Annotated in this window: 635 protein-coding genes, 4 tRNA genes, 2 rRNA genes and 4 pseudogenes (1 of these 645 only partly in view); 245 read left to right on the top strand and 400 right to left on the bottom strand. The window is 70.4% G+C overall.

Translation table 11 applies throughout. The features are described from left to right. Nucleotides 1-166, bottom strand: the start of a protein-coding gene (gene sigE / locus OHA17_RS14055) for an RNA polymerase sigma factor SigE (protein WP_199827105.1). 611 nt of this gene lie to the left of the window's left edge; only the first 166 of its 777 coding nucleotides appear in the window; it begins with the start codon at nucleotides 164-166; the stop codon falls past the left edge of the window. A gap of 165 nt (nucleotides 167-331) precedes the next feature. Between sigE and OHA17_RS14060 the strand changes: the two genes are divergently transcribed. Continuing rightward, complete coding sequence (locus OHA17_RS14060; RefSeq protein ID WP_053729948.1) at nucleotides 332-997, top strand: O-methyltransferase; 666 nt, start codon at nucleotides 332-334, stop codon at nucleotides 995-997. Nucleotides 998-1,108: 111 nt separating this feature from the next. On the opposite strand, the gene OHA17_RS14065 is transcribed toward OHA17_RS14060, so the two are convergent. Then, the gene (locus tag OHA17_RS14065; protein ID WP_003966491.1) at nucleotides 1,109-1,276 is read right to left on the bottom strand and encodes a DUF3117 domain-containing protein; all 168 of its coding nucleotides are present in this window, start codon (nucleotides 1,274-1,276) and stop codon (nucleotides 1,109-1,111) included. A gap of 320 nt (nucleotides 1,277-1,596) precedes the next feature. Here OHA17_RS14065 and OHA17_RS14070 point away from each other — a divergent pair, with 320 nt between their 5' ends. Further along, a complete protein-coding gene (locus OHA17_RS14070; protein WP_053729949.1) occupies nucleotides 1,597-2,397 on the top strand; it encodes an enoyl-CoA hydratase/isomerase family protein in 801 nt (266 codons plus the stop codon). 26 nt (nucleotides 2,398-2,423) lie between these two features. On the opposite strand, the gene OHA17_RS14075 is transcribed toward OHA17_RS14070, so the two are convergent. Beyond that, complete coding sequence (locus OHA17_RS14075) at nucleotides 2,424-3,005, bottom strand: DNA-3-methyladenine glycosylase I (RefSeq protein ID WP_406506946.1); 582 nt, start codon at nucleotides 3,003-3,005, stop codon at nucleotides 2,424-2,426. After that, the gene (locus OHA17_RS14080; RefSeq protein WP_406506947.1) at nucleotides 3,002-3,397 is read right to left on the bottom strand and encodes a hypothetical protein; all 396 of its coding nucleotides are present in this window, start codon (nucleotides 3,395-3,397) and stop codon (nucleotides 3,002-3,004) included. The genes OHA17_RS14075 and OHA17_RS14080 overlap by 4 nt, the downstream gene beginning before the upstream one ends. Before the next feature lie 113 nt (nucleotides 3,398-3,510). Here OHA17_RS14080 and folP point away from each other — a divergent pair, with 113 nt between their 5' ends. Further along, nucleotides 3,511-4,395: a dihydropteroate synthase gene (gene folP, locus OHA17_RS14085; RefSeq protein WP_398876324.1), complete on the top strand. Its 885-nt coding sequence runs from the start codon at nucleotides 3,511-3,513 to the stop codon at nucleotides 4,393-4,395. A 7-nt stretch (nucleotides 4,396-4,402) separates the two neighbouring features. Here folP and OHA17_RS14090 read toward each other — a convergent pair whose 3' ends face one another. After that, nucleotides 4,403-5,164, bottom strand: coding sequence for a TIGR00730 family Rossman fold protein (locus tag OHA17_RS14090; RefSeq protein ID WP_053729953.1), 762 nt, complete (start codon nucleotides 5,162-5,164; stop codon nucleotides 4,403-4,405). A gap of 114 nt (nucleotides 5,165-5,278) precedes the next feature. Continuing rightward, entirely contained in the window at nucleotides 5,279-6,358 is a 1,080-nt protein-coding gene (dapE, locus tag OHA17_RS14095; RefSeq protein WP_406506948.1) for a succinyl-diaminopimelate desuccinylase, read from the bottom strand. 49 nt (nucleotides 6,359-6,407) lie between these two features. Here dapE and OHA17_RS14100 point away from each other — a divergent pair, with 49 nt between their 5' ends. Together OHA17_RS14100 and OHA17_RS14105 are read left to right on the top strand one after the other, a co-directional pair. Next, entirely contained in the window at nucleotides 6,408-7,385 is a 978-nt protein-coding gene (locus OHA17_RS14100; protein WP_406510710.1) for a hypothetical protein, read from the top strand. 301 nt (nucleotides 7,386-7,686) lie between these two features. Further along, nucleotides 7,687-8,142, top strand: a complete 456-nt coding sequence (locus OHA17_RS14105; RefSeq protein WP_406506949.1) for an ATP-binding protein — start codon at nucleotides 7,687-7,689, stop codon at nucleotides 8,140-8,142. A 77-nt stretch (nucleotides 8,143-8,219) separates the two neighbouring features. Here the strand turns inward: OHA17_RS14105 and dapC are convergent, their stop codons facing one another. After that, on the bottom strand, nucleotides 8,220-9,317 hold the full coding sequence (dapC, locus tag OHA17_RS14110; protein WP_406506950.1) for a succinyldiaminopimelate transaminase: 1,098 nt from the start codon (nucleotides 9,315-9,317) through the stop codon (nucleotides 8,220-8,222). A 104-nt stretch (nucleotides 9,318-9,421) separates the two neighbouring features. Beyond that, nucleotides 9,422-9,742, bottom strand: coding sequence for a ferredoxin (gene fdxA / locus OHA17_RS14115; RefSeq protein WP_018845645.1), 321 nt, complete (start codon nucleotides 9,740-9,742; stop codon nucleotides 9,422-9,424). A gap of 141 nt (nucleotides 9,743-9,883) precedes the next feature. Between fdxA and OHA17_RS14120 the strand changes: the two genes are divergently transcribed. The 5 genes from OHA17_RS14120 (at nucleotide 9,884) to OHA17_RS14140 (ending at nucleotide 13,973) form a co-directional block, all read left to right on the top strand. Then, entirely contained in the window at nucleotides 9,884-10,879 is a 996-nt protein-coding gene (locus OHA17_RS14120; protein WP_406506951.1) for a GNAT family N-acetyltransferase, read from the top strand. Between the two features lie 17 nt (nucleotides 10,880-10,896). Then, nucleotides 10,897-11,727, top strand: coding sequence for a transglutaminase-like domain-containing protein (locus tag OHA17_RS14125; RefSeq protein ID WP_406506952.1), 831 nt, complete (start codon nucleotides 10,897-10,899; stop codon nucleotides 11,725-11,727). A gap of 351 nt (nucleotides 11,728-12,078) precedes the next feature. Continuing rightward, nucleotides 12,079-12,726 (top strand): C39 family peptidase, encoded by a 648-nt coding sequence (locus OHA17_RS14130; RefSeq protein ID WP_406506953.1) that lies wholly within the window; start codon nucleotides 12,079-12,081, stop codon nucleotides 12,724-12,726. A gap of 156 nt (nucleotides 12,727-12,882) precedes the next feature. Further along, nucleotides 12,883-13,371: a hypothetical protein gene (locus OHA17_RS14135; RefSeq protein ID WP_406506954.1), complete on the top strand. Its 489-nt coding sequence runs from the start codon at nucleotides 12,883-12,885 to the stop codon at nucleotides 13,369-13,371. A gap of 101 nt (nucleotides 13,372-13,472) precedes the next feature. Continuing rightward, nucleotides 13,473-13,973: a hypothetical protein gene (locus OHA17_RS14140; protein ID WP_406506955.1), complete on the top strand. Its 501-nt coding sequence runs from the start codon at nucleotides 13,473-13,475 to the stop codon at nucleotides 13,971-13,973. A gap of 19 nt (nucleotides 13,974-13,992) precedes the next feature. Here the strand turns inward: OHA17_RS14140 and OHA17_RS14145 are convergent, their stop codons facing one another. The 8 genes from OHA17_RS14145 to OHA17_RS14180 form a co-directional block, all read right to left on the bottom strand. Further along, entirely contained in the window at nucleotides 13,993-14,598 is a 606-nt protein-coding gene (locus tag OHA17_RS14145) for a response regulator (protein ID WP_406506956.1), read from the bottom strand. Then, nucleotides 14,595-15,728: a sensor histidine kinase gene (locus OHA17_RS14150; RefSeq protein ID WP_406510711.1), complete on the bottom strand. Its 1,134-nt coding sequence runs from the start codon at nucleotides 15,726-15,728 to the stop codon at nucleotides 14,595-14,597. Before OHA17_RS14150 ends, OHA17_RS14145 begins: the two co-directional genes overlap by 4 nt. A gap of 68 nt (nucleotides 15,729-15,796) precedes the next feature. Then, entirely contained in the window at nucleotides 15,797-16,537 is a 741-nt protein-coding gene (locus tag OHA17_RS14155; protein ID WP_398876338.1) for an ABC transporter permease, read from the bottom strand. Continuing rightward, nucleotides 16,534-17,469, bottom strand: a complete 936-nt coding sequence (locus tag OHA17_RS14160) for an ABC transporter ATP-binding protein (RefSeq protein WP_406506957.1) — start codon at nucleotides 17,467-17,469, stop codon at nucleotides 16,534-16,536. The genes OHA17_RS14155 and OHA17_RS14160 overlap by 4 nt, the downstream gene beginning before the upstream one ends. Nucleotides 17,470-17,688: 219 nt before the next feature. Beyond that, a complete protein-coding gene (locus OHA17_RS14165) occupies nucleotides 17,689-19,812 on the bottom strand; it encodes a hypothetical protein (RefSeq protein WP_406506958.1) in 2,124 nt (707 codons plus the stop codon). Between the two features lie 168 nt (nucleotides 19,813-19,980). After that, nucleotides 19,981-20,370: a DUF6113 family protein gene (locus tag OHA17_RS14170; RefSeq protein WP_406506959.1), complete on the bottom strand. Its 390-nt coding sequence runs from the start codon at nucleotides 20,368-20,370 to the stop codon at nucleotides 19,981-19,983. 14 nt (nucleotides 20,371-20,384) lie between these two features. Further along, entirely contained in the window at nucleotides 20,385-21,272 is an 888-nt protein-coding gene (gene mshB, locus OHA17_RS14175; protein ID WP_406506960.1) for an N-acetyl-1-D-myo-inositol-2-amino-2-deoxy-alpha-D-glucopyranoside deacetylase, read from the bottom strand. Nucleotides 21,273-21,342: 70 nt separating this feature from the next. After that, on the bottom strand, nucleotides 21,343-21,537 hold the full coding sequence (locus OHA17_RS14180) for a DUF2304 family protein (RefSeq protein WP_053729969.1): 195 nt from the start codon (nucleotides 21,535-21,537) through the stop codon (nucleotides 21,343-21,345). A 191-nt stretch (nucleotides 21,538-21,728) separates the two neighbouring features. On the opposite strand from OHA17_RS14180, the gene OHA17_RS14185 reads away from it, so the two are divergent. The 6 genes from OHA17_RS14185 (at nucleotide 21,729) to OHA17_RS14210 (ending at nucleotide 30,548) form a co-directional block, all read left to right on the top strand. Further along, the gene (locus OHA17_RS14185; RefSeq protein ID WP_406506961.1) at nucleotides 21,729-23,894 is read left to right on the top strand and encodes a prolyl oligopeptidase family serine peptidase; all 2,166 of its coding nucleotides are present in this window, start codon (nucleotides 21,729-21,731) and stop codon (nucleotides 23,892-23,894) included. Between the two features lie 511 nt (nucleotides 23,895-24,405). Further along, nucleotides 24,406-25,443, top strand: coding sequence for an ABC transporter permease (locus OHA17_RS14190; RefSeq protein WP_053729971.1), 1,038 nt, complete (start codon nucleotides 24,406-24,408; stop codon nucleotides 25,441-25,443). A 28-nt stretch (nucleotides 25,444-25,471) separates the two neighbouring features. Continuing rightward, nucleotides 25,472-27,253, top strand: a complete 1,782-nt coding sequence (locus tag OHA17_RS14195; protein ID WP_406506962.1) for an ABC transporter substrate-binding protein — start codon at nucleotides 25,472-25,474, stop codon at nucleotides 27,251-27,253. A 70-nt stretch (nucleotides 27,254-27,323) separates the two neighbouring features. Next, nucleotides 27,324-28,301 (top strand): ABC transporter permease, encoded by a 978-nt coding sequence (locus OHA17_RS14200; RefSeq protein WP_406506963.1) that lies wholly within the window; start codon nucleotides 27,324-27,326, stop codon nucleotides 28,299-28,301. Nucleotides 28,302-28,329: 28 nt separating this feature from the next. After that, nucleotides 28,330-29,397 carry an ABC transporter ATP-binding protein gene (locus OHA17_RS14205; RefSeq protein WP_406506964.1) on the top strand — a complete coding sequence of 356 codons (1,068 nt, stop codon included), beginning with the start codon at nucleotides 28,330-28,332 and terminating at the stop codon, nucleotides 29,395-29,397. A gap of 20 nt (nucleotides 29,398-29,417) precedes the next feature. Then, nucleotides 29,418-30,548: an ABC transporter ATP-binding protein gene (locus tag OHA17_RS14210; protein WP_406506965.1), complete on the top strand. Its 1,131-nt coding sequence runs from the start codon at nucleotides 29,418-29,420 to the stop codon at nucleotides 30,546-30,548. 186 nt (nucleotides 30,549-30,734) lie between these two features. On the opposite strand, the gene OHA17_RS14215 is transcribed toward OHA17_RS14210, so the two are convergent. The 12 genes from OHA17_RS14215 to OHA17_RS14270 all read right to left on the bottom strand — a co-directional run bounded on the left by OHA17_RS14215 (nucleotide 30,735) and on the right by OHA17_RS14270 (nucleotide 47,393). Further along, nucleotides 30,735-31,775 (bottom strand): ABC transporter ATP-binding protein, encoded by a 1,041-nt coding sequence (locus OHA17_RS14215; RefSeq protein ID WP_406506966.1) that lies wholly within the window; start codon nucleotides 31,773-31,775, stop codon nucleotides 30,735-30,737. Beyond that, the gene (locus OHA17_RS14220) at nucleotides 31,768-32,742 is read right to left on the bottom strand and encodes an ABC transporter ATP-binding protein (protein WP_406506967.1); all 975 of its coding nucleotides are present in this window, start codon (nucleotides 32,740-32,742) and stop codon (nucleotides 31,768-31,770) included. Before OHA17_RS14220 ends, OHA17_RS14215 begins: the two co-directional genes overlap by 8 nt. Before the next feature lie 11 nt (nucleotides 32,743-32,753). Then, the gene (locus tag OHA17_RS14225; protein WP_398876354.1) at nucleotides 32,754-33,728 is read right to left on the bottom strand and encodes an ABC transporter permease; all 975 of its coding nucleotides are present in this window, start codon (nucleotides 33,726-33,728) and stop codon (nucleotides 32,754-32,756) included. Beyond that, nucleotides 33,721-34,644 carry an ABC transporter permease gene (locus OHA17_RS14230; protein ID WP_053729979.1) on the bottom strand — a complete coding sequence of 308 codons (924 nt, stop codon included), beginning with the start codon at nucleotides 34,642-34,644 and terminating at the stop codon, nucleotides 33,721-33,723. Before OHA17_RS14230 ends, OHA17_RS14225 begins: the two co-directional genes overlap by 8 nt. Before the next feature lie 83 nt (nucleotides 34,645-34,727). Continuing rightward, complete coding sequence (locus OHA17_RS14235) at nucleotides 34,728-36,356, bottom strand: ABC transporter substrate-binding protein (protein ID WP_406506968.1); 1,629 nt, start codon at nucleotides 36,354-36,356, stop codon at nucleotides 34,728-34,730. A 161-nt stretch (nucleotides 36,357-36,517) separates the two neighbouring features. After that, nucleotides 36,518-37,666 (bottom strand): ABC transporter ATP-binding protein, encoded by a 1,149-nt coding sequence (locus OHA17_RS14240; RefSeq protein ID WP_398876358.1) that lies wholly within the window; start codon nucleotides 37,664-37,666, stop codon nucleotides 36,518-36,520. Beyond that, complete coding sequence (locus tag OHA17_RS14245; protein ID WP_406506969.1) at nucleotides 37,659-38,717, bottom strand: ABC transporter ATP-binding protein; 1,059 nt, start codon at nucleotides 38,715-38,717, stop codon at nucleotides 37,659-37,661. Before OHA17_RS14245 ends, OHA17_RS14240 begins: the two co-directional genes overlap by 8 nt. A gap of 14 nt (nucleotides 38,718-38,731) precedes the next feature. Beyond that, the gene (locus OHA17_RS14250) at nucleotides 38,732-39,667 is read right to left on the bottom strand and encodes an ABC transporter permease (RefSeq protein WP_406506970.1); all 936 of its coding nucleotides are present in this window, start codon (nucleotides 39,665-39,667) and stop codon (nucleotides 38,732-38,734) included. After that, the gene (locus OHA17_RS14255; protein ID WP_406506971.1) at nucleotides 39,660-40,586 is read right to left on the bottom strand and encodes an ABC transporter permease; all 927 of its coding nucleotides are present in this window, start codon (nucleotides 40,584-40,586) and stop codon (nucleotides 39,660-39,662) included. The genes OHA17_RS14250 and OHA17_RS14255 overlap by 8 nt, the downstream gene beginning before the upstream one ends. Nucleotides 40,587-40,720: 134 nt before the next feature. Beyond that, on the bottom strand, nucleotides 40,721-42,349 hold the full coding sequence (locus tag OHA17_RS14260; RefSeq protein WP_406506972.1) for an ABC transporter substrate-binding protein: 1,629 nt from the start codon (nucleotides 42,347-42,349) through the stop codon (nucleotides 40,721-40,723). Between the two features lie 502 nt (nucleotides 42,350-42,851). Continuing rightward, nucleotides 42,852-44,759: a translational GTPase TypA gene (typA, locus tag OHA17_RS14265; RefSeq protein WP_406506973.1), complete on the bottom strand. Its 1,908-nt coding sequence runs from the start codon at nucleotides 44,757-44,759 to the stop codon at nucleotides 42,852-42,854. Nucleotides 44,760-45,050: 291 nt separating this feature from the next. Continuing rightward, nucleotides 45,051-47,393: an ABC transporter family substrate-binding protein gene (locus OHA17_RS14270; protein WP_406506974.1), complete on the bottom strand. Its 2,343-nt coding sequence runs from the start codon at nucleotides 47,391-47,393 to the stop codon at nucleotides 45,051-45,053. A 308-nt stretch (nucleotides 47,394-47,701) separates the two neighbouring features. Between OHA17_RS14270 and OHA17_RS14275 the strand changes: the two genes are divergently transcribed. From OHA17_RS14275 to OHA17_RS14290, 4 genes are read left to right on the top strand one after another with little or no spacing between them, the layout of a single operon-like run. Beyond that, nucleotides 47,702-47,995 carry a hypothetical protein gene (locus OHA17_RS14275; protein ID WP_406506975.1) on the top strand — a complete coding sequence of 98 codons (294 nt, stop codon included), beginning with the start codon at nucleotides 47,702-47,704 and terminating at the stop codon, nucleotides 47,993-47,995. An 18-nt stretch (nucleotides 47,996-48,013) separates the two neighbouring features. Then, nucleotides 48,014-48,844 (top strand): hypothetical protein, encoded by an 831-nt coding sequence (locus OHA17_RS14280; protein WP_398876366.1) that lies wholly within the window; start codon nucleotides 48,014-48,016, stop codon nucleotides 48,842-48,844. A 2-nt stretch (nucleotides 48,845-48,846) separates the two neighbouring features. Beyond that, the gene (locus OHA17_RS14285) at nucleotides 48,847-50,775 is read left to right on the top strand and encodes a fumarate reductase/succinate dehydrogenase flavoprotein subunit (protein WP_406506976.1); all 1,929 of its coding nucleotides are present in this window, start codon (nucleotides 48,847-48,849) and stop codon (nucleotides 50,773-50,775) included. Continuing rightward, nucleotides 50,772-51,542 (top strand): succinate dehydrogenase/fumarate reductase iron-sulfur subunit, encoded by a 771-nt coding sequence (locus OHA17_RS14290; RefSeq protein WP_053729991.1) that lies wholly within the window; start codon nucleotides 50,772-50,774, stop codon nucleotides 51,540-51,542. The genes OHA17_RS14285 and OHA17_RS14290 overlap by 4 nt, the downstream gene beginning before the upstream one ends. 7 nt (nucleotides 51,543-51,549) lie before the next feature. On the opposite strand, the gene OHA17_RS14295 is transcribed toward OHA17_RS14290, so the two are convergent. Continuing rightward, a complete protein-coding gene (locus tag OHA17_RS14295) occupies nucleotides 51,550-52,587 on the bottom strand; it encodes a hypothetical protein (protein ID WP_406510712.1) in 1,038 nt (345 codons plus the stop codon). Between the two features lie 161 nt (nucleotides 52,588-52,748). Here OHA17_RS14295 and OHA17_RS14300 point away from each other — a divergent pair, with 161 nt between their 5' ends. Beyond that, on the top strand, nucleotides 52,749-53,018 hold the full coding sequence (locus OHA17_RS14300) for a hypothetical protein (protein WP_406506977.1): 270 nt from the start codon (nucleotides 52,749-52,751) through the stop codon (nucleotides 53,016-53,018). A gap of 8 nt (nucleotides 53,019-53,026) precedes the next feature. Here the strand turns inward: OHA17_RS14300 and OHA17_RS14305 are convergent, their stop codons facing one another. The 6 genes from OHA17_RS14305 to OHA17_RS14330 all read right to left on the bottom strand — a co-directional run bounded on the left by OHA17_RS14305 (nucleotide 53,027) and on the right by OHA17_RS14330 (nucleotide 59,236). Beyond that, nucleotides 53,027-55,591, bottom strand: a complete 2,565-nt coding sequence (locus tag OHA17_RS14305) for a SpoIIE family protein phosphatase (RefSeq protein WP_406506978.1) — start codon at nucleotides 55,589-55,591, stop codon at nucleotides 53,027-53,029. A 167-nt stretch (nucleotides 55,592-55,758) separates the two neighbouring features. Then, a complete protein-coding gene (locus OHA17_RS14310; protein ID WP_053730044.1) occupies nucleotides 55,759-56,163 on the bottom strand; it encodes an ATP-binding protein in 405 nt (134 codons plus the stop codon). A gap of 200 nt (nucleotides 56,164-56,363) precedes the next feature. Beyond that, complete coding sequence (locus OHA17_RS14315) at nucleotides 56,364-56,786, bottom strand: (deoxy)nucleoside triphosphate pyrophosphohydrolase (RefSeq protein ID WP_398876377.1); 423 nt, start codon at nucleotides 56,784-56,786, stop codon at nucleotides 56,364-56,366. Between the two features lie 54 nt (nucleotides 56,787-56,840). Beyond that, nucleotides 56,841-57,023, bottom strand: coding sequence for an SPOR domain-containing protein (locus tag OHA17_RS14320; RefSeq protein ID WP_398876378.1), 183 nt, complete (start codon nucleotides 57,021-57,023; stop codon nucleotides 56,841-56,843). A gap of 197 nt (nucleotides 57,024-57,220) precedes the next feature. Then, on the bottom strand, nucleotides 57,221-57,973 hold the full coding sequence (locus tag OHA17_RS14325) for a GntR family transcriptional regulator (RefSeq protein ID WP_398876379.1): 753 nt from the start codon (nucleotides 57,971-57,973) through the stop codon (nucleotides 57,221-57,223). 156 nt (nucleotides 57,974-58,129) lie between these two features. Continuing rightward, a complete protein-coding gene (locus OHA17_RS14330; RefSeq protein ID WP_406506979.1) occupies nucleotides 58,130-59,236 on the bottom strand; it encodes a DUF4190 domain-containing protein in 1,107 nt (368 codons plus the stop codon). A gap of 233 nt (nucleotides 59,237-59,469) precedes the next feature. Here OHA17_RS14330 and OHA17_RS14335 point away from each other — a divergent pair, with 233 nt between their 5' ends. Beyond that, the gene (locus OHA17_RS14335; RefSeq protein ID WP_406506980.1) at nucleotides 59,470-60,657 is read left to right on the top strand and encodes a serpin family protein; all 1,188 of its coding nucleotides are present in this window, start codon (nucleotides 59,470-59,472) and stop codon (nucleotides 60,655-60,657) included. A gap of 37 nt (nucleotides 60,658-60,694) precedes the next feature. Here OHA17_RS14335 and OHA17_RS14340 read toward each other — a convergent pair whose 3' ends face one another. Further along, complete coding sequence (locus OHA17_RS14340) at nucleotides 60,695-61,543, bottom strand: carbon-nitrogen hydrolase family protein (protein ID WP_406506981.1); 849 nt, start codon at nucleotides 61,541-61,543, stop codon at nucleotides 60,695-60,697. Between the two features lie 160 nt (nucleotides 61,544-61,703). On the opposite strand from OHA17_RS14340, the gene OHA17_RS14345 reads away from it, so the two are divergent. Both OHA17_RS14345 and OHA17_RS14350 read left to right on the top strand, forming a co-directional pair. Next, the gene (locus OHA17_RS14345; RefSeq protein ID WP_406506982.1) at nucleotides 61,704-61,892 is read left to right on the top strand and encodes a hypothetical protein; all 189 of its coding nucleotides are present in this window, start codon (nucleotides 61,704-61,706) and stop codon (nucleotides 61,890-61,892) included. A gap of 161 nt (nucleotides 61,893-62,053) precedes the next feature. Continuing rightward, complete coding sequence (locus OHA17_RS14350) at nucleotides 62,054-62,782, top strand: thioesterase II family protein (protein WP_406506983.1); 729 nt, start codon at nucleotides 62,054-62,056, stop codon at nucleotides 62,780-62,782. Here the strand turns inward: OHA17_RS14350 and OHA17_RS14355 are convergent. Next, nucleotides 62,754-64,157 (bottom strand): class II 3-deoxy-7-phosphoheptulonate synthase, encoded by a 1,404-nt coding sequence (locus tag OHA17_RS14355; RefSeq protein ID WP_406506984.1) that lies wholly within the window; start codon nucleotides 64,155-64,157, stop codon nucleotides 62,754-62,756. The genes OHA17_RS14350 and OHA17_RS14355 overlap by 29 nt on opposite strands. A gap of 279 nt (nucleotides 64,158-64,436) precedes the next feature. Here OHA17_RS14355 and OHA17_RS14360 point away from each other — a divergent pair, with 279 nt between their 5' ends. The 9 genes and pseudogenes from OHA17_RS14360 (at nucleotide 64,437) to OHA17_RS14400 (ending at nucleotide 72,822) form a co-directional block, all read left to right on the top strand. Next, nucleotides 64,437-65,939 (top strand): anthranilate synthase component I family protein, encoded by a 1,503-nt coding sequence (locus tag OHA17_RS14360; protein WP_406506985.1) that lies wholly within the window; start codon nucleotides 64,437-64,439, stop codon nucleotides 65,937-65,939. A gap of 46 nt (nucleotides 65,940-65,985) precedes the next feature. Continuing rightward, on the top strand, nucleotides 65,986-67,659 hold the full coding sequence (locus tag OHA17_RS14365; RefSeq protein ID WP_406510713.1) for a thioesterase domain-containing protein: 1,674 nt from the start codon (nucleotides 65,986-65,988) through the stop codon (nucleotides 67,657-67,659). Further along, nucleotides 67,659-67,934, top strand: coding sequence for a hypothetical protein (locus OHA17_RS14370; protein WP_406506986.1), 276 nt, complete (start codon nucleotides 67,659-67,661; stop codon nucleotides 67,932-67,934). Before OHA17_RS14365 ends, OHA17_RS14370 begins: the two co-directional genes overlap by 1 nt. A gap of 5 nt (nucleotides 67,935-67,939) precedes the next feature. Then, nucleotides 67,940-68,776 (top strand): ABC transporter permease, encoded by an 837-nt coding sequence (locus tag OHA17_RS14375; protein WP_406506987.1) that lies wholly within the window; start codon nucleotides 67,940-67,942, stop codon nucleotides 68,774-68,776. Between the two features lie 26 nt (nucleotides 68,777-68,802). Then, nucleotides 68,803-70,047, top strand: a complete 1,245-nt coding sequence (locus tag OHA17_RS14380) for a cytochrome P450 (protein WP_406506988.1) — start codon at nucleotides 68,803-68,805, stop codon at nucleotides 70,045-70,047. 189 nt (nucleotides 70,048-70,236) lie between these two features. Next, on the top strand, nucleotides 70,237-70,470 hold the full coding sequence (locus tag OHA17_RS14385; RefSeq protein WP_406506989.1) for a hypothetical protein: 234 nt from the start codon (nucleotides 70,237-70,239) through the stop codon (nucleotides 70,468-70,470). A 104-nt stretch (nucleotides 70,471-70,574) separates the two neighbouring features. Next, a pseudogene (locus tag OHA17_RS14390) lies at nucleotides 70,575-70,788 on the top strand (MbtH family protein). Between the two features lie 37 nt (nucleotides 70,789-70,825). After that, nucleotides 70,826-71,764 (top strand): ATP-binding cassette domain-containing protein, encoded by a 939-nt coding sequence (locus OHA17_RS14395; RefSeq protein WP_406506990.1) that lies wholly within the window; start codon nucleotides 70,826-70,828, stop codon nucleotides 71,762-71,764. 53 nt (nucleotides 71,765-71,817) lie between these two features. Then, nucleotides 71,818-72,822 carry an ArsR/SmtB family transcription factor gene (locus OHA17_RS14400; protein ID WP_406506991.1) on the top strand — a complete coding sequence of 335 codons (1,005 nt, stop codon included), beginning with the start codon at nucleotides 71,818-71,820 and terminating at the stop codon, nucleotides 72,820-72,822. A 77-nt stretch (nucleotides 72,823-72,899) separates the two neighbouring features. Here OHA17_RS14400 and OHA17_RS14405 read toward each other — a convergent pair whose 3' ends face one another. The 8 genes from OHA17_RS14405 to OHA17_RS14440 all read right to left on the bottom strand — a co-directional run bounded on the left by OHA17_RS14405 (nucleotide 72,900) and on the right by OHA17_RS14440 (nucleotide 81,153). Continuing rightward, complete coding sequence (locus OHA17_RS14405) at nucleotides 72,900-75,440, bottom strand: FtsX-like permease family protein (RefSeq protein ID WP_406506992.1); 2,541 nt, start codon at nucleotides 75,438-75,440, stop codon at nucleotides 72,900-72,902. Further along, on the bottom strand, nucleotides 75,437-76,237 hold the full coding sequence (locus OHA17_RS14410; protein WP_406506993.1) for an ABC transporter ATP-binding protein: 801 nt from the start codon (nucleotides 76,235-76,237) through the stop codon (nucleotides 75,437-75,439). Before OHA17_RS14410 ends, OHA17_RS14405 begins: the two co-directional genes overlap by 4 nt. Then, nucleotides 76,234-77,022, bottom strand: a complete 789-nt coding sequence (locus OHA17_RS14415) for a sensor domain-containing protein (RefSeq protein ID WP_406506994.1) — start codon at nucleotides 77,020-77,022, stop codon at nucleotides 76,234-76,236. The genes OHA17_RS14410 and OHA17_RS14415 overlap by 4 nt, the downstream gene beginning before the upstream one ends. Next, nucleotides 77,019-77,252, bottom strand: a complete 234-nt coding sequence (locus OHA17_RS14420; protein WP_053730019.1) for a hypothetical protein — start codon at nucleotides 77,250-77,252, stop codon at nucleotides 77,019-77,021. Before OHA17_RS14420 ends, OHA17_RS14415 begins: the two co-directional genes overlap by 4 nt. After that, entirely contained in the window at nucleotides 77,249-77,578 is a 330-nt protein-coding gene (locus tag OHA17_RS14425) for a winged helix-turn-helix domain-containing protein (protein ID WP_053730020.1), read from the bottom strand. Before OHA17_RS14425 ends, OHA17_RS14420 begins: the two co-directional genes overlap by 4 nt. 182 nt (nucleotides 77,579-77,760) lie before the next feature. Further along, entirely contained in the window at nucleotides 77,761-78,285 is a 525-nt protein-coding gene (locus OHA17_RS14430; RefSeq protein ID WP_406506995.1) for a flavin reductase family protein, read from the bottom strand. Next, the gene (locus tag OHA17_RS14435; RefSeq protein ID WP_406506996.1) at nucleotides 78,282-79,574 is read right to left on the bottom strand and encodes a cation:proton antiporter; all 1,293 of its coding nucleotides are present in this window, start codon (nucleotides 79,572-79,574) and stop codon (nucleotides 78,282-78,284) included. The genes OHA17_RS14430 and OHA17_RS14435 overlap by 4 nt, the downstream gene beginning before the upstream one ends. A 22-nt stretch (nucleotides 79,575-79,596) precedes the next feature. After that, a complete protein-coding gene (locus tag OHA17_RS14440) occupies nucleotides 79,597-81,153 on the bottom strand; it encodes a tryptophan halogenase family protein (protein WP_406506997.1) in 1,557 nt (518 codons plus the stop codon). A 300-nt stretch (nucleotides 81,154-81,453) separates the two neighbouring features. Between OHA17_RS14440 and sbnB the strand changes: the two genes are divergently transcribed. The 8 genes from sbnB to OHA17_RS14480 all read left to right on the top strand — a co-directional run bounded on the left by sbnB (nucleotide 81,454) and on the right by OHA17_RS14480 (nucleotide 89,729). Beyond that, a complete protein-coding gene (sbnB, locus tag OHA17_RS14445; protein WP_406506998.1) occupies nucleotides 81,454-82,515 on the top strand; it encodes a 2,3-diaminopropionate biosynthesis protein SbnB in 1,062 nt (353 codons plus the stop codon). Between the two features lie 15 nt (nucleotides 82,516-82,530). Next, nucleotides 82,531-83,508, top strand: a complete 978-nt coding sequence (gene sbnA, locus OHA17_RS14450) for a 2,3-diaminopropionate biosynthesis protein SbnA (RefSeq protein ID WP_406506999.1) — start codon at nucleotides 82,531-82,533, stop codon at nucleotides 83,506-83,508. 222 nt (nucleotides 83,509-83,730) lie between these two features. Beyond that, the gene (locus tag OHA17_RS14455; RefSeq protein WP_406507000.1) at nucleotides 83,731-85,968 is read left to right on the top strand and encodes an MMPL family transporter; all 2,238 of its coding nucleotides are present in this window, start codon (nucleotides 83,731-83,733) and stop codon (nucleotides 85,966-85,968) included. Between the two features lie 352 nt (nucleotides 85,969-86,320). After that, nucleotides 86,321-86,524, top strand: coding sequence for a hypothetical protein (locus OHA17_RS14460; RefSeq protein WP_406507001.1), 204 nt, complete (start codon nucleotides 86,321-86,323; stop codon nucleotides 86,522-86,524). A gap of 13 nt (nucleotides 86,525-86,537) precedes the next feature. Further along, on the top strand, nucleotides 86,538-88,313 hold the full coding sequence (locus OHA17_RS14465) for a fatty acyl-AMP ligase (RefSeq protein ID WP_406507002.1): 1,776 nt from the start codon (nucleotides 86,538-86,540) through the stop codon (nucleotides 88,311-88,313). Further along, complete coding sequence (locus tag OHA17_RS14470; RefSeq protein WP_406507003.1) at nucleotides 88,310-88,621, top strand: acyl carrier protein; 312 nt, start codon at nucleotides 88,310-88,312, stop codon at nucleotides 88,619-88,621. Before OHA17_RS14465 ends, OHA17_RS14470 begins: the two co-directional genes overlap by 4 nt. A gap of 174 nt (nucleotides 88,622-88,795) precedes the next feature. After that, entirely contained in the window at nucleotides 88,796-89,302 is a 507-nt protein-coding gene (locus OHA17_RS14475) for a 4'-phosphopantetheinyl transferase (protein ID WP_406507004.1), read from the top strand. Between the two features lie 64 nt (nucleotides 89,303-89,366). Beyond that, nucleotides 89,367-89,729 (top strand): ArsR/SmtB family transcription factor, encoded by a 363-nt coding sequence (locus OHA17_RS14480; RefSeq protein WP_406507005.1) that lies wholly within the window; start codon nucleotides 89,367-89,369, stop codon nucleotides 89,727-89,729. On the opposite strand, the gene OHA17_RS14485 is transcribed toward OHA17_RS14480, so the two are convergent. From OHA17_RS14485 to ychF, 7 genes are all read right to left on the bottom strand, one after another. Then, nucleotides 89,726-92,668, bottom strand: a complete 2,943-nt coding sequence (locus tag OHA17_RS14485) for a trypsin-like peptidase domain-containing protein (RefSeq protein ID WP_406507006.1) — start codon at nucleotides 92,666-92,668, stop codon at nucleotides 89,726-89,728. The genes OHA17_RS14480 and OHA17_RS14485 overlap by 4 nt on opposite strands. Then, complete coding sequence (locus tag OHA17_RS14490; protein ID WP_107090695.1) at nucleotides 92,658-92,969, bottom strand: trypco2 family protein; 312 nt, start codon at nucleotides 92,967-92,969, stop codon at nucleotides 92,658-92,660. The genes OHA17_RS14485 and OHA17_RS14490 overlap by 11 nt, the downstream gene beginning before the upstream one ends. A 100-nt stretch (nucleotides 92,970-93,069) precedes the next feature. After that, on the bottom strand, nucleotides 93,070-93,750 hold the full coding sequence (locus tag OHA17_RS14495; protein WP_406507007.1) for a RibD family protein: 681 nt from the start codon (nucleotides 93,748-93,750) through the stop codon (nucleotides 93,070-93,072). A 2-nt stretch (nucleotides 93,751-93,752) separates the two neighbouring features. After that, complete coding sequence (locus OHA17_RS14500) at nucleotides 93,753-94,151, bottom strand: 6-pyruvoyl trahydropterin synthase family protein (RefSeq protein ID WP_406507008.1); 399 nt, start codon at nucleotides 94,149-94,151, stop codon at nucleotides 93,753-93,755. A gap of 161 nt (nucleotides 94,152-94,312) precedes the next feature. Beyond that, the gene (locus OHA17_RS14505; RefSeq protein WP_406507009.1) at nucleotides 94,313-95,374 is read right to left on the bottom strand and encodes a zinc-binding alcohol dehydrogenase; all 1,062 of its coding nucleotides are present in this window, start codon (nucleotides 95,372-95,374) and stop codon (nucleotides 94,313-94,315) included. A 405-nt stretch (nucleotides 95,375-95,779) separates the two neighbouring features. Next, entirely contained in the window at nucleotides 95,780-95,944 is a 165-nt protein-coding gene (locus OHA17_RS14510) for a hypothetical protein (RefSeq protein ID WP_406507010.1), read from the bottom strand. A gap of 360 nt (nucleotides 95,945-96,304) precedes the next feature. Then, nucleotides 96,305-97,393: a redox-regulated ATPase YchF gene (ychF, locus tag OHA17_RS14515; protein ID WP_406507011.1), complete on the bottom strand. Its 1,089-nt coding sequence runs from the start codon at nucleotides 97,391-97,393 to the stop codon at nucleotides 96,305-96,307. 174 nt (nucleotides 97,394-97,567) lie between these two features. Between ychF and OHA17_RS14520 the strand changes: the two genes are divergently transcribed. Then, nucleotides 97,568-98,170: a DUF6542 domain-containing protein gene (locus tag OHA17_RS14520; protein ID WP_406507012.1), complete on the top strand. Its 603-nt coding sequence runs from the start codon at nucleotides 97,568-97,570 to the stop codon at nucleotides 98,168-98,170. Nucleotides 98,171-98,260: 90 nt separating this feature from the next. Here the strand turns inward: OHA17_RS14520 and ppgK are convergent, their stop codons facing one another. After that, nucleotides 98,261-99,013, bottom strand: coding sequence for a polyphosphate--glucose phosphotransferase (ppgK, locus tag OHA17_RS14525; protein WP_406507013.1), 753 nt, complete (start codon nucleotides 99,011-99,013; stop codon nucleotides 98,261-98,263). A gap of 98 nt (nucleotides 99,014-99,111) precedes the next feature. Next, entirely contained in the window at nucleotides 99,112-100,101 is a 990-nt protein-coding gene (locus tag OHA17_RS14530; protein WP_399484122.1) for a 4-hydroxy-3-methylbut-2-enyl diphosphate reductase, read from the bottom strand. 75 nt (nucleotides 100,102-100,176) lie between these two features. Between OHA17_RS14530 and OHA17_RS14535 the strand changes: the two genes are divergently transcribed. From OHA17_RS14535 to OHA17_RS14550, 4 genes are all read left to right on the top strand, one after another. Next, nucleotides 100,177-101,589 carry an APC family permease gene (locus OHA17_RS14535; protein WP_406507014.1) on the top strand — a complete coding sequence of 471 codons (1,413 nt, stop codon included), beginning with the start codon at nucleotides 100,177-100,179 and terminating at the stop codon, nucleotides 101,587-101,589. A 9-nt stretch (nucleotides 101,590-101,598) separates the two neighbouring features. After that, nucleotides 101,599-102,813: an exodeoxyribonuclease VII large subunit gene (gene xseA / locus OHA17_RS14540; RefSeq protein ID WP_406507015.1), complete on the top strand. Its 1,215-nt coding sequence runs from the start codon at nucleotides 101,599-101,601 to the stop codon at nucleotides 102,811-102,813. 10 nt (nucleotides 102,814-102,823) lie between these two features. Further along, complete coding sequence (locus OHA17_RS14545; RefSeq protein ID WP_053726341.1) at nucleotides 102,824-103,054, top strand: exodeoxyribonuclease VII small subunit; 231 nt, start codon at nucleotides 102,824-102,826, stop codon at nucleotides 103,052-103,054. A gap of 297 nt (nucleotides 103,055-103,351) precedes the next feature. Further along, a complete protein-coding gene (locus tag OHA17_RS14550; protein ID WP_053726266.1) occupies nucleotides 103,352-103,942 on the top strand; it encodes a malonic semialdehyde reductase in 591 nt (196 codons plus the stop codon). 209 nt (nucleotides 103,943-104,151) lie between these two features. Here OHA17_RS14550 and OHA17_RS14555 read toward each other — a convergent pair whose 3' ends face one another. Further along, nucleotides 104,152-104,709, bottom strand: a complete 558-nt coding sequence (locus OHA17_RS14555) for a DUF4245 domain-containing protein (protein WP_398876465.1) — start codon at nucleotides 104,707-104,709, stop codon at nucleotides 104,152-104,154. A 128-nt stretch (nucleotides 104,710-104,837) separates the two neighbouring features. Between OHA17_RS14555 and glpX the strand changes: the two genes are divergently transcribed. After that, nucleotides 104,838-105,869 (top strand): class II fructose-bisphosphatase, encoded by a 1,032-nt coding sequence (gene glpX / locus OHA17_RS14560; protein ID WP_053726268.1) that lies wholly within the window; start codon nucleotides 104,838-104,840, stop codon nucleotides 105,867-105,869. A gap of 134 nt (nucleotides 105,870-106,003) precedes the next feature. Here the strand turns inward: glpX and OHA17_RS14565 are convergent, their stop codons facing one another. Both OHA17_RS14565 and OHA17_RS14570 read right to left on the bottom strand, forming a co-directional pair. Next, nucleotides 106,004-106,357, bottom strand: coding sequence for a WhiB family transcriptional regulator (locus OHA17_RS14565; RefSeq protein WP_053726269.1), 354 nt, complete (start codon nucleotides 106,355-106,357; stop codon nucleotides 106,004-106,006). Nucleotides 106,358-106,508: 151 nt separating this feature from the next. Next, the gene (locus OHA17_RS14570; protein WP_406507016.1) at nucleotides 106,509-107,207 is read right to left on the bottom strand and encodes a DUF1707 domain-containing protein; all 699 of its coding nucleotides are present in this window, start codon (nucleotides 107,205-107,207) and stop codon (nucleotides 106,509-106,511) included. Between the two features lie 166 nt (nucleotides 107,208-107,373). Between OHA17_RS14570 and OHA17_RS14575 the strand changes: the two genes are divergently transcribed. Next, nucleotides 107,374-109,044: a fumarate hydratase gene (locus OHA17_RS14575; RefSeq protein WP_406507017.1), complete on the top strand. Its 1,671-nt coding sequence runs from the start codon at nucleotides 107,374-107,376 to the stop codon at nucleotides 109,042-109,044. 141 nt (nucleotides 109,045-109,185) lie between these two features. After that, nucleotides 109,186-109,488: a hypothetical protein gene (locus OHA17_RS14580; RefSeq protein ID WP_398876470.1), complete on the top strand. Its 303-nt coding sequence runs from the start codon at nucleotides 109,186-109,188 to the stop codon at nucleotides 109,486-109,488. A gap of 21 nt (nucleotides 109,489-109,509) precedes the next feature. Here the strand turns inward: OHA17_RS14580 and OHA17_RS14585 are convergent, their stop codons facing one another. Further along, a complete protein-coding gene (locus OHA17_RS14585; RefSeq protein ID WP_406507018.1) occupies nucleotides 109,510-111,033 on the bottom strand; it encodes a ricin-type beta-trefoil lectin domain protein in 1,524 nt (507 codons plus the stop codon). A gap of 107 nt (nucleotides 111,034-111,140) precedes the next feature. On the opposite strand from OHA17_RS14585, the gene OHA17_RS14590 reads away from it, so the two are divergent. The 3 genes from OHA17_RS14590 to OHA17_RS14600 all read left to right on the top strand — a co-directional run bounded on the left by OHA17_RS14590 (nucleotide 111,141) and on the right by OHA17_RS14600 (nucleotide 115,601). Continuing rightward, nucleotides 111,141-112,532: an aspartate ammonia-lyase gene (locus tag OHA17_RS14590; RefSeq protein WP_053726274.1), complete on the top strand. Its 1,392-nt coding sequence runs from the start codon at nucleotides 111,141-111,143 to the stop codon at nucleotides 112,530-112,532. Nucleotides 112,533-112,587: 55 nt separating this feature from the next. Next, nucleotides 112,588-113,271 carry a DUF402 domain-containing protein gene (locus tag OHA17_RS14595; RefSeq protein ID WP_406507019.1) on the top strand — a complete coding sequence of 228 codons (684 nt, stop codon included), beginning with the start codon at nucleotides 112,588-112,590 and terminating at the stop codon, nucleotides 113,269-113,271. 293 nt (nucleotides 113,272-113,564) lie between these two features. Beyond that, on the top strand, nucleotides 113,565-115,601 hold the full coding sequence (locus OHA17_RS14600) for a SpoIIE family protein phosphatase (RefSeq protein ID WP_406507020.1): 2,037 nt from the start codon (nucleotides 113,565-113,567) through the stop codon (nucleotides 115,599-115,601). A 63-nt stretch (nucleotides 115,602-115,664) separates the two neighbouring features. Here the strand turns inward: OHA17_RS14600 and OHA17_RS14605 are convergent, their stop codons facing one another. Continuing rightward, on the bottom strand, nucleotides 115,665-117,950 hold the full coding sequence (locus tag OHA17_RS14605) for a transglycosylase domain-containing protein (protein ID WP_406507021.1): 2,286 nt from the start codon (nucleotides 117,948-117,950) through the stop codon (nucleotides 115,665-115,667). A gap of 270 nt (nucleotides 117,951-118,220) precedes the next feature. Here OHA17_RS14605 and OHA17_RS14610 point away from each other — a divergent pair, with 270 nt between their 5' ends. From OHA17_RS14610 to OHA17_RS14625, 4 genes are read left to right on the top strand one after another with little or no spacing between them, the layout of a single operon-like run. Further along, nucleotides 118,221-120,596, top strand: coding sequence for an FtsX-like permease family protein (locus tag OHA17_RS14610; protein WP_406507022.1), 2,376 nt, complete (start codon nucleotides 118,221-118,223; stop codon nucleotides 120,594-120,596). 53 nt (nucleotides 120,597-120,649) lie between these two features. Further along, the gene (locus tag OHA17_RS14615; protein WP_053726279.1) at nucleotides 120,650-121,174 is read left to right on the top strand and encodes a PadR family transcriptional regulator; all 525 of its coding nucleotides are present in this window, start codon (nucleotides 120,650-120,652) and stop codon (nucleotides 121,172-121,174) included. Next, a complete protein-coding gene (locus OHA17_RS14620) occupies nucleotides 121,171-121,863 on the top strand; it encodes an ABC transporter ATP-binding protein (RefSeq protein WP_406507023.1) in 693 nt (230 codons plus the stop codon). The genes OHA17_RS14615 and OHA17_RS14620 overlap by 4 nt, the downstream gene beginning before the upstream one ends. Then, nucleotides 121,860-124,190 carry an FtsX-like permease family protein gene (locus OHA17_RS14625; protein ID WP_406507024.1) on the top strand — a complete coding sequence of 777 codons (2,331 nt, stop codon included), beginning with the start codon at nucleotides 121,860-121,862 and terminating at the stop codon, nucleotides 124,188-124,190. Before OHA17_RS14620 ends, OHA17_RS14625 begins: the two co-directional genes overlap by 4 nt. A gap of 48 nt (nucleotides 124,191-124,238) precedes the next feature. Here OHA17_RS14625 and OHA17_RS14630 read toward each other — a convergent pair whose 3' ends face one another. Then, on the bottom strand, nucleotides 124,239-125,177 hold the full coding sequence (locus tag OHA17_RS14630) for a hydrogen peroxide-inducible genes activator (protein WP_406507025.1): 939 nt from the start codon (nucleotides 125,175-125,177) through the stop codon (nucleotides 124,239-124,241). A 165-nt stretch (nucleotides 125,178-125,342) separates the two neighbouring features. Here OHA17_RS14630 and OHA17_RS14635 point away from each other — a divergent pair, with 165 nt between their 5' ends. After that, a complete protein-coding gene (locus OHA17_RS14635; protein ID WP_053726283.1) occupies nucleotides 125,343-125,897 on the top strand; it encodes a peroxiredoxin in 555 nt (184 codons plus the stop codon). A 3-nt stretch (nucleotides 125,898-125,900) separates the two neighbouring features. Next, nucleotides 125,901-126,434 carry an alkyl hydroperoxide reductase gene (locus tag OHA17_RS14640; protein ID WP_053726284.1) on the top strand — a complete coding sequence of 178 codons (534 nt, stop codon included), beginning with the start codon at nucleotides 125,901-125,903 and terminating at the stop codon, nucleotides 126,432-126,434. 74 nt (nucleotides 126,435-126,508) lie between these two features. On the opposite strand, the gene OHA17_RS14645 is transcribed toward OHA17_RS14640, so the two are convergent. The 4 genes from OHA17_RS14645 to OHA17_RS14660 all read right to left on the bottom strand — a co-directional run bounded on the left by OHA17_RS14645 (nucleotide 126,509) and on the right by OHA17_RS14660 (nucleotide 131,855). Next, on the bottom strand, nucleotides 126,509-127,924 hold the full coding sequence (locus OHA17_RS14645) for an AI-2E family transporter (RefSeq protein WP_406507026.1): 1,416 nt from the start codon (nucleotides 127,922-127,924) through the stop codon (nucleotides 126,509-126,511). A gap of 170 nt (nucleotides 127,925-128,094) precedes the next feature. Then, complete coding sequence (locus tag OHA17_RS14650) at nucleotides 128,095-128,796, bottom strand: transglycosylase SLT domain-containing protein (RefSeq protein WP_406507027.1); 702 nt, start codon at nucleotides 128,794-128,796, stop codon at nucleotides 128,095-128,097. 385 nt (nucleotides 128,797-129,181) lie between these two features. Continuing rightward, entirely contained in the window at nucleotides 129,182-130,504 is a 1,323-nt protein-coding gene (locus OHA17_RS14655; RefSeq protein WP_406507028.1) for a PhoH family protein, read from the bottom strand. A 589-nt stretch (nucleotides 130,505-131,093) separates the two neighbouring features. Continuing rightward, nucleotides 131,094-131,855, bottom strand: coding sequence for an isoprenyl transferase (locus OHA17_RS14660; protein ID WP_053726342.1), 762 nt, complete (start codon nucleotides 131,853-131,855; stop codon nucleotides 131,094-131,096). A gap of 136 nt (nucleotides 131,856-131,991) precedes the next feature. Here OHA17_RS14660 and mgrA point away from each other — a divergent pair, with 136 nt between their 5' ends. Continuing rightward, nucleotides 131,992-133,029 carry an L-glyceraldehyde 3-phosphate reductase gene (mgrA, locus tag OHA17_RS14665; RefSeq protein WP_398876481.1) on the top strand — a complete coding sequence of 346 codons (1,038 nt, stop codon included), beginning with the start codon at nucleotides 131,992-131,994 and terminating at the stop codon, nucleotides 133,027-133,029. A 368-nt stretch (nucleotides 133,030-133,397) separates the two neighbouring features. Here mgrA and OHA17_RS14670 read toward each other — a convergent pair whose 3' ends face one another. Beyond that, nucleotides 133,398-134,945: a DUF2079 domain-containing protein gene (locus OHA17_RS14670; RefSeq protein ID WP_406507029.1), complete on the bottom strand. Its 1,548-nt coding sequence runs from the start codon at nucleotides 134,943-134,945 to the stop codon at nucleotides 133,398-133,400. An 11-nt stretch (nucleotides 134,946-134,956) separates the two neighbouring features. Next, the gene (locus tag OHA17_RS14675; RefSeq protein WP_398876483.1) at nucleotides 134,957-135,760 is read right to left on the bottom strand and encodes a class I SAM-dependent methyltransferase; all 804 of its coding nucleotides are present in this window, start codon (nucleotides 135,758-135,760) and stop codon (nucleotides 134,957-134,959) included. Between the two features lie 46 nt (nucleotides 135,761-135,806). Here OHA17_RS14675 and OHA17_RS14680 point away from each other — a divergent pair, with 46 nt between their 5' ends. Then, nucleotides 135,807-136,181: a DUF192 domain-containing protein gene (locus OHA17_RS14680; RefSeq protein WP_406507030.1), complete on the top strand. Its 375-nt coding sequence runs from the start codon at nucleotides 135,807-135,809 to the stop codon at nucleotides 136,179-136,181. On the opposite strand, the gene OHA17_RS14685 is transcribed toward OHA17_RS14680, so the two are convergent. Then, nucleotides 136,171-136,953 carry a hypothetical protein gene (locus OHA17_RS14685; RefSeq protein ID WP_406507031.1) on the bottom strand — a complete coding sequence of 261 codons (783 nt, stop codon included), beginning with the start codon at nucleotides 136,951-136,953 and terminating at the stop codon, nucleotides 136,171-136,173. The genes OHA17_RS14680 and OHA17_RS14685 overlap by 11 nt on opposite strands. Before the next feature lie 149 nt (nucleotides 136,954-137,102). After that, on the bottom strand, nucleotides 137,103-137,576 hold the full coding sequence (locus OHA17_RS14690; RefSeq protein ID WP_406507032.1) for an ATP-binding protein: 474 nt from the start codon (nucleotides 137,574-137,576) through the stop codon (nucleotides 137,103-137,105). A gap of 252 nt (nucleotides 137,577-137,828) precedes the next feature. Here OHA17_RS14690 and OHA17_RS14695 point away from each other — a divergent pair, with 252 nt between their 5' ends. From OHA17_RS14695 to OHA17_RS14705, 3 genes are read left to right on the top strand one after another with little or no spacing between them, the layout of a single operon-like run. Beyond that, nucleotides 137,829-138,680, top strand: a complete 852-nt coding sequence (locus OHA17_RS14695; RefSeq protein WP_406507033.1) for a helix-turn-helix domain-containing protein — start codon at nucleotides 137,829-137,831, stop codon at nucleotides 138,678-138,680. Nucleotides 138,681-138,689: 9 nt separating this feature from the next. After that, nucleotides 138,690-138,881, top strand: a complete 192-nt coding sequence (locus tag OHA17_RS14700) for a hypothetical protein (protein ID WP_053726292.1) — start codon at nucleotides 138,690-138,692, stop codon at nucleotides 138,879-138,881. After that, complete coding sequence (locus tag OHA17_RS14705; RefSeq protein WP_406507034.1) at nucleotides 138,878-139,489, top strand: Uma2 family endonuclease; 612 nt, start codon at nucleotides 138,878-138,880, stop codon at nucleotides 139,487-139,489. The genes OHA17_RS14700 and OHA17_RS14705 overlap by 4 nt, the downstream gene beginning before the upstream one ends. Here OHA17_RS14705 and OHA17_RS14710 read toward each other — a convergent pair. From OHA17_RS14710 to OHA17_RS14775, 14 genes are all read right to left on the bottom strand, one after another. After that, nucleotides 139,486-140,106: an OmpA family protein gene (locus OHA17_RS14710; protein ID WP_398876491.1), complete on the bottom strand. Its 621-nt coding sequence runs from the start codon at nucleotides 140,104-140,106 to the stop codon at nucleotides 139,486-139,488. The two genes, OHA17_RS14705 and OHA17_RS14710, sit on opposite strands and share 4 nt — an antisense overlap. A 7-nt stretch (nucleotides 140,107-140,113) precedes the next feature. Then, complete coding sequence (locus OHA17_RS14715) at nucleotides 140,114-140,512, bottom strand: hypothetical protein (protein WP_406507035.1); 399 nt, start codon at nucleotides 140,510-140,512, stop codon at nucleotides 140,114-140,116. A 227-nt stretch (nucleotides 140,513-140,739) separates the two neighbouring features. Next, on the bottom strand, nucleotides 140,740-141,360 hold the full coding sequence (locus OHA17_RS14720; RefSeq protein WP_406510714.1) for a pilus assembly protein TadG-related protein: 621 nt from the start codon (nucleotides 141,358-141,360) through the stop codon (nucleotides 140,740-140,742). Continuing rightward, nucleotides 141,357-141,665 (bottom strand): hypothetical protein, encoded by a 309-nt coding sequence (locus OHA17_RS14725; RefSeq protein ID WP_406510715.1) that lies wholly within the window; start codon nucleotides 141,663-141,665, stop codon nucleotides 141,357-141,359. The genes OHA17_RS14720 and OHA17_RS14725 overlap by 4 nt, the downstream gene beginning before the upstream one ends. Nucleotides 141,666-141,736: 71 nt before the next feature. After that, nucleotides 141,737-142,498: a response regulator gene (locus OHA17_RS14730; protein ID WP_406507036.1), complete on the bottom strand. Its 762-nt coding sequence runs from the start codon at nucleotides 142,496-142,498 to the stop codon at nucleotides 141,737-141,739. Between the two features lie 11 nt (nucleotides 142,499-142,509). Continuing rightward, a complete protein-coding gene (locus OHA17_RS14735; RefSeq protein WP_406507037.1) occupies nucleotides 142,510-143,781 on the bottom strand; it encodes a sensor histidine kinase in 1,272 nt (423 codons plus the stop codon). Nucleotides 143,782-143,816: 35 nt separating this feature from the next. After that, entirely contained in the window at nucleotides 143,817-144,710 is an 894-nt protein-coding gene (locus OHA17_RS14740; protein ID WP_406507038.1) for a DUF5936 domain-containing protein, read from the bottom strand. Between the two features lie 39 nt (nucleotides 144,711-144,749). Next, entirely contained in the window at nucleotides 144,750-145,685 is a 936-nt protein-coding gene (locus tag OHA17_RS14745) for a type II secretion system F family protein (RefSeq protein ID WP_406507039.1), read from the bottom strand. A gap of 32 nt (nucleotides 145,686-145,717) precedes the next feature. Next, nucleotides 145,718-147,055 carry a CpaF family protein gene (locus tag OHA17_RS14750; RefSeq protein WP_406507040.1) on the bottom strand — a complete coding sequence of 446 codons (1,338 nt, stop codon included), beginning with the start codon at nucleotides 147,053-147,055 and terminating at the stop codon, nucleotides 145,718-145,720. Between the two features lie 25 nt (nucleotides 147,056-147,080). Continuing rightward, complete coding sequence (locus OHA17_RS14755; RefSeq protein WP_406507041.1) at nucleotides 147,081-147,488, bottom strand: hypothetical protein; 408 nt, start codon at nucleotides 147,486-147,488, stop codon at nucleotides 147,081-147,083. Nucleotides 147,489-147,491: 3 nt separating this feature from the next. Further along, complete coding sequence (locus OHA17_RS14760) at nucleotides 147,492-147,923, bottom strand: TadE/TadG family type IV pilus assembly protein (RefSeq protein ID WP_406507042.1); 432 nt, start codon at nucleotides 147,921-147,923, stop codon at nucleotides 147,492-147,494. Continuing rightward, a complete protein-coding gene (locus OHA17_RS14765; RefSeq protein WP_406507043.1) occupies nucleotides 147,923-149,161 on the bottom strand; it encodes a CpaE family protein in 1,239 nt (412 codons plus the stop codon). The genes OHA17_RS14760 and OHA17_RS14765 overlap by 1 nt, the downstream gene beginning before the upstream one ends. A gap of 7 nt (nucleotides 149,162-149,168) precedes the next feature. After that, complete coding sequence (gene cpaB / locus OHA17_RS14770) at nucleotides 149,169-149,876, bottom strand: Flp pilus assembly protein CpaB (protein WP_053726303.1); 708 nt, start codon at nucleotides 149,874-149,876, stop codon at nucleotides 149,169-149,171. A 70-nt stretch (nucleotides 149,877-149,946) separates the two neighbouring features. Beyond that, on the bottom strand, nucleotides 149,947-150,882 hold the full coding sequence (locus OHA17_RS14775) for a hypothetical protein (protein ID WP_406507044.1): 936 nt from the start codon (nucleotides 150,880-150,882) through the stop codon (nucleotides 149,947-149,949). Between the two features lie 455 nt (nucleotides 150,883-151,337). Here OHA17_RS14775 and OHA17_RS14780 point away from each other — a divergent pair, with 455 nt between their 5' ends. Continuing rightward, nucleotides 151,338-153,026 carry a chitinase gene (locus OHA17_RS14780; protein WP_406507045.1) on the top strand — a complete coding sequence of 563 codons (1,689 nt, stop codon included), beginning with the start codon at nucleotides 151,338-151,340 and terminating at the stop codon, nucleotides 153,024-153,026. A 67-nt stretch (nucleotides 153,027-153,093) separates the two neighbouring features. Here OHA17_RS14780 and OHA17_RS14785 read toward each other — a convergent pair whose 3' ends face one another. The 4 genes from OHA17_RS14785 to OHA17_RS14800 form a co-directional block, all read right to left on the bottom strand. Then, nucleotides 153,094-153,966 carry a serine protease gene (locus OHA17_RS14785; protein WP_406507046.1) on the bottom strand — a complete coding sequence of 291 codons (873 nt, stop codon included), beginning with the start codon at nucleotides 153,964-153,966 and terminating at the stop codon, nucleotides 153,094-153,096. 273 nt (nucleotides 153,967-154,239) lie between these two features. Further along, nucleotides 154,240-154,467, bottom strand: coding sequence for a hypothetical protein (locus tag OHA17_RS14790; protein WP_406507047.1), 228 nt, complete (start codon nucleotides 154,465-154,467; stop codon nucleotides 154,240-154,242). Then, on the bottom strand, nucleotides 154,464-154,832 hold the full coding sequence (locus OHA17_RS14795; RefSeq protein WP_406507048.1) for a hypothetical protein: 369 nt from the start codon (nucleotides 154,830-154,832) through the stop codon (nucleotides 154,464-154,466). The genes OHA17_RS14790 and OHA17_RS14795 overlap by 4 nt, the downstream gene beginning before the upstream one ends. Beyond that, nucleotides 154,829-154,966, bottom strand: a complete 138-nt coding sequence (locus tag OHA17_RS14800; RefSeq protein WP_406507049.1) for a hypothetical protein — start codon at nucleotides 154,964-154,966, stop codon at nucleotides 154,829-154,831. The genes OHA17_RS14795 and OHA17_RS14800 overlap by 4 nt, the downstream gene beginning before the upstream one ends. A gap of 183 nt (nucleotides 154,967-155,149) precedes the next feature. Between OHA17_RS14800 and OHA17_RS14805 the strand changes: the two genes are divergently transcribed. Then, nucleotides 155,150-155,905, top strand: coding sequence for a DUF5919 domain-containing protein (locus tag OHA17_RS14805; RefSeq protein WP_406507050.1), 756 nt, complete (start codon nucleotides 155,150-155,152; stop codon nucleotides 155,903-155,905). Continuing rightward, nucleotides 155,898-156,365 carry an NUDIX domain-containing protein gene (locus tag OHA17_RS14810; protein WP_406507051.1) on the top strand — a complete coding sequence of 156 codons (468 nt, stop codon included), beginning with the start codon at nucleotides 155,898-155,900 and terminating at the stop codon, nucleotides 156,363-156,365. The genes OHA17_RS14805 and OHA17_RS14810 overlap by 8 nt, the downstream gene beginning before the upstream one ends. Before the next feature lie 109 nt (nucleotides 156,366-156,474). On the opposite strand, the gene OHA17_RS14815 is transcribed toward OHA17_RS14810, so the two are convergent. The 4 genes from OHA17_RS14815 to OHA17_RS14830 form a co-directional block, all read right to left on the bottom strand. After that, nucleotides 156,475-157,953 (bottom strand): GntP family permease, encoded by a 1,479-nt coding sequence (locus tag OHA17_RS14815; protein WP_406507052.1) that lies wholly within the window; start codon nucleotides 157,951-157,953, stop codon nucleotides 156,475-156,477. Between the two features lie 150 nt (nucleotides 157,954-158,103). After that, a complete protein-coding gene (locus OHA17_RS14820) occupies nucleotides 158,104-158,517 on the bottom strand; it encodes a RidA family protein (RefSeq protein ID WP_406507053.1) in 414 nt (137 codons plus the stop codon). After that, a complete protein-coding gene (locus tag OHA17_RS14825; protein WP_398876509.1) occupies nucleotides 158,507-159,289 on the bottom strand; it encodes an IclR family transcriptional regulator in 783 nt (260 codons plus the stop codon). Before OHA17_RS14825 ends, OHA17_RS14820 begins: the two co-directional genes overlap by 11 nt. After that, nucleotides 159,286-160,290 (bottom strand): sugar kinase, encoded by a 1,005-nt coding sequence (locus OHA17_RS14830; RefSeq protein ID WP_406510716.1) that lies wholly within the window; start codon nucleotides 160,288-160,290, stop codon nucleotides 159,286-159,288. Before OHA17_RS14830 ends, OHA17_RS14825 begins: the two co-directional genes overlap by 4 nt. A gap of 205 nt (nucleotides 160,291-160,495) precedes the next feature. Between OHA17_RS14830 and OHA17_RS14835 the strand changes: the two genes are divergently transcribed. After that, the gene (locus OHA17_RS14835; RefSeq protein ID WP_406507054.1) at nucleotides 160,496-161,779 is read left to right on the top strand and encodes an amino acid deaminase; all 1,284 of its coding nucleotides are present in this window, start codon (nucleotides 160,496-160,498) and stop codon (nucleotides 161,777-161,779) included. Nucleotides 161,780-162,665: 886 nt separating this feature from the next. Continuing rightward, complete coding sequence (locus OHA17_RS14840) at nucleotides 162,666-164,795, top strand: amidohydrolase family protein (RefSeq protein WP_406507055.1); 2,130 nt, start codon at nucleotides 162,666-162,668, stop codon at nucleotides 164,793-164,795. On the opposite strand, the gene OHA17_RS14845 is transcribed toward OHA17_RS14840, so the two are convergent. Then, on the bottom strand, nucleotides 164,725-165,057 hold the full coding sequence (locus OHA17_RS14845; protein ID WP_406507056.1) for an alkyl sulfatase dimerization domain-containing protein: 333 nt from the start codon (nucleotides 165,055-165,057) through the stop codon (nucleotides 164,725-164,727). The two genes, OHA17_RS14840 and OHA17_RS14845, sit on opposite strands and share 71 nt — an antisense overlap. A 162-nt stretch (nucleotides 165,058-165,219) precedes the next feature. After that, a complete protein-coding gene (locus OHA17_RS14850) occupies nucleotides 165,220-166,659 on the bottom strand; it encodes a cellulase family glycosylhydrolase (protein WP_406507057.1) in 1,440 nt (479 codons plus the stop codon). Nucleotides 166,660-166,767: 108 nt separating this feature from the next. On the opposite strand from OHA17_RS14850, the gene OHA17_RS14855 reads away from it, so the two are divergent. The 3 genes from OHA17_RS14855 (at nucleotide 166,768) to OHA17_RS14865 (ending at nucleotide 169,408) form a co-directional block, all read left to right on the top strand. After that, on the top strand, nucleotides 166,768-167,394 hold the full coding sequence (locus OHA17_RS14855) for a hypothetical protein (protein WP_406507058.1): 627 nt from the start codon (nucleotides 166,768-166,770) through the stop codon (nucleotides 167,392-167,394). 321 nt (nucleotides 167,395-167,715) lie between these two features. Further along, a complete protein-coding gene (locus OHA17_RS14860; protein WP_053726314.1) occupies nucleotides 167,716-168,927 on the top strand; it encodes a pyridoxal phosphate-dependent aminotransferase in 1,212 nt (403 codons plus the stop codon). Nucleotides 168,928-169,021: 94 nt separating this feature from the next. Further along, a complete protein-coding gene (locus tag OHA17_RS14865) occupies nucleotides 169,022-169,408 on the top strand; it encodes a hypothetical protein (protein ID WP_406507059.1) in 387 nt (128 codons plus the stop codon). A 297-nt stretch (nucleotides 169,409-169,705) separates the two neighbouring features. Here the strand turns inward: OHA17_RS14865 and OHA17_RS14870 are convergent, their stop codons facing one another. Continuing rightward, the gene (locus OHA17_RS14870) at nucleotides 169,706-171,550 is read right to left on the bottom strand and encodes a phosphoenolpyruvate carboxykinase (GTP) (protein WP_406507060.1); all 1,845 of its coding nucleotides are present in this window, start codon (nucleotides 171,548-171,550) and stop codon (nucleotides 169,706-169,708) included. A 289-nt stretch (nucleotides 171,551-171,839) separates the two neighbouring features. Between OHA17_RS14870 and OHA17_RS14875 the strand changes: the two genes are divergently transcribed. The 3 genes from OHA17_RS14875 (at nucleotide 171,840) to OHA17_RS14885 (ending at nucleotide 174,984) form a co-directional block, all read left to right on the top strand. Next, the gene (locus OHA17_RS14875) at nucleotides 171,840-172,529 is read left to right on the top strand and encodes a hemolysin III family protein (RefSeq protein ID WP_406507061.1); all 690 of its coding nucleotides are present in this window, start codon (nucleotides 171,840-171,842) and stop codon (nucleotides 172,527-172,529) included. A gap of 192 nt (nucleotides 172,530-172,721) precedes the next feature. Continuing rightward, complete coding sequence (locus OHA17_RS14880) at nucleotides 172,722-174,293, top strand: DHA2 family efflux MFS transporter permease subunit (RefSeq protein WP_406507062.1); 1,572 nt, start codon at nucleotides 172,722-172,724, stop codon at nucleotides 174,291-174,293. A gap of 4 nt (nucleotides 174,294-174,297) precedes the next feature. After that, nucleotides 174,298-174,984, top strand: a complete 687-nt coding sequence (locus tag OHA17_RS14885) for a TetR/AcrR family transcriptional regulator (RefSeq protein ID WP_406507063.1) — start codon at nucleotides 174,298-174,300, stop codon at nucleotides 174,982-174,984. A 493-nt stretch (nucleotides 174,985-175,477) separates the two neighbouring features. On the opposite strand, the gene OHA17_RS14890 is transcribed toward OHA17_RS14885, so the two are convergent. Continuing rightward, nucleotides 175,478-177,502 (bottom strand): thioredoxin domain-containing protein, encoded by a 2,025-nt coding sequence (locus tag OHA17_RS14890; protein ID WP_406507064.1) that lies wholly within the window; start codon nucleotides 177,500-177,502, stop codon nucleotides 175,478-175,480. Between the two features lie 113 nt (nucleotides 177,503-177,615). On the opposite strand from OHA17_RS14890, the gene OHA17_RS14895 reads away from it, so the two are divergent. Further along, nucleotides 177,616-180,822 (top strand): tetratricopeptide repeat protein, encoded by a 3,207-nt coding sequence (locus tag OHA17_RS14895; protein ID WP_406507065.1) that lies wholly within the window; start codon nucleotides 177,616-177,618, stop codon nucleotides 180,820-180,822. A 79-nt stretch (nucleotides 180,823-180,901) separates the two neighbouring features. On the opposite strand, the gene OHA17_RS14900 is transcribed toward OHA17_RS14895, so the two are convergent. Beyond that, complete coding sequence (locus tag OHA17_RS14900) at nucleotides 180,902-181,147, bottom strand: hypothetical protein (RefSeq protein ID WP_406507066.1); 246 nt, start codon at nucleotides 181,145-181,147, stop codon at nucleotides 180,902-180,904. Next, complete coding sequence (gene mca / locus OHA17_RS14905; RefSeq protein WP_406507067.1) at nucleotides 181,140-182,021, bottom strand: mycothiol conjugate amidase Mca; 882 nt, start codon at nucleotides 182,019-182,021, stop codon at nucleotides 181,140-181,142. Before mca ends, OHA17_RS14900 begins: the two co-directional genes overlap by 8 nt. Nucleotides 182,022-182,148: 127 nt before the next feature. Here mca and OHA17_RS14910 point away from each other — a divergent pair, with 127 nt between their 5' ends. Together OHA17_RS14910 and greA are read left to right on the top strand one after the other, a co-directional pair. After that, nucleotides 182,149-182,550: a DUF4307 domain-containing protein gene (locus OHA17_RS14910; protein ID WP_406507068.1), complete on the top strand. Its 402-nt coding sequence runs from the start codon at nucleotides 182,149-182,151 to the stop codon at nucleotides 182,548-182,550. 222 nt (nucleotides 182,551-182,772) lie between these two features. Further along, nucleotides 182,773-183,270, top strand: a complete 498-nt coding sequence (greA, locus tag OHA17_RS14915) for a transcription elongation factor GreA (protein ID WP_406507069.1) — start codon at nucleotides 182,773-182,775, stop codon at nucleotides 183,268-183,270. A gap of 60 nt (nucleotides 183,271-183,330) precedes the next feature. Here greA and OHA17_RS14920 read toward each other — a convergent pair whose 3' ends face one another. From OHA17_RS14920 to ilvA, 3 genes are all read right to left on the bottom strand, one after another. After that, entirely contained in the window at nucleotides 183,331-184,188 is an 858-nt protein-coding gene (locus OHA17_RS14920; protein WP_406507070.1) for an ABC transporter permease, read from the bottom strand. Further along, nucleotides 184,185-185,198, bottom strand: coding sequence for an ATP-binding cassette domain-containing protein (locus OHA17_RS14925; RefSeq protein WP_406507071.1), 1,014 nt, complete (start codon nucleotides 185,196-185,198; stop codon nucleotides 184,185-184,187). Before OHA17_RS14925 ends, OHA17_RS14920 begins: the two co-directional genes overlap by 4 nt. A 177-nt stretch (nucleotides 185,199-185,375) precedes the next feature. Beyond that, nucleotides 185,376-186,605, bottom strand: coding sequence for a threonine ammonia-lyase (ilvA, locus tag OHA17_RS14930; RefSeq protein WP_398876527.1), 1,230 nt, complete (start codon nucleotides 186,603-186,605; stop codon nucleotides 185,376-185,378). 156 nt (nucleotides 186,606-186,761) lie between these two features. Between ilvA and OHA17_RS14935 the strand changes: the two genes are divergently transcribed. Genes OHA17_RS14935 through OHA17_RS14945 form a run of 3 tightly spaced genes read left to right on the top strand, consistent with a single transcriptional unit; the run spans nucleotide 186,762 to nucleotide 188,112 of the window. Then, nucleotides 186,762-187,265, top strand: a complete 504-nt coding sequence (locus OHA17_RS14935) for a MarR family winged helix-turn-helix transcriptional regulator (protein WP_189968650.1) — start codon at nucleotides 186,762-186,764, stop codon at nucleotides 187,263-187,265. Nucleotides 187,266-187,298: 33 nt separating this feature from the next. Then, nucleotides 187,299-187,811 (top strand): sigma factor-like helix-turn-helix DNA-binding protein, encoded by a 513-nt coding sequence (locus tag OHA17_RS14940; protein ID WP_406507072.1) that lies wholly within the window; start codon nucleotides 187,299-187,301, stop codon nucleotides 187,809-187,811. 46 nt (nucleotides 187,812-187,857) lie between these two features. Then, entirely contained in the window at nucleotides 187,858-188,112 is a 255-nt protein-coding gene (locus OHA17_RS14945) for a hypothetical protein (protein WP_406507073.1), read from the top strand. Between the two features lie 10 nt (nucleotides 188,113-188,122). Here the strand turns inward: OHA17_RS14945 and OHA17_RS14950 are convergent, their stop codons facing one another. Then, entirely contained in the window at nucleotides 188,123-189,277 is a 1,155-nt protein-coding gene (locus OHA17_RS14950; RefSeq protein WP_398876530.1) for a cystathionine gamma-synthase, read from the bottom strand. A 69-nt stretch (nucleotides 189,278-189,346) separates the two neighbouring features. Here OHA17_RS14950 and OHA17_RS14955 point away from each other — a divergent pair, with 69 nt between their 5' ends. The 8 genes from OHA17_RS14955 to OHA17_RS14990 all read left to right on the top strand — a co-directional run bounded on the left by OHA17_RS14955 (nucleotide 189,347) and on the right by OHA17_RS14990 (nucleotide 194,689). Continuing rightward, a complete protein-coding gene (locus OHA17_RS14955) occupies nucleotides 189,347-190,456 on the top strand; it encodes a hypothetical protein (protein ID WP_406507074.1) in 1,110 nt (369 codons plus the stop codon). Nucleotides 190,457-190,579: 123 nt separating this feature from the next. Beyond that, a complete protein-coding gene (gene msrA, locus OHA17_RS14960; RefSeq protein ID WP_406507075.1) occupies nucleotides 190,580-191,245 on the top strand; it encodes a peptide-methionine (S)-S-oxide reductase MsrA in 666 nt (221 codons plus the stop codon). 181 nt (nucleotides 191,246-191,426) lie between these two features. Beyond that, complete coding sequence (locus tag OHA17_RS14965; RefSeq protein WP_406507076.1) at nucleotides 191,427-191,636, top strand: hypothetical protein; 210 nt, start codon at nucleotides 191,427-191,429, stop codon at nucleotides 191,634-191,636. Beyond that, a complete protein-coding gene (locus OHA17_RS14970; protein WP_406507077.1) occupies nucleotides 191,620-192,144 on the top strand; it encodes a DUF6879 family protein in 525 nt (174 codons plus the stop codon). Before OHA17_RS14965 ends, OHA17_RS14970 begins: the two co-directional genes overlap by 17 nt. Continuing rightward, nucleotides 192,134-192,967, top strand: coding sequence for a helix-turn-helix domain-containing protein (locus OHA17_RS14975; protein WP_406507078.1), 834 nt, complete (start codon nucleotides 192,134-192,136; stop codon nucleotides 192,965-192,967). The genes OHA17_RS14970 and OHA17_RS14975 overlap by 11 nt, the downstream gene beginning before the upstream one ends. A 128-nt stretch (nucleotides 192,968-193,095) precedes the next feature. Beyond that, entirely contained in the window at nucleotides 193,096-193,299 is a 204-nt protein-coding gene (locus OHA17_RS14980) for a hypothetical protein (protein WP_406507079.1), read from the top strand. Beyond that, entirely contained in the window at nucleotides 193,299-193,532 is a 234-nt protein-coding gene (locus tag OHA17_RS14985; protein WP_406507080.1) for a hypothetical protein, read from the top strand. Before OHA17_RS14980 ends, OHA17_RS14985 begins: the two co-directional genes overlap by 1 nt. A gap of 608 nt (nucleotides 193,533-194,140) precedes the next feature. Next, on the top strand, nucleotides 194,141-194,689 hold the full coding sequence (locus tag OHA17_RS14990; protein WP_406510717.1) for a DUF4291 domain-containing protein: 549 nt from the start codon (nucleotides 194,141-194,143) through the stop codon (nucleotides 194,687-194,689). A 1-nt stretch (nucleotide 194,690) separates the two neighbouring features. Here the strand turns inward: OHA17_RS14990 and OHA17_RS14995 are convergent, their stop codons facing one another. After that, nucleotides 194,691-195,380 carry a GntR family transcriptional regulator gene (locus OHA17_RS14995; protein WP_406507081.1) on the bottom strand — a complete coding sequence of 230 codons (690 nt, stop codon included), beginning with the start codon at nucleotides 195,378-195,380 and terminating at the stop codon, nucleotides 194,691-194,693. A 64-nt stretch (nucleotides 195,381-195,444) separates the two neighbouring features. Here OHA17_RS14995 and OHA17_RS15000 point away from each other — a divergent pair, with 64 nt between their 5' ends. After that, entirely contained in the window at nucleotides 195,445-196,431 is a 987-nt protein-coding gene (locus tag OHA17_RS15000; RefSeq protein ID WP_406507082.1) for a multidrug resistance efflux transporter family protein, read from the top strand. A gap of 165 nt (nucleotides 196,432-196,596) precedes the next feature. Next, a complete protein-coding gene (locus tag OHA17_RS15005) occupies nucleotides 196,597-198,549 on the top strand; it encodes a hypothetical protein (RefSeq protein ID WP_406507083.1) in 1,953 nt (650 codons plus the stop codon). A 212-nt stretch (nucleotides 198,550-198,761) separates the two neighbouring features. Here OHA17_RS15005 and OHA17_RS15010 read toward each other — a convergent pair whose 3' ends face one another. Next, nucleotides 198,762-199,799: an NAD(P)-dependent alcohol dehydrogenase gene (locus OHA17_RS15010; RefSeq protein ID WP_406507084.1), complete on the bottom strand. Its 1,038-nt coding sequence runs from the start codon at nucleotides 199,797-199,799 to the stop codon at nucleotides 198,762-198,764. Between the two features lie 158 nt (nucleotides 199,800-199,957). Between OHA17_RS15010 and OHA17_RS15015 the strand changes: the two genes are divergently transcribed. Further along, a complete protein-coding gene (locus OHA17_RS15015; protein WP_406507085.1) occupies nucleotides 199,958-200,812 on the top strand; it encodes a helix-turn-helix domain-containing protein in 855 nt (284 codons plus the stop codon). 26 nt (nucleotides 200,813-200,838) lie between these two features. Here OHA17_RS15015 and OHA17_RS15020 read toward each other — a convergent pair whose 3' ends face one another. Then, on the bottom strand, nucleotides 200,839-202,107 hold the full coding sequence (locus tag OHA17_RS15020; protein WP_406510718.1) for an Ig-like domain-containing protein: 1,269 nt from the start codon (nucleotides 202,105-202,107) through the stop codon (nucleotides 200,839-200,841). 181 nt (nucleotides 202,108-202,288) lie between these two features. After that, nucleotides 202,289-202,615, bottom strand: a complete 327-nt coding sequence (locus tag OHA17_RS15025; RefSeq protein ID WP_053728268.1) for a hypothetical protein — start codon at nucleotides 202,613-202,615, stop codon at nucleotides 202,289-202,291. A 108-nt stretch (nucleotides 202,616-202,723) separates the two neighbouring features. Between OHA17_RS15025 and OHA17_RS15030 the strand changes: the two genes are divergently transcribed. Next, on the top strand, nucleotides 202,724-203,005 hold the full coding sequence (locus tag OHA17_RS15030) for an LPXTG cell wall anchor domain-containing protein (RefSeq protein WP_053728269.1): 282 nt from the start codon (nucleotides 202,724-202,726) through the stop codon (nucleotides 203,003-203,005). 104 nt (nucleotides 203,006-203,109) lie between these two features. Here OHA17_RS15030 and hutH read toward each other — a convergent pair whose 3' ends face one another. The 5 genes from hutH to OHA17_RS15055 all read right to left on the bottom strand — a co-directional run bounded on the left by hutH (nucleotide 203,110) and on the right by OHA17_RS15055 (nucleotide 209,094). Beyond that, on the bottom strand, nucleotides 203,110-204,651 hold the full coding sequence (gene hutH / locus OHA17_RS15035; RefSeq protein WP_406510719.1) for a histidine ammonia-lyase: 1,542 nt from the start codon (nucleotides 204,649-204,651) through the stop codon (nucleotides 203,110-203,112). Between the two features lie 190 nt (nucleotides 204,652-204,841). After that, a complete protein-coding gene (locus OHA17_RS15040; RefSeq protein ID WP_406507086.1) occupies nucleotides 204,842-205,975 on the bottom strand; it encodes a diguanylate cyclase domain-containing protein in 1,134 nt (377 codons plus the stop codon). A gap of 75 nt (nucleotides 205,976-206,050) precedes the next feature. Continuing rightward, on the bottom strand, nucleotides 206,051-206,839 hold the full coding sequence (locus OHA17_RS15045) for an enoyl-CoA hydratase/isomerase family protein (protein WP_406507087.1): 789 nt from the start codon (nucleotides 206,837-206,839) through the stop codon (nucleotides 206,051-206,053). Nucleotides 206,840-206,915: 76 nt separating this feature from the next. Next, nucleotides 206,916-208,118 carry an adenylate/guanylate cyclase domain-containing protein gene (locus tag OHA17_RS15050; protein WP_406507088.1) on the bottom strand — a complete coding sequence of 401 codons (1,203 nt, stop codon included), beginning with the start codon at nucleotides 208,116-208,118 and terminating at the stop codon, nucleotides 206,916-206,918. 115 nt (nucleotides 208,119-208,233) lie between these two features. Beyond that, nucleotides 208,234-209,094 (bottom strand): biotin--[acetyl-CoA-carboxylase] ligase, encoded by an 861-nt coding sequence (locus OHA17_RS15055; protein WP_406507089.1) that lies wholly within the window; start codon nucleotides 209,092-209,094, stop codon nucleotides 208,234-208,236. A 131-nt stretch (nucleotides 209,095-209,225) separates the two neighbouring features. Here OHA17_RS15055 and OHA17_RS15060 point away from each other — a divergent pair, with 131 nt between their 5' ends. Together OHA17_RS15060 and OHA17_RS15065 are read left to right on the top strand one after the other, a co-directional pair. After that, nucleotides 209,226-210,836 (top strand): acyl-CoA carboxylase subunit beta, encoded by a 1,611-nt coding sequence (locus OHA17_RS15060; protein ID WP_053728275.1) that lies wholly within the window; start codon nucleotides 209,226-209,228, stop codon nucleotides 210,834-210,836. A 20-nt stretch (nucleotides 210,837-210,856) separates the two neighbouring features. Then, on the top strand, nucleotides 210,857-211,063 hold the full coding sequence (locus tag OHA17_RS15065; protein ID WP_406507090.1) for an acyl-CoA carboxylase epsilon subunit: 207 nt from the start codon (nucleotides 210,857-210,859) through the stop codon (nucleotides 211,061-211,063). A gap of 213 nt (nucleotides 211,064-211,276) precedes the next feature. Here OHA17_RS15065 and OHA17_RS15070 read toward each other — a convergent pair whose 3' ends face one another. Further along, nucleotides 211,277-212,569, bottom strand: a complete 1,293-nt coding sequence (locus tag OHA17_RS15070; protein WP_406507091.1) for an SGNH/GDSL hydrolase family protein — start codon at nucleotides 212,567-212,569, stop codon at nucleotides 211,277-211,279. Between the two features lie 251 nt (nucleotides 212,570-212,820). On the opposite strand from OHA17_RS15070, the gene mmpB reads away from it, so the two are divergent. Together mmpB and OHA17_RS15080 are read left to right on the top strand one after the other, a co-directional pair. Continuing rightward, a complete protein-coding gene (gene mmpB / locus OHA17_RS15075; RefSeq protein ID WP_267887038.1) occupies nucleotides 212,821-212,949 on the top strand; it encodes a morphogenic membrane protein MmpB in 129 nt (42 codons plus the stop codon). Nucleotides 212,950-212,992: 43 nt separating this feature from the next. Further along, nucleotides 212,993-213,604, top strand: coding sequence for a Maf family protein (locus tag OHA17_RS15080; RefSeq protein WP_406507092.1), 612 nt, complete (start codon nucleotides 212,993-212,995; stop codon nucleotides 213,602-213,604). A gap of 9 nt (nucleotides 213,605-213,613) precedes the next feature. On the opposite strand, the gene OHA17_RS15085 is transcribed toward OHA17_RS15080, so the two are convergent. Next, nucleotides 213,614-214,063, bottom strand: a complete 450-nt coding sequence (locus OHA17_RS15085) for a hypothetical protein (RefSeq protein ID WP_406507093.1) — start codon at nucleotides 214,061-214,063, stop codon at nucleotides 213,614-213,616. Nucleotides 214,064-214,452: 389 nt separating this feature from the next. On the opposite strand from OHA17_RS15085, the gene OHA17_RS15090 reads away from it, so the two are divergent. Together OHA17_RS15090 and OHA17_RS15095 are read left to right on the top strand one after the other, a co-directional pair. After that, nucleotides 214,453-216,207, top strand: a complete 1,755-nt coding sequence (locus OHA17_RS15090) for an acetyl/propionyl/methylcrotonyl-CoA carboxylase subunit alpha (protein ID WP_406507094.1) — start codon at nucleotides 214,453-214,455, stop codon at nucleotides 216,205-216,207. 389 nt (nucleotides 216,208-216,596) lie between these two features. Further along, nucleotides 216,597-217,175 (top strand): TetR/AcrR family transcriptional regulator, encoded by a 579-nt coding sequence (locus tag OHA17_RS15095; protein WP_406507095.1) that lies wholly within the window; start codon nucleotides 216,597-216,599, stop codon nucleotides 217,173-217,175. A 12-nt stretch (nucleotides 217,176-217,187) separates the two neighbouring features. Here OHA17_RS15095 and OHA17_RS15100 read toward each other — a convergent pair whose 3' ends face one another. Both OHA17_RS15100 and OHA17_RS15105 read right to left on the bottom strand, forming a co-directional pair. Beyond that, nucleotides 217,188-218,144 carry a DeoR/GlpR family DNA-binding transcription regulator gene (locus OHA17_RS15100; RefSeq protein WP_398876559.1) on the bottom strand — a complete coding sequence of 319 codons (957 nt, stop codon included), beginning with the start codon at nucleotides 218,142-218,144 and terminating at the stop codon, nucleotides 217,188-217,190. A 154-nt stretch (nucleotides 218,145-218,298) separates the two neighbouring features. Then, the gene (locus OHA17_RS15105) at nucleotides 218,299-219,738 is read right to left on the bottom strand and encodes an NAD(P)H-quinone dehydrogenase (protein WP_406507096.1); all 1,440 of its coding nucleotides are present in this window, start codon (nucleotides 219,736-219,738) and stop codon (nucleotides 218,299-218,301) included. Nucleotides 219,739-219,961: 223 nt separating this feature from the next. Here OHA17_RS15105 and OHA17_RS15110 point away from each other — a divergent pair, with 223 nt between their 5' ends. The 4 genes from OHA17_RS15110 (at nucleotide 219,962) to OHA17_RS15125 (ending at nucleotide 224,584) form a co-directional block, all read left to right on the top strand. Next, complete coding sequence (locus tag OHA17_RS15110; protein ID WP_053728283.1) at nucleotides 219,962-220,399, top strand: gamma-glutamylcyclotransferase; 438 nt, start codon at nucleotides 219,962-219,964, stop codon at nucleotides 220,397-220,399. Between the two features lie 258 nt (nucleotides 220,400-220,657). After that, nucleotides 220,658-221,479, top strand: a complete 822-nt coding sequence (locus OHA17_RS15115; RefSeq protein ID WP_053728284.1) for a purine-nucleoside phosphorylase — start codon at nucleotides 220,658-220,660, stop codon at nucleotides 221,477-221,479. Nucleotides 221,480-221,505: 26 nt separating this feature from the next. After that, on the top strand, nucleotides 221,506-223,194 hold the full coding sequence (locus OHA17_RS15120; protein WP_406507097.1) for a phospho-sugar mutase: 1,689 nt from the start codon (nucleotides 221,506-221,508) through the stop codon (nucleotides 223,192-223,194). 166 nt (nucleotides 223,195-223,360) lie between these two features. Then, nucleotides 223,361-224,584, top strand: a complete 1,224-nt coding sequence (locus tag OHA17_RS15125; protein WP_406507098.1) for a hypothetical protein — start codon at nucleotides 223,361-223,363, stop codon at nucleotides 224,582-224,584. A 6-nt stretch (nucleotides 224,585-224,590) separates the two neighbouring features. On the opposite strand, the gene OHA17_RS15130 is transcribed toward OHA17_RS15125, so the two are convergent. Beyond that, a complete protein-coding gene (locus tag OHA17_RS15130; protein WP_406507099.1) occupies nucleotides 224,591-225,226 on the bottom strand; it encodes a PH domain-containing protein in 636 nt (211 codons plus the stop codon). A gap of 134 nt (nucleotides 225,227-225,360) precedes the next feature. Here OHA17_RS15130 and deoC point away from each other — a divergent pair, with 134 nt between their 5' ends. The 3 genes from deoC to OHA17_RS15145 are packed head-to-tail and all read left to right on the top strand — an operon-like array spanning nucleotide 225,361 to nucleotide 228,660. Then, nucleotides 225,361-226,317: a deoxyribose-phosphate aldolase gene (gene deoC / locus OHA17_RS15135; RefSeq protein ID WP_406510720.1), complete on the top strand. Its 957-nt coding sequence runs from the start codon at nucleotides 225,361-225,363 to the stop codon at nucleotides 226,315-226,317. 11 nt (nucleotides 226,318-226,328) lie between these two features. Next, nucleotides 226,329-227,774 (top strand): aldehyde dehydrogenase family protein, encoded by a 1,446-nt coding sequence (locus OHA17_RS15140; protein ID WP_406510721.1) that lies wholly within the window; start codon nucleotides 226,329-226,331, stop codon nucleotides 227,772-227,774. Continuing rightward, on the top strand, nucleotides 227,767-228,660 hold the full coding sequence (locus OHA17_RS15145; RefSeq protein WP_406507100.1) for an aldehyde dehydrogenase family protein: 894 nt from the start codon (nucleotides 227,767-227,769) through the stop codon (nucleotides 228,658-228,660). The genes OHA17_RS15140 and OHA17_RS15145 overlap by 8 nt, the downstream gene beginning before the upstream one ends. A 79-nt stretch (nucleotides 228,661-228,739) precedes the next feature. On the opposite strand, the gene OHA17_RS15150 is transcribed toward OHA17_RS15145, so the two are convergent. After that, nucleotides 228,740-229,153 (bottom strand): hypothetical protein, encoded by a 414-nt coding sequence (locus OHA17_RS15150; RefSeq protein ID WP_406507101.1) that lies wholly within the window; start codon nucleotides 229,151-229,153, stop codon nucleotides 228,740-228,742. A 66-nt stretch (nucleotides 229,154-229,219) separates the two neighbouring features. On the opposite strand from OHA17_RS15150, the gene OHA17_RS15155 reads away from it, so the two are divergent. After that, entirely contained in the window at nucleotides 229,220-229,915 is a 696-nt protein-coding gene (locus tag OHA17_RS15155) for a uridine kinase (protein WP_398882112.1), read from the top strand. Nucleotides 229,916-230,029: 114 nt separating this feature from the next. On the opposite strand, the gene OHA17_RS15160 is transcribed toward OHA17_RS15155, so the two are convergent. Beyond that, the gene (locus tag OHA17_RS15160) at nucleotides 230,030-230,788 is read right to left on the bottom strand and encodes a SigE family RNA polymerase sigma factor (protein WP_406507102.1); all 759 of its coding nucleotides are present in this window, start codon (nucleotides 230,786-230,788) and stop codon (nucleotides 230,030-230,032) included. Between the two features lie 190 nt (nucleotides 230,789-230,978). Between OHA17_RS15160 and afsQ1 the strand changes: the two genes are divergently transcribed. From afsQ1 to OHA17_RS15185, 5 genes are all read left to right on the top strand, one after another. After that, the gene (gene afsQ1, locus OHA17_RS15165; protein WP_174248559.1) at nucleotides 230,979-231,656 is read left to right on the top strand and encodes a two-component system response regulator AfsQ1; all 678 of its coding nucleotides are present in this window, start codon (nucleotides 230,979-230,981) and stop codon (nucleotides 231,654-231,656) included. Between the two features lie 40 nt (nucleotides 231,657-231,696). Beyond that, nucleotides 231,697-233,202, top strand: coding sequence for an ATP-binding protein (locus OHA17_RS15170; protein ID WP_406507103.1), 1,506 nt, complete (start codon nucleotides 231,697-231,699; stop codon nucleotides 233,200-233,202). Beyond that, complete coding sequence (locus OHA17_RS15175; RefSeq protein ID WP_398882072.1) at nucleotides 233,199-233,822, top strand: hypothetical protein; 624 nt, start codon at nucleotides 233,199-233,201, stop codon at nucleotides 233,820-233,822. The genes OHA17_RS15170 and OHA17_RS15175 overlap by 4 nt, the downstream gene beginning before the upstream one ends. Before the next feature lie 90 nt (nucleotides 233,823-233,912). Beyond that, nucleotides 233,913-234,464: a VanZ family protein gene (locus tag OHA17_RS15180; protein ID WP_398882073.1), complete on the top strand. Its 552-nt coding sequence runs from the start codon at nucleotides 233,913-233,915 to the stop codon at nucleotides 234,462-234,464. 96 nt (nucleotides 234,465-234,560) lie between these two features. Then, nucleotides 234,561-234,764 (top strand): PspC domain-containing protein, encoded by a 204-nt coding sequence (locus OHA17_RS15185; RefSeq protein ID WP_053728299.1) that lies wholly within the window; start codon nucleotides 234,561-234,563, stop codon nucleotides 234,762-234,764. Nucleotides 234,765-234,780: 16 nt separating this feature from the next. On the opposite strand, the gene OHA17_RS15190 is transcribed toward OHA17_RS15185, so the two are convergent. The 3 genes from OHA17_RS15190 to OHA17_RS15200 form a co-directional block, all read right to left on the bottom strand. Then, nucleotides 234,781-235,473: a hypothetical protein gene (locus tag OHA17_RS15190; protein ID WP_406507104.1), complete on the bottom strand. Its 693-nt coding sequence runs from the start codon at nucleotides 235,471-235,473 to the stop codon at nucleotides 234,781-234,783. Between the two features lie 78 nt (nucleotides 235,474-235,551). After that, nucleotides 235,552-235,857: a hypothetical protein gene (locus OHA17_RS15195; protein ID WP_398882077.1), complete on the bottom strand. Its 306-nt coding sequence runs from the start codon at nucleotides 235,855-235,857 to the stop codon at nucleotides 235,552-235,554. Between the two features lie 125 nt (nucleotides 235,858-235,982). After that, nucleotides 235,983-237,137, bottom strand: a complete 1,155-nt coding sequence (locus OHA17_RS15200) for an adenosine deaminase (RefSeq protein WP_406507105.1) — start codon at nucleotides 237,135-237,137, stop codon at nucleotides 235,983-235,985. Between the two features lie 114 nt (nucleotides 237,138-237,251). Between OHA17_RS15200 and OHA17_RS15205 the strand changes: the two genes are divergently transcribed. Continuing rightward, a complete protein-coding gene (locus OHA17_RS15205) occupies nucleotides 237,252-238,028 on the top strand; it encodes an alpha/beta hydrolase (protein WP_406507106.1) in 777 nt (258 codons plus the stop codon). Nucleotides 238,029-238,053: 25 nt separating this feature from the next. On the opposite strand, the gene OHA17_RS15210 is transcribed toward OHA17_RS15205, so the two are convergent. Then, nucleotides 238,054-238,950: a LysR family transcriptional regulator gene (locus OHA17_RS15210; RefSeq protein ID WP_053728304.1), complete on the bottom strand. Its 897-nt coding sequence runs from the start codon at nucleotides 238,948-238,950 to the stop codon at nucleotides 238,054-238,056. Nucleotides 238,951-239,070: 120 nt separating this feature from the next. On the opposite strand from OHA17_RS15210, the gene OHA17_RS15215 reads away from it, so the two are divergent. After that, the gene (locus OHA17_RS15215; RefSeq protein WP_406507107.1) at nucleotides 239,071-240,354 is read left to right on the top strand and encodes an MFS transporter; all 1,284 of its coding nucleotides are present in this window, start codon (nucleotides 239,071-239,073) and stop codon (nucleotides 240,352-240,354) included. 91 nt (nucleotides 240,355-240,445) lie between these two features. After that, nucleotides 240,446-241,447: a sigma-70 family RNA polymerase sigma factor gene (locus OHA17_RS15220; protein ID WP_406507108.1), complete on the top strand. Its 1,002-nt coding sequence runs from the start codon at nucleotides 240,446-240,448 to the stop codon at nucleotides 241,445-241,447. A 231-nt stretch (nucleotides 241,448-241,678) separates the two neighbouring features. Here OHA17_RS15220 and OHA17_RS15225 read toward each other — a convergent pair whose 3' ends face one another. The 13 genes from OHA17_RS15225 to OHA17_RS15285 all read right to left on the bottom strand — a co-directional run bounded on the left by OHA17_RS15225 (nucleotide 241,679) and on the right by OHA17_RS15285 (nucleotide 256,084). Beyond that, the gene (locus tag OHA17_RS15225; protein ID WP_406507109.1) at nucleotides 241,679-241,966 is read right to left on the bottom strand and encodes a lipid asymmetry maintenance protein MlaB; all 288 of its coding nucleotides are present in this window, start codon (nucleotides 241,964-241,966) and stop codon (nucleotides 241,679-241,681) included. Between the two features lie 66 nt (nucleotides 241,967-242,032). Then, on the bottom strand, nucleotides 242,033-242,617 hold the full coding sequence (locus OHA17_RS15230; RefSeq protein WP_406507110.1) for a Uma2 family endonuclease: 585 nt from the start codon (nucleotides 242,615-242,617) through the stop codon (nucleotides 242,033-242,035). 109 nt (nucleotides 242,618-242,726) lie between these two features. Further along, entirely contained in the window at nucleotides 242,727-244,004 is a 1,278-nt protein-coding gene (locus OHA17_RS15235; protein WP_406507111.1) for a thymidine phosphorylase, read from the bottom strand. Between the two features lie 101 nt (nucleotides 244,005-244,105). After that, nucleotides 244,106-244,498, bottom strand: a complete 393-nt coding sequence (locus OHA17_RS15240; protein WP_406507112.1) for a cytidine deaminase — start codon at nucleotides 244,496-244,498, stop codon at nucleotides 244,106-244,108. Beyond that, on the bottom strand, nucleotides 244,495-245,784 hold the full coding sequence (locus OHA17_RS15245; RefSeq protein WP_406507113.1) for an ABC transporter permease: 1,290 nt from the start codon (nucleotides 245,782-245,784) through the stop codon (nucleotides 244,495-244,497). Before OHA17_RS15245 ends, OHA17_RS15240 begins: the two co-directional genes overlap by 4 nt. Further along, nucleotides 245,781-246,905, bottom strand: coding sequence for an ABC transporter permease (locus tag OHA17_RS15250; RefSeq protein ID WP_398882093.1), 1,125 nt, complete (start codon nucleotides 246,903-246,905; stop codon nucleotides 245,781-245,783). The genes OHA17_RS15245 and OHA17_RS15250 overlap by 4 nt, the downstream gene beginning before the upstream one ends. After that, a complete protein-coding gene (locus OHA17_RS15255; RefSeq protein WP_078966656.1) occupies nucleotides 246,902-248,437 on the bottom strand; it encodes an ABC transporter ATP-binding protein in 1,536 nt (511 codons plus the stop codon). Before OHA17_RS15255 ends, OHA17_RS15250 begins: the two co-directional genes overlap by 4 nt. Nucleotides 248,438-248,692: 255 nt before the next feature. Then, nucleotides 248,693-249,754, bottom strand: a complete 1,062-nt coding sequence (locus OHA17_RS15260; protein WP_406507114.1) for a BMP family protein — start codon at nucleotides 249,752-249,754, stop codon at nucleotides 248,693-248,695. A 140-nt stretch (nucleotides 249,755-249,894) separates the two neighbouring features. Then, nucleotides 249,895-251,166: an amidohydrolase gene (locus OHA17_RS15265; protein WP_406510722.1), complete on the bottom strand. Its 1,272-nt coding sequence runs from the start codon at nucleotides 251,164-251,166 to the stop codon at nucleotides 249,895-249,897. A gap of 230 nt (nucleotides 251,167-251,396) precedes the next feature. Then, the gene (locus tag OHA17_RS15270) at nucleotides 251,397-252,488 is read right to left on the bottom strand and encodes a hypothetical protein (RefSeq protein WP_053728313.1); all 1,092 of its coding nucleotides are present in this window, start codon (nucleotides 252,486-252,488) and stop codon (nucleotides 251,397-251,399) included. A 15-nt stretch (nucleotides 252,489-252,503) separates the two neighbouring features. Beyond that, complete coding sequence (locus OHA17_RS15275) at nucleotides 252,504-253,451, bottom strand: N-acetylneuraminate synthase family protein (RefSeq protein WP_406507115.1); 948 nt, start codon at nucleotides 253,449-253,451, stop codon at nucleotides 252,504-252,506. Between the two features lie 15 nt (nucleotides 253,452-253,466). Continuing rightward, complete coding sequence (locus OHA17_RS15280) at nucleotides 253,467-254,723, bottom strand: cytidylyltransferase domain-containing protein (RefSeq protein WP_406507116.1); 1,257 nt, start codon at nucleotides 254,721-254,723, stop codon at nucleotides 253,467-253,469. Continuing rightward, nucleotides 254,723-256,084: a DUF6716 putative glycosyltransferase gene (locus OHA17_RS15285; protein ID WP_406507117.1), complete on the bottom strand. Its 1,362-nt coding sequence runs from the start codon at nucleotides 256,082-256,084 to the stop codon at nucleotides 254,723-254,725. Before OHA17_RS15285 ends, OHA17_RS15280 begins: the two co-directional genes overlap by 1 nt. Nucleotides 256,085-256,271: 187 nt before the next feature. Here OHA17_RS15285 and OHA17_RS15290 point away from each other — a divergent pair, with 187 nt between their 5' ends. Both OHA17_RS15290 and OHA17_RS15295 read left to right on the top strand, forming a co-directional pair. Beyond that, nucleotides 256,272-257,255, top strand: a complete 984-nt coding sequence (locus OHA17_RS15290; protein WP_406507118.1) for a glycosyltransferase family 2 protein — start codon at nucleotides 256,272-256,274, stop codon at nucleotides 257,253-257,255. Then, a complete protein-coding gene (locus OHA17_RS15295) occupies nucleotides 257,255-258,577 on the top strand; it encodes an alpha-2,8-polysialyltransferase family protein (RefSeq protein WP_406507119.1) in 1,323 nt (440 codons plus the stop codon). Before OHA17_RS15290 ends, OHA17_RS15295 begins: the two co-directional genes overlap by 1 nt. A gap of 42 nt (nucleotides 258,578-258,619) precedes the next feature. Here the strand turns inward: OHA17_RS15295 and OHA17_RS15300 are convergent, their stop codons facing one another. The 3 genes from OHA17_RS15300 to OHA17_RS15310 all read right to left on the bottom strand — a co-directional run bounded on the left by OHA17_RS15300 (nucleotide 258,620) and on the right by OHA17_RS15310 (nucleotide 261,774). Continuing rightward, nucleotides 258,620-259,456, bottom strand: coding sequence for a MerR family transcriptional regulator (locus tag OHA17_RS15300; RefSeq protein ID WP_406507120.1), 837 nt, complete (start codon nucleotides 259,454-259,456; stop codon nucleotides 258,620-258,622). Nucleotides 259,457-260,052: 596 nt separating this feature from the next. Next, a complete protein-coding gene (locus OHA17_RS15305; RefSeq protein WP_406507121.1) occupies nucleotides 260,053-260,334 on the bottom strand; it encodes a hypothetical protein in 282 nt (93 codons plus the stop codon). 792 nt (nucleotides 260,335-261,126) lie between these two features. Beyond that, nucleotides 261,127-261,774 (bottom strand): TetR/AcrR family transcriptional regulator C-terminal domain-containing protein, encoded by a 648-nt coding sequence (locus OHA17_RS15310; RefSeq protein WP_406507122.1) that lies wholly within the window; start codon nucleotides 261,772-261,774, stop codon nucleotides 261,127-261,129. Nucleotides 261,775-261,812: 38 nt separating this feature from the next. Between OHA17_RS15310 and OHA17_RS15315 the strand changes: the two genes are divergently transcribed. From OHA17_RS15315 to OHA17_RS15325, 3 genes are all read left to right on the top strand, one after another. Further along, nucleotides 261,813-263,354 (top strand): FAD-dependent monooxygenase, encoded by a 1,542-nt coding sequence (locus OHA17_RS15315; protein WP_406507123.1) that lies wholly within the window; start codon nucleotides 261,813-261,815, stop codon nucleotides 263,352-263,354. Nucleotides 263,355-263,389: 35 nt separating this feature from the next. After that, entirely contained in the window at nucleotides 263,390-263,878 is a 489-nt protein-coding gene (locus tag OHA17_RS15320) for a MarR family winged helix-turn-helix transcriptional regulator (RefSeq protein ID WP_406507124.1), read from the top strand. Nucleotides 263,879-264,086: 208 nt separating this feature from the next. After that, nucleotides 264,087-265,220, top strand: a complete 1,134-nt coding sequence (locus OHA17_RS15325; protein WP_406507125.1) for an acyltransferase family protein — start codon at nucleotides 264,087-264,089, stop codon at nucleotides 265,218-265,220. Nucleotides 265,221-265,239: 19 nt separating this feature from the next. On the opposite strand, the gene OHA17_RS15330 is transcribed toward OHA17_RS15325, so the two are convergent. From OHA17_RS15330 to OHA17_RS15345, 4 genes are all read right to left on the bottom strand, one after another. Then, nucleotides 265,240-265,608, bottom strand: a complete 369-nt coding sequence (locus OHA17_RS15330; RefSeq protein WP_406507126.1) for a Uma2 family endonuclease — start codon at nucleotides 265,606-265,608, stop codon at nucleotides 265,240-265,242. Between the two features lie 353 nt (nucleotides 265,609-265,961). Further along, the gene (locus tag OHA17_RS15335; protein ID WP_406510723.1) at nucleotides 265,962-266,285 is read right to left on the bottom strand and encodes a Uma2 family endonuclease; all 324 of its coding nucleotides are present in this window, start codon (nucleotides 266,283-266,285) and stop codon (nucleotides 265,962-265,964) included. Nucleotides 266,286-266,348: 63 nt separating this feature from the next. Further along, nucleotides 266,349-267,005, bottom strand: coding sequence for a leucine efflux protein LeuE (gene leuE / locus OHA17_RS15340; protein WP_406507127.1), 657 nt, complete (start codon nucleotides 267,003-267,005; stop codon nucleotides 266,349-266,351). Nucleotides 267,006-267,083: 78 nt separating this feature from the next. After that, nucleotides 267,084-268,664 carry a methylmalonyl-CoA mutase gene (locus OHA17_RS15345; protein WP_406507128.1) on the bottom strand — a complete coding sequence of 527 codons (1,581 nt, stop codon included), beginning with the start codon at nucleotides 268,662-268,664 and terminating at the stop codon, nucleotides 267,084-267,086. A 199-nt stretch (nucleotides 268,665-268,863) separates the two neighbouring features. Here OHA17_RS15345 and OHA17_RS15350 point away from each other — a divergent pair, with 199 nt between their 5' ends. Further along, entirely contained in the window at nucleotides 268,864-269,742 is an 879-nt protein-coding gene (locus OHA17_RS15350) for a L,D-transpeptidase family protein (protein WP_406507129.1), read from the top strand. 233 nt (nucleotides 269,743-269,975) lie between these two features. Here the strand turns inward: OHA17_RS15350 and OHA17_RS15355 are convergent, their stop codons facing one another. The 3 genes from OHA17_RS15355 to OHA17_RS15365 form a co-directional block, all read right to left on the bottom strand. Beyond that, on the bottom strand, nucleotides 269,976-270,947 hold the full coding sequence (locus OHA17_RS15355) for a hypothetical protein (RefSeq protein WP_406507130.1): 972 nt from the start codon (nucleotides 270,945-270,947) through the stop codon (nucleotides 269,976-269,978). Continuing rightward, nucleotides 270,947-271,609, bottom strand: a complete 663-nt coding sequence (locus tag OHA17_RS15360) for an RNA polymerase sigma factor (RefSeq protein ID WP_053728385.1) — start codon at nucleotides 271,607-271,609, stop codon at nucleotides 270,947-270,949. Before OHA17_RS15360 ends, OHA17_RS15355 begins: the two co-directional genes overlap by 1 nt. A gap of 303 nt (nucleotides 271,610-271,912) precedes the next feature. Then, nucleotides 271,913-273,469 carry a beta-N-acetylhexosaminidase gene (locus OHA17_RS15365; protein WP_406510724.1) on the bottom strand — a complete coding sequence of 519 codons (1,557 nt, stop codon included), beginning with the start codon at nucleotides 273,467-273,469 and terminating at the stop codon, nucleotides 271,913-271,915. A gap of 567 nt (nucleotides 273,470-274,036) precedes the next feature. On the opposite strand from OHA17_RS15365, the gene OHA17_RS15370 reads away from it, so the two are divergent. The 7 genes from OHA17_RS15370 to OHA17_RS15400 all read left to right on the top strand — a co-directional run bounded on the left by OHA17_RS15370 (nucleotide 274,037) and on the right by OHA17_RS15400 (nucleotide 279,739). Beyond that, entirely contained in the window at nucleotides 274,037-274,573 is a 537-nt protein-coding gene (locus tag OHA17_RS15370; RefSeq protein WP_406507131.1) for a 2-oxo-4-hydroxy-4-carboxy-5-ureidoimidazoline decarboxylase, read from the top strand. Between the two features lie 166 nt (nucleotides 274,574-274,739). Beyond that, a complete protein-coding gene (gene sdhC / locus OHA17_RS15375) occupies nucleotides 274,740-275,120 on the top strand; it encodes a succinate dehydrogenase, cytochrome b556 subunit (RefSeq protein ID WP_078966666.1) in 381 nt (126 codons plus the stop codon). A gap of 8 nt (nucleotides 275,121-275,128) precedes the next feature. Then, nucleotides 275,129-275,611 carry a succinate dehydrogenase hydrophobic membrane anchor subunit gene (locus tag OHA17_RS15380; protein ID WP_053728383.1) on the top strand — a complete coding sequence of 161 codons (483 nt, stop codon included), beginning with the start codon at nucleotides 275,129-275,131 and terminating at the stop codon, nucleotides 275,609-275,611. A gap of 31 nt (nucleotides 275,612-275,642) precedes the next feature. Further along, a complete protein-coding gene (sdhA, locus tag OHA17_RS15385; RefSeq protein ID WP_406507132.1) occupies nucleotides 275,643-277,397 on the top strand; it encodes a succinate dehydrogenase flavoprotein subunit in 1,755 nt (584 codons plus the stop codon). Further along, the gene (locus OHA17_RS15390; RefSeq protein ID WP_398875582.1) at nucleotides 277,397-278,161 is read left to right on the top strand and encodes a succinate dehydrogenase iron-sulfur subunit; all 765 of its coding nucleotides are present in this window, start codon (nucleotides 277,397-277,399) and stop codon (nucleotides 278,159-278,161) included. The genes sdhA and OHA17_RS15390 overlap by 1 nt, the downstream gene beginning before the upstream one ends. Nucleotides 278,162-278,311: 150 nt before the next feature. Beyond that, a complete protein-coding gene (locus OHA17_RS15395) occupies nucleotides 278,312-278,851 on the top strand; it encodes a hypothetical protein (protein ID WP_406507133.1) in 540 nt (179 codons plus the stop codon). Between the two features lie 144 nt (nucleotides 278,852-278,995). Then, a complete protein-coding gene (locus OHA17_RS15400; protein WP_398875584.1) occupies nucleotides 278,996-279,739 on the top strand; it encodes a TetR/AcrR family transcriptional regulator in 744 nt (247 codons plus the stop codon). A gap of 7 nt (nucleotides 279,740-279,746) precedes the next feature. Here the strand turns inward: OHA17_RS15400 and OHA17_RS15405 are convergent, their stop codons facing one another. Continuing rightward, the gene (locus tag OHA17_RS15405) at nucleotides 279,747-281,945 is read right to left on the bottom strand and encodes an alpha-N-acetylglucosaminidase (RefSeq protein WP_406507134.1); all 2,199 of its coding nucleotides are present in this window, start codon (nucleotides 281,943-281,945) and stop codon (nucleotides 279,747-279,749) included. 215 nt (nucleotides 281,946-282,160) lie between these two features. Continuing rightward, a complete protein-coding gene (locus tag OHA17_RS15410; RefSeq protein WP_406507135.1) occupies nucleotides 282,161-283,723 on the bottom strand; it encodes an ABC transporter substrate-binding protein in 1,563 nt (520 codons plus the stop codon). 356 nt (nucleotides 283,724-284,079) lie between these two features. On the opposite strand from OHA17_RS15410, the gene OHA17_RS15415 reads away from it, so the two are divergent. Next, nucleotides 284,080-284,310, top strand: coding sequence for an SCO4848 family membrane protein (locus tag OHA17_RS15415; RefSeq protein ID WP_398875587.1), 231 nt, complete (start codon nucleotides 284,080-284,082; stop codon nucleotides 284,308-284,310). A gap of 255 nt (nucleotides 284,311-284,565) precedes the next feature. Here OHA17_RS15415 and OHA17_RS15420 read toward each other — a convergent pair whose 3' ends face one another. The 5 genes from OHA17_RS15420 to OHA17_RS15440 form a co-directional block, all read right to left on the bottom strand. After that, nucleotides 284,566-284,775: a DUF397 domain-containing protein gene (locus tag OHA17_RS15420; protein ID WP_406507136.1), complete on the bottom strand. Its 210-nt coding sequence runs from the start codon at nucleotides 284,773-284,775 to the stop codon at nucleotides 284,566-284,568. Between the two features lie 200 nt (nucleotides 284,776-284,975). Next, complete coding sequence (locus OHA17_RS15425) at nucleotides 284,976-285,260, bottom strand: hypothetical protein (protein WP_406507137.1); 285 nt, start codon at nucleotides 285,258-285,260, stop codon at nucleotides 284,976-284,978. Further along, nucleotides 285,257-285,547 carry a hypothetical protein gene (locus OHA17_RS15430; protein WP_406507138.1) on the bottom strand — a complete coding sequence of 97 codons (291 nt, stop codon included), beginning with the start codon at nucleotides 285,545-285,547 and terminating at the stop codon, nucleotides 285,257-285,259. The genes OHA17_RS15425 and OHA17_RS15430 overlap by 4 nt, the downstream gene beginning before the upstream one ends. A gap of 157 nt (nucleotides 285,548-285,704) precedes the next feature. Then, nucleotides 285,705-285,914, bottom strand: coding sequence for a hypothetical protein (locus OHA17_RS15435; RefSeq protein ID WP_406507139.1), 210 nt, complete (start codon nucleotides 285,912-285,914; stop codon nucleotides 285,705-285,707). A gap of 79 nt (nucleotides 285,915-285,993) precedes the next feature. Continuing rightward, nucleotides 285,994-287,226, bottom strand: a complete 1,233-nt coding sequence (locus tag OHA17_RS15440) for a multiprotein-bridging factor 1 family protein (protein WP_406507140.1) — start codon at nucleotides 287,224-287,226, stop codon at nucleotides 285,994-285,996. Between the two features lie 409 nt (nucleotides 287,227-287,635). On the opposite strand from OHA17_RS15440, the gene OHA17_RS15445 reads away from it, so the two are divergent. Beyond that, nucleotides 287,636-287,938 carry a hypothetical protein gene (locus OHA17_RS15445; protein WP_406507141.1) on the top strand — a complete coding sequence of 101 codons (303 nt, stop codon included), beginning with the start codon at nucleotides 287,636-287,638 and terminating at the stop codon, nucleotides 287,936-287,938. A gap of 378 nt (nucleotides 287,939-288,316) precedes the next feature. On the opposite strand, the gene OHA17_RS15450 is transcribed toward OHA17_RS15445, so the two are convergent. Continuing rightward, entirely contained in the window at nucleotides 288,317-288,637 is a 321-nt protein-coding gene (locus OHA17_RS15450) for a recombinase family protein (RefSeq protein WP_406510725.1), read from the bottom strand. 172 nt (nucleotides 288,638-288,809) lie between these two features. Between OHA17_RS15450 and OHA17_RS15455 the strand changes: the two genes are divergently transcribed. Continuing rightward, on the top strand, nucleotides 288,810-290,252 hold the full coding sequence (locus tag OHA17_RS15455; RefSeq protein WP_406507142.1) for a D-alanyl-D-alanine carboxypeptidase family protein: 1,443 nt from the start codon (nucleotides 288,810-288,812) through the stop codon (nucleotides 290,250-290,252). Here the strand turns inward: OHA17_RS15455 and OHA17_RS15460 are convergent. The 4 genes from OHA17_RS15460 to OHA17_RS15475 are packed head-to-tail and all read right to left on the bottom strand — an operon-like array spanning nucleotide 290,221 to nucleotide 293,049. Next, complete coding sequence (locus OHA17_RS15460; protein WP_406507143.1) at nucleotides 290,221-291,123, bottom strand: YihY/virulence factor BrkB family protein; 903 nt, start codon at nucleotides 291,121-291,123, stop codon at nucleotides 290,221-290,223. The genes OHA17_RS15455 and OHA17_RS15460 overlap by 32 nt on opposite strands. After that, nucleotides 291,111-291,572 (bottom strand): GtrA family protein, encoded by a 462-nt coding sequence (locus tag OHA17_RS15465; protein WP_406507144.1) that lies wholly within the window; start codon nucleotides 291,570-291,572, stop codon nucleotides 291,111-291,113. Before OHA17_RS15465 ends, OHA17_RS15460 begins: the two co-directional genes overlap by 13 nt. Then, nucleotides 291,569-292,513: a decaprenyl-phosphate phosphoribosyltransferase gene (locus OHA17_RS15470; protein ID WP_406507145.1), complete on the bottom strand. Its 945-nt coding sequence runs from the start codon at nucleotides 292,511-292,513 to the stop codon at nucleotides 291,569-291,571. Before OHA17_RS15470 ends, OHA17_RS15465 begins: the two co-directional genes overlap by 4 nt. Beyond that, nucleotides 292,510-293,049, bottom strand: a complete 540-nt coding sequence (locus OHA17_RS15475) for a phosphatase PAP2 family protein (protein WP_406507146.1) — start codon at nucleotides 293,047-293,049, stop codon at nucleotides 292,510-292,512. Before OHA17_RS15475 ends, OHA17_RS15470 begins: the two co-directional genes overlap by 4 nt. Nucleotides 293,050-293,348: 299 nt before the next feature. On the opposite strand from OHA17_RS15475, the gene OHA17_RS15480 reads away from it, so the two are divergent. Beyond that, on the top strand, nucleotides 293,349-294,734 hold the full coding sequence (locus OHA17_RS15480) for an FAD-binding protein (protein ID WP_406507147.1): 1,386 nt from the start codon (nucleotides 293,349-293,351) through the stop codon (nucleotides 294,732-294,734). A 55-nt stretch (nucleotides 294,735-294,789) separates the two neighbouring features. Further along, the gene (locus tag OHA17_RS15485; RefSeq protein ID WP_406507148.1) at nucleotides 294,790-295,545 is read left to right on the top strand and encodes a decaprenylphospho-beta-D-erythro-pentofuranosid-2-ulose 2-reductase; all 756 of its coding nucleotides are present in this window, start codon (nucleotides 294,790-294,792) and stop codon (nucleotides 295,543-295,545) included. Between the two features lie 248 nt (nucleotides 295,546-295,793). On the opposite strand, the gene OHA17_RS15490 is transcribed toward OHA17_RS15485, so the two are convergent. The 4 genes from OHA17_RS15490 to OHA17_RS15505 form a co-directional block, all read right to left on the bottom strand. Continuing rightward, nucleotides 295,794-296,372: a 2'-5' RNA ligase family protein gene (locus OHA17_RS15490; protein WP_398875600.1), complete on the bottom strand. Its 579-nt coding sequence runs from the start codon at nucleotides 296,370-296,372 to the stop codon at nucleotides 295,794-295,796. A 105-nt stretch (nucleotides 296,373-296,477) separates the two neighbouring features. Beyond that, on the bottom strand, nucleotides 296,478-297,488 hold the full coding sequence (gene trpS, locus OHA17_RS15495; protein ID WP_406507149.1) for a tryptophan--tRNA ligase: 1,011 nt from the start codon (nucleotides 297,486-297,488) through the stop codon (nucleotides 296,478-296,480). A 637-nt stretch (nucleotides 297,489-298,125) separates the two neighbouring features. After that, complete coding sequence (locus OHA17_RS15500; protein ID WP_406507150.1) at nucleotides 298,126-298,317, bottom strand: hypothetical protein; 192 nt, start codon at nucleotides 298,315-298,317, stop codon at nucleotides 298,126-298,128. Continuing rightward, nucleotides 298,314-298,640 (bottom strand): hypothetical protein, encoded by a 327-nt coding sequence (locus OHA17_RS15505; protein WP_406507151.1) that lies wholly within the window; start codon nucleotides 298,638-298,640, stop codon nucleotides 298,314-298,316. The genes OHA17_RS15500 and OHA17_RS15505 overlap by 4 nt, the downstream gene beginning before the upstream one ends. A 173-nt stretch (nucleotides 298,641-298,813) precedes the next feature. Between OHA17_RS15505 and OHA17_RS15510 the strand changes: the two genes are divergently transcribed. After that, complete coding sequence (locus OHA17_RS15510) at nucleotides 298,814-299,053, top strand: GntR family transcriptional regulator (RefSeq protein ID WP_406510726.1); 240 nt, start codon at nucleotides 298,814-298,816, stop codon at nucleotides 299,051-299,053. Nucleotides 299,054-299,273: 220 nt separating this feature from the next. On the opposite strand, the gene OHA17_RS15515 is transcribed toward OHA17_RS15510, so the two are convergent. The 5 genes from OHA17_RS15515 to OHA17_RS15535 form a co-directional block, all read right to left on the bottom strand. After that, nucleotides 299,274-299,489: a hypothetical protein gene (locus OHA17_RS15515; protein ID WP_406507152.1), complete on the bottom strand. Its 216-nt coding sequence runs from the start codon at nucleotides 299,487-299,489 to the stop codon at nucleotides 299,274-299,276. 96 nt (nucleotides 299,490-299,585) lie between these two features. Next, a complete protein-coding gene (locus OHA17_RS15520) occupies nucleotides 299,586-300,434 on the bottom strand; it encodes a helix-turn-helix domain-containing protein (protein WP_406507153.1) in 849 nt (282 codons plus the stop codon). Nucleotides 300,435-300,460: 26 nt separating this feature from the next. After that, nucleotides 300,461-300,991 carry a DUF6879 family protein gene (locus OHA17_RS15525; RefSeq protein ID WP_406507154.1) on the bottom strand — a complete coding sequence of 177 codons (531 nt, stop codon included), beginning with the start codon at nucleotides 300,989-300,991 and terminating at the stop codon, nucleotides 300,461-300,463. Then, entirely contained in the window at nucleotides 300,957-301,205 is a 249-nt protein-coding gene (locus OHA17_RS15530) for a hypothetical protein (RefSeq protein WP_406507155.1), read from the bottom strand. Before OHA17_RS15530 ends, OHA17_RS15525 begins: the two co-directional genes overlap by 35 nt. Before the next feature lie 174 nt (nucleotides 301,206-301,379). Next, entirely contained in the window at nucleotides 301,380-302,315 is a 936-nt protein-coding gene (locus OHA17_RS15535) for a major capsid protein (RefSeq protein WP_406507156.1), read from the bottom strand. A 706-nt stretch (nucleotides 302,316-303,021) separates the two neighbouring features. Here OHA17_RS15535 and OHA17_RS15540 point away from each other — a divergent pair. Continuing rightward, entirely contained in the window at nucleotides 303,022-303,441 is a 420-nt protein-coding gene (locus OHA17_RS15540; protein WP_406507157.1) for a hypothetical protein, read from the top strand. Between the two features lie 231 nt (nucleotides 303,442-303,672). Further along, on the top strand, nucleotides 303,673-303,867 hold the full coding sequence (locus OHA17_RS15545; RefSeq protein ID WP_406507158.1) for a LysM peptidoglycan-binding domain-containing protein: 195 nt from the start codon (nucleotides 303,673-303,675) through the stop codon (nucleotides 303,865-303,867). A gap of 52 nt (nucleotides 303,868-303,919) precedes the next feature. Here the strand turns inward: OHA17_RS15545 and OHA17_RS15550 are convergent, their stop codons facing one another. Then, entirely contained in the window at nucleotides 303,920-304,264 is a 345-nt protein-coding gene (locus tag OHA17_RS15550) for an HNH endonuclease (RefSeq protein ID WP_406507159.1), read from the bottom strand. A gap of 47 nt (nucleotides 304,265-304,311) precedes the next feature. On the opposite strand from OHA17_RS15550, the gene OHA17_RS15555 reads away from it, so the two are divergent. Continuing rightward, nucleotides 304,312-304,530: a hypothetical protein gene (locus tag OHA17_RS15555; protein WP_406507160.1), complete on the top strand. Its 219-nt coding sequence runs from the start codon at nucleotides 304,312-304,314 to the stop codon at nucleotides 304,528-304,530. An 894-nt stretch (nucleotides 304,531-305,424) separates the two neighbouring features. Here the strand turns inward: OHA17_RS15555 and OHA17_RS15560 are convergent. The 3 genes from OHA17_RS15560 to glyA form a co-directional block, all read right to left on the bottom strand. Beyond that, nucleotides 305,425-305,673, bottom strand: a complete 249-nt coding sequence (locus OHA17_RS15560; RefSeq protein ID WP_406507161.1) for a hypothetical protein — start codon at nucleotides 305,671-305,673, stop codon at nucleotides 305,425-305,427. Between the two features lie 111 nt (nucleotides 305,674-305,784). Further along, the gene (locus OHA17_RS15565) at nucleotides 305,785-307,503 is read right to left on the bottom strand and encodes a recombinase family protein (protein WP_406507162.1); all 1,719 of its coding nucleotides are present in this window, start codon (nucleotides 307,501-307,503) and stop codon (nucleotides 305,785-305,787) included. A 126-nt stretch (nucleotides 307,504-307,629) separates the two neighbouring features. After that, complete coding sequence (gene glyA / locus OHA17_RS15570; RefSeq protein WP_406507163.1) at nucleotides 307,630-308,901, bottom strand: serine hydroxymethyltransferase; 1,272 nt, start codon at nucleotides 308,899-308,901, stop codon at nucleotides 307,630-307,632. Between the two features lie 211 nt (nucleotides 308,902-309,112). Here glyA and rocD point away from each other — a divergent pair, with 211 nt between their 5' ends. Beyond that, a complete protein-coding gene (gene rocD / locus OHA17_RS15575; RefSeq protein ID WP_406507164.1) occupies nucleotides 309,113-310,348 on the top strand; it encodes an ornithine--oxo-acid transaminase in 1,236 nt (411 codons plus the stop codon). Between the two features lie 12 nt (nucleotides 310,349-310,360). Here rocD and OHA17_RS15580 read toward each other — a convergent pair whose 3' ends face one another. The 5 genes from OHA17_RS15580 to OHA17_RS15600 form a co-directional block, all read right to left on the bottom strand. Beyond that, complete coding sequence (locus OHA17_RS15580) at nucleotides 310,361-311,263, bottom strand: hypothetical protein (protein ID WP_406507165.1); 903 nt, start codon at nucleotides 311,261-311,263, stop codon at nucleotides 310,361-310,363. A gap of 7 nt (nucleotides 311,264-311,270) precedes the next feature. Further along, nucleotides 311,271-311,657 carry a hypothetical protein gene (locus OHA17_RS15585; protein WP_406507166.1) on the bottom strand — a complete coding sequence of 129 codons (387 nt, stop codon included), beginning with the start codon at nucleotides 311,655-311,657 and terminating at the stop codon, nucleotides 311,271-311,273. Nucleotide 311,658: 1 nt separating this feature from the next. Then, nucleotides 311,659-313,434 carry a hypothetical protein gene (locus OHA17_RS15590; RefSeq protein WP_406507167.1) on the bottom strand — a complete coding sequence of 592 codons (1,776 nt, stop codon included), beginning with the start codon at nucleotides 313,432-313,434 and terminating at the stop codon, nucleotides 311,659-311,661. Between the two features lie 528 nt (nucleotides 313,435-313,962). Next, on the bottom strand, nucleotides 313,963-315,144 hold the full coding sequence (locus OHA17_RS15595) for a glutathionylspermidine synthase family protein (RefSeq protein WP_406507168.1): 1,182 nt from the start codon (nucleotides 315,142-315,144) through the stop codon (nucleotides 313,963-313,965). A 24-nt stretch (nucleotides 315,145-315,168) separates the two neighbouring features. After that, nucleotides 315,169-315,438: a hypothetical protein gene (locus OHA17_RS15600; protein ID WP_344375388.1), complete on the bottom strand. Its 270-nt coding sequence runs from the start codon at nucleotides 315,436-315,438 to the stop codon at nucleotides 315,169-315,171. Nucleotides 315,439-315,578: 140 nt separating this feature from the next. On the opposite strand from OHA17_RS15600, the gene OHA17_RS15605 reads away from it, so the two are divergent. Continuing rightward, nucleotides 315,579-316,439, top strand: coding sequence for a hypothetical protein (locus OHA17_RS15605; RefSeq protein ID WP_406510727.1), 861 nt, complete (start codon nucleotides 315,579-315,581; stop codon nucleotides 316,437-316,439). 14 nt (nucleotides 316,440-316,453) lie between these two features. On the opposite strand, the gene OHA17_RS15610 is transcribed toward OHA17_RS15605, so the two are convergent. Beyond that, a complete protein-coding gene (locus tag OHA17_RS15610; RefSeq protein ID WP_406507169.1) occupies nucleotides 316,454-317,860 on the bottom strand; it encodes a PLP-dependent aminotransferase family protein in 1,407 nt (468 codons plus the stop codon). Nucleotides 317,861-317,906: 46 nt separating this feature from the next. On the opposite strand from OHA17_RS15610, the gene OHA17_RS15615 reads away from it, so the two are divergent. From OHA17_RS15615 to OHA17_RS15625, 3 genes are read left to right on the top strand one after another with little or no spacing between them, the layout of a single operon-like run. Beyond that, nucleotides 317,907-318,404: a carboxymuconolactone decarboxylase family protein gene (locus tag OHA17_RS15615; RefSeq protein ID WP_406507170.1), complete on the top strand. Its 498-nt coding sequence runs from the start codon at nucleotides 317,907-317,909 to the stop codon at nucleotides 318,402-318,404. After that, a complete protein-coding gene (locus OHA17_RS15620) occupies nucleotides 318,401-318,859 on the top strand; it encodes a carboxymuconolactone decarboxylase family protein (protein ID WP_406507171.1) in 459 nt (152 codons plus the stop codon). The genes OHA17_RS15615 and OHA17_RS15620 overlap by 4 nt, the downstream gene beginning before the upstream one ends. Next, nucleotides 318,856-319,575: an isocitrate lyase/phosphoenolpyruvate mutase family protein gene (locus OHA17_RS15625; protein ID WP_406510728.1), complete on the top strand. Its 720-nt coding sequence runs from the start codon at nucleotides 318,856-318,858 to the stop codon at nucleotides 319,573-319,575. Before OHA17_RS15620 ends, OHA17_RS15625 begins: the two co-directional genes overlap by 4 nt. 102 nt (nucleotides 319,576-319,677) lie before the next feature. Here OHA17_RS15625 and OHA17_RS15630 read toward each other — a convergent pair whose 3' ends face one another. Further along, on the bottom strand, nucleotides 319,678-320,184 hold the full coding sequence (locus tag OHA17_RS15630; protein WP_406507172.1) for a hypothetical protein: 507 nt from the start codon (nucleotides 320,182-320,184) through the stop codon (nucleotides 319,678-319,680). Then, entirely contained in the window at nucleotides 320,184-320,429 is a 246-nt protein-coding gene (locus tag OHA17_RS15635) for a helix-turn-helix transcriptional regulator (protein ID WP_053728356.1), read from the bottom strand. The genes OHA17_RS15630 and OHA17_RS15635 overlap by 1 nt, the downstream gene beginning before the upstream one ends. A gap of 52 nt (nucleotides 320,430-320,481) precedes the next feature. On the opposite strand from OHA17_RS15635, the gene OHA17_RS15640 reads away from it, so the two are divergent. Continuing rightward, nucleotides 320,482-320,796: a hypothetical protein gene (locus OHA17_RS15640; RefSeq protein WP_406507173.1), complete on the top strand. Its 315-nt coding sequence runs from the start codon at nucleotides 320,482-320,484 to the stop codon at nucleotides 320,794-320,796. 63 nt (nucleotides 320,797-320,859) lie between these two features. Here OHA17_RS15640 and OHA17_RS15645 read toward each other — a convergent pair whose 3' ends face one another. The 6 genes from OHA17_RS15645 to OHA17_RS15670 form a co-directional block, all read right to left on the bottom strand. Next, entirely contained in the window at nucleotides 320,860-321,849 is a 990-nt protein-coding gene (locus tag OHA17_RS15645; RefSeq protein WP_406507174.1) for a malate dehydrogenase, read from the bottom strand. Nucleotides 321,850-322,068: 219 nt separating this feature from the next. After that, nucleotides 322,069-323,028, bottom strand: coding sequence for a DUF2690 domain-containing protein (locus OHA17_RS15650; RefSeq protein WP_406507175.1), 960 nt, complete (start codon nucleotides 323,026-323,028; stop codon nucleotides 322,069-322,071). A gap of 124 nt (nucleotides 323,029-323,152) precedes the next feature. Next, a complete protein-coding gene (locus tag OHA17_RS15655) occupies nucleotides 323,153-323,821 on the bottom strand; it encodes a response regulator transcription factor (RefSeq protein ID WP_053728352.1) in 669 nt (222 codons plus the stop codon). Further along, a complete protein-coding gene (locus OHA17_RS15660; protein ID WP_406507176.1) occupies nucleotides 323,818-324,993 on the bottom strand; it encodes a sensor histidine kinase in 1,176 nt (391 codons plus the stop codon). The genes OHA17_RS15655 and OHA17_RS15660 overlap by 4 nt, the downstream gene beginning before the upstream one ends. A 220-nt stretch (nucleotides 324,994-325,213) precedes the next feature. After that, nucleotides 325,214-325,720, bottom strand: coding sequence for a DUF3017 domain-containing protein (locus tag OHA17_RS15665; RefSeq protein ID WP_406510729.1), 507 nt, complete (start codon nucleotides 325,718-325,720; stop codon nucleotides 325,214-325,216). Nucleotides 325,721-325,730: 10 nt separating this feature from the next. Continuing rightward, nucleotides 325,731-326,591, bottom strand: a complete 861-nt coding sequence (locus tag OHA17_RS15670) for a bifunctional methylenetetrahydrofolate dehydrogenase/methenyltetrahydrofolate cyclohydrolase (protein ID WP_406507177.1) — start codon at nucleotides 326,589-326,591, stop codon at nucleotides 325,731-325,733. A gap of 205 nt (nucleotides 326,592-326,796) precedes the next feature. On the opposite strand from OHA17_RS15670, the gene OHA17_RS15675 reads away from it, so the two are divergent. Next, a complete protein-coding gene (locus OHA17_RS15675; protein WP_406507178.1) occupies nucleotides 326,797-327,423 on the top strand; it encodes an RDD family protein in 627 nt (208 codons plus the stop codon). Nucleotides 327,424-327,527: 104 nt separating this feature from the next. On the opposite strand, the gene purH is transcribed toward OHA17_RS15675, so the two are convergent. Together purH and purN are read right to left on the bottom strand one after the other, a co-directional pair. Beyond that, nucleotides 327,528-329,162: a bifunctional phosphoribosylaminoimidazolecarboxamide formyltransferase/IMP cyclohydrolase gene (purH, locus tag OHA17_RS15680; RefSeq protein WP_406507179.1), complete on the bottom strand. Its 1,635-nt coding sequence runs from the start codon at nucleotides 329,160-329,162 to the stop codon at nucleotides 327,528-327,530. After that, nucleotides 329,089-329,757, bottom strand: a complete 669-nt coding sequence (gene purN / locus OHA17_RS15685) for a phosphoribosylglycinamide formyltransferase (protein WP_406507180.1) — start codon at nucleotides 329,755-329,757, stop codon at nucleotides 329,089-329,091. The genes purH and purN overlap by 74 nt, the downstream gene beginning before the upstream one ends. A 272-nt stretch (nucleotides 329,758-330,029) precedes the next feature. On the opposite strand from purN, the gene OHA17_RS15690 reads away from it, so the two are divergent. Next, a complete protein-coding gene (locus OHA17_RS15690) occupies nucleotides 330,030-330,806 on the top strand; it encodes a hypothetical protein (RefSeq protein ID WP_406507181.1) in 777 nt (258 codons plus the stop codon). 13 nt (nucleotides 330,807-330,819) lie between these two features. Here OHA17_RS15690 and OHA17_RS15695 read toward each other — a convergent pair whose 3' ends face one another. Continuing rightward, nucleotides 330,820-332,838, bottom strand: coding sequence for a DUF6350 family protein (locus tag OHA17_RS15695; RefSeq protein WP_406507182.1), 2,019 nt, complete (start codon nucleotides 332,836-332,838; stop codon nucleotides 330,820-330,822). Between the two features lie 173 nt (nucleotides 332,839-333,011). Here OHA17_RS15695 and OHA17_RS15700 point away from each other — a divergent pair, with 173 nt between their 5' ends. After that, nucleotides 333,012-334,586: a sigma factor-like helix-turn-helix DNA-binding protein gene (locus OHA17_RS15700; RefSeq protein WP_406507183.1), complete on the top strand. Its 1,575-nt coding sequence runs from the start codon at nucleotides 333,012-333,014 to the stop codon at nucleotides 334,584-334,586. An 88-nt stretch (nucleotides 334,587-334,674) separates the two neighbouring features. On the opposite strand, the gene sucD is transcribed toward OHA17_RS15700, so the two are convergent. The 5 genes from sucD to OHA17_RS15725 form a co-directional block, all read right to left on the bottom strand. Continuing rightward, nucleotides 334,675-335,559, bottom strand: a complete 885-nt coding sequence (gene sucD, locus OHA17_RS15705; RefSeq protein ID WP_406507184.1) for a succinate--CoA ligase subunit alpha — start codon at nucleotides 335,557-335,559, stop codon at nucleotides 334,675-334,677. Between the two features lie 22 nt (nucleotides 335,560-335,581). Continuing rightward, entirely contained in the window at nucleotides 335,582-336,760 is a 1,179-nt protein-coding gene (gene sucC / locus OHA17_RS15710) for an ADP-forming succinate--CoA ligase subunit beta (protein ID WP_053728341.1), read from the bottom strand. A 232-nt stretch (nucleotides 336,761-336,992) separates the two neighbouring features. Beyond that, a complete protein-coding gene (locus OHA17_RS15715; protein ID WP_406507185.1) occupies nucleotides 336,993-338,138 on the bottom strand; it encodes a VWA domain-containing protein in 1,146 nt (381 codons plus the stop codon). 8 nt (nucleotides 338,139-338,146) lie between these two features. Further along, nucleotides 338,147-340,459 carry a DUF5682 family protein gene (locus OHA17_RS15720; protein ID WP_406507186.1) on the bottom strand — a complete coding sequence of 771 codons (2,313 nt, stop codon included), beginning with the start codon at nucleotides 340,457-340,459 and terminating at the stop codon, nucleotides 338,147-338,149. Next, on the bottom strand, nucleotides 340,456-341,592 hold the full coding sequence (locus OHA17_RS15725) for an AAA family ATPase (protein WP_406507187.1): 1,137 nt from the start codon (nucleotides 341,590-341,592) through the stop codon (nucleotides 340,456-340,458). The genes OHA17_RS15720 and OHA17_RS15725 overlap by 4 nt, the downstream gene beginning before the upstream one ends. Nucleotides 341,593-341,720: 128 nt before the next feature. Here OHA17_RS15725 and OHA17_RS15730 point away from each other — a divergent pair, with 128 nt between their 5' ends. Beyond that, nucleotides 341,721-343,049, top strand: a complete 1,329-nt coding sequence (locus tag OHA17_RS15730; RefSeq protein ID WP_406507188.1) for an SWIM zinc finger family protein — start codon at nucleotides 341,721-341,723, stop codon at nucleotides 343,047-343,049. Nucleotides 343,050-343,465: 416 nt separating this feature from the next. Continuing rightward, nucleotides 343,466-345,067 carry a DUF5691 domain-containing protein gene (locus OHA17_RS15735; RefSeq protein ID WP_406507189.1) on the top strand — a complete coding sequence of 534 codons (1,602 nt, stop codon included), beginning with the start codon at nucleotides 343,466-343,468 and terminating at the stop codon, nucleotides 345,065-345,067. A gap of 303 nt (nucleotides 345,068-345,370) precedes the next feature. On the opposite strand, the gene OHA17_RS15740 is transcribed toward OHA17_RS15735, so the two are convergent. Next, complete coding sequence (locus OHA17_RS15740) at nucleotides 345,371-345,784, bottom strand: cobalamin B12-binding domain-containing protein (RefSeq protein WP_189762011.1); 414 nt, start codon at nucleotides 345,782-345,784, stop codon at nucleotides 345,371-345,373. A gap of 382 nt (nucleotides 345,785-346,166) precedes the next feature. Between OHA17_RS15740 and OHA17_RS15745 the strand changes: the two genes are divergently transcribed. Together OHA17_RS15745 and OHA17_RS15750 are read left to right on the top strand one after the other, a co-directional pair. Continuing rightward, the gene (locus OHA17_RS15745) at nucleotides 346,167-346,991 is read left to right on the top strand and encodes an esterase/lipase family protein (RefSeq protein WP_406507190.1); all 825 of its coding nucleotides are present in this window, start codon (nucleotides 346,167-346,169) and stop codon (nucleotides 346,989-346,991) included. A 399-nt stretch (nucleotides 346,992-347,390) separates the two neighbouring features. Next, on the top strand, nucleotides 347,391-348,833 hold the full coding sequence (locus tag OHA17_RS15750; protein WP_406507191.1) for a M23 family metallopeptidase: 1,443 nt from the start codon (nucleotides 347,391-347,393) through the stop codon (nucleotides 348,831-348,833). 12 nt (nucleotides 348,834-348,845) lie between these two features. On the opposite strand, the gene pcrA is transcribed toward OHA17_RS15750, so the two are convergent. Further along, nucleotides 348,846-351,347, bottom strand: a complete 2,502-nt coding sequence (gene pcrA, locus OHA17_RS15755; protein ID WP_406507192.1) for a DNA helicase PcrA — start codon at nucleotides 351,345-351,347, stop codon at nucleotides 348,846-348,848. Nucleotides 351,348-351,549: 202 nt separating this feature from the next. On the opposite strand from pcrA, the gene OHA17_RS15760 reads away from it, so the two are divergent. Further along, a complete protein-coding gene (locus OHA17_RS15760) occupies nucleotides 351,550-352,668 on the top strand; it encodes an NlpC/P60 family protein (protein ID WP_406507193.1) in 1,119 nt (372 codons plus the stop codon). Between the two features lie 16 nt (nucleotides 352,669-352,684). On the opposite strand, the gene OHA17_RS15765 is transcribed toward OHA17_RS15760, so the two are convergent. Beyond that, nucleotides 352,685-353,038 carry a hypothetical protein gene (locus tag OHA17_RS15765; RefSeq protein ID WP_406507194.1) on the bottom strand — a complete coding sequence of 118 codons (354 nt, stop codon included), beginning with the start codon at nucleotides 353,036-353,038 and terminating at the stop codon, nucleotides 352,685-352,687. 363 nt (nucleotides 353,039-353,401) lie between these two features. Between OHA17_RS15765 and OHA17_RS15770 the strand changes: the two genes are divergently transcribed. After that, complete coding sequence (locus OHA17_RS15770) at nucleotides 353,402-354,454, top strand: NlpC/P60 family protein (protein WP_406507195.1); 1,053 nt, start codon at nucleotides 353,402-353,404, stop codon at nucleotides 354,452-354,454. A 19-nt stretch (nucleotides 354,455-354,473) separates the two neighbouring features. Here OHA17_RS15770 and OHA17_RS15775 read toward each other — a convergent pair whose 3' ends face one another. The 4 genes from OHA17_RS15775 to OHA17_RS15790 all read right to left on the bottom strand — a co-directional run bounded on the left by OHA17_RS15775 (nucleotide 354,474) and on the right by OHA17_RS15790 (nucleotide 358,963). Next, complete coding sequence (locus tag OHA17_RS15775; protein ID WP_406507196.1) at nucleotides 354,474-355,610, bottom strand: alpha/beta hydrolase; 1,137 nt, start codon at nucleotides 355,608-355,610, stop codon at nucleotides 354,474-354,476. Between the two features lie 81 nt (nucleotides 355,611-355,691). Further along, nucleotides 355,692-356,912 (bottom strand): alpha/beta hydrolase, encoded by a 1,221-nt coding sequence (locus OHA17_RS15780; RefSeq protein ID WP_406510730.1) that lies wholly within the window; start codon nucleotides 356,910-356,912, stop codon nucleotides 355,692-355,694. Nucleotides 356,913-357,005: 93 nt separating this feature from the next. Then, nucleotides 357,006-357,686 carry a response regulator transcription factor gene (locus OHA17_RS15785; protein WP_053728328.1) on the bottom strand — a complete coding sequence of 227 codons (681 nt, stop codon included), beginning with the start codon at nucleotides 357,684-357,686 and terminating at the stop codon, nucleotides 357,006-357,008. Then, nucleotides 357,683-358,963, bottom strand: a complete 1,281-nt coding sequence (locus OHA17_RS15790; RefSeq protein ID WP_406507197.1) for a PspC domain-containing protein — start codon at nucleotides 358,961-358,963, stop codon at nucleotides 357,683-357,685. The genes OHA17_RS15785 and OHA17_RS15790 overlap by 4 nt, the downstream gene beginning before the upstream one ends. Nucleotides 358,964-359,159: 196 nt before the next feature. Here OHA17_RS15790 and OHA17_RS15795 point away from each other — a divergent pair, with 196 nt between their 5' ends. Next, nucleotides 359,160-360,452 (top strand): PspC domain-containing protein, encoded by a 1,293-nt coding sequence (locus tag OHA17_RS15795; RefSeq protein WP_406507198.1) that lies wholly within the window; start codon nucleotides 359,160-359,162, stop codon nucleotides 360,450-360,452. 156 nt (nucleotides 360,453-360,608) lie between these two features. Here OHA17_RS15795 and OHA17_RS15800 read toward each other — a convergent pair whose 3' ends face one another. From OHA17_RS15800 to guaA, 4 genes are all read right to left on the bottom strand, one after another. Beyond that, nucleotides 360,609-361,127 (bottom strand): DoxX family protein, encoded by a 519-nt coding sequence (locus OHA17_RS15800; protein ID WP_406507199.1) that lies wholly within the window; start codon nucleotides 361,125-361,127, stop codon nucleotides 360,609-360,611. A gap of 597 nt (nucleotides 361,128-361,724) precedes the next feature. Then, a complete protein-coding gene (locus OHA17_RS15805; protein WP_406507200.1) occupies nucleotides 361,725-362,969 on the bottom strand; it encodes a hypothetical protein in 1,245 nt (414 codons plus the stop codon). A 121-nt stretch (nucleotides 362,970-363,090) separates the two neighbouring features. Then, entirely contained in the window at nucleotides 363,091-363,879 is a 789-nt protein-coding gene (locus OHA17_RS15810) for a class II aldolase/adducin family protein (protein ID WP_398875641.1), read from the bottom strand. A gap of 113 nt (nucleotides 363,880-363,992) precedes the next feature. After that, a complete protein-coding gene (gene guaA, locus OHA17_RS15815; protein WP_406507201.1) occupies nucleotides 363,993-365,582 on the bottom strand; it encodes a glutamine-hydrolyzing GMP synthase in 1,590 nt (529 codons plus the stop codon). 315 nt (nucleotides 365,583-365,897) lie between these two features. Between guaA and OHA17_RS15820 the strand changes: the two genes are divergently transcribed. Further along, nucleotides 365,898-366,185: a chorismate mutase gene (locus OHA17_RS15820; protein ID WP_053730345.1), complete on the top strand. Its 288-nt coding sequence runs from the start codon at nucleotides 365,898-365,900 to the stop codon at nucleotides 366,183-366,185. Nucleotides 366,186-366,716: 531 nt separating this feature from the next. On the opposite strand, the gene OHA17_RS15825 is transcribed toward OHA17_RS15820, so the two are convergent. From OHA17_RS15825 to OHA17_RS15865, 9 genes are all read right to left on the bottom strand, one after another. Further along, nucleotides 366,717-367,949 carry a hypothetical protein gene (locus OHA17_RS15825; RefSeq protein WP_406507202.1) on the bottom strand — a complete coding sequence of 411 codons (1,233 nt, stop codon included), beginning with the start codon at nucleotides 367,947-367,949 and terminating at the stop codon, nucleotides 366,717-366,719. Nucleotides 367,950-368,020: 71 nt separating this feature from the next. Continuing rightward, nucleotides 368,021-369,211, bottom strand: a complete 1,191-nt coding sequence (locus tag OHA17_RS15830) for a hypothetical protein (RefSeq protein WP_406507203.1) — start codon at nucleotides 369,209-369,211, stop codon at nucleotides 368,021-368,023. 278 nt (nucleotides 369,212-369,489) lie between these two features. Further along, entirely contained in the window at nucleotides 369,490-371,307 is a 1,818-nt protein-coding gene (locus OHA17_RS15835; RefSeq protein ID WP_406507204.1) for a GMC oxidoreductase, read from the bottom strand. A gap of 39 nt (nucleotides 371,308-371,346) precedes the next feature. Next, nucleotides 371,347-372,975, bottom strand: coding sequence for a succinic semialdehyde dehydrogenase (locus OHA17_RS15840; RefSeq protein ID WP_398875646.1), 1,629 nt, complete (start codon nucleotides 372,973-372,975; stop codon nucleotides 371,347-371,349). A 136-nt stretch (nucleotides 372,976-373,111) separates the two neighbouring features. Continuing rightward, nucleotides 373,112-374,755, bottom strand: coding sequence for a serine/threonine-protein kinase (locus OHA17_RS15845; RefSeq protein ID WP_406507205.1), 1,644 nt, complete (start codon nucleotides 374,753-374,755; stop codon nucleotides 373,112-373,114). A 90-nt stretch (nucleotides 374,756-374,845) separates the two neighbouring features. Continuing rightward, complete coding sequence (locus OHA17_RS15850; RefSeq protein ID WP_406510731.1) at nucleotides 374,846-376,363, bottom strand: serine/threonine-protein kinase; 1,518 nt, start codon at nucleotides 376,361-376,363, stop codon at nucleotides 374,846-374,848. Nucleotides 376,364-376,562: 199 nt separating this feature from the next. Beyond that, nucleotides 376,563-378,224, bottom strand: a complete 1,662-nt coding sequence (locus OHA17_RS15855) for a serine/threonine-protein kinase (protein WP_406507206.1) — start codon at nucleotides 378,222-378,224, stop codon at nucleotides 376,563-376,565. 202 nt (nucleotides 378,225-378,426) lie between these two features. Beyond that, on the bottom strand, nucleotides 378,427-381,090 hold the full coding sequence (locus OHA17_RS15860; protein ID WP_406507207.1) for a protein kinase: 2,664 nt from the start codon (nucleotides 381,088-381,090) through the stop codon (nucleotides 378,427-378,429). A 170-nt stretch (nucleotides 381,091-381,260) separates the two neighbouring features. Then, nucleotides 381,261-383,906 carry a protein kinase domain-containing protein gene (locus OHA17_RS15865; protein ID WP_406507208.1) on the bottom strand — a complete coding sequence of 882 codons (2,646 nt, stop codon included), beginning with the start codon at nucleotides 383,904-383,906 and terminating at the stop codon, nucleotides 381,261-381,263. A gap of 268 nt (nucleotides 383,907-384,174) precedes the next feature. Between OHA17_RS15865 and OHA17_RS15870 the strand changes: the two genes are divergently transcribed. Then, a complete protein-coding gene (locus tag OHA17_RS15870) occupies nucleotides 384,175-385,374 on the top strand; it encodes a serine hydrolase domain-containing protein (RefSeq protein ID WP_406507209.1) in 1,200 nt (399 codons plus the stop codon). Here OHA17_RS15870 and OHA17_RS15875 read toward each other — a convergent pair. Next, the gene (locus tag OHA17_RS15875) at nucleotides 385,371-387,077 is read right to left on the bottom strand and encodes a glycerol-3-phosphate dehydrogenase/oxidase (RefSeq protein ID WP_398875653.1); all 1,707 of its coding nucleotides are present in this window, start codon (nucleotides 387,075-387,077) and stop codon (nucleotides 385,371-385,373) included. The two genes, OHA17_RS15870 and OHA17_RS15875, sit on opposite strands and share 4 nt — an antisense overlap. A 234-nt stretch (nucleotides 387,078-387,311) precedes the next feature. Here OHA17_RS15875 and OHA17_RS15880 point away from each other — a divergent pair, with 234 nt between their 5' ends. Together OHA17_RS15880 and OHA17_RS15885 are read left to right on the top strand one after the other, a co-directional pair. Next, on the top strand, nucleotides 387,312-388,556 hold the full coding sequence (locus OHA17_RS15880; RefSeq protein WP_406507210.1) for a nucleotide sugar dehydrogenase: 1,245 nt from the start codon (nucleotides 387,312-387,314) through the stop codon (nucleotides 388,554-388,556). A gap of 90 nt (nucleotides 388,557-388,646) precedes the next feature. Next, complete coding sequence (locus tag OHA17_RS15885) at nucleotides 388,647-389,144, top strand: hypothetical protein (RefSeq protein ID WP_406507211.1); 498 nt, start codon at nucleotides 388,647-388,649, stop codon at nucleotides 389,142-389,144. A gap of 128 nt (nucleotides 389,145-389,272) precedes the next feature. Here OHA17_RS15885 and OHA17_RS15890 read toward each other — a convergent pair whose 3' ends face one another. The 4 genes from OHA17_RS15890 to OHA17_RS15905 all read right to left on the bottom strand — a co-directional run bounded on the left by OHA17_RS15890 (nucleotide 389,273) and on the right by OHA17_RS15905 (nucleotide 393,613). Continuing rightward, entirely contained in the window at nucleotides 389,273-390,397 is a 1,125-nt protein-coding gene (locus OHA17_RS15890) for a GuaB3 family IMP dehydrogenase-related protein (protein ID WP_053730355.1), read from the bottom strand. A gap of 107 nt (nucleotides 390,398-390,504) precedes the next feature. Next, nucleotides 390,505-392,010, bottom strand: coding sequence for an IMP dehydrogenase (gene guaB, locus OHA17_RS15895; RefSeq protein WP_053730356.1), 1,506 nt, complete (start codon nucleotides 392,008-392,010; stop codon nucleotides 390,505-390,507). 152 nt (nucleotides 392,011-392,162) lie between these two features. Then, on the bottom strand, nucleotides 392,163-392,747 hold the full coding sequence (locus OHA17_RS15900; RefSeq protein WP_053730357.1) for a sigma-70 family RNA polymerase sigma factor: 585 nt from the start codon (nucleotides 392,745-392,747) through the stop codon (nucleotides 392,163-392,165). A 254-nt stretch (nucleotides 392,748-393,001) separates the two neighbouring features. After that, nucleotides 393,002-393,613: a response regulator transcription factor gene (locus tag OHA17_RS15905; RefSeq protein WP_003948568.1), complete on the bottom strand. Its 612-nt coding sequence runs from the start codon at nucleotides 393,611-393,613 to the stop codon at nucleotides 393,002-393,004. A 427-nt stretch (nucleotides 393,614-394,040) separates the two neighbouring features. Here OHA17_RS15905 and OHA17_RS15910 point away from each other — a divergent pair, with 427 nt between their 5' ends. Then, entirely contained in the window at nucleotides 394,041-394,370 is a 330-nt protein-coding gene (locus OHA17_RS15910) for a WhiB family transcriptional regulator (protein WP_053730358.1), read from the top strand. A 100-nt stretch (nucleotides 394,371-394,470) separates the two neighbouring features. Here OHA17_RS15910 and OHA17_RS15915 read toward each other — a convergent pair whose 3' ends face one another. Further along, entirely contained in the window at nucleotides 394,471-395,364 is an 894-nt protein-coding gene (locus tag OHA17_RS15915) for a LysR family transcriptional regulator (protein ID WP_053730359.1), read from the bottom strand. Between the two features lie 80 nt (nucleotides 395,365-395,444). On the opposite strand from OHA17_RS15915, the gene OHA17_RS15920 reads away from it, so the two are divergent. Further along, nucleotides 395,445-396,113, top strand: coding sequence for an MOSC domain-containing protein (locus OHA17_RS15920; RefSeq protein ID WP_406507212.1), 669 nt, complete (start codon nucleotides 395,445-395,447; stop codon nucleotides 396,111-396,113). Nucleotides 396,114-396,259: 146 nt separating this feature from the next. Beyond that, nucleotides 396,260-397,033, top strand: a complete 774-nt coding sequence (locus tag OHA17_RS15925) for an SDR family NAD(P)-dependent oxidoreductase (RefSeq protein ID WP_406507213.1) — start codon at nucleotides 396,260-396,262, stop codon at nucleotides 397,031-397,033. Here OHA17_RS15925 and OHA17_RS15930 read toward each other — a convergent pair. Both OHA17_RS15930 and OHA17_RS15935 read right to left on the bottom strand, forming a co-directional pair. Continuing rightward, nucleotides 396,996-398,558: a right-handed parallel beta-helix repeat-containing protein gene (locus tag OHA17_RS15930; protein ID WP_406507214.1), complete on the bottom strand. Its 1,563-nt coding sequence runs from the start codon at nucleotides 398,556-398,558 to the stop codon at nucleotides 396,996-396,998. The two genes, OHA17_RS15925 and OHA17_RS15930, sit on opposite strands and share 38 nt — an antisense overlap. Continuing rightward, nucleotides 398,555-400,414, bottom strand: coding sequence for a DUF2264 domain-containing protein (locus OHA17_RS15935; RefSeq protein WP_406507215.1), 1,860 nt, complete (start codon nucleotides 400,412-400,414; stop codon nucleotides 398,555-398,557). Before OHA17_RS15935 ends, OHA17_RS15930 begins: the two co-directional genes overlap by 4 nt. Before the next feature lie 478 nt (nucleotides 400,415-400,892). Here OHA17_RS15935 and OHA17_RS15940 point away from each other — a divergent pair, with 478 nt between their 5' ends. The 6 genes from OHA17_RS15940 to OHA17_RS15965 all read left to right on the top strand — a co-directional run bounded on the left by OHA17_RS15940 (nucleotide 400,893) and on the right by OHA17_RS15965 (nucleotide 407,418). Further along, nucleotides 400,893-402,056 (top strand): substrate-binding domain-containing protein, encoded by a 1,164-nt coding sequence (locus OHA17_RS15940; protein ID WP_406507216.1) that lies wholly within the window; start codon nucleotides 400,893-400,895, stop codon nucleotides 402,054-402,056. A 172-nt stretch (nucleotides 402,057-402,228) separates the two neighbouring features. Continuing rightward, nucleotides 402,229-403,557 (top strand): ABC transporter substrate-binding protein, encoded by a 1,329-nt coding sequence (locus tag OHA17_RS15945; RefSeq protein ID WP_406507217.1) that lies wholly within the window; start codon nucleotides 402,229-402,231, stop codon nucleotides 403,555-403,557. A gap of 100 nt (nucleotides 403,558-403,657) precedes the next feature. Then, a complete protein-coding gene (locus tag OHA17_RS15950; protein ID WP_406507218.1) occupies nucleotides 403,658-404,626 on the top strand; it encodes a carbohydrate ABC transporter permease in 969 nt (322 codons plus the stop codon). A 107-nt stretch (nucleotides 404,627-404,733) separates the two neighbouring features. Beyond that, nucleotides 404,734-405,558: a carbohydrate ABC transporter permease gene (locus OHA17_RS15955; protein WP_406510732.1), complete on the top strand. Its 825-nt coding sequence runs from the start codon at nucleotides 404,734-404,736 to the stop codon at nucleotides 405,556-405,558. Nucleotides 405,559-405,616: 58 nt separating this feature from the next. Next, nucleotides 405,617-406,645, top strand: a complete 1,029-nt coding sequence (locus OHA17_RS15960; RefSeq protein ID WP_406507219.1) for a hydroxyacid dehydrogenase — start codon at nucleotides 405,617-405,619, stop codon at nucleotides 406,643-406,645. A gap of 77 nt (nucleotides 406,646-406,722) precedes the next feature. Next, complete coding sequence (locus OHA17_RS15965; protein ID WP_406507220.1) at nucleotides 406,723-407,418, top strand: ester cyclase; 696 nt, start codon at nucleotides 406,723-406,725, stop codon at nucleotides 407,416-407,418. A 98-nt stretch (nucleotides 407,419-407,516) separates the two neighbouring features. Here OHA17_RS15965 and groL read toward each other — a convergent pair whose 3' ends face one another. Next, entirely contained in the window at nucleotides 407,517-409,145 is a 1,629-nt protein-coding gene (groL, locus tag OHA17_RS15970) for a chaperonin GroEL (RefSeq protein WP_406507221.1), read from the bottom strand. 136 nt (nucleotides 409,146-409,281) lie between these two features. Next, entirely contained in the window at nucleotides 409,282-409,590 is a 309-nt protein-coding gene (gene groES / locus OHA17_RS15975) for a co-chaperone GroES (protein WP_053727656.1), read from the bottom strand. A gap of 233 nt (nucleotides 409,591-409,823) precedes the next feature. Between groES and OHA17_RS15980 the strand changes: the two genes are divergently transcribed. The 4 genes from OHA17_RS15980 to OHA17_RS15995 all read left to right on the top strand — a co-directional run bounded on the left by OHA17_RS15980 (nucleotide 409,824) and on the right by OHA17_RS15995 (nucleotide 414,583). Continuing rightward, the gene (locus tag OHA17_RS15980; RefSeq protein WP_398875664.1) at nucleotides 409,824-410,513 is read left to right on the top strand and encodes a response regulator transcription factor; all 690 of its coding nucleotides are present in this window, start codon (nucleotides 409,824-409,826) and stop codon (nucleotides 410,511-410,513) included. A gap of 19 nt (nucleotides 410,514-410,532) precedes the next feature. Next, the gene (locus tag OHA17_RS15985) at nucleotides 410,533-411,858 is read left to right on the top strand and encodes a sensor histidine kinase (RefSeq protein ID WP_406507222.1); all 1,326 of its coding nucleotides are present in this window, start codon (nucleotides 410,533-410,535) and stop codon (nucleotides 411,856-411,858) included. A 110-nt stretch (nucleotides 411,859-411,968) separates the two neighbouring features. Next, nucleotides 411,969-413,165 carry an LCP family protein gene (locus tag OHA17_RS15990; RefSeq protein ID WP_406507223.1) on the top strand — a complete coding sequence of 399 codons (1,197 nt, stop codon included), beginning with the start codon at nucleotides 411,969-411,971 and terminating at the stop codon, nucleotides 413,163-413,165. Continuing rightward, nucleotides 413,153-414,583 carry an FtsW/RodA/SpoVE family cell cycle protein gene (locus tag OHA17_RS15995; RefSeq protein WP_406507224.1) on the top strand — a complete coding sequence of 477 codons (1,431 nt, stop codon included), beginning with the start codon at nucleotides 413,153-413,155 and terminating at the stop codon, nucleotides 414,581-414,583. Before OHA17_RS15990 ends, OHA17_RS15995 begins: the two co-directional genes overlap by 13 nt. Here OHA17_RS15995 and OHA17_RS16000 read toward each other — a convergent pair. Next, entirely contained in the window at nucleotides 414,574-415,410 is an 837-nt protein-coding gene (locus OHA17_RS16000) for a polysaccharide deacetylase family protein (protein WP_406507225.1), read from the bottom strand. The genes OHA17_RS15995 and OHA17_RS16000 overlap by 10 nt on opposite strands. A gap of 19 nt (nucleotides 415,411-415,429) precedes the next feature. Beyond that, nucleotides 415,430-416,335, bottom strand: a complete 906-nt coding sequence (locus tag OHA17_RS16005) for a polysaccharide deacetylase family protein (RefSeq protein WP_406507226.1) — start codon at nucleotides 416,333-416,335, stop codon at nucleotides 415,430-415,432. Nucleotides 416,336-416,448: 113 nt separating this feature from the next. On the opposite strand from OHA17_RS16005, the gene OHA17_RS16010 reads away from it, so the two are divergent. Next, nucleotides 416,449-417,651, top strand: a complete 1,203-nt coding sequence (locus OHA17_RS16010; protein WP_406507227.1) for a THUMP-like domain-containing protein — start codon at nucleotides 416,449-416,451, stop codon at nucleotides 417,649-417,651. A gap of 292 nt (nucleotides 417,652-417,943) precedes the next feature. Here OHA17_RS16010 and OHA17_RS16015 read toward each other — a convergent pair whose 3' ends face one another. The 5 genes from OHA17_RS16015 to OHA17_RS16035 all read right to left on the bottom strand — a co-directional run bounded on the left by OHA17_RS16015 (nucleotide 417,944) and on the right by OHA17_RS16035 (nucleotide 420,543). After that, complete coding sequence (locus tag OHA17_RS16015) at nucleotides 417,944-418,309, bottom strand: hypothetical protein (RefSeq protein ID WP_398875670.1); 366 nt, start codon at nucleotides 418,307-418,309, stop codon at nucleotides 417,944-417,946. A gap of 67 nt (nucleotides 418,310-418,376) precedes the next feature. Beyond that, nucleotides 418,377-418,997 carry a hypothetical protein gene (locus OHA17_RS16020; protein WP_053727649.1) on the bottom strand — a complete coding sequence of 207 codons (621 nt, stop codon included), beginning with the start codon at nucleotides 418,995-418,997 and terminating at the stop codon, nucleotides 418,377-418,379. A gap of 90 nt (nucleotides 418,998-419,087) precedes the next feature. After that, nucleotides 419,088-419,702, bottom strand: coding sequence for an HD domain-containing protein (locus tag OHA17_RS16025; protein WP_406507228.1), 615 nt, complete (start codon nucleotides 419,700-419,702; stop codon nucleotides 419,088-419,090). Nucleotides 419,703-419,780: 78 nt separating this feature from the next. Beyond that, on the bottom strand, nucleotides 419,781-420,062 hold the full coding sequence (locus OHA17_RS16030; protein ID WP_406507229.1) for a DUF1905 domain-containing protein: 282 nt from the start codon (nucleotides 420,060-420,062) through the stop codon (nucleotides 419,781-419,783). 4 nt (nucleotides 420,063-420,066) lie between these two features. After that, nucleotides 420,067-420,543 carry a VOC family protein gene (locus OHA17_RS16035; protein WP_406507230.1) on the bottom strand — a complete coding sequence of 159 codons (477 nt, stop codon included), beginning with the start codon at nucleotides 420,541-420,543 and terminating at the stop codon, nucleotides 420,067-420,069. A 276-nt stretch (nucleotides 420,544-420,819) separates the two neighbouring features. Here OHA17_RS16035 and OHA17_RS16040 point away from each other — a divergent pair. Beyond that, nucleotides 420,820-421,763 (top strand): IS5 family transposase gene (locus tag OHA17_RS16040; protein WP_406510733.1). Its coding sequence is split into 2 segments (ribosomal slippage): nucleotides 420,820-421,200 and nucleotides 421,203-421,763, totalling 942 coding nucleotides; the frame shifts between segments, so codons are not numbered across the junction. On the opposite strand, the gene OHA17_RS16045 is transcribed toward OHA17_RS16040, so the two are convergent. The 7 genes from OHA17_RS16045 to tsaB form a co-directional block, all read right to left on the bottom strand. After that, the gene (locus OHA17_RS16045) at nucleotides 421,760-422,116 is read right to left on the bottom strand and encodes a YciI family protein (RefSeq protein ID WP_398875674.1); all 357 of its coding nucleotides are present in this window, start codon (nucleotides 422,114-422,116) and stop codon (nucleotides 421,760-421,762) included. The two genes, OHA17_RS16040 and OHA17_RS16045, sit on opposite strands and share 4 nt — an antisense overlap. Nucleotides 422,117-422,283: 167 nt before the next feature. Then, nucleotides 422,284-424,452, bottom strand: a complete 2,169-nt coding sequence (helR, locus tag OHA17_RS16050) for an RNA polymerase recycling motor ATPase HelR (protein WP_406507231.1) — start codon at nucleotides 424,450-424,452, stop codon at nucleotides 422,284-422,286. 259 nt (nucleotides 424,453-424,711) lie between these two features. Continuing rightward, entirely contained in the window at nucleotides 424,712-425,554 is an 843-nt protein-coding gene (locus OHA17_RS16055) for a polysaccharide deacetylase family protein (RefSeq protein ID WP_406507232.1), read from the bottom strand. A gap of 113 nt (nucleotides 425,555-425,667) precedes the next feature. Further along, nucleotides 425,668-425,919: a hypothetical protein gene (locus OHA17_RS16060; protein ID WP_406507233.1), complete on the bottom strand. Its 252-nt coding sequence runs from the start codon at nucleotides 425,917-425,919 to the stop codon at nucleotides 425,668-425,670. Continuing rightward, nucleotides 425,916-427,019: a tRNA (adenosine(37)-N6)-threonylcarbamoyltransferase complex transferase subunit TsaD gene (gene tsaD, locus OHA17_RS16065; protein WP_053727643.1), complete on the bottom strand. Its 1,104-nt coding sequence runs from the start codon at nucleotides 427,017-427,019 to the stop codon at nucleotides 425,916-425,918. Before tsaD ends, OHA17_RS16060 begins: the two co-directional genes overlap by 4 nt. Further along, nucleotides 427,019-427,492: a ribosomal protein S18-alanine N-acetyltransferase gene (gene rimI, locus OHA17_RS16070; RefSeq protein ID WP_199827022.1), complete on the bottom strand. Its 474-nt coding sequence runs from the start codon at nucleotides 427,490-427,492 to the stop codon at nucleotides 427,019-427,021. Before rimI ends, tsaD begins: the two co-directional genes overlap by 1 nt. A 20-nt stretch (nucleotides 427,493-427,512) precedes the next feature. Continuing rightward, nucleotides 427,513-428,166 carry a tRNA (adenosine(37)-N6)-threonylcarbamoyltransferase complex dimerization subunit type 1 TsaB gene (gene tsaB / locus OHA17_RS16075; protein WP_406507234.1) on the bottom strand — a complete coding sequence of 218 codons (654 nt, stop codon included), beginning with the start codon at nucleotides 428,164-428,166 and terminating at the stop codon, nucleotides 427,513-427,515. 145 nt (nucleotides 428,167-428,311) lie between these two features. Between tsaB and OHA17_RS16080 the strand changes: the two genes are divergently transcribed. Continuing rightward, on the top strand, nucleotides 428,312-428,860 hold the full coding sequence (locus OHA17_RS16080) for a hypothetical protein (protein ID WP_406510734.1): 549 nt from the start codon (nucleotides 428,312-428,314) through the stop codon (nucleotides 428,858-428,860). A gap of 36 nt (nucleotides 428,861-428,896) precedes the next feature. Here OHA17_RS16080 and OHA17_RS16085 read toward each other — a convergent pair whose 3' ends face one another. The 11 genes from OHA17_RS16085 to OHA17_RS16135 all read right to left on the bottom strand — a co-directional run bounded on the left by OHA17_RS16085 (nucleotide 428,897) and on the right by OHA17_RS16135 (nucleotide 439,624). Next, entirely contained in the window at nucleotides 428,897-429,073 is a 177-nt protein-coding gene (locus tag OHA17_RS16085) for a hypothetical protein (protein ID WP_398875680.1), read from the bottom strand. Between the two features lie 152 nt (nucleotides 429,074-429,225). After that, complete coding sequence (gene tsaE / locus OHA17_RS16090; RefSeq protein ID WP_398875681.1) at nucleotides 429,226-429,735, bottom strand: tRNA (adenosine(37)-N6)-threonylcarbamoyltransferase complex ATPase subunit type 1 TsaE; 510 nt, start codon at nucleotides 429,733-429,735, stop codon at nucleotides 429,226-429,228. Further along, nucleotides 429,704-430,939 (bottom strand): alpha/beta fold hydrolase, encoded by a 1,236-nt coding sequence (locus tag OHA17_RS16095; protein WP_406507235.1) that lies wholly within the window; start codon nucleotides 430,937-430,939, stop codon nucleotides 429,704-429,706. Before OHA17_RS16095 ends, tsaE begins: the two co-directional genes overlap by 32 nt. A 15-nt stretch (nucleotides 430,940-430,954) precedes the next feature. Next, nucleotides 430,955-432,100, bottom strand: coding sequence for an alanine racemase (gene alr / locus OHA17_RS16100; RefSeq protein ID WP_406510735.1), 1,146 nt, complete (start codon nucleotides 432,098-432,100; stop codon nucleotides 430,955-430,957). Between the two features lie 76 nt (nucleotides 432,101-432,176). Continuing rightward, nucleotides 432,177-433,148: a L,D-transpeptidase family protein gene (locus OHA17_RS16105; protein WP_406507236.1), complete on the bottom strand. Its 972-nt coding sequence runs from the start codon at nucleotides 433,146-433,148 to the stop codon at nucleotides 432,177-432,179. Nucleotides 433,149-433,333: 185 nt separating this feature from the next. Continuing rightward, entirely contained in the window at nucleotides 433,334-433,843 is a 510-nt protein-coding gene (locus tag OHA17_RS16110; protein ID WP_406507237.1) for a hypothetical protein, read from the bottom strand. A gap of 208 nt (nucleotides 433,844-434,051) precedes the next feature. After that, complete coding sequence (locus OHA17_RS16115; RefSeq protein WP_406507238.1) at nucleotides 434,052-435,545, bottom strand: NAD(P)H-hydrate dehydratase; 1,494 nt, start codon at nucleotides 435,543-435,545, stop codon at nucleotides 434,052-434,054. A 320-nt stretch (nucleotides 435,546-435,865) separates the two neighbouring features. Then, entirely contained in the window at nucleotides 435,866-436,234 is a 369-nt protein-coding gene (locus OHA17_RS16120) for a holo-ACP synthase (protein WP_406507239.1), read from the bottom strand. A gap of 4 nt (nucleotides 436,235-436,238) precedes the next feature. Next, nucleotides 436,239-438,086, bottom strand: a complete 1,848-nt coding sequence (gene glmS, locus OHA17_RS16125) for a glutamine--fructose-6-phosphate transaminase (isomerizing) (RefSeq protein ID WP_406507240.1) — start codon at nucleotides 438,084-438,086, stop codon at nucleotides 436,239-436,241. Nucleotides 438,087-438,472: 386 nt separating this feature from the next. Further along, nucleotides 438,473-439,051 (bottom strand): hypothetical protein, encoded by a 579-nt coding sequence (locus OHA17_RS16130; RefSeq protein WP_406507241.1) that lies wholly within the window; start codon nucleotides 439,049-439,051, stop codon nucleotides 438,473-438,475. A gap of 102 nt (nucleotides 439,052-439,153) precedes the next feature. Continuing rightward, on the bottom strand, nucleotides 439,154-439,624 hold the full coding sequence (locus OHA17_RS16135; protein ID WP_406507242.1) for an ATP-binding protein: 471 nt from the start codon (nucleotides 439,622-439,624) through the stop codon (nucleotides 439,154-439,156). 244 nt (nucleotides 439,625-439,868) lie between these two features. Here OHA17_RS16135 and OHA17_RS16140 point away from each other — a divergent pair, with 244 nt between their 5' ends. From OHA17_RS16140 to coaA, 4 genes are all read left to right on the top strand, one after another. After that, the gene (locus tag OHA17_RS16140) at nucleotides 439,869-440,720 is read left to right on the top strand and encodes a Scr1 family TA system antitoxin-like transcriptional regulator (protein WP_406507243.1); all 852 of its coding nucleotides are present in this window, start codon (nucleotides 439,869-439,871) and stop codon (nucleotides 440,718-440,720) included. Between the two features lie 13 nt (nucleotides 440,721-440,733). Further along, on the top strand, nucleotides 440,734-440,928 hold the full coding sequence (locus OHA17_RS16145; protein ID WP_053727631.1) for a DUF397 domain-containing protein: 195 nt from the start codon (nucleotides 440,734-440,736) through the stop codon (nucleotides 440,926-440,928). A gap of 1,044 nt (nucleotides 440,929-441,972) precedes the next feature. Beyond that, complete coding sequence (locus tag OHA17_RS16150; protein WP_406507244.1) at nucleotides 441,973-443,097, top strand: hypothetical protein; 1,125 nt, start codon at nucleotides 441,973-441,975, stop codon at nucleotides 443,095-443,097. A gap of 143 nt (nucleotides 443,098-443,240) precedes the next feature. Next, nucleotides 443,241-444,230: a type I pantothenate kinase gene (gene coaA, locus OHA17_RS16155; RefSeq protein WP_406507245.1), complete on the top strand. Its 990-nt coding sequence runs from the start codon at nucleotides 443,241-443,243 to the stop codon at nucleotides 444,228-444,230. 93 nt (nucleotides 444,231-444,323) lie between these two features. On the opposite strand, the gene glmM is transcribed toward coaA, so the two are convergent. From glmM to OHA17_RS16175, 4 genes are all read right to left on the bottom strand, one after another. Next, on the bottom strand, nucleotides 444,324-445,682 hold the full coding sequence (glmM, locus tag OHA17_RS16160; RefSeq protein WP_406507246.1) for a phosphoglucosamine mutase: 1,359 nt from the start codon (nucleotides 445,680-445,682) through the stop codon (nucleotides 444,324-444,326). A gap of 105 nt (nucleotides 445,683-445,787) precedes the next feature. Further along, a complete protein-coding gene (gene rpsI / locus OHA17_RS16165; protein ID WP_053727626.1) occupies nucleotides 445,788-446,306 on the bottom strand; it encodes a 30S ribosomal protein S9 in 519 nt (172 codons plus the stop codon). Between the two features lie 42 nt (nucleotides 446,307-446,348). Then, complete coding sequence (gene rplM, locus OHA17_RS16170; RefSeq protein WP_053727625.1) at nucleotides 446,349-446,792, bottom strand: 50S ribosomal protein L13; 444 nt, start codon at nucleotides 446,790-446,792, stop codon at nucleotides 446,349-446,351. A gap of 274 nt (nucleotides 446,793-447,066) precedes the next feature. Further along, entirely contained in the window at nucleotides 447,067-448,689 is a 1,623-nt protein-coding gene (locus tag OHA17_RS16175; protein ID WP_398875692.1) for an ABC-F family ATP-binding cassette domain-containing protein, read from the bottom strand. Nucleotides 448,690-448,942: 253 nt separating this feature from the next. Here OHA17_RS16175 and OHA17_RS16180 point away from each other — a divergent pair, with 253 nt between their 5' ends. Next, nucleotides 448,943-449,785, top strand: a complete 843-nt coding sequence (locus tag OHA17_RS16180; RefSeq protein WP_406507247.1) for a hypothetical protein — start codon at nucleotides 448,943-448,945, stop codon at nucleotides 449,783-449,785. On the opposite strand, the gene truA is transcribed toward OHA17_RS16180, so the two are convergent. The 36 genes and pseudogenes from truA to OHA17_RS16360 form a co-directional block, all read right to left on the bottom strand. Continuing rightward, the gene (gene truA, locus OHA17_RS16185; RefSeq protein WP_406507248.1) at nucleotides 449,756-450,628 is read right to left on the bottom strand and encodes a tRNA pseudouridine(38-40) synthase TruA; all 873 of its coding nucleotides are present in this window, start codon (nucleotides 450,626-450,628) and stop codon (nucleotides 449,756-449,758) included. The genes OHA17_RS16180 and truA overlap by 30 nt on opposite strands. 85 nt (nucleotides 450,629-450,713) lie before the next feature. Beyond that, nucleotides 450,714-451,190, bottom strand: coding sequence for a 50S ribosomal protein L17 (rplQ, locus tag OHA17_RS16190; RefSeq protein WP_406507249.1), 477 nt, complete (start codon nucleotides 451,188-451,190; stop codon nucleotides 450,714-450,716). Nucleotides 451,191-451,334: 144 nt separating this feature from the next. Beyond that, complete coding sequence (locus OHA17_RS16195) at nucleotides 451,335-452,357, bottom strand: DNA-directed RNA polymerase subunit alpha (protein ID WP_010473911.1); 1,023 nt, start codon at nucleotides 452,355-452,357, stop codon at nucleotides 451,335-451,337. 135 nt (nucleotides 452,358-452,492) lie between these two features. Next, a complete protein-coding gene (rpsK, locus tag OHA17_RS16200) occupies nucleotides 452,493-452,897 on the bottom strand; it encodes a 30S ribosomal protein S11 (protein WP_003956432.1) in 405 nt (134 codons plus the stop codon). Between the two features lie 71 nt (nucleotides 452,898-452,968). Continuing rightward, nucleotides 452,969-453,349 (bottom strand): 30S ribosomal protein S13, encoded by a 381-nt coding sequence (rpsM, locus tag OHA17_RS16205; RefSeq protein ID WP_053727621.1) that lies wholly within the window; start codon nucleotides 453,347-453,349, stop codon nucleotides 452,969-452,971. Between the two features lie 189 nt (nucleotides 453,350-453,538). Continuing rightward, nucleotides 453,539-453,652: a 50S ribosomal protein L36 gene (gene rpmJ / locus OHA17_RS16210; protein ID WP_003956441.1), complete on the bottom strand. Its 114-nt coding sequence runs from the start codon at nucleotides 453,650-453,652 to the stop codon at nucleotides 453,539-453,541. A 59-nt stretch (nucleotides 453,653-453,711) separates the two neighbouring features. Next, nucleotides 453,712-453,933 carry a translation initiation factor IF-1 gene (gene infA, locus OHA17_RS16215; RefSeq protein ID WP_003956442.1) on the bottom strand — a complete coding sequence of 74 codons (222 nt, stop codon included), beginning with the start codon at nucleotides 453,931-453,933 and terminating at the stop codon, nucleotides 453,712-453,714. A gap of 140 nt (nucleotides 453,934-454,073) precedes the next feature. Then, nucleotides 454,074-454,919 (bottom strand): type I methionyl aminopeptidase, encoded by an 846-nt coding sequence (gene map, locus OHA17_RS16220; protein ID WP_053727620.1) that lies wholly within the window; start codon nucleotides 454,917-454,919, stop codon nucleotides 454,074-454,076. A gap of 271 nt (nucleotides 454,920-455,190) precedes the next feature. Beyond that, entirely contained in the window at nucleotides 455,191-455,847 is a 657-nt protein-coding gene (locus OHA17_RS16225; RefSeq protein WP_399489711.1) for an adenylate kinase, read from the bottom strand. Next, the gene (gene secY, locus OHA17_RS16230; protein ID WP_053727618.1) at nucleotides 455,847-457,160 is read right to left on the bottom strand and encodes a preprotein translocase subunit SecY; all 1,314 of its coding nucleotides are present in this window, start codon (nucleotides 457,158-457,160) and stop codon (nucleotides 455,847-455,849) included. Before secY ends, OHA17_RS16225 begins: the two co-directional genes overlap by 1 nt. A gap of 236 nt (nucleotides 457,161-457,396) precedes the next feature. Beyond that, complete coding sequence (rplO, locus tag OHA17_RS16235; protein ID WP_398875696.1) at nucleotides 457,397-457,852, bottom strand: 50S ribosomal protein L15; 456 nt, start codon at nucleotides 457,850-457,852, stop codon at nucleotides 457,397-457,399. A 1-nt stretch (nucleotide 457,853) separates the two neighbouring features. Beyond that, on the bottom strand, nucleotides 457,854-458,036 hold the full coding sequence (gene rpmD, locus OHA17_RS16240) for a 50S ribosomal protein L30 (RefSeq protein ID WP_053682614.1): 183 nt from the start codon (nucleotides 458,034-458,036) through the stop codon (nucleotides 457,854-457,856). Then, nucleotides 458,036-458,638, bottom strand: a complete 603-nt coding sequence (gene rpsE, locus OHA17_RS16245; protein ID WP_053727616.1) for a 30S ribosomal protein S5 — start codon at nucleotides 458,636-458,638, stop codon at nucleotides 458,036-458,038. The genes rpmD and rpsE overlap by 1 nt, the downstream gene beginning before the upstream one ends. 46 nt (nucleotides 458,639-458,684) lie before the next feature. Beyond that, nucleotides 458,685-459,068, bottom strand: a complete 384-nt coding sequence (gene rplR, locus OHA17_RS16250; protein WP_406507250.1) for a 50S ribosomal protein L18 — start codon at nucleotides 459,066-459,068, stop codon at nucleotides 458,685-458,687. 3 nt (nucleotides 459,069-459,071) lie between these two features. Continuing rightward, entirely contained in the window at nucleotides 459,072-459,611 is a 540-nt protein-coding gene (gene rplF, locus OHA17_RS16255) for a 50S ribosomal protein L6 (protein ID WP_189963077.1), read from the bottom strand. A 21-nt stretch (nucleotides 459,612-459,632) separates the two neighbouring features. Continuing rightward, nucleotides 459,633-460,031 carry a 30S ribosomal protein S8 gene (rpsH, locus tag OHA17_RS16260; protein WP_003966947.1) on the bottom strand — a complete coding sequence of 133 codons (399 nt, stop codon included), beginning with the start codon at nucleotides 460,029-460,031 and terminating at the stop codon, nucleotides 459,633-459,635. A gap of 223 nt (nucleotides 460,032-460,254) precedes the next feature. Further along, nucleotides 460,255-460,440 carry a type Z 30S ribosomal protein S14 gene (locus OHA17_RS16265; protein ID WP_003956452.1) on the bottom strand — a complete coding sequence of 62 codons (186 nt, stop codon included), beginning with the start codon at nucleotides 460,438-460,440 and terminating at the stop codon, nucleotides 460,255-460,257. 5 nt (nucleotides 460,441-460,445) lie between these two features. After that, nucleotides 460,446-461,003: a 50S ribosomal protein L5 gene (gene rplE, locus OHA17_RS16270; protein ID WP_053727613.1), complete on the bottom strand. Its 558-nt coding sequence runs from the start codon at nucleotides 461,001-461,003 to the stop codon at nucleotides 460,446-460,448. Continuing rightward, the gene (gene rplX, locus OHA17_RS16275; RefSeq protein ID WP_053727612.1) at nucleotides 461,003-461,326 is read right to left on the bottom strand and encodes a 50S ribosomal protein L24; all 324 of its coding nucleotides are present in this window, start codon (nucleotides 461,324-461,326) and stop codon (nucleotides 461,003-461,005) included. Before rplX ends, rplE begins: the two co-directional genes overlap by 1 nt. Before the next feature lie 2 nt (nucleotides 461,327-461,328). Continuing rightward, entirely contained in the window at nucleotides 461,329-461,697 is a 369-nt protein-coding gene (gene rplN, locus OHA17_RS16280; RefSeq protein WP_053727611.1) for a 50S ribosomal protein L14, read from the bottom strand. Between the two features lie 114 nt (nucleotides 461,698-461,811). Then, nucleotides 461,812-462,096, bottom strand: a complete 285-nt coding sequence (rpsQ, locus tag OHA17_RS16285) for a 30S ribosomal protein S17 (RefSeq protein WP_008739702.1) — start codon at nucleotides 462,094-462,096, stop codon at nucleotides 461,812-461,814. Beyond that, nucleotides 462,096-462,320: a 50S ribosomal protein L29 gene (gene rpmC, locus OHA17_RS16290; protein WP_003966952.1), complete on the bottom strand. Its 225-nt coding sequence runs from the start codon at nucleotides 462,318-462,320 to the stop codon at nucleotides 462,096-462,098. Before rpmC ends, rpsQ begins: the two co-directional genes overlap by 1 nt. Further along, entirely contained in the window at nucleotides 462,320-462,739 is a 420-nt protein-coding gene (gene rplP / locus OHA17_RS16295; protein ID WP_053727610.1) for a 50S ribosomal protein L16, read from the bottom strand. Before rplP ends, rpmC begins: the two co-directional genes overlap by 1 nt. Nucleotides 462,740-462,744: 5 nt before the next feature. After that, entirely contained in the window at nucleotides 462,745-463,587 is an 843-nt protein-coding gene (rpsC, locus tag OHA17_RS16300) for a 30S ribosomal protein S3 (protein ID WP_053727609.1), read from the bottom strand. Continuing rightward, nucleotides 463,587-463,934, bottom strand: a complete 348-nt coding sequence (gene rplV, locus OHA17_RS16305; RefSeq protein ID WP_004571827.1) for a 50S ribosomal protein L22 — start codon at nucleotides 463,932-463,934, stop codon at nucleotides 463,587-463,589. Before rplV ends, rpsC begins: the two co-directional genes overlap by 1 nt. A 43-nt stretch (nucleotides 463,935-463,977) precedes the next feature. Then, a complete protein-coding gene (gene rpsS, locus OHA17_RS16310) occupies nucleotides 463,978-464,259 on the bottom strand; it encodes a 30S ribosomal protein S19 (protein ID WP_100578122.1) in 282 nt (93 codons plus the stop codon). 12 nt (nucleotides 464,260-464,271) lie between these two features. Next, a complete protein-coding gene (gene rplB, locus OHA17_RS16315; protein WP_406507251.1) occupies nucleotides 464,272-465,108 on the bottom strand; it encodes a 50S ribosomal protein L2 in 837 nt (278 codons plus the stop codon). Nucleotides 465,109-465,147: 39 nt separating this feature from the next. Then, the gene (gene rplW, locus OHA17_RS16320; RefSeq protein ID WP_100578120.1) at nucleotides 465,148-465,462 is read right to left on the bottom strand and encodes a 50S ribosomal protein L23; all 315 of its coding nucleotides are present in this window, start codon (nucleotides 465,460-465,462) and stop codon (nucleotides 465,148-465,150) included. Then, nucleotides 465,462-466,112: a 50S ribosomal protein L4 gene (rplD, locus tag OHA17_RS16325; protein WP_406507252.1), complete on the bottom strand. Its 651-nt coding sequence runs from the start codon at nucleotides 466,110-466,112 to the stop codon at nucleotides 465,462-465,464. Before rplD ends, rplW begins: the two co-directional genes overlap by 1 nt. Nucleotides 466,113-466,116: 4 nt before the next feature. Further along, entirely contained in the window at nucleotides 466,117-466,761 is a 645-nt protein-coding gene (gene rplC / locus OHA17_RS16330) for a 50S ribosomal protein L3 (RefSeq protein WP_053727604.1), read from the bottom strand. 14 nt (nucleotides 466,762-466,775) lie between these two features. Next, nucleotides 466,776-467,084, bottom strand: coding sequence for a 30S ribosomal protein S10 (gene rpsJ / locus OHA17_RS16335; RefSeq protein ID WP_003948644.1), 309 nt, complete (start codon nucleotides 467,082-467,084; stop codon nucleotides 466,776-466,778). A gap of 808 nt (nucleotides 467,085-467,892) precedes the next feature. Then, nucleotides 467,893-468,216, bottom strand: a complete 324-nt coding sequence (locus OHA17_RS16340; RefSeq protein ID WP_406507253.1) for a hypothetical protein — start codon at nucleotides 468,214-468,216, stop codon at nucleotides 467,893-467,895. A 20-nt stretch (nucleotides 468,217-468,236) separates the two neighbouring features. Next, nucleotides 468,237-472,971: pseudogene (locus OHA17_RS16345) on the bottom strand (putative T7SS-secreted protein). Next, the gene (locus OHA17_RS16350) at nucleotides 472,971-473,618 is read right to left on the bottom strand and encodes a hypothetical protein (RefSeq protein WP_406507254.1); all 648 of its coding nucleotides are present in this window, start codon (nucleotides 473,616-473,618) and stop codon (nucleotides 472,971-472,973) included. Before OHA17_RS16350 ends, OHA17_RS16345 begins: the two are co-directional and overlap by 1 nt. Continuing rightward, nucleotides 473,615-474,031 carry an SseB family protein gene (locus OHA17_RS16355; RefSeq protein ID WP_406507255.1) on the bottom strand — a complete coding sequence of 139 codons (417 nt, stop codon included), beginning with the start codon at nucleotides 474,029-474,031 and terminating at the stop codon, nucleotides 473,615-473,617. Before OHA17_RS16355 ends, OHA17_RS16350 begins: the two co-directional genes overlap by 4 nt. 53 nt (nucleotides 474,032-474,084) lie before the next feature. Beyond that, nucleotides 474,085-474,741, bottom strand: coding sequence for a type VII secretion system-associated protein (locus OHA17_RS16360; protein WP_406507256.1), 657 nt, complete (start codon nucleotides 474,739-474,741; stop codon nucleotides 474,085-474,087). Between the two features lie 27 nt (nucleotides 474,742-474,768). Between OHA17_RS16360 and OHA17_RS16365 the strand changes: the two genes are divergently transcribed. Together OHA17_RS16365 and OHA17_RS16370 are read left to right on the top strand one after the other, a co-directional pair. Further along, entirely contained in the window at nucleotides 474,769-475,338 is a 570-nt protein-coding gene (locus OHA17_RS16365) for a hypothetical protein (RefSeq protein ID WP_406507257.1), read from the top strand. Between the two features lie 134 nt (nucleotides 475,339-475,472). Beyond that, nucleotides 475,473-477,527, top strand: coding sequence for a PIG-L family deacetylase (locus OHA17_RS16370; RefSeq protein ID WP_406507258.1), 2,055 nt, complete (start codon nucleotides 475,473-475,475; stop codon nucleotides 477,525-477,527). Between the two features lie 91 nt (nucleotides 477,528-477,618). Here the strand turns inward: OHA17_RS16370 and tuf are convergent, their stop codons facing one another. The 14 genes from tuf to OHA17_RS16440 all read right to left on the bottom strand — a co-directional run bounded on the left by tuf (nucleotide 477,619) and on the right by OHA17_RS16440 (nucleotide 495,944). Continuing rightward, on the bottom strand, nucleotides 477,619-478,812 hold the full coding sequence (tuf, locus tag OHA17_RS16375; RefSeq protein WP_406507259.1) for an elongation factor Tu: 1,194 nt from the start codon (nucleotides 478,810-478,812) through the stop codon (nucleotides 477,619-477,621). Nucleotides 478,813-478,971: 159 nt separating this feature from the next. Beyond that, complete coding sequence (fusA, locus tag OHA17_RS16380; protein ID WP_398875705.1) at nucleotides 478,972-481,098, bottom strand: elongation factor G; 2,127 nt, start codon at nucleotides 481,096-481,098, stop codon at nucleotides 478,972-478,974. A gap of 39 nt (nucleotides 481,099-481,137) precedes the next feature. After that, the gene (gene rpsG, locus OHA17_RS16385; RefSeq protein WP_161245599.1) at nucleotides 481,138-481,608 is read right to left on the bottom strand and encodes a 30S ribosomal protein S7; all 471 of its coding nucleotides are present in this window, start codon (nucleotides 481,606-481,608) and stop codon (nucleotides 481,138-481,140) included. Nucleotides 481,609-481,610: 2 nt separating this feature from the next. Next, nucleotides 481,611-481,982, bottom strand: coding sequence for a 30S ribosomal protein S12 (gene rpsL / locus OHA17_RS16390; protein WP_003948652.1), 372 nt, complete (start codon nucleotides 481,980-481,982; stop codon nucleotides 481,611-481,613). A 423-nt stretch (nucleotides 481,983-482,405) separates the two neighbouring features. Further along, on the bottom strand, nucleotides 482,406-486,305 hold the full coding sequence (locus OHA17_RS16395) for a DNA-directed RNA polymerase subunit beta' (RefSeq protein WP_406507260.1): 3,900 nt from the start codon (nucleotides 486,303-486,305) through the stop codon (nucleotides 482,406-482,408). A gap of 95 nt (nucleotides 486,306-486,400) precedes the next feature. Next, on the bottom strand, nucleotides 486,401-489,886 hold the full coding sequence (gene rpoB / locus OHA17_RS16400) for a DNA-directed RNA polymerase subunit beta (protein WP_406507261.1): 3,486 nt from the start codon (nucleotides 489,884-489,886) through the stop codon (nucleotides 486,401-486,403). Nucleotides 489,887-490,500: 614 nt separating this feature from the next. Beyond that, the gene (rplL, locus tag OHA17_RS16405; RefSeq protein WP_406507262.1) at nucleotides 490,501-490,884 is read right to left on the bottom strand and encodes a 50S ribosomal protein L7/L12; all 384 of its coding nucleotides are present in this window, start codon (nucleotides 490,882-490,884) and stop codon (nucleotides 490,501-490,503) included. Between the two features lie 113 nt (nucleotides 490,885-490,997). After that, nucleotides 490,998-491,528: a 50S ribosomal protein L10 gene (gene rplJ / locus OHA17_RS16410; RefSeq protein WP_053731188.1), complete on the bottom strand. Its 531-nt coding sequence runs from the start codon at nucleotides 491,526-491,528 to the stop codon at nucleotides 490,998-491,000. A 340-nt stretch (nucleotides 491,529-491,868) separates the two neighbouring features. Next, nucleotides 491,869-492,822 carry a hypothetical protein gene (locus OHA17_RS16415; RefSeq protein ID WP_406507263.1) on the bottom strand — a complete coding sequence of 318 codons (954 nt, stop codon included), beginning with the start codon at nucleotides 492,820-492,822 and terminating at the stop codon, nucleotides 491,869-491,871. 177 nt (nucleotides 492,823-492,999) lie between these two features. Continuing rightward, nucleotides 493,000-493,722 (bottom strand): 50S ribosomal protein L1, encoded by a 723-nt coding sequence (gene rplA / locus OHA17_RS16420; RefSeq protein ID WP_053731186.1) that lies wholly within the window; start codon nucleotides 493,720-493,722, stop codon nucleotides 493,000-493,002. An 89-nt stretch (nucleotides 493,723-493,811) separates the two neighbouring features. Further along, the gene (gene rplK, locus OHA17_RS16425) at nucleotides 493,812-494,246 is read right to left on the bottom strand and encodes a 50S ribosomal protein L11 (RefSeq protein WP_053731185.1); all 435 of its coding nucleotides are present in this window, start codon (nucleotides 494,244-494,246) and stop codon (nucleotides 493,812-493,814) included. Nucleotides 494,247-494,429: 183 nt separating this feature from the next. Further along, nucleotides 494,430-495,392, bottom strand: coding sequence for a transcription termination/antitermination protein NusG (gene nusG, locus OHA17_RS16430; RefSeq protein ID WP_398875708.1), 963 nt, complete (start codon nucleotides 495,390-495,392; stop codon nucleotides 494,430-494,432). Between the two features lie 76 nt (nucleotides 495,393-495,468). Continuing rightward, the gene (secE, locus tag OHA17_RS16435; protein WP_053731183.1) at nucleotides 495,469-495,765 is read right to left on the bottom strand and encodes a preprotein translocase subunit SecE; all 297 of its coding nucleotides are present in this window, start codon (nucleotides 495,763-495,765) and stop codon (nucleotides 495,469-495,471) included. Nucleotides 495,766-495,871: 106 nt separating this feature from the next. After that, nucleotides 495,872-495,944, bottom strand: a tRNA-Trp gene (locus OHA17_RS16440). A 292-nt stretch (nucleotides 495,945-496,236) separates the two neighbouring features. Here OHA17_RS16440 and OHA17_RS16445 point away from each other — a divergent pair. Continuing rightward, nucleotides 496,237-497,475, top strand: a complete 1,239-nt coding sequence (locus OHA17_RS16445; RefSeq protein ID WP_053731197.1) for a pyridoxal phosphate-dependent aminotransferase — start codon at nucleotides 496,237-496,239, stop codon at nucleotides 497,473-497,475. A 125-nt stretch (nucleotides 497,476-497,600) separates the two neighbouring features. Beyond that, nucleotides 497,601-498,620, top strand: coding sequence for an adenosine deaminase (locus tag OHA17_RS16450; RefSeq protein WP_053731182.1), 1,020 nt, complete (start codon nucleotides 497,601-497,603; stop codon nucleotides 498,618-498,620). Between the two features lie 181 nt (nucleotides 498,621-498,801). On the opposite strand, the gene OHA17_RS16455 is transcribed toward OHA17_RS16450, so the two are convergent. Beyond that, on the bottom strand, nucleotides 498,802-499,398 hold the full coding sequence (locus tag OHA17_RS16455; RefSeq protein WP_406507264.1) for a TetR/AcrR family transcriptional regulator: 597 nt from the start codon (nucleotides 499,396-499,398) through the stop codon (nucleotides 498,802-498,804). A 97-nt stretch (nucleotides 499,399-499,495) separates the two neighbouring features. Here OHA17_RS16455 and OHA17_RS16460 point away from each other — a divergent pair, with 97 nt between their 5' ends. Then, the gene (locus tag OHA17_RS16460; RefSeq protein WP_406507265.1) at nucleotides 499,496-500,128 is read left to right on the top strand and encodes an NAD(P)-dependent oxidoreductase; all 633 of its coding nucleotides are present in this window, start codon (nucleotides 499,496-499,498) and stop codon (nucleotides 500,126-500,128) included. Nucleotides 500,129-500,164: 36 nt separating this feature from the next. Here OHA17_RS16460 and OHA17_RS16465 read toward each other — a convergent pair whose 3' ends face one another. The 8 genes from OHA17_RS16465 to OHA17_RS16500 form a co-directional block, all read right to left on the bottom strand. Then, nucleotides 500,165-501,220 (bottom strand): UDP-N-acetylmuramate dehydrogenase, encoded by a 1,056-nt coding sequence (locus OHA17_RS16465; RefSeq protein WP_406507266.1) that lies wholly within the window; start codon nucleotides 501,218-501,220, stop codon nucleotides 500,165-500,167. A gap of 709 nt (nucleotides 501,221-501,929) precedes the next feature. Then, nucleotides 501,930-503,390 carry a DHA2 family efflux MFS transporter permease subunit gene (locus tag OHA17_RS16470; protein WP_406507267.1) on the bottom strand — a complete coding sequence of 487 codons (1,461 nt, stop codon included), beginning with the start codon at nucleotides 503,388-503,390 and terminating at the stop codon, nucleotides 501,930-501,932. Nucleotides 503,391-503,599: 209 nt separating this feature from the next. After that, complete coding sequence (locus OHA17_RS16475) at nucleotides 503,600-504,184, bottom strand: TetR/AcrR family transcriptional regulator (protein WP_406507268.1); 585 nt, start codon at nucleotides 504,182-504,184, stop codon at nucleotides 503,600-503,602. 91 nt (nucleotides 504,185-504,275) lie between these two features. Then, nucleotides 504,276-504,710, bottom strand: a complete 435-nt coding sequence (locus OHA17_RS16480) for a MaoC family dehydratase (RefSeq protein WP_053724312.1) — start codon at nucleotides 504,708-504,710, stop codon at nucleotides 504,276-504,278. A gap of 1 nt (nucleotide 504,711) precedes the next feature. Next, nucleotides 504,712-505,164, bottom strand: coding sequence for a MaoC family dehydratase N-terminal domain-containing protein (locus OHA17_RS16485; RefSeq protein WP_406507269.1), 453 nt, complete (start codon nucleotides 505,162-505,164; stop codon nucleotides 504,712-504,714). Nucleotides 505,165-505,312: 148 nt separating this feature from the next. Continuing rightward, nucleotides 505,313-505,477, bottom strand: a complete 165-nt coding sequence (gene rpmG / locus OHA17_RS16490; RefSeq protein WP_003956487.1) for a 50S ribosomal protein L33 — start codon at nucleotides 505,475-505,477, stop codon at nucleotides 505,313-505,315. Nucleotides 505,478-505,565: 88 nt separating this feature from the next. Next, nucleotides 505,566-505,638, bottom strand: a tRNA-Met gene (locus OHA17_RS16495). Nucleotides 505,639-505,682: 44 nt separating this feature from the next. Next, nucleotides 505,683-505,755, bottom strand: a tRNA-Thr gene (locus OHA17_RS16500). Between the two features lie 231 nt (nucleotides 505,756-505,986). On the opposite strand from OHA17_RS16500, the gene OHA17_RS16505 reads away from it, so the two are divergent. Together OHA17_RS16505 and OHA17_RS16510 are read left to right on the top strand one after the other, a co-directional pair. Next, entirely contained in the window at nucleotides 505,987-507,255 is a 1,269-nt protein-coding gene (locus tag OHA17_RS16505) for an amidohydrolase family protein (protein ID WP_053724314.1), read from the top strand. Between the two features lie 53 nt (nucleotides 507,256-507,308). Next, a complete protein-coding gene (locus OHA17_RS16510) occupies nucleotides 507,309-507,965 on the top strand; it encodes an SDR family oxidoreductase (RefSeq protein WP_406507270.1) in 657 nt (218 codons plus the stop codon). A gap of 879 nt (nucleotides 507,966-508,844) precedes the next feature. Here the strand turns inward: OHA17_RS16510 and OHA17_RS16515 are convergent. Further along, nucleotides 508,845-508,926 (bottom strand) — tRNA-Tyr (locus OHA17_RS16515). Between the two features lie 224 nt (nucleotides 508,927-509,150). Between OHA17_RS16515 and OHA17_RS16520 the strand changes: the two genes are divergently transcribed. The 3 genes from OHA17_RS16520 to OHA17_RS16530 all read left to right on the top strand — a co-directional run bounded on the left by OHA17_RS16520 (nucleotide 509,151) and on the right by OHA17_RS16530 (nucleotide 510,935). Continuing rightward, nucleotides 509,151-509,639 carry a YajQ family cyclic di-GMP-binding protein gene (locus OHA17_RS16520; protein WP_053724095.1) on the top strand — a complete coding sequence of 163 codons (489 nt, stop codon included), beginning with the start codon at nucleotides 509,151-509,153 and terminating at the stop codon, nucleotides 509,637-509,639. Between the two features lie 109 nt (nucleotides 509,640-509,748). Next, a complete protein-coding gene (locus OHA17_RS16525; RefSeq protein ID WP_406507271.1) occupies nucleotides 509,749-510,270 on the top strand; it encodes a methylated-DNA--[protein]-cysteine S-methyltransferase in 522 nt (173 codons plus the stop codon). Then, on the top strand, nucleotides 510,267-510,935 hold the full coding sequence (locus tag OHA17_RS16530; protein WP_406507272.1) for an alpha-ketoglutarate-dependent dioxygenase AlkB family protein: 669 nt from the start codon (nucleotides 510,267-510,269) through the stop codon (nucleotides 510,933-510,935). The genes OHA17_RS16525 and OHA17_RS16530 overlap by 4 nt, the downstream gene beginning before the upstream one ends. 17 nt (nucleotides 510,936-510,952) lie before the next feature. Here the strand turns inward: OHA17_RS16530 and OHA17_RS16535 are convergent, their stop codons facing one another. The 14 genes from OHA17_RS16535 to ndhC all read right to left on the bottom strand — a co-directional run bounded on the left by OHA17_RS16535 (nucleotide 510,953) and on the right by ndhC (nucleotide 523,325). Then, the gene (locus OHA17_RS16535) at nucleotides 510,953-511,222 is read right to left on the bottom strand and encodes a GlsB/YeaQ/YmgE family stress response membrane protein (RefSeq protein WP_053724092.1); all 270 of its coding nucleotides are present in this window, start codon (nucleotides 511,220-511,222) and stop codon (nucleotides 510,953-510,955) included. 193 nt (nucleotides 511,223-511,415) lie between these two features. Continuing rightward, nucleotides 511,416-511,808 carry a YccF domain-containing protein gene (locus OHA17_RS16540; protein WP_406507273.1) on the bottom strand — a complete coding sequence of 131 codons (393 nt, stop codon included), beginning with the start codon at nucleotides 511,806-511,808 and terminating at the stop codon, nucleotides 511,416-511,418. Further along, nucleotides 511,805-512,668 (bottom strand): zinc metalloprotease HtpX, encoded by an 864-nt coding sequence (htpX, locus tag OHA17_RS16545; RefSeq protein WP_053724090.1) that lies wholly within the window; start codon nucleotides 512,666-512,668, stop codon nucleotides 511,805-511,807. The genes OHA17_RS16540 and htpX overlap by 4 nt, the downstream gene beginning before the upstream one ends. A gap of 146 nt (nucleotides 512,669-512,814) precedes the next feature. Further along, nucleotides 512,815-513,270 (bottom strand): MscL family protein, encoded by a 456-nt coding sequence (locus OHA17_RS16550; RefSeq protein ID WP_406507274.1) that lies wholly within the window; start codon nucleotides 513,268-513,270, stop codon nucleotides 512,815-512,817. Nucleotides 513,271-513,548: 278 nt separating this feature from the next. Next, entirely contained in the window at nucleotides 513,549-515,081 is a 1,533-nt protein-coding gene (locus tag OHA17_RS16555; RefSeq protein WP_406507275.1) for an NADH-quinone oxidoreductase subunit N, read from the bottom strand. Continuing rightward, a complete protein-coding gene (locus tag OHA17_RS16560; protein WP_406507276.1) occupies nucleotides 515,078-516,676 on the bottom strand; it encodes a NuoM family protein in 1,599 nt (532 codons plus the stop codon). Before OHA17_RS16560 ends, OHA17_RS16555 begins: the two co-directional genes overlap by 4 nt. 3 nt (nucleotides 516,677-516,679) lie before the next feature. Beyond that, nucleotides 516,680-518,719 (bottom strand): NADH-quinone oxidoreductase subunit L, encoded by a 2,040-nt coding sequence (locus OHA17_RS16565; protein WP_406507277.1) that lies wholly within the window; start codon nucleotides 518,717-518,719, stop codon nucleotides 516,680-516,682. Next, complete coding sequence (nuoK, locus tag OHA17_RS16570; RefSeq protein ID WP_406507278.1) at nucleotides 518,716-519,090, bottom strand: NADH-quinone oxidoreductase subunit NuoK; 375 nt, start codon at nucleotides 519,088-519,090, stop codon at nucleotides 518,716-518,718. Before nuoK (OHA17_RS16570) ends, OHA17_RS16565 begins: the two co-directional genes overlap by 4 nt. Continuing rightward, a complete protein-coding gene (locus OHA17_RS16575; RefSeq protein ID WP_406507279.1) occupies nucleotides 519,090-519,701 on the bottom strand; it encodes an NADH-quinone oxidoreductase subunit J in 612 nt (203 codons plus the stop codon). Before OHA17_RS16575 ends, nuoK (OHA17_RS16570) begins: the two co-directional genes overlap by 1 nt. After that, a complete protein-coding gene (locus OHA17_RS16580) occupies nucleotides 519,698-520,285 on the bottom strand; it encodes a NuoI/complex I 23 kDa subunit family protein (protein WP_406507280.1) in 588 nt (195 codons plus the stop codon). Before OHA17_RS16580 ends, OHA17_RS16575 begins: the two co-directional genes overlap by 4 nt. Further along, nucleotides 520,285-521,253: a complex I subunit 1 family protein gene (locus OHA17_RS16585; RefSeq protein WP_053724082.1), complete on the bottom strand. Its 969-nt coding sequence runs from the start codon at nucleotides 521,251-521,253 to the stop codon at nucleotides 520,285-520,287. The genes OHA17_RS16580 and OHA17_RS16585 overlap by 1 nt, the downstream gene beginning before the upstream one ends. Further along, nucleotides 521,246-522,349 (bottom strand): NADH-quinone oxidoreductase subunit C, encoded by a 1,104-nt coding sequence (locus OHA17_RS16590; RefSeq protein WP_406507281.1) that lies wholly within the window; start codon nucleotides 522,347-522,349, stop codon nucleotides 521,246-521,248. Before OHA17_RS16590 ends, OHA17_RS16585 begins: the two co-directional genes overlap by 8 nt. Then, nucleotides 522,346-522,951: an NADH-quinone oxidoreductase subunit B gene (locus tag OHA17_RS16595; RefSeq protein WP_053724081.1), complete on the bottom strand. Its 606-nt coding sequence runs from the start codon at nucleotides 522,949-522,951 to the stop codon at nucleotides 522,346-522,348. Before OHA17_RS16595 ends, OHA17_RS16590 begins: the two co-directional genes overlap by 4 nt. After that, entirely contained in the window at nucleotides 522,942-523,325 is a 384-nt protein-coding gene (ndhC, locus tag OHA17_RS16600; RefSeq protein ID WP_398875866.1) for an NADH-quinone oxidoreductase subunit A, read from the bottom strand. The genes OHA17_RS16595 and ndhC overlap by 10 nt, the downstream gene beginning before the upstream one ends. Before the next feature lie 224 nt (nucleotides 523,326-523,549). On the opposite strand from ndhC, the gene OHA17_RS16605 reads away from it, so the two are divergent. The 6 genes from OHA17_RS16605 (at nucleotide 523,550) to OHA17_RS16630 (ending at nucleotide 532,446) form a co-directional block, all read left to right on the top strand. Beyond that, nucleotides 523,550-524,764, top strand: a complete 1,215-nt coding sequence (locus tag OHA17_RS16605) for a sensor histidine kinase (protein WP_406507282.1) — start codon at nucleotides 523,550-523,552, stop codon at nucleotides 524,762-524,764. 147 nt (nucleotides 524,765-524,911) lie between these two features. Next, complete coding sequence (locus OHA17_RS16610) at nucleotides 524,912-526,237, top strand: sensor histidine kinase (RefSeq protein WP_406510736.1); 1,326 nt, start codon at nucleotides 524,912-524,914, stop codon at nucleotides 526,235-526,237. Nucleotides 526,238-526,448: 211 nt separating this feature from the next. Beyond that, nucleotides 526,449-527,108 carry a response regulator transcription factor gene (locus OHA17_RS16615; protein ID WP_053724079.1) on the top strand — a complete coding sequence of 220 codons (660 nt, stop codon included), beginning with the start codon at nucleotides 526,449-526,451 and terminating at the stop codon, nucleotides 527,106-527,108. Nucleotides 527,109-527,424: 316 nt separating this feature from the next. Next, nucleotides 527,425-529,362, top strand: a complete 1,938-nt coding sequence (locus OHA17_RS16620; RefSeq protein WP_406507283.1) for a 2-oxoacid:acceptor oxidoreductase subunit alpha — start codon at nucleotides 527,425-527,427, stop codon at nucleotides 529,360-529,362. Further along, complete coding sequence (locus tag OHA17_RS16625) at nucleotides 529,355-530,419, top strand: 2-oxoacid:ferredoxin oxidoreductase subunit beta (RefSeq protein ID WP_406507284.1); 1,065 nt, start codon at nucleotides 529,355-529,357, stop codon at nucleotides 530,417-530,419. The genes OHA17_RS16620 and OHA17_RS16625 overlap by 8 nt, the downstream gene beginning before the upstream one ends. A gap of 77 nt (nucleotides 530,420-530,496) precedes the next feature. Beyond that, nucleotides 530,497-532,446 carry an APC family permease gene (locus OHA17_RS16630; protein ID WP_406507285.1) on the top strand — a complete coding sequence of 650 codons (1,950 nt, stop codon included), beginning with the start codon at nucleotides 530,497-530,499 and terminating at the stop codon, nucleotides 532,444-532,446. Between the two features lies 1 nt (nucleotide 532,447). Here the strand turns inward: OHA17_RS16630 and OHA17_RS16635 are convergent, their stop codons facing one another. Further along, nucleotides 532,448-532,846, bottom strand: a complete 399-nt coding sequence (locus tag OHA17_RS16635; RefSeq protein WP_406507286.1) for a winged helix-turn-helix transcriptional regulator — start codon at nucleotides 532,844-532,846, stop codon at nucleotides 532,448-532,450. 164 nt (nucleotides 532,847-533,010) lie between these two features. On the opposite strand from OHA17_RS16635, the gene OHA17_RS16640 reads away from it, so the two are divergent. Together OHA17_RS16640 and rarD are read left to right on the top strand one after the other, a co-directional pair. Beyond that, nucleotides 533,011-533,868: an SDR family oxidoreductase gene (locus OHA17_RS16640; RefSeq protein WP_406507287.1), complete on the top strand. Its 858-nt coding sequence runs from the start codon at nucleotides 533,011-533,013 to the stop codon at nucleotides 533,866-533,868. 100 nt (nucleotides 533,869-533,968) lie between these two features. Then, nucleotides 533,969-534,970: an EamA family transporter RarD gene (gene rarD / locus OHA17_RS16645; RefSeq protein WP_406507288.1), complete on the top strand. Its 1,002-nt coding sequence runs from the start codon at nucleotides 533,969-533,971 to the stop codon at nucleotides 534,968-534,970. Here the strand turns inward: rarD and OHA17_RS16650 are convergent. Further along, a complete protein-coding gene (locus OHA17_RS16650) occupies nucleotides 534,967-536,037 on the bottom strand; it encodes a helix-turn-helix domain-containing protein (RefSeq protein ID WP_406507289.1) in 1,071 nt (356 codons plus the stop codon). The two genes, rarD and OHA17_RS16650, sit on opposite strands and share 4 nt — an antisense overlap. Before the next feature lie 66 nt (nucleotides 536,038-536,103). Here OHA17_RS16650 and OHA17_RS16655 point away from each other — a divergent pair, with 66 nt between their 5' ends. The 5 genes from OHA17_RS16655 to OHA17_RS16675 all read left to right on the top strand — a co-directional run bounded on the left by OHA17_RS16655 (nucleotide 536,104) and on the right by OHA17_RS16675 (nucleotide 541,478). Next, nucleotides 536,104-536,496, top strand: coding sequence for a cupin domain-containing protein (locus tag OHA17_RS16655; protein ID WP_406510737.1), 393 nt, complete (start codon nucleotides 536,104-536,106; stop codon nucleotides 536,494-536,496). Between the two features lie 869 nt (nucleotides 536,497-537,365). Beyond that, a complete protein-coding gene (gene abc-f, locus OHA17_RS16660) occupies nucleotides 537,366-538,988 on the top strand; it encodes a ribosomal protection-like ABC-F family protein (RefSeq protein ID WP_406507290.1) in 1,623 nt (540 codons plus the stop codon). Nucleotides 538,989-539,059: 71 nt separating this feature from the next. Further along, complete coding sequence (locus OHA17_RS16665; protein ID WP_406507291.1) at nucleotides 539,060-539,509, top strand: VOC family protein; 450 nt, start codon at nucleotides 539,060-539,062, stop codon at nucleotides 539,507-539,509. Between the two features lie 251 nt (nucleotides 539,510-539,760). Beyond that, complete coding sequence (locus tag OHA17_RS16670) at nucleotides 539,761-540,747, top strand: M28 family metallopeptidase (RefSeq protein ID WP_406507292.1); 987 nt, start codon at nucleotides 539,761-539,763, stop codon at nucleotides 540,745-540,747. Between the two features lie 155 nt (nucleotides 540,748-540,902). Further along, nucleotides 540,903-541,478 carry a flavodoxin family protein gene (locus OHA17_RS16675; RefSeq protein ID WP_406507293.1) on the top strand — a complete coding sequence of 192 codons (576 nt, stop codon included), beginning with the start codon at nucleotides 540,903-540,905 and terminating at the stop codon, nucleotides 541,476-541,478. Here the strand turns inward: OHA17_RS16675 and OHA17_RS16680 are convergent. From OHA17_RS16680 to OHA17_RS16695, 4 genes are all read right to left on the bottom strand, one after another. Further along, complete coding sequence (locus tag OHA17_RS16680; protein WP_406507294.1) at nucleotides 541,444-542,049, bottom strand: TetR/AcrR family transcriptional regulator; 606 nt, start codon at nucleotides 542,047-542,049, stop codon at nucleotides 541,444-541,446. The genes OHA17_RS16675 and OHA17_RS16680 overlap by 35 nt on opposite strands. A gap of 197 nt (nucleotides 542,050-542,246) precedes the next feature. Then, nucleotides 542,247-543,155: an ABC transporter permease gene (locus tag OHA17_RS16685; RefSeq protein ID WP_406507295.1), complete on the bottom strand. Its 909-nt coding sequence runs from the start codon at nucleotides 543,153-543,155 to the stop codon at nucleotides 542,247-542,249. Next, nucleotides 543,142-544,092: an ABC transporter ATP-binding protein gene (locus OHA17_RS16690; RefSeq protein ID WP_406507296.1), complete on the bottom strand. Its 951-nt coding sequence runs from the start codon at nucleotides 544,090-544,092 to the stop codon at nucleotides 543,142-543,144. The genes OHA17_RS16685 and OHA17_RS16690 overlap by 14 nt, the downstream gene beginning before the upstream one ends. A gap of 70 nt (nucleotides 544,093-544,162) precedes the next feature. After that, nucleotides 544,163-545,380 (bottom strand): LolA family protein, encoded by a 1,218-nt coding sequence (locus OHA17_RS16695; protein ID WP_406507297.1) that lies wholly within the window; start codon nucleotides 545,378-545,380, stop codon nucleotides 544,163-544,165. Nucleotides 545,381-545,729: 349 nt separating this feature from the next. On the opposite strand from OHA17_RS16695, the gene OHA17_RS16700 reads away from it, so the two are divergent. Beyond that, nucleotides 545,730-546,299 carry a hypothetical protein gene (locus OHA17_RS16700; protein ID WP_406507298.1) on the top strand — a complete coding sequence of 190 codons (570 nt, stop codon included), beginning with the start codon at nucleotides 545,730-545,732 and terminating at the stop codon, nucleotides 546,297-546,299. Nucleotides 546,300-546,343: 44 nt separating this feature from the next. Here the strand turns inward: OHA17_RS16700 and OHA17_RS16705 are convergent, their stop codons facing one another. Further along, complete coding sequence (locus OHA17_RS16705) at nucleotides 546,344-547,354, bottom strand: polyprenyl synthetase family protein (RefSeq protein WP_053724107.1); 1,011 nt, start codon at nucleotides 547,352-547,354, stop codon at nucleotides 546,344-546,346. 190 nt (nucleotides 547,355-547,544) lie between these two features. Here OHA17_RS16705 and OHA17_RS16710 point away from each other — a divergent pair, with 190 nt between their 5' ends. Both OHA17_RS16710 and OHA17_RS16715 read left to right on the top strand, forming a co-directional pair. Beyond that, nucleotides 547,545-549,044: a peptide MFS transporter gene (locus tag OHA17_RS16710; RefSeq protein WP_406507299.1), complete on the top strand. Its 1,500-nt coding sequence runs from the start codon at nucleotides 547,545-547,547 to the stop codon at nucleotides 549,042-549,044. 10 nt (nucleotides 549,045-549,054) lie between these two features. Further along, nucleotides 549,055-551,052: pseudogene (locus OHA17_RS16715) on the top strand (CocE/NonD family hydrolase); the annotation flags it as partial. Between the two features lie 16 nt (nucleotides 551,053-551,068). On the opposite strand, the gene OHA17_RS16720 reads toward OHA17_RS16715, so the two are convergent. After that, the gene (locus tag OHA17_RS16720; RefSeq protein WP_406507300.1) at nucleotides 551,069-552,268 is read right to left on the bottom strand and encodes an FAD-dependent oxidoreductase; all 1,200 of its coding nucleotides are present in this window, start codon (nucleotides 552,266-552,268) and stop codon (nucleotides 551,069-551,071) included. A gap of 80 nt (nucleotides 552,269-552,348) precedes the next feature. Further along, a complete protein-coding gene (locus OHA17_RS16725; RefSeq protein ID WP_406510738.1) occupies nucleotides 552,349-553,584 on the bottom strand; it encodes an ATP-grasp domain-containing protein in 1,236 nt (411 codons plus the stop codon). Nucleotides 553,585-553,806: 222 nt separating this feature from the next. Between OHA17_RS16725 and fahA the strand changes: the two genes are divergently transcribed. Then, a complete protein-coding gene (gene fahA / locus OHA17_RS16730) occupies nucleotides 553,807-555,033 on the top strand; it encodes a fumarylacetoacetase (protein ID WP_406507301.1) in 1,227 nt (408 codons plus the stop codon). Between the two features lie 449 nt (nucleotides 555,034-555,482). Continuing rightward, complete coding sequence (gene recQ, locus OHA17_RS16735) at nucleotides 555,483-557,339, top strand: DNA helicase RecQ (RefSeq protein WP_406507302.1); 1,857 nt, start codon at nucleotides 555,483-555,485, stop codon at nucleotides 557,337-557,339. A 455-nt stretch (nucleotides 557,340-557,794) separates the two neighbouring features. Here the strand turns inward: recQ and nuoN are convergent, their stop codons facing one another. The 14 genes from nuoN to OHA17_RS16805 form a co-directional block, all read right to left on the bottom strand. Next, a complete protein-coding gene (nuoN, locus tag OHA17_RS16740) occupies nucleotides 557,795-559,447 on the bottom strand; it encodes an NADH-quinone oxidoreductase subunit NuoN (RefSeq protein WP_053728777.1) in 1,653 nt (550 codons plus the stop codon). Next, a complete protein-coding gene (locus tag OHA17_RS16745) occupies nucleotides 559,444-561,015 on the bottom strand; it encodes an NADH-quinone oxidoreductase subunit M (RefSeq protein ID WP_406507303.1) in 1,572 nt (523 codons plus the stop codon). Before OHA17_RS16745 ends, nuoN begins: the two co-directional genes overlap by 4 nt. A gap of 4 nt (nucleotides 561,016-561,019) precedes the next feature. Then, nucleotides 561,020-562,903, bottom strand: coding sequence for an NADH-quinone oxidoreductase subunit L (gene nuoL, locus OHA17_RS16750; protein WP_406507304.1), 1,884 nt, complete (start codon nucleotides 562,901-562,903; stop codon nucleotides 561,020-561,022). A 14-nt stretch (nucleotides 562,904-562,917) separates the two neighbouring features. Next, a complete protein-coding gene (nuoK, locus tag OHA17_RS16755; RefSeq protein WP_053728780.1) occupies nucleotides 562,918-563,217 on the bottom strand; it encodes an NADH-quinone oxidoreductase subunit NuoK in 300 nt (99 codons plus the stop codon). Further along, a complete protein-coding gene (locus OHA17_RS16760; RefSeq protein WP_053728781.1) occupies nucleotides 563,214-564,038 on the bottom strand; it encodes an NADH-quinone oxidoreductase subunit J in 825 nt (274 codons plus the stop codon). The genes nuoK (OHA17_RS16755) and OHA17_RS16760 overlap by 4 nt, the downstream gene beginning before the upstream one ends. Then, the gene (gene nuoI / locus OHA17_RS16765) at nucleotides 564,035-564,631 is read right to left on the bottom strand and encodes an NADH-quinone oxidoreductase subunit NuoI (protein WP_053728782.1); all 597 of its coding nucleotides are present in this window, start codon (nucleotides 564,629-564,631) and stop codon (nucleotides 564,035-564,037) included. The genes OHA17_RS16760 and nuoI overlap by 4 nt, the downstream gene beginning before the upstream one ends. Before the next feature lie 76 nt (nucleotides 564,632-564,707). Beyond that, entirely contained in the window at nucleotides 564,708-566,060 is a 1,353-nt protein-coding gene (nuoH, locus tag OHA17_RS16770) for an NADH-quinone oxidoreductase subunit NuoH (RefSeq protein WP_406507305.1), read from the bottom strand. Further along, the gene (locus OHA17_RS16775) at nucleotides 566,057-568,561 is read right to left on the bottom strand and encodes an NADH-quinone oxidoreductase subunit G (RefSeq protein ID WP_406507306.1); all 2,505 of its coding nucleotides are present in this window, start codon (nucleotides 568,559-568,561) and stop codon (nucleotides 566,057-566,059) included. Before OHA17_RS16775 ends, nuoH begins: the two co-directional genes overlap by 4 nt. After that, nucleotides 568,558-569,919, bottom strand: a complete 1,362-nt coding sequence (gene nuoF, locus OHA17_RS16780) for an NADH-quinone oxidoreductase subunit NuoF (protein WP_406507307.1) — start codon at nucleotides 569,917-569,919, stop codon at nucleotides 568,558-568,560. Before nuoF ends, OHA17_RS16775 begins: the two co-directional genes overlap by 4 nt. Continuing rightward, a complete protein-coding gene (nuoE, locus tag OHA17_RS16785) occupies nucleotides 569,919-570,653 on the bottom strand; it encodes an NADH-quinone oxidoreductase subunit NuoE (protein WP_398875872.1) in 735 nt (244 codons plus the stop codon). The genes nuoF and nuoE overlap by 1 nt, the downstream gene beginning before the upstream one ends. Nucleotides 570,654-570,670: 17 nt before the next feature. Continuing rightward, nucleotides 570,671-571,993, bottom strand: a complete 1,323-nt coding sequence (locus tag OHA17_RS16790) for an NADH-quinone oxidoreductase subunit D (protein ID WP_406507308.1) — start codon at nucleotides 571,991-571,993, stop codon at nucleotides 570,671-570,673. Next, a complete protein-coding gene (locus OHA17_RS16795; RefSeq protein WP_053728788.1) occupies nucleotides 571,993-572,718 on the bottom strand; it encodes an NADH-quinone oxidoreductase subunit C in 726 nt (241 codons plus the stop codon). The genes OHA17_RS16790 and OHA17_RS16795 overlap by 1 nt, the downstream gene beginning before the upstream one ends. Next, on the bottom strand, nucleotides 572,715-573,269 hold the full coding sequence (locus OHA17_RS16800) for an NADH-quinone oxidoreductase subunit B family protein (RefSeq protein ID WP_053728789.1): 555 nt from the start codon (nucleotides 573,267-573,269) through the stop codon (nucleotides 572,715-572,717). Before OHA17_RS16800 ends, OHA17_RS16795 begins: the two co-directional genes overlap by 4 nt. Nucleotides 573,270-573,286: 17 nt before the next feature. Continuing rightward, nucleotides 573,287-573,646 carry an NADH-quinone oxidoreductase subunit A gene (locus tag OHA17_RS16805; RefSeq protein WP_406507309.1) on the bottom strand — a complete coding sequence of 120 codons (360 nt, stop codon included), beginning with the start codon at nucleotides 573,644-573,646 and terminating at the stop codon, nucleotides 573,287-573,289. Between the two features lie 744 nt (nucleotides 573,647-574,390). Between OHA17_RS16805 and OHA17_RS16810 the strand changes: the two genes are divergently transcribed. Both OHA17_RS16810 and OHA17_RS16815 read left to right on the top strand, forming a co-directional pair. Beyond that, entirely contained in the window at nucleotides 574,391-575,221 is an 831-nt protein-coding gene (locus OHA17_RS16810; protein WP_398875781.1) for a C40 family peptidase, read from the top strand. Between the two features lie 146 nt (nucleotides 575,222-575,367). Next, nucleotides 575,368-575,910, top strand: coding sequence for a hypothetical protein (locus tag OHA17_RS16815; RefSeq protein WP_053728791.1), 543 nt, complete (start codon nucleotides 575,368-575,370; stop codon nucleotides 575,908-575,910). A 33-nt stretch (nucleotides 575,911-575,943) separates the two neighbouring features. On the opposite strand, the gene OHA17_RS16820 is transcribed toward OHA17_RS16815, so the two are convergent. After that, nucleotides 575,944-577,227: a geranylgeranyl reductase family protein gene (locus tag OHA17_RS16820; protein ID WP_388731890.1), complete on the bottom strand. Its 1,284-nt coding sequence runs from the start codon at nucleotides 577,225-577,227 to the stop codon at nucleotides 575,944-575,946. Nucleotides 577,228-577,327: 100 nt separating this feature from the next. Here OHA17_RS16820 and OHA17_RS16825 point away from each other — a divergent pair, with 100 nt between their 5' ends. Then, nucleotides 577,328-577,888 (top strand): GNAT family N-acetyltransferase, encoded by a 561-nt coding sequence (locus tag OHA17_RS16825; protein WP_406507310.1) that lies wholly within the window; start codon nucleotides 577,328-577,330, stop codon nucleotides 577,886-577,888. On the opposite strand, the gene OHA17_RS16830 is transcribed toward OHA17_RS16825, so the two are convergent. Then, entirely contained in the window at nucleotides 577,889-578,581 is a 693-nt protein-coding gene (locus OHA17_RS16830; RefSeq protein ID WP_406507311.1) for a demethylmenaquinone methyltransferase, read from the bottom strand. A gap of 123 nt (nucleotides 578,582-578,704) precedes the next feature. On the opposite strand from OHA17_RS16830, the gene OHA17_RS16835 reads away from it, so the two are divergent. Next, nucleotides 578,705-579,709, top strand: coding sequence for a chitinase (locus tag OHA17_RS16835; protein WP_406507312.1), 1,005 nt, complete (start codon nucleotides 578,705-578,707; stop codon nucleotides 579,707-579,709). A 15-nt stretch (nucleotides 579,710-579,724) separates the two neighbouring features. Here the strand turns inward: OHA17_RS16835 and OHA17_RS16840 are convergent, their stop codons facing one another. From OHA17_RS16840 to OHA17_RS16855, 4 genes are all read right to left on the bottom strand, one after another. After that, nucleotides 579,725-580,360 carry an imidazolonepropionase-like domain-containing protein gene (locus OHA17_RS16840; RefSeq protein ID WP_406507313.1) on the bottom strand — a complete coding sequence of 212 codons (636 nt, stop codon included), beginning with the start codon at nucleotides 580,358-580,360 and terminating at the stop codon, nucleotides 579,725-579,727. A 15-nt stretch (nucleotides 580,361-580,375) separates the two neighbouring features. Then, nucleotides 580,376-581,575, bottom strand: coding sequence for a cyclic dehypoxanthinyl futalosine synthase (gene mqnC / locus OHA17_RS16845; RefSeq protein ID WP_398875786.1), 1,200 nt, complete (start codon nucleotides 581,573-581,575; stop codon nucleotides 580,376-580,378). Nucleotides 581,576-581,662: 87 nt separating this feature from the next. Next, nucleotides 581,663-582,379 carry a prepilin peptidase gene (locus OHA17_RS16850; protein ID WP_406510739.1) on the bottom strand — a complete coding sequence of 239 codons (717 nt, stop codon included), beginning with the start codon at nucleotides 582,377-582,379 and terminating at the stop codon, nucleotides 581,663-581,665. Between the two features lie 14 nt (nucleotides 582,380-582,393). Next, a complete protein-coding gene (locus OHA17_RS16855; protein WP_406510740.1) occupies nucleotides 582,394-584,160 on the bottom strand; it encodes a serine/threonine-protein kinase in 1,767 nt (588 codons plus the stop codon). Nucleotides 584,161-584,372: 212 nt separating this feature from the next. Between OHA17_RS16855 and OHA17_RS16860 the strand changes: the two genes are divergently transcribed. Further along, nucleotides 584,373-585,422: an alpha/beta hydrolase gene (locus OHA17_RS16860; RefSeq protein WP_406507314.1), complete on the top strand. Its 1,050-nt coding sequence runs from the start codon at nucleotides 584,373-584,375 to the stop codon at nucleotides 585,420-585,422. Between the two features lie 28 nt (nucleotides 585,423-585,450). On the opposite strand, the gene OHA17_RS16865 is transcribed toward OHA17_RS16860, so the two are convergent. After that, on the bottom strand, nucleotides 585,451-586,317 hold the full coding sequence (locus tag OHA17_RS16865) for a menaquinone biosynthetic enzyme MqnA/MqnD family protein (RefSeq protein WP_398875789.1): 867 nt from the start codon (nucleotides 586,315-586,317) through the stop codon (nucleotides 585,451-585,453). Between the two features lie 318 nt (nucleotides 586,318-586,635). Here OHA17_RS16865 and OHA17_RS16870 point away from each other — a divergent pair, with 318 nt between their 5' ends. Next, nucleotides 586,636-586,839 (top strand): cold-shock protein, encoded by a 204-nt coding sequence (locus tag OHA17_RS16870; RefSeq protein ID WP_003967102.1) that lies wholly within the window; start codon nucleotides 586,636-586,638, stop codon nucleotides 586,837-586,839. Nucleotides 586,840-586,930: 91 nt separating this feature from the next. Here OHA17_RS16870 and OHA17_RS16875 read toward each other — a convergent pair whose 3' ends face one another. Further along, nucleotides 586,931-588,688, bottom strand: a complete 1,758-nt coding sequence (locus tag OHA17_RS16875; protein ID WP_406507315.1) for an AMP-dependent synthetase/ligase — start codon at nucleotides 588,686-588,688, stop codon at nucleotides 586,931-586,933. Nucleotides 588,689-588,782: 94 nt separating this feature from the next. Between OHA17_RS16875 and OHA17_RS16880 the strand changes: the two genes are divergently transcribed. Continuing rightward, the gene (locus tag OHA17_RS16880) at nucleotides 588,783-589,790 is read left to right on the top strand and encodes an AraC family transcriptional regulator (protein WP_406507316.1); all 1,008 of its coding nucleotides are present in this window, start codon (nucleotides 588,783-588,785) and stop codon (nucleotides 589,788-589,790) included. 131 nt (nucleotides 589,791-589,921) lie between these two features. Continuing rightward, the gene (locus tag OHA17_RS16885) at nucleotides 589,922-591,073 is read left to right on the top strand and encodes a lipase family protein (RefSeq protein WP_406507317.1); all 1,152 of its coding nucleotides are present in this window, start codon (nucleotides 589,922-589,924) and stop codon (nucleotides 591,071-591,073) included. Between the two features lie 65 nt (nucleotides 591,074-591,138). On the opposite strand, the gene OHA17_RS16890 is transcribed toward OHA17_RS16885, so the two are convergent. Beyond that, on the bottom strand, nucleotides 591,139-591,780 hold the full coding sequence (locus OHA17_RS16890) for a MerR family transcriptional regulator (RefSeq protein WP_406507318.1): 642 nt from the start codon (nucleotides 591,778-591,780) through the stop codon (nucleotides 591,139-591,141). Between the two features lie 117 nt (nucleotides 591,781-591,897). On the opposite strand from OHA17_RS16890, the gene OHA17_RS16895 reads away from it, so the two are divergent. Beyond that, a complete protein-coding gene (locus OHA17_RS16895; protein ID WP_406507319.1) occupies nucleotides 591,898-592,440 on the top strand; it encodes a DUF4188 domain-containing protein in 543 nt (180 codons plus the stop codon). A 359-nt stretch (nucleotides 592,441-592,799) separates the two neighbouring features. On the opposite strand, the gene OHA17_RS16900 is transcribed toward OHA17_RS16895, so the two are convergent. Beyond that, nucleotides 592,800-593,843, bottom strand: coding sequence for a hypothetical protein (locus OHA17_RS16900; protein WP_406507320.1), 1,044 nt, complete (start codon nucleotides 593,841-593,843; stop codon nucleotides 592,800-592,802). A 70-nt stretch (nucleotides 593,844-593,913) separates the two neighbouring features. Next, nucleotides 593,914-594,354, bottom strand: coding sequence for an ATP-binding protein (locus OHA17_RS16905; RefSeq protein WP_406507321.1), 441 nt, complete (start codon nucleotides 594,352-594,354; stop codon nucleotides 593,914-593,916). Between the two features lie 125 nt (nucleotides 594,355-594,479). On the opposite strand from OHA17_RS16905, the gene OHA17_RS16910 reads away from it, so the two are divergent. After that, entirely contained in the window at nucleotides 594,480-595,337 is an 858-nt protein-coding gene (locus tag OHA17_RS16910) for a helix-turn-helix domain-containing protein (RefSeq protein WP_406507322.1), read from the top strand. Further along, nucleotides 595,334-595,576, top strand: coding sequence for a DUF397 domain-containing protein (locus OHA17_RS16915; protein ID WP_406507323.1), 243 nt, complete (start codon nucleotides 595,334-595,336; stop codon nucleotides 595,574-595,576). The genes OHA17_RS16910 and OHA17_RS16915 overlap by 4 nt, the downstream gene beginning before the upstream one ends. 77 nt (nucleotides 595,577-595,653) lie before the next feature. On the opposite strand, the gene OHA17_RS16920 is transcribed toward OHA17_RS16915, so the two are convergent. The 7 genes from OHA17_RS16920 to OHA17_RS16950 form a co-directional block, all read right to left on the bottom strand. Continuing rightward, the gene (locus OHA17_RS16920; RefSeq protein ID WP_406507324.1) at nucleotides 595,654-596,844 is read right to left on the bottom strand and encodes an acyltransferase family protein; all 1,191 of its coding nucleotides are present in this window, start codon (nucleotides 596,842-596,844) and stop codon (nucleotides 595,654-595,656) included. 210 nt (nucleotides 596,845-597,054) lie between these two features. Then, the gene (locus OHA17_RS16925) at nucleotides 597,055-597,480 is read right to left on the bottom strand and encodes an RICIN domain-containing protein (RefSeq protein ID WP_406507325.1); all 426 of its coding nucleotides are present in this window, start codon (nucleotides 597,478-597,480) and stop codon (nucleotides 597,055-597,057) included. 386 nt (nucleotides 597,481-597,866) lie between these two features. Continuing rightward, entirely contained in the window at nucleotides 597,867-599,210 is a 1,344-nt protein-coding gene (locus OHA17_RS16930) for a dicarboxylate/amino acid:cation symporter (protein ID WP_053728813.1), read from the bottom strand. A gap of 478 nt (nucleotides 599,211-599,688) precedes the next feature. Beyond that, nucleotides 599,689-599,985: a DUF4229 domain-containing protein gene (locus tag OHA17_RS16935; protein WP_053728814.1), complete on the bottom strand. Its 297-nt coding sequence runs from the start codon at nucleotides 599,983-599,985 to the stop codon at nucleotides 599,689-599,691. 112 nt (nucleotides 599,986-600,097) lie between these two features. Further along, on the bottom strand, nucleotides 600,098-600,622 hold the full coding sequence (locus OHA17_RS16940) for a GNAT family N-acetyltransferase (RefSeq protein WP_406507326.1): 525 nt from the start codon (nucleotides 600,620-600,622) through the stop codon (nucleotides 600,098-600,100). 14 nt (nucleotides 600,623-600,636) lie between these two features. Then, nucleotides 600,637-601,800, bottom strand: a complete 1,164-nt coding sequence (gene mqnE / locus OHA17_RS16945) for an aminofutalosine synthase MqnE (RefSeq protein ID WP_399493481.1) — start codon at nucleotides 601,798-601,800, stop codon at nucleotides 600,637-600,639. A gap of 55 nt (nucleotides 601,801-601,855) precedes the next feature. Further along, entirely contained in the window at nucleotides 601,856-602,305 is a 450-nt protein-coding gene (locus OHA17_RS16950) for an Lrp/AsnC family transcriptional regulator (protein WP_053728817.1), read from the bottom strand. Between the two features lie 142 nt (nucleotides 602,306-602,447). On the opposite strand from OHA17_RS16950, the gene OHA17_RS16955 reads away from it, so the two are divergent. Beyond that, nucleotides 602,448-602,573: a hypothetical protein gene (locus OHA17_RS16955; protein WP_267887050.1), complete on the top strand. Its 126-nt coding sequence runs from the start codon at nucleotides 602,448-602,450 to the stop codon at nucleotides 602,571-602,573. On the opposite strand, the gene OHA17_RS16960 is transcribed toward OHA17_RS16955, so the two are convergent. From OHA17_RS16960 to OHA17_RS16970, 3 genes are read right to left on the bottom strand one after another with little or no spacing between them, the layout of a single operon-like run. Then, nucleotides 602,570-603,295, bottom strand: coding sequence for a UbiX family flavin prenyltransferase (locus OHA17_RS16960; protein ID WP_406507327.1), 726 nt, complete (start codon nucleotides 603,293-603,295; stop codon nucleotides 602,570-602,572). The two genes, OHA17_RS16955 and OHA17_RS16960, sit on opposite strands and share 4 nt — an antisense overlap. Nucleotides 603,296-603,341: 46 nt before the next feature. Next, entirely contained in the window at nucleotides 603,342-604,244 is a 903-nt protein-coding gene (gene mqnP, locus OHA17_RS16965; protein ID WP_406507328.1) for a menaquinone biosynthesis prenyltransferase MqnP, read from the bottom strand. Beyond that, nucleotides 604,244-605,701, bottom strand: a complete 1,458-nt coding sequence (locus OHA17_RS16970; protein ID WP_406507329.1) for a menaquinone biosynthesis decarboxylase — start codon at nucleotides 605,699-605,701, stop codon at nucleotides 604,244-604,246. Before OHA17_RS16970 ends, mqnP begins: the two co-directional genes overlap by 1 nt. Before the next feature lie 88 nt (nucleotides 605,702-605,789). Here OHA17_RS16970 and OHA17_RS16975 point away from each other — a divergent pair, with 88 nt between their 5' ends. Continuing rightward, entirely contained in the window at nucleotides 605,790-606,068 is a 279-nt protein-coding gene (locus tag OHA17_RS16975; RefSeq protein ID WP_406507330.1) for a PLD nuclease N-terminal domain-containing protein, read from the top strand. A 307-nt stretch (nucleotides 606,069-606,375) separates the two neighbouring features. Here OHA17_RS16975 and ccsB read toward each other — a convergent pair whose 3' ends face one another. The 7 genes from ccsB to hemL all read right to left on the bottom strand — a co-directional run bounded on the left by ccsB (nucleotide 606,376) and on the right by hemL (nucleotide 614,132). Next, the gene (gene ccsB / locus OHA17_RS16980) at nucleotides 606,376-607,467 is read right to left on the bottom strand and encodes a c-type cytochrome biogenesis protein CcsB (RefSeq protein WP_398875812.1); all 1,092 of its coding nucleotides are present in this window, start codon (nucleotides 607,465-607,467) and stop codon (nucleotides 606,376-606,378) included. Next, nucleotides 607,464-609,167 (bottom strand): cytochrome c biogenesis protein ResB, encoded by a 1,704-nt coding sequence (locus OHA17_RS16985; RefSeq protein ID WP_053728822.1) that lies wholly within the window; start codon nucleotides 609,165-609,167, stop codon nucleotides 607,464-607,466. The genes ccsB and OHA17_RS16985 overlap by 4 nt, the downstream gene beginning before the upstream one ends. A gap of 3 nt (nucleotides 609,168-609,170) precedes the next feature. Next, complete coding sequence (locus tag OHA17_RS16990) at nucleotides 609,171-609,908, bottom strand: cytochrome c biogenesis CcdA family protein (RefSeq protein WP_078966737.1); 738 nt, start codon at nucleotides 609,906-609,908, stop codon at nucleotides 609,171-609,173. 31 nt (nucleotides 609,909-609,939) lie between these two features. Further along, nucleotides 609,940-610,548: a TlpA disulfide reductase family protein gene (locus tag OHA17_RS16995; protein ID WP_053728824.1), complete on the bottom strand. Its 609-nt coding sequence runs from the start codon at nucleotides 610,546-610,548 to the stop codon at nucleotides 609,940-609,942. A gap of 77 nt (nucleotides 610,549-610,625) precedes the next feature. Next, on the bottom strand, nucleotides 610,626-611,870 hold the full coding sequence (locus OHA17_RS17000) for a hypothetical protein (protein WP_406510741.1): 1,245 nt from the start codon (nucleotides 611,868-611,870) through the stop codon (nucleotides 610,626-610,628). Nucleotides 611,871-612,117: 247 nt separating this feature from the next. After that, entirely contained in the window at nucleotides 612,118-612,813 is a 696-nt protein-coding gene (locus OHA17_RS17005; RefSeq protein WP_406507331.1) for a histidine phosphatase family protein, read from the bottom strand. Further along, entirely contained in the window at nucleotides 612,810-614,132 is a 1,323-nt protein-coding gene (gene hemL / locus OHA17_RS17010; protein ID WP_398875814.1) for a glutamate-1-semialdehyde 2,1-aminomutase, read from the bottom strand. The genes OHA17_RS17005 and hemL overlap by 4 nt, the downstream gene beginning before the upstream one ends. 174 nt (nucleotides 614,133-614,306) lie before the next feature. On the opposite strand from hemL, the gene OHA17_RS17015 reads away from it, so the two are divergent. The 8 genes from OHA17_RS17015 to OHA17_RS17050 all read left to right on the top strand — a co-directional run bounded on the left by OHA17_RS17015 (nucleotide 614,307) and on the right by OHA17_RS17050 (nucleotide 623,175). Further along, entirely contained in the window at nucleotides 614,307-614,891 is a 585-nt protein-coding gene (locus OHA17_RS17015; RefSeq protein ID WP_078966732.1) for a hypothetical protein, read from the top strand. Between the two features lie 257 nt (nucleotides 614,892-615,148). Then, nucleotides 615,149-615,544: a molybdopterin-binding protein gene (locus OHA17_RS17020; protein WP_053728828.1), complete on the top strand. Its 396-nt coding sequence runs from the start codon at nucleotides 615,149-615,151 to the stop codon at nucleotides 615,542-615,544. Nucleotides 615,545-615,707: 163 nt separating this feature from the next. Beyond that, nucleotides 615,708-616,535 carry a molybdate ABC transporter substrate-binding protein gene (gene modA / locus OHA17_RS17025; RefSeq protein WP_406507332.1) on the top strand — a complete coding sequence of 276 codons (828 nt, stop codon included), beginning with the start codon at nucleotides 615,708-615,710 and terminating at the stop codon, nucleotides 616,533-616,535. Between the two features lie 105 nt (nucleotides 616,536-616,640). After that, nucleotides 616,641-618,671 (top strand): ABC transporter permease, encoded by a 2,031-nt coding sequence (locus OHA17_RS17030; RefSeq protein WP_406507333.1) that lies wholly within the window; start codon nucleotides 616,641-616,643, stop codon nucleotides 618,669-618,671. A gap of 71 nt (nucleotides 618,672-618,742) precedes the next feature. Beyond that, nucleotides 618,743-619,096 (top strand): metalloregulator ArsR/SmtB family transcription factor, encoded by a 354-nt coding sequence (locus tag OHA17_RS17035; RefSeq protein ID WP_053728831.1) that lies wholly within the window; start codon nucleotides 618,743-618,745, stop codon nucleotides 619,094-619,096. Beyond that, nucleotides 619,080-621,662, top strand: a complete 2,583-nt coding sequence (mgtA, locus tag OHA17_RS17040) for a magnesium-translocating P-type ATPase (protein ID WP_406507334.1) — start codon at nucleotides 619,080-619,082, stop codon at nucleotides 621,660-621,662. The genes OHA17_RS17035 and mgtA overlap by 17 nt, the downstream gene beginning before the upstream one ends. Nucleotides 621,663-621,770: 108 nt before the next feature. Further along, nucleotides 621,771-622,595, top strand: a complete 825-nt coding sequence (locus tag OHA17_RS17045; protein ID WP_406507335.1) for a DUF6597 domain-containing transcriptional factor — start codon at nucleotides 621,771-621,773, stop codon at nucleotides 622,593-622,595. Between the two features lie 40 nt (nucleotides 622,596-622,635). Next, a complete protein-coding gene (locus OHA17_RS17050; protein ID WP_406507336.1) occupies nucleotides 622,636-623,175 on the top strand; it encodes a GNAT family N-acetyltransferase in 540 nt (179 codons plus the stop codon). Nucleotides 623,176-623,208: 33 nt separating this feature from the next. On the opposite strand, the gene OHA17_RS17055 is transcribed toward OHA17_RS17050, so the two are convergent. Then, nucleotides 623,209-623,640, bottom strand: coding sequence for a GNAT family N-acetyltransferase (locus tag OHA17_RS17055; RefSeq protein WP_406507337.1), 432 nt, complete (start codon nucleotides 623,638-623,640; stop codon nucleotides 623,209-623,211). A 353-nt stretch (nucleotides 623,641-623,993) separates the two neighbouring features. Between OHA17_RS17055 and OHA17_RS17060 the strand changes: the two genes are divergently transcribed. Both OHA17_RS17060 and OHA17_RS17065 read left to right on the top strand, forming a co-directional pair. After that, nucleotides 623,994-624,833: an NAD(P)H-binding protein gene (locus OHA17_RS17060; RefSeq protein ID WP_406507338.1), complete on the top strand. Its 840-nt coding sequence runs from the start codon at nucleotides 623,994-623,996 to the stop codon at nucleotides 624,831-624,833. 155 nt (nucleotides 624,834-624,988) lie between these two features. Beyond that, a complete protein-coding gene (locus tag OHA17_RS17065) occupies nucleotides 624,989-625,744 on the top strand; it encodes a Mut7-C RNAse domain-containing protein (protein WP_406507339.1) in 756 nt (251 codons plus the stop codon). Between the two features lie 86 nt (nucleotides 625,745-625,830). Here OHA17_RS17065 and OHA17_RS17070 read toward each other — a convergent pair whose 3' ends face one another. Both OHA17_RS17070 and OHA17_RS17075 read right to left on the bottom strand, forming a co-directional pair. Then, entirely contained in the window at nucleotides 625,831-626,331 is a 501-nt protein-coding gene (locus OHA17_RS17070; protein WP_406507340.1) for a MarR family winged helix-turn-helix transcriptional regulator, read from the bottom strand. A gap of 67 nt (nucleotides 626,332-626,398) precedes the next feature. Continuing rightward, nucleotides 626,399-626,977 (bottom strand): TetR family transcriptional regulator, encoded by a 579-nt coding sequence (locus OHA17_RS17075; RefSeq protein ID WP_406510742.1) that lies wholly within the window; start codon nucleotides 626,975-626,977, stop codon nucleotides 626,399-626,401. Nucleotides 626,978-627,082: 105 nt separating this feature from the next. Between OHA17_RS17075 and OHA17_RS17080 the strand changes: the two genes are divergently transcribed. Then, the gene (locus OHA17_RS17080; protein WP_406507341.1) at nucleotides 627,083-628,624 is read left to right on the top strand and encodes an FAD-dependent monooxygenase; all 1,542 of its coding nucleotides are present in this window, start codon (nucleotides 627,083-627,085) and stop codon (nucleotides 628,622-628,624) included. Nucleotides 628,625-628,671: 47 nt separating this feature from the next. On the opposite strand, the gene OHA17_RS17085 is transcribed toward OHA17_RS17080, so the two are convergent. Further along, nucleotides 628,672-629,319 (bottom strand): hypothetical protein, encoded by a 648-nt coding sequence (locus OHA17_RS17085; RefSeq protein WP_406507342.1) that lies wholly within the window; start codon nucleotides 629,317-629,319, stop codon nucleotides 628,672-628,674. Nucleotides 629,320-629,437: 118 nt separating this feature from the next. On the opposite strand from OHA17_RS17085, the gene OHA17_RS17090 reads away from it, so the two are divergent. Beyond that, nucleotides 629,438-629,773: a YnfA family protein gene (locus OHA17_RS17090; protein ID WP_053728840.1), complete on the top strand. Its 336-nt coding sequence runs from the start codon at nucleotides 629,438-629,440 to the stop codon at nucleotides 629,771-629,773. A gap of 307 nt (nucleotides 629,774-630,080) precedes the next feature. Continuing rightward, nucleotides 630,081-630,845 (top strand): SDR family NAD(P)-dependent oxidoreductase, encoded by a 765-nt coding sequence (locus tag OHA17_RS17095; protein WP_053728841.1) that lies wholly within the window; start codon nucleotides 630,081-630,083, stop codon nucleotides 630,843-630,845. A 119-nt stretch (nucleotides 630,846-630,964) separates the two neighbouring features. Here OHA17_RS17095 and OHA17_RS17100 read toward each other — a convergent pair whose 3' ends face one another. Beyond that, on the bottom strand, nucleotides 630,965-631,792 hold the full coding sequence (locus OHA17_RS17100; RefSeq protein WP_398875826.1) for a helix-turn-helix domain-containing protein: 828 nt from the start codon (nucleotides 631,790-631,792) through the stop codon (nucleotides 630,965-630,967). Nucleotides 631,793-632,371: 579 nt separating this feature from the next. On the opposite strand from OHA17_RS17100, the gene OHA17_RS17105 reads away from it, so the two are divergent. Next, nucleotides 632,372-633,412 (top strand): hypothetical protein, encoded by a 1,041-nt coding sequence (locus tag OHA17_RS17105; RefSeq protein ID WP_406507343.1) that lies wholly within the window; start codon nucleotides 632,372-632,374, stop codon nucleotides 633,410-633,412. 618 nt (nucleotides 633,413-634,030) lie between these two features. On the opposite strand, the gene OHA17_RS17110 is transcribed toward OHA17_RS17105, so the two are convergent. Next, nucleotides 634,031-635,224 carry an RtcB family protein gene (locus OHA17_RS17110; protein ID WP_406507344.1) on the bottom strand — a complete coding sequence of 398 codons (1,194 nt, stop codon included), beginning with the start codon at nucleotides 635,222-635,224 and terminating at the stop codon, nucleotides 634,031-634,033. Between the two features lie 201 nt (nucleotides 635,225-635,425). Here OHA17_RS17110 and OHA17_RS17115 point away from each other — a divergent pair, with 201 nt between their 5' ends. The 3 genes from OHA17_RS17115 to OHA17_RS17125 all read left to right on the top strand — a co-directional run bounded on the left by OHA17_RS17115 (nucleotide 635,426) and on the right by OHA17_RS17125 (nucleotide 638,530). After that, nucleotides 635,426-636,271 (top strand): DUF3558 domain-containing protein, encoded by an 846-nt coding sequence (locus OHA17_RS17115; protein WP_406507345.1) that lies wholly within the window; start codon nucleotides 635,426-635,428, stop codon nucleotides 636,269-636,271. Between the two features lie 34 nt (nucleotides 636,272-636,305). Next, complete coding sequence (locus OHA17_RS17120) at nucleotides 636,306-637,079, top strand: DUF3558 domain-containing protein (protein ID WP_406507346.1); 774 nt, start codon at nucleotides 636,306-636,308, stop codon at nucleotides 637,077-637,079. 104 nt (nucleotides 637,080-637,183) lie between these two features. Continuing rightward, complete coding sequence (locus tag OHA17_RS17125) at nucleotides 637,184-638,530, top strand: DUF2637 domain-containing protein (RefSeq protein ID WP_406507347.1); 1,347 nt, start codon at nucleotides 637,184-637,186, stop codon at nucleotides 638,528-638,530. 94 nt (nucleotides 638,531-638,624) lie between these two features. On the opposite strand, the gene lysS is transcribed toward OHA17_RS17125, so the two are convergent. Further along, nucleotides 638,625-640,352, bottom strand: coding sequence for a lysine--tRNA ligase (gene lysS / locus OHA17_RS17130; RefSeq protein ID WP_053728848.1), 1,728 nt, complete (start codon nucleotides 640,350-640,352; stop codon nucleotides 638,625-638,627). Nucleotides 640,353-640,520: 168 nt separating this feature from the next. Here lysS and argS point away from each other — a divergent pair, with 168 nt between their 5' ends. After that, a complete protein-coding gene (gene argS / locus OHA17_RS17135) occupies nucleotides 640,521-642,281 on the top strand; it encodes an arginine--tRNA ligase (protein ID WP_406507348.1) in 1,761 nt (586 codons plus the stop codon). A gap of 39 nt (nucleotides 642,282-642,320) precedes the next feature. Here argS and OHA17_RS17140 read toward each other — a convergent pair whose 3' ends face one another. Further along, complete coding sequence (locus OHA17_RS17140) at nucleotides 642,321-643,706, bottom strand: helix-turn-helix domain-containing protein (protein WP_406507349.1); 1,386 nt, start codon at nucleotides 643,704-643,706, stop codon at nucleotides 642,321-642,323. 356 nt (nucleotides 643,707-644,062) lie between these two features. On the opposite strand from OHA17_RS17140, the gene OHA17_RS17145 reads away from it, so the two are divergent. Beyond that, nucleotides 644,063-644,782, top strand: coding sequence for a DUF4232 domain-containing protein (locus OHA17_RS17145; RefSeq protein WP_406507350.1), 720 nt, complete (start codon nucleotides 644,063-644,065; stop codon nucleotides 644,780-644,782). Nucleotides 644,783-644,847: 65 nt separating this feature from the next. On the opposite strand, the gene OHA17_RS17150 is transcribed toward OHA17_RS17145, so the two are convergent. Continuing rightward, on the bottom strand, nucleotides 644,848-646,113 hold the full coding sequence (locus tag OHA17_RS17150; protein WP_406507351.1) for a PLP-dependent aminotransferase family protein: 1,266 nt from the start codon (nucleotides 646,111-646,113) through the stop codon (nucleotides 644,848-644,850). Between the two features lie 359 nt (nucleotides 646,114-646,472). Beyond that, nucleotides 646,473-646,847, bottom strand: a pseudogene (locus OHA17_RS17155) (ATP-binding protein); the annotation flags it as partial. 112 nt (nucleotides 646,848-646,959) lie between these two features. Between OHA17_RS17155 and OHA17_RS17160 the strand changes: the two are divergent. The 5 genes from OHA17_RS17160 (at nucleotide 646,960) to OHA17_RS17180 (ending at nucleotide 650,443) form a co-directional block, all read left to right on the top strand. Next, nucleotides 646,960-647,772: a Scr1 family TA system antitoxin-like transcriptional regulator gene (locus OHA17_RS17160; protein ID WP_406507352.1), complete on the top strand. Its 813-nt coding sequence runs from the start codon at nucleotides 646,960-646,962 to the stop codon at nucleotides 647,770-647,772. Then, a complete protein-coding gene (locus tag OHA17_RS17165; RefSeq protein ID WP_406507353.1) occupies nucleotides 647,769-648,002 on the top strand; it encodes a DUF397 domain-containing protein in 234 nt (77 codons plus the stop codon). Before OHA17_RS17160 ends, OHA17_RS17165 begins: the two co-directional genes overlap by 4 nt. 157 nt (nucleotides 648,003-648,159) lie before the next feature. Then, nucleotides 648,160-648,399 (top strand): DUF397 domain-containing protein, encoded by a 240-nt coding sequence (locus OHA17_RS17170; RefSeq protein ID WP_406507354.1) that lies wholly within the window; start codon nucleotides 648,160-648,162, stop codon nucleotides 648,397-648,399. 74 nt (nucleotides 648,400-648,473) lie between these two features. Then, on the top strand, nucleotides 648,474-649,235 hold the full coding sequence (locus tag OHA17_RS17175; RefSeq protein WP_406507355.1) for a DUF4253 domain-containing protein: 762 nt from the start codon (nucleotides 648,474-648,476) through the stop codon (nucleotides 649,233-649,235). Nucleotides 649,236-649,336: 101 nt separating this feature from the next. Further along, nucleotides 649,337-650,443, top strand: a complete 1,107-nt coding sequence (locus OHA17_RS17180) for a hypothetical protein (RefSeq protein ID WP_406507356.1) — start codon at nucleotides 649,337-649,339, stop codon at nucleotides 650,441-650,443. A 37-nt stretch (nucleotides 650,444-650,480) separates the two neighbouring features. On the opposite strand, the gene hemB is transcribed toward OHA17_RS17180, so the two are convergent. The 6 genes from hemB to OHA17_RS17210 all read right to left on the bottom strand — a co-directional run bounded on the left by hemB (nucleotide 650,481) and on the right by OHA17_RS17210 (nucleotide 657,572). Next, complete coding sequence (gene hemB, locus OHA17_RS17185) at nucleotides 650,481-651,470, bottom strand: porphobilinogen synthase (protein ID WP_406507357.1); 990 nt, start codon at nucleotides 651,468-651,470, stop codon at nucleotides 650,481-650,483. 400 nt (nucleotides 651,471-651,870) lie between these two features. Further along, nucleotides 651,871-653,517 carry a bifunctional uroporphyrinogen-III C-methyltransferase/uroporphyrinogen-III synthase gene (locus OHA17_RS17190; RefSeq protein WP_053724584.1) on the bottom strand — a complete coding sequence of 549 codons (1,647 nt, stop codon included), beginning with the start codon at nucleotides 653,515-653,517 and terminating at the stop codon, nucleotides 651,871-651,873. Further along, nucleotides 653,514-654,488 carry a hydroxymethylbilane synthase gene (gene hemC / locus OHA17_RS17195; RefSeq protein ID WP_406507358.1) on the bottom strand — a complete coding sequence of 325 codons (975 nt, stop codon included), beginning with the start codon at nucleotides 654,486-654,488 and terminating at the stop codon, nucleotides 653,514-653,516. The genes OHA17_RS17190 and hemC overlap by 4 nt, the downstream gene beginning before the upstream one ends. After that, nucleotides 654,485-656,194, bottom strand: coding sequence for a glutamyl-tRNA reductase (locus tag OHA17_RS17200; protein ID WP_406507359.1), 1,710 nt, complete (start codon nucleotides 656,192-656,194; stop codon nucleotides 654,485-654,487). The genes hemC and OHA17_RS17200 overlap by 4 nt, the downstream gene beginning before the upstream one ends. Further along, nucleotides 656,191-656,961, bottom strand: coding sequence for a redox-sensing transcriptional repressor Rex (locus OHA17_RS17205; RefSeq protein ID WP_053724587.1), 771 nt, complete (start codon nucleotides 656,959-656,961; stop codon nucleotides 656,191-656,193). Before OHA17_RS17205 ends, OHA17_RS17200 begins: the two co-directional genes overlap by 4 nt. Nucleotides 656,962-657,287: 326 nt before the next feature. Continuing rightward, nucleotides 657,288-657,572 (bottom strand): glutaredoxin family protein, encoded by a 285-nt coding sequence (locus OHA17_RS17210; RefSeq protein WP_406507360.1) that lies wholly within the window; start codon nucleotides 657,570-657,572, stop codon nucleotides 657,288-657,290. Between the two features lie 140 nt (nucleotides 657,573-657,712). Here OHA17_RS17210 and OHA17_RS17215 point away from each other — a divergent pair, with 140 nt between their 5' ends. The 3 genes from OHA17_RS17215 to OHA17_RS17225 all read left to right on the top strand — a co-directional run bounded on the left by OHA17_RS17215 (nucleotide 657,713) and on the right by OHA17_RS17225 (nucleotide 661,265). Further along, nucleotides 657,713-658,663, top strand: a complete 951-nt coding sequence (locus tag OHA17_RS17215; RefSeq protein WP_189968705.1) for an HAD family phosphatase — start codon at nucleotides 657,713-657,715, stop codon at nucleotides 658,661-658,663. A gap of 371 nt (nucleotides 658,664-659,034) precedes the next feature. After that, nucleotides 659,035-659,823, top strand: coding sequence for an ECF subfamily RNA polymerase sigma factor, BldN family (locus tag OHA17_RS17220; RefSeq protein ID WP_053724590.1), 789 nt, complete (start codon nucleotides 659,035-659,037; stop codon nucleotides 659,821-659,823). 260 nt (nucleotides 659,824-660,083) lie between these two features. Next, a complete protein-coding gene (locus OHA17_RS17225; RefSeq protein WP_053724591.1) occupies nucleotides 660,084-661,265 on the top strand; it encodes a DUF5667 domain-containing protein in 1,182 nt (393 codons plus the stop codon). Between the two features lie 106 nt (nucleotides 661,266-661,371). Here OHA17_RS17225 and OHA17_RS17230 read toward each other — a convergent pair whose 3' ends face one another. The 10 genes from OHA17_RS17230 to OHA17_RS17275 form a co-directional block, all read right to left on the bottom strand. After that, nucleotides 661,372-662,427, bottom strand: a complete 1,056-nt coding sequence (locus OHA17_RS17230; RefSeq protein WP_406507361.1) for a lysophospholipid acyltransferase family protein — start codon at nucleotides 662,425-662,427, stop codon at nucleotides 661,372-661,374. Between the two features lie 14 nt (nucleotides 662,428-662,441). Continuing rightward, the gene (locus tag OHA17_RS17235; protein WP_398875850.1) at nucleotides 662,442-663,524 is read right to left on the bottom strand and encodes an NAD-dependent epimerase/dehydratase family protein; all 1,083 of its coding nucleotides are present in this window, start codon (nucleotides 663,522-663,524) and stop codon (nucleotides 662,442-662,444) included. A gap of 181 nt (nucleotides 663,525-663,705) precedes the next feature. Beyond that, on the bottom strand, nucleotides 663,706-663,804 hold the full coding sequence (locus tag OHA17_RS17240; RefSeq protein ID WP_003948845.1) for a 30S ribosomal protein bS22: 99 nt from the start codon (nucleotides 663,802-663,804) through the stop codon (nucleotides 663,706-663,708). Nucleotides 663,805-663,925: 121 nt separating this feature from the next. Then, nucleotides 663,926-664,135 (bottom strand): helix-turn-helix domain-containing protein, encoded by a 210-nt coding sequence (locus tag OHA17_RS17245; protein ID WP_159047648.1) that lies wholly within the window; start codon nucleotides 664,133-664,135, stop codon nucleotides 663,926-663,928. Nucleotides 664,136-664,263: 128 nt separating this feature from the next. Further along, nucleotides 664,264-665,079: a phosphatase gene (locus tag OHA17_RS17250; protein ID WP_406507362.1), complete on the bottom strand. Its 816-nt coding sequence runs from the start codon at nucleotides 665,077-665,079 to the stop codon at nucleotides 664,264-664,266. A 351-nt stretch (nucleotides 665,080-665,430) separates the two neighbouring features. Continuing rightward, entirely contained in the window at nucleotides 665,431-666,606 is a 1,176-nt protein-coding gene (locus OHA17_RS17255) for an acetoin utilization protein AcuC (protein WP_078966167.1), read from the bottom strand. Then, nucleotides 666,575-667,774 carry an MFS transporter gene (locus OHA17_RS17260; RefSeq protein ID WP_406507363.1) on the bottom strand — a complete coding sequence of 400 codons (1,200 nt, stop codon included), beginning with the start codon at nucleotides 667,772-667,774 and terminating at the stop codon, nucleotides 666,575-666,577. Before OHA17_RS17260 ends, OHA17_RS17255 begins: the two co-directional genes overlap by 32 nt. Before the next feature lie 43 nt (nucleotides 667,775-667,817). Continuing rightward, entirely contained in the window at nucleotides 667,818-668,462 is a 645-nt protein-coding gene (locus OHA17_RS17265) for an HAD family hydrolase (protein WP_398875854.1), read from the bottom strand. Nucleotides 668,463-668,536: 74 nt separating this feature from the next. Next, a 5S ribosomal RNA gene (gene rrf, locus OHA17_RS17270) occupies nucleotides 668,537-668,653 on the bottom strand. Between the two features lie 85 nt (nucleotides 668,654-668,738). Beyond that, a 23S ribosomal RNA gene (locus OHA17_RS17275) occupies nucleotides 668,739-671,863 on the bottom strand. Nucleotides 671,864-671,908: the final 45 nt, after the last annotated feature.

Here is a 671,908-nt window from a genome sequence, read left to right on the forward strand (position 1 = left end):
TCGCGGTGGTTGCGGAGCTGGTAGCGCGGGAACGGTCAGCAATGTTGGTCACGGATTTCGGCTCACCCGCCGACCTGAGAAAGCGCCGCAGCACTCCTCCCCGATCCACAGGCGCAGCCGCACCTCCCCTGTCGGCTCTGGTGGTGTCCAGTGGAGCCCCTACCATAGCCACCTCGCCCGTTAGCTCCGGATAAGAATCTTTACGTGCATTTGGGACCGGCTTCCGGCCCTGTTCCCCGAACGTGTCCATGCGCTCCCCCGCGGTTCCCCCTGCCCTCCATAACGCGCGGTCCCATCTGCGGGTTCCCGACTCCAGCGGATACAGTCACCGTTGCGCCAACACAGGGGACAGGAGAGGGCCATTACCGCCAACCGGCAGACGAGCTGGGCGTTCGCGGACGCCTTTGTCGCCGAGGACGACGCGCTGCGCTGGGCCCGTGACCGGGCCCGGGAGGCAGGCCTGCGTTCGGTGTCCCCGGGGACAGGCGCCGCGCTGCGGCTGCTCGCTGCCACGGCGGACGCGAAGGCGGTCGCGGAGATCGGCACCGGCACCGGCGTCTCCGGCATCTACCTTCTGCAGGGCCTGCGTCCGGACGGCGTGCTGACCACCGTCGACCCGGAGCCGGACCGCCAGCAGTTCGCCAAGCAGGCGTTCCGCGCCGCCGGCTTCGCGGGCAACCGGGCCCGGTTCATCCCCGGCCCGGCCCTGGACGTCCTGCCGCGGCTCGCGGACGGCGGGTACGACCTGGTGTTCTGCGACGGCGACCGCATGGAGTCCCTGGACGTGCTCGCTGAATCGTTGCGCCTGCTACGACCGGGCGGGATCGTCTGCTTCGAGGGCGTCTTCGCCGATGGCCGTACGGTCGATTCGGGGGTCCAGCCGGCCGAGGTGCTGCGGCTGCGCGAACTGCTGCGCACGGTGCGCGAGAGCACGGAGCTCGTGGAGTCGCTGCTTCCGGTCGGCGACGGACTGCTCTGCGCGGTGCGCCGCGGCTGACCGGCCGCCCGCTCCCGCACGGCCCCGCACGCACAACACCGCCCCGGCACGGCACGCACTCACGTGCGTACCGAACCGGGGCGGTGAAGAGTCTGGGTCGAACCCGCTAACTCAGCCGACGACCTTCTTCAGGGCATCGCCGAGTGCATCGGCCTCGTCCGGAGTCAGCTCGACGACAAGCCGACCGCCGCCTTCGAGCGGAACGCGCATGACAATGCCCCGCCCCTCCTTGGTCACCTCGAGCGGGCCGTCGCCCGTCCGCGGCTTCATGGCCGCCATGCTCGTTCCCCTTCCTGAAACCAGCTCATCGTCAGCCGACGGCCCCCGGGATTGGGCACGCGTCACGGCATCGAACACATTGCTTCCAGGTCATTATCCCGCATCGCAGGACCCGATGACCAACATCGGTCTGCATCGCTTGAGCAACGCGCTCTATCAAAACCACTCAATTCGGCGATCCGCCTGCGATACTTCGCCGCCGCGCGTTCCTCCCCGCGCCCCGATTGTTTGACGCAGGTCACATGCCCACCACTCGCGATCTCCGCCATGCTGAGCGGATACGACACCGCAGAAGCATCCGCGACGGAGGGGATCCCACCATGGCCGACACCGTGCTGTACGAGGTGAGCGACGGGCTCGCGACGATCACGATCAACCGGCCCGAGGCCATGAACGCCATGAACACGGAGGCGAAGGTCGCCCTCCGCGAGGCGGTGCGGGCCGCCGCCTCGGACCCGGCGGTACGGGCCGTACTGCTGACCGCGACCGGCCGGGCGTTCTGTGTCGGGCAGGACCTCAAGGAGCACGTCGCTTCCCTGACGGCGGACCGCGAGGCGGGCACGGGGCAGACCATGAGCACCGTGCAGGAGCACTACAACCCGATCCTGAAGGCGCTCACCGAGATGCCGAAGCCCGTGGTGGCAGGCGTCAACGGCGTGGCGGCGGGCGCCGGGCTCGGCTTCGCGCTGGCCGCGGACTACCGGGTGGTCGCGGACACGTCCGCGTTCAACACCTCGTTCGCCGGCGTCGCCCTGACCGCCGACTCGGGCGTCTCGTGGACGCTGCCGCGCCTGATCGGCCAGTCCCGCGCGGCCGACCTGCTGCTGTTCCCGCGCTCGATCTCCGCGTCGGAGGCGTACGAGATCGGCCTGGTCAACAAGGTCGTGCCGGCCGCCGAGCTGGCCGCCGAGGCCCTCGCGGTGGCCCGCACGCTGGCGGCGGGTCCGACCGTGGCGTACGGCGCGCTCAAGGAGTCGCTGGCCTACGGTGCGGGCCACACGCTGGCCGAGGCGCTGGAGAAGGAGGACGAGCTCCAGACGAAGGCGGGCGCCTCCGAGGACCACGCCATCGCGGTGGCCGCGTTCCTCGCCAAGGAGAAGCCGAAGTACGTCGGCCGCTGAGCCGGGCGGTTCGAGCCCGGGACGGTTCAGGCGCCGCCCCGGGCCACGCAGTCCACGAGGTGGTCGTCGACCAGGCCGCACGCCTGCATCAGGGCGTACGCCGTCGTCGGGCCGATGAAGCGCAGGCCGCGCTTCTTCAGTGCCTTGGACAGGGCCGTCGACTCGTCGGTGACGGCCGGGACTTCGGACAGCGTGCGGGGGGCCGGGCGGGTCGCCGGGTCCGGGGCGTACGACCAGATGAGGGCGTCCAGCTCGCCGGGCGACCAGGCGGCGAGCGCCTGCGCGTTGGCGATCGTCGCCCCGATCTTGAGGCGGTTGCGGATGATGCCCGCGTCGCCGAGCAGCCGCTCCTCGTCGGCGTCGGTGAACTCCGCGACCGCCGCGATCCTGAAGTCGGCGAAGGCCCGCCGGAAGCCCTCGCGGCGGCGCAGGATCGTGATCCAGGAGAGCCCCGACTGGAAGGCCTCCAGGCAGAGCCGCTCGTACAGCGCGTCGTCGCCGTGCACCGGACGGCCCCACTCGGTGTCGTGGTACGCCACGTAGTCCTCGGCGGAAAGCCCCCAGGGGCAGCGCAGCAGGCCGTCGGGGCCGGGGATCGCGCCGCTCATCGCCGGGGTTCCTCGTCGGACGGCTCGGTCGCGGGGTCTTGTGCGGCGGGGTCCTGCGGCGCGGGGCTCTGGCCGCCGGCGACGAGGCGCTTCCGGCTGCCTTCGAGGGTGGTCTGGAGCTCGGTGATCCGTGCGTCCCGCTCGGCGAGCTCCGCGCTCAGCCTGCTCAGCACGTCGTCGACGTCCGCCATCCGGTAGCCCCGAAGGACCACCGGGATGCGCAGCGCCTCCACGTCGGCCCGGGCCACCGGGCGGTGCTCGGGCAGCGGGTCCACCAGGTGCTCCGGCTCGGTGTCCGGCAGCACCGCGCCGTCGTCGCCACCTCCGCCCACCACGGCGAGGGTCACGGCGGCGACCACGACGACCATCGCGATCAGCAAGAACCAGAACACGAGCGAGCCTCTTCCCGACGCCGGAAACCGTTCGGGTCCGATCGTGCCATGCGGCACTGACAGTTAGGGTCGCAGGCGGACAACGGCCCGGACCACAGCAAAGGACACAGGGGATGCACAGCGGAACGGACCGCGGCACGCTGCGGCTGGGACGACGCGAATTCGCCGCGTACGAACCGGTGGTGATGGCCATCGTGAACCGGACCCCCGACTCCTTCTACGACCAGGGTGCGACCTTCCACGACGAGCCCGCGCTCGCCCGCGTGGAGCAGGCGGTGGCCGAGGGCGCGGCCATCATCGACATCGGCGGGGTGAAGGCGGGCCCCGGTGACGAGGTCACCGCCGAGGAGGAGGCGCGGCGCACGGTCGGCTTCGTGGCCGAGGTGCGCAGGCGGTTCCCCGACGTCGTCATCAGCGTGGACACCTGGCGGCACGACGTGGGCGCGGCGGTCTGCGAGGCCGGCGCGGACGTCCTGAACGACGCGTGGGGCGGCGTCGACCCGAAGCTCGCCGAGGTCGCGGCGCGCTACGGGGCCGGTCTGGTGTGCACCCACGCGGGCGGTGTGGAGCCGCGCACCCGGCCGCACCGGATCGCGTACGACGACGTGGTGGCGGACATCCTGCGGGTCACCGTGGGCCTCGCGGAGCGGGCCGTGGAGCTGGGCGTGCGGCCCGACGGGATCATGATCGACCCCGGCCACGACTTCGGGAAGAACACCCGGCACAGCCTGGAGGCGACGCGGCGCCTCCAGGAGATGACCGACACCGGGTGGCCGGTCCTGGTCTCGCTGTCCAACAAGGACTTCGTGGGCGAGACGCTGGACCGGCCGGTGAAGGAGCGGGTGATCGGGACGCTGGCGACGACGGCGGTGTCCGCGTGGCTCGGTGCGCGGGTCTACCGCGTCCACGAGGTGGCGGAGACCCGGCAGGTCCTGGACATGGTGGCCTCGATCGCCGGGCACCGCCCCCCGGCGGTGGCCCGCCGGGGACTCGCCTAGGGCGCGGCTAGCGCCCGGTCTCCTTGGTGACCAGCGCGACCGCCTCGTCCACGTCGTCGGTGACGTGGAACAGCAGGAGGTCGCCCGCGGAGGCCTTGCCCTGGCCGACCACGGTGTTGCGCAGCCAGTCCACGAGCCCGCCCCAGTACTCCGTGCCGAACAGCACGATCGGGAAGCGGGTGACCTTGCGGGTCTGGACCAGGGTCAGGGCCTCGAACAGCTCGTCCAGGGTGCCGAGTCCGCCCGGCAGCACGACGAAGCCCTGCGCGTACTTGACGAACATGGTCTTGCGCACGAAGAAGTAGCGGAAGTTGATCCCGATGTCGACGTGCGGGTTGAGCCCCTGCTCGAAGGGGAGCTCGATGCCGAGGCCGACGGAGATGCCGTTGGCCTCCCTCGCGCCGCGGTTCGCGGCCTCCATCGCGCCGGGCCCGCCGCCGGTGATCACGGCGAAGCCCGCGTCGACCAGGGCCCGCCCGATCCGCACGCCCGCCTCGTACTCGGGCGAGCCGGCCGGTGTGCGGGCCGAGCCGAACACGCTGATGGCGCTGGGCAGTTCGGCCAGCGCGCCGAAGCCTTCGACGAACTCGGACTGGATGCGCATGACCCGCCAGGGGTCGGTGTGCACCCACTGGGAGTCGCCCTCGGAGTCCAGGAGGCGCTGGTCGGTGGTGCCGGCCTGCACCTGATCGCGGCGGCGCAGCACTGGTCCGAGCCTTTGTTCCAGCCGCTGCTCCGCCGGAAACGGGCTTCCCTCGGGGTTGGCCATGCCGTGCTCCCTCCGCTGACGATGTTGCGCGTGCTCAGCCAGGGTAGGTCGACGAACGTTACGAATGGCGGAATTCAGGCAGGCCACCCCACTACCGAAGCCTTGAAAGAAGGCTCAGTCGGTCAGCCAGGCGTACAGCCGCCGCTCGCACTGCGTGATCCGGTCCACCACGACGTGTTCGTTGCGCTTGTGGGCCAGGAGCGCGTCGCCGGGCCCGTAGTTGACGGCGGGCACGCCGAGGTCGCCGAAGCGCGAGACGTCGGTCCAGCCGAACTTGGGCCGCGCGGTGCCGCCGACCGCCGCCATGAAGGCGGCCGCCGCCGGGTGGGAGAGCCCGGGCAGCGCGGCCCCCGAGTGGTCGTCGATGACGAATTCGGCGATGTCGCAGTCCGCGAAGACCTCGCGGACGTGGGCGACGGCCTGCTCACCCGTGATGTCGGGCGCGTACCGGTAGTTGACGACGACCGTGCACTCGTCCGGGAGCACGTTGCCGGCGACGCCGCCCTCGATGCGTACCGCGTTGAGGCCCTCGTGGTACTCCAGGCCGTCGATCACCGGGCGGCGCGGCTCGTAGGCGGCCAGCTTCGCGAGGATGGGCGCGGCCGTGTGGATGGCGTTGGAGCCCATCCAGCTGCGCGCGGAGTGGGCGCGCTCGCCCCGGGTCTTCAGCAGGACCCGCAGCGTGCCCTGGCAGCCGCCCTCGACCTCGGTGTCGGAGGGTTCGAGCAGCACCGCGAAGTCGCCCCGAAGCCACTCGGGGTGGGCCTCGGCGATCTTGCCGAGGCCGTTGAGGTGGGCCGCGACCTCTTCGTTGTCGTAGAACACGAAGGTCAGGTCCCGGTTGGGCGCGGTCACCGTCCGGGCGATCCTGAGCTGTACCGCCACGCCCGACTTCATGTCGCTCGTGCCGCAGCCCCACAGCACGCCGTCCTCGTCGAGGCGGGAGGGCACGTTGTCCGCGATGGGCACGGTGTCGATGTGCCCGGCCAGGATGATCCGCTCGGCCCGGCCCAGGTTCGTGCGGGCCACGATGTTGTTGCCGTGCCGGTCGACGGTGAGGTGCGCCAGCTTGCGCAGCTCGCGCTCGATGGCGTCCGCGAGGGGCTTCTCCTCGCCGCTCACGGAGGCGAAGTCGACGAGCTGAGCGGTCAGCGAGGGCGCGTCCGCGGTGAGATCCAGGGTGGTATCGGCCATGGAGCCGACCCTAACTCCACCGGTGAGGCTCCCTTCGCGCTCCAGTACGGTGGGCACCGTGTCCGAGCCCATCGACCTCCCGCGCCCCTCCCGACGCGGCCGCCTCCTCCGTATCGGAGCGGCCCTCGCGGTGCTGCTCGCGATCGCCGGATATCTGGTGGTGCAGTACGTGAGCGGGGGTCCGGGCGCGCCCAGATGCGTGGCGGGGACGGGCGACGGGCAGGGGGCCACGTTCGAGATGAGCCCCGAGCAGGCCGAGAACGCGGCGACGATCACGGCCGTCGGCATCTCGCACGGGATGCCGGAGCGGGCGGTGACGATCGCGCTGGCGACCGCGCTCCAGGAGTCGGGGCTGCGCAATCTGAGCCACGGCGACCGGGACTCGCTCGGCCTGTTCCAGCAGCGGCCCTCGCAGGGCTGGGGCAACGCCGAGCAGATCATGGATCCGGTCTACTCGGCCGGGAAGTTCTACAAGCACCTCGCCGAGGTCCCGGGCTACTCGCGGCTCCCGCTGACCGTGGCCGCGCAGAAGGTGCAGCGCAGCGCCTTCCCGCAGGCGTACGCGAAGCACGAGCCGGACGCGGCGGTCCTGACGGCCGCGCTGACCGGCCGCGAGTCCGCCTCCCTGACCTGCACGGTCGCCAAGAACGTGCGGCCGGGCGACCCCGCGCAGGTGCGCGCAGGCCTGACGAAGGCGTTCGGCGAGGGCACGGTCGCGGCCGAGCAGCCGGCCGGCGCGGGCCACGACGTCGCCGTGCCGGTGCGCGTCACCGAGGGCACGGCCGCGGCGGGCGCCGACCGGGAGCAGCGCGGCTGGGCGCTGGCGCACTGGGCGGTCGCCCGGGCCTCCTCGCTGCACATCGCGCGGGTCACCTACGCCGGCCGCGCCTGGAGCGCGGACGACTCGGCCGACGGCTGGTCCAAGGCCCCCGCCGCCGCGACGGTCCCCGCCTCCACCGGGCAGGGTTCCGCCGCCGGCTCTTCGGGGGACGGTACGCAAGAGGTACGGATCACCCTCGCGCCATAACCGGCCGTCCGTTCGGCAAGGCACTCGACCGAAGTACCCCGCCATTCCCGGCGTGCACTTTCGCACCCGCGTCCGGATGCCGATCCGCAGAATCGTCAATTCCCTTGAGAACAAAGGGATCTGACAGTCAATCAGGGAACGCCGCGGTGATTCATTTGCCCGTTTTTATCCAGAGTAGATAATGCGACGCATTACGAACTCTTTACCCATGGGCACCGCAACCTCTCCTCCCCTCACGGCGGTTGTCACTGCGTCCGAACGCCGGACAGTCACACATTTCCAACCCGTCTGAAGGAGCATCATGTCCCTCCCCCTGACCCGTCGGATCGCCCGCGCCGCGCTGCTCATCGCGGCAGGTGCAGCGCCCGTGGTCGGTGCGGCCGGCTCCGCAAGCGCCGTGGAACTTCCCCAGGCCGCCCCGAACCTCGGCGGCCTGACCCAGATGGACCCCAGCTCGGTCAGCAACACCGTCGACGGGGTGGCCCAGAAGGCCACCGGCCTGGCCGGCGACACGGGCGCCGCCACCGTCAAGAAGGCCGTACCGATGGCGGGCAAGACGGTCGGACAGGCGGGCAAGGTTGCCACTCCGGCCGCGCAGAAGGCGGCCGGTGACGCGACGGGCAGCGCGGGCGAGATCCTCGGCTCGGCCACCCAGACCGCCACCCAGGGCGGCCTCCCCACCCCGCAGGGCGTGCCCACCCCGGGCCTGCCGAGCACCGACCAGCTCCCGCTGAAGGGCCTGCCGATCGGCGGCTGACCCACGGCGTCAGGTGATGCGAAGGGGCCCGGGGAGTGCAGACTCCCCGGGCCCCTTCGTGTGCGTACGCCTGCGGGCTACTGCCCGAGCCGCTTCACGGCCGCCTCGACGCGCTCGTCGGTCGCCGTGAACGCGACCCGTACGAAACGCTCGCCCGCCTCGCCGTAGAAGTCCCCGGGCGCCACCAGGATGCCGAGCTCGGCGAGGTGGGCCACCGTCTCCCAGCAGCCCTCGTCGCGGGTCGCCCACAGGTAGAGGCTGGCCTCGCTGTGCTCGATGCGGAAGCCGTGCTTGACCAGGGCCTCGCGCAGCGCCGCCCGCCGCGCCGCGTACCGCGCCCGCTGTTCCTGTACGTGCGCGTCGTCGCCAAGCGCCGCGACGGTGGCCGCCTGCACGGGGGCCGCGGTCATCATGCCGCCGTGCTTGCGGATCTGGAGCAGCTCGCCGAGCACGGCCGCGTCACCGGCGATGAACGCGGCCCGGTAGCCGGCCAGGTTGGAGCGCTTGGACAGCGAGTGGACGGCCACGATGCCCTCGTAGCTGCCGCCGCACACGTCAGGGTGCAGCACCGAGACGGGCTCGGCCTCCCAGCCCAGCTCCAGGTAGCACTCGTCCGAGAAGATCAGCACGCCGTGCTCGCGGGCCCACGCCACGATGCGTACGAGCTCGTCCTTGGCCAGGACCCGGCCGGTCGGGTTGGATGGCGAGTTGAGCCAGAGCAGCTTGAGGTTCGTGGGGTCGAGCTCGCAGGGGTCGTCGTAGACGACGGCCTCCGCGCCGCAGAGGCGCGCGCCGACCTCGTACGTCGGGTACGCCAGCCGCGGGTAGGCCACCTGGTCACCCACGCCGAGGCCGAGCTGGGTGGGCAGCCAGGCCACCAGTTCCTTGGAGCCGACCACCGGCAGGATGTTGGTGTGCTCGACGGAGCGCGCGCCGAGGCGCTTCTCCAGCCACCCCTTGATCGCGTCCCGCAGCGCGGGCGTGCCCCACACCGTCGGATAGCCCGGCGAGTTCGCGGCCCCGGTCAGGGCCCGCTGCACGAGCTCGGGGACCGGGTCGACGGGCGTGCCGACCGAGAGGTCCACGATGCCGTCCGGGTGGGCCGCGGCCGTCGCCTTGTACGGCTCCAGCTTGTCCCAGGGGAAGACGGGAAGGCGCGAGGAGACTGCGCTCACGAAAGGGGCTCACTTTCTCGTACGTACGGTCTGCGGGCGGCCGGGCCGGGAAACACCGCGGCCCCGCACGGCAGCTGAGCCGTACGGGGACCGGGGAAGCGCGATCAGCCGTTCTGCGGCGGCAGCGCTGCGATGAAGGGGTGGTCCCGCTCGATCAGGCCGAGCTTGGAGGCGCCACCGGGCGAGCCGAGCTCGTCGAAGAACTCGACGTTCGCCTTGTAGTAGTCCTTCCACTCGTCCGGGGTGTCGTCCTCGTAGAAGATCGCCTCGACCGGGCACACCGGCTCGCAGGCGCCACAGTCGACGCATTCATCCGGGTGGATGTACAAGGACCGGGAGCCCTCGTAGATGCAGTCGACCGGGCACTCTTCGATACACGCCTTGTCCTTGACGTCGACACAAGGCTGCGCGATGACGTAGGTCACGCTGTCGTTCCTCCTCGATAGGGCGCGGCGGGCCGATCTGCGGCTCCGTCCACGTGGCGCGCGGGAGCGCGGCGTCGTCGATGCCCACACCTAGTATCTCCGGTTCGGGGCACGATCCGAACAGGAGGGGCGGAGAGACCTGTGGAATTCACCACCGGCGGACGGCTTGAGGTCCGAATTACGGCTGCCGATACGGGCAAACGCGTATCAGTCCGGCGCCTGAGCTCCACTGGAACTCCAGGCTCCCTGTTCACGGACACGGTCGGCGTACTCACATCATGGGACCACGGTGTGTTGTCGATCACACGAAAGAGCGGTGAGACGGTGCGCATCGAGGAGTCCACGCTCGTCGCGGGCAAGGTCGTCCCCGCGGCGCCGGCCCGCCGTCGCGGTCCGGCCGCCTCCTTCGAGGAGCTCGCGCCGGTCCTGGCGCGCGCCTGGCAGCCCGTGGAGAGCGAGCGGCTCGGCGAGTGGACGCTGCGGGCCGCGGCCGGATTCACCCGCCGGGCGAACTCGGTCCTGCCGCTGGGCGACCCCGGTCTCCCGCTGCCGGACGCTCTCGCCCGCGTACGCGACTGGTACGCGGCCCGCGGGCTTCCCGCGTACATCCAGACCGCGACGGGCGCCGCGGGCACCCAGGAGCGGCTCTGCGCCGATCTTGAAGAGGCGGGCTGGGAGCGGGAGGTGAGCGCCGAGGTGCGGATCGCGGCGCTCGCGCCGATCGGCGACCTGGACGCGGACGTGTCCCGGGTTCGCCTGGAGCGCACGGTCGACGAGGCGTGGCTGAGCCGCTACCAGCGGTCGGCGACCCCGGGCGAGCACATCCTGAAGGTCCTGAACAGCGGCCCCTCGGTGTGGTTCGCCTCGGTCCCCGGCGACGGGGCGGCGCCCGCGGCGATCGGGCGGTGCGTGGTGGACGGCCGCTGGGCGGGCTTCATGGCCGTCGAGGTGGACCCGGCGCTGCGCCGCCAGGGCTTCGCGACCGCCGTCATGACCGCGCTGGCCCGCCGCGCCCTGGACGAGGGCGCGTCGGCCGCCTGGCTCCAGGTGGAGGCCGACAACGACGGGGCCCGCGCGCTCTACGAGGGCCAGGGTTTCGCGACGCACCACAGCTACCACCACTTCCGATCTCACTGACCGGGTACGAGGCTGACATGAATCCGGAAGGCACCGACTGGCAGCGGGAGTTCGCCGAGGAGGCCCGCTCGGAGCGCCCCGACGTGGTGACGCTCTGCCTCCTGCTCGGCGCGGTCGCCGACCCCGCGCTCGGCCAGCGGGGCATCGACACCGCCCACATCGAGCTGGACCGGCTCGCCGGGCTGCTCCCCCACGGCCTCACGGGCTCCCGCCCCTGGGCCCTGGCGATGGCCGAACTCCTCGGCGCCACCTGCGGCTTCCACGGCAGCCCGCCCGACTACCAGCGCCTGGAGTCGTCCCTGCTGCACGAGGTCCTCCGACGCCGGCGGGGCCTGCCCATCCTGCTCTCGGTGGTCTGGATCGAGGTGGCCCGGCGGGCCGGGGCGCCGGTGTACGGGGTGGCGCTGCCGGGCCACTTCGTGGTGGGCTTCGGCCCGCGCGAGGACCGGGTGCTCGCCGACCCGTTCGACGCGGGCCGGCTGCTGACCGGCGCGGATGCGGAGCTCCTGGTGGCGGGGGCGACGGGCGCGCCTTTGGACGAGTCCATGCTGGCCCCGGCCGCCCCGCTGGACGTCATCCTGCGCATCCTGAACAACATCCGCGCCTGGGCCGCGGCCCGCCCGGAGCGCAGCGACGTCGCCCTGTGGGCGGTGGAGCTCTCCCTGCTGCTCCCCTCGCACCCGGCCCGACTGCGCTTCGAGCGGGCCCAACTCCTGGTCCAGCGCGGCGAATTCCTGGCGGGGGCGGCGGAACTCGACCAGTACGCGGACGCGGTGGAGCCGGTGGAGCCGACCACCGCGGAATCGGTTCGGCGCCGGGCTCGGGCGGCCCGGGCCATGCTCAATTAGCTCACGTAGCGGGGTGGGTTTCCTTGGGCGCGGGCCCGCCCCCGTGCGGCTGATTGCGCAGTTCCCCGCGCCCCTAACCCGCCTTCGACCGCGGACCGTGCGTGGCCGGTCGCGCAGTTCCCCGCGCCCCTAGCAGGGTGGGCCCTGGCCAGCACAGCCCGTCCGGCGCCTTGCACGCCGCCCATGCAGGCACACCCAGCCCGTCCGGCGTTTGAGGACGAGCGCCATTCGGGCGCGAACGGGGGTCCGGGGGCTGAGCCCCCGGGAGACGGTCCGCAGTTACATCCCACCCCCGGAGGGTCTCGGGAAGGGGCGGGGTGGGGAAGAAGCCGGCCCCCCTAAAGTCCCCCCATGAGCGACCGCCACCCCCGCACCGTCCACCCCGTCCCCTACCACTCCCAGTGGGCCTCCCCCGAGCTGGTGGAGGCGATCGTCGCGGGGGCGCTCGACGCGGCGCGGGATCCGTTGTGGCGGAAGTACGGGGCCGAGACCCCCGAGGAGTACGCCTGGTGGTCGTGGCGGCTCTGCGGAGTGGCGTGTCTGCGGATGGCGCTGGAGTACTGGCAGGGCTCCGCGCCGACGCCGATGGAGCTCGCCGAGGAGTGCGTGGCGGCGGGGGCGTACGTCCGGCGCGACGACGGGCTCGACGGGCTGATCTACGCCCCGTTCGCCGAGTACGCCCACGCGCGCTGGGGCCTGCAAGCGGCGGCTCGTCCGCATCTTCCGATGGCTGAGATCCCTCAACTCATTGCGTCCGGACACCTGTTGATGCTGTCCGTCCACCCCTCGATCCGTGAGCTCGCGCCGGCCCCGGAGCGCCGGGGCGGCCATCTGGTGCTCGCGGTGGGGGCGACCGAGGACGCCCTGGTCTTCCACAATCCGTCCGGATTCCAGGGCCGTTCCCAGGAGTTCGTCCACATCCCGTGGACCGACCTTGAGCGGTTCTACGCGGGGCGGGGGGTCGCCATGGGGCCGGGGACCGGGCCGCCCGGGCGCTGAACCCACCACATCCGGCCAATCCCCGCGCCCCGCCGGAAAACCCTGCCGGAACGGCGACCAGCGGTCACAATCTGTTGACGCACCCTCAACTGGGCGTCCCCGATGGCCTGTTGGGGACGGCGCAGCCATGTCACCCCGACCTCGCCTGGAGTCCCCTTGTCACGCCTCAGACCCATAGCCGCCCGCCTCGCCCCCGCCCTGCTCCTGCCCCTCCTCGCCACGCTCGGCCTCGCCGCCCCGGCCGGCGCCGACCCCGCGCAGGCCGACCTCTCCGTGACCCTGGACGCCTCCCCCAAGGGGCTCGGCATCAACGCGGCCACGTTCACCGCGAACGTCACCAACACCGGGCCCTCGGCCGTCAGCGCCGCCCGGGTGTGGTTCAGCTATCCGGCCGGGTTCACGGCGCCGTCCGCGTCCGGCTGCACGCTCGACAAGACCAACCGGACCGCCGTCTGCGCGCTCGGCGCGATCCCGTCCGGCGCCACCGTCTCGAAGAAGCTGACGCTGCACGCCGGCCTCCTGGCGAGCGGCAGCCTCCCGGTCACGGCCGCCCTGGTCGACCTGGCCCCCGCCGACCCGGACCCGGGCAACAACTCCGCGGTCCACGTCTGCTCGGCCCTGACCCTGCTCCTGGTCAGCTGCTGAACCTCCGGGGACCCCTGGGGTTCGGGTCATGGATCACGGGGGTCCCACGGTGCACGATGGGGGTGGCGGATCTTCACCCCCGACGCGGGACGGGATGGCGCATGCAGACCAACACGGCCATGGCCGGGCTCCTGGCCCGCACCGACGTCTCCGGGCTCGGCGCCGACGACGCCCCGGCGCCCTTCCGCGACGTCGTACGCCAGGGATGGACGACGAGCCCCGGCGGGGCCCGGCTGCTCACGGCGCTGGTCGACACGACTCATGGGACGTACGTCGACGCCGTGCAGGAGGAGTACTCCGTCAACGGGCGCGGGATGAGCGACGAGGGCCTTCCCGCATCCGGCCCCGAGCGGGAGCGGGCCCTGCTGCGCAGGTGCCTCGCCTATGCCCGGCTCGCCCTGCTCGGTGCGCACGAGCGGTTCGGGGACGCGCGCGTGAAGGGTTACGTCTCGCTGTCCACCGGCGGATTCTACGAGGACACCGTCACCGCGTACGTCACCTTCTGCGCCGAGCACCCCGGCCTTCCGCGCTACCTCGGCCCCATCGAGGGCTACGAGGAAGAGGCCGTCGCCGAGCTCGTCCTTGCCGACTTCGAGGACTGAGCCGACCGGCCCCCGGGGGTTACAGCCAGCCCTTCTCGCGAGCTATGCGGACGGCCTCCGCACGGTTGCGGGCCGCCAGTTTCTGGATGGCCATGGAGAGGTAGTTGCGGACCGTGCCCTGCGAGAGGCAGAGGGCGGCGGCGAGTTCGGCGTTGGTGGCGCCGCCCTGCGCGGCCCGCAGCACGTCGCGCTCGCGGTCGGTCAGCGGGTTCGCGCCCTCGGCCAGGGCGGCCACGGCGAGCGTCGGGTCGATGACCCGCTCGCCGTCGAGCACCTTCCGTACGGCCGTGGCCAGTTGGGCCGCCGGGGCGTCCTTGACCAGGAAGGCGTCCGCGCCCGACTCCATGGCGCTGCGCAGATATCCGGGCCGCCCGAAGGTGGTCAGGATGACGATCTTCACGTCCGGCAGCTCGCGGTGCAGTCGCGCCGCCGCCTCGATGCCCGTCATGCCCGGCATCTCGATGTCGAGCAGGGCCACGTCGACCGTGTGCGCGCGGGCCGCCGCGAGCACCTCGTCGCCCCGGGCGGCCTGCGCCACCACCTCCATGTCCGGTTCGAGACCGAGCAGCGCGGCGAGGGCCTCGCGGACCATGGACTGGTCTTCGGCCAGGAGGAGTCGGATCATGATCCGGATACTAGAGGGGTCGTGGCCGGGTCGGGAATCAGCGGGATCCGGGCGACCAGCGTGAAGCCCCTGCGGCCGGAGTCCGTCTCCAGGACTCCGGACACCTTCTCCAGGCGCTCCGCGAGGCCGGTCAGGCCGTTGCCCGGGACCGGGGACGCCGGGCCGGGGCCGGGCTTGCCGTCGTCCTGGACGCGCAGTTCGAGGAACCGGCCGTCCAGCGTCTGGCGTTCGCCGATGGTGACCGTGCAGTGCCGGGCGCCGCTGTGGCGCACGACGTTGGTGGCGGCCTCGCGCAGCACCCAGGCGAGCACCTCCTCCTCGGCGGCGGGCAGGCCCTCGGGCGCCTTGGTCGGCACGTCGGCCTCGATGCCCGCCGCGCTCAACGCGGTGCGGGCGCCCGCGAGTTCGGCGGGCAGGGTGGCCCGGCGGTAGCCGCTCACGGCGGCGCGTACGTCGACGAGGGCCTGCCGGCTCACCTGCTCGATGTCGGCCACCTGCTGGGCCGCCTGATCGGGGTGGCCGGGCAGCATGCGCCCGGCCAGCTCGCTCTTCAGCGTGATGAGGGACAGGGAGTGGCCGAGCAGGTCGTGCAGGTCGCGCGCCATCCTCAACCGCTCCTCGTTCGCGGCGAGTTGGGCCACGGCGGCCCGGGCCTCGCGCAGTTCCACCGACGTACGGATCAGATGGCGCACGCCCGTCATGGCGAAGCCGCCCAGGATCGCGGGGATGACCAGGCCCGGCACGACGTCGCCGACGTGGGAAGCGCGCGTCCCGATCACGGTCATCGTGGCGGTCGTGACCAGGATCGACCACGTCGCGAGGGCCATCGGAAGCGTGGCCCCGCAGGAGACGGACACGTACACGAAGAGGACGAGCCAGGGCGAGCCGAGCGTGAGGGAGAGGACGACCGCGAGCGCCGCCAGGAAGCCGAGGAGGCCGTAGACCGTCGCGCGGGCCGGGGGGCGGGCGGTGTGGCGCAGGACCAGGGCCAGGTAGACCGTCACGAAGGTGGCGAGGCCCAGCCAGCCGAGCACGGTCGCCGCGGTGGTGTGGCTGGCGTCGAGCAGGTCGCCGATCGGGGCGCCCATGAAGGCCAGCCAGATGCCGACCCACATCAGCTTCTGCCACATCTGGCGGCGCGTCTCGGGAGTCAGCCCGATCCGCACCGCCGGCTCCTTGTGGCCCTGGTTCAAGGGACTCACGCCTTCAGGGTGTCCTTCCGGTACAGCCATGCCGCGCCGCCCGCGAAGAGCAGGAAGTAGAAGACGAGGATGGCGAGGTCCTTGCCGTGCGGGGCGTTGCCCAGCTCGATGGCCTGTCCAAGGGCAGCGTACGCGTGCGTGGGCAGCCACTCCGCGATGTTCTGCAGCCACTGCGGGAAGACGGTGCTGGGCATCCACAGGCCGCCCAGGATCGACATGCCGAAGTAGATGATCATCGTGATCGGGCGGACCGCGTCACCGCTGGCGATGTAGCCGATCGCCACGCCGAGGGCCGCGAAGCAGAGCGAACCGGCCCAGATGGCGACGGTGAGCGCGCCCCACTGCCAGGCCTCGAAGCGCACGCCCTTGGTGCCGGCCGCGACGAGGAAGACGACCACGATGCAGGGCAGGGTCACGACGGCCGCGCTGGCGATCTTCGCCAGGACGTAGCCGCGGCCCGGCAGGGTGGTCAGCCGCAGCTGGCGCACCCAGCCCTTCTCGCGCTCCTTGGCGATCTTCTCGCTGTTGCCCATGAGGACGGCGGTGATCGCGCCGAACGACGCCATCGAGACCATGTACAGGGCGGGGAAGGTGAGGTCGGTGCCCTTGACCTTGTCGGTGCTGTTCTGCGAGGCCGCGAAGAGCAGGTAGAGCGCCGACGGGTAGATCACCGAGAAGAACATGAACTTCTTGTTCCGCAGGGTGCGGGTGATTTCGAGCTTTATCAGAGTATTCATGCTGCTTTGGCCTCCTCGGCCGAGGTGATGGCGACGAAGGCCTGCTCAAGGCCGAGACCCGCGACTTCGAGGTTGCGCGGGTAGAGGCCGAGCCCGTACACCGCGTGCATCGTCGCGTCGGCGTCGTGCGACTGGATGCGGACGGTGCGGCCCGAGATGTCGATGGTGGAGAGGAAGGGGAGCTCGCGCAGGGCGGCCTCGTCGATGGCGCCTTCGAGGTCGAAGCTGACCCGGCGGGCACCGGCCTTGGCCTTGATCTCGGCCGCGGTGCCGTCCGCGAGGAGCTTGCCCCTGTGCAGGACGAGCACCCGGTCGGCGATCGCGTCGGCCTCTTCCAGGTAGTGCGTGGCGAACAGGACCGTACGGCCCTGGGCGGCCTGCTCGCGCATGGTCGCCCAGAACGCCTGGCGGGCGGTGACGTCCATGCCGGTGGTCGGCTCGTCGAGGACGATCAGGTCGTTGGCCCCGGCGGTCGCCAGCGCGAAGCGGACGCGCTGCTCCTGGCCGCCCGAGAGCTTGTTGACCTTGCGGTCGGCTATCTGCGCGATCCCGGCGCGGTCCATGACCTCGGCGACCGGGTACGGCTTGGGGTGCAGGTCGCAGCCGAGCTTGACCAGCTCGCGTACGGTCACGTCCTCCATCAGGCCGCCGCTCTGCAGCATCGCGCCGACCTTGCCGGCGTTGATGGCCTGCGAGGGCGTCATGCCGAAGAGGCTGACCGTGCCGGAGTCGGCGTTGCGCAGGCCGAGCAGCAGGTCGAGGGTGGAGGACTTGCCGGCGCCGTTGGGGCCGAGCAGGGCGACCGTCTCACCGGGGTGCAGCCGCAGCGACAGGTCGGCCACGGCACGGACGTCGCCGTAGCTCTTGTTCACGTTCTCGAAGCTCACCACGGACTGTGCGGTCCGCTCGGCGGGAGGTGCTGTCTGCGTCATGGGTCCAGATTCGCCCAGCCGGAGGTCACGGCGGCAGTGCCGGGCGTCGTGACTCCCGCATGACGGATGTCATGGATGCAGCCATGACACCGCCCCCGCACCGCAGGGGTACGGGGGCGTCGCGTGCCTCAAAGGGGCGCGGGCAACTGCTCGACCTGCCACGGACGGCCCGCACTGGAATCCTCGCATCCCGCGGGGCTCGCCGCACCCGCGGAGGCGCTAGCTCGGATTGAGATCGATCGTGGCGGTCCGCTCGGCCGGGGTCTTGCCGAGGAGCGCGGTCTTCATCGCGTTGGCCACGTCGTCCGCGGACACCTCGTGCTTCTGGCCGCCCTGGTTGACCATGATCCCCTTGAAGGTGGAGCCGATCAGCTCGGTGATCGCGGCCTTGTCGTAGACCTCCACCAGCTTCCCCCCGTTCGGCTTCATCGAGAGGATCTTGGGGAGCGACTTCGACGGGCCGAAGGGCAGCGACTTGGCGCCGGCCTTGATCGTGACGATCCCGGACATCGCGGGCTCCGCGAAGTCCTTCATCGCCCGGTCGATCTCGGTCTGGCTGATGGTGGGCTGGCGGATCGCGACCGGCAGCGACACCGGGTCCGCCTTTCCGGTCTGCACCATCGTCCGGTACGCGTCCTTCACCGAGATCATCGAGCGGTTCACGTCGAGCGCCTTGCCCGCCTTGCCCGGCACGGCGACGGCCTTGCCCGGCACGAACTTGATCGTGCCCTCGGTCGACGAGCCCGAGGCCCCGGCGAGGTCGGTCAGGGCGACGCCGAGCTTCTCCTCGTCGACCGGGATCACCGGTTCGGCGACCCGTTTGCCGCCGAAGAGCGCGCCGATGACGGACACCGGGTTGTAGTCGGCGCCCGCCGCGGCCCGCACGGTCGCCTGGCTGTCCAGCGAGAGGCCCGCGATCTCCGGCTTCAGCTGCGCCTGCTTGCCGTCGACCGTGAGGTTCAGCGGCTGGTTGGCGCGCTTGCCGAGGGTCTGGTCGAGCTTGGAGACGGCCGCCTCCTTGGTGCCGCCGCCGATGTCGACGCCGAGCACCGTGGTGCCCTTGGGGACCTCGGAGTGGTTCAGGACGAGACCTGCGCCGTACGCCACGCCGACCAGGGCGACCAGGCCGCCGCCGAGCAGGGCCAGCTTGGAGCGGCCCTTCTTGGCGGGCGCCGCGGGCGCGCTGGCGCGCTGCGGCTTGGCCGGGGGCTCGGCCTCGTCGAAGTCGGCGCCGGGGGGCGGCGTGAGGTTCGGGCCGCCGGGGCCGGGCGGGAAGGACGCGCCGCGGTGCTCCGGCGGGATGACCGGGATGCCGCTGGTCAGGGTGTCCCCGGAGACATGGCCGCCGGGCGACGCGGGCGCCGCCGGGTTGACGGCCGGGCTCGCGAGGGGGTTGCCCACGGTGTGCGTGAGCGGGCTCGGCGCCGGGGCCTGCGGGGTGAGGATCGCCGTGTCGTCGGACAGGACGGGGGCGGGGACCTGCCCGCCGGGGGCGAAGGGGTGACTGCCACCCACGCCGCCGCCCGCACCAGGACCCTGGGCCGGGTTCCGGCCGAAGTCCTGGCCTGGGCGTACGCCGTCGCCACCGGGCCGGGGACCGTCGCCGAACCCCATGCCGGGGCCCGGCCCTTCACCCGGGCCTCGACCCAACCCGGGCCCCTGGCCCGGGAGTTGACCGGGATCCGCGCCGAAGACCGAGCCCTCCGCGGTGCGCGGGTTCAGCCCGGCGCCCTGACCCATGCCCGTGCGGCTGCCGACGGGCCGCACGGGCAGCGCGGCGTTCCCGGTGACGGGCCCCGTGGTCGGGCCGGACGGCGGGCCGGGACGCGCCCCGTCCGCACCGGCCGGGCCGTCAACGCGGGCGGATCCGTCCGCACTCGGGGACCCCGCGCCCGAACCGTCCGAGAAGTACGGAAGGTCGGGCCGCGGCGTGCCGCCCGGCGGGGTCGCCGAAGAGGAGGGCGCCGCCGGGGACTTGCGCGGGGCGAACCAGTTGCTGGTGGGCCGCTCTTCGGCGGCCGGCTCCTCGGACTCCGGCTCGGCGGTCTCGGGCCTGGGCACCGAACCGGTGCGCTCGCTCACGCCTTCCGCGTCCACCGGCTTGGCGGTGTCGCTCATGGGCGTACGCACCACGACCGGCGGGATGGGCCGCGAGCCCGGGATGTTGATCCGGATCCGCGTCGTCAGCGTGGTCTCGGTCTTCGGCTCGTCCGGCTCGGCTGCGGCTTCAGGAACGTCCCGGCCCGCGGCCGACGGGGTTCCGTACGGCGGCGTGCCCGAGGGGTACCCGGCTGTGCCGCGCCCCTGGGGGCCGGAGGACGAACTGTCAGTTTCACGACTCAAGGCTGGTTCTCTCCCGATTGGCTCCGCCACCCGGTCTCGTTCTTGTGGTCCCTCTGTACGGGCGGCTCGGCGGCGCGCACCACCATACTGGCCGCCGTCGTTCCGTACGGGGCGGGCCGGAGAAGGCGCACCCCGTCCCCTTCTACTGCGTCGTCGCACTTGCGCACGTCACTCGCCAAGTCGGGCGGCCTGGCCACCGGGTTGCGCGAATCCACCGATCGTGGCGCAGATCACAGCTGCAACCATCCCGCCGAGCAGGAAGACGTACGACCCGGCCCCGGCGCCGAACACGAAGTCGCCTTCGGGGCGCGAGGCGGTCAGCAGGATGACGGCGACCAGCCAGCCGGCCGCGGGCGCCCCCACTCCGCCCCGGCCGCCCATGAGTTGCGTTCCGGAGTAGAAGAGCCCGACGGCTCCGGCGAGGGACAGTGCGAGGCCGCCCGGGAACCAGGCCGTCTGCACGAGCGCCCCGGCGACGCCGACGAGCGCGCCGAGCACGACGAGCAGCAGGTACAGCGCGATGCGCGCGGCGCCGCCGCCCGCCCTCGTGTCATCCATGGCGGTACGTTTACTCACTTGCCCACACCTTCAAACAGGTCGTGCTCGCGCTGCCCGGCGGGAACTCCCTGGACACCCGCCGCCAATTGGTAGTACTCGGTGGTGAAGATCGGCTGGGCCAGGTGGTTGGAGAGCGCGAAGTAGGGCCCCTGGACGGTGATCTGGGTCTCGTGCGCGCGCATCGCGGCGCCCTTCGCCGCGGCGTACGCGGTGCCGTCGATCTCGGCCGTGATGTCCGGCTCGTCCACGACGCCCGGTACGTCGTCGATGGCGGCGATGCCGGGGAAGTCCGCCTTGGCGGCGCGCAGCTCGGCGAAGGCCCGCTCCGCGACCGGGCGGGGCACCCGGTTCCAGTAGATCTTCGCGACGGTGTGCGGCTCGCCCAGGTCGCGGCGGTAGCCGGACTCGGCGGCGAGTTCGGCGGCGCGCATCGCGACCCGGTGCGCCTGGATGTGGTCGGGGTGCCCGTAGCCGCCGTCGGGGTCGTAGGTGACGAGGACCTGCGGGCGCACCGAGCGGATCACCTCTACGAGGTACGCGGCCGCGTCGTCCACGTCGGCGTTCCAGAACGCGTCCGCGCGGTGGTTCTGCTCGACGCCCATCATCCCGGAGTCGTGGAAGCGGCCCGGGCCGCCGAGGAACCGGTGGTCGGTGACGCCCAGTTCCTTCATCGCGGCGGCGAGTTCACCGATCCGGTGGGCGCCGAGGCCGCCCTCCTGATCGGGTGCGAGATGGGCGAGCTCCGGCGGGATGACCTCGCCCTCCTCGCCGAGGGTGCAGGTCACCAGGGTGACGTGCGCGCCTTCGGCGGCGTACTTGGCCATGGTGGCGCCGTTGTTGATCGACTCGTCGTCCGGGTGCGCGTGCACCAGGAGGAGACGGCGGGCGGGGAGTTCCGACATGGGCCCAGCCTACGAGGCCGGGGCCGGGCCGCACCCCCGCCGCCCGGGTTCAGGACAGGCCGCGGGCCCCCTAGAACTTGATCCCGCCGATCATCCCCGCCACGTTGCTGGTCACTTGGCTGATGGTGGGGGCGATGGACGAACTCGCCAGATAGAAGCCGAGCAGCATGCAGACCGCCGCGTGTCCGGCCTTCAGCCCGGATTTCCGGACCAGCAGGAAGACGACGATCGCCAGCAGCACCACCGCCGAAATCGAGAGTGCCACGGCGGTTCACCTCCATCTGTTCCGGTGGTCGGACGGACCCAGCAGTGCGCATACAGCCAGCAGGTTCATACCCACTGAGCGCTACGGATCATAACTTTCCGTGGGAACGCATTGATCGGGGCACGGGCGCACACGGGGCGCACGCGGCTCGCACCTGGGCGGGCCGCACCGGGGGCGGCTAGGTTCCCCTCATGACGACGACCGCATCCAGGCACTCAGAGGACCCCGGGCAGCTCTCGTTCCCCCGGCACTCAGCACGGACCCAGCGCTTCACGCTCGGTGCGCCCCGCGCCTTCACCGTGTCGCCGGACGGCGAGCGGATCGTCTTCCTGCGCTCGCCGTCCGGCACCGATCGCAGCAACCGGCTCTGGGTGCTCGACCTGGTGCGCGGTGGTACGGAGCGGATCGCGGCGGACCCCGGCGCGCTGCTCGGCGGCCGGGGCGAGCGGCTCTCCGCCCAGGAGCGGGCGCGGCGCGAGCGCAGCAGGGAGGGTTCGGCCGGAATCGTCGGGTATGCCACCGACGCGGCCGTCGAACTCGCCGCGTTCGCGCTGTCCGGCCGCCTGTTCACCGCCGAGCTGCGCGCCGGGACCGCCCGCGAGCTGCCGGTGCCGGGCCCGGTGCTCGACCCGCGCCCCTCCCCCGACGGGCGCCACGTGGCCTATGTGGCGCGGGGCGCGCTGCGGGTCGTGGGGGCCGAGGGCGACGACGACCGGGCGCTCGCCGAGCCCGAGTCGCCCGAAGTGACGTACGGGCTCGCCGAGTTCATCGCCGCGGAGGAGATGTCCCGCTCGCGCGGCCACTGGTGGAGCCCCGGCTCGGACCGCCTCCTGGTCGCCCGCGCGGACGACTCGCCCGTGCGGCGCTGGTGGATCGCGGACCCGGCCAACCCCGGCCAGGAGCCCGTGCGGGTCGCCTATCCGGCGGCGGGCACGCCCAACGCCGAGGTGCGGCTCTTCCTGTACGCGCTGGACGGGACCCGCACCGAGGTCGTCTGGGACCGGGCCCGCCACCCCTATCTCGCCCGGGTCCACTGGTCCTCGGACGGGGCGCCGCTGCTGCTCGTGCAGTCCCGGGACCAGCGCACCCAGCTCCACCTGGCCGTCGACCCCGCGTCGGGCGCGACCCGCACCGTGCATGTCGACGAGGACGCGGACTGGCTGGAACTCCTGCCGGGCGTCCCGGCCTGGGCGCCCGACGGGCGGCTCGTACGGATCGCCGACGAGGGCGGGGCGCGGGTCCTGGCCGTCGGCGACCGGGCCCTGACCGGCGGGCAGTTGCACGTCAGGGCGGTGCTGGACATCGGCGAGAGCGACGTCCTGATCTCCGCGTCCGCGGGTGTGAGGACCCCTTCGGCGGCCGCCGGTGCTCCCGAGATCGGCGAGATCCATGTGTACCGGGTCAATGAGCTGGGTACGGAACGCGTCTCGGACGGCGCGGGAGTCCACTCGGCCGTGCGTTCCGGGGCGATCACGGTGCTCAGCTCCGCCCGGCCCGACCGGCCGGGGACGGACGTCAGGGTGCTGCGGGACGGCAAGGAACTGGCCAAGATCGTCTCGTATGCCGCGACTCCCGGCCTCTCGGTGCGGCTTCGACTGACCGAAGGGGGCGCACAGCGGATCCCGTGCGCCGTTCTGCTCCCGTCCCACTACCGCGAATCCGACGGACCGCTGCCCGTACTCATGGATCCGTACGGCGGTCCGCACGGACAGCGGGTGGTGGCCGCGCACAACGCGCACCTCACCTCGCAGTGGTTCGCCGACCAGGGCTTCGCGGTGGTCGTCGCCGACGGCCGGGGCACCCCGGGCCGCTCCCCCGCCTGGGAGAAGGCGGTCAAGAACGACTTCACCCTCGTCCTGGACGACCAGATCGAGGCGCTGCACGGCCTCGCGGGCGGCTACCCGCTGGACCTCGGCCGGGTGGCGATGCGGGGCTGGTCCTTCGGCGGCTATCTGTCCGCGCTCGCCGTGCTGCGGCGGCCCGATGTGTTCCACGCGGGCATCGCGGGCGCGCCGGTGACGGACCTGGAGCTGTACGACACCCACTACACGGAGCGGTACTTGGGGCTCCCGTCCGAGAACCCCGGGGTGTACGACTCCAACTCCCTCGTCAGGAACGGCGAGTTGACGAGCCGGCCGAGCCCGGCCCGCCCACTGATGATCATCCACGGCATGGCGGACGACAACGTGGTGGTGGCCCACACCCTGCGGCTGTCCTCCGCGCTCCTGGCGGCGGGTCACCCCCATGAGGTGCTTCCGCTCACGGGCGTGACGCACATGACCCCGCAGGAGCAGGTCGCCGAGAACCTGCTGCTGCTCCAAGTCGACTTCCTGTGCCGCTCGTTGGGGCTCGGCTAGGGGGTGTCCGATGGGTCAGGGTCGGGTAGGTCGTGGCGTCTGGTGCGGTGCATCGCAAGGCGCCGGAGCGTCCCGATAGCGGAGCTCTCGGGGCGTTTCGGCAACGCGGCGAGGTGCCGTGCCAGACGTCGCGGCCCCGGCCATGACCCATCGGACACCCCCTAGCCACGGGTGACGGCCGGCCGGGCCGCGAAGAGCGGCCCGGCCGGCCCACGGCACCCGCACGGCCGTACGGTGCTCACCGTGCCATGTCCGTATATCGGCGCCGCGACCGGCATGTTGCCCCCGTGTTACGGAAATTGATGGGCATTTAGCATGAGATTCCGGATAAGCCGGGAGCCTGTCAAGCACGCGTCCGCACCGAAGAATGAAATCTTGCGCCAAGTAAAGCGATGAGTTCACCTCGGCCTGCACCAACCCCTTGACTCGCACCGCCGCACGCATGAATGTTCCGGTCAACAAATGACGCAACAGCGCCGCTGAATCCTTCCTGCGCGGAGGGCAATGCGAAATGTCAAGTTCCACAAGAGCTGCCATGGAGCCATCCGACCCGCTTCCCGGAGAGGGTGACGCCACCGGCCCGGCCGACGGTATCGAAGTAAAGACAAGCGAACTTGTCGGGCGCTCACCCGGGCGTCTCGCGTGGATCCGGTTCAAACGCGACAAGGTCGGAATCCTGTGTGCCTTTACGGTCCTCGGATTCATCCTGGTCGCAGTGGCCGCTCCACTCATCTCCAAGCTGTACGGAAAGGACCCCTACCAGCTGTACGGGCAGGACCGCGGGCTGCTGAACAGCTACGGCATTCCGCTCAAGCCCAACGGCGGGATCGACGGCGACTTCTGGTTCGGCATCGAACCGAAGCTCGGCCGCGACGTGTTCACGCTTTTGATCTACGGCATCCGCACCTCGCTGCTCATCGCCCTCGCGGTCACCACGATCGCGGTGGTCATCGGCGTCCTCATCGGCCTGGTGCAGGGGTATCTGGGCGGCCGGACCGACTACTTCCTCGGCCGGTTCTCGGACCTGATGCTGTCCTTCCCGCAGCAGTTGTTCTTCATCGCCTTCACCCCGGTGATCGTGGCCCTGTTCGTCTCGCCCACCGAGGAGGAGCCCGCCTACGTGCGGGTGGTGGCGCTGATCCTGGTGCAGCTGGTCCTCGGCTGGATGACGATCGGCCGGCTCATCCGGGCCCAGGTCCTTTCGCTGCGCGAGCGCGAGTTCATCGAGGCGGCCCGGCTCAGCGGCGCCTCGGGCTGGCGGATCATCCGCAAGGAGCTGCTGCCCAACATCTGGTCGACCGTGCTCGTACAGGCGACCTTGCTGCTCCCGGTCAACGTCACCGCCGAGGCGGGGCTTTCCTACCTCGGCGTCGGGGTCCACAGCCCGACGCCCGACTGGGGCCTGCTCTTCCAGTCCGGGGCCACGTACTACGACTCCGATCTCACCTTCATGTTCTTCCCCGGCATCGCGATGGTCGTCTTCGTCGTCGCGTTCAACCTGCTCGGGGATTCGGTCCGGGACGCTCTCGACCCCAAGACCGTGCGCTGAAGCCGATCATCCTGACAGGCAGGAACTCATGAGAATAAACAAGGCGCGCCAGGTTTCCGCGGTGTTCGCGGTGGGGGCACTGGCGCTGACGGCCGCGTGCAGCAGCGGCGGGGCGAGCGACAACGGCAAGGGCCCGGACACGGGCAAGCAGGCCTCGGTGCAGAACTTCGGCGTGGGCACCAAGGCCGACTCCACAGGACCGGCCGTCGCGGTCGACGGCGCGAAGTCCGGCGGCACCGCCTACAGCCTCGATCAGGCCGGCTTCGACTACCTGGACCCGGGCCAGCAGTACGTGAGCGACCAGCTGTCGGTGCAGCTGCTCTACAACCGCTCGCTGACCGGCTACAAGATCGACCCGAAGACCGGCAAGACGATCGTGGTCGGCGACCTCGCCACCGACACGGGCACGCCCTCCGACGGGTCGAAGACCTGGACGTACACCCTCAAGGACGGGCTGAAGTTCGAGGACGGCACGCCGGTCACCACCAAGGACATCAAGTACGGCATCGAGCGGCTCTTCGCCGACTACGAGACGCAGGGGCCGCAGTACGTCCAGAAGTGGATCTACGGCACCGACTACCGCAAGAAGTACACCGGCCCCTACGACGGCAAGGAGATCCCGGACTCGCTGATCTCGACGCCCGACGACAAGACGATCGTCTTCCACTTCCTCCAGCCGCACGCGGACACCCCGTACGCGATGGCGATGCCCAACATCTCGCCGGTCCCCAAGGCCAAGGACGACAAGCAGAAGTACAACAACCACCCGGTCTCCACCGGCCCGTACAAGATCGCGAGCTATCAGCCGGGCAAGTCGCTGTCCTTCGTGCGCAACACCAACTGGGACCCGAAGACCGACCCGATCCGCAACGCCTACCCCGACAAGTGGGAGTTCCAGCTCGGCATCCAGGAGCCGGGGCTCACCAACCGGCTCGCCGCGGACACCGGCACCGACAAGTACGCCATCAACATGGCGCAGTCGGCGGACCCCTCGAAGATGCAGACGCTGACCTCGGACCCGCAGTACAAGAGCCGGACGGTGAACGAGTACCAGCCCTACGTCGAGGTGTTCAACCTCAACACCAAGCGGATCACCGACCCGAAGGTGCGCCAGGCGCTCCAGTACGCCTTCCCGCTCCAGCAGGTCCAGCAGGCCATGGGCGGCGGCGCGCAGGGCGACCTCGGCACCTCGCTGCTCAGCCCGACGGTGTCCGGCTACAAGAAGTCCGACCCGTTCGGCAAGCTCGCCAAGCCCATGGGTGACCCCGAGAAGTCCCTCCAGCTCCTGAAGGACGCCGGCGTCACCACCCCGTACAAGATCTCGCTGGCCTACGCGAACACCCCGAAGTGGGACACCGTCACGCTGACCATCCAGAAGGCCCTGGAGAAGGCCGGCTTCAAGGTGGACCGCAAAGCCATCGACACGACCTCGTACTACACGGTGGTCGGCAAGGTGAATACGCCGTACGACATGTACCGGGCGAGCTGGGGCGCGGACTGGCCCAACGGGTCGACGGTCGTGCCGCCCACCATGGACGGCCGCAACCTCGTGGACGGCACCAACAACTACTCATTCCTGAACGACCCGAAGATCAACTCCGAGATCGACCGCATCAACCAGATCACGGACCTGCCCAAGCAGGCGGCCGCGTGGGAGCAGCTCTCCGAATACGCGCTCCAGACCGACGCGTCGCAGATTCCGTTCCTCTTCGACAAGTACTTCAACCTGTACGGTTCCGGCCTCGGCGGCGTCACCTACAACCAGGTCTACGGAACGATCAACCCGAACTCGATCTTCGTGAAGCAGTAGCACGTGCGGCTCGGTTTCCCCGGCCCCGAGGCGGGCCGGGGAAACCGCATAGCGACGGAAGAGTCAGCCGATGTTCCGTTTCCTGGTGCGCCGTGTGCTCGGTGCCATGGTCATCCTGGTCCTTATCAGCATGATCACGTATTTCCTCTTCTTCTTCCTGCCGTCCGACCCGGCGCTGCTCTCCTGCGGCAAACAGTGTGATCCGCAGAACGTCGCCCTGATCCGCAAGAACCTCGGACTCAATCTGCCGATCTGGACGCAGTACTGGCACTACATGGTCGGCATTTTCGTCGGCCGCCATATGCCGATCGGCAATTGCCCGGCGCCCTGTTTCGGCTATTCCTTCGCCAATCAGCAGCCGGTCTGGGGCACGATCGCCGACAGTTACCCGACGACGCTGACCCTCGCGGTCGGCGGCGCGGCGGTCTTCCTCACCATCGGCGTCTCGCTCGGCCTGATCTCGGCCTGGCGCCAGGGCACGGTCTTCGACCGGGTCGCCAGCGCCACCTCGCTGCTCGGGCAGTCGGTGCAGATCTACTTCATCGGACCGCTCGCGATCCTGTTCTTCTCCACCAAACTGGGCTGGCTCGACCGGGGCCACGACGTGGACTGGGCGCACGACGTCTGGGGCTCGGTCACCGGGATGATCCTGCCCTGCCTGGTCCTCTCGGTGATCTTCTGGTCCAACTACAGCCGCCAGACCCGCTCGTTGATGGTCGAGCAGCTCTCCGAGGACCACATCAGGGCGGCCCGCGCCAAGGGCATGTCGTCCCGTTACGTCTTCATGCGGTACGCGCTGCGGGGCGCGATGGCCACCATCATCACCATCTTCGGCGTGGACCTGAGCGCGGTGCTCGGCGGCGCGATCATCACCGAGGTCACCTTCGGCCTGCACGGCCTCGGGCTGCTCTCGGTGGAGGCGGTGCTCCGCAGCGACCTGCCCCTGGAGATGGCCGTGATGCTCATCGGCGCCTCCCTCATCGTCGTCTGCAACATCGTCGTGGACCTGGCGTACGCCTTCATCGACCCCCGGATCAGGCTCGCCTGACGCCCGCAGACCTTCAGGAGAACCACCTGTGTCCACCCTGAGCCGGACCGCCGCCGAACCGGTCTCCGCACCGGCGTCCTCGTTCCTCTCGGTCCGCGACCTGTACGTCCACTTCGCCACCGAGGACGGCACCGTCAAGGCCGTAGACGGCCTCTCCTTCGATCTCGAACGCGGCTCCACGCTGGGCATCGTCGGCGAGTCGGGCTCCGGCAAGTCGGTGACCAACCTCGCGATCCTGGGTCTGCACAACCCGCGCAACACCACGATCCAGGGCGAGATCCTCCTCGACGGCCAGGAGCTGACCGGCGCCACCGAGCGACAGCTCAACCGGCTGCGCGGCAAGAAGATGGCGATGATCTTCCAGGATTCGCTGGCCGCGCTCTCGCCGTTCTACACGGTGGGCCGGCAGATCGCCGAGCCCCTCATGAAGCACACCGGCGCCTCCCGCCGCGAGGCGCGGGCGCGGGCCGTGGACATGCTGCGCAAGGTCGGCATCCCCCAGCCCGAACTGCGTGTCGACGACTATCCGCACCAGTTCTCCGGGGGCATGCGGCAGCGCGCCATGATCGCGATGGCGCTGGTCTGCGACCCGGAACTGGTGATCGCGGATGAGCCCACCACCGCGCTCGACGTGACGGTCCAGGCCCAGATCCTGGACCTCCTCAAAGACCTCCAGCAGGAGACCGGCGCGGCGATCATCATCATCACCCACGACCTCGGGGTGATCGCCAAGACCGCCGACCAGGTGATGGTGATGTACGCCGGCCGGTGCGTGGAGCGGGGCACCGTCAAGGAAGTCATGCACCGGCCCCAGCACCCCTACAGCTGGGGGCTCCTCGGCTCGGTACCGCGCCTGGACTCCTCGGTGGAGACCCCGCTGATGCCGATCCCCGGCGCCCCGCCGAGCCTGCTCTCGCCACCGCCGGGCTGCCCCTTCCACCCCCGGTGCGGCTTCACCGGCGAGGTGGCGGACGGGACCTGCCGCACCGTCCGTCCGGATCTCCCCGAGGACCAACGACGGGGCTCGGCCTGTCATTTGACGAGCCATCAGAAAGAGGCCATCTTCACCGAGCAGATCCGCCCCAGGCTGCGCTGACAAGGATGCGGGACATCGCCATGAGTGAGAAAGCCACCAGCGTCGCCGAGCAGCGGGGCAGCGCGCCCGGGTCCGGCGGCACGGGCCCGTTGCTCGAAGTGACCGGCCTGGTCAAGTACTTCCCGATCAACATGGGGTTCCTCTTCAAACGGCACGTCGGCGATGTGCGCGCCGTGGACGGGATCGACTTCAGCATCGGCCGGGGCGAGACCCTCGGCCTGGTCGGCGAGTCCGGCTGCGGCAAGTCGACCACCGGCCGCCTGGTCACCCGGCTCCTGGAACCCACCGCCGGAAAGGTCGTCTACGCCGGGCAGGACATCACCCACGCCTCCCGCCGGGCCATCGCGCCGATCAGGTCCGAGATCCAGATGATCTTCCAGGACCCGTACGCCTCGCTCAACCCGCGCCAGACGGTCGGCGACATCATCGCCAACCCGATGGAGGTCAACGCCATCAAGCCGCCCGGCGGCGTGGAGCGGCGGGTCCGCGAGCTCCTGGAGACCGTCGGCCTGAACCCGGAGCACTACAACCGCTTCCCGCACGAGTTCTCCGGCGGGCAGCGTCAACGCATCGGCGTGGCACGGGCGCTGGGCCTTGAGCCGAAGCTGATCGTGGCCGACGAGCCGGTCTCGGCGCTCGACGTGTCGATCCAGGCGCAGGTGGTCAACCTGCTCCAGGACCTCCAGCGCGAGCTGGACATCGCGTTCCTCTTCATCGCGCACGACCTGGCGATCGTGCGGCACTTCTCGCAGCGGGTCGCGGTGATGTACCTGGGCCGGATCGTCGAGGTCGGCGACCGCGAGTCCATCTACCGGCGCCCGCGCCACCCGTACACCCACGCCCTGCTCTCGGCGGTGCCGGAGGCCGTGGTGGAGGAGGAGGGCGAGGGCCGCGAACGCATCCGGCTCGCCGGGGACGTGCCCTCGCCGGTGGACCCGCCGTCGGGCTGCCGCTTCCGCACGCGCTGCTGGAAGGCGCAGGACAAGTGCGCCTCAAAGACTCCCCCGCTGGTACGCATCGAGGGCAACCGGGAGGGGCATTTGACGGCGTGTCACTTCCCCGAGGAACCGACGATCACGGCGCGGGACGAGGACGTCGTCCTCGACCCCGCTCTCGCCGCGATCGAGGAGGCGACGGATACGGCCCATTGACCCGAGCCTGAGCCTCCGCTCGGAGTCGAGGCTCGCGCCCGCACACCCCAATTACCACCGCGGGCGCGGGCCTTGATGTTCGGCTGCGGATCGTGCGTGGCTGGTCGCGCCCCTGGAGTGCTCGGCTTCGGCGTCGCCTCAAGGGGCATGCTGCTAAGGGGCGCGGGGAACTGCGCAAAAAGCCCCCTACCCCAGCCCAGCGTCCGGCGGCACAACCCGCTTCTCCTCCGCGAAGTGGCAGGCCGAGGGGTGGTGGGCCGGGCCCTCGGCAAGGCGGAACTCGGCCGGCACCACGAGCAACGGCACCTCCAGGGCACACCGCTCCCGCGCCTTCCAGCAGCGCGTACGGAAAGGACAGCCCGACGGCGGGTTCGCGGGCGAGGGCACGTCCCCGGTCAGGATGATGCGCTCGCGGTGCTCGCGCGCGGAGGGGTCGGGGACCGGCACCGCGGAGAGCAGCGCCTGGGTGTAGGGGTGGGTGGGGTGGTCGTAGATCTGCTCGTCGCGGCCGATCTCGACGATCCGGCCGAGGTACATCACGCCGACCCGGTCCGAGATGTGCCGCACGATGGACAGGTCGTGGGCGATGAAGACGTACGAGAGGGAGAACTCGTTCTGGAGGCGGTCCAGGAGGTTGACGACCTGCGCCTGCACGGAGACGTCGAGCGCGGAGACCGGCTCGTCCGCGACGATGATCTCGGGCCGGAGCGCCAACCCCCGTGCGATGCCGATGCGTTGACGCTGGCCACCGCTGAACTGGTGCGGGTAGCGGTTGATGTACTCCGGGTTGAGCCCGACCACGTCGAGCAGGTCCTGGACCTTCTGCCGGCGGCTCCCCTTCGGCGCGACCTCGGGGTGGATCTCGTACGGCTCCCCGATGATGTCGCCGACCGTCATGCGCGGGTTGAGGGAGGTGTACGGGTCCTGGAAGACCATCTGGATGTTGCGGCGGACCGCCTTCAGGGCCCGCCCGGACATCCGCGTGATGTCCTCGCCCTTGTACTTGATCTCCCCGGCCGTCGGGCGTTCCAGGTTGACCAGCATCTTGGCGACCGTCGACTTGCCGCAGCCGGACTCGCCGACGATGCCGAGCGTCTCGCCGGCCGCCAGGTCGAAAGAGACCCCGTCGACCGCCTTGACCGCGCCGATCTGCTTCTTGAAGAGGACGCCCTGGGTCAGCGGATAATGCTTGACCAGGTCCCTGACCTCCAGAATGGCCTCAGCCATCGAGGGTCTCCTTCCAGAAGAAGCACGCGCTCTGCCGGTCGGCGGCCACGTCGAACAGCGGCGGCACATCGGTGCGGCAGACGTCCTGGGCCATCGGGCAGCGCGGGTTGAAGGCGCAGCCCGGCGGGATGTGCATCAGGTTGGGCGGCAGGCCCTTGATCGCGTACAGCTCCCGGCCCTTCTGGTCCAGGCGCGGAATCGATTCGAGAAGGCCCTTGGTGTACGGGTGCGCGGGCTTCTTGTAGATCTCGTGCACCGGGGCCTGCTCGACGATCCGGCCCGCGTACATCACCGCGATCTTGTCGGCGACATCGGCGACGACACCCAGGTCGTGGGTGATCAGGATGAGCCCCATGTTCAGCTCGCGCTGCAACTCGGCCAGGAGGTCCATGACTTGGGCCTGGACGGTGACGTCGAGGGCGGTGGTGGGCTCGTCCGCGATGATCAGCGAGGGTTCGAGTGCCATCGCCATCGCGATCATGATGCGCTGGCGCATGCCGCCGGAGAACTGGTGGGGGTACTGGCCGACCCGCTCCTTGGCGGCCGGGATGCGCACCCGGTCCATCAGCTCGACGGCCTTGGCCTTGCCGTCCTTCCTGGACATGCCCCGGTGGACGGTGAACATCTCCGAGAGCTGGTCGCCCACGCTGAGCACCGGGTTCAGGGAGGACAGCGCGTCCTGGAAGATCATGGCCATCTCGGAGCCGCGGATCTTGCGCCGCTCGTCCTCCTTGAGCTTCAGGAGGTCCTTGCCCTGGAAGAGGATCTCGCCGCCGGTGATGCGTCCGGGCGGCATGTCGAGGATACCCATCACGGCCTGCGCGGTGACGGACTTGCCGGAGCCGGACTCGCCGAGCACGGCGAGCGTCTCGCCCGCGTCCACCGAGTAGTTGACCCCGTTGACGGCCTTGGCGACCCCGTCCCGCGTCTTGAACTCCACCTGGAGATCACGTACTTCGAGCAGCATGTCCTGGCTCCTCAACGCAGCTTGGGGTCGAGGGCGTCGCGCACCGCGTCGCCGAGCATGATGAACGCGAGCACCGTGACCGCCAGCGCACCGGCCGGCCAGAGCAGCATGTGCGGGGCGTTGCGGATGTACTGGGAGGCGGCCGAGATGTCGATGCCCCAGGAGACGGTGGGCGGCTTGAGGCCTACGCCGAGGTAGGACAGCGTCGCTTCGAGCGCGATGTACGTACCGAGTGCGATGGTCGCCACGACGATGACCGGGGCCACCGCGTTGGGCGCGATGTGGCGGAGCAGCATGCGGGAGTTGGAGGCGCCGAGCGCGCGGGCCGCCTGCACGTAGTCGTTCTGTTTGGCGGTGATGACGGAGCCGCGGGCGATGCGGGCGATCTGCGGCCAGCCGAGCAGGATCATGAAGCCGATGACCGGCCAGACGGTGGCGGAGGTGACCACCGACAGGAAGACCAGGCCGCCGAGGACGACGGGGATGCCGAAGAAGATGTCGGTGACGCGGGACAGCAGCGCGTCCCAGCCGCCGCCGAAGAACCCGGCGAGCCCGCCGACGAACGAGCCGAACAGGGCGACGCCGACGGTGGTGCACACGCCGACGGTCACCGAGGTGCGGGCGCCGTAGACGGTCCGCGTGTAGACGTCGCAGCCCTGCCCGTTGTAGCCGAAGGGGTGGCCGGGCTGGGAGCCCTCCTGCGCCTTGGCGAGGTCGCACTGGAGCGGGTTGCCGTCGGCGATCAGCGAGGGCCACAGCGAGATGACGACCAGGAAGAGGATGACCAGACCCGAGATGATGAAGACGGGGTTGCGGCGCAGGTCGCGCCAGGCGTCCGACCACAGCGAGCGCGGCTTCTCGGACGGGCCCGTGCCGAGCGGTCCGCCGGGCGTCTTCTCCAGGGTCACGGCCTCGCTCGCCGCGAGGTCCATCGCCCCGCCCGCCCCCGTCCCGGCGATCGCTCCGTCGTCGTAGGGCTCAGGCATAGCGGATCCTCGGGTCGAGTACGGCGTACAGAAGGTCGACGATGAGGTTGGCGATCAGGAAGACCAGGACCAGCACGGTCACGAAGCCGACCACGGTCTGGGTGCTCTGGCGCAGGATGCCCTGGTAGAGCTGGTAGCCGACGCCGTGGATGTTGAAGATCCGCTCGGTGACGATCGCGCCGCCCATCAGCGCGCCGACGTCCGTGCCGATGAAGGTGACGACGGGGATCAGCGAGTTGCGCAGCAGGTGCTTGGTGATCACCCGGCGTCTGGGCAGGCCCTTGGCGACGGCGGTGCGGACGTAGTCGGCGCGCGAGTTCTCGGCGATCGAGGTCCGGGTGAGCCGGGTGACGTAGGCCAGCGATACGGACGCCAGCACGAGGCCCGGGATGAGGAGTTCGTTGAACGGGGCCTCCGGCGAGACCGTGGGTTTGATGACCCCCCATTCGACGCCGAGCAGCAACTGGAGCAGCAGGCCCGTGACGAAGACGGGGATGGCGATGACGATGAGGGTCAGCATCAGGACGACGGTGTCGACGGGCCGCCCGCGCCGCAGCCCCGTGACCACGCCGAGGCTGATCCCGATGACGATCTCGAAGAGGATCGCCACGATGGTCAGCCGGATGGTGACGGGGAAGGCGGCGGACATCAGCTCGGTGACCTTCTGCCCGTTGAACGCGGTCCCGAAGTCGCCGGTGAACACGTTCCCCATGTACGTCAGGTATTGCTGCCACACCGGCTTGTCGAGGCCGAACTCCTTCTTGAGCTGGGCGGCGGTGGCGGGGTCGCAGGCCTTGTCGCCGCACAGGCCGGCGATCGGGTCCCCCATCACGTTCACCATCAGGAAGATCAGCAGCGTGGCCCCGAAGAAGACCGGGATCATCTGGAGCAGACGCCGGATCACATACCGTCCCATGAGGCCCTCCGCGGGTCGTCGGAACTCTCAACGGGCGGGGCCCGGCGCGGAGTTGAGCACGCCGGGCCGTGCGCCCTACGGCATCAGCCGACCTTGATCTGGTCGTAGACCGGGACGCTGAAGGGGTTCAGCGAGACGTTGGAGATCCGGGTCGAGTAGCCCGCGCTGCCGTTCTGGTACCAGAGCGGGATGGCCGCCATCTGGTCCCGTACGACGCCTTCGGCCTGCTGGAAGTCGGCGACCGCCTTCGCCTTGTCGGTGTCGGCGTTGGCCCGGTCGACCAGCTTGTCGAACTCGGCGTTGGACCACTTGCCGTCGTTGGAGGAGGCGCCGGTGTAGTACAGCGGCTGGAGGAAGTTCTGGATCAGCGGGTAGTCCATCTGCCAGCCCGCCCGGAAGGGGCCGGACATCTTGGACTGGGTGATCTGGCTGCGGAAGTCGGCGAAGGTGCCGACCGGCCCGCCGACGCACGCCTTGTCGTTGCCCAGCGCGTTGTTGATGCTGTTGCAGACCGCGTCGACCCATTCCTTGTGCGAGCCGGTGTCCGCGTTGTACGAGATCTTCAGCTGCCCGCCGGGGATGCCGCCGCCCTCGGTGATGAGCTTCTTGGCCTCGGCGGGGTTGTAGGTGCAGCCGTCCCCGCACAGCCCGGCCTTGTAGCCGCCGGCGTCGCCGAGTACCGGCGAGGTCCAGTCGGTGGCGGGGGTGCGGGTCTTCTGGAAGATGGTGTCGGTGATCTGCTGCCGGTTGATCGCCATGGAGATGCCCTTGCGGACCTTGACCGCGTTCGGGGTGTTCCAGACGGCGTCGTAGTACGGGAAGGCGAGCGTCTGGATGATGCCGGCCGGGGTGTTGATGTACCGGTCGCCGAGGTCGGCCTTCACGTTCTTGAGCTGGGAGGCGGGCACGTCGTCGACGAGGTCGAGGTTGCCGGCCGTCAGGTCGGTGTAGGCGGTGTTGTTGTCGGTGTAGACCTTGAGGTCGATGCCGCCGTTCTGCGCCTTGTCCGCGCCCATGTACCCGGCCCACTTGCGCATCGCCAGCTTGGAGCCCTTGGTGTACGAGTCCACCGTGTACGGGCCGTTGCCGACGGGCTTGGACAGCCAGGCCGCGTGGTTGTCGAAGAAGGCCCTGGGCAGCGGCGCGAACGCGGGATAGCCGAGGGTGTCAGGCCAGGTGGAGAACTTCTGGTTGAGCTTGACCGTGAAGGTCTTGTCGTCGACGACCTTCAGGCCGGACATGGTGTCGGCGGCCGGGGACCCGGTCTTGGGGTGGATCTGGGCGTAGCCGTCGATGTAGGAGAACATCGACGCGTTCTTCTGATTGTTCTTCAGGTTGGCGCCGTAGTTCCAGGCGTCCACGAAGGACTTGGCGGTGACCTTCTCGCCGTTGGAGAACGTCCAGCCGTCCTTGAGGGTGACCTTGAAGTTCTCCGAGTCGGTCGTCTCGATCTTGTCGGCGAGCATGTCCTTGGCCTCGCCGGTCTTCGGGTCGTACCGCTTGAGACCGCGCATCAGCATGTCGAGGACCTTGCCGCCCTGCACCTCGTTGGTGTTGGCCGGCTCCAGCGGGTTCTGCGGGTCACCCCAGGAGGAGCTGACGATCCCGGCCGCGCCACCACCGCCACTGCTCCCTCCGCCACCGCAGGCCGTCGCCGCGAGGGCGACGACCACCGCACCAGCGGCCCACTTGGCGTGCGTGGCTCCGCGCATGGAGTCCTCCTAGAGTCCCGCTTGAGTCCCAAGTCCCACTTAGGCCCAAATATCACCCCAGAAGCGCGGATACCGCACCTTCACCAGCGCCGTATGGGCGCACATACGGGTGGGCCCGCGATTCCGAAGAGGAACCGCGGGCCCACCCGTATGTGAACCTGTCAGGCCGCGCCGACCACGTCCTTCTCCTCGGCGAAGTGGCAGGCCGACTCGTGCGCCACCGGGCTGTCCAGACCCTGGAAGCGCTCCGGGATCGCGAGCAGCGGGACCTCGGTCGAGCAGCGGTCCTCCGCCTTCCAGCAGCGGGTGCGGAAGCGGCAGCCCGACGGCGGGTTGGCGGGCGAGGGGACGTCACCGGTGAGGATGATCCGCTCGCGGTGCTCGCGCGCGTCCGGGTCGGGGACCGGGACGGCGGAGAGCAGCGCCTGGGTGTAGGGGTGCGTCGGGTGCTCGTAGATCTGCTGGTCGGTGCCGATCTCGGCCATCTTGCCGAGGTACATGACGCCGACCCGGTCGGAGATGTGCCGAACGATCGACAGGTCGTGCGCGATGAACACGTACGACAGGTTGAACTCGTTCTGCAGCTTCTCCATCAGGTTGATGACCTGGGCCTGGACGGACACGTCCAGGGCGGAGACCGGCTCGTCGCAGATGATGATCTCGGGGTTCAGCGCGAGGCCGCGGGCGATGCCGATGCGCTGGCGCTGACCGCCGGAGAACTGGTGCGGGTACCGGTTGATGTACTCCGGGTTCAGACCCACGACGTCCAGGAGCTCCTGGACCTTGCGGCGCCGGTCGCCCTTGGGGGCCACCTCGGGGTGGATCTCGTACGGCTCCCCGATGATGTCGCCGACCGTCATGCGCGGGTTCAGCGAGGTGTACGGGTCCTGGAACACCATCTGGATGTTGCGGCGCACGGCCTTCAGGGCGCGCCCGGACAGCTTGGTGATGTCCTGGCCCTTGTAGAAGACCTCGCCGGCGGTCGCCCGCTCCAGCGTCATCAGGAGCCTGGCGACGGTGGACTTGCCACAGCCGGACTCGCCGACGATGCCCAGGGTCTCGCCCTGGTACAGGTCGAAGGAGATCCCGTCGACGGCCTTGACCGCGCCGACCTGCTTGCGGAACAGGATGCCGCTGGTCAGCGGGAAGTGCTTGACCAGATTGCGGACCTGGAGGATCGGCTCGCCCCGGTCGACCGGAGCGTCGAGGATCGCCTCGACCTCGGTGGTCGTCGAGGCGTCCGCCTTGACGACGTCGGTGACGTTCGGGGTGGCGTCCACGGCCTCGTCCTTCTTGTCGAGCTCAGCCATGGATCGTCTCCTTCCAGAGGTGGCAGGCGCTGCCGCGGCCGACCAGGTCGGTGCCGTCCTGCTCGGTGACCGGCAGCAGGGCCGGGACCTCGGTACGGCAGATGTCCTGCGCCTGGGGGCAGCGCGGGTTGAACGCGCAACCGGCCGGGATCTTCAGGAGGTTGGGCGGCAGGCCCTTGATCGCGTAGAGGTCCTGGCCCTTCTGGTCCAGGCGCGGGATCGAGGCGAGCAGTCCCTTGGTGTACGGGTGCGCGGGGCGCTTGTAGATCTCGTGCACCGGGGCCTGCTCGACGATCCGGCCCGCGTACATGACCGCGATCTTGTCCGCGACGTCGGCGACCACGCCGAGGTCGTGGGTGATCAGGATCAGGCCCATGTTGTACTCGCGCTGGAGCTCCGCGAGCAGGTCCATGACCTGGGCCTGGACGGTCACGTCGAGCGCGGTGGTCGGCTCGTCCGCGATGATCAGGTCCGGCTCCAGGGCGAGCGCCATGGCGATCATGATGCGCTGGCGCATGCCGCCGGAGAACTGGTGGGGGTAGTCGGTGACCCGGGCCTTGGCGGCCGGGATCTTGACCTTGTCCATCAGCTCGATGGCCTTGAGCTTGGAGTCCTTGCGGGACAGGCCCTGGTGCACCTGGAACATCTCGCCGAGCTGGTAGCCGACGTTGAGGACCGGGTTGAGCGCGGAGAGCGCGTCCTGGAAGATCATCGCGATCTTCTGGCCACGGATCTTGCGGCGCTCCTCGTTGGACATCTTGAGCATGTCCTGGCCTTGGAAGAGGATCTCGCCCTGCGGGATCCTCCCCGGCGGCATGTCGAGGATGCCCATGATCGCCTGGGCGGTCACGGACTTGCCGGAGCCGGACTCGCCGAGCACGGCGAGCGTCTCGCCCGCGTTCACCGAGTAGTTGACACCGTTGACCGCCTTGGCCACACCCTCCCGGGTGTGGAACTCCACGTGCAGGTCACGGACTTCGAGCAGCGCGCCGGACTCGTCCCCGGAGGGACGCTGTGCCGGGACGTTGAGGGTCTTGTCGATAGTGGTCACGTCGTACGCCCTCCTCAGCGCAGCTTGGGGTCGAGGGCGTCGCGCACCGCGTCGCCGAGCATGATGAACGCGAGAACGGTGAGGCTCAGCATGCCCGCGGGGAAGAACAGTGCGTGCGGGGCCGTGCGGATCACGCGCTGGGCCGACGAGATGTCGATGCCCCAGCTGATCGTCGGGTCTTGCAGACCGATGCCGAGGTAGCTCAGCGTCGCCTCGGCACCGATGTAGCCGCCGAGCGCGATCGTGGCGACCACGATCACCGGGGCGACCGCGTTCGGCAGGATGTGCCGGAGCATGATCCGGAACGTGCCGGCGCCGAGCGCCCGGGCCGCGGTGACGTAGTCGGCGGCCTTGGCGGTGATGACGGCGCCGCGCATGACACGGGTCATCTGCGTCCAGCCGAGCACCGCGAGGGCGAACACCACGGTCCACACGGTGCGGTTGGCGAACGCGTTGAGGATCACCAGCGAACCGAGCAGCAGCGGGATGCCGAAGAAGATGTCGGTGATGCGGGACACCAGCGTGTCGACCCAGCCGCCGAAGTAGCCGGCGACCATGCCGGTGATGCCACCGACGATGGTGACCGCGGCGGTCACGCAGATGCCGACGGTGATCGAGGCCCGGGCGCCGTAGAGCGTACGGGCGTAGATGCTGCGGCCCTGACCGTCGTAGCCGAACCAGTCGGGCTGGAACAGGTGACCCCAGTTGGGGGTGGTCAGGTAGTGGTTGCGCAGGTCACCGGCGCGCGGGTCCACCGAGGTGAACAGGCTCGGCGCGATGGAGATCGCGATCAGCAGCACGATGAGCAGTGCCGAGAGGATGAAGACCGGGCGGCGGCGCAGATCGCCCCACGCGTCCGACCAGAGGCTGCGCGGCTTGTCGACCTGGTCCACCGGGGCGTTTACGGCCGACGATCCGGGGGCGGAGGTCTTCTCGATGGTGTCAGGCATACCGGATCCTCGGGTCCAGGACCGCGTAGAGCAGGTCGACGATCAGGCTGGAGAGGAGGTAGACGACGACCAGGACGGTCACGAAACCGACCACCGTCGCACCTTCCTTGCCGTTGATGGCGCGGTAGAGCGCGTTTCCGACACCCTGCACGTTGAAGATTCCCTCGGTGACGATCGCGCCGCCCATCAGGGCGCCGAGGTCGGTTCCGAGGAAGGTCACCACCGGGATCAGCGAGTTGCGCAGCAGGTGGCGGGTGATGATGCGGCGCTTGGGCAGACCCTTGGCGACGGCGGTGCGGATGTAGTCCGCGCCCAGGTTCTCGACGATCGAGGTGCGCGAGAGCCGCGCCACGTACGCGAGCGAAAGCGAGCCGAGCACGATGGCCGGCAGCATCAACTCGCCCAGGTTCATGGAGTCCTGGACCGTCGGGGTCACCCAGCCGAGACCGTCGGCGAAGATCGCCTGGAAGACGTAGGCGAGGACGAAGATCGGCACGGAGATCACCAGGAGGGTGATGACCAGGACGAGTTTGTCCATCAGCTTGTTGCGGCGCAGACCCGACAGGACGCCGAGCAGGACGCCGAGCACGAGCTCGATGGTGAAGGCCATGAGCGCGAGCCGGACGGTCACCGGCAGGGCCTCGCCCATCACGTCGGTGACCTTGCGGCCCGACATGGTCATGCCGAAGTCGAAGTGGGCCAGGTTGGAGATGTAGTCCCAGTACTGCTTCCACAGCGGCTGGTCCAGGCCCAGTTGGTGCTTGATGGCGGCGAGCTGGGCGGGGTCCGCCGCCTTGTCGCCCCACATGGCTCTGACGGGGTCGCCCGGCAGGGCGTACACCATCAGGAAGATGAGCAGGGTCGTCCCGAGGAATACCGGGATCATCTGGAGCAGTCGCCTCGCGACATAACGCCCCATGGTGCCTCCATAGATGGGTCGGCGCGACGGCGGCCGGACAGCTCCCCCAAAGAGTAGGGGGAGCGTCCGGCCGCGTCTTCACTGTGCCTGCTCCGCGATTGCGGAGCTTGGGGGTGGGCCGGATGCCGACCTGGTTACTTCTTCTTGACCTCGACCTGCGTGAACACCGGGTCGCCGAAGGAGTCGTACTTGACGTTCTGGACGTTGTTCGACCAGCCCGCGTTGGTCTTGTAGTACCAGAGCGGGATGGACGGCATGTCCTTGGCGAGCACGCCCTCGGCCTGCTGGTACAGCGCCACGGTCTGGTCGACGTTGGTCGCCTTGTCGGCGTCCTTCGAGAACTTGTCGAACTCCGGGCTGGAGTAGACCGAGTCGTTCGCCGAGGCGCCGGTGCCGTAGATGTCGCGCAGGAAGTTGGCGTTCAGCGGGTAGTCCTGCTGCCACGCCGACCGCATGATGCTGGTGACCTTGTGACCGTCGATCAGGTCACGGGCGGTCTTGAAGTCGGGCTTCGGGTCGCCGGTGCACTCGACGCCGGTGGCCTGGCGGATGGAGTTGCAGACCGCGTCCACCCACTCCTTGTGACCGCCGTCGGCGTTGTAGAGGATGGTGACCTTGTTGTTCGGAACGCCATGGCCCTCGGCGATCAGCTGCTTGGCCTTGGCCGGGTTGTACGTGCAGGCCTCGCCACAGGCGCCCTGCTTGTAGCCGGCGACACCCGGGGCGACCCAGCTGTCGGCGGGCTGACGCGAACCCTGCAGCACCGTCTTGGTGATGGTGTCGCGGTCGATCGCCATCGACAGACCCTGGCGGACCTTGGCCTTCTCCGGAGCCTTCCAGCCCGCGTCGTACATGGCGAAGGCGATGGAGGTGATGCCACCCATCGGCTGGTCGACGGCACGGTTGCCGAGGTCCGCCTTGTACTTCGGGAGGTCGGTCGGGTCGACCTGGTCGAGCACGTCCAGGGTGTCCGAGGTGAGCTCCTTGTAGGCAGCCTCGGCCTGGGTGTAGTTCTTGAAGACGATGCCGCCGTTCTTCGGCTTGTCCTCGCCCTTGTAGTTGGCGTACGTCTTCAGCGTGACGGCCTTGTTGTGCTCCCAGCTGACGAACTGGTAGGGGCCGTTGCCGACAGGGGCCTCGCCGTACTTCTTCGGGTCGGTGAAGAAGACCTTCGGCAGCGGCGAGAAGGCGGTGTAGCCGAGCTTGTACGGGAAGTACGAGACCGGCGCGACCAGGTCGATCTGGATCGTCTTGTCGTCGATCGCCTTCAGGCCCGACATCTTGTCGGTCGTCGGGTCACCCTTGTCCGGGTGGACGTCCTTGTAACCGGCGATGTCCGAGAACCAGTTGGAGTTGACCTGGTTGTTCTTGGTGTTGGCCGACCAGTTCCACGAGTCCACGAAGGACGAGGCGGTCACCGGGGTGCCGTCGTGGAAGGTCCAGCCGGTCTTGATGGTGATCTTGTAGTGCTGGGAGTCAGTGGTCTCGATCTTCTCGGCCATCTGGTTCCGCAGCTTGCCCGTCGCCGGGTCGTAGTCCGTCAGCCCGCGGAACAGGTTCTTGACGATACGGCCGCCGCCGACCTCCATCGCATTGGCCGGCTGCAACGGGTGCTGCGGCTCGCTGCTCTGGTAGCTGTAGACGCCATTGGCGTCCACCGCGGCCGATCCGGAGCCCTTGCTGCCGCCGCCACCGCAAGCGGTGACGCCCAGGGCGATGATTGCCGCTCCCGCGACCCACTTGGCGCTCGTAGCACCACGCATGGGTTTCCTCCTCATGAGTCCACTTGTCACTACAAGAGAGGTACTTCTACGCGCGCTGACACCCCTGACAGCGCTGTGACGTCAAGTACCCCGAGTGTGCTCGTGAGTCGGCACTCCCCACAGTGCGTGACCCATTGACCCGAGCTCAATGGAGCCAACTATTAAGTACGGCCGGGCTGTAAACCACACTTAAAGGGTCTCGTTTTGACAACATCGGTACCGGTCAACAGCCCGAAATCCGGACAAAATGAGCACAGACAGACACCCCCGAAACGGACCGTTAATACATCTTCCGGAGAGCGACGGTCGATATCCGAACAGCGTGCCCGTTAAAACAACTTGACCGTAGAGGGCCGCGCCCGCCGTTCACGAGGCTCTTTGACAGTCCTTTGAACTTGATCGCCCGCGCGTGTGTACGCGGCCGTCCAAACCCGGCCGGCAACGCCGAAGGCCCGGCTCCGCGACCTGCGCGGAACCGGGCCTTCCGGACGTACGGGGTACGTCAGTTGCGCTTGGCGCGGGAGGCGGTGCGGCCGCGCTCCTTGGCGTCCAGGACGACCTTGCGGATGCGCACGGCCTCCGGGGTCACCTCGACGCACTCGTCGTCGCGGCAGAACTCCAGGGACTGCTCCAGGGAGAGCTTGCGCGCCGGCACCACGTTCTCGGTGTTGTCGGCGGAAGCGGCACGCATGTTGGTGAGCTTCTTCTCCTTGGTGATGTTCACGTCCATGTCGTCGGCGCGCGAGTTCTCACCGACGATCATGCCCTCGTAGACCTCGGTGCCGGGCTCGGTGAACAGCACACCGCGCTCCTGCAGGTTGATCATGGCGAAGGGGGTGACCGAACCGGCGCGGTCTGCGACAAGGGAGCCGTTGTTACGGGTCGTCAGCGTGCCGAACCACGGCTCGTGGCCCTCGTGGATCGAGTGGGCGATGCCGGTGCCGCGGGTGTTCGTCAGGAACTCCGTACGGAAGCCGATGAGGCCGCGGGACGGGACGACGAACTCCATGCGGACCCAGCCGGAGCCGTGGTTGGACATGTTGTCCATGCGGCCCTTGCGGACGCCCATGAGCTGCGTGACCGCGCCCATGTGCTCCTCGGGGACGTCCACCGTGAGGCGCTCGACCGGCTCGTGCGTCTTGCCGTCGACCTGCTTGGTGACCACCTGCGGCTTGCCGATGGTCAGCTCGAAGCCCTCGCGGCGCATCTGCTCGACGAGGATCGCGAGCGCGAGCTCACCACGGCCCTGGACCTCCCAGGCGTCGGGGCGCTCGGTGTCGAGGACGCGCAGCGAGACGTTGCCGATGAGCTCGCGGTCGAGGCGGTCCTTGACCTGACGGGCCGTCACCTTGCGGTCCTTGACGGTCGACTTGGCGTCCGCGCCCTTGCCGGAACCACCACGGCCGACCAGCGGCGAGGTGTTGGTGCCGATGGTCATGGAGATGGCCGGCTGGTCGACCGTGATCAGCGGCAGCGCGATCGGGTTCTCCGGGTCGGCCAGGGTCTCGCCGATCATGATGTCGGGGATGCCCGCGACCGCGCAGATGTCACCGGGGCCTGCCACCTCGGCCGGCTTGCGGGTGAGCGCCTCGGTCATCATCAGCTCGGTGATGCGGACGTTGGAGATCGTGCCGTCCCGCTTGATCCACGCGACGGTCTGGCCCTTGCGCAGCTCGCCCTGCTCGACGCGGAGCAGCGCGATGCGGCCGAGGAAGTTGTCGGCGTCGAGGTTGGTGACGTGCGCCTGCAGCGGGGCGGCCTCGTCGTACTCGGGGGCCGGGACGTGGGACAGGATCGTCGAGAAGAACGGCTCCAGGTTGTCGCTGTCCGCCGGGACCGTGCCGTTCTCCGGCTTGGTCAGCGACGCGACACCGTCACGGGCGCAGGCGTAGACGATCGGGAACTCGATCTGGTCCTCGTCCGCGTCCAGGTCCAGGAACAGGTCGTACGTCTCATTGACGACCTCGTCGATCCGGGAGTCCGGGCGGTCCGTCTTGTTGATGCAGAGGATGACGGGCAGGCGCTGCTGGAGGGCCTTGCGCAGCACGAAGCGGGTCTGCGGCAGCGGGCCCTCGGACGCGTCCACGAGCAGGACCACCGCGTCCACCATCGACAGACCGCGCTCGACCTCGCCACCGAAGTCGGCGTGGCCCGGGGTGTCGATGATGTTGATGGTGATGACGTCGCCGCCATCCTTGGGGTGGTACTTGACGGCCGTGTTCTTGGCCAGGATCGTGATGCCCTTCTCACGCTCCAGGTCGTTGCTGTCCATCATGCGGTCGTCGAGCGACTCGGCGGCGTGCGCGGCGAAGGCACCGGCCTGCTTGAGCATGGCGTCGACCAGAGTGGTCTTGCCGTGGTCGACGTGGGCGACGATGGCGACGTTACGAATGTCGTGGCGCGTGGGCATGCTGGCTAGCGCTTCTCTCGATCGTGGGATCAGGCGTCTGACGCGGTCGAGTCCTCGTCCGCCCGCCGGGCAGACAGGCCACGGCTGCCTCCCATGGTACGGGGCCGCCGCGCCGACGGCCTCCCGGGCCGATTCTGCCGATCTTGAGCAGGGAGCTTTCGTCGTGATTGAGCCTGGGTCAGGGGCGTACACGACCTTGCCCGCCGGCGGGGCCGGCGGGCAAGTGACTTGAGCAGGTTCTGAGCTTGGGGCCGCTTGACCCCTCCGGCTCTGACCTGCTGGTTTTCCCTTCTACTTCTTACTGTTCTTCGATGCGTTGTGCGCCGTTTCCGGCTTCTTGAACCCGATGTCCTGGAAGTGCGGGGCGCCGAAGCCGAAGGCGCCGGCGTTGGCCACGTTCGGCTTCACGGCGACCAACTGCGGACGCTGGTAGAGGGGAATCGAGCCGGCCGCCGCCCAGATCCTGGCGTCGGCCTTCTGGACGAGGTCGCGGGCCTCGTCCTCGTCGAGCTCGCCGGCCGCCTGCTCGAAGAGCTGGTCGATGTGGTCGGTGCCGACCCGGCTGTAGTTCTGTTCGACGAGCAGCGAGCCGTCGGAGGCGGGCTCCGGCTTGGCGAAGATCGGCCGGTCGTCGGTGGCCGGATAGGCGGTGCCGGGCCACGAGTACAGGGCCAGGTCGAAGTCGCCGGACGCGATGTGGTCCTTGAAGTAGCTGTCGTCGGCGACCTTGACGATCTCGGTGTTGATGCCGACGGCCTTCAGCTCGGCCGCGATCTTGTCGCCGACGCTGCGCAGCGCCTGCGAGCCGGGGCCCGAGGGCAGCACGAAGCGCAGGGTGAGCGGCTTGCCGTCCTTGCCGAGCGGGCCGCCCTGCGGCGCCGGGGCCGCGGTCCCCTTCGGGGCGTACGCACCGGGGGCGCCGCCCTTGGGCCGGGCCTCGGTCTTGGTGTTCTTGTCGGCGGCCTGCTTGCCCTGCTCGGCGGGCTCGGTGTCGAAGATGCGGGCCTGCTTGAGCAGCGCGGCCTGCTGGACGGCGGCGGCGCGGGCCGGGATCAGCCCGTACGCACCGGGTCCGGCGCTGCCGGGCTTGTCGTCGCCGACGATGTAGGTGCCCTCGTCGTTGGGGTGGTTGCCGGTGGTGGGGCGGGTCCCGGTCGCCAGGCGCTTGCCGTCGTCGGAGTCCTCGCCGTCGGCCTCGCTGCCCGCCTTGGCCGGCACCTGCTTCGGCTTCATCCGGGCGCCTTCGGCCGTCCACCCGGCGTCGGCGAGCAGCGCCCGCGCCTCCTTCGTGTCCTGGCTGCCGAGCGCGTCGCTGCTGTCGGTGTACGCGTCCTGGCCGACCAGCGCGAGGTGGCTGCCGGGGGGCTGGGCGGGCAGGCCGAGCGGCTTGAGGACCTCTTCGGCGATCTCCCGGCGGTTCAGCGCGCGGGCCACCGCGCGCCGGACCCGCTCGTCGGCCAGCGGCCCGGAGGCGCCGTTGAGGGCGAGCTGGGTGTACGCGGGCTCCAGGGTCTTGCGGATGTCGAAGCCGCGCAGCCCGGCCTGCTCCCCGGCGTACTTCTCGATGGCGGCCCGGCTCTCCTTGCGGGCCTCCTGCTCCGCCTCGGCCTTGTCGTCCTCTCCGCTGTGGGCGATGGCCCAGGAGCGCAGCGCGGAGGCGGGCGTGATCGCGGCGGCCGGGCCGTGGGTGACGGCCTGGCCCTTGTCGCGTTCGGCGAGCGTGATGCGGTCGGCGTCCGACCGGTCGATCTCGGCCATGTCGACGGTGCCCGCGGCGAGCGCCGCGGCCCGCTTGTCGCGCGGCACGGCCTGCAGCACCAGGGTGTCGAGCTTGGTCGGGTGGCCCCACCAGCGCGGGTTGCGCTCCAGGGTGACGACGCCCTTGGCGCGGTCGGCCTCCTTGAGCCGGAAGGCCCCCGCGGTCGCCTTCAGCTTCGTACGGGCGCCGTCGTTGAAGGCGTCGGGGGTGCCCGTGACGTCCTTCGGGTAGAGCGGGCTGAACAAGGAGCGCCAGTCGGCGTACGGCTTCGCGAAGGTGACCTTGACCTCCAGGTCGTTGGCGCCCTTCTCGATCTTCTCGATGCGCTCGTACCCGGCGTTGCGGGCGGTCCAGTACGCCGAGTCCTTGCCGCTGAGCGCGCGCCACTGGGCGACGAAGTCGGGGGCGCCGATCTCGCGGCCGTCGCTCCACACCGCCTTCTGGTTCAGCTTGTAGAGCACGACCTGCTTGGGCTCGCGATTGACGACCTCGGCGGACTCCAGGTAGTCGGCGTTGCGCTGCGGCCGGCCCCGCTCGTCCAGCGTGAACAGCGCGGGCAGCACGGCCTGGGCGACCCGCTGGGTCGCGGTGTCGGCATCGGCCTGGAAGGTGTTGAGCGTCTCGGGCATCGCGTCGACGGCCCACTTCAGGGTGCCCCCGTCGGCGACTTGCGGCCGCTCCGCGACCCCGATGTCCTGGGGCGCGGCTCCGGCCGTGGTCCCGCTGTCGGCGGAGCCGCAGCCGGTCAGCAGCACGGGGAGCACGAGCACCCCGGTGGTCAGGAGCGCGACGGAGCGCGACCGGACGGAGGCCGCGGTCCGGATCGCCGTGACGATCCGGGGCGCCCTCCCGTTCGGGTCACCGACGTGGGACATGGCTTGTACCTCTTCGTCAGATTTGTGGGACTTGATGCCATTTCGCGATGATCACACCTATCCCAGCCACTGAAGAGGACGGTTCCGCCGCCCGGGCGGCGACACGGCGCAGCGGGCCCCGAACCCCACCCGTGCGGCCGAACGCACCCGCGAACACAGCCGCTCCGCTCGCGACACCTCATAGGGGGCGCGCCCGGATTCCGCAACCCCACAACGTCGTGCACGCACCTTCACAACCGCGCATGTGAGGCGCGACACTCTCAGGCGCATGAACATTGCCACCCGCTCCGGCGAAAGGCAGGCAAGTCATGTCCCTGCAGGACGAGTTGACGGCGGCTCAACGCTGCCTGGACGACCTCGTGAAGAGCGTCGGACGACTGGAGAAACAGGTCGGGCACGGCCTGGAGATCAGGCGGGTGAAGACCGACGCCGACCATCTGCGCGAGAGCCTCGCACTGCTCCGCGAGACGGCCCCCGGCGCCACGGCGGCCCGGCCCGACCTGGTCACCATTCCCGACACCCCGTACGACACCTCGCTCTGGACCGATGCGGACGACGAAGGGCTCGGGAGCACCCGGTCCCGCGGCCGACGCGCCCCCTGACCTCCACTGGAGCCACTCTTGGCCACAGGCACGGAACCCTCTCCCCCGGCGGGGACCGGCACCGGCGTCCACGACGCCTCGCGCGCCGCCATCGCGCCCCGCCATCTGCGCACCGACCGCTGGTGGCTGGCGCCGGCCGTGACCGCCGCGGGACTGCTCGCCTTCATCGCCTACTCGACCTGGCGGGCGTTCGCGAACGCGGACTACTACCACGCGCCCTACGTCTCGCCGTTCTACTCCCCGTGCCTCGCCGACAACTGCGCACCCATGCGGCACGGCCCGAACGCGGACGTCTTCGGCAGCTGGTGGGGCCTGTCCCCCGCGCTGCTCATCCTGATCTTCCCGCTCGGCTTCCGGCTGACCTGCTACTACTACCGCAAGGCGTACTACCGGGGCTTCTGGGCCTCGCCGCCCGCCTGCGCGGTGGCCGAGCCGCACAAGAAGTACTCCGGCGAGACCCGCTTCCCGCTCATCCTGCAGAACGTCCACCGGTACTTCTTCTACTTCGCGGTCCTGGTCGCCGGCGTCCTGACGTACGACACGGCGCTCTCGTTCCGCGACGAGCACTACCGGTGGGGCCACATGGGGCTCGGCAGCCTGGTGTTCCTGGTCAACATCGCGCTGATCTGGACGTACACCCTGTCCTGCCACTCCTGCCGGCACATCATCGGCGGCCGGCTGCGGCACTTCTCCAAACATCCGGTGCGCTACCGGCTCTGGGGCTGGGTCGGAAAGCTGAATGAGCGTCACATGCTGCTCGCCTGGGCGTCACTGATCAGCGTCGCGCTCGCCGACTTCTATGTGTATCTGCTCGCCACCGGGGCGTTCGACGATCCGAGGTTCTTCTAGACATGACACAACTCGAACGGCAGCAGTGGGACGTCGTCGTGGTGGGCGCGGGCGGGGCGGGCCTGCGGGCCGCCATCGAGGCGCGGGAGCGGGGCGCCCGTACCGCGGTGATCTGCAAGTCCCTCTTCGGCAAGGCGCACACCGTCATGGCCGAGGGCGGCATCGCGGCCTCCATGGGCAACGTCAACTCCGGCGACAACTGGCAGGTGCACTTCCGCGACACCATGCGCGGCGGCAAGTTCCTCAACCAGTGGCGGATGGCGGAGCTGCACGCGCGCGAAGCCCCCGAGCGGGTATGGGAGTTGGAGACCTGGGGCGCCCTGTTCGACCGCACCGCCGACGGCCGGATCTCGCAGCGCAACTTCGGCGGCCACGAGTACCCGCGCCTCGCCCACGTCGGCGACCGTACGGGCCTCGAACTCATCCGCACCCTCCAGCAGAAGATCGTCAGTCTTCAGCAGGAGGACAAGAAGGAGTTCGGGGACTACGAGGCGCGCCTGAAGGTCTTTCAGGAGTGCACGGTCACCAGGGTGTTGAAGGAGGAGGACCGGGTCTCGGGCGCCTTCTGCTACGAGCGCGAGAGCGGCCGCTTCTTCGTCCTGGAGGCCCCAGCGGTCGTGCTCGCGACCGGCGGCATCGGCAAGTCCTTCAAGGTGACGTCCAACTCGTGGGAGTACACCGGCGACGGGCACGCGCTCGCGCTGCTCGCCGGGGCGCCGCTCCTGAACATGGAGTTCGTGCAGTTCCACCCCACGGGCATGGTCTGGCCGCCGTCGGTCAAGGGGATCCTGGTCACCGAGTCGGTGCGGGGCGACGGCGGGGTGCTCAGGAACTCCGACGGCAAGCGCTTCATGTTCGACTACGTGCCGGACGTCTTCAAGGAGAAGTACGCGGAGTCCGAGGAGGAGGGCGACCGCTGGTACGAGGACCCGGACCACAACCGCCGCCCGCCCGAGCTGCTCCCCCGCGACGAGGTCGCCCGGGCCATCAACGCCGAGGTCAAGGCGGGCCGCGGCACCCCGCACGGCGGCGTCTTCCTTGACGTGTCCACGCGGATGCCCGCCGAGGTGATCCGGCGCCGGCTGCCGTCCATGTACCACCAGTTCAAGGAGCTGGCGGACGTGGACATCACGGCCGAGGCGATGGAGGTCGGGCCCACCTGTCACTACGTGATGGGCGGCATCGCGGTCGAGTCCGACACCGCGGCGGCCCGCGGCGTGCCCGGCCTGTTCGCGGCCGGTGAGGTCGCGGGCGGCATGCACGGCTCCAACCGGCTCGGCGGCAACTCGCTCTCCGACCTGCTGGTCTTCGGCCGGCGGGCCGGGCTGCACGCCGCCGAGTACGCGGCCTCGCTCGCCGCGCGCCCCGCCGTGGACGAGATCCAGGTCGACACGGCGGCCGCGGAGGCCCTGCGCCCGTTCAGCGCGGAGGCCCCCGAGGACGGCTCGCCCGTCGAGAACCCGTACACCCTGCACCAGGAGCTCCAGCAGGCCATGAACGACCTGGTCGGCATCATCCGCCGGGAGGGCGAGATGCACCAGGCGCTGCGCAAGCTCGCCGAGCTGCGCATGCGGGCGCGGCGCGCCGGGGTCGAGGGGCACCGCCAGTTCAACCCGGGCTGGCACCTCTCGCTCGACCTGCGCAACATGCTGCTGGTCAGCGAGTGCGTGGCGCGGGCGGCCCTGGAGCGCACCGAGAGCCGCGGCGGGCACACCCGCGAGGACTGGCCCGGCATGGACCGCGCCTGGCGCCGGGTGAACCTGCTGTGCCACCTCGCCGACCCCACCGAGGGCCTGGCGCCGCCCGACTCCGAGCGCGGCCAGATCAGGCTGGTGCGCGAGGAGACCGACCCCATCCGTGCCGATCTGCTCTCCCTCTTCGAGAAGGAGGAGCTGGTCAAGTACCTCGCCGAAGAGGAGCTCAAGAGTTGAGTACGTACGATGCGAGCTTCCGGGTCTGGCGGGGCGACACCGGCGGCGGTGAGCTCACCGACTTCACGGTCGAGGTGAACGACGGCGAGGTGGTCCTCGACATCATCCACCGCCTCCAGGCCACCCAGGCCCCCGACCTCGCGGTCCGCTGGAACTGCAAGGCGGGCAAGTGCGGTTCGTGCAGCGCGGAGATCAACGGGCGGCCGCGGCTGATGTGCATGACGCGGATGTCGGTTTTCGACCCCGGGGACGTCATCACGGTGACTCCCCTGCGGGCGTTCCCGGTTGTGCGCGACCTGGTCACCGACGTGTCCTTCAACTACGCCAAGGCGCGGGAGGTGCCGGCGTTCGTGCCGCCCAAGGGGGTGGCGCCGGGCGAGTACCGGATGCAGCAGATCGACGTGGAGCGCTCACAGGAGTTCCGCAAGTGCATCGAGTGCTTCCTGTGCCAGGACACCTGCCATGTGGTGCGCGACCACGAGGAGAACAAGGGGGCCTTCGCGGGCCCGCGCTTCCTGATGCGCGTCGCCGAGCTCGACATGCACCCGCTGGACGCGGCGTCCGAGGCGGGCCTGGACCGCAAGACGACCGCCCAGGACGAGCACGGGCTCGGCTATTGCAACATCACCAAGTGCTGTACGGAGGTCTGCCCGGAGCACATCAAGATCACCGACAATGCGCTGATCCCGCTGAAGGAGCGGGCGGCGGACCGCAAGTACGACCCGCTGGTGTGGCTGGGGAGCCGGATCCGGCGCCGCGATTCCTGACGGTGCGTCAGTTCTGTGGAGGGCTCCAGCCCTTGCGATAGGCGGCCCAGTCCTCATCACGCTCGGCGAAGTCGACGTACAGGGCGACGCCGAAGTGCTGGCGGTGGCGGTCGGTGCGGGCCAGGCCCAGGCGGGCGCCGCGCACGGCCGCCTCCACCGTCTCGGCGGAGCCGTGGTGGGACATGCTCTCGTCGTCGTAGAACGGAAGCCCCATCAGCAAGTCGGTCTGCTTCGGGGTGACCTGGAGGGCAAGGGCGGTCTGCCGGGCGACGTAGCCGCCGTACAGGCTCTGCACGGGCATCGCCGTGTCGTACGACATCACGGCGATCTGGTCGACGCGGCGGGCCACCTGTCCGAAGTAGGCCTGCGCCCACCACTTGCCGTGGCCGGTGAGGCCTTCGGCCGCGGAGTGCAGTGCGGGCAGCGGGTCTATCTGGTGCGCGGCCACCGAGAGCAGGGCGCCGCGGGGCTTGGTGAGCGCGTGCAGCGAGTCGAGCAGGGCGAGGTAGTCCTTGTCGCCCGAGGGCAGCGGCTCCAGGTCGAAGTGGACGCCGTCGAAGTGTGCGCCGTCCAGGACCTGGCGGGCGGTGGTGACGACCGCCGTGCGGGTCACGGGGTTGTTCAGGCGCAGCCCGACGGGGCCCTCGCTGGCCAACTGGTCACCCAGCCAGGCCTGTACGCGCACGTCGGGCAGCCTGCGGTGCACGCCCTCCACCAGCCAGCGGGCCTTGGGGTAGCGGGTGGCGGGCAGGGTTCCGTCGTGGTCGAGCGGGCCGGTGTGCACGAAGAGGTCCTTTATGCCGCTGCCGCGCAGCTTGGCCGCGAAGGCGTCGAGGTCCTTGTCGTTCTTGCGGCCGTCGACCCAGGCGTGGCCGAGCCAGTACGCGTCCCGGCCGCGGGTGCGGGTGTCCTGGCCGGGGGCGCCGGCGTACTGGGCGCGGAGCGCCACTCCGGCGCCGGCGACGGTGACGACGACGACCAGCACGGCCGCGAGCAGGGTGCGTCGCGTCCAGCGCCCTCCGCGGCCGGTCCACCAGCTACGTATCCCGCCCACGCCTGCTTCTCCCCCTCGGATGCCCTGCGCCCCAGATTAGCTGGCCCCCTGCTCAGGGGCTCCGCCCCCGCACCTCGGCCCCTCCAGACGCCGGAAAGGCGCAGAGGAGCTTTCCGGTCGCCAGGGTTCTGTTTCAGCCATACGCTCGGAGCGTGACGCCGCCCGCCGGAAGAGCTCGGCGGCGTGCCGCCCTGGGCACGCTCGCCGCTCTGTGCTGGAGTCTGATCCCCGCCACCCCCGCCCTCGCCAACAGCACGCACGACTCCGGGAGTTCGGCCAGCGATCTGGTGCTGCCCGTCGTTGTGATCGTCGTGGCGGGCGTGTCGGCCGCGTACGCGTACCTCAAGAGAAGGCGCCGGACCCACACCCGCACCACCCCCGGCCAGGGTCGGCCACCGCCCAGGACACCGCCGGCGCCCTAGGGGCGCGGTCAGAACATGCTCAGGATTTGTTCCTCCGTCAGCTCCACCGGGGCCGACTCCCCGTCCGGCAGGGCGAGTTCGAACCAGACCGTCTTGCCGCGCGGGGTGCGGCGGGCGCCCCAGGCCGCGCTCAGGAGGCCCACCAGCTGGAGGCCGCGGCCGCCCTCGTCCGTGTCGCGGGCGCGGCGGCGCCGGGGCTGGACCAGGCCCGCGTCCCACACCTCGCACACGAGCGTGCGGTCGCGCAGCAGGCGGAGCCGGATCTCGCCGTCGCCGTAGCGCAGCGCGTTGGTGACCAGCTCGCTGACCAGGAGCTCGGTGGTGTCGACGAGGTCGTCGAGGTCCCAGGCGAGCAGCTGGGTGCGGGCGAGCTCGCGGGCGCGGCCCACCGAGCGGGGTTCGCGCGGGAGCCGCCAGTCGCCGACCGCGTCCGCGGGCAGGCCCTGGATGCGGGCGAGGAGCAGCGCGATGTCGTCCTCGCCGTGCCGGGTGTCGAGGGAGCCGAGGACCTGGTCGCAGACGTCCTCAAGGGGGCGGTCCGGGTCGGTGAGGGTCTTGCGGAAGTCGTTGAGGCCCTCGTCGAGCGGATGGTCCCGGGACTCGACGAGGCCGTCGGTGTAGAGGGCGAGCAGCGCGCCCTCGGGCAGGTCGACCTCGACCTCCTCGAAGGGCTCGCCGCCGACGCCGAGCGGCAGCCCGGGCGGCACGTCCAGGAGCATGGCGGGCTCGCCCGGGTCGTCGCCGGGTTCGACCAGGACGGGCGGCAGGTGCCCGGCGTTGGCGAACGTACAGCGCCGGGTGACCGGGTCGTAGACCGCGTACACACAGGTCGCGAGGTACACCTCGGAGAGGTCGGCGTCGCGGGACTTGTGGGCGACGCGGGAGGCCTGCTGGCTGCCGCCGGGCGCGCCGAGCCCGCGGGCGATCTCGTCGAGGTGGGAGAGGACCTCGGCCGGTTCGAGGTCGAGCAGCGCCAACGTCCGCACCGCGGTGCGCAGTTCACCCATGGCGACGGCGGCGCGCAGGCCACGGCCCATCACGTCGCCGATGACGAGCGCGGTGCGGTGGCCGGGCAGCTCGATGACGTCGAACCAGTCGCCGCCGACCTCGGACTCGGCGCTGCCCGGCAGGTAGCGGCAGGCGATGTCGAGCCCGGCGGCCTCGGGGTCGCCGGGTGGGAGCAGGGAGCGCTGGAGGATCAGCGCGCGCTCGTGCTCCCTTCGGTAGAGGCGGGCGTTGTCGATGCAGACGGCGGCGCGCGAGGCGAGCTCGGTGGCGAGCGCCCGGTCGCGCTCGCCGAACGGTTCGCTGCCCTTGGCGCGGGCGAACTGCACCAGGCCGACGACGGTGTCGTGGGCGACCATCGGGACGGCGAGGATGGTGTGCACGAGGCCCCCGTCGGCGCCCCGCACGGTGTGCGCGCGGGCGGTGCGCAGCGCGCTCGCGTACGGCGAGTGGAACCGGTAGCGGTGCACGTCGCCCACGCCCACCTCCCGTTCGCCGCCCTCACCTCCCCCGGCGCCTTCACCGCCGGCCAGCGGGCCGTCGGAGACGGCGCTCGCGAAGGCGACCCGGCGCAGTTCGCCGCGCCCGTCGGAGGACCCCGAGGCGGGGTCGTCGCCGGCGAGCAGCGCCTGGTAGAGGTCGACGGAGGCGAGGTCACAGAAGCCGGGGACGGTGATGTCGAGGAGTTCGCGGGCGGTGGTCTCCAGGTCGAGGGAGTTGCCCATGCGGGCGCCCGCCTCGTTCAGGAGGGCGAGGTTGCGGCGGGCGTCGGCGGCCTCGCGGGCCGCGTTGTGACGGCGGGTCACGTCTATGCCGAGGCCCGCGACGCCGATCGGGCGCCCGGTGCCGCTGTGCACCCGGTACAGGTTGATGGACCAGTGCCTGCGGTCCGCGCCGCCGGGCGCCGAGCCCATTATCTGCAGGTCGGTGACGGACTCCCCGGTGTCCAGGACCCGTTGCAGCGCGGCGGACATCCGGTCGGCCTCGGGGCGGGAGAGGTAGTCGTGGACGGTGTGGCCGCGGTGTTCCTCGGGAGCCCCGCCGAAGACGGTGGCGAAGCGCCGGTTGGCGCGCAGCACGGTGAGATCCGTACCGAACAGCAGGAAGCCATAGGGAGATTGACCAAATATGGCCTGCGAGGCGGCCAGGTCGGTCTCGATGCCGCGCAGGGCGCGTACGTCGACGACGATACAGAGGGCGGCCCGTTCGTCGGCGGCCGTGCGGCTCGGCATGACGTAGAGCTCGGCGAGGCCCTGGGCGCGCTCGCCCCCGTCGGGCGACGGCATGCGGAAGGGGACGACGCCGGTCCATTCCTTGCCGTCCAGGATCTCGGCGACCCGGCGGTGGCCGCGCGGGCGCAGCTCGGGGGGCATGAACGCCTCGACGGGGTCGCGGCCGATCACGGTGGCCGCGGGCAGGCCGAACTGCTCCTCGGCCCGCAGGCTCCACTGCTCGATCAGCCCGTCGGGCCCGATCGAGAACGAGGCGACGCGGATGTAGTCATAGATCGAGCCAGGCGGGCTGCTCTGCCACACGACATCGCCAGCCGTCTCAGGTATCTCGCTCACGCGACCGTCCCCTCCAGCTCACCGCACCGGACCGGCCTTGACCGCAGTATTCAGCACTACGGCCCCAGCCGACACGGCGTTCACGATCACATCCCGGTCTCGTTCTTTTCCAGCCGTTGTCGGCCGGTTCTCAACCGGGGCTTGTGATCGTCCGTCCCTCCCTCCTTCTAACCATGCAGAGCCAGCTCGAACCACACGGTCTTGCCTGTTCTGCCGTGGCGGGTTCCCCAGCGCCGGGCGGAACAGGCCACGAGCTGCATGCCCCGGCCCCCTTCGTCGTCGATTCCGGCTGTGCGTTCGACCGGCGGATCCGGAAGCGGATCGGACACCTCCACCAGCAGGGTGGTGATGTCGAGCCGGTCGAGCCGGACCCCGATGGGCCCTTCGGCGTACCGCAGGGAGTTGGTCACCAGCTCGCTGACCAGGAGCACCGCCACGTCCACGGTCCCGTGGTCGAGGGCCCAGCCGCTCAGAGCGTCCCGGACGGCATGCCTCGCGGTCCGTACGGCTCCTGGTTCAGCAGGGAAGGTCCACTCGGCGCACTCGCCCGAGGTGTCGATCACGCCGATCACCCGCATCCGATGGTTCGGGGGGTTTAGAAACGATTAATAGGCACATACCCGATATTTGGTACGACCTATCCCCAAGTGGGGCGTATGGCGGCGTCGCGCTCCGCGGGATGAGTGAGAAGGGTTGGCATTCGGCTGCGAGCGAGTGGGGGCTGGTCGCGCCCGCGCGGCGGAGCCGCACAATGTCACCGTCCCGCGCCCCTTCAGGGCGCAGCGCCTGGCCCCGAACGGCTCAAGGCCCCCAGGATGCGCATCGCTTCCGCCACCGCCGGGCGGTCCTGGGGCAGCCAGTCGACGGCGTCGGCCTCTTCGGGGGCCAGCCACCGGAGTTCGTCGTGGTCCTGGAGCGGGCGGGGCTCGCCGTCGAGGAGTCGCGCGGTCCAGGCGTGCAGGACCAGGCCGGGCTTGAGGGGCCACTCCCCCGCGATGCGTTCCAGCGGCTCGGTCTCGATGCCGAGTTCCTCGCGGAGTTCGCGCACGAGGGCCTGCTGCGGGCTCTCGCCCTGTTCCACCTTGCCGCCGGGCAGTTCCCAGCGGCCGGCCAGCTCGGGCGGGGCGCTGCGGCGGGCGGCGAGCAGGCGCCCACGGTCGTACACAGCTCCGGCCACCACCACGGTCTCGTTCATGCGCCGGAGCGTAACGCGCACCCTCCGGCCGTCCCGCATCCTGCCTGGCGGGGGTTACTGCTGGGCGGGGGCGCCGATCCGCTCGACCCAGTAGAGCTGCTTGTGCCCCCGGACGTCGAGGCGGTCCGCTATCTGCTCGGCCTCGGCGCGCGTGGCGTACTTGCCGACGCGGTACTGGTTGCCGTTGTCGTCCTGGCGGATCACCTGCCAGGCGAGCACAGCCCCACTGTCGTTCATCGCACCTCTCCCGGCGTCGGCGTGCAGGTCAGTAAGCATCCCCAGGAAACCGCAATCCGCATATGCCCGAGCCTACGCCTGACCTTTACTCAGCGGATACGGGTTTTCACAAAGAGATACGAATTCGGTCATCGGCGGCACACGCCGAAGGGGGCGCACCTGTTGGGTGCGCCCCCTTCTCCCCGTAACCGGGGCCGCTATTTCACGGGCAGGTGGTACGCGATCCGGTAGCGGTCGGCCGGGACGACGACGTCGGCCGTCTCGACCGCGAGCCCCGAGGCGTAGTACGTCCGCTCGATGACGAGGACGACATGGCCGGGGACCCCGCCGAGCGCCAGGAGCTCCTCCGCGAGCCCCGGGCGGGCGCCGACCTCCTCGACCACGTTGTCCACCACGACGTCGATCGCGCCCATCCGCTCGACCACCCCGCAGCCGCCGAGCGGCCCCTCCTCGGGCAGCATCACCGGCGTGCGGCCGGTGACGGAAAGGGGCTCCCACGACGTGGACAGCATCATCTGCTCGCCCGTGTCACGGAACACGTACCGCGTGCGCATGACGCGGTCGCCGGGGCGGATGCCGAGCCGCTTGGCGATCTCCGCGGTCGCCTCCTCCTGTTCGCTGCGGGACTCCCACGTCCCGCGCGCCGCCTCCTCGGCCTGTTCCTGGCGGAAGGGGCTGGCGCCCTTCGTGGGCCGGTAGCCGGAGCGGGCGACCCGGCGCGGCACCGGGCGCTCGCGCACGTACGTCCCCGACCCGGAGCGGCCCTCGACCAGGCCCTCGGCCATCAGGACCTTGCGGGCTTCGAGCGCCACGGTGTCCGAGACCCCGTACTCCTCGCGGATCCTGGCCTGCGAGGGGAGCCGGGTGTGCGGCGGCAGCGAACCGTCCACGATCTTCTGCCTCAGATCGCCGGCTACGCGCAGATAGGCGGGCTGCTCACCGAATGTCACGGGCCACTCCCATCAGGTTGACAGACTGCAACAGCGTGGCAACCGTGGGTTGGCGACCGCAAGCAAAGGCCAGACATTCACTCGAAGTGATGAAGCGCCTCTGCCCAGGGCGTACCCGCGGTACAGCGGGTACGTTCTGCCCTCCCCGAGACCGTCTCAGACGCTTTTGGAACCACCGGTTCCGGAACCGGTGCCGCTGCCGCCGCCGGAGTGGCCGTCGTCGGTCGACGGCGGGGTCGTCGCGAGGCCGAGGGCGCCGCGCGCCGCGATCTCGTCGGCCTGCTTCATCGCCTTGTCCGCCGCCCCGGAGTGCAGGTAGAACGCGTTCGCGTCGGAGGCACCCGCCGCTCGCACCCACTCGTCCTGCGCGGCCTTCATGCCGTTGATGTACGCCTGCACGGACGCGAGCTTCCCCGCCGCCCAGGTGTGCGCGCTCAAGTCCTCGGCGTCCAGGCCCAGTGAGCCGGTCATCTCCCCCGCCCACTTCTTGAACCCGGGCAGGTCGTCCTCGACCCGGTCCTCGTCGGGGGCCTTGGCCAGGGTGCGCTCCACGTCGTTGGCGGCCTTCAGGAACGCGAGCTGGTCGGCGTCGAGGGTGGCCGCGTCATTGCGCACCGACCCTTCGAGCTTGCCGCCCTCCGAAGCGAACGCGCAGGTGACGGTGTGGTCGCCGAGCCCCCAGCTCTTCGGGCTCGGGGTGTAGTAGTACGGCCCCGCGCCCGCCGGGAGCTTCCAGCTGTCCATGGCGTACGCCTGCTCCACGTCCCAGCACCGCGCGTCGGCCTGGGTCGAGATGGCGTCCGCGCCCGGATAGGCGCCGCTGTCGGCCAGCACGAACGAGCCGGAGACCTCGGCGTCGTGCTTGCCCTTGCACGGCACGATCCGCACGGAGACGACCTCGCGCTCCAGCTTGCCGCCGGGCACGTCGAAGCAGTCGCCCTTGCGCAGGTCCAGGGTGTTGCGCGTGGAGGTGGAGCTGTTCCAGCCGTCCTTGAAGTTCTGCCAGCCGCCGGAGATTCCGCCCGTCGCGATGGAGACGATCAGCAGGAGCGTGCCGATCGTCGAGAACACGATCCCGGTGACGGCCATGCCCTTGCCGCGCTGCCCCTTCTTCTTGATCTGCCCGAGCGCGACGGCGCCCAGGATCAGACCGAGCGGAGGTATGCAGCACAGGATGCCGGTGATGAGGGAGCCGACGGCCAGACCGCTCACGGGCGGCTGCTGCGGCGCCTGCGGATACGGATACCAGGGCCCGCCGTTCATCGGCTGCCCCGGGTACGGGACCGGGGCCGGACCCGGGTACGGACCCGAATGTCCCCCCGGCGCCCGAGGCGGCGCCGGCCAGCCGTACCCCTGCCCCGGTTGCGGCTGCTGGGGCTGCCCGGGTGCGGGCGGCGGCGGTATCTCCACGGGTACGGTGCTCCTCATAAGGCTGGGGCGAACTGTTGCGCGAATGCGCATCGTACGCGGGCGCGTACGGGGGAATGAGGAGCGGGATGGCATCCAGGGCTGTCGCGATCGAAGCGGCCAACGCGCTGACGGCACGGTGGGGAAGCACCCACGCGGGCACGGCCGGCACCGTTTTCTCCGCGGCCGGCGTCTGGCCGCTGCTCGCCCTCCTCGCGGCGGGTGCGCACGGCCCGGCGCGCGGCGAGCTGGCGGACGCCGTGGGCCTGCGGCCCGAGGACGCGGCCGACTGCGCCCGCGAGTTCCTGGCCCACGTCGGCGCGATCGGCGGGGTGCACGCGGCGACCGGGCTGTGGACCAGGCGGACGCTGCCGCTGCGCCCCGCGTGGTCGGCCGAACTGCCGCCGGGCACGCACGGGGTGCTCACCTCGGATCCCGTGACGGACCGCAAGGCCCTGGACGCCTGGGCCGCGGAGCACACGGGCGGCCTGATCGAGGCCATGCCGGTCGCGGTGGACCAGGACACCGAGCTGATCCTCGCGGCGGCCCAGGCGGTACGGACGCAGTGGCTCCAGCCCTTCCGGACGTTCCCCCTGGCGCCCGAGTCCGGACCCTGGGCCGGTCGCGCACTGGCCGGCCTGTCCCGCAGCACCTCGCTTCTGGACCGGGTGGCGGTGGCGGAGACCGCGGACGGCCCGCTGACCGTGCTCAAGGTGCTCGGCGACACCGGCGTCGACGTCCATCTCCTGCTCGGAGAACCGGAGTTGACGGCGGGTCAGGTGCTGGCGGGCGGCGTCGACGTCCTCGCGGGGCGCTGCCCGGTCGTGCCCGGCGACCGCCTGGTGCAGGGCGCGGTGGGCCCGGGCCTGACCGTGCAGAACGTGCGCAGCCGTACCCGGGATCCCCAACTCTCCGTCACCACCGTGCCGTTCGACCTCTTCGCCGAGCACGACCTGCTGGCATCGGCGCGGCTGTTCGGCCTGGAAGCGGCAAGCGACCTGACGGCCGGCCACTTCGACGGCATCAGCGCGGACCCGCTGGCCATCGGCTCGGCGCGGCAGGCGGCCAGGGCGACCTTCGGTGAACTCGGCTTCCGCGCCGGCACGGTGACCGCCGTCGCGATGTACGCGGGCAGCGCCCCGCTTCCCCCGCCCTACCTCGTGAGGCGGATCGAGGCGGACTTCGACCGCCCCTTCGGCTTCCTGGCGGTGCACCGCACCTCACGCCTGGTCCTCACCGCGGGCTGGGTGGCGGAGCCCACCCCGTGGGTCGAGTGAGCCGTTGGTCTGTCCAGTACGGCACTTCACCAGCGGGTCACCGGGCCGGAGCCGCCCCCAGGACCGTGCGCGGCTCGGACCCCGTGTCGTGCAGATCGCGCAGCATCGGCTCCGCCTCGCGGGCCGCGCGCAGGTATTCCGGGAGCAGGTCGGCGAAGACGAGTTCCTCGTCCGTGGGGCCGGCCTCGGCGACGACGCGCCCGTCGGGCCCCCACACCGCGCTGCTCCCGCAGGCGCGCCAGCCCCCGGTCACGCCGACGTGGTTGGCGAGCACCGCGTACACGGTGTTGTCGAAGGCCCGGGCCGGGAACCAGATCCGGGACTCGTGGTGGCCACTGCCCTCACCGAACAGGGCGCCCACGACGTACGCGTGGCAGCCGTCGAGCGCGGCGGCGCGGGCGTGCTCGGGGAACCCGGAGTCGTAGCAAATCCCCAACCCGAGCCGCCAGCCGCCCACTTGGAGGGTGGCTCCGGCGCGGCCCTGGCGGTAGAGCGCCCGCTCGTGCTTGAACAGGGTCTGCTTGTCGTAGCGGCCGACGACGCCGGTCGCGTCGATGGCGAGGGCGGACACGTACAGCTCCCCGCCGTCCCGCACGGCGGCCCCGACCACGGCGGTGACCCCGCTCGCCCGGCAGGCCTCGGCGATCGGGGCGAGCCGGGGGTCGTCGGGCCGTACGGCACAGCGCTCGGGGGCGGCGCGGATCAGCTCCATCTCGTATCCGCTGAGGAACTTCTCGGGGAGGACGACCACGCGCGCCCCGCCGTCCCCGGCGCCTCGCACCAGCCGCACCACGGCGGCCACGTTGGCCTCGACCTCCCCGGGAACGGCCTGCGCCTGCGCGGCGGCGATACGGAGAGGGGCGTCGGGAAGCTCGAATTCGATCACGGACCTCGACCCTACCGCGCGCGCGTCCATGCCTGAGCACTGTCCGTAACCGCTGGACATGCGTGGAATGTCCCCCCGTGCCACGCTGGTCGAGGCCCGGGGGAGCCGCGGGAACGGCCCCGGCTCCTCGCCCCTCACACCCCAGTAGGAGTGAACCCAGATGGGCAGCATGAAGGACCAGTTCGACGACAAGTCGCAGGAGCTCAAGAACAAGGCCAAGCAGGCGATGGGTGCCAAGAAGGACCAGGCGCAGGAGCAGGCTCGCCAGGCCCAGCAGAAGGGCAAGAGCGAGACGGACCGCGCCCAGCAGGAGGCTCAGGACCGCTTCGACCAGGACTACGACATCTGACGTGAGGCGCTCGGCCCAGCGAGAGCGGCGCACCCGCGGCACCGGGTGCGCCGCTTTCGCACGCCTGCGCCGCTGCGGGGTGTCAGCCCCCTGTCAGCCCTCCGCCGGATCATGGACCGCGCGTATGCGGAGCCACGCCGCACGGGTCTTGGGGGCAACAAATGGTCTGGATACAACGCGTCGCGCCTCAGCCGTTCGCGGCGCGGCGAGTGGTCTGTTTCCCGCATGCCGGGGGGTCGCCGTATTTCTTCCGGGGCTGGGGCAAGGCACTCGGAGATTTCGACGTCCATGCCGTGTGCTATCCCGGGCGGGCGGAGCGGATTGCCGAGAAGCCCGCCGATGAGTTGATCCCCATGGCGCGGGAAATCGCCCGGGAAGCGGTCCAGTTGGTGCGTGAGGATGGGCGGCCCACGGTGTTCTTCGGACACAGCATGGGGGCCATCGTCGCGTACGAAGCCGCTGTGGAACTGGCGAGCCGGGGATTCGAGCTCGATCATTTCATTGCCTCGGGGGCGCGGGCCCCGCATCTGATGCGGCCTGATCCCGGTGCGCGGTGGGACGACGAATCCATCGCGGCCACTCTGGTGGAACTCGGCGGCACCGATGCCGAGCTTCTGCGCAATCCCGCTTTCGTCGAACTCGTCATGCCCTATATCGGGGCCGATTTCCGCATGCTCGCCTCGTACGACGCGCCGCCGCGCACCCCGCTGGACTGCGCCGTGACCGCCCTGGTCGGGGCCGACGACCCCCGGGTGACCCTCCAACAGGCGTCCGCCTGGCGGGAGTCGACCCGGGGTGCGTTCGATGTGCGGACGCTGCCCGGGGACCACTTCTATCTGGCCCAGAACCCGCCGTTCGACATCATCGAAGGCTCCGCGGCCGGGCGTTGACCCGGCCGCGCTCGCGGTACATCCGGGCCAGTTGGAAGGCCAGGTCCAGGGACTGGGTGTGGTTGAGCCGGGGGTCGCACGCCGTCTCGTAGCGGTGGTGCAGCTCCTCGGCGAGGACCGCGTTGCCGCCGCCCACGCACTCGGTGACGTCGTCGCCGGTGAGCTCCACGTGGATGCCGCCCGGGTGGCTGCCCAGCGCGTCGTGCACCTCGACGAAGCCGCGCACCTCGTCCAGGATCGCGTCGAACCGGCGGGTCTTGTGCCCGCTCGCGGCGGTGATCGTGTTGCCGTGCATCGGGTCGCTGACCCAGCAGACCTGGGCCCCCTCCGCGTTGACCTTCTCCACCAGCGTGGGCAGCAGGTCGCGGATGCGCTCGGCGCCGGCCCGCACCACGAAGGTCAGCCGGCCCGGATCGCGGTCCGGGTCGAGCCGGTCGAGCAGCCCGAGGACGGTGTCGGGGCTGGTGGTGGGGCCGAGCTTGACCGCGATCGGGTTGTCGATGCGCGAGAAGTACTCGACGTGCGCCCCGTCCAGGTCCCGGGTCCGCTCGCCGATCCACAGCAGGTGGGCGCTGGTGGCGTACGAGCGGCCGGACTCGGCTTCGGTGCGGGTCAGGGCCGCCTCGTAGTCGAGGAGCAGGCCCTCGTGGCCGACGAAGAACTCGGCGGTGCCCAGCTCCCGGGTGTCCACCCCGCACGCCTTCATGAAGGCGAGGCTGCGGTCGATCTCGTCGGCGAGCTCCTCGTACTGCTCGCCCACGTGCGAGTCGGCCACGAACCCCCGGTTCCAGGCGTGCACTTGGCTGAGGTCCGCGAAGCCGCCGGTGGTCAGGGCCCGCACCAGGTTGAGGGTGGTGGTCGAGGCCTCGTACATCGTCCGCAGCCGCCGCGGGTCGGGGCGGCGCGATGCGGCGGTGAACTCCAGGCCGTTGACCGCGTCACCCCGGTAGGACGGCAGGGTCACGCCGTCGCGATGCTCCTGGTTCTGGGAGCGCGGCTTGGCGTACTGGCCGGCCATCCGGCCGATCTTGACGACCGGCAGGGCCGCGGCGTGGGTGAGCACGGCGGCCATCTGGAGGAGCGTCTTGAGCTTGCCGTGGATGCCGTCGGTGGTCGTGCCCGCGAACGTCTCGGCGCAGTCGCCGCCCTGCAGCAGTACGGCCTCGCCCCGGGCGACCGCGGCCATGCGCCGGCGCAGCAGGTCGCACTCGGCGGCGAAGACCAGGGGCGGCGACTTCTCCAGCCCCGCGGTGACGGAGCGCAGTTCGTCCAGGTCCGGCCACTCGGGTTGCTGGGCGGCGGGACGGGCGCGCCAGGATTCGGCCGCGCTTTCGGTGGAAGCGTTCACTTCGTTGTCCCAGATGCTGTTTCTCATTACTGCCTCCGGTACGGCTGGCGGGGAGGAAGAGCGGCGTAGCAGAAGTGGGGCGGGGAGAAAAGTGTTCGGGGCGGTCCGCGACAGGCCTGCGCCGGACCGGGCCGGTAACAGATCAGCCCAATCGGGCCTTCGGGGTCAAGCGAATCGCGAGTGGTCCGTATCGGGGGCGGCGGATTGGTCTGGCACCGATGGTGCGTCCGCTGATTTGCTTCGCATGGCCGAGTGGTCCGCGTCGGCAGAAATTCCCAACCGTCCTTCATGTACGAGGAGTTCACCATGCCGGGAATCAGCACGATCGGTGTGCGGGTCACCGATACGGCGCTGCCGCACCACGATCCTCTCGATTTGTACGTCCGGCTGCGTGAAAGCCTCGCCGCCGACGACGTATTCCTTTTCGAAAGCGTGGACGGCGCCGACCAGGACCGCCGCTGGGCCGTCGTCGGATTCGGCCGGCTCGCCGAGATCCGGGTCCACGAGGGGTACCTGGAGATCGACGGCGCCGCGCGGATCGCCGAGGCGCTGGCCGCCCGGGCCGGTGCGGCCGGCCTCGCCGACCACACGGTCGAGGCCGGGGTGCACCGGCTGACGTTCGGCGATGCCGGGCAGATGTGGGACGTACTGGCCGGGGCGCAGGCCCTGTTCGACGTGGCCACCGACATCCCGTCGACGGCGTACGCCTTCGGGTTCCTGACGACGTTCGCGTACGAGTCCGCCTGGCACATGGAACGCCTGCCCGAGCGCACCAAGGCGCCGAACGGCCCGGACATCACGCTCACGCTCTTCCGCGACACCGTCTGGTACGACCTCGTCGACGGCGGCGTTCGTCAACTCAGCGCAGAGAGCCCGGCGTTCGCGGACCGGCCGAGGGTCGCGGACGCGGTCCTGGCCGCCGGGGTCGCCTGGGGCGCGGTCAAGGACGAGCCGGTGCCCGAGGCGTCGGCGCCGCTCTCGGTGCGCGACAGCGTGAGCCGGGAGACGTTCCTCGGCTGGGCCGACCGGTGCCTGGAACACATCCGGGTCGGCGACATCTACCAGATCCAGATCGGCCACCGCATCGACGTGCGGACCGAGTTGGAGCCGGTCGATGTCTACCGGAGGCTGCGCGGGCGGAACCCTTCGCCGTACATGTACCTGATGCCGCGCGCCGGTCGGACCCTGATCGGGGCCAGCCCCGAGCTGTTCTACCGGATCGAGGGCGACGAGATCACGATGCGGCCCATCGCGGGCACCGCCCGGCGCTGCGCGGACGCGGAGGAGAACGAGCGCCGCGTCAAGGCGATGCGCGAGAGCACCAAGGAGCAGGCCGAGCACATCATGCTGGTCGACCTGTGCCGCAACGACATCGGTCGGGTGACCCGGCCGAGCACCCAGCCGGTGGAGCGACTGATGGCGGTGGAGACGTACTCGCACGTCTTCCATCTCGTCTCGACGGTCTCGGGCCGCCTGGAGCCGGACGTCGACACCTGGCGGGCGCTGCGCGCGACCTTCCCGGCGGGCACGATGACGGGCGCGCCCAAGGTCCGCGCCATGGAGATCATCGACACTCTGGAGCAGGAGCGGCGCGGCAGCTACGCGGGCGCGGTGGGCCTGGTCGACGTACGCGGCTGGAGCGAGCTGGCGCTGACCATCCGCACCATCGAGTACGACGGCGAGACGTACTCCACGCAGAGCTCGGCGGGCATGGTGGCGCAGTCGGAGCCCGAGTCCGAGTGGCGCGAGACGCTGGCGAAGATGGGGGCCGCCTACTGGGCGCTCACCGGTCAGGAGCTGTCGTCGTGACGGGAGCGGGACAGGACGGGCGAGCGAAGGACGTGGCGCGCGCCGCCTGGTCGCGGAGGGCGCCGGTCCCGACCGGGTCGTGGCCCTCGCGGTGCCGCGCGCCGCGGACCGGACGATCGCGGTGCTCGCGGTGCTGAAGTCCGGGGCGGCGTATGTGCCGGTCGCCGCGGACGAGCCGGTCGCCCGCGTCAAGGCGCTGTTCGCCGACACCGACCCGCTGTGCGTCCTGACGACGGCGGGCCTGGTCAGCAGGATGCGCAGCACGGGCGTGAACACGGTGCTGCTCGACGGCCCCGAGCTGCGCGGCGGTTCGACCGAGCCGGTCACCGACGCGGCCCGGACCGCCCCGCTGCGGCCCGGCCACGCCGCCTATGTGATCCGCGCGGACGACGCGACGGGCCGCCCCCGCGGCACCGTCGTCGAACACCGGGCGGCCGCGAACCACCTCGCCTGGGCGCTCGCGTCCGGAGATCTCGCGGAGACCGGCCTGTTCGGGCCGCTGCTCTCCGGAGCCGGGGTGCCGGCCGCCGAGCCGCTGCCGCAGGACTGGGCGACCCCGCGCACGTACGCGCCGGGCAAGGCGGTGTGGAACACGCGGGTCTACGTCCTCGACGAGTGGCTCGCGCCCGTTCCGCCGGGTGTGGTGGGCGAGTTGTACGTCGCGGGCGCAGCCCTTCCCCGTGGCTTCGCGGGCCTCGCCCGCCCGACCGCCGAGCGGTTCGTGGCCGACCCGTACGGCCCGGCCGGCTCCCGGCTGCTGCGTACCGGCGAGCGCGCCAAGTGGGACGCGGCGGGGAACCTGCTCGCCCCCGGCGCGGCGCCGGTGGCCGAAGAGCCCGAGGAGACGTCCGTACGCCCGCAGTCGGCTCCGCCGACTCCCGTCGAGGCGACGCTCTGCGCGATCGTCGCCTCGGTCCTGGGCCGGGACGGGTTCGACGTCGAGGAGAACTTCTTCGAGACGTCGATGACCAGCATGAAGTCGCTGCGCCTGGTGGCCCTGGCCCGCAAGGCCGACATTGAGTTCAGCATCGCGGACGTCTTCGAGCACCAGACGGTCCGGGCCCTGGCGGCCGTCGCCCAGGAGGCCGGACCCGCCGGACCCGCCCGCCGGCAGAGCACGCAGATCCTGGCGGACGCCATCGACGAGGCCGGCGGCCTGGACTTCGCCGACCCGTACAGCCCGCTCCTGTGCATGAAGCCGACGGGCAGCCGCCCACCGGTGTTCTGCCTGCACAGCGGCGTCGGGTTCGCCCTGTCGTACATGCCGCTCATCCGCCACCTCGGCGCCGAGCGCCCCGTCTACGGCATCCAGGCCCCCTACGTCGTCGAGGGCGGGCCGCTGCCCACGAGCATCGAGGAGACCGCGGCCGAGTACATCCGGCTGATCAAGAAGGTGCGGCCCGAGGGGCCCTACCACCTGCTCGGCTGGTCGCTCGGCGGGCTGCTCGCCTACGAGATCGCCGTCCAGCTGCGCGCGGCGGGTGACGAGGTCGGCCTGCTCGCCAACCTGGACTCCTACCCGCGCACCGAAGAGACCGAGGCCCAGGAGCTGCCGGACCAACAGGCCATGCTCGCCTGCCTGTTGGAGGGCATCGGGCACGACCGCTCGGAGTTCGGCGAACGGCCGCTGGGCGTCGGCGACATCATCGACACGCTGCGGCGCGACAACAGCCCGCTGGCCCAGATGGGTGAGGAACGCATGGCACGCATGTCGACCTGATGGCCAACCACCAAGTACTGCACGCCCGTTGGGCCCCACGGGACTACGACGGCACCATGCGGCTCTACGTCGCCGGGCGGTCGGAGGAGGCTGCGAGCGGGACCGACCCGGCCCGGCGCTGGAAGCCGTACTTCAGCGGCCCGCTCGACGTCCACGTCATCGACTCCAACCACGACGACCTGCTCAACCCCGGCCCGCTGGACGAGATCGGCCCGGACCTCGCCGCCGAGCTCGACCGGCTGCACCGCGACCAGGACGGGCGTGCCCAGCGATGACCGCCATGACGAATGCCGCGGCCCTGGACACGGGTCTGCCGAGCGCCCCGGGCGGTCTGCGCTCGGCCCTCACCGAACTGTTCGCGATCACCGGCCGGCGCCTGCTCCACCTGCGCCGGGCGCCGGGCCGGGTGCTCGGCGTGGCGATGAGCCCGCTGGTGTCGATGGTCATGGTCGGCTACCTGTTCCGCGACGCCATCACGCTTCCGGCGGGCGGGGACTACGGCGAGTACGTCTTCGCGGGCGGCGCGGTCCAGGTGGCGCTCGCCTGCGTCGGGCCGACCGCCGTGTCGGTGGCGATGGACCTCCAGGGCGGGCTCGTCGACCGGTTCCGGTCGCTGCCCATCAGCCGGTCCGCGGTGCTCTTCGCGCACACCTTCGCGGACCTGCTCGTGGGCCTGCTCGGCCTGGTCGTCGTCACCGGGGCGGGCCTCGTCCTCGGCTGGCGCCCGCACACGGACACCCTGTCGGTCCTGGCCGGGTTCGGCCTGATCGTGCTCCTCACGTACGTGATGCTGTGGCTCGGCGTGCTGTTCGCGATGACGCTCGGCAACGTCGAGACGATCAACGTCTGGACGCCCTTCATCGTGGTCGTGCTGACCTTCGTATCCAGCGCCTTCCTCTCCCCCGCCTCCATGCCGTCCCTGGTCCGCCCGCTCGCCGAGTGGAACCCGATCAGCGCCGTCATCGCGTCCTGCCGCGATCTGTGGGGCAATCCCGCCGCGACCAGTGACAGCTTTCCCGGCCAGCACCCCGGGGTGGTGATCGCCGTGACGCTGAGCGTGCTGTTCGCGCTCTGCTTCACCGTGAGCCTGCGCCGCTACCGCACCGCCGGTTCCTGACCCCCCGAGCCCGAAAGGAGACACCCATGACCACTGCTCAGGAGCAGCGTCGCGCCGTACCGGATCCGAGCACCGTCGACCTCACCGACCCCGGGACCTTCCTCGATGTCGACCCGCAGGCCATGTGGCGCCGGTTCCGCGAGGAGAGCCCGGTCCACTGGCAGCCGGTGAGCGGCAGCCCGATGCCCGGGTTCTGGGCGATCACCAAGTACGCCGACGTGGTGGACATCTACCGCAACAACAAGGAGTTCACCTCGGAGCGCGGCAACGTCCTGGTGACGCTGTTGCAGGGCGAGGACTCGGCGTCGCGCAAGATGCTGGCCGTCACCGACGGGCCGCGGCACCGCGAGATCCGCAACCTGATGCTCAAGTCGTTCTCGCCGCGGGTCCTGGAGCCCGTGGTGGCCGGCATTCACCGGCGCACCCGCGAACTCGTCGAACTGGCCCTGGAACACGGTGAGTTGGACTTCGTCACCGATGTCGCCGACCACATCCCGATCAACACGATCGGCGACCTGATGGACATCCCGGCCGCGGACCGCGAGCGCCTGGTGGAGTGGAACACCCAGACGCTGTCGCGGCACAGCTCCGAGGACAGCGCGCTCGACGAGGTGATGGCCCGCAACGAGATCCTGCTGTACTTCTCCGAGCTCGCCGCCAAGCGCCGCCGCAGCCCGGGCGAGGACGTCATCTCCGCCCTGGCCACGGCCACCGTCGACGGCAGGCCGCTGTCCGAGGACGAGATCGTCTTCAACTGCTACAGCCTCCTCCTCGGCGGCGACGAGTCCAGCCGCATGTCGTCCATCGGCGGCCTCATCGCGTTCAGCGAACACCCCGAGCAGTGGCGGCGGTTGAAGAGCGGCGAGGTGGGAGCGGACAGCGCCACCGAGGAGGTCATGCGCTGGACCACCCCCGCCATGCACTTCGGGCGCCGCGCCCTGGTCGACGTCCCGGTCCGCGACCAGGTGGTCAAGGCCGGTGACGTGGTGACGCTGTGGAACAGCTCGGCCAACTTCGACGAGGACGTCTTCGCCGATCCGTACACCTTCGACGTCGCGCGCACCCCGAACAAGCACGTCGCGTTCGGGCACGGCCCGCACTTCTGCCTCGGCGCCTTCCTCGGCCGCGTCCATGTGAACGCGATGGTCGAGGCGCTGCGCACGAGGGTCGCCCGCATCGAGCTGACGGGTCCGCCGCAGCGCCTCTACTCGAACTTCGTCTACGGCTACAGCGGTCTGCCCGTGAAGCTCACCGCGGAGCCGGCCGCCTGATCCCCGGCAGCCGGCCCCGCCGCCAGCCCGCCCTGGGCCTCCTCGACGAGGCCCAGGGCGGGTTGTCGGCGTTCGGGCCGGGGCGTCGGCTGACAACCGGCTGACACGGGACCGACTGTCCTACGAACCTGGATACGATCCTTGAGGCCACGCGTAAAGAGGACTCAACGAACCTAAGGGGAAGCCCACATGACCGGCGCTGTCATCGCCATTGCCATCGTTCTGATCGTCATCGGCGGCATTACGGCGAGTGTGGTCGCGTACTTCAGACTGCAGCGCCACCGCGCCGACGCCGTCGCCATGGCCGAGTACCGGCGCCTCGCCGAGGAGGCGGTCGCCAACCAGGAAGTGCTCCAGGGGCAGTTGAGTGAACTCCACGACCGCATCAAATCGGTCGAAAGCCTGCTGCGCAGCGTGGACTGAGCGGCTCGCGGGGCTGTCAGGGGCGCGTCAGCGGGCGCCGGGAACATGAAGGCACGGGCCGATGGCCCGTGCCTTCATACGACTCGGATACCGGAGTTCACGACGTGTCGAATCCTTTTGATGACCAGGACGGAACGTTCCTCGTACTGGTGAACGACGAGGGCCAGCACTCCCTTTGGCCCGCGTTCGCCCAGCAGCCCGACGGCTGGAAGGTCGCTCTCGGCGAGGGCCCGCGTGACGCCGCCCTCGCCTTCGTCGAGGAGCTGGACCGACATGCGCCCGCGCAGCCTGCGCGAGGCCGCCGCCCAGAGTTCTTGACCATCCCTCGCATCGCCCGCAGGCCGGAGGAACAACCATGAGCATGGCGATTCAGGCGGATGGACTGCGCAAGCGGTACAAGCAGCACGAAGCGCTCAGCGGCGTCGACCTCGCGGTTCCCAGCGGCACGGTGTTCGGCCTGCTCGGCCCCAACGGGGCGGGCAAGACGACCACGGTGCGCATGCTGGCGACCCTGGCCGAACCGGACGGGGGACGCGCGGAGGTGGCCGGGTTCGACGTGGTGCGCCGGCCGCACGAGGTGCGCAGGCGGATCGGTCTGGCCGGCCAGTACGCGGCGGTGGACGAGCTCCTCACCGGCCGCGAGAACCTCGTTCTCATCGGCCGGCTGCTGCACCTGGGCGGGCGCGCCGCACGCCTGCGCGCGACGGAGCTGCTCTCCCGGTTCGATCTGACCGACGCGTCGGACCGCCCCGCCCACACCTACTCGGGCGGCATGCGCCGGCGCCTGGACCTGGCCGTCTGCCTGGTCACCAGGCCGTCGGTGCTCTTCCTCGACGAGCCCACCACCGGGCTCGACCCGGTGAGCCGGATGGCACTGTGGAACGCGGTCCGCGAGCTCGTGGCCGACGGCGTCACCGTGCTCCTGACCACGCAGTACCTGGACGAGGCCGACGCCCTCGCGGACCGGATCGCCGTCGTCGACACGGGCAGGGTCATCGCCGAGGGCACCCCGGACGAGCTCAAGCGCAAGGTCGGCGACGAGCGCCTGGAGGTCGAGGTGGCCCGCCCGGACGAGGTGTCCGCCGCGGTCACCGCGCTGCGCCGGATCTCGGCGGACGAACCGTCCGTCGACCCGGAGCGGCGCCTGGTCTCCGTCTCGCTCGGCGACGGCATGACCGGCATCGCGAACGCCGCCACCGCACTGCGGCAGGAGGGCGTGGAAGTCGTCGACTTCGCGCTGCGCAGGCCGACCCTGGACGACGTCTTCGTGACGCTCACCGGCCAGTCCGCCTGACCGGTTCCGTCCGGGATTTCTTGCGAACGCGCTTACCAACGGGGGGAGTTGTCATGCAGAGAATTCACTTCACCGCTGCCGATATCGCCAAAACCCGGCTGAGGACGACGGCCGGTCCCCTCGTCGAAACGGCCTTCGCGTACGGGCTGCTCGGCCGGGGCGTCGTGCCGGCGTACGCACGCTGGCGCAAGCAGGTCGCCAAGAGGCTGCCGTCCTCGCCGCAGCTGCGGTCGGGTGGCGTCGGCATCGTCAGCGACCCCGAGGTGCTGCTCCGGCTGATCGAGCACAACGGCGGCGAGGGCTACACCGACGGCGAGCCGACCGGGCCGGACGCGCTGGTGGCGCAGTTGTCCGCCTACCGGGAGGCCGCCGGCCTCTCGGAGGTGTGGCAGGCGGCGATCGCACCGTACTGGGGCCACATCGAGGCGTACCTGGAAGTCGAGTGCGAGGCGCGCGGCCGGGTCGTGATGGCCGGCGGCGTGGGGCTGCTCCTGGCCACCCTGCATCCGCGCGTCAAGTGGCGTTCGCAGGTCCTGGAGATTCCGGGCGGGCCCGGCGAGGACGTCTTCCTCGACCGGCGCGGCCTGGTGCTCACCCCCTCGGTGTTCCTCAACCACCGCCCGGCCCAGCTCACCGGCAAGCGCACCGAGACCGGCGAACTGGTGCTCGCGTTCGCCGCGCCGCCGGACGTCCAGCGGGCGGCGAGCCTGTGGGACGAGCCGGACGACAGCGCCCAGTCGCTGGGCGCGCTGGTCGGCCAGACCAGGGCCGCGGCCCTGCGCGTGCTGCGGGCCACCTGCACGACCAGCCAGCTCGCGGACCGGCTGGGCATCTCGGCGGCCGGTGCCAGCCAGCACACCACGGTGCTCCGCCAGACCGGCCTGATCACCACCCGCCGCATCCGCAACACCGTCCTGCACACGGTGACCCCGCTGGGCCTGGCCCTGCTCGACGGCCTGCCCACGCGCTCCGGGCCGGACCGGGAGAGCGCCGCGCCGCAGATGTGGCGGCACACGCTGGGCGGCATCCCCCAGCAGATCGTCCAGCACGCTTCCTGATACTCCGTCAATTCCCTTTCCGCATAAGCGAATCCCCCGGCCGCGGTCTCCCGCGGCCGGGGGATTCCTTTGCGTCCTCACTCGCGGATTCCCACGACCCCGCGGGGCCGGTTGCGCAGGACGATCATCGCGGAGAGCAGGGTGGTGACCAGAGTCAGGGCGAAGGCGGCGCCGACCACCGTGCCGAAGATCCACGGCGAGCCCTCCGGCACCGGCGAGCCGAGCACGCTCAGGCTCAGCGGCACCAGTGTGAGGACCGCGACCAGGATCCCGAGCACGAGCCCGGCCACCGCGACCAGGATCGCCTCCACCGTCATCATGCGCAGCACCTGGCGCCGGGTCGCCCCGATGAGGCGTTGCAGCATGAACTCGCGGCGCCGCTCGGTGGTCGCGAGCACCTGCGTGTTGACCAGGGCGATGGTCGCGTAGGCGACGACCACTCCGAGCACCAGGTAGGCCATCCAGGCCTGGGTGTCGTCCTCGCTCTGGTGCACCGCGCTGACCATGGCCCGGGGCAGCACGCTGAGCCCGGGGTGCGTCTCGGCCAGCGCCGACAGGCTGCGCTCCAACTGGGCGGGGTCCGTCCCGGGCTTCGCGGTCACCGTGATCTGCGGGACCAGACCGGCGTCGGTGTGCTGGACCAGGAGCGAGGCCGGGAGCAGCGCGGTCTCGTAACCGCGGCGGGCGTCCAAGGTGGCGACCAGCTTGAGGCCGGCCTCCGTGCCGTCGCCGAGCCGCATCGGGACCGTGTCGCCGAGGTGGAAGCCGCCGGCCTGGGAGGCGGGCAGCGCGACGGTGTCGCCGTGCAGGTCGTCCAGGCTGCCGGTCTTGGCGCGGAAGGCGGTGGTGCCGGTGACGCCCTCGGAGGTGACGCCCTGCATGGGCATTTCGGTGGGCTCGAAGTCCCCCTCGTCGATCTCGGACTGCGAGGGCGGGGTCTTGGGCTCCAGGTAGCCGAGGCTGGAGATCTGCGCGGAGGCGGACGCCACGCCGGGCTGCTTCTGGATGGTGTCCACCATGGACAGCGGCAGCCCGCCGGAGACGGAGGTGACCGCGAGGTCGGCCCGCATGTTCTCGCTGAACGCCTGCTGGGAGCCGCTGGACTGGGTGGTCTGGAGGTAGATCAGCGCGGTGGCGAGCCCGGTGGCGAGCATGACCGGCATGACCGCTCCGGCCATCCGGCCGATCCGCGCCCTCGCGTTGAGCGTGGCAAGGCGACCGGCCAGGCCCGTGAACGCCCGTAGCGGCCAGTGGAGTACGGCCGTGATCACCTTGGCGAGACCGGGGCCGAGCAGTCCGAACCCGGCCGTCCACAGCATCGCCGCGGGGGTCGCCGTGCTGCCCGCCATGGGGCCCGACATGTGCGCGGTGACGATGGCGAGCGCGGTGCCGCCGCCGAGGAAGAGCAGCGCGAAGATCAGTCGCGGGGCGCTGACCCACTTGCGCTGGAGGGAGGCCTCGGCGAGGGCTTCGGTGGGCCGGGTGCGGGCGGCGCCCCGGGCCGAGATGAAGGCCGCGCCCAGGGCGGTGAGCAGGGCCGCGCCCACGCCGGTGACCATGGGGATCCAGCCGGCCCGGTAGGCCAGGGTGTCGGGCACCACGTCGCCGCGGGCGAACGCTTCGAGCAGCCAGCGTCCGACGCGCGGGCCGGGGTAGCAGGCGAGGCCGGTGGCGATGACGGCGATGAACAGGGTCTCGCCAAGGATGAGCCGGCGCAGCTGGCCGGGTGTGGTGCCGATCGCCCGCAGCAGGGCCATCTCGCGCTGGCGCTGCTGGATGGACAGGCCCGTGGTGCTGGACACCACGAACACGGTGACCATCGCGGACAGGCCGCCGAACACCGAGGCGAGGGTGACCAGTTTGGTGCCGTCGGTGATGATCGACGGGTTCTCGGCCCAGCCGCGCTCGTCGCCGGTCAGCACGGAGACAGGCCGGCCCTCGGCCGCCTTCTTGATGGCGCTGACGACCTGGCTGCGGTCGGCTCCGGGCGCGGTGAGCACGCCGATGTTGTCGAGCTTGTCGGGCCGGCCGCTGACCTGCCCGGCCGTCTGGTCGGAGAGGAAGACGGCGTCGGCTTCACCGGAGCCGGTGGCGATCCCGGAGACCTCAACCTTCTTGGCGCCTCCGTGGACGAGGAGTTGGGTCTCCTGTCCGGTGCTCAGCCCGGCCTTCGCGGCGAGCCGCGCGTCCAGCACGACCTGTCCGGGCCCGGTGGGCGCGCTGCCCTCGGTGATCCGGTACGGGGCGAGCCCGGCGGACGACCAGCCGTGGCCGGTGACCTTGACCGGGCCGCCTGCCCGCACGACCGTGGCGTCGAAGGAGACGTCCGGCACGGCCTCGGCGACGCCGGGCACCGCCTTGATGGCGGCGGTGAGGGAGGCGTCCAGGTGGACGCGTTCGGTGAAGACGGTCTCGCCGTGCGTGCCGGGGTGGGACTGGTCGCCGGTGACGACGATCGGGGCGGCGCCGAGCCGCCCGGGGGGCGCGGCGCTGCGCAGCCCCGTCTCGAAGAGGCCGCCGCAGCCGATCACGATCGCGGCGCCGAAGAACAGCGCGATGAACGAGGCGATGAAGCCGCCCTTGTGGAACCGCAGGGTGCGGATCGCGATGTGGATCATCGGGGCACCCCGCGTCCGGCCCGGACCGCGGCGGAGTCCTGGCCCCATGCGCCCAGGCCCGTCATGCGCTCGGCGACCTCGTCGGCGGTCGGCCGGTCCAGATGACTGACGAACTGTCCGTCGGCGAGGAAGAGCACCCGGTCGGCGTGGGACGCGGCCACCGGGTCGTGGGTGACCATGACCATGGTCTGCCCGGCCTCCCGGACGGCCTCGCGCAGCAGCATCAGGACCTCGCGGGCGGCGTAGGTGTCGAGCGCGCCGGTCGGCTCGTCCCCGAAGATCACCGCGGGCCTGGTGATCAGCGCCCGGGCGATGGCGACGCGCTGCTGCTGGCCGCCGGAGAGCTCGGCGGGCCGGTTGTTGCGGCGCTCCGCCAGGCCCACGCGCTCCAGGACCGCCTCCACGGCGGCCTTCTTGGGCCGGTGGCCCGCGAGCCGCAGCGGCAGCGACACGTTGTCGAGCACGCTCAGCGCGGGGAGCAGGTTGAACGCCTGGAAGATGAAGCCGATCCGTTCCCGGCGTAACTTCGTCAACTCCCGCTCCTTGAGCGGCGAGAGGTCCACCCCGTCGAGCAGCACCGTGCCCGAGGTCGGCCGGTCGAGGCCGGCCGCGCAGTGCAGGAAGGTGGACTTGCCGGACCCGGAGGGGCCCATCACCGCGGTGAAGGTGCCGCGCGGCAGGCCGATGGTCACCCCGTCGAGGGCCGCGACCCGGTTCTTGGAGCCGCCGTACACCTTGCGTACGGATTCGAGGCGTACGACGTCCTGATGGAACTGCGGGCTCGGCGTCCCCGTCATGAGCTGTGTCCTTCGCTGAGGGTGAGCCCGGGCGGCGGGCTCGTGGATACGAGCGCCAGGGGGCCGGGCTCGGTGAGGATCCGCTTGGCCCGCGCGAGCGGGTCGGGCGGCGGGCGGAGCAGGGTGTGGGCGACGGTCAGGTGCAGCCGGGCCGCCGCGACCACGAGGTAGGAGGCGTACAGGACGAGGGCGAGGCAGACGGCCGCGACGATCAGGGCGGCGGGCCAGCCGTCGATCCGGAACCCGGGGTCGCCGTCGTCGGGCCCGCCGATCCAGACCCCATTGGCCGAACTGCCGTCTGCCTGACGGGAGTTGACGGCCCAGAACCACAGCGGCAGCGAGACGCCGGCGAGCGGGACCAGCCACACGACGAGCGCGAGCAGGTCGAGCAGCAGGAGGAAGGGGAACATCAGGACCAGGCAGGCGATGTCCCGGAAGGTCACCGGGTCCCCGCAGCGGGCCTTGAGCTGGCCGACCAGGCCGGGCTGCGTGGCCTCCTGGTAGGCGTACGGGACCGGTTCGTCGACCAGGACGGCGCGGCCGCGCTCGACCTGGGCCAGGCAGCGGATCACCCAGGCCGAGCCGACGGTGAGCGCCACCGTGACGGTGAGCTGCATGAAGACGAGGCCGAGCACCAGGGCGAGGGCCGCGACGGCGAACAGGGCCGGGCCCGCGAGGAGGTAACTGGCGAGGTAGCCCGTCGCGCGCCAGGGTGCGGCCGAGCACAGCATGCGTACCGGGTTGCTCCGCACGGGCAGCTTGCGGCCGGCCCTGAGCGCGATCATCCGACGCTCCGCAACAGGTTCTCGATCGACTTCATCCGCTCGTCGAGCGCCCCCAGTTGACTCTGGAGGGCCTGCTGTACGACGGGCAACTCCTCGGCCAGTTTGCGGAATTCGGCCATGGCGACGGCGTCGGCGCGGTGCCGCAGCAGCCGGAAGTAGGCGACGACGCTGCCCGTGATCCCGCCCACGACGAGCAGGGTGATGGTGATGGTGATGACGGCGCCGGTCATGCCGCGGTCCCCTTCTTCATGTTGACGGGCCCTTCCGTGTCCTGGGCCATGGCCCCGACGATCGTGGCGATGTTCACGTGCAGGTCGAACGGCGCGAGCTCGAAGTACTTCAGCGCCTTGCCGTCCGGGGAGAGTTCCAGGTTGCTGACCACCAGGTCGGCCTTCTCCAGGCGTTCCAGGTGCATGTAGAGCAGCGGCCGGGACATCCCCAGGCGGCGCGCCAGCTCGCTGACGTACAGCCGTCCGCCGGCGAGTTCGGCCATGGCGCGGAGCCGTTGCCGGTGGCCCACCGCGGCGAGAACTGCCAGCAGGTCGTCGCTCGTCATGGCTCACCCTCTCCGAACCCCCGAAGCCTGTAAGTTGAGACTTACACATGGCGGCACATGCGGTCAAGGGTAAGTCCCGGCAGTCTGGTACCCCTCGGCCGTGAGCGTGCGGGCATGCGCGAAGGTCCGGCCCTCGGAGCAGGGACGGACCTGTGGCGCTGTTCGGATCGGTGGTGGGACGGTCAGAGTTGGGACCAGGCACGGAACTGGCGCAGCCCGTACAACAGCGGGGGCAGGCCGTGCCGCCCAGTGATGAGGCGCGCCTCGCCGAAGACGGTGACGTGGTCTCCGGTGCGGTGCACGGCGACCACGTCGCAGTCGGCGACGGTGTGCGCGTCACGGACCAGGTGCGGCCCGCCCGAGTCCGCCTCCTGCTCCCACGGGACCATGCGGAAGCGGTCCGGATTGCCGGAGGCGAACAGCTCGGCCGTCTCCTGGGCCCCTTCGTGCAGCAGGTTCACCGCGAAGGTGCCCCGCTCCAGGATCGCTTCGAGGGTCGGGCTGCCGTCGCGCAGGCAGACCAGGAGGGTGGGCGGGCTGAGCGTGACGCTGCACACCGAGGAGCACGTCATGCCCCGCGGGGCCCCGTCGTGACCGGTGGTGGTGACCACCCCGACGCCGGTGGGGAAGCCGCTCATCATCGCGCGGAAGCGGTCGGGCGTCGCCGGGTCGGCCACCTCTTCTACGTTCATGGCGCGTTCGGTCATCGGACACTGCTTTCTGTCGCTACGGCAAACGTCCCGGTGGTGAGGCGGCGCTCCCCCCGGTCGAGGAGATTCAGGAGCGGGCCCGTCATGGCCGTCGTCGTCAGCGCCATGACGATCAGCGCGAGGACGAGGGGGCCGGTCAGGATTCCGGAGCTCAACCCGGCCTGGATGACGATGAGTTCGGTCAGTCCGCGGGTGTTCATCAGGACGGCGATCCTGCGTGCCGTCCCGGGCGGCCGCCCGCTCCGGCGCGCCCCCAGATAGCCGCCGAGCCCCTTGCCCACGCAGCCGAGCACGACGGCCGAGGCGATCAGCAGCCACGAGGTGTCGGAGAACGAGCCGGTGAGCACGGTGATCCCGGTGACCACGAAGAACGCCGGGGCAAGGACGCTCCCCGCCCGCGAGACCGAGGTCGCCGCACGCTCCCAGGGCGCGTTCTCGTCCCCCGGGATCGACAGGCCTACCAGCGCCGCGCCGAGGATCGCCGTCATGCCGAGGTGTTCCATGGCGAGCGCGACCGTGAGGGCCGCAGCGCCGAGGACCACCGCCGCGGTGCGCGGCATCCGTACGCAGGCGTTCCGGGCGGCCCGGGCACGCAGCCCGTAGCGGACGGCGAGCGCGCACACCGCGCCGAACGCGAGCGCCCGGACCGAGTGCAGCGAGCCTTCCAGGCTTCCCTTGCCGAGACTGATGGCGAGGGTGAGCAGCAGCCAGCCGACCGCGTCGATGACGATGGCCGCCGCCAACGCGGTCTGCCCGGCGGCCGATCGCGTCATGCCCCGGTCCGCCAGGATCCGGGCCATGACGGGTACGGCGGTGATCGACATCGACACCGCGACCATCAGGACGAAGGCCGGGAGCGGGGCGCTGCCGCGCGCCGCGCTGTCGTCGGTGACCAGGACCAGGCCGGCCAGGAGCAGGCCGGTCAGCAGCGGCGGAACCAGCGCCCCGGCCGCCACCCACAGCGTGCCGCGGCGCGGCGGCCCGCCGGATTCGGCCCCCAGCCTGTGGGCGAGGCCGACCAGGAACAGGACAAGACCGGCCTGGGAGACCAGCTTGACCACGTCGAACACGGGGCCCGGCAGCATCGCGTCCAGGGTGTCCCGCCCGAACAGGGCGATCACGGCGGGCCCGGAGAGCAGCCCCACCACGATCTCCCCGATGACCTCGGGCTGGCGCAGCGTCCTGGCGAGGGCCCGGCCCGCCAGGGCGATCAGCAGGATGACGGCGAGCGCCACCGATATGTGCGCCAGGCGCGGCGCATCACCGAGAAGCCTCAGCGTTTCCATTTCGCGGTCCCCCGTCGCCCGCTCAGTGGTGCTGGGCGAAGTATTCGTACGCCTTGGGCAGCGTCTCGGTCAACCGCCGGGTCTTGTCGCGGATCGCCGCGAACTCCCGCTCGGCGGCGGAGGGATCGGACAGCGCGAGCGCGGGCGACGGCTTCATCTCGATTCCGCCCATACCGAGCAGAACGCACATGTACGAGTAGGCGGGAAGCCCGTGGTAATAGGGGAAGATGCTCTCGGAGTCGGGAACCTGGGTCTTCCACATCTCCAGACGCTCGGCGAGCGAGTCGGGAATGGCCCGGGTCTTGGTGTCGCGCCAGTACTGGGTGTCCTGCCGCTTGGCCGCGACGTAGTGCAGGACCAGGAATTCCCGGATTCCGTCCATGACGTGGGCGATGGACCGGTTGCAGAGGACACGCTGGTTGGGGTTCCAGTCCTCGTTCGGGAATTTCTTCGCGATCTGCTCGATGGCGTGGTGAATGAAGAAGATTCCGGTGGATTCGAGTGGCTCCACGAATCCGCTGGAAAGCCCCACGGCCACGCAGTTGTTGACCCACGAATTGCGGCTGCGGCCGATCCGCATCTTGATGTGGTTCGCGTTGACATCGGCCGCCGCGGGGCCGACGAACTCGCGCAGGGTGCGCTCGGCGTCCTCGGGCGAGAGGTAGTCCTTGGCGTAGACGTAACCGGTGCCGACCCGGCCCATCAGCGGAATCGTCCAGATCCAGCCGGCGTCCTGCGCGGTGGCGGTGGCGGTGGTGCAGGGCATGATGCCGCGCTTCTCCATGTCCATCGGGACCTGGAGGGCGACCGCGCTGTCGTTGGGCAGCGTGTCCGCGTAGGAGATGAACGGCTCGTCGAGCGCCTTGTTGATGAGCAGCGCGCGGAATCCGGTGCAGTCGATGTACAGGTCGCCGCTGATGTCGCCGTGCTCGGCGGTGGTGACGCCGCTGATCCAGCCGCGGTCGTCCAGGTTGACCTGCAACACATCGTCGACGATGTGCTTGACGCCGCGTTCCACCGAGTACTTCGTCAGGTACTTGGCGAGCAGCGCGGCCTCGAACTGGTAGGCGTAGGGGAACTGGGTCTTCCCCTGGTGCTCGGACATCGTCAGGCCCTGCATCTCGTCCGCGCCCTCGTCGGAGGGCTGGTCGATGAGCGTGCCGTCGAGGCGGCGCGGGCTGAGCCCGGCGTCGATGACCGAGGGCATGACGAAGCAGTCCTTGTCGAACCGGTCCGTCGGCCCCTGCTGGAGCCACCAGTCGGTCAGCGGGAAGCCGTTGACCGAGCGCATCTGCTCGAAGGGGTGGTAGAAGTAGTGGCCCTTCTCGCGCCAGTTCTCGAACCGCACGGCGAGCTTGTACGTGGCGTTGCAGGCCGGCATCCAGTCCTTCTCCTTGAGTCCGAGGAACTCGAAGAAGTGCCGGATGTCGCTGAAGGTGGCCTCGCCCACGCCGACCGCGCCGACGTGCCCGGACTCCACGAGGGTCACGTTTATTCGGTCTCCGAACGCGGCCTTGAGGTAAGAGGCCGTCATCCAACCGGCTGTGCCGCCACCCACGATCACGACTTTGTTGAGCACTGGTGACTCCTGTTCGGTAGCTCCACGAGTTTCGCCAGTGGCTCCGGCCCATTGTCTGAAACTGGTTGGGTGGCGCCACCGAGAAATGACACTAGGCGGCGGTCAAATCGGCGCACAGATCATTAAGCGATGGCCGAAAAGCGCAGGTGGGGCTGACCGTACGGCCAGTTGGCGCCCGTTTCGGCCGGTTCTGCGGGTATCCAATGGGGCGTCAGCCCACTGTCAGCGCCGCCAAGCAGCATGAAACGCGGGGTTACCGGGTGGGAATCGCTCCGCCCGCCCGCTGCAATGGAGATTTGGATGACAAAGGAAGAACTTGTTCCGCCGTTCGCCGTGATCCCTGGCTCGCAGGTCCACCGCATTCTCACCGGCCACGAGCAGCACACCATTGATCTGGTGGAGGCCGCATACCGGGTGCACGGCGAGGGCGACACGGTCAACCCACCGTCGTATTTCCTGCGCTTTCCGGACCGCCCCACCGCCCGGATCATCGCGCTGCCCGCTTCCATCGGCGGTGAGACCCGGGTCGACGGGCTGAAGTGGATCTCCAGTTTCCCGGAGAACGTGGCCGCGGGCATCCCCCGCGCCTCCGCGGTCCTGGTGCTCAACGACCACGACACGGGCTATCCGCTCGCCTGCCTGGAGAGCTCGATCATCAGCGCCGCGCGCACGGCGGCCTCCGCGGCGCTCGGCGCCGACTGGCTCTCGCGCGGACGCGCCCGCCCGCGCAGGGTCGGCTTCATCGGTACGGGCTTCATCGCCCGGCACATCCACACCTACCTCGTGGGGGCCGGCTGGACCTTCGACGAGGTGGGCGTGCACGACCTGAACGCCGAGTACGCGGGCGGGTTCAGCTCGTACCTGGAAGGTGCCGGCGAGAGCGGCCGGATCACCGTGCACGACAGCGCCGAGGAGCTGATCCGCTCCTCGGACCTGGTGGTCTTCGCGACCGTGGCGGCGGCCCCGCACGTCCACGAGCCGGCCTGGTTCGCGCACAACCCGGTGGTCCTGAACGTCTCGCTGCGCGACCTGGCCCCCGAGATCCTGCTGGCCTCGGCGAACGTGGTCGACGACATCGAGCACTGCCTCAAGGCCGACACCTCGCCCCATCTGACCGAACAGCTCACCGGGTCGCGGGAGTTCATCGACGGGACGCTCGCCGAGGTGATGGCGGGGAAGGTGGAGATCCCCACCGACCGCCCGGTGGTGTTCTCGCCGTTCGGCCTCGGGGTCCTGGACCTCGCGGTCGGCAAGTTCGTGTACGACCGGGTGCTCGACAGCGGCGAGCTCAACGTCATCGACGGCTTCTTCCACGAGGTGGACCGGTATGGGCGCGCAGGCGCGACCAGCAGCCGTGCCTGAGGAGAGGGGGCCCAAGTGCCGGTGATCTCCGTCCCGGAGGACTTCCACACGGAGGACCTCTACGTGGACCTGCGGTCCGTTCTGGACGCTCCGCTGTACCTGAAGTGCGAGGGCTTCAACTTCGCCGGGTCGATCAAGCTGAAGGCGGCGCGGGCGATGATCGCCGACGCCGAGCGCAAGGGGCGCCTGACCCGGGACTCGATCATCGTCGAGTCCTCGTCGGGGAACCTCGGCGTCGCCCTGAGCATGATCGCGGCGAGCCGGGGCTACCAGTTCCTGTGCGTCACGGACACCCGCTGCAACCTGAACACCAGACGGTTGATGGAAGCGATGGGCGCCCAGGTGCACACCATCACCGAGCCCGACCCCGAGGGCGGTTTCCTCGGCGCCAGGCTCGACTACGTACGCAAGCTGTGCGCGTCCGACGGCCGACATCTGTGGCTCAACCAGTACGCCAACCCCTGCAACTGGCAGGCGCACTACCGCAGTACGGCGCCGGCCATCGCCGAGCGCTTCCCGGATCTCGACGTCCTGTTCGTGGGCGCCGGCACCACCGGAACTCTGATGGGATGTGCCCGGTACTTCAAGGACTCGGGCCGTCCGGTCACCGTGGTCGCCGTCGACTCCGTCGGCTCGGTCACGTTCGGCGGGCCACCGGCGCCACGGATGATCCCGGGCCTGGGCTCCGGCGTACGGCCACAGCTGCTCGACACGTCGTTCGTGGACGACGTGGTGCACGTACCGGAGATCGACACGATCCGGATCGCCCACCAACTGGCCGCGGGCGGCTTCCTGTTCGGCGGATCCACCGGCACGGTCATCTCCGGCGCGGTCGCCTGGCTCGCCGAGAACCGGGACGGCAGGCCGTGCACGGCGGTGGCGATCTCCCCGGATCTGGGCGAGCGCTACCTCGATTCGATCTACCAGAGCAACTGGGTGAGCGCTCTGTACGGGGCTCACGCGCTGGAGTACGACCCGGTCCGGGCGAGCTGATGCCCGGCCGGGCTCGCTCATGACGCACCGTCAAATCCCGTACACCCAGAGGTTTTTGGCGGCCCCCGTCACCTTGCCCACAGGTGGCGGGGGCCGCTTCATGTCCACCGGGCGCCCGGATCCGACCGCCTCCCGGATCGGGATTGACGGTCCACAGCACCACATGTAATTCTCGACTTACACCCGTTGGGTAGAGGTGACTACCGTAAGGAGCTGGGTTCAGTGAAGAAACAGCCACTCACCGTGAAGGTGGCGAGCTGGAGTGCCCTGCACCCGGGACGGGCCATCCTCGGTTGGTTCGTCTTTGTCGCCCTCTGCCTGGCCATCGGCGGCGCGGTCGGCACGGTGGACGCCGGTGACAAGGACTACTGGGTGGGCGAGGCCGGCCGCGCCGAGTCGATCGCCACCGAGGGCAACCTCCAGCACAAGTCCGCCGAGCGGATCATGATCACCGACAAGTCCGGTGCCGCGCCCGGCGCGAACGCCCGGAGCGCCGCCGCGGACGTCGCGGCCCGCATGCAGCAGCTGCCCGAGGTCGAGAACGTCGCCGCGCCGGTGCGTTCGGCCAACGGCAAGATGCTCATGGTCGAAGTGACCATGAAGGGCCTGCGCCTTGAGACCCAGAAGCACATCCAGCCGCTGCTCGACCAGACCGCCGAGGTCCAGAAGAAGAACCCTGACCTGCGCGTCGAGGAGTCCGGCGACGCCTCGGTCGAGATGGGCCTGGACAAGTCGCGCGACGACGACCTCTCCACCTCGGAGACGATCACCTTCCCGATCACCCTGATCACACTGCTCGTCGTGTTCGGATCACTGATCATGGTCGGCGTGCCGCTGCTGCTCGCGGTCTCCTCGATCGGCGCCGCCATGGGCCTGTCCCAGCTGATCTCGCACCTGGTGCCCGACGCGGGCGTCGGCAAGAGCGTCATCCTGCTGATCGGCATGGCGGTCGGCGTCGACTACACGCTCTTCTACCTCAAGCGGGAGCGGGAGGAACGGGCCCACGCGAACGGCCGGCTCAGCCCCGAAGCGCTGGTGGGGATCGCCGCCGCGACCTCGGGCCGGGCGATCGTCGTCTCCGGCCTTGCGGTCGCCCTCTCCACCGCCACCCTCTTCCTCGCCACCGACATCGTCTTCACCTCGCTCGCCGTCGCCACCATCGTGGTCGTCCTGGTCGCCGTGCTCAGCTCGATGACCGCGCTGCCCGCGCTCCTGGTCCTGATCGGCCGGCGCCTGGACCGCAAGGCCGCCAAGGCGGTGGCGCGCGGCAAGCGGGTCAAGCGGCACAAGTCCGAGGAGACCGGCCGGGTGTGGACGGCGCTCCTGAAGCCCGCCAAGAACCGCCCGGTGGCAACCCTGCTGATCTCGGTGCTCGTGATGTTCGGCCTCGCGGTCCCCGCGTTCGGCATGCACCTGCGGGTCCTGAACCTGGCCACCCAGTCCCGGGCCATCCCGGAGCTGAAGATGTACGACCGCCTCAACGACGCCTTCCCCGACCTGCTGGCCGAGCACTGGGTGATGGTGCGCGACAACAACCCCGGCGAGAAGACCGAGGTGCAGTCGGCCCTGAAGGACCTGGCAGCCAAGGCCCAGGCCGACCCGATGTTCTCCAAGAAGCCGCCCAAACTGCAGACCACGCCGGACGGCCGGATCAGCGTCATGACCCTGTCCGTCCCCTTCAACCTCAGCTCGCCGCAAGCACATGACTCACTGACGGAACTGCGCGAGAAGTTCCTCCCGGAGACGCTCGGGAAGGTGAAGGGCGCCGAGTTCGCGGTGAGCGGCCCCGTCGCCCAGGACGCCGACTATCTCGCCCACCAGAACGACAAGCTGCCCATCGTCGTCGGGTTCCTGCTCCTGCTGACCTTCGTCCTGACCCTGTTCGTCTTCGGCTCGGCGACCATCGCCGCCCTCGGCGTACTGCTGAACCTGCTGTCCGTCGGAGCATCGTTCGGGCTCGTGGTCGTCTTCTTCCAATGGGGCCTGGCCTCAACGGTGTTCGGCTTCGAACCCAGCGCCACCCACGCGATCGGCTCCCGCGTACCGCTCTTCCTCTTCGTGATCCTGTTCGGCCTCTCGATGGACTACCAGGTCTTCGTCGTCAGCCGGATCAAGGAGGCGGCGCTGAAGGGAGTGCCCACCCGGCAGGCGGTGATCGACGGGATCGGCCACTCGGCCAAGGTGGTCACCAGCGCGGCGGTCGTGATGGTGACGGTGTTCGCGAGCTTCATGTTCCTGCACCTGGCCGAGATGAAGCAGATCGGCTTCAGCCTGGCGGTGGCGGTCCTCCTGGACGCCTTCATCATCCGGGTCATGATCCTGCCGTCGGCCCTGATGCTGCTCGGCAACGCGAGCTGGTGGCCGTCCCGCAAGATGCGCCGCGCCCAGCAGCACGCGGTGCCGACCCCGGCGGCCGACGCGCCGCCGCCCTACTACCCGGCGGCGCACAGCCACCGCTAGTCGTGGCACACAGCCACCGCTAGCCACCGGGTCCCACAGACGGACGCCGGACCGGACATCCCCCGCCGGTCCGGCGTCTGACGTCTCCCCTCCCCGGGCCTTCCCCAGTCCCCTCCCGGGGCGGCCGACCGACCGTCAGCTCGCTGTCAGTGGCCGACGCAACCATCGTCACGGGGTCGCCGCCACGGGGGCGATCCGCCGCCACGATCAGTGAGCCGATACGGAGGCCGGGGATGAGCGTGATCAGCGCCGAGGGGTCGGCGGCGACCGTCGAGCGGTCGCTCCGAGGGATCGAGGACCTCGTCCTGGACGAGGTCCTCGTCTCGTTTCCCTGCAACAGCGGGTCCCAGCTATGGCCTGGCTGCCCGGCCACGAGCCGAGCATGGGGACGGCCGCCGAGATGCTGTCCGCGTACCGGGCGGGCCGCACCGTCGTGTCCATCACCGCCATGTGCCAGAACCTCGCGGTCCTCGCCTGCTCGACGGTGATCCTGCCGAACCTGCCCGCGTTCCGGGAGTGGCTCGCCCGGGACGTACGCCCGAGCCGCGTGAACTGAGAGGAGCGAGACCGTGGCCCTTGTGACCAGTTTGGCCCGTCCCGCGTTTCCCACCCGACTGCCGGACCCGGCAACCGTCGTGGAGGCCCTGCTGCTCCGCGCCTCGGGCCCGGACGCGGCCCGGCCCGTGTTCACCGCCCTCGGCCAAGGGGGCGAGCGACTCGGGCGGTTGACCGCGGCCGAACTCCTGGGCCGGGCCCGCGCCACGGCCGCCGCGCTGGGAAGGGTGGGCGGCCCCGGCGACCGGGTCGTCGTCCCGGCGCTGCCCGGCCTCGACTTCCCCGTCGGCTTCCTGGCCTGCCTGTACGCCGGGCGGATCGCGGTACCCGTACCGCCGTTGCGCGCAGGGACGCGTACGAGCGACCGCGCGGACCGGCTCGCACTGATCCGGAAGGACTGCGACCCGGTCGCGGTCCTGGTGTCGACGCCTCAGGAGTCCCTCCCGGGCCGGCCCGGACCGGCCATGATCACGGTGTCGCGGTCATCGACCGACGAGGACGTACCGCCCGCCCCCTGCGCACTCGACGCGCAGGCGGTCGCCCTCCTCCAGTACACCTCCAGCTCGACGAGCGACCCCCGGGGAGTGGTCGTCCGGCACGGCAATCTGGTGGCCAACCAGGTGGCGCTGCGCGACCGCTGCGAGCTCGACTCCGGTACCACGGTGGTGAGTTGGCTGCCGTTCTTCCACGACATGGGGCTGTGCACGGGCGTGGTCCTTCCGCTCGCGTCGGGGGCGGCGGCCGTCACGATGGAGCCCTCGACGTTCGTCCGGGATCCGATGGTGTGGCTGCGCGCGATCGAGGCCGAGGAGGACGTCTTCGCCGCCGCGCCGGACTTCGCGTACGAGCTGTGTGTGCGACGCATTCCGGCTCGGGAGCGGCGCCGGGTCGACCTGTCCACGTGGCGGGTGGCCGCGAACGGGGCGGAGCCGGTGCGGGCGGACACCCTGCGCAGGTTCGCGGACGCGTTTCGCCCCTCCTCCTTCCGCCCGGAGGTGTTCTCGCCGGGGTACGGCCTCGCGGAGTGCACCCTGAGCGTGACGCTCGGCCGCCCGCTGTACGACTCTCCCGTCCGCCGCTACGACCGGGACGCGCTGGCCCGGGGCACGGCGACACCGGCCGCGTCGCCGGACAGCGCGGTCGAGCTGGTCGGCTGCGGCACGCCGCTGCCCGGGGTGCGGGTCCGCATCGTCGACGCGGCGACGCACCGCGTGCTGCCCGCCGGCGCGGTGGGCGAGATCTGGGTGTCGGGTCCTGGGAACTGCCAGGGGTACTGGGGCCGGGATGCCGAGTCGGCGCAGGTGTTCGGGACGCGGCTGGAAGGCGGGTCGTACGTACGCACCGGGGATCTGGGCTGCCTGGACGACGGCGAACTGTTCGTCACCGGCCGCCTCAAGGACGTCCTGGTGGTGGGCGGCGAGAACTACTTCCCGCAGGACATCGAGGCGGTGGCCGGCGCCGCGCACGAGGCCTTCACGCACCAGCGGGCCGCGGCGTGGCCGCTGGACGAGTCGGCGCCGGGCGTCGCGGTGGTGGTCGAGACGACCGAGCGGGACCCGGAGGTGCTCGCCCGCGCGGTACGGGCCGCGGGCATCGCGGTCGCCAGGGCGCTGCCCGCCCCGGTGAGCGTCTTCGCGGTGGCCCGCAACCAGGTACCCCGCACGACCAGCGGCAAGACCCGCCGCCGGGACTGCGCGAAGGAAGTCCGGGCGGGCCGGCTGCCGCTGCTGGCCCAGTGGTCGAGCGCACCCGGCGCACCCGTCCGCGAAGAGAGGAGACACTCGGCATGAGCGAGCAAGGGACCGTATCGGTGACGGTGACGGAGCGACAGGTGACGGAGCAACAGGTGGCAGACCAACTGTCCCAACTCTTGGCAGAACTGCTCGACTTGGAGCTCGACCTGATCGACCGCGAGGTACCGCTCAGCGCCTACGGAATCGACTCGATGACCAGCACGTGGCTGACGGGCGAGCTGGGTGAACGCTGCGGGGTGGTGATCGACAGGGCGGTACTGCTCGACAGGCCGAGCGTGGCGGAGGTGGCGCAGGACGTGGTGGCAGCCTTGCGCGGGGCCGGGCAGGACCCGGCCGACTCTTGATCGAGAAGCTGCTCCCGCTCTCGGCCGCCGCATCGGAACACTTCGGCGACGCTCCGGACGTGGAGGGCCTCTTCCCACAGGAGCGGGCGTTGCTGGCGGGGGTGGGTGCGGCCCGCCGCCGGGAGTTCACGACGGTGCGGCACTGCGCCCGCCTGGCCCCTGAAGGAACTGGGCGTGCCCCCGGCACCCCTCCTGCCCGACGAGGAGGGCGCCCCGGGCTGGCCGACGGGGATCGTGGGCAGCATGACCCACTGCCGCGGCTACCGCGCGGCGGTGGTCGCCCGCCGCACCGCCGTACGGGCCCTGGGCATAGACGCGGAACCGCACCGCCCGCTGAGGGAGGGCGTAGTGAGCGCGGTGGCCCGCCCGGAGGAGCGGGCCGCCCTCGCGGGCCTGGACGGAACGGTCTGCTGGGACCGCCTGCTCTTCTCCGCGAAGGAGGCGGCGTTCAAGGCGTGGTCCCCGGGCGCCCGAGCGGGCGGCATCCGCCCGAGGAGCCTGCACGACATCAGGGTGACCCTGCACCCGGCCGACGGCACGTTCCGGGCGGAGATCCTCCCCGACCACCCGGAAGCCACCTGCCTTGAGGGCCGCTGGCTGGCATCGGGGAACCTCCTGCTGACCGCGGTATCAGTACCCGTCTCCCCCGCTCCCTCCCTGTCGGCCGGTACGAACGTTTGACAGCCGTTCATGCCATGGGAAAGTCTCGGCCTACAGGTTTCCGGGATTTCGCTAGAGGTGGGCCATGACCAGCGAGGAGCTTCTGGCGGTACTTGCCGCGGTCGGCCACGCCCAGCGACTGAGGGTGGTGGCCGAACTCTCCGAGGGCCGCATGTACGTCAGCGAACTGGCCCGCCGCCTCGGCATGTCCCGCCCCCTCCTCTACATGCACCTGGAACGCCTGGAGAAGGCGGGCCTGGTGATCGGCAGCCTGGAGCTGAGCGAGGACGGCAAGGCCCTGAAGTACTTCGAACTGGCCCCGTTCGACCTCCACGTGAACGTGGAGACGATTCTGGCGGCTGTGGCGGAGGATGCGGCGGCGGGGGCCGGGAACCCTGAGCCGGCGACGGAAGCCGCCGATGCGAAGCCGAAGAGGAAGCGCGCTTAAAGCCCGCCCTCCAGCCCCCGAGCCCTCTCCACCACCCACCCCGGCGAGACGACCTCCACGTTCCCGTCCAGCGCCGCCGCCGCACGACTCAGCGCTTCGGCCGCCGCCCCCGGTCCGTCGGGCAGCGCCCGGGCCGCCGCTGCCAAGGCCCTGGCCGCTTCCGCCTGGGCGGCGCCCGCGATGTCCAGGGCGGCCGAGGCCCGGTCCGCCGTCGTGGCGCACTGGTCGTAGCGGGCGTCGCACCAGTACGCCCAGGCCAGGTTGAGCAGGCAGACGCCTTCCGCGCGGGGGTTCTCCATCAGCGAGGCCTCGTGGCGGGCCTCCTCCAGGGCCGACGCCGCCCGTGCCGGGTCGTCCAGGGCCAGCAGGGCGAGGCCCTGCGCGTTGAGGGCGTACGCGATCGCCTCCTGGCTGTCGGCGGCCCGGTAGGCGCGGGCCGTCTCCTCGCCCGCGTCGGCGGTCTCCTGCCAGCGGCCGAGCGTGAGCAGGGCGATCGTGTGCGCGTTGCCGGCCCGGGCGATCGTGAGCAAGTCGCCGTCGGCGGAGGCCAGTTCGGTCAGTCGAGTGGCTCCCGTCAGCGCGCTCTCGCCGTCCCCCAGGTAGCTGTGCGCGAGGCTGAGGGACAGCAGCGCGTGCACCTCCCGCTCGGTGTCGCCGAGTTCGCGCGCCAACTCGGCGGCCCGGCTGAGGGGTTGGACGGTGGCTCTCTGGTCGCCGAGCTGGCGGTGGGTGTCGCCGAGGCCGAACAGCGCGTTCTGGAGCGCGGGCCGGTCGCCGAGGCGTTCGGCGAGGGCCGCCGCCTCGGTGAACAGTTCGGCCGCCTGCTCCATCGGGCCCGCGCTGAGCCGGGCGTGCCCGTAGGCGACGGCATGGGCGAGACGTACTCGCTCGTCGCGGATGCGGCCCTCGACGGCGAGGTGCATCGAGACGGCGGCGAGCACCGACCCGTGCCACACCAGCCATTCGCTGATCTCGCACAGCACCCGCGCGGCATCGTCGAAGTCCTCGGAGCGTACGAGGTGGTCGAACCGGCGGCGCTGCGGCTCGATGTCCTCCAGCGTCCGCCAGGTGCCGCGCGGCCGGGCCCGGCGCCCGTACCAGGATGCGATCTCTCGTTCCACTGCCTGTCTCCTGTGAGGTCCGTCCTGGGGCATCCGTCCGTAGGCGATCTCCGCGTCCAGCGGGTGCAGGGCGAAGGTGCGGTGTGCCCGGTCCACGGAGACCAGGTGCATGCGGACGAGGGAGGTGAGGACCGCGGCCGTGGGCAGCCCCGCGTCGAGGCCGGCCAGGATCTCTTCGAGCGCGCCCTGCGCCACGGGCGTACGCAGCGCGGCGAGGACACCGAGGACCGCGTGCGCCCGTTCGTCCAGCCGTTTGTAGCGGTCCTGGGCGAGGTCGGCGACGACGTCGTGGCGCCGGGTGAAGTCCTTCAGTACGTCTTGCAGGCTTGGCAGGAGCACCGTGTCGTCGGCGAGCGCGCCGACGAGCAGTTCCAGCGCGCGCGGAACGCCGTGTACACGGACGACGGCTTGCAGCAGTTCGCCGTCGGACAGGTCCGCGATGCCGAGCGAGCCGTCCCGGTCGAGTTCGCGAAGCAGCGCCGCCGCCTCGGCGGGGCTGAGGCCCTCGGAGAGTTCGACGTGCGCGGCGAAGCGCCGCAGTTCGGGCGCGAGGCGCACCGGTACCTGGCTGGTGACCAGGAGCCGCGGCGTCGATCGGGCCCGGAACAGCCAGTCCAGGATGACCGCGAGTTCGTCGTCGGCGACGCTGCCGTCGTCGTCGAGCAGGTCCTCCAGGTTGTCCATGAGGATGACGATCAGCCGCTCGCCCATCGCCGTGAGCAGTTCGGCGAGCCGCTCCTGCGTGGTCCCGCCCGCGTTCCAGACCGCGCGCAACTCGGCGAGGCGCTCGGGCCCGAGCAGCCGGGCACAGTCGAAATAGAGGCGCTCCAGCGAAATCCCGGACGTACGGGTGGAGAGGTTGACCAGGCCGGACGGCAGCGGCCCTTGGACGGTGCCCGGCCACACACCTCGGTCGAGCAGGTCCATGACCTTCGCGGCGAGCGCGCTCTTGCCGATGCCGCGCGGCCCGGTGATGACCACCATGCGGATCGCGGGATCGCTCAAGTGCCGTGCGATCGCGTCGCGTTCACTGGCCCGGTTCTTGAACAGCTCGATGCCGTACGCGACGGGGACGCCGACCACCCGCACGTCCCCGGGTGATTCCCCGGGCACGGCGAGAGGCAGGGGCTCTGGCAGCCCGAGCAGCCGCACGAGCTCCGCACGGTCCGCCGGGCCGAGCCTGTGCAGCGCGTGGTCCAGGCGGACGGCGGTGAGCCGGCCGGGCCCCTCCGAGCGGTGGTGCTCGGCGACCACCCCGATGATGCGGCTGCCGGCCCACACCGCGGCACCGGACATGCCGGCCCACGGAGACGTACCCGGGTCCGGGTCGGCGCCGGCCGGTGCGACGGTCATCTCCAGCGTGCCGGTGCGGAGGTTGGACAGCGCCGCGACGGTCCCGTCCGCCTGGTGCAGTTCGCGGAAGGACGTACGGTCGGAGCGGCTGCGGCGCTTCCACAGCGGGAACCCGAGGGCGTGCACGTCGATCACACCGTGCCGGTCGTCGGGAATCCGCCCGAACCGGGCGGGCCCGACGGCCGCGGGGGCCGCCTCCGGTGGCACGACACTCAGCACGGCGAGGTCGGTATCCGTATCCGCCCAGGTGACAGCGGCCGGACCCGACCATTCACCTTCCCGGTCGGCATCGAACCGTACGACCACGCCGGTTGCGTCAACGACCACATGGGCGGCGGTGAGGACGGTGTCCGCGCGTATCCGGTAGCCGGAACCGCGTCGCCTGCCGCCGCCGGTCTCGACGATGATCTCGGCGATCCGGTGCGGGTCGAGCCCAGGCCCGTCGGCCGAGGGCTCAGCTCTCATCGAACAGCTCGGCGCCCGAGATCAGCGCGGGGCGCTCGGGCGCCTCGGCGCGCACCGGCTGGAGGGTGAGCTTGATCCGCTGGGTGGCCGTGTTCGCGGAGCGCGCGGAATGCTTGACGTCGAACACCCAGAACCGCACCTTGGCCCCCGGCTCCCGGCTCCGCTCGACCCCCACGGTGAGTTCGAGTTCGAGCGACTCGGCCTGGAACCGGATCCCTTCGCCGTCCCCGTCCGCCATGGCCCGGCTCAGCTCGCTCCGCAGCTGAGCGATCATGTCCGCCAGCTCCACCGCGTCGTCCACTCTCAGCCCCCGCCTCACCCGAAACCACCCGGCCATGTGCGCACCGAGCATACCTAGGGCTGGTCAACTGCACGCCTGGCGGCGTGACTTCGGCCGGTTTCTACAAGCGGACCTTCGGGGCATAGCGCAGCAGGACGACGTCGTCGATGGGCCGCGCTTCGAGGAGTTTCATCCGGGCCGTGGGGCCACCGGGATACGGCGCCGGGCCGAGAAACGCGGGCGCGCCGGCCTCCCCCACGAGCAACGGAGCGAGTACGAGATGAAGTTCGTCGACCAGATCCAGCGCGAGGAGCTGGGTATGCACGTCCCCGCCCCCTTCCACGAGCAGCCGCCCCACCCCGCGCCGCCCGAGCTCGTCGAGCAGACGCCCCCAGTCGAGCACGGCCCCGGCGCTGACGACATCGGCGAACGCCCCCAGGGTGCGGCGGGCCCGGCCCATCGCACCGTCGAGGGTGAAGACGAGCTTTGCGCCTCCGCAGTGCCAGAAGGCGAGATCGGTACGGAGATCGGCGGACCGGGTGACGGTGACCTTGAGCGGATGCTCGGGCTTCCGGGCAGCGATGCGTCGAGCGCGAAGGGCGGAACTCGCAATCAGCAGCCGGGAGTCGTCCTTACGCAAGGTGTTGGCTCCGACGAGAATGGCGTCAGCGGCAGCACGTTCACCATCGACCCGATCCAGGTCTCTCCGATTGGACAGTACGAGCCGATCTCGGGCGGTGTCATCGAGACGACCGTCGACGGAGACGGCCGCCGACAGCACGACGTACGGGCGGGTCACCACGGTCAGAGGGAGCGGTGGTAGTCGGCCCAGGCGATGTGCGATTCGTGCAGCCGCACACCGATCCCGGTCAGGCCGCGGGCGCCGGGGCCCAGCGCGCCGTCGTGGATGCGGGCGGCGAGGCGATCGGCGATGACCTTCGCGAGGAACTCGGTGGTGGTGTTGGTCCCGGCGAAGTCGGGCTCGTCGTCGAGGTTCCGATAGGAAAGGCCGCCGACGATCTCACGCACCGCCTCCGCCGCGAGGCCCATGTCGATGACGAGGTTGTCGCCGTCCAACTCGGGCCGTTGAAAGGTCGCGTCGACGAGGTAGGTCGCTCCGTGCAACTTCTGCGCGGGCCCGAAGACTTCGCCGTGGAAGCTGTGGGCGACCATGAGGTGGTCGCGGACGGTGACGCTGAACATGGCTTCTCCGAAGGGGGGTTGGTGAATTGCCGAATTGGGGGGCAGGGGATCGACCCGGGACCCGGGATCGACGGAGGGGCTGGGCATCAGCCAGGGCGGGCCGCCGACGGCGCCGCACTGCGCGCGGTGCCTGCGCTCAGCCCAGGGGCCGCGGCTGGGGATCAGCGGGGGCCGTATCGGATGCGATGGCAGAGCCCGGGCAGCCTGCCCGCGGCGATGTCGGCCATGACTCGCGGCAGTTCATCGAAATCGGACTCGCCGGTGATCAGATGGTCGAAGACCGGGTCCCGCAGGAGGTCGAGCGCGAGGGAGAGCCGGTCGGCGGGGGTGTACCGCCCGCGCCGCTCCGGCGAGACGGAACCGACCTGGCTGCTGCGCAGCGAAAGCCGCCGGGAGTGGAAGAACTCCCCGAGCGGCAGGGTGACTTGCTGGTCCCCGTACCAACTCAGATCGACGACGTCCCCTTCGGGAGCGAGGAGCTCAAGGGACCGCCGGAGCCCGTCCTGGGTGGCGCTGGCATGAAAGACGAGGTCGCGGTCGCCGGTGGCCTGCGCGGGGAGGGCGAAGTCGACGCCGAGGGCGGCGGCGACTGACGCGCGGCTCGGGTCGACATCGACAAGCTGGACCCGGACTCCGGGGAACCGGGCGAGAAGAGCGGCCACAGAGCACCCGACGAGGCCCGCCCCCACCACGGCGATCCGGTCGCCGATCCGGGGCGGGGCGTCCCAGAGCGCATTGAGCGCGGTCTCGACGACCCCGGCCAGCACGGCACGCTCGGCGGGCACGCCGTCGGGAACGGGCGTGACCGCGCCGACCGGGACGCGGAATCGGGTCTGATGCGGATACAGACTGAACACGGCCCGCCCGACAAGCTCAGCCGGCCCGGCCTCCACCCGGCCGACATTGAGATACCCATACTTGACCGGCCCGGGAAAGTCGCCCTCTTGGAACGGCGCACGCATGGCCGCGTACTGGCTGACGGGAACCCGCCCCTGAAAGACCAGCGACTCAGTACCGCGACTGACGCCCGAGTAGAGAGCCCGAACTACGACGTCATCACTGGCGGGCTGGCGGGCTGGCGGGCTGGCGGGCTGGCGGGCTGGCGGGCTGGCGGGCTGGCGGGCTGGCGGGCAGGCGGGCAGGCGGGCAGGCGGGCAGGCGGAGGTAACGATCTCACCCTGGCCGGGTGAGGAGACCCAGAAGGCACGTATGTGGCTTGGCACGGGAGATCCTCTGCCATAGTGGCCCGCCCACGGACCGCCCAACGACGTCCGGCCCAAGAACCCCGGCCCACGCGGCCGTTGCCCACACCGATTCGGCGCCGCTACTCCCCGGGGTCGGGGAGTTCCCGCGATCCTAGACGATCACGTCCAGATCCGGCCTGCCCCAGAAGTCGCCGCCCTGCGTGGTGACCGCAACGTCGGGTAGCCCCTGTGGCCCTCGCCACCCCCACCAGCCGCAGCCTGAGCCAGGAAAGCGGTCCGCGTCGTTAGAGCAGGGCGATCAGCAGCGCGCAGCGCTGCATGACGATGGCCGAAAACACGTCGGGATCCTGCCGGTGCTCGCGAAAGCCCGCAAACCTCACCGCCGGGTCGAGCTTCTCTCCGATGAGGAACAGGAATGACAGCTCAGTGCGACTTTGGTCGGCGGTCGACGTACGCCGTCGCCTCCCCCACGCTCCAGGCCCCCTCGGCGAGTTGACGGAGCGCGTGAAGCTCAGCAGCCAGTGAAGGCGCCCGCCGCTCAAGCTCGTCGGCGAAGACACTCACCTCGACCAGACGATCCGACAGCACGGAACACTCTGCCTCGAAGTAGGCCGCTTTCCCCCGTGGCGTAATCGAAAGTTGGTCCTCGGCCACCTCCACCAACCCCACCCACCCACCCGAGGGTTCTCACCTCGTCCTGGACACTCGACTCGTCCAAGCGTCGGACTGCCGCCGCCACGGCGTCCGTATCGGGGTGCGGAACCTCTGCAAGCGCGAGGTGCCGCAGAAGCTGAAGCTGGGAAGAACTGAGAGCCGAGTGCACGCCTGTTTTCTAGCAGAAGCCGAGCCGGCGGCGGTCGGCGGAGCCTCTGTTCTGCGGACTGCGCACGAACCACAGAGGCCGCCCAACCCGCTGCACGGCAGGTCGGACGGCCTTGGCTGGATCAGCTAAACGTTGAACCGGAACTCCACAACATCCCCGTCCTGCATCACATACTCCTTGCCCTCCATCCGCGCCTTCCCGCGCGAGCGGGCTTCCGCCACCGAGCCCGCGTCGATCAGGTCGGCGAAGGAGATGACCTCCGCCTTGATGAAGCCCTTCTGGAAGTCGGTGTGGATCACGCCGGCTGCCTCGGGGGCCGTGGCGCCCTTCGGGATCGTCCAGGCTCGGGTTTCCTTCGGGCCTGCCGTCAGGTAGGTCTGGAGGCCCAGAGTGTCGAAGCCGACTCGGCCCAGGGTGGCCAGGCCGGGCTCTTCCTGGCCCATGGACTGGAGGAGTTCGAGGGCCTCGTCGTCGTCCAGTTCGATCAGCTCGGACTCGATCTTCGCGTTGAGGAAGATCGCCTCCGCCGGGGCGACCAGCGCGCGCTGCTCGTTCTTGAAGTCCTCGTCGACCAGCTCGTCCTCGTCGACGTTGAAGACGTACAGGAACGGCTTCGTGGTCAGCAGGTGCAGCTCGTGGAGGAGGTCGCCCTGCTCCGTGCCCTTCGTGATGCCGTGCGAGAAGAGGGTGTCGCCCGCTTCGAGGATCTTCTGGGCCTTCTCGACCGCCGCCAGGACCGCGATCTTGTCCTTCTGGAGGCGGGACTCCTTCGTCAGGCGCGGGACCGCCTTCTCGACGGACTGGAGGTCGGCGAGGATCAGCTCGGTGTTGATCGTCTCGATGTCGTCCTTCGGGGACACCTTGCCGTCGACGTGGACGACGTTCTCGTCCTTGAAGGCGCGGATGACCTGGCAGATCGCGTCCGACTCGCGGATGTTCGCGAGGAACTTGTTGCCCAGGCCCTCGCCCTCGCTCGCGCCGCGCACGATGCCGGCGATGTCGACGAAGTCGACCGTGGCGGGGAGCAGCCGCTGCGAGTTGAAGACCTCGGCCAGCTTGGCCAGGCGGGGGTCCGGGACGCCGACGACGCCGACGTTCGGCTCGATGGTGGCGAACGGGTAGTTGGCCGCCAGTACGTCGTTCTTGGTCAGGGCGTTGAACAGGGTCGACTTGCCGACATTCGGCAGACCGACGATTCCGATCGTGAGCGACACGTGGCGACTTCCCGGTACGAGGGCGGTGGACGGTCCTGAGAGTGGACCGCCCACCAGTTTACGGGCGCGCGATACCGGCCGTGACGGCCCCGGACCGTCGAACGCACAGGCAAGCTCACCCAAAGGGCGTGTCCAATGGGCGGTTACTCGCCCGTGGCGACCTACGTTGGTGCGGTGGAGCAATACAGGACGCGCACCCCGCAGCACGGACAGCGAGCACGGACCTCGGCGCCGGGGTCCTCCCGGGCGCCCATCGGCGTGCCCGCGGGAGCGGCGGTGACCGATGAGAACGGCCCCGTCTATGGGGCGGCGGGCCGCACCCGGCCGGTGCCGCCGATCGTTCTCGCGCTGCGCAGACTGCCCTCGCCCCGGCTCACCGGGCTCGGCGGCGGGCTCTTCTCGGCGGCCGTGATGTTCGTGCTCGGCACGCTGGACTGGGTGCTCTTCGACGGCTCACCGGCGGTGTACGGAGTGCTGTTCCTGCCGGTCAGCGCGGTGACCGCGCTCTGGGTGCGGCCCGCCGACCTGGTGACCGCCCCGATCTGCGTGCCCATCGCCTTCGCGGTGGGGATCGTCCCGATCGCGGGCGGCGTCGGCGGCTTCGCCGGGCAGGCCATGGCCGTGGTCACCGCGCTCGCCCTGCACGCGGGCTGGCTGTACGCCGGAACGCTCGTGGCCGGGGTCATCGCCACCGTACGGAGGATTCGGATGATGAGCCGCCGTCGGCGCGGTCCGAAGGGTCCGAAGAAGCCCGGTGGGCCGGCAGGCAGGCTCTGACCCCGCCCCCCTGACAGGCATTCCCCCCTCGGCAACCCGGGGCAGCCCCGGCAGGAGGCGAGCCACAAGCCGGCCCGCCCCCGCCTGCGGCTATCGCCCCGCCGCCACCATCGCCGCCCCCACGATCCCCGCGTTGTTCTGCAGCTGCGCGGGGACGATCTCCGCCTCGATGCCCTCGATCAGCGGGAGGAACTTGTCGGCCTTGCGGCTCACCCCGCCGCCGATGATGAACAGCTCGGGCGAGAACAGCATCTCCACGTGGGCCAGGTACTTCTGGACCCGGCGCGCCCAGTGCGGCCAGCTGAGGTCCTCGTCCTCCTTGACCTTGGTCGAGGCGTGCTTCTCGGCCTCGTGGCCGTGCAGCTCCAGGTGGCCGAGTTCGGTGTTGGGGACGAGGTGGCCGTCGATGAAGACCGCGCTGCCGATGCCCGTACCGAAGGTCAGCAGGATCACCGTGCCCTTGCGGCCCTTGCCCGCGCCGAAGCGCATCTCGGCGACGCCCGCCGCGTCCGCGTCGTTCAGGACGGTGACGGGCAGGCCGCCCAGGCGATCGCCGAGGAGTCGGGCCGCGTCCACGCCCACCCACTTCTTGTCGACGTTCGCCGCGGTCCGGACGGTGTTCGCGGTGACCACCCCGGGAAACGTGATCCCCACCGGGCCCGACCAGCCGAAATGGCTGACGACCTCCGCGACACAGCCCGCCACCGCTTCGGGGGTGGCGGGCTGCGGGGTCAGCACCTTGTGGCGTTCCTGCGCCAGGTCGCCGCGCTCCAGGTCGACCGGGGCACCTTTGATGCCGGATCCGCCGACGTCCACTCCGAACACGTTCCTCATGGCGTTCATGAGATCCACGGTACGGGCGGACGCGCGGCCTGACGCGCAGGACGAAGTTACTCGCCCGAGTGTCCGGACGGGGTACGTGGCCGGGCGTCAGGACCGGGTTACTCGCCCGAGAGCTCGGCGGCCTCCGCGCGCAGGTCGCGGCGGAGCTCCTTGGGCAGCGAGAAGGTGATCGACTCGTCCGCCGTCTTCACCGTTTCGACGTCGCCGTAGCCGCGCTGGGCCAGCCACTCCAGTACGCCGTCGACGAGGACGTCCGGGACGGAGGCGCCGGAGGTCAGGCCGACCGTGGTGACGCCCTCCAGCCAGGCCTCGTCGATCTCGTCCGCGAAGTCCACCAGGTGGGCGGCGGGGGCGCCGGCGTCGAGGGCGACCTCGACCATGCGGATCGAGTTCGAGGAGTTCTTCGAGCCGACGACGATGACCAGCTCGGCGTCCTCGGCGAGCTTCTTCACCGCGACCTGGCGGTTCTGCGTGGCGTAGCAGATGTCGTCGCTGGGCGGCGAGAGCAGGTTGGGGAACTTGTTCTTCAGGGCGCCGACGGTCTCCATGGTCTCGTCGACCGACAGCGTGGTCTGGGAGAGCCAGACGACCTTCGACTCGTCGCGGACCTCGACGTTCGCCACGTCGTCCGGGCCGTCGACCAGCGTGATGTGGTCCGGGGCCTCGCCCGAGGTACCGATGACTTCCTCGTGGCCCTCGTGGCCGATCAGGAGGATGTCGTAGTCCTCCTTGGCGTACCGCACGGCCTCCTTGTGGACCTTGGTGACCAGCGGGCACGTCGCGTCGATGGTGGCCAGCTTGCGCTCGGCGGCCTCCGCGTGGACGGTCGGGGCGACGCCGTGGGCCGAGAACATGACGATGGAGCCCTCGGGCACCTCCGCCGTCCGCTCGACGAAGATCGCGCCCTTCTTCTCCAGGGTCTGCACGACGTACTTGTTGTGGACGATCTCGTGCCGGACGTAGATGGGCGCCCCGTACTGCTCCAGGGCCTTCTCCACGGCGATCACGGCACGGTCCACGCCCGCGCAGTAGCCGCGGGGAGCGGCGAGCAGGACCCGGCGGGAAGCGGTAGCAGTCATGCCGTCCATGGTAGGGGCTGGCACGGACAGCCCGACCGGCGTGCCCGGCGGGCCAAAGATCGCGGAGCCGGTGAGACTGGCTGCATGAGCGGCGTACGCGACGAGAGCGAAACGGGTGAGGTGGCCGAGGGGGCCGGGCAGCTGCGGCGGAGCCTCGGGTTCCGGGACCTGGTCGTCTACGGGCTGCTCTTCATCGCGCCGATGGCTCCGGTCGGCATCTTCGGCACCCTGGACGCCAAGTCGCACGGTGCGGTCGCGCTGGTTTATCTGGTGGCGACGGTCGCCATGGGCTTCACCGCGTTCAGCTACGCCCAGATGGTGCGGGTCGCCCCGCTGGCCGGGTCGGTGTTCGCCTACGCGCGCAAGGCGCTCGGCGAGGGGCCCGGGTTCATCGCCGGGTGGATGGCGATGCTCGACTACCTGCTCATCCCGGCGGTCGCCTACCTCTTCTCCGGCATCGCGATGAACTCCCTGGTCCCGTCGGTGTCGCGCTGGGTGTGGACGGCGATCGCGGTGGTGATCACCACCCTCCTGAACCTGTGGGGCGTACGGGCCGCGGCCCGGGTCGGCTTCGCGGTGCTCGCCATGGAGATCGTGGTGCTGCTCGTCTTCGTCGTGTCGGCGGTGGTCGTGCTCGTACGGGACGGGGCGCAGCGGGGCTGGCTGACGCCGCTGAACGGCGACGCGGGCTTCTCCCTGGGGGCGGTGCTCGGCGCGGTGTCCGTCGCGGTCCTGTCCTACCTGGGCTTCGACGCGATCGCCATGTTCGCCGAGGAGGTCACGGGAGGCTCGGCGAAGGTGGCGCGGGCGGTGCTGTTCTGCCTGGTCCTGGCCGGGACCCTGTTCGTCGTGCAGTCCTATCTGGCGGCCCTGCTCGAACCGATGTCGTCGGCGCAGCTCGCGGCCGACCCGGTCAAGCAGGGCTCGGCGTTCTACGACACCGTGGAGACCTCGGTCGGCGGCTGGCTGCACACGCTGGTCGCGGTCAGCAAGGCCATCGGAGCGGCCTTCGCGGCGCTCGCCGGGCAGGCCGCGGCGGGCCGGCTCGTCTTCGCGATGGCCCGCGACCGGCGCCTGCCGCGCGTCCTGTCGCGGACCGACTCGGGGGTGCCGCGCGCGGCACTGCTGCTCGCCGCGGTGATCACGCTGGTGGCCGCGGTGTGGGCGGCCCGGCGCGACGACGGCATGGACCACCTCGTGTCGGTGGTCGACATGGGCGCGCTCACCGCGTTCTTCCTGCTGCACGCCTCCGTGGTCGGCTGGTACGCGGTACGTCGCATGGAGGGCGCCCCCAACTGGCTGAGCCACGTGGTGATCCCGGTGCTCGGCGCGGCCGTCATCGTCGCGGTGATCTGGGAGGCGACGGCCACGGCCCAACTGGTCGGCCTCGGCTGGCTGGCGGTGGGCCTGGTGGTGCTCGCCATGCAGTGGGGCCGCCGGGACGGCGCCGACCCGGAGCCGCCGGCGCCGGGCGGGACTGTCGGTGGCGCGGGCTAGCCTGCGTACATGGCTCTGAATACGAGTGCGGACGCGCCGCTCCCCGTCGGCGAGGTGTCACGCCTCATCGGGGGGTGGATCAACCGGCTGGGCGCGGTCTGGGTGGAGGGGCAGATCACTCAGCTCTCGCGGCGGCCGGGCGCGGGCGTGGTGTTCCTGACCCTGCGCGACCCCTCGCACGACATCTCGGTGGGCGTGACCTGCTACCGCCAGGTGTTCGACGCGGTGGCCGACGTCGTCTCGGAGGGCGCGCGCGTCGTCGTCCACGCGAAGCCCGAGTGGTACGCGCCGCGCGGCCAGCTCTCGCTGCGGGCGGTGGAGATAAAGCCCGTGGGAATCGGTGAGCTGCTCGCCAGACTGGAGCAGTTGAAGCGGACCCTGGCCGCGGAGGGGCTCTTCGCCCTGGACCGCAAGCGCCGGCTTCCGTTCCTGCCACAGCTCGTCGGCCTCGTGGTGGGGCGGGCCTCGGCGGCCGAGCGGGACGTCCTGGAGAACGCGCGGCGGCGCTGGCCCGCGGTGCGGTTCGAGGTGCGCAACGTGGCGGTGCAGGGGGTGCACGCGGTGCCGCAGGTCGTCCAGGCGGTGAAGGAGCTCGACGAGCTGCCGGATGTCGACGTGATCATCGTGGCGCGGGGCGGCGGCAGCGTGGAGGACCTGCTTCCGTTCTCGGACGAGCAGCTGGTGCGGGCGGTCGGCCAGTGCCGTACGCCCGTCGTGTCGGCGATCGGGCACGAGCCGGACGCGCCGCTGCTCGACCTGGTGGCGGACCTGCGCGCGTCCACGCCGACCGACGCGGCGAAGAAGGTCGTGCCGGACGTCGGCGAGGAGCTCGACCGGGTCCGGATGCTGCGGGACCGGGCGCGCCGCCACGTCGTCGGCCTCGTCGACCGGGAGGAGCGGGGGCTCGCCGGGGTGCTCGGCCGGCCCTGGATGGAGCGGCCGCAGCGGATGGTGGACGACCGGGCCGACGAGGTGGACGCGCTGCTCCACCGCTCCCGCCGGGTGCTCGGCCACCACCTCGACCGGGCCGACTCCGAGCTCTCGCACACCCACGCCCGCGTGGTGGCCCTGTCGCCGAAGGCCACCCTGGAGCGGGGGTACGCGGTGCTCCAGCGGGCCGGGGGCGAGGTGGTCCGCTCCCCCGACGAGGTCGGGCCCGGGGAGGATCTGCGCGCCCGGGTCGCCGAGGGCGAGCTGCACGTCACTGTCGTACCGCGGACTTAGGGTGGATCACATGGCCAAGACGGACGAGGCCGCGTCGGGCGATGCGGCACTGGGGTACGAGCAGGCGCGGGACGAGCTGATCGACGTCGTACGGCGGCTCGAAGCGGGGGGTACGACGCTGGAGGAGTCCCTCGCGCTGTGGGAGCGGGGCGAGGAGCTGGCCAAGGTGTGCCGCCGCTGGCTGGAGGGGGCTCGGGCCCGCCTCGACGCGGCGCTGGCCGAGCCCGCCGAGGAGGGCTGAGCCCCTCCGACGCCGGGCTCCTGGGGCTCCGCCCCAGACTCCAGGAGGAACCCCACCCCACCCCTTCCCGAGACCCTCCGGGGGTGTGGGTGGGCTGAGCTGAACTTCTGGGGCTCTGCCCCAGACCCCGTTCGCGCCTGAAGGGCGCTCGCCCTCAAACGCCGGACGGGCTGGGTATGCCCGCAAGAAGCCCCCTGTGAGGCTGATCACGCCAACCCGGGTTTAGTTGAAAGTTAACCTAACCCTGCCGTACGGTCGAGGCATCGCTTGATCAGCAGCCCGGAAGGTAGTTTCCAGATGTCCCTCGCCCTTGACCCCGCCGCCCAGGACCTCCTCTTCCGCGAGGCCCGCACCGCCAACACCTTCACCGACGAGCCGGTGACCGACGAGCAGGTCCAGGCGATCTACGACCTGGTCAAGTACGGCCCGACGGCCTTCAACCAGTCGCCGCTGCGCATCACCCTGGTCCGCTCCCCCGAGGCCCGCGAGCGCCTCGTGAAGCACATGGCCGAGGGCAACCAGCCGAAGACCGCCGCCGCCCCGCTGGTCGCGATCCTCTCCTCGGACAACGAGTTCCACGAGGAGCTCCCGGCCCTCTTCCCGCACTTCCCGGCCGCCAAGGACGCCTTCTTCTCGGAGCGCCCGGTCCGCGAGGGCGCCGCGCTGCTCAACTCCGCGCTGCAGGCCGCGTACTTCATCATCGGCGTCCGCGCCGCCGGCCTGGCCGCCGGCCCGATGACCGGCCTGGACTTCGCCGGCGTGCAGAAGGAGTTCCTGGACGACGACCACACTCCGCTGATGGTCGTCAACATCGGCAAGCCGGGCGAGAACGCGTGGTTCCCGCGCAGCCCGCGCCTGGCTTACGAGGACGTCGTCACCACCGTCTGACCACAACCCCCTCGGCCGGGGGTCCGGGGGTTGCCCCCGGGAAGACACAGTCCGCGCAGCCCGCGTCTGGCCTACAAGGACGTCGTCACCACCGTCTGAGCCGCCGCACAGCTCCTACGACGAGGGCCGCCGCACCGGAAAGGTGCGGCGGCCCTCGTCGTACGCGGCGCAGGTCCAGTACGCGGTACAGGTGTATAGGTCAGAAAGTCTCAGCCCGTCGGCGTCGGCGGCGCCGTCTTCTTCGACTCCAGCGCCCCCGCCATCGTCACCAGCTGCTCGTACCGGGCCGTGCCCATCACCACCGTCGTGGAGCCCTGGTCCTGGCGGACGAGGGCGTCGTACTTGGGGCCGTCCCAGAACGTCCACGTCGCGCCCGCGATCTTCTGCGACTTGTCGGTCTTCGTGGCGCTCCGGCTCACCTCGGTGACGAACTTGTCCGAGGGCGCGGTCGACTGCTCGATCGCGACGTACTGGTTCTCGGGGTCGAGGAAGCCCAGGTGCCAGGCGTTGTCCTTGGCGCCGTCGTACGACACCGAGGTCGCCCGCCACTTGTCCTGGTCGGGCAGGCCGACCGGGGCCGCCACCGGGTACGGCGCGGCCCGGCGCACCGTGGTGAGCTCGACCTTGTAGTCGACGGTCTTGAGCGGAGGGGCGTCCGATTCGTCGTGCGGGATGAACACATAGATCACAGCCGCCGCGATGCCGATCACCGCCAGCGACTGCAGCATGTTCCGGACTGTCTGCTTGCTGCTGCGCGTTCCTGCCACGACCCCATGGTCTCAGGTCATGTCGCCGCTCATACGTGGGCCCCTCTGCTCAATTTGTCGATGTGCCGATAGAGTCCTAGCACCCTCTTTTATCCTGCGGCCGTCGCCGTACAGAAAGGTGCGCTCCGATGACCGAGCATCATCTGCCGTCCGAACTCGAAGTCTCCCCGGAGGCTCCCGACCGCAACCTGGCCCTGGAGCTGGTGCGGGTCACCGAGGCCGCCGCGATGGCCGCCGGCCGCTGGGTCGGCCGCGGGGACAAGATCGGCGCGGACGGCGCCGCGGTCAACGCCATGCGGACCCTCGTCTCCACCGTCTCGATGAACGGCGTGGTCGTCATCGGCGAGGGCGAGAAGGACGAAGCCCCCATGCTCTACAACGGGGAGCACATCGGCGACGGCACCGGCGCCGAGGTCGACATCGCCGTCGACCCGATCGACGGCACCACCCTGAACGCCAAGGGCATGCCGAACGCGATCGCCGTGCTCGCCGCCGCCGACCGCGGCACCATGTTCGACCCGTCCGCCGTGTTCTACATGGACAAGCTGGTCACCGGCCCCGAGGCCGCCGACTTCGTCGACATCAACGCCCCGGTCTCGGTGAACATCCGCCGGGTCGCCAAGGCCAAGAAGTCCTCGCCCGAGGACGTCACCGTGATGATCCTGGACCGCCCCCGCCACGAGGGCATCGTCAAGGAGATCCGGGAGACCGGCGCGCGCATCAAGTTCATCTCGGACGGCGACGTCGCCGGTTCGATCATGGCCGTGCGCGAAGGCACCGGCGTCGACCTGCTCATGGGCATCGGCGGCACCCCGGAAGGCATCATCTCGGCCTGCGCGATCAAGTGCCTGGGCGGTGTCATCCAGGGCAAGCTGTGGCCCAAGGACGAGGCCGAGCGTCAGCGCGCGATCGACGCCGGGCACGACCTGGACCGTACGCTCTCCACGAACGACCTGGTCAGCGGCGACAACGTGTTCTTCGTCGCCACCGGCATCACCGACGGCGAGCTGCTGCGCGGGGTCCGCTACCGCGCCGAGACCGCGACCACCCAGTCGCTCGTGATGCGCTCGAAGTCGGGCACGATCCGCCAGATCGACTCGACGCACCGCCTGTCCAAGCTGCGCGCGTACAGCGCGATCGACTTCGACCGGGCCAAGTAGCCACCAGCCAAGTAGCCACCGGTCGGGCAACCGGCCAAGTGCCCACTGGGCCAAGGCAGTTCGTACGTATGTGAAGGGGCGTCCCCGTAGTGCGGCGGGGGCACCCCTTCACGTACGCAGAGCCGTGTGCGGAGCTATGCGGCGGACGCGGCCTTCTTGAGTTCCACCTCGCGCCGGCGGCGGCGGGCGATGACCACACGGCGCTCGGCCGCGGTCAGGCCGCCCCACACCCCGTACGGCTCGGGCATGAGCAGGGCGTGCTCGCGGCACTCCACCATCACCGGACAGCGGGCGCAGACGCGCTTGGCGGCCTCCTCGCGGGAGAGCCGGGCGGCCGTCGGTTCCTTGGACGGGGCGAAGAACAGGCCCGCCTCGTCCCGGCGGCAGACCGCCTCCGCGTGCCACGGGCCCGCCTGATCCTCCCGAGCTGGACCACGCTGCGGCGGAACGGCGGCGACCTGCAGGGAATGATGCGGCGGATGCAGCACGGTCTACTCCTGACGACGGCTTCGCGAGCGAGCGACGATGCGACAGTCCCTACCCGCTGTACGCGTGCCTATGCACTGAGTTCCGTAGTGCGGAACTTCGCTCGGGTCGCCGATGGCCTGAACCCGGCGCCGCCGCGCGCCGATCCGGCCGTCAGGATTCGAGCCGCTTGCGCAGCCGGTCGTGGAGGTCGGCGATGCGCTTGCCCCGCTTCGGCTTGGCCTCGATATTGCCGAAGACGGAATATCCATTGACGACGACCACCGGCGCCTCAGGATCGTCGGCTTCCAGGGTGTGCACCTCGAAGTTGCCGAAGATGCCGGTGCCGCTGCCGCGCAGGCTCAGATTCTCCGGGACCCGCACCTCCACATTGCCGAAAATCGCGGTCGCGTTGATGACGGTCAGGCGCTGTTCGAAGAGCGCCTCGGTGAGGTCGATCTCCACGCTGCCGAACAGCGAGAAGGCGTTGGTGCGCTTGCCGACCCGCCAGCGGCCCTTGCGGGTGGAGGCGGAGAAGACCGCGACCAGGTTCTCCGCGTCGACCGGCGCACCCGTTTCCTCGGGCAGGCGCGGATCGGGGGCGGCCACCGGGCGCGGGCGGGCTCCGGCCGCCGGCAAGTCCTGGACCAGGGGCTCCAGTTCACCGACGGTCTTGGCGCGGTAGACCGCGTCGATGCGCTCGGAGTGCTCCGCGGCGTCGAGCCGGCCCTCGGCCAGCGCGTCGCGCAGGATGTCGGCGATCCGGTCCCGGTCCGCGTCGGAGGCTCGCAGCGCCGGGGGCTCGGCATGCTTGACGAGGTCGGCCTTCGCGGGCTCCGCGGGGTCCGGCTGAGCGTGCTTTTCGAGGTCCACGGAGTCAGCGTACCCAAACGCGATAGATCGCGACTAGTCGCAGGATGGTGCGAGCTCGGCAACTGAGCCTTACCTCACAAGAACGGCGCCGCGGCGGCGGCATACGCTGGTGGGTGCTGTGCCAATGGAGGTACAGGAGCTGTCTGCCGAGTGAGGAATGGCCGCAATGCCAGAGTTTCAGTACTCCGACCTTCTCCCCCTGGGAGAGGACACCACGCCGTATCGCCTGGTGACCGCCGAGGGTGTCGCCACCTTCGAGGCCGACGGCCGTACGTTCCTCAAGGTCGAGCCGGAGGCGCTGCGCAAGCTGGCCGCCGAGGCCATCCACGACATCCAGCACTACCTCCGCCCGGCGCACCTGGCCCAGCTGCGGAAGATCATCGACGACCCGGAGGCCTCGGGCAACGACAAGTTCGTCGCGCTCGACCTCCTGAAGAACGCCAACATCGCGGCCGCGGGTGTCCTGCCGATGTGCCAGGACACCGGCACCGCGATCGTCATGGGCAAGCGCGGCCAGAACGTGCTGACCGAGGGCGGCGACGAGGCGGCCCTGTCGCGCGGCATCTACGACGCGTACCTCAACCTCAACCTGCGCTACTCGCAGATGGCGCCCCTCACCATGTGGGACGAGAAGAACACCGGCTCGAACCTGCCCGCGCAGATCGAGCTGTACGCGACCGACGGCGGCGCGTACAAGTTCCTCTTCATGGCCAAGGGCGGCGGCTCGGCCAACAAGTCGTTCCTGTACCAGGAGACGAAGGCCGTCCTGAACGAGTCCTCCATGATGAAGTTCCTGGAGGAGAAGATCCGCTCGCTGGGCACCGCCGCGTGCCCGCCGTACCACCTGGCGATCGTGGTGGGCGGCACCAGCGCCGAGTTCGCGCTGAAGACCGCGAAGTACGCCTCCGCGCACCACCTGGACGAACTGCCTTCCGAGGGCTCGGAGTTGGGGCACGGCTTCCGGGACGAGGAGCTGGAGAAGAAGGTCTTCGAGCTGACGCAGAAGATCGGCATCGGCGCGCAGTTCGGCGGCAAGTACTTCTGCCACGACGTGCGCGTGGTTCGCCTGCCGCGGCACGGCGCCTCGCTGCCCGTCGCAATCGCCGTCTCCTGCTCGGCCGACCGCCAGGCCGTCGCGAAGATCACCGCCGAGGGCGTCTTCCTGGAGCAGCTGGAGACCGACCCGGCCCGCTTCCTGCCGGAGACGACCGACGAGCACCTCTCCGCCGGTGACGACGACGTCGTACGCATCGACCTCAACCAGCCGATGGACGCGATCCTGGCCGAGCTCACCAAGTACCCGGTGAAGACCCGCCTCTCGCTGACCGGCCCCCTCGTCGTGGCCCGCGACATCGCGCACGCCAAGATCAAGGAGCGGCTCGACGCGGGCGAGGAGATGCCGCAGTACCTCAAGGACCACCCGGTGTACTACGCGGGCCCGGCCAAGACCCCCGAGGGTTACGCGTCCGGCTCGTTCGGCCCGACCACGGCCGGCCGGATGGACTCCTACGTCGAGCAGTTCCAGGCGGCGGGCGGCTCCAAGGTGATGCTCGCCAAGGGCAACCGGTCCCAGCAGGTCACCGACGCGTGCGGCACGCACGGCGGCTTCTACCTCGGCTCGATCGGCGGCCCGGCCGCGCGCCTGGCGCAGGACTGCATCAAGAAGGTCGAGGTCGTCGAGTACGAGGAGCTCGGCATGGAAGCGGTGTGGAAGATCGAGGTCGAGGACTTCCCGGCGTTCGTCGTCGTGGACGACAAGGGCAACGACTTCTTCCAGGCCCCCGCCGAGCCGCCGACGTTCCTCAACATCCCCGTCCGGGGCGCCGGTCAGGCCTAGGGCCGGTCCGACTCCGGCCCCGAATAAGGTCCAAAGGCCCTAAGGGCCCAGTGAATTAGCCACCTATCCTGGCATGTGTCCGCAATCGCCCCGGCCGCCGCATCGGCCGGGGCGGTTCAACCACCAGGAGGGGTGGCACAGTTGGGGTTTCTTCTCGGGCCCGGCGGCTTACTGGCGGGGCTCGACCGGGCACTGCGCCGGCGCCGCGCGAAGGCGTCACCGACGGCCCACGCGCTGGTCGGCGAGGCGGGCCGGGTGGTCACGCCGATCCCCCGGGGCGGCTACGGCGAGGTGCTGTTCTGCGTGCACGGCCGGTCGCTGAAGTACGCGGCCAGGGCGCGCACTCCGCTCGCCTTCGGCGCCCGGGTGCGGGTGTCGGCGGCGCTGTCCCCCTCCGCCATCGAAGTGGCGCACCTCGGCCCCGCCGCGGACGGCTGTCCGTGACGGGGCCGGGCGCCGTGCGGGTCAGGCGAAGCGCTGGCTCGTGGTGGCGTCGCAGGGCCGCAGCGTGAGCGGGTCCTTGGCCGCGCCGAGCGTGGCGCACAGGTTGGTCGCCGCGGCCGGGCGCAGCGTGCCGGACTGGCGCACCCACTCCTGGTTGGCGGCGCCCGAGCAGTTCCAGATGATCAGCTTGGCGCCGGCGGTGTAGTTCGCCCCCGGCACGTCCAGACAGCGGTCCTGGGTGAGCTGGGTGTGGACGGACCTCCGGTCGCCGTCGTACCACCAGCCCTGGTTGCGCCCGCCGTGGCAGTCCCAGCCGCCCACCGCCGTGCCGTTGGCGCTGTTCGCGGCGGTGACGTCGACGCAGGTGCCGGTCGCCGCGTTCTTCAGCGGCTTGTACGCGTCGTCCCAGGCGAGCGGGTAGAGCGTCGGGGTCCCGGTGGACGCCGGGTCGGCGCAACTGCCTTCCTGGGCACCGGAGTTGTAGAGCTGGGTGAGGCAGGAGGCGAAGGCGCCGTGGCCCCGGTAGTTGGGGTGGAAGGACTGGCGGACCGAGTTCGAGTCCGGCAGTCCGGGCTTGGAGAGGTCGATGTAGAGACCCCGGGCCCAGGTGTCCTCCATGCACACCTCGTGGCCGTTGAAGAGCCGCGAGTTGTCGAGGTAGGTCGCGCCGGTGGCCTCGGCCGCCTTGCGCATGCCGACCTCGAAGGCGGGCACCGCGGTGTTGCGGCCCCACACGGTGTCGGAGTCGTAGCCGAGGCCGCCGCAGGCGAGCTTGCCGGGGAAGCTCGGGTTGTCGTGGAAGTCGGGGCCGATCGGGCTCGGGTAGCCCATCACGACCAGCTTGTACGAGCCGTCGGTGTAACCGGCGTCGCGCATCACGGTCTTGAGGTCGCTGACGGTCCGCTCGACCTTGGGCACGAGCGCGTCCACCCTGGCCTGCCAGCCGGCCTCGTACTTGGGCTGGCACGGGCCCTGGAGCAGCAGATAGCGCTCGACGCAGTCGGTCATGACCGGGGCGAACTGGAGGTCGTCGTTGGCCCCGGCGACGAGCAGCACCATCTTGATGCGGGTGTTGCGCGCCTTGACGGCGAGGCTGTCGCTCTGCACGAGCTCGTCGGCGTACTGCTTGGTCCCGCCGATCACGATGTTCCCGGTGTACGCGCCCGAGCAGGCCACGTTGTACGTCTCGTCGGCCGGGATGCCGGTGCGGTGGATCGCGGAGTCGGGCGAGCGGTGGCACCAGTTGTCGGGGCCGTTGGTGCCGGCCTCGTAGGTGCCGACGCCCTCGCCGGATATCTCGCTGTCGCCCAGCGAGATCAAGCCGGTCTTGCGGTCGGCCATCGGCCGCTCGGCCGGGCTGCCGTACAGCTGGGTGGCCTCGGCCGCCCGGATCTTCTCCAGCTCGGGCGAGAGCGGAGTGGACTGGACGGACGGCGCGGCCGCGGCCTGCGCGGTGGTCGCGCCGGCCGCCATGCCCCCGAACGCCGCCGCGGCGGCCACCGCCGCCGCGAACGTACAGCGAAGTCTGTGCCTGGTGCGCCTCATTGCGCCTCCCCGGTTATTGGTTACCACCGGTATTTACTGGCCAGTAGGGCGTGTTGGGAATAGGTAGAACAAGACAAGCGCTCAACTTTCTATGGAGGTTCACTGACATGAACGACGGCGAGTACCGGACCGAGCACGATTCGATGGGCGAGGTGCGGGTCCCCGCGCACGCCAAGTGGCGGGCGCAGACCCAGCGGGCGGTGGAGAACTTCCCCGTCTCCGGTCAGCGCCTGGAACGCGCCCACATCGAGGCGCTGGCCCGCATCAAGGCGGCCGCGGCCAAGATCAACGCCGAGCTCGGCGTGCTCGACAAGGACATCGCGGGAGCCGTCGAGGAGGCGGCCGGGGAGGTCGCCGACGGGCGCTGGGACGAGCACTTCCCGGTCGATGTCTTCCAGACCGGATCCGGTACCTCCTCGAACATGAACATGAACGAGGTCGTGGCCACGCTCGCCACCGAGAAGCTCGGCCGCGACGTCCACCCCAACGACCACGTCAACGCGTCGCAGTCCTCCAACGACGTGTTTCCGTCCTCCATCCACATCGCCGCGACGGCCGCCGTCACCGCCGGCCTGATCCCCGCGCTCGACCACCTGGCCGGCGCCCTGGAGCGCAAGTCGGCCGAGTTCGCGGACGTGGTCAAGTCGGGCCGTACGCACCTGATGGACGCCACCCCGGTGACGCTGGGCCAGGAGTTCGGCGGCTATGCGGCTCAGGTGCGGTACGGCATCGAGCGGCTGCGCTCCTCGCTGCCGCGCCTGGCCGAACTCCCCTTGGGCGGCACGGCAGTTGGGACCGGCATCAACACCCCGCACGGCTTCTCCGCAGCCGTCATCGCCGAGGTCGCGCGGGCCACCGGCCTGCCGCTCACCGAGGCCCGGGACCACTTCGAGGCGCAGGGGGCGCGCGACGGCCTGGTGGAGACCAGCGGGCAGTTGCGCACCATCGCCGTCTCGCTCACCAAGATCTCCAACGACCTGCGCTGGATGGCCTCGGGGCCGCGTACAGGATTGGCCGAGATCAGTCTTCCCGACCTCCAGCCGGGCTCGTCGATCATGCCCGGAAAGGTCAATCCGGTCATTCCGGAGGCCGTCCTCATGGTCGCGGCCCAGGTCGTCGGCAACGACGCGACCGTCGCGACGGCGGGCGCGGCCGGCAACTTCGAGCTCAACGTGATGCTGCCGGTGATCGCCAAGAACCTCCTGGAGTCGATCCGGCTGCTCACCAACGCCTCCCGGCTGCTCGCCGACCGCACGATCGACGGCATCACCGCGAATGTCGAGCGGGCCCGCGAGTACGCGGAGTCCTCGCCGTCCGTCGTCACCCCGCTCAACAAGTACATCGGGTACGAGGAGGCCGCCAAGGTCGCCAAGAAGTCCCTCGCCGAGCGGAAGACCATCCGCGAAGTGGTCCTCGAATCGGGGTACGTGGAGCGCGGGGACCTCACCGTCGAGCAGCTCGACGAGGCCCTCGACGTGCTGCGGATGACCCGTCCCTGAGACCGGGTGATCTGTATCGCAGCGTGGTCTTGACCGCACTCCGTAATATCTGCGCATGGCAGGTACAGGAGGCGGCACCCCACACTGGGCGCCAGGGGACCAGATCCTCTGGCGCTACCGCGATCACGCCCCCGGCCCGAAAGAGGGCGGGCCGTTCCACATCTGCCGTCCGGTCACGGTCGTCCAGGACACCGACGACCTGCTCGCCGTGTGGATGGCGCCCGGCACCGAGTGCGTCCGCCCGGTGCTCGCCGACGGCCGGCCCCTGCACAAGGAACCGCTGGCCACCCGCTACACCGCCCCGCGCACCACGGAGCGCTCGCAGTGGTTCGGCACCGGCGTGCTCAAGCTGGCGCGCCCCGGTGAGCCCTGGTCGGTATGGCTTTTCTGGGAGCGGGGCTGGCGCTTCAAGAACTGGTACGTGAACCTGGAGGAGCCGCGCGCCCGGTGGTCGCGGGGCATCGACTCCACGGACCACTTCCTCGACATATCCGTGTCCCCGGACCGCAGTTGGCGCTGGCTGGACGAGGACGAGTTCGCCCAGGCCCAGCGGGTGGGCCTGATGGACGGCGAGCGGGCCGGGCGGGTCCGGGCGGCCGGGCACGCCGCGGTCGAGGTCATCAAGGCGTGGGGCCCGCCGTTCTCGGACGGCTGGGAGGCGTGGCGGCCCGATCCGCTCTGGCCCGTCCCCGCGCTCCCGGCGGACTGGGATCGCACCCCGGCGCATATGACGTCGTGAGACCCTTGATGCGCCCCCGGGGTTCAAACGTAGGATCGTCCTCCGCAGGGCCACGCAGGGGCCACCAGCAGCAATCGGCAGTCCCGGTGCAAGAATTGACCGTATGTCACCACAGGGGGGTGGAGCATGCCCGGTGTCGCCGCCGCCCGGACGGGCCCGCCCCCGCGCCTTGAGAACGAGGGGGAGGGTACTCGGCGTGGAGCGACCGCATCGCGCATCCTCACCCTGTCGCTGCCACTGCCGCCGCTGGCGGCAGGGTGGATGTCTCATCCCGGACGGACGGAACCCGACGCGTGACGGAGCCCCAGCCCACCTCGCACGAGAGCCGGCGCAAGGAACTCGCCCGGCCCACCGAGCAGCCCCTTCCCCACGCTCTTGAGGAGCAGGGGAGGCCCCATGCCGACACCCCGGACCCGGGCGGCCCGGCCCGGCGCACCCCGCTGGGCGCCCGCGCCGCCGACCGGAGCGGCGGCGTGACCGCCTCCGTGCCCGGCCAGCCCGAGCGCGGCAGCCGGGACACCGCGGCCGCCTCGGCCGTGCCCTCGGTCGGCGTGCCCGGGGTGCCCGGCGAAGACGGATCGGGGGCCTCGGGTTCCGGCGACGGCGCCGCCGCGGTGGCTCGCCGCGAGGGCGACCGGCTGCGCTTCGTGGGCGCCGCGACCCGGCGGATCGCCCGCGGCATAGACCTCGACGAGATCGTGCTCGGCCTGTGCCGGGCCACCGTGCCGACGTTCTCCGACGCCATTCTGGTCCACCTGCGCGACCCGCTGCCGGTCGGCGACGAACGTCCGGCGACGCCGTTCGTGCTGCGCCTGCGCCGCACCGACCGGCTGCGTTTAGTCGACGAGGCGCTCAGCGAGAGCGCGGAGGCCGAGGGCCTCACCCTGCTCGGCCCCGGCCCCGACCTGACCCCCGCCTCCGAGCTGTGCGAGGTGCGCACCGGCGGCGAACTGAACGAGGTCCTGCGCGGGGTGCGGCCGGTCTTCGCGGAGTCCCCCGCCGCCCGCGCGGCCCTCGCCGAGCTGCTCGGCCCCGACCGTACGGTGCCCGGCGGCCGACGGGCGATACTCGCGCCGCTCCGTGGCCGGCGGCGGGTGATCGGCGCCGCCGTCTTCGTGCGCGGACCCGAACGGCCCGCCTTCGAGGCCAACGACCTTCTGGTGGCCGCCCAGTTGGCGACGCACACCGCGCTCGGCATCGACAAGGCCGTCCTGTACGGCCGCGAGGCGTACATCGCCGACGAGCTCCAGCGCACCATGCTGCCCGACAGCCTCCCCCAGCCCACCGGCGTGCGGCTCGCCTCGCGCTACCTTCCGGCCGCCGAGACCGCCCGGGTCGGCGGCGACTGGTACGACGCGATCCCGCTGCCCGGCAGCCGGGTCGCCCTGGTCGTCGGCGACGTCATGGGCCACTCCATGACCTCCGCCGCGATCATGGGCCAGCTGCGCACCACCGCACAGACCCTGGCGGGCCTGGACCTGCCGCCCGCCGAGGTCCTGCACCACCTCGACGAGCAGGCCCAGCGGCTCGGCACCGACCGCATGGCGACCTGCCTGTACGCGGTGTACGACCCGGTCGCGCACCGCATCACCATCGCCAACGCCGGCCACCCGCCACCGGTCCTGCTCCACCTCGGCGGCCGCGCCGAGGTCCTCAGGGTGCCGCCGGGCGCCCCTATCGGTGTCGGCGGGGTCGACTTCGAGGCGGTCGAGCTGGACGCCCCGGCGGGCGCGACACTGCTCCTGTACACCGACGGCCTGGTCGAGTCGCGCCTGCGCGACGTGTGGACCGGCATCGAGCAGCTGCGTGAACGCCTCGCCGCCACCGCCCAGTTGACCGGCCCCGACCACTCGCCGCCGCTCGAAGCGCTCTGCGACGACGTGCTCGACATGCTCGGCCCCGGGGACCGCGACGACGACATCGCGCTGCTCGCCGCCCGCTTCGACGGCATCGCGCCGAGCGATGTGGCGTACTGGTTCCTGGACCCGGAGGAGACCGCCCCCGGCCGGGCCCGGCGCCTGGCCCGCCGCGCCCTGGAGCGCTGGGGCCTGGAGGAGCTGACCGACTCGGTGGAGCTCCTGGTGAGCGAGGTCGTCACCAACGCCGTGCGCTACGCGGAGCGGCCGGTCACGCTGCGGCTGCTCAAGACGGACGTACTGCGCTGCGAGGTCGGCGACGACTCCCCGCAGCTGCCCCGGCAGCGCCGGGCGCGCGAGACCGACGAGGGCGGGCGCGGGCTCTTCCTGGTGAACCGCCTGGCCAGACGCTGGGGCGCGACCCGGCTCTCCGGCGGCAAGGTGGTCTGGTTCGAGCTGCCCACCCGGACCTGAACCGGTTCTGGAACGAGACGGCCCCCGCTCCCGGTTTCCCGGGGCGGGGGCCGTCGGCCGTTGTCAGCCGTTGGGGTTGAGCGGGTCGTCCACCGGTGGGCTCGCCCCGCCCGTGGTCGAAGCGGTCGGCGTCGGCGGCTTCGGCTTGTGCGAGGCCGTGTTGGACGGGGTGTTGCTCGGGGTCACCGGGGTGTTGGACGGCGTGTTCGACGGGCCCTTGGACGGCGGCTTGGACGGCGTGTTCGACGCGGGCTTGGAGGGCGTGTTCGAGGGGGGCTTGGACGGGGTGTAGGCGGGCTCGATCGCCGCGCCCTGGTCGGTGTCCAGGTCGAACTTGTCGGTGCCGCCCTTGACCGCGTCGAAGGTGTACGCGGCCCAGATGTGGGCCGGGATGTTGCCACCGTTGATGCGGCCGTCCGTGCCGGCGCCGCCAGACATCGAGACCTGGCCGCCCTTGGGGACGGTCACGCTCTTGCCGTCGTCGCCCTTCACGGTCCGCGGCTCGGCGGCCTCGCCCCACAGCCCGACCGAGGTGACCAGGTCCGGGGTGTAGCCGGTGAACCAGGCCGACTTGTTGTCGTCGGAGGTACCGGTCTTGCCCGCGACCTGCTTGCCGTCGCGGTTGTCGGCGTCGGCCACCGAGTCCTTGGCCGTACCGTCGTCGACCACGCCGGTGAGCACCGAGGTGACGGAGTCCGCCGCCTCCTTGCTGATGACCTGGCTGCCGATCGGGTCCGGCTTCTCGTACTTGTGGTCCTTGTGCTCGGCCGACTTCACGATCGACGGCGTGACTTCCTTGCCGTGGTTGTCGAGCGTGGCGTACACCGCGGCCATCTGGAGGGGGCTGGCGCCGTAGGAGCCGAGCGTCATGGCGGGCACGGGGGCCTTGCCCTTGAGGGACGTCATGCCCATGGCCACGGCGGTGTCGCGCACCTTGTCGAGGTGGGCGTCGACGCCCATCTGCGCGAAGACGGAGTTGACCGACTTGTTCATCGCGACCTGGACGCTGATCGGGCCGTAGTCGACGTTGTCCTCGTTCGGCGGGTCGAAGGCGATGTCGCTGCCCTTGACCGGCCGCTTGCTGTCACCGTTGTAGACGGTGTTCGCCTTGATCTGCTTGCCGTCCTGCGTCTCGGCGCCCTGGTTGAAGGCGGCCGCGAGGATCACCGGCTTGAAGGTCGAGGCGGGCTGGTAGGTGGGGTTGGTGGCGTTGCTGAGCTGGTGCTTCAGGAAGTCCTGGCCGCCGTAGAGGGCGACCACCGAGCCGGTCTTCGGGTCCACCGAGGCCGCGCCGGCCTGAAGGTCCGCGTCGACCTTGCGCTTCTTCGGGTCGAGCTTGCTGGTCAGCTGCGCCTTGACCGCGTCTTCCAGGAGCTTCTGCTTGGCGGGGTCGATGTTGAGCGTGATGGTCCAGCCGCCGCGGGCCAGGACGGCGTCGCTCACCCCGTTGTTGGTCAGCTCCTTCTTGGCGGCATCGACCAGGTAGCCGGTCTGCCCCACCATGCCGGGGGCGACCTTGGCGTCATTGGGAGGCGTGAACTTCAGCTTCGCCCGGTCCTGCGGTGTCAGCCACTTCATGTCGACCATGTTGTCGAGGGCCTTGTTCCAGCGCCCCTGCACCAGCTGCTTGCCGACCGGGCCGGCCGTCTGCCAGTCGTACTGACTGGGGGCCTGGAGCAGCGCCGCGAGGTAAGTGCCCTCCTCCAGCGTCAGCTTGGAGACGTCCTTGCCGTAGTACGCCTGCGCCGCCGCCTGGATGCCGTAGGCGCCCCGGCCGTAGTAGCTGGTGTTCATGTACCCGGCGAGGATGTCGCTCTTGGAGTAGCGCTGGTCCACCTTGAGGGAGATCACGATCTCCTTCAGCTTGCGGGTGACCGTCTGCTCCTGCGTCAGGTAGTTGTTCTTGACGTACTGCTGGGTGATCGTCGAGCCGCCCTGGGCGCCCTTGCCCATCAGGGTCTTCAGGATGCCGCGGGTGGTGCCCTTGAAGTCGACGCCCTTGTCGTCGTAGAAGGTCTTGTTCTCAAGGGCGACGAAGCTGTGCTGGATCGGGACGGGGACCTTGTCGAGCGAGACCGTCTCTCGGTTGACATCACCGGTGCGGGCGAGCACCTGGCCGTTGGAGAGCTTGTAGACGTTGCTCTCCAACTTGGCTTCGACGTTGTCGCTGGGGATCGGCACCATCAGGTAGATGACGTAGAACGCGCCCATCGCGAGGAGGCAGAGCCCGAAGAACGTGCCGAGCATCTTCTTCCAGGTGAAGAACCGGCGTATGCCCTTTTTCTTCACCTTCTGCTTGCCCCGGCGCGCCCCGCCCTGCCGGGCGCGCCGCTCTTCCGCTCGGCCCATAACCTCAGTCGCTCGCCTTCATATGACTCACCAGACTCGCCAGATCAGCTCAGAAAACTAACACCGCACCTATGGACAAAGCGGATTCGATCACGCCTTTTCCGTACGTGAGAATGAGCACCTGCCCCATGGGAACCGACGATTGAATCGTGCCGAGGGTTGCGAGAGTTCCTGATACTGCCCCGATTTGCCCGGTAATGACATGATCACGGAGTGCTATGCACCCCGGGTATACACGGTAGGTATACCTAGTGCGTATAGTGCTCTCCCATGAAGCGACGCCTCCACGATCTCGGCCTCGGCATCCGGTTCGCCCTCAGCGGCGGCCGTGAGGGCTGGGTGCGCACCCTGCTCACCGCGGTCGGCGTCGGCCTCGGCGTCGCCCTGCTCCTCGGCGCGGCATCGGTGCCGCATCTCGTGGACGCGCGGGCGAACCGCATCCACGACCGGCAGCCGTTCTCGCCGGGCTCGGAAAGGAACGCCGGGAACCTGAGGGCCTCGCTCCTCTATGCCACCGCCGACACCGAGTACCGCGACGACACCGTCGGCGGGAAGATGCTGCGCCCGGCCAACGCCGACCCCGTGCTGCCGCCCGGCCTGACCTCCATACCCGCGCCCGGCACCATGGCCGTCTCCCCCGCGCTGCGCGACCTGCTCGACTCCCCCGCGGGTGAACTCCTGCGCCAGCGGCTCCCGTACGACATCACCCAGACCATCGGCGACGCGGGCCTGGTCGAACCCTCGGAGCTCTACTTCTACGCGGGCAGCGCCACGCTCTCCGCCGACACCGGCGCCTCCTCGGCGGCCGGGTTCGGCAACATCGGCGACGAGCGGCCGCTCGATCCGATGCTGGTCGTCCTCGTCATCCTGATCTGCGTCGTCCTGCTCATGCCGGTCGCCATCTTCATCGCCACCGCCGTACGGTTCGGCAGCGAGCAGCGCGACCGGCGGCTCGCGGCACTGCGCCTGGTCGGCGCCGACGCCCGCACCACGCGCTGGATCGCGGGCGGCGAGGCCCTGGCCGGAGCCGTGCTCGGGCTCGCCGCCGGCTCCCTGCTCTTCCTCGGCGGCGCCGAACTCATCGGCCCGCTCGGCCTGTGGAGCTTCGGCTTCTTCCCCGGCGACCTCAGGCCCGTGCCGTGGCTCGCCCTGCTCGTCGCCGTCGCGGTGCCCGCCCTGGCGGTCGTAGTGACCCTGGCCGCGCTGCGCTCGGTGGTCATCGAGCCGCTCGGTGTCGTACGGGGCGGGCGCACCCGGCGCCGCAGGCTGTGGTGGCGCCTCGCGATGCCCGGCGTCGGTGTGGTGCTGCTCTTCCTGTCCCAGAACCCGGACGTGCAGTCGGCACCGCTGCCGCTGGTGCCGGCCAACATCGCGATCCCGCTGATGGACAACCTCACCCCCGCCTTCATCGCCACGGGCGCCACCCTCGTCCTCGCCGGGCTCATCGCGCTGCTGCCCTGGCTGGTCGAGGCGGTGGTGGGCAGGCTGCGCGGCGGCTCGCCGGCCTGGCAACTGGCCGTACGAAGGCTCCAGTTGAGCAGCGGCACGGCGGCGCGCGCGGTCAGCGGCATCACGGTGGCGGTCGCCGGTTCGGTCGCGCTCCAGATGTACTTCGTCGGCATCCACGACGACTTCAACAAGGTGACCGGCGCGGACGCGAGCCGCGCCCAGTACACCGTCCTCGCCGACTACCCGGACGCGAAGCTCGCCGAGCGGATGATCACGTCCTTCCGGGAGACCCCCGGCGTGCAGAAGGTGATCGGCTCCGTCAGCAGCTACGCGAGGCTGGCGGGGCCGGTCACGGACGAAGACATGCGGCCCGTCACCCAGCTCACCCTCGGCGACTGCGCGACGCTGGCCGAGCTGGCCCGCATCGACTCCTGCAAGGACGGCGACACCTTCGTGGTGCACCCCTCCGACGACACCGAGCTGGCCTCATGGGTGGACCGTACGGCGCGGCCGGGCAAGCCGGTCAACACCGCCGATTTCGGCGACCCGCAGCGGCTGTGGACGCTGCCCGCCTCGGCCCGTACCGTCACCGCGCGGCCCGACCCCACGGGCAAGGAGCAGTACGGCATCTACGTCACCCCGGGCGCGATCGACATCTCGCTGCTCAGCTCGGTGGCCCACACCTCCGCCATGCTCACCGTCGACCAGCGGGTGCCGGACGCCGCCGAGCACATCCGCAACACCGCCGCCGCGCTCTCCCCGCAGCTGCGCGTCAACACCGTGCGCACCATCGAGCGCGACCAGCAGTACGCCGGCATCCAGACCGGCCTCCAGGCCGCCTCCCTCGCCACGCTCGGTCTGATCGCGGCCAGCATGCTCGTCTCGCAGCTGGAGCAACTGCGCGAGCGCAGGCGCCTGTTGGCGGCCCTGGTCGCCTTCGGCACCCGGCGCGCGACGATGGCCGGCTCCGTCCTGTGGCAGACCGCGGTGCCGGTCGTCCTCGGGATCGGCCTCGCGGTGGCGGGCGGCCTCGCGCTCGGCGCCCTGATGCTGCGGATCATCGGCAAGACCATCACCGACTGGTGGCTCTTCCTGCCGCTGGCCGGGGCGGGCGTCGTCGTGATCCTCGCGGTGACCCTGCTGAGCCTGCCGGCCCTGTGGCGCCTGATGCGCCCCGACGGCCTGCGCACCGAATGACTTTTCCGTAACTCCCTTATCGCTTGCGGCAGTTGAGAAGAAAGGAACACCCCATGTCCATCGGTCACACCCTCCTCGGGCTCCTTGAGTCGGGCCCACGCCATGGGTACGACCTGAAGCGCGCCTTCGACGAGAAGTTCGGGCACGACCGTCCGCTGCACTACGGGCAGGTCTACTCGACGATGTCCCGGCTCCTGAAGAACGGCCTCGTCGAGGTCGACGGCGTGGAGGCGGGCGGCGGTCCCGAGCGGAAGCGGTACGCCATCACCGAGGCCGGCGTCACCGACGTCGAGACGTGGATCCGCCAGCCGGAGAAGCCCGAGCCCTATCTCCAGTCGACCCTCTACACCAAGGTCGTGCTCGCCCTCCTCACCGGCCGCGACGCGGCCGACGTCCTGGACACCCAGCGCGCCGAACACCTGCGCCTGATGCGCGTGCTCACCGACCGCAAGCGGCGCGGCGACCTCACCGACCAGCTGATCTGCGACCACGCCCTGTTCCACCTGGAGGCCGATCTGCGCTGGCTCGAACTGACCGCAGCCCGCCTCGTCCAGCTCGCCACGGAGGTACGCAAATGACGCCCGCCGGATCCCTTCTCGTCGCCCAGGACCTGCACAAGGCCTACGGCCCGACGCCGGCCCTGGACGGTGCCGAGTTCTCCATCCACCCCGGCGAGGTCGTCGCGGTGATGGGCCCCTCCGGCTCCGGCAAGTCGACGCTGCTGCACTGCCTCGCCGGGATCGTCACGCCGGACTCCGGCAAGATCCTCTACGACGGCCGCGAGCTGTCCGCGATGTCGGACGCCGAGCGCAGCGCGCTGCGCCGCACCGAGTTCGGCTTCGTTTTCCAATTCGGCCAGCTGGTACCGGAGTTGACCTGCGTCGAGAACGTCGCCCTGCCGCTGCGCCTGACCGGCGTCAAGCGCAAGGAGGCCGAGCGCAGGTCCCTTGAGTGGATGGAGCGCCTGGAGGTCGCCGACCTCGGGCACAAGCGCCCCGGCGAGGTCTCCGGCGGTCAGGGCCAGCGGGTGGCCGTGGCCCGCTCGCTCGTGACCCAGCCCCGCGTCGTCTTCGCCGACGAGCCGACCGGCGCGCTCGACTCGCTCAACGGCGAGCGCGTCATGCAGCTCCTGACCGAGGCGGCCCGCTCCACCAACGCCGCCGTCGTCCTGGTCACCCACGAGGCCCGGGTCGCCGCCTACTCCGACCGCGAGATCGTCGTACGCGACGGAAAGTCCCGCGACATGATGCTGGAGCACTCCGTATGAGCCTGCTCCGCGACCTCGCCCTCGGCGCCCGGTTCGCCCTGTCGGGAGGCCGCGAGGGCTGGACGCGCACACTGCTCACCGCGGTCGGCGTCGGCCTCGGCGTCGCCCTGCTGCTCGGCACCACCGCGCTGCCGGGCGCGCTGAACGCCCGCAACGCCCGCGACAACGCCCGCAACGACTACGGGGCCTCCGTCGACAGCGGCCCCGCGGCGGACACGCTGCTGATCGGGCGCGCGGAATCGCAGTACAAGGGCGCCGACGTACGCGGCCGGCTCATCCAGGCCGAGGGCGCCAAGGCGCCGCTGCCGCCGGGCGTCACCGCGCTCCCGGCCCCCGGCACCATGGCCGCCTCGCCCGCCCTGCGCGACCTGCTCGCCTCGCCCGAGGGCAAGCTGCTGCGCGAGCGCATCCCGTACCGGATCAGCGCGACCATCGCCGACCAGGGCCTGATGGGCCCGCACGAACTCGCCTTCTACGCGGGCAGCGACACCCTCAAGCAGCGCAAGGACGCGGTGGGCGACTCCAGCGAAGTGCTGCGCGTCAACGGGTTCGTCGACCGGCAGAAGGAGAAGATCGACCCGGTCCTCGCGCTGCTCATCGTGATCATGTTCGTGGTCCTTCTCATGCCGGTCGGCGTGTTCATCGCGGCCGCCGTACGCTTCGGCGGCGACCGGCGCGACCGGCGGCTCGCGGCGCTGCGCCTGGCGGGCGCCGACCGCCGGATGACCCGGTGGATCGCGGCAGGCGAGGCGCTGGCCGGAGCCGTGGTCGGCGTCGTGGTCGGCTCGCTGTTCTTCGTGATCGGCCGCCAGTACGTGGGCGAGGTCTCGATCGCGGGGCTCAACGTCTTCCCGTCCGACATCGACCCGAGCCCGCTGCTCGCGGTGGGCGTGGCGGTCGCGGTGCCCGCGTCCGCGGTCGCGGTGACCCTGTTCGCGATGCGCTCGGTGGTCGTCGAGCCCCTCGGCGTGGTGCGCACCTCAATGCCGCGCAGGCGGCGCATGTGGTGGCGGGTGCTTCCGCCGCTCGCCGGACTCGGCCTGCTCGTCCCGCTGATGGGCCGCGGCCGGGACAGCGGGACCTTCAACCAGGTCCAGGTGATCGGCGGCACCGTGCTGCTGCTCGTCGGCGTCACCGCGCTGCTGCCCTGGTTGGTGGAGGCGGTCGTGCGCAGGCTCGGCGGCGGCTCGGTCGGCTGGCAACTTGCCGTCCGCAGGCTCCAGTTGACGTCGGGCTCGGCGGCCCGGATGGTCAACGGCATCGCGGTCGCGGTGGCCGGCGCGATCGCTCTGCAGATGCTCTTCGGCGCCGTCGAGGGCGACTACGTCAAGTCGAGCGGCGAGGACACCGGCCGCGCCCAGCTGATCGTCCCGGTCGACAACGCCGACCCCGGCCGGCAGGCCCGCGAGATCCAGACCCTGAAGAGCACCGAGGGCGTGACCCACACGGTGGTCCTCGGTTCGCTGGACGGCGGCGACAAGCCCAAGGAACCGGAGCACTACATCCCGGTCACCGTCGGCACCTGCGCGGACCTGAGCGAGGTCGCCACCCTGCCCACCTGCAAGGACGGCGACACCTTCACCGCGACCGGCGGCGACTACGCCCACGAGGACACCGTGAAGCCGGGCAGCACGCTCTATCTGGACCCGACCAACGGCGGCTCCAGGACCAAGGGCGCGGAGGTCGCCTGGACGGCCCCGACGGGCATGCGGAACGCCCCGTCCCGGCCCGACCCGCAGGGCATGCGCCGCGGCGGCCTCCTGGTCACCCCGGGTGCCCTCGCGCACTCGGCGAAGGTCCCCATGCGCTCCACGGTGTTCGTCTCGACGGCCCCGAGTGACTCCCTCGCCAAGGAGCGGGTCCTGAACGCGGCCGCCGCAGCCGACCCGCTCACCCTGGCGCGCGCGCTGAACGACACCCAGACGTCGGGCCGGTTCGCCGGGGTCCGCAAGGGCCTCTACATCGGGGCCGCGGCGGTGCTGATGCTGATCGGCGCGAGCCTGCTCGTCTCGATGCTGGAGCAACTGCGCGAGCGCAAGAAGCTGCTGTCCGCCCTGGTCGCGTTCGGCACCCGGCGCTCCACGCTGAGCTGGTCGGTCCTGTGGCAGACCGCGGTGCCGATGGCGCTCGGTCTCGCGCTCGCGGCGGCGGTGGGCCTCGGCCTCGGCTCGGTCCTGCTGCGGATGGTGGGCCGCTCGGTGACCGTCGACTGGGTCCCGGCGGTGTCGATGGTCGGCATCGGCGCGGGCGTGGTCCTGCTCGTCACGGCGCTGTCCCTGCCGCCGCTGTGGCGGCTGATGCGCCCGGACGGCCTGCGCACGGAGTAGCCCAAGCCTGAACTCCCCCTGGATCAGGGGGAGTTCAGGCACATCACCTCACTTCGACACCCGTACCGGAAGATCGCGCAGCGCCCCGCGCAGGGCAGCCGCGAACTCCTCGAACTCGCCCTGGCGAGCGGCCCCCGTCCGCATCGCCAGGGCGATCGTGCGCGAGGGGGCCGGTTCCGCGAAGTACCCGGTGACCAGGCGGTCGTTGCGCCCCGTCTCGATCTCCACGGCGGTACGCGGCAGAAGGGTCACCCCGAGCCCGCCCGCCACCAACTGCACCAGGGCGGAAAGACCCGCCGCGGTCGTCGTGACCGGCGCCCCCTCGGTGCGCCCGGCCTCCCGGCAGATGTCGAGCGCCTGGTCGCGCAGGCAGTGCCCCTCGTCGAGGAGCAGCAGGTGCAGTTCCCGCAGCGCCTCGCGGGGGATGCCGCTGCGGCCGCCGAGCCAGTGGTCCCGCGGGGTCACAAGGACGAAGTCCTCGTCGAACAAGGGGAGTTCGCTGACCCCGGGCACCCCGAGCGGCACCGCGAGCAGCAGCAGGTCGAGCCGTCCGGCCCCGAGCCCTTCGAGCAGCGAGGAGGTCTGCTCCTCGTGGACCTGGAGGTCGAGCTCCGGGTAGCGCTCGTGGACGAGCCGCAGCACGGCGGGCAGCAGATAGGGCGCGACGGTCGGGATGACGCCGAGCCGGAGCACCCCGGTGAACGGCGCCCGTACCGCCTCGGCCTCCTCCATCAGCTCGCCCACCGCGTCGAGCACCGCCTTGGCCCGCACCGCGAGCCGCTCCCCCGCCGGAGAGAGCAGCACCTTGCGGGTCGTACGCTCCAGGAGCTGCACGCCGAGCGCCTCCTCAAGCGCCGAGACGGCCCCGGACAGGGCGGGCTGGCTCATGCCGATCGCGGCCGCGGCGTCGCGGAAGTGCAGATGCTCCGCGACGGCCGCGAACGCGCGCAGCTGCGCCAGGCTGGGCTGCTTGCCCCTGTTGCTCATGCCCCTATTACTTGCGGCCACTGATAGGCACCTCCGATCACGCTGACCCAGTCTAGCTATTTCACTGATCAATGCTCCCTGTGCCAGGATCGGTAATCCGTCCAACCCCGCAGGAAGATTCCCGAATCCGCTCGATCCGGACTTCCTCGTTCGCAAGGAGAGCGCGTGCTCACTGTTGGTGACCAGTTCCCCACGTACGACCTGACTGCCTGTGTGTCGCTGGAGAGCGGCAAGGAGTTCCAGCAGATCGACCACAAGACCTACGAGGGCAAGTGGCGTGTGGTCTTCGCGTGGCCCAAGGACTTCACCTTCGTCTGCCCGACCGAGATCGCCGCGTTCGGCAAGCTGAACGACGAGTTCGCCGACCGTGACGCCCAGGTTCTCGGCTTCTCCGGTGACTCCGAGTTCGTGCACCACGCCTGGCGCAAGGACCACCCGGACCTGACCGACCTGCCGTTCCCGATGCTGGCCGACTCGAAGCACGAGCTCATGCGTGACCTCGGCATCGAGGGCGAGGACGGCTTCGCGCAGCGCGCCGTCTTCATCGTCGACCCGAACAACGAGATCCAGTTCACGATGGTGACCGCCGGTTCCGTGGGCCGTAACCCCAAGGAGGTCCTGCGGGTCCTCGACGCCCTGCAGACCGACGAGCTGTGCCCGTGCAACTGGACCAAGGGCGAGAACACCCTGGACCCGGTCGCGCTGCTGGCCGGTGAGTAACCCATGTCCCTGGACGCGCTGAAGTCCGCCGTACCGGACTACGCCAAGGACCTGAAGCTGAACCTCGGTTCGGTCATCGGCAACTCCGACCTTCCCGCCCAGCAGCTGTGGGGCACGGTGCTCGCCACCGCCATAGCCTCGCGCAGCCCGATCGTGCTGCGTGAGCTGGAGCCGGAGGCGAAGGCCAACCTGTCGCCCGAGGCGTACACGGCCGCCAAGTCGGCCGCGGCCGTCATGGCGATGAACAACGTCTTCTACCGCACCCGCCACCTGCTCTCCGACCCGGAGTACGGCACGCTGCGGGCCGGTCTGCGGATGAACGTCATCGGCAACCCGGGCGTGGAGAAGGTCGACTTCGAGCTGTGGTCGCTCGCCGTCTCCGCGGTGAACGGCTGCGGCCAGTGCCTCGACTCGCACGAGCAGGTGCTGCGCAAGGCCGGTGTCGACCGCGAGACGATCCAGGAGGCCTTCAAGATCGCCGCGGTGATCACGGCCGTGGGCGTCACGCTGGACTCCGAGGCCGCGCTGGCCCAGTAGTTCGCGCACGTACGTAGAAGGGCCCCGCCGGTGTCTCACTGGCGGGGCCCTTCCGCATGCGTACGAGGGCTGGGCTACTCGCGGTCGGCGGCGGCCACGGCGGGCACGGGCTCCCCGGCCGGGGCCTCCTCGACCGCGACCGCGCTGCGCAGCGCGTTCTCGCGGGCGTACGCCCGCAGATATCCGACCACTGTGTTGGTGACCGCGACCAGCGGGACGGCGACGACGGCGCCGCCGATGCCGGCGACCATGCCGCCGGCGGCCACCGAGAGCACCACCGCGAGCGGATGCACCCGCACCGCGCGGCCCAGGATGAAGGGCTGCAGGACGTGCCCCTCGATCTGCTGCACCGCGAGGACCACGACGAGGACCATCAGGGCGTTGAACACCCCGTCGGTGACGAGCGCGACCACGACCGCGAGCGCGCCCGAGATGACCGCGCCGACCAGCGGGATGAAGGCGAACAGGAAGATGAACACGGCGAGCGGCACCGCCATGGGCACGCCGAGGAAGTAGATGCCGACGCCGATGCAGATCGCGTCGATCAGAGCCACTATCACCGTGCCGCGCACGTACGCGGTGAGCGTGCGCCAGGCCTGCGGGCCCGCCCCCGCGACGCCTGGACGGGCCGCGGCCGGCACCAGCTTGAGGACCCACTGCCAGATCTTCGGGCCGTCGTACAGCAGGAACAGCGTCGAGAACATCGCGAGCAGAATGCCGGTGAGTACCTCGACGAGGACGGTCACGCCCTGGAGCCCGGCCGAGGTGATCTCGTTGGTGTTGGCCCCGATGGTGTCGCTGAGGTTCTTGGCGATCTGGTTGATCTGGTCCTCGGTGACGTGGAACGGGCTGTTCAGCGCCCAGCGCTTGAGCTCCTCGATGCCGTCGCGCACCTTGTTGGACAGGTCGTCGAGGTTGTCCATGACCTGCCACACCACGAACCAGCCGACGAGCCCCATGATCACGAACCCGGAGATCGCGGTGACCGCGGTCGCCACCCCGCGCGGCAGCCCCATCCTCTTGAGCCGGGCCACGGTGGGCTGGAGCAGCGCGGTGATCAGGAGGGCCGCGACGAACGCGAGCACCACGAGCGCGATCGCGCTGATGACCTGCGTCAGTACGTAGAGGGTCCCGGCCAGGACGAGGAGCCGCCAGCCGACCTCGGCGGCGACCCGCATGCTCCACGGCACGGCGAGCACCGGATCGGGCCGGGCGGCGACGGCGGGCGCGTACGAGGGCGGCGGCGGTACGTGTTCGGGGGCGGGGTCGCCCGAAGGCGCCACCGGTACCGGCGACTTCGCCTCGGCCGCCGCCGGCTCGGGCCGTGCGGGGGGCTCGGCCACGGGAGGGGCCGGCGCGGGACCGACGACCACCGGACCGGTCTCGGTCTCGGGCTCGGCCTCCGCCTCGGCCCGGCGCTCGTCCAGGCGCTCTCCCATCCGGGTCAGTCCGGCGCCTAGCCGTCCGAGCAAACCGGGCACTCTCGACATGATCCCGCCGTTTCCCTTTTCCCCGCCGCTGAGTCTCCCCACCGCTTCCCCCCGCCCCGTCCGGACCTGACCGTACACGGGCGAAGCCCCGCACCGAAGGACGGTGCGGGGCTCCGAAAGGTTGAGCGGCTCCGGCCGGTTTTCTTACCCGGCCGAGGGCCGACCTCTGCCTAGTACCAGCTGTGGGCCTGCCAGAACGACCAGGCGCCGCAGGGGCTGCCGTAGCGGTCGTTCATGTAGCCGAGGCCCCACTTTATCTGCGTGGCCGGGTTGGTCTGCCAGTCGTCACCGGCGGAGGCCATCTTGTTGCCGGGCAGCGCCTGGACGAGGCCGTAGGCACCGGAACCGCTGTTGGTGGCCTGGAAGTTCCAGCTCGACTCGTTGTTCACGATGTGGCTGAAGCACTGGAACTGGCCCGCGGGGACGATCTGACGGGCTATCGCCTGTACTTCGTCCATCGAGTACGAGCTCTTGACCGCGAAGTCCGTCCGGGCGGCCGAGCGGCTGGCGGCCTGGGTCTCCAGGTCGCGGGCCTTGGCGTCCTTGTCGGCCTTGTCCTTGTCGGCCGCGTCCTTCTTGGCCTTGGCGTCCTCGGCGGCCTGCACGCGCGCGGCTTCCTCGGCGGACTTCTTCGCCGTGGCACTGGCCTGCGCGGACTGGGCGTCCGCCTGCTGCGTCAGGGACGCGGTCTGCACCTGGGCCTGCTGGCCGGCAGGGATGTCCGCGAGAAGCGTCGTATCGGCTGCGGTGGCCTCGAAGTTGTCGTTCGAAGCGGCAGCGGGGCTTCCTGCGGCAACGCCGACCACGGCGCCAACGGTGGTGACCGCAGTGGCAGACGCCACCGCGAATCCCCGGACCGAGATCCGGCTCACACGGTTTCCTTCCAGCAGCGTCCGCACGGGTGACCTCGCGGACGCAATCGTGCCCCTGGCTCTCTCCTCCCAACTACTGGGCCACGGGAGGAACTGACCCGATGGGCAACTCCCTTGCGGGAAGTGCCGCGTGATGCGCGGGCGGCATACGGCTCAGCTATTGAGTTGCGTGGGTACCGGGGTACCCGGGATACAGGGGTGCCGTATGCGGGGCCTGACGGATGCAAGACTCTGCCGGAAGCCGATGCCGCGAGGCAATTCCCCGTTGCGTGTGAAACCTCACACCTCGTTCGCCCCAGTAGTTTTTATCAATCCCGCCCACAAGAAGGCGCCGCCCGGCTAGGCTGCTGCGCTCGCCGGACGGCGCCAACTGGTGCGTACTGCCTCAGATAGAGATGTCCTCCAGCATTTCGGTCACCAGGGCGGCGATCTGCGAACGCTCGGACCGGGTGAGGGTGACATGCGCGAACAGCGGGTGCCCCTTGAGCTTCTCGACGACCGCCACGACACCGTCGTACCGGCCGACCCTCAAGTTGTCGCGCTGGGCCACGTCATGAGTGAGCACCACCCTCGAATTGGCCCCGATGCGGGACAGAACGGTCAGCAGGACGTTCCGTTCCAGCGACTGCGCCTCGTCCACGATCACGAAGGCGTCGTGCAGCGAGCGCCCGCGGATGTGGGTGAGCGGCAGGACTTCGAGCATCCCGCGCGAGGTGACCTCCTCGATGACCTCACGGCTCGTCACCGCGGACAGCGTGTCGAAGACGGCCTGGGCCCAGGGGCCCATCTTCTCGGCCTCGGACCCCGGCAGATAACCGAGCTCCTGCCCGCCGACCGCGTACAGCGGCCGGAAGACCATCACCTTCTTGTGCTGCCTGCGCTCCAGGACCGCTTCGAGGCCGGCGCACAGCGCGAGCGCCGACTTGCCCGTACCGGCCCGGCCTCCCATCGAGATGATCCCGACCTCGGGGTCGAGCAGCAGGTCGAGCGCGATCCGCTGCTCGGCGCTGCGGCCGTGGATGCCGAACGCCTCTCTGTCGCCCCGGACCAGCTTGACGTTCCCGTCCGGCAGGACCCGCCCGAGCGCCTTGCCGCGCTCGGAGAGCAGCACGAGCCCGGTGTGGACGGGAAGGGCTGCGGCCTCCGGAACGTAGAGCGTCTCCTCCTCGAAGAGCAGGTCCACCTGCTCGCCGCTCAGCGGCAGTTCGGCCATTCCGGTCCAGCCGGAGTCGGTGATGGCCAGCTCGGCGCGGTACTCCTCGGCGAGCAGACCGACCGACGACGCCTTGATCCGCAGCGGCAGGTCCTTCGACACGACGGTGACGTCGTATCCCTCCGCCTGGAGATTGCGGGCGACGGCGAGGATCCGGGAGTCGTTGTCCCCCAACCTGTAGCCGGCGGGCAGTACGCCGGGATCGGAATGGTTCAGCTCGACACGGAGGGTGCCGCCGAGCTCCCCCAACGGGATGGGGGCGTCGAGACGTCCGTACCGGACCCGGAAGTCGTCGAGCAGGCGCAGCGCCTGCCGGGCGAAGTAACCGAGCTCGGGATGGTGCCTCTTGGCCTCCAGCTCCGTGACCACGACGATGGGGAGCACCACTTCGTGCTCCTCGAACCGGGTCATCGCGTTGGGGTCGGCCAGCAGGACGCTGGTGTCGAGGACATAGGTGCGCCGGTCGGGCATGCGGCGCTTTGTGCTGGTCACCACGGAAGGACGTACCCCCTCGTAAGAGGCGCATGAGAACGGGGTGCGACGGCGTCGCGGAAACTGGGACCGGGCTTCGACCGCGCTGCGCGGGCCGAGCTCCGGCCCTCCACGTCGCCCGCGCGCGGTGCGCGGTCGTCCTGGTGCAAAGGGCCTCCCGGGCGAGCGGCGCTGATGCCGCTCACTGAGATACGGCGTCCGTGGACCGGACGTCGACCTGGTGGGGTTATGCCCTCGAACACGCGAAGCCATGCCCCGTCATATGCCCAGAGTTCCCACTGGGGCTCCGCCCCAGACCCCGATGGCCCCACCCCGCCCCTTCCCTAGACCCTCCGGGGGTGTGGTTGGGCTGAACTGCTCGTCCTGGGACTCCGCCCCAGACCCCGTATCGCGCCTGAACGGCGCTCGTCCTCAAACGCCGGACGGGCTGGGTATGCCCCAGTGCTGGCCAGCACCAGTACTGCCAGGGGCGCGGGGAACTGCGCGACCAGCCAGCGACGGCCCGCAGCCGAAAGCAGCGCGCTTAGCCCGTCCGGCGTTTGAGGACAAAAGAGGGAGGACAAAAGAGGGGGGTTAAAAGGGGACCCAGCCCTCAGGTGCCGTACCTCCGGTGCCGCGCCGCGTAGTCGCGCAGGGCTCGGAGGAAGTCGACCTTGCGGAAGGCCGGCCAGAACACTTCGCAGAAGTAGTACTCGGAGTGCGCGGACTGCCAGAGCATGAAGCCGGACAGGCGCTGCTCGCCGCTGGTGCGGATGACGAGGTCGGGGTCGGGCTGCCCCCGCGTGTACAGGTGTTCCGAGATGTGCTCGACGTCGACGATCTCGGCGAGCTCCTCGAAGGACGTGCCCTTCGCCGCGTGCTCCAGGAGGAGCGACCGCACCGCGTCCGCGATCTCCTGGCGTCCGCCGTAGCCCACCGCGACGTTGACGAGTATCCCGTCGATGTCGTGCGTGGCCTGCTCGGCCTCCTTGAGCACGGACTGCGTGTGCCCGGGCAGCAGGTCCGCGTTGCCCACGTGGTGCACGCGCCAGCGCCCGTCCGCCGCCAAGTCCCGTACCGCGTCCTCGATGATGCCGAGCAGCGGGATCAACTGGTCCTCGGGGCGGTCCAGGTTGTCGGTGGAGAGCAGCCAGAGGGTGACGACCTCGACGTCCGTCTCGGCACACCAGCCGAGCAGTTCCTGAATCTTGCTGGCACCGGCCTGGTGGCCCTGCTCGGGGCTGCGGGCCGAGGCCTTGGCCCAGCGCCGGTTGCCGTCCAGGATGACGCCGATGTGCTTGGGCACCTGGTCGTGGTCGAGGCGGCCTTCCACCCGGCGCGCATAGAGCCTGTACACCAGGTCGCGCAAACTCACCGATTCCACCCTCTCGTTGCCTTCCGGGGGCCCGCCGCCGCCCCGCACACCGGCCGCCCCAGGGAAAGCACAGTACTGCGGACGGGCGACGGCGGCCCAACTCGGTCTGTCACAAGTCCGTGATAAGCAGGGAAACGTGACTGAATCGCTCCCCTTCCTCGCAGCCCCGGACCGCTACGACTCCATGGAGTACCGCCGGACCGGCCGCAGCGGCCTCAAGCTTCCCGCCGTCTCGCTCGGCCTGTGGCACAACTTCGGCGACGACCGCGCGCTGGATTCCCAGCGCGCGATCCTGCGCCGCGCCTTCGACCTGGGTGTCACCCACTTCGACCTGGCCAACAACTACGGCCCGCCGGCCGGCTCGGCCGAGCTGAACTTCGGCAAGATTTTCGGCCAGGACTTTGCCCCGTACCGGGACGAGCTCGTCATCTCGACCAAGGCCGGCTATCTGATGCACCCCGGGCCGTACGGCGAGTGGGGTTCGCGCAAGTACCTGCTGTCCTCGCTCGACGCCTCGCTCAGCCGCATGGGCCTGGACCACGTCGACATCTTCTACTCGCACCGCTTCGACCCGGAGACCCCGCTTGAGGAGACGATGGGCGCGCTGGCGTCCGCCGTCCAGCAGGGCAAGGCGCTGTACGTGGGCGTCTCCTCCTACAACAGCGAGCAGACCGCCGAGGCCGCCCGCCTCCTGAAGGAGATGGGCGTCCCGGCCCTGATCCACCAGCCGTCGTACTCGATGATCAACCGCTGGACGGAGGACGACGGGCTGCTCGACACGCTGGAGGCGGCCGGCATGGGCTGCATCTCCTTCGTGCCGCTCGCCCAGGGCCTGCTCACCAACAAGTACCTGAAGGGCATCCCGGAGGGCTCGCGGGCCACCCAGGGCAAGTCCCTCGACCCGAACCTGCTGAGCGACGAGGTCGTACGCCGCCTCAACGGGCTGAACGACATCGCCTCCCGGCGCGGCCAGTCGCTGGCGCAACTGGCGCTGACCTGGGTGCTGCGCGACCCGCGGATGACGTCGGCGCTGATCGGCGCGTCCAGCGTGCGGCAGCTTGAGGAGAACGTGGCGGCGCTGGCCGGACCGGCGCTCACGGACGCGGAGTTGAAGGAGATCGACGCCTTCGCCGTGGACACCGAGGGCACCAACATCTGGGCCCGCCGCGGCTGAGGCGGCTGGGGACGGGGGGCGGTCGGTCCCGCGTGGTGCGGACCTGACCGGGCCCCGGGAAAGAAAAAACGGGCCGGTCCGTGGGGGGGATACGGACCGGCCCGAGGGGGGGTTTCCACCATAACCCTTCGTAAGTGATGCTGGGCGCCACGGCGCTCCGGAACTACGCTCCGAAACCGGCCCAGTACGGAATCGCGGTCCCCCGCAGGGGTGACCACCACTCCGTACCCGGCCTTGACCATGCAGGTCAGAGGGGTCGCGGCCGGGTCGGAACACCGCTCGGCGACGGATTTCGCGGCCCGGAATTCGCTCCCGTTGTGCTTCACCCCACTGGGTCAAGGCAGGCCGCGCCGGGTGACCGTCCGGTGTCAGTGCGTACGCGCGGGCCGCTCGGTGCGGCGCAGCAGCGAGACGCCGTCCGCCTCGGCCACCCGTACATATCCGTACTTCGCGAGCGCGAGGGCGTACTCCTGCTCCTGGCGGGGCGCCGGGTAGGGCCAGGTGCCGGGCGGGTAGGGCCAGGACTCCGGCGGGACGCGGTCGTAGGCGATCCACTGGGCCGTCGGGCGCGGGACGGGGCCGTCCGTCTCGTACAGCTTCCAGTGCACCGGGAAGGTCGGGAAGAGGACGACCGTGGTGCGCGAAGTCAGTTGTGGGGCAAGGCGGTTGGAGGCCGCGACGGTCGCGCCGTCGGGGATGCGGCGCAGCAGGGCGCGTACCGCTGCGACGTGTGCGGTGGTGCGCCAGGTGGAGCGGTGGGCGATCTGGGCGAGGGGGAAGGAGGGGATCAGGACGAGCGTCACCGCCGCCGCCGTCACGAGCGAGGCCCGCACGTGGCGCCTGGTCAGCGGGTCGCCCTCGGCGGCGTACGGGCGCAGGGCGTCGGTCAGGGCCGCGAACACGACGGGCATCAGGACGGCCGTGTAGTGGAAGGCGGTCCCCCAGTGGAAGACGTTGGTGGACAGCATCCGCCAGCCCAGCGTGGGCACCGCGATCAGGGCGAGCGGCGAGCGCAGGGCGATGAGTGCGGCCGGCGCGAAGACGAGGACGAGGGTGGTCGCCTTCACCTCGGGGCGCACCGCGTCGAGCGGCGCGAGGGCGAGCGTGGTCAGCAGCGAATGGTGGGCGGGCGCGAGGTTCGCGGCGTGCGCGTAGGTGCCGGACGGGTTGAAGAACGGCATCAGCACCTTGAATTCGAGCGCGCTGCCCACCAGGCCGGTCGCGGCGGCCGCGATGCCGAGCCGGCGCGGGCCCCGCCAGGCGACGTACGCCCCGATCGCGGCCAGCGTGAGACCGAGGTCCTCCTTGACGAGGAGCAGCGGCACGGCCCAGGCGATCGCGCGCCGCCACCGCCTGCGGGCCAGCGCTTCGAGGGCGCAGGAGACGAGCGGGACCGCGAAGCACACCTCGTGGAAGTCGAAGCCGACCGCCGATGCGATGCCCCAGCTCAGCCCGTACGCGAAGGCGACGACGTGGGCGGCCCGGCGGCCGAGCACCCGCGCAGCCTGCCGGGCGAGCGGCACCACGGCGAGCGCGAGCAGCGCGGCCTGCGCGACGAGCAGCGTGTACGGGGAGGGGAAGAGGCGGTAGAGGGGGGCGAGGGCGGCGAGCACGGGGTGGAAGTGGTCGCCGAGGAGGTTGAAGCCGTCGCCGCGCAGGGCGGAGACGGGCGCGTGGAGGTGGGCGTACGCGCGGACGGCCTGCTCGAAGATGCCGAGGTCGTAGCCGGTGGTGCGGACCAGCGCCTGGCGGCGGCCCGAGACGGTCGCGTACAGGAGGAAGAGCGCGGCGGCCCACCCCCACCACAGGAGGGCGGGCCGGCCGATGCGTACGCGAGAGATGCGGGAGAGGGCGGGTACGGGCGTGATCGGCGGCTGCGCGCGCCGCCCGACCCTTTGGTCAGCAATTGTCCCCATACGCCCAGATGCTAAGCAGCCCGGCCGGGCCTCAGCGGCTTCCGCGCCTCGATCAGGAAGCGTGTCGTGTGCGCGACGAAGGGGCCCTCGGCGCGGATCTGCTCGTGGAGCGCCTTCAGCTGGTCGCGGTACTCCTCGACGGTGAAGCCGGGCACCATCCAGATCACCTTGCGCAGGAAGTAGACGACGGCGCCGATGTCGTTGAACTCGGTACGCAGCTTCTCCAGGCGCAGATCGACGACCTCAAGGCCCGCGCTCTCCGCCTCCTTGCGCGCCTTGCCGGGGTCGCGGCCGCCGCGCACCTCCGGCGGCTGCGGTCCCAGGAAGTACTCGACGAGCTCGAACACGCTGGCCGGGCCCACCTGTTGGGAGAAGTACGTGCCGCCGGGCGACAGGACGCGAGAGATCTCGGACCACCAGGTGGTGACGGGGTGCCGGCTGACCACCAGGTCGAAGGCGCCGTCGGCGAACGGCAGCGGGGGCTTGTCCTCGTCGGCGACGACCGCCACTCCGCGCGGGTGGAGCAGTCCGGTGGCGCGGGCGACGTTCGGGGGCCAGCCCTCGGTGGCGACGGCGAGCGGCGGCAGCTGCGGCACGGCGGCGAGGACCTCACCGCCGCCGGTCTGGATGTCGAGGGCGGCAGTCGCCTTGGCCATCCGCCCGGCCATCGCGCGGGCATACCCCCACGACGGCCGCTCCTCGGTGGCGCGGCCGTCCAGCCAGGAGAAGTCCCAGCCGTCGACGGAGACGGACGCGGCCTCGTCGATCAGTTCCTCGAAGGGGCGGTTGTTGTGGTTCCTGATGTTTCGGCCCATGTTGCGGACCCTACGCGGCGGCTCCGTGAGCCACTACCGTTTATCCATGGGCCGATGGAGGGACGGAACGGGCGAGTTGAGCGTGCTCGACGGCGCCGGGACGGCGGTTCCGCTGGAGATCGCGGCGTCCTACCGGGCCCGGACGCGGGGCCTGCTCGGCCGGGACGGCATCGAGGGGGCGCTCCTGCTGACCCCGGCGAGCAGCGTGCACACCTTCCGGATGCGCTTCGCGATCGACGTGGCCCATCTGGACCGCCATTTGCGCGTGATCGCGGTGCGCACGATGGAGCCGGGCCGCCTCGGCGCGATCCGGCCGCGCGCGCGGCACGTGCTTGAGGCGGCGGCGGGCGCGATGGCGGAGTGGGGCCTGCGGCCGGGGTGTCAGCTGATCATCGCAACCGGGCAGGATCTCAGGACTTGAGCTTGGCCGCCTGCGCAACGGCGAGCTGGGCGGGGATCTGTGGCGTGTCGCCGCCGGTGACATCGACGGCGTAGTACGTGACAACAGTGGACCCACTCCGCACCACCTGAAAAACCATGGGCACGGGATCGCCCTGGGCGACCCCCATCAGCTCGTACGCGACGGCCTCGTCCCCCACCTTGGGCGCGGGCAGCTCCTTGACCTCGGTGAAGACGGAGGGCTCCAGGTCGCCGCCCTTGGTCTGGAAGCCGTCGGAGCAGGCGTCGATGGCGGTACGCAGCCGGGCGAGCACGTCGGAGGCCCCGGCCGGATGGGCGCCCAGCACTTCAGTGACAACGGTCTGGTCGGCCTGCCCGTCCTCGGTCGTGTCGACGAGGCGCCGGTAGACGGTCGCGGAGGGGGCGGGCTCGGGGGTGCCGTTGATGACGGACACGAAGGGCATGCACTCGGCCTTGGCCGTACGGGAGCTGCCGGTCGGGGTGCCGCCCTCCAGGGGCTCCGCCGCGAAGTCCTTGACGTCGCCGGTGGCGAGCGCGGCCGCGTTGAGCTGGTCACTGGTGAGCGCGCCGTCGGCCTTGACCTGCGGGGTGGGCCCGCTCGCGCGGGGTGCGGGCGGGTTGGCCCCGCTCGCGCCGGGAGCGGCCGCGGTGTCCCGGACGGAACCTTCCGCCCCCTTGCCCGCACTGGTGGGCCCGCACGCAGCCGCGCCCGCGAGGGCGATGAGACACACCCCAGCCGTCGCCGCACGGCTCCGTACCAGCCTTGGCTTCATACCCAGCACGGTAACAACGACTCCTGTGGATTGCCTGGGTCCCGGACGCCGGGATTCCACCGGTCGCCGGGCAGGCGCCGGGGCGCCATCCCGCCGACGCCTTTCGGCTACCCAGGCATGGATACGGCTCAACTCACCATGCTGGTGGTCTAGTTGGCAATGCTGGGCAGCGCGGCCCAGGTGCGGGTGCCGCCACCCGGCTCACGGGATTCACCGAACCCCCACTCGCCCCCACAGTCCCGCACGACGGCGGCGAGCAGCCGCAGCCCACCCCGCCGCCGGGCGTCACAGGCTTCCGCGAGGCGGGGATGAGCGTGCCGGGCGTGAGCGTCGTAGACGATCAGGCGAAGGGCGGCGTTCCGATGCCGGAGGGAGAGGTAGAGGTCTTGGGAGGGATTCAAGTACGCGGCCACGGCAACCAGTTCGGATGCGGCGAGCACCGCGTCGGGCGCGTCCAGCGCGTGAGCGCGCAGAGCCGATCGGACCGCGCCGCGCGCGATGGCCGCGCAGTGCGGCTCACCGGGAAGGGTGAGGCTGAGCGCGAGGCCCTCCGGGGGTGGGGGGAATGTCATGGGCGCGGGGTGCGCGGCCGGGCAGGCGGTCATGGTGCGGGTGGTGAGCATCTCTGGCTCCCGTGTGCTGGTGGGGGGCAGCGAGCAGTGGCTTGTCTCCCTGGCACGGGCCCACCCCTCCCAGGGGAGGAGCACGCGGGCAGGCTCGCGCGATGCGCTTCCAACTCGCTTGCGTAGTTGGTGCGTTACTCAATGTAGAGCATTAAGGAGTACGTGTACTACCTCTCTACGGAAAGCTATTGATGGACCACCTGGAGTGCGGGCGGCAGACTGGGCGGGACCAGCAGGCCGAGTGGAGGATGCATGCCACCCAGAAGCGCGCCGACCGAGCGCCAACGACGCCTCGGTGCGGAATTGCGGAAGATGCGCATAGCTGCGGGCATGGGCACGGAGGTCGCGGCCAAGCTGCTCGGCGTACCGCGCACCAACGTGCCGAACATGGAGTCCGGCCGGTCCGGCATCAGCGCCGCCCGCGTGCGTGCGCTGGCCAGCAACTACGGCTGCACCGACGAGGCGTACGTCGATGCCCTCGCCGCCATCCCGAGCGAGCGGGACAAGGGGTGGTGGGAGGCCTACCGCGACCGGCTGTCGCCGGCTTCCCTGGACATCGCCGAGATGGAGTGGCGCTCCCCCCGCCTGCGCATCGCGGTCACCATCCACCTCCCGGGCCTCTTCCAGACGCAGGCCCACGCACGCGCCGTCTTCGCCCAGGTCGTCCCCCCGCTCCCCCGGACCGACCTGGAGACCCGGCTGGCCCACCGCATGGACCGCAAGCAGGTCCTGGACAGGCCGGACCCCCCGAAAGTCCAGGCGATCATCCATGAGGCCGCCCTGCGCATGGAGTTCGGCGGCACCGGAACCACCCGGGCCCAGCTTCGTCACATCGTCGAGCTGGCCGAGCGCCCACACCTCTCCGTACGGGTCATCCCGTTCAAGGCCGGAGGCGTTCCCGGCTCCGGCCAGTCCGTCATCTACGCGGCGGCAGCCGTGCCACAGCTCGACACCATCGAGCTGGACACCACGCATGGCGCGGAGTTCCACGACGACGAGGCCCAGCTCACCAAGTACCGCGCTCAGCTGGACGAGTTGGAGTCCCGCGCCCTGTCCCGCGAGGACTCACGCACCTTCATGAGCGACTTGGCCCGCCGACTCTAGGAGCAGGACATGCCCGAGATTGACTGGGAAGAGCCGTACTGCGGCGAGGGAGCGAACTGCTTCCGCCTCGGCGTCGACGGTGACGGCAACGCGTACATCGCGGTCGCCGGCCAGGAGGACCACTACCTCACCGACAGCCGGGACGCCCTGCGGAACCTCATCCGCGACATCAAGGCGGGCAGGGCGGACCACCTGCTGTGAGCGAGGGGAGCGCCACAGGCGAGAAGGCACCCTTCGGAGAACTGCTGCGGACCGCAGAGGAACTGAACACGCCGGACGGCTACAAGACCGAGCTGATCCGGGGGAAGATCACGCTGTCGGCGGGGCCCGAACTCCGCTGTCGTCGCCCGATGTGGCTGCTCCGAGCACAGCTCGAACCCCACGCCCCCGCTGGCCACGACGTAGATGTCGCCCCGTTCCTCTTCACCTTCCCCTCCGTGGCGCGCGCCTACGGACCGGACCTGCACGTCGCAGAGGAGGCTGCTTTCGAAGCCGAGGGGCGGCATGCCGACGGGGGTGCGCTCTCGCTGGTCGCCGAGTTCACGTCACTGTCCACCCGGGACGCCGACTGGGAGGAGAAGGTCGCCGTTTATGGTCAGCTGGTTCCGGTCTATCTGGTGCTCGACATGCAGGCCGCCGAGATCACCTGCTTCTGGGATCCCTCACCCCACGGCTACCGCTCACGGACAACCGCTCCGTTCGGCCGTCCGCTGCACATCCCGGCCCCCTTCGACTTCGATCTGGACACGGCCGCGTTTTCCACCTCCCCGGACAAGGCCGGGGCGAAGGAAGAAGCCCCCTCGTCCTAGCCGCTGCTCCGAGTGAAGCTGACCTCCACCCGACGGTTCTTCTTGCGGCCGTCCTCCGTCGAGTTGTCGGAGATCGGGTAGTCCTCGGCGTAACCCCGGATCTCGAACGTCACGTCGGGGCCCAGCGACAGCGAGAGCGCCTTCTGGACGGCGTCCGCGCGCTCTTTCGACAAGACCACGCCGTGCTCGTGCGTGCCGAGGTTGTCCGTGAAGCCGAAGACCCGGACGTTCGTCGCCTTCTGTTTCTTGATCTCGGCGGCGATGCCCTGGATACGGTCGTTCGCGTCGGGCGACAGGGCCGCGCTGTCCATCGCGAACAGCACCTCCGCCTGCAGCGCGAACGTCACGCTGGTGTTGGTGTCCGAACGCCGCTCCTCGCCGCCCTGGTCCTCGACGATCGACTTGATGTCGAGCACCTTGGGCGCCGCGAGCGTGCCGCCCTCGGGGAGCTTCAGGTTCGGCGACGTCCCGTCGACCTTCATGGACGGGTCACTCGTCGCCTCCGTGCCGGGCAGTGGGGGGCTGCTCGGAGTCTCGTCGGCGTACGCGGTGGTCCCACCGGCGGTCAGGACTAGCGCGGCGGCGATCGCTACGGCTGCGTGCCGGGTTCTGGTCATGGCGTGATCACCCGGAGACGGGAACGGTCATGGTGGGGAAGGTCGGCAGTTGGAAGTCGACTTCCTTGGTGCCGTTGGGTGGGGCGGGGAACTGGGCGAAGAAGGGGACGGTCTGGCCTGCGTCCACACTGGAAATGCCCATCGTGCACAGGCATTTGCCACCCGTGTCGCGGAGTACGTAGTAGCGCTTCTTGCCCACCTTGTCGACGAGCGTGGCTCCGGCCACTGAGTCGCCGCTGGCAAGGACGTCCCGCTCGTTCCCGGCCCAGGCACTCGTGTGGTTGAAGTTTTCGCTGCCCGAATTCTTGAACTGCCCTGACACGGTGATGAACCCGCCCGAGTCACGGGTCACGCTGTTGACCGTGAGCACGACTCCCTCCTGGCCGGTGGTCTCGGCAAGTTTCACCGCGGGGCCTTTCGAGGGAGATCCACCTGGCTGCTGCGCAGTCCCGGACGAGGTCGACTTCGACCGACCGGAGCTGCCGACGGTTGCCTTGTTGTCCTTACCACCGTCGCCGCATCCGGCCGCAGTGAACGCCAGGGCGACCGCCATCGCTGCCGCCACAGCCCCCCTCCGGGCCTTCAACGCCTGCCGAACACTCATAGGTTCATTCCTCTGCTCATCGCTCGCAGTCAGTCGACCAGTTTCACGGTGAAGAGCTTCTCCAACTCGGGCATGGGATCGACGGGCATGTCCTTGCCATCGCACGTGATCGTGACAGGAGGAGGCGTAGAAGACGGCGTCGGCATCGGCGTCGGAATGCTGCCGACCCCTGCGTCGGGCGGAACACTGCACCGCAGCTCGATCATCGCTGTGGCGCTGGCGGTTCCGTGCTCCTGTTCGGTGCCTGGGATCACCGATTCACCCACCGTGTACCGGGTTTGGACGCCCACGGTGAACTTGAACTGGCCGACGCCACCGGGGCGAGGCTCAAACACCGGCAGGTCGGCATGGTTCTTCGCGGCAAAGTTCGCAGCCTCGGCGTGAGCATCCGCGATGACCACGTTGTCCTTGAAAATGCCGTCGAGACCACCGGGTGTCGTGAGCGCCGCCAGGACCTTTGGCCCCAGCTCTTCGCGCGCCCGCTGCGCTGCCGCCAAAGCCGCTGAATCGGCCGCCCCTTGGGCCCCGTTCCGCGTCGCGGAGGCCTGTCCTACCGCGAAGAAGGCGAACGCGAGAAAGAGCAGGCCCGCCACCATCACGACGTAGATGGGGAAGGCCTGCCCTCGGTCCTGGCGGAGGCGCGTGCTCAGCCGCCGGCCTTGACCTTGTCGATCTGGTCCTTGATGCGATCGGTGATCTTGTTGCCGATGCCCGTGGCCATAATCCCAGCGATGATCGCCACCACCACCAAAATGATCCCCAGATACTCGAACGAAGTCTGCCCCCGGTCCCGGCCCCGGCCGGCGCCCGACGACGCGTACCGGTGTCGGACCCGAGTGATCGCCGTGTCCCTCCAGCCGCTCACCCGTACCTGCGCAGCGACGGCGGTCTTCAGCAGCGTGTCCTGCGGCATTTCGCGGCTCTCCTCCGGTTGCGGCATCACGTCGTACGTCATCGGGAACGTAAGGCGGGATCGCGGACGCCACCGAGGGCCCAGGGGCCCAAATCCGGGCCCAAGTGCGGGACTTACGCATGGGCCACCCCCAGCCAGCGGGCGATCGCCGCGCTGCGGGTCGTGGCGTGCAGCTTGGCGAAGATGCGGTTGATGTGGTTCTTGACCGTCTTCTCGCTGATGAAGCACGTGGCCGCGATTTGCTGATTGCTCATGCCCGCCGCGATCAACTCCATCACCTCGGCCTCCCGCGAACTCAGCCTGAAATCTTCCCTGTTGCGCATCGACACCGCTCGCTGTGCAGTTGAAGACTGTGCCACAATCGGTTGCAGTTGCGAAAGGGATTGCGCGGAAATGGCAGCTGGCAGGTCCGGTTGCTCGCGTACGTGGGCCAGGAGGGCGTTCGCCGCCGTGGCCGTGAAGGCGGCCCGGCCCTGCCTCATCCCCCGTACCGCCGACGTCAGTTCGTCCGCAGTGAACTCCCCGTGGACCAGGTAGCCCCCGGCTCCGAGCCGCAGCGCCTCCCGCACGATCTCGCTCTCCCTGCTGTACGTCAGCATCATCACGGGGGCCAGGCCGACCAGGTACGGCAGCGCCGCCATGCCGTCCACGCCCGGCATGCGGACGTCCAGCAGGATCACGTCCGGGCGGTGGCGCACCGCCGCCTCGTACGCCTCGCGGCCGTCCGCCGCTTCCGCCGCCACCTCGATGTCGTGGCGGCCGTGCAGCAACGCGGCAAGGCCCGCACGTACCACCGGGTTGTCGTCCGCGACGACTACCCGCAGTGGTCCCAGCGGGTCACTCTCCCCGGCCTTGTAGGAGATTCCGTTCGGCATGACACCCCCTCTCATGGAGTTCCCGAGGTTGGATTCATCAGTAACTGGCCGCCGTTCAGGTGGAGTTCCACGCGTACCTCCGTGCCCGTCGGCGCTGTCCCCCGGCCCACTCTGATCCGCGCCCCGATCGCCGCCGCCCGCTCCACCATGCCCACCAGGCCGAAGTGGCCCGTGCGTTTCAGGTCGTCGAGGGTGGTGCCGGGGGGCAGGCCCCGGCCGTTGTCGTGGATGCTGAGGCGGAACATCGCACCCTCGACGCCCGCCTCCACGTCGATGCGGGCCGGGCCGGCATGCCGGTGGGCGTTGTCCATCGCCTCGCTCGCGATCGTGACCAGTTGCCGAGCCACCGCCGCCGGGACCGTCGGCCCCGGGCCGTCACCCAGCACCCGCCACCCCGCCCCCGATCCCGTCCGTCGCGTGAAGTCCCTTACGGATAAAGACAGTTCGTCCAGTACGTCCACCGTCCCCGGCGTCCGCCTCAGGTCCGCGAGGAGCTCGCGGGATTCCGCTGCCGCCCTGCGCGCGGCCCGGGCGACCAGTTCGGCCTGGTCGCGGACCGTCAGGGGGTCCACGCGGTCCGCCGACGCCGCCAGGCCGTCGGCCGCCAGGGCCAGGCCGTGCAGGGTCTTCGCCACCGAGTCGTGCATGTCGCGGGCCAGCCGCGCCCGCTCCTCCTCCACCGCATCGTGCACGGCGAGGCGGGCCCGGGTCTCCGTCAGCGCCTGACTCGCCGCGCCGAAGCGGAACAGGAGGTTGCGGATCGTCACCCCCACCGCCCCCGCTATCACGCAGAAGCCCGGCAGCAACAGGGCTGATGCGTCGGCCAGTTGATGCCTCGGGCCCGTCGCGTACACCACCGTCAGGATCGTCACCTGGAGGCCCGCGAAGACGCCCGCGCCCCGCCAGCCGTACACCAGGCCGGCGAGCAGCGGGGTGCAGATCGTGACGTAGCCGAGGGGGGATTCCGGGGTCGCCGTGATCAGAAGCAGTGCGCCGAACACCGCGTCCACCGCGAGCAGCCAGGGATGGCGCAGGAGCAGCGGGCCGAAGCGTTCCCAGTCGCGGAACAGGACGTACGAGCCCATGAAGGTGCCCAGTACCGCCGCGCCCACCAGGAGGCCCGGAGCGCCCTTGGCCGCGCCCGCGAGGGCGAACGGGGCGCCTATCGCGATCATCGCCAGGCGGAAGCCGAACACCTGGCGGCACATCGCCTGGAGTGCGTTGATCTGGAGGGTGAGGGTGGGAGGAGGGACCGATGCGACTGCCCTGCGGCGGGTCGGCATGCTCAACCCCCTTATTCCTGCGGCCAGTTGGAGGGTCACTTCGGGCCTCCCAGGAAGCCCCCGAAGTCCAGATTCGCCCCGTACACGAAGCCGACGCTGAGCAGGATCAGCGTGCCCGGCAGCAGGAACGTCGTCACCGCGAAGGTGGCCTTGGGGACCGCTCGGGCCGCCTTGCGGCGGGCGTTCTGCGCGTCCGTGCGGCGCATGTCGGCGGCGATCGCTATCAGGGTGTCGACGATCGGCGCGCCCAGTTCCTCGCCCTGCTGGAGCGCGGTCACGAACATCGCGACCTGCTCGGAGTCGTTGCGCTTGCGCAGTTCCTCGAAGGCCTGGCGGCGGCTGACGCCCATGTCCATCTGGCGCAGGGTGATGCGCAGTTCGTCCGCCCAGGGCCCTTCGTACTTGTCGGCGACCCGGTCGAGGGCTTGGCGGAAGCCGAGCCCTGCGCTGACCACGACCGCGAGTACGTCGAGGAAGTCGGGCAGGGTGCGTTCGATGTGGTCGCGGCGGACCCGGACCGCCGACCAGATGCCGACCTCGACCCAGAACAGGGCGAAGGCCACCATCACCAGGGCGATGATCCAGTGCCCTTCGAGCAGCATGATCAGCGCGGCCGCCGCGCCGAGCATCCCGTACACCGCGCGCCGGGCCGCGTACCGGTCGACGGTGAGGCCGCCCGGGTTGCCCGCGAGGTCGATCTGGCGGCGCTTCCTGCCGACCCGCTCGGGGCCCATCATCCGCAGCACGGCCGGCGCCCACCGCATGCCGAGCCGGTCGACGGCCGAGCCGACGGCGGTGGTGCGCGTCGCGCCGACCTCCAGGGCCACGGAGAGGTCGCTCGGGAGCTTCACCTCGGCCCGGTACATGCGGATGCCGAGGAACATCCCGTACACACTCAGGCCCATCAGGGCCGCGAAGAGCAGTCCCATGTCTCGCTCACTCCCCTCTCTCCAGCCAGGTACCTGGGTTCATACGTCGATGCGGGACAGGCGGCGGACCACGAAGAATCCGAGGGCGTACAGGGCGATCGAGATCAGCACCGCCGCCTGGCCGAGCAGGGCGCCCGTCATGCGGTCCAGCGCGCCCGGCATCACCGCGTTCAGCATGAGCAGCGCGGCGATCCCGAAGCCGGGCACGGCGTACGCGGTGACCGTCACCTGGGCCAGCGTGGTGCGCACCTCGCGCCGGGTCTCCTTGCGCTCCTCCAGCGTGGTGGTGAGGTTGCGCAGCGAGCTGACGACCGTGCCGCCCGCACGGTTGGCCAGCACCAACGTCGTTACCAGGACGACCAGTTCGCGGGAGGGAAGCCGGTCGGCGAGTTCGCCGAGTGCGTCGTCCAGGGACTCGCCCATGGCGAGCCGGTCGGTGACCCGGCCCAGTTCCTCGCCCGCCGGGGCCTCCATCTCCTCGGCCGCCATGGCGATGGCGGTTCGCAGCGCGAGGCCGGCCTGGGTGGCGTTGGCGAGGATGCGGGACAGTTCGGGGAGCTGGTTGATGAAGCGCTCGATGCGTTTCTGGCGCTGCCAGTCGAGGAACGAGTTGGCGCTCCACAGGCCGGCGAGCCCGGCCAGCGGGCCGAAGAACGCGGCGAGAACCGATGCCGCGATCAGCCACAGGGCGGCCACCCCGGCCAGCATGTACACGAAGAACTCGCCGGGGGTCAGATCGAGGCCGGTGGCGGCCAGCTTCAGCTCGATGCGGCGGCCCAGTGTCGTACCGCGCAGTCTGCGGTCCAGGGCCTGGAACGGGCGGTTCCGGCCGGTCGGGTGCTGGGCGCCCGGGTTGGTGAGCCGGTCGATGAGGGCTTCGCGCTGGGCGCGGCCCGCCCCGTAGGAGCGCAGCCCCAGGACCGCGAGCACCCCGGCGAGCAGAGTGACGCCGAGCGTGAGGAAGGAGAGGTTCATCTGCGCGTTCCCAGTCAGTTGGCGTGGCGGACTCAGTTGGCGTGGCGGACGGCGAGCTGTTCGGCGCTCGATGCGACCCCGTACGCCTGCGGGACGGGCTGGTTGGCGAGGTAGAGGCGGTCGGCGACGCGGCGGGGCAGCGGGAAGTACTGGAAGCGGCCGTGGATGCGGCCGTCGGCGGCCATGGGCTGGGCGTCGAAGCGGCAGACGGTGGTGATGCGGTACGGGTCACGGCCGTGGGATTCGAGGATGGCGATCTCGGTGATCTTGCGGGCGCCGTCGGCGTGCCGGGTGAGCTGGACGATGACGTCGACGGCCGAGTTGATCTGGTCGTGCAGGGCCTCGAACGGGACATCCACCTCCGACATCGAGGCCAGCGTCTGGAGGCGCATCAGGGCGTCCTCGGCACTGTTGGCGTGGACGGTGGCGAGCGAGCCGTCGTGACCGGTGGACATCGCCTGGAGCATGTCGAGCGATTCGCCGCCGCGGACCTCACCGACGACGATCCGGTCGGGCCGCATGCGCAGTGAGTTGCGTACGAGGTCGCGGATGGAGACGTGGCCCTTTCCCTCGACGTTCGGGGGCCGCGACTCCAGGCGGATGACATGGGCCTGCTGGAGCTGGAGCTCGGCGGAGTCCTCGATGGTGATGATGCGCTCGTGCGGCGGGATCAGACCGGACAGGGCGTTGAGGAGGGTGGTCTTGCCGGTGCCGGTGGCGCCCGACACGATGACGTTGAAGCGGGCCTGTACGAGCCCGGCGAGCAGCAGCAGCATGTGCTCGTCGAGCGAGCCGAAGGTGATCATCTCCTGGAGCGTGAACGACCTCGGGAAGCGGCGGATGGTGAGCGTCGCGCCGGTCAGGGACAGCGGCGGGATGATCACGTTGACGCGCTCGCCGGACGGCAGGCGGGCGTCCACCATCGGGTTCGACTCGTCCACACGGCGGTTGACCGTCGACACGATGCGCTCGATCGTCTGCATCAGCTGCTCGTGCGAGGCGAACCGGAGCGGGAGTTGCTCCACCCGTCCACCGCGCTCGACGAAGATCTGGTCGGGGCCGTTGACCATGATCTCCGTGATGGAGGCGTCTTCGAGGAGAGGTTCGAGGATGCCGAGTCCGAGCGCCTCGTCGACCACCCGGCGGATCAGCTGCGCCCGCTCGGCCGTGGAAAGGACCGGGCCCTCGCGGCTGATGATGTGCCCGAGCACCCGCTCCAGGCGGGCCCGGCGCTCGGCGGCGGCGAGGGACGACATCTCCGCGAGGTCGATCTCCTCCAGGAGCTTGGCGCGGTAGGAGGCGACCAGGTGGCCGTCCTCGCGCCCGGGACCGGTCTCCTCGGGGACCGCGATGCGTGCCCGCAGACTCATGTGTGTCGTCTCCAGTCGTCTCGGGTCAGTTGGGGGGCTGAAGCTTCGGCATGGTGGAGGTGCGGGTGGCGGTGCCGAAGAAGCCGTCGCGCAGGCCGGGGATGACGCTGGGGATCTTCACGGTCACCGTGTACGCCACCCCGTCCCCGCCGCCCCCGGCCGGGGAGACCTTCGGACTGAGCCAGCCGCTGACCGCGGCCGTGCCCGCGGCCACGGGATCCAGCCGGGCCTCGCCCGCTCTCGGCTCGTCCAGACTCGCCGCCCGCGCCGCCGCCCGCGCCCCCGTCCCCGCCTGGTTCACGGCGTACGCGGCGACCCCGAGCTGGATCGCGGCGAGGCCGACGAGCAGCAGGATGGCGACGAACCCGATGTATTCCAGGGCGACTTGGCCCCGGTCGTCCCGGTCGCGCGCTCGGTGCGTACGGATGCGCACGGCTCAGCGCTCCTTCACATGGGCGGCCGTGCCCTCGACGGGGAAGCTGTTGAGGACGCCCGGGATCAGGATGGGGATCTTGAGGGTGACGGTGGCCCGGTACATGCCGCCGTCCTCACGGCAGGCCGGGTCGCCCTGGAAGGAGGACGGCAGCTCGCGCAGGGCCGCCGCCTGGCACGCGCCACCCGCGTCCCCCTCCGCCGCCGCCCCCGCCCGCGCCCCCTCGTCCGCCGCGTTGCCCGCGAGGACGAAGGTGTAGCCGACCAGGGCGCACTGCCACAGCGCGACCAGAAGCAGCAGGATCAGCGGGACCACGCCGACGAACTCGATGACGGTCTGCCCCCGGTCCCGCCCGCCCGCGCGGACCCGCGCCAGACCCATCAGACGCTTCAGACGGACCAGACGCATCGGCCGCACCAGCCGATTCATCCGCATCAGCTGCCCCTGCGCCTGAGCACCAGGCCGGAGCCCCGCGCGGCCCGCGCCTTCGCTCGGCCCTCCGGGGTTTTGAGCAGGCCGAGTTCGCCGGCCAGCGCCCACAGGGCCTGCTTCACCGTGCTCTTGTTGTCGAGGTCGTGCAGGCGCCCGGCGTCGACGGCGGCCTGGAGCTCCTTGAAGTGGGCCGGGATCGCTGTCTGGGCGACCCGGGTGCCGGTGATCTTCTGGACGAGCGGGGGCTGGATCTCGGTGTGCCGGGTGTGCCGGTTGACCAGCGTGGTGGTCTCCTCGGCCTTGCGGATCTGGAGCCGGTCCCACATCCGTACGGTCCGCTTGGCACCCCGTACGGACACGACGTCCGGGGTGGTGACGAGGAGCGCCACGTCGGCCATTTCGACGGCGGCGGCGTTGGCCGCGTTCATCTGGGTGCCGCAGTCCACGACGACGGCCTCGTAGCGGGTGCGCAGGGCGCCGATGATCTGGCGGGCGGCCCGGTCGGTGACCTCCTCGCCGCGTTCGCCCTCGCCGGGGGCGAGCAGCAGGGCGAGCCCGCTCTCGTGGTTGAAGACGGCGTCGGCGAGGACCCGGGGCGTGATGTCGGTGATCGCCGCGAGGTCGGCGATGGAGCGCCGGAACTGGACGTCGAGGTAGGAGGCGACGTCGCCCGCCTGGAGGTCCATGTCGAGCAGCACGGTGGTGCGGCCCGACGCCCGTGCCGCGAGGGCGAGTTGAACGGCGACGAGGGTGGTGCCGACGCCGCCCTTGGCCCCGGTCACGGTGGTGATAGTGCCGCCGGGTCCGGTGAAGACGTCGAGGCTGGCGCCCAAGTGGCGGCGTACGCCCGCGGACCACTGGGCCGCCGCCTGGACGCGTACCGCCAGCTCCTCGTACGACAGCGGCAGCGCGACCAGGCCGCGGGCGCCGGAGTCCATGGCGGCGGAGAAGACCGCGGGCCCGGCGTCGGAGGAGATCAGGACGACGCCGACCGCCGGGAAGCGCAGGGCGACCTCGCGGATCAGCTCCAGGGCCGGGACGGGGCCGATGCGTTCGTGGACGAGGACGACCTCGGGGAGCTCGTCCAGGGACTCGCCCGCGAGCCTGGCCAGGGTGTCGAGCAGGTGGGTGGAGTCGCCGATGGGCACGGCGGGTTCGGCGTCGGGGAGCTGGCTGAGCAGGGTGGTGACGGAGCGCGCGGCGTCCGCGTCGGCGACGGCCGGAAGGATTCTGGTGGTCATCCGCACCTCACTGGTCCTTTTCGAGCCGGTACGTACGGTCACCGGGCGGGATCGTGCTGTCGCCGTTGCCGCGGCCGACGAGCGCGAGGCGGACATGGGTGGCGAACGACTCGGCGTACGCGACCCGTTGGGCGTCGAGGGTGCTGAGGGCGAAGGTGATCGGGACGGCCTGGGTGGTCTGGTTCTTGTCGGACGCGCTCGGGGTGAGGGCCTGGACGGCGCCGACCTGGATGACCCGGGCGCCCGCGACGATGAGCTTGGACTCGGGGGTGTCGCCCTGCTTGGTGGCGGCGAAGGTGGCGAAGATGTTGACCGTGTCGCTCGCGTTGATCTTCCCGGCGACGCCGGTCGACGCGTCGATCATGATGGCGATCTCCTGTTCACCCGGCTTGAGTTGGGGCCGGTCGGTGAACATGCCGTCCTGGAGCAGCGAGCCGCGGGTGAGGCGGGTGGCGGCCATCTTGCCGTTGACGTCGGAGATGTCGGTGACGGCGCCCTGCGAGAGCCACCGTTTGGGCATGCTCGTCTTCACGAACAGGTCAGCCTTGAGCGGTGTGTAGGCGGGGATGTCGTCTTTCAGTTTGTACGCCGTCACCTCCGGCCCCACCTTGGAGTTCACGTCGCTGATCACCGTGAGCACCCCGGCGAACGCGCCGAGGGCGCACAGGACCGAGAGGAGGAGAAGGATGATGCCGCGGCGCTGGCGGGAGTTCATTGACCGTACGACCTCGTTCGCTGACGTGGGGCAGAGCGGGCAAGTGGCGGGCGGCTGACGCGAGTTGAGGTCAGGGGCCCGGGGCGATGGCGCGGCGGCGTTCGGCCCGGGTGAGGGGCCGGGCGTGGTAGGCGGAGGCGGGGACGGGGCCGAGGGCGGCGGCGCCGTACGGGGCGGCGGGCTCCTCCTCGGGCGGCTGTCGCGAGGCGCAGAATCCGCAGCGGTCGCCGATGAGCTCCATGGCGCACCAGCGGCACTGTTCGCGGCGTACGGAGGCGACGAGTTGGTAGAGGACCGAGATGTCGGGCAGGTAGGCGGCGAACTCGGTCAGTTTGCCGGTGCCCCACCAGGTGGCCGAGTCGGCGGGCAGGGCGGTCTCCTGCACGGCCTTGACCTGCCAGGAGGGGGCGAGGGTGCCCGTGATCCAGTCGGCGTTGGCGGTGCCTCGGGCGAGCAGGAGGTGGCAGGCGAAGTCCGGCCCGGTGAGGGCGCCGGCCGGGCCGACCTTGACGAGTTGCGGGTCCGGGTTGGCGAGGACGGCGAACTGGCTGCCCGGCATCCAGGACTTGGCGTGCGCGGTGAGGCCGACCGGAATGCGCTCCAGGCGGGTCACGGAGTTCAGGACGGCGCCCGCGTGGATGTAGTGGGAGAGCAGCCGGGCCGCCGATGCGATGACGCCGGGGCTGAAGTCGCAGACCGAGAGTTGCCTCAACTGCCGCACCAGGATGGCGAGTCCGATCGGCGGCAGATCGGATTTGATCAGGGTGATCCGATCGGTTTCCAGGAGAGACCGAACGGTATGCAGCCGGTGTTCATGGGCGGCGTCAATTGATGCCGGATAGAAGGCGACGACGTAGCCGTGCTGTTCCAGAAGACGGTGCATGTCGACGAGTGCGGCATCGAGGGGCTGGGCGTGCGGCGACTGGAGCAGCGCCGCGAGCGGCGTCTGCGGATCGGTCGGCGGCAGCACCAGGTCGGGGCTGGTGACGGCTATCGCGGTCGGCACGTCGCGGGCCCCCGTTCACTGATCGCGGTCGCCACCTTGCGGCCCCCGTTCCCTTCGGACGCGCGAGCGTGTGCGAGCCCCCACGACCGCAACTGATCACTGCAATTCCCGCCTGCCTCAGCACTTTATCCACGACCTACCGGCCGGAGAACCGTCTTCTCCTTTCCTGTGTGCTTCCGCGGCCGGTTTTGGTGCGCGTGGGGCGGGAGTTGCGTTGAAAGCCGGCCAGCCGTCCGGCCGGAATTGATCCTTCGCTCCCGGAGCCGATCGACGGCGGCCACGGGGCGGCCGCCATGAGGAGCCGAGGCACAGGACCGTATACGGGTCGTCGCCAGAGGTCTTGACAACCCAATTGGTCTGGACCATGTTGTGCGACCAGGACGCCCCACCCCCACTTCCCCACCCCCACTCCCCACCTCCTCCTCTCCTCCCAACTCCCCTCCCGGAGGCAGCAAGTGAACCGTGCAAGATTCGGTCTTGCCGTGGCCGCGGCCGGCGCGCTCTCCATAGCCGGCCTCACCGGCGTCGCGTCGGCGGCCGACGTCAACAACGCCAAGAACGCCGGGTTCGAGTCGGGCCTCGGCGGCTGGAGCTGCTCGGCCGGCAGCGGCTCGGTCGTCTCGTCCCCGGTGCACGGCGGGACCGCCGCGCTCAAGGCGACGCCGTCCGGGTCCGACACCGGCCAGTGTTCGCAGACCGTCGCCGTCAAGCCCAACTCGACGTACACGCTGAGCGCTTGGGTGCAGGGCAGTTACGTCTATCTCGGCGCGAGCGGCACCGGCACCACCGACGTCTCGACCTGGACGCCGGGCACCGGCAGCGGCTACAGCCAGCTGTCCACGACCTTCACCACCGGTGCCTCGACCACCTCGGTGCAGATCTACACGCACGGCTGGTACGGCCAGCCCGCGTACTACGCCGACGACATCTCGGTGTACGGGCCCGACGGCGGGGGTGGCGGCGACCCCGCGCCGACTATTCCGGCGGCTCCGGGCGGCCTCGCGGTCGGCTCGGTCGGCTCGTCCTCGGTGGACCTGTCGTGGGGCGCGGTGTCCAACGCCACCGGGTACAACGTCTACCAGGGCGGCACCAAGGTGCAGTCGGTGACGGGCAGTTCGGCGACCGTGACCGGGCTGAGCGCGTCGACCTCGTACCAGTTCCAGGTGACCGCGACCAACGCGGCGGGCGAGTCCCCGAAGTCGGCGGCGGTGACCGGCACGACGTCGGCCGGCGGTGGCAACCCGGGCGGCAGCGGGACCGTACCCAAGCACGCGGTGACCGGCTACTGGCAGAACTTCAACAACGGCGCGACCGTGCAGAAGATCAGCGACGTTCCGGCGAACTACGACATCATCGCGGTGGCCTTCGCGGACGCCACGACGACGCCGGGCGCGGTGAGCTTCACGCTCGACACCAACGGCCTGGGCGGCTACACCGTCGACCAGTTCAAGGCGGACATCGCGGCCAAGCACGCGGCGGGCAAGTCGGTGATCATCTCGATCGGCGGCCAGAACGGCACGATCTCGGTCAGCGACTCCACCTCGGCCAACAACTTCGCCAACTCCGTCTACTCGCTGATGCAGACGTACGGCTTCGACGGCGTCGACATCGACCTGGAGAACGGCGTCAACTCCACGTACATGACGCAGGCGTTGAAGTCGCTCTCCGCCAAGGCGGGCAGCAAGCTCGTGATCACGATGGCCCCGCAGACCATCGACATGCAGTCCCCGTCGAACGAGTACTTCAAGACGGCGCTCAACATCAAGGACATCCTGACCGTCGTCAACATGCAGTACTACAACAGCGGTTCCATGAACGGCTGCGACGGCAAGGTGTACTCGCAGGGCTCGGTGGACTTCCTGACCGCGCTTGCCTGCATCCAGCTCCAGGGCGGCCTCGACCCGTCGCAGGTCGGCCTCGGCCTGCCGGCGTCGACGTCCGGCGCGGGCAGCGGCTACGTCTCCCCGTCGGTGGTGAACGCGGCGCTCGACTGCCTGACCCAGGGCACGAACTGCGGCTCGTTCAAGCCGTCGAAGACGTACCCGGGCCTGCGCGGCGCGATGACCTGGTCCACCAACTGGGACGCGTCCTCGGGCAACGCCTGGTCGAACGCGGTGGGCCCGCACGTCCACGCCCTGCCGTAACGCAGCACATGACAGAGCGCCGCCCGGTCCCCCGGGACGGCGCTGCTGTCACGTTGTGCCTACAACGTCACGGCTTGGGCAGAGTGCAGCCGGCCCGGGTCAGATCGATCTTGCTACCGGCCCCGATGCAGGGGACGATGATGTACGTCTCCTCGGCGTAGTTGATGCCCTGGCGGACGGTGACGTTGCCGTTCTCGTCGACCTCGCACGGGTTGTTCTCCGTGCACCGCTCGCCGTCCTCGTTCCCGGTGTTGTTGACGGCGACGACCTTGCCGGTGGTCGTGTCGATCACCGGGGAGCCGGAGGTGCCGCCGATGGTGTTGCAGGACGAGGTGTAACGGACCGAGTCCTTCCAGGTCCAGTCGCCCTCCTTCAGCCGGTAGACGAAGCCGTCCACGTTGCAGCTGTAGGTCCGCTTCCAGTACCCGGAGACGACCTTGATCGCCGAACCCTGCGTCGGGTGCGCGTCATTGAGGGTGAGCGCGCTGATCCCGTAGCTGCTCTGGATCTTGGCGTACGTCGTGTTGAGCTGGTAGATCGATATGTCGGTGTCGGTCATCGTGGCGTACGAGACCTTGGTGGCGCGCAGGGTGGCGACCTTGGACCCCGCGGCGTTCAGCAGCGAGAACGAGCGGGACGAGGGCTGGTCGGTGATGACCTCACCGGCGGCGGGGAATCCGCTTTCGAGGCAGTGCCCGTTGGAGAGCACGAGCGCGGGGTCGTTCGGCTGCGAACTGGGCGTACGGATCACGGAGCCGGAACAGTTGCTCAGCGCCACGGTCCCGGCGAAGTTGACCGCCTTGACGGTGGGTTGGGCGGGGGCGGCCTTGGCGGGGGCCTTGCTGTCGGAGGGCTGGGCGGCCGCGGCGGGCATCGCGCCCGCGGCGGCGAGCAGCAGGGCACAGACGGCGCCGAGTGCGCCGACGTAGGACTTCTTCATGTGGGGGTTCCCTTTTTGAGGGTGCTCGGATGATGAAGGAGTGCGGTGATGAAGGAGTGCGGTTTTGTCATGCGCATTGTTGAGGGTCCACTGGTCAACGGGCAAGTGGACAAAAGGAGTTGGAGGACAACGGCCGACCAACCAACGGAAGGCCCTCCATCGTCACGCGCTTCAGGTCAACAGACAGGGCCCCGTCCAGCGCCCCGGGGGAGGAGCGAACGGGGCAGCCGACTCGCTGAGCCGTGTTGCTCGCCGTCGCCCAGCGAGCCGGTGTCATTCGTCCCGTGCGACGCGGGCGTGATCGGTCACGACACGGCGGAAGAGGTCATGCCCCGTGCGGCCGGCATGACGCAGGCTCCAGTCCTGAGCCGTCTCCTGTTCTCCCTGGGGGCCGGATGTCACGTCGCACCCAGACGCCACGCAGAAGGCTTCGAAGGTGACTCCGCCGTCCGGTACATGCCGGATCGTGTGAGGTACGTAGCGCAGCACGGCGCGGCTCATGCGGACGCCTCAGAGCACCGCGCAGGGTTGCCGCCCTTGTCATCCTCGATGTCGGTCACGGTGGGGTCACCCCAGACGGGATCGGCCAGGCGCGCGCCCCGGCTGGCCGCGACGCGGTGCACGTCGGTAAGAGCCTCGGCCAGCTGAATTGCCAGCAAGTGGAGTTCACCCGGAGTCCACTTGCGCCCGTCGAGGATGTCTCTGGTTTCCTTGATGAGGTCGGCGGCCAAGCCGAGTTGCATCGCCTCCATGTTGTCCGCGAGGCGCGAGAGGTAGCCGCCGGAGCCGTCATCGGCGAGGTAGCACGGCTTGCCCTCTGGACCCGCCCAGGGCAGGAGCCGCGCTACGTCGATGTGTCCCGTCATGCGGACACCTCCGCCTCGTAGACCAGCCACGCGATCGGCACACCCACGGACCGGACGGGGAGCGGATGGCGGCCCCGGGCAGGGTGCGGTAGCCGCAACAGCGGCTCGGAGGGGTGGGCGATACGGTGGTTCATGTCGTCAACTCCACGTAGTTGATGGCCACGCCCCCGGACCGTCCACCACGGTCGCGGGGGTCTTCGCGGCGGTCACCAGTCCACACTTCCGGTTTGGACGGGCCGTTCCTACTTCGTTCGGAGACCGTTGGGCACGGAGCGGGACTAACTCAAGAAGCGTGCCTAACGTCCCAGGGGGTACCTGTGAACGAAGCTCTTCGCCGCGCCATGGCTCAAGCACGTATGACGGACCGCCAGTTGGCGGAGAAGTGCGGCGTTGATATCAAGACGGTCGGCCGGTGGGTCACGGAGACGGGGCGGGTTCCTCGCGCCCGCCAACGATGGGCCATCTGCGAAGCACTCGGAGAGGACGAGGCGGTGTTATGGCCAGCGGCCGCAAAGAAGGCGATCAAGGTCGGTCCGGACCGTGAGGTCGTGTCCGTCTGTCCCTACCGTTCCGGCTGTCCAGCCTCTCTGTGGCGTTCGCTGATCACCAAGGCTGAGCGGGAGCTGACTTTCGCGGGCTACACCAACTACTTCCTGTGGCTCGAACAGGCTCGGTTCGGTACCGCGCTGCGACGCAAAGCCGCCCAGGGGTGCCGAGTCCGTTTTCTGCTTGGTGACCCTGACAGCGACCTCACGCGCTCGCGTGAACAGGACGAAGACGTTGCGCTCACCCTCTCCACCCGTATCCGCGTAACGCTCGCCGAGCTGGAGAAAATCAGAAGCCAGTCGGGGATTGACGTGCGATACAGCGACGGACACGCCTACCTGTCCGTGTTCCGCTTTGATGACGACATGATCGTTACGCCCTTGCTGACGCACCGCGTTGGGCACGATGCCCCCACACTGCATCTGCGCCGTCACCAGGACGACGGCATGTTTGATCGCTTCGCTTCCCACGTTGACGAGCTGTGGAACCGGGGCACTCCGGTATGGGAAGGGGAAAGCGATGGGTAGGCGCGATTACGAGGACGATCCCGACGCCCCGGCGGCGAACAGTCTGGTTCCCGCCGCCTCCACGGTCGTTGTCGACGACTCCGGGCGCATCCTGCTTCAGTGTCGCCGCGACAACGGCATGTGGGCGCTGCCCGGGGGCGCCATGCACATCGGAGAGTCGCTGCCTGACTGCGCCGTCCGGGAGACCCGCGAAGAGACCGGATTCGATGTCGAGATCGTCGGCATCGTCGGCACGTACACCAACCCGCGTCACGTCTTCGCCTACGACGACGGTGAGGTGCGACAGGAGTTCTCCGTATGCTTCCTCGCGCGACCCGTGGCCGGACACCTGGCGGTTTCCGAGGAATCCACGGACGTGCGCTGGTTCGAGCCCGAAGAGGTCGAACACCTTCCGATGGTTCCCAGCATCCGCAAGCGTGTGAACGACTGGCGCGACGGCACCATGCCCGCCGCCCGGTAACCGGAAGCGGCAGCGACCCGACACGTCCCTGGTGACCTGCATCGACTGAGAATCTCCAGAGCGTACTTTTCGCAAGTGGCTTGTGGCTGGATCACCGGCTGAGCCGCCCTCAGATCACCAGGCTGAGCAACGCCGCCACCGCGAAGCCGGCTACCGAAAGGACCGACTCCAGGACCGTCCAGGACTTCAACGTGTCGCGTTCGGTGATGCCGAAGTACTTGGCCACCATCCAGAAGCCGCCGTCGTTGACGTGCGAGGCGAAGATCGAGCCCGCCGAGATCGCCATGATGATCAGGGCGAGGTGGGCCTGGGAGTAGCCGGCGCCCTCCACCAGGGGGACCACGATGCCGGCCGTCGTCACGATCGCCACCGTGGCCGAGCCCTGGGCGACGCGCAGGACGACCGAGATCAGCCAGGCCAGGAGGATGACCGGGAGGCCTACGTTGTTGAAGGTGGTGGCCAGGGCGTCCGCGATGCCCGAGGCCTTCAGGACCGCGCCGAAGATGCCGCCCGCGCCGACTACCAGCAGGATGTTGCCGACCGGCTTCAGGGACGAAGTCGACACCGTTTCCAGGGACTTGCGGGACCAGCCGCGCCGGATGCCGAGCAGGTAGTAGGCGAGGACCAGGGCGATCGTCAGGGCCACGAACGGGTTGCCGAAGAACTCCAGGACCGAGCGGAGGGTGGAGGGGGCCAGGGCGATCGAGGAGAACGTGGCGGCCAGGATCAGGATCAGCGGCGTACCGATGATGGCGAGGACCGCGCCCAGCGGCGCCGGCTCCTCGCGCGGGGTGACCCCGGCGGCCTGCTGCTCGGCGGCGACGGCGGCCTTCGCCTCCTCGGCGGCCTCCAGCATGTCCTGCGGGACCTCGACGAAGATGCGCTTGCCGATCCAGGCGGCGTAGCCCCACGCGGCGAGCACGGACGGGATGCCGACCAGGGCGCCCATCAGGATGACCCAGCCGAGCGAGACGTGGAACAGGCCGGCCGCGGCCACCGGGCCGGGGTGCGGCGGCAGGAAGGCGTGGGTCATGGACAGGCCCGCGAGCAGCGGCATGCAGTACAGCAGGATCGACTTGCCGGACCGCTTGGCGGCGGCGTACACGATCGGCGCGAGGACGAAGATGCCGACGTCGAAGAAGACCGGGATGCCGAAGATGAGGCCGGTCAGGCCCATCGCGAGCGGGGCGCGCTTCTCGCCGAAGAGGGTGAGAAGCCGAGTGCTCAACACCTCGGCGCCGCCGCTGACTTCGAGGATCGCGCCCAGCATCGTGCCGAGCCCGATGATGATCGCCACGTGTCCGAGGATGCCGCCCATGCCGGACTCGATGACCGAGACTGCGGCGGACTTCTGGACCGTACCGAAGAGCTCGGTGACGGACAGGCCCGCGCCGAGGCCGACGGCTATGGAGACCGCGAGCAGGGCGACGAACGGCTGGAGCCTGACCTTGATGATCAGGAAGAGCAGGAGGGCCATGCCCAGGACGGCGACGGTCAGGAGACCGGCGGTGCCGCCGATGACGGGGAGGATGCCGCCCGTGTGGACGGGTGGTGGTGGGGTGGCGGCCGCGACAGCTTGGAACAACATGTGCCAACTCCGTTGTACAGCAGGGGGGTTCCAGGGCAGGGGGGACCGCGGCACGGCACCCCGGCGGTCCGGGGCGCCGCGCCGTGCGGCGGGTCGAGCGGTGGGGCTAAGGGCACTGCGGCAGGATTTCCTTCACGGGTTCCGCTGGGATTACGCGTCCAGTACGGCGAGGGCGTCGATCTCGATGAGCAGGCCCGCGGGGAGACCGACGTACACGGTCGTGCGGGCGGCGGCGGGCGCCTTCAGGCCCTGCTCCTCGAAGTACGCGTTGTAGATCTCGTTCATCTCCGCGAAGTGGCCGACGTCCGTCAGATAGACGCGCATCATCATCACGTCGTCCCAGCTCGCGCCGCCCTCCTCCAGGATCGCCTTGACGTTGGCGAAGGTCTGGAGGGTCTGCTCGCGCAGGGCGGGCCCGGCCGGGGTGGGCGCCTGGCCCTCGACGGCCGGCAGGAAGCCGACCTGGCCGGCGACCTGGAGGATGTTCCCCTTACGCACGCCGTGGGAGAACTTGGCGGGCGGGGTGGTGTGCGTGGCCGGGGTGATGGCGGTCTTATCGGTCATCGGAACTTCCTTGTGCGGGTGGGGTGTTGGGAGCGGTGCCGGAGTACTCGCGGCTGATGGCTTCCGCGGTGCGGCGCACCTGGGGAAGCAGGGTGAGGAGTTCCTCGGCGGTGACGACGACGTTCGGCGCGGAGACCGACATGGCGGCGACGACCCGGCCGTCCGCACCGCGGATGGGGGCCCCGATGCAGTTGATGGACTCCTCGTGGCCACCGAGGTCGGTGGCCCAGCCCTGTTCGCGCACCGTCGCCAGTTCCTTGAGGAAGGCGGCGGCGTTGGGTGTCGAACGGGACGTGTAGGTGGGGTAGTCGAGCTTCTCCGCGACGGCGCGGCGCTCGGCCTCCGGCAGGTCGGCGAGCAGCAGCTTGGCGACGGCGGCGACGGTGATCGCGACCGGCTTCCCGATCCGCGAGTACATCCGCACCGGGTAGCGGCTCTCGACCTTGTCGATGTAGAGGACCTCGCCCTCCTCGTGCACGGCGAGGTGGATGGTGTGCCCGATCCGCTCGTTGAGCGCGACGAGGTGGGGGTGGGCGATCTCGCGCACGTCCAGGTTCTCGACCGCCTCCTGGGCGAGGGCGAAGAGGCGGGCGCCGAGCCGGTAGCGCTGGTCCTCCTGGCGGTAGACGAGGCCGTGCTCGTGCAGGGTGCGCAGGAGCCGCAGCGCGGTGGACTTGTGCACCCCGAGCCGGTCGGCGACCTGCCCGAGGTCGGCGGGGCCCTGCGCGAGCAGCGGCAGGATGCTCAGCGCCCGGTCGACGGTCTGACTCATGGCGTACGTACCTCCTGGTCGTCCCCCGTCCACCCGGGGCCGAGACGAAGTCTCCCCCAGCCGGTGTCGTCCAGCGCCACGAGCCGGTCGGCGTGTGCGCGCGCCGGGGGCTGGGTGAGGTCGCCGGGCACGGTGAGCACGGCGGCCGCCATGAGGTGCCCGTGCCGGATGCGGTCGCGTACGGGGAGGCCGCGGAGGGTGGCGCTGAGGAACCCGGCGGCGAAGGCGTCGCCCGCGCCTACGGGGGCGACCACGTCGACGGTTGGAGGGCGGACGAGGGTGGCCGTTGTGTCGCCGCCGTCGAACCCCTCGCCCGCCGCGTCCGCCCGCTCCATGACGACGGCCCCACCCCTGCCCAGCTTCACGACCAGGACGTCGGGCTCGGGCAGCGCGTCGCGGATGGCCGCCGCCCCCCGCAGCCCCCACGCCTCCTCCGCCTCGTCCTCCCCCACGAAGACGATGTCCGCGCCGCGGGCGAGGTCGAGCAGGACCCGGGGCCCGGCCGCGCCCCGCCACAGGCCCGGCCGGTAGTTGACGTCGAACGAGAGGAGGGGGCGGCTCGACCAACGGACAACCAGGTCGCGCATCAGGGCGAGGCAGTCGTCGGACAGGGCGGCCGTGATGCCGGACAGGTGCAGGATCCGCCCGCCTCGCAGATCCCGGTACGGCACGTTCGCCGGCGACATCGCGGAGGCCGCCGACCCGGCGCGGTAGTAGAGCACCTCGTGACCGTCGGCCGCCCGGTCGTCGGCGGTGCGGAAGTAGATCCCGGTGGGCCGCACCGGGTCGCGGCGTACGGCACGCACATCGACCCCGTACGAGCCGATCGCCTCGACCAGATGGTCCCCGAAGCCGTCCGCGCCGACCCGGCTGACCCACTTCGCGGTGTGCCCGGCGGCCGCGAGCGCGCAGGCCACGTTGGACTCGGCGCCGCCTATCGTCCGTTCGAAGGCGGGAACATCGGCGAGGCGGCCGGGCCGGGCCGGCAGGAAGGTGACCATGGACTCGCCGAGGCAGACGACGTCGACGGGGGTGTCGGCGTCGTCCGCGGCGGCTGGGGATCCGGTGGTCACTGCTGGCTCCTCGCTGATGGGGCGGCCAGGCTGGTCATTGACCCGGCGTTGGCCCGGATGTTAGACAGCATTGAGCGATATACGCAATGGGTGTTGCAGATGATGCAACGCACCCGAGGAGAGTGGAGTTCCCGTGGCAGCCACCGATCGCGAAGACAGGGTTGCGGCGCTGGGCGCCGAACGCGTCGACCACCGCTTCAAGGGGCTGCCGCCGGACGCCGACGGGCTCACCGTCGCCGAGCTCGCCGCCCAGCGCCGCGACCTCTTCACCGGCGGCTTCAGCACGCCCGTCCTGACGCTGTCCGCGGAGTCCGTCGAGCACAACCTCGCCCTCCTGGAGACGTACGCGGAACGCCACGGCCTGGCCTTCGCGCCGCACGGCAAGACGTCCATGGCGCCGCAGCTCTTCGCCCGCCAGGTCGAGCGGGGCGCCTGGGGGATCACGCTCGCGATGCCCCACCAGGTGCGCGTGGCAAGGGCGTTCGGGACCGAGCGGATCTTCCTCGCGAACGAGCTCGTCGACGCCGCCGCGCTGCGCTGGATCGCCGGAGAGCTCTCGCGGGACCCGGCCTTCCGCTTCATCTGTTACGTCGACTCGGTACGCGGGGTCGAGCTGATGGACCAGGCCCTGCGGGGCTCCGCCCGGCCGGTGGACGTGGTGGTCGAGCTCGCCGCGGGCGAGGGCGCGCGGACGGGGGTGCGTACGGAGGCGGAGTGCGCGGAGGTCGCCGACGCGGTGGCCCGCGTCGGGACGCTGCGGCTCGTCGGGGTCGCGGGGTACGAGGGCGAGGTGCCGCGGGCCGACCCCGCGCGGGTACGGGCCTATCTGGAGCGGCTCGTCTCGCTGGCGGTGGACTTCGACAAGGCGGGGCGGTTCTCGGGCCTCGACGAGATCGTGGTCAGCGCGGGGGGATCGGCGTGGTTCGACTCGGTCGCCGAGGCCTTCGCCGGAATCCCCGAACTCACCCTCCCCGTACTGAAGTTGCTCCGTTCCGGGGCGTACGTCTCGCACGACTCGGGGCACTACCGGAAGCTGACCCCGTTCAACCGGGTGCCCTCGGAAGGCGCCCTCCAGCCGGCCTTCCGCCTCTGGGCCCAGGTCGTCTCGCGGCCCACGCCGGAGCAGGCGTTCGTGAACGCGGGGAAGCGGGACGCGGCGTACGACCTCGATCTGCCCTCGGCGGAGGTGGTGCGGGACGCGGCGACCGGGGAGGTGCGACCCGCGTCGGGCATCTCGGTGACGGGGCTTTCCGATCAGCACGGGTGGCTGCGCACGGCGGAGGGGGTTTCGCTGTCCGTCGGGGACTGGGTGGGGATGGGGCTTTCGCATCCGTGCACGGTGTTCGACAAGTGGGGGTTGATTCCGGTGGTGGAGCGGGACGGGGTGGTGTCGGATTACATCCGCACGTACTTCTGAGGGCGGGGGTGTTGCCCACCCGCCCACCCGTACGCGCAGGACTGGACAGCCCGGGCCCCCTGGGGCTCCGCCCCAGACCCCGGGGGTTTGCCCACCCGCCGCCCGCGCAAGGGGTTGGACGGTTCGGCTTCCGGGGGCTGCGCCCCCAGACCCCCCGGGGAGCCGCCCACCCACCCGCCCGTGACGGGAGTTGGAAAGGCTGAGCCCTGGGGCTCCGCCCCAGACCCCAGGCACTGGCCCACCCACCCGCCCGTGCAGGTGATTGGAAAGGCACAGCCCCGGGGCTCCGCCCCGGACCCCGAGGGCGTTGCCCAGCCTCCCCCAAGCTCTTAAGGAGCAGGGGGGACCCCTATCCCGTGACGGGCGTTGGGAGGGCGAGCCCTGGGGCTGCGCCCCAGACCCCCTGCGGGGACTCCGCCCCCTGCACCCCATTCGGGGGCTCCGCCCCCGAACCCCCGATCGCGCCTCAAGGGCGCTCGTCCTCAAACGCCGGACGGGCTAGGAGTGGGCTCAGGCCCGTGATGCCGGACAGGCCGGAGGTGGGCCGCGGTCCGTGATCGCCGGACAGGCCAGGAGACGGCTCAGGTCCATGACCGCCCGACAAGCCAGGAGACGGCTCAGGTCCATGACCGCCCGACAAGCCAGGAGACGGCTCAGGTCCATGACCGCCCGACAAGCCAGGAGACGGCTCAGGTCCATGACCGCCCGACAAGCCAGGAGACGGCTCAGGTCCATGACCGCCCGACAAGCCAGGAGACGGCTCAGGTCCATGACCGCCCGACAGGCCAGGGTGGGGCTACGGTCCATGCCCCCCGGACAGGCTGGGGGCGCCTGCATAGGTGGTGCGCAAGAGACCGGACAGGCTGGGGGGGATGAGCTGCGGTCCATGGCCCCCGGACAGGCTGGAGGTGCCTGCATAGGTGGTGCGCAAGAGGCTGGACAGGCCAGGGATGGACTGCGCTTCGTGATCGTCCAGGATCGTCCGACTGCCTGGGCATGCCCGCAGAGGCACCCTGCCAGGGGCGCGGGGCTGCGACATGTGCGGCTCCGCCGCCCCTGGCAGGGTCGGCCTGTTCGAGCGAAGCCGAGAACTGGGAGGAGCGACCAGCCACCCACGGCCCGAGGCCGAAAGGGGGTTCAGGGGCGCGGGGAACTGCGCGACCAGCCACCCACATCCCGCAGCCGAACAACCACGCACCGAGCGGGGTTTGGGGCGAAGCCCCAGCCCCACCTGTCCCCAATCCCCGACGGGTTTCGGGAAGGGGTGGGGTGGGGCCAAAAGGGGTCCCGGGCGGAGCCCCGGGGCTTCGGGGCCCGGCAGGGCCTCCTGCCCGCGAGGACCCGGGGGGGACCCCGGGGGGGGACAGACCGGCACACCCAGCGACGTACACGAGAGGCACTCATGGACCTGCTAATCCGCAACGCCCGCGTCATCGACGGCACCGGCACCCCCTCCTACCCCGCCGACGTCGGCATCACGGACGGCCGGATCGCCGCGATCAGGAAACCCGGCGAACCCCCGCTCAGCGACACCGGCCCCCGCACCCGCACCCTCGACGCCCACGGCCTGGCCCTGTCCCCCGGGTTCATCGACATGCACGCCCACTCCGACCTCGCCCTGCTCCGCGACCCGGACCACAGTGCCAAGGCCGCCCAGGGCGTCACCCTGGAGGTGCTCGGGCAGGACGGGCTCTCGTACGCGCCCGTCGACGACCGCACGCTCGGCGAAGTGCGCCGGGCCATCACCGGGTGGAACGGCGACGGCAGCGACATCGACTTCGACTGGCGCACCGTCGGCGAGTACCTCGACCGGCTCGACCGCGGCATCGCCGTCAACGCCGCCTACCTCATCCCGCAGGGCACGGTCCGGATGCACGCCGTCGGGTGGGACGACCGGCCCGCCACACCACAACAGCTCGATCACATGCGGGAGTTGGTGGCCCAGGGCATGGAGGAGGGCGCCGTCGGGATGTCCTCCGGGCTCACCTACACCCCCGGCATGTACGCCACCGACTCCGAGCTCACCGAGCTCTGCCGCGTCGTCGCGCGCTACGACGGCTACTACTGCCCCCACCACCGCTCCTACGGCGCCGGCGCCCTCGAAGCGTACGAGGAGATGATGCGGCTCACCCGGGACGCCGGGTGCTCCCTCCACCTCGCCCACGCCACCATGAACTTCGGCGTGAACAAGGGCCGGGCTCCCGAACTGCTCACTCTGCTCGACGACGCCCTCGCCTCCGGGGCCGACATCAGCCTCGACACCTACCCCTACACGCCCGGGTGCACAACTCTCGTGGCGATGCTGCCCAGTTGGGCCAGCGAGGGCGGGCCCGAGGCCATTCTCGCGCGGCTCCGCGACGACGACACCGCCGAACGCGTCCGGCACCACATGGAGGTCGTCGGCGCGGACGGCTGCCACGGCGTGCCCATCGACTGGAGCACCATCGAAATCTCGGGCGTGAGCGACCCCGGGCTCACCGACTGCGTCGGGAAGACCGTCGCCGAAGCCGCCGCCCAGCGCGGCGAGGCGCCCTGGACCACGGCTCGGCGGCTGCTCGTCGACGACGGGCTCGGGTCCACCATCCTCCAGCACGTCGGCCACGAGGAGAACGTGCGGGCCATCATGCGGCACCCCGTGCACACCGGGGGCAGTGACGGCATCCTCCAGGGGGACAAGCCGCACCCCCGCGCCTACGGCACGTTCCCGCACTATCTCGGCCACTACACAAGGGAGTTGGGCATCCTCTCGATCGAGGAGACCGTCGCCCATCTCACCTCCCGGCCCGCCGCCCGGCTGCGGCTGCCCGACCGGGGCCTGGTCCGCGAGGGCTACCGCGCGGACCTCGTCCTGTTCGACCCGGACACCGTCGCGGCGGGCTCCACCTTCGAGGCCCCGCGCACCCTGCCCGTCGGCATCCCGTACGTCCTCATCGACGGGAAGTTCGTCATCGAGGACGGCAGGCGGACCGACGTGCTGGCGGGCCGCTCGGTGCGGCGGACGCCCGGGGTGCGGTGAGCGTGCCGGTCGACAGTTCGCGCGCCGCCGTCAGGTAGACGGTGCGCAGGGGGCCGTAGTCGGCCGAGTAGGCGAGCTGGGTGAGCGCGAGGGCCTGCAGCGCCTTCGCGCTGCGCCGGGCGGCCACCGGCGCGGCGGCCCCGATCACCTGGTCGAGGAGCTCGATCACCTTGTCGTAGCGGGGAGTCGGCGCATCGTACTCCCGCTGCGCGGCGGCAAGCAGCCCCCGCCACCGCAGCCGCCCACGGAACCGATCGGTCATGGCCACTGCCTCCTGATACACGCGGGGCGACATAACACGCGGGGCGAAGGACGTACGGGACACGTCACGAACACGTACAGACGCATCCAGGACGCTAGGAACACCCCCGCGCCCGGCACAACACCGCCGCACCGGACGTGGCTCAATCCGCCCCCGGCCCCTTCACGCCTTCGGCCGGACCCGCACCGAGACCTCGCCCGTGTCCCCACTCCGCGAAGTGACGTGCAAAATACGGGACTTGGGGTCCCAGGCCCCCGCCACCCCGTCACCCGTGACCACACCGCCCCCGGGGAAGAACCGGGCGGGCAGGTAGACCTCCGTGTCGCCGCGCACCCCCTCCCCCTTCCGCCAGCTCACCGACAGCGTGCGACTCGGCTCGTCCCAGGCGTACGCGACCGGGTCGCCCGCGATCGCCCTCGGTTGCGGACGGTCGAGGACCGGGAGCAGCGGGGTGGGCTTCAGATTCTGGTCCCAAGGGGCCCAGGATCCGGGGTCGTTGGACCAGTACGCCGTGCCCGCGCCCATGGCGTCGGCCATGGCCCGCACCTTGGCGACGTAGGGCAGGGCGCCGGGGAGGGTGGTGTCGAGGCCGTACTCGCCGATGAGGACGGGCGCCCCGAGCCGCTTGGCGGTCTTCTCGGTCTGCTCACGCCAGGAGGTGAGCGTGCGGTCCACCCACTTCCCGGCGTCGCCGGTGTAGCCGCCGCCGAGGTCCATGGGGAGGGGGTAGAGGTGGGGCGCGTACGCGATGCGGGCGTCCCGCCCGTCGCCTCGTGGGTCCTTCAGATACGGGAGTCCGCTCGGCAGGCCCCAGTTGGCGCTGACGGCCTCGGGTTCGACGAAGATCCAGGAGTCGTGGTCGGCCTTGCGGATCGCGCCGATGGTCTGACGGTAGAGGGCGGCGAGCGGGCCCGCCTCGAAGGCCGGGCCCTGGACGCTGCCGCCGAAGGGCTCGTTCATCAGGTCGTAGCCGAGAACGGCCGGGTCGTCGGCGAACCGTGCGGCGACGTGCGCCCAGGCGGCCGCGTAGTGCGCCCGCAGATCCCGGCTCGCCTTGCGCGTCCCCCAGAAGTTGTCGAAGGCCCGCACCGTCCCCGGCTCGATGTACTTGAGCTCCCACTGGCTCTGCTCGGCGACCGGCAGCCCTTCGTTCTCGGTCGCCCACGCCGGCGCGCCGTTGCCCTTCACCTTCGGCCCGTACACGTCCTGGTGCAGGTCGAGCATCACGCGGTAGCCGCGCGCCCCGTACCAGCGCACGCGCTCGGCGACCTGCGCGAGGTAGCCGTCGTCGTACTCGCCCGGCCTCGGCTCGACGTTCCGCCACTGGATGAGGAACCGTACGAAGTCGGAGCCGAGCGCATCCGATTCGCGCTGTACGTCGGCCTCCTTGATCCAGGGGAGGCCGTCGGGCCGGGACTTGGCGCTGCTCGCGGTGTTGAGGCCGGTCAGGACGAGGGCGCGGCCCTGGTCGTCGGTGATCCAGCGGTGCCCGGCGGCGGTGTGCGCGGGCCCCGCCTCTGCGGGACCGACCGCCACCAGGAGAGCGGCGGCCACCGCCGCTGTCGCGCCCGCCGCCGCCCACCTGATCGCCCGTAGCCGCATGGCGGGACTCTAAAGGCTCCGCTGCGCCGCCAACACCCCTGTTCACAGCCTTAGTTGAGAATTGTTCAGCATCTTCTCATCGGCCGCTCCGTGCCCTAGGGTCCGCCCATGCGTCAGCTCACGCGTCAGCCCATGCGTCTGCCCGGAGCCGAGCCGGCGGTGGCCGCCGTCGCCGGGGTCTGCCTGCTGCTCGTGCTGCTCCTGGGCCTGACCCCGGCCCTGACCGCGCTCACCGCGCACAAGGGAATGACCCTGGTCCCGAGCGCCCTCGGGGCGCCGTTCGCGCTGCCCTCGCTCCGTGCGGTGCCACTCGGGAGCACGGGCTGGCCCCAGCTCCTGTGCGAGGACTTCGCGGCAGCGGTCCTGGTGGCGGCGGCGGTCCTGCGCATGCGCCGCCATCTGCGCCGACGCCCCGTCGCGAGCCGCCCCCGCCGCCTCCTCGCAGGCTGGACCGCGCTGATCACGGGCGCGGCGACGGCCGGGGTGTGGCGCGGCCTGGTAACGGCCCGAATGGTCGAGGCGGGCCCGGCGGGCTGGCTGCTGTACGGGGCGGCGGGGGCGGCGTTCGGGGCGGCGTGGGGGTTGGGACTGGGCTGGCTGCCGGGGGTGGCGGCGCTGGCCGGCCACCCAGCCCGTCCGGCGAACACAGACGCCAGCCCACTCCTAGCCCGCCAAGCGACTACGGACACCAGCCCACCCCCAGCCCGTCCGGCGCTTGAGGACGAGCGCCCTTAAGGAGCGATCGGGGGTCCGGGGGCGGAGCCCCCGATAGGGGTGGAGGGGACGAAGTCCCCGCCGGGGTCTGGGGCACAGCCCCAGGAAACCAACCTTCACCTCCCTCCAACCCCCGGAGGGTCTCGGGAAGGGGCGGGGTGGGGAAGATCTCACCCCCACGGCCCGCACCCCCATTCCAAGCCAGGCCGCGCCCAGCGACCCGCATTCCCCCGGCCCGCCCAACCCCACCGCATTGCGATGAAAGCCGACACCAAGCCCCCCGGGACCCAGCCGCCCCAAATCACGAGGCACCCCGCGAAACACGCCCGTAAGGTGGCCGTCATGCAGGTGATCCAGTCGACGAAGCTCGCCAATGTCTGTTACGAGATCCGGGGCCCGGTCCTTGAGGAGGCGATGCGTCTTGAGGCGCAGGGCCACCGCATCCTCAAGCTGAACACCGGCAACCCGGCAGCCTTCGGCTTCGAGTGCCCGCCCGAGATCCTGGAGGACATCCTCCGCAATCTCGCGGGCGCGCACGGCTACGGCGACGCGAAAGGCCTGCTGTCCGCGCGCCGCGCGGTGATGCAGCACTACCAGACCAAGGGCATCGAGCTGGGCGTCGAGGACGTCTACCTCGGCAACGGCGTCTCCGAGCTCATCCAGATGTCGATGCAGGCGCTGCTCGACGACGGCGACGAGGTGCTCGTCCCCTCGCCGGACTACCCGCTGTGGACCGCCTCGGTCTCGCTCGCGGGCGGCACCGCCGTGCACTACCGCTGCGACGAGCAGGCCGACTGGATGCCGGACCTCGCCGACATCGAGCGCAAGATCACCGACCGCACCAAGGCCATCGTCATCATCAACCCGAACAATCCGACGGGTGCGGTGTACGACGACGAGATGCTGCGCGGTCTCACCGAGATCGCCCGCCGCCACAACCTGGTCGTCTGCTCGGACGAGATCTACGACCGCATCCTGTACGACGGCGCCACCCACACCCCGACCGCGGTGATCGCCCCGGACCTGATGGTCCTCACGTTCAACGGGCTCTCGAAGAACTACCGGGTGGCCGGCTACCGCTCCGGCTGGCTGGCGGTGTGCGGGCCGAAGGCCCACGCGTCCTCGTACATCGAGGGCCTGACCATCCTCGCGAACATGCGCCTGTGCGCGAACATGCCGTCCCAGCACGCGGTGGCCACCGCGCTCGGCGGCCGCCAGTCGATCGAGCAGCTGGTGCTGCCGGGCGGGCGGCTCCTGGAGCAGCGGGACACGGCGTACGACCTGCTCACGCAGATCCCCGGCGTCACCTGCGTGAAGCCGAAGGGTGCGCTCTACCTCTTCCCGCGCCTGGACCCGAACGTCTACAAGATCAAGGACGACCGGCAGATGGTGCTCGACCTGCTGCGCGCCGAGAAGATCATGGTGGTGCACGGGACCGGGTTCAACTGGCACGAGCCCGACCACTTCCGGATCGTGACGCTGCCGTCCGCGAAGGACCTGGCGGACGCGGTGACGCGGATCGGCACGTTCCTGGACGGCTACAGCCAGGTGTAGCCCCCGGCCTCCCCGGCCTCCGATTGGGCCCGACTCAACTTTAGACAGAATCTAAGCTAGGATGGCTTCCTGAAACACTCAGGAGGCCATTCCCATGTACGAACCGATCCGCACCAAGTCGGTCCACAGCACGATGGCCGCCGACGACGCCCCCATCCCGCACCGCTCCCGCGAGGACGAGCTGGACATCCAGCTCGCCGGACACCTCTCCGCCCTGCTCGCCGTCACCGACGAACTCGGGCTCACCGAGGCCGGGGACGCCATCGCCCGGCAGGTCGCCCGGCTGCGCGGCGGTCTGCCGCCGGTCCGCCACGCGGGGCTCAGCCGGGCCGACGCGGACACCCTGCACAAGCGCGCCCACGCGCTCGCGGGCCGCGCCCTTCTCGTCGCCGCCTCGCGCGCCGACACCGCCGCCGCGATCCTGGCGGCGGAGCGCATGGACGCCCACGCGGCGGCCCGCGCCCTCACCGCCGCCTCCTGAGCGGCCCCTGTTCGGCCCCGGTCCGCGAGCCGCGGAGGTCTGCGGACCGGGTGCCACACATTCCCAACTGCCGTTCCGTACGCGCCAATTGAGGCGACGTACACACGCGCGCATCGATGGAGACGTACGCGAAAAAGGCCGACCCCCGGAGCCGTGAGGGAACTCCGGGGGTCGGCCTGTATACGCGGCGGGTCACGAGTGACCCCACAGGTCAGGGCGGATGTCGAACCGACCCGCCGCGAACACCTCCGGCCGGGCCAGGACAGGCGGCCGTGACCGGAGGGGGTTTCGGGGCGGTCAGCCGAGGCGGGACACCAGGGCGCGGTACTCGTCCCACAGCTCCTTGGGCGCGTGGTCGCCGAAGGTGTTGAGGTGCTCGGGCACCAGCGCCGCCTCCTCGCGCCAGACCTCCTTGTCGACCTTGAGCAGGAAGTCGAGGTCGGCGTCGGGCAGGTCCAGGCCGTCGGTGTCCAGGGACTCCTTCGTCGGCAGGATGCCGATGGGGGTCTCGACGCCCTCGGCCTTGCCTTCGAGGCGCTCCACGATCCACTTCAGGACGCGGCTGTTCTCGCCGAAGCCGGGCCACACGAACTTGCCCGCGTCGTTCTTGCGGAACCAGTTCACGTAGTAGATCTTCGGCAGCTTGGCGGCATCGGCGTTGGCGCCGACCTTGACCCAGTGGGCCATGTAGTCGCCCATGTTGTAGCCGCAGAACGGCAGCATCGCGAACGGGTCGCGGCGCAGCTCGCCGACCTTGCCCTCGGCGGCGGCGGTCTTCTCGGAGGCAACGTTCGCACCGAGGAAGACGCCGTGGTTCCAGTCGAAGGACTCGGTGACCAGCGGCACCGCGGAGGCGCGACGGCCACCGAACAGGATCGCCGAGATCGGCACGCCCTTGGGGTCCTCCCACTCGGGCGCGATGATCGGGCACTGGCCGGCCGGCACGGTGAAGCGGGCGTTGGGGTGCGCGGCCGGGGTGTCGGAGGCGGGCGTCCAGTCGTTGCCCTTCCAGTCCGTGAGGTGCGCGGGCGCCGTCTCGGTCATGCCCTCCCACCACACGTCGCCGTCGTCGGTGAGCGCGACGTTGGTGAAGACGGAGTTGCCCCACATCGTCTTCATGGCGTTGGCGTTGGTGTGCTCGCCGGTGCCGGGCGCGACGCCGAAGAAGCCGGCCTCGGGGTTGATCGCGTACAGCTGGCCGTCCTCGCCGAAGCGCATCCAGGCGATGTCGTCGCCGATCGTCTCGACCTTCCAGCCGGGAATGGTCGGCTCCAGCATGGCGAGGTTGGTCTTGCCGCAGGCGCTCGGGAAGGCCGCGGTGACGTACTTGGGCTCGCCGCTCGGCGGGGTCAGCTTGAGGACGAGCATGTGCTCGGCGAGCCAGCCCTCGTCGCGCGCCATGACGGAGGCGATGCGCAGCGCGTAGCACTTCTTGCCGAGCAGGGCGTTGCCGCCGTAGCCCGAACCGTACGACCAGATCTCGCGCGACTCGGGGAAGTGCGAGATGTACTTGGTGGTGTTGCACGGCCACGGCACGTCCGCCTCGCCCTCGGCCAGCGGGGCGCCGAGGGTGTGGACGGCCTTCACGAAGAAGCCGTCGGTGCCGAGCTCGTCCAGGACGCGCTGTCCCATGCGGGTCATGGTGCGCATCGACACGGCGACGTAGGCGGAGTCGGTGATCTCGACGCCGATCGCGGAGAGCGGCGAGCCGACCGGGCCCATGCAGAAGGGGACGACGTACATCGTGCGCCCGCGCATCGAGCCGCGGAAGATGCCCTTCTCACCGGCGAAACTGTTTCCTTCTCCGGTAAAGATGGCCTTCATCTCGGCGGGGGCCTTCCAGTGGTTGGTCGGGCCCGCGTCCTCCTCCTTCTCGGAGCAGATGAAGGTACGGTCCTCGACCCGGGCGACGTCACGGGGGTCGGAGGCGGCGTAGTACGAGTTGGGGCGCTTGGCCTCGTCGAGCTTCTTGAAGGTGCCCTTGGCGACGAGCTCCCCGCACAGGCGCTCGTACTCTGCCTCGGATCCGTCGCACCAGACCACACTGTCCGGCTGGGTCAGTTCCGCGATCTCGTTGACCCACGAGATCAGTTCCTGGTGCTTGGTGGGGACAGAGAGGGGAGCCGCGATATCGCGCGCCACGATCGCTCCTTGATGAGGGTCTTTGGAGGGGTTGACGTACTACTTCATTGCCGCCCCGTGGGGGCTGCGACCCGGATGCTTGACCCCGTGGATCCTCTTGGCGCTCATCCGGTGCCGACCGCACTCATCTGATCTTCCGCGTCGTTCGCCCATATGTCCAGGGGGCCTCTCACGTGAGCATCACCACTTACCGCCTTCTTAACTGCCATTTGCCGTTCACTTACCCGACGACCGAAGGACGCTCAGTGACGGGCCGTACCTATCCGTAACCTACGGGGCCGTAGGTAGCATGCGGACCATGACTGATCAGGTGATGGCCCCCGCGATCGACCCGGTGACACAACAGGTGAAGCCGAAGATGCGCGGCTGGCTGCACGCCGGGATGTTCCCGGCCGTACTGATCTCGGGCCTGGTGCTGACCGCGCTCGCGGGCTCCACCAAGGCGCGGATCGCCTGCGGGATCTACGTCCTGACCGCCTGCCTGCTGTTCGGGGTGAGCGGTCTCTACCACCGGGGCAACTGGGGCCCGCGCGGCGAGGCGATCCTGCGCCGCCTCGACCACGCCAACATCTTCCTCATCATCGCGGGCACCTACACCCCGCTCACCCTGCTCCTGCTGCCCGGCTCGACCGGCCGGGTCCTGCTGTGGGCGGTATGGGCGGCCGCGGCGGCCGGCATCGCCTTCCGGGTGTTCTGGATCGGCGCCCCGCGCTGGCTCTACACGCCCTGCTACCTGGCGATGGGCTGGGCGGCCGTGTTCTTCCTGCCCGACTTCATGCGGGCCGGCGGCATCGCGGTGCTCGTCCTGGTCATCGTCGGCGGGCTCCTCTACAGCGCGGGTGGCGTCATCTACGGCATCAAGCGCCCGAACCCGTCGCCGCGCTTCTTCGGCTTCCACGAGGTCTTCCACTCGCTGACGCTCGCCGCGTTCGTCGTGCACTACGTGGGCATCTCGCTCGTCGCCTACCAGCACGGATAACCCGGACTCCGACCCCTGAGGGCCCCCGGCGCATCGGCGCCGGGGGCCCCTTTCGCGTTCCCCGAGCCGTCGCCCCCGATCCGCCACTCCTGAGTCGTTGACACCAACAACCTTTTGAGAGTTACTGTCATAAGACATGAACTTCCAATGTGCGCGACCTCGCGTACGGAACTCACCCACGGGGGCCGACCCATGACGACACCGCCCACACCCGTCACCGGCGCCGCGGCGCCCACCCGCACGGCCGCGCCATCCCCCGACCCCCGCCGCTGGTGGGCGCTCGGGGCGATGGTCGCGAGCATGCTGGTGCTCGGCTTCGACATGACGATCCTGAACGTCGCGCTGCCGACCATGGCCGCCCAGCTCGGCGCCACCACAGGACAGCAGCAGTGGATGGCCGACGCGTACGTCGTCGTGTTCGCGGCGCTGATGCTTCCCGCCGGGCTGCTCGGCGACCGGTTCGGGCGGCGCCGGATGCTGATCACCGGCCTCGGGATCTTCCTGGTCGGCTCACTCGTGGGCTCGCTCGCGGGCAGCGTCGAACCGGTCGTCGCGGCCCGCGCGGTCATGGGCATCGGGGGCGCGCTGGTGATGCCGCTGGCGCTGGCGGTCCTTCCCTCACTCTTCGCCCCGGCCGAGCGCGGCAAGGCCATGGGCATCGTCACCGCGGCCTCCGCGCTCGGCATGCCTCTCGGCCCGATCATCGGCGGGTTCCTGCTCAACCACTTCTGGTGGGGCTCGGTCTTCCTGATCAACATCCCGATGGTCGGCATCGGCATAGCCGCCTGCGCCTTCCTGCTGCCCGAGACCCGCGACCCGGCGTCCCCCAAGGTCGACGCCCTGTCCACCGCGCTCACCGCGGCCGGGCTCGGCGCGCTGATCTACGCCATCATCGAGGCCCCGAACCGGGGTTGGGGCAGCCCGCTGGTCCTCGCCATGCTGGGTGGCGGAGCGGTCCTGATCGCGGCTCTGGTCGTACGGGAGCGGCGGGCCGCGCGCCCGATGCTGGACCTCAAGCTGCTCGGCCACCGGCCGTTCCTGCTGAACACGCTCGCCGCGACGCTGGTGATGTTCATCCTGTCGGGCCTCATGTTCGTGCTGCCGCCCTACCTCCAGGCGGTGCTGGGCAACGACGCGTTCGGCACCGGCCTTCGCATGCTGCCGCTGATGGGCGGGCTCATGGTCGCGGCCAAGGGCGTCGCGCCGCTGACCGTACGGTTCGGGGCGCGCGGCGTGATCAGTGCCGGGCTCGTGGTGCTCGCCTGCGCCGCGCTGCTCGGCAGCCGGACCGATGTCGGGGACGGCTACGGCTACACCGCGCTGTGGCTCGCGCTGGCCGGACTCGGGTTCGGCTTCGCGATGGTGCCCGCGATGACGGCGGCCCTCGACACCCTGCCCCCGGACCGCGCGGGCAGCGGCTCCGGCCTCCTCATGACGGTGCGTCAGGTGGGCAGCGCCGTCGGCATCGCCCTGCTCGGCTCACTGCTCGCCGGGGTGTACGCGGACGGTCTGCCGGCCGGGGCACCACATGCGGCCGGGGACTCGGTGGTGGCGGCGCACATAGTGTCCGCGAAGACGGGCGACCTCCCTCTCCTGTCGGCCGCCGACTCCTCGTACGTGCACGGCATGGGCGTCGTCCTGCTCGTCTGCTGCGCGGCCGCCGCGGTGACCGCGCTGCTCGCCGCGGCCCTGCTCCCGAAGACCGAATCCGCAGGTCCGGCGCCCGGCGGCGTCGCTCCGGCCGCACCCGATGCAGGACAATGACCACATGGCCGCCACCTCTCGCACCAGCCCCGCCGCCGGCTCCGTCACCTCGGCCGAGTCGGTCGACCCGGTCGACTCGGTCGCGGAGAGCCTCCAGCCTCAACTGAGCCTGCGCGAACGCAAGAAGATCAAGACCCGCACCGCGATCCGCCGGGCCACGTACCGGCTGATCGCGGAGCAGGGGTACGAGGCCACCACGGTCGAGCAGATCGCGGAGGCTGCGGAGGTCTCGCCCTCGACGGTGTTCCGCTACTTCCCGACCAAGGAAGACATCGTCCTGACCGACGAGTTCGACCCGATCATGCTGCGGGAATTGCGGTCCCGGCCCGCCGGGGAACCCCCGCTGGAATCGCTGCGCGCCATCATCACCGAGGCGGTCCGGCTCTCCCTGCTGCACGACCGCGAGGAGACCCTGCAGCGCACCAGCCTGATCGCGGAGATCCCGGCGCTGCGGGCCCGCATGATGGAATCCGTGGCTGCGACGAGCCGGATGTTGTGCGAGGTGCTGGCGGAGCGGACGGGTCGGGAGGGGGTGGACCTGGAGGTCCGGGTCTTCGCGATGGCGGTGCTCGGGGCGCTCCACGAGGCGATGGTGTACTGGGCGGAGCACCACCACGAGGACGACTTCCTGGACCTGATCGCCCGAACGATGAACACGCTGAGCGAGGGCTTGACCCTGGGTACGAAGTAGGCCGGGGTGCGCTGGGGCTCCGCCCCAGACCCCGTTGTGCCCCACCCCGCCCCTTCCCGAGACCCGCCGGGGGTGGGAATGGGCTGAGGTCCGTTGCCTGGGGCTCCGCCCCAGACCCCGTGCCTTTTCGGCTTACGGACCGTGCGTGGCTGGTCGCGCAGTTCCCCGCGCCCCTAGCAGGGTTGGTCCTGGCAGGGCGCCCATGCAGGCCTCCCAAGCCCGCACCGCGAACACGGACATCAGCCCACTCCAGCCCGTCCGGCGATTGAGGACGAGCGCCCTTAAGGCGCGAACGGGGTCTGGGGCGGAGCCCCAGCGCCACCCACCGGCCCGCACCCGCCGCACGGCAAATCCAGCCTCTCCGGCGTTTGAGGAGCGGAGGTCTGGGGGCAGCGCCCCCAGCGCCACCCAGCTGGCCGCAGCCAACCCCACTCCCCCGGAGGCCACGCGGCGGAGCCGCAGAGCGTCACAGCGGGAAGGGGCGGGGTGGGGGCTAACTCAGGGCCTCAGCCAGCGCATCCGCCGAAGTGACCGGCGCCTCGCAAGTGAACCGCCGGCACACGTACGCCGCCGGAGAGCCGTCCACCAGCGGCCGGTCCGCGAGGAGCGGGAACTCCCCGTCCCCCGGCATCCCCACCGCCACCACCGCCCCCGGCGCGGAAGCCAGCAGCGCCGTACGGTGCAACGCCCCCGTCCGCGGGTCGGTGGGCGCGCCCACCACCGCGACCTCCCGCGGCCCGTCCAGCGCCGCGGAAGCCGCCGCAAGACCCCAGCCGATGAACCGCGGCGCCCGCGGCCCGAGCGTCCGGACCACCCCCAACGCCCCCTCCGCCGCCTCCCGATGCGCCGAGGACCCCGTGTGCGCCGCATAGGACAGCAGAGCCGAAGCCGCGGCCGTCCACCCCGAGGGCGTCGCGTTGTCCGTCGGGTCCTGCGGCCGCCGGATCAGCTTCTCCGCGTCGTGCGCGGTGTCGTAGAGGACGCCCTCCTCGCCGACGAACTGGTCCAGGACGATGTCGAGGAGGAACCCCGCGAACTCCAGCCAGACCCCCTCCCCCGTCACCCCGGCCAGCGCGAGGAAGCCCTCGGCGACGTCCGCGTAGTCCTCCAACACCCCGCTGTTCGCGCCCACTTGACCGTCCTTGGAGGTCCGGGCGAGCCGGGCGTGGCCGTCCATGTGGACCCGTACGAGAACGTCCGCGGCCTCGGTCGCGCGCTCCACCAGGTCCGGGCGGTCGAAGAGCGCGCCCACCTCCGCGAGCGCCGCGATCGCCAGGCCGTTCCAGGCGGCCACCAGCTTGTCGTCCCGGCCGGGCCGCTCCCGCAGCTCACGCGCCGCCAGCAGTCGCTCTGCCGAAGATCCGTCCAACTCGCCACTATTTGAAGGGAGTTGGAGGACTGACGCGCCCTCCTCGAACGTGCCCTCCTCCGTCACCTCGAAGTGCCGGGCCGCCGCTTCGCCGTCCCGCTCGCCCAGGACCTCGGCGAGCTGCGCGGGCGTCCACACATAGAACGCGCCCTCCACATGGTGCCCGGCACCATCGTCGCTGTCGGCGTCCAGCGCGGAGGCGTACCCGCCCTCGTTGGTGCGCAGCTCGCGCACCATGAAGTCGGCGGTCTCCAGGGCGACCCGGCGGGCCAGCTCGGAGCCGGTGACCCGCCACAGGTGCGCGTACACCCGGCACAGCAGGGCGTTGTCGTACAGCATCTTCTCGAAGTGCGGCACCAGGGCGGCCCCCGGGCGCGGGCGCAGTACGTAGCGGTGGAAGCCGCCGCCCAGCTGGTCGTACAGGCTGGAGCGGGCCATGGCCTCGCACATGCCCTCGGCCATCTCCAGGGCGCCCTCGGACCCGGTCCGGACGTGGTGGCGCAGCAGGAACTCGATCACCATGCCCGGCGGGAACTTGGTGTCGCCGCTGCCGAGCCAGCCGCTTGCCGGGTCGTACTCGCGGACGATCCCGAGGAGCGCCTGGTTGAGCTCCTCCTCGCCGGGCATTCCGCCCGCGCCGTGGTCCAGTTCGCGGGCCGCCAGATCGCGGGTGATCTTCCCGGCGACGTCCGCGACCTCGTCGCGCCGGTTGGCCCACGCGCCCTGGACGCCTTCGAGGACCTGCCGGAAGGACGGCATGCCGTGCCGGGGCTCGGGCGGGAAGTACGTACCGAAGTAGAACGGCTCGCCGTCCGGGGTCATGAACACGGACATGGGCCAGCCGCCCTGCCCGGTCGCCGCCTGCACCGCCTCCATGTAGACGGCGTCGACGTCGGGCCGCTCCTCGCGGTCCACCTTCACGTTCACGAAGTGCTCGTTCATGAAGGCCGCCGTGACCTCGTCCTCGAACGATTCGTGCGCGAGGACGTGACACCAGTGGCAGCTGCTGTACCCGACGCTGAGCAGCACCGGAACCCCGCGTTCGCGGGCCTCCTCGAAGGCCTCGGGCGACCAGGGCCACCAGTCGACCGGGTTGTCGGCGTGCTGCAGGAGATAGGGGGACGTCTCATGGGCGAGGCGGTTCGGCATGACCCCATACTCCCCCACGCGGGAGATGATCCGCCGACTCCCTCGCGCCGACGCGCGTCACGCTGGACACTTGGAGACGTAGGCGGGCGACGGGCTCTCGGAGGGGGACGCACATGCGGGACAGCCATCGGGCCGAGGCCGAGCGGCTGTTGGTACGCGCCGTGGAGGAAGAGGTACGGCGCTCCGGCGGACGGTCCGACGGGAGCGCCCTGCTCTCCCGGGGCCGGGGCGCGCTCGACGCGCTGGCCCGGAGCGCCGCGGAGGAGTACGCGGCCTACACCCACGCTCTGGACGAGGCGACGGCCGGACAGCTCTCCTTCGGGAAGCGGTTCAAGCGAGATGGCGGCTCAACCGGCTTACTCGCGACGGGAGTTGGGGCAATCGCCGCCGTGGTCGTCGACATCGCGCTCGGGGTCGGCGCGGGCGGCGCGGTGGGCACCGGGGCGGCCGTGGCGGTGGCCGGGGCCGCGGGGACGGTCGCCAAGGTGACGGCCTCGCACGTGCCGGCCGCGCACCGCCGGGCCGGGGCGCTCGGCCAGCCGGGTGGCCTGGAGCAGTTGCGGCTCCAGTGGCTGACGGCGCTTGAGGTGCGGGGCATCCGGCCGTTCCTGGACCAGCAGCGCGCGGTGAGCCCCAAGCCGCCGCAGAAGAAGGTGCCCACCCAGCTGCGCGGCACGGACAAGAGCGCGGCGGCCCGCCGCAGGTCGGTGCTTGAGCAGTCGTTCGGCCATCTGCCCGATCCTCAGGGCCCGTTCGCGGGGCGGCGCTCCGAGCTGGCGCGGATCGGCCAGTGGGTGCAGGCGGCCCGGGCCTCGACGGAGACCCGCCCGGTGGTCGTCGTCCTGCACGGCGCGCCCGGTTCGGGCCGCAGCACCCTCGCGGTGCGGGCGGCGCACGGGCTGCGCGACCAGTTCCGCGGCGCGTGCCTGGTCGACATGCGCGGCGGCGGCCTGTCGGGCGAGAGCCCGTTGCCGACCAGGGACGCGCTCCTTCACCTGCTCAACCGGCTCGGCGCGCCCCGCGAGCAGCTCCTGTTCCGCGAGAGGTCCTCCCCCGAACAGCAGGTGCGCCGCCTCGCCGAGCTCTACCACCAGCACCTGACGGGCCTCGCGGTCACCGTCGTACTGGACGACACCGACGACGCCGAGCAGGTCCGCACCCTGGTGCCGCAGCGCTCCGAGGGCCTGGTGCTCGTCACCTCCTCCAAACCCCTCGACCTGCCCGCCGACTTCCCGGCGTGGGTGCACCAGCTGGCCGTCGAACCACTGGACGCGGCGGGCGCGGAGGAGCTCCTGCGCGAGTCCGCCGAGGAGAAGGAGCCCGGCCCCTACGACGCCGAATCGACCGAGCTGGTACGGCAGTTGTGCGGCGGGCTCCCGCTGGCGCTGCGCATCGCCGGGTCCTCGCTCGGGCCGCGTTCGGCGCGGGCACTCGCCGCGGACCTGGCGGCGTACGGTCCGGTGGCGCCCGCCGAGCGGGCCCTGTGGCTGCGCTACACCGACCAGTCCGAGCCGGCCCGCCGCCTCCTGCGCCGCCTGGCGCTCGCGGGCAGGGCCTCGCTCGGCGCGGCGGCCGCGGCGTCGCTGCTCGCCGCCGACGAGCAGGAGGCCCAGCGCCAGCTCGCGGCTCTTGCCACCGCCGGGCTCATCGACCACGTGCGCGGCAGCCGCTACCGGCTGCACGACGTCGTACGGTCCTTCGCCGAGGCCCGCCTCGCCGACGAGGAGGAACCGGCCGAGCGGGTGGCCGCGCAGGAACGCCTCATCCGCAACTACGCGGAGCTCGCGGACGCGGTGGGCCGCATGGTCGACGGCAAGATGTCGACACGGGCCGGCCAGTTCGGCGGGCACGGCTTCCCCTCCCTGGACGCGGCGCTGCGCTGGCTGGACGACGAGTCGAGCTTCATCACGGCCGCCCTGCGCCAGGCCGAGGGCGTCGACCAGGAGGCCGTGCTCAGCCTGCTCGGCGCGCTGTGCGACTACTGCCTGCTGCGCGGCGACCTCTACCGCCTGGGCGAGATCAGCGAGCTGACCCAGGCTGTCGACCAGGGCCTGCTCGTCCGCTCCGTGCAGTGGCGCACCGGCATCGCGGCCCGCCAGCTCGGCGAGCTCGACACGGCGCGTACGACACTGTCGTCCGTGGTCAACCTCTACCGCGAGGCCCAGCACGAGGCGGGCCAGGCCCTCGCGCTGTGCTCGCTCGGCATCACCCTGCACCACCAGGGCAACCTCGCCGAGGCCGCGACCCGCCTGCGCGAGGCGATCGACCTCCAGGCCGGCGAGGAGCTGTCCGGCGACCGCGCCTGGTCGCTGCACGCCCTTGCGGCGGTCGAGCGCGACCGGGCCAACCTGTCCGGCGCGCTGACCCTGCTCGCCACCGCGCTCGCCCTGCACCGCGAGAACGAGTCGCTGCACGGCGAGGCCTGGACGCACTTCCAGCTCGGCCAGCTGTATCTGCGGATGGGTGAAGTCCCGCGCGCCGAGGAGGAGTTGCGTACCGCGCTCGACATGTACGGGCGCACGCGCGACGGCCGCGGCGAGGCCTGGGCGATGACCCAGCTGGCCCGCGCCCGACTGGTCGACGGCGACGCGTCGGCCGCCGTCGACCAGCTCCGCCAGGCCCTGTCGCGCCACCGCGAGCAGGAGGACGCGCGCGGCGAGGCCTGGACGCTGTACTACCTGGGCCAGGCCCTGGAGGAACGCGGCGACCGCGACCAGGCGGTGCGCGAGCTGGAGCGGGCCCGCACGATGTTCTCCCGCATGCGCGACGTGTACGGGCTCGCCTGCACCCGCCACCACTCGGGCCGGGTCACCCGCGACCAGCGCGCCGCCCAGACCGGCAACCTGCGCAACTCCGGCTTCGCCCGCCAGCTCCTGGTCGACGCGCGCGCCGACTTCCACCGCATCGGGGTGGCGCACGGCGAGGCCTGGACGTGTCTGGAGCTCGCGTTGATCGACGCGGGCAACAACCGACCGGGCCCGGCGCTCGCGCTGTGCGACGAGGCGACCGCGCTGTTCGCCTCGTACGACGACCGGCGCGGCGGCGACTGGTCCCGCTTCCTGCGCTGCACGCTGCTGCCGTACGCGGGCGCGGGCGGCGTGGACGTCGGCACGGCGGTCGCCCAGGAGGAGGTGGCCCAGCTCCTGCGCGCCACCCACGACTCCCGCGACGGCAAGCTGGAGGACTGCGCGGAGGCCTTCGCGCTCATGCTGGAGCGCGGCATCTCCCTGGAGGCCGGCTGGCAGGCCTGGCACCTGGGCATGGTCCCGGACCGGCACGCCCGGGAGGTCATGGGGGTGCCGGTGAGGGCGGGGCGCTGACGCCGTCGGCCACAGCCGGAAGCACCCGCCGCCGCGTCCCTGAACGGGCGCGGCGGGGGCGCTCAGCAGACCCGGAGGGTCAGGCGTTCTTCGGTGCGCTCTTGCCCGGGGCGGCCGCCGGGGTCGCCGCGGACGGGTCCGGGGTCTCCTCGAAGTCGACCTTGCCCATGTGGCGGTTCATCGACTTCATCAGCATCCACACGCCAAGGGCGAGGGCGGCGAAGACGATGAAGCCGAGGACACCCGGCGTCACCTTGTCGTTGTTGATCTCGTCGGCCAACGGGATCATGTGCGTCATTGCGAGGCTTGCGCTCATATCAGGCATTGTCGCGTACGCCCGCGAAGAGGTCGTCCTCGGGGAGGGAAGTGTCCACGAGCGACTTCGCGAGCTCGTACTCCTCGGTCGGCCAGACGTCCTTCTGGAGGTCGAGCGGCACGCGGAACCAGCCGCCGTCCGGGTCGATCTGGGTGGCGTGCGCGATGAGCGCCTTGTCCCGGATCTCGAAGAACTCCGCGCACGGAACGTGCGTGGTCAGCGTGCGTTCGGCGCGCTCAAACTCCTTCCAGCGCTCCAGCCACTCGCCGTACGGGGACTCCATGCCGCGGGCGAGCAGCGCCTCGTGCAGGGCGACCGTGCGCGGCTTGTTGAAGCCCTGGTTGTAGTAGAGCTTCTGCGGCTGGAAGGCCGGGCCGAACTCGTCCTCGGGGAACTTCTCGGTGTCGGCCGCGCCCTCGAAGGCCACCATCGTGATCTTGTGCGTCATGATGTGGTCGGGGTGCGGGTAGCCGCCGTTCTCGTCGTACGTCGTGATGACCTGCGGACGGAAGGTGCGGATGGACCGCACGAGGCGGCCGGCCGCGACGTCCACGTCCTCCAGGGCGAAGCAGCCCTCCGGCAGCGGCGGCAGCGGGTCGCCCTCGGGCAGCCCCGAGTCGACGAAGCCGAGCCATTCCTGGCTCACGCCGAGGATCTCGCGCGCCTCGTCCATCTCTCTCTTGCGGACCTCGTGGATGTGCTCCTCGATGTACTTGTCGCCCTGGAGCTTGGGGTTGAGGATGGAGCCGCGCTCGCCTCCCGTGCAGGTCACGACCAGCACGTCCACCCCCTCGGACACATACTTCGCCATGGTGGCCGCGCCCTTGCTCGACTCGTCGTCGGGGTGGGCGTGGACGGCCATCAGTCGCAGCTGCTCAGTCAAGACTCGATCCTCGGTGACTCAGTAAGTGAATTCGGCGCCCTCTGTGATCGGCGCAATGGGCGGCTTCTATAGTGACCGAATCGGGGGGCGGAAAATTCCGGCGACCCCCACCAGCAGGAGGACGATCATGGCCGCTGTTCGCGAGCAGCTCCCTCAGGGGCGCTACGGGCGCTCGGCGGACGAGCGCGCGGACCGCAAGCTGAAGATCGTCGGCTCGGTGCTCGGGGTCGTGCTGCTCGGCGTGATCGGCTGGATCGGTTACGACTACGTGGGCGGGCAGTCACTCTCCGCGCAGGTGATCAAGTTCAAGGTCATCTCGGACACCTCGGTCGAGGTGCACCTCGAAGTCGTCAAGGACAAGAACGCCAAGGGCACCTGCACCCTGCGCGCCCAGCAGACCAGCGGCGACGACGTGGGCCGGGCGGACTTCCGGTTCGACGAGCCGGTCAAACAGGTCGACAAGGTCGTCACGATCACGACGACCTCGCGGGCGACAGCCGCCGACCTGGTCAGCTGCCAGTCCGACTGAGCCGCAGCGGGCCGCACCGGCCCGACCCGGCCCCGTACTGCTCAAGTTATTGATCAAGGTTGACGACGCACTGCCTCTGACCTGCGTTGATGAAGTTCTAGCGGTTTATGTCCTCCCCCTACGGCGCCTGAATTGTTAGGCTCGTGGTTTCGCCCACCCATCCAGGCACATGCTTTGGGGTAGGGCGATGCTTTGTATTCCCAGTACCGACGAGGAGCACCTGTGACCCAGACCAGCGACAACGTCACCTGGCTGACCCAGGAGGCGTACAACCAGCTCAAGGCCGAGCTGGAGTACCTGTCTGGTCCCGCGCGCACGGAGATCGCCGTAAAGATCGCGGCGGCCCGTGAGGAGGGTGACCTCCGGGAGAACGGCGGGTACCACGCGGCCAAGGAGGAGCAGGGCAAGATGGAGCTCCGGGTGCGCCAGCTGACCCAGCTCCTGGAGCACGCCAAGGTCGGCGAGGCCCCCGCCGCGGACGGCGTGGTGGCCCCCGGCATGCTCGTCACGATCGCCTTCGACGGCGACAAGGACGACACCCTGCAGTTCCTGATGGCCTCGCGCGAGTACGCCTCGGGCGACTTCGAGACGTACTCGCCGCAGTCGCCGCTCGGCTCCGGCGTGAACGGCAAGAAGGTCGGCGAGGACGCCGAGTACGAGCTGCCCAACGGCAAGAAGGCCTCGGTGAAGATCCTCGCGGCCGAGCCGTTCACCGGCTGACGCCCGCACGCCCTGCGAAGCCCCCGACCGCCTTGGAGCGGCCGGGGGCTTCCGCGTCTGTCAGACGCTGGCCGAGCGGTACTTGCGGACCGCGAGGGTACGGAAGACGGCAATGATCAGGACGGACCAGATGACCGAGGCCAGGACCGGGTGTTCCATCGGCCAAGCGCCTGTTATCGACTTCGGCACGTTCGGCATCGTGTTCCCGAACAGTTCACGGGCACCCGCCACTGTGGCGCTGAAGGGGTTCCACTCCGCGATGTGCTGAAGGAACGACGGCATGCCGGTGACCGGCACGAAGGCGTTCGAGATGAACGTCAGAGGGAACAGCCAGATCAGCCCGCCGGAGGTCGCTGCCTCCGGGGTCCGCACGGTCAGGCCAATGAGGGCGCCGATCCAGGAGAACGCGTACCCGAGCAGGAGTAGCAGCAGGAAGCCGCAGAGCACCTTGCCAATGTTCTCGTGTGTCCGCCAACCGACGAGCAGAGCGACGCCTGCAAGCACTACGAGGGTAAGTGCGGTCTGCACCAGGTCCGCGAGCGTGCGACCGGTCAGGACCGCACCGCGCGCCATGGGCAGCGAGCGGAAGCGGTCGATGAGGCCCTTGTGCATGTCGTCGGCGATGCCCGCGCCCGCTCCGGCGGTCGCGAAGGTGACGGTCTGCGCGAAGATGCCGGCCATCAGAAACTCTTTGTAGAGCTTCGGATCGGTGGAGCCGCCAACGCTGATGGACCCGCCGAAGACGTACGTGAAGAGCACCACGAACATGATTGGCTGGATCAGGCCAAAAAGGACAATCTCGGGAATCCGGGTCATGCGGATCAAGTTCCGCTTGGCAACGACCAGCGAGTCCCGTACGGACCCGCCGATGCCGCCCCGCGCCCGCGGTGCGGGCACGACGTCGGTGATGGCACTCACTTCGCGGCCTCCTTGTGGCCCTTGGACCTGCCGTGGGCGTCGGCGGGCTCTTCTTCCTCTTCCTTGGGGATCTCGGCCGCGTGGCCGGTCAGGGAGATGAAGACGTCGTCGAGGGTGGGGCGGCGCAGGCCGATGTCGTCGATCTCCACGCCCCTGGTGTCGAGTTCGCGGATGACCTCGGCGAGCAGCTTCGCGCCGCCGGCGACCGGGACGGTGAGCTGGCGGGTGTGTTCCTCGACCTTGACCTCGCCCTTGCCGAAGCCCGCCAGGACCTCGCGGGCCGGGGCTATCTGGTCGCTCTGGTGGACGACGACTTCGACGCGCTCGCCGCCGGTGCGGGCCTTCAGCTGGTCGGAGCTGCCGCGGGCGATGACCTTGCCGTGGTCGACGACGCAGATGTCGTGCGCGAGACGGTCGGCCTCTTCGAGGTACTGGGTGGTGAGCAGCAGGGTGGTGCCGCCGGCCACCAACTCCTGGATGACTTCCCACAGTTGCTGCCGGTTGCGCGGGTCGAGGCCGGTGGTCGGCTCGTCCATGAACATGACGGGCGGCGAGACGACGAGGGCGGCCGCGAGGTCGAGGCGGCGGCGCATGCCGCCGGAGTACGTCTTGGCGGGGCGGTCGGCGGCGTCGGCCAGGTTGAAGCGGTCGAGCAGTTCGCCCGCGCGCACCTTCGCGGCCTTGCCGTTCATCTGGTAGAGCTGGCCGACCATCTGGAGGTTCTCGCGGCCGGTGAGGTATTCGTCGACGGCCGCGAACTGGCCGGACAGGCCGATGGACCGGCGGACTTCGTTGGGATGCTTGAGGACGTCGATGCCCGCGACGACCGCCTTGCCGCGGTCGGGCTGGAGCAGGGTGGTCAGGACGCGCACGGTGGTGGTCTTGCCGGCGCCGTTGGGGCCGAGCAGGCCGAGGACCGTCCCTTCCGGGACATCGAGGTCCACGCCGTCCAGAGCCGTTACGTCGCCGAAAGTCTTCACCAGGCCTTCGGCATAGATGGCGCCTGGCATGTGGGTACCCCCAGTTTTGGGTGTGACTTCCCGGAATGTGCTGGACAAATCCTAGATTTTCCGGGCACGCATCGCCCGGTGGAGCCTTTGTCGAGCCACACCATAACGCGATACATCGCGTCCTGTCAGCGGTCCTGCGCGACCTTCCTCACCCCCTGGTCACGCGCAGGTCCCGGATCAGCCCATGACCGTGTAGCCCGCCTCCCGCAGCGCCGCCGACACCTCCGCGCAGTGCTCCGGGCCCTTCGTCTCCAGCTGCAACTCGACCTCCACCTCCGTGAGTCCGAGCCGAGGGTCGGTCCGTACGTGGCTCACGTCCAACACATTGGCATCCAGCACTGACAATTCCCCGAGAAGCGAGGCCAGCGCCCCGGGCCGGTCCGTCAGGCGAAGGCGCAGCGACAGGTAGCGGCCCGCCGCCGACATGCCGTGCCGCAGGATCCGCTGCATCAGGAGCGGGTCCACATTGCCGCCGGAGAGCACCGCGACGACCGGCCCGCGGAACGCCCCCGGATCGCTGAGCAGCGCGGCCACCGGGCTCGCCCCGGCCGGCTCCACGACCAGCTTCGCCCGCTCAAGGCAGAGCAGCAGCGCACTGGAGAGCTCGTCCTCGGAGACCGTACGCACCTCGTCCACCAACTCGCTGACCAGCGCGAACGGTATGTCCCCGGGCCGCCCCACCTTGATCCCGTCGGCCATCGTCGGCGCCGGGTCGATGGCGACGGGGTGCCCGGCGGCCAGCGAGGGCGGGTAGGCCGCGGCGGCCGCCGCCTGCACGCCGACGATCTTCACGTCGGGCCGCAGCGCCTTCACCGCGACCGCGATGCCCGCCGCGAGCCCGCCGCCACCGATGCCGACGACGATGGTGCGCACCTCGGGGCACTGCTCCAGGATCTCCAGGCCCACCGTGCCCTGCCCGGCGATGATGTCCTGGTGGTCGAAGGGGTGGATGAACACCGCGCCGGTCTCGGCCGCGTACGCCTCGGCGGCGGCCAGCGTCTCGTCCACGACCGTGCCGTGCAGGATCACCTCCGCGCCGTAGTGCCGGGTCGCCGCGACCTTCGGCAGCGGGGCGCCCATGGGCATGAACACCGTCGAGTGCACGCCGAGCAGCGAGGAGGCCAGGGCCACGCCCTGCGCGTGGTTGCCCGCGCTCGCGGCGACGACCCCGGCCGCCCGCTCCTCGGGACGCAGCCCCGCGATCCGTACGTACGCCCCGCGCAGCTTGAACGAACCGGTGCGCTGGAGGTTCTCGCACTTGAGGTGGACCGGGGCTCCCACCAGCGACGACAGGTGGCGCGACCCCTCCATCGCGGTGGTGCGGGCCACCCCCGACAGCATCTTCTGCGCGCCGCGGATGTCATCGAGGATGAGGTGGTGCAAGGGGCCAGACGTACTGAAGCTCATGACAGCAAGTCTTGCAGCTCACGCCCCTTTCCGGCCGCCCGGATTCTCATCCGCACGGGAGTTGTCCACAGGTTTGCGCACCGCCGGTACGTATGCCGGTCAGGCCGCGTACTCTGTCCCCCACCACACCGACACCCGCACGAGAGAGCCCCGGCCATGCCCCCAGTTCAGGACATGACTCCCCCGCTTGACCCCGGCCTCCTCGATGCCCTCCAGCACCAGGTGGCCGTGTTCGCCCGCCGCGCCGAGCAGACCAGGCTCGGTGGCGTCGGACAGGTCCGCAACTCGATGGACCGGGCCGCGTACCTGCTGCTCAACCGGCTTGACCTGGAAGGCCCGATGGGCGTCAAGGCACTCGCCGCGGGCATGGGGATCGACTCGTCGACCGTGACCCGCCAGGTCGCGCCGCTCGTCGACACCGGCCTGGTCAAGCGCACTTCGCACCCCGAGGACGGCCGGGCGGTCGTGCTCCAGCTGTCCCCGCGCGGCCAGTCCCGCCTCGAAGAGGTGCGCTCCTCACGGCGCGAGCTGATGGCCCAGGTCACCGACGGGTGGACGGAGCACGAGCGGGAGTCGTTCTGCACGCTGCTCACCCGCTTCAACTCCGCGCTCTCGGCCCGCCAGTCGGCCGCTCAGGAGCCGTCCGCGCCGACCTCTTGACCGGGGGCTCGCGCCTGCCCTCATATGAGGCTCATGCGCGAGCGGCACTCCAGCCAACACCGCCGCCGCACCCGGGAGTTCGAGGCATACGTGGCGGGCGCGGGCGGCCGGTTGCTGCATGCCGCCACCCTGCTCACCGCCGAGCTCCCGGACGACAACCCGCGCGCCCGGCGCCTGCTGACCGCCGCCCTGGCCGAAACGTACGCCCGCTGGCACCGGCTGCGCGGTGAGGACCCGTACGACCGCACCCGCCAGGAGCTCGCCGCCCGGTTCGCCCGCGCGGCCTGGCGCCACCACCGACCGGTCGTCCCCGGCCTGCCCCGGCCGCACGTCGACGAGGGGCTGCTCGCGCGGCTCACCCCGCAGGAGCGGCTCATCCTCGTCCTGCGGCTGTACGAAGGGGTCGCCGAGGAGCAGACGGCGGCGCTGGTCGGGCTGCCGGCCGACCGGGTCCGCGCCATCTGCACCCGGGCGATCGCCACCATGCGCAGCACCCCGCCGACGCCGCCCGCGCCCGCCGCCCCGGCCCCCGGGGTGGCCACATGAGCGGCCGCGTACACCTGTCCGGGGCCCCGGCACGGGAGGCCGTCCGATGAGTGCGCCCGATCGCAAGACCGCCGAGGTCCGCCGCCTCCTGGAGGGCGGCCCGCACCCGGCCGTACCGGTCGAACTGGCCGCCCAGGCAACCGAGTTGGGCCTGCGCATGCTGCACCGGCGGCGCCTGGTGCGCCGCACCCTGTGGCTGCTGCTCGCAGCGGCGGTGATCGTCTTCCTGGTGTGGGCCTCGATCGCCCAGCCCTGGGTGGCGCCGCCGTCCACGGTGACGCCACCCGTCGAAGGGCTCTAGGGGGTGTCCCCTAACCCAGCGCCTGCTGAAGGTCGGCGAGGAGATCGTCCGCGTTCTCGATGCCCACCGAAACCCGGACGAGGTCCGCCGGGACCTCAAGCGCGGAGCCCGCGACGCTGGCGTGCGTCATGCGGCCCGGGTGCTCGATCAGCGACTCGACCCCGCCGAGGGACTCGCCGAGGGTGAACAGCTTCGTGCGGTTGCAGACCTCGACCGCCGCCTCCTCGCCGCCCTCGACGCGGAACGAGACCATGCCGCCGAAGGCACGCATCTGCTTGGCCGCGACGTCGTGACCCGGGTGCTCGGGCAGCCCCGGGTACAGGACCTGGGTGACCTTGGCGTGCCGGGTCAGCATCTCGGCGACCTTGCCCGCGTTCTCGCTGTGCCGGTCCATGCGCACCGGCAGGGTCTTGATGCCGCGCAGCACCAGCCACGAGTCGAAGGGCCCGGCGACCGCGCCCATCGCATTCTGGTGGTACGCCAACTCCTCGCCGATCTCCGCCGAGTTGGCGATCAGCGCGCCGCCCACGACGTCGGAGTGGCCGCCCATGTACTTGGTCAGCGAGTGCACGACGATGTCCGCGCCCAGCGACAGCGGCTGCTGGAGGTAGGGGCTCGCGAAGGTGTTGTCGACGACGAGCTTGGCGCCCGCGTCCGCCGCCACCTGCGCCACGGCCGCGATGTCCGTGATCCCGAGCAGCGGGTTGGAGGGCGTCTCCACCCAGATGACCTTCGTACGGTCGGTGACGGCGGCCCGCACCGACGCCGGGTCCGAGGTGTCGGCGACCGACCACTCGACGCCCCAGCGCGAGACGACCTTCGCGAACAGGCGGAACGTGCCGCCGTAGGCGTCGTTCGGGATCACGACGTGGTCGCCGGGGGCGAGCAGCGTGCGCAGCAGGCAGTCCTCGGCGGCGAGACCGGACGCGAAGGCGAGACCGCGGCGGCCGCCTTCGAGGGCCGCCAGGTTCTCTTCGAGGGCGGTCCGCGTCGGGTTCGCGCTGCGGCTGTACTCGTAGCCGCCGCGCAGGCCGCCCACGCCGTCCTGCTTGTAGGTGGAGACCTGGTAGATCGGGGGTACGACCGCACCGGTCAGCGGATCCGCGGTGTTCCCGGCATGGATCGCGATGGTCTCGAAGCTCTTGTCGAGGTGCTCGTGGCTCATGGTCCAGAGCCTAGTTCGTCGGCCCGCCGGGTTCGTCATATCCGGCCGCGGTCTGGTTCGCTGGAGGGCATGGAGATTCTGTGGACCCTGCTCGCGCTGTGCATGCTCGTCGCGATCATCGGCCGGTTCGTGTTCCGCCGCGGCGGGGGCGGCATCCAGCTGTCCCGGCCCGGTGCGCCCGATGCCGCCGACCCGGCGGCGTACGGCTTCGCGCTCCAGGAGGAGCTCGACGTGCGCATGCCCGGGCCCGACCAGGATCTCCTCGACGTGCTCGCCGTGGTGCAGCAGACCCAGGACTGGAAGCCGGCCGCCCGCCTCCTCGCCGAGACTCCGAAGGAGGGCGAGCGGCGCTGGCAGCGCGTCCAGGCCTTCGCGGGCGCGGCCTCCCTGGAGCTCGCCCAGCGCCCGGGCGTCGGCGGGGCCTGGCTGCGCAAGTGGCGCTCCGAGGCGCCGAAGGACGCGGGGGCCGCGCAGGTGCACGCGGAGTTCCTGGTCCAGCAGGCCTGGCGGTCCTCGTCCGTCGGCCAGGACGACTTCCGCATCATCCTGGAGGAGGCCCGCACGGTGTGCGGCGAGGCCGCGCTGCTCGCGCCGGGCGACCCCGTCCCGTACATCACCGAACTCGCGGTGGCCCGCGGACTCGCCTACCCCCGCCCGGAGTTCGACCAGCTGTGGGCCAAGGTCATGGACCGCTCCCCGCATCACATGGGCGCGCACCTCGCGGCGCTGCACTACCACTGCGAGAAGTGGCACGGCTCGCGCGCGCAGGCCGACGAGTTCGCGACGTCGGCGGCGGCCCGCGCCCCGCGCGGCTCCCTCCTCTCCGCGCTCCCCCTCTTCGCGGTGTACGAGCACGTCCCCGAGGTCGTCATGGTGAGCGACTTCTACCGCACGGCGGTGGTGAGCCGCGCCATGGAGGGCGCCCTGCACGCCGTCCACCAGGCCCGCCCCGACGACCCGGTCCTGCCCCAGGTCCGCCACCTCCTGGTCTTCTTCCTGGTGCGCGCCGAACGCTGGGCGGAGTCGATGGACCAGTTCGTCGCCCTGGACGGTTATGTGGGCGCCCTCCCCTGGACGGTCTCCGAGGACCCGGCGGCGGACTACACCCTGTGCCGGGCCCTGGCGGTGGCGGGCTACGAGGCGAACGGGGGCAGCCCGGCGACGCTGCGGCGGCCGTAGCGCGAGGCCGATTCGGGTGGCCGACTGGGGTGACCGACTGGGGTGGCCGGAATCTCTCGGCCCGGCCGTACGTTCCGTATAGGCACCCACAGAGGGACCCACACCTTTCCGAGGAGCCCCCCGATGATCTTCGGCCGCCGCACGCCCGAGCTGCCCACCCCCGAGCAGGCCCTCAAGGGACGCCCGGAGCCCGAATTCACCCTGCCGTCCCGGCACACGGTCCTGGGCAACCCGCTGGCGGGCCCGTACCCCGAGGGGCTTGAGGTCGCGGACTTCGGGATGGGCTGTTTCTGGGGCGCCGAGCGCAAGTTCTGGCAGACCCCGGGCGTCTGGACGACGCTGGCCGGCTACCAGGGCGGGAGCACGGTGAACCCGGCGTACGAGGAGGTCTGCTCGGGCCTGACGGGCCACACGGAGGCGGTCCGGGTGGTGTACGACCCCGCCCTCGTCTCCTACGAGCAGCTCCTGAAGGTGTTCTGGGAGAACCACGACCCGACGCAGGGCTTCCGCCAGGGCAACGACGTGGGCACCCAGTACCGCTCGGCGATCTACACCCACACCCCCGCCCAGGAGTCCATCGCCAAGTCCTCCCGCGAGGCCTACCAGCGGGTCCTGACGGCCTCGGGCCACGGCACGATCACGACAGAGCTGCTGCCGACGGAGGGGCGCCCGTTTTACGCTGCGGAGCCTTATCACCAGCAGTACCTGGACAAGAACCCGGCGGGGTACTGCGGGATCGGGGGGACGGGGGTGTCCTGCCCGATCGGGGTGGCGAAGGCGGAGGGCTGACCCGGTAAGCAGCGTCTCCCCCCTCTTCGGCAGAGCACAAGGCGGCGGACGGGGAGAGCCGCGCAGTGATCGTCTACCCGACAACACGAATATTGGCGTTCCGCCGTGGACGTGCTCGGACGGCCGCCCTAGCGTCCTCTTTGATGACAGGGATCAACTCTGCGCAGACGAAGGGGGCACGATGGCGCGCGACGAACTGACCCGCCTCACCGGCAGCGCTGGTGGACCCAACTGCGATGACGACGATTGCCCCAACACCTACCGGACGAAGGGCGGGGCATTCGTCGTCCGGGGAGACGTGTCCCACGCCTTCGCGCCTCCCGTCGGCGAGGGACTTGTAGAGATCCCCGAGGCCGTTCTCAGGGAGGCTGTCCGTGCTCTTGGATGGTGAGGACTGGCGCCGCTTCTTCGACGCCTTCGAGCGGGAAGCATGGCGCTTCGAGGCTCAGCCCACGTACACCATGCCGAAGGAACAAGAGAACGTCGCCCGCTTCCTGCGAGGCGAGGCCAAACCTCCGGACCACAATGTCCGATGGCACAGCCGAGTACGGACATACGTCGGTTCAGGCCGCCGTATCGGCAGGGTCCGCGTCGTACGCCAACCGCTGACCGACTATCAGCGGTACCAATTCGCTTGGGGAATTCCGGGCAACATTCGGGCGGGCGAAGACATCCGGGTATTGGACGTGACCCGGGCCGACTACGGCTTGCCCCTCAGCGGCCAAGACTGGTGGATGTTCGATGAGGCCGACGTCGTGCACCTGAACTTCCGACCGGACGGCACTCAGATCAATCGTGAGGTATTCGAGGGAGACCCCACCCCTTACCGGGAATGGAAGGGGATTGCCCTGGAGCACGCCGTGCCCTTCGAGGAGTACGTGAAGGGCCTTGACGTTTGACCCCGGACAGCTGGGTCAGTCGAAGGTCGACCTGGCAGAAGCACTCCGCGCGCTGCGCAAGCGAGCCAACCGTACTCAGGTCTGGCTCGCTCGGCGTTGCAATATGTCTCAGACGAAGCTCAGCAATATGGAGACCGGCCGGGCAACTCCGACCCTCGTCGACACCGAGCTGATCCTCAGAGCCCTTGACGCTCCGCCGGAACTCGTAGCAGAGATAGCGGCCCTCGCGCGGTTGGCCAATACGGAATGGCAGGGAAAGCGGGCGTCGTGGCGCAGGGGCCTGGAGAAGCGCCAGGCAGAGCTGGCAGGACTGGAAGCCGAAGCGACGACCCTGCGGTACTTCTTGCCTGCGATGGTGACCGGCTTGCTGGCCACCCCGGAGTACGTTCGGGCCAGCCTCAGCCACTCGCCTGGCGATGTCTCCAGGACGGTGGCCAAGAAGCTGGAGCGCCAAGCGGTTCTGTACGACATCACCAAGCGCTTCACCTTCCTCCTGACTGAGCAAGCCGTGAGGTGGCCCGTCGTCCCTAAGCCCGCTCTGGCGGTGCAGATGGACCGTCTTGCGTCACTCACCCATCTTCCCAACGTCCGTATTGGCGTACTGCCCTTCGACGTGTCGGTAACCCGGGGCCCCTTGAACACCTTCACCGTCTACGACCAGCGCTTGGCCACTGTCGAGACCTTCACCGGACGGATCGTGTTCCAAGACGCCCGGGACATTGCTGAGCATCTCGAAGTGTTCAGCCTCTATGAGAGGCACGCCCTCTTTGGTGAAGAGGCCAGGACGAGGCTTGGAGAGTGGGCGGATTCCTGTCGTTCGTGATCGTCTACCCCGCAACGCGAATAGCCGTTGGACGGTGTCACCGACAGGACCAGACTTGAGCACGCATCGAGAGCGGACGAGAGCGAGGGGCACTCATGACGGAGCCAGTCAGGTACTCGGAGAATCCGGTGGAACTACCCATCGACAGTTGGCTGTACGTGACTGATGAAGTCGCCGGATGCGGTGTCTGTACCGCGTTGGCACGCGAGGTGAACGGGGCTCTGAAGGAGGGCCGGCATCGCTCTGCGTTCGATGCCAGTCAGGAGATCAGAAATCATCCGGCACACGGCAATCCATTGGCATCGACAGCGCACATGAAGGCGGCGACCTGATGGAAATGCAGGCGTGGCGTGATGCGTGGACCCGGGCCGAGGCCGCCTGTAACGCACTCAGGGAGGCGCTGGAATTCCTCGGATTCCCTGAGCCCGTGCGGGCTGCGATCCGCCCCCAGGTGCACTACCGGGGCACCGCTCAGGTGCACGTCGGCGTGATCGACGCCGGTCGTGTCGAAGAGTTGGCCGCGGCGCTGCGCAGGTCGGTCGAACTGCGACCTCCGGCAAGGTGACGGCTCGCTCTCCTCTCACGGTCGGGCACCGCCCGGCCCGCTTCGTAAGGCGACCGGCTGTCGGCCAGGGGCCGTTCGGGGGAGTCCGAGCGGATCCTGGAGTACGGGGGTGCGGGTTCGGGTGAATTGCTGGGGACATCAGCAATCGGCCGGACAGGCGGTAGGCGTGAGCAATCCGAGGACGACCATGGGGGACCCCGTACATCTGGCGCTGCCGCATGCTCCGCCCCAGCCCGCTCGGGGCTGTGCGGTGTGCGCGGAGTTGGTCGGGCTGCGGCGGGCGGCTCGGGCGCGAGGGGATCTTTCGGCGGTTACCGATGCCGATGTGGAGATCCGCCATCACCCTCATCAGGCCCGGGGGCGGCGGCGCTGACCCCGTCGACGAACCCGGTCGGCCCGGCCCCCGGACCAGCATCGGGTCCGCCGGCCGGCGGGTAGAGCAGCGTCCGAGTACGTCGAGCGCCGGCTCACCCCCGCCGGCCGGTAGCCCGATATTCGCTGGTCACACCCCGCCCCGCCGGGCCACGCTTCCCCCATGGAAGCCAGGGAAGCCACAGAAGGCGCGCGCGACCGCACCCCCACCCCGCCCCGCCCCGCCCCGCCAGCAGATCCGCGCGCTGCACACCGAGTCGACGGTCACCGTCTATCAGGCGTACGACCCGGCGCTCGGGCTGCCCGCCGCGCGCGAGGGGCGGTTTCCGGCGGCCTGGAAGCGGGAGCGGATGACCTGGGTCAAGCCGTCGTTCCTGTGGATGATGTACCGCTCGGGGTGGGGCACGAGGGACGGGCAGCGCACCGTGCTCGCCGTCGAGATCCGGCGGGACGGGTTCGACTGGGCGCTCGATCACGCCTGCCTTTCGCATTACGTACGCGAGCTGCACGGAGAACCGGCCGACTGGAAGCGGGAGTTGAGGCAGGCTCCCGCCCGGGTGCAGTGGGACCCCGAGCGGGATCTGCGGCTTCAGCCGCTGCCGTACCGCTCGCTGCAACTCGGTCTCACCGGGGAGGCCGTGCGGCGGTACGCGGACGAGTGGATCGTCGGCATCCGCGATGTGACCCCGCTCGCGCACCGCGTCCACGCGCTCGTGCGGGACGGTCAACTCGACGCCGCCCAGGCCCTGTTGCCCGACGAGCGGGTCTGTCCACGGGCCGGGTAGCTCATTCCAGTTCCGCCCAGATCTCGTACGAGATCTGGGCCGCCCGGTCCGCGTCCCGCGCCTCGCACGCCGCGATCAGTTCCTCGTGGCGGGCGGCCGAGGCGCGGGCCGCCGTGCTGGAGAAGCGCTGGTGTTCCAGGCGGCGCAGCAGCGGGGTGTAGCGGGCCACCGTGTCGGCAAGGGGCTGGTTGCCGCTCGCCGCGACCGGGACGGCGTGGAAGGCGTCGTCCGCGCTGATCGCCGCCGCGATGTCGCCCGCGCCCACCGCTCGTACGAACTCCGCGTTCGCCGTGCGCATGCGGGCCAGGTGGTCCCGATCCAGGCGCGGCAGGGCTTCGCGCACCGCGAGGGTGTGCATCGCGCCGACCACGGCGAGCGCGCCCCGGATCTCCTCGGCGACCAGCGGGGCGACCCGCGTGTAGCTCTGCGGTTTCGACACGACGAGGCGTTCCGTGGCGAGCCGGGCAAGGGCGTCGCGGACCGGGGCGCGGGTGAGGCCGAGGCGGGCGGCGAGCTCGACGTCGCCGAGTTTCGCGCCGGGGGCGAGCTCGCCCGACACGATCGCCGCGAGCAGCGCCTCGTACGCGACATCGCGCAGCAGACGGCGGGACGGCTCGGAGGCAGGGGAGCCGGGGGTGGCGGGGGTGGCGGGGGTGGCAGCGGGGGCGAGTGCTGGCTGGTCTGCGGTCACAACTAACATTTTAGTTTGTGACCGAGTGCGGGAAGCCGCGAGGCGTACGAGGAGTGGTACGGGCGTGAACCGGAACCGGGGGGCCGCCGTGCCCATGGCGCTCGGCGTGGTCGCCGCCGCCTGTTTCGCGACCAGCTTCGTGCTCAACCGCGAGATGAGCGTGGCGGGCGGCTCCTGGCTGTGGAGCGCGAGCCTGCGCTATCTGTTCATGCTGCCGCCGCTCGTGCTCCTCGTGTGGGTACGGGGCGGGCTGCCCGGGGTCGTACGGAGTCTGCGCGCCCGGCCGGGGCCGTGGCTGGGCTGGTCGACCGTCGGGTTCGGGCTGTTCTACGCGCCGCTGACCTGGGCGAGCCAGGAGGGCGCGGGCTGGCTGCTCGCGGCGACCTGGCAGCTCGTGATCGTCGCCGGGATCGTGATCGGCGGGCGGGTGCCGCGCCGCACCCTCGCGGTGTCGCTGCTCATCGTCGCCGGGGTCGTGCTCGCGCAGACCCAGAACGCGCACGGGATGGGCGCGGGCACGACCGCCCGGGTCGTCGTCCCGGTCCTGGTCGCGGCCGTCGCCTACCCGCTCGGCAACCGGAAGCTGCTCGGCCGCGACGGTCTCGACGGGGTGCAGCGCACCCTCGCCATGACGCTGGGCTCGCTGCCGCTGTGGGTGGTCCTCGCCGGCACGGCGGGCCTGCGCGTCGGTGGGCCGGGGCGGGGCCAGGTCGTCCAGTGCCTGATCGTGGCGCTGGCGTCGGGCGTGGTGGCGACCACCCTGTTCTTCCGCGCCACCGATCTCGTACGGGACCGGCCGGCCGCGCTGGGTGCGGTGGAGGCGACCCAGGCCACCGAGGTGCCCTTCACTCTGGCGGGCGAGGCCCTGCTGACCGGCGTCGCGACCCCGTCCCCGACCGCCTGGACGGGCCTCGCGCTCATCGTCGGCGGGCTCTGCCTGCACGCCCTGCACCGACCGCCACCGGAACCCCCGGCCACCGCTTGGGCCAGCGCCACGCCGGCCCGTCCGGAAGTCCCTGCCCCTCGACCACCGTTCGCCCGAACTCCCTGACCAGCTCGACGACTTCGGCCCCACGCGAGAGCTCGGCCGCCGGCGGGCGGGCGTGGGTGACGACCACGATCTGGGAGTGCTTTGGCCGCCGTAGGGATCAGACAGCGTGGAGGGCAGCCCGCCCTCGCCGGCCGGCGCCCGGACCCCGCCTCATAGGGTGACCGGATGGGCATCGGGGAGCGCGTACGCACCGGCATCCGCGACGCGGAGGGGGCTGCGGAGGGCGGGCCGGAGACGGCGGGCCGGTCGCGGGGATGGGGCACGCGGGTGACCGCCCTCACCCGGAAGGGGTCGTGGCGGGCCCGCGCTGCCGTCCCCGCGCTCGTCACGGCTCTCACGATCCCGGCGTACGTCTGGTGGGCCACCGCCCTCGCGACCGGCGGGGGCGACCTGGCGGCGCAGCTCGCCTGGTCCGGCTTCGCCGCGCGGCACCCGGGATCGGCGTACAACCTGTCCTGGTACGGCGGTGCCCACACGGCGAACTACAGCCTCCTCACGCCGTGGCTGATGTCCTGGTTCGGGGTGCGCGCGGTGACGGTGGCGGCGGGCACCGCCTCGACCTGGCTGTTTGCCCGCCTGTTCGTGCGTGCGGAGTCGGTGCGCAACCCGTGGTGGCCCGCACTGCTCGGGGCTCTCACGCTGTGGTGCGACGTGGCGTCCGGCCGGACGACCTTCGCGGTGGGGGTGGCGTTCGGGCTCGGGGCCTGCTTGTGGGTGCGGGAGAGCGGTGCTCTTGTTGTGGAGCGGGGAGCGCGGCGCGGCTGGGGGCGAGCGGCGCTCCGGGGTGAGAGCGCCGCTCTCTATCCAGAGCGCGGCTCTCTGCGCAGCACCCTCGGGGCGGGGCAGCGCCCACAGCCGGACCGGCGCCCGCACCCCGGCACCCCCGCCGAGAGCACCGCTCTCGCACCAGAGCGCCGCCCTCTCCTCAGAGCCCTGCTCGCAGCCGCGGCCGCCGCTCTCGCCACCGCCGCCAGCCCCGTCGCCGGTCTGTTCCTCGTCGTCGGCGGCGTCGCGTACGCGCTCGACCGGCGGTGGCTCAAGGCGGCGGCGCTGCTGCTCCCACCGGTCGTCATCGTCGGGGCGACCACCCTGCTCTTCCCCTTCGAGGGTGAACAGCCCATGTGGCTCGGCAAGGTGTGGATGCCGCTGGCCGTCTCCGCCGTCCTGGTATGCGCGGCGCCGCGCGGCCGGGGCTGGCGAGTCGTGCGGTTCGGCGCCGCCGTCTACGGGCTCGGCGTCGTGCTCACCGACCTCGTCGCCTCCCCCGTCGGCACCAACGTGGAGCGCCTCTTCGGCCTCGCGGGCCCGCCGGTCCTGCTGGCCGCCGCCCTGGCGCGGCCCGCCGAGCGCACCCTGAAGACGGACGCCGCCCCGGGCACCCCGGACGCCCGCCCGGCCCCGGGCGCCCACTCCGACAAGGCCCGCCGAGCGCACCGGCTCCGCCGTACCGCCCTCGTCCTCGCCTGCCTCGTCTCCTTCCTCTGGCTGGGCGACAAGACGATCGCCGATCTCCGGGTGTCGACCGCCGTGCCCGCCTGGGCCGCGAGCACCGGCGGGGTCGTCGCCGAGCTGAGCCGCCTCGGCGCGGACCGCACCCGCGTCGAGGTGGTCCCGGCCCGCAACCACCGCGAGGCGGCCGTGCTCGCCGCGCACGTCAACACCGCCCGGGGCTGGAACCGGCAGCTCGATGTCGAGCGCGGCCGGCTCTTCTACGACGGTTCGCTGAACCAGGACACCTACCGTGCCTGGCTGGACCACTGGGCCGTCGGCTTCGTCGTGCTGCACGACGGCCTCCCCGACGGCCCCGCCGAGGCCGAGGCCGCCCTCGTGCGCGCCGGGCCGAGCCGGCTGGAGCCGGTCTGGCACGACGCGCACTGGACGGTCTACCGCGTCCGCGACGCCACCCCGCTCGTCTCGCCACCCGGCACCGCGCTCTCGGGCGACGACGCCGAGCTGGTCGTACGGATGGACCGGCCGGGTTCGGCGACCGTGCGGATCGTGTACTCGCCCTGGCTGCGGGCGAAGGGCGCCCGCGTCGAGCGAGCCCCGGACGGCTGGACCCGCCTCACGGCCACAGCACCGGGCACCTACCGGCTCGGCTCCAACTACCTTTCCTGACAAGGGAGTTAGAGCCCGATCCGCCGGGCGCCCGCCGGGCGACCCTAAGCCGGAACGACGGAAGCACCCGCCTGCAACGCCCGGAACGCCGCCGCCGTACGCCCCGCGTCGTACCCGGCCGCGACCCCGTCGACCAGGACCACGAGCGGGGGCACGCGAACGGCCCCGGAGGCGGGAAGCCTCCGGGGCCGCAGCACCGCGACCGGCGAGGATCAGATCGTCGCGGTGTCGATCACGAAGCGGTAGCGCACGTCGCTGGCCAGCACACGCTCGTACGCCTCGTTGATCTGGTCGGCGCGGATCAGCTCGATCTCGGCGCCCAGGCCGTGCTCGGCGCAGAAGTCGAGCATCTCCTGGGTCTCGGCGATGGAGCCGATCATCGAACCGGCGAGGATCTTGTTGCCGCCGATGAGGCCGAACATGTTGAGCGCGTTCGGCTCCTCGGGGGCGCCCACGTTGACGAACGCGCCGCCCGTCTTCAGGAGCGAGAGGTACGCGCCCAGGTCCAGCGGCGCGGACACGGTGGAGACGATCAGGTCGAGGGAGCCGGCGAGCTGCTTGAAGGTGTCCTCGTCGCTGGTCGCGTAGTAGTGGTCGGCGCCCAGCTTGAGGCCGTCCTCCTGCTTGCGCAGCGACTGGCTGAGCACGGTCACCTCGGCGCCGAGCGCGTGCGCGATCTTCACGCCCATGTGGCCGAGGCCGCCGAGCCCGAGGATGGCGACCTTCTTGCCGGGGCCGGCCTGCCAGCGCTTGAGCGGCGAGTACAGGGTGATGCCGGCGCAGAGCAGCGGGGCCGCGACGTCCAGCGGGATGCTGTCGGGGATGCGCAGCGTGTGGTCGGCGTCCACGACGATGTGGGTGGAGTAGCCGCCGTAGGCGGGCTTGCCGTCCCGGCCGATCGCGTTGTACGTCGAGACGCCGTCCTGGCAGAACTGGTTCTGCCCCGACAGACAGGCCTCGCACTTCCCGCAGGAGTCGACGAAGCAGCCGATGCCCGCACGGTCGCCGACCTGGAACTTGGTGACGGCGGAGCCGACCTCGGTGATCACGCCGGCGATCTCGTGGCCCGGCACCATCGGGAAGATGGCCTGGCCCCAGCCCTCGCGGGCCTGGTGGATGTCGGAGTGGCAGATGCCGGCGTACTTGATCTCGATGAGTACGTCGTTCGGGCCCACCGGACGGCGCTCGATGGTGGTGCGCTCCAGGGGAGCCTTGGCGGCGGGGGCGGCGTAGGCGGCGACGGTGGTCATGCCGTTCTCCTCAGATCTTTGGGGTACGAGATCAAGCCTGCATCACTTCCAGCCAGTCACCCAGGCCCCTGTTCTGCCTACGTCCAGCGTGCGTACCACTGACAGGGTCAGGCTCCCGGTCGTACGACCAGGCCGGTGACCCCGGATACTGGGGTGTCATGGACCAGCGCGCCGAACTCAGCGAATTCCTCCGCTCCCGCCGGGCCCGGCTGAAGCCCGAGGACGTGGGGATGCCGGACCACGGGCGGCACCGCAGGGTGCCCGGCCTGCGGCGGGAGGAGCTGGCGCAGCTGGCCGGGGTGTCGGTGGCGTACTACACGCGTCTGGAGCAGGGCAACGCGCAGAACGTGTCGGTGGAGGTCCTGGAGGCGATCGGGCGGGCGCTGCGCCTGAACGACACCGAGCAGAACCACCTGACCCACCTCGCCAAGGGCAAGGCGAAGAAGAAGCGCGCCTCGGCCTGCCGGCCCCACCAGGTGCGTCCGGCGCTCCAGGAGCTGATCGACGCGATGGAGGGGGTGCCCGCGTACCTCGTCGGGCCGCGTCTGGACATCCTCGGCTGGAACCGGATGGCGGCGGCCCTGCTCGGCGACCTGTCCCAACTGCCGCCGCAGGAACGGAACTTGGCGCGCCACGTGTTCCTCGACCCGGCGTCGCGTTCGCTGTACGTCGACTGGCACGCCAAGGCCGTCGACGTGGTGAGCGTGCTGCGGCTGTGCGCGGGCTGCTATCCCGACGATCCTCAACTGACCGCGCTGATCGGCGAGTTGTCGGTCAAGAGCGAGGAGTTCCGCTCGATGTGGGCGGCACACACCGTCGCCGAGAAGGGGCACGGCGTGAAGCGGCTGCGCCACCCGGTGGTGGGTGAGCTGACGCTGGCGTACGAGACGCTGAAGCTGCCGGACGCGCACGACCTGTCGCTGGTCACCTATCACGCGGAGCCGGGCTCGAAGTCGGCGGAGTCGCTGCGGCTGCTCGGCAGTTGGAGCGCCGAGCAGCCGGTACGTACGTAAGGCCCGGTGCGTACGTAAGGCGAGGATCAGCCGGCGGAGCCGGCCTTCCACTGGTCCCAGCTCATGTTCCAGCCGTTGAGGCCGTTGTCGGGCTGGACCGTCTTGTCGTGGGAGTTCTTCATGACGACGACGTCGCCGGTGATCGAGTGGTCGTAGAACCAGGCGGCCATGGTGCTGTCGTCGCCGGCGCCCTTGGTGTCGGACAGGCCGACGCAGCCGTGGCTGGTGTTGGCGCTGCCGAAGATGGACTTGGCGCCCCAGTAGTTGCCGTGGATGAAGGTGCCGGATGCGGACAGGCGCATGGCGTGCGGCACGTCCTTGATGTCGTACTCGCCCTTGCCGTCGTCGTCCGTGAAGCCGACGGTCGCACCGTTCATGCGGGTCTCCTTGTACTTCTCGGAGATCACCATCTGGCCGTTGTACGTCGGGTGCTCGGGCGAGCCCGCGGAGATCGGGATGGTCTTCACGACCTTGCCGTCCTGGGTGACGGTCATGGTGTGGGTGTTCGCGTCGACGGTGGAGACCTGGTTGCGGCCGATCTTGAAGGTGACCGTCTTCTCCTGGACGCCGGTGATGCCGTTGGAGCCCTCGACGCCGTCCAGGTCCATCTTCATGGTGACGGTCGAGTTCTCCTTCCAGTACTCCTGCGGCCGGAAGTCGAGGCGCTGCGAGCCGAACCAGTGCCCGACGACCTCCTGGCCGCTGCTGGACGAGACCGTGATCTTGGCCTGGACGTCCTTCTTGTTGGTGATCGCCTTGTCGAAGTTGATCGACACGGGCATGCCGACGCCGACGGTGGAGCCGTCCTCGGGCGTGAAGTTGGCTATGAAGCTGTTCTTCGGGGAGACGGTGGTGAAGGAGGCGTTCTCGTGCGCCTGGCGCCCCTTGGCGTCCGCCGCGGTCGCCGTGATCTTGTACGTCGCCGAACGCTTCAGGGCCTTCTCGGGCGCCCAGCTCAGGCCGTCGGCGGATATCTTCCCGTCGACCTTGGCGCCGTCGGCGGAGGTCAGCGTCACGTCGGTCAGCTTGCCGTCGGCGACGGTGACCTTGGTGTCGCTGTTGATGCCGACGTTGCCGGCACCGTTCTTGGGCGCGATGGTGATCTTGGCGTCCGAGGTGTCCTTCGCGGCCGCCTTGTCGGCCGCCGCCTGCGCCGAGGACGAGCTGTCGGCCTTGGCGCCCGAGTCGCCGCCGCCGTTGCAGGCAGAAAGGACCAGTACGCCGCCGAGCACCGCGCACGCCGCCGCGAGACCCTGCTTGCGGCGCTTACTCTCCGTCTTCACACGCTTCTCCATCGTCGCCTCGTCCCCCCAAGTCATCTCGACTAGGACATCAGACTGCCTGTCGCAGTTGTGCAGCGGGGGTGAATGTGGGGCACACCACGCACCGGCGGACGGGTCGGGGCGGGACGGTACAAGATCACCAAAAGGCCGTCCCGGCTTCCCCCGCACCCGCCCGCCCGCCTCTCAGCGGCCGTCAGTCCTCGTCATTGCTGTCCTCCTCGTCCAGGTCCCATTCCTCGTCGTCGGGGTCGTAGCCGACCCGCTCGCTGCTCCACGATGCCTGGACCAGTTCCGCGCCCGGCAGCGCCTCCACGAGGTCCACGGGGTCCACGAGGTAGGCGAGGGCCTCCGCTGCGTCTTCCCGCACGGCCGCCTCGGCATGCGCGCGTTCCTCGGCCCGCATCGCCGGGTCCTCGGCGATGCGGACCAGGGCGGCCGCCGCCAGCTGCTCGGCGTCCTCGATCTCCAGGACCAAATCGACGCGGAGCCGAACAAACCGTGATGTCTCTTCTTCGCTCATGCGAGGGAGCGTAGGGCTCAAGCCATCCTCGACTTTCCCGCGACCCGCTGCTTTCACTAGCATCAGCGCATCCCGCCAATTCGAGGTACTCGCAAGGGGATCGCTCACTTGTCCGTCGCTCGCCGCCCCCTGCTCACCGCCACCGCGGCGGGCACCCTGCTCTGCGCCCTCTGGTTCGTCCCGTCCGCCAACGCGACGGACGAGCAGCACCCTTCGACGCCCCCCGCGCACTCCGCGTACCGGGCCGCCCCCGCCCCGGCCGAAGGCCCCCTCGCCCTCGCCGACACCGGTGGCGCGAACACCTCCCCCTACCTGGTCGGCGGCACGCTGTTCCTGGGCCTCGGGGCCGGGTTCGTGACGTACTCGGTCCGCAGATCACGGGCCTGCTGACCACTCCGTACGCACCTCAACTGCCGCCGTACGTACGGGAATTGGGCATACGAAAGGGCCGCCCTGGATGTGACATCCCGGGCGGCCCTTTCCGTACGGGCGGGTCAGGCCAGCGGGCCCGTCACCGGCTCCACGGCGGCGACCAGCCTGCCTTCGCGCACGAAGGCGTCCGCGGCGGCCAGGTCGGGGGCGAGGAAGCGGTCCGGGCCGGGGCCCTGGACGCCGGCCGCGCGGGCCGCGGCGATGGCGGCCTGCGAGGCGGGCGCCGGGGTGAGGCCCTTGCGCAGCTCGATGCCGCGGGTCGCCGCGTACATCTCGACGGCGATGATGCGGGTCAGGTTGTCGACGGAGGTGCGCAGCTTGCGCGCGGCCGACCAGCCCATGGAGACGTGGTCCTCCTGCATGGCGGAGGACGGGATGGAGTCGGCGGAGGCGGGCACCGCGAGCCGCTTCATCTCGCTGACCAGGGCGGCCTGCGTGTACTGGGCGATCATGAGGCCCGAGTCGACACCGGCGTCGTCCGCGAGGAACGGCGGAAGGCCGTGGCTGCGGTTCTTGTCGAGGAGCCGGTCGGTGCGGCGCTCGGCGATGGAGCCGAGGTCGGCGGCGGCGATGGCGAGGAAGTCCAGGACGTAGGCGACCGGGGCGCCGTGGAAGTTGCCGTTGGACTCGACGCGGCCGTCGGGCAGCACCACCGGGTTGTCGACGGCGGAGGCCAGCTCGCGCTCGGCGACGGTCAGGGCGTACGCGATGGTGTCGCGGCCGGCGCCGTTGACCTGCGGGGCGCAGCGCACGGAGTACGCGTCCTGGACGCGGGGCGCCTCTTCCTCCTGGAAGTGGCCGGTCAGGCCCGAACCCTTCAGCACGGCCAGCATGTTGGCGGCCGACGCGCCCTGACCCGGGTGCGGGCGGATGGCGTGCAGTTCGGGGGCGAGCACCTTGTCGGTGCCGAGCAGCGCTTCGAGGGAGAGGGCCGCGGTGATGTCGGCGGAGGTGTAGAGCTTCTTCAGGTCGGCGATGGCCATGCACAGCATGCCGAGCATGCCGTCGGTGCCGTTGAGGAGGGCGAGGCCCTCCTTCTCGCGCAGCTCGACGGGTGTGATGCCGGCCGCGGCGAGCAGCTCACCGGCGGGCTTCACGACGCCGTCGGGGCCCTCGGCGTCGCCCTCGCCCATCAGCGTCAGGGCGCAGTGCGAGAGCGGCGCGAGGTCGCCGGAGCAGCCGAGCGAGCCGTACTCGTGGACGACCGGGGTGATGCCCGCGTTGAGCACGTCGGCCATGGTCTGGGCGACGGAGGGGCGCACGCCGGTGTGCCCGGAGGCGACGGTCTTCAGGCGCAGGAACATGAGCGCACGGACGACCTCGCGCTCCACCCGCGGGCCCATGCCGGCGGCGTGCGAGCGCACGATGTTGCGCTGCAGCTGGGCGCGGAGCTCGGAGCTGATGTGCCGGGAGGCGAGGGCACCGAAGCCGGTGGAGACGCCGTACACGGGCTCCGGCTTGGCGGCCAGCGCGTCGACGATCTCGCGCGCCTTGGCCAGCGCGTCGAGCGCCCCGGCGGAGAGCTCGACCTTCGCGTTGCCGCGGGCCACGGCGATGACGTCCTCGGGGGTGGTCCCGGAGGTCCCCACCACGACAGTGTGCATATCCATATTCAGCACCCTACGGATTGAATCCTGTCATGTCACTAGCAGAGGAGGGGGTGGGTCCTTACTGGATCGGACGGTTCCGGGCGCCCGCGCGGCGCCGGGTGCGAACAGTCCCCTTTCAGGGGCGCGGGGAACTGCGCGACCAGCCGCGCACGGCCCGCACCCGACCACCCACACGCGGAAGCGCTCAGCTCCGCCCCCGGAACCTCCGCCGGTCATGCGGAGCGGCAGGCGGCGCGTCGGCGAGGCGCAGGACCGCTCCGTCCCGGCCCGCCACCACCGGCTTCGCCGACTTCGCGCCCTTCGCCCGGTACTGAGCCGCGTCGGCGAGGCGGAACAGCCGGCGGGCCGAGCGCACCGGGCCGATGGGGTCGCCCGTCGATGCCACCCCGCACGCAACCCCCTCCCCCAGCTCCAACTCCCCCGCCCGCAGGCAGAGTTCCTCCCCCACGGCCACGACCTCGTCGGCGGAGGGCCCCACGGAAAGCAGACAGAACTCGTCCCCGCCCAACCGCGCGGCCAGCGCACCCGGCAGCATCGCCCCGCACAGCGAAAGCACCGATCCGAAGCGCTCCAGGAGCCGGTCGCCCACCGCGTGGCCCAGCGTGTCGTTGACCCGCTTGAGCCCGTTCAGGTCGCAGACCACGAGGCTGACGACCGAGCCGTCCGTCCGGTGCCGCTCGACGGCCTGGTCCAGCCGCATGTCGACCGCGCGGCGGTTGGCGAGCCCGGTGAGCGGGTCGGTGAAGGCCAGCCGACGTACCTCTTCGAGGCGCTCGGTCTGGGCGATCCCGGCCGCCGCGACGGAGGCGATGACCGTGGCGAAGTCCGCGTCGGCCGCGTCGAAGACGGGCGCCCCGACGGGCCGGGCCACATACAGCTCGCCCCAGGCCCGCCCGTGCAGCACGATCGGGGCGACCACGCAGCAGCCCCGGCCGCGCCTGCGCAGCGCGGTGACCCTCTCGTGGCAGTACCCCGCCCGGCCCTCGGGCGGCGCGGCGGCCGTCTCGACCCAGGCGTCGGGCTCGCCACCGCCCGCCCACCGCTCGTGCAGGAACTCGGTGATCTCGGGGAACTGGTGCACCGGATACGTCTCGTCCTCGGGGAACTCCTCCTCCCCGTCGGCCCGTTCGCCCTCGTTCACCAGCACGCGAAGGCGACCCAGCTCGCGCTCCCACACCGAGAGCGCGGCGAAGTTCCCGCCGAGCGCGTCCCGCGCGCCGAGCGCCGCCGCACGCCAGGCCTCGCGCCGCGTGTGCGTCGCGGCCATGGCCTGCGCCAGCGAAACCACGGCCCGCAGCCGGGCATCCTCTCCACCCATTCCTCCAGCTTAGGGAGGTTTAGGAGGTTTTGACCCTTGAGGTGTCGCTACGCACCCGCCGCGGCGCACCCGGGATCACTCCCCGGGCCACACCGGCTTCCGCTTCTCGTTGAACGCGGCCACGCCCTCCGCGCGGTCCCCCGAGAACGCCACCGACCGCCACGCCGCGTCCTCGACCTCCAGGCCGGCCCGCAGGTCGAGGCCCTGGCCGAGCCGCATCGCCCGCTTCGCCGCGCGCAGCCCGACGGGCGAGTTGGCCGCCATCCGCCCCGCGAGCGCGAGCGCCTCCGTACGGGCGTCGTCGGCCAGCACGTCGACGAGCCCCAACTCCCTTGCCTCCGCGGCCTCGACGCGGCGCGCGGTGAAGACCAGCTCGGCGGCGCGGGCGGCGCCGACCCGGCGCGGCAGGAGCTGCGTACCGCCGCCGCCGGGGATGACGCCGACCGACACCTCGGGCAGGCCGACCACGGCGGTGGCGTCCGCCACGATCACGTCGCAGGCGAGCGCCAGCTCGAAGCCGCCGCCCAGGGCGAAGCCGTGCACGGCGGCGACGGTCGGCATGGGCAGTTCGAGCACGCCGGTGTACGCGGCGCGGGCGGTGGGCCGCTGGCGTACGAGCTCGGCGTCGCTGAAGGAGTTGCGCTCCCTCAGGTCCGCGCCGACGCAGAACGCCCGCTCGTTCGTGGAACTCACCACGGTGACCCGGGCGTCCGGGTCGGCGCCGAGCGCCTCGCAGGCGGCGGCGATGGAACGGGCCATCTCCGTCGACACCGCGTTCATGGCCTTGGGCCGGTCGAGCACCAGCTCGGCGACGTACCCCTCGCGCCGCACGACGACGAACTCCCCGAACCGCTGCTCAGCCATGGAAACCCCTCCGTTAACGAACGTTACGTCGGCGGTGATCCTAGGCCGTGCCCGTCAAGGCTTTCCAGGACAGGCCCTATGCCTCGCGCCGGTGCAGGAGCCAGGGCTCGACGACTCCGAGGCCGCGCACCGGGCGCTGCCACATGGGCTGGAGCTGGAAGCGGTACTTCGCCGGGGGAGCCGGCTCCTCGCCCTCCTTCTCGGCGGCCAGTGCGTCCTGGGCGGCCTGCGCCTCGGAGACGGGGGCGTCGCCGGTACGGGCCAGCTCCTCGGCGAACGCCCCGTCGACCAGGACGGCGTCCTTGGGGGCTATCGAGGTGAGCCGGCTCGCGAGGTTCACGGTCGTACCGAACACGTCGCCCATGCGGGTCGTGACCGTGCCGAACGCGATGCCCACGCGCAGGGCGGGCATCGTCTCGTCGCCGGCCATCGTCTCGATGAGCCGCAGCGAGATCTCGGCGGCCGTGCCCGCGTCGTCGGCGGCGAACAGGACCTCGTCGCCCAGCGTCTTGATGAGCCGCCCGCCGTGCGCCGCGACCAGGTCGGCGGCGGTCGTCTCGAAGGCCTCGACGAGCTCGCCGAGCTCCTCCTCCTCCAGGCGCCGGGTGAGCCGGGTGAACCCGACGAGGTCGGCGAAGCCCACCGCGAGGCGGCGGTCCACCATCTCCTCGTCGTCGGCGGCCTGCACGACGCGCCCGGTGGCTGCGGCGAGCTGGCGCCGCCACACGTAGACGAGGAACTCCTCCAGCTCGGGCAGCAGCAGCTCGACCAGGGGGTACGTGACTTCCGTACGGGTCATGCCGGGCTCGGGGGGTTCGGTGAGACCCTCCAGAAAAGAATCGATCTGCCATTCGGCCAGCCGGGCGGTGGTCTGCCCCGTGGAGCGCGCGACCTGCACCGCCATGGGCTCGCTGAGCAGCCCCGCCTCGACGAGTCCGGCGAGCCGCCGCAGGGCCAGCACGTCGGCCTCGGTGAGCGCCTTGGCCTGCCCGATGTCGGCGAACCCCATGGCCCGCCAGAACCGGGACGCCAGCTCCATGGAGACGCCCGCGGTACGGGCCGCCTGGAAGGGCGTGTAGCGCCGGTCGGCACCGAGGATGAGCTGCTCAAGGCGGATGGCGAGCGGGTCGTCGGTGGGTTCGGCGGTGTGGTCGACGGCGTGGTGCGGCGTCGGATACGCGGAGGCCGGAGGGTCCGAAGGGGTGCCGGAGGCGCCGCCGGGGCTGCCGCCGGTACCGGTACCGGCGTCCGCACCGGACCGTGTCTCGTCGACCGTCACCGGCCGCCTCCTGCCCGTTGCCTGCGCACTGCCCTGCCGATCTGTCGCTGGATCGGGCTCAACGATACGGCAGGTGTGCCGTAGCTCACGTCCCGGGAGCGACCACTCCACCCGCCTAGGGTGCGGCCGGCCGCAGGTGGACGATGTCACCCGCCGCCACCGGGCGCTGCACGCCCTCCTCCGTGGCCAGGACCAGGCGCCCGTCGCCGTCCACCGCCACCGCCTCGCCCTGGACCGACTGTCCTCCGGGCAGCTCGGCCCGCACCGTGCGGCCCAGCGTCGCGCAGGCCTTCGCGTACGCCTCCTGGAGGCCGGACGCCGCCGGGTCGCCACAGGCCGCGCGCCACGTCCCGTACCACTGCTCAAGGGAGCGGAGGACCGCGCGCAGCAGGGTGTCGCGGTCCGTGGAGACGGCTCCGGCGAGCGCGAGGGAGCCCGCGCCGGGGACGGGGAGCTCGTCGGCGCGCAGGGTCACGTTGAGGCCGATGCCGACGACGACGCCCTCCGCCCCGGCCCGTTCCGCGAGGATCCCGCCCGCCTTGCGCTCCTCCCCGTCCACGGTGACGAGGAGGTCGTTGGGCCACTTCAGCGCCGTGTCGAGGCCCGCCGCCCGCGCGAGCCCCGTCGACACCGCGACCCCGGCGAGCAGCGGCAGCCACCCCCACCGCTCGACCGGCACGGACGCCCCCGGCTTCAGCAGGACGGAGAAGAAGAGGCCGGAGCGGGCCGGCGCCGACCAGCGCCGGTCGAGGCGCCCGCGCCCCGCGGTCTGCTCCTCGGCGACCAGGACCGCGCCCTCGCCCAGCTCGTCCGCCTTCGCGGCGAGGTCGGAGTTGGTGGAGCCGGTCGCGGTGACCACGTCCAGGGAGGTCCACAGCGCTTCCGGCCGCAGCAGGGCGCGGCGCAGCGCGGTGGCGTTCAGGGGCGGCCGGTCGAGGTCGGACCAGCGGCTGTCGGAAGCGTCCGGGGGTGTCATGCAGCCAGGTTAGGCCGCAATTGCAAGGCGCCCCGGGTGTGGCAAACGCCGCACTGCCGAACCGTATCCGCGCCACTACCCTACGAGTCAGTAGCCACCACCCCCGTGACCAGGCAGGGAGCCGCATCCCGATGTCCGAGCCGGAAAACGCCCAGAGCGACGCCACCGTCGACATCCACACCACCGCCGGAAAGCTGGCGGATCTGCAGCGCCGCATCGACGAGGCGACCCACGCCGGCTCCGCGCGCGCGATCGAAAAGCAGCACGCCAAGGGCAAGTTGACGGCCCGTGAGCGGGTCGACCTGCTCATGGACGAGGGCTCGTTCGTCGAGCTGGACGAGTTCGCCCGGCACCGCTCGACCAACTTCGGCATCGAGAAGAACCGCCCGTACGGGGACGGCGTGGTCACCGGGTACGGGACCGTCGACGGCCGCCCGGTGTGCGTCTACTCGCAGGACTTCACCATCTTCGGCGGCTCGCTGGGCGAGGTCTACGGCGAGAAGATCGTCAAGGTCATGGACTTCGCGCTGAAGACCGGCTGCCCGGTCATCGGCATCAACGACGGCGGCGGCGCCCGCATCCAGGAGGGCGTGGTCGCGCTCGGCCTGTTCGCCGAGATCTTCCGCCGCAACGTGCACGCCTCGGGCGTCGTCCCGCAGATCTCCCTGATCGTCGGCCCGTGCGCGGGCGGCGCGGTGTACTCCCCCGCGATCACCGACTTCACGGTGATGGTCGACCAGACCTCGCACATGTTCATCACCGGGCCCGACGTCATCAAGACCGTCACCGGCGAGGACGTCGGCTTCGAGGAGCTCGGCGGCGCCCGCACCCACAACACGACCTCGGGCGTGGCGCACCACATGGCGGGCGACGAAAAGGACGCGATCGAATACGTCAAGTCCCTTCTCTCCTACCTGCCGTCGAACAACCTGAGCGAGCCCCCGGCCTTCCCCGAGGAGGCCGACCTGGAGACCACCGACGAGGACCGCGAGCTCGACACGCTCATCCCGGACTCCGCGAACCAGCCGTACGACATGCACACGGCGATCGAACACGTCCTGGACGACGGCGAGTTCCTGGAGACCCAGGCCCTGTTCGCGCCGAACATCGTCACCGGCTTCGGCCGCGTCGAGGGCTTCCCGGTCGGCATCGTCGCCAACCAGCCGATGCAGTTCGCGGGTTGCCTCGACATCAACGCGTCCGAGAAGGCCGCGCGCTTCGTGCGCACCTGCGACGCGTTCAACGTCCCGGTCCTGACCTTCGTGGACGTGCCGGGCTTCCTTCCCGGCGTCGACCAGGAGTACGGCGGCATCATCCGCCGGGGCGCCAAGCTGATCTACGCGTACGCCGAGGCCACGGTCCCGCTGATCACCGTCATCACCCGCAAGGCGTTCGGCGGCGCGTACGACGTCATGGGCTCCAAGCACCTGGGCGCCGACCTCAACCTGGCCTGGCCGACCGCGCAGATCGCCGTCATGGGCGCGCAGGGCGCGGTCAACATCCTGCACCGCCGCACGATCGCGGCGGTCACGGACCCGGATGAGGCGGAGTCGACCCGCGCCGAGCTGATCGCGGACTACGAGGACACCCTGCTCAACCCGTACATCGCGGCCGAGCGGGGCTACGTCGACGCGGTGATCATGCCGTCGGAGACCCGCGCCCACATCGTGAAGGGCCTGCGTCAGCTGCGCACGAAGCGGGAATCCCTCCCTCCGAAGAAGCACGGCAACATCCCCCTCTAGCCACCCCGCAAGGAGCCGCTGTGATCAAGGTCGTACGGGGCAATCCGACCCCGGAGGAGCTGGCCGCCGCACTCGCGGTGGTCCAGGCACGCGCCGCGGCGACGGCCTCGGTCACGTCCGCCGCGGCGCGGGCGCCCGAGGGGTGGTCCGACCCTGCCCGGATCGCCCGACGCGCGCTGCCCCGGCCGGGGGCACGTACATGGGCCAGGACGTACTGGCCGGCGTAACCCGCTCCGCGGGGGGGGCGAGGATTTCGACTGCGGGTCCGTCGTGGCTGGTCGCGCAGTTCCCCGCGCCCCTAACAGGACTGGTGCCGGCCAGTACTGGCATCTTCAGCCCGTCCGGCGATTGAGGACGAGCGCCCTTCAGGCGCGAACGGGGGTTTCGGGAAGGGGTGGGGTGGGGCATCCCGGGGTCTGGGGCGGAGCCCCAGGGGGTGGTCAGAGGAGCTTGGCCAGTACCTCCGCCATGACCTGGTACCCCGCGTCGTTCGGGTGCAGGGCGTCGCCCGAGTCGTAGGACGGGGCGAGCCGGTCGGGGTCGGTCTTCGAGGCGAGCGCCTTGTCGAAGTCGGCCACCGCGTCGAACGCGCCCGACGTGCGGATCCAGTCGTTGACCTCGTCGCTCACCCGCGCCGAGTGCCGCCCCCAGTGGTCGGAGCCCTTCAGCGGCAGCAGCGTCGCACCGACGGCCTTCAGTCCCCTGCTGTGCGCCTGGCGGATCAACTCCCGGTATCCGTCGATGAGTTGGGCACTGGAGACCACGGGCGCGGGCATGTACGTGGGCTGCGGCTTCGGCCCTTTCCGGGCTTCGCTGAACCCGATGTCGTTGACGCCTTCGAGGACGACGACGGTCGAGACGCCGGGCTGGTCGAGGACGTCCCGCCCGAAGCGCGCGGCGGAGCGCTCGCCGTACCAGGCCGAGTCGTTGAGTACGAGGTTGCCGCCGATGCCCGCGTTGACGACGGGCCTGCCCGTGCGTTCGGCCAGCGCGTCCGAGTAGCGGCGATCGGCGCCGGGCGTCGAGCCGAAGCCGTCCGTGATGGAGTCCCCGAACAGGGCGACGCCGTCCCGCCTCGCCCCGCCGCCGACCTCGACGCCCGAGAGGTAGTACCAGGACTGGCTGGTCGCGGCGGTGAAGGCGCGGCCCGACGGGTCCGCCCGGTGGTCGCCCTCGGCCCGGTAGGTGTCGGTGAAGCCCTGCGCGTGGAAGGTGGCGGGCCCGGTCGTCCTGGCGAAGTAGAGCGTGACGGTCACCGACTCCAGCCGGCCGAGCCCGAGTCGGGCCGCGTCGCTGCGCAGCTCGCCGTGCGCCGGGACGCTGACGGACTTCTCGCCCCCGAAGGTCAACTCCCTTACGGAGCCCGGCTGTACGTCCGCACCCTGCCCCGCCTTGGCGACGGTGGCGCCGGTGAGGGCGAGCGGTGAGGTGCCGTACGCGTTGGAAAGCCGGATCCGGACCTGGTCGCCGCCCTCGGTGACGCGGACGACCTGGCGGACGCTCTGATGCGAGAAGCCCTCCTGCGACCAGTTGGGGGTGAACCCGGTCGAGGGGAGCTGCGGCGACGCGGCCCAGGCGGCGCCCCACGCGACGGGCCGGGCGGCGGACGGCTGGGCCCCGGCGAGCAGCGCGAGCGCGGCAGCACCGGCGGCCAGCGGGACGGCGCTCCGGCGGGCGGCCCTATTGATCCCGGGCTTGCCGGCCCCGACCTTGCTGATCCCGACCTTGTTCATGGCGATCTCCCCTGTTCGCGACGGACCGGAGCCACTTAACGGTTCACAGGTTCCGTTAGTGCGGGACAGTAACAGCCCTCAATAGTTAATGGAACCCGTGGACCGTTTACCGGGGCGGGTGACAGTCGGCCGGTGCACGCCCGCACATGAACGGGAGATGAAGTACTGGTCCGCAATTAGTCAATTGACACCGGGCATCCTGAGTACCCGTACTCAGGCGCGCCAACAGCCCTGGTCCCACTATCGACTACATGCTGTGGTCAGACCCGGAGAACGAGCCGCCCAAGGAACTGCGCGACGCCCAGGCGATGATGCGCCGCGCGGGCCTCTTCCTGGCCCTGGCCATGGTGATCGCGATGCTCGTGGTCAGCCTGCACTGACAGCCCGGCACCGAGGGGCCGGGGCCGGGCCGGGGCGCCTACGATGGCGCGCATGACTGCTCAGCGCCGCCTCGTTCTCGCCTCCCAATCGCCCGCCCGGCTCGGGCTGCTCCGCCAGGCCGGGCTCGCGCCCGAGGTGATCGTCAGCGGCGTCGACGAGGACGCCCTGACCGCACCGAGCCCCGCCGAGCTCGCCCTCGTACTCGCCGAGGCGAAGGCGGACGCGGTGGCCGGCCGGGCCGAGGCCGCCGACGCGCTGGTCATCGGCTGCGACTCGGTGCTCGAACTCGACGGCCAGGCGCTCGGCAAGCCCGCCGACGCCGAGGACGCGACGGCCCGCTGGAAGGCGATGCGCGGCCGCTCCGGCGTGCTCCAGACCGGCCACTGCGTGATCGACACGGCGACCGGCGAGCACGCCTCGGCGACCGCGTCGACGGTCGTGCGGTTCGGCGAGCCCACCGACGCGGAGATCGCGGCGTACGTGGCGAGCGGTGAACCCCTTTACGTGGCAGGGGCGTTCACGCTCGATGGCCGCTCGGCCCCCTTCGTCGACTCGATCGAGGGCGACCACGGAAACGTCATCGGACTGTCGCTGCCGCTGCTGCGCAGGCTGCTCGCCGAGCTCGGCGTCTCGATCACCGACCTCTGGGCGTAGCGCCGGGACTCAGGCGGCGGCCGGGGCTCCATCGGGGGCCCCGCCGTCCTTCGGCTCGGGCTCGGGGCGCTCCTTCACGTACGCGAGGAGCACGTGGACGAGCAGCGCGAGCACGACCATCAGGTAGGCGAAGGCGGGCCAGCCGACCAGGCCGACGGTGAGCGCGCCGAGCACCCCGTGCACCACCGCGCAGACGATCACCGCGATGCGGGCGAAGCGGCCGGGGGCACGGTCGCGTACGCCGATGAGCAGCAGGACGATGCCACAGGCCGCGAGGAAGACCCCGAACAGGGCGCCCGCGACCCACGCTCCGGTGGAGATCGCGTCCGGATCGAGCCCGGCCATGGACATGTGCTGGTTGTCGGCGACCTTGCCCAGCACCCAGTTGACGAACACGACGGCGCAGGCCTCGGCGAAGAGAATGAGCGCGGCCACGATGGCGATCGGTCGGCGCAGCACGCGCGACACCCCCTGTTACCCCTAGTACGGATACGTTGCGCACGCTACTAACCGGTAATGGTTCGTACAAGGGTCCGGACAAGAACGGTGACCGGTCCGGGGTGAAGCGCCTCGCCGCGCGAGGGCCGGGCCGCAAAGAATCCTTCGGCCGTTCGTAGGGACTCCACAAAGAAACCCGGCGACCTGCTGGCCCCGGAGACAGAGACCTTGACCACACCACACCGCTACTGTGCGGTACGGGAGCCCGGCGTACCGTGGTGCGACAAGGGATTTCGCGACTTGAGCGTGCCTCGAATCACACTCCGTGTGGGCAAGCTCACCATTGGGGATGGGTCGTAAGCCAGTGTGCGGCTTCCCTAAACTCAGCTTGTTTCAAGGAGGGAGCCATCGTGCGCAAGGTGCTCATCGCCAACCGTGGCGAAATCGCTGTCCGTGTTGCCCGGGCCTGCCGGGATGCCGGGATCGCGAGCGTAGCCGTCTACGCCGATCCGGACCGGGATGCACTGCATGTCCGGGCAGCGGACGAGGCGTTCGCCCTGGGCGGTGACACTCCGGCGGCCAGCTATCTGGACATCGCCAAGGTGCTCGCGGCCGCAGCCGACTCGGGAGCGGACGCGGTCCACCCGGGCTACGGATTCCTCTCCGAGAACGCCGAGTTCGCCCAGGCCGTCCTCGACGCCGGTCTGACCTGGATCGGCCCGCCCCCGCAGGCCATCCGCGACCTCGGCGACAAGGTGGCGGCCCGTCACATCGCCCAGCGTGCCGGCGCCCCGCTCGTGGCGGGCACCCCGGACCCGGTCTCGGGCGCGGACGAGGTCGTCGCGTTCGCCGAGGAACACGGCCTGCCCATCGCGATCAAGGCCGCCTTCGGCGGCGGCGGCCGCGGCCTGAAGGTCGCCCGGACCCTCGAAGAGGTCCCCGAGCTGTACGACTCCGCGGTGCGCGAGGCCGTCGCGGCGTTCGGCCGGGGCGAGTGCTTCGTCGAGCGCTACCTCGACAAGCCGCGCCACGTCGAGACCCAGTGCCTGGCCGACACCCACGGCAACGTGGTCGTCGTCTCCACCCGTGACTGCTCGCTCCAGCGCCGCCACCAGAAGCTGGTCGAGGAGGCCCCGGCGCCGTTCCTGACCGAGGCGCAGAACGCGGAGCTGTACGCCGCCTCGAAGGCGATCCTGCGTGAGGCCGGCTACGTCGGCGCGGGCACCGTCGAGTTCCTCGTCGGCACCGACGGCACGATCTCCTTCCTGGAGGTCAACACCCGCCTCCAGGTCGAGCACCCGGTCACCGAAGAGGTCACCGGCATCGACCTGGTCCGCGAGATGTTCCGCATCGCCGACGGCGAGGCGCTCGGCTACGACGACCCGGCCATGCGCGGGCACTCCTTCGAGTTCCGCATCAACGGCGAGGACCCGGGCCGCGGCTTCCTGCCCGCGCCGGGCACGGTGACGGTGTTCGCACCGCCGACCGGCCCGGGTGTGCGCCTGGACGCGGGCGTCGAGTCCGGCAGCGTGATCGGCCCGGCCTGGGACTCGCTCCTGGCCAAGCTGATCGTGACCGGCGCGACGCGTGAGCAGGCGCTGCAGCGTGCCGCGCGCGCCCTGGCGGAGTTCAACGTCGAGGGCATGGCGACCGCGATCCCCTTCCACCGCGCGGTGGTCGTGGACCCGGCGTTCACGGCCGACCCGTTCCGTATCCACACCCGGTGGATCGAGACCGAGTTCGTCAACGAGATCCCGGCGTTCACGGCTCCGGCCGACGCCGAGACGGATGAGGAGCCGGGCCGCGAGACGGTCGTCGTCGAGGTCGGCGGCAAGCGTCTTGAGGTCTCCCTGCCCTCGTCCCTGGGCATGACCCTGGCCCGGACCGCCGCGGCGGGGGGCGCCAAGCCCAAGCGCCGCGCGGCGAAGAAGGCGGGCTCCGCCGCCTCCGGCGACACCCTGGCCTCGCCCATGCAGGGCACGATCGTGAAGGTCGCGGTCGAGGAGGGCCAGCAGGTCAACGAGGGCGACCTCGTCGTCGTCCTGGAGGCCATGAAGATGGAGCAGCCGCTGAACGCGCACCGCTCCGGCACGATCAAGGGCCTCTCGGCCGAGGTGGGCGCCTCCGTCTCCTCCGGCGCGATGATCTGCGAGATCAAGGACTGACGCGCTGACGCGCAGTGGAGCCCCGGCCGCGAATGCGGCCGGGGCTCCTGCCTTTCCCCCACCCCGCCCCTTCCCGAGACCCTCCGGGGGTGAGAGGTGCTCCTGGGGCTATGCCCCAGACCCCGTTCGCGCCTTAAGGACGCTCGTCCTCAAACGCCGGACGGGCTGAAGATGCCAATGCTGGCCAGCACCTGTGCTGCCAGGGGCGCGGGGAACTGCGCGACCAGCCACCGACCGCCCGCAGCCGCACACACCCCCGGAGGCCACGCGGCGGAGCCGCAGAGTGTCGCAGCGGGAAGGGGCGGGGTGGGGAACCAACGGGGTCTGGGGCGGAGCCCCGGCGCGGGCGACCCACCACCCCCGGTGGGTCCGGGTGGCATGCTGGGGCCATGGATGGGAAAACGGGGGCGGGGGTCCGGCCCCTCAGGGCGGACGCGCGGCGCAATCACGACCGCCTGCTCGCCGTAGCCCGCACCGCCTTCGCAGAGCACGGCACGGACACCTCCCTGGAGGACGTGGCCCGCAGGGCCGGCGTGGGCATCGGCACCCTGTACCGGCACTTCCCCACCCGCCACGCCCTGCTGAGCGCGGTGTTCCAGAGCGAGGTGGACGTACTCCTGGACCGCTCAAGGGAGTTGCTGGGCGCCGAGCAGCCCTGCACCGCGCTCATCGAGTGGCTGCGCGCCATCATCACGCACGCGGGGGTGTACCGGGGCCTGGCCCGCGCCCTCATGTCGGCCTCGGGAGACGCGAGTTCGGCCCTGGCCCGGTGCAGCGAGCCGATGCGGGAGGCGGGCGACGCCCTGCTCGTACGAGCCCGGGAAGCCGGTTCCGTACGAGCCGACGTCACCATCGCCGACCTCATGCAGCTGACCAACGCCATCGCGCTGGCGGCCGAACAGTCCCCGGACGACCCGGAGTTGGCCGACCGCCTGCTCGCCCTGACCTACCGGGGCCTCAAGGACTAGGGAGTGTCCGCCTCAGCGCCGTCGCAGATCCGCGACCCGCGCCCGTTCGCCCGGCCCCTGCGGCTCGCCCATGGACGCCGCGCTGCGCAACTGCGGGCCCGTACCGGGGCCGTGGGTGCGGCGTTGGCCGGGGAGCGGCATGTCGCGGCGCGGGGGGCGGCCGGGCGCGGACTCGCCGCCCGCGCCCGTGGGGCCCGCCACGGCGATCTGCACGCCCTGGTCGGCCAGCGCCTGCAACTCGGTGGCGGCACGGTCGTCGTGGCCCGGCGGCTCGTCGGTGACCAGGCGGGTGATGACGTCGGTCGGCACCGTCTGGAACATGGTGTCGGTGCCGAGCTTGGTGTGGTCGGCGAGGACCACGACCTCGGCGGCGGCCTGCACCAGCGCGCGGTCCACGCTCGCGGAGAGCATGTTCGAGGTGGACAGGCCTCGTTCGGCCGTCAGGCCGCTTCCCGACAGGAAGGCGCGGGAGACCCGGAGGCCCTGGAGGGACTGCTCGGCGCCACTGCCCACCAGGGCGTAGTTGGAGCCGCGCAGGGTGCCCCCGGTCATGACGACCTCGACCCGGTTGGCGTGCGCCAACGCCTGTGCCACCAAGAGGGAGTTGGTGACGACGGTCAGGCCGGGAACCCGCGCGAGCCGGCGGGCCAGCTCCTGCGTGGTAGTCCCCGCGCCGACCACAATGGCCTCGCCCTCTTCGACGAGACCGGCGGCGAGGTCGGCGATGGCCGTCTTCTCCGCGGTCGCTAGATGGGATTTCTGCGGGAAGCCGGATTCGCGGGTGAACCCGCCCGGCAGCACCGCACCGCCGTGCCGGCGGTCGAGGAGTCCTTCTGCCTCCAGCGCCCGCACGTCCCGCCGTACGGTCACTTCGGAGGTCTGGACGACGCGGGCGAGCTCACGGAGCGATACCGCCCCGTTGGCCCGCACCATTTCGAGGATCAATTGGCGACGTTCTGCAGCGAACACGAAACTGACAGTAACCTGAGCGGCCGAATATTCTCAGCAGTTTGCGCCGAATAACAGAAGGTGCACTCAAAGGGGGTCACCGAGTGGTATACGCCCGGCCCGGGTCCCCCAGGCCTCGCGCCCCACTCGACAACCCCCTGTCCCACCAGGGAAGTTACGCCTCTCCGGCCTTCTTCCGGGTGTGCAGCTGACGGGCCACTTCGGCGATCGAGCCCGACAGCGACGGGTACACGGTGAACGCATTCGCGATCTGCTCCACCGTCAGATTGTTGTCGACCGCGATCGAGATCGGATGGATCAGTTCACTCGCGCGCGGGGCCACGACACAGCCGCCCACGATGATGCCGGTGCCCGGCCGGCAGAAGATCTTGACGAAGCCGTCCCGGATGCCCTGCATCTTGGCGCGCGGGTTGCGCAGGAGCGGCAGCTTGACGACGCGGGCCTCGATCTTGCCCGCGTCCACGTCGGCCTGCGTGTAGCCGACGGTGGCGATCTCCGGGTCGGTGAAGACGTTGGAGGAGACCGTCTTCAGGTTCAGCGGGGCCACCGCGTCGCCCAGGAAGTGGTACATCGCGATCCGGCCCTGCATGGCGGCGACCGAGGCCAGCGCGAAGATGCCGGTCACGTCGCCGGCCGCGTACACGCCGGGGGCGGAGGTGCGCGAGACCTTGTCGGTCCAGATGTGGCCGGACTCCTTGAGGCGTACGCCCGACTCCTCAAGACCCATGTTCGCGGTGTTGGGGATCGCGCCGACGGCCATCAGGCAGTGGGAGCCGCTGATGACGCGGCCGTCGGAGAGGGTGACCTCGACGCGGTCGCCGACGCGCTTGGCGGACTCGGCGCGCGAGCGGGCCATGACGTTCATGCCGCGGCGGCGGAACACGTCCTCCAGGACGGCGGCCGCGTCCGGGTCCTCGCCCGGCAGCACCCGGTCGCGGGACGAGACGAGGGTGACCTTGGAGCCGAGCGCCTGGTACGCGCCGGCGAACTCCGCGCCGGTGACGCCGGATCCGACCACGATGAGCTCATCGGGGAGCTCGTCCAGGTCGTACACCTGCGTCCAGTTGAGGATCCGCTCGCCGTCGGGCTGCGCGTCGGGCAGCTCGCGCGGGCTGCCGCCGGTGGCGATCAGGACGGCCTCGGCGGTGAGCATCTCCTCGGTGCCGTCGGCCGCCGTGACGATGACGTCGCGCGTGCCGTCGATGCCCTGCGGCCCGGCGAGCCGGCCGCGGCCGCGCATGACGCGGGCGCCGGCCCGGGTCACGGAGGCGGTGATGTCGTGGGACTGGGCGAGCGCGAGGCGCTTGACGCGTCGGTTGACCTTGCCGAGGTCCACGCCGACGACCCGGGCGGACTGCTCCTCGGGTGGCGTGTCGTCGGCGACGAGGATGCCCAACTCCTCGTACGAAGAGTCGAAGGTGGTCATCACCTCGGCCGTCGCGATCAGGGTCTTCGACGGCACGCAGTCGGTGAGCACCGACGCCCCGCCCAGACCGTCGCAGTCCACGACGGTCACCTCCGCACCGAGCTGGGCGCCCACCAGGGCCGCCTCGTATCCGCCCGGTCCGCCACCGATGATCACGATCCGCGTCACGAAAAAGTCCGCCTCGTAGTGTCGATCCCGGCCTGCCTGCCCGCCCGGCCGGGGGTCCGGGGCGGGGCCCCGGGGGAACGCAGTACGTACCTCATTGTCCCGCACGCTTCAAGTGTCCTCGCCCCGGGGGCGGCATTCGGCCGCCGTGGCGCGATCCGCCGGGCCCGGACGCGGGCGGGCCGCGCGAACTGCCCCCGCGGGCCACTGTCGTACCCTCGACACCATGTCGCTCTACGCCGCGTACGCCGGCAACCTGGATCCGCGGCTGATGACCCGCCGCGCCCCGCACTCCCCGCTGCGCGGCACCGGCTGGCTCAACGGCTGGCGCCTGACGTTCGGCGGGGAGCAGATGGGCTGGGAGGGCGCCCTCGCGACGATCGTCGAGGCACCCCGCTCGCAGGTCTTCGTCGCCCTGTACGACATCGCGCCGCTCGACGAGGAGTCGATGGACCGGTGGGAGGGGGTCGGGCTCGACATCTACCGCCGGATGCGGGTGCGCGTGCACACGCTGGACGGCGAGGACGCGGCCTGGCTGTACGTCCTGAACGGGTACGAGGGCGGCCTGCCCTCGGCGCGGTACCTGGGCGAGCTGGCCGACGCGGCCGAGTCCGCGGGCGCGCCGCACGACTATGTGATGGAACTCCGCAAGCGGCCCTGCTGAGGCCGCCCCCGAAGCCCGGCCCTCCTTGAAAAGCAAGGTCAGGGCCGGGCTTCGCCCCTTTGCGGCGCGATGGAACGGCGCCGCTTTCGTGCGAAGCCACAAAGGGATCGGCCAGGTCCGTTATCCTGCACATCTACGCGCGTAGGACTTCAGCGGTTACGCTCGTGCGCGTAATTCTTCTTTACCGGGGGAAAACCCCCGGACCCGGCCGGACAGTCACCGGGCGGGACGACGTTCCTTCGCGAGGCGAGAGACTCAGTGAACGCATCTGCCACCCCGGACCTGCTCCAGGACCCCCACGCCGCCGCCGACGCCGCCGCCGCGCGCCTGCGCGAGCTCACCGGCGCCGAGACCCACGACGTCGCCCTGGTGATGGGCTCCGGCTGGGCGCCGGCCGTCGACGCCCTCGGCGCCCCCGAGGCCGAGTTCCCCGTGACCGAGCTGCCCGGCTTCCCGCCGCCGGCCGTCGAGGGACACGGCGGCAAGATCCGCTCGTACAAGATCGGCGACAAGCGCGCGCTGGTCTTCCTCGGCCGTACGCACTTCTACGAGGGCCGCGGCGTCGCCGCCGTCTCGCACGGTGTGCGCACCGCCGTCGCCGCCGGCTGCAAGACCGTCGTGCTGACCAACGGCTGCGGCGGTCTGCGCGAGGGCATGCGCCCCGGCCAGCCGGTCCTCATCAGCGACCACCTCAACCTGACGGCCACCTCGCCGATCATCGGCGCCAACTTCGTGGACCTCACCGACCTGTACTCGCCGCGCCTTCGCGCGCTGTGCAAGGAGGTCGACGAGACCCTGGAAGAGGGCGTCTACGTCCAGTTCCCCGGCCCGCACTACGAGACCCCGGCCGAGATCAACATGGTCCGCGTGCTCGGCGGCGACCTGGTCGGCATGTCGACCGTGCTCGAAGCCATCGCCGCCCGCGAGGCCGGCGCGGAGGTCCTCGGGATCTCGCTCGTCACCAACCTCGCCGCCGGCCTGACCGGTGAGCCGCTCAACCACGAAGAGGTGCTCCAGGCGGGCCGCGACTCGGCGGCGCGCATGGGCGAGCTGCTCACCCGGGTACTCGACCGCATCTGATCCCCTTTTCGCGAAAGGCTGACAACGTGACGCAGGACCTGATCGCGCGGGCCCAGGCCTGGCTGGCCGAGGACCCCGACAGCGAGACGCGCGAGGAGCTCGCGAAGCTCATCGAGAGCGCGGACGCCGAGGAATTGGCCGCGCGGTTCAGCGGCACGCTGCAGTTCGGCACCGCCGGGCTGCGCGGCGAGCTGGGCGCCGGGCCGATGCGGATGAACCGTTCGGTCGTCATCCGGGCCGCCGCCGGGCTCGCCGCGTACCTGAAGGCGAAGGGCCTGGATCGGGAGGGTGAGCGCGAAGCGCTCTCGGTTGAGGGTGGTGGTGGGCGACGGGCGGGCGGGCTCGTCGTCATCGGCTACGACGCCCGCTACAAGTCCGCGGACTTCGCGCGGGACACGGCGGCCGTCATGGTCGGCGCCGGCCTGAAGGCGGCCGTCCTGCCCCGGCCGCTGCCGACGCCCGTACTCGCCTACGCCATAAGGCACTTGGGCGCCGTGGCCGGCGTCGAGGTGACGGCCAGTCACAACCCGCCGCGGGACAACGGCTACAAGGTGTACCTCGGCGACGGCTCGCAGATCGTGCCGCCCGCGGACGCGGAGATCGCCGCCGAGATCGACGCGGTCGCCTCGCTGCACGACGTACCGCGGCCCGAGAGTGGCTGGGAGGTGCTCGGGGACGAGGTCCTGGACGCCTATCTGGCGCGTACGGACGCGGTGTTGACCCCCGGGTCGCCGCGCACCGCGAACGTCGTCTACACGGCGATGCACGGCGTCGGCAAGGACGTGCTGCTCGCCGCGTTCGCGCGGGCCGGGTTCCCCGAGCCGGTCCTCGTGGCCGAACAGGCCGAGCCCGACCCGGCGTTCCCGACGGTCTCCTTCCCCAACCCGGAGGAGCCGGGCGCGATGGACCTGGCGTTCGCGACGGCCCGCCGCGCGAACCCCGACATCGTGATCGCCAACGACCCGGACGCCGACCGCTGCGCGGCCGCGGTCAAGGACCGGGACGGCGAGTGGCGGATGCTGCGCGGCGACGAGGTCGGCGCGCTGCTCGCCGCCCACCTGGTCACCAAGGGCGTCTCCGGCGTGTTCGCCGAGTCGATCGTGTCGTCCTCGCTGCTCGGCCGCATCGCCGAGGCCGCGGGGCTCGGCTACGAGGAGACGCTCACCGGGTTCAAGTGGATCGCCCGCGTGGACGGTCTGCGCTACGGCTACGAAGAGGCGCTCGGCTACTGCGTCGACCCCGAGGGCGTGCGCGACAAGGACGGCATCACGGCCGCCCTGCTCGTCGCCGAGCTCGCCTCCGTCCTGAAGGAGCAGGGCCGCACGGTCCTGGACCTGCTTGACGAACTGGCTCTGGCGCACGGCCTGCACGCCACCGACCAGCTGTCGGTCCGCGTCGAGGACCTCACCGTGATCTCGGACGCGATGGCCCGGCTGCGCGAGCAGCCGCCGACCGCGCTCGCCGGTCTCGCCGTCACCAAGGCGGAGGACCTCACGGAGGGCACCGAGCAGCTGCCGCCCACCGACGGCCTGCGCTACTACCTGGAGGGCGCCCGGGTGATCGTGCGCCCGAGCGGCACCGAGCCGAAGCTCAAGTGCTACCTGGAGGTCGTGGTCCCGGTCGGCTCGGCGGACGCCCTGGACGCGGCCCGCGCCAAGGGCGCCGAGCTGCTCGCCGGCATCAAGAAGGACCTCGCGGCGGCCGCCGGCATCTGACGGACGGCACGCGACAGAGTGGGGCGGTGGTCAATCGACCACCGCCCCACTCCCGCTTTCGAGTGATTTCGTACGGCAGTTGACGCAGCGGTGCGGCATTCGGCGGGCACTTGCGAGAAAGGGTGACCCGTACCTCTCGCCGTGCCCGAGCCAAGGAGCTGTCGCCGTGTCCCCGACCGCACCGTCACCGGCGTCGACCACGGTCGGTCGCCGTCCCGTCCCCGCCGCCCGCCGGCACCCGGCCCCGCGCGGCACGGCCGGCCGGCCGCCGGCCGGGGAGCGGGCGCGCACCGCCCTTCGGTACGCCGGGCCCGCGCTGCTCGGCTATCTCGCGGTCCGCCTCTTCGGGCTGCTCGTCCTCGCGAAGTGGGCGCACGTGCGCCACCACGGGATCTGGCCGACGCTCGCCACGTCCTGGGACTCCAACTGGTACCTCGGCATCGCCGACCACGGCTACGTCCACTCGCTGCACACCGGCCAGCTGAACAACCTGGCCTTCTTCCCGCTGTACCCGTGCCTGGTCAAGGCGGTCGCGGCCGTCACGCCGGGCTCGCGGGCCAGCGTCGGGCTGCTGCTCGCGATCGGGTGCTCGCTGGTCGCCGCGTGCGGCGTGTTCGCGGTCGGCGACCGCCTGCACGGCCGCCGCACGGGCGCCCTGCTCACGGTGCTGTGGGCGGCGCTGCCGGTCGGCGTCGTCCAGTGGATGGGCTACACCGAGTCCCTGTTCACCGCGCTCACGGCGTGGGCGCTGTACTGCGTGCTGACCCGGCGCTGGGTCTGGGCGGGCTCCCTTGCGGCACTCGCGGGCCTGACCCGCCCCACCGGCATCGCGATCGCGGCCGCGGTCTCACTGACCGCCCTCGTGGCCCTCGTACGCACTCGGGAGTTCGACCGGCGCCTGGTGCTCGGCGGTCTGCTCGCACCGGCCGGCTGGTGCGGCTACGTGGCCTGGGTGGGGCTGCGGCTCGGCCGCTGGGACGGCTACTTCGCGGTGCAGAAGGTGTGGGACAACGAGTGGGACGGCGGCATCGGCACCCTGCGCGACATGCGTTCCCTCCTCGTGTACGCGAACCGGCCGCCGCTGTTCCTGGTCCTGGTCACGCTGGTCCTGATCCTGTCCGGCGCGCTGTACCTGCTGTCGCTCGCCGATCGCCAGCCGATGGTCCTGCTGGTGTTCACCGGGGCGCTGCTCCTGGTCGTCCTCGGCAGCGGCGGCGTCTACTTCCCGCGGGCCCGCTTCCTGGTCCCCGGATTCCCGCTGCTCCTGCCGGTCGCGCTCGCGCTGGCGCGGGCCCGCCCCACGGTCACCGCCCTGGTGCTCGGCGCCGCCACCCTGTCCTCGGCGTGGCTCGGCGCGTACATGCTCCTGGTGTGGCCGGGCCCGCCGTGACCCGGGTCAGCCGATGGCGAGCAGGACGACGAACAGGACCGCCCCCGCCACCGCGGGCGCGATGACCTCGTACGCCCAGCGGACGCCGACCGCGCCCTGTGCGCTCTCGCGCGAGGCGCCCTGTTCGGCGAGCTCGCGCAGGTCCCGGATGGACTGGTCGGTGGGCGCCGTGCGCGCCTTGGCGTCGGTGACGTCGGCCGTGACCGACACGCCGATCTGCCCGTCGACCGTGGCGTCCCGCACCTGACGACGGGCGGCCCGCTTGCGCTGGCGCAGCGAGACGGGGATCGCCCACAGCTGGTACTTCCCGCCGGACTGGTCGAAGACCTCGCTGGAGTACCCGGCCCGCACGTCCGCCACGGACGCCCAGGGCAGCGTGATCGTACGGAACGGGTTGCGCACCAGGAGCCGGTCGGCGCTCGCGAACACCGCGGGGCGGAAGCTGAAGGCGACGATCAGCGGCACCGCGCACAGCAGCACGGCGAGCGCCAGCCAGGGGGCGTTGCCGTGGCCCTGGAGCACGGCGTCGACGCCGAGCCAGATACCGATCGCAAGCAGCAGCGCGCCACCGGCGATACCGGCGGGTGAGCGGTAGGTCCGGTCGGCGTAGGCCGGCTCGGCGGGCGGCGTGGGGCTCGTCATGGCCCGATTCTGCCTCACGCCCCCCGCGGCCGGTTTTCCGCGTGCGGCGGCGCGTGACAGAGCTCACCCCCGCTCACCTGAGCCCCGGGGGCTGTACAGGCAGCTACGCGCGTAGATATGCTCATCTGGTGACCATGCCCACCAATGCACCAGCAGCTGCCTTCGCCGACGCGACCGCGTCCGACGGCGCGCTGCGCCGCTTCCTCCACGGGCTCCCCGGCATCGACCCGGTGGGCCTGGAAGCTCGCGCCGCGTCCCTCGGTACCCGCTCGATCAAGACCTCGGCCAAGGCGTACGCCATCGACCTGGCCATTTCGATGATCGACCTGACGACCCTGGAAGGCGCGGACACCCCGGGCAAGGTCCGGGCGCTCGCCGCCAAGGCCGTCCACCCCGACCCGACCGACCGCACCACCCCGCACACCGCCGCCGTCTGCGTCTATCCGGACATGGTGGCGACCGCCAAGGAGGTGCTGAAGGGCTCCGACGTCAAGGTCGCGTCCGTCGCCACCGCCTTCCCGGCGGGCCGCGCGGCGCTGCCGGTCAAGCTCGCGGACGTACGGGACGCGGTCGCGGCCGGCGCCGACGAGATCGACATGGTGATCGACCGGGGCGCGTTCCTGGCCGGTCACTACCTCAAGGTGTACGAGGAGATCGCGGCCGTCCGCGCCGAGTGCGGCGACAAGGCCCGCCTCAAGGTCATCTTCGAGACCGGTGAGCTGTCGACGTACGACAACATCCGCCGCGCCAGCTGGCTCGGCATGATGGCCGGCGCCGACTTCATCAAGACCTCCACGGGCAAGGTCGCGGTCAACGCCACCCCCGCCAACACCCTCGTACTGCTCGAAGCCGTACGGGACTTCCGCGCCCAGACGGGGACGCAGGTCGGCGTGAAGCCGGCCGGCGGCATCCGCAACACCAAGGAAGCCATCAAGTTCCTGGTCCTGGTCAACGAGACCGTGGGCGAGGACTGGCTGGACAACCACTGGTTCCGCTTCGGCGCCTCCTCGCTGCTCAACGACCTGCTGATGCAGCGTCAGAAGCTGGCGACCGGCCGCTACTCCGGCCCCGACTACGTGACGGTGGACTGATCACCATGGCAATGGAAAAGAAGACGGCCGCGTTCGAGTACGCGCCCGCGCCCGAGTCGCGCTCGGTCGTCGACATCGCCCCCTCCTACGGCCTGTTCATCGACGGCGAGTTCACCGAGGCCGCCGACGGCAAGGTCTTCAAGACCGTCTCGCCGTCCACCGAGGAGGTCCTGTCCGAGGTCGCCCGGGCCGGCGCCGAGGACGTGGACCGGGCCGTGAAGGCCGCCCGCAAGGCGTTCGAGAAGTGGTCGGCGCTGCCCGGCTCCGAGCGCGCCAAGTACCTGTTCCGCATCGCCCGGATCATCCAGGAGCGCAGCCGCGAGCTGGCCGTCCTGGAGACCCTGGACAACGGCAAGCCGATCAAGGAGACGCGCGACGCGGACCTCCCGCTGGTCGCCGCGCACTTCTTCTACTACGCGGGCTGGGCCGACAAGCTCGACCACGCCGGGTTCGGAGCCAACCCGCGCGCCCTGGGCGTCGCGGGCCAGGTCATTCCGTGGAACTTCCCGCTCCTGATGCTGGCCTGGAAGATCGCCCCGGCGCTGGCCACGGGCAACACGGTCGTCCTGAAGCCCGCCGAGACCACGCCCCTGTCGGCGCTGTTCTTCGCGGACATCTGCCGCCAGGCGGGCCTGCCCAAGGGCGTCGTCAACATCCTCACCGGGTACGGCGACGCGGGCGCGGCCCTGGTCGAGCACCCGGACGTGAACAAGGTCGCCTTCACCGGCTCGACCGCCGTCGGCAAGGCCATCGCCCGCTCGGTGGCCGGCACGTCCAAGAAGGTCACCCTGGAGCTGGGCGGCAAGGGCGCCAACATCGTCTTCGACGACGCCCCCATCGACCAGGCCGTCGAGGGCATCGTCACCGGCATCTTCTTCAACCAGGGCCAGGTCTGCTGCGCGGGCTCGCGCCTCCTTGTCCAGGAGTCGATCCAGGACGAGTTGCTCGACTCGCTCAAGCGCCGCCTGTCCACGCTGCGCCTCGGCGACCCACTGGACAAGAACACCGACATCGGCGCGATCAACTCGGCCGAGCAGCTGGCCCGGATCACCGCGCTCACCGAGACCGGCGAGGCGGAGGGCGCCGAGCGCTGGACCGCGCCGTGCGACCTGCCCTCGGCCGGCTACTGGTTCGCCCCGACGCTGTTCACGAACGTCACCCAGGCGCACACCATCGCCCGCGACGAGATCTTCGGCCCGGTCCTTTCGGTGCTGAGCTTCCGCACCCCGGACGAGGCCGTCGCCAAGGCCAACAACAGCCAGTACGGCCTCTCCGCCGGCATCTGGACGGAGAAGGGCTCGCGCATCCTCGCGGTCGCGAACAAGCTCCGCGCCGGCGTCGTCTGGGCCAACACGTTCAACAAGTTCGACCCGACCTCGCCGTTCGGCGGCTACAAGGAGTCGGGCTTCGGCCGCGAGGGCGGCCGGCACGGCCTGGAGGGCTACCTCGATGTCTGAGACTCCGACGCGGCTGAGCGTCTTCAAGACCTACAAGCTGTACGTGGGCGGGAAGTTCCCGCGTTCCGAGAGCGGCCGGGTGTACGAAGTGGTCGACAGCAAGGGCAAGTGGCTGGCCAACGCGCCCCTCTCCTCCCGCAAGGACGCGCGGGACGCGGTCGTCGCGGCCCGCAAGGCGTTCGGCGGCTGGGCGGGCGCGACCGCGTACAACCGGGGCCAGGTCCTCTACCGCATCGCCGAGATGCTGGAGGGCCGCAAGGACCAGTTCGTGCGCGAGGTCGCCGAGGCGGAGGGCCTGTCCAAGTCCAAGGCCGCCGCGGTCGTGGACGCGGCCATCGACCGCTGGGTCTGGTACGCGGGCTGGACCGACAAGATCGGCCAGGTCGTGGGCGGGGCGAACCCGGTGGCGGGCCCGTTCTTCAACCTCTCCACCCCCGAGCCGACCGGCGTCGTCACGGTCCTGGCCCCGCAGGACTCGTCCTTCCTGGGCCTGGTCTCGGTCGTCGCCCCCGTCATCGCGACCGGCAACACCGTGATCGTGATCGCCTCCGAGAAGGCGCCGCTCCCGGCGCTCTCGCTCGGCGAGGTGCTCGCCACCTCGGACCTGCCCGGCGGCGTGGTCAACATCCTGTCCGGCAAGACCGCGGAGATCGCGGCGCCGCTGGCCGCGCACCAGGACGTCAACGCGATCGACCTGACGGGCGCCGGCACCGACCTGGCGCGCGACCTGGAGATCGCGGCGGCGGACAACCTCAAGCGCGTCGTGCGCCCCAAGGCCGTGGACTTCACCGCGGACCCGGGCACCGACCGCCTCACCGCGTTCCTGGAGACCAAGACGGTCTGGCACCCGACGGGTTCGCTGGGCGCGTCCGGCTCCGCGTACTGAGTCAACTCCCTTGAAGCCCCCGTCAGTTGGACCGGCGGGGGCCTCAGGCACGCCCCGGTCCCGAATGCGGGGCGCGGGCTCAGCCGGGCAGCAGCCCCGCGGCCCGGCCGGTGAGGGGGAGGTCCTTGAGGGCGCCGCCGCTCGTAACCGGGCTCGTCGCCATCGCCGTGGAGACGGGCTTGAAGTCGGCGACCTGGGTGCCCACGCCGTTGTCCAGCGGGTCGACCCCGGTGTTGGCCAGCGGGTCGAGCCGCAGCGTCTTCGCGGGCGCGATCGCGTAGCCGGTCGCCCCGGTGACCCCCTGCGCGGCCGCCGCGAGGTCGGTGGCCATCGCGTTCTGGCCCGCCGCGGGAGCCTCGGGCGCGGGCGCGGCCTGCGCTGCCGAACCCGCTCCGGCCAGGGCCGCGCCGACCGCGGTGACGGTGAGCCCGGCCCGCAGCAGCGCCCGGTGACGCAGGGCCCTGGCGGGGTTGGGGGCCTCGTGATGTCCCATGGGATCCCACTCACTCTCGTACGGAAGATGCGTAATCACGCGATCACGAAGCGTAGTTGAGATGTGATACTCGATACCAACGGCCTCCCCGAGGGGTACCACTCCCGGGTGCATGGCTCACACTGGTGTCCCGTGAGTTCATCTGCCATTGCGACGCGCGTCGTCCTGCTGTCGGGGCCCTCCGGCTCCGGCAAGTCGTCCCTCGCCGCCCGCACGGACCTGCCCGTGCTGCGCCTCGACGACTTCTACAAAGAAGGGGACGACCCGACCCTGCCGTTGGTGGCGGGCAGTTCGGACATCGACTGGGACTCCCCGCTGTCCTGGGACGCGGACGCCGCCGTCCGCGCCATCACCGAGCTGTGCCGCACGGGGCGCACCGCGGTGCCGGTCTACTCGATCGCGACGAGTTCCATCACCGGCACCACCGCGCTCGGCATCGACCGCACCCCGCTGTTCATCGCGGAGGGCATCTTCGCCGCCGACATCGTGACCCGCTGCCAGGAGCTCGGGGTGCTGGCGGACGCGATCTGCCTGCGCGGCCGGCCCTCCACGACCTTCCGCCGCAGGCTGCTGCGCGATCTGAAGGAGGGCCGCAAGTCGGTGGCGTTCCTGCTGCGCCGCGGCTGGCGCCTGATGCGCGCCGAGCGCGCGATCGTCGCCCGCCAGACGGCGCTCGGCGCCCACCCCTGCGGCAAGGAGGAGGCGCTCGGCCGCATCGCGGGCGCGGCGGCCGGCCGCTGCCGCACGGCGGCGGCCGCTTAGCCGAAGGCGTACGAAATGAAGCGGCGGGGCCGATTGGCCCCGCCGCTTCCCCCGTTACCCCCGTGAGTGGCCCCCGTGTCCCCCGCGGACCACCCGCGTCCCTCCCCCAGACCTTCAGGCCACCAGCTCGCCGAAGGACTCCTCCTCGTCACGGCCGAAGCTGAGGACCTCGTCCTCGCGCAGCCGGCGCAGCGAGCGCCAGATGCTGGACTTCACCGTGCCGACACTGATGTCGAGGATGTCCGCGATCTCCGGATCCGTACGACCCTCGTAGTAGCGCAGCACCAGCATCGTGCGCTGCAGTTCGGGAAGGCGGGCCAGCGCCTGCCAGAGCACCGCGCGCAGTTCGGTGCCGCGCATCGCGTCCGTGTCGCCGGCCGTCTCCGGCAGCTCCTCGGTCGGGTACTCGTTGAGCTTGCGCCGCCGCCAGGCGCTGATGTGCAGATTGGTCATCGTGCGGCGCAGATAGCCGCCGACCGCCGCCTTGTCGCTGATGCGGTCCCAGGCCCGGTAGGTGGAGAACAGGGCGCTCTGCAGCAGGTCCTCCGCCTCGTAGCGGTCGCCGGTCAGGTGGTAGGCGGTCGCGTACAGGGAGGCGCGGCGCTCCTGGACGTAGGCGGTGAACTCCGCCTCCGACAGGCTCGTCCGCTCCCCCGTGACCTCCCGGTACGCCGCCTCCCCGCTGCTCCCCCCGTTCACGGCCCCCGCGACCGGAACCGAAGGGGCGTCAATCACCGTCATGTACGACAGGTGCTGACGCCCGGTGCCGCGAGCACACCCCCGCACACTCGTGGCACCGGACTTCTCGCTCCGTACGACGTCGTGGAGACGCGTCACAACTGCGCTGGAGTTGGTGCTGTGCAGTGCGTTCATCTCGCGCCCCCGTCGGTGGAGTCTGTTTCACTCGGCGTGCTTGGTTACGAGGAAGAGCTTGCCCGGGCAGTTTCATGGAGGTGTCCGTCGACTGTCACAGGGGCGTCACAGCGCCCCCTTCGCACGTAGTTGCGGGCCGGAGGCCGGACGGGGGTCGTGCTCCTCTCCCCCATGGGCCAGAATGACCTCTGTGCCTTTCCTGTTGCTGATCGAGGACGACGACGCCATCCGCACGGCCCTCGAACTCTCCCTGTCACGCCAGGGCCACCGTGTGGCCACCGCGGCGACGGGAGAGGACGGCCTGAAACTGCTGCGCGAGCAGCGGCCGGACCTGATCGTGCTGGACGTGATGCTGCCCGGGATCGACGGCTTCGAGGTGTGCCGCCGGATCCGGCGCACCGACCAGCTGCCGATCATTTTGCTGACCGCGCGCAACGACGACATCGACGTGGTGGTGGGCCTGGAGTCCGGCGCCGACGACTATGTGGTCAAGCCGGTCCAGGGGCGGGTCCTCGACGCCCGGATCCGGGCCGTCCTGCGGCGCGGCGAGCGGGAGGCCACCGACTCGGCGGCGTTCGGCAACGTGGTGATCGACCGGGCCGCGATGACCGTCACCAAGAACGGCGAGGACCTCCAACTCACGCCCACCGAGCTGCGGTTGCTCCTCGAACTGAGCCGCCGCCCCGGCCAGGCGCTGTCCCGCCAGCAGCTGCTCCGGCTGGTGTGGGAGCACGACTACCTCGGCGACTCCCGGCTCGTCGACGCCTGTGTGCAGCGGCTGCGCGCCAAGGTCGAGGACGTGCCGTCCTCGCCGACGCTGATCCGTACCGTCCGTGGCGTGGGCTACCGCCTGGACACCCCCTCGTGAACCCGTCGCACCACCCCCGTACCCCCGATAAGCAGGGCAAGTGAAGCGAGCGATACTCGCCGGTCTGCGCTGGACCAGTCTGCGGCTGCGCCTCGTCGTGGTGTTCGCGCTCGTCGCGCTGACCGCGGCCGTCTCCGCGTCCGGCATCGCGTACTGGCTCAACCGCGAGGCCGTCCTGGTCCGTACGCAGGACTCGGCGCTCAACGACTTCCGGCAGGGCATGCAGAACCGGGCCGCCTCGCTGCCGTTGCAGCCGGTCGAGCACGATCTGCAGGTGGCCGCCAAGCAGATGGCGGACAGCAGCAACTCGCGTTACAACGTGCTGCTCGTGGCCGAGCGCGCCCCCGGCAAGCCGATCGTCGGGGCGTCGAACGTGGACGGCTTCACGCTCGACGACGTACCCGCCTCGCTGCAGGACGCGGTCAACAAGAAGCAGAAGGTCACCGACGCCAACGCCTACCCGTACCACCTGTTCTGGCAGCGGATCACGCTGCACGGGCACCCGTATCTGGTCGGCGGCACGAAGATCATCGGGGCCGGGCCGACCGGCTACATGCTGGCCCCGCTCGACCAGGAGCGGCGCGATCTCAACTCCCTCGCCTGGTCGCTCGGCATCGCCACCTTCCTCGCGCTGCTCGCCTCGGCGCTGCTCGCGCAGGCTGCCGCCACCACCGTGCTGCGGCCGGTGCAGCGGCTCGGTGACGCGGCGCGCAGGCTCGGCGAGGGCAAGCTCGACACCCGCCTCAGGGTCTCCGGCACGGACGAACTAGCCGATCTCTCAAGGACGTTCAACCGGACGGCCGAGAACCTGGAGAAGAAGGTCACCGACATGAGCGCGCGCGAGGAGGCCAGCCGCCGCTTCGTCGCGGACATGTCGCACGAGCTGCGTACGCCGCTGACCGCGCTCACCGCCGTCGCCGAGGTCCTCGAAGAGGAGGAGGACACCCTCGACCCGATGATCGCGCCCGCCGTGCGCCTCGTGGTCTCCGAGACCCGGCGGCTGAACGTCCTGGTCGAGAACCTGATGGAGGTCACCCGCTTCGACGCGGGCACGGCCCGCCTGGTCCTGGACGACGTGGACATCGCCGACCAGATCACCGCGTGCATCGACACCCGGGCCTGGCTGGACGCCGTCGAACTGGACGCCGAGCGCGGCATCATGGCCCGCGTCGACCCGCGCCGCCTCGACGTCGTCCTCGCCAACCTGATCGGCAACGCCCTCAAGCACGGCGGCTCGCCGGTCCGGGTCGCGGTCCGCGTCGAGGGCGACGAACTGGTGATCGCGGTACGCGACCACGGGCCCGGCATCCCCGAGGACGTACTGCCGCACGTCTTCGACCGGTTCTACAAGGCCAGCGCCTCGCGGCCGCGCTCCGAGGGCAGCGGGCTCGGCCTGTCCATCGCGATGGAGAACGCGCACATCCACGGCGGCGACATCACCGCCGCCAACTCTCCCGAAGGCGGCGCCGTGTTCGTGCTGCGGCTTCCGCTGGACGCCACCGAGCCCGCCACCGCCGAGACGCCGGAAGGGGGCGCGGAGCAGTGAGAGGACGACTTCTCCGGGCAGCCGCCGCGCTGGCCGGGCTGCTCACGCTGGGCGGCGCCGCCACCGGCTGCGGCATCCGGCCCACCTCGGTCCCGGTCGACGCGGGCCCGGCGCCGTCCCGGGTGCCGTGCGAGGTGCCGGACGGCGCGGTCGCCCCGCAGTTCGAGGGCGTCACCGTGCAGGTCTATCTGGTGTGCGGGGCGCAGTTGGTCACGACCCAGCGTTCGGTACGGATCCCGGAGAGCAGGGGGGCCGAGGACCGGCTCCGCTTCGCGCAGGCGCTGCTCGACGAGCTCATGGCCCAGCCGTCGGGCGACGAGAAGGACGCCGGGTTCACCACCGAGGTCAAGGCCCCGCTCACCGTCACGGCGGCCCACAAGAACGACCCGGCGGGCGCGCTGCGCCTGAGCCGCAACCCGGAGGACCTCTCCGCGCTCGCCCTGTCACAGGTCGTCTGCACGTACGCGGAGAACACCCCGACCGCGCCCGGCAGCCAGCAGGTGGTGCTCGGCGGCCCCGGCGAGGACCCGGCCCGCGGCTACACCTGCACCTCGGAGATGAAGTCCCGGCCGGACAGCGCGGCCACCCTCGGCGACATCCCCCGCCCCACCCGCACGTAGCGGGTGCCCGGTGGGCGGCCCGCGGGCGGGTAAACGGAATCACCCGTCCGCGGCGGAACCGTTCCCGCCGCGGGCGGCGTCTTGGGGGGCGTGCAGCAGCGTCATGGTCAAGGCGGCAGCGCCGTCATCCGGTTCCGCGTGGTGGGGTTCGTCCTCCTCCTCGCGCATCTGCTGCTCGTGGCGTGGACCTCGCTGCGGCCACGGGACGTGATGTGGGTGACGGCCACCAATCTGACGCCGCTCGCCGGTATCAAGGCCGATCTGGCGCTCGGCCCCCTTGAGGCCGCCCACCAGATCGGCGAGGGTCTGCTGCTGCTCGCCCCGCTGGGGGTGCTGCTCCCGATGGTCGGCGGCCGCCTCCAGGTCTCCCCGCTCGCCTCCCTGGTACGCACCGTGCTCGCCGGAGCGCTGATCTCGCTCGGCATCGCCCTGCTGCAGACGGCCGTGCCCGGCCAGGTCCCCGATGTGGACTCGCTGCTCCTGAACACCACCGGCGTCGCGCTCGCCCACCTCGCCGTGGTGCCGGCCGGACGACGGGGCCTGCGCCGCAGGAACGAGCGCGAGCGGCCCGCCCCCGTCCTTCGGGAGGAGTCCCCTCAGGGGCGTACCCCGACGATTCCCAGGGTCGGGATCGCTCCTTAGCCCGATGGTTCGCCCGCGTTCCGGGCGGGAGCATGGAGACATCGCAAGGGAGCCCCCAAGAAGCGGCTCCCCACTCCAGCTCCGAAGGAGCCCGCCATGAGCGCCCCTCTTGTCCGCCCGACCGAAGGCCGCCGGATCGGCGGGGTGTGCGCAGCGCTGGCACGGCGTTTCGGCACCTCCGCGACCACGATGCGCGTGATCTTCCTCGTCTCGTGCCTGCTGCCGGGACCCCAGTTCCTGATCTACCTGGCGATGTGGGCCCTGATCCCCGGCGAGAAGTCGCCGCGCGCCGCTTGGTAAGCAGAGCCCGTGCCGGTCAGTCCTTGACGGTCCGGGCCAGCTTGTCGAGCTGCCGGTCGGCGACCTCGTGCGGCACGGTCACCGTCGCGGGCGCCCGCCCGGACAGGTTGATCGCCATGAACCGCACGACGGTGGCGCCCTGGCGCACCACCACGATGTGCACCGGGGCAGGCGCCCCCTGGGCGAGCGCGGACGCCGTCCAGCTGACCGACTCGTCGCCGTTCACCGCGTACGGCACGGCACGCACATCCCGGTAGGCGGCCCTGCGGCCGTCGAGGACCGTGGTGAATTCCTTGCCGCAGCGGGCCAGCGCCGTCCTCAGCTCTGTGATCAGGTGCTTCGCGTCCGGTGTCGCGTACGCGGACAGCGAGGCCGATACCGCGAGGCCCGGCGTCCGCCGTGAGCCGAGGCCCCGGCTCACCGTCGCGCGGGCCCGGTCGTCGGGCGCCTCGCCCATCACCTCGGCGAGCGGTGCGCACGCGGCGCGGTCGGCGATCGGGGCGTCCCGGGTCGCGTCGGGCGAGGGATCGCCGGAGATCTCGTATCCGGGCACGTCACCTGCCTCAAGTGCCGCCCGCCGCAAGGCAGTTGGCGTCCGGTGCCGGCCGCTCACGGATTCGACCGGGCCGTCCAGGGGCCCGGTGCACGCGGCGCCGAGCAGCGCGGTCAGGGTGAGCACCGCCGCACGGGCGCATGCCTTCGGACGCATGATCCAGACCCTACTCACACACCACCGGGGCGCACACCCGGCTCACGGGTGTGCGCCCCGGCAGGGCGTGAGGCGGGCTCAGCCGGTGAGGCCGCCGGGCAGGGTGGCGGCGCCGGAGAGGTTGCTCGCCACCGGGCCGGCCGGCACTCCGCCGAGCAGGCTGCCCACCGGGTCGCTGCTGTACTGCTGCTGGACGGCCGGGGTCTTCTTGGGGGTGGCCGCGGGCAGCGCCTTGCCGACGGTGCCGACCGGGGTCCCCGTGGTGACGGTCGACAGTGGTCCCAGGTTCGGAAGCGCCGGGACGGCGGACGCCGTCCCGGCGGCAGCGGCGGCGAAGGCGACACCGAGAGCAACGACACCGAGCGTCTTGGCAGACTGCTTCATCAGAAATATGTCCTTGGGGTGGGAAAGGTGAGCGACTCGTCAAGCTAGTCAGCCGACCACCCGGGCCGCAAACACAGGAAAACGGCCGTGAGTTCACACTCACGGCCGTTTTCCTATATCTAAGATCAGCCGCCCGCGACCGCAGAACCGCTGGTCGTAGCGGTCTGCTGGAACAGCCATTCGGACTTCAGCTCGGCATATCCGGGCTTGATCACGTCATTGATCATGGCCAGTCGTTCATCGAAAGGAATGAATGCTGATTTCATCGCATTGACCGTGAACCACTGCATGTCCTCCAGCGTGTAGCCGAAGGCATTCGTCAGGTGCTCGAATTCCTGACTCATGCTGGTGCCCGACATCAGCCGGTTGTCCGTGTTCACGGTGGCCCGGAAGTGCAGCTTGCGGAGGAGCCCGATGGGGTGGTCGGCGTAGGAAGTGGCGGCGCCGGTCTGGAGGTTCGACGTCGGGCACATCTCCAGCGGGATCCGCTTGTCGCGGACGTACGAGGCGAGCCGGCCCAGTTTCACGCTGCCGTCGTCGGCGACCTCGATGTCGTCGATGATGCGCACCCCGTGGCCGAGCCGGTCGGCGCCGCACCACTGGAGCGCCTGCCAGATCGACGGCAGGCCGAAGGCCTCGCCGGCGTGAATGGTGAAGTGGTTGTTCTCGCGCTTGAGGTACTCGAAGGCGTCGAGGTGGCGGGTGGGCGGGAAGCCGGCCTCGGCGCCCGCGATGTCGAAGCCGACGACGCCCGAGTCCCGGTAGAAGTTGGCGAGTTCGGCGATCTCCAGGGCGCGGGCCGCGTGCCGCATCGCGGTGAGCAGCGCGCCCACCCGGATGCGGTGGCCGTTCGCGCGGGCCCGCCGCTCGCCTTCGCGGAAGCCCGCGTTGACCGCCTCGACGACCTCTTCGAGAGTGAGCCCCTGCTCCAGGTGCTGCTCGGGCGCGTAGCGCACCTCGGCGTAGACGACACCGTCCTCGGCGAGGTCCTCGGCGCACTCGGCGGCGACGCGGAACAGCGCGTCGCGGGTCTGCATGACGGCGCAGGTGTGCGCGAAGGTCTCCAAGTACCGTTCCAGGGAGCCCGAGTCGGCGGCCTCGCGGAACCAGATGCCGAGCTTGTCGGCCTCGGTCTCGGGCAGTCCCGTATATCTGGTCGCTTCGGCGATGTCGATGATGGTCCCGGGTCGAAGACCCCCGTCGAGGTGGTCGTGGAGCAGCACCTTCGGGGCACGGCTGATCTGATCCGGGGTGGGTACGGATGCGGTCTGGCTCGTCATCTGCGCACTCTAGCCCCTACGCGCGTAGATCACCGGGCGTCCGTACGCCGTCGATACGTAACAGTGACCGTGCAGACGGGTGGAGTACACCCCGGCTTCTGAGACTGTTCTGCCATGGCACAGCAAGCGATTCCCCTGCCTGCTGCCCGGCTGGGACGGGCCGTCGGGGCGACCGGCGCCGGCGCGACGGTCAGCGGTGTGGTCCTCGTGCTCCCGGACGGCGACCCCGTCTCGGCACGCCGGCCCTCCCCCATCGCGTACGCGGCCGCCCTGCCGCTGGCCCGCAGGCTGGCCCGGGACGGCCGCGAGGAGGGCCTGGTGGCACACGCCGTGCACTACCGCGGCCAGGGCTGGAACGGCGGCGACGCCCGGCTCGCCACGGACGCCGACTGGGCCGCGGACGAGGTCGTACGGCGCTACGGAGACGTGCCCGTGTGCCTGGCCGGGCACGGCATGGGCGGCCGGGCCGCGCTGCGGGCGGCGGGCCACCCGGCCGTCAACTCCGTTCTGGCGCTGGCCCCTTGGATCCCCGAGGACGATGTGGCGGCCGAGCTGGAGCCCGTGAAGCAACTGGTGGGCCGGCGCGTGATGATCGTGCACGGTACGAATGACGCGCGCAGCGACCCGGAGCTGTCCTATCGGCTCGCCGAGCGCGTCAAGAAGGCCAACCGGGACACCTGCCGCTTCGAGGTGCACTCGGACGGCCACGCGCTGCGCCAGCACCGGCCCGAAGTCCACGCGCTGGCCGTCGACTTCGTCTTCGGCACGCTGTTCTCGCACCCATACGCCCGCCCGGTCACGGACGCGTTCGCCGCGCCGCCGCCGCTGGGCCTGCGGATGCCGCTGGCCGTCGGCTTCGGCAAGTCCCTCAACAAGTCCCCCAATAAATAAGGGAGTTGCTCGGCACGCGAATGAGCTACTCGGGGATCAGCTTCCCCCGCCGGGACAGCAGGAAGGACTTGAAGGCGGCCACCGGCGGGGTGTCCGGGTGGCCGTCCAGCCAGGCGACCCCGATCTCGCGGACCGCGCGCGGGGCGGTGACGGTCAGCTCGACGACGCCCGGCCGGGCGACCGCGGGCGGCGGAAGGAGCGCCACGCCGAGCCCGGCCGCGACCAGGCCGCGCAGCGTCTCGGCCTCCTCGCCCTCGAAGGCGATGCGCGGCGCGAACCCGGCCTCCGCGCACAGGTCGTCGGTGATGCGGCGCAGGCCGTAGCCGGGCTCCAGGGTCACGAAGGTCTCGTCGGCCGCCTCCGCGAGCCGCACCCGCTTGCGGCCCGCGAGCCGGTGGTCGTCGGGCACGACCAGGCGCAGCCGCTGCTCGTCCAGACGCCGGGCCGCGAGGTCCGGCGCGTCCGGCACCGGCGAGGTGAGGCACAAGTCGAGCTCCCCGGCCCGCAGCCGCTCGATCATCGCCTCGCCGTAGTTCTGTACGAGGGTGAAGCGGATGCGGGGGTGGTCGACCCGGAAGGCGCGGATGAGGCCCGGCACGGTTTCGGAGCCCATGGTGTGCAGGAAGCCGAAGGCGACCTTGCCGGCGGCCGGGTCGGCGTCGGCGCGCACCGACTCGGCGGCCCGGCCGACCTCCGCCAGCGCCCGCTCCGCGGAGCCGAGGAAGGTGCGGCCCGCGGCGGTCAGCGAGACCGTGCGGCCCTTGCGCGCGAACAGGGCGACGCCCAGGTCCTCTTCGAGCCGGACCATGGCGCGCGACAGGGTCGACTGGGGCACGCCGAGCTCGTGGGCGGCGCGGGTGACGTGCTCGTGCCGGGCCACCCCGGCGAAGTAGGCGAGGCGCGGCGCGAGTGCCATGGCCATGTCTTCTTCGTAACTGTTCAATGACACGCGCCTCTCTGACCTCAGCTAATGCATACGTGGATCGATTGTCGCCCATCTGTGCATTGGACGCATAAATGCAGGCAGGCCTACGGTCTACGCATGCCTCCTGCCAGTACCGGGGCGTCCACCACCGTGGGCGCCTCCACCCAGCCTTCCCCGCTCCAGCTCACCCCGGGCGCCGCCGGCTACCGCCGGATGAGCTTCGCGCTCTTCGCCGCCGGTGTCGCCACCTTCGCCCTCCTCTACTCCACCCAGGCCCTGCTGCCGCTGATCTCCGCGGACCTCGGGGCCACGGCGAGCGCGGCCAGCTGGACGGTGTCGGCGGCGACCGGCGCCCTCGCCCTGTTCGTGCTGCCGCTGAGCGCGTTGTCCGAGCGGTTCGGGCGGACCCGGATGATGACGGTGTCCCTGGCGGTCGCGGTGGCGGTGGGCCTCCTCGTTCCGTTCGCGCCGAACGTGGGCTGGCTGGTGGCGCTGCGCGCGGTGCAGGGCGCGGCGATCGCGGGGCTTCCCGCCTCGGCGATGGCGTACCTGGCGGAGGAAGTGAAGCCGAAGGCGCTGGTCGCGGCGATCGGCCTGTTCGTCGCGGGCAATTCGATCGGCGGTATGAGCGGACGCATCCTGACCGGCTGGGTCGCGCAGGCCTGGGGCTGGCGCGCGGCGCTGCTCGCGGTGGGCGCGCTGGCCGCGATGTGCGCGGTGGTGTTCCGCCTCCTCCTCCCCAAGGCCCGCAATTTCACGCCGGGTTCGCTGAACCCGCGCGCCCTGGCCCGCACGGTGCGCGGCCACCTCGCCGACCCGCTCCTGGTCCGCCTGTACGCGATCGGCGCGCTGTTCATGACGGTGTTCGGCGCGGTCTACACGGTGATCGGCTACCGGCTCACCGCGGCGCCGTTCAACCTGCCGCAGGGCCTGATCGGCTCGATCTTCCTGGTCTACCTGGTCGGTACGGTCTCCTCGGCCGCGGCCGGCAACCTGGTGGCCCGGGTGGGCCGCCGGGGCGCCCTGTACCTGGCGGTCTCCACGACGGCGGCGGGCCTGCTGCTCTCGCTGGCGAGCTCCCTGCCCGCGATCCTGGCGGGCCTCGTCCTCATCACGGCGGGCTTCTTCGCGGGCCACGCGGTCGCCTCGTCCTCGGTGAGCCACACCGCCAAGCGGGGCCGCGCCCAGGCGTCCGCGCTCTACCAGTCCGCCTACTACCTGGGCTCCAGCGCGGGCGGCACGCTCGGCGCGGTCGCCTTCCACGCGGCGGGCTGGCCGGCCACGGTGCTGCTCGGCATCCTCGCGGTGCTCGGCGTCGTCTCGGTCACCCTGTACGGCTCGCACGCGGCCCGCGCCGAGCGCCGCACCCACCGCCTGCACCTGGTCCACGCACGTCACTGACCTGCGCCTTCGTCGGTAATCGCGCGATTGTCAGTGGGGTCCGGTAGCTTCCGAAGTGCTGGCACCACACGGCGCGACATGGGGTGGACCGATGAGTGATCTGGCAGCGGCGGCGGATCTGGACGTACGCCTCGAAGGACATCGCAGGGAGCTGACGGGGTACTGCTACCGGATGCTCGGCTCGGCCTTCGAGGCGGAGGACGCGGTGCAGGACACGCTGGTGCGGGCGTGGCGCAGCATCGACAAGTTCGAGGGCCGCTCCTCGCTGCGCTCGTGGCTGTACCGGATCGCGACGAACGTGTGCCTGGACATGCTGGCCGCGGGCAACAAACGGGCCCGCCCCATGGACCTGACGGCACCGACGCCGGTCGCCAACGCCCAGCTCAACTCCCGCCCGGAAGTGACCTGGTTGGAGCCGGTGCCGGACGGGCGGGTGCTGCCGACGACCGAGGACCCGGCGGAGGCGGCCCTGGCCCGCGAGTCGGTACGGCTCGCGTTCGTGGCCGCGCTCCAGCATCTGCCGCCGAAGCAGCGCGCGGTGCTGATCCTGCGCGAGGTCCTTGCGTGGAAGGCGGCCGAGGTCGCCGAGCTGCTCGACACGACGGTCGCATCGGTCAACTCCGCGCTGCAAAGGGCCCGTTCGACGCTCGCCGAGTCGGAGCCGAAGGAAACGGACCTGGCGGACCCGCTGGACGAGGAGCAGCAGAAGCTCCTTGAGCGGTACGTGGCGGCCTTCGAGGGCTACGACATGACGGCCCTGACCGCCCTGCTCCACGAGGACGCCACGCTGTCCATGCCGCCGTACGACCTGTGGCTGCGCGGCCACGACGACATCGTGGGCTGGATGCTGGGCGTGGGCGAGGTCTGCCGGGGCTCCCGCCTCCTCCCGACGGTGGCCAACGGCACGCCGGCCTTCGCCCACTACCACCCGGATCCTGAGGGCGGGTTCACACCGTGGGCTCTGATGGTGATCGAAACGAGCGGGGGCAAGGTGTCGGGGATCTGCTCGTTCCTGGACACGGCCCGCTGGTTCCCGCTGTTCGACCTGCCGTCCCGCCTGGACGAGGAGGGGCGCCCGGTCCCGGCACCGTGAACGCCCTGGGGCTCCGCCCCAGACCCCGTTCGCGCCTTAAGGGCGCTCGTCCTCAAACGCCGGACGGGCTGAAGATGCCGGTGCCAGCCCGCGTTAATCCTGCTAGGGGCGCGGGGCTGTGACATTGTGCGGCTCCGCCGCGATGGAGGTCCCCCCTGTTCGAGCGAAGCCGAGAACTTGGGGGAGCGACCAGCCACAACCGACCCGCAGCCGACCGACAAGCCCCCTCACCTAGTCGATCCCCAGCCCCGTCAGCTCAAGCAGCGCCACAAGCCCCGCCCCCGCATTCCGCATCAGGACGCGCCCCCCGGCCCGCCGGGCGGTGAGCCGCAGCCGGGCGACCACTTCGACGGCCACCAGATCCGCCCGGGTCAGCGCGGCGAGGTCACACACGACCTCCCGCGCCCCGCCCACGTACAGCCCGCGCAGCCGCTCGCACAGGAGCGGGACGTCGGCGAGGGTGACGGGGGCGGAGACGACGAGGACAGGGTGCTGCTCCGCGGGGTCGATGGCTTCCACATGTATGAGACCCCGGGACGCCCCGGAACTCATCGGTAGGCCAGAGCCGCCCCGTCCCGATGGGGCCTAGCGTCCCGGGAAGTCACTCGTCTCGATCAACAGCTCGAAGGGCGCGGGCAGAGTGACCGCCTCGCCGAACTTGCCTGCCGTGAGCGTTCGGTAGACATCACCCTTGGGCTCCCCGTACAGAGTGACGGTGGGGCCGCCGGGCGCCCAACGGTCGATCAACAGATAGAGCGGTACGCCGGCCTGTGCGTATCCGGCGGCCTTCGTGATGCGGTCATGGCTCGCGTTGGACTGCGAGGTGATCTCGACCACCAACTCGGCCACGTCGGCAGGGATGAAATTCCTGCCCCCGGTCAGCGCATGTCTGGGAACCACCAACAGGTCCGGGACGTACATTCCGTGCCGGGACGGGACGGCGACCGCAAGCGTCTGGTAAATGCCCCAGTCCGCAGGGATCCCGGGGTAAAGCTGCCGCTGAACAGTGTCAGCGATGTCGTTGTGATCGTTCGATGGCGTTGGTGACAAGGTGACGATCCCCTCGATGATCTCCACCTTGCAGCCCTCGGGTGCGTCCGTCTCCTCCCAGAGACGGACAAGGTCGTCCCAGCCCTGGCCGGGCTCGTGGCCAACCGTGAGTGCGCTCATGGCGGTCTCCCTGCGTCGGTTCGTCACAAGCCCAGCATGCCGAACGGGACCGGCGGAGGTCCACCGGTCCCGTTCACCCGTACGAGGTCGCTCACTCAGAAAGCCCAGCTCAGGCGATGCGCTCCAGCACAATCGGGTTAGCCGAGAACGCGGTACCGGCCGGCGCCACGTCGTACGACCCCGCCACCGACTCCAGCGCGTACTCGAACTTCTCCGGCGTGTCCGTGTGCAGTGTCAGCAGGGGCTGGCCCGCGATCACCGTGTCGCCGGGCTTCGCGTGGAGCTCCACGCCTGCGCCCGCCTGGACCGGGTCCTCCTTGCGGGCGCGGCCCGCGCCCAGGCGCCAGGCGGCGACGCCGATGTCGTACGCGTCCAGGCGGGTCAGGACGCCCGAGGACGGGGCGGTGATCACGTGCTGCTCGCGGGCGACCGGCAGGGTCGCGTCCGGGTCGCCGCCCTGGGCCGCGATCATCCGGCGCCACACGTCCATCGCGGAGCCGTCCGCGAGGGCCTTCGCCGGGTCGGCGTCCTTGATGCCCGCCGCGTCCAGCATTTCGCGGGCGAGCGCGATGGTGAGCTCGACGACGTCGGAGGGGCCGCCGCCCGCCAACACCTCGACGGATTCCCGGACTTCGAGGGCGTTGCCCGCGGTCAGGCCGAGCGGGGTGGACATGTCGGTGAGGAGGGCGACCGTCTTCACGCCGCTGTCCGTGCCCAACGCGACCATCGTGGAGGCCAGTTCACGGGCGTCCTCGATGTTCTTCATGAACGCGCCGGTGCCGACCTTCACGTCCAGGACCAGCGAGCCGGTGCCTTCCGCGATCTTCTTCGACATGATCGACGAGGCGATCAGGGGGATCGCTTCCACCGTGCCCGTCACGTCGCGCAGGGCGTACAGCTTCTTGTCCGCCGGGGCCAGGCCGTCGCCCGCCGCGCAGATGACCGCGCCGGTGGTGTCGAGGACGTTCAGCATCTCCTCGTTGGAGAGCAGCGCGCGCCAGCCGGGGATCGACTCCAGCTTGTCCAGGGTGCCGCCGGTGTGGCCGAGGCCCCGGCCCGAGAGCTGCGGCACGGCCGCGCCGCACGCGGCGACCAGCGGGGCGAGCGGCAGGGTGATCTTGTCGCCGACGCCGCCGGTGGAGTGCTTGTCGGCGGTCGGGCGCGAGAGCGAGTCGAAGTTCATGCGCTCGCCGGAGGCGATCATGGCCGCGGTCCAGCGGGCGATCTCCGTGCGGTTCATGCCGTTGAGGAGGATCGCCATGGCCAGGGCGGACATCTGCTCGTCGGCGACCACGCCGCGCGTGTAGGCGTCGATGACCCAGTCGATCTGCTCGGGAGACAGCTCGCCCCGGTCTCGCTTGGTGCGGATGACGGAGATGACGTCCATGGCATTCCTTCCGGCTTGGTGCACGTTGGTACGTACGCGACTCTACGCGCATAGAGGGGAGTTGAAAGTGCGGCCCCGCACCAGGGTGCGGGGCCGCGGGGTTACTTCAGGTGGTCCGGGCCGAAGGCCTGGGGCAGCATCTCGGACAGCTTGAGGATGCCCGCCGGAGTCTCCAACAGGAGCTCCGGGCCGCCGAATTCGAAGAGGAGCTGGCGGCACCGGCCGCACGGCACGAGCACGTCGCCGTGGCCGTCGACGCAGGTGAAGTGCGTCAGGCGGCCGCCGCCGGACAGCTGGAGCGCCGAGACGAGCCCGCACTCGGCGCACAGGCCGATGCCGTACGAGGCGTTCTCGACGTTGCAGCCGGTGACGGTGCGCCCGTCGTCGGCCAGGGCGGCCGCGCCGACCGGGTAGCCCGAGTACGGCGCGTACGCGCGGGACATGGCCTCGCGCGCGGCCGTGCGCAGCGCCTCCCAGTCGGGCGTCGGCGTCACTTGCCCTGGCCCTTCCGGTAGCGCATGCCGTCCGCCTTGGGCATCCGCAGACGCTGGGCGGAGAGCGAGAGGACCAGCAGCGTCACGACGTACGGGGTCGCGCCGACGAAGTCGCCGGGCACGTCGTCGGTCAGCAGGTACCAGACCAGGATGGCCACGGCCATCACCGCGCTGATCGCGGCCTGGAGCAGCGCCTTCTTGTACGCCTTCCAGCCGGCCAGCGCCGCGAGGAGGACGACGAGCAGGAGCAGCAGGGCGTGCACGGTGGTGCCGCCGTTGCGCAGCTGGAGCGCGTCGGAGAAGCCGAACAGGCCCGCGCCCATGGCGAGTCCGCCCGGACGCCAGTTGCCGAAGATCATCGCGGCGAGGCCGATGTAGCCGCGCCCGCCGGTCTGGCCCTCCAGGTAGATGTGCGAGGTGACCAGGGCGAGGAACGCGCCGCCGAGACCGGCGAGGCCGCCGGAGACGGCGACCGCCGCGTACTTGTAGGAGTACACGTTCACGCCGAGGGACTCGGCCGCGATCGGGTTCTCGCCGCAGGAGCGCAGGCGCAGGCCGAAGGCGGTCTTCCACAGGATCCACCAGGTGCCGACGAACAGCAGCACCGCGATGACGGTGACCCAGGAGACCTCGGTGACCAGGCCGCCGATGATGCCGGCGAGGTCGGAGATGAGGAACCAGTGGTGGTTCTGGATCGACTCCAGGCCCGAGGAGAGACCCGGGATGGTGAAGCTGGGCAGCGCGTCGGCGGGCGGCGACTGCTTGGGGTTGCCGCCCTTGACCTGGGCCTCTCCGTTGTTGAAGAACAGCTTGGCCAGGTACTGCGTCACGCCGAGCGCGAGCAGGTTGATCGCGACACCGGAGACGATGTGGTCGACGCCGAAGGTGATGGTGGCGACCGCGTGGAGGAGGCCGCCGAGAACGCCGAAGCCGATGCCCGCGATCAGGCCGAGCCAGGGGCTGGACTGCCAGCCGACCCAGCCGGCCCCGAACGTGCCGAGGATCATCATGCCTTCGAGGCCGATGTTGACCACGCCGGCCCGCTCGGACCACAGACCGGCCAGGCCCGCGAGCCCGATCGGCACGGCGAGGCCGAGCGCGGCGCTGATCTGGCCCTCGCTGGTGAGCTGGTCGGCGCCGGTGATGATGCGTACGGCGGAGACGAGGATCAGCGCGCCCGCGATGATCATCAGGACCTGCGCGAGGGAGAACTTGCGCTGGGCGTTGCCCCGCTTGACCCCGGCCGGAGGCGGTGGGGTCGTGGTCGTTTCGGTCGTGACGCTCATGCCGTCACCTCCGTCTCGGTCTTGGCGGCCTGGGCCGCGAGCTCGGCGCCGACGCGCTGCTGCTGGCGCTTGAGGCCGTAACGGCGGACGAGTTCGTAGGCGATCACGACGGACAGGACGATGACGCCCTGGATGACGCCGAGGATCTCCTTGTCGTAACCGATGAATTCCAGATGGTTGGTGGTGCGCTCAAGGAAGCCCCACAGCAGGGCGGCGAGGCCGATGCCGATCGGGTTGTTGCGGCCGAGGAGCGCGATCGCGATGCCCGTGAAGCCGAGCCCGGTGGGGAAGCTGTTGTCGAACTGGTGGGTGTCGTTGAGCAGGGTGGGCATGCCCACCAGACCGGCCACGACACCGGAGATGATCATGCTGGTGACGATCATCTTCCTGACGTTGGCGCCGCTCGCGGCGGCGGCCGACTCGGACTGGCCGACGGCCCGCAGGTCGAAGCCGAAGCGGGTGCGGCCGAGCGTGAACCAGTACGCGATGCCGGCGAGGACGGCGACGACGATGAAGCCCCACAGCTGTCCGGCCGGGCCCATGTCGATGGAGAAGAACCACGAGGACTCGGGCAGCGGCTTGGTCGAGACGAGGGTGCCCGCCGAGTCGAGCTGGCCGAGCCGGCCGGGCTGGATGAGGTAGGCGATGATCGCGGTCGCGATGGCGTTCAGCATGATGGTCGAGATGACCTCGCTGACGCCCCGGGTGACCTTCAGGATGCCCGCGACCGCCGACCACATCGCGCCGACGATCATGGCGACGATGATGATGACCGGGATCTGCACGATGCCCGGCAGGCTCATCGCGCCGCCGACCACCGCGGCGAGGAAGGCCGCCAGGCGGTACTGGCCGTCGACGCCGATGTTGAAGAGGTTCATCCGGAAGCCGATGGCCACCGCGATGCCCGCCAGGTAGTACGTCGTCGCCTTGTTGAGGATGTAGACCTGGCTGTCGCTCGCCGAGCCGTACGACAGCATGTCGTTGAAGGCCGGGAACGGGTTCCTGCCGGTGGCGAGGATGACAAGGGCGGTGACGACAAGGGCCGCGACGAGCGCGAGCACGGGGGCCGCGGCCGCGAGGAGCAGCTTCTCCTTGTCGATGCGGGAGGTGAGCTTCTTCATCGGTCCTCTCCCCCAGTGTTCTCGTGGTGCTCCAGGTGGCCGGTGGCGGCACCGGTCATGGCGGAACCCAGTTCTTCGGGGGTGATCGTGGCGGGGTCGGCGTCGGCGACCAGACGGCCCCGGTACATCACCCGCAGGGTGTCGGACAGGCCGATCAGCTCGTCCAGGTCGGCGGAGATCAGGAGCACCGCGAGGCCCTCACGGCGGGCCTCCCGGATCTGGTCCCAGATCTGCGCCTGGGCGCCGACGTCCACGCCCCGGGTGGGGTGCGCGGCGATCAGCAGCTTGGGGTTGTGGCTCATCTCGCGGCCGACGATCAGCTTCTGCTGGTTGCCGCCGGACAGGGACGCCGCGGTGACCTCGATGCCGGGGGTGCGCACGTCGTACTCGCGCACGATCCGCTCGGTGTCGGTGCGGGCGGCCTTGTTGTCGAGGAGGGGGCCCTTGGAGTTGGGCTTCTCGGTGACGTGGCCGAGGATGCGGTTCTCCCACAGCGGCGCTTCCAGGAGCAGGCCGTGGCGGTGGCGGTCCTCGGGGATGTACCCGATGCCGTCCTCGCGGCGCTTGCGCGTCGGGGCCGTCGAGATGTCGGTGGTGTCGAGGGTGATGACACCGCCGTCGGGGATGCGCATGCCCATGATGGCCTCGACGAGCTCGGCCTGGCCGTTGCCCTCGACGCCCGCGATGCCGAGGACCTCGCCCTTGTGGATCGTGAAGGAGACCGAGGAGAGCACCTCGCGGACCACGCCGTCGGGGTCGGTGGCCGCCAGGCGCAGGTCGGCGACCTGGAGCATGGGGACCGTGGTGACCGTCGACTCGCGGGTCTCGGGCGAGGGCAGCTCGCTGCCCACCATCAGCTCGGCGAGCTGCTTGGTGGTGGTCGTACGGGGGTCGGCGGTGCCCACCGTGGTGCCGCGCCGGATCACCGTGATCTCGTCGGCGACCGAGAGCACCTCGCCGAGCTTGTGCGAGATGAAGATGACGGTCAGGCCCTCGGCCTTGAGCTCGCGCAGGTTGTCGAAGAGCGCCTCGACCTCCTGCGGGACCAGGACCGCGGTCGGCTCGTCGAGGATCAGGGTGCGCGCGCCGCGGTAGAGGACCTTGAGGATCTCCACGCGCTGGCGGTCGGCGACCCCGAGGTCCTCGACCAGGACGTCCGGGCGGACCCCGAGGCCGTACGCGTCCGAGATCTCCTTGATCTTGTTGCGGGCCTTGGCGCCGATGCCGTACAGCTTCTCGCCGCCGAGGACGACGTTCTCCAGGACGGTCAGGTTGTCGGCCAGCATGAAGTGCTGGTGGACCATGCCGATGCCGAGCGCGATGGCGTCGGCCGGGCTGGAGAAGGAGGCCTCGGTGCCGTCGATGGTGATGGTGCCCTCGTCCGGCTTCTGCATGCCGTAGAGGATCTTCATCAGGGTCGACTTGCCGGCGCCGTTCTCACCGCACAGGGCGTGCACGGTGCCCTTGCGGACGGTGATGTCGATGTCCTTGTTGGCGACGACACCCGGGAATCGTTTGGTGATGCCGCGCAGTTCGACGGCGGGAGGGCTGGACGCGTTGATGGCGCACTCTCCTCGTGGGCAGGAGCAGGGGGGCGGGGAGCTTCCGGAGAAGCCTGGAAGCGCACTGACGTACGGCCGGGCTCCCGGCGTAGTAGTTCAGCACACTCCTGGCGCGCCAACTCCGGCCTACGCGCGTAGAGTTGACACTTCGTTACGGCCCGGTGAGCAGGGCGGTCCCTGCTCACCGGGCCGGTTGCGACGGGGGCGGTCAGTGACCGCCGCGGGTCACGGGGTCGTCTTGACCTTGATGGAGCCGTCGACGATCTTCTTCTTGGCCGCGTCGAGCTGCGGCTGGATGTCGGTGATGAAGCCACCGCTGGTGGCCAGCGAGACGCCGTTCTTGGCCAGCGGGTAGCTGTTGGTGCCGACCAGCGGCTTGCCGTCCTTGACCGACTTGATCAGGTCGTAGACGCCGATGTCGACGTTCTTGACGACCGAGGTCAGGATCGAGTTCTTGTACTTGTCGAGCGAGGCCTGCTGGTACTGGTCGGAGTCGACACCGATCGCCCAGGCGCCCTTCTTGCCCGCGACGGCCTCGATCGCACCGGTGCCGGAGGAGCCGGCGGCGGTGTAGATCACGTCGGCGCCGTTGTCGAGCATGCCCTGCGCGGCTTCCTTGCCCTTGTCGGGGCTGGCGAAGCCGGAGGTGTCCGAGCCGTGCGACAGGTACTGGACCTCGACGTTGTCGGAGGGCTTGGTGTCCTTGACGCCCTGGACGAAGCCCGCCTCGAACTTCTTGATCAGCGGGACGTCGACACCGCCGATGAAGCCGACGTGGCCGGACTTCGACTTCAGCGCCGCGGTGACACCCGCGAGGTAGGAGCCCTGCTCCTCGGTGAAGACGATGTTGTCGACGTTCTTCGGGCCCTCGACGACGGAGTCGACGATGCCGAAGGTCGTGTTCGGGAACTTGGCCGCGACCTGCTTCATCGAGTTCGCGTACGCGAAGCCGATGCCGATCACGGGGTTGTAGCCGCCCGACGCCAGGTCGCTCAGCTTCTGGACGCGGTCGGCCTCGGTGTCGGTCGTCTTGGCGGTCAGCTCCTTGACGGAGCCGCCGAACTCGGACTTGGCCTTGTCGATACCGCGCGCGGCGGAGTCGTTGAACGAGTGGTCACCACGGCCGCCGACGTCGTACGCGACACCGATCTTGACGCCCTTGCCGCCGGAGGACGACGAGGAGGTGCCCGACTCCTTCTGGGAGGACGTGGAGCCACAGGCGGTGGCGGAAAGCGCGAGCGCGGCGGTGGCAATACCGGCCGCAGCGATCTTGGATACCCGGCGCAAGAGGAGGTCCCTTCAAACCTGAACCGAGGCGCCCCTACCGGCGCTGGTTTCGCGTCGGATCGTAACGCGCGTAGATGTCGCGTAAAGCCCTGTTCGGAAGCCGTTATCGAATCGCCGCGAACAGGGGATGAAGTGTCCGGTTACGAGCGGTTGCCGTCCAGCAGCGCCGCGGCGGTGAAGAGTTCGACGCCGACCTTGATGGCTGCTTCGTCCGCGTCGAAATCACCCCGATGGAGGTCAAGCCGGGCATTCGAGCCGGGCGTACGGACCCCGAGGCGGGCCATCGCCCCTGGTACATGCTCCAGGTACCACGAAAAGTCCTCGCCACCCAGCGACTGCTCCGTGTCCTCGATCGCATACGGTCCCCGGCGTGCCGCCATGGCGTCGCGGAGGAGCTCGGTGACGACGGAATCGTTGACGACCGGGGGCACTCCGCGGACGTAGTTGATCTCCGATTTGGCGCCGTGCAGGTTGGCCACTTCGTCGATCGCGGCGTGTACGAGGTCGGGCGCGTCGCGCCACGCCCCGAGGTCCAGGCAGCGCACCGTGCCGGCCAGCTCGGCGTGCATCGGGATGACGTTGCAGGCGTGGCCGGCCTCGATGCGGCCCCAGGTGAGGGCGAGCCCGGCGCGGGCGTCGATGCGGCGGGCGAGCAGCGCGGGCACGTCGGAGGCGACCCGCGCGACGGCGGTCACCAGGTCGGTCGTCAGGTGCGGACGCGCGGTGTGGCCGCCGGGCCCGTCGAGGGCGACCTCCAGGCGGTCGCAGGCGGAGGTGATGGCGCCGGGGCGAAGCCCGATCCGGCCGGCGTCCACGCGCGGGTCGCAGTGGACGGCGATGATGCGGCCCACGCCGTCCAGGACGCCCGCCACGATCGCGTCGGCGGCGCCGCCGGGCAGCACCTCCTCGGCCGGCTGGAAGAGCAGCCGTACGGGGGCGGGGAGGCGGCCCTGGCGGTGCAGCTCGGCGAGGACGAGGCCCGCGCCGAGGACGGTCGTGGTGTGCACGTCGTGGCCGCAGGCGTGGGCGCGGTCGGGCACGGTCGAGCGGTAGGGCACGCCCGCCTTGGCGTCGGGGATGGGCAGGGCGTCGATGTCCGCGCGGATGGCGAGCATGGGGTGCACGCCGCCCACCCGTCGCCCGCCGCCACCCTTGGCCGAGCTTCGCGCCCCTTCTGATGTGCCGATGTCACAGATGAGCCCGGTGCCCGACGGCAGCACGCGCGGTTTCAGGCCGGCCGCTTCGAGGCGGGCCCGGATCGCGGCGGTGGTCCGGAACTCCTGGTTGCCGAGTTCGGGATGCATGTGCAAGTCCCGGCGGAAGGCGATGAGTTCGGCACACAGGGCCTCGCTCAGCTCGCCGGGCAGCGGTGCTTCCTCGGGCAGATCGGCTTCGGACGACTCACGGGACATCAACTGGTTCACCCGTTGAGGGTAGGCCTCGTCAAGGGTCAACTCGGGCGCGATCAACAAAAGTTCAGCCGCATAGGGGAAAGAAAGCTGGTCACAAGGCGCATGCCGATCGTGACAAGTGGGTACAGTAATTCGTCCTTCTGCCCGATGCGCTGGAACGGGCGTTCCCCCAAGGTATGACGGGCCGCGCTCCCCAGAGTAGGAGACGCGGGACGCCCGTTGGGCCCCGGCTAGGCGGCCACCGTCGCCAGACCATGGGCTTTGCGCGCCGCCCCCGTCACTCCGTCCAGGAAGCCCTGGGCGCGCGGCGAGGCGTTGTCCGTGAGCCACTTCGGGTCTATGTCGCAGACCACGACGGACACCCCGGTGCCCGCGAGCGCGAGCGGCAGGGTGTGGACGACGGTGGAGGGGAAGCTCAGGATCGTCCGGCCCACCGGCCCCCGCCGGGCTATGAGTTCGAGCGGCAGGTCGGGGCGTACGACCTCCAGGCCGGTGCGGGCGTGCAGGGTGTGCAGCTTCTCGGCGGACTCCCGGCGGTGCGCGAAGTAGCGCGTCACGCCGTGCGTACGAGCGAGGAGGCCGACCGCCGCGAGGTAGCTCTCGGGGTCGACGACACCGGTCTCCACCAGTGAAGTCCCCACCAGGTCCGCGCCCTTGGTCAGGCGCGGCGGCCCGAAGTTCGCGCGGGTCCAGCCGAAGGTGTTGGGGGTGACGGTGACGCCCTCGGGCGCCTCTATGGGCATCGCGCTGAACACCTCGACGCCCCGGCGCCGCGCGGGAGTGAGCCGGCGGCGGGCCGCCGCGGACACCGGCGCGAACAGCAGGTCGCGCGCCCCGGACCGGCTGCCCCGCCGGTGCCAGCGCACCAGCCGTTCGCCACGGGCGAGTTGGGAGACGAACTCCATGGTGGCCGTCCCGTCGTCGACCACCACCAGGTCGCGGGCGCGGGCGACGGTGAGCAGCAGCTGTACGTAGCGCGAGAACGGGTCGCCCATGACGATCCGGTCGGCCCGCCGCAGCATCGGGGTGAGCCCGCCTATCGTGTGCAGCGGGGCCGTGAGCCCGCCCCGGGCCTCCTCCCAGCGCACCTGTGTCCCCGCGTCGCGGGCGAGTTCGGCCATGCGGCGCAGCTGGCCGCGCGACATGGGGTCGGTCGGCGAGAGCACCACGACGGTCAGACCCGACAGGTCCGGCGCCCCGGGACGCTGCTGCGCGGGCACGCCGTCGAGCAGCGGGCCCGGCGCATGGGCCCACTCCAGGACGTTGAGCAGCTGGACCGGGCTCTCCACGAAGGCGACGGTGGCGGAGGTGTCCCGAGGCACGGCGGGCCCGCCCCCTCAGACCGCGGCCGGAGCGCGGTCCCCAGCGGCCTCGGCGCCCTCGGCGGCTTCCGCCTGGGCGACGACACCGGCGACGCGGCGCAGCTTCTTCATCGGGGCGAGCTCGGACTCGTAGACCTTCTTGACGCCGTCGCCGAGCGCGGCCTCGATGGTGCGGATGTCGCGGACGAGGCGGGTGAGGCCGCCCGGCTCGACGGAGGCGGCCTGGTCGGAGCCCCACATCGCGCGGTCGAGGGTGATGTGGCGCTCGACGAAGGCGGCGCCGAGGGCAACGGCGGCGAGCGTCGTCTGGAGGCCGGTCTCGTGGCCGCTGTAGCCGATCGGCACGTTGGGGTACTCGGCCATCAGGCTGTTGATCACGCGCAGGTTGAGCTCCTCGGCCTTGGCCGGGTAGGTCGAAGTGGCGTGGCACAGCAGGATGTTGTCGCTGCCGAGCACCTCGACCGCGTGCCGGATCTGCTTCGGCGTGGACATGCCGGTGGAGAGGATGACCGTGCGTCCGGTGGCGCGCAGGGCGCGCAGGAGCTCGTCGTCGGTGAGCGAGGCGGAGGCCACCTTGTGGGCCGGCACGTCGAACTTCTCCAGGAAGGCGACGGCCTCGGTGTCCCACGGCGAGGCGAACCAGTCGATGCCGCGCTTCCTGCAGTGCGCGTCGATGGTGCGGTACTCGTCCTCACCGAACTCCACCCGGTGGCGGTAGTCGATGTACGTCATCCGGCCCCAGGGGGTGTCCCGCTCGATGTCCCACTGGTCGCGCGGGGTGCAGATCTCCGGGGTGCGCTTCTGGAACTTGACCGCGTCGCAGCCGGCGTCGGCGGCCGCGTCGATCAGCGCGAGCGCCTTGTCGAGGTCGCCGTTGTGGTTGATGCCGATCTCGCCGGTGACGTACACGGGGCGGCCCGGACCTGCGGTGCGGCTGCCGAGGGTGCGCAGACGGTTGCTCATGAGGGTGTTCCTTAGCTAAGCGGGGGTGTGGTGGGGCTGTGGGGTGTGGTTGAGCTCGGGTCCGAGGAGCCAGGCGGCGATCTCGCGGATCGCTCCTTCGCCGCCGGGGGTGCGGGTGACGGCGCGCGCGGCGGCGCGCACCGAGTCGTGGGCGCTGCCGACGGCCACGGGCCAGCCGGCGAGCGCGAAGCAGGGGAGGTCGTTGACGTCGTTGCCGGCGTAGAGCACGCGGGCCGGATCGATCCCGTTCTCCTCGCACCACTGCTTGAGGGCGAGGTCCTTGCGGTCGACGCCGTGCAGCACGGGGATCCGGAGCTTGCGGGCGCGGGCGGCGACGACGGGGTTCTGCTCGGTGGACAGGACGAGCAGCTTCAGGCCGGCCCGGCGCAGCGCGGCGATGCCGAGGCCGTCGCCCCTGTGCACGGCGACGAGTTCGCGGCCCTCGGCGTCGATGAGGACCTTGTCGTCGGTCTGGGTGCCGTCGAAGTCGAGGACGACCGCGTCGACGTCGTCGCAGGTGGGGGTGGGCAGCCGGTCGAGGACCGGGGCGAGCGCGCGGGCCCGCTCCAGGTCGTGCGGCTCGTCGATCTCCAGGACCCGGGCCGGGTCGGTGCGCACGAGCGCGGTGCGGCCGAAGAAGCGGTGCTGGTGCGTGCGGAAGCCTTCGGCGTCCATGGCGTACGCGGCGCCGGTCTCCAGGAAGTCCTGCGGGCGGTCCTGGCGGCGCGGCCGGGACGCCTTGTCGTGGCCCATGCCCTGGCCGCCGCCGACTCCGTCCTCGATGGACTCGCGCCACAGGAAGCCGTGGAAGGGGGCGACCGTGACGGCGGTCTCGGCGCCGTCCTCGACGACCGCGGCCGCCACGCCGTCGATGTCCTCGCGGGTCAGGAACGGGCTGGTGCACTGCACGAGCAGCACCACGTCGGTGTCGGGGTGCGCGTCCAGGGTGTGCAGGACGGCGGCCTCGCTGGAGGCGGTGTCGCCCGAGATCCCCGCCGGGCGGAGGACCACGTCGGCCCCGGCCGAGCGGGCGGCGGCCGCGATCGCCGGGTCGTCGGTGGAGACGACGACGTCGGTGACGAGGCGGGCCGAGCGGCAGGCGAGCACGGCCCGCACGACGAGCGGGACCCCGGCGACGGAGGCCAGGTTCTTCCCGGGCACGCCCTTGGAGCCGCCCCGGGCGGGGATGACGGCGAGGACCTTGGGGGGCGTACTCGCGGAGGAGGCCGGGGACGTCGTCGCGGACCCCGGTGAGACGGGCGTCTCGGGCATCACAGTTCTCCCATCCGGCGGATCACGGGCGCGACCCGCTGTACGCCGTGGCGGTAGGCGCCGCGGGCCGCGTCGCGCACGGCGTCCCGGATCACGCGGCGCAGGCCGGTCGGCTCGTTCGTGGGGGCCGCGCCCGGCAGCGGGGTGCCGTCGGGGGCGAGGTGGTGGCGGGCGAGGATGCCCGGGAGGTAGCCGGGCGCGGTGGCGGCGGTGTAGTACGGGGCGATCGGCGGCAGGCTTTCCTTCGAAAGCAACTCGCTCATTCGCTCCCGTACTTGATCGAAAGCGCGGTGGTACGCCTCGCCCGGGGCCACGCCCTGGGCGGCGAGCCAGTCGGCGTCGGGCGCGGGGCGGTGTCCGGCGTCGAGCCGGTCCCAGGAGGCGAGGCAGCCGGAGCCGAGGAAGTGGTGGTTGCCGAGGACCTCGCGTACGCCGAGGTCGGTGAGGACGGCCGTCGGGACCGAGCGGTGCAGGGACTCCAGGGCGGCGGTCGAGGACACGGTCACCAGGAGGTCGGTGCGGTCCAGGATCTCGCCCATGTTCCCGTACGCCAGCGAGAAGTTGGGCGGCAGGTCCATGCCCTTGGCGAGTCCCTGGAAGGGGTGTTCCTCGATGTGTGTGGTGTGCTCGCCGGGCTTGGAGCGGAGCTTGAGGACGACCTCGCGCCCGGGGTGGCGCCGGGCGTGGTCGACGAGGCGGCGCAGCAGGTACTGCCGGTCGGCGCGGCTCTCGGGGACGGAGGGCTGGGCGGCGAAGACGACCGTGTCGCGGCCGGGCTCCTCCTTGTACGCGGCGCCGCCGAGGAAGGGCAGGGCGGCCTCGGTGACGGCGGAGGCGTCGGCGCCCACACCTTCGTACACCGCGCGGAAGCGCTCGGCGTCGTGCCGGGAATTGGCGAGCACGACATCCGCGCCGTGCCGCAGGAGCAGGCCGTCGGCGAGCTTCTCGTAGACGACGCCGACATAGCCGGTGACGATCACGGGCCGCCGGGCGTGCCCGGGCCAGCGGGCGGCGAGCCCGTGCAGCGCGGCCTGGGCGGCGCCGCCGACGAGCGCGAGCACGATGACGTCGTACGCACTCCCGTTGCCCAACTCCCCGGCCATGTCGAGGAATTGAGCCATCGTCACTTCGCGCAGAGCGTTCGGGGACACCCCCACCTCGGCGAGCTGGCGAGGGGTGGGGGTGGCGCGGCCGCGCAGCAGGAAGCCGTCGGGTTCGGGCGCGGCGGGCCGGGGTGTGGCGGAGTCGGCCCCGGACGCCTGTTCGGCGAGACGGCGCGCGGTGAGCGCACCCCATTTCCACCGGGTGTCCGAATCCGCGAGAACCGCGATCCGCAGCCTTGAATCGGTACGTGATGGCACGCCGTAGAAACTAGAAAGCCCCGCGGATTCGCGGCCCAACTCAACTGCAACAACTGGTTAACAGCGCGACTACGAAAGGCGTGCGGGGCGGGCCGACGGGCCGGTTAACAGTCCCGCCATTCTTCGTTCACCCGGCATCTCCGTGCCGGACAGGACGAATGACGGGCGGCGCCATAGCGTCACGGCCGTGGTCAAGCTCTCCGTCATCGTGCCGTTCTACAACGTGCGCGACTACGCACCCGACACCCTGAGAAGTCTGCGCGCGAACGCCCGCGACGACTTCGAGTTCCTGCTGGTCGACGACTGCTCGTCGGACGGCACGATCGAGCTGCTCGAACGCGCCGAGCGCGAGCTGCCGGGGGCGGTGCTGCTGAGACACGAACGCAACGGCGGCCTGGCCACGGCTCGCAATACGGGCCTGGACGCGGCCGGCGGCGAATACCTGACGTACCTGGACGGCGACGACTGGCTCGCCCCGGGTCATCTCGCTCAACTCCTGTCGTCCATCGAGGAGTTGGGCTGCGACTTCATCCGCACCGACCACGTCCAGGTGACCGGCCAGGAGCGTACGGTGCACCGCGTTCCGCACGGCCGGCGCGGCGAGGTGATGTCCCCGCGGGACGCGATCCTGCCCGCCACCCGCTCGACGTCGGTGGACTACGCGTACGCCTGGGCCGGGATGTACCACCGCAGGCTCGCCGAGCGCGGCCTGCTGCACTTCACCGACGGACTGCGCACCGCCGAGGACCGGCCCTGGATCTGGCGGCTGCACCGCGAGGCGGAGTCGTTCGCGGTGACGGGGCAGCTCGGCGTGTTCTACCGGCGCGGGGTCGCCTCGTCGCTGACCCAAATCGGCGATGCCCGACAACTCGATTTCATTCGCGCATTCGATCAAGTAATCGAAGAAACGGCGAAGGACCCGAATGCGGGCGAACTGCTGCCGAAAGCGATACGGACGTACTGCGCGATCATTTCCCACCATATGAGCAGCATCGAAAGGTTCGAACCGGCAGTGGCGAGAAAACTCCGGGCCTTGAGCGCGGCCGCCCTGAGGCGCATGCCGCAGGACCACCTCAAGGACGCGCTGAACTCGATGGACTCCCGTCGCGCCGCCCGCCTGCGCCGCCTGCGGCACCGCCCAGCCACGTCTTCGGCAGGGGCTGCCGCCTGATGCGTACCACTCAGATCTTCGCGGCGTCGACGCTGTACGGGGTGGCCACCCTGGCCGCCGCGCTCGACAGCGGATGTTTCCCCGCGGCGGACCGGCGACTGCTGCTCATCAGCAACAACGCGCCCGTGCCGGAGACTTCGCCCACCCTCGACACCATGCCGGGCTTCGCCCAGCTGCGCGGCCGCTTCGACGGGGTGCTCTCCTGGAACGAGACGATCGCCCCGTTCCACCCGGGCGGCTGGTCCCCGCGTCCGGACGATGTCCCGCTGTGGGAACGGCAGTTGAGGGTCCTGTGGGACCTGTCGGACGACCGGATCGAACTCGCCCTGGAATCCATCCAGGTGAACCCGGCCCAGGCGGTGGCCCAGATCTTCCCCGACGCACCACTGACCGTGTACGCGGACGGCCTGATGACGTACGGCCCCACCCGCAACAAGCTCGACCCGCTGATCGGGACGCGGGTGCGACGCGTCCTCCACCTGGACCTGGTCCCGGGCCTGAGCCCGCTGCTGCTCGGGGAGTTCGGGGTGCCGAACGAGACGGTGCCGACGGCGGCCTTCTTGAAGACAGTGGGCGAACTGGCGGCGGCCGAGGCCGAGTTGGGTCTTGACGCCGACGGTTCCGAGCCGGTGGCACTGCTCCTCGGCCAGTATCTGTCCGCCCTTTCCATCCTCACTCCCCCGCAGGAGGAGGAACTGCATCTGCGGATGCTGCGGGGAGCGGCGGCGGGGGGGCACGGCCGGATCGTCTTCAAGCCGCACCCTTCGGCGCCGCCGGCGTGGTCGCGCGAGCTGACCCGAGAGGCAGCCACGCTCGGCGTCCAACTCACCGTCCTGGAACGGCCGTTGCTCGCCGAGGTGCTGTACGAGCGGCTCTCCCCCGCGCTGGTGGTGGGCTGCTTCTCCACGGCACTGCTCACGGCCTCGTCCTTCTACGGCATCCCGGTCGCCCGGGTCGGCACCGAGCTCCTCCTCGACCGGCTCGCCCCCTACCAGAACAGCAACCGGGTGCCGGTGACCATCGCGGACGCGCTGCTGCCTCCGCTGGAGCCGGGCTCGGCGCCCGAGGTGGACCTGGCGGGGCTGCTCCCCGCGGTGGGGTACGCGATGCAGCCCGAGCTGCGGCCGGACCTGCGGGACGCGGCCGAGCGGTACCTGGCCGCGTCCCTGGATGCCCACACGTGGCGGTACTTCAAGCGCCGCCGCCTGACGGCACTGGGGCTGCCGGGCGCGATCCCGTCCCAGCTGGGTTTCATTCCGCGCAACGCGACGGTGCGCAGGGTTGCCCGGCGGGTTCGGGGGGTTGTGCGGCGGGGGGCGTAGGGGGCTGCACGGGGTGTTTGCCCCCCGGGAGGGCGCGGTCGATCAGGCCCTGGTCACCGGCGCCTGGAGTTCCGTGACCCAGTCGTCCTGGTTCTCGGGGCACTCCAGGTTGATCTCGCGCGGGTACCCGGTCGACCGGTAGCCGTTGGCGTCGATCCAGCGGGCCAGGATCTGGGCGGTGGGGAGCGCGGTGTCCATCGAGCCGCGGTGCACGATGGTCGCCGCTTGGCCGAGGGGCGGCAGGTCGAGGACGCGGAAGGCGCCGTCGCGGAAGGCGCCGTCCTGGAGAGGGGCGGCGACCTGAACGGCGGCGTGGACGCGGATCCTGCCGCCGCCCTCCGGCGCGTCCTCGTAGTAGGCGACACCGGGGCCGGCCGGGGTGACACCCGCCGAGCCCAGGAGCCGGAACAGCTCGCAGTACAGCGGCCCGATGACGGGGCCGATGTCCTCGGGCTCGTAACTCGCGGCGTTCGCGGTCAGTTCCGCCACCCGGATGGCGGGGACGCTCTTGATGACGACGTCGTTCGTGGGCATGTGCCCCTCGCTCTCGATCGCTCGGAGCCTCGCCTCGACCTGGACCAGCCGTGCCGACGCGGCCGCCATGGCGGTCTCCAGCTCGGCCCGCCGCAGCCGCAGCATGCCGCGCAGTTCCTCGGCACCGACCTTCTCGTCCACGATGTCCCGGACCTGCTGGAGGGTGAATCCGAGGTCCTTCAGCGCGATGATCCGGTTGAGGCGGGCGAGTTGGGCGGCGGTGTAGTGGCGGTAGCCGCTGGCGGGGTCGACGTGGGCCGGGCGCAGCAGGCCGGTCGCGTCGTAGTGACGCAGCATCCGGACCGATACGCGGCCGTGCCGGGCGAAGTCTCCGATGGTGAACATGATGGCTCCGAGCTGACTGCCTGACACGGTGTGAGGGTCAAGAAGCTACGTGGCGCGCCCGGGGCGCCGGCGGGGACCTCGGCGGGTTCCGCGGCTTTACCCCCCGCAGGGGCTCCGCCCCCGTCCCCCCGTCGGGCGGCATCTGCTCCCACACACACGCGCGCGCCATCGGAGATCGTGCGCCAGCGCGTACGCGACATACGCGCCCCGGCCCGCAAAGCAAGCAGTCATCACCCCAGCCATCACGCAGCTTTCACGAGGTAGATTTTCAAGGAAATCTCCAGGGGAACAGCCAGCTGAACCGTCACTTCACCTCGCTGGGCAACCCCTCCGCAATCACGCGAAACAGACGTGAACGAACGTGAATGAGCCACCCCAGAATCACAATCCCCGCACAACATCTGACAACCCCGAGGGCACAAAAACTTGAAGCACTTGGAGCACTGAAATACGCGCACGCCCGACTCACAGCAAACCCACAGAATGAAAACAAAAAGGGGTGCGGGGCCTCCCCGAAGTTTCGGAGGGAAGCCCCGCACCCCTTTTGATGACCTCTTTAAGGAGGCCTCACAAACTCTTTGCTCGGGTCAGTGAGATCAGTGAGATCGGTGACGATCACAGACCTTGCGCGCCTTGTGCCAGGTCTTCGTCCAGTACCCGGGGTGGACCTTGCCGTGCCGGTCACGCGTGGCCTTGTGCCAGGTCTTCGTCCAGTACCCCTTGACCACGTGGCACCTTTCCTTGCCACCGTGAACCGCTGTCACGACCGTGTGCGACGGCGCGGCTTCCGCAACACCGACCGAGGAGAAAGCCACTCCTGCGGTGAGCGCGGCAGTAGCAGCGCCGAGAGCGATCACTCGCTTGAAACCTGCAATCATGACTCCACCTTTCTGCTTAGTAGAACCATCCGACGAGCTGGACAACGACAGTTTTATCACCGATGTCTCGACGGAATGCGAGTAACGCTCGGGCGCGCGGGAGCATAAAGAGGTTGCGAGTTAAAACACGCACGCCCCCAGAAAGGCGCCCCCTTTATTCCACCCTCACCCCTCACCCCCCTCCATATTTATGACATGTCCAATTCCAGAGTCGGCAGGAGAAAGATTTCGGCAGGCGCGCCGGACAGCAGCACCACTCTCCGAAAAGGGGGGAAGCCTGGAGCGCGCCTTGAGTCGATCTGCCGGGGGAGGGGGAGCCCGGCGGGGCGAGGGCCTGGGGGGGGGGCGGGGGCCGGGGGATCCGAGGAATAGAGCCCCTCCGGGGGCCGGGGCAGAGCGGGTCCAACGAGCCCCAGCCGAACGGAGCCAAGCCGCGCCGAGCCGCGGGAGGAGCGCGGCGGGCATAGTTGCGGAAAGGGGCGCAGGGGACGAAGTCCCCGCAGGGGGTCTGGGGCGCAGCCCCAGGGCTCAACCCTCCCACCCCCGTCACGGGCGGAGGGCGGGCAAACGCCGTCGGGGTCTGGGGCGCAGCCCCAGAGAGGGGCGCAGGGGACGAAGTCCCCGCAAGGGGGTCTGGGGCGCAGCCCCAGGGCTCAGCTCATCCCACCCCCTGCACGGGCGGGAGGGTGGGCAAACCCCCGGGGGTCTGGGGCGCAGCCCCAGGAGTCCAGCCCTTCCAACGCTGGGTAACGGGCGGGAGGGTGGGCAAACTCCCCCCGGGCAACCCCAGCCTCACCCCCGAGCCAAATACACCGCCTCGATCCCCGCCACCACCACCCCCAACCCCTCCTCGAACCGCTCGTCGAACCCCTCGAACATCTCCGCCCCCGCCGCCGCGGCCAGCGGATACGCCGCGAGCAGTTCCGCCCGCTCCGCCACGTCGACGCCCCGCCCCCGCTCGCCCGGCCGCGGCTCCGAGCCCTGCTCCTCCTCGACGAACCCCATCGTGTAGTGGTACGTCGTCATCGCGGCCCGTACCGCGCCACGGAATGCGAAGCCCGCCTCCAGCATCATGCCGAGGTACGCCTCCATGGACTGCGCGTGGTCGGTGCCGGTGAAGCGCGCGCCTCCGTACACCTTCGCGCCGTCGCGGTACGCGAGCAGCATCGCGCGCAGGGCGCGGTTGAAGGCGCGGATCCCTTCCTGCCAGCTGTCGCAGTCCGTGCCGGGCACGCCGCCGGCGGTCATCCGGCGGTACATGACCGTCGCCATCTCGTCGATCAGTGCCTGCTTGTTCTTGAAGTGCCAGTACAGCGCCGGGGCCTGGACGCCGAGCTCCTTCGCGATGGCGCGCAGCGTGAGCCCGTCCAGGCCCAGCTCGTTGAGGAGCCTCAGCGCGGTGTCGGCGACCTGCGCCCGGTCGATCTTCGTCGTAGCCACCTTGACAACTTAACACCGTTAAGCCCATGCTTCCGGACATGGAACTTAACAGCGTTAAGGAAACCGTCACGACCGCCGCGTCCGAGGCCCCGGCCACCACCTCCGAGGCCTCGGCCACCCCCCTCGCGGCCGCCAGAACAGCCACCACCACCGACGTCCTCATCGTCGGCGCGGGCCCCACCGGCCTCACGCTCGCCATCGACCTCGCCCGCCGAGGCGTCCCCGCCCTGCTCGTCGAGAAGGCGGACCGGCTCTTCCCCGGCTCGCGCGGCAAGGGCATCCAGCCCCGCACCCTGGAGCTGCTCGACGACCTCGGCCTGGCCGAGACCGTGCTGCGGGCCGGCCGCGACTACCCGAGGATGCGCGACTGGGTCGGCCCGGACGGCACCGAGCGCGGCCGCGAGTGGGACATGATCGAGCGCGCCGAGCCCACCGAGCGGGAGCCCTACGCCAACGCACTGCTCCTTGGCCAGGCCCGCTTCCAGGAGCTGCTGTACGCCCGCCTCAAGAGCCTCGGCGGCGACGTCGCCTTCAGCGCCGAGGTGACCGCGGTCGACCAGGACGCCGACGGCGTCACCGCCTCCCTCGCCGACGGCCGCACCGTCCGCGCCCGCTACCTCGTGGCCGGCGACGGCGGCCGCTCCGGCATCCGGCGCGCGCTCGGCATCGCCATGGAGGGCGAGAGCGTCGACCCCAAGCCGATGCTCGTCGCGGACCTGACCGTCACCGAGGACGCGATCATCGACGACCTCAACTGGCATGTGTGGAACGGCAGTTCAGACGGGGGAGCCGTGCTCTGCCCGCTGCCCGGCGCCCCCGGCCTCTTCCAGCTGATCGCCCAGTACTCCGACGAGAACGCCGTCCCCGACACCAGCGACGCGGGCGTCCGAAGGCTCGTCGCCGCCCGCACCGCGGTCACCGAGGACCAGATCACCGAGGTCCACTGGGCCTCCGACTTCCGCCCCCGCGCGGCGCTGGCCGACCGCTACCGCGAGGGCCGGATCTTCCTCGCCGGCGACGCCGCCCACATCCACTCCCCCGCCGGCGGCCAGGGCCTCAACACCAGCGTCCAGGACGCGTACAACCTGGGCTGGAAGCTCGCCCAGGTGCTCCGCCGCGGCGCCCCGGACACCCTGCTCGACACGTACGAGGAGGAGCGCAGGCCCATCGCCGCGGGAGTGCTCGGCATGAGCACGCGGCTGCACCGCGCGGCCATCGTCGGCGAGAACAGCCAGCGCCGGGCCGAGGTCCGCCAGCTCGGCCTCGGCTACCGCGGCGGCCCGCTCTCCACCGGCCGCGCGGGCGCCCTGGAGGCCGGCGACCGCGCCCCCGACGGGGGGCTGCCCGACGGCCGCGTCTTCGACCTGCTGCGCGGCCCGCACTTCACCCTGCTCGCCTTCGACACCCCCGCCCCCGCCCTCACCGGCGGCCTGGTGCGGGTGCACGAGCTGGGCGCGTACGAGGCGTACGGACGCGGGCTCTTCCTGGTCCGCCCCGACGGCTACGTCGGCTGGGCCGGCGAGGACGCCACCGGTCTCGACGACTACCTCGCCTCGATCGGCGCGGCCGAACGCCCTTGACCTCAAGTCCGGTTGAGCTTCTACGGTCGTGAGGCATGGACAACGACACGCTGACCACCCCTCAGGCCGACGAGTTCACGTACTCCCACGACGACGCCGGACTCGCCGCCCAGCCGATCGGCTACTGGAGCCGGGCCGCGAGCGACGCGGTGGTGACCCGCATCCGCGGCATGCTCGCGGAGCTGGGCCTCACCCAGCCCCAGTGGTGGGTCCTCCACCAGGCGTCCACCGGCCGCACGCGCGCCGAGGCGGTGGCCGTCCTCCAGGGCTACCTGGCCATGGGCGCCCCCGTCATCGAGGACGCCATCGACGAGCTCGCGGCGCGCGCACTGCTCACCCAGACCCCCTCCGAGCCCCTCGAACTCACCGACACCGGACGCGAGTTGTACGAGCGAGCCGCCGCCCGACAGCGGGAGACCCGCGAGCTGATCCACGCCGGGATCACGGACGAGGAGTACGTACGCGCTCTCAAGGCCCTCCAGCGCATGATCCACAACGTGGACGGCAAGGCCTGGCACCACTGAGCCGCCCCCTCTTGTACAGACGCCCCGCTTTCACATACGCCCGGCCGCCGAATCGACGCCCAGGCAAACCCGTCCCGGCACCAGATGAACGTGCCGCGTCGGGCAGCCGAACTCCGCCGCCGCGACCCCATTTCGGGGCCGCGGCGGCCCTACTCTGTCGACGCCAAGGCCCGCCGGGCCGCAGCGGAACGCCGGGAAGAGGAAAGCCGTGACCAACACCCTGCCGCGGGTACGAAGCACCGGCGGCGGTCAGCCGCAGCGGACGGCCGAGCGCGCCCCGGTGGCGGCCCCGGTCTCCCGGCTCCGCGCGCTCGACGGGTTGCGCCTGGTCGCCGCCCTCATGGTCGCGCTCTACCACTACGGCGGCCGCTCCGGCGACATCAGCAAGGGCTGGGGGGTCTCCCCCAAGAAGCTCTTCCCCGCCACCCACGAGTGGTTCTCCTACGGCTGCCTCGGCGTGCAGATCTTCTTCATCATCAGCGGCTTCGTCATCTGCATGAGCGGCTGGGGCCGGCCGCTCCGCTCGTTCTTCGCCTCGCGCGTGGCCCGGCTCTACCCGGCGTACTGGGCGGCCCTGATCATCATCACCGCGGTGTTCGCACTGCCCTGGGTCGTCTACAAGACGGTCACGCCCAGCGAGTTCGTGGTGAATCTGACCATGCTTCAGATGCCGGTCGGCGTGCACCGGGTGCTGGGGGTGTGCTGGACGCTCTGGGCCGAGCTCCGCTTCTACGCCCTGTTCGCCCTGTGTGTCGTCCTGCCCGGCGCGACCCGCCGCCGCGTCGTGCTGTTCTGCGCGGGCTGGACGCTCGCGGCCGCACTCACCGCAACGGCCAAACAGCCTTTCCTGGACGCCGTGTTCATGCCCGAGTACGCGCCCTTCTTCATCGGCGGCATGGGCCTGTACCTGCTGCACCGCAACCGGCGGGACGTCACGGCCTGGGGCATCGTCGCCGTCAGCTGGGCCGTCGGCCAGCACTACGCGGTCGCGGGCCTGTGGCACAAGCCGAACCCGGCGGCCTTCTCCAACCGGCACGCCTCGGTGATCATCGCCATCATCACGCTGGGATTCCTGCTGGTGGGCGCGATCGCGCTGGGCTACTTCCGCTGGGCGAACTGGAGCTGGCTCACCGTGGCGGGCGCCCTCACGTACCCGTTCTACCTGGTGCACGAACACCTGGGCTGGGTGGTGGTAGGCGTACTGCACCGCAAACTACACATCCCGGCCCCGGCCACCTTCGCCCTGACGATCGCGGCGATGCTGGCGCTTGCCTGGCTACTGAACCGCTACGTGGAACGCTGGGCGACGCCGCTGCTGCGAAAGTCCCTCACGACCCACTGAGCATCAGCCCATCGCCGATCTAGTCGATCTCGCCATCGAGCAACCAGTCCACAGACAGCTTGGGCGTCACACCCACGGACTCAGGCACCACCAGGTGCGTGCCCCGCTTGTACGAGGTGCGCGCCTTGTACGTGCCCTCATGCGGGTCGGCGAAGAGCAGTACCTCGTCGTGCCGCCGGTCCACCACGACGTAGACCGGGACCCCGGCCTGGGCGTAGCACTCCACCTTAGGCCCGAGGTCGTCGGCCCAGTTCGACGACGTCACCTCCAACACCAGACGGAAAACATTGGGGGCGTAGCAGTTCTTCTGGACGAGGGCGTCACGGAAGTCCGCGTCAACGACGGAGAAGTCGGGAATCGCGAAGTCGTCGGCCAGCGAGGCAGCCACAGCCCGATGCCCTGGACGTACCGAAGCCCGGCCCGCCGTGCGCCCGCCTCCGCCAACACTTCGACCAGCCAGGTCAACGACAGCGCGTGCGCGCCGTCCGGCGACGGTGTCGCAGTGAGCCTCCCCTGGAGAATCTCCACGCGGTGCCTGGGCAGTGCGCTGGAGAGCAGGTCGGCGGCTTCGCCCAACGTCAGCTTGTGTTGCAGCACAGCCCCGGCGTCCTCCTTTTCAGGGCTCACTCTTCACGAGCGCAACCGGGGCCGCGCGAATTCCGCCCCCGATCACCCATTCGAGGGATTCGCCCTGGTCAGAATGCATCCGCAGCCCGCCCGGCACCCCCCTGACCGGGCCGCTCAGTCGCCGTCCCCGTCGAGCAGGACATCCACGGGCAGTTCCAGGCTCACGCCCACGGACTGCGGCACGATCACGTTCTGGCCCCGCTCGTAGCGGGAGCGGGTGCGGTAGGAGTCGCCCACCGGATCCGTGAGGACGAGCACCTCGCCGTGCTTGCGGTCGGCGATGACGTACACGGGGATACCGGCCTCGGCGTACGTCTCGGCCTTGGTGACCAGATCGTTGCCCCAATTGGACGACGTCACCTCAAGGACGAGGCGGAAGACGCTCTGGCCGTAGCAGTTCTTCGTGACCAGGGCGTCCTTGTAATCGGCATCCACGATGGCCCAGGCGGGGAACCCTCTCCGCCGAGAGTAGCCGGAGGCAGGCCCGCGCCCGCCTCCCGCTCACACCCCGCTGAGCGACAGCTTCACCGCGAAGCCCAGGAACAGCGCGCCCGCTGCCGACGCCGCGCCCGCCGACAGGCGCTTGCGACGGCGGAAGGCCGCTGCCAGGCGCGTGCCGCTGAATATCAGCGTCGACAGGTACAGGAAGCTGCCCAGCTGGAGCAGCGCGCCGAGGAGCAGGAACGACAGGGCGGGGTAGGCGTAGTCGGGCCGCACGAACTGCACGAAGAAGGAGATCATGAACAGGATCGCCTTCGGGTTGAACAGGCTCAGCATCAGCGCCCGCCGGTAGGGCCGCTCGCCCGCGGCCTCCGGCGACGCGCCGGCCGACCGGTCCTCCGACTGCTCATGCCGGGACCGCCACATCGCCACCGCCTGGCGCAGCATGCCTATCGCCAGCCAGGTCAGATAGCCGGCGCCGGCGTACTTGACGGCCGCGAACAGCAGCGGCGTGGCCTGCAGCAGCGAGGCCGCGCCGAGCGCGGACAGCGTCATGAGCACCGTGTCGCCGGTGAAGACCCCGGCGGCGGCCGCGTACCCGGCCCGCACCCCGCGGCGGGCGGCGACGGACAGCACGTACAGCGAATTGGGGCCCGGCAACAGGATGATCAGCACCAGGCCGGCGAGATAGGTCGGAAGATCGGTCACACCCAGCATGGAGCCGAGTGTCGCACGCGGGTACGACACCCGACGGGGGCGTCCCACTGAACGGAATGCCTTGATCGGGCGGGTGCGTCAGAACGCGTCCGTCGGCACGTAAGTCCCCCACACCTCGCGCAGCGCGTTGCACACCTCGCCCACCGTGGCGCGGGCTCGCAGGGCGTCCTTCATCGGGTAAAGGACGTTGTCCACGCCCCCGGCCGCCTTCTTCAGCTCGGCCAGCGCCGCGTCCACCGCGGCCTGGTCGCGCTCGGCGCGCAGGGCCGCGAGGCGTTCGGCCTGTTGGGCTTCGATGGCCGGGTCGACGCGCAGGGGTTCGTAGGGGTCTTCGGTGTCGATCTGGAAGCGGTTGACGCCGACGACGACGCGTTCGCCGGAGTCGGTCTGCTGGGCGATGCGGTAGGCGGAGCGCTCGATCTCGCCCTTCTGGAAGCCGTGCTCGATCGCGCTGACCGCACCGCCCAACTCCTCGACCCGCTCCATGAGTTCCAGAGTCGCCGCCTCCACCTCGTCCGTCATCCGCTCAACGACGTACGACCCGGCGAACGGGTCGACGGTGGCGGTCACATCCGTCTCGTACGCCAGAACCTGCTGCGTGCGCAGGGCCAGGCGCGCGCTCTTGTCCGTCGGCAGGGCGATCGCCTCGTCGAAGGAATTGGTGTGCAGCGACTGGGTCCCGCCCAGCACCGCCGCCAGCCCCTGCACCGCGACCCGGACCAGATTCACCTCCGGCTGCTGCGCCGTCAGCTGCACACCCGCCGTCTGCGTGTGGAAGCGCAGCATCAGCGACTTGGGGTTCTTCGCACCGAACTCGTCCCGCATCACCCGCGCCCAAATCCGGCGCGCGGCACGGAACTTGGCGACCTCTTCGAGGATCGTCGTGCGCGACACGAAGAAGAAGGAGAGGCGCGGGGCGAAGTCGTCCACGTCCATCCCGGCCGCCACCGCCGTGCGGACGTACTCGATGCCGTCGGCCAGCGTGAACGCGATCTCCTGCGCGGGCGAGGCCCCCGCCTCCGCCATGTGATACCCCGAGATCGAGATGGTGTTCCACTTCGGGATCTCGGCCCGGCAGTACTTGAAGATGTCCGCGATCAGCCGCAGCGACGGCTTCGGCGGGAAAATATAGGTACCCCGCGCGATGTACTCCTTCAGCACGTCGTTCTGGATCGTGCCGGTGAGCTGGTCGGCGGCCACCCCCTGCTCCTCGGCGACCAGCTGGTACAGCAGGAGCAGCAGCGCCGCCGGAGCGTTGATCGTCATCGACGTCGACACCCTGTCCAGCGGGATCCCGCGGAACAGCACCCGCATGTCGTCGATCGAATCGATCGCCACCCCCACCTTGCCGACCTCGCCACTCGCGATCGCCGCGTCCGAGTCGTGCCCCATCTGCGTCGGCAGGTCGAAGGCCACCGACAGGCCCATCGTGCCGTTCGCGATCAACTGCTGATACCGCGCATTCGACTCAACAGCCGTGCCGAAACCCGCGTACTGCCGCATCGTCCACGGCCGACCCGTATACATCGACGGATACACACCACGCGTGAACGGATACGCCCCCGGCTCCCCCAGCTTCTCGGCCGGATCCCATCCCTCCAGAGCTGACGGGCCGTACACCGGCTCGATGGGCAACCCGGATTCGGACTCTCGCGCCATGTGCTGTGCCTCCCGCTAGAGCTCTACTACTCACTGGTACCCAATCCTCGCGAGGGGACTGTAGCGGCGGGCGTGCGGCAGACGGAGAGGCGCACGCTGGGAGCTTGCCCACAGCTTTCGTGATACGACTACCTGCTTTTGCAACCGTTCGGCGCGGGAATCTGTCTCTGGGGACACCAGAGAATCAGGGGGGCGACCGATGCGCCGGAACCACCGCACCACTCTCATAGCCAGAACCCTCGCCGCGACCGCCGTCATAGCCGTGGCCGTGGGGTGCAGTCCGCAGAGTTCCAAGGCCGACGCGGCCGCTCCCGCGACGCCCGGATCGCCGTCGCCCTCGGCATCCGCATCGGCCACCCCCTCCGTCTCCACCTTCACCGACGACAAGCCGGCCGGCTCGCCCGCACCCACCGCATCGGCCACCACCGCGGCCAAGCCCGCGCCCAAGGTCCTGATGTCGAACGGCGCCAAGGGCAGCCAGGTCAAGGAGCTCCAGGCCAGGCTCGCCCAGATCGGCTGGTTCGACGACACCCCGACGGGCACATACGGGGCCGCGACCACGGCGGCCGTCAAGGGCTTCCAGGGCAGGCGCGGGCTCGCCGAGACGGGCGCCACGGACAGCGTGACCTGGGACAGGCTGCTGGCCATGACGACGAAGCCGACGGCCGAAGAGCTGGCCGGCCAGGCGGTCAACAAGCCCGCCGCCAAGCTCGATCCGCGCTGCATGACGGGCCGCGTGATGTGCATCAGCAAGACCAGCCGCACGCTGTCCTGGGTCGTCAACGGCAAGGTGCAGTCGACGATGGACGTGCGCTTCGGCTCGCAGTACACGCCGACCCGCGAGGGCGTCTTCAAGGTCTTCGAGAAGAGCCGCAACCACGTCTCGACGATCTACCACACGGCCATGCCGTACGCGATGTTCTTCAGCGGCGGCCAGGCGGTGCACTACTCGTCGGACTTCGCGGCGCGCGGCTACAACGGCGCCTCGCACGGCTGCGTCAACGTCCGGGACAAGGGCAAGATCGCGGCGCTCTTCGACGCGGTGCACATCGGCGACAAGGTCGTCGTCTACTGGTAGCCGCCGGGCCGCTGGTGGCGGCCGGTCCAAGGAGGGAGGGCGCGGGCGGGACCGGGGGAACGTGTCCCGCCCGCGCCATTCGCGCGGAGCCATGGGTACGGGGGGAACCCCGGCTCTTCTGCGCCGCCGATGACCAGTCGGCTCACTCAGTACTGCGCCACCGTCTCAAAAAACGTTACTGCCGGTTCTGACCTGCACTTCGGCACGCGCTTTCGAACCCCGGGCGGCAGGTCTCAGTGCGGTACGGCCGGGGTGAGCGTGCCGGGCTTGAGCCAGTCCAGGAGGTGGCTCGGCCGGGTGGTCACGGAGCTCTGCTTGCCGCCGCCTCCGCCGCCGTTCTTGCCGGAGCCGTCGCCCTTGCCCTTGTCCTTGCCCCCGTCGCCCGGGCCGCCGCCCGCACCGCCGGGCTTGCCGCCCTTGCCGTCGAGCAGCAGATCACAGAAGGTCTTCACCGCGGCCGGGCCGTGCGCCGCGGACTCCAGGCTGCGGCGCTTGTCCTGGTCGAGCTTCCCCGAGCGGTAGTCGCGGCAGTCGGCCGCCCTGGCGAGCCACTGGCCGCTGGCCGTGCCATCGTTGTCGCCGCCCGGCTGCGGGCTGCCGTTCTTCCCGGTGTCGCCGGTGCCGCCCGCGGCCGAGCCGTCGGGGCTCGGCGAGTGCGAGGAGTCGCCGGGCGTGCCCGGCCCGGTCGAGGGTCCGTGCCGGTCGGGCGTCGGGGAGCCCGGGGGCAGCGAGTGCGAGGGCGAGGTGGCGAGGGGGCCCGGAGTGACCTCGGCGGACACGGTCGAGGCGGGCGTGGGGTCCTGCTCGTCGAACGCGAACGGTCCCGGCAGCACGCCGGTGCCCGCGGCGACCGCGACCCCGCCGAGCGCACAGCAGGCCAGCGCCGCGGCGAGGCCCAGGCGCACCGGTGCGAAGCGTCTGCGCCGGGGAGCCCGACGCGCCTCCGCGACGCGTCCGACTCGTACGACACCGAGGGCTTCCGCGTCGGGGGCGCCTTCGGGGCGGGCCTTGCGGAAGGCGGCCAGGGCGGCCGCCTCGCCGGGGAGTTCGGTGCTGGCCGGCTCGTTCGGGGCGAGGGAACGCAGCAGGGCCGAGAGCCGGTCGGCCTCGGCGCGGGCCCGCTCGTCACCGGGCTCGACCCCTTCGCCGCGCAGCAGTCGCTCGGCGGCATCCCCGTCAAGCCACTCGTGCCGCTCGTCAGCCATCACATGTCCTTCTGCGTCCGGGCGCGCGATTGCGTCACACCGCGTTCCGGCGCACGCTGCGACGGCACGGCACCCAGCTCCTCCACATCCTGGGTTACGTCCCCCGGGGGGCCGTCAGCGCCGAGCAGTTCAGCAAGCCGCTTCAGGCCCCGGTGCGCGGCGGTCCGCACCGCGCCGGGCCGTTTGCCCAGGGTCTGCGCCGCGCTCTTCGCGTCCAGACCGACCACGACGCGCAGCACCACGGCCTCGGCCTGGTCCTGCGGGAGCTGGGCGATGAGCGCCATCGTACGTCCGGTGCCGAGCGCCTCCATCGCCTCGTCCGCGGTGTCGGACGCGGCGGCGTGCGAGACCAGCTCGCTCTCGTCGCCGCCGACGGCGGGCCGGCGGCCGCGCATCCTGATGTGGTCGAGCGCCCGGTTGCGGGCGATGCGGGCGGCCCAGCCGCGGAAGCGGTCGGCATCGCCCTCGAAGCGTTCGAGGTCGCGGGCGATCTGGAGCCAGGCCTCGGAGGCCACGTCCTCGGTGTCGGGTTCGCCGACCAGCGTGCGGATGTAGCCGAGCAGGCGCGGATGCACAGCACGATAGACAGCACGGAAGGCTTCCTCGTCCCCGTCCTGCGCCCTGAGCACCGCGGCGGTCAGCTCCGCGTCGTCCCCCAGCAATCCCTGCACCCTGTCTTGACTGGCTTGTCCTGATGTCACCGCTGGTCATCACTATCGCGTCCCCGAACGCGAATCAGCACGCTACGGCCTCGGCGCCCCATAAGTCCATGACTTGTACAACCTGCAACAACCCGCTGACACAGCGGGGTGTGACAGAAAACGCACGCTCGGCGCTGAAGCAAGTACGGGGTCGCCACAACGACCCCGCCGGAAGACGGCCGGGGCCTCTCCTGTGGGGGGTGGCGGCCCCGGTCGTCCTCCGCACCCCGCGCCGGGCCCGTGTCCGGGGCCCGGGCCTGGCTCTCAGCCGAGCCGGTCGGCCAGGGCCTTGAACTCCTCCCAGTCCATCGCCGGCGTCCGCGGGTCCCACAGCTTCTGGGCCGTCGCCCGCAGCGGCAGCCGGATGCCACGCGCGACCTGTTCCTCGGTCTGCGCGGCCGGATTGTCCGACCAGACGGCGAACCGGCCACCCAGGATCTGCCCCGCGTACTTGGCGTCCACGGACTTGGTGCCGCGCACCACCGACGGCGTCCACTCCTCGTAGATCCGCTTGCCCGTCGGGTACTTGTAGCTGCCCGGCTCGCCCAGGACGTAGTACAGGTACTCGTCGTTGAGGTTGACCAGTGGGCGTCCCTCGGCGAGGTACTCCTCGGGCGTGCGCTCCCCGGGCTCCTTGCCGGTCCAGTACTCGACCTCGCGGCCCTGGTCGGCGGCCACCTCGCCGCCGGGGAAGAAGCCGTCGTTCCACGCCTTGAAGGTGCGGCCCGCGCTCGCCGAACGGAGCACCGCGGCACGGTCGTTGAGCCAGCCCGTCGTCAGGTCCTCGATGTCGGCCTTCGGCCCGTACCTGGCGCGGGCGGCCACGGCGAGACCCGGATAGGTGGTTTCGGGGGTGGCCGGCGCCTTCACCGCGAGGGCCTGGTACTCGTCGCCGCCCAGGTGCCAGTACGCCCCGGGGAACAGGCCCGCGTACTCGCGCAGCAGGTCGTCCACGATGCGCCCGGACTCCGGGTTGGCGATGTCGATGGCGCCCTTGACCGGCTTGCCGTCCTTGTCGCGCAGTTGGAGGTCGGGGTGGGCGGCCAGCACCGCGCCGAGGTGGCCCGGCGAGTCGATCTCGGGGACCACCGTGATGTGCAGCTTGGTGGCGAGCGCCACGATCCGCTGGACCTCGCGCTTGCTGAGGTGTTCGCGCGAGACGACCTCGGGGTGACTGGACGACTCGATGCGGAAGCCCTGGTCGTCGGAGAAGTGCAGACCGAGCTGATTGAGCTTCAGGTCGGCCATCTGCCGCAGCTGGTCCTCGATCCAGGCCGCGCTGTACTGCTTGCGCGCGATGTCGAGGTTGAGCCCGCGCTGCGGCTTGTCCGGCCGGTCCTCGACGACGCCCTCGGGCATCACCCCGCCGCCCTTGAGCGCCTGCTTGAGGGTGCGGGTGCCGTAGAACACCCCGGCGTCGTCCGGCCCGGTGATCCGCACGCGACGGTCACGGGTGGTCAGCGTGTACGACTCGGGCGCGGCCTTCTCGCCCTTGGGCGGCGGGGTCAGCGTCAGCTCGATGTCACCCTCGCGCGGCTGCCCGCCCGCCGCGTAGTCGACGCCGAGCTCCTGCGCGAGCAGCTTGCCCTCGTCGGTGAGGCTCTCGCTGCCGACGGACACGATCACCCGCGTCGAGTCGACGGGCCGGAAGCCGGGGCCGCGCGCGGGCCGGTGTTCACGTACGGACGGGATGGTGCGGGGCGGCGAGGAGATCGGGTAGATCGGCGACGGCGAGGGCAGCACCGAGGAGGCGCGCTTGTTGTCGATCGGGCCGCCGTGCCCGCCGTGGGTGTCGTCGTCCGGCCAGACCGCGATGATCATCGCGAGCACCGCGATGCCCGCGAGGGCCACCTTCAGCACCAGCGCCCGTCGGCCGCGCGGCCGGTGCAGCCAGGCCGGGCGGGACCGCGGCGCACGCGGCTGGGAGGCGCGCGCGGCGGACGACGGCGAGGACGACCGCTTCGGGTCCCCGGATCCCGGCATCCGGGCCCGTGACATCCTGAAACGCGACATCACTCAGAAACCTCCCGTCCAACGACAGTAAGGGCGCATCCGGATACCCCGGATTCCGCACCGACAACTGGGGCGAAGGTACGCCGAAGTGCCCGGGGGCTCGTCCACCGCGCGCGACCCGGCTGGCACGTCCGGGTGAAATTCGCGCAACCGTCGCACAGCTCCTGCTCCACGTGGATAGCGTGGCGGCACTCCCACCTCACTTTCCACTCCAGTCTCCGTGCTCCGCAGCCCGTCCTGTTCCGTACTGCCCGTCCCGCGCAGTGTTTCGAGGAGCCCACGCTGTCCAGCGATTCCCACGCCGGCCCCCGGAAGCGACCGCCGACACTCCATCACACTCCTCGTGCCCAGGGGCGGGCGGCCATACCGAATCAGGTGCGGGGCACATCCGTTCCGGCGGCCCCACCTCGGCTCGGCGGCCTCGACCGGTTCAACCGCGCCTCCGCGGGCTCCGCCGAAGCAGCCCTGCTCGGCTGCTGCGCGAGCTACCGCTGGGCCGCCCGGATCGCCGCCCACCGCCCCTACCCGGACGTCGACGCCCTGCTCGCCGCGGCCGACGAGGCCAGCTACGACCTGAGCCCCGACGACCTGGACGAAGCCCTGGCCGACGAGTCCTCGCCCGGTCCGCACGACAGCGCACCACAGGCCGCGCACACCGCGCTCGCGGCGGCGCACGCCGCGTACGAGAGCAGTTTCGGGCACGCCTTCGTGATCTGCCTCGACGCGTTCAGCCCGGCCGAACACCTCGACCAAGTGCTGAGCGGGATCCGGCTGCGGATGAACAACGAACGCGACGAGGAGCGGTCGATCGCCGCCGACGAACTGCGCCGACTCGCCCGCGCCCGACTCGCCCGGCTTGTGACCAACCATCCCGAATCCGATGCTCCCAGTCCCGCACACCGCGTTCTCTAGGCCGTACGAGCCTGTTTGATTGCCTGTTTGATCACACCTATGGACCCGGCGCAAGGGAACCGACATCACGTCGCTACGATGACCGGGGCCGGTGGACCGTACCCGGCCGGGTCAGACCGACACTGAAGCCGGCCGGCCCTACACACCGCTCCCGGAGGGTTCTTCCGTGCCGGCTGGAACGCTGTACCGCGGCCGGGAAGGAATGTGGTCCTGGGTGGCTCATCGAGTCACCGGCGTCCTCATTTTCTTCTTCCTGTTCGTACACGTCCTCGACACCGCTCTCGTGCGTGTCTCCCCCGAGGCGTACGACAAAGTCGTGGCGACTTACAAGACGCCCATCGTCGCGTGTCTGGAGTACGGCCTCGTCGCCGCCATCCTGTTCCACGCGCTCAACGGCCTGCGCATCATCGCCGTGGACTTCTGGTCCAAGGGGCCGCGTCTCCAGAAGCAGATGCTCTGGTCCGTCGTGGTCATCTGGCTCGTGCTGATGGTGGGCGCGCTCTACCCGGTGCTCGGCCATGCCGCTCGTGAACTGTTCGGGAGCTGAGGACTGAGATGTCTGCCGAAACCTCTTCCGCCGCGGCGATCGGCGAGGTCGAGGGCGTGAGCCTGTACGACACCGATCACCCGGCCCCGCTCATCGAGGCCCCGCGCAAGCGCACCAAGAAGACCCCGAAGTCGACCCGTACGAACTTCGAGCTGTACGGCTGGCTGTTCATGCGGCTGTCCGGCATCGTGCTGGTCGTCCTGGTCCTCGGCCACCTGCTGATCCAGCTCGTCCTGGACGGCGGCGTCTCCAAGATCGGCTTTGCCTTCGTGGCGGGCCGCTGGGCGTCCCCGTTCTGGCAGATCTGGGATCTGACCATGCTGTGGCTGGCCATGCTGCACGGCGCCAACGGCCTGCGCACCGTCATCAACGACTACGCGCAGCGGGACAACACCCGCTTCTGGCTGAAGATGCTGCTCTACACCGCCACGGTGTTCACCGTCCTGCTGGGCACGCTGGTGATCTTCACCTTCGACCCGAACATCCGCTAGGCCACGGGCTGAGGGACTGAGGAATTCTCTGATGAAGATCCACAAGTACGACACCGTCATCGTCGGCGCCGGCGGCGCCGGCATGCGCGCGGCCATCGAGTCGACCAAGCGCAGCCGCACCGCCGTCCTGACGAAGCTCTACCCCACCCGCTCCCACACCGGTGCGGCGCAGGGCGGCATGGCCGCCGCGCTCGCCAACGTGGAGGAGGACAACTGGGAGTGGCACACCTTCGACACGATCAAGGGCGGCGACTACCTGGTCGACCAGGACGCCGCCGAGATCCTGGCGAAGGAGGCCATCGACGCGGTCCTCGACCTGGAGAAGATGGGCCTGCCGTTCGGCCGTACGCCCAAGGGCGAGATCGACCAGCGCCGTTTCGGCGGTCACTCCCGCAACCACGGCGAGGCCCCGGTCCGCCGTGCCTGCTACTCGGGCGACCGCACCGGCCACATGATCCTCCAGACCCTCTACCAGAACTGCATCAAGGAGGGCGTGGAGTTCTTCAACGAGTTCTACGTGCTCGATCAGCTCCTGGTCGAGGAGGACGGCGTCAAGAAGTCCGCCGGCGTCGTCGCCTACGAGCTGGCGACCGGCGAGATCCACGTCTTCCAGTCGAAGTCGGTCATCTACGCCTCGGGCGGCACCGGCAAGTTCTTCAAGGTGACGTCCAACGCGCACACCCTGACCGGTGACGGCCAGGCCGCGTGCTACCGCCGCGGGCTGCCCCTGGAGGACATGGAGTTCTTCCAGTTCCATCCGACGGGCATCTGGCGCATGGGCATCCTTCTCACGGAGGGCGCCCGCGGTGAGGGCGGCATCCTCCGCAACAAGGACGGCGAGCGCTTCATGGAGAAGTACGCGCCGGTCATGAAGGACCTCGCGTCCCGTGACGTCGTCTCGCGCTCCATCTACACGGAGATCCGCGAGGGCCGTGGCTGCGGCCCCGAGGGCGACCACGTCTACCTGGACCTGACGCACCTCCCGCCGGAGCAGCTCGACGCCAAGCTCCCGGACATCACGGAGTTCGCGCGCACCTACCTCGGCATCGAGCCGTACACGGACCCGATCCCGATCCAGCCCACCGCGCACTACGCCATGGGCGGCATCCCGACGAACGTCCAGGGTGAGGTCCTGAGCGACAACACCACCGTCGTCCCGGGCCTGTACGCGGCCGGCGAGGTCGCCTGCGTCTCGGTGCACGGCGCCAACCGCCTGGGCACCAACTCGCTGCTCGACATCAACGTGTTCGGCAAGCGCGCGGGCATCGCGGCCGCGGAGTACTCGCACGGCGCGGAGTACGTCGAGCTCCCCGAGAACCCGGCGGCGCAGGTCCAGGCACAGGTCGAGAACCTGCTGTCGGCGACCGGCACCGAGCGCGTCTCGGTCATCCGCAAGGAGCTGCAGGAGACCATGGACGCCAACGTCATGGTCTTCCGCACCGAGCAGACGATCAAGACGGCGGTCGAGAAGATCGCCGAGCTGCGCGAGCGCTACAAGAACGTGTCCGTCCAGGACAAGGGCAAGCGGTTCAACACCGACCTGCTTGAGGCCATCGAGCTGGGCAACCTGCTCGACCTGGCCGAGGTCATGGCCGTCTCCGCCCTGGCGCGCAAGGAGTCCCGCGGCGGTCACTACCGCGAGGACTACCCGAACCGCGACGACGTCAACTTCATGCGCCACACCATGGCGTACCGCGAGGTCGCGGACGGCGGCAAGGACTCGATCCGCCTCGACTACAAGCCCGTCGTCCAGACCCGCTACCAGCCGATGGAGCGTAAGTACTGATGGCAACCCCGACGATGGACAAGCTCGCGGCGCTGGAGGCGGACAACGGTTCGCACCTGATCACCGTCACCTTCCGCATCCGTCGCTTCAACCCGGAGATCTCCGACGAAGCGACGTGGGAGGACTTCCAGCTGGAGATCGACCCGAAGGAGCGCGTGCTCGACGGTCTCCACAAGATCAAGTGGGAGATGGACGGTTCGCTGACCTTCCGCCGCTCCTGCGCCCACGGCATCTGCGGTTCCGACGCCATGCGCATCAACGGCAAGAACCGCCTCGCCTGCAAGACGCTGATCAAGGACATCAACCCGTCCAAGCCCATCACCATCGAGGCCATCAAGGGCCTCACGGTCCAGAAGGACCTGGTCGTGGACATGGAGCCGTTCTTCCAGGCGTACCGCGACGTGATGCCCTTCCTCATCACGAAGGGCAACGAGCCGACCCGCGAGCGGCTGCAGTCGCCGGAGGACCGCGAGCGCTTCGACGACACGACGAAGTGCATCCTGTGCGCCGCGTGCACGTCCTCGTGCCCGGTCTTCTGGAACGACGGCCAGTACTTCGGCCCGGCCGCGATCGTGAACGCGCACCGCTTCATCTTCGACAGCCGTGACGAGGCGGGCGAGCAGCGCCTGGAGATCCTCAACGACAAGGACGGCGTGTGGCGTTGCCGCACGACGTTCAACTGCACGGACGCGTGCCCCCGAGGCATCGAGGTCACGAAGGCGATCCAGGAAGTGAAGCGCGCGCTGATCACGCGCCGCTTCTGAGTTTCCTGCCTGGCCGTACGTACCCAACGAGGGCCCCGCACCCGGAAGTCGACTTCCGGGTGCGGGGCCCTCGGCCGCGTGAGCCCGACCAGGTGTGTAAGGATCTCCCCGCTCCACATGCACGCACGCCGAGGGGAAGCGGGGAGAGAGATGAGCGAGTCCCATCCGTACGGGAACGAGCACCACCAGCAGGGGCCCACACCGGGGGGCGCATACCCCAACTCCGGTCCCGGCTACGGGTATCCGGGCGGCGCCCCGCAGTGGGGCCCGCCGCAGAACCTGCCCGCCGTGCCCGCGGGCGCCCCGCAGTGGGGTCCGCCGCAGAACCTTCCCGCGATGGCCGGCGGGGCCCCGCTCCTCGCACTCGGCGACATCACCGTGGCCAACGGCACGATCATGACCCCGGCGGGCCCGCTCCCGCTCAAGGGCGCGATGTGGAACGCCACCGACCTGTCCCGCACGGAGGAGAAGATGCCGACCCACGCCGTGGTCCTGGCGATCATCTTCTTCCTGTTCTGCCTGCTGGGCCTGCTCTTCCTCCTGATGAAGGAGAAGAAGACGACCGGCTACGTCCAGGTCACCGTGACCAGTGGCGGCCGCCACCACTCCACCATGATCCCGGCCACCGACCCCGGCACGTTCCACTGGGTGATGGGGCAGGTCAACTACGCGCGCTCGCTCAGCATGTGAGGGCGTGGGCCGGGCGCCGGCAGCACCGGCGAGACCGGAGGCTTCCGAGGGGATCAGGCTGCCGCGCGTGTGAGGGGCTGAGGGTTGCGCCCCGGGCCGGAACCCTCCGCTCCCCGCCGGGGCCTGTCCGATTAGGCTCTTGCCGTGCCAGCAGAGAACGCGCCCGAAGAGACGGACCCCGATGCGTCCGGGTCCCGCCCCGCCAAGGGCGAGCAGACCCGCACGCTCATCCTGGAGACCGCGATGCGGCTGTTCCAGGAGCGGGGGTACGACAAGACCACGATGCGGGCCATCGCGCAGGAGGCCGGGGTCTCGGTCGGCAACGCGTACTACTACTTCGCCGGCAAGGAGCATCTGATCCAGGGCTTCTACGACCGGATCGCGGCCGAGCACCAGGCGGCGGTGCGGGGCGTCCTGGACACCGAGACCGATCTTGAGGCCCGGCTCGCCGGGGTGCTGCGGGTCTGGCTGGACATCGCCTCGCCGTACCACGAGTTCGCGGCGCAGTTCTTCAAGAACGCGGCGGATCCGGACAGTCCGCTCAGCCCGTTCTCCTCGGAGTCGGAGCATGCGCGGGAGGCGGCGATCTCCGTGCACCGGGAGGTGCTGGCCGGCACGAAGACCAAGGTGCCGGCCGAACTCGTCGATGTGCTGCCCGAGTTGATGTGGCTGTCGCAGATGGGACTCGTCCTGTACTGGGTCTTCGACCGGTCTCCTGGGCGGGAGCGGAGCTATCGGCTCGCGGCTCGGGGGGCGAAGCTGACCACGCGGGGCGTGGCACTGGCCCGCTTCCGGGTACTGCGCCCCCTCGTCCACGAGGTGCACGAGCTGTTCACGGACTTCCTCCCGGGCATGTCCCAGGCGGCAGCGTCCCGCAAGAAGAGCTAGCCCCGGGTCACAGGCCCAGCGCCGCCGTCACCTCCCCCGCCACCCTCACGACATCCCCGGTCGGCGACACCCCGTACGCCGGATGCGTCCGTACCCACTTGTCCTCCAGGGCGTACCAGTCGACCGGGGCCGGGGGCCGCCCCGTTGTGAGGGAGGCCGACAGGGTGTCGAAGTAGGTGCGCCAGCGCAGCGTGTACAGGCCGGACACCAGGCCCGACCACTCCCGGTTCGCATAGTCCCGCAGGCCTCCGCCGTTCGCCGCGCCGCGCGGTCCCCACACCGTAAGCAGCGACACCGCGTCGTACGCGAGCTGGTCCTTCTCCGCCGCCGTCGCGCCCCACGACCTCGCGTCCGCGACCCAGCGGCCCAGCAGATGGCCCCGGTCCGTCGCCACCACTCGCTCAAGGAGGGCGAGGCACCGGAACCACTCCCCCGTCAGCTGCGCGAACCGCTCCTTGTCCTTCGCCTCGTACGCCGCCCGGATCCCCGGCAGCAGCACCCGGGAACGGTTGGACAGGGTCTGGCGGGCCACGTCCATCAGGTCGTAGCGGTAGGCGGGCGTGCCGCGCAGGGCAGGCGCCACCGCCAGCAGGGCCGGCAACGCCTTGTCGAACTCGCCTCCGTCATAACGGAGTTGAGGCGGGGACCACGATGCCGCCGACGTCGTCGTCAGGCTCGGGCGGGCGCCGAACAGGCCGTCGGCCCCCTCGCTCCACGAGTCCTCGCGCGTCGTGCCGTACGCCGTGCGGCGCAGGACGTCCCACGCCTCGGCCGCGTGCGCGTCGGCGCCGCCGTACCGGTAGGCCGGCCACTCCTGGAACCAGGCCTCCAGGTCGAGCGGACCGTCCGTCCAGGGCAGGTCGGAGAAGAGGGCGAAGGCCGCGGGGTTGTTGTCCGCGCCCTCCGGCATCAGCGCGATGCCGTCCAGGGCGCTGTCCGGCTTGGTGCGCCAACTCTCGTACAGGGAAGCCCAGTCGGGGGTGTTGGCGCCCATCGCCGTATGGCCGCCGAAGTTCCAGATGGAGCCGAACGCGTACGGCGCGCCCTCCCAGGACTGTTCGCGGTCGGTGACGGACGGGAAGCGGTCGGAGAGGCCGTCGACGATGAACAGCTTCGTCTTGTCGACCGCTTCGATGATTTCGCGGTGCGGGTTCTCCTGCCAGCCGAGCAGGTTCCAGATCGCCCCGGGGTGCGCGCTGCGCAGCGCCTTCTCGACGGCCTGGGCGGCCGGGCCGATCGGGACGTCGCCGGGGGTACCGCCCTCGTGCAGCAGGTCCATCTTGTACATGGAGGTCGCGCCGAGCAGTTCGGTCTGTACGCGGTAGAAGGTCGCCGCGATGCGGGCGAAGTGGTCGGAGCGCGGGTCGAGCCAGTCGGGACGGCCGAAGCCGACCCAGGTGCCCTGCGGGACCACGTGCGCGCCCGGATTGCGGGTGGCGAAGCCGGGCGGGACCGTACCGAAGTAGCCGGGCAGCACCGGGGTCATGCCGAGTTCGCGCAGCCGGCCCACGATGCGGGCCGCCAACTGGGCGCGCTGGTCGAGGAGTTGCTGGGAAATGGGGCCGCCGAAGCCGGACATGTTCTGGAGCAGCCACCACGGCTGGTGGGAGGCGCCGGGGATCCAGCCCCTCAACTCGGCGTCCGCGTAGCCGTGCTGGAGGAAGGTGCGGTGGTAGACGGAGTCCGCGCCGAGGTAGACGAGCACCTCGTTGTAGCCGTGCAGGGCCAGGACGTCGAGCTCGCGCTCCCAGTACGACCAGTCGTGGTAGGTGCCGGTGTAGCCGTCGTTGGTGTCGTTGAAGACGAAGCGGTGGGTGACGTTGGCCGTTCTCTCGATGGGCTCGGGCACGGCCGGGAGCCGGCCCGGCAGCCGGGTCTGTTCGCCCGCCCAGGAGATGTGGGCGTGCGCGACCTGCCTCAAGTAGGTGTGGAATCCGGCGAGTTGGACGGCGGGGGTGCTGCCCTCGACGAGGATCCGGCCGGCCCCGCCCGAGACGCGGAAGCGGTCGCGGCCGGCCGCGCGCGGCACCGTACGGAAGGTGACCTGGTCGCGGTGGGCGGGCAGCAGCCGGGCCAGCGCCCGCGCGGCGGGTCCCTTGGCGGCCACGGCCCCGGCCTCGGTGGCGAACCCGGCCTCGGTGCCCACCCCGAGGGCGAGGGCCGATCCGGCGAGTGAGCTCAGGAGCGTACGACGGGAAAGGCGCATCCCCCGACGGAAGCAGCGTGTCCCAGCGCGGTCAATGGAGCAGAACCGGTGGCTCCTTGGACAAAAGCCCTTTGGGTGAACGGCTTCGTTTCAAACCCTGCCGACGCCACGGATCGAAACCCCCGCCACTTCCAGCCCCCTGGTGGGAACCGGCCCCTCCAGCGCGCCGGTTCCCGCCCGTCCGACACGGCCTCAGATCCAGCTCCGATACGGCCTCAGATCCAGCCCAGTTCCCACAGTCGCCACACGCCCGTGCCGTCCGACAGGTACTGCGAGCCACTGACGTCCTTGTTGCCCAGGACGTAGTTCTTGCCCTGCCACAGCGGGATCAGCGGGACGTCCTGGGCGACCTTCTCCTGGAGCGCCTTGAAGTCGTCGGCGGCCCGGCCTCGGTCGGTGAACTCCTGGGTGTGCTGGATGATCTGGTCGGTCTCCTTGTCGGAGTAGCCGTTGTGGAGGCTGTTGCCGGTGCCGACGAGCGGCTGGCCGAAGTTGTCCGGGTCGGGAAAGTCGGCGAGCCAGCCGGCCGTGTACGAGTCGTACTTGCCCTCGGCGTAGTTCTGCTGCATCTTCGTCCAGTCCGGCTCCGCGATCAGGTCGACCTTGAACAGGCCGTCGCGCTCCAGCTGCTTCTTGAGCTGCTCGGCCTCCGCGCCGTTCGCGCCGAGCTTGCGGTAGGCCATGGTGAAGCGGACCGGGAGCTGCTCGCCCTTCAGGAGCGCCTTCGCCTTGACCGGGTCGGGCTTGGGGTAGGCGTCGAAGAACGCGGTGCTGTGCCCGGTGAAGCCCTGCGGGATCAGCGAGAAGAGCGGGTCGACGGTGCCGCTGTACACGGCGGTGGCGAGCGCCTCGCGGTCGACGAGGGCGGCCGCGGCCTCGCGGACCTTGGTCTTGGAGACCGGGCTCGGCGACTTCAGGTTGAAGTTGAGCTCGCGGATGTCGTAGCCGGGCGAGGTGGTGATGCGCAGGTCGGGCCCGGGCGAGAGCTTGGCGAGCACCTCGGGCGGCATCTCGCGGTGGGTGACGTCGACCTGCTTGGCCTGCCAGGCGGCGTTCAGCTGGTCGGCCTCGGCGAAGTAGCGAACCGTGACGGGCAGCCCCTGCTTGGTGACCGCGCCCTTGTACCCGGGGTTGGGTTCCAGGCGCGCGCTGACCGGCTTCCCGTCGGAGTCCTTCTTGTACTCCTTGAGCAGGTACGGCCCCGAGCCGATGACCGAGTTCTCCTTGCGCAGCCCGTCCGCCGGGTACTGGCTGCTGTCGACGATCGAGCCCGCGCCGGTGGCGAGCTTGGAGGGGAAGGTGGCGTCCTTGCTCTTCAGGTTGAAGGTGACCGTGGCCCCCTCGGCCTGCACCGAGCCGAGCATCGAGAACAGCGGCGCGGGGCCCAGCTTGTCGGCGATCTTCAGCATCCGGTCGAAGGAGAACTTCACGTCCCCGGCCGTCATCTTGCGCCCGCTGGAGAAGCTGATGTCGTCGCGCAGCACACAGCGGTACGTCTGGAGCTTCTGCCCGACGAACGTGCAGCTCTTCGCGGCGTCCGGGACCGGGGTCGTGCTGCCCTGCTTGAAGGTGAGCAGCGACTGGTAGACGTTGTTGTAGATCGCCCAGGATCCCGCGTCGTAGGCGCCCGCCGGGTCGAGCGAGGTGATCACGTCGGTGGTGCCGACGACGATGGGGCCCTTCTTCACCTGGTCGGAGGGCAGCAGCTGCCAGCCGCCGATTCCGGCGACCACCAAAGCCGCACCAATCGCCACAATTCGCATACGGATCGACCGCATCGCCGTGCTCTCCTCGGAACGCCCCACCCCTGGTCGACGCGCGGAGTCAGCACGCTGCGCCTGTGATGACGCTCACCCAATCACACGACCTTCACATTGTGGAAGGGTCAACCTTCTACTCACAGGTACTTGTTAGCCGAGCGTGACGGGACTCTCGGTGGCGCCCCCTTCACGCTTGAGCGGCAGCGGCCTCTTGGCGCTGAGCGGCGGCGGCCTCTTCGCGCTTGAGGTGGCGCAGCGAACGGAACTCGATGGCTCCCACGCCCGCCCCCAGAAGAAACGAGCCCGCTCACAGGGCTCGATGGGGCGGGTTCGATACTGGCAGTGCAAGCCACGCCCACCCCGAAGGACTCCCCATGAAGCTCAGCCGTCGCGTCTCCTGGTTCCTGCTCGCGTTCGGAGCCTGGTCCTGGGTGGTCTGGGTGACCTTCGCCAAGAACCTGTGGGCCGATGCCAGCGGACTTGCCTTCGACCACGGCCGGCCCACGGCGTACTTCTGGGTCCACCTGACGCTCGCCATCGTCTCGTTCATCCTCGGGACGATCATCGGCGTCATCGGGCTTCGGGGCGTTCGGGCGAACAAGTAGAGGCCCCGGCCATCGCCACGGAGAACGGCAGGCGGACGGGGCAGCCGCGCACGGGTCAGTGTTCCCGGGGCCGGTACGGGAGCTGTGTGGCGCGCCCTCTCCATGGTTGCGGCCCCGGGCAGGGAGGGGGCGGAGGAGGAGCGATGGGTTCGCCACACGGCAGACAGAAGGCCCAGCCCGTTTCCGGGTCCGTCTCGCACTGGGCGTGACAGCGCGGGCATTCCTTCATGGGGGGCCTCTCGGGTCATGCCGTGGTCATGCCGTGACGTCGTACTCCCCGGCCTTGACGGCGCGGGTGAACAGCTCCCAGGACTCGACCGTCATCGTAACGACGGTGTCCGAGGCGGCGCTGTCGCGGAACGCCACTACGCCGGGGACGTTGGTCGCCGCCTCGGGGCAGGTGTTCTGTGTGCGGGGGCGGCATGCGGTCATGCCGACGAACTCGAATGCGGGGTGTTCGGTCATGATCTCTGTCCCTTCGCCGTGCATGCGGGGAGACGGGTCCCCGCGCCGTGGTGCCTGCCCGTACCCCGTTGGTCGTTGTAATCCCTTAGCCGAGAACCTGAGCGGCCAACGGGGCCGGGGGCTTCAGAGGCGGCCGACTATGGCCGCGATGGTCGTGATCCACAGGGCTGCGCCGAGCGTGACGGCCAGGGCCTGGAGCTTCACGTGGAGCTCCGTCCAGCGGGACTGTTCGCTTCGCGACGTTGCTTCTGGACGCCGGGCACATCCACGACGCTGATGCTGGTTACGACCATGTTGAAGAAGATGTGACCGGTCTCCAGCACGTGGTCCTCCAGGGCCGTGTGAACCTCCACGTAATCCGCGGTGATCTCGAACTTCCATCCGCAGCCGGGGGTTACACAGTCGGCGCTGTAGCCACTTCCTTGACTGTCGGGGTTCTGGGCCATCCGCTTCAACCCGGCCTGGAATAACGGATGGTGGGTCATGACGCGATCGCCACCCGGGCCGCAGAGGCCGGCGCGGGTCGATGCTCGCGCAGGGGCCCGTTGATCAACCCCGGGTCGTAGTGCTTCACCAGTACCGGTTCGGCGACGTGAACAGTAATGGGGAGACTTCCGTCGTCCCACTCGATCACCACACGTGGTATCCCGTCCACGCTCACGATGTCCCGGTACCGGGCCACGATCCGCCAGGACTCACCCCGGACGGAGACCGTGAAGCCTGGCTCGACCCGTAACGCCCGCACTGTCGACACGAACCACTGGCGACTCATCTCGACTCCTCGCCAATGGAGTTGGGTCGTCCAGCCGCAGAGGCGCGGGCAAGCTCACTGTTGCTCGCCCCCCTGAAAGCGCGGACCAGCCGCTCCGGCGGAGGGACCGGTTCATCGTCCCGGGGTTCCCAGAGGATGACCGGAGGGATGGCCCACATCAGCGGCTCACCACCGGAGTGGAGTACATGAGCGCCTGCCCCAGCTCCTGGGGCGTCGGGTCCCGCAACTTGTCCGGCGGGACGGCCCACTCCCTACCGCCACCCGGCGGCCGAAGGTACACGCTCCCCAGATAGGAGCCGACCACCTCCCCAACCCTGCCGGACGCATCCACCTTGTAGCGCGTGCGCTCCTGCGCATCCTGAGCCATGACCTCGCCGTCCCCTCGTCCGTCGCGGGCCAGCCACGGTAGGGCGACGGCGGGTCAAGCAGGGGGACAGAGCGTCCCCCTATGCAGCCAGCACCCCTACTTCCTCGGCGAGTTGGAGAGCATCCGACTTGAGCGGCCCCCGGGTCTCCTTCGCCAAATCAGCGACCAGTCCACGCGCCGACGGGGTGTAGCGGACCGTTTCCGGCGATGCCTTGTAGGCCCGGCCCATCCAGTGCAGCGCTCCCGCAGGGTCCTTGCGCTGGCGCTGTGCACGGGCCAGTTCGACCAGCACGCGCGAACGGCGCTCCACACTTGGCACGGTGTCCAAGTCGATGTCCTCGGCCCGGTTCAATGCCGATCCAGGTGTACGCAGGTCCACGCCGATGCTCACCGCGTGGAAGTCCGTATTGCCGCGACCGAACACGGTCCATTCCTGTACGTACCCGCACGGTAGCCGCTTGGCTGCTCGGTCCGCCTCATCCCAGTGCCGCCACGCGTCACCTTCGTGCCCTTCACGGGCACACGTCACGGCTGCGTGAAGGTGGAGCGCGCCGAACATCCCCCGCAAGTCGTCCGACCCACCTTCGAGTTGGGGGCGGACCGCTTCGGCGGCTTCCTCCACAACCCGGATGGCTTCCTCTGCATACCCGGTCTCTCGGAGCCCGTTCCCGAACGCCCAGGCCGCGCCGGCGAGGCTCAACGGGTCGTCGGAATCCTGCGCGGCCATCCGGCCTCGATCAGCGATGATCCAGTACAGCTCAGCCTCAACGCTGTACGCCGTGGCCTGTTGGGCCAGGTGGTACACATCCGCCAGCACGACATACGCCCGGCGACGCTCGGCTCCCTCGAACTGTCGCGTCATCGTCTGAGCGTCGCGGATCAAGTCCGGTAGCAGTGCGGACACTTCAGAGCGCTGGAAGCGAGAGAAGTGCCAAAGCTGCCATGCGGCCCGCAGACGCCCCCGGAGGACGTCCACGCTCGGCGGCTCATCCGATGATGCCGGAGCGAACAAGGGACCCCGTACGGCGTCCCGAATCCCGTTCGCCGTGGGCAACATGAGGCGCGTCCCCGCGTCCACGGGAACGGACTGGCCGCCGGTCAACACGGACAGGTCCGAGACCTTCAGGGCTGACGCCAGGCGGATGAGTAGCCCGTGGTCGCGAAGCTCCCGCTTGCCTTTCTCGATGTTCTTCAGCCAGTCCGGCCCTCGGCCGCAAAGACCAGCGAGGACCGGGCGAGACATCCCGCGACGCTCGCGAAGTAGCTGGATACGTTCGCCGGTTGTCAGGTCGGCCGGCAGAGACTCAGACACAAGGCACCCCCAGGGGATGAGCAGAAGCCGCTTCAGCCCAGCGTACGCGCGGAAATCGTCCCAGACACAGGCGGTGATCCGGCGGCGCACCCACGCCAAAAGCCCCGCCTCCGGTCCCCAGGAAGGGTGTTGGAGACGGGGCCTTGAAGGCGAAACCGCTGTTAGGGCCGCTCATGCAACGGGAGACGAGCGCCTCAGGGGAAGCGTTATCCCTGGTCAGCGCGTTGCGCTAGGCGTCTTGGCGGGCCCTGGAACCCGTACAGGGATCGAGCTGCTATCACGCCTCGATGCCCGTCAGAAACCCAAAGGGGGTCACCCTCGCCCAGCAGCGCTAGACAGGTAGCCGAGTAGCATCCTGCGACGCTCTGACCAGGGCGGCAGTGCGCGGATCAGCAAGGAGCGCAGAGCCATGCCCGACGAACACGACGGCATCCAGGTCACGGACTTGGGCGCCATCCCGGCAACTGAAATCAGGCCTGAGGACGTAGGTACGTTGAGCGTGCGCTACGTGGACGCAGTGCCCGTGCTCACCATCAGCGGAGGAGCGGCCGATCCCGCAGCGCTTACGGTTCAGGACGCGTCCGGTAATCCGGTCGGAATCTACACAGCGGGCCCACTCGACGTGGCTCCAACAGCCCGCATTGGTATGGCAGCTGTCAGGCCCGCTGAGTTCATCGTTCTCGAATTCACTCAAGAAGTCGGGCAGGCGTAATAGCTCTCTGAGAACCGCCCCGGTACATGCGCCGACACTGTGCCGGGGCGGAGCCATGTCCGCCGGCGCCCCAGTAAGTCAATCCCCCATCGCCGCAGCGTAAGCCGGTCAGGAGGTCCGCATGGACGGTCGCTCCGGCCGTCTCTCGGGAGTGTTCCCACGACCCGCGCCCGGGTCGGATCAGGTACTGGTGTCGGCGACACCAAGTGGGGTAGATCAGGCCGGCCCGCGCAATGGAACGGGCCGGGCCTTCGCTGATCAGTTTCTGTGCCGTCGGGTCGGAGTCCTCGGACAGCTCGCTGGAGACGATCGACAGACCGGCGAGCTTGGGCGATGCTCTCGCGCTCCACGGGCTGGACGGTGAGCGGCCCATACCCATCAGGGGTGATTCCGCCGACACCGGCGGAGCTGGTCAGAAGAGACATGGCGGTCCCAGGTCATCGAGCGGTAGCCACCCGTGGGATCGAGCCCACCGCTTCCCTGACCGCGCGGTGTGAGCGCGTCGGACATGAGGTCCTCGAACCCTGGCCGGACGGCATTCGGATCCCAACCGGAGCGGCCAACGTCCTTGAAGGTGTGAACGACCTCCCAACCCCGGCTCGCCGCCGGCGCCGCACCGGCCGCCAACTGTGCTTCTGGGGACGCCTCCGAGGAGTCGGGGCGTGCCTTGGACTGCCGCGCGTATACGGCGACTCGCACCGTGTCCAACTGCTCGGCCCCTACGGCTGATACGAAGGGGGTCAGCGCCTCTCACCTGCTCTTTTCTGTTAGCACGCCTCTACTAGTCAGTTACCTATGGAAGGTGGTCCGGATGACCCAGCTCCACGCGCCGAAGGCGAGCAGGAACCAGGAGGGAGGGCGGCTGAGTTTCATGCGTCCGGTATCGGCGCAGGCCGCCGGGCGCCTCCGGGCGGGTGGGAGCTCCCGGCGGGTCATCCGTACGATGATCGGTTCGGCGGCCGCAGCCTGTACGTTCTCGAACGTGTCTGCCCTGAACGTTTCCCAGAAGACCGCGTCCCAGAGGACCGCGTCCCGTCCCCTCGGATCGCGGCTGAGCGTGTCCACGCGGTCCGCCTCGCTCGCCCTCTCCGTCGCCGTGGCCTCGGCCGCCGTGCTGCCCGCCCTCGCCGCGGGCCCCGCCGTCGCGCTGCCCCGGGACGACAAGCCGACCGCGTCCGCCACGCCCGGCGCTCCGGGCAAGGCCCGCAACGACCCGCCGCCCGCGGACATGTCGAAGGTCGGCGGCGACCTGCTGGGCCAGCCCGACACCCAGGTGCGGCTCGGCGCGGGCGCGCCCGTGCTGCCCAAGGACGTGACCGGCCGGTCCTGGATCGTCGCGGACGCCGAGAGCGGCCAGGTGCTCGCCTCGCACAACGCGCACTGGCGGCTGCCGCCCGCCTCCACCCTGAAGATGCTGTTCGCGGACACCGTGCTGCCCAAGTTCCCCCGCGACCAGCAGCACATGGTCACCGCGGACGACCTCGCCGGCATGGGCCCGGGCAGCAGCCTGGTCGGGGTGAAGGCGAACCTCTCGTACTCGGTGCACGACCTGTGGCTCGGGGTCTTCCTGCGCTCGGGCAACGACGCCGTCCACGTGCTCTCCTCGATGAACGGCGGCGTGGCCAAGACCGTCCAGGACATGCAGGCCCAGGCCGACGAGCTCCAGGCCCTGGACACCCGGGTCGTCTCGCCGGACGGCTACGACATGCCGGGCCAGGTCTCCAGCGCGTACGACCTGACGCTGTTCGCCCGCTCGGGGCTGCAGAACAAGGACTTCCGCGAGTACTGCGCGACGGCGACCGCGAAGTTCCCCGGCCCCGAGGGCAAGGACAAGAAGCGCGACACGGTCGAGATCCAGAACACCAACCGGCTGCTCACCGGCGACTTCGGGCTCAGCCCGTACAAGGGCATCGCGGGCGTCAAGAACGGCAACACCACGAACGCGGGCTCGACCTTCACCGGGGTCGCGGAGCGGAACGGCAAGGTGCTGCTCGTCACCGTCATGAACCCCGCGCCGGGGGAGGGCCAGGCCGTCTACAAGGAGGCGGCCCGGCTGCTCGACTGGGGGTTCGCGGCGAACGGGAAGGTCACCCCGGTCGGTGAGCTGGTCCCGCCGAAGTCCGCGACGACCGGGACCGGGACCGGCTCGGGCAGCGCTCAGGGCAGCGCGAAGAACCGGACCGGGCAGGCGGCCGCGGCCAAGGGCCAGAGCGGCGGAATCGGTGTCGCGCTCGGCGTCGCGGGCGGCGCGCTGGCCCTCGTCGTGGGCGCGATCTTCCTGCTCAACCGGCGTTGGCCGATTCGGAAGCGGTGACCTCCGGGTCGTCGTCCGCCTTGGCCGGGGTGGCCGTCCACGCCGCGCAGAACAGGAGCAGCTTCGCCGTGAAGTTGATCCACAGGAGCAGCGCGATGGGCACCCCGAACGCCCCGTACATGCTCTTGGCGGCGACGCCCTTCATGTAGCCGCCGAGGAGCATCTTGAGGAGCTCGAAGCCGACCGCGCCGAGCAGGGCGGCCACCATCAGGCGGCGGCGCGGCGGGCTCACCCCGGGCAGCAGGGTCAGGACGTACAGCAGGAGCAGGAAGTCGGCGAGGACGGCGACGACGATCGCCGCGATGCGCAGCAGCACCCCGCCGGCGCCGCCCTGGTCGATGCCGAGCCGGTCCGCGGTCCAGCCGATCGCGGTGGAGCCGATGGAGGACGCGGCCCACGAGGCGAGGCCGGCGCCGCCGAGGCCGATGAGCACGCCGCCGTCCTTGAGCTTGCGCAGGACGGGGTTCTCGCCCGTGTCGGCGTCCTCCACCTCCCACACCGCGCGCAGGCAGCCGCGCATCTGCGAGACCCAGCCGATACCGGTGAGCAGCAGCAGGGCGCCCGCGACGCCGCCGACGGTGCCCGCGTTGTTGATCAGCGCCTGGAGGTCGAGCTGGTCGGAGATGCCGGGGACCTGTTCGGCGATGGTGTTCTGGAGCTTGTGCACCTGCCCGGTGGAGAGCAGCGCGGCAGCGACGGCGGCGCCGACAGTCAGCAGCGGGAAGACCGCCAGGAAGCTGATGAAGGTGATCGCGGCGGCGAGCCTGGACCAGTAGACGCGGTCGAGCCGCTCGTACGAACGCCAGGCGTGCGTCCGCATGAGCCGGGCGATCCAGGGCCCGACGACGGGAAGTTTCTTCAGCCAGTCCATGACGTACGACTACCCTGTTCGGCTCTGCCGTGTCTCTTTGGGGGCAAGCCCCCGGCTCCCCCGAAGACCAGTGTTCTCGTTCCCCAGAACCGCAGGCAGGTGGCGAGGGCCATGCCGAGGACGGCACCCGAAAGGGTGTCGGCGCGGGGCGAGGTGAAGCCGAGGCCGTAGTGCGAGACGGCGATGCAGAGCAGCTGCACGAGGGCGCCCGCGATGTTCACCGCGAAGAACACGGCGTACTCGCGCCAGCCGACCCGGCGTCCGCGATACGTGCCGAACGCGTTGCCGAGGTAGGCGACCGTACAACCGGCGACAAAGGAAAGGGACTTGGCGGCGATCGGGTCCCAGCCGAGCCCGGAGCGCAGCCACACGAACAGGCCGAGGTCGGCGGCGTACGCGCAGATCCCGGCCAGCGCGAACCCGATCACCTCGGACCGGGCGACTCTCACAGGTCGGCCACCGCGAGCCCGTACATCGCGACCCAGCCCAGGCCGATGACCGCCAGCGCACGGTCGTGCAGGACCACGTCCTCGGGCGCCCCCGCGCTTCCCCGGTCCGCGAAGACGGCGTAGCGCAGGATCGCCCCGATGAAGGGGACCATCGACAGCTGCCGCCAGGGCAGCAGCGAACCGCCCGACACGCCGCCGCTCTCCAGCGCCCACATGCAGTAGGCGAGGACCGCGACGCCGGCGGCGAGCTGCCACACGAAGCGCAGATAGCCGGTGGTGTACGCGTCCAGGAGCGAGCGGGTGGCGGCGCCGCGCCCCTCCATCTGGAGGGCCTCGGAGTACCGCTTGGCGGAGACCATGAACAGCGCGCCGAACCCGGCCGTGATCAGGAACCAGCGGGACAGCGGGATGCCGAGCGCGACCCCGCCGGTCATCGCCCGCATCAGGAACCCGGTGGTGACGACGACGAGGTCGACGACCAGGACGTGCTTCAGCTTGACGCAGTACGCGAGCTGCATGACGACGTACCCGGTGAGCAGCGTGGCCGTCATCGCGTTGCAGGTCAGCGCGGCGGCCAGTGGGGCGAGCACGGCGAGGGTGCCGCCGGCCGCATACGCGACGCCCACCGGCACCTTCCCGGCGGCGACCGGGCGGTGGCACTTGTCGGGGTGGGCACGGTCGGCCTCGGCGTCGCGGGCGTCGTTGATGAGGTAGACGGCGGACGCGGCGGCCGTGAACAGGACGAAGACCATGGAGAGTTGGGCGATGACGTGCGGGCTGGTCAGCCTGCCCGCGGCGGCGGGCGCGGCCACCACGAGCAGGTTCTTGACCCACTGGCGGGGCCGCGCGGTGCGCACCAGCTGGCCGGGCAGCGTGAGCAGGCGCCGGGTGGCCGAGACCGGCCCCGTCTCGTCGAGGAGTACCGCACCGGGCTCGGTCATCGGCGCCCCCTTTCGAGCGGTTTGCGCATCCAGGCGGCGCCGGCCCGCGCGGTGACACCGCCGAGCAGGGCGCCCGCCGCGATGTCGCTCGGGTAGTGCACCCCGGCGACCATGCGGGACACGCACATCGCGGCGGCCAGCGGCGGCACGAGGTGCGCCCCGGCGGGCCGCAGCGCGCCGTACGCGACGGTGGCCGCGGCCGCCGAGCTGGCGTGCGAGCTGGGGAAGGAGTGCCGCCCTGCGGTACGCACCAGGGGCTCGGACGCCGGGATCCGGGGCCGGGGCCTGCGCACGACGCGCTTCACACCCATGCTGGCCAGGTGGGCGGCGGCGACCAGGGCGGTGCCGCGCAGCCAGGCGCCGCGCCGGTCCCGGTCGGCGGCGGCCGCGGCGAACCCGGCCGCGAGCCAGAGCGCGCCGTGCTCACCGGCCCAGGACAGGGCGCGGGCGGCGGCGGCGACCCGCGGGTCCGTGCCGCAGTCGCGCAGTGCGGCCAGGAGCCGCTGATCGGCGTCGGTGCACGACGGCATCTGCATCTGCCACCCCTCTTCCGTGACGTCGGCCCGCCAACTGGCCGTAGGCCACGGGCGACTCTCCTGCGCGGAGGAATGCGAATCGGGGATTAATGCGACTGACACACTTATAACCACCCATTTCGGTTAGTGGCTTATCGGATATTTATCGACGGTTCGTCGGTACGGGCGCCGAAACGGAGCGGTGGGCGGCCGCGGCCGAGGGGCGAGCCGGGCGTCGGCCGAGGCGCCGAGTCGGGCGCCGACAAAGGGGCGAGGGAGGTTCTGACAAAAGGGACGGCGCAGGCGATACCGTCCTATTCATGTCTGCCGACACGTCACCCGACACCGTGCCCGCACCTCCCGGCCCGCCGACGTCCGTGAGCGGCTGGGGCCGCACCGCCCCTACCGCGGCGCGGCTGCTTCGCCCCCGGAGCTACGAGGAGGCGGCCGCCGCCGTCCGGGCGTGCGGGGCGCGCGGCACGATCGCCCGCGGGCTCGGCCGGGCGTACGGGGACGCCGCGCAGAACGCGGGCGGCGCCGTCCTCGACATGACCGGCCTCGACCGCATCCGCACCGTCGACGCCGAGGCGGGCGTCGTCGTCTGCGACGCGGGCGTCAGCCTGCACCGACTGATGGAGGTGCTGCTGCCGCTCGGCTGGTTCGTGCCGGTGACGCCGGGCACGCGGTACGTCACGGTCGGCGGGGCGATCGGCGCCGACATCCACGGCAAGAACCACCACGTCTCGGGCTCCTTCGCCCGCCATGTGCGCGAGCTGGAACTGCTCACCGCGGACGGCACGGTACGTACCGTCACGCCGGGCAGCGAGCTGTTCGACGCGACGGCGGGCGGGATGGGTCTGACGGGCGTGATCCTGCGCGCGACCGTCCAACTCCTGCCTGTACGGACCTCGTTGATGTCCGTGGACACCGAACGGGCCGTCGATCTGGACGACTTGATGACCCGGCTTGAGTCGGGGGACCACCGCTACCGGTACTCGGTGGCGTGGATCGACCTCCTCGCGCGGGGCGCCAGGACCGGGCGTTCCGTGCTGACGCGCGGTGAGCACGCGCCGCTCGACATGCTGCCGCCCCGCGCCCGCCGGACCCCGCTCGCCTTCCGGCCGCGCCGGCTTCCGGCCGCCCCCGCCTTCCTGCCGGAGGGGCTGCTCGGCCGCGCCTCCGTCTCGGCGTTCAACGAACTCTGGTACCGCCGGGCCCCGAAGCACCGTACGGGCGAGCTCCAGCGCATCTCGACGTTCTTCCACCCGCTGGACGGGGTCCCGCACTGGAACCGCGTGTACGGCCGGGGCGGCTTCGTGCAGTACCAGTTCGTCGTCGGGTACGGGCACGAGGAAACCCTGCGCTCCATCGTGCGCCGCATCTCGCGGCACGGCTGCCCCTCCTTCCTCGCCGTCCTCAAACGCTTCGGCGAGGCCGACCCCGGCTGGCTCTCCTTCCCCCTGCCGGGCTGGACCCTGGCCCTCGACATCCCCGCGAACCTCCCGGGCCTCGGCGCCCTCCTCGACGAACTGGACGAGGAGGTGGCGGGCGCGGGCGGCCGGGTCTACCTCGCGAAGGACGCGCGGATGCGGCCGGAGGTGGTGCAGCGCATGTATCCGAAGCTGCCCCAATTCCGTTCCCTACGAGGGGAGTTGGACCCGGAGGGGGTCTTCCGCTCGGACATGAGCCGACGGCTGGGGCTGTGAGCCCCCTCAGCCACATGTGGCCCTGCGGGGCCGCCCAACACATTACGGAGCCCTGATGAAGGACGCATTCGGTACCCCGCAGTCCCTGCTCGTGCTCGGCGGCACGTCCGAGATCGGGCTGGCCACCGCCCGGCGCCTGGTGGCCCGCCGCACCCGTACGGTCTGGCTCGCGGGCCGCCCCTCCCCCGCCCTCGAAGCGGCGGCGGCCGAGCTGCGCGAGCTCGGCCCGGACGTCCACACGCTCGCCTTCGACGCGCTCGACTCCGACGCGCACGAGGTCGCCCTCGGCAAGGTGTTCGCCGAGGGCGACATCGACATGGTGCTGCTCGCGTTCGGGGTGCTCGGCGAGCAGGCCCGCGACGAGGGCGAGCCGCTCGCCGCGGTGCGGGTCGCCCAGACCAACTACACCGGCGCGGTCTCGGCGGGCCTCATCTGCGCGAAGGCCCTCCAGACGCAGGGCCACGGCTCACTTGTCGTGCTGTCCTCGGTGGCCGGCGAACGCGCCCGCCGCAGCAACTTCATCTACGGGTCGAGCAAGGCGGGCCTCGACGCGTTCGCCCAGGGGCTGGGGGACGCGCTGCACGGCACGGGGGTGCACGTCATGGTCGTACGCCCCGGCTTCGTCCGTACGAAGATGACGGCGGGACTCCCCGAGGCCCCCCTCGCCACGACCCCCGAGGCGGTCGCCCTGGCCATCGAGGCGGGGTTGCGGCGGCGGGCGGAGGTGGTGTGGGTGCCGGGGGCGCTGCGGGTGGTGATGTCAGCGCTCAGGCATGCGCCGCGGGGGGTGTTCCGGCGCCTGCCCGTGTAAGGGCGGGCTGGGCATGCCTGCATGGGCAGCACCGCCAAGGTCGACCCTGCCAGGGGCGCGGGGAACTGCGCGAGCAACCACGCACGGCCCGAGGACGAAAGCGGTTTAGGGGCGCGGGGAACTGCGCGACCAGCCACGTACGGCGCGAGGACGAAGGCGGGTTTGAGGGGCGCGGGGAACTGCGCGAGCAGCCACCGACGGCCCGCAGTCGAAAGACAGGGGTCTGGGGGCGCAGCCCCCAGGGCGGGCTAACGCAAGGAGGGCTGGTCCAGGGACGTGGCCTGGGCCGGGACGGCCAGGGCGCCAAGGCCGAAGGGATAGTCGCGGAGCTTGCGCCAGACACCGTCCGCGCCCTGCTCGTAGAGGGCGAAGCCCCCACACGTCCAGCCCGCCGAGAACCCCGCGAGGGCCCCGTACGCCAGATCCATCGCTTCCTCGGAGATGCCGTGCGCCACCGTCACATGGGGGTGGTACGGGAACTGGAGCTCGCGCACCAGCGGCCCCGCCTCGTCCCGTACCCGCTGCTGGAGCCACGCGCAGTCGCCCGCGCCCTCCACCACCTTGACGAAGACGACCGGGGACAGGGGACGGAACGTCCCCGTGCCTTCGAGCCGCATCGCGAACGCGCGGCCCGCCGCCGCGACCGAGGCCAGGTGCGCCTCGATCTCCGGCAGGCACTCCGCCTCGACCTCGTGCGGCGGAAGCAGGGTGACGTGCGTGGGGATGCCGTGCGCGGCGGGGTCCCCGAAGCCCGCGCGCCGCTCCTGGAGCAGGCTGCCGTAAGGCTCCGGGACCGCGATCGAAACGCCGAGCGTTACGGTCCCCACGTCGTTCTCCTCCATGCTGTCGGTCGGGTGCTGCAGTGTGAGTGTGACGGGATTGCCGTCGGCTGACCAGAGCCCTTGGTCCGGGCTCCGGCCAGGCCGTCCGGTTCAGTGCTTGGCGGGCAGCAGGCCGACCCTGTCGTACGCCGTCGCCAGCGTCTCGGCGGCGACCGCGCGGGCCTTCTCGGCACCCTTGGCGAGCAGCGAGTCCAGCGTCTCGGGGTCGTCCAGGTACTGCTGCGTACGCGTGCGGAACGGCGTGACGAACTCCACCATCACCTCGGCGAGGTCCGTCTTGAGCGCGCCGTACATCTTGCCCTCGTACTCGGCTTCGAGCTCGGCGATCGTCTTGCCGGTGAGCGTGGAGTAGATGGTCAGCAGGTTCGAGACGCCGGGCTTGTTCTCGGTGTCGTACTTGATCACCGTGTCCGTGTCGGTGACCGCGCTCTTGACCTTCTTGGCCGTCGTCTTCGGCTCGTCGAGGAGGTTGATGAGGCCCTTCGGCGTCGACGCCGACTTGCTCATCTTGATCGACGGGTCCTGAAGGTCGTAGATCTTCGCCGTCTCCTTGAGGATGTACGGCGCCGGGACGGTGAACGTCTCGCCGAACCGGCCGTTGAAACGCTCGGCCAGGTCGCGGGTGAGCTCGATGTGCTGGCGCTGGTCCTCGCCGACCGGGACCTCGTTGGCCTGGTAGAGCAGGATGTCGGCGACCTGGAGGATCGGGTACGTGAAGAGGCCGACCGTCGCGTTGCCCGCGCCCTGCTTGGCCGACTTGTCCTTGAACTGGGTCATCCGGCTGGCCTCGCCGAAGCCGGCCAGGCAGTTCATGATCCAGGCGAGCTGGGCGTGCTCGGGGACGTGGCTCTGGACGAACAGCGTGCAGCGCTCGGGGTCGAGACCGGCGGCGAGCAGCTGGGCCGCGGCGAGCCGGGTGTTGGCGCGCAGCTCGGCCGGGTCCTGCGGAACGGTGATCGCGTGGAGGTCCACGACCATGTAGAACGCGTCGTGTGACTCCTGCAGCGCCACCCACTGGCGGACCGCGCCGAGGTAGTTGCCGAGGTGGAACGAGCCTGCGGTGGGCTGGATTCCGGAGAGCACTCGCGGACGACGCTGCATGGCGGAGCCATTCCCCTGAGGGCGGCGGTGGGTGACGGGCGGGCGAGTGGAGGCCATGCTCAGCATTCTCTCAGGTACGCGCCCTCCGCCGGAAACCCGCGCCATTGTGACCGGCCCCACAAGCTGCCCCAGCACCACGGGGGCTCCGCCCCCGAACCTCGTGCCACTTTGGCCCCTGACCCCTGGGGCTCCGCCCCAGACCCCGCTCCTCAAACGCCGGAGGGGCTGGGTGGGTGGACGGTCGTCGACTGCGGACCGTGCGTGGCTGGTCGCCCAGTTCCCCGCGCCCCTGTAGGGCACCCAGCGCTACTGGTCGCGCCCACGCGGCGGGAGCCGCACAATGTCACAGCCCCGCGCCCCTAACAGGACTGGTGCTGGCCCGCACCGGGCATTTCAGCCCGTCCGGCGATTGAGGACGAGCGCCCTTTAGGCGCGAACGGGGTCTGGGGCGGAGCCCCAGGAAACCCGGCTTCCCTTCCCAACCCCCGGAGGGTCTAGGGAAGCCCCGATGCTCGTAAGTAGGGGTTCTGAGCATAGGGGCTGGTCAGGACGCAAGGAAGCCCCGTCCGGCACTGGCCGAACGGGGCTGTCTGTTGTCTGATCTAGGTCGAGGCGCAGAACGACGACCGTACGGCGGTCATCGGCGCATCACGGGCAGCTCGTCCCACTGTGCGCGCTGCGGGTAGTCCGTCACATGGTCCGGGCATGCGTAGTGGGTGTATCCGGCTCCGCCACTCATGCTCTGTACGGCGCCCACGATGACGGGCACGTTGGTCCAGTGGCCGCAGACGGTCCAGACGGGCAGGGGCGGATGAGCGCTGCCGGTCATGCGTGCGCCCCCGCCCGAACGGGAGTGATGTTGGTGGTGGGGTGGTCGTAGTCGACGCCGATTTCTGCGAACGCTGCGGCCCACGACCGCTCGCGCTGTAGATGCGGCAGTCCGGCGCCCTCGCGGAAGATCTCGCGGACGGTCTCCGCGCTCGGCCCTTGCCACGGGGCGCGCCACACGGAAACCGGCTCGGGCTGGTCGGCGGTCGTGTGCTGGTCGGCGAAGAACGCGGCGGAGTGGCGTCCGGCGGGCTTGTGCCAGCGGGTCCACGGGGCGAGTAAGGCGAGCACCCAGCAAAGGGCACGGACGATACGATCGCGCATGGTCGGTCAGCTCCTCGAAAGCTGTCACGGCTGAGCCCCGGCGGACCGTTCCAGCGGTCTTCCGGGGCGCTTTCGGTTCCGAAGGTAGTCATGCCGACCATAGCTGTCTATGCACAGGGGTATACAGGTGCATCTATGAGGCGATATGGCCGGATCGGTACGGTCCGCATGTGATGGAGTTCGACCCGACCCGGCCCAAGTGGCAGCAGATCGCGGCTGTCGTACGGCAACGAATCACCAGCGGTGAGTACCCGCCTCGGCGCCTGGTTTCCGAGGTACAGCTAGAGGGCGAGTTCGGCGTCGCCCGGACGACCGTCCGGAAAGCGACTGCCGCATTGCGTGAAGAAGGGTTGATCATCACCACACCCGGTATGGGGTCCTTTGTGCGCGACCGGTGCGGAGACAACCCGTAGCCCCGGAACAGCCCAGCTCATTGCCGCCCCTTGCCACGGCAGACATCGCACGGGAAGGGGCACGCGGGAAGCCCGTTACCCGGCGGGATGAACACGACTCCCGACCGCACGTCCAACGCCCCGCCGAACGGCGTCCACCATCCCTCTGGGCTGCCTTCATACGGCGTGCCCTCATAGGGGTCACAGTCACCCCTGCGCAGCGCCGCCACGGTCGGGGCGCTCACGGCTTCCTCTTCACCGGGTGGGGATGATTGCGGATCTCCGCCACAGCGTCGTACGCCGTCCCATGATCTTTCGCCTCGCGCGCCCCGGTCAGCTCCGCCGCCAGCGCCGTGCAGACCCCACAGTCGGCCACGGGCTGACAGCCGTACAGGTAGTCATCAACAAGCCCGGCCAGCTCGACAGCTGGTAGCGGGTAGGTTCGTGGGCTAGTCATCGCTCTATCGCCGTCCCCTCGCGTGGTGCTGATGACAGTCACGCTAGGAACGGCGGAGACGTAGCCTCTACGTTGTTGCGCGGGATTACACGCGAGTTACCCGAGCGAGTTAATAGCCTCGGTGATCAGCGCGCGGGCCTGCGGGCCATGAACGGCCATCTTCGCCAGTTCCTTGAACGCCCGGACGTACAAGACCACTTCGCTCGGCACTGTGACTGTGACGTCCGCTGACAGCAGCTCCACGGCTGCCCGTTGATCGTCGAACACCATGAACGTCTCGATCGGCCACATGCGGCGCGGGGCCGCGCGGGGGATCACACCCAACGAGACGGAGGGCAGCGACATGACCGCCAGGAGATAGCCAAGCTGCCCGGCCATAACCTCGGCGTCACCGAAGCCGTAATACAAGACGTCTTCCTCGATGATCAGCGCGAAGCGGTGGTCACCCTCGCGGATCACGTGAGATCGGGCCATACGGGCCTCTACGGCTTGCTCCACATCGTTGGGGATGTTCCGGAACTCCGTGATGGCAGACAGCAACGCCCGTGCATACGCGTCGGTTTGGATCAGTCCGGGGACGACGTTGGAGCAGTAGACGCGAAAGTGCCGGGTCCGCTCGAACAGGGGCACGGCTGACTCTTGCAGCCTGCGCAGCCCTGTGCGTTGCTTCCTGCGCCACTCGACGTACATCGAATCGGCAGTACGGTTCGCGGCAATCAGATCGGCCGTCTGATCCTCGGCGAGACAGGCCCGGCACCACGCCTTGATATCAGCGTCGGAGGGCGGCGTCTTGGCGTTCTCGATGCGCGACGCCTTGGCGGTACTCCAGCCAGCGCGGGCAGCTAGGTCACGCCCATTGAGTCCAGCGTCCAAACGCAGATCGCGCAGGCGCGCGGCAAGCGCCTCACGAGCTGCCTGCGCGCTGGACGAGGGCGATACGGGCATGAGCTAGCTATCCCGAGTGAGAGCCGTTAGACCTTGAACTCCCCGTGAGGAGTCGCGCGTTGCCACACTGCCTCGAAGGCGGATGAGCACAAGTCAGCGATGGTCGGAGCTTCGGTCCACTCCTCGCCCAGGTACTCGCCGTCTCCCGAGAAGTGCCCGAACCGAACGATTCCGCCGTCGAACACCCAAAAGTCGTTACCAGGCAACGCCAGGTCCGATGCCTGCCGCCTCGGCAGCCAGCTCACCAGTTCACCCGCCGCAACGTTCATGAACGTGCCGTCATACTCGAAACGGATGTACTGCGAGACAGGCTCAGAAACGATGCGGGCCCGGCGCACCACGAGACCCCGCGCCACAGTCTCAGAGATCAGCGAGTGCCACGGGCGCCACCACGACGCACGGTCGTTCGGGTCATAGCGCTTGCCCGCCTTCCACTCGGCGTAGCGGCCGGTCTCGTTGTCCGCCGCGTAGGAATCGCGCATCTCCAGATGCACAGCGGATCGGGTGCTACGGGCTAGCACCTCATCGAAGTCGAACACCGGCCCGTTCTGCCTCATCACACGCCTTCCTGATAGCGGCCACCATCCGCAGGGGCAGCCGCACAACCGCTTCGCTGTCGGGGATAGGGCCGGTCTTCAGGCATTCGGCTAGCTTCGCCTCGTCCGGCTTCCACCCTTGGAACAACATCTCTTCAGCTTCCAGGTCAACCCACACGGTCGGGCAGTTGCGTTCGTCCGTGTCGGGGTCCTTGCCGAAGAAGAGTAGGGACATGATCGCCTCCGCTGTCGAGCGAGTTGCGCACCGTTGCACGACCATCACTCTCTCAGCAGAACAGCGTCAAGAGGGCGCGTTCCGGGCGAACTTGACCGATGCGGATACGCAGAAAGCCCCCGCACTCGTCGCCCCGATGGGGATAACGAGCGCGGGGGCTTTGGGGTGGGCAGGTCAGCCGGCGAGGACGCTGGTCAGCCGTGCGGCGGCCTTGCCGCCGAACAGGGCGAGGCCACAGTAGAAGTCGATGCGGGTGCGGTAGACCGGCTTGTCGTGGGACTCGCCCAGGTCGGTGGTCTGCACGCCGCCGTTGGTCAGGCCGGTCACTCCGGCGTCGGCCTCGGTGGAGCCGAAGCGCACGGCGTAGATGTCACCGGTCTGCTTGGCCCCGGTCCCGGCCGTCAGCGGGAGTACGTCGGTGCCGTCCAGCTTCTGCCCGGCGTCAAGAAGCGGGATGCCCTTCCAGGTGGTGGTGCGCTTCCCGGCGATCTCGGCCGAGAGGAGTTCGGCACCGCCGAGGCGCCGGAATCCGGACTCGATCTTCGCCCGGAGCGCGGCGTTCATGTACAGCGCTCCGTTCGTGCCATTGATGCCGCGCACCTGGGCGACCAGCGCGTCCAACGTGTCAAAGAAGTCATGGCCGTTGGCGACCGGGCCGACGCCCTTCGCGTCCAGGACCTGACCGCCAAGCAGCCGCTTGCGCAGCCCGTCGAAACCCTTCGGGTTCACCTCCACATCGCCGTTGAAGAACTGGTCAGCGAAGTGGACGGAAGCGGCCTTGACCTTCATGGCGGTCTGCACGGCCCGCTGATCGTTGAGGTTGCCCCGGGTCTGCACGATGAACTTGTCCACGTCGGCGTCACCGCCAAGGATGGCGAGCGTCTCGATCCGCTGGTTCAGCGTGCCCGTGCTCTCCGGGTAGGCCTCATTCACACCCCGGAACGAAACCCCGGGAAGGGTGGATTCCTCGTTGTACCGGTAAGCGTTGCCCGCCACCGTTATCAGCGGGAGCCGGTCCAGGATCGGCGATTCCTGAACGAACGTTTCGATCACGCCACGCTGAAGCTGGTCAAGAGAGAGCTTCGCGGATTCAGCAAGAGTCAAAGACATGAGTAATTCCTTACTTCGGAATGGGTAAACGAAAAGGCGCCGCTGCTATTTACTGGCGGCGCCCACAGAAATGGCCTAATGAGCCATGCGAGAAAGTCATCTCCCTGCCGCGCCGGAAGGGGCGGAGAGGGGAGTACCCGCCTGGTCGGCGAGTCAGAACGGCGGTGCTTTCGGCGCCTCCTCGGCGGCCCAACCGCCCGGTTGATGCTTCGCTGTCTCACGGCTATGACACGACGTACACAGCGGACGCAGACGCTCGAACGCATCCGGATTCGCCACGCCCCGAGCCACCAACTCGCGGCGGCTCACAGGGAAATGGTCCGCAACGTTGGCCGTGCGACCGCACAGCACGCACCACGGGTTGGCGTACAGATAGGCGGCCCGGATGCGTGGCCAACGGCGCCCATACGAACTGCCACCAGGCGTGACCCTCGTACGGTTCGCCTCACGCTCGTGACGCTCACAGCGCCCGCCAGTGGTCAGCTCGGGACACCCGGGGACAGAACAAGGGGGGCGGGGTCGTCGGGGCATGGGGGCACCTTCCGAGGGGTGGGGTAGTTGCCCCAGGTCAGGGCTGACATGTGGCGGTGTGTTCACGCCACACTGTCGGTTCTCAGCCGTTCCGCACAGAGTCGCTGTTTGGTGACGCTGCGTCCTGCGACTCTCTGGTCAAGGCGGCAAGGTGCTGACCAGTGAGGGGGCTGTCATGTCTGAGGAAAGCGGCGGCGGATACAGCCAGCAGTACCACTACAACGTCTACCCCAGGACTGCCGATGGGCAGATCCAACCGGACGGTTCCGAAGTAGCCCAGGCGCCGGAGGAAGCTGACTTGAACGCCATCCCAGTGGATGACAAGCAAGCGACCGCCGAGGTAACCGACTTGGGCTTGATCCCTGCTACGGAGATCAAGCCCGAGGACGTGGGCACGCTGAGCCTGCGCTACACGGACGGCGTGCCCGTCCTGGTCGTCAGCGGCGGAACCGTCACACCCGCAGCGATCCGAGTCGTTGACGGGACAGGCAAGACCGTGGGGAATTACGCGGCGGCTCCCATGCCGGTTCTCAGCGCGCGCAGCGGCGACAACAAGGGCAGTGTCTTCCTGGCAGGCGTGAAGTTCGAGTTCTAGTCGGCGCTGCTGATCCGACAGACCCGCCCCAGTGCGAGCCATTCCGTGGCCGCACCGGGGCGGAGCCATGTCCGAGCCTGGTCAGCTCGGGGCACCCGGGGACAGAGCACGGGGGGCGGGGCTTACGGGGCATAGGGGATCACCTCATGCCAAGGGGGTCTGGTTCAGGGGCTGTTGGGCATGCCAAGATCAGGCACAGTCCGTAGCGCCACAACTACCAAGGGGAGTCGCATGTCTGATGAGCAGGGAACACCGAACCCCGGCAAGACCTACACCGTGAAGCCCGGGGACATGCTCTCCACGATCGCGAAGCAACAGTACGGAGACCCCAACCAGTGGGAGAGGATCTACAAAGCAAACGCCGTGCAGATCGGGCCAGACCCCGGCAACCTTCGACCGGGCATGGTGCTGACCATCCCTGAATAGCCCACCCCCGCCCCGGGACAGCGCACCAACTCCGTGCCGGGGCGGAACCATGTCACGCCGTCCGAGCCTTACCGAACTCCGTACGTGTCTTCAGCCCATGGCATCCGTGGCACAGCACCTGAACATTGCTGTCTATGTCCTCGCCACCCAGGGACAGCGGGCGCACATGGTCCACGTCCACCCCGGAAGCGGGGAAGTCACCCAAGCACCAGGCGCACCAGGCCGAGCCCCGTTCCTGCACTCGCCGGCGGAGCCGAGCCGCAGCATCAAACCGCTTCGCACGCCGCCTACCGCGTGAACGACGAGCCCGAACCGAGGGACGGTCCTGGTGTTCCTGGTCGTGAACTGTGCAGCGTCCGCGATGTGTTGCGGGCTCGATACAGTCGATGCAGCGCATGCGTGCCCCCAGTTTCGTTCTGATATCTGAGTAACGGGCCGTGCCTCATGCCCGAATCCATCGTTTTGTTGGTTATGAAGAAGATCGTTGCAACTGCCGCCCTCGCCCTCGGAGCCGCTGCGCTCGTTGGTGCTCTCGCCGCATCCGCCAGTGCCGCACCTGACACTGGCGTGCATGCCGGGCTAGACATTTCAAAGATCGGATTGCGTGACCTTCGAACGAAGGTCGCCATCATTCCGCAGGAACCAGTCCTCTTTGTTGGGTAGGAACCGGTCCTCTTCTAGCTCTGTGCGGCAAGCGAACTGTGTCGTCCCTGCCGTGGACACCCTGAACGTTCCTCTGTCAGTGTGACGTTCCTGAGTATCTTGGTGTCCGAGCTGGCGAGGCTGGACAACGAGGGGACTGCACGCGCTTACAACCCCTTTCGGCTCGCCCTGGTGGGCGGGTTACTCGTGGGCGGTGCAGTCCCCGCACGCGTTGCCTCACGACCCCTGCGACCACCCCGGTAACGCGGGGCGCGTGGTGCACGGGCAACGCTTGTTCCGAGAGCGGGCACTCAGTCCGCCGGATTCCCCCGTTGGGTGGGTGCGCGGTAGTCCCGCTCTCGGAAGTAGTGGGGAGCAGACCTTGCCGAGCCTCACCGTTTCGGAGTCAGGTTCGGCCGGGGCTTTCTCCCGGTCATAGTGGGGAGCAGACCTTGCCTGGCACGCTGCGCGGAAACGGGTTGGTCTTTCTCCCGGTCTTAGTGGGGAGCAAGCCTTGCCCGCCCCGTACTAGGCGAGGGGGGTGGGTTTCTCTCCCGGGCATGGTGGGGAGCAAGCCTTGCCCGGGGCTGATCGGTGATGCTGTGCCGTTCGGGACGGCTGTCTCTCTTCTTCTATATTTTTTCTACGTGTTCTAAAAAAGTGGTGTAAACCAACACTCCAACACCCCTCGTCCCGCTGTTAGGCAGTCCAAGCCCGAGGGGTCGCCAGCGAGCGGCTTACGGGGCGCCCCATGCGCCCGTCTGCGGGCATGGGAAAGCCCCGGCGGTCCGAGGACTGCCGGGGCTTGTGCGGACCGGTCGTACTGCATTCCAGGACGAGCCTGTAAGGCACCGGGCCTAGCCCGCACGCCCATTCTGGTGCGGGGTGCAATGAGCTTATCGGGCTGCCGAGAGGTCAGCGGTTCGGCCAGTTGGGGACCGGCGAACGCTCGCCGGTCACGCTGACGTACTCCACCACGTTCAGCAGCCGTTGCGCCGTGTGCTCGTCGCCTCCGTACAGCACGTTTTGCGCTCGTCGTCCGAGAGCCTGAACTGTTTCCTCCTTGTCGGTGATCTCCCCGGTTTCGTACAGGCGGGAGATCAGTCCACCATCCTGGTGGGGCTCCAAGATCGTGTGCACATCTGCATCGTTCAGGATGTCCATGCAGGCAGCGTACGAACCACACAGAACCGCATGGGCCCGTTCTAGCCGCTTGCTTGCGGGCAACATCAGCCCCGGCGGGCACACGGGCTAACCGGGGCTGTCTGCGGCTAGTTAGGCAGCCGTGGCGAGTGTCTGCGGGGTCAGATTGCGGTGCGCCGTTGCCCCCGCCGTGGGCGCGTGGTGCGGGTTGTGCTCGGTGGCAAGCTCGTCCGCCATGGTCGCGTTCTCTTCAATGGCGGGGTCAAGGTCACCGGTGATAGTGAAGTCCACACGGCGCAGGTCGAGCCGTCGCCACCCTCCCTTGGTGCCGCGCTTGACCATGAGCCGTGCCCCCGCGTCGACGAGCATCGTTCGCCGCGCCACGGTGTCCCCGTTGTTCCAGTCGTCGGCGTAGGTGCGGCCGGTCGACAGGATCTCTCGGCGGGGCTCGGTCTTCTCCCGTGACTCCAGCTCGGCCAAGCGGGTCTCTAGTGCGTCTGCGCGGCGCTGCCAGGCTGCCATGCCCGCTTTGGACTTGCGGCGGCCCTTCTGCTCGTCGTGTTCCTCCATCTCGGCCACGGTGGCGTCAATTTCGGGCGAGGGGTCGTAGCCGGGTATCTCGATGGTGCGGGTGATCTGCACGGGGCCGACCAGGCGCAGGAACTCGTTGTTCACGTATTCGTCTGCCCAGTCCGCGCGCACAGCAGTGGGGGCGGGGCAGTCCGATCCGTACTTGTAGGACGAGCACGAGTAATAGCCCTTGTTCAGGTACATCCGGCTGCCGCATCCGTGGCAGTGGATGACCCGCAGCAGCAACGAGCCGGAGTCCTTCCGCACGGGCGGACGCTTGGCAACCGGCTTAGGAGTGAGCAGCACGCCCACGCGGTCGAACTCTTCGCGGGTCAGGATGGGTGTTTCGGAAGCGAGGACCGGTGCGCCCTGGTCGTCCCGGACCGGGTTGCCGCGGTGCATCTTCCAGCCGAGCAGTGCGGGGCTGGTCAGCATCTTCACGATGGTCTTGTCCCGCCACTGTGCGGGCTTGCGCTTCGGTGTGGCGCTCTCGTCGGGCTCTGCGCTGTTGTTCTTGGTACGTGCCTTGTAGGCGGCCCAGTGCGCGGACGGGGACAGCACGCCGTCAGCGTTCAGCATCCGGGCAATGGCGAGCGGAGCGAGACCGGCGAGCAGGGCGGCAATGATGCGCTCAATGACCTTGACCGCTACCGGGTCCGGGACGAGCGTCCAGCCAACCCCGCCGTGCTCCTTCGGCATGGGGGCAGGAAGGTAGCCGTACGTCGTCTTACCGCCGCCACGCCACCGAAGCGGCATCTTGCGCATGGCTGCCTGCGCCCCGGTCACCCGGTCGCTGGTGGACTGCGACTCGACCTGTGCCGCGAACGCGAGCATGAGCATCATGAGTTCGCTCATGGGGTCGAGCGGGTTGCGGAAGTCGAAGACGAGCCGACCCCCGCCGATGCCCTCGGCGAAGACGAGCATCTTGCGGTGAGACTTGGCCCACTTCGCCAGCTCGTGCATGTCGCCCATGGACCGTATGGCCCGGTCAAAGCGCCACCACACCAGCGCATCGAACTCGTCCGGCCGCGAGAGCCACCCCCCGAGCTGCGGACGCTCGAAGGGGCCGATCTTGGACGCACTCACGTCCAGGTCGACCGCTTCGCGCAGTGCGTCGCCCTCGCCGAACGCGATGCCGAGGGATGCCGCTGCTATGTCGTCTGCCTCGCGCTGACGCTCGGGGCTGGTGGTCTCATCCGTGCGCACCGACAATCGGACGCAACGAACCCCACGCAGAGTCTCGGTGAAGGCTGTTCCTAGGGTTCCGTTGCTCTTTTCCATGCTCCGCGTGGGGAGCAAAGATTGCCTAGGCTGCCTGACCTGCGTAGATACCGCCACGACCTGATCACTCCAGAACACTCAGTCCGGAGCATCGGGAAGGGGCGGGGTGGGGAAGGGCCCCCAGGGCTAGTCCAACGGCAGGCCCGGCGCCGGGTACGCCGACAGCAGGGCCGCCACCTCGCCCCGGATCGCCGACAGCGCCGCCTCGTCCCCGGCCCGCCCCGCCGTCACACCCCGGTCGATCCACTCCGCCACCAGCTCCATGTGCGAGACGTCCAGACCCCGGGACGTCAGGGACGGCGTGCCGATGCGGATGCCGGAGGGGTCGAAGGGCTTGCGCGGGTCGTACGGGACGGTGTTGTAGTTGACGACGATCCCGGCCCGGTCGAGGGCCTTCGCCGCGATCTTGCCCGGCACGTCCTTCGGCGTCAGGTCCATCAGGATCAGGTGGTTGTCCGTGCCGCCCGACACGAGGTCGAAGCCCCGGGCGAGCAGCGCCTGGGCGAGCGCCCGCGCGTTGGCCACCACCTGGTGCGCGTACGCGCAGAACGCCGGCTGCGCCGCCTCGTGCAGGGCGACGGCGATCGCCGCGGTGGTCTGGTTGTGCGGGCCGCCCTGGAGCCCGGGGAAGACCGCCTTGTCGATGGCCTTCGCGTGCGATTCCCGGGACATCAGCATCGCGCCCCGCGGACCCCGGAGGGTCTTGTGCGTGGTGGTGGAGATGACGTCCGCGTACGGCGCCGGGGACGGGTGGGCGCCGCCCGCGATCAGGCCCGCGATGTGCGCGACGTCCGCGACGAGCACCGCGCCCGCTTCCTGCGCGATCTCCGCGAACGCGGCGAAGTCGATCGTGCGGGGCAGCGCCGTGCCGCCGCAGAAGATCAGCTTCGGGCGCTCCTTGAGGGCGAGCTCGCGTACCTCGTCGAAGTCGATCAGGCCGGTGTCGGCGCGCACCCCGTACTGCACTCCGCGGAACCACTTGCCGGTCGCCGAGACGCCCCAGCCGTGCGTGAGGTGGCCGCCCATCGGCAGGGCCATGCCCATCACGGTGTCGCCGGGCTCGGCGAACGCGAGGTACACGGCGAGGTTGGCGGGCGAGCCCGAATACGGCTGGACGTTGGCGTGCTCGACGCCGAACAGGGCCTTGGCGCGGTCGACGGCCAGCGTCTCGACCTTGTCGATGTTCTGCTGGCCCTCGTAGTAGCGGCGGCCCGCGTAGCCCTCGCTGTACTTGTTCTGCAGCACCGTCCCCGAGGCCTCCAGAACGGCCGTCGAGACGTAGTTCTCGCTGGGGATCAGGCGCAGGGTGTCCGACTGGAGCCGCTCCTCGGCGGAGACCAGCGCGGCCAGCTCCGGGTCGGTGGCCAGCAGGGCGGGGTGGGAAAGGGGAAGGCTCATGGCGTCCTCCGGGGTCCGTTGACAGGTTCCCGGGGTGCCCAGGCGGGCGGCACCTCGTGCGGCAGGCCGCGCACGGCTTCCCCGGGGTCGCTTCCCCGCTCGCCAGTCGCCGTGCGTACCGAACACCCTACCGGCCACGTCCGACGGCAAGGTTTCTTCGTCCGGCATCCGAGCGACGATAGAAAAGGGCACCACCGACGCCCCATGCCGCATGACGATCGGAGAACCCGTGTCGACACACGCCGTGACCGAAGACGCCATCCGTTCCGCCGAGGCCCACAGTGCGCACAACTACCATCCCCTGCCCGTCGTGGTCGCCTCCGCCGAGGGCGCCTGGATGACGGACGTCGAGGGCCGGCGCTATCTCGACATGCTGGCCGGCTACTCGGCCCTCAATTTCGGCCACGGCAACCGTCGGCTCATCGACGCGGCGAAGGCCCAGCTGGACCGCGTGACCCTCACGTCGAGGGCGTTCCACCACGACCGCTTCGCCCAATTCTGTACGGAGCTCGCCGAGTTGTGCGGCAAGGACATGGTGCTGCCCATGAACACCGGGGCGGAGGCGGTGGAGACCGCCGTGAAGACCGCCCGCAAGTGGGGGTACAAGGTCAAGGGCGTACCGGACGGGCAGGCGAAGATCGTGGTCGCCCGGGACAACTTCCACGGCCGTACGACCACCATCGTCAGCTTCTCCACCGACCCGGAGGCCCGCGCGGACTACGGCCCGTACACGCCGGGCTTCGACATCGTCCCGTACGGCGACCTCGCCGCGATGCGGGCCGCGGTCACCGACGACACCGTGGCCGTGCTCCTCGAACCCATCCAGGGCGAGGCCGGCGTGCTGGTCCCGCCGCCCGGATACCTCGCGGGCGTACGGGAGCTGACGCGTGAGCGGAACGTGCTGTTCATGGCGGACGAGATCCAGTCCGGGCTCGGCCGCACCGGGAAGACCTTCGCGTGCGAGCACGAGGGCGTGGTGCCGGACATGTACATCCTGGGCAAGGCGCTGGGCGGCGGGGTGGTCCCGGTGTCGGCGGTCGCCGCGTCGTCTCAAGTGCTCGGCGTGTTCCGGCCGGGCGAGCACGGCTCGACGTTCGGCGGGAACCCGCTGGCCTGCGCGGTCGCCCTGGAGGTCATCGCGATGCTGCGCACCGGCGAGTACCAGCAGCGCGCCACCGAGCTCGGCGATCACCTGCACCACGAGCTGGGCCTGCTGACCGGTGCGGGCGCGGTCGAGGCGGTCCGCGGGCGCGGGCTGTGGGCGGGCGTGGACATCAATCCGTCGTACGGGACGGGCCGGGAGATCTCGGAGCGGCTGATGGACCGCGGGGTCCTGGTCAAGGACACCCACGGCTCGACGATCCGGCTCGCCCCGCCCCTGGTCATCAGCAAGGAGGATCTGGACTGGGGCCTCGACCAGCTGCGCGCGGTGCTCGCCGAACGGTAGCCGCCAACTCCCTTACGGGGACGGGCAGTCGGAGCCCGAGCAGAAGACGCTGAGCGCGGTCTTCAGGGTCTGCTCCTGCTCGGGCCACACCTCGGCGGGAGCCGCGGAGAGCACGGCGTAGTGCTGGCCGCCGGGCGTCAGGAAGGCGTAGTCGACGACCTGGCGCCGGTGGCCGAGCTGCTGGTTGTCGTACGCGTAGACGAGCCGCGCGGCCTGCGGGGCGACGCCGGGTACGGTCGCGTCGTTGCCGAGGCTGATCTCCTGGTACCCGGGGTTCTTCGCCAGCTCCCCCGAGGTCTGCTTCAGCGCGTCATATGGGCTCAGGCTCGCCTCGGAGACCAGGTACACCTGGATGAGGCGGGTGCGGTCGGCGGAGTTGTAGAAGACGCCCTTGGGGCCCTGGTCCTCACGGGTCCAGCCCTGCGGCACGTACAGCCTGAACCCCTTGGGGTCCTGGGCGAGTTGGAAACCGGCCGGCACGGTGGTACTGGGCGAAGGGGACGGCGGCGCGGACGGGCTGCTCTTGCCGTCGCCCGTCCTGTCCGGGGTGGCGGAGGCGGAGGCGGGCGAGGTGGCCTCGGCCTTCGCGTGGTGCGTCCCGCCGTGGGCGAGGAGCCAGCCGCCGCCCGCGCCGGCCACGGCGACGAAGACCATCGCGGCGACCACGGCGACGGGCACGCGCCGGCCGGGGCGCGGCTCGGGGAGCGCCGGGGGTTCCGGCTGCGGGCCGACCGTCCGGTACGGGTCCGCGTGGGTGTTGTCGTACGCGTTGCCGGGGACGAGGGGCGGCGCCTCCGGGACCGGTGGGGGTGCGGGGGGTGGTGGCGGTGGAGCCGCCGGGGAAGCGGCGTCCCGTACCGTCTCCCACTTCTGGGTGGCCGCGTTCCAGCGGACCTCGTCCTTGCCGCCGCTCACCTGGGCCTCACATCCCGATCAGGTCGCGGACCCGCTGGACCAGCGTCTCGCCCGAGGCGAGGAGGCCCGTGAGGGTGGTGGCGCCGGCGAGCAGCTCGCCGAGACGGGCGAGGCGGCCGGGAGTGGCTTGGCCCTCGGCGCGGATCTCCTCCTCGGTTTCGGCGAGTTCGGCGTCCAGGGCGCGGGTCTGGTCGTTGCGCACGAGCTGGGCGAGCCCGGTCCTGAACTCAACGATGGCATCGAGGAGTTGACGGTGCGCCTCGTCGTCGGCGGCGCCCGCGCGGTAGACGCTGGTCACCTTGTTGTGGTCGCCGACGGAAACGGATCCGGTCACCCCGCTGATGTGTACGGATCGCTGGTCTCGCGGCGTGCTGTCGTCACCCGGTGTGGTCATTTCAGCCCTCGTTCCTGACGGTGTTGTGGTCGCCGACGCTGATCGCCCCTCGGGAGTTCTCGATCATGACGCCGCCCTGGGCGACATTGACGATCTTCTGCTCGAACTGTCCGGTGTCGTACCCGGCTTCGTACAGCGCGCTGCGCACGCCGCTGGTCACCCGGTCCTCGATGGACTTCACGTAACGCCGGTAGTCCATCGCCTGGAAGAGGGAGGTGTCGGGCGCCGCGGCGAGTTCGCGTACGGAACGGGCGGGGCCGTCGGGCAGCGCCCGGCCGTATCCGCCGGTGAGGCGGTGCCAGGTGGAGCCGATCGCGCGGCCGATCACGAGCAGCGAGCGGAACGCGGAGCCCGGGGTGCGCACAAGGGCCCAGGCCGCCTTGCCCGGCGGGGTGCGGCAGTTGAAGTCGTGGGCGGCGCGGTCGGCGCGGAAGAAGTCCTCGCGGAGCGGGGGCAGGACGTGCGGAGCGATTTCCAGGACCAGCATGCCGCCCTGGGTGTGGACGCGTACGAACACGGTGGTGACGAGGTGCTCCTCCCAGCCGCCGACCCGGATCCGCAGGAAGTGCCTGCGCGCCTCGCCGCCCTCCTCCAGGGCGGCGGCGCGGTGCTGCTCGAAGTCGCCGTCGCGGTAGGGGGCGTGGATGCGCGAGGGGAGCCCCTCGACGGGCAGGAAGACGTACTCGGTGACTTCGAGCTGACGCAGCCGGTCGCGTACGGCGAGGGCTTCGGCGGCCACCGTCGGCGCGGGGATGCGGAGCTGGGTGATGAGGGGTTCGACGATGCGCAGGATCTCGGCGTTGCTCACCCGGGTCGGACGCCGGTCGCCGAGCGACTTGCGGGGGCGCAGCTGGATGGTGACCGACCAGGGCTCGAAGGGGTCGCCCGCGCCGCGGAAGGGGGCGTCGGCGCGGTAGACCGCGAGCCGGGCGTGCTGCTCGACGCGGATCATCGCGGCGAGCCGCTTGAGCCGTCCGTTGTCGTTGCTCTGCGCGGGGTCGGCGGCGAAGTCCTGGAAGCCTTCGGGCGACAGCTCGCCCGCCATGATCCTGGCGAACTGGAGGCGCTGGAGGCCGACGCAGAGCGCGAGCACGGCGATGCAGGCGGCGACCCCCCAGGCGAGCCCGGGGCTGAAGCCCTGGCTCGCGACGTCGAAGGTGCCGCCGCCCAGCAGCCGGGCGGGGCCCGTGACAGCGGTGGGCACGGAGTTGGCGCCCTCGAAGCCGTCACCGAAGGCGTCGTATCCGCCGTCGCCGCTGCTCCCGTACCCGTACGAGCCGTGGTGCGAGGCGGCGTCGAACCCGCCGAACAGCGAGATCACAAGGACGACGCCGAACAGCCCCAGGAGAACCCGCGCCCACCAGCGCAGGACGAACGCGGGGACGGTGCGGTACCAGGGTGCGGGCCGGGCGGTGCCGCGGATGAGGCGGGCGATGCCGAGCTGGAGGCAGGGGCCGAGGACCAGGAGGAGGGCGCTTTGGGTGACGACCACGCCGAGCACCCAGAGCACGAGGATGCCGAGCGCCCAGGCGATCTCCAGGTTCCGGGCGCGCAGCGCGTGCGCGAGGACGCGGGCCGCGTCGAAGCCGAGGGAGGGTGCGGTGACCCGCTCCTCGTGGACGTACAGCTCGTCGATGACGGCGTCGCGGTACTCCTCGTCGAGGTAGCTGCCCGCGGCCATGAGGCGGGTCGCCTCGCTGAGCGAGGGATGCACCGGCGGCAGCCCGCCGGGTTGCCCCGTAGCCTGCGCCTGCTGCGGCACGTGAGCCTGCGTCATGTCCTGCTCCCCCGAGACGATGGGCGTACGCCGCACCCCTTCAACTTCCTTGCATGGAAGGGATGTTCGGGCGCAGCCAGGGTGGACATGGTAGCGACGCGCCGCCGCACATGCCGCCCCGTTCACACCGTCCCCACGGGTTCTCCTGAGGCACGCTGGAGGAGCACGGGGTTGCAGAGGGGGCGCATCGCCGGGGCTCTGCCCCTGGCCCCGCTTCCGGCTGCGGACCGTGGGTGGCTGGTCGCTCCCCCAAGTTCTCGGCTTCGCTCGAACAGGGGGGACCCCCATCGCGGCGGAGCCGCATATGTCACAGCCTCGCGCCCCTAGCAGGATGGATCCTGGCAGGGGCGAGCATTTTCAGCCCGTCCGGCGTTTGAGGACGAGCGCCCTTAAGGCGCGAACGGGGTCCGGGGCGGAGCCCCGGAAAGGGGTGCAGGGGGCGGAGCCCCCGCAGGGGTCTGGGGCGCAGCCCCAGGGCTCAGCTCATCCAACCCCGAGCAACGGGCGGGCGGGCGGGCAAATCCCCCCTCACCGAATGACGTGCGGCACAAACCTCGCATACCCGTCCGTGACGAGCCCCTCCGACTCCCGGATGCCCAGCCCCGCCGGCTCGTCCTCCACGACCCACGCCCCCAGCACCACCCGGTTCCCCGAGAAGTCCGGCAGGGGGGCCAGCTCCTGGTAGCAGCAGGGCTCTTCGGGGCGGGCCGGGGCCGTCCCCGGGGGGTGCAGGGTGACGCCCGCGCCCTCCCGGCCGAGCAGGGGCTTCGCCACGTACCCCCGGCCGGAGGCCAGGTCCCGGGGCCCGTCCAGGTACGCCGGGAGCAGGTTCGGGTGCCCCGGGTACAGCTCCCACACCACCGCGAGCAGCGCCTTGTTGGAGAGCAGCATCTTCCACGCCGGCTCGATCCAGCACGTGGTCCCCGTACCGCCCCCGTTGTCGAGGGTGTCGAGGACCTGCGGCCCGAACTCGTCCGAGGCCAGCCACTCCCACGGGTACAGCTTGAAGCAGGCCCGGATGAACCGGAGGCGGTCGTCCACGAAGCGGCCGGTCATGCGGTCCCAGCCGATCGACTCGACCGACAGCGCCTCCGTGTCGAGGCCCGCCTGCTCGGCCGTCTCGCGGAGATAGGCGACCGTCATGAGGTCCTCGCCCAGCTCGTCGGTGTCGGAGTGGGCGAAGTGCACGGGCCCGGGCGGCAGCAGCGGGGCCTGCCGCTTCCACGCCTCGACGAGGCGCTCGTGCAGCGAGTTCCACTGGTCCGCGCCGGGGAAGCGGTCCTCCATCCAGAACCACTGCGCGCTCGCCGCCTCGACGAGCGAGGTCGGGGTGTCCGCGTTGTACTCCAGCATCTTGGCGGGGCCGGTCCCGTCGTACCGCAGGTCGAACCGGCCGTACAAGGAGGGGAGTTCGACCCTTCGGCGCCACGACTCCGCGACCAGGTCGGCCAGCCGGCCGTCCATGATCCCCAGATCCGCGAAGCGGCCCTTCTCGACGATGTGGGCCGCCGCCGCCATGCACATGCCGTGCAGTTCCTCGACCGTCTCCTCCAGCGCCTCGACCTCCGGCAGCGTGAAGGAGTAGTACGCGCTCTCGTCCCAGTAGGGGCGCAGCGAGTCGTCGGGGTAGCGGGTCAGGGGGTAGATCAGTCCCTGTTCCTCGACGGTCCGCTGCCAGTCGGGGCGCGGTTGTATGCGATGACGTTCCATGTGCGTGCCCTGCGTTCCCGTGTCTCAGCCGCCGCTGGAGTCGCTGTGGCCGCCGAAGCCGCCGCGCGAGACGCCGGACTTGTCGAAGGAGCCGCCGGAGACCTTGCCGCTGCGGCTGGAGCCGCCGTAGTAGTACTGACCGGTGCCGCCGCTCTTGCACTCGTACTTCGGGAGTTCCTTGTACGTGACCGGGTTGACGCAGCGCCGGTCCGGCTCGTCGCTGCACGCGGTGAGCGTCGCGGCGAGCACTCCCATCCCGCCGAGCACCACCGTCGCGGACCTGAACCTTCGCATCGCGGATCTCCCCCGTTCTCGTACCGACTTCGCTGTGGGACGCGTTTCGGCCACACACTAGTTCCCGGCCATCGGCACCTCGCCCCCGGGCTTTCACCGCCCGCCGGGCCTGCGGCTACAGTCCCCCTGTGTTCTTCGGGATGATCTGCGCGCTCGCGTCCGCCGTCTGCTTCGGTACGGCCACCGTTCTCCAGGCCGCCGCGACGCGCGCCGCCGAGCCGAGTACGGGGGCGGGCGCCGGTTCCGGTGTCGACGCGGCGCTGCTCCTTCGCGCCGTACGCCAGTGGCGCTACGTCGCGGGGCTCGCCCTGGACGGCCTCGGCTTCGTCTTCCAGATCATCGCGCTGCGCTCTGTGCCGATCTACGCGGTCGGCGCGGCGCTCGCCGCCTCGCTCGCGGTGACGGCGGTGGTCGCGGCCCGCGTCCTCAAGGTCCGGCTTTCGGGTACGGAGTGGGCGGCGGTCGGGGTCGTCTGCGCGGGCCTCGCCATGCTCGGCCTGTCGTCCGGCGCCGAGGGCAAGGAAGCGGGCCCGGCCTCCCTGCACTGGTGGCTGCTCGGGGTGGCCGCCGCGGTGCTGCTCGCGGGCGCGGTCGGCGGCCGGCTGCCGGACCGCGCCCGGGCGCTGATCCTCGGGCTCGGCGCGGGCTGCGGGTTCGGCGTGGTCGAGGTCGCGGTCCGGCTCATCGACGACCCCTTCGACCTGACGAACCCCGCCCTTTACGCGCTGCTGCTCGGCGGCGGCGCCGCGTTCCTGCTGCTCACCTCGGCGCTGTCGCGCGGCTCGGTCACCACGGCGACGGCGGGCATGGTCATCGGCGAGACCATCGGCCCGGCCCTGGTCGGCGTGGCCTGGCTGGGCGACCGCACCCGGGACGGGCTCGGCTGGCTGACCGTCACCGGCTTCGCGGTGGCGGTGGCGGGCGCGCTCGCCCTGGCCCGCTTCGGCGAAGCCCCGGAGCCCGCCCCGGAGCCCTCGCTCCAGGACGTACAGGAGCGCTGAAACCGGCCGTACCTCTACGGAAGCGCGTTGCACAGCGCGTCCAGCGCCCCCGTCCACCCCGAGTCCGGCGGCGTCCCGTACCCCACCACCAACGCGTCCCGGTCCGGGGCGAGTTCGGGGTGGCGGTAGCGGGAGAGGCCTTCCAGGGCCAGGCCCTGCCAGGTCGCGGCCCGGATGATGGAGCGCTCGGTGCCGGGCGGTAGTTCGACCAGGGCGTGCAGCCCGGCCGCGATGCCGCTGACCCGGACCTCGGGGGCCCGCTCGGCGAGCGCGGTCACCAACTGGTCGCGGCGGCGCCGGTAGCGCAGCCGCATGCCGCGCACATGACGGTCGTACGCGCCGGACCGGATGAACTCGGCCAGCGTCAGCTGGTCGAGCGCGCCGCCCGCCCAGTCCCCGCCCTTCGCCTGCGCGACCTCGTCCGCGAGGTGCCCGGGCAGCACCATCCAGCCCAGCCGCAGCCCGGGCGCCAGGGACTTGCTGGCGGTGCCGATGTAGACGACGTGCTCGGGGTCGAGACCTTGAAGCGCGCCGACGGGCTGGCGGTCGTAGCGGAATTCCCCGTCGTAGTCGTCCTCCACGATCAGCCCGCCCGTGGTGCGCGCCCAGTCGACGGCGGCCGCCCGCCGGTCGGGCAGCAGCGGCAGCCCGACCGGGAACTGGTGCGCGGCCGTCATCAGCACCGCCCCCACCCCCTTCATCTCCCCCAACTCCTGGGTGCGGGTGCCCAGTTGATCGAGCGGCAGCGGCGGGGTGCGAAGGCCCGCGTCGGTCAGCACCTTCCAGTGGAAGTCGAGGCCGTACGACTCGACCGCCACCTCCCGCACCCGGCGGGCCCGCAGCACCTTGGCCATCAGCATCAGGCCGTGCAGGAACCCGGAGCAGACGACGATGCGGTCCGGCGACGCGTACACGCCGCGCGCCCGGGCCAGATAGTCCGCCAGGACCGTGCGCAGCTCGATACGGCCGCGCGGGTCGCCGAAGCCGAAGGCCTCGTGCGGGGCGTCGGTGAGCGCCCGGCGGGCCGCCTTGAGCCATTCGGCGCGCGGGAAGGAGGCGAGGTCGGGCGAGCCCGGCATCAGGTTGTACGTGGGTTTGCGGCGGGTCGGCAGGCGCCGGGTGTGGCTCCGGTCGGGGCGGGCCACGGCGCGCTGGGCCACCGTCGTCCCGGAGCCCTGGCGCGCGGTGAGCCAGCCCTCGGCGACCAGTTCGGCGTAGGCGTCGGCGACGGTGTTGCGGGCGATCCCGAGGTCGGCGGCGAGCGAGCGCGAGGACGGCAGCCGGGTGCCCGGGGTGAGCCGTCCGCTGCGTACGGCTTCGCGCAGCGCGTCCGTGAGGCCCGAGCGCAGGCCCGCGCCACCCACGTCGATGTGCAGATCGACACCGAGAGTTTCCGGAGAAGTGGCCCAGGATTTCACCATGGGAATGGACCATACCCGGGTGCCACACCCCCCGTACCTTCGTCTTATGACCACGAACGAGACCAAGACGTACGCACCCGAGCAGTCCCCCCGCCTCCAGTGGGCCAAGGCCGCGCCCGAGGTCTACAAGGCCATGATCAAGCTGACCGCGGCCGCCGAGCGCGGGCTCGACCCGGTGATCGCCGAGCTGGTCAAGATCCGCGCGTCCCAGCTCAACCACTGCGCCCTGTGCCTGGACATGCACACCAAGGACGCGCTCGCGGCGGGCGAGTCGGTGGAGCGGATCGTGCAGCTCAGCGCCTGGGAGGAGTCGGCGCACTTCTACACCGAGAAGGAGCTCGCGGCGATCGGGCTGACCGAGGCGATCACGGTCCTCACCGACGGCTTCGTACCGGACGCGGTGTACGAGAAGGCCGCCAAGCACTTCGAGGAGACCGAGCTCGCGCAGCTCATCGCGACCATCACCATGATCAACGCCTGGAACCGCTTCGGCGTGACCACCCGCGGCGCGGCCGGCCACTACACACCCGGAATGTACAAGTGAGCACAGCGGCAAGGGAGTTCCAGGTCCCGCAGCAGGTCTACCTGAGCCTCGCGGGGCTCGGCGCGGCCGCCAAGCGGGGCCTGGGCGACCCGGTCCTGGCCGAGCTGGTGATGATCCGCGCGTCCCAGCTCAACCACTGCGCGTTCTGCCTGGACATGCACCTCGCGGCCGCCCGCAAGGGCGGCGAGGCCGAGGAGCGGCTCGATCTCCTCACGGCGTGGGAGGAGGCCGGCTACCTGTTCACCGAGCAGGAGCGCGCGGCCCTCGCCCTCACCGAGGCGGTCACCGTCCTGACCGAAGGCTTCGTACCCGACGCGGTGTACGAGCGGGCCGCCGAGCACTTCACCGAGACCCAACTCGCCCACCTCATCGCGGCGATCACCGTCATCAACAGCTGGAACCGGCTGATGGTGACCCGCCGCACGGCACCCGGAGAGACCGAATGGCACAGCTGAACCCGGCCGCCGCCTTCCGCGCCCTGCACCAGGGGCGCACCCCCGGCGATCCGCTGATCCTGCCGGGGCCCTGGGACGCGGCCAGCGCCCGGGTCTTCGAGGAGGCCGGCTTCCCGGCCCTGGCGACGCCGAGCGCGGGGGTGTCGGCGTCGCTGGGGTACGAGGACGGGTCCACGCCGGCGGACGAGATGTTCGCCGCCGTGACCCGGATCGTGCGGTCCGTCTCGATCCCCGTCTCTGCGGACATCGAGGACGGCTACGGCCTCGGCCCCAAGGAGCTGGTGGACCGGCTCCTGGAGACGGGCGCGGTCGGCTGCAACCTGGAGGACTCCGCCCATGGCGCCCTCAAGGATCCGGCCGGGCACGCCGACTGGCTGGCCGAGCTGCGCGCGGAGGCGGGCGACCGGCTGTTCATCAACGCCCGCGTCGACACGTACATCCGCGGGCTGCCCGAGCTGGGCGCGACGATCGCGCGGGCCCGGGCGTACGTGGCGGCGGGCGCGGACGGCGTCTACCCGTTCGCGGCCCCGGCCGAGCACCTGCCGGAGATCGCGAAGGCCGTGCCGGTGCCGGTGAACATGGCGGTCCTGCCGGACGCCCCGGGACCGCGCCGGCTCGGCGAACTGGGCGCGGGCCGCATCACGTTCGGCCCCGGCCTGCAGATCCGCGCGACGAACGCGCTGCGGGACATCGCCCGCCAGGTGCGCGAGCTGTAGGCGCTGTACGCACATGAGGGTGCCCCCGGCCTTGTGCGGCCGGGGGCACCCTCATCCACGTACCGGCCATGCGTCGGCCGGTGCGCCCGCACCGCGTACCGGCTACTCGCCGTCCGGCTCGTCCTGGGCGCGCAGGCCCGCCACCCACATCGGCATCAGCCAGTGCGTGACGAGGACGCAGAGGAGCACCCGGAAGACCGTTGCTCCGCCCAGGGTGCCGCCCGCGAGCTCGTACCCGCCGGCGGCGGCGACGGTGGCGAGCAGCAGTGCGGTGGTGATGCGGTGGGCGCGCGCCAGGACCTCGCTGCGCTCGGCGCGCTGGCGCTCGTCCAGGGCCCGGCGGCGCAGTTCGAGCAGGCCGCGCGTCGAGGCGTTGATGGCGCCGGTGGCCACGCACCACGGCAGCAGCAGCGCGATCAGCAGGCACGCCGCGACCATCGACCTGTCGATCAGGGCCGCCAGGAAGGCGGTCACGAAGGCGGCGGTCAGCACTGTGTGCACGACGACGAGGACCCGCCTGCGGGCCGCCGTCGCGTACAGCGGCGCCGCCTCGCGCCGGTTCATGGTCTGCTGCATCCACCGGTCGTAACGCGTCAGCCGGCCGTCCATCACTGGTTCCTCCCGTAGGCCTCGTCGGTGAGCGGGCGGAACGGCTTCAGGGAGAACAGCGCCTCCACCGGAAGCCCGAAGTACTCCGCGATCTTCAACGCCAGGTCGAGGCTCGGGTTGTACTGCCCCCGCTCGATGTAGCCGATGGTCTGGTAGTGCGCTCCCACCGCCTCGGCCAGGCTCTGTCGCGACACCTTCCGCTCGGCACGCACCATCGCCAACCTGTTGTGCACCTGCTCGCTCATGTATAAGAAGTACTACATTGATGAGCAGGAACACAACGAGCGGGGAGTTTTGATGTTCGGACTCAAGGAACTTACGGTCCTGGTGCTGCGCGACGCGGACGACATCGCGCAGGCGCTGCGGGAGGCGCTGGAGGGTGCCGGCGAGGCGGAGCGGCCCGGTCTTGAGGCGGCCCTCCGGATCGCCGAGCGGGCGGCGGCCGTACCGGACCGCGAGCTGCGCGGGCGCTGGGTGCGCGAGCAGCGGGCCTCGGTCGGCTACAAGGGCCCGGACGACGAGTCGGTGCGCGCGGTCAAGGCGCTGCGCGACGCCCGGCCGGAGCTCAGCCTGCTCTCCGCCGTCCAGCTGACGAAGGACGCGGTGCGGTAGCCGGGAACGGGCGAAGCCCCGGCAGTGGCTGCCGGGGCTTCGTCGATGCGCTTGCTGCTCGGCTCAGATGAGGCCGAGCTCGCGCACCGCGTCGCGCTCCTCGGCGAGTTCCTTGACGGAGGCGTCGATGCGCTTGCGGGAGAACTCGTTGATGTCCAGGCCCTGGACGATCGAGTACTTGCCGTCCTTCACGGTGACCGGGAAGGAGGAGATGAGGCCCTCGGGGACGCCGTAGGAGCCGTCCGACGGGATGCCCATCGAGGCCCAGTCGCCCTCGGCGGTGCCGTTGACCCAGGTGTGCACGTGGTCGATGGCGGCGTTGGCGGCCGAGGCGGCCGAGGACGCGCCACGGGCCTCGATGATCGCGGCGCCGCGCTTGGCGACGGTCGGGATGAACTCGTCGGCCAGCCACTGCTCGTCGCCCACGACCTCGGCCGCGTTCTTGCCCGCGATCTCCGCGTGGAAGATGTCCGGGTACTGCGTCGCCGAGTGGTTGCCCCAGATGGTGAGGCGCTTGATGTCGGAGACCGTGGAGCCGGTCTTCTTCGCCAGCTGGGAAATCGCCCGGTTGTGGTCCAGACGGGTCATCGCGGTGAAGCGCTCGGCCGGTACGTCCGGGGCCGAGGCCTGCGCGATGAGCGCGTTGGTGTTGGCCGGGTTGCCGACGACGAGGACCTTGATGTCGTCCGCGGCGTTGTCGTTGATGGCCTTGCCCTGCGGCTTGAAGATGCCGCCGTTGGCGGACAGCAGGTCGCCGCGCTCCATGCCCTTGGTGCGCGGGCGGGCGCCGACGAGCAGGGCCACGTTGGCGCCGTCGAAGGCGACGTTGGCGTCGTCCGTGATGGTGATGCCGCGCAGCAGCGGGAAGGCGCAGTCGTCGAGCTCCATGGCGGTGCCCTCGGCGGCCTTCAGGGCCGGGGTGATCTCCAGGAGGCGCAGGTTGACCGGCACGTCCGGGCCGAGCAGGTGACCGGAGGCGATGCGGAAGAGCAGCGCGTAGCCGATCTGGCCGGCCGCGCCGGTGACGGTGACATTCACGGGAGTGCGGGTCATGGCGATCTCCGTTAGAAACAGCGGGTGGTGGGGGGTTGCCCCTCGTTTCCGGGCACCCCGTACGCCGGAAACCTGACGTGCGACCGTCTGAATCTTGACGTGAAGAGATGTCCAGCGGTCAGGCTATCCGACCCTGGGCGTCCCACACCCCCGTACACCTGTGGGACGCCTCACGCTGATCGATCATTGACCGGTAGTGGCCGATCCCGCCGTGCCCGTTCAGCCCGCGACGGCCTTTCCGGCGGCGCAGCCGCTCTTCCCGCTCTTCAGCGTGGCGCACGCCTTCGCGGCCGCCGGGCCGTCGACGGCGAGCATCTTGGTGTACGTGTCGCGGTACGCGTCCGCCACCACCGCGTCGCCCGCCGTGCCGCCCGAGCTGATCTGCACCCGGTCCCCCGGGGCGACCTGCTTGAGGCGGGCCCAGGCGGCCCGGCACGTCTTGCTGTACCGCACCTCGACGACCGAGACGCCGACCTTGGCGCTGCCCACCGTCTGGACCAACTTGTCGGTGCAGCCCATCGCTTCGGGGTCCTGGCCGGTGCAGGAGGCGGCCACGCACTTGACCCCGGCGGGCAGCGCGGGCGGCGACGCGGAGTGGCTCGGGGTGGGCTTGGCCTGCGGTTTGCCGTCGCTCTTGCCGAGGTCGGTGAGGAGCACTGCGGACGTGATGACGAGGAGCGCGCCGACCACCCCGGCCAGGAACATGACGATCCGGCGCCGGTTGTGGCCCGGCCCGGCGGGCGGCTTGGGGGCCCACTGCTTCGCCTGCTTCGGCCGCCGGTCGGTGAGCCCCGCGCTGGGCGACTGGGCGCGCGCCCCGCCCGGCGGCTCGGCAGGACCGAACTCGCCGAGCGCGGCCCTCGCCTGGGCGACCCGGGGGGCCTCCATGGTGCGGTCGTGCCGCTGCTCGGAGCGGCTCCAGGCCCGCTCGGCCAGCTCCCACATGGTGGTCAGATGGACGGGATTGGTGCCGGTCACCTCGGCGAGCGCGAGCACGGCCGCCTTGGGGGCGAGGAGGCGGCCGCCGAGATACCGCTCCCAGGACGTCTTGCTGTACCCGGTCCGGTCGGCTATGGCGGCGACGCTGAGCCCGCTGCGGTCCACCAGCCTGCGCAGCTGGCTCGCGAACTCCCGTACCTGCGGGTCGAGTTCCTCCGGCAGCGCCTTCCAGCGAGGCATCGCTCCCCCAAATTTCCGTCACTACCCCCAGGGATGCACGGGCCCAGGATGTCAGTTCCCGCACTGGTGCGCACCGGGACGAAGGAGGTGACTTGGGGCGGGTGGGGACGTTCAGAGCCTGCGTCTAAACCCCGCCCGGGGTGACCAGGCCGGTCTCGTACGCCACCACCACCGCCTGGGCCCTGCTGTCCAGGTCGAGTTTGCTCATGGTGCGGTTGAGGTGGGTCTTGACGGTGGCCTCGCTGATGAACAGCTGGTCGGCGATCTCCAGGTTCGACATGCCGCGCGCGGTGAGGCGCAGGACCTCGGTCTCGCGGGCGGTCAGCGCGCCGATCTCGGGCGGCGGTTCGTCGCCGGGCCGGCCGGTGCTGGAGGCGAAGGCCTCGACCAGGCGGCGGGTGACGCTGGGGGCGAAGAGACCGTCGCCGCCGCCGACCGCGGCGACCGCCGCGAGCAGCCGCTCGGGCCCGGAGTCCTTGAGCAGGAAGCCCGCGGCCCCGGCGCGCAGCGCCTGGTAGACGTACTCGTCGAGGTCGAAGGTGGTCAGGATGAGGATGCGCGGCGCGGGGTCGGGGGCCTCGGCGAGGATGCGCCGGGTGGCCTCGATGCCGGTCGTGCCGGGCATCCGGATGTCCATGAGGATCACGTCGGGGCGGGTCGCGGCGGCCTGACGCACGGCTTCGGCGCCGTCGCCCGCCTCGCCGACCACCTCGATCCCGGGCGCGGCCCTCAGCAGTCCGACCAGTCCGGCCCGGATGAGGAACTGGTCGTCGACGACGAGCACCCTGATCATCCCGATGCGTCTTCTTCCCCCGAAAGCGCCCCTGCGGAGGTCGGCAGGTTCAGGGTCACGGCGAACCCGCCTTCGCTCCGCGGGCCGATGCTGATCGACCCGCCGTAGAGCTTGGCCCGCTCCCGCATGCCAATCAACCCGTGTCCACCACCGGTGCGCACTCTGTCCGAAATCACCCCCTCCCGCTCGACGCCCTCACCCTCGCCCTCATTGATGACCGAAACAGTCAACTCATGCCGTTTGTAATGGAGTTGGACCTCCGCCCGGGTTTTTCCGGCGTGCTTGAGTACGTTGGTGAGCGCCTCCTGCACCACGCGGTAGGCGCACAGTTCGACGCCGGGCGGCAGCGGGCGCGGGGTGCCCAGGGTGCGTACGGTGACGGGGATGCCGCCGGCCCGGATGCGGTCGGCGAGCTCGCCGATCCGGTCCAGGCCCGGCATGGGGTCGGCGGGCGCCCCGTCCTCGGCCTCGCGGAGCACCTGGAGCATCCGGCGCAGCTCCTCCAGGGCCTCGGCGCTGGTGCCGGAGATGGTGGCGAGCGCGGCCCGGGCGGTGGGCGGATCGGAGGCGAAGACGAATCCGGCGAGCCCGGCCTGCACGGAGATCACCGACATGTGGTGGGCGACCACGTCGTGCAACTCCCGTGCTATCCGGCCGCGTTCGGCGGCCACCTCGCGCCGGGCCCGCTCGGCCTGTTCGCGCCGGAGCTGGCGGGCGAGCTCGGTGGAGCGGCGGGCCAGCGCCCCGAAGCGGAGCAGGACGAGCGCGAACACGAGGGCCTGGGTGACGACGGACGCCATGGACCCGCGCGGGCCCGCCGCCACCCCGGCGTAGATCCAGGCCCCCACCATGAGCACCCCGCAGGCCACCGCCGTACGCAGGGCGCACAGGGACGCCACCGTGTACAGCGAGAGCATCGGCCCGAAGGTGGTCACGACGGGCCAGTACCCGCCGGCCACGTACACGACGAAGACGAGGTGCGTCCACAGCAGTACGGCCAGCGGCGCCCGCACCCGGAACGCGAGCGGCAGGCCGGCCAGCGCGACCAGCAGATATCCCCAGGCGTCCAGCGGATCCCAGCCCTGGCTCCCGGACTCCTTGCCGAGCACCGCGGAGGCACCGGTCAGGGCCACGGCGATGAGCGCATCGGCGAATTGGGGGCGGATCCGCATCGTCGCAGGGTAACCCCGGTGCGGCCACGAGGACGTCAACCCGTCGCAGTACTGCGGGAGTTGTAGGAGCCGGCCCTGTACTGCCGTTGTTCCAGGGCGGGTTCAACCCGGTGCGGGACGACGGGGGGCCGCACCTGTCGTAGTTTTCCCCAGCGGGACGGCGGACGGCCCCGCACTCACCCGGGGGAGAGTGCGGGGCCGTCCGGCCCGGTACCACGCCCTACCTGACCGTGAAATGAACCGCGTCCTCAAGGAACGGCACGTTCAGCCAGGGCCGGGGCTGGGCCATCAGGGCAAGCAGCACGATGGCCAGGCCCAGCACTCCGTACGTGGAGATGTCGGTGAAGCGGGACCGGACGGCCAGCATGCCGACGGACGGCAGCGTCCACCGCAGGGCCGCGCCCGCGAGCAGGGCCGCGCCGATGATGACGAGCCCGACCCGGAAGGCCTGGCCGAACGGTTCGGTCGCCACTATGAGGAGCCCGAAGCCGACCGCGACCAGAACGGAGAGCAGCGGCCACTGGCGGGCGGGCGCGGAGGCGTCGCCGGGTGCGGCACGGCCGCCGCCCTCGGGGCGTGCGGTGTCCCGTGTGACGGAGGGGAACCGCCGCGAGCCGCCCTTGCGGGGCCGCGCCGAGGACGCGTCCGCGGCGGACCCGCCCGGCGCGGCCGACGGCTCCGCGTCCTTGGCCGGCTCGGGACTCGTACCAGCACCCATGGGGCTCAGGCCTTTCCGGTCAGCCCGCGTCGGCGGCGAGCTCGGCCGCCTCGACGACGTTGACGAGCAGCTGGGCGCGGGTCATCGGGCCGACCCCGCCCGGGTTCGGCGAGAGCCAGCCGGCGACCTCGGCGACGCCGGGGTGCACATCGCCGACGATCTTGCCGCTCTCGTCGCGGCTGACGCCGACGTCGAGCACGGCCGCGCCCGGCTTCACGTCCTCCGGCTTGACGAGGTGCGGAACGCCGGCCGCCGCGATGACGATGTCGGCCTGCTTGAGGTGCGTCGACAGGTCGCGCGTGCCGGTGTGGCACTGGGTGACCGTCGCGTTCTCGGAGCGGCGGGTGAGCAGCAGCGGCATGGAACGGCCGATGGTGACACCGCGTCCGACCACGACGACCTCGGCCCCGTTGATCTCCACGCCGTGCTTGCGGAGCAACTGGATGATGCCGTACGGGGTGCAGGGCAGCGGGCCCGGCTCGTTGAGGACGAGGCGCCCGAGGTTCATCGGGTGCAGACCGTCGGCGTCCTTGGCCGGGTCCATCAGCTCCAGGATGCGGTTCTCGTCGATGCCCTTGGGCAGCGGCAGCTGGACGATGTAGCCGGTACACGCGGGGTCCTCGTTCAACTCCCGCACCACCGCCTCGATCTCGTCCTGCGTCGCGGTCGCGGGCAGCTCGCGCTGGATGGAGGCGATGCCGACCTCGGCGCAGTCGCGGTGCTTGCCCGCGACGTACTTCTGGCTGCCGGGGTCCTCCCCGACGAGCACGGTCCCCAGGCCGGGCGTGACGCCCCGCTCCTTCAGGGCCGCCACGCGGACGGCCAGTTCGGATTTGATCGCTGCGGCGGTGGCCTTGCCATCGAGAATCTGGGCGGTCATGTTTCCCATTCTTTCAGGGCGACGCATGATCGCCCAAGTTGCACTTGCACAACACATCCAGCAACCGGCTGGACAAACTTATGTCTCATTTAGAACGATGACCCGCGCAGTGCCGCGGGCAGTGCCGGGGGGCAATCCGCTCAGAACAGCTATTCCTCCGCTCGGGCCGCGTCGTCCCCGCAACACCAACGGAGGAAAATCCGTCATGAGCTTCGGCGACCCGAACAACCCCTACGGGCAGCAGCCCCAGCAGCCCCCGCAGGGCGGCAACCCGTACGGCCAGCAGCAGGGCCAGCCCGGCTACGGCTACCCGCAGCAGGGCCAGCAGGCCCCGCAGGGCGTCCCGCCGCAGGGTTACGGCTACCCGCAGCAGGCCCCGCAGGGCTACGGCTACCCCCAGGCGCCGCTCGGCTTCGCCGGTGGAATGCCGCCGTACGCGGGCTGGATCCAGCGCGTGGGCGCGACCATCATCGACGGCCTGATCATCGGCGTCCCGTACGGCCTGCTCGCGGGCATCGGCGGCGCCGTCGGCAAGGGCGTCGGCGTCTTCCTGGCGCTGCTCGGCTTCGTCGCCCTGATCGGCCTGATGCTCTGGCTCCTCTACCAGGAGGGCACCACCGGCCAGACTCCCGGCAAGAAGGCCGTCGGCATCAAGCTGCTCCGCGAGAGCGACGGCCAGCCGATCGGCTTCGGCATGGCCTTCGTGCGCCGGCTCGCCCACTTCCTGGACAGCATCGCCTGCTACCTCGGCTGGCTCTGGCCGCTGTGGGACACCAAGAAGCAGACCTTCGCCGACAAGGTGTGCTCCACCGTGGTGGTCAAGTCCGCCTGACCCGCCCCGGCCCGGTCCGGAAGGCCGCACCCCGCACGTGGGGTGCGGCCTTCCGCGTACCGGAGCCCGACGCGGGCGAACGCGTGCCCGGCGCCTGTGCGGGGTCAGTGGAAGAAGTGGCGCGTTCCGGTGAAGTACATCGTCACGCCCGCCTTCTTCGCGGCCTCGACCACCAGCTCGTCGCGGACCGAACCGCCGGGCTGGACCACGGCCTTGACCCCGGCGTTCGCCAGGATCTCGAAGCCGTCGGGGAACGGGAAGAACGCGTCGGAGGCGGCGTACGAGCCCCGCGCGCGCTCCTCGCCGGCCCGCTCGACGGCGAGCTTCGCGGAGTCGACCCGGTTGACCTGGCCCATGCCGACGCCGACCGAGGCGCCGTCCTTGGCGAGCAGGATCGCGTTGGACTTGACGGCCCGGCAGGCGATCCAGGCGAAGGCGAGCTCCTTCAACTCGGCCTCGGACAGGGCCTGACCGCTGGCCAGCGTCCAGTTCGCGGGGTCGTCGCCCTCGGCCTGGAAGACGTCGGTCTGCTGGAGCACCGCGCCGCCGGAGACCGCCTTGAGGTCGCCGGGCTGGTGCGGGGTGCCGTCCACCTTGAGCACCCGGATGTTCTTCTTGCGGGCCAGCACCTCGACGGCGCCGTCCTCGTAGTCCGGGGCCGCGATGACCTCGGTGAAGATCTCGGCGACCTGCTCGGCCATCGCCACCGTCACCGGCCGGTTGACGGCGATGACGCCGCCGAACGCGGAGAGCGGGTCGCACTCGTGGGCCTTGCGGTGGGCCGCGGCGAGGTCGGCGTCGATCGCGATGCCGCACGGGTTGGCGTGCTTGATGATCGCGACGCAGGGCTCGTCGTGGTCGTAGGCGGCGCGGCGCGCGGCCTCGGTGTCCACGTAGTTGTTGAAGGACATCTCCTTGCCGTGCAGCTGCTCGGCGTTGGCGAGCCCGCCCGGCTGACCGTCGGTGTAGAGGGCCGCGGCCTGGTGCGGGTTCTCGCCGTAGCGCAGCGTGGACTTGCGCTCCCAGGTGCCGCCGAGGAACTCGGGCAGCTGGGCGCCGCCCTCCTCGGGCGCGTACACATTGGTCATCCAGGACGCCACGGCCACGTCGTACGCGGCGGTGTGCTGGAACGCTTCTGCCGCCAGGCGCTTGCGGGCGGTCAGGTCGAAGCCGCCGTTCTTGACGGCGTCGAGCACGGCCGCGTACCGCTGCGGGCTGGTGACCACGGCGACCGAGGGGTGGTTCTTGGCGGCGGCGCGGACCATCGAGGGGCCGCCGATGTCGATCTGCTCGACGCACTCGTCGGGGCTCGCGCCGGAGGCGACGGTCTCCTTGAACGGGTACAGGTTCACGACGACCAGCTCGAAGGGGCGCACGCCGAGCTCGTCGAGCTGCGCGCGGTGGGCGTCCAGGCGCAGGTCGGCGAGGATCCCCGCGTGCACCTTGGGGTGCAGCGTCTTGACCCGGCCGTCGAGGCACTCGGGGAACCCGGTGAGCTCCTCGACCTTGGTGACCGGCACGCCGACGGCGGCGATCTTCGCGGCGGTCGACCCGGTGGACACCAGCTCGACCCCGGCCGCGTGCAGCCCTTGCGCCAGCTCCTCAAGGCCCGTCTTGTCGTAGACGCTGACCAGCGCCCGCCGGATGGGCTTGACGGTGTCCGTACTAACCGAGTTCACCGATCTGAACCTTTCGTCCCTCAATGCGGTAGCCGTTACGGGCCAGGTGCCCCACGACATCGACGAGCAGCCGTCGCTCGACTTCCTTGATCCGCTCGTGCAGAGCGGCTTCATCGTCCTCGTCCCGGATCTCGACCACGCCCTGGGCGATGATCGGGCCGGTGTCGACGCCGTCGTCGACGAAGTGGACGGTGCACCCGGTGACCCTGGCGCCGTACGCGAGCGCGTCGCGTACGCCGTGGGCTCCGGGAAAACTGGGCAGCAGCGCGGGGTGGGTGTTGACCACACGCCCCCCGAACCGGGCGAGGAATTCCTTCCCCACGATCTTCATGAACCCGGCCGAGACGACCAGGTCCGGCGCGTACGCCTCGGTGGCCGCGGCGAGCGCCGCGTCCCACTCCTCGCGGGAGCCGTGGTCCTTGACCCGGCAGACGAAGGTCGGGATCCCGGCCCGCTCGGCGCGCTCCAGACCGGCGATGGAATCCCGGTCGGCGCCGACGGCCACGATCTGGGCGCCGTATCCGTGCGGATCGGCGGCGATGGCGTCGAGCAGGGCCTGCAGATTCGTGCCGGACCCGGACACAAGCACCACAAGGCGGGCAGGGCGCCCTGTTTCGGGCGGGGAAGTGGACGCGGAGGGGGGCGGGGAGGCCACAGCGGGGCTCTTTCTCGCGGTCGTACGTCTTTGTGTGGTCGTACGAACGAATCGTGCCCCTCGATACGGGGAACTCTACGAAAGCGCCGACCGTCAGCAACGATACCGGCACACCGGACGGCCCCCACGGGACGGGGGCCGGACCGCCAGGTAGCGTCTGGGAGGACGCCGCGAGACGAGACCTGTCTCACTGACTTGTTTCACTTACATGCGAGATGTGACCCCCTGGCCCGACCGGCCGGTCGCGGGTCCGAGGGGAAGACGTTCACCAGATGCCGGACCGACGCCACCAGCTGTTCGCAGCCCGCCAGTCCTCCACCCCCGGCTCCCCTCATTCGACGGACCCGGGGAACTCGGGACCGGAGGGCACGGGAAGCGGCACCGGAGCGGGCCCCGCCGACGACAACCCCTTCGCCCCGCCGCCCGAGGGCCGCCCCGACCAGCCCTGGCAGCCGCGGCGCCCGGCACCGGGCGAGGGTGGCGAAAACCCCCAGGGTTCGCCCTGGGGCAGTCAGTGGAGCAACCAGCAGCCCGGCCGCGCGCCCGGTGGCTTCGGCCGGCGCCCCGAGGGTCCGGAGGGCGGCCCGGGCCAGAACCCGCCGCCCGCGCCCGGCCTGCGCTGGGACCCCGCGGACCCGGCCCAGCGCCGTGCCCGCTACGCGCTGCTGTCCGGGATGTGGGCGTTCTTCTTCGCCCTGTTCGACATGCCGGAGGTCGCCCTGCTCCTGGGGGCGCTCGGTCTGTACTGGGCGATCAGCTCCCTGCGCGCCAAGCCGAAGCCCCCACAGGCGCCGTCCGCCACGTCCCCGGCTCCCGCCGCCCCCGCCGCCCCGGCGCCGCCGCAGGGCAGGCCGCAGATGACGGCGGCGGTGACAGGCCTGGTCACGGCGGTCCTCGCCCTGACGGTGGTGGCGTCGACCTACACGATGCAGATCGTGTACCGCGACTACTACACGTGCGTGGACGACGCCCTGACCAAGTCGGGCCAGTTGGCCTGCAACGACCTCCTCCCGGAGAAGCTGGTGCCGTTGTTCGGGGTCAAGGAGTAGCTCCCGCGGGGCGCTATTCGACGGCCCCGCGCTGCGGCTCGACGCCGTCGGGCGCGCTGTCTGGGTCGCGCTCGGGTGCGGGGTCAGAGGGGGGCCGACGATCGATGGCCGGGTCGCCCTCGGGTGCCGGGCCACGTTCACGTGCCGGGGCACCCTCGGGTGCCGGGCCAGGTTTCGGGGTGGGGTCGCCTTCGCGTGCGGGGGCAGGGTCGGGTTTCGGGGCGGGTGCCGGCACGGGCTCGTCGCCTCCGGCGTCACCTTCCGGCGCCGATCCAGGACCGTCCTCCAGCCCCTCCTGCGGCTGAGGAGCCGGGTCCCGGACGAAGCCCCAGTTCCCCAGGGCCGGCAGCCTCGGCGCCGGGCCCGCCGGCCGCGCGGGAATCTCCGGCAAAGCCAGACCCGCTCCCCACCCGGAACCGAACCGCACCCCCGAATCACCCTCCGGCCCAGGCTCAGCGCCAACCTCCATCCCCTCCGGCGATTGCGGAGCCGGGTCCGGGGCGGAACCACTCTTCGGGAAGGGGCCGGGCGCGGGAGAGTCCGCCCCGCCCCCGGGCGGCGGAATGTCCGCCATCAGCCCACCCGACGCCTCCTTGAGCGCCGCCCACCGGGCCTCCCGCGCCCCGTCCTCGTGCCACAGCCCGCCCCCGCCCACCGGCAGGAAGTCGTAGTCGCGGTCGGCCCCGCCGGCCGCGTCCACCGGCGCGACCGGCTTGCGGCGCGGCCGCCACGCGAACACCCCCACGACCCTGGCCCGCACGGAGCGCCGCTCGACGGAAGCCTCCCACCTCCGGCACCCCCGCAGGATCACCGCCCCCGGCACCCCCACGACCGCCGCCCACAGCAGCGCCGCACCCCCGGTACGCCACCAGACCGGCCCGAGCACGGCCAGCGCCCGCGTGCCCAGCGGCCCGCCCGCCAGCGCCGCGAGCAGCGCGAGCGCGCACCCGCACAGCACGGCCCCGAGCAGGGCCGCTCCCGCGGTCTCCCGGCGCCCCCAGCCCCCGGCCACGGCCGCCCGCGCGGTGAACCGGGCCAGCACCACCCCCGCCGCCAACGGCACCAACACCGCCGCCCAGTTCCACCAGGACCCGTGCGCGCCCGTCGGCACCGCCGCGAGCAGCGGGAAGTGCGGCAGCGCGGGCGTGCCCGCCATGCCGAGGGGGCGCACCAGCGCCCCCGTACCGACGGCGAAGCCGGGCCCGAGCCCGTACGACGCGCCCCACACCGCCGCGTTCGGCACCAGCGTGACGCCGAGCAGCAGCAGCGCGAGCCGCCCCGACGAGTCCTCCGCGAGCCGCAGGAACGCGTCCTCGGCGACGCCGAAGTGCCAGGCGACCCCGGCCGCCGCGAGCAGCGCGCCGCCGCCGAGCAGCACCGCGGTGGCGGCCCCGGCGGACCGTGCGGCAGCACTCGTACGAGCGGCCAGAAGCGCGCCCCGCACCCACGCCGGAACGCGGTCCGGCAGCGGTCCGAGCGGTCGGCCGTGCGCGGTCCAGACGCCGGCCCCGGCCGCGAGCGCCACCGTGAGCGGCAGGTGCAGCAGCGCGCTGAGCGGGGCGGCGGGCATGGGTCCGGCGGCCGCGTACAGCGCGGCGGCCGCCGCGATCACGAGGTATCCGCAGGTCACCCCCCAGAACACGGGCCAACCGGGAGGCACCGGCCCGAGGCTGTCGTCCTCGTACTCCTCGTCCTCGTCGGGCATCAGCGCGTCGCGGGCCGCGCGGTGGGCGAGCCAGACGGGCAGCGCCGCCAGGAGCAGCGGCACCACGCCGACCGGCGCCGGCGTGCCGGTCAGGGTTTCGGGCCTGACCAGCTGCGCGCCATGGGCGAGCAGCCACAGGGAGGTGGCCGTGCGCAGGGCGCCGCCAAGGCCGCTGTCGGGGTACGGGGAGGTGATCCACAGCAGCATCACGGGCACGGCCAGGGCGCCGAGCCCGACCCCCGCCGCGATCGCGCCGCGCAGCGAACAGGTGGCGAGTACGGATGAGCGCGCCTGGGCGGAAAGCAACGGCAGGCTGCGGTCGGTCATTTGGGTCACCCGAGCCATGCTGCCAACGACACGCGCTTTCTTCGCGTAACCAGCGAATGGCCGATGTGTCGCTCAATATACGGTTATGTACTTTTTCACCCGGGGCGTTTCGAGCTGCGTCGCCACGGGTGCAACAGCCGCTACGGCCTTCGCGGGGAGCCCTGGGAGCCTTCATGACACAGAGCACGGCCGATACCAATGACACCGATGCCAGGCCCCCCCTGCCCACCCCCAAGGAACGGCGCCGCCTGCGGGAGGCGAAGGACCTGACCGAGGCGCAGGTCGCGACGGCCGTCGGCGTCACGCGCGCGACCGTGCGCTCCTGGGAGACCGGCCGCACCACGCCGCGCGGGCGCAAGGGCGAGCACTACGCCCGGCTGCTCGCCGCCATCGAGGCGGAGATGGCGGCGGTGGCCGAGCAGGACGACCTCGACCTCGACGACGACGGCTCCGAGCCCTGCTCCGGGGCCGGGCCCGACCCCAACGGCGGCCCCAACGACGGCTCCGACTCCGGCGAACAGGACGCGGCACGTCCGGCCACCGCCGCCCGGGCCCAGCCGGCGAAGGGGGCCAAACAGCCCGCGAAGCCGCACGCGGCCAACACCCGCCCCAAGCCGGCCGCCAAGAAGGCCGCGAAACCCCCGGCCACCCCGCACACCCGCCACGAGCACCCGGCCCCGGCCGCCTCCGTGCCCGTCCCCGCCAACGAAGTACTCAAGCCCGGCGCGCCGACCAGCGCGGGAGCGCCGACCGGGGGCGCCGCCCGCATCCTGCCGGAGCAGCCCCAGGACACCGAGGAGTCGGAGGCGGCGGCAGGCGAGCCCGACACCGGGACCGAGACCGACCCAGACGCCGGGACCACGCCCAAGGCGCCCGTCCCGCCCGCGGAAGCGCACCCCGGGCAGCGGGCCGTGCCGGGCCCGCTCACGGCCGCCGAGGCGTTCGACGCGCTGTACTGCTCCATCGCCCCCGACCTCGCCCGGCAGGCCTATCTGCTCACCGGGCGGACCCGGCTCTCGCGCGAATCGGTGGAGCGCGCCTTCCATCTGGCCTGGGAGAACTGGCCCGCGGTCGCCACCGACCGCGACCCGGCGGGGTGGGTGCGGACGGCGGCGTACGAATACGCGATGGCCCCCTGGCACCGCTTCCGGCGCGCCCACAAGCACCCCGACCAGCCGCCCGCCGAGCCCGAACGCCGGGCGCTGCTCGACGCGCTGCTCGATCTGCCGCCCGCCTACCGGCGCACGGTGCTCCTGTACGACGGCCTCGGGCTCGACCTGCCCGAGACCGCCGCCGAGACGGAGGCCAGCACCCCGGCCGCCGCGAGCCGCCTGCTGCACGCCCGGAACGCCATCGCCCGCCGGGTGCCCGAGGCGGCCGGGGCCAAGAGCCCGGAGGCCCTCTCGTCCGTGCTGCGCGAACGCATCGCCGACCTCGCGTCCGCCGGGCCGGCCTGCGTCACCGCGCTGCCGTCCGCTCCGGTCGTACGCACCGGGAGCGAGCGGCGCCGCCGGTTCTGGACCCGGGCCGCGATCGCCTTCACCACGCTGATCGTCGGCGCGACGATGTTCACCGTGGTGACGGTGCCGCACTACCACGTGCTCCCGGTGCCGCCCGGTGAACGCGTCTCCGGCGTCCCCGTCAACAGCGGCCCGCAGCGGCTGACCAGCGAGGACGTCGAGCTGCGCGACAAGCTGCGCAAGGAACCGGCCCGCGGCCCGTATCGCCTGGTCGTCGACATCCGCTGACCGCTCGTTCCCGTACGCGAACGCACGAGGGCCCGCACCCCCCGAGGAGTGCGGGCCCTTCATGCGTCCCCGCTAGGCGAGGCGGTGCTCAGCTGCCGAGGATGGCGCGCGCGAGCTTGGCGGTCTCGGTCGGCGTCTTGCCGACCTTGACGCCGGCGGCCTCCAGGGCCTCCTTCTTCGCCTGGGCGGTGCCGGAGGAGCCGGAGACGATGGCGCCGGCGTGGCCCATGGTCTTGCCCTCGGGCGCGGTGAAGCCCGCGACGTAGCCGACGACCGGCTTGGTGACGTTGGCCTTGATGTAGTCGGCCGCACGCTCCTCGGCGTCGCCGCCGATCTCGCCGATCATGACGATCAGGTCGGTCTCGGGGTCGGCCTCGAACGCGGCGAGCGCGTCGATGTGCGTGGTGCCGATGATCGGGTCGCCACCGATGCCGACGGCGGACGAGAAGCCGATGTCACGCAGCTCGTACATCATCTGGTAGGTCAGCGTGCCGGACTTCGACACCAAGCCGATACGGCCCGGCTTGGTGATGTCGCCCGGGATGATGCCCGCGTTGGACTGGCCGGGGGTGATCAGACCCGGGCAGTTCGGGCCGATGATGCGGGTCTTGTTGCCCTTGGCCTTCGCGTACGCCCAGAAGGCGGCGGAGTCGTGGACGGCGATGCCCTCGGTGATGACCACGGCGAGGGGGATCTCGGCGTCGATGGCCTCGACGACGGCGGCCTTGGCGAAGGCCGGCGGCACGAAGAGGACGGAGACGTCGGCGCCCGTCTTCTCCATCGCTTCCTTGACGGAGCCGAAGACCGGGACCTCGGTGCCGTCGAAGTCGACGGTCGTGCCGGCCTTGCGGGGGTTCACGCCACCGACGATGTCGGTGCCGTCGGCCAGCATGAGCTTGGTGTGCTTCATGCCCGTGGCACCGGTCATGCCCTGGACGATGACCTTGCTGTCCTTGGTGAGGAAGATAGCCATGGTGGTGTCTTAACCTCTTCCCTTACTTCGCAGCCGCGAGCTCGGCGGCCTTGTCGGCCGCGCCGTCCATGGTGTCCACGCGCTGCACCAGCGGGTGGTTGGCGTCGCTGAGGATCTTGCGACCCAGCTCCGCGTTGTTGCCGTCGAGACGGACGACCAGCGGCTTGGTGACCTCTTCGCCCTTCTCGGCGAGCAGGGCCAGCGCCTGGACGATGCCGTTGGCGACCTCGTCGCACGCGGTGATGCCGCCGAAGACGTTGACGAACACGGACTTGACGTCCGCGTCGCCGAGGATGATCTCCAGGCCGTTCGCCATCACCTGGGCGGACGCGCCGCCGCCGATGTCGAGGAAGTTGGCCGGCTTCACGCCGCCGTGGTTCTCACCGGCGTACGCGACGACGTCCAGGGTGCTCATGACGAGACCCGCGCCGTTGCCGATGATGCCGACCTCGCCGTCGAGCTTCACGTAGTTGAGGTTCTTGGCCTTGGCGGCCGCCTCAAGGGGGTTGGCCGCGGCCTTGTCCTCAAGGGCCTCGTGCTCCGGCTGGCGGAACTCGGCGTTCTCGTCCAGGGACACCTTGCCGTCGAGGGCCAGGATGCGGCCGTCCTTGGTCTTGACCAGCGGGTTGACCTCGACGAGGAGCGCGTCCTCGGCGACGAAGGTCTTCCACAGGGTCACCATGGCCTCGGCGACGCCCTCGGCCACGTCGGCCGGGAACTTCGCCAGGGCGACGATCTCGCGGGCCTTCTCGATGTCGACGCCCTCGACGGCGTTGACCGGAACCTTCGCGAGGGCCTCGGGGGTCTTCTCCGCGACCTCCTCGATGTCCATGCCGCCCTGCACCGACGCCATGGCGAGGAAGGTGCGGTTGGTGCGGTCGAGGAGGTACGAGACGTAGTACTCCGCCTCGATCTCCGGGGACAGCTCGGCGATCATCACCTTGTGGACCGTGTGGCCCTTGATGTCCATGCCGAGGATGTCCGTCGCGCGGGCGACGGCCTCGTCCGCGTTGGCGGCCAGCTTCACGCCGCCGGCCTTGCCGCGGCCACCGACCTTCACCTGCGCCTTGACGACCGACTTGCCGCCGAGACGCTCAGTGGCCTCGCGCGCCGCCTCAGGCGTGTCGATCACTTCACCGGCCAGCACCGGTACACCGTGCTTGGCGAAGAGGTCCCTCGCCTGGTACTCGAACAGGTCCACGCGCGTCCGTCCCTTTTCAGTGGTATCGCGGTTCCGTTGTCTGCTGGGCGTGCCGCGAAGGGCAACGTGACGGCGCTGTCACTGAGGGAGGCGTACACGGTGTCCGAGTACGCGGCATGTCCGTCTCGCAGGTTATCTCCGCAGGACGTAGGTCCCTAAATCGCAGATCACACCTGAGCGGTGATACCTGTCACAGATCACCTGCTCAGGGCGCGCCCAGGTATGACCTCGCTCACGCCTCGGGTATCGGGAGCGGCCGCCGCTCGATCGCCGCGGCCATCACCTCGGGGAACAGGTCCGGGGTGCAGGCGAAGGCGGGGGCACCAAGCGCGGCCAGGGCCGCCGCGTGCTCGCGGTCGTACGCCGGGGCGCCTTCGTCGGAGAGCGCGAGCAGGGCCACGAACTGCACCCCGGACGCCTTCATCGCGGCGACGCGCTTGAGCATCTCGTCCCGTATCCCGCCCTCGTAAAGATCACTGATGAGAACGACCACGGTGTCGGCAGGACGGGTGATCTGCGACTGGCAGTGGGCGAGCGCCCGGTTGATGTCGGTGCCGCCGCCGAGCTGGGTGCCGAACAGGACGTCGACGGGGTCGTCGAGCTGGTCGGTGAGGTCGACGACGGCGGTGTCGAAGACCACCAGGCGGGTCGCGATCGACCGCATCGAGGCGAGCACGGCGCCGAAGACCGACGCGTAGACGACGGACGCCGCCATCGACCCGGACTGGTCGATGCACAGCACGACGTCCTTCTTCACGCCCCGCGCGGCCCGCCCGTACCCGATGAGCCGCTCGGGCACGACGGTGTTGTACTCGGGCAGGTAGTTCTTGAGGTTGGCCCTGATCGTGCGGTCCCAGTCGATGTCGCGGTGGCGGGGCCGGCTGATGCGGGCGCTGCGGTCGAGGGCGCCGGTGAGGGTGGCCCGGGTGCGGGTGGCGAGCCGCTTCTCCAGGTCCTCGACGACCTTGCGCACCACCGCCCGCGCGGTCTCCCTCGTCGTCTCGGGCATCGCCTTGTTGAGCGAGAGCAGGGTGCCGACGAGATGGACGTCGGCCTCGACGGCCTCCAGCATCTCCGGCTCCAGGAGAAGCGTGGCGAGCCCGAGCCGCTCGATGGCGTCGCGCTGCATGACCTGCACCACCGAGCTCGGGAAGTACGTACGGATGTCGCCGAGCCAGCGCGCGACGGACGGCGCGGACGCCCCGAGCCCGGCGCCGCGGTCCTTGCCCCCGCTCCTGCCGCCGCCGTAGAGCGCGGCGAGCGCGCCGTCCATGGCGGCGTCCTGCCCGGCGAGCGTGCAGCCGGTCCCCTCGGCGCCGGGCTCCCCGCCGAGCACGAGCCGCCAGCGCCGCAGCCGCTCGTCAGCGCTTGGTCGCATGCTGGTCGTCAATTCCCCACCCCCACAAAGCAGTTGGAGTCGTCGAGGCCGTCAGGTCTGCCAAGGCTGTCCATTCCATCGGGGTCACTGGATCCGTCCCGTCCCAGCAGGAGCGCTATCAGCGGGAGTACGGCGTCGGCGCGAGCGGCATCGAGCCCGGACCCGAATCCGGGTACGGCGGCGTCATCGGGGCCGGACCGCACGGCCGGACCGCGCCGCACCAGCTCCCCGAGCGTGCGCCGCACCCCCGCCTCGTAGGCGGCGAACGTCCTGCGCAGCAGGGGCAGTACGTCGGTGAACGCGTCCGGCGCCACGCTCGTCAGCCAGCCGTCGACCAGGCCGAGCAGCCGCTCGTCGTGCACCAGGAGCATGCCGCCGCCGGAGGCGCCGCCGACGAACCCCTCGATCCAGGCGGCCGCGTCGGCGGGCGGCGCGCCCGGTGACAGCGCGAGGCCCATGTGGCGGGCCGCGTCCTCGCTCTCGATCCGCCCGTCGTCGAGCAGCAGCCGCACCGCGCGGCCACGGATGATCCCGGGCACGGTGTCGCGCGAGGCGAGCCGGCCGAGCACGGCGGACCAGCGCTCGCGGAGCCCGCCCGCGTCGGCGTCCGCGAGGAGGCCTATGGCGGTGTGGACGCCGTCCAGATGGGTGCGCATCTCGGCGGCGCCGTCCGCGTCCAGGGCGGCGCAGGCGGGGGGCAGTCCCACGCAGATGCGTTCGGCGAGGCCCTCCGCGACCTCGGTGAGCCCCGCGGTCGTGGTGCCGCGCACGTCTCCGTAGCGCAGCGTGCGGGCGAGGGACGGCAGGGCCTGGGCGAGGTGGGCGACGTCCGTGTCGAGCGCGGCCCGGTCGGCGAGCGCGCGCATCACCACCGGCAGCGCGTCCGGCAGTTCGGCGAGGAGGCAGCGCTCGGCGAGCGCGGTGATCTCGCCGAGGGCGGTCGCGGCGGCCGCCTCCGACTCGGCCTTGGCGGTGGCGGCGGCCAGGACGGTGGTGCCCCACACCCCGGCCTCGGCGACCCGCACCGACAGCTCCGGTTCCCAGCGCAGCCGCCAGTTCTCCCGGAAGGTGCCGGTGGAGCGGGCCTGCGTCTGCTCGCCCCAGCCGATGCCGAGCAACCGCAGCCGGTGCAGCAGCCGACTGCGCCCCGCATCGGTGTCCTTGCGCAGGTCGAGCTCCAACTCCCGCTCCAACGCCTCTGGTTTGAGCCGCAGGCTTCGCTGAGCCCTCGCGAGATCGCGCTGGAGCGGGACGGCGGGCGCGGCGTCGGGCACCTCGCCGAGCACTTCCCCCACGATCAGCCGGTCCCGGATCAGGCCGAGCGGCACATCGGAGCCCTCGCACATCACGGCCCGTACGGCGTCGGTGGTCTCGGCGAGGCCGGGCAGCGGGCGGCCGCGCATCGCGGCGAGCGTCCCGGCGAGCCGGACGGCCTCGATGACATGGGCGGACGAGACCTGCCGGTCCTCCGCGCGGAGCAGCCCGGCCACCTTGGTCATCCAGCGCTCGATGGGCCGGTCGGGGGCGCTGAAGAGGTGCCCGTACCAGCCGGGCGAGTCGATCCCCGCCCCGTAGCCGCTGCGCCGGGCGAGCCTGCGGTGCGTCCAAGGGACCCAGGTCAGCTCGGCCTTGACCTTGGGCAGCCCCTTGAGCAGGGCGCGATCGGCGGCCACGGTGAACTTCCCGGCGAGCGCGGGCACGTGCCAGGCCCCGCAGACGACGGCGACCTGATCCCCGAACTCCCTTACTGAAGCCCGCAGTTGCTGCCGCATATAGGCTTCGCGGACCAGATCGATCCCATGACCGCCATCGCCGTAGGTCTCGCGCAATACGGCCATGGCCTCGCCGAGCGCGGCGAACGGCGCCCGGGGGTCCGCCGCGGCGTCGCGGTGCTCGACGACGTCCTCCCACCAGCGCTCCGGATCGTCGTACCCGGCGGCCTCGGCAAGCGTGCCAAGGGGATCGACCCGCGCCCCGCCCTCCTCCGCCTGCCCCTTCTCCACCGCCAGCGAATGAGCGGCGGGCAGATCAACGAAACGCACCTGCGCCCCGTGCTCCAGGCCCCACCGGATCGCCACCCACTCCGGCGAGAACTCGGCCATGGGCCAGAAGGCAGCCCGCGCCGGGTCGTCGACGACAGTGGCGAGCAGCGCGACGGGCGGGCGCATGGCCTCGTCGGCGGCAAGAGCCACCAAGGCATCGCCCTCGGGCGGCCCCTCGATGAGCACGGCCCGCGGCCGGGCGGCCTCCAGCGCGGCCCGCACCGCACGCGCCGAGCCGGGCCCGTGGTGCCGCACCCCGAGCAGCAGAGGCCCTGTCATACGGACACCTCGCGGCAGGCACGGTAGAAGTCCTTCCAGCCGTCCCGCTCGCGGACCACCGTCTCCAGATACTCCTGCCAGATGACGCGGTCCGCCGCCGGGTCGCGCACGACCGCGCCGAGGATGCCGGCAGCAACATCGCCCGCCCTGAGCACGCCGTCCCCGAAGTGGGCGGCGAGCGCGAGGCCGCCGGTCACGACGGAGATCGCCTCGGCCGTGGAGAGCGTCCCGGAAGGGGATTTAAGCTTCGTGCGGCCGTCAACGGTGACCCCGTCACGCAGTTCGCGAAAGACAGTGACAACCCGATGGATCTCCGCGATCCCATCGGGCACAGAGGGCAGGTCGAGCGAGCGGCCGAGCTGGTCGACGCGACGCGAGACGATGTCGACCTCGGCGTCCGCCGTGGCGGGCAACGGGAGCACCACCGTGTTGAAGCGCCGCCGCAGCGCACTGGACAGCTCGTTGACACCACGGTCGCGGTCATTGGCGGTGGCGATCAGATTGAAGCCCCGTACGGCCTGGGTCTCGGCGCCCAACTCCGGGATGGGCAGCGTCTTTTCGGACAGGATCGTGATCAACGTGTCCTGCACGTCGGCGGGGATGCGGGTCAGCTCTTCGACCCGGGCGGTCATGCCCTGCGCCATGGCCCGCATCACCGGACTGGGCACGAGCGCGTCGCGGCTCGGCCCGTGGGCGAGCAGCCGCGCGTAGTTCCACCCGTACCGAACAGCCTCCTCCGGCGTACCCGCAGTGCCCTGCACGAGCAGCGTGGAGTCACCGCTGACGGCGGCCGCGAGGTGCTCGGACACCCAGGTCTTGGCGGTGCCGGGGACGCCGAGCAGGAGCAGCGCGCGGTCGGTGGCGAGGGTGGTGACGGCGACCTCGACGATGCGGCGCGGGCCCACGTACTTCGGCGTGATCACGGTGCCGTCGGGCAGGGTGCCGCCGAGCAGATAGGTGGCGACCGCCCAGGGCGAGAGCCGCCAACGGACGGGCCTCGGCCGGTCATCAGCCGCGGCGAGCGCCGCGAGTTCCCCCGCGAAGGCATGCTCGGCATGCGGCCGCAGAGCCTCTTCCGTAGCGGCTTCCGCGCGGGATCGGGTGTTCGCGGACTCGATTTCGGACACAGCCATGACTCCCCCTCCAGATCGTTCGAGACGTTCGACCGGCTTGTGGTCACAACCGTGCACCACGGCACTGACAATGACCCTTCGTCGCAGGTCAGAGCCGATTGTCAGTGGTCACGCGTACCTTCGGGGACATGACTCAGCAGGGGGTGCGCTGGACGTCGGAGCAGGTGCTCGCACTGGCACCTGACGATGCGTCACGCAAGGCGGGAAGCGGGCTCGGCACGGCCGGTCCGTGGTCGGAGAGCGGGTGCGACGGCGCGGGGGCGGTGTGGGGCCTGTGCAAGGGCAGCGGCAGCAAGCCGTACCAAACAGTGATCGACACAAATAACCAGAAATACAAATGCAGTTGCCCGAGCCGGAAGTTCCCGTGCAAGCACGCGATAGGCCTGCTGCTCCTCTGGTCGGCGGACGAGCAGACGGTGCCGGACGGGTCGGCACCGCACTGGGCGGAGCAGTGGCTGAAGGGAAGGACGGATCAGCCCCCAACCAAACGCGAAAATAATCCAGTTGAGGCGGCCAACCGCAGGGCGGAGAGACGAGCCGACCGGATCACGACGGGCGCCACAGAACTGGAGCAGCGCCTCGCGGACCTGCTGAGCGGCGGGCTTGCGGCGGCGGAGCGTCCCGGGTACGGCCTGTGGGAGGAGACGGCCGCCCGCATGGTCGACGCCCAGGCGCCAGGACTTGCCTCGCGTGTAAGGGAGTTGGGCGCGATACCGGGTTCGGGCCCGGGCTGGCCGATGCGCCTGCTCGAAGAGTGCGCGCTGCTGCACCTCCTGGACCGCGCCTGGCTCGGCCGGGAAGCGCTGCCGGACTCCCTGGCCGCGACGGTGCGCTCGTGCATGGGCGTCCCCACCGCTCCACAAGGCCAGGCGATCCGCGACAGCTGGCAGGTCCTCGCCCAGTACGACACGGCCGACGCGAAGCTCACGACGCGCCGGATCTGGCTGTACGGAGAGAAGTCGGGCCGCTCGGCGCTGATCCTGGACTTCGGTGCGGCGGGCCGAGCTCCGGGGATCGCGCTGCCGGTGGGCCTGGCGCTGGACGCCGACCTGACGCCGTACCCGGGTGCGGGCCAGCTAAGGGCCGCCCTGGGCGAGCGGTACGGCACTCCGACCACCCCCGAGGCCCTGCCCCCGGGCGGCACGGTGACCGAAGCGGTCGAGCGGTACGGCCAAGCCCTCTTGAACGACCCGTGGCTGGAGACGTACCCGATGACGCTGACCGGGGCGATACCGATCCCCCCGAAGGACGGCGCCGACGACTGGCAACTAGCTGATGCCAACAACGAGTTGGCTCTCCCGGTGCCGCCGGGAGCGGCAGCGCGCCCGGCTGTGTGGAAGCTGGTCGCCCTGTCCGGAGGCGCCCCGATCAGGGTCTTCGGCGAATGTGGCCACAGGGGCTTCACCCCGCTGGCGGCGTGGCCGGAGGGAGCAAGGCAGCCAGTAGCGCTGCCATGACGGTCGGGCAGGCACCCAGCCTCCCCGTAAAGAAATGTCTGAACGGTCATCGAGGCATCACGGGCGGGCGTGGGTCCGGCCGGGTGGGGACGTGGTGGGGTGCCCCCGCAAGGAGGAGCGCTGGTGCTGGGGGGATCTTCGGCGGGCGGAACTGCGCGACGTATGAGGAGGTACCCCGCCGCGTTCCCGCCCCCACTCCCCGACGGCGCGCTCCGTACCGGCGATGCCACAGCCCCGCCCCGCGACATCTGCCCGCACAGCCGACCGCAGGGCGGCGCCGCCACCACCGGCCCGCACCCGCACCACAGGGCGCGCCCCGCATACCCGCCCCCACCTGCACCACCGACCGCAGGCCCCCACCGACGAGGCGAAACGAAGCAGAACAAACCGAAGCCATGGGAATGGAAGGGGACTAGATGTCCGGCGCTACCGTCAACGCGGCCGCTGTCTCAACCGGCTCCTGGGAGGAGCTCGTGACCTCGGCGCTGCTGGGCACCGACCGGCGGCCGGCGGCCGGCAGGCCCGAGGAACTTCTCGACGCCGCCGCGACGCAGACCTTGCGACGCAGGGCGGGGCTGGTTCCGGCGACCGCGGGAGTACGTCCGCAGCCCGCACCACCAGACGAGCGGCCCGCGCTGCCGGAGGCGGCGCGGCGGCGGCTCGGGATGCTGCTGGCCGACCGTTCGGCGCCCGCGCATGCCGGGGGCAGGCGTGGGAGCGCGCCGGATCTTGGGGAACTGCTCCCCCAGTGGCTGGCCGTCGCCAACGAGCGGGGTCTGCGTGCCCCGTCGGCGCTCCTGCCCGCGCTCCTCGACGCGGCCCGGGCCCGCACCGATCTGCGCCCGCAGGCCCTGGCCTTCGCGGGCCCGTGCGGGCTGTGGCTGGCCCGGCTCAACCCGGAGTGGCGCTTCGCGCTGCGCGGCGCGTCGGGCAGCGCGGTGCTGCCCGATCCCGGGGACGCCGAATCCGTACAACTCCTTTGGAACGAGGGGCTGTTCGCGGAACGGGTGGCGCTGCTCGGGGCGGTGCGGGCGTACGACCCGGAGGCAGGCAGGGCGCTGCTCGCCGCGACGTGGGCGACGGAGCGGGCCGAGGACCGGCTGATGTTCCTGGACTCGCTGCGCGACGGGCTCTCGGCGGAGGACGAGCCGTTCCTGGAGGGGGCGTTGGCCGACCGGAGCCGCAATGTGCGGGCGACGGCGGCGGAGTTGCTGTCCGCGCTGCCGGGTTCGGCGCTGGCGGGGCGGATGGCGCAGCGGGCGATGACCTGCGTGTCCCTGGACCGGACGGGCGACGGGACGCTGGTCGCGGTGGAGGCGCCGCACGAGTGCGACGCGGCGATGCAGCGGGACGGGGTCGCGCCGAGGCCGCCGGCGGGGCGGGGCGAACGGTCATGGTGGCTGGGCCAGTTGGTGGAGTCGGCCCCGCTGGGCACGTGGCCGGCGAGGCTCGGCGGGCGTACCGCCCGCGACATCGTGGCGCTGCCGGTGGCCGACGGCTGGGGCGAAGAACTGCACGCCGCGTGGTGCCGGGCGGCGGTGCGGCAGCGTGATGCGGAGTGGTCCCGGGCCCTGCTCGGCGCCCCGTCGGCGCCGCCCGGCGAGGGCGTGGGCACGGCGTCGTTGGCCGAGCGGGCCAAGCTCCTGTCGATCCTCGGGGAGGACGAACGGGCGGACTGGGTGGCCCGGTTCATATCCGCGCACGGCCTGTCGGAGGCGTTCCAGCTGCTCGGGGTCTGCGTGGTGCCGTGGGCGGGGGCGCTGGGGCGGGCGGTGGTGGACGCGCTGGAAATCGCGCGGGACGCGGGGAGCTACCCGTGGAGCTTCAGCGGGGTGATGGGCCTGGCCGAGCGCTGCCTCGACCCTTCGGAGTCCCCGCGCCTGGAGGCCCTGACGGCCACGCCGCCGGAGGAGGAAGGGGCGTCGCCGGGGGCCGGGGGGTACTGGGCGGAGGCGTTTCAGCGGCTGGTGGCGACGTTGCGCTTGCGCGCGGCGATGCGGGAGGAACTGTCGAGCTAGCACCCCCGGCGTGCCGCCGAACCTGCGAACCCGGGGGCCCCCGGGCCCCGCTCCCGGCGGGATGTGCCGGTCGACTGCGGGCCGGTGGGGGCTGGTCGCGCAGTTCCCCGCGCCCCTGGCAGGGTCGGTGCTGGCCCGCACCGGGGCATTTCAGCCCGTCCGGCGTTTGAGGACGAGCGCCCTTCAGGCGCGAACGGGGTCTGGGGCGGAGCCCCAGCAGCGACCACCGAGCCGCGCCCGAGTACGCCACCCCCGGAGGGTCTCGGGAAGGGGCGGGTAGGGGAAGGCCCCCAGGGTCAGCCCCTACGCCCCCGCCGGCTGCCGCACATTCGCGTTGACCCACGTGACGATCGACGCCGTAGTGGCCCCCGGCGTGAAGATCTCCGCCACCCCGAGTTCCTTCAGCGGCGGGATGTCCGCCTCGGGGATGATGCCGCCGCCGAAGACCTTGATGTCCTCCGCGTCCCGCTCCTTCAGGAGCTCCAGGACCTTCGCGAACAGCGTGTTGTGCGCACCGGAGAGGATGGAGAGGCCGATGGCGTCGGCGTCCTCCTGGATCGCGGTGTCGACGATCTGCTCGGGCGTCTGGTGCAGCCCGGTGTAGATGACCTCCATGCCGGCGTCACGCAGCGCCCGAGCGATGACCTTGGCCCCGCGATCGTGACCGTCGAGCCCCGGCTTGGCCACCACCACGCGGATCGGACCAGTTACACCCATCACTGCCTCCACATGTCCCACCTGCGCACCCCCGCGCCGAAGGGCCGGGGAAGTGAACGAACGTTATCCACAGCATCCCGCAACCCGCCGTTTCGCGGTGGAGAGGGAGGGGGAAATCACACGTGGGACACGTTCGTTTTGCACCGTACCCGCATCAGTCGGCCCACCGGCACCGCCGGAGGGTGGTCGTGACCGGGCGGGCGCGGTCGCAAGGGGAGCCGCTACGAAGGCGCCGCACCACCGTGCCGTCAGCCGCGCGGCACGGTGGTCCGGCCCCTCGTATGTCGGGGCCGGCTCAGGCGGGGGCCTTCAAAGGCGGAGCCCCATGAGGGCATACGGGGGACGGAGCGGCCTCTCGTGTGCCATTCGGGAGGTCGCCGTCGTGCAGGTCTTTTCGTTACTGCCGCTGTGTGTGCGCCGGGCGTGGCTGTCGGCGGCACTGATCCGGGCCACCGCGCTGGATCTGGCCGTGCTGGCCGGGCACCTGCTGCTGTACCCCTCGGGCCTGACGCCCGAGCGGCATCCCGCGCCCGACCCGGCCGCCGCGCCACAGTTGCCCACCGCCGGCCGCTCGCACCCGCCCGTGGTCCTGCTGCACGGCTTCATCGACAACCGGTCGGTGTTCGTGCTGCTGCGCCGTTCGCTGGCCCGGCACGGCTGGCGGCATCTCGAATCGCTCAACTACTCCCCGCTGACCGGCGACATCAGGGTCGCCGCCGAGTTGCTCGGCCGCCATGTCGAGGAGATCTGCGCCCGCACCGGCCACCGCGAGGTGGACATGGTGGGGCACAGCCTGGGCGGCCTGATAGCCCGCTACTACGTGCAGCGCCTGGGCGGCGACCTCCGGGTCCGTACGCTCGTCACGCTGGGCACCCCGCATTCCGGCACGCGCTCTGCGCAGCTCGCCCACGCTCACCCGATCGTGCGCCAGATGTGCCCCGGCTCGGATCTCATCGAGGAGCTGCGCAGGCCGGCGCCCGGAATCCGTACCCGGTTCGTGAGTTTCTGGAGCGACCTGGACACGCTGATGATTCCGGTCGAGACGGCCCGCATCGAGCACCCGGATCTGCTCGCGCAGAACGTGCGGGTGACGGGGATCGGTCATCTGGCGATGCCGGTCCACCCGGCCGTCGCGGCGGGGGTGCGGCAGGCGCTGGCCGCCGGGGAACCGGAGGCCGCCGACCACGACGCGTTCTCGGTGGCCTGAGCGGAAGGCCCCGGAACCCGAGCGCCACCGCACGACAAGGCCACCGGCCACCGACCGCCCCACCCGGACCCCAGAGCCGAACCAACCAACAAGGCCACTCACCACCGGCCCCCTCACCTCCCCGAGGCCCCTCCCCCATGGCCTGATTCAGGCTCCGCCCACCCCGGCAGCAACGTATCCGCACCCGTCCGCCGTCGAACGAATCCCGAACACACGGCCAAACCTCTGCCCACAGTCCACCGAAAGGCGGCTGATTGCCCGTTTCCCGTAACCAAGAAACCTGCCGAAGATTGTCGGTCTCGCATACCGCCGGGTACAGTCACGCCACTGCTGTCCCCGGGACCCCCGCCCCTTAGGGACCCGGCCGCAGGTTCTGTTGCCGAGGCGAGAGAGAAGTTGGTGACTGACCAGCACGCCCACGCCGGGTACGTCGGACACGACGGTTACCTCAGCGGCAGCAGTGGCCATGACGGCAACAGCGCCCCCTCCCACACCACCGGAGGCTACGACGCCGATCCGCTGTTCGGCGCGATGCAGGGCGGCTACGCCGGCCAGAACGGCTACGCGGCAGGCCGGACAGGCCAGTTCGACACCGGCACCTTCGACACCGGCGCCTTCGCCTCCTCGTACGACACCACCGGCCAGTGGACGGTTCCGCACCAGGCGACGGCGTACGAACCGGACGGCGCGACCGGCACCTTCGACACCGGCTCGTTCGCGACGGGCGCCTTCGACACGACGGGCCAGTGGGACGCCAACGCGTGGCACCAGGCGCAGGGCACCGGCCAGTACGACAACAGCGCGTTCACCTCCGCGTACGACACGACGGGCCAGTGGGCCGTGCCCGGCACGCAGTCCGAGACCGGGACGTACGACGCGACCGCGTGGAACGCGATGGCGACGGCGGCCACGACGACGATGCCCGCCCAGCCCGAGGCCCAACTCCCTTACGAGACAGCCGAGTTCCCCCAGGCAGAGCTCGCGGACGAGTTCGCCGAGGCGTTCACCGACGAGCCCGCCCCCGAGCCGGAGCCCGCCGACCTTCCGGCCGATCTGCCCGGCGCGGCCGTCCCCGGTTCACGCGCCGAGGCCCGGCGCAACGCCGGCCGTCGGCGGCGCAGCCCCGCCAAGCGTTCGGCGCTGCTGACCGTCGCGGTCCCGTCCGTGTGCGTGATGGGGGTCGCGGGTGTCGCGGTCGCCTCCGTCGGCGGGCTCACCGGCGGCAAGGACGACGGCGGCACCGTGACGGCCGCGTCCGACCCCGCGTCGGTCAAGCCGGTCGCCGCCAACACCAAGCTGGACACCCAGCTCGCCAATCTCAGCGCCGACGCGAACGGCTTCGCCGACCGCGCCAGCCGGACGCAGGAACGTATCGACCTCAAGGCCCGCCAGGACGCGGAGAAGAAGAAAAAGGAGGACGCGGCCGCCGCGAAGGAGGCCGCGCGCCCCAAGTTCGTCCTGCCGGTGACGCAGAAGGGTCTCAGCGCCTACTACGGACAGGCCGGCGTCAACTGGATGTCGGTGCACACCGGCATCGACTTCCCGGTCTCGTACGGCACTCCGGTGATGTCGGCGATCGACGGCACGGTCCGCACGCAGTGGAACAGCGCGTACGGAAACATGGCCATAGTGACCGGCGCCGACGGCACCGAGACCTGGTACTGCCACCTGTCCAGCACCAAGATCCGCTCGGGTCCGGTGAAGGCCGGCGACGTCATCGCGTACTCGGGGAACTCCGGCAACTCCACCGGGCCGCACCTCCACTTCGAGGTACGGCCGGGCGGCGGCTCGTCGATCGACCCCCTGCCGTGGCTGCGCAGCCACGACCTGGACCCGACGTAACCAGAAGCTCGGTCAGAGCTTCTCCACCGGCGCGTACCGCAGCAACAGCTTCTTCGGACGTTCGTCGCCGAAGTCGATCGTGGCCTGGGCGTCCGAGCCCGACCCCGTTACCGTCATCACGGTGCCCAGGCCGAACTGGTCGTGCGTGACGCGGTCGCCGACCGACAGGGCGATCACCGGCTTGTCGTTGCCGCGCCGCGTCGCGAAGCCCGAGGGTCCCGCCTTGGAGCGCGACGAGGACAGCGAGTTGCCGATGCCGCCGCCCAGCGACTTGCCCGACACCGGGCCCGCCGGGGCCGCCATCGGACCGGTCCGCTTCCACTCCAGGTGCTGGACCGGGATCTCCTCCAGGAAGCGCGATGCCGGGTTGTACGAGGGCTGGCCCCAGGCGCTGCGCATCGAGGAGCGGGTCAGATACAGCCGCTCGCGGGCCCGCGTGATACCGACGTAGGCGAGGCGGCGCTCCTCCTCCAGCTCCTTGACCTGGCCGAGCGCCCGCATGTGCGGGAAGACGCCGTCCTCCATGCCGGTGAGGAACACGACGGGGAATTCGAGGCCCTTGGCGGTGTGCAGCGTCATCAGCGTGATGACTCCTGAACCGTCCTCGTCCTCGTCGGGGATCTGGTCGGAGTCGGCGACCAGGGCCACCTTCTCCAGGAATTCCGCGAGCGTGCCCGCGCCCTCTTCCTCGCCGCGCTCCTGCTCGAACTCCAGGGCCACGGCGGCGAGTTCCTGGAGGTTCTCGATGCGGGTCTCGTCCTGCGGGTCGGTGGAGGCCTGCAACTCGGCGAGGTAGCCGGTCCGTTCGAGGACCGCTTCGAGGACGACCGCGGGGCCGGCACCGGAGTCCACGATCGTACGGAGCTCCTCCATCAGCGCGTTGAAGCGCTTGACGGCGTTGGCCGAGCGGGCCGCCATGCCGTACGCCTCGTCGACGCGGCGCAGCGCCTGCGGGAAGGTGATCTTCTCGCGCAGCGACAGGGCGTCGATCATCGCTTCGGCGCGCTCGCCGATGCCGCGCTTGGGCACGTTGAGGATGCGCCGCAGCGGGACGGTGTCCTCGGCGTTCGACAGGACGCGCAGATAGGCCAGGACGTCCCTGACCTCCTTGCGCTCGTAGAAGCGGACGCCGCCGACGACCTTGTAGGGCAGGCCGACCCGGATGAAGATCTCTTCGAAGACGCGGGACTGCGCGTTGGTGCGGTAGAAGACGGCGACGTCGCCCGCCTTGGCCTCGCCCTTGTCGGTGAGCCGGTCGATCTCGTCGGCGACGAACTGCGCCTCGTCGTGCTCGGTGTCGGCGACGTAGCCGGTGATCTGCGCGCCCGGTCCCGCGTCCGTCCACAGGTTCTTCGGGCGGCGGCTCTCGTTGCGCTCGATCACCGCGTTGGCGGCGGACAGGATCGTCTGCGTGGAGCGGTAGTTCTGCTCCAGGAGGATCGTCGTCGCGCTCGGGTAGTCCTCCTCGAACTGGAGGATGTTGCGGATCGTCGCGCCGCGGAAGGCGTAGATCGACTGGTCGGCGTCACCCACCACGCACAGCTCGGCGGGGGCCTGCGCCTCGCCGGAGGGGCCCACCAGCTCCCGTACCAGCGTGTACTGGGCGTGGTTGGTGTCCTGGTACTCGTCCACCAGGACGTGCCTGAAGCGCAGCCGGTAGTGCTCGGCCACGTCCGGGAAGGCCTGGAGGAGGTGGACCGTGGTCATGATGATGTCGTCGAAGTCGAGCGCGTTGGCCTCGCGCAGCCTCGCCTGGTACATCGTGTAGGCCTGGGCGAGCGTCTTCTCGAAGCCGTCCGCGGCCTGGCCCGCGAAGGTCTCCTCGTCGATCAGCTCGTTCTTCAGGTTGGACACCTTGGCGCTGAACGACTTCGGCGGGAAGCGCTTGGGGTCCAGGTCGAGGTCGCGGCAGACCAGCGCCATCAGGCGCTTGGAGTCGGCCGCGTCGTAGATCGAGAACGACGAGGTGAAGCCGAGCTTCTTCGACTCGCGGCGCAGGATCCGCACGCAGGCGCTGTGGAACGTCATGACCCACATCGCGTTGGCGCGCGGGCCGACCAGCTGCTCGACGCGCTCCTTCATCTCGCCCGCGGCCTTGTTGGTGAAGGTGATCGCGAGGATCTGGCCGGGGTGCACGCCGCGGGTCGCCAGCAGGTGGGCGATGCGGTGCGTGAGCACCCGGGTCTTGCCGGAGCCGGCGCCGGCCACGATGAGCAGCGGCGAGCCCGCGTGCACCACGGCGGCGCGCTGCTGTTCGTTCAGCCCTTCCAGGAGGGCCGCCGCGTCGATCGCCGGGCGCGGGGCGCCGCCGCGGTAGTACGCGTCACGGTCCGCGGGCGCGTCGAACCGGCCCTCGAACAGGTCGTCCGGCACCGGCTCCGGTGCGTGCTCATCAGGCAGCGCGGCGCCAGCCGCTCCGGTGGAGCCGATGCCTGCATCGGGGGGCGGCGGCGGGTGCTCCTCCTCGGAGGGCTGGAGGTCCGCCAGGAAGCTGTCGTCAAAGAGGCTGCTCATCGTCTCCCGAGTCTAGGCCGCCCCTCTGACACTCCGCCGCCGCCTTCGGAGAGACGGTTCACGACTACGCACCGTAAAGGTCACGGGAATGTATCGGGCCTGTCGGACATCAACCTTCCCAGGAGCCACGGGAGTTGGCTAGCGTGCCGCAGCAAGCCGGGGAACGCCCCCGTCCGGAACGCTCCGGAAGGAGGTGTCGGCCTTGCCCTCACACCGCAAGCCGCGCACTCGAATAGGCACTACCGCGCCCGCCCTGGGCGTGACGACGGCCGCGCTCGCCTCGGTGAGCCTGCTCGCGCAGAGCGCGGACGCCGCGCCCGCCGGGCCGAAGCCGAGCATCGAAGAGGTGCAGAAGAAGGTCGACGACCTCTACCGGCAGGCGGACCTGGCCACCCAGAAGTACGACGCGGCCAAGGAGGCGACGGCCACCCAGCGCGCGAAGGCCGACGCGCTGCTCGACCAGGTGGCGGCCGGCACGGCGAAGCTGAACGACACCCGGCGGGTGATCGGCAGCTATGCCGCGGCGCAGTACCGCGACGGCGGGGTCACCCCCACCATGACGCTGCTGTTCTCGGACGACCCGCAGGCGTTCTTCGACCAGAACCAGTTGATGGGCCGGCTCTCCGACGAGCAGCAGAAGACGCTGAGCAGCTTCGAGACGCAGCGCGCGGAGAACGCGAAGAAGCGGGCCGAGGCGAGCCGGAGCCTGGCCGCGCTGACCACCTCGCAGCAGACGCTGCAAGCGGGCAAGCAGGACGTGCAGACCAAGCTGGCCGCCGCCCGCACGCTGCTGTCGACGCTGACCGCGCAGGAGAAGGCGCGGCTCGCCGCGATCGAGAAGAAGAAGCAGGACGAGGCCAAGCGCAAGGCCGCCGAGCTGGCCGCGCAGCAGGCGGCGGCCGCCGCCAAGAAGAAGGCCCCGCCCGCCGGCCACGCACCTTCATCGCCCTCGTCGCCGTCGGCGCCCGCCACGACCAAGGCGGCCAAGGCCCTCGCCTTCGCCCGCGCCCAGATGGGCAAGCCGTACGTGTGGGGCGCGACCGGCCCGGCCTCGTACGACTGCTCGGGTCTTACGCAGGCCGCGTGGAAGGCGGCCGGGGTGGATCTGCCGCGCACCACCTGGGACCAGGTGAAGGTCGGCACCAGGGTCGCGACGGCCGATCTGCAACCCGGTGACCTGGTCTTCTTCTACGACGACATCAGCCACGTCGGCATGTACATCGGCAACGGCATGATGATCCACGCGCCGCACTCCGGGGCGTACGTACGCGAGGAGTCGATCTACTACATGCCGATCTACGGCAGCGTGCGGCCCGCGTAACCCCGGCGGTCGGGCCTCAGGTCCAGAGCAGCGCGATGAAGATGTTCGCGACGGTGAGGCCGCCGACCACGCCGAACGCGGCCTTCTCGACCTTCTCCTCGTCCCGCTTCACATAGACCAGGCCCAGGATCACGATCAGGAACGCGAGCTTCACGCCGAGCTTGACGGTGTTCAGGGTGTTGTCGTCGGCCTGGTTGAGGCCGACCAGGGCGACGCCGGTGACCAGCATGGTCAGGGCGCCGTGCAGCATCGCCGGGACGAAGCGGGCGGCGCCCGCGCTCATCGCCTTCATCTGCGTCAGGAATCCGCCGAGCAGCGAAGCGATGCCGATGATGTGCAGGCCGACGACGACCTTGATGAGTACGTCCATGGGCCGGAGCCTAATTCCCTCGTAGCAGGCGCCCTGCAGCGGGTGGGGCCCAACCGGCACTTCGGTCACAGCAGGCGCGCACCCTGCGGGCCATCGCCCCGGCTTCGGTCGAAGTCGGTCGCGCGGATGCCGGAAAGGGGCACTTGCCGTCATTACGCCGCTCGACCGTGTCGCCCAGGTTTAGCGTCCTCCACCAGGTGGCCGACTCCCCACCGCCGCCGCTTCCACCGGGCGGCTGTCGGTCACCACCGCCGAAAGATCCGGCGACGGGCCGTCCCCCTGTGCGGTCCGTCGTCGGGACGGCTCCCCTCCCCGGAGCCGCAGCGCGGAAGCACTGCCGTACGGAAGGACGTGAAGGCCCTCGTGGCTGCGCACCGAAAGCCCAAGCAGCATCCGCTCACCGGCCCCGCCGCCCGCACCGCCGCGACGCTCGCCCTGGCGTCGGCGGCCACCGCCACCCTCTTCGAGGGCTCCGGGCACGCCGAGCCGAAGCTCACCCCGGCGCAGGTCAAGGCCAAGGTCGACCAGCTGTACCACGACGCGGAGGTCACGACGGAGGCGTACGACGGCACGAAGGAGAAGGCGGACGCGACCGAGCGTTCGCTGAGCGAGCTGCGCGACGAGGCCGCCCGCAAGACCCAGCAGCTCAACACCGCGCGCAACGCGCTGGGTTCGCTCGCGGCCGCCCAGTACCGCAGCGGTTCGGTCGCCCCCGAGCTCCAGCTGATCCTCTCCTCGGACCCGAAGCAGTACCTGGACGACGCCGCGCTGGCCGAGCGCGCCGGGGACCGGACGGCGACCGCCGTGTCGGGGGTGCGGAAGCAGCTCGCCGAGCTCGACCAGCTGCACACGACCGCCGACGGAAAGCTCGCCGAGCTGCGCGGCCAGCAGTCCACGCTGAGGAAGCAGAAGAGCGACATCCAGTCGAGGATCACCTCGGCCGAGGCGCTGCTCGCCCAGCTCACCGCGCCGGAGCGGGCCGCCTACGAGGAGTCCGACGCAGCCCCCGCCGACACCCGGGCCAGCCGCTCGGCCGACACCCCGCGCGCGCCGATCGCGGCCCCCACCGACCGCGCCGCGGCCGCCGTCTCCTTCGCCTACAGCGCGCTCGGCAAGCCGTACGTGTGGGGCGCGACGGGCCCCTCGTCCTTCGACTGCTCGGGCCTGACCCAGGCCGCCTGGCGCTCGGCCGGGGTGCAGCTGCCGCGCACCACGTACACCCAGATCAACGCGGGCAGCCGGGTGCCGCGTTCCCAACTGGCGCCGGGCGACCTGGTGTTCTTCTACTCCGGGATCAGCCACGTGGGGATCTACGTCGGCGGCGGCCAGATGATCCACGCGCCGCACCCGGGGGCGCCGGTGCGGGTCGCGCCGATCGACCAGATGCCGTTCGCGGGGGCCGTGCGGCCCGCGTGACGCGGCAGTTGACGAACCGTCAGACCCCTTGCTCGGGTTCGACCTTGACGCCCGCGCCCATCTCCTTGGTCAGCCAGCGGAAGACGTCCGGGACCTGGGTCTTCCACACCACGCTCGCGTGGCCGCCGCCGTTGAGCTTGACCACGGTCACCGCGGTGGGCACCTTGGCGGCCTTCTTCAGGGCGAGCCCGTCGTTGTAGCCGTCGGTCTGCTCACCGGAGACGAACAGCGAGATCCGCGGCGGGGTCTTGGCGTGCTTGAGGATCCACAGCGGGTTGGTCTCCTCGCGCAGCTTGGGGTTCTTCGCGGCGATCGAGTCCTTCTCGGCGGCCGGGTCGTTGTAGCCGGACAGGTCGACACCCGCCCGGTAGCGGTCGGGGTGCTCGATGGCGAGCTTGGCGGCGCAGTGGGCGCCCGCCGAGTACCCGGCGACGGCCCAGCCTTCGGCACGGGTGTCGGCCCGGAAGTTGTCGGTGACCATCTTGCGGACGTCCACGCTCAGCCACGTGTCCGCGTTCACGACGCCGGGCACGTTCGCGCAGCCGGTGTCCTTGCCGTCCAGGAGCGTGGTGCGCGGCGAGACCAGGATGAACGGCGCGACCTCGCCCTTCTCCATCATCGGCGTGAGCTGCTCCTGCGTCTTCAGGGTGCCGAACCAGGCGCCTATCGACCCGGGGTAGCCGGGCAGCAGCTCGACGACGGGGAACGTCTTGTCCTTGTACGCCGGGTCGTTGTACTGCGGCGGCAGCCACACCGCCACATCGCCCTCGACCCCGGACACCTGCCCCTTGAGCGTGGTCTTCACGACGCCCTTGCCGACCTTGTTCGTGTACGGCTCGAACTTCTGCTTCACCTTGGGCTCGTTGGCCGCGTTCCTGCCGCCGGTGCCGTCGGGGCCGAGGTCGGGGGCGGCGTTCACGTGATTGCCGCCGCCCAGCAGGTCGTCCCAGGTGTCGTACAGGCCGTTGGCGTTGTTGACGAAGAGGAAGACCACCAGGATCGCGGTGACCTGGGCGAAGCCCAGCATGAGGAGCCGCGAGATCCAGCGCACGAAGGCCGGACCGCCGATTCTGGTCCACAGGACGAGCGGCAGCAGCAGGGCTGCCACCGCCGCGAGGATCGCGATCACGAGGAAGGGGGTTCCGGTCAGGCTCATCACGCACCCCTAGAGGGACGGCCGCGAACACCAGTTGCCCGGTTTACCAGCGTTTTACCAAAGGGTGACGCCCCGTGCCCTTCACTGCTCACCCCGTACGCCACCGGCGCCCGTGGCCTGCACGACCGCCGCGTCGCCACTCCCGCCATTGGGCCGCAGGCCGCCCTTGGCGTCCTTCACGTCCTTCGTGTTCTGTACGCCGCTGACCTGGCCGGACAGCCAGCGGAACACCTCCGGCAGGAGCGGCTTCCACACCACGTTCAGATGGCCGCCGCCGGTCTTCTGCACCCACACCTTGGTGGGATCCTTCGCGGCCTTGCGCAGCGCGAGGCCGTCCTCGTAGCCGTCGCCCGGCTGGCCGGTGAGGAAGAGCGAGGTCTTCGGCGGGTGCTTGGCGTGGGTCAGCATCCACAGCGGGTTGGTCTCGCGGCGCAGCGCCGGGGCGCCCGCCGTGATCGAGTCGGACTCGGCGGCCGGGTCGTTGTAGCCGGACAGCGAGATGCCCGCGCGGTAGCGGTCGGGGTGCTCGATCGCGAGCTTCGCCGAGCAGTGGGCGCCGGCCGATATCCCGGCGACGGCCCAGCCGTCCGCGCCCGTCTCGGCACGGAAGTTGTCGGTGACCATCTTGCGGACGTCCACGCTCAGCCACGTGTCCGCGTTCACGATGCCCGGCACATTGGCGCAGCCCGTGTCCTGCCCGGCGAGCAGCGAGGTGCGCGGCGCGACCAGGATGAACGGCTTGACCTCGCCGCCGGCCATCAGCGGCCGCAGCTGCTGGGTGGCGTCGAGGTTGATGAACCAGTCCCTGGCCGAGCCGGGGTAGCCGGGCAGCAGCTCGACCACGGGAAAGTCCTTGGCCTTGTACGCCGGGTCGTCGTACTGCGGCGGCAGCCACACGTACACCTCGCCGTCCGCCCCCGAGACCCGGCCGGTCAGATGCGTGACCTGGACGCCGGTGCCCATGCTGGAGTCGTCGACCGGGGCGAAGGCTTGCTTGACGCGGGGCTCCTTGGCGATGCTGCGCCCGCCGGTGCCGTCCACGCCGAGGTTGGGAGCCGCGCCGACGTGACTGTCGGTGCCGAGCAGGTCACCCCAATTGTCGTAGAGGCCGTTCGCGTTGTTGACGGCGACGAACACCACGACGACCGCCGAGGCCTGGGCGATGAGCACCATGAACAGCCGCACGGCCCCGCGCACCACGACCGGCCCGCCGACCTTGTGCCAGACAAGCAGCGGCACCAGAACGGCGAGCGCGGCCACCACGATCGCGGTGACGAAGAAGGGAGTTCCGGTCAGGCTCATCACGTCCGGCAAGAGTGACATGAGCGCGTCCGGGTTGCCGGTTTTGCCATGGTTTTACGAAGCCAAAACCGCCGGTCACCCCTGCACGGCGGCTCAGACCAGCCGGCGTGCCGTGGCCCAGCGGGTCAGCTCGTGACGGTTGGACAGCTGGAGCTTGCGCAGCACCGCCGAGACGTGCGACTCGACCGTCTTGACGGAGATGAACAGCTGCTTGGCGATCTCCTTGTACGCGTAGCCCCGGGCGATCAGGCGCAGCACCTCGCGCTCGCGCTGGGTGAGCCGGTCCATGTCCTCGTCGACCGGCGGCGCGTCCGTGGAGGCGAACGCGTCCAGGACGAAGCCCGCCAGGCGTGGCGAGAACACCGCGTCGCCGTCCTGCACCCGGAAGATCGAGTCGACCAGGTCGGTGCCGGTGATGGTCTTGGTGACGTAGCCGCGGGCACCCCCGCGGATCACGCCGATCACGTCCTCCGCCGCATCCGAGACGGACAGCGCGAGGAAGCGGACCGGGTTCTCGGCGGCCGCCATCATGGCCGCCGAGCGGCGCAGCACCTCGACGCCGCCGCCCCCGGGCAGGTGGACGTCGAGCAGCACCACTTCGGGGCGGGTCGCGGTGATCACCGTGATCGCCTGGTCGACGTCGGCGGCCTCGCCGACCACCTCGACGCCCGTGCTCTCGGTCTGGCCGATCTCCGCCTGGACTCCGGTGCGGAACATCCGGTGGTCGTCGACGAGGACCACCCTGACGTGGCGGCCTGTCGTTTCCTCGGTCATCCCTCTGCCCTCTCCATCTCCAGCTCGACCTCCGTGCCCCCGCCGGGCACCGAACGCAGCCTCGCCGTACCGCCGTTGCGCTGCATCCGGCCGATGATTGATTCTCGTACGCCCATCCGGTCGGCGGGCACCGCGTCGGGATCGAATCCGGGGCCCCGGTCCCGCACGGAGACGAAGACCGTGCGGCCCTCCACCTCCGCGTACACCTGGACGGCGCCGCCCTCGCCACCGTACTTGGCCGCGTTCACCATCGCCTCGCGCGCGGCCTGCATCTGCGCGGTCAGGCCGTCGTCCAGCGGGCAGTCGCCCACGACGACCACCTCCAGCGGGACGCCGTGCTTGTCCTCGACCTCGGCCGCCGCCTTCTTGACGGCCTCGGCGAGCGTCTCGGGTTCCTCTTCCTTCTCCTTGCCGGTGCCTTCCGGCTTGTACAGCCAGGCACGCAGCTCGCGCTCCTGCGCCCGGGCCAGGCGCCGCACCTCGCCGACGTTCTCCGCGTTGCGCTGGATCAGGGTCAGGGTGTGCAGCACCGAGTCGTGCACGTGGGCGGCGACCTCGGCGCGCTCCTGGGCCCGGATGCGCATCAGGCGCTCCTCGGACAGGTCCTGCGTCATGCGGACGAGATAGGGCCCGGCGAGCAGGGCGATGCCGGCGAGCACCGCGATCGCCGCCGTCAGTACGTTGCCGAGCTGTGCGGCCGAGCCGTTGACCACGACGAAGCCGGTGAGCCCGGTGCCGACCAGGGCGACCCCGGCGAGCCCCCGGGCCACCGGGAGCCACCGGCTGCGCCGGGCGCCTTCGGTCCAGCGCGCCCGGCGCGTGTTGTCGGCCTGCCGCCACACCAGGATGACGCCGACGCCGATGAGGATGCTGGGGAAGACGTACGGGTTGGCCCAGCCGCCGACGTCCACCTTGGACGCGAAGATCGCGGCGCCGAAGACCAGCGCGATCAGGGCGACGACCTGGCCCTTGTCGGGCTTGCGGAGTCTGCGCCGGCCGTCCGGGCTGACCTCGAACGCGGAGCGCGGCCCGGCCGTCGTACCCCCGAGGCCCAGCGGCACCACGAACCAGAACACCGCGTAAAGGAGCGCGCCCAGGCCGTTGATCGAAAGCAGCCCCAGGAACACCACCCGCACCCACACCACCGGGAGCCCGAGGTGCCCGGCGAGCCCGCGCGCGACGCCGCCGAGCATCCGCCCCTCGGCGGAGCGGTACAGCTTGCGGACCGGCGCTTCGTCGGCCTCGGTCGGCGACAGGCGGGGGGTGGCGACTGGCATGCCCCGATCGTCACACGGCCAGGGGCCCCCGGGCATCAGGGTTGGCCCCCAGGCTTCCCTGAGGACAACCCCCTCGCGTGGGGGAGGCCACCTCCCCCGCAGGGGGTGCTGATCTTGGCCCTTCAGGGATGAAATCAGGGTGAGGCCAGGGTCGGGGCGGGTGCCGTGTGCCGCGCGAGCCCGTCACCATGTACGTATGAGCACGCCGACCGAGACGCCCCAAGCGCCGCCCGATCCGGCCCCCGAGGCCCCGCTGCTGCGCCGCAGCAGCCGCAACAAGGTCATCGGCGGAGTCTGCGGAGGCCTCGGCCGGTACTGCGACCTCGACCCGGTGATCTTCCGGATCGCGCTCGGCGTGCTGTCCGTGACCGGCGGCCTCGGCCTGGTCTTCTACGGGTTCGCCTGGCTGATCGTGCCGTTGGAGGGCGAGGACGAGAACGAGGCCCGCCGGCTGCTCACGGGCCGGGTCGAAGGCGCGGCGCTGGTAGCCGTGCTGATGGCCCTGGCGGGCTGCGGAATCTTCCTCACCATGCTGAGGAACGGCTCGGTGATGACGTTCGCCGTGCTGCTCGCGCTGCTCCTCGCGGGCGCCGCCGTCTGGTCGCAGCGGCGCTCCACCACGCCCGCGGACAGCCCGCTCGACCCGGTGGCGGCCCAGGCCGTCGCGGACGCGCCGCCCGAGACGAAGGCGCCGCCCGCGCCGTCCCCGCCGTCCTGGTGGCGGGACCCGATCGTCAAGGACGGCACCACGGGCCCGGTCCCGGGCGGCTATCTGTGGGGTCCCGCGGACGCGGACGCGCCCCCGGTCTCCAAGGCGACCCGCAAGGCCGCGAACGCCGCGGTACGGGCGAGCCGGGGGCCGCGCCCCATCGGCGGCCTGATCTTCCTCACGGCGCTGCTCGCCTTCGGCGCCGGGCTCGGCGGCTCCTGGGACCACCAGCCGCTCGGCACCGGCCTGCAGATCGGGTTCGCGGCCGCGCTCGGGGTGTTCGCGCTCGGCCTGATGCTGAGCTCGTTCCTGGGCCGTACGGGGTTCGGCACGGTGTTCCTCGCGGTGCTCACGGCGGCCCTGCTCGCCGGGTCCGCGGCGCTGCCCAAGTCGATCGACTCGCACTGGACCCGGACGAACTGGACGCCCGCCGCGATCAGCGACGTACGGCCGGCCTACCACCTCGGCACCGGCGTCGGCACCCTCGACCTGAGCCGGCTCGCCGTGCCGCGGGGACAGACCGTGACGACGAGCGCGGAGGTCGGCGCGGGCAGGGCGAGGGTCGTCGTACCGAAGGACGTGACAGTGAAGGTGACCTTCGACATGGGCCTCGGCGACATCCGGCTGCCCGGCGAGAAACCGGACGACATCCAGGTCACACCGGGCCAGAAGCGGACCGCGACCCTGACTCCGCCCGCCGGTGCCAAGCCGGCCGGGACGCTCGAACTCCATCTCAAGGTCGGCGTCGGCCAGGCGGAGGTGGACCGTGCTGCGTCATGAGTTCCGCCCGGGCCGGCTCATCGCCGGGCTCGCGCTGGCCGCCACGGCCGTCCTGTTCGCGGGGGACGCGGCCGGACAGTGGAACACCCCCTCACCTGTGGCGATCCCGCTGGTCTGCGGCGGCCTCGGAATCGCCTCGCTCGTGAGCTGGATCGACTACGGGGTACGCAAGCGACGCCGGCTGGCGAGGAGCGCGTCGGCGGACAGCAACGGCGTCCCGGCCAGTACGAGCGGCAGCCAGGCCATCAAGTAGGCCAGGTCGTTGCCGTAGTAGTACGGGTTGGTCTGCCAGCTCACCGTGAGCCACAGGGAGAGCGAGATGAGCGCGCCGCCCAGTGCGGCGAGCCGCCCGAACAGGCCGAGCAGCGTGCCGATGCCGACGGCCAGCTCGCCGAACGCGATGGCGTACCCGAACCCCGCGGGGCTCTTCAGGGCGAGGTCCACGAGGGCGGGGACCGCGGAGCTGTCCCGCACGCCGCGCATCAGCTCGCCGATGGACCCGGTGCCGGTCGCGTGGAAGAACGCGCTGTCCGTGAGCTTGTCGAGGCCGGCGTAGATGAAGGTCACGCCGAGGAAGATCCGCAGCGGCAGCAGCGCGTACGTGCGGGCCGTGGCCTGCCAGCCCCGGGCCCGGTCCGCCCCGGTCCCCACCCTGGTCGCATGTCCATGTGCCATGGCTGATCCCGCCTCCATCCAATTCGCCTGTCACCAGACGATACGGACGAGGGGAACGGGTGTCTCATTCCCACCCCGGTGGGAACCGAGCGGCGCTGGCCCACCCACCCGCACGTGCAAGGGGTTGGATGGTTCGGCTCCTGGGGCTGCGCCCCAGCCCCCCTGCAGGGACTCCGTCCCCTGCACCGGCTTCCGGGGGCTCCGCCCCCGGAAGCCCCCGTTCGCGCCTGAACGGCGCTCGTCCTCAATCTCCCCCAAGGCCTTAAGGGCCAGGGGGGACCCCCATGACGGGCTGAAGATACCGGCACGGGCCAGCACAGATCCCGCTAGGGGCGCGGGGAACTGCGCGAGCACCACGTACGGTCCGCGGACGAAAGCGGGTCAGGGGCGCGGGGAACTGCGCGACCAGCCAGGCACAGCCCGCACCCGATCCACCACCAGCCGCAGCCGCTCCCACCCACCCCCGGAGGCCACGCGGCGGAGCCGCAGAGTGTTGCAGCGGGAAGGGGCGGGGAGGGGCCACCGGGGTCTGGGGCGGAACCCCAGGGGCTCCGCGTCTCAACGCGGGGCAACGGGTGGGCGGGTGGGCAGACCCCCCTACTCGGCCACTTCCACGTGCACCCCGTTCGTCTCCACCCCCGCCGCCGTCACCACTCGGACCTCCACCCGCCCGGCCTCCACGTCCACCGGCACCGGCACCGTCAGCACCCCGTCCGTCGGGTTCGCGAAGCCGCCCGGGACGGGGATCAGGGGGACGTGGACGTGGACCGCGCCGATGCGGACCACCATGCGGGCCAGCCGGTCCGGCGTGCCCGCGCCCGGCGGCACGAAGCCCGCCCCGCGGATCTCGATGTCCTCCCCGGTACGGATCGGCGCGTCCAGGTCCCCCGCCTCCCGGGCCCGTACGACGGAGAGCACCACCGGACGGCCCCCCTCCGCGTACTTCCCCGCGAAGTACGTCACCGCGGAGATCAGCACCAGGACCGCAAGACCCCATGGCAGGTCCGGGAGCCGGTCCGGGCGGCGGGCGAGGCGTACCGCCGCGAACAGCACCCCGACCAGCGTCACCACCACGTACTGCGCGTCCGCGAAACTGCCCCGCCCCGCGTCGTCGGCGAGCAGGTCGGCCCCGCGCGGCCGGTCGGCCCGCACCTTCTGCAACCGCTGCCCGTGGATGCGTACCGTCACGACCCGGCGGACCACCACCGCGATCAATGACACACAGAACACGACCGCCAACAGGGCGCCGCAGCGGGCCAGTTCGAGACCGCGTAAGACCGTCTCGCGCTTGGCCGGGTCGGCCGCCGCGGCCAGCCGCAGCGCGAGGAACAGTGCCGCGAAGGCCGCGAACAGGACCCAGGCCGCCGCGACCGCCCGCGAGGTGGAGAGGCGGTTGTCCTCGCCGAGTACGGGCGCCAGGAGGCCGCCGCGCGAGCGGTGGAAGTACGCCGTCGCCGTCAGCAGGGCGGCAGCCGTCAGCGCGGAGAGGAGCCCGGCGGTGCGGGCCGCCGTCCAGCCCGCACCGATGGCGGTGGCCGCCTCGGCGAGGGAGAGGGCGAAGACCCCGCCCCACACCGTCGCCAGCGTGCCGCGCCAGACCCGTTCGGGCCAGGTGCGGCCCGCCTCCCGGCCGCGTTCGGCGACCACCCGCGCGGATTGGGTCAGCTCGTCCGAGACCCACTGGCGGGACGCCACGGCGGAGTGGGCGAGGGCCGCGGGCAGCCCCTCGCCCGCGGCGAGCCCGTCCCGCTTGGCGAGGAACGCCGCCACCGCACGGCGGTGCCCGTCCCGCGCACCGTGCGCGCAGTCACCGCCGCATTGCCGAGCCTCCTGCACTGCCACCGGGAACTCCGTCCGTGCGCCAAACCCCTTGAACCGTCAGGGAATTGTCGCGCACCAAAACCGCCCGGCGGTCGGCGCTGCCTGGCCGGGCGGGTGATTGACGCACCATCAAATTGACGTACTACGACAGGAGTTCGGGCTCCGCGCGGCTGACCTGCCGCCACAGCGGCTGGTAGTTGATCCACGCCACGAGATCACTGCCGAGCTGATCCCGGGTCGCCACCGCGTCCCGCCGGTCGATGAGTACGGGCTTGCCGGCCGCCCGCGCCGCGAGCTGCACCCGCGCGCAGCGCTCCATCGAGATGAACCACCAGGCCGCCGCGTCCACCGAGTCCCCCACGGTGAGCAGCCCGTGGTTGCGCAGGACGACCGCCTTGTACGAGGCGAGCGCCGCCGCGATCCGCCGGCCCTCCTCGGCGTCCACGACCACCCCGGTGTAGGCGTCGTACACGGCGTGATCCTCGAAAAAGGCGCAGGCTTCCTGCGTGTACGGCTCGACGAACTCGCCCAGGGCCGCGAGCGCCCGCCCGTACGTCGAGTGCGTGTGGACGACGGCGACCGCGTCGGGGCGGGCCCGGTGCACCTCGGCGTGCACGGTGAACGCGGCCTGGTTGACGTGGTGGCCGCCCTGGACGACCTGCCCGTCCCCGTTGACCAGGACCAGCTCGCCCGCCGTGACGTGCGCGAACGGCACCCCGAACGGGTTCACCCAGTAGCAGTCCGCCAACTCCGGGTCCCGCGCGGTGACATGGCCCGACACGCCTTCCTCGTACCCGAACCGGGCGAAGAGTCTCAGCGCGCCCGCGAGCCGCTCCTTGCGGTGCTGCCGCTCCTCGGCGGGGCTTTCGTGCACGGGCGGCAGATCGAACCGCAGCTGGTCCACCGGTATCGGCTCGGGCATCTCAGTCATGGCCGGAAGCTACCTCGCGTTACCGCAGGTGAACAGAGTCGTGCGGGAGTCCGCCCACAACGACGACGGCGCCGCCCCCGCGAGGGGCGACGCCGTCCGTACAGCCGTGGGGGCTACTCCCACTCGATGGTGCCCGGGGGCTTGCTCGTCACGTCGAGGACGACGCGGTTGACGTCGGCGACCTCGTTGGTGATGCGGGTGGAGATCTTCGCGAGCACGTCGTACGGCATCCGCGTCCAGTCCGCCGTCATGGCGTCCTCGGAGGAGACCGGGCGCAGCACGATCGGGTGGCCGTAGGTGCGGCCGTCGCCCTGGACGCCGACGCTGCGGACGTCCGCGAGCAGGACCACCGGGCACTGCCAGATCTCGCGGTCGAGGCCCGCCGCGGTCAGCTCCTCGCGGGCGATCGCGTCGGCCTCGCGCAGCAGGTCGAGGCGGTCCTTGGTGACCTCGCCGACGATGCGGATGCCGAGGCCGGGGCCGGGGAACGGCTGGCGCTGGACGATCTCGTCCGGCAGGCCGAGCTCCTGGCCGACCATGCGGACCTCGTCCTTGAACAGCTTGCGCAGCGGCTCGACGAGCTCGAACTCGATGTCGTCGGGCAGGCCGCCCACGTTGTGGTGCGACTTGATGTTCGCGGTGCCGGTGCCGCCGCCGGACTCCACGACGTCCGGGTACAGCGTGCCCTGCACCAGGAAGGCGACCTCGGGGCCGTCCTCCTGGAGGATCTCCAGCTGCGCCTGCTCGAAGACGCGGATGAACTCGCGGCCGATGATCTTCCGCTTGGTCTCCGGGTCGGAGACCCCGGCGAGCGCGGTGAGGAAGCGCTCCTGCGCGTCGACGACCTTCAGCTGGACGCCGGTGGCGGCCACGAAGTCCTTCTCGACCTGCTCGGTCTCGCCCTTGCGCATCAGGCCGTGGTCGACGTACACGCAGGTCAGCTGCGAGCCGATGGCCTTCTGTACGAGGGCCGCGGCGACCGCGGAGTCCACGCCGCCGGACAGGCCGCAGATCGCGCGCTTGGTGCCGACCTGCTCGCGGATGAGGCCGACCTGCTCCTCGACGACGTTGTGCGTCGTCCAGGTCGGCTCGATGCCCGCGCCGCGGTAGAGGAAGTGCTCCAGGATCTGCTGGCCGTGCGTGGAGTGCAGCACCTCGGGGTGGTACTGGACGCCGTACAGCTTCTTCTCGTCGTTCTCGAAGGCGGCGACCGGGACGACGTCGGTGGAGGCCGTCACCGTGAAGCCCTCGGGGGCCGCCGAGCAGGCGTCGCCGTGCGACATCCACACCGACTGCTCGGCCGGGGTGCCCTCGAAGAGGGTGGAGCCGAGCTTGGAGACGGTCAGCGGGGTGCGGCCGTACTCGCGGGCGCCGTTGTCGTCGACCGTGCCGCCCAGCGTCGTCGCCATCAGCTGGAAGCCGTAGCACATGCCGAAGACCGGCACCCCGGCCTCGAAGATCGCGCGGTCCAGGCGCGGGGCCCCCTCGGCGTACACGGAGGACGGGCCGCCGGAGAGGATGATCGCCTTGGGGTTCTTGGCCAGCATCTCGGCCACGGGCATGCTGCTCGGGACGATCTCGCTGTAGACCCGGGCCTCGCGGACGCGGCGGGCGATGAGCTGGGCGTACTGCGCGCCGAAGTCGACAACCAGGACGACGTCCGGGTTGCTGTCGGGCGCGGCTGCGGAGGGTGCTGCTGGCACGGGTGGCGGCCTTCCGGCGGTGGGAGGGGGTCGGTTTTGTCGATTCTACCGGGGCGCACGGGTCCGGGTTCGTCTCACCATCCGAACCCGGATTGGCCCGCCTCCCGGGCGTCGGTCCATACTGGGCCCATGCGCAAGCACCAGACCTTCGTCTTTACCTATGGCACCCGGCCCGCCGGACGCCACAGGTCGTGCTGCTTGAGCAACTGACAAGCGAACTTCCACTGAGCGCCCCGGGCCGACAAGGCCCGGGGCGCTCAGTGGTTTCCGGTCCTTGCCGATCCGGGGCGCCGCACCGAATTCCGAGGAGCCCCCATGAACACGTCCGTCACCGAGAAGACCGGCGCCCGCACCGACGAGGCCGCCGCCGTGATCACCGGCGCGCGCGAGCGCATCGACGCGCTGGACGACCACATCATCGGCCTCGTCCAGGAACGCATGGCCGTCTCGGCCGTCATCCAGGAGTCCCGCATCGCCTCCGGCGGCCGCCGGGTCAACCTGAACCGGGAGATGGAGGTCCTGGCCCGGTTCCGCGACGCCCTGGGCAAGCCCGGTACCGCGCTCGCGATGACGATGCTGGAGCTCTGCCGGGGCCGCATCTGAGTTCGGTCGCTCCTCACCCGTACGGCGCCGTGACCGTCCCCGGCCCGGCTTCGTTGGTGGGGTGTCCGTGCCAGCCAGGGGCGGGCCCGAAAAAACCACGCGTGGCTCCGCTGGGGCGTGTGACGCACCTGCAAGTGCGTCGTGGGACCTCGCTCCAGTGTGCGTGACCGGACGGCAGGGGACAGCGGCCCGGTCACCCCATAGGGGCGGCCGGTTCCGGGGACGCCCGGGGCCGGCCGCATCCCGGGTCGAAACGGTCGCGCCGGGCGCGGCCCGTCCAGTACGGCGCAAAGAGCAAGTCCCTCACCCCGCACCACCGTTGCCACTGGCCCGACACCACGCGCGCCCCGCACGCGCCGGGTCGGCCACCCTGTCGCACCCGGACCAGCGGCGCACCCCCCGGCGCCGCCCTGCGGCACCGACGCTGCCCTGACGTCGGTGCTGACGGCCCAGGGCCCCGCCGGTCATCACGTACGCATCGGCTGTACGTGGCGGCCGGCGGGGCCCTTCGTCCGGTCGGCCTTCGTTCGGTCAGCGGGTGAGGATGTAGCAGGTGCCGATGCGATTCGAGGGCCTGTTCCAGTCCCCCTCCGGCGGCCACTCAAACCAGTACCTGCGCTCCTCGACACCTTCCGAGCGCCATGCGGACCGCATGGCCCGGTACGGGGCCGAGCAGCTGTCGCCCATCTGCGCCTTGAGGTTCTTGTCACCGGGGTACGCGTTACCCGTCAGCTCGGTATGGGCGAAGACGCGCCCGTCGCGAGGGTGCCCGCAGTCCATCTTGACCACATAACCCCAACTGGGCATGCCGGTACCGAAGTCGACACAGTCACCCGTCTTGGTGCCCTTCAGCGGCACGACCGATCCCCCTGCGGGCAGAACCTTGTCGGCGGACGGTACGGCCGACGGCGCCGAGGTGCCGTAGCCGTCGAGCGCGAGCTTCACCTTGAGCCCGCTCACACCGGCGAGCACGCTGTCGGTGTCCTTGCTCAGCAGGGGCGACAGGTCAGTCTCCGCGGCGGCGAGCCGACCGGCGGCGTCCGTGGTCACCGTCATCGGGAGCCGGGTCCTCGGATTGGTTCCGCTGAGCCCGTCCTCGATGACGGTGCTGTGTAGCAGCCCGTACGCCGCTCGCGCTTCGAGGCCGGTGCGGTAGCGGCGACCGCCGTCGGGCAGCACCTCCTCCTTGACCTCCTTCACGTTGGAGACGACTTCGAGCAGCGTGCCGCCGAAGGCCACCTCGCTGCCTCGCCGCGTCTTGATCGTGTTGGCGGTGTTCTCGGTCGGGTCGAGCTCGAAGGTGTCCGCCGCGTCGTACCGCAGCCAGTAATCCGCCGTGGCCGAGTGATAGTTGACGTTCTGAGGGTCGATGACCAGCCGGGCCGCCTGGTCGGTCTTGCGACGGTGGGAGTCGACATTGCCCAGCGCCTTCGCCGCCCCCTCCGGGAACCCCTCCCCCACGCTCCAGCCCAGCGAACCGTCCGCGCGGCCGCCCGCGAAGTCCAGTTTGCCGGTGGTTTTCAGGACCGCGTCCGCGCCCTTCGCCGAGAAGGTGACGGCCTGGGTGAACGTCGCGTTCTTCGCCGCCTTGGTCTGGCCCAGCGCCGCGTACGGGCGGGCGTCCAGGGGCTTGGAGAAGACCGGGTGGGTGGGCGAGACGCTGGGTGCCGCCGGTTTCGCGGCCGGGGCGGACGGGCCGCAGGCGGTCAGGAGCAGCGCTCCTGACGCCGCCGCGACATCGGCCACCACGGTACGGGTTCTCATGTCAACTCTCTATGTCTGCAAGGGAGTTCAGGACCATGAGGTTCAGCGCGAAGGGGCCGGGAGCGAGAGGGTCACGTGCGGCTGACCAGGCCGCAGCCCTCCGGGCGGTCCTGCTTCAGCTCCCTGCTGCGGTCGTACGGGTCGACGGCGGAGCCGCTCGGAGAGGGACCCGAGGGGGTCTCGTCGGCGAACTCGGGGTGCAGATAGCCGTCGTAGAGCGAGCACTGCGAGTTGGCGATGTCGTCGTCGTAGTTGACGATCCAGAGCTTTCCGGCGGTGGACCGCATGACGGACGGGTCGGAGACCTGGACGTCGAGGATCCGCCGCACGATCGTGCGGGCCACCTCGTCCGAGCCCGGCGCCGCCTTCACCAGCGGGTAGACGAACGTGTAGTCGGCGTGCACGACGACCCCGCTCCGGGCGTCCTTGCTGAACGTCATCCGGCCGCGGGTCTTGACCACGTCCCCGACGAGCCTGACCTTCTTGGGGTCGAACCGGCTGAAGAAGTTCAGCGGGTCGTGCTCCTTGTCCGGCTTGGCCAGGGCGGTGGTGAAGCGGCCGAGGACGTCCTTCTGCAGCGGGTCGATGAGCGCGAGGGCTGCCTCGGGGCGGTCGCCGCGCAGGGTCGCCGGGTTCAGGTCGGCGTCGATCAGGAGGTCGCCGGTGCGGGTCAGGGCCACGGCCACCTGCTCCTTGGAGAGCCCGCCCAGAGCGGTGGCCTCGGGCAGCTCGATGCCGGCGGCGCCGTCCGCGTACTGCACGGCGGGCGAGCCGCGGAACGGCTCCTTCAGGGTGGGGTGGTCCGGGTCGGAGAAGGACGGGGCGGCCGTGGGCGCCGCGGTCTCCGGCGGGAGCTGGGCCGTCGCCGTGCTGTCGGAGCTGTCGCCGCCGGTCACCAGGGACAGCGCGCGGGACGGGTTCAGCGCGACGAGGAGGACGCCCGCGGCGGCGAAGACGCCGAGCACGCCCCACATGCGGCGCCTGCGCCCGGCCCGCCCGTTCATCTCCTGCCAGGCGGGCCCGGTGCGCCAGCCCTCCGGTTCGGCGGGGCGCTTCTTGCCCTTGCGTCCGCGGGCCTGGCCCTCGGCGGCCTCCTGCTCCTTGCGCAGCCGCTCGGTCACCATCCGGGCCCGCGCCGAGGGCTCCTTGGGCGCGGACTTCCTGATGTCCCGCTCGGTGTCGCGGACGAACTGCTCCCAGATCTCGTCCGGCAGCGAATCGTCGCCCGACGACCCCTTCGAGACCGGCGGCTTCTCGCTCACTTCTGGTGACCCCTCTTGACATGTCCTGTGCGGCACACGCCGCGGCAGCGGTTCGACATGCGGAGCCGCGCGATGGTTGCCGCCGGGGAGGGGTGGCGTGGATCACATAAGGATTTCGTGAAGGCAGGACAACCATTCACAGGAGTCACAGGTCATGCATGCGGAACCAACAGCCTCGCCCGTGTTCTGTTCACGCCGGCGGGGCTCCACCAGGTCTCCGCATACGCAAGAGGCGCTGCACTCGGAGGGGGGTGCAGCGCCTCTTGGCGTGTGCGGCGCTATCCGTCCGACTTCGGCGGGACCGCCGGCATCCCCAGGAACGGCAGCTTCAGGGCGCCGAACGCCTCCGCCGGGACCGCCGGGGACTTCGGCTCGACGGGGGCGAGCCGGACGTAGGCCGCGCCCTGCGCGGGACGCGGGTCCTCCTCGCCCTTGTTCGGCCAGAGCGACATCGCGCGCTCGGCCTGTGCGGTGATCGTCAGGGACGGGTTCACGCCGAGGTTCGCCGAGACGGCCGCGCCGTCGACGACCGAGATGCCGGGGTGCCCGTACAGCCGGTGGTACGGGTCGATCACGCCGGTCTCGGCCGAGTCGCCGATCGGGCAGCCGCCCAGGAAGTGCGCGGTGAGCGGGGTGCCCATGAGCTCGCCGACGTTCGAGCCCGCGAAGCCGTTGATCTCCGCGGCGATCGCCGTCGCGCCCTCGGTGGCCGCCCGGATCTGCTTGGGGTTGGGCGCGCCGTGGCCCTGCTCCGCGGTCAGCAGACCCTTGCCGACGCCGTCCGGCTTGAGATGGGTGGTGAGCGAATTGTCGAGTGACTGCATGACCAGGCCGATGATCGTTCGCTCGGACCAGCGGTGGTTGCTGATCGAACGTGCGAGGAGCAGCGGGTGCTTCGCCGCGTTGCCGAGCCAGTTGCGCACCCGGTTGACCCCGTACGGCACCTGGAGGATCGACATGCTGCCCATCGCGTTCGAGCCCTTGCCGTAGCGGACGGGCTCGATGTGGGTGTTCTCGTCCGGGTGGATCGAGGAGGTAATCGCGACGCCCCGCGTGAAGTCGACCCTGGGCGCGCCGTGCTGCCTGCGGTAGCGCCGGCTTGTGGTCTGCGCGCCGACGAGCGCCTCGGAGTTGGTCCGGGTCAGTTCGCCCAACTTCTTGGATATGTACGGGAGTTGGCCGCCCGCCTTCATGCGGTGCAGCAGGGTCTGGGTGCCGTAGGTGCCGGCCGCGATGACGACACGGCGGGCGGTGAAGAGCCGGCCCGCGGAGTTCTTGCGGTCGGTCGGCAGGGTGGCGACGGCGTGGCCGCCGCGCGAATCGCCGGTCACCGAGACGACGGTCGTCATGGGGTGGACGACCGCGCCTGCCTTCTCGGCGAGGTAGAGGTAGTTCTCGTTGAGGGTGTTCTTGGCGCCGTGCCGACAGCCCGTCATGCACTCGCCGCACTCGGTGCACGCCTTGCGGGACGGACCGGCCCCGCCGAAGTACGGGTCGTCAACTGCCGTTCCGGGATTGGTCTTTGACATACCGTCGGCGTCCTGGCCGTCGCCGAAGAAGACGCCGACGGGCGCCATGTGGAAGGTGTCGCCGACGCCCATGCGCTGGGCCGCCGCCTTGAGGTGGACGTCGGAGGGCGTCATCGTCGGGTTGAGCCGCACCCCGAGCATGCGCCGCGCCTGGTCGTAGTACGGCGCCAGCTCGTCCCGCCAGTCGGTGATGTCCTTCCACTGCGGGTCGTCGAAGAACTGCTGGGGCGGCACGTAGAGGGTGTTGGCGTAGTTGAGGGAGCCGCCGCCGACCCCGGCGCCGCCGAGCACCATCACGTTGCCGAGCAGGTGGATGCGCTGGATGCCGTACAGGCCGAGCTTCGGCGCCCACAGGTAGTTCTTGATGTCCCAGGAGTTCTTGGGGAGCGTGGCCGGCGTGAAGCGGCGGCCCGCCTCCAGGACGCCGACCCGGTAGCCCTTCTCGGTGAGCCGCAGCGCCGTCACCGAGCCGCCGAAGCCCGAGCCGATCACGACGACGTCGTAGTCGTAGTCGTGGCCGCCCCCGCCGTCCTCGTCCGGTTTCTGGGCTGGGGGTACCTGGGACATGGCTCTCCTCGTGCACAGGGGCGGACTGGTCTCGGTGGGCTAGCGCAGGCGCAGGGCCTTCATCGCCTTCAGGCTGCGGCTCATGAAGGCCGCGTACTTCTCGTCGTCCATGCCGAAGGACGGGGCAAGCGGGAGGATGCGCTGCTGGGCGATGGTCTGGGCCTCGGTGTACTTGAGGATGCCCTCGGAGCCGTGCCGGCGGCCGAGGCCGGAGTCCTTCATGCCGCCCATCGGCGACTGGACGCTGCCGTACGCGGGCGCGTACCCCTCGTTGATGTTGACCGTGCCGGTGCTCAGCTTCGCCGCCACCTCGTGGCCGCGGCGCGAATCCTTCGTCCACACCGAGGAGTTGAGGCCGTACGGCGTGCCGTTGGCCTGCTCGATGACCTCGGCCTCGTCCTTGAAGCGGTAGATCGAGACGACCGGGCCGAAGGTCTCCTCGGTGCACACCGCCATGGGCGCCTCGACGCCGTCCAGGATGGTGGGCTCGTAGAAGAGCGGGCCGATGTCGGGACGGGCGACGCCGCCCGCGACGAGCTTGGCACCCTTGGCGACGGCCTCCTCCACGTGCCGGGTGACGGTCTCCAACTGGCGCTCGCCGACGAGCGAGCCCATGTCCGCTCCGTACGCGAGTGATCGACCGAGCCGCATCGCCTTCGTACGTGCGGCGAATCGATCGACGAAGGCGTCGGCGATCGATTCGTGAACGTACAGTCGCTCGATCGAGATGCAGAGCTGTCCGGCGGAGGAGAAGCAGGCGCGGACGGCGCCTGCGGCGGCCTTCTCCACGTCGGCGTCGTGCAGCACGAGCATGGCGTTCTTGCCGCCCAACTCAAGGGAGACGCCGACCAGTCGGGCCGCGGCGCCCTGGGCGACCTCGCGGCCGGTGCGGGTCGAGCCGGTGAAGGAGACGTAGTCGGCGTGCTTGACGACCTCGGGGCCGACGACCGGCCCGTCCCCCAGGACGACCTGGAAGACCTCGGCCGGAAGGCCCGCCTCGATCAGCAGGTCGCGCGCCCACAGGGCGGTCAGCGCGGTCTCCGTGTCCGGCTTCATCACGACGGCGTTGCCAGCGACGAACGCGGGCAGCGCGTCGCCCACCGACAGTTCGAGGGGGTAGTTCCAGGGCGCGATCTGCCCGACGACCCCGCGCGGCTGGCGCAGCTCGGTGACCTTGGTCAGAGTGGGCACAACTCCCGTGTGCCGCTTGGGCTTCAGATAGGCCGGGGCCTTGCGCCCGTAGTGCCGGGCGGCGACCGCGACGGCCTGCACCTCTTCGTGCGCGTGGAGGCGGGCCTTGCCGGTCTCCAGCTGGATCAGGTCGAGCACCTCGGCCTGGCGGGCGAGCACCAGGTCGTGGAAGCGGAGCAGTACGGCGGCGCGGGCGCGGACCGGCGTCGCGGCCCAGGCGCGCTGCGCCGTGCGGGCGCGCGCGAAGGCCTCGGCGACGTCCTCGGGCGTGGACTCGGGCAGGTCGGCCAGCTTCTCCCCGGTGAACGGGGTGTGGTTGGCGGTCCGTCCGGAGCCGGCCACACCCCGGGTGAGCTGGGCGACCAGCTGGCTCGTGACCACATCGGCGGCGGTGCGCGCGCCTGCTGGGGCCGGGGCGACCGGGTTGGTGCCGGCGGGCTTGAGGGTGGTCGTGGGCGAGGCCTGCGAGTCCGTCATGGGGCGAGCGTATGCCTGGCGGGGCACTTTCGGTACCCGTCGGTAACGGGTTTTCGGACCCCGGGTAACCCCGCCAGCGATCACTGGCCACATAACCGCTGATCAGCGACTTACGGCCGCCGGGGCCCGAATTGCTCTACAGGTCGTGGATCTTCAGCCCGTCCGCGACCTGAGCGAACAGCCGCTCGCCGTCCTGCTCCGCCTTGCCCGCGGCGGGCATCGACACCCGCAGCCGCCAGTAGGCGGAGCCCTCCCCGGGCACGAGCAGCTCGTGGTAGCGGTAGCGGGTCGGGGCGGGGTCGGAGGAGGCCGAGTTCGGGGTGTAATCGGTGACGATGTCGTACGCCTGCTCGCCCTGGTGCTGGACGGTGGTGGTGGTCACCTTGCCGTCGGTGAACTCGGTGCCGTTCTTGCCGCCCTTCTCGTAGTACGTCTTCCACGCCCCGGGGTCGCCGGGCAGCGTGTTGTGGGTCTTGTCGGTGGCCGGGTCGAGCCGGTCGGCGTAGATCTGGAAGACGGCGCTCGGGTCCTTGTAGGTGACGTTGTCGCCGTCGGTGCCCTGGGTGCGCGCGTAGTCGTCGGGGACCGCGACGTCCGCGTGCAGCACCTCGTTCTCGGGCCGCACCTGCCAGCCCGCGGGCAGCCCGCCGCCGCCGAACGGATTCGCCAGAAGCAGCACGAGCGCGCCCGCCGCCACCAACACCCCGCCACCGAGCCCGAGTTGGGCCCCTCGGTTGCCGACGAACACCGGTGGCACCCAGCGGCTACCGCCGGTGGGTGACCCGTCGCCCGCGTACAGCCGGGTCGCCGCGAGCGGGGCCGGGGCCGGGTTCGCGGCCGGTTCCAGCGTCGCGCGTATCTCGGCGGCGCTCGGCCTGGCCGCCGGGTCCTTGCGCAGGAGCTGCATGACGAGGGTGCCGAACGCGCCGGAGCCGCGGGCGGGCACCTGCGGTTCGGCGGAGAGCACCGCCTGGAGGGTGGCCGGGGTGTTGCTGCGGCGGTAGGGGGACACGCCCTCGACGGCCGCGTACAGGACGACGCCGAGCGACCAGAGGTCGGACTCGGGGCCGGGGCGCTGGCCGAGGACCCGTTCCGGGGCGATGAATTCGGGCGAGCCGACGAACGCGCCGGTCTCGGTCAGGCCCTGCTCGCCCTCGACCTGGGCGATGCCGAAGTCGGTGAGCACGACCCGGTCACCGCGCCCGAGCAGCACGTTGTCCGGCTTGACGTCGCGGTGCAGGACGCCCGCCTCGTGCGCCGCCGACAGCGCGCCGAGCACGGCGAGGCCGATCCTGGCGGCCTCACGCACGTCGAGGGTGCCTTCCTGGAGCCGGTCGGCGAGCGACTGGCCGCGCACCAGCTCCATGACGATCCAGGGCTTGCCGTCCTCCATGACGACGTCGTGCACGGTGACCACCGAGGGGTGGTCGATGCGGGCGGCGGCGCGGGCCTCGCGCTGCATGCGCAAGTGGACGTTGGCCCGCTCGCGCTCGCCCACGTGGTCGGGCACCCGGGGTTCCTTGACCGCGACGTCGCGGTCGACGACCTCGTCGCGGGCCCGCCAGACCGTGCCCATGCCGCCGTGCCCGAGCCGTCCCACCAAGCGGTAGCGGCCGCCGAGCAGCCGCCCCGTGCCGTCGCCGACGCCGTCGGCCGGTTGCTGCTGCGTCGGCGCGTACGGCTTCGGCTCGTATGCCGTCTGCTGCGGTACCGGAGCGGGCTCCGGGGGCCGCAGGCCGTAGCTGGTGGGCTCGTTCGCCCGTCCCCCATCGTCTCTCATGTTCACATCCTGACGAACGGCGCCGCATGGTGCTACATCGGGCCATGTGCAGATGCACACCCGTGACAGAAGCAGGCGGGGCCGGGCGGCTCAGGGGCCGGGCGCGAAGGAGTCGAGCGCGGTGTCGAAGGCCCGCTTCGCCTCGTCGAGCCGGGCGACCGGCGCCGACACCCACACGTCGTACATCCGCCCGAAGTCGTCCCAGCACTCGTCGTAGGTGTGCCGGGCGCCCTCGGCCTTGGTGAACCCGTTCCAGGTGAACTCCCACAGCGCCGCGTCGCGTCCGTGGTGGGTGGTCGCGGTGACCTTGCCGTCGCGGTAACCGGGGTTGCTGGCCGGCCCGTTGGCGGCCGCGAGCCTCATGACGCCGAGCGGCCCGCCGGACACCGAGTTCTGCGTGCGGATGCCGATCCTGAGGGCGCCGTCCGGGGAGTTGTAGAACACGCGCTGCTCGTCGGTGGTACGGACGTAACCCTCGGGCAGGACGAGCGCGAAGCCGTCCGGGTCGCGGACGAAGCGGAATCCGTCGGGCACCGGCGGCGGGGCCCGCCGCGGGGGCGGCGGAGGAGGCGGGGGCGGCCGCCAGGAGGCGTCAGGCGGGGCGGCGCCGGTGCTCGGCGCGGACTGCTCGACCGAGGTGCGGCCCCCTCCCACATCGCCGAGCGCGAGGACCGCGACGGCCGCGCCCGCCCCGGCGAGCACGATCACCAGGGCGGCTCCCACCAGCACGCTCCGGGCCTGCCAGGGACGGGCCGCGGGCAAGGGCGACGTCACGGGGGTGGCGGGGAGTTCGGGGGCCGGCGGCACCGGCTGGTCGACGCGCTCGGTCGGCACGTAGCGCGGTCTTGGGGTGCTGCCCGTCGCGGCGAACGTGCGAAGGAGCGACTCCGCCTCCACCGCGCCGAGCCGGTGCGCGGGGTCGCGTTCCAGGAGGCCGTGGACGACGGGGAGCAGCGGGCCCGCGGCCCGGGGCGGCCGGATCTCGTCGAGGACGACGGCGTGCAGGACGCCGCCCAACGAGTCGCGGTGGAAGGGGGATTCGCCGCTCAGGGCCGCGCACAGCAGGGCGCCGAGCGACCACAGGTCCGACTCGGGCCCGGCCCTCGCGCCCTGCATCCGCTCCGGCGCGGTGTATTCGGGCGAGCCGACGAACGCGCCCTCCTCACTGATCGTCGAGGTGCCCGGCACCTGCGCGATGCCGAAGTCGGTGAGCACGACGCGTCCGCTGTCCTCCTCGATGAGGACGTTGGCGGGCTTGAGGTCGCGGTGCAGCACGCCCCGGGCGTGCGCGGTGGCGAGCGCGCCGAGCAGAGCCACCCCGATGCGCGCCGCCTCCTGGACCCCGACGGGCCCGGCGGAGGCGAGCCGGTCGGCGAGCGAACCGCCGTCGACGAGCTCCATCACGATGTACGAACGGCCGCCCGCGCCTTCGGGATCGGCCTCCTCGACGACGTCGTGGACGACGATCACGTGCGGGTGCTTGATCTGGGCGACCGCGCGGGCCTCGCGCAGCGCGGCGGTGGCGGGCGCGCCGCCCTCGGGGTGCAGTTCCTTGACGGCGACCTGGCGGCCGAGCAGTTCGTCCTGCGCGCGCCAGACGGTGCCCATCCCGCCCCGGCCGAGCCGCCCCCCGAGGCGGTAACGCCCCGCCACGAGGCGGGAGTTGGGACGGTCTTGGGGCTCTTTTGGATCCTGCTCTGCTGTGGGCACCGGGTTCCCCCTCGATCTCCCCGCACGCGTGCAGGGCCCATCATGCCGCACCCCGGGCGGGCTCCGACGGCGTTCGCCGCAGGTGGGAAAAGCCCGGTCAGCCGCCGTTGGAGGAGGTGGTCTGCCATCCCTGGAGCACCGTGTCGAACTGCTGGCGGGTGGTCGCCCAGTCCTCGTCGGGGCCCGACATGTAGATGGCGTACTCGGGTTTGCCCCCGTCGCCGTAGTACATCTGGTCGATGGCGTGCCGCTTGCCGGGGAAGTCCTGCTTCTCCACGTAGGTGAACTCCCACAGGGACGACTTCACCTGGTCCCGGTAGGTGTTGCTGTGCAGGGTGACCCGCTTGTACTGGGGCAGCCGGTCCTTGAGCGACTTCTCCATGTTGAGCATGTGCATGTACGGGTTCTCGAAGTCGGGCACCTTGTCGACGCTGATCCGGATGCGGTGCTTGCCGTTGTCCGGGGTGTAGTCGATCTCGGCGCCGTCCATCTGCCGCTTCCAGCCCTTGGGCACGAGCAGGCTGAAGCCGGCCTGGTCCTTGACCCGCTGCCAGCCGGCGGGCACCGACTGGTCGCCGCCGCCCGGCTTGTCGCTGGAGTCGGTGGTGGTGGGCGGGCCGGAGGTCTGCGAGCTGCCGCCGCCCGAACCGTCCCTGCCCTCCTGGTACTTCATGTAGGCGAATGCCGTGCCCACGCCGACGACCGCGGCCAGCACGACGACCAGCGCCGCGGTCCGCCAGCGCCGCCTGCGCGGCGCGGGCCGGGTGGCGGGCTGCGGGGCGGGCCGCGCCGGGGCCGGGCGCGGGGCCGGGTTCGCTTCGGTGGGCCCGGTCCGGGACGTGGTGGCCGAGCGCATTTCCCGCTCGGACAGGTGACGGGTCGGCACATAGGCCTGGGCGGCCTTGGAGGCGCGCCCCTCCATCGCGTCGAGGAACATCCGCTCGGCCTCCTCGACCGAGGGGCGCTCCTCCGGCTGCTTGCGGAGCAGCGCGACAATCACGGGGGCCAGCGCTCCGGCCCGGTCGGGCGCCGGGGGTTCGTCCTCCACCACGGCCTGCATGGTGGAGATCGGCGAGTCCCGGCGGAACGGCGACTCGCCCTGCACGGCGGCGTACAGCGTGGCGCCGAGCGACCACAGGTCGGAGGCGGGGCCCGGGTGCGCGCCCTGGACCCGCTCGGGCGCCAGGTAGTCGATGGAGCCGACGAGTTCGCCGGTCTTGGTAATGGTGACGTCGCCCTCGATGGCGGCGATGCCGAAGTCGGTGAGCAGCACCCGCCCGTCGCTGGCGAGCAGCACATTGCCGGGCTTCACGTCCCGGTGCAGGACGCCGGCCGCGTGGGCCGCGCGGAGAGCGCCGAGGACGTGCAGTCCGATGCGGGCGGCCTCGCGCGCGTCGATGCGGTGGTCGTCGGCGGCCTTGACGGCGTCGGCGAGCGAGGGCCCGTCGACGTACTGCATGACGATCCAGGGCCGGTTGTCGTGGTCGAGGACGTCGTGGACGGTGACCACGCCGGGGTGGGTGATGCGGGCGGCGGCGCGGGCTTCCTTCTGGGTGCGCGCGTGCAGGATCGCCCGGTCGGCCTCGGCCACGTAGAGGGCGGCGGTGAGTTCCTTGACGGCGACGGTGCGGTGCAGGACCTCGTCGTGCGCGCGCCAGACCTTGCCCATGCCGCCGCGGCCTATCGCGTCGCCGAGCCGATAGCGCCCGGCGAGCAGCAGCCCCGCGCCGGAGCCGTTCGTGCTGTGAGTGTTTTCCACGTCCCCCGCCCGCCCAGACCTTTCCTACGAGGTCAGATTACGGAGCGGAATCCGGCCAGGGAACCTCGGGGCACCCAACCGTGACCATACGGACCGTTGGTCCCGAGGTGATCGGGTCTTTCGGCCGTGTTCCGAGCCGAACAAAACCGTCGAATCCCGTGCGGGCGGGGCGATTTCGGGGACTGCGCAGCGTGACCGAATGTCAGCGAGTGGCCTTGTAGGCGCCGGTGGCCTGCCCGAAGATCTCCGTCACTTTGTCACGCTGCGCCTCCGGACCGATGACCTGGACCACGTGATATCGGCCATTGATGATCATGGCGAGATTGCGCACGTAGACCTGGCGGCCGTTGCTGTCGCGCCAGGTGAACTGCCCCTCGGCCATGGACCGCTGCCCCACGTCGATGCGTCGCAGACCGGCGGAGGTGGACCAGCTGGAGTCCCGGAAGGGCTGGAGTTCGCGCTCCTTGTCGGCCTGGTAGGCCAGCGGATCGGAGCCGTTGTCCTTCACGGAGTCCCGCCCAGGGACGACGATCAGCGTGAAATCACCCCCGACATAACGGACTTGCCCGGCATCGTTCATCGGCTGCCGCTGCCAGCTCTTGTCGACGCCGACCTGGAAACCCTCGGCGTCCTCGCGCACGGCGTAACCGGCGGCCGGGGTGGCGCCGGTCCCGCCGGGCCCGGTGGTCTGCGTCTGCTGCGAGGGCGGCGTGCCGCCGGGCGCGGGCACCTGGGAGGCGCCGCCGGACGGCGAACCGGGGCTCTGCTGCCCGCTGGTGCCGGGCGGGGTGGCGCTGCCCGTGTTCCGCGCGGAGCCCGAGCGGGGCATGAAGAGCACGGCGTACGTGATCGCCGCGGCGAGGAGCGCCAGGATGAGCAGGAGCAGCAGCCGGCCGAGCGATCTCGGTCTCCCGCTCCGCGGCGGCGCGGCCTGGCGGTGGCGGCCGTGTTCGGCGGGCGGGGCGACGGGCACGGGGGCGGCGCCGCGCCGTCTGCGCCGTACGAGTTCGCCGCGGCGGCGCAGGATCGGGAGCCGCTTGGCGTCGGGCACGATGAGCGGCGCGATGCGGGCGCCCGCGTCCGGCTCGGGCGCGGACCGCACCAGCGAGCGCAGCCAGCCGCGCAGTTCCTCGAACTCCGGGCGCTCGGTGGGGTCCTGGCGCAGCAGTGATTCGACGACGGGTCGCAGCGGACCGCACTCCTCGGCGAACGCGGGCGGCTCTCCGCACACCATCTGGACGAGCTCGGCCGCGCTCTCTTCGGGGTAGGGGGCGTGGCCCTGCACCGCGCGGAACAGCAGGGCGCCGAGCGCCCAGAGGTCGGTGGCGGGGCCGACCGGCGGGGCGAGCCGCCAGTTCTCGTGCACGGGCCCGGCCTGCTCGGGCGCCCACCGCTCGGTGACCGCCCCCACGACGGCCATCCGGGTGTGCCGGGCCCGCTCGGCGGCGAGCCGGTTGGCGGGGCCGCGATAGGGGGCGTCGGCCGAGGCGGTTCGCCGGCCCGGCGTGGGCGTGCGTTCCTTGACGACGGGGACGGGCAGCGGGGCACTGGGATGCGGCTGACGCTGCGAGTCGGCGCGGAAGGCATCGGCCCGAAAGCCCGGGGGCAGGGCGGGAGTTCTGGGGGCGGGAGCCGGGATGCCCGACGACTGGGCCGGACTGCCTGAACTCCCTTGTGGACGCCGGGAGTTGGGGCTTTGGGCATCGGGCCCCTGTGCCTCGGCCGCCTGGCGCGGGGTGGGGAGCGGCACCCAGCGTCCGGTCACCGGGTCGTACTGGCGGCGGGTGCGGCCGGAGTCGGGGCCCTGGTCCTCGGCGTACGGGCTCGCGGGGGTGCCGCTCGGGACCCGCACGCCGCGTACGGGGTCGTACATGCCCTGGTCGCCGGGGGTGTCCGGGGTGGCCCAGCTGCCTTCGAGCCCGGCCTGGCGGGCCTGTTCGGAGGGGGGCGTGCCTTCCGGGGCGGGGCGCTGCACGGGAAGGTCCGCTCCGGTGCGTGCCGCTGCCGCTGCCCTTGCGCCCGCGCGGTACGCGGCGATCGCCCCGGCCCGCGCGGCGGGACGCGGCTCGGGCCCACCTTGCGACGTGCCGCTCGGCGGGGTCTCGTCGAGCCCGCCCGAAGGCGCGGGTGGCCGTGTCTCGCCGGGGCCGCCCGGAGGCGCGGCAGGAGGACCTCCGCCGGGGCCGAGGGACGTCGTGGCCGGTGGTGCTTCGCCGAACCCGTCGCCGTCGGGCGGCAGCGGCACGGGGGCGTACCCGCACAGCGCCTCCTCGGCGGCGCCCGCCGCGAGGCCGGTCAGCACGACCCGGCCGTCGTCGCATATCAGCACCGTACGGGCGGTGATGTTGCGGTGCGTCCAGCCGTGCGCGTGCAGCACCCGCAGCGCGGTCAGCACGTCGGAGGCGACCTCGGCCGCGCGGAAAGGGTTCAGCGGACGTTCGGCGAGCAGCGCCGACAGCGGGCGCGCGGCGACCAGTTCGCTGACGATCCACAGCGAGCCGTCCTGCGCGAACACGTCGAAGACCTGGTCGAGGCGGGGATGGTCGGGGATCTGCGCGGCCGCCTGGGCCGCCTCGACGGCCCGGCGCACGGCGGGGTCGGCGGGCCGCCGGGTGGTCCGCCCGTACCCGGGTGCGGCGCCGTACCCGCTCTCGCCCCCGCGCATATAGGCGTCGGGCGTCCCGTACGCGTCGTCGCCGTCGAGCACCTCTGCGTCGACGACCTCCGGCAACGGCACCTGCCGGACCAGGACTTCCTGGCCGCTGTACGTGTCGAAGGCGCGTGTCTCGACGAGGTCGTAGGTGTCGTCGGGGGGCAGCGGCAGCCGATAGCGGTCGGCGAGCACCCGACCCGCATAGTCGTCCACGACGCCTCCCCACAGCGCGCTGTTCCCCCGGACCACGGACCTCAGCCCCGCCGCAACCCGTCAATTCCGGTCGTTTACCGGCCCATTGTGGCTGCGTACGGTCCGCGGGCTCTCACGATACGTGGCCCCGCCGCGTCACGTCCGGGGGATAGGCGTTTCCCCGGGCGGGGTCAGGCGGGCTGGAAGGTGGCGAAGAACGCGGCCAGGGTCTGCTGGGTCTCCGGCTTCGACCAGTCCGCGTCCTTGGCCGAGAACATGATTCCGTAGCCCTGGCTGAGGCTGACGACGAAGCCCCGGTCCACCGAGTGGTACTTGGCCCCGCTGTCGTCGTCGTAGGTGAACTCCCAGTCGGCCGCGGGCCAGCCCCGGTAGTTCACCGCGGCTATCTTTACCCGCTTGTAGCCCGGCCTCGTCATGGATGACTCCTGGTCCGTCCAGTCCGCCACCGGGTTCGACTTGGGGCTGTCGGTCCAGCCGATGAGGAGGCGCTGCCCGTTGGGGCCGTTGAATCGGACGCCCGCGTCGTCGGTCTTGCTGTACGACCAACCCGCGGGCAGGCCTATGGAGAAGCCCTGGCTCGACTTGTAGGGAGTGGTGGCGGGAGTGCCCGTGCCACCGCCGCCCTTGTTGTTGTCGCCGGTGCCGGTGCCTGTGCCCGTGCCGGTGTCGTCGCCCTTGCCGTCGCCCTGTCCGGCCGTCGCCGTGGAGCCCTGGCCGGACGGGGTGCCCGCGCCGGACGGGTTCTGGCTGCCGGTGCCCTTCTTGCTGCTCGCCGGGGAACCACCGGCCGCGGGCCCACTGGAAGCGGCCTTGTCGCCCTTGGGCTTGTGCGCGGAATCGTCTCCCGAGCTGAGCGTGATGGCGAGCACCGTGCCGAGTATCGCGAGCGCCGCGACCACCGCGATGATCACCAGGGTGCGGCGCGGCACGACATCGGTGAGCGGCGCGCGCGGCGGCGGCACCGGACCCGACGGCGCCCCGGACTTCGGCCGCGCCGGCACCGCCTTGGACCGGACGTCCCGCGCCTCCCGGGCGACCTGCGCCTTCTCCTTGGCCGACGCCTTGGCTTCGGCGGCCGCGTTCCGTACGGACTTGAGCGCGCCGCGCACCCGCTCGGCGGCCACGTCGGTCTTCGGCTCGCCGGGCAGCGGCGGCAGCGGAACCACCCGGGTCGCCTCGGGCGACACCGGCTCGGGAGCGGGCTCGGGGCGCTCCGGAGCGTTGAGCACCTCGGTGAGCAGCTTGCGCGCGGCAGCGTTGTCGAGCCGCTGCGCCGGGTCCTTGGCGAGCAGCCCGTAGATGACCTGCTCAAGGAGCGGCCCCGCGTTCTTGGGCGGGTCGACCGGCTCGGTCATCACCGCGGTCAGCGTCGCGATCGCCGAACCCTTGTCGTACGGGGGCACGCCTTCCACGCTCGCGTACAGCAGCCCGCCGAGCGACCAGAGGTCGGCGGCCGGACCGGGCTTGTGGCCACGGGCCCGCTCGGGCGAGATGTACGAGGGCGCGCCGACGAGCATGCCGGTGGAGGTGATGGAGGGGTCGCCCTCCACCTGGGCGATGCCGAAGTCGGTCAGCACGACCCGGCCGTCCTCGGCGATCAGCACGTTGGACGGCTTGACGTCGCGGTGCAGGATGCCTTCCCGGTGCGCGGAACGCAGCACGTCGAGGATCGCGAGCCCCACCTCGGCGGCCCGGCGGGGCGTCAGCGTCCCGTCCTCGCGCACCGCTTCGGCGAGCGACTTGCCCTCGACGAGCTCCATCACGATCCAGGGCCGGTCGTCCTCGTCCACGACGTCGTAGACGGTCACGGCAGCAGTGTTGCGGATCCGCGCGATCGCCTTGGCCTCGCGCAGGGTACGCGTGATGAGCCGGCGCTTCTCGTCCTCGTCGATGCTGGAGGGGAAGCGGAGTTCCTTGACGGCGACGGTCCGCCCGAGCGTCTCGTCGACGGCCCGCCAGACGGTCCCCATCCCGCCCCGCCCGAGCACTCCCCCGAGCCGGTACCGGCCCGCGAGCAACCGGCCTTCGCCGCCGCCCTTCTTGGGGTCCTGGGCTGCGGCAGCCGGCTTGGCGTCAGCGGGGCGAGCCGTCGACCTGGCGTCGGCGGAGGGGGTGGTGGGCTTGGCGTCCCCGGGCTTCGCGGCCGACTTGGCGATGGAAACCTCGGGGCTCGACTTGGCCACCGGCTTGGCGTTGGAAACCTCGGGGCTCGACTTGGCCACCGGCTTGGCATCGGCGGGCCGCGAACCCGACTTGGCTTCCGCGTCCTTGATGCCCGGCTCGGCGTCGGAGACTTCGGAGTCCGGCTTCGCATCGGCCGACTCGGAACCCGGCTCGGCATCCCCGGCCTTGGCAACCGGCTTGGCCTCAGCGCCCCCGGAGCCCGGCTCGGCAGCAGACTTGGCGGCGGCGGAGCCACCCCCGGCGCTCGGCTCGGCAGCCGCGGCAAGGGAGCTCGGCTTCGCACCCTCCGCCTTGGTGCCTGCCTTGGCGCCCGACTTCGCACCCGGCTTGGCGACCGACGTCCGGGGGTCCGGCTTGGGCTCCCGGGCGGCGGCATCCCGCTCGGCGCCCGCAGCGCCGGGCTTCGCATCCTGCGCCCGGGAACCCGAGTTGTCCTTCGGGGCAGCCGCGGCCCGCCCGGCGTCCGACGACTCACCCGCACTCGACTTGGCCACCGCGTCACCCGCATCCGCCGGGCGCCGCCCGGACTTCGTGTCCGCCTCGCCCGAGGCGGGCTCTGCGGGCGTCGACGACGCCCCCGGTTCCTGCCGCTCGTCCCGCTGGGGCTCCCGCGACTGCTCCGCCTCCGACATGCGTCCCCTCTGCGATTCCTGATCTTCGCCCGCGCCGGCCTCGGCCCGCGGCCTGCCGCGACCGCCCTCATGGAGCCGGCCCGGCCCACCGCTTCGACCTGCTTGTCCTGCCGGGTGCCCGGCCGCACCGGAGCCGCTCTCGAACTCGGCGTCCGCGCGAGGCCCGTAACCCGCCCTGGCAGAGCCATCATTGTCCCTCACGCCAGGACCGGTGATGGTCCGGGGTCCGACCTCCGCCAAGATGGCTCCCGAGGAAGGGAAGCCCGCCATGCCGACGCTCCGGGCGCTGCTCGTCGCACCGCTGGCCACGACGCTGACCACGGCACTGTGCGTGCTCGGCACGACGCGGCTGCCCGGCGAAGAGGCCCCTTCCGCCGCGCGCACCGCGCTGGCCCGCCTGGTCACCGACGGCGGCGCCCCGGCCGCCGCGCTGCTCGCCGAAGACGCCTCCGGCACCCGGTACCACACCGCGGGCACCACCCTCGGCCGCGCCGACCACTTCCGCGCGGGCAGCATCACCAAGACGTTCGTGGCCACCGTCGTGCTCCAGCTGTCCGCCGAGGGCAGGCTGGGACTCGACGACACCGTGGACCGGTATCTGCCCGGACTTGTGCGCGGGCACGGCAACGACGGCCGCCACCTCACCCTGCGCTCCCTGCTCTCCCACACCAGCGGTCTCTTCAACTACACGGCGGACACCACCGTTCCGGTTCCACTCACCCCCGACGAAGCCGTCCGCACCGCGCTCGCCCACTCCCCCGGGCCCCTCGGCACGTATGCCTACTCGAACACCAACTACGTGCTGCTCGGCCTGATCATCCAGGCCGTCACCGGCCGCACGTATGCCGCCGAAGCCGAACGCCGCATCATCGCCCCCCTCCATCTCACCGGCACCTCCTTCCCGGGCGCCCGCACCACGCTCCCCGAACCACACAGCCGCGTCTACACCTCCAGAGGCCGCGACGTCACCGAACTCGACCCGCGCCAGGCGGGCGCCGCCGGCGAGCTGATTTCGACGCTCGCCGATCTCAGCCATTTCTACGCGGCCCTCCTCGGCGGCACCCTGCTGCCCGCGGCCCAACGGCGCGAACTGCTCAGCACCGACGCCACCCTGGGCGTGTACGCACTCGGCGTCTACCCCCAGCGGCTCTCCTGCGGCCTGACGGTGTGGGGGCACAACGGCCACATATCCGGCAGCTACGTGCGCGCCGCCACCACCCCCGAAGGCCGCCACACCGCTGTCTTCCGCATCAACACCGATGCCCTCACCGACCCCTCCCTCGAACTCGCTCTCCTCGACGCCGAGTTCTGCCCGACGTCGACCCGGCCGCCGCCCCACGCGCCGCCGACACCCCATGCGCCGACGGCGTCCAGCACCCCGGCGCCGCCCCGTACCCCGGTACCGGCCCGCGCGCTGCGGCCGTCCCGTACTCCGGCGGCGCCCTCGGCCTCCGCTCCCGCGTCCTAGACGGGTGCGATGTCCGGCGCGCCGAGCCTGGCCGCGTCCGCCGTCAGGTCGTCCGGCTGGCGCTGCGACTCCCGCTCGGCCTCCACCCGCTTCTCGTAGTGCTCCACCTCCTTCTCGATCTGCTTGTGGTCCCAGCCGAGCACCGGCGCCATCAGCTCCGCGCACTCCCGGGCCGAGCGCGTGCCCCGGTCGAAGGTCTCGATCGAGATCCGGGTCCGCCGGGTCAGGACGTCGTCGAGGTGGCGGGCCCCCTCGTGCGAGGCGGCGTAGACGATCTCGGCGCGGAGATAGTCGTCGGCCGCGGCGAGCGGTTCGCCGAGCGCCGGGTCGGCGGTGATCAGCTCCAGGAGGTCCTCGGCCATCGAGCCGTACCGGTTCAACAGGTGCTCCACGCGCACCACATGGAGTCCGGTCCTCGCCGCGATCCTGGCCCGGGCGTTCCACAGCGCCTTGTACCCTTCGGCGCCGAGCAGCGGGATGTCCTCGGTGACACAGGCCGCCACCCGCTGGTCGAGCGCGTGCACCGCCTCGTCGACGGCGTCCTTCGCCATCACCCGGTACGTCGTGTACTTGCCGCCCGCCACGACCACGAGCCCCGGCACCGGATGCGCGACGGTGTGTTCGCGCGAGAGCTTGCTGGTGGCGTCGGACTCCCCGGCGAGCAGCGGTCGCAGACCGGCGTACACGCCCTGCACGTCGTCCCGGGTCAGGGGCACCGCGAGCACCGAATTGACGTGTTCCAGGAGGTAGTCGATGTCGGCGCTCGATGCCGCGGGGTGCGCCTTGTCGAGGTCCCAGTCGGTGTCGGTGGTGCCGACGATCCAGTGCCGGCCCCAGGGGATGACGAAGAGCACGGACTTCTCGGTCCGCAGGATCAGCCCGGTATTCGAGTGGATCCGGTCCTTGGGCACCACCAAGTGGATGCCCTTCGAGGCCCGTACATGGAACTGCCCCCTCTCCCCGATCAGCGCCTGGGTGTCGTCGGTCCACACCCCCGTCGCGTTCACGACCTGCTTGGCGCGGATCTCGTACTCCCCGCCCGCCTCTCCATCCTGCACCCTGGCACCGACAACGCGTTCGCCCTCGCGCAGGAAGCCCACCACCCGGGCCCGGTTGGCGACCTGTGCCCCGTACGAGGCGGCGGTGCGCACCAAGGTGGTCACATAGCGCGCGTCGTCCATCTGGGCGTCGTAGTACTGCAACGCTCCGACCAGCGCGTCCTTCTTCAAGGCGGGCGCGACGCGCAGCGCGTGGCGGCGGCTCAGGTGACGGTGCGTCGGCAGCCCTCTGCCGTGCCCTGACGACACGGACATCGCGTCGTAGAGGGCGACGCCCGAGCCCGCGTAGAGCCGCTCCCAGCCCTTGTGCTGCAAGGGGTAGAGGAACGGGACCGGTTTCACCAGGTGGGGTGCGAGCCGTTCGAGCAGCAGCCCGCGCTCCTTGAGCGCTTCGCGTACGAGGGCGAAGTCGAGCATCTCCAGATAGCGCAGGCCGCCGTGGATCAGCTTGCTGGAGCGGCTGGAGGTGCCCGATGCCCAGTCCCTCGCCTCGACGAGGCCGGTGGCCAGGCCCCGGGTCGCCGCGTCGAGTGCCGTGCCCGCTCCGACCACCCCCGCGCCCACGACCAGCACGTCCAGCTCGCGTTCTGCCATGGCGGCGAGCGCCTGTGCGCGCTGCTCGGGTCCCAGTGTCGCTGTCCTCACGGCTTGCCTCCCGTGGATCGGGGTGGTCGCGCGGACCGGGTGGTCCGGCTCACATCCTCGATTCTGGACGGGACCACCGACATCGGCCACCGCCTGTGGACAACACTCGGATTGCCGCGCCCTCCCAATGCCGTAAATCGGTCATATTTCCTCTTAGTCTGACATTCAGCACGCCCATTCTGTCCACAGGGCTTGCGCTCCATGTCCCCTCCGGCTAAGGGAAAGGACGGCCACATGCCCGCAGACCTCGCCGTCATCGGACTCGGCCACCTGGGCCTGCCCCTCGCCCAAGCCGCCGTCGCCGCCGGCGTCCAGACCGTCGGCCACGACACGGATCCACGCGCCGTCGCCGAACTCAACGCGGGGCGCACCCCCGCCGACGGCTCGCTCACCCCCGCCGACCTGCGCCGGATGCTCGCGGGCGGCTTCCGCGCCACGACCGACCCCGCCGAACTGGGCCGGGTCCGTACCGCCGTGATCTGCGCGCCCACCGCCCTCGGCACCGACCGCACCCTCGACCTCCGCGCGGTCGCCGCGGCCGCCCGCGCGCTGGCCGGGAGGCTGCGGCCGCACACCACCGTCATCCTGGAGTCGGCCGCACACCCCGGCACCACCGAGGAGTTCCTGCGCCCGCTCCTCGAAGAGGGCTCCGGCCTGCGGGCCGGACGCGACTTCCACCTCGCCTACTCGCCGAGCCGCATCGACCCCGGCAACCGCACCCACAGCTTCGCCGCGACCCCGAAGGTCATCGGCGGGCTCACCCCGGCCTGCACGGAGTCCGCCGCCGCGTTCTACGGCCGCCTCACCGACAAGGTGGTCCGCGCCCGGGGCCTGCGCGAGGCCGAGATGTCCAAGCTCCTCGAAACCAACTTCCGGCACGTCAACATCGCCCTGGTCAACGAGATGGCCGTGCTCTGCCACGACATGGGCGTCGACTTCTGGGACGTCATCCGCTGCTCGGAGACCAAGCCCTTCGGCTTCCAGACCTTCCGGCCGGGGCCGGGCGTCGGCGGCCACGGCATCCCGCTCGACCCGGCCCCGCTGCCGTACGCGGGACTGCGCATGGTCGGCCTCGCCCGCGAGATCAACGCGCACATGCCGGGCTACGTCATCCAGCGCTCCACCACGCTCCTGAACGAGCACGGCAAGTCGGCCCGCGGCGCCCGCGTGCTCCTGCTCGGCATCACCTACAAGCCGGACTCGGCCGACCTGGCGGGCTCCCCCGCCCACGAGATCGCCGGGCGGCTGATGGATCTGGGCGCGCAGATCACGTACCACGATCCCCATGTACCGACCTGGCGCGTCCACGACCAGCCGGTGCCGCGCGCGGACTCGCTCTACGAGGCCGCCGCCCACGCCGATCTGACGGTGCTGCTCCAGCACCACCGCACGTACGACCTCCAGGGCCTGGCGGTCAAGGCGCAGCTGCTTCTGGACACCCGCGGCGCGACCCCGGCGGGAGCCGCTCACCGGCTGTGAAATGCCTGTGAGTCACGGGCCCCGGGGCTGCTAATCTGCGGCGTTCACTTGTCGCACAGCCGTGCGTTTTTGTCCCAGGGGGGACCATCCATGAGTCAGCCTGTCACGCCACCACCCCAGTCGCCCGAGCCGCAGCCCGACTTCGGATACCCGGCGGCTCCCGTGGCTCCGGCGCCGGTGCGGAGGCCCGGCAACCTGGTGGGCGGCGCACTCGCCGGGTTCGCCGCGGCCGTCGTCACCGGCCTGGCCTACGGCCTGATCACCGGCGCCATCGAGCGACAGTTCGGGTACGCGGCTTTCGGCATCGGCTTCGCGGTCGCGCTCGCGGCCTTCAAGGTGGGCGGCCGCAGCTTCTGGCTCTTCGTGATCTCCGCACCCCTGGCGGTGGCCGCCACGTTCTTCGGCCAGCTCCTCGCGGTGGCGATGATCGAGACCAAGGACACCCCCGAATCGGTCACCGACGTGTTCCTCAGCCACTTCGGGTGGCTGACCGACGCCTGGGCCCACGACCAGAGCATCCTGCGGTACGCGTTCCTCGCGCTCGCCGTCGTCGGCGCCTGGGCGGGGGCCAGCCGCGCCACCGAGTGACCCACAACGCCATGCGAGAGGGGCCCGTACCGCTCGTCGCGGTACGGGCCCCTCTTCGTGCGTACGGCACGCCCTTGTGCGGGCGTGACCGCATGTCACCCCTCTGCGGATGACGAGCGGTTCAAACCTCAGCGCTTGTGCTGCGCGTCCGCCACCGTGACCTCGACCCGCTGGAACTCCTTGAGCTCGCTGTAGCCGGTCGTCGCCATCGAGCGGCGCAGGGCGCCGAACAGGTTCATCGAACCGTCCGGGGTGTGCGAGGGACCGGTGAGGATCTCCTCGGTGGTGCCGACGATGCCCAGGTCGACGAGCTTGCCGCGCGGCACGTCCTCGTGGACGGCCTCCATGCCCCAGTGGTGGCCGCGGCCCGGCGCGTCGGTGGCGCGGGCCAGCGGGGAGCCCATCATCACCGAGTCGGCGCCACAGGCGACGGCCTTCGGGATGTCGCCGGACCAGCCCACGCCGCCGTCCGCGATGACGTGGACGTACCGGCCGCCGGACTCGTCCATGTAGTCGCGGCGGGCCGCGGCGACATCGGCGACGGCGGTGGCCATCGGGACCTGGATGCCCAGGACGTTGCGGGTGGTGTGCGCGGCGCCGCCGCCGAAGCCCACCAGGACGCCGGCCGCGCCGGTGCGCATCAGGTGCAGGGCCGCGGTGTACGTGGCGCAGCCGCCGACGATGACCGGGACGTCCAGCTCGTAGATGAACTGCTTCAGGTTGAGCGGCTCGGCGGCGCCCGAGACGTGCTCGGCCGAGACGGTGGTGCCGCGGATGACGAAGATGTCGACACCCGCGTCCACGACGGCCTTGGAGAACTGGGCGGTGCGCTGCGGGGAGAGCGCGGCGGCGGTGACGACACCGGAGTCGCGCACCTCCTTGATGCGCTGCCCGATCAGCTCTTCCTTGATGGGCGCCGCGTAGATCTCCTGGAGGCGGCGGCTCGCGGTCGCCTCGTCCAGCTCGGCGATCTCGTCGAGCAGCGGCTGCGGGTCCTCGTACCGGGTCCACAGACCCTCAAGGTTCAGCACGCCGAGGCCGCCGAGCTCACCGATGCGGATCGCCGTCTGCGGCGAGACCACGGAGTCCATGGGGGCGGCCAGGAAGGGCAGCTCGAAACGGTAGGCGTCGATCTGCCAGGCGATCGAGACCTCCTTCGGGTCCCGGGTACGCCGGCTCGGGACGATGGCGATGTCGTCGAACGCGTACGCCCTGCGGCCGCGCTTGCCGCGCCCGATCTCGATCTCAGTCACGTTGTGTGGGCCTTTCCCTCTACGTCTGCATGCCCCAGTATCCCCGACATACGGGCGAGGGGCGGCCCCGGGAACTCCCGGGCCGCCCCTCGTCGGGTGCTGCGGACTTACTTCCTGCTGTAGTTCGGCGCCTCGACGGTCATCTGGATGTCGTGCGGGTGGCTCTCCTTGAGGCCCGCCGAGGTGATCCGGACGAACTTGCCGTTCTGCTGGAGCTCGGGGACGGTGCGGCCGCCGACGTAGAACATCGACTGGCGCAGACCGCCGACGAGCTGGTGGACGACCGCGGAGAGCGGGCCGCGGTAGGGCACCTGGCCCTCGATGCCCTCGGGGATCAGCTTGTCGTCGGTGGACACGGCCTCCTGGAAGTACCGGTCCTTGGAGAACGAACGCTGGTCGCCGCGGGACTGCATCGCGCCCAGCGAGCCCATGCCGCGGTACGACTTGAACTGCTTGCCGTTGATGAAGAGCAGCTCGCCCGGGGACTCCTCGCAGCCGGCGAGCAGCGAGCCCAGCATCACCGTGTCGGCGCCCGCGACCAGGGCCTTGGCGATGTCGCCCGAGTACTGGAGGCCGCCGTCGCCGATGACGGGGACGCCCGCGGCCTTGGCGGCGAGCGAGGCCTCGTAGATCGCGGTGACCTGCGGGACGCCGATGCCGGCGACGACGCGGGTGGTGCAGATGGAGCCGGGGCCGACGCCGACCTTGATGCCGTCGACGCCCGAGTCGATGAGCGCCTGGGCGCCGTCACGGGTGGCGATGTTGCCGCCGATGAGGTCGACGCCCGAGGAGTTCGACTTGATCTTGGCGACCATGTCGCCGACCAGGCGGGAGTGGCCGTGCGCGGTGTCCACGACGATGAAGTCGACACCGGCGGCGATCAGCGCCTGGGCGCGCTCGTAGGCGTCGCCCGCGACACCGACGGCCGCGCCGACGAGCAGTCGGCCGTCCTTGTCCTTGGCGGCGTTGGGGTACTTCTCGGCCTTGACGAAGTCCTTGACCGTGATGAGGCCCTTGAGGATGCCGGCGTCGTCGACGAGCGGCAGCTTCTCGATCTTGTGGCGGCGCAGCAGCTCCATGGCGTCCACACCGGAGATGCCGACCTTGCCGGTGACCAGCGGCATCGGCGTCATGACCTCGCGCACCTGGCGGCTGCGGTCCGACTCGAAGGCCATGTCGCGGTTGGTGACGATGCCGAGCAGCTTGCCCGCCGAGTCGGTGACCGGGACGCCGCTGATGCGGAACTTGGCGCACAGCTCGTCGGCGTCGCGCAGCGTCGCGTCCGGGTGCACCGTGATCGGGTCGGTGACCATGCCGGACTCGGAGCGCTTCACCAGGTCGACCTGGTTGGCCTGGTCCTCGATGGAGAGGTTGCGGTGCAGCACACCGGCGCCGCCCTGACGGGCCATGGCGATGGCCATGCGCGCCTCGGTGACCTTGTCCATCGCCGCGGAGAGCAGCGGGACGTTCACCTTGACGTTCTTCGAGAGGTACGAGGAGGTGTCGATCTGGTCGGGCGCCATGTCGGACGCGCCCGGCAGCAGCAGCACGTCGTCGTATGTCAGCCCGAGCGTCGCGAACTTCTCGGGCACTCCGTCGACGTTTGCAGTCATGACACCTTCCCCAATGGCCTTGATCGGTGCGGATGTCCATGCTAACGGGCTGTGCGGGTGTCTCATTCCACGAGCAAGATCATCGAGATTCTTTGTACGTTCGCACGTGATGGGCGGAGGGTTGGCGCGCCTGTCACGCGCCTAGGAGCCGCCTACTGCTCGGCGAGGGCTCGCAGCCTGCTCAGCGCGCGGTGCTGGGCGACCCGGACCGCGCCCGGCGACATGCCGAGCATCTGGCCGGTCTCCTCGGCGGTGAGGCCGACGGCGACCCGCAGCACCAGGAGTTCGCGCTGGTTCTCGGGGAGGTTGGCGAGGAGCTTCTTGGCCCATTCCGCGTCGCTGCTGAGCAGCGCGCGCTCCTCCGGGCCGAGCGAGTCGTCGGGCCGCTCCGGCATCTCGTCGGACGGCACGGCCGTCGAACCGGGGTGGCGCATCGCCGCCCGCTGGAGGTCGGCGACCTTGTGCGAGGCGATGGCGAAGACGAAGGCTTCGAAGGGACGCCCGGTGTCGCGGTAGCGCGGCAGCGCCATCAGGACGGCGACGCAGACTTCCTGGGCGAGGTCCTCGACGAAGTGGCGAGCATCACCCGGCAACCGGTTGAGACGGGTGCGGCAGTAGCGCAGCGCGAGCGGGTGGACATGCGCGAGCAGATCGTGCGTCGCCTGCTCGTCGCCGTCGACCGCACGGCGAACGAGTGCACCGATGACCCCTTGGGCCGCAGCCTCGTCGTCGCGCATCGATCCATGGTGCCCCGGCGTCGTCCCCTCCGTGGCACCGCGTCCGTAGTTGTGCACCGAAGCGTTATGAGCGGGTGCGCCGGAACTCATCCCCTGCACCCCCCTCCCGCTCGACCGACCTGTCCCCGAGGAACTCCACACCTACAAGGATGCGGCATCGCGGCGGAAGCATCACCTACTGCTGCCGTTCGCGGGGCGACCGGGCCCGCCCGCCCGACGGCGGACGGGGCTCCGACCGGCTGTTGCACCTGCCGTCAGCGCACCAGGCCCCAGCGGAAACCGAGCGCGACTGCGTGCGCCCGGTCCGAGGCGCCGAGCTTCTTGAACAGCCGTCGGGCATGCGTCTTGACCGTGTCCTCGGAGAGGAACAGCTCGCGGCCGATCTCGGCGTTGGAGCGGCCGTGGCTCATGCCTTCGAGCACCTGGATCTCCCGCGCGGTGAGCGTGGGCGCCGCACCCATTTCGGCCGACCGCAGTCTGCGCGGGGCGAGCCGCCAGGTCGGGTCGGCGAGCGCCTGGGTGACGGTCGCCCGCAGCTCGGCGCGCGAGGCGTCCTTGTGCAGGTAACCGCGGGCCCCGGCGGCGACCGCGAGCGCGACCCCGTCGAGATCCTCGGCGACCGTGAGCATGATGATCCGGGCGCCCGGGTCTGCGGACAGCAGCCGGCGGACGGTCTCCACGCCGCCCAGACCGGGCATGCGTACGTCCATCAGAATCAGGTCCGAGCGGTCGGCACCCCAGCGGCGGAGGACTTCCTCGCCGTTGGCCGCCGTCGTCACACGCTCGACGCCGGGCACGGTCGCAACCGCGCGGCGGAGCGCCTCGCGGGCAAGCGGGGAGTCGTCGCAGACGAGGACTGATGTCATGGCCGCCCTCCGCAGCTGATGCGCGTCACCTTGAGCCTCCAGGCTGGGTACATGTGTCACCTGTGCGATTGACGCCCTCGGACACCTGCCCGAGCGCTTGTTGTTTCAATCGCCTCCGCACTCTCAACGACGGTCACTCGAAAGAGTTACGGGTCGGGCGGGCACGTTCGGCACTCTACGTGAGGAAGCGCACACACAGGAGAGCGTCGCGAGCCGCCCGCCCAACTTTTGTAGCTATGCCCCATTTAGCGGCTTTTCTTCCCTTTTTTCGGTGTCTGCGGCTAGATTCCCAATGAGTCATATTTACATCTACTTACACAGGAGATGTACCTTCGTCGGTACCTACGTTTCGGATGAGCCCCTGTGCGCACCCGTCCCGTACCGGCCCGCCCATCCGCCTCAGCACGGTTTCAAGGGGACAAGAGCAATGGCAGATTTCTCCCGCCTTCCCGGACCGAACGCCGATCTGTGGGACTGGCAGCTCCTCGCGGCCTGCCGTGGGGTCGACAGCTCGCTCTTCTTCCACCCGGAAGGCGAGCGCGGCGCGGCGCGGAGTGCGCGCGAGAGCTCGGCGAAAGAGGTGTGCATGCGCTGCCCGGTGCGTGCACAGTGCGCGGCCCACGCCCTGGCGGTACGAGAGCCCTACGGCGTGTGGGGCGGGCTCACCGAGGACGAGCGCGAAGAGCTCATGGGCAGGGCGCGCAACCGCCTGGTGACGGCCGCCGCCCCGGCCGGGGGCGGCATGGCCCCCTCCTGAGCGACTCCGGATCGGACCGGATCAGAAGAAACGTTCCTGCACAGTTTGGGCCCGCCCCGGCCGCAAAGCGGCGGCTTGTGGCCGCGCCCTCTTGTCGCGCCTAACCCCGCGCGGCGGCGCGGGTCAGCTGGTCGAGGGTGGCCGCGACGGCCGGGACCTGAGCCAGGTCGGGCAGCGTGAGCGCGACGATCTCCCGCTCGACAGCAGGCTCGACGGTGACCGTACGCGCGCCCTTGGGCCGTACGGATTCGATCGCGAGCTCCGGCATCACCGCGACGCCGAGACCCGCGCCCACCAGGCCGATCACCGCCGGGTAGTCGTCGGTCGCGAAGTCGATGCGCGGGGTGAACCCGGACTCCTCGCAGACCTCCACCAGTTGGCGCCGGCAGCGCGGGCAGCCCGCGATCCAGGGCTCGTCCGCCAGGTCCTTGATGGCAACGGTGCCCGTCTCGGCCAGCGCGTGCCCCTCGGGCACCAGGCCGACCAGGCGGTCGACGAGCAGCGGGCGCACCACCAGGTCGTCCCACTCCGTGGCGTTCGAGCCGTACCGGAAGGCGAGCGCGATGTCGCAGTCGCCCTCGCGGAGCATCTCCACCGAGCGCGGCGGCTCGGCCTCGACGAGCGAGACCCGGGTGCCCGGGTGGGCCGCGCGCAGGGCGGCGAGCGCGGTCGGCACCAGCGTGGAGGAGCCGCTCGGGAAGGACACCAGGCGCACCCGGCCGGCCCGCAGCCCGGCGATGGCGGCGACCTCCTCCTCCGCCGCGGTCAGCCCGGCAAGGATGCCGGCGGCGTGCCGGACCAGGACCTCGCCGGCCTGGGTCAGGCGCATCTCGCGGCCGGTGCGGATCAGGAGCGGGGTGCCCGCGGACGATTCGAGGGCCTTCATCTGCTGGCTGACGGCGGGCTGGGTGCAGCCCAGTTCGCGGGCCGCCGCCGAGAAGGAGCCGGTGGCGGCGACGGCGCGCAGGACGCGGAGATGACGGGCCTCGATCATTCTTTGAGCATAAGCGAATCTTGGAGGGCGCGGCGAGAAATCGGTCGCTGCTTTGGGTTTGGCTCGGCTAGCGTTCCCCTATGGAGCTTCTTTCTGTGAACCTGGGCCGCGCCAAGGCCGTCGGCTACACCGACGCCAAGGGTGGCGTCACCGGCATCGACAAGCGGCCGGTGAGCGGTGCGGTCCGCGTCTTCGCTCCGGGCCCCAAGGGCGTGGGCGCCAGCGGCGTGGAGGGCGACACCGTCTGCGACCTGCGCCACCACGGCGGCGACCACCAGGCGGTCTACGCCTACGCCCGCGAGGACCTGGACGCCTGGGCCACGGAGCTCGGCCGCGAGCTGCCGAACGGCTCGTTCGGCGAGAACCTCACGACGTACGGCGTCGACGTGAGCGGTGCCCGGATCGGCGAGCGCTGGCGGATAGGCCGCGACGTGGTCCTCGAAGTCGCCTCCGGACGGATCCCCTGCCGGACGTTCGGGGGCTGGCTCGATCAGAAGGGCTGGGTCCGGCGCTTCACACAGGCGGCGGTTCCGGGGGCGTACTTCAGGGTGATCGCACCGGGCGAGATCCGTGGGGGCGACCCGATCGAGGTGATCGAGCGACCGGATCACGAAGTTTCGGTGGCCTTCTGGTTCCGGGCGTTCACGACCGAGCGGGCGCTGCTGCCGCGCACCCTGGCGGCGGGCGACGCCCTGGAGCCCGAGGCGGTCGAGACCGTACGGAAGTACCTGGCCAAGCACGGCTCATAGGAACGGGGCCCAACCCGCTTCCCTCAAGATCTCCACAAACCCCTCAAAGACTGTCGCCATTGGGACAGTTCATGGGGATCACGACCGGTTGGGCGGCCCGGTGGGGGCGGTCACCGCACGCCCACCGGGGGCATTAACGTGCGCCTATGACGACTGCACTGATTACGGGAGCGACGGCGGGCATCGGCGCCGCGTTCGCGCGGCGCCTCGCGGCCGATGGACACGATCTGGTGCTGGTGGCCCGGGACACCAAGAGGCTGAGCGAGCAGGCCACCGAGCTGCACGACCGGCACGGCATCGAGGCCGAGGTGCTGACCGCCGACCTGTCCACGGAGGACGGGATCGTTGCGGTCGAGGCACGGCTCTCGCAGCCCAGGCAGCCGGTCGATCTCCTGGTCAACAATGCGGGGTTCGGCAACAAGGGCCGCTATCTCGAAGTGTCCATGGCGGACGAACTCACCATGATCAAGGTGCACATCGAGGCGGTTCTCAGGCTGACCTCGGCGGCGACCGCCTCGATGCGCGAGCGCGGGCGCGGCGGGGTCGTGAACGTGGCCTCGGTCGCCGCCTTCGTACCGCGCGGCACCTACGGCGCGTCCAAGGCGTGGGTCGTCCAGTTCACCCAGGGCGCGGCCCGTGACCTCGCCGGGTCCGGGGTGCGGCTGATGGCGCTGTGCCCCGGCTTCGTGCGGACCGAGTTCCACCAGCGGGCCGGCATGGGCACCGACAACATCCCGGGCTGGCTGTGGCTGGACGCCGACAAGCTGGTGGCGGCGGCGCTGACCGACCTCGCGCGCGGCAAGTCGCTCTCGATCCCCGACCCGCGCTACAAGGCGCTGATGGGCGCGGTGAAGCTGGCGCCGCGCGGCCTCCTCGGCGGGATCACCTCCAAGACGGGCCGCAAGTACGGCCCCAAGTGAGCGAGTTGAGCCCGCACCCCGCGTAGGCGCCGATGTTCGGGGCGGCCGTCGTGGAGACCGGGTTGCCGAAGTAGTCCCTGCCTCCGTTGTCGGCGACGACGGCGCCGGAGGCGAGGGCCGGGGAGCCCTGGGCGAGCCGGAAGTCGGCGCGCAGGAGCGGGTCCGCGGTGCTGCCGCCGGGGTTGGGGCGGGCCATGTCGATGCCGTGGAAGACGTTGTGGTCGAGGAGCAGCCCGGCGGTGGGGTTCTTGAACGCGTAGCCGCCGCTGCCTTCGCCCACGAAGAGGTTGTTCCGCACGACGAGTTCGTGCTGGGTGGTGGCGGGGCTGCCCGCGTCGTCCTGCACCAGGTAGCCGGGTGTCGTCGAGGCGTCGTTGCGGAACGTGTTGTTGTAGATCCGCGTGTTGAGGATCGGCCCCCAGCAGTTCTGGACGAGGCGGGCGCCGTCGTTGCTGCTGATGTTGTAGCGGGCCACCGTGTCCAGGGTCTTGGCGCCGCTGTAGGGGCAGATCAGCAGGAAGCCGCCCTTGTTGTCGTGGCTGTGGTTGTACTGGAAGACGGTGCCGCGGGACGCGCCGTCGGCGTCGAAGGACATGCCGTCGTGGGTGTTGCCGCCGCCGGAGACCTCGTTGTACTCGATCGTGGTGGCGTCGGTGTTGAACGTCCACACGCCCGCGTTGGCTGAGGGCGAGCGCAGCTGGAAGCCATCGACCCGGTTGTGGTCGACGCGGGCGCCGCTGGTCGTGTCCAGCTTGATGCCGTCGCCGGCCAGGTCCGTCAGCGTGTTGTGGTGGATGCGGACGTGGGTGGAGGGGGTCCAGGGGCCGGGGAAGGCGTTCGGGTCCTGCTGCTCGCCGACCAGATCCCGCTTGGAGAAGGTCGACTTGAAGTAGATGCCTTCCCGGTCGATGTCCTCGATGCGGTTGTGGTGGATGTCCAGACTGTCGTAACTGCTGGCCTTCGCCGTCCCCTCGACCGTGATCTGGATGGCGCCCGATCCGCCGAGTGCCTTGAAGTCGCCGCCCCGGACGTTGTGGATGTAGAGGTGGTCGAGCTCGAAACCGCGGGCGGTCCCGTAGTCGGTCAGGCGCAGCCGGATGCCGTTGCGGATGCCGCCGGGGCTGGCCGAGTTGGTCAGCTCCAGGCCGCTGACGTGCACGTACTGGGTGTTGGAGAGCAGTACGACGTCCTGGGCGCCGGCGCCGTCGAGGTGGGCGCTGGCCGGGCCGCCGCCGTAGTCGGCGATGGTGAAGAGCGCGGAGGGCGATCCGATTCCCCGCGGGATCAGGGAACCGGCGCACGTCGCCCCTCGTTTGAAAAACAAGTGGTCGCCGGGGCCGTACGTCTGGGAGTTGGCTTCGGTGAGCGTGGTCCAGGGGTGCTGCCCGCTGCCGTCGCCCGGGGCGGTGGCCGAGCAGTCGACGTAGTACGTACGCCCGTGGTGCGGGGCGGCGTTGGCGATGGGGGCGGCGAGCGTGACGGCCGCCGTGGCGGCGAGGGCCGCGGCGGCGTGGCGGGATCTCACATGTCCTCCGTACGGACGGTTGGGGAGGTGGAGTCGAGCACGAGCTGACAGGTGGTTCCGTTCTGCCAGGTCACCCGGACGGTGTGGCCGGTGACCTGGATGTCGGCGAGGGTGTGGACCGGGCTCGGGTCCGGTTCGGCGGTGAGGGAGGCGAGCGCGATGAACAGGGACGGTGCGGGGCCGGTCGCTCCGTGGAGCGCCCGAATATCCGAGTCGGGCCCGAACAGGGTTGATCCGGCGGCCAGTTGGCGCACTTCGGCCGCGTAGCCGTGCACGGGGTGCAGCTGGGCGGTGCGGCCGGGGGTGGTGGCCCAGCCGGTCTGGCGGACGGGGGTGCCCGGTTCGGCCCCGGTGACCAGATGGGCGCGGAGTTCGGCGCGGCCGTGCGCGAGGGTCACCGAGACGATCCGCACACCGGGCGGGCCCGGCCGCGGCTCGGACAGGGATGCCGCCCAGCCGGGACCGCTGCCGAGCGGGACGGCGGGGCCCCGGGTGGTGCACTCCTCCTTCGTCAGCAGCCCGAAGTGGTTGTCGGGCACGCCGTCGGAGGTGGGTCCGGTGCCGGTCGAGTAGGCGAAGCGGGAGTAGCAGGGGTCCTCGTCCGCACCGCCGTCGGCATGGTGGTTGCTGCCGTGGTTGTGGAGGCGGACCAGGCCGTCCCCGGCCGTCGACTGGATCAGCAGGCCCGGTGGGCCGAGGGTCACGGTGGCGTCCTCGGTCTCGGCGGGCAGCGGCTCCTCGACGGCCGTCCATACGGGGTGCTCGGGCGGCAGCAGCAGTCCGAGGTAGCCCTTGGACGCCCAGTACGGGGATGCGGGGCCCGAGTAGTGCTGGATGACCGGCGGGTACGGGCCGTGCCAGCCCAGGGTGAGCAGCCCGGCGGCGTCGGTCGCGCGCCGGCCTTCGGGCCGGTCGAGGAAGTACTTCAGGGTGCCCGAGGCGAGTCGGCGGGTGGCGCCGGGAGTGAGCGGGGTGTGACCGGTGAGCGCGCCGAGCCAGGGTGCGGCCGCGGCGGCGAACCGGTACGTCAGCGAGCGCCCGTACGGCATCGGAGCGCCGTCGGCGCCGAACAGGCGGGTGTGGGCGTCGAGTTGGGCACGGAGACGGGGGCCGTAGCGGTCAAGGAGTTCCTGGTCGTCACTCAGGTGGGCGTGCAGGACGGGATAGAAGTGGAGGGCCCAGGCGTTGTAGTGGTCGAAGGCGCGGTTCGGGCCGTCGCTGTACCAGCCGTCGCCGAGATACCACTGGTCGATGCGTTCCAGGGCGCGCTCGATGGTGGTCTTGGCGCGGTCGGTCTCGATGCCGGCGTCCTGGAGGAATCCGGCGACGGTGAGGCCGAACAGCCACCAGTTGTTGTCGACCGGGGACGGGCCGAGGGCGGGCAGCAGCCAGTCGACGGCGCGCTGACGGGTGCGGTCGTCGAGCCTGCCCCACAGCCAGGGGCGGGTGAGCCGGAGACCGAGGGCGACCGAGGCCGACTCGACGATCGCCTGCCGTACGTGGGTGGTGAGCGGCCAGGCGTCGGGAGACGTCGAGCTCAACTCGCTTGTGGAGACCGGCAGTTGGGTGCCTGAGTTGAGCCCCTCGGCGTAACGGTCCAGATGACCGTGGGGGTCGTCGCCCCGGGCCCCGGCCACGCGTAGGGCCGCGAGCAGCCAGGTGCGGGCATAGCCTTCGAGCCCGTCGGAGCGCGGCCCCGACCAGCTGGGCCGGGCGCCGGGCAGGTTGATCAGCCCGCGCCGCGGCGAGGCGTAGGGCCGCACGGCCAGGAGCAGTTGATCCGCCGACCGCTCCCAGTGCGCACGGGTCCAGGCGGTGTAGGGGCTGAGCTCCCGGTTCTCGGACGGGGTGGGCATGGTGTCCCCCTGGAGACGGTGGTGGACGGCGGGTGGGGATCGGCGGGGGCTGTTGGACCCGGTACGGGGCGGTACGGGGCGACCCACCGGGACCGGCGGGCGGGACCGGGCGGCCTCGTCCGGCCTGGCCCGGCTCGTCGGAACCGCACGGCTTGTCGGGGTCGCGCGGCTCCGACGGATCGGCGGGTCCCCGCAGCCCCGGCTCGGGGTCAGGCTGTGGTCCGGGCCTTGGGGTCTGGCTGCACCCAGCTCACGGCCCGGCCCGCCCGGTTAAGGACCTGCCCCGGCCAGAGCCCCGACCCGTTCGGAACCCCACCCGGCCAGAGCCCATCCGGCCCCGCTAAATCTCTGGGAACTTAGAACTCGGTCTGATCGAACGTCAATGGATCGGACCGAATGATCGAAACTCCCATCGTTCGATCACGTTGCATTAGGGTCATGGCTCACCGGGCCGCCACATCGCGAAGGGGATGCCGCTGTGCGAGAAAGTGCTGCTGAACGTCATGACCGACTCCTTGAGCTGGTGCGCGGGCGCGGCTCGGCGCGGGTGTCCGAGCTCGCCGCGCAGTTGGGGGTCTCCCCGGTGACCGTGCGGCGGGACGTGGAGTTCCTGGCCAACGAAGGACGGCTCGACCGGGTGCACGGGTCGGTGTCCTGGCCGGGCGCCGGGGAGGGCACCCCTCAGGCCACCCACGCCCACGCCTCGGCCCAGGGCCCCGGCTCGCGCGAGCTCGTCATCGGCATGCTGGCGCCCAACGCCACGTACTACTTCGCCGAGGTCATCCGGGGTGCGCACGAGGCGGCCGCCGCAGCGGGAGTCCGGCTGATCCTGCGGATCTCGGACTACCGGCCGCAGGAGGACGCGGGCCGGGCCGCCGGCCTGCTCGCGGCCGGGGCCGAGGGGCTGCTGATCGCGCCGGGCTGGAAGGAGCCGGACGACCCGGTGGAGCACGGCGCCTGGATCGCCGGCCTCCCGGTGCCGACGGTGCTCCTGGAGCGGCGCGGGGTGCCCGGCCGGGAACTGGACGACCTGGACCGGGTCTGCTCGGACCACAGCCACGGCGTGCTCATCGCGGTGCGCCATCTGCTCGGGCTCGGGCACACCACACCCCTGCTCGTGGCCCGGGCGGACAGCCCGACGGCGATCGCGGTGCGCGCCGGTTACCGGTACGCGCTCGACGCGCTCGGCCTCAAGCCGCCGCTCCCGGTGATCGGTTCGGTGTCGGCCGAGGCGGACCCGGCCGGGTTCGAGCGGGCCGTGCAGGCGCTGCGCGCCGCGGTGCTGGCCGGGCAGGCCACGGCGGCGCTCGTGCACAACGACGTGGACGCGATCCGGATCGTGCAGCGCCTGGCCGAACTGGGCGTACGGGTGCCGGAGAACCTGGCGCTCGTGGCGTACGACGACGAGGTGGCCGCCCTCGCCGACATTCCGCTCACCGCGGTCGCTCCACCCAAGCACGAGGTCGGGCGGTACGCCGCCGAGCTGCTGATCGAGCGCCTGCGCGGCGCCCCCGCAGGCGGCTCGGGCGGGACCGAGGAAACCCCGCGGCGCCATGTCGACCTGCTGCCGAGGCTGCGCGTGCGGGCCTCCTGCGGGGCGCCCTCCGACACGCTGCGGAGCCCGGCGAGCGTTCAGTCCTGAGCCGCGACCGTCACCCACGACGTCACCTGAGAGAGCGTTCGAGCCCGTTCAGGACCGTTCAACCTTTCTCTGATCTTTTTTCGATCAATCGAACTTTCGCTCTTGACTTCGGTCAGAACTGGGCCAAGGATCGCGGCCATCGCCTCGTCCCCTCACGTTCAGGAGCCGTTCCGTGAGCCGCAGTTGGACCAGATCGACCTCCGCCCTCGTCGGCACCGCCACCGCTCTCGCCGTGCTCACGGCCTGCGGTGGCGGGGACGGCAAGTCGGGCGACGCGGGCAAGGGCACCGCCGACAAGCCCGTCACCATCACGTTCTGGGCCTGGCAGAAGGGCTCCAAGGACGTGGTGGACGCCTTCAACGCCTCCCACAAGAACATCCAGGTGAAGTTCGAGGAGATCCCCTCCGGCAACGCCGGCGGCTACGCCAAGATCTCCAACGCGGTGAAGGCCGGCAACGCGCCCGACCTCGTCACCGTCGAGTACCCGATGCTCCCGGAGTTCGTCAGCCAGGGCTCGTTCCAGGACATCAGCAAGTACGTGACCGACGACGTGAAGAAGCAGTTCCTGCCGCAGTCGATCCAGCAGACCACGCTCGGCGGCAAGAACTGGGCGATCCCGTTCGACGCGGCGCCGCAGGCGTACTTCTACCGCAAGGACTTCTTCGAGAAGAACAAGATCGAAGTCCCCAAGACCTGGGACGAGTTCAAGTCCGCCGCCCAGAAGGCCAAGGCCGCCGACCCGAAGGCGCGCATCGGCACGTTCTTCCCGGACGACCCGACCACCTTCGAGGCGATGGCCTGGCAGGCCGGCGCCCAGTGGTTCAAGGCCGACGGCGACACCTGGAAGCTCAACACCGCGGACGCCGCCACCAACAAGGTCGCCGACTACTGGCAGGGCCTGATCGACGACAAGCTCGTTCAGAACGCGGTCTCCTTCAGCCCCGAGTGGACGGCCTCGCTCAAGGACGGCTCCACGGTCGGCTACCTGGGCGCCTCGTGGGCCGCGGGCGTCCTCAAGGGCACCGTGCCCGACCAGAGCGGCAAGTGGGCGGTGGCCCCCGTGCCCACCTGGGACGGCAAGCCCGCCAGCGGCATGCTCGGCGGCTCCACCTGGGCGGTGACCAAGGGCAGCACGAAGACCGAGGCGGCGCTCGAATTCGCCAAGTGGATGTCGACCACCCCCGAAGGCATCGACGCCCGCATCAAGTCCGGTACGTCGAGCGCCTTCCCGGCCGACATCGCGCTGCGCCCGACCGCCAAGAAGGCCTTCGACACGAGCTTCTACACCGGCCAGGACATCTACCAGCTCTTCGACGCCGCAGGCAGCTCGATCAACGCCAACTGGGGCTGGGGCCCGAGCATGGGCACCACCAACACCACGCTCAAGGACCAGCTCGGCAAGGTCGCCGGCGGCTCCGTGAAGATCACCGACGCCATCAAGGCCGCCCACGACGCCACCGTCACCGAGCTGAAGAAGCGCGGACTGAAGGTCGAGGGCTGACCCGATGAGGGCGAAGGGGCGTCCCGCGGGACAGGCCGGAGGGGGGCGCGGGACCCCGCGCGAGCGACTGCCGGACGGAGGAGGCGGTCATGGCGCGGCAATGACGGAGGACGAGGGCACGGCAGCCGTAAGCACCGGGGCACCCGAGCCCGGCCCGGTCCGCGGAACGCCCCGCGGGACCCGCAGCCGTACCGGCGCCGCCGCGGGCGTGCTGCTCACCCCCTTCTTCGTCCTGTTCACCGCCGTGACGGTGGTGCCGATCGGGTACGCGGTCTGGCTGAGCCTGTTCACCGAGAAGCAGTCGGGGCTCGGCTTCGGCGGCGCCACCTCCGTGTTCAGCGGGCTCGACAACTACACGGCGGCGCTGGGCGACCGGGCCTTCCGCGAGGGCTTCTGGGTCCTCGCCGGCTACTGCGTCGTCTACATCCCGCTGATGGTCGGCGGCGCCCTCGCGCTCGCGCTGCTGCTCGACTCGACGCTGGCCCGCGCCCGCCGCTTCTTCCAGCTGGCGCTGTTCCTGCCGCACGCCGTGCCCGGCATCATCGCCGCGCTCATCTGGGTGTACCTCTACACCCCCGGCCTCAGCCCGGTCGTGCGGGCCATGGACTCCGGCGGCATCGGCTTCGACTTCTTCTCCTCCAACGGCACGCTCCCCTCCGTCGTCAACATCGCGCTGTGGGAATGGCTCGGCTACAACATGGTGATCTTCTACGCGGCGCTCCAGGCCATCGACCGCTCCGTCCTGGAGGCGGCCACCATGGACGGCGCGGGCGAGTGGCGCACCGCGTTCGGCATCAAACTCCCGCTGATCCGCGCCTCGTTGGCGATGGTGTCGCTCTTCACCGTCATCGGCTCGCTCCAGCTCTTCACCGAGCCGCTGATCCTCAACCAGGGCGGCAGTTCCACGGTCACCTCCACCTGGACGCCCAACATGTACGCCTACACCGCCGCGTTCAGCCGCAACGACTACGGCCTCGCCGCCGCCTCGGCCGTGCTCCTCGCGCTGGCCGCGGCCCTGCTCTCCTTCGTCGTCACCCGCCTCACCAACCGGAAGGGGGCCAAGGCGTGACCTCCCCCACGACAGCCGAAGCGGAGGCCTCCCCGAGAACCGCCGGGCGCACCGGGGCCGCCACCCCGCCACGTACCGCACCGCCGAACCGGTCACCGGGCCGCTGGCTGTCCAGGGCCGCGGTCAACGGCGCGCTGCTGCTCTCCGTGCTCTACACGCTGTTCCCCCTGGTGTGGCTGGTCACGGCCGCCACCAAGGACACCGGCGGCCTGCTGTCCGGCGAGGCCTTCTCCTTCAAGGGCTTCGACCTCGGCCACAACCTGTCGCAGCTCGCCTCGTACAACGACGGTGTGTACTTCCGCTGGTACCTCAACTCCCTTCTGTACGCGGGCGGCGGCGCCGCCGTGTGCGCGCTGGTCAGCGTCGCCGCCGGGTACGCCTTCGACAAGTACGCCTTCCGCGGCAAGGAGAAGCTGTTCGGTGTCGTGCTGCTCGGCGTGCTCGTGCCCACCACGGCGCTCGCCCTTCCCATGTACCTCCTCGCGAGCAAGGTCGGCCTGGTCAACACGTACTGGTCGGTGCTCATCCCCGTTCTGGTCAACCCGTTCGGGGTGTATCTGTCGCGGGTGTTCAGCGCGAGCTACATCCCCGACGAGGCCCTGGAGGCCGCCCGTATCGACGGGGCGGGCGAGCTGCGCACCTTCTGGTCGATCGGTCTGCGCATGGTGATGCCGGGCTTCGTGACCGTGTTCCTCTTCCAGTTCACCGCGATCTGGAACAGCTTCTTCCTCCCCCTGGTCATGCTCAGCGACCAGAAGCTCTTCCCGCTGAGCCTCGGTCTGTACGCCTGGAACAGCAACACCCACGCCGAACCGAGCTACTACCCTCTCGTCGTCACCGGCTCCCTCCTCGCCGTCATCCCCCTGATCGTCGCCTTCGTCTCCCTGCAGCGGCACTGGAAGGCCGGGCTCGCCGCCGGCAGCGTCAAATGACCGGCCCGGACACCCAGTTACCCCTGGCCAGCGCCTCGTGAGGAGCCCGAGTCCCACCATGCACCACACCACTGACAATCGGCCCGCTCTGCTGCTCGCGATGGGGCCCGGCATCGCGGACCGCCTCCTCGCGGAGCGCCACCGCACCCGGCTCGCCGCCCTCGCCCGCACCGACCCGCACCTGGTCGCCCACGACCTCGCGACGCCCACCGGACCGGTCGCCGCCGCCCTCGCCGAGGCCCAGGTCCTGCTCACCTGCTGGGGCGCGCCGCCGCTCACCGCGGACGTCCTGGCCGCGGCACCCAACCTGCGCGCGGTGGTCCACGCGGCGGGCTCCGTCAAGCACCACATCACCGACGCCTGCTGGGAGCGCGGCATCGCGGTGACGTCGGCCGCCGCGGCCAACGCCCTGCCGGTCGCCGAGTACACGCTGGCCGCGATCCTCTTCGCGGGCAAGGAAGTACTGCGCTCGGCCCGGCACTACGCCGAGCTGCGCACCGCCCCCGCGTGGCTGAGCGAGACCGGCCGCACCGGCAACTACCGCCGTACGGTCGGCCTGATCGGCGCCTCCCGGATCGGCCGCCGCGTCATCGGACTGCTCCGCCCCTTCGACTTCGAGGTCCTTCTGTACGACCCGTACGTGAGCGGAACCGAAGCGGCATCGCTGGGCGTTGAACAGGTACCTCTGGACGAGCTGTGCTCCCGCAGCAGCGTCGTCTCCGTCCACGCGCCCCAGCTCCCCGAGACCCACCACATGATCGACGCCCGTCGGCTGGCCCTGATGCCGACGGGTGCCACCCTGGTCAACACCGCGCGCGGCTCCCTGGTCGACGAGCCCGCCCTGCTCGCCGAGCTCCTCTCGGGCCGCCTGCACGCGGTCCTGGACGTGACGGACCCCGAACTCCCGCCCCGCGACTCCCCGTTGTACGACCTCCCCAACGTCCTGCTGACCCCGCACATCGCGGGCTCCCTTGGCAATGAGCTGCACCGCATGGCGGATCGGTCGCTGGACGAGGTGGAGCGGTTCGCGGCCGGGGTGCCGTTCGCGGATCCCGTACTCCCGGCGGCGCTGCACCATTCGGCGTGAGCCACCATCCCTCCGCACAAATGGCTCAAATATCACTAAAATGGACGTATTACGCCCAGAGCCAGCCGGGAGGAACCATGACATTCGCGCAGGTAATCGACTTCAAGACCGGGCGGTACAGCGACCTGGACCAGCTCATGGACCGATGGGTCGAACAGACCAAAGGCAAGCGGACCGCCTCCCACAGCCTCATCGGCAAGGACCGCGCCGACGGCTCCCACTTCGTCGAGATCATCGAATTTCCCTCGTACGAAGAGGCAATGGCGAACTCGAACCTTCCGGAGACCAACCGGATCTTCGAGGAAATGGTCGCGCTCTGCGACGGCATGCCCACCTTCACGGACCTGGATGTGGTGCGCAACGACCAGTTGAACGCGTCAACCGCCCGCCGCTTCTTCCACGAGATCGCCACGGGCGGCAACCTCGACGCGATCGACGAGGTGTTCGCGGCCGACTATGCCGACCACGACATCATGAAGGAGCAGGACACGGTCGTCGGCTCCGACGGGATCCGCAGCGACGTCACCGGCTGGCGGTCGGCCTTCGACTTCGCCTTCGAGCTCGACCGGCAGATCTGCGAGGGCGACGACGTGGTGACGCTGTGGACCTTGAACGGCACCCACACGGGCGACTTCATGGGCATACCGGCCACCGGCAAGCAGGTCGGCATGACCGGCACCACGATCTTCCGGTTCAAGAACGACAAGATCCAGGAAGGCTGGTGGCACTACGACGCCATGAAGCTCATGAAGCAGCTGGGCGCCGCGGGCTGAGCCACGCGACACCGAGGGAGAACGGGGAAGGCCCCCGCCCCGCCGGGAGGGCGGGAGCGGGGGCCTTCGCACGTTCTGCGGCCCGACGTCGTACGACGTCAGTGGGAGTGGCCGTGACCGTGACCGTGACCGGCCTCGGACTCCTCCTCGGCCGGCTTCTCGACGACCAGGGTCTCGGTCGTGAGCAGCAGGGAGGCGATGGAGGCGGCGTTCTCCAGGGCGGAGCGGGTGACCTTGACCGGGTCGATGACGCCGGCCTTGACCAGGTCGCCGTACTCGCCGGTGGCGGCGTTGAAGCCGAAGCCCTTGTCGAGCTCGCTCACCTTGGAGGTGATGACGTAGCCCTCAAGGCCCGCGTTCTCGGCGATCCAGCGCAGCGGCTCGACGACGGCGCGGCGGACGACCGCGACACCGGTGGCCTCGTCGCCGGTCTTGCCGAGGTTGCCCTCAAGGATCTTCGCGGCGTGCACCAGGGCGGAGCCACCACCGGAGACGATGCCCTCCTCGACCGCGGCGCGGGTCGCGGAGATGGCGTCCTCCAGACGGTGCTTGCGCTCCTTGAGCTCCACCTCGGTGGCGGCGCCGACCTTGATCACGCACACGCCGCCGGCCAGCTTCGCGAGGCGCTCCTGGAGCTTCTCGCGGTCCCAGTCGGAGTCCGTGGCCTCGATCTCGGCCTTGATCTGGTTGACGCGGCCCTCGACGTCGGCGCTGTTGCCGCCGCCGTCGACGATCGTGGTGTCGTCCTTGGTGATGGTCACGCGGCGGGCGCTGCCGAGCACCTCAAGGCCGGCCTGGTCGAGCTTGAGGCCGACCTCTTCGGCGATGACGGTCGCACCGGTGAGGGTGGCGATGTCCTGCAGCATGGCCTTGCGGCGGTCGCCGAAGCCCGGGGCCTTGACGGCCACGGCGTTGAACGTGCCGCGGATCTTGTTGACGACCAGGGTGGAGAGCGCCTCGCCCTCGACGTCCTCGGCGATGATCAGGAGCGGCTTGGAGGCGCCGGCCTGGATGACCTTCTCCAGGAGCGGCAGCAGGTCCTGGATCGAGGAGATCTTGCCCTGGTTGATCAGGATGTACGGGTCGTCGAGGACGGCCTCCATACGCTCCTGGTCGGTGACCATGTAGTGCGAGAGGTAGCCCTTGTCGAAGGCCATGCCCTCGGTGAACTCAAGCTCCACACCGAAGGTGTTGGACTCCTCGACGGTGATGACACCGTCCTTGCCGACCTTGTCCATGGCCTCGGCGATGAGCTCGCCGATCTGCTTGTCCTGGGCGGACAGCGCGGCGACGGCGGCGATGTCGGTCTTGTCCTCGATCGGACGGGCGGTCGCGAGGAGCTCGTCGGAGACGGCCTTGACCGCGGCGTCGATGCCCTTCTTCAGGGCGGCCGGGGAGGCGCCGGCGGCGACGTTGCGCAGACCCTCGCGGACCAGCGCCTGGGCCAGCACGGTCGCGGTGGTGGTGCCGTCACCCGCGATGTCGTTGGTCTTGGTCGCCACCTCCTTGACGAGCTGGGCGCCCAGGTTCTCGTACGGGTCGTCGAGCTCGACCTCGCGCGCGATGGTGACACCGTCGTTGGTGATGGTGGGGGCGCCGAACTTCTTGTCGATGACGACGTTGCGGCCCTTGGGGCCGATCGTCACCTTCACGGTGTCGGCAAGCTTGTTGACGCCGCGCTCAAGGGCGCGACGGGCGTCCTCGTCGAACTTCAGGATCTTCGCCATGGGAGCGGTTCAGCCCTCTCGAAAACTCGGGTTAATGACACTGCGCCCCTCGCCGCCCGGCAATCAGCGGGGTGACCAGGGGCGCAGCTCTCAAAGCATTCGCTTCGAACTCGAAGTACTCGCGTACTTCGGTGAATTACTTCTCGATGATCGCGAGCACGTCGCGGGCCGAGAGGACGAGGTACTCCTCGCCGTTGTACTTCACCTCGGTGCCGCCGTACTTGCTGTACAGCACGATGTCGCCGGTGCTGACGTCGAGCGGGAGGCGCTCGCCGTTCTCGAAGCGGCCCGGACCCACGGCCAGGACGACGCCCTCCTGGGGCTTCTCCTTGGCGGTGTCCGGAATGACCAGGCCGGAGGCCGTGGTCTGCTCGGCGTCGAGCGGCTGGACCACAATGCGGTCCTCAAGCGGCTTGATGGCAACCTTGGAGCTGGCGGTCGTCACGATCCGGTCTCCCCCTTCGGAGATCTCACGGGGTTAACTGTCTGGGGTGGCGACCAGGTGGATCCGTCGTCGCGGGTGCCGGACCTGCCCGTCGCTACTTGGCACTCTCCGGTGGGGAGTGCCAGAAGCGAGACTAGGACGGTGATTAGCACTCGGTCAAGCGGAGTGCCAATCTGCCACCGTCGCGGCGGACGCTTCCCGGGCCCCCGGCCACCTGTGTGACCCTGGACGGCATGCGCATTCTGGTCGTCGAGGACGAAACCGGGCTCGCCGACTCGCTGCGTCGGGGCATCTCCGCCGAGGGGCACTGGGTCGACCTCGCGCACGACGGCCACCGCGGGCTCGACCTCGCGCTCACCGGCGGGTACGACGCGGTCGTGCTCGACCTGATGCTGCCCGGGCTCAGCGGCTACGAGATCTGCCGGCGGATGCGGCGGCTCGGCGACCTCACCCCCGTCCTGATGCTGACCGCCAAGGACGGCGAGTACGACGAGGCCGACGGGCTCGACTCGGGGGCCGACGACTATCTGACCAAGCCGTTCTCGTTCGTGGTGCTGCTCGCCCGCCTCCGGGCGCTCGGCCGGCGGGCGGGAGCCGCGCGCCAGGACACCCTCCAGGCCGGCGACCTCACCCTCGACACGGCCGCCCGGCGCTGTCGGCGCGGCGAGCGGGAGATCGAGCTCACCGCCCGCGAGCTGGCGGTCCTCGCCTGCCTGATGGCCGAGCCGGGCCAGGCCGTCGCCAAGCAGCACATCCTCGACGAGGTCTGGGACAGCACCGCGGGACCGGACGGCGGGATCGATCCGAACATCGTCGAGGTCTATGTCTCTTCGCTCAGGAAGAAGATCGATTCTCCGTTCGGCCGTCGATCGATCCTGACCGTGCACGGGGTCGGTTACCGGATGGCGCCCGATGGGGGCTGAGCCGCCGAAGCTCATGAAATTGCTCCTGCCCCGGACCGTGCGCGGGAAGGTCGCCGCGGCCGCCGCCCTCGCGATGGCGCTGCTGCTCGCCGCGGGCGGGATCTGGCTCTACGTCGTGCTGCGCTCCAACCTCCTCGACAACACCACCGGCCGCACCGAGCTGGCCGCCCGCAAGGTCGCCGCCCAGGTCGACACCGGGACCGTACGCGCGCAGCTGCCGCCGCCGGACGACGGCGTCGACCTCGTCCTCGTGCTCGACGAGCGGGGCCGGGTGACCGCCGCGAGCCAGGAGACCGGCGCCGCCGGGGAGTTGGCCGAGCTGCGCCCGCCGGACGGCCAGGACTCGGCCTCGCGGCTCCTGAACGACGCGGGCCGTCACGAGGTCGCCGTCGTCGTACGCGCCCAGATTCCCGGCGGCCCCGCGAGCTATGTGTACGGGATGACCGTGCTCAGCGACGTCGACGACGCGACCGGCGCCATCGGGTGGGCCCTGCTCGCCAGTGCCCCGCCGCTGATCGCGCTCGCCGCCGCCATCGCCTGGGCCGGCACCGGGCTCGCGCTGCGCCCGGTGACCTCGATCCGCACCGAGCTCGCCGAGGTCAGCTCCAGCGAACTGGACCGGCGGGTCCCCGACCCCGGCGGCGCCGACGAGATCGCGCTGCTCGCCCGGACCGTGAACGCCACCCTCGACCGGCTCGAACAGGCCCACGTCCGCCAGCGCGAGTTCGTCGCCGACGCCTCGCACGAGCTGCGCAACCCGATCGCCGCGGTCCGCTCCCGGCTCGAAGTCGCCCTCGCCGCACCGGACTTGGCCTCGGTGCGGGCCGCGCTCGACGACACCGAGCGGCTCCAGCGGATCGCCGCCGACCTGCTGCTCCTGGCCCGTCTCGACGCCCACCCGCAGCCCCTGGCCGAGCCGGTCGACCTGACGCTGCTCGCGGCCGAGGACACCGCGCGCAGGCGGGCCGCCCGGGTCCCGGTCGAGCTGCTCGCGGACGCTCCCGTGCCGGTGCGCGGCGACCCGGCGCAGCTGGAGCGGATGCTGGCCAACCTGGTCGACAACGCGGTGCGGCACGCCCGTACCGAAGTGCGGGTGCGGGCCGCCCGGGAGGGTGCGGACGCGATCCTCGAAGTCGCGGACGACGGGCCCGGCATCCCGGCCGCCGACCGGTCGCGGATCTTCGAGCGCTTCGTACGCCTGGACGCCGCCCGCGCCCGGGAGAGCGGCGGCACCGGGCTCGGGCTCGCGATCGCCCGCGAGATCGCGCGGGCACACGGCGGGGAGCTGTCGGCGGGGGCGGGCCCGGGCGCGACGTTCACGGTGCGGCTGCCGGGGCGCCCCTGAAGCAACGGGTTCCCGACAAGAGCAACGGGTCCCTGAAAGCGACGGGTTCCTGAAGGCGTCTTCAGGACTCTCAGGTTTCCTTCAGCGCCGGCGGCCCAGGATCGGTCGGCGTGAGCCACCGTCGAATGAGCCGCAGCCCGATCAACCGCCGCCGCAGGAAGCGTTCCGGCCCGATGCGCCTGGTGCGCGCGCTCGCCCTTGCCGCCGTCGTCCTGGTGCTGTGCGCGCTGGCCGGCGGCTGGTACCTGTACCGCGATCTGGCCGGGAGCATCGGCACCTCGCACGCGCTCGGCGACAACGCGCCGAAGTCCGTGGGCGGGGACACCAACATCCTGCTGATGGGCCTGGACAGCCGCAAGGACCAGAACGGCGACGACCTGCCGCCCGAGGTCCTCGACAAGCTGCACGCGGGCAGTTCCGACATCGGCGGCTACAACACCAACACCCTGATCCTCCTGCACGTGCCGGCCGACGGCAGCAAGGCGAAGGCGTTCTCGGTGCCCCGCGACGACCTGGTCGACATACCGGGGCACGGCCAGGACAAGATCAAGAAGGCGTACGGCCTGGAGAAGGCCCGCACCGAGGAGAAGCTGGCCGCGCAGGGCGTCACCGACCGGGGCAGGCTGGAGACGGCGGGCCGCGAGGCGGGCCGCCGGGCCGAGATCGAGACCGTGCGCAACTTCCTCGGCGTGCCCATCGACCACTTCGCCGAGGTCAATCTCGCCGGATTCTACCACCTGGCCGACGCCCTGGACGGGGTGACGGTCTGTCTGAAGCATCCCGTGAAGGACAAGTACTCGGGCGCCGACTTCCCGGCCGGGAAGCAGACCCTGAACGGGCAGCAGTCCCTCGCGTTCGTGCGGCAGCGGCACGGGCTCGACGGCGGCGACCTGGACCGTACGCGCCGCCAGCAGGCGTTCCTCGCCTCGGCGACGCAGAAGCTCGCCTCGGCCGGCACCTTCACCGACCCGGTCCGCCTGCTCAACCTGCTGAACGTGGCCAAGCAGGACCTCGTCACCGACAAGGGCTGGGACCTGATGTCGTTCCTCAAGCAGGCCAAGAACGTATCGGGCGGGAATGTGGCATTCACGACACTTCCGATCGAGCGATTCGCCAAACACCGGGGCGAAGACGTCAATATCGTCGATCCGGTGAAGATCCAGCAGATAGTCGCAGAACAGACCAATCCGGTTCATTCGACGCCGCCCACCGCTCCCGAGGGCTCCCCGGCGCCGGCTCCGAGCAAGGCGCCCCCGGCGCCCTCGCCCCCGGTCATCGACGGCGGCGGCATCCCGTGCGTCGACTGATCCGGGCCGGCGGCCCAGGTCCCGTCGCGGCCCGGCGCCGCCGCTCCGAGGCGCTGCTCCTGCTGCTCGTCGTCGCCGTGACCACGTTCGGCCACGCGGCGGCCGCGATGGCCATGACGGGCCAACTCCCGCGCGCCACCTACGAGTTCGCGATCAGCATGGCGCTGATCGCGCTCGCCGGGCATCTCACGGTGCGCCGGTACGCCGCGTACGCCGACCCGTTGATCCTGCCGCTCGCCCTGCTCCTGTCGGGCCTCGGCCTGGTGCTGCTCTACCGGCTCGACCCCACGTACGCGCACAAGTTCAAGGCGGAGGCCACCGCCTCGGGCCAGCTCATCTGGACGGTCATCGGCTTCGCGGTCGCGCTCGCCACCCTGGCCGTGCTGCGCGACCACCGCCGCCTCCAGCGCTACATCTACCTCTGCATGGCCGCGGCGCTCGTGCTGCTCATGGCCCCCGCGTTCTTCCCAGGCGACACCTACGGCGCCAAGCGCTGGATCTTCATCGGTCCGTTCTCGCTGCAGCCCGGCGAATTCGTCAAGATCATGATCGCGGTGTTCTTCGCGGGCTACCTCGTCGTCCACAAGGACTCGCTCGCGCTCACCGGCCGCAAGGTGCTCGGGGTCCGGCTGCCGCCCGGCCGCCAGCTCGCACCCATCCTGACCATCTGGGTGGTGAGCCTGCTCGTCCTGGTCTTCGAGCGCGACCTCGGCACCTCGCTGATCTTCTTCGGCCTGTTCGTGGTGATGCTGTACGTCGCCACCCAGCGCACCAGCTGGATCCTGACCGGCATCGTGATGGCGGCGGTCGGGGCGTTCGTCGTCGGCTCGACCGAGCCGCACGTCAAGGGCCGTATCGTCGCCTGGCTGCACCCCTTCGACATCTATCTGCCGCCCTCCGAACGCCCGCCGGGCCTCATCTCCGACCAGGCGGCCCAGGCCCTGTTCAGCTTCGGCAGCGGCGGCATGACCGGCACCGGCCTCGGCCGCGGCCACCCCGAACTCGTGGGCTTCGCGGGCCGCAGCGACTTCATCCTGACCACAGTCGGCGAGGAGCTCGGCCTGGCCGGGATGATGGCGGTCCTCGCCCTGTACGCGCTCCTCGTGCAGCGGGGCCTGCGCGCCGCGCTCGCCGCGCACGACGGCTTCGGCAAGCTGCTCGCCGCCGGTCTCGCGGCGGCCCTCGCGCTCCAGGTGTTCGTGGTCGCGGGCGGGGTGACCGGCCTGATCCCGCTGACCGGCAAGGCGCTGCCGTTCCTCGCCAAGGGCGGCTCGTCGCTGGTCGCGAACTGGCTGATGATCGCGCTGCTCATCCGGATCAGCGACAGCGGCGAACGCCAGCGGGAGGCCCAACTGGCCGCGCCCGAACGGGAGTTGGAGCTGGAACTGGACCCGTTGAGGGCAGGCGCTCAGAGGTAGTCCTCAAGCCGCCCCACCGCGAATCCCTGCGCCTGGACCTCGTCGAGCAGCCGCGCGGTCAGCCGGGTCGCGCTGACGCCGCTCTCGCCGGGCTCCGGCAGGTGGGCCCGCACGATGTCCCCGGGCAACAGGTGGTGGGCGCCCTCGGCGTACTGCAGGCCGTCGGCCGCCATCGTGGCCCGGGCAAGGACGACCGCGGTGACCCCGCACTCCTTCGCGGCCCGCAGGGTGCTCGCGTCATAGGCGCCGTACGGCGGCCGGAACAGGCGCGGGCGGGCCCCGAACCGGGCGGCGAGCCGGTCCCGCTGGCCGCAGATCTCTGCGCGCTGGGCGGCGTCGTCCAGGGTGCGCAGGTCGGGGTGGTCCAGGGTGTGGTTGTGCACGCCGGCGCCGAGGGCGCGCAGGGTCTCGACGCGGTCGTAGCCGGACGCGGCCACGCTGTCGGTGAGGAACAGGGCGACCGGCAGCTTGAGGTCGCGGACCATGCGGGGGAAGCCGGGGTCGGTGCCGGGCCCGTCGTCGAAGGTCAGGAAGACCACCTTCGCGCCGTGCAGCGGGACCCGGTCGACGACGTAGGGCAGGGCCGGGCGGGCGGCGGGCGGGCGCGGGGCCGGCTCCAGCGGCGCGGCCAGGCCCCAGCGCCGGGCGGCGACCACCCGCGCGTCGGGTCCGGCGCGCGGCACCACCTTCCGCGCGGCCCGGCGCCCGAGCCGCTCGAACGGGGCGGCGGGCGCGGTCGGCTCGGTACATCCGGCCAGTGGGACGAGCAGCGCACCGGCGGCGAGCAGCCCGGCCAGAGCGGCCCGGAGCCGGTGCGCGCGCTTCACCGCGGCTCCCCGGGACCGGTCACACGTAGTCCTCCAGACGGGCCACGGCGTATCCCTTGTCGGTGATCACCTTCATCACCTGCCGGATCATGTCGGGCATGGTGCCGTTCCAGTCCTGGCGGCCGCGGAAGTGGGTCAGGATGATGTCGCCGGAGTGCAGGTCGCGGTCCCACTCGCGCCATTCCATGTGGTCGGTGAAGGCCTCGGCGGCCCACAGCGGCGCGGCCTTGATGCCGCAGGACTGGGCGGCCTTGAGGGTGTCCTCGTTGTAGTTGCCGTACGGCGGCCGGAACAGCCGGGGCCGCACGCCCGCCCACTGGCCGATCTTGTCCTGCTGGTCGCAGATCTCGTGCCGCTGCTCGTCGTAGGAGAGCGCGGGCATGTAGCGGTGGTTGAGGGTGTGGTTGTTGAGGGTGGCCCCGAGGCCCTGCATCTTCTTGAAGTACTCGTGGTCGTCCTTGACCAGGTAGTCGCTGAGGAACGCGCTGTAGGGGATGCGGAGTTCCTGCATCATCTTCAGGAAGGTGGGGTCCTTCTCGGCGCCGTCGTCGATCGTCAGGAAGACGATCCGGTCCTTGGTGGGGACGGTGGTGAAGACCGGCGGCAGCGAGTCGCCGCCGTCCGTCTCGAAGCCGGGGCGGTTGGTGATCCTCGGCTTGACGTTCGGCGGCGGGGGCGCGAGCAGCGGCGGCTTGGCGAGCCCCCACTTCTTGACGGCCGCGAGCCGGGCCGTCTCGGCCTGCTTGAGCTGGTCGGAGTAGCCGGAGAGGGCTTCGGCGGGGCCCTTCTTGGCGGCCTCGGCGCCGGGGCGGCCGGTCCCGCCGTCCTCGGCGGCGCAGCCGGAGGCGAGCAGCGCGGCGCCGAGCCCGAGGACGAGACAGACGATCTTCGTCCGGGATTTTCCCTTTTGTCGTACTAGTTGCATGGCGCCGCATCCTGTCAGGCGAGGGCCCCGCGACCCGTACGACACCGCCGCCGGCGGCCGCACCATCGCCCGCCTGGCCCACAGCGGGGCGGCGGCTGGACGACAATGACGGGGTGAACGACCTCGACACCTTCTCCCTCCTGCTCACCGACGAGGGCCGCGCCCTGCTCGCGTCGCTGCGGGATTACGACCCCTCCCAGGAGCTGGCGGTCGCCACCCGGCTGCGCCGCGAGCACGACGCGGGCCTGGTGTCGGCGGCGCTCGGGCAGGCGCGGCTGCGGCAGCGGGCGGTGGCGAAGTTCGGCGCGGCGGACGCCCACCGGATGTTCTTCACGCCGAACGGCGTCGAGCAGTCGACCCGCACCTCGGTCGCCACCCACCGCGCGGAGGCCTTCGCCGCCCACGGCGTACGCAGCGTGGCGGACCTGTGCTGCGGCATCGGCGGCGACGCGCTGGCCCTCGCGCGGGCCGGGATCTCGGTGCTCGCGGTCGACCGCGACCCCCTGACGGCGGCGGTGGCCCGCGCCAACGCCGAGGCGCTGGGCCTCGCGGACCTGATCGAGGTGCGCTGCGCGGATGTGACGGACATCGACACGACGCCGTACGACGCGGTCTTCGTGGACCCGGCGAGGCGAGGCGGCCGCGGCCGCATCTTCGACCCGGAGGCGTACTCGCCCCCGCTCTCGTGGGCGATTTCGGCGGCCCTCGGGGCCCCCTTCGCCGCGCTGAAGATCGCGCCCGGCATCCCGCACGAGGCGATCCCGCCGCAGGCCGAGGCGGAGTGGATCTCGGACGGGGGCGACGTGAAGGAAGCGGTCCTGTGGTTCGGCACCGGGGTGACCCCGGGCGCCTTCCGCGCCACCGTGCTGCCGGCGGCCGCCGCGCTGTGGACTTCGGCCCCGCTCGCCGCGCCGCCGGTGGGCCCGGTCGGCCGCTACCTGTACGAGCCGGACGGCGCGGTCATCCGTGCGCACCTGGTCGCCGAGATCGTCGAGCGGTGCGGGGGCCGTCTGATCGACGAGACGATCGCGTACGTGACGAGCGACGAGCCGTACGTGTCCCCGTACACCTCGGCGTACGAGATCACCGACCAACTCCCGTTCAACATGAAGAAGTTGAAGGCGTTGTTGCGGGAGCGGGGGGTGGGGGTGCTGACGGTGAAGAAGCGGGGGTCGGCGGTGGAGCCGGAGGAGGTGCGGCGCAAGGTGAAGCCCTCGGGGCCGAATGCGGCGACGGTCTTCCTGACGAGGGTGGCGGGGGCGCCGACGATGCTGATCGGGAGGCCTGTGCCACGCCCCACCCCGCCCCTCCCCTAAACCCTCCGGGGGTTGTCATCCGGCTGCGGCCCGGTGGTCGTCCCTGGGGCTCCGCCCCAGACCCCGTTCGCGCTTAAAAGGCGCTCGTCCTCAAACGCCGGACGGGCTAAAGATGCTCGACCCTGCCAGCATCGACGCTGCTAGGGGCGCGGGGACTGTGACATGTGCGGCTCCGCCGCGTGGGCGCGACCAGCCACGCACGGCCCGAGTCCGAAAGCGGGTTCAGGGGCGCGGGGAACTGCGCAGCACGCCACAGCCCAGCCGCACCGCATCAACCCGCCCCGCCCAACGCCTAGTTGAGGTCGGTCAGTTCGTCCGCATAGACCTGGGACAGGGGCTGGGGCCCCACGTACTGCTGGCAGTTGCACTGGGCCGACTCGAAGCGGAGCGGCTTCTTGTTCTCGTCCCAGGCGACCGGAACCTCAACCCGCTCATGGCACTTGCCCGCCTTGTCGTGCTTGGCCAAGTGGTGCGTGCACCCGCACACCGGTTCCGGCGCCTTGTGCGCGGCCTCCACGGCGAGGCGTTCCTGCTTGGCCGCCTCAAGCCGCTCCATCTTGCGCTCGTGCCGGGTGCGCAGCGCGGTCCGGGCGTTGTCTATCGCCCAGCCGAACCCGCCCATCCAGAAAACGATCAGAATCCACCAGTACCAGGCCATTGCGACCGTCCTTCCCCCGGGATGTGTCACCGCATCGTGCTGCGGCACCCCAAGGATAGGCCCGGGGTCAGCGCGATGCCCCGGGGCCCAGGGAGCGGAGCACCCAGCGCCGGTGCGCGGCCGCCTTCACGACGCCGACCAGGCCGGTCAGCCAGCAGATGAGGCCGAGCCCCATGCCGTAGACGACGAGCGCGTACGTGTCGTGGCCCGGGTCGGCGGTCGCGGGCAGCACCAGGCACACGGCGAGGCCGCCCGCGCACAGCAGCACCGAGGGAACCAGCCAGGCCAGGCTCAGGCCGGGCCTGCGCAGGTTCCGGTCGAGCACGGGATCGCGGTCCAACTCGGCCCACTGGCGCAGGAGTTCACGGATCCGGCGGTCCTTGCGCAGCCCGAACCCGACGGCGAGCCCGGTCGGGATCATCACGCCGAGGCCGAGCAGCAGGAACACCCCGCCGACGATCGCGGTGAGGACGTCGGTGAGCGAGGTGAGCGCGGTGCCGACCAGCGACCAGCCGAGCGCGAAGAGCGCCGCCCACAGCCAGTGCAGCCCGAGCCGCCCCACCCCCAAGTACCCCTTGACCAGCGCCTCCAGGACCCGCGCCCGGTCGGCGAGCAGTGCGTTGCGGTCGGGCCAGGCGCGTATCTCGACCGGGGGCGGCGAGGGCGGAAGCGGCGAACGGGGCGACATGCGCCAGAGATTATCGGGGGCGGCGCCGAGGCCGGACCCCACCCCGCGTCATGTTCACAACAGTTGGCCGGTATGCGGCCCCCTCGGGCTTCAGCCTCGTTCGAGCGGGTTCGCCGCGACGCGGTCCGGCCAGTCGCCCGTCACCAGACCGGCCGCCGCGCAGTCCGGCTTGCGCGCCGCCTGGTCCCGGAACAGCCCGACGAGGGCCGCACCGAACCCCACCCGCGGATACTCCCGCAGCAGCTCGGCCCGGAACTCCGTGCCGAACGCGTCGAGGGTGCCGCCGGACACGTCGGCGGTCGTGCCGATCTGGAGAAGGTGGCTCTCCACGTCCTGCTCCGCGGGGACGTCGTCCCGCATGTGCAGCACGATGATCTCGGCCGCCCGGTCCCGCCGCGCCGCGTCCCAGCCGAGCCCGGCCGTGAACACCCGGGCGAGGTGGCCGCCGGCCTCCTCGAAGGCCAGCCGGTGGCTGTCGAAGGGGTCGGTCAGCGCGAGGTCGTGCAGCAGCGCGGAGACGTACAACAGCTCGGCATCGAAGGCCAGTTGACGCTCCTGCGCGTACGCGGCGCCGAAGACGTAGGCCCGTACGGAGTGGTGGTACAGCGCCTCGTCGGCGTACTCGGCACACACCGTCCGCGCGGCTTCGCAGGCCCGGCCTCCCGGCATGGGCACCCCGGCGATCCGTGTGCTGAACCCGGTCATGATCCCCTCCCCGCACGGGCCCCGCACCCGCGACGCCCTCAGGGTAAGCCGCAGGTGAAGCGGGTGCGGGCGGGGGTCTCAACCGTCGAGACGCTCCTCCAGACGTACGGTCACGGTGTCACCCTCCTGCTTGCCGATCGCCTTGCGCACCTCGGCCTTCACAGGGAGTTTGTGGGTGCCGTCGCCCAGGGCCATGAACGAGCTCCGGAACGGATGGCCGTCGACAGTGCCGCGGACCTTCACCAGGCCCCGGGTGCCGAAGAACTCAGCGGAACCGGGCCAGACGACGTACGTCCAGCCGCCTCGCTCCGGGCTCTTGACCAGCCTGGCGGTGAATTCCCGGTCCAGCCGCGCGGGCATCGCGTCACGCGTCCCGCAGCGCCTGGAGGTCGAGCTTCTTCATGCCCATGACCGCCGCCATGACCCGGTCGGACTTCTCCGCGCCCTGGCCGAGCAGCTCGGGCAGTTCGGCGGGGACGATCTGCCAGGACAGGCCGTACTTGTCCTTCAGCCAGCCGCACGGCCCCTCTTCGCCGCCGTCGGAGAGCTTCGTCCAGAACGTGTCGATCTCCTCCTGGCTTTCGCAGGCCACCGAGAGCGAGATCGCCTCGGTGAAGGAGAACTGCGGGCCGCCGTTGAGCGCGGTGAACCTCTGGCCCGCGAGCTGGAAGTCGACCGTCATGACCGAGCCCGGCTCGCCCGGCGTCGACGCGGAGTAGTGGGTGATCGCCACGATCTTCGAGTCGCCGCCGAAGACGGAGATGTAGTGGTGGGCGGCTTCCTCTGCCTGGCTGTCGAACCAGAGGAAGGTGGTGATCTTCTGAGTGAGCTTCGCGGACATCCTCGGCCTCCTTGGTGTTGCCCGGCCCCTACGGGCGGCATCAACAGGCAGACCGGCCCCGCGCGCGAATCTCATCGCCGTACGGCCCGGAAAATCGCCGCCCCCTCGCGGCCCGGCCGTACCAGCAGAGCACCGCGGCCGCCGGGCGGCAACATTTCCCGAGGGGCCGGGGCCGAGGCCCCGGCCGCGCCGGACAGGACTTGGCCCTAGGTCGTTTCTGATGGCTCTTGCTGGGTTGGGTGGATCAGCTCTGGTGCTGGGCATGCGCGTCGTATGGTGCGACGCCATGAACTGACTCATGCGCAGTGGTCGAAGATCGAGCCGTTGCTGCCGGTGAACGGCGGCCCGGGTGGGCAGTGGGCGGATCACCGAAGGGTGATCAACGGGGTGCTGTTCCGGGCCCGTACGGGGGTGCCGTGGCCGGACTTGCCTGAGCGGTACGGGCCTTGGCAGACCGTGTATGAGCGGCATCGCCGCTGGTCGGCGGACGGTACCTGGCAGCAGGTCCTGGCCGAGCTTCAGATCGAGGCTGATGCGGCCGACCCGGACGGGGTCCTGGCCCGGTCCGCGGGCCGGGAGGCGGAGTGGGCGGTGAACATTGACTCCGCGTCCTGCCGGGCACATCAGCACGCGGCCGGGGCCCGGCACCGGCCCCCGCGCGACTTCCCGCAAAAGGGGGCGGTACGCGTGTGGACACCGATGGGCGTGAGGCGTTGGGGCGCTCACGGGGCGGACTGACCTGCAAGGTCCATCTGCTGGCAGACGACCGTGCCCGACCGCTGGTCTGGCTGACCTCGCCCGGCCAGCGGGGCGACAACCCCATGCTCGTCCCGGTGCTGGAGAAACTACGGATCGGGCGGCGCGGGCCAGGCCGTCCGCGCAGCCGTCCGGACCGATTGCGTGGCGACAAGGCGTACTCCAGCCGCGACACCCGCGCCTACCTGCGGCGGCGGCACATCAAAGCCACCATCGCGCAGCCCGACGACCAGCGTGAACACCGTCGCCGGCGAGGCCGGGCCGGCGGCCGGCCCCCGGCCTTCGACAAGGCCCAGTACCGCCGCCGCAGTGCCGCCGAGCGGTGCGTCAGCAAATGGAAGCAGTTCCGCGCGGTCGCCAGCAGGTACGACAAGCGCGACTACATCTTCAACGGCACCCTGACCGTCACGGCGATCGCCATCTGGCTCCGCGACACCGTTCAAGAGCCGTCAGAAACGCCCTAGCCCTCGGCGATCTCCCGCACCTCCGAGGTGACGTCCCACTCCTTCTCGTGGACCTGGAGGAAGCGCTTGGCCCACTCGATCGCCTCGGCCTTGTCCTTGGCCTGGATGATCGCGTAACCGCCCACGACCTCCTTGGACTCGGTGAACGGGCCGTCGGTGACGGTCAGTTGGCCGCCGTTCCAGCGGACCCGGGTGCCTTCGGCGGTGGGGGTGAGCCCGGCGGTGTCGAGCAGGACCCCGGCCTTGGTCATCTCCTCGATCAGGTTGCCCATCCGCTCCATGAGCTCGGGGCTGGGGCCGCCCGCGGGGGCGTTGTTCTCGTCGATGCGGACCATCGTCAGATAGCGCGGCATGATCGTCTCCGTTGTCCGTGGATCCCGTTTCCGCGGGTTCCGTGCGGGGCGGGGATGGTTTCCCCGCCTCTCACTCATACGTCGAACGGGAGACGGCCCGATCGACACCGTCCCGGAAGTCCGCCGGATTTTTTTCCGGAGCCGGTCGGAAGCCGGTCAGAAGCCAGTCAGGCGCTGGTCAGAATGACGAGCTGCTGGGTCGCCCGGGTCATCGCCACATAGCGGTCGACCGCCCCCTCGATGCCCTCGCCGAACTCCGCCGGGTCGACGAGCACCACCAGGTCGAATTCGAGCCCCTTCGACAGCTCCGGCGTCAGTGACCGGACCCGGGACATGGCCCGGAAGCCGGGCGCCCCGATGACGCAGGCGATCCCGTCGGCATGCTCGGCGAGCCAGTTCTCCAGGACCGGGTCGAGGTCCGCGACGGATCCGTGGACCACCGGGACGCCGCTGCTGCGGATGGACGTCGGCACGTTGGCGTCCGGAAGCGCGGCCCGGATGACCGGCTCGGCCTCGGCCATGACCTCTTCCGGCGTGCGGTAGTTGATGCTGAGCGAGGCCACGTCGTTCCGGTCGAGCCCGATCCGCTCCAGGCGTTCCTGCCACGACTCGGTGAACCCGTGCCGGGCCTGCGCGCGGTCCCCGACGATGGTGAAGCTGCGGGACGGGCAGCGAAGGAGCAGCATCTGCCATTCCGCGTCGGTCAGTTCCTGGGCCTCGTCGACGACGATGTGCGCGAACGGTCCGGCCAGGACGTCCGGTTCGGCGGTGGGCAGGGCGCTCTCGTCGATCAGGGTGTCCTGGAGGTCCTTCCCGCGCAGCATGCGCAGCGCGCCTTCGCTCTCGTCGCCGGCCGAGTTGAAGTTGGAGGCCGAGATGATCTCGTCGATGACGCCGGCCATGCGCTCGCGTTCGGCGGCGACCACGGCGTCGTGCTGCCGCTTGCGCCGTTCCGCCTCCCGGTCGCCGAGCCGCAGCCGCGCCGCGTCCAGGAGCGGCAGGTCGGACACGGTCCAGGCCTTGGCGTCCGCGCGCCGCAGCCTGCGTACGTCGTCGGGGGCGAGCCAGGGCGCGCACATCCGCAGGTAGGCGGGCACCGACCACAGGTCGCCGACGACATCGGCCGCGTCAAGCAGCGGCCACGCGCCGTTGAGGGTCTCGGCCAGCTCCCGGTCCTGGAGCACCGCTTTGCGGAACTCCTCGGGCGTGACGTCGTCGCCGTCGTGCTTGTCGAACAGGATCGAGACCAGCGCCTCCCGGACCAGCTCGCGGCCCTCGTTGTGCGGGGTGCCAGGGCCCGGCGCGTCGAACGCCTCGGCCCAGTCGTCGGCGGTCAGCCGGACGTCGGACCAGGGGGTCGTGACGGTCATGCCCCGGGTGGGCGGGTCCTCGTAGAACCGGACGGCCGTCTCGATCGCCTGCACCATGTCGGCGGACGACTTCAGGCGGGCCACGTCCGGGTCGCTCTCGTCCTTCGCCGCTGCCCCCTCTGCGACGAGGTCCCGCAGGATGCAGGTCTGCACGCCCTCCTCGCCGAGGCTGGGCAGGACGTCGGCGACGTAGTCCAGGTACGGCCGGTGCGGGCCGACGAACAGGACGCCGCCGCGGCGGTGGCCCAGGCGCGGGTCGGAGTACAGCAGGTAGGCGGAGCGGTGCAGGGCGACGACGGTCTTGCCCGTACCGGGGCCGCCGTCGACGACGAGGGCGCCGCGCGAGCCCGCCCGGATGATGGCGTCCTGGTCGGACTGGATGGTGGAGAGCACGTCGCGCATCCGGGCCGAGCGGTTGGTGCCGAGGCTCGCGATGAACGCGGACTGGTCGTCGAGGGCCGCGTGCCCTTCGAGCCCGTCGGCGCTGAACACCTCGTCCCAGTAGTCGCTGATCCGGCCGCGGGTCCAGCGGTAGCGGCGGCGGCTCGCCAGGCCCATCGGCTCGGCGTGGGTGGCCGCGAAGAACGGCTCGGCCGCGGGGGAACGCCAGTCGAGCAGCAGCCGGCGGCCCTCGCTGTCGGTGAGGCCGAGCCGTCCGATGTAGAGGGGTTCGGAGTCGTCCGCGCCGACGATGCGGCCCAGGCACAGGTCGAGGCCGAAGCGGCGCAGCGCGCGAAGGCGGCCGGTCACGTGGTGGACCTCGACGTCCCGGTCCATCACGGCCCGGCCGACGCCGCCGGGCGCCTTGCGCAGGGTGTCGAGGCGGTCGGACAGCTCGGCGATCGTCTGCTCAAGGCTCTCCGCGATGGCGGCGAAGTGCCGCTCGTCGTCGCCGATCAGGGTCGGATCGGCCTTGGCGGCAAGGCGGTCGGGAAGGTCGAAGGCGCTCGTGGTCAGGTTGTCCATGCCATCAGCTCCGCACAGCACACGCACTGAGTGAATCTCCCGTTTCCGCAGGTAGGGGACCTAGGCGAGAGATTGTGCGGCACGATGGGGGCCTTGCCGCAAGCCCCCCGGTGCGCTATATCTTGAGAGTGGCAGGGAGAGTAATTACTCCTTGCCTTCTTCTTTTGTGCTGTTCGCTGATGGACGCGGCGTGCTGTTCGCTGATGGATGGTGTGGCGCGTGCCGATGGACGCGGCGTCGGCCACGAGCCCCGGTGGTCCTAGACGTAGTCCTCCAGGCGGGCCACCGTGAAGCCCTGTTCCTGGATGTGGCGGAGCATGTTCGCGGTCATCTCCGTCATGGACGTGCCCTTGAGCTCCTTGGGGCCGCGGAAGTGCGCCAGGATGATGTCGCCCGGGTGCAGCTTCTTGTCACCGCGCTGGTACTGCATGTTCGTGATCTGCATCGACTCGCGCCACAGCACGATCGCCTGGAGGTCGCAGGACTTGGCGGCGGTCCGGGTGTTCTCGTTCCAGTTGCCGTACGGGGGCCGGAAGAGCCGGGGCGCCTTGCCGTACTCCTTGCCCAGCTTCTTCTCCTGGGTGCATATCTCGTTCTTCTGCGCGGCCTCGCCCAGCGTGCGCAGGTTGGGGTGCGAGAGCGTGTGGTTCTCGATGGAGTTGCCGAGCTCCTGGAGCGGTTTGAAGTACCCGTAGTCGTTGCGGATGATGTCGTCGGTCAGGAACATCGTGAAGGGGACCTTCAGGTCCTTCATCATCTCGACGAACTTGGGGTCCTTCTCGGCCCCGTCGTCGAACGTCACGAAGACGATCTTGTCCTTGGTGGGGATGTCGCTCACCACCGGCACCTCGCCGGGCTTCGCCTTCACCGGCTTCTCGGCCGGGGGCGCGGGCGGCGCCGCGAACGGCTTGAGCCCCCACTTGCGGTACGCGGCCTCGGTTCCGGCCGTGTCCGCACTCGGGGACGCCGTACCGCCGTCCTTCGCGGGCGGCGCGGACGCGGAGGGCGTGCTGCCCGATCCACCGCCCGACGAGCAGCCCGCGACCATCAGAAGTCCGAAGACGGCCGCACCGACCGCCTTCTTGCGCACGAGCCAGCCCATGTTCAATTACCCGTCCGTTTCGGCCATCACCTGCTCATAGATTGATGCCGAAAACGGTTGCGAGGTTGCCTCGAACGATCAGGAAGCGGCACGTGCCGCCCGGGGCGGCCGGCTCAGCCGACCGACTCGAAGCGCCAGCGGTGCACCGGCCTGGCCACCAACTCCCCGTCGGGCTCCGGGAGTTCGGGCAGTTCGGCCTCGTAGGGAGCGTCCCACCAGGTGATCACGAGGACTCGGTCGCCGGGCGCGCGCAGCACCTCGCGGCGCAGCGGCGAACCGGCCACACCCCGCTCCCGCACCCAGGCGAGGAGCTCGGCGCCGCGGCCCTCGGCGGCCCGGGCCTCCCACATCAGCGCGACGGTCATGAGTACAGGTTCTTCTTGCTGACCTCGTGCACGTGGTCGTGGGAGTGCGCGTGCGCCTCGCCCGGTACGTGCGGCTCGGTCACCGGCAGCGAGGAGTCCGCCGAGAGGTCGAGGTCGGAGGCGGGCCGGTTGCGGGCCACCATCTCCGCGCCGAGGGCCGCGACCATCGCGCCGTTGTCCGTGCACAGGCCGGGCCGCGGCACGCGCAGCCGGATCCCGGCCCGCTCGCAGCGCTCCTGGGCGAGCGCGCGGAGCCGGGAGTTGGCGGCGACGCCGCCGCCGATCATCAGGTGGTCGACGCCCTCGTCCTTGCAGGCCCGTACGGCCTTGCGGGTCAGCACGTCCACCACGGCCTCCTGGAAGGACGCGGCGACGTCGCGCACCGGGACCTCCTCGCCGGCGTTGCGCTTGGCCTCGATCCAGCGGGCCACGGCGGTCTTCAGGCCGGAGAAGGAGAAGTCGTACGCCGGGTCGCGCGAGCCGGTCAGGCCGCGCGGGAACGCGATCGCCTTCGGGTCGCCCTCCTTGGCGAGCCGGTCGATGACCGGGCCGCCGGGGAAACCGAGGTCGAGGACCCGGGCGATCTTGTCGAAGGCCTCGCCCGCCGCGTCGTCGATGGTGGCGCCCATGGGGCGGACGTCGGCGGTGATGTCGGGGGCGAGCAACAGCGAGGAGTGGCCGCCGGAGACGAGCAGCGCCATCGTCGGCTCGGGCAGCGGCCCGTGCTCCAGCTGGTCGACGCAGATGTGCGAGGCGAGGTGGTTGACCCCGTACAGCGGCTTGTTCAGAGCGTACGCGTACGCCTTGGCGGCCGAGACGCCGACGAGCAGCGCGCCCGCGAGGCCGGGGCCCGCGGTGACCGCGATGCCGTCGAGGTCCTTCGCGGAGATCCCGGCGGTCTTCAGGGCGCGCTCGATGGTCGGCACCATCGCTTCGAGGTGGGCCCGCGACGCGAACTCGGGGACCACGCCGCCGAACCGGGCGTGCGTGTCCACGCTGGAGGCGATGGCGTCGGCGAGCAGCGTCGTACCGCGCACGATGCCGACGCCGGTCTCGTCGCAGGAGGTCTCGATGCCCAGTACGAGCGGTTCGTCAGCCATCAGTCAGTCTCTTCTGTTCCTTGGACGTGTTCCTGGACGTTCAGCCGCATCACGAGCGCGTCGACGTTGCCCGGCTGGTAGTAGCCGCGTCTGAAGCCGATGGGCTCGAAGCCGAAGCGCTCGTAGAGCTTCTGGGCCCGGGTGTTGTCCACGCGCACTTCGAGCAGGACCTCGTCGCACTCGAAGGCGGTGGCGTGCTTGAGCAGATCGGTCAGGAGGCGGGCGCCGAGCCCGGTGCCCCACTGGTCGCGGGCGGCGGCGATGGTCTGCACGTCGGCGAGGCCGCCGGCCGCGGCGAGCCCGGCGTACCCCACGAGCCGCCCCTGCGGGTCCTCGGCGACCACGTAGTGGCGGGTGGCGCCGGGCCCGCGCGCGTGCGCGAGCTCGGACCAGAACATCCCCGCCGACCAGGCGTCCTCGGGGAACAGTTCGTGTTCGAGGTCGAGTACGGGCGCGATGTCCCACCAGCGCATCTCGCGTAGCACGGCCTGGGTCACTTGGGGGTGACCACCTTGTAGTTCTTGGGCACCTGCGCGTCCGGGCGGCGCAGGTACAGCGGCGTCGGCGGCAGGAAGGCCGAGCCCTCGGCGAGCTTCTCGGCGGCGAGGGCGGCGAGCGCTGCCGCCGACTGGTACTCGGGGCCGCGCGCGTCGGGGAAGGAGTCCGGGTAGAGCAGGGCGCCCGCGCCGACGACGGGCAGGCCGCTCAGCTCGTCCGCGATGTCGGCGGGCCGGTCGACGCCGGGCTCACCCGCGCGCGTACGGAAGTCGTCGTACGTGGCCCAGTAGACCTCCTTGCGGCGGGCGTCCGTCGCCACCGCGAAGGGGCCCTCGATGCCCGAGGCGTAGGCGAGGCCGTCCAGGGTGCACAGGCCGTGGACGGGGACGCCGAGCACCGAGCCGAAGGTCGCGGCGGTGACCAGGCCGACGCGGAGGCCGGTGTAGGGGCCGGGGCCCACGCCGACGACCAGGTCCGTCACGGCGTCGAGTTTCAGGCCGGCCTCGGCGAGCACCCGGTCGACGGCGGGCAGCAGGAGCTCCCCGTGCCTGCGGGCGTCGACCTGACTGGACTCGGCGACGACGGCGGTCCCGTCGTGCAGGGCGACGGTGACGGCGGGGGTGGCGGTATCAACGGCGAGCAAGAGCACGCGAACAGCCTACGACCACGGCGGCGGGGGCACGGCGTCCTGCCCAAGCCGTCACCTACTGCTACCGTCAGCCGCAGGTATGACCGTAGGCATGCACGTACGTACGAAAGGGGAAGCCCAGGTGGCAAGGAGCAGCACGGGGTTCGTGGCCGGGCTGACCGCGGCCGCTCTCGCGGTGGTCGGCTTCCTCGCCTACCAGGCCTCGGCGAGCGCGCCCCCGCGGGCCGCGCTCGCGGCCCCCGGCACCAGCGCGTCCCCGTCCGGCACGCCGTCGAACGCGCCCCCCGCCGGCTCCCCCGCCAACAAGCCCGACCTCACGGTGCCGGCGAACTCCGGTACCGGTGTCCGTGTCGTGTACGCGCTCGGCGCGAAGCGGGTGTGGCTGGTAGGGGTGACGAAGACGCCCAGGACCTTCGCGGTCGTACCGTCCACCATCAACCCGAAGCCCGGCACCTACTCCGTGCTCTCGCGCACCGGCGGCAAGATCACCGGCTCGGACGGGGTGATGGTCGAGCACGTCGTGCGGTTCGCCATCACCGAGAACGTGACGATCGGCTTCAGCTCGGCGGTGGACGGCTCGATGACGAGCCCCAAGACGGACAAGAAGGCCGGCGGGATCCGCATGACGCGGGCGGACGGCAACGCGATGTGGACGTTCGCGACCCGCAACTCGAAGGTCGTCGTCGTCCCGTAAAGAGCCGGTGCCGCACCCGACGAACACCCGATAGGACTAAGCGGCGTCCTTGTGCGCGTCACCCTCGTCGGCCGCCGGGGCGCTCTCGCGCGGCGGGGTCGAGACGGCGGTGGCCGCGGCGCACGAAGCGAGCAGATCGTGTATCGACACCCCGAGCGGCACCGGGACGCCCCGCGGGGCCTGCGGCTTCGCTTCGCGTTCCGGCACGGTCATGGCGGCCTCCTGGGGCTGCGGAAGAAGGCGCGGTTAGGTAGACCTAACCAGGTCTCTGTCTCCATGTGACCATGCCCGGTGCGACCGGCGCAACACTTTGCCGACGTCTTGTCGGAATGTACGGCCCCCTCCAGCCGCACCCGGCCGCGGCCTCAGAGACCCTCCACCCCGGCGCCGGTCCAGCGGGGCCCGATTCCGGTGACCGTGACGATCCTGCGGTCGTCGTCCGTCTCGCCCACGACGCGGTCGATCAGGACCTGGAGCCGGTCGTCGGACAGCTCCTCGACCTTGCCCTCGCCCCACTCGACGACCACCACGGACTCGGGCAGCGACACGTCGAGGTCGAGGTCCTCCATCTCGTCGAGCCCGCCGCCGAGCCGGTACGCGTCCACGTGCACCAGGGCGGGCCCGCCGGTCAGCGACGGGTGGACGCGGGCGATGACGAAGGTGGGGGACGTCACGGCGCCGCGCACGCCGAGGCCCTCGCCGAGGCCGCGGGTGAGGGTCGTCTTGCCGGCGCCGAGCTCCCCGGTGAGCATCACGAGGTCGCCGGGGCGGAGCAGTTTGGCGATGCGGCGGCCCAACTCCTGCATTTCGGAAGGGGAGTTGAGGGTCAGGCGGGTGCCGGCGTCAGCCGCCGGGCTGCTGTGCGGTGCTTCCATACGTCCCAACGTTAGCGGCCTGCGGCACCGCGCCGACCCGGGCCAGGAGGTCCGCGAGGCGGTCGGTGACCGTCTCGGGGTGCTCCAGCATCACCAGGTGCCCGCCGTCCGGCACGATGACCAGCTCCGCGTCGGGCAGCAGATCGGCGATGGCCTCGCTGTGCGAGCTGGGCGTGACCAGGTCGCGGTCGCCGGCCAGGACCAGGACGGGGACCTCCGCGAAGATCGCCAGGGCCACCGTCTTGTCGTGCTCGGAGAAGGCCGGGTAGAACTCCGCGACGACGTCGATGGGGGTGCTCTCGATCATCCGCTCGGCGAACCGGGCCACCGCCGGGTCGACGTCCTTGGAGGAGAACGAGTAGCGCTTGATCATGCCCGCGAACAGGTCGGCCGTCGCCCGCCGCCCCCGCTCCACCAGCTCGGCCTGCGAGCCCAGCGCCTTGAGCACGCCCGGCAGCACCCGGCGCACCGCGTTGACCCCGGCCACCGGAAGGCCGTAGTTGACCTCGCCGAGCTTGCCCGAGGACGTACCGACGAAGCCGACGCCGACCACCCGGTCCCGGATCAGTTCGGGGTACTGGTCGGCCAGGGCCATGATCGTCATGCCGCCCATGGAATGGCCCACCAGGACGAGCGGGCCCTGCGGTGCGGCCGCGTCGATGACGGCCTTCAGGTCGCGGCCGAGCTGGTCGATGTCGACCGGGACGCCGTCGCGCTGGGCCTTGCCGCGGTCCGAGCGGCCGTGGCTGCGCTGGTCCCAGTGCACGGTGCGCAGCACTCCGCGCAGGGCGGCCCGCTGGAAGTGCCAGGAGTCCTGGCTGAGGCAGTAGCCGTGCGAGAACACCACGGTGACCGGGGCCGGCACCTTGCGCCCGAACAGCCGGCGCTTGCGCGAGCCGTTGGCGCCCGCCTCGGGCTCGACCTCGTCGGTCTCGTAGTAGAGGACCGTGCCGTCGTCGGCGACCGCCCTGCCGGGCATGCCCCGCAGCGATCCGTAGGGCCCGGACGCGTCGAGCGCGAGCCGCGCCTTTCTGCGCATGCCGCGGCCGACGGTGAGCCGCTCTATGGCGACCCCTGCCGCGGCGCCCGCCGCGACCACGCCCACCGCTGCGCCCGCGATCCCGGCAAGACGCCAGTTCCCCACCGCGGACTGGGCATCCTGGACCGCGGATACGACGGCGTCCCCCGTGCTGCTCTCGCTCACCGTGCCGCTCCGCTCTTACTCGTCGTCGGAACACTCATTCACGTAGACGCGGGGCACCCGTGAACCGATGCGCGTCACGATCTCGTAGCCGATGGTGTCGGCCGCCCGCGCCCAGTCCTCGGCCGTGGGCTCCCCGTGGTCGCCCGGCCCGAACAGCACGGCCCGGTCGCCCGGCTCGACCTTGTCCCCCTCAAGGTCGACCACGAACTGGTCCATGGCAATGCGGCCCGCCGCGGTACGCACTTTCCCGCCCACCAGAACCGGGCCGCGCCCGGATGCGTGCCGCGGGATGCCGTCGGCGTATCCGAGCGGGACGAGGCCGAGGGTGGTCTCGCTCCTGGTGACGTAGTGATGCCCGTAACTGACGCCGTGACCCGCCGGAACCTGCTTGGCGAGCGCCACCGAGGCCGACAGCGTCATGACCGGCCGCAGGCCGAGCTCGCGCGCGGTGCCGAGCTCCGGCGCGGGCGAGATGCCGTACATGGCGATGCCGGTGCGCACGAGGTCGAAGTGGGATTCGGGGAGGGTGAGCGTGGCCGGGGAGTTGGCGATGTGCCGCACCTCGGGGGTGATGCCCGCCTTCTCCGCGAACGCGGTCATCTCCTGGAACACCGAGAGCTGGGCCGCGATCGAGGGGTGGCCGGGCTCGTCGGCGCAGGCCAGGTGCGACCACAGGCCGGTGACCGTCACCCCGGGCGCGGCGAGCGCCGCGTGGACGAGTTCCGGCCAGTCGGCGGGCTGGCAGCCGTTGCGGCCGAGCCCGGTGTCGGCCTTGAGCTGGATCCTGGCGGTACGCCCGGCGGCGCGGGCCGCGTCGGTGGCCTCCCGCAGCGCCCACATCCCACTCACCGAGACGTCGATGTCCGCCTCGATGGCCTCGCGCCAGGGGCCGCCCGGCGTCCACAGCCAGCACATCATCCGGCCCTCGATGCCGGCCGCGCGCAGGGCGAGCGCCTCGTGCGGCGTCGCGGTGCCGATCCACGCGGCGCCCGCCTGCCGCGCCGCCCTGGCACACGGCACCGCGCCGTGCCCGTACGCGTCCGCCTTCACCACGGCCATGAGCTGCGCGCCCGGCGAACAGGCGCGCAGCGTACGGACGTTGGCGCGCAGCGCGCCGAGGTCGATCTCGGCACGGGCGCGCCCGGCGGGGTACTGAGTCATCGCGGTCATCGCGCCAAGTCTCTCAGAGCGCACGAGGACTCGGATTGTGCCGCAGGACACACCGGCGGGGGCGGTCTCAGGTGCCCTCGCGGTGCCCCCACACGTAGACGCCGTCGCCCTGGCGCAGGGCGTCCCACAGTTTGCGCGCATCATCGACGCTGAGGTTCACACACCCGTGGCTGCCCTCCGAGGTGTACACGCTGTGGTAGACGGCGTGGAAGGCCTGCCCGCCGTCGAAGAACTGGGCGTACGGCATGGACTGGTGGTAGATCGACGACCAGTGGTTCTTGTGCCGCCAGTAGACCTTGTGCCACCCGCCCCGGGTGGGCAGCGAGGCCCGCCCGCTACGGACGGGCACGGGCCCGAAGGTGATTTTCTTCCCCACCTGCACCCACATCAACTGCCGCGTCAGATCCACGCAGGCCACCCGCTGTGCCTTCGCGGGGCAGTTGTGCGCGGCGTTGGGATTCTTGCGCGCTGACAGGAACTGCATCCGGGACCAGGTGACCGGCCCCGCGAACCCGATGGCCGGCGAAATCCCCTGCGCCTGCTGGAACTTGCGGATCGCGTCACAGTCGGCCGAGGACTGCCGCCCGTCCATCTTGAGCCCGAGCCACTGCTCGATCTGCCGCTGATACGGCCCGGCCTTGGCGGTACAACTGCCGGGCTTGGCTGCCACTTCGCTCTGCGGCACGTACTCGACGAGCCGGTACGCCTCCTCGGGCGCGGCAACCGGTTCGAGCCGGTCCTCGGCGGCGCCGGGCTGGTAGACGAGCGGGGGCAGCACCTGGTCGGGGGTGTCGAGGGGGCCGGCCTTCGGGTCGAGCGCCTCACCGGGGACGAGGGCCTCGGCGGTGGTGGTGTTGCCCGGCGCGGGGTCGCCGGCGGCGGGCGGCGCGGGGTTGCCCGAGGCAGGGTTGCCCGAGGCAGGGTTGCCCGGCGCGGGCGGGACGGGGGCCGCGGGTGCCGCGAGATGGCGGGGTGGCGGGGGCAGCGGGACGCCGGTGCCGGGCGCGGCGGCCCCGAGCGTGAGAGCGGCCGCGACCACCAGCCCGCAAGCCCCCCATTTCTGACGCTTATGAGGTTTCTGACGTTTTTGAAGAATTTGCGCTTGTCTCATAAGCCCAGAGAACCCCCGGCACCGGGCGTGTCGCGGAAGCCGCGCGGCGAATGTCACCCGGTGGCGGGGGTTGCCCTGGTGAGACCCGGTGGGGGGGGCGGCGGGCCAGGCCCTCACCCACCTGTGGACGGCCGGGCATCCCGCCAGGCGCAGCACCGGGCCGCGAACTCCTCCACGCTCGCGAAAATCCGGTCCGGGGCGGCGGGCTCCGGACCGCCCGGGGCCACGGCGAACGCCGCCGCGAGGGCCGCCGCCTGCACCCCGCCCCCGCGCCCGCCGACGTACCCGAACTCGGCGAGCGCGCTCCACAGGTCACCCCGGTGCCGCCGGAGGGCCTCGGCGAGGCGCTGCGGGGCGCAGGCCTCGCCCCGCACGGCGTACGAGGACGCCGCGCCAAGGCTCAACAACCCGGCGGAGGAGGCGAGTTGACCATCCTCGACGGCGACGACTTCCCTCTCAACCACCGCGATCCGCTCGACGGGCCCGAGGTCGGCGGGCACGGGCCGGACGACGGCGGTGAGCTCGTCCGCCATGGCCGGGGGCGCGGGGACGAGCACGGCGGCGGGGCCGAGGAGGAGCGCGGCGATGCCGCCGGGTTCCAGGGTGACGTGGGGGTGGTCCATGCGAGCCATGAAACCGCCGGGGGCGGCGGAGGGGGGGGTGCGCACACGCGGGGGCACGTCCGAGCCGCCTCAGCGGGCTGGGGGTCTGGTGCCGTTCGGCCTGCGGGCGGGTGGGTGGCTGGTCGCGCAGTTCCCCGCGCCCCTAGCAGCACTGACCCTGGCAGGGTCGAGCATCTTCAGCCCGTCCGGCGTTTGAGGACGAGCGCCCTTAAGGCGCGAACGGGGTCTGGGGCGGAGCCCCAGGAACGACCACCGGGCCGCACCCGGACATCTCACCCGCCCGAGCCGGCAACACATCCCGCCAAACCCCCGGCACCGCCTCAGCCACCCCGTACGCAGTCGCAGGCGCCCCCTGCGAGGCACGGCGCCCGGCCAGACCATGGAGGTACGCCGCCACCGACCCCGCATCCCGCGCCCGCAGCCCCGCCGCAAGCAGCGAGCCCGCAAGCCCCGACAGCACGTCGCCGCTGCCCGCCGTCGCGAGCCACGGCGTGCCGGTCGGGTTGACCCGTACCGGGCCGGCCGCGTCGGCGACCAGCGTGGTCGAGCCCTTGAGCAGCACCGTCGCCCCGTACCGCGAGGCCAGTTCGCGCACCGAGGCGAGCCGCTCCGCCTCGACCTTCTCGCGCGGCACCCCGAGCAGCGCGGCCGCCTCGCCCGCGTGCGGGGTGAGCAGGGTGGCCGCCGGGCGGGCCCGTACCGCGTCGGGGTCGAGACCGCGCAGCCCGTCCGCGTCCACCAGGACGGGCACGTCCGAGTCGAGGACCTCGGCCACACCCTGCTCGTCGCCCAGCCCCGGCCCCACCACCCACGCCTGCACCCGCCCGGCCTTCGCGGGCGAGTCGTCCGACACCAGGGTTTCGGGGAAGCGCGCGATCACCGCGTCGCCGCCGGGCCCGACGTACCGCACGGCGCCGGCCCCGCCGCGCAGCGCGCCCGCGACCGCGAGGACCGCCGCGCCGGGGTAGCGGGCCGAACCGGCGACGACCCCGACGACACCCCGCCGGTACTTGTCGCTCTCGGCGGCCGGAGTGGGCAAGAGGTCCGCCACGTCGGCGTGCTGGAGCGCCTCGACGCCGGGCACGGAGGGCAGGTCGAGGCCGATGGGGATGAGCCGCACGGCCCCCGCGTACTCGCGCGCCGGGTCGATGAGCAGCCCCGGCTTGTACGTCCCGAACGTGACGGTCGCGTCCGCCCGCAGCGCCTCGCCGGGCACCTCACCCGTGTCCGCGTCCACGCCGCTGGGGAGGTCGACGGCGACGACGACGGCGTTGGACCCGCGGGCCGCCCGGGCCAGGGGGATCGCGTCGGGACGCAGGCCGCCGTGGCCGCCGATGCCCGTGATGCCGTCCAGTACGAGGTCGGCGACGGCAAGCACCTCGAAGGGGTCGTCGGCGACGCGGCCACCGGCCCGGGTGAAGGCGGCGAGGCCCTCGGGGTGGGCGCGGTCCGGGTTGAGCAGCACCGCGCTGACGCCCGCGCCTCGGCGGGCCAGCCGGGCCCCCGCGTACAGGGCGTCGCCGCCGTTGTCCCCGCTGCCGACGAGCAGCACGACCCTGGCGCCGTAGACCCGGCCCAGCATGTCCGCGCAGGCCGCGGCCAGTCCGGCGGCGGCGCGCTGCATGAGCGCGCCGGGCGGGAGGAGGGCCATGAGCTCGCCCTCGGCGGCCCGAACGGTGTCGACGTCGTAGGCAGTTCGCATGCCGCCAACTCTCCCCCACCCCGCCCCTCCCCGCTGTGACATTTGCGGCTCCGCCGCGTGGCCGCCGGGGGTGGGGGTGCCCTGCCCGGCGCCCCCGGCTGCCAACGCCCTGCGGCTCCGCCCCTCGCCCCTAGCGGCACAGGTGCTGGTCAGCACTGGCATCTTCAGCCCGTCCGGCGTTTGAGGACGAGCGCCCTTAAGGCGCGATACGGGGTCTGGGGCGGAGCCCCAGTAGTCCATCCGCAGCCGAACCACACCCCCGGAGGCCACGCGGCGGAGCCGCAGAGTGTCACAGCGGGAAGGGGCGGGGAGGGGAAAACTCACCCCTCCGCGATCACCACCGCGGAAGCGACCCCCGCGTCATGGCTGAGCGAAACGTGCCAGTGCCGAACCCCCAGCTCCGCCGCCCGCGCGGCGACGGACCCGCGCACCCGGAGCCGGGGCTGCCCGCTCCCCTCCACGTACACCTCCGCATCCGTCCACAGCAGCCCGGCCGGCGCCCCCAGAGCCTTCGCGAGGGCTTCCTTCGCCGCGAACCGCACCGCCAGCGAGGCGACCCCTCGCCGCTCACCGCTGGGCAGTATCAACTCGTCCTCCACGAACAGCCGTTGGAGCATGGCGGGGGTCCGCTCGATGGACTCCCCGAACCGCTCGATCTCGGCCACGTCGATCCCGACACCAATGATCACGCGTTCACTCCACCGTCACGGACTTGGCCAGGTTGCGGGGCTGGTCGACCTCGTTGCCCCGGGCCGTGGCCAGCTCGCACGCGAAGACCTGGAGCGGCACGGTCGCCACGAGCGGCTGGAGCAGCGTGGGCGTGACCGGAATCCGGATCAGATGGTCCGCGTACGGCGCCACCGCCTCGTCCCCCTCCTCCGCGATCACGATCGTCCGCGCCCCCCGCGCCCGGATCTCCTGGATGTTCGAAACGATCTTGTCATGGAGCACCGACCGCCCCCGGGGCGAGGGAACGACCACGACCACCGGCAGATCCTGCTCGATCAGCGCGATCGGGCCGTGCTTCAGCTCCCCCGCCGCGAACCCCTCGGCATGCATGTACGCCAGCTCCTTGAGCTTGAGCGCACCTTCGAGGGCGACCGGGTAGCCGACGTGGCGGCCGAGGAAGAGCACCGTGTTCTTGTCGGCGAGCGAGCGCGCCAACTCCCGTACGGGCTCCATGGTTTCGAGGACGCGGTCGACCTCGGTGGCGATCTCGGCGAGGTCGTGCACGACGGCCCGGACCTCGTCGCCCCACTTGGTCCCGCGCACCTGCCCGAGGTACAGCGCGACCAGGTAGCAGGCCACCAGCTGGGTGAGGAAGGCCTTCGTCGAGGCGACGGCGACCTCGGGGCCCGCGTGCGTGTAGAGGACCGCGTCCGACTCGCGCGGGATCGTCGACCCGTTGGTGTTGCAGATCGCGAGGACCTTCGCGCCCTGCTCGCGGGCGTGCCGCAGCGCCATCAGCGTGTCCATGGTCTCGCCGGACTGCGAGATGGCGATGACGAGCGTGCGCTGGTCGAGGATCGGGTCCCGGTAGCGGAACTCGCTGGCCAGCTCCGTCTCGCACGGAATCCGCGTCCAGTGCTCGATCGCCAGCTTCGCGATCATGCCCGCGTGGTAGGCGGTCCCGCACGCCACGATGACGACCTTGTCGACCTCGCGCAGTACGGAGTCGGGGATGCGCAGCTCGTCCAGGGTCAGCGAGCCCGCCGCGTCGATCCGGCCGAGCAGCGTGTCGGCGACGGCCTTGGGCTGCTCGGCGATCTCCTTGAGCATGAAGTAGTCGTAGCCGCCCTTCTCGGCGGCGGAGGCGTCCCAGTCGACGTGGTACGCCCGGGTCTCGGCCGGCGCCCCGGCGAAGTCGGTGACGGTGACGCCGTCCCGGCGCAGCTCGACGACCTGGTCCTGGCCGAGTTCGATCGCGGAGCGGGTGTGCGCGATGAACGCGGCGACGTCCGAGGCGAGGAAGGCCTCCCCCTCGCCGACACCCACCACCAGCGGCGAGTTGCGCCGCGCGCCCACCACCACGTCCGGCTCGTCCGCGTGCACCGCGACCAGCGTGAACGCGCCCTCAAGCCGTCGGCACACCTGCCGCATGGCCTCGGCCAGGTCCTCGGCCGAGGAGTGGCACTCGGCGAGGAGGTGCGCGACGACCTCGGTGTCCGTCTCGGAGTCGAGCTGGTGGCCGCGCTCGGCGAGCTCGGCCCGCAGCGCGGCGAAGTTCTCGATGATCCCGTTGTGTACGACGGCGACCCGCCCGGCGTTGTCCAGGTGCGGGTGCGCGTTCGCGTCGGTCGGCCCGCCGTGCGTGGCCCACCGGGTGTGCCCGATGCCGGTCGACCCGGCGGGCAGCGGCGCCTCCAGGAGCGCCTTCTCCAGATTGACCAGCTTCCCGGCCTTCTTGGCCGCGGCGAGCCCGCCGTCCGCGAGGACCGAGACGCCCGCCGAGTCGTATCCGCGGTACTCAAGCCGCTTGAGCCCCGCCACGACGACGTCCAGCGCCGACTGCCCGCCTACGTAACCCACGATTCCGCACATAGAAACCCCTCCATGGCCGCCCGACCAGCGACTTAAGGTGTCACTTACCGCCCCTGGCACCCTCTGGGGGCCGACGGGGAGCTCCAACTCCCACCGACCCACGCATCGAGCGCTCCGAGGCCACGAGTGCCCGAGTCCGGCATCACGCGCGGGCACGTCCGCGTACGTTCGCGCACGTTTCGCAGCGTGAAGGCCGGGTCCTCATGACCGAGCCACCTTGCCACGAGAACCGGCGACTCCCGCGCTTCGAGCGGTGTCGACGCGTAGGTGTGGCGCAGAACATGCAGCCCGGCGCCTGCCGCCGCCGAGCCCCGATCCTGACGGCCCGTCACCCAGCCCCTCGCGCCCGCCGCCCCGCCCCACCGAGCGCGGCGTTCACGGTCCCCCTAATCGGAGAGTTCGGCTCGCCACGGGCGGGGCCACTCCCCAGAGGGCGGAGGATCTCCAGCGATGCCGAGGTCCCGTCGCGCATGGGCATAGAAGTCGTCCCGCGCCGCACTCGCCACCCGGTGAGCCGTGGACCAGGCCTCGATCTCCGCATGGCCCTCTCGCACCAGCAGTTCGATGGTCCACACCGATTCATGCCATCGCCGAGCCGCTGCGATCGTCGCCGCGTCCCCCACGAGCAGGACCGACTCCCACTCGGCCGCACGACGGGACTCCGCCTCGGCAAGCAGAGGCAAGCCCTCGGCAGGCTCCAGCGGGTCGGCAACGTCCGAGAACCCGTGGGCTGCGCCGATGCGCTGAGCAATGCGAAGTTGCGCCTTCAGGACGTTGCCGTACCGGCCGTATGTCTCGAAGCGCTTCTCGTCCCACCGCTCTTCGCGTTGCCTCCGCCACCTGCGGCTCTCGGTCATGCTCTGGGCCGCGTACGAGGCTGCCGCCCCGACCACGACACCTATCAGCGCGGGTAGTTGATCAACAAGCACCGTTCCCCCCGAGGACCGCTGGATCACGTTCGCCACTTGCTCACAGCCCGGAAACCCATACCCATGAATCTCACTCAGTCCACTCGCCGCACCATCCGCAGCCGCCGAAGACCATCACGAGCACGGAACCGGGCCGCATCACGCCGCGCCCCTCGCGCCGTCGTCGAGGCGGAACCACACGGCCTTGGACTCGGGGAGCAGGCCGCCGTACCGCGTCACGCCCCACCGGTCCGTGAGCTCCTGCAAGATGCACAGCCCATAGCCGCTCACCGGTACGTCGGCGAGCTGCCGCGCATCGACCAACTCCCTTGGCCAAGGCTCCCTTTGGGGCTCATCATCGCGCACGGAGATCACGACGTAGCCCTCGGCGAGCGTCACGACAACCTGCACCAACGGGGAGCGGGTGTGCCTGTGCACGTTGCCCACCACCTCACTCACGCACAGGGCCGCGGACTCCGTGAGCCCCGCATGCCCGGTCGCGCCCAGCAGCGCGCACACCATGGCGCGGACCTCGCGGGCAGCCGTGTCCCGGTTGGCGGTCGACAGGCGGTGTGTTCTGGATGAGGCGGTATCAGGTGGTGCGGGAGGCGTTAAGGCTGCGATCGTCATTTCGTCCCTTCCCAACGCGGTTGTAGCTCGCGCGTTGCCGGTGGACCGTGGCAATGGCCACCTCCAGGAGCGCGCCAACTCGGCGCGCAGCGGCTGCACTTCGGCCGTCCGGCATAGCGAAGCGGTGCTGGAATGAAGGTAGCGTGCCTGTCTCACATGTTGTACCCATTCAGCTCAACTATGGAACGAGTGGACCACCATTGCGGTACGGGGCCACACTGAGGGCCGACAGAAGGGGAACCAGATGCCGCCGAGGAAGGTTCCGACCGCACGGCAACGCAGGTTGGGTGCAGAGCTGCGAAAGATGCGCGAGCACGCCGGCCTGCAGCTCACCGACGCCGCCGGGCTCCTGGGGACGGATCGCACCACGATCAGCAACAGCGAATCGGGACGGTTCGGCTTGAGCGGTGACCGCGTTCGCAGTTGGGCCGCCCTCTACCAGTGCCCCGATCCCAAGTACGTCGAGGCGCTGGTCGCCATGGCGGAGGAACGCATCAAGGGCTGGTGGGACGACTACCGCGGACGACTGTCGAGCGGCGCACTCGATCTGGCCGAACTCGAAGCGAACGCGGCCGGGTTGCGCGGGGTCACGATCATGCACGTACCCGGACAGCTCCAGACCGAGGAGTACGCTCGCGCCGTGTTCGAGGAGGCCGTGCCACCTCTGAGCGCGGTCGACCTGCGCACTCGCCTGTCACACCGCCTCAAGCGTCGCGACGTACTCGATCGCCCCGAGCCCTTGCACTGCACCTTCCTCATCCACGAAGCCGCGCTGCGCATGCAGTACGGCGGCCCAAAGGTCGCCCGCGCACAGCTCGACCACCTCCTCAAGGAGTCCGAGCGCGACAACGTGATCGTGCGCGTGATCCCGTTCGCGGTCGGCGGGTTCCCGAACGCGGGGAGTTCCACCCTCTACGTCTATGGCCTTGTGCCGCAGCTCGATACGGTGCAGATGGACACCCCAACAGGCCCGGCGTTCCTGGACACCGAAACCCTTCTCGCCAACTACCGAGCCGTACTCGACCGCACCGAGGAGCGATCGTTGGCCCCGGCCAAGTCGCGAGACTTCATTCACGGAATCGCACAACAAGCATGAAGGCGTGGAGACAGTGGAAATAACGTGGCAAAAGTCCTCGTTCTCGACGGACTCGGAGGGCAACTGCCTGGAGATCGCAGAAGTCGGCGACGAGATCCTGCTTCGCGAGAGCGACAACGGCAACGTGATCGTGCGCACCAGCCGGGAGAAGCTCCGCGCTTTCCTGCTGGGCGCCCAGGCCAACGAGTTCGACCACTTCGTGAAGTAGCCCCGCTCCCACCGCCCCCCCCCGCCTGATGACGGGGGGGCTTCCGCTTGCCGTACAACGAGTTGACATATGCCGTCTCACTCGTTAGACGTCAAACAGTTGATACACATCTGTAGCCAGCGCTACGGTCGCAGGGCGATACCGCGCCGGGCGCATGTGCGGAACGACAGCCTCGCGCGGCTCAACTCTCCACGCCATCAAGCCTGTTGGGGGAGAGTCGCCAGCGGTCGCCCTCTCCCCCACCTGCCGGTTGGCGGGCAGAGAGGGCGGCCCCGACCTCGCACTGGAGGGCGGCCCATGCATTCACTGCGCGCACCATCAGAGCGAGCCAGCGGGGTGGCTCCACCGGGCCCGGCTCTCGCAGAGGCCCGCATCCAGCACAGGTACCTGTACGAGGTTCTGCTCTACCGGGCCGCCGAGGACAAGACACCCCGCCTGGCCCGAAGCGCCGTACTGGATACGGCGTCCCGGGCTATCCGCGCGCTGCGTCTCGACCTGCGCGCCGGACACGTATTCGCCATGACCCCTCAGGAATCGCGCCGGGCCGTCCAATGGGCCGACGAGGGATTCGTTTCCGCCCGCGCCCTGCTCGGACTCGGCGAACCCGTCGGATTCACCCTCCGCCTCCACACCGGCGAAATCGCCGAATGGACCGTTCGACCGGCTATTTTCCTCTGCCTGACGTCCACCGACTGGTGTGATCCGCAACCCCAACTCCGCGACACAGAACCGGACTTGATGACATTCCCACGAACCCCCTCGCTCGCCCCTGCGTAAGGGGCACGGGTTGCCCATGGGGCAGGGCGAGAAGCCTCGCGGTGTCCGGATCGGTACCGCGGAGCGTCACCTTCCCTCGCGCGGTGGTGACAGGCCGTGGAACGCGGTGCCAGAGTGAGCGCCCACGCAACCCTTGCGGGACTCCGGCCGGACCCCGTCCCTGTTGTTGCCCCCGGTGCCCGCCTTCTGCGGCGCCGGGCTCCTGGAGCACGCCTCAGCATGCCCCGCCGGTGTCACGCCGGGCCGCGGGCCGGAGAGGGAAACTCGATGGGTTCATGGCAGTGGAACGACCAGCAGAGGCCCACCAGCACGGTCGGCGTCCGGGCCACGGCCGGCGCCGTCACCATGAAGGACGATCCGCAGGCACCCCAGCGGCCGTACGTCTTCGTACGCGGCCTGGACTCGAAGCTGCACGTCAACTGGTGGGACGGCAAGGCGTGGCACTGGAGTGCCCAGGGCGCGCCGAGCGGGCGCAGCATCATCGAGAAGGTCGGCGCGGTCACGGTCCAGGACAGCCCGAACGCGGCGCAGCGGCCGTACGCGTTCGTCATCACCGACGACTCGAAGCTGTACGTGAACTGGTGGGACGGCTCCAAATGGAACTGGAGCGACCAGGGCACCCCCAGCGGCCGCCTGGTACGTGAAGGTGCCGGGGTCGTCACGGTTCAGGACAATCCCGGTGCGCCGCAGCGGCCGTACGTCTTCGTCATCACCGACGACTTCCGGCTGTGGGTCAACTGGTGGGACGGCTCGAAGTGGAACTGGAGCGACCAGGGCACGCCGCCCAGCCGCACCATCTCCCGCCCTCTCGGCGTCACGACCATGCGGGACAACCCGAACGCCTTCACCCGCCCGTACGCCTTCGTGATCACCGACGACTCCCGGGTATGGGTCAACTGGTGGGACGGCTCCAAGTGGAACTGGAGCGACCAGGGCGCGCCGTCGGGCCAGCCGGTCAAGAAGGGCGCCGGAGTCATCAGCGTCCAGGACAACCCCACCGCGGTGGAGCGGCCGTACGTCTTCGTCCAGGGCTACGACTCGAAGCTCTACGTGAACTGGTGGGACGGCTCCAAGTGGAACTGGAGCGCCCAGGGCGCCCCCAGCGGTCGGCTCATCCTCGACTCCGTGGGCACCGTCACCATGAAGGACACCCCCAACGCCTTCAGCCGCCCCTACGTCTTCGTCATCGGCGACGACTCCAAGCTGTACGTGAACTGGTGGGACGGCAAGGCGTGGAACTGGGCCGCACAGGGCACCCCGGCGGGCCGCGTCATCGAGCGCCCCGGTGAAGCGATCACGGTCCAGGACAACCCGAACGCGGCGCAACGCCCCTACGCCTTCGTGATCACCGACGACTCCGACCTCCAGGTCAACTGGTGGTCCCTGCCCTAGGGCCTGTCCGCAGCCACCGGCGGGCTCCCCAGAGGGCCCGCCGTCCGGTACGCCTCCCCCTCCGTCCGGATTCAGGACGGAGAGGGAGGCCGAGTGACCCACCCCACCCCCCACGCAGGTCATACAGCCGCAACAATGGACCCGTGATCACTTCGCCGCCACGGAGCGCCCACCGCAAGCCGGAGGCGACTCCCTACGTGGACCTGACGCGCGCAGAGTGGAGCGCCCTGCGCGACAAGACGCCGCTGCCGCTGACCGCCGACGAGGTCGAGCGGCTGCGCGGGCTCGGTGACGTCATCGACCTCGACGAGGTGCGCGACATCTATCTGCCGCTGTCCCGGCTGCTCAACCTGTACGTGGGGGCCACCGCCAATCTGCGCGGCACCCTCAACACGTTCCTGGGCGACGCGGGCAACGGGCACGGCACCCAGCGCGGCACCCCGTTCGTCATAGGGGTCGCCGGTTCCGTGGCGGTCGGCAAGTCGACCGTGGCGCGACTGCTCCAGGCGCTGCTCGCCCGCTGGCCCGAGCACCCCCGGGTCGAGCTGGTCACCACCGACGGCTTCCTGTACCCGATGGCCGAGCTCCAGCGCCGCGGCCTGATGTCCCGCAAGGGCTTCCCCGAGTCGTACGACCGCCGGGCCCTGACCCGGTTCGTCGCCGACATCAAGGCGGGCAAGGACGAGGTCACCGCGCCCGTCTACTCGCACCTGATCTACGACATCGTGCCGGACGAGCGGCTCGTCGTGCGCCGCCCCGACATCCTGATCGTGGAGGGCCTGAACGTCCTGCAGCCCGCCCTGCCCGGCCAGGACGGCCGCACCCGGGTCGGCCTCGCGGACTACTTCGACTTCAGCGTGTACGTGGACGCGCGCACCGAGGACATCGAGACCTGGTACCTCAACCGCTTCCGCAAGCTCCGCGAGACCGCCTTCCAGAACCCGTTCTCGTACTTCCGCAAGTACACCCAGGTCTCCGAGGAGGAGGCCCTCGACTACGCCCGGACGACCTGGCGCACCATCAACCGGCCCAACCTGGTGGAGAACGTGGCGCCCACGCGCGGCCGCGCCACCCTCGTCGTGCGCAAGGGCCCCGACCACAAGATCCAGAAGATCTCGCTCCGTAAGCTCTGAGGCCCTGTACCGGTCGACGGCAGCCCCGGATTCCGGAAACGCGAAAGCGCCGGCCCACCCCTCAAGGGCGGACCGGCGCTCGCGCCAACTCCCTTAACCCAGCGCCGACTTGACGACGTCGGCCAGGCGGCCGGCCACCGAGCGGGCCTGCTCGATGTCCGCGGCCTCGACCATCACGCGGACCAGCGGCTCGGTGCCCGAGGGGCGGAGCAGCACCCGGCCGGTGGCGCCCAGCTCGCGCTCGGCCTCGGCGACGGCCGCGCCGAGGTCGGCGGAGGTGGACACCCGGGACTTGTCGACGTCGGGGACGTTGACCAGGACCTGCGGCAGGCGCTCCATGACCCCGGCGAGGTCGGCCAGCGTGCGGCGGGTGGCCGCGAGGCGGGCGGCCAGCATGAGGCCGGTCAGCGTGCCGTCACCGGTGGTCGCGTGGTCCAGGATGATCACGTGGCCGGACTGCTCGCCGCCGAGCGCGTACCCGTGCTCCTTCATCGACTCCAGGACGTAGCGGTCGCCGACCGCGGTCTGGACGAGCTGGATGCCCTCGCGCTCCATGGCGATCTTGAAGCCCAGGTTGGACATGACGGTGCCGACGACGGTGTTGCCGCGCAGCGTGCCCGCCTCGCGCATGGCGAGGGCGAGGACCGCGAGGATCTGGTCGCCGTCGACCTCGTTGCCCGCGCCGTCCACGGCCAGGCAGCGGTCGGCGTCGCCGTCGTGCGCGATGCCGAGGTCGGCGCCGTGCTCCACGACGGCCGCCTTGAGGAGGTCGAGGTGGGTGGAGCCGCAGCCGTCGTTGATGTTGAGCCCGTCCGGCTCGGCACCGATCGTGACGACCTCGGCGCCGGCCCGCGTGAACGCCTCCGGCGAGACCCGGGCGGCCGCGCCGTGCGCCTCGTCCAGGACGACCTTGAGGCCGTCGAGACGGTTGGGCAGCACGCCGATGAGGTGCGCGACGTAGCGGTCGAAGCCCTCGTCGTACGAGCGGACACGGCCCACACCGGCGCCGGTCGGGCGCTCCCACGGCGCGCCCGTGCGGTGCTGCTCGTAGATCGACTCGATGCGGTCCTCCAGCTCGTCGGCGAGCTTGTGGCCGCCGCGCGCGAAGAACTTGACGCCGTTGTCCGGCATGGCGTTGTGGCTGGCCGAGAGCATCACGCCGAGGTCGGCACCCAGCACGCCGGTGAGGTACGCCACCGCAGGGGTGGGCAGCACACCGACCCGCAGGACGTCCACGCCCGCGCTCGCGAGGCCCGCGACGACCGCGGCCTCCAGGAACTCTCCCGACGCCCGGGGGTCACGACCGACCACGGCGGTCGGCCGATGCCCCTCAAAGGTCCCCGCCTCGGCGAGCACGTGCGCCGCCGCGACCGACAGGCCGAGCGCGAGCTCAGCCGTCAGATCCGAGTTGGCGACACCGCGCACGCCGTCCGTGCCGAAGAGTCGTCCCACGTCTGTCCTCCGAAAACCTCAAAGTGCGGGGTAGATAGACGAACGCCCCGGCAGCACAGAGAAGTGCTGCCGGGGCGAACGAAAGCCGTACAGGCAGGCGCGGATTTAGCGCTTGCTGTACTGCGGAGCCTTGCGGGCCTTCTTGAGACCGGCCTTCTTGCGCTCGACCGCACGGTCGTCGCGGGAGAGGAAGCCGGCCTTCTTGAGGGCGCCGCGGTTGTTGTCCACGTCAGCCTCGTTCAGCGCGCGGGCCACGCCGAGGCGCAGGGCGCCGGCCTGACCGGACACGCCGCCACCCGAGATGCGGGCGATGACGTCGTAGCGGTTGTCGAGTTCGAGCACCTTGAAGGGCTCGTTGACTTCCTGCTGGTGGACCTTGTTCGGGAAGTAGTCCTCGAGCGTACGCCCGTTGATCTTCCACTTGCCGGTGCCCGGAACGATCCGGACGCGGGCGATGGCGTTCTTGCGACGACCCAGGCCGGCGGCCGGCTGCGGGTCACCGAACCGGGAAGCCATCGACTCGGAGGTGTACTCGCCCTCGACGGGCACCTCGGACTCGAAGGTGGTCACTTCGGCGTAGGTCTCGTCGCCCTCAAGCGGGGTCTCGACGGTGGTCTCGGCCACGATTCTCCTCAGATTTCTTTACGTCTTAGGGGGTGGCCGGAACTACTGCGCGACCTGGGTGATCTCGAACGGCACCGGCTGCTGGGCAGCGTGGGGGTGCTGGTCGCCCGAGTAGACCTTCAGCTTCGAGAGCATCTGACGGCCCAGGGTGTTCTTGGGGATCATGCCCTTGATGGCCTTCTCGACGGCCTTCTCCGGGTTGTTCGCCAGGAGGTCGTCGTAGCGCACCGAGCGGAGGCCGCCCGGGTAGCCGGAGTGGCGGTAGGCCATCTTCTGGGTCTTCTTGTTGCCGGACAGGTGAACCTTGTCGGCGTTGATGATGATGACGAAGTCACCCATGTCCATGTGGGGCGCATAGACGGGCTTGTGCTTGCCCCGGAGGAGGTTCGCGGCGGTGGTCGCCAGACGACCCAGGACGACGTCCCGGGCATCAATGACGTGCCACTGGCGAGTGATGTCGCCGGGCTTGGGGCTGTACGTACGCACTTCGTAGCCTTCGCTTCTTAGTGGATGGGGTCCAAACACGCTGCACCCTGAAGCGATCATGCAGCTGGGACTCACAGTGCCGGGGACGCTGCCCGTATGCGAGTCACTGGTAACTGCTCCAGAGAACTTGCGTAAGGGCTCTTCGCGTGAGAACGACAGAGCCAATACGCATAACAAACCTGAACGATACCCGGGCGCCCCCTGGCGGGTCAAAACCGCCCGGGCCCGACCTGGCCGAATTCCGCCACATCGGGCCCTGGCCTGCACAAACGCCCTACCTCGCCCGCTCCACCCGGCGCTCGTCCCACACCGGCTCCGCCGTCTCGCGCACCACGCCGTCCGAGCCGAAGACCAGATAGCGGTCGAACGTCTTCGAGAACCAGCGGTCGTGGGTGACGGCGAGCACCGTGCCGTCGTACGACTCCAGACCGTCCTGGAGGGCCTCCGCCGACTCCAGGTCGAGGTTGTCCGTCGGCTCGTCGAGCAGCAGCGCGGTCGTGCCGGCCAGCTCCAGGAGCAGGATCTGGAAGCGGGCCTGCTGGCCGCCGGACAGCTTGTCGAAGGGCTGGTCCCCCTGCCGCTCCAGCTCGTAGCGGCGAAGGACCGACATCGCGGCCCCGCGGTCCTTGGCGTGCTCGCTCCACAGGATGTCGACGAGCGTGCGCCCGAGCAGCTCGGGGTGGGCGTGGGTCTGCGCGAAGTGCCCGGGCACGACCCGCGCGCCCAGCTTCCAGTTCCCGGTGTGCGCCACCGACTGATCCCCCGCGAGCAGCCGCAGGAAGTGCGACTTCCCGGAGCCGTTGGAGCCGAGGACGGCGACCCGCTCGCCGTAGAAGACTTCGAGCGAGAACGGCTTCATGAGGCCGGTCAGCTCAAGGTTCTCGCAGGTCAGGGCGCGCACACCGGTACGGCCACCGCGCAGCCGCATGGTGATCGCCTGCTCGCGCGGCGGCTCCGGCGGCGGGCCCGCCTCCTCGAACTTCTTGAAGCGGGTCTGCATCGCGTGGTAGCGCGAGGCCATGTCCGGGCTGATCGCCGCCTGGTTGCGCAGCCGAAGGACCAGCGCCTTCAGGCGGGCGTGCTCCTCGTCCCAGCGCCGCTTGAGCTCCTCGAAGCGCGCGAACCGCTCCCGGCGCGCCTCGTGGTACGTGCCGAATCCGGCACCGTGCACCCACACGTCCGTCCCGGCGGGGCTCGGCTCCAGGCTCACGATCCGCTCGGCGGCCCGCGAGAGCAGCTCCCGGTCGTGCGAGACGAACAGCACGGTCTTACGGGTCTCCCGCAGCCGCTCCTCCAGCCAGCGCTTGCCCGGCACGTCCAGATAGTTGTCCGGCTCGTCCAGGAGCAGCACCTCGTCGGGCCCGCGCAGCAGCGCTTCGAGCACCAGCCGCTTCTGCTCACCGCCGCTGAGCGTGCGCACCTCGCGGAACTGCGCCTTGTCGTACGGCATCCCGAGGGCGGCCATGGTGCACATGTCCCAGACCGTCTCGGCCTCGTACCCGTGCGCCTCGGCCCAGTCGCTGAGCGCCTGCGCGTACTTCATCTGCGCGGCCTCGTCGTCGACCGTCATGATCAGGTGCTCGGCCGCGTCGACCTCGGCCGCGGCCTTCCGGATCCGCGGCTGCGCGACGGAAACCAGCAGGTCACGCACCGTACGCTCGTCGCGTACCGAGCCCACGAACTGCGGCATCACGCCGAGCCCGCCGCTCACCGACACCGATCCGCCGTGCGGCTGGAGCTCGCCGGAGATCATGCGGAGCAGCGTCGTCTTGCCGGCCCCGTTGGCGCCGACCAGCGCCACCACGGAGCCCTCCGCCACCCGGAACGAGGCGTCGCCGAGCAGCACCCGCCCGTCCGGCAGGTAGTACTCCAGATGTGCAGCCTCAAGATGTCCCATGGGCGGATTGTCGCGCAGGCCCTGCCCCTCTGGACAATCGAATTAAGAGCCTGTGTCTAAACCCCGTCCGGATCAGGCCGCGGCGTCTGGTGCGTGCGATCGCAAGGCGCCGGAGCGTCCTCGATGGGGGTACCCCCTGGTCTTCAAGACCTTGGGGGAGGAGCTACTAGGGCGTTTCGGCAACGCGGCGAGCGTGCGTGCCAGACGCCGCGGACCCGGGCGGGGTTTAGACACAGGCTCTAAGATGCGCGGCATGAGCTTTGGGCAAGGGGGGCCCGCGTGGGGCCCGGGGGATCAGCAGACACCGGACTGGGCGGCGCTCGCCGATGCGTCGGCCGCGCGCAGCCGGCGAAAGAAGTGGCTGTTCATAGGCGGCGGCGCGGTCGCGACGGCGGCGGTCGTCGCGGTCGTGGCCACCGTGATCGTCAACGCGGGCAACAAGGACGACGGCAAGTCGGCCAGTGAACTGCCCTCTCCCCCGGCGCTGCCCAGCAACAGCGCGCAGCCGGGGCCCTCGTTCTCGCAGGTGGCCCCGCCGCCCCCGCCCAACCCGTACGACTACGTCTCCAACGCGAAGAAGGACACGGCGCCGCTGAGCGCCGACACCCTCTTCCCGGGCAAGAGCCTGACGCTGGGCAGCGGCGTCTACGCCAAGGGCCCGACCGACAAGGTCACCGACTGCGCCTCGGTCACCCAGGGTTCGCTCGGCTCGGCCCTCAACGGCAACGGCTGCCGCCAGGTCATCCGGGCCACGTTCACCAAGGACGGCATCGCGGTCACCGTCGGCGTCGCCGTGTTCGACACGGACACCGCGGCGACGAAGGCCAAGGAGCAGGCGAACGGCGGCATCGCGTCGCTCTCCGGCTCGGGCGTGAACACGTTCTGCCGGGGCGGTTCGGTCTGCCGCAACACCGCCAACTCCTATGGCCGGTACGCCTACTTCACGACCGGCGGCTTCGCCAACGGCAAGAGCGTGACGAAGGCCGACGGGGCCGTGTTCACGGCGGGCGACGAGCTCGCGAAGTTCACCTTCGACCAGATCGTCGCCCGCGGCCGCAACCAGGCCTCAGCAGCAGCCACCCGGCCCGCCGCCTGAACTCCCGGGCAGCGTACGCATGTTGCGCGCCTCCTTGCTGCGCGCGGCGAGCAACTCGTCGGCGGGGTAGCCGACTTCCTCCAGGGTGAGGCCGTGCGGCTTCACCACGTGCACGGAGGAGTCGCGCACCGCCGCCGCGAGGACCTTGCCGGGCCACTCGGGGCCCCGGTGGCCGTCGCCGACGTACAACAGCGCGCCCACGAGCGAGCGCACCATGTTGTGGCAGAAGGCGTCCGCGCGCACGGTCGCGGTGACGATCCCGTCGTCGCCGCGCACCCAGGAAAGCTCCTGGAGCGTGCGGATGGTGGTGGCTCCTTCCCGCTTCTTGCAGTACGCCGCGAAGTCGTGCTCGCCGAGCAGCGCGGCGGAGGCCGCGTTCATGGCGTCGACGTCCAACTCCCAGTCGTGCCACAGGACATGACCGCGCAGCAGCGGGTCGACTCCGCCGACGTTGTCGGTCACCCGGTACGCGTACCGCCGCCAGATCGCCGAGAACCGCGCGTTGAAACCGCTCGGGGCCTCGGCGATGCGCCAGATCCGAACGTCGTGCGGCAGCCGCCCGGCCATGCGCCGCAGCAGCTTCTCGCGGTGCTCGGCCCACACGCCCTCGGGCAGGTCGACGTGCGCGACCTGCCCGCGCGCGTGCACGCCGGCATCGGTGCGCCCGGCGACGGTCAGGTCGTACGTCACGTCGGAGCGCGTCACCGTGCGCAGCGCGTCCTCGATCTCGCCCTGCACGGTCCTGCGCCCCAGCGGCTGCCGGGCCCAGCCGGAGAAGTCCTTGCCGTCGTACGACAGATCGAGCCGCACCCGGACGAGGCCGGGCTCCACCTCATCACTCACGTAACAGATCCTCTCAAAGCATCCACACAGCAGAACGGGCCCGCCCCCCGAAGGGAACGGGCCCGTTCACCAGCCTTCAGAACGCTTACGCGTCCTTCGCCTCGGCGTCCTCGACGACCTCGGCCTCAGCGGCCTTGGCGTCGGACTCCTTGACGGCGCGCACGGTGGCGGCCTCGGCCTCGGCGACGGTCGCCTTCTTGGCGATCTCGCCCTCGACCAGCTCGATCACGGCCATCGGAGCGTTGTCACCACGACGGTTGCCGATCTTGGTGATACGGGTGTAACCACCCGGACGCTCCTCGTAGCGGGGCGCGATCTCGGTGAAGAGGGTGTGGACGATGCCCTTGTCGGTGATCGTCTGCAGCACCAGGCGACGGTTGTGGATGTCGCCCTTCTTCGCCTTGGTGATCAGGCGCTCGGCGACCGGACGCAGGCGGCGGGCCTTGGCCTCGGTCGTCGTGATGCGGCCGTGCTCGAAGAGCGACTTCGCCAGGTTGGCGAGCATCAGACGCTCGTGAGCGGCACCGCCACCGAGGCGGGCACCCTTTGCGGGACGCGGCATGTTGTTTCTCCTAGTGATCTGCACCGGCCGTACGAGGTACCGATGTCAGTGTCCGAGCAGGCGGTTACCTGTCGGAGACCCGCGCCCCCAAAGGGGCGCGGGGAACTGCGCGACCAGCCGAGGCCGGCCCGCAGACGAAGACCGTCAGTACTGCTCGGTCTCCACGAAGCCGGCGTCCGCGTCGTCGTCCGCGCCGAACGCGTCAGCCGCGGCGGTCGGGTCGAAGCCGGGAGGCGAGTCCTTCAGCGCGAGGCCCATACCGGCCAGCTTCGCCTTGACCTCGTCGATCGACTTCGCACCGAAGTTGCGGATGTCGAGCAGGTCCGCCTCGGAGCGCGCCACGAGCTCACCCACGGAGTGGATGCCCTCACGCTTGAGGCAGTTGTACGAACGAACGGTGAGCTCAAGCTCCTCGATCGGCAGCGCCAGGTCGGCGGCGAGGGCGGCGTCCGTGGGGGACGGGCCCATGTCGATGCCTTCGGCGTCGATGTTGAGCTCGCGCGCCAGACCGAACAGCTCGACCAGGGTCTTACCGGCCGACGCCATGGCGTCACGGGGACGCATGGCCTGCTTGGTCTCGACGTCGACGATCAGCTTGTCGAAGTCGGTGCGCTGCTCGACACGGGTCGCCTCGACCTTGTACGTGACCTTGAGCACCGGGGAGTAGATGGAGTCGACCGGGATGCGGCCGATCTCCTGGCCCAGCTGCTTGTTCTGCACGGCGGAGACGTAGCCGCGACCGCGCTCGACGGTCAGCTCCATCTCCAGCTTGCCCTTGCCGTTGAGCGTGGCGAGCACCAGGTCGGGGTTGTGCACCTCGACACCGGCCGGCGGGGCGATGTCAGCAGCGGTGACCAGGCCGGGACCCTGCTTGCGCAGGTACATCACGACCGGCTCGTCGTGCTCCGAGGAGACGACCAGCTGCTTGATGTTCAGGATGAGGTCGGTGACGTCCTCCTTGACGCCCGGCACGGTGGTGAACTCGTGCAGGACACCGTCGATCCGGATGCTGGTGACAGCGGCACCGGGGATCGAGGAGAGGAGCGTACGACGCAGGGAGTTGCCGAGCGTGTAGCCGAAGCCCGGCTCCAGGGGCTCGATGACGAACCGCGAGCGGTACTCGTCAACAACCTCTTCGGTCAGCGAAGGGCGCTGAGCGATAAGCATGTGGAGATCCTTCAGTCATGGGCACCCACTATTTGATGCCCTGCTGGGTTACTGCGTACTGCAAGGGTACGGGCGGCACGCCTCAAAGGAGCCGTACCGCCCGAACCTCAAGGCAATCCTTGAAGCAGCCGTGCGTCAGACGCGGCGGCGCTTCGGGGGACGGCAGCCGTTGTGCGGCGTCGGGGTGACGTCCTGGATCGAGCCGACCTCCAGGCCAGTGGCCTGGAGGGAGCGGATCGCGGTCTCCCGACCGGAGCCCGGGCCCTTGACGAAGACGTCAACCTTGCGCATGCCGTGCTCCTGCGCGCGGCGGGCGGCCGACTCGGCGGCCATCTGCGCGGCGAACGGAGTCGACTTGCGGGAGCCCTTGAAGCCGACGTGGCCGGCGGACGCCCAGGAGATCACGTTGCCCGAGGGGTCCGTGATCGAGACGATGGTGTTGTTGAACGTGCTCTTGATGTGCGCGTGGCCGTGAGCGACGTTCTTCTTTTCCTTGCGGCGCACCTTCTTGGCAGCGCCCTGACGACCCTTGGGGGGCATGTCTTACTCCAGCTGGAGAGGGGAGGTGATCGGTCCTACAGCGAAGACCGCTGAAAAGCGTCCGCTGTGGACTACTTCTTGCCCGGCTTCTTCTTACCGGCGATGGCGCGACGCGGGCCCTTGCGGGTACGAGCGTTCGTGCTGGTGCGCTGACCGTGGACCGGCAGACCACGACGGTGGCGCAGACCCTGGTAGCAGCCGATCTCGACCTTGCGGCGGATGTCGGCGGCAACCTCACGGCGAAGGTCACCCTCGGTGCGGAGGTTGGCGTCCACGTACTCGCGGATCTTGACCAGGTCCTCTTCGGCCAGGTCACGAACGCGGGTGTTCGGGTTCACGCCGGTCGAGGCGAGGATCTCCTTGGACCGGGTACGCCCGATACCGAAGACGTAGGTGAGTGCGATCTCCACACGCTTTTCGCGCGGGATGTCAACACCGGAAACGCGTGCCATTTACTGGCTCCAGTTGTTTTCGGGGGTCTTCCGCAACACCGCTCCCGACCGCCGTACTAGGTACGTTTCGGGTCCCCGGCCCCCGCCGGAGGTGTCACCAGCCGGGGGAACCGGCCAGGTGGATGCTGCGTATGTACGTTTTGCTCGCGTCGCGGGAAGAACTGCGAAATGCAGGTCGGTCGGCGTGCGTCAGCCCTGGCGCTGCTTGTGGCGCAGGTTGTCGCAGATGACCATGACCCGGCCGTGACGGCGGATCACCTTGCACTTGTCGCAGATCTTCTTGACGCTCGGCTTGACCTTCATGGGATGTCAGGTTCTCCGGGTCAGTGCCACCGCCGCTGGAACAGCGACGTGGGCAAGATCTACTTGTACCGGTAGACGATCCGGCCACGCGTCAGGTCGTAGGGAGAAAGCTCCACCACAACCCGGTCATCCGGGAGGATGCGGATGTAGTGCATCCGCATCTTGCCGCTGATGTGCGCGAGGACCTTGTGACCGTTCTGGAGTTCCACCTTGAACATGGCGTTCGGGAGGGACTCGATCACGGTGCCCTCGATTTCGATGGCACCTTGCTTCTTGGCCACGCTTCGCCTTTCGAATCGGCTACCTTGATCGACTCCCGCAGCCGTGTGTGGACACACGGGTACACGAGAGCCGACGCATCAGTCTACGTCAGGGCACTCGAAAAGACGAATCAGATGAGTTTGCCCCGACGTGGAGATCGTTACGCCGCGGGGTCGGGGGCGATGGTGATGCCGTACTCCGCCAGCTTCGCCTTGCCGCCGTCCGGCATCGTCAGGACCAGCGGACCGTTCTCCGTCAGGGCGATGGAGTGCTCCCAGTGCGAGGACCAGGAGCCGTCGGTCGTGACGACCGTCCAGTCGTCCTCCAGGACCTCGGTGCGGGCCGTGCCCAGCGAGACCATCGGCTCGATCGCCAGGCAGAAGCCCGGGACGAGCTTCGGGTTGTGGCGGCCCAGCATGCGGCGCTTGTCGACGTAGTTCAGGAGGTGCGGGTCCATGTGCATCTCGGACCCGATGCCGTGGCCCCCGTAGTCCTCGACGATCCCGTACTTACCGGTCGAGGGGCGCGGCTGGCGGCGGATGTACGACTCGATCGCGCGCGAGACGTCCAGGAGCTTGTTGCCCTTCTTCACCGCGGCGAGGCCGGCCCACATCGACTCCTCGGTGACCCGGGACAGCTCGATCAGCTCGGGCGCGTGCCCGGTGCCGACGAAGGCGGTGTACGCGGCGTCGCCGTGCCAGCCGTCGATGATCGCGCCGGCGTCGATGGAGATGATGTCGCCGTCCTTCAGGACGGTCTTGTCGTCCGGGATCCCGTGCACGACGACCTCGTTGACCGAGGTGCAGATCGTTGCGGGGAAACCGCCGTACCCCAGGAAGTTCGACTTGGCGCCGTGCTCGGCGATCACCTTGCGGGCGACCTCGTCCAGGTCCTTCGTCGTGGACCCGGGCACCGCGGCCTCGCGGGTGGCGGCGTGGATCGCGGCGACGACCAACCCCGCCTCGCGCATCTTCGCGATCTGCTCGGGGGTCTTGATCTCCACCATGTGCGGCTCACGCCTTTCTGGACAGGTACGGGTCACCAACAACGATAAGGCTTCCCTGCCCACCCTTGACCGGGCAACCTCAGCCCGTCCGACCTCTTGCGTGCCGCCCATGCAGGCACACCCAGCCCGTCCGGCGTTTGAGGACGAGCGCCCTCAAGGCGCGAACGGGGTCTGGGGCAGAGCCCCAGGAGGCGACCACCGGCCCGCACGCAGAACGGCCGCGGCACCCCCGGAGGGGCACCGCGGCCGTAGGCAGCGTTGAGTGCGAGGACTACGCCGCTTCGCGGCGCAGCGCGTCCATCGCCTTCGTGGTGACCTCGTCGACCTTGCCGAGTGCGGAGATGGTGATGACCAGCCCCTGCGCGCGGTAGTAGTCGATGATCGGCTCGGTCTCGCTGTGGTAGACCTCAAGCCGCTTGCGCACGGTGTCCTCGGTGTCGTCACCGCGCTGGTACAGCTCGCCGCCGCACTTGTCGCAGACGCCGTCCTGCTTCGGGGCGTTGTACGCCACGTGGAAGACGTGCGCGCTGTCGTTGCGGCAGATGCGCCGGCCGGCGATGCGCTTGACGACCTCGTCCTCGGGGACTTCCAGGTCGAGCACGGCGTCCAGCTTCACGCCGTCCGCCTTCAGCACCTCGTCCAGCGCCTCGGCCTGCACCACGTTGCGCGGGAAGCCGTCGAGCAGGAAGCCGTTCACGGCGTCCGGCGCTTCCATGCGGTCCTTGGCCATCCCGATGGTGACCTCGTCCGGTACCAGGTTGCCGGCGTCCATGTACGCCTTGGCCTGCTTGCCGAGGTCCGTGCCCTGGCTGATGTTGGCACGGAAGAGGTCGCCCGTGGAGATGTGCGGGATCGCCAGGTTCTGGGCAAGGAACGCGGCCTGCGTTCCCTTGCCTGCACCGGGCGGTCCGACGAGGACGATTCGCATCAGCGGAGGAACCCTTCGTAATTGCGCTGCTGAAGCTGGCTCTCGATCTGCTTAACGGTTTCCAGACCCACACCCACGATGATGAGGATGCTCGTCCCGCCGAGCGGGAAGCTCTGGACGCCGCCGAAGATGATCAACGCCATTGTCGGTACGAGCGCGATCAGCCCCAGATACAGCGACCCCGGCCAGGTGATCCGGTTGAGTACGTAGCTCAGGTACTCAGCGGTCGGTCGGCCAGCCCGGATGCCCGGGATGAAGCCACCATACTTCTTCATGTTGTCGGCGACTTCCTCGGGGTTGAACGAGATCGCCACATAGAAGAAGGCGAAGAACACGATCAACAGGAAGTAGCTGACGATGTAGTAAGGATGGTCGCCCTTGGTCAAGTTGTCCTTGATCCAGGTCGCCCAGCCCGCCGTCGAGTTCGAGAACTGGACGATCAGCGCCGGAATGTAGAGCAGCGACGAGGCGAAGATGACGGGGATCACACCCGCCTGATTGACCTTCAGCGGGATGTAGGTCGAGGTTCCGCCGTACGACCGGCGGCCGATCATGCGCTTCGCGTACTGCACCGGGATGCGCCGCTGGGCCTGTTCGACGAAGACCACGAGCCCGACCATGACCAGGCCGACCAGCACCACGGTGCCGAACTCGATCCAGCCACCGGCGAGGTGGCCCTGCTTCTTGATGGCCCACAGGGAGCTCGGGAAGCTGGAGGCGATCGAGATGAACATCAGGATGGACATGCCGTTGCCGATGCCGCGGTCGGTGATGATCTCACCGAGCCACATGACGCAGGCGGTACCGGCGGTCATCGTGATGACCATCGTGATGGTGGTGAAGATCGACCGGTTCGGGATGATCTCCGTGGCGACCTGGCAGCCGTTGAAGAGCGCGCCGTTGCGGGCGGTGGCCACGAGGCCGGTGCCCTGGAGGATCGCCAGCGCGACGGTCAGATAACGCGTGTACTGCGTGATCTTCGCCGTACCCGCCTGACCCTCCTTCTTGAGGGCTTCCAGGCGTGGGATCACCACGGTCAGCAGCTGCAGGATGATGCTCGCCGTGATGTACGGCATGATGCCGAGCGCGAAGATCGTGATCTGCAGCAGCGCACCGCCGCTGAACATGTTGACCAGGCTGAACAGACCGCTGTTCTGCTGGGCCTGGTCCACACAGGTCTGTACGTTCTTGTAGCTCACCCCGGGCATGGGCACATGCGTACCGAGCCGGTAGATCACGATGATGCCGAGTGTGAAGAGCAGCTTCTTGCGCAGGTCAGGCGTCTTGAACGCCTGGGCGAACGCGGTGAGCACGGTGCCTCCTGCGACCCCCGCGCAAGTGCGTCAGGGTGACGGTCTTGAGGATCGACGAATAAGGACTGAAGTCTTGAATCTGCCAAAAATCCGTACTGTAGCCGTCCAGGCACACAGCACGGAACTTAGACAGTGCACGCCACCTTACCGGCGACTATGCCCCCCTAGGAACGACCAACCGGGGATGCCCCATTTGAGAGGCATCCCCGGTCGGATGTTCAAGCCATCAAGCTGTCTCAGACGAGCTCGGTGACGGTGCCGCCGGCAGCGGCAATCTTCTCCTTGGCGGAGCCGGAGACGGCGTCAACCGAAACCTGCAGCGCCACGGAGATCTCGCCCTGGCCCAGGACCTTGACGAGGCTGTTCTTGCGCACCGCGCCCTTGGCGACCAGGTCGGCCACCGTGACCTCTCCACCCTCGGGGTAGAGAGCGCCGAGCTTGTCCAGGTTCACGACCTGGTACTCGGTGCGGAACGGGTTCTTGAAGCCCTTCAGCTTCGGCAGACGCATGTGGAGGGGCATCTGCCCGCCCTCGAAGCGCTGCGGAACCTGGTAGCGGGCCTTCGTACCCTTGGTACCACGACCTGCGGTCTTACCCTTGGACGCCTCACCACGACCCACGCGGGTCTTGGCGGTCTTCGCGCCCGGGGCAGGACGGAGGTTATGGGCCTTCAGCGGGCTGTTCTCACCCATGTCAGTCAACCTCCTCAACCGTCACGAGGTGGCGGACGGTCTGCACCATGCCGCGGAACTCGGGGCGGTCCTCCTTGACAACCACGTCGTTCAGGCGCTTGAGCCCGAGCGAACGCAGGGTGTCGCGGTGGTTCTGCTTGCTGCCGATGTACGACTTCGTCTGCGTGATCTTGAGACGGGCCATTACGCACCCGCTCCCGCACGCGCACGAAGCAGAGCCGCGGGGGCGACGGCCTCGAGGGGCAGACCACGGCGAGCCGCGATCTCCTCGGGACGCTGCAGGCCCTTGAGGGCCGCCACGGTCGCGTGCACGATGTTGATCGCGTTGTCGGAGCCGAGCGACTTCGACAGGATGTCGTGAACGCCGGCGCACTCAAGCACCGCGCGCACCGGGCCACCGGCGATAACACCGGTACCGGGGGAAGCAGGCTTCAGCAGGACAACGCCGGCCGCCTTCTCGCCCTGGATCGGGTGCGGGATGGTGCCCTGGATGCGCGGAACCTTGAAGAAGTTCTTCTTGGCTTCCTCGACACCCTTGGCGATGGCCGCGGGAACTTCCTTGGCCTTGCCGTAACCGACACCTACGGTGCCGTCACCGTCGCCCACCACGACCAGCGCGGTGAAGCTGAAGCGGCGACCACCCTTGACAACCTTGGCAACGCGGTTGATCGCGACAACGCGCTCAACGTAAGCGGTCTTCTCGGCGGCAGCGCCACCGTCGCGACCCTTCCGGTCCCGCCGCTCGCCGCCACCGGCACCGCTTCCGCGGCGCTGGGGTCCAGCCATTGGATTTACCTCTCTCTGTTACGTCCGTTAGTCCCGGAACCGGGGCTTAGAACTTCAGCCCGGCTTCGCGGGCGGCGTCAGCCAGAGCGGCAATGCGCCCGGCGTACCTGTTGCCACCACGGTCGAACACGACGGTCTCGACGCCGGCGGCCTTGGCGCGCTCAGCGACCAGGGCACCGACCTGCTTGGCCTGCGCGGACTTGTCGCCCTCGCCACCGCGGATCGAAGCGTCCAGAGTCGACGCCGACGCCAGGGTGTGACCCTTGAGGTCGTCGATGACCTGAGCGGTGATACCGCGGTTGGAACGCGTCACGACGAGGCGCGGACGCTCCGCCGAACCCGACACGTGCTTGCGGATGCGGACGTGGCGACGTGCCTTCGCGGCACGCTTGTAAGCGTCGCCCTTGGCGATCTTCACACCGTATGCCATGGCTTACTTACCAGCCTTTCCGACCTTGCGGCGGATGACCTCGCCGGCGTACTTGACACCCTTGGCCTTGTACGGGTCGGGCTTCCGCAGCTTGCGGATGTTGGCGGCGACCTCGCCGACCTTCTGCTTGTCGATGCCCTCGACCGAGAACTTCGTGGGCGACTCGACCTTGAAGGTGATGCCTTCGGGGGCCTCGACGGTGATCGAGTGGCTGTATCCCAGCGCGAACTCCAGGTTGGAGCCCTTCGCCTGGACGCGGTAACCGACACCGCTGATCTCGAGCGCCTTGGTGTATCCCTGGGTCACACCGGTGATCATGTTGGCCACCAGCGTGCGGGACAGGCCGTGCAGGGCCTTGTTCTGACGCTCGTCGTTGGGGCGGGTGACGTTCAGAACGCCGTCCTCACCCTTCACGATCTCGATGGGAGCCGCAACAGCGTGCGTGAGGGAGCCCTTGGGGCCCTTCACGTGAACCGTACGGCCATCGATGGTGACGTCCACACCGGCGGGAACCTGGATGGGGAGCTTGCCGATTCGCGACATTAGCTTTTCCTCCGTTCCCTACTACCAGACGTAGGCGAGGACTTCCCCACCTACGCCCTTCTTGCCTGCCTGCTGACCGGTGAGCAGACCGTGCGACGTGGAGATGATCGCCACGCCCAGGCCGCCGAGCACCTTCGGCAGGTTGGTGGACTTCGCGTACACACGCAGACCGGGCTTCGAGATCCGCTTGATGCCCGCGATGGAGCGCTCACGGTTCGGCCCGAACTTCAGCTCGAGGACGAGGTTCTTGCCGACCTCGGCGTCCTCGACCTTCCAGCCGGTGATGAAGCCCTCCTGCTGGAGGATCTCCGCGATGTGCGACTTGATCTTGCTGTGCGGCATCACGACAGAGTCGTGGTACGCCGAGTTTGCGTTACGCAGACGAGTGAGCATGTCTGCGATCGGGTCAGTCATGGTCATGAATCGGCCTTCGGCCTCTCTCGCCGCGGTTTCCTGTATGCGCCATCCCTCTCCCCACTCAGTGGCGGGACGGGTGCGGTGCGGGGACCTACGGCGTAGTAAGTCGTTATGGGCGGCGGACGCCCAACCCCACAAGCCTACGGCATATGGAGGAGGGCATCCGCCGACCAGATACTTACCGAGAGCGTCCGGAAATTCCCAAGTCCCTAAGGACAGAGGGGAATTACCAGGAGCTCTTGGTCACGCCCGGCAGCTCGCCACGGTGAGCCATCTCACGAAGGCACACGCGGCACAGGCCGAACTTGCGGTACACGGAGTGGGGGCGACCGCAGCGCTGGCAGCGGGTGTACGCACGCACACCGAACTTGGGCTTGCGGGCAGCCTTCGCGATGAGAGCCTTCTTCGCCATCTCGCTTACGCCTCCTTGAAGGGGAAGCCGAGGTGACGAAGGAGCGCGCGGCCCTCGTCGTCGTTGGTCGCCGTGGTGACCACGGTGATGTCCATACCCCGGGTACGGTCGATCTTGTCCTGGTCGATCTCGTGGAACATGACCTGCTCGGTGAGACCGAAGGTGTAGTTGCCACGGCCGTCGAACTGCTTCGGCGACAGACCACGGAAGTCACGGATACGCGGCAGCGCGAGCGACAGCGTACGGTCCAGGAACTCCCACATGCGGTCACCACGGAGGGTGACGTGGCAGCCGATCGGCTGACCCTCACGCAGCTTGAACTGCGCGATGGACTTGCGGGCCTTGGTGACGGCCGGCTTCTGGCCGGTGATCGTGGTGAGGTCGCGAACCGCGCCATCCATCAGCTTGGAGTCGCGGGCGGCGTCGCCCACACCCATGTTGACCACGATCTTCACGAGGCCGGGAACCTGCATGACGTTCTCGTACGAGAACTCCTCACGCAGCTTGCCCGCGATCTCCTCGCGGTACTTCGTCTTGAGACGCGGAGTGGTGGTGGTAGCCATCAGATGTCCTCACCCGTCCGCTTGGCAACGCGGATCTTGTTGCCCTCGTCGTCGAAGCGGAAACCGACGCGGGTAACGACCTTGTTGCCGTCCTTCTCCACGACGAGCTGAACGTTGCTCACGTGGATCGGGGCCTCGGTCGTCACAATGCCACCGGTCTGCGAACCGCGAGCGGTCTGGCCGGCCTTGGTGTGCTTCTTGACCCGGTTGACACCCTCGACCAGGACGCGGTCCTCGCGGGGGAAGGCCGCGATGACCTTGCCCTGCTTGCCCTTGTCCTTACCGGTGATGACCTGAACCAGGTCGCCCTTCTTGATCTTCATGCTTACAGCACCTCCGGCGCGAGCGAGATGATCTTCATGAACTTCTTCTCGCGCAGCTCCCGGCCCACCGGGCCGAAGATGCGGGTGCCGCGGGGGTCGCCATCGTTCTTGAGGATGACGGCCGCGTTCTCGTCGAAGCGGATGTACGAGCCGTCCTGACGACGACGCTCCTTGACGGTGCGCACGACGACAGCCTTGACGACGTCGCCCTTCTTCACGTTGCCACCGGGGATCGCGTCCTTGACGGTGGCGACGATGACGTCACCGATACCCGCGTAGCGGCGACCGGAGCCACCGAGCACACGGATGCAAAGGATTTCCTTCGCACCAGTGTTGTCGGCGACGCGCAGTCGCGACTCCTGCTGGATCACGTCTATCTCCTGATCGTCTGCCGGTTCCCGGCGGGGGCCACGGTCCTCTTACGAGGTGCGGCCCCCGCCGAGCCTGGCGGAACCACTCTGAGGGAAACCCCCCCAGAGATTTGCTTACTTGGCCTTCTCGAGGATCTCGACGATGCGCCAGCGCTTGCTCGCCGACAGCGGACGCGTCTCCATGATGAGGACGCGGTCGCCGACACCGGCAGCGTTCTGCTCGTCGTGCGCCTTGAGCTTGTTCGTACGGCGGATGACCTTGCCGTACAGCGCGTGCTTCACACGGTCCTCGACAGCGACGACGACGGTCTTGTCCATCTTGTCGCTGACGACCAGACCCTCACGGGTCTTGCGGAAACCGCGCTGCTCAGTCGTCTCAGTCACATTCTTCTCGCTCATCAGGCGCTCTCCACCGTCTCGATGCCCAGCTCGCGCTCGCGCATCAGGGTGTAGATCCGGGCGATGTCCTTACGGACGGACTTGAGCCGCCCGTGGTTCTCGAGCTGGCCCGTCGCCGCCTGGAAGCGGAGGTTGAACAGCTCTTCCTTGGCTTCGCGGAGCTTGTTGAGAAGCTCCTCGTCGCCCAGCTCGCGCAGTTCGGACGCCTTGGTTCCGGCCGACATCACGCCTCACCTGCCTCGCGCCGGACGATGCGGCACTTCATCGGGAGCTTGTGAGCAGCTCGGGTGAGCGCCTCACGAGCAATCTTCTCGTTCGGGTAGGACAGCTCGAACATCACCCGGCCCGGGTGAACGTTCGCGACCCACCACTCCGGAGAACCCTTACCGGAACCCATGCGGGTCTCGGCAGGCTTCTTCGTCAGCGGGCGGTCCGGGTAGATGTTGATCCAGACCTTGCCGCCACGCTTGATGTGGCGGGTCATCGCGATACGAGCCGCCTCGATCTGGCGGTTGGTCACGTACGCCGGCGTGAGGGCCTGAATGCCGTACTCGCCGAACGCAACCGTCGTACCACCCTTGGCCATACCGCGGCGCTTGGGGTGGTGCTGCTTGCGGTGCTTGACCCTACGGGGGATCAGCATTTCGGTCAGGCCTCCGTTCCGGTGCTCTCAGCCGGAGCGGCGGCGGCGGGAGCCTCGGCCTTGGGGGCCTCGGCAGCCGGCGCAGCCTGCTGCGGCTTGCGGCCGCGACCGCCACGCTCGCCGCCACGGCCGCCGCGGCCACCGGCCGGACGGTCGTTGGCGCCACCACGGGCCGGACGGTTACCCGCACGGGCCGCTGCGTTCTCGGCGCGAACCTCGGCGATGTTCTTGACGTCGCCCTTGTAGATCCAGACCTTCACGCCGATGCGGCCGAAGGTCGTCTTGGCCTCGAAGAAGCCGTAGTCGATGTTCGCGCGCAGGGTGTGCAGCGGCACACGGCCTTCGCGGTAGAACTCCGAGCGGGACATCTCGGCGCCGCCGAGACGGCCACCGCACTGGATCTTGATGCCCTTGGCGCCGGCCTTCATCGTGCCCTGCATGCTCTTGCGCATGGCACGACGGAAGGAGACGCGGGAGGAGAGCTGCTCGGCAACGGCCTGAGCAACCAGCTGAGCGTCCATCTCGGGGTTCTTGACCTCGAGGATGTTCAGCTGGACCTGCTTGCCCGTGAGCTTCTCGAGGTCGCCGCGGATGCGGTCGGCCTCGGCGCCACGGCGGCCGATGACGATGCCGGGACGCGCGGTGTGGATGTCCACCCGCACGCGGTCACGGGTGCGCTCGATCTCAACCTTCGAGATGCCGGCGCGCTCCATGCCGGACGTCATCATCCGACGGATGGCGACGTCTTCCTTGACGTAGTCCTTGTACAGCTTGTCGGCGTACCAGCGGGACTTGAAGTCCGTGGTGATGCCGAGCCGGAACCCGTGCGGGTTTACCTTCTGGCCCATTACCGGGTTCCTTCCTTGCTGCTGACGACCACGGTGATGTGGCTGGTCCGCTTACGGATCCGGTAGGCACGGCCCTGAGCACGCGGACGGAACCGCTTCAGGGTCGGGCCCTCGTCCACGTACGCCTCGCTGATGACCAGCGAAGAGGCGTCGGTGTGGTCGTAGTTGTGCGCGGCGTTGGCAATGGCGCTGTCCAGCACCTTGCCGACCGGCACGCTCGCGGCCTGCGGGGCGAAACGCAGGACCGCCTGAGCCTCCGTGGCATCCATGCCACGGATAAGGTCCACCACGCGGCGGGCCTTCATGGGCGTGACGCGGATGTACCGCGCCTGGGCCCTGGCTTCCATGGTTGTCCCTTCGGTGTAAGTCATAGTCGTTACCCACCCCGCGTTAGCGGCGCTTCGACTTCCGGTCGTCCTTGACGTGGCCGCGGAAGGTGCGAGTCGGCGAGAACTCGCCGAGCTTGTGGCCGACCATCGACTCGGAGACAAACACCGGGACGTGGGTCTTGCCGTTGTGCACCGCGATCGTGTGGCCGAGCATGGCCGGGATGATCATCGAGCGACGGGACCAGGTCTTGATGACGTTCTTGGTACCAGCTTCGTTCTGGGCGTCCACCTTCTTTACGAGGTGTCCGTCGACGAAGGGTCCCTTCTTGAGACTGCGCGGCATCTAAACCCGCTCCTAGCGCTTCTTGTTCGTCTTGCGGCGGCGGACGATGTACTTGCTCGATGCCTTCTTCGGCGAGCGAGTACGACCCTCCTTCTGACCCCACGGGGAGACCGGGTGGCGACCACCACTGGTCTTGCCCTCACCACCACCGTGCGGGTGGTCAACCGGGTTCATCGCGACACCGCGGACGGACGGGCGAACGCCCTTCCAGCGCATGCGGCCGGCCTTGCCCCAGTTGATGTTCGACTGCTCGGCGTTGCCGACCTCGCCGATGGTGGCGCGGCAGCGGGCGTCGACCAGGCGAATTTCGCCGGACGGCATACGAAGGTGGGCCATCGTGCCCTCCTTCGCCAGCAGCTGCACCGAAGCACCCGCGGAGCGGGCGAACTTCGCACCGCCGCCGGGACGCAGCTCGATGGCGTGGATGGTCGTACCGACCGGGATGTTGCGCAGCGCCAGGTTGTTGCCCGGCTTGATGTCGGCCCCGGGGCCGTTCTCAACGCGGTCACCCTGGCTCAGGCCACGGGGCGCGATGATGTAGCGCTTCTCGCCGTCTGCGTAGTGCAGGAGCGCGATGCGCGCGGTGCGGTTCGGGTCGTACTCGATGTGAGCGACCTTCGCCGGCACGCCGTCCTTGTCGTGACGACGGAAGTCGATCACTCGGTAGGCGCGCTTGTGGCCACCGCCCTGGTGGCGCACGGTGATCCGGCCGGTGTTGTTACGGCCGCCCTTGCTGTGCAGAGGGCGAACCAGCGACTTCTCCGGCGTGGACCGCGTGATCTCGACAAAGTCGGCTACGGAGGAGCCACGACGGCCCGGCGTAGTCGGCTTGTACTTGCGGATTCCCATTTCTCAGTCCTCGTCCGATATTCGGACCAGGGCGCTCCGTTAGGAGGCCTGGCCGAAGATGTCGATACGGTCGCCCTCAGCAAGGGTCACGATGGCGCGCTTGGTGTCGGCGCGCTTGCCGAAACCGGTCTTCGTGCGCTTGCGCTTGCCCTGGCGGTTGATCGTGTTGACCCCGGTGACCTTGACCGAGAAGACCGCTTCCACGGCCTGCTTGATCTGGGTCTTGTTGGAGCCCGGCTTGACGACGAACGTGTACTTGTTCTCGTCGAGCAGCGCGTAGCTCTTCTCGGAAACAACCGGCTTGACAAGAATGTCGCGCGGGTCCGTGAAGGTCTTGCTGGTGATCTCGGCCATCAGGCCTCGCTCCCCTCGTTGTCATCGGCCTTGGGGCCAGACACGAAGGACTCGAAAGCGGCCTGGGTGAAGACCACGTCGTCGGAGACGATCACGTCGTACGTGTTCAGCTGGCCCGGCTCCAGGATGTGGACCTGGGGCAGGTTGCGGGCGGACAGCCACGCGGCCTCGTCGGCGCGCTCGACGACCAGGAGCAGGTTGCTGCGCTCCGAGATCTTGCCGAACAGCGTCTTGGCGGCCTTGGTGGAAGCCGTTCCGTCGACCACGCCGGTGACGACGTGGATGCGCGAGTGGCGCGCCCGGTCGGAGAGGGCACCGCGCAGGGCGGCGACCTTCATCTTCTTCGGGGTGCGCTGCGAGTAGTCACGCGGCTGCGGGCCGTGGACGACGCCACCGCCGGCGAACTGCGGCGCACGGGTCGAACCCTGGCGCGCGCGGCCGGTGCCCTTCTGGCGGTAAGGCTTCTTGCCACCACCGCGGACTTCGCCACGGGTCTTGGTCTTGTGCGTGCCCTGGCGGGCAGCTGCCAGCTGAGCGACGACGACCTGGTGGATCAGCGGAACGCTGGTCTTCGCGTCGAAGATCTCCGAGGGGAGCTCGACGGTACCGGCCTTGTCGCCTGCCGGCGAAAGGATGTCAATGGTGCTCATTACCTCAAGCCCCCTTGGCCGCGGTACGGACCAGGACGAGGCCGCCGTTCGGACCGGGGACCGCGCCCTTGATGAGCAGCAGACCCTTCTCCGCGTCAACCGCGTGGATGGTCAGGTTCTGGGTGGTGACACGCTCGTTGCCCATGCGGCCCGCCATGCGGACGCCCTTGAACACACGGCCAGGGGTGGCGCAGCCACCGATGGAACCGGGCGAGCGGTGCTTGCGCTGCACACCGTGACCGGCGCCCAGGCCCTTGAAGTTGTGACGCTTCATGACACCGGCGAAGCCCTTGCCCTTGCTCTTGCCCGTGACGTCAACCTTGACGCCGGACTCGAACACCTCGGCAGTGATCTCCTGGCCCAGCGTGTACTCGCTGGCGTCAGGGGTGCGGAGCTCCACCAGGTGGCGGCGCGGGGTCACGTCGGCCTTGGCGAAGTGGCCCTTGAGGGGCTTGTTCACCTTGCGCGGGTCGATCTCGCCGAAGGCGATCTGTACCGACTCGTAGCCGTCGACGTCGTTGGTGCGAACCTGCGTCACGACACACGGCCCGGCCTTGACGACGGTCACCGGGACGACCCGGTTGTTCTCGTCCCAGACCTGGGTCATGCCGAGCTTCTCGCCCAGGACGCCCTTGATGTTCTTGCTCATCTCGGCCCGTCCCTTCAGAGCTTGATCTCGATGTCGACACCGGCCGGGAGGTCGAGGCGCATCAGCGAGTCAACCGTCTTCGGCGTGGGGTCGAGGATGTCGATGAGGCGCTTGTGCGTGCGCATCTCGAAGTGCTCGCGAGAGTCCTTGTACTTGTGCGGCGACTTGATGACGCAGTACACGTTCTTCTCAGTGGGCAGCGGCACCGGGCCTGCGACCGACGCACCAGTGCGGGTCACCGTCTCGACGATCTTCTTCGCCGAGGAGTCGATGACCTCGTGGTCGTAGGCCTTGAGCCGGATGCGGATCTTCTGTCCCGCCATGGCTACCTAGTAGTCCTTTGTCTCGTAACGCTCTGGAACCCGGGGGTTCTACCAACTCTGTCTCCGACCCACGCGGTCGGGCGTGTCGCACTCCCTCTACGCAGAGATCCCATACGGGATTTCCCAACCAAGGGGATGCGGGCCACAGGACCTCGCAGTCGGGGGCAGAACACCCACCGGACGCCTGGCCGGAGCCCCGCTGACACTTCCCGGAAGATTCCCGTACGTCCGCCCCTGATCAGGGGCGACGAGTACTGTGGGACTCGCTTCCGGTCCTCCCGGCGGGAGGCGCGCAGCATCGGCACTCAACCGAGCAACCCCGACAGTCTGCCATACGGGGCCATGGCCTGGCCAATCGCAGCGGGGAAGCGTACCCCACGTCACAGGGGCTCACGCATTCGGCACGCGGCCGAGCGGCACTCAGCGCCATTGCTGCACGTCGACGAGGGTGCCCTCGACCACATCCGGCCTGCCCCAGAAGTCTCCGACCTGGGTGGATACGACGACGATGGGCTGTCCGTCCGCGTCCGGGTACGCCTGCGTCCAGTGCTTCGACCACCAGGGCCATGCCCCAGACAGTCGCCGACCGAGGCTACTTGTCGTAGCCCCTCTCGACCGATTGCCCATCGTGGGTCCAACGAACGACCAGGCCACGGCCAGGCGAGAGTGATCATTTGAGTATTTCCACGAGTTCATCGATGGGGATCAGCCTGCCGCAATGCGCTGGATTGATGATCCGGAACTCGCCCCCCCGTCTGGCGTGTCCGAGGTCAGGACGTCTGCGGCGCGGCACGCCACCGACGGATCGTCACCGTTCTTCAAGAAGGTCATCTACGTACTCGAGCAAGGATTCAGCCATCTCCCTTCGGTTGATCTCGCGAAGATGCGCAATGCTCTCCAGATCTGTCAATCCTCCGGCGCCCAACTCCAAGAGCGCATGCAGTTGCGATTCAAGCGCAGCAGGATCAGATTCGCATGACGCGCTGGCCGAAAGGACTCCAGCGAGAACTGTTCCATCCGCCCGCGAACAACTACCCACCCAGTCGCAGACGATGTCAGCGACCATTTCACGCTTCCGCGCATCTACGGAGACGAGGCCGCGAACCAATTCGACCAACTGCTCGGAGTTCACTGGATTTAGACCTCTCCGCTTCAATAGGGCAGGGGATGTTCGGCGGGCCATGGAATGTGCGTCCCGTTGGCGGCATCTGGGTTGTAGTGCGGGCTATTAGGGTTATGAACCTGACGATGATAGAGGTTTCCCTCCAAGTCTTGATACTTTCCGCCGATGGAGATCCGGTAGACGTCACCCGTCGCCGCGTGCGACCCTGCTGGGGCCGTGGCGTCGGGTCCGTGTATCCGCATGCGCACGACGTTACCCGTTTGACTGTCTGTCCATTTGTATTCCACTCCCACCTGCGCTCCGCCGTTACTGTCAGGGGTCAGCTTCCTCACTTGGGCATCCGAAGGCACAATATCCAAAGGGTTATGGCCTCGTAGATCCCACCCACCATCAAGGATCCGGGTCGGGCAAGGCGAAAGACCGAGTGGGTCAGTCCAGGTGTGTGGATTTTCCACATACGAGACTGGATTTGGAGCCGGCTCCAGCCCCATGGGGTCGCTTGCGAGATAGCGAGCAGCTTCAGATTCGTAATACCGAAAGCAGTTGTAATGCAGCCCCGTCTCCGGGTCGAAGTACTGGCCCGGGAAGCGGAGCGGGGTGTAGGCGCGGGCGTCTGTGTTCCAGGTGGTGGTGCCCCACAGGGTTGAGCGGGTGCGCCAGGCTATTTCGCCCTGCTCGTCCACCAGCTCGCTCGGGGTGCCGATCAGGTCGGTGACTATCGCGAAGAAGCGTTCGTCGATCGAGCCGGCGGGCAGGTCTGGGGACGATATTCGTTCGGTCTGGGCTATCGGGCGCAGGCCCGCGTGGTCCCAGGTGAGGGAGACCGCCGCCGGGGACGCCGATGAAGTGGTCGTCTGTTCGCACAGCGTCGTGCCGTCCCACGTGAACGACACCCGCTCCGCCACCGCCTCGCCCGCCATCCGCTCCTTCGCGATGCGGCGGCCCAGCGGGTCGTAGCGGTAGCGCCACACCGTGCCGTCGGGGGTGACGACCGAGGTCAGGCGGTCTTCCGGGTCCCACGTGTACCGCCAGGTGTCCGGCTTGCGAGAGAGGCGCTGCTTCTGGCGCAGGGTGACGCGGCCCTGGGCGTCGTGTTCGTAGCGGACCGAGCCCGCCCGGGTTATTCGGGTGCCCGTGTACGCGCGGGCGCCCAGGGCGTCCTGGCCCGGGTGGGCCGCGGGCCAGGACGCCTCCGTCTGGTTGCCCGCCGCGTCGTAGGCGTACCGCTCCGACCAGTCCCCCGCCCGGACCGCCGTCACCCGGCCCGCCGCGTCCAGGTCGAAGCGGCGCGAGCCGGAGAGCTGGTCGTCCACGCCGGTCAGGTTGCCGTCGGCGCGGTAGTGGTAGGCGCGGCGCTGGATGGATTCGCCCTGCGCTCCGGTCACCGCCAGGTCCGTGAGGCGGCCCAGCGGGTCGAACGCGTGGGCCAGGGTGATCGTTTCCCCGAAGCGGCGCATCAGCTCCCGCCCGGCCGCGTCGTGCGCGAACGACACCGTCCGGCCGGAAGTGGTCAGCTCGGTGCGGTTGCCCGCCGCGTCGTACGTCCAGGAACTGGCCGACCCGCCCGGCGTCTTCCGCCCATTGCGGCGCCCCAACTCATCGTAGGAATAAGACAGTTCACGGCCGTTGACCGTCTCCGACCTCACCCGCCCGTGCCGGTCGCGCAGCAGCACCACCGTCGCGTCGGGACTACTCGCCTGGGCGAGCTGGTCGAAGATGTCGTACGCGAAGGTGGTGACCGCGCCCTCGACGTCCTTGCGGACCGTCTGGCCGAGCTCGTTGCGCTCGTACCGGATCGTTTCGCCGAGCCCGTTGGTGCGCGCGGCCAGGCGGCCCGCCGCGTCGTAGGCGTACCCGAGTGTGCGGCCGTCGAAGTCGGTCTCCGCGATGAGCCGCCCGGCTGGGTCGTAGGCGTAACTCCATTCCAGGCCCTGCGGGTTGACGACTTTGGTCAGGCGCAAGTGGGCGTCATGCTCGAACGCGTAGCGCACGCCGTCCGGGCCGGTGCGGGCCGTCAGGAGGTCGAAGTCCGTGTACTCGAAGCGGGAGACGGCGCCCAGCGGGTCGGTGTGGCTGGTGCAGTTGCCCTCGCCGTCGTACGTCCAGGACTCCTCGCTGCCATCGGGGGCGGTGCGGCGCGCGAGCCTGCCTTCCACCGTCCAGGTCAGGCGCGTGGTCGAGCCCAGCGGGTCGGTGATCGCGATCGGCCGGCCGAAGGCGTCCCGCTCGTAGCGGGTGACCGCGCCCAGCGGGTCGGTGATGTCCAGCGGCAGCCCGGCACGGTCGCACCGGATGCGGGTGATGTGTCCGAGGCCGTCCGCCACCGTGGCGAGGTGGCCCGCCTCGTCGTACGTGAACTCGGTGCGCACCCCGGCCGCGTCGGTGACCGAGGTGCGGTTGCCGCGCTCGTCGAAGGTCTGACGCACGGTCCGGCCGTCGGCGCCGGTCACCCGGACCGGCAGCCCCGCCTCGTCGTAGGCGATCGTCGTCCGGCGTCCGTCGGGTCGTACGACCTCCGTGGGACGGCCCGCCTCGTCGTACGGACCGGGTCGTGTGCCCCAGCGGGTCGGTGCGGGACAGCGGGCGGTTGTAGCGGTCCAGCTCGAAGCGGGTCGTCCCGCCGGTCGCGTCGATGTGGCCGACGACCTGCTCGCGGTCGTTGATCAGATAGCGCTCGTCGTGGCCGGCCGCGTTCGTGACGGTCGTCGTCCGCAGTCCGTCGGCCGGGTCCGGCTCGCTGTAGGCGAACCGCGAACTCATGTGCCCGTTGGTCCCGGACTGGGCCACGCAGCGGTGGCGGTCGTCGTAGACGTAGTCGAAGTGGCTGTCGTTGGTGCCCGTCCACGAGGTGATGCGGGCGTGCTCGTCGTAGCCGAAGCGCAGCGGGCGGCCACAGGAGTTGAGGACCTCGGTGAGGTGGCCGCCGGTGTAGCCGTAGCGCAGGATCTGCTGGTCGCTGCCGTCCGGCGCCGCGCCCGCCAGGTGCAGGGCGGTGATCCGGCCCTCGGTCGTGGTGAGCTTCAGGCGGTAGCCGCCGTGGTGGGCGATCTCGGTGGGGGTGCCTTCGGCGTCGTACTCGAAGGTGATCCAGTTGCCGTTGCGGTCGTCGAGCTGGTCCAGCAGGGCGAGCTCGTCGTTGTGGAGCACGAAGTGCCGCGTCAGGCCGGTGCCCGGGTCCGTGACGGTGTACGTGTCGCCGTCGCGGTCCAGCGGCCAGCGGGAGCCACCGTGCGCGGGCAGCGTGGGCACGCCGGGCGCGGGGTGCGGATAGGACAGCAGGCTGCCGTCCTCGCGGACGAAGATCACGCCTGCCGCGTCGATCTCCAGGCGCTGGTCGATCAAGCTCGCCCAGCTCGGCCCGAACCAGCGGCCCAGGCGGTACGCCGACCCGAAGGCGCGCCGGAAGACGAACGGCAGGGCACCGGGCAGCGCGAGGTCCGTCTGCGGCAGCACCATCCGGCCGGTGGCCACGTCGACCGGGTCCTCCACGCACTCCATCTCATTCTCGGTACGGCTGGAACCGTGCGGTTCGTGCTCATAGGCTCCGCGGGCCGTGTCGTCGACCGCGCCCTCGAAGCCCTCCCTGATCCCCGCTCCTGCACCTTCCTTCGCGGCCTCCTTGACCCCGAGCTCGGCCGCGGCCCTCACTCCGGACGCCGCGAAGGCCTCGGGATCGGCAAGGTTGTCCAGCAGACGGCCGCCGAACTCGGCCGGGTCGTGCTTGGCGTCGTTCCACGCGCTCTTGATCGCCCGCTCCGGGTGGGCGTCCATGGAGACGAGGCCGGTGAGCGTGGTGGCGACGCCCTTCTCGTACTCGGCCGGGTGCAGGAGGTTGTAGGGGTCCTGGGGGTTGAGGCTGCGGGCGAAGTTCAGGATGTCGGCGCCGCCCTTGATGACGCCCGTGAAGACATGGTCGAGCTCGATCGATCCGCCTGCCATGAGGTCCTTGTAATCGCCGCCCAGGCGGGACAGCGGCGGCGGTTCTGCCGGAGCGGCGGCCAGGGCTCCCTGCACCATGCCGCGCGCCGTGACCGCGGCGCCGTTGCGCTGGCGGCGGGCCTCGGCGAGGACCTCCTGGGCGCGCTGGCGTTTGGCGAGGCCCGGGTCGGCGAACGGGCCCGGCCGCGGCCCGGGATCCTGATGGCTGCCTACCTTGTCGTTGTAGGCGTCGACCTGCTTGTTGTACGCCTCGACCGCCTTCTGGGAGTCCTGCTCGCCCTCCCGGTACAGCTCGATGGCCTCCTGCGCCTTGCTCTGCGCCCACTCGACGGTCCCGGCGTAGTGGCCGAGGGCGCCGGACGCGTCGTGGCAGGCGAAGGACGCCTCGTCCCACTTGGCGGGGTGCATCGCGAACTGGGCGCGGAAGGCGTCGGCGGCCTGCCCCTTCCAGCTCCCGGAGTCCAGCCGGCGCATGCCCTGGCCGACCTTGCCGAACGCGGTCGCGAAGTCGGCGAGGTGCTTGGCGTTGGCCCGGATCGTCTTCGGGTTGCCGTGGACGAGGTCGTTGAACAGGTCGGTCTGCCCGAGCTGCTTCTCATCGACGTGGGCGCCGAGCTCGGCCGCGACGGCGTCACCGAAGTCGTCCACCTGGTCGGCCAGATGGTGCGCGCCGACCCGGTCCAGGAGACCGCTCGTGACGTGCGCGCCTTCATCGACGGCGCTGCCGACCGCCTTCTTGCCGGCGTCGATCCCCTCCTCGACCTTGCCCAGGCCCTTGTTCAGCAGGTTCTTCCCGCCGTCGACCAAGCCCCCGAAATCCACCATCAGCCCTGGCCCCCGCCGTTCGTGCCCTGCTGTTTCGCCCGCTCCTCGGGCGACGGGCCGAACTCGTCGTCCCGCCACTGGGCCAGTGCGTCCCCCTGCCCGGAGGCCTCCACGCCCAGCACGAGCGGATTCAGCTTGCTGTCGGTGACGTCCCGGCCGGCGTCCTTCATGCTCTGCCAGATGTCCGCGTCGGCCTTCTGGAAGGACTCGGGGCTGAAATCGGCGTGCGCGTACATGTTGTTGTCGACCAGGTCACCCCAGGACATGCCGGTGACCTGGTCCTCGGTCGCATGGGGGTTGCCCATCGCCGAGTTCGCGAGGACCTTGAACCCGCCCTGGATGTACTGGTCCTCCTCGTACATGATCCCGGCCGACAGCCCCGCCTTCAGGGCGAAGCCGTTGCCCTCCTGCACGAGCGCCCGCACGCCCCACTCCCAGCGCTCGCAGAACGACTTGAACGTCTCCGTCAGCCCGTCGTCACCCAGCTCAAGCCCGCTCATCGCCATCGAGTCGAACCCGCGGCCCATCCCGGCCTCCCCGATGAGCCCGAGTTCCTTCAGCTCGCTCAGCGCCCCGTTGATGCCCTGCGTGATCAGCGCCATGGCCTCCGGCGGAACCCGCAGATCCCCATCGCCCCCGCCGCTCATGCCCCGCCCGTCCCTTCAATTGCATACGCTCCGGCGTCGACCGCCACGGCCTCCGGCACGATCCCGGCGACCGGCGGGAACACCACGCCGTCCGCGCTCCCCGCATCGAGCGCGACCCCGGCCGGCACCCCGAGCGCGAGCACCGCGACGTCCAACAGCCGTGCACCGAGCACCCGTTGGTACGCCCACCCCTCGGCGCTTTCACTGCGTGCGATCGCGAACCGGGCCAGCGCCGCCTCGTCGGAGAACGCGCAGATCCACCGGATCCCACCCCACTCGGCGGTCCACCACCCACCCTCGACCGCGGGCACCAACACTGCCGTACGACGGAACTCACCCAGCAACGCCGCGAATTCACGCCGCCTCTGCCGCCCCGCAGGCCCCCCGGATATCTCCACGCCCCGCAGAATCACATAGCCCCGTTTCGCATTGCAACGTGAATCGGGCCGGATTCAGGGCGTGTTGGTCAGCCCAGCGCCCCCCGTACATCAGCCGAAGGGACCCGTACGGACACCCGGCTGCCCGGGTTCAGCTTGAGCGCGACATCGGCCGGGAGGAACGCGAGGAGTTGGGCACAGGGGATCGCCTGTAGCTGGGGTGCCGCGCTCGGGGCGTGTTTCGGGTCGGTCAGTACCGGAACGAAGCGGCCTTCGGCATCGGAGTGGAGGGCCGGCCCCGCTTCGGCCGTGGGCACCAGGTAGACCGTGGCTCCGGCCAAGCGCCGCACCAGGTCCGCCTCGGACCCGTGTCCGGTCCCTGCGAGCTGCATCGCAGCGTCGACCGCGTCCGTGGGGACGGGAAGCCCGAGCGCCATCGGCGACGGCCGGTAGTTGGGATTGCGGCTGAACGGCCCGGGCTCGCCTCGCTGGTCGACCGGCCAGGCCCCGATGACCGCGTACGGCGGCACCGTCCCCCTCGGGTCGTACGCCGGGTCGATCGAATAGCGCCGGCTGCCGGGTGCCCGCTTCGCCTGGGCCCTCAGCGCCCCGGTGAGGGCGGGCCCCGGAGCCGTCAGCCTGTTCTTGGCAGCCGTCACGGAGTCCTCCCACGCCGCGTAAGCGGCACGGTGCTCGGCCACCGAGACCACGTTCGCCGCGTCGGCCCCGTCGAAAAGCTCGACCATGTCATCGGGTGACGTCCCCGCTCCCGGGTGCAGTCTGTAGGCACGGGTACTGCCACTGGAGCGGAGCATGCCGCTCTGCCAGACGTCGGGCCGCGCCCCGTTGATCAGGAGCCGCCAGCCGAGTGCCTCAAGCTGGAGACGTACGTCCATCAAGGAGCCGAAGAGGTCCTCGGTCGCCGCCGACGCACTCCCCATGGACCGTCGGCCTGCACTCGGTACGGGGTCCGGCTGCGCTCGGCGAGCCACCAGGACACGCTGCACCAGACCCGCTCGTCACCACGCCCGGCAAGGGCGTCGTCCCGCCGGCCCATCATCGTCGCGGTCACGGCACCCATCCTGCCGACCGGCACCCCACACACCCCCGGCCGCCCCCTCGGCCCCCACCTCGCTGCCGCCGGCCCCGCCCGCCCGGACCCGCTCCAGACCTGCGAAACCTGCGACCGGGCCTTCCGCTCCCCCGAACCGGGCCACTGCCGCGGCTGCCGCCCCGGCCTCCAGGAGGACCCCCTTCCCGGCATCGAGATCACCAAGCAAGGCGAGGACGTCACCATCGGCGAGTGGACCATCTCCACGGCGGACCTGCCGCGCTACGCGTAGCGATACCGCGTAGCCCACCTCCAGCCGCCCTCCGCCCACCTCCACCCCCGCTACGCCCACCTCCAGGCCGCCCGCCCACCCCCGCTGGATAGCATCGCCGGTATCCCCCTCGGCACCCAGCGGACGGAACGTACGTGTACGACGTAAGCGGTCGCGCGCAGCGCAGCGGCACCGGCGGGCCCACCCGTCGCGCACTTCTCGGAACCGCGGCCGCCGTCGGCCTCACCGCCGCCGTCGCGGGATGTTCCGTACCGACGACCGGGCACACGGCGGCCCGCGCCGCCAAGGACGCCCCCCTCGCCTCACCCCGCACCCCCCTCCTCCTCCAGATCCTCGCCCACCCCGACGACGACCTGTACTTCATGAACCCCGACACCCAGCACACCCTCGACTCCGGAGTTCCGCTGGTCAGCGTGTACGTCACCGGCGGGGAGGCCAACGGGGACAACCGGGTGGTGAGTGACACCAGCCCGCCCGTGTACGACAAGGCCGCCTACTCCTCCGCACGGCACCAGGGGCTCCGGCAGGCCTACGCCGCCATCCTCGGGCTCGACAAGTACACGCCCTGGGAGAAGTCCGTCGCCGAGCTGCGCGGCGGGCACCGCGCCGAGGTCAACCGGCTCCAACACCGGGGCCGCAGGGTGGAGTTGGTGTTCCTCAACACCGCCATGCACACCCCGCTCGGGGGGCGGATGGGGCTGCCGAGCCTCTGGGAGGACCACCACCTCCAGCTGCCCGTCGTCATCGCCGAAGGGTCGCCGCTCACCCGGGCCAAGTCCTACACGTACGACGACATGGTCGACGTGCTCGCCGGCCTTCTCGACGACCACTCGCCCACCCTCGTCCAGACCCTCGACCCCGACCCGGACATCCAGCACAGCTCCCCCGCCGTCCGCTCGCACGACTCCGAGCAGCCGGGGTACGCCGATCACGCCGACCACACCGCCGCCGCCTCCTTCGCCTGGGCCGCGATGATCCGGCACGCCGAGCAGGGCAACGCCTTCCTCGCCACCGCCTACCGCGCCTACTACAACCGGCACTGGCCCAAGAACCTCCCCCCGAAGGTGCTCGCCGAGAAGGCCGCCCATCTCGTTCCGTACGGGGGAGACAAGGGGTGGCAGTGCGGGAATCCGGGAGGGTGCGGGGACTACAACGTCGGGGGGAACCGGCCGCTCACCAACTGGAAGGGCTGGGTGCGCTCCACCCACTACCGCCATCCCGGCACCCGGCTAACCGTGTCCGGCGACGGCATGCACGCCTACGGGGTGCTCGGGCTGCGCGCCGTGAGATGGACCCGCGGCTCCGATGACAGTTGGGGCGACCCCGAGGACCTCGGCGGATCGCCTCTCGCTCCCGTCCTCGGCGGCGCCACCCTCCCCGACGGGCGCCAGCTGCTGTTCGGGTTGCGGTTCTCCTCCCTCCAGGGGCGCGCCGGCGCCAACACCCGAGAGATCGTCACGCTCGAACAGGCCGTCCCCCACGGCAAGTTCGGGGTGTGGAAGGGGCTCGGCAATCCCGAGCGCGGGGACGATCGCGGGCGGCGGATCGGGCCTCCGCTCGCGCTCGCCGCGCCGGACGGCCGCGTCCACCTCTTCGTGCGCAACGCCGACCGCGGCATCAGCTCACGCATCCGGGCGGCGGACGGCACCTGGTCGCCGTGGCGCGATCTCGGCGGGGAGTCCGTACAGGAAGGCCTGAGCGGCGTCGTCGACGGGCGTGGGCGCGTGCACGTCTTCGCGGCCGGCGCCGACACCGTGCACCACTGGACCCAGCCCGCTCCGGGCAAGCCGCTCGCCCCCGCCCCCGCGCGGCTGCCGCTCGCCGTCGACGCGGTGGCCCCGGTCCCGCTCGGCGACGGCGTACAGCTCCTGTACCGCACGTCCACCGACCCCAAGAAGGCCCGCCAGGACCCCGGCTCCCCCGCCTCCCCGCACCTCACCTCCGTACGCCTCGATGGCAGCCCCGCGACCCCGGTCGCGCTCGACGGGTACGGGCCGGTCGGCGCCGAAGACGGATTCGTGCTGGGTACGGACGAGAAGGGGATCCTTCAACTGGCCGACAGACAAAGGGTGTTGAAGCGCACCCGGGGCGTGGTGCCCGTCGGGCTTCCCACCCTGTACGTCCGTGACGGGCGGGCTCTCGCCGTCGGGCTCGGAGTCGACGCCCGGCCCTGGTCCTGGCGCCCGTAAGGCCTCCGGACAACGCGAAGAGCCCCGCACCTCGAAAGGTGCGGGGCTCTTCTGACAGCTCAGCGAGCTACCAGGTCAGACGGTCAAGTAATTACTTGACGATCTTGACGACCTGGCCGGCGCCCACGGTCCGGCCACCCTCACGGATGGCGAACTTCAGGCCCTCCTCCATGGCGACGGGCTGGATGAGCGAAACGGTCATCTGGGTGTTGTCACCCGGCATGACCATCTCGGTGCCCTCGGGGAGGGTCACAACACCGGTCACGTCAGTCGTACGGAAGTAGAACTGCGGACGGTAGTTGTTGAAGAACGGCGTGTGACGGCCACCCTCGTCCTTGGACAGGATGTACGACTGGGCCTCGAACTCGGTGTGCGGCGTGACCGAACCGGGCTTGATGATGACCTGGCCGCGCTCGACGTCCTCGCGCTTGATGCCACGGAGGAGCAGACCGACGTTCTCACCGGCCTGGCCCTCGTCGAGCAGCTTGCGGAACATCTCGATGCCGGTGACCGTGGTGGTGGTCTTCTCGGTCTTGATACCGACGATGTCGACGGTCTCGTTGACCTTCAGGACACCACGCTCGATACGACCGGTGACGACGGTGCCACGGCCGGTGATCGTGAAGACGTCCTCGATCGGCATCAGGAACGGCTTGTCGACGTCACGCTCGGGCTGCGGGATGGACTCGTCGACGGCCTTCATCAGGTCGAGGACGGTCTGGCCCCACTTGGCGTCGCCCTCAAGGGCCTTGAGCGCCGAGACCTGGACGACCGGCAGGTCGTCGCCCGGGAACTCGTACTCGGAGAGGAGCTCACGGACCTCAAGCTCGACGAGCTCCAGGATCTCCTCGTCGTCCACCATGTCGGCCTTGTTCAGGGCGACGACGATGTACGGAACGCCGACCTGGCGGGCCAGGAGCACGTGCTCCTTGGTCTGCGGCATCGGGCCGTCGGTGGCGGCAACCACGAGGATCGCGCCGTCCATCTGCGCGGCACCCGTGATCATGTTCTTGATGTAGTCCGCGTGACCGGGGCAGTCGACGTGGGCGTAGTGACGCGACTCGGTCTGGTACTCGACGTGCGCGATCGAGATCGTGATACCGCGCTGGCGCTCCTCAGGAGCCTTGTCGATCTGGTCGAAGGCCGAGGCCTCGTTCAGGTCCGGGTACGCGTCGTGCAGCACCTTGGTAATGGCGGCCGTGAGGGTCGTCTTACCGTGGTCAATGTGACCGATGGTGCCGATGTTGACGTGCGGCTTAGTCCGCTCGAACTTCGCCTTCGCCACTGGGTCCTCCTGTGGAGTGGTTCTGTACGCCTTGCTTCATCGGCGCCAGGTGATCTTTGCTGGGATGCCGGGGCCCGGGGCATTCACCGCAAACCTGATGGTTTACGCCGAATGCCCCAGTGGCTCCGGTGACAAGCCTAAAGCGTGAACTCGGGAGAGTTACTCGCCCTTGGCCTTCGCGATGATCTCCTCGGCGACGTTCCGCGGAACCTCGGCGTAGGAGTCGAACTGCATCGAGTAGCTTGCGCGACCCGAGGTCTTGCTGCGGAGGTCGCCGACGTAGCCGAACATCTCCGAGAGGGGCACGAGGCCCTTCACGACACGGGCGCCGCTGCGCTCCTCCATGGCCTGGATCTGGCCACGGCGGGAGTTGATGTCACCGATGACTTCACCCATGTAGTCCTCGGGCGTGGTGACCTCGACGGACATCATCGGCTCAAGGAGCACGGGAGAAGCCTTGCGCGCGGCCTCCTTGAAGGCCTGCGAACCGGCGATCTTGAACGCGAGCTCGGAGGAGTCGACCTCGTGGTAGCCACCGTCGAGAAGGATGACGCGGACGCCAGTCATCTCGTAGCCGGCCAGGATGCCGAACTGCATGGCCTCCTGCGCACCCGCGTCCACCGACGGGATGTACTCCCGGGGGATGCGGCCACCGGTGACCTTGTTCACGAACTCGTACGACGCCTCGCCGCCCTCGATGGGCTCGATCGCGATCTGCACCTTGGCGAACTGACCGGTACCACCGGTCTGCTTCTTGTGGGTGTAGTCCACGCGCTCGACGACCTTGCGGATCGTCTCGCGGTACGCGACCTGCGGCTTGCCGACGTTCGCCTCGACCTTGAACTCGCGACGCATACGGTCGACGAGGACGTCGAGGTGAAGCTCGCCCATACCACCGATGATGGTCTGGCCGGTCTCCTCGTCCGAGTGCACCTGGAAGGAGGGGTCCTCCTCCGCGAGACGCTGGATGGCGACACCCAGCTTCTCCTGGTCACCCTTGGACTTGGGCTCGATGGCGACCTGGATCACCGGCGCCGGGAAGTCCATGGACTCCAGGATCACCGGGGCCTTGTCGTCACACAGCGTCTCACCGGTGGTGGTCTGCTTCAGGCCCATGACGGCGACGATGTCACCGGCGCCCACCGACTCGATCTCCTCACGCTTGTTCGCGTGCATGCGGTAGATCTTGCCGATGCGCTCCTTCTTGCCCTTGATGGGGTTCAGCACCGCGGTGCCGGCCTCCAGGCGTCCGGAGTAGATCCGGATGAAGGTGAGCTTGCCCAGGTGGGGGTCGCTCGCGATCTTGAACGCCAGCGCCGAGAGGGGCTCCTCGTCGGACGGCTTGCGCTTGACCACGACCTCCGGGTCCTTGACGTCGTGGCCCTCGATGGCCTCGACGTCCAGGGGGGAAGGCAGGTAACGGACCACGGCGTCGAGCAGGGGCTGGACGCCCTTGTTCTTGAACGCGGTGCCACAGAACACGGGGGTGACGGTGGTGTCGCCGCCCTTGCCGGACGCGATGGTGATACGACGCACCGCGGCGTACAGCTGCTCCTCGGTGGGCTCGACGCCCTCCAGGAACAGCTCCATGATCTGGTCGTCGTTCTCCGCGACGGTCTCGACCAGCTTGCCGCGCCACTCTTCAGCGGCCTCGACGTGCGTGGCCGGGATGTCGACGACGTCGTACATCTCGCCCTTGGTCGCTTCCGCGGACCACACGAGGGCCTTCATGCGGACCAGGTCCACAACGCCCTCGAAGTTGGCCTCGGCACCGATCGGCAGCTGCATCACGATCGGGGTCGCGCCGAGGCGGTCCACGATCATGTCCACGCAGCGGTGGAACTCGGCGCCGGTGCGGTCGAGCTTGTTGACGAAGCAGATACGCGGAACGCCGTAACGGTCGGCCTGACGCCAGACCGTCTCGGACTGCGGCTCCACACCGGCGACACCGTCGAACACGGTGACCGCACCGTCGAGGACGCGGAGCGAACGCTCCACCTCGACCGTGAAGTCCACGTGGCCCGGGGTGTCGATGATGTTGATGGTGTGGTCGACGTCCTCGAGCGGCCAGTGGCAGGTCGTCGCGGCGGACGTAATCGTGATGCCGCGCTCCTGCTCCTGCTCCATCCAGTCCATCGTGGCAGCGCCGTCGTGGACCTCACCGATCTTGTACGAGACACCGGTGTAGAACAGGATCCGCTCGGTGGTGGTCGTCTTGCCCGCGTCGATGTGAGCCATGATCCCGATGTTGCGGACCTTGGCCAGGTCAAGTGAAGTGGTAGCCATATCGGCTCAGTCTTCTCTCGGTCTCGATGTGGGTTCGGACTACCAGCGGTAGTGCGCGAAGGCCTTGTTGGACTCGGCCATCTTGTGGGTGTCCTCACGCTTCTTGACCGCAGCGCCGAGGCCGTTGGAGGCGTCGAGCAGCTCGTTCATGAGGCGTTCGGTCATGGTCTTCTCGCGGCGGGCGCGGGAGTAACCCACGACCCAGCGCAGCGCGAGGGTGGAGGCGCGACCAGGCTTGACCTCGATCGGCACCTGGTAGGTGGCGCCACCGACACGGCGGGACTTGACCTCGAGGGACGGCTTGACGTTCTCAAGGGCGCGCTTCAGCGTGATGACCGGGTCAGCGCCGGTCTTCTCGCGGAGGCCTTCCATGGCGCCGTAGACGATCCGCTCGGCGGTGGAGCGCTTGCCGTCCAGCAGGATCTTGTTGATCAGCGAGGTGACAAGAGGAGAGCTGTAGACCGGGTCGATGATGACCGGGCGCTTCGGGGCGGGGCCCTTACGAGGCATTCTTACTTCTCCTTCTTGGCGCCGTAGCGGCTGCGGGCCTGCTTGCGGTTCTTGACACCCTGGGTGTCGAGCGAACCGCGGATGATCTTGTAACGAACACCCGGCAGGTCCTTCACACGGCCACCACGCACGAGCACGATCGAGTGCTCCTGCAGGTTGTGTCCCTCACCCGGGATGTAGGCCGTGACCTCGATGCCGGAGGTCAGACGCACACGCGCGACCTTACGGAGGGCCGAGTTCGGCTTCTTCGGGGTGGTCGTGAACACACGCGTGCAGACGCCACGACGCTGGGGCGAACCCTCGAGCGCGGGCGTCTTGTTCTTCTCGACCTTGTCCTGCCGGCCCTTCCGGACCAGCTGCTGGATCGTAGGCACTACTTCTCCGGTTTCTGTGTGCCGTAGTAAAACTAACCTGGAACACGTCTCCGACCCACGCGGTCGGGTGTGTCGAATACTGCGGACTTCCGCCCGAGAGCGGAGAAGCGCAGATTGCGGTGGCCGGTCTGGGAGCTCACCCTGCGGACGTAGGCACGCAGCGGAGCCCAGGCACACCCCAGGCACAAGGTCTGAGCGTACCTACCTCATCGACTTGGGTCAAAACAAATGGCCACGCACGGGGCTCAGCACCCCGTGGGACATGTCACCCCATACCCGCCCTGTCCCCTTCGTGAGACAAACCGTCTCAGCAGGTGACTGTTTCAGGGGTTTGTCCCCGGCCGAATCACGACCTGAGGGGAAACCCCGAAGGGCGCCCACCCCGCGCGAAGCGGAGTGGGCGCCCTTCAGCAGACGTACGCCTTACTGGTTGTACGGACCGTAGTCGTAGTCCTCCAGCGGAACGGCCTGGCCGGAGCCCGTGCCGAACGGCGAGTAGTCGATGTCGTCGTAGCCGACGGCCGAGTACATCGCGGCCTTGGCCTCTTCGGTGGGCTCGACCCGGATGTTGCGGTAGCGGGACAGACCCGTACCGGCCGGGATGAGCTTACCGATGATGACGTTCTCCTTGAGGCCGATGAGGCTGTCGGACTTGGCGTTGATCGCCGCATCCGTCAGGACTCGGGTCGTCTCCTGGAAGGAGGCGGCCGACAGCCAGGATTCCGTCGCCAGCGAGGCCTTGGTGATACCCATCAGCTGCGGACGGCCGGAGGCCGGGTGGCCGCCTTCCGTGACCACACGACGGTTCTCGGTCTCGAACTTCGAGCGCTCGACGAGCTCGCCCGGCAGCAGCTCCGCGTCGCCGGACTCGATGATCGTCACGCGGCGCAGCATCTGCCGGATGATGATCTCGATGTGCTTGTCGTGGATCGACACGCCCTGCGAGTTGTAGACCTTCTGGACTTCGCCGACCAGGTGGACCTGGACCGCACGCTGACCGAGGATCCGCAGCACGTCGTGCGGGTTGGTGGCACCGACGGTGAGCTTCTGGCCCACCTCGACCGCGTCGCCCTCGCCGACCAGCAGACGGGCACGCTTGGAGATCGGGAACGCCGTCTCCTCGCTGCCGTCGTCCGGGGTGACGACGAGCTTCTTGGTCTTCTCGGTCTCCTCGATGCGGACGCGGCCCTTGGCCTCCGAGATCGGCGCGACACCCTTGGGGGTACGGGCCTCGAAGAGCTCGACGACACGCGGCAGACCCTGTGTGATGTCGTCACCGGCCACACCACCGGTGTGGAAGGTACGCATCGTCAGCTGGGTACCGGGCTCACCGATGGACTGGGCGGCGATGATGCCGACCGCCTCACCGATGTCGACCAGCTTGCCGGTGGCGAGCGAGCGTCCGTAGCAGAAGGCACAGGTGCCGACCGCGGACTCACAGGTCAGGACCGAGCGGGTCTTGACCTCCTCGACACCCGCACCCACGAGGGCGTCGATGAGCACGTCACCGAGGTCCACGTTGGCCGGCGCGATGACCTTGCCGTCGATGACGACGTCCTCGGCGAGCATGCGGGCGTAGACGGAGGTCTCGACGTCCTCGGTCTTGCGCAGCACGCCGTCGGCGCCCCGCTCCGCGATCTTGAGCTTGAGGCCGCGGTCGGTGCCGCAGTCCTCCTCGCGGATGATGACGTCCTGCGAGACGTCCACCAGACGACGGGTCAGGTAACCCGAGTCGGCGGTACGCAGGGCGGTGTCCGCCAGACCCTTACGGGCACCGTGCGTGGAGATGAAGTACTCCAGAACGGTGAGGCCCTCGCGGAAGGACGCCTTGATCGGACGCGGGATGGTCTCGTTCTTCGCGTTCGACACCAGACCACGCATACCGGCGATCTGACGCATCTGCATCATGTTTCCTCGGGCACCCGAGTCAACCATCATGAAGATGGGGTTCGTCTTGGGGAAGTTCGCGTTCATCGCCTCGGCAACCTCGTTGGTCGCCTTGGTCCAGATCGCGATGAGCTCCTGCGTGCGCTCGTCCTTGGTGATCAGACCGCGCTCGTACTGCTTCTGGACCTTCTCGTCCTGGGCCTCGTAGCCCTGGACGATGGCCTTCTTGGCCTCCGGGACGACGATGTCCGAAACGGCGACGGTGACGCCGGAACGGGTCGCCCAGAAGAAGCCGGCCGCCTTCAGGTTGTCGAGCGTCGCCGCCACGATGACCTTGGGGTAGCGCTCGGCGAGGTCGTTGACGATCTCGGAGAGCTGCTTCTTGCCCACCGAGTAGTCGACGAACGGGTAGTCCTCGGGCAGCAGCTCGTTGAAGAGCGCGCGGCCCAGGGACGTACGCAGCCGGAACGAGTCGCCCTGCTGCCAGGTCGTCTCGCCCTCCTCGTCGAGCGGCGGGGTCCAGCCGCGCGGCGGGACGGTGCCGATCGGGAAGCGGATGTCGACCTTCGCCTGGAGCGAGAGCTCCCGGGCGTCGAACGCCATGATCGCTTCGGCGGTCGAGTTGAACGCCCGGCCGGCGCCCTTGACCTCGCGCTCCTCTTCGTCCGTGGTGAGGAAGAAGAGGCCGAGCACCATGTCCTGGGTCGGCATGGTGACGGGACGACCGTCGGCCGGCTTCAGGATGTTGTTCGAGGACAGCATCAGGATGCGGGCCTCGGCCTGCGCCTCCGCGGAGAGCGGCAGGTGGACGGCCATCTGGTCACCGTCGAAGTCCGCGTTGAACGCGGTGCAGACGAGCGGGTGGATCTGGATGGCCTTGCCCTCGACCAGCTGGGGCTCGAAGGCCTGGATGCCGAGGCGGTGCAGCGTGGGCGCACGGTTCAGCAGAACCGGGTGCTCGGCGATGACCTCTTCGAGGACGTCGTAGACGACCGTGCGGCCGCGCTCGACCATCCGCTTGGCGCTCTTGATGTTCTGCGCGTGGTTCAGGTCGACCAGGCGCTTCATCACGAACGGCTTGAAGAGCTCCAGCGCCATGGCCTTCGGCAGACCACACTGGTGCAGCTTCAGCTGCGGACCGACGACGATCACGGAACGCGCGGAGTAGTCCACACGCTTGCCGAGCAGGTTCTGACGGAATCGACCCTGCTTGCCCTTGAGCATGTCGGACAGCGACTTCAGCGGACGGTTGCCGGGGCCCGTGACCGGGCGACCACGACGGCCGTTGTCGAAGAGCGCGTCGACGGCCTCCTGAAGCATGCGCTTCTCGTTGTTCACGATGATCTCGGGGGCGCCGAGGTCAAGGAGTCGCTTCAGGCGGTTGTTGCGGTTGATCACACGGCGGTACAGGTCGTTCAGGTCGGAGGTCGCGAAGCGGCCACCGTCCAGCTGCACCATCGGACGCAGGTCCGGCGGGATGACCGGGACGCAGTCGAGGACCATGCCCTTGGGGCTGTTGGAGGTCTGCAGGAACGCGGACACCACCTTCAGCCGCTTCAGCGCACGGGTCTTCTTCTGGCCCTTGCCGGTGCGGATGATCTCGCGGAGGCGCTCGGCCTCCTCGTCGAGGTCGAAGGTCTCCAGGCGCTTCTGCAGAGCAGCGGCACCCATCGAGCCGTCGAAGTACGTGCCGAAACGGTCACGCAGCTCGCGGTAGAGCAGCTCGTCGCCCTCAAGGTCCTGGACCTTGAGGTTCTTGAAGCGGCTCCACACCTCGTCGAGACGGTCGATCTCGCGCTGCGAACGGTCGCGCAGCTGCTTCATCTCGCGCTCGGCACCCTCGCGCACCTTGCGGCGCACGTCGGCCTTGGCACCCTCGGCCTCAAGCTCGGCGAGGTCCGTCTCAAGCTTCTTGGCGCGGGCTTCGAGGTCCGAGTCGCGGCGGTTCTCGATCTGCTGACGCTCGACGGAGACGTGCGCCTCCAGCGACGGCAGGTCGCGCGTACGGCGCTCCTCGTCCACGAACGTGATCATGTACGCGGCGAAGTAGATGACCTTTTCGAGGTCCTTCGGCGCGAGGTCGAGCAGGTAGCCAAGACGCGACGGAACGCCCTTGAAGTACCAGATGTGGGTCACGGGAGCGGCAAGCTCGATGTGGCCCATCCGCTCGCGGCGCACCTTGGCACGCGTGACCTCTACGCCACAGCGCTCACAGATGATGCCCTTGAAGCGGACGCGCTTGTACTTGCCGCAGTAGCACTCCCAGTCCCGGGTCGGACCGAAGATCTTCTCGCAGAAGAGTCCGTCCTTTTCGGGCTTGAGGGTGCGGTAGTTGATGGTCTCCGGCTTCTTGACCTCACCGTGGGACCACTGACGAATGTCGTCAGCAGTGGCGAGGCCGATCCGCAGCTCGTCGAAGAAGTTGACGTCGAGCACTTGTCGTCAATCCCTCTTTCGGGGTCGATTCTTCAAGATGGTCTGAGGGGGGTCCGGGGACGACGGGGGCTCTTAGCGAGCCCCCGTCAGACCCGTCAGACCTCTTCGACGCTGCTCGGCTCGCGCCGGGACAGGTCGATACCGAGCTCCTCCGCAGCGCGGAAGACGTCCTCGTCCGTGTCGCGCATCTCGATGGACATGCCGTCCGAGGACAGCACCTCCACGTTGAGGCAGAGCGACTGCATTTCCTTGATGAGCACCTTGAAGGACTCGGGAATGCCGGGCTCGGGAATGTTCTCGCCCTTGACGATGGCCTCGTAGACCTTCACACGGCCGGTCACGTCGTCGGACTTGATGGTCAGCAGCTCCTGGAGGGCGTACGCGGCGCCATAAGCCTCAAGCGCCCACACCTCCATCTCACCGAAGCGCTGGCCACCGAACTGGGCCTTACCACCCAGCGGCTGCTGGGTGATCATCGAGTACGGACCGGTCGAACGGGCGTGGAGCTTGTCGTCGACCAGGTGGTGCAGCTTCAGGATGTACATGTACCCGACCGAGATCGGGTCCGGGAACGGCTCGCCGGAGCGGCCGTCGAACAGGTTGGCCTTGCCCGAGGGCTGGACCAGCCGGTCGCCGTCGCGGTTCGGGATCGTGGCCTCGAAGAGGCCGGTGATCTCGTCCTCGCGGGCGCCGTCGAAGACCGGGGTCGCGACGTTGGTACCGGCGGCGACCTGGTCGGCGCCGATGGCCTGCAGACGCTGGGCCCAGTCGTCGGCCAGACCGGAGACGTCCCAGCCGCGGCTGGCGAGCCAGCCGAGGTGGATCTCCAGGACCTGTCCCGGGTTCATACGGGACGGGACACCGAGCGGGTTGAGGATGATGTCGACCGGAGTTCCGTCCTCGAGGAACGGCATGTCCTCGATCGGAAGGATCTTCGAGATGACGCCCTTGTTGCCGTGTCGGCCGGCGAGCTTGTCACCGTCCGTGATCTTGCGCTTCTGCGCCACGTAGACGCGAACCAGCTGGTTCACGCCCGGCGGCAGCTCGTCGCCCTCTTCACGGTCGAAGACGCGGACGCCGATGACCTTGCCGATCTCGCCGTGCGGCACCTTCAGCGAGGTGTCGCGCACCTCGCGGGCCTTCTCACCGAAGATCGCGCGCAGCAGGCGCTCTTCCGGCGTCAGCTCGGTCTCGCCCTTGGGCGTGACCTTGCCGACGAGGATGTCGCCGGCGACGACCTCGGCACCGATACGGATGATGCCGCGCTCGTCGAGGTCGGCGAGGACCTCCTCGGAGACGTTCGGGATGTCCCGGGTGATCTCCTCCGGGCCGAGCTTGGTGTCACGGGCGTCGACCTCGTGCTCCTCGATGTGGATCGAGGAGAGGACGTCGTCCTGCACGAGGCGCTGCGACAGGATGATCGCGTCCTCGTAGTTGTGACCCTCCCACGGCATGAACGCCACGAGCAGGTTCTTGCCCAGCGCCATCTCACCCTGCTGGGTGGCGGGACCGTCGGCCAGGACCTGGCCCTCGATCACGCGGGCGCCCTCGTCCACGACAACCTTCTGGTTGACCGAGGTGCCCTGGTTGGAGCGGGCGAACTTGGCGATCCGGTACGTGGTGTACGTGCCGTCGTCGTTGGCGACGGTGATGTAGTCCGCGGAGACCTCCTGGACGACACCCGCCTTCTCCGCCTTGATGACGTCACCGGCGTCGACCGCGCAGCGGTACTCCATGCCGGTGCCGACGAGCGGCGCCTCGGACGTGATCAGCGGCACGGCCTGACGCATCATGTTCGCGCCCATGAGGGCACGGTTGGCGTCGTCGTGCTCAAGGAACGGGATCATGGCGGTCGCGACCGACACCATCTGGCGCGGCGAGACGTCCATGTAGTCGACCTCGGTGCCGGGCACGTAGTCGACCTCGCCACCACGGCGGCGGACCAGCACGCGCGGCTCGGTGAACCGCATCTCGTCGTTGAGCGCGGCGTTGGCCTGCGCGATGACGAAGCGGTCCTCCTCGTCGGCGGTGACGTAGTCGACCTCGTCGGTGACCTGGCCGTCGACGACCTTGCGGTACGGCGTCTCGATGAAGCCGAACGCGTTGACGCGGCCGTACGAGGCGAGCGAACCGATCAGACCGATGTTCGGGCCTTCCGGGGTCTCAATCGGGCACATGCGGCCGTAGTGAGACGGGTGCACGTCACGGACCTCGAAGCCGGCCCGCTCGCGGGAGAGACCACCCGGGCCAAGCGCCGACAGACGGCGCTTGTGGGTGAGACCCGACAGCGGGTTGTTCTGGTCCATGAACTGCGACAGCTGGCTGGTGCCGAAGAACTCCTTGATGGAGGCGACGACCGGCCGGATGTTGATCAGGGTCTGCGGCGTGATCGCCTCGACGTCCTGGGTCGTCATGCGCTCACGCACGACGCGCTCCATACGAGCCAGACCCGTACGGACCTGGTTCTGGATGAGCTCGCCGACGTTGCGCAGACGACGGTTGCCGAAGTGGTCGATGTCGTCGGTCTCGACGACGATGTTCCGACCCGACTCGCCGACCGTCTCGGTCTCACCGGCGTGCAGCTTGACCAGGTACTTGATGGTCGCGATGACGTCGTCGGTGGTGAGCACGCCCGCGTCGAGGGGCTCGTCCGCGCCGAGCTTCTTGTTCACCTTGTAGCGGCCGACCTTGGCGAGGTCGTAGCGCTTCGGGTTGAAGTAGAGATTCTCGAGCAGCGTCTGAGCGGCCTCGCGCGTCGGCGGCTCGCCCGGGCGCAGCTTGCGGTAGATGTCGAGCAGCGCGTCGTCCTGGCCCTGGGTGTGGTCCTTCTCCAGGGTGGCGCGCATGGACTCGTACTCGCCGAACTCTTCAAGGATCTGCTCGGTGGTCCAACCGAGAGCCTTCAGGAGAACGGTGACGGACTGCTTGCGCTTGCGGTCGATGCGGACACCGACCATGTCGCGCTTGTCGATCTCCATTTCGAGCCAGGCACCCCGGGACGGGATGATCTTGGCCGTGAAGATGTCCTTGTCGGACGTCTTGTCGATGTTGGAGTCGAAGTAGACACCCGGCGAGCGGACCAGCTGCGACACGACGACACGCTCGGTGCCGTTGATGACGAAGGTGCCCTTGTTGGTCATGAGCGGGAAGTCGCCCATGAAGACCGTCTGGGACTTGATCTCGCCGGTCTCGTTGTTGGTGAACTCGGCGGTGACGAAGAGCGGGGCCGCGAACGTGAAGTCGCGCTCCTTGCACTCGTCGATCGAGTTCTTCGGCGGCTCGAAGCGGTGGTCGCGGAAGGTCAGCGACATCGACCCGGAGAAGTCCTCGATCGGAGAGATCTCTTCGAAGATCTCCTCCAGACCGGACTTGGTGGGGACGTCCTGTCCACTCTCGAGAGCGGCCTCGACCCGAGACTTCCAAGCGGCATTGCCGAGCAGCCAGTCAAAGCTCTCGGTCTGCAGCGCAAGAAGGTTCGGAACCTCGAGGGGCTCCTTGATCTTTGCAAAGGAGATGCGCAGCGGGGCGGTGCTGGCGCCGTTGTTCGTATTGGCGGTCGAGGCGTTGCGCGAGGCGGCCAAGAGGGGGTCCTTCCGAGGGCTCGGACTCACTACGCGCGTACCGGTCCCACGTGGGCACAGAGAGAGACGTTTCCCGACAGGGCCTAAGACGGCCAGGTCAGGGCGGTTCAATCAAAGATGCTCAAGCGAGGGCATGCCCCTGGTGACGGGCAGGGGACAGCTAACAGGCAGCGCAAAGGGACAGTGTAGCCACTCGGCACACTGATGTCCAGGGCGGATTTTTTGACACCCGCATTGCTCTTCTCAAGTACCTCGGTACCTCGGTCAGCCGTGCGCCGCGCAGACGCAGATTAGTACTGCCCTCTTCGCCGTCGATCCATGCCTCGGATGCGGATCGTTGTGACGACGCGTCCTGAGAATTGCGCGCTGCGTGCGGTTCGTCAAGACCCCTCCGCTCCCCGGAGATCGCCGCGGGAGTTGTGCGGGGCGTACGCCTGCGTCCTTGCCGAGCGGACGGCGAAGATCACCATACTCCCAGACAGGCCCCGCGCAAGGCCGACGTCACGGGTACGCCGAAGGGCGACCACCCGGATGGGTGATCGCCCTTGGCGGTGTCCAGCGGCGCGCTGACGCGCCTGCGAGACGAGTGCGGGTCCAAGCGGACCCGCGAGGTGTTACTTGACCTCGACGGAGGCGCCAGCAGCCTTGAGGGACTCGGCAGCCTTCTCCGCGGCCTCCTTGGCGACCTTCTCGAGGACCGGCTTCGGGGTGCCGTCGACGAGGTCCTTGGCCTCCTTCAGACCCAGGGAGGTCAGCTCGCGCACGACCTTGATGACCTGGATCTTCTTCTCGCCGGCGCCGGTGAGGATGACGTCGAACTCGTCCTGCTCCTCGACGGCCTCGGCGGCGGGGCCACCGGCGGCGGGACCGGCAACGGCGACGGCCGCGGCGGCGGTGACGTCGAACTTGTCCTCGAAGGCCTTCACGAACTCGGAGAGCTCGATGAGGGTCATCTCCTCGAACTGAGCGAGCAGGTCTTCCTGGCTGAGCTTCGCCATGATGGGCGATCCTTCCACTAATTCGGCAGGTGCCGGATGTACATGTAGGCGGGCGTACGTTCGGCCCGCTGCGACCGTCGCCCTAGCGGGCGGCGATCAATGCGCGAGCCGAATTACTCGGCACCGCCCTGCTCGGCGAGCTTGACGCGAAGCGCTTCCGCGGTGCGGACGAACTTCGACGGCAGCGCCTGGAGGAGCGAGGCAGTCTGCGACTGCTTGCCCTTGAACGCGCCGGCCAGCTTGCTGAGCAGAACCTCGCGGGACTCGAGGTCCGCAAGCTTCTTGATCTCATCGGCGGACAGCGCCTTGCCATCAAGGACACCGCCCTTGATGATCAGGTTCGGGTTCTCCTTGGCGAAGTCACGAAGACCCTTCGCCGACTCCACCGGGTCACCGGTGATGAAGGCAACCGCCGTCGGACCGTTGAACTGGTCGTCGAGCGAAGTGATCCCGGCCTCGTTGGCCGCAATCTTGGTCAGCGTGTTCTTCACCACGGCGTACTGGGCGTTCTCACCGAGCGAACGACGCAGCGTCTTGAGCTGCGCCACGGTGAGACCCCGGTACTCGGTCAGCACGGCGGCGTTCGAGCTGCGGAACTGGTCCGCGAGCTCGGCTACCGCGGCAGCCTTGTCGGGCCTTGCCATAGAGCGTCGGCCTCCTTCCGGGTGATGAGGACCGCTCAGAAGGGGCTGAACAATACGAAACGCCCCGGCGCAGGCGCACGGGGCGTAGCTCAACCAGCTGCACTCAGAAGAGGAACATCCGGGAACTTTCCACGGTCACCTGCGCGGGTCGTCCGCATCCAGCGGATCCTTCGGCCACCGCCCCTTCGAATGAAGGCACGGCAACGACCAGCGGTCTTTGGCTTCTGGGGAAGCTTACGTTACGGCGTCCGTGTCAAGCAAATCCGCTCGTACGGGGTGCGGATGCGGGGGCCGGCACGGACGCCGCCGGGGCGGGCGGCCCCCCGCGCCGGACGGCCCGTCAGGCGTCCCCGCCGGTGCCGGCACCCGCGCCGGCGCTCTTCATCATCTCGGCCATGTCGAACGTCTCGGCCGCCGGCGGGGCCTTGACCGCGACCTTGGCGCCGTAGTCCGAGTAGTGGGCGTTCATGGTGATCTTGCCCTGTGGCGTGGCGATGCCGAGGTTCATCTGCACCGGGTAGCCGTCCTTGTTGATCCAGAGCTCGGTGTCGTAGCCCTTGATGCCGGACTGCTTCGCGGTGTCGAGGAGCTTCTGACGGTCCTGGGCGGACATGCCGTCCAGCGCCTGGTTGCTCGCGGCCATCTCGTCCAGCGTCAGGGTGCCCTTGTAGTGCTCCGCCGGGGCTCCGTCGATCTGCTCGCTGCCGAGGTGCTTCAGGCTCGGCGAGTCCGTCAGGACGGCGAGCTGCTGGGCCGGGTCCTGCTTCTCGGCACCGCCGGTCAGCGACTGGGAGGAAGCCGCGCTCCCGCCGCCCGCCTGGGCCAGTGCGCCGAGGTCCATCTTCATCCAGTGCTTGCCGTCCATGTGCTGGGACAGCGCGGTTCCCATGTCCATGTACATGACGTTGTCCAGCTGGACCATCCGGATCTTGTCCGGTGCGTCCTTGCCCGCCTGGGCGAAGGCGGACCCGCTCATGGTCATGTCCATCGCCGCCGGGTCCCACGACTGGACCCCGGACATCACCATGTCGCCCGCGCCCGCGCCGGCGGCGCCCGCGGCCCCGGCCGGCATCGACATCTTCAGGGTGACCTTCGCCGACTTGGCCGCCGACGTCTTCTTGTAGGCCGCCTGGAGCGCCGTGCGGGCATCCTTCGCGCTCGACTGCGGAGCGGCCTTCTTCGGCACCTCAGCGGCCTTCTTGGAGTCGCCGCCGCTCTGGCATCCGGCGGCCGCCGCCACCAGGATTCCAACCGCCGCGAGGGATATCCCGGCGCGCTTGACGGACTTGCTCATTACGTCCCCACCCCATAGATCAAAAAGACGACAAACCTTCACAACCGTAACTCAGCGCACTGACAGCGGGCACATGAAAAAACCGGCCCCCGCCCCTCCGAAGAGGTGCGGGGGCCGGTCTCAGTACACGAAGTACGTCTCAGTACGCGAACCCGCGACTGCCGGTGATCCGAGGGATCAGACGGCGGCCGGGTCCTCCTCGACGAGGAGGTTGCGGGTGCGGTTCGAGTCGAGGGAGATACCGGGGCCCATCGTGGTGGTGATGGTCGCCTTCTTGATGTACCGGCCCTTGGCGGCGGACGGCTTCAGACGGAGGATCTCCTCCAGAGCCGCACCGTAGTTCTCCACCAGCTTGGCGTCGTCGAAGGACACCTTGCCGATGATGAAGTGCAGGTTCGAGTGCTTGTCGACGCGGAACTCGATCTTGCCGCCCTTGATCTCCTCGACCGCCTTGGCGACGTCGGGGGTGACCGTGCCGGTCTTCGGGTTCGGCATCAGACCACGGGGACCGAGCACGCGGCCGAGGCGGCCGACCTTGCCCATGAGGTCCGGGGTGGCGACGACGGCGTCGAAGTCCAGACGGCCCTTCGAAACCTCGTCGATGAGCTCGTCGGAGCCGACGATGTCGGCGCCCGCGGCAAGCGCGGCCTCGGCACGGTCGCCGGTCGCGAAGACCAGGACCCGGGCGGTCTTACCGGTGCCGTGCGGGAGGTTCACGGTGCCACGGACCATCTGGTCGGCCTTGCGCGGGTCGACACCCAGGCGGAAGGCGACCTCGACGGTGCCGTCGAACTTGGTCGTGGAGGTCTCCTTGGCGAGACGGACCGCCTCGAGCGGCGCGTACAGCTTGTCCGCGTCGATCTTGGCGTCCGCAGCGCGGAGAGTCTTGCTGCGCTTCACTTCAGCTCCTGTGTTGGTTCAGGCATGGAGTCGTGGTGCGGGCCAGCGCTTGGCCCTACCACTGGAGGTCAAACGGGGGTGAGCTGAGATCAGCCCTCGACCGTGATGCCCATGGAACGGGCGGTGCCGGCGATGATCTTCGACGCGGCGTCCAGGTCGTTGGCGTTCAGGTCGGCGAGCTTCGTCGTGGCGATCTCGCGGACCTGGGCCTCGGTGATCTTGGCGACCTTGGTCTTGTGCGGCTCGCCGGAGCCCTTCTCGACACCAGCGGCCTTGAGGATCATCTTCGCGGCCGGCGGAGTCTTGGTGATGAAGGTGAAGGAGCGGTCTTCGTAGACCGTGATCTCCACCGGGATCACCCAGCCACGCTGCGACTCGGTCGCGGCGTTGTAGGCCTTGCAGAACTCCATGATGTTGACGCCGTGCTGGCCGAGCGCGGGGCCGACCGGCGGGGCCGGGTTCGCCGCACCGGCGTTGATCTGGAGCTTGATAAGCCCCGTGACCTTCTTCTTCTTGGGAGGCATTGCTCTCTCCGGGTCCTAGTGAGAGTGAACCGCCTGCATCCGATCAACCGGATGGAGGCATACCGCACAACGATAACGGGTATAGCTGCGCGGCTAAAAACCGAGCAGGTCAGAGGGGCTGCGAGAGCCTCTCTGACCTGCTCGGAAGTGCTGGTTCCAGAAAGCGCCGGCTGGCTGCGGCTGCTAGTTCTTCTGGATCTGGTCGAAGCTGAGCTCGACCGGGGTCTCGCGGCCGAAGATCTCGACGAGGCCCTTGACCTTCTTCGAGTCGGCGTTGATTTCGTTGATGGTCGCCTGCAGCGTCGCGAACGGGCCGTCGGTGACGGTGACCGAGTCGCCCACCTCGAAGTCCAGGACCTGGACCTCGACCTTGCGCTGCGGAGCAGGCTTGCCCTCGGCCTCGGCGGCCTCACGGGCGGCCTTCTCCTCGGCCTCCGGGGCGAGCATCTTCACGATCTCGTCGAGCGTCAGCGGGTACGGGTCGTAGGCGTTGCCCACGAAGCCGGTGACACCGGGGGTGTTGCGGACGACGCCCCAGGACTCGTTCGTCAGATCCATGCGGACGAGAACGTAACCGGGCAGCTTGTTCTGCCGGACGTTCTTGCGCTCGCCGTTCTTGATCTGGACGATCTCCTCTTCGGGGACCTCGGCCTGGTAGATGAACTCCTCGACGTTCAGCGAGACGGCACGCTGTTCGAGGTTGGCCTTCACACGCTTCTCGTAACCGGCGTACGTGTGGATGACGTACCACTCGCCGGGCAGGAAGCGGAGCTCCTGGCGCAGGGCCTCGACCGGGTCGACGGGGGCGGCGGGCTCCGCCGGCTCCTCGTCCTCGCCGGATTCGGCGGAGACCTCGGCGGGCTCCTCGGACTCGTCGTCCGATTCGGCGTCCTCGTCCTCGACGGATTCGGCGGAGGCCTCGGCCTCGTCGGCAACGTCCTCGTCGGTCACGTCGGAAGCCTCGGCGGCTTCGGCCTCGGGCTCGGCGTCGTCGGACTCGACGTGCAGGGCAGCCTCTTCGGCCGCTTCGCCCGCAGCGGCGTCGGCAGCCTCGGCCTCGTCCTCGTCGGCCGCCTCGATGATCTCGAGCTCGTCCTCGACGGACTCGACCGACTCGATGGCGTCGTTCAGGTTCGGGTCAGACACGGTGGCTGCTTCTTCCTGGCTACAGATGGGGTGGAACATGCGAAAGGGGCGCCGATTGAGGGGCGCCCTTCGCTGATCAGCCGAAGACGTACTTGACTACCTGCGAGAAGCCGGAGTCAATCAACGTCACGATGCCAATCATGATGACAACGAACACGATCACCACGGAGGTGTACGTCGTCAGCTGGCTGCGTGTCGGCCAGACAACTTTACGGAGTTCGGCGACGACCTGCCGGTAGAAGAGCGCGAGACGGCCCAGAGGGCCCTTCTTGCCGCGCTTACCGCCCTTGCGGGCCTTCTTCTTCGAATCCTTGGACTCCGCTGCCTCGTCCTGGGCATCAGGCATGTCGATGGAGCCCACGGCGTCCGTCACGCTTCTCACCTGATTCCGGGTCATGGCCGTGCCGCGCCCGGTGGAGCCGCACGGCGGTGCATTGAAGTACGTACATGCGCACACATCCTGGCGAAGGTGTGTGTAGCAGGGCCGGAGGGACTTGAACCCCCAACCGCTGGTTTTGGAGACCAGTGCTCTACCAATTGAGCTACGACCCTTTGTGGTTCCCCCAACCTACCGCATGTGGTGGTGTGGTCGGTGAGGGCCAACAGGCAGTGAGTGTACGTGGTCAGGGGCCCGGCGTCGAACAGCTTGCTCCCGAACACCTTCCGAATCGCTTCCGGATCACTTCCGGATCGGTTTCCGCATCCTTTCCGACCGCCTCCTCATCACCTCCGCCTCCCCTTCGCACGGCTTCCTTAAGGACGCCGCCCGGACGCCTGTCCACATGCTGACCGGTCCGTGAAACGCGGGTGCTCCCTTCCTGGGAGGTCTGGGACCATGGCCCGCATGAGCGCTGCAACTCCCCCGCCTTCCTCCCCCACCGAGCGCCGGGTATCCGCGCGCATCGGCGCCATCTCCGAGTCCGCGACCCTCGCCGTCGACGCCAAGGCCAAGGCCCTCAAGGCCGCCGGGCGTCCGGTCATCGGCTTCGGCGCGGGCGAGCCCGACTTCCCGACGCCCGACTACATCGTCGAGGCCGCCGTCGAGGCCTGCCGCAACCCGAAGTACCACCGCTACACGCCGGCGGGGGGCCTGCCCGAGCTCAAGGCCGCGATCGCCGCGAAGACGCTGCGCGACTCCGGCTACGAGGTCGACGCCTCGCAGGTCCTGGTGACCAACGGCGGCAAGCAGGCGATCTATGAGGCCTTCGCGGCGATCCTCGACCCGGGCGACGAGGTCATCGTCCCGGCGCCGTACTGGACCACCTACCCCGAGTCGATCCGGCTCGCGGGCGGTGTCCCGGTGGACGTCGTGGCCGACGAGACCACCGGATACCGCGTGTCGGTGGAGCAGTTGGAGGCGGCCCGTACGGAGCGTACGAAGGTCGTTCTGTTCGTCTCTCCGTCCAACCCCACCGGCGCCGTCTACAGCGAGGCCGACGCCGAGGCGATCGGGCGCTGGGCCGTCGAGCACGGCCTGTGGGTCATGACCGACGAGATCTACGAGCACCTGGTGTACGGCAGCGCCGCGTTCACCTCGCTGCCCGCGATCGTGCCCGAGCTGCGCGACAAGTGCATCGTCGTCAACGGCGTCGCCAAGACCTTCGCGATGACCGGCTGGCGGGTCGGGTGGATCATCGGCCCGAAGGACGTCGTGAAGGCCGCGACCAACCTCCAGTCGCACGCGACGTCGAACGTCAGCAATGTGGCCCAGGTGGCCGCCCTGGCCGCCGTCTCCGGGAACCTCGACGCGGTCGCCGAGATGCGCGAGTCCTTCGACCGGCGCCGCCGGACCATGGTGCGGATGCTGAGCGAGATCGACGGCGTGGTCTGCCCCACCCCCGAGGGCGCGTTCTACGCCTACCCCTCGGTGAAGGCCCTGCTCGGCAAGGAGATCCGGGGCAAGCGCCCGCAGACCTCGACCGAGCTCGCCGCGCTGATCCTGGACGAGACCGAGGTCGCGGTCGTCCCCGGCGAGGCCTTCGGCACGCCGGGCTATCTGCGGCTCTCCTACGCCCTGGGCGACGAGGACCTCGTCGAGGGCGTCTCCCGGATCCAGAAGCTGCTGGCCGAGGCCAAGGACTGACGTCCGCTCCGCTCACGGGGGCCGGGTACCGGTTTGGGTACCCGGCCCCCGTTGCTGTGTGCGAGCAAGACCACGTTCGGGGAAAGCCCTACCGGTGTGGCGGGGGCGTGCGGCAGGATCCTGGGATGGAGCACGTACGTGATGTCTCTGAGCTGCCGAAGGCCCATCTGCACCTGCACTTCACCGGGTCCATGCGGCCCTCCACCCTGCTCGAACTCGCCGACAAGTACGGCGTGCGGCTGCCCGAGGCGCTGACCGGCGCCGAGCCGCCGAAGCTGCGGGCCACCGACGAACGCGGCTGGTTCCGCTTCCAGCGCCTCTACGACGCGGCGCGGTCCTGCCTGCGCGCCCCCGAGGACATCCAGCGCCTGGTGCGCGAGGCCGCCGAGGAGGACGTCCGGGACGGTTCCGGGTGGCTGGAGATCCAGGTCGACCCGACCTCGTACGCGCCGCTGCTCGGCGGTCTCATCCCGGCTCTGGAGATCATCCTGGACGCGGTCGACTCCGCGTCGCGCGAGACCGGGCTCGGCATGCGCGTCGTGGTCGCGGCGAACCGGATGAAGCACCCGCTCGACGCGCGCACCCTGGCCCGGCTCGCGGTCCGCTACGCCGATCGCGGCGTGGTCGGATTCGGCCTCTCCAACGACGAACGCCGGGGCATGGCAAGGGACTTCGACCGCGCCTTCGCGATCGCCCGCGAGGGCGGCCTGCTCGCGGCCCCGCACGGCGGCGAGCTCTCGGGCCCGGCCTCCGTACGCGACTGCCTCGACGATCTGCACGCACGGCGGGTCGGCCACGGGGTGCGGGCGGCCGAGGACCCCCGGCTCCTGCGCCGCCTGGCCGACAAGGGCATCACCTGCGAGGTCTGCCCCGCCTCCAACGTCGCCCTCGGCGTCTACGAGAAGCCCGAGGACGTGCCGCTGCGGGCCCTGTACGACGCGGGCGTCCCGATGGCCCTGGGCGCGGACGACCCCCTCCTCTTCGGCTCCCGCCTGGCCGCCCAGTACGAGATCGCCCGCCACCACCACGCGTTCAGCGACGCGGAACTGGCCGAGCTGGCCCGCCAGTCGATCCGGGGCTCGGCCGCACCGCCGGAGGTCCAGGGGAAGCTGCTCGCGGGGGTGGAGGGGTGGCTGGCGGGGTGATGCGGGTGAGCCCGGTTGCGGGTTCCTGCTGGCGCGGCCCAGCGCGCCTTAGGGGCGCGGGGAACTGCGCGGCCGGCCACGCACGGCCCGCGGCCGGACGGACGGCACGCGGGAGCATCACAAGGCGCCGGTCCACGGACGATCCGGTGTGGGCACCACCCTGCCAAGGGGGCGCCGGGAACTACCCGATACCCCGCAGCAGCGTGCGCGCCACCCCCCGCGCAAACTCCTCCAGCGTCTGAGGCGGCTCCCCCGACCTCGTCATGTCGTACGCGAACGCCCGCTGCGCACACGCCCCCAGCAGCAGCGACGCGGCCGCGTAGGTGTCGGCGTCCTGGCCGATCCGGCCGGCCTCCCGCTCCGCCCGGAGATACCCGTCGACCCACTCGATCGGCATGTGGGGCCCGGAGCCGAGCTCGCGCAGCGCCTCGTCGTGGCGCCGCTTCAGCTGCGGATCCGCGTACAGCGACGCCGCGATCGGAAAGCTCTCCGCGTAGAACAGCGCGGCCTGGCGGGCGATCTCCGTCAGGTTCGACTCCACCGACCGCTCCCCCGGCTCCGCCGCGAGCCCCTCCACCAGCGGGCCGAGCTTCGGCAGCCGCTCCTTGAGGACCGTCACGAACAGGTCCTCCTTGCTCGCGAAGTGCTTGTAGAGCGCCGCCTCCGAGCACCCCGCCGCCTTCGCGATCTCCTTCGTCGTGGCGCGGGCGAGGCCGATGGTGAGCATGAGCTCGTGCGCGGCGTCGACGATGCGGACGCGGGCCGGCGGCGACTGCATGTGTGCTCCAACGGGGCTTGACTAGTGGGTGAGTACTTACTCACTCTAGTGGTGAACGAAGTGAGTGAATACTTACCCACCCTAGGAGGGTGACGCGATGAGGCTCACGGTTTTCGGTGCCACAGGGGGCATCGGCCAGGAAATCGTCAAGCAGGCGCTGACTTCGGGGCACGAGGTCACGGCGGTGGTGCGCGATCCGGGCAGGTTCGCCGTGACCGGGGCGGGCCTTGAGGTCGTCAAGGCCGATCTGACCGACCCCGAGTCGCTGCGCGGCGCGGTGGCCGGGCGGGACACGGTCCTGTCCGGGCTCGGCGCCCGCAAACGCTCCGACGCCGGGATCACGGCCCGGCTCACCCGGTCGGTGCTGGCCGCGATGGAGGCCGAGGGGACGCGGCGGCTGGTCGTCGTGAGCGCGGCGCCGGTCGGGCCTCAGGCCCCCAGCGACGGGCTCCTCGACCGCGGCATGCGGTCCATGATCAGCGCGATCCTCAAGGAGGTGTACGCCGACCTCCGCGCCATGGAGGCCGAGTTGGCGGCCAGCGCCACCGACTGGACGTCCGTACGCCCGCCCAAACTCACCGACAAGCCGCTCACCGGGGCCTACCGCCGGGTCGTCGGCGGCAACCCCAAGGCGGGCCGCACCATCGCCCGCGCCGATGTGGCGCACGCGATGCTGGCCTGCTTGGACGACCCGGCGACGGTGAAGCAGGGGGTGGGGGTCGCGTACTGAGCGGGCTTCAGAAACGAGGGTCAGGCGGGCTGAGGTCTAGACCTCTACGCCGACCGCCACCGGCTCGTTCACCAGGGTCACGCCGAAAGCCAGCTCCACCCCTGCGACCACCTCGCGGGCCAGCGCCAGCAGGTCCTCGGTCGTGGCGCCGCCACGGTTCGTCAGCGCCAGGGTGTGCTTCGTGGAAATGCGGGCGGGGCCCGTCCCGTAGCCCTTGGTGAAGCCGGCCTTGTCGATCAGCCAGGCGGCGGAGGTCTTGGTGCGATCGGCGCCCACGGGCCAGGCGGGGGGCGTCACGTCCGCGCCAAGGCGCTCCTGGGCGCGGGCGACGAAGGCCTCGTACGCCTCGTTGGGCAGGATCGGGTTGGTGAAGAACGAGCCCGCCGACCACGTGTCGTGGTCCTCCGGGTCGAGCACCATGCCCTTGCCGGCGCGCAGCTTCAGCACGGTCTCGCGGACGGTGGCGGCGGGGACGCGATCGCCCGGTTCCACGCCGAGCGTTCGGGCGGTCTCCGCGTACTTGACCGGCGCGGAGAGCCCCCCCGCATCCTCCAGCTCGAAGACGACGCGGAGCACCACGTAGCGGTCGGGGTGCTGCTTGAAGCGGCTGTTGCGGTACGAGAAGTCGCACTCGGCGTTGGGGATGGTGACGGTCGTGCGGTCGAGGCGGTTGTAGGCGACGACGTGGGTGATGGTGCTGGACACTTCCTGGCCGTACGCCCCGACGTTCTGGATCGGGGTCGCGCCGGCCGAGCCCGGGATGCCGGCGAGGCACTCGATGCCGGCGAGCCCGGCCTCGACGCTCCTGGCGACGGCGTCGGTCCACACCTCACCGGCGGCGAGTTCGAGGCGGGTGCCGTCGAGCTCGAAGCCGCGGGTGGCGATGCGCAGGGCGGTCCCTGCGAAGCCCTTGTCTCCGATGAGCAGGTTGCTGCCGCCGCCGATGACGAGCAGGGGGGTGCCGCTGTCGTCGGCCTCGCGTACGGCGTCGATGACCTCGGCGTCGGTGGCGGCGGTCACCAGCCGATCCGCCGGGCCGCCGAGGCGGAGGGTGGTCAGGGGGGCGAGAGGGGCGTCGTGAAGTTCCTGCACGGGGTCCAGCGTACGGGGGCGGCCGGGTGGGGGTGCGGCGCCCTGCGGTCGGTGGGGGCCTGCGGTCGGTGGTGCAGGTGGGGGCGGGTATGCGGGGCGCGCCCTGTGGTGCGGGTGCGGGCCGGTGGTGGTGGCGCCGCCCTGCGGTCGGCTGTGCGGGCAGATGTCGCGGGGCGGGGCTGCGGCATCGCCGGTACGGAGCGCGCCGTCGGGGAGTGGGGGCGGGAACGCGGCGGGGTACCTCCTCATACGTCGCGCAGTTCCGCCCGCCGAAAATTCCCCCAGCACCAGCGCTCCTCCTTGCGGGGGCACCCCACCACGTCCCCACCCGGCCGGACCCACGCCCGCCCGTGATGCCTCGATCACGTTCAGACAACGCCCCAGGAAAGAGCGAGCGCCAACGAGCCCCTCCCCACCCGAACCCCCGGCCCGCCGCAAGCGAGCACACCGCCGTCGGCGGGCATACCACCCACCAACGGCCAGCCGCCAACGGCGCACCACCACCCACAGGTCCCCCACCTTCTGCAGCGCGCAGAACGGGTGGAGCGGGTGGGAAAACCCCGCCCGCCGCAGGCGGGTGCACCCACCACCCACCGGCGGGCGCCGAACAACCCCAGCCACCCCCCGGTGCCGCACCTCCCAGGAGTGCGCAAACGGGCGGGCGGGTGGGAAAACACCCCCACCCGCCCAGCACCGCACGGCGCAACCCTCAGCCCACCAGCTCCCGCACCCCCTCCGGGGCATCCCGCGCCACCTCGACGCCGCCCAGAGCCGCACGGCCAGGGAGCAGCAGGGCCGATGCCGCCGCCACCGCGACCACCCCCGCTCCCACCCAGAGCGCCGGGCCAAGGCCGTCGACGAAGGCCCGCGCCGACCCGTACCCGCCCTGCGCGGAGAACACCGAGGCAAGCACCGCGATGCCGAGCGCACCGCCCACCTCCCGCAGCGCGTTGTTCGCGCCGGAGGCGATGCCCTGCTCAGAGGGCCGCACGCTGGACATCACCAGATTCGCGGCCGGCGCGAAGTACAGCCCCATCCCGATGCCGCTGATGATCAGCGCCGGCAGCTGCGCCCCGTACGACACGTCCGGCGAGATGATCACGGCGAACCAGCCGAGCCCGATGGCCTGGAGCGCGAGGCCGGTGGCCACGACCGGCCGCCCCCCGATCCGGTCGGAGAGGAAACCGGCTATTGGCGCGGCGATCATCGGCATGCCGGTCCAGGGCAGCATCCGAAGCCCCGCCTCGGTCGGCGAGTAGCCGATGACGTTCTGCAGGAACTGGCTGAGCAGGAAGATCGAGCCGAACATCCCGACGAACATCAGCAGGCTCGCCGCGTTGATCGCGGAGAACGCCCGGCTGCGGAACAGCCGCATCGGAAGCATCGGGTTCGCGCTGCGCATGCCGTGGACCACGAAGCCCGCGAGCAGCGCCGTGCCCGCGATCAGCCCGGTGAGTACGGTCGTGCTGGTCCAGCCGTCCGGGTTGCCGCGGATCAGCGCGTACACGATCCCGAAGAGCCCGCCGCTGGCAAGCAGCGTGCCCACGATGTCGAGCCGGGCACCCGTGCCGTACGACTCGTTCAGGCGCAGCCGTGCCAGGGGAAGCGTGAGCAGGCCGAGCGGAACGTTCAGCCAGAAGATCCACTGCCAGGACACGTGCTCGGTCAGGCTGCCGCCAATCAGCGGCCCCGAGGCCACCGCGAGGCCGTTCACCGCGCCCCAAATCCCGTACATCATCCCGCGCTTGGCGGCCGGCACGGCAGCGGTCAGCAGCGTGAGGGTCAGCGGCATCATGACCGCGGCGCCGACCCCCTGAATCGCGCGGGCCGCGATCAGCCCGTTGATCCCCGGCGCCAGCGCCGCCCCCGCCGAGGCGCCGGTGAAGATCGTCAGCCCGGTGATGAAAAGCTTGCGGCGGCCGAACCGGTCACCCAGCGCCGCCCCGAACATCAGCAGCACCGCGAAGGTGAGGGTGTACGCGCTCACCGTCCATTCGAGGTCGTCCAGCGCTCCCCCGAGGTCCTCGCGGATCGACGGGAGCGCGGTGGTGACGACGAGGTTGTCCAGCGCCGCCATGAACCCGGCAACACTGGTGATCACCAGCGCCCACCCCGCACCCCCGCGCCGACTCGTTCCGTTCTGTGGCCTTTCCGGCTTCTTCTCCGACATCGCTCCCCCTTGGTGGGTTAGTTATCAATGACTAACTTTGCTGGCCATGAAAGAGGGTGGGCTCAGGGAGAACCCCGCCCTGATGATTCAGTTCGGTGATCGGTTCGGATTCGGTTCGGCGATTCAGTTCGGGTTCGGTTCGATGAATCGGTTCGGACCCGGTTCGGTGATTCGGTTCGGGTTCGGTTCAGTGATTCGGTTCGGTTCGGTCACTCCGCCGCAGCGGCCCCGCCGCCGGCCCGCTTCGGCTGGGCTGATTCGTAGAAGCCCTTCCAGACCCGGTCCTCGGGCGGAAACCCCAGCGCCACAAGGGTGTTGATGAGCATCCCGTACGCCAGGAACGTCGTCGTCTCGCCCACGTCCGCGCCCAGCGCCAGGTGGACCGTGTCGTACAGCTCCACCCACCCGGCCCGTACCGCCTTGCCGAACTCGTGGTCGCCGGCCGCCTCCGCGGCGGCCGCGGCCACATACGTCTGCATCTGCAGGAGCAGCTTGTCCCGGTCCTCGGCGATGAGCGCCTGGTACGCCCCGCTCATGGCGTGCAGCGCCGCCTCGCCTTCGAGCCCCTCGGCCGCGTCGCGGAAGGCCGCGACGGTCTCCTTGATGCACCGGTCGGACGCCGCCAGGAAGATGGCCTGCTTGTTCGGGAACAGGCGGAAGAGATACGGCTGCGAGACGCCCACCCGCTTGGCGATCGTCTCGGTGGACGTGCCGTGGTAGCCGCCTCGGGCGAACTCCACCATCGCCGCACGGACGACGCTCTCACGCCTCTCTTCTGCACTCATCCTGACCATGGAATTAAGTTAGTGGTCGATTACTAACAAAGTCAAGGGGTCGGCCGTGCGGGGGACTCCGAGGGAGCCCCCCGGAGTCCCGCCGGCCGCCTCACGCCAGGCGCACGACCGCCCGGGACATCCCGAGCACCTTCTGGCCCGCGCTCATCGCGGTGAGGTCGACACGAACCGTGCGCGCCTCGTCGTCCAGCTTCGCCGCCACCTTGGCGCTGACCTCGATCAGCGCGCCGGTCTCGTCGTTCGGCACGACGACCGGCTTGGTGAAGCGGACGCCGTACTCGGCCACCGCGCCCGGGTCGCCGACCCAGTCCGTGACCACGCGCACCGCCTCCGCCATCGTGAACATGCCGTGCGCGATGACGTCGGGCAGCCCGACCTCCTTCGCGAACTTCTCGTTCCAGTGGATCGGGTTGAAGTCCCCGGAGGCGCCCGCGTACTGCACGAGCGTGGCGCGACTCACAGGGAAGGACGCGGACGGCAGCTCGGTGCCGGGCTCCACGTCCTCGTAACGGATCTTCGCGGTCATGTCAGGCCCCCTCGGCCGCTCGGGACACCAGCTTGGTCCACGCGGTCACGACATGTTCGCCGCCCTCGTCGTGAACCTCGCCCCGAATGTCCAGGATGTCGTTGCCCGCGAGGGACTTGATCGCCTCGATGGTGGACGTGACGGTCAGCCGGTCGCCCGCGCGGACCGGGCGGGTGTAGGCGAACTTCTGGTCGCCGTGCACCACGCGGCTGTAGTCCAGGCCCAGCTGCGGGTCCTGGATGACCTCGCCCGCCGCCTTGAACGTGATGGCGAACACAAAGGTCGGCGGCGCGATCACATCGGTGTGGCCAAGCGACTTGGCCGCCTCCGGGTCGGTGTAGGCGGGGTTCTCGTCCCCGACCGCCACAGCGAACTCGCGGATCTTCTCGCGGCCGACCTCGTACGGGGCGGTGGGCGGATAGGTCCGCCCCACGAAAGACTGGTCGAGCGCCATCTGCTGGCTACCTCCTGCGAATGAGGGTTCGGATCCGGTGGGTACGGAGAATCTAGTCGCACGCCGGGTACGGGCGGGGAACGCCGAGAGGCCGCTCCCCGGTGTGGGGAACGGCCTCTCGAACGAGCCTGAATGCCAGACGCCGTGATTAACGGGTCTCGCGGTGCGCAGTGTGCGAGTTGCAGCGCGGGCAGTGCTTCTTCATCTCAAGACGGTCCGGGTTGTTACGCCGGTTCTTCTTGGTGATGTAGTTCCGCTCCTTGCACTCCACGCAGGCCAGCGTGATCTTCGGGCGGACGTCGGTGGCAGCCACGTGAGTGCTCCTTGACGGACGGATTGACGGATGAACGCATAAAAGAGTAGCCGATCGAAGGACCGACCCCACAATCGGCTACTGTGTGTAGCGGTGACCGGACTTGAACCGGTGACACAGCGATTATGAGCCGCTTGCTCTACCGACTGAGCTACACCGCTTTGACACGGAGTCCCTCACCCGAAGGTGAGGGCTTCCGCACCAGAGCCCCAATACGGAATCGAACCGTAGACCTTCTCCTTACCATGGAGACGCTCTACCGACTGAGCTATTGGGGCGAGCGATGAAGACATTACACGCTCCCTCGCCGATCGCCCAAATCCGTTTCGCGCCGCCCAGCGAGGGGCCTCCCGGGGCCCCGCCCCACCGGTCTCGTAGGCCACTCAGGGCCACACCGGTACGACTATTTCGCTCCTCCTCGATGCGCGGGTTGGGCGCCCCTAGGCTCTCCTCACGCTGCGTGATCCTGCCCGCCCCAGCCCGATCACCCGAGCCCGATCAGGAGCGCGATGTCCGACAGCCACCAGCAGCCGGCCCACTCCCCCGGCACCGGCGAAGGCCCCGACCCCGCCTCCGCCGCCTCCCTGCTGCTGTGCGGCGCCCGGCTCGCCGACGGGCGCACCGTGGACGTGCGGCTCGGCGGCGGCCGCATCGAGGCGGTGGGCACCGCGGGCAGCCTCACCGCACACGGCTCCCGCGTCGACCTGAACGGCTTCCTGCTGCTGCCCGCCCCCGCCGAGCCGCACGCCCACAGCGACACCGCGCTGACCGCCTTCAGCGCCGAGGGGCCGGTCTCGTACGCCGTCGAGGAGGTCCAGCGCCGGGCCACCGAGGCCGCCCTGCTCCAGCTCGGGCACGGCGCCACGGCGCTGCGTTCGCACGTACGCATCGACGAGGTCAGCGGGCTCGACCCGCTGGAGGCGGTGCTCCAGACCCGCCGCTCCCTGCGCGGCCTCACCGAGCTCGCGGTGGTCGCCGTGCCGCGGCTGCTCACCGGCGTGGCCGGCGCGGACGGGCTCGCCATGCTGCGCGACGCGGTCAAGATGGGCGCCTCGGTGGTGGGCGGCTGCCCCGATCTGGACGCCGACCCGGCCGGCTACGCGGAGGCCGTACTGGAGCTCGCCGCCGAGCACGGCTGCGCCGTCGACCTGCACACCGACGGCACCGACCCGGCCCGCCTGGCCCGGCTCGCGGCCATGTCCGGCGGCCTGCGCCCCGGCGTCGCGATCGGCCCGTGCGGCGGCCTGTCCCGCCTCCCCCGCGACACCGCGGCCCGCGCCGCCGACCAACTCGCTTCCGCCGGAGTCGCGGTGACCTGCCTCCCACAAGGCGGCTGCGGCATGACGGACCGTCAAGGAGCAGCACCCGTACGCCTGTTGAGGGCCGCCGGGGTCCGACTTGCGGCCGGCAGCGGCGCGTTGCGCGACGTCTCCAACCCGGTCGGCCGCGGCGACCCCCTGGAAGCCGCCTACCTCCTCGCCTCCCAGGCCGGCATGCGCCCCGAGGACGCCTACGCGGCGGTCAGCACGGTGGCCCGCGAGACGATGGGCCTTGCGGAGGTACGCGTCGAGGCGGGCTTCCCGGCCGAACTCCTTGCCGTACGCGGCGAACGCATCGCGGGCGTCCTCTCGCTCGCCTACAGCCGCATCGTCATCCACCGGGGCCGTGTGGTGGCCCGCACGAGCGCGGTGCGCGAGTACTGCGACTCGGCCGCGGCCGTCGCCCTCGGCCTCCCCCGGCAGGGCCGCCCGGACCCCGGACGTGGCGAGTCCGGGTGACTAGGTCGCCGCTCCACCGGCGGGCCGCCGCATCTGCGGCTACCGTCGTCAGCATGCGCATTGTCATTGCTGGAGGTCATGGTCAGATCGCGCTGCGGCTCGAACGCCTGCTGGCGGCGCGCGGCGACGAGGTCGCGGGAATCATCCGCAAGCCGGAACAGGCGGACGACCTGCGCCAAGCCGGCGCGGAGCCGGTTGTCCTGGACCTGGAGTCGGCGTCGGTGGACGCCGTCGCCGAGGTGCTCCGGGGTGCGGACGCGGTGGTGTTCGCGGCGGGCGCGGGCCCGGGCAGTGACGCCGCCCGCAAGGAGACGGTGGACCGGGCGGCGGCCGTCCTGTTCGCCGACGCGGCCGAACGCGCGGGCGTACGCCGCTACGTCATCGTGTCGTCGATGGGCGCGGACGCGACCCACCAGGGCGACGACGTCTTCGACGCCTACCTGCGCGCGAAGGGCGCCGCAGACGAGGCCGTTCGCTCCCGCCCGACCCTGGACTGGACGGTCCTGCGCCCCGGCGGCCTGACGAACGACGCGGGCAAGGGCCTGGTCTCTCTGGCCGCCTCGACGGGCCGCGGCGCGATCCCCCGGGACGACGTGGCCGCGGTCCTGGCCGAACTCCTGGACACCCCGGCAACGGCAGGCCTGACCCTGGAACTGATCTCGGGCTCGGCGCCGGTGACGGTGGCGGTGAAGGGCGTGGCGGGGAACTGACGCCGCCCTTCAGACTCAGCGGACACGTGGCCGGGGGCGGTGACCTCCGTCGGCGCCCCGAAGTCACGCAGGGTGAGGGTGTTTTTGACCGTCGAGCCGTCAGGCGCGAAGAACTCCTGCTCCACGCGGACGACGCGCCCCTGGCCGTCGAGCCATACGTCGCTCGCGAGGGACCCGACGCCGCCGAGGTTCCCCGCAGCAACCGGATCGATCGCTTTCATGTCGGCGGGCGTGACCCGGGCGGACAGGTGCCGCGTGGGGCCGGTCCCCTCGTCGTCACCGGCGACGGCCCGGGCTCCATGGTCGATGAGTAGGCGCGCGTAGCCGGGCAGGTTCTTGGTGGGGATGCCGCCCTCGGCCGTGGAGGCGTCGAATGATTCCCAGGAGCCGCCTCCCGTCGCAGGGCGGCGGTAGACGCGGGTGGCCGTCAAGACCACGTCCTGTCCCGGATGCCCCTTGACCTCCTCGTCGAGCCGGCCCGTAAGCGGGCCGCTGAGGTTCACCCGGCCCTGCGCCAGGTAGACCTGCGCGCCGTTCTGGAGCGAAGTCGCCCGCAACTGCGCCGAACAGGGCCGCGTACTCGCGCCGTCCAGCAGCTTCACGACATCCCCGGACGCGGCCGCGCCGGAGCCCCCGCACCCGGACACCAGAAGGCCGGCCATCGCCGTCACACAGCCGACGGCCAGTCGATTACGCATACCGGAGTCCCCCACCTGCCCCTGGTCCCCCTCGGCCCAGCCCCCGCGACCTTAAACAGCCACCCCAGGCACCCCCCGCACCAGGCCATCCCACATGCCGCTCCCACACGGAAGGAGCGGCACAACGAAAAGACCCCCAGCAACCCGCATTCCTGCAGGTCACCAGGGGTCTCACCCAGTGTGGCGGCGCCAGGATTCGAACCTGGGTAGGCAGAGCCGACGGATTTACAGTCCGTTCCCATTGGCCACTCGGGCACACCGCCATGGGATGTCGCCGCCGGTTTCCCGCTCTCGCGGTGCTCCGTGGCAACGACGTAAACGATACCCGATGCCCAGGGGTGCTTCGCCACCCCATTGATCAGCGGTCTGCCGGGCATGGGGTGACTAGGCTTTGGGGCGGTGGTTCGGCAGTGGGGCCGGGTCGCCGCGCGCTCGGCCGCAGGGGTCGTGCGCACAGACACGCACCCGATCCAAGGAGCCACAGGACATGGCCGACTCCAGTTTCGACATCGTCTCGAAGGTCGAGCGGCAGGAGGTCGACAACGCCCTCAACCAGGCCGCGAAGGAGATCTCGCAGCGCTACGACTTCAAGGGCACCGACGCCTCGATCGCGTGGTCCGGCGAGAAGATCCTGATGCAGGCGAACGGCGAGGAGCGGGTCAAGGCGATCCTCGACATCTTCGAGACCAAGCTGATCAAGCGCGGCATCTCCCTGAAGTCGCTGGACGCGGGCGAGCCGCAGCTGTCCGGCAAGGAGTACAAGATCTCCGCCTCCATCGAGGAGGGCATCTCCCAGGACAACGCCAAGAAGGTCGCCAAGGTCATCCGCGACGAGGGCCCCAAGGGCGTCAAGGCGCAGGTGCAGGGCGACGAGCTGCGCGTCTCCTCGAAGAGCCGCGACGACCTCCAGGCCGTCCAGGCCCTGCTCAAGGGCAAGGACTTCGACTTCGCCATCCAGTTCGTGAACTACCGCTGAACCGGCTCACGCCGTTCGCCGGGCGGCCGGGCACGCTGTCCGATTTCCGCCAGCATTCGGTGGGCGGGGGTCGCAGACTCGGTGTCGTACGCAAGGGAAGGAAAGTGCGATGACTGTCTATGCGACCCTCGACAGCCCCCTGGGCGAGCTGTTGCTCGTGGGGGTGGAGTCGGCCACCGCGCCGGGCGGGACCGCGCTGGTTTCGCTTTCCGTGCCGGGGCAGAAGGGCGGCGCCGTCGTCCAGGACGGGTGGCGGCTCGCGCCCGAGGCCTTCGCCGGCATCGCGGCGCAGCTGCGGGCGTACTTCGCCGGTGAGCTGACCCGTTTCGACATCGAGTACGCGGCCGACGCGCCCGGCACCGACTTCCAGCGCCGGGTCTGGGCCCAGCTGGACGCCATCGAGTACGGGACGACCGCCTCGTACGGGGAGATCGCCCGGCGCATCGGCGCCTCCTCCGTGCAGGTGCGGGCGGTCGGCACCGCCATCGGGCGGAACCCGCTGCTCGTGGTGCGGCCCTGCCATCGCGTGATCGGCTCCGACGGCTCCCTCAAGGGGTACGCCGGCGGGCTTGAGCGCAAGCAGGCGCTGCTCGGGCTCGAAGGCGCCCTCAGCCCGACCCTGACGCCGTGAGTGAGGGGCTGTTCTCGCTGCCCCGGCCCGCGCGGGTCGAGATCGCGCCCGGGGCCGTTCACGTGCCGGGCTGGCTCTCGGCCGGCCAGCAGCAAGAGCTCGTCGCCGCCTGCCGGGCCTGGGCGCGCGGGCCCGTGCCGAGCCGCCACACCGTGCTGCCCGGCGGCGGTGTCATGTCCGTGCGGACGGTGTGCGTCGGGTGGCACTGGCAGCCCTACCGGTACACCCGTACCGCGACGGATGTGAACGGGCTTCCCGTGGCCCAATTCCCCGACTGGCTCGGCGCGTTGGGGCGCTCCGCGATCGCGGCGGCGTACGACGATCCGGGCGCGGCCGAGCGCTACTCCCCCGACACCGCGCTCATCAACTTCTACGACGGCGCCGCGAAGATGGGGCTCCACCAGGACAAGGACGAGAAGTCCGGGGCGCCTGTGGTCTCACTCAGCATTGGGGACAGCTGCGTCTTCCGGTTCGGCAACACCGAGAACCGCGGGCGTCCTTATACGGATGTGGAGTTGAGCTCCGGCGACCTGTTCGTCTTCGGCGGGCCGTCCCGGTTCGCGTACCACGGTGTGCCCAAGGTAATGGCGGGGACGGGTGATCCGGCGACCGGCCTGACCGGCGGCCGGCTCAACATCACCCTGCGCGAGACCGGGCTCGCCTAGTCCGCCTCGCCCATGGGTCAGCGGCTGCGCGAGTTGCCGAACAGGATGCGGTAGATGATCAGCAGGACGAGCGAGCCGCCGATCGCCGCCGCCCAAGTGGCTCCGTCGTAGAAGTGGTTGGCGATCGGACGGTCCAGCCAGCGGGCCGATATCCAGCCACCGACGAACGCTCCCGCGATGCCTATGAGGGTCGTGCCGATCGGGCCGCCCGGGTCGCGGCCGGGGAGCAGGATCTTGGCGATCGCCCCGGCGAGCAGGCCGAGAATGATCCAGCTGACGATGCCCATGCCGGGAACCTGCCTTTCGTACGTACGCGCTGCGCGGGGCATCTGCCGTATTGCGTAACCCCGCAACCATTCGGTTCGCCGGGGAAGACGCCTCAAGGGCGCGCACGGTTGCACCCCGTCTGCCGGGTGCGGCGCAGGCCACAGGACCGGCCGCGCCGCTCAGCCCGGGGCCGGGCCCGGGCCCGGGCCCGGCTCAGCGTGTGGCGAACGGCTGGTCCGTGGGGACGATTTCCTTGCCCAGGGGCAGCAACGACACGGGGATCAGCTTGAAGTTGGCGATGCCCAGCGGGATGCCGATGATCGTGATGCACAGCGCTATGCCGGTGAAGATGTGGCCGAGCGCCAGCCACCAGCCGGCCAGAATCAGCCACAGGACGTTGCCGACACAGGACGGCGCGCCCGCGCCCGCCCGGTCGACGACCGTGTAGCCGAACGGCCAGAGGGCGTACAGGCCGATACGGAATGCCGCTATGCCGAACGGGATCCCGATGATCGTGATGCAGAGCAGCAGGCCCGCGAACATGTAGCCGAGGAACATCCAGAAGCCGCACAGGATCAGCCAGATGACGTTCAGGACTGTCTTCATGAGCGGCGACCTGCCATCTGTTCGAGTCGGGCGATGCGTTCCGCCATCGGCGGGTGGGTCGAGAACAGTTTGGACACTCCCTGACCGGGGCGGAAGGGGTTCGCGATCATCATGTGGCTCGCCGTCTCGATGCGGGGCTCGGGCGGCAGCGGGAGCTGCTTGGTGCCCGCGTCCAGCTTGCGCAGGGCGCTGGCCAGGGCCAGTGGGTCGCCGGTGAGCTGGGCTCCGGACGCGTCCGCCTCGTACTCCCGGGAGCGGCTGATCGCGAGCTGGATCACCGAGGCGGCGAGCGGGCCCAGGATCATGATCAGCAGCATGCCCACGATGCCGGGGCCCTCGTCGTCGTTGGAGCGGCCGACCGGGATCAGCCACGCGAAGTTGACCAGGAACATGATCACCGAGGCGAGGGCGCCGGCGACCGACGAGATCAGGATGTCGCGGTTGTAGACGTGGCTCAGCTCGTGGCCGATCACGCCCCGCAGCTCCCGCTCGTCCAGGATCTGCAGGATCCCCTCCGTGCAGCACACGGCCGCGTTGCGGGGATTGCGGCCCGTCGCGAAGGCGTTGGGCGCCTGCGTCGGCGAGATGTACAGCCGGGGCATCGGCTGGCGCGCCTGCGTCGAGAGGTCACGGACCATCCGGTAGAGCGCGGGGGCCTCGAACTCGCTGACCGGGCGCGCCCGCATGGCCCGCAGCGCCAGCTTGTCGCTGTTCCAGTACGCGTAGGCGTTGGTGCCGAGCGCCACCAGAAGCGCGATGATCAGCCCTCCGCGGCCGAAGAAGCTGCCGATGACGATGATGAGCGCGGACAGTCCTCCGAGGAGGACAGCTGTCCTCAGCCCGTTGTGCCGGCGGTGCACGGTACGCCCTCCAAGTGGTGCGGCGGGGAGCCTTCGCTGGTCGTCCTTCCACGTTCCAGTGGACTCTCCCGTACTGGTCAACGCCAGGCGGGGGACGCTAGTTCCCTTGTGCGCGCTGGAGGGCGCGTTACGCCGTACGGGTCGGATCAGCGCGGGGCGGGCAGCCCGGCCATCTCCAGGGCCTTCGCGTCGGGCTCGATTTCGCTGGTGCAGTGCGAGCAGCGGGTCGCGATGCCGGGGATCTGCGCGTAGCAGCGGGGGCAGTCGCGCAGGGCGGCCTTGATGTCCACCGGCTTGTCCCGGTCGAGGCGGGCCTGGACCTTCATCATGGGCACGACGACGAGGAAGTAGAGCACCGCGGCAGTGATCACGAAGGCGATGGCCGCGCCGATGAACTTCCCGTAGGGGAAGGTCACGCCCTCCGCGGTGAAGGTCGCCGTGCTGAAGTCGCCGGTCGAGCTGGTGGCCAGGCCGATCAGCGGGGTGATGAACGCGGTGCTGAAGCCCGTGACCACCGCCGTGAAGGCGGATCCGACGGCCAGACCAACGGCCATCGTCACTATGTTCCCGCGCAGGATGAAGTCCTTGAACCCGCTCAGCACCGCTCTGCTCCCTGTTGTGTGTCGTCTTGGTTCTGCGTCGTCGTACGTACGTCCGCACTGGGGTGTGCGCGTACGACAGTGCCTTCTCAGGGGCTTCCGGACCAAACCGTGCCCTGGCAGGGGGCTTGCCAAAACGGAATCGCGGCCGCAATAGGGGCACGTCGAGGGCAGATCCGTTTCCATCGCCTACCACGCGCCTATGGAAGAGCCGCGCCCCTCTAAAGAGGGCGCGGCTCCATCAGGCTTTCCTTTGACGCGGGCGTGTCCTTGGCGCGTCCTTAAAAGAGGGTGACCGAAGCGAAGTGCAGGGCAAGTTGGGGGACGCCGGACAGGACGACGCCTACGAACGCGGTCAGCGCGATGGCGACCGTGAGCGTGGCCGGGACACGAGGACGTGCGGCCTCAGCGGGCTGCTCGGCGGCCTCGGGCGACCGGAACAGGATCGCGGTCCAGCGCAGGTAGTAGTAGAGGGCGACGACCACGTTGATCGCCATGACGACCGCGAGCCAGCCGAGCCCCGCGTCGACGGCCGCCGAGAAGACGGTGACCTTGGCGAACAGGCCGATGATGCCCGGCGGAAGACCGGCCAGGCACAGCAGGAAGAAGGCCAGCGCCAGCGCGGCCAGGGGGCGCTCGGCGTACAGGCCCCGGTAGTCGGTGAGGCGGTTCAGCGGCTTGCCGCGGGCCACCAGGGCGGCGACCGCGAACGCGCCCAGGTTCACGACGGCGTACATCAGGGCGTACGCCACGGTGGCGCCGACCTGGTCGCCGCTGGAGTACGCGGCGGCCGCGATCGGCACCAGGAGGTAGCCGGCCTGTCCGACCGAGGACCAGGCGAGGAGGCGGACCGCGCTGTAGGCACGCGTGGCGGACTGGCGCAGGGCGGCCGCGTTACCGATCGTCATGGTCAGCGCGGCGAGGACGGCGAGCGCCGGGCCCCACACGTCGGCGTACGAGGGGAAGGCGACGACGGTCACCAGGATGAGCCCGGAGAAGCCGACCGCCTTGCCGACGACGGAGAGGTAGGCGGCGACGGGCAGCGGCGCGCCCACATAGGTGTCGGGCACCCAGAAGTGGAAGGGTGCCGCGGCCGTCTTGAAGGCGAAGCCCACCAGCGTCAGGACGACGCCCGTCTTGGCGACGGTGTCCAACTGGCCGGGAACGGTGGCCAGTTTGGTGGCGATCTCCGTGAGGTGCAGGGTGCCGGTCGCCGCGTACACGAAGCTCACGCCGAGCAGCATCACGGCCGTCGCGGTGACCGAGGACAGGAAGAACTTCAGGGCCGCCTCGGAGGACAGCCGGTCGCCGCGCTTGAGGCCGACGAGGGCGAAGGCGGGCAGCGAGGCGACTTCCAGGGCGACGACGAGGGTGGCCAGGTCGCGGGCGGCGGGCAGCAGGGCCGCGCCGGCCGCCGAGGAAAGGAGCAGGAACCAGAACTCGCCCGCGGGCAGCCTCTCCTTGGTGTCGCGCACCGAGAGCAGCGCGGTCAGCAGGGCGCCGCCGAGGACCAGGGCCTGGATGACGAAGGCGAACTGGTCGACGGTGTAGCTGCACGCGTCCGGGTTCGCGGTCAGGCAGAACGTCGAGCGGCTGCCGGTGCGCAGCGGGGCGAGCGAGGCGAGGGCCGCGACCAGGCCCGCGATGGTGATCCAGCTAAGCAGCGGCTTGCGCGACGGCGGCAGGAGCAGGTCGGCGAGCAGCACGACCAGGGCGACGGCCGCGGCGATCAGGGGCGGCGCGATCGCGACCCAGTCGACGGACTGGACCAGGCTTGCGGTGCCGGCCGCCGCGGTGGTGACGTCGGGGGTCACGACTTGCCTCCTGCGAGGAGCTTCTGGACGGCCGGGTCGGTGAGGCCGAGGAGGACCGCGGGCCAGAGCCCGGCGAGGACGGTGAGCGCGACGAGCGGGCTCCAGGCGGCGAACTCGTAGCCCTGGATGTCGGCGAGCCGCGGGCCCTCGGCCGGCTTGCCGCCCATGCAGACCCGGCGCACGACGACCAGCAGGTACGCGGCGGTGAGCAGGGTGCCGAAGGCGGCGATCGCCACGAAGGTGAGGTAGGCGGGGCGGCTGAGGCCCGCGGCCGGGTCGAAGGCGCCGAACATGGCGAGCATCTCGCCCCAGAATCCGGCGAGTCCGGGCAGTCCGAGCGAGGCGACGGCGGCGAAGGCGAGCAGTCCGCCCAGGCGCGGGGCCCGGCCGTAGAGGGCGGCTCCGGTGGCGCCGGCCAGGGTGTCGAGGTCGGCGGTCCCGTAGCGGTCCTTGAGGGCGCCGACCAGGAAGAACAGCAGGCCGGTGATGAGGCCGTGGGCGATGTTGGCGAAGAGCGCGCCGTTCACGCCGGTGGGGGTCATCGAGGAGATGCCGAGCAGCACGAAGCCCATGTGGCCGACGGAGGAGTACGCGATGAGCCGCTTCAGGTCGCCCCTGTTGCCCTGCTTGGCGAGCGCGAGGCAGGCCAGCGATCCGTAGATGATCCCGGCGACGGCGAAGGCGGCCAGGTAGGGCGCGAAGGTGTGCATGCCCTGCGGCGCGATCGGCAGCACGATGCGGACGAACCCGTACGTGCCCATCTTCAGGAGCACGCCGGCCAACAGCACCGAGCCGACGGTCGGGGCGGCGGTGTGGGCGTCCGGGAGCCAGCTGTGCAGCGGGAACATCGGGGTCTTGACCGCGAGCCCGATCCCGATCGCCAGAACGGCGATGACCTGCACGGATGTGGTCAGCCCACGGCCGTTGTCAGTGGCCAGTGCCACCATGTCGAATGTGCCCGACTTGAGCCCGATCAGGAGCAGGCCGAGCAGCATGACGACCGAGCCGAGCAGTGTGTAGAGGATGAACTTCCAGGCGGCAGCTTGCCGTTGGTCCCCGCCCCAGCGGGCGATCAGGAAGTACATCGGGATGAGGACCATCTCGAACGCGAGGAAGAACAGCACGAGGTCAAGGACGGCGAACGTGGCGAGGGTGCCGGATTCCAGGACGAGGAGGAGCGCGACGAACGCCTTCGGGGACGGGCCCCCGGCCCGTGGCGTCAGCCACTCATGTTGCTGCTTGAAGTAGCTGTACAGCGCGCAGAGGAAGGTCAGCAGCGCGGTCAGGACGAGGAGGGGGAGTGAGATGCCGTCAATGCCCAGGTGGATGTGGACGTTCAGGGCCGGGATCCACTGGATGTCCGTCGTGGCCTGCATCTTCGACGGGTGGCCGCGGTCGAAGCCGAGCGCGAGGACGATCGCGGCGATGAGGATCACGCCGGTCACGGTCACGCCGTGGCGCAGCACGGCCTGGTCGGGGCTCTTGCCCTTCAGCCCGGGCGGGGCGGGGAGCAGGGCGGCGACGGCGCCGATGAGCGGGACGACGACGATGAACGCCAGAAGGAACTGCATCACGGACTCGCTGATATCGATCACGGCTCAGGACCCCGCGGTGACGTTGGCAAGGACGACCACGGCGGCCGCCAGGACGAGTGAGCCGGCGAGCAGTGCGCTGAGGTAGCTCTGCACATTGCCGTTCTGCGCACGGCGGACGGCCCAGCCGAGCCAGCGCGGCGCGGCGCTCGCACCGCGTACGTACGTCTCGACGACCTCCCGGTCCAGGAAGCGGACCAGGGCGGCCGCGGCCAGGACGGGGCGGACGAACAGGGCGGAGTAGACGGCGTCCAGGTGGAACCCGGTGGCCGCGTGGCGGTGCAGCGGGCCGAGCAACAGGCGGCCCGGGTCGGCGGGATCCGGGGCGGACGCGATGCTGCCGTAGACCTCGGTGTGGCTCGCGATGGCTTCCTCCTCGACCAGGCCGCCGTCGCCCTCGGGGTGGGCGGCGACGGCGCCCATCGGGGTGCGGGCGGCCAGTGCCGAGGTGTGGCGCCAGGCGGCGTAGGTGACCAGACCGCCTACCAGGGCAAGGCCCGTGGACAGGACGGAGGTGGTGACGGCCGGGGTGAGGGCGTGCCCGTCGAACCAGTCGCCGAGGTAGCCGGTGGTGAGTCCGAAGCCGATGGAGGGGATGGCGAGCACCCAGAGCACGGCGTTCATGACGACCGGCTGGCGACCGTGGTCGGCGGCCTCCGCTCCCCTGCCGCGGAAAGCGAGCAGCCACAGGCGGGTGGCGTACGCGGCGGTGAGGAGGGCGGTGAGCAGCCCGGCGATCAGGACGGTCCAGCCGGCGCCGGACGGGGCGACCTGGCTCTCGCCGAGCGCGGTGTGCTCGGCAGCGGACAGGACGGCCTCCTTGGAGAAGAAGCCGGCGAAGGGAGGGATCGCGGCGAGCGCGAGCAGGGCGACGGTCATCGTCCAGTACGCGTCGGGGATGCTTCCCCCAGCTCTCGACTTCGCTCGAGCAGGGGAGGCCCCACCGGCCAGGCCGCCCATGCGGGACATGGCGGTCAGGGAGTTGGTGCCGGCGGCGTGGATGATCACGCCGGCGGCGAGGAAGAGGAGCGCCTTGAAGGCGCCGTGCGACAGGAGATGGAAGACGGCGGCCCCGCGGTCGCCGACGGCCAGGGCGCCCGACATGTAGCCCAGCTGTCCGATGGTCGAGTAGGCGAGGACGCGCTTGATGTCGTCCTGGGCCAGCGCGGCCAGCGCCGAGCCGACCATGGTGACCGCGGCCATCACGGCGAGCACAGTCATCGCGGCCGCCGACGCGGCGAAGACGGGGAGCAGCCGGGCCACGAAGTAGATACCGGCGGCGACCATCGTCGCGGCGTGGATCAGCGCGGAGACCGGGGTGGGGCCGGCCATCGCGTCGGGCAGCCAGGTGTGCAGCGGGAACTGGGCGGACTTGCCGGCCACACCCGCGAGCAGCAGCAGGGCGATGAGGGTGGGGTGGTCGATGCCGCCGGTCAGGGCGGCCTGGACGACGCCGGTGATCCGGAACGTACCGGCGTCGGTGGCGAGCGCGAACAGACCGATCAGGAAGGGGACGTCGCCGAGCTTGGTGACCAGGAAGGCCTTCAGCGAGGCGGCGCGGGCCTCGGGGGTCTCCCAGTAGTGGCCGACCAGGAAGTACGAGCAGATGCCCATGATCTCCCAGCCGACCAGGAGCACCATCAGGTCGCCGGAGTAGACGACGAGCAGCATCGCGGAGGTGAAGAGGGAGACGAGCGCGGCGTACGAGGTGTAGCGCGGGTCGTCGCGCAGATAGCCCGTCGAGTAGAGCTGTACGCAGGTGGCGACCAGGCCGACCAGGACGGCGACGAGGACCGCGAACCCGTCCAGGTGGAGGGCGAGTTCGATCGGTACGGAGCCGGTCGGGGTGAGCCGGGTGGCCGCGTCGATCGCCTTGCCACCGCCCTGGTCGACGGCGACGACCACGGCGAGGACGAACGCGGCGAACGTCGGGAGCACCGCGAGCGGGCGGACGAAGCCGGGGGCGCGGCGGCCGAGCAGCAGGCCGGCCGCGGCGCCCAGGAAGGGAAGGAGGGGGACGAGGACGGCGAGGGTCGTGGTGGTCACGCGGCGGCCTCAGCCTTCTGTGCCGGGGCGGCGGGGTCTTCGGGGTCCGCCGGGTCGGGCCCGATGCCCTCGGCGGTGTCGCGGAGCTTGTCGATGTCGGCGGTGCCGCGGTTGCGGTACACGGCGAGCACGATGGCCAGGCCGATGCCGATCTCGGCGGCGGCGATGGCGATCGTGAACAGGGTGAGCGCCTGGCCCGCGTGGAGGGTGTCGCGCAGCCACACGTCGAAGGCGACGAGGTTGAGGTTGACGGCGTTGAGCATCAGCTCGACGGACATCAGGACCAGGATCGCGTTGCGCCGCGCGAGCACACCGTAGAGACCGGTGCAGAACAGGAGGACGGCGAGCACGGCGGGATAGGCGAGGTGCATCAGCGCGACTCCGTCTCGCGGGGGGCGGCAGCGGCGCCGGCGCCGGGGGCGTCACCGGGGGCGCTCTTGCGGGACAGCACGATCGCGCCGACCAGCGCGGCCAGGAGCAGTACGGACAGCGCCTCGAAGGGCAGCACCCAGTGCCGGAAGAGGATCTCCCCGGACACCTTGGTGGAGCCCTGGGCCGGGCCGTCCAGGTCGATCCAGCTCGTGCGGAAGGCGTCCACGACGACCCAGACGAGGGTCCCGGCCGAGGCGACGGCCACCGTGAGGGCCGCCCAGCGGTTGCCCGAATCGGCGTCCGGGGAGCGGCCGATGGGGGCCTTGGTGAGCATCAGGCCGAACAGGAGGAGCACCACGATCGAACCGACGTAGATGAGCACCTGCACCCAGGCGATGAACTCGGCGGTGAGCAGGAGGTATTCGACGGCCAGGCCGCCGAGCGCCACGACCAGCCACAGGGCGGCGTGCACCAGCTGCTGGGTGGTGACGGTCATGACGGCCGCGGCGAGGGTGGCGATGCCGACGAGGAGGAACGCGATCTCCACGCCGGTCGGCGACAGGAAGCCGTGCGGCGAGGTGAGGGCCGCCTGGGCGAGGATCCCGCTCATGCCTGCCCTCCCTCGGGGCCGGTCTGCCCGGGCTGCCCCGTCTGCTCTGCCTCGGCGGCCTGCGCGGCGGCCAGCTTGTCGGCGGCCTTGCGGGCGGCGGCGAGTTCCTTCGGCTCCTCGGCGCCGGGGTCGAGCGCGGGCGGGGCCGGGACCGTCCACATCCAGTCGCGCAGCTTGTCGCGCTCGTGGGTGAGTTCGTGGATGTCCGTCTCCGCGTACTCGAATTCGGGGGACCAGAACAGCGCGTCGAAAGGACACACCTCGATGCAGATACCGCAGTACATGCAGAGCGAGAAGTCGATGGCGAAGCGGTCGAGGACGTTGCGGCTGCGTTCGCGGCCGCCCTCGACCGCGGCCGGGACCGTCTCCTTGTGGGAGTCGATGTAGATGCACCAGTCGGGGCACTCGCGGGCGCACAGCATGCACACCGTGCAGTTCTCCTCGAACAGGCCGATCACGCCCCGGCTGCGGGGCGGGAGTTCGGGCTGGACGTCGGGGTACTGCGCCGTGACGGTCTTCTTCGTCATCGTGCGGAGTGTGACGGCGAGGCCCTTGGCGAGGCCGGAACCGGGGATCGGAGACATCAGCTGATCGCCACCTTCACGATGCCGGTGAGCGCGATCTGCGCGAGGGCGAGCGGAATGAGCGTGGTCCAGGCGAGCTTCTGCAGCTGGTCCTCGCGGAGCCGGGGGTAGCTGACCCGGAGCCAGATCACGACGAAGGCCAGGACGGCCGTCTTGAGCAGGGTCCAGACCCAGCCGAGCCCGTCGGCGCCGAACGGGCCGTGCCAGCCGCCCAGGAACAGGACGGTGGTGAGGCCGCACAGGACGACGATGCCGGCGTACTCGGCGAGCAGGAACAGCGCGAAGCGCAGCCCCGTGTACTCGGTGTACGCGCCGAAGATGATCTCGGAGTCGGCGACGGGCATGTCGAAGGGAGGGCGCTGGAGTTCGGCGAGGCCGGCGGTGAAGAAGACCAGGGCGCCGACGATCTGCCAGGGCAGCCACCACCAGTGGAAGGCGTTGAGGATGCCGGGCAGCGAGACCGTGCCGGCCGCCATCGCCACCGAGGCGGCGGCGAGCAGCATCGGCAGCTCGTACGCGAGGAGCTGGGCTGCGGTGCGCAATCCGCCGAGGAGGGAGAACTTGTTGGCCGAGGCCCAGCCCGCCATCAGCGAGCCGAGCACGCCCACGCCCATCACGGCGAGCACGAAGAAGATGCCCGCGTCGACGACCTGGCCGACCGCACCCTCGCTCGGGCCGATCGGGACCGCCACGAGGACGAGGAGGTAGGGCAGCAGGGCGACGGCGGGGGCCAGCTGGAAGATGCGCCGGTCGGCCGCGGCCGGTACGACGTCCTCCTTCTGCGCGAACTTCACGCCGTCCGCGACGAGTTGGGCCCAGCCGTGGAAGCCGCCCGCGTACATCGGGCCGAGCCGGCCCTGCATGTGCGCCATCACCTTGTGCTCGGTCTGCCCGATGACAAGCGGGAGGACCAGGAACACGACGAAGACGACGGCCAGCCGGATGGCGACGTCGAGTGCGTCATTCACGCGGGTCGCCTCCGGCGGGGTCGGTGGTGTCGGCGGGGTCGGATTCTTCGGGGGCCTCGGTTCCGGGGGCCGGGGCGGGCCGCGGCTCCTGCTCCCCCTTGTCGAAGGCCGGTTTGGGGTTGTGCCAGGGCGCGTCCGAACCGCGCGTCCGGGGCGGCGCGGGGGCGTCGGGGCCAGCCGGGGTCTCCGTGGGCGCAGCCGCGTCCGGGGTCGCCTGCGATGCGGAGCCCTCGCTCGCGCTGCGGGTGCGTCGCGGACGTACGGCCGGAGCCTGCGGAGCGGCAGTGGCCTCGGGAGCCTCAGGAGTCGCGGCTGTCTCAGCCACGTCCGAGGTCTTGGCCGCCTCAGCCGTGTCCGGGGACTTGGCTGCCTCGGCCGCACCCGGGGTCGCCTGCGAGGCCGAGCCCTCCGACACGCTTCGGGCGCGCCGGACCGGGCGGTCGCCCGCGGCACGCGCCGGGCGGTCGGCCGCACCGGCCGCCGCGCGCGGTGTCCTGGCCGGGCGGGCCGGGGCGGGCGGGAGTTGACCCTTCAGCGGACCCCATTCGTTCGGGTCGGGGACGCCGGGCGGGAGCATCTGGCGGCGCTTGGGGCCGCCGTGTTCCGATTCGCCCGGCTCCTTCGCGCCCGGCCACGCCTTCGCGACGCGGGCGGCAAGCACGAAGTCCTTGCGCAGGGGGTGGCCCTCGAAGTTCTCCGGCAGGAGCAGCGGGACCAGGTGCGGATGGTTCGAGAAGTCCACGCCGAACATCTCGTGGGTCTCGCGCTCGTGCCAGGCCGCGCCCGCGTAGATGTCGATGGCGGAGGGCAGCACCGGCGCCGAGTGCGGCACGGTCGTGCGCAGCAGCAGGCGGCGGACCTTGCCGTCCGCCAGGGCGACGACATGGGCGCAGACCCGGAAGCCCGTGCCGGGTTCGTCGACGGCGCTCAGCCAGTCGAAGTAGGTGCAGCCCAGCTTGTCGCGGGCGATTTCGAGGGCGGCGATCCAGGAGCCGACGGGCACGTCCACGGTGAGCAGGCCGTACGCCTCCTCCGCCGTGGCCTCCGCGCCGAAGATCTCGGTGACGCCGTCGGGCAGGCTGTCGTACGCACTCACGCCTGGCCCTCCCCGGGGGTCGGCGGGGCGGCGACGAGCCCGCTGGTCAGCTGGGCCGGGGTGGCCGCGTTCGCGTACCGCTCGCCGAGCGACTCGCGGGCGATCTTCTCCTGGAGCTTGAGGATGCCCTGGAGCAGCGCCTCGGGCCGGGGCGGGCAGCCGGGTACGTACACGTCGACCGGGATGATCTGGTCGACGCCCTTGGTCACCGAGTACGAGTCCCAGTACGGGCCGCCGCAGTTGGAGCAGGCGCCGAAGGAGATGACGTACTTGGGCTCGGGCATCTGCTCGTAGAGCCGCTTGACCGCGGGCGCCATCTTGTCCGTCACCGTGCCGGAGACGATCATGAGGTCGGCCTGGCGCGGGCCCGGCGCGAAGGGGATCACGCCGAGCCGGATGAAGTCGTGGCGGGCCATGGAGGCCGCGATGAACTCGATGGCGCAGCAGGCGAGGCCGAAGTTGAAGACCCACAGGCTGTAGCGGCGGCCCCAGTTGAGTACCACCTTCATCGGCTCGGGGGCCAGGCGCGAGAGCACGCCCAGCTTCTTCGGCTCGGGCAGCAGCACGGGCTGCGACTCGGGTCCGGGAGTCGTCACGTCCATTCCAGGACGCCCTTCTTCCATGCGTAGAGCAGTCCCACGGCCAGGAAGCCGAGGAAGATGAACATCTCGACGAGGGTGGTCGCGCCGTAGCCCGGGGCCGCGAAGACGGTCGCCCAGGGGAAGAGGAAGATCGAGTCGACGGCGAAGATCACGTACAGGAAGGCGTAGACGTAGTAGCGGACCTGGGTGTGCGCCCAGCCCTCGCCCACCGGGTCCACTCCGCATTCGTACGTGAGGAGTTTCTCCGGCGTCGGCACGACCGGCCGCAGCAGCCGCCCGGCCCCGAAGGCCATGGCGACGAACAGCACGCCGATCACGGCGAGCAGGCCGACGACCGAATAGCTGTGGAAGTAGTCGGCAGCCAACACCGGCATCTGGCGCACGGTCGGTTCCGGCACGTCGCGCCCCTCGCTCCCTGGCCTCGATGATCTCGTCGCGCCCTGTTCGACGCTGTGTACGGACGGGAGTCTAGGCCCTGCTAAGGGGGCCCTTGGCAGGCGCGTCTCACGGGGTGGGCCGCCGGGGTGGGGTTTTCCCCCGTACAAGACGGTGCGGCACCCCATGGCGCCGCCGATCGCGGCCCGGCAGTCTTGGCAGCATGACCAGGACCCTCCGCGACCAGCAGCGGTACCCAGCACAGCAAGCCGGCCGCGATGAGAGCGCCGCCCCGCCCGCGGTGCGGTTCGCCTACGACCGGCACACCTGGAAGGAGATCGTCCATCTCCTCGCCAACCTGCCGATGGCGTTGATCGGCTGGATCTACGTCGTCGTGATGGTCGTGCTCGGCCTCGGTCTCTCCATCACCGTGATCGGTCTTCCGCTGCTCGCGGCGGGTCTGCTCGGCACGCGCCAGCTGGGCAAGCTGGAGCGGGCCCGGGCGCGGGCGCTGCTCGGGGTGCGGATCGAGGAGCCGACGCCGATCCCGGCGAGCCCGAGCAGGCACGGCGGCTTCTTCTCCTGGCTGTGGACGAGCCTGAAGGACCCGGTGGCCTGGCGCAACGTGCTGTACGAATTCGTGCGGCTGCCCTGGGGGATCCTGACCTTCACGGTCACACTGGTCTCCCTGTTCGTGGCGTGGCCGGTGCTCGGGTTCATCGCGCGGGGGCTCGGCAACGCGGACCGGATGATGGTGCGCGCGCTGCTCTCGCCCTCGGACGAGCTGGAGCGGCGGATCGCCGAGCTGGAGTCCGACCGGGGCGTGGTCGTCGACACGGCCGCAGCGGACCTGCGCCGGATCGAGCGCGATCTGCACGACGGCGCGCAGGCCCGTCTCGTGGCCCTCGCCATGGGCCTCGGCCTCGCCAAGGAGAAGGTGCTCGAAGACCCGGAGGCGGCCGCCGCGATGGTCGACGAGGCGCACGGCGAGGTGAAGCTGGCCCTCCAGGAGCTGCGCGACCTGGCCCGCGGCATCCACCCGGCCGTCCTCACCGACCGCGGCCTCGACGCGGCCCTCTCCTCCGTCGCCTCCCGCTGCACGGTCCCGGTCAAGGTCGCCGTCGACCTGCCCGCGCGGCCCGCCCCCGCCATCGAGGGCATCGCGTACTTCACCGTCTCCGAGCTGCTCCAGAACGTCAGCAAGCACAGCCGGGCGCGGGGCGCCTCGGTCGAGGTGTGGCGCACCGCGGACCGGCTGCTCATCCAGGTCGAGGACGACGGGGTGGGCGGCGCGCGCCTCGACGGCGGCAGCGGCATGGCGGGGCTCGCCGAGCGGCTCGGCGCGGTGGACGGGCTGCTCGTCCTCGAATCGCCCGTCGGCGGCCCGACCGTCGTCACGGCCGAACTGCCGTGGCGCGACCGGGGTCCCCGGGACTGACCGGCGGGCCGGGGGTAGGGAAAACCCCCGGTCGAAGAGGGTGACCGGCTGCATGGTCCGGGCCGGCCCGACCGGCCAAGCTGGTGGGTAAGAGGGGCGGCGCGCGGCCGCGCATCACGAGGAATGGACGGACGGGGACCGATGACCATGGACACGGAGTACGGGTACGGCGTGGCGCGGTCCCCCGAGCCGCGGCGGCACCTCCTTCCGCCGGTGCTGCGCGCGCCGTTCGAGGCGCGGACCTTCCGCGAGTTCGGCTACCTGCTGCTCAGCCTGCCGATCAGCATCGTGCTGTTCGTCTGGGCCGTCACCACGGTGTCGCTCAGCGCCGGACTCCTGGTCACCTTCATCGGCATCCCCCTCATGGCGGTGGCCCTGCTGGGCTGCCGCGCGTTCGGCGTGGTGGAGCGGGCCCGGGCGCGGGTGCTGCTCGGGGTCGAGATCGCCGAGCCGCAGCCGGTCCGCTCGCGCGGCGGCCTCATGTCGTGGATCGGCGGGGTGCTCAAGAGCGGCGTCTCCTGGCGCCACCTGCTGTACTCGGTCCTCCACTTCCCCTGGGCGCTCTTCGCCTTCTGCACGACGCTGCCGATCTGGCTGACCGGCTGGGCGCTCTTCACGTACCCGGTGTGGCAGTGGGTGTTCCCGATGTACGCGGGCCAGGCCGGCCTTCAGCTCTACGGGGACGACCACCACAACGTCTACCTGGACTCGCCGGGCAGGATCGCCCTGACCTCGCTGGTCGGGCTGCTCATCACGCTGGCCGTGCCGTGGCTGATCCGCGGGTTCGCCGTGATGGACCGGGTGATGGTCATCGGTCTGCTCGGCCCCTCGCACCTTGAGGAGCGGGTCACCGAGCTGGAGTCGGACCGCGGGGTCGTCGTCGACACCTCGGCCGCCGACCTGCGGCGCATCGAGCGGGATCTGCACGACGGCGCGCAGGCCCGCCTCGTGGCCCTCGCCATGGACCTGGGCCTCGCCAAGGAGAAGCTGACCGAGGACCCGAAGGCGGCCGCGAAGATGGTCGACGAGGCGCACGGCGAGGTGAAGGTCGCCCTCCAGGAGCTGCGCGACCTGGCCCGCGGCATCCACCCGGCCGTCCTCACCGACCGCGGCCTCGACGCGGCCCTCTCCTCCGTCGCCTCCCGCTGCACGGTCCCGGTGCAGGTCGAGGTGGACCTGCCGGCCCGGCCGGTCCCGGCGATCGAGGGCATCGCGTACTTCACCGTCTCCGAGCTGCTCCAGAACGTCAGCAAGCACAGCGGCGCGAGCCGGGCCTCCATCGACGTGTGGCGGGCCGGCGACCGCCTGATGCTCCAGGTCGGCGACAACGGGCGCGGCGGTGCGGACGCCACCGCCGGCTCCGGCCTCGCGGGCCTCGCCGAGCGGCTAGACGCGGTGGACGGCATCCTGGTCGTCGACTCCCCGCGCGGCGGCCCGACGACGATCACGGCGGAACTCCCGTGGCGCGCGTAGCCGCCTAGGCGCCCCAGCCCGCACCACCTCCCGGCCCGCAAACACGGGGTCGGGGGGTTTTTGCCTGGCGGGGGCCGATTCTTGCCCGGATGCTGGGATGCTGGATGGGCACAACGCCATGGCTTGCACAGAGCTGTGGGGCGCGCGCCCCGGCGGCACGCGCCTGGGGAGCCAACAGAGCCCGGGGGGCTGCAGAGTCGTGGAGGACAGGGTGCGGGTGGTCATCGCCGAGGATTCGGTACTGCTTCGAGAGGGCCTGACCCGCCTGCTGACCGACCGGGGGCATGACGTCGTCGCGGGAGTGGGCGACGGGGATGCGCTGGTCAAGACCGTGGGAGAGTTCGCCGACCAGGGCGCGCTGCCCGATGTCGTCGTCGCGGATGTGCGGATGCCGCCCACCCACACCGACGAGGGCGTGCGCGCGGCGGTGCTGCTGCGCAAGCTGTACCCGGGGATCGGGGTGCTCGTGCTCAGCCAGTACGTCGAGGAGCAGTACGCGACCGAGCTGCTCGCCGGGTCGAGCCGGGGCGTCGGCTACCTGCTGAAGGACCGGGTCGCCGAGGTCAGGGAGTTCGTCGAGGCCGTCGTACGGGTCGCCCAGGGCGGCACCGCGCTCGACCCGGAAGTCGTGGCGCAGCTGCTCGGCCGCAGCCGCAAGCAGGACGTGCTCGCGGGCCTCACCCCGCGCGAGCGGGAAGTCCTAGGACTAATGGCTGAGGGACGCACGAATTCCGCTATCGCCAAGCAGCTCGTCGTCAGCGACGGCGCCGTCGAGAAGCACGTCAGCAATATCTTTCTGAAGCTGGGGCTCTCACCGAGTGACGGGGACCACCGGCGCGTGCTCGCGGTATTGACCTACATCAATTCATGATCGGCTGCCACCCTGTCGAGGATCGAGCGGGACCCAGCCGACATGGTCGAAACTCGGTCACCGGGCCGGATTGAGTCACCGCTCGCGGGGCTCCCGACACGGCGAGACCTAGAACCGAAGAAGGATTGCTGGGCGTCTTAGCAGAAGGGCCGGGGGGCGAGTAAATCGTGGCAATTCAGGGCATTAGGGCGTCTCAAAAGAGCGTCCACCATATGAGCGGTCCAGGGAAGGCGACCCTTACCGACGTAGGGTGGGCCTTGGCGCTACCGGTCGGCCGGATGCGCCCGAGCAGCCCGCCCGAGGGAGGTCCAGTTCAGTGACCAGCCAGGTCAGTAGCCCAGCCGAGCAGGCCGACGGAGCCGATGAGGCCCTCGTCGGGGAGCAGCGCAGGCCCACCGGGGAGAAAGAAATCCGGCGTCTCGACCGCGTGATCATTCGTTTCGCGGGTGACTCGGGTGATGGCATGCAGCTCACCGGGGATCGGTTTACGTCGGAGACGGCTTCGTTCGGCAACGACTTGTCGACACTGCCGAACTTCCCCGCCGAGATCCGGGCGCCTGCCGGAACGCTGCCGGGTGTGTCGAGCTTCCAGCTGCACTTCGCGGATCACGACATCCTGACGCCGGGCGACGCGCCGAACGTGCTGGTGGCGATGAATCCGGCGGCGTTGAAGGCGAACCTGGCGGATGTGCCGCGGGGTGCGGAGATCATCGTGAACACGGACGAGTTCGCGAAGCGTGCGATGGCGAAGGTCGGCTACGACACCTCCCCTCTTGAGGATGGGTCGCTGTCGGGTTACAGCGTGCATCCGGTGCCGTTGACGACGTTGACGGTGGAGGCGTTGAAGGAGTTCGGGCTGTCCCGCAAGGAGGCCGAGCGCAGCAAGAACATGTTCGCCCTTGGCCTGCTGTCGTGGATGTACCACCGGCCCACCGAGGGCACGGAGAAGTTCCTGCGGGCGAAGTTCGCGAAGAAGCCGGCCATCGCCGAGGCGAACGTCGCCGCGTTCCGGGCAGGCTGGAACTTTGGTGAGACGACGGAGGATTTCGCGGTCTCCTACGAGGTCGCCCCGGCCACGAAGGCGTTCCCGGCGGGGACGTACCGCAACATCTCCGGGAACCTGGCCCTGTCCTACGGGCTGATCGCGGCGGCGAAGCAGGCGGACCTGCCGCTCTACCTCGGCTCGTACCCGATCACGCCGGCCTCCGACATCCTGCATGAGCTGTCGCGGCACAAGAATTTCGGGGTGCGCACCTTCCAGGCGGAGGACGAGATCGCCGGGATCGGCGCGGCCCTGGGTGCGGCGTTCGGCGGCTCGCTCGCGGTGACGACGACCTCGGGCCCGGGGGTGGCGCTGAAGTCGGAGGCGATCGGTCTGGCGGTCTCCCTGGAGCTGCCGCTGTTGATCGTGGACATCCAGCGCGGCGGCCCCTCCACGGGCCTGCCGACCAAGACCGAGCAGGCCGACCTGTTGCAGGCGATGTATGGCCGCAACGGTGAGGCGCCCGTGCCGGTGGTCGCGCCGAAGACCCCGGCGGACTGTTTCGACGCGGCCATCGACGCCGCACGCATCGCACTGGCCTACCGCACCCCGGTGTTCCTGCTCTCGGACGGCTATCTGGCCAACGGCTCCGAGCCCTGGCGGGTGCCCGAGGTCGACGAACTCCCCGACCTGCGGGTGCAGTTCGCGACGGGGCCGAACCACACGCTGGCCGACGGCACCGAGGTGTTCTGGCCGTACAAGCGGGATCCGCGGACGTTGGCGCGGCCGTGGGCGGTGCCGGGGACGCCGGGTCTGGAGCACCGGATCGGCGGGATCGAGAAGCAGGACGGCACGGGCAACATCTCCTACGATCCGGCCAACCACGACTTCATGGTCCGCACCCGCCAGGCCAAGATCGACAACATCAGCGTGCCTGATCTGGAGGTGGATGACCCGGACGGTGCGCGCACGCTGGTGCTGGGCTGGGGCTCCACCTACGGCCCGATCACGGCGGCGGTGCGCCGGCTGCGGGCGGTGGGCGAGCCGATCGCGCAGGCGCATCTGCGGCACATCAACCCGTTCCCGAGCAATCTCGGCGAGGTCCTAAAGGGCTTCGACAAGGTGGTGGTGCCGGAGATGAACCTGGGCCAGCTCGCCACCCTGATCCGCGCCAAATATCTGGTCGACGCCCACTCCTACAACCAGGTCAACGGCATGCCGTTCAAGGCCGAACAGCTCGCCACCGCCCTCAAGGAGGCCATCCATGCCTGACGCTCACCCCAACGAGCTCCTGCAACTGGTCCCCAAGGCAGAGGCCAAGCAGTCCATGAAGGACTTCAAGTCCGACCAGGAAGTCCGCTGGTGCCCCGGCTGCGGCGACTACGCCGTCCTGGCCGCCGTCCAGGGCTTCATGCCCGAACTCGGCCTCGCCAGGGAAAACATTGTTTTCGTCTCCGGCATCGGCTGCTCCTCCCGCTTCCCGTACTACATGAACACCTACGGGATGCACTCCATCCACGGCCGTGCCCCCGCCATCGCCACCGGCCTCGCCACCTCCCGCCGCGACCTGTCCGTGTGGGTCGTCACCGGCGACGGCGACGCCCTCTCGATCGGCGGCAACCACCTCATCCACGCACTGCGCCGCAACGTCAACCTGAAGATCCTGCTGTTCAACAACCGGATCTACGGTCTGACCAAGGGCCAGTACTCGCCGACCAGCGAACTCGGCAAGATCACCAAGTCGACGCCGATGGGCTCCCTGGACGCCCCCTTCAACCCGGTCTCCCTCGCCATCGGCGCCGAAGCCTCCTTCGTCGCCCGCACCGTCGACTCCGACCGCAAACACCTCACCGAGGTCCTGCGCCAGGCCGCCGAACACCCGGGCACCGCGCTGGTGGAGATCTACCAGAACTGCAACATCTTCAACGACGGCGCCTTCGAAGTCCTCAAGGACAAGGACCAGGCCGAGGAAGCCGTCATCCGACTCGAACACGGCGCCCCGATCCGCTTCGGCGCCGGCCAGTCCAAGGGCGTGGTGCGGGATGCGGCGACCGGTGACCTGAAGGTCGTCCCGGTCACTCCGGACAACGAGGCCGACATCCTCGTCCACGACGCCCACAGCACGTCGCCGACCACCGCGTTCGCGCTGTCACGCCTCGCCGATCCGGACACCCTGCACCACACCCCGATCGGGGTGTTCCGCTCGGTGGACCGGCCGGTCTACGACACGTTGATGGCCGACCAGCTCGACACCGCCATCGAACAGAACGGCAAGGGCGACCTCGCCACCCTCCTGTCCGGCAAGGACACCTGGACCGTCATCGGCTGACCCCACCGCATAAGAGCCGGGTGCCCGGTCGGGGAGTCTGCATGGACCCCGGGCCGGGCACCCGTTCTCATAGGGGGATGGACCGTCTCGCGTACCGCGTCAAGCGACGCCTGCTCGGCAAGCCCCTCACGACCGAGCGCGTCGGCGAGGAGAAGCTGAACAACCGCACGGCGCTCGGGGTGCTTGCCTCGGACTGCATCAGTTCATCCGCGTACGGCTCCGAGGAGATGCTCCGGGTCCTGGTCCCGGTGGCGGGGGCGGCCGCGTTCTCCCTGCTCATGCCGGTGACCGGCGCGATCCTGCTGGTTCTGCTCCTGCTGACGCTCTGCTACAGCGACGTCGTCATGATCTACACCCGGGCCGGCGGCTCCTACGTCGTGGCCCGCGAGAACTTCGGCCCGACCGTCGCGCAGATCGCCGCGGTCGCACTGCTCGTCGACTACATCGTCACCGTCGCCGTCCAGGTCTCGGCCGGCACCAACGCGATCGTCTCCCTCGCGCACCTCGTCGGCGGCGGCCAGACCGCCATGGACCACCTCCAACTCCCCATCTCCGCCGGGGTGATCCTCTTCCTCGCGTACGGAAATCTGCGCGGGGTGCGCGAGGCGGGGCGGCTCTTCGCGTTGCCCGCGTATCTGTTCATGGCGGCCGTCGGGCTCGTGCTCGCGGTCTCCGCCGTGCGCGGCCTGACCGGTGGGCTGCCCCGGGCCGATCTGCACGCGGCGGGCGTGATTCCCGTCGGCGCCCCGGGGAACGGCTGGCTGTACGGGGCCTCGCTGTTCATCGTGCTGCGCGCGTTCGCCAACGGCGGCTCCTCGCTGACCGGCCTTGAGGCGATCTCCAACGGCATCTCGGCGTTCCGCGAACCGCAGGGCCGCAACGCCCGGCGCACCCTCATCACGATGAGCTGCGTCCTGGGCATCCTGGTCCTCGGCGTCTCGACGCTCGCCCACTTCACGCACGCGGTTCCGTACCGGGACGGCACCCCGACCGTGATCGCGCAGGAGGCCCACTTCGCCTTCGGCGGCGGGGTGTTGGGGACGGCGGGCCTGGTGTTCGTCCAGCTGGCGACGGCGCTGGTCCTCTACACGGGCGCCAACACCCCCTTCACCGGCTTCCCCTACCTGGCCAGCTTCGTGGCCGAAGACCGTTTCCTGCCACGGCAGTTGACCCGCCGGGGCCATCGCCTGGCCTTCTCCAACGGGATCATCGCGCTCACCGTCGTCGCGATGGCCCTGCTCCTTGTGACCCGCGCGAGCGTGGACAAGCTGGTGGCGCTGTACGCGATCGGGGTGTTCACGGCGTTCACGATGGCCGGGGCGGGACTCACCGCGTACCACTGGCGGCGCCGCGAGCGGCACCGCCGACTGAAGATCGGCGTCAACGCACTGGCGGCCGTGGTCTCCGCGACCGTCGTCCTGATCTTCGCCGTCACCAAGTTCACCGAGGGCGCCTGGCTGGTGGTCGTGGTGTTCCCGCTCGGGGTGTGGGCGCTGACCCGGATCAACCGCGAGTACCGGAGCGAGGCCGCGGCGCTCGGCACGATCCAGCTGTCCGGCGCCGACCGGCCCCGCAACCGGCGCCACCTGGTGTTCGTCCTCGTCGAAACCCTCGACCTCGCGACCGTCAAGGCCCTGCGGTACGCGCACGAGGTGCGGCCCGACGAGATCAGGGCCGTCCACTTCGCGATCGACGAGGCGCACGCGCGCAGGCTCTCGGCGTCCTGGGAGGCGACGGCCGCGACCTCGGTGCCGCTGGAGGTGGTGGAGTGCCCCGACCGACGGCTGCGGCACGCCATGGCGGAACTGGCCGGCCGCACCACCGAGGACGGCGCGACCTCGCTGACCGTCCTGGTCCCCCGGCGCCTGTACTCCAACGCGCTGGGCAAGCTGCTGCACCGGGGCACCGCCGAGGAGATGGCGAAGGCCCTGGAGCACCTTCCCTCGGTGGCGGTGACGATCCTGCCCTTCGACGTGTCCCGCGCCCTGCGCTCCCTGGAGGCGGGCCGCACCCCCCAACCGGACTGATCTACAAGGCAGTTGACTCCCGCGCCGCGTCATAGGCGGCCCGCGCCCGCCGCACGTCGTCCATCCGTGCGTCCGTCCAGCGGGCCAGCGCCCGGACCTGCTCGGCGGCCTCGCGGCCGAGCGGGGTGATCGAGTAGTCGACGCGGGGCGGGATCACGGGCTTGGCGTCGCGGTGCACGAAGCCGTCGCGCTCCAGGGTCTGGAGCGTCTGGGCGAGCATCTTCTCGCTGACCTTGTTCACCCTGCCGATCTCGCGCCGCAGCTCGCTGAACCGGTACGAGCGGTCGAGCAGCGCGTCCAGGACGAGCACGCCCCATCGGCTGGTGACGTGCTCCAGAACGAGCCGGTGCGGACACATGGCCTCGCGCTCGGCCCAGGCTTCACGCTCACTTACTCCCATACCAGTACCTTACTTCAAAGTGGGTACTTACGAAAGGTTAGCGCTCTCCGTAGGGTGGAGATCGAAACGAAGGAACCACGAGGAACCACCCCGAATCGCTCCACCAAGCGCTACACCAAGCGCTACACCGAGCGCTACAAAATCGCCGCAGAAGGAGTCATCCCATGAGCATCGTCGTCACTGGAGCCACCGGAGCGCTGGGCCGTCTCGTCGTCGACGAGCTGCTCGCGCGGGTCCCGGCGAGCGAGATCGCCGCCGTCGTACGCAACAAGGAGAAGGCCGCCGACCTCGCCGCGCGGGGCGTGGAGCTGCGCATCGCCGACTACAGCGAGCCCGCCACCCTGGCCGGGGCCTTCCGGGCCGGCGACCGGGTACTGCTGATCTCCGGCAGCGAGGTCGGCCGACGGGTGCCGCAGCACACCGCCGTGATCGAGGCCGCGAAGGCCGCGGGCGTGGCTCAGCTCGCCTACACCGGCATCCTCGGCGGCCCCGACGCCGACTTCGCGCTCGCCGACGAGCACAAGATCACCGAGCAGCTGATCCTCGACTCGCGGCTGCCGTACACGTTCCTGCGCAACGGCTGGTACACCGAGAACTACACGGCCAACCTCGCCCCGGTCCTGGAGCACGGCGCGGTCGTCTCCAACGCGGGCGAGGGCCGCGTCGCCTCGGCATCCCGCGCGGACTACGCGGCGGCCGCGGCCGCGGTGCTGACCGGCGACGGCCACCTGGGCAGGGCGTACGAGCTGAGCGGCGACGTGGCCTGGTCGCTGGCCGAGTACGCGGCCGAGGTCGCGGCCGCCGCCGGCAAGCCGATCGCCTACACCTCCGTCACCCCCGAGGCCCACCTCGCCATCCTGACCGGCGCGGGCCTCCCGGCCGCCTTCGCGGAGATCCTGGTCGACGTGGACCACGCCATCGAGCGGGGCCGCCTGGCCGACACCTCGGGCGACCTGACCCGCCTGATCGGCCGCCCGACGACGCCGCTGGCGGTGACGGTCCGGGAAGCCGTGAGCGCGTAACAAGCAACGTCAGGACCGTATCGCGGGACGGACATGACACCGCGGCCGTTCGGCGCTACCTTCTGCCTTCTGTGGGATCGAGCGCGTGCAGGGAGGGCCAGTGGCCAAGGAGTCGGCGGGACAACAGCGGACCGGACTGCTGTACGGGATCGGCGCGTACGGGATGTGGGGCCTCGTCCCGTTGTTCTGGCCGCTCCTCAAGCCCGCCGACGCCATCGAGATCCTGGCCCACCGCATGGTGTGGTCCCTGGCGCTCGTCATCGTCGTGCTGCTCGTGATGCGGCGCTGGGCCTGGATCGGCGAGCTGGTGCGCCAGCCGCGCAGGCTCGGCCTGATAGCCGTGGCCGCCGCCGTGATCACGGTCAATTGGGGCGTCTACATCTGGTCGGTCAACTCCGGCCACGTGGTGGAGGCGTCGCTCGGCTACTTCATCAACCCGCTCGTCACCATCGCGATGGGCGTGCTGATCCTGAAGGAGCGGCTGCGGCGGGCCCAGTGGATCGCGGTCGGGATCGGGGCCGCGGCCGTGGTCGTCCTGACGGTGGGCTACGGGCAGCCGCCGTGGATCTCGCTGACGCTGGCGTTCTCGTTCGCGACGTACGGGCTGGTCAAGAAGAAGGTGAACCTCGGCGGCCTGGAATCCCTGGCCGCCGAGACCGCCGTGCAGTTCCTGCCCGCGCTCGCCTACCTGCTGTGGCTGAGCGGCCAGGGCCGGGCCACGTTCGGGTCCGAGGGCCCGGGCCATGCGGCCCTCCTCGCCGCGACCGGAGTGGTGACCGCCATCCCGCTGATCTGCTTCGGCGGGGCGGCGATCCGGGTGCCGCTCTCGACCCTCGGCCTGCTCCAGTACCTGGCCCCGGTCTTCCAGTTCCTGCTCGGCATCGTGTACTTCCACGAGGAGATGCCGCCGGAGCGCTGGGCGGGCTTCGCGCTGGTGTGGCTGGCCCTGACGACCCTGACGTGGGACGCCCTGCGCACGGCCCGCCTGTCCCGCAAGGCCCTGGCGTCGGCGATGACGAACGCGCCGGTCACGCCGAGGCCGCCCGGCCTGACCCCGCCGGCCCAGCGGGAGCCCAGGACGCCGGAGGCGCAGGGGTCCTAGGGTGCGGTCCCCTGGGTTGCGAATCTGCGGCGGTACGCGGACGGGCTGAGCCCCGTCTCGCGGCGCATCCGGACGCGGAGGTTGGCCGTGGTGCCGAGGCCGCTGAGCCGGGCCACCCGGTCGAGGCCGGGCTCGCCGCGTTCGATGAGGCGGCAGGCGAGGGCGACCCGTTCCGAGGTGAGCCAGGCCAGCGGGGTCGTGCCGAGCTGCTCCTGGAACCTGCGGTGCAGGGTGGCCGGGCTGACCGAGGCGCGGTGCGCGAGGTCGGCGACGCCGAGTGGCTGATCGAGGCGTTCCTGCGCCCAGGCGAGCACGCCGCCCAGCGAGGTGTCGGGCACGGCGGGGACGGGCCGCTCCACGAACTGCCGCTGCCCGCCGTCCCGGTGGGCCGCGAAGACGAGCCGTCGGCTCACCGCGTTGGCGATCTCGGCGCCGTGATCGACCCGGATGAGCTGGAGCCCGAGGTCGAGCGCCGCCGCGCTGCCGGCGGCGGTGTGGATGTCCCCATCGGTCACGAACAGCACATCGGGCTGGAGCAGCACGTCGGGGTAGCGCTCGGCGAAGGTTCCCGCCCAGCGCCAGTGAGTGGTGGCCCGGCGCCCGTCGAGCACCCCGGCGGCGGCCAGGGTGAAGGCACCCGTACAGAAACTGACCAGCCGCGCACCCCGGTCGGCGGCACCCCGCACGGCGTCGAGGACGGCCGGGGTGGGGGTGCTGAGCGGGTCGGGCCGGTTGGGCGCGATGAGAGTGTCCGCGGAGTCGACCGCGCCGAGGTCGGCGACCCCGGACAGCGTGAACATGCCGTTGTGCATCCGTACGGTGGGCGCGGCCGCGGCGAGCGTGAAGTCGTACCACCCGTGCGCGGGGAGGCCGAGCTCGGGCCGCCGCAGCCCGAACAGCTCGGTGGCGACGCCGAGTTCGAAGGGGTTGGATCCTTCGTCGACGATCACGACGACGCGGTGGGGAGTGGCGGGTGCGGCAGGCTGCCGGGCGGGTGCGGCAGGCCGTCGGTCGCCCGCGTCGGGCCATCGGGCGCCCGTGTCGGGCTGCGAGGATCGTTGCGACATGTGCGATTCGTAGCACTCGCGGGGCTAAGGCGCCACGACGACGATGAGGGCATGACTGATGAGCGCATGACCAACGAGCCCGTTGTTCTTTCGACCGCGTTCGCGAGGTTCGAGGCCCTGTGGAGCCCTCGGATCGTCGCCCGGGTGAACGATTACGACGTACGGATCGCGAAGGTGGCGGGCGAGCATGTGTGGCATGCGCACGACGACACGGACGAGTTCTTCCTGGTGCTGGAGGGCGAGCTGAGGATCGCGCTGCGGGAGGCGGATGGGGAGCGGGAGGTGGTGCTGCCGCAGGGGGCGGTGTTCGTGGTGCCGCGCGGGACAGAACACAAGCCGTCGTCGGAGGCGGGGGCGTCGATCCTGCTCTTCGAGCCGACGGGGACGCTGACGGTGGGCGACCGGCATGAAGCCGTCCCGGCCCACGTGGAAGCGACGGTGGGCCACGCCCTCCGGTAACCCCTTGCCCCCTCGGGGGCTCCACCCCTCGCACCCCGCTCCTCAGACGCCGGAGGGGCTGGACCAGGCCGACCGGGGTGGGCCATTTCGCGGATGCGAGGCGGGTGAACTGCAGGCTGAGAGCGACCGGTCGCGCGGTTCCCCGCGCCCCGGGCCCGCATTCGACCGCGGACCGTGCGTGGCTGGTCGCGCAGTTCCCCGCGCCCCTGACAACACCCAGTGCGGGCATACCCGCCCGGCGGGAGGCCCGCCGCGGCCATCGACTGCGGACCGTGCGTGGTTGCTCGCGCCCACGCGGCAGAGCCGCACAATGTCACAGCCCCGCGCCCCTAGCAGGATTGATCCTGGCGGGGTCGGTATCTTCAGCCTGTCCGGTGCTTGAGGACGAGCGCCGTTCAGGCGCGAACGGGGGTCCGGGGGCGGAGCCCCCGGACCAGGGGTGCAGGGGACGAGGTCCCCGCAGGGGTCTGGGGCGCAGCCCCAGGGCTCAGCTCTCCCCACCCTCGTCACGGGCGGGAGGGTGGGCGAACTCCCCGGGGGTGCAGGGGGCAGAGCCCCCGCAAGGGGGCTGGGGGCGCAGCCCCCGGAAGCCGAGCCGTCCAACCCCCTGCACGGGGGGGGGGTGGGCAAGCCCCCCCGCCCCCCCAGAAAATCAGGGGACCCAACCCCCCACCCCCGGCTACCGTGACCCCCATGTACTCGTACTACTTCTTCCGCTGACCCGCACCGCGCCCAAGCGGCCCGCAGGGCAGAGCCACCCCATCCGCACCGCGCCGAGCGGCCCGCAGGGGGTGCAAAGACCCCGCCGCGCCGCGACACCGCGCTGCCCTCTGCCAGGAAGAAGCCCCGAGTACCCCCAAGGGACACCCATGCGCGCCCGACACCCCTCCCAGCTCGCCCTCACCGCCGTCTCCAAGGCGTACGGAGACCGCCCCGTGCTGGAAGACGTATCCCTCACCGTCCGCCCCGGCGAGAAAGCCGCCGTCATCGGCGAGAACGGCTCCGGCAAGTCGACCCTGCTCCGGCTGCTCGCCGGAGCCGAGCGGCCGGACTCCGGCGAGGTCACCGCCGTCTTCCCCGGCGGCACGGCCCACCTCGCTCAGACCCTGGACCTCGCCCCCGACCGCACCGTCCAGGACGCGGTCGACCTCGCGCTGGCAGAACTGCGTACCCTCGAAGCGGCCATCAGAGCTGGCGAGACGCGCCTCGCGGACGCGGACGAGGCCGAACTCAGCGCCTACGGCGACCTGTTGACGGCGTACGAAGAACGCGACGGCTACCGCGCGGACGCCCGCACCGACGCCGCCCTGCACGCCCTCGGCCTCGCCCACGTGACCCGGGAGCGCGCGCTCGGCTCGCTCTCCGGCGGCGAGCAGTCCCGCCTGGCGCTGGCCTGCGTCCTGGCCGCCGCCCCCGAGCTGCTGCTGCTCGACGAGCCGACGAACCACCTGGACCGCCAGGCCACCGACTGGCTCGCAGAGCAACTCCGCGCCCACCGGGGCACCTTGGTGGTCGTCACCCACGACCGCGCGTTCCTCGAACGCGTCTCGACGACGATCCTGGAGGTGGACCGGGACCTGCGCACGGTCGTCCGGTACGGCGACGGCTGGGCCGGATACCGTACGGCCCGGGCCGCCGCGCGGCGCCGCCGGGAGCTCGCGCACCAGGAGTGGTGCGAGGAGCTGACCCGTACCCGGGACCTGGTCGAGGCCGCCGGGCAGCGGCTCGCCGCCAGCGGAAAGGACCCCGGCCAGGGCTTCGGCAAGCATCGCCGTTCCTCGGAGGCCAAGCTGTCCGGGCAGGTCAGGGCGGCCAGAACGCGCCTGGACCAGCTGGAGCGCGAGCCGGTCGCGGCCCCGCCGCCGCCCCTGCGCTTCACCGCCCGCCTCACCACGGCGGCGGCCGCCCCCGAAGGCCCGCTCGTCGAGCTGACCGGGGTGAAGGTCGGCCACCGCCTCGACGTACCCGCCCTGACCGTCAAAGCCGGCCGCCGCCTCCTCGTCTCCGGCCCCAACGGCGCGGGCAAGACCACCCTGCTCCGCATCCTCGCCGGCGACCTCACCCCGGAGGAGGGGAAGGTGGATCGGACGAGCCGTCATATCGGGTATTTGGCACAGGAGTTGAGCCACAACCCGAGCCGCCTGCCTCTCCTCGGCGCGTACGCCGCAGGGCGGTCCGGCCTCCCCGAGGAGTACGCCGACGAGCTGCTCGCGCTCGGCCTGTTCCGGGAGGAGGACTTGGCCGTGCCGGTCGCCGCGCTCTCTGTCGGGCAGCGGCGGCGGCTCGAACTGGCCCGCCTGGTGACCCGCCCCGCCGACCTCCTCGTGCTGGACGAGCCGACGAACCACGTGTCTCTCGCGCTGGTCGAGGAGGTGGAACAGGCCCTCGCCGCCTACTCGGGCGCGGTCGTCGTGGTCTCGCACGACCGCCGTTTCCGGTCCTCCTTCACGGGCGACGAGTTGGAGCTCCGCGCCGGAGCGGCGGTGAGCTGACCCGGTCCCCGCCCGGCCACGGCGCTCCGCAATTCGGGACGGGACGCCGTGGCCCGGCTATAAACGAACACATGACCCTGCACTGGAAACTCGTCGTCGACGCCGCCGACCCGCACACCCAGGCCGACTTCTGGGCCGCCGCCCTCGGTTACGTGGTCGAGGACAACAGCGTGCTGATCAACCGGCTGCGTTCGGCCGGCGCGATCGGCCCCGAGATCACCCTGGAACACGGCGGCCGGATCGCCTTTCGAGATCTGGTCGCCGTCCGGCATCCGGACGATTCCTACGACCCCGAGAGCGGCACGGGGCTCGGCCGGCGCATCCTGTTCCAGCGGGTTCCGGAGCGGAAGACGGCGAAGAACCGGCTGCACATCGACGTCCACTCGGCACCCGGAACCCGGGAGGCCCAGGTCGGCCGTCTTGTCGGGCTCGGGTCGAGCGTGCTGCGCCAAGTGCAAGAAGCAGGAGGCGAGTTCACGGTGATGACCGACCCCGAGGGAAACGAGTTCTGCGTCCACTAGGGCCGGAGCCACCGACCGTCGCGGGCCGCGAGCCGACCGAAGCCCCGAAAAGCCCGCCCCCGATCGACATCTCCCAATTTCTTTTCATTTGGCGCCAGTTGATGCCTTCCTTGAGCTCCCCTTCACCCGCCCCGCGTCCGGAATCCGAACTCCCTTGGCCTGTTTACGTTCTTGACGCCTCCTGTACCTCTCCTTGACCATCGGGCTCACGTTTCCGTCCCCCATCCCCCACACGGAACACGGAGCCCCCCATGCACAGCTCCCACTCCCGGCGCACCCCGGCTGCGGGCGCGGCGCTCGCTGCCGCCGCCCTCGCCGTCGGTCTGCTCGCGCCGACCGTCCACGCGGCCCCGGCCCCGCCGGCAGCCTCCATACCCGCAGCCGTCTCGGCGCCCGACATACCCGTCGCCAACGTCAAGGCGCACCTCGCCCAGCTCCAGCAGATAGCCAACGCCAACGGCGGCAACCGCGCCCACGGCCGCTCCGGCTACAAGGCCTCGCTCGACTACGTGAAGGGCAAGCTGGACGCGGCCGGGTTCACCACCTCCGTCCAGCAGTTCAGTTCGTCCGGCGCCACTGGCTACAACCTGATCGCCGACTGGCCGGGCGGCGACACCTCCCGGACCGTCATGGCGGGCGCGCACCTCGACTCGGTGACCGCGGGCCCTGGCATCAACGACAACGGTTCCGGTTCGGCCGGCATCCTGGAGACCGCGCTCGCCGTCTCAAGGGACCGGCTCAAGCCCGACAAGCACCTGCGGTTCGCCTGGTGGGGCGCCGAGGAGCTGGGCATGGTCGGATCCCGGTACTACGTCAACTCACTTGGTACCAGCGACCGTTCGAAGATCTCGGGGTATCTGAACTTCGACATGATCGGCTCGCCGAACCCGGGCTACTTCGTCTACGACGACGACCCCGCCCTGGAGAAGGTCTTCAAGGACTACTTCGCCACCCTCTCCCTCCCGACCGAGATCGAGACGGAGGGCGACGGCCGCTCCGACCACGCCCCGTTCAAGAACGCGGGCATCCCCGTGGGCGGCCTTTTCTCGGGCGCCGACTACACCAAGACGGCAGCCCAGGCGCAGAAGTGGGGCGGCTCGGCGGGCAAGGAGTTCGACGCCTGCTACCACGCCTCCTGCGACACGAGCGGCAACATCGACGACACGGCGCTGGACCACAACAGCGACGCGATCGCGTACGCGCTGTGGCAGCTGGCCGGCGGCACCTCGGCGCGATGAAGCACACCGTGAACGCCTGCGCCGAGGCAGGGAACGGCGGTTGGAAGCTCATGTCCTGAGTCCCCCCAACTCGGCCCGTGCCGGACCCCCACGAGATGCATGCGTGTGCATAGAATGCACACGCATGCATTCTTGGGCTACGTACGGAGGGGACCATGGCCCGCGACTTCCTTTTCCTGCTCGGCAGCACCCGCAGCGGCGGCAACACCGAGGCGCTCGCCCGGCAGGCCGCCGCACAGCTCCCGGCGGGCGACACCGCCCGCTGGCTGAGCCTCGCCGAGCTCGAACTCCCCGGGTTCCGCGACCTGCGCCACACCGAGCAGCGCGTCCAGGCCGCCCCCACCGGGGACGCGGCGACGCTCCTGGAGGCGACGCTGGCCGCCACCGATCTGGTGATCGCCTCGCCGCTGTACTGGTACAGCGTCTCCACCCCGGTCAAGCACTACCTCGATCACTGGGTGAACTGGCTCTACAACCCCGACCTCGACTTCAAGCGGCGCATGGCGGGCCGCACCCTGTGGGGCGTGACCGCACTCGCCGGCAGCGACCACTCGATGGCGGACCCGCTGGTGGGGACCCTGCGGAACTCGGCCGCGTACATGGGGATGAACTGGGGCGGCGTGCTGCTCGGCTCCGGCACGCGGCCCGGCGAGATCGAGGGCGACACGGTAGCGGCAGCCCGCGCCAAGACCTTCTTCAGCTCGACCCCGGAGCCCGCATCGCGCGCATGACATGGGCAACCAGCGTCTCGATCCGCTGCTCGTCGGGGAACGCCCGGCCCAGCGAGTGGCGGTAGTAGAGCGGGCCGTACATCATCTCCACGGCCAGCGGAAGATCGGCGTCCGGGGGCAGTTGGCCCTGCTCCTGGGCGCCCCGCATGCGCTCGTAGACCAGCGCGACGCGCGGGATGACGAGCTCGTCGTTGACCGCCCTCGCGAGCCGCTCGTCGTGCAGCAGCTCGGCGAGGATCCCGGTGTACGCGGGCCCCACCACCGGCGAGGTGAACAGCCGCACCAGGCTCCCGATGTGGGTCCGCAGATCGGCTTCGATGTCACCGGTGTCGGGCAGCGGCGAAGCGCTGGCCACCAGCCCGGTCACCGCGTCGAGCAGGATCGCGCCCTTCGTCGACCACCAGCGGTAGATCGTCTTCTTGCTCACCCCCGCACGGGCCGCGATGGCCTCGATGGTGACCTTGCCGTATCCGCTCTCCGCGCACAGTTCGAGCGCGGCCGTGAGCGTCGCGCTGCGTGATTTCTCGCTGCGGCGCCTGGGGCTCGGGGCGGACGCGGACGGGGTGATCATGCCCTCACTCTACGAGCACGCCCCGAACCGGATTGACAGTCGGGCGTACGACTCCAACAATGACGCAGGAAACGGAACGTGTCGTGTCGAGCCGTCACGGGGGTCGGCTCGCACGACCGGTCCGTTCCGGACACTTCACATCCTGATTCGGGCACTTCACATGTCGTTCCTGACATGTTGGGCGCCGTTCCGGGGTGTCACGCCGTGATGTCCTTCGTCGTGAAGCGGGCCCAGGCCGCCGAGCCGAAGACCGCGACGTACAGGGCCTGGAGTTCGAAGTTCTTCACCAGCTGGTCCCAGTAGACGGGCTCGCGCAGGACGTCCGCGAAGGACAGCCAGTAGTGCGGGAAGAGGTACGGCGCGATCGCGGACAGCTGCGGTATCTGGCCCAGGATCTGGACCGTGATCAGCAGCCCGACGGTCGAGGCCATCGCGGCGATCCCGCTGTTGGTCAGCGTCGAGATGAACAGGCCGAGTGCCGCCATCCCGGACAGCGAGACCGCCACCACCCCGGCGACCGCCACGGCCCGCAGCAGCCCGTCCGCGAAGGAGATCTGCGTACCGGAGATCGTCGTGACGTCGCCGAGCGGGAAGAGCAGCGCCCCGACCGCGAGGGCGGATGCCGCCACCGCCAGCGTGGCGATCAGGCAGAACGCGAGCACCGAGGCGTACTTGGCCAACAGCAGCCGCGTGCGGCCCGCCGGGGCGACGAGCAGATAGCGCAGGGTGCCGGAGTTGGCCTCGCCCGCGACCGCGTCGCCCGCCACCACCCCGACCGCCATCGGCAGGAACACCGGCAGGGTGGCCGCGAGGGCCGCGAAGACGAGGAAGAGACCGTTGTTCGTGATCTGCGCGATGAAGGCGGGGCCGTCTCCCCCACCGCCGCCCCGGCCTCCCCCGCCGTCGCCCGTCTGGATCTTCACCGCGATGCCGATCAGGACCGGCACGGCGGCCAGCACCCCGAGCAGGGCGAGCGTGCGCCAGCGGCGCACCACCGTGACCAGCTCGGAGCGGAAAAGACCGAGCGACCACAGGGCGCTCGGCTTCCGCGCGGGACCGGGCACCGGGTCCCGATCCGCCACGTCCACGACCTCAGCCCGCGACATCGAAGCCCTCCCCGGTCAGCGCGACGAAGGCGTCCTCAAGGGAGGCCCGCTCGGCGGCGAAGCCGCGCACCCGCACCCCGGCCCGCACCAGCTCGGCGTTGAGGTCCGCCAACTCGACGTCGGCGGACGGCAGTTCAGCCGTCACCCGGTCCTCGCCGGTCACCGTCACGTCGGCGATGCCGCACTCCTTGAGGAGGCGGGCCGCCGCCGCGGTGTCCGGGGTGGTCACCGCGAGCCGGCCCCGCGCGTTCGCGGCGAGCTCGGCCACCTCGCCCTGGACGACGAGCCGCCCCTGGTTCATCACGGCGGCGTGCGAGCAGACCTGCTCGATCTCGTCGAGGAGGTGCGAGGAGAGGAAGACGGTCGTCCCGTCCTCGGCCAACTCCCTTATCAGCGCCCGGATTTCCCGCATGCCCTGCGGGTCGAGGCCGTTGGTCGGCTCGTCCAGGACGAGCAGCTCCCGGCGCTGGAGCAGCGCCGCCGCGAGGCCCAGGCGCTGCTTCATGCCCAGCGAGTACGCCCGCGCCTTCTTGCCCGCCGCCGCCGTGAGGCCCACCCGGTCCAGGGCGGCCGTCACCCGGGCGGTGCGGGTGCGCGGATCGGCGGTGGGGTCGGCGGCGTCGTACCGCAGCAGGTTGTCGCGGCCGGACAGGAAGCCGTACAGGGCGGGGCCCTCGATCAGGGCGCCCACCCTGGGCAGCACGGCGCGGGCGGCTCTCGGCATGAGGCTGCCGAGGACGCTCGCGGTGCCGTTGGTCGGCTCTATGAGGCCCATCAGCATGCGGATGGTGGTGGTCTTGCCGGAGCCGTTGGGGCCCAGGAAGCCGAAGACACTGCCGCGGGGGACGGTCAGGTCCAGCCCGTTCACGGCCAGCTGGCCGCCGCGGTAGCGCTTGCTGAGGCCGTGCGTCTCGATGGCCGCTGAAACCTTCCCCACCCCCTCCGACGGTTGAGGAAGGAGCGGTTCACCCCTTCCTCAACCCCCTGGAAAATCCGGCGTATTGGCGCTACTTGGCCGAGTTGGCCGCGTCGACCAGCGCGTCCTTCGTCACCGCGCCCACGTACACCTTGCCGTTGTCCGTGATCAGGGCGTTCACCAGGCGGGTCTTGAAGACCGTGCCCGTGCCGAACTTGCCGGAGACCTTGTCGCCGAGGGAGTCCAGGAACTTCTGGGCGTCGCCGCCGCCCTTGCCGTTGTCCGCCTTCGGCATGCCCTTGCCGCCGGTGTCGAGCTCGGCGATGGCCGTCCAGCCCTTGCCGATGACCTTGGTGTTCTTGGCGTCGCCCAGGTTGCCGAGGCCGCCCGGCAGGCCCTGCTCGGGCTTGTACGTCTGCTTCTGCTTGCCGTCGTCCTCGGTGACCTTCGCACCCTTGGGCGGGCTGAACTTGAACGTGTCCGCCGACGGCTTCGAGAAGTCGACCTTGGTGAAGCCCGCGTCGACCACGGCCTTGCCGCCCGCGCTCGGCGAGAGCGTGAACTTCAGCGGCACCCCGGTCTTGGCGTCCACCGCTATGCGGACCGAGCCGATGGTCGAGCCGGACTGCTTCGGCTTGATCAGGAGCTGGTACGCGTCGCGCCCGGCCACCTGGGCCGTGCCGTCGACCGATACCGCGGTGGTGGGGTCGACGTTCTTCAGGAACTGGTCGGCCAGCGCCTTCGGCGTGGTCGGAACGCCCGCGTCCGGAGCCTTCTTGCCGTGCTTCTCGGCCGCGTCCGCCGCGGACTTCTGTGAGTGGAAGACCTGGTTGGAGCCGCTGTCGTACGCCCAGACGTCGTTGCCGTCGTGGATCAGGCTGTACTCGGCCGCGTCCTCCAGGATCGACACCTTCTGGCGGTCCGGGCCGTCGGCCGCGATCCGCAGGGTGTGCGTGCCCGAGGCGAGCTCGGTCAGCTTCGCGTCCGGGGAGGCGGACTTGCCCGAGCCGCCGCCCTTGGGGGCGAACGAGCCGAGGCTGCCGAGCCCGGGCAGGCCCAGGTCGGTCGTGATCTTCATCGTGCCGGAGAGCTGCTGCGTGTCCGAGGCGGCCATCTTCTCGATGAGCTGCTGCGCGCTGATCTTCGGCAGACTGGGGTCACCGGCCGCGGCGAGCGCCGGGACCAGTCCGATGGTCGCCGCCGCGACCCCCGCCACCCCGACCGGGACGAGGTAGCGCGCCGCCTTCCGGCGGCCCGCGCCGGGGTCCCTGGCCTCGTCGGTGGCCTGTGCGCTGTCGTTCGGTGCCATGTGTGCCCTACCTCCGTGGTCGGCGGCGTCCGTCCGTCGTGCTCAGTTCCACCCCGCGCCGCCATTCTCACCCGAATTGGTCAGGAGTGGTGCTTCCAATCTGACCAAAACGACCGCCCCGGCGCGTCAGCCCCCGGGAGCAACCTCACGTACCTCTCTGGGATGACAGAACCCCGAGTCGGGTACCCCGTCCAGTAGGGGTCGGCGGCGCGCCCCTCATCCCGGCCGAGTGGCCCAGGTCACAAATCTGTGGCTCGAAGTGAGTGCAGGGCGGGCCGGATCCGTACCTCTGGGTGAGAGCAAGCGGCACCCACCAAGCCGTACCGAAGCCCTACTAAGGGGGTACGCCATGCTCAGGACTCAGCGCATCGCGGTCGGCGCGACCGCCGGGGCCTTCGCCCTGGCGCTCGCCGTCAGCGGATGCGGCAGCGGAAGCAGCAACTCCGGATCCGGTGGATCCACTTCTGCCAGCAGCCCCTCCACCAGCAGCAGCTCAGGCAGCAGCGCGGCCCGGCCCGCCACCGACACCCTCTCCACCGCCAAGGTCGACAAGGTGGGCACGGTGGTCGTGGACGGCAAGGGGTTCGTGCTCTACCGCTTCGACAAGGACACCGCGAAGCCGACGCCCAAGTCGAACTGCTACGGCACCTGCGCCGCCCAGTGGCCGCCCGCCCCCGCGACCGGCAACGTCACGGTGAAGGGCATCGACAAGTCCCTGGTCGGCACGGTCACCCGCAACGACGGCACCAAGCAGCTCACCCTCGCGGGCCGGCCGCTCTACCGGTACGCCAAGGACGACGAGCCGCACGAGGCGTACGGCCAGGGCGTCGGCGGCATCTGGTTCGCGGCGACGCCGACCGGCGCCAAGGCCATGACGAGCGACACCGGCAGCAGCTCAGGAGGCGGCTCCGGCTACTGACCGGCGGCTACCGGGCGCCGACCGCTCCTGGGTGACCGGCCCGGTCAGCCCGCGCGGTGCACGACCGCGTCGCAGAGCTCTTCGAGCGCGGACTTCGCGTACCCGGAGGGCAGCGGCGCGAGCGTGGCCCGCGCCTCCTCGGCGTACCGGACGGTGTCCCTGCGCGCCTGCTCAAGGGCCGGGTGCACGCGCAGCCGGCGCAGCGCCTCCGCGTGCCGGGCGTCGTCGCTGAGGTCGCCGTCGAGCAGCGCCACGAGCTCCAGGTCGTCCGGGCGGCCGTGCTGCGCGGCCTGTGCCCGCAGGTGCAGGACGGGGAGCGTGGGGATGCCCTCGCGCAGGTCGGTGCCCGGGGTCTTGCCGGACTCGTGCGAGTCGCTGGCGATGTCCAGGACGTCGTCGGCGAGCTGGAAGGCGGTGCCCAGGCGCTCGCCGTACTGCGTGAGGATGTCGACGACCGACTCGTCGGCGCCGGACATCATCGCGCCGAACCGGCCGGAGACCGCGACGAGGGAGCCCGTCTTGCCGGACAGCACGTCGAGGTAGTGGTCGACCGGGTCGCGCCCGTCGCGGGGGCCCGCGGTCTCCAGGATCTGGCCGGTGACGAGCCGTTCGAACGCCTCGGCCTGAATACGTACGGCCTCGGGCCCGAGATCCGCCAGTATGTGCGAGGCGCGCGCGAAGAGAAAATCACCCGTGAGGACCGCGACGGAGTTGCCCCAGCGGGCGTTGGCGCTGTCCACGCCGCGCCGCACATCGGCCTCGTCCATCACGTCGTCGTGGTACAGCGTCGCGAGGTGCGTGAGCTCGACGACCACGGCGGAGGGCACGACGCCCGGCGCGTACGGATCACCGAACTGGGCGGCCAGCATCACGATCAGCGGGCGGAATCGCTTGCCACCTGCACGGATGAGGTGCTGCGCGGCCTCCGTGATGAACGGAACCTCGCTCTTGGTGGCATCGAGCAGTCCCGCCTCGACAGCCGCCAATCCGGTCTGGACATCGGCTTCAAGTGCCTGGTCCCGCACGCTCAGCCCGAACGGCCCGACGACGGTCACGAGGGGTACTCCTGTCTGCTGACGATCACACGGATTGTCGATGTGTCGCTGCCTTCACTCAAGTCAGCGTATCGGGTCGCTGTTCGATCACCATGGGCGCCTTCCCGTCACCCCTCGCGCACAGTCCCTTGAGCACCGGTATGTTCTTGATCAGTTCATACGATCAGGAGTGGACCTTTTGTCCGGAACGATGACCGACACCCCCGATGATCCGGCCGCGGAGCAGCCGCCCCCGCAGGACGATCATGCCTTCTTCGGTCAGCCCCGGGGCCTGCTCACCCTCTCCGGCCTGGAGGTCTGGGAGCGGTTCTCGTTCCTCGGGATGCAGGCGATCCTGGTCCTGTACTTCGCCGACTCCGTCGCGAACGACGGCATGGGCATGGACGCCGGCACCGCCGCCTCCGTCTCGGCCGCCTACGGCACCCTCGTCTATCTGGTCTCGGTGGCCGGCGGCTGGCTCGCCGACCGCATCCTCGGCTCGTACCGCGCGGTCCTGTACGGCGGCATCCTGATCGCCTGCGGCCACTACGCGATGGCCGTGCCCACCCCGGCGATGACCTGGGTCGGACTCGGTCTGATCAGCGCGGGCACCGGCCTGCTCAAGCCCAATGTCGCCTCCATGGTCGGCAAGCTCTACCGCACCGACGACGAGCGCCGCGACGCCGGATTCGCGCTCTACTACATGGGCATCAACGTCGGCGCCTTCGCGGGCCCGCTGATCACCGGCTGGCTCGGCGACCACAAGGGCTGGCACTGGGGCTTCTCGGCGGCCGCGGTCGGCATGACGTTCGGCCTGATCCAGTACGTCCTCGGCCGACGGCACCTCGCCGGACGCAAGCACGCGGCCGAATTCGCCCTGCCGCGCGAGGGCATGCTCCGCGCGGTCCGCCTCATGGTGCTCGGCGCCCTGCTGGTCGCGGCCCTCGCCGTCCTGCTCGCCCTGGGCGGCTGGCTGACGATCGGCCGCTTCGTCGACCTGCTGACGCTGATCTCGGTGATCGCGCCGGTCGTGTACTTCGCGGTGATGTTCGCCAGCCCGCGCGTGACCGCCGAGGAACGCGGTCGCCTGAGGCCGTACGTGGTCCTGTTCCTGGCCTCGGTGGCGTTCAACTTCATCCTGTTCCAGGCGTACTCGACGATGATGCTGCTCGCCTCCACCAACGCCGAGACGACCATCCTCGGCTTCCACTTCCCGGCCAGCTGGTACGCCTCCGCGCTGGGCGCGTTCGAGGTGGCGCTCGCGCCGGTGGTGGCCGCCGTGTGGGCCCGCATGGGCCGGCGCCAGCCGCACGCCTCCAACAAGATCGCCTTCGGTGTGATCCTGGGCGGCCTGTCCTTCCTGCTGATGGTCCTGCCGACCTCGGGCCACTCCACCGACACGTACAGGATGGCGGCCTGGTGGATCGTCGGCTCGTACCTGCTGCTCGGACTCGGCGACATCCTGCTGGAGACCTCCGGCATGTCGGCCACCACCAAGCTCGCCCCGAAGGCCTTCGCCAGCCAGACGATGTCGCTCTGGTTCCTCTCCCTCGCGCTCGCCAACGGCATCCAGGCGCAGACCGTGAAGGTGTACGGAAAGGTCTCCAACCCCGCCTACTTCAGCCTGAACGGCGCCATCGCCGTGGCCGTCGGCATCGCCGTGATCCTCGCCGCCCCCTGGCTCAAGCGCACCATGCACCCCGTCCACTGAGGTTGCCGCCATGCACATCCGCACCGAATTCCCGTACGAGACGCAGCGCGAGGATGTCCGGATCCCGCTGCCCGACGGCACGTTGCTGTACGCGCGCGTCTGGCGCCCGGTCACCGAGGAGCCCGTCCCGGCGCTGCTCGAATACCTCCCGTACCGGCTCACCGACTGGACGGCGCCGCGCGACTGGCAGCGCCATCCCTGGTACGCGGGGCACGGCTACGCCTCGGTGCGCGTCGACGTGCGCGGGCACGGCTGCTCTCAGGGCATGCCGGGCGACGAGTACGACGCGACGGAGCTGGCCGACGGTGTCGCGGTCGTCAACTGGCTCGCCCAGCAGCCCTGGTGCACCGGCAAGGTCGGCATGTTCGGCATCTCGTGGGGCGGCTTCAACAGCCTCCAGATCGCGGCCCTGGCACCCGAACCGCTGAAGGCGATCGTCACGGTCTGCTCGACCGACGACCGCTACGACAACGACGTGCACTACATGGGCGGCTCGGTGCTCGCCGTCGACATGCACGCCTGGGCGGCGACGATGCTGGCCTTCGTCTCGCGCCCGCCGGACCCCGCGTTCGTCGGGGAAAAATGGCGAGAAATGTGGCTTGAACGCCTCGAAGCGGTAAAGCCGTTCATTCACACCTGGCTCGCCCACCAGACCCGGGACGACTACTGGAAGCACGGCAGCGTCTGCGAGGACTACCCGGCGATCGACGCGGCCGTCCTCGCGGTGGGCGGCTGGCACGACCCGTACCGGGACACCGTGCTGAGGCTGGTGGAACATCTCCCGCCCGACCGGGTACGCGGCCTGATCGGCCCCTGGTCGCACCAGTACCCGGACCGGGGGCTCCCCCCTGGCCCGGCGATCGGCTTCCTCCAGGAGACCCTGCGCTGGTGGGACCACCATCTGAAGGGCGAGGAGACGGGCGTGATGAAGGAGCCGCTCCTGCGCTCCTGGATCAGCGAGTCGCACCCGCCGGCCACGGTCTACGCGGAGCTCCCGGGCCGCTGGGTGGGCGATCCGACCTGGCCGTCACCCCACATCACACCCGTCTCGTACGCACTCCGGGGCGCGCCCGTGCAGGTGCGCTCGCCGCAGCACACGGGCCTGGACGCGGGCCGCTTCTTCCCCTTCGGCAACGACGCCGACCTGCCCCCGGACCAGCGCGCCGAGGACGCCCACTCGGCGGCCTTCGACTTCCCGGTACCGGCGGACTCCGGCCCGCTGGAAATCCTGGGCCGCCCACAGGTGACCCTCCGCCTGCGCATGGACGTCCCGTTCGGCCAGGCGATCGCCCGCCTCTGCGACGTGGCGCCGGACGGCTCGTCGACGCTGGTGACGCGGGGCGTCCTGAACCTGTCCGCGCGGCACGGCAGGGACAGGGCGGACGCATGGCCGCTGGGCGCGACGGAGGAGGTGACCTTCGCCCTGAACGGCATCGGGCACGCCTTCCCCCCGGGGCATCGCATCCGTCTGGCGGTGTCCTCCGCGTACTGGCCATGGATCTGGCCGCAGGCCGACTCGGTGGGCTTCACCCTCGACCCGGCGGGCTCGTCCCTCCAACTCCCGCTCAGAGAGCGCACGCTGGACGACACGATCGCCTTCGCGGACCCCGAGCAGTCGGAGCCCCTGGGCGTCTCGTACCCGGCCCCGCTGGACGAGCCGCGCCCCGAGCGCCTCGTCGTACGCGACGTGGCGAAGGGCGAGTGGCGCCTGGAGGTGGACCCGCGTTACGGGGGCACGCGGGTGTACCCGGACGGCCTCGAATTCACGGAGGACGCGAAGGAGACGTACACGATCGACGAGTCCGACCCACTGTCGGCCCGGACCCGCTCGGACTGGCATCTGCGTTTGCACCGGCCGGAGTTGGCGTGGGACGTGACGATCGATACGCGGTCGGAGATCACGTGCGATGCGGCGGATTTCGTGACCTCCGACGAGGTGGTGTGCCGGGAGGGGGGCGAGGTGGTGTTCCACCGAACGTGGGAGCGCCGCATCCGCCGAGACGCGGGGTGGGGCCTCCCGGGGTTCAGCTCGCTGCCACCGACGCCGCCAGACGCGGCGACGCGTACTCCGTGCCGCACACGAACCGCATCACCGGCCCGAACGACGACGCGGCAGGAAGGCCCGTGAAGTACAGCCCCGGCACCGTCGACTGGTACCCCGCATCCAGCACCGGCGCCCCACGCGAAGTGGAGAGCTGGGTGCGCAACCCGTGCCCCAGGAAGTCGAGCGCGGCCACGTCCATGCGGTAGCCCGTCGCCGCCATCACATGGTCCGCCGACAGCTCCCGCCCCGCCCCACCGCTCAGGGTGAGCACGGGCCGGCCCCCCTCGACCCGCGCGCGTACGATCCGCCGCCCGTCCGTCACCGCGACCCGCCCGGTGAAGCGGTCCCGCAGCCACCACGCCCCCAGTGGGCCCAGCACGTTGCGGACCAGATAGTGGCGGGCCGCCGGGGGCAGGTGGCGGAAGTGGGTCGCGTGGTACGAGAAGGCGTACAGCGACCACGCCTTGCCGAACGGCGAGTTGGGGGTGAAGCGGGGCTGCTGGTCGGGGGCCGCCCCGAACCGCACGGCCCCCGCCCCGCGTGCGACGACCCGTACGCGAGCCCCCGCCTCGGCCATCAACACCGCGTTCTCCAGGGCGGATTGACCGGCCCCGATCACCAGCACCTCACGCCCCGCGAACCCGGACAGGTCGTGGTGCTGGGCGGCGTGCGAGACGGGGCCGGTCGCCGAGGGGCCGTCCGGAACCGCCGCGGCGAGTTCGCGCGGCAGCCGAGCCAGGCCCGAGAGGCCGGTCGCCACCACGACGGCCCGCGCCTCGAAGCTCTCGCCGGAGTCCAGCTTCAGCGCGAAGTGCCCGCCGGGCACCCGGTCCGCCGAGACCACCCTGACCTGCTCCAGATCGGGGAAGAGCTTCTGGGCGAACCACTGCCCGTAGGCCGCGAAGGACTCCACCGGGATCAGGTCCCAGTCCGATTCGAGCCGCCGCGTCCCGGTGTCGGCGCAGAAGTCGAGCAGTCCGTGCCCCGGCTGCGGCGCGTCGATGTTGGAGGCGACCGGCGTCGACTTGAGGACCATGCCCGCCGGCATGTGCTCGCGCCAGCTCACCATCGGCGAGCCGAAGACGCGGACAGGTATGCCCCGGGCGCGCAGATGGGCGGCGGCGGACAGGCCGAACGGCCCCGCCCCGATGACCGCCACCGGACGTGTCGCAGTGCTCACTCGCAGTCCCTTCTCAGGAAATGGCTCACCCCGCACCCAGCGTCAACAGCCGCACTGGACAACGGAGTTGAGCGCTGGTCTTATTTCGTCACCGCGCGGCGGGAACTCCGCCAGAGCCGGTACAGATGCTGTGCACCGGGGCGTACAAAGCGGGCCATCATCGTGAAGAAGGGCCGGAGATCGTCCCCGGCGACCCACGCGTACTCGGTGCCGGTCGGGCGCTCGGGCGCGTGCGGGGTGGTGTAGCCGCTGCGCCGGTAGGCGAGCAGCGCGGGCAGGTCGATGTTCTCGACGACGTAGCGGCGGCCGGCCCGCTGTTCGCCCTCCGGGACCCGGCGGCCGGTGAGGTGGAGGTGCTGGGCGCGGATGACGTCGACGCCGGCCTCGTTCTCGAAGAGCCGGAACTGGGCGCCCATGCGCGGGTTGAAGTCCAGGAGCTTGTAGCGGCCGTCGCGGCGGTCGAAGCGCAGATCGAGGTCGACGATGCCGGTGAAGCCGATCCGCTTGACGAACTGCTCGGCCAGCGCGGCCAGTTCGGGGTTGTCGACGACGTACGCGTTCGCCGTCATCCCCGCGTGCGGCGGCCAGGACCGGACCTTCACGCCGGTGAACAGCGCGAGCGGGGTGGAGTTCTCGTCGAAGTACGCGTGCACGATCCAGTCCTCGGCCTGCTCGCGCGGCAGGTACTCCTGGAGGATCACGCCGGGCCGCTCACCCCAGCCGCGGGCCAGCGCGAGCAGGTGCGCGCGGTCCTCGATCCGGGTGGTGCCGGGCACGGCCGGGCTGCGCCGCCGCACGAAGGCCTCCCGGTTCTTGGCCACCACCGGGAAGCGCGCGTGCCGTGCGAAGTCCTCGACATCGGCGTACGTGTCGGGGAAGGCGGCCGCCGGGGACGGCACCCCGTGCTCCACGCACAGTTCGTGGAGCCCCTGTTTGCTGGCGAGGCGCCTGGGCAAATCCGGCGCCACGGACGGGAACAGGAAGAGCTCGGCGAGCTCCTTCTGGTGCTCGGCGATCAGCACCGCGGCCTCTTCGTCGGTGGGGATCAGCACGGCCGGCCGCCCGATCCGCCGGCCGATCCTCAGCAGCCCGTCCACCAGCGCGGCCGGCTCCTCGGCGCCGGTCGTCGGCCAGGCGAACGCGCGCTTGAGGTAACGGGATTGGGCCGCGGGAGTCCAGCGGTCCTCGGTGATCGCGTACATCGGCACCCCGAGTCTGCCCAGGCTGCGAATGGCGCCGACCCCTCCGTGGTGCAACGGATAGTTCCCGAACTTCACGAGCAGTCCCGGTACGTCCCGGTCCGCCCTGAACAGCACGCTACTGCCCGCCACCAGTCCCCCCTCGGGACAGAGAGCCCCCACAGCCCCGCGAGGCGCGCGGCCCCCTCGCCTGACGTGCCCCGGACAGAGACGCTAAGGGGGAATGACCGCTTCCGGAGGCGGAATTTCCGGACATTACGAACTCTTTAGGCACTGCCGCCCCGCGCACCGCCGACGTAACGTGTGACCCACAAACCGTGGAAAGCGAGGCAGGCACCGATGTCCGAGCAGAGCCCGCTCGAACTGGCCGAGGGCGACCCCTTCGGCCCGCACAATCTCCCGTACGGCGTCTTCTCCACGCCGGACCGCCCAACCGACCGGAGGGTCGGCGTCCGCATCGGCGACCACGTCCTGGACGCGGGGGCGGCGGCGCACGCGCTGGGCTCCCCGTACGCGGCGCTCCTCGCCAAGCCGAGCCTGAACCCGCTGCTCGCCGCGGGGCGCACGGCCTGGCGCGATGTGCGCCGGGCGCTCACCGCCTGGGTGACCGTGCCCGCCCACCGCCCGGTCATAGAGCCGCTGCTGCACCCGCTCTCCGGCGTCGAGCTGCACCTTCCGTACGAGGTCGCCGACTACGTCGACTTCTACGCGAGCGAGCACCACGCGACGAACGTGGGCCAGATCTTCCGCCCCGACGGCGCGGCCCTGACCCCCAACTGGAAGCACCTGCCGATCGGTTACCACGGCCGCTCCGGCACGATCGTCGTCTCCGGCACGGAGGTGGCCCGCCCCCAGGGCCAGCGCAAGGCCCCGTCGGACGCTGCTCCCGTCTTCGGCCCTTCCGTGAAGCTGGACATCGAGGCGGAGGTCGGCTTCGTGGTCGGCACCCCGTCGCACCTGGGCGAGCGGGTGGAACTGGCCGCGTTCGACGACCACGTCTTCGGCCTGTTCCTCCTGAACGACTGGTCGGCGCGGGACATCCAGGCCTGGGAGTACGTGCCGCTCGGCCCGTTCCTCGGCAAGTCCTTCGCGACGTCGGTGTCGGCGTGGGTGACCCCGCTGGAGGCCCTGACGGCGGCCAGGGTCTCTCCCCCGGCCCGCGACTTCCCCCTCCTGCCCTACCTGGACGACTCCGCCGACGAGGTGCCCGGCGGGTTCGACCTCCGGATCACGGTGGCGATCAACGGCACGGTCGTGGCCGAGCCGCCGTTCGCCTCGATGTACTGGACTGCGGCGCAGCAGCTGGCCCACATGACGGTGAACGGGGCGTCGCTGCGCACCGGGGACGTGTACGGCTCGGGCACGGTCAGCGGCCCCGAGCGCGACCAGCGAGGCTCGCTCCTCGAACTCACCTGGAACGGTACGGAGCCCCTGGAACTGCCCTCCGGCAAGCGGGCGTTCCTGGAGGACGGCGACGAGGTAACCCTGACGGCGTGGGCACCGGGGCCGCACGGGGTGCGGGTGGGCCTGGGCGAGGTGAGGGGCCGAATCACTCCGGCCCGCTGAGCGGCGGCCCGGGGGCCGTCACCTGGGGCTCCGCCCCAGCCCCCGCTCGCGCCTGAAGGGCGCTCGTCCTCAATCGCCGGACGGGCTGAAGATGCCAGTGCTGGTCGGCACCAGTCCTGTCAGGGGCGCGGGGAACTGCGCGACCAGCCCCCACCGGTCCGCAGCCGAAAGTCCGACCACAGGGGGTCCGGGGGCAGCGCCCCCGGTAACCAGACCTCAGCCCTTCCCCCACCCCCGGAGGGTTTCGGGAAGGGGCGGGGAGGGGCGTCCGGGGTCTGGGGCGGAGCCCCAGCGCACCCCGCCGAGCCCGCACCCCCGCCCCCGGAGGTCCCCCGCCCGGCAGGAATCCGGCCAGGGCTGTGGATAACTCTCGGGGTGTCGGCGGGGACGCCTATCGTTGCGAGGGTGAACGGTGAGGCAGTCGACGGACCAGCGCGGGGGACAGAGCGATGAACGGGACGGGCGGGACGCAGATGATGGACGCGGAGACCGAGGCCCTGCAGACACTGCACCGCGTCTTCGGATACGAGGCCTTCCGCGGAGCACAGGGCGAGGTCATCGAGCACGTCGTGGCGGGCGGAGACGCCGTCGTCCTCATGCCCACCGGCGGCGGAAAATCGCTCTGCTACCAGATCCCCGCCCTGGTCAGGCCCGGCACGGGCGTCGTGGTCTCCCCCCTCATCGCGCTCATGCAGGACCAGGTGGACGCGCTGCGCGCGCTCGGCGTGCGCGCCGGGTTCATCAACTCCACGCAGGACTTCGACGAGCGCCGCACCGTCGAGGCCGAGCTGCTGGCCGGCGAGCTCGACCTGCTGTATCTGGCACCCGAGCGGCTCCGCGTGGAGGCCACCCTCGACCTCCTCTCCCGCGCCAAGATCTCCGTATTCGCGATCGACGAGGCGCACTGCGTCGCCCAGTGGGGCCACGACTTCCGCCCGGACTACCTCGCCCTGTCCCTGCTCGGCGAGCGCTGGCCGGACGTGCCGCGCATCGCACTGACCGCGACCGCCACGGACGCCACCCACCGCGAGATCACCCAGCGCCTCGGCATGCCGCAGGCCCGGCACTTCGTGGCGAGCTTCGACCGGCCGAACATCCAGTACCGGATCGTGCCGAAGAGCGACCCGAAGAAGCAGCTCCTCACCTTCCTCAAGGAGGAGCACGAGGGGGACGCGGGCATCGTCTACTGCCTCTCGCGGGCCTCCGTGGAGAAGACCGCGCAGTACCTGAGCGACAACGGGGTGCAGGCCGTCCCGTACCACGCGGGCCTCGACTCCGGGACGCGCGCCGTCAACCAGTCCCGCTTCCTGCGGGAGGACGGCCTGGTCGTGGTGGCGACCATCGCCTTCGGCATGGGCATCGACAAGCCGGACGTACGCTTCGTCGCCCACCTCGACCTGCCCAAGTCGGTCGAGGGCTACTACCAGGAGACGGGTCGCGCCGGGCGTGACGGTCTCGCGTCGACGGCCTGGATGGCGTACGGGCTCCAAGACGTCGTCCAGCAGCGGAAGTTGATCCAGGGCGGCGAGGGCGACGAGGCGTTCCGGCGCCGGGCGGCCGCCCACCTGGACGCGATGCTGGCGCTGTGCGAGACCGCCTCGTGCCGCCGGGCCCAGCTCCTCGGCTACTTCGGCCAGGAGGCCACGGCCGAGAACTGCGGCAACTGCGACACCTGCCTGACCCCGCCGAAGACGTGGGACGGCACGGTGGCGGCGCAGAAGGTGCTCTCCACCGTCGTACGCCTCCAGCGCGAGCGGGGCCAGAAGTTCGGCGCGGGCCAGATCATCGACATCCTGCTCGGCCGCAGGACCGCGAAGATCATCCAGTTCGACCATGACGCACTGTCCGTCTTCGGCATCGGGGAAGACTTGTCCGAGCCCCAATGGCGGGGCGTGGTGCGGCAGTTGCTCGCGCAGGGGCTGCTCGCGGTGGAGGGGGAGTACGGGACGCTGGTCCTGACCGAGCCGAGCGGGGAGGTCCTTGGCGGCCGGCGCGAGGTCCGGATGCGGACAGAGCCGGAGAAGCCGGCGCGGGCGCCGCGGAGCTCTTCGAAGAAGCCGGCGGCGGCCGTCGATCTGCCGCCCGAGGCGGTTCCGGTCTTCGAGGCGTTGCGGGCCTGGCGCGGGGCCCAGGCGAAGGAGGCCGGGGTCCCGGCATACGTGATCTTCCACGATGCGACGTTGCGGGAGATCGCGACGGCTCGGCCCGGGTCGATGGATGAGCTGGGCACGATTGGCGGGGTGGGCGAGAAGAAACTGGCAACGTGGGGCGAGGGAGTCCTGTCCGTCCTGACAACCCTGGACTAGCCCCTTCCCGGCTGCGCCACGCGGCACCGGACGACTGCGAGCCACCGCCGCCGGGGCTCCGCCCCAGACCCCTGGAGCCCCCACCCCACCCCTTCCCGCTGTAACACTCTGCGGCTCCGCCGCGTGGCCTCCGGGAGTGGGTGGGCTCCGCTGCGGCCGGTGATGGATGGCGACTTGGCTGCGGACCGTGCGTGGCTGGTCGCGCAGTTCCCCGCGCCCCTAGCGGGATCTGTGCTGGCCCGTGCCGGTATCTTCAGCCCGTCATGGGGGTCCCCCCTGGCCCTTAAGGCCTTGGGGGAGATTGAGGACGAGCGCCCTTAAGGCGCGAACGGGGTCTGGGGCAGAGCCCCAGGGTCCCTCGCCCCCGGAGGGTCTCGGGAAGGGGCGGGGTGGGGAAAAAGAAAGGTCCCGGCGCCACCCACCCGCGCCGGGACCCCCACCACCCCCGAAAACACCTACCGCACAAACACCCCCGCACTATGCGCAAGGTCAAGGAAGTACTGCGGCGCCACACCCAGCACCAGCGTCACAGCCACCCCCACCCCGATCGCCGTCATCGTCAGCGGCGACGGCACCGCCACCGTCGGCCCGTCCGCCTTCGGCTCGCTGAAGAACATCAGCACGATCACCCGGATGTAGAAGAACGCGGCGACCGCCGAGGAGATCACACCGACCACGACCAGCGCCCCGGCACCCCCCTCCGCCGCCGCCTTGAACACGGCGAACTTTCCAGAGAATCCGGACGTCAGCGGGATGCCCGCGAAGGCGAGCAGGAAGACCGCGAACACCGCCGCCACCAGTGGTGAACGGCGGCCCAGGCCCGCCCACTTGGACAGGTGCGTCGCCTCGCCGCCCGCGTCCCGCACAAGGGTGACCACCGCGAACGCGCCGATCGTCACGAACGAGTACGCCCCGAGGTAGAAGAGGACCGACGAGATGCCGTCCGCGTTGGTCGCGATGACACCGGCCAGGATGAACCCGGCGTGCGCGATCGAGGAGTACGCGAGCAGCCGCTTGATGTCGGTCTGGGTGATCGCGACGACCGCGCCGCCCAGCATCGTGATGATCGCGACGCCCCACATCACCGGCCGCCAGTCCCAGCTCATGCCGGGCAGGACCACGTACAGGAGGCGGAGCAGGGCGCCGAAGGCCGCTACCTTCGTGGCCGCCGCCATGAAGCCGGTGACCGGGGTCGGCGCGCCCTGGTAGACGTCCGGCGTCCACATGTGGAACGGCACCGCGCCGACCTTGAACAGCAGGCCCATCAGGATCATCGCGCCGCCGATGAGCAGCAGCGCGTCGTTGCCCATGGTGCCGGCAAGGGCCGGGTCCACGTTCTGCACCGAGCCGCTGACGACGTCGGCGATCGTGGCGTACGAGACGGAGCCCGCGTAGCCGTACAGGAGCGCGATGCCGAAGAGCAGGAAGGCCGAGGAGAACGCGCCGAGCAGGAAGTACTTGACCGCCGCTTCCTGCGACATGAGCCGCTTGCGGCGGGCGAGGGCGCACAGCAGGTAGAGCGGGAGGGAGAAGACTTCAAGGGCCACGAAGAGGGTCAGCAGGTCGTTCGCCGCGGGGAAGACCAGCATGCCGGAGACCGCGAACAGGGCCAGCGGGAAGACCTCGGTCGTGGTGAACCCGGCCTTGACCGCGGCCTTTTCGCTGTCGCTGCCCGGCACCGAGGCCGCCTGCGCGGCGAAGGAGTCCACCTTGTTGCCGTGCGCCACCGGGTCGAGGCGCCGCTCGGCGAAGGTGAAGACAGCGACGATGGACGCCAGCAGGATCGTGCCCTGGAGGAAGAGCGCCGGGCCGTCGACCGCGATCGCACCCATGGCCGCGATGTGCGCCTTGGTCGTGCCGTAGCCGCCGGCCGCGAGGCCGACCACCGCGGCGAAGGCGGCGGCGAGCGCGACCACCGACAGGAACACCTGCACGTAGTAGCGGCTGCGGCGCGGGACGAAGGCCTCCACGAGGACGCCGATGATCGCCGCGCCCACCACGATCAGCGTGGGGGCGAGCTGGGCGTACTCGATGTGCGGCGCGGGGATCTTGTCCAGCTTGCCTTCGGCCGCCGTGGTCCACAGGCTGTGGACAGCTGATGAGCTCACTTGGCCGCCTCCACCACCGGGTTGGGGTCCTTCTTCTGTACGTCCGACATGGTCTGCCGCACCGCCGGGTTGACGATGTCCGTCAGCGGCTTCGGGTAGACCCCGAGGAAGATCAGCAGCGCGATCAACGGGGCCACCACGAGCAGTTCGCGGACCTTGAGGTCCGGCATGCCCTGGACCTCGGCCTTGACCGGGCCGGTCATCGTCCGCTGATAGAGCACGAGGACGTAGAGCGCGGCCAGGACGATGCCGAGGGTGGCGACCACTCCGGCCACCGGGTAGCGGCTGAACGTGCCCACCAGGACCAGGAATTCACTGATGAAGGGGGCCAGCCCCGGCAGGGACAGGGTGGCCAGGCCGCCGATCAGGAACGTACCGGCGAGCACCGGGGCGACCTTCTGCACGCCGCCGTAGTCCGAGATGAGCCGCGAGCCGCGCCGCGAGATCAGGAAGCCGGCCACCAGCATCAGCGCGGCCGTCGAGATCCCGTGGTTGATCATGTAGAGCGTGGCGCCGGACTGGCCCTGGCTGGTCATGGCGAAGATGCCCATGATGATGAAGCCGAAGTGCGAGATCGACGCGTACGCCACCAGGCGCTTGATGTCGCGCTGGCCGACCGCGAGCAGCGCCCCGTAGATGATGCTGATCACGGCGAGCACCACGATCACGGGCGTCGCCCACTTGCTGGCCTCCGGGAAGAGCTGGAGGCAGAAGCGCAGCATCGCGAACGTGCCGACCTTGTCGACGACCGCGGTGATCAGCACGGCGACCGGCGCGGTCGCCTCGCCCATCGCGTTCGGCAGCCAGGTGTGCAGCGGCCACAGCGGGGCCTTCACCGCGAAGGCGAAGAAGAAGCCGAGGAACAGCAGCCGTTCGGTGTTGGTCGCCATGTGGAGCGAGCCGCCGGCGCGGGCCGCGGCGATCTCGTTCAGCGAGAACGAGCCCGCCACCACGTACAGGCCGATGACGGCGGCCAGCATGATGAGCCCGCCGACCAGGTTGTAGAGCAGGAACTTGACGGCCGCGTACGAGCGTTGGGTCGCCGCCGCCTCGTCGCCCTGTGCGTGGGCCCGGTCGCCGAAGCCGCCGATGAGGAAGTACATCGGGATGAGCATGGCTTCGAACAGGATGTAGAAGAGGAAGACGTCGGTGGCCTCGAAGGAGAGCACCACCATCGCCTCGACGGCGAGGATCAGGGCGAAGAAGCCCTGGGTCGGCCGCCAGCGGCTGCTGTTGGTCTCCAGGGGGTCGGCGTCGTGCCAGCCGGCCGCGATGATGAACGGGATGAGCAGCGCGGTGAGCCCGATGAGGGCGACCCCGATGCCGTCCACTCCCAATTCGTAGCGGACTCCGAAGTCCTTGATCCAGGCGTGCGACTCGGTCAACTGGTAGCGGGCGCCGCCCGGTTCGAACCGCACGAGCTGGATCGCGGAGAGCGCCAGGGTGCCGACCGAGACCAGCAGGGCCAGCCACTTGGCGGCGGTCCGCCTGGCCGCGGGGACGGCCGCGGTGGCGATCGCGCCGAGCGCCGGGAGGGCTGCCGTCGCGGTGAGGAGAGGGAAGGACATTGCGTTACACCGCCCTCATCAGCAGAGTCGCGGCGATGATCACCACAGCACCTCCGAACATCGAGACCGCGTAGCTGCGGGCGAAGCCGTTCTGCAGCTTGCGCAGCCGGCCGGAGAGCCCGCCGACCGAGGCGGCGGTTCCATTGACGACTCCGTCGACCAGGCTGTGGTCGAGGTAGACGAGCGAGCGGGTGAGGTGTTCGCCGCCGCGGACCAGGACGACATGGTTGAAGTCGTCCTGGAGCAGGTCGCGGCGGGCGGCCCGGGTGAGCAGCGAGCCGCGCGGGGCGACGGCCGGGACGGTCCCCCGGCCGTACTGGACGACCGCGAGGCCCACGCCGATCAGCAGGCAGACGATGGTGGCGCCGGTGACGGTCCACTCCCCCACCGGTGAGTCGCCGTGGTCGAAGGACGTGATCGGCTCCAGCCACTTCACGAACCGGTCGCCGATGCCGAAGATGCCGCCCGCGAAGACCGAGCCGAAGGCGAGCACGACCATGGGGATCGTCATGGACTTCGGGGACTCGTGCGGGTGCACCTCCTCGGGGTTCCATCGCTTCTCGCCGAAGAAGGTCATGATCATCACGCGCGTCATGTAGTACGCGGTGATGGCCGCGCCGAGCAGGGTGACCGCGCCGAGGATCCAGCCCTCGGTGCCGCCCTTGGCGAACGCCGCCTCGATGATCTTGTCCTTGGAGAAGAAGCCGGACAGGCCGGGGAAGCCGATGATGGCGAGGTAGCCGAGGCCGAAGGTGGCGAAGGTGACCGGCATGTACCGGCGCAGACCGCCGTACTTCCGCATGTCGACCTCGTCGTTCATGCCGTGCATGACCGAGCCCGCACCGAGGAAGAGCCCGGCCTTGAAGAAGCCGTGCGTCACCAGGTGCATGATCGCGAAGGCATAGCCGATCGGGCCGAGGCCGGTGGCCAGGATCATGTAGCCGATCTGCGACATCGTCGAGCCGGCCAGCGCCTTCTTGATGTCGTCCTTCGCGCAACCGACGATCGCACCGAACAGGAGCGTGACCCCGCCGACGACCACGACGACCGTCTGGACGTCGGGCACCGCGTTGAAGACCGCGCCGGAGCGGGTGATCAGGTAGACGCCCGCGGTCACCATGGTCGCCGCGTGGATCAGGGCCGAGACCGGGGTCGGGCCCTCCATCGCGTCGCCGAGCCAGGACTGCAGCGGCACCTGCGCCGACTTGCCGCAGGCGGCGAGCAGCAGCATCAGGCCGATGGCGGTGTCGCGGCCCGAGCTCGCGCTGTCCGCCCCGTTCAGGACGGTGGAGAACGCGAACGAGCCGAACGTCGTGAACATCACCATGATGGCGATGGACAGGCCCATGTCGCCGACCCGGTTGACCAGGAAGGCCTTCTTGGCTGCGGTCGCCGCGCTGGGCTTGTGCTGCCAGAAGCCGATGAGCAGGTAGGACGCGAGGCCCACGCCCTCCCAACCGACGTACAGGAGCAGGTAGTTGTCGGCGAGCACCAGGAGCAGCATCGCCGCGAGGAACAGGTTGAGGTAGCCGAAGAAGCGGCGGCGGTTCTCGTCGTGCTCCATGTAGCCGATCGAGTAGATGTGGATCAGCGTGCCCACACCGGTGATCAGCAGGACGAAGGTCATCGACAGCTGGTCGAGCTGGAAGCCGACGTTGGCCTGGAAGCCCTCGACCGGAACCCAGCTGAACAGGTGCTTGGTCACCGTCCGGCTGTCGGCCGAGCGGCCCAGCATGTCGACGAAGAGGACCGCGCCGAGGGCGAAGGACGCGCCCGCGAGCAGCGTGCCCAGCCAGTGGCCGATCCCGTCCAGTCTCCGTCCGCCGCACAGCAGTACGGCCGCTCCGAGCAGAGGCGCCGCGATGAGCAGCGCAATGAGGTTGTCCACGATTCAGCGACCCCTTACAGCTTCATCAGGCTGGCGTCGTCGACCGAGGCCGAGTGGCGGGAACGGAAGAGCGACACGATGATCGCGAGCCCGACGACGACCTCCGCGGCGGCGACGACCATCGTGAAGAACGCGATGACCTGGCCGTCGAGGTTGCCGTGCAGCCGGGAGAAGCAGACGAACGCGAGGTTGCAGGCGTTGAGCATCAGCTCGACGCACATGAAGACCACGATCGCGTTCCGCCTGATGAGCACTCCGGCGGCGCCGATGGTGAACAACAGGGCTGCCAGATAGAGGTAGTTGACCGGATTCACTTGACCGCCTCCTCGTCCCGGCCGAGCCGCTCCTCGGAGCGCTGCTCCAGGGCCTTGAGGTCGGCGAGCGCCTCGCTGGACACGTCACGGATCTGGCCGCGGCCGCGCAGCGTCTGGTTGACGGTGAGCTCCGAGGGCGTGCCGTCGGGGAGCAGGCCCGCGATGTCCACCGCGTTGTGCCGGGCGTAGACGCCGGGGGCGGGCAGCGGGGGCAGGTGCTTGCCGCGTACGCGCTCTTCGGACATCTCCCGCTGGGTCTTGGCGCGCTCGGTGCGCTCCCGGTGGGTGAGCACCATCGCGCCGACCGCCGAGGTGATCAGCAGGGCGCCGGTGATTTCGAAGGCGAAGACGTACTTGGTGAAGATGAGGGTGGCCAGCCCCTCCACGTTTCCGTTGGCGTTGGCCTGGCCGAGCCCGGTGAAGGTCTTCAGGGAGGCGTTGCCGATGCCCGCGATGAGGAGCACCCCGAAGCCGAGCCCGCAGGCCGCGGCCCACCAGCGCTGGCCCTTGATGGTCTCCTTCAGCGAGTCGGCTGCGGTGACGCCGACCAGCATGACGACGAAGAGGAACAGCATCATGATCGCGCCGGTGTAGACGACGATCTGGACGACGCCCAGGAAGTACGCCCCGTTGGCGAGGTAGAAGACCGCGAGGATGATCATGGTTCCGGCCAGGCAGAGCGCGCTGTGCACGGACTTCTTCATGAGGATGGTGCACAGGGCGCCGATCACGGCGACCGTGCCGAGCACCCAGAACTGGAAGGCCTCACCGGTCGAGGTGTGCGACGCGGCCGCGGCGAGCAGCTCGGTGGGCGCGCTCATGCCCCCACCGCCTTGCTGGACGCGGGCTCGTCCTCACCGAAGGTGGAGGCGCCCTCCTGGGGCCGCTCCCCCTTGCTGAGCGCCACTTGCCGGACGGTGCCGGGCGCGGCCTCGGTGACCAGGCCCCGGTAGTAGTCCTGCTCGTCCATGCCCGGGTAGATCGCGTGCGGGCTGTCGACCATGGTGTCGTCGAGCCCGGCGAGCAGCTGCTCCTTGGTGTAGATCAGGTTCTCGCGGGAGGAGTCGGCCAGCTCGAACTCGTTGGTCATCGTCAGCGCCCTGGTCGGGCAGGCCTCGATGCACAGGCCGCACAGGATGCAGCGGGCGTAGTTGATCTGGTAGACGCGGCCGTAGCGCTCGCCCGGCGAGTAGCGCTCCTCGTCCGTGTTGTCCGCGCCCTCCACATAGATGGCGTCGGCGGGACAGGCCCAGGCGCACAGCTCGCAGCCGACGCACTTCTCCAGGCCGTCCGGATGCCGGTTGAGCTGGTGGCGGCCGTGGAAGCGCGGCGCGGTGGTCTTGTGCTGTTCCGGATACTGCTCGGTCAGCCGCTTCTTGAACATGGCCTTGAAGGTCACGCCGAAGCCGGCCACGGGATTGAGGAACTTCTCCCCCGACTCCCCGGGCTTCCCCGACTCTCCAGGCTTCCCCGACTTACCGGTCGATGACTCAGGCACCGTCGTCCTCCCTTCCTTCTCGGTCACTCTCAGTATCGGCCCCGCCACTGACAATCAACTCGCGCTCCTGACGCGGCCGTCGGCGAGGTACGGGCGGAAGGGTCTGGCCGGGCAGCGGGGGCACCGGGAATCCGCCGGCCATCGGGTCGAAGGCCGCGGGCGGCGCCTTCGCCTCCTCGGCTTCCTTCTTGCCGCGGAAGACGTCCGCGACGAAGGAGATCAGCAGCACCGCGATGACCGCGCCGCCGACGTACAGCACGATCTTCGAGAAGTCGTAGCCGTCGTTGCGCAGCGCCCGTACGGTCGCGACCAGCATCAGCCAGACCACGGAGACCGGGATGAGGACCTTCCACCCGAGCTTCATCAGCTGGTCGTAGCGGACCCGGGGCAGGGTGCCGCGCAGCCAGATGAAGAAGAAGAGCAGCAGCTGGACCTTGATGACGAACCAGAGCATCGGCCACCAGCCGTGGTTCGCGCCCGCCCAGAAGGTGCTGATGGGCCAGGGCGCGCGCCAGCCGCCGAGGAAGAGGGTGACCGAGACGGCCGAGACGGTGACCATGTTGACGTACTCGGCGAGCATGAACATCGCGAACTTGATGGACGAGTACTCGGTGTTGAAGCCGCCGACCAGGTCGCCCTCGGACTCCGGCATGTCGAACGGGGCCCGGTTGGTCTCGCCGACCATCGTGATGATGTAGATGATGAAGGAGACCGGCAGCAGCACGATGTACCAGCGGTCGCCCTGCGCCTCGACGATCTTCGAGGTCGACATCGAGCCGGAGTAGAGGAAGACCGAGGCGAACGCCGCGCCCATGGCGATCTCGTACGAGATCATCTGCGCGCAGGAGCGCAGGCCACCGAGCAGGGGGTACGTCGAGCCGGACGACCAGCCCGCGAGCACGATTCCGTAGATGCCGACCGAGGCGACGGCCAGCACGTACAGCATGGCGATCGGCAGGTCGGTGAGCTGCATCGTGGTGCGCTGGCCGAAGATCGACACCTCGTTGCCCGAGGGCCCGAACGGGATCACGGCGATCGCCATGAACGCCGGGATCGCGGCGATGATCGGGGCGAGGACGTAGACGACCTTGTCGGCCCGCTTGACGATGACGTCTTCCTTCAGCATCAGCTTGATGCCGTCGGCGAGCGACTGGAGCATGCCCCAGGGGCCGTGCCGGTTGGGGCCGATGCGCAGCTGCATCCAGGCGACGACCTTGCGCTCCCACACGATGGAGAACAGCACGGTCACCATCAGGAACGCGAAGCAGAAGACGGCCTTGACGACGACGAGCCACCAGGGGTCGCGGCCGAACAGGGAGAGGTCCTCCGCAGCGAGCGTGATCACGCCTCCACCACCTCCGAGGGGGCTTCCGTAACGGCCGGGCCGACGCGGACGACCTGGCCGGGGACCGCGCCGGTGTCGGCGGTGACGCCGCCGCCGACGGAGTTCAGCGGCAGCCACACCACCCGGTCGGCCATCTCGCTGACCCGGAGCGGGAGTTGGACGCTTCCGGACGGTCCGGTGACCTCCAGGAGGTCGCCGTCCTTGACGCCGGACTCGGCCGCGGTGGTCGCCGAAAGCCGGGCCACGGCCGCGTGCCGCGTGCCCGCCAGCGCCTCGTCGCCCTCCTGGAGCGAGCCCTGGTCGAGCAGCATCCGGTGTCCTGCCAGGACCGCCTCGCCCTCGCCGGGCCTCGGCAGCGGCTGCGCCGACTCCAGGGGCTCGCTCGCGCGCGGCCCGTCCCAGGTGCCGAGCCGCGTCATCTCGCCGCGTACGGAACGGAGATCGGGCAGCCCGAAATGGACGTCGAGTGCGTCGGCCAGCATGTGCAGCACGCGGGCGTCCGTGGGCGCCGGGGTGCGGGTCAGCTGCTCCGGCTTGAGCGCGGACTCGAACAGGCGGGCCCTGCCTTCCCAGTTGAGGAAGGTACCGGGCTTCTCGGCGACGGCCGCGACCGGGAAGACCACGTCCGCGTGGGCGGTGACCTCGGTGGGCCGCAGCTCCAGGCTGACCACGAAGGCCTCTTCGAGGGCCTCGCGGGCGCGCGCCGGGTCCGGCAGGTCCGCCGGGTCGACGCCCGCGACGAGCAGCGCGCCCAGCTCGCCGGTGGCCGCGGCCTCGACGATCTGGCCGGTGTCGCGCCCGTAGCGGTGCGGGAGTTCGCGTACGCCCCAGGCCGAGGCGACCTGTTCGCGGGCGCGCGGGTCGGTGGCCGGACGGCCGCCGGGCAGCAGCGACGGGATCGCGCCCGCCTCCACCGCGCCGCGCTCGCCGGCCCGGCGCGGGATCCACACCAGGTCGGCGCCGGTCGCCGAGGCCGCGCGCACGGCGGCGGTCAGCGCGCCGGGCACGGCCGCGAGCCGTTCGCCGACGACGAGGACGGCGCCCGGGGAGCGCAGTGCCTCGGCCGCCTTCGTGCCGTCCGCGTCCAGGCCGACGCCGCCCGCGAGCGCGTCCAGCCACTCAGTCTCGGTGCCGGGCGCGGCGGGCAGCAGCGTGCCGCCCGCCTTGTGCAGGCCGCGGGTCATGTGGGTGGCGAGCGAGAAGGTGCGCTGGCCGTGCTTGCGCCAGGCCTTGCGCAGCCGCAGGAAGACGCCGGGCGCCTCCTCCTCGGACTCGAACCCGGCGAGCAGAACCGCCGGTGCCTTCTCCAGGGAGGTGTAGGTGGCGCCCCGCCCGTCGAGGTCCCGGCCGTGTCCGGCGACCCGGGCCGCCAGGAAGTCGGCCTCCTCGGCGGAGTGCACGCGGGCCCGGAAGTCGACGTCGTTGGTGTCGAGGGCGATCCGGGCGAACTTGGCGTAGGCGTACGCGTCCTCGACGGTCAGCCGGCCGCCGGCGAGCACCCCGGCCCGGCCGCGCGTGGCGGCGAGTCCGGCGGCGGCCGCCTCAAGTGCCTCGGGCCAGCTGGCCGGCTGGAGCTCACCTGTCTCCGAGTCGCGCACCATGGGCGTGGTCAGACGGTCCGCCTTCTGCGCGTACCGGAATCCAAACCTGCCCTTGTCGCAGATCCACTCCTCGTTGACCTCGGGGTCGTCGGCCGCCAGGCGCCGCATGACCTTGCCGCGCCGGTGGTCGGTGCGGGTCGCGCAGCCGCCCGCGCAGTGCTCGCACACCGACGGCGACGACACGAGGTCGAAGGGCCGGGAGCGGAATCGGTACGCCGCCGAGGTCAGCGCGCCGACCGGGCAGATCTGGATGGTGTTTCCGGAGAAGTACGACTCGAACGGGTCGCCCTGCCCCGTCCCGACCTGCTGGAGCGCGCCCCGCTCGATCAGCTCGATCATCGGGTCGCCGGCGATCTGGTTGGAGAACCGGGTGCAGCGGGCGCACAGGACGCAGCGCTCGCGGTCCAGGAGCACCTGGGTGGAGATCGGGACCGGCTTCTCATAGGTGCGCTTCTTGCCTTCGAAACGCGAATCCGTGTCACCGACCTGCATCGCCTGGTTCTGCAGCGGGCACTCGCCGCCCTTGTCGCAGACCGGGCAGTCCAACGGGTGGTTGATCAGGAGGAGTTCCATCACTCCGCGCTGGGCCTTCTCGGCGACCGGCGAGGAGAGCTGGGACTTGACCACCATGCCGTCGGTGCAGGTGATGGTGCAGGACGCCATCGGCTTGCGCTGGCCCTCGACCTCGACGATGCACTGGCGGCAGGCGCCGGCCGGGTCGAGCAGCGGGTGGTCGCAGAACCGCGGGATCTCGATGCCGAGCTGTTCGGCGGCGCGGATCACCAGGGTGCCCTTGGGGACGCTGATGTCGATGCCGTCGATGGTCAGCGAGACGAGGTCCTCCGGCGGCACGGCCGCCTCGCCGCCCCCGGAGGAAGCGCTACTCGTCGTCACAGTCATGCGTTCACCTCCGTGCTGTCGTCCGCCCAGACCGTGGACCTGGCGGGGTCGAAGGGGCAGCCCTTGCCCGTGATGTGCTGCTCGTACTCGTCGCGGAAGTACTTGAGCGAGGAGAAGATCGGCGAGGCGGCGCCGTCGCCGAGCGCGCAGAACGACTTGCCGTTGATGTTGTCGGCGATGTCGTTCAGCTTGTCGAGGTCGTCCATCGAGCCCTGGCCGGCCTCGATGTCGCGGAGCAACTGGACCAGCCAGTACGTCCCTTCACGGCACGGTGTGCACTTGCCGCAGGACTCGTGGGCGTAGAACTCGGTCCAGCGGGTCACCGCCCGCACCACGCAGGTGGTCTCGTCGAAGCACTGGAGCGCCTTGGTGCCGAGCATCGATCCGGCCGCGCCCACGCCCTCGTAGTCCAGCGGCACGTCGAGGTGCTCGTCGGTGAACATCGGGGTCGAAGAGCCGCCCGGCGTCCAGAACTTGAGCCGGTGGCCCTTGCGCATCCCGCCGCTCATGTCGAGCAGCTGGCGCAGCGTGATGCCGAGCGGCGCCTCGTACTGGCCGGGACTGGTGACGTGCCCGCTCAGCGAATACAGCGTGAAGCCGGGCGACTTCTCGCTGCCCATCGATTTGAACCACTCTTTTCCGCGGTGCAGGATCGCGGGAACCGACGCGATGGATTCCACGTTATTGACGACAGTGGGGCACGCGTACAGACCGGCTACCGCGGGGAAGGGGGGTCGCAGCCGGGGCTGGCCGCGACGGCCTTCGAGGGAGTCCAGGAGTGCGGTCTCCTCGCCACAGATGTACGCGCCCGCGCCCGCGTGCACGGTGAGTTCGAGGTCCAGACCGCTGCCGAGGACGTTCTTGCCGAGGTAGCCCGCCGCGTAGGCCTCCTTGACGGCCTCGTGCAGCCGCCGCAGTACGGGGACGACTTCGCCCCGCAGATAGATGAAGGCATGCGACGACCGGATCGCGTAACAGGCGATCACGATCCCCTCGATGAGGGAATGCGGGTTGGCGAACAGGAGCGGGATGTCCTTGCAGGTCCCGGGCTCCGACTCGTCGGCGTTGACAACTAGATAATGCGGCTTGCCGTCTCCTTGGGGAATGAACTGCCACTTCATCCCGGTGGGGAAGCCGGCGCCGCCACGGCCGCGCAGACCGGAGTCCTTGACGTACGCGATGAGGTCGTCCGGCGTCATGGCGAGCGCCTTGCGCAGACCCTCGTAGCCGTCGTGGCGCCGATAGGTCTCCAGGGTCCAGGATTCGGGCTGGTCCCAGAAGGCGGAGAGGACCGGTGACAGGAGCTTCTCGGGGCTGCTCCCGTTCCCGTTTCCTTCGATCTCGGTTGCCAAGGTCATCACTCCCCCTCCTCGTTGGCCGGGCGCTCGTCGTGCGGTTCCTCGCCGCGGGGGTGCACCACGCGGGCTCCCGGCGTCTCGCCCCGGGCGAGCCTGAGGCCGGCCAGCGAGGCGGGTCCCGCGCCGCCGGTCGCGGCCACCGCGCCGGGCCGCTCGTCGGGGAAGCCGGCGAGGATGCGCGCGGTCTCCTTGTACGTGCACAGGGGCGCGCCCCGGGTGGGTTCGACCTGGCGGCCCGCGCGCAGGTCGTCGACGAGGCGCTTGGCGGACTCGGGGGTCTGGTTGTCGAAGAACTCCCAGTTGACCATCACGACGGGCGCGAAGTCGCAGGCGGCGTTGCACTCGATGTGTTCGAGGGTGACCTTGCCGTCGTCGGTGGTCTCGTTGTTGCCGACGCCCAGGTGCCGCTTCAGCTCGTCGAAGATGGCGTCGCCGCCCATCACCGCGCACAGCGTGTTGGTGCAGACGCCGACCTGGTAGTCGCCGGAGGGCCCCCGCCGGTACATGGAGTAGAACGTGGCGACGGCCGTCACCTCGGCCGTCGTCAGCTCCAGGAGGTCCGCGCAGAAGGCCATGCCGGTGCGCGAGACGTACCCCTCCTCCGCCTGTACGAGGTGGAGCAGCGGCAGCAGCGCGGAGCGGCTGTCCGGGTAGCGGGCGACGATCTCCTTGCCGTCCGCCTCCAGCCGGGCGCGTACATCGGCCGGGTAGTCGGGCGCGGGCAGTTGAGGCATGCCCAATTGGATGTCTGTCACCGGTCGACGCCTCCCATCACGGGGTCGATGGACGCGACGGCGACGATGACGTCGGCGACTTGGCCGCCCTCGCACATGGCCGCCATGGCCTGCAGGTTGGTGAAGGACGGGTCGCGGAAGTGGACCCGGTAGGGGCGGGTGCCGCCGTCGGAGACGACGTGCACGCCGAGTTCACCCTTGGGCGACTCCACGGCCACGTAGGTCTGTCCGGCGGGGACCCGGAAGCCCTCGGTCACCAGCTTGAAGTGGTGGATCAGGGACTCCATCGAGGTGCCCATGATCTTCTTGATGTGGTCGAGGGAGTTGCCGAGCCCGTCCGGGCCGAGCGCGAGCTGCGCGGGCCAGGCGATCTTCTTGTCCTCGACCATGACCGGCCCCGGCTCAAGCCGGTCCAGGCACTGCTCGACGATCCTGAGCGACTGGCGCATCTCCTCCAGGCGGACCAGGAAGCGGCCGTAGGAGTCGCAGGTGTCGGCGGTCGGGATGTCGAACTCGTAGTCCTCGTAGCCGCAGTACGGGTCGGTCTTGCGCAGGTCGTGCGGCAGGCCGGCCGAGCGCAGGATCGGGCCGGTGGCGCCGAGCGCCATGCAGCCGGTCAGGTCCAGGTATCCGACGTCCTGCATGCGGGCCTTGAAGATGGGGTTGCCGGTGGCGAGCTTGTCGTACTCCGGCAGGTTCTTCCGCATGGTCTTCACGAACTCGCGGAGCTGGTCCACCGCGCCCGCGGGCAGGTCCTGGGCGAGTCCGCCGGGGCGGATGAACGCGTGGTTCATGCGCAGGCCGGTGATCAACTCGTAGAGGTCGAGAATGAGTTCACGATCGCGGAAGCCGTAGATCATGATCGTGGTCGCGCCGAGCTCCATGCCGCCGGTGGCGATGCAGACCAGGTGCGAGGAGAGCCGGTTGAGCTCCATGAGCAGGACCCGGATGACCGAGGCCCGGTCGGGGATCTGGTCGGTGATGCCGAGGAGCTTCTCGACGCCGAGGCAGTACGCCGTCTCGTTGAAGAACGGCGTCAGGTAGTCCATGCGCGTGACGAAGGTGGTGCCCTGCGTCCAGGTGCGGTATTCGAGGTTCTTCTCGATGCCGGTGTGAAGATAACCGATTCCGCAACGGGCCTCGGTGACGGTCTCGCCCTCGATCTCCAGGATCAGCCGGAGCACCCCGTGTGTGGAGGGGTGCTGGGGGCCCATGTTGACGACGATGCGCTCGTCGTCGGCCTTGGCCGCGGACTGGACGACCTCGTCCCAGTCGCCTCCGGTGACCGTATATACGGGTCCCTCGGTGGTCTCCCGGGCGGAAGCGTGTGAAGTGCTCATCAGCTGTACGACCTCCGCTGGTCCGGAGCCGGGATCTGGGCGCCCTTGTACTCGACCGCGATGCCGCCGAGGGGGTAGTCCTTGCGCTGCGGGAAGCCCTGCCAGTCGTCCGGCATCATGATCCGGGTGAGGGCGGGGTGGCCGTCGAAGACGATGCCGAAGAAGTCGTACGTCTCGCGCTCGTGCCAGTCGTTGGTCGGATAGACCTCGACGAGCGAGGGGATGTGCGGGTCGCTGTCGGGGGCGCTCACTTCGAGCCGGATCAGCCGGCCGTGGGTCAGGGAGCGCAGGTGGTAGACGGCGTGCAGTTCACGCCCCTTGTCCCCGAGGAAGTGGACGCCGCTCACGCCCGTACAGAGCTCGAAGCGCAGGGCGGGATCGTCGCGCAGGGTGCGGGCGACGCGCTGGAGGTGTTCGCGCGCGATGTGGAAGGTGAGCTCGCCGCGGTCGACGACCGTCTTCTCGATCGCGTTCTCGGGGAGCAGGTCCTGCTCCTCCAGGGCGCCTTCGAGTTCGTCGGCCACCTCGTCGAAGTAGCCGCCGTAGGGCCGCGAGGAGGCGCCGGGCAGCGTGACGGTGCGTACGAGGCCGCCGTAGCCGCTCGTGTCGCCGCTGTTCGCGGCGCCGAACATGCCCTTGCGTACGCCGATGACCTCGCCGGTGTCGTCGCGCTGGGCGGGCACGCCGTTCTGTTCGGGGGTGTCCGGAGTGTCGGGAGAGCTCACCGCAGCAGCCCCTTCATCTCAATGGTGGGGAGCGCCTTGAGGGCCGCCTCCTCCGCCTCGCGGGCCGCTTCCTCCTGGTTGACCCCGAGCTTGGAGCTCTGGATCTTCTGGTGGAGCTTGAGGATGGCGTCGAGCAGCATCTCGGGCCGGGGTGGGCAACCGGGCAGGTAGATATCTACCGGGACAATGTGGTCAACACCCTGAACAATTGCGTAATTGTTAAACATTCCGCCCGACGAGGCGCAAACCCCCATGGAGATGACCCACTTGGGGTTGGGCATCTGGTCGTAGACCTGCCGCAGGACCGGCGCCATCTTCTGGCTGACCCGGCCGGCCACGATCATCAGGTCGGCCTGGCGCGGGGAGCCGCGGAAGACCTCCATGCCGAAGCGGGCCAGGTCGTAGCGGCCCGCGCCGGTCGTCATCATCTCGATGGCGCAGCAGGCCAGGCCGAAGGTGGCGGGGAAGACGGACGCCTTGCGCACCCAGCCCGCGGCCTGCTCAACAGTGGTCAGTACGAAGCCGCTAGGCAGTTTCTCTTCGAGTCCCATAGGTGCCCCTCAGCCCCTCAGTCCCATTCCAGGCCGCCGCGCCGCCACACATACGCGTAGGCGACGAAGACGGTGAGCACGAAGAGCAGCATCTCCACGAGCCCGAAAAGCCCCAGGGCGTCGAAGGTGACCGCCCAGGGGTAGAGGAAGACGATCTCGATGTCGAAGACGATGAAGAGCATCGCCGTCAGGTAGTACTTGATGGGGAAGCGGCCGCCGCCGGCCGGCGTGGGAGTGGGTTCGATGCCGCACTCGTACGCCTCAAGTTTCGCCCGGTTGTACCTTTTTGGGCCGATTAGCGTGGCCATGATCACGGAAAAGATCGCAAACCCTGCCCCGAGGGCGCCGAGCACGAGGATGGGCGCGTAGGCATTCACGCTCCTCGCTCCTTCCAGTCGTCCTTGACCGTTGGACCGCACAGCGGGTCTCGTGAACGCCTCGCCGCCTCCCATTGAGCGCGAAGATCGCGTACATGTGAGGCAGTTCACAAGCCCGACTGCCCCGCATCCTATGCCCGGCGGTCTGTGATCTGCGACACGGGGTGCGCCAACGTCTTTGTGATCTCCACCACCTGACGAAGGATCATGAAGTCGGATGAGCGGTGATCTTCATACGTGAAGCGCCCGAGTGATCACGAGACGTGACATCTATAGGTGTTACCGCTGGTCGTCGGCCGTCTGGCGTTATCAAGGGATGTGCGCTACAGGCAAATTGGCAATGGATAGCCGTCCAGTGATAAGCGGGCGCCCGTCACCCGGGGGAGGGACTTCGACGCCCAAAGGTGGACGCGTGCACCCCTTCACGAGAGCCGCCTTCACCCCCCGAGAGGCCCACCCCCACCCCTCGGCCGACTGGATCAACCCGCAATGTGACCTGCGTCACTCGTCAACGGTCGTCGAATCAACGGGGCTTGGCCATCGACGTGAGGGGATGGTAGGCGTCGGGCAATTCGGGCGTTTCATGGAAAACACATGATCACAGCCCTGATCGCGCATGCCAGCTTTGTCCGTTACGGCGTCAATAAGTGCTGGCAAGAAGCGGATTCACCTCTTCCGACATCAACTGTGGCGCAGCACACGTTTCTTGAAGGGAACCCTGAACCCCTGATAGCGGTTGTACCCATGTCCCACACCGCTCACATACCCAGCCACCGGAAGCCCCGCCGCAGCGCCTCGAAGGTCTCGCTTCGGGCCGGAGTTGCCGGTGGCGTCCTCAGCACCATCGCGCTGGCAGGCGCGGCCGCCCCGGCCATCGCCGCCCAGCCGGTGAACGAGACCATCGAGATGCCGACCCTGACGGGCGACCTCGCGACCACCGCGGCCGCCACGGCGCAGGCCACCAAGACGGTCGCCGCCGACCTCCAGCTCCAGGCCGTCCAGGACGCCGCCGCGTCCAACGCCGCCAAGGACGCCAAGAAGGCCAAGGACGACGCCGAGCAGAAGGCAGCCGAGGCCAAGGCGAAGGCCGAAGCGGAGGCGAAGGCCAAGGCCGACGCCGCCGAGCGCGCCTCCCGCTCCGCCGAGCGCACCACGCTCAAGTCCTCGTCGGACGGCGGCTCCACCTCCACCGGCACGTCGTTCAAGGCGTCCAACGCCACCGGTTCCGCCGCCGCCATCGTGAACTTCGCGCTGGCCCAGGTCGGCAAGGCGTACGTCTCGGGTGCCACCGGCTCCAGCGCGTACGACTGCTCCGGTCTCGTGCAGGCCGCCTACCGCCAGATCGGCGTCGACCTGCCGCGCGTCTCGCAGGACCAGTCGGCCACCGGCACCCAGGTCTCGCTGTCCAACCTGCAGCCGGGCGACATCCTGTACTGGGGCGGCTCCGGCTCCGCGTACCACGTGGCGATCTACGTGGGCGGCGGCAAGTTCGTCGGCGCGCAGAACCCCTCCACGGGTGTCGTCGAGCGCAGCCTGGACTGGGACCAGCCCACCGGCGCCGTCCGCGTTCTCTGAGGCGTACAGCGGCCTTCTGAGCCGCATCCGCACCGCCTGCAAGGGCCGTTGCTCCCCCGCTCGGGAGCGACGGCCCTTCGGCATGCCCGGAATGTGTTGAACTCTGCCCGTTCCGGGGCAACATGCACGTATCAGGGGGTGTGCGCATGGACGAGCAGGTGCGGGACTCGGATCCGCAGTCGTACGAGGTCTACGCCGACGGGCTCGGCATGTTCGCCGCGATCGGGATCGTGTTCATGGTGCTCGGCCTGTGGATGCTGACCGGCATCCGGCCCTGGCACGGGCCCGTCGACTGGGCCAAACTCGCCTTTGGTTGGGGTTTCGCCCTGTTCGTCCTGGGGGCCGGCGCGTTCCTGGTCCTGGCGTGCGTGTACGGGGCGGTGCGCCCGGTCATCCGCGCGGACGCGGCGGGGATACACCTCGCCACGCGCTTCGACGCGCCCTGGGCGGAGGTCCGGGAGATCGAGGTCGGCACCGTGGCGATCTGGGAGCACGGCGACGAGAGCCACGCGGGCGGCTACGAGCACCATCGCGCGGTGTGGGTGACGCTGCACAGCGGCAAGCGGCACGAATACGTGGCCCGCCGCCAGGGCGGGGACCTCTCCGCGGACGAACTGCGCACCGGTCTGTCCCGGTTCGCCGGAGAAGTCCCCGTCCGCTGGACGGACGAGGTGGAGCGGCGCTTCTAGAGGGGAGCGGCGCTTATGGAGACCGCGCCCGGCTCAGGCCTTGGGGGCCACCTTCGAGAGGCCGTTGATGATGCGGTCCATCGCGTCGCCGCCCGTCGGGTCGGTCAGGTTGGCCAGCATCTTCAGGGTGAACTTCATCAGCATCGGGTGGGTGAGCCCGCGCTGGGTCGCGATCTTCATGACCTTCGGGTTGCCGATGAGCTTCACGAAGGCGCGGCCCAGCGTGTAGTAGCCGCCGTAGGTGTCCTTGAGGATCTTCGGGTAGGCGTGCAGGGCCAGTTCGCGCTGGGACGGCGTCGCGCGGGCGTGCGCCTGGACGATGACGTCCGCGGCGATCTGCCCCGATTCCATGGCGTACGCGATGCCTTCGCCGTTGAACGGGTTCACCAGGCCGCCCGCGTCACCGACGAGCAGCAGGCCCTTGGTGTAGTGCGGCTGGCGGTTGAAGGCCATCGGCAGAGCGGCGCCGCGGATCGGGCCCGTCATGTTCTCGGGGGTGTAGCCCCAGTCCTCGGGCATGGACGCGCACCACGCCTTGAGGATCTCGCGCCAGTCCAGCTCGCGGAACGCGGAGGACGAATTCAGGATGCCGAGGCCGACGTTGGACGTGCCGTCGCCCATGCCGAAGATCCAGCCGTAGCCGGGAAGGAGGCGCTCCTGCGGGCCGCGCCGGTCCCAGAGTTCGAGCCAGGACTCCAGGTAGTCGTCGTCGTGCCGCGGCGAGGTGAAGTACGTGCGCACCGCCACGCCCATCGGGCGGTCCTCGCGCCGGTGCAGGCCCATGGCGAGCGAGAGCCGCGTCGAGTTGCCGTCGGCGGCGACCACGAGCGGGGCGTGGAAGGTGACCGGGGTCTTCTCCTCGCCGAGCTTGGCGTTGACGCCGGTGATGCGGCCGGTGCGCTCGTCGACGATCGGGGCGCCGACGTTGCAGCGCTCGTACAGCCGCGCGCCGGCCTTCTGCGCCTGCCGGGCGAGCTGCTCGTCGAAGTCGTCGCGCTTGCGCACGAGTCCGTAGTCCGGGTACGAGGCGAGGTCCGGCCAGTCGAGCTGGAGGCGGACGCCGCCGCCGATGATCCGAAGGCCCTTGTTCCGCAGCCAGCCGGCCTCTTCGGAGATGTCGATCCCCATCGAGACGAGCTGCTTGGTGGCGCGCGGGGTCAGTCCGTCGCCGCACACCTTCTCGCGCGGGAACGCGGTCTTCTCCAGGAGCAGCACATCGAGTCCGGCCTTGGCCAGGTAGTACGCGGTCGTCGAACCGGCCGGACCGGCCCCGACGACGATCACGTCCGCGGTGTGTTCGGAGAGCGGCTCGGTCACAGCGGGATCTCCCGAAGACTCGAATTTGCGTGCCGAGAAGCACAGGACATGTGCAGTCTATGGGTGGCTGTTGATCGACATCGCGAAGGGTTGCCACGCCATGACCTCCGACTCCCCCGAGTCCGCCATACCGTCCGCCGCACCGGACGAGCCGCTGCCCGTAGTACGGCTGCGGGTGCCCACCGAGGAGGACGCGTACGCCTGGCACCGGGTGTTCGACGACCCGGAGGTGATGGAGTTCCACGGCGGCCGGTCCGCGGAGGTCTCCGTCTACGAGGAGTTGACCGCCCGCCAGCGCAGGCACGACGCCGAGCACGGCTTCTGCTTCTGGACGATGCTGGACGAGAACGACGAGGTCATCGGCTTCACCGGCGCCCAGCCCTGGCCCCTGGACGACTGGGGCCCGGCGGGCGAAGTGGAGATCGGCTGGCGCCTGGGCCGCGCGCATTGGGGCCGCGGCTACGCGACGGCGGCGGCCCGCGCCACGCTCGACCGCGTCCGCGCGAAGGGCCTGGACCACGTGGTGGCGATGGTCCACCCGGACAACACCCGCTCGCTGGCGGTGACGGAACGGCTGGGCATGACCCTGTCGAGAACGTACGAGTCGAAGGTGTCGGGCCTGGAGATCCCGTGCTTCCGGCTGGAGCTTGGTGAGGACTGATCAGCCCTTGAAACCCCGGTGCAGCGCCACGACCCCGCCCGTCAGGTTCCGCCACGCCACCTTGGACCAGCCCGCCTGCTGAAGCCGCGCGGCCAGCGCGCCCTGGGCGGGCCAGGCCCGGATCGACTCCGCGAGGTAGACGTACGCGTCTGGGTTGGAGGACACCGCCGTGGCCACCGGGGGCAGCGCCCGCATCAAGTATTCGGTGTACACCGTCCGGAACGGCTTCCACGTCGGCTGCGAGAACTCGCAGATCACGACCCGGCCGCCCGGCTTGGTCACCCGGTACATCTCGCGCAGCGCGGCGTCCGTGTCCTGGACGTTGCGCAGCCCGAAGGAGATGGTCACCGCGTCGAACGTGTCGTCGCGGAAGGGCAGCTTCGTCGCGTCGCCCGCCGTGAACGGCATATGGGGCTGGCGCTCCTTGCCGACCTTGAGCATCCCGAGCGAGAAGTCGCAGGGCACGGTGTACGCGCCCGCCGCGGCGAAGGGCTGCGAGGAGGTGGCCGTGCCGGCCGCGAGGTCGAGCACCTTCTGCGCGGGCCGCGCGTCGACCGCCTTCGCGACCTCCTTGCGCCACAGCCGGGTCTGGCCGAGGGAGAGCACGTCGTTGGTGAGGTCGTAGTGCGCCGCGACGTCGTCGAACATCGAGGCGACTTCGTGCGGCTGCTTGTCCAGGGATGCGCGGGTCACGCTTCCCATTCAAGCAGTAGGCCGCACAGCCGGGTGCCCGGCCCTCACCGGCACAGCCGGGCCACGTACATTCTCCTTTCCGTGCCACGGGGGCGCGGAACCACGAGAGCGGGTGCACACGACATGCGGAGTTTCCTGAGGGTGCCGGTCGCGGGGCTCGGCGCCTTGGCCGCGCTGGTGTGCGCGGGGTGCTCCTCGACCCCGGACGCGGCGCCCGAGGCCCCGGCCAAGCCTGCCGCGAACGGCCCGTTGAACAGCGGGTACTCCCCCTACGTCAGCGCCACGACGGCCTCGCCGACCGACGCGGTGGGCTCCCCGGCCGTCTACAACCTGGCGTTCGCCGTCGCCCACGGCAGCACCTGCCGGGCGGTCTGGGACGACGACACGGCCATCGTGGACCAGGACGTCAAGGACCGGGCGGCCGAGCTGAAGAAGTCGGGCGCCGCGGTGCGGGTGTCCTTCGGCGGGCAGGCCGGCAAGGAGCTCGCGCTGACCTGCAAGACCCCGGCCCAGCTGGCCGCCGCCTACGGCTCGGCGCTGGACGCGGCCGGGGCCGGCGAGGCCGACTTCGACATCGAGGGGGCCGCCCTCGCCGACTCCGCCGCGCTCACCCGGCGCGCGGAGGCGATAGCCCTGCTCCAGAAGGAGCGCAGCCTCAAGGTGACGTTCACGCTCGCGGTGATGCCGACGGGGCTCACGCCCGAGGGCACGGCGCTGCTCAAGTCGGCCAAGGACCACGGCGTGCAGGTCTCTGCCGTCAACGTGATGACGATGAACTACGGCACCTCCTTCGGAGGCGACATGGGCGACTACGCGGTGCGGGCCGCGACCGCCGCGCACGGCCAGCTCCAGCAGGTCCTGGGCCTCTCGGACGCGGCGGCCTGGCAGGAGCTCGGGGTCACGTCGATGATCGGCGTCAACGATGTGAAGGGCGAGACGTTCACCCTGGACGACGCCGCGAAGGTACGGAAGTTCGCCCAGGACAAGGGCATCGGACGGCTCTCCCTGTGGGTGACGTACCGCGACCAGAAGTGCGGTGGCGGCGTCAACCCGGCCGTGGCGCAAGCGAGTTGCAGCGGCGTGGACCAGGAGCCGGGCGCCTTCGCGAAGGCCCTGTCGGGAAGCTGAGCGGGACGACCGGGCTCACCGGCGCCGGTGCACCAGCCGTCCGCCGATGACGGTGGCGATGCAGGTCCCGGCGCCCCGCGCGGCCAGCGCGCCCTCGTCCGGCACGGCGAAGACGGCGAACCGGGCCGGGCCGCCCACGGCGAGCGGAGCCCGGAAGGCCTCGCCCGGCTCGGCGTCGGCGAACGGATCGAGGGCCGCCGGACCCTTGGCGCCACCGCCCGGCAGCACCTCAAGTCCCGCCCGCTGTACGGCAGTTCGCACCGCCGGGGTGACGAGCGGCCCGGTCACCGCCACCACGCCGTGCGCGAGCAGCTTCTGGGTGCAGCGGCGGGCGCTGTTGCCCCGGCGGGACTCGCTCGGGTCGAGGGCGGCGAGCGCGGCGCCGGTCAGCGGTTCGGTGCCGAGCTCGTCGACCTCGAAGGGGTCGTCCGGGAAATAGGTGAGCTCAAGCAGGGCCGCGCCGTGCCGGTTGACCAGGCCGGGCGTGAGCACGCCGGGCCAGCGGCGGACGCGGGCGGCGGGGTGCTCGGCCGCGACGTCCTCGTACGGGGCGATCATCGCGATCCGGTCACCGTCGATGAGCACCGCACCGCCCGGGACCGGCTCGCGGTCCCCGGGCAGCAGAAGGTCGGCGGCGTGAAGCGTCAGCACGTCGGGAACGCGGCCTCAGTTGGAGGCGAGGAGCTTCAGCTCCGGGTGGGCGGTGCCGCCCTCGATCGCGGTCGAGGAGATGTGCGACTGGACGCGGGTGTCGACCGGGTCGTTCGCCGGGTCCTCGTGCACGACGAGGTGCTCGTAGGTGGTGGCGCGCTGGGCGGGCACCCGGTCCGCCTTGCGGATCATGTCGATCATCTCGATGAGGTTGGAGCGGTGCTTGGCCCCGGCCGACGAGACGACGTTCTCCTCCAGCATGACCGAGCCGAGGTCGTCGGCGCCGTAGTGCAGGGTGAGCTGCCCGGCCTCCTTGCCCGTGGTCAGCCAGGAGCCCTGGATGTGCGCGACGTTGTCGAGGAAGATCCGGGCGATCGCGATCATGCGGATGTACTCGAAGATCGTCGCCTGGGTGCGGCCCTTGAGGTGGTTGTTCTCCGGCTGGTACGTGTACGGGATGAAGGCGCGGAAGCCGCCCGTGCGGTCCTGCACGTCGCGGATCATGCGCAGGTGCTCGATGCGCTCGGCGTTGGTCTCGCCCGTGCCCATGAGCATGGTGGAGGTGGACTCGACGCCCAGGCCGTGGGCGGTCTCCATGATCTCCAGCCAGCGCTCGCCGGACTCCTTCAGCGGCGCGATCGCCTTGCGCGGCCGCTCGGGCAGCAGCTCGGCGCCGGCCCCGGCGAAGGAGTCGAGCCCGGCGGCGTGGATGCGCGAGATGGCCTCCTCCACCGACACCTTGGAGATCCGGGCCATGTGCTCGACCTCGGAGGCACCCAGGGAGTGGATGACCAGCTGCGGGTACGCCTTCTTGATCGCGGAGAAGTGCTCTTCGTAGTACTCGACGCCGAAGTCGGGGTGGTGGCCGCCCTGGAACATGATCTGGGTGCCGCCGAGCTCGATGGTCTCCGCGCACCGGCGCAGGATGTCGTCGAGGTCGCGGGTCCAGCCCTTGGCGGTGTCCTTGGGCGCGGCGTAGAAGGCGCAGAACTTGCACGCCGTCACGCAGACGTTCGTGTAGTTGATGTTCCGCTCGATGATGTACGTCGCGATGTGCTCGGTACCGGCGTACCGGCGGCGGCGCACCGCGTCGGCGGCGGCGCCGAGCGCGTGCAGCGGCGCGGACCGGTACAGGTCGAGCGCTTCCTCCGGGGTGATCCGCCCACCCTCGGCGGCACGGTCGAGAACGGACTGAAGATCGGCCTTCTCAGTCACCGGAGGTGTCCCTTTCTAGGGGGTTACGGGCGGGCGGATCCAGCGTACGCCAGCGGCTCTGCCCCACTGAGCGGGGGCCGCAGGCCCTCAGGCGGCGAGCCCGCCGAGGAGCAGGCCGCCGAAGGCTCCGGCGATCATGAAGGGCCCGAGGGGGAACGCGGCCGTTCGGTTCGCCCTTCGCAGCACCAGCAGCCCGCCCCCGTAGACCGCGCCGAGCACGAGCCCGAGCAGGGCTCCCGCGAAGAGCACCGGCCAGCCGTACCACCCGAGAGCGGCCCCGAGCCCGAGCGCGAGCTTGGCGTCGCCGAGGCCCATGCCCGCCGGGTTGATGAGCACAAGCACCAAGTACCCACCGCACAGGGCGAGTTCACCGAGCAGAGCCGTGGTCCAGGCCCCCGCATGCCCGGGCAGCAGCGCGGCCAGGCCGAGCAGCAGGGTCGCCGCGAGGGCGAGCGGCAGGGTCAGCACATCGGGCAGCCGGTGCACGCCCCGGTCGACGACCCCGAGCAGCACGGCCACCGGCGCGAGCAGCAGCCAGACCCCCAGCTCCGGGCGGGCTCCGGTGGTGGCGGCGAGCCCCGCGCAGACCAGCGCGGTCAGCGCCGCGACGACCGGAGTCGAGGGTCCGTATCCGCGAGCGGCCCCGAGCCAGCCCCGGGCGGGCCCGGCGAACGGCCGCCCGTCGGGGTCGGCGGGCCGCCACGGCTCGTCGGGTTCGACGGAGAGCCGGTGGGCCGGGCGGGGCAGCAGCACCCCGGCGCCCGCGCCCCACAGCGCGGCCCCGGCGACGAGAAGCCCGTTCACCGCTTCCAGCCCGTTCACTGCTTCGTCAGGATGCCGGAGGGCCTTCCGGCGGCCGCCTCCTCGGACTGGTACGTGAGCTTGCCGTCGCTGCCGAGGGTGAAGACGAGTTCGGCGGTGCCGGTGGTGCACAGGCCCGCGGTGCCGGGCTTGCGCGGGTCGGTGCGCTCCTCGATGCGCACCTCGCCCGCCGTGCCGGAGAGCAGCTTGCCCACGCCGTGGCACTCCACCTTCGTACCCAGCACATCGATCGTCGACGTCGTCAGGACGACGTCGCTGCCCGTACTGCCCGCCGTGAAGGCGGCGGTGACCGTGCCGTGCGGCTGGCCGGTGCTCTGCTCCGTGGTCGGGCCCTGCCAGGTGCCGATGAACTGGCTTGGCAGATTTGCCAGTTGGGTTCCGGACGGCGAACCCGAGGGCGAACCCGACGGGGTCGCGGCGTCGGTCGGGGCCCGCGTCCCGGGCTCGGGCGCACCCGTCACCGGGGTCGAAGCGGGCGGCTTCGCACCCGTGTTGCTCTCCTTGCCGCCTCCGCCCGGAAGCATGTCGAACAGGAAGGCCGCGCCGACCGTCACGGCGGCCAGCGCGCCCGCGACCGCGAGGGCCACCGTGCAGCTGACCTTGCGGCCCTGGCCGCGTTCGCCCGGCTCGGCGGCCGTCGCGACGGACAGGGCGACGCGCGGGCCCCGGTCGGCCGGGCCGGGCGGGGCGGTGGGCGGCGGGGGTGTGCGCGGGCCCGGGAAGGGGGCCGCGTCCCGGCCGTACGAGGCGTCCGGCGGGCCGAAGGCGCCGGCGGCCCCGGACCCGGGACCCGTACCGCTGCCCGCCCCGCCCCCGACCGCCGGGCTGCTGAACGGGATCGGGCCCGAGCCGCTCACCGGCTCGCCGGGCTCCAGGTCGAGCAGCCGCACCGCGGACCGGCTGACCTCCTCCACCAGTGGGCCCGGCAGCCAGCCGTCCCGGACCAGCGCGGCCGCTCCGGCCGGGGCGAGGCGGGCCGCGAGGGCGGCGGGGGCCGGGCGGTCGGCCGGGTCCTTGGCGAGGCAGGCTCCGACCGCGTCGCGCAGCTCGCCGGTGAGGCCGGCGCCCAGTTCGGGCGACTCGTGCACCACCTTGTAGAGGAGGGCCGCCGAGGAGTCGCCGGGGAAGGGCGGCTCGCCGGTCGCCGCGTACGCGAGGACCGCGCCCAGCGAGAACATGTCGGCGGCGCCGGTCACGCCCCGGCCCAGAATCTGCTCGGGCGACATGTAGCCGGGCGAGCCGATGGAGACGCCGGTCGCGGTGAGCGAGGCGGTGCCGTCGGTGGCGCGGGCGATGCCGAAGTCGATGAGGCGGGGGCCGTCGAGGGTGAGCAGCACGTTCGAGGGCTTCACGTCCCGGTGGACGAGGCCGAGCGCGTGCACCGCGGCAAGCGCCTCGGCGAGGCCGGCGCCCAGGACCCGTACCAAGTGATCGGGAAGCGGGCCGCGGTCCATGACGGCCTGGGTCAGCGAGGGGCCGGCCACATAACCCGTCGCCACCCACGGAACCGGCGCCTCCGGGTCCGCGTCGAGGACCGGCGCGGTCCAGTCGCCGCCGACCCGCCGGGCCGCCTCGACCTCGTGCCGGAAGCGTGCCCGGAACTGTTCGTCGAGGGCGAAGTGCGGGTGCACCACCTTGACCGCGACCGTGCGGCCGCCCGCGCTGCGGCCCAGGTACACCCGGCCCATACCGCCCGCCCCGAGCCGGCCGAGCAGCCGGTAGGCGCCGATCGTCCGCGGTTCGCCCGCTTCCAGCGGCTGCAAAGACTGCATCGCGGTGCTCCCCCAACGCCCACCCTGGTCAAGCCGGTCGCACAGCAGCGTAGAGCCGTACGTGCGCGGGATCACCCTCAACCGAGACTGATCCCATGCTTACGTGAGCGAACCGAATAGCGGGTTCCGCCCTCTTGACTGGCGTAGTTCATGCTTAATCGCCCAAAATGCCACCGCCCTCAGCCAGATTCACGGAGCCCCGAATGAAGCGTCGCCGCCCTGCCGCTCTGATAGCAGCCGCCGTCATCGGCTCGGTCGTGCTGGTCTCCGGCTGCTCCGACGAGGGCAAGCCGGTCAGCTTCGACTCGGGGCCGAGCAGTCCGTCGCCGGAGGCCTCGGCGCAGGGCGGGCAGAAGAAGAACGACGACGCCTCCGCGAAGAACGGCGCGGCAGCCCAGACGCTCCTACCGACCGGCCCGAAGGCCGAGTTCACCACGCAGAGCAGCCTCAGCGACGGCACCAAGATCGGCGTGACCACGCTCAAGGGCGCCAAGTCCGGGTTCACCGGCAAGGTGTGGGTGTGGGCGCCGAAGCAGTACTTCGACGAGAAGTACAAGAACAGCGGCTTCCCGGTGCTCATCGCGCTGCCCGGCGGAAACGGCTACCCCAAGAACTACTGGATGGGCACCGACCTCAAGCTGCAGAGCAGCATCAGCGAGTGGTCCAAGACCGGCAAGAGCCTGCCGTTCATCGTGGTCATGCCGGTCCTCAACCCGGACGCCAAGCACTACTACGACGGCAGTGACATCCCGGGCCAGCCGAAGATGGGCACCTGGATGACCGAGGACGTGCCGGACCTGGTGCGGGCCAACTTCCGCACCTTCAAGTCCCGTGACGGCTGGGCCTTCATGGGCTCCTCGTCGGGCGGCTTCGTCGGCCTGAAGTCGGTGCTCAAGCGGCCCGACCTGTTCAAGGCCGCGATCGCCTCGGGCCCGGACACCGTGCCGGACTCCCCGCTGTGGGCCGGCCACGAGGCCGAGAAGCAGGCGAACAACCCGGAGAAGCTGGCCCAGGACCTGATCGACAAGAAGGGTCCCGAGGTCGCGCTCGCCTTCCAGGTGGGCACCAAGGAAGGCACCGTCGTGCCGAACGTGAAGAAATTCATCGACACGTACGGCAAGGGCCCGGTGAAGACCCGCCTCCAGCTGATCCAGGGCGGCACCCACAACGCCCACACCTACGTGACGGGCATGGGCGAGGGGACCATGGAGTGGATCAGCAAGCAGATGCTCGCCCCCATCCCCTCCTCCTGAACGGTCCGAGGTTCCTCGCGGGAAGCCCTTACGGAGCGAGCAGCTCCACGTTCACATCCGCGGCGAACCCGGTGGTGGGACCCGTCCGCCGGGCGAACTCCCTTACGCCTTCGAGCTGTTGGGGCCCGAAGCGGAAGTCGAGCGTCGTGAAGTAGCGCTCCAGGAGCTCGGCGTCGAACACCTCCCAGCGCGCGGCCTGCTCGGCCACCTTGGTGACCTCCTCCAGGGAGAGGTCCCGGGACGCGAGGAACGCCTCGTGCACCTGCTGTACGACGTGGGGCTCGCGGGCCAGGTAGTCCTTGCGGGCCGCCCACACGGCGAAGACGAACGGCAGCCCCGTCCACTCCTTCCACATCGTGCCCAGGTCGTGGACCTGGAGCCCGAGCCGCGGGGCGTCGTGCAGCGAGGCCCGCAGCGCGGCGTCCCCGATCAGCACGGCGGCGTCCGCCTCGCGCATCATCAGGCCGAGGTCGGGCGGGCACGTGTAGTAGTCGGGGGCCACCTGGTACCGCTCGGCGAGCAGCAGCTGCGCCAGGCGTACGGAGGTTCGCGAGGTGGACCCGAGGGCGACCCGGGCCCGGTCCAGGTCCTCAAGAGGACGCTGCGAGACGATCACGCAGGACATCACCGGCCCGTCGCAGCCGACCGCGATGTCGGGGAAGGCGACCAGGTCGTCCGCGTTGCGCAGGAACTCCACGAGGGTGATCGGCGCGATGTCCAGGTCACCGTTCACCAACTGCTCGCTGAGCTTCTCCGGGCTGTCCTTGGTCAGCTCCAGGTCGAGCAGCGTCCCCGTCCGTGCCAGGCCCCAGTACAGGGGCAGGCAGTTCAGGAACTGGATGTGACCGACGCGCGGCCGGCCGCCGTGGTGCTGGGGGCTGGTTGAATTGTCCACGTGCCGAGGCTAGACCCGTCCCACTGGGTGGACCGCGCCGGGCCCTGCCGGGGGTGCCGCGGGAGCGTCCCCGCTGGGCCGTACGGGGTGCCTCGCGAGGGAGCCTGATCGCCTGCTCCGCCCCCGGTCAAACGTCCGGACGGAGTGATCTTTCCCTCTACCGCGGCACCTGAGCTGCGTGCTACGCTCAGCGCAAGTTGCAGTTTGGTTTCCCTTGCAGTACAGAGCCTGCGGAGCATGTAACCCGCAGGCTTTTGTAGTTTTCAGACTTGTTTGCAGGTTCTGGAGCAGGGCAACCCTTTGGCCCAAGGAGGGCTTATGGCTACCGGAACCGTGAAGTGGTTCAACGCTGAAAAGGGCTTCGGCTTCATCGCCCAGGACGGCGGCGGCCCGGATGTCTTCGTCCACTACTCCGCGATCAACGCGTCTGGTTTCCGCTCCCTGGAGGAGAACCAGGTCGTGAACTTCGACGTCACCCAGGGCCCGAAGGGCCCGCAGGCGGAGAACGTCACCCCGGCCTAACTTGCCCGGGTTGGCGATCGCTGACTTAGCAGTACCCAAGGAGCCCCGTCCATCCGGACCGGGGCTCCTGCCTTTTGCGGTGCTGGGCGCCCTACAGGGGCGCGGGGCAGCCGTAAAGCCCCTCGATCTCAGTCGCGTACCGCTCAAGGATCGCCTTCCTCCGCACCTTCAAGGTGGGGGTCAGCTCACCCCGCTCCACCGTGAAGTCCTGCGGCAGCACCGCGAACCCCCGGATCCGCGCGGGCCGGGACACCTGCGCATTGGCCGCCTCGACCGCAGCCCGCACGAGCTCCCGCACCTCGTCCGGACCCCGCCCCGCCGTCTCCTGCGCATCCACCGTGATCAGCGCGACGGGATACGGCCGCCGGTCCCCCACCATCACCGCGTGCGAGACGATCCGGGCCCGCTCGATGGCCAGCTCCACGTGCGAGGGCGTCAGGTTCTTGCCGGCGGACGTGATGATCAGGTCCTTCTTGCGGCCGGTGATCGTCAGGTAACCGTCCGCGTCCACCGCCCCCAAGTCGCCCGTGTGCAGCCACCCCTCCGCGTCCAGCGCCTCCGCCGTGCCCAGGGCGTTCGCGTGGTACCCGGGGAAGATCATCGGCCCGCGCGCAAGGACCTCCTCGTCGGGCGCGATCTTCACCTCGCACCCCGCGACCGGCCGCCCCACCGTGCCGTACCGCACCGCCCCCGGGTGGTTGAGCGAGATCACGCCCGCGGACTCGGTCATCCCGTACCCCTCGAAGACCTGGATCCCGCAGGCCCGCAGGAAGTCGAGGATCGCCGGGTCGATGGGGGCGCCGCCGGTGAGCGCCCAGCGCAGGCGCCCGCCGAAGGCCGCTCTGACCAGGCTGAACAGCGAGGCGTCGGCGGCCTCGTACGCGCCCTGACGCTCGGGCGGAAGCTGCCCGTCCGCCGCGAGGACGCCGATCGCGACCGCCGCGTCGAACCGCTCGCCGCCGCCCTCCGTCGCCTCAGCGAACGAGCGCACGACCGAGTAGACCTTCTCGAAAAGCCGCGGTACGGACGGCAGATGGGTCGGCTGCGCCTCGGCGAGCTCGCCGACCACGTCCTCGATCCGGCCGCCGAAGTAGCACAGCTCGCCGCCGTAGAGCAGCGTCGAGAACTGGATCAGCTGGGCGAGCAGGTGCGCGAGGGGCAGGTAGAGGTACGTGCGGTCGCCGGGGCCGCCCTCGATGAGGTGCAGGGTCGCGTCCTGGACCGCGCCCATGTTGCCGTGCGTGAGCCGGCAGCCCTTGGGAAGGCCGGTGGTCCCGGAGGTGTAGACGAGCTCGGCGTCGTCGTCGGGCCGGACGGCCACGGACCGGGCCCGCAGGTCGTCGAGCGGCACGGACTCGGCGCGGGCCCCCAGATACGCCAGCGGCACCGCCCTCCCCTCACAGGGCCCGGTCATCAGCAGTACGTGAGCGAGCGCGGGCACCTTCCCGCGCAGCCCCTCCACCCGGGCCGCCTCCGCGGGCCCCTCGCAGATGACCGCCTTCGCGGCGGAATCCGCGAGGACCCAGGTGGTCTCCTCATCGCCCGCCGTCGGATACACCGGCACCACCACCGCGCCCGCCGCCAGGCAGGCGAAGTGCGCGTACGTCCACTCCGGGCGGGTCTCGGCGAGGATCGCGACCCGGTCGCCGGCCTCGATGCCGAGCGCGAGCAGGCCGCGCGCGGTGCGGCGTACGGTGTCGCGCAGCTCGGCGTACGTGACCGTCGTCCAGCCCCCGCCCGCCTCGCGGAACCTGAGGGCCGGCCGGTCCGGGTGGCGCCCGGCCGCCCACTCGGTGAACACGGCGAGCGTCTCGGGGCGCGGGCGCTGGTGCGGGCTCTGGGGGTTCATGACCCGACGGTAAGTACGGTCCCGGGCCGCGCGGGATGACGGGAAACGTCACCCCGGCTGACCTCAACGCTCAACCCGGCTAACGTCGTTGACCATGGCGAAGCCGACGATCACCGTGCACCACGTGCGGGCCGTGCTGCGCGGCGCCGAGCGGCACGGCATCGACACCGTGCCGTTGCTCCAGGCGTCCGGCATCCCCCCGCTGCTGCTCGGGGACGACCGAGCGCGGGTCACCCCGGCCCAGTTCGCGCAGCTCTTCCGGGCCCTGTACCGGGTGACCGGGGACGAGTTCCTCGGGCTCGGCGGCGCCCCCAGCCGCCCCGGCACCTTCGCGATGATGTGTTACGCGGTGCTCGGCTGCCGCGACCTCGGCGGGGCGATGCGACGCGGCACCACGTTCTACGGCCTGTTCGCGCACGGCCCCGACCTAACCCTCGACATCACCGGCCCCGAGGCGGTGTTCGCGGTACGGGGCGACCTGATGGGCCGGGACGAGGACCGGTTCCTGACCGAGTGCCTGGTGATCATCTGGCACCGGCTGTGCAGTTGGCTGGTGGGCCGCCGCATCCCGCTGACCCGCGCCGCCTTCGGCTATCCGCCGCCCCCGCACAAGGACGAGTACGAGTCGCTGTTCGGCTGCCCGGTCCGGTTCGGGGACGCCCGCACGGAGGCGGTGTTCGACGCGCACTGGCTGACCGCCCCGCTCGTACGCGACGAAGCGGCGCTGGCCCAGATGCTGCGCCGCTCCCCCTTCGAACTCCTCAGCCGCCACGCCTACGGGACGACGGTCGGCGAGCAGGTGGGCCGGGCCCTCTCCGGCGCCCTGCGCGCCTCTCCCCGGCTGCCCACCCTGGAGGAGACGGCTGCCCGCCTCGCCATGTCCCCGGCGACTTTGCGCCGCCGCCTGGCACGGGAGGGCACCTCGTTCCAGCAGCTCAAGGACGCGGTGCGGCGCGATGCCGCGATCGCGGGCCTGGCGGAGGGCCGCGAGCCGATCGCGGAGATCGCGGCCCGCCTCGGCTTCTCGGAGGACACGAGCTTCCACCGCGCGTTCCGCCGCTGGACGGGCACGACACCGGGGTCGTACCGACTGGGCCGCTGAGCCCGGTCCCGGAGCCTTCCGCCGTCTCCGGGGTCAGTGAAGGTGAGCGGTACGGTCAGCTCCGTACCTACCGGTCAGTCACTACCTTCTCCTCAACTGCCCGCGCCCCATAGGACCGTTGGGAGAGCCGCATGCACGTCCGTACCAGAGTGGCCGGTGCCATCACCGCCGCACTCCTCCTGTCGGCAGCCACCCCCACCGCGTTCGCCGACGACACGGCGACCGCTTCACCCGGGGACATCGTCACCCAGTCCCCCACCGAGTTCCATCCGCTGCCCGGCCAGTGGACCAACACCAAGGCCTGGCACGTCACGTACCGCTCCACCACCGCCAAGGGCGGCCCGAACGTCGTGTCCGGCACGGTCATCGTGCCCAACGACGGCCGCACGGGGCCGCGCCCGGTCGTGACGTACGCCGTCGGCACGGTCGGGCTCGGCGACTCGTGTGCGCCGAGCGCCAACTTCCCGTACGGGACGGCCGTCGAGGCCACCCTGATCAACCAGGTCGTGCAGAAGGGCTGGGCCGTCGCGGTCACCGACTACGAGGGCCTGGGCACCCCCGGCGACCACACGTACACGGTCGGCCGGGCCGAGGGCACCGCCATGCTGGACGCGGCCCGCGCCGCCGAGCGCCTCGGCATCCCCGGCGTCGACGCCAACTCGCCCGTGGGGATCATGGGTTACTCGCAGGGCGGCCAGGCCAGCAGCTGGGCGGCCGAGCTGCACGACTCGTACGCCCCCGAGCTGAAGGTGAAGGGCACCGCGACCGGCGGCGCCCCGGCCGACCTCATGAAGGTGGCCGCGTCCAACGACGGCGGCCTCGGCTCCGGCCTCATCTTCATGGCGGCGGCCGGCCAGGACGCGGCCTTCCCCGAGCTGAAGCTGGACTCGTACCTGAACCCGGCGGGCAAGGCGCTGGTCGACTACTTCAAGAACAACTGCGTGGCGATCGACACGACGGTGGGCTCGTTCAAGCACGTCACCGACCTGACCGTGAAGAACCCGCTCCAACAGCCGGACTGGCAGGCCAGGCTGGCCGAGTCGAAACTCGGCACGCACCGCCCGGACGCGCCGGTGTACCTCTACCACGGCACGGTCGACGAGCTGATCCCGTACGCGGTGGGCCGGCAGCTGCGCTCCGACTGGTGCGCCAAGGGCGCGAACGTGGAGTGGCACGCGCTGCCGCTGCTCGGCCACATCGGCGGGGTGACGGTGGGCGGAGTCCCGGCGGCGAACTGGCTGGCGGACAGGTTCGCGGGCAAGCCGGCGAGCTCCAACTGCTAGCGGATTGAGGCGAGTTGAGCCCGCCTTCGGGATCCCCGGGGGCGGGCTCGGCGCATGCGAGCGCGCTACAGCCCGTAGCGCCGTGCCGATTCTTCCTGCTGGGCGAGGCGGTGCAGGGCTCGCAGGATCGGGTCGAAGAGGACGGTGGCGGCGACGGCGACCTCGACCTTCTCGGCCTCGGAGGGGTGGGTCTCGACGAAGTCGAGATCGCGGACGGCCGCCTGGTGCATGAGCTGGGCGTACGGGGCCATGAGCTCGGCGTCCCAGGGATAACCGAGCCGGTTGAGCGTGGCGACGGCGACGATCAGAGCCCGGTGATCGGGCGAGAGTTCACCGAGTTCGCGAGCGGTGGACCACCCCAGCATGCCGAGCAGCCGGTCCACCTCGCTCCGGGCGGCGACCACGGACTCGTCACCGTCGTCCGGGTCGGGCCCGTGGGGCAGGGCCCAGAGGGCGGCGCCGAGCCGGATGGTGCGGTCGAGGGAGTCGTCGTCGACGTACCCGATGACCTCCTTGGCCGTGGCCACCGGGAGCCGCCCGACCTCGATCAGGGCACGGACGAGGCGGAGCCGACGCAGATGGCTCTCGTCGTAGTCGGCCGTGGTGGCACCCACTTTGCGCCCCGGCGCGAGCATGCCCTGCCGCAGGTAGTACTTGATCATCGCGGCGGAGACCCCGCTCCGCTCGCTCAACTCGGCCAGCCGCATCTCTTGCGCCCCTCCTCGGATAACGCCATTATCCAAGATATCTACCCTGGGTAACTCCGTTATCCAACACGGGAGTTGGCAGCCGGGGAAGCCGTCCGTCGAGGAGCTGGAGGCACCATGTTCGCCAAGCCGAGCCCGAATCGCACGACCGCCGCCGCCGAGGGCGACGTGGTGGTGCTCCTGATCGGGATGCGCGTCAACCACTTCTGGGCAGTGCACCAGTGGGTGCCGGTGGGCGCAGCCATGTTCCGCATGCTCGGCGAACTCAAGAAGGACAAGAGCCGCGGCCTCCTCGGCCACGTCCTGCTGACCGCGTCACCGCGCACGTACTACGTGGTCCAGTACTGGGAGTCCAAGGAGAAGCTGTACGCCTACGCGCACTCGCCGGAGATGTTCCACCACCGGGCGTGGGCGATCCTCAACCGCAAGGAGCGCAAGGGCAAGTTGCGCGGGCACGTGGGCCTGTGGCACGAGACGTACATCGTGCCCGAGGGTTCGTACGAGTCGATCTACGCGGACATGCCACCGTTCGGCCTGGCAGCGGCGACGGGGGTGCTGCCACTGGAGGCGAGGGGGCGGAGCGCGACGGAACGGCTTGGGCGCCGGGCAAAGGGGGGATCCGCCCACCCGCCCGCCCGTGCAGGGGGCGGAGAGGGCTGAGCTCTGGGCTCCAGACCCCCAGAGGAGCTCTACGGTCAACTCGCTTACGAGATAGGTGGGTTGATGACAGGGACGAAGCGAGCAACACCCCGATCGCCGATGGACTTCCCCCCGCGCCCGGGGTGCTCCGACACTTCGCGGCCCCCCGCACAGGCACGACCAACCGTGCCGGGTCCCCTACAAGGGCGCGGACGCTGACACTTCACGCCTGCACCGGGCGAGCGCGAGCACAACCGTGCCGGGCCACCTCCAGGGGCGCGGGGAACTGCGCGACCAGCCACACACAACCCGCAGCCGACATCCGACCCCTCAAGGGGCGCGGGGAACTGCGCAATCCCCCGACGACCCGCAGCCGGCACCTACTCCGCAGCGCGGCGGCGACGCGTGGCCACCAAGATCCCCGCACCGCCCGCAAGAGCAACGGCGGTACCCCCGGCGGCCCAAGGCAGCGCCGAACCCGCTCCGGTGGAGGCGAGAGAGGTGCCCCCGGCAGGGGTGTTCTGAGAGGCGGCGGTCACAGCCTTACCCCCCTTGTCGCCGATGCCGGTGTCGGTGTCGGTGGCAGCACCGGCGCCCTTGCCGGCCTCCTTGGAGGCGTCGGGCTTGGGCTCGCCCTCGCCCTTCTTCCCGTCGTCCTTCTTGCCCTTGTCCTTGTCCTTCGCGGCCACGGCGTCGGCCTCGTCCTTCTTGCGGGCCTCGTACTGGCCCTTGTCGAGGAAGGCCTGGACGTCTTCGGGGGTGCCGAGGAGTGCCTTCTTGGCGGCCGCCTTCACGGCGGGGCCGCCCGTGCTGGAGATCTGCATGGCCAGGACCCGGTTGTCGATGATGCGGGCCTCGAACTGGCCGACTTCGAGGAACTCCGTGAGGGCCTCAAGGGTGTTCGCGTCCAGCGCCTTGCCTCCGGCCTCCTTCACCGAGACTCCACCGGCATTCATGATCCGGAGAACACTCACCCGGCCATCGTCCAGGCGGGCCTTGAACTGGCCCACCTCAAGGAACTTCACACGATCCTGCGGAGTGCCGTTGAGCGCCTTCATGCCCGCCTCGCGGACACCCCGGCCGACCTTGTCTGACGTGCCGATGATCCGGGCGATCGCGACCCGGTTGTCGTCGTCGCGCGCGATGAACTGGCCCACCTCAAGGAACTTCCGCATGGCGGCCGGGCCGCCGTCGATGGCCTTGGCCCCCTCTTCCTTGATCCCCGTCCCTGCACCCTTGGCCGCCATCAGCCGCAGGATCTCCGCCTTGTCCGCGACCGCCTGCTCGTCGGGAGTCTTCGCCCCCGCGTCCGGCGCCGAGACGGCAGGCGCCTTGGCGTCGGCGGCGTACGCCGGAGAGGCGAGCAGAACGGCCGGCGCGATGGCCGCGGACGCGACGAGCACCGATATGCGCGTGAACTTCATGTGATTCCCCGAGTTACCCAAGAAAGTCAGTATTGGTCCCCCGCATGCTACGTCGGCCTTGACTCTCCCTTTACACAGCCCCCTCCTCCTGGTCCCACGCGTGGAGTTCCGCCCAGACGACTTTTCCGACGCCCGGCCGCGCCTTCACACCCCACGCCACGGCGACGGCCGCCACGAGCAGCAGCCCGCGCCCGCATTCGGCGTCCTCCGCGAGCGGCCCCGAGCCGACGGGCTCCTTCTCTCCTCGCGCATCACTCACCTCGATCCGCAACAGCTCCCCCAGCGTGAGCCGCAGCTCGAAGTCCCGCCCGGGCACGTGACCGTGGGTCACGGCATTGGCGGCGAACTCGGCGACGACGAGCGCGGCGGCGTCGGAACGCGGGCTCCCGTACGGGATGCCCCACGCGTCCAACTGCTGCACCGCCAGCCACCGAGCGAGCCGCGCACCGCGCCGCGTACTGCTGAACCTCTGGACGAACTCGGTTGCCGTGACGGCGGATTGGGGATTCATGTGACCGAGCGTGACGAGGTGTGCGTAACCTGAACAGGGGCAGCGGCGCAACACCGGGTACCTGTACGGGTACGGGGTGCGCGCTGTACGGCTTGTCGACCGTAACCGCATGCGCGGAGGCATAGGTGGATCAGGAACGCCGCCCGGAATCACCGGGCGAGGCGGAGGGCACGTCCGAACTCTTCAGCGCCCTGGGCAAGCAGATCAAGCTGCTCCGCGAACGGGCAGGCCTTACCCAGCGCGAATTCGGAATGCTGGTCGGGTACGGGGAAGCACAGATCTCCGCGATTGAGCGCGGGGTGCGCATTCCTCAGCCGGAATTCCTCGACGCAGCGGATGAAGTCCTCAACGCGGGTGGGCTGTTGAAGGCAGCGAAGGAAGACGTACGCAAGGCCCAGTCGAAGGCACGGACCCGGCATCCGGAGTGGTACCGGGACTACGCCCGGCTCGAAGCGGAGGCGATCGAGCTGCACCACTACGGTTGCCAGGCCGTACACGGGCTGCTCCAGACAGAGGCGTACGCACGCGCGCTGTTCACTCAGCGGCGCCCGCTACTGGACGAGGCGACTGTCGACAAGCGGGTCGCGGACCGGCTCGCTCGCCAGCAGGTACTTCAGTGCTGGCCCGCCGCCACGTTCAGCTTCGTCTTCGAGGAGGTTGTTCTGCAACGCCCCATCGGGGGCAGAGCAGTCCATGAAGAGCAGCTCAGGCAGTTGCTGCATATGGGGCGACTGCGAACCGTGGAGCTCCAGGTCATGCCGACGGACCGCGAAGACTGCCCTGGGGTCGACGGCCCATTCAACCTGCTGACCACGAGGGCGAACCGGCAGGTTGCGTACACGGAAATCCAGGGCCACCCTCGATTGATCACGGATCCAAATGAGGTCCGTCTCATTACCACCCGCTACGGGATCATCCGGGCTCAGGCTCTCACCCCACGGGAGTCGCTGTCCCTGATCGAGAAGATGCTGGGAGAACGATGAACACCGAGCAGCTCCACTGGTACAAGAGCAGCTACAGCGGCGCGGAGGGCGGCGACTGCGTCGAACTCGCCTGTGCCTGGCGGAAGTCCAGCCACAGCAGCGGAGGTGGCGGCGAATGCGTCGAAATAGCCTCCCACCCCACCACAATCCACATCCGGGACTCAAAGAACCCCCAGGGTCCCCAACTGGCGGTGGCCCCAGCCACATGGGCGGCGTTCACCGCGTACGCCAAGCAGTAAAGACGCTCAGCCCTTCGAAAGGGCGGGGCCGACGTACGCGCCGTTGCCGGGCCCGCCCAGAACGGCCCCCGTCACGATCAGCGAGCCTGCGGTTCAGCACTTCCCATGAGGAGCGCTGCGTCCCTCTCGGATTCCGCTGGCGCAGCGGAAACGGCGGAGGACTCGATGACGACACGGGTCCGGCCGTGTCGGCGGGCGGGTGTGTGGAGGCGTACGTCTTCGATGCCGCGCTTCATGGAGTTGCGTATCCACTTGCCGACGGGGCGTTCCACGAAGCGGTGGATGAGCCATGCGGTGGCCATCATCAGCGCGATGACCGAGACCACGAGGACCGGGGCGGGGAGCCGGTTGCGGAAGTGGTGGATGAGGGTCATGCCGATGAACATGTGGATCAGGTACAGCGGATAAGTGATCGCTCCGGCGGTGGAGAGCCACTTCCACTGGATCTTGTCGAAGACGCCGAGGGCGATCGCGCCGACCACGGCGAACCCGGCGATGATGATCAGCCGGACCGGCCAGGTCGGCAGGTGCTCGGCGGCGACGTGCCCGAGGTTGCTGGCCAGGCGGTAGTGGATGTACCGCTGTGCGAGCAGCAGTTGGAACAGGACGATGCCCCAGAGCAGGGCGTTCTGTCCGAAACGGCGCATCAGGTAGAAGGCGATGCCCGCGATGAAGAACGGCGCGTACTGCGGCATCGCGAACGCCGCGAGCGCCGGGAAACCGAGGCTGGGCGCGAGGGCCGCCGCGACGGTCCACACCCCGATGAAGATGAGCAGGTTGCGGTAGGTCACCCCGCAGAGGACGACGATCGCCATCAGGACGTAGAACTTGAGCTCCACGAAGAGCGTCCAGTACACGTCGTCGACGTTCCTGGTGTTGTTGCCGGCCTGCACCATGGTCAGGTTGACGATCACGTCGTCCCAGCCACGTATCGACGTGATCTCAGGCCACTTCTTCACGACCAGCGCGGTCAGCGGCACGGCGACCCAGTAGGCGGGGAAGAGCCGGGAGACGCGGGAGACGGCGAAGTCGCCGAGGCTGCGACCCCACACGCTCATACAGATGACGAACCCGCTGACCAGGAAGAACACCTCGACGCCCAGCCAGCCGAACTCGGCGAACCTGTGCAGCGTCGGGAAGATCGTGGCCGGGTTGTGGCCCCAGGGCCGGCTCAGGGCGAGGTAGTGGTAGCAGACCACCATCAGAGCGGCGACGAGCCGGAGCCCGTCCAACGCCGCGAGCCTGGTCGCCGGACGACGCTGGGACATGGGGAACCTCCACAGCGTCCTGTTCAGGGACGCGACGGGTCGGGCGGTTCCCGACGAACTACCTGTGGGTAAATTATGTGCGGGCCATGTTCTCACGAACCCGACGGCGGCAGCCTCTGGGGTGCCGGACCCGGCAACCTCAACCGGGATGACACGACAACGCGGCCGCACCCCCTTCGGGAAGAGGTGCGACCGCGCTGTCGACCCGGCTCAGGCCTGTTCGAAGGTCCACTTCTGGAAGCGGAGGCCCTCGAAGGGCTGGACGGTGAGCTGCGTGCCCTTCTGGCCGTCGGGGAGCGTCACGACGCCGTCCATGTACGGGAAGGCGATGCGGTACAGGTGCTCGCCGACGGGCTCGATCGACCAGCGCTCCGGGAACGGCTGCACCGCGATGCGCGGCGGGAAGATGCGCAGGGCGCTCAGCGCGAAGAACGGCTCACCGGTGCTGAGCGAGCTCTTGATGTGGAACTCGTTGATGCCGTTGATGCAGGTCAGACGCCACTTCTGGTTGGGCTCCTTGCTGAGCGGCCAGCCGATGATGGGCGTGTTGGGGTGCGGGCTCCCGCCGGAGACGTCCACGTACAGGTCTTCGGCCGCGTTCTTGATCAGGTACTCGCCATCGGGCAGGATCGGCATGAAAGCCTCCAGGTCAGGACGGTGTACGGGTCTGATCGAGCTCCCTCACCCTAGGCGTGGAGTGGTCGGAGCGTAACGGATGCGTCCGGTCGATCCGGCACAATTCAACTTGGCCTGGTTATAAGGGACTTGAGCGTGTATATGCGCCCGGCGGGTGCATCGGTACGGCGGGAATCCGGCCCGTCCGCGCTTCCGGATACGGGTTCGCGCGCGGCCTGAGCGGCGGGCTCGTCTCCGTCAAGTGGGCTCCGCGCCAAGGCGCGAGAGTGCGGTCGGGACCGGCCACCGCGGCGCTCCACCATCCGCCCGGAAAGGGTCTCGGGGCCTCACGCCAGACGCCCGCACCCCCCACACGGGCGGGCACGGGCGTCTCAGGAGTGGAGTGGTCAGGCAGCCGCCGAAACCGTCACCTTCTGCTCTGCCTCACGGACGTCGTAGTCGTCGCCGACCGGCGAAAGGTGCACCGAGTCGAACGCCTTCCGGTCCAGGATGTTCTCCCGCGCCGACACGATGACCGGCACCAGCGCCTGGCCCGCCACGTTCGTAGCCGTACGCATCATGTCCAGGACCGGGTCGATGGCCATGAGCAGGCCGACGCCCTCCAGGGGGAGGCCCAGCGTGGAGAGGGTCAGGGTCAGCATGACCGTGGCGCCCGTCAGGCCCGCCGTCGCCGCCGAGCCGATGACCGACACGAAGGCGATCAGGACGTAGTCGCCGACACCCAGGTGCACGTCGAAGATCTGGGCTATGAAGATCGCCGCCAGCGCCGGGTAGATCGCGGCGCAGCCGTCCATCTTGGTGGTCGAGCCGAACGGCACCGCGAAGGACGCGTACTCCTTGGGCACGCCGAGCCGCTCGGTGACCTTCTGCGTCAGCGGCATCGTGCCGACCGAGGAGCGGGAGACGAAGGCCAGCTGGATCGCGGGCCAGGCACCCTTGAAGAACTGGAGCGGGTTGACCTTGGCGACGGTGGCGAGCAGCAGCGGGTACACCCCGAACATCACCAGGGCGCAGCCGATGTAGACGTCGGCGGTGAAGGTGGCGTACTTGCCGATGAGGTCCCAGCCGTAGTCGGCGATGGCGAAGCCGATGAGGCCGAGCGTGCCGAGCGGGGCGAGCCGGATGACCCACCACAGGGCCTTCTGGAGGAGTTCGAGGACGGCCTCGCTGAGCGTCAGGATCGGCTTGGCCTTCTCGCCGAGCTGGAGCAGCGCGATGCCGGCGACGGCGGCCATGAACACGATCTGCAGGACGTTCAGTTCGGTGAACGGCGTCACCACGTCCGTCGGGATGATGCCCGTCAGGAAGTCCAGCCAGGAGCCCGTGTGCTTGGGCAGCTTGCCGTCCTTCGGGGTCAGGCCCGTGCCCGAACCCGGGTTGGTCAGCAGGCCTATGACCAGGCCTATCGCCACCGCGATCAGTGACGTGATCATGAACCAGAGCAGCGTGCGCGTGGCGAGCCGGGCGGCGTTGTTGACCTTGCGCAGGTTGGTGATCGACACCAGGATCGCGAAGAAGACGAGCGGCGCGACGGCCAGCTTCAGGAGCTGGACGAAGATGCTGCCTATTTGCTCAAGCGTGTCCTTGAGCCAGCCGACGTCCTGGCTGCGGGCGAGCCAGCCGAGCAGGCCGCCGAGGACCAGACCCGCGATGATCTGGGCCCAGAAGGGGAACTTGGACGATATGGAGAAGCCTCGCTTGGGCTTCTCCTCGGTGGTCGCGGAGGACACGGAAACACTCCCTGGTGAGCGGAGACGGGGACGTTCAGACGTTCAGGAGACCTTCAGAGGTGCTGACGTTCTGGCGTTCTGGCGTTCTGACGGATGAGCGCGGCGCCCGTTCACAAGGGACTGGTCGGCGTGGACCGGTCACGTAACGCTGGGGACACCGCCGCATGATGCCGGGGTCAGACGTCGCGGCAACAGACCGCGGACATGCAGCGGCAGAGGTCGACATGCAGACGCGCCACGAGCGGAACGGCGCCGCCGGTGGGGTGCTGGTGCACAGCTGCTGTCGTCATGTCGAACACGTTAACACTTGAACTTTGAGAACCTCAAAGCAGTTCTTTTACCCCGGGATGACCCCCGAGTACTCCCGGGTCGGCCGGAAGCCACTCCAACTGGGCTGGAAACAGCGGCGGCCCGGTCCCGAAGCCGTGAGCTTCGGGACCGGGCCGTCCAAGCGTGTGAACTACCTAACGCGGGTCGCCTACTGGACGAGACCGTCCTCTTGCGACCGGTTCGCCTCCAGCTTCGCCTTGGCGTTCTCCACCTTGTTGACGAGCTGGACGGACATCGCGTCGCGCTGCTTGCGCAGGAGTACGAAGCTCAGCGGCGCGGAGATCACGAGGGCGAGCAGGATCACCCAGATGAAGTTGGAGTGGCCGAGCCCCTTCGGCAGCACGCCGAACTGGACCAGCAGGCCGACGAAGACCAGGCTGCCGATGAAGATCCCCACGCGCAGCATGGTGTACCAGATGGTGGCGCTCGGCTTTGCGGCGTTCACTACTGACCTTCTCTCTACGGTGGCCCCTGCCCGACTAGTGAAGCACGCCCGCAAATGGATCAGTTCAGCGGGCGCGGCTCCCCGGGTGCGGGCAGCCCGCCCCAGGGCCTGCTCAGGTCAGCGGCAGCAGCATGATGATGTCGTCCCGGTCGTCGCCGTCCGCGACGCGGATCGCGCCGGGCACCCGCCCGACCTCCTTGTAACCGCACGAGCCGTAGAACCGGTCGACGCCGGTGCCGCCCCGGCAGGTGAGCCGGATCGCCTCGATGCCGTCGAGGCCCCGCACCGCGTCCGCGGTCGCCGTCATCAGGTCGCGGCCGTACCCCTTGCCCTGGTGCGCGGGGTGCACCATGACCGTGTACAGCCACACCCAGTGCGCCATGAGGCGGTGCGTGTTGTAGGCGATGAACGCGGTGGCGGCGACCCGCCCCTCCTCGTCGAACCCGACGAGCAGCCGCATCCGTCCCTCGGCCATCGCCACGAAGTGCTTGACCAGTTCGGGCCGAACGTCCTCGGCGGAGACCGGCGGGACGAACCCGACGGCCCCGTCCGCGTTGGACACCTCGGTCCACAGGTCGAGCAGCCCGTCGCGCAGGGCGGGCGTGACCGGCGGGTCGAGTTCGAAGGTGAGCGCCATACCGGAAGACCGTCTCAGAAGCGCATGGCCTGCGGTGTTTCGCGCAGCTCCGCGTCCGGGCCCGGGTACTCACGGATGATCTCGTACCGCGTGTTCCGCTCGACGGGGCGGAAGCCGGCCTCGCGGATGAGGTCGAGCAGGTCGTCCCGGGTCAGCTTGTTCGGCGTGCCGTAGTTGTCGGCGTCGTGCGTGATCTTGTACTCGACGACCGAGCCGTCCATGTCGTCCGCGCCGTGCTGGAGGGCGAGCTGAGTGGTCTGCAGGCCGTGCATGACCCAGAAGCACTTCACGTGCGGCACGTTGTCGAACAGCAGGCGGGAGACCGCGAACGTCTTGAGCGACTCGGCGCCCGTCGCCATCGTGGTGCGCGCCTGGAGCTTGTTGCGGACCTTGCCGTCCTGCATGTCCACGAAGTCGTGCTGGTAGCGCAGCGGGATGAAGACCTGGAAACCGCCGGTCTCGTCCTGGAGCTCGCGCAGGCGCAGCACGTGGTCGACGCGGTGACGCGGCTCCTCGATGTGCCCGTACAGCATGGTCGAGGGGGTCTTGAGGCCCTTCTCGTGGGCCAGGCGGTGGATGCGCGACCAGTCTTCCCAGTGCGTGCGGTGGTCCACGATGTGCTGGCGGACCTCCCAGTCGAAGATCTCGGCGCCGCCGCCCGTCAGCGATTCGAGGCCGGCGTCGATGAGCTCGTCGAGGATCTCGCTCGCGGTCAGCCCGGAGATCGTCTCGAAGTGGTGGATCTCCGTCGCCGTGAACGCCTTCAGGCCGACGTTCGGCAGCGCCTCCTTGAGGGCCTTGAGCGAGCGCGGGTAGTAGCGCCAAGGGAGCGTCGGGTGGAGCCCGTTGACGATGTGCAGCTCGGTGAGGTTGTCGTTCTCCATCGCCTTGGCGAGGCGGACGGCCTCCTCGATGCGCATCGTGTACGCGTCCTTCTCGCCCGGCTTGCGCTGGAACGAGCAGTACGCGCACGACGCCGTGCACACGTTGGTCATGTTGAGGTGACGGTTCACGTTGAAGTGGACGACGTCGCCGTTCTTGCGCGTGCGCACCTCGTGGGCGAGCCCGCCGAGCCAGGCCAGATCGTCCGACGCGTAGAGCGCGATGCCGTCCTCGCGGCTGAGCCGCTCACCGGCCCGGACCTTCTGCTCCAGCTCGCGCTTGAGTCCCGCGTCCATCAAGGCCGCCTCCCATACGTGTGTCTTTCAGGCTCCACCAAAGGTACGCCCCGCCCTACTCGGGAAGTTCCCCGACCCGGTTCTCCCACTTGGTGGAGAGCACGATCGTGGTGCGGGTGCGCGAGACGCCCTTGGTCGAGCCGAGGCGGCGGATCGTCTTCTCCAGGCCGTCCACGTCACCGGCCCGGATCTTGAGCATGTACGAGTCGTCGCCCGCGATGAACCAGCAGTCCTCGATCTCGGCGAGGTCGCGCAGGCGCCGGGCCACGTCCTCGTGGTCGGCGGCGTCCGAGAGGGAGATGCCGATCAGCGCGGTGACACCGAGGCCGAGCGAGGCCGCGTCGACCGTGGCGCGGTATCCGGTGATGACACCGGCGGCCTCCAGCCGGTTGATGCGGTCGGTGACGCTGGGGCCGGAGAGCCCGACGAGCCGGCCCAGCTCCGCGTACGAGGCCCTGCCGTTCTCGCGCAGTGCCTGGATGAGCTGCCTATCGACGGCGTCCATATGCCTGAAGCCTTCCATTGTTCAGCGATACCGCGAGTTTACGTGTAGAATCTAAGGCATGCAGGGACGACACCCTGCGAATCATTCAGCTGCTTGCATGAATTTCCAGCAGATCAAAGACGATCTTTCAGGAGTTGTCACCGTGTACACGATCGAGATGGCCTACGCCCGGATGCGCGAGCTTCAGGACCTGGCCAACCGGTCCCGTGCCCACCAGCCGTCCGCGACGAAGCTCCGCGCCCCCAAGCGCGCCGCCAAGAAGCGCTAGTTCCCGCGAGAGCCTCCCCCAAGGTCTCGACCCCGGTCGACCAGGGGGGATCCCGATCCGAGCTCTCCCTCCCAACGGCGGTACAGGCCGTGCGGCACCCCTGCCGCATCCAGTACGCGCCCCGCGACGAACTCCACCAGATCCTGGATGTGCGTCGCCCCCGCGTAGAACGCCGGAGAGGCGGGCAGCACCACTGCGCCCGCCTCGTCCAGCGTCACCAGGTGCTTGAGCGTCTGTCCGTTCAGCGGCGTCTCGCGCACCGCGACCACCAGCTTCCGCCGCTCCTTGAGCGTCACGCTCGCGGCCCGCTGCAACAGGTCCTTCGAAAGCCCCAGCGCGACCCCGGCCACACAGGCCGTCGACGCCGGCACGATCAGCATCCCCTTCACGGAGTACGAGCCCGACGAGGGCCCGGCCGCCAGATCCCCGGCCGCCCAGTGCCGTACGTCCGACACGTCGGGCGCCCCGAAGGCGTCCGGCTTGCCGTCCGCACCCCGCGCCAGCCACGTACGCAGGTCGTCCTGCCAGTGCGCGTCGCGGAACGCGATGCCGGTCTCGTCGAGCAGCGTCAGGCGCGAGGCCCGCGACACCACCAGGTCCACGCTCTCCCCGGCCGCGAGCAGCGCGCGCAGCACCGCCGCCGCGTACGGCGTCCCCGAGGCACCCGACACGCCGACGACCCACGGCGTGCGCTGCTGACTGTGTACGTTCACGTGCTCCACGTGTCCGAGCCTATCCGGCGGCCCGCGGGCAGGGCCCGGCCAGGTGTCAGACCGTCAGGCCCCGCACCAGCAGATCGATCAGCGCGCAGAGGAACAGGGCGATCCCGATGAAGCCGTTGACCTGGAAGAACGCCCGGTTGAGGCGGGACAGGTCGTGCGGCTTGACCAGGGTGTGCTCGTAGAGGAACGCCGCGAGCACGATGAACAGGCCCAGCCAGAAGAAGAACCCGGCGCCGGTCGCGAGGGCGTACCAGACGAGCAGGGCCATCGTCACGGAGTGGCAGCCGCGCGCGCCGTAGATCGCGGCCGGGATGCCGAAGCGGGCCGGCACCGACTTCACGCCGTGGCCGCGGTCGGCCTCGACGTCCTGGCAGGCATAGATCAGGTCGAAGCCGCCGATCCAGATGCCGATGGCGAGACCCAGGATCACCGCGTCCCACGACCACGAGCCCGTGATCGCGATCCAGGCGCCGACCGGGCCCATCGCCTGCGCGATGCCGAGGATGGCCTGCGGGAAGTTGGTGAACCGCTTCCCGTACGGATAGACCACCATCGGGATCACCGCGACCGGCGCGAGCGCCAGGCACAGCGGATTGAGGGCGGCGGCCGCGCCGAGGAAGACGACGAGGGCGATGAGCGCGCCCGTCCAGGCGGAGCGCACCGAGACCGCACCGGTGACCAGCTCGCGGCCCGCGGTGCGCGGGTTACGGGCGTCGATCTCGCGGTCGATGATCCGGTTGCAGGCCATCGCGAACGTACGCAGACCCACCATGGCGACGGTGACCAGGAGCAGCCGTCCCCAGTGGATGTTGCCGTCGAGCTGGAACATCGCGGTCAGCGCGGCGGTGTAGGCGAAGGGCAGCGCGAAGACCGAGTGCTCGATCATGACCAGGCGCAGGAACGCCTTGGTCCGCCCCGGCTGGGGGACTGCTGCGGCAGAGGCACTCACTAGAGCCCGTACTCCTTCCAGCGGCGGTCGACCTTCGACGCCGTCTGCGGATCCGACTCGACCATGGCGGGCCAGCCGCCGTCGCGCGTGTAGCCCTCCTCGGGCCACTTCGCGGTCGCGTCGATGCCCGCCTTGCCGCCCCAGAACTGCTGGTAGGAGGCGTGGTCGAGGTGGTCGACCGGGCCTTCGACGACGGTCAGGTCGCGGGCGTAGTCGGTGTTCCCGAAGGCCCGCCAGGACACTTCGTGCAGGTTGTGGACGTCGCAGTCGGCGTCCACGATCACGATCAGTTTGGTGAGCGACATCATGTGCGCGCCCCAGATCGCGTGCATGACCTTCTGCGCGTGCTTGGGGTACTTCTTGTCGATCGAGACGATCGCACAGTTGTGGAAGCCGCCCGACTCCGGCAGGTGGTAGTCCACGATGTCCGGCACGATGATCTTGAGGAGCGGCAGGAAGAACCGCTCGGTGGCGCGGCCGAGGGGGCCGTCCTCGGTCGGCGGCCGGCCGACCACGATGGACTGGAGCAGCGGACGCCTGCGCATCGTCACGCAGTCGATCGTCAGCGCGGGGAACGGTTCCTGCGGGGTGTAGAACCCGGTGTGGTCGCCGAACGGGCCCTCCGGCAGCATCTCGCCCGGTTCCAGCCAGCCCTCGATGACGACCTCGGCGTTGGCCGGGACCTGCAGCGGCACCGTCTTGCAGTCGACCATCTCGATCCGCTTGCCCTGGATGAACCCGGCGAAGAGGTACTCGTCGATGTCACCCGGCAGCGGCGCGGTCGAGGCGTACGTGACGGCCGGCGGGCAGCCGAACGCGATCGCGACCGGCAGCCGCTCACCCTTCTTGGCGGCGACGGCGTAGTGGTTGCGGCTGTCCTTGTGGATCTGCCAGTGCATGCCGATGGTGCGCTTGTCGTGGCGCTGGAGGCGGTAGAGGCCGAGGTTGCGCACGCCCGTCTCGGGGTGCTTGGTGTGGGTGAGGCCCAGGTTGAAGAATGAGCCGCCGTCCTCGGGCCAGGTGAAGAGCGCGGGCAGCTGGTCAAGGTCGACGTCGTCGCCGGTCAGGACGACTTCCTGGACGGGCGCGGCCTCCTGCTTCACCTTCTTCGGCGGCACGTGCACCATCGAGCCGAGCTTGCCGAAGGCCTCGCGGATGCCGACGAAGCCCTGCGGCAGCTCCGGCTTGAGCAGCCCGCCGATCTTGTCGCTGATCTCCTCGTACGACTTGAGGCCGAGCGCCTTGAGCAGGCGGCGGTCGGTGCCGTACACGTTCATGGCCAGGGGCATGGACGCGCCCTTGACGTTCTCGAAGAGGAGGGCGGGGCCGCCGGCCTTGTTGACCCGGTCGACGATCTCGCCGACTTCGAGATACGGGTCGACCTCGGCCTTGATGCGCTTGAGGTCGCCCTCGCGCTCCAGCGCCCTGAGCAGCGATCGGAGATCGTCATAAGCCATGGGGTCAAGTATCGGGCACCCGATACCCTGGCCGGGTCACCGGGGCCTAGGCACGGCCCGCAACCGTTCCCGGGGGGACCCTCCAACCATGCTCAGGTATCTGCCGTTCCTGCTGGTCCTGGCGCTGTGGATCTACGCGTTCATCGACTGCCTCAACACCCCCGAGGCGGAGGTCAAGGGCCTCCCCAAGGTGGTGTGGATCATCATCGTGCTGCTGTTCGGGGAGGTCTTGGTCGGCCCGGTCGCCTGGCTCGTCGCCGGCAAGGTCCGCCGCGGGCCGGCCCGCTGGACGGCGCCGGATGACAACCCGGCGTTCTTGGCAACCCTGGAGGACCGGAAGCGGCGCGAACGCGGCGAAGAGGCCTAGCCCGGGGTGCTCCCTGGGGCTCCGCCCCAGACCCCGGTTCCGGCCCCTCCCCGCCCCTTCCCTAAACCCGCCGGGGGTGGAGTGCTATCGGCCGCGGACCGTGCGTGGCTGGTCGCGCAGTTCCCCGCGCCCCTGGCAGGGTTGACCTTCGCAGGGTGCCCATGCAGGCATTCCCAGCCCGTCATGGGGGTCCCCCCTGGCCCTTAAGGCCTTGGGGGAGTTTGAGGACGAGCGGCCTTCAGGCGCGAACGGGGTCTGGGGCGGAGCCCCAGGAGGCCCGCCCCAGTGCTGGGTGATCCCGTACCGGTCAGACGCCCGCGTAAGAGTGCTTGCCGTTCACGAAGATGTTCACGCCGTAGTAGTTGAACAGCCAGCACCCGAACGCGATCAGCGCCAGCGTCGCCGCCTTGCGGCCCTTCCAGCCGGCCGTGGCGCGGGCGTGCAGGTAGCAGGCGTACGCGACCCAGGTGATGAAGGACCAGGTCTCCTTCGGGTCCCAGCCCCAGTAGCGGCCCCAGGCGTCGCCCGCCCAGATCGCGCCCGCGATGATCGTGAACGTCCACAGCGGGAAGACCGCCGCGTTCACGCGGTAGGCGAACTTGTCCAGGGTGGACGCGGCCGGCAGCCGCTCCAGGACGGACGTCGCGAAGGCACCCGGCTTGCCGCCCTCGGCGAGCTTCGCCTCGTACCGGTCGCGGAAGAGGTACAGGATCGTGGCGACCGCGCCGACGTAGAAGACCGCGCCGCAGAAGATCGCGGTGGAGACGTGGATCCACAGCCAGTACGAGTGCAGCGCCGGGACCAGCTGGTCGCTGGCGGTGTAGAGCACCGTGACCGCGAGGCCCAGGTCGAGCAGGACCGTGGTGACCAGCGGGAGGCCGAGCCAGCCGACGTTCTTCTTCAGGGCAAGCAGCGTCAGGTACACGCCGACCGCGACCGTGGAGAAGGTCAGGTTGAACTCGTACATGTTGCCCCACGGCGCCCGCTGCACGGACAGCGCGCGGGTCAGCACACCGGAGAACTCGATGAGGAAGGCGAGCACCGTCAGGGAGACGGCGATGCGCCCGTAGAGGTCGCCCTTCTCGTCGCCGCCGGAGGCACCGGGGCCGTCCGGCACGTCGCGGGTTCCGGCGGCCGACCGGGTCACGACCTTGGGCCGCTCCAGGACGGCGGTGCCGCCGTTCTTGGTGGCGACCTCGACCTTGACGGTGCCCGCGTCCTTGGCCTGCTGACCGGCGCCGGTCAGCGCGGCCGCCGTGCGGGCGACCTTGCTGCGGCTGCCGAAGAGCCACTCGGCCATGTTGGCGAAGAAGGCCAGCAGGTACACGGCCATCGACGAGTAGATGAGGTAGTTGCTGGTGTGCGCCAGGCTCTCATTGGTGGTGGCGGCGAGATTCACTTCTCAGCCCCTTCGGCAGGAACAACTGAGGGTTCGGGTTCGGGATCCGGCGCGGTCGGCGCCTGTGGGATGAGCGTGACCGCGAGATCGGCCAGCTCCTCGGGAAGCTTCGCGGACTCGCTGCGGCCGAGCCCGGCCATCTCGACGACGGTCACTCCGTCATCGCCTCGGACGGCCCGGACCCAGACCCGGCGCCGCTGGATGAACAGCGAGCCGGCGAGGCCGGCGATGGCCCCGATCGCGCCGGTGAGGGCGAGACCGTTGGCCGGCTGGTGGGAGATCTGAAAGCTCGCCCACTGCTTGATGGGGCCCTTGTCGAAGGTGATCGACCCGGCGCCGTCGGGCAGTTGAAGGGTCTCGCCCGGCAGCAGCAGCTTCTTCAGGATGTTGCCCTGGGCGTCCTTGAAGGGCTTGATGGAACGGCTGCTGGTGTCCAGCTGGTACACGTTCTTCGGCAGGCCCGAGTTGAGGCCGAGGTCGCCGTGGTAGGCGCCGATGTTGAGCACCGGGAAGTCGGGCGCGGGGAACTTCGAGAACATCTGGGTCGCGCCGGTGCCCTTGCCGCCGAAGGTCGGCACGAAGAACGCGGCGAAACCGAGCTGGTCCTTGTTCCCCTTGGCGTCGCGGTAGCCGTCGAGCACCTTGATGGCGCCGCTGGACGTGAGGTTGTTGTCCATCGGCAGCAGCGGGACCGAGCCCTGGAAGACGACCTTGCCCTGGCCGTCCTTGACGGTGACCGTCGGCGCGTAGCCGTGCGAGAGCAGGTAGACCTTGGAACCGTCGACGACGAGCGGCTTGTTGACCTCGACGACCTTTTGCTGCGGCTTGCCGTCGGCGCCCTCGGAGTAGGTGAGGTGCGCCTTGAACTCGCGGGCCGTGCCCAGCTCGGGCCCGCTGCGCTCGTACGACGCGTCGAACCGGTCAAGGGTGAAGCTGAACGGCGCCAGGTCCTCGGTGTCGAAGAGCGAGCCCGACCTGAAGTCGTCGTACTGGGTGAGCGTGTTGGAGAACCCGTCGCCCTGGACGATCAGCTTGCCGCCCTCGGACTTGAAGAGCTGGCCGGTGGCGAACGCCACCAGGATCACGATCAGCGAGACGTGGAAGATCAGGTTGCCGGCCTCGCGCAGATAGCCCTTCTCGGCGGCGACGGCGTCCGAGCTGATCCGGGCGCGGAAGCGGCGCTTCTTGAGCATGGCGAGCGCGGCCTCGCGGACCTGCTCGGGCTCGGCGTCGGTGCGCCAGGTCGTGTACGCGGGCAGCCGGGTCAGGCGGCCGGGCGCGGCCGGCGGCTGTCCGCGCAGTTGGCCGACGAACTGCCAGGTGCGCGGCACGATGCAGCCGATGAGCGAGACGAACAGCAGGATGTAGATCGCGGAGAACCACACGGAGCTGTAGACGTGGAAGAGGCCGAGCTTCTCGTAGATCGGCGTGAGGGTGTCGTGCCGCTTCTGGAAGTCGGCGACCTTCATCTCGTCGACGCTGGTCTGCGGGATCAGCGAGCCGGGGATGGCGCCGAGCGACAGCAGGAAGAGCAGGATCAGCGCGACCCGCATCGAGGTCAGCTGCCGCCAGAACCAGCGGATCCAGCCGAGGACGCCGATGCCGACGGGGCCGTTGGAGCGTTCCTCGGTGGGGGCGGTGGAGAGCTGTGCCCCGGCCTCGCCGAGGTCGGGCTCCGGAGTCGATTCGGTCTTGCTCATGCGTCAGACACCCACCTGAAAGCCTTGGGACCAGCCCTGTACCTGCTGGACGAGCTCCGCCCAAGCCCCGGTCAGCAGCAGCACACCGGTCACGATCATCATGCCGCCGCCGATCCGCATCACCCATACGTAGTGCTTCTTGACCCAGCCGAAGGCGCCGAGCGCCTTGCGGAAGGCGACCGCCGCGAGCACGAACGGCAGCCCGAGGCCGAGACAGTACGCGACCGTCAGTATCGCCCCGCGGCCGGCGCTCGCCTGGTCCATCGCCAGCGCGTTCACGGAGGTGAGCGTCGGGCCCAGGCACGGCGTCCAGCCGATGCCGAACAGCGCGCCGAGCAGCGGCGCTCCCGCCAGACCCGTCACCGGCCGCTTGTGGACGCGGAATTCGCGCTGCGTCATCCACGGCATCAGGCCCATGAAGAAGACGCCCATCAGGATCATCAGGACGCCGAGGACCTTGGAGAGCGTGTCGCCGTACTCCTGGAGGTTCCTGCCGAAGTAGCCGAACAGCGCGCCGCCGGAGACGAAGACCGCGGTGAAGCCGAGCACGAACAGGCTCGCGCCCGCCACCATGCGGCCGCGCCGCGCCTCGGCCAGATCGGTGCCGGTGACTCCGGTGACGTACGAGAGGTAGCCGGGGACCAGCGGCAGTACGCAGGGCGAGAAGAACGAGACGAGGCCGCCGAGTACGGCGACCGGCAGGGCCACCAGAAGGGCCCCGCTGAAGACCGTCTCATTCATTCCGCCGACGGCGGCCAGTGCCATCACGCGATCACTTCTCCGCGATCAGCGGGTCGATCATCTGGTGCAGCTTTGTGTCGTCGAGTGCCATCAGAGCGCGTGCGGCGATCTTTCCGTTCCGGTCGAGAACGATCGTCGACGGAATGGCCTGCGGATTCAGGCTGCCCTTCGGGAAACGCAGAATGAGCTTGCCGATCGGGTCGTACAGGCTCGAATAGTCGACCCCGAATTCCTTCTCGAACTGCTGGGCCGGGCCCTTGTCGGTGTCGCGGGTATTGATCCCGACGAACTCGACGCCCTTGGCCTTCGTCTCCTTGGAGACCTTGGCCAGATACGGCGCCTCGGCGCGGCAGGGCGCACACCACGAGCCCCACACGTTCAGCACGACGATCTTGCCCTTGAGGGAGGCGACGTCGAGCTGTTTGCCGTCGACGGTCTCACCGGAGAGCTCCGGGGCGTTCTGGCGGTCGCCCTTGGCGACGGTGGCGATGCCGCCGGTACCGGTGACGAACTTGGTGTCACCGGAACCACCGGACGTACCACCGGAACCGCAGGCCGTCAGGGTCAGCGCACCGGCGGCCGCGGCAGCCGCGGCCAGCGTCAAGGTGCGACGGCGTCGGAAGGCAGGACTCACGGACATGTGAAAAGTTTCGCATGGCGGTTCCGGGGATCTTCCGCGCCCCCCTGAGTGCCCGTAAAGCCCCTTGTCGGGAAGGCCTAAACGGTCTTCATGAACGCGTTCCAGCCACCGGCGGGGGCCTCTCCCACGTTGAGCGTACGCAGCTTGGCGAGCACCTTCGGGTCCTGCACGTCGAGCCAGTCGACGTACTGCTTGAAGGAGACGAGCCTCACATCCTTCTTCTCGTCCCGCTTCGCCACGATGCCCTTGAAGGCCTCTTCGACGGCGTCCATGTAGATGCCGCCGTTCCACTGCTCGAAGTGGTTTCCGATGTAGAACGGCGCGCGATTGGTTTCATAGGCGCGCTTGAATCCGGCGAGATACGCCTCGGTGGCCTGCTTGCGCCAGCCGGGATAGTTGGCCGGCGGCGCCTTGGTCGAATTCTGCGACTGGTTGGCGAGGATGTTGTAGTCCATCGACAGGACCTGGAACGAATGCCCGGGGAAAGGTATTTGCTGGAGCGGCAGGTCCCACAGGCCGTGCCGCTTGACCGGCCACACCTGGGTGCCGCCGGGCGAGGAGGCGTCGTAGCGCCAGCCCAGCTTCTGTGCGGTGGGCAGCAGGTTGTCCTGGCCGAGCAGGCAGGGCGTGCGGCCGCCGGCGAGCTCGCGCTTGTAGTCGAACGGCAGCGGGTCCTCGTCCGTCCAGCCGGTGTTGGTCTTCCACTTGGTGACGAAGTCGATCGCCTGGTCTATCTCGCTCTGCCACTGGGCCGCGGTCCAGTGCTCCACGGTGCCGCGTCCGGTGCAGAAGTGGCCGTTGAAGTGGGTGCCTATCTCATGGCCGTCGGTCCACGCCTGGCGGACGTACTTCAGCGTCTCCTTGATGTGCGGGTCGGAGAGGTAGCCGATGTCGGAGGCGCCGACGGGGTTGTTCGGCGGCTGGTAGAGCCGCTTCTTGGCCTCGGGCAGCAGGTAGAGGCCGGAGAGGAAGAACGTCATGCCCGCGCCGTGGTCCTTGGCGAGCTGGAGGAAGCGCGGGAAGAGGCCGTTGCCGACCTCGCCGGCGCCGTCCCACGAGAAGATGACGAACTGGGGCGGGGTCTGGCCGGGTTCGAGCGGGACGGGCTTGTCGGGCTGGTGCGGCTGCTTGCCGGTGTCCGAAGTGGAACCGTCACCTATCAGTTTCGCGTCGGCCTTCTTGGCGGCCGCGTCGTCGCCGCCCTTGCCGCTCGATCCGCTACCGCCCGAAGTGCCGCAGCCGGTGAGCCCGGCCGCCGCCGCGGCCCCCAGACCCAGTCCCAGCATGCCCCTTCGGCTGAAGTTCCGGCCGATCTCCCGCATAAGCCCGTCCGTTCCCATCGCGTGCACCGTCGTCTCGTCGTCCTCGAAGCCCAAGTACGTCACCGCAGTTGGGCAATCTGTGAGATGCCGGGTGAAACAGGGATGGTTCCCCACAGCTCGCACAAATCTTCGTAAACCGTACGAGGTGAGGGGTGCGGGGTGGAAAGGCGGGGGGGCGGACTGGCCAGCCGGGGTCCGGGTTGCCGGCGCGGGCCGGCCGGCCGAGGGATCCGGCCGGCCGGACGCGTCAGGCGCCGAAGGCCTTCGACTTGCCCTTGACCGGCTTGGCACCGGCCAGCAGATGCGCCGGTACGAGATCGCGGGCGGGCTCGCTGTAGCCCACGGACACGATCCGATCGCCCTGATAGGTGAAGCTGGTCAGCGAGGCCAGCGTGCACTGCCGCTTGCGCGGGTCGTGCCAGAGCCGCCGCTTCTCGACGAAGCTGCGCACGATCCAGATCGGCAGCTGGTGGCTGACGCACACCGCCTCGTGCCCCCGAGCCGCATCGCGCGCCGCTTCGAGCGCGCCCATCATCCGCACGACCTGCTCGACGTACGGCTCGCCCCAGGACGGGCGGAACGGGTTCGTCAGGTGCTTCCAGTTGGCGGGCTTGCGCAGCGCGCCGTCGCCGACCCCGAAGGTCTTGCCCTCGAAGACGTTGCCCGCCTCGATGAGCCGCGGGTCGGTGGCGAGGTCCAGGCCGTGCGTCTTGGCGATCGGGCTCGCCGTCTCCTGGGCGCGCTCCAGGGGGGAGGCGACGACATGGGTGATGTCGCGGCCCGCGAGGTGCTCGGCGACCCGGTCGGCCATCTGCCGGCCGAGCTCGGAGAGGTGGTAGCCGGAACGGCGCCCGTAGAGCACGCCGTCCGGGTTGTGCACCTCACCGTGGCGCATCAGGTGCACGACGGTGAGGTCGCTCCCGCCGTTGCTGTTCTCACTCATGCGGTGGCCTCCGCTGCGGCACGGGCGGCGGCGGGCAGCGCGGCCGCGATGCGCTCGATCGCGCGCTCGTCGTGGGCGGTCGACACGAACCAGGACTCGAACGCCGACGGCGGCAGGTAGACGCCCTGCGACAGCATCGAGTGGAAGAACCCGTTGAAGCGGAACGCTTCCTGCTTCTTCGCGTCGTCGTAGTCGCGGACCTCGTCGGCCGTGAAGAAGACCGAGAACATGTTGCTCGCGGTCTGCAGCCGGTGGGCCACGCCCTCCTTGCTGAGCGCGCCGGTCACCAGCGCCTGGATCTCGCGGGAGACGGCGTCGACCTTGGCGTACGCGGCGTCGTCGAGCAGCCGCAGCTGGGCCAGGCCGGCGGCGGTCGCGATCGGGTTCCCGGAGAGCGTGCCCGCCTGGTAGACGGGGCCGGCCGGGGCGAGGTGGCCCATGACGTCGGCGCGGCCGCCGAACGCCGCGGCCGGGAAGCCGCCGCCCATGACCTTGCCGAACGTCATGAGGTCCGGCACTACGCCGTCGACGCCGAACCAGCCCGCCTTGGACGTACGGAACCCGGTCATCACCTCGTCGGAGATGTACAGCGCGCCGTTCTTGGCGCAGGCCGCCTTCAGGCCCGCGTTGAAGCCGTCCGCCGGCGGGACGACACCCATGTTGCCGGGCGAGGCCTCGGTGATCACACAGGCGATCTCGCCCGGGTTGGCGTGGAACGCCGCGTGCACCGCATCAAGATCGTTGTACGGCAGCACGATCGTGTCACCGGCCTGCGCGCCGGTCACCCCGGGAGTGTCGGGGAGGCCGAACGTGGCGACCCCGGAACCGGCGGCGGCCAGCAGCGCGTCCACATGGCCGTGGTAGCAGCCGGCGAACTTGATGACCTTGGCACGGCCGGTGAAGCCGCGCGCCAGGCGGATCGCGGACATGGTCGCCTCGGTGCCGGAGGACACCAGGCGGACCTGCTCGACCGGCTCGATCCGGGCCACGATCTCCTCGGCGAGCGCGACCTCGCCCTCGCCGGGCGTACCGAAGGAGGTGCCACGGGCGACGGCCTCCTGCACGGCGGCGATGACCTCGGGGTGCGCGTGCCCGAGGATCATCGGGCCCCACGAGCACACCAGGTCGACGTACTCGCGGCCGTCGGCGTCGGTCAGGTACGGACCCGTACCGGACACCATGAACCGGGGCGTTCCGCCCACGGCCCGGAAGGCACGGACGGGGGAGTTCACGCCGCCGGGCGTCACGGCGGACGCGCGGTCGAAGAGGTTCTGCGAAACTGGGGCGTCGTATTCGTACGGATAGCTCACACACGCCATGGTGGCAGAGGGCCGGGCGATCTTGCGGACTGGTGTTTCACCGCACCCGCGCGGGGGAGGTCAATGACACGATGATCCGCAGATGATCGAGTTGCATCGGCGGATGATCGGGTTGCGCGGTGGGGGCCGTGCCATCTACAAAGCAGTCGGGCTACAAGCAGTCGGGTGAAGGATATGCATCGCGGTGGCGGACTGGGCGAAGGGACCGATGACCGGGGTCCCGAGCGCGCCCACCGTCGGGGACGGCACCGGCGACGCGACGCCCAGGACCGGATCGACCGGGTCGGGGACGGCGCAGGGGCGGGGAACGGAAGTGGCCGTGTGGGGGTGACCTACAAGTACTTCGGTGCCCCGGACGGCGCGACCGCTGCCCGGGTGCCCGTGACCATGCGCCCCGAGGAACTCGGCGGTGACGAGCTGGGCATGGGCGGCATGTTCACCAAGATCAAGCCGGAGACGATGGCCGCGATGGTCCTCACCGGCATCCAGGGCATACCGCTGCACAAGGTCCCGCCCCTGGAACTCGTCGTCCTCCACCCCGACTACGCGGTGGTGAAGCTCCCCATGACGGTCGTCGACCCGCTGCGGGGCGTCGGCGAGGAGTCGGTCGGCGCTGCCGCCTTCATCTGGTCCACCGTCCCGGACCGCGGCGGCCCCCGAGACGCCTTCAACGTCTACCAACTCCTGCACGAATGGCAGGACTTCTCGCATCGGTTGCATGAGGCGGGGCATCAGCCCTACTGCCTGGTCTGGCCCTAAGCCCCTGACCGCCCGGCCGGGGGCGCCCGCCGCGCGGGCGGGGAACCGCGGCGGGCAGGAAACCGCGACAGGCGGGGAACCGCGGGTGGGGAACAAGGCCCTGCGGGTCGCGGACTGGTGACCGGGGGCGGCGGGGCGTAGGGCCCGGCCGGGTGCGGCGATCAGCTTGGACCTTCATCCATTTGGCTCTGCAGCTGCGGCGTATGTTCCGCCGGACCCTTTGTATATGCGGCGTGAAGCCGCCTATCTTGTCGCACATGCAGTCCTACACCATCGGCCAGGCAGCGCGTCTGCTCGGCGTCAGCCCCGACACCGTGCGCCGCTGGGCCGACGGCGGCCGCGTCACGACCCATCGCGACGAAGGCGGCCGCCGACTCATCGACGGGCGGGATCTGGCCGCCTTCTCCATCGAAGTCGGCCAGTCCTCCAACGGCGAGGAAGAGGTGCCCTACACCTCTGTCCGCAACGCCTTCCCCGGCATCGTCACCGCCGTCAAGATCGGTGATGTCGCCGCCCAGGTCGAGATCCAGGCCGGTCCGCACCGGCTGGTCTCCCTCCTGACCCGGGAGGCCGTCGAAGAGCTGGGCCTTGAGGTGGGCATGCAGGCCACCGCGCGGGTGAAGTCCACCAGCGTGCACATCGACCGCACCTAGGTCGAAAACCGGCCACTCACGAACGTCCCCCGCGGCGTCGCCCTTCCTCACTCCTCGTTCCTCGCAGGGACGTCCGGCAAAAGGACCTCCACCAAGGACAGCAAGCAGGGGAAGCCCTCACCTCCCGGCGCGGCTCGACAAGCATCCGAAGGAGCACCACCCCATGTCTGTCACGGCTCTCAGCACCAAGCGCCGCCGCGCCGCCGCGGCCGTCGTCTCGGCCGCCCTGCTCATCCCGCTGGCCGCCGCGTGCAGCAGTAGCAGCAAGGACAGCGGAAGCGACAAGTCCGCCTCCCCGTCCGGGAGTTCCAGCTCCGAGCCGAAGGCGGCGCAGCTGACCGTCCTCGCGGCGTCCTCGCTCACCGACGTCTTCAAGGCGGCGGGCGCGGCCTACGAGAAGGAGCACCCGGGCACCCACGTGAAGTTCTCCTTCGCCGGTTCACAGGAGCTCGCCGCCCAGGTGAAGCAGGGCGCCCCCGCCGACGCCCTGGTGACCGCCGACACCAAGACCATGGACGGCCTGAAGGCCGACGTGAACGACTCGTCGATCATCGCCAAGAACCGCCTGGTCATCGCGACCGGCAAGGGCAACCCGAAGAAGGTCGAAGGCCTCAAGAACCTGTCCGAACCCAACCTGAAGGTCGTCCTCGCGGCTCCCGAGGTGCCGGTCGGCCGCTACAGCAAGCAGGTCCTCGACGCCCAGAAGATCACGGTCAAGCCGGTCTCCCAGGAGCCGAACGTCCGCGCCGTGCTCAGCAAGGTCGAGCTGGGCGAGGCCGACGCGGGCATCGTCTACAAGACCGACGCCGCCTCCGCGAAGGGCAAGGTCGACACGGTCGACATCCCGGACGCGCAGAACGCCGTCGCGCAGTACCCGGCCGCCACTCTCAAGACCTCGAAGAACGCCGACGCCGCCGCGGCGTTCGTGAAGTGGCTGTCCACCCCCGAGGCTCAGAAGATCCTCCAGGACGCCGGCTTCCAGCAGCCGTAACCCCTGCGCCTGGCCTGTCCTTAACCGCTCCAACTCCCTTACGGAGTCTGCCCGTTCACACCGGGCGGGCAGACTCCGTGCCATCAGGACACCGGGGACCCTCCCATGACTCGCAGCCGCTCCCGCACCCGCCGGCGCCCGCCCGCCGCGCTGGCCCTGCCCGCGCTGCTCGCCATCGCGTTCCTGCTGATGCCGCTGCTCGGCATCCTGGCCCGCACCTCGTGGGGCGAACTGGGCACGCACCTGACCGGCCCCGATGTCACCGAAGCCCTGCGGCTCTCGCTGGTCGTCTCCTTCTGGGCGCTCGGCCTCTCCCTCCTTCTCGGTGTGCCCCTGGCCTGGCTGCTCGCCCGCGTCGACTTCCCCGGCAAGACCCTGGTGCGCTCGCTCGTACTGCTGCCCATGGTGCTGCCGCCCACGGTCGGCGGCGTCGCCCTGCTGCTCGGCTTCGGGCGACGCGGCCTGCTCGGCCCCTGGCTGGAGGGCACCTTCGGGATCACCCTCCCCTTCCACACCTCCGGCGCCGTCGTCGCCGCCACCTTCGTCGCGATGCCGTTCCTGGTCATCAGCCTGGAGGGCGCGCTCGGCGGACTGCGACCCCGCTACGAGGAGACCGCCGCCTCGCTCGGCGCCTCCCCGTTCCGCGTCTTCCTCACCGTGACCCTGCCCATGGTCGCGCCGGGTCTCGCGGCGGGCGCGGCACTCACCTGGGCCCGCGCGCTCGGCGAGTTCGGCGCCACCATCACCTTCGCCGGCAACCTCCCCGGCACCACGCAGACCCTGCCCCTCCAGGTCTACCTCCTCCTCCAGGACTCCCCCGAGGCCGCGACCTCGGTCTCCCTGCTCCTGCTCGCCATCGCCATGGCAGTGCTCATCGCCCTGCGCGGCCGCTGGACCGGATCCGCCTCGGTACGGGGCGGCTCGCCGGCCAGCGCCGCACTTGCGGACCCCTCCGCGCTGGACTCCGGCCCGGCGCTGACCAACCCGGCCGATTCCGACTCCGCACCCTGGGGCGCGGCCGGCTTCCCCGAGGGCGAGCCGGAAGGCGCCGGACACACCCCGCAGCCCATCGAGGATCTCAACTCCCTTGAATCGGCGCAGAGTTGGTCGCTGCACGCCGAGGTGACCGGCTTCAACGAGCTGACACTGAAAGCGGACCCCGGCATCACCATCGCCGTCGTCGGCGAGAACGGCGCCGGCAAGACCACCCTGCTGCGGGCCCTGCTCGGCCTCACCCCCCGCGCCCACGCCGAACTGCGCCTCGGTGACCTCGACGTCACGACCCTGCCGCCCCACAAGCGCGGGGTCGCCTGGGTGCCCCAGGACGGCGCGCTGTTCCCGCATCTGACCGCGCTCGCCAACACGGCGTACGGGCTGCGCGCCCAGGGTGTGGCCCGCGGCGAGGCCCGCGCCGCCGCCCAGCGCTGGCTCGACCGGCTCGGCGTCGGCCACCTCGCCCACCGCAAGCCCGCCCAGCTCTCGGGTGGACAGGCCCAGCGCGTCGCCCTCGCGCGGGCGCTGGCCGCCCGCCCCCGGCTGCTGCTCCTGGACGAGCCGCTCGCGGCCCTCGACCAGACCACCCGGGCCCACGTCCGCCACACCTTGCGCACCCACCTGGCCGGGTTCGCCGGGGTCTGCCTGATCGTCACCCACGACCCGGTCGAGGCGGTCTCCCTGGCGGACCGCGTCCTCGTCCTGGATGCCGGACGCACCCTCCAGGACGCGCCGCCCACCGAGGTCACCCGGAATCCCCGCTCCCCCTGGGTGGCCCGGATGCTGGGCCGCAACGCCTGGGCCGGGGAAGCGAACGGCGACGGTCTCGTACTGACCGGCGGCGGGCGGATCGTCGCGGCCGAGCAACTGCACGAGGGCAGCAGGGCGTTGGCGATCATCGCGCCGGAGGCGGTGTCCGTGCACCGCAAGCGTCCCGACGGCAGCCCCCGCAATGTCTGGCCGGGCACCGTGCGGGAGATCACGGCGAGCGGGAGCAGGCTGCGGGTGCTCATCGGGTCCGCCGAATCGCCCGACCTGATCGCGGAGGTCACCCCGCAGGCGGCCGCCGAGCTGGGCCTGGTGGAGGGCGCGGCCGTGTGGTCGAGCGTGAAGGCAACCGAGGTGACCCTCGTATCCCTGTGAGCCGGCGCCCCTAGACTGGCTGCCCGGGGGCGACAGGAACGGCCACCACACCTAGGCGACGGGAGACGACGGTGACGACCACGAGCAGCACCGACCCGTCGGCCGAGGTGCTCGGCGAGGCAGCGGGCGTCTTCGGACTCCTTGCCTCGCCCGCGCGGCTGCACATCATGTGGACGCTGAGCCACGGCGAGTCCGATGTGTCGGGGCTGGCCGAGAGGGTCGGCGGTGCGCTGCCGGCCGTCAGTCAGCATCTGGCGAAGCTGAAACTCGCGGGGCTCGTCCGGTCCCGGCGGGAGGGGCGCCGGGTCGTCTATCTCGTCGACGACCCCGATGTGGCCCAGATGGTGCGCTGGCTGGTGGCCCGGCTTGGCGGGGGCGTAAAGCTGCCGGGACCGTCGGGACTCGTCCGTGACCTGGGCGCCTGAGCGGATCTCTTCTCTGCAGTTGTCAAAGAGCACTCCTCTGCAGCTGCTGCGTTCGCTCGGCTCCGGCCCCCGGGGGCTGGTGGAGTCGGAGGCCGAGAAACGACTCACGCGGTATGGGGAAAACGTCCTTCCCGCGCGCCGAGTTCCCTCCCTCCCGGTCATTTTCTTCCGCAGTCTGCGCGACCCCTTCACGGCTGTCCTCGCCTGCCTCGCGCTGGTCTCCGCGGCGGTCGCCGCCTGGGCCACGGCCGCGGTCATCGCGGTGCTCGTGGTGGTGAGCTGTGCGCTGCGGGCGGCCGGCGAGCACCGCGCCGACCGGTCGGCGGCCGGGCTGCGGGAGCTGGTGGCGAGCACCGCGACCGTGCTGCGCAGGACGGCCGACGACGCGGCGCCGGTGTCGCGCGAGGTACCCGTGGATCAGGTCGTGCCGGGCGATGTGGTGCGCCTGGCGCCCGGCGATCTCGTACCGGCGGATCTGCGGCTGCTGCGGGCCACCGGCCTGACGATGCATCAGGCCGCGCTGACCGGGGAGTCCGCGCCGGTCCCCAAGTACCCCGTGGACGAGCCCTTCGCGCAGACACGGGCGCGCGCCGTCGAGGCCCAGGACTTCGACCGGCCCGAAGTCTGCTTCCAGGGCAGCAGCGTCGCCTCCGGCAGCGGCACCGGCGTGGTGGTCGCGACCGGTGCGGACACCCGGTTCGCGAAGGCCGACAGGCTGCCCGGCAACGACCGGCGCACGACCGCCTTCGACCGGTCGGTGTACGGCGTCTCCTGGATCCTGATCCGTTTCATGCTGCTCACCCCGCCGCTGGTCCTGATGGCCAACGCCGCGCTCCGCGGCCGGGGTCTGGAGACGCTGCCGTTCGCGGTGGCGGTCGCGGTCGGGCTCACGCCCGAGATGCTGCCGGTCATCGTGACGACCACCCTCGCGCGGGGCGCCTCCGCGCTGGCCCGCACCCACCAGGTGATCGTCAAGCGGCTGCCCGCGCTGCACGACCTGGGCGCCGTCGACGTCGTCTGCCTCGACAAGACCGGCACCCTGACCCAGGACCGGCCCGTTCTGGACTGCGCGCTGGACGCGGCCGGCGCCCCCGACGACTCGGTGCTGCACTGGGCCGCCGTCAACAGCCTGTGGACGTTGCAGCTCGCCGAACTGCCCAGCGCCGACGCCCTCGACGAGGCCCTCCTGGATGCCGCCGAGGACCGTTTCCCCGGAGGCCTGGACGCCCTGGAGTACGACGCCGTCACCGCCCTCCCCTTCGACCCGATACGCCGCCTGTCCACCGCCGTGGTCAACACACCGCACCGGCTCGGCCACCACACCCTGGTGGTCAAGGGCGCGGTCGAGGACGTCCTGGAACGGTGCGCGCTCACCGGCGACGAACGGGACCGGGCGCTGGCGCTCACCGAACGCCTCGCCTCCGACGGACTGCGCGTCCTCGCGGTGGCGCTCGCCGAACGGCCCGCCGCCAGGCGCCCGTACACCACCGGGGACGAGCGCGGGCTGAGCCTCCAGGGCCTGGTCGGGCTGCGCGACGCGACGGCGGAGACCGCGGCCGACGCGCTCAGCGCCCTCCGCCACAGAGGCGTCGCCGTGAAGGTGCTGACCGGCGACCACCCCGGCACCGCCGCCCGCGCCTGCCGCGAGCTCGGCCTGGAGCCCGGCGAGGTCGTCACCGCCGCCTCCTTCGACGCCCTCAGCGACGCCGAACTGGGCGAACTCGCCGACAGTAGTACTGTCTTCGCCCGCTGCTCCCCCGAACAGAAGGCCCGGATCGTACGGGTCCTGCGCGAACGTGGACACGTCACCGGATTCCTCGGCGACGGCGTCAACGACCTGCCCGCCCTGCGCGCCTGTGACGTCGGCATCTGCCCACCCGAGGCCGTGGACGTGGCCCGCGAGACGGCGGACGTCGTGCTCGCGGCGAAGGATCTGACCTCGCTCGACCACGCCGTCGTGGCGGGGCGCAGCAGCGGCGCCACCATCGCGGGCTATCTGCGGATCACACTCTCCTCAAACCTCGGCAACGTCATCGCGATGCTGACCGCCGGTCTGCTGCTGCCGTTCCTGCCCATGCTGCCGGCCCAGGTCCTGGTCCAGAACCTGTGCTTCGACGCCGCCCAGCTGGCCTTCGCGTACGACCGGCCGCAGGACGGGGCGCTGCGCCGCCCGCTGAAGCTGCGGCCCCGCGAAGTCCTCGCCTCCGTCACCGGGTTCGGCGTGCTCAACGCCGTCGCCGACCTCGCGACCTTCGCGGTACTCGTCTGGGCGGTGAGCGACACCCGAGCCGAGACGGCCTTCCACGCGGGCTGGTTCACGGAGAACCTGCTGACCCAGGCCCTGGTCATGGTCCTGCTGCGCACGGGCCGCGGCGGCGGGATCCCCATCACCGCCGGCGTCCTCGCGCTGACCGGTCTGCTGCTTCCGCTCTCACCCCTGGGCCCGCTCATCGGCATGGCCGCGCTGCCCCTGGCCTACTACCCGCTGCTCGCCCTGGTGCTCGCCCTGTACGCGGGCGCGCTGTACTGGTTCGCCCGACGGGCCCGGCGCACAGCCACTCCGTAGGAGGCAGCCGGTTCGGAGCCGCCGCTCCCCTTGGGGGATGCCGACTCGGATGTGACTCCGCGCAAAGCACGCCCTCCCAAGGAGGCGGCCGCTTCATAGGATCGGCCCATGCCAGCGCAGAACTCCGGCCCGCGGCGCGACACCCGGGGCATCGTCGACGCCGCCGATCTCTTCGCGCACGTACGGTTCCGCCGCCATGAACCGGCGCCCGAGTTGCGCCCCTACTTGGAGCACTACTGGCTGATCGACTGGGACCTGCCCCAGCCGTATGCCTCGCACGTGGTGCCGCACCCCTCCATCAACCTGGTCTTCCAGCGGTACGACGAGAGCCGGCCCGACTTCCTGGAGCTCTCGGGGGTCGGACTCGCCCTGGACACGCGGAAGTTGGCGGGCCGAGGACGGGTGTGCGGAATCCAGTTCCGGCCGGGCGGCTTCCGGCCCTTCGCGCCGGGGTTCTTGGTGTCGGAGTGGACGGACCGGGTGATCCCGGCCGACCCGGTGTTCCCCACCGCCGACCCCACGGCGGTGCTCTCGCCCGACCGGGACGAGGACCGGGTCGCCGCCCTCGACGCCTTCCTGCTCGGCCTCGATTCGCGGCCCGACCTGCAGGCGGAGCTCGCGATGGAACTGGTCGACCGCATCCGCCACGACCGCACGGTCCGCCGGGTCGGCGCACTCGCCCGCGAGGCCGGGCTGTCCGCGCGTTCCCTGCAACGGCTCTTCGCGGCCTACGTGGGCGTCGGCCCGAAGTGGGTCGTGCTGCGCTACCGCATCCACGAGGCCCTCGAACACGCCGAATCCGACGACGCCGTCGACTGGGCCCGGCTGGCCGCCGAGCTGGGCTACGCCGACCAGGCCCATCTCGTACGGGACTTCACCGCCACCCTCGGCGTGCCGCCCTCGGCCCTGCGCCCCGGGGCCTCCCGCGCCTGATCAACGGCCGTTGTCAGACCCGGCGTTTACTGTTTTCGACATGAGCGACACGACCCGTGAAGTTCCCCCGCACATCCGTCTCGAAGCCTGGTCGGACGGCGACCTCGGCCTGCTCCGGAGGAAGAACGCACCGGAGATGACCGACCACCTCGGCGGCCCGGAGTCCGAGGAGAAGGTGCTGTCCCGGCACGACAAGTACAAGGCGATGAGCGCCCGCCCGGCCACCGAGGGCCGGATATTCAAGGTCGTCCTCGACGGAACGGGCGAGACCGTCGGATCGGTCGGGTACTGGCCGCGCATATGGCAGGGCGAGGCGGTGTACGAGACGGGGTACGGCATCCTCCCCGAGTTCCAGGGCCGCGGCCTGGCCGTCGCGGCGCTCCTGGCGGTCGTGGCGGAGGCCCGTGCCGCGGGCGGCCGGCTCCGACTGCACGCCTACCCGTCCGTGGACCACACCGCGTCCAACAGCACGTGCCGCAAGGCCGGGTTCGAGTGGGCGGGAGAGGTCGAGTTCGAGTACCCGCCGGGCACCTGGCTCCGCTCCAACGACTGGCGGATGGATCTGGGGGCCGGGGGCTGACCCCGTCCGGGCCGCCTCCCTCGCCCGCCGGGATCAGTCCAGCCGCTTGTCGAAGTTGAAGGCCGTCACCGCCATGCGCTCGCGGAAGTAGAAGCGGTGAGCGTCGGTGCGGTGGGTGCCGGAGTCGAGGTTGAGGGAGGTGCAGCCGGCCGCCCTCGCGTGGCCCTCCAGGTGCGCGAGGAGGGCGTGCCCCACGCCGGTGGAGCGGGCGCTCGCGGCGGTGACCAGGTCGTCGACGTACAGCTTGCGGACCGCGCTGGTGTTGACGATGATCCGCCACCCGGCGGCGCCGACGCAGGCCCCGTCGTCGCCGTAGGCGGCGGTGAAGCGCAGCCCCTGGGCGTGCCCCTCCCCGTAGATCTCGGCGAAGAGTTCATCGGTGAGGTGCGGGCGGAGCTCGCTGAGTACCGGCAGCAGGTCGTCCGTCAGCCGCGGGTCGCCCGGCTCAAGGTCAATGATCTTCATGCGGGAAGGGTAAGGCCCCGCCCTGCCCGGCACCGCTTGACGCTGCTCTGACCGGCCAGCCCCGGCCGGCCCCGGCCCCGCCGTCGGAACGCGCTTGACGAGTGCGGCCTCGTCGAGGATATTTATCTGCGTAACGCAGATTCTGCACAATGCAACCTAATGGCGAAGCCCCAGCCCGCCGGAGGGCCACCGACACCCCCGTCGACGCCCGGGCGGCACCCGCCGAGGCCTCGCATCACGCGCCCACCACGTCGGCGCCCGCCCCGACCAGGCGGCTGCGACGTAGGCTCGTTCCTTGCGTGTCAGTACTGCCGTAGTCCCTCAACTTCCTTTGCCCGAAGGGTATTTCCACCATGACGGTCCTGATCACCGGCAGCCGCGGCAAGGTCGCCGCCACCCTCATCCCGCTGCTTCGGGAGCGCGGTATCGCCGTTCGCGCGGCCTCCGCCAGCCCCGACAAGCTGACCCTTCCGGACGGCGTGGAGCGCGTCGTCCTCGACCTCGACGACCCTGCGACGTTCCCGGCCGCGCTGGCCGGGGTCGAGTCGGTCTTCCTGTACGCCAACCCGAAGCACATCGAGGCGTTCCTCGCCGAGGCGAAGGCCGCCGGGGTCCAGCACATCGCGCTGCTGTCCTCCAGCTCCGTGCTCGACACCGACGCCGACACGAACGCCATCGCGGCCATGCACCTCGCCGTCGAGCGCGGCCTCGAACGTTCCGGCATCCAGTCGACCTTCCTGCAGCCCGGCGCCTTCGCGGGCAACGCGCTCGGCTGGGCCTGGGCGGCCAAGTCGTCCGGCACCGTGGACCTCCCCTACCCCGAGGCGCAGACCAGCCCCATCCACGAGGCCGACATCGCGGAGGCCGCGCTCGCCGTCCTCACCAGGCCCGAGCTGCGCGGCCGCGCCTACCACCTCACCGGGCCCGCCTCCCTCAGCGCCGCCGAGCAGGTCGCGGTGGTCGCCGAGGCCACCGGCCGGCCGATCGGCGTCAACGCCGTGAGCGGCGCGGCCTGGAAGGAGTCGATGGCCGACTTCATCCCCCCGACCGTCGCGGACGCGCTGCTCGGCTACTTCGCCGCGCACGAGGGCCGGCCCGACTCCGTCACCACCACGGTCGAGGAGCTGACCGGTCACCCGGCCCGCACCTTCGCCGCCTGGGCCGGCGAAAACGCGGACGCCTTCCGCCCGTAGGGGACGGTCGGCGGGGCAGGGCCGGGGCCGCGCCCGCCGGACACCCCCTGGCGAACACCCGCACCACGAGCGAGCCCCCGGTGCTCCGGCGTGAGCACCGGGGCGCGCCCCGAAATCCCTGGCCCCCGCCCCCGCGGCAATGCGATCCTGACCGCGTGAACGGACCGGAGATCCATATCGACTTCGCCCCTGAGCTGCGGCTCTTCGTTCCGACGAAGCGCCGCGAGGGGCGCAGCGCCGTCGTGACCGACGGCGTGTCCACCCTCGGCCACGTCGTCGAATCGCTGGGCGTTCCGCTCACCGAGGCCGGCCGGCTGCTCGCCGACGGCCGCGAGGTCCCGGTCTCGCACATCCCGGCGGCGGGCGAGTTCATCGAGGTGCGCGCCGTCGAACGCCCGCAGAAGGTGCCGGGCGCCCCGCTCCGCTTCCTCCTCGACGTCCATCTCGGCACGCTGGCACGCCGGTTGAGGCTGCTCGGCGTCGACGCGGCTTACGAGAGCGAGGACATCGGGGACCCGGCGCTCGCCGCGCTCTCCGCGCGGGAGCAGCGCGTCCTGCTCTCCCGGGACCGCGGGCTGCTTCACCGCAGGGAGCTGTGGGCCGGGGCGTACGTCTACAGCCACCGCACCGACGAGCAACTCCGGGACGTGCTGGGCCGGTTCGCCCCGGCCCTCGCGCCCTGGACCCGCTGCACCGCCTGCAACGCACCGCTGCGGGAGGCCGACAAGGACACGGTGGGCGAGCGCCTGGAACACGGCACCCGCACCACGTACGACGTCTTCGCGGAGTGCGGCTCCTGCGAGCGCGTCTACTGGCGAGGGGCTCACCACGCCGGCCTTGAGGCGATCGTCGACGAGGCCGTCCGCGAGTTCGGCACAGCCGGGACCTGCCCGGCGGACCGGGCCGGATAGCGACGGCCCGGGCCTGTCGGCCGGGAATTGTTGCCTTCAACTTCCAACGGCAGACGGCCCATTGGGGCCATCACCCATTAACGACTTCAGAGCTGCCCGCTCCTGAGGCGTTCGACCTGGGCCGCGCTGAGGTCGACGGTCCGGCGCATATGGGTGGCGATGAGCGCGATCTCATCGTCCTCGTACGCGTCGAACATCTCCCACCAGGCGCCGTTGAGCCGGCCCCAGACCTTGCCGAGCTCCGCCATCCGCTCGGGCACCACCTCGACGAGCACTTTCCTGCGATCCTCGGTGTCCCGGCGCCGCGTCACGTACCCGGCCTTCTCCAGGCGGTCGACGAGCCGGGTCGCGGAACCGGTGGTGAGCCCGGTCAGTCCGGCGATCCGCCCCGTGGTGACGGGCCCGGGTTCGAGCCCCAGCAGGTTGAGGCACTGGAGATCCGTCGGGTGCAGCCCCAGATGGTCGGCGAGCGCCTGGTTGAAGAGCGCGTACGAGGCCATGTAGCGGCGCGAGACGGCGCCCAGGTCGCGCATCAGATCGGCCCGCTCGGCGCGGTCCCGGCCCCCGGGGCTCTTCTTCTGTGCCATGCAGAAAGTGTACGGCGCAGAGGACTCGCGGGCGCAGGGCACGGCAGAGCCTCTGCACGGCGGAGGCCTACGGCTGCTCGGTCGTGAGGTAGCGCTGCACCGTGGGGGCCAGCCAGGCGATCACTTCTTCGCGGGACATCGCGACCGCGGGCGGGAAGCGCAGTACATAGCGGGCCATCGCCATGCCCAGGATCTGCGAGGAGACCAGCGCGGCGCGGCGCGGGGCGTCGGCGGGGTCGGGGCAGACACCGGCGGCGACCGGGATCATCTGCTCGGCGAATATCGTCCGCATCCGCTCGGCGCCGGCCGCGTTGGTGACGCCGACCCGCAGCAGGGCGGTGAGTACGTCGTCGGCCTCCCAGCGGTCGAGGAAGTGCGTGACGAGCACGGCTCCGATGTGCTTGCCGGGCAGTCCCCCCAGGTCGGACAGGCCCAGGTCCATCTCGGAGGCGGCGGCGAACAGTCCCTCCTTGTTCCCGTAGTAACGCATCACCATCGACGGGTCGATCCCCGCGTCCCGGGCGATGGCCCGGATGGTCGCGCGCTCGTAGCCGTCGGACGCGAAGCGCTCGCGGGCGGCTTCGAGGATCGCGGCCTTGGTGGCTTCGGAGGTGCGGCGAGGGCCTCCGGCGGAGGCTTCGGTCATCATGCCAACGACTGTAGGCCAACGGGTGTTGACATGCCAGTCGGGATGGTTCTACATTTGCCAACAAGTGTTGACCAACAACCGTTGGCACCCGAGGAGGCAGCCATGAACGACACCACCAACTCGTCCGGCTCCACCGGCTCGACGAACTCATCCGACTCGCCCGATACCGCAAGTTCCCCGCGCGCGACTCGACCCGAAGGCCCCTTAATCAGCGACGTCCTCGTGGTCGGCGCGGGGCCGACCGGGCTGTTGCTCGCGGGTGACCTGGCCGCCGCGGGCCTGAGCGTCACCGTCGCGGAGCGCCGGCCGCACGGGATCAGCAACATGACGCGCGCCTTCGGCGTCCACGCGCGCACGCTGGAAATGCTCGACGCCCGCGGCCTGGCCGACGAGTTGGTCAAGCGGGGCAGGGTCATGGGACAGATGAACATGTTCGGCCGCCTCACCCTCGACCTGAACAGGCTGCGCACGCGCTTCCCGTACGTGTTGATCGCTCCGCAGTACGAGGTGGAGCAGCTCCTTGAGCGGCGCGCCTTGTCCGAAGGAGTCCAATTCCGTTACGGCACCGAGCTGTTGAGCCTCCGCCAGGACGGCGAGGGGGTGACCGCCGAGCTGCGCGGCGCAGACACCGGGGAGCCCGTATCGGTCCGGGCCCGCTATCTCGTCGGCACCGACGGCGTGCGCAGCGGTGTCCGCGAGGCGCTCGGCCTGCCGTTCCCCGGCGTGGCCGTGATCCGCTCGATCGTCCTTGCGGACGTGCGGCTCACCGAGGAGCCGGAGGACATGCTCACCGTCAACGGCTCGGGCGACTCCTTCGCCCTCGTCGCCCCCTTCGGCGACGGCTACTACCGGGTCATGGGGTGGAGCCGGAACCGCCAGGTCCCCGACACCGCCCCCGTAGACCTCGACGAGCTCCGCACGATCGCCCGCGAGGCCTTCGGCACCGACTACGGGATGCACGACGCCCGCTGGATCTCCCGCTTCCACAGCGACGAGCGGCAGGCTCCGGCCTACCGGGTCGGCCGGGTCTTCCTCGCCGGGGACGCCGCGCACGTCCACTCCCCCGCCGGCGGCCAGGGCATGAACACCGGCCTCCAGGACGCCGCGAACCTCTCCTGGAAACTCGCCGCCGTACTGCGGGGCCGCACCGCCGACGCCGAGGCCCTGCTCGACAGCTATCAGGCCGAGCGCCACCCGGTCGGCGCGATGGTGCTGCGCACCAGCGGCGCGCTCGTACGGCTCGCCATGGCCCACAACCCCCTTCAGCGGGCGGGCCGTTCAGCGATCACCCGATTCCTCAAAGTCGTACGTCCTGTCGCCGACAAGGCGATCGGGATGATCAGCGGCCTCGGCATCTCCTACGCGGCAGAGCGCGGATCGCACCCGCTCGCCGGAAAGCGCGCCCCCGACCTGGAGCTCGCGGAAGGCCGCCTCTACGAGGTGCTGCGGCGGGGCGAGTTCGTGTTGGTGACACCGCGGGACGGCCGGGTGGCGGCGCCGGAAGGGGCGATATGCGCCCACTGGAAGAGCGGGCGCGGCAGCACGCTGCTCGTCCGCCCCGACGGATACGTGGCCTGGGCGAGCGACCGCCCGGACGCGCCCGGCCTGCACGCGGCCCTCACTCGCTGGACGGGGCGCGCGTAACGACAGGCCGCCTCAGGAGGCCCAACCCGCCCCGTGCGCCCCGTTGTTCAGAAGGTGTACGGGTCGCCCGTGGCCAGGGCCAGCACGCGGTGGGTGTTGTTCGCCAGGTTGCGGTCGCTCGTACCGCCGCTCCAGACGGTGTCGATGGCGAGGCCCACCTCGGCCGGGATGCCGACGGTGGCCACGTCCAGGGCGAGCTGCACGCCGGTTCCCGCCGCCCGCATCGCGCCCGTCCCGCACTCCACCATCGACGGGCCGGTACGCAGACAGCTCGGCGGCAGGGTGGCGCCGGGGGCGAGAGCCACCGAGAACCGGAGCCGCACGGTGGCCCCCGAGACCGGCGCAGGACCGTGGTTGGCCGTCGCGAGCCAGACGCCGACCCGGCCGTTCCAGAGGGAGACATGCCCGTGATACGACACATCCGCCTCGGCCACGGCGCCGCCGGCCACGGCTGGGGCGGGCGCTGCTGGGGCGGGGACGACACCACCTTCAGGCCCAGCACCACCGACGGTCCCGGTCGCGCCGCTCGGCGTGCCCGTCACGATCAGCGTCGCCGCCACGAGCACGGCGACGGAGACCGTTGCCAGAGTTCCGCGGGCCCGGGCAGGACGGGCGCCGGCCGGGCGGGCGCCGGCCCGGTGGGGCGCTCCGGCTCCGCCCACCCTGCTCGATCTGTTCATCACACGAACCACCATGAGCGAAAGGTACCTTTCACCCGAAATTTTCCAGGAACGCCACCCCGAACGCGGTCCCGAACAACGCCGTCCCGAACGCCGTCCCGAACGAGGTCCCGCGCCATGCCACCCTGAGTCCATGCTCGTCGCACGCTCAGCTCTTCTGTTCGTCCTGGCCGCCCTCTTCGAGATCGGCGGGGCCTGGCTCGTCTGGCAGGGCGTCAGGGAGCACAGGGGCTGGGTCTGGATCGGCGCCGGAGTCGTCGCGCTCGGCATCTACGGCTTCGTGGCGACGCTCCAGCCGGACGCCGAGTTCGGCCGGATCCTCGCCGCGTACGGCGGTGTCTTCGTCGCGGGCTCGATCGCCTGGGGCATGGTCGCGGACGGCTACCGGCCCGACCGCTGGGACATCACCGGCGCCCTGATCTGCCTCGCCGGGATGGCCGTGATCATGTACGCCCCGCGCGGCCGTTGAACATCGCCCCGCCCTGACGCGCCCCGCCCACCCCTGACACCGCCCGGCCCGGCCCGAACGCACCCGCCCACCCCGGCACCGCCCGCCCTCGACCGCACCCGTCCCGGCTCAGCCCTGCCCGTCCCGGTCGGCCGTGCCGCGCTCGCGTCACCCCGCCTATCCTGGCCGCGTATCGGTTTCGATCACCTCTTCGACCGCCGCCCTTCGACCGCCACCCCGTCGACCGCCACCCGTCGATCGACAACCCATCGACCACCGCCACACCCTCGACCGCAGCGCCGGTCGCCACACGCGCGAGGAGCACGACATGACTGCCGCCGGGACCCCGATCGCCGTCGTCACCGGAGCGAGCAGCGGGATCGGTGCCGCCACCGCCCGCCAACTGGCCGCCGCCGGGTACCGCGTGGTGGTCACCGCCCGCCGCAAGGACCGCATCGAGGCGCTGGCCGCCGAGATCAACGAGGCGGGCCACCAGGCGACGGCGTACGCGCTGGACGTGACGGACCGGGCCGCCGTGGACGAGTTCGCCACCGCCTTCCGCACCATCGGGGTGCTCGTCAACAACGCGGGCGGCGCACTCGGCGCGGACCCGGTCGCCACCGGCAGCCCGGACGACTGGCGGCAGATGTACGAGACGAACGTCATCGGCTCGCTCAATGTCACCCAGGCCCTGCTGCCCGCGCTCGAAGCCTCGGGCGACGGCACGGTCGTCATCCTCTCCTCCACGGCGGGCCACGCCACCTATGAGGGAGGCGGCGGCTACGTGGCCGCGAAGAACGGCGCCCGCGTGCTCGCCGAGACGCTCCGTCTGGAGATCGTCGGCCGCCCGGTGCGGGTCATCGAGATCGCGCCCGGCATGGTGAAGACGGAGGAGTTCGCGACGACGCGCTTCCGCGGCGACGCCGAGAAGGCCGCCAAGGTGTACGCGGGCGTGGCCGAGCCGCTCACCGCCGACGATGTCGCCGAGACCATCACGTGGGCGGTCACCCGGCCCAGCCACGTCAACATCGACCTGCTCGTGGTCCGACCCCGCGCCCAGGCCTCCAACACCAAGGTCCACCGCGAGCTGTAGCCGGGTCCGGGCCGGCCGCCCCACGCCGGCCCACCACAGCCCGGCCGCCCAAAAGCCGCACCCCGGCCCACCCCACCGGTGCCGGCCGGGGGCCAAGCCCGGCGCCACCCCCGCCAGACCTACTGCACCCTCGCCCGAAGCATCGGCGCCCGGGTGTGCCGCCGCTTCTCGCCCGCGTGGAACACCAGGATGATCATGCGGGCGCCCGGGGCCGCCATCGGCTGGGCGGCGCACATCGTCACCCAGCCCGGCCCCTGGGCCGCGTGGTTGAGAGGGCGTTCGTCGCCGTCAAGGTGGAGGTAGGAGCTGGCCCTGTTGTAGATCCCGGCGGCGAGCGGGTCCTCCAGGACCTCCTTCTCGATCTGCGCCAGCGTCTCGTCGGTGGGGTCGGCCGCCAGCGCGGCCCGCAGCTGGGGCAGCACCAGCGGCGCCCAGGAGTGCTCCCAGTCGGTCAGGGTCTCGCGGGCGGCGGGGTCGAGCGCCATCCACCGCATGGTGTTCTGCGGCACCCTTCGGCCGGGGAACATCTCGGTCCAGCGCTCGTTGTGGGCGAGCAGGTTCCACGACCGGTCATTGACGTACGCCATGTGTCCGATGCCGTCGACGGCCTCTTGCCACACGCCGGGGATCTCCTCTCCGGACTGCGAATGCAGCGGGAACGGCGGGTCCTGACCCAGGCAGTACCGCCACAGGGCTATCCACTCCTGCTCGTTCATGCCGAGCAGGCGAGCCACGTCCTGCAGCAGGTCCGCGGGCGGGTTGGGGTAGCGGCCGGATTCGAGGCGGCCGTAGGTGTCGGGGGCGCGGTGCAGGATCTGGTCGATCTGGGCCTGTGACAGGCCGGGCGCCCGCCGCCCCTGCCGGGTGGGTCTGCTCAGCCCGTGGCTCTCGGGCGTGATCAGCGCGCGGCGCTCGCGCAGCAGAGAGCGCAGAGCGGGCTTGTCCATCTGTGGTTCTCCCCCGGTAACGGGCGGCCGGCGACTTCGCCATTGGCCGCGCGGTTGGAACAGCCGCTCCCGACTCTCGGTCCCGACTCTGCCATCGGCTCCGGGCCGGGTGATCGGCGTGCACCGGCTTCCCGGCGCGCGTCCCCTGGTCGGCGTACGTTCCATTGTCGGAGCGGATCGATTCCTCGGAGCGCACGGGGTGGCCGCGGGGCGCCGGGCGGCCGGCGCGGCCCGGCGGGGGCGCGGCCCGCCGACAGCCGGGCGGCCCCGGACGGGCCCGAAGGCGTCAGGGGCTGGGAGCACAGCGGTCACCGCGGTCTGGGCGAGGACGGCGTCGGCCATCACGGCCGGAACGCGGGCCGGGAGGTGATTGGCGAGGTGTGCCCTTTCATGGACGGGTCGGGTACGGTCGGCCCCTCCGGGCACAGCTTTGGCGCCCGCCCCTTCGGGTGGCCACCGAGGCACCCGCCAGGAGAGACCCCACAGGTACGCTGACTCATGGGCTGTGCATGGATCAAGCGGTAGCGGGGTGCGCGCGTACGCAGGGCGCACACACGCAACGTCGCAACGGGGGCAGACATGGGCGAACCGGACAGCCGGGCGGCCAACGCCGGAGCGTTGTCGCCCGAGGCCGTCGACGTCTACGGCCGGGTCACCCGCCATGAGCACATCGACCCGGAGCGGGACGCCCGGGCGCTCGCGGAGCTCGCCGAGTGGGGCCTGGTCACCACCGATCCGCGGCTGCCGTACCTGCCCATCGCGCTCGACCCCCAGGAGGCCGGCCGGCGCCGCCTGGACGACGAGCTGCGGCGGATGGCGGCCAAGGCCGCGCTCGCGGCCCGTATCCCCCAGGTCACCGACGAGCTGAGCCTGCACTTCGAACGCGCCAAGTGGCGCTCGGGCCGCGGCTCGGAGTTCCTGGGCGAGCCCGAGCTCGTCGACGCCCGCATCGAGCAGGCCGTCGGCCAGGCCCGCGCCGAGCTGCTCACCGCACAGCCCTGCGGCCCGCGCACCCAGGCCCAGCGGGAGGCCGTCGAGGAGCGGGACTGCGCCGCGCTCGCCCGCGGGGTCCACATTCGCAGCCTGTATCTCGACACCGGCCGCGACGACGCGGTGACCCGTGCCTACGTGAGCGCGATGACGGGCCGCGGCGCCCAGTTCCGTACCCAGGTCACCCAGTTCCAGCGCTGTGTGGTCATCGACCGGCGCCAGGCGTTCATCTCCGACCACATCGTCAACTCCGCGCCCGGCCATGCCTCCTGGCACGTGCGGGACCGGGCCGTGGCGGCGTTCATCGCCGAGGTCTTCGAGGAGTGCTGGCGGCGCGCCGACCCCTGGAACGGCGACCCGCACAGCGGCGCGCCCCGCTCGGCCGGCCGCAGCGGGACGCGCACCACGCTGCTCCAGCGCGAGATCCTGCGCGACATGGCCCGCGGCATCGAGCAGCGGCTCACCGCGCAGCGCCTGGGGATCGGCCTGCGCAGCCTGTCCAAGGAGGTGCACACCTTGCGGCAATTGTTCGGAGCGTCCACGCTTCAGGAACTCACCTACCAGTGGGCCCTGTCGGACGAGCGCCTCATCGACGACCGCCCGCCGCACCACGGCCAGGCCACTGCCTGACGCACCGCCAGTTCAGCGGCGCCCCGCCACCGCCCGACGCGAGCAGTTCCTGCCCGGCGACCCGGCGCATCCGGCCACCTGGTCACCCGTATCCCGCCCACCGGGCCGGATCTTTTCCCACCCCGCTTTTCAGCGGATAAATCTTCAGCGGAAAACTATCGCCGCTTCCTGCATGCTGGTTGAGGACGATCAATGGAACGCCCCGTAACGGGGCGGCACCGGATCGCCCAGACGTCCGCTGTCACGAGGACGTTGTCCGCGTACGCCAGAACCGGCAGTGCAGGGCATGGGCAGACGATGCCCTGCCGGGCGTCCCGCGGACACCGGGCGGCTTCTGCCACCGCCACCCGGACAAAACCGGACCCCTCCCCGGTACGTCCTCGTGATACGGGCAGTGCCCGGCAAGCCTTCGGCTCGCCGAAGGCACAGCCGCGCGCCCCTTCCGGCGCTTTCCCGGCATGCGGGCCGGGAAGAGGCGGCGGCCGGGGGCGAAAGCCCCCGGCCCGGCCGCGCTCCCCCGGTGCGAACCGGCCGGCCGCAGGACCGGCGACAGCCTCGGCCCCTGGCCTCTCCGCCAGCCAGAGCCTCAGCCGTTGACGCATCGGCAGGGTCGGCGCCTCAGCCCTTGACGCACACCACCTGCTTCAGCTTCGCCACGATCTCCACCAGGTCGCGCTGCTGGTCCATGACCTTCTCGATCGGCTTGTAGGCGCCCGGGGCCTCGTCCACCACACCCGAGTCCTTGCGGCACTCCACGCCCCGCGTCTGCTCGGCCAGGTCCCGCGTCGAGAACGTCCGCTTCGCCGCGCTGCGGCTCATCCTGCGGCCCGCGCCGTGCGAGGCCGAGTTGAAGGACGCCGCGTTGCCGAGGCCCTTCACGATGTACGAACCCGTGCCCATCGAGCCCGGGATGATCCCGAAGTCGCCGGAGCCCGCCCGGATCGCGCCCTTACGGGTGACGAGCAGGTCCATGCCGTCGTACCGCTCCTCCGCCACATAGTTGTGGTGACAGGAAATGACCGGTTCGAAGGTCACCTTGGCCTTCTTGAACTCCTTGCGGACCACGTCCTGGAAGAGCGCCATCATGATCGCCCGGTTGTACTTGGCGTACTCCTGCGCCCAGAACAGGTCGTTGCGGTAGGCCGCCATCTGCGGGGTGTCCGCCACGAAGACGGCCAGGTCGCGGTCCACCAGGCCCTGGTTGTGCGGCAGCTTCTGCGCCTCGCCGATATGGAAGTCGGCGAGCTCCTTGCCGATGTTCCGGGACCCCGAGTGCAGCATCAGCCAGACCGAACCCGACTCGTCCAGACAGAACTCGACGAAGTGGTTTCCGGATCCGAGCGTTCCCATCTGCTTCACGGCTCGCTCCTCGCGGAACTTGACCGACTCGGCGATCCCCCCGAACCGCTCCCAGAACCCGTCCCACCCCGACGCCGAGAAGCCGTGCAGCCGCCCCGGGTCCACCGGGTCGCGGTGCATGCCCCGGCCCACCGGGACGGCCTGCTCGATCTTCGAGCGGAGCCGGGAGAGGTCGCCCGGGAGATCGTTGGCGGTCAGCGAGGTCTTGACCGCGGACATGCCGCAGCCGATGTCGACGCCCACCGCGGCCGGGCACACCGCGCCCCGCATGGCGATGACCGAGCCCACCGTGGCGCCCTTGCCGTAGTGGACGTCCGGCATCACGGCGAGGCCCTTGATCCACGGCAGGGTGGCCACATTGCGCAGCTGCTGCAGCGCCCCCGAGTCCACCGACGCCGGGTCGGTCCACATCCTGATGGGCACCCGTGCGCCGGGCATCTCCACGTACGACATAATTCTTCGATCCCCCGAGAGCAGAAAACGGCATCAAAGCGCCTGAAAGTGCACATACAGCAAATCTGGCGCCAAGGTCCACATCCAGGACAGTGGACCGGCGTTCACAGGTGCGCGTGCGATACACATTGTGTCCGGCCACCGCCCTCGGGCAGCAACCGCTTTTTCCTACGTCGTCCTGCTGAAAGGAGCCTGGAACCCGTGCAGCGAAAGGCGTACGTGCCCGGTCTCGCGCTCCTGGTGGCGCTCGCGTCCGGCTGCTCGGCGGCCTCGGGCGGCGACAGCTCCACCGACGATTCCAAGGCGGGCGTGCCCAAGTCGGCCGCCGCGCAGCCCGGCAAGTACCGCACCCTTCCCGAGCCCTGCCGGGCCGTGAGCAAGAGTGCGCTCAAGGACATGCTGCCGGGCGCGGCCGCCCTCGCGGAGGCCGACGCCGCCAAGGAGTACGCGGGCACCGCCGACCTGACCTACGACACCGACCGACGGGTCGGCTGTCGCTGGAAGGACGAGACGGCCGACGGTGTGCGAAGGCTCACGGTCGACTTCGAGCGGGTCGTCTCCTACGACCCCGCGGTGAGCGACGACGACCAGACCAAGGAGCTGTACGGGAAGAAGGAGACGGCGGCGAACCTGCCCGCCCCCAAGAGCTCCGCACCCGCTCCGACCTCGTCCGCTGCCCCGACCCCGTCCGGCCCGCCCGTCTCCGGCGCACCCGGCACCCCGTCCGCCTCGGTGGCCCCGCCGAGCGGTTCCCCGGCCTCCCCGAGCCCCTCGGAGAGCAGCGACGGGGACAGCCTCCAGCCGCGCCGGCTGAGCGGGCTCGGTGACGCGGCGTTCCTGAACGACGTATTGTCCCCGTCCGGCTCCGACGGCGGTTCGGGGGCCGGCCAACGTACCGTCACTGTGGTCTTCCGTACGTCCAACGTGATCGTGACCATCGAGTACACCGCCCAGGCCGCGGCATCCGCCGTGGTCCCCGACAGCAAGGAGCTGCAGGAGCAGGCCCAGGCCATGGCCGGCAAGCTCGTCGAGCAGTTCAGCGAATAGCGCGCCCGCGCGAAGAACGAAGAGCGAAGGAATCATGCACCGATCAGCCCCGGCCACCCCCGAAAAGGCCCACGCCCCGGCCCCGCGCATCCGGCTCGCCCGTGTCCTCGCCTGTGCCGCCGTCCCTGTGATGCTCGTCGCAGTGGGCTGCTCCTCCGACTCGGGCGGCGACAAGAAGACGGACTCGTCGTCCTCGTCCTCGTCCTCGTCGGCGTCCGGCGGCGCGCAGGCCTCCTCGTCGCCCTCGCTCGCCCCGGCGAAGTTCAAGAAGCTCCCCGAGGCGTGCCAGACGATCGGCGCGGGGTCGATCGACAAGTACGTCCCGAAGGCGAAGACGAAGGCGGGCGAGGTCGGCAAGACCACGGACCCGCAGGCCCAGGCGAGCTGCACCTGGAACGGCCTCGACGACAAGGGCGTCCAGGGCTCGCTCTACCGCTGGCTCGACATCGACCTCAAGCGCTACGACTCCACGCAGGGCCTCGGCACCGGCGACTCGCTGGCCCAGAAGCAGTTCGACCGGGCCGTCTCGGCCGCTCAGTCGACGGCCGACGCGAAGAACGTGAAGACCTCGCCGGTCCCCGGCCTCGGCGACCAGGCGACCGCGATCACCTTCGACCTGAAGAAGACCGACGCGGACTTCAAGTACGGCGTCGTGGTGGTCCGCACCGCCAACGTCGTGCTCGCCGTCGACTACAACGGCACCGGCTACCAGGGCGCGGACGCCCCCCAGACCAACGAGGTCCAGGAGGGCGCCACCGTCACCGCCAAGGAGGCGGTCACCGCGGTGGCCACCGCGAACAACAAGTAGCGCTCGCGCAACGATACGGAGTCCGGCCCTCCCCTGTGGGCCGGACTCCGTACGCATGTGCCAGGCTGTGCCCGCCAGTTGCTTGACAAGGGGAGGGGGCGCGGGTGGCCGCGACTCAGCTGACACGCACGCACCGCATTCTGATCGGGGTGGTGGTCGCGGGTGCCGTGGTGATCGCCGGGATCGGTTTCGCGGGTTCGTACGCGGCGGTCCGCGAGCTCGCGCTCAAGAAGGGCTTCGGGAACTTCTCCTACGTCTTCCCGATCGGGGTCGACGCGGGCATCTGTGTGCTGCTCGCCCTCGACCTGCTCCTGACCTGGATGCGCATCCCGTTCCCGCTCCTGCGCCAGACCGCCTGGCTGCTCACGGCCGCCACGATCGCCTTCAACGGCGCCGCCGCCTGGCCGGACCCGCTGGGCGTGGGCATGCACGCGGTCATCCCGGTGCTGTTCGTGGTCTCCGTCGAGGCGGCCCGGCACGCGGTCGGCCGGATCGCCGACATCACCGCCGACAAGCACATGGAAGGCGTCCGCCTCACCCGCTGGCTGCTCTCCCCCGTCCCCACCTTCCTGCTGTGGCGCCGCATGAAACTGTGGGAGCTGCGCTCCTACGAGCAGGTCATCAAGCTCGAACAGGACCGCCTCGTCTACCGCGCCCGCCTCCAGTCCGTCTACGGCCGCGCCTGGCGCCGCAAGGCCCCCGTCGAATCCCTCATGCCGCTGCGCCTCGCGAAGTTCGGCGTGCCGCTCGCCGAGACCGCCCCGGCCGGGCTCGCCGCCGCCGGCATGGAGCCGGTGCTGCTTCCGCCCGCGCCGGTGATCGTGCAGCACGAGGCGCAGCCCGAACTGCCCCCGGCCCACAACCGCTCCGCTCCCGAGGAGCCCCCGCGCCAGGCCCAGGACCAGGCCAAGACCCAGGCCCCGCAGCTCGAGGCGGAGCAGCCCACCACGCACGAGAGCCCCTGGTTCGCCGCCCAGCACGTCTCGCCCGAGGTGTACGAGGGCACGTACGACCCGGCCTTCGCGGAGGCGGAAGCAGAAGCGGATGCGGAAGCCGAGCTCCAGCCGGGCCAGGACCCGGGCCAGGAGCAGGAGCAGGAGCAGGAGCCCGTGATGGTCCCGGCGGGCCCCGGCCGCGAACGCCGCCTCGGTGTCCCCGGCCCCCGCGCGGCCGGCCCGCAGCCCGTGCCGGAGCAGCCGGCCCAGCAGCAGGCCCCCGCCGCACCCGCCCCCACGGACGCCGAGTTCAACGAGTTCGCGGAGACGGCCTACGAGGTCTTCCGCCAGTACTCGAACCAGTACAGCAACTACCCCACCGTCGAGGTGCTCGACATACACCTCACCGACAGCCACGGGGTCAGCTACCCCGACAGCGCGGCCCTGCTGCGCAAGCTGCACCCCCAGTTCAAGCAGCGCTTCCAGGCGGAGCTCACCGAGGACCACATCGCCTGACGGTACGTCAACACGCATACAGCCAGGTCCACTTGGGGCAAACACCGAGGGCCGCCACCCGGAATCGGGTGGCGGCCCTCGGCCATGCCGTACGTCAGGCGGCGAGCAGCTTGCGCACCCGGTCCGCGCCGACGGCGAGCAGCAGGGTGGGCAGGCGCGGCCCCGTCTCACGGCTCACCAGGAGCTTGTAGAGCAGCGCGAAGAACGAGCGCTGGGCCACCTTCAGCTCGGGCGTCGGCTTGGCGTCGGGGGCCAGGCCCGCCATCACCTTCGGCACGCCGTAGACGAGCGTGGTGAGCCCGTCGAGCGACCAGTGCGAGTCCAGGCCCTCGACCAGCAGCCGCAGCGATTCGCGGCCCTCGTCGTCGAGCGAGCCGAGCAGCTCAGTGTCCGGCTCCTCGCGGACCAGGGTGCGCTGGTCGGCCGGGACCTGGGTGGTGATCCAGTTCTCGGCGCGGTCCAGGCGCGGGCGCACCTGGTCGAGCGAGGTGACCGGGTTCGCCGGGTCCAGCTCGGTGAGGATGCGCAGGGTCTGGTCCTCGTGGCCCGCGGTGATGTCCACCACCGAGGCCAGCGTGCGGTACGGCAGCGGGCGCGGGGTCCGCGGCAGCTCACCGGCGGCCGTGCGGGCGGCCCGGGCGTACGCGGCGGCGTCGGCGGGCAGCACCGAGCCGTCGGCGACCTTCGCCTCCAGCTTGTCCCACTCGTCGTACAGCCGCTGGATCTCCTGGTCGAAGGCGATCTTGAACGACTGGTTCGGGCGACGGCGCGCGTACAGCCAGCGGAGCAGCTGCGGCTCCATGATCTGCAACGCGTCGGCCGGGGTCGGCACGCCGCCCTTGGACGACGACATCTTGGCCATGCCGCTGATGCCGACGAACGCGTACATCGGGCCGATCGGCTGGACACCGTCGAAGATCGACACGATCTGGCCGCCGACCTGGAACGACGAGCCGGGCGAGGAATGGTCCACACCGGACGGCTCGAAGATCACGCCCTCGTACGCCCAGCGCATCGGCCAGTCGACCTTCCAGACCAGCTTGCCGCGGTTGAACTCGCTGAGCCGGACGGTCTCCGAGAACGCGCACGCGGAGCAGGAGTAGGTCAGCTCCGTGGTGTCGTCGTCGTAGGCCGAGACGACCGTGAGGTCCTTGCCGCAGCCGCCGCAGTACGGCTTGTACGGGAAGTAGCCCGTCGAGCCGGTGCCGTCGTCCTCGGCCGCCGCGCCGGAGCCCTCGGCGGCCTCCAGCTCGGCCTCGTCGACCGGCTTCTGCGACTTCTTGCCGGGGGCCTTCTTGGTCCGGTACTGCTCCAGGATCGCGTCGATGTCGCCGCGGTGCTTCATCGCGTGCAGCACCTGGTCGCGGTAGACGCCGGTCGTGTACTGCTCGGTCTGGCTGATGCCGTCGTACTCGACGCCCAGCTCCGCCAGGGCCTCGATCATCGCGGCCTTGAAGTGCTCGGCCCAGCTCGGGTGCGCCGAACCCACCGGCGCCGGGACCGAGGTCAGCGGCCGGCCGATGTGCTCGTTCCACGACTCGTCGACACCCGCGACGCCCGCCGGCACCTTGCGGTAGCGGTCGTAGTCGTCCCACGAGATCAGGTGGCGGACCTCGTAGCCACGGCGGCGGATCTCGTCCGCGACCAGGTGCGGGGTCATGACCTCGCGCAGGTTGCCCAGGTGAATGGGGCCGGAGGGGGAGAGTCCGGACGCGACGACGACCGGTTTGCCAGGCGCACGTCGCTCCGACTCGGCGATGACATCGTCCGCGAAACGGGAGACCCAGTCGGTCTCTGTGCTGCTCTGAGCCACGGTCGGCACGTCCTTCTTTCTCGTAATGCCTTCGTCTGCCTCGGAGAGGCTGGCACGCCCATTCTCCCAGACGGAACGAGCTCCTCCGGGGTTGCCCGTATCTCAGGAGAAAGAGGAGGGGCCCGCGTGGGAGAATCGGGGGGCAATCGTCCTCACTTCCGACAGGAACGGCACCTCATGGCCTCGGTCCATTCCCTCGCTTCCACTGTCCAGCAGCGCCTGGCGGACGCCCTCTCGGCTGCCCTGCCGGAGGCCGGCTCCACCGACCCGCTGCTGCGCCGAAGCGACCGGGCCGACTTCCAGGCCAACGGCATCCTGGCGCTCGCCAAGAAACTCAAGGGCAACCCGCGCGAGCTCGCGACCAAGGTCGTCGACCAGGTCCAGGGCGACGCGATCAAGGAGATCGAGGTCTCGGGACCCGGCTTCCTCAACATCACGCTCGCCGACCGGGCGATCATCGAGACGCTCGCGGCCCGGGCGGCCGACGACCGGCTCGGCGTGCCGCTGAAGGAGCACCCGGGCGTCACGGTCATCGACTACGCGCAGCCCAACGTGGCCAAGGAGATGCACGTCGGCCACCTGCGCTCGGCGGTCATCGGCGACGCGCTGCGCGGCATGCTCGACTTCACCGGCGAGAAGACGATCGGCCGGCACCACATCGGCGACTGGGGCACCCAGTTCGGCATGCTCATCCAGTACCTGATCGAGAACCCCGGCGAGCTGGCCCCGCCGCAGGACGTCGACGGCGAGCAGGCCATGTCGAACCTGAACCGGGTGTACAAGGCCTCGCGCGCGGTCTTCGACTCCGACGAGGAGTTCAAGGAGCGGGCCCGCAAGCGGGTCGTCGCCCTGCAGTCCGGCGACAAGGAGACCCTGGAGCTGTGGCAGCAGTTCGTGGACGAGTCGAAGGTCTACTTCTACTCGGTCTTCGAGAAGCTGGACATGGAGATCCGGGACGACGAGATCGTCGGCGAGTCGGCGTACAACGACCTGATGCCGGAGACGGCCCGGCTCCTTGAGGAGTCCGGTGTCGCGGTGCGCTCCGAGGGCGCGCTCGTGGTCTTCTTCGACGAGATCCGGGGCAAGGACGACCAGCCGGTCCCGCTGATCGTGCAGAAGGCGGACGGCGGCTTCGGCTACGCGGCGTCCGACCTCTCGGCGATCCGGAACCGGGTCACCGACCTGAACGCGACCTCGCTGATCTACGTCGTGGACGTGCGCCAGTCGCTGCACTTCAAGATGGTCTTCGAGGCGGCCCGCCGGGCGGGCTGGCTCGGCGACGAGGTCACCGCGCACAACATGGGCTACGGCACGGTGCTCGGCGCGGACGGCAAGCCGTTCAAGACCCGTGAGGGCGAGACGGTCAAGCTGGAGGACCTCCTGGACGAGGCCGCCGAGCGGGCCACCGCGGTCGTCCGCGAGAAGGCCGAGAAGGTGGGCCTGACCGAGGAGGAGATCGTCGAGAACGGGCGGTACGTCGGCATCGGCGCGGTCAAGTACGCGGACCTCTCCACCTCGGCGAACCGGGACTACAAGTTCGACCTGGACCAGATGGTGTCCCTGAACGGCGACACGTCCGTGTACCTCCAGTACGCGTACGCCCGGATCAAGTCGATCCTGCGCAAGTCCGAGGGCGACACCGCCGCCGCGCACCCGGAGCTCGAACTCGCCCCGGCCGAGCGGGCGTTGGGCCTGCACCTGGACGCGTTCGGTGATCTGGTCTACGAGGCGTCGGCCGAGTACGCGCCGCACAAGCTGGCGGCGTACCTGTACCAGCTGGCGTCGCTGTTCACGACGTTCTACGACCAGTGCCCGGTGATCAAGCCGCGCCCGGCGCAGGACGTGGTCGAGAACCGGCTGCTCCTCTGCGACTTGACGGCCCGGACGCTGCACCAGGGCATGGCCCTGCTCGGCATCCGGACGCCCGAGCGCCTCTAGGGTCCGCCCGGCATCAACTCCCGTGTGGGGCCGCCCGGTTCACCCGGCCTCCAGGTGGTCCCACACGTTGGTGTCCAGGCGGTACTCGTACGCCGGGCGGCCCTTGACCGCGCTGGTGCGGAACGGCTTCCCGTTGTCGTAGACCGGGATCTTGCCCGAGCGGTCACCGCTGCTCCAGGTGACCTCCAGGTACCAGCTGACGTCGTGCGCCTCGGTGTGCACCTCCAGGTCGAAGACCTCGGGGTCGGTCGTGGACACCTTGAAGGGGAAGTCCTTGGCCGGCACGACCGTGTCGGCCTGCTTGCCGGCGACCGGCTTGCCGACCGGCTGGGCCGCGTCCAGATTGATGTCGAAGCTCTGCGGGACGATGCCGCCGCCGCAGCCCGAACCCATCGAGTACGCCGTCCAGTTGAGCGGTGCCTGGCGTTCCACCACCCGCACGTTGATGCCGGTGATCACCACCGAGTCCTGGCTCTTGCCGGTCGCGGTCAGCTCCAGCTTCAGGTCACCGCCGTCGACCGCGCCAAGCGCCCGCGCCCAGGAGCGCCGGTCCTGCTCGTTCGTCGGGGGCGGCGGCACCGAACCGGGCTTCTGGTCGAGCAGGTAGAACTTGCCGCACGGCGCGTCCCAGTCGTACGAGCTGATGCCGACGCTCAGCGGAACGCCTGCCTCCGGAGTGTGCTTCTGCTGACCCTTCGGGGCCGGGCTGCCCGATGAGGGGGACGGGGAGGGTGAGCCGGACGGGCTCGGGCGCGCGCTGGGCGAACCGCTCGGCGGGCGGGCCGACGGGCTCTTGAGCAGGGGCCCGCTCTGCTTGGCGTCGGCGACCGTGGAGCTCTTGTCGTCGTCCCGCCCGGACAGGCTCGCGACGGCGACGGCGGGCACGGCGAGCGCCACGACGGCCGCCCCGATGAGCACGAGCCGCACCTTCTTGCCGCTCAGTTTCCCGCTGCTGAATCGGCCCGTACGTTTCGGGGTGGTGGGCACGACGTCGGGGAGCTCGATGGAGGAGTCCGGCGCGGTCTCCTGCTCCGCGGGCTCGGGCCGGCTTTCCTGGACCGGCTCGGGCTGGGGCTCGGGCTCCTGAACCGGCGCGGGTATGGCGGCTTCCGGCCGGGTCGTCCGGTCCGGCGCCGGCTCGGCCGCGACCGGCCCCGTGTTCGCCCCCCGCGCGCGGCGTCGCGCCTCGTCGGCCAGGATCCAGCGCCGGTGCAGTTCGACGGACTCCTCGGAGGTCGCCCCGCACAGCCGGGCGAGCCGCTCGACGGGCGCGTATTCGTTCGGGACCGCGTCGCCGTTGCAGTACCGGTGGAGCGTGGACGTACTCATGTGGAGCCTGCCCGCGAGCACTCCGTAACTGCGCCCCGAGCGGTCCTTCAACTCCCTCAGCAGCGCCGCGAACTGCTCGGACTCCGTTGTCGCCATGCCCCGGTTCCCTCCCCATCCATCCCAGGAACGCATTCCAGGGACAGGTCATTCCCCCAGGTCACAGCCGTTCCAGCGTTCCAGCTTCCCCCATTGTCCCCCGTTGATTGCGGCCCGCTCCGACCGGCCCGCAAGGTAGGTGCAGCAACCAGCCGAACAGCTCGTTCCGGGAGCAGTCCATGCGATTCCGCATCCGGTTCAACGTCGCGGATTCGATGGCCGCGGTCGTCCTGGCCGCGTCCATCGCGACCCTCATCACGCTGATCCACCACTACCGCGCCTGACGCCGACACGGCGTCCAGGACACGCACTTCACGCACTTCACGTACTACCGACACACGGGGAGCTCCACCATCATGCGTACCAACTTCCGCATCGCCGCCGCCGCGACCACCACGCTCGTCGCCGCCCTCGCCCTGACCGCCTGTGGCGGCGGTTCCGACGACGCGAAGGCGGACGGCCGGCCGGACGCCTCGTCCTCGGCCGCCGCCCCGGCGACCGGCGGCCCCGCTCCGGCGGCGGGTGACGCGGCGGGCAGCAAGGGTTCGGACGCCGACAAGGGAACGGGTACGGGCTCCGGCAAGCACACCGGCACCCCCGCCAAGTCGACCGGAAAGTCGACGAAGAAGCCCTCCGGGGGCGGCGGCACCGACGCGCCCTGCACCGGCGCCAACGTGAAGCTGACCGCGACCGCGGTGAACCGCCCGATCAACCACATCCTCCTGACCGTCACCAACACCGGCAAGACGATGTGCAACGCCTACGACGCCCCCGCCGTCTCCTTCTCCAACGCCCAGCAGTCCCCGATCGCGGTCGACAAGGACACCATCCCGCAGGCGGTGGTGTCGCTGGCTCCGGGCGCCTCCGCGTACGCGATGGTCCGCACCCTGGGCGAGGACGACGGCAGCAAGTCGTACAACACGGGCCAGGTCGTCGTGTACTTCCAGGGCAAGGTCGGCATGGAGTCCACGGGCCCCTCCGCGTACGCCGCGCTCTCCAAGAGCGTCGCGGTCGTGGACAGCCAGGCCATGGCCACCTACTGGCAGTCGGACCTGTCGTCGATCGAGGCGTGGTAGCGGGTCGGCGGGCCGGGGTTCCCCCGTGGCACAGCCGCCCGGTGGAGGTGCGCCTCAACGCAAGTTCAACCCTTGAGGGCACGCCCGAGCCGCCCGAGCCCTTCCCGGATCTCGTCCGGGGCGGAGGTCACGAAGCACAGCCGCAGCGCGGCGGCGTCCGGCACGCCCGCGAAGAAGGGCGCGCCGGGAACGTAAGCGACGTCATGCTCAACCACCGTACGCAGCAAGGCAGTTGCGTCGCTCCCCTCCGGGAGGCGGGCCCACAGGAACATGCCGCCCTCGGGCCGGTTCCAGGTGGAGCCCTCGGGCAGCGCGTCGGGGAGGCCCGCGAGCATGGCGTCGCGGCGCTCGCCGTAGGCGGCGCGGACCTTGGCGACGTGGGCGTCCAGGTCGCGGTCGGCGAGGTAGCGGGCGGCGGCGAGCTGGTTGACGGTCGGGGTGTGCAGGTCCGAGGCCTGCTTGGCGATCACACAGGCCCGCAGCAGCGCGCGGGGCGCCCGCACCCAGCCGAGGCGAAGCCCCGGCGCCATGATCTTCGAGTAGCTGCTGAGCAGCACGGTCCGGTCGGCGGCGTCCTCGTACGACGAGATCCACGGCACGTGCTCGCCCTCGTAGCGCAGCTCGCCGTACGGGTCGTCCTCGACGATCCACAGCCCGCGCCGCACGGCCACGTCGGCGACCGCGCGACGCCGCTCGGCGGTCATGGTGCGGCCGGTGGGGTTCTGGAAGGTGGGCACGCAGTAGAAGAGCTTGGGCCGCTCGCGCGCGACGAGTTCATCGAGGGCGGCGGGGTCGGGCCCGTCGCCGTCGCAGGGCACGGCGATGACGCGGGCACCCGCGAAGCCGAACACCTGCAACGCGGCGAGGTAGCAAGGATCTTCCACGAGCACCACATCGCCGGGTTCGATCAGAGCGGCGGCGAGGAGGGTGAGGCCCTGCTGCGAGCCTGTGGTTATCAGCAGGTCGTCGGCGCCGGTGGCGAGCCCGCGCGCGCTGAGCCGGGCGGCCGTCGCGGCCCGCAGCGCCGGGCTGCCCTCGGTGGTCGAGTACTGCAGAGCGGTCGCCGCCTCCCCCTCCATCACGGCACGGAAGGCGGCGGCCATGCCCTCGCGGTCGAACAGCTCGGGCGCGGGGAGCCCGCCCGCGAACGAGATCACCTCGGGCCGGGCGGTCAGCGCGAGGATCTCCCGCACGGGCGAGGACCCGACGGACGCGGCCCGCGCGGCGAGCACGGGCACGGCGGCGGCCTCTGCGGCTCCGTTCGGCTTTGCGGCTCCGGCCGGTTCGGCGGCTCCGGCCAGCTCTGCGGCTGCCGATGAGGAGGCGGGCATGGGGCGACTCCTGTCAGTTGCTCGGACGTCCAAGTACCCGCACCCTATGCAGCGCCCGGCCACCGCGATCAGGCCATTCCACGATCCGGGCGGGCGCGGGAGGGGCGGGGTGGGGGGTGGCGGTCTGGGAGGTCGTACGGGGCGTACGGGCCGCGGCGTGCTCCGCCGACCGGGCCACCGGCTGGACCGCTGTGCGGGAGGGCTCACGGGCGGGCGTAAGGACCGCGACCTGCTGCGATGTTCGGGCCACAGGCGGCGGCGCTGTCCGCGCCACCGCAATGGCCGCTCTCCGAGCCACGTCCCGAGGCACCACCCGACCCACTGCCACAGCCCCCGCCCTCCCCGCCGTCCGGGCAGACGAACTCGCACCAGACCACCTTCCCCTGGTCCCGCTCCCCCACGCCCCACTTGTCGGCCATCGCATCCACGAGCAGAAGCCCCCGCCCGCCCTCGTCGGCCACGTCCGCAACCTGGGGCACCCCGCCCCCACTGTCGTGCACCTCGACCCGCAGTACGGCCCCTTCACGAAGTCTCAGCCGCAGCAGCAGCCCCCGCCCCGCAGGCACCCCGTGCAGCAACGCGTTGGTGGCGAGCTCGCTGACGCAGAGCAGCACGTCGTCGATGCGGTGAAAGAACCCCCAGTCGGCGACGGCCGCCGAGGCGAAGTTCCTTGCGGCGGGGACGGATTGGCGGCAGCGGGGGTAGAAACGCTGCCGCATTTCGTTGTCGGTCATGGGGGGAGCGTTTCGGAGCGGAGGCCTCCGGCTGGAGGGCTGGGACCCGTACAAGAATTTTGTACGGGTCCGATACGCATGACACGCCTTTGCTGATGGGGAGTTGGGGGTTATGCACCCCAGGAAGAACACATCGGCGATGCGCATGGTGGGCGCCCAGCTCGCCTGCTTCAGGCGAGCCGCGGGCTACACCCAGCGAGCGCTCGCCGAGCTGGTGTGCGCAGACGCGGAAACGATCGCCTCGATCGAGCAGGGGCGGCGGGTCCTGAAGCCCGAACTCGCCCGCGAATTGGATGCGTTGCTGGACACCAAGGGCGCGCTGATGGCGGCGGTCGAGAACATGCCGGAGGTGGACCGGTATCCGCTGTGGGCGGAGCAGTACATGGACGAGGAGCAGCGGGCCATCGCGCTCAGCTTCTACGCGAACCAGGTGCTTCCGGGCCTGCTCCAGAACGAGGAGTATGCCCGGGCGGTGTTCCGCTGCCGCGTCCCGTCCTTCAGCGAGGACGAGATCACCTTCCAGGTCGGCGCCCGCCTCGACCGCCAAGACATACTGCACCGCAAGGTGCCGCCGTCGCTGAGCTTCGTCCTCTCGGAGGCGATCATTCGCGACCGGCTGGGCGGGCACGCCGTGTACAAGGGGATGCTCCGCCATCTCCTTGAGTGCGCCCGCCTCCCCGGCCTAGCCCTCCAGATCATGCCGCTCGGACGCGAAACTCATGCGGCATTGGCGGGGCCCTTCATCCTGCTGGAAACCCCTGAACTCCAGCACCTCGCGTACACCGAGACTCAGCGGGGCAGCCAGTTCGTGGCCGACCCTGACGAGGTAAGCATCCTGGCGCGCAAGTATGCGATGCTGCGAACACAGGCCCTCAACACCGAAGAGTCGATGGGCCTGTTGGACCGGCTGCTAGGAGAGCTATGAGCGACGCACTGGAGTGGTTCAAGTCCAGCTACAGCAGCGACGAGGGCGGCGAGTGTCTCGAAGTCGCGTGCGTCTGGCGCAAGTCGAGCTACAGCGGAAGCGAAGGCAGCGAATGCGTGGAGGTGGCAACCCATGCGTCCGCCGTCCACGTCCGCGACTCCAAGAACCCGGAGGGACCCAGCTTCACCGTGAGCCCCACCACATGGCAGGGCTTTGTAGCACAGCTCTGAACTCCGGGCTGGCAAGGCCCCGTTGGGCAAACCGCTAAGCGGGCTTGCGAAGCCCGGTGCGGCACAGCGCCCTTAAGTGGCGCGGGGAACTGCGCGACCAGCCACAGACGGCCCGGAGTCGAATGCCATCACGTCCCGCGGAACTCTTGGGAGAGCAATGAGCATCGCGCCTACGTGGTTCAAGTCGAGCTACAGCACCGAACAGGGCGGCAACTGCCTTGAGGCCGCCTGCGTCTGGCAGAAATCGAGCTACAGCGGAAGCGACGGCGGCGAATGCGTCGAGGTGGCGACCCACCCCTCCGCCATCCACATCCACGTCCGTGACTCGAAGGCCCCCGAGGGCCCCACCCTCACCCTGAACCCCACCACCTGGCAGGACTTCGTAGCGGAACTCTGAGCTCCGAGCCCGGAACTCAGAACCCCGAATCCTGGGCCAGGGCCGTTGTCAGTGGCGGGATCTACATTCGGGGCATGGCGATGCTTGCGAATCCGCTCCCGCAGTTGACGGACGACCCGACCGGTACGGCGCTGGGCCTAGCCCTGCCTCCGGGCAGGCTGATCGGCCCGGCGGCCGAGCCGCTGCTCTGGTACGCGGATGAACCGGCCGGCCCGGAGGACTGGGCACGCCTGGCGCCGGCCCGCAGGGCAAGTGGCCTCCACCCCGTACTGCTGGGCGGAATACAGGAGTTGGCGGACTGGGAGCTGGCCCCGGGCGAGGCCTCGTACCCGGGCGACCACGACGCCGAGGACGTGCTGGCCGAGTACTGGGAGACGTACGCCGAGGAGGAGCTGGGCTACGACGCCGAGGAGTGGCCCGGCCTGGCGGAGGCCTCCGCGCTCAAGGAGGACCCGGACCGCAGGGCCGCCGAAATCGCCGGGGCGGCGATAGGCGAGGGCCATCTGAAGGGGGCCCGGATCGCCCTGGTCCCGGCCCGCCGCAGCGCCGACATCCCGGCGGCCATCGGGTGGCGCGGCGCACTGAGCCACGAGCTCGATGTGGCACGCCTGTGCGCGGTGCTGCGCTCGTGGGAGGACAGGTTCGGGGCAAGGGTGGTGGGCCTGATGCCCGACCGCCTCACGGTCTCGGTCGCGGCCCCGCCCGCCACCGAGGACGAGGCCCTGGTGCTGGCGGCAGAGCACTTCGCGTTCTGCCCGGACACGATAGAGACGGACCTGCACGAGTACGCCAACTCCCTTCCGGACAAGCGGAGTTGGACCTTCCTGTGGGACTGACTCGGGACAGCATCCGAGGCAGCACCCAGAGCAGGCCCCCGGCCGGCGCTTTAACACACCCTTAGCACAATGATCGATCATCCGAGGAGCATCATGAGCGCATGAACGAAAGACGGGCGAAGGCCGCCCCGACCGCGCCTTCGCTGCCCAAGAACCGCGCGGTGGTCATCAGCACGACGGCCATCGGTACGGCCCTGATCCTGGTCATGATCTGGCTGCTGCTCGTACCGATGCCGGAACGGCTGGACACGGAGCGGGCGTTCCGGGCGGCCAAGGACTGCGCGCCCGGGGCTGTCGCCACCGACTGCCTGCACTCCGTACCGGCGGTGATCGAGCGCACCAGGGAGAAGAACGGCAAGGCGCACGCTCACTGGATGTACGTGAAGACGGCCGAGGGCAACACGCCCACGCTCTACTTCAAGGGGGGCGAGCGGTACACGTTCGACGGGCTGGCCGGGAAGCGGATCGGCGTCACGTACTGGGAGGGCTCGGTCCGGTACATCGACTGGGCGAACGCCCGCTGGTACACGGCCGCAGACCCGCGCGGCGCCTACCGGCTCTTCCTGGCCTGGGGCCTGGCCCTGGGGACGGCAGGCCTGGGCCTGATCCTGATCGGCCTCTGGTGGGCCCGGGGCTACGCCACGACCCGGCTGCGGTACCCGTGGCAGCCGGGGGTCCTGATCATGGGCACGACCGTCCTCGGCCTGGCGGGCGGTCTGCTCCCGTGGTTCACCCACGGCTGGCGGGTGGCGCTGCTGGCGTACGGGGTGGTGGGGGCGGTCGCCGTGACAGCCTGCGCGCTCACTGCCGTAGGGCTCCACCGCGCGAACGCACGCAAGACCACGGACACGATCACGATCGCGTCGGTCGTCCCCGACGAGGAGGCCGTCTTCCCCGGGATCGTGCGCGGCGACGTCCCGTACGGAGGCGCTCTGGGCGGCGGCTACCTGATAGCCGCCGCCGACGGCCTGTCGATCATTCCCGACCCGAACTACCGGATCCACCCCAAGGTCGTACCCGCCACGCTGGAGCCGCTGAGGGTCCGCCCGCCGTACCGGACGGACCCCAAGGGCCTCGACGTGGACAACACATGCCTGGTCCTTGAATGCCAGGACGGCGACACACCGGTGTACGTGGCCGCCGCCAGGGAGTCCATGCCGCTGGTGCTGGGCGCGCTGACTGCGGCCCGTCAACTGCCGCAGCCGTAAAGGGAGTTGAAACCAAGGAACTTGGAACCCTCGCGGGTTACAGACCCTTGGCCACCTCGGTCGCCCAGTACGTGAGGATCATGTGGGCGCCGGCGCGCTTGATGCCGGTGAGGGTCTCCAGGATCGCCCGGTCGCGCTCGATCCAGCCCTTCTCGGCAGCGGCCTCGATCATCGCGTACTCGCCGCTGATCTGGTACGCCGCGACCGGCACGTCCACCGACTCGGCGACCTTGGCGAGGATGTCGAGGTAGGGCCCGGCGGGCTTGACCATGACCATGTCGGCACCCTCGTCGAGGTCCAGCGCCAACTCCCGCATGGATTCACGGGTGTTGGCGGGGTCCTGCTGGTAGGTCTTGCGGTCCCCGCGCAGGGAGGACCCGACGGCCTCACGGAAGGGCCCGTAGAAGGCGGAGGAGTACTTGGCCGTGTAGGCCAGGATGGACACGTCTTCGTGCCCGGTCTGGTCCAACGCGTCCCGGATGACGCCGACTTGGCCGTCCATCATCCCGGAAGGCCCGACGACGTGGACCCCGGCGTCGGCCTGGACCTGGGCCATCTCGGCGTAGCGCTCAAGGGTGGCGTCGTTGTCGACGCGCCCGTCCTCGTCGAGGACGCCGCAGTGGCCGTGGTCCGTGTACTCGTCGAGGCAGAGGTCGGACATGATGACGAGCTCGTCGCCGACCTCTTCCTTCACGGCGCGGATGGCGACCTGGAGGATCCCGTCGGGGTCGGTCCCGGCGGTCCCAGCGGCGTCCTTCTTCTCGTCCTCCGGCACCCCGAAGAGCATGATCCCGGCGACCCCGGCGGACACGGCCTCGACGGCGGCCTTGCGCAGGGTGTCGAGCGAGTGCTGCACGACGCCCGGCATGGCCTGGATCGGAACGGGCTCGGCGATGCCCTCCCGCACGAACGCGGGGAGGATGAGGTCGGCGGGGTGCAGCCGGGTCTCGGCGACCATGCGGCGCATGGCGGGGGTGGTGCGCAGCCGACGGGGCCGGGCCCCGGGGAAGGATCCGTACACAGTCATGCGGTACACGCTACGCCGCCGGGGAGGGGGGTCTTCCCCGCCCCGCCCCTTCCCGAGACCCTCCGGGGGTGAAGGACTCCTGGGGCTCCGCCCCAGACCCCGTTCGCGCCTTAAGGGCGCTCGTCCTCAAACGCCGGACAGGCTGAAGATGCCAGTACTGGCCAGCACCAACCCTGCTAGGGGCGCGGGGAACTGCGCGACCAGCCACCCACGGCCCGCAGCCGATCGACTACACAACCAGTCCCCACCCCCGGCGGGTTTCGGGAAGGGGCGGGGTGGGGCCAAAGGGGTCTGGGGCGGAGCCCCAGGAGCCGGGCTCCAACCCTGCGCAACGGGTGGGCGGGTGGGCGAACCCCCGGGGTCTTGGGCGGAGCCCCAGGGAGGCCCGCCCCACCCCGGGTTACGTCGTGCGGCGGCGGCGCGCGCCGGGTCGGCGCTCGCTCGGCCGGGTCACGTGCTCGCCCGCGGACACCGCCGCATCGCGCCGCGCCGCCCCGAAGTCCGCCAGGGCCTGGGCCAGCTTGTGGACCGACGGCTCCGGAGCCATCACGTCCACCCGCAGCCCGTGCTCCTCCGCCGTCTTGGCAGTGGCGGGGCCGATACACGCGATCACGGTCACGTTGTGCGGCTTGCCCGCGATGCCGACGAGGTTCCGCACCGTAGAAGAGGACGTGAAGAGAACGGCGTCGAAGCCGCCGCCCTTGATCGCCTCGCGGGTGTCCGCCGGGGGCGGCGAGGCGCGCACGGTCCGGTAGGCCGTGACGTCGTCGACCTCCCAGCCGAGCTCGATCAGGCCCGCCACCAGCGTCTCGGTGGCGATGTCGGCGCGCGGCAGGAAGACGCGGTCGATCGGGTCGAAGACCGGGTCGTAGGGCGGCCAGTCCTCAAGAAGGCCGGCCGCGGACTGCTCGCCGCTCGGTACCAGGTCCGGCTTCACGCCGAACTCCACGAGCGAGGCGGCGGTCTGCTCGCCGACCGCGGCGACCTTGATCCCCGCGAACGCGCGCGCGTCGAGACCGTACTCCTCGAACTTTTCGCGAACGGCCTTGACCGCGTTGACCGAGGTGAACGCGATCCACTCGTAGCGGCCCGTCACCAGGCCCTTGACCGCGCGCTCCATCTGCTGGGGCGTGCGCGGCGGTTCGACGGCGATCGTCGGCACCTCGTGCGGCACGGCTCCGTACGACCTGAGCTGGTCGGAGAGCGAGGCGGCCTGCTCCTTCGTACGCGGTACGAGTACGCGCCAGCCGAACAGCGGCTTGGACTCGAACCACGACAGCTGGTCGCGCTGAGCAGGGGCACTGCGCTCGCCGACCACGGCTATGACGGCCTGGTGCCCGTCCGGCGAGGGCAGCACCTTCGCCTGCTTGAGCACCTGGGCGACCGAGCCGAGCGTCGCGGACCAGGTCCGCTGGCGCGTGGTGGTGCCCGCGATCGTCACGGTCATCGGGGTGTCGGGCTTGCGGCCCGCGGAGACCAGCTCGCCGGCCGCGGCCGCGACGGTCTCAAGCGTCGTCGACACCACCACCGTGCCGTCGCTCGCGCCGACCTCGGTCCAGCACCGCTCGGAGGCGGTACGGGCGTCGACGAAGCGGACGTCGGCGCCGCCGGCCCCGCTCAGCGGAACACCGGCGTACGCGGGCACGCCGACCGCGGCGGCCACGCCCGGCACCACCTCGAAGGGGATGCCCTCGGTGGCGCAGGCCAGCATCTCGCCGGCCGCGTCGCCGTCGAGGCCCGGGTCGCCGGAGACCGCACGGACGACCCGCCTGCCGGAGCGCGCGGCCTCCATGACAAGATTGGCGGCGTCCCTCAACACCGGGATCCCGGCGGTTGTTGACGCCTCGTCCACTACCGTCAGCTGAGGTGTGTCCACACCTGCCCGCGCATGCGCGCGAACAACGTCGAGCACAGCGGGCTCGGCGATCAGGACGTCGGCCGAAGCCAGCGCCTCCACGGCGCGCAGCGTCAGAAGTCCGGGGTCTCCGGGACCGGCACCGAGGAAGGTGACGTTTCCGGCGGCGGTGGGGTTGGTGGTGGGGCTCAAAGTGCTCGCTCCCCCATAAGACCGGCCGCACCCTTGGCGAGCATCTCGTCCGCGAGTTCGCGTCCGAGGGCCATCGCTTCGTCGTGCGACGTGGGTACGGGACCGGTGGTGGACAGCTGCACCAGCGAAGAACCGTCGGTGGTACCGACGACTCCGCGCAGGCGCATCTCATGAACAATCTGCCCGTCGGCCAGAAGGTCGGCCAACGCACCCACAGGTGCGCTGCAGCCGGCCTCCAGGGCGGCGAGCAGGGACCGCTCGGCGGTCACGGCGGCCCGCGTGAACGGGTCGTCGAGCTCGGCGAGCGCGGCGGCGAGGTCGGCGTTGGCCGCCGTGCACTCGATCGCCAGGGCCCCCTGGCCGGGGGCGGGCAAAACAGTGTCGACCGACAGGAACTCGGTCACCACGTCGGAGCGTCCGATGCGGTTGAGTCCGGCGGCGGCCAGGACCACCGCGTCGAGCTCGCCCTTGGTGACGTAACCGACGCGGGTGTCGATGTTGCCGCGGATCGGCACGCACTCGATGGTGCGGCCGTGGCTGCGGGCGTACGCGTTGAGCTGCGCCATCCGCCGCGGCGAACCGGTGCCGATGCGGGCAGCCCCCTTCGGGGACGGCGCGGTCAGCTGGTCGAAGGTCAGGCCGTCGCGGGCGACCAGCACGTCGCGCGGGTCCTCGCGGACCGGGATCGCCGCGAGCACCAGGTCGGGGTGCTCGGCGGTGGGCAGGTCCTTCAGGGAGTGCACCGCGAAGTCGACCTCGCCGCGCAGCAGCGCATCGCGCAGCGCCACGACGAACACACCGGTGCCGCCGATCTGCGCGAGGTGCTCACGCGAGGTGTCGCCGTACGTGGTGATCTCCACCAGCTCGACGGGGCGCCCGGTCAACTGCCGTACGGCGTCGGCCACATGGCCGGACTGGGCCATGGCGAGCTTGCTGCGCCTGGTCCCGAGTCTCAGTGCTTTCTCGGTCATGACCGCCCTCGGTTCTTGACATCGGCGTCGTTCAGATCGGCCCTGGAGACGGCGGCCACCGTCTCCGGGTCGAGGTCGAAGAGAGTCCGCAGCGCGTCCGCGTACCCAGCGCCACCGGGTTCGGCGGCGAGCTGCTTGATCCGCACGGTCGGCGCGTGCAGAAGCTTGTCGACGACGCGGCGCACGGTCTGGGTGACCTCGGAGCGCTGCTTGTCGTCGAGGTCGGGGAGCCGGCCCTCCAGGCGCGCGACCTCGCCGGCCACGACCTCGGCGGCCATGGCGCGCAGCGCGACGACGGTCGGCGTGATGTGCGCGGCCCGCTGGGCGGCGCCGAACGCGGCCACCTCGTCGGAGACGATCGAGCGGACCTGGTCCACATCGGCGGCCATGGGCGCGTCGGCGGAGGCCTCGGCGAGCGACTCGATGTCGACGAGCCGCACCCCGGGGATGCGGTGCACGGCGGCGTCGATGTCGCGCGGCATGGCGAGGTCGAGCAGCGCCAGCTTCACGGGCCCGGCCGGTACAGGGACGCCGCGCCCGGCGCCGGCCTGCGGCCGCTCCGCCCGCTCGGCCCAACTGCCGTGCAGTTCAAGGGAGTTGACGTCGACGGCCGGGTTCGCGTTCAGGGCGTCCACGCCGGGCCCGGCGAAGGTGATGCCCGCGTCGGCAAGCGCGGCCAGGTCCACCGGGCAGCCCGCGGCGTCGGGCGCGGGGGCTTCGGAACGTACGGCTTCGGCCTGATCCGTAGCGTCGTCCGGCTTCGTACCGTCCGCGAGCAGGCCGGCGCGCTCGGCGGCGGCGACCTCGGCGAGAGCGGCGCGGTCGGTGCCCGAGAGGCGGGCGACCGTCGCGGGGTCGGCGGCCGGGGCCAGCGGCGGCAGGCCGAGCGCGTCGGCCACGGCCTCGCCGGTCAGCACCAGGCCCGTGGCACCCGTGCAGGACACGGCCACGTCGACTCGTGTCAGTTCCCGTGCGACATCGGCCATCGCGACGGCGCGCGCGGCCGTGCCCGCCTCGCCGAGGATCTCGACGAGCCGCTCGGCGCGGGCGTGCGTCCGGTTGGCGACCACGATCTCGTCGACGCCGGTGCGGGCCAGGGTCGCGGCGGCGAGGGAGGACATGGAACCGGCGCCGATGACCAGCGCGCGCTTGCCCTTGGCCCAGTCCTCGACGGGCGCCCCGGCGGCGAGCTGCTCAAGGCCGAAGGTGACGAGCGACTGCCCGGCCCGGTCGATGCCGGTCTCGCTGTGGGCGCGCTTGCCGACCCGCAGCGCCTGCTGGAACAGGTCGTTCAACAGCCGCCCGGCGGTGTGCAGTTCCTGCCCGAGCGCGAGGGTGTCCTTGATCTGGCCGAGGATCTGGCCCTCGCCGACGACCATCGAGTCGAGCCCGCAGGCCACCGAGAAGAGGTGGTGGACGGCCCGGTCCTCGTAGTGCACGTACAGATAAGGGGTGAGCTCTTCGAGGCCGACGCCGCTGTGCTGGGCGAGCAGCGTGGAGAGCTCGGCGACGCCGGCGTGGAACTTGTCCACGTCCGCGTACAGCTCGATGCGGTTGCAGGTGGCGAGCACCGCGGCCTCGGCGGCGGGCTCGGCCGCGAGGGTGTCGTGGAGCAGCTTGACCTGCGCGTCCGCGGAGAGGGAGGCCCGCTCCAGGACGCTGACGGGGGCGCTGCGGTGGCTGAGGCCGACGACCAGGAGGCTCATGCCGGCATCACGGCGGGCATGTCCCCGTCCGGTCCCTTCCGGCCATTGCCCGCGGCGCGCACCGGCGGCACCACGGCGGCTGCGGCCTCGGCGACGGCGGCTTCCTCGCCGGCCTTGCGCTGCTCGTGGAAGGCGAGGATCTGGAGCTCGATGGAGAGGTCGACCTTGCGCACGTCGACGCCCTCGGGCACCGACAGGACGGTCGGCGCGAAGTTGAGGATGGAGGTCACTCCGGCGGCGACGAGGCGGTCGCAGACCTGCTGAGCGGCGCCCGCCGGGGTCGCGATGACCCCGATCGAAACACCGTTCTCGCTGATGATCTTCTCCAGGTCGTCGGTGTGCTGCACCGGCATCCCGGCCACCGGCTTCCCGGCCATCGCGGGGTCGGCGTCTATCAGGGCCGCGACCCGGAAACCGCGCGAGGCGAAGCCGCCGTAGTTGGCGAGGGCGGCGCCGAGGTTACCGATACCGACGATGACAACCGGCCAGTCCTGGGTCAGGCCCAGTTCCCGGGAGATCTGGTAGACGAGATACTCGACGTCGTACCCGACACCCCGGGTGCCGTACGAGCCGAGGTACGAGAAGTCCTTGCGCAGCTTGGCGGAGTTGACCCCCGCGGCGGCCGCGAGCTCCTCCGAGGAGACCGTCGGCACGGAGCGCTCCGAGAGTCCGGTGAGCGCACGCAGATACAGCGGAAGCCTGGCGACGGTGGCCTCGGGGATTCCTCGGCTTCGGGTCGCCGGTCGGTGAGTTCGGCCAGTTGCCACGGTGCTCCTGCGGGATGAGCGGGGCTGCAGGCGGCCACATGTCCCAGGGCCGCCCCGTCGGATGCAGGCTATGTCTTTGTGAACGCGTGCACAAAGATGGTGTCCGCTTTGTCCGAGCAAAGTGACCGGGCTCACGCGACCCGAGGAGGGAATCGCGGAACCACAGACGGGTTCAGTCCGTTCAGGACCCGAAGGGGGCAAAGCCGCACACACTCCTCACAGCGATACCCCCGAACCACAGCAAAACGACCATGATGGTAACCGCAACTATCGCGAACCCCATCATTTGGCTGTTCAACCGCCCACGGCCCGGAGCGCGCCAGCGTTCAACCGGTCAGTGCGCCTCTGAGGCGTACGGGATCCACGCGCCAGAAGGTGTGCTGCTCGCCATCGACGAGCACGACCGGAATCTGCTCCCAGTACTCCTTGTACAGCGCCTCGTCCTGGGTGATGTCCTTCTTCTCCCAGGACGCACCCGTCTCGGCACACACGGCCTCGATCACCTCCTGGGCGTCGTCACAGAGATGGCAACCGGGCTTCCCGATCAGCGTGACCACCCGGCCGGCAGGGTTCCCGCCCGGCTTCTTCGTACGTCGCAGCAAGGGACTCATGCCTCCCATTCTCCAACCCCTGACCCGCCCCGGGGACCCATAAGCCCGGATCGTCCGTTTAACACGACGGCCTCGGAGAGTTCACGCCATCGCTCCCTGGCGAGTCGGGAACTTCCGAACAAACTGGCTATGCTCACGGCATGGCCGCACTGGGATGGCTCACCCCTCGTAGGCGCTCGGCGACAGCACGCAGCGTGCTGGCCGGCGAGGCCGCAGCCGAGGCAGCCCGCAAGTCCTCGCAGGAACTGGCAGAGCTGGCGGAACTGGCACAGGCCACAGCCGACGAGACTCCGTCGGAGCCCGAGTTCCCCGTCGTCGGGGACGACCTCGCCGCCGCCTTCTTCGACCTCGACAACACCGTGATGCAGGGCGCCGCCCTCTTCCACTTCGGCCGGGGCCTGTACAAGAGGAAGTTCTTCCAGCGCCGCGAGCTCGCGCGGTTCGCCTGGCAGCAGGCCTGGTTCCGGCTCGCCGGCGTCGAGGACCCCGAGCACATGCAGGACGCCCGCGACAGCGCGCTGTCCATCGTCAAGGGCCACCGCGTCTCCGAGCTGATGTCCATCGGCGAGGAGATCTACGACGAGTACATGGCCGACCGCATCTGGCCCGGCACCCGCGCGCTCGCCCAGGCCCACCTGGACGCGGGCCAGAAGGTCTGGCTGGTGACGGCCGCCCCGGTCGAGACCGCCACGATCATCGCCCGCCGCCTCGGCCTGACCGGCGCGCTGGGCACGGTCGCCGAGTCCGTGGACGGCGTTTATACGGGCCGCCTGGTGGGCGAGCCCCTGCACGGGCCCGCCAAGGCCGAGGCCGTCCGGGCGCTCGCCGCCGCCGAGGGGCTCGACCTGACCCGCTGCGCCGCGTACAGCGATTCGCACAACGACATCCCGATGCTCTCGCTCGTCGGCCACCCCTACGCCATCAACCCGGACGCCAAGCTCCGCAAGCACGCCCGCGAGCGCGAGTGGCGGCTGCGCGACTACCGCACCGGGCGCAAGGCCGCGAAGGTCGGCATCCCGGCCGCGGCCGGCGTCGGCGCGCTCGCGGGCGGCACGGCCGCCGCCGTCGCCCTGCACCGCCGCCGCCGCTAGTCGGCGACTGTCCGCAGTCAACGGGCTGCCCCCGGCGGCCGCCCACAGCGTCAGCCGCCGGAATATTCGATTGTGGGGGTTTCGCCCCCATTCCCCTTGGCCCGCCAGCCCCGTTGCCCACACCCGGGCACAACAGATCCCCAGCGCGGACAGATCCGAAAGCATTCCGATCAACTTCCGCTCACTATGTGCGACTTGAACCGACGCATAGACGTAACAGAAGCGACGGAATCGACGATTTTAGCAACTGGGTGTAGCGCTCCCTGTACGAAGCGTTATTCTCCTCAGACGCAATCCGGAACCCGCACATCGCCACGATGGGTGAACAGTTCCGCACTGCACGTGATGGAAGCTCTGCCTCTGGGAGTCCCGTGTACCCACACGTCGGGGTTGACGCCTCGGGCCTGGCTACGCTGCGCGGGGCGGTCGTCGACCGCCTGCGCGTATTCGTCCCCACCGCGTACGCCGGCGCCCCTGCCTTCGCCACCGCAACACCCGTCGGGCCCTGCTATGCCCTGGCCGACGGTGGTGCCGCAGTCGGTAGACGGAGCGGCGGCCGCAGCACGGGCACGTCCGCGACGCCCACCGCCCGCCGGCCCACCGCCGACAGCGACAGCGCCCGCATGATGGATCTCGTCGAGCGCGCCCAAGCGGGCGAGGCCGACGCCTTCGGACGGCTCTACGACCAGTACAGCGACACCGTCTACCGCTACATCTACTACCGCGTCGGCGGCAAGGCGACGGCCGAGGACCTCACCAGCGAGACGTTCCTGCGCGCCCTGCGCCGGATCTCCACCTTCACCTGGCAGGGCCGCGACTTCGGCGCCTGGCTGGTCACGATCGCGCGCAACCTGGTCGCCGACCACTTCAAGTCGAGCCGTTTCCGGCTCGAAGTGACCACCGGCGAAATGCTCGACGCCAACGAGGTCGAGCGCTCCCCCGAGGACTCCGTCCTGGAGTCGCTCTCCAACGCCGCCCTGCTCGAAGCCGTACGCAAGCTCAATCCGCAACAGCAGGAGTGCGTCACCCTGCGCTTCCTCCAGGGCCTCTCGGTCGCCGAGACCGCCCGCGTCATGGGCAAGAACGAGGGCGCGATCAAGACCCTCCAGTACCGGGCCGTGCGCACCCTCGCCCGGCTCCTCCCGGACGACGCCCGCTGACCGCCCGGCCCGCCCGGACGCCACCCACCGACCCGCCGCAGGCGGGTCCGACTCACCATCCGTGAGCTACCGATGCCGCTGTGGTCCGATCATCCTTCGTCCGTAACCCAAGTGCCGCGTCCGTCGTTGTGCGGGATGAAGGCTCCCTGTGGTCACGCCATGTCCACAGCCGCTCACTCGATCGTGTGGATGTGGTCAAGGCGTGCAACCTTCCAGGCCCCTTGGGGAGTCGACCGTGATGACGAGAGGAGGTGCCGCCAGTGATCGCGAACGTATCGGCGCACCGGCGGGCGAACGCCTTCGCCCAGGCCCTGGAAGAAGCCTCGGCGGCCGACCAGGAGACACCCGAGACCGGGCCGGCCGAACAGGCCGACACCGGCAGGCTGTTGACCCTGGCGGGTGGGCTCGGCGAACTGCCGAAACCGGAGATGGACCCGCAGGTCAAGGTCGAGCAGCGGGCGCTGCTCATGGCCGAGATGGAGCGGATGTTCGCCGGCGGCGGTGCCGTCGACCCTCAGGTGCCCGAGCAGCGGACCGGCCGCGGCGCCCACCGGGCGACGTCGCTCCGGAAATTGCGACCCCGCTCCCGCTGGTCCAAGGGCATTGCGGCGGGCGGACTCAGCATCGGTGTGGCCGCGGGAGCGTTCAGCGGCGTGGCCGCTGCCAGTTCCGACGCCCTTCCCGGTGATTCCCTGTACGGGCTGAAACGCGGCATGGAGGACCTCAAGCTCAACCTGGCCGACGACGACGCCAGCCGGGGCGAGCTCTACCTCGACCAGGCCTCGACCCGGCTCTCCGAGGCGAGACGCCTGATGGAGCGGGGCCGCGCGGGCGACCTCGACCACGAACAGCTCGGTGAGGTCCGGCGCGCCCTCAGCGGCATGGAGCACGACGCCTCCGAGGGCCACCGCCTGCTGCACCAGGCCTATGCGAAGGACGGTTCCATCGGCCCCATCGCCGCCCTCAACTCCTTCGCCCAGGCCCACCGCGAGAGCTGGAGCAAGCTGCGCGGCAAGCTGCCCGCCCAGCTGACCGACGTCGGCAACAAGGTGAGCTCGGTCTTCGCCGCCATAGACCAGGAGGTCGGGCCGCTGCAGTCGCTGCTGCCCAAGACGTCGTCCACCACCCACGGCCGCCAGGGCTCCTCACACTCGGGCAGCACCTCGGCCACCGCCCGCCCGTCCACGCCCTCCTCGGCCCCCGGATCCGGTCACAGCGCCCCCGCCACCGGCGGAAAGCCACAGCCCTCCGGTTCGCCGTCCAACGAGGGCCTGCTCGGCGGCAACACCGGCGGCCTGTTCGAGCCGGGCACGGGCGGCGGCATCGTCCCCGCCCCGTCCGGCAAGTCCTCCAACAAGCCCCCGGTCCCGGACGTCACCCTGCCCCCGCTCCTGCCGGGCCTGCTGCCGGGCCTGGGCATCGACACGGACAAGGCGGAATAGAAGTCCACGTACGTACGCGTGGGAGGGGCTGGGTATTCCCAGCCCCTCCCACGCGTACGACTCCGGGCGGGCTCTGAAGAACGCGTACTCAGAAGATCACGCGAACTCAGAAGAACACGGACCGCCGCTGCACGAGCAGCTTGTACAGCGTGTGCTGGATCTGCTCCCGCACCTGGTCGGTGAGGTTGAACATCAGCATCGGATCCTCCGCGGCCTCCGGCGGATACCCGTCGGTCGGGATCGGCTCGCCGAACTGGATCGTCCACTTCGTCGGCAGCGGCACCAGACCCGCAGGCCCCAGCCACGGGAACGTCGGCGTGATCGGGAAGTACGGGAAACCGAGCAGGCGGGCCAGCGTCTTGGAGTTCCCGATCATCGGGTAGATCTCCTCGGCCCCCACGATCGAGCACGGCACGATGGGCGTGCCCGCCTTCAGCGCGGTCGACACGAAGCCGCCCCGCCCGAAGCGCTGCAGCTTGTACCTCTCGCCGAACGGCTTGCCGATGCCCTTGAACCCCTCCGGCATCACCCCGACGACCTCGCCCCGCTCAAGCAGCGCCTGGGCATCCTCCGAACAGGCCAGGGTGTGCCCGGCCTTGCGGGCCAGCTCGTTGACGACCGGCAGCATGAACACCAGGTCGGCCGCGAGCAGCCGCAGATGGCGCCCCGCCGGGTGGTGGTCGTGGACGGCCACCTGCATCATCAGCCCGTCCAGCGGCAGCGTCCCGGAGTGGTTGGCGACGACCAGCGCCCCGCCCTCGGCCGGGATGTTCTCGACGCCCTTCACCTCCACCCGGAAGTACTTGTCGTAGAACGGCCGCAGGATCGACATCAGGACCTGGTCGGTGAGCTCCTTGTCGTAGCCGAACTCGTCGACGTCGTATTCGCCGGTGATCCGCCGCCGCAGGAACGACAGGCCGCCCGCGATGCGCCGGTCCCAGCCGCCGCGCCGCTCCTGCCCGTCCGCCGGGCGGTCCCCGGAGGGCCGCTCCACGGCCTCCTGTGCCCCGGGCAGGGCACTGACCGGGGCGGCGGCTCCCGCGAGCGGCTGCGGCCCGGGCTCGGCCTTGCGGCGGCCCGGGACCGGGCGCCTGCGGCCGGTGCGCTGCGCGCTCTGGCGCGAGCGGTCGTCGTCGAACGGGATGACCTTGGCGTCCGCCATCGTTGGTGCGCTCCTCATTCCGCGTTCGAAGGGGTGGTGGCCCCGGCGAGGGCCCCGCCGGGGAAGGGCGCGAACGGCAGCCCCGCCACCCGGTCCACGGCCCTGGCCAGCGACTCCGGGGGCAGCAGCCCCGGCCCCCGGCTGCGGGCGAAGTCGGCGAACGTCTCGGCGGTCGTGTACTTGGGTTCGTAGCCCAGTGTCTCGCGCATCTGGGCCGTGCTGACCACCCGGCCGTGCGTGAGCAAACGAATCTGCTCCGGCGAGAAGTCGGTCACCCCGACCGTCCTGAGCGCGGTGCCGACCCAGCGGACCGCCGGCAGGAGCACCGGCACCGTGGGCCGCCCGAGCCGGCGCGAACACTGCGAGAGCAGCAGCACGCCCTCCCCCGCCACGTTGAAGGTCCCGCTGTTGAGCGTCCCGCGGCGCGGCTCGCCGGCCGCGATCCGCAGCACGTCGATCACATCGTCCTCGTGGACGAACTGGAGCCGCGGGTCATAGCCGAGCACCGTCGGAAGGACCGGCAGCGAGAAGTACTCGGCGAGCGGCGAGTCGGCGCTCGGCCCCAGGATGTTCGCGAAGCGGAGCACGCAGACCGCCACATCGGGCCGGCGCCGGGCGAAGCCGCGCACATACCCCTCGACCTCGACGGCGTCCTTCGCGAAGCCCCCGCTGGGCAGCGACTTCGGCGGCGTCGTCTCGGTGAACACCGCGGGATCGCGCGGCGCGGACCCGTACACGCTCGTACTCGACTTCACGACGAGCCGCTTGACCGTCGGCGACTTCTGGCAGGCGCCGAGCAGCTGCATCGTCCCGATGACGTTGGTTTCCTTGACCGTGGTCCGCCCGCCGCCCGAGCTCAGGGGCGTCCCGGTCACATCCATGTGCACGACGGTGTCCACCTCGTGCTCGGCGAGCACCTTCGCTATCGCCGGCTGGCGGATGTCCGCCTGTACGAATTCGGCACCACCCAGACGGTGCCCCGGCCGGACCACATCGACCCCGATCACCCGGTCGACCTCGGGATCCCGCTGGATCCGCCGCACAAGACGGCCGCCCAGCTGCCGGGCCACTCCGGTGACGAGCACGACCTTCCCCAAGATCAGCGCCTTCCTTCGGCCTTCGGTACGTCCCTAACGCCCTGAGCGCCACCGTAGCGGCTGGATGTTGCGCGGCGATGACCCCGTGCGCCCGCATGGCCGAGAAACTGCGCCCGGATACGCCGCAGCCCTCCCACCGACGATGCGGCGGGAGGGCTGCCATCTCACGAACAGCGCTCGCTTACTTCTTGTTGCGACGCTGAACGCGCGTGCGCTTGAGCAGCTTGCGGTGCTTCTTCTTGGCCATCCGCTTGCGCCGCTTCTTGATAACAGAGCCCACGACTACCCTCGCTCACTTCTTCTCACTCGGTGCGGGGCGTCTGGGCCCACACGACCTACGTCGGCCTAGCCTACCTGCCGCCGAGTGAGGGACGTAATCCGAGGGGAGCGGGGAGCCCTCCTCAGGCCGTCTCCACCCCCACAAAGGACTCGCGGAGGTACTCCTGAACTGCCTGTTCCGGAACCCGGAAGGACCTGCCCACCCGGATCGCGGGCAGATGACCGCTGTGCACCAAGCGGTACACGGTCATCTTTGACACTCGCATCACCGAGGCGACCTCCGCCACGGTAAGGAACACGACCTCGTTGAGAGGCCTCTGGTCTGCAGCCATGACCCACCTGTACCTTCCGCACCCAACGCGCACCGGCTTCCCCTCCGGTGACTCAACGTCGCTGTGCGCTCACTCCCCAGACTAGGGGCGGGTGGTGCGAGTGGGGAAGAGGAGCTGCCATCGGCCGCCTACTGTGACAGACACGCTCGATTGAGTACATAGCGAGTAAGCGGCCGGTAGTAATCAGACCGCACAGCGTCATCAAGCGGAACGGCCACGGCCACCCGCCCCTCGGCCTCGCCGACGAACAGCGCGGGGTCGTCCGTATCGGCGAGCCCGACGGCCTCAATGCCCAGCTGACCTGCCCCGCAGACCCATCCGTGATCTCCGATCACCAGCTCGGGAACCTGTCCGGAACCCCCCGCCGAGGCTCCCAAAGCGACCCGAACCGGGAGCGGCGAATGGGTGTGCGCGCCGGGCTCGCTCCCGGCTCCCCGCGCGCCGGGTTCCCGCACCAACGCGACTCCCCGTACGTAGTCAAGGTTGTACGTACGTACCCCGAACCGGGTCGTTATGTCGACAGAGCTACCCTGCGCAGGGGTGAGAACAGGGCATCCCGCCGCCGACAAAGCGTCCGCCAGGGCGGCGTAGAACCCGAGCAGACGGTGCGGATGCCCGGTCCCGAGCAGCACCGCGCCGCGCCGCGAAGCCACCTCCCCGAGCCGCACCGCGAAGGCGTCGAGCCCCGCCAGCGTCCGCTCCGGATCGATGACATCGGGCCCGCTGACGTGCCGCGGATCATCGCTCACCCCGCACTTGTCCGCCATCAGCCGCAACAAGTCCCGCTCGCCCCACCCCCATTCGGGGTCGAGCCCGAGCGTGACCCGGGGATCCCGCGCCGCGAACAGCCGATAGCTCCGCAGGCTCTCCTCCCGCGAGGTGGCCACAGGCCCGGCCAGCCTGGCCGCCAGAAGATGCGCCCGCAGCGCGCCGATGCTCAACACCCGACGATGCTCCCGCAGGGGGGTGGGGCGCGGGCCAAATTCGGCGCAGAGCCCCACAGTTGGCGTAACGCCACCTGGCCGCGAAGGGGCCTCTCGCCCCCCCCTCCCGAGACCCGCCCGGGGTGAGTTGGTTCGGCTGCGGACCGTGCGTGGCGGGTCGCGCAGTTCCCCGCGCCCCTAACAGGGTTGACGCTGGTCGGCACCGGCATCCTTAGCCCGTCCGGCGTTTGAGGACGAGCGCCATTAAGGCGCGAACGGGGTCTGGGGCGGAGCCCCAGGGACGACCGCGGGGCCGCAGCTGAACGACATCCCCCGGAGGGTCTCGGGAAGGGGCGGGGTGGGGAACTCCCCCTACGCCAACAACCCCCGCAACGGAAACACCGCCCGCCGAGTGGCCAGCACCGCCTGGTCCAGCCGATCCGCAGGGTCGTACCCCGCATCCCAGGACCGCCACGACACGGTCCGCCCGTCCGTCATCCGCGCCGGCCCCAACTGCCGCGTACGCGCGAACACTTCATCCCGCCAGGACGCGGGAATCACCGACTCGGGATCGAGCGGCGCATGCCCCGCGATCCCCACCAGATGCGTCCAGGACCGCGGCACCACATCCACCACCGCATACCCCCCACCCCCGAGCGCGACCCACTTCGCCCCCTCGACGTACTCATGGGCCAGCGAGTGGCACGCGGCCTGCACCGCCCGCTGCGCATCGAGCGAAACGGCCAGGTGAGCCAGCGGATCCTCGAAATGCGTATCGGCCCCGTGCTGAGTGACCAGCACCTGTGGCCGGAAATCGGCGATCAGCTCGGGCACCACCGAGTGGAACGCCCGCAGCCACCCCTCGTCCCCCGTCCCCGCCGGCAGCGCGACATTCACCGCGGAACCCTCACCGGCCCCGTCCGCCCCGGTCTCCTCCGGCCACCCGGTCCCGGGAAACAGGAGCCGGGGATGCTCGTGCAGCGAGATCGTCAGGACCCGCGGATCCTCCCAGAACGCCGCCTGAACCCCGTCCCCGTGGTGTACGTCCACATCCACGTACGCGACCCGCTCGGCCCCCAGCTCCAACAGCCGCGCGATGGCCAGCGCGGCGTCGTTGTAGATGCAGAACCCGGCCGCCCCGCCCGGCATGGCGTGGTGCAGCCCGCCCGCGAAGTTGACCGCGTGCGCGGCCTCCCCCGCCCACACCGCCTCGGCCGCGGCGACCGACTGCCCGGCGATCAGCGCGGAGGCCTCGTGCATCCCGGCGAAGGCGGGATCGTCCATCGTGCCGAGCCCGTACGACGCGTCGGCGGAACCCGGATCCGCCGACGCCGCCCGCACCGCGTCGACGTAGTCCTGCCGGTGCACGAGCCGCAGCGTGGAGTCCCCGGCGGGCGGCGCGGCAACCACGTCCACCTGCTTGTCGAGCCCGTACGCCCGCACCAGACCCATGGTCAGCGCGAGCCGTACCGGGTCCATCGGGTGGCTCGACCCGAAGTCGTAGCGCGTGACAGCTTCATCCCACATCAACAGTGCGCGGCCGCTCATGCCCGCCACCGTATCGGGCGGCCTCGGAGCCGAACGAGCGGGCGTACACCAGCGTCAGCAATACCAGGACCATCGGCACGAGCATCGCCCCGCGATAACTCCAGGCGTCCCCCAGCGCCCCCACGAGCGGCGAGCCGACAAGAAAACCCACGTAGTTGAAGATGTTGAGCCGGGCGACCGCCGCGTCGCTGGCGTCCGGAAACAGCCGCCCGGCCGCGGCGAACGTCTGCGGCACGATCACGCACAGCCCGAACCCGAGCAGCGTGAACCCGGCCATCCCCGCCCAGGCCCCGGGCGCGGCCGCCACCACGCCGAACCCGGCCGCGGCCAGCACCGTCCCGAACCGCACCACGGCCACCGCCCCGAACCGCCGCACCCCGAAGTCCCCGGCAGCCCGCCCGAGCAGCGTGGTGACCATGTAGACGTTGTACGGAACGGTCGACAGCTGCTCGGAACTGCCCAGCGTGTCCTGGAGGTACTTGGCACTCCAGTTGGAGACGGTCGAGTCCCCGATGTACGCGAAGCTCATCACCAGGCAGAGCGGCAGCAGCAGCCGGAAGACGACGGGCTTGGCCCCCTCGGCCCGCTCCACCGCGGCGCCGACCGGCTCACCGTCCACGTACCACCGGCTCGCGACCAGACACACCGGCAGCAGCACGGCCACGACCGGCAGATACGACACGAGCAGCGACAGGTGCCAGTGCGCCCCCACCCAGGCGAGCGAGGCGCCCCCGATCCCCCCGAGGCTGTACGAGGCGTGGAACCCGAGCATGATGCTGCGCCCGTACGTCCGCTGGAGGCTGACCCCCAGCATGTTCATGGACGCGTCGAGCGCCCCCACCGACAGCCCGAACGCGCCGAGCGACAGCGCGGCCTGCCACATCCGGTCGCCCGCGCCGGCCCCGAGCAGCGCCAGGAGCACGGCGGGCTGGGCGAACCGCAGCACCACGCTGGGCCGGACCCGCTTGATCAGCTGCTCGGTGCAGACGCTGCCGACCCCCGCGAGGATCGGCACGGCCGCGAGGAAGACGGGCAGCAGCCCATCCGATATCCCGTACCGGTCCTGGATCGCGGGTATGCGGGTCACCAGGAGGGCAAAGGCCATGCCCTGCGCGAAGAAACTCACCGCCAGGGACGCCCTGCCGTGCCGCAGGCGTGCGTCTGTCATGGCGGCACAGCCTAGGGCCGTTACTTACTCCTGGGTAGAGAGATCACCCGAGCAATCCGAGCAGCTGCCCCATGTTGTCGAAGTACCCGTTGGCCCCGTCGAGCCGCTCGGCGGGCGTCATCGCCGTGAACCCGTACACGTCCATCCCCGCAGCCCGCGCGGCCTGGACCCCGAGCCGGCTGTCCTCGATGACGACGCACCGCTCGGGTGCCACCCCCATCCGCTCGGCCGCGTGCAGGAACAGGTCCGGCGCCGGCTTCCCCCGCCCGACGTCCTCCGAGGAGAACACCCACTCCTCCTCGAACCACTCGTCGAGCCCGGTCCTGCGGTGCCCGACCCGGATCCGCTCGTGCGTCCCGGACGACGCCACGCAGTACGGCACCCCGTCCGCCACGAGCTTCCCGAGTACGTCCGTGACCCCCGCGACGGGCTGCAATTCCCGCTCGAACGCGGCGAAAATCCGAGCGTGCAGCGTCTCGTCGAAGTCGACCGGCAGCGCTTGCCCGGTCCTCTCCTGGATCACGTCGTGCACGCGATGGACTGCGGCCCCCATGTAGTCACGGAGGGATTCCTCGTACGAGGTGGGATGGCCGAGCTCGGTGAGATACCCGGACAGGATGGTGTTCGAGATCGGCTCACTGTCGACGAGCACGCCGTCGTTGTCGAAGATGATGAGGTCGTAGCGCATGACTCGACCTTAAACGCAGAAAGGCCCCGCACCGTAGTCCCGAAGGACCAAGTGCGGGGCTTTCCCCAAAATTTGTTCGGCGGCGTCCTACTCTCCCACAGGGTCCCCCCTGCAGTACCATCGGCGCTGAAAGGCTTAGCTTCCGGGTTCGGAATGTAACCGGGCGTTTCCCTAACGCTATGACCACCGAAACACTATGAAGTTGAACACCGGAACCGGAAACGGTTCTGACGGCTGTTCATTGCTTCAGAACAAACACAGTGGACGCGAGCAACTGAGGACAAGCCCTCGGCCTATTAGTACCAGTCAGCTCCACCCGTTACCGGGCTTCCACATCTGGCCTATCAACCCAGTCGTCTACTGGGAGCCTTACCCTCTCAAGGAGGTGGGAACACTCATCTCGAAGCAGGCTTCCCGCTTAGATGCTTTCAGCGGTTATCCTTTCCGAACGTAGCCAACCAGCCATGCCCTTGGCAGGACAACTGGCACACCAGAGGTTCGTCCGTCCCGGTCCTCTCGTACTAGGGACAGCCCTTCTCAATGTTCCTGCGCGCGCAGCGGATAGGGACCGAACTGTCTCACGACGTTCTAAACCCAGCTCGCGTACCGCTTTAATGGGCGAACAGCCCAACCCTTGGGACCGACTCCAGCCCCAGGATGCGACGAGCCGACATCGAGGTGCCAAACCATCCCGTCGATATGGACTCTTGGGGAAGATCAGCCTGTTATCCCCGGGGTACCTTTTATCCGTTGAGCGACGGCGCTTCCACAAGCCACCGCCGGATCACTAGTCCCGACTTTCGTCCCTGCTCGACCCGTCGGTCTCACAGTCAAGCTCCCTTGTGCACTTACACTCAACACCTGATTGCCAACCAGGCTGAGGGAACCTTTGGGCGCCTCCGTTACTCTTTAGGAGGCAACCGCCCCAGTTAAACTACCCATCAGACACTGTCCCTGATCCGGATCACGGACCGAGGTTAGACATCCAGCACGACCAGAGTGGTATTTCAACGACGACTCCACAACCACTGGCGTGGCCGCTTCAAAGTCTCCCACCTATCCTACACAAGCCGAACCGAACACCAATATCAAACTGTAGTAAAGGTCCCGGGGTCTTTCCGTCCTGCTGCGCGAAACGAGCATCTTTACTCGTAGTGCAATTTCACCGGGCCTATGGTTGAGACAGTCGAGAAGTCGTTACGCCATTCGTGCAGGTCGGAACTTACCCGACAAGGAATTTCGCTACCTTAGGATGGTTATAGTTACCACCGCCGTTTACTGGCGCTTAAGTTCTCAGCTTCGCCACACCGAAATGTGACTAACCGGTCCCCTTAACGTTCCAGCACCGGGCAGGCGTCAGTCCGTATACATCGCCTTACGGCTTCGCACGGACCTGTGTTTTTAGTAAACAGTCGCTTCTCGCTGGTCTCTGCGGCCACCCCCAGCTCAGAGTGCAAGACTCATCACCGGACGTGGCCCCCCTTCTCCCGAAGTTACGGGGGCATTTTGCCGAGTTCCTTAACCATAGTTCACCCGAACGCCTCGGTATTCTCTACCTGACCACCTGAGTCGGTTTAGGGTACGGGCCGCCATGAAACTCGCTAGAGGCTTTTCTCGACAGCATAGGATCATCCACTTCACCACAATCGGCTCGGCATCAGGTCTCACCCTTATATGTCATCCGGATTTGCCTAGATGACGGGCTACACCCTTACCCCGGGACAACCACCGCCCGGGCTGGACTACCTTCCTGCGTCACCCCATCGCTTACCTACTACCACCTTGGGCCGGCGGCTCCACCACTTTCCATTCCCCGAAGGGTCCGGAACGGCTTCACGGCCTTAGCATTAATGGGCTCGATACTGGGCGTTTCAAAGCGGGTACCGGAATATCAACCGGTTGTCCATCGACTACGCCTGTCGGCCTCGCCTTAGGTCCCGACTTACCCTGGGCAGATCAGCTTGACCCAGGAACCCTTAGTCAATCGGCGCACACGTTTCTCACGTGTGTATCGCTACTCATGCCTGCATTCTCACTCGTGAACCGTCCACCACTAGCTTCCGCTGCAGCTTCACCCGGCACACGACGCTCCCCTACCCATCCCAGCAGGCGTTGGCCCTATATGCTGGAATGACACGACTTCGGCGGTACGCTTGAGCCCCGCTACATTGTCGGCGCGGAATCACTTGACCAGTGAGCTATTACGCACTCTTTCAAGGGTGGCTGCTTCTAAGCCAACCTCCTGGTTGTCTCTGCGACTCCACATCCTTTCCCACTTAGCGTACGCTTAGGGGCCTTAGTCGATGCTCTGGGCTGTTTCCCTCTCGACCATGGAGCTTATCCCCCACAGTCTCACTGCCGCGCTCTCACTTACCGGCATTCGGAGTTTGGCTAAGGTCAGTAACCCGGTAGGGCCCATCGCCTATCCAGTGCTCTACCTCCGGCAAGAAACACACGACGCTGCACCTAAATGCATTTCGGGGAGAACCAGCTATCACGGAGTTTGATTGGCCTTTCACCCCTAACCACAGGTCATCCCCCAGGTTTTCAACCCTGGTGGGTTCGGTCCTCCACGACCTCTTACAGCCGCTTCAACCTGCCCATGGCTAGATCACTCCGCTTCGGGTCTAGAGCGTGCAACTCAATCGCCCTGTTCGGACTCGCTTTCGCTACGGCTTCCCCACACGGGTTAACCTCGCTACACACCGCTAACTCGCAGGCTCATTCTTCAAAAGGCACGCAGTCACGACTGACAGCACAAGTGCTGCCAGCGACGCTCCCACGGCTTGTAGGCACACGGTTTCAGGTACTATTTCACTCCGCTCCCGCGGTACTTTTCACCATTCCCTCACGGTACTATCCGCTATCGGTCACCAGGGAATATTTAGGCTTAGCGGGTGGTCCCGCCAGATTCACACGGGATTTCTCGGGCCCCGTGCTACTTGGGTGTCTCTCAAACGAGCCGTTGATGTTTCAGCTACGGGGGTCTTACCCTCTACGCCGGACCTTTCGCATGTCCTTCGCCTACACCAACGGTTTCTGACTCGTCCTGTCGCCGGCAGACGACAGAAGAGAGATCCCACAACCCCGCATGCGCAACCCCTGCCGGGTATCACACGCATACGGTTTGGCCTCATCCGGTTTCGCTCGCCACTACTCCCGGAATCACGGTTGTTTTCTCTTCCTGAGGGTACTGAGATGTTTCACTTCCCCTCGTTCCCTCCACATACCCTATGTGTTCAGGTATGGGTGACAGCCCATGACGACTGCCGGGTTTCCCCATTCGGAAACCCCCGGATCAAAGCCTGGTTGACGGCTCCCCGGGGACTATCGTGGCCTCCCACGTCCTTCATCGGTTCCTGGTGCCAAGGCATCCACCGTGCGCCCTTAAAAACTTGGCCACAGATGCTCGCGTCCACTGTGCAGTTCTCAAACAACGACCAGCC

It is taken from the genome of Streptomyces sp. NBC_00212, from assembly GCF_045206365.1.
In the GTDB taxonomy this organism is placed as follows: Bacteria; Actinomycetota; Actinomycetes; order Streptomycetales; family Streptomycetaceae; genus Streptomyces.

What these genes read in the sequence shown, in the direction of transcription:
- OHA17_RS14065 (WP_003966491.1), bottom strand. Translation starts at nt 1,276, where the DNA reads ATGGCGGCCATGAAGCCGCGGACGGGCGACGGCCCGCTCGAGGTGACC.
- OHA17_RS14070 (WP_053729949.1), top strand. Translation starts at nt 1,597, where the DNA reads ATGGCCGACACCGTGCTGTACGAGGTGAGCGACGGGCTCGCGACGATC.
- OHA17_RS14075 (WP_406506946.1), bottom strand. Translation starts at nt 3,005, where the DNA reads ATGAGCGGCGCGATCCCCGGCCCCGACGGCCTGCTGCGCTGCCCCTGG.
- folP (WP_398876324.1), top strand. Translation starts at nt 3,511, where the DNA reads ATGCACAGCGGAACGGACCGCGGCACGCTGCGGCTGGGACGACGCGAA.
- OHA17_RS14090 (WP_053729953.1), bottom strand. Translation starts at nt 5,164, where the DNA reads ATGGCCAACCCCGAGGGAAGCCCGTTTCCGGCGGAGCAGCGGCTGGAA.
- dapE (WP_406506948.1), bottom strand. Translation starts at nt 6,358, where the DNA reads ATGGCCGATACCACCCTGGATCTCACCGCGGACGCGCCCTCGCTGACC.
- OHA17_RS14105 (WP_406506949.1), top strand. Translation starts at nt 7,687, where the DNA reads ATGTCCCTCCCCCTGACCCGTCGGATCGCCCGCGCCGCGCTGCTCATC.
- OHA17_RS14125 (WP_406506952.1), top strand. Translation starts at nt 10,897, where the DNA reads ATGAATCCGGAAGGCACCGACTGGCAGCGGGAGTTCGCCGAGGAGGCC.
- OHA17_RS14130 (WP_406506953.1), top strand. Translation starts at nt 12,079, where the DNA reads ATGAGCGACCGCCACCCCCGCACCGTCCACCCCGTCCCCTACCACTCC.
- OHA17_RS14140 (WP_406506955.1), top strand. Translation starts at nt 13,473, where the DNA reads ATGCAGACCAACACGGCCATGGCCGGGCTCCTGGCCCGCACCGACGTC.
- OHA17_RS14145 (WP_406506956.1), bottom strand. Translation starts at nt 14,598, where the DNA reads ATGATCCGACTCCTCCTGGCCGAAGACCAGTCCATGGTCCGCGAGGCC.
- OHA17_RS14150 (WP_406510711.1), bottom strand. Translation starts at nt 15,728, where the DNA reads ATGTGGCAGAAGCTGATGTGGGTCGGCATCTGGCTGGCCTTCATGGGC.
- OHA17_RS14155 (WP_398876338.1), bottom strand. Translation starts at nt 16,537, where the DNA reads ATGAATACTCTGATAAAGCTCGAAATCACCCGCACCCTGCGGAACAAG.
- OHA17_RS14160 (WP_406506957.1), bottom strand. Translation starts at nt 17,469, where the DNA reads ATGACGCAGACAGCACCTCCCGCCGAGCGGACCGCACAGTCCGTGGTG.
- OHA17_RS14170 (WP_406506959.1), bottom strand. Translation starts at nt 20,370, where the DNA reads ATGGATGACACGAGGGCGGGCGGCGGCGCCGCGCGCATCGCGCTGTAC.
- mshB (WP_406506960.1), bottom strand. Translation starts at nt 21,272, where the DNA reads ATGTCGGAACTCCCCGCCCGCCGTCTCCTCCTGGTGCACGCGCACCCG.
- OHA17_RS14185 (WP_406506961.1), top strand. Translation starts at nt 21,729, where the DNA reads ATGACGACGACCGCATCCAGGCACTCAGAGGACCCCGGGCAGCTCTCG.
- OHA17_RS14190 (WP_053729971.1), top strand. Translation starts at nt 24,406, where the DNA reads ATGTCAAGTTCCACAAGAGCTGCCATGGAGCCATCCGACCCGCTTCCC.
- OHA17_RS14195 (WP_406506962.1), top strand. Translation starts at nt 25,472, where the DNA reads ATGAGAATAAACAAGGCGCGCCAGGTTTCCGCGGTGTTCGCGGTGGGG.
- OHA17_RS14200 (WP_406506963.1), top strand. Translation starts at nt 27,324, where the DNA reads ATGTTCCGTTTCCTGGTGCGCCGTGTGCTCGGTGCCATGGTCATCCTG.
- OHA17_RS14210 (WP_406506965.1), top strand. Translation starts at nt 29,418, where the DNA reads ATGAGTGAGAAAGCCACCAGCGTCGCCGAGCAGCGGGGCAGCGCGCCC.
- OHA17_RS14215 (WP_406506966.1), bottom strand. Translation starts at nt 31,775, where the DNA reads ATGGCTGAGGCCATTCTGGAGGTCAGGGACCTGGTCAAGCATTATCCG.
- OHA17_RS14220 (WP_406506967.1), bottom strand. Translation starts at nt 32,742, where the DNA reads ATGCTGCTCGAAGTACGTGATCTCCAGGTGGAGTTCAAGACGCGGGAC.
- OHA17_RS14225 (WP_398876354.1), bottom strand. Translation starts at nt 33,728, where the DNA reads ATGCCTGAGCCCTACGACGACGGAGCGATCGCCGGGACGGGGGCGGGC.
- OHA17_RS14230 (WP_053729979.1), bottom strand. Translation starts at nt 34,644, where the DNA reads ATGGGACGGTATGTGATCCGGCGTCTGCTCCAGATGATCCCGGTCTTC.
- OHA17_RS14235 (WP_406506968.1), bottom strand. Translation starts at nt 36,356, where the DNA reads ATGCGCGGAGCCACGCACGCCAAGTGGGCCGCTGGTGCGGTGGTCGTC.
- OHA17_RS14240 (WP_398876358.1), bottom strand. Translation starts at nt 37,666, where the DNA reads ATGGCTGAGCTCGACAAGAAGGACGAGGCCGTGGACGCCACCCCGAAC.
- OHA17_RS14250 (WP_406506970.1), bottom strand. Translation starts at nt 39,667, where the DNA reads ATGCCTGACACCATCGAGAAGACCTCCGCCCCCGGATCGTCGGCCGTA.
- OHA17_RS14255 (WP_406506971.1), bottom strand. Translation starts at nt 40,586, where the DNA reads ATGGGGCGTTATGTCGCGAGGCGACTGCTCCAGATGATCCCGGTATTC.
- OHA17_RS14260 (WP_406506972.1), bottom strand. Translation starts at nt 42,349, where the DNA reads ATGCGTGGTGCTACGAGCGCCAAGTGGGTCGCGGGAGCGGCAATCATC.
- typA (WP_406506973.1), bottom strand. Translation starts at nt 44,759, where the DNA reads ATGCCCACGCGCCACGACATTCGTAACGTCGCCATCGTCGCCCACGTC.
- OHA17_RS14270 (WP_406506974.1), bottom strand. Translation starts at nt 47,393, where the DNA reads ATGTCCCACGTCGGTGACCCGAACGGGAGGGCGCCCCGGATCGTCACG.
- OHA17_RS14275 (WP_406506975.1), top strand. Translation starts at nt 47,702, where the DNA reads ATGTCCCTGCAGGACGAGTTGACGGCGGCTCAACGCTGCCTGGACGAC.
- OHA17_RS14285 (WP_406506976.1), top strand. Translation starts at nt 48,847, where the DNA reads ATGACACAACTCGAACGGCAGCAGTGGGACGTCGTCGTGGTGGGCGCG.
- OHA17_RS14315 (WP_398876377.1), bottom strand. Translation starts at nt 56,786, where the DNA reads ATGAACGAGACCGTGGTGGTGGCCGGAGCTGTGTACGACCGTGGGCGC.
- OHA17_RS14320 (WP_398876378.1), bottom strand. Translation starts at nt 57,023, where the DNA reads ATGAACGACAGTGGGGCTGTGCTCGCCTGGCAGGTGATCCGCCAGGAC.
- OHA17_RS14330 (WP_406506979.1), bottom strand. Translation starts at nt 59,236, where the DNA reads ATGAACGGCGGGCCCTGGTATCCGTATCCGCAGGCGCCGCAGCAGCCG.
- OHA17_RS14335 (WP_406506980.1), top strand. Translation starts at nt 59,470, where the DNA reads ATGGCATCCAGGGCTGTCGCGATCGAAGCGGCCAACGCGCTGACGGCA.
- OHA17_RS14345 (WP_406506982.1), top strand. Translation starts at nt 61,704, where the DNA reads ATGGGCAGCATGAAGGACCAGTTCGACGACAAGTCGCAGGAGCTCAAG.
- OHA17_RS14350 (WP_406506983.1), top strand. Translation starts at nt 62,054, where the DNA reads ATGGTCTGGATACAACGCGTCGCGCCTCAGCCGTTCGCGGCGCGGCGA.
- OHA17_RS14355 (WP_406506984.1), bottom strand. Translation starts at nt 64,157, where the DNA reads ATGAGAAACAGCATCTGGGACAACGAAGTGAACGCTTCCACCGAAAGC.
- OHA17_RS14360 (WP_406506985.1), top strand. Translation starts at nt 64,437, where the DNA reads ATGCCGGGAATCAGCACGATCGGTGTGCGGGTCACCGATACGGCGCTG.
- OHA17_RS14370 (WP_406506986.1), top strand. Translation starts at nt 67,659, where the DNA reads ATGGCCAACCACCAAGTACTGCACGCCCGTTGGGCCCCACGGGACTAC.
- OHA17_RS14375 (WP_406506987.1), top strand. Translation starts at nt 67,940, where the DNA reads ATGACGAATGCCGCGGCCCTGGACACGGGTCTGCCGAGCGCCCCGGGC.
- OHA17_RS14380 (WP_406506988.1), top strand. Translation starts at nt 68,803, where the DNA reads ATGACCACTGCTCAGGAGCAGCGTCGCGCCGTACCGGATCCGAGCACC.
- OHA17_RS14385 (WP_406506989.1), top strand. Translation starts at nt 70,237, where the DNA reads ATGACCGGCGCTGTCATCGCCATTGCCATCGTTCTGATCGTCATCGGC.
- OHA17_RS14395 (WP_406506990.1), top strand. Translation starts at nt 70,826, where the DNA reads ATGAGCATGGCGATTCAGGCGGATGGACTGCGCAAGCGGTACAAGCAG.
- OHA17_RS14400 (WP_406506991.1), top strand. Translation starts at nt 71,818, where the DNA reads ATGCAGAGAATTCACTTCACCGCTGCCGATATCGCCAAAACCCGGCTG.
- OHA17_RS14405 (WP_406506992.1), bottom strand. Translation starts at nt 75,440, where the DNA reads ATGATCCACATCGCGATCCGCACCCTGCGGTTCCACAAGGGCGGCTTC.
- OHA17_RS14410 (WP_406506993.1), bottom strand. Translation starts at nt 76,237, where the DNA reads ATGACGGGGACGCCGAGCCCGCAGTTCCATCAGGACGTCGTACGCCTC.
- OHA17_RS14415 (WP_406506994.1), bottom strand. Translation starts at nt 77,022, where the DNA reads ATGATCGCGCTCAGGGCCGGCCGCAAGCTGCCCGTGCGGAGCAACCCG.
- OHA17_RS14420 (WP_053730019.1), bottom strand. Translation starts at nt 77,252, where the DNA reads ATGACCGGCGCCGTCATCACCATCACCATCACCCTGCTCGTCGTGGGC.
- OHA17_RS14425 (WP_053730020.1), bottom strand. Translation starts at nt 77,578, where the DNA reads ATGACGAGCGACGACCTGCTGGCAGTTCTCGCCGCGGTGGGCCACCGG.
- OHA17_RS14430 (WP_406506995.1), bottom strand. Translation starts at nt 78,285, where the DNA reads ATGACCGAACGCGCCATGAACGTAGAAGAGGTGGCCGACCCGGCGACG.
- OHA17_RS14435 (WP_406506996.1), bottom strand. Translation starts at nt 79,574, where the DNA reads ATGGAAACGCTGAGGCTTCTCGGTGATGCGCCGCGCCTGGCGCACATA.
- sbnB (WP_406506998.1), top strand. Translation starts at nt 81,454, where the DNA reads ATGACAAAGGAAGAACTTGTTCCGCCGTTCGCCGTGATCCCTGGCTCG.
- OHA17_RS14460 (WP_406507001.1), top strand. Translation starts at nt 86,321, where the DNA reads ATGGCCTGGCTGCCCGGCCACGAGCCGAGCATGGGGACGGCCGCCGAG.
- OHA17_RS14470 (WP_406507003.1), top strand. Translation starts at nt 88,310, where the DNA reads ATGAGCGAGCAAGGGACCGTATCGGTGACGGTGACGGAGCGACAGGTG.
- OHA17_RS14480 (WP_406507005.1), top strand. Translation starts at nt 89,367, where the DNA reads ATGACCAGCGAGGAGCTTCTGGCGGTACTTGCCGCGGTCGGCCACGCC.
- OHA17_RS14485 (WP_406507006.1), bottom strand. Translation starts at nt 92,668, where the DNA reads ATGAGAGCTGAGCCCTCGGCCGACGGGCCTGGGCTCGACCCGCACCGG.
- OHA17_RS14500 (WP_406507008.1), bottom strand. Translation starts at nt 94,151, where the DNA reads ATGTTCAGCGTCACCGTCCGCGACCACCTCATGGTCGCCCACAGCTTC.
- ppgK (WP_406507013.1), bottom strand. Translation starts at nt 99,013, where the DNA reads ATGAACGCCATGAGGAACGTGTTCGGAGTGGACGTCGGCGGATCCGGC.
- OHA17_RS14530 (WP_399484122.1), bottom strand. Translation starts at nt 100,101, where the DNA reads ATGGACGGCATGACTGCTACCGCTTCCCGCCGGGTCCTGCTCGCCGCT.
- OHA17_RS14535 (WP_406507014.1), top strand. Translation starts at nt 100,177, where the DNA reads ATGAGCGGCGTACGCGACGAGAGCGAAACGGGTGAGGTGGCCGAGGGG.
- xseA (WP_406507015.1), top strand. Translation starts at nt 101,599, where the DNA reads ATGGCTCTGAATACGAGTGCGGACGCGCCGCTCCCCGTCGGCGAGGTG.
- OHA17_RS14545 (WP_053726341.1), top strand. Translation starts at nt 102,824, where the DNA reads ATGGCCAAGACGGACGAGGCCGCGTCGGGCGATGCGGCACTGGGGTAC.
- OHA17_RS14550 (WP_053726266.1), top strand. Translation starts at nt 103,352, where the DNA reads ATGTCCCTCGCCCTTGACCCCGCCGCCCAGGACCTCCTCTTCCGCGAG.
- glpX (WP_053726268.1), top strand. Translation starts at nt 104,838, where the DNA reads ATGACCGAGCATCATCTGCCGTCCGAACTCGAAGTCTCCCCGGAGGCT.
- OHA17_RS14575 (WP_406507017.1), top strand. Translation starts at nt 107,374, where the DNA reads ATGCCAGAGTTTCAGTACTCCGACCTTCTCCCCCTGGGAGAGGACACC.
- OHA17_RS14585 (WP_406507018.1), bottom strand. Translation starts at nt 111,033, where the DNA reads ATGAGGCGCACCAGGCACAGACTTCGCTGTACGTTCGCGGCGGCGGTG.
- OHA17_RS14590 (WP_053726274.1), top strand. Translation starts at nt 111,141, where the DNA reads ATGAACGACGGCGAGTACCGGACCGAGCACGATTCGATGGGCGAGGTG.
- OHA17_RS14595 (WP_406507019.1), top strand. Translation starts at nt 112,588, where the DNA reads ATGGCAGGTACAGGAGGCGGCACCCCACACTGGGCGCCAGGGGACCAG.
- OHA17_RS14605 (WP_406507021.1), bottom strand. Translation starts at nt 117,950, where the DNA reads ATGGGCCGAGCGGAAGAGCGGCGCGCCCGGCAGGGCGGGGCGCGCCGG.
- OHA17_RS14610 (WP_406507022.1), top strand. Translation starts at nt 118,221, where the DNA reads ATGAAGCGACGCCTCCACGATCTCGGCCTCGGCATCCGGTTCGCCCTC.
- OHA17_RS14615 (WP_053726279.1), top strand. Translation starts at nt 120,650, where the DNA reads ATGTCCATCGGTCACACCCTCCTCGGGCTCCTTGAGTCGGGCCCACGC.
- OHA17_RS14620 (WP_406507023.1), top strand. Translation starts at nt 121,171, where the DNA reads ATGACGCCCGCCGGATCCCTTCTCGTCGCCCAGGACCTGCACAAGGCC.
- OHA17_RS14625 (WP_406507024.1), top strand. Translation starts at nt 121,860, where the DNA reads ATGAGCCTGCTCCGCGACCTCGCCCTCGGCGCCCGGTTCGCCCTGTCG.
- OHA17_RS14630 (WP_406507025.1), bottom strand. Translation starts at nt 125,177, where the DNA reads ATGAGCAACAGGGGCAAGCAGCCCAGCCTGGCGCAGCTGCGCGCGTTC.
- OHA17_RS14640 (WP_053726284.1), top strand. Translation starts at nt 125,901, where the DNA reads ATGTCCCTGGACGCGCTGAAGTCCGCCGTACCGGACTACGCCAAGGAC.
- OHA17_RS14645 (WP_406507026.1), bottom strand. Translation starts at nt 127,924, where the DNA reads ATGTCGAGAGTGCCCGGTTTGCTCGGACGGCTAGGCGCCGGACTGACC.
- OHA17_RS14670 (WP_406507029.1), bottom strand. Translation starts at nt 134,945, where the DNA reads ATGGGGACAATTGCTGACCAAAGGGTCGGGCGGCGCGCGCAGCCGCCG.
- OHA17_RS14675 (WP_398876483.1), bottom strand. Translation starts at nt 135,760, where the DNA reads ATGGGCCGAAACATCAGGAACCACAACAACCGCCCCTTCGAGGAACTG.
- OHA17_RS14680 (WP_406507030.1), top strand. Translation starts at nt 135,807, where the DNA reads ATGGGCCGATGGAGGGACGGAACGGGCGAGTTGAGCGTGCTCGACGGC.
- OHA17_RS14685 (WP_406507031.1), bottom strand. Translation starts at nt 136,953, where the DNA reads ATGAAGCCAAGGCTGGTACGGAGCCGTGCGGCGACGGCTGGGGTGTGT.
- OHA17_RS14690 (WP_406507032.1), bottom strand. Translation starts at nt 137,576, where the DNA reads ATGCTCACCACCCGCACCATGACCGCCTGCCCGGCCGCGCACCCCGCG.
- OHA17_RS14695 (WP_406507033.1), top strand. Translation starts at nt 137,829, where the DNA reads ATGCCACCCAGAAGCGCGCCGACCGAGCGCCAACGACGCCTCGGTGCG.
- OHA17_RS14700 (WP_053726292.1), top strand. Translation starts at nt 138,690, where the DNA reads ATGCCCGAGATTGACTGGGAAGAGCCGTACTGCGGCGAGGGAGCGAAC.
- OHA17_RS14710 (WP_398876491.1), bottom strand. Translation starts at nt 140,106, where the DNA reads ATGACCAGAACCCGGCACGCAGCCGTAGCGATCGCCGCCGCGCTAGTC.
- OHA17_RS14725 (WP_406510715.1), bottom strand. Translation starts at nt 141,665, where the DNA reads ATGACGTACGACGTGATGCCGCAACCGGAGGAGAGCCGCGAAATGCCG.
- OHA17_RS14730 (WP_406507036.1), bottom strand. Translation starts at nt 142,498, where the DNA reads ATGCCGAACGGAATCTCCTACAAGGCCGGGGAGAGTGACCCGCTGGGA.
- OHA17_RS14735 (WP_406507037.1), bottom strand. Translation starts at nt 143,781, where the DNA reads ATGCCGACCCGCCGCAGGGCAGTCGCATCGGTCCCTCCTCCCACCCTC.
- OHA17_RS14740 (WP_406507038.1), bottom strand. Translation starts at nt 144,710, where the DNA reads ATGGGACTGCTCTTCGCGGCCCTGATGGGCCTGAGTGTGTACGGGATG.
- OHA17_RS14745 (WP_406507039.1), bottom strand. Translation starts at nt 145,685, where the DNA reads ATGAACCTCTCCTTCCTCACGCTCGGCGTCACTCTGCTCGCCGGGGTG.
- OHA17_RS14750 (WP_406507040.1), bottom strand. Translation starts at nt 147,055, where the DNA reads ATGAGTCTGCGGGCACGCATCGCGGTCCCCGAGGAGACCGGTCCCGGG.
- OHA17_RS14760 (WP_406507042.1), bottom strand. Translation starts at nt 147,923, where the DNA reads ATGCGGATGAATCGGCTGGTGCGGCCGATGCGTCTGGTCCGTCTGAAG.
- OHA17_RS14765 (WP_406507043.1), bottom strand. Translation starts at nt 149,161, where the DNA reads ATGACCACCAGAATCCTTCCGGCCGTCGCCGACGCGGACGCCGCGCGC.
- cpaB (WP_053726303.1), bottom strand. Translation starts at nt 149,876, where the DNA reads ATGAACTCCCGCCAGCGCCGCGGCATCATCCTTCTCCTCCTCTCGGTC.
- OHA17_RS14785 (WP_406507046.1), bottom strand. Translation starts at nt 153,966, where the DNA reads ATGAAGAAGTCCTACGTCGGCGCACTCGGCGCCGTCTGTGCCCTGCTG.
- OHA17_RS14790 (WP_406507047.1), bottom strand. Translation starts at nt 154,467, where the DNA reads ATGAGCCGCGCCGTGCTGCGCTACGTACCTCACACGATCCGGCATGTA.
- OHA17_RS14795 (WP_406507048.1), bottom strand. Translation starts at nt 154,832, where the DNA reads ATGACGGGACACATCGACGTAGCGCGGCTCCTGCCCTGGGCGGGTCCA.
- OHA17_RS14800 (WP_406507049.1), bottom strand. Translation starts at nt 154,966, where the DNA reads ATGAACCACCGTATCGCCCACCCCTCCGAGCCGCTGTTGCGGCTACCG.
- OHA17_RS14810 (WP_406507051.1), top strand. Translation starts at nt 155,898, where the DNA reads ATGGGTAGGCGCGATTACGAGGACGATCCCGACGCCCCGGCGGCGAAC.
- OHA17_RS14815 (WP_406507052.1), bottom strand. Translation starts at nt 157,953, where the DNA reads ATGTTGTTCCAAGCTGTCGCGGCCGCCACCCCACCACCACCCGTCCAC.
- OHA17_RS14820 (WP_406507053.1), bottom strand. Translation starts at nt 158,517, where the DNA reads ATGACCGATAAGACCGCCATCACCCCGGCCACGCACACCACCCCGCCC.
- OHA17_RS14825 (WP_398876509.1), bottom strand. Translation starts at nt 159,289, where the DNA reads ATGAGTCAGACCGTCGACCGGGCGCTGAGCATCCTGCCGCTGCTCGCG.
- OHA17_RS14830 (WP_406510716.1), bottom strand. Translation starts at nt 160,290, where the DNA reads ATGGTCACCTTCCTGCCGGCCCGGCCCGGCCGCCTCGCCGATGTTCCC.
- OHA17_RS14840 (WP_406507055.1), top strand. Translation starts at nt 162,666, where the DNA reads ATGGCCCCCGGACAGGCTGGAGGTGCCTGCATAGGTGGTGCGCAAGAG.
- OHA17_RS14845 (WP_406507056.1), bottom strand. Translation starts at nt 165,057, where the DNA reads ATGACCGATCGGTTCCGTGGGCGGCTGCGGTGGCGGGGGCTGCTTGCC.
- OHA17_RS14850 (WP_406507057.1), bottom strand. Translation starts at nt 166,659, where the DNA reads ATGCGGCTACGGGCGATCAGGTGGGCGGCGGCGGGCGCGACAGCGGCG.
- OHA17_RS14855 (WP_406507058.1), top strand. Translation starts at nt 166,768, where the DNA reads ATGCGTCAGCTCACGCGTCAGCCCATGCGTCTGCCCGGAGCCGAGCCG.
- OHA17_RS14860 (WP_053726314.1), top strand. Translation starts at nt 167,716, where the DNA reads ATGCAGGTGATCCAGTCGACGAAGCTCGCCAATGTCTGTTACGAGATC.
- OHA17_RS14865 (WP_406507059.1), top strand. Translation starts at nt 169,022, where the DNA reads ATGTACGAACCGATCCGCACCAAGTCGGTCCACAGCACGATGGCCGCC.
- OHA17_RS14875 (WP_406507061.1), top strand. Translation starts at nt 171,840, where the DNA reads ATGCGGACCATGACTGATCAGGTGATGGCCCCCGCGATCGACCCGGTG.
- OHA17_RS14880 (WP_406507062.1), top strand. Translation starts at nt 172,722, where the DNA reads ATGACGACACCGCCCACACCCGTCACCGGCGCCGCGGCGCCCACCCGC.
- OHA17_RS14885 (WP_406507063.1), top strand. Translation starts at nt 174,298, where the DNA reads ATGGCCGCCACCTCTCGCACCAGCCCCGCCGCCGGCTCCGTCACCTCG.
- OHA17_RS14890 (WP_406507064.1), bottom strand. Translation starts at nt 177,502, where the DNA reads ATGCCGAACCGCCTCGCCCATGAGACGTCCCCCTATCTCCTGCAGCAC.
- OHA17_RS14895 (WP_406507065.1), top strand. Translation starts at nt 177,616, where the DNA reads ATGCGGGACAGCCATCGGGCCGAGGCCGAGCGGCTGTTGGTACGCGCC.
- OHA17_RS14900 (WP_406507066.1), bottom strand. Translation starts at nt 181,147, where the DNA reads ATGCCTGATATGAGCGCAAGCCTCGCAATGACGCACATGATCCCGTTG.
- OHA17_RS14910 (WP_406507068.1), top strand. Translation starts at nt 182,149, where the DNA reads ATGGCCGCTGTTCGCGAGCAGCTCCCTCAGGGGCGCTACGGGCGCTCG.
- OHA17_RS14925 (WP_406507071.1), bottom strand. Translation starts at nt 185,198, where the DNA reads ATGCCAGGCGCCATCTATGCCGAAGGCCTGGTGAAGACTTTCGGCGAC.
- ilvA (WP_398876527.1), bottom strand. Translation starts at nt 186,605, where the DNA reads ATGAGCTTCAGTACGTCTGGCCCCTTGCACCACCTCATCCTCGATGAC.
- OHA17_RS14935 (WP_189968650.1), top strand. Translation starts at nt 186,762, where the DNA reads ATGCCCCCAGTTCAGGACATGACTCCCCCGCTTGACCCCGGCCTCCTC.
- OHA17_RS14940 (WP_406507072.1), top strand. Translation starts at nt 187,299, where the DNA reads ATGCGCGAGCGGCACTCCAGCCAACACCGCCGCCGCACCCGGGAGTTC.
- OHA17_RS14945 (WP_406507073.1), top strand. Translation starts at nt 187,858, where the DNA reads ATGAGTGCGCCCGATCGCAAGACCGCCGAGGTCCGCCGCCTCCTGGAG.
- OHA17_RS14950 (WP_398876530.1), bottom strand. Translation starts at nt 189,277, where the DNA reads ATGAGCCACGAGCACCTCGACAAGAGCTTCGAGACCATCGCGATCCAT.
- OHA17_RS14955 (WP_406507074.1), top strand. Translation starts at nt 189,347, where the DNA reads ATGGAGATTCTGTGGACCCTGCTCGCGCTGTGCATGCTCGTCGCGATC.
- msrA (WP_406507075.1), top strand. Translation starts at nt 190,580, where the DNA reads ATGATCTTCGGCCGCCGCACGCCCGAGCTGCCCACCCCCGAGCAGGCC.
- OHA17_RS14965 (WP_406507076.1), top strand. Translation starts at nt 191,427, where the DNA reads ATGGCGCGCGACGAACTGACCCGCCTCACCGGCAGCGCTGGTGGACCC.
- OHA17_RS14985 (WP_406507080.1), top strand. Translation starts at nt 193,299, where the DNA reads ATGGAAATGCAGGCGTGGCGTGATGCGTGGACCCGGGCCGAGGCCGCC.
- OHA17_RS15005 (WP_406507083.1), top strand. Translation starts at nt 196,597, where the DNA reads ATGGGCATCGGGGAGCGCGTACGCACCGGCATCCGCGACGCGGAGGGG.
- OHA17_RS15010 (WP_406507084.1), bottom strand. Translation starts at nt 199,799, where the DNA reads ATGACCACCGTCGCCGCCTACGCCGCCCCCGCCGCCAAGGCTCCCCTG.
- OHA17_RS15015 (WP_406507085.1), top strand. Translation starts at nt 199,958, where the DNA reads ATGGACCAGCGCGCCGAACTCAGCGAATTCCTCCGCTCCCGCCGGGCC.
- OHA17_RS15020 (WP_406510718.1), bottom strand. Translation starts at nt 202,107, where the DNA reads ATGGAGAAGCGTGTGAAGACGGAGAGTAAGCGCCGCAAGCAGGGTCTC.
- OHA17_RS15025 (WP_053728268.1), bottom strand. Translation starts at nt 202,615, where the DNA reads ATGAGCGAAGAAGAGACATCACGGTTTGTTCGGCTCCGCGTCGATTTG.
- hutH (WP_406510719.1), bottom strand. Translation starts at nt 204,651, where the DNA reads ATGCACACTGTCGTGGTGGGGACCTCCGGGACCACCCCCGAGGACGTC.
- OHA17_RS15040 (WP_406507086.1), bottom strand. Translation starts at nt 205,975, where the DNA reads ATGGGTGGAGAGGATGCCCGGCTGCGGGCCGTGGTTTCGCTGGCGCAG.
- OHA17_RS15045 (WP_406507087.1), bottom strand. Translation starts at nt 206,839, where the DNA reads ATGGCTGAGCAGCGGTTCGGGGAGTTCGTCGTCGTGCGGCGCGAGGGG.
- OHA17_RS15055 (WP_406507089.1), bottom strand. Translation starts at nt 209,094, where the DNA reads ATGACACCCCCGGACGCTTCCGACAGCCGCTGGTCCGACCTCGACCGG.
- OHA17_RS15060 (WP_053728275.1), top strand. Translation starts at nt 209,226, where the DNA reads ATGTCCGAGCCGGAAAACGCCCAGAGCGACGCCACCGTCGACATCCAC.
- OHA17_RS15070 (WP_406507091.1), bottom strand. Translation starts at nt 212,569, where the DNA reads ATGAACAAGGTCGGGATCAGCAAGGTCGGGGCCGGCAAGCCCGGGATC.
- mmpB (WP_267887038.1), top strand. Translation starts at nt 212,821, where the DNA reads ATGCTGTGGTCAGACCCGGAGAACGAGCCGCCCAAGGAACTGCGCGAC.
- OHA17_RS15080 (WP_406507092.1), top strand. Translation starts at nt 212,993, where the DNA reads ATGGCGCGCATGACTGCTCAGCGCCGCCTCGTTCTCGCCTCCCAATCG.
- OHA17_RS15095 (WP_406507095.1), top strand. Translation starts at nt 216,597, where the DNA reads ATGGATGGGAAAACGGGGGCGGGGGTCCGGCCCCTCAGGGCGGACGCG.
- OHA17_RS15110 (WP_053728283.1), top strand. Translation starts at nt 219,962, where the DNA reads ATGTCGCTCTACGCCGCGTACGCCGGCAACCTGGATCCGCGGCTGATG.
- OHA17_RS15130 (WP_406507099.1), bottom strand. Translation starts at nt 225,226, where the DNA reads ATGACGAGCCCCACGCCGCCCGCCGAGCCGGCCTACGCCGACCGGACC.
- deoC (WP_406510720.1), top strand. Translation starts at nt 225,361, where the DNA reads ATGCCCACCAATGCACCAGCAGCTGCCTTCGCCGACGCGACCGCGTCC.
- OHA17_RS15140 (WP_406510721.1), top strand. Translation starts at nt 226,329, where the DNA reads ATGGAAAAGAAGACGGCCGCGTTCGAGTACGCGCCCGCGCCCGAGTCG.
- OHA17_RS15145 (WP_406507100.1), top strand. Translation starts at nt 227,767, where the DNA reads ATGTCTGAGACTCCGACGCGGCTGAGCGTCTTCAAGACCTACAAGCTG.
- OHA17_RS15150 (WP_406507101.1), bottom strand. Translation starts at nt 229,153, where the DNA reads ATGGGACATCACGAGGCCCCCAACCCCGCCAGGGCCCTGCGTCACCGG.
- OHA17_RS15160 (WP_406507102.1), bottom strand. Translation starts at nt 230,788, where the DNA reads ATGAACGCACTGCACAGCACCAACTCCAGCGCAGTTGTGACGCGTCTC.
- OHA17_RS15185 (WP_053728299.1), top strand. Translation starts at nt 234,561, where the DNA reads ATGAGCGCCCCTCTTGTCCGCCCGACCGAAGGCCGCCGGATCGGCGGG.
- OHA17_RS15190 (WP_406507104.1), bottom strand. Translation starts at nt 235,473, where the DNA reads ATGCGTCCGAAGGCATGCGCCCGTGCGGCGGTGCTCACCCTGACCGCG.
- OHA17_RS15195 (WP_398882077.1), bottom strand. Translation starts at nt 235,857, where the DNA reads ATGAAGCAGTCTGCCAAGACGCTCGGTGTCGTTGCTCTCGGTGTCGCC.
- OHA17_RS15200 (WP_406507105.1), bottom strand. Translation starts at nt 237,137, where the DNA reads ATGACGAGCCAGACCGCATCCGTACCCACCCCGGATCAGATCAGCCGT.
- OHA17_RS15205 (WP_406507106.1), top strand. Translation starts at nt 237,252, where the DNA reads ATGGCACAGCAAGCGATTCCCCTGCCTGCTGCCCGGCTGGGACGGGCC.
- OHA17_RS15210 (WP_053728304.1), bottom strand. Translation starts at nt 238,950, where the DNA reads ATGGCCATGGCACTCGCGCCGCGCCTCGCCTACTTCGCCGGGGTGGCC.
- OHA17_RS15215 (WP_406507107.1), top strand. Translation starts at nt 239,071, where the DNA reads ATGCCTCCTGCCAGTACCGGGGCGTCCACCACCGTGGGCGCCTCCACC.
- OHA17_RS15220 (WP_406507108.1), top strand. Translation starts at nt 240,446, where the DNA reads ATGAGTGATCTGGCAGCGGCGGCGGATCTGGACGTACGCCTCGAAGGA.
- OHA17_RS15230 (WP_406507110.1), bottom strand. Translation starts at nt 242,617, where the DNA reads ATGAGCGCACTCACGGTTGGCCACGAGCCCGGCCAGGGCTGGGACGAC.
- OHA17_RS15235 (WP_406507111.1), bottom strand. Translation starts at nt 244,004, where the DNA reads ATGGACGTCATCTCCGTCATCCGCACCAAGCGAGACCGGGGCGAGCTG.
- OHA17_RS15245 (WP_406507113.1), bottom strand. Translation starts at nt 245,784, where the DNA reads ATGAGCGTCACGACCGAAACGACCACGACCCCACCGCCTCCGGCCGGG.
- OHA17_RS15250 (WP_398882093.1), bottom strand. Translation starts at nt 246,905, where the DNA reads ATGAAGAAGCTCACCTCCCGCATCGACAAGGAGAAGCTGCTCCTCGCG.
- OHA17_RS15265 (WP_406510722.1), bottom strand. Translation starts at nt 251,166, where the DNA reads ATGTCCCGTGAGTCGTCCGAAGCCGATCTGCCCGAGGAAGCACCGCTG.
- OHA17_RS15275 (WP_406507115.1), bottom strand. Translation starts at nt 253,451, where the DNA reads ATGAGCAACCGTCTGCGCACCCTCGGCAGCCGCACCGCAGGTCCGGGC.
- OHA17_RS15280 (WP_406507116.1), bottom strand. Translation starts at nt 254,723, where the DNA reads ATGCCCGAGACGCCCGTCTCACCGGGGTCCGCGACGACGTCCCCGGCC.
- OHA17_RS15295 (WP_406507119.1), top strand. Translation starts at nt 257,255, where the DNA reads ATGCGTACCACTCAGATCTTCGCGGCGTCGACGCTGTACGGGGTGGCC.
- OHA17_RS15300 (WP_406507120.1), bottom strand. Translation starts at nt 259,456, where the DNA reads ATGTTCACCATCGGAGACTTCGCCCGGCACGGCCGCGTATCGGTCCGG.
- OHA17_RS15305 (WP_406507121.1), bottom strand. Translation starts at nt 260,334, where the DNA reads ATGATTGCAGGTTTCAAGCGAGTGATCGCTCTCGGCGCTGCTACTGCC.
- OHA17_RS15315 (WP_406507123.1), top strand. Translation starts at nt 261,813, where the DNA reads ATGGAACTTAACAGCGTTAAGGAAACCGTCACGACCGCCGCGTCCGAG.
- OHA17_RS15320 (WP_406507124.1), top strand. Translation starts at nt 263,390, where the DNA reads ATGGACAACGACACGCTGACCACCCCTCAGGCCGACGAGTTCACGTAC.
- leuE (WP_406507127.1), bottom strand. Translation starts at nt 267,005, where the DNA reads ATGCTGGGTGTGACCGATCTTCCGACCTATCTCGCCGGCCTGGTGCTG.
- OHA17_RS15345 (WP_406507128.1), bottom strand. Translation starts at nt 268,664, where the DNA reads ATGGCGCGAGAGTCCGAATCCGGGTTGCCCATCGAGCCGGTGTACGGC.
- OHA17_RS15350 (WP_406507129.1), top strand. Translation starts at nt 268,864, where the DNA reads ATGCGCCGGAACCACCGCACCACTCTCATAGCCAGAACCCTCGCCGCG.
- OHA17_RS15355 (WP_406507130.1), bottom strand. Translation starts at nt 270,947, where the DNA reads ATGGCTGACGAGCGGCACGAGTGGCTTGACGGGGATGCCGCCGAGCGA.
- OHA17_RS15365 (WP_406510724.1), bottom strand. Translation starts at nt 273,469, where the DNA reads ATGATCATCGCGGTCTGGCCGGACGACGACACCCACGGCGGGCACGGC.
- OHA17_RS15380 (WP_053728383.1), top strand. Translation starts at nt 275,129, where the DNA reads ATGTCTGCCGAAACCTCTTCCGCCGCGGCGATCGGCGAGGTCGAGGGC.
- sdhA (WP_406507132.1), top strand. Translation starts at nt 275,643, where the DNA reads ATGAAGATCCACAAGTACGACACCGTCATCGTCGGCGCCGGCGGCGCC.
- OHA17_RS15390 (WP_398875582.1), top strand. Translation starts at nt 277,397, where the DNA reads ATGGCAACCCCGACGATGGACAAGCTCGCGGCGCTGGAGGCGGACAAC.
- OHA17_RS15395 (WP_406507133.1), top strand. Translation starts at nt 278,312, where the DNA reads ATGAGCGAGTCCCATCCGTACGGGAACGAGCACCACCAGCAGGGGCCC.
- OHA17_RS15405 (WP_406507134.1), bottom strand. Translation starts at nt 281,945, where the DNA reads ATGCGCCTTTCCCGTCGTACGCTCCTGAGCTCACTCGCCGGATCGGCC.
- OHA17_RS15410 (WP_406507135.1), bottom strand. Translation starts at nt 283,723, where the DNA reads ATGCGGTCGATCCGTATGCGAATTGTGGCGATTGGTGCGGCTTTGGTG.
- OHA17_RS15415 (WP_398875587.1), top strand. Translation starts at nt 284,080, where the DNA reads ATGAAGCTCAGCCGTCGCGTCTCCTGGTTCCTGCTCGCGTTCGGAGCC.
- OHA17_RS15420 (WP_406507136.1), bottom strand. Translation starts at nt 284,775, where the DNA reads ATGACCGAACACCCCGCATTCGAGTTCGTCGGCATGACCGCATGCCGC.
- OHA17_RS15425 (WP_406507137.1), bottom strand. Translation starts at nt 285,260, where the DNA reads ATGACCCACCATCCGTTATTCCAGGCCGGGTTGAAGCGGATGGCCCAG.
- OHA17_RS15430 (WP_406507138.1), bottom strand. Translation starts at nt 285,547, where the DNA reads ATGAGTCGCCAGTGGTTCGTGTCGACAGTGCGGGCGTTACGGGTCGAG.
- OHA17_RS15435 (WP_406507139.1), bottom strand. Translation starts at nt 285,914, where the DNA reads ATGGCTCAGGATGCGCAGGAGCGCACGCGCTACAAGGTGGATGCGTCC.
- OHA17_RS15445 (WP_406507141.1), top strand. Translation starts at nt 287,636, where the DNA reads ATGCCCGACGAACACGACGGCATCCAGGTCACGGACTTGGGCGCCATC.
- OHA17_RS15455 (WP_406507142.1), top strand. Translation starts at nt 288,810, where the DNA reads ATGCGTCCGGTATCGGCGCAGGCCGCCGGGCGCCTCCGGGCGGGTGGG.
- OHA17_RS15460 (WP_406507143.1), bottom strand. Translation starts at nt 291,123, where the DNA reads ATGGACTGGCTGAAGAAACTTCCCGTCGTCGGGCCCTGGATCGCCCGG.
- OHA17_RS15470 (WP_406507145.1), bottom strand. Translation starts at nt 292,513, where the DNA reads ATGACCGAGCCCGGTGCGGTACTCCTCGACGAGACGGGGCCGGTCTCG.
- OHA17_RS15475 (WP_406507146.1), bottom strand. Translation starts at nt 293,049, where the DNA reads ATGCAGATGCCGTCGTGCACCGACGCCGATCAGCGGCTCCTGGCCGCA.
- OHA17_RS15480 (WP_406507147.1), top strand. Translation starts at nt 293,349, where the DNA reads ATGTCTGCCGACACGTCACCCGACACCGTGCCCGCACCTCCCGGCCCG.
- OHA17_RS15485 (WP_406507148.1), top strand. Translation starts at nt 294,790, where the DNA reads ATGAAGGACGCATTCGGTACCCCGCAGTCCCTGCTCGTGCTCGGCGGC.
- trpS (WP_406507149.1), bottom strand. Translation starts at nt 297,488, where the DNA reads ATGCAGCGTCGTCCGCGAGTGCTCTCCGGAATCCAGCCCACCGCAGGC.
- OHA17_RS15500 (WP_406507150.1), bottom strand. Translation starts at nt 298,317, where the DNA reads ATGACCGGCAGCGCTCATCCGCCCCTGCCCGTCTGGACCGTCTGCGGC.
- OHA17_RS15505 (WP_406507151.1), bottom strand. Translation starts at nt 298,640, where the DNA reads ATGCGCGATCGTATCGTCCGTGCCCTTTGCTGGGTGCTCGCCTTACTC.
- OHA17_RS15510 (WP_406510726.1), top strand. Translation starts at nt 298,814, where the DNA reads ATGGAGTTCGACCCGACCCGGCCCAAGTGGCAGCAGATCGCGGCTGTC.
- OHA17_RS15515 (WP_406507152.1), bottom strand. Translation starts at nt 299,489, where the DNA reads ATGACTAGCCCACGAACCTACCCGCTACCAGCTGTCGAGCTGGCCGGG.
- OHA17_RS15520 (WP_406507153.1), bottom strand. Translation starts at nt 300,434, where the DNA reads ATGCCCGTATCGCCCTCGTCCAGCGCGCAGGCAGCTCGTGAGGCGCTT.
- OHA17_RS15525 (WP_406507154.1), bottom strand. Translation starts at nt 300,991, where the DNA reads ATGAGGCAGAACGGGCCGGTGTTCGACTTCGATGAGGTGCTAGCCCGT.
- OHA17_RS15530 (WP_406507155.1), bottom strand. Translation starts at nt 301,205, where the DNA reads ATGTCCCTACTCTTCTTCGGCAAGGACCCCGACACGGACGAACGCAAC.
- OHA17_RS15535 (WP_406507156.1), bottom strand. Translation starts at nt 302,315, where the DNA reads ATGTCTTTGACTCTTGCTGAATCCGCGAAGCTCTCTCTTGACCAGCTT.
- OHA17_RS15540 (WP_406507157.1), top strand. Translation starts at nt 303,022, where the DNA reads ATGTCTGAGGAAAGCGGCGGCGGATACAGCCAGCAGTACCACTACAAC.
- OHA17_RS15545 (WP_406507158.1), top strand. Translation starts at nt 303,673, where the DNA reads ATGTCTGATGAGCAGGGAACACCGAACCCCGGCAAGACCTACACCGTG.
- OHA17_RS15550 (WP_406507159.1), bottom strand. Translation starts at nt 304,264, where the DNA reads ATGCGCTGCATCGACTGTATCGAGCCCGCAACACATCGCGGACGCTGC.
- OHA17_RS15555 (WP_406507160.1), top strand. Translation starts at nt 304,312, where the DNA reads ATGCCCGAATCCATCGTTTTGTTGGTTATGAAGAAGATCGTTGCAACT.
- OHA17_RS15560 (WP_406507161.1), bottom strand. Translation starts at nt 305,673, where the DNA reads ATGGACATCCTGAACGATGCAGATGTGCACACGATCTTGGAGCCCCAC.
- OHA17_RS15565 (WP_406507162.1), bottom strand. Translation starts at nt 307,503, where the DNA reads ATGGAAAAGAGCAACGGAACCCTAGGAACAGCCTTCACCGAGACTCTG.
- glyA (WP_406507163.1), bottom strand. Translation starts at nt 308,901, where the DNA reads ATGAGCCTTCCCCTTTCCCACCCCGCCCTGCTGGCCACCGACCCGGAG.
- rocD (WP_406507164.1), top strand. Translation starts at nt 309,113, where the DNA reads ATGACGATCGGAGAACCCGTGTCGACACACGCCGTGACCGAAGACGCC.
- OHA17_RS15585 (WP_406507166.1), bottom strand. Translation starts at nt 311,657, where the DNA reads ATGACCACACCGGGTGACGACAGCACGCCGCGAGACCAGCGATCCGTA.
- OHA17_RS15590 (WP_406507167.1), bottom strand. Translation starts at nt 313,434, where the DNA reads ATGACGCAGGCTCACGTGCCGCAGCAGGCGCAGGCTACGGGGCAACCC.
- OHA17_RS15595 (WP_406507168.1), bottom strand. Translation starts at nt 315,144, where the DNA reads ATGGAACGTCATCGCATACAACCGCGCCCCGACTGGCAGCGGACCGTC.
- OHA17_RS15600 (WP_344375388.1), bottom strand. Translation starts at nt 315,438, where the DNA reads ATGCGAAGGTTCAGGTCCGCGACGGTGGTGCTCGGCGGGATGGGAGTG.
- OHA17_RS15605 (WP_406510727.1), top strand. Translation starts at nt 315,579, where the DNA reads ATGATCTGCGCGCTCGCGTCCGCCGTCTGCTTCGGTACGGCCACCGTT.
- OHA17_RS15610 (WP_406507169.1), bottom strand. Translation starts at nt 317,860, where the DNA reads ATGGTGAAATCCTGGGCCACTTCTCCGGAAACTCTCGGTGTCGATCTG.
- OHA17_RS15615 (WP_406507170.1), top strand. Translation starts at nt 317,907, where the DNA reads ATGACCACGAACGAGACCAAGACGTACGCACCCGAGCAGTCCCCCCGC.
- OHA17_RS15630 (WP_406507172.1), bottom strand. Translation starts at nt 320,184, where the DNA reads ATGGACGGCCGGCTGACGCGTTACGACCGGTGGATGCAGCAGACCATG.
- OHA17_RS15635 (WP_053728356.1), bottom strand. Translation starts at nt 320,429, where the DNA reads ATGAGCGAGCAGGTGCACAACAGGTTGGCGATGGTGCGTGCCGAGCGG.
- OHA17_RS15640 (WP_406507173.1), top strand. Translation starts at nt 320,482, where the DNA reads ATGTTCGGACTCAAGGAACTTACGGTCCTGGTGCTGCGCGACGCGGAC.
- OHA17_RS15645 (WP_406507174.1), bottom strand. Translation starts at nt 321,849, where the DNA reads ATGACCCGCACTCCCGTGAATGTCACCGTCACCGGCGCGGCCGGCCAG.
- OHA17_RS15650 (WP_406507175.1), bottom strand. Translation starts at nt 323,028, where the DNA reads ATGCCTCGCTGGAAGGCGCTGCCGGAGGAACTCGACCCGCAGGTACGG.
- OHA17_RS15655 (WP_053728352.1), bottom strand. Translation starts at nt 323,821, where the DNA reads ATGATCAGGGTGCTCGTCGTCGACGACCAGTTCCTCATCCGGGCCGGA.
- OHA17_RS15660 (WP_406507176.1), bottom strand. Translation starts at nt 324,993, where the DNA reads ATGCGGATCCGCCCCCAATTCGCCGATGCGCTCATCGCCGTGGCCCTG.
- OHA17_RS15670 (WP_406507177.1), bottom strand. Translation starts at nt 326,591, where the DNA reads ATGACCGCCCAGATTCTCGATGGCAAGGCCACCGCCGCAGCGATCAAA.
- OHA17_RS15675 (WP_406507178.1), top strand. Translation starts at nt 326,797, where the DNA reads ATGAGCTTCGGCGACCCGAACAACCCCTACGGGCAGCAGCCCCAGCAG.
- purH (WP_406507179.1), bottom strand. Translation starts at nt 329,162, where the DNA reads ATGTCGTGGGGCACCTGGCCCGTAACGGCTACCGCATTGAGGGACGAA.
- OHA17_RS15690 (WP_406507181.1), top strand. Translation starts at nt 330,030, where the DNA reads ATGCCGGACCGACGCCACCAGCTGTTCGCAGCCCGCCAGTCCTCCACC.
- OHA17_RS15695 (WP_406507182.1), bottom strand. Translation starts at nt 332,838, where the DNA reads ATGACCGACCGCAGCCTGCCGTTGCTTTCCGCCCAGGCGCGCTCATCC.
- OHA17_RS15700 (WP_406507183.1), top strand. Translation starts at nt 333,012, where the DNA reads ATGACACAGAGCACGGCCGATACCAATGACACCGATGCCAGGCCCCCC.
- sucD (WP_406507184.1), bottom strand. Translation starts at nt 335,559, where the DNA reads ATGGCTATCTTCCTCACCAAGGACAGCAAGGTCATCGTCCAGGGCATG.
- OHA17_RS15715 (WP_406507185.1), bottom strand. Translation starts at nt 338,138, where the DNA reads ATGCGACCAAGCGCTGACGAGCGGCTGCGGCGCTGGCGGCTCGTGCTC.
- OHA17_RS15720 (WP_406507186.1), bottom strand. Translation starts at nt 340,459, where the DNA reads ATGACAGGGCCTCTGCTGCTCGGGGTGCGGCACCACGGGCCCGGCTCG.
- OHA17_RS15725 (WP_406507187.1), bottom strand. Translation starts at nt 341,592, where the DNA reads ATGGCTGTGTCCGAAATCGAGTCCGCGAACACCCGATCCCGCGCGGAA.
- OHA17_RS15730 (WP_406507188.1), top strand. Translation starts at nt 341,721, where the DNA reads ATGACTCAGCAGGGGGTGCGCTGGACGTCGGAGCAGGTGCTCGCACTG.
- OHA17_RS15735 (WP_406507189.1), top strand. Translation starts at nt 343,466, where the DNA reads ATGTCCGGCGCTACCGTCAACGCGGCCGCTGTCTCAACCGGCTCCTGG.
- OHA17_RS15740 (WP_189762011.1), bottom strand. Translation starts at nt 345,784, where the DNA reads ATGGGTGTAACTGGTCCGATCCGCGTGGTGGTGGCCAAGCCGGGGCTC.
- pcrA (WP_406507192.1), bottom strand. Translation starts at nt 351,347, where the DNA reads ATGAGCAGCCTCTTTGACGACAGCTTCCTGGCGGACCTCCAGCCCTCC.
- OHA17_RS15765 (WP_406507194.1), bottom strand. Translation starts at nt 353,038, where the DNA reads ATGGACGTACTCATCAAGGTCGTCGTCGGCCTGCACATCATCGGCATC.
- OHA17_RS15775 (WP_406507196.1), bottom strand. Translation starts at nt 355,610, where the DNA reads ATGAGCCTGACCGGAACCCCCTTCCTCGTGATCGCGATCCTCGCGGCG.
- OHA17_RS15780 (WP_406510730.1), bottom strand. Translation starts at nt 356,912, where the DNA reads ATGAGCCTGACCGGAACTCCCTTCTTCGTCACCGCGATCGTGGTGGCC.
- OHA17_RS15785 (WP_053728328.1), bottom strand. Translation starts at nt 357,686, where the DNA reads ATGACCGAGGAAACGACAGGCCGCCACGTCAGGGTGGTCCTCGTCGAC.
- OHA17_RS15790 (WP_406507197.1), bottom strand. Translation starts at nt 358,963, where the DNA reads ATGCCAGTCGCCACCCCCCGCCTGTCGCCGACCGAGGCCGACGAAGCG.
- OHA17_RS15795 (WP_406507198.1), top strand. Translation starts at nt 359,160, where the DNA reads ATGAGCACGCCGACCGAGACGCCCCAAGCGCCGCCCGATCCGGCCCCC.
- OHA17_RS15800 (WP_406507199.1), bottom strand. Translation starts at nt 361,127, where the DNA reads ATGGCACATGGACATGCGACCAGGGTGGGGACCGGGGCGGACCGGGCC.
- OHA17_RS15810 (WP_398875641.1), bottom strand. Translation starts at nt 363,879, where the DNA reads ATGACTGAGATGCCCGAGCCGATACCGGTGGACCAGCTGCGGTTCGAT.
- OHA17_RS15820 (WP_053730345.1), top strand. Translation starts at nt 365,898, where the DNA reads ATGAACACGTCCGTCACCGAGAAGACCGGCGCCCGCACCGACGAGGCC.
- OHA17_RS15825 (WP_406507202.1), bottom strand. Translation starts at nt 367,949, where the DNA reads ATGAGAACCCGTACCGTGGTGGCCGATGTCGCGGCGGCGTCAGGAGCG.
- OHA17_RS15835 (WP_406507204.1), bottom strand. Translation starts at nt 371,307, where the DNA reads ATGTCCCAGGTACCCCCAGCCCAGAAACCGGACGAGGACGGCGGGGGC.
- OHA17_RS15840 (WP_398875646.1), bottom strand. Translation starts at nt 372,975, where the DNA reads ATGACGGACTCGCAGGCCTCGCCCACGACCACCCTCAAGCCCGCCGGC.
- OHA17_RS15845 (WP_406507205.1), bottom strand. Translation starts at nt 374,755, where the DNA reads ATGAGAGACGATGGGGGACGGGCGAACGAGCCCACCAGCTACGGCCTG.
- OHA17_RS15850 (WP_406510731.1), bottom strand. Translation starts at nt 376,363, where the DNA reads ATGGGCACCGTCTGGCGCGCGCAGGACGAACTGCTCGGCCGCCAGGTC.
- OHA17_RS15865 (WP_406507208.1), bottom strand. Translation starts at nt 383,906, where the DNA reads ATGTCGGAGGCGGAGCAGTCGCGGGAGCCCCAGCGGGACGAGCGGCAG.
- OHA17_RS15870 (WP_406507209.1), top strand. Translation starts at nt 384,175, where the DNA reads ATGCCGACGCTCCGGGCGCTGCTCGTCGCACCGCTGGCCACGACGCTG.
- OHA17_RS15880 (WP_406507210.1), top strand. Translation starts at nt 387,312, where the DNA reads ATGCCCGCAGACCTCGCCGTCATCGGACTCGGCCACCTGGGCCTGCCC.
- OHA17_RS15885 (WP_406507211.1), top strand. Translation starts at nt 388,647, where the DNA reads ATGAGTCAGCCTGTCACGCCACCACCCCAGTCGCCCGAGCCGCAGCCC.
- guaB (WP_053730356.1), bottom strand. Translation starts at nt 392,010, where the DNA reads ATGACTGCAAACGTCGACGGAGTGCCCGAGAAGTTCGCGACGCTCGGG.
- OHA17_RS15900 (WP_053730357.1), bottom strand. Translation starts at nt 392,747, where the DNA reads ATGCGCGACGACGAGGCTGCGGCCCAAGGGGTCATCGGTGCACTCGTT.
- OHA17_RS15905 (WP_003948568.1), bottom strand. Translation starts at nt 393,613, where the DNA reads ATGACATCAGTCCTCGTCTGCGACGACTCCCCGCTTGCCCGCGAGGCG.
- OHA17_RS15910 (WP_053730358.1), top strand. Translation starts at nt 394,041, where the DNA reads ATGGCAGATTTCTCCCGCCTTCCCGGACCGAACGCCGATCTGTGGGAC.
- OHA17_RS15915 (WP_053730359.1), bottom strand. Translation starts at nt 395,364, where the DNA reads ATGATCGAGGCCCGTCATCTCCGCGTCCTGCGCGCCGTCGCCGCCACC.
- OHA17_RS15920 (WP_406507212.1), top strand. Translation starts at nt 395,445, where the DNA reads ATGGAGCTTCTTTCTGTGAACCTGGGCCGCGCCAAGGCCGTCGGCTAC.
- OHA17_RS15925 (WP_406507213.1), top strand. Translation starts at nt 396,260, where the DNA reads ATGACGACTGCACTGATTACGGGAGCGACGGCGGGCATCGGCGCCGCG.
- OHA17_RS15935 (WP_406507215.1), bottom strand. Translation starts at nt 400,414, where the DNA reads ATGCCCACCCCGTCCGAGAACCGGGAGCTCAGCCCCTACACCGCCTGG.
- OHA17_RS15950 (WP_406507218.1), top strand. Translation starts at nt 403,658, where the DNA reads ATGACGGAGGACGAGGGCACGGCAGCCGTAAGCACCGGGGCACCCGAG.
- OHA17_RS15960 (WP_406507219.1), top strand. Translation starts at nt 405,617, where the DNA reads ATGCACCACACCACTGACAATCGGCCCGCTCTGCTGCTCGCGATGGGG.
- OHA17_RS15965 (WP_406507220.1), top strand. Translation starts at nt 406,723, where the DNA reads ATGACATTCGCGCAGGTAATCGACTTCAAGACCGGGCGGTACAGCGAC.
- groL (WP_406507221.1), bottom strand. Translation starts at nt 409,145, where the DNA reads ATGGCGAAGATCCTGAAGTTCGACGAGGACGCCCGTCGCGCCCTTGAG.
- OHA17_RS15980 (WP_398875664.1), top strand. Translation starts at nt 409,824, where the DNA reads ATGCGCATTCTGGTCGTCGAGGACGAAACCGGGCTCGCCGACTCGCTG.
- OHA17_RS16005 (WP_406507226.1), bottom strand. Translation starts at nt 416,335, where the DNA reads ATGCAACTAGTACGACAAAAGGGAAAATCCCGGACGAAGATCGTCTGT.
- OHA17_RS16015 (WP_398875670.1), bottom strand. Translation starts at nt 418,309, where the DNA reads ATGGCCTGGTACTGGTGGATTCTGATCGTTTTCTGGATGGGCGGGTTC.
- OHA17_RS16020 (WP_053727649.1), bottom strand. Translation starts at nt 418,997, where the DNA reads ATGTCGCCCCGTTCGCCGCTTCCGCCCTCGCCGCCCCCGGTCGAGATA.
- OHA17_RS16025 (WP_406507228.1), bottom strand. Translation starts at nt 419,702, where the DNA reads ATGACCGGGTTCAGCACACGGATCGCCGGGGTGCCCATGCCGGGAGGC.
- OHA17_RS16030 (WP_406507229.1), bottom strand. Translation starts at nt 420,062, where the DNA reads ATGCCCGCGCGGCTGGACCGGGAATTCACCGCCAGGCTGGTCAAGAGC.
- OHA17_RS16035 (WP_406507230.1), bottom strand. Translation starts at nt 420,543, where the DNA reads ATGTCCGCGAAGCTCACTCAGAAGATCACCACCTTCCTCTGGTTCGAC.
- OHA17_RS16045 (WP_398875674.1), bottom strand. Translation starts at nt 422,116, where the DNA reads ATGCCGCGCTATCTGACGATGGTCCGCATCGACGAGAACAACGCCCCC.
- helR (WP_406507231.1), bottom strand. Translation starts at nt 424,452, where the DNA reads ATGGACAACCTGACCACGAGCGCCTTCGACCTTCCCGACCGCCTTGCC.
- OHA17_RS16055 (WP_406507232.1), bottom strand. Translation starts at nt 425,554, where the DNA reads ATGGGCTGGCTCGTGCGCAAGAAGGCGGTCGGTGCGGCCGTCTTCGGA.
- OHA17_RS16060 (WP_406507233.1), bottom strand. Translation starts at nt 425,919, where the DNA reads ATGACCGTCGCGCTGATGTGGGAGGCCCGGGCCGCCGAGGGCCGCGGC.
- tsaD (WP_053727643.1), bottom strand. Translation starts at nt 427,019, where the DNA reads ATGGCTGACGAACCGCTCGTACTGGGCATCGAGACCTCCTGCGACGAG.
- rimI (WP_199827022.1), bottom strand. Translation starts at nt 427,492, where the DNA reads ATGCGCTGGTGGGACATCGCGCCCGTACTCGACCTCGAACACGAACTG.
- OHA17_RS16085 (WP_398875680.1), bottom strand. Translation starts at nt 429,073, where the DNA reads ATGACCGTGCCGGAACGCGAAGCGAAGCCGCAGGCCCCGCGGGGCGTC.
- tsaE (WP_398875681.1), bottom strand. Translation starts at nt 429,735, where the DNA reads ATGGAAGCACCGCACAGCAGCCCGGCGGCTGACGCCGGCACCCGCCTG.
- alr (WP_406510735.1), bottom strand. Translation starts at nt 432,100, where the DNA reads ATGACTCAGTACCCCGCCGGGCGCGCCCGTGCCGAGATCGACCTCGGC.
- OHA17_RS16110 (WP_406507237.1), bottom strand. Translation starts at nt 433,843, where the DNA reads ATGGACCACCCCCACGTCACCCTGGAACCCGGCGGCATCGCCGCGCTC.
- OHA17_RS16115 (WP_406507238.1), bottom strand. Translation starts at nt 435,545, where the DNA reads ATGCGAACTGCCTACGACGTCGACACCGTTCGGGCCGCCGAGGGCGAG.
- glmS (WP_406507240.1), bottom strand. Translation starts at nt 438,086, where the DNA reads ATGTGCGGAATCGTGGGTTACGTAGGCGGGCAGTCGGCGCTGGACGTC.
- OHA17_RS16135 (WP_406507242.1), bottom strand. Translation starts at nt 439,624, where the DNA reads ATGACGATCGCAGCCTTAACGCCTCCCGCACCACCTGATACCGCCTCA.
- OHA17_RS16140 (WP_406507243.1), top strand. Translation starts at nt 439,869, where the DNA reads ATGCCGCCGAGGAAGGTTCCGACCGCACGGCAACGCAGGTTGGGTGCA.
- OHA17_RS16150 (WP_406507244.1), top strand. Translation starts at nt 441,973, where the DNA reads ATGGGTTCATGGCAGTGGAACGACCAGCAGAGGCCCACCAGCACGGTC.
- OHA17_RS16175 (WP_398875692.1), bottom strand. Translation starts at nt 448,689, where the DNA reads ATGGGACATCTTGAGGCTGCACATCTGGAGTACTACCTGCCGGACGGG.
- OHA17_RS16180 (WP_406507247.1), top strand. Translation starts at nt 448,943, where the DNA reads ATGAGCTTTGGGCAAGGGGGGCCCGCGTGGGGCCCGGGGGATCAGCAG.
- rplQ (WP_406507249.1), bottom strand. Translation starts at nt 451,190, where the DNA reads ATGCCGCGTCCCGCAAAGGGTGCCCGCCTCGGTGGCGGTGCCGCTCAC.
- OHA17_RS16195 (WP_010473911.1), bottom strand. Translation starts at nt 452,357, where the DNA reads ATGCTTATCGCTCAGCGCCCTTCGCTGACCGAAGAGGTTGTTGACGAG.
- rpsK (WP_003956432.1), bottom strand. Translation starts at nt 452,897, where the DNA reads ATGCCCCCCAAGGGTCGTCAGGGCGCTGCCAAGAAGGTGCGCCGCAAG.
- rpsM (WP_053727621.1), bottom strand. Translation starts at nt 453,349, where the DNA reads ATGGCACGCGTTTCCGGTGTTGACATCCCGCGCGAAAAGCGTGTGGAG.
- rpmJ (WP_003956441.1), bottom strand. Translation starts at nt 453,652, where the DNA reads ATGAAGGTCAAGCCGAGCGTCAAGAAGATCTGCGACAAGTGCAAGGTG.
- map (WP_053727620.1), bottom strand. Translation starts at nt 454,919, where the DNA reads ATGGTGGAGATCAAGACCCCCGAGCAGATCGCGAAGATGCGCGAGGCG.
- OHA17_RS16225 (WP_399489711.1), bottom strand. Translation starts at nt 455,847, where the DNA reads ATGCGAATCGTCCTCGTCGGACCGCCCGGTGCAGGCAAGGGAACGCAG.
- rplO (WP_398875696.1), bottom strand. Translation starts at nt 457,852, where the DNA reads ATGGGTGAGAACAGCCCGCTGAAGGCCCATAACCTCCGTCCTGCCCCG.
- rpmD (WP_053682614.1), bottom strand. Translation starts at nt 458,036, where the DNA reads ATGGCCCGTCTCAAGATCACGCAGACGAAGTCGTACATCGGCAGCAAG.
- rpsE (WP_053727616.1), bottom strand. Translation starts at nt 458,638, where the DNA reads ATGGCTGGACCCCAGCGCCGCGGAAGCGGTGCCGGTGGCGGCGAGCGG.
- rplR (WP_406507250.1), bottom strand. Translation starts at nt 459,068, where the DNA reads ATGGCATACGGTGTGAAGATCGCCAAGGGCGACGCTTACAAGCGTGCC.
- rplF (WP_189963077.1), bottom strand. Translation starts at nt 459,611, where the DNA reads ATGTCGCGAATCGGCAAGCTCCCCATCCAGGTTCCCGCCGGTGTGGAC.
- rpsH (WP_003966947.1), bottom strand. Translation starts at nt 460,031, where the DNA reads ATGACCATGACTGACCCGATCGCAGACATGCTCACTCGTCTGCGTAAC.
- OHA17_RS16265 (WP_003956452.1), bottom strand. Translation starts at nt 460,440, where the DNA reads ATGGCGAAGAAGGCTCTCATCGCGAAGGCTGCCCGCAAGCCCAAGTTC.
- rplE (WP_053727613.1), bottom strand. Translation starts at nt 461,003, where the DNA reads ATGGCTACCACCACCACTCCGCGTCTCAAGACGAAGTACCGCGAGGAG.
- rplX (WP_053727612.1), bottom strand. Translation starts at nt 461,326, where the DNA reads ATGAAGATCAAGAAGGGCGACCTGGTTCAGGTCATCACCGGTAAGGAC.
- rpsQ (WP_008739702.1), bottom strand. Translation starts at nt 462,096, where the DNA reads ATGAGCGAGAAGAATGTGACTGAGACGACTGAGCAGCGCGGTTTCCGC.
- rpmC (WP_003966952.1), bottom strand. Translation starts at nt 462,320, where the DNA reads ATGTCGGCCGGAACCAAGGCGTCCGAACTGCGCGAGCTGGGCGACGAG.
- rplP (WP_053727610.1), bottom strand. Translation starts at nt 462,739, where the DNA reads ATGCTGATCCCCCGTAGGGTCAAGCACCGCAAGCAGCACCACCCCAAG.
- rpsC (WP_053727609.1), bottom strand. Translation starts at nt 463,587, where the DNA reads ATGGGCCAGAAGGTAAACCCGCACGGGTTCCGGCTCGGCATCACCACG.
- rplV (WP_004571827.1), bottom strand. Translation starts at nt 463,934, where the DNA reads ATGGAAGCCAGGGCCCAGGCGCGGTACATCCGCGTCACGCCCATGAAG.
- rpsS (WP_100578122.1), bottom strand. Translation starts at nt 464,259, where the DNA reads ATGCCGCGCAGTCTCAAGAAGGGACCCTTCGTCGACGGACACCTCGTA.
- rplB (WP_406507251.1), bottom strand. Translation starts at nt 465,108, where the DNA reads ATGGGAATCCGCAAGTACAAGCCGACTACGCCGGGCCGTCGTGGCTCC.
- rplW (WP_100578120.1), bottom strand. Translation starts at nt 465,462, where the DNA reads ATGGCCGAGATCACCAGCAAGACCTTCACGGACCCGCGCGACATTCTT.
- rplD (WP_406507252.1), bottom strand. Translation starts at nt 466,112, where the DNA reads ATGAGCACCATTGACATCCTTTCGCCGGCAGGCGACAAGGCCGGTACC.
- rplC (WP_053727604.1), bottom strand. Translation starts at nt 466,761, where the DNA reads ATGAGCAAGAACATCAAGGGCGTCCTGGGCGAGAAGCTCGGCATGACC.
- rpsJ (WP_003948644.1), bottom strand. Translation starts at nt 467,084, where the DNA reads ATGGCGGGACAGAAGATCCGCATCCGGCTCAAGGCCTACGACCACGAG.
- OHA17_RS16350 (WP_406507254.1), bottom strand. Translation starts at nt 473,618, where the DNA reads ATGAGCGGCGGGGGCGATGGGGATCTGCGGGTTCCGCCGGAGGCCATG.
- OHA17_RS16360 (WP_406507256.1), bottom strand. Translation starts at nt 474,741, where the DNA reads ATGGTCGAGCTTTTCGACGGGGCCGACGCGGCGAACGTGGTCTCGGTG.
- fusA (WP_398875705.1), bottom strand. Translation starts at nt 481,098, where the DNA reads ATGGCTACCACTTCACTTGACCTGGCCAAGGTCCGCAACATCGGGATC.
- rpsG (WP_161245599.1), bottom strand. Translation starts at nt 481,608, where the DNA reads ATGCCTCGTAAGGGCCCCGCCCCGAAGCGCCCGGTCATCATCGACCCG.
- rplL (WP_406507262.1), bottom strand. Translation starts at nt 490,884, where the DNA reads ATGGCGAAGCTCAGCCAGGAAGACCTGCTCGCTCAGTTCGAGGAGATG.
- rplJ (WP_053731188.1), bottom strand. Translation starts at nt 491,528, where the DNA reads ATGGCAAGGCCCGACAAGGCTGCCGCGGTAGCCGAGCTCGCGGACCAG.
- OHA17_RS16415 (WP_406507263.1), bottom strand. Translation starts at nt 492,822, where the DNA reads ATGAGCAAGTCCGTCAAGCGCGCCGGGATATCCCTCGCGGCGGTTGGA.
- rplK (WP_053731185.1), bottom strand. Translation starts at nt 494,246, where the DNA reads ATGCCTCCCAAGAAGAAGAAGGTCACGGGGCTTATCAAGCTCCAGATC.
- OHA17_RS16445 (WP_053731197.1), top strand. Translation starts at nt 496,237, where the DNA reads ATGAGCGCTGCAACTCCCCCGCCTTCCTCCCCCACCGAGCGCCGGGTA.
- OHA17_RS16450 (WP_053731182.1), top strand. Translation starts at nt 497,601, where the DNA reads ATGGAGCACGTACGTGATGTCTCTGAGCTGCCGAAGGCCCATCTGCAC.
- OHA17_RS16455 (WP_406507264.1), bottom strand. Translation starts at nt 499,398, where the DNA reads ATGCAGTCGCCGCCGGCCCGCGTCCGCATCGTCGACGCCGCGCACGAG.
- OHA17_RS16460 (WP_406507265.1), top strand. Translation starts at nt 499,496, where the DNA reads ATGAGGCTCACGGTTTTCGGTGCCACAGGGGGCATCGGCCAGGAAATC.
- OHA17_RS16470 (WP_406507267.1), bottom strand. Translation starts at nt 503,390, where the DNA reads ATGTCGGAGAAGAAGCCGGAAAGGCCACAGAACGGAACGAGTCGGCGC.
- OHA17_RS16475 (WP_406507268.1), bottom strand. Translation starts at nt 504,184, where the DNA reads ATGGTCAGGATGAGTGCAGAAGAGAGGCGTGAGAGCGTCGTCCGTGCG.
- OHA17_RS16480 (WP_053724312.1), bottom strand. Translation starts at nt 504,710, where the DNA reads ATGACCGCGAAGATCCGTTACGAGGACGTGGAGCCCGGCACCGAGCTG.
- OHA17_RS16485 (WP_406507269.1), bottom strand. Translation starts at nt 505,164, where the DNA reads ATGGCGCTCGACCAGTCTTTCGTGGGGCGGACCTATCCGCCCACCGCC.
- OHA17_RS16505 (WP_053724314.1), top strand. Translation starts at nt 505,987, where the DNA reads ATGTCCGACAGCCACCAGCAGCCGGCCCACTCCCCCGGCACCGGCGAA.
- OHA17_RS16510 (WP_406507270.1), top strand. Translation starts at nt 507,309, where the DNA reads ATGCGCATTGTCATTGCTGGAGGTCATGGTCAGATCGCGCTGCGGCTC.
- OHA17_RS16520 (WP_053724095.1), top strand. Translation starts at nt 509,151, where the DNA reads ATGGCCGACTCCAGTTTCGACATCGTCTCGAAGGTCGAGCGGCAGGAG.
- OHA17_RS16525 (WP_406507271.1), top strand. Translation starts at nt 509,749, where the DNA reads ATGACTGTCTATGCGACCCTCGACAGCCCCCTGGGCGAGCTGTTGCTC.
- OHA17_RS16535 (WP_053724092.1), bottom strand. Translation starts at nt 511,222, where the DNA reads ATGGGCATCGTCAGCTGGATCATTCTCGGCCTGCTCGCCGGGGCGATC.
- OHA17_RS16540 (WP_406507273.1), bottom strand. Translation starts at nt 511,808, where the DNA reads ATGAAGACAGTCCTGAACGTCATCTGGCTGATCCTGTGCGGCTTCTGG.
- nuoK (WP_406507278.1), bottom strand. Translation starts at nt 519,090, where the DNA reads ATGCACCTCGCCTATCCCGCCGTGCTCGCCGTCCTCCTGTTCTGCACC.
- OHA17_RS16575 (WP_406507279.1), bottom strand. Translation starts at nt 519,701, where the DNA reads ATGAGCGGGATCCTCGCCCAGGCGGCCCTCACCTCGCCGCACGGCTTC.
- OHA17_RS16580 (WP_406507280.1), bottom strand. Translation starts at nt 520,285, where the DNA reads ATGTCTCCGATCCCCGGTTCCGGCCTCGCCAAGGGCCTCGCCGTCACA.
- OHA17_RS16595 (WP_053724081.1), bottom strand. Translation starts at nt 522,951, where the DNA reads ATGGACGTGACGACTCCCGGACCCGAGTCGCAGCCCGTGCTGCTGCCC.
- ndhC (WP_398875866.1), bottom strand. Translation starts at nt 523,325, where the DNA reads ATGCCGGTGTTGGCTGCCGACTACTTCCACAGCTATTCGGTCGTCGGC.
- OHA17_RS16605 (WP_406507282.1), top strand. Translation starts at nt 523,550, where the DNA reads ATGACCAGGACCCTCCGCGACCAGCAGCGGTACCCAGCACAGCAAGCC.
- OHA17_RS16610 (WP_406510736.1), top strand. Translation starts at nt 524,912, where the DNA reads ATGGACACGGAGTACGGGTACGGCGTGGCGCGGTCCCCCGAGCCGCGG.
- OHA17_RS16625 (WP_406507284.1), top strand. Translation starts at nt 529,355, where the DNA reads ATGCCTGACGCTCACCCCAACGAGCTCCTGCAACTGGTCCCCAAGGCA.
- OHA17_RS16630 (WP_406507285.1), top strand. Translation starts at nt 530,497, where the DNA reads ATGGACCGTCTCGCGTACCGCGTCAAGCGACGCCTGCTCGGCAAGCCC.
- OHA17_RS16635 (WP_406507286.1), bottom strand. Translation starts at nt 532,846, where the DNA reads ATGGGAGTAAGTGAGCGTGAAGCCTGGGCCGAGCGCGAGGCCATGTGT.
- OHA17_RS16640 (WP_406507287.1), top strand. Translation starts at nt 533,011, where the DNA reads ATGAGCATCGTCGTCACTGGAGCCACCGGAGCGCTGGGCCGTCTCGTC.
- OHA17_RS16650 (WP_406507289.1), bottom strand. Translation starts at nt 536,037, where the DNA reads ATGTCGCAACGATCCTCGCAGCCCGACACGGGCGCCCGATGGCCCGAC.
- OHA17_RS16655 (WP_406510737.1), top strand. Translation starts at nt 536,104, where the DNA reads ATGACCAACGAGCCCGTTGTTCTTTCGACCGCGTTCGCGAGGTTCGAG.
- abc-f (WP_406507290.1), top strand. Translation starts at nt 537,366, where the DNA reads ATGCGCGCCCGACACCCCTCCCAGCTCGCCCTCACCGCCGTCTCCAAG.
- OHA17_RS16665 (WP_406507291.1), top strand. Translation starts at nt 539,060, where the DNA reads ATGACCCTGCACTGGAAACTCGTCGTCGACGCCGCCGACCCGCACACC.
- OHA17_RS16670 (WP_406507292.1), top strand. Translation starts at nt 539,761, where the DNA reads ATGCACAGCTCCCACTCCCGGCGCACCCCGGCTGCGGGCGCGGCGCTC.
- OHA17_RS16675 (WP_406507293.1), top strand. Translation starts at nt 540,903, where the DNA reads ATGGCCCGCGACTTCCTTTTCCTGCTCGGCAGCACCCGCAGCGGCGGC.
- OHA17_RS16680 (WP_406507294.1), bottom strand. Translation starts at nt 542,049, where the DNA reads ATGATCACCCCGTCCGCGTCCGCCCCGAGCCCCAGGCGCCGCAGCGAG.
- OHA17_RS16685 (WP_406507295.1), bottom strand. Translation starts at nt 543,155, where the DNA reads ATGTCGCGGGCTGAGGTCGTGGACGTGGCGGATCGGGACCCGGTGCCC.
- OHA17_RS16695 (WP_406507297.1), bottom strand. Translation starts at nt 545,380, where the DNA reads ATGGCACCGAACGACAGCGCACAGGCCACCGACGAGGCCAGGGACCCC.
- OHA17_RS16700 (WP_406507298.1), top strand. Translation starts at nt 545,730, where the DNA reads ATGCTCAGGACTCAGCGCATCGCGGTCGGCGCGACCGCCGGGGCCTTC.
- OHA17_RS16710 (WP_406507299.1), top strand. Translation starts at nt 547,545, where the DNA reads ATGACCGACACCCCCGATGATCCGGCCGCGGAGCAGCCGCCCCCGCAG.
- fahA (WP_406507301.1), top strand. Translation starts at nt 553,807, where the DNA reads ATGTCCGAGCAGAGCCCGCTCGAACTGGCCGAGGGCGACCCCTTCGGC.
- recQ (WP_406507302.1), top strand. Translation starts at nt 555,483, where the DNA reads ATGAACGGGACGGGCGGGACGCAGATGATGGACGCGGAGACCGAGGCC.
- OHA17_RS16745 (WP_406507303.1), bottom strand. Translation starts at nt 561,015, where the DNA reads ATGTCCTTCCCTCTCCTCACCGCGACGGCAGCCCTCCCGGCGCTCGGC.
- OHA17_RS16760 (WP_053728781.1), bottom strand. Translation starts at nt 564,038, where the DNA reads ATGAGCGCGCCCACCGAGCTGCTCGCCGCGGCCGCGTCGCACACCTCG.
- OHA17_RS16775 (WP_406507306.1), bottom strand. Translation starts at nt 568,561, where the DNA reads ATGACTGTGACGACGAGTAGCGCTTCCTCCGGGGGCGGCGAGGCGGCC.
- nuoF (WP_406507307.1), bottom strand. Translation starts at nt 569,919, where the DNA reads ATGACCTTGGCAACCGAGATCGAAGGAAACGGGAACGGGAGCAGCCCC.
- nuoE (WP_398875872.1), bottom strand. Translation starts at nt 570,653, where the DNA reads ATGCCTCAACTGCCCGCGCCCGACTACCCGGCCGATGTACGCGCCCGG.
- OHA17_RS16790 (WP_406507308.1), bottom strand. Translation starts at nt 571,993, where the DNA reads ATGAGCACTTCACACGCTTCCGCCCGGGAGACCACCGAGGGACCCGTA.
- OHA17_RS16800 (WP_053728789.1), bottom strand. Translation starts at nt 573,269, where the DNA reads ATGGGACTCGAAGAGAAACTGCCTAGCGGCTTCGTACTGACCACTGTT.
- OHA17_RS16810 (WP_398875781.1), top strand. Translation starts at nt 574,391, where the DNA reads ATGTCCCACACCGCTCACATACCCAGCCACCGGAAGCCCCGCCGCAGC.
- OHA17_RS16815 (WP_053728791.1), top strand. Translation starts at nt 575,368, where the DNA reads ATGGACGAGCAGGTGCGGGACTCGGATCCGCAGTCGTACGAGGTCTAC.
- OHA17_RS16825 (WP_406507310.1), top strand. Translation starts at nt 577,328, where the DNA reads ATGACCTCCGACTCCCCCGAGTCCGCCATACCGTCCGCCGCACCGGAC.
- OHA17_RS16835 (WP_406507312.1), top strand. Translation starts at nt 578,705, where the DNA reads ATGCGGAGTTTCCTGAGGGTGCCGGTCGCGGGGCTCGGCGCCTTGGCC.
- OHA17_RS16860 (WP_406507314.1), top strand. Translation starts at nt 584,373, where the DNA reads ATGAAGCGTCGCCGCCCTGCCGCTCTGATAGCAGCCGCCGTCATCGGC.
- OHA17_RS16870 (WP_003967102.1), top strand. Translation starts at nt 586,636, where the DNA reads ATGGCTACCGGAACCGTGAAGTGGTTCAACGCTGAAAAGGGCTTCGGC.
- OHA17_RS16875 (WP_406507315.1), bottom strand. Translation starts at nt 588,688, where the DNA reads ATGAACCCCCAGAGCCCGCACCAGCGCCCGCGCCCCGAGACGCTCGCC.
- OHA17_RS16880 (WP_406507316.1), top strand. Translation starts at nt 588,783, where the DNA reads ATGGCGAAGCCGACGATCACCGTGCACCACGTGCGGGCCGTGCTGCGC.
- OHA17_RS16885 (WP_406507317.1), top strand. Translation starts at nt 589,922, where the DNA reads ATGCACGTCCGTACCAGAGTGGCCGGTGCCATCACCGCCGCACTCCTC.
- OHA17_RS16890 (WP_406507318.1), bottom strand. Translation starts at nt 591,780, where the DNA reads ATGCGGCTGGCCGAGTTGAGCGAGCGGAGCGGGGTCTCCGCCGCGATG.
- OHA17_RS16895 (WP_406507319.1), top strand. Translation starts at nt 591,898, where the DNA reads ATGTTCGCCAAGCCGAGCCCGAATCGCACGACCGCCGCCGCCGAGGGC.
- OHA17_RS16900 (WP_406507320.1), bottom strand. Translation starts at nt 593,843, where the DNA reads ATGAAGTTCACGCGCATATCGGTGCTCGTCGCGTCCGCGGCCATCGCG.
- OHA17_RS16905 (WP_406507321.1), bottom strand. Translation starts at nt 594,354, where the DNA reads ATGAATCCCCAATCCGCCGTCACGGCAACCGAGTTCGTCCAGAGGTTC.
- OHA17_RS16915 (WP_406507323.1), top strand. Translation starts at nt 595,334, where the DNA reads ATGAACACCGAGCAGCTCCACTGGTACAAGAGCAGCTACAGCGGCGCG.
- OHA17_RS16920 (WP_406507324.1), bottom strand. Translation starts at nt 596,844, where the DNA reads ATGTCCCAGCGTCGTCCGGCGACCAGGCTCGCGGCGTTGGACGGGCTC.
- OHA17_RS16925 (WP_406507325.1), bottom strand. Translation starts at nt 597,480, where the DNA reads ATGCCGATCCTGCCCGATGGCGAGTACCTGATCAAGAACGCGGCCGAA.
- OHA17_RS16940 (WP_406507326.1), bottom strand. Translation starts at nt 600,622, where the DNA reads ATGGCGCTCACCTTCGAACTCGACCCGCCGGTCACGCCCGCCCTGCGC.
- mqnE (WP_399493481.1), bottom strand. Translation starts at nt 601,800, where the DNA reads ATGGACGCGGGACTCAAGCGCGAGCTGGAGCAGAAGGTCCGGGCCGGT.
- OHA17_RS16950 (WP_053728817.1), bottom strand. Translation starts at nt 602,305, where the DNA reads ATGGACGCCGTCGATAGGCAGCTCATCCAGGCACTGCGCGAGAACGGC.
- OHA17_RS16970 (WP_406507329.1), bottom strand. Translation starts at nt 605,701, where the DNA reads ATGGCTTATGACGATCTCCGATCGCTGCTCAGGGCGCTGGAGCGCGAG.
- OHA17_RS16975 (WP_406507330.1), top strand. Translation starts at nt 605,790, where the DNA reads ATGCTCAGGTATCTGCCGTTCCTGCTGGTCCTGGCGCTGTGGATCTAC.
- OHA17_RS16985 (WP_053728822.1), bottom strand. Translation starts at nt 609,167, where the DNA reads ATGAGCAAGACCGAATCGACTCCGGAGCCCGACCTCGGCGAGGCCGGG.
- OHA17_RS16990 (WP_078966737.1), bottom strand. Translation starts at nt 609,908, where the DNA reads ATGAATGAGACGGTCTTCAGCGGGGCCCTTCTGGTGGCCCTGCCGGTC.
- OHA17_RS16995 (WP_053728824.1), bottom strand. Translation starts at nt 610,548, where the DNA reads ATGTCCGTGAGTCCTGCCTTCCGACGCCGTCGCACCTTGACGCTGGCC.
- OHA17_RS17000 (WP_406510741.1), bottom strand. Translation starts at nt 611,870, where the DNA reads ATGCGGGAGATCGGCCGGAACTTCAGCCGAAGGGGCATGCTGGGACTG.
- OHA17_RS17005 (WP_406507331.1), bottom strand. Translation starts at nt 612,813, where the DNA reads ATGAGTGAGAACAGCAACGGCGGGAGCGACCTCACCGTCGTGCACCTG.
- hemL (WP_398875814.1), bottom strand. Translation starts at nt 614,132, where the DNA reads ATGGCGTGTGTGAGCTATCCGTACGAATACGACGCCCCAGTTTCGCAG.
- OHA17_RS17015 (WP_078966732.1), top strand. Translation starts at nt 614,307, where the DNA reads ATGCATCGCGGTGGCGGACTGGGCGAAGGGACCGATGACCGGGGTCCC.
- OHA17_RS17020 (WP_053728828.1), top strand. Translation starts at nt 615,149, where the DNA reads ATGCAGTCCTACACCATCGGCCAGGCAGCGCGTCTGCTCGGCGTCAGC.
- modA (WP_406507332.1), top strand. Translation starts at nt 615,708, where the DNA reads ATGTCTGTCACGGCTCTCAGCACCAAGCGCCGCCGCGCCGCCGCGGCC.
- OHA17_RS17030 (WP_406507333.1), top strand. Translation starts at nt 616,641, where the DNA reads ATGACTCGCAGCCGCTCCCGCACCCGCCGGCGCCCGCCCGCCGCGCTG.
- OHA17_RS17045 (WP_406507335.1), top strand. Translation starts at nt 621,771, where the DNA reads ATGCCAGCGCAGAACTCCGGCCCGCGGCGCGACACCCGGGGCATCGTC.
- OHA17_RS17050 (WP_406507336.1), top strand. Translation starts at nt 622,636, where the DNA reads ATGAGCGACACGACCCGTGAAGTTCCCCCGCACATCCGTCTCGAAGCC.
- OHA17_RS17055 (WP_406507337.1), bottom strand. Translation starts at nt 623,640, where the DNA reads ATGAAGATCATTGACCTTGAGCCGGGCGACCCGCGGCTGACGGACGAC.
- OHA17_RS17060 (WP_406507338.1), top strand. Translation starts at nt 623,994, where the DNA reads ATGACGGTCCTGATCACCGGCAGCCGCGGCAAGGTCGCCGCCACCCTC.
- OHA17_RS17070 (WP_406507340.1), bottom strand. Translation starts at nt 626,331, where the DNA reads ATGGCACAGAAGAAGAGCCCCGGGGGCCGGGACCGCGCCGAGCGGGCC.
- OHA17_RS17075 (WP_406510742.1), bottom strand. Translation starts at nt 626,977, where the DNA reads ATGACCGAAGCCTCCGCCGGAGGCCCTCGCCGCACCTCCGAAGCCACC.
- OHA17_RS17080 (WP_406507341.1), top strand. Translation starts at nt 627,083, where the DNA reads ATGAACGACACCACCAACTCGTCCGGCTCCACCGGCTCGACGAACTCA.
- OHA17_RS17085 (WP_406507342.1), bottom strand. Translation starts at nt 629,319, where the DNA reads ATGGTGGTTCGTGTGATGAACAGATCGAGCAGGGTGGGCGGAGCCGGA.
- OHA17_RS17090 (WP_053728840.1), top strand. Translation starts at nt 629,438, where the DNA reads ATGCTCGTCGCACGCTCAGCTCTTCTGTTCGTCCTGGCCGCCCTCTTC.
- OHA17_RS17095 (WP_053728841.1), top strand. Translation starts at nt 630,081, where the DNA reads ATGACTGCCGCCGGGACCCCGATCGCCGTCGTCACCGGAGCGAGCAGC.
- OHA17_RS17100 (WP_398875826.1), bottom strand. Translation starts at nt 631,792, where the DNA reads ATGGACAAGCCCGCTCTGCGCTCTCTGCTGCGCGAGCGCCGCGCGCTG.
- OHA17_RS17105 (WP_406507343.1), top strand. Translation starts at nt 632,372, where the DNA reads ATGGGCGAACCGGACAGCCGGGCGGCCAACGCCGGAGCGTTGTCGCCC.
- OHA17_RS17110 (WP_406507344.1), bottom strand. Translation starts at nt 635,224, where the DNA reads ATGTCGTACGTGGAGATGCCCGGCGCACGGGTGCCCATCAGGATGTGG.
- OHA17_RS17120 (WP_406507346.1), top strand. Translation starts at nt 636,306, where the DNA reads ATGCACCGATCAGCCCCGGCCACCCCCGAAAAGGCCCACGCCCCGGCC.
- argS (WP_406507348.1), top strand. Translation starts at nt 640,521, where the DNA reads ATGGCCTCGGTCCATTCCCTCGCTTCCACTGTCCAGCAGCGCCTGGCG.
- OHA17_RS17140 (WP_406507349.1), bottom strand. Translation starts at nt 643,706, where the DNA reads ATGGCGACAACGGAGTCCGAGCAGTTCGCGGCGCTGCTGAGGGAGTTG.
- OHA17_RS17145 (WP_406507350.1), top strand. Translation starts at nt 644,063, where the DNA reads ATGCGTACCAACTTCCGCATCGCCGCCGCCGCGACCACCACGCTCGTC.
- OHA17_RS17150 (WP_406507351.1), bottom strand. Translation starts at nt 646,113, where the DNA reads ATGCCCGCCTCCTCATCGGCAGCCGCAGAGCTGGCCGGAGCCGCCGAA.
- OHA17_RS17160 (WP_406507352.1), top strand. Translation starts at nt 646,960, where the DNA reads ATGCACCCCAGGAAGAACACATCGGCGATGCGCATGGTGGGCGCCCAG.
- OHA17_RS17165 (WP_406507353.1), top strand. Translation starts at nt 647,769, where the DNA reads ATGAGCGACGCACTGGAGTGGTTCAAGTCCAGCTACAGCAGCGACGAG.
- OHA17_RS17170 (WP_406507354.1), top strand. Translation starts at nt 648,160, where the DNA reads ATGAGCATCGCGCCTACGTGGTTCAAGTCGAGCTACAGCACCGAACAG.
- OHA17_RS17175 (WP_406507355.1), top strand. Translation starts at nt 648,474, where the DNA reads ATGGCGATGCTTGCGAATCCGCTCCCGCAGTTGACGGACGACCCGACC.
- OHA17_RS17180 (WP_406507356.1), top strand. Translation starts at nt 649,337, where the DNA reads ATGAACGAAAGACGGGCGAAGGCCGCCCCGACCGCGCCTTCGCTGCCC.
- hemB (WP_406507357.1), bottom strand. Translation starts at nt 651,470, where the DNA reads ATGACTGTGTACGGATCCTTCCCCGGGGCCCGGCCCCGTCGGCTGCGC.
- hemC (WP_406507358.1), bottom strand. Translation starts at nt 654,488, where the DNA reads ATGACCGAGAAAGCACTGAGACTCGGGACCAGGCGCAGCAAGCTCGCC.
- OHA17_RS17200 (WP_406507359.1), bottom strand. Translation starts at nt 656,194, where the DNA reads ATGAGCCTCCTGGTCGTCGGCCTCAGCCACCGCAGCGCCCCCGTCAGC.
- OHA17_RS17210 (WP_406507360.1), bottom strand. Translation starts at nt 657,572, where the DNA reads ATGAGTCCCTTGCTGCGACGTACGAAGAAGCCGGGCGGGAACCCTGCC.
- OHA17_RS17215 (WP_189968705.1), top strand. Translation starts at nt 657,713, where the DNA reads ATGGCCGCACTGGGATGGCTCACCCCTCGTAGGCGCTCGGCGACAGCA.
- OHA17_RS17230 (WP_406507361.1), bottom strand. Translation starts at nt 662,427, where the DNA reads ATGGCGGACGCCAAGGTCATCCCGTTCGACGACGACCGCTCGCGCCAG.
- OHA17_RS17245 (WP_159047648.1), bottom strand. Translation starts at nt 664,135, where the DNA reads ATGGCTGCAGACCAGAGGCCTCTCAACGAGGTCGTGTTCCTTACCGTG.
- OHA17_RS17255 (WP_078966167.1), bottom strand. Translation starts at nt 666,606, where the DNA reads ATGAGCGGCCGCGCACTGTTGATGTGGGATGAAGCTGTCACGCGCTAC.
- OHA17_RS17260 (WP_406507363.1), bottom strand. Translation starts at nt 667,774, where the DNA reads ATGACAGACGCACGCCTGCGGCACGGCAGGGCGTCCCTGGCGGTGAGT.
- OHA17_RS17265 (WP_398875854.1), bottom strand. Translation starts at nt 668,462, where the DNA reads ATGCGCTACGACCTCATCATCTTCGACAACGACGGCGTGCTCGTCGAC.